The organism is Bacillus infantis NRRL B-14911 (genome assembly GCF_000473245.1).
GTDB lineage: Bacteria > Bacillota > Bacilli > Bacillales > Cytobacillaceae > Bacillus_AB > Bacillus_AB infantis.
On sequence record NC_022524.1, the window covers coordinates 500,522 to 1,423,267 of the forward strand.

Sequence of the window (922,746 nt, forward strand, 5' to 3'; positions counted from 1 at the left end):
TTTCTCCTGGGAAAAGTCAGGTGAGCTGTGGCAGGGTTTATTCCGGGTGAAAAAATGGAAAGGCTATCTGATAGATGGCACGATTTTTCTCAAAAAAGGATACAGTAAGAAGGAGCTGCATGGCATCGGGCCGAGGGACTTGACTATCTTTGCCGCGGAAACAAAGCGCGCTGAATTGACGCACTGGCTTTCCATCGTGCCTGCCCCGCTGTTCTTCTTGTGGAATCCGGCAGGGGCAGGCTGGGCAATGATACTGTATGCCCTTGGTTTCAATCTTCCCATTATCGTGGTTCAACGCTACAATCGGGGGCGCATGACTAGCATTGCTTCTAAAAGATGAAGCGGAATATTGTTTGGAAATGAGGGATTTAGATGAGTAAGAAAGTGATTGTCATTGGCGCGGGTGTAGCCGGGCTTGCCACTGCTATAAGGCTGCAGCATGCAGGATACCAGGTGGAGATATACGAAAAAGGAGAGACACCCGGCGGCAAGATGAACCGGATTGAATTGGATGGCTATAAATTTGATCTGGGGCCAAGCATCGTCATGATGCCGGAATTATATCAGGAAATATTCGAATTGTGCGGCCGCGATCCTGATGATTATATTCCTATGGAAAAGCTGGACCCGATTTACCGGGCTTATTTCAGTGATATTCCCGACCAGCCTTTTGATATCTCATCAGACCTTACCAAATTGACAAAGATGATTGAATCAATCAGCGAAGATGACACGGCAGGCTTTTTTCAGTATCTGCAGGAAATTTACAAGCGCTTTGTCATCGCGAAGCATCATATTCTTCAAAGGCCATTCCGCAAAAGGTCCGATTTTTATAACCTCCCGATGCTGAAGAAAGCCTTGAAACTGAAACCATATGACACTGCCGAAACGTTCATAGGAAAATACATTAAGAATGAACGGCTGAAACAGCTGATCAGTTTTCAGACATTGTACATAGGCATTTCCCCTCTTAAAAGCCCTTCTTTTTATACCATGATCCCCATGATTCAATTTTTGTATGGAGTATGGTTTATTAAAGGCGGTATGTATACGATGGCCCTGGCCATGGAGAGGCTCTTCGGGGAACTGGGGGGAACCATTCACTATGGCAGCGATGTGCAGGAAATATCCATTCAAAATGGAGAGGCAGATGGAATCATCGTGGATGGCCAAAAGGTTTCCTCAGATTATGTTGTCTGCAATGCCGATTTCCCGCATGCGATGAAGCACCTGGTGAAAGACAAGGCAGCCAAAGGGAAATATACCGATAAAAAAATCGACAGCATGAAATACTCCTGCTCATGTTTTCTGTTATATCTCGGCATGGACCGCAAATATGAAGAAATCGACCATGTACATAATTTTATTTTCAACGAAAATCTTAATAAGAATCTGGAGGACATTTTTTCCGGAAAGAAACTGGAGAATGCCTCCTTTTATGTATACATCGCTTCAAAAATGGATCCCTCCCTTGCACCTGAGGGCAAGGATGGATTATATATCCTCATGCCAGTCTCAGATAAATCTACAGCAGACTATGAATGGAACGAGGAAACCATTTCATATTACCGGGGCTATATCTTGAGTGAATTGAAGAAAATCCGCGGCTTTGAAAATATAGAAAATGAGATTGTCACCGAAACGTATACAACACCACAGGACTTTGAGTCGAAGTTCAATGCCTATAATGGTGCCACGTTTGGCTTGCAGCCCATTTTGAAGCAAAGCAACCACTATCGTCCGCAAAGCAAGGCCAGCACTTGTGAAAATCTGTACTTTACAGGAAGCAGCACACATCCCGGCGCCGGTGTCCCGATCGTGCTGCTCTCCGCCAGAATCACCGCACAGGAACTGATTCAGGACGACACAGGCAATCTGTATGATTACTCAGCAAAATAGTGGCAGGCCGGGGATCATAAAAGCTGTGTGCCGGTACACAGGGGAAGGAGGCAGGCATGGCAGCTGCAGAAGCAATTAATCTCGCTATTGGATTTCTGGCATTTATCGTTGGCATGATTATGTTTTGGTCTTTGCCGGTCCCTGTTTTCTCCTCCAGGCTTAAGGAGGATCTCCCGTTTCTGTCCATCATTATCCCTGCCAGGAATGAAGAAGGCAGGATTTCACCGCTTCTGCAGTCATTGCAGGAGCAGAGGTTCAGACACTTTGAAATTCTGGTCGTTGATGACGATTCATCGGACAATACCAGGGCCGTTGCGGAAAGCTATGGTGCCAGGATTCTGAAGAATACAGGCTCGGGTAAATCATCAGCCTGCTGGCAGGGTGCTGAGCAGGCCAAAGGACATTGGCTATTATTTTTAGACGCAGATACAAAATTCACCAGCGTGGACGGGCTCAGAAATCTTCTTCATTTCTATCAGGGCAAGGGAGCCAGGGGCATTGTGGCATTACAGCCCTTTCATACCGTTGAGCGCTTGTATGAACACCTCTCCGTTGTATTTAACATCATTGTCGTGGTAGGGATGAATCTATTTACAATCTGGGGGTCAAAATTTAAAACCGCCGGCTCGTTCGGACCCTGCATTCTTTGCAATCGGGAAGATTACTTTTTGAGCGGAGGGCATAAAAAAATAGAGGGAGCCATCATGGATGACCTGGCACTGGGTGAGGCATTTCTGGAGCATGATCTCCCGGTCCGCTGCCTCGGCGGCAAAGGGATTATTTCCTTGCGCATGTATCCGGAAGGATTGGGCAGCCTTATCGAAGGCTGGTGCAAAAGCTTTGCCGTCGGCAGCAAATCCACTCATCCCGCCGTCATGCTGATGGTCATCTTCTGGATTGCCGGCAGCTTCATCGCTGCAGGAGCATTGATCTCTTCGATAACTGAATGGAACCCTGCAGCCATAATATTCAGTGCAGCACTGTATATACTCTACAGTATTCAAACAGCATGGTTTGCCCGCAGAGTCGGCAACTTCAGATGGGCGATCTTCCCTTTCTACCCGGTATTGTTCATGTTCTTCGCAGGAATCTATCTATACTCCTTCATCCGCGTCAACATATTCCACTCAGTGAAGTGGAAGGGGCGTAACATTAAGGTTTGAGCCAGGGGGACAGACCCCATGGCTCTTTTTTTGAAGCAGGGCCGGGGGGACAGACCCCATGGCTCATTTTTTTGGAGCAGGGCCGGGGGGACAGACCCCATGGCTCATTTTTTGGAGCAGAGCCGGAGGGACAGACCCCATGGCTCTTTTTTGGAGCAGGGCCGGAGGGACAGGGCCAGGGGGACAGACCCCATGGCTCATTTTTTGGAGCAGGGCCGGGGGGACAGACCGTTTGGCTCATTTTTTAGCCTGGGCCGAGTGCCTGTTCCTGTGGTCTTTTAAATTTGACGCAGTTTGCAAGTGGAATGTCGCCATTGGCTAGTCACAGGGCAGGTTAGGGATGATAATATAATATCTGTTCTGTTAAACAAGCTGAAACGGTAATTAAATTTGCAAGTGTGCAGATGGCCAAAGGAGGGACGATTATAACTTCTCTTACCCGGATTAAGATGCCAGCAGGATTTTGGACTGGGTTACAGCAATTAGGGATCTCGGCACAAGACGTGGTTCGAAAAGCACGAGTGCCCCTCACTATCTTGAATGAACCTGTTGTTACTGCTGCTCAGTATATTGCAATCTGGCAGGCATATTCAGACCTGGTTGACGACATTGCGGAAGGAATCATTAAACTTACAACAGTTTTTGAAACGGCGCATTATCCACCGGCGGTTTTAGCGGCTTACCATGCGCGTGATTATCGCGATGCACTAAACCGGATGGTCAGATATAAACAGCTCTGTCCTCCCGAAAGCTTACTTGTCACTACGGAAGGCGAGTATTGCCATATTGATCTGGAATGGCAGCATACCGGTGAATCTGGTCCTCCATTGCTGGCAGGCATTACATTATCATTTCTTATAGAGTTAGGGAGAAGAGGCACAGGTAAACCTTTGATTGCGAGATTCGTTGAATTTTCGCACCCAATGGGCAATGTAAACGCGCTTGAAGCTTATTTCGGCTGCAGTATCCGAATTGGAGCAGATAGAAACCGTTTAACTCTGCATCAAAAAGACCTGGTCCTCCCTTTTATCTCGTATAACTTAGAATTGCTGGAAGCTTTGACCCCTGTATTGGATCAATCATTGAACGAACAGCAGCGCAGCCGCTCAAACACCGAAGTGGTTAAGTGGATCATTGAACGCAGCTTAGCAGATGGGCGCCCCAACATTCATACAGTCGCGGGCGAACTGGGAATGAGTGATCGCACCTTACAGCGCCGGCTAACGGAAGAAGGTACAGGGTTCAATCATCTGCTCGCAGAAGTTCGGCATAGCCAGGCGCGAAAATATTTATCAAACCCTTCTATAGATATTAAAGAAGTGGCATTCCTGGTTGGCTACGAAGATCAAAATGCATTTTTCCGAGCCTTTCGCCTTTGGGAAGGAGATACTCCTTCAAATTGGCGTAATGAACATATGGAGGCAAACTCAATACATTAACCTTGTCTTTTTATTGCGATATTACGAGCGGGGGGAAAATTTATGGACATGGGTCTAAAAAATAAAACAGCTCTAGTTACAGGTTCCACCCGAGGCATTGGGAGAGCAATTGCTATTGAACTTGCCAAAGAAGGTGTGAATGTACTGATTAATGGACGAAACGGCGAAGAGGTAGAGCGAATTGTGAATGAAATGAAGTTGGATTTCCCGAATACGGCTCCCGGGAATGCAACGGCAGACATAGTGGATCGCAATCAAAGAGAAGCCTTGTTTAGAAAGTACCCCAATATTGATATTTTAGTTAACAATATGGGTATTTACGAAATCATGGAATATGAGGACGTTGACGACGAGGTTTGGGAGAAATACTTCCGGACAAATGTTCTTGCCGCAAATGGATTATCTAAATTTTATTTACCGCAAATGCTGAATAATGGCTTTGGCCGTGTTATCTTTATTGCAAGCGAGGAAGCAGTTATGCCTTCAGGACAGATGCCGCAATATTGTATGACAAAATCAATGGTATTATCATTGTCTAAAAGCTTATCTAAATTAACAAAAGGTACGGAAGTCACAGTCAATACCATTATGCCAGGACCGACACTCTCTGAAAATGTGCATCAAATAATTGATGGGATTTACCCGGATGAGGATATGAGTTTCCCGGAAAAAGAGAAAAAATTTATGAATTTAAACTTACCTCAATCCGAGTTACAGCGATTTATCAGACCAATAGAAATAGGACGACTGGCTGCATTTGTTTGCAGTCCCTATGCAAATGCGTTTAAAGGGTCCCCTATCCGTATGGACGGAGGAATGGTGCCAACTATTTATTAGAAGAACCAAGGGGACAGACCCCGTGGCTCTTTTTTGAAATTGGGCCGGGGGGTCTGTCCCCATGGCCTCTAGGAGGCAGATGAATGATAAAATTCGAGATCAATGAAATGACTCAAGCCTTTATCAAGAAATATAAACTCTTTGAAGAGGATACTGTACAGCAAATCCAGCTGCAGCACCGGCTGGATCTGGCTGCTGCCTTTCAGATCAAGGAAGGCATGCGTGTGCTTGAGGTAGGATGCGGGCAAGGAGATACAACGGCGGCTCTTGCAGATGCAGTAGGGAATGACGGATTTGTGGTGGCGATGGATGTAGCCAGTCCGGAATATGGGGCGCCGTTCACTTTGGGGGAAGCTGCAGAAAGAATTAAGAAATCCTCCTTAGGGAGCCGGGTATCTTTTCACTTTGAAGCCGATCTTGAAGACTTTACAGGGGAGGCTCCTTTTGATGTGGCAGTTCTGTCTCATTGCTCCTGGTACTTTAAGCGTCCGGAGGACTTGCTCCGCACTTTTACAAGGCTGCGACAGCTGGCAAAAAGGATCTGTTTTGCAGAGTGGGACCTGGATTTTACAAGAATGGACCAGCGTGCCCATTTTTGTGCTGCTTCCATTCTCGCTTTATATTCTAATTTTGTAGACAACGAGGGGAACATCCAGAACTTGTTTCATAAATCTCGTATCCAGGAGCTGCTGAAGGAGGCAGGATTTACAGTTGAGGGACAATTGACTGTAGATGCGTCTTATCTGCAGGATGCCAAATGGGAAAAAGATTATGCGAACAGTATCCGGCCTGAATTTTCAAAAGCACCTGAAATGATCCAGACTTTAGTGAACAGCTATTATGAACTGATGAATCACAGCAATGTTAATGAAAAGTCACTTGATAGTTTTATACTTTGTGCAAGATGAGCCAGGGGGACAGGTCCCTTGGCTCTTTTTGAGGCGGGGACGGGGGAGCTGTCCCTGCGGCCTCTGTAAGCAATCGCTAATTCTGATTGGGTGAAAAAATGTTTATTAAAGAAGCGCAGGAATGTTTCCCGGGTTTCTTTTTTGTATAGGGAAATTAGGTGAACTGCCTCTCTTTGTCCAGTCCACCTCTAAAATTCTGCATATGATAACAACAAGTATTTAGAAGCGGAAATCAGGAATAGGACGATACAGCAGAAGGGGTGGTTTGTACAGTGCGGATATTATCAACTGGCCCTATAGAAAATAATCTTGTGAACGGTATCCGGGCCACGCAGAAACTGACAATCCGATTTGTGAATAGGAATACTGTTAATCCAGCAACAGTAGAAGTCCAGGGATACAGATTAGATGGGACCAGAAGTATATACGTTCTGGAATTGTTTTCTTTATCGCCAAACCAGGTGATTACTAAGGATTACTATGCCAACCTTAACGCATTTGAATTTATATTCATTGCAAACGGCCCAGGGGAAGAGGACACGGAAATCTCAGTTTGGGGGAAAAATAATGCCGGGGAATTAATTGACATTCACCGCCTTGTTTCTTCAGAGCTTTTGGGATCTGAAACAGGTCCCCAAGGAGCATCGGGGCCGCAAGGAGCTCAAGGCACACAAGGAATTAAAGGACCGCAAGGAGCTCAAGGCACACAAGGGGTTCAAGGACCACAAGGAGACCAAGGCACACAAGGGGTTCAAGGACCGCAGGGAGATCAGGGCCAGCAAGGGGTTCAAGGACCACAAGGAGACCAAGGCACACAAGGGGTTCAAGGACCGCAAGGAGATCAGGGCCAGCAAGGAATTCAAGGACCGCAAGGAGCTCAAGGCACACAAGGAATTCAAGGACCGCAAGGGGATCAAGGCACACAAGGAGTTCTGGGACCGCAGGGAGATCAAGGTCCACAAGGGGTTCAAGGACCGCAGGGAGATCAAGGTACACAAGGGGTTCAAGGACCGCAGGGAGATCAAGGCACACAAGGAGTTCAAGGACTACAAGGAAACCAAGGGCCACAGGGACCTGTAACTTTAATGGATATAAGAAGCCAAATTTTCCGTAATGCAAATATAACTGTACCTGGAGGAGAGCGGGAAATTATTACAATCCCCCTTTTGCCTGCTATAACTCTTACAAAAAATACAACTTTAGAACTTACAGGATCTTTTAGAATGGAGTTTATTTCTAACGCTACAGCAAATTATTATACGTATGAAGCTATTCTTGACTTAGGCGGGACTGGTATAGGAGGCATGGGAACAGAAGCCGTTTTTTCTAATGAGGTTTTTAAAAGGGATCTTACCTCAAAAAGTACAATAATAAGCCCTTCAGCCAGTTACTTGCTTCCAAACCTGTCTCCGGGAACATACACTTTTGTTATGGATATGAATACGGCTGGTGAACAGCTCCTCCAGCGAAAGCTTTATGAATTTGTTTTCTATGTCAAAGTATATTCTTGAACCAAGGGGACAGGTCCCGTGGCTTTTTTGAGCCAAGGGGTCTGTCCCCCTGGCCTTTTTCAATAGCGCGAAGCAGGAACACAGTTCCACCAGCTATACAAAGCCATTTTGAAAGAGTGGAGGATTTGATGATGGTGAGCAGATCTGCATGAACTAATAAAAGTACAGATGCAAAAAAAGCAAAGCAGCCAGATAAAAAGTGTGCCTGCCATTCTTGGCTGTAAAACTCGCAATTGACCATCATCCTTAGTTGGAAGCACCAAATTTACTCCCCACTTACCCCCAAATGCCCAAAAAACGTGTAATATACCCATACTGATTAATATAAGAGACGTTATACTTATTATTGCGTTTACCAAAAGACCACCTCTTCTGCATCATAATTATACTTATTTATTTCTCAATTCAGCACAAATTTTTCCAAGGAAGAACCAAGGGGACAGGTCCCTTGGCTCTTTTGGGCCGAGGGACCTGTCCCCTTGGCCTTTCCGGCCATAAATAGTTATGATTATGTATGAATAGTTTTGTTTAGTTGGAAAGGAAGAAATATATGAAAAAGCAATTTGTTATTTTATTTTATGTCCTGCTGCTTTTTGGAGTGATGGCAGGGTGTTCGGGTAATGAAGCTGAGGATGGACAAGAGGGCGGCAGGGAGAAGAAAGAGGAATTGACAGTTTCTGCGGCGGCAAGCCTTCAAGATGCTCTAGATGATATTAAAGCCTCTTTTGAAAAAGAACATCCTAATGTGACAGTCAACTTTAACTTTGGGGGTTCAGGGGCACTCCAGCAGCAAATATCCCAAGGAGCACCGGTTGATCTTTTTTTCTCAGCGGCAGAAGATAAATTCGATAAACTGGTAGAGGATGGGGTAATTGATAGTGCCGACGGATTAGATCTGGTCGGAAATGACCTTGTGCTGGTCGTGCCAAAGAATTCTAATAAAAACATTCAATCATTTGAAGACCTCGCTAATGCTGATAAAATCTCAATTGGCACCCCGGAGGCTGTGCCCGCAGGACAATATGCCAAGGATACACTGGAATATTTAAATGTATGGAAATCTATCGAAGGCCAAGTTGTTTATGCGAAGGATGTCAGGCAGGTCCTTACATATGTAGAAACAAACAATGTTGACGCAGGCATCGTCTATAAAACAGATGCCATGGTTTCGCAAAAGGTAAAGATTGCAGCAACTGCGGAAGAGGATGCCCATGCTCCTATCATTTATCCTGTTGGTGTGATTAAGGATAGTGCCCATCCTGAAGAAGCCCATTTATTTTACGATTATCTGCAAAATGAAACGTCAATCAAGATTTTTGAAAAGCATGGGTTTAAGGGTTTGAGATGAATTGTGAATAGGTATTTTGTATTCAGCTGCCAGTTCAGGCGGCTTTTTTTATATGACAAACAGGACAATGCAGTTCAAAAATAATTCATAATTCTTATATTTATTTTATACCGTATGGGGGTATAATATATAACAACTGATATTGAGGAGTGAATTGAATGAAGAAAAAACTAATTAGTGTTCTTAGCCTTGCTGCAGTTATTGGCCTAAGCGGCTGCGGAAATGATTCAAGCACAGAGAATCACAATAATGAAACTAAAGAGGGGCAGACGGATCATTCAGAGCATTCGGAAATGAACCATTCTAGTTCCGGGGAAGTGCCTGAAGGGCTAAAAGAAGCAGATAATCCCACATATCCAGTCGGAAGCACAGTTATTTTAGAAACCGGCCATATGGATGGAATGGAAGGTGCTGAAGCAGAAGTTTCCGGTGCCTATGACACAACAGTATATGCCGTTTCTTATACGCCAACAACTGGTGGGGAGAAGGTGGAAAATCATAAGTGGATCATCCAAGAGGATATAAAAGATGCTGGAGATTCTCCATATAAAGCGGGAGATGAAGTCACTTTGGACGTAGAGCATATGGAAGGAATGAAGGGTGCTAAAGCTGTAATTGATTCAGCAGAAAGTACGACTGTTTATATGGTTGATTTCACGCCGACAACAGGTGGAGAAAAAGTGGAAAATCACCAGTGGGTTACAGGAGACGAGATTTCAGCGAAATAGAAGCCAAGGGGCGAAGCCAAGGGGACAGACCCCTTGGCTTTTTTTTGAGATTGGGCCAGGGGGACAGACCCCTTGGCTTTTTTTGAGATTGGGCCAGGGGGACAGACCCCTTGGCTTTTTTTGAGATTGGGCCAAGGGGCCAGACCCCTTGGCTTTTTTTTGAGATTGGGCCAGGGGACCAGACCCCTTGGCATTCTAAAAGTATTTAATACTTAAATTAAAATTAAATTAAATAAAGTATAAGTTTACTTTACTTTTATATATGAATGGTTTATATTTTATTCAAGAGGTGATGGTCATGAAGAAAGATTTTGGTGACTCCATATCAAATAAGGTTTATGAATACCGGGTACTTGCCAGGATGTCTCAGCAAGAATTGGCTGAGCAAGTTGGGGTCTCTAAACAAACCATCTTCGTAATGGAAAAAGGGAATTATGTTCCCACGCTGCTGCTGGCTTTTCGTATTGCTGAATTTTTTAAGGTTGATGTAAACGATATTTTCACTTATGAGAAAGGAAATGATTCTAATGGAAATTAAGTCTATATCAGATATCCCTAACGCTCTTTTTTACCCTTTGAAGACATGGGCAGAACAATCCTCCGGGAATTGGAATATCCTTGTGGGAATCGGTTTTTTACTGCTTATAGGCAGTGCCATGTTTGCTTACATTTTTTACAAGAAGATTGGGCAGGATGATGAACGGACAAATAAGATCTTTTTGAAAAGCAGTTACTTTATGCTGATGGCCATTATTATATGTGACACGATTTTTCCGAGGGACTATATGTGGAATATATTTTTCTTATTTAAATATGCTTTGGCAATTCTGGCTTGCGGCATTTATTTGGCAGCTCAATATAAAAAGGATTTCACGTAAGGAATTCCAGTTTAGGATGGAGGGTTAAACGATGCTGATAAGTAATCTGACTAAGCAATACGGAAGTTCAACAGTCTTACACAATCTCTCTTTAGAGTTACATCCAGGAGAAATCGTTGGTCTGGTTGGCAGAAATGGCGCTGGAAAAAGTACGCTGATGAGGATTATTGCGCAAACTGTTCAAACCTATAAGGGATCAGTTGCTGACAATCATCAGGTAGGATACTTAATAGAAGAACCAAAGCTATTCAGCAATAAAACGGGACTGTTTCACTTAACCTATTTTTCGGGGATTTACGGAAATACTTTTAAGCTATCTGATTATGAGGAGCTTTTGAAAAACCTGCACTTATTCGAGGTGCTGAATAAAAAGGTAAAAGAATACTCGCTTGGAATGCGGCAGAAGCTGGGAATCGTCATAAGCCTGCTTAATAATCCAAGCTATATTGTTTTAGATGAACCTACTAACGGCATGGATGTGGAAACTTCTTTTGAGGTTTTGCAGGAACTGAGAAAAATGGCTGATGAGCGGAATGTCGGTATTTTGATTTCCAGCCACAAGCTTGAGGATATTGAAGCGGTCTGTGACCGGGTTTTATTCATAGAGGATGGCGCAATTGCTGCTGAGCAGAACTTTTTACAGGAAGAGCAGCGTATGATCAGGCTAGTCTTTGATAACCCAGATGATTTAGCCGAATTCACTTCGGAACAGCATTTCGGCAGGGTAATCTATTCGGGCGACAAAGATATTCAGTTTGAAACAGCTGCGGAAAACGCTGAGATTTTTCACATGCTAAATTGCCTGGGCATCCGGCTGACTGATTTTACTGCGGAGAAGAAAACCCTGCGCAGTGTGTATATGAACAAATTTAGAGGTGAAAATCATGACCATCAGTATTAAAAGATATGTGGCTTATAACCTGAAAGAGCTGCTTAAAAATGGCTATCTGGCTGCTGGTTTGCTGGGGGCGTGTGTACCTGCATTGATTATGGGTTTCGTGATTCTTAAGGGGGGCACTCCGTTCAACATCAAACATGTTTCAAATTTTTACTGTATGCTTGGCATGCTCGCGGCAGTCTTAATGCCGCTTTACTTTATCAATAGAGACTACTCGGCCAGAACAATTTCTCTGATTAATAACTCAGTGAAGAATAGAAGAAACTATGTTTTCGCTAATGGTATTATCGCCATTTCGGTAAGTTTCCTTTATGCAGTGATAGGAATAGTGCTGTTTCAAGCGGCAAAAATGATGGGTGTGTCCGGTGACTTAGAACTCTCTTTCCTGGCTGGCTTCTCAGTGAATGTCTTTCTCCTCGTTGTGACCTATTTTTTAATTGGCTATCTGCTATTCTTATATAACTTTCGCAGTGGTGCGGTATATGGAATTTTAACAGCCATACTGTTGTTTTTCCCCAATGCCCTGGCCAGTATCCAAGGAATGACCCATAATGGGTTTCTTTCAAAAATCATTGAGAACTTTCCCGGGTACTTCTATCCTATCATGGTCGGATCAAATCCGCTCTCCCCTCTGCAATATTCAATTGGGTGCCTTACACTGGCCGTTTTGTTTATGGCTGTACTTAAAAAAAGTGAAAGAATCGAAATATAGAGCCAAGGGGACAGGCCCCTCGGCTCTTTTTTATGAAATTGGGCCAGGGGACCTGTCCCCCTGGCTCCATAGAGTGTAGCCTCTAATTATTAATAATGTAGGTCACATGTATGACGTCTTCCTTGTCTTTACATCCTTCTAACTGATAAATCGTTTGTTTATTTTTGTCTAATTTCTTTATGCTTTCACACACATCTTCTTTTACTAATTGATCCCCAAATTCATCTTCTCTTGTATCCTTTATCGATGTTAATTGACCATTGGAATAGTTTAAGTCATGAATAATCGGATCGCCTTCGTCTGTGTAATTTACTACCCGGACTTCACTGTCCTTATTCAAAGAAACATCTGCTATGAATTTTTCAAGTAAACTAATATTCACAATGCTTCCATGTATATTAACTACATCATGCTTAGAAGGAGAATATTCGCCACAGCCTGAAAGAAAAAATAGCAATAAAAAGCTCATAAATAATTTCCTCATTTAATCACTCCCTAACAGTACGATTCCATCAATTATTGCGTATCAGAGGATTTGTCGTTGAGCGATCCGGCTTTTCTATATAGTTTCTTGAAGGGGCAGCTGACAGAGCCATGCAGCTGTCTTCTTTCATAAGTGGGACAGATTCATAAAAAAGGGAAAATTTGAAACTATTCACCAGATGAACCGTATATTATATAAGGATATTATAAACGCATATTGAATATTCAGATAGGCGGTTTTGTTATGTACGGATATGGTGTTGAACCTGCTGTTGGGGCGAAATTAGCCTTATTTTTAGCTATAGTCCTGTTATTGTTGTTTAGCTTCAATATATTAGTAAGAAAATGGTTTAAAGTAGAGAAGAAGAAATCCTTTTCTTATAACCATGTGAATGATAAACATATGAAGATTGATTGGACAATCAGGCTTACATCAATGGCCAGCATCTTGGTGGGATATGCGATAAACATCACAAGAGACCCATCAGACTGGTATTGGTTTTTACAGCCGTGGTTTTTCCTGCCAGTTTTTATCGTCATTTCTCAAGCAGTCACAGCAGTCATGGAAAAGAAGTATGCCCAGAATCCCAATGCCTATAAAGTAACACTCAGTGAGTTAATATTTATACTTATATTGTTTTTTACACTATACCAGACTGATTTTTGGGGATTAGGGTGAGCCAGGGGGACAGGTACCTTGGCTCTTTTTGGAACTGGGCCAGGGGACCTGTCCCCCTGGCTCCAAGAGGAGGGCGATTTTTATTAGGAAATCAGTTCAGTTCTTTATGCTTGTTTTTATTTTAGGTCTGTTTGGCTGCTCGAAAAATCACATAAATGACAATGATGTCTTAGAAATGCTGAAAATGTATAAAAAGGAACAGTATACAATTGAGGAGCCATCTGATCCACCCGCAAATGATGAAATAGTTCAACGCGTTAAGCCGTATTTAAGTACAGATACAATGGAGAAATTGAGTGCAAATCGTGTCTTTAGCATTGCACCGGAAATTGCGTCCAGCACAAACAAACCCATTAAGGTGAACAATGTTCAGATTAAAGAGTCGGAGAAGAATGAAGATGGTACGGTTGATTATGCTTATACTATAGAAATCCAGCTCGGCGAAGGTTCTAATGCAGAAGTCATTAAAAACAATGGACAATTAACCGTTTCATCTGAAGATGGCTTGAAAATTATTAGGGACTGGGAAGAAAAAGATCATTTTAAAAAATTTTATTAAAGTTTAGCTGCCAAACCAGGCGGCTTTTCTTATTCCGTAAAAAGGGCATTTTTATGAGAAGAAGATGTTAAGAGTGTCGTATTTCACACTAGATGTCTCTGACAGCATTTTTTATGAACATTTATGAACCGCAACCCCATAGTGCCTCGTCATTTATGTTGAAAGCCAAAGAAAGGGGGCTGAGCTGTGGAACCATTTAAAGATGGGGGAAGCGTTGAGTTCGATGAGATCGTTAAAGAATATGTAAATGATATCCGGAAAGTTGTTTACACATATGTTAGAAACCATCACACAATGGAAGATATTACTCAGGAAGTGTTTTGGTCTGCCTATCGGAATTTTGAGCAGTTTCGAGGAGAAAGCTCAGTAAAAACGTGGCTGATTAAAATAGCTGTTAATAAAGCAAAGGATTATTTAAAAAGCTGGCATTTCAGGACAATGCAATTTACCAATCTAATAAAGGAGGATACCGCCAAACGAGATACAGAACAAATGGTGCTTGATCATGATAGGGACATGGAGCTCGCCAGGACCATTATGGATCTTCCAATCAAATATCGTGAAGTCATCCTCCTATACTATTATGAAGATTACGATACAGCCGAAATAAGTATCATCCTTGGCCTAAAGCAGAATACAGTAAAAACCAGATTAATCCGCGGAAGGGACTTGCTTAAAAGGAGGTTTGACTTTTAATGGATCAATACCAAAAGCAGATCAAACAGGCACTGGATAAACAATTCTTTGACCAGCTTACCTTATCAGAAACAGAAGCTGCCCATTTTGCCTCCAGTATTAAAAAGAAACCAGAGGAAAAGCCATCCAAGCGAATAGCATTTATTTTCCCTGCTCTAGCCGTAGGTTTTGTACTGTTGTTCTCCTTTCTCCTGGTTAAGCCTTTTGTAGAAGATATAAATAATGTATCAGCAAATATTCAAGAGCAGGCAACAGAAGAATTTGGTCATTCGGTGTTCATCCCGGAAATAGAAGGCTATTCCATTAACTTTGCAGCAATATCATATCCGCTTAATAAAGAGGCCGTGGATTTGACGATTGATTATGGTACAAACACAGGAAAATGGGATCAACCTTTCGCTAATGAAACGAACCGGGAAAGATGGGAAAAGGAGCAAAGTGCAGACCTTTTGTACGGACCCTATCAAGGAAAAAGGGCATTTAGCCTTCAATACCGCCCTAACCATTTATTCTTTGAAGGGGATAACGTAAAGGAAAGAGAACTCAATGGAATCTCCATGCAGTATGAACATATCCAAAGAGACAATGAACTTGTGATGGTAAGCTTTAAGTTGAATGAAGGAACCTATTTCATAGATTTTCTTATCAACGAGAACTTTACACTGGCCGATTCTGAAAAGGTTTTAGATGATATAACAAAACAAGTCAATAAAATTTCCAGGTGAAATTATTTGGGGATTGCCTGAAAAGCTGCCACCTCCTTTTTCTCGATACCATTTGCAGACCAATACGCTTTAGAACCAAGGGGTCTGTCCCCTTGGCAGAGGAGAGGATGAACAATTTTGCCAACGAATTTATACTTCGTACGTCATGCACATTCCACATATACACCTGACGAATTAGCAAGGCCTTTATCTAGCAGAGGCTTTGCTGATGCAGAAAGGATCAATGGCATTCTTGAGAAAGAAAACATCGATATTGTCATTTCCAGTCCATACAGGAGGTCTGTTCAAACGGTTGAGGGAGTCGCTAAAGTGATAGGTCAAGAGGTAATAATTGAAGATGGTTTTAAAGAACGGAACTTATCTGCAAAACCTGTTGAGGACTTTAATCTAGCTATTACAAAGGTATGGGAGGAACCTTCTTTTTCTTGGGAAGGCGGAGAATCTAATATCGATGCCCAGAAACGGGGGATTGAGGCAACACTAAAGGTATTAGAAACATATGAGGGTAAAAATATTGCAGTAGGAACACATGGCAATATAATGGTACTGATTATGAATTACTTTGATGAAAAATATGGTTTTAGTTTTTGGAAAGATCTTAATATGCCAGATGTCTACAAGTTAACTTTTGATAAAAGGGATCTGAAAGAGGTTAATAGAATTTGGAATCGGTAGAATGTTGCTCAACTACAGCTGCCAGTTTAGGTGGCTAATAAAAGGGTCAGATTTTAGACTAGGAAAAGCTTTTAAGAAGAGAGAAATATACATAAAATCTTTAGTGGGAGTTGGAAAGTTTGGAAAGCCATCAGTTACCCAGAGTAATACTTAGGGAATTATCTCTTGATGATGTTGAGGACCGTTATAAATGGTGTCTGGATAGAGAGGTTATAAAGCATCTGAATATGCCAAGCAGATATCCGCCGTTTAGCAGGGAAGAGACAAAGACGTGGGTTGAAATGTGTATGAACCGAACGAATGGCTATGAACAAAGAGCGATTATGACGGAAGAAGGAAGGCATATTGGCTGGGTAGATTTGAAGAATATAGATCAATTGAATAAACATGCTGAACTGGGAATAGCCATCGGTGATAAAGATTACTGGCATAAGGGGTTTGGTTTAGCAGCTATGCAAGAAATGCTGAAGGTTGGCTTTAATGAATTAGGCTTAAATAAGATTTGGCTTAGGGTAGAAGTGGATAATGAAAAAGCAATTAAGTCATATAGTCGAGCAGGATATAAAGAAGAGGGTATCCTGAGGCAGGATAGATTGAGAAATGGAGAATTTGTTGACCGTCTGAGGATGAGCATTCTTAAAGATGAATTCTTCGGGTGACAGGTCATTGAGTAAAAAAAACACGGGGACAGGTCCCTTGGCTCTTTTTAAGCTGGGCCAAGGGACCTGTCCCCTTGGCTTATCCCCTTGGCTTATTATGGGAGGATACCAAATGAACGTAACCTTATTACTTTGTCCTTATGAAGATAAAACGGTACTATCTAATTTGATTCAGTTATATCGTTATGACAGCAGTGAGGTTGATGGCCACGTTTTAAGTCAGCATGGTTTATATTCATATAAATACCTGGATCATCAATGGACAGAAGAGTACCGCCGTCCGTTTATAGTTAAAGTTGATGGGGAAATAGCAGGGTTCGTATTAGTCATTCTTGATGTACCAAGAGAATTTACAAAACTGAGCAACGAGAAAAAAACAAACGTAATAAGCAATTTTTTCATCATGCGAAAGTTTAGAGGCAGAGGCATTGGCAGGCATGTTGCTTTTTCTATATTCGAACAGTTTAAAGGTGTTTGGGAAGTGAGGCAAACCTCTGAAAATAAACCGGCATATGCTTTTTGGAAAAAGGTGATTGCTGAGTTTACTATAGACTCTTCATATCAAGAGGAAATATTGGAGAGTAATCTTTGGAAAGGTCCGGTTATGGTATTTCAGTCTAATTAAAGTGATGGATGTAATAAATCAGTTTGTTTCGATACACGGAGCATCTCAGGATTAAATTCCTGAGATTTTTTTATTTTTTCAAGAGTGAACGTTTCGACGATCGTAATCGTATTAAAAGTAAAAAAACAATTGGGGTGGAGAAGAAAATGAATGAACTGTTAAATGCAATCCCATGGGAAGCGATTGCGCCCATTCTTGTCTTACAGCTAATACTGATGACTGCCGCATTAGTTTCCTGCATTAGAGAAGAAAAAACGAACGGACCCAAATGGCTTTGGATTCTTATTATTCTCATGATCAACATTATAGGACCAGTGCTTTATTTTGTGGTTGGAAGGAGAAATGATTAATGGCGTTATTAAAGGCAGATGATCTAGTAAAAAGATTTGGAAATATGAATGCTGTTAAAGGAATCAATTTTTATATTGAAGAAGGCAGATGCGTTTCTTTACTTGGACCAAATGGAGCAGGAAAAACAACGACATTAAAAATGCTATCCGGATTGCTGGAGCCAACTTCAGGAAGCATTGATTTTAAAGGGAAAAAAGCAAAGGATTTAAGGCAGTTCATTGGGTATTTACCTCAATATCCTGCTTTCTTTAATTGGATGAGCGGAAAGGAGTTTCTTATTTTCGCCGGCCAATTAGCAAAGCTGAGTCGGAAAGAAGCGGAGATAAGAAGTGAAGAATTACTTGAACGGGTGGGTCTGGCGGATGCGAAGAAAAGAAGAATAAGGGGGTATTCAGGCGGAATGAAGCAGCGGCTTGGATTGGCACAGGCACTCATTCACCGTCCAAGCCTGCTTATTTTAGATGAGCCTGTTTCAGCACTCGACCCGCTTGGGAGACGGGAAGTATTGGACATGATGAGGGAGATTAAAGAGGAAACCACCATTCTCTTCTCAACGCATGTCCTTCACGATGCAGAAGAAATAAGTGACGACATTCTTATCATGCATGCAGGGGAAATTGCGGCATCAGGCAGCCTGGGAAGTGTAATGGCAGAGTATCAGCAGCCTATTATTCAAGTTGAATTCGAATCGCCGGCAGCCGATTGGCTTAAGAGCATAGCAGATTACGGCTTTGTATCTGAAGTAAACACCCAGGGCAATAAGGCGAGCATTGTATTAAAAGATATGGTAGAAGCAAAGCAAAAATTGTTAAAAGATATCGTGGACCTCGAACTCCCGATCCGTAAGTTCGAGGTTTCCCAGACGACATTAGAGGATTTATTTATGAAAGTGGTGAAATCATGACACAATGGACTGTTCTTTATCGAAAAGAAATGCTGGAAATGGCACGGAATTATAAAATCTTATGGATTCCCATTGTCTTTATTTTGCTGGGTGTGATGCAGCCGGTCAGTTCATACTATATGCCGGAAATTTTAGATACTTTTGGCGGTCTTCCAGAAGGTACAATCCTGGAAATGCCTGTTCCAACTGGCGGGGAAGTATTAATGGCGGTTCTATCCAATTATGGAATGCTGGGTGTACTTATTCTTGTATTGAGTGCAATGGGTGTCGTATCTGCAGAAAGACAGAGTGGGGCAGCGGGTATGGTGATGATTAAACCAGTTCCTTATTCCTCGTATATATTATCGAAATGGGCCGGGTTACTGACCATCACACTTCTTTCATTGTTTATCGGATATGCAGCTTCCTGGTATTATACGAAGATACTCATTGAAACAGTCGCTGTTGGGCAGGTATTTCAAAGTGCAGCGATCTACAGCATATGGTTAATTTTTGTTGTTACACTAACGCTGTTTTTTAGCACGGTCATGAAAGGAAATGCCAGTGCCGCTTTTCTTACAATCCTTGTGGCCTTTGGTCTTTCGACGGTTACAAGCTTTCTGGAAAAGTATATGAAATGGAGTCCGGCTGCAATGACTGAGCACACAGGACAGGTCTTGCTGTCAGGGGAACTGGATTCCAGTTTCTTGCCAGCCTTAATAACAACTATTGCTATTATCATCGTCATTCTTATCTCATCCATACAAATCTTTAAGCAAAAAGAGCTTTTGGAATGAGCCAAGGGGACAGGTCCCTTGGCTCGTTTTTAGGCTGTAGGCCATGGGGTCTGTCCCGGGGGCCTGTGGAACATGTCACTCAAACTATAAATAGCTTGTTTAAATCAGCTGCCAAACAGAAGTATTAATGTTGGTGTTAACTATACAAATTCCTTTTTATTATTTCAATTTTAAAAAAGCAATAAGCAGGAGGTGACTTCTAACTCCTTGCATTCAAGTAAACGAATGCCACAGATGAAGTTTTGAATATAGATATTTTCTACATTTAATTAAAATAAAGAGATCGGGAATTTGGTGGAGGAAATGGAGGCGGGGTAAGAAATGATTAGATTTATAATTAGATGGATTGGTGTGCTTATGACTACAAGTACAGTTCTTTTAATTGGATACGAAATAGTTAACGGATTTTTGGCTTTCATATATTTCACAATAGGTGGCATTCTCATGTTTTTATTTAGAAATAAAAGTAAAAAAAGCATTTGGGAATAACTTTATTCTTGGGGCGGCATAAAGGCTGAGCTTTATTAAGGTGAATATATCTAAATAAAGTAAAGTTCTTGCAGGTCAAACAGGTGTTCTTGTCGAAGCTAGACATATGAAATTCATTTAATTAGGGGTGGAAACGATGGCAGAGGTTTTGTTGTTACACCATGTTCTGGGCCGAACGAAAGGGATTGAAGCAATTGCCGATCAACTGAGAGATGCGGGGCATACTGTTCACGTGCCAGATTTATTTAAAGGCCGTGTATTTACCTCGCTGGAGGAAGGCTTGGCATTTGTGAAGGAAATTGGATTTGAAGAAGTGACGGCGCGCGGCGTTCGGGCAGCCACCGAGCTTTCACGCGATGTCGTCTATGCCGGTTTTTCACTCGGTGTCCCGGCAGCACAGCAGCTCGCTCAAACTCGTGAGGGTGCGAGAGGGGCACTGTTTTTTCATGCATGCCTCCCGCCCTCAGTGTTCAAATCTGAGTGGCCGGCCGACTTGCCTGTGCAAATTCACGCCATGGACACAGATCCTTTCTTCGTTGAAGACGGTGACATCGACGCGGCCCGTGAGCTTGTGGCTTCGGCTGATCATGCTGAACTTTTTCTGTACGAAGGCAGGGAACATCTATTCACCGACAGCAGCTTACCGTCTTACGATGCTGTCGCGACGAAACTTGTGATCAAGAGGGTTCTCGACTTTCTCGCATAGTTGCTAACAAAAAAAATTCACCAGAGCTTGAGCTGGCTGCCAAACCAGGCAGCTTTTCTTATTTGATTATAGAGCTGGTTAGTTAAATAACAAATGGATTTTAAACTGAACTATTTAGTTAGTCTAAAAATCAAGGGACTATGAGGAGGGAATAAGCTGATGGATTTGAGATATCCAATTGGCAATTTTCAATACGATGGTGAGATTACTAACAGCGTTACAAGGGATTGGATATATGAGATTGAAATTTTACCAAGATTGCTGCGGGATGCTGTAAAGGACTTAGATGATGAACAGCTTGATACACCTTATCGTTCAGGTGGGTGGACTGTTCGACAAGTAATACATCACCTTGCAGATAGTCATATGAATGCCTACGTTCGATTTAAATTGGCTCTTACAGAAAAAACACCTGTCATTAAACCATACGATGAAACGAATTGGGCGGAACTCTCTGATTATAAACTGCCAATTGATATCTCACTATCTTTGCTTGAAGCATTACACAAACGTTGGACTGGCCTTTTACGGAGTCTAATCCCAGCTGATATGGAAAAGACATTTATCCACCCGGATTCTGGTGAAGTTACAGTAGGCAAAAATATAGGAATCTACGCTTGGCACGGACGGCACCATCTTGCACATATTACGTCTTTGTGTAATCGTGAGGGCTGGTAATGGAAAAATAAGCATGGCAGGTACTGATACAGGGGTGTAAGCAGTCTTAATCGAATTGAGGAATCCTAAGTAAAGGTAAATAATCGCCAAAGGATTTGTTGAAGAATGATAGTTTTTACGTTGGCAATCAAAAGGAGGATGAATGATGGTTTTATACCAAAGACCAAGGAAAATAATATTAGATTTGGCAGTTACTTTAGATGGATTTATTGAAGGACCGAAAGGGGAAGTAGACTGGTGTATAATGGATCCTGATATGAACTTCAATAACTTCTTAAATGAAATCGATACTATCTTATATGGAAGAAAAAGTTATGATTTATGGGGTCAGTATATACCCGATACTGAAGTATCTGATACTGAAAAAGAAGCTTGGGAATTGATCCACAGTAAAAAGAAATACGTGTTTTCAAGAGCACAAAATAAGTCCGAAAATAACGTTTTATTTATAAATGAAGACATTAAGGAAGAAATAATCAAATTAAAGAACGAGCCTGGAAAAGATATTTGGCTCTATGGCGGGGCAAGTCTAATTACAACCTTTATAAACTTAAAGCTTGTAGATGAATTTAGATTGTCTGTTCATCCTGTTGTTCTAGGAGAAGGAAAACCCCTTTTTACTGACATTAAGCAACGGGTAAATCTAAAACTTGCTGAAACAAAAAAGTTTTCATCTGGAGTAGTTCAACTATGTTATCAGCTTGATGAGTAAGCCAAGGGGACAGGTCCCTTGGCTCTTTTTGAGGAAGTGGGTGTAATTAAGCGAAGAATTTCCTGTCAAGCAGAGCGAAGTTGTCCATTTCCCTTTGTTTTGAGTCAATAGTCAGAAATTCTCCGCTTATTTTTCAATCTGTCACTGATTCTTTCATTCAGGTCAGGGAAGGTCCGCTCTTTTAGGGCTGGTAGGGGAAGGGGGCTTTTTTTCAAAACCAGCTTCCCATTCCAGGAAGCTTTTCTTATGATTTAGAAAAGTTATTTTATTTTTTTCATAAAGACCGTCACAAACCTGTCTGTTTTTGTCGAAAGGTATACCGAAAAACAGATCAGGAGGAAACGGACTTGAAAAATAAGAAATCATTATTAAGCGGTGTCGCAGCATCAGCACTTCTTCTTTCTTCATTGGGGACAAGCGCTGTGTATGCGGATGAGAGTGCGGTTGAACAAAATGCAGATACGGAAGAAGCAGCGGAAGTTGATGTAAACGATGAAACGTCAGCCGCAGAAGAAAACTCAGCTGATACTGAAGCTGCAGCCGAGGAAGAAGTAACTGAAGAAGAAGCAGATGACAATGGGACAGCAGACAAGGATCAAGAGCTAGAAGAGGCACCGGCTTTAGTTCCTGGGGATTTCTTCTACTTTGTAAAGTCTATGTTGGAAAAAGTAAGACTTGCTGTCACAATGGATGATTACAAGGAAGCGCGTCTTTTAGCTGACTTTGCAGCTGAGCGTATTGCTGAAGCAAATACACTGCTTGCAGAGGGAAAAACGGATGAGGCTACAGCACTTTTAGAAGAGGCAATCGCTACTCAACAGGAAGCAGCTGAGAGTTTAACAGATTCAGAAGATAGTGCCGGTGATGATACAGAAGCGACAGAAGAGACTGCTGAGGAAACTGAAGCAGCTGAGGGTCAGCCGGCTGAAGACACTGAAGGAACAACAGAAATAACGGAAGGCGAAGAACCTGGAGCAGAAGATGAAGGGACAGAAGATGAAGTTGAAGTAAAGCTTGCTCAAAACATCGATGCATTAGCTGCCGCATTGTCACATGTTAAAAACCCTACAGCTCAGAAGGCATTAATGAAGAATATTCAAAAGTCTTTCGCAAAATTAGACAAAAAACTTGCAATGCTTGAAGCAAAAGCAGAAAAATTTAAGGTTGAGACAACTGATGATGATAAAGCCGCTGAGGAAGAAGCCGCAGCAGATACTGAAACTGCAACAGAAGCAGCCTCAGAAGCAACAAAGGAAAAGACTGTTGAGGAAGCCGTAACAGAAGAAACAGTAATTGATGAACAAGCTGAGACTGAAGCTGCGGAAGAACCTAAAAAAACAGCTGCTGTTGCCCCTGAATTAACTAAGAAAGAGGAAGCAAAGGCTAAGGCAGCTGAAAAGCGTGCTGAAGTCCAGGCAACTGCTGCTGTTAAAAAGCAAGAAGCTCAAGAAAAGAAAGCAGATAAACAACTGCAGGTTCAAGAAAAGAAAGCAGATAAACAACTGCAGGTTCAAGAAAAGAAAGTTGAAAGGCAGCAAGCAAACGAAAAGAAACAAAATGGCCAAAACACAGGCGCGGAAAATAATAAAGACCGCGGTAAAGGAAAAGAATAATACTTTTCATAAACCTGGTACTTCGAGTACTGGGTTTATTTTTTGCCTGTATGTCTTGGTTGCAGGTCTTAAGATTCATTTATATTTGAATGGCAGCGATTGATATAAGGTACTTACCTGAAATTTTCCCACCGGGTCTTTTAATTAAACAAGACAATGACAGCAACAAAACGCTCGAACGAAGAGCCCAAGCGTTTTTGTATGTTTTTAGGAAGTTATTTCTTTCGTTTCTTACACTTTTCCTCATTTTAACGGACTGCCTAAGCTAATTACCAGCATTTTATTATCTATGCCAACCCCTCCAGCCAGCCTTCTTTCTCCAGCCCCTCTCCCAAAGGAAATTCCAGCCGAAAAACAGTCCCCCTATGTTTGACAGAAGAGACATGAATGCTCCCGCCATGCAGCTCGGCGATGGCGCGGGCAATGCTCATGCCGAGGCCGGCGCCTTCTGTTTGTTCGTCTGTGCTTGTGCCGCGGAAGTAGCGGTCGAAGAGGTGCCTGACTGTTTCTTCGTCCATTCCTGTACCGTTGTCAGAGATGGAGACAATGGCGGTTCCCCCCTGACTGCTGACTGAGGCGGTAATGCTAGTGCCCTTTGGGTTATGCTTGATGCAGTTATAGATAAGGTTATCGAGCATCCGCTCAAACCAGCGTATATCTGCTTGTATAAAAAGAGCTGTATTTGCACCTTCAAAGTTAAAGGGAACATCCTCAAGGGTGCGATCGTTGACAAATTTCAGCATGATGCCTCGCACAAGTTCATTCAGATCGGCAGGCTTCAGCTGATGGGGGAGCGACTGATTTTTGAGCTGGAAGGCAAGGGAGAAGTCCTCAATGAGGGCGGTCATATAATCTCCTTTTTCCCGGATCATTTTGCCCATGTCCAGAAGCTCTTCTTCTGTCCAGCGGTACTGCCCGCTTTCAAGCAGATGGGCATAGCCCTGGATCGTTGAAAGGGGTGTCCGGAGATCGTGGGAAATGCCGGTCATCCACTCTTCACGCGTTTTGTCCAGCCGGTCCCTTTCCTTGTCTGAGGCAGAAAGCTTTTCAGCCATTTCGTAAAAGGCCCCGATCACTTCTTTATAAAGCTTGTATCTCAGGCGCACCTTTCCGTTATTACGGAAGACCTTTTTGCGTTCTTTCTCTGTCAGCACTTCCTCGTAATTTCCGTAGCCCATCCTTTCCAGCCAGCCGGTGAAGAGAAGGAGAGGCTGGCCGTACCGGAAGCCATGCCAGAAGGAAATGCCTATGGTCAAGGCGAGCAGGACAGCTGCGAGGATGACGATGACCCTCATTACCTCGGAGAGAAACGCAAATCCTTCAGGCTCTGCCTCTTGCCTGGGTGTGTACATAATCCAAGTGAAACCCGATTCCGGATCATTGAAGATCGTTGTATGGGTTTCGAATTTTCCCGGTGATTTTGTCCTGACAAGCACATCGAGCGGCTTGTAGTCTTCCTTCATTATTTCAGACCCGGCGGATTGGACAATTTTCCCTTCCTGGTTTACCACATGGATGGAGCCTTCCAATGGCTCTAATTCCCGTTCAAGCTTCTTCAGGTTTTCATCAGGGAGCCTGCCGCTGCTGGAATACTGTGAAAACCAGCGCTGGAGGCTCTCCAGCTCATTGTTTTCATAGCCGAGCATATAAAAATAAGGGTCTTTAAAAGTGGTGTCGACCTCGGAGTAAACATAGAAGCCTTCATATTGATTCGTTTTTTCAATCTGGAGGATATCGCTGACAGAGTATGAGTCAGGCAGGAGTTCAGGCGTATTTTCAGACCCGATGACCTTTCCTTCCATATCTACAACCTGCACCCAGAGATTCCGTTCTTCGAGCTGATGCTTCCAGGCATCGCTGATGGTGGCCTTGTTATCTTCAATCAGCGTATCGATCGTAATGCCTTCCAGGGCACCGGCGGGCCAATTTTGCTTCATCTCTTCTCTGTTTAAATGCATCAGCAGCACAAATAGAAGCACCAGAGAAAAAATTGCGACAAACACGATAATGGAAATGAACTGAAGAGAGAAGTGAAGGGCAAGCCTGCGCCTGAGCGACTTCATCCTTTTTTCCCCTTCACCAGCTTGTAGCCCAGCCCGCGCACGGTCACGAGCAGTTCCGGATGGCTCGGGTCCTTTTCGATTCTTTCCCTAATCCTCCGAATATGTACCGTAACGGTATTGTCATCCACAAAGCTGTCAAAGCCCCATACGGCTTCCAGCATCTGCGTTTTTGAGATGACGGTGTTCGGATGCTGGCACAAATACTGCAGAAGGAGAAATACCTGGGCAGGCGTCTGTACGGCCTTGCCCTCAACAATCAGGTCCCCTGCCTCTTCGTCCAGGATAAAACGCCCGAAATCATGCTTTCTGCCAGCCTCTTTTAAAGCAGGGGAAGGAGCCTGATTCCGCCGGAGCCTTGCCTTGATCCTCGCTGCGATTTCAAGCGGGTTGAAGGGCTTGGTAATATAATCGTCCCCGCCGATCGCAAATCCAGTCAGCACATCAAGGTCAGAGACGCGCGCTGTTAAAAATAGAATATAAGCGTCTGAGATCTCCCTGATTTTCGGGCAGATATCAAAGCCGCTCTGTCCGGGAAGCATGACATCAAGCACCACGATATCAATGGGGTGCCGGGAAACACACTCAAGCGCCTCTTCTGCTGTATAAGCTGTATGTATAGAGCTGAATCCTTCTTTTCTCAGAACAGTCTCCATTAATTTAACAATTGATTTCTCATCATCTACTAATAAAATTTCTGCATTTTCCACTTTTGCCCACCTCGGTCACTATCGTAGCACAGAAACCTTACGAGCATATTAACAACTTTTTCAAAAGTTTATCAGAAAGTAAACTTCTGTTTCTTCAAGGGAAATAGAAGCGGACTATACTAAGTGATAGATTTTAAGCTTCCTAATTAGGAAAGCAGATAAAGGAGTATGAAAATGGACGGGGAAAATAGGCGGATTCACGTAATCGATGGAATGAGGGGCTTTAGCCTGCTGGGTATCCTGGCAGCTAATATGCTGATTTTTCAATACGGAATGTTTGGGAAAGATGAGATGGAGGCTTTTTCACCTTCAGGGCTGGATCACTTCCTGCATGAGTTTTTGAAGGTTTTTGTTGAGAGCAGCTTCATGCCGATCTTCACTTTTTTATTCGGCTATTCTTTGATCAAGCTGAAAGAGGGGCTTGAAGATAAAGGTTTGAAATATAGAAGGCATCTGGTGCGGAGGTTTTTCCTGCTCCTTGTGCTGGGCGGATTGCACGGCGGTCTTCTGTGGGAAGGCGATATTCTTTTTTCTTATGGAATCATGGGCTTCTTTCTGCTCTTCTTCCTGAACAGGAAAAAGAAAACCCTGCTAGTATGGGGCATAGTGCTGTTGATTCTTGCTTCCTTCATGGGATATGGCATGCATACAGAGGTCCCAGCCGAAGAAGCAAAGAGGATGGAAGAGTATGTGGCCGATACAAATAAAATATTCGGCACAGGCACATACAGTGAGATTTCTCTTCATCGAAGCAATGCCGATCCTTTCGGCATGCCGGACTCTTTTTACCTGTTCATGATGCTGGCCATGCCATTCATCACAGCGCCATTATTCCTGTTTGGCATGTATGCTGCCAGGCGCCGCGCCTTCCATGAAATCGGCAGGAATAAAAGCAGATATCTGCTGTGGGGAGGTATCCTCGCCGGAGCGGGAATACTGCTGAAAGCTTCGCCGCTCATGGTGCAGGAAACAGGCTGGACGGGTGTTCTGTATATGTTTGGAGGAAATATCTTATCACTGGGCTACATCTTCCTTTTTGCCTGGCTGTACGCGGTGAAAGGAAGATTCGTCCTATTCAGGGCCTTTGAAAGTGTTGGACGGCTTTCGCTGAGTAATTATCTATTGCAGTCTGTTATCTGCACCACTGTGTTTTATGGCTATGGCCTGGGAATGTTCGGCAAACTTGGCGTACTGGCAGGCATCCTGCTGACGGTGGCGATCTACAGCATCCAGCTGGCCGGAAGCTATTTCTATCTGAAGTGGTTCCGTACCGGCCCGTTTGAAAAAATCATGCGGATGTGGACCTATTTCTCTTTATCAGGGAGACCTAAGACGAAGAAGGCTAAGGAAGACAGAGAGCTGCTTGCTAATGCACAATAGTGAAAAGCCCTGGGAGGCAAACCTTCGAGGGCTTTTTGCCATGCAGGATTTTCCTGGTTATGGGAGAATAACTCTAAAGGACTGCAATTAACAACAAGCAGAGGAGAGATCATATGGAGCTGGAGCTTTTGAAAATATTCGATGATGAAGGAAATCAGATCGGAACGGCCACCAGGAAGGATGTGCACCGGCAGGGCTTTTGGCATGAAGCTTTCCACTGCTGGTTCATTCAGCGGGAAGAGGACAAGGTTTATATATATGTACAGCTCAGAAGCAAAGAGAAAAAAGATTATCCTGACCTTCTGGATATTACGGCGGCCGGTCATCTGCTGGCCGAAGAAACCGTTGAAGATGGCGTGAGGGAGATCAAGGAGGAAATCGGGATCGATGTCGATATCGAAGAGCTGTCACCGCTGGGCACCATTAGATATTGCATTGAGAAGGAGAACTTCATTGATAAAGAAATGGCAAATGTGTTTCTCTACGAATGCTCCCAGCCGTTCAGCGAGTATGAGCTGCAGCAGGAGGAAGTAGCCGGGATTTACCGGATCGAATGGGACAGCTTCAAGAAGCTTTGGGAAGGCGAGGACGGCAAGGTACAGATGGAAGGCTTTGAGATTGGCAGTGCCGGCGAGAAAATCTATCTGGAAAAAGAAGCTGACATCGGAGATTTCGTACCGCATGACCGCTCTTACTACCAGGAAGTCATTAAAGGCATTTCGCAGCGGCTTGATTTGATGTAGCAGACCGGTCCGCTCCTCAAAACATAAATTCTCCCTGAGATAGCAGACTATAGATAGATAGCAGGAGGGGAGGATCAAGATTGAAGGTATTAACAATGAAGCAGCCCTGGGCCAGCCTGTTTGCCCTGCGGGAGGCAGAATATGAAACGAGAACATGGAAAACCGCCTACAGAGGTGCTTTAGCCATCCATACCAGCCAGAAAATCGATGTGAAAGCCTGCCGGAGAAAGAATGTGTCGGAGCTTTTGGGCAGGCACGGGTACTCAGAAGAAAATCTTCCTGCCGGGCAGATCATAGCAGTCTGCACCCTGGTGGATTGCTTTAAAGTCATAGATCACTCCGAGTCAGGGGCAGTGCTTGAAAATGGGGTGATTATATCCGGTCAGGAGCTCTATCTGGGTGACTACCGGATTGGCTGCTATGCCTGGCAGGTCAGCGGCATGGAAATCCTGAAAGAGCCAATTCCTGCCAAAGGCCGTCTGGGCTTATGGGAATACCCGCTTTGATGCGGGTTTTTCTATTTAAGCAGGAAAAGACTGACTAGGCGGCATTTTTATAAAACAAACACAATACCTATTCCTGAAAAACGAGGTGACATCCAAAATGAAGGCAAAGGTCAAACAAACATTTAACAGTCTGGCGGGCATTTATGAGCATCAGGTGGATGATGGGAGTTTGTTTAACAGCGAGTTTGAAAGGCCGGCGATGCTTGAGCAGATCCCGGACAGCCTGGAGGGTAAGGATATTCTGGACGCAGGATGTGCGGCCGGTTGGTATACGGCTGAACTGGCCAGGCGGGGTGCAAATGTAACGGGTGCAGACCTGAGCCCTGAAATGATCAGCTCTGCGAAGAGCCGCATTGGCAATAAAGCGAGACTTGTCTGCTGTGACCTGGAGGGAGAGCTGCCCTTTGACAGCCATTCTTTCGACTGGATCATCAGCTCTCTTACTCTTCATTATCTGAAGGACTGGAATCAAACCTTTGCAGAATTCCACCGGATTTTAAGGCCGGGCGGAACGATCCTTTTTTCCGTCCACCACCCGTTCATGGATATGAAGCTGCTGGATGAACCGGACTACCTGGCTGCAGAAATGATTGTGGATCGATGGACAAAAGCAGGGCAAACCTTTGATGTCCCTTTTTACCGAAGGCCGCTCCAGGATATCATCAATAAGACAATTGCCCGCTTTTCAATGCAGGAGCTGATTGAGCCCCGCCCGACACAGGTCTTTAAAGAGCGAAGGCCAGAACAGTATGAAAAGCTCATGAAGGCGCCTCATTTTTTAATTGTGCGGGCCGCAAAAGCTTTGTGAAACCCAATGGCCTTTAAATCATATAGTCAGCACTAAAGCATTCTTCCTGTGCATGAAAAATACTCCCAGAAGGGATACTTGGGCTATAGCGGCATCCTTTTTCAATAGGTGGTTTTCTGCTGCCATTTTGAGGTAAAGGCTAATGGCAGGGCATCTGCCAAATGCTTGCAGCTGCAAGGTCAGAAAGGGGAATTTTTCAGTGCATCATTTTGACGAGGTATTTATACAAATTTTATTCTTGCTTGCTATTTCAGTAACAGTCATCGCTATTGCCAAACTGGCAAAACAGCCTTATTCCATCGCCCTTGTACTGGTGGGGCTGATTCTGGGGCTTACCCATATACCGCTTCTTGAAGAAGCAGAGCAGTTCATTACACAATCGAATATTTTTCAGGCGATCATCATTTCTTTATTTCTTCCCATCCTGCTGGGCGATGCTTCCATTAAAATGCCATTTTCCCATGTGAAACAGGTAAGGAGGCCGATCCTGGCGCTTGCCTTTGGGGGGACCTTTCTGTCATTCATTATTATAGGCTTGGGCTCCTATTATCTGCTGGATCTTCCGCTGGTGCTTTCCTTCACGTTTGCTTCCCTTATGAGCGCTACAGACCCGATCAGTGTCATATCAATATTCAAAACATTGGGCGTGCCAAAAAAACTGGTCACAATTATAGAAGGGGAATCCCTCCTCAATGATGGTGTGGCCGTTGTATTGTTCCAGATATCCTCCATCTACCTGCTTACGTACATAGAAATGGGCTGGACCGGGATTGCGAGCGGTGTTTGGCTGTTCATCAAATTCAGTGTAGGCGGAGCCCTGCTTGGGGCCGTGCTGGGCTATTTTTTTTCACAGATTATCCGCATTTATGATGACTACCCGCTTGAAATTGCGTTTTCGATCCTGCTGTTCTTCGGCAGCTATTTTATCGCAGAGCATCTGGAGGTATCAGGTGTTATCGCGGTAGTGGTCGGAGGGGTCATTTTCGGGAATTATGGCGCAAGAATCGGCATGTCCGAGACAACGAAAACCAATATCAGCTCTTTCTGGGATGTGATCACCCTGATCGCCAATTCACTGATTTTCCTGATGATCGGCCTGGAAATCAAAAACATCAGCTTTATCAATAATTGGTGGACGATTGTCCTGGCCATTGTCATTGTGCTGGCAGGCCGAACCATTGCCCTTTACAGCAGCCTTGCATTTGTCAAAGACTTTTCCGGCCAATACAAAATCCTGCTGAACTGGGGAGGCTTAAAGGGAAGTCTGTCAATTGCCCTGGCTTTGAGCCTTCCGCCTTCTTTTGCAGGCAGGGATACAGTCCTCCTCCTTGCTTTCAGCGTGGTTCTGTTCTCCCTGATCGTCCAGGGGCTCACAATCAAGCCGATTATTCAGAAGCTCGGGATAAAACCTGTCCCTGATGATGATAAAATATGAACTGAAATCCATTCAGCATGCTGGATGGATTTTTGGCTGGGGAAGGAGAGACCGGCTGATCTTTAAAAGGGCTTGAAGTTATGCGATTTATCTTTCTTTTATAAGGAAAGGAAATTAAAATTGCCTCTGCCATCCTTCATGCTTTACACTGTAAAAAGTGCATGGGGGGAGAGCCAGTGGAGGAATTCAAGAACGATACATATGAAATCATGGAGGTTTGCCTTCTTGCCGGAAAAATCATGCTCCAAAGCGGTGCTGAAACATACCGGGTTGAGGATACGATGATGCGGATCGCTGCTTCCTTCGGGGTTGACCAGTCACACAGCTATGTCACGCCGACTGGCATCATTTTTTCCATTGAAGGCCATGAACCGACCAAAACGAAGCTGATCAGGATTTCCGAAAGGGGAACTGATCTTGATAAAGTCACCATCGTCAACAGCATTTCCCGCAATATCAGCAGCGGGGAGCTGACAGTGAAGGAGGCTCTGCAGTCATTGCGGGAAGTAGAGGCTGCACCAATGGCGTATTCGCTGCTTCTTCAGATACTGGCGGCTGCCATTTCCAGCGGCTGTTTCCTGATCATGTTCAAGGGGAGCTGGGAGGACTTTCTGCCCGCGGTAGTATGCGGCGGACTTGGTTTCATTTCTTTTATCTATTTTCATAAATGGGTGCCGATCAAGTTCTTTGCTGAATTTGTGGCGGCATTTGTCATTGGCCTTGCATCTTATGCGTTTGTTTTTTCAGGGGCCGGCAATGAGCTGGATAAAATCATCATCGGATCGGTGATGCCGCTTGTGCCCGGCCTATTGATTACAAATGCGGTCAGGGATTTGATCGCGGGGCATTTGGTATCAGGACTGTCAAAAGGCGCTGAAGCATTTCTGACTGCCTTTGCCATCGGATCAGGCATCGCGGTGGTACTATCTTTCATCTCATTTTAAGGAGGCATCGCATGGAAACGATTGAACAGCTTGCAACAAGCTTTGTAGCATCGGCAGCATTCGGGATTCTATTCAATGCTCCGAAAAAGTCTTTGATCAAGTGCGGCACGGTCGGAACAATCGGCTGGCTCGTCTACTTCTGGATGGAATCATCAGGTGTGGATGCGGTTGGTGCCACCATTAGCGCTGCTTTTTTCGTGGCATTCACAAGCCAGTTTTTTGCAAGGGCCTATAAGACGCCGATCATCATTTTCAGCGTAGCCGGGATCATTCCGCTTGTACCGGGAGGGCTTGCGTATGATGCAATGAGGAATTTTGTTGAGAACGACTACAACACAGCCATCAGCCTTGCTGCCCGGGCCTTCATGATCTCCGGGGCAATCGCCATCGGGCTTGTATTCTCAGAGGTCATCAACCAGATTATCAAGAATGCGAGAAGGGTCCAGAGCTGAAGGATTTCCAGTAGGTAAAACAAGGGAAGGCATGTATCTGCATGCCTTTTTGCATACAGTAAAAAGAATTAGCAGATAAATAATTTCAAAATTCCGTAAAAAGTCGTATGATAGTGTATATATTTAGTTAAACGAAAGATTAAGATTCTGAACTTTTTCCTCGAAAGGCGGGTAAAGGAAAAGCAATTCAGCAGGAATCAGACTTGGAGGACGATTTATGGGAAAGGTGTTTGGATTTTTAAAAATATACAGGGTTGCCGTCATTGTCGCTCTTTCATTGATGCTGACGGAGCTTGCGGTTGAGCTGCTTCAGCCGCTTTTGATGGCCAAAATCATTGATGAAGGAATCATGAAGAAGGATATGGATGAGGTCCTGATTTGGGGAGGGGTCATGGTTGGCATCTCGCTGATTGCCTTCGCGGCCGGCATCATCAATTCCTTCTATGCTGCGCATGTCAGCCAGAGCTTCGGCTTTGATATCAGGAAGAGTGTGTTCAGGAAAGTGCAATCCTTCTCGTTTGCCAACTTTGCTATGTTTCCGGGCTCCTCTCTTATCACGAGGATGACGAATGATGTCACATTGCTCCAGAATATCGTCTTCATGAGCCTGCGCATCATGATGCGTGCCCCGCTCCTGGTTATTGGAGGCCTGATCATGGCGTTTGTTGTCAATGTGAAGCTCGCTTTGATTCTGAGTGCGGTTGTTCCATTTTTATTTATTTTCCTCATTTTTATTATGAATAAAGGCGGAGCCTTGTTTAAAAAAGTTCAGGAAAAACTGGATGACGTCAATAATGTCATGCAGGAAAATCTGGCTGGCATCAGGCTCATTAAAGCGTTTTTGCGCAGGAATCATGAAAGCGAAAGGTTCACAGAGGTAACAGGGGACCTGAAGGATCAGACTGTTTTTGCTCTGCGGCTGATGGAAGTGACGATGCCGATGCTTCTTTTGATCATGAATATAAGCATTATCGGTGTCCTCTGGTTTGGAAGCATCCAGGTGGATGACGGAAGCGCCAAAGTCGGGGAAGTGGTTGCTGTCATCAACTATGCCACAAGAATTACGGGTGCTCTTTCAATGCTTTCTTTTATCATCATGGCCTTTTCAAGGGCGAAAGCCTCGGCCGGCAGGATTGCCGATGTCCTGAATACAGAAGTGGATCTGAAGGATTCTGAGCAGGCCCTGGCCGGATTTGAAATTGAGGGAGGAGAAATCGAGTTTGATTCTGTGAGCTTCCGCTACCCGGGTACAGACACAGTGGTGCTTGACGGTGTATCCTTCAAAATAAAGGCCGGCGAGACGGCAGCCATCCTCGGTGCCACAGGTGCCGGCAAATCATCTCTGTTTCAGCTGATTCCCCGGCTGTATGACGTGACAGGCGGAACCGTCCGGATTGACGGCCAGGATATCGGCCGGGTCAAACTGGATGATTTGCGCAAGCAGATCGGCTTCGTCCCGCAGGAGGCACTGCTCTTTACAGGAAGCGTCCAGGAAAATATCCGCTGGGGAAAAGAAGATGCGACCCCTGCAGAGGTGGAGGAAGCGGCAAAGAAGGCCCAGATTCATTCTTCCATTGAAAGGCTCTCCGCTAAATATGACACGAAGATCGGGCAAAAGGGCGTCAACCTTTCAGGAGGGCAGAAGCAGCGCCTTTCCATCGCCCGGGCCCTTGTCCGTAAGCCGAAGATACTTCTGCTGGATGACAGCACAAGTGCTTTGGATTTGAAAACAGAGGCAAAGCTGCTGCAGGCATTGCGGACGTATACCGCGACTACGCTTATCATTACGCAAAAAATCAGTACAGCGATAGAATCGGACCATATTCTGCTGCTTGAAGACGGCAGGCTGATTGCCGAGGGAGACCACGAAACACTTCTGAGGGAATCGGAGCTGTATCAAAAGATCTTCAGGTCACAGTTCGGGGAGGAGGCGCTGGAGCATGTTCAGGGAGCTGACTGATCCATTCCGCTACAAGAAGATTGCTGTACTGGAGAAAGAGAATCTCAAAAAGACAGCCGATGATGCAAAGAAACCAAAAGTAAAATCGAAGAACTGGGCAGGGACTCTCCGCAGGATCTGGAACTATCTCGCCGAGGAAAAAGGGCTCCTCTTCCTCGTCCTGCTCATGGTCATTCTCAGCAGTGTACTGGGGCTGCTAGGTCCGTTCCTCCTTGGGAGAGGGATTGACCAGTATATCGTAGAAAGAAGCAACAGCGGCTTTGCTGCCCTGCTAGCCGGGCTTGCTGCTATATATATTGTCTATTCTGCGTCCCTTTGGTTCCAGAACTATTGGATGATCGGGATTGCCCAGAACACAGTCTTTAAAATGAGGACCCAGCTTTTCCGCCACCTTCATAAACTGCCGATTCCGTTCTTTGATAAAAGGCAGCATGGAGAGCTGATGAGCCGGGTGACAAATGATATCGAAAATGTCAGCTCCACGCTGAACAGCTCGGTCATACAGGTTTTTTCCAGTGTGCTCACCCTTGTTGGGACCGTAGGGGTCATGCTGTGGCTGAGTCCGCTGCTTACCCTGATCACCATGATCATTGTTCCGGTCATGTTTTATGGGATGAAGTGGATCACCAATCGGACGGGCCGGCTTTTCAAGGAGCAGCAGCGCAACTTGGGAGAGCTGAATGGCTTTGTCCAGGAGACGATTTCCGGCCAGCGGATCGTCAAGACTTTTTCCCAGGAAGACAGAGTGATTGAAGAATTCATCGGCAAAGGCGAAAAGCTGCGGGTCGCAGGATTCTGGGCCCAGACGTATTCAGGCTTCATCCCCAAGCTGATGAACATGCTGAATAATATGAGCTTTGCCATCATTGCAGGAGTGGGCGGCATTTTTGTCCTAAAAGGGATGATATCGATCGGCGTCATCGTCATTTTTGCCGAGTATGCCCGCCAGTTCACCCGCCCCCTGAATGACCTGGCCAACCAGTTCAATACCCTCTTGTCGGCTATCGCCGGTGCTGAACGGGTGTTTGAAATCATGGACCAGAAAGAAGAATTCGAGGATGAAGCAGATGCAGAAGAAATCAGCTTTATTAAAGGGGAAGTCGAGTTCAGGGATGTCTCTTTTTCTTATGAAAAGGGTGAGAATACAGTAACGGGCATCAATTTCAGGGCAAACACCGGGCAGACTGTGGCCCTTGTCGGCCCGACCGGCGCCGGGAAGTCTACGATCATCAACCTGATCTCCCGGTTCTATAATTATGACAGCGGAAGCATCACGATTGATGGCCGTGAGCTGAAAAAAATCAAGCGAGAAAGCTTAAGGCAGCATATGGCATTCGTCCTCCAGGATTCACTCCTGTTCCAGGGGACCGTCAGGGAAAATATCCGCTACGGAAAGCTGGATGCGACAGATGACGAAGTGGAAAAAGCTGCAAAAATGGCGAATGCACACTCGTTCATCATGAAGCTGCCGCAGCAGTATGATACCCTCCTGAAGGGGGACGCCAGCGGAATCAGCCAGGGGCAGCGCCAGCTTTTATCCATTGCGAGGGCTTTCCTTGCGGATCCTTCGATATTGATTCTGGATGAAGCAACAAGCAGCATTGATACGATTACAGAAATGAAAATCCAGGAAGCACTCCAGACCTTGATGGAAGGAAGAACCAGCTTTGTGGTGGCCCACAGGCTGAACACCATCCAGCAGGCCGACCAGATCCTTGTCCTTGATGAGGGCAGCATCATCGAGAAAGGCTCCCATGAGGAACTTCTTGAACAGGAAGGATTCTACCATGGGCTTTACCACAGCCAGCTGAAGGAAGAGGCCATATAGGAAAAAGGTGCACGGCCATTTGGGCTGTGCACCTTTTTTGTATTTCGGGGCAGGAGAGTTCTGTTCCTTCATTAATGTCTGTAGAAGGCAGAGCAAAAAAAGATTGTACTCCATTACCATTTCACATATAATTCTTAATAGGAAAAAGATTCAGAATAAAAGGGGGAATTTGTTTGGAAGGTTTTGTTAGCCAATTAAACGGCATTCTTTGGAGTACACCGGTCATTTATATCTGTCTTGCTGTCGGACTCCTGTTTTCCGTGTTAACCCGTTTTCTGCAGGTCAGGCACATTAAAGACATGGTGCTGCTCATGTTCAAAGGCAAAAGTTCCGATGCGGGCGTTTCTTCTTTCCAGGCCTTATCTATTGCTCTTTCCGGCCGCGTGGGAACTGGTAACATCGCTGGTACCGCTACAGCAATCGCTATGGGCGGACCTGGTGCCGTCTTTTGGATGTGGGCAATTGCATTCATCGGTGCAGGAAGCGCCTTTGTGGAATCGACTCTTGCACAAATCTACAAAGTAAAACAGGATGGCTTATACCGCGGGGGCCCTGCTTATTATATTGAAAAGGGCATCGGCATCAAATGGTTTGCAGTTTTATTTGCGGTGGCTGCCCTGCTGGCTATGTCAGTGCTAATGCCTGGCATCCAGTCAAATTCCATTGCTCTGGGTATGGAAAATGCATTTGGCGTTAATGTATATGTCACTGGAGGCATCATTGTCGTCCTTCTTGGCCTGATTATCTTTGGCGGGGTAAAAAGGATTGCAACGGTTGCTCAATATGCTGTTCCATTTATGGCGGTAGGCTATATGCTTGTTGCTTTGATTATCATCGGCATGAATATTGGCGAGCTTCCAGGTGTAATCTCCCTTATTTTCAGCAGTGCATTTGCTGCGGATTCCATGTTTGGCGGAATTGTCGGCAGTGCGATTGCCTGGGGGGTAAAACGTGGAATCTATTCAAACGAAGCCGGCCAGGGAACCGGGCCGCACGCTGCTGCGGCTGCCGAGGTATCACATCCGGCAAAGCAGGGGCTTGTCCAGGCATTCTCTGTTTATATCGATACACTTTTCGTATGCTCTGCAACAGCCTTTATGATTCTATTTACCGGAATGTTCAACACAGTCGGTGAAGACGGAAAAACAATGATTTTCAACGGTCTTCCGGGAGTAGAAGCAGGCCCGGCATTCACCCAGGCTGCAGTTGACTCTGCACTTCCTGGTTTCGGTGCTGGCTTTGTCGCAGTATCTCTATTCTTCTTTGCCTTCACAACTATTATGGCTTACTATTATATCGCCGAAACCAATATGGCATATCTGATGCGCAATAAGGACGGCAGACTTTTGACTTTTATTCTGAAAATCGTATTGCTGGGGGCGACTTTTTACGGGGCCGTCAATGCAGCAGACCTTGCCTGGGCGCTTGGGGATGTAGGACTCGGCCTGATGGTATGGCTCAATCTGATTGCCATCCTAATCCTTGCCAAACCGGCACTCATTGCCCTCAAGGATTATGAAGCACAGAAGAAGCAGGGTCTTGATCCGGTCTTCAACTCGAAGAAGCTTGGCATCAAAAATGCTGAGTATTGGGAAGAGGAATATGTGCAGCAGGATGAAAGAGTTTCATAAACGAGTAGTGAGGGATGCTTTTGGTAAATAGTCCCGTCTTGGTGGAGAAACATTTGAAATAGCACACTAATGAACAGGCCAAATCTCATATGATTTGGTCTGTTGTTTTTTTTGTGTTTTTATGATTTTTAACGCATGAATGGACAAGCAAAATTACATCCAATGTGATAATGACTATTTTTAAAAAACAGGAAGCCTTATCCTTATTTAAGTAATCAGCAAGCATCAAAATAAGCGGAGATTTTCCGTTTAAGCTGCATGGCACGGTAGGTTGATATAGGCGATGTTTCGGGACAGCTGCCAACATAGGCAGCTGTTCTTATTCCATAAAAGAGGCAGAATACTTCAAAAAAATATATGGGATTTTATGGTATAGTTTGATAGGTAAGGGGGTTAGAAATGTATAGAAAAAAATACATATCATTAATGCTGATTTTCGCATTAACAGCTTGTACTCAAAGTCCTGATTTTGAGTTGTATGAAGGAAAACCTTTAAAAATAGCGGTGGTTGGAAAACGACCAGAAGTAAATGAAAAACAAGTGATGTTTACAGAGATCGCATTTGATGAAATGGCAAGTGAAGAACTGAAATATTTTGACGCAGTAGTTATCAGGGAAAATAACCTTTTAGAGGCTGCTGAAAGCCAATATGCAGATGTTTACCTAAATTCTACAATTCCATTCTTTTTTATATCAGCTAATAATCATATCCCTTTCTCCACAAAAGAAACAGAATATAATGAGTCTTGGAATTGGACTGCTGGTCAAAGCTATGCTGTTGGGGTTCTTACATTAAAAGAAGATGAGTCGTTAAAAAGCTGGGAATTCGGTTTGTATAATGATAGAAAAACAGATGAACACATAAAAGAAATATATTCAAGAATATTTAAATCGATTGATGAACTTAATCAATAATATAAAAAAGATCTATGAATAAATTCACTTGAAGCAACGGGTGCTTATGTTCCAGATCAGTGACCAACCTGGCAGTCTTTTTATGTGACAAACGAAGCAGGATACTTGAACCAAAAATATAACTTGGGGGTATAGTTATGTGGTTAATATTAGGGGTTTTTGCAATAGTATTAACTGTTATAAATCTTTCTTTGTATGCAGCAGGAAAGGATTATAATCTTGCTATGGCGATGGCATTATCATTTACAGCATTAACAATTTGCGCAGATTACAGTTATTTAACTCGGTGGGTAAATGCGGAAGATTGGGCGGCTTTATCGGATGTAATACCTGGTATGGCAAGGGCATTTTGGTTTCTGACAATTGTTTCTATCTTGCTAAATATAGCACCTATATTCTTAGAACGAAAACGTAAGAAATAATGACTTATTATGTAAGTCTTTATGTATGACTAACGGGTAAAAAAGAACGCTTGGAATATCCATAATCCAAGCGTTTTTCTATGCTCTTGCATTGTTATTTATAGTGCTGAACAAAGTGCATCTTAGTGTATATTTTACCTTTTCTAACAGTGGAGTAACTATTTAACTTTTTGTTCATCCCTTTTCTAGTCTATAGCTGTAAGGGAAGCTTCCGGTTTGCCGCGAAGGCTTTTTCTTTGCCGCTGTGCCTGAAGGCGGGTAAACAGGTAGCAGCCAAGGATGACGATCATGCCTCCGAGAAACTGGATTGCTTCAAGCTTTTCTCCGAGCAGCAGAAAAGCCAGGATAGCAGTGAAAACAGGGTTGAAATTCAGGAACACCCCTGCGGTGACAGCCCCGATTTTCTGGACCCCTTTATTCCAGAGCACCATGCATACAACGGTTGAAATGAGTCCGGTATAAAGCATGGATCCTGCAAAGGACAGATCAGGATTTTTGATTTGGAGATCAGAATAGCTGAATGGAAGCAGGATGGCCAATCCGAAGATCCCTGAATAAAAGGTCGACAGGATTGGAGAAGTATATTTTCCGGCCCACTTGCCGAGGATCGAATAGATTCCCCAAATGCACACCGCTGCCAACATCCATAAATCTCCTTTATTAAACGTCAAAGACAGCAGCATTTCCAGATGGCCTTTGGTAAGGACAAGCAGGACGCCGAAGAGTGAAAACATCATGGTCAGAATCTGCGGCAGGTTAATTCTGTCTTTTAAAAAGATTGCTGAAAAAACAGCTATTGAAATAGCGTTAAGCGTTGAAATCAGTCCGACATTTGTGGCCGTTGTTTCTTCCAGCGCCCAAAATTGAAAGATATTGAACAGCACTACACCTGTGATGCCCATCAGAATCAGCGGGACAAGCGATTTTGCAGGAGGCAGAAGCTTTTTTTCCTTCCGCAGCACGATAGGCAACAGGAAGATAACAGCAATGATCCATCTAAATGCGGTCAAGGCCACAGGGGAAGCATGCTCCACAAGCGACTTGCCTACAACAAAATTCCCGCCCCACAGCAGGGAGGTGAGAAGCATCAGGCATACATATAAAGCTGGCATAGGAGCAGCTCCTTCGATAGTTATTGAATTAATTTTAACATTTTCTCTTTGTGTTTTAATGATTATTTCGTACAATAGAGTAAATATGAAATTTTATTAAGAGCAATTGTGTTTTTTGTGAATGAAATTAAATTAAGGATAGACTTAAACGGAGTTGGCGGAATAATCATAAGGAGGCTGTAAGATGGAATCGATTGTGAACAAGGTGCTGGATGACGTGGACTTAAAAATCCTTGATCTGCTCCAGAAGGATAGCCAAATAAGCAACGCTGAGCTTGCCAGGAGGGTCAGCCTGTCTGCCCCCGCCATTCATGGGAGGGTGAAGCGGCTTGAAAATGAAGGCTATATCGAGAAGCAGGTGGCAATTTTAAGCCAGGAAAAACTGGGCTTTGATCTGCTCTGCTTTATTTTCATCAGCACTAACATCCATCAGGCGGAAAAGCTGGAAGCACTGGAGGGCACGCTGGTGGATATGGCTGAGGTGCTGGAATGCCACTGCCTGACAGGAGAATATGATTATATCTTAAAAGTGGCCATCAAAGACCGGAAAGGGCTGGAACAATTCATCCGAAAGCTGAATCAGCTCGGAATCACGAAGATACAGACAAGCCTCTCCTTGAGGGAAGTCAAATATTCAACGGTACTGCCGATTCTGCCTGGAGGGGAAACATCAGTCTGATTCAAATTGCGGGTTCTACAGGCTGAATGTCTATGCTAAAATAAAAGAGAACAATTGAATAATAGAATTATCACTAGGGGAGCCTGCAAGAGGCTGAGATCAAGCATTTGAGACCCTTTGAACCTGATCTAGTTCATACTAGCGTAGGGAAGTGTGCCGAACGGTTATAAAAAGTACATATTTTTTTAGCCATAGATCATTAATCAGCCACTTTCCTGCGCAATGGGGAGTGGTTTTTTTGCGTCGTTTACAAGGTTGGCCCAGCAGGGATAAACTGCAGCTCCACGCCATTTCTGCAGGACAGCCGGCGGAGGAATTTATCAGGATAGCTTCAAGCATCTCGCGGAATGTGGACTATATTCATATCAGGGAGCATCACCTGATAGCGGCTGACATCTACGAGATGGGGAGAATTCTGCTGGAAAAGGGAGTCCCGGGGGAGCAGATCATCATTAATAACAGAGTGGATGCAGCGGCCGCATTGGGAGTGAAGGGAGTCCAGCTCGGCTATCACAGTCTTCCGGTACGGGAAGTGCGGATAACATTCCCTGGCCTGCTCATCGGAAAATCCGTCCACTCAATTGAAGAAGCTGTTCAGGCAGAAGAGGATGGCGCAGATTATGTCATGTATGGCCACTGTTTTCCGACCAGTTCCAAGCCAGGTATGGAGCCAAGGGGCCTCTCCAGCCTTGAGGAAATGACAGGAAGGCTTTCTATTCCGGTGATAGCGCTCGGGGGAATTTCTCCTGACAATATGGAACAGGTGATAAGGGCCGGAGCTTCAGGTGCTGCTGTACTCTCGGGAATTTTTAAAGCCGTCAGTCCGGAGGAGGCAGCCGGCGCATATAGGGTTGCACTGAACCGGGGAGGAGGCAGATATGAAGAAAGTTTATGATGTGATCATTGCCGGGGGCGGCATTATAGGGTGCTCTATCGCCTATCAGCAGGCGAAGCTTGGCAAGCAGGTGCTCATTCTGGAAAAAAGGGAGCTGTGTTCTGAAGCTTCTTCTGCCGCAGCCGGAATGCTCGGTGCCCAGGCAGAAATAGATGAGAATCTATCAATGCTGAAGCTGGCCCTGAAAAGCAGGGCCATGTTCCCTGACATCATCCAGGAGCTTGAGGATCTGACAGGAATCAGCATCGGCCTTGTTAATGAAGGAATGATAAAAATTGCTTGGGATGATGTAGAGGCAGAGGTCCTTAAGAAGCAGGTCAGATTCCATAAAGAATGGGACGGACAGGTAAGATGGATGGCTCAGGCAGAAATCTGCGAAAGGGAACCTCATCTCTCCCGGGGGCTCGCAGGCGGCATGCTGATTCCGAATGACGGCCAGCTGATTGCACCGAACCTGGCGCGTGCATTTGCGGTGGGGGCAATGGCCCGAGGTGCAGTTGTGCTGGAAGGGACGGAGATCGAAGACTTCATATTTGATAAAGAATCCGTCGAGGGTGTGATGACCAGCAAAGGAAGTTTTTATGGAGAAACCGTGATTGCTGCCGCAGGTGCCTGGACGGGGAAGCTGCTGAAAAAGGCAGATCTTGAGCTTCCTATTTTTCCTGTGAAAGGGGAGTGCCTCTCGGTCATTCCTGAAGGGCCTTTGATACGGTCGACGATCTTTTCCGATTCTGGCGGGTATCTTGTGCCCAAGAAGGATGGCCGCCTGATCATAGGTGCAACAAGCTATGAAAATGAGTTCAATCCTTCCGTTTCGTTTGGCGGAGTCAGGATGCTGGCCGAACGGGCCTATAAGCTGCTGCCCCAGCTCGCATCGGCACGGTGGGAAAAGGCATGGGCAGGAATCCGGCCGCAGACAGGTGACGGCCTTCCCTATATCGGCTGGCACCCGGCCTATAAGGGCCTGTTCATTGCAGCCGGCCATTACCGGAACGGCATCCTGCTAAGCCCAATCACGGGAAAAATGGTTTCTGATTCTATTGAAGGAACCGCAGCCGCAGAGGATAAGGAGCTTTACAGAGAATTTGAGATTGAGAGAGGTTTGAAAAAAGTGCAGGAGGGGTGGATTCGTTGAAGCTTCATGTGAATAGCAGTGATATCCTGGTGCCTGGCACCGTCAAGTCGGTAGGGGATTTACTGGAACATTTGAAACTGAATCAAAAGGCGGCGATTGTAGAATTGAACGCCGCTATTTTGGAAAAAAGCCAGCATGCTGAAACAGAGCTTGCAGAAGGTGATCGCATAGAAATCGTACATTTTGTAGGAGGCGGATGAAATGCTGAAAATCGGAACATATGAATTTAACTCAAGGCTATTGCTCGGAACAGGGAAGTATCCGGATTATGAAACGCAGAAAATGGCGGTCAAAGCATCACATACAGAGGTGCTGACTTTTTCAGTACGCCGCATGGATATTTTTGACCCGGAACAGCCGAATCTGCTGGAGGAGCTGGATGTGGAAAACTACAGGCTGCTCCCCAATACGGCGGGTGCAAAGACAGCAGAGGAAGCAGTCCGTACGGCAAAACTGGCCAGGGCTTCAGGCCTTTGCGACATGATCAAAGTCGAGGTGATCGGCGATATGAAAACACTGCTGCCGGATCCGATTGAAACCTTGAAGGCGTCCGAGGAGCTCTTAAAGGAAGGCTTCATTGTCCTTCCGTATATTTCGGATGATGTGATGCTGGCGAAAAGGCTGCAGGAAATGGGCGTGCATGCCATCATGCCGGGAGCATCGCCAATCGGCTCAGGCCAGGGAATCATCAATCCCCTCAATCTCAGCTTTATCATTGAACAAGCTGAAGTCCCTGTCATAGTCGATGCCGGGATCGGCTCCCCTGCAGACGCGGCCCTGGCGATGGAGCTCGGAGCGGACGGGGTCCTGCTGAACACGGCTGTTTCGGCCGCCAAGGATCCGGTCAAGATGGCCGAAGCAATGAAGCTTGCCGTGGAGGCGGGGAGGCTTGGCTATGAAGCCGGACGCATGCCAAAGAAAAAGTATGCTTCTGCAAGCAGTCCGATGGAAGGATTGAGCACCGTTTGAACGGCAGATACTCAAGGCAGGAGCTATTTGCCCCGATCGGCGAAGAGGGGCAAGAGAAATTAAGCAGCAAACATGTTCTGATCATCGGCGCCGGGGCGCTCGGGAGCGGTAATGCCGAAGTGCTTGTGAGGGCTGGAGTTGGAAAAATCACAATCATCGACCGCGATTATGTAGAGTGGAGCAATCTGCAGAGGCAGCAGCTTTATACAGAAGAAGATGCGGCGGGGAGGGTCCCGAAGGCAATAGCTGCAGGCCGCCGTCTTCAGTCGGTCAATTCATCGGTTCAGATTGAGAGTATCGTAGGTGATGCCGGGCCTGTGGAGCTGGAGCAGCTTGCTGAAGGCGTAGATCTGATCATGGACAGCACCGATAATTTTGACACGAGGATGGTCATCAATGACATTGCGGCCAAGCACTCAGTCCCATGGATCTACGGAGCCTGTGTAGGAAGCTATGGCATCAGCACAGCTTTCCTGCCCGGCGGCGAGACACCGTGCCTCAGCTGCCTGCTCGAGCAGGTGCCGATCGGCGGGGCGACCTGTGATACAGCGGGGATCATTGCTCCCGCAGTCGGGATGACCGTCGCCTATCAGACGGCCGAAGCGCTGAAAATATTGGTTGGAGATTTTAAGTCGGTGAGGCGGAAGCTAGTCACCTTTGATTTGTGGGAAAACCAGTTCTCAGCGGTGTCTACAAGCGCATTGAAAAAAGAAGACTGCCCTTCCTGCGGGGTGAAGGCTGTGTATCCATATCTTGCTTATGAAAATAGGATGAAGACAGCGGTTTTGTGCGGGAGGAATACCGTACAAATCCGTCCGGGTGCTGGAATGGTGATTAGCCTGGATGCTGCAGCAGAGCAGCTTCGGCTTGCAGGCGGGATAGTAGAAAGAAATCCATTCCTGCTTTCTTTTGAAAAAGACGGTCAGCGGCTTGTTCTTTTTAAAGACGGACGGGCGCTGGTTCACGGAACGAAGGATATCCAGGAGGCGAAGCGGGTTTATCATCGGTATTTGGGGTAGTTTGGGGGCTGATTTGGCTGCTTTTTCTATGAGGATGGGGTTAGCTGGGGTAGTTCAGGGGAGGATATTTGCGAGTTCTGGATTTTATTTGCGGGAATTTGAATATATTTGATGGTGTATAAAAGTATGTGTAAGACCTTTTTCTAGACAAATAAAAAAGGACAAAGTACCCTCTGAGTTATCACCACAATAACCTTAGGAGAGGAGCACTTTATCCATGCCCCATTTTAACATAGACGACCTTGATTTTGCCAATATCCTTAAACTTTCTATGCAGGACCTCCTTAAAGAGAAAGCAGAAAATATCTTGCGTGAAGAGATAAAGAATGTCCTAGAAAATGAGCCTGTCGGCGAAGAAAACTCACGTAATGGGTATTATTCACGGACTCTTGACACCATTTATGGCCGGATTGAGGATCTGGCAGTTCCCCGTGATCGTAAGGGCGATTTTACTACCCAAATGTTCGAACCCTATAAAAGACGTATGGTGGCCGTAGATGAACTCGTTGTCCAGCTCTATCAACATGGAGTTGGTGTTCGGCAGGTTGGGCTGATCATGAAAAGTTTGCTTGGTGAACAATATTCCCCAGGGACAATCTCCAATATCACTTCGGCTGTTATGGAGGACGTTATTGAATGGCAGAATCGGCCTCTGAAGGAACGTTACTGTGCTTTATTCCTTGATGCGCTATTCGTAAAAGTCCGCAGAGATACTGTAGGCAAAGAGGCTGTTTATATTGTTTTAGGTATTACTCCAGAAGGCCATCGGGAAATCCTTGGATTTTATGTAGGCGGAGTGGAATCATCAAACGGCTGGCAGGAGATCCTTCTGGACTTACGTAAAAGAGGCGTCCAGGAAGTTTTAGTTGGCGTATTTGATGGACTTCCAGGTCTCGAAGAGGCCTTTAAATCCATTTTTCCAAAAGCTGATGTTCAACGCTGCGTTGTTCATAAGGTACGTTCCACTATGAATAAAGCACGAAAAAAGGATCAGGCAGAGCTAAGCTTGGATTTAAAAAGAGTATACACTTCAAGCACATTCGAAGAAGCAGAAAAAGTGTTGAAAGAGATTAAGGAGAAATGGAAAAAGACTTATAGCAGGGAACTGGCCTCATGGGAAGAGGACCTCCCAGTCCTCCTAACTTTTTTACACTACCCTGAGGAAATCCAAAAGTATATATACACAACAAACCTAATTGAGCGTACCAACAAGGAAGTGCGTAAAAGGTTAAAGACAATGAACAGCTTACCTAATATTGAAGCAGCCGAGAAGATTATATACCTTACTTCTATCGATTATAATGATCGATGGGCAAGAAGGAAACTCGGTGGATTCGGCTTGGCCTATGAAACAATATTGAACATGTTTGATGAGCGATATCCAAAGTCATAAAACGCATAGTCAGGGAGTCAGGCAGCCTCGGCTGCCTGACTCCCCCCCTAAACTAAATATAACGATAACTCATGAAGTGCATATGCTTACACATAATTCTTGACGGAACCATATATTTGCGAGTTTCGGAGTTTATTTGCGACTTTTAAATTATATTTGCGACTCCTCCCAAGCGCAGGTTTATGCGGCAAACCGGATATTAGCAACTTTTGGATTTTATTAGCAACTTCTCTGTTTTATTAGCAAGTTTTCAATTTTACTAGCAACTTTCCCAATATACTAGCAACTTCCCCATTTTATTAGCAACTCGCCCCTCCAACAGCCAATAAAAAGGAGCCCTGCCGTCGCAGAGCTCCTTTCTTTTCGTAAGTTAACCAGATTCCTGCAGCCTGTGTTTCCTGAAGTCGCGAGTTTCAGCAGGCACAGCGCTGGAAGTTTGTAAGCTTACATCAGGTTTTCGAGTTCAAGACCAAGGTCAAGATCTAAACCCAATGAAGAGAAATATTCCTCTTCATATTCGCTGGACATGCCTGCAAGGTGAAGGCCAAGCTTTGCCCATAAAATAGCTTCTTCTTCATCGCTTAAAGAGGCAAGTCCCAAATCAGTCATTGCATCCAGGCGGGAAGCAGAATAGTCTTCGTCATCATTATTCATGGCAGAAGCTGAAAGTCCAAGCCTGCTCCAAAGACCTGAATAATCTTCATCGTCTTGTGAAAATAAACCAAGATTGTTCATCAGATCAAAACGGGCAGAAGACTCATCATTTTCGTCATTGTTCATTGCAGAAGCATTCAAGCCTGTTTTGTTCCAAAATGAAGATTTATCTTCGTCATCTTCAGAAACGAAACCTAAATCATTTAAAAAATTTAAGCTGGCAGAAGATTCTTCATCATCCTTGTTCATCGCAAAAGCATTCAAACCAGTGTTATTCCAAAAAGAAGTCATTTCATCTTCGTCTTCAGAAACAAAACCTAGCTTGTTCATTGCATCAAGATTAGCAGAAGACTCATCTTCGTCATCCTTGTTCATCGCAAAAGCATTCAAACCAGTGTTATTCCAAAAAGAAGTCATTTCATCTTCGTCTTCAGAAACAAAGCCTAGCTTGTTCATTGCATCAAGATTAGCAGAAGATTCTTCATCATCCTTGTTCATCGCTAAAGCGTTCAAACCAGTGTTATTCCAGAAAGAAGTCATTTCATCTTCGTCTTCAGAAACAAAACCTAGCTTGTTCATTGCATCAAGATTAGCAGAAGATTCTTCATCATCCTTGTTCATCGCAAAAGCGTTCAACCCAGTGTTATTCCAAAAAGAAGTCATTTCATCTTCGTCTTCAGAAACAAAACCGAGCTTGTTCATTGCATCAAGATTGGCAGAAGATTCTTCGTTATCTTCAGAAGTCATCGCACCAAGATCCAATCCAGTGTTCAAATCAGCAGAAGACTCTTCATCTTCATCTTTGTTCATAGCAGAAGCATCAACATCAGTATCCGCCCAAAGAGAAGATTCTTTATCTTCAGAAGTCATCGCACCAAGATCCAATCCAGTGTTCAGATCAGCAGAAGACTCTTCGTCCTCGTCTTTGTTCATAGCAGAAGCATCAACATCAGTATCCGCCCAAAGAGAAGATTCTTCATCTTCAGAAGTCATCGCACCAAGATCCAATCCAGTGTTCAAATCAGCAGAAGACTCTTCATCTTCATCTTTGTTCATAGCAGAAGCATCAACATCAGCACCTGCCATAAGAGAAGACTCATCGTCAGAAGCAGTAGCCCCTAGATCCAATCCAGTGTTCAAATCAGCAGAGGACTCTTCATCTTCATCTTTGTTCATAGCAGAAGCATCGACATCAGCACCTGCCATAAGAGAAGACTCATCGTCAGAAGCAGTAGCTCCTAGATCCAATCCAGTGTTCAAATCAGCAGAAGACTCTTCATCCTCATCTTTGTTCATAGCAGAAGCATCAACATCAGCACCTGCCATAAGAGAAGACTCGTCCTCAGAAGTCATCGCACCAAGATCCAATCCAGTGTTCAAATCAGCAGAAGACTCTTCATCCTCGTCTTTGTTCATAGCAGAAGCATCAACATCAGCACCTGCCATAAGAGAAGACTCGTCCTCAGAAGTCATCGCACCAAGATCCAATCCAGTGTTCAGATCCGCAGAAGACTCTTCATCCTCGTCTTTGTTCATAGCAGAAGCATCGACATCAGCACCTGCCATAAGAGAAGACTCATCATCAGAAGTGGAAGCACCAAGATCTAGATTGGTTCCAAGATTGGCAGAAGATTGCTCTTCTCCGTTGTCTTCACTTAAGGACGATTGTACATCTGCGTTTGTGTTTGCATCTAAAGATGAACCTTCTTCAGAGCTTTCGAGTCCCAGACCCAGGCCGAGATTGGTATCCAGGCTGCTTGAGTCTTCGGATTGTTCATGTCCATCGGAATTCACACTTTCTTGTCCATTAGCTGTTTTGGCAGCTGTTTCACCGTTTTCAGATGAACTTTCTGATACAGACTTAAGATTCAGGTTGGCCTTTAAGTTTGAAGTGAGTGAGGAGCTGTCATTCTCCTCGCTTGAATTCAAGCTTGTCAGTAGATTGGTTGAAAGTCCAAGTGAATTTTGGTTAGTGTCTTCAGATGCCAGAGTGTAGGAGCCTCCTGCAAAAAGACCTGCTGCAGCAAAACCTGTGATCGCTAATGTTTTCAATAAGTGTTTGTTTTTCAATTGAATTCTCTCCTTCTTCTTTTTAGTTTTTTATATAAAAACGTGTAAGAAGAAGGTTGTTTGCGGCGGCTGTGAAGGAGGAGCATTTAACCATTGATCATGGAAAAAAGCAACTGCACTATATCTGGCCGCTTTTTCAGACATTGCATCAATCATAGGAACACCGGCAAAGTATATGGAAGGGAGTGCTGCCCCGCTTGATGCGGATTGTCCTCCGCTTGCTGTAGTGCTGGTGCCATTTGTTCCGCTGTTGGCAGGTACGTAGGCAATTGCGGCTTGTACCGGCTTTTCAGCTGGTGCCTTATCAGTGGCCTTGTTTTGGAACTTGTTTCCGCTTTCAGCAGAAGGCGCTGTTCCAGACTCTGCTGAAGAACCGAAGAACTGTTCAGAAGCGTCTGCTGCCAAAGGTTCTGGCTGAGACAATCCATCAGTTGCAACTCCATCAGACTTGACAGGTGTTTTATCATTAACCGAATCTGGCTCTGTTTGATTGGCCGGTGTGTCTGCTGCCGCCATACCATCCGGGATGTTTGTATCAGCAGGTGTTGTAATGCTGATAGAATCGGTCCTGCCATTATCGGCAGACGGCGTATTCACCTTGGTGGAATCCCCCGCTCCAATATCAGCCGCCGGAGTTTTAACAGAAATAGAATCAGACACATCTACATCTGCGGCCGGAGTATTCACTTTGATGGAATCGCCCACCTCGGCATCGACAACCGGAGTTTTAACAGAAATAGAATCAGACACATCTACATCTGCGACCGGAGTATTCACCTGGATGGAGTCGCCCACTTCGGCATCGATAACCGGAGTTTTAACAGAAATAGAATCAGACACATCTACATCTGCGACCGGCGTGTTCACCTTGATGGAGTCGCCCACTTCGGCATCGACAACCGGAGTTTTAACAGAAATAGAATCAGACACATCTACATCTGCGACCGGAGTGTTCACCTTGATGGAATCGCCCACTTCGGCATCGACAACCGGCGTTTTGACGGAAATGGAATCGGAAACGCTGGCTTCGGCAATCTTTGCGTCCACTTTTATGGAAGGGTCCTCGGAAAGGTTAATATTCACCAGGGATTTTTCTTCCGCATTTTCGTCCTTTTCCACAGTGATGATTGGCTTTGTCACCGTCTTGACTGTTTCTTCTACTGCACCGGTCACTGTGCCAAGAAGAGAGGCATCTTTTGGTTTGGCTTTGTCATTATTCTGTTGTCCGCTTTGATCCTGGCTTTTCTCGCTTCGCTGCAGGGGGACCGTTTCTTTAACGGTGCTTGTGACTTTTTCTGTCGCAGAGCCCAGCAGCCCGTCCGCCAGTGCAGTCGAAGGGATGAAGCAGAAAGCCGCAAGAACAAAGGCTTGTACGAATCTGGCTGACACTCGAATCGCTCACCTCCTTTCAAAATTCCGCCTGAATTGGAACTTATTCCATCCTTTTGTACCCGGCGGAAATGCTTATAAACTTTTCGGTGTTCTGCTGAACTAACGAAAAAGAATTCGTTTTGGATCACTTTTTCATAAAAAAAATTTGAAGTTTTTTAGAAAATCCTTTTAGGAGTAAGGGACTGGGATGATGGGCATATTTGGAAAGCGATAAGTAAAATAAAATATTCCTGCCAAAAAAATTTTGGAATACTTTTCTGAAAAAACATGTTCCCTTCCTCAGGTAATAGGGTATATCCAAATAGATTCTGGATAGGAGTGTGAGAGATGAAAGCCGTAACTTACCAAGGTTCCAAAGATATTCAAGTCAAGGAAGTTGAAGATCCAAGGATTGAGAAAAATGATGATGTTATTGTCAAAATAACTTCCACAGCGATTTGCGGGTCAGATCTGCATATCTACCAGGGAAATATGCCCCTGAGGGAAGGCTATATTATCGGACATGAACCGATGGGCATTGTTGAAGAGGTTGGCCCTGAGGTTACGAAGGTGAAAAAAGGGGACAGGGTTGTCATTCCTTTTAACGTTTCCTGCGGGCAGTGCTTCTTCTGCCAGCATGACATGGAAAGCCAATGCGATAATTCCAATCCTCACCAGGATACAGGCGCTTACTTTGGCTATACAGAAAGATACGGAAACTACCCTGGCGGCCAGGCAGAGTATCTGCGCGTCCCTTATGGAAATTTTGTACCGTTTGTTGTACCCGAATCCAATGAAATGGAAGACGAGGAGCTGCTGTTCCTTTCCGATGTTCTCCCGACTGCTTATTGGAGCGTTCTTCATTCCGGCGTCAAAAAGGGTGACACGGTCGTCGTCCTGGGCTGCGGACCGATCGGCTTGATGGCCCAGAAATTCGCCTGGATGAAAGGCGCTTCCCGAGTGATTGCAGTCGACCATCTTGACTACCGCCTGCAGCATGCCAAGCTCGTCAATAAGGTTGAAACCTTCAACTTCAGTGAACATGATGATATGGGTGATTATCTGAAGGAAATCACAAGCGGCGGTGCCGAGGTTGTCATCGACTGCGTCGGCATGGACGGGAAGAAATCAGCGATTGAAAAAATCGAGCAAAAGCTGAAGCTTCAGGGAGGAACACTCGGGCCTATCCAGATGGCAACGAAGGCTGTCAAGAAATTCGGAACAGTCCAGCTGACCGGCGTTTACGGTGCAACCTACAATATGTTCCCGCTTGAAGCTTTCTTCTCCAGGAACGTAACGATTAAAACAGGACAGGCACCAGTTATCCATCTGATGCCGGAAATCTATAATATGATTGAAGAGAAAAAGATTGATCCGACCCACATTGTCAGCCACAAACTGCCCCTCGCAGATGCGGCACGCGGCTACCATCTGTTCAATGAACATGAAGACGATTGCACAAAGGTTGTATTGAAGCCATAAACAGCAGGCAGGTCCTTTCCGGGCCTGCCTTTCCTTTTGGCATTTTGCAGGATATCCACCTGATGTCAGAGAAATGTATGGGTACTATTTCTTTTAAAGCAGGTGGAAAAATGAACAAACTGTTTTTGGAAAATGATGCCCTTGCGCTGGCGGAGCTGGTCAAAAAGAAAGAAGCTGCGCCGATTGAGCTGGCAGAAGCCGCCATTGAGAATATTGAAGCGTTGAATCCTGGGCTTAATGCGGTAATCAATAAAATGTATGACCAGGCAAAAAAGGCTGCTTTATCTGCTGATCTAGAGGGAAGTTTTGCAGGAGTGCCGATGCTGCTGAAAGATATCACGCAGGAAATCGCGGGAGAAAGAATCACTTCAGGCTCTAAGGCGCTGCAGAATTACCGTGCAAAGAGCGATTCTGAATTTGTGGCCAGGCTCCGGCGGACGGGTGCCATTTTTATAGGGCAGACGAATGTTCCCGAGCTTGCATTAATGGGGATTACAGAGCCTGAATTTCACGGACCGGCCAGGAATCCATGGAATCCTGATTACACTCCGGGCGGCTCAAGCGGCGGTTCCGCTGCAGCAGTGGCGAGCGGGATGGTGCCGATTGCAGGCGCCAATGACGGCGGCGGCTCGATCCGCATCCCTGCCGCTTATTGCGGCCTGTTCGGCCTGAAGCCGGGCAGGGGAAGGACACCGGCCGGCCCTGGGATTGGCCGGCATTGGCAGGGGGCTTCATCCGACCATGTGCTCACCCGTTCGGTCAGGGACAGCGCTGCCATGCTAGATGAGCTGCATGGACCGGAAAAAGGCGGCGCCTTCTACGCTATTCCCCCATCAGAATCGTATCTGGGCTGTCTGGAAAAGCCGCTCCCAAAAACCATGAAAATTGCTTATACCACAGCTTCCCCGCTTGGCACCGATGTCCATCCCGACTGCAGGGAAGCTGTGCTCCGCACGGCTGCTATCCTCGAAGATCTGGGGTACCGGACCGAAGAAGCTGAACCGGATATAGACGGGAAGAAGCTTGCCCAAAGCTATATCACCATGTACTTTGGAGAGGTGGCTGCGGCGCTGGCTGGAATGGAGGCAACACTCGGGCGGAAGGTGTCCAGGACGGATGTGGAAGCATCTACATGGCTCCTCGGGATGCTTGGAAAAACAATCTCTGCCGGGGATTTTGTCCTGAGCATGAGGGAATGGGACAAAGCCGCCTATGTGATGGATTCTTTCCATGAGACCTATGACTTTTATTTGACTCCTGCCACTGCTTTTCCGCCTGCAAGGATCGGCGAGCTCAGCCTTAAAAATGCAGAAAAAACAGCTGTCCGGCTGATCAGCATGCTGAAGCTGGGAAAGCTTGCCCAAAAGGCCGGGCTTGCCGGCCAGCTCGCTGAAAACAGCCTGAAGCGGACGCCGTTCACCCAGCTCGCCAACCTGACAGGGCAGCCGGCGATGAGCGTGCCCCTGCACAGTACAGCAGAGGGCTTGCCATGCGGTGTTCAGTTTATGGCAGCCAAAGGGCGTGAGGATCTTTTGTTCCGGCTTGCATTTGAACTGGAACAGACGCCTCATTGGCTAAGGAAATATTGAGATGCAGTTAGGGGATTTTTTACTGGGGGACGTAGCTCAGCTGGCATGAAGGCTGGACATCTGGAACATCATAAGCTAGTATCAGAACGGTACACAACTTTTTGTAAAACTGGGCATGCTCTAAAAAAGCAGCTCTGGAATAGATGAGATTTTTTTGCAAAAGAAGGAGATAGTTATGACTGAAAATCAATCTGTAGTTACCGGCCTGAAGCCTTTTATCCAGGAAGTCTGGGAAAAATCCGGCTTTAATGAGCCAACCGCCGTTCAATCGAAGAGCATCCCCTTTATCCAGGAGGGCAGGGACGTGATCGCCGAATCGCCGACAGGGACAGGCAAGACGCTTGCTTACCTGCTGCCGCTTCTTGATAAAATCGATCCCGGCAAAAAAGCGGTTCAAGCCGTTATTGTGGCCCCTTCACAGGAGCTTGTTATGCAAATCTTCTCGGAGGTCCAAAAGTGGGCAGAAGGAAGCGGCATAAAAGGAGCCACCTTCATCGGCGGCGCCAATACGAAAAGACAGCTAGAAAAGCTGAAGAAGCACCCGCAGATCGCTTTGGGCACGCCTGGGCGGATGCTCGAGCTGATCAAACAGAAAAAACTGAAGATGCATGAAGTCAAAACGGTTGTGCTCGATGAGGGAGATCAGCTCCTTGTTCCTGAGCATCTTGAGACAGTAAAGACCATTTTAAAGTCAACCCTTGCTGACAGGCAGCTTGCTTTCTTTTCAGCAACACTTCCTGAAAGCACCGCGAAGGTTGCACAGGAGCTCTCCGCTGATGCCGAGCTCATCCGCGTAGGGAAGGAAGAGGCAATCCCTTCAGATGTGGACCATATTTATTTTGCCTGTGAGCAGCGGGATAAAATTAAACTCCTTGAAAAGATCTCCCGTGTAAAGGATATCAAGGGGCTTGCCTTTGTAAAGGATATCGGCAATCTGGCTGTCCTTTCCGAAAAGCTTGATTTTAAAGGCGTGAAGGCCGGAATCCTGCATAGCGACCTGGACAAAATGGACAGGCAGAAGCATTTGAAAAATTTCCGCGAAGGAAAAAGCAGCCTGCTGTTCGCAACAGATGTGGCTGCAAGGGGCCTTGACATCCAGGGTGTCACTCATGTTGTGCACTATGATTTTCCGAAAGACATCAAGCAATATGTCCACCGCTCAGGGCGCACGGGCCGTTTCGGCGCAAGCGGGACGGTCATCTCGCTCGTCACCGAAAGGGAAGAACGCGAACTGAAGAAGTTTTGCCAGGAGCTTGGCATCACGCCGGAGAAGAAAATGTTTTATTCCGGTGATATCGTTGACGCTGATAGAAGAAGGTAATAGGGAGCTGACAACCCGGGTTTGGGTTGTCAGCTTTTTTTGTTGGGTTTTTGTGAAAAAATGTAAGGTGGAAAAAATATCGGCTGTTTTGGGTGGAATAATTGAAAAAGTAGGGTGAATACATGAAAAAGTAGGGTGAATAAACGGAAAAGTAGGATGAATAAACGGAAAAGTAGGGTGATTAACTTAAATTGACCGGGGATCCACCCTAAATGAATCAGGATCCACTCTAAATTGGTCTGATTCAACAAGATGGAACAGCAGAATTAAACCCAGCCTTAAAGAAAAAGATCATTTCCTAGAAAAACACCACAAATCCACCAGCGAATATTCGAGGTCCTCTCTAACCAACCTTCATTATAGTAAAGGATTCAGAAAATATGCTAAAATATGAAAGTAAACTCAATGTGAAAGGAATCGATTCCTATATGAAAAATCCAAGGCTGAAAAAGCTCCAGGAAGAATGGCTCCTGGAGGCCACTATAGATGAGATGCAGGAGAAATTGGAGAAGGGCGAGGTTTCATCGAAAGAGCTTGTGCTGATGTACCTGCACAGGATTGCGCAGAAGGATAAGAACGGCCCGGCCATCAACTCTGTACTTGAGGTCAATCCGGATGCTGTCCAGATTGCGGCGGCACTGGATGCCGAACGTAAGCTGAAGGGCAGCCGCGGGCCGCTGCATGGCATTCCTGTACTGATCAAGGATAATATTGATACTGCTGATAAAATGCACACCAGTGCCGGATCTCTTGCACTGAAGGAGTCGGTTGCAAAAGAGGATTCCTATGTGGCCGAAGCTTTAAGAAAGGCCGGAGCCGTTATTCTCGGAAAAACGAATATGACGGAATGGGCCAATTTTATGACAGAGGGCATGCCGAGCGGCTACAGCTCAAGGGGCGGGCAGGTGCTGAATCCTTATGGGCCGGGTAATTTTGATGTCGGCGGCTCCAGTTCGGGTTCAGGTGCAGCCATCGCTTCGAACTTTGCGGCAGTTTCTGTCGGAACGGAGACGTCAGGCTCGATTCTCAGCCCGGCAAGCCAAAACTCGCTTGTCGGCATTAAGCCGACGGTCGGCCTGATCAGCAGAAGGGGGATCATCCCGATTGCGCATTCCCAGGATACCGCTGGCCCAATGGCAAGAACCGTCAGGGATGCCGTTTACCTTCTCGATGTGCTTGCCGGCAATGATGACAGGGATCCTGCCGTGCAGAACAATCCGGAGTCAGATTATACCGAGTTTGCAGGTTTTCTTGATGAAAACGGGCTGAAGGGCAAAAGGATCGGCATTGCACGTGAAGTGTATTTTGATTATTTGAGCGGGGACAAGCTTGAAGTGATGAACCATGCGGTTGAACAGCTGAAAGCTCTTGGTGCCGAGGTGGTTGACCCTGTAGAAATCCCTTCTACAAAAAATAATTGGAAGTATGATGTGCTTACATACGAATTCAAAGCAGATCTTAACGCCTACCTGCGCGGCGTTGCTCCTCATATAAAAGTGAAATCCCTTGCCGATGTGATTGCCTTTAACCTCGAAAACAGTGAAGCAGCCCTTAAGTACGGGCAGACCATCCTGGAGGAAGCCGAAAGAACAAGCGGGACTTTGACTGAAGAGGCTTATATCAGCTCGCTTGAGGAGGATGTCTACTTTTCGACTGAGGAGGGAATTGATCATGTCCTGAAAGAGCATCATCTTGATGCAATCGTGACGCCGAACAATTTTGGAGCGGGTATTCCGGCAAAGGCAGGCTATCCTTCCATCACAGTACCGGCAGGCTATTCCTTAGAGAATGAGCCTGTGGGCATTACGTTTACCGGCACTGCTTTTTCAGAAGCCGGTCTGATCAGCATGGCCTATGCTTTCGAGCAGGGGACAAAAGTGAGGAAATCCCCTCTCCTGTAAGGCCGCCAAAGCAGAATAACACATAGTGAAAAGGCCCATACTACCAGAGAACACGCTAGTAAAGGAGCGAGGCAGCATGGGCAGGACAAAGCTTGGAAATGCAAATGCACAGCGCAACAATAATAAAAAAAGAGAAGGCTGGACAAGCGAAGAGCTGGTGGAATTCAACACCGGCACGAAAAGCAAGAAAGAAAATCAGCCTAAAGACTAAGAAGAAGGCCCCCGTCATCAGGGGGCCTTTTTGCGTAAAAAATACCTTTATTTTTCCTGAAAAGTGATTATAATCAAATTAACAACTTACTGATAAAGGCAAACCTGTCGAAAGGCAGGGACGCAAAGCTATGGGCCTTCCCGCATCAGCGGTTGGCTGCCAGGCTGCCGGGCTCCTTTTTATGGATGTCATGGCATCATACAAAGGAGAGTATACAATGACAATCAAATTTTTTAAGACAGCTCTTTTGGCTGTACTGCTCGTGTTTGCAGCCTGCCCCGTGAAAGGAGAGGCTGCTGATATGAACCGCTCAACCTGGCTGTGGGATACAGCAGCCATAAAGGACAGGTCTGATGAAATCATTCAATTCCTGGCGGACAGGCAGGCAGATCAGCTGTATCTGCAGATTGACCAGAGCCTGCCGGCCGCTGTCTACCAATCTTTTATAGAAAAAGCAAATGCCGGCGGAATCAGTGTCCATGCATTGGATGGAGCACCTAAATGGGCCACGGCAAAAGGTGAAGCAGCGATGCGCAGCTTCTTCTCCTGGGTAGCTGCTTATCAGGAGCAGGCAAGCCCTGCCCAGCAGTTTTCAGGCATCCACCTGGATATCGAGCCCTATCTTCTGCCAGGCTGGGAAAGCAATTATAAAAACACCGTGGTGAATTATCAGACCCGTATGCTGCAGGCAGCCTCCTTGTCCGCAGAGCTCAGTCTTCCGTTGGGGGCAGATATGCCTTTCTGGTTTGATGAAATGATGTTCAGCAATAAATTCGGCAAAGATTCCCTCGCAGGCTGGGTCATAAAGAATACTGACAGTGTGACGATCATGGCCTACAGAGATACAGCAGCAGGCCCTAATGGGATGATTGAGCTGTCCAGGAACGAGGTTGAGCTTGCGGCACAATATGGGAAAAAGATAGAAATTGCCGCAGAAACAGGGGCTTCTTCTGAAGCGGCGTATATCACTTTTTATGAGGAAGGCACACTAAGAATGGAAGAACAGCTTTCACTTGTCCGTGACGCTTATTCCTCAGATTCCCATGTGGGATTCGCTGTCCATCATCTTCAAAGCTGGATGGATTTGAGGCCATAATCATCTTTGGAAAATGCCTATTTTTAAAAAATAGGTATTTTTTTACGTTCAGTACCTTGTAATGTTCAATAGTGTATTGTATGATGGGTTTGTGAATGAATGGAAGGATTTACATGACTACTGAATAATGTTCACTACCGGTGGAGGTGCAAGGATTGAATGTTCAATTCAAGAAGGGTGTTCTTGAGCTGTGCGTGCTGCTGCTGATTTCTAAGAAAGATCAGTATGGCTACGAGCTCGCGCAAAACATCTCGGATAAAATCGAGGTGGCTGAAGGGACGCTCTATCCTTTGCTCAGAAGACTGACAAAAGAAGAGTATTTAACAACCTATCTGGCAGAATCAACGGAAGGGCCTCCCAGAAAATACTATTCACTGACAGAAAAGGGCAGGGATTATATGAATATGCTGATCGAGGAATGGCAGCAGTTTTCATTGGCGGTTAATCAATTTGTTGAGGAGGGAAAGTCCAGTGGCAGGGAATGAGTTTTTAGAAAGGCTGGAAAAGCTGCTTGGTAAGGTGCCGGAATATGACCGGCGGGAAATGCTGTACGATTATGAGGAGCATTTTGAAATCGGGCTTGCAAACGGCAGGACGGAAAGGGAAATCATGGAGGAGCTCGGTGACCCGCATGTCATTGCGCGCGACCTGCTTGCAGACTACAGGATTGTCAAAGCGGAGAAAACGCAGTCGGTCTCCAATATTTTTCAAGCTGCGACAGCGGCGGTCAGCCTCAGCTTTTTCAATCTGGTCTTTATACTTGGGCCGCTGATCGGCCTCGCAGGCGTCTATATTTCACTATGTGCGGTGGCGCTCGTTTTGACATTGTCGCCATTTGCCTTGCTGGGGTCTTCGTTTTTTACGGGCTTTGAGGATATGACCCTGAATTTCTTTGCTTCGCTGGCACTGTTCAGCCTGGGCCTGCTGCTTAGCATCGGAATGATTTATGTCGGCAAATTTTTCTACCGGGTACTTCTCGGCTATATCAAATTCAATGTCAGGCTAGTCAAAGGAAAAGGAGAGAAGGCGGCATGAAGAAAATGGTGGCGGGTTTGGTCGTTTTATTCCTGATCGGTGTCGGCGGTTCAGCCATTACACTCAGCGCTTCGGGAGGTCTGAATTTTAACACGGTTGAGATTAATCAAAGCGAGACGATAAAAGCAGATTCCATCCAGCATATCTCAGTAAATAGCGCTTCTACAGATGTGGTCATCAGGGAAGCTGGCAGCGAGAAAGATATAAAGGTGGCACTAACGGGGAAAGTCAGCAAAAAGCTCAAAGATGATTATAAACTGAAGGTCAGCGAAGATGACGGCACCCTGAATGTCGACCTTGATGTGAAGAATATGTTCCGCATGGGAGTGGTTATCATCCGTGATGTGAAAATCGAGATGCTTCTTCCGAAAAAGGAATATGAGGAACTGGCAGTACAGGTATTATCCGGCGATATCAAAGCGGAAAACATTCAAAGCAAGGACAGCATTTTTGAGACAAAGAGCGGTGATGTTGCGCTGAAGAGAATGGAAGCCGGAGGCCAAATGGAAATCCAGGTGGCGAGCGGCGATGTAAGGGTAGAAGATTCAAAGGCGAAGGAATTGAAGTTTAAGGCAGCAAGCGGGGACATGCAAATCGATGGGTCAGCCGCAGAGTCAGCAGATTTATATACAGCTTCAGGGGATATAAAAATCAGCGAACTTTCCGGGGATATCGCTGCAAAAATTACTTCGGGCGACCTGAACATCAGCAATGATCAGCTGGCAGCCAGCATTACTGCCGAAACGGCAAGCGGGGATGTCAATATTTCATTCAAAGAGGAGCCAAGCGATATGATGGTTGATTTTAAGGCAACCTCCGGGGAGGGCAATGTCCAGCTTGATAGATTTCTTTTTGAAGAAAAAGAAGAAGACAGGATTCTCGGCAAAATTGGTTCAGGCGAGCATGTGGTAAAGGTTCATACTGCGTCCGGGGATTTTAATCTAAACTAACAATAGCGTGTCCAGGCGGAAAGCCCGGGCACGCTTTTATTTTTGGACAGGAATCTGTGTCCTAGTATTCAGCAACCACCATATCCCAGTAGGTTAATGACGGAATGCTGAATATAACATTCCCGTTTTCCTGCCTGAACGGAAGCTCTTCAGGCCTGCTGCCTTTAATATCAGGGGAGGCAAACCATAGGTTTTTGACCTTCCGATCTTCCTCTAAACTAAATGTAAGGTCCCGCCGTTCCTTTGGCTTAGCTTGATCGGCATTTGTATCGCGCCATTCCATATGGACCGCATCCAGGAAGTTGATGAAATGGAGGATTTTCCTGTTTCCGGATTCTTTCGGCAGCACCCAGATCTTTTGCTGTTCAGGATCTCCCATCGCTAATGGCAGCCCTTCATGGGATATGATCGCTGCCTCAGAGTCCCGCGTATGATCTCGCAGGATATTCTCATAAGCTGTTAAAAAATCATAATAACTGGCCATTTCTTGCTGAAGGCCTTCGGACACCTGAAGTTGATTGTGAGGGAAATATTCCTTGGAAAGCATATGCTCGCCCAATTCCAGATGTGCTCCGCCATTGGAAAAGATAACAGCATCTGTAAGCAGGGCGCCGGCTTCATTAAACATTCCCTGCTCATCAGAATGACGGTAATTCATATAAGCGGCCAGAACAGAGGCCTGTCCGTTATTTGTAAGGTTCCTATTTTCATCCAGTATCTTCTTGAGATCCCCATAATGCTTATACGGATCCCATACTTCGGTATACAGAAACGCAGCACCTGCTCTGCTGATGGCCGGCTGGCCATACTGATTCACGGCATTCATCACAATCTCTTTTTCAGGCAGCTTCTGTTTGATTTTCTCCAGGAAAGGCTGGAAGCTTTCTGCAAGGTGGATGCTGTCTCCAAGCTCATTAAAAACTTCTCCCCTGTCACCAAGCTGATCGATATGCCAGCCATCAAAGCCCAGGTATTGGTATACCATTTTCTGCTGTTCTATCAGATGGTCCTGCCACCATGGATTGGTGGGATTCATGATCAGCAGATTGCTTTTCCAGCCGCCAGGGAGGGGATGGATGTCAGGCTCCGGGCTGCTCTGATCCTTAAAAAGCTGCCATTCACGGGGCAAGCCGTTATCTTCAAAAGATCCGTACAGTAGATTATATGCCATGGTTTTTATGTTCCTCTGTTTGGCTTCGCCGATATACTGCTGTACTTTCTGCAATGAGATGCGGCGGTTTGCGACATCCTCCCGATGGCCCGCCGGCAGCTTATCCTCCATCTTCAGGGGCTCCTGATGCTCAAAATGCCAGTCATAGAATTGAAGCCCATTAAGATGATAGCGGTTCAAGTCGGATATGATAGCGGCAGCTGTTTCGGGGGAAGAGTCAGCAAAGTCAGACAGAAACCCGTAGCGGGGAAACCGGCTCCAGCTGCTTGAAACGTCTACAGCAATTGTTTCGGTCTGTATGCTGCCGCCATTTTCCACAGATACGACGGCCAAGTAGCCTTTATAATCCTTTTCCGGAGGATTCCAGCTCCATCTGTGGGTGCCGGGAGCCTTCAGTTCTGCAGCCACTGTGTCCAATGGGCGGCCAAGATGATAATAGGTGACCTCCACCGTGCTCCCAGCCTCTGCTTTTATTGAAAATTGGACAGAGTCCCCGGGATTATAGCGGGCTTTATCGGTCTGCAGATTGAAAAATAAATCTTTTGACTCCTGCAGGGAGGGAGCATCATGAGTGGTTTTCTCTTCCTTTTCTTTCAGGCAGAAGCTGGCAAGCGCCGCCAGCAGCAGAAGTCCGAGGATGGCTGCTTTGCCTTTCAATATGATCACCTCTTTCAAAAAAGAAGGGCTAATCCCTGTCAGATTAGCCCCCTAGATCTTTTAGAATTTAATTTGAACCTTTTTGCCTTCTGCTGCAGGCACATTTACATACAATGTTTTTGAGTTTGTTTCATAAAAATAAGATTCTTTTGTTTGTGTCATTTCTTCCAGTGAGAAGACGGCGCGGTATTTCTTGCCGGCTGCCTGGATGCGCTTAGGCGCTTTCTCATTATTAAGCTTCAATGTCACCTGCTGGAGAGTTGAATCGTAGTTATCAGTCTCTTTCTTTTGGGTGAATTCGATCTTATTCGGTTTTTCATTCAGTGTAAAGTTTGTGATATCAAATTCACCGTCCTGATGGTCGAGTGATTTGCCGTCATCTTCATAGAAGCTGTAGCTTGCTTCTTTGTCCAAATAGGTGTCGAGCACCAGGTTTGTCAGTTCCTTTTCTCCTGTATACTGCTGGACTTCACGTGTTGGAATGATGCTGTCTTTTTTCACGAAAATCGGCAGATGCTCTAATGGGGCGCTGACATTGATTGTCTGTCCGCCTTTATATTCCTTCTTGGTCCAGAAGTCCACCCATGTGTCGCCTTTTGGCAGATATACATCGCGGCGTGTCTGTCCTTCTTTTACGACAGGGGCAAGCATCATAGAGTCGCCGAACATGAACTGGTCAGCAATGTCATATGTGTTGGCATCTTCCTGGTAGTGATAAACAAGCGGCTGCTGGACCGGCTTGCCTGTCTCGGAGGAATCCTTGAAGGCATTATAAAGATAAGGCATCAGCTGGTAGCGCATTTCAATATACTTCTTGGCGATTCCTTCAACCTCAGGCCCGAATGCCCATGGCTCCTGTCCCTGCTTTACTTCTGCTTTGGCGTCTGAATCATAATGGATACGGGAGAAAGGAAGGAAGGCTCCAACCTCGATCCAGCGTGTATAAAGTTCTTTATCTGGGCGGGAAGCAAATCCGCCAATATCATTACCGACGAAGGAAACACCGGATAAGCCTAGGTTCATATTCATCGGCAGGCTCATCTGAAGATGCTCCCAATTGCTTTCATTATCTCCTGTCCACAGTGCTGCATAGCGCTGGGAGCCGGCAAACATGTCACGCGTCAGGACAAACGGACGCTCATTAGGCTTATGCATGGCCCAGGCATTGTATGTTGCTTCTGCCTCGTCATGGCCATAAAGATTATGGTATTCCGTGTGCATGATTTTGTCATCTTCATATCCGAAATAAGTATCAAGCGGCATTGTATGATTATACTCTCCGCCATCCACAAAGACTGCAGGCTCATTCATATCATTCCAGATGCCGTCGATTCCTGCATCGAACAGGACGTTATGGTTTTTGGCCCACCAGTCCCGCACTTCCTCTTTGGAGAAATCAGGGAAAGCAGAGTCGCCAGGCCAAACTGGGCCAATGAAGTTTGTGCCATCCGGATTTTTGCCCCAGAAGTCTTTGGCAGTGCCTTCCTGATAGATTTTGTAATTTTCATCCTGCTTGACCGCAGGGTCGTTGATGGCAATAGCATGGAAGCCTTCCATTGATTTCAGCTTTGAAAGGGCATCTTTATATTTCTGATCCCAAGTGAAGACCCTGTAGCCCTGCATATAATCGATATCAAAATGCATGGTATCAAGCGGGATATTTTTATCTCGGTAGGTTTGGGCCACATCGGTAATTTCATCGGCGGTATAGCCCCATTTGCTCTGGTGCAGTCCCAATGTCCATTCGGCTGGCATGTCCATTTTGCCTGTCAGTTCAGTATACCGGTCAAGCACATCCGAAATTTCCGGTCCATACATAAAGTAATAGGTAAGCGGTCCGCCGTTGGCATAGAAGTAGTAATAGTCATCTGACTCGCTTGCCATTTCATAGTAAGAGCGGTAGGAGTTATCAAAAAGGATCCCGTAGGCTTTTTTGTCTTTCAGGCCCATAAAGAATGGAATGCTTGTATAAACATATTTTGTATCCTTTGTATAAGCATAAGCATCAGTATTCCACATCCCGATGCTTTCGCCGCGCTGGTTCATATTCAGGCCGGCCTGTTCGCCGAAGCCGTAGAAGTTCTCGCCCTTTTCGGTTTTCTTGAAAACATATGGCTTTCCATCTTCATAGCCGGATGAGGCACCGTTTTGAAGATAATCTTCATTGATTACTTGGCCCTCTTTATCAAGGAATTTCACCCCGAATGGCGACTTGCTTACTTTAATGGTCAGCTCGCCGGTTTTGATGGTATATTCTTTTTTGCCGTCTTCAGTGCTGAAGAGAGGAGTTTTCCAATCCTTCTTTGCAATGGCAGGAGTTTCTTCTTCTTTCTGGCCGTCCTTTAAGACAGAAACTTTGACAAGGTCTTCTGAATAAATACGTATAAATGCTTCATAATCGCCAAGGTCGAATTGGACCCCATTTTTAAGCTTTTTCACACTCTTGGCTGAAAGAGTCTGAAGGTTCTCCTTTTTGAGCGGAGTGTCAGCCTCAGGCTGTGTGACTGCAAGCGCACCTGGTATGCTTGCAGATAGTGCGACACCGGCAGCGATTGCCGCGGCAGCCAGCATCCGGAGGGTTTTCCTGGACTTTGCCATATGTATCTCCCCAATTCTGTATAGTTTTTACAACCTGACTTTAGAGGAGAACATGGAGGTGGTCAATACTTGTATATACAACTAAACAGATGAAGTCATTGGACCCAGAAGCCCCAGAAATGCTGCTGTGAAATCGTTTGCGTCACTTCGTGAAAGCGTTTTGCTGATTGATGCAAAATGAATCCTTTACACTAAGCCTTTACAGTTTGTCATATTAAAGGGGACTTATGGGTCAAATCCTGTAATATAGTAAAAAAAGGATTGGAACAGAGGAGAAGAGGGAAAGAGTAGAATTTGTTTGATGCGGGAGTTGGAAGTGGAAAAGAAGTGCCGGATTATCTTTTTGAAGCCCCAGCCAGTACCCGATGGCAGGCAGAAAGCCCCCGCAGCAGCCAGCCGCAGGAGTTTCCCAAATCATTCACCCTGGATTTTTTTAAGCGGAGTTTCTGCCGGGCCTTCGACAACTTCTCCTGTGTAAGAAAAGCGCGAGCCGTGGCACGGGCAGTCCCAGGTCCGTTCGCCATTATTCCATTCACATTCGCAGCCCATATGTGTACAGGTGGTGTCGACGATATGAAGGGCTCCTTCTTTATCCCGGTAGGCCCCGGCCCTTTTGCCATTTACGATGACAGGTGCACCGTGGTCCGGTTCAATATCATCGAGCTCGGCAGGGATATATTCGAGCTTCCCTTTAATCAGCTGGCCTGCAACATCGGTATTGAATTTAATGAATTCCTTGATGCTTGGATCGGCTTTAAATCGGGAAGGGGTGAATACTTCCTTATAAGGACTTTCCTTTTTGGCAATAAAATCATTCAGCAAATGGGCAGCCGCAATTCCGTTCGTCATCCCCCATTTACGGTAGCCGGTGGCAACATAAATGTTCGAGGCATTTTCAGTGATTGGGCCAACATACGGGATCTTATCCAATGTGATTAAATCCTGTGCAGACCATCTGTATGGATACTCCTCTATGCCCATAACCTCCTCTGCGAATTCCTCCAAAGCCTCGTAATGCTTAAGAGTATCCGATTCGTGCCCGGTTTTGTGGCTGTCACCGCTGATAAGGACCAGCTTCTCGCCATTTACCGGTGTATAACGCAGTGAGCGTGTCGGCTGATCGGCACTGTAGTACATCCCGCCCGGATATTCCTCACGGGTCTTCACAGCCACAATATAGGATCTTTCCGGCTCCATTCTCGCAAAATAAAAGCCCTTGCCATCATAGAATGGGAAGTGTGAGGCGACAATCACATGCTTGGCTGTAACGGTTTGGCCATTCTTTGTTTTAACTGAGGCAGGCTGTCCTTCCTCAATATCGACAGCTGTTGTATTTTCATACACTTTGCCGCCTGCTGCTGTAAATTCCTCAAGAAGCACCTTCAGGAATTTCAAAGGGTGAAATTGTGCCTGCCCCTTCATGACTGCTGCCCCTTTGATGTCTATGTTAAATGGGATGCTATCAGCAAAGCTGCTGTCGATTCCAAGCTTCTGGTAGGCTTCATATTCCTTTTGCACCTTGCCGGCAGCCTGGTCGGAAACCGCATAGATATAAGCGTCCTCCATGCTGAAGTCACAGTCGATCTTTTTTTCCTCGACAAGGTTTTTTACAAAAGTGATTGCTTCTGCATTCGCCTGATAATAAAGCTTCGTTTTGTCTTCACCAAAGTGGCTGATCAGCTCATCATAGATGACTCCGTGCTGGGCGGTCAGTTTGGCAGTTGTATGCCCCGTTGTTCCGTTGAGGACGTTTCCTGCTTCAAGGATCGCTACCTTAAATCCCTCTTTTGCGAGAAGGTAGGCAGCGGTGATTCCTGTAATTCCTCCGCCGACGATTGCGACATCAGTCTCGATATTTTCATTAAGCGCCTCATAGGATGAGAGCGGGGTTTCCCTCCAGTACGGCTCCGGAAATTGCGGCATTTGTGAATGATTCATATCTTTCCTCCTCAGGTTTTTCTTCTAGTAGATAATCTTTCCTTTCCAAGGGGGGCATATTCGTTCTTCTGCATAGCTGCTGTAAATTTCATACCCTTTTGGGCCGGAAGATAATCGCAGGAAAAAGAGTTGCGGCAGGGACGGAATTATTGGATAAAATAAGCAGCAAACTTAAATACTAGAAATGCAACTTTAAAATGGATGGGAAGATATGATGGTCACTCTTTCGTTTATATTGGTTTCCACAGGCTTGTTTGTGCTGACTCTTCTCTTTGATTTATTTGTTTTTAAAAGTACAGTCACTGAAGCAATTCTGAATATTTTTTATGCCGAAATAGCTGCAGGAAGGGTCATTGCATTGTTTGTTTTTTTCCTCGGCATGGGTTCCAGCCTGTTTATCGACATAAGGCTTTATAAAAATAAAAAAGCTGAAAAAGCACAGTCGAAGGGAAGTGGGAGCTGATGTTAAAAGAAAGTATATCGCTCAGCCAGCTGATGACGCTGGTCATCAATTTCCTGCTCGGCAGTGCGATTATCATTGGTGTCGGCAAAGGCGCAGAGCAGGATGCCTGGATAGCCATGGTCATTTCTACAGGATTTGGAATGGGAATTGTCTACTTTTACTGGTTCCTGATCAGCCGACTTCCCGGAAAAAACCTTTATGAAATTATGGAGCACTGCTTTAAGCGCTATCTTGTCATTCCAATGGCATTACTATATGTCATTTATTTTCTCTACATATCCAGCAGGGTGGTGAGGGATTTTGGCGAGCTGATCGCGTCTGCCATTCTTCCCAATACGCCAATTGAAATGATATCCCTTACCATCGCTTTGACGATGGGCTATATCCTTTACCTTGGCATTGAAGTGCTTGGGCGGACATCTGAAATTTTCTCTCCATATGTGGTGCTGTTTGTGCTATTGCTGACGATTTTCCTGCTGGCAAGCGGAAACCTGGAATTCAGCCGGATCGAGCCGGTCCTTGGCGAGGGCATCATGCCTGTGGCCAAAGCTGTTTTTCCTTCGCTGTTTGTATTTCCATTCGGCGAGCTTATCGCCTTTACGGTCATCCTCGGAAAAGTCACCAGCTTCAAATATGTCAAAAGAGTCTCATTAATGGGAACAGCGATTGCCGGGCTGTTGCTGACCCATGCGACCATCCTTATGGTCATGACTCTTGGATCTGATGCGATGGTACGATCCAATTTTCCGATGCTCAGTGCGGCAAGGCAGGTTTCCATCGGCAATTTCATTGAGCGGATCGATGCCCTCGTCGTTTTCATTATGATGCTTGGCATCCTGATAAAAGGCTCGGTCTTTCTTTTTGGCGCGCTGAAAGGGCTGGAATACGTTTTCCGGCTGCCCTATCGATACTTTGCCCTTCCTATGTCAGCGGTCGTGTCCCTGTTTTCTGTACTGATTTCAGTCAATTTTGCCGACCATCTGGAGGAAGGGCTTGTTGTAGTCCCTTATTTTGTTCATTTGCCGATGCAATTCGGCATTCCATCTGTCCTCCTGGCTGTCTTGCTATGGAAAAACCGAAGCCGGAAGCGTTCCGGGAAAAATGGGGTGAAATGTTGAAACGCATTAAAACACTCAGCCGCATAAAAAGAGTCGAAATAGAGAGGGAGGAAAAGACTGAAAAGGAAACTGGCGATAAGAGCCTTGACAGCTATGAGCTAGAAGAACTTAAAGAGGAATTATCCTGCCGTTTCGGGGCTTCAGCCGATCTGAAAATTGAAGAACTCAAGGCCGGAGCGGCTGATGCCCTTCTTTTTTATTTGGAAACCATGATCGACAGCAATGTGCTTAAGGAAATCATTCATTCAATTGCCAAAGAGCCAGGAACTGATACAAAGGTAAAAACCATTGATGATGTCAAGGGCTACGGCAAAGAGCATTTCGGAGGATCAGGCTATAAGCTTGCAGAGACAGTCTCGCAAATGACTGACTTTATGCTTTCGGGAAGCATTATCCTTGCTTTTAAAGGTGTACCCCGGGCCATTTCCATTCCTGTTCCCACCACGGAAAGCCGGTCGATAGCTGAACCAAGCACTCAGACAGTCGTCAGGGGGCCTAAGGATGGATTTGTAGAAACTTTATCGGTAAACGTCAGTCTGATCCGCAGGAGGATCAAGAATCCCAGGCTTCAATTTGAGGAATTTACTATCGGAAATGACACGCGCACAACGGTCTTTATCAGTTATATGAAGGATATTGCCGACAGCGGGATTGTCGAGGAGGTCCGCAAACGGCTGAAAAAGATTGATACGGGCGCGATTTTTGAAACAGGGAATATTGAAGAACTGATTGCAGATAAAACGGCCACTCTATTTCCGTTGGCCCTCAACACCGAGAGGCCTGATGCAGTAGCGGCCAATCTGCTGGAGGGAAAAGTGGCCATCCTTTGTGACGGAACGCCATTTGTGCTGCTCGTGCCTGCGGTGCTGGTCGACTTTTTTTCCGTCTCAGAAGACTATTACCAAAACTTCCTGATGGGAACATTCATCCGTTTTATCCGCTATATTTCGTTTATGATTGCACTTATCACGCCTTCCCTGTATGTCGGCATTCTTACCTTTCACCATGAACTGCTTCCGACCACGCTGCTTTTGAGTGTAATCGCGCAGCGGGAAGGGGTGCCGTTCCCGGCTGTGATTGAAGTTCTGCTGATGGAAATCACCTTTGAAATCCTGCGTGAGGCAGGCGTCAGAATGCCGCGCGCTGTCGGGCAGACGGTATCGATCGTCGGAGCGCTCGTCATCGGGCAGGCTGCAGCCGAGGCGGGGATCATATCCAATATTATGGTCATTATCGTTGCCATCACAGCCATTGCCAATTTTGTTTCACCCACATACAGCTTCGCCAATGCCTCGAGGCTGCTGAGATTCCTGCTGATCATCACAGCTGCTTTCCTTGGCCTGTATGGAGTCCTGATTGTGCTTGTTCTGATGGTGGCTCACTTAAGCGCTCTCCGTTCCTTTGGAGTTCCTTATCTGGCCCCAGTAGCCCCGTTTATCATTGAAAGCCAGAAGGATGTGTTCTTCCGCTTTCCTTTCTGGAGCATGAATAAAAGGCCAAGCTATTTGAAGCCGCAAAAAGAAGAGAAGCAGCCTAAGACCGGCTCCCCTTCTCCGCCTCCGATGAATGGGGGTCATGGGAAATGAAAAAAATCATAGCTGTTATGGCTTTGTGCTGCCTGCTGACTGGATGCTGGGACCAAAAGGAGCTGGCAGAGGTTACCGTAATTACCGGTATGGCTGTGGACAAGGGGAAAGATGAAAAATACTACCTGTCTGTAGAAGGCATTAATGCTGCGGAGCTGAATAACCGGACTGCCGGCGGTAATGCACCTTCGATTGTGTATGGGAAGGAAGGGAATTCCCTGTCCGAATTGACGAACCAAATGAGTGAGGGCATTTCGCGAAACCTGGTCTATTCGCATATGAGGACTTTGATCATCAGTGAAGAAGTGGCGGAGGACGGGATGCTGGAGTTTCTGGATTACCTGGAGCGCAATAGGGAGATGCGGGATGATTTTAATATCGTTATTTCAAGGGGAGTAAGGGCCGAAGAAGTGCTGAAGGTGACGTACCAGTTCCAAAAGTCCACTTCCCTTAAGCTCCATACACAGCTGGACACGATGGAAGAAACCTGGGGAGGCGACCCCGGCGTGAGGCTGAATGATGTGATCAGCGCCTGGACGTCCCCTGGCCGGCAGCCGGTCATGGCTGCTGTTGCCATTAAGGGGGATCCGGAAAAGGGATCGAGTGTAGAGAATATGAAGAAAGTAACACCGGATGCGCTGGTTGTGCTGGATTCGCTTGCAATTTTTGAAGGCGGCAGGCTGGATGGTTTTCTAAGTCTTGAGGATGCTCGGAATTACCTCTGGACACAGGACAAGATTAAGAGTACAAGCCTAACAATAAGCTGCGGGGAAAACCGCTACATCGACATCAGAATCTATAATACAACAACAAAGACAAAAGCAAGGATTGAGGACGGCAAGGCGAAAGTTAAGATCGACATAAGAGGGGAGAGTTATTTGGAGGGCACCCAATGCGCTGATTCAGTCGACTCTGTATCAACTTATGAAGATTATGAGGAGAAGACAGAGAACCACATTGAAAAAATCGTTGCAGATACTATCAGAAGAGTGCAAAAAGAAGACAAAGCAGATATCTTCGGATTCGGTGATGTGGTCAGAAGAAAAGATTATAAACACTTCCACGAGATAGAAGCCGATTGGGACCAATACTTTTCTGAGGCGGATGTCGAGGTGACCGCTCTCATTAAAATGAGAAGGACGGGGATCAGAACCAAATCATTCTTATCAGAGACCAACTAGCTAATGTTTACAGGATGCGCCTGCGGGTAAAATCACTCTATAGGCTCGCCTGAAAAGCTTGTCTATTTATCTTAGCTTATTAAGGAGGCAAAAGATAATGGCAGAAGAACAGAAGCATATAGTAGGCGTTTATGATACACAAAGTGAAGCCATTGAAGCTGTAGAGGAATTAAGGGCCCAAGGCTATGACACAAAGGATATTTCAGTGGTAGGGAAAAATGATGATGACGTGGAAGCAGTAACAGAGCAGACAGGGACGAAGGCGGAAGAAGGCCTTGCTGCCGGAGCTGCTGCCGGAGGTACGCTCGGCGGACTTGCAGGACTGCTGGCAGGAGCCGGAGCCCTTGCCATCCCGGGCATCGGTCCGGTGCTCGCCGCAGGACCCCTTGCAGGAGCACTCACAGGGGCAGCTGCCGGAGCCGGACTTGGAGGGCTTACAGGAGCCCTCGTCGGTATGGGGATTCCGGAAGATGATGCCGAGCATTACAGCGGCCAAATCAAGGAAGGCAAAATACTGGTGTTTGTTGACGGCAGATCGGACAAGCTGCGTGAGCAGAAAATGAATCCTGGTGAAGCTGGCATGCCGGACAATGAACCAGTTATGCCGGTCGACAACGTCTATGTTCCCCCTCAAGGGACAAGGTCGCCTGTCTCAGATGACCCGGAAATTGTAAAAGACAGAATGAAGGTCGACAACAATAAAATGTATTAAAGAAAGGGCACCCGCTGCAAAGGGTGCCTTTTTTCTGACGTTGAAAAACGAAGGGGCCAATAGTATAACTAAGGAAAAAGGAAGGGGATGTATATGAATCAGCCGTGGAGTGGAGAAATATCCATTGCTTCCCTTGAGGCAAGGGAACTTCTGTTAAGCCAGTTTCCTGAACTGGCGCCTGCTGAGGTGGAGCACTTTGGAGAAGGCTTTGATAACAGAGTGTTTTTAGTCAATGATGAATATGTATTCCGCTTTCCGCGGAAAGCGGCAGCAGAAGAGCTGCTGAAGACAGAAAGCCGGATACTGCCTGAGCTCCGCATTGCTGCCGGAGTCGATTTTCCTGTGCCAGTATATAGCGGAAAACCTGATAAAGGCTATCCGTGTTTTTTTTCCGGCTACAGAAAGATCAGCGGATCAGCTCCAGCAGGCCCGGGGGGAAAGAGTCTGCCAGCAGGCTGGCTGAATTCCTGAAGCAGCACCACTCCTTTCCTATTAAAAAAGCTAAGGAACTTGGCGTCCCGTTTGATACATACAACAGGCTTGATATGGAAACAAGGCTTGTGAAAATGGAAGAGTACGCCGAAAAAGGGAAAGCCGCTGGAATCCTTAAGGAGGAAGAAAGCCTTTTTTCTTATATCAAAAAAGCCATACCCATAAAAGTGGAATGTGATCCAGTTCTTGTGCACGGCGATCTGCATATAAGAAATATCCTGGCCGATCCTGAAGGGGAAATCAGCGGAATCATTGACTGGGGCGATGTTCATCTCGGCAATCCGAGCATTGACCTTTCCATTGCGTACAGCTATCTCCGGCCGGATGCCAGGGAAGAGTTTTTTGGGGCATATGGAGAACCTGGGCCCGAAGCAAGGGATCTCGCAAGATTCAAAGGCATCTATACAGCCTTGCTGCTTGCGGTATATGCCCATGACCGCGGGGATGCAGTTCTAGTTGGCGCTGCAAGTGACAGCCTGGTTCTGGCGCTGGCTGACTGAACGGGTACATGAAGATCCCCTTTTCATTTCATACTAGTTATATGAAAGGGGGCCATCTTATGCCCGAGCTTCCTGAAATGGAAACCTGCCGCCAGCTGCTGGGCCGTCAGCTGACGGGGCTTATGATCACAGAGGCCGAAATCAACAGAGAAAAATCTATCAATGTTCCGCCGGCAGAATTTATCAGGCAGGTGCAGAACAGCACAATCACAAGCATCGATAGGCGCGCCAAGCATCTGATCTTCCGGCTCAGCTCCGGAAAAAATCTTCTCCTCCATCTGATGCTTGGAGGATGGATGTATCTTGGCAATGACGAAGATAATCCTGACAGGACAAAGCAGGTGATCCTGTCATTTGGCAGCAGGAAGCTGTACTTCATCGGCCTGCGGCTCGGCTACCTGCATCTGCTGACTGCACAGGAGCTGGAGAAAGAATTCGAAGAGCTGGGACCGGAACCTTTGGATCCTGGATTTACGGCAGCCTCATTTGCCCAGTTATTGGAGAAAAAACGTGGAATGCTCAAGACATCGCTTGTGAACCAGCATTTCATTGCAGGAATCGGAAACTGCTATTCAGATGAAATCTGCCACCAGGCCGGACTTTTGCCGATGAGGAAAATCGAGGAGCTCAGCGAAATGGAGAAGAGCAGACTGTATCCGGCAATGAAAACAGTGTTTGCAAACGCAATCCAGAGCGGAGGCTATATGGATGAGCCGCTTTTTAAAGGCGATCTGATAACCGGCGGTTATAATGAACGCTGCATGGTATATGACAGAAAAGGGGAAAGCTGCCTCCGCTGCGGCTCACAGATCGTAAAGGAAGAGATTTCATCACGGAAAACCTTTTATTGTCCAGGCTGCCAGTCGTGAATTCTTTTTTATATGCGTAAAAATAGCCCAGGGAGGAGGTCCTTGGGCTTTTTATGTTTTTACATGAATTGGCGGCCCGATTTTTAAGGCAGGCTGGCGTTTTCTAATTGATGAGCCGGTTAATTTACCAGCTTAAAGATTTTTTCGATCAATTCGCGGAATAATCTACCGAATTTCCTTCTTTTTTAATCAAATGAAAAGATAATCTACCAAGTCCAGCTTACAGCCTATTTCGCCGCCCTGAAGACCTGCATCATCCAGCTCGGCGCTGGACCATATGTCGAGCTGCCCCTTTATTTGATTTCCTCACTAGTTTCCTCCGGCGCCGGGTCGACCGTAACAGAATCATGGGTGTGCATGGCGGCACGCAGATAATGGATGAACATGCCGCCAACTAGCCCCAGGCAAAGGATAAAGCCGGCAGTAATGATCCATGAAAGAAGCATATGTCCTCCCCCTTTCTTATAGTTGTCCTCACTGAACTATATGCAGGGGCATGAAAGATATTGCCTATCGGCCAGAAGCTGCTTCAGAATCTGACAGGCTTCTCCTGAATACATATTTATGAAGAATAGAAATAAGGGGGCGGGCTGCATGCAGCTGGTGAAAAGCGAAATTGAACGTTTAAAGCAGCAGCTTTTAAGTGAGCAGACACCGGACGGTTCCTGGAATCATCCTTTTGATACAGGGTGCATGACCGATATTTATATGATTGTCCTTTTGCGGACGCTTGAGGAAGAGGATGAGGAAGAGCTGATCAAAGAGCTGGCAAAGGGAATCCTGAGCCGGCAGGGAAAGGACGGGGCATGGCGGCTTTTCCATGACCATCATGAAGGGAGCCTTTCACTAACGATTGAGGCCTATTACGCGCTCCTCTACTCAGGGTATTATGAGAAAAATCATCCTGCTCTGGTGAAGGCAAGAAGGGTGATTACAAAAGGAGGGGGCCTGAAGAAGGCAGGAATGTATACGAAAATCATGCTTGCCTTGACAGGGCAGTATCCATGGCCCCTTCTTTTTCCGGTCCCGATGGAAGTGATCCTCCTGCCGAGAAGCTTTCCGCTCAATATGTATGATATTTCGGTCTTTGGCCGCTCCAATCTGATTCCGGTCATTCTTCTGGGCAATAAAAAATTCAGCAGAAAGACGGCCTTGAGCCCGGATCTTGGCGATTTATCCGTCAGGGATGATGATGATCCATGGCCGGAGCTGAGGAGTGCAGAATGGAGGAGCTTAACTTCTTTTCTTGCCGCCGGGGTTAAGGCGCTTGTGGGCATTCCGCGTCAGATCCGGGCATGGTCGATAGAAAAAGCGAGGGAATATATGCAGTCGCATACAGAGCCGGACGGGACGCTTTATAATTATTTCAGCAGCACATTTTATATGATTTTTGCTCTGCTGGCATTGGGAGGCGGCCCGGAGGAACCCGCGATCAGAAATGCTGTTGCCGGCTTGAAGCGGATGACTGTAAAAGCCGACGGCCGTACGCATATTCAATATACAACAGCTGCTGTCTGGAATACAGCACTGATCAGCCATGCCCTTCAGGAAGCAGGCGTCCCTCCGAAAGAGAATGCCATCCAAAAAGCCAACCAGTATCTGGCGGGCCAGCAGCATCGCCGGTTTGGGGACTGGATTGTCCATAATACAAAGGCAGAGCCGGGCGGCTGGGGATTTTCGCGTTTCAATACAATCAATCCTGATGTGGATGACACAACCGCCGCCCTGAGAAGCCTTTACCAGCCTGCCCGGGAAAAGCCGCATTATGATGATATATGGAAAAAGGGTCTTCTTTGGACACTGTCTATGCAGAACAGGGACGGGGGCTGGCCTGCGTTTGAAAGGAATGTCGATAAGAAGCTGCTGCATCTCCTTCCCATCCAGGGAGCAGAGTTTATCCTGACCGATCCCTCAACTGCCGACCTGACGGGGAGGACTCTTGAATTCCTTGGCAAGGCCGGCTATGCGGATGCTTCTCTTCCGCCTATCAAAAAAGCGGTCAAGTGGCTCAAAAAGCATCAGGAACCGAATGGATCCTGGTATGGCCGCTGGGGAATCTGCTATATATACGGAACCTGGGCGGCAGTAACCGGAATGGCGGCTGTTGGTGTCACATTAGAGGATAAAAGCATGAAAAAAGGGATCGACTGGCTTTTGTCCATCCAGAATGAAGATGGCGGCTGGGGAGAATCCTGCCGGAGCGATATGGAGAAAAAGTATATCCCGCTGAAGGAAAGCACCCTCACCCAGACCGCATGGGCCGTTGATGCCCTTGCTGCTGCCGGAATGGCGGATAGCACGCCATCAAGGAAAGGGGCTGCCTTCCTGGTGAGGGAAGGCAAGCGCAAGGATTGGACTGCCGATTATCCAATGGGTCAGGGGATGGCCAATTTCTTTTATATTCATTACCACAGCTACCGCTGTATATGGCCGCTCCTGGCCTTGAGCCATTATATAGAAAAAAGTGAAGCCCCGGACTGAAATCCGGGGCTTTATCTATTCAACCTTCCATTGGCAATCATCAGTAGAATCAACCTTCTTGTCTCTGATAATCCGGTAAAAGGCTTTGCCGTCACTTGGATTGCCGTCAGGGAAATCCATCGGGAATAGAGCGAAGAACACAAAATAAAAAGAGAAATAGATAAATTGGTACCAAAGCAAAGATGCTTCAAGTACGCCTGAGCCGATCAGGTAGTTGATAAGAAAGATACTGATCATGTTGAAGAGTGTGCCGCCAAGATATATAAAAGAGAGGCTGATTTTATTTTCGTACTTCAGGCTTTGGAACTCACAGCCGCTATACCAGAAGTAGAACCGCTTTATCTCAAAGTATTTAAAAGAAAATAAACTTTTACCGCAGCCGATAATGACTTTAAGGCCCTTCCCTCCAAAGATTCCGGCGAAAAAAACATGTCCGGCCACATGGATGAGTGTCACGATAGGAAGAACAATAAAAAATGCCTGCATAAACTTTACAAAATCATCGAAGCCAAACACATTGGTGTCCTCCTGATTGTCTCAATTGTAATTCCTCCTTTATCTACCCTTCCTGCCAGCACAATAACAGGTTTTCCCCTTCCAATATTTACGCCTTCCGCAAAGTCTGACCAGCTCCTAAGCCCCAGGTCCTATATGAAAATAAAGCTCAGGCTCGTTATAGGATTTTGGCTGGAAAGGTAAGATGGAAACATGAAAGGAGGAAACGTACATGAAAAAATTTGGCTTACTTTTAGCAGGGGGAATCGCAGGGCTGGTGCTTCTATCCAATTTGGGGCCGATGATCGGCCTGGCCATCTCATTGCTGATTCTATACTTCGTATTCAAGCAGTTCCTGAAGGCTGATTCAACAGGGGCAAAAATCGGCTGGGGCATTGTCGGGGTGTTCGCCCTCACGGCAGCTGCCTCCAATATTCCGGCCATCCTCGGAATTGCCGCTGCTTACATCCTTTATGTGATCTATAAAAAGTGGAATGACAAGAAAACATTTGTCAAAGAAGACCAGGACCCATTCACTAACTTTGAAAAAGAATGGTCAAAAATCAATCAATATTAATCTGAAAACGAAAGGGAGATTATTATGGCAAACTTATTTACCAGACTGAAAAATACCATCATGGCAGATCTGCACGAGGCAATGGACCAGAAAGAGCAGAAGAATCCGGTATCACTTCTTAACCAGTACCTGCGCCAATGCGAGCAGGAAACAGAGAAAGTCCGCAAGCTCCTTGAGCGCCAGTATTCTCTGAAAGAGGAATTTGCAAAAGAATATAAGGGAGCGGCTGAATTGGCTGAAAAGCGCAAGCGCCAGGCAGAAGTTGCTTCAGAGGCAGGGGAGACAGAATTATCCCAATTTGCAGTCCAGGAACAGCTTCAATATGAAGAGCGGGCTGTAAGGCTGAAGCAGGCTCTCGAGCAGGCTTCCCAGCAGCTGGTTGAGCTGGAAAGAAAATATGAAGAGATGAAGCATAAGCTGAAGGATATGCATATCCGCCGCCTTGAGCTCATGGGAAGGGAAAATGTGACCAGGGCCAACCGCAAGATGGACCAGGTGATTGACAGCAGCTCCCAATCAGGCAAAGCTGAATCCAGGTTTGAAAATATCGAGTCATATCTTGACCGGCTTGAGCAGAAGGTGAACGATGCCTACTATCAGAGCACAATCGATTCAAAAATCGCCCAGCTTGAAAAAGATATGAAAAAGAAAGAAACTCATTCTATTTCATAAAACAAACTGGTATTCTAAAGAGGCGTAGAGTTCCTGCGCCTTTTTTCGCCATTATGCTGAAACAGCTTACAATAGAGAACCGCGTACATCATGCGCCAGTCATCATGAAGGGAGGAAATGATCAATGCTTAAAAAAATCAAAAGCGAATATATCAGCTGGATTCTATTGCTTGGTGCCCTTGTCCTTTTTCTGGAGGTATCTTTTTTTAATCACGGGCTGATTTTCTCCCTTCTGGTTTCGATTGGAATGGTGTATTTCGGAAGGAAACGCCTTCCCCACAGCTCCGGAAAAATCCTCTTCTGGGCAGGACTTGCCTTCTTTGTCATCAGTGTCTTCAATATGATGACCTTCAAATTTTTCCTGCTGGCCATCCTGATCCATTTTGTCATCCAATATGCGCAGTCCAAGCGGGACGCCGACCGCATCAGGCCGGTCATCAAGGAAGCAGATCCTTTTGATTCAAAGCCGAGTGAAGAGATCATCAAAGGGCGCCCGCTTTTTGAAAACATTCTATTCGGGCGGCAGAAAACGCCTGAGCATGTATATGAATGGAGCGACATCAATATCCAGGCCGGCATCGGCGATACGATCATCGATTTGAGCTATACGGTGCTCCCAAAAGGGGAGACGGTCATATTCATCCGCAATTTTATCGGTAATATACAGATCCTTGTTCCGTATGATCTCGAAGTGAATGTGTATCATTCTGTGATTGCCGGATCTGCCGGTATTTTTGATAAACGAGAGCCGCAGATGTTCAATCAGACACTGCAGTTCAAAACACCAGGCTATGAAGAAGCAGAGCAGAAGATTAAGATCTTTACTTCGCTCCTTGTTGGGGATATCGAGGTGAAGCGTGTATGAAGACAATCCAGCGGCAGATTGCGTTAGGACTGTCGGTTGCTCTCCTTGTGTCCATCTTTCTTGGCGTTTCCTATTTTACCGTCTTTCCGCTGGCCGATTGGAGCGGGCTTTGGGAACGGGAGATCATGGATATTCCCTTTCTCCTGTTTGCAGCAAGCATCTGTGCGGCAATCGGCATTCTCTCTGGGCTTGTATCCGGCATCTACAGGAAAAAACAGCTCCAGACGGTTGACGACTGGCTTTACCAGCTGGAGGAAGGCAGGGCCATCAGCCTTCATGATGATAACACCCCTTCAGAGCTCCAGCCCCTATGGATGAGGGTAGGCAAAATCCAGCGGCAGATTTCGGAGCAAGCAAAGATTTCGCAGAAGCTTGCAACAGAAAAGGCAGAGGATCTGGAAAGCCGGATCCAGGAAATCATTTCCCAGGAGCGCAACCGGCTGGCGCGCGAGCTTCATGACTCTGTGAGCCAGCAGCTGTTCGCGGCCTCCATGCTGATGTCTGCCATCAATGAAACACGGAGCCAGGAAGACAGGGAAACCAAGCAGCTGAAAATGGTCGAAGCGATGATCCATCAATCACAGCTTGAGATGCGCGCCCTGCTCCTCCACTTGCGTCCGGCCGCCCTGAAGGGAAAAACACTGCAGGAGGGCATAGAAGAGCTGCTGCTTGAGCTCTCCCAGAAAGTCACCATGAAAATCCAGTGGAAGGTTGAAGAGTTTTTGATGGATAAAGGAGTCGAGGACCATCTGTTCCGGATCCTCCAGGAATCTGTCTCCAATACGCTGCGCCATGCCAAGTCGACCCAGCTTGAAGTGCTGCTGATCCAGAGGGACGGGCTGATCATCATGCGGATTGCCGATGATGGGATCGGATTTGACGTCGAGGAAACGAAGGCAGGCTCTTATGGGATGCAGAATATGTATGAACGGGCTGTGGAGATCGGCGGCTCCCTGAAAATCATCAGCCTCAAAAATAAAGGAACGCGCCTCGAAGTGAAGGTGCCTATGATGAAGAGTGAGGGTGAAGAGAATGATTAAAGTATTATTTGTTGATGACCATGAAATGGTTAGGATCGGTGTATCTTCCTATCTTTCCGCCCAGCCGGATATCGAGGTGATCGGGGAAGCTGACAACGGCCGGACAGCGATTGATCTGGCCCTTGAGCTCCGGCCGGATATTATCCTGATGGACCTGGTTATGAAGGAAATGGACGGAATCGAGGCAACACGTGGAATCATTGAAGCGTGGCCGGAAGCGAAGGTGATTATCGTCACAAGCTTCCTGGATGATGAAAAGGTCTATCCTGCACTTGAAGCAGGTGCTTCCAGCTATATGCTGAAAACGTCCAAGGCAAGCGAGATTGCCGATGCAGTCCGTGCGACCTTCCATGGCCAATCGGTGCTTGAGCCTGAGGTCACAGGAAAAATGATGGTGAAGATGCGGCAGAAGCAGACTGTGCTTCCCCATGAAGAGCTCACGAGCAGGGAAATGGAAATCCTGCTGCTGATGACAGAAGGGAAGACGAACCAGGAAATTGCGGATGAGCTTTTTATTGCCTTAAAGACAGTGAAGACGCATGTCAGCAATATCCTCAGCAAGCTTCAGGTCCAGGACCGGACACAGGCTGTGATTTATGCGTTTAAGCATTCGCTGGCGAACTAACCGGGGATTCTGTTTTTTAAAAAGCTGAAGACTGTAGATAAACTTGAACAAATCATCGAGTTTATTTACAGTCTTCTTTTGCTTATAAATGGGGCTGTTGATTTCCGTTCCAGGCACTTCGCTTTCCGCGGGGCGGCGCTGAGCCTCCTCACGCTTGCGCGCTGCGGGGTCTCAGCCCTGCCGCTACTTCCCGCAGGACGTTGAATCCTCTTCTTCGCAATTGCACCGCACGAGAAAAATGCGCATGCATTTTATGAGGAGTCTTCGTGCCTTCCACTGCAATCAACAGGTCTTCGAAATTTTGTAACAATCCTTCAATCCATATGAATGAGATGTCTCCTAAATGGGGCTGTTGATTTCCGCTGCAGGCACTTCGCTTTCCGCGGGGCGACGCTGAGCCTCCTCACGCTTGCGCGCTGCGGGGTCTCAGCCCTGCCGCTACTTCCCGCAGGAGTCTTCGTGCCTTCCACTGCAATCAACAGGGCTCTATAATTTTATGGGAATTCTTAACTCCCTTGTACACTAGTCTCCCTATAGCCGAAAAACTCCTGCCCACCACCGGGCAGGAGTTTTCATCAATCCCTCTTAAAAGGAATGACTGCAAAAACCAATATAACCGCTGCCAATCCCAGCGCTGTGTAAGATACTGCAGCATGTTCATCCCAGTTCCTGACGGCGATGCCGATGAAGGCCCAGACAAAGACGAGCGGGTATACGGGGTCGCTGTTTTTGATCCGGAATATGATGGCTAGGGCTGAAGCGACGCAGAGCATGATGATTGTCCAGGCGGCATCCGGCAGGCCGAAACCGTCCCAGCCGATATACTCGAGATAATAGCTGATATTTGCAATGACTGCGACGCTGACCCAGCCGAGATAAACGGAGAAGGGCAGCCTGTCGAAGAAGGATGGGCTGGCAGCCTGCAGACGGACATAAAGAAAGATCAAAGTTAGCAGAAGTCCGATCAGCAGCAGGACTGATACAAGGAAGAATTCATAATGCCAGGCAAAAATCCACGCGCTGTTCAGCAGGCAGCTGAGGATAAAGAACAAGCTGGTATTCTCATAAAGCGGAAGGTTCCGCCGGTCCTTTGGAAATTCCCTCAGTACCCAGATCCCCAGCAGTATATAAATAAGTCCCCATATTGAAAATACATAGCCGGCAGGGGTGAACAGCACATCGAGCCGATCCGAGATTTCCCCGGTGGTCTGCCCATTCAAAGGAAGCGCATTTGCCAGTATATTAACGCCCACAACAAGTAAAAAGAAAATAACATGCAGGATGGCACGAAGCATCAATATTTCTCCTCTCTCTATAAATTGAGCATGGTGGCAGGCACCAGCTGCCTATTTACCTTATTCCTCACAGAGGGAGAAGATAACCACTGGGGAGAGCGCTGATCTATGCAAAAGAATGAAAAAGCCCTCAATATCATGCTCCAGCCGGGTGTGGCCGGTCAGCTACTGCTGCACAAGGGAATGTATACCCCTAATAATCAGGCTTGCAAAATGATTCTGACAACGGTAAAATATAGCTAACTATATCAAAGGGAGGTGGAGAAGAGATGAATAACGCTGTTTTGCTGCGCGGAGACTGGATGTCATACCTGTCGATCTGCCGTGCAATTTTTCATGAAGCTGCTGTTAACGGGACAAGTCTGTCCATTTTCAGCAGCTTCATATGGAAAACAAAACGGTGAGAAACATCTCTGATCCGCTTATTTATGAACGGGCAAAAGGGGAGCTTCTTATGGATGCTCCCCTTTTTTTGGCTTTGTCCTGCTATCAGGACGGGTCTGTCATAAAAGCAGGGCCATGGGTGAATTTTTCCCATGGCTTTTTATTATGCAAAAAAATAACTGAAATTTGGAGGAAATGAAAAATGATCGCATGCAGCGGAAATGATATAGCAAAAATGTACGCAGGCACAACAATCTTTGAGGAAGTGGCTTTTGAGATTCATGAAGGGGACCGCGTCGGCCTTGTAGGTAGGAATGGCAGCGGCAAGACAACTTTATTCAAGCTGCTGGCCGGCATCGAAACACCTGATAAAGGCCAGGTCCATTGGAAAAAAGGCACGAGGATTGGCTATCTCTCGCAGATCCCTGAATATCCTGAGCATTTTTCAGGCAGGGATGTACTCCTTCAGGCATTCAAGGAACTGACAGTGGTTGAGAGGAAGATGAAAGAGTGCGAGCAGGCAATGGCCGAGGAAAAAGATGCTAGCAGGCTGGAGCGGTATATCGCAGAGTATGGCGTGCTTCAGGAGCAATTTGCCCACGGCGGCGGCTATGAAATGGAGGCAAGTCTGGCCAGGGTGGCATCTGGCCTGAAGATTGAAGATTTGCTGAGCAAAAGCTTTTCGTCCTTGAGCGGCGGGGAAAAAACAAAAGTATCCCTCGGCTTCACCCTTCTCCAAAATCCTGATTTCCTCCTGCTCGATGAGCCGACTAATCATCTGGATATCGATGCGGTAGAGTGGCTGGGGGTATTTTTAAAAGAATACGATGGAACGGTGATTGTTGTATCCCACGACCGCTATTTCCTGGATGAAATCGCCAATAGGATTTTTGACCTTGAAGATGGGGAGCTCACTTCTTATCAGACCGGCTACAGCGGATTTGTAAAAGAAAAAGAAGAAAGGCTTTTGAGGGAATTCCAGCAGTACGAAGAGCAGCAGAAGAAAATCAAGAAAATGAAGGAAGCCATCAAACGCCTGCGTGAATGGGCCAATCAGGCCAACCCGCCGAATGAGGGGCTGCACAAAAGGGCGAGAAGCATGGAAAGAGCGCTTGAACGGATGGAAAAGCTCGACCGTCCCATCTTGAACCGGAAGAAAATGAATATGGAACTTGATTCTGCCCAGCGGAGCGGCAAGGATGTAGTGGTGGTGAAAGGGGCTTCCAAGCATTTTGGCAGTCAGACGCTTTTTGAAGATGCCTATCTCCATATCCAGTTTCAGGAAAGGACAGCGATTGTCGGCAGCAACGGCAGCGGCAAGTCGACACTCTTGAAAATGATCCTCGGCGAGGTGCCGGCAGATGCAGGCGAGGTGCGGATTGGGAGCAATGTGAAAATAGGCTATCTTTCGCAGCATATCCAGCCTGGCTCGGAAGATGAAACCGTCCTTGAAGCATTCCGGAATGAGGTTTCTGTGGCAGAAGGGGAGGCGCGTAATATCCTGGCAGGCTTCCTGTTCTACGGCCATGCGGTCTTCCGCAGGGTGTCCAAATTGAGCGGCGGTGAAAAAATGCGCCTGCGGCTCGCCCAGCTGATGTACCAGGATATCAACTTTCTGATTCTGGATGAGCCGACAAACCATCTCGACATTGAATCCCGGGAGGTGCTGGAGGAGGCGCTGCAGGACTATAAAGGGACCATTCTCGCAGTCTCGCATGACCGCTATTTCCTGAATAAGCTGTTCACCAGGATCAGCTGGATTGAAAACCGGCAGCTGCTTACCTTTGCTGGCAGCTATGATTGGGCTAAGGGGAAGAAGGCAGAAAAAAAGCAGGCGTCCTTTACAAAAGAAAAGCTTGCGAAAAAGAAGCCGGCAGTGCATCGTGCAGTCCAAAAGGTGAGCAGTGAGAATCCTGAGCAGACCGAAAAAGACATTATGCTGATAGAAGCGGAAATCTCTGCACTGGACGGCAGACTGGAGGCTGAAAAGGATTTGTCTGCCCTGCAAAATATGTTCAGGGAGAAAGAAGAGCTGGAACAAAGAAGAGAAGAATTGTATAGGAAGCTGGAAGAATGCCTTTCATAACAGACAGAAGCCGGATGAGGATCCGGCTTCTTCATTTTGGATCTATTAGAATATCTTCTTTTTATCACGCTCATCCTTCAGGATCTCCACCGCTTCACGGAAGCGCATGCTGTGGACGATTTCCCTTTCCCTCAGGAAGCGGAGGCTGTCATTCAGATCAGGGTCGTCAGAAATGTCGATCAGCCATTGATAGGTTGCCCGCGCTTTTTCCTCTGCCGCGATATCCTCGTACAGGTCGGCAATCGGGTCCCCTTTCGCCTGTATGTAGGAGGCGGTCCATGGGACACCGGCGGCATTATGATAAAACAGTGCACTGTCGTGATTAACATAATGCTCGCCAAGACCCGCTTCCTTCAGCTGTTCAGGGGTGGCGTCCTTGGTCAGCTTGTAAATCATAGTAGCGATCATCTCAAGATGGGCGAATTCCTCTGTTCCGATGTCTGTGAGGAGTCCGATCACTTTTTCCGGGATGGTATAGCGCTGATTCAAGTAGCGGAGGGCAGCCGCCAGCTCGCCGTCTGCTCCGCCGTACTGCTCGATTAAGTACTTCGCCAATGTCGGATTGCATGTGCTTACTTTCACTGGATATTGCAGTTTTTTCTCATAAACCCACATGAAGGATCCTCCTTATACTTGCCAGGGCCAGGGTCCCTGGCTCCATTTCCAGGTGTCGCCGGGGTTGTTGCTGACCCCGAATTGCAGGAGCGGCCCGAATTCTTTTTCGTATCGCTTCTTCAGTTTTCGTGAATAGTCGGAGAACTGCTGGAACTGCTGCAGAGCCTGCCTGTCGCCGGGATGAGTATCGAGGTATAATGTCAGCTCCACAAGCACGAAATCGGCAGCCTGAATCTCATGCATCAGCTGGTAATAGTCACTGCCCATCTGTTTAGCCATGGCCATGGATTCCTTTCTTATAAGGATTATCATAATAATCATAGAGAGGCTTCCAGAGCGTTCCCCTCATCAGGGCTTCGTGGGGCGGGAATTGCTCAAGATTCGGCGGCTGAAAATGCATATATAATTGAGGCGGTGTACTGTAGTATTTGATTTTCAAAGGCGGGCAGGGATCATAAGGGCTGTGGTAGGGACTATAGGCTTTCATGGGGGTAAAATGCACTTCATTCTGATAGTTCAAGCCTTTAACCTCCTTCAGGATAAAACTCGTCATTTCATCTTATGCGGAAAATGGGAGGATATAACTGATGCGAACGGGAAGGCAGGCTCCTTCCTGTTAAAAAGCGGAATCACCAGCGTAATCCTGCATGAGGATAATAATTCATAGACTTGTCTCATATCTTTTAAAAGTATGGCTGCCGGCCAAAGATCGAGAGACAAGGAGAATCTGAACAATGAATTCGTTTTTAAAGGGAACACTCGTGTTGGTAATTGCCTCTTTTTTGGGGGAGTGCATAGAATTTCTGGTCAATATGGTGCTGGCACGGGAATTGGGCGAACAGGGGCTTGGGATGTATATGTCGATTCTTCCAACGATATTCCTTGTAATGCTGCTTGCCAGTTTTGAGCTGCCTATTTCCGTTTCTAAATTCGTCGCGGAAAAAGAAGAAAAATATCATCGGAGCATGCTGGGGCATGCCATCGGGCTGACCATCGTTTTTTCCTCGGTGCTATTTCTTGCCGCGATCGCCATTCTGCCTTTTGTCCCGGTTTTCCAGCACTTCTCTCCGCTGCTCAGATGGCTGGTCATCCTCCTGATTCCGATCATTTCTTTTTCATCGATTGCCCGCGGATTTTTTATGGGGAAGAACGAGATGGGGAAAATTGCCTACACCAGCCTGCTGCGGAAGCTGGTCCAGCTGCTGCTGCTTGTTTTTCTGTATCAGCTCTTTGACTTTAATACAGAAACAGCGATGCTGGTCGCCATCTGTACGTTCATCGGCAGTGAAATCGTCATTTTCCTGTATCTGCTGCATGTGTTTTTTATTCAGTATCATCAGCTGAAGGGACGTCCTTCGGAAAGCCTGAAGGGGGCGGCGGTGAGGAAGAATCTGATGGCTGTGTCCATCCCGACGACTGCTTTGCGTGTATTCCATTCTATTACACATGCCATACAGCCATTTTTGATAAAAGCTGCACTTGTGCAGGCCGGCCTCAGCCAGGAGATGGCACTCGGGCAATTTGGGATGCTGACGGGAATCGCCATGGCCATCGGCTTTTTTCCTGCTTTTATTGCCCATTCCTTTTTGATCATGCTGATTCCGGCAGTGTCCAAGGCCCAGGCACGCAGCGAAACGGGTGTGCTCATCGGGCTGCTGAAGCAGGTGATGCTGATTACGGCCATCTATGGCATTCCTGCAGCTGCTGCCATCTATTTCTTTGCGGAGCCGCTGACAGAAACATTTTTCCATTCCTCGGATGCCGCTGTATATCTGATGCTGCTGTGCCCTTATTTCCTGCTCCATTATTTTGTCATTCCCATGCAGGCTTATCTGATCGGACTCGGTCTGATGAAGGATGCTTTTATCCATACTGTCTGGTCCACGCTCGTTTCGTTTTCGATCATGTATTTCCTCGGCGGGAGGCTTGGGATGGACGGCATTATCATCGGCATGAATACAGGGATTATGCTGCTGACATTCATGCATTACCTGACCATATGCAAAAGAATCGGCATCACCTTCTGGACTCTTAAGGCTGACAGGCCGGGGATTCTCTAAAAGGATTTTCCAGCACAATGGAGAATTGATAGGTGGAAGGGAGAGAAGCTTATGGATCGAACGCTCAGAGGCCACCATTTATTATGTGTCCACGGTTTTCGCGGGATGGGCTACAGTCAGGGATTCGTTGAAAATATGGCAGAAATTGTGGAGGATATCCGCAATGACCGCAAGCAATTCCGGATAAAGGCAGTGGCTGATTTCGACCACGCCTGCCAGGCATGCCCGCATAAGGGAAAGGTGATTTGCGAGGCAAGCGAAGGGTCTAACACCCATGTGCTGTCCATGGATGCAAAGGTGATCGGGCATCTTGGTATAGAGGAAAACAGGGAATATGATAAGCATCTGCTGCTCAGCCTGACAGCTGCCAAGGTCCATCCGGATGACCTGGATTATTTATGTGAAGGCTGCTCATGGCTTCCCTATGGAGTATGCAAGGAGGGAATCTCCCGCTTGAGGGAAAAGTACAGGCATGAGTCAATGACATAATTTTTTTTTGAAAACTGTAGGGGAGGCATTCCTTTTATGCGTTTATTAAATGAAAACGCAAATGGGGAAAGGAGAAGAAAGCATGCTGCCCCAATATCATGAAAACACAAACGGCCACAGCCGTTTTGACCAGCTGATCAAGGAAAACGGACTATTTATCTATAAATATATTTATTCGCTGATTCGCCATAAAGAGCAGGCAGAAGACCTTTATCAGGAGGTTCTGATATCTGCCTTCCTCGCTTTTCCGGCCTTCAAGGAAGAAGCTAAATTCAGGAGCTGGCTGTACAGGATTGCCATCAATAAGTGCAGAGACTTCTGGAGAAAAGAGAAAAAGGAAAAGAGATTCTGGGAAGAAGAAGCTTATAAATATCCCATGGAAGCAGAAAAAAGCCCGGAGCCCGAGGAGGAATTCCTCCATAAATCCGAACGTGAGGAAATGGTGGAAACGATAAGCTCACTGCCGGATATGTACCGGGATCCGCTTCTGCTATTCTACTATCATAACCGGACATTGATGGAAATCAGCGCTGAAGTGGATGCGCCGATGTCCACTGTCAAAACAAGAATGAAAAGAGGGAAAGAAAGGCTTAAAGCCAGGCTGGGCAGCGAGTAGATGTCAGCCCTCTTTTTTGACCTCTTTTCCTTCTGAATCGTCCCCGAAGGTTTTTTTGATGGTTTTTTCATCCCCGTAAACGACTATATCATCACCCTCCTGTATTTCAGTGGACAGGCATTCCTTCCGGATCGTAATTTCGCCTCTGCTGACATACAGGACAACCACATCATCCTTCTCGGGATCTATGATCTCACTCAGTTTTTTGCCGGCGAACGGAGAATCCTCCAGTACCGGATATTTTAAAATATAATCGTCTTCATTTGTCAAAAGGACATCTTTAATGGGCAGATCAGTAAAGTCGTAATGCTCTTCCACATCGTGTTTCAGCCAGTCAATGAATTTGTTTTTGACTGACGGCATTTTTAATATAAGGATAATCAAGATAAGACCGGCTGCAATATAGCCAACCTCCTTTGTGAGGAACTCCTCTGACAGAATGCTGCTGATGGAAGAAATGATGACGGCAAGGGAGAACGCACCGAATAATATCAGGAAGGCGCAGATCTTCCTCCTCAATGGGTGCTCGAGGATCAGCTCAGATTCCCCGGTCGTGAACCCGGTCCCGGTCATCATGGATATAACCTGAAAGCGGGCGATCTGCTTATCAAGCCCTGTATAAATAAAGAGCAGGGCACTGATCTCAATGACCGCCAGAATGATTAAAATATAAATAAAAATAAACAGATAGGCCATAATATCCCCCTAATTTCCTCTGGACAAAAATAAGCCTGAAGGATAAAAATCGCTTCAGGCCTGCTCTTTCTCGTTGTAGTAATTTACAGCGTACATGGATCCTTCATCCACCATTTTATTATCCTGGACATCATATGGATCTGGATGCCCGCCTTTTTCAACAGGTACCACCCGGTGGTTCTTCGCTTTCGAAGGTAGTACTTTGTTTGTAACATTCACTGTAAATGTCTGGATTCTCTTTCTGCTCTTCAAAGCCAGCAAGAGGATACTGCTGATGCCGACTCCGGCAAGGATATACGAATTCAATGGACGAGTATTCATGGTTAAAAGCTCCTCCTTAAAAAATGATTTAAATTTGACTTGCTTTATATGTACCCTTTTGAACCCTGCTCAAACCCGGCCCGCAGCATCAGTATTTGGAGAAACTGGTAAAACCTTTATCTGCTTCCTTGCTAAATTGGTTTAAGGAAGCCTTTGAGCAGGGAAACAGGAAAAGAAAGGCGGGGGATAATATGAAGTATAAATTGAATGATAATAAATGGGCTTGGCATAATTTTCATACAATAGATGAATCACTGAGTTTGAATGAGGTACATTTTGAAAAATCGATCAAGGAGTGGAGGGACTCGTCGAGCGATAATGATACGAACTGCCTCCAAATGGATACACTGATCCCTGGCAGGGAGCATATCCGCGGCTCCCTGATCTACCAGCAGACGCTGGAGGACCAGAAGGATTACAATTTTTTTCATTTCTTTCTAACTCGTGATTTCTTAATTACCGTTAATTTTAAATTTGATGCGATTGAATCTGTCCGTGAGGATTTGCTCCTGAAGCAGATGGACGATGCGGATAACGCTATTGAAGGTTTTTTTGTCTTTTTGGGGCAGATACTGGACTCCAATTTAACGAAGATAGATGGTTATGAGAAAAAACTGAACGATCTTCTCTGGAAGGTCAAGCAAAGAAACAGCCTCAGCACCTTTGAGGAAATCTATGAATCCCGCCATGAGCTTCTTGTCTGGAAAAACCTGACGGTGCCTTTCCAGGAACTGAAAATTGCGGCAGAAGAGGCATTTGGCGATTTTGCAGCAGAAGGAAGGCAATATCAGCGGACCGCCAAGAGGACGGACCGGGCCCTGATGCTGATCAGGGAATACCAGCAGGAAATCGCGACACTAGTCAGTATCGAAGAAGTTGTTTCTGCCCACAGGGGAAATGAAATCATGAAGACACTCACCGTGCTTACAACCCTCTTTACACCAATAACCGCTCTCGGGGCAATCTGGGGAATGAACTTTAAGCTTATGCCGGAGCTGGAGTGGAAATGGGGTTATCTATTCGCCATCGTCCTCATGATTGTCTCCACCATCGGCATCTATATGATTCTGCGCAGCAAAGGCTGGATGGGCGATATTCTTAAAGGCAGGAAAAAGAATTCGTTTTTTAAATAAGATGCGCCTTTGGTGTGATCCCTTTCAGGCAGACAGTAGGAAAATGTCTGCCTGGAGGGATTTTTTTTATGGACGTGATTTCTTTTGGGAAATAGAGGGTCTTTGATGAAGTCGTTGGGGGCTCTGAATGTCTTTTTGGAGGATAGGGGGTCTTTAGTTGGCCCGACTAAAACCCTCTGAATCTCTTTTTTGAGGATAGACGGTCATAGTTGGCTCGCCTAGAACCCTCTGAATCACATTTTGGAGGATAGAGGGTCTTAGTTCGCTGGACTAGAACCCTCTGAATCTCTTTTTTAAGAATAGAGGGTGTTAGTCCGGTCGACTAGAACCCCCTGAATCACATTTTGGAGGATAGAGGGTCTTAGTTCGCTGGACTAGAACCCTCTGAAGCCACATTTTGGAGAATAGAGGGTCTTAGTCCGCTCGACTAGAACCTTCTGAATCACATTTTGGAGGATAGAGGGTCTTAGTTCGGTTGACTAGAACCCTCTGAATCACATTTTGGAGAATAGAGGGTCTTAGTCCGCTCGACTAGAACCCCCTGAATCACATTTTCGAGGATAGGGGGTCTTAGTTCGCTCGACTAGAACCTTCTGAATCACATTTTCGAGAATAGGGGGTCTCAGTTCGCTGGACTAGAACCCTCTGAAGCCACATTTTCTAAAGTAGAGAGCTTCAAATCCACACCTGAACCCTCTAAATCTCATGATCTATCATGAGAAGTTCTCAGTTCACCCTGCAAAACCAAAAACCTGCCAGCCAAGAGCAGCCATCTCATTATTATCGTGCAGCGGGCTGGGACTCGAGCTGCCGCAGTGCCGCGGTTATCCCCTCGCTATAAGGAGTCCTTGGAATAGGAGCAATCAGGCGTTCATATTTGGAGCCATCCAGAATAACGGGCGTTTCGTTCAGATACATCATTTCGGCGTATTCCCTCATGAAGGGATCAAAGAGGCCAATGGACTGGATCATCCAGCGTGAGATGGGCCACAGCTTGATTGGCCTTCCGAAGTACCCGGCCAGGACTGCTTCAATCTCCTTGCCGGTGATGGTGCCGGATCCGGGAATATTCCAGTCCTCACCGTATGCCTCCTCATGCAGCGCAAGCTCTGCCAGTGCTTCGGCGGCATCTTTAATAAAAATGAATTCCCGTTCCAGATCAGTTTTGCCGAGAAAGCCTGCCTTGTTCTTGGCCATGGCCTGCCTAAACGTATAGTCAAGCAGGGTGTTACTTGTGTCAGGTCCATAGAAATCAGGGAAATGGGCGATGATGTAGCGGGTGCCTGACTTCCGGATCTGTTCAAGCAGCTCCAGGCGGATTCTGCCTTTTTTCGTATGCGGGTTCTTAACCGCACTTTCATTGACAGGGGATGCTTGCCTGCCGTAAGCATAGATATTATCTGTGTAGATGAAAGGCTTGTTCTGGATGCGGCATTCTTCGAGGATGTTGGTCATGATGGTAGATAGGCTGCCCCATTCCTGATAAGGGATATTGATGCTGTGAAAAATAAGGTCTGCCTGGGAAACGGCCTTCTTTACCTGAGCCCTGTCCATGGCATCGCATGCGATGATATCAGGCGGTATCCCCGGAATTCTGCGCAGTTTTTCCAGATTTTCGAGCGATCTTGAAGCAGCAATGACATGAAAGCCCTTATTAAGCAGCGCTTCCGTGAGGGAATAGCCCATTCCGCCGGCAGCGCCTAATACTAATGCAGTTTTCATAATGATTCTCTCCCTTTCATTTATTGACCAGTGTTCAATTGTTCGTTTAAAAAAAAGAAATGGATTCCATTTCTTTTTTATGATTTAGCTGCAGCCTCTAATCCGCCAATGATAAAGCGCGCGTGTGTGCGGGCAAGGCCTTGTGTTTCCTCAAACTCAGCCTCTGAGCGGCTGAAGTGGGTGACGAATCCGTGCAGGCTAATAAAAGCGGACCAGATTTGCTGGGCTGCAGGCGGCTTTGAAAGAAGGGCGGCAACCGCTTCGGCAAAGTGCCGGTAGCTTTCATAAGGAGCTTCCTGCATATAGCAGTCCAGTTCTTCATCACGGATCAGAAACATCACTTCATAATGCTTTTGATGGGTCAATCCGAAACGGATATAGCCGAGAAGGATCTCAAACAGCTTTTCTTCATTCGACAACCCTGTGCGGCCCATGATTTCCTTCAGCAGAGCATTTAATTTTTCAAACCCTTGCTCCGCTATGCCGTAGAAAAGCTCAGCTTTATTTTTAAAATGATAATAAAGGGCGCCATGGCTGCAGTTCAGGGCCTGGGCCACCTTCCTCATAGAGGCGGAGCTGTAGCCTTGTGATACAAATAGTTCTCTTGCGGCGTCCAGGATTGCTTCTTTTGTCAGCTCAGACTGGGCAGATTTTCTTGGAGACATGATGATCACCTTTGCTGAATATATTTTATTGAACAGTGGTTAATTAAATTATATGCATTCAAAAAGGAATTTTCAACCATATTAATAAAAAGCAGCCAGTTTTTATTAAAACTTCACACAAGAAAAGGATTCCCGGGCCGCTAAAGAGGGAATCTGATAAGATGGATACATAAGTTTATTTTTGCAAAGGGGTACTATCATGGAAAATAAAAAATTTTGCCGGGAGTCTTTTGTCGTAAAAACGAGCATTGTGCTCCCGCCGGATACAAATAATTATGGAACTTTATTTGGCGGCAGGCTGATGGCCTATATTGATGATGTTGCAGCCATCTCGGCTATGCGCCATGCCAGGATGAATGTGCTGACAGCTTCTACTGACTCTGTCGATTTCCTCCATCCGATCTATGAAAGCAATTCCGTCTGTCTGGAATCTTTCGTCACTTATACAGGAAGATCTTCAATGGAAATCTTCGTCAAGGTCATTGCCGAGGACCTGATCACAGGAGAGAGGAATGTCTGCGCCGTCTCATTCCTGACTTTTGTCGCAATAGATGATCAGGGCAAGCCGACTGCAGTGCCGCAGGTTGTCCCGGAAACAGAAGAAGAGAAAAGTCTTCATGAATCAGCCAAGGAGCGCCTCGAAATCCGCAAAAAACGCCGGAAAGACAGCGAAGCGCGAGCAAATAAATATGGTGCAGACCTTCCCTGGCAGCGGGACAGGGGATGACCGGCACACGAAGGAGCAGCTGGAAGAGCTGCTTCTTTTTTTGCCGAGATCAGAGCAAAAAGATGAAAGGAAATGGTAGAATATAGGAAAAGTCTATATTGAAGGAGAGAATAGGAGCTTGAATAAACGGGGAATTTTAGTTCTTGTTGTTCTTTTATTGGCAGCAGCGGGCGGCGGCTGGACGTATGCAAGGGGAAATATGCATGAATATGACTACACACAGGAAACGAAGCAGCTAAAAAGGGAAAAGCTGCCGATGGCAATCAAGCTGCCGGAAAGAATGCCTTTCCCTGACATGAAAGTATGGGAAACCTATTCAGACGGTGTTGGCCAGGTGGAAATGGCTTTTATGAATAAAAACAAAAACACCGTGGAGCTGGTCATTAAAAAAGAAGAATTTGAGTACCAGGAAGGGTTAAAGCAGGAAGAGGTCCGAATCGGAGACCTGGAAGGCTTATTTATTCCAGATGATGGCGATAAAAGGATTCTGTACTGGGAGGATGAAGGCATCCACTATCAAATTACATATATACCATTATTGACGCCTGGCGAAGTCAGCCGAACCCAGATGATCAAGATGGCAGAGTCTTTTAATTAAGATAAATTTAGGAAGCTGGTTAAGCGGAGGGGTTGAATTGGAAGTTATCATAAAGGCTTCAACTGAGCATATTGAGAGTATCTTAAATTTAAGGATTCTTCTCTTAAAAGAGCTGGGTGAGCTGGCATCGCCTAAAGAGGAAGACATACTTTCCGCGGCAACAAGGGATTATCTTCAAGTAGCTTTAGCTAACGGGGAATTTATCTCTTATCTCGCGGAGAGAGATGGAAAAATGGCAGCCTCCAGCGGGATTGCTATTTTCCGAAGGCCTCCTTATCCGGGGAACATTAAAGGAGTGGAAGCTTATATTCTGAACATGTATACACTGCCGGAATTCCGCGGACTTGGCATTGGGAAGAGGCTTTTGCAGGAATGTTTGGATGAATGCAGGGCCAGGGGAGTCAAGAGGGTTTGGCTCCATGCTTCCCAGGACGGCGAGCCGCTCTACAGAAAAGCTGGCTTCACTGGAAATAAAGGAGAATTGGAGCTGCTGCTCTAAAAATTCCGAGATGTTTTTGTAAAGATGATGTTGTGATAGAGACACTAACCTCACACAAGGCGGCTGCAAGGCTTTGTGTGTTTTCTGGAGCTCCCAGTATACTGGGCGGCTTTTTTTCTGCACGCAGTTAATTTTCCTCCAGCCAACTTACTTGCTTGCTTCTTAATTAGTTAAGGGGACACAATAAGATTGCTCTAGACCCACCCGATTCCTGCCTGCTATTATAGTCAAGTGCTAAAAAGGAGGTCCGGGATGGAAGAACAAAAGTATAAGGATCTGAAGCTTGGGGAGCGCGGGGCCATCATAAGCATCATCGCTTACATATGCCTTTCGGTCCTTAAGCTCGCAGTAGGATATATAAGTGACTCGGCTGCCCTGAAGGCAGACGGTTTAAATAATACAACGGATATTATCGCATCTATCGCAGTATTGATCGGACTGAAGATATCGCAGCGGCCGCCTGACCAGAATCATGGCTATGGTCATTGGAAGAGCGAGACGATCGCCTCCATGGTTGCTTCGTTCATCATGGCTGCTGTCGGACTGCAGGTGTTAATAGATGGAGCAGCTTCCATTTTTGATGGGGGGAAGGAAACGCCGCCTGATATCATCGCGGCCTATACAGGCATCTTTTCAGCGCTAGCCATGTATTTTGTCTACCGGTATAATAAGCGGCTGGCTGATAAAATTAAAAGCAAAGCCGTCATGGCTGCGGCGAAGGATAATTTATCCGATGCCTGGGTGAGTATCGGTACGGCCATCGGGATCTTTGGTTCGCAATTGAAAATGCCCTGGCTTGATACCGTAACAGCCATCATTGTCGGGCTGCTGATCTGCAAGACTGCCTGGGATATATTCATACAGGCCTCACATGACCTTTCCGACGGATTTGATGAAAATTTGCTCCTCAAATACAGCGACGAAATCCTGAAGGTGTCCGGCGTAAAGGGCATTAAAGCAATCAAGGGAAGGAATTACGGCAATAATGAAGTATTGGATGTAGTCATCCTGGTCAATTCAACCCTGGATATCAGGCAAGCGCATGATATCGCCACACATGTGGAAAAAGTGCTGATGAAGGATCACGGGGTTTACGATGTCCATGTTCATGTGGAGCCTAATTAAGGGGAGGAAGGGGCAGTTTAGACTGTCTCTTTTTTATCGTTAAGGGGGATCCTGGTTTGATGGGGCTGTTGATTTCCGTTCCAGGCACTTCGCTTTCCGCGGGGCGGAGTTGAGCCTCCTCGGAGCAAGCTCCTGTGGGGTCTCAACTCTTCCGCTATTTCCCGCAGGAGTCTACGTGCCTTGCACTCCAATCAACAGGCTCTTTGAACATTGTTGGGCAAAAGCCACAAGTTCCAATAATTAATCCAAACAGACTTAAAAAAGGAGGTGCGGAAAATCTCTTCCGCACCTCCTTTTGTCTGCCAATGAACCAAAAAGGGTCCATTTTTCATTTTTACTAAACAGCCCCATCCAAAATATTATCCTAATCTATTAAGCAGTCCTAACAATTTCCTGGTCTATCAAGCAGCCCCATCCGCAAATTTCAAAAGCAGATGTGACAGTTTCTCTTTTTCTTCATCATTTCCGGCTTTCCATAATTCCTTCAGCAGCTTTTCTTCGCGGTTTTGCGGGTCGACATTTTGAGCAAGATATTCTGCGATCTTTTTTGCTGTAGCGGCAAGCTGCTCTTCATTTAAACCGATCTTCTTGCCAAGCTCGATCCGCTCCGCCAGGTAGCCTCGGAACTCGTCAAAGCTGCTTAAGATATCCGCTGCCTTGTCTTCTGAAATCCTGCTGACAGTATCCTCAATATTATTCTCGTTCAGTTCGCCATTCTCATTTACCATATGGTTTTGTTCTGACATTCCTGATCCCTCCGTGTGATGAAGTCTATGATTCTTCAATACCTCGCCCATTCGTCTTTTAAACTAGCAGGCATTAAACCTCTGTTGCCTGCAGTGCTGCTTCCTGCCTGAGGATTTTGCGGAATGACAGCTTTGACAGCAGGATGCCGACTTCATATAATCCGATCAGCGGAATGAGGACGATCATCTGCGAAAACAGATCAGGCGGTGTAATCAAGGCAGAAACGACTGCAAGTACGAGATAGGCATACTTGCGCATCGAGCTTAACTGCTTTGGTGTGACGATATTGATGGTTGTCAGGAACATCAGCATCAGCGGTACCTCGAACAGGAAGCCGAATGGAATGGTGGACATCATCATGAATGAAAAATATTCCCTCGCTGTGATCATCATATCAAAATGATGATTGCCCAAATTGATCAGAAACCGGTAGACGGTAGGGAAGATGATGTAAAACCCGAATGCAATGCCTCCGGCGAAGCTTAAAAAGATGGCAGGAAGGTACATGACTGTGGTTTTGCTTTCTTTCTCAGTCAATGCCGGCTTCACAAAGATCCACAGCTGGTAAGCGATGAAAGGGAGGGAGAGGCCGAGGCTGATGCAGCCGGCAATCCCGGTGTACAGCCTCACCACATCCAGCGGCCCCAGCATGACCAGCTTATATTCCTGGGAAAGGAGGGGGAGCAGCTTGTTAATGAACACGAACGACAAGATAAAGCAGGCTAGAAAAAAGATCAGTGACCGGATGATTGCTTTCCTGAGATCGGTTATATGTTCAACAAGTGTTTGCTCATCGGTTTTCATTGTAATCCCTCCCTGCTGTTAGATCTGCTGGTTCTTATCCTTGGACAGATCCGCTTTTTTTGCTGTGTCTTCTTCATCGTCATCATTCATCAGGCTGTTGGCTGATTTCTTGAACTCGGATAAAGTCTTCCCGAAGGCTGAACCGATTTCAGGCAGTTTTTTCGGTCCAAAGATGATCAGGGTGATGACGAGAATGATGATTAAGCCGGGAATGCCGATATTAGTGAATCCCATTTCTTTTCACTCCTTTTCATTTATACAAGGGCTCCGCCTTGTTTGCTGTATTTGATGATGCCTTCTGCGGCACGGTAGGCAAATGCGCCGACAGTCCCGGTAGGATTGTAGCCGCCATTATGGGCAAATGCAGATGCTCCGACTACAAAGACGTTCTCTGCATCCCACATCTGCAGATAATTGTTCACTGCTGACGTTTCCGGTTCAGCCCCCATGATGACACCGCCAGTGTTATGTGTGGTCTGGTAAGGGACGATATCATAATGCTCAAGCGGACTGCGGTCATTGACCAGGTTTGCGCCCATTTCCTTCATGATATTGTCGGTGATCTTGCCGATATAGTTATACAAATTCTTGTCCTGCTGGGTGAAGTCATACGTCAGCCTCAATAGCGGAAGCCCGAATGCATCTTTGTAGGATGGATCAAGATCAAGATAATTGTACTGTGTCGGCATGGATGCACCCTGGGTCCCGATATTCAGGTGGCGTGTATAATATTTAACAGACTGCTGCTTGAATTCTTTACCCCATCTTGGCGTATCCTGCGGCACCGGATTTGTCTGGATCGGGCGCTTTCCTGATTGATTCAGGGAAATGGAGCCCCCATGGATAAAGTCGACTTCAGAATGGTCGAAATTGTCTCCGTTATAATCATCGACAGAGGCACCGAGTGCACCTGCTCCCATGAATGTATTGAACTGCTCTTCATCAAAGAATCCGGTTGAGCCCGGCAGAATCTGATAGCAGTAATTTTTCCCGATGACGCCCTGTCCGGTTTCCGGATTATAAGGCCTGCCAAGGTTTGAAGACAGCAGCAGGCGTGCATTATTCATGACATAGCTTGTCAGAACGACGATGTCTGCTGGCTGGATGAATTCTTCCTTTGTCAGCACATCGACATATCTGACTCCGGTTGCCTTCGTTCCGTCATGAAGGACCTCGGTTACATTGGAATAGGTGCGGAGCTCGAAGTTTCCAGTATCCTTTGCATAAGGGATGACTGAAACCGTTGGATCCGCTTTTGCGCCATATTCACAGCCGAAGCGCTCGCAGAAAGCACAGTACTGGCAGGCTGCCATTTTGGCGCCATATTGGTTCTCATAAGCCTGGCTCATGTTGGCAGAAGGCATGTGGTAAGGCTTCATTCCCAGGTTCTTAGCCGCATCCTTGAAGCGCTTGGTGAGAGGCGTTTCCTTCATTGGCGGGTTTGGATAAGGATTGGACCTTTTGCCGCCGAACGGATTTTCCTCGCCGCCGATGCCGGCTGTTTTTTCAAAAGTATCGTAATATGGTTCAAGTTCATCATAGGTGATGCCCCAGTCCTGTACCTGGAGGCCCTTTATTTTGTTTTCGCCGTACTTTGCCACCGTTTGTGACTTGATTTCAAAATCATAAGGCAGGAAACGGAAGGTATGGCCATTCCAGTGCACACCTGAACCGCCAAGCCCTTCCCCAAGCAGGAATGATCCGAGCTGGCGCATCGGCAAAGCCCGTTCCTTTGCAGTGTTTCGGAAAGTGAGTGTTTCTTTTGATAAATCCTGCATCAATTCGTAGCGGATCGCGTAGCGCAGCTCATCATGGACAACATAATAGTCCTTGACGCCCCTTTCCTTACCGCGTTCAAGCCCGACAACCTTCATGCCCTGTTTAGCGAGCTCGGCGGAAATGATGCCGCCTGCCCATCCTACTCCGACTACCACTACATCTGTCTTTGGTAAAGTTTTTGCCATGATATCCCCCGATTTCTATCTAGTTTGTATAAGAATGAAGTGCTTTTGGTTCGATTTCCATAAATTCGTCTGATTCGATTTTGTCTATGTAGCTCATCTGATGCCCCGGGAAGTCCTTCATCTTCCAGCCTTCCATGCCGATGTTTCCGCTGTAAGCCGGATCCGCATAGACTCCTTCTATCGTTGCGGCCCTGAGCTGATTGAAAAAGGTCTTGGAAGACACGCCGCGAATTTTAACTTTATCAGCCTCAAAATCTTTCAGAATCTCATCCTGCTGATCTCCTTCCAGATCGGCGAAGCCCTTCATGAACTTCTCCTGGCTGTAGGATTCAATCCGGTCAATCCCGGTATCAAACATTTCATTCCTCTTAAGAGGCGATTGATAGCCCTGGAAATTGGAGCCTGGGAAAAATGGGCCCTGCATATACTCCCGTGCATTATTGCCCCACGCACCTGCCAGCTGATGGTCGATGAAAAAGGGCACCCCGAGTTCGATTGCGCCAGGACCGGTTTCGTCCTGTGGATAAATGCGCTCGACTGCCTGCTGCAGCACTTCGAATTTCTGCGGGTTTGTAAAATAAAGCGGTGCCTGCTGATGTGAATTGGACGAGCTGTGTCCTTCAGAGTTGGAGCTGGACGCCTGTTCAGAACCGTTCATCCTGGATCCGATCAGTCCCCCGAGCAGCCCGCCACCAACCAATCCACCTGCAACATAGCTGGAATTGCGTATGAATTTACGTCTCGACATTTTTGAACCAGTCGATTGGTCAGCCATAATTGTTCCTCCTTCTTGAAAAAAATATATTAAATAGGAAAGAAAATACTCTATCAAGCTTCCACTCTTGTTTTTCTACTAAACATAGAATGCAGGATTCTTTTTTGAATTGATACTTTAGTCCTAAATAACTGGGATAACAATTACATTTTTGGAGAAAGAAGTGCCGCGGGTTTTTAAGCCAAGGATGTCACCTTAAAAATTCAGGTTTAGCTTAAAAGTCAAAGTGGAACTGTTATATGTAATCAGCAGAAAGAAAGAGGGAGATAGAATGTTAAAAAGAGCGATGGTTGTTTCCGGTCTTGTACTCAGCCTGGCAGCCTGCGGCGGCGGGGAAGAAAGCAGCGGCGGCGAAAGCAATGGAGGCGGCGGTGAGGTAGATACGGCAGCTGCAGAGGAAACCTTCCAGCAGAGCTGCGCATCCTGCCATGGCGGTGATCTCAGCGGCGGAGCCGGTCCTGCCCTGGAGAATGTTGGAAGTGATTTAAGTGAAGAAGAAATCCGCACTAAGATTGAAGAAGGCGGCGGCGGAATGCCGGCTAACCTGATTGAAGGCGAGAAGGCTGACAATGTTGCAGCTTGGCTGGCAGAGAAAAAATAATATAATATCATAAAAAAAGCTGGCGTTCCGAGAAGGATGCCAGCTTTTATGGTTGTTTTTTTACAAAATAAAAAAGGCAGGCCATCCAGCCTGCCTTTTTTCTCAGCACTTCAAATTACATGGGGGAAATCGGTTCTAAGTATATCGGTTATATACTGTAGTGCCTTTTGTCCTCCTTGCAAAATCCGTGCCTTTTGCATCGCCAATGCCTAACGGTGAAGTCGCTGTTAACCTTTTCATCGTTTACCAGTCCCTTCTGTTTTGTTATTGGCTTTGCATTATACATATACCCGGCTGTACAAGGTTAAAACATTTAAACCCCGGAAATATATGGGAATAAGTCTAACCGCCGAAGCTGTTGATCATGACGAGCATGGTCACAAGGCCAAGGATGAAGGAATAGGTCGAGAACCGTTCGTTTCCATCCCCATGGCTTTCCGGTATTAATTCCTTGTAGATGATGAACAGCATCGCTCCGGCTGCAAAGCTCAGCCCATAAGGAACAAGTCCCTCAATATTGCGGGAAAGGAAGTATCCGATAATGGCTGTCACGATCTCTACCATCCCGGTCAGTGTGGCAACGGCCAAAGCCTTCCATCTGGAAATATTCTGATTGACGAGAAAAAGAGCGACCAGAAATCCTTCCGGCGCATTCTGCAGGCCGATGGCAAATGCGATCAGCGGACCAAGCTCACCGCCGTCAGATGCATAGCTGACACCGACCGACAGGCCCTCGGGCAGATTGTGGAGTGTAATGGCTGCGACAATCAGCACGGCCTTTTGCTCCAGTTTCATATTCAGCTTGGTATGCTCCAGATCGATATGCGGTGTATGCTTTTCCAGAAAGTTCAGCACAAACGTCCCCAGGAGGAGACCGATGGTCAGAACAATCATATTGGAGGATTCAAGCGCCTGCGGTATCAAACTGAAGGTGGACGCCGCCATCATGATGCCTGCCGTATAGGCCAATAGCACATCCCGCCACTTGTGTGTGACGCTTTTGAAAAAAAGGATCGGAATCGCTCCGGCCCCTGTTGCCATGGCAGAAAGAATGCTGCCGATAATTGCCTCTTGCATGATAAGCCCCCTGATCTTTGCCAGACTGAAAATATGCAGACGTTTAACACAGATAATTTGTGTTAAGTATACAGCCAACCATAAGGCAAATAAAGTATTTTAATTCGGGCATGCACAAATTTTGCTTTTGGGCAAAAAAAATAACGCCCTCCAAATGTGATAACGGGTTTAGTCCAGGAGTGCAAACATGATATAACACATAGGAAAACCCACATGAATTCACAATATCATTCACAGTGCGTTTTTATTGATATACCAATATATTTGCGAGTTTAAGTCATTCACTTTTTCCCAATTCACATATCAAATCATAGTATGTAATGAGTTTTGTGCGAAAATTTTAGTGAGTGCATTATGTTGCAATTACGAAGGTTGTTGGGAATATATGTTAAATTAATATTAGAAATATATATCAGAGTTTATGAAAAGATTTACTTATGCTAACGGGGCGGGTTAGTGAAAGAAGGCTGGCTTATTCCGAAAACCATACAATTTGAAATGGGAGGAGTTTAATGAAAAGATTTTTAAATCTAAATACAGTATATATGGTTGCAGCAATTATAGTTCTTGGTGTTTTGTTTTTACCTCGAGCAGTGGATATATACAACCTTCGGACACAGGGGATAAATTATTTTACTAATGACATTGAAAATTATCACAATATTGCACACCCTATTGAAGGAGAATATATAATCGAGATTGATTTGAATAATTTGGATAAAAACAAAGGAAAAGTGCTTTTTGATGATGAAGAAAACCAAATTTATGTGTCGAAAGTAATCGCTCATAATACTAATGAATATGAATTGTTCTTTAGGTCAAGCGGAAGTTCTAGTTTAGGTGGTGCAACAATAATATCAGGTGTTGAACACAAACATAATAATGAAGGTTTAATAAGCAAATTTCAAGCGAAAGCAGAAGCAACGTATAGAGGTTATACTTGTGAACTAATTCCTTCTGAATATTCCGGCTTAAACTACAGTGATGCAGATGAGTTTGGCTTTTATTTGGAGTTACCAAAAGAGTTAGTTCCTGATTTTGAAGAAGAAGGAATGATTGATGTGACAGTTACAAACTTATATATGAATTTATGGGCAGAGAAATCATTTTAACTAAATGGTGATTATCTAGAGTGATTCGTCTAAAGACAATGCCAGCCATGGCCTCATTCTATACCCATGTATTTACAATAAGATTAACTGGGCAAGTTTAAATCACATGAATAAAAGGGTTTTGGCAGCTTTTTGTTGAGTTTTTTTGGTACTAACGGGCAGGTTAGTTGAATAAGAAATCACAAAAGTAATGAGCTTTTACTTTAAAATAAAATTAAATGGGGGGAATATGCGAAAAATTTATCTAGATAGAACAGCATTCTCTGGAGCCATAGGTGTTAATTTAGAAGATACTGAGATTATATCAGCAGGAACATCCATTTTTTCAATGGGTGTTCATGATAGAAATGAGGAATATCAAAGATACGCTAACGATTATGCTATTCAATTTATCTTTGACGATGATATTCCGCATTTAGAGTTTTTTACGGTTCCACATGTAGATATTATGGCAAAAGATAGTAAAGGAGGATTTATCGGAACTGTTTATCAACAGTGTGATTCGGAAAATGACGCACCAATTTGTTATATCAATAGGGATTTAGAGTGCTTTATAATTTCTGAAAACGCAGGAGATTTTCTGATTAATATAGGGACATGGCAAGACAACATGAAACCCTATGATAAACTTACCGTATATCGTTCGAAAGCAGAGGCTGAAACTGAACTAGAATTTATCAATTTGTCTGATATTCTTCCATTATCATAATTTCTTCTTGAACTAACAGGTGCTTATGTTATAGATCAGCTGCCAAACCAGGCAGCTTTTCTTATATAACAAACGGGGCAGGTTAGTTCAAGAGAGGTTTTAACTTGTATTCAACAATCGGGCCGTCTAGTTGAAGAGGAAAAGTGAGGGAGAACTTGTATGATCTATGTAAATGTTAGAGCAATAATTGAAAGAAATGGACCAAATGGAACTGAAATCGTTATACAAAAAAGGGTTAAATCTAATGAGAATAAAACACCTTATGAGCTACCTGGAGGAAGATTAGAGGAATTCGAGTCATTTATGGAAGGACTTAAAAGAGAAGTGCACGAAGAAACAGGACTTCATATAACAAAGATTCTTGGGGAAGAAACTAGAATTGAAACTAATGATGTGGACTCAAATGTTGAAGCTATGAAGCCTTTTGCTGTTTATCAAACGACAAATGGTCCAGTAGATTCATTAGGCGCTTATTTTCGATGTCAAGCCTCTGGTAATTTAGTTAAAGAAGGCGACGATACTATGGATATAAAGTGGATTCCAGTAGATGAGCTACACCATTCACTAGAGAAGGAACTAATAGATTTTAGCTGGGTCGATAAGTCTGGAATAATGTATTATTTAAAATGGTATTACGCAGAAAAACAATAAATTGATTAGTATGATGTCTATTTTATTCTGGAAAAGCATTCATTAAATTTCCGATAATCACTTTACGAGACCTTTGTATAATATTGGAGTGTTTATATTGAAAAGATTGTTTTTCAAATGGACTGTGAAAGAAAGTACTTAAACTAACGGAGGTTTATGTTCCAGATCAGTTTCCAAATGAGGCGGCAGCTTTTCTAATATGACTAACGGGGCAGGTTTGTGTAGTAAGAGCTTGAACATTAAATAAACAATATACCGAGTATTTAAACCAATTAAAGAACAGAAAAGAAAATATAAAGAAAACATACCGAGAGTACTGAGTGTAAAGATGCCTTTTTATAAGAGTTAGCTTTAAAGTATTCATAACCAAGTATTCCATTGTGTATAGAGATAATTATATAACAAAAGATTAAAGCGACACTAAACTTCCCCATTATCAGCGAGGTTGTAACTAATATTAGAAAAACCAAGCCTATGACTTTTTTGACTAACTGAAATGTTTTGTGCAAAATAATCACCTCAATACCAGATTAATTACAATATATAAATTTGTATATAGAAAAATAGCGCATTATTCGACTTAGTATTTATAGTTTGTGAATAAGTGTTATTAATGAAACGGAGGCATTGATTCTAAAAGGATTAATGCCTTTTGTTATGGAATCTCTTGTGGTATGAAAGGGGCAGGTTAGTGAAAGAAGATTTTATTTACGGTGAAATATGAATCAAGATAAAATCTAAGAAGGAGGTTTAAATACTTTGAAATTAATGCTTTGTAGATGAATGTAAGGGGGAGCCAACTTGGAATTATCAACTGAAAGATTAATAATTAGGCCTTTTAAGAGTACTGATTTACAGGATGTATTTGCTATTTATGATAATGATGATATATGTAGGTTTCTATTACATAATAAGTGGACTCATGAAGATATGCAGAAAAGATTTAATAAGAAGTTAGCAAACAGTGTACTCACTAAAGAATCAATGTTAAGTTTGGCAGTTGAATACAAGACTAAAGTAGTTGGTGATTTATCCGTATGGTATACAGATATGAAAGACACTGTTGAGATTGGTTATAGTTTTTCAAATGAAGTAGCTGGGAGAGGCTTGGCAACAGAAGCAGTAAGTAGTTTGGTTTATAAATTATTTGATGAATTGAATGTGCATCGTATACAAGCTAATCTTGATGCAAGGAATACGGCTTCACAAAAATTGTGTGAACGAATAGGCATGAGAAAGGAAGCTCATTTCAAGATTTTTGGAATAAAAATGAATGGACAGATAGTATTGTATATGGAATGTTACCTTCCGATTTGTAGTAATAGACTTAGTAATTTTATTGGTCTAACGGGTGCTTATGCTTCAGATTGCTGCCAATTCAGGTGGCTTTTCTTATATAACAAACGGGGCAGGTTTGTTTATAAGAATTAAAAGCTAATACCTTAAAATCCATTTAAAATTGATAACACTAAGGTTTGTTAGAATAGGGTATTAGGGCGTGAATTATGAAAAACAACCCTTGTTAGACTTTCTTACACTAAGCTATTTATTGAATGTATTGTATGATAGTTTTATTTCAGTAAAAGGTAATATAGTTGCTTGGAGTATTTAGGGAGGAAGTTATATGAATATAGAAATAAGGCTAGCAACTGTGGAGGAAGCGCATATTGTTCATAAACTTATGATAGAGGCGTTTGAAGAATATCGACACCTTGAAGTGCCATCCAGTGCAACAGATGAATCATTGGATGTTTTAGTTAATGAACTTAAAAACGGCACAAAAAAAGCCCTATTGTGTATCGTAAATGGAGAACCAAAAGGTTCCTTGAGGTTTACTATTAAAAGAGAATCAATATATTTTTCAAGATTATCGGTAGCACCTGACTCGAGAGGACAAGGGATTGCAAGGGCATTATTATTGTGGCTTGAAAATTACTCCAATGAAAATGGACTAAAGAAAATGGAATGTCGAGTTCGTGCTTCATTGTCTAAAAATATAAGTTTATACGAGAATATGGGTTATATTGTTACTAAAGAAGAAATTATAACTAATCCTAATGGTTACCCTGTTAATACAGTTGAAATGGAAAAGAATATGGCTATTTAATGACTTATTAAAACAGGGTGCTCATGCCCCAAGCCAGCTGCCAAACAAGGCGGCTTTTCTTATTTCACAAAAGGGGCAGGTTAGTTGAAGAAATTATTGTTGTGTTTTCATTAGAATAAGGTTAAAATTTTGTGAGAACATATGTTTCTATATACCTTCTCCATTCCAAAAACAGGTGAACAATAAATGTCTATAAAAGAAAGGGAGTAAATGAAATATATGAAAATAAATGAAGCAGTTGAACGTTCTATACAGCTAAGAAAAGTCTACCATCGTTTAGAACGACAGTATCACGAAAAAGAATGGACAGTAGAAGAAGATGCTTTAGCTTTCTTGACAGATGCTGGTTTGGTCGGTCGTCTAACAATGTCTCAACAGGGTCGATGGCCAACAAATGGGGAAACTGCATCCGAACTTGAACATAAGATTGGTGAATGCATGTGGTGGTTAATTATTTTGGCTGAACGTATGAATATTGATAGCAGTGAAGCATTAGAAAAATTCTTGACCAAAACTGAAAAAAAATTAGGTGATTGAGATAATAAACCTGTTGGAAGGAGGCAATCGAGGACTATTCAGTCTCTTTTTTAAAAACGCAAACCCTATCCACAAACCCTTTCCATACAGAAATTATCGATGACACTTTGCACAGAAATAGGAAACGTTTTTTCTTGTTAAACTAACGGGTGCTTTAGTGTAACAAGTTATTACAAAAAAGGCTTAGAGTTGGAAATACTCTAAGCCTTTTTTGACTGCAAATATACTGTGATTTGTGTTGTGAAATTTATGTGACTTCGATTTAACGTTTTGTACCTCATAAGTAAACCCGTACAAATGTGGAGAGCGTCATTTTGAAGCTCTCAGCCCCGGCTATCAATAACCGCTAAAACTTCATCAATGCTGGCATGTTTTTCCGGTGAAGGATCAATATGCTTCCAGAGCAATTCACCCTGTGAAGAATATAGCCATGTACCGCCCTGGATATAAACATCCTGCGTCTTCATCGATTTCATCACAAATTGCTTCTGTTTTTCTTCATCCGGGATGAAGCCTTTCACCTGGCCGGTGACAAACCCAAATCCGGCCTTTGCAAGAAGCTTCCACTTCGGCATTGTCTGATGTCCCATTCCTTTGTAGGCTGCCCTGGACGGATCGCCGTAGATCGGAAATGGAAAAGGCCCGAAATGCTCCAGGAACTGTTCAATGAACGCCCCTTTGGAAGGCGCCACTATTTTCACGTGAAACCTTTTATCTTCAATTTCTGCTATGCGCTCACGCAACTGCGCGAGATATTCTCTGCAGACTGGTCAGCCAAGGTGGCGGACAAAAACGAGCATCGTATCCTGCCCGCTGATTGCTTCACCCAAAGTGACCGTATCCTGCGAACCGGGGATCTCCAATTTATAATCCATACCCATCCCTCTTTCAGAACAAATTTAATAGATTTAGCTCTATCATAACGGAAGAGGGGGGAATGGGCAAAAAAAGGGGATCGGGTGATGTGCTTGAAGGAAATGCCAAAGTTTCTGAACCTGCCGGACTTCGGGACTCTCTGCCGGGAAAAAGCGCCCGATTCATTTACAGAATCAAGGCGCATTATTTTCTTAGTCATCACTGGCCAGAATGCCGAAGATCCTAAGAATATTGATAAACAGATTGATAAAATCAAGATACAGATTCAGCGCCATGAGCGGCACTTCCTCAGCGCTTACTCCGTACTGCTTCATGCGGTTAAAGTCGAACAGGACATAGCCGCTGAAGACTAGCACGCCGATAAAGGAAAAAGCGAGCAAAGCTGTGGAGCTTAACGGCCAGATCATATGGAAAATGGAGATGCAGATCAGAGCCAGCAGGGCAGCCATCAGCATGCCGCCGAGAAATGAGAGGTCACGCTTGGTTGTGGTTGCATAAAAAGCAAGTCCGCCAAATACCACAGCTGTTGTTCCGACGGCCATCAGGACGGTATTGGCACCTGATGTCGCAATATAATGCGCAATGATCGGGTAGGTTGTAATCCCCGAAATAAAGGTGAAGCTGTACAGAAAAGTGTAGGAAATTGCTTTTTTCTTTCTTAAGAAGAACGCTCCGATCAGCATGGCCAGCTCAAGGATGACGAGCGGCAGAAACAGCGCTGGAGGGATATAGACGCCAGCCATCGTCCCGAGAAAGGCAAATGCCAGTGACAGGGCAAAGGCTCTTAATACAGATGGAAGATAGCCGGTGTTGGCAGTTTGTGCATACATATGTTTCACCTCATATGAATTGATTACCTTTTATACGCAGAAAATCGGGTAAGGTTTCAATTCATTTTTTCTTCTTTTAATAGATCACGGATTTCTTTCAGCAGTTCTTCCTTCGCATCGACGGTCGGTGCTTCTTCTACCTGCTTTTCCTGTTCATGCCTGCTCTTCAGCCTGTTGATGAACCTGACAAAGAGGAAGATGGAAAAGGCGATGATGACAAAATCAATGATAGATTGGATGAATGCACCATATTTGATGGTAGCGTCCTCGATTTTTACAGACCGCTCGGAAAAATCAACCCCTCCGGTGAGCAGTCCGAGAAATGGCATGACAATATCATTGACGAGCGAGGTGACGATTTTTCCAAAGGCTCCGCCGATGATCACACCGACTGCCAGATCGACCACATTGCCTTTGATGGCAAATTTCTTGAATTCCTTCAGCATACAGGTCATTCCTTTCTTTTTTGTCCAAGGTGTATAGCGATAAAAGTTATTATACTTATAAAAGAGCCGGTTGTTAAGGAGAGAAAAGCTTCCCGCGCATGGTATTGACAGAATCCGGCTTTTTCACTATAGTTACAGAGGACAAAAAAATATACGACATTCCTGCATCATGCAGGAGAGGTTCATAGCAACAAACCCTCTATAAAAAACTATGGTTCTGATAAAATTGATCAGCCATATCCGCGGGGATATGGTTTTTATTTTTTTCGGGCTGATTTTTATATATCGAGGAGCCTCTCTTGTATGCGCAGTACCATATGAGGAGGCTTTTTTCTATGTCTGGAAGAAAAGATGAAGAATTGAAGGATGTTACTTTGCTTGGCAATCAGGGGACACAATATTTGTTTGAATACTCGCCGTCCATCCTGGAGGCTTTTGATAATAAGCACCCGAACCGCGACTATTTCGTGAAATTCAACTGCCCGGAGTTTACGAGCCTGTGCCCGAAAACGGGCCAGCCGGACTTTGCGACCATCTATATCAGCTATATTCCTGATCAGAGGATGGTTGAAAGCAAGTCACTGAAGCTGTATTTGTTCAGCTTCCGCAATCATGGCGACTTTCATGAAGACTGCATGAACATCATCATGAATGATCTGATTGAGCTGATGGATCCGCGCTATATTGAGGTATGGGGCAAATTCACTCCGCGCGGCGGCATTTCCATCGATCCGTATACCAATTACGGAAAGCCGGGGACAAAATATGAAAAGATGGCAGAGTACAGGATGATGAATCACGATCTGTACCCTGAAACCATCGACAACCGTTAAAAGGAGACAGACGTTTTGCTATTATATTTGAATGCCGCATTTGCCGGCCTGCTCATATTATCCAATATTCTTGCCGTCAAACTGTTCAGCCTGGGATCCTGGGCTGTTCTGCCGGCGGCTGTGATTGTTTATGTTTTTACGTATCCAATTACTGATATCATCGGTGAAGTTTATGGAAAAGAAGCTGCCAGGAAGACCGTGCTCGCCGGATTCGTAACACAGCTCCTGTCAGCCGTTTTCATTTTTGCAGCGATCCATCTGCCATCAGCGCCATTCTTTGGAGCGCAGGCTGAATTTGAAACAATTTTAAGCGGAAGCTTCCGCATCACCATTGCAAGCCTTATTTCTTATCTGGTCAGCCAAAACCTGGATGTGTATGTCTTCCATAAGCTGAAGGAAAAGCATGGCGGCAGGAAACTGTGGATCCGCAATAATCTGTCCACAGTCTCAAGCCAGCTGATCGATACTTCTGTGTTCATTCTGATCGCTTTTTACGGCACCATGCCTGCAGGGGCGCTCCTTGCGATGATCGGAACACAATATGCCTTTAAGTTCCTTGTCGCGCTGATTGATACACCCCTGGTTTACCTGCTGGTGGGCATGGCCAGAAAAGAAAAAAAGCAGCCTGCCGAGTTCCCCAGGCTGACAGCAGAATCTGCGTCATGAAAACAGCCTCTAGCAGGGGGCTGTTTTTTGATGCTGCTGCATGATGGTGCCAGGTACCATGAAAAGACAATGTGGCCAAAGTGTCCACCGATGGTGCCAGGTACCATGAAAAGACAAACATAGCCAAAGTGTCCACTGAAGGTACCTGGCACCGCAAAAAGATAATTGGGGCAAAAGTGTCCACCAGCGGTGCCTGGCACGGAAACCAAGTTTTTGTTTCTGGTTCGGTGTTTTTGGTTTACAATCAAGGTGGAAATAATTCTTAATTTTTTTGTGAAGGATAATGGGATAAGGAGGGAAGGACTTGGATAATAAAGCCGGGGGGAAGGATCCCCGTTTTAAGGTGGCGAAGAGGGAAGCCTGGATCGGTATGGGTCTTGTCCTTTTTAATTTTCTGTGGTGGTTTGGCTTTGCTTACGGGATGGGCTCAGGTCCTGTCGAAGAGTATACATATATCATGGGGCTGCCTGCCTGGTTTTTCTATAGCTGTGTGGCGGGATTTGCGGTTGTGTTTGTCCTTGTTTGGGCAGCCGTGAAGTTTCTGTTTAAAGAAGTCCCTTTCGATGACAGTGAAGAAGGGGGGAAGGCGGAATGAATATAGGTGTCATTATCCCGCTTCTTGTGTTCCTGGTGGCGATTTTCCTGGTAGGCTTTTGGGCGAGCAGGCATGTCCGCTCGACAGATTCTTTTCTGCAGGAATACTTCCTTGGCGGAAGGGAGCTGGGAGGATTCATCCTCGCTATGACGATGATTGCCACTTACGGCAGCGCCAGCAGCTTCATCGGCGGACCCGGTGTCGCCTACACCCAGGGGCTCGGCTGGGTGCTGCTTGCGATGTCACAGCTTGTGACAGGCTATTTTGTGCTGATGGTGCTCGGGAAAAAATTTGCGATTGTCGCCAGGCAGTATAAGGCTGTCACACTGATCGACTTTTTGAAAGAAAGGTATCAGAGCAAGTGGGTGGTGCTGCTGTCAGCGCTCAGCATCATCATTTTCCTGTTCGCTTCCATGGCGGCCCAGTGGGTCGGCGGCGCCCGTCTGATCGAATCGCTGACAGGCCTTTCATATGGGACTGCCTTGTTTATTTTCGCCGCATCAGTCCTTGTGTATGTCATCATTGGCGGCTTCAGGGCCGTGGCTGTAACAGATGCGGTCCAGGGAGTCATCATGTTTGTTGGGACCCTGATCCTTCTGATCGCTGTCATTATTGCTGGCGGAGGGATTGGGAATATCATCACCGACCTAAGGACGGAAAACCCTGGGCTTGTTTCGCCGTACGGCTTTGACGGCGGGCTGTCCCCGCTCTATGTTTCTTCCTTTTGGATTCTTGTCGGCGTCGGGGTGGTCGGCCTGCCGCAGGTGACTGTCAGGGCGATGAGCTACAAAAACTCCAGGGCCATGCACAGGGCGATCATCATCGGCACCTTTGTGGTCGGCTTCATCATGCTTGGCATGCATCTGATCGGCGTGTTCGCGCGTCCGATCCTGCCTGGTATTGAGGTGGGGGACAAGGTGATGCCGCTCATTGCGATGGAGGTTCTGCCTCCGTGGCTGGCAGGGGTGGTATTGGCCGCCCCGATGGCAGCGATCATGTCGACTGTCGATTCTTTGCTCCTCCTCGTCAGCTCGGCTGTCGTGAAGGATGTGTATCTGAATTATATCAAGCCTGATGCAAGTGAAGGGACGGTTAAGAAGCTGAGCCTCGGCGTTACAGCGGTCCTCGGGATCCTGGTCTGCCTGATGGCGCTCAGTCCGCCGGATCTGATCATCTGGCTCAATCTGTTTTCCTTTGGAGGGCTTGAGGCTGCCTTCATATGGCCGGTCGTCCTTGGCCTGTACTGGAGCAGGGGAAATAAGCATGGAGCCATTGCCTCCATGATCACCGGGGTAGTCTCGTATATTCTTTTTTATACATACTATCCGAATGCCTTTGGCATGAACACAGTCATCATGCCGATCATCCTGTCATTTGCCGCTTACATGCTGATCAGCATGCTGACAGCCGGGACAGCACAGAAAGATATGGGGCAGACAGCCTGAAAAAAGACGGGACAGCTTTTGCTGGTCCCGTCTTTTTGTGTATGAACTAATATTTTATCTTAAAGGAAGAAGACAGCTCGCCCTGGCCATCCAGTTCATCCACTTGCATCTGATCGATCGCCGAGAAAGGGTTGCCTCTCTTCAAATCCCTCATAAAAGAATCCAGCTGTTTCTTGTCTCCGATTGCCCGGATCTCCACAGAACCGTCATCCAGGTTGCGCACCCAGCCATTGATGCCGTATTGAACAGCTTTTCTCTGTGCAAAAAAGCGGAACCCCACTCCCTGCACCTTTCCGGAAACTATAATGTTCAAATGGATCATCTTCTTCTCCTCCGGCACCATAATTACCTCCATCGTCCCACAAAAGAGGGGCTAATGCAATATTCAAGAAGACAGAAAAAATAAAGGTCGGCCCCCATAAAATTTTCCGGCCTAACGAATGGTGTAGATAGTCTTTAAAAAGAAATAAGATGGAAATACCTGCCTGTAAAAGAAGGGGTTAAAAAAGTTTCCGGTTTTATGTTACAATTAGATTACAAACTGTTTAAAAACCAGTTAAAACAGATTTGTAGAATACAAATGTCTTTGTTAAACTTTAGAAATGTGACCGGCCATGACAGGGAAAAAGCGTCAGCCGGCATCAAAATCGAGCTAAAATGAGTGGGAGATAAGATGAATAAATATATATATGCAATGCTAATGGTGCTGTCAATGTTAACCGCCGCGTGCAGCAATCAGATCCACACATCACTTGCAGAGGAAATTTCGCACAAAACAGAGAAACAGAAAGACGATTCTGCTATCCTGACGATCCAGACAGAAGGCAAGGATAAAAAGGATACTTCATGGCTTAAGGAAAAGTCCCTTTACCGCATTGAAGCTGTTGATGAAGGCCTGGCTTATGAAGTCTATATTTATGCGGAAAATGAAACAACCGTCAAGCTTGAACAAGCAGGCGTTTTAGGAGATAAGCAGGACACGGTGCATGAAGGGAATTATTCAGTCTATATGGCCAAAAAAGGGGCAAAGTCTGCCTTTAAGCAGGATATTCTTTCATCCCTGCCGCTTGTTTTCAATGAAGAAGTAAAAGGGGCGTATCCGCTTAAGCTTGGTGATAAGACCCTGCTTGCCATCGTCCAGCCTGAGGGGGACAGCCGGTTCTCGGCAGAGCTGTACAGCATCCAGAATGGAGAGCTGAAAATCGTCCAGTCCGGTGAGGGAATCAGGTCCATACTCGGACCTGAAATCAAAGCAATCAAACAGGAATACATCCAGACAGTCAATTCTATTGATGACAATGAAGGATGGGTTTTTTCAACATGGGCATTCGACAAGGAAAAGCTGGAAATCAAACAGGTCAGCGAGACGGTCTACGATGATTCTGACATGAAGGACGGTCTGGGCGAAGGGGAAAAATGGTTTGAAATCTGGAGTGCGGCCGAAGAAAACTATCATCCGTTCTACAACATTCAGCTTGAAAAGGGCATTATCGATAAAGCCTCCCAAGGCATACTGACCGGGAGCCAATATCCGATCGGCACGAATATCAATGATGTCAAAAAGGCGAGCCCCCCTTCTATCGAGGCAGGGAAAAAAGGCAAATATGCGTACCTGAAATATCCGGAAGTAACGTATTTTTATGATGAAGCCACACAAGAGGTAGCTGTCGTTTCAATTCCCGGAATCCGCCTGCAGTCAACGCTTGCAGATATCAAGAAAATGTTCGGCGAGCCGTTCAGGGAGAGCAGGAGAGGAACAGAGGTGCTGGCGATCTATGCTGCCGGAAAATACAATATTGATGTGTATGCAGACCAGTCAGGAAAAATAAAGTCTGTTCAGCTTAGGAAGCTTTAAAGGATGAACAGTACGAGGCCGTCCAGATGGTTGATACAGGGCAACCAAGAACGTGATTGTTGGGGTGGATCAGCTGGAGGGGCCTGTCAATTTGAACGTCGTTAACAGCAAAAAGCTGCAGGCCTAAATGGCCCGCAGCTTCCTTTTGTTATATCAATTAAAATGCCCAGTCGCCTTTGCGGAAAACAGGCTCTGACTGTCCGTCTTCCTTGATGCCGTCAATATCCATTTCGGCTGAGCCGATCATGAAGTCGACATGTGTAAGGCTTTCGTTCAGGCCATTTTCAGCAAGCTCTTCAGAGGACATTTTTTTGCCGCCCTCGATGCAGAATGCATAAGCGCTTCCGATTGCCAGGTGATTAGAGGCATTTTCGTCAAACAAAGTGTTGTAGAAAAGCAGATTGGACTGTGAGATCGGCGAGTTGAACGGCACAAGGGCTACTTCTCCAAGGTAATGGGAGCCTTCATCTGTCTCAACAAGCTGCTTCAGGATCTCTTCGCCTTCTTCAGCCTTCACATCCACAATGCGCCCGTTTTCAAAGGTAATCGTGAAGTTATCAATGATATTGCCGCCATAGCTGAGTGGCTTTGTGCTGGAAACATGCCCATTGACACCGGTTTTAAGCGGAACGGTAAAGACTTCCTCAGTCGGCATATTAGCCATGAATTCATGGCCTTTTTCATTGACGCTGCCTGCCCCGACCCACAGATGCTTCTCAGGAAGCTCGATGGTCAAATCAGTGCCTGGCGCTGTATAATGCAGCTTTTTGAAGCCTTTGCTGTTCAGGTAATCGACTTTTTCATGCAGGGAAGCGTCATGATCCTTCCATGCCTGCACAGGATCTTCAAGGTCTGCGCGCGTTGCTTTAAAAATCGCATCCCAAAGTTTTTCCACGCGGCTTTCCTTAGGATCGTCTGCGAATACTTTGTCTGCCCAGCCTTCAGATGGGACAGCGATGACCGTCCAGCTTACCTTATCAGACTGTGCGTAGCGGCGGTATTTGCTCAGCGCTTTCCCGGCTGCTTTTTGGAAATTGGCGATCCGCTCGGATTTGACCCCTTTGAGCAGGTCAGGGCTTGCAGATACGATTGACATGAACGCAGCGCCCTTCTCTGCGAGGTCTTCCATTTCCTTGGCGCGGAACTCAGGATACTCTGTAAAAGATTCCTCAGGCGCTAGATCATACTTCAGGCGTGTCACTGTATCATCAGACCAGTTGACCACCACATTGGCTGCTCCTGTTTCATAGGCTTTTTTAACGGCAAGGCGTACAAACTCTGCTGCATCAAGTGCTGCGTTGATTACAAGCGTCTGGCCCTCCTGGACATTGACGCCGACCTTGACTGCCAGCTCGGCATATTTTTCGAGATTTTGCAGGAATTGGCTCATATTATGTATCTCCTTTTTCAGAATCTTCTTCTACATTTTATCGGTTTCTGCGTGAAAAAGAAACAGTTTGGCCTGATTCCTTTTTCACGGGAAAAATGCAAGGCCCCCTAATACGAACCTGCAATGGGAGCACCGAGATACCTCCCATCAGGTTATTTTAAAAATGAAAAAGCCGGCTTATCGCCGGCCTTAAATCGAGTTTTGTCTGGCAGGGTGTTTTTCCTGCTTTTCATATAAGGCAAACATGAGCCAATAAAGAAATGCGCTTATCACTGCAAGCACCGCGAGAATGGCAAAGGTCCAGTCATAGCCGATCCAGACGGTCAGTGGAATCGATATGGGAGCGATGGTCTTCCCGACGGTAAAACGAAGGCTGGCTGCTGCAAAATACTGGCCCCTCATATGCTCCGGGGCGATGCGCGACACAAAGCTCTGCTGAAGCCCGACCGCCATCAGCTCTCCTAAAGTAAAGATGGCCATGGCAATGATCAGGCCCCAGATCCACTGCGTCTGCCCGAACATAATAATGCTGGCAGCGTAGAAAAGGGAAGAGGTGACAAATACATTCCGCTCTTTAAATTTGGCTGCATATCTAGTGACAGCGACTGTGAACAATGCCACCAGGAATCCATTTTCCGAGAGCAGGACGCCAAAGGCCTGCTCGCCGTGGACAGTGAACGACCAGCTTCCAATGCTGAAGAGGGACTGGTTGTCGACGGCCTCTTTCGTATAAACAGGAATCAGCAGGTCCAGCTGCATGAATGTCTGGGCGGCCAGGACGCCTGCGATGATAAAAAGCAGGAAGGTCCTGTCCCTGAAAATGATGCCGTAATCCTTCACCTGGGCCCCAAGGAAGCTGTACCATTTATCATTTTCCCCTGCGACAGCTGTATTCTCCGGAACCGTTTCGCGCGTCCATTTCGCCAGAACCAATGCGAGCAGGATGCAGACAATGCCCGCGATCAAGAGGAGCTGTGAGCGGTACTGCACATAAAAGAGCGCCCCAAGGATCGGCCCGACAACCACCGCAATATTGATGGAAGTATAAAAGATCGCAAACACATCGCTGCGGTGCTTTTCCTCGACCACGTCGGCCACCATCGCCTGGCTTGCCGGCCAGTAGAAGGCGCCGAACACTCCGACAAAGGTGAAGCAGATAAAGCCGAGCCAATAGGATTCGATGGCAGGGGAGCTGGCAATGGCAAACAGGATAAAGCAGATCCCCTGCCCGAAGGCCGACAGCACCATCATCGTCTTCCTGCCGAAACGGTCGGCGCAATAGCCGCCCAGCAGGTTCGCCAATACAGAAAACACCTGCGATAAAATAAGCAGAAGGCCGGCCTTATCCTTGCCGAACGCCTCCGCAAAATAAATCGTCAAAAACGGAAAAAACATCCAAAACGTAATATTCATCAAAGATTCGCCGAACAGGCGCACCTTCAGATTAAAATCCCAATCTCTGATTCTCATGCTGAAATCCTCACTTCTCTGGTCAATATCGCTATCATACTACCTTTTTGAAAAAAATGACAGGTGCATGAGTGCTGAATTTTCTTTTGAAGAGAGGGAGAGATAACAAAGTTTTATAAGGCAACATATGGTGCGAAGCAGGAGTATGTCAGGCACGGCAAATGGACAAATAGAGGGAAAGTGTCTTTTTAAGGTGCCAGGCACTCTCTCTAGTGCTATGGCGCCTTCCGAAAGTTTCGGAGCCTCCCTCTGAACGAATGGCCTTTCGGGCAAAAGCCTTCCGAGGCATTCGGAACATCTTTGGGAACCTGTCCGCTTATTTATAAATCTCTCGGAACCCCCCTCCGAAAGCTTCGGAGGGGCATGATAAATTCTTATGTGACGCCAAAACTGCCTGTTCCGGGAAGCAAGGGGAGTCGGGAACGTGCCTGCAGCCTTCAGCCTTCAGCCCATAAAAAGACCCCAGCCGCTGCCGGCCGGGGTCCTGTTATCAATCTTCGTCCTTCATGGCCGCTTTCAGCAGATCGCCGAGGCTGGTTCCGAAGGATTCTTCGTTTTTGCTGTATTTCTGCACAAGCTTGCGTTCTTCCCGCTTGTTGACAGCTTTCTTTTTATCCTGCGCCTTCTCTACAACATTGCACGGGCGGCACTGGAAGTAGGTGCCGGCCTTGCCGTTGTGGATCTCCATTTTTTTATGGCACTGCGGGCAGCGGCGGTTGGATAGCTTCGGATCCTTGCGCTTCCGGTAGCTGCATTCCATGTCAGAGCAGACGAGCACTTTGCCGTCTTTCGTATTGCGCTCTTTCAGGAAGGAGCCGCATTCCGGGCATTTTGAGCCGGTCAGATTATGGGCTCTGTACGATTTATCGCTCGTCTTGATTTCGGATACCAGCTGCTGTGTCTGCTGGCGGATCTTTTTCAGGAATTCCTTCGGGCTCGCTTTTCCGCGCGCGATCGCTTCAAGCTCCTGCTCCCATTTGGCTGTGAGCTCAGGTGATTTAAGATCCTCGTTCACAAGGTCCATCAGCTGCTTGCCCTTCCCTGTAGGGTGGAGGCGTCCGCCGTTCTGGCGTTCAACTGCTTCGGTCGTAAGCAGGCGTTCAATGATCTCTGCCCTTGTTGCCGGTGTCCCGAGGCTGTATTTCTCCATTTGGGATAAAATATCGGCCTCGGTATAGCGACCAGGCGGCTCAGTCAGTTTTTGCTCGGAAGAAACTGATTTTACCGTCAAGGTCTGGCCTTTTGAGAGGGAAGAGAGATTCAGCTTCAATTCCTTTTCTTCTCCCTTGCCTGTCACCTGCCGGAAGCCTTCTTCAATGACGGCGGTTTCTCTTGTTGAAAAGATTTCGCCGTTCAGATCAAAGGAAGCTTGAATGGTTTCATATTTGTACGGCTCATGGAAAAGGGCCAGGAAGCGGCGGACAATGATGTCGTACAGCTTTTTCTCATCACTGTCCAGGTCGCTCAGATGAAGGCGCTCCTCGGTCGGGATGATGGCATGGTGATCGGTCACCTTTTCATTGTTGAACACGCGCTTGGCAAGGACCTTCCCTTTTTTCGCCAGTAGCGGCTTCACTTCATCCCTGTAGCCTGAGGCGATTCCATGGAGGCGGTCCAGCATCGTTGCTTCCATATCCTTTGTCAGGTAGCGGGAATCTGTCCTTGGATAGGTGACGAGCTTGTATTGCTCATACAATCTCTGCAGGACATTGGATGTTTTTTTCGCCGAAAAACCGAAGCGCTTATTGGCATCCCGCTGCAGCTCGGTCAGATCATAAGGAAGCGGCTGCTGCTCGCTTTTTTCCTTGCGGCTGATGGACTGGATCACGGCCTTTGCTGAATCGGTTTTTGCCACGATGGCTTCGGCTGTTTCTTTAGAAAAAGTCCTTTTCTCGCCGTTCTTTTCCCAGTCTGCCTTAAACGGCCCAACCTGGGCGGAAATCGTCCAGTATTCCTTCGGTGTGAAGGATTGGATCATTTTCTCCCTTTCCATGATCAGGGCAAGCGTCGGTGTCTGCACACGCCCGGCAGACAGCGGGTCATTATATTTCGTCGTCAAGGCACGTGTCACATTCAATCCGATCAGCCAGTCCGCTTCAGCGCGGCATACCGCTGAATCGTAAAGGGCGAGGAACTGATCCCCGGGCTTCAGGCTTTGAAAGCCTTCTTTAATCGCACGGTCTGTGACAGAGGAGATCCACAGGCGCTTGACCTGCTTTTTCCAATAAATCTTCTCGAGAATCCAGCGGGCTACCAGCTCACCTTCACGTCCGGCATCAGTCGCGATGATGATTTCATTGATGTCCTTCCGCTTGGAAAGCGTGTCGATGGCCCGGAACTGGTGGCTCGTCTGCTTCATGACCTTAAGCCCCATCCGGTCAGGGATGATCGGCAGGTCTTCCAGGTTCCAATGCTTGAATTTTGTATCATAATTCTCAGGCATTTTCAGCTCAACCAGATGGCCGAGGGCCCAAGTGACAATGTATTTATTTCCTTCTATATAAGATTTATGTGTCTGCGTACAGCCGAGCACACGGGCAATCTCCCGGGCCACGCTCGGTTTTTCCGCAAGTACGAGTGATTTCATGTAAAGCTCCTTTCAAATCTGTGCTTCCTCTATAAGTATAACGGAAACGCAGGAAAAATTGTAATGGACAAAACGGAATGGGAACCCGATAAAAAGGATATACAGTAAATATCAGTGCCTGGCACCAAAGACCCTTATAAAAAAGGGGCAGGGATGTTAAAATAATGCAGGACAGGTTGTTTTTTTTCCTCATTTTTATACTTTATAAAATAGAACAGGCAAGCTTGTTCTCCTTTTTTTAACCCAAAAACAGAACATACGTTCTAAAGATGGAGGTGGCAAAATGGAAGGCAGGGAGCCAAGTTTGGTGGTTCGTGAATTTTTGAGGCAGGAAGAGCATCAAAAGCTGTATGAGACTTATCTGGATGATCCCCATGAGAAAAATAAAGCCCGGCTCGAAGCAGCCTTTAAAAGGTACTTCAGACATATCCGCTTCGTTTCTTATTTAAATAAGACTATATATTATGAGTCAAGGAAGTTCGACATGAAGGCGCGGGAATTGCGCGCCAGGTATCAGCTCACCCTGGATCGGCCTGCAGCAGAAGCAGAGAGCGGCGCAGAACCGCTGACACAGCTCCTCGAAGATGAGACGGCGCTCCAGCCTTTCATGGAAATCCCCTCCGGAAGGCTGGAAGATTACACAGCCGATCCCCGGCTCGCCAGAATCATCAAAGAACTGACACCAAGGCAGCAGGAAATTCTCTTTTACTCATTTGTCCGCAGCCTCCCTGATGCCGAAACAGCGAGATTGCTCGGCATCAGCCCGCAGGCAGTATCAAAGACCAAAAATAAAGCGATTGAAACCATAAGGAGGAAATACAATGTTTGAACAGCTGAATCTTTTGCAGATCATCGGCAATTTCGGATTCCCCATTGCCATTACCATGTATTTGCTGCACCGCTATGAAAACCGGTTCGAACAGCTGAAAATGAAAATGGAGGACATTTCCCGAAGCATCGCACAGATTGAAAAAGACAAAGGGTGAAAGCATGAATTTGTCACAGCAGGAAATAGAGGAAATCATGAAGGCCATCGAGCCTAAAATCAAAAAATCCTTATACCAGACAGGCAAGGAAAACCGGGAGGACCTCGAGCAGGAGCTGCGTGAAGCCGTCCTCCGCAAGCTCCGCGACAACAAACTTGAGGAAGTTCCCGGCTTTTTCGAGATGATGGAGGGAGGGGAGAGAAGGTAGAGAAGGCAGAGAAGGTGACAGGCACCTATACCAGTTATAGACCAGTTGCAAACGGCTTGAGGTTAGCCGTTCAGGACTGCGGGTAAAGGGAAAGACAAACTTTCTGCCCGGTTTTTTTCTTCCCTGCCGCATTGAAGTGGTATAATGGCTGTAACGGCTGCGGGTGCCAGGCATGAGACTAGTGCCTGGCACCCGCGTACATATTATGTTGCTGGAGTGTGATGGAAGCCTGTGCGATTACGATTTACGAAATCTATCCCCAATCTGGTCACTCAAGGAAACCTGTACTGCGGTTTCCTCTCTATAGGATTTGCAGCGAACGGCCAATTCAAAAATGCGGCGATCCTCATTCTGATCGGCATGATGCTCGACAGCATGGACGGCAGACTTGCCCGGATGCTGAAGGCTGACAGCGCGCTCGGAAAAGAGCTCGACTCGCTCGCAGACATCGTCACTTTTGGAGTGGCGCCGTCCTTTTTAGTGTATTATACATATTTCTATCAATTCGACCTTCTTGGCCTTGCCATCGCCGGCCTTTTCCCTCTCTTCGGAGCATTCAGGCTGGCCAGGTTCAATATCAGTTCCCCAAAATCGTCCATGAATTATTTCGTCGGCGTCCCGATCACAGCCGCAGGAGGCATCATGGCACTCCTCACGCTGTTCGGGGACAAAATCCCGAATATCGTCACGACTGTCATTTTTACCGCATTATGCTTTCTAATGGTCTCGAAAATCAGGATCCCAAGCCTGAAGGAAGTCCCGCTTCCGAAATACGGCACCATCGTCACCATCTTTCTCGGCTGCCTTCTGTATCTGATCTACAAAGGGACATACGGCCAATTTCCCTACCTGATCTATATTGCAGCACCCATGTATATCGCCTATCTGGCCTATATCTTTGTAAAAGGGAAAAATAAGAAGGATATCGACTGAAAAAACCGCTGAGAAGCGGTTTTTTTGATTGGGCGGAGATTTCGAGGCGGAGGATGATCCGGTAATGTGGTTAATGAGGTGTGCGGATGAAGGGAGAGAGCTCTGGGAGGCGGGGAATCTACCGAACTAGCGAATTAATCTACCGATTGAGAGCATTAATCTACCGAATTAGCGATTAATTTAACCAATTGAGCGGATAATCTACCAACTCAATCATTCATCCACCCGAAAAGCCACAAAACAGTCCGCTGCCAAAAAACTTCACCCCGCTACCATGCTAATCATCTGCCAATCTAATATGTTAAAATATGGTAAAAATCTGTTGACACTATAAAAATTTTATTCATACAATGAAGAATAGAATAAATAAATCATAATGGATGATGCGCAATGAAGAGAAAAAACACATCAACTTATAATTTTCGAAAGAGGCTGCATGTCAAACCCCTGGTTTGATGGCAGCCTCTTCTTTATTTCGCTAATATGCTGAGGGGGAAAGATCATGATTGAATTGACAGGCAGCACATTGACATTGGAACAGGTAAAGGTAATTGTTTTTGAAAAAGAGCATGCGGCAGCATCAGCAGGTAGTATGGAGAGGGTGAAGGAAAGCCATGAGGCGGTCCGGAAGATTGTTGAAGAAGAAAGGGTCATTTATGGCATCAACACCGGCTTTGGGAAGTTCAGCGATGTGCTCATTAACCAGAAGGATGTAAAGGCGCTTCAGCTGAATCTGATTCGTTCCCATGCATGCGGGGTGGGGGAGCCTTTTCCGGAGTCTGTTTCAAGGGCGATGCTGCTACTGAGGGCTAATGCGCTTTTGAAAGGATTTTCAGGTGTAAGGCCGGAGCTGGTTGAAAGGCTGCTCACTTTCTTAAATGAAGAAATCCATCCTGTCATTCCGCAGCAAGGGTCACTTGGGGCGAGCGGGGATCTTGCACCATTGTCCCATCTTGCTCTTGCTCTGATCGGTGAGGGGGAGGTTTTTTATAAAGGAAAGAGGATGCCTTCATCAGAGGCCATCGAATCTGCCGGACTCCCTCCGTTCCATCTGGAGGCGAAGGAGGGGCTTGCCCTAATCAATGGCACCCAGGCGATGACGAGCATGGGGGCGGTCGCCTATCTGGAAGCCGAGCAGCTGGCTTTTCAAAGTGAGATGATCGCTGCAATGACGATGGAGGGCCTAAACGGCATCACAGACGCATTTGATGAAAGAATCCATCAGGCCCGCGGCTACCAGCAGCAGATAGATACAGCCGCTCGGATGAGGGATTATCTGGCCGGTAGCAGGCTGACGACCGTTCAAGGTGAGCTGCGTGTCCAGGATGCCTATTCTCTCCGGTGCATCCCCCAGGTTCATGGGGCAAGCTGGCAGGCGCTCGATTATGTAAAAGAAAAATTGGAGATTGAAATGAATGCGGCGACCGATAATCCGCTGATTTTTGATGAGGGGGAAAAGGTCATTTCCGGCGGGAATTTTCATGGGCAGCCGATTGCGTTTGCGATGGATTTTATGAAAATTGCTGTTGCGGAGCTGGCCAATATTTCGGAAAGAAGAATCGAGCGCCTCGTCAATCCACAGCTCAGTGACCTGCCTGCTTTCTTAAGTCCGGAGCCTGGCCTGCAGTCAGGTGCGATGATCATGCAATACAGTGCGGCCTCTCTGGTTTCGGAAAATAAGACGCTGGCACATCCGGCGAGCGTTGATTCTATTCCGTCCTCCGCCAACCAGGAGGATCATGTAAGCATGGGGACGATTGGATCCCGCCATGCGTGGCAGATCATCCAGAATGCGACCCGGGTGCTGGCGATCGAGCTGATCTGCGCGATGCAGGCAGCCGAGTTCAGGGGTGTTGAAAAAATGGCCTCTAAAACAAGAAAAATCTACGAAAAAGCAAGGGAAATCGTCCCATCCATTACAAAAGACAGGGTATTCTCAAAGGATATTGAAAATTGTGCGGCCTGGCTGAAGGAAGGAATAATGAAATAAGGGGAGGACTGCCTCCCCTTATGTTTAATCTTCTTCTTCGATCCGGTTTTTGAAGGCTTCCTGGACGACGATGAATTCTTCATCCTCAATCGCGTCCTTAGAGTGCCTTTCCACTAGCGTCCCCTCAGGGAATTTTCCGGGATGCCCTTTTCGTTTATGGTCAAAATGCTCTCCGCGTGACATAAGCAGATCGTCTCCTTTCATAGGTGGAAATCGGTTCTTTCCGTAGCTTTCCCGCCCCGGCCGCCGGATATGTGCGCAAAACTTGTTCAGCTTTTGCAGGAAGTGCATATCTATATTGATATATAGCAAATTAGAAAGGAGCGGTGCATATGCGGGAAGCGTTCCAGGCGGAGGATCTGGCCAAACAGCCCATGCCTTTTACAGCTTCAAAAGGGGATCCAGCCCCGCTGTTTACAGCGGATGCTGTGATTGACCAGGGAATCCAGAAGGTCAGCCTGCAGGATTTCCAGGGCCAGTGGGTGCTGCTGTTTTTTTACCCCAGTGATTTCACCTTTGTCTGACCGACAGAATTGGCGGCGGTCGCCGCTATTTATCCTTATGTAAAGAACATGAATGTGGAAGTCCTTGCCATCAGCACGGACAGCGTCTATTCCCACAAAGTGTTCAAAGAAACATCGCCTTCCCTGAAGCATGTGACCTTCCCGCTCCTGAGCGACCGGACCCACAGCATCAGCAAGGCATACCGCGTGCTTGATGAAAATTCAGGTGCGTCCTTCCGGGCATCTGTGTTCTTGAACCCGGAGCAGATCATCCAGGCAAAACTGATTTATCCCGGCAATATCGGCCGCAATCTCCATGAGCATGTCCGCATCCTTCAGGCCCTCCAATATGCAAAACAGACTGGCAAAGGCACACCTGCCAACTGGATGCCGGGCCAGCAGGGGATGATGAGCGACCCGAATATGATTGGGAAAATATAAATTGGAGCTGCTGGTATAGGAATGCAGCAGGGAACAGTGGTATCCAAAAAAAGAAGACCCGCCTTCCTTAAAGCGGGTCTTTCAGCTTGATATATGAACTGCGGAACGCAGGCTGCCTAGTCTTTAACCGTACTCTGCTTGGCATTCACAATCAGCGGGTTCAAGCCTGAACCTGTTCTTTTGACCTGTGTGGCGCCTTCTGTGTTCTGGCCTTCCAGATAGGAAGCATATTTTCTGTTCCAGTATTTCATGGACAGATAGATGAAGATGCCGGCAATGATCAAGATGGCAACTGTTGCTGGCCAGAAGGCTGGGGAAACGACAGCAGCTTCATAAGCAAGGCCGATTTTTGAAAAGACGATATACGTAAAAGCGACGAGCGAGAGAAGAATGATGGAAACCGGAATGACGCCCTTCCAGGGAACCATATTCACCTGGGCATCTGCACGGAAATGATAGGCAGAGGCTCTCGGCTTTATTTTTCCGATAATGATCATCATCAGGATTTCGACAGCAAACAGGATGGCATAGATATGGATAAAGTGGATCGGCACCGTATAGCCAAACAGATGGTCAGTGCCCCATACGAGCATATAATAAGCTATCACATGGAAAATGATGACTACTTTCGGTGCCAGTGCCGGGATATATTTCGAGAAAATACCGACGAGTACGATGGCGATGATCGGTATGTTGAAAAATCCAGTGAATCTTCTGATCAGGTCCCAAAGGCCGTCAGATGCGTTCATCAGCATCGGAGAGATGAATAAAGAGACAATGGCGAGAATGGTTCCGAACCATTTGCTGATGCTGATCAGCTTTTCATCACTCACATTAGGATTGATCCTTGGCTTGTAGATATCCAGTGCAAAAAGGGTGGCGGCGCTGTTCAGCAATGAATTGAAGGAGCTGAACACGGCTCCCAGCAGGACCGCAAGGAAAAATCCGGACAGATAGCCGGGCATCACATCTGAAATCAGGGTTGGGTAGGCAAGGTCGACTGATTTCAGCGAATTGCCGTAAAGATGAAAGGCGATAACGCCGGGAATCATCATGAAAACAGGGACAAGCAGCTTATAGAAGCCTGAAATCATAACACCCTTTTGGCCTTCAGCCAGGTTTTTCGCGCCTAATGTACGCTGGATGACATATTGATTAGAAGCCCAGTAGAAGAGATTGGCAAAAATCATCCCGGTAAAAATGGTGCCGAATGGAACAGAATCTTCCTTTGTCCCAATGCTGTTCAATTTTTCAGGATGCTCAGTGGCAATGGTTTTCAGGCCGCTGAAGAAATTGCCGTCACCAAGGGCGAAAAACCCAAGAACCGGGATCAGAATACCGATGATTAGAAGGCCGATCCCGTTTAATGTATCAGAAACAGCAACAGCCTTCAGTCCGCCGAAGATGGCGTAAATGGCTCCGATGATGCCGATGATCCAGATGACGAGCCAAACAGAAGATTGGTATGTAATGCCCAACAGGGACGGCACATCAAACAGCTGCAGCACAGCCAATGCCCCCGAATAAAGCATGGATGGAATAGTAACAAGGATATAGCCAAGCATGAACAGGATGACGGTGTAGCGCCTCACCCCTTCATCAAAGCGCTTGCTTAAAAATTCAGGCAGTGTCGTGAAGTTTCCGCCCAAATACTTTGGCAGCAGATAAACAGCCATGAAGATGATGGCAAAAGCAGCGGTAACTTCCCAGGCCATATTGCTCAAATTGGTCCGGTAGGCCTGTCCATTCAGGCCGATCAGCTGCTCGGCCGACAGGTTTGTCAGCAATAGCGATCCGGCGATGAAGCCCCCTGTCAGTCCCCTCCCTGCCAGGAAATATCCTGTAGAATCGCTGACTGCCCCTTTCGTTTTCACATACGAAATCCAGGCAACGATCGCCATAAAAAAGGCGCAGGATATTAAAGTGAAAGCAATTCCCCCAGTAAACATAGGTGCACTTCCTTTTCTCTTTTTTGTTCGTTTAATAACCTGAAATGGCACATTTCAAACCTTTTGCTCTAGTGGGATATAATGCCATCAGCTTTCAAATAGAGAGAAAGGCATTTTATAATAAAGGAAAGGATTGAAAGGAGGCCGCAGATGGACTTTTTTGGAATCATTTCAGAAGAACGGATCAAGAAAGGCTATAAAGAAGGCGAATTTGAAAACCTTCCCGGCTTTGGAAAACCGCTTCCGCATGATGAGCTCTCCCATGTTCCTGACGATTTGCGCATGGCTTACAGAATGATGAAAAATGCAGGCTATACAGAAGAAGACAATGCTGTGAAGCAGGAAATGGCCACCATCGAGGATCTTATAAAAAAATGCGAAGACCCTGCAGAAAAGAAAGATCTTCAGAAGCAGCTGAACCAGAAGCTGCTGAAATTCAACAGCATGATGTCTAAAAGGCGGGCAAGCACAAACTCCTCGATATTTAAAAACTATGAAGATAAAATTCATCATAAATTAGTTGATTGAAAGCTCCTGTGTCAGGGGCTTTTTTTCTTTTAAAATCACCCTGCACGAATAGCATGAGGAAATTCTCCCCTTTTTGGTTAGAATGTTTTGCCGAAATTCAGAGTTGGGAATTGACTGGAATAGAATAAAAATGGGAGGGTTGGTCCGTGTATTTATCGATTGCAATCAAGCTCCTGCTGGGACTGATATCCCTGCTGGTTATCATGCGGGTGCTGGGAAAAAAGGAGATGGCACAGGCAACTCCATTCGATTTTATTTATGCATTGGTCCTTGGAGGGATTCTTGAGGAAGGTTTGTACGACAGCAAAGTCTCTATTTTACATATTCTGTTCACCTTCGCCGTCTGGGCTGTCCTCATCTATGCGATTGAAATTCTCGTCCAGCGGAAGGATAATCTTCGGGCACCCATTAAAGGGCAGCCTGCCCTCCTTATTGAGAACGGCAATATTAATATTAAAGCGATGGATAAAAACCATATGGAACTGGAGCAGCTGCTCTCGATGCTCAGGGGCAAGGGGGTGTTTTCACTTCGTGATGTGAAGTATGCCATCCTGGAAACAGGAGGAACGCTCAGCGTCATGAAGAACGCTGATGCAGAGCCGCCGACAGCTAAAATGATGGATATAAAGCCGCCTTCCAAGGAAATTAGCATTCTGCTGATCGATGAAGGAGCCATAGAAAAGGAAAATCTTAATTTTGCAGGAAAAACCACTGATTGGCTTCTCTCGGAAATTGAAAAGCTGGGGTACGAAAGAGCAGAAGATATTTATTATGCAGAATGGAATAAAGAGGACGGTTTTTATATCAAAGGCTATGATGAAGAAAGAGAAACAGCCAAATAGTAGGTATATGGACCTGGTTATTGTGGCGATTTTATTTTAAAAGTAAAAGAATTGCAGATTAATATTAGGAATGTCCTAAATAAATGAGGGTCCCTGTCGAAATAAATAGAAATAGACATTTTATTAAGACAGGTGACGTATATGGATAAATCATCATTAATCGGGGTTATTCTGGCAATCATTGGCGTAGGGGTCGGTATGGTGCTGAAAGGGGTGCATCCTTCAGCATTGGTGAACCCGGCTGCCATCCTGATCATCATCGTTGGAACTATAGCTGCAGTTACCATCGCTTTTCCAATGAATGAGCTGAAAAAGGTGCCAAAGCTTTTCGGCATATTATTCAAAGAAAGAAAACAAATGGTGCCGGCAGAACTGATCAGAATGTTTTCAGAGTGGGCACAGCTGGCGAGGAAGGAAGGCCTTCTTGCACTGGAAGCCAAAACAAACGAGATTGAAGACCCTTTCCTGAAAAACGGCCTCTCGCTCGCAGTGGATGGTCAAAGTGCCGATTATATCAGGGATGTACTCTCTGAAGAGATCGAGTCAATGGAAGAAAGGCATCTTTCAGGAGCAGCCATTTTCACACAGGCCGGTACATATGCACCGACACTTGGTGTGCTTGGTGCGGTTGTCGGACTGATTGCCGCCCTGGGGGATATGACGAACACCGACGCCCTCGGACATGCCATCAGTGCAGCCTTTGTGGCAACCCTGCTTGGGATTTTCACTGGATACGTGCTTTGGCATCCTTTTGCCAACAAACTGAAGCGCAAATCAAAGCAGGAGTCAAAGCTGAAATATATGATGATCGAGGGGGTCCTCTCCATCCTGGAAGGAGAAGCACCGCGCGTCATCGAGCAAAAGCTGGCATCTTATCTGCCTTCAGGGGAAAGGAAGCAATTCCTCGAGGAAAGCGAAGTGAAGGCAAATGAGTAAGAGGAAGAAAAAGGAGCATCATGAGGAGCATGTTGACGAGTCCTGGCTGATTCCCTATGCTGACATCCTGACGCTCCTGCTTGCCCTTTTCATCGTCCTGTTTGCGATGAGCTCAGTGGATGCCCGGAAATTCGAGGCCCTGTCAAAGGCCTTCAATGATGCATTCAATGGCGGGACCGGCTTCTTCGACTTCCCGAGCCCGATGCCGGATGGCGCCATGCAGTCAGCCGACAAGGCCGATACCGAAAACAAAGACGAAGTAGAAAAGGCCTCTGCTGCCGGCACTTTAGAAGAAGGCCAGAACGATATGGAAGCAGAAGGCAAAATCCAGAAACTCACAGATAAGCAGGAACTCAAGGAAGTCGAAGAAAAGGTGAAAACCTATATTCAAAACAATGGCCTCACAGACAAGCTTGAGACCTCGCTGACAGATGAAGGACTGCTTGTAACGATCCGGGACAACGTCTTTTTCGCTTCCGGAAGCGCTGAAGTGAGGTCAGGCGAATTGACGATCGCCGACGAAATCGGCGAATTGCTCGTCATGGACCCGCCGCGCAATATCATCATCAGCGGCCATACAGACAATATGCCGATCAAAAACTCCGAGTTTGAATCCAACTGGGAATTAAGCGTCATGAGAGCCGTAAACTTCATGAAAATCCTGCTGCATAACAAAGACCTGGACGCCCGGGCCTTCAGTGCGAAAGGATTCGGCGAATTCCAGCCGGCCGCCTCCAATGACACAAAAGAAGGCCGTGACAAAAACAGGCGGGTTGAAATTTTAATATTGCCGAGAACATAGACCGGACCGGATGGGTTCGGTTTTTTTATATAAATTTATATAGTGTATCTGCTTTTGCTTTGATAAAATTTAGAAATCACAAAATTTACTAAAAGAAGGCTATGAAAATGAACAGACTGAAGTTATATGCTAAGCAGTTCCATCCAGTGGTATGGGTCCTTCTGGGAGGGACGGTACTGGCAAGAGGCGCTTCCTTTATGACGCTGCCCTTTCTCGCCATTTACCTTTCCAGTACAATGGACCTCCACCCGCTTTTGATCGGCCTGACCATTGGGATCAGTCCGCTGACCGGGACCATTGGCGGCTTTGTAGGCGGCTATCTTTCGGACAGATTTGGCCGAAAGCCCGTCATGCTGAGTGCCCTGATGATGTGGTGCCTCGTTTTTTACGGGTTTGCCCTGGCTGATTCACCGGCCTTATTTGTCATATTGAATGCTTTAAACGGCTTGTGCAGCTCCTTTTTTGAGCCGACCTCTCAGGCGCTTATAGCGGACCTGACAGACAAGAAATACCGGATGAAGGCCTTTTCGCTCCGCTATACCGCCATCAATGTCGGTGCATCTGCCGGCCCGCTGCTTGGCGCCTATCTGGCTGCTGTTTCCGCAGACAGCACATTTGTGATAACCGGGACGATCTATCTGCTGTATGGAATATTTCTGGCAGTATTTTTGGCCAGATATAAGATTAAAAAAACAGCAGATCCTGCCAAGAAGGGGGCGACCTTCAAGGAGTCGATCCGTGTGGTCAGACGGGACAAAGCACTGCTCTTCCTGATACTGGGAAGCATTCTGATCAATTTCGGCTATGCCCAGATTGACTCAACCCTCCCGCAATTTCTGGAAAACGAACTGGCCAATGGCATAGTTGTATACTCAAGCCTGCTTTCCATCAATGCTGTGATGGTGGTGATCCTGCAGCTGCCGATCAGCTCTTTTGCTGAAAAATCCCAGCCGCTGCAGGTGATGATGTGCGGCTCTGTCCTTCTATCGCTTGGACTGGTATGCTTCAGCTTTACAAACGGCTGGATCATTGGCATCCTGGCCATGCTCATCGTTACAATCGGGGAAATCCTGATCTTCCCTTCCAGCAGCATCATGATTGACCAGCTGGCAGACGATACGAACAGAGGAACCTACTTTGGGGCCAGCCAATTCCGGAAAATCGGCCATTTCGCAGGCCCGATCCTCGGCGGCTTCCTGCTCGGCCAGACCGGAGGGCAGATTGCCTTCTGGATGATCGCGGGGCTGTCATTGGGCAGTATCGTCTTTTACAGGATGGGGAATCTGGTGACAGTGAAGGCGGGAGTGCGGAGTGTGGAAGGGTAGGGTGTTTTGTAATGGGTGAGGTGCTGGGGGAGGAGCAGCTGGCAAAGCACGGAGTCGCAAATATATAGGGGAAACTCGCAAATAAAGTCGGAGAGTCGCAAATATAATGGTTCCGTCAAGAATTATGTGTAAGCATATGCACTTCATGAGTTATCGTTATATTTAGTTTAGGGGGGGAGTCAGGCAGCCGAGGCTGCCTGACTCCCTGACTATGCGTTTTATGACTTTGGATATCGCTCATCAAACATGTTCAATATTGTTTCATAGGCCAAGCCGAATCCACCGAGTTTCCTTCTTGCCCATCGATCATTATAATCGATAGAAGTAAGGTATATAATCTTCTCGGCTGCTTCAATATTAGGTAAGCTGTTCATTGCCTTTAACCTTTTACGCACTTCCTTGTTGGTACGCTCAATTAGGTTTGTTGTGTATATATACTTTTGGATTTCCTCAGGGTAGTGTAAAAAAGTTAGGAGGACTGGGAGGTCCTCTTCCCATGAGGCCAGTTCCCTGCTATAAGTCTTTTTCCATTTCTCCTTAATCTCTTTCAACACTTTTTCTGCTTCTTCGAATGTGCTTGAAGTGTATACTCTTTTTAAATCCAAGCTTAGCTCTGCCTGATCCTTTTTTCGTGCTTTATTCATAGTGGAACGTACCTTATGAACAACGCAGCGTTGAACATCAGCTTTTGGAAAAATGGATTTAAAGGCCTCTTCGAGACCTGGAAGTCCATCAAATACGCCAACTAAAACTTCCTGGACGCCTCTTTTACGTAAGTCCAGAAGGATCTCCTGCCAGCCGTTTGATGATTCCACTCCGCCTACATAAAATCCAAGGATTTCCCGATGGCCTTCTGGAGTGATACCTAAAACAATATAAACAGCCTCTTTGCCTACAGTATCTCTGCGGACTTTTACGAATAGCGCATCAAGGAATAAAGCACAGTAACGTTCCTTCAGAGGCCGATTCTGCCATTCAATAACGTCCTCCATAACAGCCGAAGTGATATTGGAGATTGTCCCTGGGGAATATTGTTCACCAAGCAAACTTTTCATGATCAGCCCAACCTGCCGAACACCAACTCCATGTTGATAGAGCTGGACAACGAGTTCATCTACGGCCACCATACGTCTTTTATAGGGTTCGAACATTTGGGTAGTAAAATCGCCCTTACGATCACGGGGAACTGCCAGATCCTCAATCCGGCCATAAATGGTGTCAAGAGTCCGTGAATAATACCCATTACGTGAGTTTTCTTCGCCGACAGGCTCATTTTCTAGGACATTCTTTATCTCTTCACGCAAGATATTTTCTGCTTTCTCTTTAAGGAGGTCCTGCATAGAAAGTTTAAGGATATTGGCAAAATCAAGGTCGTCTATGTTAAAATGGGGCATGGATAAAGTGCTCCTCTCCTAAGGTTATTGTGGTGATAACTCAGAGGGTACTTTGTCCTTTTTTATTTGTCTAGAAAAAGGTCTTACACATACTTTTATACACCATCAATATAATGGAAAACTCGCAAATAAGAGCCAGGGGCCGGTTTTTGCAGAGTTGCTAATAAAAGCCAGAAGTAGCTAATATACTGGAAAAGTTGCTAATAAAATGAAAAAGTTGCTAATAAAAGTGGAAACTTGCTAATAAAACGAAAAACTTGCTAATAACCGCAAAATGAGCTGCCCAATGAACGTTTAAAGCTGACCATTAGCCCAAAAACCGCAACTAAACGCCCAAATTCCATCCCCAAACACAAAAACAGGACCCTCCAGCCAAGGGTCCTGTTCAATATTACAAAGAAATATTAACTTCTGACTGCATTTCTTCTTTGGCTGCTGCTGTTTTTTTCCCATGAAGGATATAGTAGAGCCCAAGGCCGATCAGCGAGACAAGAACGAGCACCATGTATAGCTTGGCAAACCCTGTGTAGACGGCGACGATGCCGAGTACATAGGAGCCCAGGCCGATGCCGGAGTCGAACATCGTAAAGAAGGTGGAGGTGGCCAGCCCTCTTTTCGAAGGATCGGCATTTTTGATGGCAACGGTCTGCATGCTTGGCACGATGGTGCCGTAGCCCAGGCCGATCACGGCGCCGGCAAGCAGGAACAGGAAGCTGTTGTCTGCAAGGCTGAGCAGGAAAAGGCCGGCGGCAAATAAAACGATTGCCGGATAGATGACCCGGTTTTCTCCGTACATGTCAAACCAGCGGCCAGTGAACGGGCGTGAAATCAGGATGAAGGCTGCATAGACGACAAAGAAAAAGGATGCCGCCTGCATGAGTCCGAGCTCCTTGGCGTATACGGAAATGAAGGATAATACGCCTGAATAGGCAAACGCAAGCGTGCCGGCTGCAATCGAAACCGGAACGGCATTTTTTTCAAACAAGCTTGAAAATGCGAATGATGGCTGCTTTGTTTTTTCGCCGCTGTTTTCCGGGATGCTGATGATAGATGAAAGCACCAGAGCCAGAACGGCAAGCACCGTACATAAAACAAAAATCCAGCTGTATGCGGCATATTGAATGATGGTCAGCCCGGTAAAAGGCCCGATAACCATGGCAAGATTCATGAACATGGCATAATAGCCAAGTCCTTCGCCGCGCCTTTCAGCCGGGACGATATCAGCGACAATGGCACCAGTGGCCGTGGTGGCCATTCCGAAGCCCGCGCCATGCAGGAAGCGGACTGCCAAAAGCATGGGCAGGCTGTCTGCCGTAAAATAAAGTGCAGAAGCCACTGTAAAAATAACCATAGAGATCATCAGGATTTTCTTGCGGCCGATTTCGTCGATCCATTTTCCGGTAAAGGGCCGGGAAATGACGGCGGCAATCAGGAATACCGAGATGATGAGGCCGACCTGTGATTCGCTTCCTTTTAAATCATCAAGAATATAAATGGGAAGGGTCGTCAGCAATATATAAAAGCCAATAAATAAGAAAAAACTAGTAATGGAAACGCCTAAAAAGTCCTTTGTCCAAAGGGGTTGTTTCTTCATGTTTGTCCTCCTTGATGTCTTGTTTACTGAGAGTCTGTGAAGTAGTGAGAAGAAAAACGGAAGATCTTGCGGGGCTGATCAACGTCCGGAATTTTGCTTCATTTTTTGCATGACTGATATGGCAGCCATTAATTCTTCTTCAGATATATCCTCCAGCATTTTTTGTTCGTATTGTTCTACAGCGGCCAGCCAATCCGGATATTTAGTGAGGGCCGCATCCGTCAGCAGAATCTTTTTTTCCCGTTTGTCTTTCCCCTGCACCCTGCTGATCCAGCCGGATTTTTCAAGACGCAGAAGGGCTCTTGTCATGGTCGGGGCCTCAACGCTGAGATAGGTGGATAGCTCAACCTGTGTGCTGGTGCCTGTTGTTTTCAGCCTGTAGATGATCGGCCATTGTGCGGCATAAAGCCCCATGGGGGTCAGCACATCGTTCAGGCCTTTGGAGAACTGCCGAGTGCATTGATTGAAGCTGTGAAAAAAAGGATCCATTTTATTCATAAACGATCACCCGTTTCAATTAGTTGCCTAGCTAACTATAAGGTAAAAAGACATTTTTGTCCAGTCCGTTTTAAGAAACAGGTTTGAAGAGTAGCTTGAAGGGAATGGGTTAAACAGCAGCAATGTGCAATTTATCTACTAGGGGGAAATTCAATTGGACTCATTTTTAGAGCTTGTGGGAAGTATATCGGCTTGGCTGTGGGGGCCGCCGATCATTATTATCCTGGCTGGAACAGGCATATATTTAACCTTTTTATTGGGATTCTTCCAATTCAGATACCCAATTTATATTTTCAAGCAGACCTTCGGCAGCGTGTTTAAAAAGCCGAAAGGGGAGGGGACGGTCACTCCGCTGCAGGCACTGACATCTGCACTGTCTTCGACAATCGGAGCTGCAAATATCGTCGGTGTACCGGCAGCCATCATGTTCGGCGGACCGGGAGCCGTCTTTTGGATGTGGGTAATTGCTTTGATCGGCATGGCCATTAAATTTTCGGAAAGCGTTCTGGCGGTCAAGTACCGTGAGAAAAATGAGGACGGCGAATATGTCGGCGGGCCGATGTATTATATGACAAAAGGGCTCAATATGAAGTGGCTGGGCGTCTGGTTTGCCTTTGCCCTGATGATCGAGCTGATCCCGAGCATCATGGTGCAGGGAAATGCCGTTTCATCTGCTGTTTCAGAGACTTTTGAAATCAATGGACTGTGGACGGGAATTGCCGTTGCAGCAGTAGTATCATTAATTGTATTCGGCGGCATCAAGAGGATCGGGCAGGTAACCGAAATCCTGGTTCCATTTATGGCATTGATTTATGTGGGAACAGCGCTTGTGATCCTTTTTATGAACTTCAGCAAGGTTCCTGAGGTATTGGAATTAATCTTCACATACGCGTTCCAGCCGGCAGCGGCGATGGGCGGCTTTGCTGGTGCAGCCATCGGCGAGGTTATCCGCTGGGGCTTTGCAAGAGGATTATATTCCAATGAAGCAGGACTTGGGACGGCTCCGATCGCCCATGCGGCTGCACAGACGGACCATCCTGTCAGGCAGGGCTTCTGGGCGATTGTCGGCATAGTCGTCGATACACTGATTGTCTGCTCTGCGACAGCTTTTGTTGTGCTGTCTTCTGGGGTCTGGCAGAGGGAAGGGGCCATGGATGATCCATCATCCCTGACAACAGCAGCCTTCTCTCAATATTTCGGACAGACAGGCAGCCTCATTGTTACCATTTCACTCATATTCTTTGTGGTTTCAACCATCATTGTTGTCATTTTCTACGGGTCGAAGCAGGCGGAATTCCTCTTTGGCGATTTCGCCGGACAGGCCATCAAGTTTGTTTATATCGGAGCAATCGTGCTTGGGTCGGTAGGCGCCGCGCAAACAATCTGGCAGTTCCTTGACCTCGCGCTGGCCGCCATATTGTTTCCGAACATCATAGCCGTCCTTCTGCTGAGCAAGCAGGTGAAAGAGCTTAAAAATGAGTTCTTTACCTCGGAAAAATATTATTTGAAGGATATTAAAAAGAAAGATGATGCTGCTTAAAGAGGCGGGGAATTTCCCCGTCTTTTTTGTTGCACTCCCTTGTGTGGTCTGACTTCTTACCTATAAGTCAGACCTATCTTTTTACCTAAAAACCATTGCCCTTCATGTAAACAAATGTTTATAATTTAGACAAAAGTTTACGAAGGCGGTGACACGCTGTGAATGAAAAAGAACAATCCATTTTAACTTTGATAAAAGAGGACCCGTTCATTTCCCAGAATGAAATTGCAGAAAAAACCGGGTTATCACGCTCGGCCGCAGCCGGCTATATATCCTCGCTTGCCAAGCAGGGTAAAATCCTGGGAAGAGCTTATATGCTGCCGAACAAGAAAGAAGTTCTCTGCATCGGCGGGGCTAATATCGACCGGAAAATTCAGGCGATTGGCAAAATTGAAAGCGGTACCTCGAATCCGTCGGCCAGCTCGCAGTCATGCGGGGGCGTTGCCAGGAATATTGCCGAAAACCTTGGGCGCCTTGGCTGCGACGCAAGTCTTATGACGGCAGTGGGCGATGATGCTGAGGGCAGCTGGCTGCTGGGCTATACAAAGGATTTTGTCGACATTTCCCCCTCCCAGACATTGCCTAATACAGCAACAGGAACATATACAGCTGTTTTGGATCATGACGGCGAAATGACAGTCGCTTTTGCCGATATGGCCTTATACGATAGCATAGATTCAGAATTTATCGAAAAAAGATGGGGCTATATTGCCTCGGCAGAGATTGTCCTGCTCGATACCAATTTTCCGGCAGAAGTATTGAAAAAGACGATTTCCCGCTGCTATGAAGAGTCTGTTCCGCTTTGCATCACGCCGGTCTCGTCCCCAAAGGTGAAGAAGCTGCCCGAAAATCTGATGGGTGTCACATGGCTGATCGCCAATCATGACGAAGCTGAGACACTGTCCGGAATGAAGATTAATAGTGATGGAGATTTCTTTAAAGCAGCCGAGAAAATTATGAAAAAAGGCGTGGAGAAGGTCGTCATCACAAGAGGAGACAAAGGGCTGATTTTCTACACGAAGGAAGGCGAGGCAGGGGTGCTGCTTCCGCCTAAGATCAAGGTACAGGATGTGACTGGGGCAGGCGACTCGCTGGTTGCCGGAATCCTTTACGCCCACCTGAAAGGGCTTAATACAGAAAATGCCTGCAAAATCGGCATTGCCTGCAGCATGCTGACACTGCAATCAGAAGAAACCGTCAGTCCGATTTTAAATAATGTCAGACTGCAGGAAACATTTCAGCAAAATTTCAGCTAAAAAAGGAGACTCATACTATGTTAGAAAACTATCTTGAATTCTCAGAAGAAGTATTGGAAGCAAGAAAAGCAAATAAACCGGTTGTCGCATTGGAATCAACAATCATTTCCCATGGCATGCCATACCCGCAGAATATCGTGACAGCCAAAGAAGTAGAAGAAATCATCCGCCAAAATGGGGCGGTGCCTGCAACAATCGCCATCATCAATGGAAAAATAAAAATCGGCATCTCTGAGGACGAGCTCGAATTCCTCGCCCAAAGCAAGGACATTGAAAAAGCCAGCCGCCGCGACCTTCCTTATCTGATCGCCCAGGGCAAAAATGGCGCAACCACTGTTGCAGCAACCATGATCTGCGCAGAGCTTGCCGGCATTGAAGTATTCGTCACAGGCGGCATCGGCGGCGTCCACCGTGAAGCGGAAACAACCATGGATATCTCTGCTGACCTGCAGGAGCTCGCCCAGACCAATGTAGCAGTCGTCTGTGCAGGCGCCAAATCCATACTGGATATCGGTCTGACCCTTGAATACCTGGAAACACACGGCGTCCCGGTCGTCGGCTACGAAACAGACAAGCTGCCGGCATTCTACACCCGGACAAGCCCATTTGACGTCAACCACCGCGTGGATGCGCCTAAAGATGCCGCCAGCCTGATCCGCACAAAATGGGAGCTTGGCCTGAACGGCGGAGTCGTCATTGCCAATCCGATACCGGAAGGGGATGCCCTGGAAGAAAGCTTCATCACAAACGTCATCGAAACAGCGCTTCAAGAAGCGAAAGACAATCAGATTGCCGGAAAGCTGGTCACACCTTTCCTCCTAAGCAAAGTAAAAGAACTGACAGAAGGAACAAGCCTCACAGCCAACATCGCGCTAGTTAAGCATAATGCCGAAGTTGGAGCGAAGATTGCGGTTGGGCTGCAGAAATGATGGTGGAGAGCCGGTCCCGAGGTGGGGGCCGGTTTTTTTGATTGGTGCTGACATCAAGATATCAGTGCTGGTTGCACTTGTGTGTCAATTTTTCAATCGCAGAGATTCGTCAAGAGTGTGGAGCTTCAACCCTCTTTGCCGTCAAAATATACCGCTCCGGTGCACTGCCGACAAAATAAAATGGATAGCATGTTGAAAGGGTCAGTATTTCCTCCGGAGCCGTCGGCTTAATGACAGTAGTATCATCTTCATCGACAATAAAAGAGTCGATGATTTCATATGTGAAATCGCCATAGGGCATTTTCACAACCAGCTCATCCCCCATTTTTAGTTCACCTATTTTGCGGAAAACGGTATCTCTATGGCCGGAGAGAAGTATCTGATCTTTCTGCCCAGGGAATACAGTGCCAGCGTAATGCCCGACTCCTTTCTCCAGTTCTTCTTCATCGGTTCCTTCTATTATAGGAAGCTCTGCTTTTAGTGCCGGGATTTCTAAAATGCCGATAATGTCGCCTGTTTTAAAGACAGGGATGATTGGCTTCTCAGCTGGGCGTTCTTTCGAGGGCAAAGCTGCTTCTTTTATTGGAAGTGTTCCCTTTGCAGCCTCAAGGGCTTCCTCAGTTTGCTGACTTTGTTCTGCTGCTTCCTTTACAGAGAACAGCAGCAGCCCTCCGCCAGCCAGAATGAATATTATAGCTGAGTATAATAGTAATGTACCTTTAGCCTTCACTTGCCGTCATTGCCTCCATGTGTGTTTTTAAAGCGGATAAAATCAAGGTAATAGCTGAAATCCTCTTTTGTAATGCCCTGGTCGATCGCCTCCTGGACAAGGCCCAGCCATTCGGGATCAAGCTCTGTTGGCTCAATATTACTTCTCACTTTATAGTCCAGAAGCTCTTCTACCGATGTACCAAGCGTAGCTGCAAGCTTGGAGAGAACCTGAAGGGAAGGGTTTTTCTGAATATCACGTTCAATATAGCTTAAGTACGACTTAGAGACCCCTGATTTTTCAGCAAGCTCATTTATGGAAAAGCCTCTGAGAAGCCGCAAGCGTTTTATCCTCTCACCGACCATTGGAATTCCCCTCTATCTTATAATATAGACGCTCTTCCATTATAACGAACATTAAGTTCATTAAAAAATACAAAAAAGTAAGAATAATTGAGAAAGTCTGAGAAAAACCTTGAAAAACGTTCGTTAAAAAGAAAATACGGCTAAATTTGGTAATTTTCAAAGACTGGACTAATATACTATACTCATCTTGTGAGTTCGATAAAAAGAACAAAAGTGAACAGTTACTAAGAATGGGTAGATTAATAGAGAAGTTAGAGGAAGGTGAACAAAGGGTGAAATTCAACTGGAAAACCGTCAGGAAAATCATCAGCAGCATCATTACATGGCTATTATTTATCAATCTCATTTTAATGGCATTTCTCGTGATCTCGTCCAAAGCTTCCGGCGGAGAGCCCCAGGCATTTGGCTATCAAATAAAAACTGTTCTCTCCGGTTCAATGGAGCCGACCTTTATGACTGGATCAATCATCGCAGTCAAACCTCTTGAAGGCAACGATAAGAAAGAACTGAAGAAAGGCGACATCATCACTTTCATGGAAGAGGACAAGAAACTGATCACCCACAGAATTACAGATGTAACCGTCAGCGGAGAGCATGTCTTATACGAAACAAAAGGGGACAATAACAAATCCAAAGACATGGACCCGGTCCTCTCTGACAATGTCACTGCCGTCTACACCGGATATACCCTGCCGTATGCAGGTTATTTCATAGACTTCGCCAAATCGCAGAAAGGCGCCGCTATCCTATTGATCGGCCCTGGCATCCTCATGTTAGGCTATGCAGCCTTCACCATCTACCAGGCTATGAGGGAACTCGAGGCTAGAGCAAAAGGCAAAAATGACTCAAATGAAAAAACAGCTTGATCAAGGTTGAAATCTCTGTGGCAACACAGGGTTCAATATAAAAAATTATACATACCCAAAGGGTAAGAGGAGGAAACGGAACATGGGATTTAAAAAGAAAGTTGGAATGGGGATTGCATCTGCGGCGCTTGGAATGTCTTTGGTTGGTGGGGGAACGTTTGCTTACTTTAGTGATACTGCGGAAGCAAATGGAAAGTTTACTGCGGGGACTTTGGATTTAAATGCAAATCCTACAACGATTATTGATGTTAAAAATATCAAACCTGGAGATACTATGCTCCGTTCATTTAATTTGTTAAACGATGGATCTCTGGATATTGCCTCAATAAAGTTAAAAACAGAGTACTCAGTGACTGACGCAAAGAACAACAATGCAGATGATTTTGGAAAGCATATACGTGTAAATTTCCTCTTCAACCAAGATAAATTAGATACACCTATCTATTCAACAACCCTTTCAGAGTTAAAAACAATGTCGCCAGACGTTATTGAAGGAAACATTTTCAGCGGATGGTTAGCTGAACGTGGAGGAAAATTAGCTGCTAAAACATCAGATAAACTCTGGGTACAATATGAGTTTGTAGATAATAAACAAGACCAAAATCAGTTCCAGGGAGACTCATTGCAGCTTAATTGGACATTCGAAGCCAAGCAAGGCAAAGGGGAAGCTAAGTAAATCTAGAGCAGAAAAAAGGCGGGATGGTACTCTATCCCGCCTTTTCCTAAATAACCAATCAGTGAGGTAATGCCATGACCAACCTGCATAAGTTGGCAAAACCGAAGGTAATATTCACCATTTTAACCTTGTTACTTTTAACGTTTTTTCCTACCTTAAAGGCATTTTCTGAAGAGAAAGAAATCGATATCAATACGAACCTGAACGGCTATTTTTTCCACGTTGGTGATTTAAAGCCAGGCGACTGGATGCCGCGCGACATCACTATCATCAACAATGGAAAGCAGGATTTCAGATACTCCTCAATTATCGGCAAAAAGAAATCTGTTAAGGGTCTTTTCGAAGAGTTAGAGCTTTTAGTCAAAAAAGGCAATGACACTTTATATGAAGGAAAGATGAAGGATTTCAAAGGCTTCACCCCAAGACCACTTAACAAAGGCCAATCTGAAACTCTATTTTTCCAGGTGACAATGCCTTACGAGCTCGGCAATGCCTTCCAGGATTCTTCTGCAGAGGTAGAGATACTGTTTGTAGCTGAAGCGCTTGATGGCGGAGGCGACCCGCCAGGAGATGGAGATCCACCAGGGGACGGAGATCCTCCAGGAGACGGAGATCCGCCTGATGATGGGGACCCGCCGGGAGAGGGTAATCCAGGAGAAGACCCAGGGGATAATCCCGGTGATGAAGATCCTCCAGGTGAAGACAATCCTGATGACGGGGACGATCCGGGTGAAGGGGACAGTGAGGACCCAGGAGATGACAGCAGCGGCCCAGGAAATAATCCCGATGAACCGGCAAGCGGAAACCCAGGCAGCGATCCAGGTGACGGTATAACGGTTACACCAGAAATCAGAGAAAATATACTCCCTGACACGGCAACCAACACATATAATTTCATGCTTCTCGGAGGCATTTTGCTGGGGGCAGGCGGCATATTATTGCTAGTAAGATACCGCAGGATCAGGAAAGACCATTAACAGGGCCTTGGAATGCTATTCAAGGCCTTTTATCTAAGGAGGAACCCCCCTATGTACCGAAAAAACTGCCCTAAATGCCACCGCCCATCCTACAGCAGCAGTGAAATGGGCGAATGGCTCTGTCCGGTGTGCGGCAATGATCTGACGCTGTTTCCCTTTTTTGATGCGTTTACATTTGAGCAGCTGCCGGTGAAGGTGGTGCCTTTTAAGAGGAAGATGGAGAGCTATAAGGGAAGGGCCGTTAAATAGATAGAGGAAATAAGGCCTACCTAAAAGCTGTCGACGGAATGAGCAAAAATCTTACACTATACCCTCAGATTTACCGGGCCAGAAGTCTTATGGGTTTCCGGAAGATTTCTAAATCTATCCAATTATCCTTCATTTTGTCGAATAATATCTTAAAATAATTTGAAGAATTTGACAAAATACAACACGCAAATGCTGGGAAAACTTTTATAGTAGTCTTAAGAGGATATGAAAAAAGCAGGAGTGAGCAGAAAAAGGCAAACCTGTTGAAAGATAGGGACGCAAAGTCACAGGTCTACCGCGCCTATTGAGAGTAAAGTCGGATGAGGCGCCAGGACGGCTGGATTGCCTGGAATACGAAATGTATTTTAGGGGGAAGAGAAGGGTTATGAAAAATAATATGCAGGAAATGGACATGGAATGGGTCGCACTAATTACTGAGGCGAAGGAAATAGGCCTGAAAAAAGAAGATATACTTAACTTTCTTGCCGGCCAGCCGGCAGTGGATCTGGTAGCGGATAACGGCTGAAAACTAACAACAGAATATAGAAAGCTAAGTGTTTCTCTTCAGGAGAAATGCTTTTTTATTTTGCGGGGACAAAGGAGGTTACGGAGGCTGTCAAGCTTGGTGACTGGTTGTCCTTGTTTGTATAACAGCCTCGGAGCAGTTATTTTTTTTGGTTGATCCTCCATTTATTGAATTCGAGGAATTCACGGAACTGGTCTTTTGAGATGCCGGAATCCATTGCTTCTTTGACGATATTCATCCATTCAGAATCCAGCTCTTCTTTATTAGGCTGGTCCAGGATCAGTGTATCAACCGGAACATGAAGAACAGCAGAAATTTTTTCTAAAAATTGAATGGAAGGATTCGTCTGAAGGTTTCTTTCCAGGGAGCTTAGGTAGGATTTTGCTACGCCTGCCTGTTCAGCGAGCTCTGATAATGACATCTTTCTCTCCTGACGCAGTCTTTTTACACGTTCGCCAATCATTGATTCCACACACCTTTTATCCAGAAGTTATATGATCGAAGGGTTATTTATTAAGAACGATTTGTTCAATCACTATATTTCATTTTAACACAATTGTAATATCTTTTCCTAAGAGTCCAGACGAAAAAATCAAATTTTTCTTAATAGAAACTGAATCCGCTGAAGACTTGAACTTTACGTTAACGTAAATGTTATATTGGTGTCAGAATAGTGAAAGAATTCGGGTGATAGCATGGAATACACCATTTCGGAGCTGGCAAAGGCTTTCGATGTCAGCACAAGAACCATCAGATATTACGAAGAGCTTGGCTTATTATGCCCTAATAGAAATGAAAACGGCAGAAGAATTTTTGCCAAAAAGGATTATATCCGGCTGAAGCTGATTTTCCGGGGCAAGCGCTTCGGATTTAAGCTGGATGAAATCAAAGAGATGATTGTGCTGTTTGACCAGGACCGTTCAGGTCGGAAACAGCTGGAGCGGACGGTCGAGTATGGCAGGGAGAGAGTAAAGGAGGTGAACGCCCGCATCGAGGAGCTGCTTTTTTTAAAAGAGGAAATGGAAAAGATGCTGGATCAATTCGAAAAAAGGCTGAACGAAAAGGGGGATCATATATGAACGTATCTGAACTGCTGGCGAGGAAAGGAAGAAAATATCCAAACAGGGAGGCTCTCATTTCAGGAGAGGAGAGGCTTTCCTATAAAGAGCTGAACAGCAGGGTCAATAAGCTGGCAGATGCATTGAGGGCAAGGGGCTATGCGAAAGGAGATAGAATTCTGCTTTTCATGCCGAATGTCCCGGAATTTGTGGTTACTTATTTCGCGGCGGTGAGGATTGGTGCGCTGATTGTGCCAGTGAACAGCCGGCTGACGTGATCTGAATTGGGATATATTTTGGATCACAGCGGGGCGAGGGCCATATTTGCTCATGAGATGCTGCTTGAACAGACGGGAGGTTTGAATGAACGGACTGGTCTTGATTGTGTGAAGACAGGCAGCTCAGTTGCTGGATGGAACAGTTTTAAAGAACTGGTGGCGAGCGGCAGGGATTTAGATGCGGGAATTCCCTTGATAGAGGATGACGAGGCGGCTATCCTTTACACGTCAGGTACGACCGGAAGTCCGAAGGGGGTGCTGTTCACGCACCGCAATATTCTTTCTGCGGCTATCATGATGGCGGTGGAGATGAGGATGAAGCCGGAAAGCCGCATGCTCCATTTGATGCCGCTGAGCCACTCGGCACCGCTCCATCTGTTCCTGATTGCAGGCACCTATGTGGGGGCAGCCCATATCATGGCACCCATTTTCACACCGGAAGTTCTGTTAAAGCTCGTCTCTTCGGAAAAAGCGACCCATTTCTTCGGGGCGCCGGTTGCCTATCTTTTCACAGCCAAGCAGCCTGATATTGAAAAATACGATTTGTCTTCGATGGAGTATTGGGTGTACGGCGGGGCTCCGCTTGGAGAAAAAGAAGTCCGGCTTGTGAAGGAGCGGCTGAAAACGGACAGCCTCTATTGTGTGTATGGACTGACAGAGGCCGGGCCGAGCGGGACTCTGCTGCTGGCTGGCGAACACGGACAGAAGGCTGGCAGCATCGGGAAGAGGGCGGCACTTGGAACGGAAATCATGATTGCCGATGAAAAAGGCAATCCAGTCGAGCCGGGCGAGGTTGGCGAAATCCTTCTGAAGGGCGAAGCTGTCATGAAGGGATATTATAAGGATTCCGAAAAAACAGCGGAAATGATTAAGGGTGGCTGGCTCTATTCCGGTGATATGGCCAGATTTGATGAGGACGGCTACATCTGGGTCGTTGATCGGAAGAAGGATATGATCATTTCAGGCGGGGTCAATATTTTCCCGAAAGAGATTGAAGAGCTGCTGGCCTCGCATCCTGCCATTGCCGAGACGGCAGTTGTGGGCGTGCCGCATCCGGAGTGGGGCGAGACGGTTAAGGCATATGTGGTTCTGAAACAGCCTGGAAGTCTGGATAAGATTGAGTTAAAGGCATTTTTGTCAGGAAAAATAGCTGATTATAAGATTCCGAAATTATATGAAGAAATAGAGGCGCTGCCGCGGAATGCGACAGGCAAGATTTTGAAGCAGTCATTGAGAGAACAGAAGGAATCTGTTTGAGGAGGGGAACTTTTGAATTTTTATAAAGATGATCCTAATTTGGCATTTGTACTGAAGCAGTATATGTATGAGGACTTTTTTGCTTGGGCTGAAAAGGAGCTTGAAGCTTTTGGAGGGTTATGCGCAGGCGAGATCGACGAGCGTGCGGTCCATACAGACAGGGAAGGCCAGCCGCGGCTGATCAAGTATGACAAAATGGGCAATGATATTTCCCATGTCTGGCTGAATGAGGGATATAAGAAAACGGTAGAGCAGACTTATAATGCGGGCATTGTCGGCTATGTCCACAAGGAGATTCCGGAGCTTGGGCGCAAGGGGAATTATGTGTATTCGTATGCACAGGGATATCTGCTGTCACAGACGGAGCCTGGCTTTTACTGCCCGGTCACTTTAACGATGGCGACCGCTTATCTGATCGATCATTATGCGGATGAAGAGCTGAAGGAGAAGTATTTGCCTCATGTGATCAGCACGGGCGAGACCGAGCTGTTTGAAGGTGCGACCTTTCTGACGGAGAGGCAGGGCGGCTCTGATGTAGGCGCCAATGAGGTGAAGGCCGTGCTGGAGGACGGCCAGTACCGGATTTATGGGGAAAAATACTTTGCCTCCAATGCGGGTGCATGCGGAGTGGCAATGGTTTTGGCCAGGAGAGAGGGAGCGGCTTCTGGATCGAAAGGCTTGAGCTTGTTCCTTGTTCCATGGCGGAAGGAGACCGGCGAGCTGAACGGACTTGAGATCAGGCGGCTGAAGGATAAGCTTGGCGTCCGCGCTGTGCCGTCAGGAGAAGTGGTGTTCCACGGGGCAGAGGCCCATCTGGTAGGCGATGCGGATAAAGGAATCCACTATATGATGGAGGCGCTTAATCTGTCGCGGATCTGCAATAGCGTGGCTAGCATCGGCATCATGCAGCGGGCTTTTTTGGAGGCGAAACAATACGCTTTTGTGCGGAACGCCTTTGGCAGCAGGCTTGCTGACTTTCCGATGGTAAAAGAGACACTTGCCAAGCTGGCCTGCAAGCAGGAGGTTGAGACGAGTGCCGTGTTCAGTCTGATTGCGCTGTATGACCGGGTGGCGGCAGGCGAAGCTTCGCGCGAAGAGGAAGCGATGAACCGGCTTTTGATCGCACTGCTGAAGAAAGAAACAGCTGAGCAGGCCATTCATTTTGCGCATGAATCGATTGAGATGCATGGCGGGAACGGCTATATTGAAGACTTTGTCACACCGCGGCTTTTGCGGGATGCGCAGGTGCTGACGGTTTGGGAAGGTACAGCTAATATTCTGGGGCTTGAGATTTTGAGATTGATAGAGAAGTTTCGGGCAGATGAGCTGTTTGTTGGGAAAATAGAGACGGAGCTTGAGGGGCTGGATGAGCGGCTGCAGGAGTTTGCGGCACCTGTGTATGAGGGGCTGTTGAGGTTGAAGGAATTGCTTGCGGCTGTTGGACGCGCAGATCGCGATATGCAGACGTACCACTGTAAGCGTGCAGCTGTGCTGATGGGGAAAATCTATGAAAGTGTGATTGCTTTGAAGGATGCAGCTGTCGGTGGTGAGCGGAAAGAGATTGTAGCGCGGGTGTTTTTGAATGATATTTGGGGGCTGACTGAGGTTTTGGATGAAGAAATGCTGCCGGTGACGCATTTTGATGTACTGATGCATGTGGGGGAAGCGGTGGAAGTGGAGGTTTGAGTGGAGTGGGGCGCTGAATCTGGGATTTGGCGCTTTTTTTGTTTGTGCGGTGGGTTGGCTGGGGGTTCGGATGGCGGTTATTTGCGAGTTTAGGAGGATATTTGCGGGATTTTTGATATATTTGCGAGTTTTGGGATATATTTGCGACTTTGCTGGGTTTATTTACGAGTTTCCGATTATATTTGCGACTTGGGGTGGAGGGGGTGGCTCGGTTGAGCGTGCGGCTGGCTGGATGGGAGCTGCTGCCGGGCGGATATTAGCAACTTTTTCGTTTTATTAGCAAGTTTTCCAGTATATTAGCACTTTCGCGATATATTAGCAACTTTTCAATTATATTAGCAACTTTCAGGTTTTATTAGCAACTTCGTCGCCAGGCCGCCACACCGCAACCCGGTGCCAGGCGCCCCACCCCGCAAAACAGCGCCAATTCTGCTTTCACGCTGCCAAGGTGCCTGGCACCACCATTTTGATGTGCTGATGCATGTGGGGAAAGCGGCGGAAGTGAAGGTTTAGGTAGAGTGGGGCGCTGAATCTGGGGATTTGGCGCTTTTTTTGTGCTGGTGCGGAGGTTGGCTGGGGGTTCGACGGGTGGTTATTTGCGAGTTTCGGAATTTATTTGCTAGTTTTGGGATATATTTGCGACTTTGTGGGATATATTTGCGAGTTTTCGTTTTTATTTACGACTTGGGGCGGCGGGGGTGGCTCGGTTGAGCGTGCCGCTGGCTGGAAGGGAACTGCTGCCGGGCGGATATTAGCAACTTTTTCGTTTTATTAGCAAGTTTTCCAGTATATTAGCAACTTTCGCCATATATTAGCAACTTTTCATTTATATTAGCAACTTTCAGGTTTTATTAGCAACTCCGCCGTCAGAGCTCTCCACCGCATCCCGGTGCCAGGCACCACCCCGCACAAAACAGCGCCGTTTCTGCATCCCCGCATCTCCGGTACCAGGCACCACTCCAAAAACCCACAGCACACCCCCTGGTTTCAAAATCCCAATTCCAGGCTATAAGATGAGAAAAAGGTGGTGGACTGGATGGTTCTTAAGACAGAGGTGGCGATATTGGGCGGCGGAATCGGCGGGCTGACGCTGGGGCTGAAGCTGGCGCAGGCGGATGTGCATGTGACGGTGATTGAAAAGCTTGATGGTCCGTCGCCGGTGTATAAGGGAGAGCTGCTGCAGCCGAAGAGTCTGCAGATTTTTGAGCAGCTGGAGATCCTGAGTGAGATTGAGTATAACGGCCATAAGTTTTCGAGGATCAATTTTTCCGAGATTGATGAAGAGGAAGAAGAGCTGGCGATGGATTACCAGGTGCTTCCCGGGGAATTTGATTATGCGCTGATGATTGAGCATGAGACGCTGAAGGGCATTCTCCTGAAGCATGCGATGAGCTATTCCAATTTCGAATATATAAAAGGCGGGCTTGGCAAAGGGTATTGCGAAGACCGGCTGATTGTGGAGGTGCGGAAGCGGAAGGAGCAGTTTTCGCTGAAGGCGGATTTCTATGTCGGGGCAGAGGGCCGCAACTCCCTGACGAGAAAGAAGATTGAGAGCGAGACGAAGAAGATTGATTATAATCATCATTTCCTGACGGTGACTTTCCCGCGGCCGGACAGTTTGACAGAAGGGCAGATCATTACGGCGAAGGATAAGTTCCTCGGATTGTTCCCGCTTCCGGACAACAAGGTCCGTTCGGTGTATCTCATACCGGAGGGGACTTATAAGGAGTTTCAGGAGAAGGGGATCGAGCATTTCCATCAGAAGTACATCGAGCTGTACCCGGAGCTTGATGGTTATGTGACGAAGCTGAAGAGCTGGAAGGATATTCAGCTGATGATTCCGACCGCCTTTTATGCAGATAAATATGTGGACGGCAACCATGTCATCCTTGGCGATGCGGCGCATACGGTCCATCCGATGGCCGGTGAGGGCATGAATATGGCGATCCAGGATGCCGATGTGCTCGGCGAGCTGCTGGTGACGATGTATGAGACAGGGAATCTCAGCCCGAAATGGCTGAGCTGCTATGAAAAAGTCCGCAAGCACCGGGCGGAAAAAATGATCAAGTTCAGCCATTTATCAGCACTTGCCTATTCCTATCCTTATCAGCTTGTGACAGGGATCAGGCAGAAGGGGCTGAAGCAGATCGAAAGGGACAAGAAGCTGCAGTTCAAACAGATGCTGAATATTTCAGGACTCGGATTCTGGCAGGAAAGCCTGCTGGACCGCGCCATTCAGATCGGGATGCTGCCTGCCCGCGAGAAGAAGCTCTCGCCTGCAGAGAAGGAAAGTTATTTTTACAAAGAAAAGGATGACTATCCTTGGAAAACGAAATTGGCAGGAGGCGTGCTATGATCTCGGAATATATAAGACTATTAAAAGCAAGGAACTGGATGAAGAAAAACCAGCCTTTCCTGTACAGCTGGCATGCTTATGTGGGATTTGAGCTGGATTTGTTCTCCCAGTTCAAGGATCCGAAGACGGTCCGCGAGGTGGCGGCGGCGCATGATTACCAGGAGGAGCTCCTCACCAGATGGGTGGAGGTGGGACTGGCGGTCAAGCATCTGAAGAAGAAGCGCGATGGAAAAATCAAGACCGCCTCAAAATTCAGCCTCCCCTCATCGCCTAAGAATCCGCGTTCGACAGGTGTCATCCTGAAGGAAATGATGGAGCTCCATATCCCGACACTGCTGACCTATCCGGATATGCTGCGGAAAAATGAGCGGAACACATTTGACAATGACGAGCACGGACCGACCGTGGCACGGACTTCCTCCCTCTTGGAGCAGCTCGCACTGCCAAAGATGTCCAAGGTAATAAAGAATAATGATATAAAATCGATTCTGGATGTAGGATGCGGCGAAGGAGGGTATCTTAAACGGATCAGCCAGAAACATCCGGACATTACCATGACCGGTATTGAAATCAATGGAGATGTTGCAGAATCTGCAGCCGGCAATTGTGCTGACAATCCTAATATCAGCATCGTCCATGCGGATATGCAGGAATATGAACCGGAGAAAAAGGCAGATTTGATCATGATCAATAATCTCCTTCATTATATTGAGCCTGAGGAACGGGAAGGCTTGTTTGAGCGGATGAGCGGCTGGCTGTCGGATAAGGGGACGATCACTGTCATTACCCCGATTCTTCATTCCAAGAAGGGCGAGGAATTTTCAAGCGTCTTCAACAGCTTTTTCTCGGCATTTGAAAATCTGTATGCCACCCCGACGGAAGAAGATATGATGAAAATAGCCGGCAAGCTCGGGATGGAAATAAAGACCTTCAAGCCGATCATCACAGAAGGCGGATGGTATTTCGTTGAGCTGGGACGGGCATAGAAAAAAGACGGGGCAGGTGCTCCGTCTTTTCCTGTGCAGATGGCAATAAGGCACTCTAGCTGAAATAATCAACCGGGCATTCTGCCTCTACTTGCCGGGAGCCGGGAATCCTTGTGCCTTTTTCGGCAGGTCCCTGTATTTCATTCAGAAGCTGGGTGAGCTCTTCCCGGCGCTTGTCATCTATGCTGAACTCCAGCCCATATTGTGTGACAAGGTCCGATTTTTCTTCTTTCCAGACAATATGCCCATCAAGGCTGAGTGTTTCTCCAAGAATCTTTGTTTGGATCTGAAAGAGAATATCCTGTCTGATTGGCAGTTTGATGTTGGTATACAATCTGGCGCCGCCGGGTCCGATATTTTCGATCAGCACTTCATTTTTGCCCATCTCGACCTGTTTATCTTTCAGCTTGAGGATGGTCAGGTCAGCACCGAGAGGGAGGGGAAGATCGATCCGGAAATACTTCCTTTGTTTTTTCAGCTTGTCCAAGCCTTTACCGCCGTCCGGCAGAATATACCCTTCTTTTAGAAAGTCCCTGAACACTATGCCGGAAACAGGCCGGGAAAAGAGAAAGCCCTGGATTTCATCGCAGCCCTTCTTTTTGAGAAAATCCAGCTGTTCAAATTCCTCGACTCCCTCAGCGACTACCTTCATATTCAGACCATGGGCCATGTCGATCAGGCTGGAGGTAATGGTGGCGTCCTCCAGATTGGAGATGATATTTTTGGTAAAAGATTTGTCTATTTTTAGCGTATTGAACCTAAATTTCCTAAGGTGCGTAAGCGATGAAAAGCCTGTTCCAAAGTCATCGAGAGACAGTTTTATTTTTAGCTGCCCAAGCTTTTCAAGCTCCTGGAGGACCTGGTCCGAATAGTGGATCAGGCTGGATTCGGTCAGCTCCAATTCAAGCAGCTTGGGGGATATGCCATGCTTTTGGCAAAGGTCCCCGATCATTTCGGCCAGATTATTTTTGTAAAAGCGCTGTCCTGACACATTGATGGAGATTGGCACAAGGGAGAGGCCGCCTTTCTGCCATTCCTCCATCTTGGCTATCACATTTTCGATCACCCAGTCTCCGATTTCAACGATCAGCCCTGACTCTTCCGCAACAGGAATGAATTCCATCGGGGATACAATCCCCCAGTCAGGATGGTTCCAGCGCAGCAGGGCTTCGGCGCCTGCCAGCTTATGGGTCCTTGGCTCGATCTTTGGCTGGAATTCCACGTAAAATTGGTCATCCTTCAAAGCATTCCGCATATCTCTTTCCAGGCAGTACTTTTTGAATGATTCAATATTCATGGATGCGTTGTACACCTGATGGCTGCTTTTGCCCATCTGCTTGGCATGGTACAGGGCGGCATCGGCATTGCGCGCCAGTTCCTCCGGCGTGCTGCCATTATTGGGATACAGGCTGATCCCGATGCTTGCCGTAATGAATAATTCGTAGCCTTCAATCTCGTAGGGCTTCTGGATGGTGCCTGTAATTTTCGCTGCCAGTCTGCTTGCATCCTCAATGCTCTCAACGTTCCGCGCGATAATGGCAAATTCGTCGCCGCCCATCCTGGAAGCAAAATCACCCTTCCGGATTGAGGCCGTTATCCTGTCCGCCGCCTCTTTCAGCACCTGATCGCCAATCGGATGGCCCAGGGTGTCATTGATATGTTTGAATCGGTCAAGATCCAGATACATGATCGCAAATTTTTCTGGATTTTTGCCCTCGAACAGGCCATTCAGGGTCTGGTCGAACAGGCGCCTGTTCGGCAGGCCTGTCATATAATCATGATAGGCGAGGAATTCCATTTGTGCCTCGGCCTGCTTTTGGGCTGTGATATCTGCCACAATGCCATCCAGGCGAATGAGCCGGCCTTTTTCATCATAGATGGGGATGAGGTGGTCGCTTACCCATTTGAGCTTTCCGTCCCTCGTGATGATTCTGTATTGCTGCCTGATAATATTTCCTTCTGATATTTTATTCTGATTGTTTATCACTTCCTGCACATCATCCGGATGAATAGATCTATTCCATATACGCGGATCTCTATACAGTTCTTTTTTTGTATACCCATAGATAGCAAGGATCGCATTAGAACAGATCAGAACCTTTTTGCCAGCGGGGTCGAGCGACCATACACCCACATCAGAATTATTATAAAAGCTCTTAAATTGCTCTGTGTTCTCAGCCAGTCTGTCCTCTATTTCCCGCTGTTCCGTAACATCCCGTGAAATGCCGACGGCCCTTTCAGGACAGCCGTCACCATCGAGGATCAAGGTGGACTGATGGTGGAGCCGGCGTACTTGGCCGTCCTTCCGGATGATTCGGTATTCCAGATCTGCCGGGGTCTTTTCCTCCAGTGAAGCATGGTAATTTTTCAAAAACGGTGCAAGGTCCTCCGGGTGGATAAAGTCTTTATAATAATCAAAAGAAGGAATGAATTCATCTTTTGATACTCCGAACATTTCATACATATGCTCAGACCAGTAGGCGGAGTCTTCCTTGAAATAGTAGTCCCAATATCCGAAGTTAGCCGTCTTCTGGGCGAGATTGAGCCTTTCCTCCGCTTTCTGCAGCTTGCGCTCCTTTTCAGCCAGTTCTGTGATGTCCTTGGCAATCCCGAATACGCCGGTTATCTGATTATCTGTAATGATAGGAATATTTGTGATATTTGCATCAAACTTTTCCCCGGATCTGTTGATGCCGGTCATATTGTAGTTTTGCGGTTTACCTTTTGCGGCCAGTTTAAACATGCACATCACAAGGCTCATAGATTCCGGGGCAACAAATTGCCTGAAAGATATTCCATGCATGTCGGGATCATAATGGAACAAACGGACGAGGGAATCGTTAAAGGCTGTCACATCTCCGTTTAAATCCAGTGAATATACGGCATCCGGATGGTTGTCAAAAAGAGATCTGTACATCTGTTCACTTATGCTGAGCTTTTGCTTTAAGTTTTCTTCGGCTGTAATATCCTTTGAGATCCCAATGATCCCGATGGTTTGGTTTTCCTGGATAATCGGGATGGCGACACTGTTTAACAGAATCAGCCCGCCGTCTCTGCGGTTGATCCGGAAAATATGTGTTTGGGTAGAACCCTGCAATACTGCCTGGAAGCTTGTCTCTGCCTTGGGGAGGTCTTCCTTGCAGACAAAGGGAAAAAATCCCCTCTTTTGAATTTCTTCTGCACTAAATCCTGTGGCCTTAACGGCCGCCTCATTTACTTTAAGGATTTGGCCTTCTTTATCCAGTATGTAAGCCAGGTCTGATGTGTTCAGGAATAAGCTCTCATAGATATGTATATTTTCAACCAGGGGGGCACCTGGTTCTTGAATAGTTGTTTTCAATTTATGATTTTCTATTTTTTTCAATGATTTCTTCACCTTTCTAGTAATCTGGCAAGGTGTCATGCTAAAAAAATAGCAAGCAGCCCGGCTGCCATAGCAAAAGCCTTAGGCCCGCAGCTTTGCGTCTTTTACTTTCATAAAATTTGCCACTTATATAGTACCATATACCTTTAATGGGAAATTAGGTATTTTAATGGTAATATATACCTACTTAAAGTTTGAGCCATTTTCAAGTTCATAAAAAAACGTTACACTATCCATAGGTGATTAATAATGAAGAATAAATATCTGCTCATATACGAAGAGCTGGCATCAAAGATCCAGGATGGATATTATCCTGCAAGAAGCATTCTTCCGTCTGAAAATGAATTGACGGAGATGTTTGAGACATCGAGGGAAACGATTCGGAAGGCGCTGAATCTGCTGGCGCAGAACGGGTTCATCCAGAAGATACGCGGGAAGGGCTCGATTGTGCTTGATCTGAAGAAGCTGCAGTTCCCGATTTCCGGTCTGGTCAGCTTTAAGGAGCTGGCAGGAAAGATGGGCCAGAAGGCGGAAACCGATGTCGCGGAGTTTGCACTTGCGTTCCCGGATGATGATTTGATGAGGCAGCTGCATATCAAGGGAGAGGAAAAGATATGGAAGGTATGCCGTGTGCGGAAAATCGAGGGCGAGCGGATTATCCTTGATAAAGATTTCCTGGTAGAAAAATTGGTTCCCGGCCTGACAGAAGAGATTTGCCGCAATTCAATATTTGAATATATCGAGAACACGCTGAACCAGAAAATCAGTTTTGCGAAAAAGGAATTCACTGTCGAGGAGCCGACAGAGGAAGACCGGAGGATGCTTGACCTGGAAGGATACCATTCCGTCGTCGTCGTGAAAAATTATATCTATTTTGATGATGCATCCCTTTTCCAATATACTGAATCACGCCACCGGCCGGACAAGTTCCGATTTGTCGATTTTGCCAGGCGGATGGACATGCCTTCAGGCTGACAGGATGTGCTGGATCGGGCTTGAAAAAATAAGAAAATGGGTAAAAACTAACAGATTAAAGTCTGTTAGTTTTTTTTGTTGTGAAAAATCCTTGAGAAGGGGTAATAGCATGAACATATATAATCTGATTGGCATCGGCATTGGTCCCTATAATTTAAGCCTGGCGGTGATGCTGAAGAAGGTCCCTGGACTGACGGGGCTCTTTTTTGACAAAACACCGGAATTTTCCTGGCATCCCGGCATGCTGATTGAAGGCTCGGAGATGCAGGTGCCGTTTCTGGATGATCTGGTCACCCTGGCTGATCCGACAAGCCCATACACGTATTTAAATTATCTGCACGAGCATGACCGGCTGACCCAGTTTTCCTATTTTCACCGGCTGGAGATCCCGAGGAAGGAATATAATCATTACTGCCAATGGGCAGCTTCAAACCTGGACAATTGCAGGTTCGGCATGGAAGTGGCGGATGTGCGGGACAGGGAGGAGAATGGAGAGCGCTTTTTTGAGGTGACAGTGCTGAATATGGACAATGGGCAGGAAGAGACTTATTTTGCCTATAATCTGATTCTCGGCACAGGGAATGAACCATTGGTGCCGGGCCATATAAAGGATTTCCTGGGGGAGGATTGCATCCACTCCAGCCGCTATCTGCAGTACAAGGACAAGCTGGTTGAGGGCGGGTCCATCAGTGTCATCGGTTCAGGGCAGAGTGCTGCGGAAATCTTTTATGATCTTCTGCAATGCCAGAAAACGCATGATTTTCAGCTCAACTGGCTGGCCCGCTCTGCCGGATTCCTGCAGCTGGAAAGCACAAAGCTCGGCCAGGAGTTTTTTTCACCGGAGTACGTGAATTATTTTCACAGCCTTCCTTATGAGGAGCGGATCCAGTCACTGGATACATTGAACGGCCTCCGCAACGGCATTGAGCCGGGGCTGCTGGATCTTATCTACAAAGAGCTTTATCACCAGACAATCGGCGGCGAGTCCAGCCTAGCGAGGATTCAGCCGCACGCGGAGCTTCAGGGGATGGAGCGCACATCATCCGGCTTCGCGCTTCAGCTCCAGCAGAAACAGGCAGAAACACCTTTTAAACTGGATTCTGACAAAGTGGTCCTGGCGACGGGTTATCGGCCGCATCTGCCGGACTGGCTGCTCAGCCGCTATGCTGACGAAATCATCTGGGAGGCAGAGCGCGAATTCAAAGTGTCTCTCTCATATGAAATCCTTTTTAAAAAGAAGCGCACAAACAGGATCTTCACCCTGACCAATATTGAGCATTCCCACGGGGCCGCTGCCACCCATCTCGGCTTGTCAGTCGACAGGAACAGGCGGATCATCAACACCCTTGCTGAAAAAGAAATCTATAAAAGCAATAAGAAAAACGTCTTTCACCGCTTTGTCCCGCGGGAAGAAGAAGTTGTACTGTAAAACAAGGTTTTATCACTGCCCAGGGAGGGAAATCTCATTAATGTGATCAAATTTAAAGGAGATGACCGAATTGGCTAAAATCGCATGCTTAATTACCGAAATGTTTGAAGACGTAGAGTATACAGATCCTGCGAAAGCTTTCAAAGAAGCGGGACATGAAATTACGGCAATCGAGAAGGAAGCAGGCAAATCTGTCAAAGGCAAGCAGGGAGACGCAACCGTGCAGATTGATAAAGGGATCGATGATGTAAATCCTTCCGACTTTGATGCACTATTCCTGCCAGGCGGATTTTCTCCTGACCAGCTTCGTGCCGATGACCGTTTTGTCCAGTTTACAAAATCCTTCATGGACGACATGAAGCCTGTATTGGCAATCTGCCACGGACCGCAGCTGCTCATCACAGCAAAAACGCTTGATGGAAGAGATGCGACAGGCTTCAAATCCATCCGCGTCGACATGGAAAACGCCGGCGTCAACTTCAAGGACCAGGAAGTTGTCGTATGCCAGAACCAGCTGGTAACAAGCCGTAACCCGGATGACATCCCGGCGTTCATTAAAGAGTCATTGAATGTACTTTCGAAATAAAATGGAGCAGGAGCGGGGGCGCTTGGTTGAGCGTGGCCCGCTCTTTTTTTGCACTTGGATATGGGTATTTTTGTAAAGTGGAAAAATTATTGCTGTTTTTGGGGTGAATCCTGCTTAAAGTGGGGTGAAAAAACCGCAGTCTGGGGAGAAAAAATCAGATTTTGGGAGTAATAATTTAAAATGTAGAGAGAATGGCTTTTTTCCCAGCTGAAAATCCCGATTAAACACACTCAAAATAGAAGGGGGCGGGGCGGTTACATTATGGTGACCGTTCTTTTTTTGATGGTAAGTGGGTATTTTTGTAATGGGGGGATTATCGCTGTTTTTGGGGTGAATCCTGCTTAAAGTGGGGTGAAAAAACCGCAATCCGGGGAGAAAAAATTAAATTCCAGGCAGAATAATCCTAAATCCAGGGAGAATGGCCATTTCCTGTTTTGTGGCACACCCAGCCCTCCAATCATATAGTGGTAAAAGGCATCAGGCGCCATTCCTTTGAAATTCTTCCTTTGTCGCGATAAGATAGAGAAAGGGACTTTTTTGCTATCTGAACCATATACAGTTTTACATAAATGAGCGGGGAAGGCAGGTAAAATGATGATTGTATTGAAATCAGCGCGTGAGATTGAAGCGATGAAAAAAGCGGGCGAAATTCTCGCCTCGTGCCATAAAGAGATTGCGAAGAGAATCAAGCCGGGTGTGACCACTTGGGAAATCGATGAGTTTGTGGAGGGATTCCTCAAGGAGCATGATGCGACTCCGGAGCAGAAAGGCTACAAAGGCTATAAATATGCGACCTGTGCCAGCATCAATGATGAAATCTGCCACGGTTTCCCGCGCAGGGAAGAATTGAAGGACGGCGATATCGTCACGATTGATATGGTTGTAAGATATAACGGGGCGCTCGCAGATTCTGCCTGGACCTATGCGGTCGGCAATCTGTCCGAGAAGCACCGCAAGTTGCTGGAGGTCACAAAGGAAGCCCTCTATAAAGGGATCGAGCAGGCTGTGCCTGGCAAGCGGATCGGGGATATCGGCCACGCCATCCAAACCTATGTCGAGGGTGAGGGCTTCTCTGTTGTCCGCAATTTCATTGGGCACGGAATCGGCAATGTGATTCATGAAAAGCCGGATGTGCCGCACTTTGGCCTTGCTGGAAAAGGGCCGCGCATCAAGGAAGGGATGGTTTTCACCATCGAGCCGATGGTCAATGTCGGCGTGTATGACACGAAAATGGACAATAACGGCTGGACAGCGAGGACGGCAGACGGCAAATTCTCTGCGCAGTATGAGCATACTATTGCGGTTACAAAAGAAGGCACATTGATTTTAACAGATCAGGAATAGAAGGAAGGGCAGGTCTTCGGATCAGTCTTTTTTTCTAAAAAGCGTGGCCCTGTGAGTACTCACAGGGCCTTTTTCCTTCCGATATACAGTGTATCGCCTGCCGATAATCCATACTTTCTTGCTTCCTCGAGGCCGTGATGCTCAGCAAAATCATACTGTTCCAGTAAAAAGCCTGCAGCTTCAAGCCTGCCCGTAAAATCTTCCTTGCTGTAGAGCCTGACATGGTCACTCTGGCCAAAATACCTCAGCTTATCCGCGGGAGAGGTGATCAAGGGATTCTCAAGGCTTTTCTTCAGATTCAGGCTGATGGGTACCTGCAGAATGCTCCAGCCACCGGGCTTCAGCACCCGGTAAATCTCGTCCATGGCAGCTTGATCTTCAAGTATATGCTCCAGCACATGGCTGCACAGAATCACATCGAAGCTGCCCTCAGGACAAGGGATGGCCCGGATGTCCATTTTGACGGTTTCTGCATCCTTCGGCATCAGGTCCCCCGCCAGATAATCGACCGCAGGTTCCTTGCTGATCCATTTCCTTAAGTTTATTTCGGGAGCAATATGCAATAATTTCTGCTTCTTTTTCAGCAGATTGGTTTCCCTTTCGATGAAAAGCCTGTAGAGCCGTTCACGGTCAATGGAGTGGCAGTGCGGGCAAATGGCGGTTGCTTTGTTCCACATTTCATAGATATGGCTGGGAAAGTCATATTTGTCCGGCCACGGAATAAAAGAGTCAAAGCTTTGACTGCAAAAAGGACAATGATATGGTGTTCGAGTGTCTGTCATTGTGCATCCTTTCCATTCTTCTTTATCCAGATATAATCGCGCGCGCAGTGTAGTATATAAATATGGAAAAGTGAATGGAAGGTTACTATAAAGAGGCTTATCCCCATAAAACAGTCAAACTATCCACAAAAGTGTATATCTTTCTGAAAAATCACGCTTATCCACAGGGTGATTTTTATCGGAAAATGGCTTATCCACAGAAAAAAGCCCGGCATATGCCACGCAATCAGTTACCGAATTCTTTTTTCATCAGTTCAATATTGCCCTCATGGAAATCCTTCATGATGCGGGGATACTTATATTCCTCAAAGAGTACATAGCTTTCAGCTTCTTTACCTTCAGCCACATATTCCTTCAGTTTTGCAAGATAACCGGCAGAGGAGTGGATGCGGGATGAAATCTCCTCATTGCTGTAGGCCGGCAGTCCGTGCCCGGTCATCATGAGCCGGAAGCTGTGGTCTGCGAGGCTGTCCGCGAATTTTTCCAAAGTGAGCAGATAATCGGTGCTGGAAAAATAAACATAAGGGAATTCTGTATCACAGAGATAGTCTCCTGCGATCAGCAGGTCCAGCGACGGGATGATGCAGGCAATCCCGCAGTCAGTATGGCCGGGCGTCAGGAAAAATTTAAGCTCTGTCCCGCCGACAGCCAGTGCCTGCCCGTCCTGTGAAATGACGATGTCAGCGGCCGGATAAGAAGGTGTATAGTCCCGGTCGATATAATAAGAATCATCAAATGAGAGGATCTGCTCGATTATTTTTTCCCTTTCCTGCCCGTCCTTTTCGTTCAAGGCTTTGCTTGCGATGATGGTTGCATCAGGGAAAGCGCCGTGGCCGATAATATGGTCATAGTCAGAATGGGTGTACAGTACAAACATCGGGCGGCTTCCTGCTGAGCGGTACACATAGGAGCGGATTTCTTCAATTTCATGGGGAAGCCAGCATGGATCGATGACGAGGACCAGATCCTCCGTTTGAATGACGGCAGAATTGGTCTTAAACAGGCTGCTCTGAAAAATCGCTGTGTTTTGGTCTTTATGGATGAGCATGGGAATCCTCCTTTAGTGGTGTCAGGCACCACTTTTATAAAAACAAAAGCAGACCCCATAGGCCTGCTGCTTTCACTTACATTTTCCTCAAGTTGCCGAGCTCTTCTACAAGCGCCTGCATTTCATTGGGGCTGAAAGAATCTTTTTTCATGACAAGATCGTAGATTTCCTTCAGCTCTGTGTACATTTCCTCGTCAAAATGGGACGGTTTAATGGCACCGAGGTTCAGGACCTTCAGCTTTTCTTTGATCTGTTCAATCATATATTCGACATTTGCAGTTGATTTTTCCGATAAGTTCATGGGGGTGTCATCCTCTCATCACGATATCGACAGGGAGTTCCTGTCCTTTACTCTTCATCTTTCCATGATAAGAGCGGAATGTCAATGAAATTATGGAGCGGCCTTCCTGCTTATAGTTGCATGAAAGCAGTGAAATAGAAGAAAATGTAGCTAAGGGGGAATGTGATTGTGATTCGCGTTTTGTTTGTGTGCCTCGGCAATATCTGCCGCTCGCCGATGGCAGAAGCCCTGTTCAGGGACCAGGTTAAAAAGGAAGGTCTGGAAGGAGCCATCGAGGTCGATTCTGCCGGGACAGGTGACTGGCATATCGGCAAGCCGCCCCATGAAGGAACCAGGAAAATCCTTGAGAAATACAAGGTGGATGCTGCAGGATTGGCCGCCCGGCAGATTAAAGCATCCGACCTGGATGAATTCCAGTGGATCGTGGCGATGGACAGCCAAAACCAGGCAGATATTCTGAGCCTTAAAAAAGGCAATCCTGATGCCAGGGTAGTCAGGCTCCTCGACTACAGCGACCGCAGGGATAAAGACGTGCCGGACCCGTATTATACCGGCAACTTCGAGGAAGTCTACAGCCTCCTGAAGGAAAGCTGCGAAAGCCTCCTGAAAGAAATAAGCATAATTTATCATTTATAAAGTAAAAATGGAAAGAGGGATAAGCATGGGGAAAACGAAATTACTGCAGGGAATGCTGCTAGGTGCGATTGCAGGCGGTGCATTGTCACTATTTGATAAAGAAACACGCCGGGCCGTTCTGGAGACAAGCCGCAAAACAGCGGGGAGTGCAGCCTATTACATAAAAAATCCTTCGAAAGCAGCCGAGTCGGTCAAACAGACGGCCAGCTCGATCCGCACGACCATTGAACAGGTAACGGAAGATGTTGCTTTTATCACGGAAAAAGTCGAGGAGTTGAGGGAAGTGACTCCCCAGGTGGTGGATATTGTCCAGGAAACACGCTCCGCTTTTTCAAAAGAAAGCAAGAAAGCTCCTTTAGCCGAGGATGAGCCATTAAAGAAGACTTCAGCTATCAGTACAGAAGAAGAATGAGCAGAGGAGGGGCTGCAATGAGGCCGGGAATTCCGTATGTATGGAAAAAAATCCACGAAGACGATATCTTTGGCCTCGCAGCCCAGCTGGCCTATTTTTTTCTGCTCTCCCTTTTTCCGCTCCTCATCTTCCTCGTCACTCTCATCACCTATCTGCCCGTCAGCCAGGTGGATATCCTCGGCTTCATCAGGGATTATGCGCCAGGCGATACGATGGCGCTGATTGAGTCGAACCTTAACCAGATCGCAGACCGGAGCGGAACGCTTCTGTCTGTTGGGATCATCGGGACCATCTGGTCGGCATCCAATGGAATTCATGCGATCGTAAAAGCCTTCAATCTGGCTTATGAGGTCAAAGAAAGCCGCCCGCTGATCGTGGCGCGCGGCATGGCGATTTTATTGACGTTCGCCATGATTTTTGTATTTGTCGTGGCCCTTCTGCTGCCGGTGTTCGGGAAGCAGATCGGCGTTTTCCTGTTTTCCGCTTTTGATTTGTCATCCGAATTCCTCTCTGCCTGGAACGCCCTGCGCTGGCTTGTCAGTATCGTTATCCTGTTCATTGTTTTTCTTGTGCTCTACTGGATTGCCCCCAATGTGAAAATGAAATGCATCAGCGCGCTGCCCGGTGCCATTTTTGCCACCGCCGGCTGGATCCTTGCTTCACTCGCTTTCTCCTATTATGTTGGCAACTTTGCCAATTATACCGCGGCCTACGGAAGCATCGGCGCCATCATTGTCCTGATGGTCTGGTTCTATCTGACCGGCGTCATCATCATCCTTGGCGGCGAGGTCAACGCCTATGTCAGCAAGCGGAAGAATGGGGATTGCTAGGATACACCCCCTGATATTGCCTTCTTAGAAAGCAGGAGTGATGTTCACACTATTAAAGGGGAACACACCACCATCATCAGGAGGGGAAGCACATGGGAAAAGGCAAAACCAAGCAAAAAGGCAAAGACAGCCCGAAGCATAAAACATCGGGATCTGCTAATAAATCGAATGGTTATCATTAATAGTGAGGACGCCCTTTGGGGGGCGTTCTTTTTTTGGGTTTGGCGGGGGATTAGTGAAGCTGCCGAGGCGGTGGTCGAGCGGGAGTTGCTAATAAAACGGGAGAGTTGCTAATAAAAATGAAAAGTTGCTAATAAAAGGAAAAAGTTGCTAATAAACCAGAAAACTTGCTAATAAAACCCAAAAGTTGCTAATAACCCAAATATCACACCCTCACACCGCACAAAATACCTCCACACCCCAACCCCCGGTTAATCTCCCCCAAAATAGCTAAAACTAAGTCCCGGAGGTGTTCTACATGCAGCAGGAAAGGCTGACTTCATCAGAAATATCAAATATATGGACTCATTATATCCGCGAAACGATGGCGGTCTGCATTACGAAATATATGCTGAAGAGCATAAAAGATAAGGAGATATACGATTTTCTTCAATACGCGCTCGATCTGTCATTTCAGCATATCGATTCGCTCACTGAGCTTTTCAAAAAAGAGAAGTTCCCAATCCCCAAGGGGTTTTCGAAGGAAGATGTGAATATGGATGCACCAGCACTGTTCACAGACGCCTACTGCCTCTTATACATGCACACAATGACGATGCACGGGATGCAGGCGTATGGCCTGGCTTCAAGCGTGTCCATCCGGAAGGACGTCTGCGATTTTTACGGCCGGTGCAATCAGGATACGCACGATCTCTACAACAAAGCGATCGAGCTTCTGTCCGAGAAAAATCTGCTCGAAAAACCGCCGCTTTACGCAACGCCCGAAAAACCGGTGTTTGTCCCGGACTTTAAATATGTCACCGATGTGTTCGGGAAAAAGCGGAAAATCAATACCATCGAGGCGGGCAATATTTTTTTCAATCTGCAGAAAAGCTATATCGCGAAAAGCAGCTTTATTGCGTTCAAGCAGGTTTCCCGGGATAGTGATGTGCAAAGGTTCCTGGATAAATGCATCAATAATAAAAACAAGCATATCGCAAGCTTTGCTTCTATGCTTTTAAAAGAAGGACTCCATTCGCCAAGGCCATTCGAGTCGGAGATCACGAACTCGACGACTGCTCCTTTTTCGGAAAAGCTGATGCTGTTTCATTCCGGCTTTTTCTTTGCGGCGGCGATCTCGTATTACGGCGCAGCTGCGGTTGCCTGTATGAGGGCGGATATCGCCGTGCTTGCCGAGAAAGCGATATTGGATGATCTGCTTGTGTATGGAAGCTTCGGCAAGCTGATGATCGAGAAGAATTGGATCGAGCAGCCGCCTGATGCGGATGACCGGAAAGTGCTGGAGCAATAGAAAAAACGCCCGGGCACCATCCCCGAGCGTTTTTTCCTATGACTTCAACAATCTCAAGCTGTTCAGAATGACCAGAATGGTGCTGCCTTCATGCCCAATGACACCGAACGGCAAATCAAGGATCTGCAGGAAGTTCGACGCGATCAGAAGCATGATGACCGTGATGGAAAAAATCACATTCTGCTTGATGATTTTGTTCATCCGCTGAGAGAGGGTGATGGCTTCAGCAATCTTCGGAAGCTCATTTTTCATCAGGACTACATCTGCTGTTTCCAGCGCAACGTCTGTTCCTTCGCCCATGGCAATCCCGACATTGGCAGCGGCGAGGGCCGGGGCGTCATTGATGCCGTCGCCGACCATGGCCACATTTTCGTAGCGGTTTTTCAAGTCCTTCAAATGCTCAACTTTATTGGCCGGCAGGCACTCGGCGATATATTCATCGACCGTGCTTTCCGCGGCAATCGCCTGGGCGGTCTTTTCGCTGTCGCCGGTCAGCATCACTGTGTAGATGCCCTGAGCGTTCAGGGTGCTGATCGCTGCCTTCGTTTCCTCGCGGACAACATCCTTCAGTGCAAGCAGTCCGGCGATACGTGGACCTTTTTTAATAAAAACAATCGTCTTGCCTTCTCCGGCCAGAGAAAGCGCTGCTCCATCAGCAAACCTCTCCGCTTCTTCACGGCCGATGAAATCAGCTTTGCCGATCTTCCATTCTTCATCCTGCAGCATCGCCTTGACGCCAAACCCGGAGATATCTTCAATGCTTTCCGGGCTCACAAGCGGCTGCTTCAGTTCAGTTTTGGCGTACTTAACAATGGCCCCTGCAAGCGGGTGATTGGAGTGGCTTTCAATCGATGCTGCCGCCAAGAGGATTTCTTCTTCCTCCATATCCTCGCCGACCAGATAATCAGTCACTTCAGGACGGCCCTTCGTCAGGGTGCCGGTTTTATCAAAAGCTATCGCCTTCAGATGGCCGAGATTCTCCAGATGGACCCCGCCTTTGAACAGGATCCCGCGGCGTGCGCCGTTTGAGATGGCCGATAATGTGGCCGGCATGATGCTTGCGACAAGGGCGCACGGACTGGCGACAACGAGCAGGATCATCGCCCGGTAAAAGGTCTCCGTCCAGCTCCAGCCCAGCAGATAATGGGGCAGGACCATCATGGCAGCAACTGCAGCAAGCACCACTTTTACATAAGTGCCTTCAAATTTTTCAATAAAAAGCTGTGATGGCGACTTTTCGCTCTGTGCGGTCTGGACAAGCTGGATGATCTTTTGGAAGAGGGTGTCGCTGGCAGGCTTTGTGATCTCGACTGTAATCGAGCCGTTCAGATTCACCGTTCCTGCGAAAACTTCATCGGCATTCGATTTGCTGACGGGGATGGATTCCCCGGTGATGGCAGCCTCATCCAAAGTTGTCGTGCCCTTCAGGATTTTTCCATCAGACGGGACACGCTCACCCGGCTTCACGAGGATCTGGTCCCCAATGCTCAGCTCGGAGACATGCACACGCTGTTCTCCGCCATCTGTTAAAAGCAGGGCTTCCTCAGGCTGCAGCTCCATCAGCGATGATATCTCTTTATTGCTTTTGTTCATCGTGTACGTTTCCAGTGCGCCGCTGACGGCGAAAATGAAGATCAGGATGGCGCCTTCCGTCCAGTAGCCGATGATGGCCGAGCCGATGGCGGCGAAAATCATCAGCATTTCCACATTCAATTCTTTGTTTTCAATTGTTTCTTCGATGCCTTCCTTGGCTTTCGCAAAGCCGCCGATCACAAAGGCGAGCAGATAGGCGGTGATGGAGGCGGCCCCCATATCATTCCGCGCAAGCAGCCAGCCGGCAAGGATAAGGACCCCGCTCAGGATGGCGGCGATCAGCTCGGCGTGAGGGAGTATTTTTTGGAGCAGGCCTTCCTGTTCTTGCTTCAGTTCTAATAGTGCTTTGGCTTCTGTCGTCATTGGAATTCCCTCCTGGGTTATCGGTTTCTCATTGAGAAGAATAATCAACATCAATACCCCTATAAAACGACGAAAGCTGCCCCCGCCGGAGGATTCTACCTCTTTTGGGGACAGCATTTTCGCATAGGTTTCTAGATTAGTATCGTTATCATATCATAGTCATTTTTATTTAGAAAGGGGGTTAGGGGGAAAAAATAAAAATGGCCTATATTTCTTTTTTACCCAGCCCGCCGGAAGGCAAACCTCATTGACTCAGCGAATGCTGTTCGGCCCTCTGCCCCGCTCCGCGGTTTGTCAGAACAGCCAGGAAAATCACGAGCAGCATGATGCTGATAATATTGAAGAACGAGATATTCTTGAAAAATTGAATGAAGATCCCGCCCAGATAAGGGCCAGCCAGGCTCCCCAGGCTGAAGGCGATGCCGCAGAGCAGATTGCCGGTCGGCAGCAGATCCTTTGGCATCAGGTCGGTCATATAGCTGATCCCGAGTGAAAAAGTGGAGCCGACTGCCATTCCGGCAAGGAAAAGCGTGATAGTCAGTGCCCAGACAGCTCCTTCCAGGAAGCTCGCCAGGAAAAAGAAGATAGAGCCTGACAGAAGGATGATGGTCAATATCCGCTGCCTGCCCCATTTATCGCTCAAGATCCCAAGCGGAAGCTGGAAGACGATGCCGCCGATTGCAAAAGCGGTCAAGAGGACCGAAACGCTGCTCACCTCAAGCCCGATGCGCAGGCCGTAGACCGGAAAGCTGCCGTTCAGGGAAGACTCAAGGAACCCGTAGCCGAGCGGCGGCAGGAAGGCGACCCACGCATATTTAAAGGCAGACGAGAAGCGCTTCACTGTATTTTTCATCGAATTGACTTCAATGGTCTGCTCCGGATAATCATTTTTCAAAAGGAACAGGAATACCCATGCCACGAGGCAGAGTACAGATGACAGGATGAACGGCAGGGTTTCATGCACATTGACGAGCGGCGCCATCAGCGGGCCTACCGCAAAGCCGACACCGAAGAACAGTCCGTACAGGGAAATATTCCGGCCGCGCTTATGTTCCGGCGAGAAGCTGGTGATCCAGGTCTGCGTCCCGAAGTGGAGGGCATGGTCGCCGATTCCGATCAGGAGCCTGAGCACGAACCAGAACCAGAATGATTTCCATAATGGGAACAGCACGAGCGAGACGATGACAAGCAGTCCGCCAAAAATGATGACCGGCTTGTAGCCGTACTTCCGGAGGGGCTGCTCCATAAAAGGGGAAACGAGCAGGATGCCGACATAAAGGCCGGTCGCATTCAGGCCGTTCATGCTTGAAGACAGCCCGTCATTTTCAAATATAATCGCAATCAGGGGAAGCAGCATGCCCTGGCTGAACCCTGAGATTGCCACAATGCTGATTAAAATCCAGAAACGCATATTTTCTTTATTCATGTTGTTGGCCTCAATTTCTAAAAATTCTTTCCAAATTGATGGTAACGGCTCCCCATCGGCTTTGCAAGGAAAAAAGAGCGTATTGTTCATAGCTATGGCAGAAATAGTAGTATAATCACTGCATACAGCAGAAAAGAGGGAGTGGAAACGATGGAATTTACAATGAAGGATGTCGGCTTTTTCACGGAAACGAGCTATGGCAAGCTGGATGTAGCCGGTGATGAAGCGTACGGCTTCAGGCCTTATCAGCTGCTTGTTTCCTCAGTGGCAGTCTGCAGCGGCGGCGTGCTCCGCAAGATTCTGGAGAAGCAGAGGATCGATGTGGAGGATATCAAAATCAATGCAGAGGCAGAGAGAGTGGAAGAGGAAGCTAACCGGGTATCGAAGATTTCGGTCCATTTTACGATCACTGGAAAAGGGCTGAAAGAGGAAAAGATCCAGAAGGCCATGGAGCTGACGCGCAAGAACTGCAGTATGGTTCAGTCTGTCAAGGACAGCATTGAAATCGAAGAAACATTCACATTGGTGCAAGCATAAGAAAAGCAGGGGGGCGGATCCATAGACGGGTCCGCCCCTTTCTTCTATAGTGACAATTCCTCAGGCTCCGCGCCCGCTTTTTCAAAATAGCGGATCAGCGATGGCTCCATTTTCAGGAGCAGATAATCCGGATCGTCAGGGCCGGAGAGCCAGTCCTTCAGCTTTTCGCTCCAGAATTTCTCCTTCAGCTCGCCGGAGTCCTCGAATGAGGCTTTCGCTTCAATTTCACAGTACGGCCCGTCATATCCGCCCTGCTCCACCCCCAGCAGAATATGGACATTTGGATTTTTCTCGATGTCTTCTACTTTATGGGCATCTTTGTCGGTAGCGGCAAAAAGAATCAAATCATCATGGAAAAACAGCATAAAGCGGCTGTACGGCCTGTCATTCCGGATGGATGCCAGTGTGCCGATGCTGTATTTCTCGAACATATCAAGCACCTTCTGCTTTGTGTCTGCCATTGTCATTTCACTCCTTACAATTTTCTTCCCTTTATAATCTGTCATTTTTCCTCTTGTATTATCCGAGCGAAAAAACATCAGGAATGCAATTTGTAAAAGCGGGTATATATGGTGAAGGGCCGCGCCGGGATATTTATCCCCGGTCAGGAAAACCTGTACATAAGGAGTTTTTTACGCGGCTTCAAAAAATAGAAAGGTGGGGATCGGAAGAATGGTCAATAAGATTTTTATGGTGCTCACCTTTGCGGGTGTGCCATTGTCTGTCATCGGGACGCTTCTGGGCTGGCCGAGTGTTGCACTTTTTATTATCTATTGCTTAACCATCATTGCCCTTGCAAGCTATATGGGCAGGGCGACAGAAAGCCTGGCGATTGTGGCCGGGCCAAGGATCGGCGGACTATTGAACGCGACCTTCGGGAATGCGGTCGAGCTGATCATTTCGATTTTTGCGCTGAGAGAAGGGCTTGTTGAGGTCGTCCTGGCGTCACTCACGGGGTCAGTGCTTGGGAATCTGCTGCTGGTCGCGGGACTCAGCTTTTTTATCGGCGGGGTCAAATATAAGCGCCAGAAATTCAATGTGTATGATGCCAGGCATAATTCAGGCCTGCTGATGTTTGCTGTTGTCGTTGCGTTCGTCATTCCCGAAGTATTTTCCATGACAATGGGAGAAGGAGAGCGGATGACGTTCAGCATCGGGATTTCTGTTATTCTGATTGCTTTATACCTGGCAGCGCTGCTCTTCAAGCTTGTCACACACCGCGGGGTCTACCAGCCGGCTGGTGAAGAAGGGGCAGCAGCTCAAGCTCATCATGAAGAAGAGCCGGAATGGAGCAAAGGCAAGGCGATCGCGATACTGGCCATTGCGACTGTAGCGGTGGCCTATGTATCGGAAAACCTTGTCCACACCTTTGAAGCGGTCGGCGAGACATTTGGCTGGTCAGAGCTCTTTATCGGGGTTGTCATCGTGGCGATTGTCGGAAATGCGGCTGAGCATGCTTCCGCCATCATCATGGCGTTCAAGAACAAGATGGACATTGCTGTTGAAATTGCCATCGGCTCAACCCTGCAGGTAGCGATGTTCGTTGCACCGGTGCTGGTGATTGCGTCACTGTTTTTCCCAACATCGATGCCGCTCGTCTTTACATTGCCGGAGCTGATCACGATGGTCACCGCCGTGCTTCTCATGGTCGTCATCTCCAATGACGGGGAAACGAACTGGTTTGAAGGGGCGACGCTCCTCGCAGCCTATATTATTGTGGGCATCGGTTTTTATCTGTTATAAAGGCAGCAAGAGAAGGCTCTGCATTGTGCAGAGCCTTTTTTGTGCTTTCTATTGGCGGTGCTTTTTCTATCATAAGTATCCTTTTGGACGAATATGTTGTAAAAGACAGAAATCATCGCTTGACTCTACCTGCATCTATCACCCGCTTTCATGTCTTGTTGGACAAGCTCTTCATGAACAAATGGATAATAATGAGTGTTTAGCCTCCTTTTGCTGTGATAGAAGCGATTCCTTCAGCCCTCCTTTGCTGTTGTTAAGGTAAGTATAAATTATTTTTATAAAAATGTAAATATTCAGATTTTTACAATTGTGTAACAGTTGGGGGAGTGAATATGAAACTGCTTGTGAGGGTTATTTTTTATGTGGCGGGCCTGGTCATTCTGACATTGGGCATCTGCATTGCGATCCTATCTAATCTCGGGGCGGGCCCCTGGGATGCGCTGAATGCAGGCCTTGCCAGGACAGCCGGGCTCACGATCGGGAGCTGGGTCATCATTATCGGCATCATCCTGATGATGGTCAATGCCTGGCTTTTAAAAGCCAAGCCGGATTATCTGGCGCTATTGACCGTATGCCTGATCGGCTTTATGGTCGACTTTTGGATATTGCGGGTCTTTTCCGGTGTGTACATACTGACTATCTATTTTCAAATCGCCGCGCTGATCATGGGCCTGGCACTCATCGGATTGGGTGCAGCTCTTTACCTGCAGGCAGAGTTTCCCCTCAATCCGATCGACCATTTTATGATGGCCATCAAAGAGCGGTTCGGGGTGAGTCTGATGATGGCGAAAACGATCGGGGAAGCTGGAGCGCTGCTTTTGGCCATCGTTTTCCACGGGCCAGTAGGCGCAGGTACCATCGTTATCGCAGTCCTGATCGGGCCGTTCATCCAATTATTCTTTCCTTACTGCCAGCAGCTGCTAAAAAGATTTTCCGGCACTTAGGATAAATCAGGGGAACTCCGAAAAAACTAAGAGCAGATACAAGGATTTGAAAGGAGTTCCACATCATGAGAAAGTATGTATCTGTTCTAATTATAACTCTTCTTGCCATGCTTTCTTTTTTGCCCGATGCCGGAGCAGAGAAAAAGCAGGACAAGACCGAGCAAAAGCAGCAGCTGAGCATTCCAATTCCCAGTTCAGTCCTGAATATCACAAAGGAAAATACGTATCCCAATCCGGTGCAGGATCAGCCGACACTGCAGCCGAGCGAGCTGACACAGTCGCTGCTTGATACATCCAAGGTTAAGATTGAAAACCCGGACCTGATCAGGATGCTGAATGAGTCTTCTGTCAATAGCACGCCGTTTGCATTCGGCTACAGGGCCATCGTCTATCTTGGGCAGTGGCCGCTCAATTACGAAAGCACAGAAACGGCGCCAAACTGGGAATACCAGAAAATCAACACGAATTATTTTGATAACAGAGGCGGCAAAGCGCCTTATCAGATCCACTATGTCCAGGAAGCCCAGAAGGTCGTGAGGGGCGCACTGACAGCCAAAATTCCGAAGGCCCAGGATGTCCAGAATATGATGCTCCTGAAGGCGATGGAAAAATCGAAGCTGCCGCTCGCTTTTGAAACCGTGATCGGGGCCGGGACGAAAAAGGATCAGGTCTACAATATCCCGCCAAAACGGCTTGGCTATTTATACGGATATGCACCTGCCGTCAATGAGAAGGGAAAAGTCACTTACGGTGAGGTATACCTGATGCTGAAGGGAAGCAAAAGATTCCTCGTCATCAAGAATGTCACCTCCCAGGGAATCGGCGCCTGGATTCCTGTCCAGGACCATATTTCCTTCGGGTTCATGGCATCAGAACGACCGCGTTAATCTTGCGCCGGCTCTTGCAGCCGGTGCTTTTTCTATAGGAAGAGACATTCCTTGCATACAGAACGGGCAGTGTTTTATAATTAAATTATCTTGAATTCGAGATAAATTGAACCCTTTAGCGGGTATAGATAAAAAAGTCTTAATTACGGAGGTCCAACATCATGAACCATTTAAAAGGCATACACCATGTCACTGCGATCACAAGCAGCGCGGAAAAGAATTATGAGTTTTTCACTTTTGTCCTTGGGATGCGCCTGGTCAAGAAAACAGTCAACCAGGACGATATCCAGACCTACCATCTGTTTTTTGCCGACGACAAAGGCAGCCCGGGAACAGATATGACATTCTTTGATTTTCCCGGGATTCCTAAAGGAAGGCACGGCACAAACGAAATCTCCAAAACATCCTTCCGGGTGCCGAATGACGCGGCACTGAATTACTGGGTAGAGCGCTTTGACCGCCTTGATGTGAAGCACACAGGAATCAAAGAGCAATTTGGGAAAAAGACTTTGTCATTCGCAGACTTTGATGACCAGCAATATCAATTGATTTCTGATGAACATAATACCGGTGTCGCTTCCGGCACGCCTTGGCAGAAGGGGCCGATTCCATTGGAGCATGCAATCACCGGTCTCGGGCCGATTTTTGTCCGCATCGCAAACTTCGATTATTTCAAAGAGATGATGGAAAAAGTCCTTCTTTTCAAGGAAATCGGACAGGAGGGCGCCTTCCATCTGTTTGAGATCGGAGAAGGCGGAAACGGCGCCCAGGTCGTGGTGGAGCATAATGCTGTCCTGCCGCAGGCCATGCAGGGCTTCGGCACCGTCCACCACGCCGCGTTCCGTGTGGAGGACCGGGCTGTACTGGATGAATGGACCGAGCGCCTTCCGCAATTCGGTTTCCAGACGTCCGGCTTTGTGGACCGCTTCTTCTTCCAGTCCCTTTATGCACGGGTGGCACCGCAGATTCTGTTCGAATTTGCCACAGACGGACCAGGCTTCATGGGCGACGAGCCATATGAAACACTGGGCGAAAAGCTGTCATTGCCGCCATTCCTTGAAAACAAGCGCGAGCAGATCGAAAAGCTTGTCCGTCCGATCGACACGGTCAGGAGCACGATCGATTTTACAAAAGAATGATAAGTGGAGCCTTCCTTGGCGGGGAGGCTCTTTTCTCTTTTCGTAAATATTTTTGGGTATCGCATCTTCATTTGAATGGCCGGCAAGCCTTAAAATAAGCGGAGATTTTCCCGTTACGCTGCTGAACATGGCCCGGTTCGGTGTAAATAAGCGGAAAATTTCCGCTTAAGAGGAGCGAAACTGCCCATTTTCCTGTTTTTTGAGTTGATAGCCGGAATTTCTCCCTCTATTTGAGCCACTTTTGAGAGTTTTTTCAAATTAGGGGGAATTCCTCCGCTTATTTTTCAGCCTGACAAGGATTCCCCTCATTCAGGTCCTGGAAAATCCGCTCTTTTATAGCTGGGCAGTGAAGAAACCGCTGTGTTGTCAGGCGCACGATCACAAATTTTTTTCCCAACTTTTTCTGTCGAAAAAACACTTTCCTGAAAAAGGAAAAGGGAAGGTGCCTAGCGAAGTAAGTAAGCAAATCAAAGGAGCTGGTGAAAATGGAAATCAGATTAGCGGGAACGGCAGATACTGAGGAAGTGTTCTTGGTTTTGAAAGGTGCGGCACAATGGCTGCATGATCAACATTTTAGTCAATGGAGCTTTCTGCTCAGCGGCGGCGAGGATGGAGAAATCAAGCAGGCGATCCTCGACCGTGAAACCTATGTGCTGTGCGATAAAGGCAAGGTGAAGGCGACCTTCACCCTCTACGAGGGGCCATCAGGCTGGGACCGGCATATTTGGGACGGAGAAGCAGACGGAGCTATTTATCTTCACAGGCTTGCAGTTCATCCTGATAGCATGGGGAATGGACTTGGAAAAAAAGCAGTCGATTGGATCTGCAGGAAGTACAGCGGCACACCGCTGAGACTCGATTGTGTGGGTGACAATGAGAAGCTGAATGCTTATTATCAAGGACTCGGGTTTGTGCTGAAAGGCGTGACAGACAGCCATTCGCGGTATGAGAAGGCAGGGGCTGGAAAGTGAAGATAGAGGCAGTATTCCTCGACCGGGATGGAACAATCGGCGGGGATGATACCGTGCATTATCCAGGAAAGTTTGAATTATTTCCTTATTCCCGTGAGCTGATTGAGAAATTGAAGGGCAGCGGGTTCAAAGTATTTTCCTTCACGAACCAGCCGGGGATTGCCAGGGGGGAAGCGGCAGCTGAGGAATTTTTTGACGAGCTGCAGGATTTCGGCTTTGATGATGTTTATATTTGTCCCCATGCCCATCATGACGGCTGCAGCTGCCGGAAGCCAGCAGCAGGCATGCTTCTCAGCGCGGCTGAGAAACATCATGTGAATCTGGAGAATTGCGTGGTCATCGGCGACAGATGGAGCGATATGGCGGCGGCATCCAAGACAAAAAGCATGAAGATTCTTGTGAAAACGGGAGCCGGGATAATCACACTGAACGAGCATAGTGACAAACTGAAAGAAATTGAAATTGAGTATATTGCTGAAGATCTGCGGGCTGCGGTTGAGTGGCTGTATCTACAGCAGGGGACTGCTATTCCTACATAGAAGAACCGGGACGGGAGATATTCCCGTCCTTTCGTGCTCAAGCTACAATTCTTTGACTGGAAGGCATACTTCGCACTGATGATTCAATAGCATGGCACCGGTGTACCTTTCAAAAGCAGGCCTGTTATCGAGCTGGAATCCGAGGTTATGGAGGGATGGAAGGATTTCTGCCCAGAGTTTCTGAATCTCTTCTTCTTTATGCTGGACCTGGAATACAGCGTATTCTCCGCCAGGAAATTCACCTTCTTCAAGTGATGCGTCCATCCGAAAATCTTCTGGTATGACAATGCAGGCATCATACCGGCAGCATTCAGCTGGTGTTGTCTGCGGATGATCATGGGAAATACCGAGTATGATGGCGGATTCGTCCAGCAGGCTCTTTTCATTTGCCCACAGTTTCAATTCCTCCATCACATGCTGGTTGGCAGGTCCATAAGGGCCGGTCTGGCGTACATAGGCGATTCGATATTCAGGCACCATTTCAGTTTTGAAGTCCATCTTACATTCTCCTCTCTTTCCTGTACTGTCTTTGATGCTAGCATGATATAAAAAAATATTCACAGCTATTTTTTAAAAAATAGATCATTGATAGTGGGATAAAGCCCCGGGCGGAAGGACTATATCTGCGGGAAACTCCGTATATATTATGGACTAATGAATACGAGGTGGAGATATGAAGGCAATTGTATATAAAAAGTACGGTCCTCCAGAAGTCCTTCAGCTGAAAGAAATGGAAAAGCCAGTCCCAAAAGAACATGAGATACTGATCAAGATCATGGCCACCACAGTCACCGCAGCAGATATCCGGGCGCGGAGCTTTACAGTGCCCCGCTCTGTGGTGCTGCCCGCGCGCCTTGCCCTTGGAATCCGGAAGCCGAAGAAAGCGATATTGGGTGCGGAGCTTGCCGGGGAAGTGGAGGCAGTCGGGAGGAATGTAAAGAAATTCAAGGCAGGCGATTTGGTTTTTGCTGCTTCACTGGAGAATTTCGGCACTTATGCTGAATATATTTGCCTCCAGGAGGACGGGCCTGTGTCAATCAAACCTGCCAGCATCACGTTTGAAGAAGCCGCCGCCATTCCGATCGGCGCGCGGACAGCTTTGTATTTTCTGCAAAGAGCCAATGTCCGGAAGGGCCAGAAGGTATTGGTGTACGGGGCTTCCGGCAGTGTCGGCAGCTATGCCGTACAGATTGCCAGACATTTGGGAGCAGAGGTTGATGCTGTCTGCAGCGGTCAAAATCTTGAATGGGTAAAATCTCTTGGGGCCGGCAGGGTCCTGGATTATCGTTCAGGGAACCTCCCAGTGGCGGACGGTGCCTATGATCTGATATTCGAAGCAGTGAACAAAAGTTCTTTTAAAGATTGCATGAAGTGGCTGAAAAAAGGCGGCACCTATATAAATGTCACAGAGCCGCTCCCCAGCGCGCAAATGCTGTGGGCTAAATGGAAGGGCGGCACGAAAATACTGCTGAGCCGCAATGCGCCGGAAACACCTGAAGCCTTAGACTATTTAGGAGAAATGGCGGCGGCGGGAAAGCTTAAGGTGAAAATTGACCGAAGCTATAGGTTAGATGAAATAGTTGATGCCCATCGGTATGTTGATGGCGGGCATAAGAAGGGGAATGTGGCGGTGGTAGTAAGCCGGGATCTAATAGACCCAGGCCCTGATGCTTCTTCCTTTGATTAAAGCAGAACGGGAGTAGATTTATTGTGGAAAAGTGGAAAACGTTAAAGTCGGAATATCTGCATCATAGCCCCTTCGGCAATATCAGAAAAGACCGCTGTGAGCTGCCGAATGGGCTGGTTATAGATGATTATGTTGTTAACGAATTTTCAGATTGGGTCAACGCGGTTGTCATCACCAAGGAAAAGCAGATTGTGCTTGTAGAGCAATACCGCTATGCTGGCGGGGAGTTTTTTCTGGAGGTGCCTGCTGGTAAAAGAGAAGCAGGAGAGACGCATGAAGAAGGACTGATCCGGGAGGTCAGGGAAGAGACAGGCTATATGTCGCTGCAGAAGCCGATTTTTCTTGGCGAATTCATGGTCAATCCGGCCACGCAGAATAATAAAGTGATCTCTTATTTGATAGTGGATGCCTTTAAGCAATATGATCAGAAGCTTGATGATACAGAGGAGATCAGGGTGCAATTAGTGGATTTTGAGGAATTTGGGGATGTGCTGATGAGGCAGGAGCTTCCTGTGCAGCTGTTTACAGCGCATGCTTATTTGCTGGCGAAGAATTATCTGGCCAAAAGATTTGAAAATAATGAACATAGTTTTTAGAGGATGCGGCTTTAGCCTCTCCCATACTCAGCATGCAATTTTCTTTTACACTCGTCCCAAATGGGGATATTTCCTGATTCCCAGTGGATATATTCCAGCTCATCAGCTAATTTCCAGGATGCTTTCATAGCTTCTAAATGATGGCCGGTATTTCGGTAGTTCCTCATCATCTCTTTATTTTCCCAAACCGTCAGAGTCCAGAAGGTAGTCCAGCCTTCTTTGTTAAAAGAAGAGAATTTTAACCCTGGAGCTTTTTTTAATTGTATTGTTGATCTGAGTGTATGCAGAGAAAATCCCGGCAGTTTTCTTTTGCCACTTAAATGGAGCCTTGTCACTGAAATAAACATAGCATTCACTCCTGACAGCCTATAAGATAACAGCTCTAGACAGAAATCCCTCCCCAAAACAGGAGAGGGATTTTTCACGCAGAACTCAACCATAATTATAAATATTTTCCAATTATAAGTCTATATTTTATTTCTCTTTTCTTTAAAATGAGGCATATAGGATGCTATAAAAAATAGAGGGTGACGTTATGCTGTTTGATCAATCTCCTTATCAGTGCCGGGTGGAATGGGGAAAGCGGGGCGCGCGGGAGGCTGCTGCCCGGGGCGATATTATCATAGTTGTCGATGTTCTTTCATTTTCTTCTGCTGTTGTTTCAGCAGCGGCTTTTGGTGCGGAAATATATCCGTATCCTCCCCATCTGGATGGGCAGAAATATGCGGAAAGTCTGGGAGCTGAGTATATCTTTGGGAGGGCGGAAGCGGCGAAGCTGGGGAAGCCGACTTTGTCTCCTGTTTCTTTTAATAAAGAGCATGCAGGAAAAAAATATGTGTTGATCTCCCTGAATGGCGCCTATTGCACCTGGATCGGTGCTAAGGCGACGGCCGTCCTTGCAGGGTCACTGCTTAATGCATCAGCCGCTGCTGCTGCGGCTAATATACTGCAAAAGCAGCTTGGCGCCGGAATCACGATCATTCCGTGTGGAGAAAAATGGGCTGATTCCGGGGAGCATGAAGATGCTCTCAGGCCAGCAGTAGAGGATTATTTGGGGGCCGGTGCCATCCTCTCTTATTTAGATGGAGAAAAATCACCAGAGGCAGCGGTATGTGAAGGAGCTTTTCGGTCCGCGGAGCCTAAGCTGGCAGAATACTTATGGGAATGCGGCAGCGGCAGGGAGCTGCGTGCGCGCGGGTTTGAACAGGATGTGGTCCATTGCAGCAGGCTGGATGCCATGGATACTGTCCCTATTTTAAGAGGAAATTATTTTGTTTCCTTGCCGCAAACGGGTATATAAAGCAAAATGGGGCAGGCGGCTTGAATTTTAGACCCTATGAATGCTTCGGTTAAAATACCCACAAAGACCTGCAGCAGCTGCTGCAAAAAAGAAAGGCAGGCAACCTGGTGCTAAAATGGCTGAAGAAATACATCAAATTCGAAACAACAAAAAAATGGGGCTACACATACAAAAAGTCCGGCAATGGTGTGAGTGTGTCCTACAAAACCTTTACCGGTACAGATTTTTATAATTTCACATTCAAAAAGGGAGCCGAGGTTACGATTTCCTGCGAGGCAGTGGTTGAAGAGGGAGAACTGACGATTGAATGGAATGATGGAAGAGAGATGATATGGAGGAAGACTTTTAAAGAAAGCGGGAAGGAAACTTTTACAGCGGCGGCCTCAAGCCGGCTTCATGGCATTAACCTGATAGGTGCTGATGCTAGAGGCAACTGTAGGGTTGAGTTTACCGATACGAAGGTTTAATATCTCCACAAAAAAAGCCCAGAACACAGCGCTCTGAGCTTTTTCAATCCTTCTCATCTGTATAAATACGTAATGCCCCAATGACAAACACAACTGGAAGAATCACCACACCCAATCGGAAAGGGCCGATGTCCAGTGTCATGAGCAATATAAAAACGGGCAGTCCAATCATGATAAACAGTGACATGAATTTAGTATAGCGGATTGCCGCCCGCGAAACTTCCGGTTCCTCGGTATACATCCATCTCTGCCCCTTAAGCACACTTTCTTCGGGGTTAATATAAGTCCAAAGCAGAAAGCCATATACAGGAATCATCAATACAATGAAGAGATAGGCTTCAACCATAAGAGGCCTCCCAAGTATGTCTTACTATTCATACGGGCGGCCTCCTGGAAAAGTTCCACATTATATCCGTGAAGTGTTTTTCTGAAAATCAACATCCTGATAATAACTGTTCTTCACCAATACATTCGGGCCAAGGCATTTGACGGCCGGACAGTGGCAGTTGAGTTCAGCTGCGAGCTTTGTTTCCTGCCAGCTGTTGAAGATGTCAGGCAGGGCATCCCTCTGGATATTGCCGAGCGCCGGGGTGTCGCCGAAGTCGGTCACGATCACATCGCCTGTGAAAATATTGACGTTGAGGCGGGAGCGGCCGTCCGGGTCATTGCGGACGGTGACGTTTTTGCTGCTGTATAAACGCTTCAGGAGCTCCAGGTCCTCGTCGCTCGTGCTGCACGGATAAAACGGCAGGGTGCCGAACAGCATCCAGGTGTTTTCGTCCCTCACATCAAGGAGGTGGTGAATTGCCTTCCTGATTTCATCAAGATTCAAAGTTTCCAGTGATGAAGCAAAATCTGATGGGTACATAGGGTGAATCTCATGCCTCTGGCATTTCATTTCCTCAGTAATCTGTTTATGTATGCTTTCCAGATAGGGGAGGGTCCGTTTATTGAGCATCGTTTCCGCAGACACCATCACACCTGCATCCACCAGGGCGCGGCTGTTTTCGATCATCCGGTGGAACAGCCTGACGCGCTGCTCTCTTGTCGGCTTCCGCTCCATCATCGCGAAGCCGCCTTCAATGAAGTCCTCTTCTGTTCCCCAGTTATGGGAAATATGCAGCACATCAAGGTAAGGGGAGATCATCTCGTATCTGTCCATATCAAGCGTCAGATTGCTGTTCATCTGGGTGCGGACACCGCGCTCGGATGCATATTTGATAAGTGGCAGCACATAATTCTCCACCGATTTTTTTGAAAGCATCGGTTCTCCGCCTGTGATGCTGATTGAGCGGAGGGCAGGGATTTCCTCAAGCCGCTTCAGCAGCAGGGGGAGGGGCAGGGCATTCGGGTCCTTCGGCTGCAGTGTATAGCCGACGGCGCAATGCTCGCATCTCATGTTGCAGAGAACTGTAGTTGTAAATTCAATATTGGTTAATGTCAGCTTGTTATATTGTTCCATATCCATATAAGCTTCCCATGGATCATGGCTCGGTGTAATGCTTGTTTTTTCAATAATCATGCGGTATCTCCTTCTAAAAATGTCCTTAATCATTACTATGCCGTGAAGCCTATGTCAATGATTTTTTGCGTCCCTCTGAAAAATCATAGTTTATGAATCTCTCAAAATGGGAAATAACCTAGTAATGATAGCATAAATCAAGAGGAGGAATGCAAGATGGCACAGCAATTTGGCAGTACGAATACGAATTCTGAAAATACTGGAACGAGCGCGGGTGTATCTGTACCAGGAACTGGAACAAGCGCGGAATCAAGAACAGGTACAAGCTCAAACACAGGCATGTCAACAAGCGTGAACCCTGACACTTCGAGCACCAATTCAGGTACAGGCTCAAACTTTAGTACAGGTACAAGCTCAAGTTCAAGCTTCAGCTCAGGCTCAAATTCAAGCAACCACTATGGTTCAACGAATGACAACAGCAAGCTCCTGAAAGGGATTGTGCTTGGCGGGATTGTCGGTGGAGCCCTTGCCCTGCTCGATACTTCAACACGCAACAAAGTGATGGGCACTGCGACTGACCTGAAGGATTCTTCTATGAAAATGTTCAATGAAGTAAAGGAAAATCCTGGCGAAGCCAAGGATAATATGATCAGCCAATTCAAGTCTGCATCTTCGACTTTGAAAGAAGCGATCAGCGATGCCCAGAAGCTGTACGAGCGCGTTAATAATGACGTATTCGGAAAAGTGAATGAGTTTAAGGGCATGTCAGGTGATGCGAAGTCTAACTTCCAAGACGCGAAAAGCGGTCTCATGGACGCAAAGGACGATCTGATGGATATCGGCAGCAAGGTAAAAGATGCCGGCTCTGAACTGGTTGAAAGCCCGGTGGGCGGTTCAGGCTCATCTGACAGCACAAGCTCGTCAAACAGCTCTGACAGCTCATCTTCAACTTCAAACAGCAGCAAGTCAAACACTTCAAGCTCAACTGGCTCAAATGGAACAACTGCGTTCTCAAGTGATTCCAGCAAGAGCACAGCAACTGCAACTCCATCTACTCAAAAGAACAGCAAAAACCTTTAATAGATCATATCATCCAGGGGCGGCATCAATCAGATGCCGCCTTTTTGTGCGTGAATTACATTATCTGGCCGCGCTGGAAACTTCTTAACTGCCGCTCTTCGTTTCTCTTTTGAAGAGAAGGGGTATTGATTGATACAAGAGTAAAGCCAATTGTACTGGAGGAATATAGATGATGTTTCGCAAAGGCAAGAACATGACAGCGGAGGATGAAAAAACTTCACATGAAAGGGAGAGTGCAGAAGGAACGAAAGCGATGGTGGCGGCGCCGCATCATGTGGCAGCTGACATTGGCGAGAAGATTTTAAAACAAGGCGGAAACGCGGTCGACGCGGTCATCGCCATTCAATTTGCCCTTAATGTCGTTGAGCCGATGATGACCGGCATCGGCGGCAGCGGCTTCATGATGGTCTATGACAACGAGAAGAAGGATACCAAAATCTACGACGGCCACACAAGAGCGCCTAAAGCGGCACATCCGAAAATGTTCCTCGATGAAAACGGCGAGGTCATCCCGTTCCGTGAACGGAGCACACATGCCACAGCAGTCGGGGTTCCCGGCATTCTGAAGGCGATGGATGAAGCCCTCAAAGCGCATGGAACCATGAAGCTGGCAGACCTCATCCAGCCGGCAATTGAAATTGCGGAAGAAGGAATTGAAGTTAACTGGGTGCTCGCTGAAGCGCTCGAGAACTTCCACTACCGCCTCGGCCAGCATGCGAAGGATTTCTTTATGCCCGAAGGAAAAGCCCTGAAGGAAGGCGACATTCTGGTGAAAAAGAAGCTGGCCAACACATTCAGGACCCTGCAGGAAAAAGGGGTCGAGGCTTTTTATGAGGGAGAAATTGCCGAAGCTATCATTGGGGCATTGGATGATCTCGACGGCTTTATGACACTGGATGATCTGAAAAACTACCGGGTAACAGTTGATGAGCCGATCTGGGGCGAATACCGCGGCTATAAGATTGCTTCTTCAGCGCCTCCAAGCGCCGGCGGACTGACAGTGATCCAGATTCTCAAGCTTCTTGAAAAATTTGACCTCAAGCAATATGGTCCGAAATCATGGGAAAAGTATTATCTGTTCACAGAGGCCATGAGGATTGCTTTTTCCGATAAAATCGCCTTCAACACGGATCCGGAGTTCGAGGATATGCCGATCAAGGGCCTTCTTCACGACGACTATATAAAAGAGCGCCAGAAGCTGATCAATTTTGAAAGAAGAAATGACGCGGTTGATTTCGGCAATCCGTGGAAATACGAAGACGGCGAGCCGAAAAAGGTGATCCGCCAGCCGGATGATCTGGAAAAGAGCGAAACGACGCACTTTACCGTCCGCGACCAGTGGGGCAATATTGCCGCTGTCACTTCGACGGTTGAACATCCATTTGGTTCAGGGATCTTCGTGCCGAACCATGGCTTTATGCTGAATAATGAACTGACTGACTTTGATGCCAATCCTGGCGGCATCAACGAGGTAGAACCTGAAAAGCGTCCGGTCAGCTGTAAAAGTCCTACGATTCTTTTCAAGGACGGTGAACCGGTCCTTACCCTCGGATCGCCGGGCGGACCGACGATCATTGCATCTGTTTTCCAGACGATCGTCAATGTCATCGACTTTGGTATGGATCTGAAGGATGCTGTTGAAGAGCCGCGCATTTTCGCAGCCACCGGCCCGCTCGTTGAATGGGAGCCGGGAATCAGTATGGAAGCGAAGGGTGAATTGGAGTCCCGCGGATATGAATTCGGGGACAACCCGAGCCGGATCGGAAACGTCCAGGCTATTAAAATTGATAAAAAAGCAGGCAAGCTTTACGGTGCGGCCGATTCAAGCCGCGAAGGAAAAGCAGTCGGGCTGGAATAATAAAGAAACAGGCTGCCTTTCCCGGCAGCCTGTTTTTCTGTTATTTTTTGCTGATGTTCTGCAGGGTGGAGGATCCCTCTTTATCCGACTTCTTAATGACTGAAAAAGATCCGTCGGACTCGAGCACAACCGCTTCTGCTTGTTCAAGCGAGGAGAGGCCCTGGCTTCTTGCGGCCTGGAGGATTTCCACTTCAAGCACACGCTCCTTCTTCATTTCATCGTGAAGATAGCTGCCTTTATAGTACAATAGCGTCGGATTCGATTTAATCAGCTTGCTTACGGTCTTGCTATGGACAGAGGTCCAGGCCACCAGGTATTGAAGCCCGATGAGGACGCAAAAAGCGGTGAATCCTTCGACCAATGCCACTTTTTTATTCAAAAGGATTGTGGCGAGCGTCGAACCGAGTGCGACCGTCACAATCAGGTCGAAGGCATTCATCTTGGACAGGGTCCGCTTTCCTGAAATACGGAGCACCAGAATAAGCAGAAGATAGCTGCATATCCCGACAATCACCGTTCTGTATATATTATCCCAGCTGTTAAAAAACATCATATACCTCCCAGGAATCTTTACTTAGCCTTTTTCCTATGTGCAGACCGCTGAAACATCCAGGACGTTTGGGTTATACTAAAATTCGTCAGCATTTGCGAAAAATCGATATTTCCGGTAAAGTAAAAAGAGCATTTCGGGTGCCTGCGACAGGCACCGGTATGAAAGGAGAGATTGCTTTGGGCAGTCCAATACAAGATAAAAATCAGCAGGTTACATTCCTGAAGCACCGCTTAAATATGTTCATGGATGTCCTGGATGCAATAGATCCAGAGGACACAGAGCTTGAAGACATAGACCGTCTGATCGAAATGATCGACGAACTGGAATCTAAATGTAAAGAATTTAATAACCGCGAAGAGTAGGAGGGAGCCCTGGTTTGGGGGCTCTTTTTGTTTTTTGCGGGAGAGGGGCGGCTGTGGGATGGGCTGGTCGCAAATAGAAGCTTGAAGGCCGCGATATGGTTGAAGTCGCAAATAAAACGAAAATCCCGCAAATATCGCCCCCCGCACCACACCCCGCCGCCCACCAAAACCTCCCCTGTAACCGATTTCACCTCCCTCTTTAAATCACCAAAGGATAGGGGTATAATAAAATCGTGAAAATTCGTACAGAAACAGAAGATTTTTGAGGGGAACGAAAGGGAAGGGGATCTTGCTGTGAATTTCGAGACATTACAGGAAAGCATGTATCAGTTGATTGTGGAAACTTCTACGAACCTGCCGAAGGATGTGCGCCGCGCCATCAAGAGTGCGAAGGAGCGCGAGAGTGCCGGCACGCGTTCGGCGATGAGCCTTGGGACGATTACGAATAATATTAAGATGGCGGACGATAATGTATCGCCGATCTGCCAGGATACAGGATTGCCGACTTTTAAAATCAAGACGCCGGTCGGCGTGAACCAGCTGGAAATCAAGGAAGCAATCAAGAATGCGATTGCCCTTGCGACGAAAAACGGGAAGCTGCGCCCGAACTCTGTTGATTCGCTGACAGGGGACAACAGCGGCGACAATCTTGGCGCCGGCACGCCGGTCATTAAGTTTGAGCAATGGGAAAAAGATTATATCGACGCGCGCCTGATTTTAAAGGGCGGCGGCTGTGAAAATAAAAATATCCAGTACAGCCTTCCATGCGAGCTGGATGGACTGGGCCGTGCCGGCCGCGATCTGGACGGCATCCGCAAGTGCATCCTGCATTCTGTGTATCAGGCACAGGGCCAGGGCTGCAGCGCCGGCTTCATCGGCGTTGGCATCGGCGGCGACCGCTCTTCAGGTTATGACCTCGCGAAAGAGCAGCTGTTCCGTTCAGTGGATGATGTGAACCCGCATCCTGACCTGCAGAAGGTTGAGGAATATGTACTCGAAAATGCCAACAAGCTTGGCATCGGCACCATGGGCTTCGGCGGCGAAACGACGCTGCTCGGCTGCAAAATCGGTGTGATGAACCGCATCCCGGCCAGCTTCTTCGTGTCAGTTGCGTACAACTGCTGGGCATTCCGCCGTCTCGGCATCAGCATTTCGCCTGCAACAGGCGAAATCAATGAGTGGATGTACCAGGAAGGCGAGAAGATCGATTTCGCCCCGACAGGAGCTGAGCTTGAAACAGCGGCTGCTGTAGAAGAAGCAGCTCAAAATGTGGTGACGCTGCAGGCGCCGATCACGGAAGAGCAGATCCGCGCTCTCAATGTCGGTGATGTGGTGCAGATCAACGGCATGATGTACACGGGCCGTGACGCGATCCATCATCATTTGATGGACCATGATGCACCGGTCGACCTCAATGGCCAGGTCATCTACCACTGCGGTCCGGTCATGATGAAGGATGAGGCAGGCGAATGGCATGTTAAAGCAGCCGGTCCGACGACAAGCATCCGCGAGGAGCCTTACCAGGGCGATATTATGAAAAAATTCGGCATCCGCGCCGTGATCGGCAAAGGCGGTATGGGGCCGAAAACACTGGCAGCCCTCCAGGAGCATGGCGGCGTTTATCTCAACGCCATCGGCGGCGCAGCCCAGTATTATGCAGACTGCATCAAAAAAGTCGAAGGCGTCGACCTGATGGAATTCGGCATTCCGGAAGCAATGTGGCATCTGAAGGTTGAAGGCTTCACAGCCGTCGTAACGATGGACTCACACGGCAACAGCCTCCACCAGGATGTGGATAAGTCTTCACTCGAAAAACTGTCCCAATTCAAAGAACGGGTTTACTAATAAGAAAAGAAAGCGGGGAGCCAGGTGCTTCCCGCTTTTTCTAATGTTTGACAGAATGCTCCCGCCCGTTTTCACAAACACTAAACCTAAAAGGTTTGAAGGAGGAAATGGGATGAGATATTGGAAACAGCTTATGATGGCCATTGTGCTTTTTTTTGCCGGAAGTGCTTCTGCTGCCCACGCAGGGACCGCCAATTCACCGATCCACTGGGGCTTCCAGAAGGCAAAGGATGAAGTGCCGGCAGAGGCGGGCAAGCCGCTCGATGATCTGCTGGAAAGGTACGGGTCTTATTATAAAGGCGACACAAGCAAGAAGGATATTTACCTGACATTCGATAACGGCTATGAAAATGGCTATACCGAGAAGGTCCTTGATGTTTTGAAAAAAGAACAGGTGCCGGCCGCTTTTTTCGTGACAGGCCATTATTTGAACAGCGCCCCGGATCTCGTCAAGCGGATGGTGAAGGAAGGCCATATTGTCGGCAATCACTCCTGGCACCACCCGGATATGACCAGGATCAGCGATGAGAAGCTGGCGAAGGAGCTGGAGATGGTCCGTGCGAAGACGGAGGAGCTGACAGGTGTCAAAGAGATGGCATACCTGAGGCCGCCGCGCGGGGTTTTCAGCGAGCGCACACTCGACCTTGCGAAAAAGCAGGGCTATACCCATGTATTCTGGTCGCTTGCCTTCGTCGACTGGCATAGGGACGCACAGAAGGGCTGGGAATATTCCTATAACAACATCATGAAGCAGATTCACCCCGGATGCATCCTCCTGCTGCATACCGTCTCAAAGGACAATGCCGATGCACTGGAAAAAGCGATCCAGGATCTGAAGAAAAGAGGCTATACGTTCAAAAGCCTTGATCAATTGGAGATGAATAAAGCGTTCGAACATGATATGCTGTACTAGACACCTGCCCAAATCATCAAGGATTTGGGCTTGTTTCTTGGGAGCAGCATAATCCCAGGTGTTATAATAAGGGTAAAAACACAAGGGATGGATGACAGTTGGCTATTTTTCAAATGAAAGGACCTTATAACTTTGATCTTGTACTGGACAGGCTTTCGCTTGATCCGCTTCATGCTGTCGACATGGAAAAGCGGAGCGTGAAGGTTCCTTTGATGATTGAAAATGAACCGGTCGCTGCCGAGGTGACAGCGGCCGGAACCACTGAGCATCCCGAATTCATCATAAACGGCATAGAGGGAAAACATAAAGAAAAAGCGGAAGAGCGCCTGGCGCAGATCTTTCAATGGCATATCCCGCTTGAGGATATTCATACCCATTTCCAGAACACAGAGCTGAAGGCGATTTTTGACGAGCATTACGGCACACCGGTTGTGCTGGATTTCGATCCGTACGGCTGCCTGCTGAAATGCATCATCCACCAGCAGCTCAACCTGTCATTTGCCTTCACGCTGACAAAGAGATTTGTGGAGACATTCGGCTTCCAAAAAGACGGCGTCTGGTTTTACCCGCGCCCTGAAACAGTGGCTGCCCTGACGGTGGAACAGCTCCGCGAGCTCCAGTTCAGCGGCAGGAAGGCCGAGTACGCCATCGGCCTCTCCAAGGAAATCACCGAGGGAAGATTGAATCTTGAGGAGCTGGCAAAAGAGCCGGATGAAATGGTCATGAAAAAGCTCATCAAGATCCGCGGCATTGGCCCATGGACGGTCCAGAACTTCCTGATGTTCGGACTCGGCCGCCCGAATCTTTTCCCGAAAGCAGATATCGGGCTGCAAAATGCCCTGAAGAAATTATATAAGCTTGAAGCAAAACCGACCCACGAGCAGATGGACGAATATATGCTAGGGTGGGATCCTTATCTAACCTATGCTTCCCTGTATCTATGGAGAAGTATTGAATAAATGGAGTGAAGCAGCACGATGAAAAACGAACAAACCGTGAAAATAGAAGAAAAACAGACCTTCCCGCTCACAATCAAGCGGCTCGGCATCAATGGCGAGGGCGTCGGCTATTTTAAAAGACAGGTCGTCTTCGTGCCAGGTGCACTGCCTGGCGAAGAGGTCGTCGTCGAAGCGACAAAGGTGAGCCCAAAGTTCGCCGAAGCCAAAATCAAAACGATCCGCAAAGAATCCGAGTACCGCGTCCAGGCGCCATGCCCGGTGTATGAGCTGTGCGGCGGCTGCCAGCTGCAGCATCTCCGCTATGACCGGCAGCTGCAGGAAAAGCGCGACATCGTCATCCAGGCGCTCGAACGCCATACCAAGCTTCCGGTTGCAGGTCTCGATATCCGTGACACAATCGGCATGGAGGATCCTTGGAACTACCGCAACAAAGCGTCCTTCCAGGTGGGCCAGGAGGATGGAAAAATCATCGCCGGCCTTTATGGGCTCAACTCCCATAACCTGATCAACATCCCGCAATGCGTCGTGCAGCATCCGCACACCAACAAAGCGATCGGTGTTGTCAAAAAGGTCATGAACAAAATCGGCATCTCTGTCTACAATGAAAAGACGAAAAAGGGAACCGTCCGCACCATCATGGCCCGGACGGGCATCCAGAGCGGCGAGCTCCAGATCGTCATCATCACATCAACCAAAGACCTGCCGAAAAAAGAGCAGCTCATCACAGAAATCACCAAAAGGCTGCCGCAGGTCAAATCAATCATGCAAAACATCAACGGCGAAAAAACATCCTTGATCTTCGGAAAAGAAACGCGCCATATGCACGGGGAAGAATACATCCAGGAAACACTCGGGGACCTCTCCTTCGAGCTGTCCGCCCGGACCTTCTTCCAGCTCAACCCCGAGCAGACCGTCAAGCTCTATAACGAAGTCAAAAAAGCCGCCAGCCTCACAGGCAAAGAAAAAGTCGCAGACGCCTACTGCGGCGTAGGCACCATCGGCCTCTGGCTCGCAGACCAGGCTGGCGAAGTCCGCGGCATGGACATCATCCCGGAATCCATCCAGGACGCCAAGAAAAACGCCGCCCGCAACAACATCAAACACGCCAAATACGAAACAGGCAAAGCCGAAGTCCTGCTTCCGAAATGGATGAAAGAAGGGTGGAGACCGGACGTAATTGTCGTTGATCCGCCAAGAACCGGGCTTGATCAGGCGTTATTGAAAACGATTTTGAAGGTGAAGCCTAAGAAGGTTGTGTATGTGTCCTGTAATCCGTCTACATTGGCGAAGGATATTGCGGTGCTGGATCCGGAGTATAGAGTGGAGTATATGCAGCCGGTGGATATGTTTCCGCAGACTGCGCATGTTGAAGTGGTAAGTGAGTTAGTATTAAGGATGTAAAGGCAAAATAAACTCCTGACATCTAAAACAAACCCCTGTGAAAAGCAAAAGTGAAAGAAAGGGTGGGACCCAGGAATCCCATCCTTTTTACGTTGGAATAGGGTGAAAAAAAGGCCTGTAAAGGTTTGGAAAAAAGAGTGTGAAAAGGCAGGAAGAAAAGTAGGGAATAGCAGAACATTATTATCATAAAAAATAAAGTTATGGGAGAATAAAGTGAATCGAAATTTGTGAAAACGCCGGGTTTGGGCAAAATTTTGTCTTAAACGGTAAAAATTTAGGCGATATAGAATGCAGGTTGAGAGGGTGTGGAGTAGCAAGACATTAATAATACTGAACAGAGGATGTAGCCTCCAAAAAAATATACTCTTCCGATTCAGAATCGGTTTTGCGCCTGTTTTGGTACAAACCCTTATCCTATCTTTGATTGTTCTTTTTCAGCCGGAAATCTTTATTTTCACTCGAAGGATGGAACCGGGGTGGAGGCTGGGAAAAAAGTGTTTCAAATTATTAAGTAGAGATGTGTCATTCTACTTGACGGTTATAAAATCCTTACTGCATAAGAAAATAGGGACTATTACAAAGAAAAATCTGTTTAGCTATACTCTCTAGGCCTACCTGGATAAAATGATTGATTTGATATAAAAACTGTAATCAATTACCATAGACATATAATTAAGTTCAGGGAGAAATCTAAATGAGCGATTTTGAAAACGGCGGTGCAGTTGCTATAAAGGGCTTTAATTTTCAAAAGGCAGCAATTACTTTCATAGCAATTAAGAATTTTGATAAACCAAACTTTCATATTCTAGTCGAAGCAAAGGATGACTTTGAAGTTAAATATGATGGTTATGAGGCATATATTCAAGTAAAGAGTCAGAAGTTATCTTTAAAAAAAATCTTAAATAGTAAAGAAGGTAAATCAATACTTGAAAAAAATCTGAGGAATGGAAACGAAGATTCCTTCTTTAAAATTTTCGTTAAAACATTTGTAGAGTCAGATTTAAAAAGCATGACAGAAGTCTCGGATGGAAATATTTGTACTCCACTATATTCTTATAGTGATGACCAAAGAAAGACTATTTTGCAAGAATTGAAGGATAAGGAGAATATCCATAAATTTGAAGAAAAATTGTTATCCAGTTATATCTATATACCTCCTTTTAAGGATAAGTTGAATGAGGCTATTCCGGTATTATTAGGGGAGATGGCCTTAAAGGAAATAGATGTTAGCAATAAGCGAGGGCAGGTTGCAATAAATGAGCTTTTTACGCTTATTGATCAAAAAAGTGAATATATTGTAAAGAGCGAAGAGGATTATAAAAAAAAGGAAATCTTAAAAGGAGACCTCAGAGAAATATTCAAACTCTCTTCAACTATTGATGCATTCGATAACCTTCTTGAATCAACATCATATAATTTCTTTTTGAAGAAACAGGTGAAGAAAGAACAGCTTAAAATTATGCATTTGTATTCTACTGAAAAGAATATCGCAAAGCAAGAATTGGAAGATCTCGTTGCATTCACAGGGACAGAGGATGAAATTATTAATAACGCTATTCTAAAATGCAATAACAATAAAAAGTTTAATAGTTTAAATGAAACTTCCAAGAAGGCAATTATTATTGAAGTCTTATCAGAAATGAGTGAAATAATATGATAATTGAGAAACTGATTATTCTAGATTATGAAAGCGAAGTGGCAAATGAATTTCACTTTTCAAAAAATACAAATGTAATTACGAGTGACGGCACAACAATCGGTAAGTCAAGTTTAATAAAATCATTATATTATGCATTGGGGTATGATATTAAACAGTTTCCAAATGGGTGGAACTACAAAACTATGCGATTTCGATTGGATGTTATTATAAATGGCTCTTCATATTATATTATAAGAAATAATTCGTTATTTTATGTTACAGATTCTGAAGAGGCATTAGATCTTAAAGAGTTTTCAGAATGGCTTCAAGGAAAACTTTCAATTGAAATGAAATTAAAATTAAAATCATCGAGCACTAAGGAACTTTCCTCTGCATATTCAACAGAAATACTAACACCATTTTATTTGGACCAAGATAAATCATGGAATGGTTATATTATTAAAAACTCTTCTGACTCGTTAGGAAGATATTCTAATATACCCGGGGATATTTTGGAATATACTCTGGGTATTTCAAATCGGGCCATTTTGGAAAAAGAGAATGAAAAGACCAAAAATCAAAAACAGATAAATCAATATTCATCAAAAATAGATGTTCTAAACAGTCTCCAAACAGAATATTCAGACAAAGTCGAAATGATAGATACCTCTCCTTATGAATTTGATAAATTAAAGGAAACATTTGATATAACTCTAAATCAGCTTAGTAGGATTTCAAATGAAATATCTTCAAAGAAGAAAAAGATATTTGCTAAAAAAGCCGAACAAGATATAAATAACCAAGATAATATTGAATTAGAAAAAATCAAGGCTGTAAATAAGAAAAACTATAAAGATGTAGAGTTCGAATGTATCCATTGTCATTCGCATTTAACCTTGGAACAGTCCTTAACAAGACTTAAACTAAATAATAATGTATTAGAAATACAAAACATGCTTGATATGAATAAAAAACAAAGTGAAGTTTTACAACAAGAAATTGAAGTATTACAAGATGAAATTTTAGATCTTGATAGCAAGTATAGAATGATTACTAGGAAAAAGAAAGAAATTCAAGAAATATTGACTCTCCAAGAATTTATTGATTTAGAATCAAAGAGACTGGCGAATGAGGAATTTTTAAAAACTATAGACAAATTATCTGATGAAAAAGAAAAGTTAGTAGACTATGGCAAAGAATTAGCAAAGAAAATTAATGCACTAAAAAAAGATCAAAAAAACAGAAAGTCAGAAATTGAAAAGCGATTTTACGAAATAATAAACGATATTAATTTGCGTATTGGAAGTACCATATTAAGCGAAGTTGAATTTTTTAATTATAGAGAAGTTAAGGGGAGTGGAATGGACAACAATAAAACATTGCTGGCACTATACTTAACTTATATGAGATTAATTGCTGAATTTGGGATTTACACTATTCCATTTGGGATTGATTCATTTGTTAAGAATGAAGTCGATAAGAAGACGATAAAAACCACATTTAAAGAAGTAGAAAAATACTTCTTAACTATCCCAAGTCAAACTTTTTTTGTGACAATTTCTGAAAATCTACAGTATCTTTCAAAGTTAGATAACTATAATGTAATAAAATTGACAAAGCCTATACTACATAAAAACAAATACAATTATTTATTATCTCAAGTTAGGACGATTGATTAGTGATTTGTATCTTAAAAAGAAGTATCTCTAAAGAAGTCAGAGATACTTCTTTTTATCTTACTTTATCTATTAAAAAAATATATGCAGGAAGGACTAAAGTGAATAATTTATCTCAGTATTGGAGGGAAAAAGAGAAAAAAAGCCAGTCTAGGTTGGATGGCTAAGAAAATTTATTAAATTGAAAGGGACAATAAATCTCTTTCAAAGTTAGTGTAGTTCGTCCATTCTAGTATTTCAATTATTTCGTAGGCTTTATTTTCCCCATTACTATATCCAAGTAAGGCTTGGCATCTACTATCGGAGTCATTGAGTAAGGTATTAAAACATGTTTTAGTAGGTGTATTAAATTGTTTATCTTCATAGTGTATTGATTGGTTTCTGCCTTCCCAAATTATGTCTAAAATATTGACACCAAATTTTACTGGGATGGTCTTATCCGAAACTATTAGTGCATTCGAACAATCACTTTTTTTCTTACCATACCTTGATGAAATACCTTGTTTTCCTATTTGTAGGATGGCTTGGGCAAGGGATTGTTTTGGGCTGTTTTTTATGAGCAAAGCGTTATTATAATATGCTTGGATTACTTGAACCTGATTTTGGTAGTCTCCTGCTGTTTTAGCATGTTCTACAGCTCTTATGACATAGTCAAATGCTTCCTCTGGTTGACCTTCAGCCCTTAACATATTAGAAAAGTCATTATACATTTTTGAGTTTTGCTGGTAGTACGGAATCATGGCCGACGTGTGGGTTAATTGTGCCAAATCATTATCAACCTTGTTTAGAAGGGCAATTAGCTCTTGAGTAACATATTTTGTTTGGTCTAGATAATCCCTAATAGGTATATTCAAAAATATCCTCTTCCTTTTCTAAAAACATAATGGTAATAACATCCATAAATTATACTATTTTAAATTTCTTTAATAAAGAGTTGTTATAAACGTATCTTACTTTAGAAAAAAAATTATGGAACTAGGTGCCTGCCCCCACATTCTGTGCAGGATTAAAGTGCTGGTAGGAGGTCGCTTATAATATTTCCTTAACGCTGAAAATAGGTACCAGACCCCATAAAAATAGGTGACTGACCCCGCATTGGCTAATGCATTAAAGTGTACGGGGCCAGGCACTTTCTTTTTCGCCCGGACCTTCTTCCAGCTCACCTTCTTTCATAAAAATTTATAAAATTGAAAAAACATATTGCGTACATTTAATTTTGATGATAATATTCAGCACAGGTAATCAAAATTAATAGCAAGCTTTCAACTCTTATCGAGAGCAGGCGGAGGGATTTGGCCCGATGAAGCCCAGCAACCGACCGTAATTCCGTTGTGAAACGGGGCGCAGCAAGATTTGCGCCGGTATGTAAATACCTTTAAGGCACGGTGCTAATTCCAACAGAGGAGATTTTTCTTTTCTGGGAGATAAGAGGTGTGGAGATTCGATATATAATCTTCAGCCTCTTTCTCTACGCAGAAAGAGGCTTTTTTATATCATAAAAGGAGTGATTTACAGGTCAGCATCAAAGGGTTCAAAGCAAAAGTTAAAAAAAACAATAATGGAGAGAGAAAATGAAGAATAAAAAATGGAGCTTTCTATTAAGTATTTTTGTCGTTATCCTGCTTACAGCAGGGTGCCAGCCAAAGACAGGCGTCAGCACCGAGGGAGAGGCGGCGGCCGATAAAACCAATGATGAAAACGAGCTTACCGATAAAAAGATCGCATTAATTATGCAGCAGAATCTTGGTACGTTTTCTGCTCAGTATATTGACGGTGTGAAGGAGCAGGTTACGAAATTCGGCGGAACTACAACAGTTTTTACTTCTGATGGTGACCTGGCGAAAATGTCTTCAAACCTGGATGCAGCGATCAACCAGGGATTTGATGCTATTTTAATAGACCATGGCACAAAAGAAGCATTGGCGGCCGGAGTCCAAAAGGCGGTCGAGAAAAAAATCCCAGTGGTTGCCTTTGACGCAGAGGTTAGTGAACCGGGTGTGACCGTGCTTGAGCAGGGTGACCAGGAGATGGCAAAAAGCACTCTTGAGAGACTGGCTGAGGACTCAGATGGAAATGCAAATATCGTTAAAATATGGGTAGCCGGCTTTGCGCCGATGGAGCGAAGACAAGTTGCCTATAAGGAATTCCTTGAACAGAATCCGGGGATTAAAGAGGTCGCGGCATTTGGAGCAGCGACGCAGAACACAGCATTGGATACTCAGTCACAAATGGAAGCCATTTTAAAGCAGTATCCGGAGAAAGGGCAGATTACAGCAGTTTGGGCAGCATGGGATGAATTTGCCAAAGGAGCCGTGCGTGCTATCCAGCAGGCCGGCCGGACAGATATCAAAGTGTACGGAATCGATATGAGTGATGAAGACCTGCAAATGATTCAGGACAAGAATTCTCCTTGGGTGGCAACTGCAGCTGTTGATCCAAAGGATATTGGCAGAATACAGGTTCGCTATGCCTATCAAAAATTATCCGGAGAAGAGACTCCTGACAATGTTAAATTAACACCGGTGTTCGTATCAAAAGATGACCTCCCGGAAGAGCAAATCACAACCACGGAGCTGAATGAATACGTGGAAGGATGGGGCAACAGCGACCAGGGATATACCGAAACCCTGAAGGAATTGGAAGAAGGGAAATAACAGAGGGACATTAGGCAGCCTTAGGTTAAAGGCCGCCTGATGTTTTCCTTTTTAAAGGAGGCAGCATGATGGGTGCATCACTACTTGAAATGAGAAATATATCCAAGAGCTTTGGTGCAGCAAAGGCTTTGAAGAGAGCTGGACTCCATTTGGCCTCTGGAGAAGTACATGCTTTATTGGGGGCCAATGGTGCGGGTAAAAGTACGCTTATCAAAATTTTGGCGGGTGCTTACAGCCATGATGAAGGCGATATTTATCTTAACGGAAAGCCAGTCACGATCCATTCACCAAAAGAGGCGAAGGATCTGGGCATCCACTGTGTGTACCAGGAGGTGGATACGGCATTGGTGCCGCAGCTGACAGTGGCGGAGAATATTCTGCTTGATTCCTTTGCCGGAGGAAACCGCTTTTTCGTCTCAAAAAAGGAGCTGAAGCGAAAAGCAGAAGAAATTCTTGCTCTCCTGAATGAAGAGCAAATAGCTGTAGACCAATATGTCTCTGAGCTGACCCTCGCTCAAAAGCAAATGGTACTGATCGCCAGAGGCCTGGTCAAAGATGCGGGCATCATCATTTTGGATGAACCGACTGCCCCGCTGTCGATCGAGGAAACAAAGTATCTTTTTAACATTGTGAGAAAGCTGAAGGCGCAGGGGATGGGCATCATCTTCATTTCCCACCGGCTGCCGGAAGTATTTGAAATAAGTGACCGGATTACCGTCATGAGAGACGGTGAAACCATTCAGACCTTTAAAACAACTCAAGCAACCCATCAGGAAATCGTCGAGGCAATGCTTGGCAAAGACATTCAAATCACAGAAAAACAAAAAACGGTACCCGGGAAGAAACTGTTAGAGGTCGATGGGATAAGTGATGGCGGGTTAGTGAAAAATGCCAGTCTTTCGGTTTCAAGAGGAGAGATAGTAGGAGTCGCAGGGCTGGTTGGAGCAGGAAAAACAGAGCTGGCGCGGATCTTGTTCGGCCTTACGAAAACAGAATCAGGTGAAATGAAGATGAATGGAGAAGTAGGTCCCTTTAAAAGCCCGGCGGATGCGATACGTGCCGGTGTGGTTTTAATCCCGGAAGAAAGAAGGAAAGAGGGATTGTTTATCAATGAGTCGATTGAACATAATCTTTCTTTCCCTCATCTAAAATCGTTTTCCTCTTTTCTTTTCATGAATAAAAAATCAGAGAAAAGCCACGCGGAAAAAATTATTAAGAACCTGGGTGTTAAAACAGGCGGGACAACGGATCCGGTTCTCCATTTAAGCGGAGGAAACCAGCAGAAGGTGGCGATCGGAAAATGGACAGGAGCAGACAGTGACCTCTATATCTTCGATGAACCGACCAAAGGCGTGGACATTGGTGCAAAGAAGGAAATCTTCGACCTTATCCAAAGCCTTGCGGACCAGGGTAAGGGTATTCTCTATCTAACTAATGAAATTTCAGAAATCCTGACTGTTTCAGACCGAATCTTAGTGATGTATGACGGGATGATTGTAAAAGAATTATCAAGGGAAGAGGCCTCACAGGAAAAAATTCTGCTATATGCGAGCGGGGGGAAGGAGGAAAGTGATGAGCAGCAAAGTGTTTCAGTTTGTATATAAATATGGTGCCATCCTATTGATGGCTCTGATTTTGGTTTATTTCACCATCGTAAACCCGGCATTTTTTTCTTACGGTAATATATCCGATATTCTGCGTTCCATCTCCATTGTCACCCTGCTGGCTCTAGGAGTGACATTTACCCTGATTGTGGATGGATTTGATTTGTCGGTAGGGTCCACAATGTCCCTTGCGACGGTCTTAACAGCTTCTTTGATGGTATGGTTTGAGCTCCCGCTTTGGCTAGTCCTGATTCTTCCGATTTTGGCAGGCGCCGCGGTGGGGCTGTTTAACTCCCTTCTTATTGTAAAAATTAAAATACCCGATCTGCTGGCAACCTTAGGGGTCATGTATATCATTTCAGGCCTGCACCGCACATACACTGAGGGATATTCTATCTACAGCCACATGGAATTGACAGCTGGAGGAAAGGCACCTGGAGAGTTTTATCCAAATTTCCTTTGGATTGGGCAGGGAAGACTATGGGGAATTCCTGTCCCCGTGATCATAATGCTGATATTGGTGGCTGCTGTTTACGTGGTATTGAATAAAACCCGGTGGGGAAGAATCCTGTATATGACCGGGGGGAATGCAGAGGCAGCCCGGTTGTCAGGAACCAATGTGAATAAGGTGAAAACCCTTGCTTATGTAGTATCCGGGATCTTTGCATCGCTGGCAGGTATTCTCTTTGCATCCAGGGTTGGATCTGGACAAATAGATTCCGGGGCTTCCTTGCTGATGGAGGCTGTAGCCGCTGTCTTCGTCGGATTCTCTGTTCTTGGAGCAGGAAAACCCAATGCGTTAGGCACGTTCTTTGGAGCAGCTTTAATAGGAGTGCTCCTCAACGGGCTGACGATGCTGAATTTACCATATTACGCATTTGAAATTGTAAAAGGCACAGTCCTCGTCCTTGCACTCACGGTCACCTATTTCCGACTCCGTGCTAAAAAATCAGCGCGTTCAAAAATACAGATGAAGAGTGCTAGTTGATGATTGGTATGACAAAACAAGGCCTGGCCCCCGGCGCACTAAGGTATAAACGTGTAGGGGGCCAGGCTTTTTGGGGTTAATTGGAGGTCTATTATTATACAAGGCACAGGGAGAAGTGTGGAGAGCGATTTCTTAGTTTAGAAAAATTAATCCTTGGCTAAAAATCATTGACAACTAGAAATATTTACTTGAAAATTAAAATAAAAGTAAAAATTTCCAATATATCTCATTAAAAGTTTAAATTTCTATAAACATTAGGAAGTGATATTATGACAACACAAACTGGATCTAGCATTATTGAAGATATCTTCAATAAGACTAAAGATGAGATTAACAAGCTAATGCCTGTTAATATTATGATAATTGGAAAAACAGGGATAGGAAAGAGTACGCTAATTAATAATGTATTTAGAGAAAATCTAGCGGAAACCGGTATTGGACAACCTGTAACTCAACATCTAAGAAAGATTATCAAAAACGGAATGCCTCTTACTATCTATGATACCAAGGGATTAGAATTAAAAGAGGAAGTCCAAGATGAAATTATCAATGAGATTAATGGGAAAATAAAAGAACTTTATATAAAAGGCGATGAAAAAGAGTACATCCACGCTATTTGGTATTGTATAAATTCTAATTCAAACAGGATAGAAGAACTTGAATTAGAGTTAATAAATTCTTTTGCTGAAAATGTACCTGTAATCCTTGTTATGACACAAAGTTTTGGTGAAAGTTCTTTTGAATTCAAAAAGGCAATTGAGGAATTAAACTTAAATGTAAAAACTGTTCAACCTGTGCTGGCAGAACCTTTTAGAATATCAAAAGATATTACTATCCCATCCTATGGCTTGAAAGAGTTAGTAGGTAAAACATATGAAGTATTACCAGAAGCAGTAAAAAAGTCTTTTAATAATGCCCAAAAAGTAGATATTGAAAAAAAGGTAAAAGAAGCCAGAGTATGGTCAAGTGGGTATATTGCTAGTAGTTTTGGAGCGGGATTTACACCAATACCATTTTCTGATGCTGCTGTGTTAGTTCCAATTCAAGTAGGTATGTTAGCTCATATCACTGCAATATTTGGAATATCTTTAGACAAGGCATTACTTAGTGGAATTGTGGCCTCTATAGGAGGCAGTGGAGGAGCGGCATTTTTGGGTAGATATATTGTATCAAATTTACTCAAACTGATCCCTGGAGTAGGTACTTTTGCAGGCGGTCTAATTAGTGGTGCTACAGCATCAATATTAACAACTGCTCTTGCGGTTTCTTATATAGAAGTGATGGCTAAAGTAGCTGAAGCTGAATATCAAGGTAAAAGTTATGATAATGAACAAATTGCTGAAATGATGAAAGAAATGTACGAGGAAAACTTAAAAAAGTAAATATTTTAAAATGTAACTATTAAAAATAGGTGTCTGACCCCACATTAGCTAATGCTTTAAAGTATGTGAGGGCAGGCACCTTCTTTGTGGGGAAATTTGTTATAAAATGTTCATGTTAATCGGTAACATTCAACTTTTATAAATCAATTCTTCTGTTACGATAGTTCCGTTAACTTGTAATTTGATATTTTTAAAGGTTTCAAATTCATCATCCTTACTCTATTGTGTTTGACTAAGATTGAACTCATTTTCAGAAAAGATTACATACCTTTACTATGCAATTAAATACTATACAACAGAAGAATTTAATGTTAGAGGTACTTTTATAATGTAAGATAAGGGATATAATCAGAAAATGGAGGCAACTAAATGGCTACCCCTATAACAATTTATAGAAATAATGAGACTATATTGGAAGCAACAGATATTCAAAAAGCAGCAGAATTTCTTTCGAAACATCTACAACAAAATAGAAATGCCAGCTTTAATGCAATTGAGCGAGGTTATGTTTATAACATTCCTTATTACTGTAAAGAAGAAGAATACAGATTTGTTGCACCTGAACGAATGGCCTTTAAACGTCGTAAGCAACTTGAAGAGAGAGAGCATGTCAATGCTCGTCGTTTTTGGTTAGTTCCATCCAATCCAGACGAATATGACTTGGCAGGAGCTTTTAGTAATTATGACAAAATCCATTGGAGACGATCAGCTAATTATGAAAATGGCGACATTGTATTCATATACCTTTCTAATAATGTGCGAAAAATATGCTATAAAGTAGAGGTCATTAAAGGGCTTGTTCACCCTGATGAAGTTGAATACAACAAAACTCTTTGGAAAGATAAAGAAAAGTTTAAGCAATCAAAAACTTGGACTTGGTCCTGTTTTCGCTTAATTGACCAAGTTGATACTACTGAACTATCATTAGTCCACTTACGTGAAAATGGTGTGAGAGGAAATATACAAGGTCCACAGAAAGTTACTGGGAAACTACGAGATTATATCTTGTCTTTCTTTAATCATGATTTAACAAAAGATTATTATCCCGATGAAGTCCCTGGATCATTGGAAGAAGGAAAACGTAAATCAGTTACTGTGAATGTATATGAGCGTAACCCTATCGCCCGGAAGCTATGTATTGAACATTATGGGTTACAATGCCAAGTCTGTAATTTAAATTTTGAAGATACATATGGAGGAGTGGGAAAAGACTTTATTCATGTCCATCACATAATTCCGCTATATGAAATACAACAGGATTATGAAGTAAATCCAATTCTTGACTTAATCCCCGTTTGTCCGAACTGCCATGCGATGCTTCATCGGAAGGAAAATGGTATTTATTTATCAGTAGAGCAGTTAAAAAACCGTATTTTAAAAAGGTACTAGCGTTCTTTTTTTGGAATGATAAAATATTAATTTTCGAAATAGGTGCCTGATCCCACATTAGTTGATGCATAAAAGATTTGTGAGTAGGCACCTTCTTCTCGCGGTAAAAGAGGTGAAGACCACGGCATGGACATCATTCAAAAAAACTATCCCGGACACCAAGAAAAACGCAACATCAAACACGCTAAATAAGAAACAGGCAAAGCTGAAGTCCTGGTGCCAAAATGGAAAACATAAGTTGGAGGAAGGACTCATCGTGGTTAATCGGCCAAGGAATAGGCTGGATCAGGCGTAGCTGAAACCTACTTTGATAGTGAAGCCTAAGAAAGTTGTTTATGTGTCCTGCAACCCGTTGACATTGGCGAAGAATGGTGCTGGGTCTGAAGTATAATAAAGTGGAGTATATGAAGCCGGTGGATATGTTTCCGCAGAATCACATGTTGAAGGGTTCCAAAATTAATATGAATATAAAAAAAGCCCATTCAAACATTAGTTTGGATGGGCTTTTATCAGGAGAAGATTTCTTTAAAGAATGTTGGTAAATAAAAATGGGGTACCTAGGTGCATTAATCTAAATTCACTAGGTATCCAAAAACAATCAAAACACCTTCGTAGTCCAATCCTCACAATTCCAAATATCGGTCGCAATTTCACGATAGAAGTCAGGTTCGTGAGATACCATCAATATACTTCCGCGATAGGCTTTTAGAGCACGCTTTAGTTCTTCTTTTGCGTCGACATCCAGGTGGTTGGTAGGCTCATCCAGAATGAGTAAGTTCGTTTCTGTGTTTAAGATTTTGCACAGGCGGACTTTGGCTTTTTCGCCACCGGATAGGACTTCGACTTTGCTTTCGATATGCTTGGTTGTTAATCCGCATTTTGCAAGTGCAGCGCGGACTTCAGCCTGGTTCATGCTTGGGAATTCGCTCCAGATTTCTTCGATACAAGTGTTATAGTTGGCCTCTTTCACCTCTTGCTCGAAATAACCGAGGTGTTGATATTCACCGCGTTCGACTTTACCCGAAATCGGATTAACCAGCCCAAGAATACTTTTTAAGAGAGTAGACTTACCAATACCGTTAGCACCAACGAAGGCAATTTTTTGTCCGCGTTCCATTTTTAAATTCAGCGGGCGGGACAGTGGTTCATCATATCCAATAACAAGATCTTCTGCTGTGAAAATCCAGCGGCTGGCTGCACGGGCTTCTTTGAAATGGAATTCCGGCTTCGGCTTTTCTCTCCCCAACTCAATCACTTCCATTTTGTCGAGCTTCTTCTGGCGGGACATCGCCATATTACGAGTCGCGACATTTGCTTTGTTGCGGGCGACAAAGTCCTTTAAACCGGCAATTTCCTGCTGCTGGCGCTTGTAAGCAGACTCCAGCTGCTGCTTCTTCATTTCATGAATATTTAAGAAGTTATCATAGTCACCAACATAGCGATTCAACTCCTGGTTCTCCATATGGTAAATCAAGTTAACCACACTGTTCAGGAATGGAATATCATGTGAAATCAGGATAAAAGCATTTTCATATTCCTGTAAATAACGCTTCAGCCATTCGATATGCTGTTCATCCAAATAGTTCGTAGGCTCATCCAGCAAGAGGATTTCAGGCTTTTCCAGCAAAAGCTTAGCCAGCAAAACTTTCGTACGCTGCCCGCCGCTCAGATCATCTACATCCCGATCCAGTCCGACATCGTCTAATCCCAGACCACGCGCAACTTCCTCAACCTTTGAGTTAATCTGATAGAAGTCGTTACTATCCAACGTTTCTTGCAGCTCTCCAACTTCAGCAAGTAGTGCCTCGATATCAGCACCTTCATCACTCATTTTTCCATAAAGTTCATTGATCTCTGCTTCAGCATCAAATAGATATTGAAAGGCAGTACTCAAAGCCTCTCGCATCGTCGTCCCTTTTTGAAGTACAGAGTTCTGATCTAAATAACCAACGCGTACTTTTCGTGACCACTCCACTTTGCCCTCATCGGGCTGCAGCTTGCCAGTTACAATATTCATGAAAGTAGACTTACCCTCACCATTTGCCCCAACAAGTCCAACGTGTTCCCCTTTTAAAAGACGAAAAGACACATCATTAAAAATCGCACGATCACCAAAGCCGTGACTTAAATTCTTTACGTATAATACGCTCATTTTTTTACCCCCATGTATAAATGCCTCTAGTGGATATCTTACTAGATTTTGAATGAATTTTGTAGTTGAAGTTATTTCAAGCAGTGCTTCATATACTTTTCAGGAGTGGCTGAGTGAGATTCAAAATATCCACCTTGTTAATCGCTATAGGAATACGCCTTGAGAAAGGGATATTCAGGGATTGGAATATGATAGCCAAAAGGAATTATAAAGAATTAGTGTTTTTAAAGAAATAGGTGTCTGACCTCACATAGCTAAAGCTTTAAAGCGTGTGTGGTCAGGCACTTTTTTTTTACGGTCATGACATTATAAAGACCTTGCAGAAAGATTGCTCCGTTCACTTTCTGCATCGCCTCAGCTCACCAACCTCTTATTTAGCGTGACTTAAGGCACTCCCACGGTTAAGTTCTAACCCTATTTCTCTTCTGGCGAAACTAGCAAGCGACGGGTTTTGTGCAGAGGTAGCTGCTCTGGTCACTCGGGACTTAACTCTGTCGTTAATAGAAGCTTTTGAATGTTATGTACACTGTTTTAATTAGGATTTTCAACAATCAATAGGAATATATTGTAATATATTGTAAAATATCGGAGAGGGGGAGTGCGTTTATGAAACTAACAAAGCTGACTATAAGAAATTTCAAAGGCATTAAGGAACTAGCTTTAGACGTAGAAAATATATCTATAATTATTGGCCCTAATAACTGCAGTAAAAGTACGGTATTAGAAGCATTGTGTAAGTTTGGATCCAGCGACACAATGTTGGAAAAAAACCTTTATCATCGACACAACACTTCTAATCCAGTTAGTTTTCATGCTACTTTTTCAGATTTAACAGATGAAGAAATTAATCTTCATGGTATTAGAGCGTCGCTTCATGAACCAACTGGAAAGTTTATCGTAAGGGCAGTATATCGTTTGGGAGAAAAGGTAGAACGTGCTTCAAAACTTTCGGGAAATGAGGAACATGATCTAGGTAACGAAGGCTGGAATGGGAAAATGGGAGGGGGAAAAAATGGAACCCATTTTTTAAGCGCGTTTCCCGAGGTAATCTACATACCAGCGGTGAAAAATGCCAATGATGATATAAAAGATTCTTCTCCTTATATGAAAACTTTGTACGCTTTGTATAAAGATGTTATTCGAGGACTAGATGAATATAAAGAAGCTAAAGAGAAAACACAGCTATTACAAGATAAAATCAATTCACATGATAACGAAAAAATCAAATACTTTGAGGAAGAAGTGCAAGGTTTTTTAAAAGAAGTTACTTCAACGACAATTAGATTTAGTGTGGATGTTAACCCGCTGGACGAAATAGTGAGTACTTCCTTGAAACCTAATTTCGACTTTAATGGGTTAGAAACTATGCTGGCGCATCAGGGTAATGGAGTGCAACGGACATTTATGCTTTCAATACTTAAAGGGTTTAAAATGTACATGAAAAAATACCAGGGAGAGGATAAAGGAGTAAATCGCCCTTTAATAATAGCTATTGAAGAACCCGAGTTATATCTCCATCCTCACCTTGCCAGAGTATTTAAGGAAACACTCTATAGCCTGGCAGATGAGGGTTTCTTTCAAGTTTTGGCAACATCACATTCTCCGAACTTCATTGATTTATCTAAGCCTCACAGGACATTAGCAAAGCTTTCGTTGAATGAGGATAAAAATGTTATAGTTAGTCAGGTAAACTCAGATATTTATGGCTTGCCAAGTCATGAAAAAGATAAATTTCAAGCATTATTAAGATTTAACCCGTATGTTAATGAAATCTTTTTTGCCAAAAATGTAATTTTAGTCGAAGGCGATACCGAGGTTGTTGCATTAAAGTTAATCGGGGAAAAGCTAGTTAGTAGTGGAGACTTGGACAGTGAAATTTACAATAGAACATCTGTTGTAAACTGTGCAGGCAAAGGCACAATGTATGTTGTATTGAACGTCCTAAATAATTTTGGAATTCAATATACCTGCATACACGATTTCGATATGACTGAACATAATAAAAAAGGAGAAATTAAGACAGTAGCAGCGCTTAAAAAGGTATTAACCTTAAATCATAAGATTGAAAGGCTATGCAATGTAAAAGGTAACAAAAAGTTTGTATTTCAATATACATTTGAAGAAGAAATGCCTCCGGATTATGAAAAAGGAAGTTCCAAGTCGTTTGCTGCCTATGAATATCTACAAGGGAAAGAAACTATTGAAATGCCTCTAAGGCTTTTAAATATAGTGAAATCAGCATATGGTATTCAACTGCAACAGGAACTTGATCATAAAAACTCCACTGTTTTAGAGTATTATAATTGGGATAACTTGAATCAAGCCAAATCTGAGTGGGTACCCCCGGATGACTCAGAATTTATTATTTCTGTTTGGAAAGGGCTCAATGAGCAAGAACAATCTGAACCAGTTGAATAGATACAAATAATTAAAACCATCTACAATCGGACCCCAGGGAAAAAGAAAAACTAACCAGACACCACTAGTATTGCCACATACTGATGAGATGGTAAGTGAATTAGTGTTTGAGGTCAAGCTAACCGATTGATTTATCGCCAGTTAATAAAAATAGGTGCCTAATCCCACATAACTAGTGCTTTAAAGCGTGTGGGGTCAGGCACTTTCTTATCGCCGATTTTTTTATCACACGGTCGTTGTGCCCAGCTGATTACGAAAACCTTAGGGTAAACCAAGTGCTGACGGGATGGTTGGATACATTTTGAGGCATATTATAGCCTCCTTCTCTAGAAACGCTTACACATTGGTTTGCTGGAGAGAGCGTGTGACATTCTTCTTTTAAAATTCTTTGTTCATCCAATCCTAAAATCCATTTAGATAAAATCAATATTATTAAGCATAGATACCGTAACATCTCCACGAAGCCATAAATTATAATAATATATATTGATACCATTAATGGAATGATTTTTTTTTGAGGCATCCCCACCTGTCCCTTTAAGGAAAAATGCACTATCTTTTGATTTAGGAAAATTAACAGATTTCCTAATCGTATTCGATTTTTTATTGATTGTAGGTTTATTGTTTTTATCTAATACAGGTGTTTCTTTCAATTTATCATTATTAATTAAATATCGAACTTGCTCCCAGACAGGTTTGATTTTACTTTCAATTATTGAATCATTTATAGAAAGACGTTTAAATCCTAGGAATTTATTTGACATTAATGGAGCCTTTGATGTAGGCTCTTCGAAAATAATAAATAGAAATTGTTTTTCATGGAAGTAGTTATAGACAAATGAATTTTCAAATTCAATTGATTCGTCGCACCATTCTTTAAAGTCTATTTCACAAAATTTAGTGTCTTCTGTCCGAAGACCTTCAGTTGTTTGAACAATGGATTTTGGAATAATTCCAACCTTACTGAAAAATTCAATGTTACTAAGTTTTTTTGCTGTTCCACCAAACATTCTTACAATAATTTGTTCAGAGATAGAATTTGGCGCCAATCCGCGTTTAGTTGGTGGGATATTAAATTGAGTCATAAGCTCTCCAACTGTTTTATTTTTATATTTCTGGGTAAGTTTGTGTAGTTCCTCCTCTAATTCTTTAAATGTTGAGTAAGTATCATCTAGTTTTTCAAGTTTAGCTCCAAAATGCTTCTGCACTAAAGTTGATACAGTTGTGCGTTTTAAACGGAAACGAGGGCGGTTGGGCCATTTAGGGGCTGTATCTATGAGCATTAGATCTTTTCTAAGTTCAGAAGAAATTCTAGAATATTCTGTTGTAGGATCCTTGTATGTATCTTTTAAGTGTTGTATAAAATTACGAACAATAAGCCAATCATTTTTTAGGGTTTCCTTCTCTTCATCAGAAAACTCATGGAAGTGGTAGCCCTTGATAAAAAACTTTGCATATTCAGCAGCAGGTACAGTTTCTAAAGAGTCGTAATGATAATAAACCAATAATAAGTGCTCTAATTTGCGCCAGAAGCTCGAGGTTTCAAATTCTTCATCTGTTATTGATTCAGGTGTTACAGCTGTAATTGACATGGGCTCTTTTGCCTCGTAAATCAAATCAACAGAATTTTTTGACCTACTATTTTCCCTAGGTCGGCGGATTCCTGTGGTTTTTAGTTCTGTCCCAATACCATCAACCATTAAATCAGGGTTCTTATCTGTATCGGGTGGATATCCTAAAATAGATTGTTCAACAACATCTCCAGCTATACCAGTAATCTTAGGTGACTTTATAGTTCTTGCAAAAACATTATTAACATCTGACTCTCCAAGAGTCTTGCCAACAGCATTTCTTAAAATAGTATCTAATTCTTTTCGTGTGAACTCATGTAAGGCCATGAAGTAGGACTCCTTTTCTAATGCTAAGTATATGATACGGTATTAAATAAATTTATTCATTATATCGGTTCTAAGGAATTGGGTCTTTAGCTTTACCGTTGTTCAGAAAGAAATATTATGTATATTGGTAAAAACGATATTAATAATACAAATGAGAAAGAGCTTTGAAAAAACTAGAGTTACTTAATCAATATACGCGCGAAGAGGCTTATGAGATTTTTGATGGAATTACACCATTTAAATGGATTCAAGGTATTAAAAAATCCCTCAACGTCTTCATATTCTTGTTCTCTTTGTTAAGTTTGGGCAGGATATATTAGTACAATAATTTATAGAAATTATTACTAATGGTGGAGTACTTACATGGCAACCACAAAAAAAGCAAGGACTCAATAATCCGCAAACTTTAGATTTTATTAGCCATACTATTAATTACAAGATATTACTTGTTTTTACGGACACGAAAAACTAATCTAGAAAACAAAAACACAGTGCCATTTAATATATGGGAAGACTTCCTTATCTAGCACACGATTTAGAAAAAGAATATCCTATGTTTTTCAAATGGCAGCTTTTAGACTATAAATCTTTAACTTTTGACGATTCTACTATTCTAGATTTGTATTTAGTAATGAAAGAAGCGTCTATTATAAAAGGGAATAGTCTACTTGAAACAAGTAAGCCGGAAAAAAGAGAGAGGGTAAAAATCAAAAAATACTTTTTCTTAGAGGGAAGGAGACAGAAGTACAGTTAGTCTGACGAAAACTAGCTGCTTTTTTCTTGGTTAAATGTTTTAGCTGATTTCAAAAAGGAGCTTGTTCAAAACCCGTCTCGAGAACAATAGTGAAGAGGATCTTCCGTAAGCGTCCAGGTATAGCTCTCGAAGTGCCTTCCTTAAAGCACTGTTCTCATTGTCATCGTCCACTCCAATCCCTATACAGTCTTTGTAGGGCGAAGAATCCTGGCAAATAGTTGCTGTTACTTTGTAATGAGAAGGGAATTGCAGAAGCTCAACTTCTACCTCATCTCCGTGCTCGTTTTTTATCCTTACAACTCGAGAATTTCGATATTCAGTTACCAACGATATTCCCCTTTCAATGATTAAATTTATTTTGCAGCTCGTTCTAATGAACAATCTCAACTAAATGACGGCATATCGCAACTATCAACCCAGATATAAGGGGCATTGTGAAGGTACTCAACAGGAGTAAATGATATTAGTTACATTTACTCCTCAATCACTCAACATTGCCGCAGTTGTTATTTCTCTTCCAGGTCACTATTTTCCTCAGCTATCTTTATTAATTCCCAAGTCTTCAATCCAAATGCCTTCGCGATTGATGCTGTACCAGCGCCGAGGCTGGGGTCAATATGGTTTTGTTCCACTTTGCTTATGTACTCGCGTGAATAGCCGGTTAATCCAGCGAGGTCCTCCTGGCTGAGTTTCTGCTCGGCTCTTAACCGTTTGATTGTGCTCCCGATGTAAAGGATTTGCTCTTTGTCCAAAGGAAATTTCTCCTTTTTACAGTAATTACATAACTGAGCAGGCAGAAACACTATGAACTATAGTTCACAAAAGATATGAAATTTTATAAAGTGGATGTTTTTTATCACGGGAAGGTCTGTTTTACATGATATCGAAGGTGTGACCACACATTTATGAAGGATTGGGATGCTAGTTTTAAATCAATTTTGGTTATAAGGCATAAGAGGAGAGGTCGGCCTTTTACCAGGATGGAGTTCTGGAAAGGCAATTAGTTTATACTTCATTATTGCTCAATAAAAAGGGTGCGATTTCCTTATTGAAGAAACGCACCCCATAGTGAAGAATATTTATATTTTCTTTCTTTCATTTATTCCGCCCCAAAGTTCTAGAGGATTACTCACCAACCATACCGTCGCCATCACGATCGTCCATATAAGGGTATAACCAATGATCACTCGTAATCGGCATACTAAAACCTGCTGCCTTTGCTTCTTTAATCGTCACCTGTCCATTACCGTTTGTGTCAACACTAGAGATATCACCGCTTGTGTTTGTAGTGGTTGTTTCGGAAGGCTCACTGCTTGTTAAACCTAGTGATTCGTTTACTTCATCAGGGTTCACATTTTCAAATGTATCAACGATCTCATTACCCATTAAAGTATAGGTATACTGATAACTTGAAGGAATCTGCGTTTCCGTATTCGGATATGTGATAATGGCTTCAAAATTAGTAGCTCCACCTGCCTTACGAATCGCATCTTCCATATAAGCTTGATCGCCGTGTCTGTTGAGCGTACTATCCTGTGGAGTAATATTATAAGCATTTGATACTCCGCCAAGAGAATCAGCAATGATATGACCTTCATCTAAAACGTCACTTTCGACACCAGGAACCTTTGCTTCATCAGAATAGTACCTTCCAGACGATGATACAGGTTCGGTACTGTCATCTTGCAATATGATTTCGTCAGCAATGACACGTACTAGCTGCCCGTATTCATTCGTAAATGCCCAATATTCCCGGTCCCCATAACCAATGTCAACGACGACTTTGGATTCACGATAACCAGATACATCACCGCCATCAACCTCAATAAGTTCGTATCCTGAGAAAAGTTCATTATTAGATTGGGTGGATGTTTCCTTGCCAGCTGGAACACTTGCCGTTTTCTCAGCTTCTGGTTTAACAGTAACTGTAGTTTCTTCTTGTGGAACTTTATCTGCATTTGTATTGGATGCATCTTCTGGGTTGGTACAACCAGCCATGAAGATGATCGTTAAAAGTGAGATTAGATAGTTCATTTTCTTTATCATCTGATTACTCCTCTATGAAAGTTAATTCTTAAGATCTAGGATGTTAACATAGATTAATATTGTTAACCTATTCATATTACCACTAAGTTCCATCTTTTTTTGAGTGGTATATATTTCCGGTTATTTTATGAGAGAAATATAATTACTTTGTGAGGGTTATTGAACTGATTTGCCCAATGCTTTAGATTCATTCCTTTACATAAAAAGGTGCCTGCCCCAAACACTTGCTAAAGCTTTAGTGGTGGGGCGGGCACCTTCTTTTATGGATGGAACTTGGATTGACTAATATTTTTACTTTAATTAATAGGTAGATTAGTATTGGGGGGGGGGAGCATGTTCCCGAGGAGGGAGCCTGTTTTTTACTGCCTTAAAAGCAAGTATAGTCATTTTGCTCCACACATTATCCGATAAATACCAGTTTATCTATAAAATTAGATGTTCTAAAATGAGGTTGAAGTGGGAGTTGAATCCCTATGGGGATAACTTCCAACAACATTCTCTCCAACACTTATTATATGGAGATTGTGACCCTCATACCCGATACCTTTTGTACTATAGCATTAATGACTAGGTTAAACACAGGTGATATAATTTATTTATACTACTTAAAGTATTATCAATTATTAAAAATATAGGAGTATATACATATGTATCGTAGTAAAGACTTGGTTGTTTCTGCTCAAATTGAAATAGATAATAAAATATCTAAATATAAAGGAATGAAAGTCTCGGAGTTGAAAGAACGTTTGTCTATGCCAATGAAGGATAATAAAGCCTCTTTTGTACAGTTAGCTAGGAAGATGATGGGGATAACAAATAACCAGTTTGGTTTATGTGATAATAGGGTTGATGCGGTTTTAAAGACAGTTCGCTTAACAGGTATGGAAACACCTGCAGAAGCCATGTCATTCATGCCGGTGGACTTCAAAGAATGGTCAGAAGCATCGTCTTGGGAAAGTTGCTCCCTATACAAGTATTTTAATAAAAAGACACTATTGCTATTTATCTTTCAGCAATATCCCACTGGAAAGCGTGTTGACGACAGTGAAATGACTTTTTTAGATGCTAAAGTTTGGAAGATGTCAGATTATGATTTAAACCATGGACTTAAAGAAGTCTGGGAACGGGTTCGATACCTAATCAATGCAGATAAATTAGAAATCACTCCTGTGAAACAAAAAAACGGGAAAATAATAAATAAGAATAATTTGCCATCTGGTAAATTTAACTCACTAGGTCACTTGAGACCCGGCGCAATAAATGGTGATGATAAACTACTGTTGCCGACTGGGCAAAGAATTGTAAAACAGAGATTCTGGTTTAATAGTGAATACGTAAAAGAAATTATAGATTTATAGGAGACGGATAAAATGGAGAATATCAATTTATTTGATTTGTATAAGAAGGGCTTTGTTAAAGAGGGCGGCCATAATGTTAATGTTCCAATTAAAAAGGCAAGTGGAGAAAAATATGATGGTAGAACTTACGCTATTCCACTAAAGTACCTCTATTATAATGAACAGAATGGTAGAATAGGGGTTTCACTTTCTGATTACGAAAGTACTAATGGTCAATTAATACCCGGTCATAACGAAGAATACAATATGGTCATCCAAAATATGTTGGCGTATGCTGACGAAACTACTAAAAAAGATATGGAAACCTTGCAAAGAGACATTGCCATTAAAGGTCAAGATGAACCTGGTTATGTTTTAAGTGATGGGCGAGTAATTGATGGGAATCGTCGGTTCACAGCAAAGCGATTACTTGAACAAGACCCTTTAATAACAGAGCAGCAATATTTTGAAGCCGTTATTTTAGATGATTTATCCGTACAAAACCATGATGACCAAAAGAAAATTAAGTCACTTGAATTGCAAATCCAATTCGGCAAACTTGGAAAAGTTGATTATAACCCAATTGACAGGGCTATTGATGCGTATAAAACAATCGTAAAAAATAATATTATGAGTGTCGCAGAGTATACTAAGTTTGCTGGACTGACACCGAACGAAGTTAACAAACGAATATTGGAAGCTGAGCTAATTATCAAATTTTTGGAGTTTGCGAATACGAACCCCGATAACTATGCTCTAGCAAAACAATTAGATTTAGACGGACCGCTCCAAGATATGATTCCTCAATACAAAAAAATAAGAGATTCAGATAACTTAGAGCAATTATTAAATAGTCTGTTTGCAAAAATCATTCAAATGCGCTCATCCAAAGAAGATTTTAAGGCTGAGTTTAGACAGATAGTCAAAAATGTTGTCGGTACAAAAAATGAAGAAAAATTTATTGAAGAAATGGAAGATGCAACAGATACGATAGTGGAAGCACTAGATAAAGAAGATGTTATAAAGAACAATGTGGATTTATTTTCTACTTTACAAAGTAATCAGGAAGCTGTACAGGCGCTGGCAAAAGTTCAAACAATCACTTCCAATCATTCTGAAAAGGCGAAGAACTATAAAGAACAAAATAAACCAGTGAAACTCGCTGAAAAAGCATTAAGTAGTATTGAAGCTATTGATAAAAAAATTATTACAGGGCTACCTAAAAGTGAAATGGCTAAATTACAGAGTAGCTTTGAGAAGTTAAAATCAAAAATCGATGATCTTCTTTCTGAGGAGCGATAAGTTTTGTTAAAGGGTTTGCAAGGCCGACTTAAATCTAGTTATAATTCAATGATTCAAAATGTAGCAGCGGATTTCTATAATCCAGTTTTGAGTGAATCCATTAGCTATAAACGAGTCAGTGGCTATTTTTCATGTAAGGCACTTTCAATATATGCTGAAGGATTGGATAGGATTGCAGAAAATGATGGATATATTCAATTCATTATTTCTCAAAATATTTCAGAAAAAGACTTCGAAACCATTAAAGCTGGATATCGTGAGCGCTCGAAAGGAGAAACCTTAACGCAGACTGATAAACAGCGCTTGGGGAATTTAGCTTATCTAATCTCAAAAGGTAAAGCAGATGTGAAATTTGGCTTAGTAAAGAATGGATTGTTCCATACCAAGTGGGGCTTATTTGAAGATGGACAAAAAGATGTTGTTTACTTTAATGGATCCTTAAATGAGACAGCGAATGCTATAGAGAATAACTTTGATTCATTTGATGTTGATTTCTCATGGGATGTAAGCGTCAATGTCCGCCAGCGTGTCGAGCAAAAAAAGGAAGAGTTTTCCCGTCTGTGGAATGATGATTATCCTGGTGTGCAAGTGGTCGATGCTACAGAGCTTATTTATCCCTTACTTCAAGAATTTGATATGGGTAGGATTCAAAGGATACCAAATCCAGAGGAAAATTCAGTTATCTTTGATATGGATGAGGAGCATTTCTTTTTCATTGATAAGAGCGATGAAGAAGTAACTTCATTAAAAACGTTTAAGAGTAAATTTAGTTTTTATGTAGATGATGATAAGGGATATCCTTTTTTCAAAGGAGACCTAACATATCGGGAGATTGAAAAAATAATTGATTTAGCTAATAAGCAGGCGATTAAACGTCAATTTAACTTTACAGTCTCTTCACGTGTCGATAATTTTATCAATGCTCAGAAGTATTCAATTGAAGAATATCGGAAATCTGGATTGACGCTAAAAAACCGTGATAGTCGCTGGGAAGAAGAGTTTACAGAGTTTAAGAGAGTTGTTGAAGAGGAAGTTGCTCGTCCACTAAAGCCTTTACAACTTCGATCAGCCATGTATATGCTCACTCAAAAAAGAGCCGCAAACTTTTCTGTGCCAGGAGCTGGAAAAACAGCTATGTTATTGGGCGTCTTTGCTTATCTAAACAGTAAGCAAAAAGGAGAGCCGATAAAGCGAATATTAGTGGTGAGTCCGATTAATGCATTTTTATCTTGGAAAGATGAATTCCGGGCAGTTTTTCAAACAAAAAAAGAGCCTCGGATACTTAGTATTCATGATCAGTCCATAAATGGTAATAAATATGCGTTTGAGGCACAATGGTCATCAGCTAATCTGATATTGATCAACTATGAGTCTTTGCCAAAGTTTAAAGATTCAATAATTAAATGCCTTTCGAATAATCCAGATACAATGCTAGTTTATGATGAAGTACATCGTGTAAAAGGTGTACAAGCAAAGCGTGCGATTGCCGCCTTAGAAATAGCAGATAAAGTAGATTATCGTTATGTTTTAACAGGTACACCCATTCCTAATGGATATTTAGACATTTACAACTTCTTGAATATTTTGTTTAAAAAGGAATATAGCGCTTATTTTGGATTTGAACAGAGCATGCTGAAAAATCCAGATGGATGGCAAGTTGAAGAAATTAATGAAAAGTTAGCTCCATATTTTTGGAGGACTAGCAAGGAAGATTTAGGGGTTCCACCAGCGGATTTAGACAATATTATAAAGGTTCCCCCTTCTGAAGAACAACTCCGCCTTGCAGAAATAATTTATTCGACAGCCCAAAACCCATTGGCAGCCTTGATAAGGATGATTCAATTATCGACTAATCCAGAAATTATAAATCAAGTAATAAATTATAGCGATTTAGGATTTAGTGAATTTGACAGTGGCGATAATGATTCTTATGACCAGGTTAGCGCCAAGGTAAGAAAAGAGCTAGAGAATAGTATACACGCTGCAACCATTGGTGAGGTAAGCGAATGGGATTTAGCGAGTGTAAACTCTCCTAAGTTTGACGCTGGTATTAAACTTGTGATTGATATAGTGAAAAAGCATGGGAAAGTTGTAGTTTGGGGATTATTCGTTAACACTTTAAATAAGATAACCCGTGTATTAAATGAAAAAGGAATTAATACAAAGGTTATCTATGGTGGTACACCTCGTGAGGAAAGAGAGGATATTATCAATAAATTTAAAGAGAACACAAATGAAATACAGGTATTAGTTTCTAACCCGAATACTCTAGGTGAGTCAGTATCCCTTCATACCATTGCTCATGATGCCATTTATTTTGAATACAATTATAATCTCACTTTCATGTTACAGTCTAGAGACCGAATTCATCGACTTGGGCTACCAGAAAGTCAGAGTACAAGGTATTACTATTTAATGACAGTCAGTGATAGGGAGATTTATAATTTTATTGACCAAAAGATATATGATAGATTAGCTGAAAAAGAAATGAGAATGAAGGAAGCAATTGATGGAGAGTATCTTGTGCCCGAGTTTGTTGATGATGAAATTGAGGAAATGAAGCGGATCATTGAATCAGAACGTCTGTTTTGATAGTTGCTTTTATTTTAGGTTAATTATCTGAATGACTTTACCAAATAAGTTAGCAATATGTATTCACGTATGATAATTGATTGGTTATTATTAGTAAATTAATTTTTATAAATTGTTTGTTTAGGTAAAAAAACCTATATTCAATAAAATCAAAAGTGTTTTTCTGGACGATTTCAGACAAAAATTTCCCCTAACCATCTTTTCACGCCGGACGTCATTGGATTTACCATGTAGGAGAATAAAATGTGTCTTTTTGATGAGGGGACAGAAGCAGTTAGTTCACAGAAAGCTAGCTGCTTTTCTCTTTTGTTTGACTTTTTAAGTAAGATTCATAGAAGTAGCTTATTCAAAATCCGTCTGGAGAACAATAGTGAATATGATTTTACGTAAGCGTCCAGGTATAGCTCTCGAAGAGCCCTACTTAAAGCACTACCTTCATTGTCATTCCACTCCGATTCCTATAAGTCTTTGTAGGACGAAGAATCCTGGCAAATAGTTGCTGTTACTTTGTATTAAGAGGGGGATTGAAGAATTCCAACTTCCACCTCATCCCCGAGCTCGTTCTTTACCTTACAACTCGAGAATCTCGATATTCACTTATCAACAATAAGACCCCTTTCCATGATTGAATTTATTTGGAGATATTATCAACCCAGATGTAATGCATTGTAATGGTACTTTGGCAATTGATGCTGTAGCAGCGCCGGGGATGGGTCAATATGGTTTTGTTTCACCAGAAGTACCTCATTCTCTTTGACATCCTGTACCAGTTTTTCGGAATTTGTATATTTAGTTTATAGAATGAGGGCGAAATAAAAAGACTTGGAATTAACCCCAAGTCTTTTATAAGTTCAATGAAATTTGTGCATCATCATGTGTTTCTTGTGCATCGATTTCTTTAACTTTATTTCCCATTTTTTCTATTAAATCCGTGACGAGCGCATTTCCCATACAGAAGTAGCGCATTCGATCACCCATAGTTGCCGTCCAATTATCAGGAAAGCCATTTAATCGTTCGCATTCAATTGGTGTTAAGAAACGCTTGCGCCCGTTTACTTCAACAATATGTGAGCTGCGATTAGTTGTGCCTTCACTTGTCAACATTGTTCGTCCAGGCAGATCAAGAGAATCAACAGGGGACATGCCACCTTCAGAAAAAACATACTTATGGCCGTCTTTAGTAGTACGTTGAATCTTTTTAGGGCCCCGCAAGTAAGTGAATTTTGCAATAGAAGCTTCTGATAAATAAAACTTTTCATCGACTTCAGATTCATCTTGTAAAATAGCTTTCAAGGGAATGGAATGCGGATTCTGTGGTTCTGTATGAACTGTGTGGATTTTCCCCTCAATCATAATTCCGGATGGATGATACAGAAACGAAAACTCATCAGAAATATCAACAAGATCTTTTGGTAATTCGACTTTACTATCACGGTTCTTATATATTTCTTCTTTCACCGGGAAGGTAGAGGCAAAAAAGCCGTCTTTTAATAATATTTCAGAAGTTGTTTTCTGCAGTTGGTATTCCGCAAAAGCCAGTGATTTATCATAAGCAAAGATGAAAATACGCCGCCGCCGCTGAGCAGTACCATATTCGGCAGCATTTATGACACGCCATTCCACAATATATCCTAAGTCACGGAAAGTAGCGAGCATGATTGAAAAATCACGACCACGTTGTTTAGACGGAGATTTTAAAAGGCGGTCTACATTTTCAAGTAGAATGTATTTTGGATGTGTCACTTCTACAATACGTTTAATCTCCCAGAAAAGAACGCCCTTTATTCCTTGAATACCTTGTTCTTTTGATAAAGAACGTGCCACCGAATAATCCTGACAAGGAAAACCACCAACAAGTAAATCGATGTTCATATCCTCAAATGTTTTATTCGATACTTTTCCAATATCATCATTGCAATTTACGCTCGATGGAAAGTGTGAATTATAGCAGTTAAAAGCATCTTGTGCTTTTTTTGATGGCTCCCATTGATTAGCCCAAACGGTATCAAAGAAATTCTTATCCGCTCTTTCAAGACCAACACGGAAACCACCAACGCCAGCAAAAAGTTCAACTACGTTTAAGTTTTTATTCATATATTATTATCCCTCTTTCGTTGTTTTCATTTTATAAAATTGGGATAAAAAGATCAACAACTTTTTTTTACCAAATAATTTAAAGAAAACTGCACAATATTACTTTTAATTTTATCATACTTAGAAATAATAGCCTAATAGTTAACAAATATAAAATCTATTATTGAGAATGGAAACCATAATTATCTCCGTGCAGCCATACTTGTTAATGATAAGTGCTAATGCCGTTAATGGGAAGTGTTTTTTTGATGCGTTACTACCTGTCCCTCGAGAAAAACACTTCGTGTAATTTTATGTTGGGCCATGAAGGAAGGCTTATTTTTTTGTGTTAAAAAAATGATAGCTTATAATTATTTTTTATAAAATTATCGGTTGTAAGAATTGGGTATTTAGCTTTACCGTTATTTGAAAAAGGGATATTATGTATATTGAATAAATAAAATCAAATGTAAATCGTAATCACGAAAACAACACTTTGTCTACAATAAAACATAGGGAGTACAATTATGAGATTTCATCCAGAAGATAAAAAAATCAAGGATATCTTTGGTTCTGGTAACATTTATCAAATACCGGATTTTCAACGAGATTACTCTTGGGAAAAAGGTAACTTTGAGGATTTTTTGCAAGACTTATTAACAGTTAGTAATGCAACATATAATAGTCATTCTCATATGCTAAATATTAATAGTATTGATGATTTAGAAGATTACTTTTTTGGGACGTTTTTGGTAATAGGTGATTATTCTAGTTCAACGGAGAAACGGATTGTAGTAGATGGACAACAACGTTTAACGACTATGACATTATTTTTAGCCGCGATAAGGGATATTATTGAAAATGAAAAAAAAGAAAAAAATATAGAGTATGCCCATCAATATGATGATGCGCTTGTTGTCAATATTACAAAAGGTGGTAGGTCGTCTAAGTATGCACGAGTTATTAATGACAAATTAATACCTATACTCCCAGTGAATATTTTAAATATTAATGACCATAGAAAGAATGGAACTATACATGATCCGGAAAACGAAGGGCAACAGTTACTCTTAGAAACATATGAGTGGTTTAAAAAACAACTTTCGCGTAGTGAGTTGGCAAAGAGATTAACCGATAACGATTCCAAAATACATAAGTTGGATATCAAAAAGATTAATAGTATTCCTTCCGAAGACTATTTGACATTTCTTGATAATTTAGGTAACCAATTATTGAAGTCGACTGTAATTGTTATTTATTCTGCAGATGAACAATCAGCAAATATCATGTATAGGAACTTTAACTTTCGAGGACTTCCACTAAGTGGACCAGATTTAATAAAAAACGAATTGTTTGAACTATTAGATGATTCTACGGGTTCGGCAAAGAAATTATGGACAAAAGTAGAGCAAAATGTATCAATAAAAGAATCGGGCAGCATGTCAACGTTCTTTATACATTATTTTTCATCTAAATATAAGCAAGCCTCCAAAAAGAACTTATTCCCTATATTTTTAAATAATGTAGATGCTATAATCTCAAGTTATCAAAACTTCTTAAATGAGATAGTTAAAGAGTCGGCACATTATAAAATAATAATTAGCCCGCAAGAAGATGATGAATTATTTGGGGAAGGAAAATTCTTTTTACAGAATGATCATCCAATGATTAAAAGACAACTACAAAAATTAAATGAATTAGAGGTTACACAGGTTAGAACACTATTGCTTGGTTTATTTTTCGCAAGAGAGAACAAGCTGATTACATCAAAGCAATTTAAAAAAGTGATATATAATATACTTTTATTCCAATCATTATTTGTAATGTCATCGTCGGCTAGCAATCAAATTAGGGGTATCTATTCAAAATATGGGAAAATATTCAGAAAAAATACAAATAAAGATAAAGTGGCAAAAGAGATTAATAATCTGTATAAGGACTTAGCTGCTAAGATTCCTTCTAAAGAAAGTATATTAAAAAGTGATTTAAACTATAATCATAAAGTTAAGTTTGAAGATATGACCAAGACACAGAAAAAAAATAAAGCTTTGATAAAATTAATATTGACAATTCTATCAGAAGAAAAGCAAGTTGAGAGCGGACAAAAAAATAGTAATGATTCTTTAAAGTTTATTTCTGAAGCTAGCTTGGAACATATTATTGATCAATCTTCTGATTTAGAAAGTAGATATTCTTTAGGTAATTTAATTTTAATAGAACAAAGGAAGCATGAAGATATAGAGGATAAAAAAGAAATGTACAGAAAATCAGAAATTATAATGACTAAGTCTTTCAGTAATCAAGTAGATAATTTTTCAACCAATCAAGATATCGAAAATAGAAACCAGGATATTTTGACTCAGTATTATAATTATGTAAAAAAACAGTTTTAAGTCGAATAAAATTTAGCAAAAATGTATTTGAATACGTAGACTTAATTCTTCATAGTAGATAAAAGTTATTTATATTGATTTGGAAAGTAGAAAGCTCAACTCCATCGATATATATATGGGCTGATTTTCAAAAAAAAATTTGTTGGGAAACTGTTGTTGTGCGTAAATAAAAGAACTCTCCTATGTTGAACTGTGCCCCCGTTTACGGACAGTTTAAAAAAGCGCCTATGCAGCCAATAAGTGCCCCCGGTATTGTACCGGGGGCATTTTATTTAAGCCCCATTGATAGCGATGATGATTATATTCGTTGATTACACAATCTACTTCTTTCTTTGCATCCTTAATATTACCCAGTGATTGATAGTCTGCTAAGTCTTTAAAAAGTCCCAAGAAACTTTCCAACGGTCCGTTATCCCAACAGTTGCCCTTACGGGACATTGATTGATTTAACCAAGCTTTCTTACTTTGCTTTGGAATAGAGGATCCGTGTTGTACATCCCTTGGTCAGAATGCAGCATTGCCTGTGGATGAAAATCAACAACAGCTGACGTTAAACTTTTTTAACGTTTTATAAACGATAGCCATCTCTAACGAAGTTGAGAGGTGGTAGGCAAGTATCTCTTTTGTAGCCACGTCCTTTACGCAGGATAAAAATGCTTTTTGGCCCTAACCATAATAGAGATAAGTAATGTAGTAAGCAGGACTTTTCCGGGGATTTCCTGATTGAAAAGTTAATCCTCAGCCCATATACATTAATTCTATTGAAACACAAAAAAGGATAGGGGCACTTTTTTATCAGTGTCCGTTACCCGGGGTATAGTTCATGTGAAGGAGAGTTCTTTTTTATTCCTTCTTCTTCGACTCACTGATAAACTCAGAGATTGTATCGACTGTATTTTCAAATTCCCCACGTATTTCATGTTCCCAGAGACGCAAAATATTCCAATCTCTATTTATATAAAAGTCTGTAACTTCTTTATCCCTTTCCTGATTCCTATGCAATTTGTTTGACCAGAATTCTACATTCGATTTTGGTATCTTTCCATGAATCGGACAAAGATGCCAGAAACAGGAATCTATAAAAATTACGACTTTATATTTCTTTATTGCAATATCGGGAGTCCCTTTCAACGATCTTACATTTCTCCTAAACCGGTAACCTCGATTCCATAACTCATGTGTGACCATGTCTTCCAGCTTCGAGACGGCCTTTATGGACCCCATTATTTTACTTCTTGCATCTGACGTTTTAGGGTTCTTCATGTAAACGAACTCCTTCTCAGGTAGAATATATTTATACTACCTGAGAAGGAGGATGGATAAACACTTTTAATCTAAATTTCCTGAAGACATTCGTCCTATCCAATACTTTGAGTAAAAAGGTTGTTGGAAAAAAGGTGCCTGTCCCTACATTTAACAATGCTTTAAGGTGTTTAGGATAAGGTTCAACATGCTTTACTACTATACAAGAATATCGTCATGTATAGCAATTCTCCCAGTTGCTAATATTAAGTAAATAATATGCTAAGGTCAAAAAGCCCACTGATTTACTATATTTTTATTTTAAGGTGATAAGAATGAATAAAAATAACTTTATAAAATGGTTAGAGGAAAATAAAAATATTAGTTCTTATTCTTCAAAAAGATACATAGGAGCTATTGATTCTATTAGCTCCGAGATAGATAGATATGGTTTGGATAACATAAATCTCTACCAGATTTATAGCACAGACATAATAGATAATATACTTTCCAACTCTTTGTTTCAGGAACGAAATCAAAAAGGAAACAGAATGTATAGTGCTGCATTGAATCATTATAAAAAGTTTCTTGAGGAAAGTATTGGGTATGGCCATCATAAGGACGTTAAAGAGAATGAAAGTATATATCTATTTACAAAGCAACTAACTGATCATATTTTCAATTACATACAAAGCAAAGGCTTTTATTATAGGAAAGAGGAAGTCATCAATTTATTCCTCTCTCTAAAAACAAAACCTTTTGTAATCCTTTCCGGTATCTCCGGAACAGGTAAAACCAAAATGGTTCAATGGTTTGCCGAAAGTTTAGGTGCGAATGAGAAGAATGGGCAGTTTACGCTGATTCCTGTTCGTCCTGATTGGAGTGACGGATCTGACTTATTGGGATATGTGGATATCAAAGGCGATTTTAAAGAAGGACCATTATCCAAAGCGATTAAGGCAGCACAAGAGCAGCCTGATTTGCCTTACTTTGTTCTTTTGGATGAAATGAATTTGGCGAGAGTGGAGTACTATTTCAGTGATATTCTCAGCGTGATGGAGAGTAGAAGGTGGGAGAATGGGAAGGTTGTTTCTTCTGTTTTATTATCGGAGGAAGTTGCAAAAGAAGGGGTTACACTTCCTAACAATCTTTATGTGATCGGAACCGTTAATATGGATGAAACCACACATCCTTTTAGTAAAAAGGTTTTAGACCGGGCCAACACGATTGAGTTTAATCGGGTTGAATTAGACAATTTATCTTTTCTTAATGACCTTGAGGAAGTTGATCCAATACAAATTGGACAAACTCAGCTGGCTTCGAAATACCTGCACTTAAAGGATCTGTACAAGGAAGATACAAAGGTTATTGAAAAGGCTACAAATGAGCTGGTAAGGATCAATAAGAGCCTGCAGCTGATTAATGCACATATCGGGTACCGAGTTAGGGATGAAATCTGCTTCTATCTGGCCTATAACAAGGACGGTGATCTAATGACCTTTGAGGAAGCGTTTGATCACTGTATCCTTCAGAAGATCCTGCCGCGATTGTCTGGCAGTGACTCCAGGATTGATCAGCTGCTAAGGGAGTTATATCTGATCTTTACTAATACGGAGTATCAGGAGAATGGGGAATCTCAGTTTGATGAAGAAAGTACTATATATCCTAAGAGCGCTCGGAAAGTCATTGAGATGCTTAGGAGGTTAAAGGACGATGGCTTTACATCCTTCTGGATCTCGTGATGAAGTTGAATTGGTTAAGATCGAAACAGAAGATTTTTCCTTTGTGGTAAAAGGAAAGCCGTATCATGAGAGGTATGAAGGGTTAAAACAGTATCGTGCCATGGACAGGCATGATGTGATGCAGTTTTCTGTTCATGGGGATATGGTCAATCAGGTTTTGGTCTATGATATTGAAGCGCAGGTACTTCAGGAATCAACTCAATTAAGGCCCATCTTTTTCGAGAATGGAGTCTATCAGGTTATTGTCGTACCTAAAACAGGCAGAGACTTATCTTTTTATCATGAACATCCTGGTTTAAGGCAATCCGTTGCCAGAGTGGAAATCACCCATACTTATATGTTGATGGGAAATTTACAGTTTCAAAATGAAGTAGGGTTAACAACCTTTGAAATTAGAGATGGCAGGGAAAAGCTGTTAGAAGTAACATTAGAGATTTTTCCGGCAAAGCTTGATTACAAAAATGATTATAAAAAGCTGCTGGAAGAAGTGAACGATGAAATTTACAATCTTGCCTTTCATTTTATCCGGAAAACCTACTTAGGGGCTAAAGTGAAGCTTGATGGCAAGCCATCGCGAAGTGAATTTTACCGCTTGATTAGCAAGCATTTTGATCAGCTGCTTCAGGCTGTAAACCGCATTGAGCGGCAGCCTCATCATCTTCTCCAGAAAACTTATGAAAAGGTAAGGGGAGACCAATTAAATAAGTTAGATTCCAGAAGCAGGAGCTATCTGCAAAAAAGGCCCCATCTATTCACAGAGGTTCCAAATGGCATCCATATCAATCACAAAACACTCATGCCAACACAAGGTCTCCGGGTAAAAAAGGAGATTACCTATGATACATTGGAAAATCGGTATGTAAAATGGATGATGCAGCGGGTTACTCATAAGTTGTATGATCTGCTGGAAGCATTGAGGAACAGAAGCTCGAGATGGGAAACAGAGCCTGACGCTGATCTTTTAGGTAAACTGATCGAGATGATTAAGCAGTTAGAGGGGAAACAGAAAAGCCCATTTTGGAAGGGAATAAAGAAGCTTGATCGTTCTGTTCACAGTCTCGTTCTGCAGATGGCACCAGGCTACCGCGATGCTTTCCAGATCTATCTGACGGTTTCCAAAGGGTTAATGCTTCAGGGCAAGCTTTATCAGATGTCTGTAAAAGATGTAGCGACTCTGTATGAATACTGGACATTCCTGAAGCTCGGGCAAATTCTTGATAAAAAGTATCAGCTTATGAGCCAGGACATTATCCAGGTAAACCGTGAAGGCTTATTCGTAAATCTTCAAACCAACCGCTCAGCAACAAGAAAGTATAAACACCCATATACCAAAGAGGAAATTATTCTGACATACCAAAAGTATGAAAGTGGCTTGCCAACCATTCCTCAAAAGCCGGATACAATGCTCAGCATAGCGAAAAAGGGGAAAGGATTTACCTATAATTATGTATTTGATGCCAAGTATCGAATCGATTACGCCCAGGAAGGAAGCTATTATAAAAATCGATACAAGCAGCCCGGACCCCTTGAGGACGACATTAACACCATGCACCGTTACAGGGATTCTATTGTTGCCTATAATGATGGGCCATATGAAAGAACCGCTTTTGGAGCGTATGTACTTTTTCCATGGTTTAATGAAGAACTTTACCAGGATCATCACTTCTATAAAAGCATCGACAAAGTAAATATAGGCGGGCTGCCATTTCTTCCGAATGCAACAGACCTGGTCGAAAGATTCGTGGAAAGGCTGATTGAAAAAAGCCCCGAAGAAATTCAGGAGGAAGGCATCCTGCCAAGAGGTACATTTGAAGATTGGAACTCCAGCCTGGAAGAGAAGGTTCTCATCGGGCTTGTTAGAGACCGTGAAGAGTATATTAGCTATAAGCAGACTGGCAGCTATCGTATCCCTGTAAATAAATTGAGGGCGGGATGGCAGGAGACTAAGTATATCGCTCTTTATGTGAAGAGCGGTGTATTAGAGCATAATGGAGTTATTTGCTATGGCAGGGTTAAGGATATTAAGCCGGTGAGATCAGGATTAGAGGAATATATGCAATTCGAAGTGGAGCATTGGATTAATTGTAATCCGATCATTAAGCCTGTGGGATATGGGATTGCTGAGTATATGTATACCACATTGAGCAATCTGGAGGATGCTACAGAGCTGCCGGAGCTGTTTATGAAGTCTGCGGAGGAAAAGACTTTATGGAGAATGCTTAGGAGGGTTTCGGACAAGATATCTATTAGGCTTGACACTGTTGATCTTGATGCTGCTACTAGGGTAGAGGAGTATAGGATTAGGGATGTTTTGGTGAGGGTTGATAGGGATAGTAGGGAAGTTTATTTGATTGGTGAGAGTGGACAGAAGAGGGTTCACTTTGATGTGTTGCTGAGGAATCCGGCTGGTGTTTTTAGGAGTTTGGTTGAGATGTTGGATTGAGCCAAGGGGGTTCCTTGGTTTTTTTTGATGGTGTCTGGGGGAATCTGTTTCTGTAGCTTCCATATAAAAAGTCGTGGTGATCCGAAGTCTTGCCGTCACCTTGGTAAACGTCTTGAATTTCCTGATTTGCAAGTTGCTCCGCCAAATGAATGAGAGCATATTTGAGTAAAAGGAGAAGCTTTCTTTTATTAGGTCACCCAGCATGTTATGTCTCTAGCTTAATCTTAGAGAATTCCTGGTAATACTACTGATGTAAGAAGAAAATTATGAGCAAGAAGCTTTTTGTAATAGATTTTTCATAGATTCCTCGTTTAGGAATGTGGAGATCCCCCTTAATAATGGGTTTATTTGGTATAATTATAATAACATACCATCCAGGTAGCGCAATGAGTGATAGAGTTTAACCCCCTTCTCAAAAGAAGCTTAAAGATTTAATCTGCTAATCAATTGATGAGGTGTTAATAATATGAAATATAAATCAGTAGAGGAAATTTTTCCACTAATGAAAGACGAACTGAATAGAAAAATGGCAAAAAAAATTTACTATTTTATAGAAGAAAATTTCACTGATATAGAAAATGTTTCTCTTAGAAGATGTATTTCAATTGCAAAGAAAGGTTTTATAAAATTTGCTACGATCACTCCAGAAAACGGTAATTCACTATTGCTCCATTTTCCGAGTGAAATTAGAGATAACCTCTTAACACAAAAAGAGAAATTTAGTGTCCAGTATGAAAAGCCAAAACGAGAACTGTATATAAACCAAATCAATATTCCTTTTGCTTATATACATGATGTGAACGAGTTATATAATTTATTAAAGATTGCTTTCGATAATCCAAGAAGAATAAGAAATAAGTCATAAGTGAATAGGAGATTATATGATTAGAGTTTATAAGAGCAAATGGCCAGAACCATTTTTTTATGAGTGGGTCAATAAAAATCATATCGAATACCCAGATGATTATAACAGATATCACTTAGAGGAGTATTTAAGTTATTTTAATAATAAGTGTGTATTCTGTGAATCTTCCCTATCTGATATGAAGTTAATGGTTGGGCATTACAGACCAACTAATGGTGCATTGAATATAACTAATGGTCATTTCTCTGAAAATCATTATCGGTGGTTGGATAAAGATTGGTCAAACACATTGGTTCTATGTGTTGAATGCCATAGAACTAAAAGTAATAGGTTCCCACTTGAAGGAGAGTTTTGTTCACCTGAAGCTGATGAAATTGATTTAACTAGCGAAAAACGTTTGTTAATTAATCCCTTTCGTGATTTTCCAGAAAAGCATTTTTTGTATGATGAAGAAGGAATTATCATACCCAAAACAAAAAAAGGAGAAGTAACAGTAGAGGTATTGAACTTAAATCGACATTCATTAATTGAAGGAAGAAGAAGGGAATATTCTCATTTTAATAGAGTCTGTCAGGCCTTTATAGATAATAAAGAAGATGAGGGAATACTTGAAGAAATAATAAAGCAAATAAGCCAAGAAGCTCCATTTGCTGGGATTAAAAGATACTTTTTATTAAAAATGATTGCTGATGACTTAATTCCATATGTACAAGATTTTACACCATACCTCCGCATACTTAGAGGAAGAAACCCTATTACAAGAGAGGATATTCAAAATAAGGTTGCAAAGGAGAAATATTTTAATAACACAAAAAAAAAATGATTATTATGATGTAACAGATGAAAATGATATACATAAATATTTTTCTAAACAGAGGTTTATAGAATCAGTTGAAATAAGGAATTTTAAAGGCTTGAAGTATTTAAACCTAGACTTTGGATTAAGTCAAAGTATGGGCGCACCATGGTTAATGTTATTAGGAGAAAATGGAGTAGGTAAGAGTTCAGTGTTACAAGCAATATCTATTGGACTAATGGGAGAGCAAAAGCGTAAAGAAGTAATTTTGAAGAGTGCCAATAATTTTGTGACTAACCAAAAAAGAGAAGGCTCTATTAAGATAAAATTAACTGGAATGGTAGACCCAATAATAATAGATTTCACTAGAGACAGCCATTTATTTGGAGGGGAAAATCATGTTGATCCCCGTGTACTAATTTTATCTTATGGTTCAACTAGACTTTTACCAACCGAAAATAAGATAGATATGTTTAGGCCATCGTGGGCAAGAGTAGAGAATTTATTTGATCCATTTGTACCCCTGGTTGATGTAGAGAATTACTTAACTTGGTTGGAACAAGAAGACTTTTTTATTGTTAAAAATGCTATTGAAAATTTATTCATGGAAAAAGTAGAGTTAATTAGAAATGGTGGAACTAAGGGGATAAAGTTCCGGTTTTCTAATTCAATAGTTCGACTAGAAGATTTAAGTGATGGTTATAGAACAATCATTGCTTTAGCTACTGATATTATGATGGTTATGAAGAATAGATGGCGTAGTTATGATGCTGAAGGTATAGTTCTCATTGATGAGTTAGATGCTCACCTACATCCAAGATGGAATATAGAGATTGTCAGGAAGCTAAGAATGGCTTTTCCGAAGATCCAGTTCATAGCTACAACTCATAACCCCCTAACACTACGAGGTTTATTAAAAAATGAAGTAGCAGTTATGCTGGAGGATAATGATAGAGAAACTATTGTATTGCAAAATCTTCCTGAACAAAAAGGTATGATGATTGAAGATATCTTGACTTCAAAGTTTTTTGGTTTGTACGATACATTACCTGAGTTAAATTCAATTTTTCATGAGTACTATAGATTGTTAGCTAACCCATCTCCTAACACTAAACAAAAGGATAGAATTGCTATATTGAAAGAAAAATTAAAAGATTATGATAAGTTAGGGAATACAAAAAGAGATCAAATGTTTTATGAGGCTATAGATAGATATATAGCTAAAGAGAAAGCAACAAATGAAAAACTAACAAGTGATTCATTTATCCAAGATATTGATAATATTATTAATTCACTTAGAGGGTTTTATAAAAAATGATATATATACAAAGAAGCGAGACACCACCTGTATTAGATTTAGAAGATAGTAATTCAGTTGGTTCAAAGGAGTACACAGAAGCAATTAAACACTTTGAAGACAAAGACCGTAATTTTACTTTTAGAGCATACAAGGAAGTAAAGGATGTTCTAGAAGTTATGTTTAATAGCAAATGTGCCTATTGTGAGAGTGACATATCGCCGGTATCGTACGGCGATATAGAGCACTTTAGGCCAAAGAGCGCGTATCATACTACTAAAGCCGAAACTCTAAAATATCCTGGTTACTATTGGTTAGCTATGGATTGGAATAACTTACTATTATCTTGTGAAGTATGCAATAGGACATATAAGAAAAACCAGTTTCCTTTGGTGGATGAAGCTAAAAGAAAGAAAAAGTATGATGAAGAGGTTATTGAAGAGCCATTACTTATTGACCCCTGTGACGCAAGTTCTAATCCCCAGGATCATATTAATTTTACAGAAGAAGGATTAGTTGAGTATACACTAGGTGGTAGATGTAAAGGAAAAAAGTCTATAGAAGTATATGGTTTAGATAATCCAAAACTAACAAGGAAAAGAAAAAAATTAGCTAAAGAAATAAGTGATAAAAAAAGCCAGGTTTTAAGATACATGGATAATATAAGAGCGTTATTAGCAACCCCCTTGCCTGGTGAGCTTAAAAGTGTATTAGAGAATAATTTTATAGATTTAGAAACAGTTTATAAATCTATAAAAAACTTAAATCTACCAACAGAGCCATATCAGGGATTGGTAAGAAATTTAACTGCAGAATTTTTAGCTAAATATTCTCCAATAATTGACAAGCTTCTTTTTGAATTTCATGAACAAAAGAAGGAAGAATAATTACAAAGTATTAGAGAGTAAATTTACGAGATTGATGAGAAGAGCCAAGGGGACAATCCCTTCGGCTCTTTTTAAAACTGGACCAAGGGACCTGTCCCTATGGCTCATTGATAGTTAACAAAAGCCGGAGCCGGATCCAATTCCAAAACATCCTTAGGTGTCATCAACGGCTCATCCTTTTTATAAACGCCGTACTGAATAGGCTGCTTTTGCACAAATTCATTGTATCCAGCTCTTTTGATGGCATTCAATCCATGGCCGTCGAATTGATGATGACTTCTGTGTTGTCTGTAGGATGGATGGAGTCCTTATTGATTAGGACATTTTCTGCGAATTGATGGACGATGACCATTTTTTCAGGCAGTCCATTTTCTGCTGATAGGTTTGATACATATTCAATTGCCTCTTGAACTTTCTTCCCATCGACTGTGCTTTAATCCACTCCGGGAACTTGTCCTTCTTTAACTTGGAATTGGGTATCGATGGCTAAGCGGGACCAGACCCCACGGCACAAAAAATAGCCAAGGGACCAAACCCCATGGAACAACCAAAAAAAGTTCCGCAGACCATGTCCATTTCCCATTCACATCTATATATAAGAGGTGAACAAACAAAAAGGAGTGATTGGGGAATGCAGATGCAGATGAATGGGTGGACGCAGTTTGAGAGGCAGGTTCGGTGGAGTGAGGTATTTCATCATGTGGAGGATTTGCGGTTGTATTTGCTGCTGAAGAGTGATGCGATGGTGAAGGATGAGGTGCCGTGCGGTGAGTTAGTGCTGAATGCGGGGCAGTATGTTCGTTCGATCACTCTGCTGCGGGAGGATCTGTGGTTTTATAATGTGAAGAAGAAGGATTTTTACAGTCATTCGCGGATTCAGCGTTCGATTAAGCGGCTGGAGAAGCTCGGTCTGATTAAGGCGGAGCGGTTTCCGCATGGGTTTTTGTTTACGGTGCTTGGAGTGGAGGAACCTGCGGATGGCCGAGAACTGGCTGAAATGGGTGTGGAGGAACCAGCAGATGGCCGTGAACTGGCTGAAGTGGAAGCGAAAAATACGGCAGAAGTACAGGCTGAAAATGGACAGGATCCTTTTTTGCCGCCTGCACGTGAATCGGACGTGGAGGACTCGCGAATCGAACCTGAATACACAATAGAGAAAAGAAATAAAAGAGAGAAAAGAAAGAATAAAAACAACAACAACAACAGCATCTCCGAAGATGTCCGGAGAGCAAAAATCGCTGCTGTTGCTGAACATTTCATGGTGAGGAGAGGCAAAGGATTTTTCCTGACAGCAATGGATTTGACAGCGATTGAAAGAATCTGTGAGTCTCCGCTATCGACTGAGCAGCTGACAGCGTTTATGGACGAGCAGTTTGACAAGGTGGAGCAGGGCGATGTGCATGATACGATCAACAGCCCGAAATATTTGGAGAAGATCCTGGAATCGTATGAACCGCCGGAGGTGCTGGAGCAAAGGCTGGAAGAGGCGCTTGCCGCCTTGGGTGAGAGAGTGGAGAATGCATGACGCTGGAGGAGTTCAATAGGGTGATTAAGGAAATCCATCTTGCTTTTCCCGGAAAGCGGATGGACCTTGATACCCTTGAGATCTGGCATCGGCATTTATCGGAATGCAGGTATCCGGCCGTGAAGCAGCGGCTGGATGCTTATATCAGGCAAAATTCTTACCGGCCGGCACTGGCTCATCTTTATGTGAGGGATGAGACGGAGACAACGGTGCTGGACATGATGAGAGAATGGGAACGGGAAGGGGAGAAGAAGATTGGGGACAGAAGGTATAGGGATAAACTACGACCGCCTTGGGAGGAGTGATCAGCCGAGGGAGAAGCTGCTGGAGGCAGAAAGCATGATACTTGGGGCAGTCCTGCTTGAGCCTCAGGTGATTGAGCAGCTGACCCTGGGACCGGAGCATTTCACACAGGCGGAGAACCGGCAGATCTTTTCCGCGATGAGGGCTTTGGAGAGCAAGAAGCTGAAGATTGACATGGTCATGCTTGTGGAAGAGCTGGGCGACCAGATTGAGAACGCCGGTGGTGTGAGTTATCTGGTCGAAGTCGCCAACAGCTGTCCGACGGCGGCCAATCTTGATCAGTATGAACAGATTGTCCTTAAATACTATCAGCTGGGCCTGATCCGCAAATCCGCTCACTATTTCCTTGGCGATTTCACCCCTGAATCTGCGGCAGAGCTTTATAAGACGCTCATCCAATATCACACCATTCATAACAAAGATAAAATGACGAAAGATGATCTTTTACTGCAGCTGTATGAATCGCTATATGAACAGAAGACAGGACTCCCGGGCGTGGACACTGGATTTGAAACACTGAATGGGCTGACAGGAGGCTGGAAGGAGGGGGAACTAATCATCCTCGCCGCAAGGCCCTCGATGGGGAAGACGGCGCTCGCCATCCAGCTCGCCTGGGAGTGTGCAAGCAGGAACGGAATATCACTTGTCTTTTCACTGGAAATGAGCGCAAAGCAAATCTTCCAGCGTCTGCTCTGCAGCCTGTCCGGCATCAACATGATGAAATGGCATAACCCTCATAAATACCTGTCGATGGAAGAAATGGGCAGGATGCAGGAAGCCATGAACAGCGTGTATAAAGCCAAACTGACCGTGGAGGAAAACGGTCTCGTCACCCTAATGGAAATACGCCAGCATATCATGAACCTGAAGCGCGAGCACCCCACCGAGCCATTTCTTGTCGTCATTGACTACCTGCAGCTCATTACCGTCAAGGAGCGCTTTGACCGCCACGACCTTACCATCGGGTACATCACCAAGCAGCTGAAGAGTATGGCGAAGGAATTCAAGATTCCGATTATCCTCCTGTCGCAGCTGTCCAGGGGAGTTGATTCAAGGGCGGACAAACGTCCCCGGCTTTCGGATCTGCGTGATTCTGGCAATATTGAGCAGGATGCAGATTTGGTGCTGTTTTTATATAGGGATGCTTATTATGACAGTAAGAGTGAGGTGGGGAATGAAGTGGAGGTGAATATTGCGAAGAATCGGAATGGGCCGGTGGGGATGGTAAGGTTGGGGTTTGAGAAGGAGTTTGGGCGGTTTTGGGGGTGAGGAGAAAAGAGCCAAGGGGACAGACCCCTTGGCTCTCTACTATTGATAGTTAACAAAAGCCGGAGCAGGATCCAATTCCAAAACATCCTTAGGTGTCATCAACGGCTCATCTTTTTTATAAAACACTTTGAACCCGCCGTACTGAATAGGCTGCTTTTGCACAAATTCATTGTATCCGGCTCTTTTGATGGCATCCAGTCCATGGCCGTCGAAGTTGATGACGACTTCTGTGTTGTCTGTAGGTTGGATGGAGTCCTTGTTGATGATGACATTTCCTGCGAATTGATGGACGATGACCATTTTGTCGGGCAGTCCATTTTCGGCTGTTAGGTTTGATACATATTCAATGGCCTCTTGAATTTCCTTCCCATCGACTGTGCCCAGATCCACTCCGGGAATTTGACCTTCTTTGACATGGAATTCGGTATCGATGGCTAGGTGGACGAAAGGCAGTTTCAGGTATTTTTCCACCGATTTCACCTGGTTCATGACGGTATCACGGGCAAGCTGGATATCAAGGATCAGCTGGGCGTTGTTTTCTTCGGCTAATTTCGCATATGTTTCAATATCTTCAGTAGCTGTCGGGTGTATGTAATCACCATCATCTCCCGGGCTCCGCTGGGCGACGGTCGAAATCAGTTCAATAGCCGGGATGGCTGGCCGTTCAGGATCCAGTTCGGAATATTCCTTGGTTTGAGCCAGCAATTTTTCCATGAATACTTCAGGACTGTATTCTCCCAGAATTCCCATGTTTTTCGAATTGGGATGCCCATAATAGGAAACAATTCTATGTTCCTTCAGCGGTCCGTCTGTTTGATCTTCGGCACCAGCTGTCAGGGTCTGGCCTAAAGGAACGCTTCTTTTCGTGCTGCCCCCATGTGCCTGCGTTTTCGGCATTTCCTCGAGCTGCTGACTTGTGTAATTGGTTTTCAACGGCTTTGCCCCTTGAGAAGGTTCGATTGCTTTATATGATGCTTCACGTGCAAATCTGGGTGACTTTGCAGCTTCTTCAAGCGTATACTGCATCTCACTAAGAGGCAGCTTCGACTCTTCAAGCATCCTTGATCCTTCCTCTGACGACGATACCGATTGCGAGCAGCCTGCTAACATCAAATAGGGGATGGCTGCCAGACAAGCCCCTGTTCTCAATCTCTTATTCACGTAATCCCACCTAATAAAAATTTAAGGGGACAGGTCCCTTGGCTCCTTTTGTGGCTGGGCTGGGGAACTGTCTCTGTTAATCCCTTTACCCTCTGGGAGGGGAATCTATTACTCTATGGTAACATTCATTGAGATGTATTGCCTTTGACATGATATTTACCGCTAAATAGATTCAAAATTGAAAAACGCAGTAGATTCATATTTTGCAGTAAGACTTTTATGTGTTGGAATACTTAAAGTAACGGAGAGGTTAGTTGAATAAACTAATTCAAATAAATGGAATAAAATGTTATAATTTAACTTGTAAGTAAAAGCAACATAAGGGAGTCGGCATATTTTGGATGGATTTGTTTCTGGATTTGAAATAGGGTTAAAAATTTTATGGTCGATAATTTCCGCAGAGCCAATGCTAACTTTTACTCTTTTATCTTTTTTTATAGGCTCCTTAGTTTGGGCTTCTGTCATGCATTTTATAAGGCAACAGAAGATTAGAAAATCGGGCATAATGGAAATTGATAAAATGAAAGGCAAGGAATTTGAGGCCTATTTGCAAGTTTTGTTTAAAAGTCTTGGATATACAGTTCGTATGACTCCAACAACAGGTGACTACGGGGCTGATCTAATATTAACTGTATCTGATAAAAAAATAGTAGTGCAGGCCAAGAGATACAATAAAAAAGTTGGTATAAAGGCTGTTCAAGAAGTTGTTTCAGCCAAGAATCATTATAATGCAAATGAATGTTGGGTTATTACAAACAACTACTTTACTGATCCAGCTGTAAGACTTGCATCTTCTAATAATGTAGTTTTGAAGAACAGGGATCATTTAATGAAATTGATGTTAAATATGAATAAAGGTGCCTAACTTTTATACATAAATTGCTGCTGCTGTAAAAGGCAGCTTTTTCTTATCTCCAATAACAGGGCAGGTTGCGCGTTATCATTTCTAGGCTCGAGGATTCTATAGGAATATTGAGAGGGTGTATAGGGTTGGATATTTACAAGATATTTGAAGAACAGTCTATTAAGCCACAATCCAGATATAAAGAGAAATTATTTTAATGAGACAGGTTATACAGACAGAGATTTAATGGATGATGATGGAATATATGGCGAATTTTTAACTTATGAATACTTGTACAAGGCACCTGGATATTAGAAAACCTTATGTAATCTCTATATTGAAAGGGCTAACAGTTATATCAGTGAATTTGATCTTGTATTTATTCACGAGACAGGTATTTACGTAATTGAGTCAAAAAATTATAGCGGTTGGATTTATGGCCATGGCAAGGATCAATACTGGACACAAGTTTTAAAGAATGGAGAAAAATTTAGGTTTTATAATCCAATTAAACAAAATGCAACACATGTAGATGCAGTACTAGAGGTGTTATATGCTTTAACTGATAAATTTTTATTTAATATCGTTGTGTTTAGTGAACGATGTGAGCTAAAGAGTGTGACATACGATAATTTAAACACATCTGTTATCAATCGAGATGTATTGCCACTATTTATGAGGTATGAAAACTTAAATAGCCCAAAGCATCTAAGTAAAAAGGAAATTGATATCCTTTATGATATGTTAAAACCATATACATTGGCCTCGCCAGAATTAAAACAAAAACATAAAAATCAATCTGCTCGAAAATGGTAAGAGCCAAGGGGACAGGTCCCTTGGCTCTTTTTAATGTGGGGCCGAGGGGTCTGTCCCTGTGGCTTTCCGATTGCGAGAAGCCTGCTAACATCAAATAGGGGATGGCTGCCAGACAAGCCTCTGTTCTCAATCTCTTATTCACGTAATCCCACCTAATAAAAAATTATAAGAGGTCCCTTGGCTCCTTTTGTGGCCTGGCTGGGGACCTGTCTCTGTTAGTCTCTATACCCTCAGGGAGGGGAATCTATTACATTATGATAACATTCATTGAGATGTATCGCCTCTGACATGATGTTCCCGCATGATGACGAAAAGTGTATTGCAGAATGGCAGGCTGTTTACCAAGTAACTATTGCTTTGCGTAGTGGACTATATACTGCGCAACAGATAAGTTTGTTTATGAGGGAATTTACTTCAATAAAGAGGTTTTATTTATCGGAGTAGGCTTCAAGCAATCTGGCCATTATATTGAGCAACTAAACGAAGCAAAAAAAATGGGGAGCCTAATAAGGTGGAAACAAAATTATTAAGTAGAGGCACATGAAGTAGCTCATCTAGATGTTAACAAGTAAAGTGTCTAATCGCGCAATTTATAAGCCACCAGCAACGATTTAGTGGAAATAATTAAATAACAACTAGAATAAGCTTGGAGAGCCAATTATTAATAAGGTTTCTAATTTTATAGTTGATATCAGATTTGACCCGATTGAAATTAAATCATACATACAATAGAGGTACTACGTATTATAATTGAAATTAAAAGGAGGATAAATATGGGTATAAGTTTAGGGGTTCTATACGTAATATTGGTTATTTTAGTAATAGTGTTTTTCAAATTCAGCATGAGAAATATAACCATTTTTTCATTGTGTTATTTTATAATGTTAGTGATATTTTTTAAATACGATGAAATAATTAATAGTATTTGGCAGACTATATTAAAAGTAGGAAGTTATGTATCCAAATTAGAGTTTAAAGCTCATTTGTATTTATTTTTTAATATTTCTTTGATTGGAATAGGCATATTCTTATTTATTTTCTTATTAATAAGAGAGAGGAAAAAAAGAGAACCATTTCGAAAAGAAAGTTGGGGTAATTTTAAGGAATATATATTTAGAGACGGTATAATTCCTATATTGTTATCCTTATTTGTTATAGTATTAGGTATGGTCGGAGCAGGGTTTGTAAATATACAAAATGCTGAATTTGATAGCAGCTTTGATCTAATAAGATTTGTTTTGAGCGGCAGTGTTGGACTTATCCTAATTTTTATTGGCTTAGGTATAATTTCACCGCTAGTTGAATTTAAGTTTCGTTATGACTTTTTAAAGAGCTATGAAAATAATACAGCGCAGTTTATATATAATCTTAGAACAAGAAGTGAAAATATTAAAAATATAAATTTAGGTATTATTTCTTTCCAATTATTCGAATTAACTAAAACAACCTTAGAAAATAATATTGTATATGAGTTTCACGAAGTTTGGAGAAATGATAGTAAATACGATAAAATAAGAAATTTTCGTCCTAAAAAAATTGTGGTGCCTTTTGAGATCATCGACATTTTTAAAAGAGATACTATTTCTCAAATAGATGTCAAACAGTTGAATAAGTTTACTTCAAAGAAATTTATAGCTAGATTGAGTAAATACAGAACATATGTTCCGACAGTATTTCTAAGAGCATTGCACGACTTACTGTTTGAGCTTTACTATAAAGAAAAGTTACCGGAAGAACAATATTTATTACGTGATATAGATAGTTTGAGAGAACATAGTTCTATCCTCGAAGAATTTAATAATTGGATAATTGATTGGAAAGTTAATAAAAATGTTTTTAGAAAAAAAAATAGATATAAATCTGTACATTACATAAATTTATTTGAAATTGTTGAATTTATCCCCATAAAATTTAGCAAAAAAGGCGATAGTGTTATAAACGTCTTATCAGTAAATAATAATCCAAAAATAAATAATTTATTTGATGATCTTATAAAGGAAATAAATAATTCGAATAATGAAGTAAAAAAAGATTTATTAATGCGTTTAGAATCGATTAGAAGGTGGCACCAAAAAGATATATCTAACATAGAGATAGAACACCTTAACGATGCAAAAAGATTAGTGAATTTTAGCTTATTAAGAAATTATAAAGGAGGTGATTCAAAAAAAGAAAATAGAGGATATTACAATCTGTGTATAGAGACGGAAAGTACAAGTGAAGGTAAGCGACGATTTGTATTATTATTAATTGCTGATAAACGTGCAATTAATGAAGAGTCTGCTTTGAGTTTGTTTGAACATGTGTTACAATTAGATAAAATAACATTAGGGGGCGATAATTAATGAAAACTAAATTTGTTACTCTTTGGGAAAGTCTTTTGGATATTTTTGATTCAAGAGTATCTGTTACCCAATTAGCTAAGCCTGAAGATTTAGTTATTAGTAATGCTCCGCTAAAAAACATTAAAAAAGGTATTAATAAAGTTTATAGACAAGTATACGCTGCTGAAAATAAAAAATAAATATTTAGACCTCTCCAAATAAGCAAACCTTTGGAGAGGTTTTTTATTTGGGAAATAATTATGTTCCATTTATATTTTGTACAACATCAAAAAGTTTCAATCGCATTGAATAAGTACTGAGGTTTGTTTTTTATCTTCATGTTCAACCATCTTTAATAATATTGATGGTGTTATATTCATTGACGCTAGGTCCCATTCTAAGGCTTGTGCTTCTCCAAAGTGTAATCCTGTTATTGTAAGGCCAAGGGGACAGACCTCTTGGCTTTTTTTGATATATCCCACCTAATGACGAAAAGTATACCACAGAATAAGCCGCTGAGTTTCCGGGAATCCGGACAAAGTGTCTTCGTCCTTGCTTCCTTGACCAACTTGACATTCCCCGCCATTCAATAAATGATAAGGTTAATAAATATGAGGATGATTACAATGAAGGATACAGTAAATATTTTAGTTATCGAAGACGATGAGGACATTAATCGCCTGCTGTGCAATATTGTGAGCAAAAGCGGCTATTCGCCGAAGCCGGCTTATTCGGGAACGGAAGCATTGATATACCTGGATTCCGGGAAGTGGGATATGATCCTGATTGATCTGATGCTCCCTGGATTATCTGGTGAAGAGCTCCTGAAAAAGGTGACGAATGAGAGCAAGATCCCCGTGATTATCATTTCGGCGAAGCTTGAAACACAATCAAAGATTCATGCGTTAAGAGCCGGGGCTGATGACTACATAACCAAGCCTTTCGATATTGAAGAGGTTTCTGCCAGGATTGATTCATGCCTGAGAAGATATCGGGACCTGTCGGGTACGCCGGTAACAAATCAATTGACCCATAAGGATATTATTGTGGATGTGGACGCTAAGACTGTGAGCGTGAACGGGATTCAGCTTAAATTGACAGCTAGGGAATACGATATATTGCTTCTGATGGTGTCGTCCCCTCATAAGGTTTTTCCAAGGCGAACCTGTTTGAGAGCGTGTGGAATGAAAAATACCACGGAGATGAAAATACGATCAATGTCCATTTGAGCAATATCAGGAGTAAGCTGGCGAAAGCAAATAGTGATGAAGAGTATATTGAAACGGTCTGGGGAATGGGCTACAAGCTCAAATCTTAAGGTTTTCTTAAGAATTCACTTAAGGGTTTCTTATGTTTTCCTTCTTATAGTATAAGAGTGTTCGAAGTGAATAATGACGTAAGGAGGAAACTCTTCATGAATGACTATGTATTGACGACCAGCCAGCTGTCGAAGAAATATCAAAAGAATATGGCGCTTGATAAAGTGAGTGTAAAGATAAAAAAAGGCTCCATTTATGGTTTCATCGGACAGAATGGTGCCGGGAAATCCACGCTGATCCGAGTGATAACAGGACTTGCCTATCCAACCACAGGGACATTTGAGTTATTTGGAAAAAGCAATGAACGGGATATCATCGAGGCCAGAAAGAGAATCGGAACCATTATTGAAGGGCCGGCCTTATATCCTCAGATGACGGCGAAGGAAAACCTGGAAGCACACCGTCTTTTGAAAGGCATACCAGGCAAAGAGTGCATCGGCAAAACGCTTAAGCTGGTTGGTTTGCAGGATACAGGAAAAAAGAAAGCGAAGAATTTTTCTTTAGGAATGAAGCAGCGTCTCGGACTGGCGATTGCCTTACTGGGAGATCCTGAGTTTTTGATTTTGGATGAACCTATTAATGGGCTGGATCCTATGGGGGTTGTGGAAATCCGGGAACTGCTGAAAAAACTGAACAGGGAATATGGCATCACGATTTTGATTTCAAGCCATATTTTAAGCGAGCTGCATCTATTGGCGACCCATTATGGCATCATCCATAAAGGAGAGCTGCTGGAACAGTTATCTGCGAAAGAGCTTCAAGAAAAATGCCGGCAGTACCTGCATATCAAAGTGGATGATCCAAGCAAGGCGGCAACCATCATAGAAAGCCGGTTATCTGCTCCTGATTTTGAAGTGATGCCGGATGGAACGATCAAACTGTTTGCCTCTGTTGATGCACCAGGAAAAGTCTCCAAAATGTTAACCGATGAAGGCTTGATCATCGAAGAGTTCATGCCGATGGGAGAAGATTTGGAAACACATTTCACCAATCGCATCGGGGGTGTCCAGCATGGGTAACTTAGTGAGAACAGAGTGGTATAAATTAAAGAAAGATCGATCATTCCGATTCCTGAGCTGGATGCTGCTTGCGCTTGCAGTGCTGTTTCCTCTTCTGGAATTCGACAATGGCGCTTCAGGTTTGCCGGCAGTAAGTGATTATTACAAGGAAAGCATTCTTGGACCCCATGCCAATATTGTGAAGCTGATCCCCAGTATTCTCGCCGGTTTCTTTATCACGAGTGAATACTCCATGGGGACGATGAAAAGCATCGTATCTTCAGGGAAAAGCAGGCTGAGTATCTACTCTGCGAAGTTAATCGTGTTTTCCATTGGAGCGGTCATCATATCATTGATATTACCTATCATGATGACAGGGGCGAGTGCTGTCTATTTCGGATTTGACGGTATGCCTGAACTCTCCTATTATCTTCAAACCATAGGGCTGATTATTTTATACGGAGCTGCCTTTGCCTCCATCACGGCGATTTTTTCAATCCTGTTCACGGACAGCGGAAAAACGATAGGATTTCTATTGATGTTCTTTATTTTTGCTGACTGGCCGCTGCAGGTGCTGGCAGCCAAAGTGCCGTTTTTTGAACCGATACTCAATCATTCTGTTTTTAAGCTGATCTATGACATCAGCATCGTGAACAGCTTGAACAGCAGTGACTTGTTTTTCATAATAGTGATTCCCATTCTGACGTTCCTGCTGTTTTGGGGAATAGGCGTCTATATTTTTAAACGAAAAGAAATCAAGTAACCAGAAAGCGGGTGAGGTCCAATGCTCTATCTGTTCATCATCGTCCTGATTGCATTCGCCATTGTCCTCACTCGTTTCTGTCTGCTGAAAAAAGAAATCAAACGGACAGCCCGGCAGCTGCGGGAATCAAACCAAAATAAAACAGCCAAGAAGGTCGATATCAGCTATCATGACCGCCATTTTGAAGAGCTGGCAAAGGAAATCAATAACCAGATTGACCAGACGAAACAAGCAGAGGCAGTCAAGCGCTCAACGGAAAATGAGCTGAAACAGGCCATCTCTCATATCTCACATGATATCCGCACACCTATGACCTCGATTCTGGGGTATATTCAGTTTTTGGAATCCGATGAACTAAGCCCCGAGTTGAAAAAAGAATACATCGCAACGATAAAAAATAGTGCAGGAAGATTAAAAACCCTCCTTGAAGATTTTTTCGAGCTGTCGATTATTGAACAAACCGATTACCCGATGAAGCTGGAGAGGGTCAGAGCCAACGACTTGATCGCAGATGCTCTATTAGGGTTTTATGAAGAATTCAAAAAGAGAACCATAGAGCCGGACATCCATATTCCTGATCATGAAATCATGATCAATGCCGATGCATCTGCTGTTAAAAGAGTCGTGGAGAACCTAGTGGTCAACGCGATTCGGTACTCAACAGGAAATGTGTCCATCAGGCTTTACGAGAGGGATGCAGCGGTTATATTGAGAATTTCCAACACCGTCGACAAACTGAGTGAACAGGACGTACACTACATGTTCGACCGGTTCTATAAAGCCGACCAAACCCGGACAGGCAAAGGAACCGGACTCGGACTGCCCATTGCCAAAAGCCTGATGGAAAAAATGAACGGCAAAATCTCCGCTGAACTAAAGGGGAATCAATTGGCTATGGTTTGTGAATGGAAATAAGCCAAGGTAAGCCATGGGGACAGACCCCCTGGCTCTTTTTTTGTTTGGATCGGAGACCTGTCTCTGTTTGTCTCTTTAGCCTCAGGGAGGGAATCGATTATTTCGGGATAACAATCATTGCATTACGTGTAGACTCATTGCGCAGTTTATAAGTCAATTACAGAATTTTGTGTTAAAATACCCCAAATGGGTTTAGGGGGGAATTATTTTGAAGAGGCTCTTTGCTTTTCTTTTTATAACAATAATCCTTCTTACTGCTTGCCAATCTAAGACATTGTATTTTGAGGGCGCAAGTCAAAACTGGTATGGAAAAATCAGAGTGATACAGACAGAAGACACACAGGAACAAAACTTCACATTAAAGTATGAAGGGAGTAATCTAAAAAGTATTACAGGTAAAGAAATTAAATATCGTATTGAAGCAGAGTCTGGAATTACCGAGGGAATGGGAACTTTATCTAATGGCGGGGTTCTGCAAAGTCAGGATTTTGGAGATATGTGCAGTGGGTGTGCCTTTATCCAACAAAATACTGTGATTACAATGACTGTTGAATGGGATGAAGAAACCGAAAGTATTGAATTAAAGAATGAATGACGCCTTGTATTTGTTTAATCCCTCTGTTCAATCAGCTGCCGCTGCGAGGCGGCTTTTTTTATAAAAAGCCGTGTGAGTCCACCACGAAAAACCATACAAATAGATTATAATTAGAAGAAGCGACAGTGGTGTATTGCCCTGCTCATTTATTGAAGAAAAGGTGAGAATAGCTTGCAAGGAAAATATGTCACAAACCGTTCAATATCACATCCCAGATTAGCAAAATATTATAGTTCCGGAATGTTAATTACATTCATAGGCTTTTTATTGAACGAATCTGGAGTAGTGGCTCATTTGACCTTCTCATTAAACACCTTCATCATTCTATTTCTTCTTTTACCCTGTTTCTATACTTACATTATGGTTTTCAGTGATTTCAATGAAGCCGCCTCCCGCGTGAAATTGATCCTTGGTGTAGTGACAATGATCGGAGTAGTAATGGGCCTGTTTGTCTGTGGTTTTCTTTTTGGAGTGGAAGCTGAATGGTTCAGATAAGATGATTAATCATGTAAAGGTATTGGGGAATAGTTTACTTTTGAGCTGATCGATGAAATTTTGAGGAATATATAGCTAATTATAATCAAAGCAGAAATAATAAACCAACTGGTCAGCACTCTTAAAAATTGGGGGAGAGAAATATGCTTATTGTGGCAGGATGGTATGTTGGCTGGTTTTTGATGCCCATATTGTGCATTGTGTTTTGTTTGAATTTAGTCTCTATATTGAAAAAGGTGAAGAGCGGCGAAAAAACAGCAATCAATACAGTATTGCTGACAATATCTTTTACACTTATCATGTGGACCATTGCCGTACTGGCTTCAGCAAGTATGTATTAAGATTATTACTTGCAGATCATGCGGTCCGGGAAGATAAGCTCAATAGCGATTGGAGGATTAATGGAAAACTTAATAGATTTACAACAAAGTTATAAACAAAACCAATTTTCTATTGAAATAAGGGATTATATTAGTGCTGCTGAACACAGTTTTGTTGTACATTGTGAATCTTTATTAAATGAGTTTAAGCCCTATTTTGAAAAGAAAAACCAAAGAATTCTCATTGAGGTATTGAAAGATGGTGTAGATAAATTTCTGCCTGGTTATATCTCTTATGTTTTTATAGAAATTGAATCCCACTTAGGAAGACATAAGATTCAATTAAGAATTCCTATATGGAGTTGCCAAAGAACAATTTTAGGAATTCCAATTGCCAAAAAGGTTCCTGGCAGTAAAGTAACAGGAACTTTAAATACATTAAAAAATGCCGAAAGTGTCCTTAGGGAATTTATTCAAGACAACCTGGAAAAGGGGAGTTAAATTCCTTTATTAAGCTGCGAAATCAAGCAGCTTTTTTTCTTTTTATAAAAGGGGAAGGATAGTGAAAAGAGTTATGAAACTTATTTTATCGAAAAACGTCTATTCTATAAGGTTATAACAAAGTAGCATGATTAATGGAGGTATATATGAGGGGCTTATTTATTAGCTTTGCAATCATCTTGTTAGTTTCTTGTGATAACCAATCCTTAGCAACAGTTGTTGATGATTATGATGTTAGTAAATTAAGCATTGATTTTGGTAATGAAAAGGCATACGAAATAGGAGCTAATGCTGAAGGAAAGCCGATTTTTAAAGATTCTAAAAAAGCATTAGAACAGGCAAAGCTGGACTACAAAGAAGCCTTTGCAGCAGTAGCTAAGGAGTTTGATCTAGAACCCGTTAGTGATAGTAACTATAAAGAATACAAACAATATGGGTGGCAAGTATCTGGGATGGATAAAAATATTCAAGAACAAGGCGTGGAATTATCGAAGTTTTTTGATATATACGAAAATAGTTTTGAATAAAAGTTAATATTAGGCTGTCATAAGGCTGAGTTTTTGGAGCCAGGGGGTCAGGTCCCATGGCTCTTTTAGAAATTGGGCCAAGGGGTCTGTCCCCATGGCCCGGTATTCATTATAAGGAGCAAGTCCAAATCACGAAACGGATTTGGATTGTATAGACACAGCTTCTATTCGATCTTTAGGTTTTAAATTGCCTGCGACAATGCCAATTAATATGATGACAACTCCCAGCCATTGTGAAAAGCTTACAAATTCTGCTAATATAAGTGCCGATAATGTTACAGCTACTGGAAGCTCCGAAGCAGTCAAAATCGTGCCAAGTCCTGGTCCTATATGGGGCATGCCAATTGAAAAGAAAAGTGGTGGTAAGGCAACACCGAACAAGCCGAGTAATAAACCATACGGGGCTACCCCCATTAAGACAGGTAAATCAACTAGAAACAATGGCGGATATACTAAAAGTACGACAATTAAACCACCAGTAGATAAGAAAGCACTTTTCAGAACAGGCGGAGTATCTTTTCCGACAGAACTGCTGAGAAAAATGAAAGTCGTAAACGTTAAAGCCGAAAGCAGCCCCCAAGCAGACCCATGCAATGATAGAGCAACTTCGTTATTTGCAAGTAAGCCCGCAGCTAGAATCGAGCCTATAATAAGAATCCCAATTGAGATGATCTTCCCTTTTGTTGGTTTCGTCTTATGAAAGACCCACTCGAAAAGCGTACCAATCCATACAAATTGAAATAAAAAAATGATGGCTAGTGAAGCATTTAGTGTCTGCAGCGCCTGATAATAAAACACACCTGTCAAACCAAACGGAATTCCAGATAACAGTAATTTGAGGATTTGATTTAAAGAAATTTTTTGCTTTTTATTAAACATAACCAGCACCCAGGTAAGTAAGACCCCAAATAAATATTGGGCACCCGTTACCTCTGTTACCGAATAATTTGCTGCATAAGCAAGCTTCACAAATGTAGACAACACCCCATAGCAGCATCCACCTAAGAAAACGATTAGTGCATAATGCCAAGTTTTCATTTACTCTGCCCCTTTCTTTACATAAAAAAGCCACACAACCGTCAACTGACAATTGTGTGGCGAAAATAGAGCTAGCTCTAGAAAAATCCACGTCCTAAATTGGTTTTATTATTCTATTCTTCAAAAAGTATAAGAGTAAGGGTGCCTATTGTCAACGGGTATTTTGGGTGACACTCTTTAGGAATACTGAAGGTTATTTGTACTAAAAGGTGCTTTAAAATCCAGCTGTCAATAAGGCAGCTGAATCTTATTTAACTAATGGGAGAGTAGTTCAATAGGATTTCGCTCCCCACCTTGCTAAAAAACTGTATAATTTAGTAAAAGGGGGAGGGAGTTTATGAGAGACATACTAGGTTATTTCCTTATAGCTCAAGCCATTCTCACAGGCGTTATTGTTTATTCAATAAATAGTTTATCTGATTCTATCAAGGCATCTGCTGCTTACGTTGCAACAACAGATAGAGATAAGCAATTAAGCTGGGGCTCTGATCTAGGGATGCCTGCAATTGCGTTATTTTTGCTAATAGCAGTTGCAGGCTTGGGTATTTTTTTGGTTGTAAATAAAAAGGGAAACTGAAATAGAAGAGTGTATTATTCACTAAGGAAAATGCACTTTTTCTACGTTCCTTATTAAACTAATGGGTGATTGATCCAAGAAGGATTATCGCCTTTTTTGCTGAAAATTACTTAATGGCTAAAACATCTATTTGCTCACGCTGTACCAGGAGATATGATTTTAAAGGGGAGATTAAACAGTGGAAGGAGAAAAACAAAAGAAAGTTCAAAACTTATATAGAAGGATAAAACACCAGAAAAGAGCAGATATAAAAGGCAATGAAATAGGAAGATTTGGAACCCTAGTTATTCTGCTATGGCTCTTACTTCTTGTATTGAATGCCCTTTTTGATATATAAATTAAAGGTTGGAATAAGGAGCTCACAAGAATGTAAAAGTGGGTTATTAAGTAATGATGGATCCAGTTGCCATTAGAAGTTGTTCTTTGCGAGGAAGGGACAGCCTAGTTGAAGAACGCATACGATAATATATCGTGATTTAACTAACAAAGGGTGATGAGATGAAAAAGGTGCGGTATATACTTGGCATATTAATAATAACTATTGTTGTGTTCATTTTTGCAGGTAAATTACACTACCCCTCTCTTCCAGTTGAGGGTGTATCAGCAAATGAAGCTATTGATAAACTAAAAGAATCGGATAGTAAGATAACTGAAATTTCAGTAGATGAGGACTTTATTTGGTATATCACACGTAGTGAAGATAAAGGTATTTCAATCGCTGATGAATATACTAAACAAATGGTTGCCTCATATGGATGGGAATTTAAAGAAAAAGATGGTGCCGGCCTGTTCTTTGAAAAAGAAGGAAAGAGGCTAATTGCCACCACTCAAATGTGGACTGAAAATTATGTACTCGTAAAAATTCCTAGTGATTTTAAATGAAATTGAGGAGCCAGGGGTGAGCCAGGGGGTCAGGTCCCATGGCTCTTTTTGAAATTGGGCCAAGGGGTCTGTCCCCATGGCTCTTTTGAAATTGGGCCAAGGGGTCTGTCCCCATGGATTTTTTTGAAATTGGGCCAAGGGGTCTGTCCCCATGGCTCTTTTGAAATTGGGCCAAGGGGTCTGTCCCCATGGCTTTTTTTTGAAATTGGGCCAGGGGGTCTGTCCCCATGGCTTTTTAAGAATTATTTAAGAACTACATAAGGATTCATTTAGATTTGCTCCTTATAATGAGTGCATATTAGCCGATAAGGCTATAAAAACTTATGATTAGAAGGAGTTTTTTGCATGGCAAAGAAAGTAGGGTATTATACGGTTTTATCCCACCTTTGGATTCAGTGGATTATTTTGGGGAGCATTTTGCTTAATACGTTTATGGTGTATCCAAATATTTTTCATAACGTACCATTTTCATTGGAGCAGTCCATGGACTGGATGGCAGTTGCTAGTCCACATACTTATTTTCCGCCTTTGGGCTTTGTAAGTATACTGACCGGCGTTTTGGCAGGAATTTTTGTGCGGAAAGTGAAATCTGCAAGAAAGTGGGTGCTCCTCAGCCTGCTGGCAATCATATTAGAAGGGGCAGCTTCCATTCTTTTTGAATGGCCGCGGAATGAAATCATGTTTATTGAAGGTGCGGACCTCCATTCAATAGAATTCCTTGGGCAAACGGTGAAGGAATTTAAAATTGTCCATTGGTTTAGGGTTATATGTAATATTCTTGGTTCACTGTTCATCTTCACAGGGTTTATTAAGCTTGATCGATTCTTGACAGCAGATAAAGGCTATCAAGGGGAAGTTAGTAATTAAGAATATCGAGATGTTGTTTCTGTCTATTGTAATATAAACTATAGGTGCTTATGTCCAAAAACAGCTGCCAATTCTAGGCGGCTGTTTTTTTAAAAATAAAAGGGCAGTTCAGTTGAAGAAGGGATACGGTAATATATCGTGATTAAAATTAATAAAGGGTGATGAGATGGGATATTCCCAGACCCCAAAAGAATAAGCTTCAGAAAAAAGGCGACGAAGAAGTACAAAAAGTATTATGAATGAACAACCTGAAAAGGAACATATTAAAATTAGTAAAGTTTTAAAAAAAATCAAAACCTGTTGCATATATAAGTGAATTATTATATATTGATATCGTAAAGCGGGAGGTGAATAGACGTTGAAAGTGTCCACAGTTGAAGTTGAAAAAGCTGCCAGCATCTTAAAATTATTGGGTGATAAAACGCGGTTAACTATGCTGAAGATCCTGGATAATAATGATTGCTGCGTTTGTGAATTTGTTGAGATTTTTAAAATGAGCCAGCCTGCCATCAGCCAGCATATCCGAAAGCTAAAGGATGCAGATGTGGTAAGGGAGGCCAGGAGAGGCCAGTGGATCATTTATTCTCTGAACAAAGCGAGCGACTACTACCCGCTGGTGAAGGATGTACTGGATCACCTTCCGAGTCAGGATTATAAATTGAAAGAACTTGAAGAACAGGGATTAAGAATTTCTTGTGAGTAAGAGGGGGGTAGCATGTTTTGACTCAAATAATTTTGGCATCATTGATATTCCTGGCAACCCTCATATTGGTAATATGGCAGCCGAAAGGATTATCGATTGGCTGGTCTGCATGTGGGGGCGCTATTCTTGCCTTGATTGTAGGAGTAGTTGACTTCAATGATGTGATTGATGTGACATCCATTGTCTGGAATGCAACGCTTGCTTTCATTGCAATCATTATTATTTCGCTGATTCTGGACGAAATTGGATTTTTTGAATGGGCAGCTCTGCATATGGCAAGAGCAGCAAAAGGAAGCGGAGTAAGAATGTTTGTTTATGTTTCCATTTTGGGTGCTTTGGTTGCAGCATTTTTCGCTAATGACGGAGCCGCATTGATTCTGACACCCATTGTTCTTGCAATGGTCAGAAACTTGAAGTTTGATGAAAAAATGGTTTTTCCTTTCATCATTGCGAGCGGATTTATTGCCGATACAACATCATTGCCGCTGGTAGTCAGCAACCTTGTTAATATCGTTTCGGCTGACTTTTTTGGAATCGGGTTTGTGGAGTTTGCATCCAGAATGATTATTCCAAACTTCTTTTCACTCGCAGCAAGCATCATTGTCCTGTACTTATACTTTAGAAAAAGCATACCGAAGAACTATGATTTATCCCATCTGAAGGAACCTTCCGCAGCGGTTAGGGACAGCAAGATGTTCCGGCTGTCATGGCTTGTACTGGCAATCTTGTTAATTGGCTACTTTGCAAGTGAATTCATTGGATTGCCTGTTTCAATCATTGCCGGTGTCGTTGCCATCTTTTTCTTATTAATGGCACGCAGGAGTCCAGCCGTGAATACCCGCACAGTCATTAAAGGGGCACCTTGGGCAATTGTGTTTTTCTCCATCGGAATGTATGTAGTGGTATACGGGCTGAGAAACGTAGGCCTTACCAATGTGCTGGCCGATGTGATTCAAATGACAGCTGACCAGGGGCTGTTTGCGGCAACCATCGGGATGGGCTTCATTGCAGCCATTCTTTCATCTGTGATGAATAATATGCCAACCGTTATGATTGACGCACTGGCCATTGCTGACACGGATACCAGTGGAGTGATCCGGGAAGCACTGATTTATGCCAATGTCATTGGATCTGATCTGGGGCCGAAGATTACACCTATCGGATCTCTGGCAACCCTGCTGTGGCTGCATGTATTGTCTCTAAAAGGAGTAAAAATCTCCTGGGGAACCTATTTCAAGACTGGAATTGTTCTAACCATTCCAACATTGTTCATCACATTAGTTGGTTTATATATTTGGTTGCTGATCATCTAAAAAACTTACCTAAAAGGAGAATCTCAACATGACTAAAAAAACAATCTACTTTCTATGCACAGGAAACTCTTGCCGCAGCCAAATGGCAGAAGGATGGGCTAAGCAGCATTTGAGTGATGAGTGGAATGTATACAGTGCAGGAATTGAAGCACATGGTTTAAATCCTAATGCTGTAAAGGCCATGAAGGAAGCCGGCATCGACATCTCCAATCAGACTTCTGATATCATTGACACTGAAATTTTAAACAATGCGGACCTGGTTGTAACACTTTGCGGTGATGCAGCTGACAAGTGCCCGATGACTCCTCCTCATGTAAAACGCGAACACTGGGGATTTGACGATCCAGCCAAAGCAGAAGGAACAGAAGAAGAAAAATGGGCCTTCTTCCAGCGTGTACGCGACGAAATCGGCGACCGCATCAAAACTTTTGCCGAAACTGGCAAGTAAAAAGAAAATAGCCAAGAGAAATTACTCTCTTGGCTATCCTTTTACCCTTCATATAAGTACATGCTTATTTTATTAAAATGACCCGGCCCTATGGCGATTGGACATACACCAAACACAGCATTTCTCAACGGGCAAATCGAAACAGACGAAACAGGCTATATTAATGTTATCCCTGGTACAGCAGAAACCAATATCCCTGGCATTTTTGCCTGCGGAGATGTACAGGACAAGAGATATCGCCAGGCAATTACAGCTGCAGGGACAGGATGCATGGCAGCACTTGATGCCGAACGATATCTGGAAGGAACGGCAACAAATGAATGGAGCAAAAAAGGCGGGAACAGCATGACAAAAAATTATCATGAACTAATAAAAGATCGCATCTACATTGGCGGAGCAGATGATGTAGAAGAAATGATGAAAAATGAAAAAGCAGATGTGATTTTCGATCTTCGGGCAGAAGCTCCAGAAGCGGACTATGAGCGGACTCACAGCCCCATTGTAGATGATGCTGAGCAGCAGGATGAATCAATTAAACAGTCTGTTGAGCATGTGGTAAATGCCTATAATAGAGGGGAAAAAGTATACTTCCACTGTGCAGGCGGAAGCAATCGTACAGGGACCGTTGCGATCGGTACATTACTCTCTTTAGGGAAAGCAAAGACGATCGGGGAAGCAGAAGAAATGGCGAAGGCCGCCCGGCCAAAAATCAATGTAAAGCCAGAGATGAAAGCATCCCTTCAGCGTCTTTTCCCTAATGCTTAATGAAGCCAGGGGGTCTGTCCCCTTGGCTCTATTTTGAAGCCTGGGGGACAGACCCCTTGGCTCTTTTTGCTTTTTCCTGCAGCTCTATACACCCTCGGTGAGAGACAAATATTACAAAAGTAGAGGCACTCTTATTCCTAAAGCTGCTTTCCTATGATTACTCTTCCTCATAAACATATCGGAACCCATTATCAATCAACCCCTGCAAATACTCATCAAAGCAATTAGCAATCACTTTGAATTCGTCCGGGTCGTGCAGAAAGCGGATGATTTGGCCGGAGACTCCTTGGTCAGTGGGATTGAAGTCAATGTAAAGACTGGATGTTCCGCCATTATTCATACAATCCGAAAAGTGGAGATAGGTGCCAGGGAGAAGGCTTTCTGGATTGATTTTTGGGTCGACGCCCTCTTCTTCGTATTCGGACAGATAGGAGATGTCCACCTCTTCTTTTGAGCTTTCAAGCATCTGCTGAGTGGAAAGCAGATAGTAGGGATATGTCCCGTCTTCAACATCGGATCCTAGAATGCAAATGGCAATTTGGTCCTCGCCATATTTTCTGAAGTACGTGCCATCGATATTTTTGAGGAGATTTAAGAGTGATTCCGGGCAGTTTGGATAGTGTAATTGAAGTGTGGTGAGGTACTCTTTGGCAGCACCTGATGCTCTATGCAGTTCCTCTAACTCTTCTGGTGATAGATGTTCCTTCAGGCCTTTTAAGAAGTTGTTGACCAATTCCATTCTTACTTCCCCCTAAGAATTTTTTTGTAAGTGAAATGAGGTTGATAGGGTGATATTAGCATATATTTCCTAGAAAGTGGGTGGGAATGTTGCAATCGCGAAAAGAGCCAGGGGGTCTGACCCTGTGCTTACATGACCAGAGCCAGGGGGACAGGTCCCTTGGCTCTTTTTTATAACGGGCCAAGGGGTCTGACCCTGTGGCTTAATTAACTCTTTAACCGATTGGATTTTAACCTTTTCGTTTGTTAATAACTGGTATCCGATATGTTTTCCTAAACTTAGAGACAGGCTAGTGAGTAAGAAAATACATTAGCTCCTAGAGGATATGGATATTAGCATATAGTATCGGAAAGGATAAGTGTAGATTTAGGGTAGGGGTTGAAAAGGCATGAAACCATCATATGAAGATGTTAAAGAAGCTAGAGAATTATTGAAAGAAGTGGCTTTTAAACATTGGATCCAAGATGATTTATTCACTTGGAAATGGTGGGTATTACTCGCAGCCACAATTATCCCATGGATATTATGGCTTAGCTTTCGCGATAAAAAGAGAACATTTGAAATTTTAAGCTATGGACTCATCTGGGCAGCTGCGGCTTCGCTTTTTGATGTCATTGGCGGAGAATTGATCCTATGGGGATACCCAGACAAATTGTTGCCGATGGTCCCTCCTTTGTTTCCGGCAGATATTACAGTCATTCCTGTTTTATTTATGTTTATTTACCAGCTTTCTAAAAGGTATTATAGTTATTTTATTCTGTCTGTGCTGGGGTCGGCATTGTTTGCTTATGTTTTTGAGCCCCTATTTGTTAAAGGAGGAATGTTTATTTTACATAACTGGACACATACAAAGTCCTTCTCAGGATTTTTTCTACTATCTCAGATTGTGTATGTGATAATAGCCAGACTGAAATCGAGTATACAGCCTTGAATTGTTTCCAAGTGTTTATTATTAAACTGAATATGTCTCCGAATTCCGAATAGGAGACAATGTTGCAGATCAGCTGCCAAAATAGGCAGATGTTCTATTTGAAAAGAGACGGTATTTCTGTAATTAGTTTAATCTGTGGAAGATTGTATTGAACAAATAGGTGCTTTAGCAAGATTTATCCACTACAGGAACATTAGGAATTAATCCATATAGTTAACGTGACTTTGAATAAACTCTGCCTAATTCCTCGGTAAAAATAAGGAGGATTAGGCTTCTTTGCAGCAAACCCTTCAGAAGTTAAAGGGTCAGCCCCTTTTTCTTAGCATCCTCATCCAGCCCTGTGCCAATTGCTATACCAATACACATTCCCAGCGGCAGGCCCAGTACCAGATTATCAAATACAACAAGGCCAATTGCTGTACCAATACTTATGCCAATGGACATATATAATGCCAGATAATACCCTTGCGTTACCAGTTTGTGCTGTTTCTGCAGATGGGAGCTAATGGTGCCAATTAGTTTTTTATGATGTTTAACCTCACCTTCTGTAAGATGTTCTGCTTTGCTTTTTAGACGGATCAGGTGATTTTCTAAACCTAAAAAAAGCTGATCACATTTTTCGCAATCTGATGAAAAGGAACTTAGCCTTTGTATGATTCTTTTGCATTTATCCAATTCAAGCTTCGCAGCCGTTTTTTCATCAGCTTTTTGTCTGATTTCTTCGAGAAAATTGTTAAGTTCATCAACCCGCTGATTATCCATATTCACCCTCCGGAGAATGTTATTATCTTTATTTACGTTTTACTGAGGGTATAGTTTCAATTTTCTGATGAGCCAAGGGGACAGACCCCTTGGCTCTTTTTGAGGCTGAGCCAGGGGGTCTGTCCCCCTGGCTCGAAAAAAAAGACAATAATACCCAAAATGTGTGAGTTCTTGTTAAAATATAAGTACATTGAACAGAAGGCGAATGGTGCCCAGATGAGTATAGTGAAAGATTTCCTGCTGCAGTTGACACTCATGGTTATTCCGATCTTCAGTTATTTTACGTTTATTCTGGAGAAGGTAAAAGAGGAGCGGTCCATTAAGATATTGATGACACTTTTGTGGGGAGTGTCTATCTTATTGTGCATGTCCTTTCCTGTGGAATACGCCGAAGCGGCGCGGCTCGATATCCGGTTTATCCCTCTCCTATTCGGAACGTTGTACCTCGGAGTATGGTCCGGTGTGTTTCTGACAGCCCTGATCATTCTATACCGCCTGTCTTTCGGAATCAGCATGGGTTTTTTGACGACTGTCATGGTGTCAATCATTACGCTCCCCGTCATTTTGTCGGTTCAGCGATTATTTTTACGTGTGAATAAGGATCGAAGGATTATCATTTCGACAGGGTTATCGTTCTTTTACTGTCTCTGCGGCATGGCGGTGTCCGGGATCATGAATGGCTTCTCTACCAACGTGTTGAAAGTTCAGGGTATTCATCTGCTTTTTACCGTTGCCGTGACGTGGTTCTGTACCGTATTAGTTGAGAAAATCCGTGAGAACCACCAGCTCAGGCTGAAGGTCCAGGACTCTGAAAAATTCAGGGTGATCAGTGAACTCACCGGTGTGTTTGCCCATGAAATCCGCAATCCTATGCAGGTGACCAGGGGATTTCTGCAGCTCCTTGATGACCCCGATCTCCCTAATCCCAAAAGAGAATACATCAAGCTTTCAATTGAAGAACTAGACCGGGCCAATGAAATCATCAACGATTTTCTCACTTTCGGAAAACCTTCCAGCAGTACAGATAGAGCCGTCAATGTCAGTGAACATTTAAAACGTACAGCAGCGCTGATTCAAACTTTCAGCGTGAATCAGCAGGTTGAATTTCAAACCGACATTCAGGATGACTGCTGGATAAAAGCAGATCCCCAGAAGCTGAACCAGTCCCTGCTCAATATCTTAAAAAACGCAGTAGAGTCCATGCCGAATGGCGGGACCATGTCGCTATCATGCCATCAAACCGCCGACAGACACATCAGGATCGCCGTCAAGGACCAGGGAATCGGCATGAACCCGAAACAGGTTCAGCGTCTTGGATCGCCTTATTATTCTCTTAAGGAAAAAGGGACAGGACTCGGGATGATGGTCAGCTACCAAATCATCCATTCCTTTAAAGGGAGAATCAGAGTAGAAAGCGAAGAAGGGGTGGGCACGGAATTCATTATTGATTTTCCGGGTATTGAACCATAGGGAGCCAGGGGGACAGACCCCGTGGCTCTTTTTGTGGGTGGGCCAGGGGGACAGACCCCGTGGCTCACTCTATGACAATATTTCCAACATATTGGGCAGCGCCTTTGTCTGTGTCGAGGTCAAACACTATCACATATTCACCGGTTTCTTCAGGTAAGTAGAAAGATTGCCCTTTTTCTAATTTCAGTTTTGTCTCACTGTCGTTTTTCCAAACGGAAACACTGACTCCATCAGAATCAAAATGGCCAGCTTCGAGGATGTATTGAACTTTTTGTCCCGAATTAAAGTGCATCACTTCTTGTTTTTTAGCTAATGCTTGAACATCATCCGTTTTCTTGTTGTATTGTTCGTCGAAGTCCCACTCAATATTCGCTTCTTCTAGTGCTGTTTCATGGGTAATATCATCAGGATTAAATAGGGAAACTGTTGGCGGGGAAAAATCATAGTCTTCTCCAATACATCCGGCTAAAACAGAAACAAATAGTAAACATGAAATGAAGCTTAAAAACCTCATATTAATCACTCCACATTTTTTGTGAAAACCATGGGGACAGACCCCTTGGCTCTTTTTGAGATTGGGCCAAGGGGTCTGTCCCCATGGCTCACGGCAGCTAAAGCGTCTCATCCAATCTCTCAATCTTTGACCGGGAAATCAAATAGACAGTGCCTAAAATATCGATTTTGTCTCCCTTAACTCGCACAGCGCAGTCTTTGTTTGAAGCATAGATATTCATTTCCTCGGATAAGGGGGAGAGTTCATTTTGAACGAGCGCGAGGTTATGCTCAAGATCAAAATGAGAAAGGACGGCAAAATCGCCAAGGCCGATTCCGTCGTACAGAGTGCTGACTTCGACGTTATAGCCAAGGTTTTTTGAACATAACCATTTAGCAGACATATTAATCGCACCAGCGCTGGCTCCCATAACAGTGGCACGGCTTTTTGTAATAGGATCCGACAGCTCATATCCTGCGAGGAACTTATTTTGTTCAACGGTATTTCCGCCCAATAAGAAAATGACTGAAGCATTACTAATTAAAGTATGGGCTTCTTTCTTCGGGACACGGTAATTAATCAGGTGGTATTCATCAAATACAATGCCGGCCTGGTCCAGCCACGAGCGTTCCGCAGCGCCCATTTCTTCATAAATAGATGGACTTGAGCTGATCATAACAAGCGATTTTCTATCAATTATATCTTCCTGAAGCAGCTTGCTCAGCTTCTCTGGAAAATGTTTATTAAACCAGCCTAAATAGTAGTGAGTTTTCATGTTTACCTCCGTAGTAGAAAAGAGCCAGGGGGTCTGACCCCGTGGCTCTTTTTGTGAATGGGCCGAGGGGTCTGTCCCCGTGGCTCAGTGAATATCCTGAATAACCTTCTCCAAAAACTCACCCATCCTTTTAACGGCGGATTCGGAAAAGTCGAAGCTGACGCCGGTTTCTTTATAGATATCGGCGATGGATTGATTGTAGTCGGCACTTGCGCCTTTTTTAAATAATTCCACGGCTTGCTCTGGGTTGTTGTGATAGTTCTCAAGGATTTGCAGAGAGCCAAGCATGGAGATGGAGTATTCGATGTTATAGAAAGGCACTTGGAAGTAGTGCAGGGTGTCTGCCCAAAGGATGCCCATTACGTCTTCGAGACCGGATGTGTCGACAGGGCTTAGGCCATATCGTTTTGCGATTTCGAAGTATTTTTCATCGCGCTCTTTGGCGGTGTGATTTGGATTGGTGTACATCCAATGCTGGAAGAGGTCGCCTGATAATGGGCCGTATAGCATGGTGAATGCCCGTCTCAGTTCTTCACGCTGGGCGCTCTTGAAGTCTTCTTCTTCTGGATAGAAGCGGTCGAGCTTGTCGAGTAAGAGCAGTTCCATCCCATGGGAATAGAGTTCAGCGACTTCCATGCGGTGCTGGTGTTCTTCCAGCGGACCGTGCTCAGCAAACTCGAGGTATCCATTCACTGCATGGCCCATTTCGTGGATAAGGGCGATCAGCGAGAAGAAGGATGGACTGAAGTTTGCAAACACAAAGGTATCTCCTGAAACTGACAAGGTGGTGCAGAAACCGCCTGGGCTTTTGCCTTTCCGGTCTCCTAGATCCAGCAGCCCATTTTCTCTCATATAATCGAAACGGTCTGCAAAATACGGATCCGTCTTGCCCAGCATTTCAGAAACGCCATCCATCAGATCTGACACTTCGGTATATGGCGGGTTTTTCATCAATTTAGCGGTGTTATCCCAAGGGCGATAGGCATCAACGCCAAGCTTGGATTTGAAAACCTCTGCGAGGCGGTTCCAGGCAGGGATGATATGCTTCTCAACATTTTCATGGAAGTCATAGCAATCCTGGATCGTGTACTCGCGGTTTTTTACCACAAACATATAATCGCGGTAATTCTCAAAGCCTGCATTTAAAGCGATCTGGTGGCGCAGCTGAACGAGTTCGTCCATGATGCTGTCCATATCTGGCTTGATTTGTCGGTGGGCTTCCAGCATGGCATAATAAGCTTTTTCCCTCACGCTTCTGTCCAGATTATCGAGCTGGGACTGGATAAATGGATAAGGCTTTTCCTCGCCATCCCATTCAACGGTCAGCCCTGCTATGATTTCGCTGTACTTTGTAGAAAGCTCCTGCTCTTTTACCATCAATGGAATGTTTTCTTCCCTAAAAAGTTTAACCTTGGACTCACGGACACGGCGCATTAAACCGTAGCGCTTGTCATCCAATTGAGCAGCATAAGGTGACTCACAGAATTTCTCATTCATTTTGGCTTCATATTTCATTAGCAGCGGCTGAATGACCTGCTGATCGTGAAGATAAGTCGACTTAATGTCCGCATCTTCGGTATTTCGGTAAAAATCAACCTGGTGGCCTGTCATGGCTTCATCAATTTTAATTCCTAATTCCTTTTCATCCTTCAGCCAATTTTCAAGGTCAGAAACGGAATCGATCGGCACCTCAAGTAAAGCTTGAAGCTGCGCTTCAACTCCTTCCGCATCCTGGAGATCGATTAATTCTTTATAATAATTGCTTTTTACTTCCTGTGTCATGAAATAGCTCCCCTTACCCCTTTGAATTATTTTAATTGTCTCAATAATCATATTATAGAATTCCGGCTATTATTTCTAGCTTTTCAGACCGATGCTTTAAAAGATTGTGTGGAGGGTAATATATATTTATAAACTTTGAGAAGATGGAGGACTGTTAAATATGCTAAAACAAGAAGAAATGGAAACGCTGAGAGAGTTAATCAAAGACGTGGACACGGCCATGCTGACAACGGTCTCTGAGGAAGGGCTCGTTTCACGCCCGATGAAAACACAGGAGGTCGAGTTTGATGGGGACCTATGGTTTTTTACTAAAAAAGAGACAGATAAATATGAAGAGATTTTACATGACAAAGATGTGAATGTTGCATATGCAGGCAAATCCTATGTTTCTGTCCGCGGCAGAGCGGAAATTGTTGAGGATATAGGGAAGAAGAAGGAATTGTGGAGCAAAATGTATGAGAAGATTATGCAGACTTCTTATGACGATCCGAGCGTTGTGCTGATCAAGGTAAAGGCAGAAGCAGCCGAATATTGGGAAAGCGGCAGCTTTACAAAGAAAGCCGTCTTCATGCTGAAGCGGATTACTGGGCAGGATGCAGAAGAAGCAGGAGTTAATGAGACGGTGCAGATGGAAAAGTGAGCCAAGGGGTCAGGTCCCTTGGCTTTTTTTGTGGTTTGAGCCGGGGGGACAGACCCCATGGCTCGGCCGGGGAAGCCAACTCTGCGGCTTAAATATTTTGAATTTTCAGCTCGTCATAGTAATATATTTTTAGTCGAAAAATGTGAAAAGGGGGCGAAGTTTTGGAGGATACTTTGATTAAAGCCGATGATTATGTGACGCTGTGGGGGATTATTGTGGTGTGGGCTTCGGCGAGTATAATTCTGGAGCAGCGCTACAGCTGGGCGGCGAAGATTTCTGGTGCAATCATTGCGCTGATTGGGGCTATTATTCTATCTAATACCGGAATTATTCCGACAGCGTCGCCAGTGTATGATGCGATCTGGACTTTTATCATTCCGCTCGCCATTCCGCTGCTGCTGTTTCATGTGAATTTTAAGAGGATTTGGAAGGAAAGCGGGAGGCTGCTGATTATTTTTCTGATCAGTTCGATTGGTACGGTTGCAGGAGTGATGATCAGTTTCTTTTTATTGAAGGATCATATACCGGTCCTGGATAAGCTCGGCGCCATGCTTAGTGCCTCCTATATTGGCGGCGGGGTGAACTTTGCAGCCATGGCAGCTAAATTTGAGGCACCTGGAGAAATGGTTTCTTCGGCAGTGGTCGCAGACAACCTGATGATGGCGATTTACTTTATCGTTTTGATGATGATTCCGGCCATGGGCTTTTTTAGACGGCGCTTTAGGGCACCGCACGTGGAGAAAGTGGAAAGCGGAGGAGTCAGAGAAGAAGGGAAGACACTTGCGGAAAGCTTTTGGGAGCGAAAGGATATATCTTTGAAGGATATTGCGTTGTCTGTAGGGACTGCGTTCCTTCTTGTGGTGGTTTCTTTTAAAATCGCCGCATTCATGGATGGGTTGATACCTTCCGGGGAGGATACTTCTTTCTTTTTAAATCTGCTGAATGGATTGTTCGGTGACAATTACTTGATGCTGACAACGTTAACTTTCTTGGCACTTGCCTTGTTTCCGAGATATTTTGAGTCGATTAACGGAAGCCAGGAAATTGGTACTTTCCTCATTTACTTGTTCTTTGTGGTGATTGGCATTCCGGCATCCATTCCGCTGATTGTTCAAAATGCGCCGCTGCTGCTGGTGTTTGTATTCATTATTGTGGTAGTGAACTTGGCCGTGTCATTGACTGCTGGAAAACTGTTAAAATATAACCTTGAAGAAATCCTGCTGGCCAGCAATGCGAATGTGGGCGGGCCGACAACTGCAGCAGCCATGGCTATTGCAAAAGGATGGAAGGATCTGATTGGGCCGATTCTTGTGGTTGGGACGTTAGGGTATATTATAGGGAATTATGTAGGGACTACGTTGGGGTTGTGGTTTTCTGGATTTATGTGATGAGCCGGGGGGACAGGTCCCTTGGCTCTTTTTTGAGTTTGGGCCGGGGGGTCTGTTCCCTTGGCTTGCTTAGGACTTTTTGGGCCGGGGGGTCTGTCCCCTTGGCTTACTTGGGGCTTTTTAGGCCGGGGGGTCTGTCCCCTTGGCTTACTTGGGGCTTTTTGGGCCGAGGGGTCTGTCCCCTTGGCTTGTTTTTAATTTATCCAATAAATGTTATAATAGGTTTACAAATGTTTTAATGGTATCCGGGATTTCGCTGTATTGTTTTGCAGATTGAATTTCGGATACTTTTTTTATTTCCTTTTCAAACTGAAGGAAACTTAAACAATTGTGCAGCCTTTTAGGAAAGATAGTCGGATGAAAAACAGCATCTGGGTTTTTCTACAATATAAGGAGGATTAGAATAATGAATCTAATCAATAAGAAGGTTACGCACAAGCTGTTTGGTATGGGGAGTATAGTTGAACATAATGATACTAGTATAGTGATACATTTCGCATCGGAAAAGAAGAAGTTTGTTTTCCCTGATGTATTTGGAGAGCACTTGATACTGCATGATGAAATGATTTCTAAATCACTCGATGCGATTATACAAAATAAGGAAAATGAGCGTAGGGAAGAAGACAGGAAGAAGGAAGAAGAAAAGAATCGATATCGGAAAAGTCAGGAACTCCGCTTGGGATATGAAAAACTGATGAAAAATCATAAGCTTCATCCGGAATCACAAATGGTTTTTTGGTGTGATGCAGAAGAACAGGATCGTTCTTTTACAGAGTGGAAGGTTTTTTCTGGTGTTATTAAAAGCGGCAATAATAAGGGGAAGCCAAACAAACCCAGCCGCCTGCACCAAAATAGTGCTGTTCTGCTGACAGCAGTAGATCCCAGTAAGCCTGAAAAAGACAGACGCATCTTAGGTGTCTACATGGTGAAGGAGAAGTTTATTGGCAAGCTTTGTGAAGATGGAAATATTCCGGCTCATTCAACATACAGACTCCAGCTTACAGAAGAGGAATCGGAACAGATGCCCTTCTGGGATTATTATGTGAATGAAAAATCTCCTCAAAAAATGACATGGAATACAGGGAAATACCGCTATTTTGAAAATTCATGGATGGCTCAAACTTTGCGTGATATAGTCGCGCTGAAAAGTGACCCAAAAGAACGGGAGCATGCACAGCAATTTTTTGAGCATTTTTGTAAGATGAATCAAATAATCGAGCAGGATTTGCCCAAGCCTAACGGTGCATTAATGCGTAGCTAGAGATGAGGGAGCCAAGGGGACAGGTCCCTTGGCTTTTTTGTTTTTTGAGCCAGGGGGTCTGTCCCGGTGGCCGGGAGAGCCAAGGGGACAGACCCCCTGGCTCTTTTTGAGTTTGGGCCAGAGGACCCGACCCCCTGGCCCGGGCAGGTTCCTTGCTTATAAAAAATATCTGTACTATAGTATGTCGAGTCAACAATAAATGCATTAATTTAATGGGCAAGGCCATATGTGAATAGGAGAAATCATTCCCATTAAGCTTTGGTTCCAAGCTATAAAATCACTAGAGTATACAATACAAAGGAGTGTTCATGATGGAAAACTACCAAGAGCTTTTGAATAAACAACGCGCCTATTTCCGTTCAGGAGAAACGAAAAGCGTTTCATTCCGACTCCGCACATTAAATACATTAAAATCCCTTGTGCTAAAGCACGAACAGGATATTTTTGATGCTGTTAAGCAGGACTTGAATAAGTCTGAGCTTGAAGCGAAGCGAGCTGAAGTTGGACTAGTTATCAGCGAGATTGACTATATGGTGGAAAATCTAGAAGAATGGGCAGCAACGAAGGAAGTGCCGACACCAGCTTCTCACGAGGGTGCCAGAAGCTTTGTTCAGCCTGAGCCATATGGTTCCGCACTGGTGATTGCACCTTGGAACTATCCGTTCCAGCTAGCCGTGACACCACTTGTAGGCGCGATTGCCGCTGGGAACACAGCTGTGTTAAAGCCATCTGAACTTACGCCGAAAACATCTGCCCTGCTGTCTGCAATGATTAATGACAACTTCCCTGAAGAATATCTTCGGGTGGTGGAAGGGGAAGTGGAAACAAGCACAGCTCTTCTGAAAGAAGACTTTGACTATATTTTCTTCACAGGCAGCACAGGCGTTGGGAAGATCGTAGCGGAAGCGGCGGCCAAACATCTCACGCCAACGACGCTTGAGCTTGGCGGAAAAAGCCCGACGATCGTTCATAAAGATGCTGACCTGGATGAAGCTGCACAGCGTATTGCGCGCGGTAAATTCGCGAATGCCGGCCAAACATGCGTGGCACCGGATTATCTTCTTGTACACAGCAGTGTGAAGGATGAACTCATGAACAAGTTCAAAGAAGTCATCAGTGCGGCTTTCGGTGAGAATATCGTGGAGAACCCGAACTTCGGACATGTTGTCAGCGAGCGGCATTTCAATCGCCTTGTCGGCTTCCTTGATAACGGAAGCATTGTGGCAGGTGGTCAGCATAACCGCGACGAGCTCATCATTGAGCCGACCATTCTGGATAACATTTCATGGGATGATTCCGTCATGCAAGATGAAATCTTCGGACCGATCCTGCCTGTTATGACCTATGATAACCTGGACGAGATCATTGAGCCGATCATGAACCGCCCTAAACCGCTTGCTCTCTATCTTTTCTCAAATGACGAATCGGTACAGGACCAAATTCTGGGCACAATCTCCTTCGGTGGGGGATCCATCAACGATACCATCAACCACATGACGTCCCATTACCTGCCATTCGGAGGCGTAGGCGCGAGCGGCATGGGAGCCTATCACGGGAAAGCAAGCTTTGATACGTTTACTCACTTTAAGAGTGTGTTGAAACGATGAGCCAAGGGGACAGACCCCTTGGCTTTTTTTGTTTGGGCCAGGGGGTCTGTCCCCCCGGCTTTCTTGTAGCGAAGAGCCAAGGGGACAGACCCCCTGGCTCTTTTTTTGTTTGGGCCAGGGGACCTGACCCCCTGGCCCATGTTATGCTATTGGCAATGATAGGAATGGTGATTATAAATTACGAGGGTGGATTAGATGGCTAAAATGGATCAGATGATGCAGATTCTCTGGATGCTGAGTTCGGGGAGGAAGGCTACTGCGAAGCAGATGGCTGAAAAGCTGGAGGTTAATATTAGAACGGTTTACCGGTATATTGATGCTCTTTGTGCCAGTGGTGTCCCGATTATCGCGGAGGCCGGCCATCATGGCGGATATACGCTTTTACACCAATTCGTTGAAAGTCCTCTCCTGTTTAGTGCGGAGGAACAAACTGCCTTGCTTCAGGCAGCTGCTTTGGCGAAAGAGACTGGGTATTTTTCAGGGGAGCTATTGGATAAAGCAGCATCAAAGCTGTCCATGTACTCAACGCCAGAGCAGGAAAGTATGGTCCGGCGGCGTGTGGAGGGGCTTGATGTGATCGGTTCTGCCGCTGGTCTGCCTGAGGATGCCATTTTGAGGGAGCTCGAGCATGGGGTCATCAACCAGGTTTCTATGGAAATTGACTATTATACGGTTCGTGAAGACCAGCCTAAGCGTAGGAAGATTGACCCTTATGGAATCATTTATTGGAACGGCCGCTGGTATGTGGCGGCATTCTGCCATCTGAGGAACGAAATCCGCAGTTTCAGGGTCGATAGGATTGCCGGTATGGCTGAAATCGGAACCAGCTTTAACCGTCCAGCAGATTTTTCAGCCAGCGGTTTTTTTATGAAGAACCTGCTTCCGGAGAAAGAACAAACGCAGGAGTTTGTGCCTTTTGTTATCAGCGGCAGAACCGGAGCACTGGATGACTTATGCCGGCATTGGTTTTTAGGTCATCATCTGGCAGAGCGCACTTCAGAAAGGGCTGTGTTTATTTTGGAAAAAGAAGCCTTGCATACCTATGTGGCGCATCTGCTCCTGCCGTATGGCAAGTCTCTTAAAGTCCTGGAACCGGACAGCATGAAGAAGAAATTGGTGGAGGTTTTATATGAATTGGCTGATCACTATCAGAAATGAAACTTTACTGGCGCGGGCTGTCAGTGAAGTTTTTTTATAATGGGCCTCTAATGACTGGTAGAGGAGATCTGATGATGCACAAAAGAAAAGCTTATCTTTATGTTTTTGATACGATGTCAGACTGGGAAGCGGGGTATTTGATTGCCGAACTGAATTCGGGCAGGTATTTCAGGAGAGGGGTGGCGCCAATAGAGGTGATGACCGTAGGTGCGGACAAAAACCCTGTAAAAACAATGGGAGGGGTGACCATACAGCCTGATTTATCTATGGAAGAGTTCAGTTTGGGGAGCCAAGATATCCTGATTCTTCCGGGCGGGGATACCTGGCTTGAGCCCATTCACGAGTCCATCCTGGAAGAAGCCTCTAACGGGCTGCAGAGGGGAACTATTGTTGCCGCCATCTGCGGCGCAACCATGGGCCTGGCAAATAAGGGGCTGCTGGACACAAGGAGGCACACAAGCAATGATCCAGGCTATTTGAAAGCCGTCTGCCCGCTTTATGCCGGGGAATCGCTGTATCAATTCGAGCCCGCAGTGGCAGATGGGAATCTGGTTACCGCTTCAGGCATAGCTCCCTTGGAATTTGCGTCAGAGGTCTTGAAGATGCTTGATGTTTGCAAGCCGGAAACATTGCAGGCATGGTTCAAGCTTAATAAGACGCATGAGGCGGGGTACTTCTATGAGCTGATGAATACTTTACAATGAAGGAATGGGGGGGCAGGCCGGCTGGGGTTGGCCCCTTTGCAGGTTTGGGCCGAGGGGTCTGTCCCCTTGGCCCGCAATTTAGAGCCAAGGGGACAGACCCCTTGGCTCTTTTAGATTTTGAGCCAAGGGACCTGTCCCTATGGCCTACCTATGGCCTAATCTTATCCAAAATAAACGCATAACAAGCCGCGGTTTCCTTCAAGTGGTTGAAACGGCCTGAGGCACCGAAGTGGCCGGCACCCATGTTGGTTTTGAGGACTAGGGTGTTGTTATCCGTTTTCAAGGCTCTTAGGCGTGCAGCCCACTTGGCCGGTTCCCAGTAAGCAACCCGAGGGTCGTTCAAACCGGTTGTGATATACATGTGCGGGTAGTTCTTGGCTTCAACATTGTCATAAGGGCTGTAAGATTTCATATAGAAATAGTCTTCTTTATTTTCAGGATTGCCCCATTCATCCCACTCCAGGGTGGTGAGGGGAATGGTTGCATCAAGCATGGTTGTGACGACGTCGACGAATGGAACTGCCGGCACGGCCACCTGGAACAGATCACCGGCCATATTGGCCACTGCGCCGACGAGCAAGCCGCCCGCACTGCCGCCATAGGCTGCCATTTGGCTTGAGGATGTGTAGCCCTTTTCAATAAGAAATTTCCCCGCAGCAATGAAGTCGGTGAAGGTGTTCCGCTTGTTCTGCATCTTTCCGTCTTCATACCAATTCCGTCCCATCTCGGATCCGCCGCGCACTTGTGCCGTGACATAGATGACCCCTTTTTCCAGCAGCGGCAGACGATACGGATCAAAACGAGGATCGCTGTTTGCTCCATAAGATCCATATGCATACAGAATCAACGGTGCAGGTCCATTATCCAGCGCACCTTCCTGATAGACGACGTTTAGAGGGACTTGGACTCCATCCTCGGCAGACGCCCACAGCTGTTCCTGCTGGAAGAGGGACGGATCATATTCACCGCTGACAGGCGCAACTTGCAAACAATTCCTCTCGCCCGTAAGAAGATTTAGCCCGTAAGTTGTTTTTGGCGTAACCAAGGACTCAAATTGGAGAAGTGCCTCTGCTGTTTCGTAGCTTTGACCGGGCAAAACGGATACGGTAAAGAGGGGCTCATCCCATTCTATTCGAGCCATCTCACCATCGTGCAGTACCCAAATTTGCGTCAGTCCGTTCTCCCGGCCAAAAAGAAGCAGCGTATCCTGATATGGGTACATAGCTTGCAGATAACGATCCTCGCAATGCCCGACAACCTTCATCCGTGCAGAAAGGTCATCAGCCGGGCAGCGAAGCAGCTGGAAGTTCAGCGCATCCTCATTTGTCAGTATGAGCAGGTCATCCTCCCAATGCTCGACACTATACTCTATCCCTTCCCGGCGCTCATCTACTAGCTGTAAAGGAGTCAACGGAGAAGCTGCATCCAACAGGCGAACCTCGCTCGTCGTTTTTGACCTGGAATGTGCAAAAATATATTTCCCGCTCTGCGATTTTGACACATACAAAGAGAATGTTATGTCTTTTTCTTCATATAACAGTTCATCACTGCTGTTTTCACTTCCAAGGCGATGCCTCCAAAGCTGGTATGGCCGCTGACTTTCATCAACCGTTATGTAGAAAATATACTCTCCGCACTCACTCAGCTCCATGCTGCCATGTATAAATACATTCGGTACTTTGTCCGGAAGAAGCTCACCTGTCTCCAGATCCTTTACATAAATGGTATACCGGTCAGTGCCATCACGATTCTCCAAATAAGCCAGGCGGTTATGATCTGTGCTTATACGCTGCAGCGTTACACTTAAATAATCACCCTCAGCGGTTAATTTGTTCAGGTCCAGTATGATTTCCTCTGCCGCTTCCGGCAGCTGCTCGCGGTTTGCTGCCTTCTTGCGTGCATAAATCGGATACTGCTTGTCCTTGTCCAAAAAAGAATAGTAGAAGTACGGTCCATGCTGCACCGGCACCTTCACTTCTGAATCAGGAACACGGTCAACCATGCTTTGATAAAGCTGTTCAGTCTGTTCCTCCAACGGACGCATGATCTCGTCGTAATATCGATTTTCTTCCTCGAGATAAGTAATGACCTCCGGATTGTTGCGGTCCCTCAGCCAATAATAATCATCTTCTCGCACATCCCCATGCAGGTTGTGCGGGTGGGGGATTCGTTTTGCAATAGGTGGTTTCATTGGGATTCTCCTTTCGTTGTTGGTAATAGTTTCGAGGTATTGGGGAGGAAATCCTCTTTTTGAGCGGAGGGCGGTTTTGGGCCGAGGGGGCGGGTACCTTGGCTCTTTTTTGAGGCTGGGCTACAAAAGCAAGGAACAAAACACTATTACTTTCTTCTGCTTTCTTGTTAGCATAAGAATACACTTGAATAATTTTCCAATAAGGCACAGTTAATTATCATATTTTATGTTAAAATAGAAGGACAATTAAAAGAAAGTGGATTTAGCTATGCTATTAGATGCAGCTACAAACAAGCCAGTTGTTTTTTATTTTCGAGAAGTGGGAAAAGAAGAAATAAAGGGTAACCGGTACCTTTCTGATTATGGCTGGGAATTTAATTGGCTCCACCCAATATCGCATGGTTTTAGGGTATTCGGGTTAGTTACCAACAAAAATCCCGACTTTGTAGAAGGTCTTATTGCTTTAAAAGAAAATCCTGATGAAGACTTTCTTTGTGTAGATGTAGATATAATTGAATCTGCTCCGCAAAACAAAAAGTTTATAAAGGGTGTACTAAACGAAGAGCGCTCAAATATTAATGTGGGAAGAATTCTCATAGCATTTGCATGTTGGTACAGCATAGATAAAGGGTATGATGGGTATGTAGGACTTACATCCAAGAGCAGCAAATATCCTTTTTATATGAGTATGGGAGCCAGACAGACGTTTGGGCAATATATTATGTTTGATGACATTGCAGCTAGTAGGCTGGTCAAGCAATATTTTCCGGGAGGTGTATTATGGTGGCAGGACTCAAATTCAAATTGAGACATATTAAAAGAACGCCAGATGTGCATACTATTGCCAGGAGTGATATTATGCGCAGAGATATCGACAAGTTTGATAATGCTTTCCCAGATGGTGTATTTGCATTCCCGGCATCTACCGAATCCCCAAAAGTGAAAATAAGAGCGTTAGATAAATACTGTAAAGAACATGGAGTAGAGCCAAAAGATTTAACAGAAGACGAAATGAAGCCGTTTCTTGTATATTAAGAAGTCCCTGCAGGTTGGGGGGCTTTTATTTTTGGGCCGAGGGGACAGACCCCTTGGCTCTTTTAAGACTGAACCACTTGACCTGTCCCTATGGCTCCGCTTTATTGGGTATAATAAAGAAAACACTGTTTGTTTCGGCTACTCATAATTTCAGAATGAGCCACGGGACCTGTCCCCCTGGCTCACCACCCAATAGTATGGAGGCGAATATAACTTGAAATCATATATTCTAAGAATAGAATTAGAAGGGTCAAATCCATTAATATGGAGAAAAGTCATCATGCCAGCGGGAGCGACGTATAAGAGGCTCCATGATGTCATCCAGAATGTGACCAATTTTCGAAGTGGTTATCCTTATGACGGTTATCATCTTTTTGAGTTTGACCTGATTGAGGACCAGAGGATTGTTACAGATAATGAAGAAGCTTATCTTGAGCATCAGCATTTTAAGAAAAACAAGGCCATGTATGCAGAGCGGCTTAAATCAATGCCGGTGGAAATGTTAGATTTTGAGAAGAATTATCAGGAAAGATTGAAGATTGAAGTGCGCAAGCCTAGCGGTTTAAAAATCGATGATTATCTGGAAAAATATAAGGAAATCAAATATTCCTATGATTTTGGTGACGGCTGGCGTTTCAACGTGAAGCTTGAGCAGACTATCGATGACTACTACTTTGGTTTTCCAACCCTGCTTGATGGAGCAGAAACAGCACCACCTGAAGATGTGGGCGGGCTGCCTGGATTCTATGAATTTCTAGAAGTTTATCGGGATGAGAAGCATCCTGAACATGAGGACATGAAAGTTTGGGCAGAAACGATGTATTTTCGGGAATATGATCCTGATTCCCTTAATAGTAGACTAAAAGGGCTTCATTATAAGAAAACTGAGTGGGATAAGATTAACCACGAAAGATATGAAGTTATTGAGGATAAGTATCGGAAGTGAGCCAGGGGGACAGACCCCTTGGCTCTTTTTGGGTTCATGGGAAGACTGGGCCACGGGACCTGTCCCGGTGGCTCACCCCCTGGCTCATGATATTCTAAATATATATGACCTTTTCAAAAGAACTTAGAATTTCAAATACTTTTTTCGGGCTTTAGAATAGATACTGTATAGCTTTAGTCCTAATGAATTGTAAGCGTAAACAAAAGGTGCTATCAGGTAAGGAGGAATTAAGGCGAATGTGCAGCAGCCGAACAAGCTCTATACTATTACCGTCCGTTGAGCCTTCGAAAAGTTACAAACAAACACACTAAATTGATAGGAGGATTGATGATGGCCAGCAAAAATTACTACGATGTAACAGAGTGGCCTGTCGGTAATCCGTATGAGGATATTGGCGGGGTAATCAATAGTATTATTGCAGATGTTAAAAGCCGGCAAACGGATAATGATGTGAATAAAGGCGGAAAGCCGGGTGCGGTTATTTATATTCCGCCGGGGGATTATCGTCTTGCCAGCCAGGTGGTTATAGATATCAGTTTTCTTAAAATTATGGGTTCTGGTCACGGGTTTACGTCTTCGAGTATTCGTTTTAATACTCCTGAGAATGAATGGGCGGATTTGCATGAATTATGGCCGGGAGGAAGCCGGATACTTGTAGATATTCCCGTGGGTGCGAACGAAGAGGAGTTTAAAGGAGCTGCATTTTATGTTGAAAGAAGTGGTAATCCCCGTATAAGTTCGGTGGAGTTTGCTGACTTTTGTATTGATGGTTTGCATTTTATTGATGATGGTTCAGGTGAAGCAAATCCGGAAAACACGTATACTAACGGAAAGACGGGGATCTATGTTGCGGGTGCTTGTGACTCTTTTCGGATTACAGGCATGGGATTGGTGTATTTAGAGCATGGACTTACTATTTATCATGCAGATGCTCTGACCATACATGATAATTTCATAGCTGAATGCGGCAGCTGCATAGAATTGCGAGGCTGGGGCCAGGCTTCAAAAATAACCGACAACCTGATCGGAGCCGGTTTTAAAGGGTATTCCATTTACGCCCAAAATTTTGGCGGGCTTTTGGTAACAGCGAATAATGTTTTTCCGAGAGGTGCGAGCAGCATCTATTTTGATGGTGTGACACGTTCAAGCATCACAAATAATAGACTTCATTCCTTTTATCCGGGAATGGTGGTATTCAAGGAAAATTGCTCGGAAAATCTGATTTCTTCCAATCACTTTTTACGTGACCATGAACCCTGGACCCCTTTTGTAGGAAAAGACAATGGTTTAGATGATCTGTATGGCCTCCTCTGTATCAATGGCAATCATAATTCTGTCATGGCCAATCACTTTTCTGAAGTCATCAATATCCAGCACATCAAGCCGGCAGGTGCCACACCAGTCATCATACGGATTGTATCGGGCAGTGGAAATTATATCTCCAATAATCATGTAGTTGCCACAGGAGTAGATGCCAAGTCAAGTGATTCCTGTTTCTCTGCACAAGTAGAAGCCCTGCTGACAACCGAAGCATCAGAGCCGCTTACCGTAACAACCGTACTGGTAGAAAAAGAGTCGTCTCAAAATACTATCCTTGATTCGGGAAGAGAAGGGCAGGTTGTTCTCGATAAGAATGTCAATGCGTTTAGAGCGACACCATGAGCCAGGGGGACAGACCCCTTGGCTTTTTTTGAGAATGGGCCATGGGGACAGACCCCTTGGCTTTTTTTGAAAATGGGCCAGGGGAACAGACCCCTTGGCTTTTTTTGAAAATGGGCCAGGGGAACAGACCCCTCGGCTCTTTTTAAGAATGGGCCAGTGGACCTGACCCCCTGGCTCAAAAATGCAGGGAGTTTTCATCTCCTGGTCGAATAGGTATTATGAAAGCCAGGGACTGCATGGCTGGATGGCTGGTCCCTGCAGCTAAAGAATGGAGGTGCCAAATGCCTAGACAGGCAAGGAAGAAGAGTATGACCGGAATATATCACGTCATGTTAAGGGGGATCAATAAGCAGACGATTTTTGAAGATGATGAAGACAGGAGGCGATTCATTTATACGGTATTGAAGTATAAGAAGAAATATGATTTCGATCTTTTTGCTTACTGCCTTATGGATAACCACGTTCACCTGCTGCTGAAAGAAAAAGAAATAACTTTATCAGATATAATCAAAAACCTCAGCTCTAGCTATGTTTATTGGTATAACACTAAATATGATCGCAGCGGCCATCTGTTTCAAGGCCGGTTCCGAAGTGAAAATGTTGAAACCACACCTTATTTCCTCAAAGTAATCCGCTATATACACCAAAACCCTCTGAAAGCTGGTCTGGCCAGGACTGCATTCTCCAGTAAATGGACCAGTATCAATGAATATACATCTCCATCAAGCGCATTAAACACCGCGGCTGCCCTTAAATTATTCTCCCAAAACAAAGACGAATCCATAACCTTATTCAAAGAATATATGAATGCACTAAACCAGGATGAATGCCTGGAGGATAACCCGCGTTCACGCAAAACAGATGAACAACTGATCAGCTATATACGAGAAATCGGAATTCATCATACCAGTATGCTGCAGCAAATGAATAAACCTCAGCGAAATACGATCTTAAGAGAATTAAGAAAACTAGAAGGAGTCTCGGACCGGCAATTATCGAGAGTTACGGGGGTATCGAGAAGCATTATTCAGAGATTAGGTTGAGCCGCAGGGACAGGTCCCGTGGCTCATTTGGAAAAGTGGGCCAAGGGACCTGACCCCTTGGCCCAACCCCTTGGCTCAAAACGAGCCAGAGGGCCTGACCCCCTGGGCCACACACCCTACCCGCCAAATTCCCCTTTGATTTTTCCCAATCCTTGTCATATAATAAAAACTAACTAAGGATGATAATCATTATCAACTGAAATGACTGTTTATAGAGACAGAGAATTAAGAGGATTAGCTATGAAACTATGGGTTTTGGCAATTGCAGCTTTTGTGTTGTCTGGTGTGTCGCTTTTTATTGGGGCGATTGATATTGGGATAGGTGATTTGCTTGATTGGGAGTCGGATGAGGCGCAGATTTTCCTGATCAGCCGGGTGCCGCGTTTGATGGCGATTATTTTGGCTGGGGCGGGGATGAGTATTGCCGGTTTGATTATGCAGTCTTTGAGCCGGAATAAATTTGTGTCGCCGACGACGGCCGGTACGCTGGATGCAGCGAAGCTGGGGATTTTGATTTCGATGCTGTTTTTTACGAATGTGACGTATACGCAGCAGGTGCTGTTCAGCTTTGCGTTTGCTTTGGCGGGGACATTTGTTTTCATGCAGATTCTCGACCGGGTGAAGTTCAAGGATGTTATTTTTGTGCCGCTGATCGGGATTATGTATGGAAATATTTTATCCTCGATCACGACGTTTTTTGCTTATGAAGCAGACCTGCTCCAGAATATTTCTTCCTGGCTGATGGGGAGCTTCACGTTAGTGATTTCCGGCCGGTATGAGCTTTTATACATAAGTGTTCCAGCGGTGATCCTGGCGTATATTTACGCAAATAAATTCACAGTGGCAGGCATGGGCGAGGATTTTGCGAAGAATCTGGGCTTGAGCTATAAGGTTGTGCTGAACCTGGGGCTGATCCTGGTTGCCATCATTTCCACAACTGTCGTGCTGACAGTCGGTGTCATTCCGTTCCTTGGGCTGATTGTGCCGAATATCGTTTCGCTTTATCTGGGCGATAATTTGCGCAAATCCATTCCGCATACCGCTTTATTGGGGATTGTGTTCCTGCTCATTTGCGATATTATCGGGCGGATTGTGATCCATCCATACGAGATTCCGGTCAATGTAACAGTGGCAGTCATCGGCAGTGCGATCTTCTTAATTATGCTGTTTAGGGGGAGAGCATATGCGAAAAAATAGTACGAAACTGATATTCCTTGCCGTGCTGGCCATTGTTAGTATATTATTCTATGCTTTTTACGATATTAAAGGCGGCTTCGACTACGCCTTCCCAAGGCGGATGATGAAAATAGCGGCCATGGTGATAACCGGAACCGCGATTGCGTATTCGACCGTCGTGTTCCAGACGATCACCCATAACCGCATCCTGACGCCTTCGATGATGGGGCTTGGCTCCATGTATGAAGTGGTGCAGACCCTGATCTACTTTTTCGGCGGATCAATGTCTGTCTGGGTGCTCAATAAATATTTGAATTTCGGCACAGCGATTTTTGCGATGGTCCTGTTTGCGCTGCTGCTCTATCGGTTCTTATTCAGAGCTGACAAATATCCTATATATCTGCTTCTGTTGATCGGGATGATCATCGGGACACTGCTCGGCAGCCTTGTGACTTTCCTGCAGGTTATCATCGATCCGGTTGAATATTTAAGCCTTCAGAGCCGCTTGTTTGCGACTTTTACCAATGTGAAATCTGATTTATTAATGATTGCAGCCGGCATTCTGCTTGTGGCGTTCATTTACGGATTCCGCATCATGGGCCAGCTGGATGTGATGTCGCTCGGACGCGACAATGCGATGAATCTTGGCATCAATTATGACCGCATGGTGATGAATATCCTCATCCTGTCGTCCGTGCTGATTGCCACTTCGACCGCATTGGTGGGGCCGATTACCTTCTTTGGCCTGATCGTAGCCAATCTTTCTTATCAATTTCTGGTTACCTATAAGCATTCAGTGCTGATTTTGGGTGCCAGCCTGATCAGTATCATTGCCCTGGTCGGCGGGCAGTTCCTTGTGGAACATATTTTTGAACTGCGCACCACATTAAGTGTGATTATCAATTTTGTCGGCGGTATTTACTTCATTTACTTATTATTAAAAGAAAGTAGGTCAGCAGGATGATAGAAATCAAAGGACTCACAAAGCATTTTGGCAAAAAGCCTGTTGTGGAGGATGTGTCGGTCACAATCGAGCCGGGGACGATTACGTCATTCATCGGGCCGAACGGTGCCGGGAAATCGACGCTTCTTTCGATGGTAAGCCGTCTATTGGATTCAGATACAGGTGAAGTTCTGCTGGATAAAAATAACATTAAAAAATGGAAGTCAAATGGATTCGCCAAACGCGTTTCCATTTTGAAGCAGTCCAATTTTATCAATGTCCGTTTGACCGTGCGCGAGCTGGTTTCGTTTGGCCGCTACCCGTATTCAAAAGGCCGCCTGACAGCAGAGGATGAAAAACTTGTTGAGCAGGCGCTGGAATATATGAATCTGCTGGAAATGCAGGATCAGTTTCTGGATGAACTGTCAGGCGGGCAGAAGCAGCGTGCGTTCATTGCCATGGTCATTGCGCAGGATACGGATTATATTTTGCTTGATGAGCCGCTCAATAACCTTGATATGAAGCACTCTGTCCAGATCATGAAAATTTTGCGCAGGCTGGTCGATGAGCTTGGAAAAACGGTTGTCATTGTGCTCCATGATATTAACTTTGCGTCTGTGTATTCGGACCGCATTGTCGCTTTGAAGAATGGGAAGCTTGTGAAAAACGGGAAGACCCATGAGATTATCAACTCTGATGCATTGCGGGAAATTTACGATATGGATATTCCTATTCAGGAGCAGAATGGATGTCGTATCTGTGTTTATTTTAATTCACATGCTTGAAAAATTTCTGGGCAGTCTCTGCAAAATAGTCTACTAGAAGGCTGTTTTGCGACGATTGTCTTTTTTTTACAAAAAATCAAAATTATTTATAAATCTAGTTGACTTTGAGATTTACCGGCTCTATAATGAGAATTGTTATCAGTGATAATGATTATCATCATCAAATACCAAATACATAGCAAGGGGAGAACGACAGATGAAAAAATGGAAAATCGCGAGTGCACTACTAGCAGCTTCACTTATGCTTGCAGCATGTGGATCCGATGAGGAAGCCTCAGGGGAAAAAGAAGTTAAGCCTGCAGGTGAGCAAACTTCCGGGGCAGCAGCTGAGCAAAATGGTGCTTATCCAATGACGGTATCTCCGACGGTGGCTTCTGTTGAAGGGGAAGAGGGCGCTGAACCGTACAGCTTTGAAGATATAACATTTGAAAAAATGCCGGAGAACATCGTTGTCTTTGATTACGGTTTCCTGGATACATTGGATGCACTCGGCGTTGAAGGAATCACAGGGGTTGCAAAAGACTCTTCCTTGCCGGATCAGCTTGAAAAATATACTTCTGACGAATATACAAGTGTGGGCAGTTTAAAAGAGCCGCTACTTGAAGATGTTGCCGAGCTTGACCCGGACGTCATTTTCATCTCAGGACGCCAGTCACCATTCTATGAAGAGCTGAGCGAAATTGCACCGGTCGTATTTGTTGGAACTTCACAGGAAGACTATTGGGGCACATTCCAGTCATCTGTTGACCTGGCAGCGAAAATGTTTGGAAAAGAAACTGAAGCAGAAGAATATATGGCGAAGATCGATACAGCTTTAGAGGAAGTCAAAACGCTGTCTGGAAACTATGAAACATCTTTAGTGACCATGTATAACGAAGGGAAATTGTCCGGCTTTGCTACAAACTCCCGTTACGGCTACATCTATGATCAATATGGCTTCAAGCCGGTAACAGAAGATATCGAAGCTTCATCCCACGGATCAAACTTCGGTTTCGAAGCACTACTGGAATTTGATCCGCAGGTATTATTTGTAATCGACCGCACAGCAGCCGTTGGCGGCGACTCCAACATCAAAGCCGATATGGAAAATGCCATCATCAAGAAAACAGAAGCCTACAAAAACAAGAAAATCGTATACCTCGACGGCCCGCTATGGTACCTGAGCGGCGGCGGACTCCAGTCCGAACTTTCAAAGATCGAAGAAGTATTGGCTGAGTTGAAATAAAAGTGAGCCAAGGGGTCGGTTCCCTTGGCTCTTTTTTGAGACTGGGCCAGGGGGACGGTTCTGTTGGCTCTTTTTGAAACTGGGCCAGGGGGACGGTTCCGTTGGCTCTTTTTGAGACTGGGCCAGGGGGTCGGTTCTATTGGCTCTTTTTGAAACTGGGCCAGGGGGACGGTTCCGTTGGCTCTTTTGAGACAGGGCCAGGGGGTCGGTTCTATTGGCTCTTTTTGAGAATGTGCCGCGGGACCTGTCCCTATGGCACATAGGGGAGTGATTTTATGAAGAAGATAAATGATTATATTGATTCGGTATTCTATAAGGAGGATGCACTGCTGGAGGAAGTTCTTTCATCCATCGTGGAAAATGGGATGCGGTCTATCTCTGTCTCACCATCCACAGGAAAGCTGCTGACGATGCTGGTCTCGATTTCAGGTGCTAAAAATGTACTTGAAATAGGGGCGCTTGGAGGGTACAGCGGAATCTGCCTTGCCAGGGGATTCGGCAGCGAAGGAAGATTGACTTCACTTGAACTGGTGGAAAGTTATGCAGAACTGGCACATAGGAATCTGGCAAAAGCAGGTTTTGGCGGTCAGGTGTCGTATTTGACTGGACCAGCTTTGGAGAGCCTGGAACTGCTTGTGGGAGATAATAAGAAATTCGATTTTTTCTTTATTGATGCAGATAAAGAGAATTACGAAAACTATCTGGAGCATTGCATCCTGCTGGCAGAAAAGGGAGCATTGATTGTTTGTGACAATGTACTAGCAAAAGGTACGGTGGCTGATGAGGATATAGAACCAACACGGCATACTGAATTTATGAAAAAGTTCAATCAAGCTGTTGCAGACCACCCGAGATTGGAATCTGTACTGGTGCCGATTGGGGACGGTCTGACGGTATCTAGGGTGAAGTGAGCCGAGGGGACAGGTACCGTGGCTCATTTTGAAACTGGGCCAAGGGGTCTGTCCCTATGGCTTACTAATTGGAGGGATATAAATGTTTGTACAGATACGCAAATGGACATTGACAGAAGGAAATGCTGATAAGATTCTCGATAGGTTTCAGAAGAAGCCTGGTGAGGGGCCATCACTGATTGAGCAGCGAGAAGGATTCATTGGCCGTGAGCTGATGGTGAAGAATGCCCGCCGCGGAGAAGAAGAGGTAGTAATGATCATCCGCTGGGAGTCAGAAGAAGCTTGGAAAGCATGGGAGAAGAGTCCGGAGCATATTGCGGGGCATAGGAATAAGATTAAAGAGAATGGCGGGAAGCCGCAGAAGCCTGAGTATGTGATAGATATGGAGATTGGTAATTATACGGTGGTTGAGTGAAGTTGAGCCTAGGGGACAGACCCCTTGGCTCTTTTTTTGAAGTGGGCCAGGGGGTCTGTCCCCTTGGCTCCTACAAGGCTTTCTTTGAATTCTTACTGCCATACATATGGTGGTCCGCAATCTTGATTAATTCAAATAAATTTTTGCTGTCATCTGGATAGAGGGCAGATCCAATAGAAAGTGTAATAGGCATTTTTACTTCCTTAGATAAATCTTTTATTTTCTCTTCGAGTTTTTGCAGAACGGTTTGCATTTCTGTCTCGTCATTGGATTGTCCGATGAGCAGAAATTCGTCACCACCCCAGCGGGCGACGATATCACTTTGTCTTGCTGTTTCAGCAAGTGCTTTGCTGATTTTAGTCAAAATCATATCGCCTGTAAAATGCCCAAAGGTGTCATTAATCACTTTAAAATTATCACAATCAACTATTACTACGAAAAGTTTATTGTTCATTTTTTCTGTTAGGTTAGATAGTTTTTTAAAGTTGCTTAAGATATATCTTCGATTGTATGTCCCTGTCAGTTCATCTTTCTCCGAATAAAATCTCACTTTGTCATACTGTTTGCCAGCCCAATAGCCAAACCAGATTAATAAGGGATATGTATACAAATCCAGAGGCTCTACTTCTCTATCACGGAGATAGTAATAGAGGATATATACGGAGTGAAATAATAACAAACTCAAACTTCCGATGATTTTACCAGTATGCTTCATTATCGCTCACCTTTGTAGTTGAAAAGTTTGTATTTATCATATCATGTGCTCGTAGATATTTGTTATTTCGATATAAAGTTTTTACAATTAAAGAAAGTTTTTCCTTTTATAAAATTCTTTATGGTAAAGTGATATTTATAGAATGAGCCAAGGGGACAGGTCCGTTGGCTCTTTTTGAGACTGGGCCAGGGGGTCTGTCCCGGTGGTTCAAAACGAGGGCTCCGTCCCATATTGAGGTGCCAAATGATTAAGTTAATTAGAAAGATACCAGGATTTGTTTTAAGTCTCGTCTTTGGAATATTACTGGGGGCAATCGCCAAGTATTTAGATACAGTCTCTGTTGATGGGCACTGGGGTAACTATATCCTAAGCTATTCAGGGGATATTTTTACAAGGCCCGGCATTTGGGTATTGATCGGGACCATTTTGGCAGCGTATAGTAAAACATTGTTACGAGTGGCTCTGAATACGTTCCTGTTCTTCATCGGCATGCTGATAAGTTATTATGTGTATTCTGCCTATTTATTCGGCTTTTTTCCAACGAGTTATTTTCTTCTGTGGGGCAGTATAGCCATCGTATCTCCTTTCTTGGCTATGATTGTTTGGATAGCTAAGAATGACCCACGTCTAGCTTTTGTCCTGCCGGCTCTCCCGATGGGACTTTTATTAGGCCTTTCCCTGGGCATTGGCCTATTTTATGTGTATGTATCTTATATAGAAGAATTAATGATGTATATGGTTCTGGGCATCATCTTTTATAAAACAGGTAAGCAAATGGCTATTGTCGTTATTCTTTCATTCGTTGTGGCTATTATTTTCGGCCTGTATAGTCCAATTCAATTTTGAGCCAGGGGGTCTGACCCCCTGGCTCTTTTTGAAGTGAGCCAAGGGGTCTGTCCCCCTGGCTCTATCCCCCCAGCTTCTCCGGATTCATAGTAATATAAATCTCCGCAATACGATCTTCAAAAATCGAAAAGCTTATGGTGCTGTGGATGCGGCCGTTCATGTAGTTGACCATGGCAGGCTGGCCATTGACGGTGGTGAGGGTAAATTGCACTTCATTGGATAAATTGCGTGTAATTCCCTGTAAGAAGGCCAATACCCGCTGGCGGGTCAGAATCGGACGTACGGCTGCTTTGACTTTTCCGCCGCCGTCGGAGTAGAGTGTGACATTTTCTGAGATGAGTTCGAGCAGGTCTTCTGTACGTTCTGTTTGGAATGCGAGGATGAAGCGCTGGATCAATGAGAGGTTCTTTTGATAATCCAGGCTTTCTCCTTCGGCTGCCGCCATTTTCAGTTTGGAGCGGCTGAACAGCTTGCGGCAGTTATCTTCCGTTTTTTCAATCATTCTGCTAATCTCCGAATATGAAAAGCCGAACGCCTCCCGCAGCAGCAGGACAGCCCGTTCATGAGGGGTGAGATGCTCCATTATCCGTAAATAGGCGATGCTTAAATACTCCTTTTCCATGAGGATTTCCGACGGATCGGTGCGCTGGTCTCCGGACTGCAGGAGGGGTTCCGGGTTCCAGGGACCGACGTACTGCTCTCTTTTTACCTTGGCAGATCTTAAAAAATCGATGCAGCGGTTTGTCATCATTCTGCATAAATAAGCCTTTTTGTTCTCAACCTCCAGTTCAGGCAGCTGGTAGGCCCGGAGGAAGGTTTCCTGGATCAGATCTTCTGTTTCTGAGACGGAGCCGGTCATGCGGTAGCCGAGAGAAAATAATAATGGCTTATACAGTACATAATCTTCATCGCTAATTTGCATGCTTGATCCTCATTTCTTTATCGATCACTTCCAGAGCGGCCTGTTTTCCGCTTTCCGCTGCCGCCTCTGACAATATGAAAGAAGGCGAGGCCCAATCTCCAGCAGCGTAGAGCCCGGGGAGGATGGCGGAGCTGCGGGTAAATAATGATGTGTCATTGACCATTGGCAATCGGCCATTCACCGTTATTTGCGGAAGGCATCTCTTCGTAATGATATATTTCTGCCAGCCAGGCTGTAATACCTCTAAAAAATTCTCCAGCTTCCTTTTTTCTTCAGTAGCATCAATGGACTCATTGGGATGGTGGTATTTCAGCACATGGAGAATGGTGCTTTCTCCTTTCTTTGACAGCCGGGCATAGTTGGAGTGAACAGAATAATAGTAGGGTGCATCGATTCCCATGGCAAATAAGTTTTCCGGATTGGGAAGCCTGGTTAATGCAACATCCAATGCAGCCGCTTTGATCGGTTCAAATTGATTGAAAGGGAGCTGGCTGGATTCGCCGAGCAGACCACTCAGTGCTTGAGGGGGGCCGGTATAAATGATGTTACTGCAATAGATCGGTTCCGGATTGGATACTGTGATCTGCCACTGGCCGTTGTCCAAAGCAGTCAGCGGCTTCACATTTGCACTGGTCTGAATCTGTACATGGTTGGTCACGGCTTGGTTGTACAGCTGATCAATGATGGATTGCCACCCGCCATCCACATAAATCACACCGCCCATGCCGATTTGCATGTGGGCCAGCATGACGCTCGCACTGATTTGTTCGGGGGCATGGGAATAGCTCACAAGACGTCCAAGTGTAAAAAGAAGCTTCTGGATTTTAGGAGCCTGTGTTGTTTCGTCCACGAACTGCTGGAAGGTGAGCTTGCTGAATTGGCCTGGCTTCAGCTTCTGAATCCTGCGCAGAATCCCTATCCATTCTATTTTTTCTTTCCAATTTAGAAGCTTTGACTGCAGGACCCCGGTTGGTGAAAATGGTGCCGTAAAAGATTCGTTGCCATCCATTAACAAACCGCCTATTTTAGGCGCACTGCCATTGATCTCTACACCCAACTCTTTGAGGATGGGCACAGCCTTGCCATTTTTATAAAGGGCATGCGGTCCAATATTAAAATACTGTCCGCTGATGATATCCGTTTTCGCGCGTCCCCCGGCAGATTTCGCTTTTTCAAGCAGCAGAGTCTTCATCCCTGCTTTTCCTAAAACAGCTGCTGAAACAAGGCCGGCTAAACCGCCGCCTATGATGACAGCATCCCAATGATTTTGAGTCATAAATATCCCTCCTGTTTTAAATTCATTCTTATGACGGTTGAAGGAGGAGTTTTGTGACTGATGAGCCAAGGGGACAGGTCCCTTGGCTCTTTTTAAAATGGGCCAGAGGACCTGTCCCCTTGGCTCAAAGAAGAGAAAAGAGGATTATTAGGAGGATATTCGACAGAGACCAGCGAAACAGAAAATATGGAGTCATAGGGTGATGGTAAGATGAGCCACGGGGTCAGACCCCTTGGCTCGTTTTGAGATGGGCCAGGGGGTCTGTCCCCATGGCTCATAAGGGAGGGTGAAACATGAACTTAAGTAATTTCAAAAGTGCAATTGATGCCGCGATTCTCGACAGAGGACATGACTGTTATATAGACGGGCGCCTGGAGCATATAGAAACCAATGCTGGAAATAAGTATTTTTTCCAAGCGGAGGGGACGGATTTTTATGAGGTTTGGGTTGAGATTAAGGAAGATGGGGAGATTGCCGATTCCGAATGTGATTGTCCCTATAATTATGGCCCGATCTGTAAGCACCAGGCTGCAGCTTTTTACCAGCTGGCGGAAATGTTGGATGGAGTTAAGCAGGAACATAGGGCAATGAAAAAAACTGAGAAAGTTCCCGCTCTGGAAGAGGTCCTGGCTGATTTATCAAAGGAAGAATTGGTTCAAATTCTTCTGGAAGCCGCCTATTATGATGAGGGACTTGAAAGAAAACTCTTATTGAAATATGTAAAGGGAGACAGCAAACAAGAGCTGAAGGCATTCAAAAAGCTGATCAAGGAAATTGTGAGGGAGTATAAAGGCCGGGACGGGTTCATTACTTCCAGGAACGCTGGCCGGTTTACGGTCGAGCTGGAAACAGTCCTCGAAAAAGCGGGTGATGTTAGTGATCCGGAGCTGGCTGCTGATATTTCTTTGTTACTTCTGGAGGAAGCTAAAGCTTCCTTTCAATATACAGATGATTCAGATGGGGACGTTGGTTTTCTAATCAAGGGGACTCTCGAGAAGATTGAGGAAATCGCCATGGATGCAGCTGGAAGTGACCAGGGAGAAGTGGTGTTCTACAAGCTATTAAAGGCTGCAAATAGTAACATGTTTGAAGGCTGGGACGAATTCCAGATTGACCTTCTCCAAATTTGTCTGATATTTGCCTCGACTGATTATTATAGAGAACAATTAAGAAATATTATTGAGTCCCAGCTACTAAGAGAAGCGCCGGATGATAGGTATTCGAAATACAGGAAGGAAAACCTGCTTCAGCTATTATACCAGCTGCTTGATCAGTATGGGCCGGCGGAGGAAGCGATGAGTTTATGCAGGAGCACCTGCACTTTTCCTCTTTTAGAAAGCAGCTGCTGGAGAAATATCTAGTGGAAAGTCATTATGAAAAAGTCATCGAAGTTTCTTTGGATGGAGAGGACCAGGATAGAGAGTATCCTGGACTGGTAACTAAGTGGAAGGAATACCGTTACAAAGCGTATAAAGACCTCGGAAGGAAAGAAGAGCAGCAATCATTGGCGAGAGAGATGTTTTTAGATGGCGACTTTGGCATGTACGGGGAATTGAAAGAGCTTGGAAAAGAGAATGAACGGTTTTATGAGGAGCTTAAGGAAGAGCTGAAGGGGAATAATAGATGGCTTAGTGAACGCCTGCTGCTTCAATTGATAGAAAAGGAAAACGATACGGAAGAGCTTATGATCTTTGTCCGGAAAAATCCCAGCTATATTGAAAGATATGCCGGAAAGCTCGCAAAACATTATAAGGAAGAAGTTACCGGGATTTACAGGGCATATATCTATAATGAAGCAAAATCTGCATCCAATCGAAGCCAGTATCGGGAGGTTTGCCGGAAGTTAATTCATTTTAAGAAACTTGCCGGGAAGCCGGAGCAGGCTGAAATCATTGAAAGGCTGGCAGAAGATAATAAAAGAAAGCCCGCTTTTTTGGACGAGCTGGAGAAGATACGGTGATGTGAGCCATGGGGACAGACCCCTTGGCTCGTTTTGAGACTGGGCCAGGGGGTCTGTCCCCCTGGCTCAAGGGAAGGAGGTCAAGCATGGGACAAGAGAGAGGTTTGAATCGCATACATATTTTGTTTGGGGAGTCCCCTGCTGGATCTTTGAAAAATGCCTTTAGGGATATGGGTATTTATGAGCAGGAGAGGGTTGTGTTTTTTAGGGACATCTTTTCAGTTGGTCCTGTTTGGATGCTGCATGAAGAGAGCGGGAGAGAAAACAGGATAGAATGGATGAAGGATTTGATCAGTGATGATTATGAGGAATATCCCGAATATCGAAATAAGTTTGAGAAGACGATCAGACAGATACAGGATATACCTGATGGCTCTCATATCATTATCTGGCATGGCGATAATGCCCACGAGCAGACGGGATTGCAGTATGTTGTGTATCTTTTGAAGGGGAAAAATATAGATATCTCCGCGATCAACACAACAAAAGCGGGTGAAGAAATGTTTCCAGACAAAAAAGTGAAATTTACTCCATTGCACACAGGGGAAATATCCCCTGAGATACTTCAGCTGATCTGGGAAAGCCCATTTGGAAAATGGTTAACAGACCATGATAGAGAACATCTGGAAAAAGAGTGGCTGACACTTTCAGAAGATCGGGCAAATTTAAGAGTATGGAGGAACCAACTGATCCACAGCTTTCCGGAAGACTACTATGATACATTTATAAAAAGCAGGGCCGAAAAGCTGCATGCCAAGCAAAAGGAAAAGGATTTCATGAAATCAGCAAGGCTGATTGGCGACGTGCTTGGGCGTTTGGATCAGTATGTAGGAGACGACTTTCTTGAATATCGATTGAAGAAAATGATAGCAGCAGGCGTATTCGAGGCGGAAGGCAGCCTGCTGGCGATGAGGTTTTATAGTGTGAGGCTGCGCCAGGGGGACAGGTCCCTTGGCTCGTTTTGAAAGTGGGCCAGGGGGTCTGTCCCCATGGCTCAAAAAGGAGTTGTCACTCATATGCCAGATTTATCTCATGATGAAATAAAAGCTATTTTGAGGGGCGCAGATGAAATCATTCTTCAGGGAGGCAGGACACTTCTTGCCAAGATTTTGAAGGGTTCAAAAGAGAAAAAGGTGCTGAAGCTTGGATTGGACAAGTCCCCTGTTTACGGTTATTACCGGGCAGAAAAGCTGGAAGAAGTAATTGGGAAAATTGACTGGATGCTGGACCATGACTTTCTGGATATAGAGTATCAGGGGAAACTCCCGATGATTGTGTTTACGGAGAGGGGCTGGCTGATTGAAGCTGACCAGATGACCGATGAATTGATCTATGAATGGAAGGACTGGATCCACCAGGGAGTACTGGAACCGGATATGCTGTATTTAAAGGATCGAAATCGCGAGATGATTCTTTTGATGCTGGAAAAAATCAAGGAATCCGGAAACAAAGAATTTATACCTTACTTGCGGTTATGGGAAAAAATTGAATATAAAAAAGTCCGTGCCGCAATTAGGGAAACCATTGAACTGCTCGAAGATAATAAGCAGGAAGATGGCAAGGCAGCCAAGGAACGAAAAAGGATACTGGATGAAGCTTTAATAGGTTCAGCTCCTCAAGATATTCTATTAAAATGCTATGAGTGCGGAGATAGATTCACTTTTTCTATCGGTGAACAGAAGTTTTTTAAGCAGAAGGGATTTGCGCTGCCGAAGAGGTGCAGCGAATGCCGGAAGAGCCATGGGGACAGACCCCTTGGCCCGTTTTGAGACTGAGCCAGGGGGTCTGTCCCCTTGGCTTCTAACTAGGAGGCGAAATAAGTGAAAAAGATCATTCTCACGACTGAAAGCGGAGCTGATTTGCCGGCTGATTTAACTGAAAGGTATAACGTTCAGGTGGTTCCGATGCACATCGTAATGGATGGGAAGGATTATTTGGATGGCCATTTGCCGGTTGAAGATATTTATGATTATTATGCACGAACGAAAAAGATTCCCTCTACGACATCAACGAACTCTTATGAATACGAGGAGTTTTTTGCGAAGATAAGAGAGGGTTATCCGGATTGCATCATTATCCATATTGGCTATACAAGCAAAGCTTCTTCTTCTTTTCAGAATGCCGTAATCGCAGCGGAAGAGTTTGAAGATCTATTCCTGATTGATGCCCTAAATGTGACAGGCGGATTGGCTGCCGTTGTCATCTACGCAGCAGAACAGCTGGAACAGGAACCTGGCATGGAGCCTGCAGCCCTGGTTGAAAAAATAGAAAGCATCGTACCAAAGTCCAGGCTGGCTTTCATCCCTGGCAGCCTGGATTTCTTGCGAGCGGGCGGGCGCGTAAGCAATATGGCGTACCTTGGCGGAACACTTTTAAAAATAAAACCTTGCATAGAATTGGTTGACGGGAAGCTCGTCTCCACGAAAAAATACCGCGGAAAAATGAGCACGGTGGCTGAAAAAATGATGCAGGATTATTTGAATGATTACAAGATTGACAGAGAGCAGCTTTACTTCATTTACTCAATTGGCCTTGATGAACAAATCAAGAAACGGATGGACGAAATCGCGGCAGATGCTGGATTTAAAAACGTAAAGTGGATCCAAGCAGGCGGCATGATCTCCACCCACTCCGGAGCCGGCGGTTTTGGGGTGGCTGGATTAGAAGTGTGAGCCGAGGGGACAGGTCCCTTGGCTCTTTTTGAGATTGGGCCAGGGGGTCTGTCCCCTTGGCTCTTTTTGAGATTGGGCCAGGGGGTCTGTCCCCTTGGCTCTTTTTGAGATTGGGCCAGGGGGTCTGTCCCCTTGGCTCTTTTTGAGATTGAGCCAGGGGGTCTGTCCCCCTGGCTCACTAACAGGTATAATTAGGAAATAGAGGGGGGAACATGTTGATCATCCCAAATAAAGTGAATGCTGGTTTACCAGAGGATATTAGTAGAAACGATTTACTGTCGATTGTTGGTTGGTTCGAAAAGCATCAGCGGTCTTTTTATATATTAGGCTGGTCTTATCTTAGGAATCAGCAGCAGCTGGAAGAGCTTTTCTACCAGACTATATTAAAAGCACGGAAGGATTTTCCGAAAATAAAAAGCAAAACAACATTTGATATATGGGTAACAAGGGTTTTTATAGATAAGTGCCGTGAGCTTGCTGCAAGCGGGAGTATAGAAGCTTCAGAGGAAAGTGATGCGCATGAGGAACTGTTCAACGCGCTTGAACAGTTAAAAGGAGAAGAGAGGGAAGCGCTTGTTTTTACCTATCTGCAGGGACTATCCAGTGAGGAAACAGCCAGCCTTCTCCAGCTTTCCGTTAAAGAGGTAAAGGAGCTGCTGGTTTCTGGAATCCAGTCGCTCAGAAATGGACTTAGGTATGGGGAGCATTTTAATGGCTGTGCGGAGTACCAAAAGTTTTACTTAGATTATCTTGGGCGGAACATGGAGAGGCCGCTTAAGATTGATTTCGAAAAGCATATTTATCATTGCCCGGAATGTCAGGAGGATCTGGCTTCTTTTCAGGAAGCACAGCTGCATTTGACGAAGATCATGGAGGCGTTTCAAATTCCGGCCGGCTTTATGGAGAGCATTAAAGAAAGAATTGCCCAGACTGAAAACCTGAGGCAGCAAAAGAACAACAAACGTAATAGAATCGGATTTATTGCTGCAAGTGTATTGGCTATACTCATGTGCACTGGTTTCTTTACAGGGGCTTTCGCAAAAGTCTATTATTCCTTATCGGAGGAAAATCCAGAGCTCCGTCCTTTTCTGCAGGCGAAACTGGGTGAAAGGCTGAATTTGGTAGCAGAAAATAATGGGGTGAAGATTAAAATTAAGAGCGTGATCGCTGATGAGGTTCAGACGCTGATTTTTTATGAAATCGAAGATACGAAGAAAAACAATCAGTATATGATTAATTTTGATGATGGCGTTTATGTGGAGGATGAGCAGTCCATCATGAATGAGCAAATGTATCCTCCGTATAATCCCCCTGACCTGGAGTCGGATTTAAACAAGGAAGAACAGAACATCTATCATGGAAAAATCAGTCTGAGGCCGCTGCTAAAAGATAGCGGCACTGTCAAGCTGAAGATTACAAAGATGATGAAATTAACCCGCGGCTCCTCTGTCCGGGATACTTTTAGCGGAGGCTTAGAGGAGGCAAGAGGTGAGTGGGAATTTGAGATTCCTGTGGTCAAGCAGCCTTCCACCGAGTATGAACTGGAAAAAGACATAGAAGTTGAGGGTCTCCCAGTCCGGATGGAAAAACTGATTCTTACTCCGACAGCCACCCTTCTGCAATATAGCATGGGTTATGCACAGTCAGGAAAAAAGAGGATAGATAATATTGATTTTGCCAGTTTAGAAGTGAACAATAAAATATTAAAAGCGGATCTTTATGGCGGTGCCTCCTTAGGTTCATGGCATGGTTATCAAGCACAATTCGAACCTCTTTTTGAAAAAAAGGCAGGGAAGATTGAGGTGAAATTCAAGAGGCTGTATTTATCTTTTGATGATTATAAATCAATTAGATTGGACCCATCCAAGCAGTACCCGCAAACCTTTAACTATGCTGGCAGCAGGATTTCCATTGATAAGGTAGAGGTTGGCAAGCCTACCACTGTTGTCTTAAGCAATCATGACATTAAAGATCGCGCCTACGAGTCGTTTCACTTCAATATTGTAACGGAGAAAAGTGAAAATACTTCAATCGAAATGGACTCTGAAGGAGTCTACGTCGATAAAAGCGGGAAAAAATACGATGTTCATCAAATCACACCTGCTCTATACGAAAAGCTCGAGTACCTTCGCCATTTCTCTACCGTTGAAAGAGTCAAAATACAAGGTGATAATTTAGTTCCCCAAGCCCTTGAAATCTATGGGTACAGTACTACTAAATATTTGGAAGATGTTGTGAGGATATCTTTGGAATAGAGAGCCAGGGGGACAGACCCCTTGGCTCTTTTTTGAAACTGGGCCAGGGGGTCTGTCCCCCTGGCTCAAATAAGGAGAATGCCGAATGATTAGAAATGCTGTTGGGGCCATCGTATTTCAGGGAGAGGAATACCTTTTGGTTCATAAGGTTAAAAGAAGTGCTTTAAAAGCTTCGGAAGGACAAACGAAAGGGGAGTGGGATTTCCCTAAGGGCGGGGTCGAGGATAGCGATGAAAATCTTAAGGACGCGATATTAAGAGAGCTGGCAGAGGAAACAGGATCTGCTGAATATCGGATTATAAAGCAGCTACAGGAAAAGATCTGTTTTGATTTTGATAGAGAGTTTGCAAAGAAAACAGGCTGGAGCCGGCAGGAAACGGTGATGTTTGTTGTTGAGTATGTGGGGGATAGGTCTGATTTGAAGGCAGAGGACAGCGAGATTAATGAAGTTGAATTTGTTGGGAGAAATGAGGCGCTGGAGCGGCTGGCGCATGAGGAGAGTAAGGCGTTTTTTGCTGAGGTGTTTTGAGCCAAGGGGACAGACCCCCTGGCTCTTTTTGTGACCGGGCCAAGGAACCTGACCCTCTGGCTCAAACCGAGCCAAGGGACCTGACCCCCTGGCCCCCAGCCCAACCCCCTGGCCCAAAAAAAACCGCCCCTCCCACCTCACCGCACCCCCAACAACCCCCGATTAATCACCCCATTAATAATCTCCGCCATCTCCCTAGGATTGTGATCCATCCCATTATTAAGCCATTTCTTTATCGCATGAATGCTGCCGCTGATGATGAAGGTACTGAGGTATTCAGAAAGGTTTTCATCGTACGCTGTGTCGGCGAGCCAGCTGGTCATGAAGACCTGATGGGCGAAGTTGATGACTTTTGTTTCGAAGGTTGTGTTTGTTTTTTCGTTGAGGAGGGTGGTGCATACTTCGTGTTTGCTGGCGAAGTATTCGAGCAGTTTTTCGATCATTTGGAGGGCCTGGTCTTCTTTTTCGAAGTTGTACTGGCTCATATAGCCCTGCATGTCCTGGATGATTTCGTCTTCGATTGTGTCCAGGAGGTCATATTGATCGGTATAGTGGGAATAAAATGTGGAGCGGTTGATGTCGGCGAGACTGCAGATTTCTTTGACGGTGATATAGGAGATTTGCTTGTCCTTCAATAGCTTCATGAGGCTGTCTTTCAATACCATTATTGTATATTTTTTGCGTCTGTCCATTTTGGGAGAGGTCATAACCAGTTTCCTTTCTTTTTGCGTTTTCCAACACTTTTGATCATTGTGTTGGGAATACCACGGAAGTTAGATAACTGTTCGTTGAATAGGCAACACCGTGTTTATATAATGATAAAGTGTATAGAAAAAAAGGGCAAGAGAGGGTGAACACGCATCAATATTGCTGCACGAATACTTAAACATAAAAAAGCCGTTGCCATCACCTTTGCGGTTTTGACTGTGCTTTGCGCCCTGGCGCAGTTCACTGTGTCGGTGAACTATGATATGAAGGAATATCTGCCGGAGGACGCCCAGTCGACGAAAGCCATGGAAGTGATGGAGCGGGAATTTGAAGGAAATGTTCCGACGAACCGGGTGATGATGCGGGACATGACCATACAGGAAGCTCTTGCTTTCAAAGAAAAGCTGGCCGCGATTGACGGTGTATCTGATGTCATGTGGCTGGATGATGTGATCGACATCAAGGCTCCGCTTGAGATGGCGGACCCGAATACGGTAGATGACTATTACAAAGATGACTATGCCTTGTTTTCTTTCAGCATCCGTGAAGGAGAGGAAGTCCAGATCACCGATCGCATTTATGATCTCATCGGCAAAGACAATGCGATGGCCGGGGAATCGCTGAATACGGCCACCCAGCAGAAAATGGCCGGCACAGAATCGATGTATGCGGCCGCCTTCCTGGTGCCGATCATCATCATTATTTTAGTCGTTTCAACGACCTCATGGGTGGAGCCGCTGCTGTTCCTCACCGCCATCGGTGTATCGGTTCTGATCAATATGGGGACGAATATTTTTCTCGGGGAGGTTTCCTTTGTCACTCAGTCGGTCGCCCCGATCCTGCAGCTTGCAGTCTCGCTGGATTATGCAATTTTCCTCCTGCACAGCTTTAACGATTACCGGAAAAAGGTGGGAGACCCGCGGGAAGCGATGGAGCTGGCGATGAAGAAATCATTTTCGGCAATCGCAGCCAGCGCGTCCACAACCTTCTTCGGTTTCATTGCCCTATCATTCATGGAGTTTGAAATCGGGTCGGATCTTGGCATCAACCTGGTCAAAGGGATTTTACTGAGCTTCATCAGTGTCATGGTGTTCCTGCCGGCATTGACATTGCTCTGTTATAAATGGATCGACAAGACGCAGCATAAGCCATTGCTGCCATACATCCGCGGCAAGGGGAATTTTGTGCTGAAGTTCCGGGTGCCGGTCCTATTGCTTGTCGCCATCCTGATTGTCCCGGCCTTTCTTGCGCAAAGCAAGACCAATTTCACTTATGGAGTTGGAGAGCTGCCGGAAACAACCAGGGCGGGGAGCGATTTTGCGAAAATTAAAGAAGAGTTCGGGGAAAGCACGCCGATGGTCCTGCTTGTACCGAAGGGGGATACGGCCAAGGAAGAAGAGCTCGCCGGCGAGCTGGAGAAGCTTGACCATGTAACGAGTGTCATGGCATATGTCAACACCGTCAGTGCGGCAATCCCTCCAGAGTATCTTGACCCCAGCATCACCGAACAGTTCTACTCGGAAAATTACAGCCGGATCATCCTTCAGACAGATACAAAAACTGAGGGAGATGAGGCATTCAAGCTGATCGAGCGGGTCCAGGATACTGCTGAAAAACTGTATGGAGACAAGGTTTATTCAGTCGGGGAAAGCGTGACATTGTATGATATCAAAAACACGGTCAAAAAAGACAACACGCTGGTCAATCTGCTGACTCTCCTGACCGTCGCATTCGTCCTTTTCGTAACCTTCAGGTCGATCTCGATTCCGCTGATCCTGCTGCTGACCATTCAGACAGCCGTCTGGATCAATCTGTCGGTCCCTTATTTTACAGATTCTTCATTAGTATATGTCGGCTATCTGCTCGTCAGCATCATCCAGCTGGCCGCGACTGTCGACTATGCGATCCTGCTGACAGATGCTTATAAAGAGGACCGGCAGGAAATGTCTGCGCTGGAAGCAGTCAAGAAGACAATGGATGAAAAAATATTCTCGATCGGCATTTCGGCCTCAATTTTATCAAGTGTAGGCTTTATCTTATGGATTACGTCATCGAACCCAATCGTAGCTTCAATCGGACTGCTGCTTGGAAGGGGAGCGCTGCTGGCCTTGATCATGGTTGTGTTCTTCCTTCCGGCGTGCCTGCTGATCTTCGATAAACTGATCATGAAAACAACATGGAAAGCAAACTTTTATAAGGAGAAGTGATGATGAGGAGAATGAGAAAATTCTTGGCTGTCTTTGCCAGCATCCTAATGATGATGCCCGCCCTGCTCGTTTCGGCTGATACAGCGGGCAGCAAGTCAGGGGAAAAAGTCTCCCAGGAAACAGGAGAGCTTTCCTCAAAGGATGAAGTGGTGTATGCAAAGCTCAGCCCAGCCGGTGAAAATCAGGAAGTTTATGTGGTCAACATTTTAAATATTGAAGAACCTGGGGAAGTGACTGATTATGGCCCCTATACGAACCTGAAAAACCTGACGGATCTCTCGCCGATTGAGAAATCAGACGCAGCGGTGAATGTGACGGCTGAAGAAGAAGGAAAGTTTTATTATCAGGGTGATTTGAATGAGTCAGCCCTGCCATGGAATGTTTCCATTACGTATACATTGGATGGGCAGGAAACCGCACCGGAAGAATTGGCTGGAAAAAGCGGCCATGTGGAGATTGGGATTCAAACCTCCAGAAATGAAAGTGCAGAAGCTTCCTTTTTCGAAAACTATCTGCTGCAGATTTCTTTCCCGCTGAATGGGGAGAAATTCAGCAATATCGAAGCACCGGACGGGATGCTTGCCAATGCGGGGAAAAATAAGCAGGCCACATTCACTGTGATGCCGGAAAAAGAGGGAAATCTGACACTTGAAGCAGATGTGGCAGATTTCGAGCTCGAAGGCATTGATATCACAGCCATTCCGTCTTCACTCCCGATCGATGCACCTGACATCGATGATATGACAGGTGAAATGGATACACTGACAAAGGCGATCAAAGAGGTCAATGATGGAGTGGGGCAGCTGCAGAACGGCGCTTCGGAATTGCATAATGGCGCCGCTAAGCTCAGCGATGGCTCCAGGGAGTACCGTGATGGCATAGCGGCGCTCGATGGTTCCTCTTCCAAGCTGGTCAGCGGCTCAAAGAGCATCGAGCAGGCTCTGCAAAAGCTGAATAGCAGTCTGAGCGCTGGCTCTGGAGATATGGGCCTTGGCGATTTGAAAAAGATGCAGGATGGACTGTCCCAATCCGCAGCCGGCCTGCGGGAAGTGTCCAGGAATCTGTCAGAATTGCAGCAGGCCTTTAGTGCCTCTTACAATAGCTTGAATGAAGCAATGGAAGGCATTCCGAATCATGAGATTTCCCAGGCACAGATCGAGCAGCTGAAGCAGAGCGGGGCCGATCCGGATGTGGTCGCGCAATTGCTTGAGACTTATACAGCTGCTCAAAATGCCAAAGGAGTCTTTGCTGCTGGGCAAGGCAGCTTTGCCGCTGTCAGCGGGACCTTAGAGCAAGTGAGCGCGTCTCTTACAGAGATGGCCAAGAATCTTGACGCTATGTCTGCCGGACTCTCTCAGGCTCTAGCCAATTCAGATGCTGCCGATGCGATGGCACAGCTGCAGGCAGGCGTTAATGCCCTTGCCGCCAATTACGAATCCTTTCACTCGGGATTGGTGGACTACACCGGCGGAGTGAGCAGGCTGGCAGGTTCCTATTCTGAACTGCATAACGGCATTACTGGCGTCGCCGACGGAACAGGAGAAATCGCCAACGGCGCAGCCAGCCTTCATACCGGTACCACTGAACTTTATGAAGCAACCAGGGATCTGCCTGAACAAATGAAAGAAGAAGTTGAAGGCATGCTCGAAGAATATGACAAGAGTGACTTCAAACCGGTATCCTTCGTATCATCGCAAAACGAAAAGGTAAACTCAGTTCAGTTTGTGCTAAAGACTGAAAGCATTAAGCAGGAAGAAACGAAAGAAGTTGAAAAGCCTAAAGAAGAGCCGAAAGGGTTTTGGGCTCGTCTGAAGGCGCTGTTTTCATAGGAGTGAGCCAAGGGGACAGGTCCCTTGGCTCTTTTTGATAATGGGCCACGGGGTCTGTCCCCCTGGCTTGGAGTACTATCAAAATTTTTCCTCACATAAGCAGCCTGAGTTAAAAGTAAAGAGGTAATCTTCCAGAGAATGTAGAAATACTAAAATATAATTTCAGACACTTTTCTTCACATGCATTGAGATTTAAGTAGAGATCCTAATGGTCTAAAGATCCAAGGGGGTTATATATGATTACGGTGGGTGAATTTGCTAATGTGTTAGAAAAGGCTAATATTATGCTGGTTGGCGGCAGGAATAATGCGGATAAGGAGATAGGGTACCTAAGCAATTTAGAGCTTACTGAAAGAACGTCGCGGATTAAGGAAAAGGGGTTTATCATGACCACTTTTCACGCCTTCGAAGACGTAAAGCAAATTGTCAGCCATCTGGAGTGGCTGCAGAATATCGGAGTCAGTGCCATTGGTTTTCATATCGCTGCTTTGAAGAAGATTCCGTTCGAAGTTATCGAGTTTTGCAACATAAATTCTCTTCCCCTCTTTGAAATTCCTGAGGATGTACCATACTTCATTATTTATGAAAAATATAATCAGTTAGTGAATCAAAGAGAAAATGAAGATGTTACGAAAATATATAAACTGAATGAAAAACTGATGGAAATCGTGCTTTTAGAGAAAGATTTAAATTCAATTGTAAAGGTGATAGGAGAGCATATAAACCATATTGTTTGCGTCTTGGATCCTTATTTCGAGCTGATTGGCTATTGGAAAAAGAAAGAGCAGACCAGGAACGAAATCAGGCATTTGATTGAGCTTCATCGGCCAGCATAAAGAGAATGTATTAAAAGTGAGATTTACAAATCGAGAAACCAATATCACCGTCAAACAGGCAGGGAAAACTGCCGTAGATTTTAAAATATATCCTTTGTACTCAAAGCAGAACTTTCTGGGTTATATGATCATTTGCCAAAAGGGTATTTCAGACAGGTACTCGGAAGAGGTCATAAAAAATGGCCTGCGCGCTTTAAGTTTAGCGGCCTACAACAAAAATACACTATTAAACTATCAAAAGAAAAAGGATATAAAGTTATTTGAAAGCATTTTTCAAGGCGAGGCTGCAGGAATTGATCCTTCGGAGTTCTATATTGACTTAAAAAGGGTCACATGTATTCTTCAGATGCAATCGCATTACCTGGAAATGCTTCAATCAAAGCTGCAGATGCTTGCAGAGCTATTAAAAGAAAATGAGGCAAACTCGCGGATATGGATCTATAATGGGAAAATTGTGGCTGTTTTAGCATCAGATTTTGATAAAGAGACATTAACTCAGATTCTCAGGGATTGTTCACATGTCCGGATAGGCGTAAGTGCATTAGGCGCAGTCGGCACTATTGAGAGTATCCAAATCCTGTACAGCCAGTCAGCTACAGCTTTGACCCATTCTAAAACACATGAGTTACAGCTGTCATTCTGGGATGAGATGGGCATTGAAAAAGTAGGCTATAATCTCCATTCCCATCATCTATTCCCCCATTTTGATGAAGAAATACTTGGTCCTTTATTATCGTATGATCAAAAGAAAAATGCTTCATTAACAGAAACTCTCTATATCTATCTCAAACATTTCTGCAGCCTGCAGAAGGCAAGCAGTGAATTATACATACACCCGAATACAGTGAAGTACAGATTGCAGAAAATCAATGAACTTCTTCCTCTGGATATCCAAAACTCAACTCATTATTCCCTGCTCGTACTGGCCTTTTCTATATACTATTCTAAACAAAACAATGACTAATACCATTTGTTTATAAGAGACAATCTATGTCTCTTTTTTTGTTGGATCATGACAAGGTAATGGTTTAACTATATTGTTATAATTCTGAATAATCAAATTAAAAGGAGAGGGTTAACCATGACAGCAGATGGAAATTGGCTTTTGCAAAATGCCAGTGTTATTGATGGGACAAGCGATCAAGTTAAGGAAAATGTATTCGTCAAAATCGAAAACGGCAGGATAACAGAGGTCAATCAAGGCGAGCCGTCTAATACAGATGGGTTTGAAGTGATTGACTGTTCAGGGAAGTACATACTCCCGGGGCTTATTGACTGCCACGTTCATTTAGTGTGGAATGGCAGCGCCGATCCGCAGTCGGTTATTAAAAACGAAGAAAATGACAGAATCGCTCTGGAAGCCTATAAACATGCCTTGGACACACTCAAATTAGGCGTAACAACTGTACGGGATTTAGGTTCTCCTGACAGAACTGTGCTCCATGTAAGGAATATGATAGATTCCGGCTTACTAACTGGGCCATCTATTATTGCATCTGGCGCACCGATTTGTATGACAGGCGGACATGTATATTATCTGGGCTATGAATCAGACGGGGCAGATGAGGTCCGCAAGAATACGAGAAAGGTACTGAAGGAAGGTGCGGATCTGGTAAAAGTAATGGCAACGGGCGGGATTTATACCAAAGGTGAAGAACCGGGATCGGTTCAATTAACCATTGAGGAGTTAAGTGCTGCAAAGGAAGAAGCCTTAAAAAAGAACAAGAAAGTTGCTGCCCATGCAGATGGACTTGAAGGGATCATGAATTGCTTAGAGGTCGGAATCGATACGATTGAACATGGCATTTATGCGGACCGCCAGGCACTGGAAATTATGAAAAATCAAGGGACATTTTTAGTGCCGACCATGAAGGTAATGAGACAGCTGACCAGCAGTCCGGATATCCCGGATTATGCACTGGAAAAGGCGAAACAAGTAGTTGAACCCCATTTTAATATGTTAAAAGAGGCCGTCCAAATTGGCGTGAAAATTGCTACTGGGACAGACTGCGGCTCTCCGTTAACTCCTCCAATTTACTATTTTGATGAATTGGCGATCATGCAGGAGGCAGGGATGTCCCAGCTGGACGTCATAAAAGCTTCAACCAGCATCGCAGCAGAGTGTCTCGGAATCGAAGAGCAAACCGGCAGCATTACTCCAGGGAAGTATGCTGATTTGTTAATTGTAAATAAGAATCCGCTTGATGATCTAAACAGCTTGCGTGGAGAAAAGAAAGTTATGAAAAATGGAGTCTTCATTAATTAAACAATAAGAGGTGAGCGGGTTGAGTATATATTTAGCAGCTGTTGTTATCTATTTAATTTTAATGCTCTTGATTGGTGTGTATTTTGCCAAGAATTCAGTGAAGAACAGCGATGATTTTATGGTTGCAGGACGGAGCTTGCCTTTATTTGTTGTGATGGGGACACTGCTGGCCACATTTGTTGGATCAGGGACCGTGGTGGGCGGTGCCAGCTTTATCTATCAATACGGTCCATTTGCCGCTATTTTTAATCTGTCCGGCGGGATTGTAGGGGCAATCATCTTATATTTTATCGCAGGAAAGATCCGGCAGGTTGAAATCTATACTGTGCCGGAATTATTGGAGCGGCGCTTCGGAAAGGGAGCCCTCTATATATCTTCTATTATCATTATTTTTGCTTTTATTGGAATTACCGCTTATCAGTTCACAGGCGGAGCATATGTCCTGCAGCTGACTACCGGCATTCCTTTGGAGATTGGCGCCATTATTATATGTGCACTAGTCATCTTTTTGACGGTTAGCGGGGGATTGTTCTCTGTAGCTTATACGGATGCCCTTAGCGCCGTATTGATTATTCTCGGGTTTATTATAGGACTTCCTTTTGCTTTAAATGCCGTCGGCGGATTTGAGGGTCTGGCGGTATCCTTGCCGGAAGTGAATAAAAGCTGGAATGGCGGATTAACTTTTCCGCAGCTGATCGGCTACTTCCTGCCGCTGTTTTTACTCGTATTAGGGGACCAAAACATGTATCAGCGATTTTCTGCGGCGAAGGATCCGGATGTAGCCCGCAAATCGACGATCGGATTTATTGTTGGCTGTATTTTCGTCATCAGTTTGACCATCATGCTCGCTACAACCTCGATTGTTCTGTTCCCGGAGATTGCGCCTGACACGGCTATTCTGTCTCTGGCAATCGATGGAGTGCCAATGGTCATTGGGCTCCTGATTTTATGTGCGGCTGTTGCTTTTATTATTACCACAGCAACTTCTTATCTGTTATCTGCCTCCGGCAATATCATCCGTGATCTGATTCAGCGTTCTAGTAAAAATGAGTTCTCAGAAAGCAAATTATTATGGCTGAACCGTATCATTGTCGTGGTATTAGGTGTCCTTGCTTATGTGTTAGGCCAGTTCTTCCCGAGCGTATTAGCTATCCAGATGTATTCCTATACGATGTATGGAGCTTCTCTCACTCCTGCCATCCTTGCGACCGTCATGTGGAAAGGCGCCACAAAAGCAGGTGTGCTGAGTTCCATGATTGTCGGCGGTTTCGCAACCATGCTGTGGGAGATAGGGCTGGACAGGCCATTAGGCTGGAATAGTGTTCTTTTCGCCCTGCCATTATCGGTGCTGACTCTGATCATTGTCAGCCTGCTTACCAAAAACAAGAATGCTTCAGCCGACCATAATCAAACTGGCCAATATAATCTGTAAAAGGAGCTGCTAAACATGGATACATCCAAAAGGATAAAAAAATTGGGAAACTATATGGAGGAACACTCGATATCTGCTGCTTTTGTTTTTAATCCGGATCATCAATTTTACTTAACGGGTTTTAAAGCTTTAATTTATTCAAGGCCCATTATCTTTCATCTGCAGCATGAAAAACCGTCGATGATTGTTCCCGGGCTTGAGGAAACCCATGCAAAAGAAAGCGGAAGCATTGATGATGTGCTTGTGTATTATGAGCACCCAAATGCTGAAAGAGTGGAGAAAACACACGCCGAGTATATCCAGGTCTTGGCAAAGCAAAGTCCTGATGGGGCAAAGATCGGTGTGGATCTATCGTTTATCCCTGGAGAGATTCTTTTATCCCTCCAAGAACTAGGCTACCAGGTGGTGGATATCGGGGCAGTTATTTATAAAATGCGGTTTGTTAAAGATGCGGAAGAGATTCATATGCTTGAACAGGCAGGGCAATTAGTGAATCTTGCGGTAAGTAAATCATTAACGAGAATCGGCATAGGAGTAACCGAGATGGAAATCGACGCAGCGGGAAATGCGGCTGTTTTTGAAGCTGCCTCTACTCAATACCCTGATGCCGTCCTTGATCTAGTGGTGATGTCTCCCTCTGGATTAACAAGAAGCATTATGCCGCATGTGTTCTCTAATACCAGAAAAATTGAAGCAGGGGATGTTATCATCCATAGCAGGCAGGTTGGTCTGAATGGATACCGCGCAGAATTAGAGAGAACGGTCATCGTCGGAAAACCCACAGCAGAGCAGCAAAAAGCATTCGAAGCCGCTATAGAGGCACAGCAGCGTGCTATCGATTTTATTAAACCAGGTGTTAAATTATCAGAAGTAGATAAAGCCGCCCGCCAGGTATTTGAACAGGCAGGGCTCGAAAAATTTGCCATCCACCGGACCGGGCATGGTATTGGCGTCTCAGCGCATGAACAGCCATTCCTGCGGTATGACCACCATGAAATTGTGGAAGAAGGCATGGCCTTTTCAATTGAACCGGGAATCTATATTCCTGGTGTGGGCGGCTTCAGGCATTCCGATACGGTTTTAATCACATCTGATGGCTGCCGATTGATTACGGAATATCCGCGTGATATGGAGTCTTTGCTTTTTTAATCTGGGACGAGGGCTGTCAGGAGGAAATATTGAAATAAATTGGTGAGTTGGTAGATTATTCAATGAATTGATTAAAATAAAGTGGAAAGTTGGTAGAATAAGCTGTAAAGTTGGTAGTTTATTGGACCAATTGATTAGATTAGCAAATACGAGATACTGAAATTGAACGCTTTATGTGGCCAGGTGAACTTAGGAAGAAAGGTATCTCCGCTAATTAAAATTTCCGGCTAAGAGAGCTTAAATGGTAAAGAAAGGGTAGGGATGATTTCACCCTCCCCTTTTTTGTGTACATTTCATGTAGGTAAAACTCATATAGGCGCTTCCTTTTTTAGGTTGTCTTTTTCTGGTGATTTACAATCCTTTTTTAACTGCATAGTTCCATTGCCTAATATAAGAGACGTTTAAAAGGGCTAGATTTTCATTTACCATTTTCACAAACCAGTTTAACTTTCCGTCCCACGGCTCTGCTAAATCAAGAGTCTGTAATTTCCAATCCAATTCTTCTAAAGTAAAATTGGCCTTTGCACTGTTTCTCTTCATGGAGGTAGTAACAAGGTTTTCCTTATGATTGCTACCTCCTTTTGTAACAGGCACTATATGGTCAATAGTGCATAATAAATCCCAATAAGCGGGGTGACACTCACTGTATCTCCAATTGGTATGAAAAGGAAAATCTTCGGGGTATAATATTGAAAGGATCCTCAATACCGGCGGAAAAATTAATTTTTCTCCACTATAGCGGTCTATGAAATGATCTCGCTGGAAGATGCTCAACATATCTGCTTTTGTATATGTTCTTTTTATATATTCGACCTTTTGGAATGGATAATAGGATTTAATCAGTTCTGAACCTGAATTAAGATGTCCTTTTTCAATTGAATCACAAATACAAGAAATGATATCGGCATTTTTCATTTGCACCCGCTCCATTGTTTGATGACTTTATATTAAAATACCCTAATGACTGAAATGGATTCTGGGAGTCTAGTCATTTATTCTTTAAAGAATAAAGGGGGACTTGTTAACTATTTCTCCGTTATAGATATGCCAATAATGATAATACTCTACAAAAAGTCTAGTCATGGAAGCCATATTAGATTATGATAAATGAAAGTAAATATATGGAAGGTGCAAAATGAAAAAATCCAGTACTCTAATCATTTCATCCTTATTAATCTTAAGTGTTTCTTTCTCTATGAACGCAGAAGCAAAAACAACGAGTGCCGCCAAAACCTATAAAAACTGCACAGAATTAAACAAAGATTATAAAGGCGGAGTAGCCCGTTCTTCTTCTGCAAAAAACAAGGGTGGAAAGACAAAATATAAACCATATGTATCCCAGGCTTTGTATGATGCAAATAAATCAAAGGACCGCGATGGAGACAGTATAGCTTGCGAAAAATAAAAGCCAAGGGGACAGGTCCCTTGGCTCTTTTTGATATTGGGCCACGGGGTCTGTCCCCATGGCTCCATGGTTTGAATTGGAAGTCTTGCCGCTTATCCTTTAAAATTAAATAGATAAATATACAGGCAAATTCATCGAAAGGTGAAGACGCAAAACTATAGGGGCTAAAGCCAAAAGGCTATGTCTGCCAGTTACCGATTCATCTTTATGGACGATAGGCTAATCGGTTTTGGTTGGTCTATTTTTTATGCTGAAGGATTGAGGAAAATGAAGAGGGACAGCAATGATGAACATACAATTTGCACAAGGTTTTGGATTAGGGGCACTGACTGTTTTATTGAGTGTGATTTATGTTTTCAGAAGATGGAAAAAGAAAGAAACGGACTCTTTTAAAAATCATGAAAGCTATATGCATGTGATCGAAAACACCAAGGATTTTCTTTATTATTGCCAAGTCTATCCGGAGCTGCAATTCAAATATCTTGGTCCTTCAGCTGAATGCTTTTTCGGCGAAGGATCCAATGCGGATGCCTATCAGGACGCTGGTGTTGCCTTCAGGGATATTCACCCGGAGGATATGGATATTCTCCAAAAAAAAGTCCATGGACAGGTGGATTTCAATCAAGCAATCGTTCAGCGCTGGAAAGATAAAGACGGCAACTATCGATGGTTTGAAGAGTATGCGACTCCCATATATGAAAATGGGGTGCTGGTTGCTCTTCAAGGAGTGGTGCGGAATATCGATGAGAGAAAAAAGCTGGAGGAGACATTGACATATCGAATCGCCCATGATGCGTTGACAGACATATATAACCGTGAATTCTTCGAGCAAATGATGGAGAAATATAATGAACGTGAGGATACAGCTGCAGCCATCATTTTGTGTGATTTGGACGGTCTGAAATGTTTAAATGACAACCACGGACACAAAACAGGGGATTTTCTAATTAAAGAAACAGCACATCTATTAGAACGCTTTTTTACAGAGGATGCTTATGTTTCCAGGATTGGAGGAGATGAATTTGCCGTCATTCTTTTAAAAAAGGAAAAAGAACAGGTGGAGTTACTGGCCGAAAAGCTAGCTGAAGAGATTAGCAGGTATAATGAAAGCAGCCAGGAAGTCAAAATCAACCTATCAATAGGCTTTGCGTTCAGTGAAAATTCCCGAGGCGTAATGGAACGCTTATTTGTTGAAGCGGATAACCATATGTATCAGCATAAAAGAACGAAAAAAGGTGCCTGAATCTATCCTAACAGATGGGAGAGAGATGCCTTTCTTCGCAAAAATGGAGGATAAAAATGCCTGCCAAAAAAAGAATCAGAGACTATGGAGTAAAAATAGGAACCCTTCAGACAGGTCCGCGCAATAGCATCACAGATGTGGAAGGCGTAACCGTGGGGCATACGACGCTGAGCGATGGTGCCAAACAAACCGGTGTCACAGCGATTGTGCCGCATCCGGGGAATCTTTTTAAAGAAAAGCTGATCGCCGCAACCCATGTGATCAACGGGTTTGGGAAGAGTATGGGAACAATTCAGATCAATGAGCTGGGTACGCTTGAATCCCCGATCATCCTGACCAACACGCTCGGCATCGGTACAGCGGCAGATGCTTTGATTCAGTATATGCTGGAGTCTAATCCCGAAATCGGCCGGACGACTGGAACGGTAAATCCGGTGGTGTGTGAATGCAATGATATGTTTTTGAATGATATCAGGGCTGGGTTTATAGAGCGGGAGCATGTTTTCCAGGCACTGCAGAATGCCTCGGCCGAGGTGGAAGAGGGAACGGCTGGAGCCGGGACCGGCATGCTTTGCTATTCGCTGAAGGGCGGGATCGGGACAGCTTCAAGGGTAATGGAGATGGACCATGGGACATATACATTGGGCGTTCTCGTGCTGACGAATTTCGGCGGTTTAAAGGATCTGCGGGTGAATGGGAAAGCGGTCGGGGTAGAGCTGAGTGAGGCTATCCAAGCTAAGGAGGAGCAGGATAAAGGTTCAGTTATCATCATTGTGGCTACAGATCTGCCTGTGTCAGAGAGGCAGCTAAATCGAATTATTAAAAGGACGGTTACAGGATTGTCCCGGACGGGGTCAATCATCGGGACGGGAAGCGGCGAGGTTGTCATCGGGTTTTCGACTGCTGCGAAAATCCCTCATGAAAAACCGGCAGATCGCCTGACCTTTTCTATAATACATGAAGAGGATATCGATCTGGCCTTCAGGGCGGCAGGCGATGCAACGGAAGAAGCTGTCCTGAATTCTTTGGCAGCGGCAACACGGGTGGTGGGCCGGAATGGGAATGTGCGGCCGGCTTTGAGTGATTTGCTGCGGGAGAATGGTATCCGGCTGGTGTAAAAAAAGCCATGCCCCCAATATTGCGGGGCAAGGCTCCTATTCATGATCAATCAATTCTCCGTACTTTTTCATATTATCTTCAGTCAAAACCCCAGCTTTATAAAAATGATTTGCATAAACGAACAGCATCATTTCATTTTCTTCGGTAAACTCCAGCTTCTCCATGATAAGATTGATCGTCTCCGCATGCTCTTCAGGACTGGTGTACATCGTATTCCAGGCGCGGACCTGCTGTTCAGGGATCCCGCTGAAAATGGCAGCTTCCAGCTCTTCCGGCGGGACCGGCTCCTTTAAGTGTGCGTAGGGGTCTTCATCAATGTCAGTGTAGATGAAGCCGATCGGATTATATTCCTCCAAAGGGTAGGTGTATTGCCCGCTTGAGGTTGTAACCACTGCGTTTATTTGGTTTACTTCCAGCTTTCCATCTGCTAGAAGAACGGATTCCTCCAAGCTGCTAATCTCGCTTATAAAGTCAGGCGCAGCCAGCCAATAGCGCTGACCCTGCGGCAGCTGTGCGATATATTCCCCAAGCAGCATATCTTCTAATTTTCCTTCATCTTTTAATCTTGTATAAAGCACCGGCCTATAAAAATACTGCACAGTCAAATCCTTCATATAAATGGTCCACTGGGCATCCGGGCATTCAAACAGAACACGGAAGGCAAAGCCCGCAGCCGTTTTCTGCAGCTCATAGTATATCAGCCATTGGCCGGTCTGCAGCTGCTCAGCGGCTTCTTCTTCAGTGATATCATGGAAAGTAATGTGAATATAAGGCTTGGTGGAAAAACCGCTCTCTGTATTGATATAAAGATGAAGATTGCCATTCTCCCGCTCAATCCGCTCTATGATGGCATCATGGAGGCTATCTGTGAAAACTTCCTGGACAGCAGGTGATAAATGGGCAGCAGCCTGTGTTGTCTGCTCGTATGCGGCATCCAAAACCTGTTCAAACTCCCTGTCACTATTACGCATCCATTGAATATATTCCTCCCGGACCGATTTTGGCAGGGAAGGCTGATTGAGCGTTCCATTTTCAAGATAAGGAACAAAGCGGCTCGGGAGCACAGTCAGCAGCTCAGCTTTTATATCCTCCAGTTCCTCTTTCAGGCGGGCAGGGAGATCTTCTCCTTCTTCCTTGGCTTCTCTCAAGGTGCTTTCCCAGTCAGAGTCTGTCTCAGGAATGGAGAGGAGGTTATGCTTTAAGAATGCTTCTTTTGCTTGAGTTGTTAGATTCCACATTGGGGCACCTCAAATCATTGGTAAAGTAGTATATTGTACATCTCCATTAAATCTAGTAAACAACCCCAAATTGCCGCGATGCGCAGCCATGGCATGTATCATTGTCAAACCGATGCTCCTTGGCAACCTTTTCACCGCAAAACTGACACTTTCGATATTGCCTTTTTCTGGTGTTAATAGTCTTAAGCAGCAGTTCAAGCATCACGTCCTGCTGCTCTTCTCTGTTCAAGGATTGAACTTCCTTCCAGGATAAAGAATGTTTTGTATAAATGCCAGGCACCGGAGCCGGAATAGGTCCATTCCATTGTACAGCTTCATATCCAAAGTCCAGACCAGCATCGGTAAAACGGATATAAACCTCTGGTTCATCGGCAAATCCATCAAGCTTAAAATAAGCGGCATGATTACCAGTAAAGCTGTTAATTGAGTATTGATCATTAAGGGATTCAATCCAGGTGAAGGCCTTCATTTTTAAAGATTTCAATGTGAGCATCCTTTTGGCTTTTTCTATTATTATAGCATTCTGGAAATTTATGTGCCCCTGCTCATTCATGCCATTACCGCGAGTAAGGGAGCCAAGGGGACAGACCCCTGGCCCAAAACGGAGCCAAGGACAGAGCCAAGGGGACAGACCCCCTGGCCCAAAACGGAGCCAAGGGACCTGACCCCCTGGCCCACCAACCAACCCAAGAAACCCGCTCCTCAAGCTGTTTATCCCCTCAAACTTTCGGCAATAATGCTTAATGAAGAGATTAATCTGCCCTGCAGCCAATATCCCAGTTGAAACTATCCCGCTCTTCGATTAATATATATGGTGTTGAACTAAACAAACGAAATCGATGATGAGGAAGAGTAGCTGGTGCTGTAATCTAAAGCGAGTCAGGGGTGGTGTGAGCCTGATGAGGATGCATGAGCGAAGAACACCTCTGAGTTCTAACCGAAAAGGCTCACTGAGTAGGCTTAGACGTGTCCGGGACGTTATCTGCCGGAATTGATAAGCTGGCCGCATTTTGCGGCAATGTGGGTGGTACCGCGGAAGCAAAGCCTTTCGTCCCTTTTAGGGGGACGTAGGCTTTTTTTTATGAACATTATTTTTTTAGGAGGATCAATCATGATTAAAGCAACTGTTAAAGAGCTGTACAGAGATCCTGAAGCCCATTTGAATGAGAAGGTGCGTATAACCGGCTGGGTCCGTACGTCCCGCGATTCAAAGACTTTCGGCTTCCTTGAAGTCAATGACGGCACTTTTCTTAAAAATGTCCAGGTCGTTTACGGTGACGAGCTGCCGAATTTTAAAGACATCACAAAAGCGGCCATCAGCTCTACTGTTTCTATAGAAGGTTCCATCGTTCTGACGCCTGACATGAAGCAGCCATTTGAAATGAAAGCTGAACAGATTACGATTGAGGGTAAATCAAATTCAGACTATCCGCTGCAAAAGAAGAAGCACTCTTTTGAATACCTGAGGACGATTGCCCATCTGCGTCCGCGCACGAATACGTATTCAGCTGTTTTCCGGATCAGGTCTCTGGCTTCTTATGCCATCCATAACTTCTTCCAGGAAAAAGGCTTTATTTACGCTCAAACTCCAGTCATCACAGGCAGTGATACGGAGGGTGCCGGCGAGATGTTCCGTGTGACAACGATGGACATGAATAATGTTCCTAAAACGGATGAAGGCGACGTGGATTTCAGCAAGGACTTCTTCAATGGAGAAGCCAATCTGACCGTCAGCGGGCAGCTATCAGCAGAAGCATTCGCTCTTGCTTTCCAGAAGGTGTATACATTCGGGCCGACTTTCCGTGCAGAAAACTCTAACACAACCCGCCATGCGGCTGAGTTCTGGATGGTTGAACCGGAAGTGGCATTCGCTGAGCTGCCGGATATCCTTGACCTGGCAGAAGCGATGATTAAGCATGTCATTCAGTATGTGCTGAACGAAGCTCCTGAGGAAATTACATTCTTCAACAGCTTTATCGATAAAACTCTTATCGAAAGGCTGAACACAGCGCTGAATACTGACTATGCACGCGTGACTTACACGGATGCAATCGAGCAGCTTAAAGAGTCAGGCGAGAAGTTCGAATATCAGCCTGAATGGGGTGCAGACCTGCAGACAGAGCATGAGCGCTACCTGAGTGAAGTCATTTATAAGCGTCCTGTCTTTGTCACAGACTATCCAAAAGATATCAAGGCTTTCTATATGAGAGCGAATGATGATGGCAAAACCGTTGCCGCTGCAGACCTGCTTGTTCCTGAAATCGGCGAGCTGATCGGCGGAAGCCAGCGTGAGGAGAGGGAAGAGCTCCTTAAAGAAAGAATCACTGAGATGGGCATGGACCTGAAGGACTACTGGTGGTATCTTGAGCTCCGCAAGTATGGAGAAACCAAGCACTCCGGCTACGGAATCGGCTTTGAGCGCCTGATCATGTACCTCACAGGCATGAAGAACATCCGTGATGTTATCCCATTCCCGCGTACTCCGGGGAATGCTGAATTTTAATTTACCTCTAAATCATTTTAAAAAGCCTGTCTGCTATTCCTTTAGCGGACAGGCTTTTTCATTTGGGATTCCAGTAAGCCGGCAGCAGAAATCCAGAACCATTTTAGAGAACCGAAATACAATGGAAGCATTGAGAGCCTAAATGCGGGAAGGGGAAGTGACAGCATGGGGGTTATTTTAGCCGTTTTCTGTGCCATAGCTTATTCTTTCAACTATATATTCATCCAGCTTGGGATGAGAAAATCCCCGCAGGATAATGGCAGTTTCCTGTCTCTGTTCATTTGTGTACTGACCGTGACGGGGATATACGGATCGATGTTTCTTTTTGGGGAAAAAGAGATGGCGCCTGTTAGCTGGATTGGTGTCTTTTTTTATATGCTGGCAGGATTTTGTACGGTATTTTTAGGCAGGACTCTTCTGTTTGCCGGTATTCGAAAAATAGGCTCCTCCAGGGCGGCCGCACTGAAAAATGCTGCCCCGGTATTCACCATTATCATGGCCGTTCTTTTACTAGGAGAAACCATTTCTCTTCTTGCCGGGACTGGAATCCTCGTCATCCTGACCTCCCTCTTTCTGCAGGAACGATTTGACTTCCGCTCAGCAGAAGACCATGCGGAACGAGAGGATAAATCGGGGTTCATGCTGGCGATTGCTGCGGCCATCTGCTTTGGCATTGGCCAGGGGCTGAGAAAATTAGGAATTCTGTATGATTCTGATGCAGTCTTAGGATCATTGATTGGCTCCGTATTCGCCCTGCTCGTGTTTATTTTGATGGAAATTGGCAGAAAGCAGCTGAAGCTGACATTGGCATGGAACTTTAAAAATATCAATCTCTATTTTGTGGCAGCCGGCATTGTGACAGGGTTTGCCCAAGTCTCTTTTTTCGTGTCCCTTCTTTATACTCATGTATCGTATGTCAGTACCATAGCGGCTATTGAGCCGATCATTACGATTTTCCTGGCCAGGATGCTGTTGGCCTCTGAAGAAAGATTCCACTGGAGGCTGATTGCAACAGCCTGTGCTGTCTTTTTGGGGACGGTGATTATTATTATTGGGCAGTGAAAGCCAGAACGGATGCCAGTGCAGGTTGGGGCATTCTCCAGCTTGATCAGGAAAGGCTGACAAAAAGGGAGAATGGGATAATAACAGAGTGGAAGGATCAAGAAATCCCATACATACTTGAAGCAAGAGCTTTTATTCATGCGATTAAGACAGGGTACGCCTCCGGGATTAAAACGGACTATTTGGATGCCTGCCGAACCCAGGGAATTGCAGCGGCAGCTGTGGAGTCAGCCCGTACCGGCGGCCTAGTAAAAATTATGGACGACTTTTAGCTTTGGAAAAAACGCAGTTATGAACAGGCTTTCCTTGATCAGTGGGAAGCGCAATGATGGGGGGAGCTCATAGGGGCTTTCCCTTTTTTTATCTTTGGCTGCCATGTAGGAAGCTTGTCAAATTCTTATATACCTAGAAAGATTTTTACAAGAACCTTACACGAATTTAACAGAGAAGTAGTACATTTGGATTATCGACTTTATGTTTAGGAAGGTATTTTTGATGACAACTATGCTGTTTGAATCTAAAGAAGATCAAAACTTCCATATGTTCAATTTCTGCCATGCGTTTCAGCCTATATTCAGTTTGGCAGAGCATTGTATTGCAGGTTATGAAGGACTGATCAGAAGCTTTGAGATCCAAAATCCCGAAGTGCTGTTTGCAATGGCCAAACAGAACGGAAAGCTGTATGAGCTGGATGTTTTTTCGATTGCCCGGAGCATCAGCACATTTGAATATCAAGCTGCAGCTGCTGCATCTTTCCGTTTATCTGTGAATATTTTCCCATCTACAATGCTGGAACCGGCTTTTTTATGGAAAATCGATGATATAATGAAGAAAGCATTGCTGAAGCCGGAACAGATTACGTTTGAGTTGAATGAAGCTGAATCGGTTGTTTCTTTAAACAGGCTGAAGGATATTGTCCAATATTTGAAGTCTCTTGGCTTCAGGATCGCACTTGACGATCTTGGAAAAGGACAGTCTTCCTTGCGGATTGCTCTGGAGCTTGAGCCGGATATCGTCAAGCTTGACCGTTATTTTTGTGAAAACCTGGCTGAGTCTGTGAAAAAGCAAAAGTTCCTTGATTGGATTGCTGCCTATTTTATCAGCGAAGGCGTGGCCGTTACGCTTGAAGGGATTGAAACTGCGGAGCAATTAATGATTGCCAGGCAGGCAGGCATTCAATTGGGACAAGGATATTACCTTGGAAGGCCCAGCACTCATCTATAACTTTGTACTGAAATGAAGGTGTCGTTATGCAAGCGACGATTGGAGAAATCGCCGAGAGAGTCATGTTTGTTGCTCCTTCGACAAAATGTGAATATGTTTATTCCATTTTTAAGGAAACGCCGGAAATTGAAGGGGTCGTTGTCTGTATGGACAGCCGGCCGGTCGGGCTGGTGTCGAAAACGAAATTTTATCAAAAGTTGTCCACTCAGTACGGCTTTGACCTGTTCATGAAGCGGAAAGTTGAGCTGGTCATGATCCCGGAGCCTCTTGTTATCGACCATTCTGTCCCAATTACGGAAGCCAGTGCCCTTGCTATGGACCGGACACAGGAGCAGCTGTATGATTACGTAATTGTAACGAAAGAAGACCTGCTGATTGGTACAGTGAGCATCCGGAATCTCCTGATGAAGCTGGCGGAGGAACAGATCAGCATAGCAAGATATTCAAATCCGCTGACAGGGCTCCCGGGCAATTTCGAGATTAAAAATGCCCTTAAGAAGGCAATGTCCTCGGATCAATATACCGTGCTTTATATTGACATCAACTCATTTAAAACCTTCAATGATACATTTGGATTCAAAACTGGCGATGAGGTCATCCAGGCAACAGCAGCAATAATGAAAGATGTGATTGCTGCAAGTCCCATGAGCAGCCATTCCTTTATCGGGCACATTGGAGGGGATGATTTTATTGCGGTTTTCCCTCATCATAACTATCAAAACATCTGCTCGGCGATTCTCGAAAGATTTGATGATTATGCCCGTTCATTTTACTCGGAAGAAGAGCTTAAGGAAGGGTGCATCCAGGCAGTAAACCGGATGGGAATCCCGGACAGTGTCCCGATCCTTGGTCTATCCATTGCTGTTGTCCTCAACACGAATACTGACTTTCAAACGATTGAAGAATTGAGCAGAGAAGCCGCCCGGCTTAAGAAACACTGCAAATCTTTCCGCAAAAGTGTTTATCTTACTTTGGAAGATGAAAAATGCTGCCAGGCCTTAGAGGAGTACACGAGCGGGTCATTGGTCTAATGAGGAAACATCACACAGCTCTCTTCTCGCTGCATAAAAAGGTGCCTGCCCTTGTAATAGAATACTGGACAGGCACCTTTCTTCAATACTTATAAAAATAACCCCACAACCATCCCCACCATAGTAAATGCAATTATATGGTCTCCAACAGCAATAACCAATGATTTCTTTGTGACAAGTCCGAATAAAGCATTTTTTACATAAACGATGGAGATCAATAATCCGGCGGAAAATCCCAGCACTGCGCCATCCAGCAGGCTGTCAGAGCCGGTCGCCTGAAGGACGGCAGCCATTAAATATGAAATCATGAATGCAATAATAACTGAGTAGATATATTTGAATGGGCCCTGGCTTTGTTTATTGATGATTTCATGATTGCTTGTATACTTTTTCGATAAGGCGATTGAATAATAGATTCCTCCGTAAAGGATGTATACCATTCCTCCGGCAATTACCGGAAGGAGGGAGATGCTGCTCCAATCAATTGACATAAGATTGCTCCTTTATTTGGGTTCGATGGCCAGGCATATTGCCCTGATTTTACACTCTACTGACAGCGACCCTTTGAGCGGCTTTACATCAACCAATTCCACGGGATTATCCAGATACCTGTATCCGCTTCTCGGCAGCCAGAAGCTGTACAGTTCAGAATAGCATTCAATCAGTCTGCCTCTTTCACTGTAATCGACAGGTTCATCAAACTCATATACAACATGCTTTCCCCCTTTAAAAAGAAAGGCGGGTTCGCCCTCCGGGATCTTATCCTGATCAATTGCTATGCGGCAGTCATATCTGGTTTTTTCCGGAGGTGTTATATATGGATTATTTCTCGGCACACCAAAGGTGAACGGATCCGGTTTCATTAGCTCCCTTGATGTTGTCCAATGGTAGAGGTCTTCCCAGGCATCCGGGATTCCTTCCGTGTAAGGGCCGACGCTTTGTCTATTCACAGTTGCGCAAACTGGAAGCTCAATGGTCCTGACTTTATCCAGGTCCAGCCATCTAAACTCATTATAGGGATTCTGCTGCTGTTCCTCTTTCTTTATATTGCTGAAAAGTTTAGATTTCTTGCTATCCTGATAGACTCTCGGAAATAATTCCAGATAGGCTCCTTCACGCCACTTCTTGGGGCTCGTACTGAAATTTTCTTTAAATGAATAGGTAAAATAAGAGATGGAGGAGAATCCGCACATGAGGGCTACCTCGGTAATTGGAATCTCACGCTCATATATCAATAAGTGTGCGGCATTCTCGAGCCGGAGCCTTTTTATATATGCAGCCGGGGATTCTCCCATGAATGATTTGAAGATGCGCTGAAAATGAAAAGGGGAGTAAGTCGATACCTTGGCCAATTTTTCAAGCGGCAAAGTATCCTGCAAATGCTGATCTATATATTCAAGTACTTTAGTAATTTGTATAAACTGTTCTTTCCCAGACATCTTTTGTACTCCTTAGTGTAAATTTCCTAACTTATATTAAACAGGATATGCTGTTCAGGGACAAGGGCGGGCAAGGCTCTTTCCCCTGGCAAGTGTGAAGTAGTGTTGGGGATTGGCTAAAATATGATACACTGTAAAAATGAAAATAGAGTAAAGGCAGGAAATTTTATGACTGAAAAGAGAAAGCATAAGTCGAATAAACTGAAATTTGCTATGAGGGTGCTGCTGGTCATCCTCGGGGGAGTCATAGCTGCATATGGCCTCGAAACCGTTCTGATTCCGAACGATGTCTCAGATGGAGGTGTCACAGGCCTCAGTATCGTTGGGGCGCAATTATTTGATTTTCCATTAGGGATTTTGATCGCGGTCCTGAACATCCCGTTTATCTGGCTGGGATATAAGCAGATCGGAAAAACCTTTGCGATCCTTTCCATCATCGGAATTGCTTCCCTGGCTATAGGGACAAGCATGATGCATCATACCCCGGCAATCATTGAAGGCGATACCTTGCTGGTCACAGTGGTTGGGGGGATCATCCTCGGGTTTGGCATGGGGCTGGCGCTGCGGAATGGCGGTGCTTTGGATGGCATCGATATGCTGGCCGTGCTGCTGTCCCGGAAATTGCCGTTTGGGACGAGTGATATCATTCTCTTCTTGAACATTTTTGTATTTATCTTCGTTTCAACCGTGTTTGGGCTGCAGGGGGCAATCCTGTCAGCAATTGCTTACTTTATCGCATCCAAGGTCATTCACATTGTTGAGGTGGGACTGAGCGGTTCCAAAACTTTTCAGATTATCACCACTCAGCCTGCATTGATGGTAGAGACCATTCGCGACCGTCTGGGCCGAAGTGCGACTTATAAAGAAGTCTACGGAGGCTTTTCCCATGAAAAATTCAGGGAAATCACCTGTGTCATCAACCGCATGGAAGAAACCAAGCTGAAAGAAATCATCAATGAAATTGACCCCGATTGCTTTGTCACTGTTTATGATGTTTCCGAAGTAAAGGGCGGAAATTTCAGGAAAAAGGATATCCACTAATAGAAAAGATGCCTGCTCCAAAAAACTTTGGGGCAGGCTTTTTTTGTAGAAGGTATTCCTAAAGATAGCTCGAAGTTAGTATTAGAAATTATAATTGGAAATCGGGAGGAAATCATGGGAAGACTAATTCATTTCGAAATTCATGTGGATGATTTGGAGCGTGCGAAAAAGTTTTATGGAAATGTGTTTGGCTGGTCGTTTCAGGACTGGAGCGAATATGCCGGGATGCCATACTTCGGCGCAGTGACGGGTGAAGACAGTGAAATGGGCATCAATGGGGCCTTGATCAAACGCCAGAGCCCGCCGCCCGAACCCGGTCAGCCAGTGAACGGCTATTCCTGTACTTTAGGTGTTAAAGATTATGACAGCACGGAAGCTAAAATCATTGAATACGGCGGAAAGGTCGCATTGCCGAAATACGCTCTGCCGGGGATGGCGTGGCAGGGATATTATGTGGATACAGAAGGCAATATCTTTGGGATCCATCAGCCTGATGAGGGTGCGAAATAGCGGCAAGTGCTGAAATTTCTGCGAAAATCCAGGAAGAATTTTTATATCCTATTGCTTATCATCCTGATAGCCTGGTTTAGCTTGTATGACTTTCTAACAGAAAAGGAAGTCCACCTCCTTTCTAATTGTATCCAGGCAGCCGTATATATGGCCGTATATGCCTTCCTGGATTGGGGCTTTTTCGGAAAAGAACGGAAAAAAGAATAAAGAAGCAATGGGCATTTCCTTTTGATGGGGAAATGCTTTTTTTGTACTAATAAAAAGGAACTTTTTTCCTTATAAACCGTATATGTGATTAAGTAAATTGTCGGCAAAGGGGGAGCAAGGATGTTTTATAGTGATATACAAACGGTGCTGACCGCTTTATTTTTCTGGTGGCTTGTGCTGCTTCTGTTTCAGCGCTTGGCCAATCGCTATCCTGAAAGGAATACGTGGAAAAAGGATATTTTGACTTCTTTTTATCAAAGCGTTTTGATTCTGATCCTGCTGCCGGTGCTGAAGTTTATATTGAACCAATTTGGCTACTAATATCCGGCTAAGTAAGGAGTGAAGCGATGCGAGTCAAGAATATACTTATTGCTGCATCTATTTTTCTGAACATAGGATTAGGGCTGGTTGTCTATAAAGAGTTGAGCAAACCAGATGCTGGTGAAGTTGGGCTGATATTCAAGGAAGCGGTCAGGACAGAAAATGATCAGCAGGCCAGAACACTCATGGCCGAGGGAAGAAAGGCGAAAATCTCTGATGAGCTGCTGCAGCAAATTAAGGTAAGGATGAGTTCAGGTACAAGCTTCAATACCTACGAGCTGTTAAAATTTGAAAATGGCGAAATGGTGCTGCTTCATTTAACGCCTGATGATCGGTATGAAATACAGGATGTGATGATTGTGCCTGAGGAGATGAGAGGGGTGTTTGATGGAGATGGACATTAACAATAGGAAGGGGAAGGCGGGCAGAAGGATAAAGGCCGCCTCTGCTGCCATTTTGCTAATGGGGCTTCTTATCGGCTGTACCAATACTGACAAGGATGCCGAGGTCACCAAAAGAGCTGAGCCTCCAAAAAATGAATTGACAAATTTTAAAACAGAAGATGGGAAAATTGATATTGTTATGCAAAATAAAGGGGAGTTTTCAACGGATACGCTAAAGCAGATCAAAGAAGAAATCCTCGGCTTTTATGCGGCATTGCAAAAAGAAAAGATTTCTCTTTCTCCACCCTCCAGGATTTATTTGAATCTGCATAATGAGCAAAAGGTCAGCTCCCATAACGGCGGCACCATCAATCTTTATTATATTTCAGAAGGAAATGATCCGCTCATTCATGAAATGACCCATGCACTTTTTAATGATGAAAAAGGACAAGTTACACAAGAAGGCTTGGCGATTTTTATGCAGGAAACCTATTCGGAAAGAAGTGTGAATCCTAATTATAAGGAAGATACACATGAAATCATGAAGGATTTAATCTCTAAAGACATCATACTGCCTCTTGAAACCCTGCTGCTGGATGACAGATTCTTCTCCTATACAAACCTGGATAAAGACTCATCCTCCCTCAGATGGCTGGCTTACATCGAATCCGCTTCGTTTACAAGGTATCTTATCAATGAATATGGACTGGGAAAATTCTTAGAAATTCATGGTGAACCGGACCTTGCAACAACAATCCAGGCCGTCTATGGAAAGTCACTGGAGCAGTTAGAAGGAGAATGGAAGCAATTTTTGCAGAGTGGTTCTGAACCAAATGAAGAAGCGGTGAGAAGCTATGAGTCTGGCATTCAAGGAATTATGAAGCACTTGGAAGAGAATAAAGAGCGTTTATTGGGCGGGTGATAGGGGAGATTTTATAAGGATAGAAGCTCTTCCTTCAGGCTTGTTGGCAGGATAAAAGGGGCTTGGTTAAAAAAAGCAGTGAAACGATTTAAACACTGAGCAATTTACCCAAAAAATGATGCAGATTAAAAAAGCTGAGAGACAAATATCACCTGCAAAAGGGCAATATCTCTCTCAGCTCAAATTTATTAATGAGCAGTCATTTCATGCACTATTTCCTCTCCGCTTAAATCAGAGAAATAATAGGTTGGCCAGTGCTCCAGTTCTTTCAGAAGTTCTGCATGTTCTTCATCCCCGAAATAAATGTGGTAATGATGGGCTTTTGTCGGGTAGATGCTGTGATCGCTGAATTGGACATGCTTTGGCAGCCCGTCTGCTTCTTCTCCTGCCAGATCAAATAGAAAACGGACGCCCCGGTTTCCAGCTTCATAGGTCAGGATTTCGTAGCCGTGATATTCATATTCTCCTGTTTTTGCTTCACCATTTCTGTAAAATGTCATCTCGTTATCCTTGATAACAATTCGTTCAACGTCTGTCTCATAACCAGTTTTATAATAAGCTTTGTACTCCTCAGCGGATTTATCCTTTTTTGTTTCAGCTTTGTGTTCAAAAACCTCATCCAGCGTTCCGTCCAGCAGATAAGGATAAACAGACTGCCAGTCGCCTTCCCAGTCAGATAAAGGACGGTCTTCGACTTGGTCATCTTCAAATATCCCTGAATAGATTTGTTGTTCTTCCTCTGAGCCGTGGCTGTGGTCATGCTCGTGTTCATGATCTTCCTCGTCATCATGGTCATGTTCATGATCATGGCTTTCTTCGGCACTCTCAGTGGATTCCTCGGCATTTTCAGCGGATTCCTCAGGGGCTGCCTCTTTAGCCGGTGCATCGCTCTTTTCCTGGCAGCCTGCAAGGATGATGCCTAATAAGAAAAGGAAAAAAATAGAACTGGTAAGCTTTTTGCTCATAAATGATATCGCTCCAATCATTATGTATTGTATAAATCGTAATTGTTACTATTTATACCTTACTGAATATACTATGTGCGAAAAAATGTGTCAATGTAAAACGTAATTATTTTGATTTATGATTAAAAAAACTATTTGAAAAAATAATACTGCAGACAACATCATGTGTTATAAAATGGAGTTATTGTATACATTGAGGGGATCATTTAAAAAAGAAAATGATTAATGCTTAATTAAATGGTTATAAACTGCCTTATCAGGGAAATCTACAAAAAATGTATTGTTGTTGAGAGGAGTGTTTTTATGGAGGGCATATGGCTTGAATATGCATGGGCATTACTGATTTTAATTGGATTGGAGGGCTTGCTTTCTGCTGACAATGCGCTTGTACTGGCTGTCATCGCGAAGCATCTGCCTGAGGAAGAGAAGAAAAGAGCTATCAACTACGGAATTATTATGGCATTTGCCTTTCGATTTATCGCGCTTTTTGCCATTTCCTTCATTGCCAACGTGTGGCAGATACAGGCAATCGGGGCGGCTTACCTGCTTTACCTGGGATTGAAGCATGTGATTAAAGCGAAGTTTGGGAAAGACAACGAACATAACCGCGAGGATCTGAAAGAAGAGTCCCGCGGCAAGGGATTTTGGCCGACGGTAGGGAAAATTGCATTAGCCGATTTGGCATTTGCAATTGACTCAATCCTTGCTGCGGTTGCACTTGCTTTGGGACTGCCGGATTCACCGCTCGATGATTTCGGCGGCATGGACGGCGGACAGTTCATTGTCGTGGTCCTTGGCGGAATCGCGGGCTTGGTCCTTATTAAATTCGCTGCAACCTGGTTTGTGCAGCTGCTTGCGAAACGACCGGCACTTGAAACAACCGCCTATGCCATTGTAGCGTGGGTCGGAGTCAAGCTTGCTGTCATCACCCTTGCGCACGAAGATATCGGCGTCCTAGACCACCACTTTCCGCACAGCACAGGCTGGACACTGGTCTTCTACGGAATACTGATCGCAATAGCCCTCCTCGGATGGTTTGCACCGCAGAAAAAATCGAATACCGAAACATTATAAAGAGCCAAGGGGACAGGTCCCCTGGCTCTTTTTGCGGCTGGGCCACGGGGTCTGTCCCCCTGGCTCCTTTTGTGGCTGGGCCATGGGGTCTGTCCCCCTGGCTCTTTTTTCAAGAAGGATTGGCGCCATGTTTTGTGGAACTTATGGTGGATGTCATTATAAGAAGGAGTTCAAAAAATGAATGACCGCCACGAAAATCTTTTCACCCAGCTGCAAGCTTACAGGGAAGATATTCTGCTTGTGTTAGAAGGAATAACCGCCGGTCAGGCAGAGATTGTTCCCGATAAATTCCGCAATAACATCAGATGGAATATGGGGCATATTTATCTGGACCAATATTTATGGATTGAAGCGCTGACGAAGGAAAAATCACCGGTGCCGGAAGCATTCCGCACCTGGTTTGGCTATGGCTCAACACCTGCTGATTTTACTGAAGAAACACCCTCATTTGATGAACTTAAGGATCTGCTGAGACAGCAGCCGACATGCCTGAGGAAAGCCTATGGCCACCGCCTTGAAAAAGAATATCCGCCAACAGAAATGGGAATGCGGACAATCGAACAAGTGCTGATCCGGACGATATTCCATGAAGGCATGCATCTGCAGGCTATCATGGATATTCGGAAGTGGCTTTGAGCCAAGGGGACAGGTCCCTTGGCTCTTTTTGAGAATGGGCCATGGGGTCTGTCCCCCCGGCTTGATTGCAGGAGGTGCAGTAAAAACCAGGACCGCAAGTGAACCTTTTTTAAATGATATTAAGAGGAAAATAGGGTTCATTGTATAACTGTTTAACCAGCAGGATTCTAACTTCCCTGCTGTACAATGCCAATAATTGATTTATTTGGAGGTTGCCTTGGGAACTAAAATCATCGTATTCTTACTTACTCTTTTCACCTTTCTTACATGGCTGTTCATGGCCATCTATTTTTCTACAGAGAATGATTGGTGGTCTGTGCTTGAAAGCAGAGAGACCAGCTATGATACAGCTGTAGTTGGAGTATCTTATGTAACAGTTCTCTTGGGCACAGGTCTATTTCTAGCGGGGGGAACCTTAGTGTACATGTTAATCCGCAGAAAATGAACCAGGGGGTCAGGTCCCTTGGCTCATTTTGAGGCTGGGCCAGGGGACCTGACCCCCTGGCACGAAATGAGGAGATATTTTGGAGAATCAAATAACCTATAAAATCTGGACAGTGGTGATGATTCAGGATGGAGATAAAGTGCTGCTGCTGGACAGGCAGCATGACCACTTTAAGGGCTTTCTTCCGCCGGGCGGGCGAGTGGAATTCCCGGAGAGCTTTACTGATGGAGCAATCCGGGAGGTCAGGGAAGAAACCGGCCTTGAAGTGAGCAATCTTGTATTTAAGGGGATTTCGGAGTTTGTGAATCCGGTGAAAAATGAGCGGTATATGATGATGAATTATTGGACGAAGGACTTTGAGGGCGAACTGCTGGAGAATCCGCCGGAAGGGGAGCTGCATTGGATCAGCATAAAAGATGCAAAAAATTTGCCGATGCAGGAAGATATCAAAATGAGATTTGATTTGTTTTTCGAGCCGGGGACATTTGAGATTCAGACGGTTTGGGATGAGGAGAGGAATGGGCCGGGGGCCATTATGGTTAAGAGAACATGAAGAGCCAAGGGGACAGGTCCCTTGGCTTTTTTTTGAAGCTGGGCCACGGGGTCTGTCCCCTTGGCTCACAATTTGGGAATGCTAAAAACGAGGTGAGGGCTATTGAAGAGAGTAGTATTTATCTTATTGTCTATACTCTTAGTGAGTTTATCAAATGAAGCTGGAGCTTCAGAACCAAAACATAAAATAGTCGCCAAATCAGACAGCATCACTTTGCATGCCATAGAGAGGAATAGTCTTTTTTACGACTTTAAGTTGAATTTTCAGGGAAGTGAGTATTCCAGGCCACTCTGGATAAATGTCTCCAATCCCACTTACGCCCCTGAAATCCATTACGATGATATTAATGGTGATAAAAAGAAAGAACTGATTATTATCCTGACCAAAGGTTATGGTACAGGCGTCTTAGAGCAAGAAGTGGCTGTCTTTCATGTAAATGGTCAGCAGTTGAGAGAAGTACTGGTTGACAACCCAATGGCAATTGTAAATAATAATTTAAAATCAAGCTTAACAAAAAACAAAGCAGTGATAACGATTGGACAAAAGTCTTATCAAATTGATGTTAAAAAGTTGAAGCTTTTGCCCCATACCATATTTCCAGGGATAAACTTTGGCAGCATCATTAAGTACGAAATAAGAGATAATAAACTTTATGCTGTATTGTATCCCCAGCTGTCTCCAGGTGCTTTTGCAGGCAGCATTGTCATTGGATATGAATACCGGGATCGTATGTATCAGGCAAAATCAATAATTTTTGTGACCCAGGGGGACAGGTCCCATGGCTCTTTTTAAAACTGGGCCAGGGGGTCTGACCCTGTGGCCTCAAACTGAGCCAGGGGGTCAGTCCCTGTGGCCTCATTGCTGTTTTAAGGGTAACTAAATAGATGAATTTTTCGTCTAGATTATAAAAGGGAGAAGGAGACATGCCATGAATCTTAAGAAACTAATTTTAGTTGTTTTGTTAGTATTGTCTATTGGTTTTCTTTTAGGATGTGGCATCAAGGAGCAGTCAAGATATTTCAAAGTCTCAACCGAAGTGAGTAAAATATCTCTATCAGGACGGGGTTTGCAGAAACTTTTTTCAACAAGCGATGCAGGGCTGCTTAGTGTTGAGGTAGTTGATCCGAAAGATGTTAGTACTTTTATAGAGATACTTGAAAATGCTGAGTTTTCTTCCGGTCCCAAGACGAGAAAAGAACCAAATCTACAAGTTACCCTTTTTTTCGAAGACACAAGTCATATGGTTTTTGACTTTTGGCTAAACCCTTACAGAAAGACAGCCAGATTTACTAACGAAAGCGGTGAAACATTTATTTTTAATAAAAAAGAAGTACTCTCCCTAGTGGAATTCTTTAGCATATCCAGATAAGGGCTCCTGTAAATTGATCATACGAGATGGAAACTTAGCTTGCGGGAAGCCAGTTAGTAAATGGGAGATAACAGACCATATATATGAACTGAGATGGCCAATGATTTACGAAGACCACCTCAGAATGAATTCCAAGTTTATTCGAAGCCTAATAAAATGCTGTGACCTAAATGATAGTAGCCAGCCTGTTGAATATGGCTACATTAATTACTGCAAATAAAAAGAAGAAAACTGATACATTTACACCTCTTAATCGTCTAATAAAGTGAGTACAAGAACTTTTTTAGGAGGAGGAAGTATGAAAAAATCTCTAACGTTTATGTTTGTTTTGATGTTGTCACTGTCTTCATTATCAGTTCCTGATGCTCAAGCAAAACCGGCTAATGAAAGGATCTTGAAACTTACCGTCAATTCACACATTTATTATGTTGATGACGTAAAATATGATTTTGGAGCAAATGAAAAAGTTGTCCCGCTTATAAAGAATGGTTCAGTATATGTACCGGCGAGAACCATACCTAATTGGTTTGGTACACCTAACTCCTATAAATCTGGTCAATTCAGAATTGTAGCTAAGGATAGAACGACTATCTTTGATACACATAAAAAGAAAATCTATATTAACGGCCGTCAATTCACCACATTAGAATCCTTTGTTTTCGAAGGAAAACTTTATTTGCCAATTGGCCGTGTAGCTGATGCAGTTGAACAGCCGCTGGTCCGCAATGGAAACTCAATTACGATTGGACAAATGAGATAAAATTCAGGTGCTATTCTAACGAAACCTGAATCAGAAGAAAGTGACAGACATATAATTTTGTCTGTCACTTTTTCCTATTTATTCGGAATCTCTTTAACGGTTTGTTTTCCAGTTTTATGATTGTAATTCACAATGTAAAGGAGCTTCCTGGTTTTTTTTATATCAATAATCTTAACTGTTTTAGTACCGTCTTGTTCCTGCCAGGTATCCATGATGACAGGTTCGATAAATTTCCCGCTTTCAGTTAAGGATTTTACCCACTCTGTAGATGGCGATTTAGTCATGAGTTGTTCAAGTTGATACAGTGTTCCTTTATACGGAAAAGTCTCTGTTGATAAGCTGGCATGGTAGGCAGTTACAAAATCTCCGACCAGAAAGTTTTCTAATGTTAGACTTGCTCCTTTTTGGTTTTTAAACGTTATTGACTTGTCAAAAGTAAAATCGACTCTGTTAATACGGAATCCATTTGGTAAAACCTTCGTGATGTACCCGGTGTACATAAAATCTTTTTTATTTTTGAGGATTGCCTCCTGTTCTTTTTTTAACTTCTCGGCAAACTCATTTTTAATCTCTACTACTTTTAGATCCTTATTTTTTAAATTGAGAGTAGCTTCGTATTTTTTTCCGTTGGTAGTCCATTCAAAGAAATGAATGATTAGTTTATCATCAGTTATTTTTTGTAAAGAAGGCGAAATGATATCTCCCATAGGCTGATGTTTGAGGATGTAACGAACCGCTTCGCTTATTTCCTGGCTTCTCTGGTCATCATAGGTGATGACACTAGTAGCTTCTCCTTGACCAGGGAAGGATGCCATGATAAATCCAGTCGTTTTTAGATTTATAAGGCTTCCGGGCTGAAGATCTTTGGCAGTAATTTTTTTGCCAGAAGTCGTACTAATTACAGCTTTATCGATTGAATAATAGGTACTATCAACAAGAATACTTCCTTCACTTGTGTCTTGAATAATCCTTGCCGAATTGACGAGTTCCTCATTCATGTTAAGCCGACCAACATCTGCTGTGCTGTCTGGGGTGCAGCCAGTTAATGCAATAAGGAGTATAATAATTAAAAATATATTCATTTTCTTAAGCATTCTTCTTCTCCTCCCTGAACCAAGTGGAAAAGACCCTTGACATTTTTCTAATGTAAAGCCATGGATCTGTCCATGTGGCCATTAAAAATAACGAAATGAGGTATAAAATGAAATACCAGCTGTATTTTAGTTTATTTGTTTATGAAAAAATTGATTACTGGGTTCCTTTAATGAAGTACTTTTTATTACGTTCAGATACTATAGAAATCCATTGCTGGAATGAAGAGAAATTGATTGTGGAGGAAGTGCAATCTGTGCTTAAAGGGTTTGAAAAAACTAAGGAATACGACCTTACTATATTCAAAGGGAAAATTACACCAGACGTTGTAAATTATTTATCATATAACAATATAGACATAGAGGGGAAGATCAAATGGTTCTCTATCTTCCTAATAAATAATACCACAACCATCTTCCATTCCGAACATTGGGGTATGGAGTTTTTTGCTCCCGACGTTTACAAAAAAGATGTCGCATTCATCAAATCTATAATGCCAGTGGAAACAAATTTTCATCAATATATATGAAGCCAATGGGAGAAGCCAGGGGGGCTGTCCCTGTGGCAAGTCACTTTATAATGTCGAAACTGAAAATCTAAAAAAGATAAAGAGCTAAAAAATATGAAATTATAAGGTAACAGGCGGGTTGATCCAGGAAGGATAACCGCCTTTTTTATTGAATCCTTATTCTATAAAAGTGCAGTTTAAATCAAGTTCTTGTTGTTAAAATAAAAATGGGGCAAATTTCCCCGTAGTTAGGACGGTGTATGATGAAGAATCCGCGGAACATAGTACTCTTTATTGCTCAAAGCTTGGATGGATACATCGCAACAAAAGAAGACTCATTAGAATGGTTATTTAAAGTAGAGGGTGAAGGTGATAATGGCTACTCGGAATTTTATGAAGAAATTGACACAATCATTATGGGCAAAAGAACATATGACTGGATAATGAAACACGAAAAAGGTCAATTCCCATATAAAAATAAAGACTGTTACGTCTTTTCCAGGTCTCAATTAGAAGATACAGCTGATGTTAAGTTTGTGAACGAAGATATTGTAGATTTCGCCAATAGTCTTAAAAAAGAAGAAGGAAAAAATATTTGGGTAGTTGGCGGCGGAGAATTGTTACACACGTTTTTGAAAGAAGAATTACTCGATGAATTGTTTATCACAATTGCTCCTGCCATCATCGGAGATGGAATTCCATTATTTAAATCCGGCAATTATGAGCTGGACTTAAAACTTAAAGGGACCCGAACCTTTAACCAATTTGTTGAAATACATTACACAGTAAAAAAGTGAGCCAAGGGGACAGGTACCTTGGCTCATTTTGAGACTGGGCCACGGGACCTGTCCCCCTGGCATGTTTAAGGGGGAAAAATAATGGAAGTGAGAATGGAGTATTATGTTCTCGGGCTACTCACAATATCATTTATGTTTTTCAATATTGCTGCCTATTTCATGGGTGGTGTAAATGAGCCGTATAGAGACCTATTACTAACTATTGCCGTCGGTCATTTTGTGATGTCAAAACTGATTATAATTAAAAAGAAAGAATGAGCCACGGGACCTGTCCCCCTGGCTCATTCAAAGAAAGGAGTAGAGTAAATGAATCAAATGGGGGAGAGGTTTAAGACGGTAAAAGGCTCTGTTTTAGTAGGGATTTTCGCGAATAAGCTTGATACATACAAAGTAAATAATGACCTTGTACTTCACTCAGTTGAACCTTTACTTTACATTAGAAAAAAGAATTCTTCTGACATAAAGTATTGGAAAATTGGCTGGATGGAGGATAGCGCAGGTGATGACGTTCTATTACTTAAAGAACAGAACATCCCTGAAGCGATTAGATACGAACTAATAGATGCTCCGTATCAAAAACATATTATAATGGGTTCGAGTTTTTCAGTTCAGCCAAATTTAATATTAAATGTAAGTGGGTACGGTTTTAAGGAAAATAATAATGAAATCTTAACTTCCATTGTTTTAGAGCTTGAGGACGTGTTCATCTCTATTAATACAGGAGCCGTTATAGAAATTAAAATCACAGAAGAGGAACCGAATGATTTAGGCAGCAAAATTTTTACAACGTATCAATAAGCCAAGGGACCTGTCCCCCTGGCCTCGGTGGTTATGGCTCAGATCGGAGGTAAAGTTTATTGTTTACCAGAATTGGATTAGCTGTGTTGGGTCTAATAATCTTAGTAACAGTTTATAGGTTGATAGCCATTCAAGAGGGAGTTGACCAAACCTATTTATTACCGATGGGTTTTGAGGGATGCGTAGTTATTAATTACAATGTGAAGGGTGCAAGGCCACTAAAAATAGATAACAATGAAATTGTTTATAAGGTTCCTAAGAGTGGGGTTTTAAACACTTCTTCCCCATCTGATTTTGGCTGGGTCAATGAACAGCATTCTGGAGGATACCAATTACGTGCGTTTTATGTTGACGGCAAAGGAAATAAAATAAAAGAATTACATCAAGAAAAAATAAGGTTTGGAGCGAACGGAGCAGCTCAAGAGGAGGGAAAGCCAGAAAGACAATATTCCTATCAGATTTTTGGTTCAGAAGACATTGAAAACAAAGGTTGTCCAGCACTTGATAGATAGAAACTGCTTCTATTGCACTAATGGATGCAGACTAGTTGCCAAACCAGCTTCTAAAGAGTTACTTCATCTGTTTATTCAAAAAGGAGGCATCACATGAAATTCACAAAAATCTTATTACCTATAAGTATGTTGTGTATTTTCTCAGTGGGATGCAATAAAGGTCTTATTGACAATCCGGCTCCAAAGGACTTTCTTAGCGATGATAGTGCTGATATATTTCTTCTGGGTGGAATTGTGTATTCTAATGCCCAAGATGTTGATTGGGTTTCTGATCTGGAATATCAATTAGGTGAACAAATTGGAGAGATAACTAAAATTACAGATAAGGCCGGCAGTTTTAAAAACGGTACGGCAAATATATTACCTGTTGGAACTAAAATATATGAAACAGATACTCCAGCATATATTGCAAATGTTGATGGAGAGGAAATACCATATTTAAAACAGATTGAAGGTTAATCGTTGCTAGGCTATTGGGTGCTTAGGGTTCAGATCGCTGCCTAACCGATACTGCTGCTGAAGCTTATTCCGATCAAGGAAAACGATAGCCAGAGGAATGATGCCTTTTTTCATATTACTTTTTGAAAATTCCATAATTTGATATGATATAAGTAAAGTAATAGACAGAGGAGTGCTTAAAAATATGGAATACATAACACTTAATAATGGGCTTGAAATGCCAATAGTAGGGACAGGTACAAATACGTATGGAAAAGAAAACAACGATTATAACGGGGATTTAACAAACGAAATACCTGAACTGGCATCCGCAATTGAGCTGGGTTACCGTTCCATAGACGCAGCCATCATGTATCGAAACGAAGAGCTTGTCGGAAGTGTGTTGGCAGAAAGCAAAGTGCCTCGGGAAGAGTTTTTCATTACGACAAAAATTCCAGCCAGTGAAGAATATATTTCTTCAAAGGAAGCTACCCGGGCAGCTATTGATAATAGTCTGAAAAACTTCCAGACAGACTATCTTGACCTGCTTCTTATTCACTTTCCTATCGAGGACAAAGTACAGCTTAAAAACACTTGGGAAGTCTTTGAAGAATATTACGAAGCAGGCAAATTAAAAGCAATCGGTGTTTCTAACTTTGAAGAAAATCATCTGGATGAATTGAAAGAATTCGCTAAAGTGAAGCCGGCTGTTAATCAGATACAAATCAACTTAAAAGAACCCAACAAAAATCTCCTTGCCGTATTAAAAGACGAGGAAATTACGCCTGTTGCCTGGGGACCTATGAAAGCAGAAGCCCACCAAAAAGAAGCTTTGGATGAAATCGGTAAGATCTATCATAAATCCGGTGCACAAATCTTATTAAAATACCAAATCCAACGCGGTGTGATTGTTATCCCTAAATCTCACAACCGGGAAAATCAAGCTTCCAATCTGGAACTTTTCGATTTTGAATTGACTGCGGAGGATATAGAAAAGATAGAAAATCTATAATTGCTTAGTCCTTTATCCTGGTGATATGAATAATATTGCTTGGATTTTGATTTATTTAGAGCAATTCAGCTGCCAATCCAGGCAGCTTTGAGATGAAAGCAACCATTTATTTATTAATATATGGTGAAATTAATAAATAAGGAGGCGATTAAAATTAGACGAATACCATTTGAGCCACCAGCCGATTTTTACGATGAACGGTTAAGCAAAGTTGATGAACAAATATGTTCTTTGCTGAAACAGCGGAGGGATATTTCAAACGATAACCCAGGGTTTCCGACGGATACTTTTATCTCTAACTGGGCTATCAAGTATGATCTCTATGAAGAGTATTTGAAGGCGTTATTCGGGGGAATGAGAATATACGATTTCTTTAAACCGCGTATTGAACCGGCTGGATTCAGAAAACACCTATCGGTTTTAAAATCGGTTGAAAAAGATGATCGGATATATTCCATAACCGTTATTCGGCAGTACGAGAATGCCAGCGTTATACAGCTGCATATTGATTGGGATGAGCCGGATGATCCGCCAATCGGCCGGCATCATCATAATAGTTTTGAATTGTTTTTAGGAGAGCAATACGATTGCTGGCAGTCTCGTGGTGGTGGCTCAACAGGGCATTTTACATACAGCTTCATTGTTTCTCCGCCATTGCCTGACGATATTTCCAATACAAAGATAGTCTTTAAAGAGTATAGCGACACCTTTAAGGAAAAGCCAACAGGACTTGAAATTGTTATGAATATAGAATAACAAGCTAAATGCAGGAATGCTTAAGATTTGAATGTAAATTGGTCAGATCTTTTTTAAAAATAAAACCAAGGGGACAGGCCCCCTGGCTCTTTTCTAGACTTGCCCATGGGACCTTTCCCAGTGGCCTTCTCAATCGGAAGCCGGCCGGCGTGAAGTATAAGGATAAATAGGATCCAGCAGTTCAAATTCATAACTCTCGCTATTTACTTTTCCAACCGTTTTCTCACTATCATAAAGGTCCAGCATGAATCCGGCCATTTCCCGGGCGGTATGGTATTTTTGCACGTTGTCACGGTAGCTGAATTCATCTATTTCGCGAGCGTTTATAACAAATTCAGTTTCTGTCATAGCCGGTGCAAGCACTTTTACTTTCATGGCAGCTCCCTGATCCTGAAGTTCCTGGGCGAGTCCTTCTGTAAATGCACTCACATAAAACTTAGTAGCAGCGTACGTTACCCCGTTTGGTACCATTCTATAGCCTACATCAGAAGCCACGTTGATTAATTGGGTGCCTGCCTTTTGAGAATAATCATGTGTGTATAAAGTGGAAAGGGTTGTGAGTGCTTCAATATTGACTCTGAGCATCTTTTCAATCTTTTGTACATTCTGTTCGGCAACGGGGGCACTGTTTCCGAAACCGGCGTTATTGATCCAGGTTTCAATATCGTATTCTTTTAAACTCTCATATAATGAATGAACATTTTCGCTTTCAGATAGATCTGCCGGTAGAATTACCACATCCAGATCGGCGTTTATGCTGTGGATTTCTGCTTTTAGATTATGCAGCTGATCTTCCCGCCTTGCAGTCACAATGACATTTTTATTGCGTGAAGCAAATGCAAGCGCCGCTTCGTATCCAATTCCTGAGCTGGCACCTGTAATCACCGTATACTTCATGAGAATTCCCCCTTTAAAATATTTCACAATTCATACTTATCTTACTGTTAACATTAACCAAAAAGCAAATGAACCAAGGGGACAGGTCCCTTGGCTCTTTTTGAGCCATGGGACCTGTCCCCTTGGCTTGATTTAAAGTACAATTACACAAAGAACACCACAGAGGAGATTCTAAATGATTAAAGGAATATATGAATTCATAAGTGAAGCACAGTTAAAAAAGTATGCAGAGCTTGCTGTGAGGGCTGGTGTAAATCTGCAAAAAAATCAATTATTGATTATACATAGTGATATACAAAATGCTGTGTTTGCACGTCTGATCCAGTCGGCTGCCTACGAGGCAGGAGCTTCGAATGTATTTATAGATTGGACAGATGAACAGTCTGCCAAAGAATTTTATTTACATGCAGCGGATCATGTTATTGATCAATATCCTGATTGGCAGGCTGCCCGTTTTAAGGAGTGGGAAGATGAGGGTGCTGCTTACATCCATATTATTTCAGAAAACCTGGATGTATTTAAAGAGGTTTCTCCAGAAAGGATAAGCCGTTTCCAAAAAGCATCTCGTACTAAACTAAAGGATTATCATGCGAAAATCAGATCCCACGAGATACGCTGGTGTCTGCTGGCTGTTCCATATGTTTCCTGGGCAGCTAAAGTATTTCCGAACCTAAGTAGAGAAGAAGCCTTACAGTCATTATGGGAATTAATTTTAAAAGGATCCCGTGCAGATGGAAAAGATCCTATAAAAGATTGGGAGAGTCATAACAGAGCCTTCGAGTCCCGCAAAAAAATCCTGAACGAGAGCCAATTCAAAGCCCTCCATTTTGAAAATAGCCGTGGAACTGATTTATTAGTTGGCCTGCCTGAAAATCATCGCTACATCGGAGGCGGTGTCACAGATAAAAATGGAATACCTTTCTTTCCGAACATTCCTACAGAAGAAATATTTACAGCTCCCCATAAAAATAAGGTGAATGGCAAATTGGCCGGTACGAAACCTCTTATCTATGGGGGAAGTGTCATCGATGAATTTTATCTGATTTTTAAAGATGGAATGATTACCGACTATTACGCTGCAAAGGGACAAGAAGTGTTGCAAAATCTGATTGAAACAGACGAAGGTTCACATTATCTGGGCGAGATTGCCTTGGTCTCTAATAAATCACCTCTTGCTCAGACAGACACTCTTTTTTACAATACCTTGTTTGATGAAAATACAGCCTGTCATATTGGAATCGGAAATGCCTCTCCCTCCAATATTCAAAATGGCATTGGCCAATCTGAGGAAGAGCTGAAGGCCGCGGGTCTGAATGCCTCACTTTTGTTAGTCAATGTGACCTTTGGTACCGAAGATATGAAAGTAGTGGGCATTAAAGAAGATGGAACTGAAGTTTTGTTAATGAAGGATGGAGATTTTCAATTTTAAGGTTTCTATCACTATATGAATAAACAGGATGTAAGCAGGAGAAATAAGATCCTGGAGAGAATTAATATTCATTCAGTTTTCAAAGGTGGCAAGCAGCTGATTATGTGGAGAGATTATTTGACAAGTATTTCAAAAGAGTGTGAGTTTAAAGCACCTGCAACGGAAGCGGAGACCGCTTTAATTAAGAAGGAACTAAAAGTTGAATTGCCGGATAAGTTGGCTGAATTATACAAGGAAACAAACGGAGTTTATGGGAACTATGGAATTTCGTTTGTTTGGTCCATAGAACAGATGATTAAAGAAAATTTATTTTTTTGGACCCTTCATGAGCGAAGCGATTTTATGAAACCTCTGGATACCTTTTTATTTTTCTCTGATGCCGGAAATGGAGACTTATTTGGCTATTCAATAGCAGATGGAAGGGTTCAGACAGAGCATATTTATGTCTGGAACCATGAAGATGACAGTCGTTGGAGAGTAGCTTCATCTCTAGAGGAGTTTATCAGAGGATGGATGATTGGGGAGATATCTGTATGAATTTTCCTATGGAGTGTCTTTAATTCATCCAGTCTGCTTTTAAAATGGGCAGACAAATCAATCATCAACATACTTGATTAGAATTTTACAATAGACTTCAGGAGGGCACAAATGCAGCTTGGAAGTGATGATTATCAGTTTGAAGACAGTTATTTTGCTGTTGTACATCCAGTTACTTATGTCGTGATAGGCATTTTTGTATTAGTAAGTGTAGCTGCTATTATTGTCTTAAAAAAAAGAAAAAATAGATAATAATAGTCTATGGTCAACTTCCAAAAGGCAACTTACTTATAACGCTAAAGGGCACGTTAGACTCTAAATAAATAATGCCTTTAATAAAAATGCCATGAGTATTAGTAATTCTAGGAGTGTTGAAATTGCAGTTATGGGATGATGAATTAGATGATAATTACTTGGGTGAACTTCATGAAGAAACACTTCAAAAAGTTCAGCGGGAACTACAGGTCGATTTGCCTGAATCATATATAAATTTAATGAAGAAAAGAAATGGATTTTATTTGGCCAAGAAATACTATCCTACAACTGTCCCTAATAGCTGGGCAAATAATTCAGTATATGTTAACGAGTTATACGGAATAGGTGAAAAATCCGGGATAATCGACAGTATTTATTTGCGCCAAGAATGGGGGATACGAAGTAAAAAGTTAATCATTATTTCAGCAGAACCTCCTGCCTTTATTTGCTTGGATTATAGACGCAGAAAAAATCCAATTGTTACATTTGTAGATATTGAAGCAAACCAAGAGATAATATTAGCGAAGAACTTTGAAGAATTCATAAATGGCCTTGTTGAAGAAATTAAGGAACTAGAAGTGGAACCTTGTGAAGATACTTTGCTGACCCCACAACAGATAGAGGATTATTACTCGAAAATTGATCATGTAATACTAAAAGGAAAGCCAGCTGAGGTAGACAGGGTTTTTGTGAAAATCCTTTCGACAAATAATGAATTAATTAGATATATGATTGAAAAAATGAGATATCATGAAAAGCCTAAAGTGCAATTTTATTTAATGACATTCTTATCTGAATGTGCGGAAGGAAACAATCAAGGAATCGTAGATGACGACTATCTTCTGGAAGTTTTGAATGAAATTTCTAATAGTAAAAATCAAGATGCTAAAGGCTTAGCCCTTTATAGTTTAAACAAATTTAATAAAAGATTTGGCATTTAAAGTATCATTTCTGGAAACTGATATTTTACATTAAAATTTGTTGCGTTTTGTTCCTGTGCCCAGAAGAAGGAAATATAATGATGAAAATATGTGTTTGTAAGCTCAGTACTGCTTGGGTCCAAGATCAGCTTCCTTTTAAGGGGGGCTTTTTTAATGCAGGAAACGTGGCAGGATTTTTTAATAAGCAGTACTCGAAAAAGAAGCGTTAATCCAATAGGACTAACGCTTTTTTTGCAGTATTCTATAACGTATAAAAAGGAGCAGGTATCCTTTGTTTAAAAATAATTGTAACCTTTCTTGCAGCTCAAACGATTAATACTTGAAGACTAAACAAGGGGGGAACCATTTGGCCGGCAATGAAAGGTTAGGGGAGAGAATCGATCAGATCTACAAGAGCCATTATTTGGATGTATATCGTTTTCTTATTTGCTTTACTGGTAACCAGAATGATGCCGAGGACTTAACTCAAGAAGTTTTTTTACGCATCCTGAATAACTTGACCAGAGGCAAAAATATTGACCATCAAAGAACTTGGATTTTCTCCATTGCAAAGCATGTTGCCATTGACAGTTATAGAAAAAGGAGATTTTCTTCCCTTTTTACCGACGGCTTCTTTAAACATATTATCTCGGCTGAAAAAGAACCCGGAGAATTAATTGAGGAAAATGAAATGAAAAGGATTGTTCATGGTGCTATATCTGAACTGAAACCCAAGTATAGGACTGTAGTGATTCTAAGAGGCATAAATGAATTTTCAATCAGGGAAACATCCGAGATCCTTCAATGCAGCGAGTCAAAGGTCAAAGTAGATTATCACAGGGCTTTAAAAATACTTAGAATGAAGCTTGAGTGGGATATAGAGGAGGTCATCGGGAATGCAAACTGATAAAGACTTGTTCGACTTAATAAAGGAAACATACCCAATCAACCCAAGAGAGGAGTTTGTCTTAGATACAGCTGATAAACTCAGAAAATCGGCCAGGCAGATAAACAGAAGAAACAGGCTCAAACAATTTACGGTTGCCTCAGCCAGTATTGCGCTGTGTACATTGGCTCTCTCATGGTTCTTCCTTTATGATGGAAAAGATACCTTATATAACACATTTTCCACTCCTCAAAATGAACATTCAGCTTCAACAGCAGCTATAAAAAACCAGGATCCTTTAGTATACATCTACCATTCACACAATCAAGAATCTTTTATGTCAGAAACTTCAACTAATCACTCAGATGATTTGTTTCACGAGGAAAGAAATATTTCATTGGTTGGTGAGCGACTTAGTCAAGCACTAAAAAATTATGGCATTCATTCTATTCACGATAGCACGGATATTAAGGCGGAATTAGAAGAAAAAAGACTCTCGTATAGCGACGCATATAAAGTTTCCAGAGTACCACTCGAGAATGCCTTATCACATAATAAAAAGCTGAAAATGGTCCTTGATATACACAGGAATTCATTAAAGAGAAACCAGTCAACGATTAGCATAGATGGAAAGGACTATCCGAGAATTTCATTTATTGTATCGAAATCCAGTGCTGAATACGAAGTGAATTTTAAATTTGCACAACTGCTGCATGAATATACTGAGGAAAGATACCCCAACTTATCCAGGGGAGTCTTTACTAAGGATACCCCTTCTCAAAATTCTTATAATCAAGATCTGTTTGGTAACTCTGTGCAGTTAGAAGTTGGAGGGAAGGAAAATACTTTGGAGGAAGAGTATCGAACTGTTGATGTCCTTTCAGAAGTCATCAGTGAGATCCTTACCGACTGGAACGAACAAGAAAAGGAGTAAACCGATCGTGTTATTTAGTTGAGTTGTTTATATTAAAAGTCTGCTGCTGAAACTTGGCAGCTTTTCTTTTTTAATGCCGCTGCCAAATTTGCAGCTATTCTAGTAGGACTAAGGGAGTTTAGTTTCAGAAGGATTAATTTTTTGAATACCGAATATATAAATGAAGATAGAGGCCCGGCATAAAGTAAAGCTCCTTTTATAGAAAACTTAACCGGACATGTTTTACATTTCCGGAACAACAGATATTGGTAGATCGGCCCTTTCTTAAACAATGACCTATACAAGGAGTGGAACAATGAGAAATAATCCTAAAAGTAAATTGTCCGGTGATCAGCAAGTGTTTGAATTTATGAAACAGCTTGAGCATCCTCTTAAGGAAGAGATAGAAGAAGTGCGCAGAATCATTTTAAGTTCTGATGAGAGATTCACAGAGCATATAAAATGGAATGCGCCGAGTTTTTGCATCGAAAATGATGATCGGATAACCTTCAATCTGAAAGGGAATGCATTTTTTCGCCTTGTGTTTCATTGTGGTGCAAAAGTGAAACCTAAAGCTGCCCAGCCTCTATTTGAAGACCATACCGGATTATTAGAATGGCAGACGAATGATAGAGCTGTGGTGAAGTTTTTTAATGAGAATGATGTAAAAGATAAAGAAGAAAAACTTAGAGTGGTGATAGGGAAATGGATCGGCACAACAAGTTCTAAGGTGATTTCCGATACTGAAGATTGAACTAGATACCTAACGGAGCAGAAAGTCTAAATTAAAAACGCGGGTGGGGGGAATAAGAATCAGTGCTTAGCCACGTTAAAATTTTTTGAAGCTCTTGGGCCTGTGAGGGTTTAAACGATTACCTAGGGTTTAATGTGTTCCTGCTGCAGTAAGTTAAAAAGGTGCCTTGCCCCACTGGAGAAAAACACCTCTTTTTGTTTCCTAAGGGAGAGCCTGTTTCCGCTGTCCCTATTGAGCGGGGAATCTTAACCATCTTTCCCTGAAGGCCAGTCTCCGTCTCAACGTTTCAAAGATTACTCAGCAAGCTTCATCTCATTTCTCTTTTTCATTTCACCAGGCCGGATCCATACTACATTTCCTTGGTGCTCTGTTTGTTCTTTTAAGTGATCCTGGATTTTCCGGATATGCTCTCCCATGGTCATGACAGTCATGTCGAGCTCTATCAGGTGTGCCTGCTGCTCCATCGTCAGTTCAGATGAGCCCATGGTTTTTTGGCTTAAGTTTTCTGTGATTCCCAATACTTCCTGCATCATTTCAATCAGACGCTGATTCTCGGCTTCCACCTCAGTTGAGTCGCGTTTGATTTCGTGTGATTGCAGTGAAAGTGTATTGATGCTTGAAATCACGCCATCAAAGATGTCGATCATCTGCAGGCTCTTATCTTTTCCTTCTTCTAATACCGACACATTCGCACTATACGATTTTTCTTGTTCTTCAATATTTCTGTTCACGTCGGTTACGATGGTGTTAATCGTTTCTGCACTCTCTTTGACCTGAACGGACAGCTTGCGGATTTCAGAAGCAACAACTCCGAATCCAGCCCCATTTGAGCCTGCACGGGCAGCTTCAATAGAGGCGTTCAATGCAAGGAGATTTGTCTGGTTGGAGATATAATCGATAGCTCCGAGAGCCTTTGTGACTGCTTTCATTTTCTCAAGGAGCGTCTGGTTATAATCACCGAACTGCTTTGTGAGAGAGATGATTTTTGTGAAAACAATGCTGAAATCGTCGACCTTCAGCTTCCCCTCGTTGGACAGCAGCGTTACATCTGAGGTAGTGGAGTTCGTTACTTCAATAATGGCATCCAGGTTTTGTATCATCCCATTCATTTTTCCTAATTGATCCCCAAAGTACGAAATCAGCTCATGCTGCTTTTGAATATCCTGTACCATATCCATAAGCTGGCCGCCAACCATTTCAGAAGAAGCACTTACCTGTGTGTTCATTGAAACTAAGTGCCCGCTGTGTGCTTCGAGATGGCGCAATTCCTGCAGCGACTCCTCGATTGAGGTCTGAGCTGATGAATTCTTCTCAGCAACCTCCTCATTTTGATCATTCTCCTGTTTCAGCATCCTGGCACAGCCGATGAAGAGGGCTGCCGTAATGACCAGGGTTCCGATAAGAGAAAGTATGAATGAGTCTACGTAATAGTGGAGTGCCGACAGCAGCACAGAAGCCAGGAGGACGGAAGCTGCCATCACAAGATTCTTCTTGTTTTTCATACAGCCAGACTCCTTTTCTGTAAAATACGCTCCAGCCTGAAAGCGAACGGCAGGCCGATTGAATAGACTACAAATATCTTAATTAGATTAAAGGGGATGATAATGAGCAGAACAGCTGATTCAAAATCTTTCACAAGCGGGTTCGCATCGGTGAAAGATGTCAGATACTGATCCATATTCAGTCCGAGCAGGTTCATGATCGCCGGCAATATAAAGTAATAGTTAAGCAGGTACATAGCCGCGAGAAATATACTGATCGAAAGGGTAAAGCTGACCCAGCTCAATTTTTTCTGATAGTGATAAAAAGCGCCTATCATTCCCACAATGAGCGCGCCAGAGCAGAAGTTGGCAATCTGGTTCACCGGCAGTCCCACATAGCTTCCGTGAGTTATATACTCAATGACATTTTTCAGGAATTGAACAAGGATTCCGGCAGCAGGCCCCATTGTAATGGCACCGATTAAGGCAGGAATATCGCTGACATCAAGTGTTAAGAAAACAGGGAAAAAAGGAAGCGGGATTTTAAATAAGTATAAAATAAGGCTAAGTGCTGTTAAAATGCCAATCGAGGCCATTTTCTGAATACGTGACATATGTAAAATCTCCTTTATTCATGATAAAAGGGCAGCCCTAGGGCTACCCTTGGCATTAACCGATAAGTGAGAATCCTATATGTGGTGTTAACAGTTTTGTTGCATGAGCAATTACTTGCGGGTTTGAAGTCTTAACTCCTTTAAACTTGCGCCCTTCTTCCACCTCATGTACGCCGAAGCCCTCCATGTCATAGGCAACCATCATGGATTTGAATACAGGGCTGTCAATAATGAGGAACCATTCGCGCATCAGTTCACTATTCTTTGGAAGCTCAATATAATGAATGCCATCACTTGGATCCATGGCTGCATCATTTTCTCCAAAGATATGAACGTTAGAGTACTCGGCCATAGCCTGGAAACGGTCCAGCACGTTCTTCGTGCGCGAGAACTTTTGAAAGCCTGCATAAACGTTCCCTTGAAGCTTCTTCGTTAGGACGATGTTCTCCATCATTAAGCACATATACTCCAGCTGCGGGACTTTAGTCTCGTATTTTAAAGACTGTGCATTCAACTGGCTTAAGGGAGCATTGTCGAGCTTTTGAGTCTCCCCCTCAACCTGGCCAAAACATTCTCTAAACAATGACAGCTTCTTTAATTCCATGAAAAATCTCCTCCTGTAAGTGGTTGTTAGGTCTTAGGGACCGAGAAAAAAGAACTAGTTCAAAGGTAAAAAAAGTAGTCCGCTACAGCGTGGACTATGCTGGGGTATGGATGAAAAGTATGTATTACTTCTTTCGCTAATTCTTTACCTTACTAAACTCCCTACCTCCTTTACCACGTTAAAACTAATTTAAACACAGTAATATAAAAATTTAAAATCTGAATGTTCTATGAGTCAAGGGGACAGGTCCCTTGGCTCTTTTTCAAAACTGGGCCATGGGGTCTGTCCCCCTGGCACAAATCCTTTTTGGTTTTCTCTGGAAATAGTGTGGTAAATAATAAAGATTAACTAAAGCGGGGAGGCATTCTATGAGAGTCCTTGTGATTGGAACGGAAGACTTGACGGGGGAGCATGTAATCAAGCAGCTGTCGGACAAGCAGCATGAGGCGGTGGCATTGGTTGGGACAAAGAGTAAGGTGGATGAAATGGGAAGGCTGGGGGCAGCGGATGTTTTTGTGCAGGAAAATGATGGTTATGCCAAGGCCTTTTCAGCTTGTGATGCGGTCATTTATGTGGGCGATGCCAGTGCGCGGACGGGTGAAAGCAAGCCGATTCTGATTGACCATCAGTCGGTTATTGATTCGGTGCACGCGGCAAGGGACCAGGGAGTTAAGCGCTTTCTGCTGATGAGTGCGATGCGTGCGAATGAGACGGACAAAGGCGGTTCAGGAACAGACGGGGCGAAGGATCAGCCTGAGGAGCTTTTAAGAAATGCAGAATTAACTTATACCATATTACGGACAGGCAAGCCTGTAGACAAGCCGGGAAAAGGGAAGATTGAAGCAGCACTTTCTCTTAAAAGTAAGGAAAGTGAAATTCCGAAAGAGGATATCGCGACTGTACTGGTCGAGGCACTTGAACTGGAGGAGGCTTATAACAGAACCATTGAAGTGTCTTCAGGAGAAATGCCGATCCGCGAGGCATTGCAGCAGATAAGCTCTGACTGATACTTAACTATTTTATGAAAAGGGTGATATGATGTCCAATGTGAAAAAATACTTGCCAGCCCTTCTGAAGGGGACTGCGGCACTCGGGGCTGCGGCAGCTGCGACTTATTTCTACCGGAAGGATGACACGCAGCAGCAGCATTCCATCCTGAGGAATTTCCCGCTCCTTGGCAGGGTCAGGTATATGACAGAGAAGATCGGCCCCGAGCTTAGGCAATACTTATTCGAAAGCAATAATGAGGGAACGCCTTTTTCCCGGAAAGAGTTCGAGGATATCGTCAAGGCCGGGAAGTATAAGGAGCGTCTGATCGGCTTCGGTTCGGAGCGGGATTTTTCAAAAAGCGGCTATTATATCCGCAACAGCATGTTTCCGAAGCAGCGGGAAGAACTGAGGATCGATAACAGCCAGAAAATCAATACAAAGGTTTATAAAGTGGATGAAGAAGGCCTTATGACCAGGAAAGAACACCGGGAGGAAAGCCAGACAGATCCCTATTTTCTAACAGATGAAGATGCAGTCATCCTCGGCGAGCATACATGCCGGCAGCCGTTCAAGCTGAAAGGGCTTGTCGGGCAGTCTGCGATGAGCTATGGCGCGCTCGGCGACCGGGCGATCACGGCTTTGTCAAAAGGGCTGGGCCTTGCCGGCGGAACATGGATGAATACCGGGGAAGGCGGTCTATCAAAATATCATTTAATCGGTAACCCGGACATCATGATGCAGATCGGTCCCGGCCTGTTCGGCGTCCGGACTCCGGGCGGGGAATTTTCATGGGATGAATTTGAGAAAAAGAGCAAAATTGAGCAAGTGAAGGCATTCGAAATTAAGCTTGCACAGGGGGCAAAAATCCGCGGCGGCCATATTGAAGGGGAGAAGGTAAATGAGGAAATTGCCCAAATCCGCCTTGTTGAGCCTTGGCAGACCATCAACAGCCCCAACCGATTCTATGAATTTAACAATTATGATGAGCTGTTTCAGTTTGTAGAAAAGATGCGGGATAAAGGCGGCAAGCCGGTTGGCATCAAGATCGTGGTCGGTGATTTGGATTCTCTTGAGGAAATGGCCCAGGTGATGAAGGAAACAGGAATGGGCCCTGACTTTATCACTGTCGATGGCGGCGAAGGCGGAACAGGTGCCACTTATCAGGAGCTTGCCGATGCAGTGGGGCTGCCTATTGGATCTGCGCTGCCGGCTGTTGATGAAATGCTGGTTAAATATAAAGTCCGCGACAGGGTGAAGCTGATCGCATCAGGCAAACTGATTACCCCGGATAAAGTTGCGATTGCTCTTGCCATGGGGGCAGATCTCGTCAACATCGCCCGCGGATTCATGATCAGCGTCGGCTGCATCATGGCGGAGAAATGCCATACCAACCACTGCCCAGCCGGTGTCGCCACAACCGACCCGAAGCTCCAGGACGGACTTGTCATTGAGGAAAAACAATACCGGGTAGCCAATTATGTGGTTTCCCTCCGTGAAGGGCTGTTCAATCTGGCTGCAGCTGCAGGCCTCGATACTCCGACAAAATTCGAACGGAAGCATCTTGTCTATAAAGACGAATGGGGAAGAGTATCAGCTGTCCAGGATATGATCCTTACACCGAAAAAGGTAGATGAAATACAGGAGAAGGAACAAGAGTGAGCCAGGGGGACAGACCCCTTGGCTCAAAAGAGCCAGAGGGTCTGTCCCCCTGGCTCATTTTTGATATAATATAAAGTTATATACGTTATTGGCGGTGATTTGGAGAGTGAAGAGCATTAGGGTTAGTGATTTGGTTGAGAAGTTTTCGTTGAAGGTGCTGGCCGGGAAGGATAGTTTGGATAAGCTGATCACTCAGTCCAGGGTGCACAGGCCTGGCTTGGAGTTTGTGGGGCATTTTGACTTTTTTCCAACAGACCGGATTCAGATTTTGGGGAGGAAAGAGATTAACTTTTTACATAAGCAGACTGAAGAAGAACGGAAAATCAGAATCGGAAATATCGTCAACTATCATCCGCCGTGCTTTATTGTAACGACAGGTGATAAGGGGCTGACGTATTTAAGGCATTATTGCAATGAGTATGGCATCCCGCTGCTGACAACTGAAATTCCTGAAACGACTTCAGATTATATCTCTCAATTAGATGCTTATCTGGTCAAAGAGCTGGCAGAGGAAACCTATGTTCACGGAGTTTGTGTGAATGTGTATGGAATGGGGATCCTGCTGCGGGGGAATTCGGGAGTGGGGAAGAGTGAAACAGCTCATACGCTGATTGGCCGGGGACACAGGCTTGTGGCAGATGATATTGTCGTGTTGAAAAAGCTTAGCCCGCAGACGCTCTTAGGGACGCATGATGAAAAAACAAAAGAGTTTCTGGCCCTCCGCAGTGTTGGGCTGATCAATGTTGTCCGCTCTTATGGACTGAAGGCATTCCAGAATGAAACACGGATTTCGCTGGATATCCAATTAACGAAATGGGAAAAAAAATCGCTGAACAATGATTTAGAGCATCAGCCTGATTTCACGGAATATCTGGGCGTTAAAGTGCCATCAATGGAAATCCAGCTTCAGCCAGGCCGTGACGTGGCCGGGTTGATTGAGGCGGCTGCGAACAACTGGTATTTGCGGCAGCAGGGATACAGCGCCGCATCGGATTTTATGAGCAGGCTGGATAGTGAATTTTAAATGATTAATGAAGGGCCTTGCGGGGCTCTTTTTTTTGTACTCTTCTTTCCGCTGCAGAATTAGAGAGGGAGAAAATGAAACATTACAGCTTTTGTTTCGTCTATATTAAAGATGAATTATTTGGAAATTTTGTCTGTTTGCAGAGGGAAGGGATACTTTTGAAAAGAGCAGCGGCATTCTTACTCATCCTGCTGTTATTAGCAGGCTGCAGTGGTGTTCAGCATAATACAGATTTAGAAAAGTCTATTTCTGATATTGTGAAAGATAAAGATAGCAATGAGATACCTCTTGACTCATTGGCGGATTTCGATTGGGAAAAGGCCTTTTTATTTACGCCGTATAGTCCTCAAGAGCATATAGAGGAACAGTTAGGTGTCTCTTTTAACGATCCCAGCAGCATTGATTTTAGAGACGATATTTATCTGCTGGTCTTCAAGAACGATGGTGAAGTGGTGCATTATGCTGAAGTAAAAAGGCAGGGGGCTGATTTTACGATCGGGGAAGGGGAATATCTGACGCCTGCTGAGGATGTTATCACGATTGAAAGACCATAGATATAACATCATATTCAAAAGAACTTATCGAAAATACAAAGCTGGTAAATATTGAACCAGCCGATAACTGATTGAGCCTGCTGATGTTCAGTTTTAAGGCAAGCTTTTCAGCATGAGCTCGTCAGAAAGCATTGTTCCGGAGGGAATTTGATTTGAGATTCTTTTTAGCTGTTCCATTATTAATAATGGGGAGCTTTTTAATAAGCATCACCGTAGATCGTTTAGGCAGCACCGGCAATTTTATCATGCACGCAATGGGTGTGGCCATTAATTTATTTGCTGTCTTTTATATATGGAAAAGAAAGCCGAAGCTGGAGGGGAAGGATGATAAGAAATAATATTCGGGCTATTGCCATCTGTGTGTTCAGGAAAAATGACTCTATACTTGTGGCTGAAGGCTTCGACAAAGTTAAGCAGGACTATTTCTACCGTCCGATTGGCGGGGGAATCGAGTTTGGCGAAAAAAGCACTGAAGCGCTGGAAAGAGAAGTGTTCGAGGAAATTGGGGCAAACGTTAGGAATCTCATTCATTTAGGCACCCTTGAAAATATCTTTACCTACAATGGGATTCCCCGCCATGAGTTCGTTTTTGTCTATGATGGGGAGTTTGTTGATCTATCCTTCTATCAAAAACCATCTTTTATGGGTCTTGAGGATAATGGGGAAGAGTTCAAGTTAATGTGGAAGTCTATCAATGAGTTTCGGGATAAGGGATTACGGCTGGTCCCTGAGGAACTATTAGCGCTGATTCAATAGACAGGGGGAGTAAGGTTGAAAAAAATACTCTTGTTATTTTTTTCCTTGATGTTTTTAGCTGCCTGTTCGAAAGAAGTGAACCATTATGACTACAGATTTGTCGGGGAAAGCGGCCATTGGGAAGCGGAGTACGTATTTAAAGGAACAGAGGTGTGGGACGAGAAAAATGGAAGACGCTCATACTCTAACGAAAATAACGATGAATTCTTTTTAGAGTATAAAGGGCCTTTAGAAGAGCTTTCATCCATGAAAAAAATAGAGTACTCTTATGAAACGTCAGCAGGGAGCGGAAGCGGCGCAACAAAATTTGATGCACCGCCGACGAAAAAGGTTTTTAAAAGCAGCGGATCTTCGGAGAATAGCGGCATAGTGAATGAGGATGATATTATCAAAGTTTATGTAAAATGGGATAATGCCGAGGAGACTTTTGAATTGCACAGAGAAAAGCAGTAGACTTTTAAACTTATAAAAGAGAGGTTCGGGTTAATGTCTGTAAAAAAGCGTTTCTTCATTGGAATAGCCATTGCGGCTGTTTTCTCCTTCATTTGGCTTCTGCCTGCACGGGGGAGCGAGGCACAAATTGCTAATGAGATTGCGAAAAAAACAAACGGAGCCAGCATAGACCATATCGATATGATTGATAACCATCTATCCGTTGCTTTCCTGCACACTGCAGCAGGTGAGGAAAGGGAAATGTATTTAGAGAGGTCGTTATTTTCTTGGGAGGCCAAAAAAGAGTTTGCCTTTACACCGGAAGGAATACATGACCCGATTCACCTTGCCTTCTTCACTTCGCCATTTACAGGTGAAGAAGAATACAACGCTGTGATTCTCAGGGTATTTGATAAAGAAATAGACCGTGTTGAAATAGTAAAGGGAGATCAAACTATTCACAGCTTCAAGCTTCTTACTAAAGCTGCGGATGAAAAGTTTGGACTATTCAGAACAGATAGCGATGAAATCTATGATGCTGAATATATTGCTTACAATGCAGAAGGAGAAGTGGTTTTTAAGAACAAGTTATCTTAAAGACCTGTCCCTTTGTCCTAAAAAGGAGGCTCGCATCGTTTTAGGATGATTACTTTTGGAGAAAAAATTGAGAAAATAGAATATACCAGCAGACCGGCTGTCTACGGACTGTTTCTTCACCCGGAGAATGGGAAAGTCGCTGTCATACAGACCGGGGACGGAAAGTATTTTCTTCCCGGCGGAGGAATAGAGGCCAGGGAGACGCATGAAGAATGCATGAAAAGAGAGGCTCTTGAAGAAATGGGGACCGAGATTGATCTCGGTCCTTTTCTGGGGCAGGCACAAAGATATTTTTACTCTACCAATGAATACAAATACTATTTGAGCCAAGGGTATTTCTACTTATGTGAAATCGTCAGGCAAATAAGCCTGCCGCTGGAAGAGGACCATACGCTGATATGGCTGGATCCTTTGGAAGCTGAAGCAGGTCTGTTTCATGAGCACCAGGGATGGGCAGTGAAGGAAGCGTTGAAAATACATGGTTTAAGTAAGGGGGAAAGCAGATGATTTACCGCAGAAAAAGCTATAAAGTGGATGAAAGCATTGTAGAAGATTTCAATCTTCATTTTAATCAGACGCTGCTGCCGGCCCAGCTGAAATACGGGTCAAGGCTGGTCGGAAGATGGATGGGACAGCCGGCAGAAGGGGCAGTCGAAATCTTTGCAATATGGCAATATGACAGCCGTGAAGCATATGAAAACATTGAAAACAATGTGAGAAATGATAAAGAGCACGTCCAGCGTGTGCAGGATTGGTTTGAGAAAATGGGCGGTAGGGAGAATCTGGGCAGGATATTTTTTAAGGTGGATGAGGACTTTTTGGAGACTACGGTACCTGAAGGAAATACGATTCTTTCATGCTAGTAATAAAGATCATTTCCAAGTTGCGAGGAGAAAAAGGCAGTGAAATCAAAAATAGAAAATGTTATCAGGGATTTACAGGACAAGAGGATTATTGATTTAAACGAACCAGATATCAACATGCTTAAAGGAACGACTGAAGGAATTGTGTATACTTTAGCTGAAAATACTGTGCCGAAGTATGTGATAAAGTATGACCGGCCGCAGGAAATTGAATACGTGGAACGGTTTCTTCAGAGCTGCCGGAATGTCAGCCTCCTGCCAGAATGGCTCTATACAGATCCTCAAAAAGAGTTTATCGTCTACTCTTTTATAACGGGAACGACGCATTATAATCGCGGCTTGAAGGAAGACTGGATGAGGACCCTGGTGAAGGAAGTATTAAATCATTACGAAGAATGCCATCCTGAAGAAGCATGGGGCAGGCTGGATCAGCCAAGAAAATCATGGCATGAGTTTAATAAGATTAGTATAGGACTCGCATATAGAGATTTAGGGGATTTGCTGCCGGAGGAAGATTATTTTAAAGTAAAATCAATTGTCGAGCGGATAAGCAGGTCCGGGGAAGAAAAAAAGTACCTGCTTCACGGAGACACAGGAGTCCATAATTTTGTTTTTAATCACAGAGTTCTGACCGGAGTCATCGACCCTTCCCCGATTATAGGGCCGGTCATTTATGACTTTACCTATGCCTTCTGTTCATCTGCGGATGATTTAAATATAGAAACATTGCTTTCTTCATTCACGCTGCTGGAGCATGTCTCAATGGGAAAATCGCAGCTCATAGACGAAGTGGTGGTGCAATTATACACGCGCCTTGGCATTTGTGTCAGGGTTCATCCTCAGGATTTAGATGGATATCTTATAGCATGGGAATATTGGAAGTCCTTGGTTTCTTCCTGATTTATAGGAATACAAGATATAGAGAAAGGTTTCATGGTCCAAAGCAGCTCAAAGAACCAATAGGTACAAAAAAGGGGGAAGCAAGTTGTTTCGGACTAATCTGTCTCTTAATTGGTTTGACGCTTTTCACAATTACGGGGTGCACGAATCAAGGAGAAAGCACTTCAGTTTCCGTTGACTCCATTGATGCAGAAGAAGTTTTAAGGCTGGATCCGGATGCTGATATTTTTCAGTATGATGATGTCATCTACCAAACCAATATAGATTGGGTTGAGAAATTGTCATTGAAAAAGGACGCTCAAATTGGTGAAATACAATCCAGAAATGAGAACGATACAGATTTTGAAGATGCTATGTCGAATAAGCTTCCTGTCGGTGCAAAGATATTCTCTGCTAAGGAGAGAGAAGATATTTTACTAGTGGAGTCTGAGGGGAAGGTTTTGAAGTATCTGGCTATTGTTGAGGGATAATGGAAGAGTAATGACGTACACTGAAGTCAATTTAGAATAGGTCCAACCGGGCTTTTTTTTTGTCCGATCTGATTCCGAAAAGCAGAAAGCAGGTGAAGGTGAACTATGGCTGAATTAACCAGGCTGTCACTTTTATGCGTAGCCATCAATCTAATCTCAAATATACTGTTTTTTCTTATAGGAAACTGGGGCGGATTCTTTACTATGCTGTTAACTTTAAGCAATCTGGTATTGCCAATGTTTCTGTCATTTACAGGCGTTCTTTTAGGAATCGGGGCGTTAGTGTTAAAAGAACCGATCATAAAATCTTTGCTGGCCATAGCAGCAAATATAGGTTACGTGTTGATCTTCTTTTCTGTTATAAAAAACTTTTAATAGAATAAAGGATGAAGAAATGAAATATTTTGTTGATGACGACCATTGGGATGTACAGGGATATAGTAAAGAATTACAGAAGCTGTTGCCCAGGTTTAATAAAGAAACAGCCAATTTCCTGAAAAACCACTCTTTCCATGATGGAAAGGTTGTTTCGCTTACGGTTTTGAATAAAGAGAATGGAATAACAAAGGATCCAACCACAATCCTGATGGTCATTAAGCAGTATGATGAGACAGCAGGCACCTATGAAATTCAGTGGCAGAATGTCCGCAAGTTTTTCATGGACTATGATATCACGCGAAATGTTTATGGCAACAATCCAAAAGAGATTGCATTTGGCGGCAGAAATGGCCTCGATGATTGGGGATATGATGAAATCACTCCGCTGAGCAAAAAGAAGCTGAAGCATGAGATTTTTCTATTTTCACAGACGAAAATAATCATCCATTGCTCCAATATAAAAATTAGAAAAGTGAAAGCATAGGGAAACACCAAATATACACTTGGTCAGGAGGAAATGATGATATCACTTGCCAGAATCTTAAAATTGCGGGATCTGGAGATTTTCCAAGTAATAAGGAACGTAAGAGTTTTAGCGTATAGCATCATTGAGGATACTCGGAATCCTTTTACAGAAGAAGACAAAAAAATGGATCCTTTATGCTTTATGGATGAAGAGGATATTAGTGAGATTTTAAATGTTTTCAGGGTTGCTTTGATTAGCGATAAAAAATTAAGCAAAGCTGATTCGATCACATTAAGCATTCTTTTCGGAGTTTGTGAACAACACCCATTTGACGAATTTCATCATTCAGGAATATGTTCAAAAGGACTTGTATGAAGAGGAAGAGGTGCTTTCTAACACGGAGTAATTTTCATTATACAGAAAAAAACAGGCCCTATTTATATAGGGCCTGTCTGTATTATGCGAAGATTAAGCTTTTTGAACGTTAGCTGCTTGAGGTCCGCGAGCACCTTGCTCAACGTCAAATGTTACTTTTTGACCTTCGTCTAAAGATTTGAATCCTTCGCTTTGAATAGCAGAGAAGTGTACGAATACATCGTCTCCACCTTCGCGTTCGATGAAGCCGAAACCTTTTTCTGCATTAAACCATTTAACTGTACCTTGTTCCATTTTTGTTGCCTCCTAGTGCTGCCGCACAATGTATTACTATCCCTGCTCAAAGTATTTATATAGACGAAAAGTCATTAATTAACTTATACCGAACAAAAATAATTCTTTTTCATCATAACAGCAATCGGAAAAAATTGCAAATTATATTCTTGTTTTATTATGGCAATATTTGTTAGGTGGGATGAGTTGCTTAACCGGGTGCCAAATTTTCAATCATTTCTATAATGAAAGCTATATTCCCACAAAGGAGCAGGCAGAAAGTTTTATCCGATATCGAGCTGGGTATAATTTTTTTACGCCGCTATACATAGGTTCAGCTATCTTCCTGGCAGATGAGAAAGTGAAAGTTTTTTTGAAAAAATGAGATAACCATGACACTTATCATGTATGGTATATGACAGCTGGGACTACCGCAAAGATAAAACGTTTTCTATACTTAAATTAACTAATTGAGTGAAGGAGAAACTTTTAAAAATGAACGAACAAAACCCAAGGGCTTTAAGAAAAATGGTTACTCCTTATGAAAAGTCCGATTTACAAAAAAGTATCTGGCAGATTATTAACACATTGGTGCCATTCTTCCTGTTGTGGTACCTGGCTTATAAGAGCATACCGGTCTCTTATTTCCTTACATTAGCGATTTCTGTGGCTGCAGCAGGCTTTCTAGTGAGAATCTTCATTATCTTTCATGACTGCTGCCACTATTCTTTTTTCAAGAACAGGAAGGCGAATCGGATCCTTGGCACGATAACGGGGATTCTGACGCTGCATCCTTTCGACCAGTGGGCGCATGACCATTCTGTCCATCATGCCACCAGCAGCAATCTGGACAAGCGCGGTACAGGCGATATTTGGGTACTGACTGTTGAGGAATATTTGGAAGCTTCAACTAAAACCAAAATCTTATACCGTTTGTACAGAAATCCGTTTGTTATGTTCATCCTCGGCCCGATTTACGTTTTTGGCATTACAAATCGTTTCAACCGCAAAGGGGCAAAGCCCAAAGAACGGATGAATACGTATATTACGAACCTGGGAATCGCGGCTGTGGCGGGACTTGTATGCTGGGCTATCGGCTGGCAGAACTGCCTGCTCGTTCAGGTGCCGACTTTCATGATTTCGGGTACTCTCGGAGTATGGCTGTTTTATATTCAGCACACGTTTGAGGATTCTTATTTCGAAGAAAATGAGCATTGGGAATATGTAAAAGCAGCTGTTGAAGGAAGCTCATTTTACAAGCTTCCAAAAGTCATGCAGTGGCTGACAGGCAATATTGGTTTCCATCATGTGCACCACCTGAGCCCAAGAGTCCCGAACTATAAGCTTGAAGAAGTGCATAAAAACACGGAACCCTTGCAAAACGTTCCGACCATTACACTGGCAACCAGCCTTCAGTCCTTAAAGTTCCGTCTTTGGGATGAAGATGGGAGAAAATTTGTTGGGTTCAGCCATCTGGGGAAGGCTGCTAAAGCCCAGGAATCAGCACGGCTGGGATCTGATTAATTGATCGGGATATCATGATAAGAGGTTTGTACCTTGCCAAAAAAGTGCTGACATGCGCAAATGATTTGTGCAGTCAGCACTTTTTTTGTTGGATAAAATGTACTTTTTGCATTCTGGTGCACCACCGAAAGATCGGGTAAATGAGATATGTATAGAACTGCAATTATATGGTGAATTTATTGGTAAAAAAGCAGTCAATCTATTAAAATAAACAGGCGTAAGAATAGCGGGGAGTGAACTTTATGGCGTTGGCAAGGGAAAAAGTAACGGTAGAGGTAAACAGTAATGAGTTTGTGTGGGATCCCCAAAACGGGCTCTTTACCTTTGATGGTGCACCAGCGCTTTTATTTTGGGATTCAGCAATAGAATTATTTTTGAAAACCATTGAAGAAGTTTCTGGTGAAGATGTATCTAAAACTGTTTATGAAGCTACGGGATATCGGATGGGCCACCTGGTAACTTCTTATTATACCGGCCGAAGGGACCTCGAACAGCTCCTTGAAGAATATAGTGATATATACAGAAATGCCGGCTGGGGCAACGTCAAAATTGTTCAATATAATTTTGAAGAAAAGAGAGCAACCGTTCAGCTGACCAACAGCTGGGAGCACAGGATTTTTAATCATACAGACAAGGAAAAGGCTGGCGTATTATTGCCGAGCCACTGGGCAGGAGTCTTTACAGGCCTATTTGAACAAAAAGTCTGGTACAAAATCAACAAAAGCCAGCTGGATGGAAACGAATATGACGAAATTGAAATCTTTCCTTCTGATGTTTCACCTACAGAAAATATCTTCGAACTAGCAAGACAAAAAGAGACAGAACATATCCTGGAGCTGGAGCAAAAAGTAAAAGAGAGAACCGAAGAACTTTCCACCCTTGTGAATGAATTATCCACCCCGATTATTCCGGTATTGAAAGGAATTGTTGTCGTCCCGCTTATTGGCAATTTCAACGATGAACGACTATCCAATTTTATCGAACGTTCACTGCTTGAATTTTCCAGGCTGAAAGCCAATTACCTGTTAATTGATCTGACAGGTGTGAAAGGGCTGGACAGCTACACGATAGAAGGCATCCAAAAGCTGATTCTTTCTATCCGCTTGATAGGCGGGGAATGCTTTATTGTCGGTATTTCAGCGGACCAGGCCATACAAATATCACATTCAAACATTCTATTCAGCAAAGTACAAACCTTCTCTACATTACAGCATGGAGTAGAATATGCCATTGGGCAAAACGGTTTTGAGATTAAAGAAAAGAAGGCGTGAAGTGCCTTCTTTTTGTGTTTTTTCGACCTGGTTCCGCCTTCTGACTGCTGCAGATCTATCCACTTAAAAGAGCGCCCCGAAAATACCTGGCTGTAATCATAAGAAATCTTTATGAAGAGTCATCATATACTTGTAATTCCTTTATGGAATGAACTCAGTTAGCATAGAAATATAGATTCTATAGGGAGGGAAAGGAATGGAGGCCAAAATAAGCATTAGAACCGCAGCTCAGGAAGACTTGGACAGCATTGTGCTCATGCTTGCGGATGATGTTCTCGGGAGTACCCGCGAAAGGTATGAGCATCCGCTTCCCGACAGCTACAAAAAAGCATTCCAAGCTATTTCATCTGATCCTAATAATGAGCTGATCGTTGCATGCAGGGGAACTGAAGTCGTTGGGGTTCAGCAAATAACCTTTACACCCTATCTCACACATCAAGGCGGATGGAGGGCTGCGATTGAAGGGGTAAGAACAGCGGCTTCAGTAAGAGGTATGGGAATAGGGTCTGAACTGATTACATGGGCCATTCAGCGTGCAGAAGAACGCGGCTGCCATCTGGTGCAGCTGACAACTGATAAAAAAAGGCCGGATGCGCTGAGATTTTATGAGCGTTTAGGGTTTAAGGCAACACATGAAGGGTTGAAGCTGAAGCTTATATAAAACAAGGCCCTCAGGCTTTTAAAAACAGCGGCCAATCCGGCAGCTGTTTTATTTATGGATTTCTAAAGTTATTCTCAATAAATTTCTCCTCATCAGCTGGCTTCAGAACCCTGTATGCCTTGCCAATCTGGCCGCCATCCATTTCCCAAAAATAATTATGATCCTCTATGATGCCAGTAAAGTCTTCGTTTCTCCACTTCGCTGCTATTTCCAGCAGCGTTTCTTTTTTTTCAAAATCACTCGATTGCAGGATGCTAAAGATTTTTTCAACATTTTCTTTGCTCATCTCGACAGCACCGGTCTTTTTCTCGGCCATGACTTTCTGATGTGTCATAAAGTGCATGGTATCCATGACTTCTTTTTCAGCAGAGCTTTGGTCTACCGGGAATGTTGTAGTTGCCCCTTCCACTTTGGCAACCTGTTCAGGTGCTGCATCTGGATCCCAGGCTTCTTCAGAGGGACCGGACTCTGGCTGAGTTTGTTCTATGCTTTCATTCTGATCTGTGTTATTGGTTGTTTTCATGAAATTGACTGTGATAAAGAGAACCAGGAGCAAGGCGATGGCTGCCAATATGAAGATTATTTTTTTCATGGATGGCTCTTCTCCTTTTCTCCATTATACCACTCGGGTTTCACTGGAATGCTAATATTTGGTATTATAAAAATTGAGAGATGCATAGAAAGGGGAATCTATATTGCACATGTGGAATATCTTGAATTGATTTGTAGAATTGGATAGAGGCAGTGGGCGGTCCTTGTTGGGGGATACGTTTATTTGCTGATCTTAATTCATTCAAGGGATACATGATGCGGCCATATAAATTTCCATTGCCAGGCAGATATTGCGGGTGAAGTTGCATCTCTATTGGCATAATCATAGCGTCCCTGACCAGGAGGAATCTTCATGAAGAGTCAGGACAAAAACGAAGAGCTGCTATCAGGAGGAAATGTCACAAACGTTTATCGTTCTGGAGATACAGTCCGGCGGGAAATGAAGCCTGATAGTAAAAACATCCAAAAGTTATTGCAGTATTTAGAAAATAAAGGATTCAGCTTCGCACCGAGGTTTTTAGGCATTGACGAAAAAAATAGAGAGATCCTGAGCTTTATTGAAGGAGAAGCCGGCAATTATCCTTTAAAAAAATATATGTGGTCTAATGATGCTTTAAAAGAGATTGCAGGAATGCTTCGGCTCTATCATGATGCTGTGAGCGATTTTCCAATTGATGAGAGCTGGCAGCCGATTGATAACACCCCTCAGCCGTTTGAGGTAGTGTGCCACAATGATTTTGCCGTTTATAATATTATTTTCAGGCACGAAAAGCCGGCAGGGATTATAGATTTTGACGTTGCTGCGCCCGGCCCGAGGCTTTGGGATATCGCTTATGCTCTTTACACTTGTGTTCCTTTAAGCAGACTGTACCATACGGAAACAGGTGAAGCAGTTTATTATGACCGGTCAAAGGATGCCGAACGCATAAAACAGAGGGTTGCATTATTTTTTCAATCCTATGGTATGGCTGGATTGGAACATGGATATTTAGAGATGGTGCGGCTCCGGGTAGATGGGTTATGCAAAACCATAAGAAGGAAAGCTGCAGAGGGAGACAAGGCGTTTCAAAAGATGATTGATGAAGGGCATCTTGAGCATTACCAGAAGGAACTTCAATTCATCCGTGAACATGGGGAAGAGTGGATCATGTGAGTGAAAAGCGCTAAGCCTGGCCGGTTTAGCGCTTTTATTTAAAAAGTCCTGTAACAGCTTTAATTGAAATGAAACTTACCAGCTCTTTCGGGCGTATATCCACTGTAAAGGCTGATATAGAAATGCTGGGGAGATGCCAAATGACCATCTATAAAAATGAACATGGCAAACGCACGCTGGAGAAGGATTATGAAGAGTATATAGGCACTTTGAGTTTTGATGTGGAAAGGATATTTGTGGATACCAGCTATGGAAGGACACATGTCCTTGCTGCCGGGCCAAAGGAGGCGAAGCCTGTATTTATTTTTCAGGGAGGCAATTGCATCAATCCGATGACACTGTCGTGGTTCTCCTCATTAGCGGACAGCTATCGGATTTATGCCCCTGATACCATCGGACACCCGGGATTCAGCGCAGAAGCAAGGATTTCAGCTCAGGATGATAGTTTTCCGAAATGGGTAAAAGAGCTGATGGATCATTTCCAGCTCAGCAGATGCGCCTTTGTCGGTCCTTCTTATGGCGGAGGAATCATTATGAGGATCGCAGCCTATATGCCCGGCCTGATTGACTGCGCAGTGCTGGTGTCTCCGGCAGGAATCAGCCTTGGGTCCAAGACCCGGATGATTAAGGATATTTTACTGCCGATGGTGGCCTTTAAGGCTTTTTCTTCGGAAGCACAGCTGGATAAGCTCACTGGTATTATGTCTGGCGGTTCGATGAAAGTGCGGGATAAAGAGATTATCGGTCATGTGTTCAAATATGTGAAACTCGAACAGGATATGCCGAAGATAACGGAGCGTCATGAGTTGGCGGGATACCAGGCGCCGACCCTGGTTATAGCGGGAAAAAAAGACGTCTTTTTTCCTGAGCAAAGTCTTAACCCGGCAGCAAAAAAAATCATTTCAAATCTAACCGACTTTAAGGCATATGAAATGGGGCATTTTCCTTCTGAGGAATATTTGATTAAGATCAACGAGGATATTACAGCGTTTTTAAGTGCTTATTATTAGGAGGGGCCACATGATAAGAGGGATGACTTTTGAAATTCCCAATGAATATGGCCGGTTTCTTTTTGAGATTCTGCTGGCGCTGAAAGCTTCCAGCTTTGAGTGGATGATTGCTGGTGAGGAAGGTTATTTTATAGAAAACGGAGAGCTGGGCAGAGAGCTTTTCCCGGAAAATAAAATGGTCATGGCAGGCGGGGATCTGATGCTGTATCTCAGCCCTTACACCTGCTATCTCATTTTTGCCGACTTAAAGGCTTTTCCAAAAGGAAAGGCTGCTGATGATATCCGGACCTATAAAGATTTCTTGAAAAGTGATTGCCAAATAGCAATTCTCATTGTGGACAGCTCTTATACCGCTGTTTATTGCAAGGATAGGGAGAGGACAGAAAGGCTTTACCGTTTTTGCAGGGAGCGATTCTCGAATGCGGAATATATTAAGGATGAAAATGATAGAAATGAGCTTGCTGTGTGGTGATTAGAAGCTGGATGCCTGCCTTGAAAAAGGGCAGGCATCCAGCTTTTTTTGAGCCAAGGGACCTGTCCCCCTGGCTCTAACCAAGGGGACAGGTCATTGGCTTATTTAAGAATTATTTAAGATTTCCATAAGCCCCGGTTTAGAAATTCTCTGTACGATGTTCACAGAGTCAATTGAAGGAGGATTGGTTATGAAAGAGGGTTCTTTAAGGTTTCGGGCCGGGGGGATGGCTTTTGTGGTGTTTTCGATTTTGTTTGCGGTGTGTGTCCTGACACAGCTGTATATTGCGGGGATGGCGGTGTTTGTAAATCCGGCAAGCTGGATGAGGCATGTCAGGTTTGTTCACCTTTTTGGTTTTTTTCTCCCGCTTTTAATGCTTATCTCGGCTTTTGTTGGCAGACTGCCGCGTTCTATTTTGGTTCAGGTGCTGGGTGTGATGCTGTCGATTTTTTTAATGTATTTTACAGCGAATATAACGGGTACGCTGCCATGGGCAGGGGCGCTGCATCCGGTTATAGCGGTGATTATTTTAATTCAGTCGCTGCTGATAGTGAAGAGTGCCTGGGGATTGTTATTCCTTAAGCATAAAGGGGAGGATGTTGAAGAATGAGGGGTTTTGCAGCTATGCTGCTTGGCATTGTGGGCGGTTTTATTGTTGGGATTGCGTTGTCGAGTGTAATCGGGATCATCAGCATGGGTTTGTTCAGCCAGCCGTTTGGGATTAAATATCTCCCTTATTTTACAGCTGTCATCTGTGCAGTGCTTGTACCTGTGATGGACCGCAGAAGCCTGAAGAATTAAAGATAATAGGAAGGCTGTCAGGGGAATCTTGACAGCCGGCCGCTATATATGTGGAAATTAGGATAAACTGGATCAGGAGAGCAGGTGAATAAATGTCGATAAGAAAAAGGCTAATCTTGTCCAATGTCGGGATGATTCTGATTCCGGTCCTCAGCTTGCTGCTGGTAGAGGTTATTGCGGGATATTTATTTTTTTATCTATTCAACGGGAAGCCTGAGGGGCGGGATCTGCAGCTGTTCCTGACTGCCCGGTTTGCGGCAGTGATTGTGATCCTTGTGCTGACCAATGCAATACTGACTTATTTTGTATCAAAGAGCATTCTTGTGCCAATCCGGAAACTGTCTGAGGCGGCCGGAAAAATCAGTGAAGGAAATCTGGAATACAGTGTGAAATCCAGCAGCCGGGATGAACTGGGGCAGCTGTCCAATACATTTGAAGACATGAGGCTGAAGCTGAAGGAAGCTGAGCGCATGCAGAAGCAGTATGAAAGAAACCGGCAGGAGCTCATCGCCAGCATTTCGCATGATCTGAAAACACCTTTAACCTCAATCAAAGGCTATGTGAGCGGGATTCAGGACGGCATAGCAGGAACTCCCGAAAAGCTGGAGCGGTATATGAACAAAATCAGCAGGAATGCCAATGATATGGACGCCTTGATTGATGAGCTGTTTTTATATTCGAAGCTGGACCTGGAGCAGATGCCCTTTCATTTTGAAAAAGTGAGGCTTGATTCCTTTTTTGCCGATTATATTGAGGAGCTGTCATATAAGATGGAAAGGGAAAATGGGCGTGCAGAGCTGATTTTAGAAGGGGAGCAGAGCTTTCTCGCTGAAGCCGACCGGGAAAAGCTGAACAGGGCTGTTATGAACATTACGCAAAACAGCCTGAAATACATGGACAAAACATCTAAACGGATTCAGATCAGGCTGACTTCGGGGACGGAAGATCTAGAGGTTGAAATCAAGGATAACGGGGCCGGCATCGGTAAAGAGGATCTTCCCCGCATATTTGACAGCTTCTACCGTACTGATGCATCCCGCAATTCGGCGACAGGCGGCAGCGGACTCGGCCTTTCAATTGCCAGGAAAATCATTGAAGGGCATGGCGGGAGGATTTGGGCAGCCAGTGAGCCGGGGAAAGGAACAAGCATTCATTTTACATTGAAAAAGGTGAAGTAAATGAAAAGGATACTGATTATAGAAGATGAGACGGATATTGCCGAGCTGGAGCGGGATTATTTGGAAGTGAGCGGCTTTGACAGCGATATTGCTTCCAATGGCGAGGAAGGGCTGAGGCTGGCTAAGACAAATGAATACAGCCTGATCCTGCTGGATTTAATGCTTCCGGGGATTGATGGCTTCCAGCTATGCAGGGAAATGAGAGAATTCCTGGACATCCCGATCCTGATGGTGACTGCGCGCAAGGAGGATATTGATAAAATCAGGGGCTTTGACCGGGGCGCGGATGATTATATTGTGAAGCCGTTCAATCCGAATGAGCTTGTCGCCAGGGTTAAGGCGCATACAGCCAGATATGACCGGGTGATCAGCCGCCAGCCGGAGAAGCGGGAGGTACGGAAGAGAGGGCTGGTGATGGATGCCGATTCACGGCGGGTGTATGCAGATGGAGAAGAGAAGGTGTTCACGGCAAAGGAATTCGATCTGCTGTGGTTCCTTGCTTCAAACCCGGACAGAGTTTTCTCGAAGGAGCATCTGTTTGAGCGGATTTGGGGCTATGATTCCCTGGGTGATATCACGACCGTCACCGTTCATATTAGGAAAATACGCGAGAAAATTGAAAAAGATCCATCGAGTCCGGAGTATATTGAAACGATATGGGGAATGGGGTATCGGTTTAAATGAGGGTGTGGGGAGAAAATGATGGGGCACCTTTTTTGCGCTTAAGGGTGAAAAGATTGACATAGTCTAGTTTCAAGTGACTATCTTATAATAGAGTAAGGGGAGGTGAGAAAATGACGGAAGAAAGATTTGACCGACTTGAAGGAATGCTAACGCAGCTGCTTACAAAGGTAGCCAATATGCAAACCGTTCAACAGGAGCACAGCGAAATTTGACTCAATTGGTAGGAAGTTTGATCCTATTGACGAGAATTTGACTCAATTGATAGGAAGTTTTTATTCCATTGAAAATAAGTTTGACTCCATTGATAGACGCTTTGACGTTATTGGAGCAAGAATGGATAGCACTGATGCAAAAATTGATGGTCACCATAAAGAAGTAATGGACCGATTCAATAAATTGGAACTGGATCAGGACTTTATTCGGGAAAAAGCTTCACGTAATGAAAGAGCTGGAGCTTATTATTAAAAGGAGGCTTTATTTATAATCTCTATTCGCACTTTCTTTACCCCTCAATAAATAACTTTCTCTTGTAAGCAATACTCCTCTGTTTTGTTTCACTGAAATATATTCCTCTACAATAAAAATCAACACAGTCAATTAAGTACGGGGCTTTAATTGAATATAAAGTTTAATACTAGTCTAAAAAAACTCCGCCTGGCTGATGGCAGCAAGCGGAGTATTTTGTGATTCGGATCCTTAATTTTGGGCCATGGGGTCTGTCCCCATGGCTCCTCCCCATGGCTCCTTCCCATGGCTCCTTAATTTTGAGCCAAGGGACCTGACCCCATGGCCCGATAAACAAAATAATCAAAATCAGCGTGAAGCTTTTGACCGGATGTGTCCTGGCATTGCATGCCGACGAATGCGCCGGTGAAGAAGCCGCCTCCGTTGATGTAGTCGTCTGAGAGTTTGTAGGACTCCAGGGTGACTGGGACTTCGGTCCAGCTGTTTCCGTCGAAGGAATAGGAATAGCGGTAAGTGTTAGTGCTTACATTTACGCGCAGGTAAACATAATCTGCTTCGTCCGGAACGGTGATTGGGCTGTCCTGGAGCGGCTGGCTGAATGTGAAGTTGTCGCAGACTGTCAAGTCGAGAATGCGGCCTTTTTCTTCATGCCAGGTGATCTGCAGGGCTGTCCAGTTCTGAGTATTATAGTAGTTTACGAGTCCGGCAGCCTGCTGGAATGTGTCAGGATTGAAGGCCACTTTTGTTTCGGCCGTGAAATTGAAATGCTGCCAGCGCCTTGCAATATGTGCTTGCGTAAATTTGGATGTTAGAGATTCCCGTCCATAAAGGCGCAGATGCCCAGGGTTGTCTTTTAATGAAACGATCTCTTCACCGAGCGGAATTCTTAGTGATTGGAAGTGAAGATTCAAAGTTTCAGAGCTGAAATCATCTTTCTCATCAAAATCCTTCTCCCATTTGACTTCCTCGATGGCTGGTCCTTCGATTTCGACAGATGGCTGATTGCCTCCGACCACATATGGCCAGTCGTTTTTCCATTCGAGGCGCTGGATGGCAGTCTCCCTTCCTAGCGGACAATAGCCGCGCGGATCGAGGAGCGCTTTATTTTCCTGCGGCAATGGGCGGCCGGTCAGGTGCACAAGGAACCATTCGTCTGTATGTGTCTGTACAATCGAAGCATGTCCGGCTTTCTGCAGCGGATTCCTTGGATACGGGAATGACGTGATCAGCGGGTTGTCAGGATGCACTTCATATGGCCCCCACAGATCTTTTGAGCGGGCAATGGTTGCCTGGTGATCGTATTTTGTTCCTCCTTCAGCTGTGAGGAGGTAATAATAGCCGTTCATCTTATAAAGATGAGGCGCTTCAGTCAGTTTAATATCGGTGCCTTTGAAAATGACCTCTTTTTTGCCGACAAGCTTCTGTTCCTCAACACTGAATTCCTGCAGGACGATACCATAGAAGTTATGGTTGCCGACCCGGTGATCCCACATCATGTTGACGAAATATTTCTTCCCGTCCTCATCATGGAATAAAGAAGGATCAAAGCCTGAGCTGTTCATGTAGACAGGCTCGGACCATTCGCCATCAATCTTGTCGCAGGTGACGAGATAGTTGTGGCTGTCTTTCCATTGGCCGTCAACGACTTTGACATCTGTGTAGATCAGCCAGAATTTATCATCATGGTAGGACAGGGCAGGGGCCCAGATGCCGCCGGAGTCAGGATTGCCCATCATATTCAATTGGCTGAGGCGGTTGAGCGGGCGGGAGATGAGCCGCCAGTTTTTAAGGTCGTTGGAGTGATAGATCCCGACGCCAGGGAACCATTCAAATGTAGAAACGGCAATATAATAATCTTCGCCTGCACGGCAAATGCTTGGATCAGGGTTAAAGCCTGTTAATATCGGATTTTGAATGATTGTCATTGTACAGCACCTCTCCTGGATATAATATTAGACTTCCTGGATATCGATGGTCAGGAAGTTTTCGCTTGCATAAGCGGCCGCTCCCAATGCAGCAGCATGGGTGGATAACTGGGAAAAATCAATCTTAAGATCCTTTTTGTGAGTGGAAAGCGCATGGACCAGCTTCTTCTTCAGCGGTTCCTCCAGCCACTTGGAAGAAGAGGCGAGGCGGTTGCCGATGATAACCTGCTCAGGGTTGAAGATATTGATGATATTATTGATTCCCACCCCGATGTAGCCGCCGATCCCTTCGAAAATACGGATGACCCCGGCATCCCCGTTTTCAGCCAGTTCATTCAGGCTTTCAAGTGAAAGCTTCTGCCCATCCTCCGGCTGGATTTCATTCCTTGACGCAGATTCGACCAATGCTTTTTCAGAAGCATAAAGCTCCCAGCAGCCCTGGTTGCCGCATCGGCATACAGGTCCGCCCGTTTCAATTGTCATATGGCCAAGTTCACCGGAGAATCCATTATTTCCTTTATAAAGCTCTCCGTTTAAAATGAGGCCGACGCCAATTCCGATGCCGATGCTTACATAGATGATATTATTGGCTTCCTGGCCGGCACCGAATTTCTTCTCTCCATATGCCCCTGCATTAGCTTCATTTTCAATCAGGATGGGAACATTGTACTTCTCTGTCATCACTGATTTCAGGTCGATATGCCGCCAATTCAGGTTGGGTGCAAGGAGGATTTCGCCTTCCGTGCTGACGGTGCCTGGCACGCCGATGCCGATCCCGACCAGTCCATAACGGCTTTTCGGCATTGAACCGATCAGGGTATCGACAATTTTGAATAGCTCTTCTTTTATTTCGTCAAAAGTCAGGTCATTGAACTTTATCAGTTCCTCACTGCAGATTTTTCCCTGAAGGTCGGTCAGGATCCCAAGAATATAGTTGACGCCGATGTCAATGCCGATGGAATAGCCGGCAACCTGGTTGAAGAGCAGCATAACAGGCCTGCGCCCGCCGCTTGAAACACCTGGCCCTGATTCAAGGATCAGGCCTTCACTGAGCAGCTCGCTCACCTGGGAGGAGACGGTCCCTTTATTCAATCCGGTCAGGTTGGCGATATCCGCCCTTGAAATAGGGGTATACTCCTGGATGGTCTGCAGAACTAACGACTTATTGCCTTTTTTTACAACATGCTGGTTGTAGGTCTGGGTCAGCCTCATTTTTAAAAGCTCCATTTCGTTTTGTTTTCCTAAGTGTACCATTTTCATTTTATATTATAAACTTAGTTTATCCGCTAGACAAACATTCTTTGAGATGGTAATCTATGTTTAGTAACAAATCTCGGTTTCAAAATAAAGAATATTGGGGGTATTTAGTTTGAGAAAGAAGAAAGCGATTACAACAGTCTTTGCCATTTTTTCCTCCCTTGCCCTGATTACAGGCTGTTCAGGATCCGACGAAAAAGCGAGCGGCGGCTCCGGTGATGAGAAAACAATTGAATTCATGCACCTTTGGCCTGAAGGAAGCTCTAAACTGCACAACGAAATTGTAAGCGGAATCATTGAGGATTTTGAAAGCGAGCACCCGGATGTGAAAGTGGACCTGGAAGTGCTGAGCAATGAGCAGTATAAAGATAAGCTGAAAGTATTATCAACTTCTAACCAATTGCCTGATGTAGGACTGACATGGGCTGCAGGATTCCTGGACCCTTATGTAAGCGGAAAGAAATTCACCCCGCTGGATGACCTTCTTGAAGGAGATTTAAAAGATAAATTCGTATCCGGCACAGCAGAAGCATATGAAGTCGATGGAAGCACATATGGACTGCCGCTAGAATTGAACATTGCAACAGTATTCTATAATAAAGCTATTTTTGAAAAATATGGACTGGAAGCGCCTAAAACTTATGAAGAGTTTCAGAATGTAGTAGAAACATTGGATAAAAACGGCGTTGCTCCAATAGCGCTTGGAAACAAAGACCGCTGGACCGGGTCTCTATGGTATATGTATCTGGCTGACCGGATCGGCGGCGGAGATGTCCTGACAAAAGCGATCGACCGCAGCGGTTCATTTGAAGACCCTGCCCTGGTTTCAGCTGCTGAAAAGGTGCAGGAGCTGGTTGATATGAATGCGTTTGTCAAAGGCTTCAACGGTCTTGCCGATGAAGAAGCGAAGAGCATGTTCATGAACGAACAGGCAGCTATGTACCTGATTGCCACATGGGATCTGCCGAATTACACAACCAATGAAGACGTTCCTCAGGAATTCAGGGATTCTGTCGGCTACTTCAACTTCCCGACCGTTGACGGAAAAGGTGACATGGACAGCTTTGTAGGCGGTCCTGGTGTAGGGTTATTCGTTGCGGAGGATTCCGATGTAAAGGAAGAAGCAAAGGAATTTGCCTCCTACTTCATCCAGCAGTGGGGAGAAAAGTCAGTGACAGATGCAGGCGTCATCCCGGCAACGAAAGTGGATGCGGCGTCACTTGACCTTCCTGATATGTATGTCGATGTCCTGGAAGACCTGAACTCTGCCAGCAATATCACGCTTTTTGCAGATGTGCAGATGAGTGCAGATACAGCCCAGGTGCATTTGGATATGATTCAGTCGCTGTTTGGAAAAGAAGTGTCTCCTGAAGACTTTGCCAAGGCGCACGAAGAAGCGCTGTCCAAAGAATAAGGGTCCGCGGAACACTAGTAATCAACTAAAGAAAAGGACATACCCTTTGCAGGATTGTCCTTTTCATTTTTAAATATGGGGTTGAATGTGATGAATAAAGTAATGTCAAACAAGTGGATTATCGCATTATACGTTCTCCCTGCACTCCTTCTGATTGGTATCCTCATCTTCATCCCTCTGATCTTGACCGGTTATTACGGCCTGATGGACTGGGATGGCATCGGAGCTATGGAGTTCATAGGGCTGGAAAACTATATCAATGCCATCCAGGATGGGAAGTTTTGGGACAGTGCCTACCATTCTTTCCTGCTGGCCGTATTTTCAACGCTGAGCCTGGTCATCTATCTGGCCATCTCAATGATATTGGCATCCCGGATCAAAGGGGCAGATTTGCTGAGAAAAATCTACCTGATCCCGATGCTGCTGTCATCTGTAGCGATCGCACAGCTGTGGATCAAGGTGTTCAACCCGACCAACGGAATGCTCAACAGCATCCTGATGGCCTTCGGTGTGGATAATCCTCCAGCATGGCTGGCAGAACCGTCAATCGTTCTTTATGCGATTTTTATTCCTATCTTGTGGCAATACGCAGGGTTTTACATTTTGATTTACTATGCAGCACTCAAGAACATTCCGGAATCATTGGTTGAGGCAGCAAGGATCGATGGGGCCACACCGCTCCAGATCGCCTGGAAAATCAAGCTCCCATTGATCATGGGTGTTGTGAAAGTAACGATTGTGCTTGCTGTAGTCGGGTCACTGAAATACTTTGACCTGATATATGTAATGACCGGCGGCGGCCCAAATGGCGCCAGTGAGGTTATGGCATCTTATATGTATAAACTGGCTTTCGCAAGCAATGACTTCGGATACGGCAGTGCCATCGGCTTCCTGCTCCTGATCATTACGCTGATAGTGACAGTGATTGTGCGCAAGGCAACAGCTACTAAAGAAGAAATTCAATATTAAGCGAGGGTTGTACAATGAAACGAGCAGGTTACTTCATACTCTATCTTTGCCTGGCCATCGTAGCCATCTTTCAGGTCTTCCCGGTCATTTGGCTGTTCCTGTTTTCTTTAAAAAATAATCAGGAAATCTTCTCAAAATCCCCTTTCTCGCTGCCAACTGAATTCAGGTGGGAAAATTACAGCAAAGTATGGGAAGGCGGCATTGGAATCTATTTCTGGAACAGCATCTGGATTACAGGTGTGGCCATCCTCCTAACCGTAATCCTGGCGAGCATGGCGACTTTTGCGATTACAAGGATGCAGTGGAAGCTGAGCAAATTGGTGCTTGGGCTATTCATGGTCGGGCTGATGATCCCGATCCATTCAGCGATCATTCCGCTGTTCAGCATGTTCTTAAATGTAAATCTGATCGACAATCCATGGTCAATCGTCATTACGTATACGGCTTATAATCTGCCGATTACGATGATGATCCTCCTCGGCTTTTATTACACTTTGCCAAGGGAAATTGAAGAAGCGGCGATTATGGACGGCTGTTCAGTCCACAGGATGTTTTTCAAGATCATCCTGCCTATGACGATCCCGATCATGTCGACCACTGTGATCATCAATATGATCTATAACTGGAATGAGTTTGTTTTCGTCAATACCTTTATCAGTTCTGATCAGTATAAAACCCTTACGGTCGGAATCCAGAATTTCATCGGCCAGTATATGACTGATTGGGGCGCAATCGGCGCGACTCTCATCATCAGTGTGCTGCCAATCCTGCTGGCATTCCTTTTCTTCAGCAATAAAGTTGTTGAAGGCATCTCTTCAAGTGCAGTTAAAGGATAAAACAAAAAGCACTTTCTCCTCAATCAGGAGAAAGTGCTTTTTGTTTGGTCTGCTTCCGCTGAATTCTATTGAAGGCATGGAGGCAGAGCCACATGATGATAAAAGCGGCTGAACTCCCGCCGAAGATAAAGGCAAGCGCCGGGGCCAGCTGAGTGATAAAGTAAAGCGAAGCAAGGCAGAGAATCATCAATACGGTGTGGAGCGGATTGACGAGCATGATCAGCAGGGCCTGTTTGATGAGCTGCCTGACATTCAAATCAAAATGTACAAATACTGGAAAAAGATAAAGAAGAAACAGCAGAAAAATCATCAGGAACGCGAGCAAAGGGACATGGGCCCAGGTGAGCACATCAAAACCGGCCTGGGTGAACCAAAGATTGAAGCCGGCCAGGGAACCGGTGATGATGATAATGAGGCCCAGGCGATTGCCCTTCCAGAAATCCTTTTTATAATATGAAAGGAAGCTGGGGAATAGGGGTGTGTCTGTTTTCCCCCTCAGCCAGTCCCTTGTGATGGCAAACATGGCGAGGGTGGAGGGAAAGAATCCAAAGAGGATGCCTCCTGCAAGAGTGAATAGTATCCATAAGAGATTCATATAAGCGAAACGGGTGATCCATTCAAATATCCGGTATAAAACGCTGCTTGCCATGGCTCAAGCCTCCAATTTTTCTTATGTAAAACCTATTATACTGGAATAAAAATCAATTCGCAGTATTATGAGGAATCTTTGTTTATTCAATAGACAAACAAATGAAATATTGATATAATTCTTTTTGAAAGCATTTACATTTTATAAAAAGATAATGAACTTTATTATGATTCTGGGAGGAACGAAAAATGGCTTATTTTAACATTGAAAAGATTAAATATGAAGGTTCAGCATCAACCAATCCATTTGCGTTTAAATTTTATAACCCGGAGGAAAAAATCGGCGGCAAAACAATGGAAGAAATCCTGCGTTTTGGTGTAGCTTACTGGCATACGTTCACAATGGACGGCTCCGATCCGTTTGGAACTGGAACAATGCTCCGCCCTTGGGATAAGTTCACGGGAATGGATCTGGCAAAAGCGCGCGTTGAAGCAGCCTTTGAATTTTTTGAAAAGCTGGATGTGCCATTCTTCTGCTTCCATGATGTCGATATTGCTCCAGAAGGAAGCAGCCTGAGAGAAACCAACCAAAATTTAGATATCATCGTCAGCATGATTAAAGATTATATGAAGGACAGCAAAACAAAGCTGCTTTGGAATACGGCGAATAACTTCACGAACCCACGCTTCGTCCATGGTGCTGCAACTTCAAACAGCGCGGATATTTTCGCGTATGCAGCAGCGAAAATCAAGAAAGGCCTTGAGGTCGGAAAAGAACTCGGCGCAGAAAACTATGTGTTCTGGGGCGGCCGTGAAGGCTATGAAACTCTCTTAAACACAGACATGAAGCTTGAAATGGATAACCTTGGCCGCTTCATGCACATGGCAGTGGATTATGCGAAGGAAATCGGCTTTGACGCCCAATTCCTGATCGAGCCTAAGCCAAAAGAGCCGACAACTCATCAATACGATTTCGATGTGGCGACAGGGTATGCATTCCTGCAGCATTACGGATTGCAGGACCACTTCAAATTCAATATTGAAGCAAACCATGCAACACTGGCCGGCCATACATTCGAACATGAGCTTCACTATGCACGTGTAAACAATATGCTCGGCTCAGTAGATGCCAACCAGGGCGATCCATTGCTTGGCTGGGATACAGATGAGTTCCCGACAGACTTGTATTCTACTACACTTGCAATGATCGAAATCCTTAAAAATGGCGGACTTGGCCGCGGCGGACTCAACTTCGACGCGAAAGTGAGAAGGGGTTCATTTGAGCCTGAAGATCTGTTCCACGCCCATATCGCCGGAATGGACAGCTTTGCGGTTGGCCTGAAGGTCGCACAGAAGCTGATTGATGACAAGGTGCTGGACAATGTGGTTGAAAACCGCTATAAGAGCTATACAGAAGGCATCGGCCTTGAGATCGTTGAAGGCAGGACAGATTTCCATAAGCTTGAGGAGCATGCATTGGGCTTGGCTGAAGTGAAGCACCAGTCCGGCCGCCTCGAAAGCATCAAGGCTACGATCAATCAATATCTGTTAAGGGCTTATGCGGGAGAGTAACTCTTAGAGGGCAGGTGCACCAATGAAATATGTAATCGGCGTTGACTTAGGAACAAGCGCGGTAAAAATATTGCTGGTCGATCAAAAGGGGAATGTGGTCCAGGAGGTTTCCAAGGACTATCCCCTGATCCAGGAGAAGACCGGCTACAGCGAGCAGGATCCGAAAGAGTGGGTAGATCAGACAGCTGCAGGGCTGTCTGAACTGCTCCAAAAATTTGGCGGAAATCCGGAAGACATTGAGGGACTCAGTTTTTCCGGGCAGATGCACGGCCTTGTCCTTCTGGATGAGAACAATGAAGTGCTTCGCAATGCCATTCTTTGGAATGATACAAGGACGACGGCACAGTGCCGTGAGATCTACGATCGGGTCGGCGAAGAGAGGCTGCTTGAGATTACGAAGAATCCGGCACTAGAAGGTTTTACTTTGCCGAAACTGCTTTGGGTGAAAGAGCATGAGCCGGAGATCTATGAAAAGGCGAAAACCTTTGTCCTTCCGAAGGATTATGTAAGGTTCAAGCTGACCGATGAGCTGCAGATGGAATATTCCGATGCAGCGGGGACTTTGTTATTGGACATTGCGAAAAAAGAATGGAGCAGCGAGATCTGCGATATTCTCGATATTGACACAGCACTTTGCCCGCCATTGGTGGGATCTCATAAAAAGACGGGGAATATCACTCCTGAGTTCTCAGCAGCGACCGGCCTTCCGGCTTCTGTCCAGGTATTTGCCGGCGGTGCCGACAATGCCTGCGGAGCGATCGGCTCCGGTATCCTTGAGGAGGGGAAAACCCTTTGCAGCATCGGTACGTCTGGTGTGGTCCTTTCTTATGAAAGCAGCAGCGATAAAGATTTCGGTGGAAAAGTCCATTATTTCAATCATGGGGCCGAGGACGTTTTTTACACGATGGGAGTCACCCTTGCAGCAGGCCACAGCCTGAGCTGGTTCCGGAATGTATTCGCAGCGGAAGAGAGCTTTGAGGAACTGCTGGCTGAAGCAGGAACTGTCCCTCCAGGATCGAACGGACTGCTGTTCACGCCTTACATATCCGGGGAGCGCACTCCGCATGCGGACGCAAGCATACGGGCAAGCTTCATCGGGATGGACAGCTCTCATGAACGCAAGGATTTCGTCCGTGCCGTTATGGAAGGAATCACTTTCTCGCTGAACGAATCTTTGGCTATCTTCAGAGAGAATGGGAAAAAGATCGATACCATCGTATCTACCGGCGGCGGCACGAAGAATGAAGATTGGCTGCAAATGCAGGCGGATATTTTCAACAGCAAAATTGTTAAGCTTTCGAGCGAGCAGGGTCCTGGCATGGGTGCCGCTATGATTGCGGCTTATGGCAGCGGGTGGTTTTCTTCTCTGAAGGAGTGCGGCGATGCATTCCTGAAGGTCGAAAAAGAATTTGTCCCTGATGCAGGAAATGTGGAGATTTACCAAGAATTATTCCTTGTATACCAGGAAGTCTACGGGCAGACAAAAGCACTTAATGAAAAGCTGCTGGCCTATCGAAAATAAACATAATGAAACCAGAAGGCTGCCTTGGAAGGATGCATCATATATGCAAAGTCCCGGGGCAGCCTTCTGGGTTTCTGTATAAAAGAAGGAGTTGGCGAAATGAAATATAATCAGCTGGGCAATACCGACTTGAAAGTAAGTGAACTGAGTTTCGGCACTTGGGCGATCGGCGGTTCATGGGGCAAGACAGATGACGGGGAAGCGCTAAAAGCCCTGGAACAGGCAATGGACGCGGGCGTTAATTTCTTTGATACGGCTGACGTGTATGGAGACGGGCATAGCGAGGAGCTTTTGGCGAAGGCCACGAAAGGGAAGGAAGATTCCATTCATATCGCTACAAAGTTCTGCCGCAGCGCTGATATTTATGATCCTGCAACCTATTCAATGGATAGTGTCCGGTCTTTTTGTGAAAACAGCTTGAAAAGGCTGGATCGGGAGGCAATCGACCTTTATCAGATCCATTGTCCGCCTATGGAAATTCTTAAAGATGGCAGTGTTTTCGAAGTGCTTGAGCAGCTGAAGCAGGAAGGGAAGATCCGCTATTATGGCGTCAGTGTGGAAACGGTCGAGGAAGGGATCTTCTGCCTGGAGAATACGAAGGCAAGCGCGCTGCAGGTCATTTTCAACCTGTTAAGGCAAAAGCCGCTGGATGAGCTTTTCCCAATGGCGATGGAAAAGAAGGTAGGGATTCTTGCGCGTGTACCTCTGGCTAGCGGGCTTCTGACAGGAAAATTCTCAAAGGATACCACGTTTGAGCAGGATGACCACCGCAACTTCAACCGCAACGGGGAAGCCTTTAATGTCGGCGAAACATTCGGCGGACTTGATTTCGAAAAAGGCGTGGAGCTGAGCGAGCAGGTGAAGTGGATGGAAGAAGGCAGGGGAAGCATGGCAGGAGCAGCCATCAAATGGATTCTTCAGCAGCCGGAGGTGAGCACAGTCATCCCGGGCTTCCGGAATGTGAAGCAGGTGGAGAGCAATCTCGAAGCACTGGATGCAAAGCCGTTCAGTGAAGAAGAACTGCAGAAGTTGAAGGACTTTTATCAGAAGGAAGTGCATGCCCATATCCGGGGCGTTTATTAATAGGTAATGCCTCCAGCTCTGGCTGGAGGCCTTTTTTGTTTGGGGACAGGGTTGCTGTCCCGTTTTATGAATTACATTGCTTTAGAACGCTTTGTTTCGGCAGGCGCCTTCCACAGGCTTTCCATCTGCTCTAGGGATTTGCCTTTCGTTTCAGGCACATACTTCCAGACGAAGATGGCGGAAAGGACGCTCATCAGGCCATAAATGCCGTAGGTCATCCCGCCGCTGAATTCCATCATCATCGGGTAGGTGGAGGAGACCAGATAGTTGGCACCCCATTGGGCGGCAACCGCGATCGCCACAGCCTGTCCGCGGATGCGGTTCGGGAAGATCTCGGAAATCAGCACCCAGCAGATTGGCCCCCAGGACATCATGAAGGAAGCGGTATACACGATGATGAATAAAAGCGTGCTGATGCCGATGATATTGGCAAAAGCGAGGCCCGCGACACCGAACATGCCGATGGCCATTCCGATCGAGCCGATGATGAGGAGCGGCTTGCGTCCCCATTTATCCACAGTCATGATGGCGATAACAGTGAAGATGACGTTGACAAGTCCCATGACGATCGTCTGCAGCATGGAAGCATCCTTTGCAGCGCCCATGCTTTCAAAAATGCGCGGAGCGTAATAGAGAGCTACATTGATGCCGACAAACTGCTGGAAAACGGATAGCAGGATGCCGATGACAATCACTTTTTTTCCAAAAGCAAAGGTGGACATTTTCTCTGCAGTTGCATTCATGGAAGATTTGATTTCGCTGAGTATCTGTTTGGCGCTTGCCGGGCCGTTGATTTTCGAGAGAATCCTCAGTGCGCTTTCGTCCTGATTCTTCAGAGACAGATAGCGGGGCGTCTCCGGCACGAAGAAAAGGAAAACGAAAAACAGCAGGGCCGGGATGGCTTCAGACAGGAACATATACCTCCAGCCGGTTTCATTGATCCATTCCACTGATTGCCCGCGTGCGATTCCCCAATTGACAAAATAAACGACCAGCATGCCGAAGATGATGGCAAATTGATTGAAAGAAACCAGCCGGCCCCTGATGGCTGCCGGGGCGATTTCCCCTATGTACATTGGCACAATGGCGGAAGCGAGTCCGACCCCGATGCCGCCGATGATGCGATAAAGATTGAATGTCAGCAGAAGGCCGATAGTAGGTTCACCCGCTGAGAAGAACAGAAACTCAGGGTAAGCAGAGCCAAGTGCTGATAAAAGGAATAATACGGCCGCAATGATCAGCGATTTTTTTCGGCCAAATGCAGAAGAAAAATAACCGGAAATGATGCCGCCGATGATGCATCCGATCAGAGCGCTGGAGATGGTGGCTCCATGAATAAACGAGCTTAAGCCCAGGCTGTCCACCAGATAGGTTTGGATTGATTTTTCAGCCCCTGATATGACAGCTGTATCATAGCCAAAGAGCAGGCCGCCGAGAGTGGCAACGAGTGTGATAGAGAAGATGTAAAGCGAACCATTGTGCTGTTTCGTCATGTGTGAAGGCAGTTTTCATTATACTGGAATGATAGTTAAACGCTTACATTGTTATCATAGTTTTTGAAGCGTTTACATTTACCGGTATAAAAGAAATTCACTGCCCATTCCCTCCCCTGCTGATAATTTTTTTACAATAATGAATAATTGCATTATAGCAGATTATATTAAGTTTGTCCAATGAATGAACTAAGTTTTGGATAGTAGGAAGGAGCCAAGGGGTCAGACCCCCTGGCCCGGTTTTTTTAGTTACAAAATTCTCCCGCACTTTTGTAAAGTTTTATAATAGTAGCTGGTGCTTTTCTTCCATTTATGAATTCTGCTGGAGCTGCTTAAGAGGGGGAATTTGCGTGGCTATTACGTTTACGATGCTGTTTTTGGGGATTTTGCTTGGTTTTATCGGGGCCGGGGGATCCGGTTTTATTATTGCGCTATTGACGGTGGTGTTCGGGGTGCCGATCCATACGGCGCTTGGGACGTCGCTTGCGGCGATGGTGTTTACGACCTTGTCGGGGGCTTACAGCCATTACCGGCAGGGCAATATTGATGTGAAAATGGGACTGGCTGTCGGGTGCTTTGGAGCGGTCACTTCGTTTCTGGGCTCGGGAATCGCGGTGTGGATCCCGGTTGATTCGCTTCATTGGCTGACGGCCGGAATGCTGTTTCTGTCAGCAGTGATGCTGCTGGTCCGTTTGTTCATCGTCAGCCGGATGGAGGACAAGGGAGCAGAGCCGCAGCGCAGGCTCTTCATGAAAGCTGCATTTGTGGGCATTGTCTGCGGCTTACTGTCAGGCACGTTCGGCATCGGCTCTGCGCCTTTCATTCAGCTTGGACTATTAGCCGTCTTAGGCCTTTCTGTGCAGAAGTCTGTCGGGACGACGATGCTGGTCATCCTGCCGATTGCACTGGCAGGCGGCATCGGCTATTATTTTGAAGGATACTTTGATATGATCCTGCTCCTGCAGGTGCTGGCTGGAACGATGATAGGTTCTTACCTCGGAGCGCGGTTCACCAATTATGTGCCGCTTCCTGTTTTAAAAAGTGCCATGGTGCTGACGCCTATTATGGCCGGATTCATCCTGCTGTTCTGAATTAGGTAAAGACAGACTGCAAGGTCCTTCCTCAGGGAAGGGCTCTGCGGTCTTTTGTCATTACTTTGTGTGGATAAGGGTATGGTGGAGAATACTTTAATTAAATCTATGGCTGGAGGAAACTATGAAAAAGGGCCGCTGGAGCTTGCAAGCCATCATTATTATATTTGTTTGTCTGGTGGTCATGATTTCCCTTATGATCACCGACCTGCTGATCAGCAGCAGGGTCACCTCCAGTGTTGAGGAAACACAGGAGGATAAAGCTTTAAATGTCGCTAAAATGGTGGCGCACAGCCGGATTGTTGAAGATGCTTTGGAAGGGGATCCTGAGGGCGCAGGGGTCCAGGATTTTGCCAATGAAATGCGGAAGCTTACAAATGTCAATTTCATTGTAGTAATGGATATGAAGGGCTACCGCTTGTCACATCCGGAGTCATCTGAGATAGGAAAGCATTTCAGGGGCGGGGATGAAGGCCCTGTGCTGGAGGGGGAAGAGTATGTTTCCTATTCCAAGGGCATACTCGGTCCATCGATGCGGGCATTCACTCCTGTCATTGGCAGTACCGGGGAGCAGATAGGGGCTGTGGCTGTCGGCATTTCTCTAGAGACGGTAACGAAGGCTGTCCATAAGAGCCAGAACGCAATCTACATCGGCACGCTGATCGGCATCCTGGTGGGGATTATCGGTGCGGTGATACTTGCCAGGTACATAAAAAAAATCCTGCTGGGACTGGAACCTTCCGCGATTGCCAAGGTGTTGGAGGAGCGCAGCTCAATGCTGCAGTCTGTGCGTGAAGGAATCATTGCCGTTGACCAGAGCGGGAAGATTACGCTCGTAAACCGGGCGGCAAGGAAGCTTTTTCAAAAGGCCGGCATCGAAAAGGATCCGGTTGGGCTGCAGATTGAGGAGTATCTTCCGGAAACCCGCCTGAAGGAAGTCCTGATCACAGGGAAAACCCATCTTGACCAGGAGCAGAGCTTCCACGGGGTGACGATTCTTGTCAATCGGGTGCCGGTGGTGGTGGATAATCAGCTCGTCGGCGCCATTGCGACCTTCCGGGATAAGACGGAGGTCCAGCTGCTTGCCGAACAGCTTACAGGTGTCCGCAATTATGCAGATGCTTTGAGGGCACAGGCCCACGAGTTCATGAACAAGCTTCATGTTATCCTGGGGATGGTCCATACCGAGCAGTACGAGCATCTTGCCAGGTATGTGAACGAGACGGTCAATCACCGGGAGAATGAAATGGGCTTTGTAACAAAGAAGATCCATGACCCGGTCCTGGCCGGTTTTCTCATCGGCAAGCTGAGCAATGCCCGGGAATCAGGGGCGGTGCTGTCGTTTGATTGTGCCGATAATCTGCCAAAGCCGGCGGACCCGGAAATCACCCATGATCTGATCACGATCATCGGCAACTTAATCGATAATGCATTGGAAGCTGTATCAGGGAGGCCGGTCAAAAAAGTGGAGTTAATGCTGGATTATGCCGAGGAAATTTTAACAATAGAAGTAAGAGATACAGGAAGCGGTATGACAAAGGAAATTCAGGATCGGATTTCCGAGAAGGGTTTTTCCACAAAAGGGAAGGACAGGGGCTTCGGGCTGTATCTGGTCACACAGGCGGCTGATAAGCTGGAGGGGGAACTGATCATTTCCTCCAAGGCAGGAAAGGGGACGCAGTTTGCCGTCTATATACCTTATAAAGCAGGGGATGATGAGACATGATCAATGTAATGATTGTTGAAGATGATCCGATGGTCGCTGAAATTAATAAACGGTATCTTGCCAAGGTAGAAGGGTTCCGGCTGGCTGCGTCGGCCAGGTCGGTCGATGAAGCGGTCAGCCTTCTGGAGAAGGAGGACATCCAGCTGATTCTCCTTGATATTTATATGCCCGGGAGGCTCGGGCTTGAACTGGTCACTTATCTGAGGAAAAATGAGCTGGAAACCGATGTGATCATCATCTCTGCCGCAAAGGATATGGACCGGATCAGGCAGGCCCTGCGTTCCGGTGTGGTGGATTATCTCATCAAGCCATTTGAATTTGAACGGTTCAATGCGGCGCTGACAGCCTATGAGCAGCAGAGCCGGTTCGCTGAAAAGAGGGAAGAGGTCACCCAGCAGGAGCTGGACAGCCACCTGCTGCGGCGCGAGGAGCCGTCGGTCGTGGAAGAGCTTCCGAAAGGCCTGACAAAGGATACGCTGAAACAGGTCTGGGAAGCCGTGCAGGAGCTTAAGGAAGGACCGTTCTCCACCGACGAGATGGCCGAGGCGGTAGGCGTCTCAAGAGTATCAGCGCGGAAATACCTGAACTTTTTAAAAGAGCTTGGCATACTTGATGTGAAGGTCATCTATGGCACGATCGGCCGCCCCGTGTACCAGCATGAATATAACCCATATAAAGAGCATCTGATTAAGAACTTTCTGTAAGCAGTTTCTGAAACTGCTTACTTTTTTTAATTTCAAAAAGAATTTCTCTAATTACATAATCTATGAAAACGCTTTTAGAAAAATTAAGATGGACATGTAGAACAGATGGGAGGAAAGCTTTATGGAACCAGCTAAGAAACTGCAGCCGATTTCTGCACCAGAAGATCAAAGGGAAGAGAAAAAAGGCTTTTTTGCAAAATTGGGAAGTATAAAAGTAGGAGCAGTGCCGCTTCCGCTTTATGTTCTAATAGCACTTGTTGTATATGCTGCGGCAGCTTATGAATCACTGCCGGCTGATATGATCGGCGGATTTGCCGTCATTATGGCAATGGGAATCCTGCTTGGCGATATCGGAATGAGAATCCCGATCCTGAAGGATATCGGGGGCCCGGCGATACTATCGCTGCTCGTTCCTTCTATATTGGTATTTTTTAATATTATTAATACAACCGGAATGGATGCTGTCACCCAGCTGATGAAAACATCCAATTTCCTGTACCTGTATATTTCGATCCTGGTTGTCGGAAGTATCCTCGGTATGAACCGCAGGGTCTTGATCCAGGGGTTTACCAGAATGTTTGTGCCGCTTGTTCTGGGTACACTTGCCTCAGTTTGTGCGGGCGTTCTTGTCGGCATGCTGTTTGGATATGATGTAAAGCATACGCTGTTTTATATTGTTGTGCCGATCATTGCCGGAGGGATTGGCGAAGGAATCCTGCCGCTGTCCATCGGGTATGCCGATGTCCTTGGCCAGAGCTCAGAATCATTTGTCGGCCAGCTGATTCCTGCAGCGGTCATCGGAAATATTGCAGCAATCATCTGTGCCGGCATCCTGTCCCGCTTGGGGGAGAAAAAGCCGGAGCTTACAGGAAAAGGAGTCCTGGTCAAATCGAAGGGCGGAGACGGGATCACAGAATCTTCGACAATCAACCAACCTGTCGAGTTCCCGCTAATGGGGGCAGGGCTCCTGATTGCCTGCAGCTTCTTCATTATCGGAGGGCTTGGCCACCATGTCCTTGGCATCCCGGGTCCTGTCCTGATGATTTTTGCGGCTGCCCTTGTTAAATGCCTGCAGCTTATGCCGGCCAAAATGGAGCAGGGTGCCTTCCACCTTTATAAATTCGTTTCATCCAGCCTCACATGGCCATTGATGGTCGGCCTTGGAATGCTGTATATCCCGCTTGAGGATGTTGTGAAAATCGTAACGCCTTCTTATATTGCAGTTTGTGTGGCTGTTGTTCTGGCCATGGTCATCACAGGCTACTTTACAGGAAAACTGATGAAAATGTATCCTGTTGATGCCGCAATCGTTACAGGCTGCCACAGCGGCCTTGGCGGAACAGGCGACGTTGCCATCCTTTCAGCTTCCAACCGCATGTCCCTGATGCCGTTCGCACAGGTTTCCACAAGAATCGGCGGCGCATCAACAGTCATCCTTGCCATTCTGTTAATGAAGATCTTGAACTGAACCGGGTCCGGGACTGGGCTGAGGGGGCTGGGCCAAGGGCAGGGCCAAGGGGACAGACCCCCTGGCCCGAAAACTGGGCCAAGGGGACAGACCCCCTGGCCCGAAAACTGGGCCAAGGGGACAGACCCCCTGGCTCGAAAACTGGGCCAAGGGGACAGATCCCCTGGCCCGAAAACTGCGCAAAGGGGACAGACCCCCTGGCTCGAAAATCGCGCCAAGGGGACAGACCCCCTGGCCCGCGAATTGACAGAAAAGCTGGAATAGTATTTAATGGATTCTGGTATAGGCGGGCGGCATGTGATGCTGCTTGCTTTTTTAAATAATTTTAGTTAAATAACCTGGAGATAATGGGTAAAGGCTACTAACATGGAATAGTACGGAAATTGACTCCAATTGAAAGGAAGAACTATGATCTATGACTGCTTCAGATGGTGCAAAAAACGTAATTTACACAGATTTGAGAGGAAAAGAGCTTCTATCAAATCCTTATTTGAATAAAGGTGTCGCATTTACAAAAGAAGAGAGGGATGATCTGGGGCTTCAGGGCTTGCTGCCAACCCAGGTGCTGACTCTTGATGAACAGGCAACACGTGCGTATGAGCAGTTCTCCAGACGGACAAACAATATGTTCAAAAACGGAGTGCTCTATGATTTATATAATCGTAATGTCGTCCTGTTCTACCGTCTCCTCAGGGATCACTTGAACGAGATGCTGCCGATCATCTATACACCGACTGTGGGTGAGGCGATCCAGCGCTATTCCCATGAATACCACCGTCCTGGCGGCCTCTATTTGACCATTGAAGATCCGGAGGAAATGGACAAGGCATTCGAAAACCTGAATAAGCCCCATGAAGGAATCGATCTGATTGTTGTGACGGATTCTGAGAGTATCCTGGGAATCGGCGACCAGGGCGTCGGCGGGATCAATATCGCGATTGGCAAGCTGGCAGTTTACACAGCGGCAGCCGGCATTGATCCAAGCCGTGTGCTTCCGGTTGTGCTTGATGTAGGGACCAATAATGAGGACCTGATCAATGATCCTTTATATATCGGAAATAAATTCCCGCGCGTCCGCGGTGAGCGCTATGAGCAGTTTGTCGACCAGTTTGTTGTAACGGCGCGCAAATTTTTCCCGAATGTTCTTCTTCACTGGGAAGATCTTGGAAATGTGAACGCACGGAACATCATGGAAAAGTACGGCAATGAAATCCTGACTTTCAATGACGATATCCAGGGAACAGGGGCTGTTACACTTGCTGCCGTCATGTCTGCCCTGAAGGTGACAGGCGGATCCTTGAAGGACCAGCGCATCCTTGTTTTTGGACCTGGGGCGGCAGGCATCGGAAACGCAGACCAGATGGCAGAAACGATGATCCTTGAAGGTCTTGACCGTGAAGAAGCATATGACCGGTTCTGGGCATTTGACTATCGCGGACTGCTGACGGAAGAAACGCCTGATGTCCTGAAATTCCAAAAGCCTTATGTACGCAGTGCAGAGGAAGTCAAGGATTGGGAAAGAGACGGAGCGGACACGATTCCGTTATTGGAAGTGGTGAAGCGGGTAAAGCCGACGATCCTGATCGGCACCTCCGGCCAGGCCGGCGCCTTCACAGAGGAAATCGTAAGGGAGATGGCCAAGCACGTTGAAAGACCGATCATCATGCCAATGTCCAACCCGACACTCCTAGCTGAAGCGGTGCCTGAGGATCTTTTCAACTGGACAGACGGCAAGGCGCTCATTGCCACAGGAAGCCCGTTTGCGAATGTAGAGTATAACGGAATCAGCCATGAAATCGGCCAGTCCAATAACGCATTTGTTTTCCCTGGCCTCGGCCTCGGAGCGATTGTCGCCAAAGCTGAAATCATTTCAAAAGGCATGTTCGCCGCTGCAGCCAATGCAGTTGCCGAGAAATCAGACAGCAGCACGCCTGGTGCTTCCCTGCTGCCGGCCATCACCAAACTGGCTGACGTCTCAAGGCATGTTGCCATCGAAGTAGCCAAGGCTGCCGTCCAGGAAGGCATTGCCAAAGCGGAGATCGACGATATTGAACAAGCTGTAGACGATGCTATGTGGAAGCCTGAATATAAACAAATTAAGAGTAAATAGTGGTACAAGGGGGGGACAGGTTTTGCTGTCCCTCTTTTTGGGGATTAGGGCGGTGCTCTATGTACTGATCGGACACTGTATTGGCCTAATGCGGGACAGTCATTAAAAAAAGGTTTTCTATCAGGATAAATGTGACAGCAGCCTGTGTCCCTGCGGCCCCTTTCATGATATAATAGATTCAACTTTTAACAGAAATGGAGGTTTTCTTTGTGGCAGCCAGCATCAGACTACGTTTTTTCCCGGCTTTGAATCGTTAATTAAATACGTTCAAGGGCTCTGCCTGTGTGCAGGGTAAATGGGATTGGTCTGCCTATTTTTAAGAAAACCTTATTTTACGTTTGATTGTATAAGGAAGGAAAGGGAGGACGAGTCTGTCCTCTTTTTTTGCTGTCTTTTTTCATGGCCTTTTGAGTTTAGTCTTCTCTTTGGCATTTCTTTATTAGGACAGACATAACTATATTTTCCATTTACTTTAAACACAGGCGGCCAGTCTGTGTTTTTTTAGTACAAAATAGCATTAAAGGAGAATGGACTATGAGTATGGCAAAAGAAAAGGTATTGAGAATTGCAAGAAAAAATGGTATTGAAGCTAAAGAAGAGCCGCTGGAATTCAATGAGTCGGGGCTTGATTTCCTGGTTGTATTTGTGGAAGATGTCAAGGGAGAGAGATGGGTGCTCCGTTTCCCCAGGAGGGGGGATGTAATACCGTCAACTGCGAAGGAAAAGAGGACACTTGAGCTGGTCGGCTCCTATATCCTGATCCAGACTCCGGATTGGCTTGTATATAACGAGGAACTGATTGCCTATAAAAAGCTGGATGGCGTTCCTGCAGGCACCATTGATCATGAAGCTAAAGCCTATAAATGGGAGCTGGACGTGAATGATTTGCCAGAGAAGTATATAGAGAGTCTGGCAAAAGCCATGGTTTCCCTCCATAAGATTGGGAAGGACGAAGCTGAGGGAGCGAAACTGCCAGTTGAGAGTGCAGAAACGGCGAGAGCCAGTATGATGCTGAGAATGGAAAAAGTGAAGGAAAAGTTTGAAGTACATGACGCCTTGTGGAAAAGGTGGCAGACGTGGGTGCACGATAGCTCGATGTGGCCCAAACAGACTGGTCTGGTGCATGGGGATCTGCATCCCGGGCATATCCTGATCGACGAGGACTCACGGGTCACTGGTTTTATCGACTGGACAGAAGCGTCAGTAACTGATATAGCCAATGATTTCGTAGGGCATTACCGTACATTTGGCAAAAAAGAGCTGGAACGGCTAATCGGCTGCTACAGTGCTGCCGGGGGGGACGTGTGGCCAAACATGGCCAAGCATGTCATGGAGCTTGAAGCAGCCTATCCTGTAGCCATTGCCGAATTCGCCTTGAAATCCGGCCTGGAAGAATATATGGAAATGGCGAAACAGATTTTAAGCCAGGAAAACTTATAAATGCAGCGGGACAGGGGAAGTGCACCTTGTCCCGATTTTTATGGAACATTGTGCATGACCTGCCCCTCAAGATCAATTGCCTATTCTGCCTCATTTCCTGCACTTGCAGGATCCGAACCTTCATCACCAGCAGTGAGCGTGTCCCACGATTGGCTGCTACCGCCCAAAACCGCCTCGCTGATTGGATGTGTATATGTGTTTCTCACCTCAAGCAGATCATCATGGCGGAAAAACATGGTCGGTTCATTCATTTCATCAGCAAGCCTTTGTCCTACAAAGGAAAGCTCCAGTTTTACCGCCTGAAGCTCCACATCACCGACTGCGAAGAAGCGGAGCTGGTCACCGGCATTTCCTCCTATGTCCGGGTCTAAAAAACCGAATGTCCTGTTTCGGCAGCTGCCTGCCGGGATGACAAATACAGCGTCTGGAAAGAGGGTTGATTCGCCAACACCGTCCTCGTCTAATGAACAGACTTCCGCAAACAGCTGAATCCTATAATCTCGATTAGTCGGATTGGAGATGGAAACTCTTACAACGTCAGGCGGACCTCCTGCTGGATCCCCTGAGATTTGGCCCGGAATTTTCATCGGTCCTGTCGTCAAAATATTAAATCGCATTCATTTCACTCCCTTCATAATCAATATATGAAAAGCAGGAAGAAACGAATGGACAAACCTCCTGCAGCTGCAGACTATTTTAGGGCGGAGGAAAGATCTTTTGCCGGCGGGGCAGGAGCTTTGTTTTGTGCCGAAAAGACTGGACTTTTTTCCATTTGTTTGTAAGATAAAGAAAGAAGTTTATAAAGCAGAACTGCACTGCGACTTAAAGGGGAAGCGGATTTGAGAAAGTATAATTCATATATGGATTTCAAACGTATGATCTATCTGTATATGATTCCTTTGATTCTGTTGGCTATGGTTAGTTATAATCTTATGGAAAATGACTCGGAAGACAATTTAGAAACATATCTGACAAGGATTTTGATAGCTTGGAATATCATCAGCTGGGCTGCTGTTTATAAAAAAAAGTTTTTGCGTGCTTTTGAGCTCGCTACTTTGGCGATCATCAGTGCTGCACATATAGCCATCATATATGATGGTGTCTTTAATTATATCGGAAAGGGGAAGGAAGGGGCATTTGGGGTCTCTGTCATCTGGGTTCCGGCAGTTATTTTGATTTTCTTCCTGATCTTAAGGGCAAAATGGGGCGCTGTTTATTCGCTTTTCATTTTTGTCATTATATTTGCTTTTGGACTGATGAATCTCCCTAATGCCTCTGGCGACAGCCTTGAGTCACTGGCTCAGTTTTATGTGGCCTACCTTTTTTATATACTTGTATTTTATATGGCCCTTCACCTGTTCAAGCTGTTTTCAGAGCTTGAAAGCATGAAGAGGGTCGCCTATACTGACTCGCTTACCGGCATTGCAAACCGGCTTCGAATTGATGGGTGGCTTGAAGAATGGATAAAAAAATCAGAAGGTTTTTCTGTGATCTTCTTTGATATCGACCATTTTAAATGTGTGAACGATACTTATGGTCATGATGCAGGTGATCTTGTCCTCAAACAGCTGGCTTCACTCGTCAGACAACCACTGACGGGTGCTGAGCTTTTTGGGCGCTGGGGAGGGGAAGAGTTTATCATTCTTACCCCAAAGACAGGGGAAAGTGCAGTAAACCTGGCTGAGAAACTGAGAAAGGTGATTATGGAAAGCAGCTTTCCCCCGGCAGGGAATCAGACTGCCAGCTTTGGCGTTGCCCAGTATAAAAAAGGAGATACTGTAGATTCCCTTCTCTCAAGAGCTGACCAGGGACTTTATCAATCTAAACATGAGGGGCGGAACCGGGTGACGTTTGGGGATGAGGGACAGATTTAGTGTCCCTTTTTTGCTGCAGGGACAAGGTACCGGTTTCTTCGTCCGGTGCATTTTTTTAATATCATAGTTAGTAGAACAATGATAAGCAGTACCGTGCTAAAGCTGAACATATTGATATAGACAGCAGTAGTGTAGATTGTCATGCCGCTTGTTAACTGACTGACATCGCTGCTTTCAAAATGTGCGGAAAGAGATTTTCTGATGTGGCCCAGTCTTGATTTTCCAATATAAATAGAAATCAGCATAAGAAGGGAAACTGAGAAGAAAACAGCTGCAATCCAGCTGTTTTTAATTGTATTTGGGATAGATTGATAGATCGGCACTATGAGAAGAATAGAAAGAAGGAGCAAGAAGCCTGCAGGCAGGAGACCGATATTTCCGTTGCCGGACATAATGTCAAACCGTTTGATCGTGTAAATTTCGGTAATCATGAAAACGGTGAGATAGGAAAGGGAAAGGCCTATAATCAATATCCAAGCTTTTTTCATGGTATGCTCCTTTTGGGAATGGCTTAGATTTCTGTATAAAGACACTCTTCATTTTTTTTGAACGCAAGGACTGTTTCATCAAACTCATTAAATAGCGAAATATAGCCTTTAGCTGTCTTCAATCCTAATCCTTTTAGTGTGCTGGAGTAACCTCCTTGTGCTGTTTCAATCAAGTCTGCCCCCTCTACTGGACTGCCGGTGAGAGCAGAAGTGCCTTTTATCGCATTTTTTCGCCATTCAAGTCTTAAATCCCAGGATCCATACCATATTATACTTTCATTTACATCAATTGCATTCCAGCTTACAGCGATTTGATCTTTAAACGAACAAAACTCCAGCTGCTGTCCTCCTATTAGTAAGACGACTGGACAATCACCCCAAAATTCACCGCTCGACACTTCGTGGACAGTCCACATCCCACATAGATTTTTATTAACCATGGATCTAAGGCGATTGCCGTGATTCTTTATGAATTCCAAAGAGTCTCCGTAGAAAACTGACTTATAGTTTTTAATGCCAAGCATGAAGAAGCCTCCTGTATTAATATTCATATTAACTTTAGCAGGAGACACTGCTTTTTGGAAATGCTAATATTTCTTGTTTTTTGAGCCAAGGGACCTGTCCCCCCGGCCTCACAAAGGATTTCCCAATTGGAGTGGAGAATAGTAGTGTCAGGGACTTTGGAAAGGAGCGGGAGCGATGGCGGAGCAGAGTGTCATGGAGATTTATAAACAAAGCCTCGGAAAGTATGATTTGGAACAGCTGAGGCAAATTCCGGCTGGTGGGGTATGGTCTCTTGCGCAGATGTATGATCATGTGATTGTGGTGGCCGATGAGTATTTGGATGAAGCGGAAGCGTGCGCTGCTGCTGAGCCTGTACAGGGCAGAGGGAAAACGGAATTTGGCGAAAAGCTGTTCAGGGAAGGAGGCTTCCCGCCTGTTAAAATCAGGCTGCCGGATGAGATGAACCAGCCGCCGGACAACTCAGGTACTTCAGCTTCCCTGCTCGAAAGGCTTGTGCAGCTGGAAAGAAGGATGAGGGAGCTGGGGGAAAAACTGGATAAGATTCAACCTGACCTTAAAACTGAGCATGGAGGCTTCGGCTGGCTGAGCGCCATGGAGTGGCACGAGCTGGCTGAAATGCATTTCCGGCATCATCTCCGGCAGAAAGGGGAGCTGGAGGAGAGGCTGGGGATTTAAGAGTATGAGTAAAAGGAGCAGTAAATAATGAACAAACTGACTTATGAAACAATAATAGCGGGATTTATGGAGATGGCTAAAAACGATGAAAAGATCCGGGCGGCGCTCATTGTAGGTTCCAGGGCAAGAACGGAGGTGCCGGCTGACGAGTATTCCGACCTTGATCTTGTGGCTATCGTGGAAAACCCGTCTGCATTTCTTAATGATACAGACTGGCTGGGGAAAATAGGGAAGCATTATCTGACATTCCTTGAGAATACTGCCGTTGGGGGAGGAAAGGAAAGAAGGGTCCTGTTTGAAGAGGGGCTTGATGTGGACTTTGCGTTTTTCCCTGTTTCCGCACTGCCGGAGCTTGAGCAGGATCCGGAGCCGCTTGGCGTATTTGCAAAGGGTGTGAGGGTACTGTTCGACAAGGACGGCACCGTCACTGCCCTGGTTCATCAGGCGCCCAAAAACCTGCCTGCCCCTCAGATGCCTGGTTCAGAGGAGATAAGAAATGCTATCCATGATTTCTGGTACCATGCTGTATTGGCTGCAAAGAAAATCAGGCGGGGAGAGCTGCTTGATGCAAAATCGATTTGCGACTCTTATATGAAGCATTTGCTCATGCAGCTGGTACGGACGCAGACCAAGCTTAATAAAGGCCTTGCTTTTGACACCTGGCACGGTAACCGCTTTTTTGAAAAATGGGCTGATCCTGAAACAGTGTCCGCCTATAAAAACCTTTATGGAGTTTATGAAGAAGAGGATGTCTGGAGGGCCCTGCATAATACGATGAGCTTTTTCAGAGAAACTGCCAAAGATGTTTGTGTAAAAATGGATCTTCACTATCCTGAAGAAGGGGATGCATATGCAGCAGGGCTGGTGGAGTCTCTTTATAGCCAGGAGCAGCGGCCAGTGTGAGGCTCGATAAATTCCTTCTATAACTTGTCCGCAATATAGACAGAAGGAGTGTTAAAGGCAGTATCATCCGTACCATCATTGGTTTCCATATAACTGAAAAACAAATTCATAACAACAAACAAAATAATGACCAGAGCCAAAACACCAACAAAGATGAATACGGCTACTTTTTTTCCAGACATCAGGTGTCCTCCTTTTCCTTATTTTTACGTATTATATCACAATGTTCCGCCATTTTGTGGTATACTAATATCCAACTAAGTGCGAAAGGAATGATGGGTGGACGATGGATAACTGATCTTATTTTTTCTTGATTGAAATAGCATATTTCAATTCACACAAAAAATAGGATTAGTCTGCCCATTTTTCACTTATACATCATTCAGCCATTATGATAATGGTTTATTTGCTGATGCAAAGGTACGGCTAATCCTTCCAATTCAATTGGGAGGATTTTTTTGGTTCTCCCTTAAAGAGAGGGATGAGAGTATGAAGGAAATGTTGAAACTGAAAGACATTAGCTATGAAATTATGGATGTAAGCCTATTTGAAGGGGTGAATAGCAGTGTCCTGCAGGGGGAAGTGATCGGCATCATCGGAAAAAATGGAGCCGGAAAATCCACTCTGCTGCAGCTGATCACCGGTGAGAGGCAGCCTTCCAGCGGGCAGATCCAGTGGGTGGGACAGGAAGCTGATATCCTGATGGTAGAGCAGGAAACAGAATCCTATGCTTTAGGGCATCAATCTCCATTGGAAATTAAGCTGCTGGAAAAATGGCAGGTTCCTGCTGTGGGCTATGTACGGATGAGCGGCGGGGAAAAACTGAAGGCCCGTCTCGCAAAAGGCTTCGCGGCAGATGCAGGCCTTCTGCTCCTCGATGAGCCGACCAACCATCTGGATGAGCAGAGCATGGAGATTTTGAAGGAACAGATTGCAGCCTATAAAGGGACGATCATCCTCGTATCCCATGACCGCCACTTTTTGGATGCTGCGGTTTCTAAAATCTGGTCGATCGAGGATAAGCAGCTGATTGAGCATAAAGGGAATTATTCGAGTTATATGGAGGCCCGGAGGCAGAAACGGCTTGCACAGCAGCGGGAATATGAAAAGCAGCAGAAGATGGTCGAGCGGATCGAGGGGCAGCTGAATGAGCTGAGCTCCTGGGCAAACACCGGCCATGCTAAATCGATGAAAGAGGAAGGCTTCAAGGAATATCACCGTGTGAAGGCGAAGCGCCTTGATTCACAGGTGAAATCCAAGCGGAAGCGGCTGGAAAAGGAGCTGGAAAAATCAAAAGCAGCTCCTGTCGCGCCTGAGCATGAGGTCCGCTTTTCGATTTCGGCAAACACAAAGCGGGGCAAGCGGTTTTTGGAAGTGAAGAATCTTGCAAAATCCTTTGATGGGCGCAAGCTGTTTGAAAAAGCGCATTTCACCATCCAGCATGGCGAAAGAGTGGCCATAACAGGGCCGAACGGCAGCGGGAAGACGACTTTCCTGAAAATCGTCATGGGAAAGGAAACAGCAGAGGGAGAGGTCTGGGTGTCGCCGGCAGCCAGTGTCGGCTACTTGACGCAGGAAGTATTCGATCTGCCGCTCGACCAGACGCCGGAGGATCTTTTTTACCGGGAAACGTTTGCGGAAAGAGGGAAGGTCCAAACCTTGATGAAGCATCTCGGCTTTACGGCATCACAGTGGAAGGAGCCGATCGGGAATATGAGCATGGGCGAGCGCGTCAAGTGCAAGCTGATGGAATACATCCTGGAGGAAAAAGATGTGCTCATACTTGATGAGCCGACCAACCATCTTGACCTTCCTTCGCGCGAACAGCTGGAAGAAACCCTGTCAGCATATCCAGGGACACTACTGGCGGTGTCGCATGACCGCTACTTTCTTGAGAAAATAACCAGCAGCAAGCTCGTGATTGCAGGCGGGACTATTCAAAAGCAATTCGACCAGGAACCGGAAATAAGGGATGACCGGGAAGAGCTGAGGATGAAGCTTGAAACTGAAAGGCAGGAAGTGCTGGGGAAGCTCAGCTTTATGACGCCGAAAGACAAAGAATATCAGGAGCTGGACCGGAAATTTAATGAGCTTACAAGGCAGATAAGGGAGCTTGGATGAATGTTGTGCGGATATTAGGTTGGGGAAGGGTGCAGGGGACGGATATTAGCAGCTTTCACGATATATTAGCCACTTTCACTTTTTATTAGCAACTTCCCAAATATATTAGCAACTCGCCTTTTCTAAAGTTCAAATCAAAAGGAGCCCTGCCGCCGCAGCAGGGCTCCTTTCTGTTGTATCCACAAACCCGGCCTAAAGCACTTTGCCAAGAAAAGCCTTAGTCCGTTCATGCTTGGGGTTGCCGAATAATTCGCCTGGGACATCTTCTTCGACGATATATCCGCCGTCCATGAAGATGACACGGTCCCCGACTTCGCGGGCAAATCCCATTTCGTGAGTGACGACGACCATGGTCATGCCTTCACGGGCAAGATCTTTCATAACCTCGAGCACTTCCCCGATCATTTCAGGATCGAGGGCAGAGGTAGGCTCATCGAACAGCATAACCCTTGGCTCCATGGCAAGTGCCCTGGCGATGGCGACACGCTGTTTCTGCCCGCCGGATAATTCGCCGGGGTAGCTGTCCGCTTTTTCCTCAAGCCCTACTTTTCTAAGAAGTTCGAGGGCTTTCTTTTTTGCAGTTTCTTTGTCGACGCCCTTCGTTTTCATTGGGGCCAGGGTAATATTCTGCAGCACTGTTTTATGAGGGAAAAGGTTGAAGTGCTGGAACACCATCCCGACTTCCTGGCGGATTTTATTGATGTTGATTTTAGGATCGGTTATGTCATTTCCATTCACGATGACATGGCCACCCGTAATTTCCTCAAGTTTATTCAGGCATCTCAGAAAGGTACTCTTTCCAGAGCCGGAAGGGCCGACAACACAGACCACTTCCTGCTCTTTTACCTCTGTACTGATATCTTTCAATACTTCGAGTTCGCCGAATGATTTTTTCAGATTATTGACTTGGATTACGCTCATCGCAGCTGATATCTCCTTTCAATAAAGTCGCCGAGCTTGGTGAGCAGGTAGATCAGGATGAAATACATGAGCGCGACCATGCCCCATATTTTAAAAGGTTCATAGGTCGCTGATACGACGACTTGCCCTCTTTGAGTCAGTTCGGCGATTCCGATGACCGACAGGAGGGAGGTGTCTTTCAGGCTGATGATCGCCTGGTTCACAAATGTCGGCAGCATCCTTCTTAAAGCCTGGGGCAGGATGATATAGCGCATGGTCTGTGTACTTGTCAGCCCCAGTGTGCGGGCAGCTTCTGTCTGCCCTTTATCGATGGACTGAATGCCGGCCCGGATGATTTCAGCTATATAGGCGCCTGCATTGATGGCAACGCCGACAATACCTGCCGTTACAGGCTCAAGCGAAATGAACGAAAGTGAATTCAATCCAAAGTAAATGAAAAATAATTGAACGAGGAAAGGTGTTCCCCGTACTAAGTTGATGAACCAAATGGCGATCCACCTTAATGGCGGAATCGGGGAAAGGCGGAAAAGTGCGGTGATCAGCCCGATGATGAATCCAAACAGCAGACCGAGAACGGTAATATATGCAGTCAGTTTTAGCCCGGCCCATAAGACAGGAAGGGCTTCTATGAAAATATCCAAATCGCTGCTCCTCTCTTTCTCGAAAAAGACAGCGCGCTTTTGGGGAGCGCGCTGAGCAAATTCTTACTCTTCCAGATAACGTCCTAAAATCTCATCGTATGTGCCGTTATCCTTTATCTTCTGGAGGCCGCTGTTGATTTTTTCCAGCAGCTCCTGGTTTTCGCCTTTTTTTACAGAGATGCCGTACTGGTCGCCGGTCAGGCGGTCCCCGACGGTTTTCAGATCAAGGCCGCTTGTTTTAATGGCGTACGCGATAACCGGATAGTCTTCAATCAGCACGTCTGCGTTCCCGTTGGCCACTTCCTGGAACATGGACGGGCTGTCATTGAATTGGCGGACTTCTTTTATGCCGGCTTCCTCTTTAATTTCCTCGGCATGCTCCGCACCTGTTGTACCATTCTTAACGGCGACCACTTTCCCTTTTAAATCGTCTATACTGGTAATGTCGCTGTTATCTTCTGAAACAACAAGGGTCAGCCCGGCATCAAAATACGGGTCTGAAAAATCAACTTTTTCTTTGCGGTCATCTGTAATGCTCATGCCAGCAATGGCTACATCAAGCTGGTCAGCCAGGATGGCCGGGATGATGCCGCCGAAATCCATAGGCTTCAATTCAATCTCAAACCCTTCTTCCTCTGCAATGGCATTGATGATATCAATATCAATCCCTTTATACTCGCCGCCTTCTTCAAACTCAAACGGAGGATAGGTTGTATCCGTCCCAACCGTATAGGTTTTGCTTCCGTCGTCACCGGAGCTCCCTCCATCACCACTGCTGTCTGCATCATCTGTGCCGCATGCAGCCAGGACCAGCATCACTAGCATCATAAAGCTGAATAATTGTATTTTTTTCATCTAACCCCTCCTGATCTATTGTCTGATAATTCACTACATTGACAATGTTAGCAAATGTTTACAGGTAATTTCAAAGGAAAAGGCTTTCAGCAGGAGAGCTGGGTGGGTAATGTGTCCCGGTTTTGCGTTGTTATTGGACAGGGAGAAAGGCTTTGTGAGGCAGTTTATGTGTGGGGAAAAGGCAGGGGGAAAAGGTCCTGTACCTGCGTCTGTTATGCTATACTTGGAAAAAAACGGGAGAATACCTTCAGTAAGCTAGAGGGAGGCTGGGGTTTATATGCTGGGAAAAGAAGAATATCTTGAGTTCATTTCGGATGAATATCCAGACTTAAAAATAAAAAAGTTTCAAGCAAATGAAAAGGGCTGGGATAACGATATTGTGATCATTAATGAAAGTCTCGTCTTCAGGTTTCCGAAATCTGAAAATGTGATCTCAAAAGTAGAGGCGGAAGGAAAGCTCTTGCATCTGCTGAAAAAGAAACACCCCATCCTGCAGTTGCCGGATTATGAATATTTGTACCAGAATCAAATGTTAAGATGTGTCCGGTATGATTATCTCGAAGGCAGGATGCTAGGCGATATCAGCATGGACTCCTTCAAGAATAACCAGGAAAATGCAAGGCTGCTGGGCGATTTTCTAACTAAGCTGCACTCCATAGACCCTGCAGAGGCAGACACTATGAATCTGAAAACCCTTCATACATTGGAGTACTGGGAAGCCTTGCATTCATCTGTCAGGGAGGAAATTCTCCCTTATCTAAAAGACAGGGAAAAGGATCTGATTAATAGGATATTCAGGGATTTTCTTGAAGAATTCCCTGGCTATTCTATTAAAAAATCTATCATTCACGGTGATTTGACAGCTTCCAATATCATTTACAGCGAAAAGAAGGGCCGTATCAGCGCGGTCATTGATTTTACCGACGCCCAGCTTGGAGACCCGGCATTCGACTTTGCGGGCATTTACTGGGCTTATGGAGAAAACTTCACCAGGGAGGTCCTGTCCTGGTATCAGACGGATGAATCAGCAGATGCCCTCTTTAAAAGGGTTCAGAGCTTTTACGGGCTTCAGCCTATTTTTCATGAGCTCCTTTATGATGTACGGAATGGAAAGAAGCCGGACTGGAAAGCGGGACTGGGAAAGTTTGGAGCCTTAGTGTCATTGGTTTAATAAACAGCGTTGAACTCTTTAAGCGGTATGAATCTATCAAAAGGAGACCTCGATATGGAATTCAAAACGGATATTTTGCAGCTGCGGAAGGGCCCTTATGAAAACGGTGCAGCCTTGGGCAGGCACTTGTCAGGGAAACCTATAGTGAATGTGTTTAAAAGTATCACAAAGGCTGCTATCAATATAGAGAAAATGGAGGGAATCCTTAAAGCTTATTCTCCTCATCTCCTGGATGAATTAAAAGGGATTGCTGACGGCTTGGAGATTCCTTATCATAAGGCAGCAGCACTTTTCAGCGGTTATGATGTGCCCAAGGTGGCTGCCATGGGCTGTACAGCGGTTATGACGAAAGACTTTTATGTGCGCAATTATGATTTCTCCCCAGAGTTCTATGACGGTATCTTCACTCTATCAGAGAATCTGCCGGCTCTTGCGTCAGCCGGCTACAATCTTCAGGCCATCGGCCGGCATGATGGGGTGAATGAAAAAGGGCTCGCGGCAGGGCTGCATTTTGTCAGTCACGATGGCTATCAGGAGGGGCTATCGGCATGGACAAGTGTGAGGATGGTGCTGGATACTTGCGCCACTGTGAGGGAGGCTGCTGAACTTCTGAAGGAAATTCCTCATGCAGCCTGCTATAATTTCTCCCTAGCTGACAGCTTTGGCAATCAGGGGGCAGTGGAGGCAAGCCCCGATAAGGTATTGATAAGACAAGGGCCGGAAGAGTTTCATTCCTGCGTCAACCATTTCAGGTCAGAAGAGATGGCAGGGAAGAATCGTGAGCATATTGATGGGTCGATCAAGCGAACCGGTTATCTCGATTTGGTCGGAAGTAAACAGCTTTCTTTCCAGCAAACCTTCGATCTGCTCAGGGACTCAGAGTCACCGCTGTTTTTTACAGACTATGAAGATCTCTTTGGAACACTGCACACGTTTGGCTACTCTTTTCAGGACTCTCAGATAGTTACTTCTCTCTGCCAGGGAGACCCGCTGCGGATCAATCTCAAAAAATGGCTGGCAGGAAAAGATATTGAACAAACCGCAATGCAAGGGAAAATATGAGCCGGTCTTAGTATTAGTCCGCATGCTCATTTACAAATAAAGGATAACGTGAGATAATACAGAAAATTATGAAGGGGTGAAGTAAGTTTATGGAACCAACTAATTGCCAATATTAATTGATTTTAAAATTAATATGAATTTTGTATTGAGTGTTAAAATGCCTAATCTGATTAGGTCTATTTGTTATGCTCTTTATGGAATGTTGGCAAATTAGAAGGAAACTTACTTTACTCGACCGGGTTTATAATTTACGGGATCAGTCCGGCAGCTCTAGGCTGCTCCAGAGGCTGAAATGGGCTTATTTTGTGATGGGCGCATTTCAGGCTTCACTGGCGATAAATTATAGAAGCATCCAGGCTGCAGGAAGGGATATCTTCTTGCAGCCTTTTTATATGCGGAAAATTGAATAGTTGGAAGATCTTCTTTGCCTTGTCCATAAAAGTGTAGCAGCCAATATGGATGAAAGAAGGAATAAAAGATGCTCGAATTAAAATTGAACGGAATCAAAAAATATATGGAAGCCACACTGATCATGAGGAATGTATCGCTCGAAGCGTTTGAAGGGGAGAAGATTGGGATAGTCGGGGCCAATGGCTGCGGAAAGAGCACCATCCTGAAGCTGATCGCGGGGATTGAAAAGATGCATTATTATCCGGGTTATCCGCAGACATCGAGTCCCGGCTATGATGAAGGCCTGATTCATTTTCCAAGAGGGGCGAGCAAGGCGTATCTGGAGCAGTCGCCGGTTTTTCCGCCGGGCTTGACTGTGAACGATGTACTGAATCTTGCTTTTGAAGAAATCGATGAAATTGAAGCACGTATGCGTGAACTGGAGGAGCAGATGAAGGTGCTCACAGATAAGGAGCTTGAAAAAGCCTTGAACCAATACAGCGATCTGGTTTTGCAGCTTGAGGCGAAGGGCGGCTACGAGCGGGAAGAGAAGCTGGGCAAGGTGTGCACCGGACTTAAGTTCAACGATAGCTTTTTGAACACAGATTTTGATCTTTTGAGCGGCGGGGAAAAAACGACCGTTGTGCTCGGCAAGCTGCTGATCCATAATCCTGACATCCTCCTGCTGGATGAACCGACGAATCATCTTGATATGGAAGCGATCGAGTGGCTGGAAAGTTATCTGAAAAGCTGCAGGGGCATTGTCCTGATTGTCTCGCATGACCGGTATTTCCTTGACCGCACCGTGACGAAAATAGTCGAGATTGAGGATATGGAATCCATCACTTATAAAGGCAATTATTCTTCTTTTATCAGCCAGAAGGAAGAGAATATGCGGATTCAATATGAGCATTTTCGTGAGCAGCAGAAAAAAATCAACGGGATGGAAAAGACGGTGTCCGACCTGCGCGAATGGGCGATGAGGGCGGATAACAATAAATTCTTCCGGCGGGCAGCGAGCATTCAGAAGAAGCTTGATAAAATGGATATCATTGAAAAGCCTGTCTTCAAACGGAGAAATATGAGGCTGGATATTAAAGCCGCCCAGCGTTCAGGCAAAGAAGTCATCAAAGCTGACGGGCTGTGCAAAAGCTTTAATGATAAGGTTATTTTTAAAAACAGCGTCCTTTTGGTCCAATATGGAGAAAGAGTCGGTCTGCTTGGCTCAAATGGCAGCGGCAAAACCACTTTCCTGAAAATGCTCCTCGGCGAGGTGCTGCCAGATGGAGGCACAGTAGAGCTCGGCGCCAATGTGCAGGCAGCCTATCTGCCGCAGAAAATCGTATTCAATGATGAAGAGCTGACTGTACTCGAGGCCTTCCGGGAGGACATTTCCATTGTGGAAGGAAAGGCCCGCGAGTATTTGGCTAAGTTCATGTTTTATAAAAAAAGTGTCTTCACGAAGGTGAAGCAGCTGTCAGGCGGCGAAAGAATCAGGCTGAAGCTGGCGATGCTATTATACCAGGATATCAATCTGCTGATCCTGGATGAGCCGACCAACCATCTGGATATCCCATCGATCGAAACACTGGAAGCTGCCTTGGAAGACTTTGAAGGAACGATCTTCTTCATCTCACATGACCGTTATTTTATCAACAGAATCAGCGAAAGAGTGGTTGCAGTAGAAGATTATTCGCTGAAAAACTACCCAGGCAACTATGATTCCTATAAAATGATAAAGGAACAAAAAGCCGTCCAGGTGATGCCAGTGCCTGAGGAGAAAAAGAAGAATCAGCATTCTTATCCAAAACAGGACACGTCAGCTGAGAAGGCTGAAGCAAGAATACAGCGGCTTGAGCAGGAATTAAAGGAGATTGATGCCTTCATGGCAGAGGCCGGAAGTGATTATGACAGGCTCAATCTGCTGTATGGCAGGAAAGAGAAATTAAATAAAGAACTGGAGGAAGCCATCGGGCTTTGGCTGGGATGAGAGTTTCTCCGGTTCATCAATAAATTGGGACAGTGTGCCTGTCCCGGTATTACAGGAGTGTGTTAACGTGGATAATAATGATATTTTGATTCGGTGCAGGTATGCAATGGATATTAAGAATAACGATGTAGTGGAGATTTTCAAGCTGGGCGGAATGGAATTTACGCGGGAAGAAGTGCTGCTGATTCTGACGAAATCGCCTGATTTGGAGGATGATGCGGCTCCAGTGGCAACAGATAGGCATATTCCGTGCACAGATGACATGCTGGAAACGTTTTTGAATGGATATATTGTTTTTAAGCGCGGCCGGCAGGAACCAAGGCCAGGTGAGCCGGAAGCGCCGCAGGTCAGGCTGTCTGACAATGAACATCCTAATAATCTATTGCTGAAAAAGCTGAAAATAGCATTGTCCCTGACAAGTGAAGATATGCTCGATGTATTCAAGCTGGCAGGGCTCACAGTGACTAAAGGCGAGCTTGGCGCTTTTCTCAGGAAAAAAGGCCATAAAAACTATAAAGAATGCGGAGACAATTTTGCCCGTAATTTCTTAAAAGGATTAACGGTTAAATATAGAGGAGAATGAAGGTATCATGCTGCACACATTTCAAGGGGAGACGATCAGTTTTCAGATTGTCCATAAAAACAGGAAGTCGGCCGGGATTTATATCGATGGTCTTGGCCATATTGAAATCCGAGTCCCTAAAGGCACAAAGGATGAAAGTGTGCTGAAGCTGGTGGAGGAGAGATGGGATTGGATCCTGGAGAATACCCAGGAAATGAAGGACCGGCTGCAGGGCCCAAAGGAACGGAGCTATGACCGGGATGAGAAGTTCCTCTATCTGGGGAAATCTTATCCTATTGAAGTAACCATTGATGCCGGGGTTGAGCAGGATTATGCTGCAGTGGACGGAGATAAGCTGCGCATTTTTGTGAAGCAGCCGGGGGATGAACAGATCCAGCAGGCTCTGAAGCGGTTTTACTATCAGCAGTGCAAAGCGCTTGTTGAAAAAAACATTCAGGCCAATCAGCAGTATTTCAAAATGAAGCCGCAATCTATTCGCATCTCCGACAGCCCTACTACATGGGGAACCTGCGACTCCAGCCGCCGGCTTACGTTCAACTGGAAGCTGGCCATGGCTCCGCCGAAGGTGATTGAATATGTGGTGATCCATGAAATGTGCCATATGATGCATATGAATCATGACCGCTCCTTCTGGCGCCTCGTCGGGAAGCGGATGCCGGATTATAAAGAGCAGGAAAGATGGCTGGCTCTTTCAAGCTGGCAGATGACGGTTTGAGCGGAGTTTGGGGGACACCAGCCTTGTGGGGCTGGTGTTTTTTAGTTGGCGGGGAGGGTGATTTTGGGCTAGTTGCTAATAAAAAGTAAAAGTTGCTAATATATCTGGAAAATTGCTAATAAAAAGGAAAAGTTGCTAATAAAATCCAAAACTTGCTAATATATCGAAAAAGTTGCTAATAAACATGATCCAGCCCGCAAACATACCCTCCATTTGGGAGTGAGAATGTAAAATTCCTGCCGGCAGGGGCTTTCTAAAGCTAAATTCACCAAATATCATCTGCTCAAAGCACCATTTCCCGGTCCGAAACCTGAATCCATCCAAATACTCCACCCCAAACCCACACAAAAAAAGCTGCCCTCCAGCGCAATAAGCACCATCGGGCAGCTTTTTCAAATGATCAGCTGTCTAAAAAGTCGTCTTCCATATAGCTCGGGTTCGGATATTTGTAAAATCCTTCGCCTGTTTCTCTTCCAAGCTTGCCTTTGTCGATATAATCCCGCTTCAGCATTTCAGCCAGTTTGGCGGATTCTGCCATGCCGGCCTGGCCTTTGCCGTTTGCGATATTGTAGGCAGTTGTGACGCCGACGATATCGAGGATGGCGAATGGGCCTTTTGGCGCGCCGGTTGCGATCATCCAGGTTTTGTCGATCGTCTCCGGATCGGCAACGCCATTCAAGAGCAGCTTTTGGCCTGCTTCCAGGAATGGAACAAGCAGTGAATTCAGGATATAGCCGGGCTGTTCTTTGTGCACAGGCAGCGCAACCATGCCGATTGCTTTCGCAAACTCGATGACATCGTCGAATACTTCCTTGCTTGTGCCGGGATGTCCCATTACTTCTGCTGTATTGTTTGTCCAGATTTCATTCGCAAAGTGCAGTGCCAGGAAATGTTCCGGACGGCCTGTCGCGTCAGCAAACTGGCTTGGCAATAGAGTAGAAGAATTAGTGGCAAAGATGGTTTTCTCAGGTGCCACAGACCCGAGCTTTGTATAAAAATCAATCTTGATCTGCACGACTTCTGGAACTGCCTCAATCACGAGGTCGGCATCAGCAACCGCTGCAGCCAGGTCACTGTGGAAGGAAATGCGCTCATAGGCTGAATTTACTTCTTCTTCACTGGCTCCAAGGTCCTCCTGGTAGCGCGGCTTCAGCTTCCCGATTCTATCTCTTGCACGGTCAAGTGCCTCGTCGTTGATATCATATACAGATACATTGAACCCTTTAAATGCCGTCTGGAATGCGATCTGGCTTCCAAGCACTCCGCTTCCGGCAACGGTTACATTCTTGTAATTCATAGAAAAAACTCCCTTTCTATTTGTATCATTCATAGATTTACTACCACTCTTATTATAAACCTAAGCTGAGAAATTATAGAAGTATAATGCTTGGGTAAAAAGAACTATACCGCCGTTCTTAAATAGGATGATGCACAAAAGTCCCGCACAGTTCTCAGCCTTTAAAAACATCCATCCGCTCCTCCCGTGCATTCCGCGCGTCAACTGAAAACGGAAAGGGTATAATAAAACTATCGACTGCAAATAGGATTTTTATGTCAAAAACGTAAAGGGGATACAATGACAAACAGCAATAGAACAGGGTGGAAGTTAGATAACAGCTACACACGCCTGCCGGAGATGTTTTTTACAAGCCAGGATCCCAATCCTGTGGAGGCGCCGGAGCTGTCCATTCTGAATGGGCCTTTGGCGGCTTCACTGGGACTGGATGCTGAAGAGCTTCAGAGTAATGAAAGCATCAGCATTCTGGCCGGAAATGAAATGCCTGAAGGAGCGTCGCCGCTTGCACAGGCATATGCGGGGCATCAGTTCGGCCACTTCAATATGCTTGGGGACGGCCGCGCGCTCTTGATCGGCGAGCAGATCACCCCGGAAGGCGACCGCTTTGACATCCAGCTGAAGGGCTCGGGGCGGACACCTTATTCCCGCGGCGGAGACGGCCGGGCGGCACTAGGCCCGATGCTGCGCGAGTATATCATAAGCGAAGCGATGCACAGCCTCGGAATCCCGACGACCAGGAGCCTCGCCGTTGTCACGACAGGTGAAATGATCCGGAGGGAGACCATGCTGCCCGGCGCCATTTTAACAAGGGTAGCTGACAGCCATCTCCGTGTCGGCACCTTCCAGTTCGCCGCGCAATTCGGTGAGAAGGAAGATGTCAAAGCTCTTGCGGACTATGCCATTCTCCGCCACTACCCGGAAATAGAGGGACACGAGCAGCCTTATCTTGAACTCCTTAAAGCGGTCATCAGGCGCCAGGCCTCATTAATCGCCAAATGGCAGCTGGCCGGGTTCATCCATGGGGTTATGAATACCGATAATATGACGATCAGCGGCGAGACGATCGATTACGGCCCATGTGCTTTTATGGACACCTACAATCCTGAAACTGTCTTCAGCTCCATCGATGTGCAGGGACGCTATGCCTACGGAAATCAGCCGTACATGGCCGGCTGGAATCTGGCCCGTCTGGCGGAGAGCCTCCTGGTCCTTCTGCATGATGATCAGGACCAGGCTGTTGAGATTGCCCAGAAGGAAATTTCCGGTTTTATGGACATTTACCAGGGCAACTGGCTGGAAGGTATGGGGGCAAAGCTTGGGATCTTCTCTGTTGAAAAAGAAGACAGAGCGCTAGTCGATGAACTCCTTTCCCTGATGAAGGATCATCAGGCGGATTATACGAACACATTCCGGGCCTTAACGATCAGCAGGGAAACAGCTCTAGAGGGCAAGCCGGGTTTTGCCGAGTGGCATGATAAATGGAAGTCCCGTTTGGAAAAACAGGATAGGACACCAGAAGACATCAAAACGCTGATGCAAAACAGCAATCCGGCAGTGATCCCGAGGAACCATAGAGTGGAAGAGGCCCTTGAGGCGGCTGTTGAAGGAGACTACAGTGTGATGGGCAGGCTTCTGAATGTGCTGGCAAAGCCATATTCTCATGCAGAGGCTGACGAGGGATATTGCACTGGTCCCGATGATGATGGAAAAGGCTATGTAACTTATTGCGGAACCTGATCAGCAGGAGCTTGCCCCGATCATGGGGCAGGGCTCTTTTTTTGAAAAAAATCCAAAGGGAGAGTGTGTGTGAATGGATTCAGCCATTGTGAAAACCAAGCAGGGATTTGTAAGGGGTACTGAGGGAGGCGCTGCCACAGTATGGAAAGGCATTCCTTTCGCAAAAAAACCGGCCGGCGAGCTGCGCTTTCAGCCTCCCGAGCCGCCTGAAGCATGGGAAGGAACCCTCGAGGCGAATGAATTTGGCCCTGTTTGTACGCAAAATAAAGATATAGCAGCCATGCTTGGCGCGCCTGCTGACAATATGTCAGAAGACTGCCTGTATTTAAATATATGGGCACCGGCAGGTCCAAGGGAAGGGCTTCCGGTTATGGTATGGATCCATGGCGGCGCCTTTCGGGCAGGTGCCGGGAGCAGTCCTCTCTATGATGGGACAAGTATGGCGGAAAACGGCGGGGTTATTGTCGTCACGATCAACTACAGGCTCGGCGCATTCGGCTTTCTGCACCTTGCCGGAGTGGACAGCAGCTATACAGCGAACCTTGGATTGCTTGATCAGGTTGCAGCTTTAAAATGGGTCCGGGAAAACATTGAGGCTTTTGGCGGCGATCCTGAACAGGTGACGGTGTTCGGGGAGTCGGCAGGTGCGATGAGCATCGCCTCTTTACTGGCCATGCCGGCTGCAAAGGGGCTGTTTCAAAAGGCCATCCTGGAAAGCGGGGCATCGCAGATCATCCCGCCGGAGCAGGCTTCCATGATAGCGAAAGCGGTGCTGCAGCAGCTGGGCATTGATGATCATAACATGGAAAAATTAAATGAAGTGCCGGCAGAGGATATTTTGAAGGCTGCGGAGCGGGTCACCGCGGGTCAGGGGCCGGGTATGATCTTCCAGCCGACGGTTGATGCTGAGACACTGCCGGTTCCTCCGCTGCAGGCAATCACTGGAGGAGCAGCAGAAGGGATTCCTGTCATGATCGGGACCAATCATGATGAAGGGGCCTTTTTCTTCAGGCCGGGCTCAGCCCCTATGCCAGGCCCTGCAAGAGATGAAGCGATGGCCAAGCTCATTGGTCCGGAGGCGGCGGAAAAGGTGAAAAGGCATTACCCGGAAACAATAGAAGGGGAATCCCAGTTCATGACCGATTTTGTTTTCTGGAAGCCTGCGATTGAATATGCTGCCGGGCAAACAAAGCATGCTCCTGTCTGGATGTACCGGTTTGATTGGCATATTCCCGGGCATCCCCATGTCGGCAAGGCAGCACATGGACTGGAGATTGCGTTTGTTTTTTCAAACCTTTTCTACTTCAGCCGGCTTGGCGTCCAAGTGGATGAAACCATACAAAGACTTTCCCGGCATATGCAGTCAGCCTGGATTTCGTTTGCCAAGGCGGGCAATCCGAATGCGGCTGGTGATGACATGAATTGGCCGGCGTACCAGCCGCTGGACCGCTATACCTATATTTTTGACAGTGAAAGCCGGGTTGAAGCTGACCCTTACAAAGAAAAGCGTGAGCTGATTACCGGACGGGGATAATGGCCAGGTTAGTTGTCCCGCTTCTTCAACAGGCTGGGACAACTAACCTGGCACCTTCGTCCTGAGGAGGTGCAAAATGAAGTTTCTGGATGGGGCATTGGCTCAGGAGATCGTGGATCGGACGATGCAGATCATCGGCCGGAATATTAATGTGATGAATGAGAAGGGTGTGATCATCGGTTCGGGAGATGAGGCAAGAATCCAGTCTGTCCATGAAGGGGCAGTCCAGGTGATCGGGGCGGGCCGCGGGTTTGAAATTACTGAAGCAGAGGCCGGGCGGCTGAACGGCGTCAAGGCAGGGATCAATCTTCCGATCACCTTCCAGGATCATATCATCGGCGTAATCGGGATCACGGGGGAGCCGGAAGAAATCAGAAGCTACGGAGAGCTTGTCAGAATGGCGGCCGAAATGATCCTTCAGCAGGCTGTTTTGATGGATGAGATGCAGTGGGATGAAAGACTGAAGGAAGAGCTGACGAGCCAGCTGCTGTCTGGGAGTGAAAATCTGGATCCGCTCTATTTTGAAAGAGTGAACCGCCTCGGAATTGACTTGGATATACCGAGGACGGCAATCGTTATTGCAGCCGATGAGCAGACCAAGAGCTATAAATGGATCCGCGACAGGCTGGAAAAGGAAGATTTGTATGTGATGAACCCCGGCTATATCATCCTGCTGAAAAAGGTGATTACAAAACGGGAAGGCTGGGATCATGGCCAAACCATGAACCAGTTGGGAGACTGGCTTTCCGCGCTTGCAGGCAGCCAGGGGCTGCCATGCCAGGCGGCCATCGGCCAGTATCATCCCGGTTTGGAGGGGCTCTCCAGATCATACCGGGAAGCTGTACATACGCTGGAGGCGGGAAGGAAGCTTGACCCGCAGCAGGCACTTTATTTTTATGAAGATTATAAGCTGCCAGTCTTTGTTGCCAGGGCAGCAGAGCTCGGGATAGCAGGAGCCTTCCAGCACCATGCCGCAAACTTAAATCAGCATGACAAAAAAGGCGAGCTGCAGGAGACTTTGAGGATTTATATTGAAGAAAATGGGGACAGCAGCTCTGCGGCAAGCCGCCTCTATATACACCGCAACACACTGAGATACCGCCTGGAGCGGATCAAGGAGCTGACCGGAAAGGATCCGCGCTCCATAAAGGATCTGCTGGAACTCTATCTATCTCTTTTGCACAACCAGCTTAAGTGAATTGTGCATGTGCACAAAAAGGTCCGGAAATACCGGGCCTTTATTTTATACTTTGAACAATGTAAACCTTTACGGAAACGCTTACAATGAAGCTAACATCTTTTAAGGGAGGAATCATCTTGGAAGCCACCATTCAAGTAAGCGCTTTAGGGGCCATAGTCGCTTTAGCTGTTGCCATACTATTGATATTGAAAAAGGTTTCCCCGGCCTATGGCATGATTGCCGGTGCTTTAATCGGCGGCCTGGTCGGCGGGGTTAATATAACCGATACAGTCACTTTAATGATGGAGGGTGCCAAAGGCATCATCCCTGCGGTTCTGCGGATTTTGGCTGCCGGCGTCCTGGCCGGTGTGCTGATTGAATCTGGGGCCGCGTCCGTCATTGCAGAAATGATTGTGAAGAAGCTCGGTGAAACGAGGGCATTGCTTGCATTGGCGGCTGCCACGATGATTTTGACAGCGGTCGGCGTGTTTGTCGATGTGGCTGTCATCACGGTAGCACCAATCGCACTGGCCATTGCGCAAAGAGCAGGGATTAGCAAAACGGCGATATTGCTGGCCATGATAGGCGGTGGAAAGGCCGGCAATATTATGTCGCCGAACCCGAATGCCATTGCAGCATCAGATGCATTCAATATCCCGCTGACCAGCATTATGGCAGCCGGGATCATCCCTGCAGTCTTTGGTCTTGCGATGACCTATTTCATTGCGAGAAAGCTTGTGAATAAAGGGACTGCCATTTCTGCAAGCGAAGTAGCCCCGCAAACTGGAGGCGCGCTTCCGCCGTTTTGGGCCGCGCTGATCGGACCTGTCGTTACCATCATTTTACTGGCATTGAGGCCATTATTGGATATCAGCATCGATCCGATGATTGCCCTGCCGCTTGGAGGGATTGCGGGAGCGATTGTGATGGGCAAGGCAAGGAAAATTAATGATTTTGCCATCTCGGGACTCGGGAAAATGACTGGCGTCGCCATCATGCTGCTTGGAACAGGAACATTGGCAGGGATCATCGCCAATTCCGGGCTGAAGGATGTCCTTATAAATGGGCTTGATGCGGTTGGTCTTCCAGCTTATGTGCTAGCGCCGGCATCCGGGATCTTCATGTCGGCTGCCACGGCTTCGACAACGGCAGGTACAGCTGTAGCGAGCCAGGTATTCAGTTCAACCATCCTGGAAATGGGCGTCAGCGCCTTAGCAGGCGCAGCCATGGTCCATGCGGGAGCAACTGTCCTTGACCATCTGCCGCACGGAAGCTTTTTCCATGCAACAGGCGGAAGCGTCAATATGGAAATGAAAGAACGTTTGAAGGTCATGCCGTACGAATCACTGGTGGGACTTACAATGGCGGTAGTATCTACTCTCATTTACGGTGTATTTCAGCTGTTCGGATAAGATTCAAAAACAGGAGTGATAGAAATGAAGATTGTCATTGCACCAGATTCCTATAAAGAGAGCTTGTCGGCCATGGAGGCCGCTGATTGTATCGAAAAAGGCTTCAAGCGCATCATTCCTGATGCTGAATATGTGAAGGTGCCGATGGCTGATGGCGGGGAAGGTACGGTCCAGTCACTGGTCGATGCGACCGGCGGAAGCATTATACCGGCACTGGTGACAGGACCGCTGGGGGAGCCTGTGGAAGCCTTCTTCGGCCTTTTGGGAGATAAGAAAACCGCTGTCATTGAAATGGCGGCAGCATCAGGACTTCACCTGGTGCCTGCCGGAAAAAGAAACCCTCTTGTGACAACCACAAAAGGGACCGGCGAATTAATCAAGAGTGCACTTGATGTCGGAGTCACCCATATCATCATCGGAATCGGCGGCAGCGCGACGAATGACGGAGGGGCGGGTATGGCTCAGGCACTTGGCGCCCGCTTGCTCGATGAAGAAGGCCGGGAAATCGGCGGGGGCGGAGGAGCGCTATCAGGCCTCTCATCAATTGATCTTTCACAGCTCGACGGACGCCTTGCAGATGTAAAGATTGAGGTCGCATGTGATGTCGACAACCCGCTGACCGGAGAAAAAGGGGCTTCCGCCATTTTTGGTCCCCAAAAAGGCGCCGATCCTCAGATGGTCGGAATGCTGGATCGAAATCTGGCGCATTATGCTGGTGTGATTGAAAAGGATCTTGGGAAGAAAATCAAGGATGTGCCTGGGGCAGGAGCTGCAGGCGGCCTTGGCGGGGGACTGCTCGCCTTTCTTCCAGCTGAGCTGAAGCGGGGAGTCGATATTGTCATTGCAGCTGCCGGACTGGAGAAGATCGTGGCAGATGCTGATCTTGTCATCACAGGAGAAGGCAGGATCGATGGACAGACGATTTTCGGAAAAACCCCGATCGGCGTTGCCAGAACCGCCAAAAAATCGGGCGTTCCGGTGATCGGGCTGGCCGGCAGCATTTCAAGAGACTGTGAGGTTGTGCGGGAGCATGGGATTGACGCAGTCTTCAGCATCGTGCCGGGAGTAGTCCCTTTGGAGGATGCCTTCCGGAACGCAGCAGAATATGCAGAACAGGCGGCAGCCAATGTTGCGGCTGTTTGGAGGCTGGGACGGCAGGGCAGGCATTAATATTGGAAGGCTATCATATAAAAAAGCGCCCTGATTTATAAATTTCAGGCGCTTTTCTTTGTGTTTCTACAGAAATTTATACACTTTTTCCCTGCCATCCGTCCATAACGCCGGCTTAGCACATACCTCCAAAGATTCTGGTTTTCCATTTAATCACGGTAACTTTGGTTCCCATTTCTTTACTGGAATCAATCCGGAATTCATCCATCATCCGTTTTACAGCAGGCAGCCCTGCCCCAAACCCATTGCTGCTGGAATAGCCCTGCTCCAGTGCCTTCGGAATGTCTCTGATCCCCGGTCCATGATCGATGGCAGTAAGGCGAAGCCCTATTTGAGTTCCTGCTGTGAGCTTCTCATACTGAATTTGCCCGCTGCCTGCATACCGGTAGATGTTTCTGGCAAGCTCTGAGATGACTGTCAGGATTCTTGCCTGATCAATGGGATTAAAGTAAAGGGATCGAGCAAGTTCTCTACCCATCTTTCTGGCCAGAATGATATCATTCTCCTTTATAATTTGAACCACTGCTGATTTCTCCATGCCTGACAAACCCCTTACTGCCATTTCTTGCTCTGGCATTTGTTTGGTCAATCGTCTATTAAAAAAAGAGCCAAAAGAAGGAGGCTTCCTTCTCTTGGCTCATGTCCAGTTCTATCGCCTGGGTCATTGCTGCCTGTTATGATTCGGTTTTAAGATGAAGAGGCACACGCTTTTGTCTTGTTCAAAATCCCATGAAACAAACACATTTTCCAGCTCTGCATCCAAATAGTGTTCGAACTGCGGCCTGTGCTCCATGAACAATCTTTTTTCCAGATCCCGTTTGGCGAGGGTAAGCACTTCCGGATAGCCCTGCCGGATTAATTCTTTTTCAACAGCTACCAGTATTTGATTCCGGACAATCACAAGAGTCCTTGGATTCAGCAGGGAAGAATATACTTCGCCTGGAGGCTTTTCGGCTTCCAGACTGACTTGGATGACTTCCTTATGTACAGCTTCCTGGTTCTGATAATGGCTGTATTCCGGGGCGGCCTCTGTCGAAACGCCGATGAACATCCCTGAATGGCTTTCCAGATTCCAGTCATAATAGAATTCATCAATGGTGACGCCTATATCCATTTGGATATATACCTTTATCTCCTCTATGAGTGCGGGCATCAGCATGTCCCTGATTTTCTCGACATATTTGCTTTGCTCTGTATCTAATAATCTATCTTCTATCTGTGACATAAAGTCTTTCATATATACAGTGATATAAGGGGGAGAAATAGTGGCAAACACGGCCCCCGGCCCCTTGCCAAAAGCTCCGCGCAAAACCCGTCCAATAAAAGATCCCAATTCTTTTTCTTTTTTCTTAATGTCCATTCTCGCCATCCTTTAGATTCAGGCATCATATCCCAAATCCGTTCAGCAGCGGGGACGGGGATCGTTAGTCTTGAGATAATGCAATTATACCGTAAAAAACTGGATCTACCTATTTATTCTTCCAAAATTAAAATATTCCTCTATATTTTTACAGAGTATTCATAAAATATGTTTTTTTTGTGATAAAAAGGGGAAAATTATGTTGTGGAGATTTGCCTTTTAGGAGTTTCCCTTCTGGCAGGCAGATGCTAAAATGGAAAAAAGGAGAGAGGATATGATGCTTCTTTCTAAGTGCAGGGATAGACGGAAACATGGAAATTAAGGCGCAGCAGACAAAACTGTCGAACAACTTTGGCAAGCTGCTGCGGGAGAAGTTCGGAAAAGGCCCGGAAGCCATTTACGTGACGGTATCAAAGCCATATGTCCTTATTTATATAAGCGGCTTTATATCAGCCACTGAGCAGGTGCTTCTTGACCAGGGCCAGGATTTGACGGTACTGACAACAAGAGAATATCTGATGAAATCGCTTGACCCTGAAATGCGGGGCCAGATCAAAGCGATCACGGATATAGACATTCAGCATATGTATTATGATTGGAATCTTGACAGGCAGACAGGGGTCTTTGTCGGCGTAGGCCCGTCCATTGTGGCTGAAGGCAAAGATTCAGAATCTGACTACAAGGGAAAGAAAAAGGTCCACGAAGAAATCATCAGCATAAGCAGGCAGGCGGAGAAAGCCCCGGACCGGGTTGAATCTTATATGCTCGGATCCCGGACATTGGTTGTCATCCGCGAGGGAATATTGGTGCCGATCGAAAAGCAGCTGATAGCCCTTGGGTTTGTTGAAACGCTCCGGGTTGCCAAAAGGCAGCTGGAAGGTGAATTGCTCAGCAATGATATTCATTTTTCTGCTATCCTGGAAGCGGGGATACAGGACGTTTTTGTTGATTGGAATTTTGAACTGGATAACAGTGTTATTTCTTTTATACTCAAACCTAATGATTCATAAGGCAGTAATGAACCGGACAAATTGTGCCGGACATAAGCCGAAAAGAACAGGAGATCCTGTTTTTTTCGGCTTTTTCTTTTTGCTCAGCAGCAGATTTTGCAATAGGTCATTTGCGATCTATTAAAACAGGAGGGTATCAATGGCACAGAAACAGCCAAAGACCAGCATAATGGAAGAAGAATTAGATCTCTTTATGGAAGAGCTTGTTCGTCTGAAACAGGATTATGAACAATGTGAAGATGAATTTTTTAAAAAAGAACTTCAGGCGGATATTCAGGTCCTGCTGACCGTTATAAACAGGATACAAGGATACTGACTTCCCGAAAGACCGGAGAGCAAGAAATGAAGGAGAGGCAAATCCCCGCCTCTCCTTAAGAATGACCTTGCCCTCTGTTCCTCTCAAACCCCAAATACCGCGTTCCCTGAAACGTTAGCACCCCAAAGTCTCCTTCTGCAAGCAATCCATATTCTTTTCCGGACACATGGAATTCAGAGCGGTCGCCGCTGTTAAATTCAAATGTCACATAATAGCGGGTGCTTGAGGAAACATGATGATGGTTTTCATGATGGGCATGTGATCTCCTGGATACATCTGTCCGCTTTGATTTGACTGCGGCCGTTACACTCAGCCTGGGGGACTGCTCATTTTTCTGCCACTGGCCGACCCCTTTGAAGATGTTGAATATAAGGCCGCCGATAACGATGATAAATATGATGCCAATAAAAACGGGGGCAGCCTGAAAGATAAAGTCCCCCATGAAAAATGGTTCTGGCATATCAGTGCTCCTTTCGCGGTGTTTATAAAATATTTACGTGCGGAAGGGTATAAAGTTTCGCAAGACTGATGGTTTTTAAGGCCATTTAAATTTTCCCGGCACTGAATACGACGAAAAAAGCAGACCATAATGGCCTGCCTTCTTCATTATTTAATCTCTAATGAAACTCTCACATATATATGTCTATCCGGTTGTTCTCGGAATTTAGCAAATCATCCAGAGTACTTTTTGGTATGACTGCTCCGCCTCCACGATAGGGATTGGGACTTGATTCTGCCTCGGCCTCTATTCCATTGATGAGGATAGTCCGTTTCCCCTTAGCAAGGTGATAGATAAACGTTATCGGCCTATTCATGAAGTTATACCGGAATTCCAGGCCATCCAAGCTATCAGGAAGGACGGGATCAAGCTCGAGGCTGCCATTTTTCTGGCGGATGCCCAAAACATTCGAGATAAGCTGGTTCAGGTAGATGCCCGGCCCGCTGGAATAAATCCTCCAGCCGCCCTTTACAGGAACGGTGCCGTCCTTAAGTTTATTGAAATCTTTCTGGGCTTCATAGCGGGTATCAAATTTACCGTCAGAACTGCTGAAGTATGCGTTGCTTTGGCGAAGGGCAGCATTTGGTACCGCGTCCTGAATCTTGATTGGATTGATGACAGACAGGGCATGCCATATCTCTTCATGAACACCCAGCTTGGCCAGGGCTTCTATAAACCGGATGTGGGCGTGGACATACTGCAGCCCGATTTCACGGCCAAAATTGGATGCCTGCTCAGCACGTTTAAAATGGGTGCTGACTCCGCCGGCATAGTTGGCCGGCCGGTTCATCAGGCGGACGCCATCCGGAAAGGTCAGATGCTCTTTAATCAGCTTATAATGGGCAGCTGCCTGTTCAGGGGTGAAGATTTCGCTGATGATGCCCCGCTGCATAGGCAGCAGGCGATATTGTATGCCGGTATCTGTATCGGTAGGATGAAGCATGAACTCTGCTTTCTCCGGGTCTTCCATATAAACAAAGCCAGGAATGACACTGGAAGATAAAATGTACCTGTTAAAGTCTTCTTTAATCCCTTGAGCAAGCTCACTCAGCTTAGATGCTTCAGGAACATCTGCAGCCGAGAGCATTTCTGCCATCTTCTTTATTGACTGGAACATCAATGAAACTGTCCAGGAGCTGACCATATATTTTTTCAGCAGCTGATTTGCCGGCTGCAGGGTGTCATCCCAATCTCCATCATCATAAGAAGGCAGAAAGGTGTCGTGCAGGAAATGCCTTTCCATATAAGCGACCTGTTTATTAACGTGATCGAGCAATGCAGCATGGTTCTCTGTAAATGTAAAAGACTCCTGGTCCATATAGGGAATTTGTTCCTGTAAAATTGAAAAGTCCCCAGTGGCCTCCAGATAATCACTGACCAGCTTTAATGGCCATACGATGATGTCCCCGTGGCTTTCCGGCTGCTGGATTTTCGTATATTGATCAAACATGAACCATTGCGGCCAGCTGCCTGTTCCATCATATTGATGGGTATATATCGTCAGGATGATATCACGGACTGTCTCATACTTCTGGGTCGCCATAAAGTATTCAGCTGGCCCCTGGCTGACATCGCGTGTTCCCCAGGCTGCGCCGCCGTATTGTTCAAGGCCGTGCGGTGTCGAGAAATGGACCAGCATATTATGGGTATACCAGTGAGCCAATGCATTGAATTTTTCGATTTCCCCGGAATCGCCTTGCTGATGGGATAAATGAAAACCATTCAAAACAACCTTATAATATTTCCTGAACTCCGCTGCTTCCTTAGAAAAATCCCTTTTTTCAAACGTAGGAAATTCGCCGGATAAGTCTCCTTGTATCAGCATAGTCCAATCGCTGGCGGAGTCTATATTAAGAACCGCAAGAGACGCTGCAGAGTCTGTGCCTGAGGCAAGTTCACTTTCGTCAAGCAGCTGAAAGTCAGCTCCTCTCACTGTCAGCCGATAGCTGAGATCCGGGTATATACCGCTGCTGTCTGAATTTCCCGCTGCAGTATAGCAGACAGTATCATTGTCCAGCGTGCAGTGGAATGGGACCGCGTATTCATTCTGATTCATTGAGATCTGGGCAGTTACCATATAGCGGTAGTATTTTCCGCTCTGTGCTTTTAGGTCAAGCTGGACATCCTTGCTGCCGACTGTGGTGAATACAGTGATGATGAAAGTTTCATCATTTGTCTTGTAATACCATCTTGAATAATTGAATCCCATTTCAAACAGTGAAGGCATCGTTAATAGCCGGTAGCGGTTATCGATTTCAATGTAAATGCGCTGCCCGGATGTTTTCAGCAGGTTAAGCGGATTGCGCACATTGGTCATCATCTTATTCATGGAGCTGTTCCCGACGGCAAGCTGAGAATTAAAGACACCATACATATAAGAGGTAGTAGAGAGTACATCTTCACGGACTCTGTCATTGTTTCCATTCATCAGTATATGGCCATGCGGCCTTTCAACAAGCTCTTCTTTTTCTTTAAGAACGATATGTTCGTAAGAATCTGTAAAGAAGGAGAGAAGCCTATCCCCGCTTTTCTCTTCCAGTATTCTGCCGGGAAAATATTGATCGATTTCCTCCAGGGTTAGGTCGATGGCTTCAATTGGAGCTCCCAGTCTGCTGGATAATTTAACCTGCTCCATCTGATCTGGAAAAACTGTCTCTTTCCGGTTCAGCTCTTCCCAGGCAGATTGGATTTCCTCTTGATATTCCAGACGGGTTACGGCATCAGGGTGGTTTTCTTTGAACAGGCCGTAAAACACAAAGCGGTGCCGGCCATTCAGCATTGTTTTTTCTGTTTGCAGTGCCGTGTACGCAAATTCATATTGTGAAACTTTATTTTCCAGAGCAGGCTTTGTCAGCGCAGCGGGCTTGTCTGTTGTTTTATAGGATAAACCGAAAAACTGAAATCCATCGGTGGAAAAACCTGCGGACCTGCCAAGGCTGCCTTGCTGCAAATAAGGAAACTGTCCCTGCTGCGGCTGATTTTGGCGTGAACAGACAACATATCCTTTTAGTTCATCATTGAAAACAGAATGATCTATATATTGGGAGGTGTAGGCCTCATTGGAGCGGACGGCGGCTTCATCTGCCAGACCGATATCCTGTCCGTAGATCAGATCGATTTCTTTATTCGAGCCCTCCAAAGCCACGTCCCAGAACCAGATCTGATTATCCGTTAATGTAAAAGTAACTTTATAGCGGATGCCTTCTGCCTCACCTGTCCATCTGATGGATGAACCTGAGGCAGAAACCGCTGATTCAGAGCGTATTCCGAGCAAAGGGATCGCCGTAATTTCTCTCTCATTAAAAATACGCAGATAAATATTGTTCAAAGAGCCATCAATAGGATTGGAGAGGAGCTGATTAATCATCGTATCTTTATGGGAAATCTTGAACACATCGCCGCTCTTCATAAAAGAGAAACTTAGATCACCTGATTGTATGTTAATAGTAGAGCTGTTCATTGTATCTTCTCCTTTTTTATGATTGCAGTTTAAAGGGAATCGTCATTACTTCATCACTGCTTGAGCCGATGTATGCGAAAAATTGTCCATTGTCACTCTTAAAGCTGAGGTCTGCGTGATGATAGCGGAGCTGTTCCTCAGATATGGAAAACTCAGCCCTTTTTGTCTCTCCAGGCTCCAGGGCGATCCTTTTAAACCCTTTCAATTCTTTAAGAGGGCGTACGACTTCCCCAACAGCATCACGGATATAAAATTGAACGATTTCCTCTCCGGCTGTGCTGCCAGTGTTCGTAATTTCAGCGGAAACAGTTAATTTATCCCCCTTAACCAGCGTATCAGCAGAGATGTTAATTTTTTTATAGCTGTATGTGGTATAGCTTAGTCCGTATCCAAAGGGGAAGAGCGGCTTATTCGGAATGTCCAGATATTGTGATACATACCTTTCCTGCGCATCCGGTGCGTCTTTAGGGCGGCCTGTATTATAGTGATTATAATAGACAGGAACCTGTCCGGCTGTATAAGGGAAGGACATGGTCAGCTTGCCTGACGGATTTTCATCCCCGTACAAAATTTCTGCTATAGCAGCTCCTCCCTCAGTACCGGGCTGCCAGGCTTCCAAAATGGCATCTGCCTCGCCGGAAATGTCTGTAAGGTCGAGCGGGCGTCCGTTAAACAGAATGACCACGATCGGCTTGCCGGTTTTTTTGAGCTCCCTGAAAAGTTTCAATTGAGCTTCAGGCAGCTTAATATTTGACCGGGAGCCAGCTTCACCGCTCATTCCTGAGCTTTCTCCCAGGGCAAGCAGTATGACATCAGCTTCTTCTGCAGATTTTACTGCTGCAGCTGAATCTTCTTGTGATATTGCTTCTATACTGGAGCCGGAAGCCGCAGATAAGAGGGAAGGATCGATTTTCTGTAAAATCCCTTCCTTGAGAGTTACTGCGTCTTCTTTGGATCCCTGCCATGACCAGGCACCCAGTATGTCGCCGCTGTCGGCCAGAGGACCGGTCAGGGCAATTTTCGAGCCTTTATCCAACGGGAGTATATTCCCCGAATTTTTTAAAAGCACCGCTGATTTTACTGCAAGCTCCCGGGAAACCTTGCGGTGGTTTTCTGACATGACCAGTTCCTTCTCCAGCAGTTCATCAGCTCCCCGGTAAGGATTATCAAACAACCCCAGCTTTTCCTTTAGCTTTAATATCCTGAGCACTGCTTCATCAATGATTCCTTCATCCAGATCGCCGCTATCTACGAAAGATTTTAAGTGATCGACATAGCAGGTTGTCATCATTTCAATGTCTATGCCTGCCTGGATTGCTTTTAAAGCAGCGGCTGCTTCGTCTTCTGCTATGCCATGGGGAATCATTTCCTTTACTGCTCCCCAGTCTGATATCAGAACACCATCAAAGTCCATTTCCCCGCGAAGGATGTCGCGCATCAGCTTTTTGTTTCCTGTTGCGGGAATCCCGTCAACTGTGTTGAAGGCAGACATGACCATTTCGCATCCTTCATCCAGGGCAGCCTTATAAGCCGGCAGATATGATTCGCGCATATCGCGTTCAGACATCGTGACGGTATTATAGTCCCGTCCGCCCTCCGGTGCTCCGTATGCAGCAAAATGCTTTACGCACGCGGCTACCCGCTCCGGTTCATTTGCCAGATCGCTGCCCTGGAAACCGCGCACCTGGGCACGTGCAAACTCGCTGTTCAAATAAGGGTCTTCTCCTGTTGATTCCATCACACGTCCCCACCTTGGATCCCTGACCAGGTCAACCATCGGGGCAAACGTTACGTGGATGCCGGAAACTGATGCCTCCAGAGCTGCAATCTGCGCGCTTTTTTCAGCCAGCTCCAAATCCCATGAGCAGCCTATGGCCAGCGGGATAGGGAAGATCGTTTTGTACCCGTGAACGATATCTGACATGAAAAGCAGCGGGATGCCCAATCGGTTATCCATCAAATGCTGCTTCTGTATGGCTTTTATGTTCTCAGCACCTGATGCGCCAAGAACAGATCCAGCGTTTTCTATAATCTTTGGAGAGACTCCCATTTCCTTCATAGGTCCCGTTATTTCTCCCTGGTCAGTTGAACCTTTAAAAAATGGTGTCGCTAATTGTATTAACTGAGCAATTTTTTCATCTAAAGTCATGTCCCTGACCAATTGCTGCAAATTCTTCATATATTGAAGATTCCTCCTTTGGCTGCAGACCCGATTGATAATGTTATCTGTCTGTATAATGTGGGAATAGATTGGCTGTTGGTGAAATATTGTAATCGATTTCACCAATAACTATAAGAGATTTGGAGAAACGTTTCAATAGAAAAGAAGGAATATAATTAATCTAATTTTCATGTTGACTCTCTATAAAGCTTTAAAATTAAGGTTTTTATAGATAATGTGCAAAAAAACATAAAATATATTGAAAACGATTTCAGTCTGTTTTATAATCTAGTTGTTGAAACGTTTCACTAATTTTCTCGGTGACTTTGGGAGAGAAATCTTCTCCGGAATCATATTTTCTAAAAGGGGTGTTTAGATAATGGTTAAGAGATCGAAATGGAGTAAATGGGCAGCAGCATTACTTGCCGTAAGCCTGGTTGCCATGCTTGGCGCTTGTTCATCTGGTGATGAAGCAGGCGGGGATGGCAAAGGTAGCGATAAGACGCTGGAAGTATGGACTATGTCAGGGGCACTGGATGATTTTGTGACAGAGTTTGAGAATGAAGAGGGCGTTACCGTTAAGGTACAGACGATTCCCTGGGCTAATGCACATGATAAGCTGCTGACTGCAGTTGCATCAGGAAAAGGTCCGGATGTTCTGCAAATCGGCACAACCTGGGTGGCTGAGTTTGCTGAAGCAGGGACATTCCTTGATTTAACAGAGTATCTGGATGACTATGAAAATCTGGGCAGCGACAATTTCTATGAAGGTGCGATCGGGACCACCACTTTTGAAGATAAGACCATTGCAATTCCTTGGTATGTGGATACACGACTGGTATTCTATCGGACTGATATCCTGGGTGAAGTCGGCTACCCGGAAGGACCAGAGACGTGGGACGATATGATTGATGCTTCAAGGAAGCTGGCTGCCCGCGGCGACGGACAATATGCCATTGATATGCCTAAGAGTGATCCTCAGTTCCCGTTCATGCTGGCATGGCAGCAGGGGTGGGATTATGAAGTAGGGGAAGGTTCCGCAAACTTTGACAGCCCGGCATTCAAAGAAGCTGTGGAATTGCACCATCTTTTCTATGATGAAAAGTTATCACAGATGGAAAAAGGGAAAGAATTCTTCCAGTCATTCGCGGATGGCTCAAAGCCTATGTTCTTCAGCGGTCCTTGGGATATCGGAACCATTAAAGACAGGGCTCCTGAAATTGAAGGCAAATGGGATGTACATGAGATGCCAAAGGCTGAAAATAATAAATCTATGATGGGCGGAGCACATTTTTCTGTTTTCCATAATTCTGACAAAAAGGATTTGGCGCTTGATTTTATCAATTGGATGGCTGATCCGGAAACTCAGGTAAAGTGGTATGAAACAAACAGTGAGCTCCCGGCCAATATGGCTGCCTGGGAAAATCCTGCTTTATCTGATGACCCAATGGTAAGTACGTTCGGCGAACAGCTTGAGTCAACACAGCCGCTCCCGCTTATACCTGAATTTGAAAGGCTGGGCCAGGAAATGATTACTCAATTAGAGGAAATTAATCGCGGAGGCAAAGATATCGACAAGGCTATAGCAGACTACAAGAAGGAAGCGGCCAAGGTTTTATCTGAATGATTGAGAGAAAGATAGAAGGGGCGCGCAGATCTGCTTGCGCCCCTCTTTATTATAAAGGGTAGGAGGAAGGAGACTTCCATGCACAAATACAAATCTAAGCTTACACCGTTCTTCTTTATCGGACCTGCTGTCTTATTGCTGATGTTATTTGCATTCCTGCCAATCATCATAGCTTTTGGCATAAGCTTTACCGATTTGGACCTTGCAGGACTCGCGAACTGGTCCAATATCAATTTCATCGGCATAGACAATTTCGTGGAATTATTCCAAGATGAAGCTTTTCTGCAATCCTTGGGCAATACATTTATCTATGTGATCATCGGAGTTCCGCTCGCTGTGGGAAGCTCGTTCATCATTGCCTTTTTCCTGAATATGCTCGGAAGCTGGCTGTCATCTGCCTTCCGTGTGATCTATTATATGCCATCCATCACAAACATCGTGGCTGTGGCGGTTGTCTGGAGTTTTCTGTACAACCAGGAATACGGGCTGTTCAATTATATATTAGAGTCAGTGAACTTAAGTGCAGTGCCATGGCTGGAAGACCCTTTCGTCGCCAAGCTTTCCCTGATCCTTTTAGCGGTCTGGAAAAGCAATGGGGTCAGCATGCTCATTTTCCTGGCGGCCCTGCAATCGATTCCGCGCACATATTATGAAGCAGCTGAAATTGATGGGGCAAATCGCTGGCAGAAGCTTACGAAGATTACCCTGCCGTCCATGAGCTTCGCTACTTTCTTTGTAACGGTCACGACATTGATTGGCTGGCTTCAATTTTTCGAAGAGCCTTTTGTCATGACAGAGGGAGGCCCTCTGAATGGGACGAACTCTATTGCCCTGTTCATTTATCAGGAGGGCTTCCAATACAGTGAATTTGGATATGGGGCAGCAGCATCATTTGTCCTGTTTGCCATTGTCATTGTTGCTACACTGGTTCAATTTAAGTTTAGAAAATCAGATCAGACTATGTGAGGTGGCATTCGATGACCTTGAAAAATAGATTTGAAAAATCAATTGTGATCGGAATCATGCTGGTCGGCGGATTGCTTGTTGCTCTTCCTTTTATTTGGATGATATTAAGCTCTTTCAAAAATGAAACAGAAGTGCTGGCTATCCCTCCGACAGTGTTTCCGAAGGAACCGACTTTTGAGCATTATCTTGAATTGTTTCAGAATTTGAATTTTGATGTATACCTTGTGAATACGCTGATCATTGTACTCTTTTCAATGTTCGGTTTATTGCTCAATACGATGGCCGGCTATGGGTTCGGTAAGTTCAGCTTCAGGGGCAAGGAAATCTGGTTCATGGTGGTGCTTGTCACCATGATGCTCCCTGGACAGGTGACAATGATTCCGACTTATTTAATCCTGAATGAAATGGGATTGACGAATACGATGGCAGGGATTATCCTGCCGGGCTTGATAGCGGCCTTTAATATCTTCCTGATAAGGCAGTTTATGGTCACCATCCCTGACGACCTGATTGAGGCGGCCAGGCTTGACGGGGCAGGAGAGTTTTATATTTTTATGCGGATCATCATCCCTCTGGCAAAGCCGATTCTTGCGGTACAGGTGATTTTGACTTTTATCGGCTCATGGAATAGTTTCTTATGGCCGCTGATTGTAGCAAATGATGAATCACTTTATACTTTATCAGTGGGATTATCGCTTCTGCAGGATGAGAATGTAACCAACTATGGTTTGCAGATGGCTGGTTCTGCGCTGATGGTCATCCCTATCATCATTATTTTCACGATTTTCCAGAAGTATATTGTTGAAGGGTTCAATGTTTCAGGAATTAAATAAAGTATACGCAGATGGCGCTTCTAAATAAATGCAACCTTTTAAAGGAAATATAAATAGACAGGAGTGTTGGTAATGCCGCTGATTGAATGCAGCTTTTCTTCAGAAGTATTGTCGAAAACAGTCTCCATGAAAGTAATTTTGCCTGGAGAAAGTGTTTCCGGCTTAAAAGAGCGGAGCGGAAGGAAAGAATACCCTGTTTTGTTTCTGCTTCACGGATTCAGTGATGATCATACCGCCTGGACAAGGAACTCCTCGCTGGAAAGATATGTGGAAGGGCTGGGCCTGGCTGTTGTCATGCCTCAGGCAGACAACAGTTATTATACGGATATGGCCCATGGCGGCAAGTATTGGACCTATCTGACCGAGGAGCTTCCGCTAAAAGCGAGGGCGATGTTCCCCTTATCTAAAAAAAAGGAAGATAACTTTGTTGCGGGACATTCTATGGGAGGCTTTGGTGCGCTGAAATGGGTGCTGAACCGTCCTGATATGTTCAAAGCGGCAGCCTCTATGTCGGGTGTAGCTGATATGGTCTTTCATCTGGAGAATGTCAGAAAAGAGAATAGCGATAAAACAAAGGCTCTGTCTCTTGTTTTTGGAGAAGGAGATATCTCGCGGACGGCGAACGATATAATATGGAAATTAGAGGAACTGGCAGACTCGAATAGAGAAATGCCGCTGCTATACCAAACATGCGGCACAGAAGATTTTCTTTATGAGCATAACATTCGTTTCTATGAGAAGTGTAAAGAATTAAATATACCGATCACGTCTGAGTTTATGGAGGGCGACCATAATTGGGCGTATTGGGATCAGGCAATACAAAAGATTTTAAGGTGGCTGCCTATTGAAGATTCAAGCAGTTTCTGACGGAGGCAATAAGCATGGCAACAATTAAAGATGTAGCAAAGCTGGCGGGTGTAGCAGTGTCTACAGCTTCTTATGCACTGAATAACAGCACTAAAATCAGTATGGAAACCAAACTGCGGGTAGAGAAAGCAGCCAGGGAGCTGAACTATCAGAAGAATGGGCTTGCTTCAGACTTGAAAAAGGATAAAACGAATACGATCGCCCTTATCTTGAGCGATTTATCAGGCCCTTATTATTCTGAGTTAATTAAAGGCGTACAAGATTTCGCCACATCAAATGGATATGATTTAATTGCATGCAGTTCAATTGGCGGAGCAAATTCAACTGCAGTCAAATTCCTTAAGGAAAAAAGAGTTGATGGTGCCATCATTCTGGCGCATAATATCAGCGATCAAATTGCCCTGGAGTCTGCCAGAGATTGTTTCCCGCTGGTAGTGCTGGACCGGAAGCTGCCGAATGATAATATTTTCCATGTAGAAGTGGATAATGAGCAGGGCGGATTCATGGCGACCAAGCATTTGATTGACAGAGGGCACAAGACCATTGCCTATGTGAGCGGCCCATCTAATTCACTAGATAATAATAAGAGATTCGCGGGCTATATGAGAGCTTTGAAGGAGAATGGGATTGGATTTCAGTCAAAGTGGAAGATTCCCGGCGACTTCACTCGTGAAGGGGGATATCGTGCGACAAAGCTGCTCATTGCGCAGCAGGATCTGCCGCAGGGAATCTTTTATGCTAATGATGAGATGGCGATAGGGGGACTGCAGGCTCTACAGGAGAATCAGCTGCAAGTGCCTGATGATATTTCGGTAATCGGATTTGATGATATTCAAATCTCAGAATATGTATCCCCGCCGCTGACAACGATTGCCCAGCCTAAATACGAAGCAGGGGCACTGGCTGTACAGCTTATCCTTCAGGTATTGGAGGGAGGCAAGGTGTCACCTTCGTTTTCTTTACCGACTAAGCTGGTTGAGCGCCAATCAGTCAAGCATGCTGGCGTGTAATTCAGTGTTTAATGATAGATAATAGCCCTGGACAAATACGTTTTGTCCAGGGCATTTTTATGGATCTTACATTAAACCTGATAAGGAAATCGTTTTGTTTTAAAAGCCTCCCTGACCATACCAGCGCATTACTAAGAATATAGGAGTTAAAAAGCTCTGAAGTCAGCTCACCATATTTCATCATGAAATATGCGCTTATATCGGAATTTACAGAAAAATTCCACTATAGTATTATTTTTATATACCTTTTTAAAAGGTCAGCGGGAAGGAACCCCTGCAAAAGCCTTCCAAGTAAAGCTTGTCACAACAAGCTTTGCACGCTGCTGCCCTTTAGGGCCCTCTGTTTTATCCTATTTAACCTCGTACTGCAAAAACACACGATCTTATTTCATTCATGTCAAAAAACAATCCAGGACAGTTGTAAGATCAAAATTTACCGTAAGGAGTGGTTGGTTGGAAACCGATATTAGAAAACCGTCTTTTATTTATGCGCTATTAATGCTATTTGCGGCGATTGCCGTTATTTCGGTCGGCATTCTTGCTTTTGATGCACCGATTCAAATTCTGATGTTTATTAGTATGCTTGTATTGATCCCTTTCATGATGGGATTGGGATACTCTTATAAGCAAGTGGAGAAATCGATGCTGTCATCGATGAGCAAGGCGCTGCAGCCTTCGCTGATTCTATTAACCGTCGGCATTTTAATCGGTGCATGGATTGCATCTGGAACCGTGCCTACCTTGATCTATTATGGAATTAAAGCCATATCTCCACAGTTCTTCCTTGTTACGACTCTTTTGTTCTGTTCACTGGTGTCTGTGGCAACAGGGACTTCCTGGGGAACCATCGGAACAGCAGGGATTGCCATGATGGGTGTAGGGACGACATTAGGCATACCTGTCGGCGTGACAGCCGGCGCCATCATTAGCGGTGCGTATTTCGGGGATAAAATGTCGCCCTTGTCTGACACGACGAATCTGGCTCCGACCGTCTCAGGCGGAGATTTATTCAGCCATATCAAGCATATGCTCTGGACGACTGTGCCCGCTTATCTGATTACGGCGATTATCTTCACGTTCATTGGCTTTAAATACAGCGGGGCCACCGTGGATGCAGCGAGTGTAAATGAACTGACATCCTATTTGGCTGAAGCATTTAATCTCGGGCTGGTGCCGATGATTCCTGTCATCGTCCTGATCGGGATGCTTATGCTGAAAAAACCGGCCATCCCGGCCATCTTTATCGGTGCAGCCGTTGGCGGCATCATTGCCATCGTTTATCAGGGCTTCAGTTTTTCAGACACAATCAGCATTTTTTATAACGGCTATGGAGTAGAATCCGGCATCGAAATGGCCGACAGCCTGCTTCAGCGCGGAGGACTTGTCAGCATGCTGGCGCTCATCGCGCTGTTCCTGTTCGCGCTCGGCCTTGGCGGGATGCTCGCCGAATCCGGCGTCCTGGAAGCGCTCATTGCTTCTTTTGCTGATAAGATCCAAAGCACTGGTGTTTTAACCCTTGTGACCATTCTTGTCAGCTATGCAACACTTGCCATCGGCGGATCGGTATACTTCTCGACCGTCATGGGCGGCACACTGATGAGACCTATTTTTGAACGGCTTAACCTCAAGCCTGAGAATCTGTCGAGGATATTGGAAGACACCGGGACACAAAGCTCCTCACTTGTCCCGTGGACTGGAAGCGGCATTTATACCGCAGGCGCACTTGGCGTTGCAACAGGGGCCTATCTGCCATTCTGTTTCCTTGCCCTGATCACTCCGCTCGTATCCCTGTTCTACGGATTCACCGGGCTGACCATGACTGAGAAAGATCGTCCAAAGAAGAAAACTTCCATGAAAACAGTGGAAGCATCATAACATAATAAAGAGGCTGCCAGACAATTTTGTCTGGCAGCCTTTCTTTATTTTCACCCTAATCCTGCTCTTCTTCTTTCCCTGAAGAACCCATCGCTTTCATAAAATAAGCAGTGGGCAGCAGGACACCAATGGCAGCTTCAAGCAGGGCAAAAAACCGGAGTGAACCTACCGGGATCAGGTCTCCGTAGCCGACAGATAGAATGGTGACTCCGCTGAAATAGAGCAGATTCATAAACGATTGGTCGGCAGGCTTCCCGTCCAGTGTTCCAACCCGCAGCACCACATCATCGAATGAAAGGGCGTAAAAAATGACGGAAAAGCCAAGCGTGAGGCCAAGCATCACAAAAAATAGCTTCAAAAATAAGACAGAGCTGAAGCGGCTCTTCTTATAGGACTTATTGGCAAAAAAATAATACAGATTTGCCCCGATAAAAACGAGGGCAGCCCCAGTTAAAACAGAACTCAAAACAAAGTGAACCTCCTTATATCCAGCCTATATTATGTATTTGACCTTAATGGTCGGCGGGTAAACGCTAGAACTGCCAGCAAACGTTCCTATCTGGTAAAAGGAGGAAATCCGGCCGGTGTGAAGAAATAATATGCATGGAGGCGAAACGGATGAAAAAAGAAGAAAGATGACGGATAAAATTGGGCTCTCATCATCCTTATCTTATACGCATCCTTGCAAACTAGAGAAAAAGGAAGGGGAGAAATATGCCTGCTGCAGTACTGAAAGAACTAAATGGAGAATGCCTTGGGGAAGGCTGCTACTGCCTGCGCAGCAAGCCGGGTTCCTCAGGCTACCAAAATAAAAATCTATGGCTGACCGAGAGATTTACAGAGGGCCTGAAGTATTTGAAAGTCCTGGAGAACGGCAGACAGGCCGGATTCATTGAATATACGCCGATCGAATTTTCCTCAAGGGCTGTCTATGGGGAAAATTATCTTGTCATCCATTGCCTTTGGGTGCATGTGACAGGGAAAGGATATGCCTCGCAATTGATTGAGCGTTGCTTGGAGGATGCCAGAAAGCAGCAGAAAGCAGGTGTCATCGTAATCACGAATCCGGATACCTCCTGGACGCCAAGCGCCGACATTTTCATCAAGCATGGATTTGTGGAAAAAGGAAGGGCTCCCTATGGGTTCGAGCTCATGGTTTACAAATTTGGGGATGATCCTGACCCCTATTTTCCCGGTGACTGGAAGAAGCGGCTGGAACCATTCGAGGAACTGACGATTCTGCGAATGCCGCAGTGTCCGTTTGTGGAAATTGCGGCAGACAACCTCACAGCCGCTGCAGAAAAACTGGGGCTGAGAGCGAATATCATTGAGCTGACAAGCAGGGAAGAACTGCTGCGCCTTTCGCCGACACCGTATGGCATTTATGGGGCAGTTTTTAAAAAGAGACTGATTTCTTATCATAGGCTGACTGTGCATTCGGCGGTGAAGCGATTAAAGGCGCTGGGTGGCTTAGGCTAGATTTGGATTTTCAGCGATATGGTGAGGCAGGGTCTTAAATTTAATTCCAGATCTTTTTACATTAATGGCCAAGCCGATGTATCTCCCTGCCCATCGATTCAAGAATATACACAACCGGAACCTGAGTGGTGATATTCGACTCTCCCATAAACTCTTCGCTTACATAATAAGAGATATTTAAGTCAGATATCTTTGCAATCGTGGAAGCGCGGTTATTCGTAATGCTGATGACTCTGCTTCCTTCCTGCTTCAGCCTATTCAGGTGGGCAACTGTAAAAGGCGTTTCCCCTGAAACGGAGAGGGCAATGACAACGCTGTTTTTCTGCCACTTTGAATGGATCGGAAAATGAGGATCTTTTATATACAGCGAGAAAGCGCCTAAGCTTGAAAAATATCTTGCCCCATATTCCGCCAGGATGCCTGAGCTTCCGATCCCGATAAAAATGACACTGTCTGCCTCTGCCACAAGCCTGGAAGCTTTTGCAATGCTCTCCTCAAGATCCCCTTTAAGCGCCCTTTCCAGAAATTCGGCTGCCGACTCTCGTGAGCTTTTGATGTTTGCTCCCTGCTGTTCTTTCAGCTCCATTTTCAGCTTTACCTTAAACTCCGAAAAACCTTCGCAATTCAGTTTGCGGCAAAAGCGGAGAATCGTACTTGTCGACACATGTGTTTCATCTGCCAGCTCCCGGATCCGCATATAGACCACTTTCTCGCGATTTTGGGAAATATAATTATATAGAGAAATCTCCAGCGGATTAAAGCTGGCAATCATTTCATTTGTAAACAAGGCTGTTCCGCTCCTATCTAAAGGATATCATCAATCGTTTTTCTATTTTATCACAAGCATGCTCTCTGAAACATAGTGTTTCAGTTATGAGACAATTCTCATTTTCGGTAAAAACGAACTGAATGGGCAGTCTTCATTTACTCTTCTTGAGATTCAGCGTTAAGATACTTAGTACAAGGCTTATTAAGAGAAGAATAAGCTAAAAGTAAAATAGGATCAGCCAGAGGAGGCAACATCATGAAAGAATACCGTTTTCCAGAAGGTTTTTTATGGGGAGGCGCGACGGCAGCCAACCAAATAGAAGGCGCCTATAATCAAGGAGGCAAGGGACTGAATATAGCAGACGTCCTTCCCGGCGGAAAAGGGCGCTATGACATTTTAACAAGGCCGGGCTTTGACTTTGAGATCCATCCTGACGATTACTATTATCCCAACCATGAAGCGATTGATTTTTACCATCGCTATCAGGAGGATATCGCTTTGTTCGCGGAAATGGGCTTCAAGGCTTTCCGGATGTCGATTGCGTGGACGCGGATTTTTCCGAACGGGGATGAAGCTGAAGCAAATGAAGAGGGATTGGCATTCTATGACCGTGTCTTTGATGAGCTTCATAAGCATGGCATTGAGCCGGTCGTAACACTCTCCCACTATGAAATGCCGCTTCATCTGGTGAAGGAATATGGCGGCTGGAGAAGCCGGAAGGCCGTTTCTTTTTTTGAAAAATATACAAGGACAGTTTTGACCCGTTATAAGGATAAAGTAAGGTATTGGATGACCTTTAATGAAATCAACAGCGGCCTTGTCATGCCGATCCAGGGGCTGGGCTTTTCCATCCAAGAAGAAAAAGACCGTTGTCAAGCCACATTCCAGGCGTATCACCATCAATTTGTCGCCAGCGCTCTTGCAGTGAAGCTGTGCCGGGAAATCAGCCCTGAATCCAGGATCGGATGCATGATCCTGTTTGCCCCTGTGTATTCTTATGACAGCAATCCGGCCAATGTGATGCACAGCTTAAGGGAAGAACAGCTCTTCAACTATTTTTGTACAGATGTGCAGGTCAGGGGAGCATATCCTTCCTATATGGACAGATACTTTAAAGATCATGGTATCCAGCTTGAAATGGAAGAAGGAGACCTGGATATTATCAGCGAAGGGACTGTCGATTATATCGGCTTCAGCTATTATATGTCCCGCACCGAGAAGAAGGAGAAGTCAGATGATGAAGCTTCACAGGGCAATCTGATCGGAGGCGTCCGCAATCCGTTCCTGAAGAGGAGCGACTGGGGCTGGGAGATTGATCCAGAAGGGCTGCGGATCAGTTTGAACCTGCTGCATGACCGCTACCAGAAGCCGCTTTTCGTAGTTGAAAACGGTCTGGGTGCCTATGATGAACCTGAGGAAGACGGCACAATCAATGATGATTACCGGATCGATTACCTGCGCGCCCATATTGAAGCGATGGGGGAGGCCATTGAAGACGGAGTTGATTTGATGGGCTATACAAGCTGGGGCTGCATCGACATGGTCAGCATGTCGACGGGTGAATTCTCAAAGCGCTATGGATTCATCTATGTGGACAAGCAGGATGACGGAACCGGCACCATGGAGAGAAGCAGAAAGAAATCTTTTTATTGGTATAAGGATGTAATCGGGACAAACGGGCGTACACTATAGGGTACAAGAACCCGGATGTACCCAGTCTAAGGCTGCTGTAACCGGCAGCCTTTTTATTTGGGCAGGCATCCTATTCAAGGGAGATGTCACAATGAGTATTATCCTCGCATTATTGGCCGCTCTTTTCGCCTCAATGACCAATATCCTGGCGAAAATCGGGATGGAAAATGTAAACACCAACCTGGCAACTGCCGTCAGGACGATCGTTGTCCTGCTCCTCGCTTTCCTCATGGTCCTGATCACAGGCAAGTTCGGCACAATCGCTGCGATACAGCCGAAAGCCATGCTTTTCATTATTTTATCAGGCTTCGCCACAGGGCTGTCCTGGCTGTTTTTCTTCAAAGCGCTGGGAATCGGCGAGGTTTCCAAGGTCGTGCCGATTGATAAGTCCAGCATCGTCCTGACGATCATCCTCTCCATTTTGCTGCTTGGCGAGCCCGCAGCGCCCCAAATCCTGGCCGGAGGTGCCCTCATCACCATCGGCACCTTCGTGCTGATCGGCAAAAATGAAGACAAAAAGAGATTCACCGGATCACAAAGCTATATTGTGTACGCGATATTGGGCGCTGTTTTTGCTGCCCTGACCTCAATCCTGGCCAAAATCGGAATGGAGGGGGTAGACTCCAATGTCGCTACCTTTCTGAGGACCATCGTCATTCTCCTGTTTGCATGGGCCATTGTTTTTTACCAGAAGACATACCGGGAAATGAAAACTATCTCCTCCAAAGGCTATCTGTTTCTCATCCTTTCGGGAGCGGCAACAGGGCTGTCCTGGCTCTGCTACTTCGGGGCGCTCGCGATTGGCAAGGTCTCGATTGTAGCTCCGATTGACAAATTCAGTGTGGTGATCACTATGATTTTGAGCTTCGTTATTTTAAAAGAAAAAGCGAGAAAGCATACGATTGTGGGCGGGGCAATCATCACTTTGGGGACGGTTTTTCTTGTTTTCTGATCGAATCCCGTCTTTCTTTTGGGACGGATCATGCAACATCCTTGCTGACGGGCATCCATAACCCTGCTAACTCTTTCATGCAGCAAAACCAATAGATACAACCAGCAATCCTCTGCGTTATCTGTCAGGGGATTTTTTTCCTTTCTATCCCCGCAAAAGCCCCCAAACATGCTATGTTAAAAGAATGATATAGGAGGATGGCCTCATTAATGATTGTCCGCAAACATGCATACATATAAAACAGACCAAAATGCAAAGGTAGTGTCCAGATGATAAAAGAAACCTTAATCAACCCTGAAGCCTGCTACCGGGAGGCGGAGAAGAAGGCCGCTGCCTATTTTCAGGCTCTATTTGCGCAGGCATCAGAAAAAAGCTTTATCCCTGTTCTGGAAAGAGACTTTCATTCATGGAAAAAGAATCATCGGCAGACATCGTCTTTTTTGCCGTTTTTTTCACGGAAAAACAGAAAGCCTGATTCCAAAGCTTATCATTCTTATATCAAGTGGCTGGAATACAGGGGCAAGCTGGATGATTATCTGGACCGGAGCATTTCTTATTTATATATGAGGGATTTGGGGAAATCCCTTGATGACCGGGATACGAAGGAAAGCATCGGAAGGGCAGTGGAGAGCCTGAAGGAGCGTCTCACGGCACCGAAGCAGCAGGAAGCAGAGTATTTCGGCATGGCCGGGCTGTACAGATGGGCTGAGAAAGAGGGCATCCAATCAGCTGTCATCTGGCTGATGGAAAAATTGCAGCAGACTGCACGGAATATCCCTGAAGGCATGGATGCTGCCCATGCCCAGCGGAAGCTGATTAAGATCATTGCAGGCGTACTGATGCATGAAACTGAAGCTATGAAAGAAGGGATAGAGGCAGGGGAGCGGAAAAGAAGATTGGAACGGGCTATCAGGCTTGGCTATTCTTATGGACTGACTTATCCTTTCATAGATGATCTGCTGGACAGCCGGGTACTGTCTGAAGATGAGAAAAAACAGTTTTCTGAGCTGATCTGCACTACCCTGACAACGGGTAGCGTCCCGCCGCTTGGCAGGTGGCAGCGTGCTATTCTGCCTTTGATCACCTATGTACATAATGAGCTGCGGGAAGCCTTCCATTATATAAAAGCCCAGCAGACGCCGGAGACGCTGGCCAGCTTCCTTGAACAGGCTTATGTCTTTTTCCAGTCCCAGGAGGTGGACCGGCAGAAGGATCTGAATGATTCATCATACACAAATGAAGAATTGTATATTCCCGTTATCCTGAAGTCGTCCTCGTCGCGCCTGATTGTCCGTTCCGTACTGAACAGTGGAAAGGATGACGGCTTTGACAGCCGGACCTTTTATTATGGAATCTACAACCAGCTTGCCGATGATTTTGCTGATCTGTTTGCTGACCTGGAGGATGGGGCGGTCACCCCTTATACATACTACCTCACCCATTACAGGGCGCGGCATGACCTGCTGAATCCGTTTGAGGTGTATTGGACCGTTATTGTCCACCTGATCCATGATGTCTACGGTTCCAATCCAAAAGCGAGGGAAGTAATTTTGGACCGGGCCATCAATGGTTTAAAGCGAAGCAAGGAGAGGCTCGGAAAAGAAAAATACAGGGAAGTCATGGAGCTGTTTGCACCCGGCAGCCCGGAGTTCAGCCGGCTGATTCAGCAGATGGCCGCAAAGGCCGCTGATGTCGACTTTTTCGATAAGCTGCTGAGAGACCATATGCTTGACAGCCTGCAAAAGGAGCGGCTGGGGCAGGAGGATTTCCGGTATAAAGTGGAGGAAGTGCAGAAAAGGATTAATAACGTGCTTCGGATTGAGGATAAAGATCTGCTGATGGGGGAGCCTGTCCGGGAGGCGGCCAATTACAGCCTGGCAGCCGGGGGAAAAAGGCTGCGGCCTGTCATTGCCTGGTTTGTGGGCGTTGAGGCATACGGTATGGAGGAAACTGCTTTGATGCCGCTTCTCCGGTCATTGGAATACATGCACACAGCTTCTCTGATTTTCGATGATCTTCCGGCCCAGGATAATGCTCCGAGCAGAAGGGGGAAGGCTGCTGTCCATGAGGTATATGGCACGGCAGCAGCTGAGCTTTCCGGTCTTTATTTGACGCAGAAAGCTATGGAGGATCAGGCATCGCTCACCTCTTCCACGCCGGATGCGGTCCTGGAACTGATCCGCTATACCGCCCGTTCAACCGCTGAAATGTGCCGCGGGCAGGCGATGGACCTAGAGGCGAAAGGAAAAGCATTGACGGCAGGGGAGCTGGATGCTCTTTGTTTTTATAAAACAGGCATCGCCTTTGAGGCGTCCATTATCATGCCGGCCATCCTTGCAGGAGCAGAACAGGATGAAATTGATGTCCTGAAAAAATTTGCCCGGCATGCCGGGATCGCTTTTCAGATACGGGATGACCTGCTCGACGTGGAGGGAGATCCGATGCTGCTCGGCAAGCCGGTAGGAACGGACCGGAGGAACCAGAAGGAAACATATGTCTCGGCGCTTGGGAAGGATGGCGCCAAAAGGTCGATGTGGGAGCATTATTGTTCGGCAGCTGAATTGCTCCAGGAGCTGCGCGCGGAGTTTGCCTTTTTGGGGTATCTGCTGGACTATATGGTCCATCGTGAAAAATAAAATAGATTGCGTACGGCTGCTGTAAAGCGGCCTTCTTCTATTTTTAGCGAGCACACTATCATTTTCTTTCAATACTTGCCGATTTTATTATTATGATCTATAATATATATAGATTATATATAATATAAAACATACTTAACGGAGGACTATCATGGTTGTTATGGATTTTAAAAATATGCTGTGGAACTATACACGGAAAATCAGCGAAAATACAAATGTGATTATCACTTCCATTTGTGAGCAATATGGACTTACAAGCCTTCAGATCCGGATACTGGTCGAAGTTCAGCAGCATGGTTCCCATACAATCGGCAGCCTTGCATCCCGTCTGAACATGGCAGGCACCAATATTTCAACCATGTGCAAAAAACTCGAAAAGCTGGAATTCCTGAGGCGGTTCCGGGATCCGAATGATGAGCGCGTCGTCAAGGTAGCTCTTACCGAGAAGGGTGCTCAAACAGTTGAGGAAATGAATGCAGCACTGATAGAGAGGATTTCTTTTTCCATAAAAGACGAATCCGATGAGTCGCTTACTGACATTATTGAAGGCCTTAAAAAGCTGAATGAATTGCTGGAAAGAATGAAATAAATAAGCTCAAGACATCAAAGGAGATATGAAGAATGTGGCAGGAAATATTATCAACGTACGCTTCAATGTTTGATTGGCATATGTGGGCGGAGATGCTGACCTCATCAAAAGCATGGGGGATGATTTTATCCCTGGCGGTCCTTGAATGTATACTATCAGCCGATAATGCACTGGTCCTGTCGGCTTTCGTCAAGCCGCTGCCTAAAGATCAGCAGAAGAAAGCCCTCATTTTCGGACTGTGGGGAGCTTATCTGTTCCGATTCATCTTCATCGGTCTCGGGACGTTCCTGATCAAGTTATGGTTCATCAAATTGATCGGTGCCTTGTATCTGCTATGGCTGTCCGTTAAGTTCTTTATGGACAAGCTGAAAAACAAAGAGGAAGGCGAAGAGGATGAGGCCCGCAAGCCAAAAGGCTGGCTTGTTACGACATTCGGGCTCTTCTGGGCAACCGTCATCAGTGTCGAGCTCATGGACCTGGCGTTCTCAGTGGACAGCATCCTGACCGCCCTGGCTGTATCAGAGGAAGTCTGGGTCATCCTGCTCGGCGGCATGATCGGCATCCTGCTGATGAGGGGTGTTGCAACCTTCTTCATCAGCCTGATGAACAAAGTGCCTGAGCTGGAAACAACCGCTTATGCACTGATTACCTTCATTGCGGTTAAAATGGGACTGACACTGGTCGAAATCCATATACCGAATGAAATTTTCATAGGCGTGATGATCCTTGCGTTCATTGTTACCTTTATCATTCACGCTATCCGCAAAAACAGGACAGAGAAATTCTCACACTGATTAAAACGCCCGGCAAAGCTGGAATCCAGCTTTTAGCCGGGCATTTTTTGTATTGAAAAAAATGGAATGAAGGTTTCACAACTTGGCTATTCACAGCCATTGGCTAATCTGGCAGCAGGTGAAAGAATAGACCTCCGCCTATTCCTGTGTTTAGGACAGCCCCTGATGGGAAGAGAGAATGGTAGAGCAAATAATAGGAGGAATCAGATTATGAGCAAAACCATTTTCATTACCGGTGCAGGCAGCGGACTTGGAAGAGGGGCTGCCATCGGCCTTGCCAAAAAGGGGCATAAAATCATCGCGACAACAGAAATTACACCGCAAAAGACAGATCTTCTCAGGGAAGCACGCGATCTTGGACTCGATATGGAGGTATTCAAGCTGGATATCACCAATGAGCGGGACCGGGCTCAGATAGAGGAATACGATTTTGATATTTTTGTGGCCAATGCGGCCATCAATGAAGGCGGACCGCTCGGTGAAGTGCCGATGGACCGCTTCAGGGCTTTATTTGAAGTGAATGTGTTTTCCACTTTGGAGACTGTTCAAATCGCTGCCCGGAAATTCGTCAAAAAAGGCAGCGGCAAAATCATTTTCTTGAGCTCGATGGCAGGCATTTCCGCAACTCCTTATGTCGGACCTTACACCGCTACTAAGCATGCTATTGAAGGAATTGCACAGACATTGAAGAGCGAGCTCGAGGAATTTGGCGTAAAAGTTGCCACGATCAATCCAGGCGCCTACAACACCGGGTTTAATGACCGCAGCGCCGAGGAAATATGGAAATGGTACGATGAAGACAAGAATTTTACCAGGAAAGAAGATATGCTCAAGCAGCAGGAAGGGCTGAAGCATCAATTCGATCCAGAGGACATGATTGAAAAAATGATTGAAATCATCCCGGCGGACCATCATAAATTCCGTACGGTCCATCCGCAGGAAACTGAAGAACAATTGAAGAAAACCCAGCAGGAGCGCTGGGAGATGGAGATATAGGATAAGGGGTGCCAGGCACCTGCTGCGGCAGGTACTGGCACTTTTTTTGTCACTATTTGAAGTCTGCATGCATATTTCCCCGGAAATGGTCGAATGCAATGGTGTTGTGAAGATGTCGTGCCAGGCACCGGCCGTGGACAGAATAGGTTGTAGTGTCCATATGGAGTGTCAGGCACGGTCATTACAGGGAATGTATTTTTTGTAGAATTAGGCCGATTTAATGTAGAATAACTGAAAAACTTGTTTTATGTAGAATACTAGGAAACTTATGTGGAATCGAATGATTTTCTTCGTAAATGACTGAAAAATGCCGGTCCGAAGCCAATCGGACCGGCATTTTTTTACATTAAAAACTCACTAACTAGCACCAAGCCTTCAAGCAGAAATTTCTTACTTCATCACTTTAAAACGTCCATACATAAAAATGTAAACGCTTACTTAAATATTTAAAATAATTTAAATTGACTGACTAATTTTGCTGTATTATTATACTAATATTAATAATTTTTCGCTCACCGAAATAATAAATTCAGAAAAGGAGGGAGTTCCCTATGTCCCAAATGTTGGCAGTTGTTATTCTTGTTTTAATTTTATTCATCGGAGATTTTGTGGCAGTCCGTACGAAGGCATGGGTGCCTTCCATCTTTGTGTGTGCGGTATTATTCCTTGCAGGATATTGGACATTTTTTCCGCAGGATATCGTCGCGCTGGCAGGTGTGCCGCCGGTTGTTGCGACACTAATGATGTATCTGCTGATTACAAATATGGGTACGCTCTTATCGGTCAAGGAACTGAAGAATCAATGGAAAACGATTGTTATTGCTATTTCCGGCATCCTTGGCATCATCGCCATACTCTTCGCAGTCGGAACATTTATCTTCGGCTATCAGACGATTGTTGTGGCAATTCCGCCGTTGGTCGGAGGTGTAGTCTCTGCCTTAATCATGTCAGAGGGTGCAAAGGAAGCGGGGCTTGCTTCACTGTCCGTGTTCGCCATTGTCATCTATGTGATGCAGGGGTTTGCAGGCTATCCGATTACATCCTTTGTTTTGAAAAAAGAAGGAAAGAACCTGCTGGAAGCCTATCGCAAGAATGGCGGTGCAGCACTGAAGGAACAGCAGCCTGCCAAAGCGGAAATGGCAGCGGCGGCTGAGGCTCCAGCCGCGCCGGAGCTCAAGCTGTTCAGGAGTATGCCGGAAAAATACAATACCGATTTCTTCAAGCTGCTGCGCCTTTCGGTCGTTGCTTTCCTGGCCTACCAGGTTTCCGCCTGGCTGGCGCCTGTTGTCAGTGTGAGCCCGTTTGTCATCTGCCTGCTGTTTGGCGTAATCGCCACAAGCTTAGGCTTCCTGGAAAAGCAGGTCCTCCAAAAGGCCAATGCCTTCGGTTTCGCAATTATGGCCTTGATGCTCTTTATCTTTGATGGTCTGAAGCAGGCAACACCGTCCATGATGCTGCAGATCATCGGGCCGCTGGTCGGCACTATTGTGCTTGGCGTCATCGGGATGTACATCTTCTCCTTTATTGCCGGAAAAATTCTCGGCGTCAGCAAAAATATGGCCTTCGCCGTATCATTGACAGCTTTATACGGATTCCCGGCAGATTATATAATCACGAACGAAGTGATTAAATCACTGACCGAAGATGAGGAAGAAAGGGAGATGCTGACTAGCCATATGCTTCCGCCAATGCTCGTCGGCGGCTTCATCACCGTCACCATCGTTTCCGTTGTCCTCGCAGGGTTCTTTGTCAGCCTCTTATAAAGAAAGGAAGGATTAGAACATGAGTCTAGTAAAAGAGCAGCTTGCTGCCAGAATAGAGAAGCATATAGAAGCGCTGAGTCATTTTACGGCTACGCCTGGAAAGGGTACAACACGGCTCACCTACAGTCCGGAAGACCTTCAGGCCCGCAATTATATTAAGGGAAAAATGAAAGAAATCGGATTGGAAGTCACTGAGGACGGCCTTGGAAATATTTTTGGAAAGCTCGAAGGAACCCTGGAGGATGCACCAAGCGTGCTGATTGGCTCACATTTTGATTCTGTTCCGAATGGCGGCTCCTATGACGGACCGGCAGGCGTTGTGGCAGGTCTTGAAGTGGCTGCGCTGTTTGCAGAGAATAATGTGAAGCCGAAATACCCGCTGGAAGTCATCGCAATGGTGGAAGAGGAAGGCTCCCGCTTTGGAGGCGGTCTCATGGGGTCGAGAGGTATCACCGGGCTGATGTCCGAGACAGAATTTTTCAAGCTGGCAGACCGGGATGGCGTGCTGGCGAAGGACGCAATGGAGAAAATCGGGCTGGATCCTTCTCTTCCAAAGCAGAGGGACCCGAAAACGATTAAAGCGTTCCTGGAGCTGCATATCGAACAAGGGCCAATACTCGAGGAAAAAGGTATCCCGATCGGTGTGGTAGAAGCGATTGTCGGTCTGACCCAGCTGGAAGTAACTGTGAAGGGGCAGGCAGGCCATGCCGGGACGACTCCGATGGACCGCCGCTCGGATGCACTCGCTGCGGCGGCTGCCATCATTGCCGGGCTTTCGGGACTGGCTGAAGCAGAAGGGGAAGGGAGCGTTCTGACCGTCGGCCGCCTGAATGTTTTTCCTAATGGAGCCAACGTCATCCCGGATAAAGTGGTGTTCTCAGTGGATATCCGCTCAGGCAAGGAAGAGCATGTACTGAATATGGTTGAAAAAGTGAAAGAACGAATCGGCTCTTACGATGGCGGCGGAATTCAGACCTCCGTTGAACAGCCGCTGTATATGAAGCCTAAAGCAATGAACGAGGAAATCCTGACGCTATTTAAAGAAAAAAGCGCTCAATTGAATATTCCATACTGCCCGATCAACAGCGGAGCCGGGCATGACGCAATGGTACTTTCCGATTTCACGGACGTCGGCATGCTGTTCATTCCGAGCAGGAACGGCCTGAGCCATTGCCCTGAAGAATGGTCAGATTCCAAGGACATTGCGAAAGCCGTCGAAATTTTCTATGAAGCAGCAAAGAAGCTGACGGAGGCTGAGTAAGATGCTCCACCCTGCAATCAAAGCCTCTATTCAGGCTGGCAGAGAAGAGCTGGTCAGCATCCGGAGGAAGCTTCACAGCGAACCGGAGCTTCCGTGGGAGGAAGAGAAAACAACAGAGTTTGTGGTTACCTCTCTTAAAAAACTCGGCATTCCCTTCAGGAGGATGAACCCAACCGGGGTGGTGGCTGAAATCGCCGGCGGCAAATCCGGAAAACGGGTGGCCTTGAGGGCAGATATGGATGCCCTTCCTGTTGATGAGCTGAATAACAATTTGCCTTATGTGTCAAGCTCTCCCGGAAAAATGCATGCCTGCGGACATGATGCCCATACAAGCATGCTGCTTGCCGCTGCGAAGGCCCTTGTGGAGATCAAAGGCGAGCTGCCAGGCACCGTCCGGCTGATTTTCCAGCCGGCTGAGGAAATTGCCGAAGGGGCGAAGGAGATGGTGAAGCAGGGAGCGATGGAAGGGGTCGACAATGTGTTCGGCATCCATATCTGGTCCCAGATGCCGACGCATAAAATCTCTTGCACTCCTGGCCCGTCATTTGCTTCCGGCGATATATTCAGAATCAAGTTCAAAGGACGGGGCGGACACGGTGCCATGCCGCACGAATGCATTGATGCCGCTGTTGTCGCATCTTCCTTTGTCATGAATGTCCAGGCAGTCGTATCACGGGCCATCGATCCGCAAAGCCCGGCCGTCCTGACAGTCGGCAAGATGTCAGCCGGCACCCGCTTCAACGTCATTGCGGAAAATGCCGAGATTGAAGGAACGGTCCGCTGCTTTGATGCGGAAACGAGGGATCATGTGGAAATGCTGCTGAAGCAATTTGGAGAGCAGACCGCCTCTGTCTACGGGGCAGAAGCCAAGGTGGAATATATCCGCGGCACGGATGCTGTCATCAATGAGGAACAAAGTGCAGGATTGGTGCAGAAGATCGCGGAAGAAGCTTTCGGGAAAGAAGCGATCTATCATGAAAAGCCGACAATGGGCGGCGAGGACTTCAGCATCTACCTCGCACACGCACCAGGAAGCTTCGCACTCGTCGGCAGCGGCAATCCTGATAAAGATACCGAATGGGCTCACCACCACGGACGTTTCAACATAGACGAAGACGCACTCACAACAGGCGCAGAGCTTTATGCGCAGTATGCATGGGTGTATCTGAATGATTAGTGTGGGTGCCAGGCACCGCAGATGGACAGATTGGGTAAAAGTGTCCATGGGCGGTGCCTGGCACTTTTTTTGCCAACTCAGCTTAATCAGTATGCGTCTGAGCTATGAAAAGGAAAACGGGGGAAGTGCACCTTCCCCCGTTTTTTACTATATTTCTAAAACATAAGCCCTCACAATAATCCCATCACCAGCCGGCTCAAAATCATACTGCGGCAGCCTTTTAAATCCAAAGCCTTCGTAAAGTTTCATCGCGTTTTTCATAAAATCGCCTGTGTGCAGGCCGATTTTATGGAAGCCCTGTTCCTTTGCGCGGCGGATGCATTCAGAGATGAGAGCTTTCGCAATGCCCTTGCCCTGAAATTCAGGAGCAACGGCAAGCATCCGGATTTCCGGGTAATCCAGTTCCTCCACATAACCTTCATAGGCATCAGTCCTGGCCGGAAAAAGGGCGACGCTGCCGGCGAGCCTGCCATCCTCCTCGGCAATGATCAGCTCCACGCCCGGCTGCTGGTCCGCATCAGAGGATATCGCTTTTTTTAATGCTTCCCAATGCGGTCCTGGAATGCTGCCGGTATGGGCCGAATAGGCGGAAACCCGCTGCTCGCGGATGGTCCCGGTCATCTCCTTTTCCGCATTGCGGATGATTACGCCGCTCATCTGCCATCTGCTCCTTTTTTCAAAAACTTTTCTGTCTTACCGCTGAGCTTTTCACGTCCATGCTCTGTGTTCCATACTGACAATTCCGGACCCTTTGGCAGGATAGCCGGCTCTGCCTTGTCGGTTGAGATGGTGATGGACAAATGATAGTGCTGCTTAATTGCATCAAAGTCAGTGGTATCGCCAAATCCCGGTGTCTGGTAAAGGTCGCGGGCGTAGCCCCATAGATGCGTATATTCACGGATCAAATTCCGGTTTGTGTTGAACGCGGTATAATAGGCAGCGTCAAATCGGGCAAGGGTTGTGTAGAGCCTCACATCTGAATCGGTGATATAGTCGCCGAACAGGAATCGCCGGCCGGAAAGCCTTTGCTCCAGCTCATCAAGTCGTGCGAACAGCTTATCGTATGCCTCTTCATAGGCCCCCTGCGAATGCGCAAACCCGCATTTGTAGACGCCATTGTTTACATCATGAAAGATGCTTTCATTCAGTTCGTCGATGTCAGCTCTCAGGTCTTCCGGATAGAGGTCAGGTGCATCTTCTTTATGCAATGCAGCCCATTCTGTCTCAAAATAGTTTGTGAGCTTAAAATAGTCGTTGTGGACGGCCTTTTTTTCTTTTATATCAACCATGACCGGCACCGTCGGCCTGCCGTCATAATCAGGGTCTGCGTTTTTGTATACTTCGCTCATATACTGAATGCCAAGAACAGGATCACGTCTTCCTTCATCAAGGGAGAATTCCCAGTCAACATGCTGAAGGCGGGGCCGCATCGGGCTGGCGGTGCCAAGGCTGATGCTATCTTCCAGGCCAAGCACTCTCCGGACAATAACCGAACGGTGCGCCCATGGGCAGGCGGCCGACCATAAAAGGCGGTAGCGCCCCGCTTCGGCAGGCAGCTTATCCGGCCCCTCGCCAAAGGGAGTCATAAACCGGTTTGTCTGCCGCTTGAAAGATCCATCAGAGGAAATCTCCTTCGGCTTATTGCTTGAAGGCAATTCACAATTTGAACCTTGAGATGATTGTGGCAATGTACAGCATCCTTTCTTATAGGAAAATAGTTAAGTGGTGAAATATCTCAATCTGCTACTAGTTTAGTATAAGGGCAATATTCAGTCAATTTTCAGTGCAGCTTTATATTGGTGTCAGGCACTGCTAATGGACATTCTGCCCTCATTTGTCCACGGACGGTGCCAGGCACTGCTGCCACATTCTTTGAAACCAAATTACCGTTTCTTTCGTAAAGAGATTAGGATGAAACAAGGAGGCAGCTATGGATCAAAGAATAAAGAAACTTGCAGATTCAGCTTTTGAGAAGTTCGGGCTGGCAGAATATGATCTCGGTAGAACCGGATTCTATCAAGACTCACCTTTTCAGAATAAGACTGTTTATACTCTCTGTATGGAATGGTTCCCTAACGGTACAGCAGCAGAGGATGATGAGAGCAATCCGGAGGGCACGGCTGTCATAGAAGTGGCCATTCCAAGCAATAAGACAAAGAGCGCTATATTTGTGGGCGGGAAGACATTGGCTGATGGAGTTATTTTCGTTCCCGGGGACCGGGGCAGTATGATTGATTGGATTGAGAAAGAAACTGGCCTGAGCTATGGGCAGCAATTCATGCTGACGAAGGAAGAGGGAAGAAGGCTGCATTTTTCAGCGGCTGTCAATGGCACCGCCCTCTATCCTGGTGGTTATATAGAGCTGGAAACGGATGAGGAAGGAAGGCTGATTACTTTTTCTTCAAATGGAAGTTTCCCAGAAGCAGATCAGGTACAGGAGGAGAAATATGCTCTCTCGCTTGAAGACATAGATGAAGATCTTCTTAGAGAGCAACTGATATTCGCTCAATTCCCGAACCGGGAAAAAGAAAAATGGTTTTCTTTATTTGCGATTGAGGAAATTTTCGTCAAGAATGACAGGATGAAAACGATTGAATTTGATCCAATAGGGATGGAGCCAAAACTTATGGTCGATCAGGTAATCGATTGGGACAAGCCTTCAGACGTTCCTTTTGAACGAAAGCCTATCATAGAATCCGAAGACATTGGAGCAGACCAGGCATTCGGCGGAGAACCTCATATAGAGTCCTGCCCGATCAGGGAGGAAGAGACTGATAAGTGCGCGGATGCTGTCAGGCAGGTGCTCAGCCGGGAATATCCTGGCGAGTCCGGCCAGTGGACATTGAAAACACTTCGCAGGAGCCGCGGGTGCATTGATGCGGTATTAAGGAAATCCGGGCACGATTCTAGTGTTTTTAAGCGAAAGCTGACGGTTGTGATTGATGCCCATAGTTATGAGCCGAGAAATTACATTGACAATCAGATGATGCTCGACATGTTCGACGGTTACCAGGCACCAGGGGAGATAGCGGTCATTAAGGAGGAAGCCTTTGAAATGTTAAAATCATCCTTCTTCTTAAAACCGGTCTATGTCTATGATGTTGAGAGAGAAAAGTATGTTTTATGCGGAAAATTGGACTGCCTGCATGCAGTTGATGCTGAGACAGGTGAGATTGTTCTGCTCGATGATATTTAAAGTGGATTTTATGCAGGAAATGCCCTTCTGATAGATATCAGTGGGCGTTTTTTCATTAAATACTTTGCAGGGGCAAGAGATTCTACATAAAAATTCTGTTATTCTACCTAAAATTCTTGTTATTCTACATAAAATCAGTGTGATTCTGCATAAAATACATTTATTGGAATTCCGGAATACTCCAGTGCCAGCCGCTGCCGTGCCTGGCACTGCCAAAAGACACTTCCCCCCATTCTGTCCACGGGCAGTGCCAGGCACTAATTTCACCAGGAACATACGTTTTCAAGGGACATGCATAATGCCACCCTCACCTTAATAAGATGAACTATCATCTTAGAAATGGGGCGAGAAATTGGTAAATGCGAATGGCATTGTTACAAAGGAAATCCTTGCGCGCTATGTGGAATTGAGCAAGACAAAGAAAGCTGCGGAAGAGGAGCTTGAGTCGCTGAAAAAGATGTTCAATCTCCATTTTGATCAATCTGTCGGACAAAATGAAAAGGGCGAAATCACAGTGAGCACATTCAAACTCCAGCGGCAGATCAGGAAAGCCGAGAAATTTGAGCAGGAACCAACCGTAAAAAGGCTGGAAGAGTTAAATCTCCATGAACTGATCCAAAAAAAGCCGGATGAAGGTAAAATTAAATCAGCCCTGGACCTGGGCCTGCTAAAAGAAGCAGATCTGGAGGGCTGCCGCACCATCAAAACCAATGCAGCCATATATGTAAAAGAGATAGATTTCTAACCGTGACAGGCACCGCAAATGGACACTTCTTCTGAATTTGTCCACGAGCGGTGCCTGACACCGTATAGATACCATATTAGAATTTCAATATCGCCGCCAATATTGCTTATAATGGTGTAAACATGTTAGCAGGTGCAGCAGGAAATGGAGGCGGTGAAATGGCAAAGTCAGTATGTATAATCGGAGCCGGGATCGGGGGCCTGACAGCCGGTGCCCTTTTGGCCAATGCCGGCTTTCAGGTGACTGTCCTGGAAAAGGCATCAACCGTTGGCGGATCGGCTGGCTTTTATATACGAAAAGGACGGATGTTCCCGACCGGCGCAACTGTCGCATTCGGACTGGAAGAAGGAGGACTGCTGAGAGAGCTGCTAAATGAAGCAGGGGTACAGCTCCCGGCAAAATGTCTGTCCCATCCTATGGATGTTATATTGCCTGATCGGAAAATTTCCATATACCAACGCACAGAATACTGGGAGGAAGAGCTCCAGCGCGTATTCTTTGAGCACCCAGAGCGTGTTTTACGGTTCTGGAGAGAGCTTCACAAAATCGGGGAAATGGTACAGGCTGTTTCCGCTTCAGGGATATCTCTTCCGATAAAGAAACTTTATGACCTTGGGAGCTTTGCACGCCTTGCCCTCAGGCGTCCCGTTTCCATGCTAAGACTGGCACGTTATGCCCTTTCAACAGTAGAAGATCTATTAAAGAAACATAAGCTCGAACACTATCTTCCATTCAGGCAGTTCTTAGATGCCCAGCTGCTGGATGCCGCGCAGACCGATGCTTCTGAGGCTGCTTTGCTGCCTTCAAGCCTGGCCCTGACCATTTACAGGAAAGGAAGCTTTTCGATCGAAAAGGACTGGGGCAAATCAGCTCTTCTTTGTCAGAGAGGATAGTGGAACTTGGCGGAAGGGTGGAGCTTGTTTCACCAGTTAGGAAGATTGAGTACAGCAAAAGCGAAAATAAGTGGAAGGCAGAAAGCAGAAAATGCAGTGGAGCGTTTGATCTTATCATCAATAACAGCGGAATTTCCTTTGGAAAAGGGACGAGCCATAGTGAAGGTGATGAGTTTTCATGGGGTGCCTTTCGTGTTGACAGCATTGTGTCAGGAAAGGACCAAAAAACCCTGCCTTTCGCCTATCAGATCATGCCGCAAGGGGAGCAGGAAGCATTTCACGGCCCCATCTATGCAACTCTGCAGGAATCGAGGGATGCAAGCGGGCTTACAATTGAGGACGAAATGATATTGACGATTTCTGTTCATACCGACAGCAAGATATGGGCTTCATTTGGAAAAGAAGAATACAGGCAGCGGAAAGAACAACTGACAGGCAGACTGCTCCATGAAGTGGATAAAATCACCTCAATTAAAACCCGCTTGCAAAAGGCAGAAGCTGGCACCCCTTTAACATATCAAAAATTTGTGGGGAAAACGGAGGTCGGCGGATTCCCCCTGACCGTCCGGAACAGCGTCATTAAGCCGAAAAGCTTTCGTACCTCCTTGCCCGGATTCTATTTAGCAGGAGAGCAGGTCTTCCCAGGACCGGGTACACTATCAGCAGCGCTAAGCGGCCGCAATGCCGCGAGGGCCATTATAAAAGAACATTAACCCTGCGTGCCAGGCACCGCAAATGGACACTTTCCCCAAAAATGTCCACGAGCGGTGCCTGGCACGCATTTTTTGGTATAAAATGAGAAAAACAGAGGAGGACAACCATGAAACAATCTATCATTATGCTAATATTATTCGCCATTCTTTCAGCCGGGTGCCAGGCACCGGAGAAGATGGTTCTGCTTGATGAGCCAATATCAGAAGTGAACGTTTCAAAATCTGATGGATTCGGCGGGATGAACGAAGAAATCCTCTATTCTTTTCAGGACAAAGAAAGTCTAACCAGATTCGAGGATGCAATCACATCTGCGGTCCTGCAGCCTGGGAAGGCCGATATCTCAGATCCTGAATATGACGTGATGGTGGAATATCAGCCGGAGGGGGAGTTTCCGGCACATGGGATCCACCTGTGGCTCGGCGGGGAAAACGAGAGAAGCACCTTCATGTATATCGGGGATGAGGCTGTTTATCTCACCTCTCCTGCACATACAGAGAAATTGAGGGAACTGCTTATCGAAGAGAAAAAATGATGGCAGCTTGCTCAACTTAGCAATATAGGTCAAAAAAACCGCCATCTGCTTTTGTTATTTTAAATATGGAAGGAGGTGCCAGCAGTGGCCTACAGTTCCATCATCCAGAAAAGCATAGAGCATATTGAATCAAGCCTTCATGAGGACCTGTCGCTGGACCATATCGCTCAGACAGCCGGGTTTTCTAAGTTTCATTACCACCGGATTTTCCAGAAGGAAGTCGGGGTGACGGTTTCCGAGTACATCCGCTACAGAAGGATTGCCAACAGTGCCCATATGCTGCTTTATACAGATGAGAAAATCCTTGATATTGCTTTATACTTTCAATTCGAATCACAGGAAGCCTTCACAAGATCATTCAAAAAATATTATCATTTGCCGCCGGGAAAATACAGAAAGCTGATCGGGAAACTGGCGGAGCAAAAGGAGGAAAAAAACATGGACAAAGAGCAGAAGCCAAAAGGATGGGTGCTCAGTGGAAGCCATCCGTTCAACTATCAGATGGGAATTGATCATGAGACTTTTCACAAAGGAAAATCATCAGGGTATCTGCAGTCACAGACTGTGGAAGCGCCAGGAGAATTTGCGACCATGATGCAGGAAATCAACGCAAAAAATTATCGCGGGAAGCGGCTTAAGTTTTCCGGTTTCCTGAAATCAAATAATGTGGACGGCTTTTGCAGCTTTTGGATGAGAGTAGATAATGCTTCCGATGAAGTACTGCAGTTCGATAATATGGGCAATCGCCCGATCAAGGGAAGTACAGGCTGGAATTATTATGATATTGTCCTCGATGTGCCGGAAAATAGTGCGGTGATTGCCTTTGGCGTCATACTATCCGGCAGGGGAAAAGTGTGGGTGGATGAATTGAAGTTTGAGGAAGTCAGCACCTCCGTCCCTACAACCAATATTGATTTTACAAGAGATCTTCACGAAGAACCGGTCAATCTCTCTTTTGAAGAGGAGTAGAGAATGAGGAAAAAAGCAGGCATAATCCTTGGGGCCGGCCTTGTAATTGGGATCACATTACTGAAGCTTCAGACAGGCAGCTTTCTGTGGAATTTTATCAGCGGCCTATGGGGCTGACCGTCGTAATAAAGCCCTTCCCATTAATAGGCTGTTGACACTCTTACTTTTATCCTATAAAGTACACAAGTATGTTTTTTATTAGGAGGAAAGTATGGAGACTCAGAATCACACACAAGTTAAAATCACAGCAGCAGATCCATCCGCGTTGGGCTTATTCGGCCTTGCCATGGTCACGTTTGTGGCGTCATCACAGAAATTGGGCCTGACAGACGGATTATCTTATATCCTTCCCTGGGCGTTTTTCCTTGGCGGATTGGCGCAGCTTTTCGCTTCGGTTCAGGATTCGAAGCATAATAATATTTTCGGGACAACGGCCTTCGGGGCTTTTGGATTGTTCTGGTTCGGCGTCGGCATGACCTGGCTGATCCAGCTTGGCTTCTTTGGAGAAGTCCTTGCCTTGGATGGAGACCCGAAGCAGCTCGGGTTCGCGTTCGTCGGCTATTTGATTTTCAGCCTCTTTATGACGGTAGGGGCTATGGAAACCCATAAGGTGCTGTTTTTCATTTTCGTGTTCATCGATTTTCTGTTTATCGGTCTAGCTCTGAGCACCTTTGGCATTATGCATGAAGCGACACATATGCTGGCAGCTGTTGCGGAAATGTGCATTGCGCTTCTGTCCTTTTATGGATCAGCGGCCATTGTGCTGAATACGCATTTTGGAAAAATCGTGCTGCCAATCGGCAAGCCATTCGGGATTTTTAAATAAAAAGAGGGTGCCAGGCATCGGGAGCAATCCCGTGCCTGGCACCTTTTTTATATAGATCTCTCCACATTCACACGTCCGGAAAAGAAGGTGGCGCCTCCGCCCATGTCGGCGATGCGGTCAGGGACGAGTGCGTTGACAAGATGCTTTTTTCCGGGGGAATCTGCCCAGAGGCCTTGGGACACTAGGACTCCCGGCAGCACACGATCCCCGGCATTCGCCTTCAGGATGCATTCGCCCCGGTCATTCCAAACTCTCACCATGTCCCCATCCAGAATCCCCAATTCCTGTGCATCCTGACTGTTCATGAACAGCTGCGGCTCTTTTTCCAGGTCCTGATGCTTTTGATTATTGGAAAAAGTGGAGTTCAGGAAATTATGGTTCGGCGCCGGGACGAAGAAAAACGGGTGCTCGCTGTCTTTTTCAAGCGGCGTATAGACAGGCAGCGGCGGATAGCCGTCCTTTGCCATCTGCTCGGAATACAGTTCAATTTTCCCGCTCGGCGTTGGCAGTTTACCAGGGAAAAGAGGCTGTACCTTACCCTTCACAAAGCTATTCTCCTTCAGCGTTTCGTAAGTGACCCCATCCAGTGCAGGATTTCCGGGATGATCGAGCGCCTGGCTGATCATTTCCGCCTCGGTGTCAGAAAAAGTCTCATCTTCAAAATCCATGCCTGCCGCCAAAAGCCGGAAAACCTCCACATTAGATTTTGATTCACCATAAGGTTTGATGACCGGCTCCTGCAGCTGCAGATAATGATGCCAGTATGAGGTGTACAAATCCGTATTTTCAAAAGAGGAAGTCGCAGGGAGCACGATATCGGCATATTTGGCCGTTTCGGTTAAAAATAAATCATGGACCACCGTGAAAAGATCTTCTCTCTTGAGGCCGCCCCTGACCAGATTGGCTTCCGGAGCGACAACCGCAGGATTGGTCCCGTAGATGAACAATGACAGAATCGGGTGCTCTGATTCTTGAAGCGCCTGGCCGAGAAGGTTCATATTGATGGTCCGGGCCCTGCTCTCCTTCCGAAGATCCGGGCGCTGCAGCTTGAAATTATTGAGTGCCAGATACCCGCCATTGCCTTTAATGGCTCCGCCGCCTTTTTTCAGCCATTGGCCTGTGATCGCGGGGAGGCAGGAGATGGTGCGTATGCACATGCCGCCATTGTCATGGTGCTGGATCCCATTGCCGATCCGGATGAAGGAAGGGGAAATGGTCCCGTACATCCTTGCCAGTTTATAAATATCATCCACAGGGACGCCGGTGATAGCGGAAACAGCAGCAGGATCATAGGCAGCACAATGCGCTTTCAGCTCTTCATGTCCAACCGTACAGTTCCTGAGGAATTCTTCATCCGCCATGTTTTCCTCAAACAGGATATGCATGATGCCAAGGGCAAGGGCTGCATCTGTCCCTGGAAGGATGGGGATGAACCAGTCGGCAGCCCGTCCTGTCTGATTTTTGTGGACATCAATGACGATCAGCTTTGCCCCGTTCTTTCGCGCCTTTTGCGCCAGGGCGATCTGGTGCATATTCGTGCTTGCCGCATTGATGCCCCAAAAAATCATCAGCTTAGAATGGATCGTATCCTCAGGATCAATGCCGAAGCTTCCGCCCATCGTGTAACGGTAGCCGACGGTGCCTGCCGCCTGGCATATTGTATAATCCAGCTTTGAAGCGCCAATCCGGTTGAAGAAGCGCCGGTCCATGCCCTCGGAATTCAGTCTTCCCATATTTCCATAGAAGCTGTAAGGAAGGATGCTCTCGGGTCCGGCAGTTTGCAGAAGTTCTTTCCAATGCGAGGTGATTTCCCGAATGGCTTCATCCCAGCTTATTCTCTCAAATCTGCCTTCGCCTTTTTTGCCAATTCTTCGCAAAGGATGTGTCAGGCGCTTTTCATCGTAAATCCGTTCAGCCTTATGCCGCACCTTCTGGCAAATATGGCCCTTTGTGACCGGATGCTCCGGATCCCCGGCAATTTTAACAATTCTTCCATTCTCTTTCTGCAGCAGCAGCCCGCACTGATCAGGGCAGTCCAGCGGGCATACGCTCTTGAATATTCCATTCTCTGTATCTGCAGCTGACATCATTTGACCGCCTCTCTTATTTCGTATATTAGTATCTTAAAAGAGTTGGACAATTCCTGCAATATAAGAAAAAGCCTGCTCCGATTGGAACAGGCTTAATGGTGCGGGCAGATTAAAATTCCTTCGCTGCCGCTTTTGCTTTTTCAAGTCCTTCATTGATGATTTCCTGTGCACGGTCAGGGAATTGGTTATGGCCTTCAACGATGATAGATTCAACGTTCTGGACGCCCCAGAAGTTCAGGATGGTGCTTACATAGTTGACGGCCATTTCAGCGCTTGCCGCCGGGCCTTCAGAATAAATGCCTCCGCGTGCATTAAGAAGGACAACCTTCTTGTCTCCCAGCAGACCGACAGGGCCTTCTGCTGTATAGCGGAAAGTTTTTCCTGCCTGTCCGAGATAATCAAGATAAGTGTGCAGTACTGCAGGAACAGTGAAGTTCCAAAGCGGGAATGCGAATACCACTTTATCTGCAGCCAGGAACTGGTCCAGATATTTGTTTACCAGGTTTGCTGCTTCCGTTTCAGCTGGCGTAAGCTCCATGCCTTTAGCAAGCTTGAACATGCCGCCCATCATATCATTGCTGTAGTATGGCAGGTTTTCGCCGAATAGGTCCAGCTCAGTGATTTGTTCGCCTGGATGAGCTTCTTTGTAGCTTTCAACAAAAGCATTATAGAGCTGAACGCTTACAGCCTGATCGGCCGGGCGGGAATTGGCTTTGATGAATAATACGTTTGACATAAGAATACCTCGCTTTATTTTTCTGGGTTGCTATAGCAACTGTGGATAATGCTGTATAAGACAAACATCACTTTACCACATTCTTGGTTGTTGTAGCAACATTTATGCAGGCAAATGAACAGACTACTGGACATTTGCCTGCATTTTGCGGAGAATCCTTCTGACTTCGTTCTGCTCTTCCTCTGAGATTCCCTGGCAGACGAGAGAGTTGAACTCCTCGGTTAGGGGAATGATGTGCTCCCCGAGCTCCCGGCCTTTTTCTGTCAGGAACAGCTGGAGGGAACGGCGGTCGCTTTTATGCTGGATCCTTTGAATAAATCCCTTTTTCTCAAGATTGGATACCATGCGCGCAATATTGGTTTTATCTTTCAGCAGCCTTTCCGCTACTTCATTTTGTGTGATTCCATCCTTTTCCCAAAGCAGCATCATGATTAAATTTTGCTCGGGAGCCAGATTATAAGGCGCCAGCCTGTTCTTTACATAGCTGGTCAGCGTCAGGTCGGTCTGATGGATATAGATGCTGATGTAATCGGTAAAAGAAAGCTTCAAAAGGGTTCCTCCGTTCTATAAGTAAACAGGCTGCAGATAATCATATTTTATGGTTATGACAGCAAAAAAACAATAAGTTGAGCATCAATGTGCCGGAAGGTGATCTTTTAGTTGATAATCGGAAAAAACTGCCGATATAACCAGTATGATATGCCTATAAAAAATGAATGAGGTTATACACCCATGTTTACAGTCCGAGACTCAGAGAATATATATATTCTGCAAGGACATTATTCTGTCCCGATTGTTCTTCTTTCTATTATTATTGCCTGCTGTGCGTCTTATACCGCACTATCCATGAACCAGCGTATGCAGCAGCCAAGCTTTTTCCAGCAGAGGTTCTGGCTGCTGCTGTCTTCCATTGCCATGGGGCTCGGAATCTGGTCCATGCATTTTATCGGCATGAGCGCGTTCATGCTTCCGATGCCGATGAAGTATGATTTGACGCTTACAATCGTTTCTGTGTTTCCAGCCTTTTTGGCCTCTTATCTGGCCTTTTATATCAGCAACCGGAAGAACAGCACTCATTGGCCATCTGCTATTTCAGGGGCCATCATGGGGATGGGCATCTCAGCCATGCATTATTTCGGTATGGCTGCCATGAAGATGGAAGCTGAATACAGCTATAAGCCGGGCCTGTTTGCCGCCTCCATCGCCATTGCTGTCGTAGTATCCTATGTTGCCTTGTATATATTTTCTGTGCTGCAGAAATATATGGGCAGATTTCTGGTAAAAGCGGCCACTGCTCTTATCATGGGCCTTGCGATTACAAGTATGCATTACACCGGTATGGCCGCTGTTGTTTTTTATACAGATGCGCCATTGGGCCATGCTTTGCATGAGATGCATAGTATGGATATGAGGCTCTTGATTGGCGTCATCACGGCGGGAATCTTGATTCTCCTTGCCATTTCCGGCCTGACGAGCCTTCTGGACCGTTATGTAGAATACCGCCTGAGCTATTTTGATCCGCTTACAAAGCTGCCGAACCAGCGGCAGTTTGAACAGGATTTGAAAAACGGGGGCAAAGGATGCCTGGCCATCATCCATATCCATGACCTGGAGAAATGGAACAGCGGTTTTGGCTATTCATTCGGAGATGAAATCATCCAATCTGTCCATGGGGGAATTAAAGGGCTGCTTCCGCTGGAAATGAAGGCATACCGCATCGAAGGAAATCGTTTTGCGATGTTCGCCTCCGGGGAGCATGAATATGAAAAATTAAAGGCAGCCTTGCATAGAATCATGGCTGTATTCACTCAGCCGCTGATCATCGGAAAACAGCGGCTCGTGATAGATATGGTGTGTGCAGTAAGTTCAGCCAGCGATAAACAGCCGCATAAAGAACTGTTCTCAAGCACAATGGCTGTACTCCTGCATTCAACAACCAGGTACAAGCATGAGGTAATTGAATATAATCCCGCTGTCCATACCTACAGCTTTGAAAAGGAACTGGCTAAGGATATCACACTTGCTATGGAAAATGACGACCTTTTTCTTGTCTACCAGCCGAAAATCTCCTCAAGCACATGGGAAGTTTCAGGCATGGAGGCATTATTGCGCTGGAACCACCCCAGGCATGGCATGATTTCGCCAGGCGTTTTCATTCCCATCCTCGAGGAAAGCGGGAAGCTTTTCAAAGTCACAGACTGGGTGATTGAAAAAGTATGCCTTCAGCTGTCCCACTGGCGAAAAGAAGGGGCAGCCCTTCACCAGATTTCCATTAACATCCCGGGCCCTTATCTGACTTCAGCCAAACTGCTGAACGTTTTAATAGACAGTCTTGAGAAATATGATATCAGCAGCCATCTGCTTGAATTGGAAATCACGGAGACCAGCGTCATCCACGATATCGAGAATGCCATTCAGGCAGTGGCGCAGTTCAGGGAAATGGGGCTTTCTGTTGCCTTGGACGATTTTGGTACAGGCGTATCCTCTCTTTCGTATTTAAAAAGAATACCGATTTCGACCATCAAAATTGATAAATCCTTCGTCGACGGGGTGCCGATGTCAGAAAAGGATTCGGCCATCCTGCGGGCCATCATTTCTCTGTCCTGCTCCCTGAATTTAAAGGTCGTCATCGAGGGAGCAGAAAATCAGGACCAGATCGACTTTATTGGTTCTTTAAGCGAATCGCCGCATGTACAGGGCTATTATTTTTCCCGCCCGCTGAAAGAAGAAGAGCTGCAGGACTGGATACAGAACAGACATGAAGAAGCGCTGGTTTAATAAAGAAGGCAGGCCGGACACTTTCAGTCCAGCCTGCCTTTTCTATATGCTAGATTTCTTTGAGTGCACTCTCCAGATCTCCATATCCCCTTTTGTCCTGAAGCATCGGATCATCCGTCTCGGCCGTCCAGCCGTTTCCAAGAGCCGTAAATCTTCCATCCTCCTGCTGTGCAAAAGGTGTATGTATATGGAACGTCCGATCATCCTTCTTGACCGTGCAGCCGAAATAATAGCGCCCGCCCTGGCCTGGCTCCTCATAAGTGCCTATACTGTCCGCCCCGTATTCATTCAAATAGCCCTCAAAAGACCTCTGCAAATCCGCCAGAATCTGCTCACGCGTCATCGATTCCACTGTGCTGTCTCCCTTCGTTGTTATCTGCTTTTAATATGGCTTGGTTCTTAGGTTTTATTCTTCATAGTGAATGGGTTACTTGTAAAAAGGTGTGAGATATAATGATAATTATTTGTTTTTTAAAAAAATTTGAAACCCTCAGCTGCTTCACCTCGTCAAATCACGAATTTTAAACAAGGAGGTGGGTTTTGGTGTATATAGAAGGTGAGCAGGATTTTAATCCGGATTTGGCAAAGAATGAAAATTTGGAAGAAATATTAGAAGAAATCATGGTTACATACGGAACGGAGCTTGCAACGCTTGCTTTCTCTTATGTAAAGGATGCCGGGCTGGCCAAGGATATTGTACAGAATGTATTTATCAGCTGCAGCTCCAGCCTGCAAAAGTTTAAAGGGGAGTCTTCCCTGAAGACCTGGCTGTACCGGATCACCATTAACCAGTGCAAAGACCATTTAAAGAGTGCGTACTTCAAAAGGATACTTTTACCAGGTAAACAGGAGGACAACTCAACACCTCATGCGGACAGCCCTGAGGCAGCGTTACTCGAAAAAGACCATAAAAGGCAAATCAGGGATTGTATCATGTCTTTAAGCCCGAAATATAAAGAGGTCATTTTTCTATACTACTATCAGGAGTTTACAGTTGGAGAGGTCGCCTCCACTCTTCGTATATCAGAGAATACTGTCAAAACGAGACTGAAACGGGGAAGAGAAAAGCTCGGGGCGATATTGAGAAAGGAGGACATGCAATGGGACAGGATATAAAAAGCAAAGATCTTTTTAGTGAGGTGGAATTTACTGCAGAGGACAGACAGAAGGTGCAGGACTGTATAAAAAATAGTGAAAAACCACTTTTCTTTAAATGGCGGATCAAATCGATTGCAGCAGCTGCAGTTCTCCTCACTTTGGCAGGTTCCTTGGCTTTATTCGGATCAGGAACAAAGGCATTTGCTTTTTCAAACTTTCCTTTCTTTGATTCCATCTTCAGCCTTTTTGGCGATGAAGGGCTCCAAAAGGCCTCAAATGACGGAAATGTATCGCTTTTATCTTTAGAAAAGCAGGAAGATGGGATTAAGATGAGCATAAAGGAAGCAGTTTACGATGGACGCAGACTCTCAATCAGTTATGTGATTGAATCAGAAAAGCCGATAAATAATTACTCATATAAACAAATCGATGCTTATATACCCCTTAATCATTCTGAAGAGGGTATCTCCAGAAATGGTGTAAGGGATGAACAGATTTCTGAAAACAAAGTGGCAGGCATCTCAACCTTTACGTACGATTATGATAAAGGCGAATTGCCGGATAAAATAAAGGTGGACTTTCTATATAAAGCTACAACAGACAAATCTTACAAATGGGAAAAGGACTTCTCGTTCCGGTTCCAGTTCCCTGTTGAAAAATCAGAGGATATTAAAACCATCCCTATGAATATGGTTAAACAGTGGGAAAACAAAGTACTAGAACTAAAGAGTATTAAGCTGAGCCCGCTGACTACATCGGTTAATCTCCGATATAAGGAGCCATATAACAATAGGGAGCCCTATCCGTCTCATACAATCAGGCTTATTGATGAAAATGGCAAAGTTTTAAGGAATTTAAACAATTGGACAATGGGAATGGGGACCCAGACAAAAGAAAACGGCCAATGGTACAGTGTGACTGAATACAAAGAGTTTTTCGAGCAAGTGGACAAAGGTTCGTCAACCGTAACCATACAGGTGATAAATGGGACTTCAAACAGGTTTAAAGAAGATACGCCTCTAAGTAGTACCCCGCTCTCAACTGAAGCAGCCTTCCAGATGGGAGAAATGGGCAGCATTGAAATAGAAGGGATTGAAAGGGCAGACCAAACACTCATAATTGCCTATAAATATAAAAGCTCCCTGGCGTTCCTGAATGATTTTCAGTTTATGCTTACAGATAAAAATGGGGAATTTTATCATGGCATTGAGAAGTCCCGGGAATATTTAGGAGGCGAAGCTTATCTTGTTGAAGAAGTGTTCCCGAATACGCCTGATGAAGGTCTTTTCATCAAATATTTTAATGAAAAGGCTCCCGAGCTCATAGAAGAATTCCAAATGGAAGTACCGATCAAATAATCCTTTCAGGAAAAGGATATCCCTTCTCCACTGTAGAAGTTAACTCCAACAAGAATATACAGGAGGCTGAGCAATGGAACAGGAATTCAAATCATTTCTCAACCATTATCTCCAGGTCTGGAGGGAATCCTCGATCGAAGAAATGAAAGAGCTGATATCAAAGGATTATCAGGCAAGGGAAATCCGCGGGAATCAGATTGATGATTTTGGCTACGATGAGTCGGTCAAAGGCTGGGAGCAGGGATTTCGGTATGTAAAAGAGAATGAAGGGATCTGGGATTTGAAGGAGCTTGCTGTCATTCCGCTGAAGGAGGATGAAGTGATGGCGGTCTTGTCGGCCTCGATTATTATAAAGGGAGAACGGATCGGCACAGCCAATCTCTTTTTCGATACCTTCAAAAAAGACGGAGAAGGCAGCTGGAAGCAGGCCAGAAGCTATGTAGAAACAGGAATTTCCCCGGAAAGAATCGGCACCCTGCAGCTCGAGCAGCATATCTGAAAAGGACCATGCGCAGTGGTCCTTTTTCTTTGCTATCATACATATAACAGTAAATGGAACCGCAGGAGGTGAGCTCCATGATCAATCTGGATTTTACAGGTAACGCAGTAGAATGGGCAGCCACCATATTGGCTTATGCAGCTATTGTGATTGCCGCAATCGTTTTATATAAAAAGCAGGATGAAAAGCCCAAGGTATTAAAAATCATCCTCATTATGTTTATTGGACTCTTTTCTTTTTCAATTAACTGGCAAAGTGACGGCCTGCCCATCCGGCTGCCGATACTGCCTCTCGGGGTATGGATTCTCTATTTTTTCTCCAGGGGCAAAGAAGGGAGATGGGCAAAGTACCGGCGGTTTGCCTGGCTCGGGTTTGCTGCTAATTTTGCCCTGCTTGCAGCTTCACTTGCAGCGGCTATGTTCTATCACGCGATCTATGATACAAAGGATCCTGCCGTCTATTTGTCCAATGTTGAAAAGGCGGAAGTAGTCCTGCTGCACCCATCTGCAGAAAAAACAGTTCTCCGCCCGGGAGCCCTGATGGAGACAGGAACATGGACCAGGGAAAATGTTGATAGTGAAGAATGGTACAGGGAAATAACGATGGAAGAGACTCGTGATGAAAGATTTCCTTATCTGCTTTCCGGGGCAGAGCCTAAATGGGGAAGCGGCCTGGAGTCAGTTATTTATATAGAAAAAGATGGGAGGGGCATATTGATCTCTGGGCCGGATGCTCAGCTGTATTATCGGGCTGAAGTGCCGCTGACCGAACCCCTTTCCAGATAAAAAGGGTTTTAGCCGGCCACTCCGCATTGTCCGTTCATCCATTATGCTATAAAATCAGAAGCAGAAGGATAATGGGGTGAGCCATGTGAACTATAAACGGATTAAACCGCGTAAAATATATGAAGAAATTGCTGAGGCGCTAATGGATATGATCAAGTCAGGAGAGCTGAAGCCGGGAGATAAGCTTGCTTCGGTCCAGCAGCTGGCGGAAAACTTCCAGGTCGGCAGGTCTGCCGTCCGGGAGGCCTTGAGCGCTTTGCGTGCCATGGGACTTGTGGAAATGCACCAGGGCGAAGGAACTTATATCAGGGAATTTGAATCCAATATGCTGACACTTCCAGTATATACAGCCATGCTGATGAAAAAGACAGATGTTAAAAATCTTCTGGAGGTGCGGAGGATCCTTGAGGTCGGCGCCGTCAGTGCTGCTGCAGAAAGGCGTACGGTAGAGCAGCTGGCTGAAATTGAATCAGCGCTTGAGCAGATGAAAAAGGCCAGCGATGAAGAGCTTGGGGAAGAAGCGGATTTTCAGTTTCATATGGCGATTGCCAAGGCGTCGCAAAATGATCTGCTGATCAGCCTGATGAATAATGTTTCGGAAATGATGGTAACCACCATGCGTGAGACAAGGAGAATCTGGCTGTATTCTACCGAAAAAGCTTTAGGCCGCCTCACACTCGAGCACCAGAGCATCTATGAAAGCATCCGGGACCAGGATGGGCCCAGCGCCCAGCAGCTGATGCTTGACCACCTGCATAGTGTGGAAGAGGTCCTGATGAAATATATGAACGAAATGGAAGAGTGAGGGCCTGCATCCGAGGGGGATGCAGGCTTATTTATTTTTTATGATTCTTTGCTCGGTATTTAGGAATCCATTAAAACCGAAAAGCGGGACTCCCTGCAAAAGTTAATATCTGAAAATTTCCTATTGTAATGTGAAAGCGTTTTACTTATACTGTTTAATAGAATAAAGTCATCTGATGACCTGTTAACATGATGAATGAATATGCGATTAAAAAGGAGAGAAAAACGATGAGTATTGGAATGCTCGCTCTCATTGCTACCATACCGATTGTTTCGGTATTTGTTTTTTTAGTCATATTGAGATGGCCAGCGAATAAGGCGATGCCTTTATCGCTGATCGTAACCGTCCTGATGGCCATGGCTGTGTGGAAGGTGCCTGGCGCCCAGATCGGGGCTGCTGCTGTCAAAGGCCTGGCGACCGCCCTTGAAGTAGGGGTGATTGTCTTCGGAGCAATCCTGCTTCTTAACACCTTGAAAGAAAGCGGTGCCATCTTTACGATACGTAAAGGCTTTATGAGCATCTCGCCTGACAGGCGCGTCCAGACGATCATCGTCTGCTGGCTGTTCGGTTCCTTCCTGGAAGGTGCCGCAGGATGGGGAGCCCCGGCCACAATTGTCGGTCCGCTTCTTGTGGCAATCGGATTCCCCGCGATGGGAGCTGTCATGGTTGCCCTGATCCTGCAGTCAACGCCGGTATCATATGGAGCCGTCGGTACACCGATCCTGATCGGCGTCAATACCGGACTGAAGGATTCGCCGCTTGTCCAAAGCTATGTTGCTGAACAAGGAACAACGATGGAGGCATACATAAACGGTATCGGCGGCCAGGTTGCCCTGATTCACGGAGTGATCGGGATATTCATCCCTCTCTTTATGGTTACGATGCTGACTTATTTCTTTGGGAAAAATAAATCGATTGCAGAAGGGCTTGCCATCTGGAAGTTTGCTATTTTCGCAGGACTCGCATTCACGGTGCCTTACGCGCTTGTGGCCAATCTCCTTGGACCGGAATTCCCGTCCATGATCGGCGGTTTGATAGGACTTGCCATTGTGGTGCCGGCAGCAAGGAAGGGATTCCTTGTTCCGAAAAAGTCCTGGGATTTCGATTCAGCAGACAACTGGGATCCTGCCTGGACGGGAACCCTCCAGGTTGATAAAGAGGATGCTGCGAAAAAGTCTGTCTCTTTCCTGGCAGCCTGGATGCCTTACATCCTTGTTGCGGTACTGCTGGTGCTGACAAGACTGAAGACACTCCCGTTTGCCGGATGGATCCAGTCCTGGGTCATCAGCCTTGAGAATGTATTCGGGACAGTCATCACAGTTGAATCCAAACCGTTGAATATTCCCGGTGTTGTATTCATTGCTGTATCGCTGATCTCCATCCTTATTTACAGGATGAATATGAAAGCATACGGCCGGGCGGTCAAAGATTCTGTCAAAACCGTTGTCAGTGCCATGGCAGCCCTTATTTTCGCAGTGCCGATGGTGCAGGTATTCATCAATTCCGGCGTCAACGCAGCTGACTATACCAGCATGCCGCTCGCACTCGCTGAGGGCATATCAGAGGTATTCGGCTCCTACTGGCCGCTTGCAGCACCGACGATTGGAGCGATCGGCGCATTTGCGGCCGGAAGCAATACAATCAGCAATATGATGTTTTCGCTCTTCCAGTTCGGGGTGGCAGACAATATCATGGCAGCACCTGCCACAATTGTTGCCCTGCAGGCAGTCGGCGGAGCTGCCGGCAATATGATCTGTGTGCATAATGTTGTGGCTGCGTCCTCTTCTGCAGGCCTGATCGGAAAAGAAGGAAATTTGATCAGAAAAACACTGATCCCGATGACCTTCTATGTCATTTTTGCCGGGGGGATCGGCTATACAGCCATCAATGGCTTCGGCTTGAATGCAGGGACAGCCATCCTCGCGCTTGCCGCCGGCTTCATCCTCGTGATGCTGTACAAAGGGGAAAAACAGAACCGTACGGAAAGCAGGCAGCTGAAAAAAACAGCTTGATAATCGGCAGGTTCCTATAAGGGGCCTGTCTTTTTCTTAGGAAAGTATTTTAGTGTACTAAAGTCATCTGATGACCTGTTGACTATAAACGTATAAAGATTTAAACTATATAGTATCAAAAGTAAAAAAAGTGAATCAGCTTTCAAAAGAAGTGAAAGCGATAACAAGGAAAAGGTGAAATCGATGAAAGTATCATTATTTGTTACCTGCCTGATCGATATATTCCAGACGGAAGCGGGAAAAGATACCGTGGAGCTGCTCGAAAGGCTCGGCTGTGAAGTCGATTTCCCGGAGCGTCAGACATGCTGCGGACAGCCTGCTTACAACAGCGGCTATGTGGAAAAAGCGAAAGAATCGATGAAACATATGATAAAAGTTTTTGAGCATGCAGATTATGTGGTATCTCCTTCGGGATCATGCAGCACGATGTTCAAAGAATATCCCCATATTTTCAAAGGGGACCCGAAATGGGAAGAGAGGGCCCAGCGTTTGGCTGATAAAACGTTTGAACTGACGCAGTTCATTGTTGATGTGCTCGGCGTTGAAGATGTCGGTGCCAGGCTTGATGGGAAGGCAACCTATCATACTTCCTGCCATATGACGAGGCTGCTCGGAGTGAAGGAAGCGCCGATGAAGCTGCTGGGCAATGTGAAGGGGCTTGAGATGAGGCCGCTTCAGAACAGCTATGACTGCTGCGGCTTTGGAGGCACTTTTTCGGTAAAAATGACACCGATTTCAGAGCAGATGGTCGATGAAAAAGTCATGCATATTGAAGAATCAGAGGCTGATATTTTAATAGGCGGTGATTGCGGCTGCCTGATGAATATCGGCGGGCGGATCGAGAGGCACGGAAAGCAGATCAAAGTAATGCACATAGCATCCGTCCTGAACAGCAGGTAAAAGTGCAGAGAAAGAGGGGGGAATAAAAATGGCAATGAAGATTGGGGATAAGCCCTTCAAGGAACGGGTAGCCGGCGGCATCAATGATACGTTTATGCGCGGAGCCGTTTCCTCTGCACAGGGGCGCTTCCGCACAGGGCGCCTGAATGCAGCGGAAGAGCTTGGGAACTGGGAGGACTGGCGCCAGCTTGGCGAAGAAATCCGCTCCCATACAATAGAAAATCTTGACTACTATCTGGAGCAGCTGAGCGAAAATGTGGCAAAGCGCGGCGGCCATGTCTTTTTTGCGGAAACGGCGGAAGAAGCGAATGACTATATCACGAATGTTGTAAAACGGAAAAAAGGAAAAAAGGTCGTTAAGTCCAAATCAATGGTCACAGAAGAAATCAACATGAACGAGGCGCTTGAAAAGGCCGGCTGCGAAGTCATTGAAACCGACCTTGGGGAGTGGATCCTGCAGGTCGATGACCATGATCCTCCTTCCCATATCGTCACGCCCGCACTTCATAAAAACAAAGAACAAATCCGCGATGTGTTCAAAGCGAAGCTGGGCTATGACAAAACGGAAAAGCCGGAAGAGCTTGCCTTGTTTGCACGGGAAAAGCTTCGCAAGGAATTCCTGGAGGCAGACATCGGCATCACAGGCTGCAATTTTGCCATTGCAGAGTCCGGCACGGTTTCTCTTGTGACGAATGAAGGAAATGCCCGGATGGTTACGGCGATCCCGAAGACGCAGATCACCGTTATGGGCATGGAGAGGATTGTACCGACCTGGGAAGAAATGGAGGTCCTGGTCAGCCTTTTGACAAGGGCGGCAGTCGGGCAGAAGCTGACAAGCTATGTCACCGGCCTGACCGGACCCAAGCAGGAGGGCGATGTTGACGGACCGGAGGAATTCCACCTGGTCATCGTCGACAATGGGCGCTCGAAGATATTGGGGACGGCCTTCCAGTCAATCCTGCACTGCATCCGCTGTGCAGCCTGCATCAATGTTTGCCCGGTCTACCGCCATGTAGGCGGACATTCCTACGGCTCCATCTATCCGGGACCGGTCGGGGCTGTCCTGTCGCCATTATTGGGCGGCTATGATGAATTTAAAGAACTTCCTTATGCTTCGACCTTATGCGCGGCGTGCACAGAGGCATGCCCAGTGAAGATTCCGCTTCACGAGCACCTGCTGCGCCATCGCCAGGAAATTGTCGAGAAAGAGGGCAGGGCTCCTGCCTTTGAGAATCTTTCCATGAAGGCCTTCAGCATGGGTACTGCTTCACCGGCCATGTACAATATCGGTTCAAAGCTGGCACCGGCGGCACTTGGCGTCTTTTCAAAGGATGAGAAAATTTCCAAAGGACCCGGCCCGCTGAAAAATTGGACAGATATCCGCGAATTCCCGGCACCTAAGAAAGACCGGTTCAGGGACTGGTTCAAAAAGAGAGAAAAAGAGGGTGACAAATAATGCCTGCAGGACAAATCCAAAACCGCTCCTCTTTCCTGGATAACCTGGCGAAGAATCTTGGACGGGAACGGCGCAATCATGTTGAAAAGCCGGTCTGGAAGCATAATCCGCAGTGGGAGGTCCTAAAGGGCTTTTCACAGGATGAGCTTGCCGAAGTCCTCATCAAGCAATGTGAAATCATCCATACAGAAGTGCATCGGACAGTAACAGCCGACCTTCCTTTTCTGATAACAGAACTGATAAAGGAAACAGGCGGAAAATCAGTCGTCACATGGGATGACCCCCGTTTTGAAGAATGCGGGCTCGGCAGCATGCAAAGCACCCTTAAAACGGACGGAATCGATCTGCATGTATGGGATCCCGAAGCCGGGGAAGAAAACCTCGCCATTTCAGCAACCGCCGATATCGGGATCACCTTCAGTGACACAACCCTGGCAGAATCCGGAACCGTTGTCCTATTCAGCGGCCAAGGAAAAGGGCGGTCTGTCAGCCTGCTTCCGGCCATCTACTTTGCCATCATCCCAAAAAGCACCATCGTCCCAAGAATGACCCAGGCAGCCAAAGCCATCCACGAAATGGCAGCCAGAGGAGAAGAAGTCCCATCCTGCATCAACTTCATCTCCGGCCCAAGCAACAGCGCCGACATCGAAATGAACCTAATCGTCGGCGTCCATGGCCCAGTCAAAGCTATTTATTTGGTAGTGGATGACTTATAAGGAAAGCTGACGAAATACAGCTGTTCAGTAATAAAAGGCTCCCAAAATCAAGTTATAAGCAGACTAAGAGTTATTTAAGCTGCATAACATTTCAGCCAAGGCTTACCATATAAATTCCGAAAACCTGCTGATTGGAGTGGAAGGCACGCAGACTCCTGCGGGAGATAGCGGCAAGGCTGAGACCCCGCAAGAGCTTGCTCTGAGGAGGCTCAGCGTCGCCCCGCGGAAAGCGAAGTGCCTGCAACGGAAATCAGCAGCCTCCATTAGCAAGAGGAAAAGAGTCTATGAGTTGAATCAGATTGAAAAAAGGGTATAACCATCCAAAAGAGTTATTTGTGTTAAACAACTTTTCAGTAGAAACCATGCCAAAATTTCGAAGACCTGTTGATTGGAGTGGAAGGCACGCAGACTCCTGTGGGAGATAGCGGCAAGGCTGAGACCCCGCAAGAGCTTGCTCTGAGGAGGCTCAGCGTCGCCCCGCGGAAAGCGAAGTGCCTGCAACGCAAATCAACAGCCCCCATTAACAAGTGAAAAAAGTCTAAAAGCTGCTCCAAATTGGATCAGCTTTTTTCTATGTTTCTAAACAACACTCCTTAATGGCGCCTCCGCTTTTCTCTCTTTATTTTCAAATCCCCTTCCAGTATCCTTAAAAAAGAAGAGAAAATTAAACAGGCAATCTGAAATAAACGAGGGATCCCTATGAAACAAATACACAGCGACATCATCCAGTTCCGCGGCACCCACTATGACTTCGGCTATATGCAGGGAGAAAAAATCAAAAACTCCCTTTCCGTAAAAAACCGCGAGGAACAATGGAAAGTAAGAAAACCGCGCTTCATCATCGATGAAAAAGAAGCAAAGGATGTAATCAAAAAATTCGCCCCCGGCACTTGGGACGAACTGCTCGGCCTCCAGGAAGCACTGGAATGGCCGATGCAGAAAGTCCTCCAGGAGTTCGGCGGCTATCGCGTCGATTATAACCGATCCGGCTGCTCCATCTTGACAGGCAGCAGCTATCTGATCCGCAACTACGACTATCATCCCAAAACCTATGAAGGCCGCTACACCCTTTTCCAGCCAACTGACCAGGGCTATGCCATCATCGGGCCCAGCCAGCGGGTCACAGGGCGGATGGATGGAATGAACGAAAAAGGCCTGGTGGTAGGCTATAACTTCATGAACCGGAAAAAACCGGGCGACGGCTTTATCTGCTGCATGATCGGGAGGCTGCTTCTTGAATCATGCGCAGATGCCGATGAAGCTGTAAGCATGCTCAAGGAGATTCCGCACCGCCATTCTTTCACCTATGTTGTATATGACCGAAGCGGGAAATCCTTTGCGGTGGAAACTTCCCCGCGCCGTGTGGAGATCCGGCAGACGAATGCCTGCACCAACCATTTTGAAATTATGAAAGATGAAAACCGCCACCATTTGGCAGACTCACTCCGCAGGCTTGCTGTTATCAAAGAAACAGGCGTGGAAATGACCGAAGCGATGGAGGCGTTCAGACTCCTGAATGATACAGATAAAGGCGTTTTTTCTGATTTATACAGCAGCTGGGCCGGCACCATCCACACATCAGGTTATTTGCCTCAGGAAGGTAAAGCCTGGTTTGCCCTGGGCGGCGACCGGAGCCCGGTTGAATTTGACTTTGACAGATGGCTGCAGGGAGAAGATATTGATATGAAAAGGATCACAGGTGAAGTGAATACCAGCATCCCCTTCCTGCATATGGATGATCATGCAAACTGGTTCAGCAAATAAACGTTGCCGGAGGTATGGATATGAATAAGAAAAGGCTGTTCCTGCTGTCCGGTCTTATTATTACAATAACAGTCGGCATCGGACTTTATTGGCTTTATTTTTCCAAACCGGACGGACTGCCTGATGACAAGAAGCTCATAGATTATATGAACCGCTATCATTCCGACATGCAGGCCAGTGATATCAAGGCAATCATCCCAGCCGATGAAGAGCATGTTTTTGTTCCTTTTGTGAGGAAAGGCGGAGAATATGGCGCCAGCTTCTGGACATGGAGAAAGCGCGATTGGGAGCTTGATTATATCAGCTCTGCCGGGGAGCCGAAGATTTGGCGGATCGACCCGGAAGACCCATCTTCATTCCGGATAGCCTGGAGCTTTTCGCCTGACAGCGGCTTAGAAAAGATTCGCTACTATTTAATGAGAGACAGGGACTTTTTTGTTTCAGGGGGAAAAGAGACTTATTTGCCAAAGGTGCAGATGGAGCATGAAACCATGCTTGATGAAGGCAGCTATGGGATGATGGAGCTGCCGGAAGAGTGGAAGTCCGTCGCGGGTTCGTTGGCGGATTCTGCCAAGAAGAGCCAGCCTGATTGGTTCTCTTTTCCTGTGCTCGGCATCCATTTTGGCTGGATTGGCTACGATGAAAATGGAAAAACCTTTATTCCGGATGTGGGTGACAGCTTTGGTACTGGCGGTTCAAATATAGATTATATGCAGATGCTTGGGGAGAATGACATTGAACAGCCAGGGAGGAAAGAATGAAAGAACAGGATTATGATAGACTTCTTCATATTAAAACAGAGGGCGGACAGCAGGGGTTTAACCGGTCCTTCCATTATCACCGATATGAAGCGACGCCTTATTCCGCGCTGGACATTTTATTTCAGGATTACAAGCTGGCGGGCACTGACAGGCTTGTTGATTTCGGCTGCGGGAAGGGCCGGCTTGTCTTTTACAGCCACTATCTGTTCCAGGCTTCCGGCACAGGTGTTGAAATGAATGAAGATTTATATGAAGAAGCTCTTCGAAACGCAGAAACTTATGTGAAAAAAAGCAGAAAAAGCAGGGGGATGCTCCAATTTGAATGCAGCCTTGCAGAGGAATACAGCATTAAGGCTGAGGAGAATTGCTTTTACTTCTTCAACCCATTTTCCATCCAGGTGTTCAGGAACATCATTGCGAATATCCTTTTGTCTGTGGAAGAGCACCCGCGCACTGCAGATATTGTGCTGTATTACCCTTCAGAGGATTATATTTTTTTCCTTGAAAATTATACAAGCTTTGAGCTGGAAAAAGAGGTTGAGCTTCCTGAAAGCAGCCATGATCATAATGAAAGGTTTTTGATCTACAGGCTAAAAGTATAAAAGCGCTTTCATTAATTGTCCTGACTATATAGAAATGAATGGAAATGGCAGATATAATGGTTTCAAGATAAATAGTAAATGGGGTAGGAGAATGAAACAGAAAAAGAAAAGGATCCTCCTGATTAGCGGCAGTGTCATCGTGCTTCTCGCTGCGGTTCTGATAGGAGCAGGAAACTATTTTTATAATGTAGCAATCAATCGGAGCAATGAGGCCTTAAAGCTTCATGGCGGCAGCGAATCGAGGGCAGCCAGTGCAATGGCTGCCGAGGAAGAAGCTGCCAAGCTTGCTGAAGTGATGGAGTGGACGGAAAAACAAGACTTCAAGACTGTTGAAATCACTTCGGACGACGGGCTGAAGCTAAAGGCAGCTTTCCTGAAGAACCCGGATTCCAATGGCAGGGCAGTCATCCTGGCTCATGGATATAAAGGCAGCAGCGAACAGATGCCGGGCGTTACGAAATTTTACTATGAGCAGGGGTTTGACGTCCTGAAGCCGGATGCCAGGGGCCATGGCTTAAGCGAAGGGAATTATATCGGCTATGGCTGGCATGAACGGAAGGACTATGTGAAGTGGGCCAGCAGGCTGATAAAAGAGGAAGGGGCAACTGATATTTTTCTGCACGGCTTTTCCATGGGGGCAGCGACCGTCCTGATGGCAAGCGGGGAAAAGCTTCCGCCGGAAGTGAAAGGGATCATTGAGGATTCAGGCTACACAAACGTTCATGAAGAGCTATCCCACCAGCTGAAATATCTGTACCATTTGCCTTCATTCCCTCTCATGCAAGTGACGAGCGCTGTGACGAAGGTAAGGGCAGGCTATACGTTCAGCGAAGCTTCGGCAGTTGAACAGGTGAAAAAGAATAAGCTTCCGCTCTTCATCATCCACGGTGACCAGGACGAACTGGTCCCGACCGAAATGGCAGACCGGATTTATGATGCGGCGACAAGCGAGAAGGAAATCTGGATTGTGCCGGGGGCCGGTCATACAGAGGCTTATACAATCGCTGAAGAAGAATACCAGAAGCGCTTGACGGCTTTTATTAAAAAAGTGCAAAATAAGTAAGGCAGAATTAGAAATTTGATTGAATATTTACAATTTTGTGAACTATAATAGATGCAGGCATGGACTTTTTTCGTTTATCTTATAAAATATCACGAAGAGGAGGACCGTTCTGCATTACAAATTAGACAAACAAGTTTTTCATCCAGGGGGGAATAAAAATGGTCATGAAGTACTTACAGAGAATGGGCCGCTCTTTAATGCTGCCTGTAGCCGTGCTGCCGGTGGCTGCGATTTTGATGGGGATTGGGTATTATATCGATCCAAACGGCTGGGGGGCAGGAAACCCGGCTGCCGCTTTCCTGATTAAAGCTGGAGGCTCTATCCTTGATCATATTCCGGTGCTGTTCGCGGTCGGAATTGCCTTGGGAATGGCGAAGGAAAAAGATGGTTCCTCAGCTATTTCCGGATTGGTCGCCTATCTCGTTGTCACAACACTGCTATCAACTGACACGGTTGCGATGCTGCAGGGTGTAGACGCTGCCGATGTAAACCCTGCTTTTGGGAAGATCGAGAATGCTTTTGTTGGTATCTTATCAGGGATTGTAGCATCGATTATGTATAACCGCTTTGCCAAGGTGAAGCTTCCGGATGCCCTGGCATTCTTCAGCGGAAAGCGGCTTGTTCCGATCATGTCCGCTGTGACAATGCTGGCCGTGGCCGCAATCCTGTTCTTTGTCTGGCCGCTCATCTTCTCCGGACTGGTATCCTTCGGGACAGCGATAAGCAAGATGGGCTTTGTGGGCGCAGGGCTTTACGGGTTCTTTAACAGGCTCCTGATCCCAACTGGGCTCCACCATGCTTTGAACTCTGTGTTCTGGTTCGATACTGTCGGAATCAATGATATCGGAAAGTTCTGGGCAAGCGAAGGGACTAAAGGGGTGACTGGCATGTACCAGGCAGGCTTCTTCCCTGTCATGATGTTCGGTCTTCCGGCTGCTGCCCTGGCCATGTACCATACGGCGAAATCAAAACAGAAGAAAATGGCGGCATCACTGCTGCTTGCTGCAGGCTTTGCTTCCTTCTTTACGGGAGTGACTGAGCCGCTGGAATTCTCATTCATGTTCATTGCGCCTGCTCTTTATGTCGTGCATGCGGCATTGACGGGAATATCCCTTGCTGTTGCGGCCTTCTTCCATTGGACAGCAGGCTTCGGATTCAGTGCAGGGCTGGTCGACTTTGTATTGAGCCTAAAGATCCCTATTGCCAACCAGCCGTGGATGCTCCTGGTTCAGGGTCTCGTATTTGCAGTCCTGTATTATGTGCTGTTCAGATTCCTGATCACCAAGTTTAACCTATCCACTCCTGGCCGGGTTGAAATGACTGAGGGAGCAGAGGGCGCTGAAGGCGGAGAAGTATCTGCCCCTGCGGCAGGAAGTGAAAAATTCGCCATCATGGCTGCTAAAATCTATGACGGCCTCGGCGGAGATGCGAATGTTACATCTGTAGACAACTGTGTGACCCGCCTTCGCATTGAAGTGAAGGACATGGAGCAGGTCGACCAGAAAAAGATTAAAGATACCGGGGTTCCGGGAATCAATATTGTCGGTCCTACAAGCATTCAGGTCATCGTTGGCACATCAGTGCAATTTGTAGCCGATGAAATAGAAAAGATCAGGAAATAACATTGAAAAAGCCGGGCGATGCCTGGCTTTTTCTTCTTTTCTCTTTATATATGGAAAGGGGAGGGGATGGTATGAAGGAAAAAAAGCATAGAAAAAGAAGGCAAAAAGGGAGCATGCATCCTTTTATTGTCTTTACTCTTCTTATGATAGCTGCTGCCATGATTTCTCTGTGGGCCAATGAAGGCTACAGCAGCATGGGAGAAGGGTAGATAGCACTGATTCGCCGGAATTTTTCAGGAGGGCCGTTTCCCTTGACTGCTTTCTAGTAAGCTATGGAATTCCGGTCAAAAGAAGCGGGATAGCGCCTAAGGACAGACAGAGGTTCTTTTCTCAATATGGCCATCCAGGAAAGGACTCAGACGTTGACCGTCAAGCTGTGCTGCTGAGAGTTTTGGAGAATTGACGATCAGCTTAAGCATGGCAGAGCTGGGCCCCAACTCTATTATGAGTGTTGTGGTCCATAGACTGTGCAGGACACGCCGCGAATTAGCTATCTCTAAACAGAGTCCATCACATTTCATCCCTTGATACCTCAGGTAAAATGGTTCATAATCACAAATAGAAGAAAGGCGTTTATTAAGAGGGGGGCGGATGGTGCTGAAGGATACTTTACGGCAGATTGAATATGAAATTGCGATGCTTGTGAGGCTGACGACTGCCCACAGTCCGAAGCTGGGGAGCCTTGACCGGTCGGAGTATCTGCTGCTGAGTGAGATTTCTGCGCATGAGCCCCTGGCAATCAATGCACTGGCAGAAAAGCTGATGCTGAATCTCTCTACAGCGAGCAGGCAGATCGCCGTTCTCGAAGGAAAAGCTTATATTGAACGTTTTCCGGATGAACATAACGGCCGGATCAGCCTGGTCCAGCTGACAGATAAAGGACGGGCGGTGCTTCAGAAGGTGAAGGAAGCGCGCCAGTCTGTTTATGGGGAAATCTTGAAAGACTGGTCACCGGACGAGCTGGCAGGGCTGGAAGCCAGCCTGACAAGGCTTAATAAAGATTTCAAACTATGGGGAAAATAATACGGATGAGGAGAGAGCCGCCAAGGCTCTTTTTTTGTTGGAAATTACCTGTTGCAGAATCACTGTAAAGTTGTATAATACAATATATTGTCTATAAGTTGTATAATGCAACTTGTAAAAAGAAATATAAGTTTTGAAAGGAGGATCTGCTGTTGAGTCAACCTGTCAATATTTCCGGCTCTGATTCGAAAAAGATGGCCATTCCGCGATATTTGGCCATATCCATTCTGACCATCTTTTCTATCGGACCGCAGTACTTTTTAAATTTATCTTATATTCTCAATCAGGGGATCATTCAAAACGGCCTGAACCTTGGTTCGAATGATCTGCTGCTGCCGTCCACATTATCCAATCTTGCATTTGCGTTCGGTGTGCCGCTAGGTCCGGTGCTGGCAAGGAAGATCGGCCTTAAGAGGAACTATCTGACCTTTGTGCTGGTTTTCCTGCTTGGCTCTGTACTGGACGCGCTGTCACTGGGCATTACAACATTGACGGCCGGCCGGATCATACAGGGAATCAGCGCCGGTATCCTTTTCCTGACGATTTTGCCGGTCAGCCTGACTTCTTTTCCGAACAAAATCCGCAATACCTTCCTGCTGATGGCGATTGGGGGACTATTCGGGTCGAGTGCTGTCGGGGCATTCTTTGGAAGCATTTCGCTCTCATCAGGCATGTGGCGCTGGCTGTTTATCCTGAACATCGTTTCAAGCATTTTATGCCTTGTAATGGGAAGTATTTTTCTTCCATCAGCACAGGATGAGAAAAAACATAAGGAGCCGCCTGCGGATAAAAAAGGGATTTTCCTGTTAGGGTTATTTATCCTAAGCCTCGCCTATCCCCTTTGCAATCTGATGGAAGAGGGCTTCTCATCGATCAGGATCTGGCCGCTGCTGGTTCTCGCCGCCATCATCATGCTCCTCTTTATCTATATTGATTTAAAATCGGAGAATCCGCTGGTTCCGTTTGGCTCTCTCAAGGCAGCCAAGCCGGTGTCAGGCACAATCATGGCAGTCGCGTCCCATATTTCACTCATTTTTGCCCTTGCCGGGATCAATGGGTTTCTCCGGAATAATAAAGACTTGCCATTTGAGTATCTATCTCATTTTTATTTCTGGTTTTTCATCGGGATATTGATCACAGCTATCCTGAAAACTTTATTATATGACAGGCTTGGAGCAGGCATTCTGGGGACAATCGGTTCACTGGCTGTCATTTACGTCAGCTGGAGATGGATGAACATCACTCCTGATATCTCCCTTCATGCTCTCTATTTCCAAATCGCCTGCCTTGGGGCAGGAGTCAGCATGGTGCTGGTGGCAGGAGCACTTGGGACGGCCCTGGCCGGGGACATCCATAAAGCCTCCAAGCGGTCAGTCACCCTGCATTCGATCAGGAATTTTGCCGGGGCAGTGGCTGCTCCGTTGCTCGGCTGGTTCATATACAGGCAGAATGCGTATCATTATGAAGCAGTCAGGAACCACGCAAGTAAATATGACCCGGAAGTACAGGCGGAAATGGCCAGGATGACAAGGCATCTGATGGAAAGCGGATTGCCATTGGCCAAGGCGAAGAGCATGGCATTCTATGAATTGGTCGTTAATGCGAAAAAGTCGGCCATCCTTACGGCATACCATGACCTGTTTACGATCATGCTGGGAATCGGCGTCATCATGCTGCTGGCTTCCATCGGCAAGATTGCGACAGGGAAAGGGCGCTCGCTTGTCCAAAAGCAAAAAAGAATTCTTCTGCCCGCTCCGGACAGCCGGCAGGCACATAAATAATAGAGGTTACCTGAGAGGAGAAAGATGAATGAGTAAAGGACGTTTAATCCTGACAAATATTATTGGCATCCTGGTTGTGTTCGCATTGATTGCAGCAGGTGCTTATTACTATTACCAGAATGAAAACTATGTAACGACGGATGATGCAGTGGTATCAGCCGATATGATGCAGGTAACGGCACCGGCATCAGGGATGCTTGCAGAATGGAAGCTGGAAGAGGGGAAAAGTGTCTCCGAGAATGCAAGCGTCGGAAAAGTAGCGGCAGGAGAAACTTCTGTTCCTGTCAGCAGCTATATGAACGGCACGGTCATCCAGAATCAAGCCTATCCTCATCAGATGATCCAGGCGGGACAGGCGCTGGCAGTTGCTGCAGACATGGAGCATCTTTATATTACGGCCAATATTAAGGAAAAAGACTTGAAGGAGATTGAAGTGGGAGACAGTGTTGAAATCAAGGTTGATGGAGATGGGAACACATTATTTGATGGAGAAGTAGAGGAAATCGGCTTTGCCACCAATTCATTATTTTCTGTGCTGCCCCAGCAAAGCTCCAATGGCAGCTACACCAAAGTGGCCCAAAAGGTCGCAGTGAAAATTTCCCTGAAAAATGCTTCAGACAAAGTGCTGCCGGGGATGAATGCGGAAGTGAAAATTTCGCTCTAAAAGAAGCGATTAAAGGAAAAATGCGGGGAGGAAAGGCAATTGAAGATATACGTGGTTTACGATAGCGAAGGCATGCATACGGAAGCCCTGGCCAGGTCCATTGCTGAAGGCGCCCGGACGATAGATGGAGCAGAGGTATTGATTGATCATGTCAGCCAGGCAGATGTGTATAAACTCCCGGAAATGGATGCCATCATATGGGGATGCCCGGGCCATTTTGGAACCATCAGCTCAGGCTTGAAGGCGTGGATCGATAAGCTGGGCTATTTATGGGCGGAAGGAAAGCTGGTCAATAAAATCGGCGCGGTTTTCTGTACAACGGCAACCACTCACGGTGGCCTCGAGGCAACGATGCTCAATCTGATTACGCCCATGCTCCATCAAGGGATGATTATTGCCGGACTGCCTGCCAATATTCCGGCAAATGCCTTATACGGCTCTTATTATGGTGTCGGCATCACCTGCCCGATTGATTCAGACGAGAAGATATCAAATGAAGGGCTGGAACTCGGGAGAGCCCTCGGTGAACGGGTTTCACTTCTGGCCAGACGGCTTGATGCCGGCAGAGACGGAGCTGGTCAGTAATGGCCGGCATCATATTTTGCCTTTTGGCTGCTTTAATCGTGGCTGCCCTCCTGATTGCTGCCAATCTAAACTCTACACGCAGACATGGGCAGCTGGAGGAAAAAAAGAGTGCCAGCCAGGCAGTGCTCCAGGCTCCCGAGGAACATCCTGCTGAACCCGTTCAGGATGCAGGGGAAGCAGCAGGCACACCAATAAAGCCTGCTGCGGAAGATGCAGAACGGATGGAAGACCATGCATACCGGCAGGCCCTGCAATCTTTTATGAAGGAAAAAGAGAAAAAGCATGATTCCTCTGACAGCAGGATGGATGACCAGGCATTCCGCGGTGCCTTAAAATCACTGAACCAGAAAAAAGAAAAGTAAAGTTCAACCCGCATCTGGCAAAGGATGCGGGTTTGCCTGATTTTAGGGATTGCCGGCTGAAAGTTTTTATCTGCACATGAAATAAAGGCATTAAGGGGATTCTTTTTAATACCGAGCAATATATGTTGACTTTTTTTCACCAGTGAATTAATCTAAGTAACGTTGTTTGAATTAAACCGATAAAAATACTAGGAGATTGATGCACGCATGAAGAAGTACGCACTAATTTTACTCACATTTGCATTAGCGATTTCCCTTGCTGCATGCGGAAGCAGCGGCGATGGAGACAAAGATACAGCGAAAGACCAGAGCCTGTATGACCAGATCAAGGAAAAAGGCGAAATCACTATCGGGACTGAAGGAACCTATGCCCCCTTCACCTACCATGATAAAGAAGGAAAGCTGACCGGATTTGACATTGAAATTGCAGAAGAAGTGTTCAAGCGCCTTGATATCAAGCCTGTGTTTGTTGAGACTAAATGGGACGGCATGATTGCCGGACTTGATGCAAAACGCTATGACCTGGTTGCGAATGAAGTAGCCGTCCGTGAAGACCGCCTTGAAAAATACGATATGTCAGATCCATATATCGTTTCTAAAGCGGTGCTGATCGTTCATGAAAATAATGATGAAATCAAGACGCTTGATGATTTGGACGGCAAAAAGGTCGGGCAGTCACTGGACTCAAACTACCGTAAAATTGCTGAAGAGCATGGGGCTACGAACACGGTGGTAGAAGGCTTCAATCAATCAATAGATCTGATAACATCAGGCAGGATCGATGCGACACTCAACGACAGCCTTTCTTATCTTGACCTTAAGAAGCAGCGTCCTGAGCTTCCTGTTAAAACAGTTTATGAAGAAGAGAATGCAACTAGCAATGCCTTCCTTTTCCGCAAAGGCAGCGATGATCTTGTCGAAGCAGTGAACGGAGCTCTTGCAGAAATGAAGGAAGACGGAACATACCTGGAAATTTCAAAAAAATGGTTCAACACAGACGTATCGAAATAAAGGATCTGATATAGATGTTTGATGAACGCGCAGAACGAATTATAGGAATCCTCGCTGATTCCTTTTTTCCTATTCTAAAAGCCGGGATCTATTTTACGATCCCCCTCACACTGATTACATTTGCCCTCGGCTTGATTCTTGCGTTTTTTGTGGCCCTTGCCCGATTGTCCAGCATCAAGCCGCTTGTCGCACTGGCCAGGTTTTATGTTTGGATCTTCAGGGGAACCCCGCTGCTGGTCCAGATTTTCATCCTGTTTTTTGGACTTCCAAGCGTAGGCATCACACTGGATCCGTTCCCGGCAGCTGTGATTGCTTTTACCTTGAACAAGGGTGCATACAGCTCTGAAATCATCCGGGCGGCAATTCTTTCCATCCCTAAGGGGCAATGGGAAGCGGCTTCTTCTGTCGGGATGACCAGGAGCCAGGCCATGAGGCGCATCATCGTTCCCCAGGCAGTCAGAGTCTCACTCCCTCCGCTCGGGAATTCTTTTATCAGCCTGGTAAAAGATACTTCCCTGGCAGCGACCATCACGGTTACCGAGATGTTCCAAAAGGGGCAGCAGATTGCGGCAGCCACCTATGAACCGCTGTGGCTGTACATCGAGGTTGCTTTTATTTATCTGATTTTCAGCACAGTCCTGTCTTATTTCCAGAACAAGCTTGAAGACCGTTTTGGAAGAAGCGTCGCAAAATAATGGAGGTGCCTGAATGATAAAGATTGAAAACCTGTATAAGAAATTCGGCGAACTGGAAGTACTGAAAGGGATCGACCTGTCCATCCCGACCGGGAAAACGGCCGTTATCATCGGCCCTTCAGGATCCGGGAAGACAACACTTCTCAGATGCATGAATCTGCTCGAAACTCCTGATGCCGGTAAGATCGAGCTTGGAAACAAAACGCTCCAGTTTGGGGATTCTGCGAAAATTAAAACGGCGGAAATGGTAGCCTTCCGCAAGCAGACCGGCATGGTATTCCAGAATTATAATCTCTTCCCGCACTTGACCGCGGTTGAAAATGTAATGGAAGGCCAGATGGTCGTCTTGAAGCGCTCGAAAGAGGAAGCGCGGAAAAAAGCGCTGGGCCTCCTCGAAAAGGTGGGGCTCAAAGATCGTGCCGATAATTACCCGCACCAGCTGTCCGGCGGCCAGCAGCAGCGGGTCGGCATTGCCCGGGCAATGGCGATGGATCCGCAGGTGCTGCTCTTTGATGAACCGACATCAGCTCTTGACCCGGAACTGGTAGGAGAAGTGCTGAAGGTTATGAAGGATCTGGCCAAAGAAGACATCACAATGGTCATTGTTACGCATGAAATGAGCTTTGCCCGCGATGCGGCCGATGAAGTCATCTTTATGGACGGGGGCGTCGTTGTCGAGAGGGGAACACCAGAGGACGTATTTGAAAAATCACAAAACAAACGGACACAGCAGTTCCTGAACAAAGTGACTGCCCGATAAAGTAGAGGCCCTGCACAGATGCAGGGCCTTTGTTTATAGAGTTTTGCATCACTACAGCAGATATATCTTTTTACTATGAAAAATGGTAGATTTAAACTCAGAAAAGGAAGGGGGCAGGTGTTATCAGGAAAATAAAACAGATTTTATTCGTCACAGCCGGCTTTCTGGCTCTTGGCCTTGGCATCCTTGGCATCATCCTTCCCATCGTTCCAACCACCCCGCTGCTTCTGCTGGCTTCATTCTGCTTTATGAAAGGATCCAAAAGGTTTGAAGTCTGGTTCAAGCAGACAGGGATCTACAAAAAGCACTTAGAAAGCTTTGTGAAAAATAAGTCGATGACACTGAAGCAAAAATTCACGATCCTGCTGTTTGCTGACGCCATGATCATCATTGTATTCTTCTTGACGGATCTCACAGCAGTCAGGATTATGCTGGTAATCATTGTTCTGTATAAATACTATTATTTCTTCTATAAAATAAAAACCTTGCCGGATTAAGGCAAGGTTTTAGCATTTTATCCTGTTTCTCCTCAATAGGCTGACCGTCTCACCAAACACCAGGCTTGACGACCATGAACCAGAGCATGGCCGAAAGAAGGATGATGTAAATCCAGACAGTGCGGTTAAGCTCGGCAGCTGCTATTTTCTTATCGGTCCCTTCTTCCTTGAATTTCCGCAGCTTCGGAGTGAAGGCGCGCGCCAGGAAGAAGAGGGAGAGAAACAGGATGATCAGGGTCATGACAACCCAGGAGGTGCCCCATGTCCAAGGTCCGGCTGCGATCAAAATCACGCCGGATCCTACAAGGACGTGACCGGAGTGCTTGGAGAGCCTGACAACGGACCGGAAAGTATCCATATAAGCTTCAAGCTCGGCACCGGCGGCAGTCTTCAGCTTCTTCACAATCGGGAAGAGGATGAAGAATGGCCCGATTGACATAATCGCACTAAGTACATGTATGTATATAACAGCCCGGTAGATTAAATCCATTGAGTCTTACGCTTCAGCCGGTTTGAATTCGTGGACCCATACCTTCATATGCGGAAGCCAAGGCATTCCTTTATGATACGAAAGGATTGTCTGCTTATAATCCTCGACAGAGCCGAAGCCTTCCTGGCGGGCATGTTCGTCGGTAAGCTCACCGAGAGTCTGGCTGTAAACGGAAGTCACGATGAATTCTTTATCCTTGAGCACCATGATTTCCCCGATATCAGCATACCTGCCATTCCTTCTCGTAGCTGTCTTTTCTCCTTTTAGTACCTTCTCGATATCCGCCGGTACCGTAACGAGTCTTTCAATGCTGCATGTTTTAGCTGGCAATCCACTATCTTGGTGTGTCATATGATTCCCCTTTCAGTTTTGTGCCCTTTAACTTTACCACATTTCACTCGGTGCGGTGAGGGCAATTCAGCTGTCAGAAGAAAAATACGGTCCCCGCATACAATACGGCAGTAATACCGGCGGCAATCAAAGCAGGCTTCAGCTTATAGCGGGCATATTCAATGACAGACAAATTCAGGATCCGGGCGATCGTATTCGTATCGTCGCTCAGCGGGGAGGCAAATGCACCAAAGGTCCCGCTGGCAAAGACAGCGCCGATGACGAGCGGAAGATAGATCCCTGAAGCAGCAGCCATTGAAATCCCGAGCGGCATCAGGATGCCCCAGGTGCCCCATGCCGACCCGATGAAATATGAGATGGCTGCTCCGAATAAAAAGAGCAGCGGCACAACGATGGATGGAGGAATCCAGCTCGAATATCGGGTGACAAACGCGGAAAAGCCCAGCGCCTCTGTTACGGACGACAGCCCCCAGACAACCGCGAGCAGGACGATGACTGACATAAGGTCATTCCCGCCGATCACGAAGCTGTTCAAAAGATCGGACGTCTTCGTCTTTTGGAACCGGAAAAACAAAAATGTAAATAAAACAGTAAATACAAGGGCAATCAGCATAGCATCCATCACATCCGCTTTAATGAAGGCAGCGGCAAAGCCCCCTGCCTTCTTATAGCCGTCCCACCATGTGAATATTAAAGTCAGAACAACAACAAGCGCAAGCGGTACCAACAGATTCCACGGCTTTTCCGGCAAGTCTCTCCCAACAGCCGGGTCGCAAGTATGCCAGTCATCTTCATCATCGCCGGATTTTCCGATCTTTTCAGGATTGCTGTCCTGCGTTGACTTTGAATGATGGAAGAAGCTCAAATAAATGCCGAGAAGAATCATCACAAATGAAAAGAAATTAAAAGGGATGCTCCTCAGGAACAGATCATAAGGATCGGCATTTATGTTCTCATTGCTGACAGCAATATCGACAATGGAGGTCATATAGCCGACAAAGGCTGTAGCGATCGGTATCAGGACAATGATGGGAGTTGCTGTGGTCTCGATAACAAAGCCAAGCTCCTGTGTCGACATTTTCACTTTTTTCAAAAGTGCCCGCATGATCGGCGCAATCGTGACGAACCGGAAGCTGGGGGCCGAAAAGGTCCCAACCGTGGAAAGGTAAGTGAGAAGGAGTGCCTGCCTTTTATTTTGGATCCTGACTGACGCCTCCTCAACAAACCCCCTGATGCCCCCGGAAATCTTGATCATGCCGACAAGGCCGGAAAAAGCATAAAGAAAAAGGATGATCTTAATATTATTTTCATCTATGAGCCCTTTAACGAGAAAACGGATGAGCGTCTCCAAGCCTCCTGCCAGTGTCGGCTGAAGAAGGAAGGATCCGGCGAGAAGGCCGGCAAAAAGGCCTGGAAGGACCTGTTTGGTTTTTATGGCAATTGGTATTGCAATCAGAAATGGAAGGATAGAAAACCAGTCAGTCTGCACAATCATTCACCCTGTCTTTTGTCATAGTGTTAGATTGCCGAGGTTGGGAAAAAATTATTCCGATTGTGGGCAAGGTTTCCTATATGAACTTCCATTGACATATAACCATAAGGTGTTATATTTTAAAAGTGTAACCAAAAGGTTGTATATTCGTCGGAAAAGGAGAATCATTATGGCAAAAGCAGATGATATCGTCAAGGTCATCACCATTGAAGCACCAATTGAGAAAGTATGGGCAAAGGTAGCCTCTTCAGAAGGAATCGCGGAATGGTTCATGCCGAATGATTTCAAGCCTGAACTGGGCTGTGAATTTCATCTTCAGTCACCTTTTGGGCCTTCTCCATGCAAGGTGACCGAGCTTGATCCGCCTTACAGGCTTTCTTTTCTCTGGGACAATGATGGATGGACTGTTTCGTTCCTGTTAAAAGAGAAGGACGGGAAAACAGAGTTCACTCTTATCCATGCCGGCTGGAAGGAAACCGGTGAAATCCTGCCAAAGGCCCGCGAGGCGAGCGGCGTTGTCAGGGAGCGCATGAGCGGCGGCTGGTCAGGCATTGTAGAAAAATTGAAGAAAGCTGTGGAGTCATAATGTCCGCCCCGGCACAAAAATACGATGTTTTCCAGGCTGTGGCCGATCCGACGCGCCGCGAAGTCTTAAGGCTGGTTGCAGAGAAGGAGCGTCCTGTATCAGAAATTGCCGGCCATTTTTCCATTAGCAGAACTGCAGTGGCCAAGCATCTCCATATCCTTTCAGAAGCGAAGCTGATCAAGGGGCGAAAGGCGGGGAGGGAGAAGCTTTACACCCTCCAGCCAGAATCCCTCGCTGAATTGAGGGAATGGCTCGCTTATTTCGACCGGTTCTGGGATAACCGGTTATCGGTGCTCAAGCATCTCATTGAAAATGATAAAAGCACTTATCTGGAGCACAATGAAAAGGAAGAATAGAATGAAATGAAGCAGGCCATTCAGACTGGCCTGTTTTTGAAATTTTCCCAACCTATTTTATGATGTGCTCACCCTCAAAATATAGTAAACTTGAATTTAGGCTATTTTTACTATAAGTGTTATCAAGAAGAGGAAGTTAGAGCAGATGAAAAATGCCAAGCTCAAAGCCATCATTGTAATATCAGCAGGATTGCTGCTATTGTTTACTATTTTCAACATGTATATATCTTATGTAAGCATAAAGGGCTCTACCGTAAGGTCCATCGCCAGCCAGACGCTTGAAACAGCCAAATCTATTGCAGATACCATGCCAGTCATCATTTATGAGGAGTTTCTGGAAAATCCGGAAAAAGGGCCGGAATATGAAGCTATCAAAAGGTATCTGGAGGATGTCAGGAAGAAGACAGGCTCGCTCCATGTGTATACCCTCCTCATTGATAATCCCGAGGTTTCGAGGGCAATGATAGCCGGGCTCCCGCCAGGTGCCGAAGAGTTTCCAATCGGCGGGATCTGCACTGTACCTGAGGAGCAGGTGAAGCTGGCCTATAATGGGAAGCCTTTTAGTACCGGCCTCATCCAGGATCCCGAATATGGAGAGTATTTGACTGCAGGCGCGCCAATCAAAAATTCGGAAGGTGCAACCATTGGTTTCCTGGCCATCGACATCAGCGCGGAAATGATCGGAAGCATCAGCAGCAAGGTGCTGAAAGGCAGTTTATCCAACCTGGTCTTCAACGGAGTCTTTGTACTTTTTCTCCTCGCAGCATTCATCTTTATCCAGCGCTGGTACCAGCGCGAGCTGAAAAATGAAGTCGGTGAGACGGAATATACGTACCAGGCAGAGTTTGATTCGCTTCTTTCCTCAGTCCGGTCATTGAGGCATGATTACTCAAACCATATCCAGGTGCTTCACGGCCTGCTGAAGATTGAGAGCTATGATCAGGCCCTTTCTTATCTGACGGCCCTATCCAAGGAAGTGCATTCCATTGAATCCATCAAGCTCGATACGGTCAACCCCGGGCTGGGGGTACTGCTTGAAACAAAAAGGCTGCTGGCGCAAAATTACGGCATCGAAGCCAGATTTTCCGTTTCTGAGGACTCTTTTAATCTTATTAAAACAACAGACCTGATTAAAATCCTCTCTAATTTGATAGATAATGCCATAGAGGCTTCCCTTGAGCTTCCTGAGGAAGAAAGGAAGCTGTCAGTATCCTGCACGGCAGGTGAAGGCCGCTATATGTTTACCGTGACAAACACAGGCCCCTGCATAAATTCATGGGATAAAGAAAAGATTTTCGAAAGCGGATTTTCAACGAAAAAACCGGAAAAAGGCAAAACAAGAGGCCAGGGGCTGTTCATTGTAAAACAGATCACCAGCCGCTATGGCGGCCAGGTTACCTTAGATTCACATCATTCGGTTACTTCTGCTAAAGTGGTCATTCCTGCAGCTGCTGGAAAGAGCCCGGCAAAATGAAAAAGGATAAAATCCCATGGGATTTTATCCTTTTTCTTATACAGAAAATCCACCCTCGAAAGGATGGACAGGAAAGGGAAAAGGGTTCTTATTTTTGCTTTCTCGGATATTGACTTGCCGCTTGGCGCTTCATTTGCTCTTCGCGTTCAGCATCTTTTTTGAACGCTTCCATTGCTTTGTAAAAAAGCAGGCTCATCTCTTCCGCCTCCCTGTGTAATGATTAGATATTCCACTCGTTCCCGGTGTGTTTTCCTGTAAACTTAAATCAGGGATTTTTTTGAAAAAAGATTGGACGCTGATCATTTTCCGCCTTACTATAAAAGCAAAGAAGCCTTGATGGGAGGAAAGTAATATGGCTGTACTGGAGAAGCTGACGTTTGTCTCAGGCTATGAAAAAAACCGAATATTGCGCAAGAGTTTTAATGAACTGGCGAAAGAGACTTTCGGCATCCAATTTGAGAACTGGTTTGACCTCAGATACTGGTCAGATAAATACATACCCTATTCTTTTGCCGACGGAGAAAAAGTGGTGGCCAATGCATCGGCAAATCTGATCGGGTTTTCAGGAGAAGGAAAGGATTGGAAGGGTGTCCAGGTGGGCACTGTCATGACGCATAAGGATTATCGCAATCTAGGGCTGGCAAGGCAGTTGATGGAACGCATCCTGGAAGACTATCAAGGAGCGGATTTCATTTACCTTTTTGCCAATTCAACTGTGCTCGATTTTTATCCGAAATTTGGGTTCAGTCCGGTAGAGGAAACGCAATATTTCATTAAAGCCAACGCCGACAGCAATCAAAGCGAGATCCGCAAATTGGATGGCAGAAATCCGGAGGATCTAAGCTTCATTTATGAGATGGCAGGCAGGAGAACCTTTCCAGGCGGGTTTGATGCAGTCAACACAAGAGAGCTGCTCATGTTTTACTGCCTGAATGTGTTCCATGATGACATCTACCACCTCCCGGAAGATCGGGCCATTGTACTCGCCAGGCAGGAAAAGGATGTCCTGCATGTGTATGATATCATTTCCTCTGAACCTGATTGGGATCCGGCCGGCCTTGCCGGAAGGCTCGCAGGAAAGGAGACAAACAGGGCAGCGCTTTATTTCACCCCTTCTCCAAAGACCGATGTGCTGGAAAAGGTGAAGTATCAAGACAGCCATGTTTTATTTGTAAAATATAATGGCGAACATAGCAGACTGCCGGCAGAGTTTAAGCATCCGCTGACAGTCCAGGCATGAAGAAGGCGTCTCCTTTTTTGGAGACGCCTTCTTCACTGGCTGCGGGGCAGAAACGCCCTCCTATTTCCCGACTTTAAAGCTATAGACCGCCATGTTGGTCCCGTTTTCGTCTTTGATCAGACCGCCCTGCAGCTTTTCGCCTTTTTCGCCGTAGGTTTCCTTGATATAGGATAAGCCGTTGCCATCAGTGGGGTCGAACATGATTTTGACTTGATAGGATTTCAGATCTTTGATTTCGGTCATCGGGTTGGAGATGACCAGGCGGAAGGATCCGTCAGGCAAGACATCGGCACGGTCATTGAAGCCTGTGATGATATAGCCTTCTGCACTAACGCCTCCTGTAACAGATGCTCCTTCCAGAATATTGCTTTTGCCATTAACGTAAATGAAATCTTCATCTTCGGTCACTTCAGTTTCCATCCGGATTTGAACAGCTCCGTAATCATCGGGCTTTGACCATTCCGGTTCTTCAATCATGACCGTGCTTTCCGGCTGGGACAGGTCAATTTCATTCACAGCGATAATCTGCTTCTGGTGTTCTCCGCCTTCCTCATCAAGCCTGACGAATGCCCCTTCGAGCTTGCTGCCATCCACGGAATAATGCTCATTCACCTCATCGCTGCTGGCAGAGGGCTTGAAAATGATTTTTGTATAAATCACCGGATATTTATAATCATCCGGGATGCTGTCTTCAAGTGTGAAGCTTCCATCCTCTTCGACAAGAGTGGTGCCGGCGCTTCCGATGATGGTGCCGTCTAGCGGATCGGTATAAAGGAAAAGCTTTGAACCGGGTAGAAGATTGGTGGTGCCTGTGACTGTGATGTTTTGATCTTTCCGGTGGATTTCGCCTTCAAGCTTCACATCATAATCGCCTGCATCCTCACGCGCTGTAAGCACCGTAGTTTCAACAGCCTCTTTATCACTGTCCTCATCCTCAGCAGAATCCTGATCTTCCTTTTGGGCTGCCTCATCCTGTACAGGCTCCTTTTTGCCTGCTTCCTCATCCTGACTGTTCCCGCAGGCAGCCAGCAGTACAACAAGAATGACTAGAATAAGAGAATTGATTTTCATAATATGTTCCTCCGATTATAAGATAACAATCCCTATTGTAAACGGGAGGAAGGAGCTGCTGAAAATAATAATATCTAAATATTGGAAAAATAAATCAATCTTCCTATTATGAGGTGTGAATTTTATTACTAAAGTCATATAAAATACTCGCTTGTTGAGGCGAGTCGTGCAGAGATAGGTTATTCAGGCATCCTTTGGATTCAAATCGACGAGTCATGCATAGATAAGCTCTATTCGGTACATGACTTGGCCTCACCGCGGCGACTCATGCATAGAATGTCTGCTTTTTAAATATAAGGACCGGTTTCAAGCCGGCCTGTTACGCATTAAATTGCACTTATCAATATACAGGGCCTGTCTAAAATAAGACAGGCCCGATTATCTTACCCAAAACTCATATCACTCGTTTTCCAATTCTTTATACAAACTTTTCAGCTCTGCCTCGATTGCCTGGATTTGTTTTTCGAGCGGAGACAGGTTTCCGTCGACAGATTCCATTTTCTCCAGATCGTTTTGGAGCCGTACGTAATCAAGCTTAAGATCTTGTATCTTGTATTCTATTTCAGCTTTTTTCATCCTGATCCCTCATTTCTTCCATCTACTCTGAAATATAACGTTTACAGAAGGGATGGGCAACTGATATGCGTTTATGTATTTAAGCATAGATAGCGCTGTTTAAGCGTACCGCCAAATTTTTTCATATCTAATTGCAAAGCAAGCCATAGGCGCCTGCCTTCAAAGGAGGACACCTATGGCTTTTTATAGAGAGGCTTCTGTCAGCGCACTGGCTTCTTGTTCGGTCAATAGGATAAAAATGGTTTCTTTCCTGTTCATCGCCTCAAAAGTAAAATCGATTTCCAGCAGCAGGTAAAATTGCCGGTTGATCCTTACAACACAATGCTCCCCGATTGACGCAATGTTCATGATTTCACATCCTTTACGGATACATATAATGCGCTTTGGGGGAGAAAGGTGTGGACAAAGCAGAAAAAGGGGCAATGCCACCTTTAATGCTTACTGTCCAGGATGAAGGACATTGCACGCGCTCAGATTGTTGCCGTCCGGGTCTTTGAAGCCAAACCCGCCCATCCCGTTTTCAGGATGTACATTAAGCGGACCCACTTCTACCTTTTTTTCCTGGAGCCAATCTCTGAACTCTTTAAGAGATTCTGTATAAAAATCAACAACGGTGTGGTCGACCCCTGTATATGTATTATGGAAAGACAGATTTCCTTCACTGCCAGTCTCTACAAGAAAGATGGTCGGCACCCCTTTGGCTTCAAATGTCAGCATGGCAGCTTTTTCCCCATGAAAGTGAACCGAGACACCGAATATTTCTCTGTAGAACGCTATGGACCTTTCAAGATCTGAGACAGGTATTTCAATCGTGGCAATATGAGATACAAATTTTTGCATGGTTATCCTCCTTAAAAAATGGTCTGTATAATAATTTGCCATTGGATATGCCATTTCCTTCCTGCAGAAGAAAGTTTGACAGCCCAGAAGGTTTATATTATGATAAAGGCAACAGTTAAATAGTCTCCTAAAGGGGAGTAGCTTTTACAGCAAAGTCGTCATTTCGGAGTTTTCTCCCGGCTTTGTTGGCAACCATGACGTTGTTAGCAAGACCTTTACCTGATTCGGGTAAAGGTCTTTATTTGTTTATTGAGCCTTTGCCGGATGTGGCAAAGGCTTTTTTTCTGTTAAAAATTTTAAAAGGGGTGTCAGGCATGAAAAAGAAGAAGTTCCAGTTTGAAGAATTGATCAGGAAGAACAAGGAAGAGCTTCTGAAGGACAAGAGAGAGATTGAAAAAATTGAAAAGCGGCTGGATGAGAGGTATGCAAAATCGCAATAAGGAGTGTGAAGCAGCATGAAATTTTTCCGGAGAATCAAGTTTCTGTTTAAATTTTGGAAGGTCATACCCTTTCTGAAAGATTTCTTTTTATCGAAGGAGGTTGAGGCCCACAAGAAGGCGCTCGGCATCCTGCTCGTTTTGACGTATGCCTTTTTCCCATTCGATCTTATTCCCGATTATCTAGCCATCCTAGGAATCGTCGATGATTTGGCAGTGGCTGGATTTGTTGTAGAGCGGATGATCAAGATGGCGCCGGATTCACTGAAATTAAAGCATGGAATAGAAAAATAATCAGATTAATAGGAGGTTCAAAAAATGGATTTTGCATTATTAATGGAATATGGCTGGGTGCTGCTGCTCCTGGTAGCCATCGAAGGGCTCTTAGCCGCTGACAATGCGCTCGTACTGGCCATCATGGTCAAGCATCTGCCTGAAGAGGAGCGGAAAAAGGCATTATTCTACGGTCTGGCAGGAGCTTTTGTCTTCAGGTTCGGCTCATTATTTGTCATCTCATTCCTGGTCGACGTTTGGCAGGTCCAAGCGATTGGTGCGCTTTACCTGTTATTCATCTGTATCAACCATATTGTCCGTAAGCTTGCCGCCAGAAAATTCGGAGCGAAGGAGGAGGAAGAGGGAGAAGAAAAGAAGAAATCAGGCTTTTGGGTAACTGTTCTTAAGGTAGAGCTGGCTGATATCGCCTTTGCTGTCGATTCAATCCTTGCGGCTGTTGCCTTGGCGATCGCGCTCCCGGATTCAGGGCTTCCGAATATCGGTGGACTTGACGGAGGAAAATTCCTTGTCATCTTTGCCGGAGGTTTCATCGGTCTGATTATCATGCGCTTCGCAGCCAATCTGTTTGTCGGGCTGCTGCATTCAAGGCCTGGCCTCGAAGTTGCCGCATTCCTGATTGTCGGCTGGGTAGGCGTTAAGCTGTCTGTGTACACACTCTCACATCCGGCGCTTGGGGTACTGGCAGAAGGATTTGCCAAATCTTCTGAATGGAAAATCACGTTCTATATCGTGCTTATTTTAATTGCAGTTGGCGGCTGGTTCTTTTCGAAGCCGAAGGAAGAGGCTGTATCTGAAGGTTAAGTGGAGTTTGCTATGAGCCCTGGTTCCAGGGGCTGGAGGTTAGACCGCTATTTCTTGTGAAAAGGGAAATGGCGGTTCCAGCATGAGGAGGTAGAACCGCTATTTCTATGAAAAGCGAGAATAGTGGTTCCAGCATGAGGAGGTAGAACCGCTATTTATATGAAAATCGAAAATAGTGGTTCCAGTAGTGGAAGGTAGAACCACTATTTCTATGAAAATCGAGAATAGTGGTTCCAGCATGAGGAGGTAGAACCGCTATTTATATGAAAATCGAAAATAGTGGTTCCAGCATGAGGAGGTAGAACCGCTATTTCTGTTAAATCGGAAAATAGTGGTTCCAGCGAGAGAAGGTAGAACCACTATTTCTGAGAAAACGGAAAGTAGAGGTTCCAGCATGAGAAGGTAGAACCACTATTTCTGTGAAAACTGGGAGTAGTGGTGCTAGCAGCTAGAACCGCTATTTCAACGAAAACCAAAAATAGTGGTTCCAGCAAAAGAGGAGGGCGCTGCCTTCCTCTTTTTATACGAGTTTGGCAGTTTGTAACATCTTCCCAAGAGGATAAGGGACTCGCATGCTATAATGAGTTGATTGACTATTCCCACAACAAGGGTGAATTTATGAACCAATTCAATTGGAAGCTTGCTTCACTTCTCCTGACTGGCATCGGCATTTCCAAGCTGGGGGATTTTATTTATCTGATTGCTATCAATCTGCTTGTTTTCGAGATGACCGGTTCGGCTGCAGCGGTCGCTGGCTTGTGGATCATCGGGCCGCTTACAGCTGTGCTGATGAATTCCTGGAGCGGGGGAGTTGTTGACCGGAGCAATAAAAAGAAGCTGATGATCGTTACGGATATCATCCGGGCTGCCGGAGTCGCGGTTATCCCGCTGCTTGGCAGTGTGGAACTGATTTATGTATGCTTGTTTGTCATCAGTCTTGCAAAGGCATTTTTTGCTCCGGCATCCACTACATATATAGCCATGCTGGTACCAGCAGCTAGCCGGAAGCGGTTCAACGGGATCAGCAGCCTTGTCTCATCCGGGGCCTTCATTGTCGGCCCTTCCATTGCCGGTGCGCTGTTTTTGATCGGAACCATTGACACGGCCATCTACTTGAACAGCCTCTCATTTCTTGTTTCGGCCCTCATCATCATGTTTCTTCCTGATGCAGATAAGGATGCACCTTTGCCTGAAAAGAGGAACGTGTTTGAGCACCTAAAGGAAGACTGGCGTGAAGTGATCAACTTCAGCAAGAAAGAATCCTTTGTTTTTGCCGTCTATGCCAGCTTTCTTGCGTTCGGCCTGTTTTCCCTTGCCCTGGATTCACAGGAGGTTGTGTTCATCCAGGATACAGTCGGGCTGTCCGAGGCTGACTACAGCTTCCTGGTCAGCATCACAGGTATCGGCTTTGCGCTTGGAGCCCTGTTGATCACCGTTATTTCCAGGCTGCTGAGCATCAAGCAGCTCATGGCCATCGGGATGCTCATGGTCTCAGCAGGATATATGATCTATGCTTTATCCTATTCATTCGCGATGGTCACTGCAGGATTTTTGCTCCTTGGCTTTTTTAATGCCTTTATGAGCGCGGGCTTTCAGACGTTTTACCAGAATAATATCCCCATCTCCATCATGGGGAGGATGACGAGTGTATTGACCGTCTTCCAAAGCATTGCCCAAATCATTTTCCTGCTCGGCATCGGGATCATCGGTGATATCATCCCTCTGCGCTATTCAACGATCGTCCTTGCCGGAGCAAACCTGCTGCTTTCTTTTTATGTCATCTGGCTGGCTTTGAAGCCTGGGATGAACCAGTATTTTTCGGAGGAAGAGAGGGCAGAGGCAATGTAAAAGCAGACAGGGGGATTATCCTGTCTGTTTTTTCACTAAAACGAGTAAGATTCACCGTCATCAGGCACCAGCACATTAGAAGAGATTCCCTTGTCCTTAATAAACTTCTTGAGTTCGTCCCTGGACAATGTCCAATGATTGACTGCTTCCATGTGGCTTGCAATGATTTTAGCCTTAGGGGCAGCCTTGCACACTTCATATACATCATCCTTGCCCATCACAAGAGAGCCGCCCTCAAGGAACTGATTATCTCCCGCATTTACTACAATGACTTCTGGAAGATGTGCATCAATTTCCTCCTGAACATCTGCATTCCAGACAGTATCTCCGGCTATATAGAGTGTTCTTTCGGAAGGATGTTTAAAGACTGCACCGCACACCAGACCAGCAAGCTTCAGAATTTCTCCCCTGCCATGCTCGCCTTTCGTTTTTATCAGATGGATGTCTTCGAATACTGTATCCTCTTTAAGGACTTCTACATTTCGAAAACCGTCACTTCTGACTGAACTGGCATCTTCCTCATTTTGCACGAACATTTTAATATCCTTTGGAAGTGCGTTTTTGGCTGCATCATCATAATGATCCAGGTGAAGATGGGTTACAATGACTGCATCTGCCTGACCAACTATTTCATCAATAGAAAATGGCAGTTTGGTTAAAGGGTTTTTCTGTTCCTGCCTGATAGAATTAGGGAAGGGGGGATAAGTACCTTTCTCTGCTAAAAATGGGTCGATTAAAAACTTTTTCCCAGCGTAATGGACAACCAAAGTTGCATTTCGGATTTGTTGTATAATCATATTGCACAGCTCCTTTTCCATAATGTAAGTATAGTTTATAATAAGACCCTTTTGGCTTTACATAGATTAAATCAAGTCTTTAAGCACTTTCACTTGATTAATGAAAGGATTTGTTGGGATGTTAGATGGTACGGATAAACATATTATAGAAGAGCTTTCAAAAAACAGCCGCATAAAGATGAAAGAGCTCGGTGAAAAAGTCCACCTGACCGGACAGGCGGCCTCAGCCAGAGTTGCAAAACTGGAGGATTCAGGGGTTATTGAAGGATATACCATTAAAGTAAATAAGGAAAAGATGGGTTACCCAGTTCATGCCATCCTTCATATTTATACGAAAACCGCCAATCATCAGCCGTATTTATCTTTCGTTAAGAAACAAGAACAGTACATCATCCATAACTATAAAGTGAGTGGGGAAAGCTGCTATCTGCTTGAATGCAGATTCCCATCCAATGAAAGATTGGATGAATTTTTGACGGGACTCAGCAATGCAGTGAGCTACAAATTATCTATCGTTATCAGCAAATAGAAGAACAAAAAGAGAAAAGCCCCGCCAAAAGCGGGGCCTCTCTCATCAGCTTGCATTCTCCATCACAGGCTCCGGCTGCTCCTTCGTCTTCTTGGGAGAGCGGCTGAATAAGCGGTACACAGCCGGAATCAGCAGAAGTGTTATAAAGGTAGCGAACATCAGCCCGGAGATGAGGACTGTTGCCATTGGCGCCTGATAGTTTCCGGATGTGCCGGAAGCAAGGGCCAGCGGCAGCATTCCGCCAGCTGTTGTAAGGGTCGTCATAAAGATCGGGCGGATCCGGTCCTTTCCGGCCTGAATGAGTGCATCAGTGATTGCAGCTCCTTCTTTGCGCAGCTGGTTGGTCCGGTCCAGCAGCAGGATGGCATTGTTCAGCACAATGCCGATCAGCATGACGATTCCCATTGCCGACATGACGCTCAGCTCTCGCTGGGTCAGGAAGAGCCCGAGGATGACGCCGACGATTGTCATCGGGATGACCGACATGACGATGATCGGCTGAACCAGATGATTGAATTGAACCGCCATGACAAGGTATACAAGGAATATGCTGATGGAAAGGATGAAGACCATATCCTTGATCAGTTCCTGCTGCTGCTCCAAATCTCCGGCTGCAGATAAAGTGTAGCCTGCCGGTGCATCAAATTTCTCGATCAGTTTCTGTACATCACGGTTGATGCTGCCAAGATCCCTGTCCTCAATATCAGCCGAAATAGATATGAATCTTTCACCATCTTTATGGGAGATTTCATTCGGCGCATCGATCTTCCTCAGGCTAATCAGCTCTGACAGCTTCTTTTCTCCTCCGGCAGCAGGGATGGAGAGCTTCATGAGCGCCTCTTTAGTTGCCGTCTTTTCGCTCCATCCTAAAATGAGGGGAACAGATTCTTCATGGAGTGAAACCTCGCCAAGCGGCATTTCCATAAAGGACTGTTCAATGAATTGCTTGACCTGCAGTCCGGACAGTCCGGCTTTTTGAATTTCGTCTTCCTTTAATTCTACGATCTCTTCAGGTGATGTGCGTTTCATGGAAGAAGTAATAGCGACGATTCCATCTATTTTCCCAAGTTCCTTTATAAAAGAATCGGAAACAGTCTCCAGTTCTTCAAAGCTTTCGCCCTTCAAATTAACTTGCACAGGATAGCCGCCGCCGCCTGACATCGCACTCTGGACGCTTTCAATTGGCTGGGTATCCTCAAGCTCGCGCAGCGCCTTCATGATTTCCTCGTTGACCTCTTTCTGGGATTTTGTAATATCATCCCCTTTGGTCATATTGATGATGGTGTACATCATACCGCCGCTGTCCATAACATAATTGGATTCTACATCCTTGATTTTGCTCAAGCCTTCATTCATTTCTGCGGCAACCGCTTCTTTTTCCTTGATGGATACACCGGTCTCCAAATCAACCATCAGCTCGGAATAGCGGTTGAACACATCCGGCATGATTGTCATCGGTATTTTTGGAATAAGCAGCAGCGAGCCTGCAAACATGAGGAAAAAGGCTGCAATCACTGCAAAACTGTGGCGCTTTTTCTTTACAGTCCAGTTAATCACCCTGCTGTAAAAACGAAGCAGCGGTCCTTCCCTGCGGGCTTTCTTTTTGCTGGAAATTTTTAGGAACTTCTCTGACAGGGAAGGGATGACTGTGAATGAAACCAGTACTGAACTGATCAGTGTGATTGCAACAACTGCCGACAGCATGATCATGAATTGGCCCATTTCTCCGCCCAGCAGCCCGATCGGCAAAAATACGACGATGGTAGTGAGCATACTTGCGATTACGGCTGCCGATACTTCTTTCGTTCCTTCCAATACGGCCTCAAGACGGGCAAGCCCCTGCTCTTTTTTGCGGTAGATGGATTCCAGAATGACGATGGAAGAGTCAACCATCATGCCGATTCCCAATCCCAGGCCGATAAGTGTCAGCATATTGAGGCTGTATCCGAACATCCACATCGAGGCGAAAGTCAGGAGTACGGATGTCGGAATTGAGATTCCGACAATGAGAGTGGCCCTTAAGTTCCTCAGGAATAACAGGAGAATCACTACAGCAATGATGCCCCCAATGAGGATGTTGGACGCGACGCCGTCAATGGATTCCTGTACATAGTCAGCCTGCGCAACCATCTCATTCAGCTCAAACCCCTTGATCAGCCCTTCTTCACGGATTTTTTCGATTTCCCCGCGGACAGCATCAGCCATTTCGATCTGGGTTGCATCCGAAACTCTCCCGACCTGGACAAACACAAGATCCTTGGTGCCATTTTTCCAGACAAAAGAGGAGCTTTCCTGCGGCGCTACTGTAATATCAGCAATGTCACCAAGCTTGATGAAGCCTGAAGGAGAAGCAATTTCAATATTCCTTATGTCATTTTCTGAACCCGGCTTTGTATTCCAGCGGACAGAAGGGGATTCCTTTTCCAGCTTGAGCTGACCGAGCGTCGCTTCGCTGTTCACCTGCTGGATGGCAGCCATCACCCCGGAAGCATCCAGTCCTTTTTTCAGCATGTCTTCCCGGTTTAAGAGAATGTTTACTTCATCCTCCTCCATGCCGGAAAGCGATACATCCCTTACTTCAGGCAGAGCTTCAAGCCGCGGCTCCAATGTTTCCTTTGCAAATCTGGTTATGTCCTCAAGATTGCCGTTCGACAGATCCAGGAAAAATTCATAGCTTTGGCTAGCGCCGTATTGCCCCATTTCTACTTCCTTTACAGCAGATATCCCGGCAGTGGAAGAATTGATGACAGATTCCACTTCTTTGAAAACCTCGTCACCCCGGCCCTGCTCAAAGGCCATTTGGATGGAGCTTCTTCCGGCAATTGTAGTGGACGTTACATCTTCAACCCCGTCGAGCCCTTTTAATTGCTGCTCAAGCGGAGTGGTAATCGATCGCTCAATTTCTATCGCAGGCATTTCTCCCGCATTGATCTCTGCATAGCCGCCATCCATCTTCATGGCAGGCATGAGCTCCTTATCAAGCTCAAGAACTGCATAGCTCCCGGTCAGCAGGACCAGGACTGCCACAAGTCCAACCAGAATCTTTCTTTCAACGATAAATTTGATCAGTTTCATAAGTACTCTCCTTTTAGTGAGATGAAAATATGGATCTTTGCTCCCAAGGAATAATCATACAGAGCAGTTGTAGAAAATAATACATAAATTAGTAAAATTTTCTTTTTAAAGGAGTAAATCCCACATCCTTCTGTTTTCCATCATAAACTCAATCAGTCTAAAGCGGATTGAGCCTCAGACATATTTTGACTAAGACTTGGGACCTAGAAAAGAGCAGGGCGTTTGCAGGCTCGAGGGGCTGGCGTTCAGCAGGGTGTGAAGGCTATGGCTTTATTTCCGGCTTTGAAGATATATTTGCGACTTTTGGGATATATTTGCGAGTCCCAGGATATATTTGTGACCTTCCTGAATGCTGGCCAAAAAATCGGCAACATCTGCATAACCAGTATTTCGCCGGAAAAAAATAGACACAGCACTCAGCCATGTCTATCTTCCAGTGATTTTACAGCTGATAGGCAGCTGCATTGAGGGGAATGCGGCACTCACGCTGTTCCTGTGTGCCTCTTGCTGCAGGGGTTGGCCCGAAGTGGGGGATGTTTCCGGCGATGAATCCTGCTTTTTCGACCAGGAAATCATCATCCAGATCAATGGCGGAAACGGAGATCTCTTCTTGGCCGATTTCAATGACACGGAGTGCCTGCTGGTCAAGGCATGCTGATTTTTGTACAAAGGTCCAGTTGTTTTGCTGCACAATGGAGTCAACATGTGTATGTCCGTTAAAATAAACACCTTGCCCTTTCTTTTGGCTCAGCACTTTCCACATGTCGATATCCCGGTGGATGGAGCCTTTTTCTCCATCTGAGCGGGTTGTTGTGTTATAGACAGGATGATGGGCAAACACAAGAAGCGGCTTGGAGCCGGAAGCTGCCACTACTTCCTCGAACCAGTGCAGCTGCTCATCGTCCATCCAGCCGCCCCAGTCTTCATAGTTCATTTCCCTTGCCGTATCAAGGAAGGCGAAAACAGCTTTTTCATTTTCGAAAGAATGATATTGTTTCTGGCCGGTGATGGCGAGCACTTCTTTCTTTGTCATCGCATATACATCATGATTGCCGAGCGCATGGTAGAAGGTCCGGTCCTTTTGCCTGATGATGCTGTAGATTTCCTCAAGCTCGTTTGGAAGGCCGAAATTAGTGAGGTCACCGATCGAAACATGAAAGTCAGCCTCGATATCCAGAAAGAAATTCATGAATGTTTCATAAAAAGCTGTACGCGCTTCCTTCAGTCCCAAGACCTCTTCATTGATTGCCGGGTAATGCAGATCTCCAATCATTGCAATTTTCATTTTATATGCTCCCTTCGTATGTACTGCCTTTCACTTAGAACAGTAAGGGCCGAATATTAAGAAAAATGACGGGAATTGTAAAAATCAGGTTAAAGAGTCTCCCGGTTACTTTTCATCATAGAGGATTATGATACTGTAATAGGGGAAAGGACAGGATCACGGACAGCGAATCTATTTTAAGAATAGGAGTGTTATGGTGGCAGCATTGGCAGAGAAAGCGAAATTTCTGGAACGGGTGGAAGCATGCAGGAAGATTGCGGCAGTCAAAGAGCCCTGCGGAATTGAAAAAGCGATTAGGCATAAAGACAAAATCAGCGCTGTCTTCCTGATGACCGGCAATATCATGTCTGTTAAGAATTATGCAGATCTATTCAGGAAGGAGGGGCTGCCTGTTTTTATCCATATAGAAAAGATCGGGGGTCTGAGCCTTAACAATGAAGGGCTGGATTTCATCGCTGATTATGTCAAACCGCTCGGCATTGTGACCACAAAGCCGGGACTTGCGGCAAAAGCTAAGAAGCGGCGCCTGATGGTCATCCAGCGTGTATTCATGATAGATTCGGAAGTATATGATCATGTGCTGGATCTGGGCGGACCTGATGGCCCTGATATGATTGAAATCATGCCTTCAAGGCTTCCTCATATCATTCAATCACTCTCGGAAAAGCTCCCGGTGCCGGTGATCACGGGAGGCCTGCTGACGGAAAGGGAGCATGCAGAAGAATCGCTCTCATGCGGGGCTGTGGCGGTCACGACCTCCAATACGGGAATCTGGAAGGAAGATTTGAGCAAAACCGGGAAAAAAAATGCGAGAATGCCTGTTTAATAAAGATTTACAATTCCATAATACTATCTTAGCAAAAGGGATGTAACATCATAATCGACAAGTACATAGAAAACAGGTTCAATGCAGAGAGACCTCAAACACGGAGAGTAGGATTCCGTTTGTTTGAGGTCTCTTTAGTTTTTTGGGAGGTGAGGAGGCAGGCCAGTACCTTTGCCATTTTCTTGAAAGCTTTACAGCTCCAATCTTGCTTAAGCTGAACTACCTGATGCAAAGTGCTAGATCACAATCCATTGAAAACGGGGGAATATGAAGTGAAGAAAATATCCGGTCTTATCGTAATGATTTTTATGCTGCTGATGGCAACCGCATGCTCAGGCAACAATTCTGCCGGTACAGAAACGAAATCTTCGGGGGACAATACCGCATCTGCCAGTGATGACAGAATCCATATCAAATACTGGTATGCGTGGGGAGATAAAATTGGCGAGAATAATGAAAATCTCGTCAAGATGTTCAATGAATCCCAGGACAAGATTTATGTAGAAGCAGAATACCAGGGGACTTATGATGAGCTTCACTCCAAGACACAGGCTGCTTTTGCCGCCAAGAATGCTCCTGAAGTCACTCAGAATGAGATTGCTTCCATTGGCGTTTTTGCTAAATCCGGCATGACACAGGACCTCACGCCATTCGTTGAAAAAGATGATATCAATATGGATGACTTTAACCCGGGGCTGATGGGGAATTCCTATGTGGATGACAAGCTTTACGGCCTTCCATATCTGCGAAGCACACCGATTCTGTATATGAATACGACCATGCTGAAGGAAGCCGGGCTTGATCCGGCAGGGCCTAAGGATTGGAAGGAATTCGAAGAATATCTGACTGCCCTCACAAAAGAAGGGAAAACGGTCGGGATGACCATGCCGGTCAATATCTGGATGTATGAAGCATTTGTCGCACAAGGTGAAGGGCAAATGATCTCTGATGATGAAAAGAGTGCTGAATTCAATGGAGAAGCGGGTGTTGAAGCGCTTGAATTCTGGAAAAAGATGGCCGACAAAGGCGTCATCAAGGTTCCTGGCGGCGAAGCAGCTGCAGAAGTAGCCAAGCAGGATTTTGCCAACAGCCGTTCTGCCATGGCTTTCTCTTCTACAGCCGATCTTTCTTATAATTTGAGCGTGGCCGAAGAACAGGGCTTTGAGCTGAACACTGCTTTCATGCCTGCCAATAAGGTGAATGGAGTGCCGACAGGCGGTGCCAACCTGGTCATGACAGCCGGTCTTGATGAGGAAAGGCAAAATGCCGCATGGGAATTCATCAAATGGATGACGGCAAAAGAACAAACCATTTATGCCAGCGAATATACTGGCTATCTGCCAAGCCGCCTTTCAGCTGTAGATTCTGAAGAAATGAAGTCACTATATGAGAAAATGCCGCAATTCAAAGTGGCTGTCGACCAATTGCAGTATGGTCATGCCCGTCCGATGGCAGAAGCCTATCCTGAAGTGGCTAAAATCCTGACAGACCAAATCTCCAGGGTCATGCTTGAAGATGGCCTTGCTCCAAAAGACGCCCTTGATGAGGCAGCAGAAAAAGCCAATCAATTGCTTAAGTAATCAATAATCGCATCAGGCTGCCGGGGGAGGGATTCAGTCCTTTTCCCCGGCATTCATAAAGAAAGGGGAATGCAGAATGACTTGGCACAAAGACATTAAAGTGGCCATTTTCGACTTGGACGGCACATTATATCAGGATTATGCCTTTTTAGGGAGATATATCAGCCACATGCTTGGCAGCCGGCTGCAGGGACAGGAGCTGCAGGCAGCCATTGATGAAGCTTATATGATTCTGGAGGGAAGGCACCCGGTGAAGTTCGGCTATTTGTCCTGTCATGATGGAAAAAGGGCATACAGCCATGAAGAGCTTAACCCGACAGGCTGCTTCGGATGGGATGGGAAGGAAGCTGAACTGAACCAGGAAGAGATGGACGGACTTTTCTACATAGGCGATCCATGGGGGATTGCAGCCATTCTTGCAAAAAGGCATGGCGTCCATGCAGAAGAACAGCTGAATGCGTTCGAAACAGTCAGGAAGGAAATGCTTGCCGGACCCCATCAGATCGAGGTGTTCCCCGGCTTGATTGAAGCGGTAGGCAAAATGGGTGCTGATCGCAAGATTTTTATGACCAACACCCCATCTCCTTCTGCTGAAGAATTTGTCAGCTTTCTTGGGTTGGAAAATCTGTTTGATACATACATAGTGGATGCACAGAAGCCTGAGGGCATCAGGGGCGTCATGAAAAGGCTGGGGGAAGAAGGCTATCAGCCACATGAAATCTTATCCGTCGGGGACAATCCCTTCAATGACCTTTACCCGGTGAAACAGCTTGGGGGCAGGACCTGCCTGATTTCCCGGTATGAGCATGCCGGCTCAGAGGAGTGGGACCATTCAGTAAAAACAATCGAAGAGCTGGCCGGATTCTTGATGCTTTTGGAGGCCGTTCCTTCAGGGGCAATCTAGGATCCTTGTCTGGAGAAAATCCAATACTCGAAAACAGGAGATGAAAAGGCATGGCTGAAATCAGATTGGTGAATATATCAAAAACCTATAAAGACGAGGAAATCATCAATGATTTGAATCTGACCATCCGTGATGGATCCTTCACAGTACTGGTTGGCCCATCCGGCTGCGGTAAATCAACGACATTGCGGATGATTGCAGGACTGGAAAAGGAATCAGGAGGAGAGATTTGGATCGACGACCAGAAAGTGAATGATCTTGCCCCCGGAAAGCGCGGCATTGCCATGGTATTTCAAAACTATGCTCTGTATCCGACCATGACGGTCAGGGGAAATATTGAATTCGGGCTTGTGAATAAAAAGGTTCCTAAGCAGGAACGGGAACAGCTTATTGCTGAAATATCAAGGATTGTCGGCCTGGAGGAATATCTTGATAAAAAGCCGCAGAACCTTTCAGGCGGACAAAGGCAGAGGGTAGCGCTCGCCAGGGCCATGGTAAAGAAGCCGAAGGTATTCATTCTGGATGAGCCCCTCTCCAACCTGGATGCGAAGCTGAGAGTCCAGATGAGGACAGAGCTGATCCAGCTTCACAAGCAGCTCGGCACCACCTTTATATATGTGACGCATGATCAGGTGGAGGCCATGTCGATGGGGGATGAAATCGTCATTTTGGATAAAGGCAAAATCAAGCAGGCTGACAGCCCGATGGCTATCTATCATGATCCCGAGAATATCTTTGCCGCGAGCTTTATCGGAACGCCTCCCATGAACATAGTGGAAAAAGCCCTGCTTTCTGATTATATGCCGGCTGTAGACGGTGACGCAGCCTATATTGGATGCAGGCCAGAGCATATGGAAATCGTTACGGCGGATACCTTTGATGCGCACAGCATCATCCTCCCTTCCAGGGTGGCCGCGATGGAAACACTTGGATCTGAGACCATTTATACTGTTCGAAATACGGCTGGCGTTATGCATGTGAAGAGCTTTCTCGATCCGATGCCCCATCTGCAGGATGTGGATGTAAGGCTTCCATATGAAAAGCTTTACTTTTTCACGAATGATGGAATAAGGAACAGGTCAGCAAGCATGAGCATGCAGGAGCCTGTACTGGTAAAAGGGGGCCGCTGATATCATGATGAATAAGCTGCGGCCGTATGGCATGATTGCGCCATCGATTGCCATCTTCGGATTATTTTTCATTTATCCTATCTTATACATGATTTATTTAAGCTTCCATGACTGGAACTTTGTCAGTCCTGTTAAGGATTTTGTGGGTATCGGCAATTTCAAAGCGCTTTTCGCAGAGCGTGAGTTCATTGAAGTGATGCAGAATACCTTTACATACACAGCACTGACAGTATCACTGACGGTGGCGGTTTCTCTCCTGCTTGCCCTGTGGCTGAACAGGCAGGGAGCTCTGTACGGATTTGTGCAGGGTGCGATCTTCAGCCCGCATATTATCTCGCTTGTTTCAGTGTCGATGCTTTGGATGTGGCTCATGGATACTGACTATGGACTGCTGAACTGGTTTCTCAATTTGTTCGGCATCGCAAATGTCCCATGGCTGACAGATCCGGGAACCTCGCTGTTTTCTCTCGTCATTGTGGCGGTCTGGAAGGGGATCGGCTTCAATACGCTCATTTTCATTGCCGGGCTGCAGAGCATTCCGAAGGATATTTATGAAGCGGCAGAGCTGGATGAGGCGAATAAGGCGAGGACCTTTTTCAAGCTGACGCTCCCGATGCTGTCACCGACGCTCTTTTTCCTGACGATCATTTCCCTGATTGCGTCATTCCAGGTGTTTGAAACGATTGCGATCATGACCCAGGGCGGGCCGATTAATTCAACGAATACCTTTGTTTTCTATATTTATGAGTATGGTTTCCGGTTCTTCAAAATCGGCTATGCATCGGCCGCAGGTGTTCTGCTGCTGATTCTGGTAAGCCTTTTGACAATAGTCTACTTCAGGCTGCTTTCCCGGAGAGTCCATTACCGATGATGTGGAGGATTATATATGAAGCTTAAAGCTGCAGGAAGGCTTTTCAATTTGGCCGCACTCTTACTGGTTGTTGCTGTTTTTGCACTTCCGTTTGTCTGGATGATTTCCACTTCTTTTAAAACGCTTGGTGAAACAATGACATTTCCGCCGAAATGGCTGCCTGAGGAGTTCAAATGGGAAAACTTCTCCAAGGCATGGAACTCCGGGCCGTTTTTCCGCTACTTCTTAAACAGCCTGATGGTTTCAGCGGGAATCCTGATATTGCAATTTCTGACGATTATACCGGCAGCCTATGCTTTTGCCCGGTACCGTTTCAGGGGAAGCAGGTTTTTCTTTGCTGTGACCATGATTACCCTGATGATTCCCTCTCAGCTTATCTTTTTGCCGGTCTATCTGCAGATGAGCTCCTGGGGGCTGCTTGATTCCCTGTGGGCGCTGATCCTGCCGTTTGCCTCCAGTGCTTTTGGCATTTTTATGCTCAGGCAGTCGTTCATGCAGGTCCCTGAGGAACTGCTGGAAGCCGCCCGGCTTGATGAAGCTTCTGAATGGAAGATCATGTTCCGCATTATGGTTCCGATGGCAAAGCCTGTTCTTATCACATTTGGATTATTCAGCTTCATCACTCACTGGAACGATTATTTCTGGCCGCTTGTTATGACGACAAGCGATGTGGCGCGCACCCTTCCGCTCGGGATATCCAAGCTTAGGGAAGTAGAGGGAGGAACTGCCTGGAATGTGCTTATGGCAGGAAATATGATCCTTGTTGTGCCGATCCTTATTGCCTTTTTCTTTGCTCAAAGACAGATTATCCGTGCTTTTGTTTATACAGGAGTCAAATAGACAGGAAAGGATGATGATTGATGCTGAAGAATGCCTGTGTTGCACACCGCGGCTGGAGCGGGAAAGCCCCTGAGAATACGGCGGCCGCTTTCCGGCTCGCCCTTGAGCACCCTATGATTTCTGCCATAGAGCTGGACGTCCATTTATCAAGGGATGGGATCCCTGTTGTCATTCATGATCACACGTTGGAAAGGACAACAAACGGGAGCGGAAATGTGAAGGACCATACTGCCGCTGAACTGGCACTCCTTGATGCAGGCTCATGGTTCAGCCCTGAGTATTCCGGCGAAACGATATCCTCGCTGGAGGAAATCATTCAAATGGCCAAAGGAAAAAAGAAGCTTTTCATTGAGCTGAAGCAGATGGCCGGAATGTATGAAGGACTTGAAGAAAAAGTGGCAGGATTGATCAGGAAATATTCGCTCTATAAAGAGGCCCTGGTCATCTCTTTTGATCATCATTCACTTCTGAAGCTGAAAGAGCTGGATCCGAGGATCCGCACCGGCCTGATTTACCTGGGTCATGCGACTCTCCTGGCAGAGCAGGCAGCTTATACGGGGGCAAGCCATGTATCCGTTCACTATGGCTTTCTCTCCCGTGGGCTGGTTGAATCTCTGCTGGACGCCCGCATTGAAATCGGCACATGGACAGTCAACGGCAAAGAAGCTTTGAAAAAGGTGCAGGACTTGGGCGGAAGCATCCAGATTACAACCAATCATCCGGAAATCATGGTCGGCCAGCCGGAAGAGCAAATGGAGGCAGCAGAATGAGTCAGGCAAAAATATCATTTATCATCCCTTCCTATAATGAAGCTGAGAATATCCCCAGGGTGCTGGAGGCAATCCGGACGGAAATGGCAAGCCTTTTTTATCAATATGAAATCCTGTTTGTGGATGACGGGAGCTCGGACGGCACGATGGAAACCATCCATCGGCTGGCTTTTCACCATGAGGAAGTAAAATTTATATCGTTTACAAGGAATTTCGGGAAGGAGGCGGCCATGCTTGCCGGACTCCGGAACGCAGAAGGTGATGCGGTCATCATGATGGATGCCGACCTTCAGCATCCGCCTTCCCTGATCTGCCAGCTGGTGAGGGGATATGAAGAAGGGTATGGGCAGGTGATTGCCAAAAGGAACCGTACGGGAGATTCTCCGGTGCGTTCATTCGTTTCCTCCTGCTTCTACCGGTTTGTGAACAGGGCAGTGGACGTGCAGCTGTCAGACGGTGAGGGAGATTTTCGGCTGCTGAGCAAAGAAGCAGCAAAGGCGCTCCTGCTGCTCAGTGAAGGAAACCGCTTTTCCAAAGGACTTTATTCATGGATCGGATTCGAGCAGAAAATAATAGAATACGAGAATGTCCAAAGGGAAGCAGGGGAGACAAAATGGTCATTCCCTAAACTGCTGAATTACGGGATTGATGGGATCGTTTCTTTTAACCACAAGCCGCTCAGGGCATGCTTTTATCTGGGCGCCTTTGTCCTTCTGCTTTCGCTCGGATATATCGGATTTACCTTTGTCCAGATCATGCAGCATGGAGTCTCTGTTCCCGGCTATTTCACGACCATATCTGCTGTCCTTTTCCTGGGAGGAATTCAGCTTGTCTGCATGGGAATCGTCGGTGAATACATCGGCCGCATTTATTATGAGACAAAGAAAAGGCCGCATTATCTGATTCAGCAGACCAATATTCAGCAAGCAAGCGAAAGAGGGGAGCAGCATGCGGTTCATACACAGTGAATTTTTCCGCTTTGCCGTGACCGGCGGGGTGAATACCCTGCACTATTATTCAGTCTATCTTGTTCTTCTCCATTGGGCAGGGTTCCATTATTTCCTTGCGCATAGTATAGGTTTCGCAAGCAGCCTGATTGGTTCTTTTTTCCTGAATACTCTATTTACATATAGGGTGAAGCCGACATGGGGGGCGTTCATCCGCTTTCCGCTGACACAGCTGTTCAATACGGGCATGACTGCATTCATCTTGTTCATACTTGTCGATGGGCTGAAGGTGAGCAGCAGCCTTGCACCGGTCATTGCAGTCGTCTTTACTTTGCCAGCTACTTTCATTTTAACGGGGAGAGTCCTGAAAACATCATGCAAAAAGCGCGAAGCTACTTACCAAACTTATTAAACTTTCTTCAGGCAGACAGATGGCCTAAGGCTGCCTTCTTTTTCTTCTGTCTGCTGGCAGCTGTAATGAGCCATATGTTTTTTATTTCTGAGTGGTTCGAGGGCCGCTATATGACCGGGATGAACGATGGATTGTCGCAAATGCAGCCGTTCAAGCAGCTCTTGTATGAGCAGTACACCAGCGGGGAGTTTTTCTATTCGCCTGACTTCGGGTTCGGCGGCGGCACCTATACCCAGCTTGGCTATTATTTTGCTACTTCTATCTTCTTTCTGATTACGATGCTTGTAACCTATATACTTGAGAGACTCGGCCTGATCGGGGCTCCGTATATTTTTTACTGGGCTGACATCATCCTCATTGTAAGCATCATCAGGCTGACCGGCATCCTGCTTCTGGCCTCCTATTATTTCAGGATGCTGGGAATGAAAGCACTGCCCGCCTTTACTGGCGCTGTCATTTACGGCACAAGCATCATTTACTTCAGGCATGTGACCTACTGGGAATTTTTTGCCGACAGCATGCTCTGGCTTCTCCTCCTCCTGATAGGGATTGAAAGGATCATGCAGGGGAAGGGTTCCGGTTTATTCATAATAGCTGTATCCATCAGCTTATTTGACAATTTTTATTTTGCTTATGTTAATTTCCTGCTGTGCGGCGTTTATGTCCTGTTTCGCTGGACTTTCCCGTTTGATGGAAACGGGCGGGCCAAGCTGATCCAGCTGAAGCATTATATTATCGGGCTGGCCGCAGGATTCTGCATCAGCGGCTTTTCGTTTTTTCCTGCCGTATATGGCTATTTGAACAATTACCGACCTGCATATGAGGATCATATCCCTGCTTTTGAGTTTATTGACAATTTGCTGCTGAACGGAAGAATTGTCTATCTGCCGGCATTTGTTCTCATCTGCCTGCTGGCAAAGCCTTTATACAGGAACAGGCATTTCAGGTTTTTTGCTGTAATGACGATCGTTCTATCCATCCTGCATTTCAGTCCGTTTATAGGCAGCTTATTCAATGGTTTTTCTGCTCCCCAGTACCGCTGGGAATATATGCTGTCGCTTGCAGCAGGCGGGGCGGCAGGAGCTGCACTCCCCCTGGCGGGCAGGCTCAAGCTTCTTCCGCTTGCATCAGCAGGAGCAGGTGCGGCTTTATTTTACATACTGTTCTATCATTTTGACCCTAAGCTGGAATTTGAAGAAGTGCAGGATGCTTATATGGCGATTGCAGCCTTCATTTCGGCTGCTGTTTTCCTTCTGGGGGCAGCATTTTTCAGGAAAAAGGCCGCAGTACTGCTTTCAGCTGCTGTCATCCTGACCAGCGTGCTGATCCCGAATTTTTACCAGGAAGAGCGTTTGACTGTGACAGGGACGGAATATCGTGTATCAAAGGAGTTCATGAACAGCCGTGACTATAACGGTGCAGACCAGCAGGAGCTCATCCGGCTGGTACAGGAGGGTAACGATGATCCTTTGGCAAGGATCGACTGGATGATCCCTTTAAGGAATAATACTCCGATTGTCCAGGATTTCAGAGGAATGAGCGTCTATTCCAGTATCTTAAATAAAGAGCTTCTATGGTTTTATCTCAGTGATCTTGAAATCGATATGGGGCGTGAGAGCGTCAGCCGCTATGCTTCCCTTGGGGACCGGGCCAACTTGTACAGCATCCTCATGGGAAAATATTATATTGCTGAGAAGGGAGATGCCTCCATTCCTTACGGCTTTAAGAGAATTGCTTCTGCCGGCGGTTATGAGGCTTATGAAAATGAAAACCTCCTGCCTTTTGTGCGGACGGCTGACAGCGTTTATCTGGAAAAAGATCTGAAAGGAAGTTCCCCTTCGGCAAAGGAACAGGCGATGCTGAAAGGAATTGTTCTTGAAAAGGGAACAGCAAATGCCCCGATACCGGACAGCACAAATCTAATTTCGCAGGCAGAAATCAAGCCTGTAAACGCCGAGTATGCGGGCGGAAAACTCAAGGTCAGCGGTGAGGAAGGCGGCATTGATTTATTGATCAGTGAAAGAAATCCTTCTGCAAAAGACTATTTGGTTGGCTTCAATATTGATGGCATCAACAACAAGGAAGAATTTATCCTTGAGGTCAATGAGTTCCAGACAATCAGGAAAGAAGAAGGGTCTATATACCGGACGGGTGTGGATGACCTGATCATAAGGGTCAAGGCAGCGGACCAGATTTCCCTTAGGATGCCAAAGGGAGAATATCATTTAAAGGACTTTAAGCTTTATGAAGAAACCTTTGAGGTGCTGGAAAATGTGAAAAAAGAAGAACGCCGCCATGTTCCGCCAGAGGCAGAGTGGTCAGGAAACCGTCTGTCATTTGAACTTCAAAATGAAGGCGGGCATTATGCAATCATTCCGCTGCCTTTTGAAAAAGGCTGGCGCTTAAAGATCAATGGAGAGGAAGAAGAGCTGCTGAAGGCCAATTATGCATTTACAGGCTTCCGGCTGCAGGAAGGTCAGAACAGGATCGAGATGGTCTATTATCCGCCGTATTTCTTTCTGCTGCTTGCACTCTCTTTTGCTGCAATAAGCATTTGCCTTGCTGCGCTCTTTAAAAAATCAAGGCGCATGTCCGTTCGCCATATCAATGTTAGTTCTTAATGTGAAAGAGTAAGTTAATTCCTGAAAAAATTTGGAAATTGAAGGAACAATCTATATGTGTGAAGAATATATCTCACTATGTATGTATACAAATGTATACATGTAAATTAGGAGGTGTATGCAATGGAAAAAGATTTTCGCAAAAAAACATTTCGAGGTGCCAAGATTGAAGATATGATCTTGGAATTAGAGAAACTTAGCTCATTATGTGAAGAGAAATCTAAAAGTAGTGAACAATTAGAAAGGCAGCGTTTCTATGAAGGAATGGCTATTGCTTATACTACTATTGCAGTGAAATTAAAAGGAGACTTCGACTATATTGAACCAAAAGTAATTGATGAATTGTACAATGCCTTAGAGAAAACTTCAAATCCAAATAGTTTAAGCAATACAGAACACGGTACCACTTGTTCTTTTTGTCGTAGAAGTAAAGAAGAAGCCGGAGAATTAGCTATGGGACCAGGAGTTTCTATATGTATTGAATGCTTAGAGTTTGGTGCTGAAGTTATAAAAACACAATCCACAGAAGTATAATTCATTAACAAGCAATTTGGAAACCTTATAAGGTTTTTCTTATCTCTAATTAATTATCAACATTCATATTTAACACAGCCAATAAAAAAAGGAGACCCCCGCTAAAAGGGTCTCCCGCTCCACAAAGGCCCGCTATTGCTGCCTGTTCTGGAGCTGCTGCTCTCCGAGGGCGACAAGGCGCTTTGTCATCTCGCCGCCGACAGAGCCGTTTGCCCGCGCGGTCGTTTCAGCACCAAGCTCAACTCCAAACTCATTGGCTATTTCTTGCTTCATCTGATCTAGTACATTAGCTGAACCAGGAACCAACAGTTTGTTTCTTGCCATGATCCATCACTCCCGACGAAGGATTGAACAATGGGTATTGTTCTTTTTTAACTTAACCTGATGCAGGCCGCCTGATACAGACAATCGGGGAGAGCATGCCTGAGCATCCGCCTGAGGGTTTTGGCATAAGATGTGCTAGTATGGGGATAGTTAAGAAATGAGGTGTCCAGGATGAAAATAGAAGTATGGTCGGATTTTGTCTGTCCGTTTTGTTATATAGGGAAACGCCGCCTGGAAGGGGCATTGATGGATTTCCCATACCGGGATCAGGTAGAGGTTGATTTCAAGAGCTTTGAGCTCGATCCGAATGCCGCCCCTTACTCTGGGAGAAGCATTCATGAGGCACTTGCTGAAAAATACGGCATGAGCATCGAACAGGCGAAGCAGGCCAATGTGGGAGTGGGGCAGCAGGCAGCCAGCGTCGGCCTGACCTTCAATTTTGACGAAATGAAGCCGGGCAATACCTTTGACGCCCACAGATTGGCTAAATTCGCTAAAACAAAGGGCAGGGAAGCTGTTCTGACGGAAAAGCTCCTTAATGCCTATTTCACAGAATCAAAAAACATAGGCGATCACGAGGAGCTGGCTGGTCTTGCGGAAGCAGCAGGACTGGACAGGGAAGAGGCGCTCAGCATTCTGAAGGATGAAAAAGCCTATGCCAATGATGTCCGCATTGATGAAGGCATTGCCCGGCAATATGGCGTTACAGGGGTTCCTTATTTTGTCATCAACCAGAAATATGCCATCTCAGGCGCCCAGCCTGCGGAAACCTTTGCCAGCGCTCTCCAGAAGGTGTGGGAAGAAGAAAATCCTGTAGTGAAATTGCAGGAATTGTCCCCGGAAGGTGCGGCTGATGCCAGCTGTACGGATGGAAGCTGCATCGTTCCGGAAAAAGAATAGATTGAAACATACTAAAAGGGGTTCGAAATAGAGATATTTCGAACCCCTTTCTTTAAAAACTTTCAGCAAAATCAACCAGCATCTCCTTGTATACATGAACAGACTCCGGCAGTACATATTCTTTATCGCCATGCCAATGCAGTCCGCTCGGTCCGAATTCGATGGCCGGTATGCCGTAGTTGGCAAAGAAGACGGTATCGGCAGAGCCATGCTGTCCGAAAAAGACCGCTTCATCTTTAATATGCCGATCAACGACCGGCTTCAGCTTTAAGATGAATGGGTTGTCCCTTGCTGTTTGCAGCGGTTTGCTGAACATGCTGACAAGCACTTCCCCGTCCGTGATCGATTCGATCTGTTTAACGATTTCATCCTTATCCTGGCCGGGCAAATAGCGGATGTCGTAAAAAAGCTCGCATTTTTCCGGGACTTTATTATATACATCGCCTCCGCGGATTTTGGCCAGGTTGATGGAAGGGGAAGGATAGAATTCGGAGCTTTCTTTGGCAAAAGGGAGCTCCTTCAGCTTTCCATGGACTTCATATGCCCTTTCAATCGCATTGATGCCTTCCCATGGCCGGCTTCCGTGGGCCGGATCTCCATCAATGGCAATTTCGAGACGCATGACGCCCTTTGCCTGGAGGGCGATTCCAAGCTGGGTCGGCTCTGAGCAGATGACAAAATCGCCGCGGTATCCATTTTCGGCAAGGTAGCCGGAGCAGTTGAACCCGCCGATTTCCTCATCAGAAACGATCTGAAGCTGAAGCTTGACCCCAAGCGGCGCCTCCTTCAGCTCTTTGAAGGCGCACATCATCGCTGCCACGCCAGCTTTCATATCGGCGGCCCCTCTGCCATAAATCTTGTCTTTCACCTCTACGGGGATGAATTGATCTTCTTTGCCTGAAACAACATCCACATGGCCGTTCCAGACAATGGTTTCATTGCCGCTCCCTATCTCTGAAACAAGCATTTTGTAGCCGTTATTTTCAATGATATGTACAGGGAGCCCGTGGCCCTTAAGCCAGTGCCCGCAATAGGCAACAGCTTCATTGGCCCCTTCTTTGTCCGAGCTGTTGATGCTGATCAGCTCTTTCAGCAGGTTTTCCAGCATTTTTTTCCCTACCTCCTCTGTCTATGGGTTATAGGACTTATACCCTGTATTCTCGAGTTTAAAAGGGAAAAAGCCTCTTTCTAGTCTTCTGAAAGAGGCAGTTCTATCTTTTCTATTTCTTTGCCATTCAGTTTCACGCAGTACAGATGATACTCGGGCGACCCTTTAGCAAAACGCTTATCGACCATAAAGTATACACGGTCACCATCAGCACTGAATACCGGCCTGTCTGTATACTCCCCTAAATGGGTAAGCTGGGCTTCCTCTCCGGAATCCACATCCATTTTATACAGCTCATATTCATAGGTTCCTCCTTCATCAGAGTTACTGATGGATTGAAAAATCATTGTGTTTCCATCAGGAGAGAAGGTGAAATCAAAAACATCCATTTTTCTGTCAGGATCACCTGCTATCTTCATGCTATCAGGGTTATCTATGGGGATTTCAAATATGCGCTGCTTCACCTCAAAGGTTTCTTCAGGTGTATCAGCACCCTGGTCATCATCCATCTGGATAAAAACACTGTTTTCTCCCGGACTGAGCTGGAGGCTGTGCATAGAATAGCTCTTCAGATCAGTTATTTGCTTATGTTCGCCTTCAGCCGGATTAAATGACCAGACATCAAGGTCATGCGGCCGTTTGCTGGCAATAGGTGAATAGTTCTGAAAGGTGCCGGCGCGCAAATAATAGAGAGTATCATCAACAGGAGAAAATTCAGTTTCCGTGATAAGCTCATTCTCGGTAAAAGCATCTGTGACCTGCTTTGTCGATAAATCAAGAATATGGATGGTGGTTTTAAACGCTGTATCTTCATCCTGCTGTTTATTGGTGGAAATGAAGCTTAGCAGAGATCCGTCATAGGAAAAGCTGGGATCCAGGATCATTCTTGAGCTGTCCAGGGAAAATGCCTCAGCATTGATATCTTTTTCCTTGTTGTACAGCATAAGGCTTGGTTTGCCATCTTTGTAATTTACATAAGCAATCGTATTCTTTGAAGATATATCATATTGATTGGTAATCCCATTCTGCTTTTCATTTTCGGATTTATCCAGATTAAGCCCGAGGAGGATAAGCAGGAGCGTGATGCCTCCAATAAATGAAAACAGCAGGATGATACTTTTCTTTTTCATGAAAAGCTCCTTTCTAGTAAAACAGGGCAGGCGCGTAGATAAGTGCCAGGCCTGCCAGGATGGCGATGAAGGGAATCGCCGAGAGTCCGTATGCCAGTTTCTTATTTTTTCCTGCAACCTTGATCTGGATCACATAGAGGATGACCCAGAAGAGTATCGGGCTTAAAGAAATCAATATGACCGGGTGCAGGCCGATCATGATAAGCCCTCCCCAGGCAAAAAAGAGGCAGGCAGCTGTGATCAGGACGCCGGCGGTAATATTGATGGCATGAAGCTTTTTCAAAGTTTTATCCATCTTGCCGCTGCTGGCGCTGAAATCATACAGTGTCGTCCGATAGACAAGGACAATGGCAAGAAGGATATTGAGCCAATCCCAGATCGAAAGTCCGAGTGAGATGCTATGATCCAGATTGCTGGCCAGCAGATAGCCGGCCGCATAAACAAGGATATGCAAAATCAGCAGGGAGTTCATCCAGAGCTTCCGGTTCAGGTGGAAAACCTGGTTCACGGCAAGGAAAAGAATCATGGAACTCGCGCCCATGGAAAGCAGCAGCCAGCCGATATGGGCATCTCCATTGATCAAAAGCTGTCCCAGATAAGCGCCTATTGTAAAAAGGATGGAAGAGATGGCAAGCGTCAGCATCATTTCTTTTCGGTATGGAAAGAGAGACTGCTGAATCTGGCTTCCGATTTCCCCTTCCTCGCCAAACTGTTCCATCGCTTTCTGTTCGGCTTCACTTTCACTGAAGCCCTGTTCCTGGAAGTGCTCTTTTGAAAGCTGCAGATGTACCATAAGCTCCTCGAATAGATCTTCTTTTTCTTCTTTGGAGCATTCGGTATGCTGGACAATTTTCATGACAAAACGTTCAAGCTGCGATTTCACGTTAATCCCCCCGAGCTTTTGCGGATCATGCTTTCGATCAGGCTCCAGTCCTTTCGCTTCTTTTCCAGCTCCTGCAGGCCGTCCTCAGTAATACGGTAATATTTCCTTCTCCCTGCTGCCGTTTCGCTCCAGTATGACTCTGCAAACTTCTTTTTCTCCAGGCGCTTGAGGGCAGGGTAGAGAGTGCCTTCACCCATTACATAAGCTTCATCGGAGATTTCCTTAAGGATTTTTGTGATTTCATAGCCATATAAATCCTTTTGGGCAATGAGCGATAAAAGCAGGAGATCTGTACTCCCTTTCATCATTTCCTTATCCATTTCCATCACCTTTTTCCTAATGTTACTAACAGTGTATTACGATGTACCTCGTATTGCAAGGGTTAATCTTATAGTTTTATCTATACTTGTATAGGTTTAAAGACTTAGGGGTGTAGGTCTTATAGCATGTTATCCAGAGACTTATTAACAGGGAAAACATGAGCAGAAAAGTATTCCACAGACATATCCACATTACCCACAGAATTATCAGAAGTTTTACTCATTATTATGTTAACTGATTAAAGCGTTAGTAAATATGAGATTATTTAGATTATCCACAAAATTCACAGGGTTGTGGATACTTTTTATTCACAGAGTAAAAAGAATATGAACATATTGTGAAGTGCGTTGCAGAAAGGAAAAACATGGAGTATATTAAAAGTGTAGAAAGTAAGTGAAGATATTCACAAACTTTCTTGTAAAAGCTGGCCGGCTTAATTATTTTTTGTTTAGTATTGTGAAGTTATTCACAAAATAACAAAGCGGGAGACGATGATCATGAAAGTGCTGAAAACTCCACAGGCAGCGGCAATATGGACTGTATTAAGAATATGGCTCGGCATCCAATGGATTGAAGCGGGATGGCATAAACTCGCTGATGGCTTTGATGCAGGGGGATTCCTGCAGGGGGCGATCGCCCAGGCAGGAGGGGACCATCCAGCTGTACAGGGCTGGTATGCCGGATTCCTCGAGCACTTTGCTCTTCCAAATGTAGATTTGTTCAATGTTCTGATACCTTGGGGAGAACTTCTGATTGGAGCCGGGCTTGTACTTGGGGCAGCAACCATTCCTGCCCTGATTGCGGGTGCATTCATGAATCTTAACTTTCTTCTGGCCGGTACAGTAAGCACGAATCCGATTTTATACACAGCAGCGGTCCTCCTCTTATTCGCAGGCGGGGCAGCCTATTACTGGGGTGCTGACCGCATCATGATTCCTTATTTTAAGAACATGGCAAAGAAGAAGAAAACGGCCGTTTTTGCGAAAAGGCATGCCCACGGGCACTAGGAAAGAGAAAAGCAGCAGGTTCTGGACCTGCTGCTTTTTTTATGCTGAGAGAGTGCGGGCAAATGCCCTCAGCCGGTCAGCGGCTGTTTTTGGCGCGCTGGTCGGCAGCTTTTGAACGTGCCATTGCTTCTAAATCATCATGGTCTGCAAGGTCGCGGTCAAATTCGACATCCAGTCCATCTGATTTCATGTTCTTCGGAACTTGTGGAAGTGATGCTTTGTTTTTATCCCGAGTTTTGTGTCCATGTGCACGGCCCATTCGAAAAACCCCTTTCAACAATAAAAGTACGGAATTGGCTTCCGTACTCTTAGCTTGCACCCTATCAAGGCAATTATGAGCATTTTGCATCAATGCTTGGATTTTTTCTTCGTAAAGCCGCCGGCCTGGTCTGCCAGCTTGAACTCCCTGGAGTAAACAACCTCCTGCATGCTTGACAATGTACTCTTGGACTTATCTTTCGATTTTTTATCCATCAGGCACCATCCCTTTCCGAAAAAATGAACTCCTTTTCTTAATTTTTCCTAAAAAGGAAGGAATCATACCTTCTTAATAAATATCTTTCAGTGCTTCCTCAAGCCCAGGATAGCGGAAACTGAATCCGGCAGCCTCCAGCTTAGCAGGAAGAACGCGCTGCCCCTCGAGCACCAGCTTGCTCATTTCCCCAAGAGCGAGCTTAAGTGCAAAGGCTGGAGCAGGAATCCAGTGGGGGCGGTGGAGGGTGCTTCCCAAGGTCCTGCCAAAGTCCTTCATTTGGACAGGATGGGGGCTCGTAAAATTAACCGGGCCGCTTAGGTTTTTATTTTCCATGGCAAACATAATGCCCCTTGCCACATCTTCAAGATGGATCCATGAAACCCACTGATTGCCGCTGCCGAGATTGCCTCCTGCAAAAAGTTTATAGGGAAGAGCCATCCGGGAGAGCGCCCCGTCATTCTTTTCAAGAATGATCCCGAATCGGCAGAATGCGGTGCGGACATCCCATCTGCCTGCCTCTGCCGCCTTTTCTTCCCACTGTTTAACAGTCTGAGCCAAAAAGTCCCCCGCCGGTTCTTTATTACTTTCTGTAAACGTCTCTGTTTCCGAAGTGCCATAGTAGCCAACTGCACTGGCATTGATCAGAGCCTCAGGCTTTTCTTTTAGCTCACTGATTATGTTCAGGACAGCCTCTGTGGCATCCAGCCTGCTTTTAATAATCCTTTTCTTACGTTCTTCCGTCCATCTGCCGCTGTTGATCGATTCGCCAGCCAGGTTGACGATATAATCAATCTCTTTCAGCTGTGCCGCCGGATTGTCACCTTCATTCAGCCACTGGACATAGTGAATATTGTTTCCGTTCTTTTTTCCTTCTGTGCTCCTCGTCAAAATGAAAACCGTGTGGCCCGATTCTGCGAGCTTCTTCACAAGGGCATGCCCGACAAAGCCGGTTCCGCCTGTAATCGCTATTCTCATGGGTGGACCTCCTTTTCCTATACTGTATTTATACGCTTTTTCCTGTGTAAACTCCTTTTCCAGGCTGCAGTTTGCAAGTGATGCAGCACATTGTGATAAAGTGGAGAGAGAGGTGAAGAGGATGCCGGTAATCACAAAAATATCAGTCCAGCAAAAAAGGAAGGACCGCTATAACATTTTTATGGATTATGGCAAGGGTGAGCAGTATGCCTTCAGTGCCGATGAAGATGTCATCATCAAATTCGGCCTGAAAAAAGGGATGGAGCTTGACGCGCTCTCCCTGACCCAAATAGAATTTCAGGATGAAATCAGAAAAGCTTATAACCAGGCTATTCATTATTTATCCAGAAGAATGAGATCGGAAACAGAGGTAAGGAAGCATCTTGCTGAAAAAGAAACAGATGAAAGCATCATCAATGAAGTCATCGTTAAGCTGTACGAATATAAATTTCTGAATGACAACGAATTTGCCATCGCTTATGTGAGGACACAGGCCAATACGTCTGATAAAGGCCCTGACGTCATTAAACGGGAGCTGAAGGAGAAGGGGATATCACAGCCTGATATAGAGGAAGCCATACAGGAGTTCCCTGTTGAGGACCAGGTCGAAGCAGCAGTAAAGCTGGGCCAGAAATATGCAAAAAAGTACAGCAGGGAATCACAGAGGCTTCTGAAACAGAAGCTTGAGCAGATGCTCCTCAGGAAAGGCTATCCTTTCTCCGTAATCAATATTGCCGTCGAAGAGGCAGAGTTTGAGGAAGACGATGACGGCGAAATGGACGCCATCCGCTATCAGGGAGAAAAAGCCTATCGGAAATACGAAAAGCTGCAGGGCTATGAATATAGGCAAAAAATGAAGCAGGCACTCTTTAGAAAAGGATTTCCGATTGAATTGATTGACCGGTTCCTTGAGGAAAAGGAAGAGGAAGAATAGAAGACAGGCAGCGGGTATTTGCGCTGCCTGTTTTTTTGTTCTACATCCAATCATTTTCCGGATTCAATCACAATCTTCTCTTCAAAACGGTTCTCGGTAATTATGCCGGCTACCTCAGCAGGTGAGCGGAGGCGTGAGCGGTCTGAAATATAGTTGTTATGATCCCAAAATGGGGTGTCCATGCCGCCCATATATACTGCCTGGATCAGGACCGGATCGTTTTCGTATTCTTTCTGCAGGCTTTCAGTAAAGCCCCGGGCCGCGAATTTGCTGGCACAGTATGCAGCTTCATTTGCTTTGCCGCGCAGCCCGGCAGTTGAAATGATATTCATAAGGAAGCTGCCCTTCTTTTGCTTGATAGCAGGGAGGAGTGCCTGTGCCATGTAGATGGTGCCCATCAGGTTGACTGTGAGCATATCATGGAGCTCCTCGTCCTTCAGGTCTTCAAAAGGACCGAAATGCCCAACGCCGGCATTGTTGATCACACCGTACAAATCAAATTGCTCTGGCAGTCCCGCAGCTTTCTCCTTTACTTCAGCCGGCTTGCTTATATCAAGAATCAGGATATCCGCCTTTCCCCCCTGGCTGGAGATTGCTTCTTTCGTTTCCTGGAGAGCTGCTTCACGCCTTCCGGATAGTATGATATGGAAACCAAGGCCGGCGTATTTAAGGGCCAGCTCCTTTCCAAGACCGGTGCCAGCGCCGGTGATGATAACTGATTGCATGTTGAGTCCTCCTTCAAGGGTAAAGTCCTTTATTTATACAGCTCTTTTCACTATACTAAAAAAAGATGAAGTTTTCCTCCGGCAGGCCGGACACAGGAATAAAAAAGGATGGATTATAATGGCGCAGGAGAAAAGATACAGTCAGCTTTCCCAGTACGAACTGCAGCAGGAAATCGCCAGCTTGCATGAACAGGCGAGAAAGGCTGAACAAATGGGCATGCTCAGTGAATTTGCTGTCCTCGAGAGAAAAGCCGTCATGGCCAAAGCATACCTTCTTGATCCGAAGGACTTTAAAGCAGGGGAGATTTATGAAGTGGATGGCGATCCCGGCTCATATTTTAAAATAGATTATTTGAATGGTGTGTTCGCCTGGGGCTTCAGGCTGCATGGCGGAAAGGAGGAAGAGGCGCTTCCGATTTCCATGCTGAAGGAATTAAAGGAAAATCAGAGCGGAGAGCTCTGATTTCCCTGCAGGCTAGGCCTGTTTCCTTGTTTGCCTTTTCAGAATAATGAGGTCCTGCGATTGCTGGGTCTGCCCATTTACCTGGGCATGTGCATGCTTCGGGCGGTAAAAGGGACCAGTAAACGGACTGGAATAAGGATTGTTATCAAAAAACTTTTTAGAGTTTCCCATAATCAAACCTCCTCATTATTGGTTAAAATAATTCAGGTGTATCATCTGTACGGTTTGATGACGCCCGCATGCGTTCCTGCGGATGGGTGTTGATTGACCCGTCTGCGCGTTTTGAAGCATATTCTGCTTTCGCGCGCGGTTCGCCTTCAAACTTGTTATGATTCTGATTTGGGAAATTTTTTGCTTTGTTCCGCATTCGTTTCCCCTCCTCGAGGTATGCTTGCGCGTGCTGCCTTGATTAGCCGCGCAAGAATAGTATGTGTTTAAAAAAGCAGGCTTATGAACGAAATGCAATAACAATAATATTTGGCAAAGAGGTGCTGTCTATGTTTGAAACACAAGAAAGACTGGTTGAGCTTCTCATGGAGAAAAACGGCAACCTTTCCTACGGCCAGGCCCGGACATGGGTAGAGCTTTTGTGGGATGATTTTGAAACGACCCGTGCAAAAGCGGGCTATGAGTATAAAGGAAGCCAGGTGACAGACAGAATTGTCAGGCAGTGGATTGAAAACTATGGTGCAAGGCTTCATGACTTTGTTGCCAGCAATCCAAAATATAAGAATTTGCTGGAGCAGAAACCGGATGATAAAAATCTCCATTAAAAAAGATGGCAAAAATGCCATCTTTTTTAATTTGGGATAATATCGAGCTTCTTCCGCAGCTTTTCCTCACTGAAAATCCACCCTGTATAAGAAGAAATGATATTCAGGTCATTGTCCAGCTGGACGACGGCAACGAATGGGTAATGTCCGTTGCTGCGGTATCTGAGATCAATGAACCGGACTTCGAATGATTCCTCGAGATCTTCTACCTCCCACCTGTATACAGGGGAGAAGGAAAGAAATGCCGACAAATTTTTATCCTTTTTGGCAGCTTCCAGCACAGGAGTCTGAGGTACCGGCACCCTGTTGAACTGATCCAGGATATCGATATGCCCATTATTGGCCCGGCCGACAAAGAACTGATGTTCAGTCATGATGGCAAGCCTCCACTGATGGAATTTCATGGTCGGGGCGATGATGATTTCCGTACTGTCAGGAATAATGGCTTTCACCGCTTTCAGGACGGCCCGCTGGGCAAGGAACCGGATGATATAGTATGCAATCAGTACGGCATAGATTGCCAGGAATGTATAGCCGGGATGTGCACCCAGTATCCATATGAACAAACCGGCAACATGGATGCCGAAAATGAACGGGTCAAATGTATTGATGATCCCAAGGGCAACCCATTTGGAAGAAAATGGCCTTAAAGCCTGTGTCCCATAAGAGTTAAATATGTCGACAAAAACATGGAGGAATACGGCCCCAAATGTCCAAATCCATAGGTGAAGCAAATTTGCTTCAGGGAAGAATGGATAGATGACCGCGAGTATTGCAAGCGGCCACAGGATGACAGCCGGGATGCTGTGCGTGATTCCCCTGTGATTCCGTATATAGACTGCATTGTTTCTAAGCTTTAATACTGTATCAATGTCAGGGGCCTGAGAGCCGATGAGCGCCCCGATCATGACGCTCGTCGCTGTTGCTGTGCTATCTGCTACAACGGGGTCCAGAGTGGCAAGCCCGCCGAGTGCAAAGCCCATGACCACATGTGTGCCTGTATCCAAGAGGAAAGAACCTCCTTCCATGGAATAATCTGAAGTTGCGCTGTTTCTGTATTTTATCAGTAAAAAGCTTGTCATCAAAGCCATTAATGGTTTACGTTAAAGGAGCTGCCAATATAATGATGAAGCATGAAGTCCAAATGTTTTTGCAGTACGAAGTTCATCCAGCAGATTTGAATCTTTTTAAAAGCACTATCGAAAAAATCGCAGCGCTTCTCCCTGTGTATGAAGCAGCTGACATTTCGTTCGTCTACTCTGGGGCTGAACATGAGCCTTCGTTCGTTACGGAAACCTGCTCACTGCCGACAGAAGCCCATTATTTCGCGCTGAAAAAGCTGAGAAGCTCATGCGGGCACTCTGCATTCGGCTGCCTGGACAGCTTCATACCCGGCGGTCTCGAAGAAATCCGATTCTGGGCTTTGAAAAAGAAACTTTAATATTATATTCCCATATTTCATGGAAGTTTAACATCCGGAGGATCAAAATTGAAAAAAACAGCATTAGCCAACTTAGATGCATTTAATAAAGAAACCTTCCGCCAGGACCTGATCGGCTGGTTTGAACAGGAACAGCGGACACTGCCATGGAGGCAGGATCAGGATCCCTATAAGGTATGGGTATCGGAAATCATGCTCCAGCAGACAAGGGTCGACACAGTCATTCCATATTTCAACCGGTTCATCGAACAATTTCCGACAATCGAGGCGCTTGCAGAGGCTGAGGAAGACAAGGTGCTGAAGGCGTGGGAGGGGCTTGGCTATTATTCAAGAGCCCGGAACCTGCAGGCAGCTGTAAGGGAGGTTCATGAACATTACGGCGGCAGGGTTCCTGATAATCCGAAGGAAATTTCCTCATTAAAAGGGGTCGGCCCTTATACGGCAGGGGCCATTTTGAGCATAGCCTACGGCATTCCGGAGCCGGCCGTCGACGGAAATGTAATGAGGGTGCTGTCAAGAATTCTCTCCATCTGGGAGGATATTGCAAAGCCTGCAACCCGCAAGATTTTTGAAGAGGCGGTGCGGGAGCTCATTTCACACGAAAACCCATCATTCTTCAACCAGGCACTCATGGAATTGGGTGCGCTCATCTGCACCCCGACGTCGCCATCCTGCCTGCTGTGCCCAGTCCGTGAGCATTGCCATGCTTTTTATGAAGGCAAGCAGAGTGAACTGCCGATAAAGACAAAGAACAAAAAGCAGAAGGATGTCCAGATTGCCGCTGTCGTGCTGCGGGACAGAGAGGGCAGATACCTGATCAGGAAAAGGCCTGAAAAGGGCCTGCTGGCCAATCTGTGGGAGTTTCCCAATACTGAAATCAGCCTTGCTTTCCTGCATGAAAAAGATCAGCTGGCAGAACTGATCAAAGAGCAGTATGGCGCCATAATAGAAACAGCTGAGATGACAGGACAGATCGACCATGTGTTCACCCACCTAACATGGCATATCCATGTTTATAAAGGGACACTGCTTTCCCTGGAAGAAGAACGGAGCGATCTGAAGCTTGTAACCGAAGAAGAGCTGAAGGAATTTGCCTTTCCGGTTTCCCATCAGAAAATGCTCAAGCACGTGCAGGAGCATAAATAGAACAGCAGGGGGCAGCCCTGCTGTTTTTTTGTGAATTAGGAAACAAGGATTTTTCGCTTTTCTACTTGTCCAGCTCCGGGCGCTGGAACCTCGAGTCATAAGCCAAACAGGCCAGAAGGTAAAGAACAACCTTCCGACCTGCTCGTCTTATGCATGAGGCCCACAGATGCGGGTCATGCGGACGTTGCCACAGGACGTGGCGCTCTTAGTCCGCGTTCCTCTATTGAACCAGGCTTTTCCGCATGTCTACTCGTAACTGACCCGTGTCCCATGTGTATAGTCAGCTTCCTGCCTTTTAAGGCCGCCGCGGTTTTCGATTTCTTCTATGATTTCACGGTGGATGGTTTGTCCCTCTGCATTGAGGTAGGGAACTACCTGCTGCATGGAGTGATGGAAGAAGGCCAGTTCGCTGTCCTTCCATTCCGTCTTTTTAACCATGGTTAGTTCAGTCATATCCCTTCCGACGTACATACTTTCATTCCTTTCTCTTTGAGCCTGTTGTTTAAGAATAGTGTTATAATCCTGTTTGCCAGATATACATGGAAAAGATAAAATGAAAACAAATGAAACAGGAAAGGAATTACGATTCATGACACAAAAAGTAGCACTTGTAACAGGAAGCAGCCGGGGCATCGGGAAGGCGACTGCCATTTCCCTTGCCAAGGAAGGATATGATATTGTCATCAATTATGCCAGGAGCAAAAAGTCTGCACAGGAAACAGCAGAACAAATTGAAGCTCTTGGCAGAAAAGCCCTGATCGTAAGGGCCAATGTTGGAGATGTAGAGAAGATTAAGGTTCTTTTCCAGGAAATCAGGAATGAATTCGGCCGGCTGGATGTATTTGTGAATAATGCGGCATCCGGTGTTCTTCGCCCTGCTATGGAGCTTGAAGAAAGTCATTGGGATTGGACGATGAACATCAACAGCAAGGCCCTGCTGTTCTGTGCACAGGAAGCAGCCAAATTGATGGAGGAGAGCGGGGGCGGCAAGATTGTCAGCATCAGCTCGCTCGGCTCGATCCGCTATCTGGAAAACTATACAACAGTCGGTGTATCAAAGGCGGCACTGGAAGCATTAACCCGCTACCTGGCTGTTGAGCTCGCGCCGATGAATATCGCTGTCAACGCAGTCTCCGGGGGTGCAGTCGACACAGAGGCATTAAAGCATTTCCCAAACCGGGAAGACCTTTTATCTGAGGCAAGGGAGAAGACGCCGGCAGGGCGGATGGTTGAGATTGAAGATATGGTCAACGCAGTCATGTTCCTGCTGTCCGATAAATCAGGCATGATCAGGGGGCAGACCATCATAGTCGACGGAGGAATCTCCCTGCTCGTATAATAAGTTTAAATTAGAATTTTTTTCCTGAAAATTAAAGGATATTTTCTCTGCGGCTGGTTAAATTAATAGTCGTGGAGGTGATTAACAATGGCAAACAGACAAAACCAAACTCAAGCTGGCACTAACATCCAGGAAGTGCGCCAGCAAAACGCTCAAGCTTCTCAAGGCCAGCAAGGTCAATTCGGCACTGAGTTCGCTAGCGAAACAAACGCTCAAGAAGTACGTCAGCAAAACCAGCAGGCTGAAGCCCGCAAAGGTCAAAACGCTGGCAGACAAAGCCGCTAATTGTACGGGAAGGCACTCTTTTATCCGCAAAGAGTGCCTTCTTTTTATTTTGCTCTTTTCGCATTAAATGCTGTTATTTGAGTGCCATACCCTCCCGGAAAGCCAACCTTCCCGGACCTGGATGAGGGAGTCAGTGTCAGGTTGAAAAATAAGAGGAGAAATTCCCCCTATTTTCAAAAAAACTCTAAAAATAGCTCAAATAGACGGAAAATTTCGTCTATTGACTCAAAAAACTGGAAAATGGGCAACTTCGCTCCACTTAACCGGAAATTCTCCGCTAATTTATACCCATCCGTACTATATTCAGCAGCTTAACCGTAGAATCTCCGCTTATTTTGAGGGCTTGCTAATGTAAAATAAAAAGCGCTTTTGAAAAAGTTTAGAAGGCAGAACCCGGCTTCGAACATTGTCCAGCTCCAGCGCCTAGCCCCTCGAGGTCACAAGCCACCCTTCCAAAAAGGAAAAGATCGCCTTTCCGGGAGGGGTGTCTTCTGCTTGTCGGGGATGAACAAGGCGCTTCCGCTTTTCCCTATTCGACAAAACTTCCTTTCAATCAGCAGAACTAGTCAAAGGAAAGATTGGGGCAAAGCCGAAATACATAGGTAGAATCTGAAATTGGGACGGTGACCTGTATGAGTACTTTTGACCTGCTGGTATCTGAACAGATGAAAACGATGGAAAAGCTCCTGTTTCTTCAGTCAGAACTGGAACGCTGCCAGGAAATTGAGCATGAGCTTAAGATAATCCAGGAGGAAACGGAGCTGGAAAGCGTCCAGTTTGAAATCCACCGCATGAAAGAGGAATTGCGCGAGATCCACCGGGTGTTTGAAACCCAGACGGAAGAGGTAATAAGGTCGTACCAGGAAGTGAATCTGACCTGCGGCTGAGAGATAGGCAGCAGGGAAGGCCGGGAAACAGGCTGGATCCTTGTGCTTCAAGAGTGACTATATGGGATAGATAGGGCCATTGAGAGATTTTCAATGGCTCTTTGTTTTAAATTCTTTCTTTAACCGTTATAATAATAGGAAATAATACGTTCTTTGTTGCCTTTTGTCGTTTTAGGAAACTTGTGCAAGTCATTTGATAGGTTGCAAAGCGTTTGGGAATGAAAGTAGGGGAGAAGAAATGGGCGTACCCATCGAAGGAGAACCGATGCAAATACACAGCTACAAACACAATGGGCACATCCATCGCGTCTGGGAGGAAACGACTGTCCTAAAAGGGACACAAAGTCTTGTGATCGGAGGAAATGACAGGACGATTGTAACCGAATCCGACGGAAGGACCTGGGTGACCCGGGAGCCGGCAATCTGTTATTTTCATTCACAGTACTGGTTCAATATCATTGGTATGATCCGGGAGGATGGCGTGTATTATTACTGTAATATCAGCTCTCCTTTTATATTTGACGGCGAAGCGCTGAAGTATATTGATTATGACCTGGATATCAAGGTTTTTCCGGATATGACATTCAATCTTCTTGATGAAGATGAATATGAGCGGCACCGGAAGGAAATGAACTATCCTGAAGTCATCGACCGGATATTAAAAGCGAATGTCGATAAGCTGATCCAGTGGATCCGCCAGCGGAAAGGGCCTTTTGCCCCGGATTTTATCGACATTTGGTATGAGAGATATTTAACCTACAGACGCTGATATTAAGGATAAAAAATGCCTATGTAGCACCTGTTGACCTTGTTTCAACAGGTTTTTATCTGTTTAAAAGAGGTATTCTATAGAGAGAGCATTAAGGGGGGCAGCAATTGGACAGCATCAAAAGATATATGAAGTTTGTTAAGCCGTACCGGCTGCAAATTATCGGCACACTTTTAATCGGCATTATAAAATTTGCCATTCCGCTTTTGATTCCGCTTTTAATTAAATATGTAATTGATGATATCGTCGGGAATGATTTACTGTCCCAGAGCGGAAAAACGGAAAGGCTGCTATGGATCATGGGAGCCATGATTGTCATTTTTGTGCTGGCCCGTCCGCCGATTGAGTATTACCGGCAGTATTTCGCACAATGGACAGCAAGCAAAATCCTTTATGATATCCGTGATAGTCTGTTTCACCATATCCAGAAGCTCAGCTTCAAGTTTTATTCCAATAACAGGGCAGGGGAAATCATTTCAAGGGTCATCAATGATGTGGAACAGACAAAAACCTTTGTAGTGACAGGCCTTATGAACCTATGGCTTGATATTGCAACAATTATTATAGCGGTCGTAATTATGTTCAATATGGATATTACACTGACGATTGTTTCTCTGATTCTTTTCCCATTCTATGCTTTCAGTGTCAGGTATTTCTTCGGGAACCTGAGAAAGCTGACCCGTGTGCGTTCCCAGGCGCTGGCTGAGGTTCAGGGATATTTGCATGAACGTGTCCAGGGAATGGCCGTTGTAAAGAGCTTTGCCATTGAAGATCATGAGCAGAAGCAGTTTGACAGCCAAAATAAAAATTTCCTGGAGAAAGCCATCGACCATACAAAATGGAATGCGAAGGCTTTCGCTGTCGTTAACACCATAACCGATATAGCGCCATTGATCGTCATCGGCTATTCAGGCTATTTGGTTATACAGGACGACTTGTCGATTGGAACAATGATGGCGTTTATCGCCTATATTGACAGGCTTTATAATCCGCTTCGCCGGCTTGTCAATTCTTCCACCACGCTGACGCAGTCGATTGCATCAATGGACCGGGTGTTTGAGCTGGCTGATGAAAAGTACGACATTGATGACTCGCCGGACAGCATTGAAGTGACCAATGTGAAGGGCCATATTCAATTCAACCATGTGGACTTCTCATATGATAAGGAAGAAGAAACTGTGTTAAAGGATATCTCCCTTGATGTCCGGCAGGGAGAAACGATTGCACTCGTTGGGATGAGCGGAGGAGGAAAATCTTCCTTGATCAGCCTGATTCCCCGTTTCTACGACGTCACAAAGGGGGAAATCCTGCTTGATGGGACGGATATCAGGCGGTTTAAGGTACGTTCTCTCCGTGATAAAATCGGAATTGTATTGCAGGATAATATCCTTTTTAGTGAATCCGTTAAAACGAATATCCTTCTCGGCAAGCCGCATGCGAGTGATGAAGAAGTGATTGCAGCTGCCAAGGCAGCCAATGCACATGATTTCATCATGAACCTCCCGGAAGGTTATGAGACTAAAGTCGGGGAAAGGGGTGTCAAGCTGTCTGGGGGGCAAAAGCAGCGGGTGGCCATCGCAAGGATCTTCCTGAAGAATCCGCCGATCCTGATTCTTGATGAAGCTACATCGGCTCTTGACCTGGAAAGCGAGCATCTCATCCAGGAGGCTTTGGAAAAGCTGGCTAAAGACAGGACCACATTCATTGTAGCCCACCGGCTCTCCACGATTACCCATGCCGATAGGATTGTCCATATCGAGAATGGGGAAATCGCCGAAATCGGCAATCATGAAGAACTTATGGCCAGACAGGGTCATTATTATAACTTATTCCAGGTACAGCAGCTGGAGCATTAAGAAAACCCTCCTCTTCTACAGAAGTAATCTTGTAGAAGGGGAGGGTTTTTTCCAATTTAATACAGGTAATTTTGCTCATATAGCAAAACACCAGAGCATATGATTGGAAAAGCCGCTTTCATTTACTGGATTTATTAGTATTCCTAAATACTATTTCAAAGATTTAATATATTTAAATAATTTAGAAAAATCAGTAGACTTGTTTAATCTTTTTTTATAGAATGAGAAAAAGATAGTGACCAAAGGTACAAATTTAAAGGGGCATACTGTGAGGATGCCCTCCTGGTTCACGGCATTTAAACTGCAGGAAATCAGGAGAACCCATGAAAGACCAGTGCTTCAGCATGGAAAAAAGGAAGGAGTAATGGTGTGAGTCAAGCTCCCGTTTTAGATGTAAAGCAGCTGAAAACCTCCTTTTTTTCTTCAGATGGAGAAATACCAGCTGTGGATGAAATCAGTTTTTCGGTCCGTAAAGGTGAAATTCTGGGAATAGTAGGCGAATCAGGCTGCGGCAAAAGCGTGACGTCGCTGTCAATCATGAAGCTGATCCCCCAGCCGCCCGGGAAAATCACAGGCGGCGAGATTCTGCTGAATGGCGAGGATCTGGTTGCAGCTTCAGAGAGCAGGATGAGGGAAATAAGAGGGAATGAAGTGGCGATGATTTTCCAGGAGCCGATGACTTCCCTTAACCCGCTGTTCACAATCGGCAGCCAGCTGGTTGAGGGCATTATGATACATAAGAAAATAAAGAAAAAGGAAGCGGCCAGCCAGGCTGTAGAAATGCTCAAGCTTGTAGGGCTGCCAAGGGCAGAGCAGATCATGAAGGAATATCCTCACCAGCTTTCAGGGGGGATGAGGCAAAGGGTGATGATTGCCATGGCCCTCTCCTGCCATCCGAAGCTGCTGATTGCGGATGAACCGACTACAGCGCTCGACGTGACGATCCAGGCCCAGATCCTCGCTCTTATGAAGGACTTGAATAAAAAGCTTGATACGGCCATCATGATGATCACCCATGACCTTGGCGTTGTTGCCGAGGTCTGTGAAAGGGTCATAGTCATGTATGCAGGCAAGGTGGTCGAGGAAGCGCCTGTCAGGGAAATCTTCAAAAACGCCAAGCATCCTTATACAATCGGGCTTCTCCGGTCGGTCCCCGATATAAGGGAGAGGAAGGACAGGCTATACTCGATACCGGGTAATGTCCCTAAGCCTGGTTCAGTCAAGCATGGCTGCCGTTTTGCGGCAAGATGCGAATTTGTCCATGACCGCTGTCTGTCGGAAACGCCGGAGCTGTACCGGGGAAATTCGCCGGTGCACACAGTAAGATGCTTTCTTCATGATGAATCAGGAGGTGCAGCCAATGACGGAAGTTCTGCTTGAGGTCAATCAGCTTAAAAAGTATTTCCCAATAACGGGCGGCCTTTTTGGCAAGAAGACCGGAGATGTAAAGGCCGTTGATGATGTCAGCTTTTATGTCAATAAAGGGGAAACACTCGGGATTGTAGGGGAAAGCGGCTGCGGTAAGTCAACGACCGGCAGGATGCTGATGAGGCTGATTGAACCAACCGAAGGAAAGGTGCTGTTTGAAGGGAAAGAACTGACAGGACTGAACGATTCGGAAATGAGAAAGATGCGCAAGGAAATGCAAATGGTATTCCAGGATCCGTTTGCTTCCCTGAATCCCCGCCATACAGTCGAAAAAATCCTTGAGGAGCCGCTGATCGTCCACGGGATGGGGGATAAGAAAGAGCGGAAGCAAAAGGTAAAAGAGATGCTCGAAGTCGTCGGTTTGAGCAGCTGGCATGCGAAAAGATATCCCCACCAGTTCAGCGGCGGACAAAGGCAAAGGATCGGGATTGCACGGGCCCTGATGACCAGGCCGAAGCTGATCATTGCGGATGAGCCGGTCTCTGCGCTCGATGTTTCCATACAGTCACAGGTGCTGAACCTGCTTGAAGACCTGCAGAAGGAGTTTCAGCTGACTTATATTTTCATAGCCCATGATCTGGGTGTTGTCAGACATATCAGCGACAGGGTGGGAGTGATGTATCTTGGGAGGCTGGTAGAAATCACGACGGCTGAAAAGCTGTATGAAAAGCCTTTGCATCCCTACACGTCAGCCCTTCTTGGAGCGGTGCCGGTCCCGGATCCAGATTTGCGCAAGGAAGCGGAGCTTCTGAGCGGAGATATCCCGAGCCCGGCTAATCCGCCAAAAGGCTGCGCCTTCCATACAAGGTGCAGGGAGTGCATGGCAATCTGCACGGTCGAACGGCCGCAGCTGGAAGAAATTGAAGAAGGTCATTTTGCAGCCTGCCACTTATACACCAGTAACAGGGTGCATGCATGATAAAAGAAAGATATTAAAAGGGGGAAAAGTATGAAAAAGCGCAATAGTCTTTTAATGTTGGTTTTTGCCCTGCTGCTGTCACTGGGGCTTGCAGGCTGCAGCGGCAGCCAGTCAAGCGGCACTGATGAAGGAGAGAAAGATTCCGGTACAGATTCGGGCGGTGAAACAGCTGCCGGCGGAACACTTGTCTTCGGGCGAAGCGGAGACTCTGATGCTTTGGACCCGGCCGTTACTACCGAAGGTGAATCCTTTAAAGTCACTGTCAATATTTTTGAAACATTGATCAACTTTGGCGAGCAGGATACAGAAATCCAGCCTGGCCTTGCAACTGAATGGGAGGAAAGTGAAGACGGGCTGAAGCATACGCTCAAGCTTCGCGAGGGAGTCAAGTTCCATGACGGGACAGACTTCAATGCAGAAGCGGTCGTCTTCAACTTCAACCGCTGGAAAGCAGGAAATAAAGAAGAATTCTATTATTATGCCTCTCAATTTGGCGATGTCCTAACAGAGGTAAAAGCAGTTGATGATTATACAGTTGAATTTACATTAAGCAGACCGATCGCTCCATTCCTGAAAAACCTGGCCATGTCGCCATTTGGAATCGCGAGTCCTGCAGCAGTAGAAAAGGCCGGCGATAAGTTCACTGACAACCCTGTCGGAACAGGACCTTTCAAATTCAAAGAATGGAAACGGAACGACCGTGTCGTCATTGAGAAGAACCCGGATTACTGGCAAGAAGGCCTGCCAAAGCTTGACTCAGTCATTTTCAGGGTCATCCCTGAAAACTCAGCAAGGCTGAATGCTTTGTCTACAGGCGAGGTTGACCTGATTGATGGCGTAAGCTTCAGTGATGTAGGGCAAATCGAAGGAAATGCAGATCTGCAGCTGTTTGACCGCCCGTCCATGAATGTCGGCTATCTTGGGCTGACCAATACACGCGGCCCGCTGAAGGATAAGAAGGTCCGCCAGGCGCTGAACTACGCAGTGGATAAGCAGGCTCTCATCGATGCCTTCTATTCCGGATATGCTGAGCCGGCGAAGAACCCGATGCCGCCGGGAATTGCAGGCTATAATGATGAGGTGCAGGATTATGAGTACAACCCTGAAAAGGCAAAGGAGCTTCTGAAGGAAGCAGGCTATGAAAATGGATTTGAGATGGAGCTTTGGGCCATGCCGGTTGCACGACCATATATGCCGGACGGGCAAAAGGTTGCTGAAGCCATCCAGGCCAACTTTGCTGATGTTGGCGTAAAGGCGAAAATCGTATCCTATGAATGGGGAACTTACCTCGACAAAGCCAATAAAGGGGAAGCAGATTCCTTCCTTCTCGGCTGGACAGGGGACAATGGAGATGCTGACAACTTCCTGTATGTCCTTCTTGACCAGGATACTATCGGATCCAATAACTACACATATTACAAAAACCAGGAGGTCCATGACCTTCTGATTAAAGCACAGACGCTGACAGACCAGGCCGAGCGTGAAGAGCTGTATAAGCAGGCTCAGCTGATCATCAAGGATGATGCGCCATGGATCCCGCTTGTCCACTCCAATCCTGTTCTTGCAGGAAAAGCGGATATTACCGGATTCAAGCCGCATCCAACAGGATCGGATCTGCTGTCTTCTGTGGAATTTAAAAAGTAAATGGAAAGAGAAAGAAAGGGAGTTCCTTAAAGCGGCTCCCTTTTCTTTTAGCCGGACCGATGCGGCTGGACAACCATCAAGAGAGGTGAAAACATGCTGTCATATACGATCAAACGAATATTTTCCCTTATACCGGTTTTACTGGGCTTGTCGCTGATTGTATTTTTCATGATCAGGGCCATACCGGGAGATCCCGCCCAAATCATCCTGGGCCAGCTGGCAACAAAAGAGGCTGTGGCTGATTTGACAGAGCAGCTTGGGCTTGATAAGCCCTGGTTTATTCAATATTTTACATATCTGGGGGGCCTGTTTACGGGTGATCTTGGGGAATCGCTTCGTACGAAGGCACCGATCAGCGGAGAAATTTGGCCTTTCCTGGCAGCTACCATGGAACTTTCCTTCTGCGCCATGCTCATTGCGATCTTTTTCGGCGTGAATGCAGGGATCATCAGTGCCTGGTTCCAAAATTCCTGGTTTGATTATATTGCCATGGTGCTTGCTCTTATCGGTGTATCCATGCCGATTTTCTGGCTTGGCCTTATGGAGCAGTGGATTTTTGCCATCAATTTGGACTGGCTCCCTACGTCCGGACGGGAAGAGGTCAGAAATCCGGTTGAGGCCATCACCAACCTTTATATCATCGATACTCTCCTTGCAGGACGGATGGATCAGTTCTGGGATGTCATCCGCCACCTTGTGCTTCCGAGCCTTGCATTATCGACCATACCGATGGCCATTATTGCCAGGATCACGCGTTCGACGATGCTTGAAGTCATGCGTTCAGACTTCATCCGTACAGCACGGGCCAAAGGGCTAAGGATGTTCTGGGTTGTGTACAAGCATTCTTTGAAAAATGCCATCATTCCTGTTTTGACGATTATCGGACTGCAGACCGGGCTCCTTCTTGGCGGTGCCATCCTGACGGAGACCATTTTCAGCTGGCCGGGAATCGGAAGATATATCTATGAAGCTATCAATTACCGCGATTATCCGGTCATCCAATCAGGGATCCTTGTCATTGCATTCATCTTTGTCATGATCAATCTGATTGTTGACCTCTTATATGCTGCAATCGATCCAAGGATCAAATACAACTAAAGGAGGGAAGAAGCCTATGGAATTATCAACAGAAAAAAATGTACATCCGTCTGCGGTCCAGGCCGAGGAAAAGGTGGAATCCCCCTGGCTTGAAGCATGGCGGAGCTTCCGGAAAAACAAGCTGGCTGTTGTCGGCGCGCTTATTGTTCTGTTCTTTGTCATTCTCGCAGTATTTGCGCCGCTGATCGCCCCTACAGGCATCAACGAGCAGCAGCTGGCAAACCGGCTGAAGGCCCCATCGGCCGACCATTGGTTCGGAACCGATGATTTTGGAAGGGATATTCTTTCCCGGGTAATTTATGGGGCGCGGATTTCTTTATGGGTCGGCTTTCTGGCCGTCCTTGGCTCACTTGCCGCAGGCTGTCTGCTTGGCATCCTTGCAGGCTATTATGGCCGCTGGGTGGATACGATCATTTCACGGTTCTTCGATATCATGCTTGCATTTCCTAGCATCCTTTTGGCGATTGCAATTGTAGCGGTACTGGGCCCATCCTTAAGGAATGCACTCATTGCCATTGCCATCATCAATATCCCTAACTTTGGGCGCCTGATCCGTTCCCGTGTGCTCAGTGTAAAGCAGGAGGAATATATCATGGCGGCAAAGGCGGTCGGCATGAGTGATGCCCGTATCTTATTCCTTCACGTCCTGCCGAACAGCATGGGTCCAATCATCGTCCAGGGAACACTGGCAGTGGCAACTGCCATCATCGAAGCAGCTGCTTTGGGCTTCCTTGGCCTGGGGGCAGAAGCGCCAAATCCCGAATGGGGAAAAATGCTCTCAGATGCAAAGGCATACCTCATCCAGGCCCCCTGGACAATGATCTTCCCCGGACTCGCCATCATGCTCACAGTACTCGGCTTCAACCTCATGGGCGATGGGCTGAGAGATGCATTGGATCCTAGGATGAAGAGTTAGGAAGAAAAGGGAATGTGCATGCTCAATAAAGGAATGTGAATTCTGCTCATGAACAACATATATTTGTACTACATCTTGTGGCATTACGCATATTAGGCATTGGTTGAATATTCCACATTTAAGTGTCTTTTGACTTGAGAACCTAGAAGATTGGCAATGTCAAAAAGGGTACGGAAAAAGATCTTCCGCACCCTTTTTTGTTTGATAACAAATATTCTTTAGCGCCTAATTAACTAATAGATTTAAAAGCTGCCTTGGATATTACATTACTCAAACTTTAAAAAGCCTGTTGATTGCAGTGGAAGGCACGTAGACTCCTGCGGGATTGCAGCGGCCATGCTGAGACCCCGCAGACGCGCAGCGGTGAGGAGGCTCAGCGTCGCCTCGCGGAAAGCGAAGTGCCTGTAACGGAAATCAACAGCCGCCGTTATCGGAAAAACCTAATCACTTCGTTTGAAGAATTAACAAAAGCAGCCTGATGGCTGCTTTTGTAATTTATTCCTCGTTTTCCTCTATACTAATCTCGTTTTCCTCTTTATGATACGACTGGAAGCTCGAAATCAATGTATCCAAATGCTCGACCTGTTCGTCGTATTCAATAATGGCAGAAATAATCTGCATCGTATGATAGATGATCTGCTCATCATCATTTTCCATGTTTTTATGCTGCGCCAGGAAGAAGGTGAACAGCTCCTTGCGGTCCAGGCAGATATCGCCTTCTTCAAAACTCACCTGAGGTTTCACTTTACCAATGAACTTAAGCATCACATGCTCATGATAGTGTATCAGACAGTCCAGCTGCTGCTGGATAGAATTCTGGAAATCCTCTGGCATCTGCTGCAGCTCGTATTCATGGCGGTGCAGCCTTTTCAGTGTTTCAAGCGACATTTTAACGGTCGAGATCATCTGTCTGTAGATGACCAGCTTTCTTGCTTTAACCGGACTGTCTTTTTTCAGGTAATTACGTTCTTCCTTGTACATAAGGTACAGCTGATCGAGCTTGATGACATCATCTTTCAGCTTTTCGATATCATTTTTTAAGAGCATATGCTCAGAGGCATGGCGGACGTTCAGCCTGATCCACTTTGTAATATCTTCTGTCGCATTGGATATTTTATAATACAGCTTGTTTTCATATTTAGGCGGCAGGAATACAAGATTGACCAGGAAAGCTGATAATATCCCAAGCATGATGGTCGAAAAACGGATAACAGCAAATTGAACAAAGTCATCACCAGGAGTCTCCATGATGGCGATTAAGGTCACCAGTGACAGGGCGATGGTTTTTTCAAGCTTCAGCTTCAGGTTGATAATGATGACAATGACGGCGGCAAGACCGACAATGAAATAGTTGTTTCCGAAAACAAGAACAAAGACGACGGCAATGACAGCCCCGATGATATTGCCCTGGATCTGCTCGATTACCGATAGATACGATCTGTAGATGGTAGGCTGAATCGCAAAAATGGCTGCGATGCCTGCAAAAACAGGGGTTGGCAGGTTGAAGATTTCTGATAAAAATAAAGACAGTATGATGGCAATTCCCGTTTTTAGTATTCGGGCTCCAAGCTTCATGCAAATAATATCCTTTCGTATTTATAATGGCTGCCTTATTACAATAGAACAGCAATTATCTATTTTATACTTACTTTAAACCGATTTGCTCATTGTTAAACAATTATGTACTATACAGGGATTATCCTTGAAGTTCAAGGGACAAATATGATAAATCTCCGATAAAATTCCATTAAGGCGCTTACATGAAAAAAGTGGCGCATTGCCGGATCGATTATAGTATATGGGCGGGAAAGGCCTTCATATGATCCTTCAGTTGTGCTGTGCATAAAAAGAAATAGGAAATAAATAAGGCCCGCTCAAGAATGTTGAGCGGGCCTTTGGCGAACCATCATTCTGTAGAAACAGAAGGGTCAGCCTGTTCTTTTACAGGTACTACCTGGAAGAAGTGGTTTTCAACGTCTTCAAGCAATTTGGACAGCTGTTCAGATTCTTCGTGCTGCCCTTGTTCCGTGAGCATTTTTATATAATTGCCGAGAAGCTCTTGAACATCTTCCTGCCCTTTTGAGGATAAAGCAGAGACCGTGACCTTTGCCCCTTTTGCGATCCTGCGCTGAAGGGCTTCCTTCGTGAGCCCCAATTCCGGCTGATGGCGGAGATATACGACTCCGCCGGTCATGCCCGCGCAGATCCATGGTCCAGGATCGCCCAGGACAAGGCCTCTGCCATTTGTCATGTATTCAAAAGCAAATCCCTTAATATTGGCATGTGTCCCGATGTTGCCATGTTCTTTTTCAGGAAGAGGCTTTTTCAGCTGCCCGCCAATAATCATGTCAGCACCGGAGAGACGGATGCCTGCCCGAGCATCGGCATTGCCCTGGGCCACGAGGAGCCCTTTTTGTGCGCCGTATCCAAACCCTTTGCCGACTGATCCGTTGTAGAAGCTGCCATTCTTTCCTTTTGATTTAAAAATCAGAATCTCTCCGCCGAATGAAGTCTTGCCGATGCCATCCTGGGCACCGCCGGCCACTTCAATATGGATACCGGCGCTGTTGTAGGCTCCGAGCCCATTGCCTGGAATCGAGCCGCCCTTATATTTAAGGGAAACTGGCGGAAGGCTCTGATATGATCCGTCCAGCCGGTTTCTGACACGGTGGCAGGAAACACGGCTTCCCAGCACACGCTGTTCTGAAGTAATGCTCTGGTATTCGCGTGATTGGTGAAGCTCTTCTACGCTTGCATCAAGATATTCTGCGCCTACTGCAACCTGAAGCTGGTGGGCATCGAGGGAAGCAGCCGCTTCCTGGTGGCTCAATTGGCCAATCTCCAGGGTGCGGAGGAGGTAGGTCAGGTCAAGCTGTTCTTTTCCTTTTGCCTGCTCGAGGAGGTCAGAGCGCCCGACAGCGTCCTGGAGGTTCCTGATTCCAAGTCCAGCCGCCAGCGCCTTGAGTTCCGTCCCGAAAGCTGTATATAAGTTCATGATGCCCTGGACGGCCAAATCGAATTGACGAGGGACGAAGCGGCGGAGGCCATGATCTTTTGCCTGCGCTTCTGTTTCGATCTGGGTCGCAATCCCGACATGGCATGTATCCAGATGGCAGCCGCGGCATGTGGTACAGCCGATTGCAAGCATAGAAAGTGTCCCGAATCCGATTCTGTTTGCACCGAGGAGCATAACCTTCAGCACATCTGATGCACTCTTGATGCCGCCGTCTGCCCAGATTTCCACACTGTCGCGCAGTCCTGCTTCAAGCAGGGCGTTATGGGCGGCCTTAACGCCGATTTCAACCGGAAGTCCGACATGCTGGAGCGCATGGATCCTGGCTGCGCCGGTGCCCCCGTCAAAGCCGCTCAAAGTGATGATATCCGCCCCGGCTTTTGCGATTCCAACAGAGATCGTCCCGATATTAGGAACGACAGGGACTTTTACAGCAACTTTTGCTTTATCATTGGCCGTCTTAAGCTCGTGTATCATTTGGGCCAGGTCCTCAATTGAATAGATATCATGGTTGTTCGAAGGCGAGATTAAATCTGAGCCGATGGTGGCATTTCTCGCCTCGGCAATCTTCGCTGTCACTTTTGAGCCGGGAAGATGTCCGCCTTCACCCGGCTTCGCGCCCTGGCCGATTTTGATTTCAAGCAGGTTTGATGAGTTCAGCAGCTCTGCGTTCACCCCAAACCGGCCGGAAGCAACCTGCTGTCCGCGGGTATTCGGGTATTTGCCCAGCATATCCTTGATTTCCCCGCCTTCACCGTTCATGCTGACCATGTTCAGGCGGTCTGCACCTTCTGCATAAGCCCTGAAGGCAATCTCATTCTGTGAGCCGAACGACATGGAAGCAATGACAAAAGGAAGATCATGCGTGCCGACATTCAGGCTCACCTCTGAAGGCGATACAGGGGAGGAGGCAGGCTTGAAGCCGGTCAGATGGCGGATCGTTGTTGGATTCTGCTCCTCCTGTTCTGAAATCTTTTCCCCGTATGCTGTATAGTCGCCGGTTTTGGCAACTTCGCCGATGGCTTTCCAGATGCGCGGGAAAAGATGAAAGGTTTTTCCGATTCTTTCTTTTTCATTCTGGTAATCTTCTGCTCTCTGAATAGCATCTTCCTTCATGCTATCGAAATTGCAGGCAAGCTCTCCTGAACCGAAGAAGTTTACGATATTCAGTATTTCGGCTGTCTCCTCATGAAGCCCGATGCTTGAGAATAGGCGTCCGTAGCCTCTCAGCTCGTGGATCCCGATAGTAGAAATGACCTTTTCAAGGCCTTTTGTCAAGGCAGTGTACAGGTTTACAAGCGGCGTGGCAGATTCGTCCAGCACAGTCATGAACATATAGTACGGAGATATCAGATCTGCACCAAGTCCATAGCTGGTGATGATATCATGCAGCGACCGGATGGAAGCCGAACGGAGCAGGATGGAACAGTCCCTGCGGACCGCTTCCTTAACGAGCGCCTGATCGATCGCTGATACAGCCAAATGCGGATCGAGCCAGAGATACCCATTTTGGTGAGCCTGTGAATCATCCAGTATGAGGAGGGATTTTCCGCTCCTGACAGCGGCCACGGCATCCTCCGCCAAACGGCCAAGGGCCTCCCGGATGCCTTCATCTTCACTGAAAACAATCGGGATGTAGGCAGTCAGCTTTTGCTCCTGGTAATAGTCTGTCACCTGGTCATAGCTTGGCTGCTGGATGATGCCGGAACATTCGAATCCTGCTTTTCCTTCAATCAGGAGCGGAGTCTGAAGTTCAGTCACTCCTGAGACTTCCTTATCAGAATGGAAGAGGGCAGGGCGCTTCCCGATGATGGTCCTGGTTGAAAAGTGTTCTGTCTCACGGTCACGGTCAATGGCCGGATTGGTCACGACGGCCACACTTTCCTTTATATAGTCGGCAATATTTTTCCGCTCAGGGTTCAATGCTGCCAAAGGTGCATCATGTCCTAAAGAGCGGATCGGTTCAATGCCTTTATCAGCCATCTGCTCAACAAGCTGGACCTGGTCCCTTTCCCAGCCGAAAGCTTTGTATTGGCCGTTATGGATCTTACTTGGATAGTTCATTGAAATCGTTTTGGGCAGCCTTGGCGTTTCGAGCCGCTTCCTGCTGCCGTCCAGATGCACCCGCTTTGAGAATCTCTTGTATACTTCTTCCTGGTATGCATGCTGTTCAAATACTTCAAGAACATCTCCGTTCCATTTCAGGCCGACCTTTTCTCCAGGAGCCAGCGGCTTAGGCTCGTTTACATATTCGCTGGAAGGAATAATACCCGGTTCGGAAGAGAATAAATAAGAGCTTTCTGTTTCAAGCATCCAGAGCGGGCGCAGCCCAAGTGCATCCACGCTGAATACTGCCTCGTCCGCAAAGCGGGAAATGATGCCTGCAGGACCCTGGGCAAAATGGCCCCAGCCTTCCCGGATGTAGGTGTACAGATCCTGGAGATGGACCGGGTATGACTTGATTTCATTTACGATTGGCGGGAACATCACATCCATCGCTTCAAAAAGCGAATAATTTTCACGGCAAATAAACGTCTCAAGTGTTCTGCTCAAGTCCTGTGAATCGCTGCCGTCCTTCACGAGAGGGACGCCTGCAAGCTTAGCTTCATCCCGAAGCTTGGCAATTGTGTTGATTTCACCGTTATGCCCAAGCACACTGAAAGGCTGGACGCGGAAAAAGCTGGAGAGCGTATTGGTCGAATATCTGTTATGGCCTAGTGTCATCGTCGATGCGGCAAGCGGGTTCGCAAGGTCATGATAATATTTGGGCAGGATATCCCCTGCGCCCATTACTTTATATACGGCATGGTGCTGGCTTAAAGAAGCCACATGGACATGCTCATCTTCTTCGAAATCTATAATGAGGTTAAATAATTTTTCCGTAAGGGGCTGGCCCTCCAACTCTGATACAATGGCAAACTGCCAGAATATAGGGTTTTCCTGGATGGCAATCGGCCCAAGGGCTGAAGAATCTGTCACTTCGTCTGATTCAAATAGGATTTCAAAGCCTGCATCTACTAATTTTTCTGCAAGACTGGCTTTAATGCTTGAGCTTTTTTCATTTCTTGACATGAAAACATGGCCGACCGCAAAACCTTCGCGGGAGGCTGCCTCAGGATCGGCACCGGCGTCAGATAGCTTCTGCTTCCATAGCTCGCGCGGGATATCAATGTGAATCCCGACGCCGTCGCCTTCTCCGTTAATAAAACCCGCGCGGTGATTCATCGTGACAAGCGCGTCAATGCAGCTGAAGATATTCTCCCTTGAAGGGATCTTATTCTTTTCCATTGCGGCTACAATCCCGCAGGCATCGTGCTCCTGGCGGTTAAATTCAGTGAATAGGGATGGGCTCCAAGTTTGTGTCATAAATACGGCTTCAGCAAATTGCCAAGCCGGTTCACCTCCTATAAGATTTTTCTGTATACAAAATGAAATTTTGTAAGGTTAATTGTTTCGGGGAAACATATAAGGGGAAAAACAGACAAAGTGGGACTTTATTTTTCAAAAACACAAAATAAACAAAAGTGAGTTTTTCGAAAATTAGTATTTCTATCATATCATAAGAATTTTCAGAAATCAATTAATTATACAAAACTATGGATGGGGAATAGGGAGCTGGAAAAGGATATGCTGATAAAACCTCTTATTTTGTAAACGTTTTCAATATTACCTATATTAAAAAAGGAGCCGTTTCAGGCTCCTTTTATGCATAAAAAACTGTATAATTATTCTCCGCCCATTATGCTGAATGCATGATTGACTGCATGGAGAGTTGCGTGTATATCTTCTTCGGTATGGGCAATGGTTACAAACCAGGCTTCATACTTGGAAGGTGCCAGGTTGATCCCCTGCTCCAGCATCAGCTTGAAGAAACGCGCAAAAGTCTCGCCATCTGTGTTTTCTGCCTGCTCATAGTTTTCTACTTTTTCTTCTGTAAAGTAGATGGTCAGTGCGCCTTTCAGGCGATTGATGGTAATTTGGACCCCGTGCTCAGCCGCAGCTGCCAGGATTCCTTCTTCAAGCATTTGCCCAAGCCTGTCGAGATATTCATAAACTCCATCCTGTTTCAGGACTTCAAGGCAGGCGATTCCGGAAAGAATGGAAGCCGGGTTTCCTGCCATTGTTCCTGCCTGATAGGCTGGGCCTAATGGAGCCACCTTTTCCATGATTTCCAGTTTGCCGCCGTAAGCACCGATCGGAAGCCCGCCGCCAATGATTTTGCCCATTGCTGTCAGGTCAGGCTGAACGCCAAGCATATCCTGGGCGCCGCCATACATAAAGCGGAAGGCTGTTATGACTTCATCATATATAACGAGAGAGCCTGCTGCATGGGCAATTTCGTTAATCTGCTCCAGGAAGCCCTCCTTTGGTTCAACAATCCCGAAATTTCCTACGATCGGCTCGACCAGCACTGCTGCGATCTCGTCTCCCCATTTTCTCATCGCTTCTTTAAACGGCTCGATATCATTGAATGGGACCGTGATCACTTCCTGGGCGATGCTTTTCGGCACGCCGGCAGAATCAGGTGTTCCAAGTGTGGATGGCCCTGAGCCTGCAGCAACAAGGACAAGGTCGGAATGGCCATGGTAGCATCCGGCAAATTTAATGATTTTGTCTTTTCCTGTGTATGCCCGCGCCACACGGATCGTGGTCATGACGGCCTCAGTGCCTGAATTGACGAAGCGGACTTTTTCCATGCCCGGCATGGCTTCCTTCAGCATCTTGGCGAATTTAACTTCGTGCGGGGTAGGTGTTCCGTACAGGACCCCTGTTTCTGCTGCTCTTTTGATTGCTTCAGTAATATGAGGATGTGCATGGCCAGTGATGATGGGGCCGTACGCAGCCAGATAATCGATATATTGATTTCCGTCAACATCCCAGAAGTAAGCTCCCTGCGCACGCTCCATCACAACGGGAGCGCCGCCGCCAACGGCTTTATAAGAGCGGGAAGGGCTGTTTACTCCGCCCACAATATGTTTAAGTGCTTCTTCATGTATGCGTTCTGAATTTGAGAAATTCATTTTCTTCCTCCTTAGGCGTAATTCCCCCTCTATATTACCGCAGAATAACAGGCAGTAATAGCCCCGCGCTTATAGTAAGAAAGTTAGGAAAAAGGAAGTGGTGCGGGTCTAAACTGCCCGTAAAGCCCGGCTGGTTCAACTAACCCCTTGGGAAGGGCGTCCAAGGGGAAGTTTCCCAATGCCGCAGTTTAACGGGCAGTAATAGCCCCGCGCTTATAGTAAGAAAGTTAGGAAAAAGGAAGGGGCTGGGACTGAACTGTCCGTAAAGCCTTACTGGCTGAGTCAGCCCGCTGTGGAGAGTGCTCCAGAGGGAAGAAGTGCAGGCTATTTGTATTAAAGATGTCCTTTGGCTAAAATGAGTTCTTGGGGCACCGGCTTTGGAGAAGGCAGGATGCCTTGGATGTTTTGAAATATATGCCCTTGTAAAAAGGGATTGAACTGGAGGAAAACATGAAGGATGCCATCATTGTAAATGGCCTGCGCAAGGAATTTAAGGCCTATTCAAGCAGGGCCGGCCTTAAAGGGGCCTTCCGCGATCTGTTTACGCGAAATTATAAGATTGTACCTGCTGTCAACGATATCAGCTTTCAGGTAAGGCAGGGGGAAATGGTAGGCTACATAGGGGAAAACGGAGCGGGAAAGTCGACGACCATCAAGATGCTGACCGGCATCCTGGAGCCGACTTCCGGGGAGGTGACTGTCAACGGGATGAATCCGCACAGGGACCGGGAGAAATTCGTCCAGACGATCGGGGTTGTGTTCGGGCAGAGATCCCAGCTGTGGTGGGATATTGCCGTTCAGGAATCGTTCCGGCTTTTAAAAAAGGTTTATAAAGTTTCTGATGAGGATTATGCCAGCCATATGGACCATGTCATCAGGACGCTGGATATCGGGCCTCTCCTGGATAAGCCCGTGCGCAAGCTCTCGCTTGGACAGAGAATGCGCTGCGAGCTGGCGGCGGCCCTGATCCATAATCCGCCGCTGTTATTTCTTGATGAGCCGACGATTGGCCTAGATGTCCTGGTTAAGCTGAAAATCCGTGAGTTTTTAAAAGAAATCAACCAGAAATACAATACAACCATTCTTTTGACCACCCATGACCTTTCTGACATTGAAGCACTTTGCGAACGGGTTGTCATGCTTGATGAAGGCCGCATCATATACGACGGTGCTTTGCAGAGCCTGAAGGAAACCTGGGCTGAGGGAAAGGAAATACGGTTTGAATTTCTTGAGCAGGCAGAATTGGGAGCCTTGGAAGAGCTTACTGCTGATCTCCCGGTCGAATGGCAAAGGAATGGAGAAGACGAAGCCTTTACGGCCTTTGCGGAGGATAAAGAGGAAGTCATCTCTGCGCTGATTGCAAGGGCAGTCTCGGCCTACAAGGTCAGGGATATTAAAATCATGGAAACGTCAACCGAAGAAATTATCCGCAATATATACGATAAAGGCATGGCTTGAGGAGGCAGCAATGGATAAGTATGTAGAAATGATCCGTATCCGTTTTTTGATGATGCTCGCCTACCGGACGAATTATTATACAGGCATTCTGATATACAGCATTAATATTGGCGCTTATTATTTTTTATGGACTGCGATATATGGAGGGAAAGAGAGCATTGAGGGCCTTTCCGTCCTGCAGATGACCACCTATGTAGCTGTTGCCTGGATGGCCAGGGCCTTTTATTTCAATAATATTGACCGGGAAATGGCTGCAGAAATAAAGGAAGGAAAAGTAGCGGTCGAACTGATCAGGCCATACAATTATCTTGGCATGAAGACTATGCAGGGGCTTGGTGAAGGCATTTTCCGTTTGTTCTTTTTCTCTGTTCCCGGCATGGTCATTGTGGCCCTGATCTTCCCGCTTGAAATTTCGGCAGACCCTTCTACCTGGCTGCTGTTTTCAGTGTCCATATTACTCAGCTTCTTGATCAATACCCAATTAAATCTGCTGACAGGGATTACGACTTTTTTCTTATATAATAATACAGGCTTGATCAGGGCCAAGCGCGTTGTGATCGATCTGTTTTCCGGGCTGCTGATCCCTCTTTCCTTTTTCCCTGTGTGGGCTCAGGATATCTTGAAATTCCTTCCCTTCCAGGGCATCAGCTATATTCCAAGCATGATTTTCACCAATGGCTTCACACAGGGGGAAGCCATCAATGGTCTGCTGCTTCAGGGAGTGTGGGTGCTGATCCTTATCATTCCGATACAGGCACTTTGGACCGCGGCGAAAAAGCAGATGGTCATACAAGGAGGGTAACAGCTTGTTTTATATTTCGATTTTCTTCCAATATGTGTCTCAGTATATGAAAACAAGGCTGGAGTATCGGGCAGATTTGGCGGTTGAGGTTGTATCCGACTTGCTGTTTCAGGCAGTCAATTTGATCTTTATCCTGGTTGTCTTTGGACATACCAGCTATTTGAGCGGCTGGAACAGAGATGAAATTATCTTTATTTATGGCTTCTTTCTTGTTCCGTATGCCCTGTTTTCTTCCTTTTTCAATATTTGGGATTTCAATGAACGATATATCGTAAAAGGCGAGTTTGACAGGATTTTGACCAGACCTGTCCATAGCCTTTTCCAGATTGTCCTGGAAAGGATGGAACTGGAATCTCTGTTTGGAGCCGTGACCGGCCTGGTGATTATGTTTTATGCGGGAGAGCAGCTTGGACTCAGCATAAGCTGGTATGATCCTTTCTTGTTTATCCTGCTTGTGCTCGGCGGTGTGATGGTTTACGCGGGAATCTTCGTCCTGATTGCGTGCATCAGCTTTTGGGCAGACGCGAGAACTTCCATCATGCCGATGATGTACAATATCGGGAATTATGGAAGATATCCGGTAGACATATATAATGGTGCCATCCGTTTTGTGCTTACCTGGATCCTCCCGTTCGCGTTTGTCGGTGTCTATCCGGCGGCCTATTTCCTTGGGAAGCATGAATGGCTGGCCTATTCTTTCCTGACGCCAGTCATCGGTCTGGTATTCTTCTGCCTGTCCATCATCGTCTGGAATCAGGGAGTAAAGAAATACCGTGGTGCGGGGAATTAGAATGGCAAAAACAGCACTCTCTTAAATGAGGTGCTGTTTTTTTTATGTCTTCTGATCTTGGTGTAAACTCAAACTCTGCTGTTTTCTTTTTCGTTCAAATGTTTTATATCTTTGAGATAGTTTTGATAAGCAGCCGTTGCTTTATCCGGCGGCTTTGGGAGTGTTTTATAAATTTTATTAAGCATATAAACCGCTCTGAACAAAGTGCCGGCAATGATCCCGAAAGCAATAATGCCCGCCAATAAAGGACTCAGCATCAATAAAATGCATCCTAAAATTACAGCGAGCAATATAGACAGCAGCAGATACATAAATAACTCCTCTCACTTTAAAAATGGATATTCATTATTTTAACAGGATAATACTGGAACCGCACTATTTGTTAAAAGACAAGCCGGCATACAGGCCCTGCTTTAAGCGTATAAATCTAGGGAGTATAAAGGAGAAGAGGGTCTGATTTGGTCTTTTATCTTTCGCTGATATTGATTGCCTTCTGTGTATTGATGAGTCTGCGGACCTTGTTTATCCCCCATAAGATCCGCGGGAAAAGAGTCTCGTTTGAAAACTTTCTGTATCTTGCTTTTATATATGTGACGGTCATGATTGGCTTTGGGCTTATTTACGTTTTAATGGAGCAGAACGGTACCCAGGTTCTCCGGGAAAGCGCGGGAGCAGAAGGGGGAACATTTTTTCAAAGGCTGGAGACAGGTTTCTATTTCAGCGCCGTAACCCTTTTTTCAGTAGGCTATGGCGATATTTCCCCTATAGGGATCGGGAGGATGATCGCCGTCCTTGAGGCATTGATCGGCTACACGATTCCCGCAGCATTTGTAGCGAGGGCCGTATTCGACAGAGAGTCCTGACAGTGTCCCGGATTTGTGTTTGCGGCAGATTTTGGATAGGCTTATGATATCACAACGATGGAGGGATTAATATGCAGATTGAACTGGGAAAACAGGCTCCGGGGTTTGAACTGCCGGACGCAGATGAAAAGCCGGTAAAGCTGTCAGACTTCCGGGGCAAAAATGTGGTCCTGTATTTCTATCCTAAGGATATGACACCTGGGTGCACGACCGAAGCATGTGACTTCAGGGACAAGCATGAGGAGTTCCAGGGAGCGGACGCTGTAATCATCGGTATAAGCCCGGACCCAGCTGGCAGGCATGGTAAGTTTATTGAGAAATACGGATTGCCTTTTATCCTGCTGTCAGATGAAGAGCATAAAGCCGCTGAAGCATATGATGTATGGAAGCTGAAGAAAAATTTCGGCAAAGAGTATATGGGGATTGAAAGATCCACCTTCATCATTGATAAAGAAGGGAATCTGGTGAAGGAATGGAGGAAGGTAAAGGTTAAGGGCCATGTCGAAGAGGCGCTTGCTTATGTACAGGAGCAGCTTTCCTGAGTAACGGGATTGGATACTTGTATCCAATCTTTTTTTCATTTTAGTGTAGTGATTTGCGGGGGCCAATCGTCTAATATACTAAGGGTTAAATTTTCCAGATTGGATATTGGGTGATATGTGATGAGCAAATGCATTTATATCTTGCTGACAGATACAGGAACGATATTTTCAAGACTGATAAAGTGTTATACGAAAGCTCCGTATAATCATTCTTCCATTGCGCTGGACAGGCAGTTCAATCAATTATTCAGCTTCGGGAGGCGCAGCTATTTGAACCCTTTTTCAGCCGGATTCATTAAGGAAAGGGTCGATGGGGGCGTGTTCAAGCATAAGAGAAATACGAGATGTGCGGTTTACCGGCTGCAGGTTTCAGATTCACAGCATAAAGACATCCGGAAAATAATCCTGCAATTTGAGGAAGATCCGCTGAGGTATAAATATAATCTCCTCGGGTGCATCGGCATTATCTTTGGGATAAAATTTCAAAGAGCCGATGCCTTCACCTGCTCGCAATTCGTATCCACCATTCTTACACAGAGCGGGATACATACATTTGATAAATGCTGTGAAATGATCAGGCCTGATGACGTTGCCGGCATCCCCCGGCTGTCTTTGATATATGAAGGATATCTCCATCAATATTGGGAAAGGTCGCGAATGGCTGAACCACTGCATAAAAGGGCAGCTGTCTGGCCCAATTTAACATAACAAAGGCGGATGTCCATTCATTTAAACAAGTTTTGAATATCATTAGATTAGGGCATACCTCCTCAGATACTTTGAAGCAGATCCTTTCAGGGTCTGTTCTTTTTTTATGCTGGCAGAGCAAGAAAGTTTCGGCATCTGAAGAAGTGGGTATGATCGATTGAAAAATGTAAAAACATCCTTCGGGTGATATGATGAAGAAAACGAAGGAGGGAACGGGTTTGAAAATAGTATCTTCTCTGCAGCCGGAAAAGGATCTGCAGGATAAAATTAAGAATACTTTTCCGGATGCGGCTTTTGAATTTTATGAGAGTATGGAGCAGGCTGAAGGGGCATTATCCCAGGCTGAAGTCTTCATTACTTATGGCGAGGATCTGACAGCTGCGCATATTGAGAGTGCCAAAAAGCTGAAATGGATCATGGTAATGTCCGCGGGGCTGGAATTGATGCCGCTTAAGGAATGTGAAGAAAGAGGCATTCTTATTACTAATGCAAGAGGGGTTCACAGCATCCCGATGGCAGAGTTTGCACTTGGGATGATGCTGATGCACGAAAAAAAGGCGAAAAAGCTTATTGTCAATGAAGAGAATGAAGTCTGGGACCGGAATATCCAGATGGGCGAGCTCCGCGGAAAAACCATGCTGATCCTTGGAACCGGCGCAATTGGAAGTGAAATAGCCCGGCTGGGGAAAGCTTTTGGATTGAAAACCTGGGGCATCAACCGCAGCGGTTCGCCTGTGCCACATATTGACAGCCTTTTCAGCCTTGAAGAGTTGGACATACTATTACCGGAGGCTGATTTCCTCATCTCGGTGCTCCCCAGTACAGGAGAGACAAGACATCTGCTCAGGATGGAGCACTTCCGCAGGATGAAGAACAGTGCAGTCTTCATCAACTTGGGCAGGGGGGATGTCGCCGGGGAAGAAATATTGCTGGATGTGATGCAGAAGAGGCTGATTTCACATGCCTATCTGGATGTTTTTGAAACAGAACCGCTGGAGAAGGGGCATCCATTCTGGAAGCTGGACAATATAACCGTCACTCCGCACTTATCAAGCAGATCAGCCATGTACCTGCCAAGATCCTTTGAAATTTTTGCCCATAATCTTCATACATATATACAAAGCGGGAATGACTATGTGAATAAAATTGATCCTGGGAAGGGGTATTAATTTGAAGATCTACACTAAAACAGGAGATAAAGGAACAACATCGCTCATATACGGAGAGCGTGTATCAAAAGGGGACATGCGGGTAGAAGCTTACGGGACCTGTGATGAAGCCAATTCGATGATCGGCCTGGCACTCAGCTATTTAAAGGGTGAATTTTTTGAGGGTAAAAAAGAGCTTGAAGACACATACCATAAAATACAAACAGCCCTTTTCCATGTAGGCGCAGAGCTTGCGACTCCTCCCGGGAAAGAGGTCAAGTGGAAAGTTTCTGAAGGTGATATCAAAATCATGGAGAACAAAATTGATGAATGGGATGCTGAACTCCCGCAGCTTGCCAATTTTATCCTTCCAGGAGGAAATCCTGCAGGAGCCGCTTTCCATTCTGCCCGGACGATTGTGCGGCGGGCTGAAAGGGAGGCCGTGCGGATTGAAGGTGTTAACTCATTGGTTCTTTCATACCTGAACAGATTGTCTGACCTGCTGTTTGTAACGGCCAGATATGTAAATCTTCAGCTGGGGGAAAACGAGAAAAATCTTCACGAAGAGGATTGAAATCAATCAGGCATCATACAGTAATATTGACAAATAGCATAAAAAGTTAGTACACTATTTATAAAGATTACAAAGTAAGAATCTTTGTTGGAAAAGAGGTGCATGACGGTGGCTCAAACACAGTTAAAAGAAGCGCTGGATACCTTGAAGGATACAGGAGTGCGTATTACTCCGCAGCGTCATGCGATACTTGAATATTTAATAAGCTCCATGTCACACCCGACTGCAGATGATATTTATAAAGCATTAGAAGGAAAATTTCCTAATATGAGTGTGGCTACAGTTTACAATAATCTAAGAGTATTTCGTGAAGTTGGCCTGGTAAAGGAACTGACCTATGGGGATGCATCAAGCAGGTTTGACTTTATTACAACCCATCATTATCATGTGATTTGCGAAAACTGCGGAAAAATCGTGGATTTCCATTATCCTGGTTTGGATGAAGTTGAACATCTGGCTTCCCATGTAACAGGTTTTAAAATCAGCCATCACCGCATGGAGATTTACGGCACATGCCCGGATTGTGCAAGCAAGGAAGCGCACTAATTCTATAACGCCGATAGCCTGCTATCGGCTTTTTCTTTTGTTTTAGAGGGAATCGGCGGCTTACGGATGTTTTGCGGATAAAAAAATAACCCAGCATCCCTGCTGGGCCGATTTATTCTGAGCATATTTATTGCTCAGCTTTTTTCTGTTTTGAACCCTTTCTGTTGTAGCTCTCATTGAATTCTTTCCCTTCGAGGGAAGGATCGAGTGTCAGCGGTTCATTGCAATACATGCACATATCCACACGGCCAAGCATCTTTGTATATTTCCCGCAATTAGGGCACTCAACTTGTACAGTTTTTGTTGAGAGCATGCCAATCCAGAAATAAACACCGGTGCTGGCGATGATGCAAAGCATGCCTAAAAGCATGAATATAGTCATGACAATCGGTGAAGTCCTGAAGAATATTCCTATATACATAACAATAAAGCCGATGAATACCAGACTAAGCGCAAAGGTCCGTATTTTGTTGATCTTGCTCGAATATTTTGCCATTCTTTTTTGTCCCTCCCAAAGTATAACTATACCATATTTGCTTTTCTAAAGGATATCTGCAATACATGAATAATGATCCTGTCGAATAATGCTTGGGGACAGCAGGAATTCCTGGATGGCTGTAGAACCTATATGCTATAAAAGAAAAGCGAGGGGCCTTGCGCAGATGAGCGCAGACTTGGAATGCCGTGTGCTGCGGCAATATCAAAGTGCCTCCCGGGGCTGGTCCGGAGGATAGGCTCCGCTGCACTAAGTTATTGAAGTTCAAATTAATCTATCCTTATCTAATATTAATGGAGGAATGATGATGGAAGACATTCTTCGCCCTATTTATCAGGAACGGGCAAGCCAGGCCAACACGCTTGGAGTGCTGATCATAGAAAAAAGAAATAAAGCGGTCCCTGTTACAGATACCTTCGATGCAGTCCTGCTGATCGTTGTCCAGGAGGCGGAGGTGCCGGTTTTCGTGAAGCATTATACTTATAATGATAAAAAAGCAGCACTTCATATCGTAAAGGAGAGCCAGCTGAATGAATGGATCCTCCACGGCTCCAACAGGAAGATTTTTGATTGGCTATATAATGGGAGAGTCGTTTTTGACCGCAATGAGTATATAAGCAACCTGAAAGTTGAATTAAAGGAATTCCCGTTCTATGGAAGAAAGCTGAAGATGGGCGTGGAATTTGCGAAATTAATAAGGCGCTATATGGATGGAAAGGCATTTTTTGAAAATAATCATTATCTCGATGCCTATAACCATGTCGTTCATTCTCTTCACCACCTGGCGCGGCTTGCTGTCATTGAAAGCGGCTTTCACCCTGAAGTCACTGTATGGCATCAGGTTAAACAGATAGAACCGGAAATCTTTAAATTATATGAAGAGCTTGTCATCAGTGAAGAGCCATTAGAAAAACGCCTTGAGCTTCTTTTTCTGGCAAGTGAATTCCTGATCCATTCAAAAACCAAAATCGGGATTCAGCATCTCACTGATATAATGTCCGAAAAAGAGGACTGGTCCTTCAATGAAATGATCACCCATCCTGAATTAAGTGCTTATTCTGTTGATTTAAGTATGCTGCTTGAATATCTGATCGATAAACATCTAATAGAGGCAGTTGAAATTGTGACGAAAAGCCCTGGTTTGTATCACCGCCATTATCGGACGAAAAAATTATTTTAAAAAAACATTAAAACGTATTGACCTTTTATTATTTACTTGATATATTTATATCCGTCGCTGCTAGTTGTTCAGCAAAAACACAGTGGCTGACGGATTTAAATAACAACCTGAAAAATTATTTTTGAAAAGTGTTGACAGAACGAATGACACATGATAAGATAATAAAGTCGCTCAAGGGCGGCGAGGTTAAAAGAAGATTGTTCTTTGAAAACTGAACGAACAAAAACGTCAACGTTAATCTTATTTTTATCAGAGCTAAATCTTACTCTTATATGGAGAGTTTGATCCTGGCTCAGGACGAACGCTGGCGGCGTGCCTAATACATGCAAGTCGAGCGGACGGATGGGAGCTTGCTCCCTGAAGTCAGCGGCGGACGGGTGAGTAACACGTGGGCAACCTGCCTGTAAGACTGGGATAACTTCGGGAAACCGGAGCTAATACCGGATAATGCACAACCTCTCATGAGGTTATGCTGAAAGATGGTTTCGGCTATCACTTACAGATGGGCCCGCGGCGCATTAGCTAGTTGGTGAGGTAACGGCTCACCAAGGCAACGATGCGTAGCCGACCTGAGAGGGTGATCGGCCACACTGGGACTGAGACACGGCCCAGACTCCTACGGGAGGCAGCAGTAGGGAATCTTCCGCAATGGACGAAAGTCTGACGGAGCAACGCCGCGTGAGTGATGAAGGTTTTCGGATCGTAAAACTCTGTTGTCAGGGAAGAACAAGTGCCGGAGTAACTGCCGGCACCTTGACGGTACCTGACCAGAAAGCCACGGCTAACTACGTGCCAGCAGCCGCGGTAATACGTAGGTGGCAAGCGTTGTCCGGAATTATTGGGCGTAAAGCGCGCGCAGGCGGTCTCTTAAGTCTGATGTGAAAGCCCACGGCTCAACCGTGGAGGGTCATTGGAAACTGGGGGACTTGAGTGCAGAAGAGGAAAGTGGAATTCCACGTGTAGCGGTGAAATGCGTAGAGATGTGGAGGAACACCAGTGGCGAAGGCGACTTTCTGGTCTGTAACTGACGCTGAGGCGCGAAAGCGTGGGGAGCAAACAGGATTAGATACCCTGGTAGTCCACGCCGTAAACGATGAGTGCTAAGTGTTAGAGGGTTTCCGCCCTTTAGTGCTGCAGCAAACGCATTAAGCACTCCGCCTGGGGAGTACGGCCGCAAGGCTGAAACTCAAAGGAATTGACGGGGGCCCGCACAAGCGGTGGAGCATGTGGTTTAATTCGAAGCAACGCGAAGAACCTTACCAGGTCTTGACATCTCCTGACAACCCTAGAGATAGGGCGTTCCCCTTCGGGGGACAGGATGACAGGTGGTGCATGGTTGTCGTCAGCTCGTGTCGTGAGATGTTGGGTTAAGTCCCGCAACGAGCGCAACCCTTGATCTTAGTTGCCAGCATTAGGTTGGGCACTCTAAGGTGACTGCCGGTGACAAACCGGAGGAAGGTGGGGATGACGTCAAATCATCATGCCCCTTATGACCTGGGCTACACACGTGCTACAATGGATGGTACAAAGGGCTGCAAGACCGCGAGGTTAAGCGAATCCCATAAAACCATTCTCAGTTCGGATTGCAGGCTGCAACTCGCCTGCATGAAGCTGGAATCGCTAGTAATCGCGGATCAGCATGCCGCGGTGAATACGTTCCCGGGCCTTGTACACACCGCCCGTCACACCACGAGAGTTTGTAACACCCGAAGTCGGTGGGGTAACCTTTTGGAGCCAGCCGCCTAAGGTGGGACAGATGATTGGGGTGAAGTCGTAACAAGGTAGCCGTATCGGAAGGTGCGGCTGGATCACCTCCTTTCTAAGGAATATATACAAGACGTGACGCTCTTTGTTCGTTCAGTTTTGAGAGTATAATCTCTCATTTTGTTCTTTGAAAACTAGATAATGTAATGAAGAAGACATTACCGAGTAATCGCCATTTTAGGTTTTCTCTCTTATAAATAAATAAGAGTTTAAAAACCGTGAGGGTGATGAGAAGCGAACAGGTCGAGGAATCGATTGAGGAAGCACCGGAGCGTATGTTTTGTATACGTGAGGATGCTGACGATTGAGATGACGAAGAGATGTGAAGCTTATCATCGGCCGAACAGGTTAAGTTAGAAAGGGCGCACGGTGGATGCCTTGGCACTAGGAGCCGATGAAGGACGGTACTAACACCGATATGCTTCGGGGAGCTGTAAGTAAGCTTTGATCCGGAGATTTCCGAATGGGGAAACCCTCCATCCGTAATGGGATGGAACCCTTGCCTGAATACATAGGGCATTGGAGGCAGACCCGGGGAACTGAAACATCTAAGTACCCGGAGGAAGAGAAAGCAAACGCGATTCCCTGAGTAGCGGCGAGCGAAACGGGATTAGCCCAAACCAGGAGGCTTGCCTCCTGGGGTTGTAGGACACTCTACACGGAGTTACAAAGGAACGGAGTAAATGAACAGGCATGGAAAGGCCGGCCATAGAGGGTAACAGCCCCGTAGTTGAAACTTCGTTCCCTCCAGAGTGGATCCTGAGTACGGCGGGACACGTGAAATCCCGTCGGAAGCAGGGAGGACCATCTCCCAAGGCTAAATACTCCCTAGTGACCGATAGTGAACCAGTACCGTGAGGGAAAGGTGAAAAGCACCCCGGAAGGGGAGTGAAACAGATCCTGAAACCGTGTGCCTACAAGTAGTCAAAGCCCTATGACCTTCAGGTCAGGGTAATGGCGTGCCTTTTGTAGAATGAACCGGCGAGTTACGATTACATGCGAGGTTAAGTTGAACAGACGGAGCCGCAGCGAAAGCGAGTCTGAATAGGGCGAATGAGTATGTGGTCGTAGACCCGAAACCAGGTGATCTACCCATGTCCAGGGTGAAGTCCAGGTAACACTGGATGGAGGCCCGAACCCACGCACGTTGAAAAGTGCGGGGATGAGGTGTGGGTAGCGGAGAAATTCCAATCGAACTTGGAGATAGCTGGTTCTCTCCGAAATAGCTTTAGGGCTAGCCTCATGTTGTAAGAGTCTTGGAGGTAGAGCACTGTTTGGACTAGGGGCCCCCATCGGGTTACCGAATTCAGACAAACTCCGAATGCCAAAGACTTATCCATGGGAGTCAGACTGCGAGTGATAAGATCCGTAGTCAAAAGGGAAACAGCCCAGACCACCAGCTAAGGTCCCAAAGTATACGTTAAGTGGAAAAGGATGTGGAGTTGCTTAGACAACCAGGATGTTGGCTTAGAAGCAGCCACCATTTAAAGAGTGCGTAATAGCTCACTGGTCGAGTGACTCCGCGCCGAAAATGTACCGGGGCTAAACGTATCACCGAAGCTGTGGGTGGACACCATCAGGTGTCCGCGGTAGGAGAGCGTTCTAAGTGCATCGAAGTCAGACCGCAAGGACTGGTGGAGCGCTTAGAAGTGAGAATGCCGGTATGAGTAGCGAAAGATGGGTGAGAATCCCATCCACCGAATGCCTAAGGTTTCCTGAGGAAGGCTCGTCCGCTCAGGGTTAGTCGGGACCTAAGCCGAGGCCGAAAGGCGTAGGCGATGGACAACAGGTTGATATTCCTGTACCACCTCTTTACCGTTTGAGCAATGGGGGGACGCAGGAGGATAGGGTAAGCGCGCTGTTGGATATGCGCGTCCAAGCAGTTAGGCTGCAAACGAGGCAAATCCCGTTTGCATCAGGCTGAGCTGTGACGGCGAGGGAAATTTAGTACCGAAGTTCCTGATTCCACACTGCCAAGAAAAGCCTCTAGCGAGGGAAAAGGTGCCCGTACCGCAAACCGACACAGGTAGGCGAGGAGAGAATCCTAAGGTGAGCGAGAGAACTCTCGTTAAGGAACTCGGCAAAATGACCCCGTAACTTCGGGAGAAGGGGTGCTTTTTAGGGTGAATAGCCCGGAAAAGCCGCAGTGAATAGGCCCAGGCGACTGTTTAGCAAAAACACAGGTCTCTGCGAAGCCGCAAGGCGAAGTATAGGGGCTGACGCCTGCCCGGTGCTGGAAGGTTAAGAGGAGGGGTTAGCGCAAGCGAAGCTCTGAATCGAAGCCCCAGTAAACGGCGGCCGTAACTATAACGGTCCTAAGGTAGCGAAATTCCTTGTCGGGTAAGTTCCGACCCGCACGAAAGGCGTAACGATCTGGGCACTGTCTCAACGAGAGACTCGGTGAAATTATAGTACCTGTGAAGATGCAGGTTACCCGCGACAGGACGGAAAGACCCCGTGGAGCTTTACTGCAGCCTGATATTGAATTTTGGTACAGCTTGTACAGGATAGGTAGGAGCCTTTGAAGCCGGAGCGCCAGCTTCGGTGGAGGCATTGGTGGGATACTACCCTGGCTGTATTGAAATTCTAACCCGCGCCCCTGATCGGGGCGGGAGACAGTGTCAGGCGGGCAGTTTGACTGGGGCGGTCGCCTCCTAAAAAGTAACGGAGGCGCCCAAAGGTTCCCTCAGAATGGTTGGAAATCATTCGCAGAGTGTAAAGGCACAAGGGAGCTTGACTGCGAGACCTACAAGTCGAGCAGGGACGAAAGTCGGGCTTAGTGATCCGGTGGTTCCGCATGGAAGGGCCATCGCTCAACGGATAAAAGCTACCCCGGGGATAACAGGCTTATCTCCCCCAAGAGTCCACATCGACGGGGAGGTTTGGCACCTCGATGTCGGCTCATCGCATCCTGGGGCTGTAGTCGGTCCCAAGGGTTGGGCTGTTCGCCCATTAAAGCGGTACGCGAGCTGGGTTCAGAACGTCGTGAGACAGTTCGGTCCCTATCCGTCGTGGGCGCAGGAAATTTGAGAGGAGCTGTCCTTAGTACGAGAGGACCGGGATGGACGCACCGCTGGTGTACCAGTTGTCTTGCCAAAGGCATCGCTGGGTAGCTATGTGCGGAAGGGATAAGTGCTGAAAGCATCTAAGCATGAAGCCCCCCTCGAGATGAGATTTCCCATAGCGTCAAGCTAGTAAGATCCCTGAAAGATGATCAGGTTGATAGGTCTGAGGTGGAAGCGTGGTGACACGTGGAGCTGACAGATACTAATAGATCGAGGACTTAACCACATTTGATTGCTTTGTAATTCTTCTTCTGCATTATCTAGTTTTGAGGGAATAAAATTTAAAAATTCTCTTGCAAAATAATAAAAAGACGGTATAATAATACTTGTCTTGAAAAAATAGTCTGGTGGCGATAGCGAGAAGGTCACACCCGTTCCCATACCGAACACGGAAGTTAAGCTTCTCAGCGCCGATGGTAGTTGGAGGTTCTCCTCCTGTGAGAGTAGGACGCTGCCGGGCGAAAGTATTCTAATATACTATCATTCCGCAGTAGCTCAGTGGTAGAGCATTCGGCTGTTAACCGAACGGTCGTAGGTTCGAATCCTACCTGCGGAGCCAATTATGGAGAGCTGTCCGAGTGGCCGAAGGAGCACGATTGGAAATCGTGTAGGCGGTTTATAGCTGTCTCAAGGGTTCAAATCCCTTGCTCTCCGCCATTTAAATTATATAATGGCCCCTTGGTCAAGCGGTTAAGACACCGCCCTTTCACGGCGGTAACACGGGTTCGAATCCCGTAGGGGTCACCATTTCGGAGGATTAGCTCAGCTGGGAGAGCATCTGCCTTACAAGCAGAGGGTCGGCGGTTCGATCCCGTCATCCTCCACCATTATAACTTTTTATTGTCGCGGGGTGGAGCAGTCCGGTAGCTCGTCGGGCTCATAACCCGAAGGTCGCAGGTTCAAATCCTGCCCCCGCAATCTGGTCCTGTGGTGTAGCGACGAGCGACACTGCAATGAATATGCTGCGAGTTGCCTCAACGGATTTGCTTCCTTGAGTCATCTGGAAGAGGAAGAGTCAGTCCTGCAGGCTTCTCGGGCATAATCAAGACCCAAATTTATAAAATGGTCCCGTGGTGTAGCGGTTAACATGCCTGCCTGTCACGCAGGAGATCGCGGGTTCGATTCCCGTCGGGACCGCCATTTAAATTTAATTAGGCTCAGTAGCTCAGTCGGTAGAGCAGATTGCTACCTTCATTGAACAGCTCCTGCGGCAATCTGTGAGGAAGTTCGTAAGAACTGACGAACAAAGGACTTAAAGTATAAAAGGTTTTGGATGAAAATTTTATTATGGCTCAGTAGCTCAGTCGGTAGAGCAAAGGACTGAAAATCCTTGTGTCGGCGGTTCGATTCCGTCCTGAGCCACCATTGTTTGTAAGCCGGTTTAGCTCAATTGGTAGAGCAACTGACTTGTAATCAGTAGGTTGGGGGTTCAAGTCCTCTAGCCGGCACCACCTTAACGTGGAGGGGTAGCGAAGTGGCTAAACGCGGCGGACTGTAAATCCGCTCCCTCAGGGTTCGGCGGTTCGAATCCGTCCCCCTCCACCATTCATACAGGGGTATAGTTTAAAGGTAGAACAGAGGTCTCCAAAACCTCCAGTGTGGGTTCGATTCCTACTACCCCTGCCAATTTTATTATGGCGATTGTGGCGAAGTGGTTAACGCATCGGATTGTGGTTCCGACATTCGTGGGTTCGATTCCCATCAGTCGCCCCATTTTTTAATCACAATATTGCATTCTATGCATATCATATTATTGGGCTATAGCCAAGCGGTAAGGCAACGGACTTTGACTCCGTCATGCGTTGGTTCGAATCCAGCTAGCCCAGCCATTTGCGGAAGTAGTTCAGTGGTAGAACATCACCTTGCCAAGGTGGGGGTCGCGGGTTCGAATCCCGTCTTCCGCTCCAAACGTTCTGGCGGCATAGCCAAGAGGTAAGGCAGAGGTCTGCAAAACCTTTATCACCGGTTCGATTCCGGTTGCCGCCTCCATTCCAATTACAGGAAATGGAGAATGAACGATAAATTAAATGATATGCCGGTGTGGCGGAATTGGCAGACGCGCACGACTCAAAATCGTGTTCCTTCTGGAGTGCCGGTTCGACCCCGGCCACCGGTATCATTTTCTTTTTATACAGGGTTTCCTGTTTTTATTTTTGAAAAGGCATCGACAAATTTCAGCAATTTTCGATGCGGGTGTAGTTTAATGGTAAAACCTCAGCCTTCCAAGCTGATGTCGTGGGTTCGATTCCCATCACCCGCTCCATACATAATTTCATCAACGCAGTGTTTCGTTTTCAGAAAACGAAGCATTGCGTTTTTTCTTTGTCTTGATCCCGATAAGGCATGACCCGTGGGTTACGGTAAGATGTCAGCCAGTCTTTCTTCTCTATGAAGAAGTCAAAATTTTCCCCCTCTTTTGGTCAATTATGTTGCCCCTTTTTATTTGATAGCCTCCTATAATAAAAGAAAGCGATTACAAAAGGCGGTGAGAGTAAAATTGGATGCAAAAACAGAGTTGGCTCCCATAAAGGCGGACGCTGTAACAAAGAGAACAAGCAAAAGAAAAGCACGTCTTCGAAGTATATTAATTTATGCGGCTTTTACCGGACCGGCCATTTTATTCTTTGTCCTTATTCAGGTGATACCATTCCTTATGGGTTTATATTATTCCTTTACCTCATGGAATGGTGTAAGCTCAGCTGTCGAATGGGTCGGGCTGCAAAACTATATCAAAATTTTCAAGGATGATCCGAACTTTTTCCAATCTTTCTTGTTTACAACCAAGTTCATGCTGGCCTCAGTAGTTATCAGCAATTTAATTGGATTTGGACTTGCCCTGCTACTTAACGCGGCCTTGAAGACACGGAATATTCTCAGAACCGTCTTCTTTATACCGAATGTAATTGGAGGACTGCTGCTTGGGTTCATCTGGCAGTTTATCTTTGTCAAAGCGTTTGCTTCCATCGGAAATTTGACTGGCCTGGCGTTTTTCAAGCTTGCCTGGCTGGGGGATGAGACTACAGCATTTTGGGGAATTGTCATTGTGTTTGCATGGCAGGTGAGCGGCTATATGATGGTGATTTATATCGCAGCCCTGCAGGGAGTGGACCATTCCCTTCTTGAGGCGGCAAGGATTGACGGGGCTTCAAACTGGACGCTTCTTACCCGCATCATTATACCGCTGATCATTCCGGCTTTCACTATTTGTTTCTTTTTGACTATATCAATGGCCTTTAAGATCTTTGATTTAAATCTTTCTCTTACAAATGGGGGACCGTTTAATTCAACACAGTCTGTAGCCATCAACATTTATCAGGAGGCTTTCCAAAATAACCGCTATGGTCTCGGGACGGCCAAATCGATTCTTTTCTTTCTGATTGTCGCCGTGTTTACATCGGTTCAGGTAATTATGACGAAAAGGAAGGAGGTTGAAGCCTGATGAATCGCAAGTATACAGGAAGGACGTTTCTGCTGGAGATAATCGGCATCATTCTTGGGCTGATTTTTCTGATCCCCTTCTATTTTGTGGCGGTTAATTCAGTCAAAAGCTTTGCTGAAATCTTATTGGATGCAGCTGCTTTTCCAAAGGAAGTGTTATTTGCTAATTATTCGAAGGTTTGGGAAATCATTAATTTTCCAAGGGCATTCTGGAATTCACTGATCATTACTGTGCTCAGCAATATTGGCCTGGTAATCATCAGTTCAATGGCTGCATGGAAAATGGTGAGGACTCCCGGGCGCTTCAGCAAGATTCTGTTTATCCTTTTTGTCTCAGCAATGGTCATTCCCTTTCAGACGGTTATGATCCCGCTTATGAAGCTCGGAGGCGCCCTGAATATGACGAACAGCATTCCCGGACTGATTATGATGTATTTCGGGTTTGGCGTTCCTCTTTCCCTGTTCCTTTACCATGGATTTGTCAAAACGGTTCCAAGGGAGATAGAAGAGTCGGCGCTGATTGATGGGTGCAGCCAGTTCGGGGTTTTTTGGAGGATCGTTTTCCCGCTTTTAAAGCCGATTACAGTGACGGTTGTCATCCTTAATACCTTATGGATCTGGAACGATTTCCTTCTTCCGCTCCTGGTGCTGCAGGATGCCGAGCTGAGAACAATCCCGCTCGCCACCAGCTCCTTCTTTGCCCAATATACAAAACAGTGGGATATGGGCCTGGCAGCGCTTGTACTTGGCATTACGCCGGTCATCATCTTCTTCCTGTTCCTGCAGAAGCATATTATTAAAGGCATAGCATCAGGCTCCATCAAATAGATATCAAATTTTAGCGGCGGCTAGAATGTACCGCTAAAATGATATATAAATAGAATTCAAGGAGGTCAATGACAATGAAACGCTTATTGCTTATTTGCCTGTCCCTGCTTTTCACATTCGGGATTTTGGCCGGCTGTTCGTCAGGAAGCACTTCTGGAACTGATGATAAAGAGGGGACAAAGGATACCGGGGAAGAGACGGTTACTCTCAACCTGTTCCAATTTAAAGTTGAAATTGCCGACCAGCTTCAGGAGATGATCACTGAGTTCGAAGCCGAGCATCCCAATATCAAAGTAAAGCTGGAAACTGTTGGCGGCGGTGCCGATTACGGTGCTGCGCTGAAAGCGAAATTTGCTTCTGGCGAACAGCCGGATATTTTCAACAATGGCGGCTTTAAAGAACTGGAACTGTGGAAGGAGCATCTGGCCGACCTATCCAATGAGCCATGGGTTGAGCATCTTCTCCCGATCGGCAAAGTGCCGATGACAGATACAGACGGCAAGCTTTATGGCATGCCGGTCAACCTTGAAGGATACGGATTTGTCTATAATAAAGATTTGTTTGAGAAAGCAGGCATTAAGGAGCCTCCGGCCAATATTACAGAGCTCAAGGATGCTGCTGAGAAACTGAAGGACAGCGGCACTACACCTTTCTCAGCCGGATATGGGGAATGGTGGGTCATCGGGCAGCACTTGCTGAATATCCCTTTTGCCCAACAGGAAGATCCTATTGCCTTTATTGAAGGACTTTATGATGGTACAGAGAAGTTTACAGATAATGAGCAATTCAAGCAGTTTAAAGAAGTGCTTGATACAGAAATCAATTTTGGAAATGATAATCCATTGACCACTGACTATAACACGCAGGTCACCCAATTTGCCGCAGGCCAGACTGCCATGCTGCAGCAGGGGAACTGGACTGAAAATATGATCTATGAGGTTAATCCTGATATGAATATGGGCTTTTTGCCGATTCCGATCTCAGATGACAAAAATGCTGACCGCCTCCCTGTTGGGGTCCCGAATAACTGGGTTCTGAATAAGAATTCCGAGCACCTGGATGAAGCTAAATTGTTCCTGGAATGGATGGTATCTTCTGATACAGGTAAACGCTATTTAACCGAGGAATTTGCTTTCATCCCTGCTTTTGACAATATTGAGGCATCAGGTCTTGGCGATCTTGGCCAGTCAATCCTTGAGTACTCCAAAGAAGAGAAAACAATTCCGTGGACATGGTTCAGATGGCCGGATGGAGCGAACAAGGAATTCGCCGCTAGCATCCAGGAATATGCTGCAGGTAAAATTGATTATGATACTCTGCTAGAGAGGTTCCAGAAAACCTGGGATAACTTAAAGTAAAGCAGAGATCACTGCCAGGATAAAAAGCATGTCTGCAACAAGGCATGCTTTTTATTTTCCATAAATGAAAAAATCTTTAGCATGTCTCACCCTGTCCCATATATACTTACATTATCAGGGCCTGGGGAGGACTATTTATGATTAAGAACAGTATCCGCAATAAACTGATCGTCCTGCTGCTGCTGATCACAATCATTCCTTTCGGCACATCGATTATCATTACCTACTTCCATACGAAGGAGTTTTTGAAAAATCAGGCTGTAGAGGAAAACAGCAAGCTTCTCTATCAGGGCAAAATCAACCTGGAGAGCTATATGAATGAGCTGAATGGATTGACATTGTCTCTGTACAATAATCCCGGCTTCTTAAATTTCCTGAGGTCTTCTAAAGATGAGGACAATTATTTAACAATCGGGATCATGAAAAATGTGGTCCAAACCATCCTTTATGCCGGGGATACCATTAACAGGGTCCAAATAGCCTTTGCAGACGAAGACAGGGTCATCTCCGCTTCCAGGAGGTCTACAGTCGTCTTCATGAAAGGAAGGAGCGCTAAAAGCGCAGAGGCCTTCAATAGAGCCAGGGACAGCTCCTCGCATATGTATATTGAACCGCTGATGGAACAGACGAATTCCCGGAATATCATGGCAGTGCATCGTGCGTTTACAAATATTCCATCAGACAATGTGCTGGCCTACATTACTCTTGAGATCGCTCCGGATGACATCGTGAATCTCAGCAGGAATCTTTATACTCCGGGAAGCGAGGAATTTTATATTGTATCTCAGGATGGCCTTCTCATTTATAGCTCTGACAAGGATGCTGCAAGCGGACAGGTGCCCGAAAAATGGGTGGATGCCATTGTGAGTTCAGGAAATAAGGCGGGGACACTTGAATGGAAGAAAGATGATTTCAGCGGCATGATGATTTACGAGCAGATGGAAGAAAGTGCGGGCGGCTGGTTCCTCGTGAAGCGGGTCCCGGATACAACTTTGTATGAAAGCGCTTTTAGCGTTGCGAAAATCAACATCCTTTTCGGCATTATCGGGTTAACGCTGGTTATCCTTGCCACCTTATTCGTTTCTTTTAGAATCACCTCCCCGATCCGGGTGCTGCTGAGGAGCATCAGCCAGGTAGAGCGGGGGGACATGAATGTTGAATATGATTCATTCGGGAAGGATGAAATCGGCATCCTTGGAATGAGGTTCAATGAGATGATCGAGAAAATAAACCATCTCATCAACAGGGAATATAAGCTGGAGATTGAGAATAAAACCAATCAGCTGAAGGTGCTCCAGTCGCAGATCAACCCGCATTTCCTGTACAATGCCCTCCAGTCGATCGGAACGGTTGCCTTGAAAAACAAAGTTCCCCAGATTTATACCCTGATTACCCATCTTTCAAAAATCATGAGGTACGGGATGGACATGGAGGAGGACCGGGTGCCGCTGATAAAAGAGATTAATTATACAAAGGCCTTCCTGCTCCTGCAGAAAGAGCGGTTTGGCGAAAAGTTTATCTACAGGATTGATGCAGGTGAAGAGGTCTCATCTGTCAAAGTTCCTAAAATGCTGCTGCAGCCGGTCATTGAGAATTATTTTAAGCATGGATTTACTCCGGGTGAAGGGACAGGCGAGCTGAATATCGAATGTAATAAAGACAGCGGATTTCTATGCATAGATATAAGTGATAATGGCGGAGGCGCAGATGATGGCAGGCTGGGGGATATATGGCGCTGTATTAAAGGCGGGCCGCTTGAGGCCAAAGGGGACAGCACGAGCATCGGGCTTAGGAATGTGTATGGACGGCTGATGCTTTATTACGGAGAAGAAGCAATCCTGCAGCTTGGAAATCGTGGAGGCAAAGGCTTTATCGTTTCCATGAAGCTTCCGCTGCACCCGGGGGGCGAAGTGGATGAAGGCAATCATCATCGATGATGAAAAGCATGTCAGGGAAGGGCTTCTTATGCTTGCAGAATGGGAAAAGCATGGAATCAGCTCCATCTTTGAGGCAGAGGACGGGGAAGAGGCTATCAGACTGATCGGCGAAGTGCAGCCTGATATTATTTTTACCGATATGAATATGCCGAGGTGTGACGGCATCAGCCTTTTGAAGTGGATCCATGGTTCCCAATGCCAGGGGAAAACGATCGTTGTCAGCGGCTATGATGACTACGAGTATATGAGGAACGCCATCTATTATAAAAGCTTTGATTATATCTTAAAGCCGATTGATCCGGAACTGCTGAATGAAACGCTCGAAAGGGCAGTCAATGACCTTGCAGCTTCACGTTTGACAGGGGAGGCCTTTAGAGAGCCCAGGGAAAGCAAAGCAGCCCAGAAAGAGAACAATAACATCAAGCAAATCGAAGAGTTTCTGGTGCAGAATTATCATCTTGATATCACACTGCAGGATATCGCTGACCGTTTTTATTTGAGCAGAGAGTATATATCCAGGAAATTCAAACAGGATTTCCAGGCAACCATTACAGATTATTTGACCAATATCCGGATGGAAAAGGCAAAGGAGCTGCTTGGCAGCCCATCTTTGAAAATTTACGAGATTGCCTATCAGGTTGGATACCAGAATGAAAAATATTTCAGCAAGGTTTTTAAAAAGCTGACCGGCTATACACCGAATGAATATCGGAATCTGCCGCCGGGCAGCAGATAGGAGGAAGAACAATGGCAAAAGTGACGGTATGGAATGAAAATCAGCATGAGCAAAAAAACGCGGAAGTGAGGGCCGTTTATCCTGATGGGATACACGGAGCGATTGCCTCCTTTTTGGAAGGTGAGTCCTTTGAAGTAAGGACAGCGACGCTTGATGACGATGAATGCGGATTAACCCGGGAGGTTCTGGAAGATACAGATGTACTGATCTGGTGGGGGCATATCGCCCACGATGCGGTCCCGGATGAAATTGTTGACAGGGTGAAACAGCGGGTGCTGGACGGCATGGGGCTGATCGTCCTTCATTCAGGCCATTTTTCAAAAATATTTAAATCATTAATGGGAACTTCCTGTGATTTGAAATGGCGGGAAGCAGACGAAAAGGAACGGATCTGGGTCGTGGATCCGAGCCATCCGATTGCGGAAGGGCTGGGGGAGTATATCGAATTGGAGCGGGAGGAAATGTACGGTGAGCATTTTGATATCCCTGCTCCGGACCAGCTCGTGATGGTCAGCTGGTTCGAGGGCGGAGAAGTGTTCCGGAGCGGCTGCACCTATCAGCGCGGGAAAGGAAAAGTATTCTATTTCCGGCCTGGGCATGAAACCTATCCGACTTATTTTAACAAAGATGTTCAAAAGGTCATCATTAATGCTGTCAGGTGGGCAGAAGGATCCCGTCAGCCTGAGGTGAAGTATGGGAATGCTAAGCCGCTGGAGCATATAAAAGGGAAGAACGGGGAGGGGTAAGGATGGAACAGATTAAGATTGGGGTCATCGGGTGCGGCAGCATCGCCAAGCACAGGCATCTGCCGGAATATCACCTGAACGGCAGGGCTGAAATCATGGCTGTCTGTGATATTGTGGAGGAAAGGGCGATGGATATGGCTGCCCTGTATCATGCTGAAGCATATACCAGCTATGAGGATCTGCTGGAAAATCCGGAAATCGATGCAGTGAGCGTGTGCACACCGAATTATCTGCATGCCCCCATCTCCATAGCCGCCCTGAAGGCAGGTAAGCATGTTCTTTGTGAAAAGCCGATGGCTGTGTCGGTGGAGGAAGCGGAGAGCATGATAGAAGCGGCAAGGAAATATGGGAAAAAGCTTATGATCGGCCATAATCAGCGGTTTGTGCCTTCCCATCAGAAAGCCCGTGCGTTTATAGCGAGCGGGGAAGCGGGCAAGGTATACAGCTTCAGAACCGCTTTTGGGCATGGCGGACCAGAGGGCTGGAGTGCGGATGGGAAGGACAGCTGGTTTTTCCGGAAAAGCGAGGCGTTTATTGGGGCGATGGGAGACCTTGGAGTACATAAAGCCGACCTGATCCGCTATTTGCTGGGAGAGGAGATCACACAGGCCGGCGCTTTTGTGGAAGCAAGCTCAAAGGAAAACAGCGATGTGGACGATACAGCTGTCTGCATTTTAAAAACGGAAAGCGGTGTGATCGGAACCCTGGCAGCCAGCTGGTCCTACGTATCAAAAGAAGATAATTCAACTATCATCTATGCTGAGAATGCGATCCTCAGGCTTGAGGACGACCCTGTCAATTCTCTCGTCATCCAGTACAAGAACGGAGAAACACTGAAATATGAGCTTGGCGGCATTCAGACGAATGAAGAAGGAAAGCAGACGCAGTCCCATGTTATCAGTACATTCATTGACAGTATTGCGGAAGACAAAGAGCCTCCAGTGAGCGGGGAAGAGGGACTGAAATCCTTAAGGGTTGTCCTTGCTGCGCTGGAGTCGGGCCAGTCCGGGAAAATAGTGAGATTGCCTTAAGGGGGGATTGTATGGAAAAGCTGCGTGTTGGAATTATCGGAGCCGGCGGGATTGCGCAGAGCCGCCATATCCCCGCACTGCTGACATTATCAGAGCTGGCCTCTGTTGAAGCAATCTGTGATATCCATGAAGAGACTGCCAGGCTTACAGCAGAGAAATTCGGGGTGCCTCACGCCTTTGGGGATTATCAGGATATGCTGGAGATTGTGGACGCTGTTGTGATTTGCACACCCAACCGATATCATGCCGAAATCTCTGTGGCAGCATTGAAAGCAGGAAAGCATGTTCTCTGTGAAAAGCCCATGGCAATAACTGCAGAAGAATGCGAAGAAATGATTAAGGCCTCTAAGAAATCAGGCAAACAGCTGGCGATTGCCTATCATTATCGGTTTATGAAAGAAGCAAGGGCTGCTAAAAAGGTCATAGAGGAAAACGAAATCGGCCAGCCGATCGTTGCCCGGGCAAAGGCACTGAGAAGAAGGAAGGTTCCGGGCTGGGGCGTTTTTACCAATAAAGAGCTGCAGGGAGGAGGCGCCATGATTGACTATGGCTGCCATTTCCTTGATCTTGCTTTATGGCTGCTCGGCAGCCCGGAACCTGTTGAGGTAACGGGCACAGCCTACAATCAACTCAGCAGGATGGAAGACCAGGTGAATCTTTGGGGAGATTATGATCATCAAACCATTGAAGTCGAGGACCATGTGACAGCCTATATCCGCTTTGCGAATGGCGCCTCCCTCCTGTTCGAGACTTCCTGGATGGCCAATATCAAAAATGATGAAGAAAGCCTTGGCATTTCCGGGCTTACCGGAGGAATTGATGTATTTCCATTCCAGCTGAACCAGCTGAAAAATGGGATGCTCCTGAATAGTGAGGCAGAGTGGCTTCCCGGGGAGGAGGATCCCGGCATACCGCAGGCAAGGAATTTTCTCAATAGCTGTCTGGGAAAAGAACAGCTTATTGTTAAGCCGGAAGAGGCCCTGCGTGTATCGAAGATCATTGATGCCATCTATAAAAGCAGTGAAACAGGCAAAAGCATTGTCCTGGAATGAGGAGGATGCGGCATCATATTCTGGACATGACTGCCAGCTGATGGATGCCAAATGAGAAAAAAGCAGATGCATGTTAATGCCTCTGCTTTTTTCTTATCCAACAATACAGAATTCCCCTTCTCCTCCATGAACCTGCAAAAACATCCCCATAAGGGATTCCGCCAATCTGGCACAGCTGTCTTTTTCAAGAGATGGCCTGAAATAGATGATCTGTACAGCTTCAGTTGTTTCCTCTGTAACAGGCGCACGATTGGAGTCGACAAACGGGCTGCCGAATGGACCGTTATGATCTTCGGTGATAATGAGGTTCTCAAGTGAATTCGGCCTGCCGTTCAAGCCCGTATATTCTTCTCCTTCATGCCCCAGACGAAAACGGACATTTCCTTCCAGCTTGCTTTTATCATAGATGCCGATAGGAGACTGATATTCCAGCGAGAAAAAATTATTCAGATCCGCGGCACTGTTCACGGTGGAAAGGTAATTCTGCTTCTTGATCCTCCTGAATAGGGCCTCTGCTGAGTGGCGGTAGCGGTTCGGATCTTTTCCCGCCTGCTTGAACACCTGCCTCCATTCCTGGATTCCTTCGAATTCTGTCACATTCTTATGCTCGAGCTCAAAGAAAATTGACTCCTGGAACAGCTGCAGCCGCCCTTTCAGCATCTGCGGGGAATCTCCGACGACAATATTCTCATACTCAATGATGCCGACCTTGAAACCCGGCACCTTCTGCCTTAAATCAGACGATATACTGATTTCCAAACCTTTCACCTCCAAAAATCCTTTAAAATAGTTTATCATAGAAAGGATGCGAATAAATATCTTGGCGATTTGCCTTTTTATATACAAAACACAATGGTGAAAGGAGCGGGAGGATATGAACTACTCAGAGCTTAAACAGGATATCATCGATTACAGCAAAACGATCGGCATTGATAAGATCGGATTCGCCTCTGCCAGCACTTTCGGGGAGATGAAGAGCAGGCTCATCAGACAGCAGGAGCTTGATTACCAATCAGGCTTTGAAGAGCCTGATATTGATAAAAGGACAGAACCGGCCCTATTGCTAGATGAGCCGATGTCCATCATTTCCATTGCCCTTGCTTATCCTTCAAAGATGAAGACCCGCGTTGTCAGCAAAAGGGGTGAGCGGCGCGGCATTTTCTGCCGGGCCTCCTGGGGGACGGACTATCATACTGTTTTGCGGGACCGGCTCGGGAAGCTTGAGGCATATATCCGTGAAAGGCTGCCTGAGGCGAGGCTCAAATCAATGGTCGATACAGGCGAGCTTGTGGACCGGGCGGTCGCTGAAAGGGCCGGTATTGGGTGGAGCGGCAAAAATTGTTCCATCATTACGCCAGAATTCGGCTCTTACGTATATTTGGGAGAAATGATCACAAATCTTCCGCTCGAGCCGGATGAACCAATCGAAGACGGGTGCGGTTCGTGCAATCTTTGCGTCGATGTCTGCCCGACAGGCGCGCTTGTCGGCGGCGGCCAGCTGGATTCCAAGCGCTGCATCGCCTTCCTGACACAGACAAAGGGCTTTCTTGAGGAAGAATTCAGGGTGAAAATCGGCAACAGGCTTTATGGCTGTGATACATGCCAGACAGTCTGCCCGAAAAATAAGGGCATGGATTTTCATTTCCATGAAGAAATGGAGCCGGATCCTGAAATTGCCAAACCGCTGTTAAAGCCTCTGCTTCATATGAGCAACAGGGAGTTTAAGGATAAGTTCGGCCATGTATCGGGGTCATGGAGAGGCAAGAAGCCGATCCAGCGGAATGCCATCATTGCCCTGGCCCATTACAAGGATGAATCAGCTGTGGATGATCTGATCCAAGTGATGGTATCGGATCCAAGGCCGGTTATAAAGGGAACGGCTGCCTGGGCACTCGGGAAGATCGGCGGGCTGAAGGCAAGGGAAGCGGTCGAGGCTGCCCTTGTAAAGGAGACGGACGAAGAAGTGCGCAGGGAAATGGAAAACAGCTTATATATGTTCAGCTAAAGAGAGGGGAGCCTCTCTTTTTTTCATATAAGAAAATAGATACCCTCCGGCATATAGGCTGTGATCTATTTTAAGAAATGATTCGGCATTTTCTTTCATATGAATGAATGATGGGAGGAATGCATATATGAAAAAACAGCTTCAGGAGCTGCTGGAGCAGAGGGTTCAGCAGTGTGTGTCCCATTCCCGCAATGACTTTCGCACTTGCCCGAAAATTGAAAGGAAAAAGGATATTCTCTCAAGAAGAGCCGGGGAAATTGTTAAAGCGAAAGCTTCAGGGAAGATTATTGAAAAAGCAGGACAGGATGCAGATGAACTCAGCACTGTCCATTATCATGTCCACTTTCAATATTTGATAAAGGATAAGGACGGATTGTATCTGGAGGAGGAAGTCGAGCAGCGTGAGGCTGAATTTTATAAAGGGGTGCTGGTCGGCGATGGTGAAAAGAATCCGTTCCTTCATTTGGAAGAGCCGGCAGCACTTCCGGCGGAGCCTGCTGCTGATGGGGAAAGGGCGGGATTCAGATATGACCGCCTGAAGGCTGTCCAGTATGCGGAAAGATGGTGGAATGACTATAACCCTGCCTATAAGAAGTTCGAGGTTGACTGCACGAATTATATTTCGCAGTGCCTCCATGCTGGTGAAGCGCCTATGAGGGGCTATCCGAACCGTTCAAAGGGCTGGTGGATGAGGAGCGATAATTGGAGCTACAGCTGGACGGTCGCCAACTCGCTGCGCTGGTATCTGCCGGGCTCCCGGACAGGGCTGAAGGGAAAGGAGGTAGGCAGTGCAGAGCTATTGCAGCCGGGCGATGTGATCTGCTATGATTTCCAGGGCGATGGCCGCTTTGACCATACGACAATCGTGACAGCCAAGCAGAGCGATGGGACACCGCTTGTCAACGCCCATACCTTTAACAGCCGGATGCGCAACTGGGCATACGAAGATTCAACCGCCTATACACCAAATATTAAATACAAGTTCATCAGCATCGATGATGAATCCTGACCTGGTTGTATGAGAGATAAAGAGTGGTATAATAGCTGGTAGAGTTTTTTTGAGTATGGGGGATAATATACTCCGCAGATAAAGTTTCACTTGATGAGGTGATGGACGTGGCAATACATGTAGTACTATACCAGCCGGAAATCCCGGCCAATACGGGCAATATCGCCCGTACCTGTGCAGCGACAGATACAACCCTGCACCTGATCAGGCCCCTTGGATTTTCCACTGATGACAAAATGCTCAAACGGGCAGGGCTTGACTATTGGCAGCATGTAACAATCCTTTATTATGATTCATTGGATGAGTTTTATGAAAAAAATGCCGGCGGCGAATTCTTCTATTTAACGAAATTCGGGCAGAAGCCGTATACAAGCTTTGAATACAGCGACAAGGAAAAAGATTATTATTTCATTTTCGGCAAAGAAACGACAGGTCTTCCGGCAGAGGTCAAGGAAAATAACAAGGACCGCGCCCTCCGCATTCCGATGACTGGCAATGTGCGGTCATTGAATCTGTCCAACACGGCTGCCATTCTTATTTACGAAGCACTGAGGCAGCAGGATTACCGGCATTTAACATAAAGGATCGAGGCCATATCCAGGGGGATGTGGCTTTCTTTTTTTGCAGCTTAAGATGGGAAGGCGCCGAGCAGTCATTTATGATATTGTACCGGGATTAGGTTAAAATGAAGATATTCACTTGAGGAGGTACATACCATGAACGAAACGGTAGAAACAATACTGGCCCACCGGTCAATCAGAAAATTTGAGGAAAGGGAGCTTACGAGGAAACAGGTGGAAACGATTGTATCCTGTGCCCAGGCCGCTTCCAGCTCAAGCTTCATTCAGGCATACACCATCATCGGCATAACTGATCCAGAAAAGAAACAGAAGCTGTCTGAATTGGCGGGAAACCAGTCCTATGTAGCGCATAACGGGCACTTCTTCGTTTTCTGTGCGGACCTGAACCGCCATCATGTCCTTTCTGAAATGGAAGGGAAGGATTTAAGCGAGTCCCTTGAAAGCACGGAAAAATTCATGGTTGCGATGATTGACGCTGCACTCGCGGCCCAGAATGCAACAGTCGCCGCAGAATCAATGGGCCTTGGCGTCTGCTATATCGGCGGCATCCGCAATCAGCTTGAGGAAGCTGCCAAGGTGCTGGGTACACCAGAAAGGGTCATCCCCCTCTTTGGCCTGAGCGTAGGGTATCCGGCCCAGGATCCCGACAAAAAGCCAAGGCTTCCTTTAGAGCATGTCTATCACGAAAATGGCTACCAGCAGGATCATGAAAAGTATAAACAGCAGCTCGAGGATTATAATCAAACGGTGTCAGCTTATTATGCCGAACGCACGCAAAACATGAGGAAAGACACCTGGACCGGCCAGATGGCAGCTATGCTCGAAAAGCCGGTGAGGATGTATATGAAGGATTTTGTGAATAAGAATAAGCTGGATTTGAAGTGATTGCAGGGAGTGGCTGCAGGATTGGCTTATGGGATACATGTGTGTGCTCAGGAAGGGCATTCATGTATTCGGGGAGCGTTCCGGGATACATGAGCTGTGCTCGGGAAGGGCAGTCATGTATTCGGGGAGCGTTCCGGGATACATGAGCTGTGGTCAGGAAGGGCATTCATGTATTCGGGGAGCGTTCCGGGATACATGAGCTGTGCTCGGGAAGGGCATTCATGTATTCGGGGAGCGTTCCGGGATACATGAGCTGTGCTCAGGAAGGGCAGTCATGTATTCGGGGAGCGTTCCGGGATACATGAGCTGTGCTTGGGAAGGGCAGTCATGTATTCGGGGAGCGTTCCAGGATACATGAGCTGTGCTCGGGAAGGGCAGTCATGTATTCGGGGAGCGTTCCGGGATACATGAATTGTGCTCGGGAAGGGCAGTCGTGTATGGAAAGAGTTCCAATCGCTGCATGACCCAGCACTAAAAAGGCAAGTCATGCATAGAAAGAGCCCTCATCAATGCATGACACACAACCAGAAAAGAAAAGCCTCGCCCAAAATATGACCGCACTCCACCAGGCCCAACAAAATCTCCTGACAAACAAAAAAGGACCGGAATCCCAAGATTCCGGTCCTTTTTTGTACCGTTCTTCTTACTTATTCATCCCTGGTTTGTCGTTGTAGCCGGCAGTGAAGATGGCTGACAGGAACGCGATAGTTACGCCGATGATCAAAATCAAGCCCATGATGTTGGCCTCCTTTTTATGTAGGGATTCCCTTTTGCATACCTATGTAATCTTATTATAGCCCAATTCCGGCATGGTGTGAATGAAAAACTGTGGATATTTTATGGAGAATATCCGGGGAAATGCGGCACGGCTGGCAGTTTGAGGGACCCTGAAGGCGAGGGGAATTCTGCTTTTCTTCCGGGTTATAGAATGTTTAATTGCCCAAGCGCATAGATTATATTAATCGTCTCTGATAATGCGACAGGGGGAGGTCCTTATGGATATTTTAAAAAAAATCGAGATGTACAGACACGAAGAGGAAAAGCTTAAATGGGAAGGGACATTCAGGGAGTATTTAGACATTGTCAAAGAGAAGCCATGGGTAGCCCAGTCAGCACATTCCAGGGTATACAGTATGATAAAGGATGCCGGTGTCGAAGACGATAAAGGGAAAAAGCGTTATAAATTTTTCAGCAATCAGCTGTTCGGGCTTGAAGAATCGCTTGAACGGCTTGTGGAGGAATATTTCCATCCTTCTGCTAAAAGGCTTGATGTCAGGAAAAGGATCTTGCTTCTGATGGGTCCTGTGAGCGGAGGGAAATCAACGCTCGTCACGATGCTAAAACGCGGGCTTGAAGCGTATTCCCTGACCGACAGGGGTGCAGTATTTGCAATCAAAGGCTGCCCGATGCATGAAGACCCGCTCCATTTGATTCCGCATCATCTGCGCAAGGACTTTTTCGATGAGTATGGAATCAGAATTGAAGGGAATCTGTCTCCGCTGAATATGATGCGGCTTGAGCAGGAGTATGGGGGACGGATTGAAGACGTTGTGGTTGAGAGGATCTTTTTCTCAGAGGATAAACGGACCGGGATCGGAACATTCAGCCCGTCTGATCCGAAATCCCAGGATATTGCCGATCTTACCGGCAGCATAGATTTCTCCACGATTGCCGAATATGGTTCAGAGTCTGACCCGCGGGCCTACCGGTTTGACGGGGAGCTGAATAAGGCGAACAGGGGGATGATGGAGTTCCAGGAGATGCTGAAATGCGATGAGAAATTCCTCTGGCATCTGCTCTCTCTCACACAGGAAGGCAATTTCAAGGCAGGGCGGTTTGCGCTCATTTCTGCGGATGAACTGATTGTGGCGCATACAAATGAAACAGAGTACCGTTCCTTCATTTCCAATAAGAAAAACGAGGCGCTTCATTCCCGGATCATTGTCATGCCTGTCCCTTATAATCTAAAGGTGACAGAAGAAGAAAAAATCTATGAAAAAATGATCAGTGAGAGCGATGTTTCTGATGTCCATATTGCACCGCACACGCTTAAGGTGGCAGCGATGTTTACGACCTTGACGAGGCTGAAGGAACCTAAAAAGGGTGATATTGACCTGGTGAAGAAAATGAGGCTCTATGACGGAGAAAGCGTGGAAGGCTACAACCGCGCAGACGTGGAGGAGCTGCAAAAGGAATATCCTGATGAAGGTATGAGCGGAATTGATCCGCGTTATGTCATCAACCGGATCTCATCCACAATCATCCGGAAAGAGATTACTTCAATCAATGCGCTGGATGTTTTGAGATCCCTGAAAGAAGGGCTTGATCAGCATCCGTCGATCACCGCTGAGCTGAAGGAACGCTATTTGAACTTCATTTCACTGGCCCGCAAAGAGTATGATGATATTGCCAAGAAGGAAGTCCAGAAAGCATTTGTCTACTCATATGAAGAATCCGCCAAAACACTCATGGACAATTATCTGGACAATGTGGAGGCATACTGCAATAAAGCGAAGCTCCGCGATCCACTGACAGGAGAGGAAATCAATCCGGATGAAAAGCTGATGAGGTCGATTGAAGAGCAGATCGGCATCTCGGAAAATGCGAAAAAGGCATTCAGGGAGGAAATCCTGATCCGCATCTCTGCCTATGCAAGGAAAGGCAAGCGGTTTGACTACAATTCGCATGACCGTCTCCGCGAAGCGATCCAGAAGAAGCTGTTTGCAGACCTGAAGGATGTTGTGAAGATTACAACCTCTTCCAAGACCCCTGACGAGCAGCAGCTGAAAAAGGTGAATGAAGTTGTTGCAAGACTCATTGATGAGCACGGCTATAATTCTACTTCTGCAAATGAGCTGCTGCGGTATGTTGGAAGTTTGCTGAACAGATAAATGTGAAAAGGCTGGCAGGGTTTGCCGGCCTTTTGGCTGTTTTCTCCCAGGCAAGAGTTAGTTTTAATTTGGGCGGACAGGGGAAAAGGGTGTATAGAGGTGATTGAGATGAAGAAAAAGGAACTGGACAAGGACTTTGTGCCAAGAAACAGCTCCATGGCTGAGAATGTAGAAGAGATGCATAATCTAGGAAAGCAGATGGAGCATCTCAGGACTGGGGAAGAGCTTGAAGAGGATGGAAAGCAGCCTGACCCTATCCAGTATAAAGATAACGAAAAGTGACTCCTGCGCTGAAGCTGCAGGAGTTTTTTTGACCGCATTTTTCCGGGGTTCTATTTCAACCTGACCATTAATAGATATAGCAATAAAAAGCTATTAGTCAGGGGAGAAGCAGGGATGAGAAAATGGGTGGCTGCTATTTTAATAGCGATTGTGCTGTTTGTACTGCAGGAAGGACAGGCTTCTGCCGCACAAAGGAATGAGTATATATGTGCCGTCGGCGTGAATGACTCTGTTTTGAATTTGAAGCAGAACCCTCCCTTTGTGCTGGAGCATACAGCCTATATGCCTATTAAAGATTTGGCAGCAGCCATTGGAGCCAGCATCTCTATAGAAAATCCTGATAGCTATACGATCAAAAAGGGCAAATCATGGATCCGCTATTCAGTAAAACAACAGCAGGCCTCAACATCCATGGGAAAAACGGCCGAATGGAAAGCGGTGGTCCGGGAAAACATCCTATTCATACCGATCAGGTCAGCCGGCGAGTTTTTTGGCTATAGAGTTGAATACCTCTCAGCCGGCCCTGTCGTCCGTCTGGTGAACAAAGGAGCGAAAATGGCAAACGAACAATTCATGAGCGCCAATAGAGCGGCTTTTTATGTGAAAAAAAAGGCGGTGTACTTAACCTTTGATGATGGACCTGCGAAGGGAATGGAATCCATCCTTGATATTTTGAAGAATAAGAAGGCAAAAGCGACATTCTTTATGATTGAGCCGCAGGCAAGAGCCAACCCGGCTTCTGTTAAGCGGCTGGTGGAGGAAGGGCATTATCCGGCCCTGCACAGTGTTACCCATGATAAAAACAAGCTTTATGCCGGAAACCCGCAAAATCCCGCCCTGGAAATGGATAAGACCAGGAAAACAATATTGAGCCTGACAGGCATTGACTCCAGGCTGGTGAGAATGCCTTATGGAAGCAAGCCTTATATGACAGGGCCGTTCAGGGACGCCCTTGTGCAGAAGGGATATAAAATGTGGGACTGGAATGTTGATACATTAGACTGGAAATATGCAAGGAGCAGTCCGAAGACTATCTTTGAAAATGTGAAAAAAGGGCTTCAGCCGGCGGCTGCAGGCGGGAAGCCCCCAGTCATCCTGATGCATGTGAACAGCGGGACGGTTTCCATGCTGCCGCAGATCATCGATTACCTATACTCACAAGGATATGAATGCCAGGCTTATAACCCCAATGCCCACTTTTCAATGAATTTCTGGAAGGATGAGAGGCTCTAAAAAAGGCTTGTCCGACAGCATAGGCATTTGTCTTATTGTCAAAATTATTTGTAAATTATTTCGATGTCTCGCATAGTATAGAGTAATTAATATTTCACGTTCCTTTTGACACTCGGGATATTGTATGTTGCTAAAGGCAAATGTGTGCAATGAATCCATGAAATTTTTTCAAGGAGGGGTTATAATGACCGACATCAACAACCGCCAGTTTGTGATTTCCGAAGAAGATTGGTCCCTCCATCGCAAAGGCCACGATGATCAGCAGCGCCACCAGGAAAAGGTACAGGATGCGATCCGGAACAATCTACCAGATCTGATAACAGAAGAAAGCATCATTATGTCCAATGGCCGTGAAGTCGTGAAAATTCCGATTCGCTCTCTTGACGAATATAAAATTCGTTATAACTATGATAAAAACAAACATGTAGGCCAGGGAGACGGAGACAGCCAGGTAGGCGATGTGGTCGCCAGAGACGGCTCCAGCGGCCAGAAAGGCCCCGGGAAAGGCCAGGGTGCAGGCGACCAGCCGGGTGAGGATTATTTTGAAGCTGAAGTGTCCATGATGGAGCTTGAGGAAGCACTGTTCAAGCAGCTGGAGCTGCCGAACCTGAAGAGGAAGGAACAGGAAGAGCATCTGGTTGAAAACATTGAATTCAATGATATCCGCAAAACAGGATTAATGGGCAATATTGATAAAAAGCGGACAATGATGACCGCCTTTAAACGGAATGCGATGACAGGCAAGCCGGCATTCTATCCGATCTATCAGGAGGATCTGAAGTTTAAGACATGGAACGAAATTGTAAAGCCGGATTCAAAGGCAGTCGTGCTCGCAATGATGGATACGAGCGGATCGATGGGATTATGGGAGAAATATATGGCCAGAAGCTTTTTCTTTTGGATGACCCGGTTTTTACGGACAAAGTATGAGACGGTGGAAATAGAGTTCATTGCCCACCATACAGAAGCGAAGGTCGTATCAGAGGAAGATTTCTTTTCAAAAGGGGAAAGCGGGGGAACCATTTGTTCATCAGCCTACCGCAAAGCTCTGGAACTGATCAATGAAAAATATAATCCAAGAAGATTCAATATCTATCCTTTCCACTTTTCCGACGGCGACAATCTTACCTCTGACAATGCCCGCTGTGTGAAGCTTGTTGAAGAGCTGATCGCGGTATCGAGCATGTTCGGGTACGGTGAAGTCAATCAGTACAACCGCCACTCGACCCTCATGTCCGCTTATAAGAATATAAAAAATGAACACTTCCGATACTATATCCTCAAGCAAAAAGCTGATGTTTTCCATGCGATGAAGAGCTTCTTCCAAAACGAAGAAAATAAAATCTATGCATAAACAGAACCGGCGGGCGCAATGCCTGCCGGTTTTACTGTCCATTCGCACAAAAAAAGCCGTTTAATAAAAAGCGGCTTTCGTTGGCTTTCCATGAAGGTGTTCTTTTATTTCTCCAGCGGGATTGCGATAATTTTCCCGCCGATCTGGACGTGGACTGTGTCAGTGAATACAGCTTTCACAATCCCTTTTAAGGAGATCGAAGAATTTAATGCCAATTTGGATTGTGCTGGATTTTCCGCCATAAAGATTCCCCTTTGCTTCGTATTTGAAGAGTAGCACCTAATTAAAAGTAAATGAGTTAGTTACTTTCTTTTTGCCACTTTTTTGGAACTCCTAAACCTGATTTGGCGCATTATGAAGGAAATAAAGATTTGGGAAGGGGAAAGAAAAAAGCAGCTGCTCATGAATAGCAGACTGCTTTCTCTTCTTTCAGCACTGAGCTTTTGCAGACAGGGCAATCGATATCATCACTCTGCTTAAATTGGATTTTTTTGAAATCTTTTTTGATGAATGTGGTAAAGCCTTTGTACTTATAGCCGCATTCACAGAAATTCGAGTCTTTGACCAGATGCCTCTGATTAGTATCTTTGCATAAAAATGTCGGGTAAAACATTGATCTCCCTCTCTTTAATAAATGGATTAGGCAAATTAGAAAGGGTGTATGATTTATAAAAGTTTACAAGAATGATATTCTTGGCGGCCCGGCTGCCATGACAAATAACTTGTTTTAGGCCCGTGGCTTTGCGTCTTTTACTTTCGTAAAATTTGCCCTTAGTAAGATTAGCACTAAATCAGGGGAAAAATAAAGAGTTTGTTTATTGTTAATATTCTTACTTTAGCCACTCTCCGTTGTAGAGGGGAGTGATGACCTATGGGGAATTGCAGAAAAGAAGCAGCCTGGCCGGTTGGCCAGGCTGTGAGATTAAGAAAGGAACTCTGCCGGATTGAGCCCGAGCTCCCGGCAGATGTCACTGACTGCCTGCTGCTCATTCGAATCAAAATGTCCGTCTGCAAAGCCGATTGCGATACAATAGCGGGCCACTAGCCTGGCGATTTCCGGTTTCGTCCGTATCCTGCCAAGCGCTCTGAATGCCTCTGCCCTGCCGATCGAAGGATCGCGTTCAATCTTCTGGACGTACAGGTTAAACTGCTGAATGACCTTCTGCGTATCAAATACCCGAAGTTCATCACTCTGGTTGACGAATTCAACCATTTTCTGGCGTTCTGCCGGATCCAGCCTTCCATCAGCCATAGCTACAAGTGCACATGCTGCTACAATGGCCTCAAGGACGTCCTGGCTCTTGAATCGGTTAAAGAGGTCCTGGGCTTTTCTTTTTTGCTGGTTGGCCCATTCGGCGTAATCGGTCTGGGATGGAGACCAGGCATTGCCGCAGCTGTTGCAGGTAAACTTCAGCTGTTTTTTCCCAATGAAGCCGCCCAATAATCCGACAGGCCCGAGGATCAGGCCGCCAATTGCCGCTTTACCGAGGCCGAAGCCCTTTTCGCCGGTGCGTACATTTGTGGAATGGCAGCGTGGGCATGCAATTTCTTCTCCCCCATATCCCTGTGAGGAAGAGTAGGAAGGCTGTCCATAGGAAGGGGACGAATAGGAAGCTTGCGGCTGTGTCTGCTGATAGCTTCCTGAGCTATAGTTCTGCTGGGAGCTGCCTGTGTTATAGCCCTGCTGGTAATTTTGCCCTGCAGGAGCCTGCTGTGAAAAGCTCTGCTGGTAAGTCTGGTTCTGCCCGAAAGGCTGATTGCCATGTGAAGGCTGGGGAGCCGGTTCATCATCCACCGTCACGCCGAAATTACGGCAGAGGGCAGCCAGGCCGCCCTGAAAGCCGCTGGCGATGGCATTAAATTTCCATTCGCCATTATGCCTGTATAGCTCTGCTGCGACGATGGCTGTTTCAACGGTAAAATCCCTGCCAAGGTTAAAGCGGATAAGCTCTTCATTATTTTGTTCATTAAAAATCCGTACATAAGCATTTTCAATATGGCCGAAGTTCTGCTGTTTTGCCTGAGCATCGTGGATGGTAATTGTAAAGGCAATCCGGTGGATCGAGTCCGGCACCTTCCGCAGGTCAATTCTGATTTGTTCATCATCTTGATTGCCCGCGCCTGTGCGGTTATCGCCGCTGTACAGGATAGAGCCATTCCCGCCGTTAGGGTTATTATAGAATACGAAATCGAGGTCACTATGTACTTTTCCTGATGCGCCTAATAAGAAAGCAGATGCGTCCAGATCATAGTTGGATCCCTGACGGCTGATATCCCAGCCTAATCCAACAACAACATTTTGAAGCCCGGGGCGGTTCTTGGTCAGATCGACCTTCTGCCCTTTGCTGAGCGTCACTCCCATAATTTCACTCCTTCTTTTCCAGGACCGGCGTAAGCCGTCTCTTGATAGAATCATATATTCCCAATATAACACAGTTCTTAAAGCGGTTTACAGCTTTGGCTGTGCGGACATGCCTCTTTTTATCATACGGGTCAAGGAAGGAAAAGTTTCAGGGGGAGGAGGTTCGTTCAAAGAAAAAAGCAGCTTCCCTGATTGGGGGAGCTGCCTCATGATTGGGCAATTTATTATCTGTCGACATAAGCCGGGCCTGAATGGACCTGGCGGGTGTTTCCTTGGTCAGAATTCAAAAATGGAAGCTTTGATTTGACTTTGCTGATATTGTCTTCACCGAATGTAGACTTTACCTTATTCATAACCTTATCCCGAGATTCCTTGTTCCTGAACATATACGCAAGCGCACCCAGTGCCACTACCCCAGTCAGGGAATTTCTTTTGCTCATGGATTAGTCCTCCTTAGGTTTGATATTATTCCTTTCCCTTTGCAGGGGGAGATAAACAGTTATATTTTGCTAACTGGGTGAGCGAAGTTAAAGTTGCGATTATATCGAAAAGGGATTTGTATTAACTGGGTTAGAATGAAAAAAAGTTTGATAAGCCTGTTGATTGGAGTGGAAGGCACGTAGACTCCTGTGGGATTGCAGCGGCAGAGCTGAGACCCCGCAGCGCGTAAGCGTGAGGAGGCTCAGCGCCGCCCCGCGGAAAGCGAAGTGCCTGGAACGGAAATCAACAGCCAACATTCAGAGGCTATTAAGACAAAAAGGGATACAGAATGAACCCATTCCATACCCCTTTTGCATATTATTAGAAATTGAAGTTATCAGGATCGGCACCGACGCGTTCGTTTTTGTTGAGGGCATCGATTTTTTCCATGTCTTCTGAGGAAAGCTCGAAGTCAAAGATATCTGCATTTTCAATGATGCGGTGTTCTTTGACTGATTTCGGAATGGTGATGACCTCATTTTGAAGGTCCCAGCGCAGGATGATCTGGGCAGGGGACTTTTTGTGCTTTTCGGCAATCTCTGTAATAACAGGCTCATCCAGGAGCTGTCCCTGCTTAAGAGGAGACCAGGCTTCAAGCTGGATTCCTTTTTGTTTGCAGAATTCGCGGAGCTCAAGCTGGGCCAGATGCGGATGGTATTCAACCTGGTTGACCATCGGCACGATTTCCGCTGTTTCAAGCAGATCCTCCAGATGGTGTACATGGAAGTTGCTGACCCCGATTGCACGGACTCTGCCATCCTTATACAGCTTTTCTAAGGCTCTCCAAGTGTCTTTATACTTGCCTTTGACAGGCCAGTGGATCAGGTACAGATCGACATACTCCAAGCCAAGCTTTGAAAGGCTTTCGTCGAATGCAGCCAGTGTAGAGTCATAGCCCTGCTCAGAGTTCCAGACCTTAGTCGTGATGAATAGCTCTTCGCGCGGGGCACCTGATTCTTTTATAGCCTGTCCCACGCCTTCTTCGTTGCCATAGATGGCTGCTGTGTCAATGCTCTTGTAGCCGTTATTGATGGCTGCTTTGACTGAATCAATGACTTCGGATCCTTCCTGGACCTTGAAAACGCCGAGTCCGAACCAGGGCATTTCCACTCCATTATGCAGCTTTGTTGTGTCCTGCAAGCTTTTTGGCATATTGTTACCTCCCGGAAATTTAATTGCCTTTTTATTTTCTCACAAATGGGGATATTTACTATATTGATATGCTCAGAAATTTAATGATTGATGCCTGCTACCTGATCGACATCAAGGATAAAGGAAATCCCATTGCCAGGAACATTCAGCTCGACAGCATCGCAGATTGCCTGGAATACTTCCTGTGTCCGTCCGCTGTGGATGATGGTCAGCACAATCTCTTTTTCAGGCTCGATCAGCATATTGAATAAAGTGGCTTTTTCGTTGATGCCGATCCCTCTGCCGGAAATGATGGTTGCCCCGTCAGCCCCGGCATCTTTTGAGGCCTTTATAATCTTTTCGGCTTCCGAGCTTTTTACAATGGTCACAATCAAATCGTATTCTTTATCGGCTGGCTTCATATTGGCCGCTCCTTCCTCTGCTTCTGCATCAGCGGGGACTTCCGGGGACTGGACGCCGATGAATCCGTTAATATTGATAAGCAATCCAAGTCCTGTACCGGGCCTTTCAAAATGGAGATGGCTGCTGACTTCCGTAATGACTTCTTCAGCGGATTCTTCCTTGATCAGCATAAGGATGACTTCTTTCTCGTGGTTGATCTCCAATCCGAGAAATGAGGTTTGCTCATTTTTTCCAATTCCCCTTGCATATACAGTTGCCGCAGCAGCAAGCCCGGATCCCCGGGCAAGCCGGACAGCTTTTTTTGCAGTGCCTTTTTTTACGATGGCGATGAAAAGCTTGTAGATCATTTAAGAAGCACCTTCCTTCCTCTTGAACAGGAGCCCCAGGATCAGGACAGCCAGTATCGGTATAAGGGCGACCAGGGCGATCAGGCCAAAGCCATCTGTCAGGGGATCCCGCCCCTCAGTTACTGCGGCAGCGCCGACAGCCATTGACAGGATAAAAGTAACGGTCATCGGCCCTGTTGCTACACCGCCCGAATCGAAGGCGATGCTTATAAAGCTGGTGTTGGAAAAATAAATCAGGATCAGCACGAGTGCATATCCCGGCGCAAGATAGTACCAGAGAGAGAAGCCGTGATGGATGCGGAGCATGGCAAGGGCAATGGACAGACCGACTCCCCCTGAAAGGGTGATGAGCATGATTTTTTCTGAGATGTATCCCGATGTTACTTTTTCAACCTGTTTGTTTAATATTTTTACAGCTGGTTCTGCCAATGTAGTGACAAATCCGAGTACAAATCCAATTGGAATGATGATCCAGGAATATGGAAGATTACCCAGCTTCTTTCCCATTTCCTCCCCGATTGGCATAAAGCCGAGATGGACCCCGTGAAGGAAGAATGCCAGTCCGGCAAAAGCAGACAGAAAACCGGCAAGGATCTGGATGACCTTCTGTTTCTTTAATTTTAGAAAAAATATCTGAAATATGATGAAGCAAAGAAGAAGGGGAGCAAGGGCCAAAGCAACCTCTGTCAGAGTGCTGCCGAAACCATGAAATAGCTTGTCCATCATTTAAAGATCCCTCCCAGCAGCAGAACGGCCAGGATCGGTCCGATGCTGGCAAGGCCGACAAGGCCAAATGAATCGCCCGAGGATTGTTGGTTCCGGAAAACCTGGGCCACACCTACTCCGAGTGCCAAGATGAAGGGTACGGCGAGGGGCCCTGTCGTTACGCCTCCCGCATCAAATGAAATTGGCACAAATGACGATGGGGAGAAGATGCTGACAATAAAGACGATGGCATAGCCGGCTATCAAAATGGCGGTAACAGGGATTTTGTAAATGGTCCTGATCATAGCAAGGCCGACAAAAAGACCGACTCCGGCAGCCACGGATAATATGAGGGAAATGGACGATATCTTTCCTCCGGATACCTGGTCAACCTGTGTGGACAGTACCCTGACGTCAGGCTCTGCCAGCGTTACGGCAATTCCAAGGATGAATCCTGTGAGGATGATGACCCACGCTTTATTCGACTTCGGCAGGATTTTCCCAATCATCTCGCCTATTGGAAGAAGGCCGATATTGACGCCGATGAGGAAGAACATCAGTCCCAGGATGACAAAGAATAGGCCAAAGAGGAATGGAAGAAAGTCCTTGAAAGGCAATTGGATCAGGACAAGCTGCAGAAGGATGACTGCAGCAGAGACGGGAAGGATGGCAAGCAATGTTTCTTTGATGGATTCTTTAATTTCTTTCACATGAAGCGCCGCCTTTATTAACAATTTTTTTGTTTTTTATTTCTGCTTTTTTACCCAGTTTTACAGTTGCAGTAACAGCCTGTGGAAAAAAACATTTTCCAATTAATTGCGGTGGCGGATAAAAAAAGCAGGCACCCCATTGGGGCGCCTGCAGCGGTTATTGAAGGGTATTCATATTAGGCTGGTTCATCATTTGCTGTCCGCCTGCCTGGGTATAGCTTCCAAGCAGCTGTTCTGTATCCTGCGGCGCAAGCTGGGGAACCTGGTAATAATGCTTTTGATTCTGGTAGAGGAACAGCTCGTAAGCCATTTCTGCATAATTGGGAACACTATCAGCAAGCACACGCCTTACGACTGGGTTTGTGCACTCCAATGCGGCCATTGACAGCTGGGAGGCTGCACCTTTCATTAAAGCAAGCAGGTAGCCTGAATAGCATTGGTCGCCAATCTCGGAAGCTGACTGTTTTGGTGCAGCAGGCTGGGATGGCTGTAGTCCGTAGATGACGTCATGTGTTTCGCCCATCATATAGGTTGTAGTCGATACAGCCGGCTTTTGGCCGGTAGTGAAGCAGTCAACCATGGTGTTGTATTGGGTGATCATAAACTGCCTCTGGCGGTTTGCAATTTCCTTAAGCTGCGGATCCTGGATTTGCCCGCTGAACATAAGGTATTGATCGATTGCCGCTACGGTGCTTGAAAGGACCTCTTTCATGTCCAGCATCTCGTGTCCGCCATGATTCATATGTGCCGGGATCTGCTCATTTGTGTTCATTCCTGACTGTCCTTGCTGGTTAAACTGCTGCATCTGACTACCCCCAGTTTGTAATTTTTTCCCTCATGAAGGGCTGTGATGGTGAAGACCATACATAACTATTGTGGTTATTCCGTAGGGCAATCATGCGGGGCAGTTGCAGCTAAAAGAGGAATAAACATCCATCATGAGGATTCTATCTGATGGCGGGAAACATATGGGCTGCCTTTTACCCAGAAGCGCCACGGATAGTCTTTTGCTTCGCCGGAATTATCAATTCCAATCCTTTTTCCTTTAGCTATCTCAGCAGGGGTATAGCCTTCAGCAAGAATGAGGGGAGGCTCCGAAAAGAGGCGTCCATAATCCTCCATGGTGACGCCAAGGGCTTTCGTAAGCTTCCCTGGCCCGTTGGTCAAATTCTTCAGATTATCCATCTTTCTCCGCTCTTTCATCAGGGAAATTCCTTCAGCAGGTTCTATGGCCCTGATGAGAACAGCCTCCGGTTTGTCCTTTTCAGCGCTGACGACATTTAACAAACAGTGGGTATGCATAAGGTATGTGTAGGCGAACCCCGGACCGGCGTACATGACTTCTGTCCGCTTGGTCCGGCGGTTATTATAGCTATGTGCAGCCATGTCTTCGGGGCCTTTATAGGCTTCTGTTTCTACAATATATCCAGCGGCTGTACCATCAGGTGTTTCCTTTATCAAAAGACAGCCAAGAAGAGCCTTGGCAAGTTCAAGGGTCGGCTGTGTGTAAAATTCGGCCGGCAGTGGTGTCCTATCCATCATGATTCAACGCTCCTTCGGTTATTGCTGCAGAAAGAATTTTCCGCACAGTTAAGCGCGGAGCATTCCCATTTTACCCTCTAACACCCTGATATAACCGGAAGTTGGAATTGAAGCAGGCGAGGAAGTATAATATAGGGAGCAATTTATGTAGGGAAGTGGAAAAATGGATAAGAAAATCGGTTTTATAGGGTGCGGAAAGATGGCCCAGGCAATCATCGGGGGAATGCTGAAATCAGGGATCGCCCGGCCGGATGATATAGTTGCAAGTGCAAGGACGGAGAGTACTCTTGCCTATGTGAAAAATACATATGATATTGAAGTGACCCTTGATAATAAGAGAGCAGCTGAACAGGCTGATTTTTTATTTCTGGCAGTAAAGCCTGATGTTCATATGGAAGTGATTGAGGAAATCAGCGGGAGCGTTTCTGAAGATGCTATCATCATCACCATAGCGGCAGGGATCAGCCTTGCCTTTCTACAGTCTGCTTTCGGCAGGGAAATAAAAGCGATCCGTTCTATGCCCAATACCCCATCGCTTGTCGGGGAGGGGATGAGCGCCCTGGCTGCCAGCAGGCAGGTGACTGAAAAGGAACGGTTGGAGGCTGCAGAATTATTCGAAAGTTTTGGGAAAGCTGAGTTTATTGAAGAAAAACTGATGGACAGCATCCCTGCCATCAGCGGATCTTCACCTGCTTATGTCTATATGTTCATTGAGGCTCTTGCTGATGGCGGCGTCCTTCAGGGGCTTCCAAGGGAAACCTCGTACCGGCTGGCAGCCCAGGCAGTGCTTGGCGCAGCCAAAATGGTGCTTGAGACAGGTAAGCATCCGGGTGAATTGAAAGATCAGGTATGCACGCCTGGGGGAGCCACTATTGAAGCGGTAGCTGAGCTGGAAAAACAAGGCTTTCGGTCTTCGGTCATTTCGGCCATGCATAGCTGCACCGACAAATCAAGGCAGCTGGCAAAAAAACAGGCGGAATAGTCATGATTATCAGGACAGAGCAGGAAGCTGATTATAGCAGATCAGAACATGTCCACAGGCTTGCTTTCAGCCGTGAAAACGAAGCCGCCCTTGTCAGAGCCATCCGAAGCTCGGGGGAGTATATTCCTGAACTATCGCTAACAGCGGAAGATGGAAAGGATATCGTGGGCCATATCATGTTCAGCAAGGCAGTGATTGATACAGGGGAAGGGGAAGTGCCTACCTTGGCGCTTGCCCCGGTTGCTGTCATGCCCCAGCGGCAAAATGAAGGGATAGGATCCCTTCTTATAAGAGAAGGTTTGAAACAGGCGGAACTCCAGGGCTTTGCTCATGCCGTTGTATTGGGACATCCCGATTATTATCCGAGGTTTGGGTTCCGGCCTTCCACAGTTTTTGGGATTTTTTCACCTTTTCCTGTACCGGAAGAGGTATTTATGGTTATGGAATTTAAGGAGGGATCATTAACTGGAATCAGCGGGACGGTAAAGTACCCGCCATCATTTGATCATGTGTAAGAACAGCTGCTAATCAGGACATTTTTCAGCAGGAAGCAGGATGGTAAAGGAGGTGCCTTTATTCAGCATGCTTTCTGCTTTTATTTTTCCGCCCATTCCCTCAATGATCCGAAAGACCACCATCATTCCAAGCCCCGTCCCTTTCCCTTCTTTTGTTGAAAAATACGGTTCCCCCAGCCTGCTGAGCTGCCCGGAGGTCATCCCCTTGCCTGTATCAGATATCAGGAGCTCCGCTTTGTCGTCCTGCAGCTTTGCCGATATAGAGAGGACTCCTCCGCCAGGCATTGCTTCGATGGCATTTTTAAGAAGGTTTAGCAGGCATTGCTGAACCTTTGCATCTTCTCCTTTGATATATAATTCTTCCTCTGTGTCGCAATGGATTTCAACAGAATGGGCATTCCCGTAGGGTGTGATCAGTTCAACCGCTTTTCTGATTTCCCCTTCTAATGAAAAACATGAATTTGTTTCACAGTGCGGCTTGGCAAATGTAAGATAATCACTGATGATCACTTCCGCTCTGTTCAGCTCTTCAAGGGCTGTGTCTAAATAATAGGAACGCTTTCCTCCGCCTGGTTCTTCTTCTTTTAATAACTGGAGAAATCCTTTCGTTACGGTCAGGGGATTTCTCACTTCATGGCTAATGCTGGCAGCCAAATGGGAAATGACCTCCATTTTTTCTGTCTTCATTACCGCCCGGTTCAGCTGCTGGTTCTGTACGATCAGCTCAATGGTGTAGGCAGTCAAAAACGCCCCCAGTGTCTGGGTGATCGTATAAATGGCCATGAAACCGAGGCATTCCTTCAGTTCGGCTTTTGAAAACAATAGCATGAACGCTGCGATGGATACAAGAAAAGACAAGAGTGATACTGTAAGCAGCTTCCGCCGGGTGTCCATGATAATGAAGGATGGGTGAAGCTTATATACAATAAAGCCGGCAAACAAACCGGTGAGAATATTATAGGCCGCCCCGATCCCTCCGAGGGGAATGCGGATAAAGATGACAAAAATGAGCAGGGCGAGGATGACTCTGGGACCTCCGTATAATCCTCCCAGCAGGAATGGAATCCATCGCAGATCAAAAATAAAGCTGCTGTTCATCTTGATTGAACTGATCAGGCAAAGGGAAGCAGTTATGATGCTGATGCCGGCAATAATATACTCGCGGTGGCGCAGAAAAAGCGATTGAAGGCGGCTGGCAAAAAGGAGCTGGAAAGAAAGCATGACGATAAGAATGATCAGCAGGTTGAACAGCAGGTCTTTAATATGCTCCATTGCTTAGTCCTCCTATATTTAGATATATATTCCTAATTTTACAAATGCATGTCCAAATCGACAATATCATCTTATTGACAAAAAACCGCTTTAAGCGACATATTCAGACAAGGGAAAATGGTAATAATATACCATTTTTTCCAGGCGGCATATTGGCGTCTGCATCTTGTTGGTTTTTTCGGTATACTCAAGGCAAATGAATAAAATATATATTGACTTAATATGACAGGAATCATATATTTTAATTGGCTTGCAATTGTCTGTTTCGACAGAAAATGCAAGGGTGTTTTAAGAATATAGAACACTGTGATGAGCGGTTTTTATTTGCACTTTAAACCGCTTGGAGTGACTAGTGCAGCCGGCCAATGATCTATGATGGCTGGTTTTTATTTTGGCCGGGGCCTCTGCTTCCTGGCTGATGCTTAGGATGAAAGAGGTGCATTTAATGAAGCTTGATAAATACAAAACTTTATTGTTTCAAAAGATTAAGAATCAAATGACTCTTTGGTTTGAACAGGAAGCGGAAACTCCTGTGAACAACGAAGATGTTTACCGTTTCCTTCACTCCATCAAGGGGACAGCAGGAACTCTGCAGCTTGTCGGACTCCATCAGGTGGCAGGCAAACTGATGGACCAGGTGGAAAAGAGCAGCGAAAAAATCTGGGGAAACCGGGAGCTGCGGGATTTTTTATATGAACTGATGGGCCTGAGCTATGAATATGAACATTTCCAAAGAGAAGAGGAGAAACAGAGTCTTCCAAGGGATGAAAATATGCCATTGATCCAGGTGATTGATGATGATGTATCCATGCTGATCCTCCTTAAAGATGCACTGGAAAGCAAGGGCTGGATGGTTATGGCAAATACCGAGCCTGAAAAAGCTGTCGACCAATTCTTTGATATGAATCCCGACTGTCTTATCATCGATGTTAATCTACCGGGCAAAAGCGGGTTCCATGTGCTTGAGGATATTCAGAAGCATACGAATAAAAAGTTTATACCAAAGCTGATGATCAGCATAATGAATGACAGAGAAACGAGAATAAAGGCTTACAGGCTGGGGGCGGATGATTTTATTTCCAAACCTATTGACCTGGAAGAATTCCTTATAAAGGTAGAGCGGCATTTGGACAGGAAACAAATATTTGACCAGTCTGTCCTGATCGATGAATTGACGCAGGTATACAACCGCAGGTTCCTGAAGGATTCTCTTAAACGGTATTTAAAAGAACTAGAACGGAGCAATCAGTATTTTTCTATTGCCGTCCTTGATCTGGATCATTTCAAGCAGGTGAATGATATGTACGGCCATCCGGCCGGAGACCGTATCCTGTCGGAGTTTGCCCAGTATCTGAAGGATCATGTCAGGATTGGAGATATAGTGTTCCGCTATGGAGGAGAGGAATTCATCCTGCTGCTTCCGCGCACCAATGACCATGACAGCAAGGAGGTCGTCTCAAGGCTACTTTCCGGCTTCTCAAGCCGAACGTTCATAGAGGGCGGGGCGGAATTGAAAATGACCTTCTCGGCCGGTGTATATATGGTCCATGATCCTTCTGCTACTGTGGCAGAAGCAATCAAGACGGCTGATCAGGCTTTATATAAAGCAAAACGGAACGGCCGGGCCAGGGTGGAAAGTGCCAATAAATTGATCGGCGGCCATTCAAGGAAGGTTCTGAATGTATCTGTCATTGATGATGATGCAATCATCAGGACCATGCTGATGAAAATCCTGCAATCCATGGAATTCGAGCATACCAGCCTGGATATCCAGGTGTATGAGGATGGACAGAAGTTCCTTCAATCCGGCCGTATGGAGCAGAAAGGGGAGCATTTCCTTATTTTGGACGGAATCATGCCTGTAATGGATGGGACGGAAGTTCTCCAGAAGGTGAAGGAAAATCGGAATGCAAGCCGCGTCCATGTTTTAATGCTGACAGGCAGAAAAACGGAATACGATATTGCCAGGGCACTGAAGCTGGGGGCAGATGATTATGTGACAAAGCCGTTCAGCATCACTGAGCTGCAGGCAAGAATTCATCGCCTGATCCAGAGGATGTCATAATGAGACTAGATCAGGAACTGTTTGTTCTCGCTGCAGCGGCCCTTTCCATTACAGGAATATTGACAGTCATACTGGTGTATCTCGTGATTAGAAAAGCTTTTGAAATAACAGCAAGGCGGAAGGTTGAAGATTGGAAGCAAAAACTGAACCTTCCGCTGTTTTCTTTTTTATATGAAGGGAAGCAGCTGGAGGAAGCTGCCCTGGCTGACCGGGCAAGCCTGCTGGCTGCTGAGGAGCTCCTCGGTCATTATGCGGATATCCTTGAAGGGGAGCAGGAAAAAGAAAATCTTTCTTTTTTTGCAGAGTCCTATCTTAGGGGCCATTATGCCAAAGGACTTCAAAGCAGAAAGTGGAGTACGCGGATAAATTCGCTTTATCATATAGAGGATTTCCATTTGAAAAGTCTGGAGGGAGAAGTACTGCGGATTGCCGAAAGCGGGGGAAGCTCAACTTCTGAAAAAGTCCAGGCCTTCAAGATCCTGGCAGATTTCCAGAGTGAGAATCTATTCATGCTGCTGGATTCCCGGAGTTTGCCGTTCTCGGAATTCGATCTCAGGAATATTCTAATCCGGCTTGATGACAAAGGTTTTGGCCGATTTGTTGAAGGCTTTAGAACTTCTCCGGAAAGACTGCAGTTTGCTGTATTGGATGTGATTGCTGTCAACAAGCAGCTTGGTTATCTTCGTTTTGTGGAAGAGGTGTTCATGTCCGAGGCGGGGGAAATGAGGCTCCGGGCATTGAAGGCATTAGCTTCAATAGGATATACAGAGGATATAGCCCCTTATGAGGAACTCGCTGAATCTTCCAGCTGGCAGGAACGGATGCTTGCCGCCAAGCTTTTCGGCAGCTTAAAAGACGAAGGGCTGCTCCCAAGGCTGGCAGAAATGCTGCACGATTCATCCTGGTATGTAAGATCACAGGCAGGCCAGTCTATCTTGGCTTTTTCAAAGGGGAAAGAAATATTGCAGAAAGTAATTGATAGTTCGCATGATCCTTATGCCAGGGATATGGCTTGGGAATGGATGCAAAAAGGGGAGCGGCACTGATGCTGGCAGTTTTATGGGAGAATGCCGCTTTGTTTTTTGGCTGGTTCATCGCTGTTTATATGGTGATTGTCATCTTTTTTTACACAGTTGTTCTTGCTATTTCGATGGTTCAGCTGCGAAGGGAATACCGTCTTAAGCGCGACCGGATCTATGAGGAATATATGAGTGAGATTTATACAAAGCCTGTTTCCATCATTGTCCCTGCCTATAATGAAGAAGCTGGGATCATCCAGAGTGTCAGGTCCCTTTTGAGCATCAGCTATCCTGAGTATGAGATTCTGGTTGTGAATGACGGATCGAAGGATGGAACACTGGCAAAGATGATAGGGCACTATGAAATGATAAAAGTGGATAAGGCTGTCAGAAAGCAGGTGGAGACAAAGGAGATTAAAGGTATTTACCAGTCCCGCCTGCTGCCTAATTTATACTTGATCGATAAGGAGAATGGAGGAAAAGCCGATGCGCTCAACGCCGGCTTGAATATCTCCCATTATCCTTATATCTGTTCCCTGGACGGGGATTCTGTCCTGGAGCATGATGCGTTCCTTAAGGTGATGAAGCCGATCATTGATTCGAATGAAGAGGTGATTGCATCCGGAGGAAGCATCAGGATTGCGAATGGCTGTGAAATCAAGGATGGAAACCTGCTGAAGGTAGGGCTTGCCAGGGAACCGCTCGTCATCATGCAGATCATTGAATACCTGCGGGCTTTTCTGATGGGCCGCATCGGGCTGAGCCGTCATAATCTGCTGCTGATCATTTCGGGTGCATTTGGCGTTTTTTCAAAACGTTGGGTGCTGGAGGCAGGCGGGTACAGAACCGATACTGTCGGCGAGGATATGGAGCTTGTGGTCAGGATGCACCGGCTTATTAAAGAAAAAGGGCTGAAGAAGCGGATCGTCTATGTCCCCGACCCGGTCTGCTGGACGGAAGTGCCGGAAAGCGCGACTTTCCTGAGGAAGCAGAGGGGCAGGTGGCACAGGGGGCTGTTCGAAAGTTTGTGGACTCACCGGAAGCTGACCTTTAATCCGAAATATGGGGCAATCGGGTTCATCTCCTTCCCGTATTTCTGGGTTGTCGAATTTTTCGGGCCGATTGTCGAGCTGCTTGGCTATGCCTATGTGGTGCTGTCACTGTTCCTTGGGGGGATTTATCTGGAGTTTGCCATTCTGATCTTCCTGCTTTCCTGCCTCTACGGTTCTATTTTTTCAATGGCAGCGGTTTTGCTTGAAGAATGGAGCCTGCGCAAGTATCCGAAGGTGTCTGATTTGCTGAAGCTGTTCTTCTACTCTCTGACAGAAACCTTATGGTATCGCCCTCTAACAGTATTTTGGAGGTGCGAGGGCATCTGGAAGCTGATCAGGGGAGATAAGAGCTGGGGAGAAATGAAACGAAAAGGTGTGTCTGAATGAAAAAAATGTTTACGAAATCACAGGCTGCCGTATTCGGTGTGGTCGTCGGCATTCTTTTGCTCCTGACAAGTCCTTTCTGGCTGTGGCAGCTTGCACCGGACAAGACGCTAGAGGCATTGATCATTGATAAAACCGTGCCTGATGAAACTTACCGGGAGCATAAAGGCCTTGTCTGGATTCTGAACAATGGCAAATGGCAGAGAAGAAATGGCGAACATTATGAGGTAAAGAGCGACTACAGCGGGTTTAAGCCGCTTGGGGAAGATGAATATAAAGTAAAGCCGCTTCCGGAAAATCTTGAAAAATATGATGTCTTTTATCTCGCTGACCAATACGGTGTGTATGAAGAGGAATTTTTCGGCAGCAACAGTCTGGGCGAAAGATCGGACAGCATCTATGGTGGCCTTCAGGCTGAAGAGGCTGACAGGCTAAGGGATGCCCTTATTCATTCAGAAGGAAAGACGCTGATTGCTGAATTCAATACATTTGCAGACCCGACAGATGATGCTGCCCGGGAGAAAATCACCTCGCTCCTGAATATCAGCTGGAGCGGCTGGATAGGCAGATATTTTCCTGACCTGTCATCTGATGAAGTCCCTGTCTGGGTGAAGGAACAGGAAAAGAGCTGGGATTATGAAGGCCCTGGCCTTGTACTGGTCAACAAAGACAATCATATTGTGGTATTCGGCGAAGAGGACCTCGAGGGAGAAGGTGCCCTTTTCAGCTACACCGAAGCAGGGGCTGAGAAGCTGGGTGCAGAGGGGGAGTCCCGCTATTCATACTGGTTTGATATTGTTGAAGCGAATAACCAGGAGGAAGTACTGGCAACCTATCAGCTTCCCCTTAAAAAGGAAGCAGAAAAAGAACTGGAGGGATACGGGATCCCATCCGTCATCCCGGCTGTCATCCAGCATGTGAATGCAAAATATTCTTCCTATTATTTTGCAGGTGACTTTGCGGATGAAGCGGAGGTTCCCGGTATTTATCAGACAAAGGGTCTCGATGTCTGGAAAGGGAATTTCAGCTCACGGGATTCTTTCTATTGGAATACGTATGTCCCGTTGATGAAAACAATCCTGGAAAGAGGCACCGGCCTGCATCATGAGCAGGAAAAGCCGGAAATTGCCGGGCAGAACGGGATCATAACGAACAGCAGGACCGGAAGCGAGTATATTCAAGTCCGTAAAGGCGGCAAGTGGGAAAATCTCCTGATTAAAGGCGTTAACATGGGCATAGCAAAGCCAGGCTCTTTTCCAGGGGAAACGGCCATTACGAAAGATGAATATCTCCGCTGGTTCAAGGCAATAGGAGCCATGAACAGTAATGCCGTACGTGTTTATACCCTCCATCCGCCAGGTTTCTATGAAGCTTTTTATGAATATAATCAAACTGCTGAACACCCGCTGTATTTATTCCATGGAGCGTGGGTGAACGAAGAGAATCTTGTCAGTGAACAAAATGCCTACAGCAGACTTGTAACAGATTATTTTAAAACTGAATTGAAGCATATGGTGGATATTATCCACGGAAACGCAAGCCTGCCGGAACGGCCGGGCCATGCTTCAGGGGAATATAAGTATGATATATCGGAGTATGTGCTGGGATTCATGATCGGGATCGAGTGGGATCCTGAAGCAGTCTTACAGACAAATGCAGGCAATGAAGGGAAGGGCTCTTTTTCCGGGAAATATTTTCAGACTGAAAATGCCTCCCCGTTCGAAGGCTGGATCGCCCGGATGATGGATTATACGGCAGAGTACGAATCAGGGCAATATGGATGGCAGCATACAATGAGCTTTACAAACTGGGTGACCACTGATCTTCTGGACCATCCGGCCGAGCCTTCGGAGGATGAAGACAAAGCAGTGGTGGATCCGAATCATATCCTGCCGGCGGAAGGATTTATAGCCGGGATGTTTGCTTCCTACCATATCTATCCTTACTATCCCGATTTCCTGAATTATGAAAAGAAGTATGTGAATTATATAGATTCACAGGGAGAAAAAAATAACTATGCCGGATATCTGAATGATTTAAAAAAGGTCCACTCTATGCCAGTCCTGGTGGCTGAGTTCGGCGTTCCTGCTTCAAGGGGAATGACTCATGAAAATGTAGACGGGATGGACCAGGGGCATCATTCGGAAGAAGAGCAGGGGGAAATAAACAAACGCCTCTTCGAATCTATTATGGATGAAGGCTACGCCGGCGGCCTTGTATTTACTTGGCAGGATGAGTGGTTCAAGCGTACTTGGAATACGATGGATTATGACAATCCTGACAGGCGGCCGTTCTGGTCCAATATGCAGACGAACGAGCAGCACTTTGGGCTGCTGGCGTTTGAGCCCGGCAAATATGAAGCTGGCATCTATCCGGATGGTCTTACAGGCGATTGGGATAAGCTTGGTGCAGAGCCCCTCTTTAAAAGCAGCCAAAAAGAAGATGCAATAAAGGCTTTATATGCGGCATCAAATGAAGAATACCTTTATCTCCGCCTCGACTACAGCAGGCCTCTGGATTGGGGAAGGGACAGCACGCATCTGCTGCTTGATACTATCAAGGATCAGGGGCAGAGAACTGTCCCGCTTGGAAACGAAGCTGAAGCTGCTGCCGATTTCGGGGTCGATTATTCTATTAATCTTACAGGGGAAGATACATCGAATATGATGGTAGACAGCTATTATGACACTTTCTATTATCAGTACGGAGAGCTGCTGAATATGCTCCCGGAAAGACCATATGCAGCTCAAAAGGATAATGGGATTTTCCATCCGATCAGATTGGCTTTGAATAAAGAACTGACGATTCCATCTACCGGAAAAACCCTTCCGTTTTCTTCTTATGAAACAGGGAAACTTATGTTCGGCAATGCCAATCCGGAAAGTGAAGATTTCAACTCCCTGACCGATATAAGTATAAGTGATGACAGGAAAACGCTGGAGCTGAGGATTCCGTGGCTGCTCCTGAATGTAAAGGATCCAAGCAGCCGGGAAATACAGGGAGACCTTTGGCAATCCGGCCTATCCGGAAGCAGCATCATCGAGTCTATCACAATAGGTGCAGCCGTCACAGAAAATGGAAAATTGGCAGGCACCGCTCCGGCAATGACTGATGGAGTAATAAAGGAAGAAGATTCTTTCAAATATTCCTGGAAAAGCTGGGAGGAGCCGCAATACCATGAAAGGCTAAAGCAGTCCTACTGGATCATGAAAGATGCATTCAGTAAAGCAGCTGCTGGAGGAGGAGCGAAATGAACAGAATTTTACTGGCAGAAGATGAAGATATATTGAGAATGCTGATTGTGGATACGCTGGAAGACGGCGATTTCGAAGTGGATGAGGCAGCAGATGGACAGGAGGCGCTGGATTTATTTCAGTCAGGAGATTACAGCCTCCTGATCATTGATTATATGATGCCTGTATACACGGGGCTTGAGGTCATCGAAAAGATAAGGGCCAATAGTGAAAAAAATCATGTCAAGATTCTCATGCTGTCAGCAAAAAGCCAGCAGTTTGAGCAGGACAGGGTGCTGGAAGCAGGGGCCGATTATTTTATGGCCAAGCCGTTCAGCCCGCTGGAGCTCCTTGAAAAGGTAGAGGAAATACTGAATGAAAATCAATGATTATTTTAAAAAGAGCCTATCGAGGCAGTTTGCCGGGTTAATGGGTGTCTTTATTTTCTTTTTCATTGCCGGAACGATTGTGCTGGTCATCCTGCAGCAGAACCTCAGCGATTCTTATAATGAAAAGCGGGCTGAACTCGTTAAAAAGGAAGCGCTCGTCCAGGAAATCGACAGTACCTTCAATCGTGTATTCTTCGATGTAAGAGGCTATTTGGCATTTGACAACGATGATATGAGGATCAGCGCACAGTCAAAGCAGCCGGAGCTGAGAAAGATGGGGAAGCAGCTGGATGAACTTGCTGCCTCCCAGGATGATAAGGCATATGCGAGAGAAGTAAGGGAGTTTATTGATTACTATTTTATTGAAAAACTGCCTGCTACGGTAAACTATTTTGAAACCGGGAGAATAGAAGAGGTCAAGAGATTGGCAAGCACCGGAGCGACTGCGAGGGTAAATACTTTCCAGGATGATTCGCTTAAATATCTGCAGGGAATAAATGACCAGCTTAATGAAGAAGCGGAAGGCCTGATGGAGAAGCAATCTTATATCCAGATGGGCTTTGTCTTATTCAGCTTTGTCATCCTTGTCCTTTTGGCACGGATTACCCGGGTAATGTTCCGTAGAGTCGGACAGCCGCTTGCTGACTTTGCAGCTGCTGCCAATGAGATTGCGGCAGGGCGCGAAGCAGTGATAACCGTCGAATCCAGCAGAGAGGATGAACTCGGCGCATTATCGGTCGCATTCCAGAAAATGGTCTGGAGTGTGCAGGACAAAGAACAGGACCTGACTGCCCAGAATGAAGAGCTGCTCGCCCAGCAGGATGAGCTCCAGGCCCAGCAGACTGAGCTGGAGGAGATGCTCGAAGCTTTGCGCGAGAACGAGCTGAAGCTGAAGCGGAGGAATGACTTGACGAATGGAATTTCCAGCTCCCTGGACCTTCAGAGCATCCTTGACAGCATTGTGGTCAATATGTGCGGAATCATCAGTGCCGATAGAGGGATGATCGGACTTCTGAACACAAAGGCAGCAGCGGCTTACGCCATTTCAGCATCAGGTGTGGAGCAGTTTATGGACCACATTGAAAACGGGCTTCACGAAAGGCTGATCCAGTCAAAAAAATCCTTTGCCATAAAAAGGGAGCTGCTGGCTGGAGAAAAGGGTTATCATGAGGAAGTGTCCTACAGCTATGATTTATATCTGCCAGTCATTTCCTCCAAGGACGAGGTTATAGCAGTGATGCTGTTCAGCCGCTTCGGATCTCCATTCTCGGAGAAGCAGATGGATGAATATGAAGCATTATCCAGGCAGGTAGGAATCAGTCTGGACAATATCAGCTTATACAGCCAGTCAGAGGAAGAACGGAAGCTTAACAAAGATATCCTGAATACAGTCCAGGAGGGCATCCAGATGGTGAGCCGCTCAGGGGCCATCCTGCAGGCGAACCGCCAGCTGGAAGAGATGTTCACCTGCCCGGGTGCTGCCGGAAGGCTGGAAAATCTCCCATGGGAAATTTGGTCGGCCGAAATGGCAAATAAGGTTGAGCAGCCTGATGAATTTTTGGCTTTCCTTCAAAATGCGGTTCATAGTGACAGCTGTGAGATGGAGAGCATCATCTATCAAATGAAGCAAACGGGGCAGGTCATCAAAATGTACTGCGAAGGCCTCGGGCAGGAAGATGAAAGGATCGGCACCGTGCTGGTGCATCGCGACATAACAAAAGAATTTGAAGTCGATCAAATGAAGTCTGAGTTTGTGAGCACTGTCAGCCATGAGCTGCGCACACCGCTCGCGAGCATCCTCGGCTTCACCGAACTGATGCTGAACAGAGAGCTGAAGCCTGATAAGCAGAAAAAATATTTGACGACCATTTATAATGAAGCCAGGAGGCTGACTTCCCTCATCAATGATTTCCTTGATGTCCAGCGGATGGAAGCCGGAAAACAGACATATGAGAAGAAATATCTCAGGCTCCTGCCAATCATTGAGCAGGTTATAGAAAAACAGCAGATCAATACAGATATCCACAAGATAAAAATTGATGACCGTTCTATAGGAAATGATGTGATCCTGGGAGATAAGAGCAAGGTGGAGCAGGTATTCACCAATCTGATCTCCAATGCTGTCAAATATTCTCCAGGCGGCGGGGATATAATCATCAGGCTCTATCAGGAAGATAAGTCTGTTCTGGCAGAAGTGGAAGATAAGGGCCTCGGTATACCGGAGGATGCGCTGGATAAACTGTTCACCAAATTCTACCGTGTGGATAATTCCGACAGGAGAAGGATCGGCGGTACAGGGCTCGGGCTCTCGATTGTCCAGGAAATCATGAAGGCGCACAGCGGCAGCATTTCCGTTGCCTCAAGTTATGGAAAAGGAAGCATCTTCACACTCTCATTTCCTCTGATTGAAACTGCTGAGGAACCAGGGGCTATATCAGTGCCGAAAGCCTCTGCAGAAGGCTACCGCGTTATGGTAGTGGAAGATGACCAAAGCCTGGCGGAGCTGATTATCCAGGAGCTGTCTGACAGCGGTTTCCAGGTAGTTCATTATAAAAGGGGACAGGAAGCCCTGGATTTTCTTGCCCTCCATACACCTGATGCGATCGTGCTTGATATCATGCTGGAGGAAGAACAGGTGGATGGCTGGAGGATCATGGAGCAGATAAAGGAAAATGACAGGCTTAAGAACATACCTATCATTGTTTCCACGGCTCTTGATGAAAAAGAAAAAGGCTTTTCGCTTGGTGCGAATGATTATTTGGTCAAGCCTTACAAGCCGAGCCAGCTGTCCAGGGCAATCATGCAGACTCTCCTCAAAATCGGCAAGGTTGGGCAGATTCTCATTCCTGAAAAATAAGAACAGACAAACAAGCACCCCGGCTGCAGGTTCTGCCTGCAGATTGAGGGTGCTTGTTTGCTGTCCCAGCCTCATTTTTATATAGTAGTCCTCTTAGATAGAAGCAATCTTAACCAAGCTGCAGTGCGCATATATTTGCGCAAGAGCTCATATATAAGAAGTGCTTTAAAATATATTGCAAGAAAGGAGGATATCCAGGCAATCCCGATTTGACAGATGGGAATATATGAAATAAAGTGTGTTTATAGAAAATATTAGGAGGGATAGTATGTCTGCGGTATATATTATAGTGAATATTGCCATTATGCTTTTATTGATTTATGGGCTATATGTGATGCAGAAAAAACATATATCGTTCTCCAAGCGTGTATTCACTGCACTTGGAGCGGGGATTATATTCGGCTTTGCCCTGCAGTTCATTTACGGATCCGGTTCGGAAGTAATCGCCGAGTCGGCTGAGTGGTTCAATCTTGCCGGGGGAGGATATGTCAGATTTCTGCAAATGATTGTCATGCCGCTCGTCTTTATTTCAATCCTGGCTGCTTTTACGAAACTGAAGCTGACCAATAATATTGGAAAAATCAGCACCCTGATCCTTGGGATCCTGGTTGGGACCACGGCAATTGCGGCTGCTGTCGGCATCACTGCCGCGCTTGGCTTTGATCTGGAGGCAGTGCAGATTACACAGGGAGAAGCGGAATCTGCAAGGGCTGAACAGCTTGAGCAGCGGTACGGGGAAATTCAGGACCGCACTTTCCCGCAGCAAATACTGGTTCTTCTGCCTGCCAATCCATTTCTGGATTTCACAGGTGCGCGGCCTACGTCCACCATTTCTGTTGTTATATTTGCCGCCTTCCTGGGGATTGCCTATCTTGGCGTAAAACGGAAAACACCTGAGCATGCGGAGCTTTTTGCGAGAATAGTAGATTCTTTTTACAGCATTATCATGAGGGTCGTTACATTGATTCTCCGCCTTACGCCATACGGGGTTCTGGCCATCATGGCAAAGACCGCGGCTACCAGCGATCTTGATAGCATCCTGAATCTTGGCAAATTTGTCGTTGCTTCCTATGCAGCTCTCATTGTTATGTTCCTGATTCACCTGCTGCTGCTGATATTGGCAGGCCTGAATCCTGTCACTTACATGAAAAAAGCTTTCCCTGTCCTGGCTTTTGCCTTCACATCCAGGACGAGTGCTGGAGCACTGCCGCTGAATATTAAAACTCAGCGGTCACTCGGGGTATCTGAAGGGATAGCCAACTTCTCAGGTTCATTCGGCCTTACTATCGGCCAAAACGGATGTGCCGGAATTTATCCGGCGATGCTGGCAGTCATGATTGCGCCTACAGTAGGGATCGACCCTCTTTCACCGTCATTCCTGCTGTCTGTCATCGCCATCGTCGCCATCAGTTCTTTTGGCGTAGCAGGCGTAGGCGGCGGAGCTACCTTTGCGGCACTGCTTGTCCTTTCAGCACTCAATCTGCCGGTAGGGCTTGCAGGCCTGCTCATTTCCATCGAGCCCCTCATTGATATGGGGCGGACAGCGGTCAATGTATCCGGAAGCATGACATCCGGCATTCTCACAAGCCGTTTGACTGGGGACATTGATACTGCAGCTTATAATGATGCTGCTAATAAAATTGAAGCAGAAGCTTGATTGGAAAGGCCGGGGGGCTCCCTCGGCTTTTTCTGTATAAAAACGAAATGAGTGGCAGAAGAACGCATGTCCCATTACAATTAAGGAAAAAAAGGAGTTCGGACGTGAAAATGGATAACTTTGAAGAATATGAAGATCCTGTTTTATATGATATTGAGAACAGCTGGACAGGGGAGCTGCATCTGCTGCTGGAGCTTTTGGAAGGTAAAAGGGGGCCGGTCATCGACCTGGCATGCGGGACAGGGAGGCTCGCTATCCCGCTGGCTGAAAAGGGTTTTGAAGTGACAGGCGTCGATATACATAAAGGCATGCTCGGCAGGGCGGCTGAAAAAGCGAAAGGGCTTCCCATCAAATGGATCTGCGGGGATGTAAGATCGGTGGATCTGGATTTGAAGTCTGGGCTAGTTTACATGTCCGGCAATTCCTTTCAGCATTTTTTGACCAATCAAGACCAGAACAGACTGCTGGAAGCCGTTGTAAACCATCTGGACAAAAGCGGGCTGTTTATCTTCGATACCCGTTTTCCTTCTGCAGAAGAATTGCTTCAGCCTGAAGGAGAGGAATATTGGAAAACCATCACTGGAAAAAGCGGGGAGCAAATAAAGGTTTCTACGATAAGCAAATACGACAAGTTAACACAGATCCAGCATTACCAGACAATCCGAAGGAGCGATCTGGAAGAGACAGTAAAGAATATTTTTCTGAGATATACATATCCGCAGGAAATGGAACGTCTGCTTGAAAGCTGCCGCCTGGAGATAATCCAGGTCTATGGAGGCTGGGACAAAAGGGCGCTGACTGCCCGGTCTGAATCCTTGGTCTATGTATGCAAACTGGCTGAAGAAGCCTGATACAGGCTCCTTCAGCCAGTTTGCCGGGGCTATGCCCCTGCTGCTGAATGCCGGCCCCGATTCATCATGATCGTCAGGATTGCCACACTGATGATGGTCAGGAACGAATAGAAAAAATGCGTCCATCCGACTGCTTTGATTCCTGATGAAATAATCAGCGCATCCATCATAAAGATGATCAGACCCACATTGACAGAAAATGCTTTTGAGAGAAGCTGTGCAAGCAGATCAGAGCCGCATGTGCTTGTGTCATACCGGAGCATGAGTCCGATTCCGCAGCCGACCAGTATTCCTCCAATAACAGCGCTTGGCAGTATCCCCAGCGGCATGGTTCCTTTGATAGGTTCAAAGAGGTCAATAAAAATAGAGGAAGCCAGCAGACCGGACAAACTGTAAAAGAAATACTTGCGGTGATAAAACCAGGCCACTGTATAAACAGGGATGCTGAGGCATACCAAAGACAGGCCCGGGGGGAAATCATAATAATAGTGCAGAATCAGGCCAAGCCCGATAAAACCGCCATCCAGCAGATGATGAGGAATGATGAAGCCATTGATGCCAATCCCCATTAGAAAGCTTCCCATTATGATAGCAGTCATTTTATGTACCATCTCTCACATCACCTTATCTTGTCCTGTCCTATAAAGAAAAGTATGTGCGAATTGTACATTTAGAACGTCACCTTAAGGGTCATAAATTGAAAGCTGAGACTGGAAGGCTTCTGTTCAATCCTGCTCCTGCAGCTGCTGACAAGGCAGTAATTTTCAGTAGAAGAGGGAGGAAAATAACAGGAAGATACAGCCCGTACTCCTATATTTGTCGGGCGCTGCTGCCCATGTTCCAAAAGTTGGTAATGGGTGATTGGTATCTTTTCGCGAAAATATCAGCTATAATGCCCACTATATAAGAAAATTATAGAAATAGCCCTTATCAGGAGGGCGAAAGGGGACGGATCATGAAGAAGATTAAATGGACGATGCTGGCAGTCTTGACCGCTGCCGTTTTAACTGCTTGCGGCGGGAACGAGGACAATGCTCAATCAGAAGATAAGAATGCAAGCAAGCAGGAAGAGAAGAGCCAGGAGGCCAGCATGAAGGAAATGCAGGAAAAACTGGACAAGCAAAAAGTCGATGAAAAAGAAACCGTTGCTGTTGTCAATGATGATAAAATTCTGGGCAAGGATTTTAACGGTATGCTCCAGAATGCTCAAATGAGCTACCAGATGAGCGGACAGGATCCAACTACCAAGGAAGCCTCAGAACAAATTAAGCAGCAGACAATAGACAGCCTGGTCGGACAAAGCTTAATCATGCAGGAAGCCGCTGAAAAAGGCTACAAGGCCTCAGAAGAAGAGGTGCAGGGCCAGCTGGATGAAATAAAGAAACAATACGAAGGCGATGACAAGAAATTTGCCGCTGCCCTAAAGGATGCGGGATTGACTGAAGAAGAGCTGAAGGGGCAAATCAGCGATTCTATCGTATCAAATAAGTATATCGATAAAGAAATTAAAGCAGATGCCGCTACAGAAGAAGAAGTAAAAGCATATTATGATCAAGTGAAAGCATCAACACCTGAAGGGCAATCAGTTCCGGAATACGAAGAAATAAAAACAAAAATCCAGGAACAGCTTAACGACCAAAAGAAACAGGAAGTACTGGTCAAACAGGTTGAAGATCTGAAAAAGGATGCCAAGGTTGAAGTACTGATATAAAAGAAAGAGCAGCTGCATATGCAGCTGCTCTTTTTGTCATTTCGATTGGTCCAGCTCCAAAGCCTAGCCCCTCGAGTCATAAGCCACGCCAGAATTAAAGGCAAAGAACGCCTTTTATTCTGGCGCGTCTTATGCTTGTCGGGGCTGAGCAAGGCTTTTCCGCATTTCGATTTGTCCAGCTCCGGCTCCTAGGTGCTCGAGTCATAAGCCACTTTGGAACCGAAGGCAAAGAACGCCTTCAATTCCAAAGCGTCTTATGCTTGTCGCACCTGAACAGTGCCTCCGCATTTCTATCAATGCGGCAAAAACGCCAGCTGATAAAAGAACAATACGGCAAAAAGGTAAACAAGCGGGTGGACGTCGCGCCATTTTCCTTTTACGATTTTCATCAGCGGGTAGGAGATGAAGCCAAGTGCGATGCCTGTTGCGATGCTTGATGTCAGCGGCATGCTCAGGATGATCAGGAAGGCAGGGAATGCTTCATCCAGCTCATTCCATTTAATATGCGAAATGCTCCCCATCATCAGGCTGCCGACAATGATCAGTGCTGGTGCAGTGATGGCCGAAAGTCCGGATACCGCGCTTACGAGCGGACCGAAAAAGGCTGCAAGGACAAACAGACCAGCTACAGTCAGGGAGGTCAGGCCGGTCCGGCCGCCTGCGGCTACTCCTGAAGAAGATTCAATATATGCGGAGGTCGGGCTTGTACCGAACATTGCACCGATTGTGGTAGCGATGCTGTCAGAAAGAAGCGCCTCCCTCGCCCGCGGCATGGTATTGCCTTTCATGAGCCCGGCCTGCTGGGCCACGCCGATCATTGTTCCTGTTGTATCGAAGATCGTAACAAGCAGGAAAGAGAAGACGACTGCATACAGACTATGCTGGAAGACTTCCGCAAATGCTGACAGCGGATTGGCAATGATCAGGCCATCAGGAAGTGACGGCAGTGAAACAAATCCTTGCTCAAAGCTGAGCTGGCCGGTGAAAAAGGCAATCAGTCCGGTAGCGATCATTCCGAAAAACATTGCGCCATTTACATTCAATACCATAAGGACGAGTGTGACGGCCAGGCCGATAAGCGCAAGCACGGCAGATGGCTGATGAAGGTCCCCAAGTGCTACCAGATTGGTCGGATGGCTTGTAATGATGCCCGTAAGCCGCAGTCCGATAAAGGCAATGAACAAGCCGATCCCGGCCGTGATGCCATGCTTCAGATTTTCAGGAATCGCTTCAATCAGCTTCTTCCGGAAAGGGGTCAATGACAGGATGATAAAGATGATCCCGGCAACGAAAACGGCTGCAAATGCCGTCATATAATCAATATTTCCATGAGTGCCCACAACTGAATAGGCGAAATACGCATTCAAGCCCATTCCAGGGGCGATGGCTATCGGGTAATTGGCGAACAGGGCCATCCACAATGTCCCGGCAACAGCAGCAATGATGGTCGCTGTGAATACTTGCTCAAAAGGAACACCTGCATCTGAAAGGATGACAGGATTGACGACTACAATATAAACCATCGTCAAAAACGTTGTGATGCCTGCTAGAACCTCTGTTTTCACATTGGTTTGATAATCTTTAAGTTTAAACATAAAAAACCTCCGGAAATACGAACATTTAAAAAGCACAAATAATATAATATTCGTTTTTATAATGAAATTCAAGTGCTAATCATTATTATTCTGTAAAATGCCTGAATGCATTCGGTTTCACATAAACTTCAGCTTAAAACTGGTACCGGGAAAAAATTTAAATAATTTGAAAATGGGTTGATTATTGTATCCTGCAGACTTTACACTTATTTCAATTACTGAATGGGGGAATTTTGCATGTATGCAGAATTGCAGGGACTGACAATCTTTGAACAGGCGGAAAAGCTGACAGCAGAGCTCATCAAGCGGGATAGCTATACCAATACAGACGGTGAAAGAAAGAAGGCAGAATTTATTAAGGAGATCATCGGCACCTTTCCATATTTCAAAACCCGCCCAAGTTTTTGCTGGGAGCAGAAGATTGAAGCGGACCCTTTTTCCAGGAAAAATGTATTTGCTTTTATTAAAGGAAAGGGAAAGCAGACAATCCTCTATCATGCCCATTTTGATACGGTAGGGATTGAAGACTATGGCACATTAAAGCCCATTGCCCATGATCCGGACGGGCTGCAGGCTTTCTTTGCGCAATATGAAGCAGATATGGAGCTTTGTAGTGATGCAAGATCAGGTGAATGGCTTTTTGGCCGAGGGGCGCTTGATATGCAAAGCGGAATTGCTGTCCACCTGGCAAATCTCCTTTATTTTTCAGAGCATCCAGAGGAGCTTGACGGGAATTTGCTGGTCCTCTTCAATGCGGATGAAGAAGGCCAGCACACAGGCATTCGGGCTGCACTGGGGGAACTGCTCCGGCTCAAAGCAGAGCACGGGCTTCAATACCGGGCCAGCATCAATAATGACTTCATCTCCCCTCTGTTCGACGGAGACAGCAGAAAGTATATCTATGCAGGAACTGCCGGCAAGCTGCTGCCGTGTTTTTATATTGCAGGGAGAGAAGCGCATGCAGGCGAAAGCCTTGCAGGGCTTGACCCGACGATTGTAGCATCAGAGCTCAATCTAAGGATCAGCCAGAACTTCAATCTTGCGGAAAAGGTAGAAGATGAATTAATCCTGCCGCCGAGCTGCTTATATATGAAAGATGACAAAAAAAGCTATGATGTCCAGACAGCCGTAAGCTGCAAGCTGTATTTTAATTATTTTATCTATAATAAATCGCCTGTAGAGCTGATGAAGGAATTGAAGATGATTGCAATGGAAGCGTGCACTGACGCTGAGAGGAGGCTGTCGGAGAGCTATGAGCTTTATCGGCGCACCAATAGCCTTCCCAGGGGAGGTCATGACTGGGGAATGGAGGTCATCACCTTTTCGGAAATGGTCCATTATCTTGATGGACTAGGGCTCGATCCTGTGAAAGCTGTGAGGGATAGCATTAAAGAAGCGGGAGAGTATGAAAATGATGAGCGGATGCTTGCATTCGCAGCTGTCGAGGCACTTCACCGGCTTGATCCCGAGAAAAAGCCGAGAGCAATCCTGTTCTTTGCACCTCCATTCCTTCCTGCGAATCACATTGAGGGTGGAATCATCCTGAGCTGTCTAGAAGAAGTGCTTAGAGAGGAGGAGATGCTGACAGGCGAGGAATTTAAACTGAGAAAGTATTTCCCTTACCTGTCTGATGCCAGCTTTCTTTCATACAGCGGGTCAGATAATGAAATTGGCTTGTTAAAGCAGAATTTCCCGGCAATGGACAAGCTCTTTCCCGTCCCGCTGGGAGAAATGAAAACACTGAATATTCCTTCCCTGAATATCGGAGTCTATGGAAAGGGAGGACATAAATGGACAGAAAGAGTCTACAAGCCATATACCTTTGGCATTCTGCCTGACCTGATCAGAAAGCTGACTGTCAGGCTGCTTCAAAGCGGCTGATCATAAGTCCCGTTCTTTAAAAGGCTGCCTCAGTCAGCAGCCTGATCCAGGAAAAATCTGCGTGTAAGCACAAGCCCTGCTATATAAAGCCCAAAAGCAAAATAGGCAGGGAGGAGATGATAAAAGGTGGTATAGCCGATATAAAAATGGGTAAGAATGCCTGCCGCAAAGGCAGGAATCCCGCCGATGAGGAGCATCCTCCACACCCACTTCTCACCTTGCCGGAAGCCCCATAGGGCGGTCATCAGCACCAGCAGGCCAACACTGAACAAAGCGCTGCCAAAACCGGCACGGTCATGGGCAATCAGCGGGATGAGCTTTTCATTGAGATTGTTCATCTGTTCAGGGGTCATGCAGATATATCCGATATCAGTCTGAACGAAAACACCGGTTGCACCTATGGCGGAAATGGATATCCCCCCAATAACAAAAGAAAAACCAAGGATGACAAAACACAGCTGCCCCCAGAGGCTTTTGCGCCAGGCTGCTGTGTTTTTTTTATTAATAGAACGAGGCCTTTGATTGGGTTCCTTTGAGTTCCGGAGCCCCAATAAAAAGAAGGGAAGCAGAATAAGCCAAAAAAGTCCGTGAAGCCAATCAAAGTAGCCGTATCCGATAAACAGCAGGATTCCGAGAAAACCAGTCACCGCGCCAGCATTGATGGCCTTCCGTGCCCAGTGGAGACCGTTCCTGGCACCGTGGCGGGCAAGCTCCATATAGAGGATTCCGCCGGAGATCATGGTCCCGGCGAGTGTCATCCGGTCGTGCAGCATAAATTTGATGAGCAGCGGGTTCATCAGTATAAGGTCTTCCCGGCTGATGCCAAGGAAATGTTCATCATAGGGAAGAATGACAGATGTCAGGCTGAAAAAAAGGGCGATCAGCCCGCCAATCAGGATGAAAAGACCAAACAGCCAATACAGCATCCAGCCTCCAAAATCCCCCCTTCCTGCATGAACCTCGGGGTCTGCAGCCGCTTCATTGATCCTCTTTGGAAGCCCGGGCCCTGAGGAAACATATCCTCCCGACAGCATAATCAAGTCTGCTCCTGCTGTATATAATGAAATGGCATCCTCCGGCTCAAGGACTCCCCCGGAGATAATTGCAGGAAAGCCAGCTGGATATGCGTTTCTTATAGTCGATAAACAATCCGTGAAAGCTTCTGGAGCGCTCAATGGGAAGGTCTGCCTGCCGCCTGAAAAAGACGCCTCTTCATCTAATACAATCCCCTGAATCAGGTCTTCATCTGCCAAAGCGGCAATAACGGTTTGCTGCTTCCGGAAGGCAGCGGGGGAAGTGCCCAGGAGGACAGGTTTGCCTTTAAGAATACCGGCAATCTTTCTATAGTGATCCTGCTTAAACCTCCAACCGTTTTCAATGATCATTGCCGAAGCGTATGGGCAAAGGCGTCCAGCCAGCTCGATAATTTCAGCTGCTGCCAAATCCATGCTGGAAGCAGGTGAATCTATTCTGATGAACAGCGGCTGATGGGCAGCTTTCATTTTTTCAAGCTGGGAGATCGTCCTATCCACTCCAATGGACTCCAGCGGGACAGGATAGGAAATCGATCCATCTTGATGCTTGACAGCGGTCCCGCTGGAAAGCTGCACTTCCATAGAAACAGGGCCGGCTTCCAGAAAACCGAAGCCGAGCCCGGTAAAAGCCTTTGTACCGGAAAGAAGGGGGTCCACTTTCCCGCTTAAGCCGACAGGCGATTGAAAGCTGTATCCAAGCATCGTCTTTTGAAGTTCAGGTGCCGGAGACATATGGCCAAGAAATTCAATGATGTGCCTGCCGCCCGGCAGCGATGAAAGAGTGTTCATCCCTTTATGGATAAATTCCCGTCCCGCTCCGCCCGGGAGCCTTTCCAGAATCGGTTTGAATATCGGATGATATGACCAGTCAGGCATCGTGTGCACCTCCCTGATGATTTTCTAATCCTAGTGTACTTGAAAACTTCCATTCTAACCAGAAGGCAGCGAGGGGGCAGGACGGCATTTTTTTCTGAAAATACAAATGAAAATATTTTCCAAAATCAGTACCCGTTGTAAAATAAAATTATGAAATCAATTTGAATGTGCGAGGTCACTAGAATGATAGAAGGAAAAATCTTGGTTGTCGAGGATGAATTGCCGATCCGGAAGCTTATTCTATTTAATCTTGAAAGATCCAACTTCGAGGTGCTTGAAGCGGGAGATGGGAAAACGGCGTTGCAGCTTGCGGAGGATAAAAACCCTTCACTCGTGGTGCTGGATGTGATGCTTCCTGATATGGATGGTTTTGAAATATGTGCAAGGCTCAGGGAGCGGCACCCGGATCTGCCCATCATTATCCTATCTGCAAGAGGGCAGGATATGGACAAAATCATGGGTCTTGAAATCGGGGCAGATGACTATATTGTCAAGCCCTTCAACCCGCTTGAGCTTGCCGCAAGGATCCGCTCTGTTCTGAGGCGGACATCAAGGAATACTTCCCCGGTCCGTCCTGCAGCCTTAGAGCTAGGCCCTTACCTGCTTGAAGTCAAAACCCAGCGCCTGTATAAGTCGGGCAGGCTTGTAAAATTGACGGCAAGAGAATTCCAGCTGATGAAGTTTTTCCTGCAAAAGCGGAATGAGCCAGTCACTAGGGATGAGCTTCTTGACGAAGTGTGGGGATTGAATTATTTCGGTGATCCGAAAACAGTGGATGTCCATATCAGGAGGCTGCGGGAAAAAATAGAAGATGAACCATCAAGCCCTTTGTTTCTTAAAACGGTTTGGGGCTATGGCTATTGCTTTCAGGAAAGCGGGCATAAGTCATGAAAAATGGGATCGGAAAACGTCTTGCAGGAAGCTACCTTGTGATGATCATCATCACAGTGGCCCTTTTCGAGGCCGTCATCCTGTCAGCCCTGCGGCTTTATTATATGGGGGGTGTCAAGCAGGCGCTCAGGGATCAGGGGAGCATGTTCTCCGTTTATTATGAGCAATATTTCCAGACTAGGCCGCTCAAGGATTCTGCAGATCAGCTCCTGCAGCAGTACAATTTCCTCCTTGATGCAAAGGTGCAGATCGTCGGCAAGGATGGAGCACTGCTGTCAGGGAGCAGCCTGTCGGAAGGAGAAAGCCTGAAGGGTTTTCAGGATATAGAATCTGCCCTTTCCGGTACTACAGGCTATTGGACGGAAACCGAAGCTGGAGAAAAGCTTCTCTCTGTAGCAAGGCCGATCCTCGTTTCCGGAGAGCCGGTAGGTGCCATCAGGCTGACAACTTCACTCGAACAGCTCAATGAAGTTTTCCTGCAAAATGCATCAGCATTAATTATGATCGGACTCGCCGTCATCCTGATTGCCGGGATTATAAGCTATTTTCTGGCGAATACGATTATTAAGCCTGTAAGCCGTATAACAGAGGCTGCAGAACTGATGGCATCCGGAAAGTTTTCAGTGAGGATCAAGAAGGAGCGGGATGATGAAGTTGGCCTGCTTGCCGATACATTGAATTATATGGCCGAGGAAGCCGAAAAGCATGAGAAGCTGAAGAATGAATTTATTGCCTCTGTTTCCCATGAGCTGAGGACACCTTTGACCTCTGTCAAAGGATGGGCCCTTACACTCCGGAGCATGACGGATGAAAAGGTGTTCACCGAAGGATTGGATATCATTACAGACGAAAGTGAAAGGCTTAGCCATCTACTCGGTGAACTGCTTGATCTATCAAGCCTTTCATCAGGGAAGGCGGGCTTTGTTTTTGAGCGTATCCTGCTGCAGAAAATGGTCCAGCAGACAGTCAATCAGCTTAGACCGCGGGCGACTCGCCAGAATATCCTTTTATCCAGTGAAATAACGGAAGAACCCCTTTTTTTAAATGCAGACAGAGATCGGCTGAAGCAGGTGCTGCTGAATGTTCTTGATAACAGCTTGAAGTTCACGCCTGCAGAGGGCACCATATCTGTCGCTCTGAAGCGGAAGGAAAAGGAAGCAGTCATTATCGTCAGTGATACAGGGGCAGGGATACCTTCCGATGAGCTGGAAGCAGTAAAGGAAAAGTTTTATAAAGGAAAAATCCATGGAGCAGGAACCGGACTTGGACTTGCAATCTGCCAGGAGATCATAGCGGCACACCAAGGGCAGTTTGAGCTGGCCAGTGAGAGAGGAAAGGGAACTGCCGCATATATCAGGCTGCCTTTGTAAGGATGGAAGAATGTATTTCCTTCTAGCCCTTGAGGGAGAGTGGAGGGGAAAATGAGAAAACTCAAACTTATAATCATACTGCTGGGCTTTTTGCTGCTTGGAGGGTGCACGTTTCTTCCTGAGCCGGTCAGCCTTATACAGGCGCCAAGGCCCCCGGCAGAAAAGATTCAGGAAAAAGAAAATCTTGAGCCTGTCGCCAAGCGGTTCCTCCCTGCAGATGCAATTTTAGCGGTTCCTGACAGGCCGGTTGGAGGAAGCAGCATACTGGAAGCGGATTTTGATGGAGATGGGTCACCGGAAGCGGCAGTTTTCTACAAGCTCAAAGGAGACCCCGGCAAACCAGGGACTCTTATTCTCAAAAAAGTGCAAAAAGAATGGACTTTGCAGGAAGACATAAAAGGGATTGGATTTGATGTTGGCTGGGGTGCGGCCGCCGACGTGACAGGGGATGGAGCGGATGAACTATTGCTGGGCTGGAGCATCGGCGCTTCAGCAGGAAGCACGCTCAATATTTTTTCCTTTGCTGAAGGCTCCCTGAAAAAGATTGGCCAGGAAAACTATCACGAGCTGGAAATGGTCCGCCCTGAAGAAGGATCTTTCTATTCATTGGCCGTCTGGGCACGCGATCTTGCTGACGTGTATCAGGTTGATATGCTGTCATGGGACGGCAGCCGCTTTGCTTCTGATAAAGAGCTGTATCCAGCTTACTTCCCTAAAGTTTCACAATATTATAAAGCAAGGACAGCTGAAGTCCCTGATGCAGCAATATACTGGTATTTCCTGGCTGAAGCGCAGGTGAAGGAAGGAAAGCCCGAAGAAGCAATCCAATCAATAGAAAAGGGCATGAACCTAAACATGATTATGCCGGGTTACAGCAAGTTTTCAGAGCTGAAAGACGAAATTATAGCAATGCTTGAAGACAGGGAGGGACAGGATACTGCTTTATATATTCCCGAACCTGACCTGACGCTCGCTATCCCGCTTGATTTGTTTCCTTATTTGGCTGTGGAGGGATCTCCCGGACCAAGCAATGAATACCGTTTATCTGCTAGCATCAAGCCCGAGGGGGAGGAAAAAGGGCAGCTGTTTGATATTGTGATTTATCCTAAAGATGCGGGAGAACCCATTGATGAAAAAGATATGCTGAAGCTTTTTGAGGATGACCGTTTTATATATATGGTCAGGAAAGGTTGGAAAAACCCCTATCCCCCGGGCAGTCCTGCTTTTGATCTTTACAGCTTGGCAGTATCCAAAAAGGATGAAATAATCTCCAGCCTGAAGAGGGGCTCTCCTGTACAGAAGCTCGAAAACCTGGAGGAAGAAATGCTGGCTGCTGCCATCAATGAAGCGGCACAAATGCGCTGGCATGTTCAAAGCGGAGGCAATATAGAAGAAATGGAATCCATAACGATCAATGAATTGGACTATCGCTTTATGGGCAGGGATCTTGATTCAGAATCAAAGCTGATCCAGTATTTTTCATCTTCTTTTACAAATGAAGCCATTTCAGCTTATATCATTCATTCAGGCATCAAGGTCCACAATGGAAGGCTCGTGCAGCCTAATGCAGACGGCGGGTCCATCATGGGCTATCAGCATGCAGAAATCCTTCAGATGAAGGATGCCGGTGACGTGAAAGAGTTTGATTTAAAGGCCCCGCTCGGTGATACACTTTTATACGAAACCTTTCATATTGAATTTGAAAAAACAAAGGCCGGCTGGAAAATTTCTTCTATGCCGGGAAGCTTTTAGTGCTTGAACCATCCCCTGCGGCCAGGGATGGTTCATTTCTGTTAATGCTGCTCATGTTATTTTTCATGATCCTTGCTGCTGCCTTTTCTCAGGCTTAAGCTATAGGCAGCAGCTGATATTATTGAAGCGCATAGGAACAGCAGGCATAAAATCCCTAGCATCCGGCATCCTCCTTCCTGAATTTCTCAAACCCTAAGAGGAGCATAAAGTATGAAATGCGTTCCAGCGCAAGTGAAAATGCAGCATGCTATAATGCTGATAAGCAAGGAGGTCAGGGGATGGCGAATATCAGAGAAATTGCCAAACTGGCAAACGTGTCTGTGTCAACAGTTTCCAGGGTGCTTAATAAGCATCCTTATGTGGCTGAAGAAAAGCGGCTGGCCGTCATGCAGGCCATTGAAAAACTTGATTATATCCAGAATATCAATGCAGTCCATCTGTCAAGAGGGAAGACCAAGACGGTAGGGGTTATGCTGCCATATGTGAATCATCCTTATTTTTCTTCCCTTCTGGAAGGAATTGGAGAGGAAGCGTTAAAGCATGAGTATGGGCTTCATCTTTTTCAGACTGCCTATGATCCTGATAAAGAAATAGAGGCACTAGCAAAGATGAAAATGAGGATGGTTGATGGGATGATCATTCTTTCCCGGAAAAGCAGCTGGAGCAAAATGGAGGAGTACTGCCTCAGCATGCCTGCAGTCATTTGTGAAAAGCTGGACCATCCTTCTGTCAGTGCTGTCTTTATCGACCATTATAAAGCGTTTCGCCAGGGGCTCGATCATCTGCTGTCTAAAGGGTATAGGAGAATCGGCTATTGCATTGCCAGGAGAACCGGCACAAACAGCAACCTCCGTTATCAGGCATTCTCTGAAGGACTGGCAGAACAGAATATCGCCGTTACAGAAGATTGGATTTTTGACAGATGCCTGGGCATTGAGGATGGCGAAAGGGTGGCCAGGCAGCTTTATGGGATGGCAGAGAGGCCGGACGCGCTGCTCGTCAGCAGCGATCAGGTGGCAGCCGGCATCATTGCGGAATGGAGCAAGCTGGGACTCAGGATACCAGGTGATCTTGCTGTTTTAAGCTTTGATAATCATCCGATTTCCAGGGCTTTGCAGATTACAACGATGGATCTGCCTGTAAACGAAATGGGCAAAACAGCTTTCAGGCTGTTCCTCGAAAGGCTCACGAGCGGACAGGTAAAACAGATGGAGGCAGAAGCAGCCCTGATTGAAAGGAAAACTGTCTGAAGGGACATGCTGCCGGGGAGTGAGTGTATGGAATTAAACAGTGAAGAAGATATAGTAAAGGCCATTCAGGAGGACGGCTGGATGATGGACATCCTGAAAGCGGCTGAAGCTGCCGGGCTGCCGGACTGGTGGATTTGTGCCGGGTTTGTCCGCTCTAAGATATGGGATGTTTTGCATGATATCCGGGAGAGGACGCCTCTCCCGGATATCGATGTCATATTTTTCGATAAAGAAAATACTGGTGAAGCTTCTGAAAAGGAGGCTGAACAGCTGCTGGGGAGGCTGCTGCCCGGTGTTCCATGGTCCGTGAAAAATCAGGCAAGGATGGCTGTCCGGAACGGGATGCCTCCTTACGCTTCTTCTATTGATGCTGTTTCCAAATTTCCTGAAACAGCAACTGCGCTTGCTGTTACCCTGGATCAGGGCCGCCTTAAATTGGGTGCCCCCTGGGGAGTGGAAGATGCCGTCAGCGGGGTGGTCAGGCCGACCAGTTTTTTCCTGGAGAATGAAGAGAAAAGGGAAATATACCGCCAGAGGATAATAAAGAAAAAATGGCATCTCAGCTGGAGCGGGCTGTGCATTCAGCAGATTTAAAAGGGCTATAAAATAATCCAGCAGAAATAGGGCATGAATAAGGTAATTGGGCAGAGGTTGTAGTGATTGATTTTTGGAGATAAAATGTTATAGTTGAAAAGGATTTTAATCAAAGGCTTATGCTGTACATAGGAGGAAGAAACGTGAAGCTAGGTATAATCGGACTGGGCAAAATGGGATATAATCTTGCCCTTAATATGAGAGACAAAGGCCATGAAGTGGTGGCTAATGATGTAAATACAGAAGCAATGGAAAAGATTTCGGCAGAAGGCGTCGCGACGGCAGCTTCGATAGAAGAGCTTGCAGCAAAGCTCCCTTCTCCTAAGGTCATCTGGATGATGGTGCCTGCTGGCGACATCACAGAAAAGGTTCTGAGCAGTGCAGCAGCCGTGCTGACAGAAGGAGATATCATCATTGACGGCGGAAACTCCAACTACAAGGAAACTCTGCGCCGCGGAGATGAGCTGGCAGAGAAGGGCATCCATTATATCGACTGCGGAACAAGCGGCGGCCAGGAAGGTGCACGCCATGGCGTCTGCACGATGATTGGCGGCGACAAAGAAGCTTTCAGCCAGGTTGAGCAGCTGTTTGCTGATATTTCTGTTCCAAACGGCTATCTTTACTCTGGAAAGCGCGGCAGCGGCCACTTCCTGAAAATGGTCCACAATGGCATTGAGTACGGAATGATGCAAGCTTTTGCCGAAGGCTTTGAAATTCTTGAAAAAAGCAATTTCGACTATGACTACAAAGAAGTATCGCGTGTATGGAATAATGGTTCTGTTATCCGTTCATGGCTGTCTGAGCTTCTGGAGAATGCGTTCAGCAAAGATCCTAAGCTTGAAGGCATCAGAGGCGTCATGAATTCTTCAGGCGAAGGCAAATGGACAGTAGAGGCAGCACTTGACTTCCAGGCGTCTGCCCCGGTTATTGCGATGTCCCAGTTCATGCGCTATCGCTCACTTGAGGATGATACATTCCACGGTAAGGTAGTGGCAGCACTCAGGAATGAATTCGGCGGCCATGCGGTCGTAAAAAGCGGCGAATAATAAAAAATGATCCTGCCTAAGCAAGATCTGAAGACTGCAGATAAATTCAATGAAAATTGAATGTCTGCAGTCTTTTTTTTTTGCTGGTTATGCTGTGAATTTTGATGTTCACAGCCGTACCTGAAATACGCAGCATATAAAGCGTTTTCATTTTCGAGGTTAAATCCGTTTTGAAGAGATGGCATTTCTCATTTTCCGAAGTGCCTGCTTTCCTTCATCTTTGCGGGCGATCATGACGTTTACATATAAGGCGTCAATGATGCTCAGCTGGGCAATGCGGGATGACAGGGCCTCTGAGCGGTAGTCTGTTTCTTCAGCAACCGTGTAAAGGGCGATGTCGGCCTGCTGGGTCAGCGGGGTTTTGGCAAAGTTGGTGATGCTGATCGTCCTGGCGCCGTTTTCCTTGGCCACCTTCAGCACTCCGATCATATCCTTCGTTGCCCCTGAATGGGAAATGAACACGGCCGTATCTTTATCGGAAAGCTGGGAAGCTGACATGAGCTGCAAATGGGAATCACTGTTGGCATGAACGGTAAGTCCGGTCCGGATGAATTTGTGGTAGGCATCCTGGGCAATGATTCCTGAGCCCCCGCTTCCGAAAAACTCAACCTTTTCCGCCTGCAGGATTGCTTCCACAGCCATTTCAAAAGCGCCTCCTCTTATCAGCTTCAAGGTATCCTCCAATGTATTGATGTTTGAGCGGAACACTTTTTCCGAGACCGTAAGAATGTCATCCTCCTCCTGGATCGTCTCATGGATATCCTTTATCGGTGCGACAATCTCAGAGGCAAGGGCTATTTTCAGCGCCTGATAGCCTTTGAAGCCAATCCTTTTGCAGAAGCGGAAAACCGTTGAATCTGCAATCCCTAAATCATCTGCCAGCTGATTGATGGAGCTGTGGACTATTTTTTCGGGGTTGTCCAAAATATAGTCAGCAATTCTTTTTTCTTTATCACTGAATTTGGAATAATGGGTTTTAATGCGGGCAAAGCAATAAAGAGTTTCCATTGACGCACTCCCTATCAAATTTTTCTATAGTACTATTATAAAAGAAAAAATTTTCTTTGAAAACGGTTGCAATTAGAAAAATATTTTATATAATAAAAACATAAGGCGAAAGAATTTTTTTTCGTTGGTTAATAGATAAAGAAGAAAATTATTTCGTATTCTGCCAAATTATTAGAAATCAAAATGTAAGCGTTTAATAGGGGAGGAACAAAAATGTCTGGTTCAATGCTTATTTTAGTAGCAATGGCAGGAATCTTCCTGCTGCTGTTTCTTGTAATGAAAACCAAGCTCCATGCTTTCGTCGCATTGCTCCTTGTCAGCCTGCTTGTAGGGATTGCTGCAGGAATGCCGCTTGGAGGCGTCATCGAATCTGTCCAGAATGGCATGGGGGGAACCCTCGGGTTTGTGGCTGTCGTAGTCGGGCTCGGGGCTATGTTCGGCCGGATGCTCGAGGTTTCCGGCGGTGCTGAGCGCCTGGCACAGACGATGATCAAGAAATTCGGGGAAGATAAAGCACAGTGGGCCCTGGGCATCACGGGCTTCATTGTAGCCATACCAGTATTCTTTGATGTCGGCTTCATTATCCTTGTGCCGATTGTCTACGGGCTGGCCAAGAAAACTGGTAAATCCCTTCTATACTACGGGATACCGCTGCTGGCCGGATTGGCTGTCACACACAGCTTCATTCCGCCCACTCCGGGCCCAATCGCGGTAGCTGACCTGATTGGTGCAGACTTGGGCTGGGTGATCCTGTTTGGTATTTTAGCAGGTATACCTTCCATGATCATCGCTGGTCCGCTGTTCGGTAAATTTATTGCCAAAAGGATTCATGTCACCATTCCGGAATATATGAATATTGAAGAAAAAGAATATGATAGGGAACTTCCAAGCTTTGGAATGATTGCAAGCATCATCTTCATCCCGCTTGTACTGATTTTAATTAATACAGTGTCCGGTGTTGTACTTGATGAAGGGAACGGCTTGCGTGCCGTATTCACTTTCATGGGACATCCATTTGTTGCTCTGACGCTGGCTACACTGCTGGCATTCTATTTCCTTGGGACGAAGCGCGGCTACTCCCGTCAGGAGGTACAGGATATTGCGACAAAATCTCTTGAGCCAGCCGGGATCATCATCCTTGTAACCGGTGCCGGCGGTGTCTTCAAACAGGTTCTGATTGATTCAGGCGTTGGACAGGTTCTTGGGGATATGATGGCTTCTTCATCACTGCCGCCGATCCTGCTCGCATTCCTGATTGCTACATTTGTGCGTGTGGCCCAGGGTTCGGCAACGGTAGCGATGGTAACAGCGGCAGGCCTTATTGCCCCGCTTATTGAAATCATGGGACTGGAAGGACCGGTCCTTGGATTGATTGTAATCTCTATCGCGGCAGGCGCAACCATTTTCTCGCATGTCAACGACTCAGGGTTCTGGCTTGTTAACCGCTACTTCGGCCTTGATGTTAAGGACACGCTGAAGTCCTGGACTGTCATGGAAAGCTTGATTGCCATTGTCGGATTCCTGGTTGTATTTATAATCGGATTCTTCATTTCTTAACCAGAGGCAGATAAATATAAAGGAAAAAGGGAGCGGGAGCGCTTCCTTCTTCTGCTTTCCGGACATGCTGCCCCGGAAGGGAATCCATATCGGTGTATGTTATTTTTGATTCGTTGTAAACTTAAAAAGAGAGCTTTAAAAGATTGGAGAGGTTCATATGACAGCTGAAAAATATATGCTAGGAGTGGACATCGGGACGACGAGCACAAAGTCTGTCCTTTTTAATAAAGAAGGCAAGGTGGCTGCCAAGCATTCCATCGGCTATCCTTTACATACGCCAAGCCCCTCGGCTGCAGAGCAGGATCCGGATATCATCCTGGCAGCTGTGGCCGGCACCCTAAAAGCCTGCATGGAAGAAGGGGGCATCAGTTCAGCAGACCTGCTGTGCGTGAGCTTCAGTTCTGCCATGCACAGCCTCATTGCTGTGGATGGGGATGGGATACCCCTGACCAAAAGCATCACATGGGCGGATAACAGGAGCGCCGGATGGGCCGAGAAAATCAAACGCAACCTGAACGGCCATGAAATCTACTTGAGGACAGGTACACCTATCCATCCTATGTCACCATTATCCAAACTGCTCTGGATGAAAAATGAGGAGAAAGAAATCTATAATCAGGCGGCGAAATTTATCTCAATCAAGGAATATGTATTCTTCAAATTCTTTGGCGAGTATATTGTCGATTATTCCATTGCGTCTGCAACAGGCATGTTCAATCTAAAAGATCTGTCGTGGGATGCTGAAGCGCTGGAGGTAGCCGGAATTCAGGGGGATAAGCTTTCAGAGCCGGTCCCGACAACCTATACTCTGAAAGGCCTGAAAGAGGAATATCAGAAGCTGACAGGACTTGATGCCTCGGTGCCTTTTGTAGTGGGAGCGAGCGACGGGGTACTATCAAATCTTGGAGTCAACGCGATCGATCCAGGCGTCGTAGCTGTTACAATCGGAACAAGCGGGGCCATCCGGGCTGTGACCGATAGGCCTGTAACAGATCCGAAAGGAAGGATTTTCTGCTATGCGCTCACTGAAAAGCATTGGGTGATAGGAGGACCGGTCAATAATGGCGGCATGATTTTCCGCTGGGTCCGGGACGAACTTGCTGCCTCCGAGGTGGAGACTGCCAAGAGGCTGGGAATGGATGCCTATGATGTGCTGACAAAGATTGCGGCTGCGGTCCGCCCCGGCGCGGACGGCCTTATCTTCCATCCATATATGACAGGCGAAAGAGCACCGTTATGGAACAGCAATGCAAGAGGTTCGTTTTTCGGACTCAGTCTTCACCATAAAAAAGAGCATATGATCCGCTCTGTTCTTGAGGGGGTTATTTATAATCTGTTCACCGTCCTGCTGGCCCTGGAGGAACTGATCGGGGAGCCGAAGAAAATCCAGGCGACAGGCGGATTTGCAAGATCTGAGCTGTGGAGGCAGATGATGGCTGATATTTTCAATCAGGAGGTCGTCGTGCCTGAGAGCTATGAAAGCTCCTGCCTGGGCGCTGCCATCCTGGGCTTGTATGCCGTCGGTGAAATCGAGGATCTGAGCATTGTGTCAGGCATGGTGGGGGATACCTTCAGCCATAAGCCGAATCCAGAGAATGCAGCTGTTTACCAGGAGCTGCTGCCGGTCTTCATCCGCCTATCCAGAGCACTTGAAGGCGAATATGAGAACATAGCCCGCTTCCAGAAAAAGCATCTGGGATGAAAAAAAAGCTATTGGAGATTGGCTCCAATAGCTTTTTTGCTGTTTGTTTAGAAAATTGCATTCAGCAATAAGTACACAAGACCTGCAATCGTAGCGGAAATCGGCAGGGTGATGACCCAGGTGATCAGCATCCGCTGTGCCGTGCCCCATTTAACGCCTTTTAGGCGGTGGGCTGATCCCACTCCAAGAATGGAAGAAGAAATGACATGGGTTGTACTGACCGGCAGGTGTATTGCCGTTGCACCGAAGATGATGGCTGCGCCGGTCAAATCAGCTGCAACACCGTTGATAGGGCGAATTTTCATGATCTTGCCGCCGACAGTCTTGATGATTTTCCAGCCGCCGACAGAAGTACCAAGCCCCATTGCCAAGGCACAGGAGAACTGGACCCAGAACGGGATATCATCAGTTGTGACATAGTTATTGGCAATGAGCGCCATTGTAATGATCCCCATTGCTTTCTGGGCATCGTTCGTACCATGTGTGTATGACTGCAGGGCAGCAGTGAAAATCTGGAACAGGCGGAAATTCCTGTTTGTTTTTGTCAGGTTATTGTGTTTAAAAACAATTTTAAAAATGCTATATACGATGAATCCAACAACAAATGCGATGAGCGGAGAGAAAATCAGCGCCTGGATGATTTTCATGAAGCCCCCGTAATTAAGGGCCTGGAATCCTGCTGCTGCTATCGCAGCGCCTGCAATGGAGCCGATAATCGCATGAGATGAACTGCTCGGAATTCCGTAATACCAAGTGAGCAAATTCCAAAAGATCGCAGCAATTAATGCTGCCAGGATGACAATTGATCCGTTCTGCAGAGTGAAGGGATCAACAATATCTTTTGTAATGGTCTTGGCTACTCCTGTAAAGGTCATAGCCCCGACAAAGTTCATCGTGGCGGCAAGAATAATGGCATGCCTTGGCTTCAGTGCTTTCGTTGAGACGGCTGTAGCAATGGCGTTGGCTGTATCATGGAAGCCGTTAATAAAGTCGAAGGCCAATGCCCCTATGACAATCAGTATGGTTATGATGAATATGGAATCCATTTATGAAAGCTCCTTACGCATTCTTCATGATGATGGTTTCTAGAGTGTTGGCGACATTCTGGCAGCTGTCAGCGATGTCTTCCAGGTTTTCATAAATTTCTTTATATTGAATGATGCGGATCGGATCTTTTTCAACTGAAAATAAGTGCTTGATGGACTGGCGCAGGACCCCGTCACATTTTGATTCGTAATCCTTGATTTTGATGGCATGCTCTCTGATATCAAGAAGCTTTTTGGTTGAAAGCAGCTCTACGGCCTTTTCGATTTCCAATGAACAGCTGCGGATGGCATCAACAAATTTAAGCATATAATCGTCTGCCTGTGTAATCGAGTACATCTCAAACAAGGCAGCACAATGTTCAATCCCATCAAGGACATCATCCATGCTCATCGCAAGGTGGAGGATATCTTCACGCTCGATCGGAGTGATAAAAGCATTATTAAGTTCTTTGATGACCTCGTGGACAAATGTGTCGCCTTTTGTTTCATACTCTTTCATCGTTTCGGAAAAAATCTTCAGATCACTGACGTTTTTCAATTTGTAATCGGCAAAATAGTGAGCTCCCTCTTTTACGTTGGAAGAGATGCTGCTCAACAAAATTGCAAACTTGTCCTTCTTCTTGAAAACCATATTTAAACCCCCATTTGTTAAATGCCTAGAACCAAAAGCTGCTTAAGCGGATGGCAAATTGCTGTTCCGGTTAGTTACATAGTATACCCGCTATCCCGCTAAAGAAGCTCTTTCATCCAAAATTTGTGGCGATTCCCTGCCTCAGCTCCAGCAAAAAATCCCCCAAACGAAAATATTTTATATGAAATTTGTCGAATAAGGTAGCATTTCGCTCAAAATTTACAAAAACTTAATATAAATACTATACTGGCTGAGAATTTATATGGTAGTATCCTGAGAATTTACATTTTTTCCAGCTGAAACAGAAAGGTGTTGTAAGTGGTTGACTTTTCTGATAATATAACTTTCTGCTCCTTACAAGCCCATATAAACTTCTTTCTCAAGCGGCTGAATTGGAATGAAAGGAGAAACATATGACATCAGACCAGCATCCCGATTATCAGAAGGAAAGTGAACGGCTCGATTTTACCAGAAAATATATGGAGGCTGTCATTAAAACAGCTGAATCCAGCAAAGACCAGTTCAAGGAAAATATGAAAGAAGCCTTTCAGGACACGGACTGGCTCGAATCAAGCTTAAGCTATTCCTCCATTTTGACAAACGCCCGTTTTTTTGAAATGTCCAAAGATGAGCTGTCAAGCCTTCGAAATGCCCATCCAAAGCCTTATTTTGCCCGGCTTGATTACCAGCATAAAGGCCAGGAAGAGAAGGAGAGTCTGTATATTGGAAAAACCTCGCTCTATTCCAGGGAAAACCAGGAGCAGATTATCGTGGACTGGAGGTCCCCGATTGCCAATCTCTATTATGAAGGCAGGCTTGGAAGGGTCGAATATGAGGCCTACGGTGAAAATTATGATGGCCAGCTGACATTAAAAAGACAGCTAATGATTGAGGATGGCATTCTGGAGGAAATCCGGGACATCGATCTAACCACTACCGACGAACTGCTTCAGGATTCCCTCGCCAAAAGCTCCAGCAGCCGGCTGACTGAAATTATTTCAACGATCCAGGAAGAGCAAAACCGCATCATCAGGGCTGATCTGAACAAGCCCATCATCGTCCAGGGAGCAGCGGGAAGCGGAAAGACAACCATCGCCCTCCACCGAATCAGTTATTTCATCTATCAGTACAAAGAGAATTTCCTGCCGGAGCAGCTGATGATCCTGGCTCCGAGCCAGCTGTTCATAGACTACATATCAGAAGCATTGCCTGAGCTAGGTGTGGAAAGAGTCAGGCAGACAACGTTTCCCGAGTATGTCCTGCAGTGCCTATCCGGAAATTTCTCCATTGCAGAGGACAGGAAGCTCATCCAGCTTCTTGAAGAAAAAGAAGAAGGATTCGGGCTCAGAGTTTCAGAAATCAAGGGATCCCGGGTGTTCAAGACCGTTTTAGATCAGTACTTAAAGAGTATCTCTTATACCTTTTATCCTTCTGACGACTTTATGGCGGATAAGTTCCGCCTGTTCAGCAGAAAGAAATTCATCAGGCTTTTTCATGAAGATTATCATTATCTTCCCTATTTCCGGAGGCTTGAAAAGCTTAAGAGCATCCTTCAAGGCGATTTGAAAAGGAAGAAAAAGAATATCCTCGCCAAAATTGAAGCCTACTATGATGACCGGATTGACAGGGCCATATACCGCGGCAAGGATCAGGATAAAAGAAGGGAATATGTCTCGCATGCCCTTGATCAAAAAGCCGGGCGGCTGGAGGAGGTCCAAAAGAGCATCAGAAGGGCTGTGCCCGACTATATGAAGCAGTTTCCGAAAAAGAAGGCGCTGGATTACTATCGTGAGCTTTTCGAGGATCCGTCAAGGATCGTCCGTTTTTCAGGGAATGAACTGACAAAAGGCGAAGCAGAAGAATTATGCAGCTACTCACTTTCCATTCTCTCCAAGAAGAAGGTTGAACGGGAAGATCTGGCTGCCCTTCTGTATCTGCAGACAGAGCTTTACGGGGTTGATAAAGATTTAAAGGCAAAAAATATTGTCATAGATGAAGCCCAGGATTACAGCTATATGGAGATATATGCTTTAAAAAAGGCCTGTGATACAGATATGTTTACGCTGGTGGGAGATCTCGCTCAGGGAATCCACTCTTATCGGGGGCTAAAGGCTTGGGAACCGGTCGTCACCGAGATATTCCCGCGTGCTACCTATACTGAGCTGCAGAAAAGCTATCGGACGACAATAGAAATCATGGAAAAAGCAAACCGCCTGCTGAAGCTCCTGCCCTACTCCTTTCCGCAGGTGGAACCTGTTGTCAGGCATGGTGAGAGCCCGTCTTTTATAGAAAGAGAAGAAGGAGCCGTGCTCGCGCGGCAAATTGCAGAAAAGGTAAAGGAGCTGCGGGAAGAACAGCTAAAGAACTTTGCTGTCATCGGTAAAACAATGAAGGACTGCCAGACTTTATTCGATTATTTCAAGGAAGAGACTGATGAAAAAGTCCGTCTGCTTGCAGAACGGGAAAGCATTCCGAAGGATGAAATCGTAATTGTCCCTTCCTATCTATCCAAAGGACTGGAATTTGATGCAGTATTCATTGTTTCGATACATGAAAAATATGATGCATCTTCAGAAATCGATATTAAGCTTCTATATGTGGGAATGACCAGGCCGCTCCACCGGCTGTACTTTTACGGAGGGGAGAAGGCCGATTTCCTGCTTGAAGAATAAAGCGTGCAGAAGAATCCTGTTGAACAGGATTCTTTTTTGTTAGGCACAAATTCTGCTGATGGAAAATTGGGCTTGTTTTAGAAAAAATCTTTGCAGAAAATCAGTTTTGGACAAGTTTTCCAGGGTAAGAAGATAATTACAATATCGGCGGAAGCCGTTTATATAAAATGGGCGGCTGCAGCGGGAGCAGCCGCTTTCGGTTTTTCTAGAACATTTTGGCGCAGAGACAAGACCAACTTTCTTGTTTTCCCGCTGTGTAAAAATTCACCCTAGCAAATAAAGGAAAGAAGACGCATGTTTTAGATTTTGAAGCTGGGGTAATTTATTTGTACAAGCAGCAAACAACAAACCGAAAAGGAGGGTGATGATTGAAAAAACTCTATTCGGTACCGATTATTGCCATCTTAATATTTCTTATAGGCTGCAGCAACGGGCAGGAAGCTGAGCAGGAACTGAATCAGGCGGCTGATGAACTGGAACAGTCAGCTGAGGAAGTTGCTCAATCTGCCAAAGAGAAGACCGAAGAGGCTGCTGATGATGTTAAAGAAAATGCGCCTGATACGATTGATAAGATTAAAGGTGCATTAGAGGAAGGCAAAGAAACTGTTAAGCAAGAAATGGTCGAAAAAGGGGATACTGTTAAAGCGGAGGAGGATTTTTACCTCGCTGCGACCCCAGAAGCCTATGACAGTCTCTACGATTTCATCCAGATCAATGATTATGATGGAATCAAACAGCTGGAAGAAGAAAAGGATGCGCTGCTTGTAGAAAAAGGAACCGAACTTGAAGTGCTGGACCGTGATCCGGTCCGTGTAAAAGTGGCGGTAAAGGCCGGAGATGAAGAAGGCTTTGCGCCAGTCAATCTGTTAGAGCCAGCTGGCAACAGCTGATGCTTTTATAAACTTAATTCTGCAAAACAAAAAACTAATTAGGAGTGAGAAATTATGTTAAGTTTTCTTTGGGCATTAATTATTGGTGGAATCATCGGGTGGATTGCCGGCATGATCGTAGGAAGAGACATTCCGGGCGGCGTAATCGGTAATATTATCGCAGGTTTCGTTGGAGCTTGGTTAGGTACATTGATTCTTGGCGACTGGGGTCCTGTCGTAGCTGACTTTGCTATTATCCCTGCCATTATCGGTGCTGTTGTTCTGGTATTTGTACTAAGCTTGATCATGAAAGGTATGCGTAAAGCAGACTAATACAAGAAAGCCCCTTTTTAGGGGCTTTTTTGTGTTTGATTATCTATTTGTTTCACTAGGGTGTAGTGGAATCTTTTGTTTGGTTTTTTAGGTGGATAGAGGGTCTGAGTTTATTCAGCTGGAGTCATCTGTTTGAGTTTTAGGGGATGGAGGGTGATAGTCGGCATGACAGGAACCCTCTGCAGGGATATTAAGAGTTCAGAGGGTCTTAGTCAGCTGGACTAGAGCCCTCTGTAAGGCAATTAAGAGTCTAGAGGGCCTTAGTCAGCTGGACTAGAACCCTCTGTAAGGCAATTAAGAGTCTAGAGGGCCTTAGTCAGCTGGACTAGAGCCCTCTGTGTGGCTATTAAGAGTCCAGAGGGTCTTAGTCAGCTGGACTAGAGCCCTCTGTGTGGCTTTTAAAAGTCCAGAGGGTCTTAGTCAGCTGGACTAGAACCCTCTGTAAGGCTTTTTGCAGTAAAGAGGGTCTCAGGTGGCTCAGCATGAATCCTTCATTTGCTTCTGCAGAAAGATTTAAAGCTCCTCCGGCTGAAAGCCTCTGAACATTTCCGGGCAGTCAGTTACAGGTGCGTAACAGACCACTGCTTCCTCTGTAAAGGGATGCGGAACCTCCAGCTTGGCAGCATGAAGGGCCTGCCGCGGAAAGGCCGGGCTGCCGCCATACAATCTGTCCCCAGTCAATGGGTGGCCCATATCACTGAAGTGGACCCTGATCTGATGGGTCCTTCCTGTTTCCAGCCGGCAGGACACAAGGGTCTGCTGCTCTCTTGGAAATATTGCAGCAACTTCATAATGAGTGACCGCATCCTGACCGCCTGGGGAAACCCGCCTTCTTGTAGGGTGATGCCTGTCCCGCCCAATGGGCTTGCGGATCACCCCTTTTTTTTGTTTAATGACCCCGTCCGCCATGGCGATATAGGTCCGCTTGATTTTTCTTTCCTTAAGAAGCTGATCAAGCATGCCTCCTGCAAGTGCATGCTTGGCGAACAATACAGCACCGGTTGTATCTTTATCAAGGCGGTGGATGTGCTTGACCTGGCGGTACTCCCCTTTGGCCAGGAGATGAAAGGCAGCTGCGTTGGCAAGCGTGTCTTCCTGCATCGGCTCATTGGGGTGAGTATCCATGCCGGCAGGCTTGTTGAGAATCAGCATATGATCATCCTCATACAGCACGTCAATTTCATGGTATGCAGGCTTTACGCCGAAATCTTCTTCAGCAAAAAGCTTTAGCCCCAGCCTGCTGCCTTCAATAAGCGGTGATGTCCAGGCAGGAGCTGAGCCGTCCACTAATATGCTTTTTTCCATTCTCATCAAATGGATTTGCTTTTTAGGGGCCTTCCAGCGGCTGCGGAGAAGCTCCTCAAGCGTCATGCCCTCCCAGTGGCTGGGGATTATAATTTCAAACCATTCACCTTTTTTCTTCGTAATGATACAAAGCCCTCCTTCAGCCAGTATTTTCCTATAATAGTAAGCCGTTAATTCACATATAAATCATACATGAAAAATGTTTCCATGCAATGGATGCCGGCAGCCGATTCATATCTCCCCAGTATGCTCCAATATTGTATAATTGTAAGCGGGTAAGCCAAAAGACATATTTTTATGTAAAAAAAAGCGGTTTCTTTATTCGTGATTTCCTACGCTATGTAAAAAAATGCCGTCTCTATGGGTATAATTACCACCCTTAGAGATTCGGCTGATATGTTATTCTAGGATTATATGTTACGAAATGATTACAAGGATTACAAAGGTGGGTTTTCAGTGAAAGTAGTTTTTGCATCGACTCCTAACCAGGAAGAGAGGATCAGGGAACTGGTAGATTATTTTTATACATCTATTTTTCCTGCTTATTTTTCAGATGAGGATATTAAAGAGTTTGAAAAGCTGAAGGTGCTGCATACTTCTACCAGGCATTTTGAATATTTCGGGACTTTGAAGGAAGCATTTCAGGTGATCGCCAGCCTGCAGACGCTGATTTCTATCCTGGAATCTTCTGATCCGGAAAACCGATATGAGGGCATCTTTCAGAAGAATGTACATATCCTGAAAGATTTCGGATTATTCTTTCCTTTCGGCTTTAGCTCTTTTATTGATGCAAAAGAGCTGAAGGGTGATATGTTTAGTGTGTATACGAAAGCGGCGAATGAGCTTTTGGTTTAAAATGGGGCAGAAGTAGTGAGTTTGAAGAACGGGAAGGAGCGGGGGTGCTTCTTCCTGTTTTTTTATAGTGTTTTATTTAATATGGAGCTGTTGGTTTCCGTTCCGGGCACTTCGCTTTCCGTGGGGCGGCGCTGAGCCTCCTCAGAGCAAGCTCCTGCGTGGTCTCAGCTTTGCCGCTATTTCCCGCAGGAGTCTGCGTGCCCTCCACTCCAACCAACAGGTCTTTTTAAACTTTGGTACATTTCTGCAAAACCAATAATCGGGACTAAAGATTCGTTTCAATCTCTTTTTCAGGAGCACTAGATAAATAAAGTCTTAAGAGGTATAAACCTGCTAATTGTTGGACATCCTGCATAACAACCAGCTCCTTCCGTAATGCAGCTCTGATTCGGGAATGTCTGTAACTGCAGACATTCCGGCCGGATTAACCTGCGATGTTACGAGTAGGGGCTTGTTTATTAACAAAAAATTTTAAGGTCTTTTTGATATACAACGTAAAAACGGGAAGGAGCGATCCTTCCCGTTTTTTCTTATTTAGAATTCTCGTTAAACCATTCTTCGAATACTTCTTTGTCTTGTGAGCCTGTGATTCTGTTTGTTTCTTTGCCGTCTTTGTATTGGACGATTGTTGGTGTTTCGTTTATGTTGTAGTTGTCCCAGCCGTTTTCGAATTCCCACAGGTTGAATTGTACAAGGTCGACTCCCATTTCATCTGCCAGCGGGGCGACAACAGGGGTTGTCCTTTGGCAGTGCGGGCATGTAGGGCTGAAGAAGTAGACGGTTGCGTCTTCTCCTGCTTCAAGCTTTTTCTCCAGTTCATCCGGGAGAATAATGTTCTGGTAGTTCGGATCATCGAGCTGGTCGATTGTTTCAGACTTCAGATTCTCTGTTCCGTATGGGTTATTGCCGGATACCTTTTCTTTATTCTGCATACTGGTGAGCACTGCCACACCTGCAAATAGTGCTATGATAATAACTAAAAATATAATGACTTTCTTCAAATCACACTGCCTCCTTTGTTTTTTTCCAGATGATCAAGCTTGTTATAAAGATAATGATAAAAGCTGTAAGCGCAAGCAGGGGAATCGTAATGAATCCCAGCCAGTTGATATATTGCCCTGTGCAAGGGACCCTGCCGCAGGAAAGGGCATTTTCGCCAAGGAATGAGACCTTCTGTATAGAATAATGATAAATAGATATGCATGCACCGGCAGCGGAGAGGATCATTGTATAAAAGCTGATTTTAAAGTCTTTTTTAATCACAGCGATCCCGAGTATGACGGCGAGGGGGTACATGGCGATGCGCTGGTACCAGCAGAGTGCGCAGGGCTCATAATGGCGGACTTCAGAAAAATAGAGGCTTCCGAACATCGCCAGGATGGAGGCTGCCCAGGAAAGGAATAAAAGGTTTTCCCTCGGATCTTGTTTTGGCTTATCCATATGCTTCTCCTTTAATTGGTTTATGGTGAAATTATAAAGAGATTCTCCGGACTTGTAAATTCCCTTGAATTAAAGACACCTAATCTTCACATTTTTGCAGTGTTCAGGACAGCATGAGTGAAGATGTGCAGGCATAAGCTGTTAACGGCAGCCGGAAATTCCTTCTTTCATTCTACCATTGATACAGGGGCGAGCATCAGTCCTAATATTATCCTATCTGTAAAAGGAGTATTAATATGAAAAAACATGCGTTAGTCATTGGCGGAACGGGTATGTTAAAAAGAGTGATTGAATCGCTCTGCAAAGAAGGATTCCATGTCAGTGCAATGGGCAGAAGCCATGATCATTTTTTAAAAATGATGGAAGAAATTTCTGTACCTGGAGACGTATCTTTTATACAAGCAGACTATTACAGTCCCGTCCAGTTCCAGGAAGGCTTGATCCAAGCTGTTCTGGACCGGGGGACGTTCGATTTGGCCGCCGTTTGGATGAGAAGCAATGCTTCGGACAGCTTCCAGTGGCTTTTGCAGTACATAGCGAAAGATGACAAGTTTACAGAGCTGTATGAGATTAAAGGCAGCCATGCTTCGAGGGAGCCTTTCAAAGGCCTGGAAACTTCCTCTCTCAAGTGGATGAGGATTATTCTTGGATTCTGTTTTGAAGGGGAAAAGGCCAGATGGCTTACCCATGAGGAAATTTCTGAGGGGGTGCTGAAGGCAATCAGCCTGAAAGCCTCCTTATTCACAGCGGGCGTGACGGAGCCTTGGGAGAAAAGGCCCTCATAGTGTAAATGCCATTAACATGCAGCGCGAATAAGAGGAGATGCAGACAGTATGTCAAAATTGGATTTGAGTAAATTTGAGAAGAAAATGATCATACGCAATACAAGGGCTGAAGATATTGATAAAATCATAGCCCTGCAGGAGCTATGCTTTCCCGGGATGGATCCGTGGAAGCGGGAGCATCTGGAGAGCCATCTGGAAGTCTTCCCGGAGGGCCAGTTTGTCGCAGAATATGATGGCGATATCATCGGGTCCTGTTCCAGCCTGATCATCAATTTCGATGAATATGATGACAGGCATTCGTGGAGCGATGTGACGGATAATGGCTATATTACGAACCATAATCAGGATGGGTATAATTTATACGGCATTGAAGTAATGGTGCACCCCGATTTCCGGCGCATGAAAATCGGCTACCGCCTGTATGAGGCACGGAAAGAACTGGTGCGGCAGATGAACCTGAAAAGCATCATCATTGGCGGCAGGATCCCGAACTATCATAAATATGCCGGGGAAATGAGCCCGCGCGAGTATGTAAGCGAGGTATCCCGCCATAAAATTTATGATCCGGTCCTCTCATTCCAGCTCCTGAATGAGTTCACTCTCATGCGGATCAATCCTAATTATTTGCCGGATGATGTCCAGTCCAACAAATATGCGACCCTGATGGAATGGAATAATGTCGACTACCTGCCAACAACGAAAAGATTCTATAAAACAAGCTATCCAGTAAGGATTTGTGTGGTTCAGTACATGATGAGGCAAATCAGTTCATTTGATGATTTTGCAAACCAGGTGGAATATTTTACAGACGTCGCCTCAGATGCAGGGGCCGATTTTGCGGTTTTCCCTGAGATATTCACCACGCAGCTGATGTCATTCCTTGATGAAAAGTCACCCAGCCTTGCAGTGCGGAGGGTTACAGAGTACACAGAAGAATATATCGAGCTGTTTACCGATCTGGCTGTCAGATATAATGTCAATATCATCGGCGGCTCCCATTTCGTCAAAGAGGATGATGATGAAATCTACAATATTGCCTATCTTTTCCGGAGAGATGGCACGATTGAAAAGCAATATAAGCTCCATATCACCCCGAATGAGCGTAAATGGTGGGGGATCAGCCGCGGGGATGAAGTGAAGGTATTCGATACAGACTGCGGAAGGATTGCGATCCAGATCTGCTATGATATTGAATTCCCTGAGCTTGCCAGGATCGCAGCAGATAAAGGCGCAAAGATTATTTTTACCCCGTTTTGTACAGAAGACCGCCAAGGCTATCTGCGTGTCAAGTACTGTGCACAGGCAAGAGCGGTCGAAAATCAAATCTATACGGTCATTTCGGGAACGGTCGGGAACTTGCCGCAAACGGAAAATATGGATATCCAATATGCGCAGTCAGGCATTTTTGCGCCGTCAGACTTTGAGTTTGCAAGGGATGGCATCGTCGGAGAGACCAATCCCAATATCGAAATGGTGCTGATCGGGGACGTGGACCTTGAAATCCTCAGGCGCCAGCGCCAGGACGGGACAGTCCGCCAGCTGAAGGACCGGCGCCATGATATCTATAAGATTCATTACAAAAAATAACATCAGCAGCCTGCCTTTCACTGGCAGGCCTTTTTCTATATAATATAATTGCGGAAAATTGTCGTGAAAGCTCGAAAGGTTTCAGGAGGAAATTCGCGGGCCGCAGCAGAATGTATAAAATAAACAGTCCCTGTGAAGGGATGAACAAGTACATAACAGAAAAGCAGAACGAGCGCCAGATGCTTTACTGCAATCAGCCTGTTGAGAGGCAGCCGGGAGGTAAAGAGATGGACTGGAAACAAAAAGCGGAAAAATGGCTTGGATATGCAAATATGGACAGCAGCCTGCAGCAGGAGCTGGCAGAGCTTCGCTTGGATGACAGCAGGATGGAGGATGCCTTCTATAAAGATCTGGAATTCGGCACAGGCGGCATGAGAGGAGAAATCGGCCCCGGCACGAACAGAATGAACATCTATACGGTCAGGAAGGCAGCAGCCGGACTTGCTTCCTATATTGAAACATACGGGGCAGAAGCTAAAAAAAGAGGCGCGGCAATCGCGTACGATTCGCGCTATATGTCAAAGGAATTTGCAATGGAGACGGCTAAAACGCTGGCAACGCGCGGAATCCGTGCTTATGTATTCAATGGTTTGAGGCCAACGCCTGAGTTATCCTTTGCGGTCCGCTATCTGCAGGCATTTGCCGGTGTTGTGATCACCGCAAGCCATAACCCGCCTGAATATAATGGCTATAAGGTATACGGCGAGGATGGCGCACAGCTGCCTCCTGAAAGCGCAGACATCGTCATAGAAAAAGTCAATGAAATTGAAAATGAGCTGCTGATAGAGGCGGCTGAAGAAGAAACTCTGCTGGAGCAGGGGCTCATTACGATGATCGGGGAGGAAGTGGACCAGGCTTATCAGGAAAAGCTCAAAACCATTTCTGAAAATCCGGCCCTCGGCAGTGAAACAGACATAAAAGTAGTATTTACCCCGCTGCATGGCACCGCCGGTAAGCCAGTGCAGGACATACTGGCAGCAATGGATTACAGGCATGTTTATACGGTTGAGGAGCAGGCTGTTCCGGACCCGGGCTTCTCAACTGTCAAAAGCCCGAATCCGGAAGAGCATGCCGCATTTGAACTCGCAATCAAGCTCGGCAATGAGGTTGGGGCAGATCTTCTGATCGCAACAGATCCTGACGCAGACAGGCTTGGAATCGCAGTCAAGGATGACAGAGGGGAATATACCGTTCTGACCGGGAATCAGACCGGCGCCATTCTGCTTCACTATATTCTGAACGAGAAGAAAGCAAAGGGAACGCTTCCTTCCAATGGAGCGATGCTGAAAACGATTGTTACATCGGAACTGGGTGCAAAAATTGCCGAGTCCCATGATGTAGAGGTCATGGATGTGCTTACGGGCTTTAAATTCATCGCTGAGAAAATCAATGCTTTCTATAAAGAAAACAGCTACAAATTCCTGTTCGGCTACGAAGAGAGCTATGGCTATCTGATCGGCGATTTTGCCCGTGATAAAGATGCCGTCCAGGCTGCCCTTCTGGCGACAGAAGCATGCGCTTTCTACAAGAAAAAGGGTATGTCGCTGTACGATGCACTGATGGCTATCTACAAGGAATATGGCTATTATCTGGAAGGGCTCAGATCTCTCACCCTTAAAGGGAAGCAGGGGGCCGAGCTGATCCAGGAAACGCTGGCTTCCTTCCGAAGAGATCCGATTGAAAGCCTGGGTGAATGGAAGGTCCTGAGGATGGAGGATTATCTGACAGGCCTTGCAAAGCCGGCCACAGGCGAGGAAGAACCAATCGGCCTGCCGAAGTCCAATGTCATCAAGTATCTTTTTGAGGACGGTTCATGGATCTGCCTGCGTCCTTCCGGAACAGAGCCGAAGATCAAATTCTATTTCGGAGTCAACAGCACAGGACTGGAAGAGAGCAGGGAAAAGCTGGCAAAGCTTGAAAACGAGTTCATGAATCTGATTGATGAAAAAATGAAAAAGCTTGAAGAGGCCAAGAAGGCCTGACCAAAGAAAAGGCGGCCGTTCTGCAGAGCAGAATCCGCCTTTTCTTCTGCGCATTTTTAATAAAGAAGCTGCAACTTTAGCCGCAGACGCTTCTCATCCAAAATGCGAAGGCCGAACTGTTCACAAAGCTTTATAATAAAGAGAGTAAAAATGGGAGGCACGACTATGACCATGGAAGACCGGCTTTCTGAAGTGAAAATATTAAAAGGAATCGCAGAGCTTCTCAATGAGGGGACGGATATAAAGTCAGTTTTGCCGGAAGTGCTGAAGAAGCTGCTTGAAGTGACAAATCTGGAAACAGGCTGGATCTTTCTGATTGATGGGGAAGGAGGATATCATCTTGCCGCAAAAGAGCGGCTTCCGCAGGCCTTGTCCTTAAATCACTATGCGCCAATGTGCCAGGGAGGCTGCTGGTGCGTTGACAGATTCAATAATGGCAAGCTGAATAAGGCGACCAATATTATCGGCTGCAAGCGGATTGAAGAAGCGATTGAAGAGGGGCGCGGAGATACGAATGGGCTGACCCACCATGCCAGTGTCCCCTTGAGGGCAGGGGAAGAGAGGTTCGGCATTCTTAATATCGGCTCCCCTCATAAAACCAGATTCTCTGATGGGGAGCTGGCATTGTTGGAATCAGTTGCGTTTCAAATAGGCACGGCCCTTAAACGGATTGCCCTGACCCAGAGGGAGCAGGAATTGGCTCTTACGGCTGAGAGGAACAGGCTTGCAAGAGACTTGCATGACTCTGTCAATCAGCTGCTGTTTTCTGTGAATTTAACGGCAAGGGGCGGGATGGAAATGGCCGAAGGGGCTGAAGTGAAGGAAACATTTTCTTACATACAAGATCTTGCCCAGGAGGCGCTCAGCGAGATGAGGGCACTGATCTGGCAGCTTCGCCCGCGCGGCCTTGAGAACGGGCTTGTCAGCGCCCTGAAGAATTATGGCCAGATGCTCGGCCTACAGGTAGAGGCAGAAGTAAAAGGAATCATTGCCCTCCCGGGGAAAATTGAAGAAGCATTGTGGAGAATGGGGCAGGAAGCCTTCGGAAACTGCAAGAAGCACTCAGGCAAGGATATGGTGCGGCTTTTTGTGGAGAAAGACAGCAGCAGAGTCACAATGATCATAAAGGATGCAGGCTGCGGATTCTACTATCATAAAGGAAAAGGCCTGCCTACTATGGGACTGAACAGTATGAAGGCAAGGACAGAAATGCTTAGCGGCAGTTTCTCTATCAAAACTGCGCCAGGCAAAGGGACAGAAATACAGATAAGCATACCAATTTAAGGGGGATTATGATGAAAGTGCGCGTGCTGGTGGCTGATGACCACAATGTTGTCAGAAGGGGTCTGATTTTTTTCCTTAAGACGCAGAAGGAGATTGAAATTGCGGGGGAGGCAAAGGACGGGCTGGAAGCAGTCGAGCAGACAGGGAGACTAAAGCCGGATATAGTCCTCATGGACCTGGATATGCCGAATATGAATGGGATAGAGGCAACAAGAATGATCAAACAGAAATACCCGGAAACAAAGGTTCTAATGCTAACCAGCTTTTCCGATCAGGACCATGTCATTCCGGCACTTGAGGCAGGGGCTTCCGGATACCAGCTGAAGGATATTGAACCGGATGAGCTTGTCAAGGCGATCGTCCAGGTTACGCAAGGGGAAAATCAGCTGCATCCAAAGGCAACCTCCCACCTGCTGTCACATCTGTCCAATAAGGATAAGAAGAAAAGCCCAATAGATGAACTGACAAAAAGGGAACTCGATGTATTGAAGGAGATAGCGAAAGGGAAAAGCAACAAAGAAATCGCTGCCTCCCTTTTTATCACAGAGAAAACGGTCAAGACACATGTATCCAATCTGCTGTCAAAGCTCGAGATCTCGGACCGGACGCAGGCAGCACTGCTGGCTGTGAGGGAGAAGCTTGTTTAATACGGCTCCATCCAAAGTTGTAGGTGCCTGAATTTTCAGTTAGACTAAATGTGTATGTAACATTAAAACAAAGCGACGATTTCCGCGGTGCAGTCTCTCCCTATAATAAGAACATAGAGAAGCTACAGAAAAGGAGAGAGAACTAGCATGAAAATTGCAGTATTTAGCGGAAGTCCACGAAAAAAGGGCAGAACAGGAATCGCTGCCCGGTATATTGCGAAAAAGTACGGAGCAGACCTGATTGATTTAAGCCTGGGTGAGATTCCCCTTTACAGCGGGGAGCAGCACCAGTACGAGCTGACGGCTGTAAAGGAGCTGCGCCAGAGGGCTGCAGAGGCAGATGGGATCGTTCTTGCTTCGCCTGAATACCATAGCGCCATGAGCGGCGTGCTGAAAAACGCCCTTGATTTTCTGAGCAGTGATCAGTTCGCACATAAGCCGGTTGCACTGCTCGCTGTATCCGGCGGAGGAAAAGGGGGCATTAATGCCCTGAATAATATGAGGACTGTTGGAAGAGGGGTCTATGCAAATGTGATCCCAAAACAGCTTGTGCTTGATCCTCACTGCTTTGATTATGATAATGACGGGCTGAACGAGGAGCCGGCAGCTCTCGTCGATCAGCTGATGGATGAACTGAAACTTTATGTAAATGGCTATGTCCAGATGAAAGGCAAGTAAGGAAAAAGCATGAATGGATTGTACCGCGATCGTCGCTTCTGCTTTATTGTTGCTGCCAATATTCTGTCTTCCATCGGGTCTGGGATTACCATGATTGCGATTCCCTGGCTGCTTGCATCCGGTGAAAACGGCGGGAAGGTTTTCGGTTATGCGGCCATAGCCATGACCATCATCAATTTTGCTGTTACACCGTTTTTTGGCCAGCTGATTGACCGCTTTTCCCGCAAAAGGATACTTTTGTTCGGGGAAGGAGCAGGCTTTATCATAATCGCTGCTTTTTCCGCAGCCGGCTATTTTGGACTCGATTATGAAACAGTTCATCTAATCATTCTGTACGGGGCTGGAAGCCTTTATTATACATTGTTTTATCCCGCCATCTTTGCATTCAACCAGGAAATTTTCGACCCTTCCCACTATAGAAGGCTCAATGGCGCCATGGAGATTCAGGGCCAGCTTTCAAGCGTGGCAGCGGGGGCGCTTGCAGCGGCCATCATATCCACTGTCCCTCTGGAGCGGCTGCTGCTGATTGATGCTTTGACCTATCTGGGAGCATTTGGGCTGTTTTGGCTGATTCCTTATACCTCAGGAGAAAATTCTGTTAAACAGCAGGGGAAAGTGAAAGCTGGAGGCGGTCTGCTGTTTCTTAAAGCAAGTCCGGTGCTGTTTGTCTTCCTTTTTGCTTCAATGATGCCTTTTATTGGCGTCATGGTGACCAATTATCTGTTCCCTGTTTATATCGCGGATATTCTGCAGGCTGATGCTTCGGTATATGGAACCCAAAGCATGATTTATGGGATAGGAGCCGCATTGGCCGGACTCGCTGTTCCGGCCATCACTTCCCGGTGGGGCAATGAAAGGTCGATGATTCTGACGATCGGTGCCTATACAGCAGCCATTTCGGTCATTGTTTTTATAAAAGATGTTCCTGTCTTCTTGTCCTTAGCGATCTTCCTTGCCTTTGGCAATGCTGGAACAAGAGTGGCCAGGAATGCACTGATGATGGAAAGGGTGCCGAATCATCTGATCGGCAGGACAGACAGCCTTTTCCGGTCCATGGGGCTTTTAATCCGGACGCTGCTGCTGCTTGTTTTTACCGGGCTGTCAGGAGCCCCCAGCATAGCTTTCAGTTTTTATATTCTATCCTTCCTGCTTATTTTTTCCTTCGCAGCAGCTGTTATTGCAGGAAAGCTGCTCCAGGAAGGACAGCAGGAGAAAACAATAGGGGAAGCAAAGGAAAACACGGCCTGATTGACCGTGTTTTTTGGTGGAATTTTTTTTGTTATATTGACAAAGGCTCCTTGAACAGGCTGTCCTCTGAAATTTCATTTGCATGATCGATATATCTCAGCAAAGAATACAAATGCTTTTCGATCATGGAATAGTCTTTTTCAAAGTTATACGCATGCAGGAAATGCTCAATTTTCTTGGAAAGGAACTGGTCCTGGGTTCGGACCATTAATATCAGGAGATTATCCCATTCTGAACGGTGTGTGTAGTATAACGCCCGGTCATAATCGACTTTATTCATCTGGCTCACCCTCCTATGTTGAGGAGATGATATTAGTTTGCGCCCTTCAGTACAGATTTCTCTCAGCAAATCTTGGTCTTCCTGATACAGCGCGTCTTTCATCTTTTACCTGTATAGAACAAGCAGTGTAGGATACTTCTCTGCAGTAAATGACCATGCATAAAGTCTGCAGTTCTGAAGAAAGCTAATGAAAAAGATGGAGGATTGAAAAATGAAAAAACATTTTCTTTCTATGCTGCTTTTTGGATTCTTATTATCAGCACTTGCTTCTCCGGCAGCCCTGGCTGTGCAGAAGCCTGATTATGAAAAATTCGGCCGCATAGCGACTTCCGTGATCAAAGAGGATTATCCCGGGGAAGAAGTCGTCGACTACCAGTACCAGGGGCGCCAGGCATTATCAGAGAATACGGCAGCAGATCTGTTCGAGTTTCAGGTAAAAGAAGGACAGAAAACAAAGACAGTTGTCGTAAGGGTGTCGCATGACACTGTCAATGATAAATTGATCAGCTTGTCGGTGGAAGAGAAAAAGTAGGCACTAAGGGACTCAGGATGCAGAGTCCCTTTTTATTGATTCATCAATCCCGTCCTTCTCTCATAAATTGAGATAAGAAGATGAAGGAGGAGAGATGATGAGAGACACCGACCGCAAAGGCCTTGAGCATGCCATACAGGAAATAACCGAGATTGCCACGGGTTTCGGCTTGGATTTTTATCCGATGCGGTATGAAATATGCCCTGCCGATATCATTTATACATTTGGCGCCTACGGGATGCCCACACGATTTTCCCACTGGAGCTTTGGCAAGCAGTTTTATAAGATGAAGCTTCATTATGACCTTGGCCTATCAAAAATATATGAGCTTGTCATCAATTCAGATCCCTGCTACGCGTTTCTGCTTGACTCGAATTCGCTTATCCAGAATAAACTGATTGTGGCCCACGTCCTGGCCCACTGCGACTTTTTCAAGAACAATATCCGTTTCCAGAATACAAAAAGGGACATGGTGGAGAGCATGTCTGCAACAGCAGAAAGGATCCGCCAGTATGAAATCGAGCATGGGAAGCATGAGGTGGAAACCTTCCTGGATGCTGTGCTAGCCATCGAGGAGCATATTGATCCAAGCCTGATGCGGCCGAAGCTTGCCTGGAGCGCGGAAGACTTTGAATATGAAGAAGAGGAAGCACCGGCTGCGACTCCTTACGATGATCTCTGGAATCTGGACAGCAGAAGCAAAAAGAAGCCTGAGAAGAAAAAGAAGCTGAAGAAAATTCCCCCGCAGCCTGAAAAGGACCTCCTGCTGTTTATTGAATCATACAGCCGGGAGCTTACAGACTGGCAGCGGGATATACTGACGATGATGCGCGAGGAAATGCTGTATTTCTGGCCGCAGCTGGAAACGAAGATCATGAACGAAGGCTGGGCATCCTTCTGGCACCAGAGGATCCTCCGCGAGATGGATCTGACCAGCGATGAATCCATTGAATTTGCGAAGCTTAACGCAGGGGTGGTGCAGCCTTCGAGGACTAATATCAATCCATATTATCTTGGCCTGAAAATTTTCGAGGATATTGAAGACCGCTATGACAATCCTTCAGAGGAAATGAAAAAGCGCGGCGTCCAAAGCGGATCCGGCAGGGAGAAGATGTTTGAAGTGCGCGAGGTCGAATCAGATATCTCCTTCCTGCGCAATTACCTGACTAAGGATCTTGTCATGCGGGAGGATATGTATCTGTTTCAGAAGCAGGGGAAGGATTATAAGATCGTGGACAAAGGCTGGGAAGAGGTAAGGGATCAGCTTGTCAGCATGAGGGTCAATGGAGGGTTCCCATACTTAACAGTCGCAGACGGAGACTATCTGAAAAACGGGGAGCTGTACTTAAAGCACGGATTTGAAGGAATTGAACTGGATCTGAAGTACCTTGAGAAAGTCCTTCCTTATGTTCATCAGCTCTGGGGGCGCAGCGTCAATCTCGAAACGATCGTTGAGGGCAAGCAGATGCTGTTTACCTATGACGGGAAAGGGATACACAGGAAGTATTTGTAGGGATAAAAAAAACGGGGAGCCGTTCGGCTTCCTTTTCTTTTGGGCAAAATCGTTTAAAAAAAAGGATTTACAGGGGAATTAAACGAAATGTGCTTCTAAGAAGAAGAATGGAGGTACAGATTCATGAGGAATAGGAGCTTATCTATTTTTGGAGCTGCAGTTCTACTGGCCATTTTATTGATCCTGACCAATCCTTCAAAACAGGACTATCTGGAATTTAGTGAGAAGCAAACTGGAGAACCGCCTCCGGCAATCGTTAAAGCAGAGAGAACGAATTTTCTTTTTTTCTCTTTCTATACGCCAAATGTCCACCATGAACAGGGTATCACACATTTGGGGATCTTCAGCGGTTTTCATCAGGTATCTGATGGTCAATTTGATGATCCATGGTGGATGAAGTTGCTTGATTTTTTCAAGTGAAATCCTTCTGCATGTCATTTCTTTTTTTCTGGCCCTCCATAAGGAAGAGGAAAGCATATTGACCAAAAATCCAACAAAACGAAAAAAGCTTCTATAAGTCCATCACTCATTTCCTCTCATACTGCCGGTTTATTAAAAAGATATGAGAGCAATTGGCTGCTAAATACATCAGGGCCTGCTGGCTTCTTTTTTTTTTTTTTTTTAAAAAATTACTTGTAAATTTCAACTAAAAGTATTATAAATTAATTATAAGTATTTTATTTATACATAAATTTACTCAATTTTGTAAACTAAAGGAGAGGTTATTATGTTGGATGTCATCATTATTGGTTCTGGGCCTTATGGAATTTCACTTGCTGCCCATGCATTGGGAAATGGTCTTTCTTATAAAATTTTTGGATATCCTATGGATTTTTGGAAAAATCAAATGCCGCAGGATATGTTTATCCGAACCCCGCATGATTTTGTGAGTTTTTCTGATCCTGAGGATAAGTGGACAGTACATCAATTTGCAGCGGAAACAGGGATACAGCTTGTGACTCCTCTTCCGCGTACGATTTTTACACAATATGCCAGCTGGTTTGCGGAGAAAGCAGGAATCATATTTACTCCTCAATTAATCACTCATGTTTCCTTTAAGGAAGGCATCTATGAAGTTGTTTCAGATTCAGGCGAAAAGCATTTTGCCAGAAATGTAGTTGTTGCAACGGGAGTTGAACATTATAAATACTTGCCGGAAATGGTTAAAAATTTTTCCCCGAAGCTGGTTTCCCATACTTCCGGATACACAGACTTCTCCGCTTTTAAGGATAAAAAGGTTATCGTGCTCGGAAGCGGACAGAGTGCATGGGAAGCAGCCGGTCTATTAAAGCGTGAGGGAGCAGAGGTGGAGCTGGTGTACAGAGCCGCATCACCTAATTATGCCGGAAGCAGAGAAGCTGAGATAGAACTGAGGGATCTGGGTAATGTATTCTTCCATCTCACTGATGATGAAAAGAAAGAAGAATGGGGCCAGTCGCCAGGGAGTATTGCCCATTTCTTAAAACCATATGTCGACGGAATCGTTCCCCAAAGGGCAAATGTACAAATTCAACAGATAAAAGAACAGGATGGCCAGTTGCTGTTAAAGTTGTCTGATGGGACAGAAAAGCTGGCGGACCATCTCCTGTCAGCTTCAGGGTTTCATATCGATTTAGACAAAGCCTATTTTATCAATGCCGAATTGCGTGAGCAAATTGACAGGGAACAAGGTTTTTCCCAGTTCCCAAGATTGAGTGAGTCATTTGAATCGAATATACCTGGACTTTATTTTGCAGGTCCCCTTTCATCCCATAGTCATGGTCCGACATTCAGATTTATATTAGGCCTTAGAAAAACAGCTTGCTCCATCATTTCCGGCATCACGGAAACGAAGGAAAAAAAGATTGCATTGATATAGGGAGGGACTAGCATGAGAGAATCATTTCAATCCATTACCAGAAGCTTTGGACTGCTGAACAAAGTGTGCTGTTCTGTAGATGGAATAGATGTATCCGCGATTCAAAGCCATATCCTTTATGAAATAAGCGTCAATCATAATCCGTCCATGCAGTATGTCGCTGATCTTCTGGGTGTGGAAATTGCCACTTTTTCGAGGCAGATTCAGACATTAAGCAAAATGGGGCTGGTTGAAAAGCTTCCATCCAAAGAAGATAAAAGGGCGAGCATCCTTTCATTGACAGACTCAGGAAAGAAGGTTGCAGATGGCATTGATGAGCAGGTGAATACCTATCTGGAAGATGTCTTTGCCCGTATGAATGATTTTGAGCGGGATATTGTCCAGCGATCCGTCCGCCTTCTGGCGAATGTCATGACAGAATCCCCGGTATGCTGCGGAGACAGGAAAGACAATAAAGGCTGTTAAAAATTTTGCTTAAATAGAGGAGGACATATGATGAAGAGGGTTAATGAGGGGCAATTGCCTGTTGCGATTATTGGAGGAGGTCCGGTCGGTCTTGCAGCAGCAGCCCATTTAGTGAAAAAAGAAGAGCCATTTATATTATTTGAATCCGGTGATGGTGCGGGTTCCAGCATAAAGGAATGGAGCCATGTCAGAATGTTCTCCCCCTGGCAGTACAATGTGGATGCAGCAGCGAAGGAATTGCTGGAGGCATCAGGATGGGAAGCTCCGGATGATCAAGAGCTGCCTGCAGGCAAGGAGCTTATCGAGCGGTATCTGCTTCCTTTAAGCAGCCTTCCGGCCATAAAGAAAAACATTTTATTACAAGCAAAAGTCACCGGTATCGCAAGAAAAGCACACGATAAACTCAAAACGGGAAAGAGGGACAGCGCTCCATTTCAAATCTATGTGGATGTTGAAGATTCCACAGAATTATTCGAAGCGAGAGCCGTAATTGACTGCTCAGGTACATGGACTAATCCCAATCCTATATTATCGAATGGAATCTGGACGAAGTCAGAAAGAACGCTGAGAGACCGCATTCATTATGGTATCCCTGATATTCAAAAGCAGGGAAGCAAATATAAAAATAAAACCATTGCAGTGGTGGGCAGCGGCCATTCTGCCATTAACGGCCTCCTTGAACTGGCGAGGCTTAAAGAAGAATATCCTGATACAGCTATTCACTGGATACTTCGAAAAAAGCATATATCTGAAGTGTATGGCGGGCAGGAAAACGATGGGCTGCCTGCCCGCGGAGAACTCGGTATCAGAATTCAGCAGCTTGTGGAGTCCGGGGCTGTGGAGGTTTTAACTCCGTTTCATATCAGCAAGGTCCAATCAGTCAACGGTAAACTAGCCTTAATCGGAGAACTGAATGGAGAAGAGATGTCCATTGGGGATATTGATGAAATTGTGGCAGGCACGGGGTTCCGGCCGGATACAGCATTCCTGCATGAAGTGAGGCTGCAGCTGGATGCTGCAGTAGAAAGTGCCGGGGAACTTGCACCGCTGATAGATCCGAATATCCATAGCTGCGGGACCGTCCGGCCGCATGGGGAAAAGGAACTGCGCCAGCCTGAGAAGGACTTCTATATTGCAGGCATGAAGAGCTATGGCAGGGCCCCGACTTTCCTGCTTGCGACAGGCTATGAACAGGTCCGTTCCATAGTAGCGTATCTAACCGGCGATAAAGAAGGCGCAAAAGAAGTGCAGCTTGAGCTGCCCGAGACAGGGGTATGCAGCACGAATATCCAATCAAGCTGCTGTGTGTCTGACACCATGGCTGCGAGCGCCGGCCAGGAATCTTGCTGCGGACCTGCCGTTGTCGCTTCGCTGGAATTAAAAAATTTATAAGTCAGCACAAAGGACCAGCCAAACATGACTGGTCCTTTTGAAAGGGGAGGGCAGAATGCAGACTGACAGGCAGACTATAATAGGCATGGCCCTTTTGACCGCAATCTGTATGGCTGGTGATTCTATGCTTTATATTGTTTTGCCGGTCCATTGGAAAGAAGCGGGGCTTTCATCTTTGATCCAGGTCGGCGTATTACTTTCTGTTAACCGCTTTGTGAGACTGCCGCTGAATCCGCTCATTGGTTTTTTCTTTAAAAAGGTCACATTTCGAAATGCGATGTACATAGCTGTTATTTTTAGCGGCATCACGACCTTAGGATATGGTGTGGTGAAAGATTTTGAATTGTGGATTCTTCTTCGGTCAATCTGGGGGTTCTGCTGGTCCATATTTAAGATTGGAGCTTATTTATTGATATTACAGCTTGCAGCGGACAGCAATCGGGGCCAGCTCATGGGGTTGTATAACGGGCTGTACAGGCTCGGAAGCCTGTTCGGCATGCTTCTAGGGGGTCTGTTTGCTGATTTGTTCGGGATGTCAGCCATCAGTATGATATTAGGGTTTTCTGTTTTCATCATTCTTCCTTTCCTGCATCTATTTCTTCCTGAGGCTCTGCATACAAATACGCCAAAACAAACAGGACCAACCATATATGAAAATGTGAAGCTGCTTAAGGAACCAGAATTAATCAGGATTTTTCTGACAGCCTTCCTGGTGATGATGCTTCTTGATGGGATGCTGACAGCAAGCTTAAGCCATTTGATTGAAATTCAATACTCAGATCAAGTCAATATCCATGGGCTGGCCATAGGGGCAGCTGCTTTAGCTGGCATTATGCAGGCAATCAGATGGGGAATTGCTCCTTTCGTCGTGTCAAAAGTAGGATCTGCATTGGACAGAACAGATGAAAAACACAAGATACTGCTGTCATTTTTAGGTGTGGCTGCGATTCTTCTGGCGGTGATTCCCCTGCATCTGCCGATTGCAGTATGGCTGCCTTTTTTACTTTTGCATCTGCTGACCTCTTCAAGTCTTATTACCGTGATGGATACACTTATGTCTCAATATTGTTCTAAGTCTTCAGGGAAAGTCTTTTTTATGACATCTTATACAATCGTAATTGATCTGGGAGCAGCTGTAGGGCCAATCTCTGGATATTCGTTAGAAAAAGCAATAGGAATGGCAAATGTTTTTTGGCTGGCTTCAGGCATCATGCTGCTAATCATCTTTATGTGGAAATTTTTTAAACCCACAGAATTATCCTATGCCAATTGAGGCAGGTTAACGAAAGGTAGGTAAGCATGTGCGTGATGAGATAGGAGATCGCATCAAGCGGTTCAGCGAAACTGGCGTTTGAGTCAAGCGCAGGTCTTGGTTTAAGTAAGAAATGTGAAAATGAAGGCAGCTCCTGTTAAAATTCAAAAATAGAAAGCACACATCTGCAGTTTCAGATGTGTGCTTTTCCTTTGCCGCCAAAGCTTTTACACTTCAGGCATTGGGGTAGGAGTTGATTCAATCCCTGTCCCTTTATATTTCTCATCGATCATTGTACGGATATCCTTAAGAGGTGTCCCTTTATTAAACTCTGATTTAGCCTCACGGGCTATGTCTACACAGACCCCTCAGCCAAAGCCCATTGTATCAAGGGAAACGGTGCTGCCGCTGACACTGTCAACAAAGCAATTGGTATTGCTTTCGTGGCCATCTTCCTCGTAGCAGCCGCAATAGCATGGCATATAATTAAGTACCTCGGGATGCTCGACTGCAAACTGATAAGCTTCCAGTATTTCCGGGCTGTCTGTGTAAGTGGTCACGGCCGCCCAATCATTGCTTCCCAGGGTATAAGTTAATTCTGGAGCACCCTGATCCTTATGTTCATCTGAATGGCCTGCATGTGAGGAATCCTCCTCTGCAGAAGAACATCCTGCCGCAAGCGTAATAGCAGCAAGAATCGGAAAAATAGATCTCTTCATCGAACCTCCCTCTCTCTTTAAATCTTCTTTTACTATGCTAGCATACAAAAAAACCTCTCAATGAAACAATCCTTATTGAACAAATGTCAGAAAGGATTTTTGCTTTTTCAAAAAATAGACACATACTTCACAGAAATTTTCCCGGAACATTCAAACAATTATTTGACCGTTTGCCAATAATTGCATAAACTAATAATCAAATACATGTTTGAATGTTGAGGTGAAGCTATGAAGCAGAATGACATTTGTGAAGTAAAATGTGTGGATGAAGTAAAAGTTAAACGTATAAAGAAAAGCATTGAAAAAGAAAATACACAGGCAGTTGCGCAAATATTCAAAGCGCTGTCCGATGATACCAGGGTCAAGATTGCTCTTTCCCTTTGCCATGAACAGGAGCTGTGCGTATGTGATGTGGCCAATATTGTCGGCAGTACGACTGCTACAGCCTCCCACCACTTGCGCCTGCTGCGCAATCTTGGTTTGGCAAAATACCGCAAAGAAGGCAAGCTCGTTTATTATTCCCTGGATGATGAGCATGTGAAGCAGCTGATACGGATTGCCTTCGAACATCAAAAGGAGGTGGCCGGCCAATGAGTGAGTCTTTGGGGAAATCTATTGATAAAACGGTCTATAGAGTGCAGGGCTTTTCCTGAGCAGGCTGTGCAGCTAAGTTCGAAAAGAACGTAAAACACCTGGATGGTGTTTCTAATGCAAATGTAAACTTTGGCGCTTCAAAACTGACTGTATACGGAGACGCCACGATTAAGGAACTGGAAAAGGCCGGTGCCTTTGAAAACCTGCGGATCATCCCTGAGAATCAGCGGTTTGAAGAAAAGAAAGAGCCTTTTTGGCAAAAGCATTCTTATGTTATAGCTTCCTTCGTCCTGCTGATTATCGGCTGGGCAGCTGGACACATGAACGGCGAGGAAAGTTTGTTCTCTGCCCTGGCGTACGCAGCTTCAATAGCAATCGGCGGCTGCCGTCTTTTTATTACAGGCTTAAAAAACCTTTTCCGCCTCCAGTTTGATATGAGGACGCTGATGACCATAGCGGTCATTGGTGCAGCATTTATAGGTGAATGGGGGGAAGGGGCCACTGTTGTCATATTATTTGCCATCAGTGAGGCCCTGGAAACCTATTCAATGGATAAAGCACGCCAGTCGATCCGGACGCTGATGGATATATCCCCTAGGGAAGCGCTGATCCGCAGGGGAAATCAGGAACTGATGGTTGAGGTGGAGGATATCCAGCTTGGCGATATCATGATAGTAAAGCCAGGCCAGAAAATTGCGATGGATGGAACAGTGGATAAAGGCTTATCTTCTGTTAATCAAGCTGCCATTACGGGTGAATCTGTCCCTGTGTCAAAAACAAAGGGAGATGAAGTATTCGCTGGGACGATAAATGAAGAAGGTGTCCTTGAAATTAAGGTGACCAAGCGCGTAGAAGATACAACAATTGCCAAAATCATTCATCTTGTTGAAGAAGCCCAGGCCGAAAGAGCCCCTTCACAGGCATTTGTCGACAGATTTGCCAAGTACTACACACCAATTATTATAGTGGTGGCATTCGGTGCGGCAGTTGTTCCGCCTCTATTTTTTGGTGCTGATTGGAGCGAATGGATCTACCAGGGGTTGGCAGTGCTGGTGGTTGGCTGTCCGTGTGCCCTGGTCATTTCAACTCCGGTTGCCATTGTGACGGCGATTGGCAATGCTGCTAAAAATGGAGTACTGATCAAAGGCGGAATCCATCTGGAGGAGATGGGGGGCATAAAAGCCCTGGCATTCGATAAAACAGGGACCCTCACAAAAGGGAGTCCCGCTGTTACAGATTTTATCCCTTCTCCAGGGACTGACTCCAAACAGCTGCTTTCTGCTGTGGCTGCCCTTGAGAACGGCTCCCGGCATCCATTGGCATCAGCCATCATGAAAAAAGCGGAGCAGGAAGGGCTGGACTATCAAAACATTGAAGTGGAGGACTTTGCCTCCATCACGGGAAAAGGAATTAAAGGCAAGATAGGTGGTGAAACCTGCTATGTCGGCAGTCCAAATCTTTTTGATGAAGTACTGCAGAATGGAATTCCTGAAGAATTAAGAACGGTGATACTGGACCTGCAAAACCAGGGCAAGACAGTGATGGCAGCAGGAACTCCTGCTGGAATAATGGGAGTGATTGCTGTTGCAGATGTGCTGAGGGAAAATAGCAGGGATGTCATTCAAAAGCTTCATGCATTAGGAATTGAGAAAACTATTATGCTGACAGGTGATAATCTTGGAACGGCAAAAGCCATTGGAGTCCAAGCGGGGGTAACCGACATCAAAGCCGAATTGCTGCCTGCAGACAAACTTTCCTATATCAAAGACTTGCGGGAGAAATATAAACGTGCCGGCATGGTGGGAGACGGTGTGAATGATGCACCTGCACTGGCTGCTTCAACAGTTGGGATTGCCATGGGAGGCGCTGGTACGGATACAGCTCTTGAAACGGCTGATATTGCACTGATGGCTGATGACCTCGGGAAGCTGCCTTTTACGGTTAAGCTGAGCAAAAAAGCAATGACGATCATCAAGCAGAACATTACATTCTCGCTGGGCATTAAGCTTGTGGCCCTGCTGCTCGTCATTCCCGGCTGGCTTACTTTATGGATTGCCATCTTTGCTGATATGGGCGCAACATTGATTGTCACGCTGAATGGGCTGCGGCTTTTAAGAATAAGGGACAAATAGATCTGCAGGAAGCTTCCCAAGTCATGAGGGAAGCTTCCTTTTTTACAGGGAAGTGTCAAGTGGCCAGTTGCAGGTGCCTGTTATAAATAAGGATGAAAAGGGTACGGAACAATAGAAACTGTTATTGGAGGTTGATCATAATGGAAAAGGTAGTAATTCTTGGAACTGGACCTGCCGGCCTGACTGCAGCAATCTATTTGGCCCGTGCCAATATGAATCCGGTAATCATTGAGGGCGATCAGCCTGGAGGACAGCTGACACTGACGACAGAGGTCGAGAACTTCCCGGGCTTCACCGATGGAATCATGGGTCCTGAGCTGATGGATAATATGAGAAAGCAGGCTGAACGCTTTGGTGCGGTCTTTAAGAGAGGATGGGTGACAGAAGCAGATTTTTCAAAAAAGCCGTTCAGGATGAAGGCAGACGGTATTGGAGAAATAGAAGCAGAATCAGTCATTCTTTCAACCGGCGCCTCTGCCAAGCTTTTAAACATTCCCGGCGAGAAAGACAATATAGGCAAGGGAGTCAGCACCTGTGCCACTTGTGATGGGTTCTTTTTCCGCGGGAAAAAGGTCCTGATCATCGGCGGCGGGGACTCTGCCATGGAAGAAGCCAACTTCCTTACTAAATTTGCTGACAATGTAACCATTGTCCACCGCAGAGATGAGCTGAGGGCTTCAAAGATTATGCAGGACAGGGCCAGGGAAAATCAGAAAATCAGCTGGAAACTGAACAGGACTCCTGTAGAGGTCCTATCAGAATCTGATAAGGTGACCGGCCTTAAAGTGCTGAATAATGAAACCGGAGAGGAAGAAGTCCTGGAAACAGACGGCATTTTTGTTGCCATCGGCCACAGGCCCAACACAGGATTCCTCGGCAGCCAGATCGACCTGGATGAGTCTGGCTATATCACTGTAAAGCCTGGCACGACAGAGACCAATATCAAAGGTGTGTTTGCCTGCGGCGATGTCCAGGATAAAAGGTACAGGCAGGCCATCACAGCTGCAGGAACCGGCTGCATGGCGGCCCTTGACGCCGAAAGATATCTGGAAGGTGACGCCATCCTTGATTGGAGCGAAACCCTCAACCAGGGCCAGTAGAAGATTTTGCCTTTAAAAATGCTGGGAAACCAGCTATAAATCAACAGGGAAAAGGCAGGATAAAAGATGGATGCGTTATTTTATGAACCTGCTATAATGAGTGAAAAATCATTATTAGGGTGGTTTTGCATGGGAAATACAAGCTGCAGATATGTCATTAATGCTTCAGGAAAAAGCGGTGAAATGTATCATACAACATGCGAAAATAAGATGGAAGTCAAAAGATGGATCGAGGAAAACCAGGAAAAGATTCTGGCAGACAGAATAAAAGTGACTGACAAGAAAAAACGTCCTTTTTCCGGGCTTCTGTTTTTTATAAAATAATCATCCAGGGGGTGCCGCGATTGCCGCGGCATTCTTTTTTTGTATAAAGTTTTGTAAACTGGTGAATATAATAGCATGGTGCCTGTAGCTCAATGCAAAGAGCAGCCGGTTTTTACTACTGTGAAAAATTGTGCATTTTGCGGGTTGAAATCCCGCCAGGTCCATTGAAGCCGCATCCCTTTGGGGGTGCGGCTTTTCTGCCGGAAGCTAATCAAATGAAAATTTAAAAATGCTATTTTCAAATTGACATTGAGAATCAATATCAATTATAATAAACTTAATGATATTGAGAATCAATATCACTTAAAGCGGGACTGACCTGCCAAACCCCCTCTGCAGTCCCGCTTTAATACATATCTTAAAATTTTTGATAGGAGGGACTGATATGAATCATCAGTTTGCGGTATTGGAAGCTTTCAGGCATGAATATCCTGTCTGCAGGGCATGCTGTGCGGCTAAGGCGCCTGGACCGCTCGATTTGAAAAAGGGCGATGTTCTGGCCATAACGTGTGAGAAAAAGTATGTTGACCTTCTGGGATGGTTCTTTTTAATCAATATTAACGGAGAGCGGCAAGTATATATGTCTATATCTGACTTAGAAGATTATTATTTAACCGGAAAGATATGCTCTTTCTTTGACCTGGCATTAAAGATGAACCATTTGAGCTATAAAGTCAATCAGTCCCTGGACTGCAGGAATAAAAAAGAGTTTGGTATGTATTCTGAACAGCTGAGGCAATGGAAGGAATTCCAGGAGTCCGTTTACGAGAAAGATAAAGAAAGGGTATAAAGGCAGGAAAATGCGTCATTGATGCATTCTCCTGCCTTTTTTTATATGAAGCCTTTTCGGGGGGTGAGTCAATGCTCTTACACATCCCTCCCAATCCATCACAAGTTTATATGGAAATGCGCTGCAATCACAGAAATATAGGAATCAAATTCCTGGATTCCCTTGAAGTTGGACAGCATGCCCTGAATGACTGGAACCCTTGGGCTGCTGCTCAATATTTCCGCTTCCAGCACTTCCATGGACACTGCCAGATCTTCTTTATGCCTTCCTGACAACGCTTCCTTTTTCATGCTTTTCACCGCCGAAGTTAAATTACCCTTGTGCCCGGCAAGCATTTTTTTTGCTGCTTCCAGCAGAGCTGCATTTTTTTCCTCAGAGATGATCGGCTCTTCCTCGAGGATGCCGCCGACAATGCTGTCCATCCTTCGCATGATATATTCAGCAACCCCATCTGCTTTAAAGTTTTCAGGATCGTGCATAAGAATTTTAAAGAATGGGTGGAACATACCTTCGATCATCATGGAGAGGTCCCAAAGATATGGAGTGATTTTTTCACCATAGATGGAAGACAGGCCATTTCTGTAAAATTGATGCACCTCTATGATCCGTGCAAATATAAGTTCCTTTAGTGCTTCATCCCTTGGCAGCGCCTGCTCCCGGGTAAGCATGATCATAAAGTCTTTATGAGTGGCAAATGTATTGAAAAGGGAACCCAGCTGGCTGATGAATTTTTCGCGGGGCTCCAGTTCCCTGTTTTCATATACAAAAATTTCTGCATGCAATTCATCGAAGCTATTGTCGAAAATAGCATGAAGGAGCTCTTCCTTTGATTTGAAATAAAGATAGAAGGCTCCCTTTGACATGCCTGTGTCATTGACGATTTCCTGGATGGAGGTTGAGCTGAAGCCCTTTTTTGCAAATAGTTTCTTAGCGGAATCAAGTATCATTTTTTCTTTTTCCTTCAATTGATCAGAACCTCCCTGTCTGGGTCTCTTAAAGCCATTTATAGATACTGCAGCGTTCTGCTGCCAGTCACAATATCGCCACATTTTAAACCTGTGGTAAAACTTGACGCATGACCGGTCAGTCAGTTATGCTAGGCACTGTAGTGACCAGTCAGTCACATCATAATACAAAAAGTCAATTAAATCAATTATAGCAAGGAGAGGAAGTATGAAAAGCATTATCCAGTTTTCCCTGAAGAACAAATTTGCTGTCTGGCTTCTGACAATTATTATTACGGCAGCAGGCTTGTATTCCGGGTTGAACATGAAAATGGAAACCATCCCGAGCATTTCGACCCCGCTTGTTTCGGTGATGACGGTCTACCCGGGTGCCACTCCGGAACAGGTGGCAGATGAAATTTCAGAACCGATTGAAAAGAGGGTCCAAAACCTTGAAGGAGTATCAGTGGTAAGCTCTTCTTCCTTCCAGAACGCTTCATCGGTTCAGATACAATACAATTTTGACAAAGATATGGATAAAGCACAGGATGAAGTGAAGGAAGCGCTGGACAGCATTGAATTTCCAGACGGTGCCCAGGAGCCCGGTGTTTCCCGCCTCAGCCTTGATGCATTCCCAATCATGTCCCTGAGCATCTCTGATGAGAAAAAATCTCTGCCTGAGCTGACTAAAACGGCTGAAGACCAGATTGTGCCTGCGATTGAGGGGATAGAAGGAGTTTCTTCTGTCCAGATATCCGGCCAGCAGCTTCAGGAAGCACAGCTCACCTTTGACCAGGAAAAGATGGCTGAATTTGGGCTTGATGAAGAAACAGTCAAGAACATCATCAAAGGTTCTGATGTTTCTTTCCCGCTCGGATTGTATACATTTGAAAACACTGAAAAATCGGTTGTTATTGATGGAAATATCGCTACAATAGATGACTTAAAACAGCTGAAGATTCCAGCTGTTCCGCAGGGAGCCGGCCAGCAGGCCCAGGGTGCTCCGGCTGAAAGCGGCCAGCAGGCTGCAGGACAGCAGCAGGGTGCTGCCCCTGGTGCAGGTGCACAGCAGGGCGCTGGCCAGGCTGGTGCAGCTGCGGGAATTCCGACTGTTGAGCTTCAGGATATCGCCACTATTGAAGTGGTCGGCAAAGCCGAATCGATCTCAAGGACTAATGGAGAAACATCAATCGGCGTACAGATTGTTAAAGCCGCCGATGCCAATACGGTTGAAGTTGTCAATGATGTAAAGGCACAGCTTTCAGAGCTTGAAAAAGACATTGATGGCTTGAAGGTAACGCCAATCTTTGACCAGGGAGAGCCGATCGAAGAATCTGTAGAGACGATGCTGAGCAAAGCTGTATTTGGGGCAATTTTTGCGATGATCATCATTCTTCTGTTCCTGCGCAATTTCAGGACGACGATCATATCGGTCATTTCAATCCCATTATCGCTGCTTATTGCGATACTTCTGCTGAAGCAGATGGATATCACGCTGAACATTATGACATTGGGTGCCATGACTGTGGCCATCGGCCGTGTAATCGATGATTCAATTGTCGTCATCGAAAATATTTTCCGCCGCATGAGCCTTAAAGGTGAAGAACTGTCAGGACGGGAACTGATTGTTTCGGCAACAAAGGAAATGTTTATGCCGATCCTGTCTTCGACCATTGTCACCATTGCGGTATTCCTCCCGCTTGGACTGGTTAAAGGCACGGTCGGGGAACTGTTCCTTCCGTTTGCTCTTACCGTGGTATTTGCCCTGCTTGCATCGCTGCTTGTAGCGATTACGATTGTGCCGATTATGGCCCATACGTTCTTTAAGAACGGATTGCCGGCCAAGCATCAGCATCAGGATGAAGAAAAGCCCGGCAAGCTTGCTTCAGGCTACCGGAAGGTCCTTAACTGGGCATTGAACCACAAAATCATCACCTCGGGGATTGCCGTACTGATGCTGGTCGGAAGCTTGTTCCTTGTACCAGTAATCGGCGTTTCTTTCCTGCCTGCCGATGAGCAGAAAATGGTGATTGCCACATACAAACCAGAGCCGGGCCAGACACTTGAAGAGGTAGAGGAAATTGCCGGCCGCGCAGAAGAGATGCTTCTCGACAGAGACGGAGTGAAAAACCTGCAGTTCTCTGTGGGCGGAGAAAATCCGATGAACCCCGGCCAGTCCAATTCCGCTATGTTCTTTGTAGAATATGAGGATAGCAAAGAGAATTTTGATAAAGAAAAAGAAGATGTGATTGAAGAGCTGAAAGGTTTGGCTGATAAAGGGGAATGGGGAAGCCAGGACTTCTCCGGAATGGGTTCAAGCAGTTCGCTTTCCATGCAGGTATACGGAGAGAGCATGGATGATATTGAGCCGGTCATCTCCGAACTTGAAGGCATCTTTAAAGACAATGATTCTTTGACAAATGTTAAAACAAGCATCTCAGATACGTATGACGAATACACGCTCGTAGCTGACCAGGAGAAATTGAGCAGCCTGGGGCTGTCTGCAGCACAGATCGGAATGGGCCTTTCCAACACAGGCCAGCGCCAGGTGCTGACGACGGTTGATTATGATAACGAAGAAGTCAACGTATATGTTGAAATGGAAGCAGAATCTTACCAGGATATCGATGACCTTACAGACCAGACGGTTCAGTCTCCACTGGGAATTGAGGTTCCGATTAAAGATGTGGTCGAAATTCAGGAAGGTACGACTTCCGATACGATTACAAGGCAGGACGGCCGGATTTACGCGAATGTCAGCGGAGAGATTACATCGAAGGATGTTGCAAAAGTTTCTGCAGATGTGAATGCGGAAGCTGATAAGCTTGAGCTGCCTTCAAATGTTGAAATTTCAATGGGCGGTGTAACGGAGGATATCAATGAATCCTTTACACAGCTTGGGCTTGCGATGCTTGCTGCCATCGCGATTGTATATCTCGTTCTGGTCATTACTTTTGGCGGAGGGCTTGCTCCATTTGCCATCCTGTTCTCACTGCCGTTCACGATCATCGGTGCTCTTGTCGGGCTATTGATTGCAGGGGAGACCTTGAGCGTATCTGCCATGATCGGGGCATTGATGCTGATCGGGATTGTCGTGACCAATGCAATCGTCCTGATTGACCGCGTCATCCATAAGGAACAGGAAGGCCTGCCGACACGGGAAGCGCTTCTGGAAGCAGCCGGTACAAGGCTTCGTCCAATCCTGATGACAGCCATCGCAACCATCGGTGCATTGGCGCCGCTGGCTGTAGGACTTGAAGGAAGCGGCCTGATTTCCAAAGGACTGGGAGTAACCGTAATAGGCGGACTCACAAGCTCCACGCTTCTCACATTGCTGATTGTGCCTATTGTGTATGAGAGCTTAATGAAGCTGAAGAGAAGAGGAAAAAAGAAAACAGCAGCTGCTGAATAAGCAGACTGAAGAGGCAGCGGGAATCCCCCGCTGCCTCTTTTTTCTGTTCAACTGAAGTATTGCATCTAGAGAAGCCTTAATAAAGCACCGCCGGCTGCCCCGGTTAGTACGACGATCCATGGAGGCAGCTTCCAGTAGGCAAGCATGGCAAAAAGGATGCTTGCGAATGCGAAGTCTGCCGGCGCCAGGATGGAGCTTGTCCAGATTGGATTGTAAAAGGCAGCAATCAGAATGCCTACCACTGCTGCATTGACCCCCATCAAGACACTGGCAGCCTTTGGGTTGCTGCGCAGCCTGGCCCAGAATGGCAGCGCGCCGGCAATCAATAAAAAGGCGGGGAGGAATATAGCGGCAGTCGCCAGGAGACCCCCCTGCCAGCCGCTGATTACGGCTCCGATATAGGAAGCAAAGGTGAAGAGCGGGCCCGGCACCGCCTGGGCAGCGCCATATCCGGCAAGAAAGGCTTCTTCAGTCAGCCAGCCGCCCGGCACAAACTCCCGTTCAAGGAGGGGAAGTACAACATGACCGCCGCCAAATACGAGTGAACCGGAGCGGTAAAAGCTGTCAAACATCGCAATCCAGTTTAAGGAAGTGGCTTCCCGAAGAACCGGAAGGATGATGAGCAGGCCGAAAAATAATGCCAGTGCCGCTGCGCCTGTCTTTTTTGAAATCGGAAATGGCATTGGTGCCTTTTTTTCCTGTGAGTGGTTTCTATAAAGGACAAAACCGGCAATTCCCGCGGCTAAGATAATCGAAATCTGCGAAATGGCAGTTTGCCACAAAAGGGCTGCTGTCAGGGCAAGAAGGACGATGGCCTTCCTTTTCAGATCAGGTGCAAGCTTTGACGCCATTCCCATGATGGCATGCGCCACCACAGCAGTGGCTACAATTTTCAAACCATGGATCCACCCGGAATTGGCTGCGTCCAGGCCATCCATGAGAAGTGCAAAAAGAATCAGCGCTACAACGGAAGGGAGGGTAAAGCCTAAGAAGGCAAGAAAACCGCCAATCAGGCCACCTCTGGCAAAGCCGATTCCCATGCCTACCTGGCTGCTTGCAGGGCCGGGCAGGAACTGGCAAAGAGCTACAAGATCAGCATAGCTTTGCTCATCCATCCACTTCCGCCGTCTTACATACTCTTCATGAAAATAGCCCAAGTGGGCAATAGGACCGCCAAATGATGTCAGGCCAAGCTTGGCCGAAACTAGCAGTATCTCAATAAAAGTATGAATGGTATATTTACTTTCTGTATTCATCTTTTCGTCTCTCCTTCCGTTAATCAATCTTTGATTTCTTTAAAAAGCTCATAAGCCTTTTTCCTGGCTTCTTCCAAAACCGTCTGCCCTTTTGGAGTAGCTGTATAGTACTTCCGGATTTTACCATCCACATTCCGGTTTTCCTTCATAAGCAGGCCATCTGATTCCATCCCGTGAAGAATGGGATACAATGTGCCAGAGCTTATCGAGTAGCCATGCTCTTTCAGCTCTTCCAGCATCCATGCTCCATAGATCGGTTCTTCCAATGCATGGTGGAGGATGTGGATCTGGATAAAGCCCAAGAATAATTTGCGCAGAATTTTATCTTCCACTTCCCAGCCCCCTATCGTTATATCGAAGTTCAATATCGGATTTCGATAACGGTAGTATAACAATATCTGAATGGAATTTAAGTACCTTTACATAATCTTTACAAAAAGAAAGAGAAATGAAAGATTCACTCTAATTTTTTCCATTCATAGATTTGTTATTTGAGGTAAAAATAAACGAAACATAAAAAAGGAGTGAAGATCATGTTAAAAAAGCTTAGCATCGTGCTTCTATGCGCACTTTTTCTTGGACAGGCTGCTGGAATGGTACAGGCAGAAGGTACGGACAGCGGACAGCGCAAACAGCTGACAGAGGAGCAGGTAAAGGAAATTGAGGCTCTTCAGGCAGATGTCCTGGAGGCGAGGAAAAAGGTCATCATGAAATATGCAGACTTTGGGGCAATCACTGCTGACCAGGCACAGGAAATGGTGAAGCATCTGGAAAAAAGGCACGAAAAAATGAAAGAAGAAGGCTTCATGCCCCACTGGCTGAATCGTAAGCACTGCCCGCATTGCCATTAATAGATGGCTTGTGGAGGCTGTTTGACTTAAACAGCCTTCTTTTGTAAAATAAATCTATATAAATTGATTTCCTTTTTTAAAAGGGGAGTAGCAGATAAGCACAGTCGTCAATACGGGCAATAGCCCCGGCTATGCTGGCAATCTTCGAATTGTTTGCGAGACCTTTACCACGTTTGTTTGGTATGGGTCTCTTTTGATTATTGAGGCATTATGACCAGGCAAAAGGTCATGATGCCTTTTTTGTCGTTTGAAGGATGCTGTCTGGTTATTAGCATCAGCTAGACTATTGAGAGAAGTTCGGGAATACATCTTTACTAGGAGGGGGCAGGCTCTGCCATTTTGCAGAGTCTGTAAAACAGGAGGAGGAACTTCTATGCCGCAGAAAAAGTATAAAAGGCTCGCTGAAAGCGTCCTTATTGCCGAAAATCCAATCAGATATATACAAAAAGACGAAGCCCTCCTTCATGCTGGAACGGGCAGAAGTGCAGCTGTTTTCAAGATTGCCGGGACAGAAAAGGCACTCAAGGTATTTGCCCCTGCTTTCAGCCACATTGCCCTGGAAGAGGCTGAGATTTATGGGCAGCTCGAAGGAGGCGTATTTTATCCGCGCCTGCATGAAAAAGGGGATAACTATATTGTCATTGACTATATTGAAGGTCAAACCTTTTTTGAATGCCTTACAAACGGAACCAAGATCACACCGGACGATATTGCAAGAGTGGATGCAGCGCTGGAGCTTGCCCGTGCTAAAGGGCTGAATCCTTCTGACATCCACCTCAGGAATTTATTTAAAACGTCAGCTGGGGAAATCATGCTGATTGATGTGGCAAGATTCAGGCAGGCCAGCTTCTGCAGGCAATGGGAAGACCTGAAATATTTTTTCTGCAAGTTCTATTTCAAGCCATTGTTTCCAAAAAGGTTCCCCGAACCTGTATTAAATGGGGCAGCTTATGTGTATAAAAGGTTATTGAAGCGGCGCAGCTGCTGACGGGAATGGGCAACTCTGGTTTAGCCATAGCTTACTGTGTGGTAAAGGCATAAAAAAAGCCAGGAGTTGAGATGATGGAAGAGAAGAAAGATTATTATATTGATATCGAGAATGGCCAAATCCATCCGGGAAAAGCAGAAGGAGAGGACTGGCAATTCAGGGTCTTTGCAGATGACGAGGAAATCCACCAGCTGGCAAAATATTTAAATATCAACTATGATGCGGATTTAAAAACATTCGTACGCTCACATATTCCTTTCCTTGAATATCATAAAGATCCTCAGAATGATGAATATGATGCCACGATTGAACAGGCATATGCACTGATCTACCAGCTTGGAGATGAAGAAGCAAGGGCGCATGTAAAGAGCATGGGCATCTTATCCGAGGAAGAACTGAACAGACGCTGATAACATCCAGGCAGCCGGAATTTGGCTGCCTGTTTGTTTTATTTCTTTTTAAAGTGGTAACAGAGTAGAAAAGAGAATGGAGGGATTCAATTGGAAAACTCAGTTTATGAAGAATGTATACAGGCCTGTCTTGAATGTATGGATGCATGCAATATGTGCTTTGATGCCTGTCTGAAGGAAGAGGATGTAAAGATGATGGCCCGCTGCATCAGGCTTGACAGGGAGTGTGCCGATTTTTGCGCGTTTGCGGCTAAGGCAATGCAATCTGACAGCCCATTTGCAAAACAGATCTGCGCTGTCTGCGCTGATATTTGCGAGGCATGCGGAGAAGAGTGCAAAAAGCACGATCATGAGCATTGCCAGAGATGCGCAGATGCCTGCTTAAAATGTGCTGAAATCTGCCGCAGCATGGCAGCGTAAAAGGAATGTGCAAACTGTTTTCCGGCCTCCGGGCAAAATGCCGGCTGAGCCTGGAACAGGCATTTGAAGTGTAAAAAAACAGATCTTAAGATCATCTGAAAAAGCCGGGCTGAACCGGCTTTTTTCATGAAGAAAAAAGTACAGGCAGCTGCAGACATTTGAGTTGATTTTATACCTGAAGGCGTATATGATCGAAGTGCCGATACACCAATCTAATGTGAAACTAAGGGAAATATCACCAACTTCAGTGAGGTACAAAAAAGATGATATATATGCTGATCGTTTTCTTGTTTTTGCTAGCGGTTCCTTTCTATAATCGTTATATTCCAGTCCTCAAGGTGCCGTGCCGCAGGGTGGATGAAATCCCCGGGGACCATGTGATCCTTGATATCAGGGATTACAATGAGGGCTATGAAGAACGGATTCCGGGTGCTGTAAATCTTCCTGTCCCTTATATTGTCCGAAATCTTGACGATATCCCTGCAAGAAAGATCCATCTTATCTGCGCCTCCCCGCTGGAGCGGAATATGGGAGTCCGTCTGCTTCAAAAAAATGGCTTTCAAGTGGCCGGATTCACTTTGTCCAATAAAAAATGTGGCGGGAAGGCGCTGGCCTGCTGCCATAAATATTAAAGAATCCCCCCACTGTGAGAATGGGGGGATATCTTTATGTTTAGGGTATTTTTAAAATATAAGTCTTCGTCTTGAGGCCCAAAAAGGATGTGGTGTATGCAGACGCTGGCACAGGACACCGCGTACTTAGTCTGCATGCCTAAAGGGTGATCAAGAAGCTTGCGTTTTAGTTCAGGCTAGGAGATGTGCGGAATCTTTATTTTAACTTCAAAAGATTGTCCTTTATGGGTATAATCCAGGAAGCCATTGTAGGAAAGGACAATATCTTTAATGATTTTTGTGCCAAGCCCTTCATGGTCCCCCTCCTTAGTAGACATGCCGAATCTTTCAAACAAGGAGTCTATGATGGACTGTGGGACAGGCAGCGTACTATTGGAGCAGGTCAAAATCATAAGTCCGCTTCTTTTGTAAAACTGGAGCCTTGCGTATGCATCATCAAAGCCGGAAGCTTTATAGTCAGCTGCAGCCTCAATGCTGTTGGACAGGATATTGCCCGCTAATGCCGCAATATCCTCATCTTTCATGGGGAGAGAAGACAGGGGAAGCTCCAGGTCGTAATGGATGCTTATGCCTTCTGCCGAGGCCTTTTTCTGCATATGATGCAGCACACCGGCAACAGGGCCGTTTTCCCCTTTGATGGCCAGATTCACTTCTTCATATCCGGACAAGAGCCCCCCGAAATACGCTTTTGCTTCGCTGAATTGCCCTTTATCCAGCATATATTGGACAGCCGAGACATGCTTCAGGAAATCATGCCGCTGCTTGCGAACAGCGAGATAGGTATCATTGAGCTGCCGCACCTCCATCTCCTTTTCTTTGAGGCGTGCACCTGATGATAAAATGATCTTCCCGCTGTACCATCTGGCTGTTTCTGCCAGCACTGCTGCTCCTGCTGCAGCTGCAATAGCAGCCTTTGAGCCGGACAGGACTGCAGCCAGAAGGACTAGCAGCTGAAAAACCAAAAATAACGCTCCAAGGGCTGGGTGGAAGCTGGAGGAGTTCAGTTTTACCGAAAAGAAAAGGATGGCAGAAAAAATCATGAATGCCAATGCACCTGTCATCAACGGCTTCCACTGCGGTGCCAGGAGTATAAAGCAGCCGGCTCCGGCAGCGGATAATAGCACCGAATACAGGAGGGCAGGCGCTGAGCTGTTTATCTGAGAGCGCAAAATCCATCTTCCCCTTTTCAACTAAAATAAAGGCATAGCCTGTTAAAAATAGTGATCCTGCAAAAAATCTATCTTCTCTTTTGTAATCATTGCCTTCTCTGTTGTCCCATCAAAAAAAACAACATAGGAGTTTTTGGCGTACAAAGAAAAGTTCTTTACATAATGGATATTGATAATGAATGAACGGTGCGAGCGGATAAAATCTCTTTCACGGAGCTCGCCTTCAAGCTCATTCAGCGTTTGGTATGTTTTAATTTGTTCCTGCTTTGTATGTATGGTGGTTGATCGGCCGGAACGCTCAATAAAGATAATATCTTTTTTCTGGATGATATGAATATCGCTTTTTTGCCTGAGAAACAGCCGGCCGGAAATTTCCGGTGTCCGGTTTTTTTCAATATATCGGAGGACGGCTTTTTCAAGCCTGTCTTTTGTGAATGGCTTCATAATATAATCATGGACATTCAGTTCAAAGGCATGGACCGCGTAGCCGCTCGTGCCAGTCACGAAAATGACGGCAATATTGAGGGCATACGTATGGATAATATCGGCCAGTTCGTATCCTGAAAGGCCAGGCATTTCAATATCGGCAATCAGGAGGTCAATTTCTTCCCTTTTGACCCTTTCATAAGCCTCTTCTGCAGAGGTGGTTGAAAACACAATTTCTGTCCCTTCCATCTTGGATATAACTCCGTACAGCTTGTCTAAATCAATCGGCCGGTCATCCACCAATCCCACTCTTATCATAGTTTCGCCTCTCGTCAATTAAATTACGTATCTATTTTACCATCTATTGGACAGAAAACATCCTTTTCACGACATGAAATGGCATTTTCGCGACAGAATCGAAGCGGTGATGCGATCAGACAGGTAAGATTAAGCTACAAAGAGAGCAGGAAAGGAGCAAAAAAGATGATCGAGATAAAGGAAGTAACGAAAAGATTCAAAGATAAAAAGGTGCATGTAACTGCATTGAAGCATATATCATTTTCAGTCAGGGAAGGCCAGGTGGTTGGCCTCCTCGGAGAAAATGGGGCAGGGAAAACAACACTACTGAGGACGATTGCCACACTGTACACGCCGACAGAGGGTGCCGTTTCAGTCGGCGGCTTTGATACCGTTAAACAGCCAGATGAGGTAAAGAAGCGTATGGGCGTTCTGTTTGGCGGGGAAACCGGATTATATGACCGCCTTACGGCCAGGGAAAATCTTGAGTATTTTGCATCTCTTTACGGCCTTGGACGCCATGAAACAAAGGTCAGAATCGATGAGCTTGCAGTGATGTTCGGCATGAAAGACTATCTGAACAGGAAGGTAGGGGGATTCTCCAAAGGGATGAGGCAAAAGGTTGCCATTGCGAGGACCCTTATCCATGACCCGGAAATCATTTTGTTTGATGAACCGACAACCGGCCTTGATATCACTTCTTCAAATGTATTCAGGCAGCTTGTCAGCTCACTTAAAAGGCAGGGGAAAACAATCATCTTTTCCAGCCACATTATGGAGGAAGTGAAGATGCTCTGCGACTCAGTAGTCATGATTCATAAAGGTGAAATGGTCTATAAGGGCGGACTCGAGGATCTATACCGTGAAGAGGGAAGCTCAGATCTGAATTATATTTTTGAATCAAAATTGGTGAGGGGGAACGATTATGCTTCGTAATATTTATATAAAAGAAATGAAGGATATCTTGAGGGACCGGAGGACATTACTTTTGAGCGTCCTGCTCCCGATCCTTCTGCTGACGGGCCTTACCTTATTTTATGAGAAAATGATGTCTGATGATGGTTCAGAAACCTATACCCTAGCCATCAGCGATACTGCAGGCGAAGAAGTTAAGGAGCTTGTGTCAGGCATTCCTAACCTTGAGGTGAGTGAGTATGCCAACCCCGGGAAGGCTGTAAAAGATGGGAAGGCTCATGCAGCCATTGAATTCAGCGGCCAATTCTTTGAAAATCCGGAAGGCGGGGAGCCGGGTACCGCAGTCATTAAAGGTGACTCTCTCAGCCAGAACTCTGCTTATGTGATGTCACAGCTGGAAGGGGCTTTGAATGCGTACAGCGATACACTGGTTTCGGAAAGGCTGACAGCTGCAGGGTTGGATCCACAAGTTACTCAACCGATCGTTGTTCAGGTAACTGAAATCAATAATGAAGATGAAAATGCTGCTTCTGTCGGAATACTTGCGGGCTTCCTGCCAATGGTCATTACGATTGCAATCGCATCCGGTGCATATCCTGCTGCTTCAGATTTATTTGCAGGAGAGAAAGACAGAAAGACAATGGAGGCATTGCTGATGACACCGGTCAGCAGGATCAAGCTTCTGTTTGCCAAATGGCTCGCAATCTCCACAATCGGCATGATTGCAGGCATTGTATCAGTAGCCGCAATTGTACTGGAAACCATTTTCCTGACCGAAAAACTCAAGGCTGCCCTGGAGTTTGGGGACAATACGTTCACGATTATCGCTGTGACAATTGTGATCACCCTGCTGTTCGCCTTGTTCATGGGTGCCCTGCAAATGGTCGTCAGCATCATTGCGAAGACGGTAAAGGAAGCGCAGAATTATATTTCACCGATCATGATGCTTGCAATTGTGCCGACTCTATTCCTGAGCGGCGTAGGCATCAATGAATTGACTATGAAACATTTTCTGATCCCGTTTGTGAACATCCATGCGCTGATCAATGAACTGCTCCACGGGAGTGTCAATATGGAGAATATCCTTCTGACGCTTGCAAGTACGGCTATCTCCATTGTCCTTGTATTCATCATCTCCCGCTCATTATTCCTTAAAGATAAATGGGTGCTGAACTGATATAGTTACAGAAAGGGCGCTGCAGCTGCAGCGCCTTTTGTTTGTTTTTCAGGCATTGTGGAAAATAATATGAAAATCTGTTTCCAATATCAGATTATTTCGGTATGATAATATTTAGTATAGCGAAATATTCAAAAGACGAAAGAAGTGGAGTGGATGAATCAGGAACAGGCAGCAAAGAGAAATTTAATGATTATGTGGTTTGCCAACTTTTTTGTGGCAGCCAGCATGACAATGGTTTTGCCATTTATCTCTTTATATATAGAAACCTTCGGGGACTTTTCAGAGGAATATGTCCAGCAATGGTCAGGATGGACATTTGCAATCACTTTTGTGACTGCTTTTCTCTTTTCGCCGATTTGGGGAAGGATCGGGGATAAATACGGGCGAAAAAAAATCCTGCTTATCTCCGGTTTTGGCATGGCTGTCTCTATCTTTATGATGGGATATGTCACCAGTGTATGGCAGCTTTTCATGCTTCGATTGTTTATGGGGATGTTTACAGGCTTTATTTCCCTTTCCCAGGCGTTCATTTCTACCCAGACGCCGCAGCGGATTGCAGGAAGGGTCCTCGGCACCCTGCAGACAGGAAGCATTACCGGATCGCTGCTAGGCCCGATGCTCGGTGGGGTCCTTGCTGACTCGCTCGGATACGCGACAACCTTTCAGTGGACCTCGATTTCCATTTTTATCTCAGCAGTTCTCGTTATTTTTACGAAGGAATTCAAGGTTGACCTCAAAAAGGGTTCGAAAACGAGCTATTCCAGCAAAGAGGTCATCAAGCATATAGCGGCAAATCCGGTCCTTTTGACTGTACTCTTTATCAGCATGCTCATTCAGATTGCGCACTTCAGCATCCAGCCGATACTATCATTGTATGTGAATGAGCTTCACGGCCATGAGAACATTGCTTTCTTCTCGGGAATTGCCTTCTCAGCCGCTGGTCTTGGAAACCTGCTCATGGCAAGAAAATGGGGGAAGATCGGTGATCAGTCCGGGTATCTGAAAGTGCTGGTATTTCTGCTGTTCATGGCGGCTATCGTTTATCTGCCAGGAGCCTTTGTAACGAATATCTGGCAGCTCGTGGTCATCCGGTTCCTCCTGGGCATTGCCATTGGCGGAATCATCCCTGTCAGGATTGCCTATATACGCCAGGAAGCACCTGTCAGCATGCAGGGGGAGGTGCTGGGATATAATACAAGCCTCCGCTTTCTCGGGAATATTATCGGGCCGGTTCTTGGCGGCTTCCTTTCCGGATATTTCGGGTTTTCGTCTGTCTTTTATGTCACAAGCTTTTTATTGCTGATAAGCGGCGTGCTTCTCATAGCAGCGATGAACCGGAACCCTGAATTAGCGAACAACCATTAGACTCTCCTTTCAGGGGAGTTTTATTTTGGTTTTAGAATAATATTAGAATAATTTACCAATCAACGAAACTTATTAATCATCCAATTATTTCTTATATTTTTAGGGGAAACTAGGTATTTTAAATTATATGAATATATAAATAATAGTGCGAATGATTCATTGTTCGAGCCTCGAAATAAAAGTATACTCGTTATTAGACAATTTCGACTTCTAGATTTGTCAGAATAATTAGAGGGGGCTATCACATTGAAAAGAAGAAAGAAAGCTGCTTCTGCTGTATTGGCTGCAGCCATGGGGCTGAGCGTATTTTCAGCCGGTGCCTTTGCACCAGTCCAAAAAGCTCAGGCTTATAATGCTGTATCCAGCCCATATGCAGGAGCGCAGGCAGATTTAGGCATCGCCAATGATGAAAGATTAATAGAGCTTTTGAAAAAGCAGGGAAAGATTTCGAACAACGCTACCCATTCAGAAGCTGATAAGGCACTAAAAAAATTCCTGAAGGCCAAAGCAGAGAATGCAGCTAAGGTCCCTGCCGGCAAAGTAGGAAAAGAGCTGGATGTTTCTGAACAGCAGGAAAAAGGCAAATCAGGAAACGGTTTGAAAAACGGCAAGGGCAACAAGCTTGGACAAGCTAAAAAAGCGCATGTTGATCCTGTACAAAAGGAAAATTATGAAGGGGATACAAGAGAAGATAAAGTTCTTGTCCTTGCCATCGAGTTCTCGGATTATAAGCACAGCTCGATTACCAAAGAAGAATCAGACATGTTCTATGAAGATTATCCTTTAGAACATTTCCAGGATATGATCTTCGGAGAGGAAGGCTATGAAGGGCCTTCAGGCCAGAACCTCGTATCCATGAAGCAGTACTATGAACAGCAGTCCGGCGGAAGCTATACCGTGGATGGAAAGGTTGCCGGCTGGTATACAGCCGATCACCCTGCTAAATATTACGGCGAGAATGTGCCGGCACCGGACGGTAATGATAAAGCCGCCAGAAGCCTTGTAATGGAGGCATTGAATAAAGCGGCTCAGGATCCGAATGTGAACCTGACTGAGTATGATCAGTGGGACCGTGACGATTATGATGGGGACGGCGTTTATAACGAACCGGACGGCCTTATCGACCATCTTATGGTCATCCATGCAGGTGTTGGAGAAGAAGCAGGCGGAGGATCGCTTGGCGGGGATGCCATCTGGTCTCACCGTTCAAAACTTGGATCAGGCCCGGTAGCGGTTAAAGGAGCTAAATCCGACAGCGACCGCTGGGGCGGCGTATTGGGAGCCTGGGACTACACGATTGAACCTGAGGACGGGGCAGCGGGTGTGTTTGCTCACGAATATGGACATGACCTCGGCTTGCCTGATGAGTATGACACACAATATACAGGGCAGGGAGAGCCAGTAGCCTACTGGTCAATCATGTCGAGCGGAAGCTGGGCAGGAGATGTTCCTGGAACAGAGCCTACAGGATTCAGTGCCTACGCAAAACTGATGCTTCAGAATTGGCATGGGGGCAACTGGCTGTCTGGTGCGACCATTTCCTCGGAGGATGTAAATTCTAAAGGTGTGGAAGTTCTTCTTGATGAGGCTGTAACGAAAGGAAATAATAATGATGCGGTCAGAATCGATCTTCCGCAGAAAGAAAATATCGTCAATACACCAGCGAGCGGTTCATATGAGTATTTCAGCGGCAGCGGCGACGAGCTGAATAACTCAATGACAGCTTCAATCGATCTTACCGGCGCTTCGGAGGCTGAGCTTTCCTTCAAGGCCTGGTATGACATTGAAGAAGATTGGGACTACGCTTCTGTCCAGGTCCGTGAGCAGGGGACTGAGGAATGGGTATCCATTCAGGGCAATCTTACAACAGATACAGACCCGAATAACCAAAATCCGGGCTTTGGGATTACAGGGAATTCAAATGGCTGGAAGGATGGCAGCTTTGACCTGTCTGCATTTGCAGGAAAGAAAATTGAGGTTAAATTCCATTACTACACAGATGTTGCTGCCACAATGCCAGGTTTCTATGCAGACGATATCCTTATAACAGCCGATGGAAAGGAAGTCCTGAAGGATGATGCAGAAGGAGAATCTGCATTTTCGCTGGAAGGATTCACTAAAGACCAAGGGAAATTTTATTCAGACCATTACTATCTTCTCGAATGGAGATCTCATAATGGAGTGGATGCAGGACTTGCCCATGTGCGCCGCGGCGACAGCCTGATCAGCTATGATAAAGGCCTTGTCGTATGGTATGTCGATGATTCATTCACAGATAACTGGACTGGCATTCATCCAGGCGAGGGGTATCTCGGCGTTGTGGATGCAGATCAGCATGCATTGAAGTGGAACGACGGTTCAGTTGCCAACAACCGCATGCAGATGCATGATGCAGCCTTCAGCCTGAACAAATCAAGTAAAATGCTGATAGAGTATTTAAACCAGGGGCTAAGCCTGAAGGACAACCAGACAAAACAAACGCCGTTATTCGACGACAGCGCTGACTACAGCAATCCAGGGCTCGTAGATGTGGGGCGGAAGGTGCCTCAGAAAGGGCTGAAATTCCGTGTTACAGGAGAAAGTGCTGACGGAACAGTCGGAAAGGTCCTGATCTTTAAATAATCATTTTTGAATCCAGCCTGAAGCCAGGCTGGATTTTTTTTTGTTATTAAGGAACTTATGAAATTTGTACAGCTAACACGCGGAATAGTGAATTCAGTAGTATACTGCAGGTGCGCATGGCCTGCAGTTTTTTGCAGAGGGAGGCATAGCGGGTTCCCTCCAGAGTATTTCTGGTAATACACTGGAATATAAAATAAGGCGGTTAGCGGCCGGCATTAGAGGGAAAAGGACAATAAATCATAATCCCCATTTAAGCGGGCTGGCAGGAGTTGATGAATCACAAATGAAAAAAATGATAGCGTATTTAAAAAAACTTGGAAAGGAAATAAAAGATGACAGGGCAACAGGACTCGCAGCTGAACAGGCATATTATTATATGCTCTCCATATTCCCGATCCTCATTCTGCTGCTGTCCATCGTTCCTTATCTGAATATTGATCCGCAAAAGGCCATTTCCTTTCTGCAGACCGTCATGCCTTCCGAAACCGCAGCTGTGTTTGAAGAAAATGTCGTGAACATAGTGACACAGCCAAGCGGCGGCCTGCTGACTTTCGGTATTATTGGTACATTATGGTCGGCATCCAACGGGATGCAGGCTTTCATACGGGCGATGAATCAGGCATTTGACGTCGAGGAGACCCGTTCCTTCATCAAGGCAAGACTCATTTCGATCGGCCTTACACTCGGCCTTATTTTTTCACTGATCGTTGCCTTGGTTCTCCCGGTATTCGGAAATGTAATTTTGGATCTTGTCCAATCTTTCATCAATATCCCGGATGAAATGCAAATCCTGTTTTCGGTTCTGAGATGGGTTGTCGCCATAATCGTCATAGCGGCTGTACTTTCTGTCCTCTACAAGCTGGCGCCGAATAAGCATTATCCTTTCAAGCATGTTATACCGGGGGCGGTTGCAGCAACCGTCATCTGGCAGCTGATCTCCCTTGGACTTTCCATCTATATTGGCAATTTTGCCAATTACTCAGGTACTTATGGAAGCCTAGGGGGAGTCATCGTGCTTATGCTCTGGTTCTATCTGACGGGTCTTACCCTTGTGGTAGGCGGAGAAATCAATGCTATCTATCACCGGGAGCGCGTAAGCCCTACAGTACGGGCAAAGAAGAAGGCTGCCGCTTCCTTCAACTGAAGCATAAAAAAAGGAACCCTGGAGGTTCCTTTTTTTATGGATTAATTAAACTTGTTCACATAAGGGATGCGTTTCGTCCAAAGCTTTTTAAACAGCTTTGGAGTTTGTTTTGCCTGTACAACAACATGGTTGACTTTTTCCTTTTTCGCCTGGATATCCTGCTGAATTTCCTTTTGGTGAGCCGTGAGCTCAGTTGTCTGAGTTTTAATATTCTCAGTCTGTTTCTGCAGCCTTGCAGCAGTCTCTGTCAGGTTTTGGATAGCGGGCTTGGAATCCTTATAAATTTTAAAGGCGCTGATGCCGAGATAAATAAGGGCTCCGGCAAAAATGGCTAAACTGATGTAGACGATGATCAAATTCTGCACCTTCCTTTCTTTATAAATTTAGTCCTTATCACTTTAATACCCATTCTGCTCAGGGTTTAACAGTGAATATGCACTGCCGTTCTGTAAAATTCAACCACGGGACGGTGCAGGCCCCGAAAACGATATCAGTAGTCTGAATTTATTTTTAAATTGACGCTTGCGGATTCTGCTTGTTAGAATGGCAACATTATATTCATAAAATATTTATTACTGTATATGTCCGGAAATAAGGTCTGGACGTTTCTACCAAGCTGCCGTAAATGGCTTGTCTACAGGTTAAGCTTTTCCCCGTATTCTTTTTTGGGGCTTCCTGTATATTTGCGCCGCGGCTTCGCTTGTAAAAGCGGGGCTTTTTTTGTTTCAGTTCTGGACAACAATAAGCCTAAAGAGAAACAACTTCAAAAATAATTCTTGCAGGAGGAGCCAAATGTCCAATTTCTTTCAATTCACTTCAAGAGGCACCACATATAGACAGGAGACGGTTGCCGGCATCACTACGTTCTTATCCATGGCTTATATCCTGATCGTCAATCCTATTATCCTGAGCCAATCCGGGATGGATAAAGGAGCTGTTTTCACAGCTACAGCTCTTTCTGCCATCATTGGTTCGCTTTTGATCGGCCTGCTTGCCAATTATCCTATCGGGATAGCGCCAAGCATGGGACTGAATTCGTTCTTTACTTTTTCTGTATGCATCGGGATGGGAATTCCTTGGCAGACAGCCTTGACCGGCGTATTTGTATCTGGTTTGCTGTTTGTTATCTTAAGTCTCTTGAAAATCCGCGAAAAAATCATTAATGTCATTCCAGGGGACCTGAAGCATGCCATTGCTGCGGGAATCGGCTTCTTCATCGCTTTTATCGGGCTGAAAAACGCCGGACTGATTGTGGGAAATGAAGCAACATTCGTATCGATCGGCAATCTGAAATCACCTGCTGTCCTTCTGGCAGTTTTCTGTTTCATCCTTACTGTTATCCTGCTTGTAAAGGGCATAAAAGGCGCAATCTTTTATGGAATGGTCGTTTCTGCTGCTGCGGGTATGATTTTTGGGGTGATTGAGTCCCCAACGCAAGTGGTTGGGCCTATCCCAAGCCTCGGACCGACCTTCGGGGAAGTGTTCTTGCATTTGGATCAGGTGTTTACGCCGGAAATGCTTGCCGTCATCTTCACATTCCTGTTCGTTGCTTTCTTTGATACCGCAGGAGCCCTGATTGCCATCGCAAGCCAGGCGGGACTGATGAAAAATAACGAAATCCCAAATGCCGGCCGGGCGCTTCTGGCTGATTCTGCTTCTACGGTTGTTGGTTCCGTCCTCGGAACTTCCACGACAGCATCCATGATTGAATCCAGCTCAGGTATTGCGGCAGGTGGCAGGACCGGATTCACTTCTGTCATCATTTCCGGGTGTTTTGCCATTGCTTTGTTCTTTTCGCCGCTGCTCGGTGTCATTACGGCTGAAGTAACCTCTCCGGCCCTTATCATTGTGGGGGCCCTTATGGCATCCGAAGTGCGGCTGATTGACTGGACCAGGCTTGAAATCGCCATACCTGCGTTTGTAACGATCCTTATGATGCCGCTCACCTTCAGTGTTGCAACAGGGATTGCATTAGGCTTCATATTATATCCGGCCGCCATGCTTGCCCTGAAAAAAGGAAAAGAAATCCACCCAATCATGTACGGGCTGTTCGTGGCCTTTCTGGCATATTTCGTCTATCTTGCCTGATGGGAATAGGGAGCATGCTGCCTGGATATAGTAAGGGGGCCGCTGTGAGCGGCCTCTATTGCTATATTTTGCCGCTGTCTGAAGTGGAGTTGCTTGACGGTAAATATTTTCTCATTATAATATCGAGGTTGTATGAACTCGATTCTTTTTTAGGAGTGGAACTTAATGGCACAGCAGACAGCAGATTTTTTTGAAATAGCAGCCGGGCGCAGGTCCGTTAAAAATTATGACCCAGAAAGCAAGCTTACGAAGGGTGAAGTGGAAGAGCTTATTGAATTGGCTGCAAAAGCGCCGTCAGCATGGAATCTGCAGCATTGGAAATTCCTTGTTTTTCATGGTGGGGAGGCACAGCAGCGCCTGCTGCCGATCGCTTACAACCAGCAGCAAATCGTGGAGGCCTCAGCTGTTTTTGCCGTGCTGGGGGATTTGGAGGCCAATAAAAACGCTGAACCGGTCTTCAGCCAGGATGTTTCTGACGGCCTTATGACGGAAGAAATCAAGCAGATTCTCATCAAGCAGGTTGAGGGAGCTTATAAAGATAAAAGTAAAGCCAGAGATGCAGCATTCAGCAATGCTTCACTGGCGGCCATGCAGCTGATGCTGGCAGCAAAAGCAAAGGGCCTGGATACGTGCCCGATCGGCGGCTTTAATGTCCAGGCATTTATTGAGGAGTTCAGTGTGTCAGACCGTTATGTCCCGATCATGCTGATCACTGTCGGAAAAGCAGCAAAGCCGGGACGGCCAACCAACCGTCTTGCCGTAGAACAAATATCAGAGTGGATTTAAGGGCCGCATGCAGAAGGACGACGCTTTTTGAGCATCGTCCTTTTTATGTATCGGCGTCTGTAGAGGAGATTCCTGTGGAGGCGGTGGCTGCACCGATAATTTTGCCTTCACCGTTCAGTAAAGGGCGGGCAAAAACGACATAGGTCAATTCTCCATCTGAGAGGGGAAATGTAATCTCCTCACGAAAACTCTTTCCGGTCTCAATCACTTTCTGCTTAAGCTGCATAAGCGCCCGGGTCCCGCTGTTGTCGGCCAGCTCATCATCGCGCATCCCAATCGACTCTTCTGAAGAAAAGTCAGCATGAGGATTGAATAGCCAGGTATATCTTAAATCAAGATCGCAGTGGGCGATGACCATGGGGGCCTGCTCCATAGCAAAACGGAAGGGACTCTCGTCTGCAAGAATGAAAGTGGAAGGGTGAAAGTCAAGGATGCCGGCTATTTTCTGTCTGATTTCTTCACTGGGATTTCTGTCGCCATTCTCAATCTGTGCATAGTACGCCCTGTCAATGAAGGATTTAGAAGCAATCTCCTCCTGTGTCATTCTTTTTCTTTTTCTCAGTGTAGTCAGCCATGTCCGGGCCTTTGATTTCTGCTTTTTCATAAGTTAACACACCATTTCCTAGGTTAGCAGTAATATTGAGAGGAGGGCCTCACTGAGGTCCTCCTCTAATTTTTCCTTATAATCCTTTTCTTATAGCTTTATGAAGACTATTGATATATTTGGCTTCAAGCCCAGGGAAATTATTGTGGATGAATTTTGCCTGCTCAGGGCTGATGCCTATCAGGACGGATTCTGCACCCAGCAGACTGAATTGGGAAAGGAGCTGCTGGAAAAAAATCAGTCCGTCACGCGAGATGCTGCCGACACCGTTGAAGTCAATTAAAATACGATTCACATTTGAATCATGCAGCATGTCAAGCAGCCGATCTTTATTCTGGTTGATCAGCTGTTCCGAGAGCTCTCCAAAGAGCGGGATGAGCACAAGTTCGTCTGATATATGGATGAAAGGGCTGGAAAGCTCAAGCACCTTTCTGTATGATCTTTCAGCGCTTTCCTTGCTCTCAAGCAGGTCCAGGTTAGTTTCAGCAAGCCGCTGCCTGTGCTTCTCCACTTGGCCGGCAAGAATATTTATCTTATCATCTTCCTCAATCAGCAGAAGGTGGGCAGTATCCCCGTTCCAGCTGATATGCACTGTAACTAAAGCAAAAGGGGAAGAGTGGGTTTTCATATTCAGCTCTGTCCGCTTCTTCTTTTTATTCAGGAGGACATTCTTCGCTTTTTCTGCACTTTCGTCATCAATCAGCTCCAGCAGATTTCCGGCAGGCAGAAACAAGCTGGCTGTCTCAGCAGAGCTTTCGAGTATATCAAGTTTTTCATTTATTTTAAAATAGGGCAGGGGCAATAGCTTATTATCTTGCATTCAATTCCTCTCCAAAAGGTAAAGTTGGAATCCACTGCTCAATGTCTATGAGCTCTTTCAACAGCGTTGTTTTGCTGGAGCAATGGCTGGTAAAATCGTAATATTTGAGCAGCCGGCCCCCGACAAATACCGCAGGCGAGTGCGTAAGGCTTTCAAGTTCTTTTACATAAAAGGAAAGCTTCTCGGCATGATTGATCATGGTGAAGGACAGTCCTATTACATCAGGCTGCCACTCTTCTGCCGACTCTTTTCCTTTCTCTAAAGGAACGTTCGGGCCAAGCAGCTTTGTTTCCCATCCTTTTTCCTCAAAGATGATGGCTGCCATCTTCAAGCCGAGAAAGTGCTGTTCATTTTCAAGGCAGAAAAACATCGCTTTCCTTCCTATTTTCGGATGGACTTCCCTGGAAACCTGGTGCCTGTACCGCGAAAGCACAAAATCACAAGTTGTGGTGGCTAAATGTTCATCGGCAACGGAGATTTCGTCATTCTGCCAAAGCTCGCCGACACGCTGCATGGATTTGGTAATCAGCTTTTCAAAAATTTCAAGTGTATTGGCTGAATGTTTGTGCTGGCCATATATAATCTCCCATGCTTCATCCTGGTCTCCTGACAGCAGGGCATCAGTAAGCTGTTTTGCGTATTGTTCCATTATGACCACCTTCTTCGATAAATATTGGTCGCGTGGCAAGGAAGTTCTGTCGGCTGTTCCTTCGCTGGTGCTCCTGTGCCAAATCTGTGGAAGGTGGGAGTTCAGCGTTGAAAATGTGTTAATATAATTATATTTTAAGGGCTTTATAAAGGAAACAAATAAAAGTATTGAAAGTCTGGGTTCTTAATGTTAATTAGTGTAACATATTTCTGTTCTTAATGCGGGATGCAGGATTTTACAGCAATACATTTATTTTATCTAATTGGCGAAGCTGGAAACAACTCTGATACATTCTCCAGGTGTGGCTCTCCTGCACCATAATGGAAGGTGAAAGATTCCACACGGGCTGAGGAATTGGATATGGAGAATTTTTTGGTTTAATATGAGTATAAAAGCCCGGAAGTACAGGGAGGATGGCCAGCATTGAAAGCATCCTGATTTCTATCGTTTTATCAGAGATTCGGCTGCAGTCTGTACTGATGTGCTGCAGAGTCTCATTATATTAAGGGGCGGTTGTCCGGGGATGGTGTTTGAAGATGAAAATATTGGTAGTTGAAGATAATGAAAGTGTCTGCTCGATGCTTGAAATGTTTTTTATGAAAGAAGGCTATACAGGCAGGTTTGTCCACAGCGGCCAGGAGGGCTTTGATGCATTCAATAAAGAATCATGGGATCTTGTCATCGTCGATTGGATGCTGCCTGTCATGGATGGTGTTACACTCTGCCGGAAAATCAGGGAATTGAGCACAGTCCCCATTATCATGCTGACAGCGAAAGACAGTGAATCAGACCAGGTGCTCGGCCTTGAGATGGGAGCGGATGACTATGTGACAAAGCCATTCAGTCCGCTTGCCCTTATGGCCAGGATCAAGGCTGTTACAAGAAGATATCAGGCTGATTCCTCCAAGCAGGAAGAAGCAAACTATATCTCAAGCCAGTTTTTCAAAATCAGCAAGGATACGAGAGAAGTGCTCTACAAAGGCCAGCCTTTGAATAATCTTACGCCAAAGGAATTTGACCTGCTTTATTATTTTGTCAAAAACCCGCGGCAGGTTTTTTCCAGGGAGCAGCTCCTCGACCGGGTATGGGGATATCAATTTTATGGGGATGAAAGGACAGTCGATGTGCATATCAAGCGCCTGCGCAAAAAAATCGGCACCACATCCCAGCCGTTCATCCATACGGTATGGGGAATAGGCTATAAATTTGATGAATCGGAGGCCGCAGGTGAAAATTAAATATTTCTATCAGCTTCTGATCAGCCATATCAGCATCCTGATCATGGCTTTCCTGTTATTGAGCCTGCTTTTTACCCAGTTCGTCCAAAATTATGTTTTTCAAAACAAGACGGAGGAGCTGAATGCATATGGCGAACAGGTGCTGAAGGAGCTTTCTGTCAGGCCGGTGGGCAATGAGCGGTTTCTGGAAGAGTACAGTCAGCTGCTGAGGGCGCGCAATATCAATTATTATCTATTTGATGCAAATTACGGTGTCATCTATCCCCAGACGAGGGGGCTCAGTTTATTATTCACAGAAGAGGAGCGGCAAAGGCTTGCCGGCGGTCATTCAATCTCAATCAAGCATGACATCAAACGCTTTGAGCAGGAAGTGACCCTTGTAGCTATACCATATATGCATGACGGCAGAATGACAGGGGGGATTCTCCTCATGTCGCCGATTAGCGGTGCACTCCAGATGGCCAGCCAGCTGAATAAATTCCTGCTGTATACCATTGTCATCAGTCTGACCGCGACAATCCTCCTCAGCTGGGTGCTGTCCAAAAATCTCCTCAAACGCATTAAAGAATTGAGGAACGCGACCTCGATGATTTCCAAGGGGGACTATAATGTTAATATCAAAAACACCCAGTTTGATGAAATAGGGGAGCTTGCAGAAGATTTCAACCATATGGCCGCAAAGCTCAGATCATCCAATGAAGAAATCGAACGGCTTGAAAACAGGCGGAGAACGTTCATTGCAGATGTATCACATGAAATGCGGACGCCTCTCACGACCATCAGCGGCATGGCAGAAGGCCTGAAGAACAATCTCATACCTGAGCAGGAAAAGCAAAAGGGCATGGATTTGATTGACCGTGAAGCGAGAAGGCTGATCAGGCTTGTGAATGAGAATCTTGATTATGAGAAGATCCGCTCCAACCAGATCAAGCTGGACATCGGCAATATCCAGGTACTGGATCTGTTTGAAGTAGTCAAGGAGCAGCTTGATATCCAGGCTGAAGAAAAAGGGATTGAAATCGTGCTTGATGCAGATGAGGAGCTATATGTAAAAGCAGATTATGATCGCATCATCCAAATCATCATCAACATTGTCAAGAACAGCATCCAATTCACCGATGGGGGAACTGTATGGCTGAGAGGGCGGAAAGGGAATGAAGAAACTGTCATTGAGATAGAAGACACTGGGATCGGCATCGATCCAGGGGAAATTGAATCGATCTGGCACCGCTTCTATAAAGCCGATCTGTCAAGGACAAGCAGCACCTTCGGAGAATTCGGGATCGGCCTTTCCATCGTCAAACAGCTCGTCCAGCTTCATAATGGGGAGATTGAGGTAGAAAGCGAAAGAAATCAAGGGACACTCTTTAGGATCAGTTTTCCGAAATGAAGTGGTGTGACGTTGACTCCGCGAAGGGTGATAGTGGGCATATTTTGCTGCGGCTTGCATCCGGGAGTCCGGCTGGGGAACAGGAACAGTCGAAGGGAAGCTAAGTCATGCATCCGAGAGACCAGCTGGGATACATGACAAGTTGAAAAAAAGCCAGTCATGTGCGAGAGCCCGTCTGGGATACATGAGTGGTCGAAAAAAAGCCCAGTCATGTATACGAGAGTCAGCTGGGATACATGACAGCCGGAAAAGAGCCCAGTTATGTATGCTGGAGCCCGTCTGTGGTACATGACAAGTTGAAAAAAAGCCCAGTCATGTATGCGAAAGTCCAGCTGGGATACATGACCAGCCGGAAAAAAGCCCAGTTATGTATGCGGGAGCCCGTCTGGGGTACATGACAAGTTGAAAAAAAGCCCAGTCATGTATGCGAGAGTCCAGCTGGGATACATGAACAGCCGAAAAAAAGCCTGGGTCATGAATCCGAGAGACCGGTGGAATACATACCCAGGCAAAAGAAAAGCCAGCTGTGCTCACGTGACCAGCCTTTTTCACAATTTCCCAATAAACCAAACAAAAAACCTTTCCCGCATTGGGAAAGGTTTTTTTCTAGGAAAGGACCTCCGACTTAGCTAGCATAATCTGCTCAGTCTGCTGTTCGACCGGCTCAGCCTGTTCCTGGAGTTTCTTTACTTCGATATACTTGATATGATGTTCTTCCATTTCAAGGATGGTGAAGTCATAGGAGTCAAAATGGATCGTATCGCCCTGCTTCGCTTCATAGTTCTCTGTCAGGATCCATCCGCCCATTGTGTCCACATCTTCATCATTAATTTCTAGTCCAAGGAGATCGTTCACTTCACTCACAAGAACTTTGGAATCAAAGATGAAATGCCCTTCATCCATTTTCCGGACCATGGGGACCTCATCATTGTCAAATTCATCGCGGATGTCGCCGACGATTTCTTCTATTATATCTTCGACGGTCACGAGGCCTGAAGTCCCGCCGTATTCATCCATCAGTATGGCCATATGGATCCGGTCTTTCTGCATTTTCACCAGAAGGTCATGAATCGGAATCGTATCGATGACCCGGATAATCGGCCGTGTATATGCTTCAAGCGTCTTGGAGGTTATTTCCCGGTCTTTGATGAAGTCAGTGATGATTTCCTTTATGTTGACCATCCCGATAATATGGTCTTTATCTCCATCGATAATCGGATACCTTGTGAACTTTTCGTCATGGACGAGCTGCAGGAAGGTTTCGAGCGTATCATCCTTGGCAAGCGAAACGATTTCCGTCCGCGGGACCATGATTTCCTTGGCAATCCTGTTATCAAACTCGAATATCTTGTTTACATACTTAAACTCAGACTGGTTGATTTCACCACTTTTATAGCTTTCGGATAAAATGATGCGCAGCTCCTCTTCAGAATGTGCCAGGTCATGCTCGGAAGCCGGCTTTAATCCAAAGAAGCCAGTGATTAAGCGTGCAGAGCCATTCAGCGCCCAGATGAAAGGGTACATGATTCTGTAGAAACCGATCAGCGGACGGGAAAATGCAAGCGTAATCCATTCAGCTTTTTGAATAGCGAGAGTCTTTGGCGCAAGTTCCCCGATCACAACGTGGAGGAACGTGATGAAGCCAAAAGCAATAGAAAAAGAAAGTATATGTGATACAGATTCCGGGATGCTGAGGTTCGTCAGCACCGGCCTTAAAATATGCTCGACTGTTGGTTCCCCGAGCCACCCAATTCCCAGCGCGGTCACGGTAATGCCAAGCTGGCAGGCGGACAGATAGCCATCCAGGTTTGTAATCACTTTCTTTGCAGCAAGTGCAGAACTGCTGCCTTCTTCTATAAGCTGGTCAATCCTTGAGCTTCTCACCCTGATGATCGCAAATTCCGAAGCGACAAAAAATGCCGTAAAAGCAATTAAAATGGCTATAATAACCAAGTTTAATATGTCCAATAAGTTTCCTTATCCCGCGTGAACGAGTAAGGAGTCACCTCCTGATAATACAAAAATATTTTAGCTTGTTAAGGTTTTAAGAGACTGGATCAAAGCCAACCCTTCCGTACTCAGCTTTTTGGAGATGTTGTTTTTTTCTTCCCCGTCCAGCTTTTGAATGAGCGGAAGGAGGGAGGAAATCTCTGTATGAAGGTGCCTTATCTGCTGTGTAACATCAAGAATCTGCTTCTCGACGGTCCCTGATGCCGCTTTCCCATCTTTCTTCAATTCCAGCTTTCTCTTAATCTCTTCAAGCGGGATGTGCAGTTTTTTGCATTCTTCAATGAATGTAAGGTCAAGGAGCACATCTTCAGAATAAAGCCTGTAATTCGATTTCGATCTTTCAGCCTTTATCAGGCCCAATGCAGTATAATAGTCAATCGTTCTTTTTGATACATTTGCAATCGCTGCTAGTTCACCAATGCGATAGAATGCCCCATCTTATCACCTCGGTATCAGATTTAAATTTTTCATTATGATGGTTTGGCTGTTCAAAAAACAAGATGTATATTTTCATAAAATTAACCATAATTATACGGTAACTTAAACCGTACAGTCAAACGTTGCGGTTGAAATGGAGTGATTACTCTTATTTTATGAGAATATATACAGCTTATGAACAATTATGAATCAATTTATCGGAAAATACAAAAAATTACACCGTAAATTCTCCGGTTTTTTTGTTCCAAAGGCTCGTTAGTCTTCTGTGCTGATTCGGGCCCATTCAGCGGCAGTTCTTAAAAAGAAGGACATCCTGGGAAGCCGCTTGTCTTGTATCAAAGTGAGTATATTCCTAATAAAATCCCGGCTTTATGGCAAAGCCTTTTGCAGAGGGATAAACCATGTGGAAGAGCTTGAAATTTCCAATGAAAAAACAGGCTGCGGATGTTTCCGGCAGCCTGTCCTCCATAATCTATTTTTGCTGGCGCTGAATGACCGGCTGCAGCTGGATCCTCAAGTCTGCCAGCAGGTCGTTCACTGTCAGCTCAGCCTCGCTTTGGCCTTTATCAAAGGCATGCTTAAGCACATCGGCAAAGCCGGGTAATTCTTCCTGTATCATCCGGAGATTTTTATCATTCATTATTTTCATGCACCTTTTCTATGGATTTCTCTTTTATTTCCCGCCTGCAGCAAAGGTTAAACTGCTATTCCCTGCAGAAAATTAGACATCGTCCCATTTAAAGTATAAATTTATAGTATAGGAAATGGCAGAAACCAGGATAGTAAGAAATAATCTCTGACTATTCTTGATATGTATTAAAGATAAGGGGTAGAGCAATGAAGTTAAATGAACTGCCGGACAGCAAACCTTCTATTAATGTACATGGCCTCGATTTCCAGTGGGATTTCAATAATGGCCAGTTCATCTTTGAAGGGGAAGACGCCGTATTATTTTGGATCAATTCAGCGATGAAGACTTTCTTTGACACCATTGAGGAAATTTCCGGTGAAGAAGCAGCCAGCGTGGTGCTGGAGACAACAGGCTACCGGATGGGACAGGTGGTCGGAGAGTATTTCGAAAAACTTAAAACTGTATCTGTTGAAGATGCAACAAAGCTGATTCCCAACACCTACGCGTCTGCTGGCTGGGGAAAAACCGTTGTAACAGAGCTTGATGAAGAGGCAAAAACAGTTACGGTGCAATTGCAGGATACGTGGGAACATAAAATCAATCTTGCCCAAAATAAAAAAACGGGCGGAACCTTCCTGCCTGCCCATTATGCCGGGATTTTTACCGGGCTGTTTGGGGAGAATATCTGGTATGAAGTAGCAGCCAGCCAGATAGAAGGCCATGACTATACCGAAGTCAAGTATTTTCCTTCTGATGTAACGGTGTCCCACAACATCCATGAGCTTTCCAGAAGGAAAGAGTCCGAGCAAATACGGAGTCTTGAGGAACTTGTCGCAGAACAGACTATGGAGCTGCATGACCTGGTCAGGCAGCTGTCTTCCCCAATCATTCCGGTTTTGGAAGGCATTGTGGTTGTACCGCTGATCGGAAAATATGATGAGAGCCGTTCAGAAGATCTGCTGACAAAGACCTTGAACAATTTGCCTAAATATCAGGCTAAATATCTTGTCCTCGATCTGACCGGACTTGATAATGATATCAGCAATTTTACAGGTGATTTCATTCATAAGCTTGGATCTGCCGCATCACTCATCGGCATAGATACCATCCTTGTCGGCATATCAGCTGAACTGGGAGTGGCCATCACTCAGTCCGGCATCAAGCTTTCGAAATATGATTGCTTCCAGACCCTTCAGCACGGCATCTATTTTGCGCTGTCCCAGATAGGCCGGAGGATTATTTGATAACGGAAAAAGCCAGCATTGCTGGCTTTTTGTTTTGCCGATTAATATTTCCATTCTTCCGCTAGAAGCCCGTAAACCACCAGATCGTGGTAATGCCCATTAAGGAACTCTCCCTGCCTGATGATTCCCTCCTGTGTGAACCCCAGCCGCTCAGGGACAGCCCTGCTCTTATGGTTCCTGATCCCGCATCTGATCTCAATCCGGTTCAAACGCAGGTCATTAAAAGCATAATTGATCATTGCCTGGACTGTCCTTGTCATGATTCCTTTTCCCTGAAATCCTTCGGCCAGATAATAGCCTATGCTCATTTGCCTGCTTGCCCAGTCAATTTGGTGGATGCCGGCGGCTCCTGCCAGTATCCCCTTATACCTTATACCAGTGTTGAAGCCATTGTTTTCGGCAAATTGCTTCAGCCACAAAGGGATGATGCTGTGATATTGCATGGGGGAGGTCATGCTGTCTACCCAGGGAAGCCATTCCCTTAGATGGTTCCTGCTGCCGTCCACCAAACTATAAAGCTCGTCGGCATGATGCAGCTGAAACAGCTGAAGCCGGATTTCATTATCAACTTCTAGTGTAAACAAATCTTCGCCCCCTTTTTTTCTAAGGTTTGAATTATCTGGAAGCATTGCCTGACAATCCAATCATACACAGGAAAGCGGAGCAGCGTAAATTTTCTTTCATTTATTCGCAGCCGGAATCTGCTGCTCTTTCGCCGGTATGCAGAGGCAGAGTCATGCTGAAAATGGTTTTATCATAGTCTGATTCACAGGAAAGGAAGCCTTTATGCTTTTCAATGATTTCCCGGCAGACAAAAAGTCCCAGCCCGGTTCCCAGTTTTTTGGTCGTAACAAAAGGTTCAAAAATGGAGCTTAGCAGATGCTCAGGTATTTGCGGGCCATTATTTCTGATTTCGAGCCGTACATAAGAGTCTGATGTCATGAATGAGATAATTTCAATGAGCGGATCTTCCCTATAGGGGTTCAAGACATCGATGGCATTAAAGATGATATTGATAAGCACCTGGCGGATTTCATCTTCATAGCCGCAAAGATGGGTGCTCTCATCGACTTCCTTTATAATACGGACTTTGGCATCCAATATGCTTGGATACAGGAAAATCAGTACCTCTTCAACCAAACTGTTCAGGTTGAAGGTAGTTTTTTCCTTTCCGATAAGCTCCTTCTTGGATAATAGCAGGAATTGCGAGATACGGAAATTGAGCTGTTCAAGCTCATTTGAAATGATATCTAAATAATTCATGGGAGGGTTTTCAGCTTTAAGCAATTGAACAAAACCCTGGATGGAAGTCAGCGGATTCCTGAATTCATGTATAAAGCTGGATGTCATTTGTCCCAGAAGAGTAAGGCGGTCTTTATGGGTTGAATTGATGAATTCCGTTTTTTCATCAATGATCTTATTCTTGGCATCTGTATAATGGCTGACAGCATAATAAAGAAATTTGTCAAAACATACATTGATCCTGTCAATCCATTTCTGCAGATCATCCCAGTGGACGTCAACCCGGTTGAGATTTTTATAGATGATGGAACGGCCCATATTTACATTGTAGACAAATTCGCCGATGTTGATATTGGCCTTTACACGCTGAGAGGCAATTTTGATGGCGAGCTGCTGAAGATAGACATCCAGATCCTGTTCTGACTTGGACAAACTGGTCAAGATCAGGCTGAACATGGCTTCACCGTTTTCTCTTATATAATCTTTGAAAGGATCTGTCTCTGTTAAGACAATCTCTTTATTCCATTGCTCCAGAAGAATATGCTTCTCTCTTTCAAGAAAGTCAAGCAGCTTTTGATTTGATAGTGATAACATTTTACCCTCCGCCTATCTTTTTGACTATTAACCTTGCTGTATTAACATTCGCCTATAATGGGATAAATCCTCCGGAATTTTCTTGGGAATTTACAGAAATTTATCGAAAGATCGGGGATTAGATGACAAAGTGTAAAATTATGATAGTTTATGTAAAATACTGGATGGTTGGTGTGTCCTATTAAAAAAGCCTCAGTTTAATCTGAATGGTGAAGGGCATAAAAAAGTACAGGCATTTATCAAATTCATAAATATAAAAGTTATACCTGCTTTTATAATGTGTTAGAATTGGTGTAATATTACACTTGAAAAGGGTGGCGCGAATATTGACACGAGAAGAGATTATCATGAAGGTTTCAGAAAAGCTCCGCCTTATTCGTACAGAGGCAGGATATACCCAGGATAAGATGGCGGAAATTATCGGGATCTCCAAAAAAACACTTGTTCAGATTGAAAAGGGCAGAGCTTATGCGGGCTGGTCCACAGTAGTGGCTGTCTGTGCCCTGTTCCGTGAAACCGAAACCGTGCAATTTCTATTTGGAAACGAACCGCTTGAAGTGCTTGAAACCATTGCAAGGGAAGGTATTGATTATCGTAAAGAAAAAACCCTTGGAGGCAAAATATGGTGGAGAGAGGTCGAAAAAAGAGGCAGATTTATGCTTCAGCAGAATATCATCAGCCAGCATTTCCGGATTATAGATGAAGACCTGTACAGAGTCTACAGCAGTTTTGATGAAGAAGAATCAAAAGAGCGTTTTTTCGAGATTGCAAGAGGGGCAGATGCGGACAAGTAACCCTGACTGTGCCTGTGAATGGAGAGAGAAAGAAACGCTAAGATACTGGGTATCTTAGCGTTTTTTGTATGAGCCGGAAATGATTATTTCGCAATCAGCACAGGACACGGAGCCTGTTTGGCGATGTTGCTGCTGACGCTTCCCAGGAACATCCGCTTCAGCCCGCCTTTGCCGGAGTTTCCGACAATGATCAGATCGGCTCCTTCTGCCGAAGCGTAATCACAGATGCTTTCTGCAGGGCTGCCGTCAAGAGAATCATATTTTGCCTGGATATTATGGGGTTCAAGCTCCTGTTTGGCTTTATAGAATGCGTCATCCACGCTGTTTGAGATAATGGCGTGTGTTGGCGGGTTGGGATCATCATGCCTGATCGACATAGGCGGAATCTGGATCCCTTCCAGCATATATCCGTTTGTTCTTACCGGCTCCACTCTCTTTTCATTATCAGTCATTACGTTTTCTACCTTTTCGTCATAGACATTTGCAACCAGTACATGTGCCTCCGGGTTTCCTTTTGCCATCTGAACGGCAAGCTGCAGTGCCTTATTGCTGCCTTCGGTATCATCATAGCCGACTACAATCCGATTGAATTGGTTCATTGTCATCATCCTTTCTTAATAGGAGAGTTGTGATTATTTTCTATTTACCCATATTTCCGATAAAAGAATCCTGCCTGTTTGAGCGGCATCAAAATTTTATACCCCTATAAAAGGGGGAACACTTTCGGATTATATAAAAGTGCCCAAACTGCTAATAAGGATAATTATGGTTTATATCCCATCATTTTTGAGTAAAAGTCTTTAAGAAAATTGTTTACAGTATGATAAGAAGTCACCAAGAAGTTTCAATAAAGGTTGTGATTAAATGAGCAATACAAGAGAAGGCAGAAATAAACAAAATCGAATCTATAGACTAAAACGGATGTTACAAATCGTCCTTTTATTTTCTTCTACATCGATCCTCGGCTTCCTTAGTTTCTTTTACTTTCAAGGCAAGGACGCGGATATCAGCAATCTGGAGGACGGGATGTCACAGCCCACGGTCATTTACGATTACAGCGGGGAAGAGGCAAGCAAAATTTCAGCAAGCAAAAATGAAGGCCTCCGTGCCGACCAGATCCCTGACAGCCTGAAAAATGCCGTGGTTGCAATAGAAGATAAAAGATTTTATGAACATAGCGGCATTGACTACAAAGGCATTATGAGAGCGCTGTTCACTAATATCAAAGCTGGCGGTGTGGTCGAAGGCGGGAGCACCATTACACAGCAGCTGACGAAGAATGCGCTGCTCACTCATGAAAAAACATACAAGCGGAAGATGGAAGAGTTTTTCCTGGCAAGGGAAATAGATAAGAAATATTCAAAAGAAGAAATCCTTCAGATGTATTTGAATCAGATTTATTTCGGGGAAGGGGCATGGGGGGTCAAAAATGCTGCCCTTAAATACTTTGGCAAAGATGCCGAAGATCTGACCATAAGCGAGTCGGCCATTCTGGCGGGAATCATCAAGGCCCCCTCTGCCCTGAATCCAATCGGCCATCCTGAAGAGGCGGTAGAACGGCGGGATACGGTCCTGCTTCAAATGAAGGAGCAGAACTATATTTCTGCCAGTGAATTTGAACAAGCCAAAGCAGAGCCGCTTGCTCTCAATGACAGGGGCGGCGATCCACTGAAAGGAAAGTTCCCTTATTATGTTGATCATGTTCTGGATGAAGCAATCGAATTATATGGACTGACACAGGATGAATTATTGACAGAGGGATACAGGATCTATACTGAACTTGATCCGGAAATGCAGGCAGCCGCAGAAGAAATCTACCAAAGAGATGATCTTTTCCCGCAAGGAAAAGAAGATCAGATCGTCCAGAGCGGAGCTGTGCTGGTGGATCCTGAATCAGGCGGTGTCCGTGCTTTGGTCGGCGGACGAGGCGAGCATGTCTTCAGGGGCTTCAACCGGGCCACCCAGCTGAAGCGCCAGCCCGGCTCAGCTATGAAGCCTTTGGCTGCTTATGCGCCGGCTCTGGAAGAGGGATGGAAGGCAACAGACCAGGTAAAAGATGAGAAAATGAGCTTCGGCGGCTATGAACCAGGCAATTATAATGGACAGTACCGCGGGCAGGTGCCAATGTACGAGGCCGTCAAAGATTCGCTTAATCTTCCGGCGGTATGGATACTTAATGAAATCGGCATTGAAGCGGGGATTGAAGCATCCAAGCGGTTTGGAATCCCTCTGGAGGAGAGCGACAGAGATCTTGGGATTGCTCTTGGGGGATTGTCATCAGGTGTGTCTCCGCTGGAGATGGCCGGTGCTTATGCGGCATTTGCCAATGACGGTGTAAGGGAAGAGGCCCATGCAATCATAAAGATCGAAGATGCCCAAGGAAATGTAATAGCCGAACGGGAAGAAAAGTCTGTGCAGGCAGTTTCTAAAGAAGCAGCAGAACAAATGACAACCATGCTTCTGGGGGTAGTGGAGCAGGGAACCGGGAAGGCAGCAGGCATTCCTGGAAGGGAGACGGCCGGGAAGACAGGCTCGACCCAGGTGCCGATAGAGGGGATAGATGGCGTAAAGGACCAATGGTTCACCGGCTATACACCTCAGCTTGCCGGTGCTGTATGGGTCGGTTATGACCATACAGATGAAAACCACTATTTAACAACGACAAGCAGTGAAGGCGCCGCCCCGATCTTCCGGGAGCTGATGGCGGCTGCTCTTGAAGGGCAGGATGCTGAATCCTTCAATGTTCCGCATATCTCTTATTATATTGAACAAAAAGAGAAAGAAGAAAGATGGAAGAGGGCCAGAGAATGGGAGGAGAATTTAAGGAAGGAAGCCGAGAAGTGGCAGGAAAAGCTGCGTGAAGAAAAAGGGAAATGGGAAGACCGCTTAAAGGGCAGGGATAAGGAAAAAGAGAAAGAGAAAGAAAAAGAGAAAGAGAAAAAGCATGAAGATTAAAATAAAAAAGAGCCGGTCGGCTCTTTTTTTTGCTGTCGTTAGAACAGCCAGCTTACAAGTGCGCCAATCACAACGATGGCGCCGATTATCATAAGAATCGTCCGGATCATTATAGGTTCACTGCCTTTCTGGGAATTAAACGGTTTCCGTCATTAATGGCTGGTCAGCCTTTTTGAATGCAGATACACGGTTTGCGCAAGTTTCCTTGATTTTAGCGAGATGCTTCCTTGCCTGCACCCCTTCGACAATCACTTTAATGGATGTATTCGCCTTTTGGGTCAGCAGGAAGGAAACCAGCTTTGGCATATTGGAAGCATCAACTGACTTCTGATTGCAATAGATGATTGTGTTGCCTTTATATTGCTTAGCGGCCTGATAGATTTCAAGCATATCTTTCATTGTAAAATGTCTATCCAGGTTAATGTTTGTAGAGATGATTTCTTTCATAATGGTTCAGTTCTCCTTTATAGTATATTTATAGTTTTTGTTTGTTTTTTTATCGTTTATTGTTACTTGAGATTTACCCCGGCTCCCGAAGTCTAAACATGTCAAAATGATGACAGGGCTTCTCTATTTTTCCAGTAGAAGCTGCTGGATAAGGCATAAGATTTGCCGGCTGGTGAAGTCAGGTTTAAGATAAATGCATAATCATTCTGAATAATGAGGCATTTATCATGGAGGGGGACAATAGGTTGCTGACTCTCATCAGAAACGGGAATGTATATGCACCTGATCATATAGGAAAGAAAGATATACTGCTTACAGGGAATAAGATTGGCTATATAAAGGATCATATCGATCTGCCTGAAGGCTTTGCAGATATCAGGATAATAGAGGCAGAGGGAAAGCTGGTAGTACCCGGCTTCATTGATGCCCACGTCCATATCATAGGTGGTGGCGGCGAGGGCGGCTACCGGACAAGGACTCCTGAGCTGCAGCTGACCGATGCCACTCTGGCAGGCATTACCACCATTGTGGGCGTAATCGGAACAGATGGTACCACCAGGACGATGCCCAGCCTGATTGCCAAAGCAAGGGCGCTGGAGGAAGAAGGAATCACCTGCTATGCCCAGACAGGATCCTATCAGGTGCCGGTAAAGACACTCACTGGGAAAATTGAAGATGATATCATCCTGATTGATAAAATAATCGGGGCAGGAGAAATTGCCATCAGCGATCACCGTTCTTCCCAGCCTACCGTAGAGGAGCTCGCCAAAATAGCATCTGCAGCCCGGATCGGGGGAATGCTTTCAGGCAAAGCCGGGATCGTCAACATCCATGTTGGCGACAGCTATGATCATTTGAAGCTGATTGAAGATGTGGTGGAACAGACTGATATTCCGCTCCGCCAATTTTACCCGACACATATCAACCGCAATCCCCACCTCTTTGAAGAGGGCATCCGATATGCCAAAAGGGGGGGCTATGTTGATTTTACAACCAGCTCCATTCCTAAGTTCCAGGAGGAAGGGGAGGTTAAATGCAGCAGGGGATTGAAAAGGATGCTTGCCGCAGGGGTCGGAATATCACAGATTACTTTTACCTCTGACGCCCAGGGCAGCCTGCCGGATTTTAACGAGGCAGGAGAACTGATCGGCATGAAGGTCGGAAAGATATCCTCTTTATATAGTGAAGTCCGTGACAGCATCCTTCTTGAAGATATCCCGCTTGACCAGGCAATCAGGGTCATAACCAAAAATCCGGCAGACATTTTGAAGCTGCCTCATAAAGGGGCGATTGAAGCAGGCAGGGATGCAGACCTGGTCATGCTGGATCCGGACGATTATCAGATTGATACCGTCATAGCCCTTGGCAGGACCATGGTAGAAGGCGGACAGGCTATTGTCAAAGGAACTTTTGAATAAACCTGTAAAGAGCAGACTGAAGATTTTCATTCAGTCTACTTTTTCTGCTGCAAGCTGTAAGAATAACTGGCCTTTTTTGAGAAACAATAGGTTTGTCACAATGGTGTGCGACAAAGTTAGTTTTCTTCTTCGTTGAACCCTGCCTCCCTGTCATTTACCATAGATAAGTAAATACTATAAATAGAAGGGAAGAGTGCAAATGGCTCAGCCTAATATAAAAATAGCTGTACAAAAATTCGGTAACTTCCTGAGCTCCATGGTCATGCCGAATATCGGTGCGTTTATCGCCTGGGGCCTGATAACTGCACTATTCATACCATCCGGGTTCTGGCCAAATGAAAGCCTTGCCAAAATGGTTGACCCAATGATTACTTATCTTCTTCCGCTGCTGATTGGTTATACAGGCGGAAAATTGATCCATGACCAGCGCGGAGCTGTAGTCGGTGCCATAGCTACTATGGGTGTCATCGTCGGCTCTGATATTCCGATGTTCCTCGGAGCCATGATTGTCGGCCCGATCGCCGGTTATGCAATCAAGCTTTTTGATCGCGCCATTGAAGGTAAGGTCAAGGCAGGCTTTGAAATGCTTGTCAATAACTTCTCTGCCGGAATCATTGGCGGTGTACTCGCGATATTGGCATTTGCGGGTATCGGACCTGCAGTCGATGTATTCACAGGCTGGCTGGTCAGCGGGGTGGAATGGCTTGTAGAAACAAACCTGCTGCCATTAACAAGCATCCTGATTGAACCTGCAAAAATTCTATTCCTTAACAATGCAATCAACCACGGGGTCCTGACTCCGATTGGGACGGAACAGATCAAACAGACAGGCCAGTCCATCCTGCTGCTGCTGGAAGCAAACCCTGGACCTGGTATCGGTGTGCTTCTTGCGTACATCTTCTTCGGAAAAGGAAACGCAAAGCAATCTGCACCCGGAGCTGCACTTATCCATTTCTTTGGGGGAATCCATGAAATTTACTTCCCTTACATCCTGATGCGTCCGCTATTATTCATCGCGGTCATCCTTGGCGGAATGAGCGGTGTGTTCACACTTGTCCTGCTTGGCGGCGGTCTATTCGCACCGGCATCACCGGGAAGCATTCTCGCCATCACGGCAGTGACGCCGCACCATGCGAGTGCCTATATTGCCAACTTTGCTGCTGTCCTTGTAGCCGGTGCTGTTTCGTTCATTGCTTCTGCCTTTATTTTAAAAACAGGCAAGCAGTCAGATGAAAATATTGAAGCCGCAGCACAAAAGATGCAGGAAATGAAAGGGAAGAAAAGCTCAGTTGCTTCTGCATTCACAGCAACAGAAGGCAAGCTTCCTGAAAATGTGAGCAAAATTGTCTTTGCCTGTGATGCCGGAATGGGCTCAAGCGCCATGGGGGCTTCACTTCTCCGCAAAAAAGTGAAGGCTGCCGGCCTTAATGATGTGAATGTAACCAATACGGCAATTAGCAATATTCCTGCTGACGCACAGGTAGTCATTACACAGGAAGAACTGACGCCAAGGGCAAAAAATAAAATCCCTGAAGCCTATCATGTGTCAGTGGATAATTTCCTTTCAAGCCCTGAATACGATAATCTGATCAGCAAGCTGAAAGGAACTGCAGAAGAAGAACTGATTGACATCGCTGAAGATGCGGAAGCTGAAGCGATGGGGGAATCGCCTGCAGAAGAACGCAAGGAATCGCCTGCAGCGGAAGCACAGGAAAACAATGATCTGCTGCTGGAAAAATACGTATTCCTGAACCAGAAATTCAATCATAAAGATGAAGCCATCCGTTTTGCCGGAAGAGCGCTTGTCGATGGCGGATATGTCCGTGAAAATTATATTGAAGCCATGATTGAGCGGGATGAAATGACTTCAACTTATATGGGCAATGATGTTGCCATCCCTCACGGCACAGAAGCGGCTAAGCAGGAAGTCATCAAATCCGGGTTCACTGTCATCCAGGTTCCGGAGGGAGTAGACTTTAACGGTGAAAAAGTACGATTGATCTTCGGTATTGCCGGTAAAGATGGCACCCATCTTGAAATATTGTCTTCCATTGCCGTCACTTGCTCGGAGATGGAAAACATCGAAAAAATGGTCCAGGCGAAAACAGCCAAAGAGTTAATGGATATCCTTAACGGGTAAGGACCGGTAAGACATGCAGAAAGGCACAGCTTGTGCCTTTTTGCGCTTTTGTTTTTTGGCGGAAAAGAATCTGTCTGCAGATAGGGCTGATAAAGATGTTTATTACCTCAAGGGAGAAAAGCATCATAGAACTGATCATAAAGACGGCCGGCAAGCATACGGCCCTGACCCTTGCTTCTTACTTAAACGTGAGTGCCAGGACTGTCCACCGGGACCTTGCATCTGTTGCAAAGGTTCTTCGGCAATTCGGGCTTGAGCTTGGGCGGACGCCTGATGAAGGCCTCGTGATTTCCGGGCGGAATGAGGATGTTTTCCGGCTTGTTCAGACAATGGCGGAAACCATTCCGACAGACCAGACTCCCCAGGAAAGGAAGCTGCTGATTCTGTTGGAGCTCCTTAAGGGGGAACCCTTTAAACTTCAGCCGGCAGCAAAGGAAGTCGGCATCAGTGTGACGACCTATACTGCATACCTCGATGAATTGGCTGGCTGGCTTGAAAGCTACCGGCTCTCTGTCAGAAGGAAAAGAGGGGTAGGGGTAGAGCTGTCCGGCAAAGAATCTGATATAAGGAAGGCGCTGGCCGACTATTATTTAATCTATTTTAATGAAGAGCTCATAGAAAGCCTGTTCCTCCTTGATGCAGGAAGCTGGAACAAGCCCAGGGTGCTCTACTATTTCCGGTCAAAGTTCCTTTACGCAGCCGACCGCCTTGCCGGCAGAAGAATCAATAAGGGGCAGTCAAGATTGGCTGACAGCGACTATATCGGCATCCTGGTCCATTTATGCATCTCGCTACAAAGAACAGAAGGCGGCTTTTGCATTGAGGATGACCTCATCGAACCTCCGGACATCAAGGAAGAGGCAAATCTGATTGCCAGCCTGGGCAATGAGCTCGCGGATGAATTTTCCGTCAGCCTTGCTGAACAGGATATTCGTTTTCTTGCTATCGTACTGAAAGGATCCAAATTGCAGGCACCTGATTCCGTCCACTATGACAGTGTGATGATCGGGCAGTCTGTCAAAAATATCATCCAGCATGTGTCTGCCCAGCTGAATGCAGATTTAACAGGAGACTTCTCCCTATTTCAGGGCCTGCTCGCCCATATGGAAACATCTATATTCAGGATCAGGCAGAATATGGGGATGCATAATCCACTGACAGAAGACATCAAGAAGAAATATCCAGCCCTTTTTCTCGCCGTTAAAAACAGCCTTGAACAGGAGTTCCGTGATATATCTTTTCCCGATGATGAGGCAGCATTCATTGCCCTCCACTTCGGATCTGTCCTGCTGCTCAGGGAAGAACAGCTTTCAGTCCATGCACTCATCATCTGCCCGACAGGGATTGGAACCTCCAAAATGCTGGCCAGCAGGATCAAAAAAGAATTGCCGGAAATCCGGTCCGTCGAAATTTCCTCTATCAAGGAAATACAGCAAACAGATCTGAACAGCTACGATATCATTTTTTCAACAGTCAGATTGCCTTACACAGATTTGGAGTACATCCTCGTCAATCCGCTTCTGGAAGAGGAGGATATACTGGCAGCAAAGGGCTTTCTGCAAAAACACATAGGTGAGCTGGCAGCCAGCCGCACCTTTTCGCCCGAAAGCAGTTATCCCAAGCAAAAAGAACGGAGCATCGGTCTAGGGCAAATGCTGTCTGACCTTGGTGATGTTCAAAACAGTATCAAAGAAATCCTCCGCAATTTCAGGTTTTACTTTTTTCCTGAAGCAGCTGACCATGAGGAAGTGGTTTCCCAAATGGTACATAGTGCAAAAGAACAGGGAAGCCTTTCCGAAAGCAGTAAGGTCATCACCCGTTTAAGGGAACGGGAGAAATTGGGCGGGCTGGGCATACCGAAAACAGGGCTGGCTCTTTTCCATTGCCGCCATGAAGCAGTAAAAGAGCTGATTTTCCAAGTGTCACGGCTCGGCCGCGCAGTCCAGCTGAAAGGGATGGATGGCAGGATGATGGAGGCGGATAATCTGCTCCTTATGCTTGCGCCTGAAAGCTTAAGCCCAAGACAGCAGGAAATCGTCAGCCTGATCAGCACCAGCCTGATTGAAAATGATGAAGCGATGCTGATATTTTCTTCAGGCAGTGAGGAAGCTATAAAGAAGAGACTGGAAGAAATTTTTCTCGACTATATCCAAAACCAATTGATAAAGGGATGATAACTATGAAAAAAGCAGTACATTTTGGTGCAGGGAATATCGGCCGCGGCTTTATTGGCGCGCTGTTCTCTAAATCAGGGTATCATGTAACTTTTGTTGATATTGCAGAAGAAATCATCAATCTATTGAATGAACAAGGCGAATATAAAGTCAATCTGGCTGCCGAGAACGGTTCATCAGAGAAGATCAGCTCTGTTTCAGGACTTAATAATATGACACAGGAAAGCCAGGTCATTGAAGCCATCGGTGAGGCTGAGTATCTTACAACAGCGATCGGTCCGAATATCCTGCCGCGCATTGCCCCGCTCATTGCCAAGGGCATTGCTGAAAGAGTTAAAAAAACTGATGACAAGCTGTATATCATTGCCTGTGAAAACCAGATTTCAGCTACCGACCTCTTGAAAGGCTATATTCTTGAAAACCTTGATGAGGAAACGGCAGGAAAGCTGGAAGGCCGGGTATTCTTCTTTAATTCAGCTGTAGACCGGATTGTTCCGATCCAGAATAACCAAGGGTCCCTTGATGTGCTGGTTGAGCCTTACTATGAGTGGGTTGTCGAAGCACCAACAGATATACCTGCTGTAGAAGGAATGAAAATCGTTCCTGATCTTGCTCCTTTTATTGAAAGAAAATTATTTACCGTCAATACGGGCCATGCTGTCATCGCCTATCTAGGGTACCTTGCAGGCAAGGAAACCATTGATGAAGCCCTGAAGGATGAAGCTGTCTACAAACAGGCTGAAGCGACGCTGAAGGAAACTGGCGCATATCTTGTAAAGGAATATGGGCTTGATGCTGAAGAGCATGCACAGTATATCAAGAAAATTATCGGCCGTTTCCAGAACGGTTTCCTGAACGACGGTGTAACAAGGGTAGGACGTTCACCGATAAGGAAGCTCGGGCCGAATGACAGGCTTGTCCGTCCTGCAGAACAGGCAATGAAGGCAGGTTTGCCGTTCGAAAATCTTGCCAAGGCCATTGCTGCGGCACTGCATTTCGACTTCCAGGGAGATGAGGAAGCCGTTAAAATCCAGGAGATGCTGAAAGAGCACGGGCCATTATATGTGCTCAAGGAAGTCAGCGGCCTGGAGGAAGACAATCTTATTGCAAAAGAAGCTGCCCGCCAGTATGAGCAGATGAAAAAATAATAGTGCTAGAACACTCATGCGCCGTTCCTTGAAGGAACGGCGTTTTTATTTGGCTTAGGGCTCCTCCGCCTCGAGGAGGAGCAAGAAACCATCAGAAGGCGCTTATCCCTTTCCTGAAAACGCATTATGATTAAAGCAATTAACCGGAATCGAGGGAGCTTAAATGAAAAAATTCAAAGAAATCTTCCAGAATAAGAATTATGCCAGATTATTTTTTGCCAACTTTACCTCACAAATGGGAAGCACAATAGGCTTGACTGCTTTCATGTTCTACTTGCTGGATCGTTTTTCAGACCAGCCGGTATATGCCTCGATTACAGAGCTCATGTACAGCCTCCCGACGCTCGCGGTATTTTTCCTTGTCGGGGTTTTTGCAGACAGGATGGACCGGCAGAAGATTGCCTATTATTGTGACTGGATCACTGCTGCACTGTCAGTGGCATTGATCGGGACAATCCTGATAGGCTGGATGCCTTTGATTTTCTTTGTACTGTTCCTCAGGAGCGCTGTGCAGAAGTTCTTTTTCCCTGCCGAGCATGCGATGGTCCAGGGGATATTGAAAGAAGATGACTATACGGCTGCAGCCGGCTTGAACCAGCTGATCATGAGTCTTTTCATGCTGTTCGGGAACGGCCTTGGCATTTTGGCCTACTGGACAGTGGGCGTTTACGGCGCCATCCTGGTAGATGCTGTCACATTCGGGCTCAGTGCCCTTTTGATCAGATCATGCCGCATTGCAGAAGAGGTCCGCCTTCCTAATGGAAAGCACACATTGAAGGACCTCAACCTTAAGCTTGTATTCAGGGATTTCAAAGTGGGGATGCAGTATATTTTGAACAATAAGCTGCTGTCGGCCCTGCTAGCTGGTTTCATCGTTTTCGGTGTTGTGAACGGCGGCTTCAGCGTTATGCCGGTTTTTATGCTGAAATACAGGCTTGCGCCAGAAACATATGAAGAATTATCGGTTGTCATCGGGATGGTTTTCGGAGCAGGCATTCTGCTCGGCAGCTTCATCGCCACCTTGCTTTCCCAGAAAATAAAGCTTTATCAGATGATCATTGCCGGAATCACCATCACAGGGGGCTTTGTGATTGCCGCTTCCTTTGCAGAATCTATTATCCTGTTTATGGTATTGATTTTCCTGACATCCCTCGGCCTGCCTCTTGTAAATATCGCAATCGGCGGATGGATGCCCAGCATCATCGACCCCAAAATGATGGGAAGGGTCCAGGGATGGATCAGCCCGCTGATGATGCTTTCACAGTCAGTCACCCTCGGTTTCATCGCCTACAGCTTCCCGGCGATCCTGAAAGTAGAAATGCTTTATTGGCTTGTAGGAGGATGCCTGATACTGGTCGGCCTGTTTTACACAGCTGTCCTGCCTAAATACAGCCGGACCGAAGAAGAATTGGAAAAGGCGGCAGCTGAAACGGCAATTTAAATAGGCTCTTTTCGTAAAGATTGCTGCTCTTAATTATAACAAGAATAATTTCCATTTTATGGTGTTGGATAAAGAGGAGCTTAATCCTTATTCGGGTGACCAGCAAGCCTTAAAATAAGCGGAGATTCTGCGGTTAGGCTCCTGAAAATAGCAGGGGTGGGTACAAATAAGCGGAGAATTTCCGGTTAAGAGTAGCGAAGTTGCCCATTTTCCTGTTTTTTGAGTTGATAGACGGAATTTCTCCGTCTATTTGAGCTAATTTTAGTGTTTTTTCGAAATTAGGGGGAATTCCTACGCTTATTTTTCAGCCTGTCACGGCTTCCGTCATTCAGGTCCGGGAAGTTCCGCTTTTTATGGCTTGGCGGGAAATTACTCTTAATAAGGATAGCAAAATAGCAAAAGTCAACGGGAAAAGAGCCTTTAATTAAGAAGCGGACACTGCCCAGAGTTCTCTTCTTTTATGATTCTGCCGCCAATTAACAAGGGGTTTGGAAGGATTATAAGCTCTTCATCTAGAAGCATAAGAAATGGGATTCTTTTGCATATGATCGATGCTGCAAAACACTATTTAAAGAAAGGGAGAGTATAATGAATTATTCACCAATCAATTTTCAAGAGAAGTTTTCAAAATTTGCGGATCATTGGTCCCCTAAAGTTATTGCTGAAATGAATGATTATCAATTTAAGCTTGTTAAAGTCCAAGGGGACTTTGTATGGCATAAGCATAATGACACGGACGAAGTTTTTATCGTTCTGGAAGGCAGGCTGACCATTGAGTTCCGTGATGGAAAAGTGGAGCTGGGAGAAGGGGAGCTGTTTGTCACCCCTAAAAATACTGAACATAAGCCTTTTGCCGGGAACGAATGCAAAATCATGCTTGTAGAGCCGAAGGGCGTTATAAATACCGGGCAGGAAAGAACAGAGCAGACAGCGGAGAATGATGTTTGGATATAAGTTAACAAAAACCCGCCTGCTAATATAGAAGTTTCCCGGCTATGAAGATAGATAATAAAAACCAGACCAATGGGGGCTTGGATGGATAATGTATAAAACTGGTGTCATTGCCGGTATCATGACATTCCTTTTCTATATAGTATTTTTGCTTCTATACCTTTTAGAAGTCATCAATGAATATGCCTTTGTCTTTATGCTGTTTCTCCTGCTGGTGATTCTGCTGAATTTATGGTTTGTTTTCCGCCAAAAACGTAAAAACAGAATACAAATCACAGTTTCAGCCTTTCTCCTCTTCCTCCTGTTCTGCTATGAACTGCCGCTGCTGCTGGTAGCGCTGAGCTCTCCCCCTTCGCATGTCGCTTATGCCTACCAGGAACCGAATGAGGCCTTAAAGGGATCGGGTATTTTTTCGGTAGGCGTAGCTGAATTTACGCTGAAAAACCAGAACAGTGAACAAGATGCCAAAAAGATTTTGGCAGCGCAGGGAGTTGACGTACTGTCCGTTGCTGAAGTGGATCATAAAGTTAGATATGACAGCAAAAACCGGCAGCTGTTAAAATGGCTTCATCTGCAGAAAGAACCTTTGCTGCAAATGGAAGAGAACGCAGCAGAATACCTGGGAAAAGAAGACGATTGGCTCAGGAGATTTATACAGCAGCCAGACATTGCCGGTAATAGTGCCGGACTCAGCCTGGCGCTTTCAGGGCTCATTAAAGAAGGACTCCTTGAAAACAGGCTGCCTGTTGCAGTTACGGGCGCGATTAATGAGCATGGAGAAGTATCTTATGTAGGATTGATAAAGGAAAAAATCCTGATTGCTGAAAGATCTGGATTCTTATACCTGATCATTCCGAGTGAAAATGCGGAAGAAGCTGCAGCTATACAAAAAGAAAGCAGCAGAAAAATAGAAATTATTGATGTTTCACATGTGGATGAAGCTGTTGAAGCTATTGGGAGATTGAATGATGGAGGATAGCATCAGGAATTTTCATAAAGAAAGAGAGGACGAGATACATGGACAGCATTATTTTTGATTTAGATGGGACCATCTGGGATTCAATTGATACAGTTCTGGTTGCCTGGAACAGTGTCATTAAAGAAGAGGACCGCAAGGAAGGTAAATTGACACGGAAAGATTTTGAAGGAACAATGGGTCTGCAGATGGATGAAATAAGCCGCAGGCTTTTTCCTGATCTAACAGAAGAACAGCGGCAGCAGCTGGTGGAGGAATGCAGGAAGGCTGAAGCACACTTCCTGGGAATCCATGGTGGAGAACTTTATGAAAATGCTGAAAAAGTCCTGGAGGAACTTTCGCAAAAATATAAGCTCTTCATTGTCAGCAACTGCCAGGAGGGCTACATAGAGGTTTTCTATAAATATCATAAGCTTGAAAAATATTTTCTTGATTTCGAAAATCCCGGCCGGACCGGCCTTTCAAAGGGTGAGAATATCAAATTGATCATAGAAAGAAATCATCTTTCCAGCCCGGTATATGTAGGTGACACAGAAGGCGACAGAAAAGCCGCCAGATTCGCAGGAATCCCTTTCGTTTATGCTCAATACGGCTTCGGGGAAGTGAGTGAATATGATAAGGAGATTAAAAAATTTGAAGATCTCTTAAAGGTTTTCGGCTGAAATGATCACCTATTTGGGAACACCGCTAATGGAGACCGAAAGACTGAAGCTCAGGAGGCTGAAACGTTCGGACAGCCAAGCCATCTTCGACCGATGGCTTTCAGATGAGCGCGTAGCAGAAAACAGGGTGAGTGCGGCACACAGGACGGTTTCTGAAACCAATGCGAGAGTGGCGGATATAGCAGCCAGATATGAAAGGAAAGACTTTTGCTGGTGGGGAATCGAATTGAAAGCCACGGGGGAATTAGTCGGAGAAATTGACTTGTATGATTGGGATCTGACCACCGGAAACAGCAGCGTCAGCTATTCCCTGGGCTATGCCTGGTGGAATAAAGGATATGCTACAGAAGCATTAAAGGCGGTCATGGAGTTTGGGTTCTCTGAAATGAATCTTCATAAAATTTCTGCCGCTCATAATACGGATAATCCTGCTTCCGGGAAAGTGATGAAGAAAGCGGGAATGAAGCAAGAAGGAATTGTCAGGCATATGATACGTAATGCCAAAGGACAGTATAAGGATTGCGTTCTTTACGGCATCCTGCAGGAAGATTTTCTAAAAATGAATTTTCAGAAGGATTGATTGCTTTTCAAGCCTCTCCCTCAGATTGATTGCTGAGACAGAACCTTTTTTTTGCCGAAAAAATTTTTATAACCTAAGTTTTAAACGATCATAAGGAGGCATCGTCCATTGTGAATTTCCCTTTTTATCATTAAATTCTAAGATAAAGAGGGGCAGGTTATATGAAAAGCAAATCTTTCCGGTCTCTTTGGATTGGGCAGTCACTCGCCAATTTAGGAGATGTGTTTTATATAGTGGGTTTGATATCCATTTTATATTCTGTTACCGGGTCTCCGGTGTACCTGGCACTGCTGCCGTTTTTGAATATGGCAGGCCGGGCTGTTAGCGGAGCAATTTCGCCATTAATGCTCAATAAATACAAACTTAAATCCATGCTTGTCAGCTCCCAGGTGAGCAAGACGCTGGCGCTTTTTATTCTTTCTGGCTGGCTTTGGCTGCAAAGCTCTCCGGAGATACTGTTCGTATTAGTATTGATATTTGTTATTGCTTTTTTCGACGGCTGGGCACTCCCGGCTTCAGACGCCATGCTGCCAAGGCTGGTGGAGAAAGAAGAACTGATGAAAGCCAACAGCTTTTTAGCTTTATTAAATGAATCTATCCAATTAGGCGGCTGGGCACTTGGCGGCATTTTGACTGCAGCGGCAGGAGGGCAGAATGTCATCTGGCTTACGCTGGCTTTCTATGCCGTGTCTTCCCTGATGATGCAGTTAATCAATGATAAGACTCCATTCCAGTCCAATACTGAAAAGCAAAGTACGGTGAACGTTCTGCTGGAAGGCTGGATCTCTATTTGGACGCAGCCTGTTTTGCGCAGCTTTCATGTGGTGATTCTAATAGAAGCCATTGCTAACGTAGTCTGGATAGCTGCCATTCTTTATGTATTTGTTGCGGAAGTTTTAAAGGCAGGGGAAGCCTGGTGGGGTTATATCAACACTTCTTTTTTCATGGGCTTAATATTGGGCGGGGTCATATGCAAGAAGTTCTCTTCTATTTTTGAAAAAAATATGAAACTCACCTTGATATCCGCCTCTTTCGGAGTGGCCATAGTGACATTGCTGTTTGGCGCCAATTCACTGGCCTGGGCTGCATTACTATTAGTATTTCTCAGCGGGCTTATCCATCAGATCAAAGGCATCATTCTGTACACCTATATACAAAAAGAGGTCGCGGCAGAAGAGCTGCCAAAGGTGTTCAGTGCCCAGCATACGCTGGTCTCCATGGCGTTTGCCCTTTCAACAGTATTGTTTGGGGCGATGGCGGAGAACAACAGTGCGGAGATTACTTTCGTAATTGCGGGAATACTGCTGCTGTTTAACGGAATCTACCTGCTGGCGGTCAGAAAGAGATTCTCCTGAGATTATTTAAAAGATGAATAACTGAAGGCTGCATTTTTGCAAATGCAGCCTTCAGTTTGTGCAGCCGGCACTATCTAAAATTTTTTCGAAAAAAAATGAACGATTTTCGTGGCCCAGCCGTCATATGAATGAAAAGAAAATGAACAGCAGCGGAATAGAGCAGGATAAGAGGTAACCTATCATAAAAGGGCATTGGAAGGAAAGATGTCAAAAATGGAAGACAAAGAGCTCGTCAAGGCAGCCAAAAAAGGTGACAAAAGGGCACTGGCCATGCTTTTTAAGCAAAATTACCCTTTTCTGGTCAAGTATTTGGTCAAGGCAGCCATGGATAAGGATCTGGCAGAGGAGCTTGCCCAGGAAACCATGGCAAAATCCCTCGAAAAAATCAATTTGTATAATGGCCAATCGAAGTTCTCTTCCTGGCTCATTTCCATTGCGACCAATTTATATATAGACCATCTGCGCAGGAAGAAAAGGGAGAAACACTGGCAAGGGCAGGAGCAGTCATGGAGGAAGCTGAAATGGCAGATGGAGAGCCGGAATGAAGAGTGGAATGATGCTCTTGCCGCTCTTGGCAAATTGAAAGATGATATACGTGTAGCAATCGTTTTAAAGCATTATTACGGCTATTCCTACGACGAAATAGGAAACATGATGAAAATATCCCCCGGAACAGCCAAATCAAGAATCCATAATGGACTTGCAGCTGTCAGAAAGGAGCTGGGCCTGCATGAAAAAGGAACAGAAAATCATACCGCTGGAAAGTAAATACGAAAATAAACAGGATAGATTGGCAGCTGATGAAATCGAAAAAGGGCTTGAGATCCTTGACCAGTCATTTTCTATTCATACTCCGGAGCTTGAATGGTTCGAGGAGATGGTTGCAGAAAAGCAGGAGCAGCTGCGGAAAAGCTGGATAAGGGATATTGGCCTGTTCTTTGTGATGGCAGCGGTGATATTAACGGTCCTGCTTACTACCCTGCACCAGCTTCCAGCTGTCTTCATAGCCATCCAGGCAGCAGCCGGGATATTCATTACAGGGGCAGGCACCTACTATTTTGTCAGGCAAAGGGTGAATGAAGCATGAATGAGGAAATTTCCCTGCCGCTCCTGCTGCTTGTTGCCGTTATACTAATCAGCCAAAGTGTTTTTCTCTTTCTTCATGCGAGAAAAAGGGGGCATCATTATTGGCTGTGGGGTCTGATCGGCCTTATCCAGGCGCCGATGCCCCTCTTGGTTTATTTTATTTTTGTCGAGAAGAGCTGGAGGAAAAACAAGGGAGATAAAGAATGGAGAAATTAAAGCAGCTTCTCTTATTTACGGCTCTCGGCGGGCAGCTCCTTGGGCTCGCGATGATTTTCATCAATTTAAAGGCGGCTGTCATATTTTATGCCTCCTATGCCATATTAATCATTGCTTTGCTTATCATGGTGGGCTGGGAAAGGAATAAAGAAAAAAAGGAGGAAAATGAGCATGATTATCGTCACTACTGAATTTGTTCCAGGTATGGAAGTGAAAGAATTGAAAGGATTCGTCAGGGGAAGCACAGTCCAGTCCAAGCATATCGGAAAGGATATTCTGGCAGGGTTCAAAACCATTGTCGGAGGAGAAATCAAAGAGTATACAGAAATGATGGATGAAGCAAGGCAGCTGGCAATCGGGAGGATGGTGGAAGATGCCAGGAAAAAAGGGGCGAATGCTGTGATCTGCATGCGCCTGGAGTCTTCTGCTGTTATGCAGAATGCTTCAGAAATCATTGCCTATGGAACAGCTGTTGTGGCAGAGTAATAAAGTTCAGAAAAATAACAAAAATGCCAATTGACTTTTAATAAGACAGATGATAATCTTACAAAGTGGAAAAATTTGAAAAGGGGGCGCATGATCATGATTGTACGAAATGATGCTATTTTAATAACTGAATATATGCCGGCCTGTCCTTTCCCTAACTTTTCCCAGTAATCATTCATTTTATTATTGATTCAGCACAGGCAGCTTTTTGCGCAGCCTGTGCTTTTGTCTTTTTTCGGGACATATCGCCATGACGCGGTATGTCTTTTTTTGTTTTTGTCTTTATATGATGGGAATACCAGGCATCAGCCTGTTTTCTATATAACTTTTAAAAAGGAGGAAGTTGGTTATGCTGTTTTATCAACAAGAAAGGATTGCTATTTCGCCTGGAGATCTCGAGGGAGGCTAGCAGAGCGGCTGTTAATAGAAAGGGGAGGAATGAATGTTTTCGATTTTGAAGAAATTGAGCTGGTTTTTTAAGGAACAATGGAAAAGATATACGGTTGCCATTATCCTGCTTGCGATTGTGGGGGTTCTGGATGTGATGCCGCCAAGGCTCGTCGGGCAGGCAATCGATGACATCCATCTGGGATCGCTCGACAGCGGCAAGATCCTTCAGTATTTGCTGCTGCTCGGGGTGATTACAGTAGTGTCTTATGGGATCACGTATGTGTGGATGTATCAGCTTTTCGGAGGGGCTTTTCTTGTTGAGAGAAAGCTGAGGAGCAGATTTATGAACCATCTGCTGAAGATGACCCCGTCATTTTTTGAGAAGAACAGGACCGGGGACCTGATGGCGCGGGCGACAAATGATTTAAAGGCTATATCTGTAACGGCCGGATTCGGGATTCTCACGCTTGTTGACAGCAGCATCTTCATGCTGACGATCCTCTTGACTATGGGATTCCTGGTCAGCTGGAAGCTGACAATCGCAGCAGTCCTGCCGCTGCCGCTTATGGCTTTATTAATGAAAATATACGGAAAAAGAATCCATGTCCGTTTCATGGAGGCCCAGGATGCTTTCGGGAACCTGAATGACAAAGTCCTTGAATCAGTATCCGGTGTCCGGGTCATCCGCGCATATGTGCAGGAGCGTGCAGATGAAGACCGGTTCCACGATATGACAGAGGATGTCTATGAAAAAAATATCAAGGTCGCCAGGATTGATTCCCTTTTTGATCCAACGATTAAAATCATCGTCGGCCTCAGTTATCTGATCGGGCTTGGCTATGGAGCCAACCTGGTCTTCAATCAGGCGATCACACTAGGAGATCTTGTCGCTTTCAATGTGTATCTTGGAATGCTGATCTGGCCAATGTTTGCAATCGGCGAGCTGATCAATATCATGCAAAGGGGCAATGCCTCCCTTGACCGGGTCCAGGAAACGCTCTCCTACGAGGAGGATGTAAAGGATCCCGGCAAGCCTGCCGATGCCGAGAGACCGGAGAATATTGTTTTCGATGATGTTACTTTCAGGTATCCGTCGAGCAGCACTGATAATCTGAAGAGCATCAAGGTTAGGCTGGATAGGGGCCAGACTTTAGGGATAGTCGGCAAAACGGGCAGCGGAAAGACGACCTTCATCAAGCAGCTGCTCAGGGAATATCCCGCCGGAACAGGAACCCTGGCCGTTGCTGGAATCCCGATCAGGGAACAGTCACTGCAAAATACAAGGAGCTGGATTGGCTATGTGCCTCAGGATCATGTTCTTTTTTCCCGTTCGGTTAGGGAGAATATCCTGTTCGGAAACGAAAAGGCAGATGAAAGTGATCTGCAGAAGGCCATTGACCTGTCAGCCTTCCGCAAGGATCTTGAAATGCTTCCTGAAGGTCTGGAGACCCTTGTTGGTGAAAAGGGGGTTGCCCTATCAGGAGGACAGAAGCAGAGGATCTCGATTGCCAGGGCGCTGATCAAGGATCCTGAAATACTGATACTGGATGACTCACTTTCGGCTGTTGACGCGAAAACAGAGAAAAAGATTATCGGCAATATCCGCTCAGAAAGGGAAGGAAAAACCACCATCATTACCACACACCGCATGACGGCGGTCCAGCATGCGGACCATATTATAGTCCTGGACAATGGCGTGATAGCCGAGGAAGGGACACATCGAGAGCTGATGAAAGGGTCAGGCTGGTATAAAGAGCAGTATATCAGACAGCAGGCCCAGGCAGCTGCAGAAGAGGAGGTGCTGTCATGAAAACAGGAAAACGCCTTTTTTCATATGCGCTTATTTATAAAAAGATCATTCTGGCCGCGCTTGCCATGCTTACTGTCGCCGTTGCCGCAGACCTTGCGGGTCCGTTCATTGCCAAGAGGCTGATTGACCAGCATATACTCGGGATTGAATCCGTCTGGTATCAGACAGGAGAAAACGATGATTCTGTTTCATATAAAGGCCATTATTATACAAGAGAGCAGTATATGGATGAAGGCTCTCCCATGATCGGTCAGGCCCGCATCCTCCAGGCTGGAAAAGATTTTATCTTTGTGGAGGGCGACATACAATTTGATGGAGAACGAAGCTTTCAGGATGGTCTGCTGACCATCTCAAAAGGAGAAGAAAAAGAGGTGTATGAAGGTTCGAGGCTCCAGGGGGAAGAGCTGATGGGTTTTTATAAACCTGAAATCCCGCGCATCATCAGGCTTCTCTCCTTTTACTTCGGATTGATTGTCATTGCTGCCATTTTCCAGTATGGACAAAGATACTATCTGCAAAAGTCTGCTAACCGGATCATCCAGAAAATGCGGAAGGATGTTTTCGGGCAGATTCAGAAACTGCCTGTCCAATATTTTGACAATCTCCCGGCAGGAAAGGTAGTTGCCAGGATTACGAATGATACGGAAGCGATCCGCGAGCTTTACGTGACCGTGCTTTCAACCTTCTTTACAAGCTTCATCTATATTGCCGGCATCTACACCGCGCTCTTTATATTAAATGCCAAGCTGGCAGCAATCTGCCTGATTCTTCTGCCGATCCTGTACATTTGGATGATTGTCTATAGAAAGTACGCATCCAAATATAATAAGGTCATCAGGACCAGAGTGAGCGATATCAATGGAATGGTTAACGAGTCAATACAGGGGATGAACATCATCCAGGCCTTCGGGCGCGAGGGAGACACAAGGAAAGATTTCGAAAAGCTGAACACAGAGCATTTTACCTATCAGAACAAACTGCTCAACTTAAACTCATTAACCTCCCATAATCTAGTCGGTGTACTCCGAAATATCGTCTTCGTTGCGTTTATCTGGTATTTCGGGGGTGAGTCCCTTAATGCATCTGCAGTCATTTCACTTGGAATGCTCTATGCCTTTGTTGACTATATCAACCGTCTGTTCCAGCCTGTGCAGGGAATTGTCAACCAGCTTGCCAATCTGGAGCAGGCACTGGTGGCAGGTGAGCGGGTATTTGAACTCCTCGATGAGGAAGGAATCGAAGTGGATGACAGCAAGGTTCCGCGCTATAAAGGAAATGTAGAATTTAATGGGGTCCATTTTGGCTATAAGGAAAGCGAATATGTCCTCAAGGACATTACCTTCAAAGCTTCCCACGGTGAAACCGTTGCTCTTGTCGGGCATACCGGCTCAGGCAAAAGCTCCATCATGAATCTGCTGTTCCGTTTCTACGATTGCCAGAAAGGGAGCATCACTATTGATGGAAAGGACATCACCGGCATGTCGCGGCAGAATCTCAGGAAGCATATGGGGATTGTCCTCCAGGATCCTTTCCTGTTCACCGGGACGATAGCAGAGAATGTGAGCCTCAATGACCCGGCTGTCACAAGGGAGAATGTCGAAAAAGCCTTAAGGGATGTAGGTGCTGACAAAGTACTGGAAAATCTCGAAAAAGGATTTGATGAACCGGTCATTGAAAAAGGAAGCACTCTCTCAAGCGGGCAGAGGCAGCTCATTTCATTCGCAAGGGCGCTGGCTTTTGATCCGGCCATCCTGATTCTTGACGAAGCAACATCAAGCATCGATACCGAAACAGAGACAGTGATCCAGAATGCGATGGAGGTGCTGAAAGAGGGCAGGACGACCTTTATTATTGCCCACCGCCTTTCCACCATCCGCAATGCTGACCAAATTCTTGTCCTCGACCGGGGACGAATCGCCGAAAAAGGCAACCATGAGGAGCTTATGAAGCTGAAGGGGAAATATTATCAGATGTACCAGCTTCAGCAGGGATCCATGGCCGGCTGACAGAAAAGCACCCTTAATTGGGTGCTTTTCTGGTTGGCCAGGCCTGGGCAGAGTTACCCTGAAGCCATTCCAGCCCGCGTTCACCGATTATTCACCTTTATGCCACAAAATCGTGCAGGCAGCTTTTAAGCAGCATGGCAGAAATATGATAATTTTTAAGTAGGGGATATATCTGGCCATCCGGCAGGAATGGAGGGGAAATCATGGAGGTTTTCGCGGTTACTCTCAGCATAGCAAGCATCATGGTCATCGGCTATTTTATCGGCTGTGCGCTTGTCCACAATTGAGATACGGTTAAAGCCGGTCCTCAAACAGGCCGGCTTTATGCTTTCCGGAATTCAAATTACTGGAACTGCCAAAATTTTAACATTAAAATGAAGAAATAAGGGAAAAGGCTATAAGGATGAATACAGGAGGGATAAAGTATGTCAGATTTCAGGATTGAAAAAGATACCCTTGGCGAGGTAAGAGTGCCGAGTGATAAGTATTGGGGCGCACAGACGCAGAGGAGCAAGGACAATTTCAAAATCGGCACCGAAAAAATGCCTCTTGAGATGATCTATGCCTTTGCCCATTTAAAGCAGGCGGCAGCCAAAGCGAATCATAAGCTTGGAAAACTTTCAGATGATAAGAAGGAAGCAATTGCGGCTGCGTGCACGGAAATATTGGATGGGAAGCTGGATGGGCACTTCCCTCTGGCTGTCTGGCAGACGGGGAGCGGCACCCAGTCCAATATGAATGTGAATGAAGTCGTTGCAAGAAGAGCGAATGAGATGCTCTCGGAAAAAGGCTCAGAGGAAAAGGTGCATCCAAATGATGATGTAAATATGTCCCAAAGCTCAAATGATACATTTCCGACGGCCATGCATATCGCAGCTGTCATCGAGCTGACAGAAAGGCTGCTTCCTTCACTGAACGAGCTGAAGAAGACAATTAAAATCAAGGAAGAATCCTTCAAGGGGATCGTCAAAATCGGCAGAACACATCTCCAGGACGCCACGCCATTGACACTGGGCCAGGAAATCAGCGGCTGGAGGGCCATGCTTGAGAAAAATGAAAAAATGCTGATAGATGCTATCAAATATCTGGATGATCTGGCGATCGGCGGAACAGCGGTTGGCACAGGCATCAATGCCCATCCGGACTTTGGGCCGATTACGGCAGAGTGGATATCCGAACAGACTGGCCATCCTTTCCGTTCGGCGGATAATAAATTCCACGCCCTGACAAGCCATGACGAGATCGTCCATGTGCATGGCAGTCTCAAAGCGCTCGCTGCCGATCTGATGAAGATCGCCAATGATGTACGCTGGCTTTCCAGCGGGCCGCGCAGCGGGATCGGCGAGCTTTCCATTCCTGCTAATGAACCGGGAAGCTCCATCATGCCAGGCAAAGTGAACCCGACGCAAAGTGAAGCCTTGACCATGGTCGTGACACAGGTATTCGGCAATGATGCAGCAATCGGGTTTGCTGCAAGCCAGGGGAATTTCGAGTTGAATGTCTTCAAGCCGGTCATTATTTACAACTTCCTGCAAAGCATCAGGCTTCTTGCAGACAGCATGCAGTCTTTCAATGAAAAATGCCTTGTTGGCCTTGAAGCGAATGAGGAAGTCATCAAAGGGCATGTAGATAGATCACTTATGCTTGTCACTGCCTTGAATCCTCATATCGGCTATGAAAAGGCCGCAGAGATTGCGAAGCTTGCCTTTAATGAAAATTCCACGCTGAAAGAGGCGGCGCTGAAAACCGGCCATGTAACAGAGGAAGAATATGATCAGTGGGTTGACCCGGATAAAATGATTTAATAGCAGCACAAGAGAAAGGACACCATAAGTTTGGTGTCCTTTCAGCCATTATCTATTCAATTGTTTTAGCTTAGATTAAAATTGAGATCCGCCAAGCTGCTGTTCAGCCATTTGAACAAGACGCTTAGTGATTTCTCCACCAACAGATCCGTTAGCGCGGGCAGTTGTTTCTGCACCAAGGTTTACTCCGAATTCGTTAGCGATTTCGTATTTCATTTGGTCTAGAGCTTGTGATACGCCTGGTACTAAAAGCTGGTTTGAAGAATTGTTGTTTGCCATGATGAGCACTCTCCTTCGAATAATTTTTTGGTTGGACTATTTTGGACTTGAACCAAACGGAGCACCATGCATAGTCCGCAGTGGGAAGGGAAGCTGTGCCTGCCGGCTGTTTGCTGTTTGTACTCTCTATTATGGTTGATTCCTGCCTGTTTATTCGGCAGGAAATGATGCAATTATTTCCTTTTTTGAATGGTTTCTTATGACTCTGAAAAGGCTATTCTACATACATAGCGGAAAAGGATGCAGACTAATGATATTAGACTGATGGAATAGGAAGGAGGAGCAGCCATGTCAGTATGCCCGGCATGCAACGGGCTTGAAAATATCAGCAAAAGCTGCCCGAAATGCGGTAACGGAATGGAAGACAGCGGGAAAATCATGGATTTTTATGATGATTACAGCGCCTATATGCCAGCTGACCAGTTGAAACTCGAGGATGGGTATCCTGATGATTATAAAAATAAAGAATGCCCCCATCTGCTTTCATGTCCGCACTGCGGAGACGATGAGGTGGCATTTGTGAAAGAAAAAGAAAACTCCGTCTGATTAGACGGAGTTTTTTTCTATTATTCATTCTTTGAGCGGATGCGGTCTTCTGTTTCAGCATCGAAGAAGTGGGCTTTATTCATGTCGAACGCCAGGTCCACCTGCTGTCCAGGCATGATGTCTGTCCGTGAATCAACACGGGCGACAAAGTCCTGGCCATTGATGCTGGAGTAAATCATGGTTTCTGCACCAGTAAGCTCGGATACATCGATTTTGGCAGAGATTTTGGATCCCTGGGAAGCATCGATGAATACAGGCTCATCGTGGATATCCTCAGGACGGATTCCGAAAATGATGTCTTTGCCGACATATCCCTGGTCGCGGAGAACTTTCATTTTTCCTTCTGGAACGGCTACAGATGTATCACCGAGGACCAGCTTTCCATCCTGGAGCTTGCCGTTGAAGAAGTTCATGGCAGGAGATCCGATGAATCCGCCGACAAATACATTTTCAGGTTTTTCGTAAACTTCTTTTGGAGCTCCAACCTGCTGGATGACTCCGTCTTTCATGACCACAAGGCGTGTAGCCATTGTCATGGCTTCTGTCTGGTCATGTGTTACATAAATCGTTGTCGTCTGCAGGCGCTGGTGAAGCTTGGCAATTTCCGCACGCATCTGAACGCGGAGCTTGGCATCCAGGTTGGAAAGCGGCTCATCCATCAGGAAGACTTTGGCATCGCGGACGATGGCGCGGCCAAGTGCAACACGCTGGCGCTGACCGCCGGACAATGCTTTTGGCTTACGGTCCAGATAAGGCTCAAGTCCAAGGATCTTGGCAGCTTCGTTTACACGGCGGGCAATTTCATCTTTTGGAAATTTGCGGAGCTTCAGTCCAAAAGCCATATTATCATAAACCGTCATATGCGGGTAAAGGGCATAGTTCTGGAAAACCATCGCGATATCGCGGTCTTTTGGAGGCACATCATTGACGCGTTTGCCGTCAATTGAGAAATCCCCCTGTGAAATTTCTTCAAGTCCTGCAATCATTCGCAGTGTTGTCGATTTACCGCAGCCTGAAGGGCCGACAAAAACGATGAATTCCTTGTCCTGGATATGAAGATTGAAGTTATCCACTGCTGTCACTTTGTTATCATAAATTTTATATATATTATCCAGTTTTAATTCTGCCATCCTAATTCCTCCCCGGTTGTTTTCCTTCTGCTTCTAATAATAAAGGAAATTTCAGAAATCAGCATTAGGAGGTGTGCACAAAAGATGGGCAGGCTTTTTAGTCACATTGTACAGTCCGGTCTTAATGCTGCTGATCCTTTAACAGACAGGCAAGGTAAACGGTTACAGCATTATTGAAATCCTTCAGGTTTACTCCTGTTTTTTCCGAGAATTTATCCAATCTGTATTGCAGGGTATTTCTGTGGATGTACAGTTTTTTTGCCGACAGGGTTGCGTTGGATCCGTTCTCAAGAAAAGCTTTGATTGTGGCCAGCAGTTCCGAATCCTCTGCAGCCGGTCCAAGAAGCTGGGTGTCAAGGCTCTCGCGGAGGCTTGGCTTCATTTCAGCAACCAGGCAGGACGGGAATGCCTTTTCAAAGGTTAGGACTCTTTCATGGGGCATCAGCCTGAGGGCTCTGCCGAAGAAATCCTTCTCCTCTTCAAAGCCGCCCCGCAGTTGATCGCCTGCGGGAAAAAACTTGCCCAGGTATACATACATTTTTACGTAAAAATCGGTTTCGAACGCCTGGATGATGGATCGGAATTCATCTTCGCCAACATCGTTACCTTCCGGAATAACAAGATAGCAGCGGGTTTTCTTTTCCCACAGGAGAATAATATCCTCTGACAAAAAGGCCCGCAGCGCCGTTTCGGCATCTTCCTGCTCAAACTCGCTGCCGCTCAATTCGATTTGGGCGATTCTGCAGCGCGCCGGTTCAGCCACGGGCAGGGGGCCGCTGCGGAACAGCCAGTCATGCCATCCTTTTGAGTGCTGATCCAGCCTGCCGGGAAGGCGTGCAGAATGAAAAAGAGTGCGGAGGAGCCTTAATTCTTCTTCGGAAATATCTTTTGCAGGCACTCCGAACCATTGAGTTTCATCATTGTCTGTGAACCAATAAAAATCATGAAAAAAGAAAAAGTCTGGTTCTTCCTGCTGAAGCCTGGAATTCCGGTATAAAGCATGCAATTTAGTAAACATAGATCATTCTCCATACTTTCTTTTATTCGTCAAAAGAGATAATATTTTATTCAAACCTTTATTTTGGTGGCTGTGTTAAAGATTTCTGCTGATATCCAGCTGTCTTAATTATAGCAGGAATAAGGCATCAGCAGCCATCAGTCTGCCGCTGCATATGGTAATATAGCATTAATCAGTTTGTCCGCAATTAAGGGGTGAAAAATAGATGGAATATTCACAGGAAATGAAGAATCGCCTGAAGCGCCTGGAGGGACAGGTCCGCGGAGTCATCCGGATGATGGAGGAAGAGAAGCACTGCAAAGATGTGGTAACCCAGCTTTCTGCCGTAAGATCCGCCGTTGACCGGGCGATGGGGTATATTGTCGCCAAAAATCTAGAAAGCTGCATAAGAGAAGCCAATGAAGAGGGCAGAAATGCAGAAGAAGCCATCCAGGAAGCAGTCAATATGATTGTAAAAAGCAGATAATCAAAAAAACCGCAGACAAAAGGTCTGCGGTTTTTTTGCCTTATTTGGATGTGGTCCTTGCCGGCGGCTCCTCGCGTACCAGGGGACGTGCCTCTTCAATATTGGCGGAGCTTCTGCCTTCATGTACAGATCCCCCTGAGAGCCCTTCGCCTATCATGCGCTCAACATCCTGGTATGTATCCTCCCTGCATTCAAAAAGAGCATCAGGCGCAGATTTCTTTGATTCTGGATCATTTTTTTTCATGGTACAGACCTCCATGGCTAAGTATTATTACTTTTCCATCAAGAGAGCTGATTATGCACAGGATTCTTCCTCAGCGGCTGTCATACACATGAAAGAGCATCAATTCATGGATGCCCGATTTAAGGCGGTCCTCCTCGTCTGAAGGGGGAGCGGCGCCCGTCCATTCAATGCTGCCGTCGGGGTTGTAAATGCCGTTGTACTTTTTATTTTTAAAATAAAAGGAAATACGCCAGCCGGGCATCTGGTTGTTTTCATAAAGCGGCTGATATTGAAAATGTGTTAGCATATCATTCCTCCTCTTCCTCCATTGTAATCGTTTTCTGTCCGTACCCCAACGAAAAAGTAAAGGGCACCTGCCAGGATGCCCGTTTCAATAGACCGCCTTATCAAATAGTATGTCAGCAAGCCTTCTGATCCTTTCAGTTTCAATATTCTCTTCATCAAACTTCATCGGTTTGGAATTGATTTCATAAATAACATAGCGTCCATTGCCGTCATAGCCTGCGTCCATGGAGAATTCCCCGAACCATCCCATTTCGCGGGACAGGGATTTACCAGCCAATTGGACTGCCTTCTTAATGAATTCATCATGTGCTGGTGTGCGGTAATCATTATAAGGAATCAGCCTGCCGCCATTGGGGATATGAGTCGTTATATCTTCCACTGCAGCCTGCCGTATGCCTATGCCTGTCACCTCATACTTGCCTGCCTGGCCATGGGCGAGTATCCGGAAATCATTCCGCTGCCCGTCCGCTGTGGCAGCATAAACGGCCTCTTGTGCAATAAATGCCTGTTCCTCAAAGACAGATCTCCAATCTTCCCAAAAATGTCCGAAGTCAGAATGCCGGGTCTGTCCGTTCAAGTCCTTCGCCAGGACCATTCCGTCATGATCCATTCCGGCTCTTATAATCCCCTTTCCCTTAAAGCTGCTGTTTGGCTTAATATAAATATCATTATGCTTCATAAGGAATGACTCCAGCTCCCGGCCGCTGCCAATAAGGATGGTATCCGGCAAAAAGCCTGTTAATCCAGGTTCTTGTTTTAATTTTGAATAGCATTCGAATTTTTCTAGAAAACATGGATTAAAGAAAGGGATCTTCTTAGCCTGGAAAAAGGCAGCAGCTTTGCGGAAGCTCCCGGTCTGTTCACTCTTTCTGAAAGGGATGCGGTTGTAGATGATATCAGGAAGGGGGGCAGACACAAGGGACCATGCATCCTGGCCAGGCAGGTAGACGATTCCTTCGGCTCCATCACCTGATATATCTTCCGGTGCAAATACAACTGAGATGCCGCCGCGTGACAGCATCTCTCTTTGTATGTCCTTGAATAGCCGGCTGTTGCCTGCCAGTGTGCTTTCCGATTTTCTGCTGGCAAGGATCCCGGCAATGGGCCCGCCCGATTCCGGCCTCTTCAGCTGGAAGGCGGTTCTTTCTCCTCCTTCAGGGGAGCTTAGCCACCGTTTAAGTTCCTGGCTTAACGGGGCTGTCATTTAAAGATTTCCTCAGGGCGGGATATCGCCTGTTCTGTTAAAAACACGGCAAAATCAAGGGACATTTTTCTTGTTAAATAATCAAATTCCTTCAGCTCCGGATGCTTGAAGATACTCCTGCCCGGCTTGGAGTTGGCTTCAAACAGCCACACATTCCCTTTTCGGTCAATTCCGAGATCAAAGCCGATTTCGGCAATAATTCCTTCAAGCTGCGTCTCAAGCACCCTGCTGAGTCCCAGAGCAGCCTTTGACAGCTTTTCTGTAAACTCCTGCTCCATCATGCGGCTTGTGCAGACCTCAGAAAGGGTTTTAATTTCCCCGCCGTTTTTGACATGTGTCGTTACACTGCCAAGACCCGCCACTTTTGCGGCAATGGCTGTTACCTTCCACTCTCCGCTTTCATCTTTATTTGTATGGACACGGAAATCGATCGAGCGCTGCTCATGCCGAAGCAGATGGATGCCCTGCTGGACAATCATGCTGTTCAGATTGCTGCGCCGGAAAACATGGTGCATGAGCGATTCCAGGGTATGGAATTTTCTCAGCCTGTTTTCGTCTTCATTGTCCCGGTAACGGCAATAATAAAAGCCTTCCTCCCGGTCATAGATCACCTGGCGGATCCCGAGGCCAAGGCTTCCGTTTGCCGGTTTGATATAGACATGGCCATAGTCGCCCAGCATCCGTTCAATCACAGAAAAGGAAGAGAAGGCATGGGTTTCCGGCAGATAGGGAACTGCCGCTTCCTCCTGCTGAAGCCGCTCGAATACGTCAAGCTTATTGAAAAAGCCGGGGTTATACCAGGGGATCAGGTAGTCCTTTTGCAGCCGGTCTTTGATTCGCTTCAGTTCTGCCAGCCTTTCGGATTTCCTGTTGGGCAGCCGGTCATACACGACATTTGGGAAAGGAAGCTCAACAGTTGCCCATCCTTCTTTATGATAGATATGGCCTTTGATTGTGCCTGCATCCCAGTCGATATGCTGCTCGCCAAATAAGAACGGCAATGCGCCGACGGCTTTATTGACGGAAAGGAGCTTGGAAAAAAATATTGTCCTTTCTCCGATCGGCCTGAGCGGAAAGGGGGTGAACCCTGATGTGAATATGCCGACCAGCGGTCCGATGAAAAGTGTCTCTCCTTCTGAAAATAAATGCAGCGGGATGCCGAGATCGGGCAGCTTCAATTTGGCTGCGAGATCGCTGCTGATGCTTACAATATATTTATCGCCGGGAGTCGGGAGAAATTCCGCCTCCTCTGTGCAGGCGCCGAAGGCAATTTTTTCAAGGGACTGTTGTTCAATCACCTCACGCGGGCACCAGACTGTATTCTCTCTTCCTTCCTTGATTTCAATGGGATACTGTTTTCTCACTGTTTTTCCTCCTCTCAGCCTGCCCGGCAGATGTTAAAAGCTTTCCATATAAAAGCGGGGCTCTGTACAGGGCTTCTTTTTTATCTGGATCTGTTTCGAGGATGACCTTCCGGCCCGGCTTGGAATTGACATCGAGGATCCAGATGGCCCCATCCCTGGCGATTCCAATATCCAAACCAATTTCAAAAAGGGGAGGGAGAGCATCCTCAAGGATTTCAGGCAGCGCTTTGGATATCTCGCTCAATTCTGCGCGCAGAAAGCGGCTTGAACTGACGCTGCTTTTTTCCAGCCATGTCTCAAAAGAGGAGACTGCTGATCCTGCACTTAAATTGGAGATGATTCCATTTTCCCTCCCGACCCTTACACCCCTGCCCATTTCACGCCACTTTCCAGCTTCATTTTTCTGCAGAAGGATCCTGATATCAAACGGCTGATTGTCCTCGTTTGAGAGCGGCAGATAGGGCTGAAGCAGATAGCTGTTTCCGGACAGAAGCTGTCCAAGCCACACGGCAGCCTTCTTCTGATCAGCGAATAGGCGGGAAATCTGCTTTTCTGTTGTATCGGTTTTGACGAGAAGGCCATCCTTCTGCATCTCAAGATAATAAATGCCCGCTCCCTGCGAACCATTGGCAGGCTTTAAGATCATTGGGCTGACCAGGGATGATGGCTGAAGGACCTGGCCGGCGGACTGGGCATGTATGCTTTTGGGGATATATGGGGCCAGCGTCGACTGGGCAAGGATTTTGTACAGTTCCAATTTATTGGGCAGCCCGTGGCCAAGAAACAGGATATCACTGCGGTTTTTTAAGTAATGGACGATTGAACGGCATTGCCGGGAATGCGGATCATTTCCGTAAAAGCACCGGTCATACAGCACATCCGGCAGGGGAAAAGATGCTGTTTCCCAGTCTTCTTTATCAGGGTCGTATTTTTCGCCTGAAATGAGCTCTGTTCTCGGATCGATCGCTGAGGGGATAAAACGGAAGCATTCGATCCCGCAGCTCCGGGCCCTTTTGGCAATTTCGGTTGCATAAGCTTTTTCGCTTGTTGAGCGAAGGGACATGAATCCCAATGAGCGCATCTTTTTTCCTCCTCAGCTTTTGGCTGCCTGAAAGGACAGCCAAATAAAATATTCTATAAGTGCCTTGGCTGAAGGCCTGATTCTTTGGTCGGCTTCCTCGAAATTCTTGGAGGGCTTGGAATTGGCTTCAATGATCCAAAGCTTTCCTTGCCGGTCAATGCCAAGATCCATGCCAAGCTCCCCTACAATCCCTTCTGAAGCATTACTGATGATCCCTGCCGCTTCAACAGCTAATTCCTTCATTAATGCTGCCTGCTGAACGGCAGTGGCCTTGTCTGCTATAAGGGTAAGGGCTTTGACCGGTTTCATTGTTTCTCCGCCCCGGGCAATATTGCTGACGAATTGCTGCTCAGCGGAAATCCTTGCAACCGCAGAAGTGGCACGCCAGCTGTTCTGCGGGCCTTTATGGCATAAAACACGAAAATCCAGCTGCCTCCCATTCAGGCTCGCCAGCTGGATCGGTTCCTGGACCAGATACATCCTCGTCCTGAGCTGGGGTTCAAACCATTTGAAGAAAGCAGCACAGTCTGGAAAGGATTTTCCTGCATCTTTCGCGCCGGCAGAAGAGAACGATGCAGATAGCTTATTCTCAGCCAGGGAGAGCCGGACAATGTTCCTGCCCTGGCTCCCGTTCACCGGCTTGATAAAAACTTCATGATAGCGGCTGAGCATATTCTCCAGTGTCCGGGCGCCAAGCAGGCGGGTCTCGGGGAGGTATGGCTTCATATGCTCCTCCCCGGCGAGGATATCATAGACCAGATCTTTTGAAAGAAAGCAGTCATTGAACATCGGGATGCCCAGCTCCTGCAATTTATATTTAAAATTCCCGAAATACTTGCCGGACTCAAGCTTCCGGGAATGGATTCGATTATAAATCACTGTGGGGAAGGGGACCTGCTCCTTCACCCAGCGGCCATCCCGCCAGCAATAGCCGGAAAGGCCGCTTTCTCGAAAGTCTTTTATATGAAACACATAAAATATGCCGCCAAATTCCTCTATTCCAGCCTGCAGTTCTCCGCAAAAGGAATGGACAGACCGGAAGCTGACTTCTTCATGGTCTTCACTGGCCTCTGTCATCAGGCCGATGATGGGGCCGGCGACAAGCCGTCTGTCCCCTCCGGCATACTGGACAATCAGGCGGATGTCTTCTTCCGCAAGCTGAAAATAACTGAACAGCCCTGAATCCATATGAATCTCATCTTTTGGAATGGAAGCAGGCTCTATCGCAACCAGGCGTTCCTTTTTGCCTATTTTTAAAGTTAAATCCCGGTCCGCATCAAGGCTCCAGTAATGATAAAGGGAATGGCTGACTTTAATCACGTCTTTATCCTGAAACATTTTCCCAGGAACAAACGTAATAGTAAGAAAAGACAAAGACATGGAAATTCCCCATTTATAAAATTTTAAAAGCGCCGGCATCCAACATTCCCGCAGGCACCCCGCCCGCTTCGGATTTGTAAAAAACCGGGGAATTAGCCTATTATAAGGAGTAGGCCTGTTTTTGGATTTCTGATTCGGGAATGGCGGGCTGGTTTATGGTATGATGAATGTTGTTTTAGGCGGCTGCTGATAGGCTATCATATGTAAAATGGGCAGAGATGTGATTATTGCGGCCATTTTCAATACATCTTAAAACGTGAAGGAAGGCAGTTGAATACAAACTTATGCAAACTGGATTAACGATATTATTGATGGTCGTCATAGGGGCTGTGATAGGAGGACTTACCAATTCACTTGCCATCATGATGCTTTTTAGGCCCTACAAGCCGCTGTATCTTGGTAAACGCCAAATCCCCTTTACCCCTGGATTGATTCCCAAACGCAGAAGCGAACTCGCAGAGCAGATGGGCAAAATAGTTGTAAACCACTTGCTGACGCCAGAGAGCATCAAGAGGAAATTCGTTAATGGCGATTTCCAGAAAGAAGCTGAAAATCTGGCGAAGAAGGAAATTGCCCGTCTTTTGAATACAGAGAAAACGCCTGCTGAGCTCCTTGGCAAGCTCGGTTTTGAAGATGGCAAAGCGAAGGCAGAAGAGCAGCTTGATGCTTTCATTGAAAAGAAATACGAAACGCTGATGGATAAATACCGCCATAAGCCCATAAAAGAGGTATTGGCCCCTGAGCTCCTAGCCAAGGCGGAATCCCGCATCCCTGTTATCAGTGACTATATAGCACAGAAGGGTGAAGATTATTTTTCAAGCATTGAAGGAAAAATGAGAATCCAGCGTCTTGTTGATGATTTTGTCAAGGGACGGAGCGGGGTGCTTGGAAATATGCTTCAAATGGTTATGGGCAATGTCAATCTTGCTGACAAAATCCAGCCTGAAATCATTAAGTTCCTAAGAAGTGAAGGCACAAAGGATATGATTGCAGCCCTTCTTCAAAAAGAATGGATGAAGGTGCTTGACTGGGAAGCGGCAAGAATCGAAGAACAGTTCGAACGGAAAAATATCATAAAATCGATCAAGCTGTATGTGCGCAAAATCATCAAAGCAGATGATCTGATGGATACCCCGCTCAGCAAGCTGGCAGAGCCTTTCACAGAGACGCTTGTCGAGAAAGCTGTGCCGGGATTGGTAGGCATGGCCGGAGAGTGGCTTTCAAACAGGATGGACATCATTATGGAAAGGCTGCACCTTGCAGACATCATCAAGCAGCAGGTCGAAAGCTTCTCTGTGGAAAGGCTGGAGGAGATGGTGCTGTCCATCAGCCGGAGAGAGCTGAAGATGATCACTTACCTTGGGGCGCTCCTTGGCGGAATAATCGGTCTCCTGCAGGGCTTCCTGGTTTTATTCATCTGAGGACTATAAAGTGGCTTCCTCGCATTCTGATTTATAGTTTGTTATAGTGGAGTGGATTGTTCAAACCGAAAAGGAGTTGTTAGGCAAAATGGCAGTAAACTTACACGATTCAGCGTATGAACTTGAGAAAGCAATTCGTCAGAGCGATGAATATACGAATTTGAAAAAAATCTATGATGAAGTCAATTCTGATGAATCTGCAAGAACCATGTTCGAAAACTTCCGCAACATCCAAATGGAGCTTCAGCAGAAACAGATGTCCGGCCAGGAAATCTCTCAGGAAGAAGTGGAGCAGGCCCAAAAAACGGTAGCACTCGTGCAGCAGCATGAAACCATTTCTAAACTGATGGAAGCAGAACAGCGCATGAGCATGGCCATCACTGAACTTAACCAAATCATCATGAAGCCTTTGGAAGAGCTTTACGGCTCAATGGAAAACAACTAGGCTGATATTCAAAGGGGCGCCCATGGCGCTCCTTTTTCAATAGATAAGAAAGTCTATCTTTTCAATTTCTGATAACTGTCTAGCAGCTGCGCCTACCCCCTCGAGGTCACAAGTCAATCCCGCCAAGAAGGCAAAAACGCTTTTCGGCAGGATCGTCTTGAGGCCCCCAGGTTGGGGGTCATGCGGACGTGGCGACAGGACGTGGCGTTTGGCTGAGTCGCAAATATATTGAGAAACTCGCAAATAAAATCGGAAAGTCGCAAATAAACCGGAAAAGTCGCAAATAAGAGCAGCGGACCGGTTTTTAAAGAGTTGCTAATAAAAGCTGAAAGTTGCTAATAAAATGAAAAACTTGCTAATAACCTTAAAATGAAGCTGCGAATGAACACGTAAGGGCGCACATCAACCAAAAAACCCGCAAATAAACGCCCAAATTCCTTCCGCAAACACAAAAACAGGACCTCCAGCCGGGGGTCCTGTTCAATATCACATAGAAATGTTCACTTCTGATGGCATTTCTTCTTTGTCTGCTGATTTTTTCCATGAAGGATATAATAAATCCTAAGTCCGATCAGCGCTAAGGGATTCATTTTGCTCATGCTCATCATATCAATATCAGCACTTTGGAATCTGTTTTTCAACAATTAAATTTTACCGGCGAGCGGCGTTTATATCTCCCTCAGCATCGGATACATTATAAATAGAGGAAAACGATAGGAGGGATGACAAGATGAAGAAGGCTATTTTCCTGGACAGGGATGGTGTATTGAATGAGGTTCTTTCCCACCGGGTTAAGTTTGTCAACAAACCGGAGCAGCTGTATTTGCTCGAGGGGGCTGCCGAGGCGGTGGCTTTATTCAATGAAGCAGGCTATGAAGTATTCGGTGTGACCAACCAGGGCGGCGTCGGGCTGGGATTCATGAAGGAAAAAGATCTCCATAGAGTCCATGAACGGCTCCAGAAGCTTGTCAGGGAAAAGGGCGGCCATATCACAGAAGTCGCTTATTGCCCGCATAAACCAAAGGCAGGCTGTGAGTGCCGGAAGCCGAATGCGGGGATGATACTGGAGCTGGCGGAAAGATATGATATCAATCTGTCAGAAAGCTATATGGTGGGAGACCATGAGCGTGATATCGAAGCAGGGATCAAGGCCGGGTGCAAAACGGCTTTCATCGGTCCTGGCCCGACCAAAGCAGATATCCAGGCAGATACTTTATGGGAGGCAGCAAAGCCGATTCTTGAAATGCAGTAGAAAAGCCGCTTAGGGGCAAGCGGCTTTTTACATTTTATCTTCTTGTGCCGCCAAGCTGCTGTTCAGCCATCTGCACAAGACGCTTGGTGATTTCTCCGCCGACAGAGCCGTTTGCTCTTGAAGTTGTTTCTGCTCCAAGGTTTACTCCGAACTCAGACGCGATTTCCTGTTTCATTTGCTGAACAGCTGCTTCAAAACCTGGTACAAGTAATTGATTGGAATTATTGCTTCTTGCCATGTTGAGTCATCTCCTTGGTGTAATTTTATTGTTTGGAACATTTATAGTTTAAGTTCTTGCAAAGCAATTATTCATAGAGGTTTCTGGTAATTAATGGCTTTAAAGGGCGGGGGGTTTCCTGCTATACTTTTCTTAACTGATATTTGTGGATTTAGGGAGGAGCTGCCATTATGTCTAAAAGAGTAATCCTGGCCGGGGGAAGCGGTTTTCTTGGGGAAAGCCTGACTAATTTTCTGCTTGGGCGCGGCTATGAAGTCACCGTTCTTTCCAGGGGAAAAGAAGGTTTTAAGGACGGGGCGGAATTTTTCCGCTGGGATGGGAAAAATATGGATGCACGCTGGGTGGACCGGATTGACGGAAGCTGTGCAGTTGTTAATTTTACCGGAAAGAGCGTCAACTGCATTTATACTGAAAAAAATAAACGGGAGATCATTGAGTCCAGGCTTGATTCTGTGAGAGTGCTGAAGGAAGCCGTTTTGAAAGCAGAACAGCCTCCGCCGGTGTTCGTGCAGGCGGGTTCACTGGCCATTTTTGGGGATACCGAGGAAGTATGTGATGAAGAGTCGCCTCTTGCTGATGGTTTTTCGCCGGAAGTGTGCAAGCTTTGGGAAGGTGAGTTTTTCTCGGGGGACAGGCTTCCCCATACAAGGCAGGTTCTCTTGAGGATCGGGTTTGCGCTTGGCAGGGATGGAGGCGCACTGGAACCATTGGTAAAGCTTGCCCGGATGGGACTTGGAGGCACGATCGGCTCCGGGAGGCAGTATATCAGCTGGCTTCATATAGACGATTTGAACTCTATGTTTCTAAATGCGATCGAAGACCCGGAGTACAGCGGGGTGTATAATGCCACAGGGCCGCATCCAGTGAGAAATAAAGAGTTCATGCAAACTCTCCGCAAGGTTCTGAACAAAGGCTGGTCGCCCCCTGCTCCGTCTCCTTTCGTAAAGGCCGGCGCCTATCTCTTTATGCGGGCAGAGCCTGAACTCGCCCTGACCGGAAGGAATTGTGTGCCGAAACGGCTGCTGGACAATGGATTTGCCTTTCAATATACCGATCTGGAAAAAGCACTTCGAGACCTGGTTTAAGCGAGGAATCCCGCTTTGAGGGGCTGGACATTTCTTTCCCTGTCCCTGTTCTATTCCTGCTCTCCTTTTCATAAAAGTGAATAAGGACAGAATTACATCGAGAATAGGGGGCAATGGGATGATATATAAGCTTCTTGCTTTAAACATAGAGGGCACGCTGCTTCAGTCCAATGGGAAACTGCACAGATCAACAAGGGAAGCGATTGATTATGTACAGCAGAAAGGAATTTATGTCACGCTCGTTACGTCAAGAAGTTTTCCTTCTGCAAAAAAAGTGGCAAAAGCACTGAAGATCAATTCTTATCTGGTAACGCACAGGGGTGCATTCATCGGCAATAATGTCAAAATGCCGATCTTTTCAAAAAAAATGCCGGAAACGATTACGTATGAGATTGTCAGGCTGCTTGAAGGATTCCCTTGCCAGATCAGGCTGCTGCATGAGCAATTCTCACTCGCGAATAAAACAAAGCTCAACCATAATATACTTGCGAAAACCGTATTCACAGCCGGGGATCCCATCTTTTATTCACAGCAGTTTGTTGAATCGGTCAGTGATATCCTTCTTGATGATCCGGCTTCGGTTCCGAAAATCGAGGTGTTCTTTGAATCCAAGAAAGATCTTGAAGACGCTCAAAAGGCAATCTCAAATATGTATTCTGAGGCTGACACCGTCAGGCTGAGCGACCAGAGGCTCGATATCGTCCCTGCAGGGATTTCCAAGCTGAGCGGCCTGCTCCATATCGGCAACCAGCTTGGGGTGGACTTAAGCGAAATGGTCGTCATCGGCGATGGAATCGACGATGTGGACATGGTAAAGGCAGCAGGCCTCGGCGTTGCCATGGGCAATGCCCCGGCAGAATTGAAGCTTGCGGCCGACTGGCTGACCAGATCCAATAATGAAAACGGGGTCGCCTATATGGTAAAAGAACACTTCCGCAAACAGCACCCTATCGAATTCCTCAAAAAAATGAATCTGCTGAAATGAAAGAGGGTGACAGGCACCTATACCAGTGAAGGCTGCTGGTATAGGTGCCTGTCACTATTTGAACCTGTTGACCTCCCCTCCCCCTTTTTGTACACTTATGGGAGGTTTTTGTTTTTATGTTGAGATTCTTTTAGACCACAAAAAAAAGGTGATGAATGTGCGTATTTATATAGAAGGGCTGGATCATGAGAGATTTGACCGCCCGATGGGCAATATAGCAAACCTCTTTTTCGAAGAATGTGAAGTGAGCAGGAAGCCGGTTGGGGATGAGGACCTCCATATTGCGTTTAAAGTGGAAGTTGATGAAATGGTGAAAGTACGGGCCGTCCTGAGTGACCGAAGCGGAAATAGCGAAGAAGCTTCCTATGAGAAAGAGCTTGAGGGATGGAGTACGGAAAAAGAGTATTTCAGACAGCTGATCAAGGCTGTTTCCCGCGTGTATTTGATGGTGCTCCAGGATTATACCGGCATCACACAGAAGTGGGGAATTCTCACAGGTGTACGGCCCACCAAGCTCCTGCACCGCCATGTCCAGAAGGGGACACCTCTGGCGGAAGCCCATCGCCAGCTGAAAGAGGAGTATCTGATCACCGATGAAAAGATCGAGCTGATGCAGAAGATCGTGGACCGCCAGCTGGCCGTCATCCCTGACTTATATGAGCTGAAGAAGGAAGTAAGCATCTATATCGGCATTCCTTTCTGCCCAACGAAATGTGCATATTGCACGTTCCCGGCATATGCGATCAATGGCCGCCAGGGCTCTGTCGATTCTTTCCTGGGCGGGCTCCATTATGAAATGCGCGAGGTCGGCAAATGGCTGAAGGAAAACGGGATCAAGATTACGACCGTATACTACGGCGGAGGAACACCAACAAGCATTACTGCCGAGGAAATGGATATGCTTTATGAGGAGATGTACGAATCCTTCCCGGATGTAAAAGATATCAGGGAAATCACGGTGGAAGCAGGCCGACCGGATACGATTACCCCTGAAAAACTTGAGGTTCTGAAAAAGTGGAACATCGACCGTATCAGCATCAATCCTCAGTCTTACATCCAGGAAACGCTTAAAGCGATCGGCCGCCATCATACCGTAGAAGAGACGATTGATAAGTTCCACCTGGCCCGCGGCATGGGCATGAACAATATCAATATGGACCTGATCATCGGCCTTCCAGGCGAAGAAGTCCCTGAGTTCCAGCACACACTGGATGAAACAGAAAAGCTGATGCCGGAGTCCTTGACGGTCCATACGCTTTCATTTAAAAGGGCGTCTGAAATGACCCGGAATAAACAGCGGTATAAAGTAGCAGACAGAGATGAAATCGTGCGGATGATGGATCTTGCAGAAGAATGGACAGAAAAGCATGACTATGCGCCGTATTATCTGTACCGTCAGAAAAACATCCTTGGCAATCTTGAAAATGTCGGCTATGCCCTGAAAAATCAGGAAAGCCTTTATAATATCATGATCATGGAAGAGCAGCAGACGATCATCGGTCTTGGCTGCGGGGCATCAAGCAAATTTGTGCACCCTGTGACAGGCACGATCTCCCAGCTCGCTAATCCAAAGGATCCAAAATCCTATAATGACAGCTTTAAGCATTATACCGAAGAGAAAATCAAGATTCTTGAAGATCTGTTCAGCAGGGAGCAAGCCTGAGCTGGACACTGAATGGCAGGTGCCCCGGCTCCTGTCATTTGTTTGTTCTCCTGGATTATATGCCTTTGAACTTGCGGCATATTTGTGAAAAAGAGAGGGAAAGCATATAATGGAAAAAGGCGATTCTCTTCTGAGAGTCGTTTTTTATTGGCTGCGCCAAGCGCCGTTCCAATTGACACAATCTATACACAAAGCAAGCCTGGGCAAGGCTTATTCTTGATTTGAATTATAGTAAAATAAGCATATGGCGCCAGATCATCGATCCGTTTGAGGAGTGAATATAATGAAGACAGCAGTGGTAATCGGCGGAGGCATCACCGGACTTTCTGCCATGTATTATCTGCAAAAGCTGAAGCGGGAAAAGAACCTGCCGCTTAACCTGATACTCGCAGAAAAAGGCGGGGAACTGGGAGGCAAGATTGCGACTGTAAAAAGAGGCGAATATATCATGGAAACAGGGGCGGATTCGGTTGTTGCCCGAAATGAAAGCATCCTCCGGTTGCTGGACGAGCTGAAGCTGCATGAAGAAGTGGTCTACAATGCAACCGGCACATCCTATCTATATTCGAAAAACCGGCTGGTGAAAATCCCCGAAGACACTGTTTTCGGCATCCCGACAAGTGTGCAGTCATTATTCAGCAGCCCGCTGATTTCCTTTAAAGGAAAAGTGCGTGCCCTGAAGGACCTTGTCAGCAAAAATAAGGAATTCACAAAGGACAGCTCAATCGGCCTTTTCCTTGAAAGCTTTCTGGGCAGGGAGCTGGTCGAATACCAGGTTTCTCCTGTTCTGTCAGGCGTCTATTCAGGGAAGCTGAACGAGCTGACGATGGCCACGACGCTTCCTTACCTGCTTGAATATAAAAATAAATACGGCAGCATTATCCGCGGACTGTCCGAAAATAAAAAGAAGTTTCAATCCTCCGGCAGCAAGAAGTTCATTTCCTTTAAAGGCGGACTATCTGCCCTCATCGACAGGCTGGAGGAAGCATTGACAGAAGCTGAAATTCTTAAAGGGGCGGCGGTCGAAAAAATAGAGAAACATGGCGGGCAATACACGATTGCTTTTTCCAACAGGGAAAGCATTACCGCAGACTATGTGATCCTGAGCACTCCCCATGATGCAGCCGAAAAGCTGCTTCGGGATGACCGCTTGGATCCTGCATTTGCCGAGCTGAAGAACTCTTCTCTCACAAGCATCTATCTTGGTTTCGATATCCCTGACAGCGAGCTGCCCGCAGATGGCACAGGCTTCATTGTTTCTGAAGGAAGCGATCTTAAGTGCAATGCCTGCACATGGACGAGCCGAAAGTGGAGTCACACTTCAGAGAGGCACCAGCTTCTGCTCCGGCTTTTCTACAAAAGCTCCAATCCAAATTATGCATACCTGAACGGGCTGGACAGGGACGGGTTTGTAGAAGAAGCATTGAATGATGTGAAAAAGAGCCTCGGTATTTCTGCACAGCCGGCCATGGTGGAAGTGACACGCTGGAATAATCTAATGCCGAACTATTCGCTCAAGCATGGGGAAGCTGTGGAATCGCTGACTGACAGCCTGACAGAACATTATCCTAATGTCCTAATCGCCGGCTGTTCTTATTATGGTGTAGGCATTGCTGCCTGCATCGCCAACGGCCAGAAAACCGCTGAAATGATTGCGGAAAAAATATAGTAAGAGAGAGGCGGCTTTCCATAAGGAGGCCGCCTGAATTTTAGTGTTAGATGACAGAAATTTCTGTTAAAATAAAGGAGATTCAGGAAGTATAGAGAATGTTATAGGCAGAAGGAATCATAAGCTTTAAATAATTATGTAAGCGTTTACTATGGGGAGGTAGATTATATTGATGATGCAGACGCCTTTAACGATGACGCAAATGATTAAAAGAGCAGAAAAGTATTTTCCGAAGAAAGAAGTAGTATCTAGAACAGGCTCAGGCTTTCACCGTTTCACTTACAGGCAAATCGCCGAAAGGACAAAGAAGCTGGCAGCAGCCCTTGAATCAATCGGGGTGGAAAGGGGCGATAAGGTCGGTACCCTGGCCTGGAACCACCACCGGCATCTAGAGGCCTATTTTGCTATTCCCTGCAGCGGCGCTGTGCTGCATACCATCAATATCAGACTCTCCCCACAGCATATTTCCTATATTATCAATCATGCAGAAGACAAAGTATTACTGATAGATCCTGATATTGTCCCGCTCATCGAGAAATGCCAGCAGGAGCTGTCTACGGTGAAGGCCTATATCATCATGGGGGATGAAGGCCAGCTGCCGGAAACCACGCTTTCCCCGGTTTATCATTACGAAGAGTTTCTTGAAACAGGCAGAAGCGATTATGAGTATCCTGATGACCTTGATGAGAACAGCCCGGCCGGAATGTGCTATACCTCTGCGACGACCGGTAATCCGAAAGGGGTCATCTATTCCCACAGGGGCATTGTCCTGCATAGCATGGCATTAGGGATGGCAGACAGTGCAGCAGTAAGCGAGAAGGATATTGCCATGCCTGTTGTGCCGATGTTCCATGTCAATGCATGGGGACTTCCGTTCGCGGCCGTGTGGTTCGGAACCTCGCTTGTCATGCCTGGACCATATTTTACGCCAAAGCTTTTGGCAGAACTGGTACAAAGTGAAAAAGTAACCATCACAGCCGGTGTGCCGACCATCTGGCTTGGACTGCTGAAGGAGCTTGATGAGAATGAATATGACATGTCAAGCCTCAGATCTATCCTTTGCGGAGGGTCTGCAGCGCCGAAAGGGATGATTAAAGCATTTGAGCAAAAGCATAAGATTCCGTTCATGCATGCATATGGGATGACAGAAACAAGCCCGCTAGTAGTCATTTCGACCTTAAAAAGCTATCAGGAGGAATTGTCTGTTGAAGAAAAGCTCGATATCAAAGCGAAGCAGGGAATCCTTGTGCCAGGCCTGGAAATGAAGGCAGTCGGAAAAGACGGTGAGGTCAAATGGGACGGCAAGGAAATGGGGGAGCTTGCGATCCGCGGACCGTGGATTGCCTCGGAATATTATAAAGATGACCGGACTGACGAAGCCTTCAAGGATGGCTGGCTTTATACAGGGGACGTGGTCACCCTTGATGAAGAAGGCTTTATGAAGATCGTCGACAGGACAAAGGACCTGATCAAAAGCGGCGGTGAATGGATCAGCTCGGTTGATCTTGAAAATGCTTTGATGGCACACGAAGCCGTTTTTGAAGCGGCTGTTGTAGCAGTCCCGCATGAACAATGGCAGGAACGGCCTGTGGCCTGTGTGGTGCTGAAAGACAGCCATAAAGGTTTGGATAAACAGGAGCTCTATGATTTCCTTCAGCCTCAGTTTGCAAAATGGTGGCTGCCTGATGAAATCTTATTCATGGAGGAAATCCCGAAAACGTCTGTAGGAAAATTCCTTAAAATGGCCCTGCGGGATCAAGTCCAGCAGCAGCTGGCCGCAAATTAGAGGAAGCAAGGCAGAGTGAACCACCTCTGCCTTTTCTTACGGCTAAATATGACAATATTTCAAATTATTCGATAAAAACTTTATAATGGTTCCGCCTATCTTTATAATAGAGATAACTATGACCAAGGAGGCTGCGGATATGGCAATAGAATGCAATACAGAAACTGTGAAGGTATCCATCAAAAACAGGGTGGCAGTGGTTGAGATGAACAGGCCGGAATCCCTGAACGCACTGGATGAGGAAATGATCAGAGGACTGGCTGCAAACCTGAAGCAGATCAGTACAGATGAAAATGTCGACATCGTCGTGCTTAAAGGAAGCGGAAGAGCCTTTTCCTCCGGCGGCGATATTAAAACGATGCTTTCGTCCACAAATGAAAGCGATTTCTACACAGTGATGGACTGCATCAGCGATCTTGTCATCACACTCTATACCATGCCGAAGCTGACAATCAGCTCTGTGACTGGGGCAGCCGCCGGGCTTGGATTCAGCCTGGCGCTGGCTACAGACTATATATTGGCCGACAAATCAAGCAAGCTTGCCATGAACTTTATCGGCATCGGGCTGATTCCTGATGGAGGCTCGCATTTCTTCCTTGAGCGCAAGCTTGGTGAGGATAAAGCAAAGCATCTGATCTGGGAAGGAAAAGCAATGCCGGCCGAAGAGGCCTTTCAGAATGGCCTCATCCATGAAATTGCTGTTGGCAATATTGAAGAAGCCCTTAACGCAAAAATTGAAAATTGGCTTTCAAAGCCCGTGTCTGCCATGATCAAGACCAAAAAGATCCTCGCAGAAAAAAATCGGCCGCAGCTTCTTAAAATGCTTGAGCTTGAAAAACATGGACAATACAAAATGCGCAGCACAGAAGATCATCAGGAAGGCATTAAAGCTTTCATAGAAAAAAGAAAGCCGGTATTTAAAGGAAAATAAGCTGCAGTCTGATTCTGGAATTAATAAAACTGTTCAGGTTCCTAAAAATAAGAGCCGGACAAAAGGGGATGCTCCTTTCGTCCGGCTCTTATTATTTTGATGTGCCGCAGGCGCCTTTAGCCTGGGTTCCTTAACCTGGTCAAGTACCTTCCGCTTCCTATGGATGAAATAATAACAGTTTCCCAAGCGGGGAGGTGCAGCGGTGGGTTTTGCCGCTGAGTCCTTTTTCGTTTAGGAGGTTTCCGCCGATTTCTTTCGCTTCGTCGTCGCTGCCGGCCTGGAAGCTTTCATCAAGGATTTTTTCTCCATCATTTTCGAAGGCTGTGAGTTTATAGGTTTTCATATGTCTTCTCCTTTTATTAAAAATTCTGATAGTTACTATTATTCTTGCATAATTTCTGTTTTTCTGCAAAGAGATTTTTCCTGTATTTTGAACCTTTTTTAAGGCTGAATCGTATAAGGTATAGAGAAGGAGGAGTTACGATGGTACTTGAGCTTGAACATGTGACAAAAAGATTTGGAAAGTTCACGGCGGTGGATGATCTGTCCCTGACCATCCCGGAAAAGGAAATGTTCGGATTTCTGGGGGCAAATGGTGCAGGTAAAACAACAACATTCCGGATGGTGCTCGGCCTGCTGGAGCCGACAAGCGGGCGCATTTCCTGGGACGGGAACACAATTGATTACTCGACAAGCCCAATCATAGGCTATCTCCCGGAAGAGCGCGGCCTTTATCCGAAGCTGAAGGTCAGGGATCAGGTTGTATACCTGGCAAGGCTGAGAGGGATGAAGAAGCCGGATATTCTGAAAGAGCTGGACTATTGGCTTAATAGGTTCAAGGTGCCGGAATACGCAAACAAAAAGGTGGAGGAACTTTCCAAGGGGAATCAGCAGAAGATCCAGTTTATTGCCAGCGTTATACATAAACCCAAGCTATTAATCCTTGATGAGCCTTTCAGCGGATTGGATCCGGTAAATGTCGAGCTATTGAAAAGCGCTGTGCTTGAACTAAAGGAGAAAGGCACGACCATTGTGTTTTCCAGCCACCGGATGGAGCATGTGGAGGAAATGTGCGAGCATTTATGCATCATGCATAAGGGACGCCCTGTTGTCCACGGAGCACTTAAGGAAATTAAAAGGGCGTTCGGGCGGAAGAACCTTGTGATCCATGCGGACTTCAAACTGGATTTCTTAAGCGGATTCCCTGGAGTGGAAAAGGTAAAGCAGACTGCGGAGGGCGTGCATCTGCAGATTGAAGGGGAAAAGGCTGCGGAGGCAATTTTAAAAGAAATTGCCGGCAGGGGATTTGTCAGGAAGTTTGTTCTTGAGGAGCCTTCGCTGAACGATATTTTCATAGAAAAGGTGGGTGCTTCTTATGAATAATTTCTGGATTATCCTATTCCACACATACTGGAGCAAACTGAAGACGAAATCATTCATTATTACAACGATTGTCACGCTGCTGCTGATCATCGGCCTTACAAATATGCAGCAGATCATTGAAACGTTCGACAGTGGAGATGATGAGGTAAAGGTGGCTGTAATCGATGAAACAGGCAATCTCCTGAATCCTCTCCAGCAGCAGCTGAATACAGCAGGCAGCACCCTGAAGCTTGAAGAGTTCAGCGGTTCGGCAGACGATGGCGAGGCAAAAGTGAAGGATGGCGATTATGCAGGGCTGCTTACTCTCTCAGCCGATTCCGAAGAGCTTCCTGCTGCCGAATACAAATCCCTCAGCCTGGCGGATACATCGGTATCAGGTGAGTTGGAGGGAGCCCTTCAGCAGGTAAAGACCGGGATCGCAGCCTCAAAAATCAATCTTTCTGATGCTGAGCTTGCCAGTCTCTATGAGCCTGTCCAGTTCCAAAGGGATGCGCTGGAGGAGAATGCCAAAACAGAAGAAGAGCTGACACAGGCAAGGGGCCTTGTTTATGTGCTGCTGTTCATCATCTATTTTGCTGTCATCATGTATTCAAGCATGATTGCGATGGAAGTAGCTACGGAAAAATCTTCGCGTGTGATGGAAATCCTGATTTCAAGCGTTTCACCCATCAAGCAGATGTTCGCCAAAATTCTCGGGATCGCCTTGCTTAGCCTGACGCAGCTGTCGGTGCTGCTGCTGGTAGGCTACTTTTTCGTCAAGCGGAATCTTGAGTCGATGCAGGGAGGCTTCTTTGAATTCTTCGGATTCGGCGATATTCCGGCAGCCACTATCATGTATGCTGTAGTGTTCTTTATTCTCGGCTATCTCCTGTATGCCACACTTGCAGCTTTCCTGGGCTCGCTTGTCAGCAGGATCGAGGATGTCCAGCAGATGATCATGCCGATGACCATGCTCGTTGTAGCCGGCTTTATGATCGCGATCATCGGGCTGTCACAGCCGGAAAAAGCATTTGTGACCATCAGCTCCTATATCCCGTTCTTTACCCCGATGCTGATGTTCATGAGAGTAGGAATGCTCACCCTGCCGGTCTGGGAGCCGATAGCGGGGATTGGGATCCTGGTTGTGTCCATCCTGCTGCTCTCAATATTTGGAGCAAGGGTATACAAGGGCGGAGTGCTCATGTACGGAAAATCCAATTCCTTCAAGGATATAAAAAAAGCTTTGCAGCTGTCTAAAAATAAATAGGCGGTCAATCAGCCCTGGCAAGCTTAATGAATAATTTCCGCCTATAAATGGGGCTGTTGATTTGCGTTCCAGGCACTCCGCTTTCCGCGGGGCGACGCTGAGCCTCCTCAGAGCAAGCTCTTGCGGGGTCTCAGCCTTGCCGCTATCTCCCGCAGGAGTCTGCGTGCCTTGCACTCCAATCAACAGGCTTAAATACTTAATGCCGCTGTTCCAATGTTCTAAAAAATAATGACTGCAGACAAACCCGATTTATATCAGGTTTGTCTGTTTTTTTATCCAAACAAAGAAGCAATCCCCTGATATCCAAAATAGATTCCGAAAAGAATAAGCGACAGTCCGGAAAGCATGCTGATGATGATGATCGCTTTTGAGGTCAGGAACCGCCTGAATCCGCTCGTCAGGCCTGCCACAAAAATGTCCCAAAGGCCCAGTCCGATAAAAATCATGAGGCTGTAGACAAGAAGCTGGCCTGTCCCAAAGGAGGACGCAGTTTTGGCCAAAACCGATCCGTAAATCCCCAGCCAAAACAAAATCGACAGCGGGCTTGAAACCGACATGATGAATCCGGTGAAAAAGCATTTGAACAGCGATTCTTTGCTCCGTATGTAAGTGACAGATATTTTATTGGCATTCATCATGCCTTCGATTCCGGAATAAAGAAGAATAAAACCGCCGAACAGCCACAGGAAGGTTTGAATCATAGGGGAGTCAAGGAATTGCACGAGTCCGAGATAGACGATCAGCATATAAACCCCGTCAGCGATCATCGATCCCGCGCCGACAATCCATGCGTGCCAAAATCCGTTTTTCAGCCCCTTTTCCAGCCTGACAGCATTGACAGGGCCGATCGGCGCCGCCAGTGAAAGTCCTAAAACGATATAGCTGATGTATATTCCAATGCTCAATGATATCACTCGCCTATTCAAGGATTAGCCCGGAAGGACTAGTACAATTTTATGCAGCAAACACAGAGGGTAGGACCGCAAATCTTAAAATCTCCAGCTTTGTGTTTTTGGAATAATATGAAATTAGTCTGTTCTCTTCCTGGTCGGCATATGGTATAGTAGCTTATGAAAATAGCATATTTTGGCACTGGGGGTGCCGGTAGAGGCCGGCTGAGAGTAAGACCCGTTTTTAGTCTTTGACCCTTTTATACCTGATCTGGTTCGTACCAGCGGAGGGAAGTGTAGATGGCTTTTATTTGTCATACATACGCGGACTCCTTTTGCAGGAGTCCGCTTTTTAGCTTCTGCAGAAGAAAGATGCGGCAGCTGTATGCCATTTTTTGGCCTGGCATGCCCCCGGTGCAATATGCAAGGGGGGTTTTTGCTGTGAAAAAATAAACGCATGAAAAAATAGTGTGCAGATAACTTGATGTTTTTATTTTGAAAAATGCAAGAAAGTTTCTATTAGATTTTATTCACTGCTGGGGGAGCTTTACAGGCTGAGAAAGGAAAATCCTAAACCCTTGGAACCTGATCTGATTAATGTCAGCGTAGGGAAGCAGCCGGCATGGCCTGCTTCCTCCGTAAAAAACTGCCCTGAGGCACAAAGATGGAGGAGGAAGAAGTATGAAAGATTTATATCAAATGAATAGACTGTTTTTTTCAGGAAGCCGGAAAGTATATGTAAACGGCATCAGGGACGATATAAAGGTCCCGGTCAGGGAAATAATCCAGGAAAGCTCGAGGACTGCTATTGGAACAGAGGACAATCCGCCTGTTTGTGTATATGACACGAGCGGCCCTTATTCTGATCCTGATTTTGAGATAGATATAACGAAAGGTTTGCCCCGGGTAAGGGAAGGCTGGATTGAGGAGCGGAAGGATGCGGAAGCTTATCAAGGCAGAGTGCAGAAGCCGGAGGATAACGGGCTTCGGGCCGGGACCGAAGTTTCTTATGCAGACATTTTCCCGAATAAAGCCCCCTTCCCTCTCAAGGCAAAAGAGGGCAGGAATGTGACTCAGCTGCATTATGCCCGGAAAGGGATCATTACACCTGAAATGGAGTTCATCGCCATCAGGGAAAATCTGGATCCTGAATTCGTCAGGAGCGAGGTGGCAAGCGGAAGGGCGATCATTCCTGCCAATATCAATCACCCGGAGGCGGAACCGATGATCATCGGCCGCCATTTTCATGTGAAGGTCAATGCGAATATCGGCAATTCGGCTGTTTCTTCCTCCATCGCGGAAGAAGTGGAAAAAATGACCTGGGCAGTGCACTGGGGGGCAGATACGATTATGGATCTTTCGACCGGGAAGAACATCCATGAAACCCGTGAATGGGTCATCCGCAATTCTCCAGTTCCTGTTGGGACTGTACCGATTTATCAGGCACTTGAAAAGGTGAAGGGGATTGCCGGGGATCTGACCTGGGACATATACAGGGATACCTTGATAGAGCAGGCTGAACAGGGAGTGGATTATTTTACAATCCATGCAGGGGTGCTGCTCCGCTATATTCAGCTGACTGCCGAAAGGACGACAGGTATTGTATCCAGGGGAGGGTCGATCATGGCCCAATGGTGCCTCCAGCATCATAAAGAGAATTTCCTGTATACGCATTTTGAGGAAATCTGTGAAATTTTAAAAGCTTACGATATTTCCATCTCTCTCGGAGATGGGCTGCGTCCGGGTTCTATAGCAGATGCGAATGATGAGGCTCAATTTGCGGAGCTAGAAACGCTCGGAGAGTTAACTGAAATAGCCTGGAAGCATGATGTCCAGGTGATGATCGAGGGGCCGGGGCATGTTCCGATGCATAAGATCAAAGAAAATGTAGATAAGCAGATGGAAATTTGCAAGGAGGCGCCATTTTATACGCTTGGCCCACTGACGACAGATATAGCCCCGGGATATGATCATATTACATCCGCAATAGGAGCAGCGATGATCGGATGGTTTGGCACTAGTATGCTTTGCTATGTAACGCCAAAGGAGCATCTTGGGCTTCCGGATAAAAACGATGTCAGGGAAGGGGTCATTGCTTATAAAATTGCAGCTCATGCCGCAGATCTAGCCAAAGGCCATCCCGGTGCCCAGGTTCGGGACGATGCATTGTCAAAGGCCAGGTTCGATTTCAGGTGGAACGACCAGTTCAATTTATCCCTGGATCCTGAACGGGCGCGGGCATACCATGATGAAACCCTGCCGGCCGAGGGGGCAAAAACCGCCCATTTCTGTTCTATGTGCGGCCCTAAATTTTGTTCTATGCGCATTTCCAAGGATATCCGCCAGATGGCCAAAGGTCAGGGGAAAACCGTTTCAGAGGCAATTGAGGATACAATGGAGCAAAAAGCCGGGGAGTTTGCCAGCCGTGGCTCATCCATCTATTGAACATAGAAGAAATACTGAAGTTTGGAAAATGGAAGAGCAGATCCTCAATATGCAGCAAAAGATCCGGGGGCTGGAAAAGCAAATTTCAGAGATACAGAGAAGCTGCTCCCATATCTATTATGAGGCAGATGGATACAGGACCTGCACAAAATGCCGCAAGAGCGAATCGGTCCACTATTGAATAAGACAAAGGCTTGCCAGGATATCCCGGCAGGCCTTTGTCTATTCGCTGGACTGTTTTTCCATTTGCCTTTGTATGCTGCCGTAAGTAGGCAGATAAACAATGCCGATGCTCCATGCAGCAGCAGCCGTGAACTTCCAGCTTCCTGTCAGAGCCGAAATGATGATGAACAAAAGAAACAGGCCGGCAGAAATATATTTGAGTCTAATAAGTGCCGATTGAGGATTTTTATACAAGGGTAATCACTCCTAATGTTATTTGCTTCTTATACTCTCCGAAGATGCAAAAGGTTCAAAGCCTGATAACTTTTTGTAGAGGAACGTGCATTCGCTTTTTCCAGGTGATAAAATAGGAGAAAAGCGCTGAAAGGGAACATTATGAAGGAAATTACATTTATTCATGCAGCAGACCTGCATCTGGACAGCCCTATGCTCGGGCTTTCCAGCCTGCAGGATGATTTATTCGATAAAATTAAAGAAAGCACATTTGCCGCTCTGAAAAATATAGTGGATGCTGCCCTTGCAAGGAAGGTGGACTTTGTCATTCTGGCAGGAGATCTGTTTGACGGTGAAGACAGGAGCATAAAGGCACAGGCAAGGCTGCGAAAGGAAATGAACCGCCTTGCGGAAAAGAATATACCTGTTTACGCAGTCCATGGAAATCATGACCATTTTGAGGGCACCTGGTCCCACATCAGTCTGCCGGACAATGTACATATTTTCCCTCACCAGCCAAGTGAGGAAAGCTATACAGCACCAAATGGGACAACGGTCAGCCTGCATGGCTTCAGCTACCCGAGGAGGCATGTTTCCGAGAGGATGATCAGCCAGTATCCGGTTCGGGGAATGTCGGACTTCCATATCGGCATCCTGCATGGCAGCCTTGAAGGGGAGACCGGCCATGGCCGCTATGCCCCGTTTATTTTAAAAGAGCTGCTGGATAAGGAATACGACTACTGGGCTCTGGGCCATATCCATAAAAGAATGGTTCTGAATGCTGAGCCGCCGGTCATCTATCCGGGAAATACTCAGGGGCGCAGCCGGAAGGAAAGCGGGGCGAAAGGCTGCTACCATGTCACACTGAATGAAGCAGGGGCAGATTTTGAATTTCTTCAATGCCACAGCTTCCGCTGGGAGCAGAGAACAGTCGATATCAGCGGACTATCAGCATTTGATGAGGTCTACAGCAGGTGCCTTCAAGCTGTTGAAGAAGAGCGGAAGAATGGCGGTGTCATTCTTGAACTTTTCCTGGAGGGGGCATCACTCAGTCCGCAGGATATGAATGCTGTGGCCGGGGGTGAACTGCTCTCACTCCTTCAAGAGGAAGAGGTAGGGAATATGCCATTTGTATGGGTGAGCGCAGTTATAGCCGAAGAGCAGCAGAGCTGGGACAGAAATCAGCTGAGGGAAAAAGCAGATTTTTTCAGCGGGCTGTTTGCTGCTGCGGACGGGTTTGAAGATTTTGAAGAAAGCTTGGGAAGCCTTTACAGCCACCCGCTGGCAAGAAGGTATGCAGAAAGTATGGAGGAGGGGGAAAAGGCAGTGCTTTTAAAAGAAGCGGAAGAGATGCTGCTGGGGCTCCTTTACAAAAATGACTGAAAGGCAGCGCAGGGAAGGGGAACAGCTCTATGAAAATACTTGAAATCCATATATACGGCTACGGCAAACTTGAAGATGCTGTCTATTCCGGCATTGGAGATTTCCAGGTCTTCTTTGGCGAAAATGAAGCAGGCAAATCTACCATCATGTCTTTTATACACAGCATCCTGTTTGGCTTTCCCTCCAGGCAGCAGGCTGAGCTCAGATATGAACCGAAATTTGGGGCGAAATACGGAGGCAGGATCACAGCTTCCTTCCCTGGAAGGGGAAAAGCAGTCATCGAGCGGGTAAAAGGAAAATCAGCAGGAGATGTAAGTGTGGTGATGGAGACTGGGGAACGAGGAGGGGAAGAGCTCCTTGGCGAACTCCTTTCACATGTAGATAAAACGCTTTTCCAGGCCATTTTTTCATTCAATCTCCATGGGCTGCAGAATGTCCACTCCATGAAAAATGAAGAGCTGAGCAAATTCCTTTTTTCCGCCGGTGCTATAGGGTCTGATCGTCTGGCAGCTGCAGAAAACAAAATACAGAAAGAAATGGAAGGGCTTTTTAGGCCGGGCGGGAAAATCCCTGTTTTGAATGACCAGCTGAAAAAACTGAAGCAGCTGCATGCTGATCTTAAAAAAGCAGAACAGAAAAACGGACAATATTGGGCCATGGCGGCTGAGCGGAAGGCTGCTGCCGCGAGGATTGAAAGCCTGCGCAATGAAGCAGATGCATTAGGGGTCCGGCTCTATCAGCTGGAAGAGTGGATGCGTATGGGCCCGGTCCATAAAAAGGTGCAGCTTTTAAGGCAGGAAGCAGAAGCCGGTACAGGGGGGCGTTTTCCTCCGGGAGGGCTGGAGAAACTGGAGCAGCTGAACCAAAATGAAATCCCGCTGAAGGGAAGGGATGCGAGCCTTTCAGCCAGGCTTGCTGCCCTTAGGGAAGAGGCAGGGAAGATCAGCCCGGATCAGCTGGTCCTTGATCATGAAAAAGAGATCCTGTCACTTCACGAAAAGATGCCTGCATACGGACAGCTTGTCCAGCAGGCTAAGCAGGCTTCCTATAAAATCAGGAAGCTGGAGGAAGAGTCGGATCAATTGAAGGACAGGCTTCATCTGCGCTTGTCAGATGAAGAGCTGGAACAGGCAGATACAAGCATCTTCATGCAGGAAAAAACTGCTGAGGCACAGCGCAAAAAGCAGAGGCTTGCAGAAAAGCGTGCGGAGCTTGATGAACGCTTCTCGGAAGAAAAGGACAGGCTGGTCAGCTTGGAAGAGGAATTAAATCAGGTGAATGCCGCTCTCCTGCCCGATGAAGAGCTGGGAGAAATCCGCCGCCGGCTCGCGGGGGAATCTGATCCCGAGAGTCTTCTGAGAAAAAGGGAAGACCTTGAGGGAAGGTCAGCCTTCCTGAAGAATGCAATCCGGCATGACAAAGCATCGCAGCAAAAACAGCGTGCAGCAGTAAAGATTCAGGCGCTGATGGTTGCGCTCATCTGTGCCGGGCTGATTGCCTGGGGCCTGGCAGATAGCCAATGGGAGTTTATGCTTGCAGCTATACCAGGATTTGCTTTTATTGCCTGGCTTTTATTGAAAAAAGAAGACAACAGCCCATCGAGATTTCTAAAGGAAGAGCTTATTTCCATTGAGAAAAGCATGGAAGAACTGGATGAACGCATAAAAAGTCCGCAGGCGGAAGGGGCGTTTTACCTGAAAGAGCGGATTGAAAAGGACAGGCAGCTTAGGGAACGGCAGCTGCAGCTGAATGTCAGGCTGCAGCAGCAGAATGAGCAATATGATAAAGTCATTGCTGCTTTTGAAATATGGGAGGAAGAATCCGCCCTTGCAGACAGCCTTCTTGCAGAACTCGGCAGGCAGCTGTTCATTCCTGCTTCCTTGGCACAGTCCCATGTCCATGATGCTTTCATGCTGCTGGAAAAGCTAAAATCGGTCAGGCGTGAGCTCCGCCATGAAAAAGCGGAGGCAGCTGCTGCTGAGAAAGCAGCTGCTGAAATTGCTGGACTCGCCAATAGGCTTGCAGAGCTCATCCTAGAAGAAGCAGGAGGCAGTGTGCAGGAGACAGCCTTTACTTTGAAAAAACGGCTGCTGGAGGCTCAGGGCAAATGGAATGAGCTTAAAGCAAAGGAAGCAGCCATACAGGAGCTGAAAGAAGAGAAAGAGCAATGTGTTCGAGAGCTGGCTTACATCAGTGAAGAAAAAGAAAAGCTGTTCTTGACTGCTGAGGCAGACACAGAGGGGGATTTCATTGAAAAAGGGATTCATGCAGTAAAGCAGGAAGAGCTGCAGGAAGAAATCAGGCATCTGGACAGGCAGCTGAAGCTTTCTTCCTTAACGGAAAAGGAAAGGGTTGAGTTCTCTGCCATTCCTGCTCCTGAAGCGGAAATTGCACGCTGCAGAGAAACCCTGGACGATATCAAAAAAGAACTCCCTCAGCTTCAGGATAAAGTGGCATCGCTGAACCATGAAATTGCCATGATCGAGGAAGGCGGCTTATACAGCGACCTGCTGCATAGATTTTCCCTTGCAAAGAGCGAGTTCAATGAAGGGGCGAGAAAGTGGGCCAAATATGCATTGGCCAGAAAGCTCCTTGAGAATACCGCTGAAGCGTACAAGCAAGAATATATGCCGGAGATGCTGGGAAAGGCGGAAGAATTTCTTTCCGTACTGACAGGCGGGCACTATGTCCGCATCACTCCAAAAGAAGAGGGGGCAGGACTTCTCGTGGAGAAAGGCGATGGCACCCTTTTCGAAGCCAATGAACTCAGCCAGGCAACGGCTGAGCAGGTGTATGTTTCCATCAGGCTGGCCTTGGCGGCAGCCATCTATAAAAGATACTCATTCCCTATCATCATCGATGACAGCTTCGTCAATTTCGATCATGTAAGAACCAGGAGGATGATTGAGCTCCTGAGGGGTCTGAGGGGCCATCAGATATTGTTTTTTACCTGCCAAAGGCATCTGCTTGAACACTTTCATCCAGATGAGGCGGCAGACCTTCAGGGCAGGAAAGTACAGCTCGCTGATAATTGAAATCAGGCTCTCTTCTTATCAGTCACATCGGCATCAGTCCCTTGCACGCAAGGGGCTTTTTGCTGTGTTCCAATTCTGGACAGCGGATGCTGCATAAAATCCGGAGAGGGATTGCCCCTGCTCATAAATTGCCAGGGGAGACGAATCGTTCAGCCTGCTATACTGAATGCCTGGTATGTTATAATATTTTCATAGAAGGGAGCGTCGGTAGACCTATGAATAAGGGGATTATGAATTACGAGGTTGGAGAGCAGGCAGAGCTGTTCATGCTGATTAAAAGCTCGACGAAAGGAATTGCCAGCAATGGCAAACCATTCTTATCGCTCGTCTTCCAGGATCAGAGCGGCGATATAGAAGCAAAGCTCTGGGATGCTTCTGAAGAAGATGTTAAAAGCTACTCTCCTGAAACGATTGTTAAAGTTGCAGGCGATATCCAGAATTACCGGGGCCGGAGCCAATTGCGGATCCGCCAGATCCGGACGGCCTCACCATCTGATTCTGTCAAACTGGCAGACTTCCTGGAGACAGCACCGATCGGCACAGATGAAATGACCAGCAAAATTACACAGTATATATTCGAGATGAAGAATCCGAATATCCAGCGTATCACAAGGCATCTGATCAAAAAGCATAATGAGGCATTCCTTCATTATCCGGCAGCAACAAAGAACCATCATGAATTTGTTTCCGGACTGGCTTATCATGTCGTGAGCATGCTGGATCTGGCCAAGGCGATTTCAGGCCTTTATCCAAGCCTTGATAAGGATCTTTTGTATGCCGGGGTTATTCTCCATGATCTTGGAAAGGTAATTGAGCTTTCCGGGCCGATTTCGACTTCTTATACGGTGGAAGGAAATCTGCTAGGCCATATTACGATCATGGTGACTGAAATCGGCAAGGCTGCAGATGAACTGGGTATCTCAGGTGAAGAGGTGCTTGTGCTCCAGCATCTGGTCCTTTCCCATCATGGCAAAGCAGAATGGGGCAGCCCGAAGCCGCCGCTGATCAAAGAGGCGGAAATCCTCCATTATATAGATAATCTGGATGCAAAGATGAATATGATGGACAGGGCCTTGGAGAGAGTGAAGCCGGGAGAATATACAGAACGTGTATTTGCACTTGATAACCGTGCCTTCTATAAGCCGGTATTCCATAAATGATATCTGCAGTAAAATACCCCGTGCCAAAATGGCCGGGGTATTTTGATTGTGGTGCAATTTACCAAAAAAATAGGCGGAGTCCGGAAATCCTGTCATGCCGGCAATTGGAAAGTCCGGAAAAAATAAATAATTTTTTTAGAAATTATTACCATGTCATTATTGAACCAAATAATCCATAATATAACCATTATAGATAAAGGGGGAAATGTGAATGTTTAAAGCTGAAAGAGGATCAATGGAAGAGGCTTTGTATATTTTGCAGAATATTGGACTGCAGCTTAATGAATATGAAAAAACGAACTCAAACATTCCAGTGAAAAATTACAAGGAATTATTGGAATTCAGCATTTCCATTGCGAGGAAAACAACAGAAGTTTCTGAAACCATTGATGAAATGATCGGGGACATTGAATCCCAACTATAAAACTGCAGGCGGATTGAATTATGGACACTTTATTAGTATACAGTTAAGCAGCTGAACCTCAAATATGACGGTCAGCTGTTTTTTTGTATAAAAAGCAGCTTCGTACTTATATACCCTTAAGGGGAAAGGTTAAACCTGCAAATAGAATTTTATTTAAGCATATTTTAATTCTGACAGCCATATACATAAGCTACAAAGAAAAGATGGGACAGCCCTTCATGGAAAGGAGACAATAAAGCAATGATTCCAATTTGGGTATACCTGGTTGCAGCAGGGATTATCATAAGCGCCATAATGGCTGTAAAGACCGGGAAAGAAGAGCGCAGGGAAGAAAGGGAAGGAATAGAAAGTGAAGGTGAAATATACATGAAAAGGCTCGAGAGGGAGAAGGAAGAGCGGAAATCAGCTTCACGTTCTCTTTCGTGAAAAAAAAAGGCAGATCCATGGGATCTGCCTTTTCATCTGGATTATTATTGTGCAGCTGCCTCATTATCCAGGCTGCCTTCAAGGTCTTCATCCTTGAATTTCACGTTTGCATCTTTCAGTTCACGGTCCATTGCCGCTTGGATTTTTTCACCATCAAGCTTGGACACTTTTACTTCGTATTCCATTTTTTCCTTCATTTCCTCGAAGGATTTCTTTTCTTTTTTCTCGGTAGTCTGGATGATATGGTAGCCATGCTCAGTTTTAACCGGCTCGCTTATTTCATTTACATCCAGTGCGTAGGCTGCTTCTTCGAACTCAGGCACCATCTTGCCGGCACCGAACCAGCCAAGATCTCCTCCGTTTGCTGCAGAGCCTGGATCTTGTGAATATTCAGTAGCCAGGTCCTCAAATTTTGCACCTTCATCAAGCTTTTTCTTTACTTCCTTGGCCGTTTTTTCATCTTCCACAAGAATGTGGCGGGCCTTGATTTCAGGCTTATAGTTATCATAGTATTCTTTCACTTCTTTTTCAGTTGCCTCTACATCCTTGATGGCTGCCTTTTCCTGAAGAAGGCCGGTCTTGAATGTTTCCTTCAGATCTTCTTCATCTTCGTAGCCATACTGGGCCAATGCCATTTCAAAGTTTGCGCCAAGCTGCTGTTTAAGCTCATCGATTTTTTCATTAAGCTCTTCATCTGTAACTTTATACTTTTCAGACAATACCTTTTTATAAACAAGCTCCTGGATGGCCTGTTCGCCCACCTTGTCCTTCATTGCATTATATAGCTCGTCCTTTGTAATATCGCCTGCTTTTGTTTCAACTACAACTTCTGAGCTGTCTTCTGCATTGGAGCTGCATGCACTCAGACCGATAACCCCTGCAGCTATGGAAAGGGATAGCATCCATTTTTTCATGTTGAACACTCCTAAAGTTTTTTGAATTTGCTGTAATACACAACCATTACTATAACACATATTCCAATTAGAGCAAAAACAATATCTGAATCCTTTTAGAAATTCTTTCAAAAAATGGGTGTTTTGCCTATGCCGGATATTTCTCTCCGGACATAAGATATGGAGTAGAAAGGGAAAGTAAAAATCAAAATACATCAGCCCTTTCTTTCTATTAACAAGATCTTGGGGACTCCCGGTATAAGCCTGATGGGCCCCAATGTTCGTTGAATAGCATGAAGTAACAGCCTTAAAGGAGGTGTTACCGTGGGATACGCATATGGCGGTGGTTTCGCGTTGATTGTTGTTCTGTTCATCTTGTTAATTATTGTAGGTGCAGCCTGGCTGTAAGACTGCCTTAGTCCTTAAGGCATTTACGGTGAGCAATGCACTGTCCAATTATTGAAAGGGGGATTAATTATGTCCGGTGGAGCAGGTTACGGCGGAGGTTTCGCGTTGATTGTAGTCCTATTTATTCTCCTGATTATTATCGGGGCTTCCTGGCTGTAATAGCAGGCCTTCGTTTAAGCAAGAATATAAAATTAAAAGCGGTGGGGGAATCCCCACCGCTTTTAACCATTGTTTATTTTGCTGAAATCCTTGATCTGCAGGGCATGCCCCCGCCTGGCAATCTTCGCAGCATATGAAAGCTATATGTAGAATTATGCAAACAGCAGCTCCACGAAAGAGGATACCAAAAGGATCGTGATCAGGATATTGATGGTCCTGAACACCTTTGGCTGTTTCTCTTCAGGGATTTCCTTCTGCAGACAAAGGGAATTCGTCATCTTGTTGATATAGAACAATATGAAAATAGCAAACAGGATAAAAACGGAGATCATCTGACTATTCCCTCCTTGATGACAGACTTTTATATGATACATACAATAACAAAAAAAAGGCAAAAAAGATAGTAATAAGGACGGCCTGATCTGCTCATTATATTCAGCCGGGCCAGCTTATATGAAGGCTGTGTTAGTGTACCTTGCTGATTTTGGGCTCATGCGTGTGAAGCTTTATTTCGCGAAGCATGAGCCCAAAATCAACAGCAATGAGGGGATGCTTCCGTGAAATTAAAGAGGCAGCCTCTGCAGCTGCCTGTCTAATGCGCCCTGTAGACCAGGATCTCGATTCCCTCTTCATTTTCTTCTATATAGGCCTGCTGCGGAGCAGTGCATATATTTTTCATGCAGAGCATATCTGAGAAGCAAAGTCCTGCATGATATGCGAGCAGCATGGTAATATAATGTACATAATGAGGAAAGTGCCAGCAGGCCGCAAGCAGAATTCCGTTGATGATGACAAAAGGGGCCAATAAAGCGACGATGAATACCGTCTTTGAAATTGGTTCAGTCACCCTGACATGAATCAGCGGAATGCCGAGCCTGAATGAAACCTTCTTTTGCACCCTTTTTCCAAGATGGGCAACAGGGAGGAAGTGCAGCAGCTTATGAATGGGATATATCAGCCAAAAGCAGGCAATAAAAACAAAGAAATAATTATCGTAAAAAGAAGATTGCTCAAAATAATAAGATGCAGGCACGTATAGGAATATAAACGTTATGATCATGGTAATGGAAGACAGGATAAATATTCTCTGGGATCCATAGTCTTTTGTGTAATTGATCGTCTTCCAGCAGTTCATCGTATCAGCCTCCGAAGAGTATTCATGCGGTTTTTCTAAAAAACTCACAAGGGATACTTTACGATGATTAGAATAAAAAATCAATAATAAAAAAACGACATTTTTCACCAATTTGATTGTATAATTAGCTATGCGAAGAAAATGCATAAAATAGAACGGGCTATTCAAAGCGGGGACTCTTTCATGAATATCGGGGAACTATTAGAACGAATTGAAAAACTGGAATATCATCAGAAGCTTTTATTGATGATGGCTTCCGGGCAGACATTGCCATTCTACAGAATGGTTGTCGAAAAATCGCTGGATCAAAAAGAGGTAACACAATTCTTCTACCTTTGTGATAAACTGAGCAAAGAACTGGAAGAGCAAAAAGCGGAAGGGTTTGTTTACTTTCATCCGCTTTATACAGAATTTAAGCATAAGCTCCATCCATCTCTTAAACCTGAGATGGTGATCCCGGCCTGCCTCAGGCAGAACCTGTTCATGGATCTTATGTCCGAACTCAAAAAGTATCTGTAGTCTAAACGATTTCTTTCTCTGCGGTCTCTTTTTTCTTCAGCTTGCCTTCTTCATCCACAAATTCGCCTTCTATATTGGCAAAGGACTTTTCAAATATCTCCATAAAGTCATCTCCATAAATATTGCGGACGATCGCCATGACTTCAACAAAATCCGGAAACTTCCCGTACAGATCCCTCAAAGGCATTGCACCTGAAAAGACGGCGTTGGTTTCAGGCTCATAACTCTCCATCAGTTCAAGTAAAACGCTTTCACCCTTTTCAGTCAGCTGAATATACGTATTTCTTTTGTCAGTTTCTTTTTTTGAGAATTTCAGAAGGCCCCTTTCTTCGAGTTTTTTAGAGAAATTAAAGGCTGTCGACACATGCATAACACCGAACTTGGCCACATCAGAGATGGAGGCGCCGTTCAAATGGTACGCAATCCAGATGATATGGTGCTCGTTGATATTCAGGTCAAACGGCTTGATCCATTGCTGCCAGTCTTTCTCAATCGATTTCCATAAAGCCTTGCTGATTTGAGCTATCCGTTGGCTAAAAAGCATCGCTTCCTTCATTGAATAATGTTTTTCCGTCATCTATAAATCCACCTACTTTTTTATTCTCTATTATCATTATGCCAATAAAACAAAAATTAATAAAGGTATAAATATACAAAATTTTTAGAAAATCAGCCTAATAAATATTATATTAGGTGTTAAGGGGCATTACAGCAAGGGTTTATTATAAGAACTGCTAAAATAACAATTTTTATAATATATTACTTTTCTGCCTAAAATGAAAAAATCCTTCTTAAATTGAAGGATTTTTCTTCAAAAAAGAAGGATTTTTTATTATCTTTACTTAGACCCGGATTTTGAGCTTCTGATTGAATTTTCCAGCTCTGTCAATGACTGCTCGATTGATTGAAGATCTCTTTGCAGTTCCAGCTTTTGCGGGCGGATTGCGTTCTGCCAGTCAGAAACTGAGTGCTTAATATCAGATACAAATTCACCCAGGTGTGATTTCCCCTGGATCGAAGCATAGGAAGCGGATCTTTTCAGTTCCATGAAATCTGTCTTGAGCTCCGCCAGCTGGCTGCCGACTGCTTCTTTATTGTCTTTGATCATCTTCCGGGTGTCCTTGCCTGAGGCTGGAGCAGACAGCAATGTGCTGATGCCGGCCGCCGTTCCTCCGATCAGGAATCCCAGCAATAAGGATTTGGCTTTCATCAATTATCACCTCTGAGTTTCTTTTTATATCAATTCTGCATTTTACAACATATTCCTCTATGGTCAGGCTATTATGTTACTTTTCCTTTATCACAACTTCTCATTGTTTAAACATGGCCGGGGCATTTGTTCATAGGGATCTCTTATCCTGAATAAAGATAAAATAGCGGGTATTTCACCGGAAGGGGCGGTTGTATGAACGGAGCGGCATCACTGTTATTTGCCTTGTGCGGGGTTTTGTTCCTTGGGGCGGTGTATTATATGCTGGCTTCCAAAAAGCCTGGCGTATATCCTCCTAAATCGATTCAAAAGAAAAGGGCAGGGGCGCTTGCGGGGGCGGGAGCTGTTTTCTTTCTGCTGGCTTTTATTTTGACTGGATTTTCCTAATGAAAAATGCTCGGAAAAGGTTTTTGAACACTTAACTGCATCCAATCTTAAGATTAAATTCTAAGGCTACTGGTTGGAACGTGGCTGTTAATTTCCGTTCCGGGCACTTCGCTTTCCGCGGTCGGAGTTGAGCCTCCTCACCGCAAGCGGCTGCGGGGTCTCAACTCTTCCGCTATTTCCCGCAGGAGTCTACGTGCCCTGCACTCCAATTAACAGGGGTTTTAAAATTTTATTGTATCTGTAATATTCATGGTAGGTAATTAAATTGACTACGCGTGTGTAAACACATCAAAAAGAAAAAGGGAAACGGAAGATAAAATATCATCCATAACCCTTTTTCTTTTCTCTATTTCAAGAGAGGTTTTATGTGTGGCTTGCTGTCAGTTTTGTTCTTTTGATGATGCTCATGGCAACCGGGTAAAGGATGATCATCGCAACTGTATTGACAGCCGCTGCAGGAAGGACCACAGCCACGAACAATGCGGCAAAGGTTCCCGGCAATCCTGCAATCAAAAGAGCGGAAGTCAGGAACACTGCTCCTGAAATAATGGTGCCGGCAGCAGTCAGGACCGCTGCTGAAACTACTGAACCATTAAACTTCTTGACTGCTAAAAACAAACCGAAAAATACAAAAGCAGTGATAGGCTTATCGATGATGTTTGGGATCTGTCCTGCAGGAAAAGTAGTCGTCAGGGCGGAAATCAGTCCTGTCGCAAGGCCCAGCAAAAGCACACTTTTCTTTTCAGGAAAAAGGATAATCCCGAGGAACATCATGGTGAGCATCATGTCAGGTTTCATTCCCAGGAAAAATCCCGGAACAACGGCATGAAGGACGGCACCCATTCCGATAAGCAATGATAAAGCAACTAAATTCTTTGTATTCAATTCTAACCTCTCCTCTTCTCAGCTATTCTCGCTCTTTCTCTTCCTGCAGTGCACTCTTGCCTGCAGCGAAAAGTTACTCGTATTATACCACACTATCAATTAAGATGAAACGGAATATGTTTCTGTTCAGTTATTATTTTTGAATTTTCTCATAAATTCAGCTAATTTCTCAGCATGTTCAAGCGGGACGGCGTTATAGATGGATGCCCGGCAGCCGCCGATTGATCTGTGGCCATTCAGTCCCACGAATCCCGCTTCTTTGGCTGCATGGAGAAATTGGCCTGCAGCTTCTTCAGTATGAAGGTTAAATGTGATATTCATTTGAGAGCGGCTGTCCTTTCTGCTGTGCCCCTGATAAAATCCTTCGCTGTCATCGATGCTGCTGTATATCAGCTCTGCTTTCTGTTTGTTCCTTTCAGCGATAGCGGCAAGCCCGCCTTCTTTTTCCACCCACTCGAGCACCAGCATCAGCATATAAATGGCAAGCGTCGGAGGTGTATTATAAAGAGATTGACTCTTGCTGTGGGTGAAATAGTCGAGCATGACGGGAAGGTCCCCGCGCGGTCCTGAAAGCAGGCTTTTTTTCAAAATCACTACAGTTACGCCTGATGGGCCTAAATTCTTTTGGGCCCCGGCATAGATGATATCGAATTTGCTTACATCTATTTCTCTGCTCATGATGTCGCTTGACATATCGGCAGCAAGAGGGACATTTGTTTCAGGAAAATCCTGCCACTGTGTACCGTAAATTGTGTTGTTGCTCGTAAGGTGGAGATATGCAGCGTCTTTCAGGTCAGCCAGGCCTGAAAGCTCTGGTATATAACGGTATGTATCTTCTTTGCTGGATGCAGCTGATGCTGTTTTGCCGATTTTGGCAGCTTCCTTCATGGCTTTTTCAGCCCATGAACCTGTCAGTGCGTAATAGCCTGTTTTGCCCTCTGCCAAAAGATTCATCGGCAGCATGGTAAATTGAAGACTGGCCCCTCCCTGGAGAAAGAGGACCTCATAATCATCCGGCACACCAAGAAGCCGCCGAAGCAGAGTTTTCGCCCCTTCATGCACCTCCTCATATTCCCGGCTCCTGTGGCTGAGCTCCATCACACCCATTCCTGTTCCATTAAAATTAAGCCAGTTCCGCTGTGCCTCCTCCAGTACAGAAAGAGGGAGGGCGGCCGGACCGGCATTGAAATTCAATGCACGCTTCATTATCTTACCTCCCTATAGTGCTTTAAAGAATAAAAACTTTATTCCATCCTATCAGAAACAGAACGAAAGTAAACAAAAAAGTGGGAATGTTTTAAAAATGATAAAAAGGAATACTTTACAGTTGTTTTATCAGTCTGAATTTTGAGGCACATTTTGAATCAAAAGGGTATCAGGTAAGGGGCCCCCTTAAAAATGAGCAGCCTCGCCAGTGCCTCCTAAAACCGGCCCGGTCCACAAAAAAATCCGCACTCAGCCAGTTTCAGCTTTAGTACGGATTTTTTTCCTGCTATTACAGATGGCTGCTGATGCCTCCAGCAATCTGCTTCAAATCCTCAGGAGAGTATTCATCCTGGTGGGTTTTCCAGACAGCGCCGAAACCGTCGCCTTTTCCATAGCGCGGGATGAGATGCAGATGGAAATGGAATACCGACTGTCCTGCTGCTTCGCCATTGTTATTCAATGTATTGAGCCCAATCGGGTCAAATTCTTCTTTGATGGCGCTGGCGATGGCAGGAACCGACTCATATAGCCGTGCCGCGATTTCGGGAGTCAGCTCGTAAAGATTTTCTTTATGTACTTTCGGGACGACAAGTGTATGGCCTTTTGTTACCTGACTGATGTCAAGGAAAGCATATACATGTTCATTTTCATAAACTTTCGCTGAGGGAATTTCCCCATTGATGATTTTGCAAAAAATACAATCCTGCATAATGGCACCTGCCCTTTCTTTTTCTCAATATTTTACCATACCAGGGGATGTGAGGAGAAATCATCCGCCAATTTTGCCGGCAAAGGAAAGATTAAAGGAGAATGAGGGAGGATGGCGAACTTACAAAGTACTGTATATATGGAAGGAGAATCAGGGTGGGTTCAAGAATCATGCATCTGCTGGTAGCTGATATGGCTGCTGAAAAATTAAAGATTAGGGATAAGGCTTCCTTTTTGCTCGGAGGGATTGCACCTGATGCTGTTTCGCCAAAGGAGCTTTCGCATTTTTACACAGGGGAGACTGAGGATTTTACTAGGTCGATTGATTATGAAGCTTTCCTTGAAAAGTACCGGCATGCAAGCAATCATGCCTATATCCTTGGATATTATGCGCATCTGATTGCCGATGATTTGTGGCTTAAAGGCTTTTATCTGCCATGGCTGAGAAATAGAATGGATCAGGACGAACGGATCTTGAAGCTATACCATGCGGATTTTGGGCTCCTTAATGGGAAGCTGCTTGCTGCTTACGGGAGCCGCAGCCTTGCTGCGTTACTGAATGAGAATAGGGGAATGCCTGATTTGGAGGAAGTGCCGTCCCATGCCGTTAGTGATTTTGTCCCGCATTGCCTTGCTGATATGGAGTACGGTGAGGATGCACTGAATGCGCCGCTAAAGGTGTTCACTTTTGACCAGATTGCAGGTTATGTGGGAACAGCTGCTGAGCTTGCCTGCCTGAAAATCGAACAGGCTGCCGCCCGGCTTTGAGAAGCTGCTGATTTTTTTGCAGACCAGATGCAGGTTTGCGGGCCAAACATCACAAAGAAAGCAGGACCCGGTGCGGATCCTGCTCCTTCTGAAGGGGAAATCACTTCGCTGAAACGTTCTATTACAGGTTATTCTCTGCGACAAACACCTCATTTTTTAAAATGGTCAGTGCTTAGTGAGAGATCTGATCCTTGTTCAAGCGTACCATCCCCTTGTTTCTTTATAGGTTTCACAACTTATAAAGCTGGCTGATGGGTCTTTGATAAACACCTCATTCCAGAAGAATGTCATGTGTTCCAAGTATCTGGTTAATTGGCACTCCTGTGCAATGCAACCATCCCCTTATAGCAACGCTGGAAGCTTATATTGAATGAAATTGGTCTTTGACAGACACCTCATTTCAATTGATGAAAATCATCTTTCCCCTTCATAGATTAGAATGCCCATTGAAAGAGGGGATATGCATCCGGATTTAAATTTGTCCCTGCTTCAATCTTTTGCTGGGGCAGCCATTTTGTTAAACTAGAAGCATCACAATAGATGGAAGGGCGTTTTGGAATGTCTTTGTTGAATATTAGCAATATAACAGGAGGCTATACGAGGAATCCTGTTCTGAAGGATGTTTCCTTCACTGTGAATGCAAATGAAATCGTCGGCCTGATTGGATTGAATGGAGCAGGCAAAAGTACGACAATCAAGCATGTTATCGGGCTGATGGAGCCGCATTCCGGGGAAATCACAATCAATGGATCTCCTTTTCACAAGGATAAGGAGGCATACAGAAGAAAATTCGCGTTTGTCCCCGAAACCCCGATCCTTTATGATGAACTGACGCTTGAGGAGCATCTGAGAATGACAGCGATGGCTTATGGCCTCGAAGAGAAAGAATATCAGGAAAGAATGCAGGGCCTTCTGAAGGAATTCCGGATGGAGAAGCGGCTGAAATGGTTCCCGGCCCATTTTTCAAAGGGGATGAAGCAAAAGGTCATGATCATGTGTGCTTTCCTGGTGCAGCCATCACTTTACATAGTTGATGAACCATTTGTCGGGCTGGACCCGCTCGGCATCCAATCGCTACTTGATCTTATGAAGAAGATGAAAGAGGAAGGGGCGGGCATATTGATGTCGACCCATATCCTGGCTACAGCGGAGCGGTATTGCGACCGTTTTGTCATTCTCCACGAGGGCAAGGTGAGGGCTGCAGGCACACTTTCTGAGCTGCAGCAGCAATTCTCCATGCCAGGCGCGACACTTGATGATCTATATATACAGCTGACAAAGGAAGAAGATTATGTTTGAAGAGGGAAAACTTTGGAAGAACAGATTCGGGGATGGGCTCAAAGAACTGAGCCGCTATCTCCGCTATATATTGAACGGGCATATTGTCATTGTGCTCGTATTTCTATTCGGGATGGCGGCCTTTTATTATCAGGAATGGCTTAAAGGCGTCCCGGAAGATTTTCCTGCGGCTGCGATCATGGCTGTCCTGCTGGGGGTATTGCTGACATACAGCCCTGTTTATACTTTCTTGACTGAAGCAGATAAAATCTTCCTGTTGCCTGTAGAAAACAGGCTGTCAGGCTATTTTCGCAGGTCGCTGGGTGTCAGCTGGGCCGTGCAGGCCTATCTTCTGCTGATGGGCCTCGGCATATTCATGCCAATGTACGCAGTCGTAAACGGGGGAAGCTTTGAGCCGTTTCTCTTCTTTCTGATAGGCTCACTCGCTGTTAAGCTGCTGAATCTTCTGATCCGCTGGCATGTCCAATATTACGTTGAAAAAAATACAAAGATGATCGATTCTGTTATCAGGTATTGCCTCAATGCAGCTTTTCTTTATCTTTTATTTTCAAATGCCGGCATCCTGTTCCTGCTCCCAGTACCGGCAGTCCTGCTGGTACTATGGCTGTATTTCAGGAAACAGACTGAACCAAAGGGCCTGAAATGGGAATATCTTATTGAACAGGAAGAAAGAAGGATGACATCCTTTTACCGCCTGGCCAATCTTTTTACAGATGTGCCGAAGCTTAAAGATAGAGTGAAGCGGCGCAAATGGCTGGACTGGCTGGCAAACAGGATCCCATATGGGCAGGATAAGCTGCATGCGCATTTATATATGAGGACCTTCATCCGCTCAGGTGATTATTTCGGCCTGTTCATCAGGCTGACAGTAATAGGGGGAGCGGCGCTTTATTTGATATCATTCGGGATGGGGCAGATCCTCCTTGTGCTGTTATTCCTTTATCTGACGGGGTTTCAGCTGCTGCCGCTCAGGAACCATCATGAGAACAAGCTCTGGATCCAGCTTTACCCTCTGAAGGAAGAGTGGCGGGAAAAAGCCTTTACTTCACTTCTCTCAGCTGTCCTTTATCTGCAGACCATCATTCTTTCCCTGGTTGTGCTGCTGAAGGGGGACGGGCTGGCCGCGCTTGCCAGTGCGGCAGCTGGTGCCGTGTTTTCGTGGGTATTTGCGAATATTTACAGCAGAAGGAAATTGAAGAACTGATTAGAAGCCTCCGTTATTTAAATGGAGGCTTTTTGCAGCGCCTGAAACCTTTCCGGAAGAAAAACGTAGTATTAAGCACAAACTAAAAGCTGAACGAGAGGAAAGGGTGCAGCCGAATGAATGAGTATGAACAGATGGTTTCACGGGAGCTGGAGGAGTGGAAGAGGAAGCTGCTGAAGCGTTCCGGAATGCTTAACCGTCTTTCAAAGAAGGCGCAGACAAAAATCAACAGCTATATCCCGGAGAAAGCACATGCCGTCATTACCGAGGGAATCAAGAATATGGTAAAAGCAACCTTGGCAGGCTCTAATCTGACTACCAGGAAAAGGCTCGATGCCGGGCTGCGCCTTGAGGAAATGGACGGAAAATTGGCTGAAAAGCTGGCTGCATACCGTAAGACTGCAACCATTGAAGGAGCCGGCACAGGCGCAGGCGGCATCCTATTAGGGCTTGCCGACTTCCCGCTGCTGCTTTCAATCAAAATGAAATTCCTTTTTGAAGCTTCAGCCATTTATGGCTATGATCCCGGAGAATATGAGGAGCGCCTTTTTATCCTGCATGTGTTTCAGCTTGCGTTTTCAAGTGATGAGAAAAGGCGGGAAACATTGGCTGTCATTGAGAATTGGGATGAGAAAGTGAAAGAGCTGAAGGATATGGAATGGCGCGGGTTCCAGCAGGAGTACCGTGATTATATAGACTTTGCCAAAATGCTGCAGCTGCTCCCGGGCATAGGGGCGGTTGCGGGGGCTTATGCGAATTATAATCTGCTTGACCAGCTGGGAGAGACAGCAAGGAATGCCTACAGGCTCCGGTTTCTAAAAAAATAAAGGAAAAAAAGCATCCTCCGAATCATCGGCGGATGCTTTTTGCTTATACGGTGACGTTTTCCTGAAACTCGACTTTGTGGTATTGCAGTGCCGCAGAACCTAGTGTCTTTGCAGCAATCAGCATTGCCTTTTCATCAATATCGAATCTTGGATGATGGTGCGGGTATGCAGCATCATCGCTGAGAGGCTTCGCTCCTGTGAAGAAGAATGTGCCTTTTACATGCTGAAGATAATAGGCAAAATCCTCGCCGCCCATTTCCGGTGCTGTTTCAACGACTTCCTTGACCTCAGGAATCGATCTCGCGCACTCGGCTAGGAAGTTGGTTTCTTCTTCATGGTTGATGACAGCCGGATAGCCGCGGTGATAAGTATAGCTGTATGTGCTGTCAGCAGTATAGCAGGTTCCTTTCACGACTCTTTCCAATTCTTCTTCAATATCGTTCCGCACCTGCTCGCTGAAGGTGCGCACTGTGCCTTCCAATTTAGCTTTATCGGCAATGACATTGAAGGCATTTTGGGCCGTGAATGATCCGACAGTAACAACGGCTGAGTCAATTGGATCGACCTTCCGGCTGACGATCTGCTGGAGGTTGACGACAAGCTGGGAGGCTGTCACAATGGCATCCTTCGTTTTATGAGGCTGCGCTCCGTGTCCGCCCTTTCCTTGTACAGTGATTTCAAAGCGGTCGGCTGCAGCCATGAAAGGACCGGTCCGGTACTGGATCTTTCCTGTCGGTTCGGAAGCCCATAAGTGGGTGCCGAAAATGGCGTCCACTCCTTCAAGGCAGCCATCCTTGATCATGGAAACAGCGCCGCCCGGTGCATATTCTTCCGCATGCTGGTGGATCAGGACATACGTCCCTTCCAATTCGGAGCGCAGCTCGTGAAGGACCTTTGCAAGCACAAGCAGTGTTGCAGTATGGCCATCATGGCCGCAGGCATGCATGACGCCCGGGACGAGCGATTTATAAGGAACATCTTTTTCATCCTGGATTGGAAGCGCGTCAAAATCGGCACGGAGGGCAATCGTCTTCCCTGGCTTCTCTCCGTAAACCTTGGCTACGACTCCATTCCCGCCGACATTTCCTTTTACTTCGATTCCCAGCTTTTCATAATATTCTTTTATGTATTTTGCTGTATTTTCTTCCTGAAAGGAAAGTTCAGGATGCTGATGGAGATAGCGGCGGATCGCTGCCATTTCTTCATAATAGTCTTCAAGTCTGCTGAATAATGAACTGATCATAATAACTCTCCTTTGTGTTTTAATTTTTACTGTTTCGAAAATTATAACATTATTTTTATAAATTGCAGGATAATAAGCCTTCAAATTTGAAAAACTTTAGAATAATATTCTAAGAGTGTATGAAAAAGAAGCTGGGGAGATGGTATGGGTTTGCAGTTAAAACAATCAAAAGCAGCGCTGGCAGCTGTTATAATGGCAGTGGCTGCAGCAGTGCTGATAGGCTATTCAGTATCAGGGGGAGAATCTTTATGGTTTGACGGAGCTGTCTCATCTGCTGTCACAGGGATTTTTTCGGCCTCTTTCTATCCGCTGTTTGAATTTTTCACCTGGTTTGGCGACAAGCAGGGCATCGGTTTGGCAGCGCTTATAGTTCTTGCTTGGCTGTGGTTCAAGAAGAGAGACTATCTGGGCATGGCAGTCCTTGTGTTTGCCGTTGCACTCGGGAACGAGGCCAGCAAGCGGCTGAAGGAGCTGTTCGGCAGAGAGAGGCCGGAGCTGGAGCATATCACTGAGGTGAATAGTCTCAGTTTCCCGAGCGGACATGCGATGGTAGGGGGCATTTTATATATGCTGACAGCCTATTTTGTCATAAAGGAATTAAAGTCTGCTGGAGCCAGGATGATGGCGGCAGCTGCGTTTGCCCTTTGGATCCTTTTGATCGGGATCAGCCGCATTGTCCTTCAGGTCCACTATCCGACCGATGTTGCGGGAGGGTATGCTTTTGCTTTTATTTGGGTTTACATATGGGTTATATTCTATGTATTTATGAACAGCAGCTTTGGCAGGAAAGTGAATTAAGACAGGAGGAATAAGGATGATAGATTTAAGAAGCGATACAGTGACAAAGCCGACAGAAGAAATGAGGAAGGCTGCTTACGAAGCAGAAGTCGGGGATGATGTCTACGCGGAAGATCCCTCCATCATCAAGCTTGAAGAGTCCGCAGCAGACATACTCGGGAAGGAAGCAGCCCTGCTTGTGACAAGCGGTACCCAGGGAAACCAGGCGGCCATCCTGACGCATACAAGACCAGGGAACGAAATTCTCCTAGAGGCAGAGTCCCATATTTTCTATTACGAATCAGGAGCCGCTTCTGCTTTTGCCGGTGTCCAGACAAGAACGATTGCAGGAAAACGGGGGGAAATGGATCCCGGCGCAATAGAAGCTGCCATACGGGGGAAAGATCAGCATTTTCCCGAAACCGGCCTGATTTGTCTGGAAAATACACATAATCGTGCTGGAGGGGCTGCTGTGTCTGTGGAAAATATGGAGGCTATCCATGCAATTGCCCGCAGGCATAAAATTCCTGTCCATATGGATGGAGCAAGGCTGTTCAATGCCGCAGCCGCACTTGAGAGGCCGGTCACTGATTTCACCCGGCATGCTGATACAGTCCAGGTATGCTTGTCCAAGGGGCTTGGAGCACCAGTCGGGTCAATCCTTGCCGGAAGCAGGGAATTTATCCAGTCTGCCCGCATCTGGAGGAAAAGACTTGGGGGAGGCATGAGGCAGGCAGGCATCATCGCGGCACCAGGGCTGATTGCACTGACGCAGATGAGGCACAGGCTTCACGAAGACCATGAGAACGCCCGGAAGCTTGCTGAGGGGATTCAAAATATAAAAGGCATTAATGTCGTCAACCAGGTAGATACAAATATCATAGTTGCAGACGTAAAGGAACTGGGCCTGAGCTCAGAGCAGTTTGTAGAAAGGCTGGAGAAGGAAGGAGTTCGCGCAGTTACTTTCGGGCCATCTTCGGTGAGGTTCACCACTCATTTCGATGTGTCTGCCAGTGATATAGAAAAGGCGCTGGATGCTGTCAGCAGGACGGCAGCGGGGCATGTGTCTGCGCTGTAAAATTTGAATTAGCATCAGGACCGGTGTTCTCTGATTAGGGAGGGCACCGGTTTTTAGTGTTGATTTTGGAATTTATTGTAAGGAGGAAAAATTATAACAGTTTTTAGGGAGAATCATTGAGATTTTAGGTAAAATCTTTCGAATTTTATGTAGAATAAAGCAGAATTCAGGCAGAATGACCATATTCGCCGTTTGATAAAACAGTAATTCATATAGAATCGCCTCTTCTTCACAAAAATTCATGCTGAATTCCTCCTAATCTATCCCAGCAAAACCAAAACAGCTGAAATCTAATAAAATACAGGTTTGACATCGTACATTTCACTGTATATAATACTGAAAAATAACTGAAACAATGAAGGGGATCAGTAAACAGTCTATGTCTATCCAAGAGAGGGAGCCGGCGGTGGGAGGCTTCTATAGACAGCTGCCGAACCTGCCCCGGAGTTCGCTGCCGGATACTTGAAGGCAGCAGCGGCACATGCCGTTATCATGAAGAGAGTATAAAGCCTTGCTTTATAAATTAGGGTGGTACCGCCATGATCTGGTCCCTATTTTATAAATCGGGGCTTTTTTATTTTTCCAGCAGAATGCCGGCGCTTCTGCACTCTTCAAGAAGCTTCAGCAGCTCTTTCCCTGGCCGGGATGAGAGCTGATGCGTTTATCGTTTCACACTTAATCAGAATATGGGGTGCAATCATGGCAAAGGAATTTGTAAAAGAAATTACGGCAATGGAAGAGGATTTTGCCCAATGGTATACAGATGTGGTGACCAAGGCGGATCTGATCGATTATTCAAGTGTCAGGGGATCAATGATCATCCGACCTTACGGATATTCTTTGTGGGACAATATAAAAAACGAGCTGGACAGAAGGATCAAGGAAACAGGGCATGAAAATGTTTATATGCCAATGTTTATTCCTGAAAGCCTCCTCCAGAAAGAAAAGGACCATATCGAGGGATTTGCGCCAGAGGTGGCATGGGTGACCCATGGCGGATCAGAAGAGCTGGCAGAACGGCTAGTCGTCAGGCCGACATCAGAGGTCCTTTTTTGCGAACATTATAAAAATATCATCCATTCTTACAGGGACCTGCCTAAGCTGTACAATCAATGGGCCAATGTGGTCAGATGGGAAAAAACGACCCGGCCTTTCCTAAGGACGCTTGAGTTCCTGTGGCAGGAAGGGCATACATGCCATGCAACAGACGAGGATGCGCACGAAGAAACGACAAAGATGCTCGATGTCTATGCAGATCTGTGTGAAAACGTCCTGGCCATACCGGTCCTTAAGGGCAGGAAAACAGAGAAAGAAAAATTCGCCGGCGCAAAATTCACCTACACAATTGAGAGCCTGATGCATGACGGAAAAGCACTCCAGACAGGAACCTCACACCATTTGGGGGACGGTTTTGCCAAGGCATTCGGCATCCAGTATTCGGACAGAGAAGGGGAACTTCAGCATGTGCATCAGACGTCGTGGGGGCTTACGACTAGAGTGATCGGCGCCATGATTATGGTCCACGGCGATAACAGGGGCCTGATCATCCCGCCGCGGATTGCGCCAACCCAGCTTATGATCGTCCCTGTGGCACAGCATAAAGAAGGGGTTCTTGATTTCTGCTATGAGCTGAAAGAGAAACTCGGCAAGAGTTTCAGGGTCGGAATTGACAGCAGCGACAAAAAGCCTGGCTGGAAGTTCAATGAGTACGAAATGAAAGGAATCCCGCTCAGGCTTGAGGCCGGCCCGAAGGATATCGAGAATAATCAGGTCGTGCTTGTCCGCAGGGATACAGGCGAAAAGCTGTTTGTCCAGGCTGAAGGGGCAGAGCAGGCAATCGCCGGGCTGCTGGAAGATATCCAGTCAGGCTTGCTGGAAAAAGCGCGGGACCTACGCGAACAAAAAACAGAGAATGCTGCAGGCATGGGTGAGTTCAAGCAGGCATTGAAGGATAATCAGGGGTTTATTAAAGCAATGTGGTGCGGCAGGAGGGAATGTGAAGACAGAATTAAGGAGGAGACCGGTGCAACCTCCCGCTGCATTCCTTTTGAACAGGAGCATATATCCGATGTTTGTGTCTGCTGCGGCAATAAGGCAGAAGAGCTCGTTTATTGGGCAAAAGCTTATTAACGGGGCTTTGCAGGAAAGTTATTTGAAAACCATTTAATATTTTTTCTGCCGGGAAGGAATTTTGGCCCGGAAAAAGAATGTATTGACTAAGGCAGTGAAAGCTTCGCCGACAACATTAAATCCACCAAAGAGGATTGTTATAAATGAAGAGAACGGGCCAATTCGCTTTAGTCAGCATTTCTATTTTATTCACTTTAACGCAAGCCTTCATTTTCGATGACCCCTGGCATAAGGAAATTGTTGATTTCACCATTGCCACTATTATTGCCTGGTTTGTAGGCTGGCAATATGACAAATTGAAATATCTTACAGGGAAAGCGAAAGAGAACGAAGCATTTTACAGGCAGCTGATCGAAACGATGCCGGAGCCTGTCATCATCCAGGATTATGACAAAATTGTCTATGCAAACAAAGCGGCTGAGAAGATGGTGGCTGCTGAAAGCAAAGAGGAATTGGTCGGCAGGTCAGTATTTGATTTTATGGAAGCGCCGGATGCCGCCAAATACAAGAAGATACTTGATGTAACATATAAAGAAAAACTTCCGGCAGGCCGGAGGGAACAGAAAATTACCAGGCTTGACGGCAAAAAGATTTATTTTGAAGTGTCCACCTTATTTACAAGCTTTCAGGGCAGGAAGGCAGTGCTTTCAATCGGCCAGGATGTTACGGTTAAAAAAGAGCAGGCAGACCTGCTTCTGCAAAAGTCAGAGAAGCTGGCGCTTGTCGGGCAGATGGCCGCTGGGATTGCCCATGAAATCCGCAATCCTCTGACAAGCATTAAAGGATTCATCCAGCTGCTGAAGGCGGAGGGAAATCGGGAGTATGCCGATATTGCCATCTCAGAGCTGGACCGGATCAATCTGATTGTTGGAGAGTTCCTTGTCCTCGCCAAACCTGCGGCTGCGGTATACAGGGTATGCGATCTTAAGAAGCTGATTCAGGAAGTGGTTGTACTGATTCAGCCGCAATGCCTGATCCATAATGTCCAGATAATCACCGGGCTTGATCTGGATGAATCGGAGATATGGTGTGAGGAGAATCAGCTGAAGCAGGTATTTATCAATATGATAAAAAATTCTGCTGAAGCCATGCCGGATGGCGGGACCATCACGATCAAGGCAGCGGACAGGAAGGATGGGCATGTGGCTGTCATGATCAAAGACGAAGGGACAGGCATCCCTCCAGAGCGGATCAACACACTTGGCGAGCCTTTTTATACAACAAAAGAAAAGGGGACGGGCCTTGGCCTGATGACCAGCTTTAAAATCATCGAAAATCACAGCGGGCTCGTCAAAGTCAGCAGCGAGGTCAATAAAGGGACGGTTTTTGAAATTATACTCCCGAAAACCCAGACGGAAGCAAAGGGACATTCATTTAACTGATGCTGATCAAATAGGCGTTTCCCAAGCCTCTTTTCGGGAATAAGGATAAAAACACCGTTAGGAGGGACAGCTCATGCCTGAAAATAACAAGGATGGCCAGAACCAGGAAAGCCTGCTTGAATATGAACGAAAGCAGCATTCCGGCGGGGAAGCGCCTGACAAGCTTAAAGAGGGAAGGAAGCCTGACCAGCAGAACAGGCTGAAAGATCAGGAGAATATGAGAAAATAGTTCGGGAGAATAAAGCAAGCGGGCATGCCACTGGGCACAGCCCGTTTTTTTTCGTACCTGGTGCAGACCAAGCCAGGTTTCCCTCTCAAGGCACAAAGGGTATACAAAAGGAAACTTTCTATAGACATGGAGAATGATCGTATGAAAAAACAGAGAATAGAATTTGTCTTTTTGCTTATATTGGCTGCTTCCCTGTATGTCCTGTTCTTTACCGGTGCAGGCTACTTCTGGAAGCTCGCCTGCGCAGGGCTGTATGCTTTTATTATACTGGTGAGCATCTACTCGCTGATTCTTGAAAACCGCACTTCCCACCATACGCTCCTCTGGATTTATGTCCTGATCTTCATTCCGGTGGCAGGCTATATGTTCTACTTATATTCAGGGCAGCTTTATCTGAAAGGATATCTTTTCCGCACAAAAAGGAGCAATGACAGAGAGCAGTGGAAAAGGATGATGAAGCGGAAAGATTCACCGGACCTTACATTTCTGCAGGATAACCAGCAGAACTTTGCCAGGTTTGCTGCGAATGCCAGCATGACCCCCATCAGCACCTCATCCAGGGCTGAGATGCTGAAAAATGGCGAAGAAACGTTTGAAGAGCTGAAGGCAAGGCTGAAGAAAGCAAAAAAATTCATCCATATACAATACTATATCTTCCGCTCGGATAGGCTCGGCAAAGAGATCATTGATATCCTCATTGAGAAGGCTGAAGCAGGAGTCGAGGTCCTTTTCATGTATGACGCTGCCGGCAGCATGAAGATGGCTGTGAATGAAATTAAAAGGATGGAGGAAGCGGGCATCAAGGTTCATTGCTTCCTGCCTTTGAAATTCGGCTTCTTCAATCAGAAAATCAATTTCAGGAACCATCGAAAAATCGTCGTGATCGACGGGGAGACCGGCTTTGTCGGCGGGCTCAATGTCGGGATTGAATATCTCGGCGAGGATGAAGCGATGGGGTTCTGGCGCGACACCCATATGGTGCTGGAAGGTGAGGCCGTATACACACTGCATACAGTCTTCCTTCTGGACTGGGAGTATGTCAGCCGGGAACAGGTCCTTGACAAATATTCGGTCAGTGAAAGGCCAGCCGATGAGGATGAAATCAATGGGGCGATACAGGTGGTTGCCAGCGGGCCTGATACACAGCAGGGAATCATGGGAGATTTCTTTTATTCGATGATCACCAGTGCAGAAAGGTCGATTTGGATTGCCACGCCTTATTTCGTCCCGAACGAAGCAATCAGGACTGCGCTGCGGGTGGCTGCAGCAAAAGGGGTGGAGGTAAGGATCATGGTTCCGGAAAAGAATGACAGCTTTCTCACCCAGTATGCAAGCAGGTCCTATTTTTCCGAGCTACTTAAATATGGAGTTGAAGTCTACTCTTACCAAAAAGGTTTTCTCCATCAGAAAATCATCATCGCAGATGGAAATATGGCTTCTGTGGGAACAGCGAATATGGATATGAGAAGCTTTCACCTGAATTTCGAGGTCAATGTCTTCCTGCTTGGCTGCAGCTCAATCAGGGATCTGTCAGCGCATTTCGAAGAAGATATGAGGGATAGTGTACGGATAACACCTGTACAATATTATAAACGCGGACTCTGGGAGAGGACGAAAGAGTCCTTCTCCAGACTGTTTTCCGGAGTGCTCTAATCCATTTGCGCTGCTGACTGGCATTTGTTCAGTCAGCAGCTTTCTCATCTTCTTCGCTGAACTTTGCTGCGCCTGGGACGTTCCGCGGTTCATATTTGATGGCATCCGAAGAAAAGACCCTGATGGCAAGTGTTCCTCCATATACCTGCGCGCGGATCAGGATGGGCTGGTTATAAGTGTTTTTAAAGGTGAAATCCGGTCCGTACCAGCTTACGGTTGCATCTCTGCCTGAAGGGACATACGGCACGCGCTTGCTGTGGGAATATCTTTGGATGATGCTTGTTCCGGCATTATCGACAGCATTATAAAGGGTTGAAGATACCTGGCATATCCCGCCACCGATCCCCTCGGACAGTTCTCCCCTGACAATTACCGGAGCTGGGAGATATCCCTTGGCTGCCGTCCTCTTGCCGACTGTTTCATTAAATGAAAATACTTCTCCGGGAAATACAACAATGCTGTCTATCGATCCGGCCGCGAGCCTGATATTCTGTGTTCTGGCCTTATTATGGGAGTTGAAATAGGTCACATATTGGCCGATCTGGCGTGCTTTAACAGATAGAATGAGCTCACTGTCGACCCTTGGATAAATCGGGAGAAGAGGCAGTTCAATGCTCCCTGAACCTGACTGGTAGTAAGTAGTATAAAAACGCGCTGAAAATAAATCCTGATTCAATTTGCTTCCGGGTTTTTCAGGGATGATTCTTTCTCCCGGGCCTATCCTGGCATCCTGCGGCTCTTTATAAGCCAGGCTGTTCATTTTAGCCTGGAATGCTTTAAATTTATCTTCATCTGCCAGCGGCAGGCCGGGTATATTGGCAGAGAATTCTTCTTTCTGGACTTTTATTGCATCCTTGCCTTCCTGCAGCACAGATAACTGTTCCGTTCCAATTCCTCCAGCTGCTGCCATAAGGCCGAAAAATAATAACAGCTTCATCATGCACCTCCCTGAAATAGTATGGGCAAGCCTCCTGAATTTCATGTAATACAGAAGAATGGCTGTACACCTCAAAGAGTGAAGAAAATTCCGGTATATGCTAATATAAATCTGATTATAAAAAAGAATCTTACTATTCAGGGAGGCAGAAATATGTTCAAAAGGGTGGCTTCAGATGTGCTGGGGATCAGTGATATTGGCAGTGTCATCTCGCCGGCTGACTATGATAAGGTCGATGCTGATGATTATGTGATGCATGAAGATAATGAAAAAATCTATTTTTTGATTAAATCCAAATCTGATGAATATTGCTTTACAAACAAAGCAGTCATCCATTTAGATGGGACAAGCGCGATGAGCAAGAAGAGAGTCCTGAAGAGATACAGCTTCAGGGAGCATCAAATTTCAAATGTATTCCTGGAAACAGCAGGGACAGTCGACATGGATGTAGAGATCAAATTTGTGATAGGCTCTGCCGCTTTCTCCATAGATGTACATAAACGCTTCATTGAAGAACTGAAAGACCTGTATAAAGCCTTGATAAAAATCTCCGAAATTTGTGCGGAAAATGAGCATTCGATGGAGTTTGCCAAAAAGAGCATTGAAGTAGCTTCTGCAACATTGGGCAGGGCTGCAGGGGCAAGGGAAGGAAGCCTGACGGATGATTTCAGGGTGCTGAACGAAACCGCTTTTAACTGGCTGATGAACAGCAGGAAAAAATACCATGTAAAAGATTTTGGATATGTTTTTGAAAAATTCATTAATAATTGAGGACCGGTTCGTTGCAGTATAAGAATTTATTCATAGCGGGGAGATGCGTAGCATGAGTATATCTTTGATGAAGAAAACAGCCGGGGTCGTGCTGGAAAAGAAAAAGTTGTCACATGTCAAGGCGAGGGTCGGCCTGGTTTTAGACATTTCAGGATCGATGCGCACCTTGTACCGGAACGGCACGGTACAAAAAGTAGTGGAGCGGATCTTAGCCGTTGCGAGCCAATTTGATGATGACGGCATGCTCGATATCTGGGTATATGACAATGAGTTCTCAAGGCTGAAGCCGGTGACAGAAAGGGACTTTGAAGGCTATGTTAATCAGTATATCCTGAATAACGATCTAATCCATAAATTCGGGCGCAATGACGAACCTCCTGTCATGGAGGATGTCATCAGCAAATACACACTGGAAGATCCGAGCAGCGATCCTGCGTTCATTGTCTTTATCAATGATGGCGGCTGCAAAAAGACGATCAAGAAACCGATTGTAAAATCGGCAGGCAAGCCTATTTTCTGGCAGTTTGTCGGTATTGGCGATGCAAATTTCGACGTGCTGGAAAAATTGGATACAATGGAAGGCCGCTATATTGATAACGCGAATTTTTATCATTTTAAAGATATCGAGCAGGTAAGCGATGAAGAATTGTATGACCATCTTCTTGATGAATTTCCATCATGGATTAAAGAAGCGCGGGAAAAGGGCGTACTTAAATAAAGCAGCCTGGCAGAAGCCAGGCTTTTTAGTATTTTTTTCTGAATATTGAAACTTTTATCGACTCAAATCGTATATACAATTAGTAACTAAAAACCGGCATGAGCCATGAATGAACGCCTGTCACGCAGGGGAATGTAAGAGGAACAACGATCAGCAGGAGGAAATATGAAAAAGATTGCCGTATTGCTTATCTTATGTTCTTTCTTTGCCTCATCTGCCAGTGCCGAAACCCAGCAGGAAGAAAGGAAAGCTGCTATCATCATAGATGATTTTGGAGGAGGCATCGGAGGCGTAAAAGATTTCCTTGAAGGCGATATCCCGATTACAGCAGCAGTGATGCCATTTACAGATCAGACAGCACAGCATGCTGAATGGGCGCATGAAAATGGATTTGAAGTCATGGTCCATCTGCCAATGGAGCCTAAAAGGGGAAAGAAATCATGGCTCGGGCCCAAACCGATCACAACAAATCTGTCTTCTGAAGAAGTCAGGAAAAGGGTCAATGAAGCCATTGACAGCGTTCCCTATGCAAAGGGCCTCAATAATCATATGGGATCGCGGGCAGTGGAAGATGAAGGGATAGTAAGGGAAATCGTAAAAATTGCGAAAGAACGGAAGCTTTATATTGTGGACAGCGGCACAAGCCCTGAATCAAAATTTCCCATCATTGCAAAAGAGCTTGGTGTGCCGCTCATTAAAAGGGATGTATTTCTTGATGACATTTCTTCTGTTTCCCATGTCAGGCGGCAGATGAAGAAGCTGGCGCTGATCACGGAGCAGCAGGGCAGAGGGATCGCAATCGGGCATGTCGGTGTGACTGGCAAGGTCTGTTCGGCAGGGATCCTTCAGGAAAAGGGGTATTTTGAAGAGAAAGGCATCAGAATCGCCCCTGTATCAGAGATCATTTCAAGTGAGATCCGAAAAGAGTATTATCCATTCTATTAAAAGCCACTGGACAAAATGAGGCAGGTGGAAAGGGTGATAATCATGTTATGGCTCATCATTTTAGGCGGGCTCCTTGGATTCGGGGTGCTGGTTGATGTTATCTATCGGAGGAAGGGAATCCAGCATACAGACCCCGAACATAATGAACAGCATGTTTCTTCTTCAGAAAGGGTCTATATTGAATCCCATCTCCATAACAGCCGCCCGGAAAATCAGAATGGCAATTTTTAAGAAAACAAAGAGGCAGCCCAATAAGGCTGCCTCTCAGTTTTAGCTCCGTTTAAATCCTTCTTCTTCAAGATATTCTTTTGCTTCCCGATAAGATAGAAAAGCGGCGTCCAGGTTCAGGCCGGCATATACATTCCACATTTCATCTTCCTCTATGAGGACAAGGGTCTCGCCGCTCCGGCTGCTCCACGTTTCTTCCAGCCTTGCAGCAGGCTGGGCTTCTTCTGCATCATGGGCGGAGAGGGACTGGATCGATTTTGCAATGATATCCCGAAGCTCGGATTCAGAGAAATCCCTGATGTTCACCATGCCTTTGCTGTCAGGCGAATAACTCTGTACATATTCTGCAAAAACAAAGCCATTGCCGTTAGGATGCAGATGGTAAACCACATTTTTCTTGTCTATTGCGCTTTCTTCATAATGGAAGTTGACTCTTCCAAGAGAGACGTCTTTTCTCTCAAGCTCGGGAAATGACTCGATGATCGCTAATTTTTCTTCAAAAGTAAGCATGTTTCCTCCAATGGATAAGGTGTTAATTTTGTGTTCTGCCTATTATACCATTAGAATAGAAGAACAAAAAGCGCGCCTGATGGCGCCAAAGGAAAAGGAGCTGATTGCATGTCTGACACCGGCAAATATCGTGAGCATGTTAAGCCTGGAATGGAAGCGGATATCATCTTAAAGAAGGACCAGCGGTCAGGGGCAAGGACAAGGGGGATCATTAAGGATCTTCTGACCAATTCTTCTTTCCACCCGCATGGAATCAAGGTGAGGCTGACAGACGGCCAAGTGGGCAGAGTGGCAGAAATCATAAAAAAATAGAGGGGCAGCTGATGGCAGCTGCCTCTTTTTTTTGCTCTCCCGTTCACACTTATATTAGGAACATGGCGACAATTGTAGTGGCTGCAAGCCCAATGATGACAGGCAGGAGATTCCTCCTTGCAAGCTCAAAAGGATCCACATTGCAGATGGCTGCTGCAGGGATGAGCGCCCAGGGCACGAGCGTCCCGCCGCCAACCCAGATGGCAGCAACCTGTCCCAGGGCTGTCAAAGTTGCTGCACCGGCACCGATGGCTGAAGCAAAAAGGCTGGCGACAGAGCCTGCCAGGGAGATGCCGGAAAAGCCGGAACCATCCAGACCGGTGATTGCACCGGTAACAGTGAGCGTAACAGCTGCCACTTCCTTGCTCAGCGGGACTGCTCCTGCCAGAGCAACCCCGAGATCATTGACGATGCCCTGTGACCCCCCCGGCAAATAGTCGCCGATTATGCTTGTAAAGCCGGAATCTCCAAGGTAAAAGAAAGCTGCGATAGGGATGACAGGCCCGAAGACCTTGAAGCCAAATTGAAATCCCTCAATCATATAGGAGGTTGTTTTCTCCAGTCCTTTATTTTTGTGGCTTGCCAAGGTGATCACCAGCAGAATAAAAATCGATGTCCCGCCTACAAGTGCTGTCGCATCGCCGCCCTGCAGGTCAAGCAAGAACATAGCTGCTACATCTAAAGCGAATAAAACAGGGATAAGGACTGCAAAAAATCCCCTTTGGCTCCTTGAAAGAAGCCCGGGCTCTCCTGATTCAGCCTCATTCCTTTGATCAGGGGGAGAGGCCGGCAGCAGGAGGCCCTTTTTCATATCCCTTTTCAAAAAGAAAAAGGCAGCAGCAACTGTGACAATCCCCATTACGGCTACAAGGGGAATGCTGGCAGCTATTACTTCCCCTGCTGGAAGCCCGGCAGCGTCTGCCGTCAATTTAGGGGCTGCCTGGATGATGAAGTCGCCTGACAGGGCAATTCCGTGCCCGAAGAGGTTCATGGCCATAGCTGCTCCCAGGGCAGGAAGTCCTGCCTTCAGAGCTGCCGGCAGAAGGACTGCTCCAAGAAGGGCAACTGCTGGTGATGGCCAAAAGAACCAGGATATCACCATCATAACAATGCCGATCGTCCAATAAGCGCCTGCCGGACCTTTGATCATCCTGGAGAAGGGCGCTATCATCGCATCGCTTACCCCCGCAGCAGCAAGGACCCTGCTCATGGCGACGATGATGGAGATGACGAGAATGGTAGAAAGAAGCTCGGTTATCGCGTATATAAAGCTATTGAACACACTGCTGACTGAGGTGCTCAGGGAGCCGGTGCTTGTGATGGCAATCAGGAAGATCCCGGCTATGCACACAAGGGCAGTATCCCGTTTCGCTATCATAAAACCGATGATGAGTACAATGAAGAAAACATAGATAGCATGAAGGACAGTTAAATCAATCGCCATTTTATATCCCTCCTATAGTATGCTTGGGCCATGGCCTTCAAGCGTACTATAGATTATGTTCAGTTCTGGGCGATGTGCATGGCACACATCCGCCTCAAGGCGGAGGGAAAAGCATTCCAGAGGCAGTTAAAGATTGATGGAAGACTGATAAAATGGGATTGCAGGGAAAAGCATTTTCTGCAGCGAATATTTATAGAGAAAGAAAGAAGGGGAGCCAATTGCGTTATCGATCAGTCAATCAAATGATGTTTGCATTATGCCTTCTGGCTGCAGGTGTCCTGCTGCTTCTTGTAAATATAGGTGTCATTTCCTTGGAAATAAAGAAGTTTTTTGTCACAGTATATCCTTTTGTGATGTTCGGCTATAGCCTAATTCTGCTGATCTCTACATTGGCCAGAAAAAAAGGGGGCAAAGTTTTTGCCGGATTTTTGCTTGTTTTCTCCGGGCTGCTGGCCTCTGACAGATTCGGACTGATCCAGTTTTCTTTTTGGGATGTGTGGAAGCTTTGGCCGCTCGCCATCGTATACCTTGGATTCTCGCTTCTCGTAAGGAAAGAGCATATTAAAGTGCATGTTGAAACAGAGTTTCCAGCTAAGAAATATGATGGGATAGAAGAAAGCGAAAAGGATCTGGGCGAGGAAAAAATCATCAGGATCAAAAAGGGATCGCGGCATGCCCCATTAGCAAATATCAGAGGATTCTCTATAGGCGACGTCAGCTTTAAAAACGCAAATTGGTCTGTAGAACCTTTGGATCTGTATAATACGGTCGGTGATTATTTTATAGACTTCAGCAAGGCGTATATCCCGGAGAAGGAAACGCCTATTTCAGTCAAGGGATGGGTCGGCGATGTTAAGATGATTATCCCTGAGGATGTCCCGATTATGGTTCACTCCGATATCAATATCGGGGATATCCGCATTTTCGATCTGAAATCAGAAGACCTTAACCGCAAACTTTATTATAAATCCCCGGGATACGATGATGCGGCAAGAAAGTTGAATATAACGATCCAGCTCAAAGTCGGCTCCATTCGAATTGATCATGTATAGGAGATACTGCTGATGAAAAAAATGTTCGGAATCAGGTATTGGTTTATCCAGAGCTTTATTATGATGGCGCTGATCAGCTCGCTCACCTTCTTTGTCGGGATCCAGATTTATTTATTCTTTGCCGATGAACCGGTCCTCACCATTTCAATCTCTTTCTGGCTCTTTATCTATTGCCTGCTGATCCTGCTGGCTGCCGGAGGCTATTTTGGCATTAAAGGCAGTTACTTAATCAAGGGAAGGCTTGGAGATATCCTGGTTGCAGTGTCCAATCTGCGGTCCGGCAAGCTGGCAGGAAGGATATCTTCTTATGAAAACGATGAAATCGGGCTTATTGCAGAGGAGCTTGATGGTTTGGCTGACTATATCCAGGAGCAGGTCCACTCGGTCCAACGGCTTGCTGAAGAACGTTCATCCCTGGCCCAGTCGGCCCATGCTGCAGCAGTTATGGAGGAAAGGCAGCGCCTGGCAAGGGATCTCCATGATGTTGTGAGCCAGCAGCTGTTTGCTCTTAGCATGATGTCATCTGCCGCACTGAAGGTCTTTGACAGAGATTCTGAAAAAGCAAAGAAGCAGCTCAAGGAAATTTCCGGTATAGCCGCCAAAGCACAGGGGGAAATGAGGGCTCTCCTTCTCCATTTAAGGCCGATCCAGCTGAGCGATGATACCTTGTGTGACGGGATTATCAAGCTGATACACGAATTGCGCGGGAAGACTACCATCGATTTTCAGGCCAGCATAGATGAAATCGAGCTCTCCAAAGCAGCAGAAGAGCATTTGTTCAGAGTTGTCCAGGAGGCACTTTCTAATATTCTCAGGCATGCCGATGCATCAAAGATAAAGCTGACCCTTACAGAAAAGGAAGATTATACATATTTATTTATTGGAGATGACGGAAAGGGATTTGACCCTCATATTGAAAGGGTTGCCTCGTATGGATTGAAAACCATGCGGGAAAGATGCGAGGAAATCGGCGGGATTTTCAATATCCGGTCCAAACAGGGAGAAGGGACTTATATTGAAATACGGATACCGCTGAAAGGGAGGGAATAAAGTGATCAGGATCGCAGTTGTGGATGACCATGAAATGGTCAGGAAGGGAATCATCTCGTATCTTTTGACTGAACCGGAAATAGAAATAGTAGGGGAAGCTTCCAGCGGGCATGAGGGAGCTGCCCTCGTGCTGAAGGAAAGGCCAGATGTCGTCCTTATGGATCTTTTAATGGAAAACGGAAGCGGCATTGAAGCAACAAAAGAAATATTGAAAAGCTATCCCCAGTGCAAGATCATCATTATTACAAGTTTTTATGATGATGAGCAGGTCTTTCCTGCAATAGAGGCCGGTGCATTCAGCTATATGCTGAAAACAGCAACGGCGGATGAAGTGCTTGACTGCATCCTGAAGGCTGCAAGAGGGGAGCCGGTAATCGAGCCGAAGGTCGCCACCAAAATGATGGGCCGCCTTCGCGGCAGGGAGAAAAAGCCCCACGAGGAACTGACGGAAAGGGAGCTGGAGGTCCTTCTGTGCATCGGCGAAGGGATGACCAACCAGGAAATCAGCAATCAGCTCTTTATAGGGATAAAAACGGTGAAAACACATGTCAGCAACATACTCAGCAAGCTGTCCGTTTCCGACCGCACCCAGGCAGCTGTGTATGCCCATCAAAACGGCCTCATTAAACAAGGACCTAAAGCCTGAAGGGATTTTGCATAGGGCGAATGAAAGAATCTGGCGTTAATTTCTTCAGGTTCTTTTTTTTCAGCTGCAACCCGAAGAAAAGGCCGGAAAATGCGGGCTTCCGCATCTTCCGGCCACTTATGATAGTAATGATCAATCTGCTTCAGGGATATAATAAGTTGTTACAAAGGATGGGCGTGCAAAGATATTTGGACGCTGGACATCGATGCCTTGATCTGTTCCCCGTTTTTCGTGTGCCTTTTCATAGGCTTTGGAATCCTGCCAATTTTTGAAATCCTTTTCGCTCTCCCATTGGGTGAGAATGACATACGTATCACTGGAAAGCGGGCGAAGTACCCGGATGCTGATAAAGCCAGGCTCGTTTTCAACCGCCCCAGCCCTGTTTTTAAATCGGTATTCGAATAAGGGCCTTCCTTCTTCTGTTACGGGGATATTATTCATGACAATAAAACCGCGGCTTTCGAGTGAACCTGTTGAATCCAGCACTTCATAGCTCCGCGGTTCGTTAAATAAAGTTTTTCCCTCGGTTTCGTGGAGGAGCAGTGCATTGTCCGCATCCTGCATCAGCACCATTTTCTCTGCGCTGTTCTTATTTTGTACTATTTTTAAAAAATCAAAAGTGCCGTTCGTCATATAAATCCTCATCCATATCACCTCAAGATTCTCTTTGTATGTTAGCGCTCTCCCTCATTATAGCTTCTCCGCATGCCGATTCCCAATCAGAGCTCTTAGCTGCCGGATAGAAGTTTATTTCAAAATTTTGGTTTATCCAGGAACTATTGGTGGTATTTTCCTATTCGGAGGCTGCTGTATCTGTGTGCATCCTCCTGCCTCTGCCTGCTTATTGATGGGAGTATTTCCTTATTTTTTCCTTTTTATCTATTAAACAGGGAAATCTATCATTTCGTGATTTATAATGGCGAAGGGAAAATAATCCAAAAAAAGGTTGTGTAAAAACGTGAAGAAAAATGTTTTATGGACAGCACTCTTGGCTCTAATGCTTTTACTATCGGCATGCGGGAATGATGAAAAAGCTTCAAACGGTAAAGAGCCGGAAAAGAAGGTTGAAGCTGAAGAAACAGATCATGCTGCCGCAGAGGAAGAAACTGATGAGTCGGAAGAAGCTGAAGAAACGGCTGATGGAACAAGTGCAGAAGGAGAGCTGCTCAACCCAAATATTGCAGATGAATCAGAGGGCGAGGTTGAAGTCATCTATACGAACACAGATCCTGGCTTTGTCCATGATATGAAAGGCTTCAAAGTTTCTGTGGATGAATATCAGATCGTCAAAGTGACAGATATGCACGAGGATGTCACCATCCCGTTTAATGATGAGATCGACGGGTATGTGATTACGGCAAAGGTTACAGTGGATAATGGCACTGATAAAGCAATGTATTACAACAATATGCACCGTATCCAGACATCACATGAGCTGGACTGGTACCCATCAGACCCAACCTTTATCCTTGATGCAGACAAGGTCAAATCGAAAAAAGAGTCAGAAACAGGGAAATTCGCAGCCGGGGAAAAGATAACAGGGCTGATATCATTCACCCTGACAAATGCCGAATTTGATAAGCTTTCGACTGTAAAGCCGAAGTACATCATTGAAGGCGGAGCTGCAGACAACGACCAGTTCAAAGGTTCCATCCAGGGGAATGCAGTCTTTGATTTTGCTTACAGTGTTGAACAGAAGGAGGCCATGGCAAGCGAGCCATCCTTCTACCAGGATCAGCTGACAACCGATAATATGGCAGATAAGAAAATGATTTTCGAAAAAGAAGGAATTGGCGAAGCACAAAAAATCGGTGATGTGAATGTAACACTTGAAGGGGTTCAGTATACAGAAATCACCCCGACAGAGGCCAATAAGCCGCGCTTTACAAATTTTGGCGACAGCGGCATTGTGGCTCTGACAGTCAAATTTAATATTGACAATCAGTCTTCAGAGCCGGTCAGCATCTGGAATATAGGTTCCATCCTTTCAGTGGATGACAACCGCGCCAGAATTCTGTCACAGGGCATGGTTGAACCCCGTGAACCAAAGGCCATCGAGGCAGGTGCACAGGGAGAAAAGCTTCATGTCTTTCTATTCAGGAAAGATGAATTCGAAATATACAAAAAGTTTGATCTGGAATTCGGCCCTTTCTATAACGAAGACGGCACAAAAGCATTCAAAGGAAGAACAGCTGAATTTACACTGCCGAGATAAATTACATGAAGGCAGTATTTTTCAGACCAGAGGGGGTACGGAATGTTAGGGTTCCGTGCCTTTTTTGGTTTGTTTTTTCCTTTGCAAAATCAATGAATTAAAGGAAATAACCCTAATAATAGAATTGAATAAAGCAATGTCATGAAAAGCCAACTTTACGTTAACGTTTTTTACGAAATATAAAACTATAAGGTATTAATTGACCTGCTCCGATGGAGTTCTAAAATGGTAATTGAATGTTAAAGTTTTCAGGGTTGTACTGCCATTCGAATTTAAAAACCTGTTGATTGGAGTGCAAGGCACGAAGACTCCTGCGGGATTGCAGCGGAAGAGTTGAGACCCCACAGCCGCTTGCGGCGAGGAGGCTCAACTCCGCCCCGCGGAAAGCGAAGTGCCTGGAACGGAGATCAACACCCCATTTAAAAATAGAAATGATTTTTGTAATGCAATTTGTTTTTGCCTTTTCTCTTTTAAGGCAAATTTTCGACATTTCCCCAGGCAATCTATACAACCTATCCTGAAACCGCTATAGTGGAAGGGGCAATATGCCCTATACATACCGAAATTTCTAATTTCCAGAAAGATATATTACAATAAACAAACAGAAGAGTACTGAAAGGTGGATACAGTTTTATGGCAAAACAGATAGACGATACATTTTTAAAAGCGGCGCGCGGGGAAAAAACAGACCGCGTCCCTGTATGGTATATGCGGCAGGCTGGGAGATCCCAGCCCGAATACCGTGCCATCAAAGAGAAATACTCCTTATTCGAAATAACGCATCAGCCTGAATTATGTGCCTATGTTACAAGGCTGCCGGTTGAAAACTACGGAGTGGATGCTGCGATTCTCTATAAAGACATCATGACGCCGCTTCCCGCCATCGGAGTGGACGTAGATATTAAAACAGGCATCGGTCCGGTCATTTCCAATCCGGTCCGCTCGCTTTCAGATGTTGAGAAACTGGGGGAACTTCATCCTGAACAGGATATTCCCTATGTCCTTGACACAATCAAGCTCTTAACAGAAGAACAGCTGACAGTTCCTTTGATTGGCTTCTCCGGCGCGCCATTCACAATCGCCAGCTATATGATCGAAGGAGGGCCGTCAAAGAATTACAATAAAACAAAAGCTTTCATGTATTCTGAGCCGCAGGCATGGTTCGCGCTGATGGACAAGCTTGCTGACACCATCATCGTTTATGTAAAAGCACAAATCAAGGCTGGTGCAAAGGCTATCCAGCTTTTCGATTCATGGGTAGGCGCACTGAATGTGGCCGACTACCGCTGCTTCATCAAGCCGGTTATGGAACGGATCTTCACAGCTCTTAAAGAAGAAAATGTGCCTTTGATCATGTTTGGAGTGGGCGCAAGCCACCTGGCCATGGAATGGCATGACCTTCCATTGGACGTAGTCGGACTGGATTGGAGGCTTCCAATCAGCGAGGCAAGGGAGATGGGCATCAGGAAAACAGTCATGGGCAATCTTGATCCTGCCATATTGCTTGCTCCATGGGAAGTAATTGAAGAGAGAGCCAGGGAAATCCTTGACCAGGGAATGCAGCAGCCAGGCTATATTTTCAATCTTGGCCACGGCGTCTTCCCGTCTGTCAACCCGGATACATTGAAAAAACTGACTGGCTTTATCCACGATTACTCGGCTTTCAAGCTTGCTGAGTAATTCCTGAGCATTAGATTTTGTATTCAGCCGGGTTTTTGGCACAATAAGTGACTAGATACATGATTAAAAAGAGGTGTAAATATAATGCCGAAAAAGAAAATGGGCCTGCTTGTCATGGCCTACGGAACGCCATATAAAGAAGAAGATATTGAGCGCTATTATACTCATATACGCCATGGAAGAAAGCCCTCAGATGAGATGCTTGAAGATCTGCGGAGCCGCTATGAAGCAATCGGCGGGATTTCCCCGCTTGCCAGGATTACACAGGAGCAGGGTGAAAAGCTTGAGCAGCATCTGAACAGCATCCAGGATGAAATTGAATTCAAGATGTATCTGGGCTTGAAGCATATTGAACCTTTTGTCGAAGATGCAGTGAAGAGCATGAAAGAAGATGGAATCACGGAAGCTGCAAGCATCGTGCTGGCTCCCCATTTTTCAACCTTCAGCGTGAAGTCATATAATGGCCGTGCAAAAGAAGAAGCAGAAAGGCTTGGCGGCCTGACCATCACTTCTGTAGAAAGCTGGTATCAAGAACCGATATTCATCGGCTATTGGGCAGAAAAAGTGAAGGAAGCCTTCGCATCCATGCCTGCAGATGAAAAAGACAATGCAGTGCTGATCGTATCAGCCCACAGCCTGCCAGAGAAAATTCTCCAGTCGGGAGATCCTTACCCTAACCAGCTGCAGGAGACTGCGGATCTGATCGCTGAACAGGCGGGGGTAGAAAATTATGAGGTTGGCTGGCAGAGTGCCGGGAATACTCCTGAGCCATGGCTTGGGCCGGATGTCCAGGACCTGACGCGCGACTTGTATAATGAAAAAGGCTATAAAGCATTCGTCTATACACCAGTCGGGTTTGTAGCAGACCACCTTGAAGTTTTATATGACAATGACTATGAATGCAAAGTTGTAACAGAGGAAATCGGGGCAAGCTATTATCGTCCGGAAATGCCGAATTCACAGCCCGAATTCATTGATGCTATGGCATCTGCCGTACTCAGGAAGCTTTCAGAATAGCAGAGAGAAGGAGACCTGCCTTTTGGGGCAGGGCTCCTTCTTTGGTTTCTGATTATGTCCCTCAGTTAGGGATAGTAATTAATAATAAAATATTAACCGGGAAGCATTGCAAGAGCTGCTGACATATGCTATTATTATTTTTGTTCAAATTGACCAAAATGTTCATTCAGTCATTTTTGTGAATCGAGGTGTATAGATGGCTGTAGACCGCAAGCAATTAATTATTGAAGCTGCCAATAAATCATTTTCTCTGTTTGGCTATAAAGCAACCACAATGGATCAGGTGGCCAAAATTGCGAATGTCGGCAAAGGGACGATCTACACGTTTTTTAAGAATAAAGAGGAATTATTCGATGAAATCATCACAACGCTCATCAAGGAAATGAAAATTGCAGCTGACGAATCTCTGGATTCTTCATTATCTTTCCACGAAAATGTCCATCGCGCCTTATATGGGATCCTTGAGTTCAGGCTGAAGCACCAGCTGACCATCAAGCTTTTCCAGGAAGAAAAGGAAATGGGCACTCCTGCAGTAATGGAGGTAATGGAGAGGCTGGAAAAATCAATTCTTTCTTATATTAAAGAAAAAGTTGCCGAAGCTGTGAAAAAAGGCGAGATAGCAGACTGCGATCCTGAGCTGACTGCCTTCATCATGTTCAAGCTCTATATCGCCCTGATTTTTGATTGGGAAAAGCAGCATAAACCTCTTGAAAAAGAGGAAATTGCAAAGCTGTTTGAGCAATACCTGTTTAAAGGATTATCTAACTGACTTAAGGGATAGTCCTTGTTTTATGAATAAAATTGACCATTTGAACAAAATAGTCAATCGTACAGGAGGAAAAATAAATGAGAAATAGATTATTCAGGAATGAGTTTTTAGCTATTTTTAAAAACAGAAAACTGCTGATCCCGATTATTGCTGTCCTGTTCATTCCTGTGCTTTACAGCGGAATGTTCCTTTGGGCATTCTGGGATCCTTATGATCATCTTGCCGATCTGCCTGTCGCAGTAGTCAATGAAGACAAAGGGGCAGAATTTGAAGGAAAAGAGCTGCAGCTCGGGGACGAACTGATATCCAATTTAAAAGATAGTGCTGATTTTAATTTTAAGTTTGTTACTAAAGAGGAAGGCTATAAAGATCTGGAGAAGGAGAAGTATTATATTCTTGTAGAGGTTCCTGAGGACTTTTCAGAGAATGCGACAACTCTTTTGGATGAAGATCCGAAAAAGCTAAATTTAATTTATGTTCCAAACGAAAGCTATAACTTCCTTTCTTCACAGATTGGCGGTACAGCAATTGAAAAAATCAAAGCTTCTCTTTCCGAGAAAATTACCGAAACCTATGCTGAGACGATGTTTGATAAAATCGGCGACATGACAGACGGTTTGCTACAGGCGAGCGACGGGGCCGGTAAGCTTGACGAAGGAGCCCTGGAGCTTAAATCAGGTTCACAGGAACTGAAGAATAAGCTTGGAGAATTGGCCGGGAAGTCTGTTGAATTTGATAATGGCGTCAGCCAGGTGAACAAAGGATCTGCAGAGCTGGCTGCAGGAGCGAAGGACCTGGACTCTGGTCTTGGAAAGCTTCAAGCCGGCCATCAGAAATTGGAAGCTGCGGCCAGTGAGCTTCAGGCAGGTAATCAGGAAGCAGCTGCTGGAGCTGCAAAGCTGAATGAAGGAATCCAGCAGGTCCAGGGAAAGGTTCCTGCCCTTGTCCAGGGAGGAGAACAGCTTCAGGGCGGTGCTGCCTCACTTTCAGGCTCACTTGATCAATGGCAGTCAGAAGCTGCCAAGGTCAGCGGCGGAATGTCCCAGCTTCAGCAAAAGCTGGGGGCAGTCCTGCAGCAGATGCCGGAGGACTCCCCTGAAAGAAAAGAGCTGGAAGCAGCCTTAGGCCAGCTGGCAGCCGGTACATCACAGCTTGCCGAATCTGCCGGCCAAATATCCGGCGGAGCACAGCAGCTGTCAGACAAAATAGGCAGCCTTTCAGAAGGGCAAAAGCAATTGCAGCAGGGAATTGATTCTCTTGCAGCAGGAAGCTCTTCACTCGCACAAGGTACAGCCAAGATACAGGATGGCCAGCAGCAGTTTATCGCAGGCATGAATGAATATGGACAGCAATTTGCTTCAGCAAAAGCCGGATCAGCACAGCTGGCAGCAGGGAGCACAGAGCTTTCCGGCGGTCTCGGCAAGCTGGCTGATGGCTCTGGCGCCCTGAAGGAAGGCGCAGGAAAGCTGTCTGAAGGTGCCGGCAAAGTGGCAGAAGGGAATTCAGCATTGTCCGAAGGCTCAGCAGAGCTTGCAGGCAAACTGAAGGACGGAGCTGAGGAAGCTTCATCTGTAAGTGCGGATGACAAAACCTACAATATGATTGCCGAACCTGTCCAGGTGAAAAATGAAAAAATCAATGAAGTGCCTAACTACGGAACCGGCTTTACGCCGTACTTCCTTTCATTGGGCTTGTTTGTCGGAGCTCTGCTTCTGTCCATCGTGTTCCCGCTCAGGGAGCCGGCATCGGTCCCTGGAAACGGCCTGAGCTGGTTTGCAGCCAAGTTTGGTGTTCTTGCAGCGGCAGGCATCATCCAGGCGCTTATTGCTTCATGGATCCTGATTTCGGGACTGGGGCTTGAAGTGCAGAGCATCCCATTATTCCTTCTGTTCAATATTATTACAAGCCTGACCTTCATGGCGCTGATCCAATTCTTTGTTACAGCGCTTGGAGATCCGGGAAGATTTGCTGCTATTCTTATACTCATCCTGCAGCTGACAACAAGTGCAGGCACCTTCCCGCTTGAACTGATTCCGGGCTTCCTGCAGCATTTCAATGCCCTGCTGCCGATGACCTATTCAGTGGCAGGCCTGAAGGCCGTGGCATCGAGCGGAGACTTTGCCTTCATGTGGCATAATGCAGCCATCCTCCTTGGCTTTATGCTCGCATTCATTGCTGGCACGATCACTTATTTCACTATCATGCATAAAAGAAAGTACGCAGCAATCGCAGAATAATAGAGACAGAGAAAGACCCGGCCGCCGGCCGGGTCTTTTTGGTAAAATAAGAAAGTATATTTTTTTAACTTCGATTACTGTCTAGCTCCAGCGCCTACCCCCTCGAGGTCACAAGCCAATCATCCCAAAAAGGCAAAGAACGCCTTTCCGGGATGATCGTCTTGAGGCCCCCAGGATGGGGGTTATGCAGACGTTGCCACAGGACGTGGCGTTCTTAGTCTGCGTTCCTTAAGGGTGAGCAAGGCGCTTGCGCTTTTCTTATAATTTTATAGAATTCCAGTCAGTTCAAGTCAAGACACTTATCACATTTAGTCCCATAGCATTCGTGCTGCTCATCAATGGAGCTGCCGCACTCCGAACATTGTTTTGCTGGCAAATTCCTGAAAAATTCCACGATATTTTCTAGCATTCTGTCAGCCTCCCGGGTTATGTGTTTGTGTTTCTGTATTTACATTGTATTATAACAGTATTTTTAAGTCAACAACTGTATCAATACAATTTTAAAAAAATGAAAAAATAGGCATAATCGATTATAGTGTTAATAGGGATTCGGAAAAAAGGAGGACTGTTAGATGAAATTAACTGTTATAGGGCCCTGGGGAGGTTATCCGAAGGGGAATGAGGCCAGTGCCGGCTATCTTCTCGAGCACAATGGCTTCCGCCTGCTTGTGGACTGCGGCAGCGGAGTACTGTCGAAAATGCAGCAGATCATCCAGCCGGAGGAGCTAGATGCGGTCATTATTTCTCATTATCATCCTGACCATATCGCAGATATCGGCGTATTGCAGCATGCCCGCCTCATCCAGGGCTTCCTCGGAAAAAAGATGGATACCCTGCCTGTTTATGCTCACAGGGAAAACCCTCAGGAGTTCTCGAAGCTCAGCTATAAGGATATTACAGAAGGAAAAGAGTATAAGCCGGACGAGGAATTAAACCTCGGGCCCTTTACAATCACATTCTTAAAAACAGATCATCCGGCACCATGCTATGCGATGCGGTTTGAAGCAGAAGGAAATGCGATTGTCTATACAGCCGATACATCCTATAAAGAAGAGCTGGCTGCTTTTGCATCCGGAGCTTCCCTGCTTGTCAGCGAGTGCAATTTCTACGGAAATCAGAATGGAAAGAACGCAGGGCATATGAACAGCTATGATGCCGGGAGGCTTGCTGAAAAAGCTGGCGCGGAACAGCTTGTCCTGACCCATCTTCCGCATTATGGGGAGCTTTCAAAGCTTGCTGAGGAGTCGGCAAGGGAATACAGCGGCCCAGTCCGCCTGGCTGCATTCAATGATACCTACACTATCTAAAACAAAGGAGAATCATCATGCTATTTATCGACAACAAAGGGATTACAGACCCCCGCATAAACCTTGCCATTGAAGAGTATGCATTGAAGAACCTGGACATTGACCAGGAAAGCTATCTGCTTTTTTACATAAATGAGCCTTCCATCATCATCGGCAAAAACCAGAACACCATCGAGGAGATCAATACAGAATATGTTGAGAAAAACGGCATTCATGTGGTCCGCCGTTTATCCGGAGGGGGAGCTGTCTACCACGATTTGGGCAATCTTAATTTTTCATTCATTACAAAGGACGATGGGGACAGCTTCCATAACTTCAGGAAGTTCACAGAGCCTGTTGTCGAGGCCTTGAAGAAAATGGGGGTGGCAGCTGAGCTGAGCGGACGGAACGACCTTACTGCGGAAGGAAGAAAAATTTCCGGTAATGCCCAGTTCGCCACAAGGGGCAGGATGTTCAGCCACGGGACATTGCTGTTTGATTCTGAGATCGACAGTGTTGTATCGGCCCTTAAGGTGAGGAAGGATAAAATTGAGTCAAAGGGCATCAAGTCCATCCGCAGCCGTGTAGCGAATATTTCTGAATTCCTGGAAGAAAAGGTTTCGACTGAGCAGTTCAGGAGCACACTCCTTAAGAACATTTTTGGGGATCTTGACGAAATTCCAGAGTATGTACTGACAGAAGAGGATTGGGAAAAGATACACCAGCTATCAAAAGAGCGCTACCAGAATTGGGACTGGAATTACGGGAAATCGCCGAAATTCAATCTCCAGCATTCACACCGATTCCCGGTTGGCCAAATCGATGTACGGCTGGATGTTAATAAAGGGATTATCGGGAATTGCAAGATATTCGGCGACTTTTTCGGTGTCGGAGATGTAGCAGTAATTGAAGAAAAGCTGTCAGGTCTGCGCTATGAAAAAGCGGCAATCGAAGAAGCCCTTGCAGATATCAACATCAAACATTATTTCGGCAATGTTACCAAAGAGGATTTTATTAATCTTGTCTACTGAGTTTTCCCCCGCCCAGGCGGGGTTTTTTCATGGGGAAGCAATAAGCGGCGCCCAAATATCTACAAAATTTTGGCACTGTGTACTTGAATACATAAATTTCTTTCAATATAATATATTTAGAAAATTTTTTATTATTTAATGAATGATTATTCATTCATTTAGGAGGAGGGAAAATGATGAACTTATCTTCACAGCTGCATGAAACCGCACAGAAGCTGGGTGAAAAACCGGCCTATTATTTCATGGACAAGGAAAGCACTTATGCTGAGCTTGATGCGGCAGTTACAAAGTTTGCTTCAGGCCTTGAAAAGCTGGGTATCCAAAAGGGAGACCATGTTGCACTGCTTCTCGGCAATTCTCCATTCTTCATTATCAGCTTGTATGGGGCGATGCGCCTGGGGGCGACCGTGATTCCGATTAACCCGATCTATACGCCGGATGAAATTGGCTATATTGTCAAAAACGGTGATGTGAAAGCCATCATCAGCCTGGACTTGCTGGTTCCAATGGCAGAGAAAATGCATGGGGCGCTTCCATCGGTTGAAAACTATATTATTTGTGAAACTCCGCAAGGCAAGCAGGCGGATGCTGATGTCTCGGCCCTGAGTGTCTATCCTAAACTGAAATCGTTTACATCAGTTCTGGCATCAGGTGATGCAGGGTACCAGGGACCGGAGCTTGAGGAAGAGGATACAGCTATCATCCTTTATACATCAGGCACCACAGGAAAGCCAAAAGGCGCAATGCTCACGCATAAAAACCTTTACAGCAATGCAAAGGATGTAAGCGATTACTTAAAAATGAATGAATCGGACAGGGTCATTACGTCGCTTCCGATGTTCCATGTCTTCTGCCTGACTGTTGTACTTAACGCACCTCTGATGAATGGAGCGACCATCCTGATCGATCCGAAATTCAGCCCGAAAGAAGTATTCAGGCTGGTAAAAGAGTATGAGGCAACTGTTTTTGCCGGTGTGCCGACCATGTACAATTTCCTGCTGCAATACAGCGATGGAAAGGCGGAAGATTTAAAGTCCCTCCGCCTCTGCATTTCCGGCGGTGCATCACTGCCGGTAGCATTGCTTGAAAACTTTGAAAAAAAATTCAATGTCCTTATTTCTGAAGGCTATGGCCTGTCCGAGGCATCGCCGGTAACATGCTTCAATCCGCTTGACCGGCCGCGCAAGCCTGGTTCAATCGGAACATCCATCCTGAACGTTGAAAACAGAGTTGTCAATGAACTGGGTGATGAGGTGCCGCCTGGTGAAGTCGGCGAACTTGCTGTAAGGGGCCCGAATGTTATGAAAGGCTATTATAAGATGCCTGAGGAAACTGCTGCTTCCATCAGGGATGGCTGGCTTTTTACAGGAGATCTTGCGCGGATGGACGAAGAAGGCTATTTCTATATTGTAGACAGGAAAAAGGAAATCATCATTGTCGGCGGCTACAATGTCTATCCAAGGGAAGTGGAGGAAGTGCTGTACAGCCATCCGGGCGTGGTTGAGGCGGCTGTCATCGGCGTGCCGGATCCGAATCAGGGAGAAGCGGTCAGAAGCTATGTTGTGCTGTCCGACCCTTCTCTCACCGAGGAAGAGCTTATAGGCTATTGCAAACAGCATCTTGCTAAATACAAGCTGCCTTCCTCAATTGAATTCCTGGACGAGCTGCCTAAGAATACGACAGGAAAAATATTGAGAAGAGCATTGAAGAAACAGGTTCTCCAGACCAAATAAAGCTAAGATGGCAGTTTGTCCATGGCCATTCTGCCGATATGTGAAATATCATTTACATCTTGTTTTTCAAAACCAGGCCGGACTTCGCCTCCAGCCTGGTTTTTTGATTTGAGCAGGAAGCTGCCTGCTTCCATCCTGTCATCTTCCGCCGGGGATAATATAGAAACGCTTCACACAATGAGCGAAAAGAAAGGGTTTTCATACCTGGAAAGCGAATTATGCAGATAGATATTAAAAAGGAGTTGAAAACGAAATATGAGCAGCATTGATTTGAAAGTGGAGAACCACGCGGCCATTATTACCCTGAACAGGCCAGAAGCCCTGAATGCTTTTAATTATGAGACTCTTGAAGAGCTGCAGCGGACAGTGGAGGATATCAGGATCAATCCGGATGTCCGGGTTGTCATTTTTACGGGAGCAGGCGATAAAGCATTCAGTGTCGGGGCTGACCTGAAGGAAAGAAAGACACTTTCTCAGACGGACGTTAAAAGGAATGTATATAAAATCGGCGAGGTATTCTCATTGATTGAGAGTCTCCCGCAGCCTACGATTGCAGCCATCAATGGATTTGCTTTTGGCGGGGGGATGGAACTGGCCCTGTCCTGTGACTTCAGGCTGGCTGCCCAGGGAACGAAGATGGGGTTGACTGAAACCAGCCTTGCCATCATCCCCGGAGCAGGCGGGACGCAGCGGCTTCCCAGGCTGATCGGGCAGGCAAAGGCACTTGAGCTCATCCTCACTGCAAGGAGACTCACATCAGAAGAAGCTTTGCATTACGGATTATTGACAAAAGCAGTCCCTCTGGATCAGCTTCTTGAAGAATGCCTGAAGCTGGCAGAAGAAATGCTGGCTAACGGGCCTGTCGCCCTTCAGCAGGCTAAATTTGCTGTAAAACAAGGGATGAATGCGGATCTGCAGACAGGTTTGCAGATTGAGAGAAAAGCCTATGAGGTGACCATTCCTACAGAAGACAGGCTGGAAGCCCTTCAGGCGTTCTCAGAAAAAAGGAAGCCTGAGTTCAAAGGAAGATAATAAAACACCCTGTGAATGGAATGCCGTTCACAGGGTGTTTTTGAGTTTTCATATTATTAATTTTTAAAATTGTCAAAATACATCTTGAATCCAGCACGGTTCGCCTATATAATTTAGTGAATAAAAGCATAAAAGCATAAAAGTAAAAAAGCGGAATAGCGATTGATAGGACAAGAATGGGGGATATTTCATGAAACAGAAAAAGTTTGGATTGGCTGCGGCAGGACTGCTGGCAGCAGGATTGCTGTCAGGGTGCGGTTCAGATGAAGCAGGAGGAAAAACGGCGGCAGAGGGGGAAAAAACGTATCAAATCGGCGTAACGCAGATTGTGGAGCATCCTTCTCTTGATGCTGCGCTTGAGGGGTTCAAAAAGGCCCTTGAAGATAAAGGGCTCGAGGTTGACTATGATGTCCAGATCGCCCAGGGCGACCAGAACAACAACCAGGCAATCGCCAACAACTTTGCCGGAGACGGTGTGGATCTTATCTTCGCCAATTCGACGCCGAGCGCGTACGGGGCACTGAATGCGACAAAGGATATCCCAATCGTTTTCACCTCTGTAACAGATCCTGTTGGTGCTGAGCTTGTTGCCTCGATGGAGGAGCCTGGAGAAAATATCACTGGCACAACAGATACCCATCCGGATGCCATCCCGAATACGGTGAAATTCATGGCTGAGCAGATGGAAGGAAAAACGGTAGGAGTCATCTACAATTCGGGGGAGCAGAATTCCAATGCCCAGATTGATCTTGTGAAAAAGGCGATGGAAGGAACAGACTTAAAGCTGGAAGAGGCCACAGTATCAGCTTCCTCAGAGGTGAAGCAGGCAGCTGAATCCCTTGTAGGCAAAGCAGACATGATTTATATCATTACGGATAATACAGTTGTTTCCGCGCTGGAGTCGGTCATTCAGACAGCCAATGACAATGATATCCCGCTGTTTGTCGGTGAATTGGACTCAGTCGAGCGCGGAGGGTTTGCTGCTTACGGTTTTGACTATGAAGATATCGGTTATGAGGCAGGGGAAATGGCGGCCGAAATCCTTGAAGGAGAGAAGAAGCCATCAGAGCTCCCTGTGCAATATCCGCAAAACTTAAAGCTCCTGATCAACAAGAAGGCTGCAGAGGAAATGAATATCGGGCTTAAAGAGGAATGGAACAGCCTGGCTGAATTTACTGAATAGAATGATAGAATTACCTCCCGGAGAAAGGAAGATTATATGTTCACAGCGATATTTGGCTCAGTGGAGGCTGGTGCGATTTATGCTTTGATGGCCCTTGGTGTGTACCTGTCATTCCGGGTACTTGATTTCCCGGACCTGACGGTGGATGGGAGCTTTGTTACAGGTGCGGCTGTCGCTGCTTCAATGATCGTGGCAGGCGTGAATCCGTTACTTGCTACCATAATGGCCATGATATGCGGCTTTGCTGCCGGGTGCCTGACAGGCCTGCTCCACACAAAAGGAAAAATAAACCCCCTTTTGTCCGGCATATTAATGATGATTGCCCTTTATTCTATTAACCTGAGGATAATGGGAAAATCGAATGTCCCCCTCCTTTCAGAGGAGACTGTCATCACAAAGCTGTCCGGCTTTTGGGAGTCACTGCCGTTCGACAGCGGGATGGCATCCCTTTTGACGGGCATGGGGCTCGAGGGGATGGTTCCCAAAACATGGGGGATCCTGCTAGTAATGCTTGCTGTATCAATGGTCATTAAGCTGCTGCTCGATGCTTTCCTGAAAACGGATATCGGGCTTGCCATCAGGGCAGTGGGCGATAATGAGACAATGGTGCGGAGCTTTTCAGCAGATACCGATACACTCAAAATCCTGGGACTGGGGTTGTCCAACGGACTTGTTGCTTTTTCAGGAGCCCTTATTGCCCAGTACAATGGCTTCAGCGATGTCGGCATGGGGATCGGCATGATCATTATCGGCCTTGCCTCCGTCATCATCGGCGAGGCGGTCTTTGGGGCAAAAACGATCTTCAGGGCGACTTTAGCCGTTATTGGGGGAGCCATCCTTTATAGAATCATCGTGACCCTTGCCCTGAGGGCCGATTTTCTTGAAACGGGAGACATGAAGCTCATTACGGCTGCGATCGTTGTCTGTGCGCTCATCATCCCAAGGATGATTGAGCGGCAGCGGGATAACAGGCGCAGAAAAAAAAGGGGCTTTGATAAAGATGAGCTGAAAAAAATGGCAGAAGAAGGCGGTGGGCAGGTTGCTGCAGCTAAAACAGATTTATAAAGTATTCAATGAAGCTACCCCAGATGAGAAAAAAGCTCTTCAGCATCTTAACCTATCCATGCAGCCAGGAGATTTTGTCACTGTCATCGGCAGCAATGGGGCAGGCAAGTCCACCTTGATGAACATCATATCAGGCCGCCTCTATCCGGATGAAGGGGAAGTGCTGATTGACGGCAAAAATGTTACGCAAATGAAAGAGCACAAAAGGTCGCGCCTGATCGGCAGGGTCTTCCAGGACCCGATGGCAGGGACTTCCCCTAATCTAACCATTGAGGAGAATCTGGCGATCGCCTCTTCGCGGACTGGGGGGCGGGGCCTGAGGATGGGAATGACGAAGAAACGGAAGGCATTTTTCAGGGAGCAGCTCGAAATGCTCCACCTCGGGCTTGAGGACCGCCTTGAAGCAAAGGCTGGCCTTTTATCCGGAGGGGAAAGGCAGGCATTGTCGTTATTGATGGCAACCTTCACAGAGCCGAAAATCCTGCTGCTTGATGAGCATACAGCTGCGCTTGACCCGGCCAGGGCTGCCCTTATCACTGAACTGACCAGAAAGATCGTTGAGTCTTTCGGACTGACAGCCCTGATGGTCACCCATAATATGCAGCAGGCGATCGATCTCGGAAACAAGCTGATCATGATGGACGGTGGGCAGATCATTTTCGAAGCAGGAGAAAAGGAGAAGCGGGAACTGACAGTTGAAAAGCTGCTTGGGGAATTCCAGCGCATCCGCGGTGAGAAATTGAACAGCGACCGCGCTGTTCTTGCCTGAATAAAAGGTGCCGATGGTCTGCCATGCGGCACTTTTTATTTTGTTATTCGTAATACATGACTACCTGGCATTTTGCTGGTGCTTTCCCCGTATTCCTGTAGCTGTGGGTCTGGTCAGCGGCAAACCGGAGGGCAGAGCCTTCCTGGATCCTGTATGGCCGGCCACCGATGATTACCTCAATTTCCCCGCTTATGACTGTGATATATTCTTCTACCCCTTCGTTATGCTGATCTGATATCTGCTTCCAGTCAGGGGCGATTTCCACAATAAATATCTCGAATTTCTTTCGTGGATCAAAGGGGAACAGCGGGAACACTTTATACTTCCCTTTATTCTCAATGATCGGGTTAATCCGACTGATGCTGGCAAAAGAAACTTCAGATGATTTTTCTGCCATCAAAGAAGAAAAAGAAATCTGGAGGCCGCTGGCAATTTTCCATAATGTTGTGACGGTGGGGTTGGATTCTCCCCGTTCTATCTGCCCAAGCATTGCCTTGCTTACACCGGTTGCCTCTGCGGCCATGTCCAGGCTGAGACCTCTGCTCCTTCGTATATTCCGTAAATTTTCCCCGATATTTTTGTGAATATTCTCCATTTTTTCCTCCAAAGGAATTGTGTAATATAACGCACATATGTATAATATAACTCAAAAGTATAGAAGAAACACAGTACATTCCAATAATATTTTCCAAGATACATAACGGCAGGTGAGGATATGGCAGAATTAGCAGCAGAAAGGCCAGCGGGGGAGTTCCGCAAAGGGATACAGGCAGGGATAAGCATTGCGATCGGATATTTTCCGATTGCCATAACATTCGGGCTCTTGGCAAAGACTACAGGGCTTTCAGTAGGAGAAACAGTGCTGATGAGCCTGCTCGTCTTTGCGGGTGCGGCCCAGTATATCTCCCTGAGCCTCTTGACGCTGGGGACAGGGATATTTGAAATCATCCTTACTACCTTTATTGTTAACATCAGGCATTTCCTGATGTCAGCATCTCTTAATGAAAAGTGTGAAGACGAGCATACGGCAAATAAAATCATATTTGCTTTTGGCATTACAGATGAGACCTTTTCAGTTGCTTCCATGAAAAGAGAGAAAGTTTCTTCAGGCTATATGTTCGGCCTCATCTTTGTATCCTACTCAAGCTGGGTGGTCAGCTCCGGCATCGGCCATCTGATCGGCGCCAGTCTTCCGCAGACTCTCCAGGAAAGCATGTCAGTCGCATTATATGCCATGTTTGTGGGACTGCTCGTGCCTTCCATGAAGGGCAGTGCAAAGGTTGTGTTCCTTGCTGTGCTTGCAGCAGGGTTCAATACGATATTCACAATGGCAGATCTGCTGTCGACAGGATGGGCCATTGTCACAGCTACACTTTTGTCAGCACTGATTACTGAAGCTGTTGAAACTATCAAAAAGAGAAGGGGAGTTAATCGGCATGAATAGCCAAATCATTATGATGATCATCGGGATGGCGGCCGTTACCTATATTCCGAGGATGCTTCCCTTCGTCCTGTTCAGAGGGAAGGAGCTGCCTGCATTCTGGCAGGGGGTCTTGAGAAATGTCCCTTATGCGACACTGGGAGCGCTTATTTTCCCAGGAATCCTATTTATCCAGGAAGACATCTGGTACGGCCTGCTCGGGGCAGCTGCAGCTTTCCTGGCAGCTTACCTTGGAGCAAATGTTATCGTGGTTGTCCTCGGGTCGATCGCTGTATTGTCGGTATACTCCTATTTTTTCTAGCATGACTGCCAGGCTCAAGCTGCTGAGCCTGGTTTTTCTATTGAGGGCAGCGGTTTGAAAGCGGTTTGGGAGAATATATAATTGAGGCTCATCCATTTTGCTGTTCTAAAATAAACAATCGGTACTACACTGTAGGGAGAGAGGTTGTACAAAGAAAGCCCGTCCAGGCTGCCCGCTTTTTGCGAAAAAAGCAGCCAAGAAGAAAGGGGGAATTGAAATGGCTCGGAAAATCGGCTTTTACACAGTCATAGGATATGTAGTCTACGGGCTGTTTTTTTACTGGTATCTGTTTTATTTTGCGAATACAAGCCTGCCTTTTGAGTATCAGGGAACACAGGCAGACCCGGAAGCTTTTCTGAACGGGCGGGAGCTTATGCTGAGCGAAGAGTATTCCAAGATAAGGAACCTGCTGTTCTTTTTGTCCACACCCCTTGAATGGGTGTTTTATGTTCTCGTCCTTGTGACCGGCCTGTCTTCAGCCATGAAGAAGTGGGCGGGGAAGTCGGCGCGGGCAAAGGCTCTGCAGACGGCCATCTATCTGCTGTGGCTCTCAGTCTTTGCTTTCGCCGCCACATTCCCCTTAAGCTTTATCAGCTATTCGCTGTCCAAGAGCTATAATATCTCAACACAGACCTTCAGCTCCTGGATGAAGGATGAACTGATCGACTTCTGGATCAATTACGGAACGATGTTCATTTTGGTTTCAGTGCTCTATTGGCTGATGAAAAAAAGCACAAAAAGATGGTGGCTGTATGCATGGCTGTTATCGGTGCCGTTCACACTTTTCATGATGTTCCTGCAGCCTGTTGTGATCGATCCGCTTTACAACGATTTTTATCCGCTTAAAAATAAAGAGCTGGAAGGAAAAATCCTTCAATTAGCGGGTGAGGCACATATTCCTGCTGAGCATGTGTTTGAAGTAAACATGGCGGAGAAGACCAACTCGCTTAATGCGTATGTAACAGGCATCGGTTCAAACTCACGGATCGTTTTGTGGGATACAACACTCAACCGGCTGAGTGATGACCAGATCCTGTTCATCATGGCGCATGAAATGGCCCACTATGTAGAGAAGCATATATACATAGGGATTGCGGGTTATTTAGTGCTTTCCTTGATCGGCCTGTATCTGATATCGAAGCTGATGAAGCTGGTGATTGCAAGATGGGGGAGAGCCTTTAAGCTGCAGGAGGTTTCCGACATCCGCTCACTCCCTCTGTTCCTTGCGCTCCTTTCGATACTGCTTTTTGCTGCCAGTCCGGTTACCAACCTTGTCTCAAGATATCAGGAAATGAGAGCTGACCGGTATGCCATTGAAATGACGGATGATCCGGAAGCGGCAATAGGGACATTCCAGGAATTGACGAAGGCAGGCTTGAGCCAGGTAAAGCCGCCGCTGCTTGTGAAGATTTTCCGGTACGGCCATCCGACCATGCTGGAGCGTATTTCCATGCTGGAAGAGTATGAAATGAAAAATAGAACTGGATCCGGCAGCGAATAACAGCTGTTAAGCAGAGGGGCACCCGGCCGAGCCGGGGCCTCTTTGTTTGTTGAATCTTTTTCACAGTCGAATCCGTATGATTATTATACGAACCAAAAAAGGGGACCTGGTAATGAATCTGGATCAAAGAATTGCTGAAGCAAGACAGCGGGAACAGCAGTATGAAAAATATAAAAGGCGCCTTGAGGCGCTGATGGCTGAAAATGATCAGGAAAAGGCTTCATCAGAAAGGCTGAAGAAAACTTGGGAGAAGGAACTGAAGGAAGCGGATAAGCTAGAAGGCCCATCATTGTCAGGATTCTTTCTGATGCTCAGCGGCAAGAAGGAAGAAAGGCTGCAAAAAGAAAAAGAGGAAGCGTATAAAGCAAGGATTCTGTATGATGAGTCCCTGAAGAAAATAAAGGATTACGAAGCTGACATCAGCTCGCTCAGTGAAAAAGCTGCCGGATTGGAAACGGCTGGGGCGGTGTACAAAGAGCTGCTATTGGAAAAAGAACGTCTGATCCTGCAGGAAGGCGGAGCTGTCAGCGATATGCTTTTTCATTTATCAGACCGGCTGGAGGAAAGGAAAGCGATAATTCAGGAAATACGGGAAGCTGAGAGTGCTTTGGTGGAGGCAAGGGAAGCCTTGCGCAAAGCTGATGGCGAGCTTTCGAGCGCGAAAAATTGGGGTTTCCTCGACCTTGCGGGAGGCGACTTCCTCTCGACCATGGCGAAAAGGTCATATATGGACAAGGCAAAAGAGTCCTTGCATGACGCACAGCACAACTTGAAAAAGCTGCAGAAGGAGCTTGATGACCTTGGCCGCTCCATTTCCTCCGAGCTTGAGGTGGGAAGCTTTTTGGGCATTGCCGATCTTTTCTTTGATAATATTTTTTCCGATTGGATGGTCCAGGAGAAAATCAATGCCTCTGCTGATAAAGTGAAGGAATGCCTGAATGTGCTTGAGGACCTCGAAATCGAACTCAGAACGGAGAAAGATGCTGCAGAACGGGAGATTGAGATCTTAAAAGAGAAAAGGGTAGAGTATTTGGGCCACTGAACGGTCCGTGGATAATAAAGAAGACCCTCCGGCCGGACCGGAGGGTTTCCAGTTTTCTAGTTTCCAAATCGTTCGTTCAATTCTTTGTACTCTTTTGATAGCTGGGTGAATAGGGCCTTGTTGCGATCATCGAGGGCTTGATCGATTTTTTGGGCCAATTTTTCTTTTTCGGATATCAGCTGGACTTCCGACAAGAGCATTTCAATGTAGAGGTGTAAGACGTACGTGTCCTTAAGCTGGTTGCGGTTCATCGTGTTCTTTTTCATCGACTCTGCATATGACTTCTCTTTCATGAAAATCACCCCTGCTGCTTTTTAATATTATATGGAGGAGCAGGGGAAAATTCAACTAAATTATTTAAATTTTTAGAAAATTAATTCCGTGACAGTGGCATTTGACAATAATTGACTAAAAATTTGCAATTATCTGGAATAAAGATGGTATAATGAAATGAAACGAAGAGCAAAGGAGATGAATCACTTGGATATGCATAAAAAAAGATTGGTGGAGGAGTACGAAATAAATCCTTCTACGATGATCATCCTGCCGCAGATATACGGCAAAAAAATTTATTCGCGGATCTTTGAGGTGGAAGATGAATTCCTGTCCCCGTTCAAACTGTTTGATATCGTCAAAAAAAGCTGCGGCTACTTTGGCTCCTCTTATGAGGGACGGAAGGATGCGACCAAGGATATCATTGGCGTGACGCATAAAGTCCCAATTGTCATCGATCCGACAAACCTGCTGTATTTTTTTCCGACAACTTCCCCGAACAACCCCGACTGCATCTGGATCTCTTATGAGCATATTGCAGCCCACCATCGTACAGATCCCTCACATACCAAGGTCGTATTCGGAAACAAGCATACACTGATCCTCCCTGTATCATCCAGCTCATTTGAAAATCAGCTCCTCCGGACAGCTCATCTAAGGACAAAGCTTCATCAGCGGATCGAAGGGCATGGCAGGAAGATGTTCTATTTCACAGATAATCAGAGGCTCAACAGGGCTTCAGAACCCGTCGGGAGCTACCGGAACAGGAAGCTCGAGTGACCTCCGGCATGCGCCTATGCGGTAAATTAGAGATGCTGGCCTGGCCTCTTCAGACGTAGGCGGCTCTCTTCCTGCATCGTCCAGCGTTTGAACAAGTAATATTCCATCAGCTCCTGCACCCTGTTGCGGATCCTCGGATTAAAATAATTATGGTGCTCTTCATACCCTTTATAAAGGAACATGAACATCGTAAATGCTTCATCACGCTTGATCTCCTGGACCTGGAGGCGGTTATCCTTCATATAGCGCTTTACGCCTGCCAGCTCTGTCTGGATGAATTTCATCGTATCCTCAATTAAATTCAGGTAAGGCTTTTTGAGTTTAAAGGGACTATTATTAATCACACCTATGTCCCTGTTCAGCACAACCAATACCATAGGAAGATAGATTGCCTGCTCCATAATATTTCGGTCATCCTCTGGAATTCTTGTCATATCAGCTTGCTCCTCCGAACAGAAATAGAACGTTTGTTCGTTATTATTTTACTGAATCCCTGCCTTCTATGCAAGTCGAATTTAGCATCACTCTATAACAGTCTTCCTCATATTTGGGCATAGAGCTCATTTGGAGCGGAAAAAATATTTTTCCTGAAAAAATGTCAGTCAGGCAGGAAAAGTATTTCTGTTGTCGAAATAAGTAGAATGGTTTTACATATAAAGGGGAGATGATTATCATGGCAAAAAACACCATTGCATCAAAAGATCTGCATCATTTAAAATCAGCGGCCGACCCCCAGCTGGCGCCGAACGGCAAGGATTGTGTCTATACGGAAACCGTTATCCTGGAGGAAAAGGATGCATACAGCTCCAATCTTTATTACATAAACACGGAAGATCAAAGCGCTCCTGTCCAATGGACATTCGGCACATGGCGCAATCATTCGCCGCGCTGGTCGCATGATGGACGCCAGGTGGCCTTTGTGTCTAACCGAAGCGGGAAAAATCAAATCCACATTCTTTCCGCAGCCGGCGGAGAGGCCCGCCAGCTTACATACTGCAAGAACGGGGCTGGCAATCCGGTATGGTCGCCAGACGGCTCCAGAATCGCCTTTACTGTTTCCCTCGGAGAGGGAGAATCGGTTAATGACCGCGAAGGCGGGGAGGAAAAAGATGAAAAGCCTGCTCCGCTCGAAGTGAATAAAATGAGGTATAAATCCGATGCCCAGGGCTTCTGGAACGGAAAATTCACCCATATTGCCATTGCTGACACAGATACCGGCAACATCGAGCAAGTGACAGAGGGGGAAAATGATTACAGCCTTCAAAGCTGGTCGCCGGACGGAAAGCATTTGGCTGTGACAGCAGACCTGAGCGGGGACAAGGATTTTTCATACGGCAGCGATGCCTACCTGATTAATCTTGAAACGAAAGAGCAGGAGAAAATCACCCAGGGTACAGGCTATTTCGGCAATATCACCTGGTCGCCTGACAGCCGCTATCTTGGTTTGATCGGACATGAAAGGGAGTTTGAAAATGCTACACTTTCAAAAGCATGGGTGTATGACCGTGAGCAGAGAGAACTCCGCTGCCTGACTGCAGATACAGACCTGCTGATCGGGGATTATGCGATCGGCGACTTCCAGCAGGGAGCCGTTTCCCCAGGCCTTCTTTGGTCAAATGATAATCGGAGCTTCTATTTCATTGCCACTGATAATGGCAGCACTGCAGTCTATTACGGGACGGTTGAAGGAGAGCTGTTCCCTGCGCTGCTGGACAGGCAGCATGTCTATGGGCTGTCAACCGGAGGGAATAATGACAGAGCAGTAGTGGCTATAAGCAAGCCAGACCATCCGGGTGACCTGTTCCTGCTGGAAATCACTACAGGAAAACTGGAGCAGCTGACCGCTGTCAACTCTGAGTTTCTGGAGAAAACCGGCCTTTCCGCAGCAGAGCCGATTGAATTTACTTCTGCTGACGGATGGGGTCTCCATGGCTGGCTGATGAAGCCTGCCGGTTTTGAGGAAGGAAAGAAATATCCGCTGGTCCTTGAAATCCATGGCGGACCGCATGCGATGTATGCCAATTCCTATTTCCATGAGTTCCAGGTCCTTGCAGCTAAAGGCTATGCTGTACTCTATATCAATCCGAGGGGCAGCCATGGGTACGGGCAGAAATTTGTGGATGCCGTCCGCGGTGACTACGGGGGCAGGGATTACGAGGATTTGATGGATGCAGTCGATTATGTGCTGAAAGAATATTCGTTCATCGACCAGGACAGGCTCGGGGTGACGGGAGGAAGCTATGGCGGCTTCATGACCAATTGGATCATCGGCCACACAGACAGGTTCAAGGCAGCCGTCACCCAGCGCTCGATCTCAAACTGGATCAGCTTCTATGGAGTAAGCGACATCGGCTATTATTTCACAGATTGGCAGATCCAAGCAGGGCTGGATGATATTGAAAAGCTATGGAAGCACTCGCCGCTTGCTTATGTTGATCAAATGAATACGCCATTGCTGATCCTTCACGGCGAAAAGGATTTCCGCTGTCCGATTGAACAGGCGGAGCAGCTGTTCATCAGCCTGAAGCACCGCAAAAAAGAAACGAGCTTTGTCCGGTTCCCTGAATCCAACCATGAGCTCTCCAGGAGCGGGAAACCTTCGCTCCGAATCAGCCGCCTTGATTATATCTCAGGCTGGTTTGACAAGTATTTGTAATTTTTTATCAGTAAATAGCAGGATAATCCAGAAAAACAACCGCAAAGCTGTGAGTCTTTGCGGTTTTTTGTGTACAATAAAATAAAGGCCAGTCCTTCAGGATGCCAAGCGGCCAAGGAAAAATAGAAAATGCCAGAAGGACAAACGAAACCTTTTGCTCGCAGACAGAGTCATATAAAGTGGTTATTCTTTTTATAAACCGGAGCTTTGAAAATGCGGTTCTGCAGGCTTGCTGGAAATAACAGCTGCTGCGGACCTGACTATATGATGGAAGGATAATTGTGATGAGATCGGATCGATACGAAAAAAAGCAGAAAAAGAAGAAGCGCAAATGGAAGCTGGCTGTGTTGTTCCTGCTTTTGATTATTGCCGGCACTCTTGCTTATGCATACTACCAGTTTAATCAGGGTGTGGCCCAGTCTGAAGATAAAGTGAATAATACTAATGAAGTAAAATATGAATTCAATGGCGAAACAGACAAATACGGGGGCACGAACGTACTGCTGCTTGGAAGTGATGCACGCGGGGAAGAAACGCCGCGGACCGATACAATCATGGTAGGTCAATATCATCCTGATAAGGGGACCTATAAGATCATTTCCATCATGAGGGATTCTTATGTAGACATCCCGGGCCATGGGAAAAACAGGATTAATGCTGCGTTTGCGTATGGCGGCCCAGAGTTATTGAGGCAGACAATCAAAGAGAACTTTGATATTGATATACAGTATTATTCAATTGTCGATTTTCAGGGATTTGTTCAGCTTATCGATGAAGCATTTCCGAATGGTGTCGAAGTGGACGTTGAAAAGGAGATGTCGGATAATATAGGTGTAACGCTGAATCCAGGGCTTCAAAGGCTGGACGGAGAGCACTTGCTCGGATATGTGCGCTTCCGGCATGATGCTGTAGGCGATTTCGGCAGGGTGGAGAGGCAGCAGAAGGTGATGACAGAAATTGCCGATCAGTTCACCAGCATCCAGACATTGCCGAAGCTTCCTAAACTGGTAGGTGTCGTCACCCCGTATATCAATACAAATATGGATACCGGAGACATTTTATATATGGGCAAAAGCCTGCTGTCTAAAGAAGGCAGGCAGATTGAGACATTAAGGGTCCCTGTTGAAGGTTCCTATTGGGATGAAACAACTCCAGGAGGTGCGGATGTCCTTGGGGTCAATCTGGAACAAAACCGGCAGGCGGTCAGCGAATTTTTGTCGAAATAATAGGCACAGGGAGGAATTTGTGGTGTAAAGACGCCTTGCCAGAGGTAAGAATAAATACCGAATTGTTTTTACTAAGGAGATTTTTCAATGGATTTTGACTTGCTCAAGGATTGGCTGACACTGGAAAATATAATGGATCTTATTGAACGCTACCGTTCTTTTGGGCCGCTGCCTGGAATATTGCTGCCAATGCTTGAAGCTTTCCTGCCTTTTCTGCCGCTGTTTCTGTTCGTCATGGCAAATGCCAATGCATTTGGATTGTGGCTCGGCTTTCTGATATCCTGGGCAGGTGCATGCGCTGGGGCCATGCTTGTTTTTTATCTTGTCCGTACATACGGGCAGAAGAGGCTATTAACCTTTTTGAGAAAACATGCAAAGGTGCAGCAGCTGATGAGCTGGATTGAGCGCCATGGCTTTGGCCCTTTGTTCATCCTGCTTTGTTTTCCCTTTACCCCGTCGGCTATTGTGAATATAGTGGCCGGGCTTTCCAAAATAAGCTTTGCTCAGTATATGCTTGCCGTGCTGACAGGCAAAATGGTCATGATTTTTACCATGAGCTTTATTGGCTACGATATAAGGTCATTGATTACCCAGCCTATCAGGACAGTGATTGTCCTTGCTGTTATTTTTATTCTTTGGTATGTCGGGAAAAGGATTGAAGTAAAGATAAATATGGGAGCAGATAAAGACAGCAGCAAATAAACCAGGGAGGTGGGGGACCGCGTGAAAGAAGAGGTTAAGCGGGAGGGTCTTGAGTGGATAAAGGCCTTCGCGATCGGAATTATCATTTTTGTATTTATCCGTATGTTTTTCTTCTCAAATTATGTGGTTGAAGGCGGGTCCATGATGCCGACGCTGCAGGATGGAAACAAACTGGTAGTCAATAAAATCGGCTATCAGATCGGAGAGCTGCAAAGATTCGATGTCATAGTCTTCCATGCAAATGAAAAAGAGGATTTTGTTAAAAGGATCATCGGACTGCCGGGTGACAGGGTCGATTATAAAGATGACCATCTGTATATCAACGGCAAGCTTGTGGAGGAGCCTTTCCTTGAAAAATACAGAAAAGAGACCCTCGGCGACCGCCTGACCGGTGATTTTACCCTGGAGGAAGTGGCACACACCGAAACAGTGCCTGAAGGACAGCTGTTCGTCCTCGGGGACAATAGACTGGAAAGCTGGGATGGCCGGCATTTCGGATGCATTGATGCTGACCAGGTGGTAGGAAAGGTAAATCTTCGCTACTGGCCGATCGATGAAATGGATATTAAATTCTAAGGACTTGGAGAATTCAAGTCCTTTTTGTGTGCAAATATGCTAAAATAATCTAAAAATTATAAAAATGGAAAGGGGGGATAAAAATGCCTGTCATCAAAACCAAGCTGATGGTGCCGCCAGTCAAGGAAGGATATATAAGGAGAGCAAGGCTTTCAGCAAAAATGAAAGCGGTTGCTGAATATCCGCTGTGCATTGTCGAATCAGGTGCCGGGTATGGAAAAAGTACGGCCCTGGCCCTGTTCGTCCACGATGAAAAGCTTCCTTGCAGCTGGTATTCCATATCATCCGAGGATGATGATATCATTCCTTTTCTATCCTGCCTTGTGGCATCGGTCCGGTTGGCGCATCCTGATTTCGGGACTGAGATCTTAAGCATCCTGGAGCAGCTGGACCGGTATGTAAAAGAAGAAGAGATTCGTTCACTCGCCTCTTTATTTTTAAATGAAGCAGCCCTTCATGGGGAAAATATACTGCTGATCCTTGATGACTTTCATCAGGTTGAGCACTCCTATACGATCAACTGCTGGATGGAAACCCTCCTTGAACATATTCCGCCGAATCTTCATCTTATTATCTCAAGCAGGAGCAGGCCGGGATGGAAGCTGCTGAAAAAGATGAGGGTCACAGACAAGCTCCTTGAAATAAAGAAAGAGGACCTGGTCCTTTCCCGGGATGAAGTGGAGCTGCTCTTGAATGAATTATACGGAATTTCCATTAAGCAGGGGGATTTGGACAGAATTTGCCTTGCTACAGAAGGATGGGTCATTGCTGTGGGGATGATTGGACAGCAGCTGACAGACAAAAAAAGCATCTCTAATTTATTCGGAGCATCGTCCGGCTCCCTGGCGGACCTTTTTCAATATCTGGTCACAGAGGTATTTGCCAAGCAGCCGCCGCTTATCCAGCAATTCCTTGAACAAACAAGCATTTTTGATGATATGACAGAAGAGCTTTGCAATGAGGTCCTGGGGATCGCCGGGGCAGGGGCAATGCTTCAGCAGCTGACAGAGAAGAACCTGTTTATCCATAAGGTAGGGGAAAAGGTATACAGATACCATGCTCTATTTAAGGAATTCCTGGAAAAGCAGCTGAAAGCCGGCCAGCCGCATAGCTACCGCCTTTTAAATGAGAGATGTGCACGCCATTTCGTACGGAGCCTTCAGTGGGATGATGCCCTTAAGCATTTTGAGAAGATTGGTTCAACAGAGGAAATGGCGTCTATATTAAGCGACCAGGGGCTAAGGATGCTTGAAACCGGTAAGCTGGGAAGCCTGTCAGACAGAATTGCGGGCATCCCCGGGCAGACAAAGGACAGGTTTTATCCCGTCTGGTTCCTTGAAGGGGAAGTATTGCGCTACAGATCTTCTTACCAGGAAGCAGAGCTTGCCTATGACAGGTCAGCAACAGGGGCTGACGGTAAGAAGGACCTGATTTGGAAGGCGCGTGCACTTGAAGGGAAGGCAAGGATCTATCTGGACACGATTCAGCCGCATAAAGCAGAGCGCATTTTATCCCAGGCGATACAGCTGAAGGAAGGGGATATCCGCGGGGGAAGGGATGAACCGGCGAGACTTTATCATTTGCTTGCGGAAAACCTAATAAATGCCGGGCAGGCCGCCAAAGCAGAAAAATGGATGGAGAGGGCAGAATCCATGGGTCATCAGATGCTGGACAAAAGCCTGCTGGCCCGGCTTTATTTAAGGACGGGTAAATTGGCAGAAAGCAGGAAAATTTTGATGGCCGGCCGCAAAACAAAGAGTGAGGGCAAACCGCTCCCGAAATCCCACAGGGAGACAGATCTGCTGCTGGCCCTTATCGAGGCATTTACAGGCAATGGGGCAGAAGCGAAAAAGTTGTCCCAGGAAGGCATCCAGCAGGGAATCAGTACAAAGGCGCCGTTTGTAGAAGCCTGCGGGTGGATCAGACTTGGGCATGCGGCACAGCTGCTGGGGGAATATGATTCTGCTCTTGCGGAAAAATGCTACAGGACTTCCCTGGACATAATGGACCGGCTTGAAATTGAAAGAGGAAAAGCAGAGCCGTTAATGGGATTATGCATTTTATACGGAGAACGGAATGACTACAGCAAATCGATGGATGCCGGGAAGGCAGGGTTGCAGGAAACCGAGAGAGTGAAGGATATGTGGCTGTCTTCCCTGATCCTCATCAGTATGGGCATCAGCTCTGCTTATGGGAGCCGCTTCGGTGAAGCAGATAAGCATTTTGATCTTGCATCAAGCATGCTTCAGCAGTGCGGGGATGATTACGGCTGTATGCTGGCTTTATTCTGGAAAGCCTATTCTGCTCATCAGCAGGGGCTTCAGGAAGATTTTGAACACTCATTCAAGTCTTTCCTCAGCCAGATGCAATGGGGGGACTATGAGTTTTTCCTGTTCAGAAGGACATTGTTCGGCCCAAGGGACCTGCAGATGTTTGCACCCATTCTGATTGAAGCAGAAAAAAGCGGCATTATGCCTGATTATACTGCAAGGCTGCTAAAAGAAATGAATCTTGGCAACCTTCATTCCCACCCGGGATTCACCCTCAAAGTGAAAACGCTCGGGCAGTTCCGTGTATGGCTGGGCGATAAGGAGATTGACGAAGGAGGATGGCAGCGGGGCAAAGCTAAAGAGCTCCTCCAGCTTTTTCTCACACACCTCCACCAGCTTATCCGGAAAGAGGATATATTTGATATGCTTTGGCCGGAGCAGGATGCCGCGAGTGCGGATAGAGACTTTAAGGTTGCCCTGAACGCACTCAATAACGTACTTGAACCAAACCGCAAGCCAAGGAAGAACCCATTCTTCATCAGCAGGGAAGGCACCTCTTATGGGATAAATCCAAAGGCTGTCATTGATTTGGACTCCATCCTATTTGAGGAGTGGATCAAAGATGGGCTGGAAGAGAAAGACCATGGAAAAAGCATCCACAGACTTGAAAGAGCCCTGAAACTGTATGCCGGGGACTATCTGCCTGAGCGGCGCTATGAGGATTGGTGCATCAGTGAAAAAGAAAGACTGCAGGTATACTTTCTGAGAGGTGCTGAAAAGCTCGCGCAGCTTTGTGTCCGGAAAGAAGACTATGACATGGCGATTGAATGGTGCGAAAGAATAATAGAAAAGGACCGGACGTGGGAGGAGGCTTACAGGCTCCTGATGTACTGTTATTACAGCAAGAATAATCGCCCCCGGGCAATCAGATGGTTCCAGAAATGCTGTGAGGTTCTTGAGGAAGAGCTGGGCGTGGCGCCTCTGGAGCCTACGCTCCATATGCATGAAATGATCATGGAATCGGGCAATATTGCGGGCCATGCATAGCGGGATTTTGTGTAAAAAATGTAAACAGGAATGAATATCGCCAATTCTAGGGCGAATAAATGAAAAACTGGGGTGAATCATTCTAATTCTTGGGCGAATAACAGCCAATTAGGGTAGAAAAGATTTAATTTAGAATGAATAATGCCAGCCGCCCGCTTTGGGGCGCTGTTCTAACCTGCATCTGCCTGCGCCGGAGCCTTTGCTCCGGCGCATTTTAGCATTAGAGAATTTAATCGGTGTGTTTTCCGCTTTTTATTTGTCCAGCTCCGGCTCCTAGGTGCTCGAGTCATAAGCCACTTTGGAACCGAAGGCAAAGAACGCCTTCAATTCCAAAGCGTCTTATGCTTGTCGCACCTTAACAGTCGCCTCCGCTTTTCTAATTGTCCAGCTCCAAAGCCTAGCCCCTCGAGGTCTTAAGTCAAGTAGATCAAAAGGTTAAAGAGCCAACCTTTCGCTCTGCTCGCCTTAAGCTTGTCGGGGCTGAGCAAGGCTTTTCCGCTTTTCTATTTAACAAGCTGCGCCTTATAAGCAGGCTGGCAGTATACACAGATGTGGACATTGACGTCGGCAATGAGGATGTCGGCGGCATTGTATTCAATATCACAGAATGAGCAGGCAACCATTTTGTCTTCTTCGAATGCTTCAACAGTTTCAGGAATAGGGTCATTTACCTTGATAAGCTCTACCCAGATGCCTTTTGAAAGCGGAAGATTGGTCTTTAAATATTCATTGGCTGCCTCTTCTGTTTCCCAAAAGCCTAAGTCCCACAGCAGTTCATTTGCGCTTCCATCCTGTGTCATCAATCCATAAACTGTTTTCATTATCTTTCGTCTCCTCTCAGACGGAAATTAAGATCAATAGATTTCTTATCTCTTTTCCGCTTTTCTTAAGTATTAAACCATTTGCAGGAATTTCCAGATCGGGCAGGTCTATTTCATCCGGCAATAGAAATTAAGAATATATCTTGGCTGTAACCGATTTGTAACTGGGGCTGATTAGGATGAAGGCAGGAAGATTTGCAGCAAACAATTGATTTCAAGGGGGAGAAAGGATGAAAAAGAATACAGGGAAAATGGCATTGGGCTGCCTGATGTCGCTGATGGTGGTCTTTTCGAGTGCCTGCAGTTCAGAAGAATCGGGAGGCAGCGGGGATGAGAAGAGCGATCCGATCAAAATCGGCGTGCTGGCCTCGCAGACAGGCGGGCTTGAGTCATATGGGGAACAGACACTCCGCGGCTTTGAGCTGGGCCTGGAATATGCAACAGACGGTAAAAATGAAGTGGCTGGAAGGAAGATTGAATTCATTGTAGAGGATACTGAAACAAAGCCGGAAGTGGCCGTCCAAAAGGCGACAAAGCTGCTTGAGGAAGATGAAGTTGACTTCCTGGTCGGATCCTCCAGCTCCGGTGATACATTGGCTGTTCTTCCCCTCGCAGAAGAATATGAGAAAATCATGGTCGTCGAGCCGGCGGTAGCTGACAGCATCACAGGCTCAGAGTTCAATCCTTATATTTTCCGGACCGCGCGCAACTCTTCTCAGGATGCAGTCGCTGGTGCTGCAGCCATCGCTGGTGAAGGTGTAAAAATAGCGACGCTTGCTCCTGATTATTCTTTCGGGCGCGACGGTGTGGCTGCATTCCGGGATGCAGCGGTGAAGCTTGGCGCTGACATTGTCCATGAAGAATACGCGGATCCTGCCGCAACCGACTTTACTGCAAACATCCAGAAAGTGATTGATTCCAAGCCGGATTATCTGTTTGTTATCTGGGCGGGGGCCAACTCACCCTGGAATCAGATCGCTGATATGAAGGTCCAGGATAAAGGCATCAAAATTTCCACAGGTGCACCGGATATTGCTGCCCTTGCGACAATGGAGCCATTGATCGGGATGGAAGGGTTCTCCGTCTACTATCACGATCTTCCGGATAACGAAATCAACAGCTGGCTGGTAGAGGAGCATAAAAAGCGGTTTGACGGGGATGTGCCGGATCTCTTCACTCCAGGAGGCATGAGCGCCGCGATCTCCATCGTGGAAGCACTGAAGAAAACGGAGGGCAGTACAGATGCAGACACGCTCATTGAGACAATGGAAGGAATGAGCTTCGAGACGCCGAAGGGGAAGATGACATTCAGGGCAGAAGACCACCAGGCCCTTCAGGCATTGTACGCAATCAAGCTGGAGAAAAAGGATGGTGTCCCATACCCTGTACCGGTGCTTGTGAGGGAACTGTCACCTGAAGAGACAGCGCCTCCTGTACTGAACAAGTAAGTGAAAACCGGATTATAAAATGCAGTAATGGCAATGGACTCCGGCAGCAGGCCTGAGTCCATTGCTGCAAAGCGGATCCGGGGAGAGCCGGGCATTCTTTTGGAGTATGCCGCAGGCAGCTGAATATAAAGTGGAGGTGGGCATGTGGGTCCAATCATAGAAACAAAAGATTTATCAATATCATTCGGAGGCCATAAAGCAGTGGATTCTGTCTCGCTTGCTGTCCCGGAAAATGAATTTTTATCAATTATCGGTCCAAATGGAGCCGGCAAAACGACGTTTTTCAACCTGCTGAGCGGTCAGCTCGCCCCTACAGGGGGATCTATCCATTTGCGAGGGGAAGACATCACAAAGCTTTCTCCTGTTGAAAGGACGAGAAGGGGAATCGGAAGAAGCTTTCAAATTACCAATGTATTTCCAAGTTTGACTGTGTTGGAGAATGTAAGGCTTGCAGTCCAGTCGCAGGCAGGCATCCGCTATCAGATGCTGCGCCATTTCAAAATGTACAAAGAGCTTGAAGAAAAAGCGTCTGAATGGCTGAAGCTGGTATTGCTTGATAAAAAACAGGATGCAGCCGCCGCCAATCTGGCGCACGGCGAGAAAAGGAAGCTCGAGATCGCTATGCTCCTCGCCCTGAATACCGAGGTTTTGCTTCTGGATGAGCCGACAGCAGGAATGTCGCTGGAAGAGGTTCCGGCCATCCTCGAAGTCATCAGGAAAATCAAGCAGGAGAGCGGGAGGACCATCATTCTGATTGAACACAAAATGGATATGATCCTTGATTTATCAGACAGCGTCATGGTCCTGTTCAATGGCTCGCTTCTGGCTAAGGGGACTCCTCGGGAAATCATGGAAAATGAAACGGTGCAATCCGCATATCTGGGAGGTTTTGAGCATGCAGGCTCAGCTTAAGCTGTCAGATGTCGAAACGTATATAGGCCAGTATCATATCCTGCAGGGAGTCTCGCTGGAAGTGGCAAAAGGGGATGTTACCGTGCTTCTGGGCCGCAACGGCGCAGGGAAGACCTCCACCCTCAGAACCATCATGGGGCACAATGTCCTGAGCAAAGGAAGCATAGAGTGGAAAGGGACAGAAATCGGCGGACTGCCTCCTTATGAGATTGCGAGAAAAGGGCTTGGCTATGTGCCGGAGGACCAGGGGATATTTGCGGGGCTGACAGTTGAGGAAAATATGAAGGTGGCCATGCGGAAAGAGACTCCTTCCGCTTTGGAAAAGCTGGATTGGACCCTGGACCTTTTCCCGGATTTAAAACGATTCTGGAAAAAGCCGGGCGGCCTTTTAAGCGGAGGACAGAAACAGATGCTTTCCATCGCACGGGCTTATGTGAATGATAATGATTTAATGCTGATTGATGAGCCGAGCAAAGGACTCGCACCGATCATGGTTGAAAAAGTAATGGATTCAATCATGCAAATGAAGGAAAAAACCACGATCGTCCTTGTGGAGCAGAACTTTATGATGGCGAGTACGGTTGGCGACCGCTTCTACATTATTGATGATGGAAGAACGGTAGGGGGCGGCCCGATGTCAGTGCTGAAGGAAGATGAATCTATGAGGAAAAAATATTTGGGCATTGCCTAGAAAGGAGAGTATAAGATGGAGGTGCTTATTAACCTTGCCATAAACGGGCTTGCGACCGGTATGCTGATTTTTTTGCTGGCGGCAGGGCTGACGCTCATATTCGGACTGATGGATGTCCTTAATTTTGCCCATGGCGGACTGTTTGCTTGGGGGGCCTACAGCGGGACATGGATATTTGCCCAGACAGGCAGTTTTGCTGCAGGGATCATCGGGGCAGTCGTGACCGGGCTCATACTGGGTTTTTTGACTGAACGGTGGATCATCAAGCCGGTATACGGGAATCATGTCCAGCAGATATTGATCACACTTGGCCTGATGCTTGTATTATCTGAGCTTCTTAAGGTTGTCTGGGGCCCCAATCAGCTGTCAGCTTCTCCGCCATCCTACCTGGCCGGAAGCTGGGAGCTTGGCGGAGTGATCATTATTAAATACAGGGTATTCATCATCATCGTCGGCCTGCTCGTTTTCCTCGGGGTGCAATATATCTTGCGCAACACAAAAATCGGACTCGTTGTACGGGCCGGTGTCATGGATAAAGAGATGGTCCAGTCCCTGGGGATCAATATTAAAAGAGTATTTATGATTGTTTTCATGGCAGGATCGGGAATGGCCGCATTGGGCGGGGTGCTTTTAGGCCCGTATTCGGGTGTCATCCATGCGGAGATGGGGATGGAGTTTGCCATCCTTGCTTTCATCGTTGTTGTAATTGGAGGGATGGGCAGCTTCTCGGGATCCATTCTTGCTGCCATTCTGGTAGGGCTTGCCGGAGCCTTCATGTCCTATTATGTTCCATCCCTTTCCCTGGCCGTTAACATGCTGCTGATGGCTGCCGTGCTTATCTTCAGGCCGCAGGGGCTATTCAGATTGAAGGGGCGGGGAGTATGAAGCATACCATTGATAATAAAAAGGCCATGATCTACACCTTTATAGCAGCGGCATTGATGCTGCTTCCATTTGTATATGAATCAAGGACCATGCTGATCTTGTTTACACAGATCTTTATTTTTGCCATCTTTGCCATGAGCTACGATATCCTGCTTGGATATACAGGGATTGTTTCCTTCGGCCATGCCATGTTTTTCGGGATCGGGGCCTATACAGCAGGCGTGATGATGAAAAGAATGGAACCGACGATGGTGAACCTCCTATTGGCTGTGCTGCTGACAATTGTTCTGACCGCAGTCCTCAGTTATGCAGTCGGCCTTCTGACACTAAGGCTGAAAAGCCATTTTTATGCCATGCTGACCCTGGCATTTGCCGGCCTTTTCCTGGTTCTTGCCGAGAAGTGGAGAACCGTTACGTACGGAAACGACGGATTTACCTTCCGGGTCCCGGATTTATTAAAAGACCGGACAGACTTCTACTTCATCTGCCTGGCGGCTATGATTCTCGTTTTTATGATATTGTCGCGGTTCACCCATTCTCCGCTCGGAAGGGTGCTCCAGGCCATCCGTGAAAATGAACAGCGGACAGAGTCCCTTGGCTATAATGTGATTCAGTACAAAATTGCTGCGAGTGTTGCAGCCGGTGTTATAGCGGGGATTGCCGGGATGCTGTACAGCATATCCCTCCGCTTCGTCAACACGAGCGTATTTACGATGGATATCACTCTAGATGCCCTGCTGATGACGATTATAGGCGGGGTCGGAACATTGGCGGGGGCTATCATCGGGGCGGGGATTATTGAATTTGCCCACCACGGGCTGACAGAACTTGCAAAGGTCCATTGGATTTTTGAACGGTGGATCATCTTCTTTGGAATCATATATATACTGGCCGTGATGTTCTTTCCGAAAGGGATTCTCGGGACGCTCAAAGGGAAGCAATGGAAACGCACGGGAAAAGAAGCAGACAAAAAAGAAGAAAAGATTGCCGGCTAGGGGGGAGAAGATGGTTCATGGCCAGGTTGCCTCGTTCATTATCCGGATTTATCTGAGTGATCAGGAAGGAACACCAGGCAAAAGGAATTGGAGGATTAAGGTGACGCATGTGCAGGAAGACAGAGAAACATTCTTTGAAACGCTGGAAGAAGCCAATGATTATATGAAATTGGCAGCCGGGGCGATGGGGCCGGTGCAATAAGGAGGCGGAAAATCTGGATATCGGAATAGCGGCAACAGGCATTTATTTGCCGGAAACATATATAACAAGTGCAGAAATTGCCAAAAAAGCAGGAATCCCGCTTCATATTGTTGAAAATAAAATGGGTATCAAAAAGAAGCCGGTTCCAGGCGCAGAGGATCACACCTGCGAGATGGGAATCAGGGCTGCCCGCGAAGCAATCGGGAAAGCTGGAATTGATCCGCTGGAAATTGATCTGGTCATTTATATCGGCGAAGAATATAAAGAATATCCCTTATGGACAGCAGGCATTAAGCTTCAGCATGAAGTCGGGGCCTATAATGCCTATGCATTTGATATGGCCCTCCGCTGTGGGACCGCTATAATGGGGCTGAAGACAGCGAAGGATATGATGTCAGCAGATCCCGGCATATCGACAGTCCTGCTTGCCGGCGGCTACAGGAACGGGGACTTCATTAATTACGAAAATGAAAGGACCCGGTTTATGTTTAATCTGGGAGCAGGGGGCGGTGCGATCCTTTTGAAAAAAGGACTGTCCTCAAACAGGCTGCTGGAAAGCGCTATCATAACCGATGGATCTTTTTCAGAGGATGTTGCGGTAGTGGCCGGAGGGACTAAGAACCCCTTAACGGCAGAGGCGCTTGAAAACGGTCTTTACCAGCTTGATGTAATGGATCCGGCAGGGATGAAGCAAAGGCTGGAGCAGAAGTCCATGGAAAACTTCCTGAAGGTAATTAGGAAAGCGGTTGCAAAAAGCGGCTATGCAGAGGATGATATCCATTATCTCGCGATGCTCCATATGAAAAGGTCCGCCCACGATTTTGTCCTTCAGGAGCTTGGCCTTGGACAGGAGCAATCCATTTACCTGGAGGATTTTGGGCATATCGGCCAATTTGATCAAATATTGTCATTGGAGCTTGCTGAAAAAGAGGGAAGGCTGGCACCCGGGAAAATAGCTGTCCTTGTCAGTGCAGGCATCGGCTATGCCTGGGGAGCTTCTGTCATTAGATGGGGGGAAGATGGAAAGTGAGCAAGAATGAAGAACTGAAAAAGATTGTTTTGAGCAGCGGGGAAACCATCAGCTGGAGGGAAAGGGAAGGCGGCGGGCAGAAGCTGCTGCTCATCCATGGCAATATGACTTCCTCGAAGCATTGGGACCTTGTGTTTGAACATCTGGACCCGAAATATAAGCTGTATGCGATCGATCTTAGAGGGTTCGGCCAATCCAGTTATTTCGAGCCAATCCGTTCCATCAAAGACTTTTCGGATGATGTAAAGCTTTTTTGCGATGCAATTGGCCTCTCCGATTTTTCCGTTGCCGGCTGGTCGACGGGAGGTGCGGTTGCTATGCAGCTTGCTGCAGACAATCCCGGCCTATGCAATCGCCTGATTCTTTTGGCCTCAGCTTCCACAAGGGGATACCCGTTTTACGGGACGTCAGGGGATGCTGTGCCTGATTCATTAGCACGCCTGACCAGCCTGGAACAAATAAGGGCGGATAAGAGCAAGACAATTCCTGTGCAGTCGGCTTATGACAGAGGGGACAGGATGTTTCTAAGGGCGATGTGGGATGCCCTTATTTATGATAAAAATCAGCCGGAGCCTGCAAGATATGAAGAGTATCTGGATGATATGCTGACACAGCGGAATCTTGCTGAAGTCTATCATTCTCTTAATATTTTCAATATAGGTTCCGTCCCGAATGGTGAAGAACCCGGAACAGGGGACGCGGATAAAATTAAGGTGCCGGTGCTGGTCCTGAGAGGCGACCGTGATCAGGTAATAACAGCGGGGATGGCCCGGGAAATCCTTGAGGACATCGGAAGCAATGCACACTTTGCAGAATTGAAGGATTGCGGCCATTCCCCGCTTGTCGATGATATCGGGCAGCTGACTGATGTGATGTCGGAATTTTTGGATAAAGAGCTGGAGGTATTAAAGTGAGACTAAAAGAGAAAACAGCCATTATTACCGGGGCGGCCAACGGTATTGGATTTGCCGCAGCCGAAAGATTTGCACGTGAAGGGGCCAATGTGGTCCTGGCCGATTTTGATGAGGAAATCGGCAGGGAAAGAGAAGGGGAGTTAAATAGAGAAGGACTTCATGCCAGGTTTATTCAGGTAGACGTATCAAAAAGGGAAAGCATTGACGAACTGGTCCGGCAGGTGCTTGAGGAGTATGGGAGAATCGACATTCTGATCAATAACGCAGGGATCACCCGTGACAGCATGCTGGCCAAAATGGCTGCCGAGGATTTCCAAAAAGTGATTGACGTCAACCTGACCGGTGTATTCCATTGCACCCAGGCTGTGATCCCAAGCATGATTGAACAGGGGAAAGGGAAGGTCATCAGCACTTCATCTGTATCAGGCGTTTATGGAAATATCGGCCAGACCAATTATGCTGCCGCAAAGGCCGGGGTTGTGGGCATGACAAAAACCTGGGCAAAGGAGCTGGGCCGAAAAGGGATCAACGTCAACGCCGTCGCCCCCGGCTTCATCCATACAGGAATGACAGCAAAGGTGCCTGAGAAGGTGATCGGGCAAATGAAACAGATGGTGCCGCTCGGTCGCCTGGGCAGCCCGGAGGATATTGCCAATGCCTATTTATTCCTTGCCTCTGATGAATCTGATTATATTAATGGAACCGTCCTGCATGTGGACGGCGGCATTATGATGTAAGAATAGTTTGACGGGAGGTAGAAAAATGAGGACTGTAGTTATCGTATCAGCTGCAAGGTCTCCGGTCGGAACCTTCGGAGGTGCATTCAAGGATCTCCTGCCAACCGACCTGGCTGTACCAGTCATAAAGGAAACTGTAAAAAGAAGCGGTTTGGAAAATCATGAAATCGATGAGGTGATCCTCGGTCATTGCATCCAGCGGACCGACCAGCCCAACACGGCCAGGACCGCAGCGCTGCTGGCAGGGCTTCCGGATGAGACCTCGGGATTCACTGTCCAAAGGCAGTGTGCATCCGGCATGCAGGCGGTCATTTCGGCAGCTCTGCAAATCCAGGCTGGCATATCTGATATCGTAGTGGCAGGCGGTGTGGAGGCTATGAGTTCAAGCCCTTACCTTCTAAAAGATCACCGCTGGGGAGCGAGGATGCAGCATGGTAAAATTACCGATTCTGTATGGGAAATTCTCGAGGATCCGATCCACCATATTATGATGGGTGAAACTGCTGAAAATCTGGCAGAGCTTCATGGGATAACAAGGGAAGAGCAGGATGAAATGGCACTGCTGAGCCATCAGCGCGCCCTGAACGCCATTGAAAAAGGTTATTTTGAAGAAGAAATTGTCCCTGTAACAGTCAAGCACAGGAAAGGGGAAACCGTTGTATCCCGGGATGAGAACCCTCGGCTTGACCTCACAGCAGCAAAGCTTGCCGGCCTAAAGCCTGTTTTCCGGGAAAATGGAACCGTGACGGCGGGGAATGCCTCCAGCCTGAATGATGGGGCAGCAGCACTGGTGCTTATGTCCGAAGAAACGGCAATGGCAAAAGGGCTTACGCCGCTAGCCCGGATTGCCGGCTTTTCAGTATCAGGCGTCGACCCTAAAATCATGGGAAGGGGACCTGTGCCGGCAGTCAGGAAAGGCTTGCAGCAGACTGGCTGGTCTCTGGAGGATGCAGACCTGATCGAAGTGAATGAAGCATTCGCAGCCCAATATCTCGCTGTTGAAAAGGAACTTGGCCTGGACAGGAGCAAGGTAAACGTCAACGGCAGCGGCATCAGCCTCGGACACCCGATCGGCTGCACAGGAGCAAGGCTCATCGTCAGCTTGGTGCATGAACTGAAAAGAAGAGAACTGAAAAAAGGCATCGCCTCCCTCTGCGTCGGCGGAGGCATGGGAGCCTCGGTTTTTATAGAAAGATAACAAGAGAGGCACGAGATGCCTCTCTTTCTATTTACAGACAGAAGGAATGTGTGAAGGCATCTGTATTTCCTAATAATTATTTGTGAAAGTTTGGATGTTTATAGTGGAGTTTCCCTGTCTTTCTCAGATGAATTCTATTCGCCAAAAAAAGTCTTAAAACCCTGTTGATTGGAGTGGAAGGCACGAAGACTCCTGCGGGAAATAGCGGCAAGGCTGAGACCCCGCAGACGCGCAGCGGTGAGGAGGCTCAGCGTCGCCCCGCGGAAAGCGAAGTGCCTGGAGCGGAAATCAACAGCCCATACCAAAGAAAACCATGGACTTAAATGATTTATTCTTTTTTTCTAAAGTGCACAGGAGTTTATAGAGATAGAAAATGCTATTAACCTCTATAGCTCTTTAGTAAACTCATTGTATATCCAAAAAAGTTTTAAAACCCTGTTGATTGGAGTGCAAGGCACGCAGACTCCTGCGTGATTGCAGCGGCAAGGCTGAGACCCCGCAGGAGGCACGACAAGGAGGCTCAGCGCTGCCCCGCGGAAAGCGAAGTGCCTGGAACGGAAAATAGCAGCCTCATATACTCTTCTAACCCTTTTTTGCTTGTCCTCATAAGCTATAGCTTTTTAAACAAGTAACCCCGCCAGCTCCCCAGCAGTCACAACCTGGGCAAACTCCTTATTCAGCATCGCCAATTCAATCTCATGCACCTGCTCAGGAGAATAAACCGTGCCTCCAATCCCTTTAGCCTCAAACGCGGCACAAGCATCGGAAACAAGATAGGTGGTGAAGCCCAGATTGCCCGCCATCCTTGCAGTGGTTGAAACGCAATGCTGCGTCGATAAGCCAGTTATACAGACATCCTGGATATTTTCGCCTCTTAAATAGGACTCCAGGCTTGTACCGATGAATGCAGAATTCACTTCTTTCTGAAAAACCTTCTCATCCGGCAGCGGGGCATTGGCATCTTTAAAGCTCACACCCTCTGGATTATCACGATATAAAGGAGAAGACGGCTGAACCGATAAATGCTGCGAGTAAATGATCTTCCAGCCTCTTTTTCTCCACTCATCCTGCAGCTGCCCGATGATTTGTTCTGCGGCGGGATTGTTTCTTTTCCCCCAATAAGGGTCGTCAAAGCCCTTTTGCACGTCCAGGACAAGCAGGGCTGGCGGAGAATCCATCTTTTTCAAAGGCGCACCTCTTTTCTCGGATTAATAACTCAGCTTTATTATTTCCGGAGTATGGAAAATCATCCAGGTGTAACTCTTCTGCAACTGATGTTATTTACACTCTCCATATCAAAGATGAAGGAGAGATTGCATTGTGGAGGGAAATCGACTGGCTGACCAATAGAGCGGGGCTGTCGCCCGGCTCCGTGGCAGTTATTGACGCTGAACAGGGGAAATCCTGGACATATAAAGAGTTGAACAGCAGGGCGGAGGCTTTGGCGGGCTGGCTGCTTGAAAGGGGAGCTGCAAAAGGTGACAGGATCGCGCTGCTTGCGCCTAATCATATAAGCTGTCTGGACTTTCTGTTTGCCTGCGGAAAAATCGGGGCTATTTTCGTGCCGGTCAACTGGAGGCTTGCGGCGGAAGAGATCCAGGCTATACTGGCAGACTGCACACCCGTAATTATAGGCTATCATTATTCATTCATTGAACTCGCATCACGCCTGCAGCTGCATCAATATGAGTCTGTCTGCCTGGATGAAACACCCTTCAGGATGCCTGGCCGCCCATTCATTCCTCCATGGCAGGTCGATGAGGAGGATCCCCTTGCCATGATTTATACAGGGGGGACGACCGGGAAGCCGAAGGGAGCTGTGCTTTCCCACCGGGCGATCTTGTGGAATGCCGTCAATACGGCAGTCAGCTGGGGGCTTACGAACCAGGATACGACCATCACTTATCTGCCGATGTTCCATACCGGGGGCATCAACGCCCTTACTCTGCCTTTGCTGTTGGCCGGAGGCAAAGTTGTGCTCGCCGGGAATTACAATCCGTCTGATGCAGCCCGTTATATCAGGGAATATCAGTGCACCATCATCCTGCTTGTGCCTACGATGTACCATATGCTGATAGATACAGATGAATTTAAGGAAGGCTCGTTTGAATCCATGAGGGTATTTCTTTCAGGAGGTGCTCCGTGCCCGCTTTCAATTTATGAAGAATTCAGGAGGAAAGGATTGCACTTCAAAGAGGGCTACGGCATGACGGAAGCCGGGCCGAATAATTTTTATATCTCCCCGCAGGAAGCTGTGCTGAAAAAAGGATCCATCGGAAGGCCGATGCTGTTCAACACGGTGAAGATCCTGGCAGAAACAGGCGTCGAGGCAGGAAATGGAGAAGTTGGAGAGGTTTTGATAAAGGGGCGCCATGTCTTTTCCTGCTACTGGAATAATGAAGAGGCCACAAAGGACGCAGTAAGAGATGGCTGGCTCTATACCGGTGACCTCGCAAAAGTCGATGATGAAGGATTTTTCTATATAGTCGGACGGAAGAAGGATATGATCATCACCGGAGGGGAAAATGTATATCCGCTCGAAGTGGAGCAGTGGCTGGGCTCCTGCCCGCAAGTGGATGAAGTATCTGTCATTGGGATCGATGACCGGAAATGGGGGGAAGCAGTAACGGCATTCATTGTGCTGAAGGAAGCAGCTGCCATGACCAAAGATGAGATAAAGGGTTATTGCAGGCAAAAGCTCGCTGCTTATAAAGTACCTAAATTCATTTATTTTCTTGATAAACTTCCAAAGACCCATGTGGGAAAGATCGACAAAAAGCAGCTGAAAATGACTGCGGCAGAAATGGCAGCTGCTAAAGAAGGATAATTCGGCATCCCTATCGAATAAAAGGGTACTCCCGGCGGCTGAAAGCCTGCTGGAAACAACTGGGGAGATCCTTATGATTACAGAGAAAATGCTGGAAGGCGAAAATATCAGACTAGGCTATTTTGCGGAAAAAGATCTGGAAAACATATTGGAGTGGCATACAGGAGAGCTTTTTATGCGCCATCTTGATGCGGTGCCTGTAAAGCCGCGGACGAAGGATGACCTGAAAAAGCAATGGCTGGAGGAAACCAGTGATGCGTTCCGATTTGCTGTCATCCATAAAAACACTGAAAAGGTAATCGGGTTTGCTGAGGTTAATGGTGTGCTTTGGACGCATAAGACTGCCTGGGTCAGCCTGGGCATCGGCAGCGAAGAGCACTGGGGGAAAGGATATGGAAGAGAAGCGCTTCAATGTCTGATTGACTATAGCTTCAATGAACTGAATCTCCATCGCCTTCAGCTTACCGTGTTTTCCTATAACAGCCGGGCCATCAGGCTGTATGAAAAATTCGGCTTTAAAAAAGAAGGAGCCTTCCGTGAGTTTATGGAACGAAACGGGCAAAGATATGATATGTTCCTCTATGGACTCCTCCGCAGAGAAAGGCAGAAAAGTCCGGAATGACAGATTCCGGGCTTTTTGTGCTGACAAGATAATTGCGGCGGGCAGGAATGACCGACAGGGCGATTATATCGGTCACTCTTGGACAGAAGCAAGAGGGGTTGCTTTACCCCTTCCCCCTACAAATCCCTCCCCGCCTTCTCAAGCCTATGAACAATCACCAAATCAACTGCAAAACAGCATAGCAGAAGAATGAGCACCCCGGCAAAAGGCAGGATGGCGGCAGCTGGCGAGGCAAGGCTCGCCCCGGTTAAGAGAACGAAAGAGTAGAGTGATAAAGCTTTGGCGCGCCGCTCTCCGCCCAATGATCCAATCAATGTGATGATCGAAGGAATCAAGAGAGAGATCGAGGCGACGAAAGAGACTGATAGAATAACAAGCATTTCCGCCCCTGTGAGAAGAAGGCACATGCTCAGGATCCCAAGCCAAAGGCCGGTTATTAGTGTGCGGTAAACCCCGAATGTTTCAATTAACTTGCCGGTGAAAAGGGATAAAATGGCGCCTGCCATGCCTGCCGCCCTAAGAAGGAACAGTTCCTGGAAGGTGCCGCTGAATTGCCGCGCAAGGCTGTCATAGAAAGCTGCAAACGAAAACAGCAGAGTAAAAGCAATCACATAGCATGACAGAAGCCTGGTATTTTTCAGCAGGACCGCAAAGGATGAAAAGACGCTTCCCTGGACTGCAGGCTTTCCTGTCGCAGGCAGCAAAATCCAGGCCAAAATGAATAGCGCGAGATAGCATACAGAAAAAAATAAAAAGACAGATTGCCAGCCATAATGCAGGGTAAGGACAGAGCTGATCAGCTGGCCGAGTATGCCTGCAAGGAGAAAGCCCGTATTGATGAGCACAAGCAGAAGCGTTCTTCCGCGGCCCGAAAATAAGTCGGAAGAATAGGCAAAAGCCACAGGTGCAAAACTTCCGAGAACAAATCCCTGAAGTGACCGGAGGAAGTGAAGGCTGACTTCACTGCCGGAAAGTCCGACCGCAAAGGTGGCAAGCGCAGAAGCGAGCATCCCAAAGACAATGACCTTCTTTCTGCCTGCCCTGTCTGACAGGGGGCCGAATGTTAAAAGGCCCATGGCATAAAAGATGGAAAAAAGGCTTCCGGCTGTGATGATTGCTCCTTCATCTGCATGGAGAGAGGCGGCCATTTCACCGTATATGGGAATGAGGGTATAAATATTCGAAGCGACCAGTATCCCGGAAATGACAAGCAGGGCTCCGGAGACGGACAAACCTGGTTTCATAGCGTGAGTTATCCCTCCTTTTTTGAAATTTTTGGGGCTTGAAGATTCTTATGCTTACGCTACAGCCTGCGTTTCTTTATGGATTTGTCTCTTTTGTTTTTATCAATATATGCACGCGGGGATGTGCTGGAAAGTTGTTCCCATCCAGGTGTATCCCATTGGCAACAGTGACGGAAAAATAGTATAATAATAGATAAATAAGGACAGCCGCTTCCATGCTGTCTGGTATAAAAATAGAGTTGTTTTTTCCAAAGGCGCAGAACAAGCTGCGCCTTTTTCGCACTTAAATAGCAGAATGAAGGGTATCCGAAAAGCCTTCACGGCCGAACGGAATCCGGAAGATGGATAATAGGGGAGGACCACGGATGTCTGTACGTTTTATATTAGGCCGGAGCGGCAGCGGCAAGACTTCGCTCTGCCTTGAAGAAATCAGGGAGAAAATGAAAATCGAGCCGAATGGCCATCCAGTTGTTTATCTGGTGCCTGAGCAGATGACGTTTCTTTCGGAATATAAGCTCATCACAACCCCGGGGCTTGGCGGGATGATCCGTACACAGGTCTTGTCATTTACAAGGCTTGCCTGGAAGGTGCTGCAGGAAACAGGCGGGATCAGCCGCTATCATTTGAACAGCACCGGCGTTAATATGCTCATCAGAAAAATAATTGAAGATAAAAAAGATGAACTGAAAATCTTTCAGCGGGCGGCAGGCAAGAACGGCTTTATCGGCCAAATGGAGCAGATGCTGACAGAATTCAAACGGTACTGCATTGAGCCGGGAGCTCTTGCAGGGAAACGGGAAGAACTTGAATCCCGAAGGGGCAGCAGGGGGCTTCAGGACAAGCTGCATGATATGGAATTGATCTATAAGCAGTTCGAAGAAGGCCTTCTTGGCAAGTACGTAGATTCTGAAGACTATTTCCGCCTTCTTACTGAAAAAGCAGGGATGTCGGAGTACCTGAAAAATGCCGAGGTGTATATCGACGGCTTTTACAGCTATACGCCCCAGGAATATATGATCATCGAGCAGCTTATCAGAGTCTGCAAAAGAGTGACGGTGACATTTACGCTTGACAGGCCATATAAAACAGCAGTCCCGGAAGATCTTCATCTTTTCAGGATGTCGGCAGAATCATACCAGTCGGTCTATGAGATTGCGGGGATGGCCGGGGCCGAGATGGAACAGGAAGTGCTTCTCAATGGTCAGCAGCGCTGGGACAATGACTCGCTCCGCCATATGGAAAGAGCCTTCAGCAGCAGGCCTGCCGAGCCTTTTGCAGGAAAAGCAAACGTCCATATTGCACAGGCAGTGAACAGGAGAGCAGAAATAGAAGGTGCGGCCAGAGAGATTAAGAGACTGGCAGCAGAAGAGGGATACCGATTTAAAGACATTGCCCTTTTAATGAGGAATGGATCAGTTTACCATGACATCATTGAAACCATCTTTGATGATTACGGGATTCCGTTTTTTATCGATCAAAAGCGGACGATGATGAACCATCCGCTTATTGAGCTTATCCGCTCATCACTTGAGGTCATTACCGGCTACTGGAGGTATGAGCCTGTTTTTCGCGCAGTCAAAACCGAACTGCTGTTTCCGTCCCGGGCGGATCTTGGCGTGATCAGGGAAAAAATGGACAAGCTTGAAAACTATGTTCTGGCATATGGTGTCCAGGGCGAGAAGTGGACAAAAAAGGACCGCTGGAATTACCGCCGCATCAGGGGGCTTGAATTTGAGCAGATCGTCCAGACCGACTTGGAAAAAGAGCGGGAAGAAGAGCTGAATCAAATGAGGGACCTGATCGCTGCACCGATACTCCGGCTCTCCAGGAGGCTTAAGAAGGCCGACAGCGGAAGAAGGCTGTGCGAGGCTGTCTATCTTTATTTGGAGGAATTGGATATACCGACGAAGCTGGAGCGCTGGAAGCTGGAAGAGGAAGATAAGGGGAATCTTGTAAAGGCAAGGGAACATGATCAGGCCTGGAATGCTGTCATGGAGCTTCTGGACCAGTTTGTAGAAATGCTCGGGGATGAGAAGATCAGCATGAAGCAGTTTGCCTCAATCCTTGATTCAGGAATGGAATCTCTCCGCTTCTCTCTTGTTCCGCCGGCTATGGACCAGGTGCTCGCAGCAGATCTGGACAAATCTCGTTTGTCGGATATAAAGGCAGCGTTTGTCATCGGGCTGAATGAGGGTGTCCTGCCTGGCAAGTTCACTGAGGAAGGAGTGCTTGCTGATGCTGACCGGGAGAAGCTTCTGCAGTCAGGGCTTAAAATTGCCCATGGCAGCAAGGTCAGGCTCCTGGATGAGGATTTTCTGGCTTATCGCGCCTTTTCCACACCTTCCTCCCATCTGTACATCAGCTATCCGCTCGCCAATGAAGAGGGCAAGGCACTGATGCCGTCGCCTTATATCAGCCGGGCAAACGAACTGTTCCCGGAGGCGGGGCAGCTGATGTGGATGGCCGATCCGTTCGAACTTCCTGAGGAGGAGCAGCTATTATTCGCCATGAACGAGGATACGAGTCTTTCTTATCTGGCTTCCCAGCTCCAGATGAATAAAAGAGGCTATAAAATCAGCGGAATCTGGTGGGATGTCTACAATTATTATCATGCCCATCCAAGGCTCGGGGACACGGCCAGAAAAGTACTTTCCAGCCTGCATTACGAAAACAGAACGGCCAGGCTTTCGGAAGAGGCTGCCAAGGAGCTTTACGGGGAAACGATCCAGGCAAGTGTATCAAGGATGGAGCTTTTCCACAGCTGCCCATTTTCACATTTTGCCCAGCATGGCCTGAAGCTCCGGGACAGGAAGGTCTTCCGCCTGGAAGCGCCGGATATCGGAGATCTGTTCCATGCTGCGTTGAAATTCATAGCTGAGACCGTCATGGATAAAAGGATGTCCTGGTCTGACATGACAAGGCAGGAATGCGAGAAGCTTGCCAAAGAAGCGGTGGAGATGCTTGCGCCAAAGCTTCAGAATGAGATACTGCTGAGCTCGAACCGCCACTTTTATATCAAGCGTAAGCTCGAAAATATCATCAGCAGGGCTTCGTATATACTGAGCGAGCACAGCAGGGCAAGCGGGTTCTCCCCAGTCGGCCTTGAGCTCGGCTTTGGCCCTAAGGATAAACTTCCGCCTCTGTCCTTTAAGTTGAGGAATGGGACGAACATGGAGCTGGTCGGCCGGATTGATCGGGTTGATAAAGCGGAAAATGAAAATGGCGTATACCTTCGGGTGATCGATTATAAATCCAGCGCAAGGGATCTGAATATCAGTGAAGTCTACTATGGGCTTGCTCTGCAGATGCTTACCTACCTGGACATCATCATCACCCACTCAGGGGATATAGCAGGGAAAAAGGCCGATCCTGCAGGAGTCATGTACTTCCATGTCCATAATCCGATTGTGAACTCTCCGAAGCTTCTCACACTCGATGAGATTGAAGAGGAGATCTTTAAGAAGTTCAAAATGAACGGCCTTCTTCTCGGCGATGAAAATGTTTTAAGGCTCATGGACCAGACACTTGATTCCGGCGACTCCTCGATTATATCGGCTGGATTTAAAAAGGACGGCACCATCACGAAAAGGTCGAAGGTAGCCACAAGGGACGACTTCGAGAGCCTTCGGAAATTTGTCCGGGGAACCTACACAAAAACCGGGGACGCGATCATCAGCGGATCAGCAGATATTTCCCCTTATAAAATGAAGGACAAGGTGCCTTGTACATTCTGTTCGTTCAAGTCAGTCTGCCAGTTTGATGAATCGGTTGAATCGAATGAGTACAGGGTGCTTTCCCCTAAGTCAAATGAAGAACTGATGGATAAGATACGAAAGGAGGCGGGAGAGAATGGCTAAAGCTATTATTCCTCCAAAGCCGGAGGGGGCAGCCTGGACAGATGACCAGTGGAAGGCAATCATGGCTTCGGGCCAGGATATCCTTGTGGCTGCAGCTGCAGGCTCCGGAAAAACGGCAGTGCTGGTTGAAAGGATCATCAATAAGATCGTATCCAGGGAAGAGCCGGTCAATGTGGATGAGCTCCTCGTCGTGACCTTTACGAATGCGTCTGCCGCAGAGATGAGGCACAGGATCGGGGAGGCACTTGAGAAGGCGATAAACAGGGATCCGCAGTCTGCGCATTTGCGCAAGCAGCTCAGCCTGCTGAGCAGGGCTTCGATTTCCACTCTTCATTCATTCTGCCTTGAAGTGATCCGGAAATATTATTATCTGATCGATATCGATCCCGGCTTCCGCATTGCCGATGAGACAGAGGGGCAGCTCCTCAGGGATGAAGTCCTTGAAGAACTGTTCGAAGAAGAATACGGCAAGGAAAACAATGAAGACTTTTACCGGCTGGTCGATGCTTTCACGAGCGACAGGAGTGACACAGCCCTCCAGGATATCATCAGGGAACTGTACGATTTTGCACGGTCCAATCCGGCACCAGATCAATATCTCGATAAAATCTCGGACATGTACGAAGTCAGCAGTGATGCAAAACTGGAAGAGCTTCCGTTCATGTCAAGCGTCTTGTTTGATATCGGACTGCAGCTTGAGGGAGCAAGGCAGCTGCTGGAAAATGCGCTTGAGCTTGCCAAAACGCCTGGCGGGCCTGCTCCAAGGGCAGAGAATTATATGGACGATATCAGGGCAGTTGAGACCTTGATTGCCGCAAACAATGATTCCTGGTCCAGTTTAAATGAAGCCATGCAGCTTTGGAGCTTTGGCCGTGCGAAAAATTGCAAAGGCGATGAATATGATCCCGATCTGGTCAAGCAGGCCCAAAAGTATAGAGATAAGGCAAAGAAAATGATCCAGGATCTGCAGGCGGAATTCTTTTCGCGCAGGCCGGAAAGCTTCATCCGGGATATTGGGGAGATGAAGCCGCATATCGATGTACTCGTCCGGCTCGTCCGGTCCTTTTCAGAGAAATTCAACAGTGTGAAAAGTGAGAAGGGACTTGTTGACTTTGCTGATCTGGAGCATTTTTGCCTGGAAATCCTTTCTGATCCTTCTGCAAGGAAGGAGGGAGCCATCCTGCCTTCAGAGCCAGCTCTTACTTACCGGGACCATTTCAGGGAAGTGCTTGTTGATGAATACCAGGACACCAACATGGTCCAGGAAGCAATCCTGCAGCTCGTGACGAAGGAGGGGGAAGAGACTGGCAATCTGTTTATGGTTGGAGACGTGAAGCAATCCATTTACCGGTTCAGGCTGGCAGAACCCAATCTGTTCCTCGGCAAATATACTCGCTTTACTGTGGACGGAGAGAAAACAGGATTAAAGATCGACCTTGCAAGAAACTTCCGCAGCAGAAAGGAAGTGCTTGACGGGACCAACTTCCTTTTCAAACAGGTGATGGGAAAAAAAGTAGGGGAAATCGATTATGACCAGGCTGCCGAGCTTGTAAAGGGAGCTTCGTATCCTGAAGACCTTCCGTATCCTGTTGAGCTTCATCTGATCGACCTGGACGGACAGGAGAAGGCCGAAAGCGGGGAAGCAGATGAAACGGATGCAGGGTATGACCTTGAGGATCTCGAGCAATCACAGCATGAAGCAAGGCTGATGGCTGAGAAAATCAAAGAAATGCTGTCATCCGGGAAAAAAGTGTATGAACCGAAATCGGGAGCATATCGTCCTTTAATGTACCGCGATATTGTCATCCTTCTAAGGTCGATGACATGGGCTCCGCAGATTATGGAGGAATTCAAAAAGCAGGGAATTCCGATTTATGCAAATCTGTCTTCAGGCTATTTTGAAGCTACCGAGATCACCATTATGATGAGCCTTTTAAAAGTGATAGACAATCCGCATCAGGATATCCCGCTTGCCTCTGTTTTGCGGTCTCCGATAGTCGGCCTTAACGAAGAAGAGCTTGCCCAGATCCGCATCGCCGATAAAAAGGGTTCCTACTATGAAGCGATGAAGGCATTCTGTGAAACAAAGAAAAGCGGGGATCTGTATGATAAAGTAAAGCCGTTTTTCCTGGATATTGCGGAATGGAGATCGATGGCGAGGAAAGGCGGTCTTTCTGAATTGATCTGGCAGCTGTACCGGGACACGCATTTCTATGACTTTGCCGGAGGGATGCCCGGCGGCAAGCAAAGACAGGCTAATCTCCGGGCACTGTATGACCGGGCACGCCAATATGAGGAAACTTCCTTCAGGGGCCTTTTCCGCTTCCTGCGTTTCATTGAACGGATGAGGGAACGGGGCGATGACCTTGGTGCAGCGCGCGCACTCGGCGAACAGGAGGATGTGGTGAGGATGATGACCATCCACAGCAGCAAGGGGCTTGAATTTCCTGTCGTCTTTGCTGCAGGCCTGGCAAGGCAGTTCAATACGATGGATTTGAAAAAAACCTATCTGCTTGATAAGGAATACGGATTTGCGGCCAAATATGTGAATCCGGAGAAGCGGATTTCCTATCCATCCCTGCCACAGCTTGCTTTTAAAAGGAAAAAGAAGATGGAAATGCTGGCAGAGGAAATGCGCGTTCTGTATGTAGCACTGACTCGTGCCAAAGAACATCTTTTTCTTGTGGCAAGCGTGAAAAATGCGGACAAAAAACTGGCCGGCTGGCAGCAGGGTGCCAAAAAAGACAGCTGGCTGCTGGATGAATATGACCGGGCGGCTGCTTCCAGCTATCTTGATTGGATCGGCTCCGCACTTATCCGCCACCGGGACGGGGAGCCACTGAGAAGCGGGCAGGAGGATGCCGCAGCAGGAAGCCAGGGAGAAATCGCTTTACATCCTTCATCCTGGAGCGTTGAGGTCAGGCAGGCAGCCGTCACTCCTGCTCAGGATGAGGACAGTGATGAAGCCGGGGAGCAGTGGATTGACAGCGTATATGAAGGCAAACCGGTCCCGGCTGAGTCCCCTTTTAAAGAAAAAATAAAGAATTCACTTTCCTGGCAGTACAGCTACCCTTCCGCAGCTTCCCATAAGTCAAAGCAATCTGTCTCAGAAATGAAGCGGCAGAGTGAAGTGAAGGATGAAGAGAGCGGCAGCGATCTCGTCAGGAATCTGAAAAAGCCGATCCTGAACCGGCCAAGGTTCATGCAGGAGAAATCAATGACACCTGCCGAAAGGGGCACGGCGATGCATATGGTCATGCAGCATGCAGACCTTTCCAATCCGGTGACAGAAGAGTCCATTGAGAGACAACTGGCGGAGATGAAAGATCGGGAGCTTCTCACGGATGAGCAAGTCCAGGTGATAGACCCGGCCCTCATCGCGGGATTCTTCCAATCGCCTCTTGGCCAGAGGATGAGAAAGGCTGCAAGGATCCAGCGGGAGGTTCCTTTCAACCTGGCATTGCCGGCAAGAACCGCCTACCCGGACTGGAAGGGCACAGAAGAACCGGTGCTTGTCCAGGGGATCATTGACTGCATTTTCGAGGATGAGCACGGTACAGTCCTGCTTGATTATAAGTCTGACAGCATCCATGGGCGCTACACGGGCGGATTTGAGGAGGCAATGCCGGTCCTCAAAAGACGGTATGATGTTCAGATAAGCCTGTATGCAAAAGCTTATGAGGCTATTACTAAGGACCCTGTTGATGAAAGGTATCTATTCTTTTTTGACGGAGGCCATATTTTAAAGCTGGAATAGGGATAATAGGAAAGCAAAAGGGGAGACTCTTTTGCTTTTTTGTTCATTAAGATGAAGTTGGGGAAGGAGCTGACCACATGGGGAAAAAAAGCCATGCAGAGGGTATATGCGAGCTCTGCGGACGTAAGCCTGTCGCAGTGACGGTCCATCATCTAACACCGAAGGAGTTCGGCGGAACATTCCTGCCGACGGCCAATCTATGCATTCCGTGTCATAAGCAGATCCATGCTTTATACCCGAATTCTGAATTGGCAGTGAGGCTGAATACGATCGAACTTTTGAAGGATGATCCCCAGATAGCCAAGTATCTGAAGTGGATTAAAAAACAGCCTTCATCAAAGCTGACGAAGGCTAAAAAATCGAATGCAAGAAAAAATTGAGATTGCAAAGGCTGCTGTTATGACGCCGGAAGGAACGGAAGCCCTTAGTTATTCCCGACGTTTGGCTGATCTATCAGATTGGTGTCAAGTACATTGCTGGCATTGAGGCCGTTATTTGTGATGATGAATCCGCCCGTATTGAAGGCGCCCTGGCCGCTCGTTGATTTGGAGTTATTTTTTGGGGAGATGTACAGGGCATCCCCGAATTGCACAATTCCCCCTCCAACGTTGACAATCTGCACAGGTCCGATGATTGCAGGCATTGTACCACTTCCTTTTTTCTGGCATTGCTTCTCCGCCCCTTCGGTCAGGTTTCCTGAAGAGGCAGGAGCTGGCGGATATGCTTGACGCGCGACTCCATAGAAACATGGCCGCTGTTTCCGATATGAACCAGTGATGAAGCTGATATACCGATAATATCTATAGAATCCACTTTAATGGCTGGTTTGCCCTGATGTACATACATTTGAAGGGGATCTTCAAGGGCTGGAAGGGGAAGGGGCTCTGTAAAGATAGAATAATCACTGTACCTTCCCTCATTTGCGAAAAAGACCTCAGCTTGGCGCTGTACGGCAAGCGCTCTTGAAAACGCCTGTATAAACTCAGAATCTCCCACCTGCAAGATGGAGGAAAAAGAGACGGTATCCACATTCAGTTTATTGACTATTGCTGTTCTCTGAAGCATGTCATCACTCCGGAGTCAGCGGCACGAAGGGTCCTATTATAAGGGATTCCGCCGGAGTATCAAAGGTTGAGGCAAGCTGGATGGTCTGGGTGTCCCCGACCATGAGCAGAGAGGAGCTTGATACACCGAGTACGCGGATGCTGCCTACATTCAAGTCTCTGTTATAAACCTCGAAGTTCATTCTTTCTTCATCCCTTTCATATTTTCGGGCAGATTCCCAAGGAAGGCTTTCACTCCGTTGCGGATCTCCCCTTTTATCAGGGAAGCTGCCTCTTTCCACCAGCCTTCGGGATTCCTTGCCATCTGCTGATTATTTTGAGCCTGCTTCACATAGTAATCAACCCTGCTGGGCAGCTGTTTTTTAACATCTTCTTTTATGAAAGAAAGATAGGAAGAGTCCGCCTCCATATCCAGAGCAGCGGCTGCTTCTGCAAAGACTTGCGGCAGATCTTTCTCAAGGAAAGCTTCGATATCTTCCTCAATTTCCACGATTCTTTGCATCTGCCCCTGCGGGTTGGCCGGAACAGAGACATTGCTGCCTTTAACGGCAAAGTCTTCTATTCCCTGGAGCTCCGACGGATTCAATCCGATATTCAGTGTCCCTTCCAAGGTTTCAACCTTCAGCTGGTCGAATTTGTATTCAATGGTATCAACCTGTATCGGCGGGCGGTCTTTGAGTGCAATCAGCTGCTGCTGCAGTTCGCCGGCCAATTTCTCCAGCTTTTTGATCCTGCTGTCCTGATACTGGACAAACTGATGGAGTTTCTGCATATACGTGTAAAAATCCTGATTCAAGCGGCCACCCCTTTTCTTGTATAGTTTTCCTGGACGTTACCTGGCATAAGCGGGGGCACTCGGCGTGAGAGGAACTGCCGGCGCTTCGATTGGCGTTCCCCCTGGAGACGATGCCTGGGGTGCAGGCTCCAAGAATCCCCCGGTATTATACAAAAAGGAAGCAGGCTTAATGATTCCTGCACTTCCAATCTGGAAGACTGATGAGTTAGTCAATCCGCCTATACGAATGTTGTTAATCTGTATTGTTTGCTGTATATAGAAATTCATAGTATCACCCTATGTCAAGCATTGAAATAATTGCCCTGATCGACCCCGTCCTGGTCAAACGTATTGGTCGTGCTCTGCCTGTTATAGACATTGAGACCATCTCCGGTATTGAACGAGCCAGCGCCGGAAAAGGTTTTGGCATTGGAAAGAGGCATGATTTTGTAGACATCCCCGATATGGAAGACAGAACTGCTTCCGATTGATACTACCTGTGCGACTCCTACGATTGCCGGCATATTAAAACATCCTTTGACTATTGGTTTCTGTACTATCGTATGTGCCTATGGCAGGAGTGTGATAAAAAAGCCCAAAATAATGGTGCTGAAGCTATCCTGCTGTGTAATTAAAAGTAAGATATGATAAAATGACAGTAAATTCAGACTTTTAAGGAGGCTGCTTATGCAAGTACCATTGCTGCTCACACAATTCTTAGACCGCGCCGTTTCGCTGTATGCTGATAAGGAAGCCATTTTTGCCGATGAACGGAGCTTTACCTACCAAGAATTGGGCAGCCGGGTGAACAAGCTGTCATTTGGCTTAAAGGGGCTTGGGGTGGAAAAAGGCGACAGGATTGCCTATCTTGCGCCGAATTCAGTGGAGATGCTGGAAGGGTTTTATGGTGTTTTCCAGACAGGCGGCATCATGGTCCCGCTTAATATCAGATTGAAGCCGGAGGATTATCTTTACATACTGAACCACAGCGGGGCGAAGGTCCTGTTTGCCGATCAGGATCTTTATCATCTTATCCTGCCGGTCAAGGAACAGCTCCAGACAGTTGAAAAAATTATTGTCCATTATAAAAATGACCAAACGGCAGAAGTGGGATATGATGATTGGCTCAAAGAGCAGCAAGAGGGCCGGTTTCCCCGGGTGCAGCTGGATGAGAATGACGTCTGCAGCCTGCTGTATACAAGCGGAACGACCGGAAATCCAAAGGGAGTCATGCTCACCCATCGGAATAACTATCTTCATGCTTTAAGCACGATGCACCATCTCAGGGTAACCGACAAGGACGTCCTTGTTCATGTGCTCCCTATGTTCCATGTCAACGGCTGGGGGTCGCCTTTCTATTACACTGCAAACGGCGCATCCCAGGTATGCCTGAGGAAGGCAGATCCTGAAACCATCTTCCAGGCTCTGATGAAGCACAATGGGACAGTCCTCCATATGGCGCCTACGGTTCTTAATTCGCTGCTGCAATATCATGGCAGCAGCAAGCTGCCGGCAGGAGGAGATGTTCGTGTAGTCATTGCCGGTTCTGCACCTCCGCCGGCATTTGTTGCAAAGGCAGAAAGGGAATTGGGATGGGAATTCATCCAGGTGTACGGAATGACGGAATCTTCCCCGCTCAGCACAATTTCTTCTATCCGGTCCCATCTATCAAATCTGCCGGAGGAAGAACAATACCGAATGAAAGCAAAAGCCGGCTATAGCATGATTGGCTGTGAAGTGAAGGTTGTTGATGAGAACGGAGAAGCTGTCAGGTATGACGGTAAGCAAATAGGTGAAGTGATCACAAGAAGCAATGGAGTCATGAAAGGCTACTGGAAGAATGAAGAGGCGACGATGGAAGCGATCCGCGGCGGCTGGCTTTTTACAGGAGATATGGCCACTGTGGATCTTCACGGCAATATAGATATTGTAGACCGAAAGAAGGACATCATCATTTCCGGAGGGGAAAATATCTCTTCCATTGAGGTGGAAGGGGTGCTCTATGACCATCCGGCTGTACTCGAGGCTGCTGTCATTGCCGTGCCTCATGAAAAATGGGGAGAAACGCCGCATGCCTTCATTGTGAAAAAGGAAGATGCAGAAATAGCCGCAGAAGACTTCATCCTGTTTACCAGGGAAAGGCTGGCTCATTTTAAAGCTATAACAGGTGTGACCTTCGTGAAGGAGCTTCCGAAGACCGCATCCGGAAAAATACAGAAAATCCGGCTCCGTCAAGAATACTGGAAGGCTGACGGAAAAGGCGGGCGTTTTGTCAACTAAAGCAAACATGAGAAAGGGCCGCGGACTGTGGCCTTTTTTTATGGCAAAAAGGCTGGCTTGGCAAATCCTGGTGGACTTTCTTAGCCTGCCTATCTATTATTAATAGGTAGACTATGAAAAGGAGATTTGTATGCCTGATAAATTATTGCCTGTACAAGAAAAAGACCGGATTGCTTCACTTGATATGATGAGGGGCTTTGCTATACTTGGCATCTTCCTCGTAAACATGATGTCCTTCCACTCCCCGCTTTTGTATCTGGATCCTCATCGATGGTGGGACAGCTCTCTTGATAAAGGAGTATATGCTTTCATCGATATTTTTGCCCAAGCGAGCTTCTATCCTTTATTCTCCCTTTTGTTCGGATACGGGGTGATCATTTTGAGGGAAAGGGCAATAGACAGGGGCTACAGCTTTGCGGCCATAGGGTCAAGAAGATTCCTTGTCCTTCTGGCAGCGGGCATTCTGCACGCATTTCTCATCTGGCATGGAGATATACTGGTGAATTATGCGGTATTCGGCCTGATAGCCCTATTATTCTTCCGGTTGTCCGGGAAGGCTCTTCTGATAACGGGAATACTGTTGTATATCCTGCCCAATCTGCTTATGGGCCTGCTGATGCTGGTGACAGTCCTGTTTGTCCCGGACAGCGAAACTTCTTTATATGACCTGGAATCAGCAGTCTCATCGAGTGAAGTATACAAGGACGGGACATTTGCGGAAATCACATCACAGAGGATCACAGATTGGTATATGGTAAATAATGAGGTTTCATTCATCATCCTGCTCCTGTCGATTATGCCTCTTTTTCTGATCGGAGCCGGAGCGGCAAAGCTGAAGCTGCTGGAAAAGCTGGCGAACTTCCAAAAGAGGGCAGCCATTATGTTTGCGGTGTTCTTTGCCGCAGGACTGTTGATCAAACTGGTGCCTTATATGGGTCCTGACAACCTGGCAACAGAGTATTTCCAGGATTTGTTCGGGGGCCCGCTCCTTGCTGCCTCCTATGCAATTATGATTGCGCTGCTGGCTGATACGGAAAAAGGCAGCCGTCTGCTGATGCCGCTCACTTGGGTAGGGAGGATGTCATTGAGCAATTATCTATTTCAATCGATTGTCTGTACTTTGATTTTTTACGGCTATGGCCTCGGTTTTTATGGAGATATTTCTATGGCTGGCGGCACGCTGCTTGCTGTTGGGATCTATCTGTTCCAAATCCTTCTAAGCAGGCTATGGCTTACCAGGTTCAAGTACGGTCCGTTTGAATGGCTCTGGAGAAGCGCCACCTATCTGTCAGTGCCGCCGATCAGGAGAAGCAAATGAGAAAGGCCATCATCATCGGCTCTGCGGGGGCAGGTAAATCAACCTTCGCTAAAAGGCTTGGGGAAATGACCGGTATTGAAGTGATCCATCTGGATTCCCTTTTCTGGCACGAGGGCTGGGTGCCGACGGAGCGGGAGGAATGGATCCGGATTCAGAAAGGTTTGATGCGGAAGGAGCAATGGATCCTTGATGGAAACTATGGAGGAACAATGGACATGAGGATGGAAGCATCTGATTCTATCTTCTTTCTGAACTATTCTACAGTCCGCTGTTTGTATGGAGCCCTGAAACGAAGAGTCATGAATCATGGCCGCACAAGGCCGGATATGGCAGAGGGATGCCCGGAACAGCTCGACTGGCAGTTTTTAAAGTGGATTGCCCGCTATAAGAAGGATAATGCACCGGCCATCCTTGCCAAACTTTCCGCTGCGAAAGGGAAGGAAGTATATATATTCCATAGTCCGGAGGAAACAGAGGAATACCTTCTCAGTCTTACCCGGCCTTAGGAATGTGCCTGCAGGAAAGCCCTGCAGGTCTCTTTCTGTCCGCAGTTTTCCATCAAGGCGCTTTCAGAAAATTTGTATTATACTAGAAATATAAAAAGATAGAGGTGATGAGGTTGAGATTTGCAACTGCTGAAGATGGAAGAGGTGTTTTTATCGGGGTCCTGGAAGAAGGGACTGATCTGATTCTTCCCCTCGCTAAGGCGGAAGAAAGAAGGGGCGGGATCAAGGGAATCCCTGAGTCGCTCCTGGAGGCAGTCTCCATGGGGGAAGAATTTGTACATAATGCAAGTGAGCTCCTGAATTGGGCCAAAGGCAATGAAGCAGGGAAGGAGCTTCTGCTTCCGCTCGAATCAGTGAAGCTGCTGGCCCCAATTCCGAAGCCCGTCAAAAACATATTATGCGTGGGGAAAAACTATGCTGAGCATGCCATTGAAATGGGAAGCAAGGATGACATACCTGAGCATATCATGGTTTTCACAAAGGCGCCGACATCTGTTTCGGGTCCGGAAGAGGAAGTGCTTTCGCATGCGGGAGTGACGGAGCAGCTGGATTATGAAGGCGAGCTGGCTGTTGTGATAGGAAAGGCTGGGCGGGGCATCAGTGAGGAAGAAGCCCTCAGCCATGTTTTCGGCTACACGATCATCAATGATGTAACGGCCAGGGATCTTCAGGCAAAGCATAAGCAATTTTTTATTGGAAAAAGCCTTGATTCCACCTGTCCGATGGGTCCATGGATTGTCCATAAATCTGCCATTGAAAACCCAGGCAGGCTGGATATTGAGACAAAGATCAATGGGGAGGTAAGGCAAAGCTCCAATACGGAAAACTTCATTTTTCCAATTGAAGTCATCATTTCCGAGCTATCAAAGGGAATGACCCTTGAGCCGGGAGATATCATTGCTACTGGCACACCCGCAGGGGTAGGGAAGGGATTCAAGCCTCCGCGCTTTCTCAACCCCGGAGATGTAATGGAAGTTACCGTGGAAAAAATAGGGACGCTCCGCAACAGGATAGAGGGTTAAGCTGGAAAATATGATTTTTTTAACACAAATGTCACAAAATCATGGCCGGCTCTTTAAAGCGCTGTGTTTATCTTAGGCTTTTCCATGCAGATATGGTATGATTTAAACGAATTTTTAATAGGAGGCCTGGTGAATGACACACGCTCATATTTTTACCTGGGTTGTAGCACTTGTCTTATTTTTCGCAGCGCTTGGAATGCATAACAGCGGCAAAGCAAAAGGTGTAAAGGTCGTTCAGATGATCTTAAGGCTCTTTTACCTGCTGATCATCGGTACGGGCATTTGGATGCTGACTTCGGGGATCAATATCGATCTTCTGTATGTACTGAAGGCACTTCTTGGCTTATGGGTGATTGCCATGATTGAAATGATCATCATCCGCACTACAAAAGGAAAGAAAACTTCCATCCTATGGGTCCAGTTCGTTGTGGCTGCCATTCTGGTTATCTACCTCGGACTGAGGCTGCCGCTTGGATTCCATCCTTTTGCATAAAAAGCACAGAACAAAAAAACTGCTCCGGCAGTTTTTTTGTTTGGGTCTGTATAGACCGCTCCTGCCGTATTTTCCTCTTCCGGCTCCTCTTCTAACATGCTGCGAAAACATCTATTCATACAATATTTCTATAATAGCAATGTTATCTAACGGTAAATATGGTATTTTTATCATATAGATAAAATAACATAATTGTGGTGGAGATCATGATATTAACTTTAAGCTGTAGATATATACATAAAAGCAGGCTGATTCAATATATACAGGAAAACGCAATTGGTGAATATCCTAATGTCCTTGTGCAGGTATTCTCAGGTGCAGAAGACTGCAGGGATATTTATGAGATACAGGAAACAATGAAGGAACATCTGCCTTCTGCAGCCATGATCGGCTGTACTTCTGCGGGTGAGATATACAATGGGAAAATGCTTGAAGGAGAGACGGTCATCACTTTCTCATTATTCAAGGAAACCCAGGTGAAAACAGGACTGTTTAAAAGCGGGGATTACAGGAATCCATTTGAAATGGGCAAAAGCATTGCCTCGGCGCTTGCCTCATATGATGCCAAAGCCTTGATCCTCTTTTCGGCTGGATTTGACCTTGATATGCAGGCAGTCCTTGATGGTGTATATAGTATCCGTCCTGATATAGCAGTTGCAGGAGGAGCGGCAGGGAATCACAGGAATATGGCTGAAACTGTTGTCTTTGCCGGCGGAGAAACGTCAGGGAGGGGAGTCTCCGCGGCTGTGCTCCAGAACGAAGGGCTTATCGTTGAAGCGGGCAGCAATTACAAGTGGCAGGAAATCGGCAAAAGCTTTAAAGTCACAAAAGCCCGGCATAATCAGATTTTTAGCATTGATGATAAGAAACCGCTGCAGATTCTGAAGCAATATCTTGGGGAAGAGCTCGTCAGGGGCCTGCCGGCATCAGGGATTGAATTTCCCTTTCTGCTGGAGGGGGATGAAGAAAAGGCCTCCATTTTCATAACAAAAGTTTTGGGAAATGGGGCAGTTGAAGTAAATCGCCCTGTAAAAGAAGGACAAAAGCTTGCATTTGCTTATCAGAATATTGATGAAATTATCGAGGCATCTGTTAAAGATCTGCGAAATTTGGCGAGGAAGCCTGCTGAAGCCTTTTTTGTCTATGCATGCCTTGCAAGAAAAGGATTCCTCCTTGATTTTACTCATAAGGAGCTGTCGTGGTTACAGGAAATTGCTCCTGTATCAGGACTTTTTACATATGGAGAAATTGCCGCAAAGGAAGATGGTCCTCCGAAGATGGTGGGACATGCCTTCACATACCTTTCCATCAGAGAAGGAGTGCAGCATGTGACGAAGGTCCGCAAAGGGTTTGGTGAATATGCCAAACCTAAGCATTTCCGTACCCTCTCTGCTTTAACCCATCTGATGCATGCTTCCAAGGATGATATAAAGATGCTGAATAATAGTTTAAGTGTTTCGGAGCAATATTACCGGTCCCTTTTTGACAACAACGCCGATTTTGTCTATTCGACAGATATGCAGGGCAATTTTACAAGCATTAATCCAGCCTTTAAGCGCAACTTCGGTTTCAATGAAAAAGAGGTGATCGGGAAACCGGCGCTCAGGTTCATCGACAGCCGGGATGTGGCCAGGGTCAGGAGGCATTTCTACCGGACGGTGAATGGTAAAGAGCAGTATTATAACCTCGAGATACAATCAAAAAATGGGGCCAGGAATCTTTATGAACTGAAGAATATCCCAATTACTGTGGAGGGTGAGCCTGCAGGCATATACTGCATCGGAAGGAATATCACCGAGCAGAAGAGAATTGAACAGGAAATGACCCAGCTTGCTTATTATGATAAAGATACAGGGCTGCCAAACCGCCTGAAGTTCATGGAAGAACTTGATGATCTGCTGCAGAAGGCAAAGAAGAAGAAGCGCCCGCTTGCTGTTCTTTTTATGGATATAGACCGCTTTAAACTGATTAATGACAGCCTGGGACATTATGCCGGCGACCAGATACTCAGGCAGATAGCCGGAAGGATTGAAGCAATCCTCCCTCCCGGATCCTTTTTCGGCCGGTTCAGCGGAGATAAATTTACGCTTATCCTTGCGAAGGAGGCGGACTCCTCCCGGGTCACGAAGCTGTCCAATCATATTCTGCAGGCAATTTCCTCCCCAGTCTATTACGGGGAGCAGGAATTCTTTATAACCGGGAGCATAGGTGCCAGCCTCTATCCCGGTGATGGACATGAAAAAGAAACATTGATGAAAAATGCCGATATTGCCATGAACCGTTCAAAACATCAGGGGGGAAACAGGCTTACATACTATTCGACGGAGATGAATGAGCAGACGCTGCTTAAGCTGGAACTGGAGAGCTATCTGAGAAAAGCCCTGCAGAAGAAAGAGTTCTTTCTCTGCTATCAGCCCCTGACCAATCTCGAAACTGGTGCCATATATGGGAGCGAGGCGCTGATCCGCTGGAATCATCCGAAGCTTGGACTGGTATCTCCGGGTGATTTTATCCCGCTGGCTGAAGAAACCGGCCTGATTAATGAAATAGGCCATTGGGTGCTGCAGACCGCCTGCAGACAGACGAAAGAATGGCATAATAAGGGGCTCGGGAGCTTAACTGTGTCTGTTAATGTTTCTGTACATCAGTTCCAGCAGCCGGGTTTTGTGCATAAGGTCCTTCAGGTATTGAAGGAAACAATGCTTGAACCGCAGTTTCTGGTTCTGGAGCTGACAGAAAGCTCAATGCTCCGGAATATGGAGAACAGCATCCTTGTGATACAGGAGCTCCAGAGGAACGGCATAAGGGTTGCCATTGACGATTTCGGGACTGGCTATTCCTCTTTGAGCTATTTGAAGCATTTGCCTATAGATGCATTGAAGATTGACCGATCTTTCATAGATAATCTTCGATCCGGCTCGCCTGATATTGCCATTGTGAATGCAATCATCACCATGGGGCTAGGCCTGCATGTCAAGGTGGTTGCCGAGGGAGTGGAGACCGCAGAGCAAATGCGCCTGCTGAAGGACTTGAAATGCCATTTTGCCCAGGGGTTCTTTATACACAGGCCGCTTGGCGCTGAACAGTTTGAAGAAGAGCTTGGCAAAAAAGCTGCTTTGAATCTGTCCTAGATTATTCAAAGAACTGGATCCGTATAGGGGGGAGAAGTATGTCAGGAGCATGGATCTTGATCATTCTTATTGTTGTGCTGATTGTAATCACTTATGCTGTCCAGGCATTCGGAAAGTATAGCAGCCATCCGGTTTTGTCCCAGAAAGAAGTGCTCGAAGCTATAAAAAAGCGAGAAAATGAGGAAGCAGCCGGAAAAAATCCTGACGGGTTTTGAAAACTTTTTGGACATGGTGCTGCTGTCTGATCGGCCGTCCAGGCTGTAGTACTTGAGTTTGAAGGAGGACCGGATGATACCTTTTTATATACGATTCCTGATTATGGCGGCTATTTGGGCCGGTCTGTTCTTTTTCATTGAAAACACAGCCCGCCCCATTTATCTTTTCAGCTGTTCCTTATCTTTCGCAGCTTATTTCCTGCTTGCAGTCACTGAAAGGAAGCTCATCCTTTATTCCTTGATGATGCTCAATCTCCCTCTGATTGCCATTTACTTGGATAGGTCTGCATGGCCTTTTCTGCTGTTGGCCGCGATTTTTTACTTGTACGAAGCAGCCCAGTCGATCCGGCCGGCCGCTTTTTACAGCCTTCTGGGCGGAACAGCCTTACTGGCGGCCTTCACCATGATTTTCCTCAGGCCTTCCGTCATAGCGGTCACGCTGGCCATTGCCGCACTGAGCGTGGGATATGCCGCCTGCATCGGGCTGAATTCGGCGCGCTGCAGACTTGAGGAGCTAAGGGAGCTTTTTGATCAGGTGCTTGAAGAATACCGGAAGGCCAAACGGGTGGCTCTTAAGAATGAAGGGGCAGCAAGGGCAGAAGAAAGGACAAGAATTGCACGTGATATCCATGATTCTGTCGGACATAAGCTGACAGCGCTGGGAATGGAAATGCAGAGCATGCTGCTTAAGGAGCATAACACCAGCATTGCCAGAATGAAGCATTCAGTGGAGGAATGCCTGGAGGAAACAAGGCGGGCAGTACGGGCCCTTAAATCAGAGGCGATTGAAGGAATCCCTGCCATCATCCAGCTGGTGAGGAAGCTGGAGAGCGAAAGCAGCCTGCGGATCCGTTTTACAACAAAGCAAGGGGTCTTAAGCCTTGTCCTTCCTAATATACATAGCATAGCTTTATATCGGATCATTCAGGAGGCTTTGACGAACTGCCTTAAATACAGCGAATCTAGAGAAGTTGATGTCATTCTGGGTGTCTCCTCTGTTGGGGGGGTATCCTTTGAAATCAGGAATGCCTTTCATAGCCCAGGCCCCATTCACGAAAGCTTTGGCCTTAAAAGCATCAGGGAAAGGGTCCATGTGGCAGGAGGCACTGTCCAGATCTATTGTGATGGCAGCCAGTTTGTCATCATGGGGTCCATTCCTGTAAAGGGGGATAAAAATTGAATAGGATATTAATAGTTGAAGATCAAGTGATTGTCAGGCAAGGGCTGAGGATGATCATTGAACAGGATGGTGCCTTTTCTGTAGCCGGTGAAGCGGAAAACGGCCAGGAAGCGATAGAAAAGATGGAATCCCATGGAGCTGACATTATCCTGATGGACATCCAAATGCCCGTCATGAATGGCATAGAAGCGACCAGGATGATCAGAAAAAGGTGGCCAGCCGTAAAGATACTGATTTTGACTACTTTCAATGACGAAGATTATGCACTGCAGACTTTAAGGGAGGGAACAAATGGGTTTTTGCTGAAAACCTCTGACGGACCCCGCCTGCTGCAATCAATCAGGAGCTGCCTGGAAGGCGGCATCAGCATCCACGAACAGGTTGCGGCTAAAGTTATGCCGAAGCTTCTGGACCATTCATGCCACGAAGAGGCAGAAGTTCCGCTTACTCCCAGGGAACGTGATATTGCCAGGCTAATCGGGCATGGAAAAACTAATAAGGAAATAGCAAATGAGCTGTATCTGTCAGTGGGAACAGTAAAAAATCATTTGACCCAGATTCTGCAGAAGCTGGATCTGCGGGACCGGACACAGCTTGCGATTTTTGCAGTCAAGAATGATATTCTCTAAGATTGGCAGATGTTTTCTAAAACAAGTATGGACAGGGATGGCGGGCCAGTCTCTAGTTTGCCTCATTCTGCAATATATTGCGAAAAAAACCAGGGGCTATAGGGATAGCCCCTTTTCCATGCCTGTTTATCGGAAATCTCCTTGAAAAGTGACGGAGGTCACATCGGGAGGCTGGTTTTAATGACGGAAGACAGTAGTGCGGCCTTCCATTGAAGCTGTATATTGAAGGTAATAAGGGGGAGATGGAATGCTGGAGGCTGTAGAGCTTATAAAGAAATTTAAGAATAAAACCGCAGTGAATGGCGTGAATTTATATCTGGAAAAAGGAGAAACTGTAGGGCTCCTTGGCCCGAATGGGGCGGGCAAATCAACAACCATATCGATGATTTCATCCCTTACATCGCCAACGAGCGGGGATGTAAGGGTCAAAAATGAAAGCATCCTCCAGAAGCCGTCCGGACTAAGGAATATCCTCGGGGTCGTCCCGCAGGAAATTGCTCTTTATAATGAACTGACGGCAAGGGAGAACCTTGAATTCTTTGGGAGGATCCACCGTTTGCCCAAACAGAGGCTAAAACAAAAAACAGAAGAAGTACTGGAAATGATCGGCCTTGAGGACCGGGAAAAGGATTTGGTAAAAACATTTTCAGGAGGCATGAAACGGCGCCTGAATATCGGTGCTGCGCTCCTGCATGAACCAGAATTGGTCATTATGGATGAACCTACCGTAGGCATCGATCCCCAGTCCAGGAATTATATTCTTGATACTGTAAAGCGGCTCAACAGGGAAAAGAATATGACTGTCCTGTATACGAGCCATTACATGGAAGAGGTGGAATATCTGTGCGACAGGATCTACATCATGGACCATGGGGAAATCATCGCTTCCGGGACAAAGGATGAAATAAAAAGCATCCTCTCTGCTGAACAGGCAATCAATATAAAGGTTGACCTGATGAGAGGGGAATTCATCCGCCTGCTGGAGGACCATGCCGCAATCAGGCAGCTGTCTGTACAAGAGCAGACTGCGACCATCATCGTTCCTAAACAGGTCCATCTGCTGAAGGATATATTCCGTTCAGCTGAGCAAACCGGCACAATTGTAACAGCTGTCAATATAGAACTGCCTACCCTTGAAGATGTATTCCTGCATCTGACCGGACGGCAGCTCAGGGATTAGGGGGGAAGGATATGCTTTTTCAAATGATCAAAAAGGATCTCCTGCTTTTTTGGCGCAAGCCGCGTGAACTGATCATCCTTCTTCTGATGCCGTTTGTATTGATCTGCATCCTGGGGAATGCGCTCGGAGCGCTGAACAGCGATGAAATCCCGGATCTTGATATCAAGCTTGCAGTATGGGTCCAGGATGATTATGAAGCTGGTGCCGCAGAAGCAGCCGCCATGATAAAGAATTTCCCTATGCCCGATGAAGCGAAGGAAGAAGCTGTAAATGCAGTGGAAATGTTCAACCCTGCTGCCATATTGATTGAGGAAGTTTTCGGCGATGAAGAATTCAGCCGGAGCATCGGCGTGGATTATATTTCAGAGGAGCTGGATTCAGAGCGCCAGGAGGAATACAGCGCGCTGCTGACGATTCCGTCAGGCTTTACCACAGATTATTACCGGCACAGCCTGTTGAAGGAAGGTGACCTTCCGGAGCTTGAATTGCAGCTGAATGATTCAGATGCACTCAGGGCTGGGGTAATACGTGATTTTCTGGCCAATTTCCAGGAGCAGATCTCCTTATGGCAGGGAATCCAGACGCTTGGGATTTCAGCTGTTGATATCAAGGAGGCTGGCATCCATGAACTTGGCGCAATTGAATCTGTCAGCAAAGTAAAGGATGTCAGCTCTGTCAGCTATTATGCCATTGGAATGAGTATGATGTTTGTCTTCTACGTGGCAACCACGGCAGCCAGCTTTGCTTATACCCAGAAGGAAGAACATCTTTACAACAGGATTCTTCTTGCGGATGTTCCCAATTCTATTTTCTTTTCAGGCATCTTTTCTGCTGCGGCCATCGTTTGTTTTTTGCAGCTGAATATTCTTTTCGGCCTGTCGGCACTCTTTTTTGATGTGTCTTATCCTGATATCATGGACTATCTGATCATTACAGGCGTCATTTCTATCATGATTGGAAGTTTTGCCAGCCTGCTTTCTGCAGTAAACTATCGAAGCAGTTCAGAAAGGGCCGGCCGGGTGTTTGGCAATTTTCTTGTCCCTGTATTTGCTTTTGTGGGAGGGAGCTTTTTTCCTGTTTCCCAGCTGGGCGGCATTTTTGAAAGTCTTGGGTCTTATTCGCCCGGGGGAGCGGGGATATCAGCTTACATGAAAATCCTTCAGGGCTATCCGCTTGGAGAAACGGCCGGCCAGCTCTGGTCCCTTGCTGTATTTTCTGCCATACTGCTGTTCGCTGCACTGCTGTTGCAGCCTAGAAAGGGGGAGGCGGCATGATTGGAATGCTATGGGGGAAGATCCTCCTGACATTGAGGAATCCTGGTGCTTTAATTGCCTCTACGATCATCTGCATGGCGTTTGCCTATCTTACCGGGCAGTCCGCATTTGTGAAAATAGAGATTCCGATGTATTCTTCGGCAGATGGAAGCAATGAGGAAATCATAGAAGAGTTGAACAATGGAGATACTTTCTCGTTCGTCCTGCAGACTGAAGACGAGGCAAAGAAGAAAGTGGCTGAAGGAAACGCGGAGGCTGCCTTGGAGCTTGGTCAGGATTCCTATGTAATTTACCATGCGGGGGCTTCGCAAAATCTGCAGCTGCTGAATCAGTATATCGGACGCTATTATATGAAATCAGTGCAGGAACAGCAGATTGTCCAGCTTGCTGACGATCCGGAAGCTGCTGAAAAGGTCTTTCAGAAGGCGGAAAAAGAACCGGCCTTTCAGCTTGGCCTATCCTCTTTCAATCAGAAAGATGCTGCTGAATACAGCCAGCCGCTGCAGTCTTTATTCGGCTTTACTTTATTCTTTTCCATTTATACGGTGGCTTTTACTGTTGCCGAGATCCTTCGGGATAAGCAGTCCGGACTGTGGGACCGGTTCATCTTATCACCGACGTCTAAAGCGGAAATGTACATGGCGAATCTGCTTTGGAGCTTTTTAGTTGGGTACATCCAAATAATTTTTGTGTTTCTTGTCTTTAAATTCGGTGCAGGTATCGATTTTAATGGAAGGTTCGGGACGGTGCTGATCGCTGTGATTCCGTATCTGTTTTCCATTGTCGCGCTTTCCATTTTCCTGACGGGGCTCGTAAAAACAATGAGCCAGTTCAACAGCATCATTCCTTTGATCAGCGTCAGCTTTGCTATGCTCGGGGGGGCGTACTGGCCGATTGAAATTGTCAGCTCGGAGCTGCTTATCGGCATTTCGCGCTTCATACCCATTACTTATGGAATGGAGATGATGAAGGGAGCTGTAGTGTCCGGCAACTCAATCCTGGATATGCTTAATCCAGTAGCGATTCTCCTATTGATGGGCGTAATCCTCATGGGGCTTGGGATAAGGCTGATTGAGAAGAGACATGTATGAGGGAAGAGAAGATAGAAGAGGCATGGATTATTCAAATCCATGCCTTTATTTCTAAGAAGGAGTAATCTTTTCAATAACGAGTCTTTTTCCTGTGTTGAGTGTGAATTCGAACCGGTCGCTCTTTTTTTCGTAATAGCAGAAATGGTGCTGGACATTGCAGATACATTCCTGGTTATCAAAAACAATGAAGTTGACTCCGTTTTTCCGCTCGCTGTCATTCAGGAAGTTCAAGTGGTTATAGCAGTAAATGCAGTCGAAGATTGAGAATTGAAGTGAATTCAAGGTGGTGACAAATTGATAAAAGGCATCATCATTCACTTCATCCAGCAATCTTTCGAGAGAGAAGGTGAGGTGTTTTTTCATCCGGATGCTGTCCTGGTTTTTCAGTGAAATCACTTCATCCGCAAGTCCGATTCGCCCATTTTCAAATAAGACACCTTTTTTCCACCGCTTATACCGCAATACTTCTATTTCCTGATGGAGGAATTCATCCAATATTGAGGCTTCTTCTGTTTCTTCATCGAAAAAAACCCACTGCTCGTTGATGCATTCGACTGTGCCAAGCGTGAATGCCCGGGTTTGGAACTCATAGAGTTTGGTTCGCTGCTGTCTGTTCATCTTGTACCTCCATATGATTCCTTCAACATCCTTTTTAGACATAAAGTCAGGAATTTATAACCTTAAGCTCTTCCAAAGAATGAAAATCGCTGACTATCGTACTGGCAGGAGTCCTGGTGAATGTTAAGATCACAGGTAAAAAAATAGCCAATCAGTATACTTGAATAGTTTATATATTTACATTGGATCCTTAAGAATGTTCATGAAGCCCTCAAAGGGCAGAAATAATAATAGGAGTTCATGAAAAAGGAGGCAAGCGTAATGCGGCAAACCTAACTTTCTATTAAAGCGGTTCTGTATCTCTGCCTAAATCAATAAGATGGTCAGATTTTCTGACATTATTATTTTTGAATAATCATCCTTACGGGACAATTAACCATTTCCTAGGCCCTGCATACAATGGCATCATGCAAAAGGATGTTACCTGATTTCCGCTGACGAAAGGATGATGAAGAATGTGTGGGATAACGGGCTGGATTGATTTTAGCAGAGATTTGCGAAAAGAGGCTGCAGCAGTCGGGAAAATGGCGGAAACACTTGCAAAGCGCGGGCCGGATGACACAAACGTATGGACCGGTATCCATGCGGGATTTGGCCATAAACGGCTATCCGTCGTTGATCCTGCCGGCGGCAAACAGCCGATGTCCAGGCAGGCAAAAGGCAGCGTTTATACAATTTGCTATAATGGCGAGCTTTATAATACAGAAGATATCCGAAAAGAACTCCTTATAAAAGGATATTCTTTCAGCACTCATTCTGATACAGAAGTTCTGCTGACAGCTTATATAGAATGGAAAGAAAATTGCCTGGAGCACTTGAATGGGATATTTGCCTTTGCCGTATGGGACGAGGAGGAAAATCGCCTGTTTATTGCAAGAGACCGTCTGGGCGTTAAACCGCTTTTTTATAAAGAAACTGCAAAGGGGATCATTTTCGGCTCTGAGCTTAAAGCGATCCTGGCCCATCCGGAAGTGCGTACTGAGATTGACCGTGAAGGGCTGGCTGAAGTATTCGGCCTCGGGCCGTCCCGTTCCCCTGGCAGCGGAGTCTTTAGAGGAATAAAAGAGCTTAGGCCAGCCCATGCGCTGGCATTATCAAGGGAAGGGCAAAAAATCTGGCGCTATTGGAATGTGAAAAGTGCGGAGCATACGGACAATCTGGAGGAAACAGCTGAAAAGGTGAGGCATTTATTTACAGATGCTGTCACAAGGCAGCTCGTGTCAGATGTGCCGTTATGCACCTTCCTGTCTGGCGGGGTCGATTCGAGTGCCATTACTGCGGTAGCTTCCCGTGCCTATGAAGAAGAGGGAAAAGGGCCGCTGCACACCTATTCCATCGATTATGAAGATAATGATAAACACTTTAAGGCAAATGAATTCCAGCCTAACTCTGACGGAGCTTTTATCAGGAAGATGACCGAAGAATTCCAGACCATCCATCACACGAGCATTATCTCTCAATGCGAACTGGCAGAACATTTGAGGGAAGCTGTCCTTGTCAGGGATCTGCCGGGAATGGCTGATGTCGATTCCTCTCTCCTGTGGTTCTGTAAAAAAATCAAACAGGATTTTACCGTAAGTCTTTCAGGTGAATGCGCTGATGAGATATTCGGTGGCTATCCCTGGTTTCACCGCCAGGATGATTTGAACCGCAGCGGCTTTCCTTGGATGCGTTCGATCCGGGAAAGACAGCAATTGCTGAAGCCGCATTGGAGGGAGAAGCTCCAGCTTGAAGAATATATGCACAGCAAGTACAGGGAAACCGTTGCTGAGACGCCTGTGCTTGAAGGGGAAACCGCTCAGGAGGCAAGAAGGAGGGAGCTTTTCTACCTCAATAAGATCTGGTTCATGACGACGCTGCTGGACCGCAAAGACAGGATGAGCATGGGAGCGAGCCTTGAGGTAAGGGTCCCGTTTGCTGACCACAGGCTGGTCGAATATGCATGGAATATCCCATGGGAGATGAAGATGCTCGGCGGCCGGGAAAAAGGAATCCTGCGCAAGGCTCTTGAAGGGATCCTTCCGGATGAGGTTTTATACCGCAAAAAGAGCCCGTATCCGAAAACCCATAATCCTGAGTATACGAAAGCTGTAAAGGGCATGCTCTCCGAAATACTGGCAGACAGAAGCTCTGCCCTGTATGAATTCTTTGATGCAGAACAGTTGAAGAACATAACCGAAACAGAGGGGAATTCCTTCCAGGAGCCATGGTTCGGCCAGCTGATGACAGGGCCCCAGCTTCTTGCCCATCTTGTCCAGATGGAAATATGGTTTAAAGAATACAACATTAATATTGCTGATTGACCCTGGAGCCTGCTTTTTGCAGGTTCTTTTCTTTGTATCCGAAGAGACCTGATACCTTAAAGATTGCCAGTTTCAAAGTATCTCTGTATAATGTTTGTATAACTATTGTATAATATCGGAATTTAAAAGGAGGCCAGAAGATGGCTAAAAAAATCGTAATCATCGGGGCCGGACCCGGGGGGCTCGCTGCATCCATGCTCCTATCCAGCCGGGGATATGAGGTGGATGTCTATGAGAAGCAGTCATATCTGGGGGGCAGGACAGGGAGCATAAAGAAGAACGGTTTTACTTTTGACATCGGGCCTACTTTTCTCAGTATGCCCCATATTGCTGAAGAGCTTTTCGCAGCCAGCGGCCGAAGACTCTCTGATTATCTGCACCTTAAGGAATTAAAAGAGATGTATGAACTGGTCTTTGAGGATACTGGAATTCATATGACAAGCGACCGGAATGAAATGGTCCGCAGAATAGAAGAAAAGTTTCCAGGGAACGGCAGCGGCTATCTCCGTTTCATGGAAGATACAGAGAGGAAAATGTCAGCATTGATGCCCATCCTGCAATCACGGATGGACAGGTACCGGCATTATTTAAGCTGGAAGGTCATTAAAGCGCTGCCTGAGCTTTCTCTTGGAAAGAGCCTGTATGATGTGCTTTCCCGTTATTTTGACAGTGAAACGCTTCGGCTCGCCTTTACTTTCCAATCTAAATATCTCGGGATGTCTCCCTGGGAATGCCCTGGCGCTTTTTCGATCCTTTCCTTTATGGAGCATGAGTATGGGATCTACCATCCGATCGGAGGCTTGAACCAGCTGCCCGAAGCGATGGCAAAAGTCACCATGGAGCACGGGGGCAGGATCCATCTCGGCAAGGGCGTGAAGAGCCTTTGGATGGAAGGCCGTGACAGCAGGGGCATCATCCTGGAATCAGGTGAGAAGGTACCTGCTGATGAAGTCATCATCAATGCCGATTTTGCCAAAGCGATGAGCACGATCCTGAATGAGGGAAGCCTGAAAAAATATAAAACCCGCAAACTCGAAAAAAAGAAATATTCCTGTTCAACGTTCATGATTTACCTCGGGCTCGATAAGCAGTATGACCTCCCGCACCACACCATCTGCTTTGCCGGGGATTACAAAAGGAATGTAGAAGAAATTACGAAAACACTCAGCTTGTCCGGAGACCCTTCCATCTATATCCAGAATCCATCTGCCACAGATCCGACACTGGCGCCGGAAGGGAAATCAGCACTTTATATCCTTGCACCTGTTCCGAATAACTTCAGCGGCGTTGAATGGGACAGCAGGCAGGAAGAGTTCAGGAATCTTGTTCTGGATATTGTAGAAAGGAAGACCGGCTTTAAAGGCTTAAGGGATCATATCGAATTTGAAAAAATCATCAGTCCTAAAAATTGGGAAGAAGATCTGCATGTCTATAAAGGCGCGACCTTTAATCTTGGGCATCAGCTTTCACAAATGATGGTGCTGAGGCCGCATAACCGATTTGAGGAAGCGGGGAATACATGGCTGGTCGGCGGAGGGACCCACCCTGGCAGCGGGCTGCCGACCATATTGGAGTCGGCGAGGATTACGGCAAAAATGATACTGGAAAAAGACGGGCTGGAATTGCCGGAACAAGATGGCCGCAGCTTGCCGGGACTGGAGGAAGCATTATGAAAACGGCGGTTATCGGCGGAGGGATCGGCGGTATGACATCTGCACTGCTGCTGGCAGACGATGGCCATGAAGTCGTCATCTTAGAAAAGGAAAATAAGCTTGGAGGAAGGCTTGCATTTATGGAGGAAGACGGCTTCCGGATCGATCAGGGGCCAACAATCGTCCTGCTTCCTGATATGATTGAAAGTATCCTGGCAGAAGCAGGGCTTGGGAGGGATCAGTATGAAATGATAAGGCTGGATCCGCTCTATAAAATTACTTTTCCGGACGGAACCGATTATACCAAGCATGCTGACATAGGCGAGCAGGAACGGGAAATAAGCCGGAAATTCCCTGAAAGCCTCGCGGGGTTTCAAAGGTTTATGAAGGATATGGACTATCGTTTCCATACGGGCAGGCCTCAGTTTCTTGAACGCCCTTTTTTGGAGAAGGGAGACTTCTGGAATAAAGAGACACTTTCCTCTTTAGCGAGAATGAACGCCCACAAAAGTGTCGATAAACAGCTTTCATCTTATTTCAAGGATGAAAGACTGAGGATTGCCTATGCTCTCCAGACCTTATATATCGGGGGCAATCCGCTGAGCACCCCTGCCATCTACAGTCTTGTGTCTTATAGTGAGCACAAGCATGGCATTTTTTATGTGAAAGGGGGTTATGCCAGCCTGATTGGAAAGCTTGAAGAACTGCTTAAGAAGAAGGGAATAGAAATCCGCCTTGGGAGCCGTGTTGAAAAGCTGCTCACTGATGGCAGGGAGGCCAAGGGAGCCATCGTCAATGGAGAGGAAGAAAAATACGACTCCTTTATCCTCAACGGAGATTTTCCTGTAGCGGAAAAAGAGCTGCTGGACCGCAGGAAGAATTATAAAGCCTCCTCCGGCTGCCTGCTTCTATATTTCGGGATCGGGAAGGTTTATGAAGAAGCGATGGTCCACCAGTTTTTCATCGGCCGTGATTTCAATAAAAGCATGGAGGAGATCTTCAAACAGCAGCAGCTTCCGGATGATCCCTCTTATTATACATTCTATCCTTCAGCGATCGATGATTCCCTTGCCCCTGAAGGGAAAAGCGTCCTTTATGTACTCATACCCGCTCCATCAGGAGAACATATCGACTGGAGCAGCAAGGATGAGTATGTCGACAGGATCATCAGCCGGATTGAAAAGGATAGCTTCCCCGGTCTGCGGGAACATATAGAATGGATGAAGATCAGGACTCCTGAGGATGCTCTCCGCGAGGGACTGTATGGAGGAGGAAGCTTTGGGATAGCTCCTTCCCTGTTCCAGTCAGGTATCTTCCGCCCTCAGCTGAAGCCTTTCAAGGAAAAGAACATCTATGCGGTCGGTGCGAGCGTCCATCCTGGCGGGGGGATTCCTATTGTCCTCCAGGGAGCAAAAATGCTGGCTGACCATATAAAGCATGAGCATAAGAAGAATTCACAAACGGAAGGAGTGTCGATCGTTGGATAAAGCTGCAGCGGCCTATCAATATTGTGAAGAGGTCATTAAAAAGAATTCAGCCACATTTCACCGGGCTTTTTCTTTCTTGCCGCCTGAGAAAAAAAGGGCTGTCTGGGCCATTTATGCTTTTTGCCGCAGGGTTGATGATATTGTGGATGAAGGATCGTGTCCAGAGGAAGAGGTGGCTGCTTTTGAAAAAGAATTTGCCGTATTCCTCGAAGGCGGGCTGCCCCATCAAGATGTTATGCTGTGGACGGCTCTCAGAGATGTGTTTGTCAGCTTTGACATGGACAGCACTCCTTTCTTTGAAATGATTGAAGGTCAGAAGATGGATTTATACAAATCAAGATATTATACTGTCGATGAACTTCTTCACTATTCCTATCATGTGGCGAGTACGGTCGGCCTGATGCTGCTTCCTGTCCTTGCGCCTGAAAATGCGGGACAGCTGAAGCATGGCGCCATTAAGCTGGGGCAGGCTATGCAGATTACCAATATACTTCGCGATATTGGAGATGACCTCAAAAGAGATCGGGTTTATCTTCCTGCAGCATTGATGGAGAAGCACGGATATAAGGAGGAAGAACTGCAGTCAGGCCAGCTGAATGCCGCTTTTTTCGGTCTGTTCGAGGAGCTGGCGAAAATCGCCGAGCAATATTATGAAGAAGCGCTGGAAACGATCCACTTGTATCCTCCTTCTTCCAGGACACCAGTCAAGGGTGCTGCCGTCCTTTACAGGGCCATCCTTAATAAAATCCGGAAGAACGGATATAACTCATTTGGAGCAAGAAATTATGTGACGAAGGAAGAAAAAGCAAGGCTCCTCGCTACAATATAAGAAAGGCCTGGCTGCCGCCAGGCCTTGCTGTCTCTTTAGCCGGCAGCTTCTTCCTCCTTGCCGGCCCTGCCGATGAACGATTTTTCCATCCATACTTTGGAGCGCCAACGCCAAAGCATAAGGATGCCCCTCAGCCATTCATCTGCAATGAAGGCGATCCATACCCCAATAAGCCCGAGTCCAAAATGGATCCCGGCGATATAAGAAATGGTGACAGACACACCCCACATGGACAGGATGCCCATATAGACAGGGAACTTTACATCGCCAGCCGCCCTTAGCGAGCTGATGACGACCAGATTGAAGGAACGGCCGGGTTCAAGGATGATGGTCAAAAGAATCAGCGTGCTTCCAACTTTGATGATATCCTGATTGTCCGTAAAGATTCCCAGCAATGAGTCTGAGAAAAAGGTGAAAACGACAGCTGCTCCCACTGAAATCGCAATTGCGAGCTTCAAGCTTCTGATGCACCTTTGATAGGCTGATGCAAATTCTCTTGCCCCGATCATGTGCCCGATCATAATCTGGGTTCCCTGGCTGATGGCGAGGCTGAATAGAAAAATGAACATCATCAGATTCTGGGCATAAACCTTTGCCGTCAAAGCTTCTGTCCCAATCATTGCCACAAAATAGGTGATGACCATCTGAGAGGCGTTATAAGACAGCTGTTCGCCAGCAGAAGGGATGCCGATTTGCAGGAGGTTCCGCAGATGTTCCTTCGGGAAGCGGAAAAGGAGCCTGAAGGGCAGTTCTCCTTCCGTACGCTTAATCAGGACCAGGATGGAAGCAGCAAGGCCGATCGTTCTGCTGACTGCAGTAGAAATGGCCACGCCCTCTACGCCCAGTACAGGAATCCCAAAAGGTCCGAAGATGAAAAGGTAATTTCCGATGACATTCAGTATATTCATCCCGATGGTTATATACATAACATCTCTTGTAAATCCGTAGCTTCTGATGACGGCCCCAATGGTCATGATGAGTGCCTGGACAAAGGAAAAGCCGCCGACGATCACAAGATAAACATTTGCTTCATCCATCAGTTCCGAGGGAAGATCCATCAGCTTCAGCATGGGCTTGCCAAAAATAATCAGGACTGCACTGAGCAGTATGCCGAAGCAAAGGTTGGTCCCAAGGGACACCACCGATATTTCACCGGCTTTCCCAAGCTGTTTTGCACCCAGGTTCTGGGCAACCAGGATGGAGGTGCCTGTTGCTACAAATCCAAACATCACGATGATGAGTGACAGAATTTGGTTTGAAACCCCTACAGCAGCAACAGAGTTATCGGAATACTGGGACAGCATAAGCGTATCAGCATTCCCCATCAGCATATGAAGCAGTATTTCAATGAAAATAGGCCAGGTGAGGGCAAATAAAGTTAAGTTCTTTTTCGGTTGTTTCATTTTACATATCTCCTAAACAATGCGGTGTGATTCTTTGAGATAAAAGAGTGCCTCCCCCGGGAAGTCATTATGCGCAAAGAAAGGGCTGGCAGAAGTGCCAGCCTTATAAATGTTGGTTTGAAATTTTATAGCTCAAAGGACAATATGGCAGCCCCGTAGCCTTCCAATACGGCAGACAGGGAATCTGCTTCAGCCGCATATTCTTCCTCTGTCAGCAGATCGGTGATTTTTTTCCCTTTTAAAGGAAAAGGGAGGGAGAATGATGCTTCTTCACTTGAAGCATTCAAGAGGATGACAATCTTCCTGTTACCCGAACTTCTGGCAAATGCAGCAACTGTACTCTCCTCAGGAAGCTCAAGAAATTCCAGAACTCCCTCATTTGCCAGCAGGGGCTCTGATTTGCGCAATTGGATAAGCTTCTTTGTATGTTCGTACATTTCCATACTGTATTCTTCTTCATCCCATGGCATGCATTCCCGGCATCCCGGGTCCATGCCGCCGGAAAGTCCCACTTCATCTCCATAATAAATGCAAGGGGTTCCGATATAGGTCATCATAAATGTGAATATCAGCTTTGCCTTTTCAAGCGAACCCCCGCACTCCGTCAGAACCCTCGGGGTATCATGGCTTCCAGCCAGGTTGAAAGCAGCCTCGTTAACATTATCAGGATACATATGGATAACAGAGACCATATTCTCCGCAAATTGGCGGGGGCTGATTGCTTCTTTAGCAAACAGATTATGAACATTTGTCAGGAATGGGTAATTCATTACAGCATCGAACTGGTCGCCCCTGAGCCAAGGCATGCTATCATGCCAGATTTCCCCGAGGATATAAAGATCCGGTTTGATGCTCTTCACTTCAGCACGGAATTCGCGCCAGAACTGATGATCGATTTCATTGGCAACATCCAGTCGCCAGCCATCGATATCGAATTCCCGGACCCAATAGCGCCCGACCTCCAGGAGGTATTCCTTTGTTTCCGGATTTTGCGTATTGAGCTTTGGCATGGACTCGACAAACGCAAAGGTGGAATAGTTTGGACGTTCTCCGCCTTCCAGCGGAAATTCTCCAGCATGGAACCAATCTTTATATTGGGAATCCCCCTGGTTCTCCAGAAGATCCTGGAAGGGGGGGAATTGATATCCGCTGTGATTAAAGACAGCATCGAGCATAACTTTGATTCCTTTGTCATGGCAAATCTTCACAAGTTCGCGGAAAGTTTCTTTATCTCCGAACTGGGGATCGATTTCATAATAATCTATTGTATCATATTTATGATTGGAGTATGCCTTGAATATGGGTGTGAAGTAAATCCCGGTAATACCCAGTCCGGCAAGATAATCTATATGGTCAATGATTCCCTGGAAATCACCGCCAAAGAAATTATCAGGTTTGGGCTCCTCGCTTCTCCACGGCTTTGTATCCGGTGGATTTAAAGATTCATCACCATTAGCGAATCTTTCAGGGAAAATCTGGTACCATACCGTATCCTTCACCCATTCCGGAGCCCTGAAAACCTCGCTTGCATGCAGGTACGGGAAGCAGAAGAGGCTGCCGGGATCTTCAGGAAGGGAGTCAAAAAAGCCTTTTTCTGTATAAACGGCCTGCTCGTCTCCTGACTTCAGGCAAAAGCCGTATCTTGTCCTTTTAAACTCTGGCTCGGGCTCAGCCAGCCAGTAATCAAATAATTGGTCTGATCCCGTTTTTTTCATCGGGATCCGGCGGCTTACCCAGCCATCTTCATTCCATTCATATTGGTCTCCGTAAATAAGTTCAGCTTCCTCGATATTGCCTTTCTTGGCTTTCAGCCTGATATGGAGTATGTTTTCGCTATAGGCATACGCAAAGCTGTCAGCAGGCTGGTGAAATATTGACGACCTTTCCAGCATAAATTTTCCCCTCTCTTGTGCAATCGATTGCATCGCAAGTTGACTTTTTTAAAATTTATCAAAGAACAGGCTTTCATTCAAGCTGGAGCTCTTATATCAGATATAAACTTTTTAGCGATAATGTTAAAAAAGGGGGTTGTCAAAATGAAAATAGCAAGTATAATAAAGTTAAAGTTTGTGCAATCGTTTTCACAGGCGGCTGTCCCGAAGGTCTTCAGCGGTTATTTTTTTTGAATGGCCTGATAACGCTTTCAGTTGTCTTTTATGCAGCGATTTGTGCAAACGGTTGTACTAGAAAAATATAATTTCTTTGGAGGGGTCAAAATGAAGAAGGCTTTATCATTATTTATGATGATTGTCCTGGTTTTTGGAGTGCTGGCTGCTTGCGGTCCTAAAGATGAAGAAACAGGCACTGCAGGAGAAAAAACAGAAGGCGGCTCAGACAAACCTGAAAAGCTGATTGTCTGGGAAGATACAGATAAAGGAGTCGCTCTTAAAGATGCGGCAGACAAGTTTGAAGCAGAACACGGCATCAAAATTGAATTCAAAGAATTGAATATAACAAAGATGCAGGAAAACCTTGCCCTGGATGGCAACACAGCCAATGCGCCGGATGTTATCACAATGTCTCATGACGGCACTGGCCCTGCGATGGTAAAAGGGTATATTAAGGAACTTGAAGTAAGCGACGAGATCCTTGACCAATTTACAAGCTCTTCAGTAGAAGCCCTGAAATATGAAGGCAAGCTTTACGGACTTCCGAAAGCTACTGAAACACCGGTTTTCATTTACAACAAAGCATTGCTTCCTGAAGTTCCGGAAAACCTGGAAGATCTCTATACTAAATCTCAGGAAGTAACAAAAGACGGAAACTACGGATTCCTTGCAATCTGGGATGACTTCTATCATGCACACGGCGTATTCTCCGGGTTCGGCGGATATGTATTCGGCGAGAAAGACAGCAAAGTGGACGTGACTGATATCGGCCTGAATAACGATGCTTCTGTAGAAGCAGCAGATTATATCAAAAAGTGGTACGCAGAAGGATTATTCCCTAAAGGAATCATCGGAGAAAAATCAAACGATAATATGAACGGCCTCTTTAAAGAAGGAAAAGCCATTGCAGTCCAAAACGGCCCATGGGCGTTCCAGGATTATAAAGATGCAGGCATCGATTATGGTGTAGCCGCTCTGCCGAAGCTTCCAAATGGCGAGCCTGTCAAGACATTCATGGGTGTTAAAGGATGGTTTGTTACTAACTTCAGCAAAAACCAGGAATGGGCCCAGAAATTCGTTGAGTTCATTACAAACGAAGAAAATGCCAAGAAGCGTTTTGAGCTGACTGGCGAGATCCCGCCATTGAAATCATTGATGGAAGATCCTGAGTTCGTTAAGAATAACGAAGGTGCTGCAGCAGTAATGGCGCAGTCACAGTATGCTGTTCCAATGCCAAGTGTACCGGAAATGGCTGAAGTTTGGGATCCTATGAAAAAAGCGGTAGAAACAATCATTACCGGTAAATCAGAATCCAAAAAAGCGCTTGATAATGCTGTGAAGACTATTGAACAGCAGATCGAAGCGAACCACAGCGGAAACTGATCTATAGCAATAAAGGGAAAAGGCGGTACTCCTTGGTGGAGTACTGCCTCCCATTTTATTAAGCGTCAAAGAGAGCAGGATTTTAATAGATTCCAACAGGCATAGCTTCGGCTCTTTCAGAAGACAATAGTGCCGCAAAAAAAATCAATAAAAAAATCGCCCTTTATGGGAATCAGATAGAAAGGGGCATCCTTTCAATGGAAGAAGCATACCGTTCAAACCATCGGAAAATTGCTGCAGGCCTGTCCATCATCCCGGGACTTGGCCAAATGTATAATAAACAATTTGTCAAAGGCATCGCCTTTTTAATTCTAACACTATCATTCATCGTTGCTTTTAAAGACTTCCTCAATATTGGCCTTTGGGGACTTGTCACTCTCGGAGAAAAGCTGCCGAGGGATAATTCCATCTTCCTCCTGGTATACGGAATCATTTCCGTCATCCTTCTTCTATTCGCGGCAGGATTTATGTTCATCAACATTCGCGATGCCTATAAAAATGGAAAGAAACGGGACTTGGGCAAGCACCTGAGCTCGATAAAAGAGCAATATCATACATTGATAGATTCCGGATTCCCATACTTGATGATCACTCCGGGATTCTTCCTGCTGGTTTTCGTGGTCATCCTGCCGATTGTGTTCGTGCTTTTGCTTTCGTTCACAAACTACAACCTGTATCATCAGTGGCCAGCGAAGCTGATGGACTGGGTGGCATTAGACAACTTCGCCAAACTGGTCACATTGGATATCTGGCGTGATACTTTCGTAAACGTGTTTGCCTGGACGATCATCTGGACGTTCGGTGCGACAACATTCCAGATCGCCCTTGGGGTCTTCCTGGCAGTACTTGTCAACCAGAAGGATCTAAAAGGAAAAGCGATCATCAGGACAATCCTGATCCTGCCATGGGCCGTACCGGCATTTGTATCCATCCTGATTTTTTCCGGCCTGTTCAATGAAACGTTCGGTGCCATCAATAACGTAGTCCTGGATTTCATTGGAATCGGTCCGATCCCTTGGATGACAGAGGCCCTGTGGACAAGGATCGCTCTCATCATGATCCAGACCTGGCTTGGATTCCCGTTCATTTTTGCGATGGTCACAGGTGTGCTGCAGGCGATACCGGATGAGCTTTATGAAGCGGCAACAGTCGATGGAGCGACGATTTGGCAGAAGTTCAAGAATATTACGTTCCCGCTGATCATGCTGTCCATCGCACCAATCCTGATTACGCAATATACCTTTAACTTTAATAACTTCAATATTATCTATCTATTCAATATGGGCGGCCCTGCTATCTCAGATCAAAATGCAGGCGGCACCGATATCCTGATTTCGTGGATCTATAATCTGACTGTCACGAAGTCTGAGTACGGAATGGCTGCAGCCATCACGATGATTCTATCTGCGATAGTCATTTCCGTGGCATTATGGCAGTTCAGAAGGACAAAAGCTTTCAAAGAGGAGGATATGATGTGATATGACTACAAAAAAAGAGAAATTCATCAGGCTGTCACTGACCTATCTTGTCATTCTTTTTATGGCGGTCATCATCATTTATCCGATTCTGTGGGCCATTGGAGCATCACTGACGCCGGGAACAAGCTTGACCAATTCATCACTCATCCCGAAAAACGCGACATTTGCCCATTATAAGACAATATTCAACCCGGAAGAGAGCAATTATCTGATCTGGTATTGGAACACGTTGAAAATCTGCGTGATCACCATGCTGGCATCTGTCATTACCATCAGCTTGATGGCTTACTCTTTTTCACGGTACCGCTTTGTCGGCAGGAAAAATGGACTTACCACGTTCCTGATTCTTCAGATGGTGCCTAACTTTGCAGCATTGATTGCGATCTTCGTCCTTGCACAGGTAACAAACCTGCTGGATACCCATATCGGGCTCATCCTCATTTATGTAGGCGGGGCCATTCCAATGAACACTTGGCTGATGAAAGGATATCTCGACAGCATCCCTAAAGAGCTGGATGAAAGTGCAAGGATGGATGGAGCAGGCCACTTCAGGATTTTCTGGCAGATCATCATGCCGCTTGCGAAACCGATTGTTGCAGTCGTTGCGCTCTTTACGTTTATTGCTCCGTTTACGGACTTCATCCTGGCAAAGGTCATGCTAAGAACACCTGAAAAATATACACTTGCCGTTGGATTGTATGAGCTTGTATCAAGACAGTATGGAGCCGAATTCACAACGTTCGCTGCCGGATCTGTCCTGATTGCAATCCCGATTTCAATTTTATTCTTATCCTTCCAGAAATATTTCGTTTCAGGTTTGACTGCCGGGGGCACAAAAGGCTAATCTTAAAGGGTTAGTGACTTTAGGGCTGGGCTGCTTAAAGGGGTGTTTCCTTATGGCAGCTCAGCTTGATATTTAAGGAGGAGCGGAGATGAAAAAAGGAGTCATGGCTCTCATCTTAATTCCGTTTCTTCTTTTTTGCGCCCTACCGGTAGGAGCAGTTGAAAAAGAAGAGCGTAAATGGCAGGATGAAACAATTTATTTTCTAATGGTCGACCGTTTTAACAACGGCGATTTCAGCAATGACCTGGAAACAAACGCAAGTGACCCGAAAGCCTATCACGGAGGGGACTTCCAGGGTATCATTGACCAGCTAGATTATCTGAAGGATATGGGCTTTACAGCCATCTGGCTGACGCCGATTTTCGAAAATGAAGCAGGCGGCTATCATGGCTACTGGATCAATGATTTTTACAAAACGGAAGAAAACTTCGGATCTATCGAGACGTTTAAAAAGCTTGTAAAAGAAGCCCATAAGCGTGATATGAAAATCATCCTTGATTTTGTTGTCAATCATGTCGGACCCAATCATCCCTGGGTGAATGATCCGGACAAGCAGGACTGGTTCCATGAACAAAAGGAAATAACCAACTGGGAGAATCAGGATGAGCTTGAAAATGGTTGGATCTATAATCTTCCTGACCTCGCACAGGAGAATCCGGAGGCCAGGCAATATCTCCTGGATGCAGCCAAATGGTGGATAGAGGAAACCGATATTGACGGATACCGCCTTGATACGGTCAAACATGTGCCAGTTGATTTCTGGGAGGATTTCGCGAAAGAAGTAAAAAGCGCCAAGGAGGATTTCTATCTTCTCGGCGAAGTATGGACCGATGACCCTGCTTATATTGCACAGTATGAGAAAGCAGGGATCGACGGATTTGTCGATTATCCGCTGAACGGGCATCTGCGCACGGCATTTGAAAAGCCCGGGCAGCCCTTTGACTGGCTGTTTGCCAGCTGGGAGAGGAATCAGGCCCAATACGATCAACCTTATTTAATGGGAACGTTCATGGACAATCATGACACCGTTCGTTTCACGCGCGATGCAGTAACCAACAATGAGCATCCGGGACCGAGATGGCGTCTGGCCCTCACATATTTGTATACGTCACCGGGGATTCCCATTGTTTATTATGGAAGTGAAATAGCACTTGATGGCGGGGAAGATCCCGATAACCGCCGCCAAATGGATTTCCGGACAGACCAGGAGCTTGTGGAATACATCTCGAATATCGGGACATTAAGGCAGCAGCTACCATCCCTTACGAGGGGCACAATGGAGCCTTTGTACAATAAGGATGGCATGGCAGTGTACAAGCGGACCTATGAGGATGAAACCACTGTCGTGGCCATCAATAATACCGTCAAAACGCAGACCGTCTCCCTTGATTCCGGCCTGCTTGAAGGCGATAAGCAGCTGAAAGGCCTTTTGGGCGGGGATCTTGTAAGGTCTGATGAGGGAAAATATAAGCTGATCGTTGACCGGGAAGAAGCCGAAATCTATGCGCTGTCAGAGAAGACAGGTTTGAATATCCCTTATCTGGCAGTGATGGGACTGGTCTATGCAGCCTTCATCGTCTTTATTATCCTTCTTTGGAGAAGGTCGAAAAAGAGGAAGCCTGTTTCCTGACCCCAGCCGGCACTGCCGGCAGCTTCCCAATCCCGGTCATATCAGAAGGGATTTGAAGGAGGAGTCGGCTACATGAATGATACAAGTTTTGCCATACATCCAGGAAAGAGCAGAAAGATAGAAAACAGTGATTACCAGGAAGCAGGAGATGTCCTTGCTATAGAAGAGTGCAGGAATGGCCTGAAGGCCCGGACAGAAACAGGGGAACTCAGGATTGTATTCTACGCAAATGAAATCGTCCGCATCACTATGAATTTTTTTGGCGAAGCGGATGCGGGAACGAGCCCTGCCGTCATTGGGGGGCTGCAGGAAGTTAAGCTCGAGCATTATGAATCAGGAGACCAGGCAGAGGTGAAAACCTCTTGTCTGACTGTCAAGCTGACCAAATCCCCTCTTCGAATTACCGTGGCAGATGCAGAAGGCAGGGTTTTAGCCGGAGAAAATCAAAAAGGGATGGGCTATAAGCATTCTAAAGAGGTCATCTGCTTCAAGAATATGGAGGAGAGCGATCAATTTTACGGATTTGGAGAGAAAACGGGCTTTCTTAATAAAAGAGGGGAAAAGCTGGTTATGTGGAATAGTGACGTATATGCCCCGCATAATCCGGAAACAGATCCGCTCTACCAGTCAATCCCTTTCTTTCTTACCTTGAGGGAAGGGCAAGCCCATGGCATATTCTTCGATAATACTTTCCGGGCAGAGTTTGATATGCGCGGAGATGAGTTTTATTCCTTTTCAGCCGATGGAGGCCAGCTTGATTATTATTTGATGGCTGGACCTTCGCCGAAGGATGTTATTCGTCAATACACATCGCTGACAGGCAGAATGCCCCTGCCGGCCAAGTGGGCAATCGGCTACCACCAATCGCGGTACAGCTATGAAAGCCAGCAGGAAGTGATGGAGCTGGCGGCAGCTTTTAAGGAGAAAGGGATTCCGCTGGATAGCATCCATCTGGATATTCATTATATGGATGAATACAGGGTTTTCACATTTGACCGTGATAAATTCCCTGATCCTGAAAAAATGATCAGTGATCTGAAGGAAATGGGCATACACATCGTTCCGATTGTTGATCCGGGCGTAAAGGAAGATCCGGAATATATGGTCTATAAACAGGGCATCCAGGAAGATCTTTTCTGCAAATATCTGGAGGGCAATGTATATTACGGAGACGTCTGGCCCGGAAATAGTGTATTCCCTGATTTCACAAGCAAAAAAGTGCGCGACTGGTGGGGAAGCCTCCATTCGTACTATACAGAGCTTGGGATTGAAGGCATCTGGAATGACATGAATGAACCGGCGGTATTTAATGAAAGTAAAACAATGGATTTGAAAGTCATGCATGATAACGATGGAAATCCCCGAACACATAAGGAGCTTCATAATCTCTACGGCCTTCTGATGGGGAAATCGACATATGAAGGCATGAAGAGAAATTTGAAGGGGAAGCGGCCATTTCTGCTTACACGTGCAGGATATTCGGGTGTCCAGCGGTATGCGGCCGTATGGACAGGGGATAACCGGAGCTTCTGGGAACATCTGCAGATGTCGCTGCCAATGGTTATGAACCTTGGCGTCTCCGGCATTCCTTTCTCTGGCCCGGATGTAGGCGGTTTTGCCCATGATTCCAATGGGGAGCTTCTCGCGAGATGGACACAGGCAGGCGCATTCACCCCGTTTTTCAGGAATCACAGTGTACTAGGATCAGCAAGGCAGGAACCATGGGCATTCGGGGAGAAATATGAAGCTATCATTAGAAAATATATTGAGCTCCGCTATACATGGATGCCCCATCTTTATTCTTTATTTGCCGAGGCTCATAAAGAGGGCACTCCTGTTATGAGGCCATTATTCCTGGAATTCCCGGAGGATGAGCATACCTGGAATCTATCTGATCAATTCATGATCGGCGACAATGTCATCATTGCCCCGATCATGCAGCCGGGCACCTTCCACAGGGCCGTCTATCTGCCTGAAGGCATGTGGACAGACTATTGGACTGGCAGCACCTATGAGGGGAAAAAGCACCATTTGATTAAAGCTCCTTTGGAAACGCTGCCGATTTTTATCAAAAAAGGAACGATGGCTGCCCATGGGGAAGCAGGTGCAGCAGGTCCCCTGACACTTCATCTTTATTATGAAGAAGGGTCAGAATGCTCTTATACCCTTTATGAAGATGACGGGGAAACTTTCGCTTATGAAGAAGGGGAATATAGGGAGATTTGCTTTAAAGTGAAGTGTGAGGAAGGGACGGTCTATCTGAACTCTGCAATCGCAGGCACTTATGAGCCTGTCTGGAGCACTGTTCAGCTTGCTGTGCACAGCAGAGAAAATGTCCGGTTAAAGATAGGAAGCAGCACGCTGCTCCCTGAAAAAATTGAGGAAGGCCGCCATTATTTTATACTTTCATAAATAGAAATAGCAGCGGTTTACTCTTATGGATAAGGGGGGAAGGGAATGGCAGTTACCATAAAAGACGTGGCAAAACTGGCGAATGTGGCCCCTTCTACAGTTTCCCGCGTGATTGCGAATAGCCCGCGGATCAGTGAAAAAACGAAGCAAAAGGTCAGGAAAGCGATGGATAAATTGGGATATCATCCGAATTTCATCGCCAGGAGCCTTGCCAGCCAGTCCACACAGGCAATTGGACTAATTATGCCAAGCTCCACTGACGTCGTATTCCAGAATCCTTTTTTCCCGACTGTTCTGAGGGGCATAAGCGAAGGTGCCCATGAAAAGCATTATGCCCTTCATATGACGACAGGCAAAACAGATGAAGAAATTTATAACGGAGTTGTCCAGATGGTGCAGGGCGGCAGGGTGGATGGGGTCGTCCTTCTGTATTCGAAAATTGAAGATAAGGTCCTGTCATTTTTACAGGATGGAGATTATCCGTTCACCGTCATCGGAAAACCGTTCCGTGATGTAGAGGAAATCACACATGTTGACAACGACAATTTCAGGGCTGCGAAAGAAGCAACCGACTATTTAATTGAGCTGGGGCATACTCATATAGCCTTTGTCGGCGGGGATTTGAATCTGGTTGTCACCGTTGAGCGCCTGCTGGGCTATGAAAAGGCTCTAAGAGCTGCGGACATTGAGCTGGACAACGATTACGTCATCCATGAAGAATTTCTTAAGGAAGGCGGCCAGGAGGCAGTAAGGGAGCTTCTATCGCTTGAAAAGCCCCCGACAGCCCTGGTGGTAGCTGACGATCTTATGGCGCTCGGTGTGCTTAATACATTGGATGAAATGGGGATATCCGTGCCAGATGATATTTCTATCATCAGCTTCAATAATGTCCTTCTGTCAGAAATGTCCCGGCCGCCGCTGACCTCAGTCGACATCAATATTTTCGACCTTGGATACCAGGCTGCCAAAAGCCTGATCCAGATGGTGGAGGATCCAAAAGAGCCGACCAAAAGGATTATCATTCCGCATCAGATTATTAAAAGGCATTCCTGCAGTGTTACTGCAAGATAAGGTTAAAAGCTGTCTCCCGGCAAATTGCCGCGGGGCAGCTTTTTTGGTTCAGAAGACGGTGATGCTATTGGTGATTGGTGTTAGGATTTCGATAAAAAAATGCATATTTCGATAATAAAATTTTGATTTCGATAATATAATCATTTTTCCGATAATAAAAGGCCAGCCGGAAGTTGTGCTTCCGGCTGGCATGATTGATCTGCAATTGTTTTTATAAAGGTGCAGCGCCCTCCGCTTTTCTACTTGTCCAGCTCCAGGCGCTAGCCCCTCGAGTCATAAGCCACTTTAGGATTGAAGGCAAAGAACGCAAAGAACGCCTTCTATCCTAAAGCGTCTTATGCTTGAGGCCCACAGGATGTGGGTCATGCAGACGTTGCCACAGGACGTGGCGTTCTTAGTCTGCGTTCCTTAGTGAGCAAGCGCCTTCCGCTTTTCTAACCATTAACAACCTTCCCGCCATTAATATGAAGCATTTGGCCGGATACGTAGGAGGAGTCGTCGCTTGCGAGGTATACAAAGCCTGGTGCCAGTTCGTACGGCTGGCCGGCTCTGCCGAGCGGTGTGTCAGTTCCGAATTTGGCGACATCTTCCTCTGTGAAGGTGGAAGGAATGAGCGGCGTCCAGATCGGACCTGGTGCAACTGCGTTGACTCTGATCCCTGAATCAGCCAGGTTTGTGGACAGGGAGCGGGTGAATGTAACGATCGCTCCTTTTGTGGAAGAATAGTCTATCAGCTTAGGATGTCCTGCATACGCTGTGATGGAAGCCGTATTGATGATAGAGCTTCCTTTGTCAAGATGCGGCAGTACAGCCTTTGTCAGGTGGAACATAGAGAAAATATTTGTCCTGAATGTCTTTTCAAGCTGTTCTGTGCTAATATCCAGCAGACTTGTCTGCGGATGCTGCTCACCCGCATTATTGACAAGGATATTTACCTTCCCGAACTCATCCAGCGTCTTGGAGACCACTTCCTTTGCAAAGCTTTCATCTCCAAGGTCGCCGGCAAGGAGAAGGCATTTGCGGCCGGCTGCTTCGACTTCCTGTTTGGTTTCCTTTGCATCTTCAGTTTCTTCCAGATAAACAACAGCCACATCAGCACCTTCTTTTGCAAAATAAATAGCAACAGATTTGCCGATCCCGCTGTCTCCTCCAGTGACAATAGCCACTTTGCCCTCAAGTTTTCCTGAACCTTTATAATTCGGATCAATATAAGAAGGCTCTGGGGTCATTTTATCCTCAACCCCCGGCTGCTGGTTCTGGTGCTGAGGGATGAATCCGTTCTGATTATCTTTCTGTTCGTTCGCCATTGTGAAAAACCTCCAATTTTTTAATAGATATTAGGTGTATTCCATGCTAGTATGTGATAAAAACATGGAAAAAATTTCTTGTGTTTAAAAGGGGAGGATTTTTTTATGGTAACAGTCAGGCGGGCCAGGCAGGAGGATGCTGAAAAGCTGCTTCTCCATACACGGCAAATTTTGCATGAATCAGAGAATATGCTGACGGTGCCCGAGGAATTTCAGGCAACCGTTGAAGAAGAGAGGCAATGGATCATTGATCATGGACGGCCTGGGAATCTGCTTATGACTGCCTGGAGCGGAGAAGAGCTTGCCGGAGTTTTGAACTTTACCCGGAAAACACGCAAAAAAATCAGCCACATCGGAATGTTCGGAATATCCATTAAAGAAAAATATTGCAATCAAGGCATCGGAAAGCAGCTGATCGGCACCTGCCTGGAATGGGCTAAAGAGGAGCCGGGCATTGAAAAAGTATGCCTGGAAGTGTTCTCACATAATGAACGGGGCATTCATTTATATAAAAAAATGGGATTCCAGGAGGAAGGCAGAAGGATCAGGCATGTGAAGAACTTTGATGGCTCTTATTCTGATGAGCTTTTGATGTATGTGTTTGTAAAATAAAATTAAAATCCCCGGCATGCCTCTGGCATCCGGGGATTTTAACTAAACAAGCGCCTTCCGCTCTGCTCGTCTTAAGCTTGATGCCCACAGGATGTGGGTCATGCGGACGTTGCCACAGGACGTGGCGTTCTTAGTACGCGTTCCTTTATCGAGCAAGGCTTTTCCGCTTTTCTATCTGTAATTTATAAACTGCACATCGACTGTCAGGTCGGCTTCTCTTACAGCAGCTATTACCTGCTGAAGGTCGTCCCTGTTTTTTCCTGTTACCCGGACCTGGTCGTCCTGCACCTGGCTCTTTACTTTCAGGCCGCTGTTTTTGATGAGGGTGTTGATTTTCTTTGCATTATCTTTATCGATCCCCTGCATAAGCTTAGCGCGCTGCCTCACTGTGCCCCCGGAAGCGGCTTCGACTTTTCCATAATCCAGATTTTTGATGGGAATTCCGCGTTTAATCATTTTGCTGAGCAGTACATCCTTCAGCTGGTCAAGCTTATATTCATCGTCCGAAATCAGGACAAGCTCTTCCTTATCAAGGGTAATATCACTTTTACTGCCCTTAAAGTCATACCGGGTCTTGACTTCTTTCATTGCAATACTGATTGCATTTGTCACTTCAGATAAATCTACTTTGGATACAATATCAAATGAGCTTTCTTTTGACATGGTTAGACCTCCGTTAATCCTTATATTTAACCGGCTGTATTGAAGCCTTTGGCCGGATATTTCCTAAAGCCGGCCGCTCCTTCTTCGAAACCGTTTTACCTTATTCGTTTATTATAGTAAAATATAGCAGTTCAAACAACTTTCAGATTGTCAGCAGACAATAAAGCCATTGAGGAGGAAATTACATGCCTTTGGCAGACTATATCGGACAAGTCACAACTTTAACCGTATCAAGAAAATCATCTTTCGGTTATTTTCTGACAGACGGTGATGAAGATGTATTATTGCATATAAATGAAGCGGCAAAAGAGTATGAGGTGGATGAAAAGGTCGAAGTGTTCCTTTATACAGATTCAAGGGAACGCATCTCGGCAACGGATACTCTTCCGGAGATCCGGGTGGGAGTGTATGGCTGGGCAAAGGTCAGTGATGTAAGGGAGGATCTCGGCGTATTTATCGATATCGGGATCCAAAAAGAAATGCTTCTCGGCCAGGAAGATTTGCCTCTGCACCTGTCAGTCTGGCCGCAGAAGGGCGATCTTCTCTATATCACCCTCCGTGTTAATAGAAATAACCGGGTGTATGTGAAGCATGCGAAGGACCCCATTATCGAGGAGATTTCCATTAAAGCTACGCGGAAAGACTTTAATAAGAACGTCCACGGCCATATCTACAGGACCGCTAAAGTAGGCAGCTGGGCTTATACGGCAGAAGGATTCAAGGGGTTTATCCATGAGTCCCAGAGGAAGACAGAGCCTCGCCTTGGCGAGAAAATCGAGGGGCGGATCATTGACGTAAAGGAAGATGGAACAGTCAATATTTCCCTTCTGCCCCGTAAAGAGGAGGCGCTTGACGCTGATTCACAGAAAGTCCTTTCTTATTTGGAAGAGCGGAATGGATCCATGCCTTATGGAGACAAAAGTATGGCAGACGAAATCCAGGACCGCTTCCAAATGAGCAAATCATCCTTTAAGCGTGCTCTTGGAAGACTGATGAAGGAAGGGAAGGTCTATCAGGAGGACGGCTGGACATATATAAAGCAGCAATCATAGAAAAAAGCAAGCGCTGGGCGCTTGCTTTTTTCTGTTTCGGGAAAGTCATCCATAAAGAGCCCTGGCTGCTTAGAGATGATCAGTTTTTTTCGAGTACTGATGCTTCCCGGCTTTTCTGTTTTTTTCGCGCATCATATTTTTCTCATGCCTCAGGGCATTATTGTCCTGTGCTTTTTTATCATTGTCTGAAGTGTGCGGCATAGAAAAAACCTCCTTTATTCCGGCTTGATCGCCGTCGGTTTAGTGTCTGCCGCAATCAGAAGGAGTATGTAGATTTATGATGCTATTTCATTTAAAAAGAAGAGTGCAATAGTGCCGGCCCCTGTGTGGGATCCTATGGCTGCCCCAATGTCAGAGATCAATACCTCCTTGGCTCCGAGCTCCTCGATCAGCATCTCTTTTACTTCTTCAGCTGTTTCAAGATTGTCTGCATGGCTGATGGCAATCGTCTGTCCTGAGAAGCCTTTGCCCCGCTCTTTGGCAACCTCGATCATTCGGCGGAGCAGCTTCTTTTTTCCACGGATCTTTTCAATAGGAACAAGCTTCCCGTCTTCTACATGAAGGAGAGGCTTGATATTCAGCAGGCCTCCGAGAAAAGCGGAAGCCTTGGAAACACGCCCGCCTTTTGCGAGATAATCCAGATCTTCGACAGTGAAAAGGTGTTCCATATGGCGGCTCCGGAAAAGGATATCCTTTTCGATTTCTTCCAGTGATGCCCCTTCGGCAGAAAGCCTTGCCGCCTCTTTTACGATCAATCCCGCTCCAAGAGATGCGCATTTTGTGTCTATTATGGACAAGCTAAGGTCAGGATAATCTTCTTTTACCTGATCCCGCACCATGGCTGCTGTCTGGTATGTACCGGAAAGCTGGGAGGAAAATGCGATGTAGATGCCTTCCCGGCCGCTCCTCGCAAGCTCCCTGAATTCCTTTTCAAAATCTACTGGAGAAACCTGGGAGGTTTTCGGGGTTTGGCCGCTTCTGATGCTATCATAAACTTTTTTTGGTTCAATTGTGATCAAGTCTTTGTATTCCTGCCCATCCAGAAGAACCTGCAGAGGAAAGAGCAGGACATCATTGTCCTTGAAAAAATGCAATGGTAAATCACTTGCACTGTCAGCCATGATTTTTACTGACATATAGGTCACCTGCTTTCAGCACGTTAATATGCTTTTAGTTTATAGAATCAAGGGAAAAAATACAATGAAATGTGTTGAAAAAACACAATATAGGGTAAAGAAACACCAAGTGTTTTAAGGGGGTTCTGTATGATTTTATTAGAAACCAAGAAATTTGTTGTGGTGCTTATAGGCGCCATCCTTAATGCGATTGCGATGAATTTTTTCCTGATCCCGGCCAATGTTTATGCCAGCGGGTTCACAGGTGTCGCGCAGCTGCTTTCCAGCATTCTGGGCGGCTTTGCTTCAACAGGTATTTTATTGTTCGTCCTGAATATACCTGTAACAATCCTTGCATGGAAAAAGGTGGGCAGGTCTTTCACGGTGTACAGCTTTTTAAGCGTTTTCCTTATGTCCCTATTCCTGGAGCTCATTCCTGTGATCCATGTATCAGAGGATATTCTTCTGAATGCAGTATTTGGAGGCGTCATTGCTGCTGTTGGCGTAGGGATGACACTTAAATGGGGGGCATCCACTGGAGGAATGGACATCGTCGCGATGCTCCTGTCAAGAATGAAAGACCGTCCTGTCGGTACATATTTCTTTACTTTAAATGCCATCATCATCATTACTGCAGGTTTTCTTTACGGCTGGGAAAAAGCTTTATATACGCTTGTGACGCTTTATGCATCTACAAGGGTGATCGATGCCATCCATACAAGGCATGAAAAGCTGACTGCCATGATTGTTACGAAAAAATCGGCCGAGCTGAAGCAGGCCATCCACGATAAGCTTGTGCGCGGCATTACGACCATTCCCGCAAAAGGGGCTTTTACGAATGAAAATAAAGAAATGATGATCATCGTCATCACCCGCTATGAGCTTTTTGACCTTGAAAGGATCATAAAGGATGTCGATCCTTATGCATTCACCAATATTGTTGAAACAGCAGGGATTTTCGGCTTTTTCAGGAAAGATTGATAAAAAGGAGGTATTGTCATGTTAAGAATTGCAGCAGTCTTGTTCATGATCTTTGCTTCACTCCCGATGAATGGATCAGGCGCAAATGCGGAAGGCGGTCCTGAGGTTTCCTTGAGCCTGAATCCCGGCCCGGAATCGGCTGAAATTAAGGTGGGGCTTATCAACAGCTCTGATCAGGCACAGGTTTTTGAGTTCCCAACCTCACAAAGATATGATCTGATCATTCGCGATAAGAGCGGTGAAATCGTGTATGATGCTTCGGCAGGAAAGTCCTTTTTGCAGGCCATACAGTACTTGAAGCTGAATCCCGGGGAATTTGTATCCTGGACCGAATCCTGGGACTATGAAACTGCATCTGGAAGGGTTGGGGAAGGATCCTATTCAGCCGAGTTGTCCATCCCGCTCAAACGGAAAGGTGAAACCCATGCATCAGTGGTGCTGAGGGATAAAGCCCAGCTCGATGTCCCGGAGGAGAACCCTGCATTCAGGAAAGTGGAGGTAAGCGGGGAGAATGGTGTTTATGAGGTGAGAGGGGAAGCAGCTGCTGAAACTGGCAGGTTTTACTATACAGCCGAAGACGGCCATCAGGTGCTTGCTGGGGAGGCAGCAGGCCCTTCTGATTCAAAATTTCCCGATTGGTCGCCTTTCCATTTCAAAATTAACATACCGGAAAAATCCTTGCCCGAAAATGGCACAGTCATCCTCAGCTTGTACGAAAAGGATAAAGAAGGCAGGGTCATCCATACCTATGCTGCAGTCCTGGAAAATTTCCGATAATTAATAAGAGCATGCCCGCACTGCGGGCATGCTCTTATTCGTCAGCGGCCTGCAAGCTGGTCCAGCTGGTCCTGCAGCTCGCGAAGCTGCTCCTGTTCAGCTCTTGTGGAGTTCGCATAAGCTGAATGGAGTGCGTTTTTGGCTTTCGCAATCGTCTGCTGCTGTTCAGCCGGCCCTGCCTGTGAGGCCATCTGGACAAATCTCTGCGCTTCCTGATAAAGCCTGTTTCCCATCGCTAAATTCCTCCAAGAGAAGATTCCTGTACATTCGCCATCTTCCTCGCTTCGGCTTCAGCATATGTGGTGTGATAGGGTATGCGGGAATCATGCTTGCTTACTGTATCTGCACCTTGCTGTACAAAGCGTTTCGATTTGTTGCGTTTGCCCATTCGGATCCCCTCCTAAGGAAATATGAAACAGCTCTGCTGCCTCTTTGTTATTATGCGCCAGGGCATGTTTATTTAAAGGAGGGAACAAGAGGAAAAGCCCTGCCGGTCAGCGGCAGGGCCCATGTTAAATTATTTTAAGGCGTTCAGGCCCAGCAGATCATTGAGATACACGCCGATTCCATCCTGCTCATTGGTCAGCGTCATTTCATTTGCGACATTTTTCACCACATCGATTGCATTGCCCATGGCAATTCCGCGTCCGGCATATTCAAGCATCTCCAGGTCATTATCTTCGTCCCCGAATGCAATGATTCTTTCAGGCGGGATCTGGAAGTAGTCGGAGGCCTTCTTCAGCCCGACGGCTTTGTTCAAACCGGATTTTACGATCTCGATGACATGCCATGGAGCAGCCCACCGCCTGTGATCAATAACCTCGGCATGGACCTCTGATAAATGGCTCCGGATGGTTTTGACTTGTTCCTCATCGGTATGGATCAGCATACTGGTCGGTGAATCTGTGAGGAATCTCCTTAAATCTCCCGTGGTTATTTCAGGGTCTCCCATGCCAAAAACGTCGAGCAGTTTCTCATCATGGTAGTGGAAGTATACCTCATCAATCACTTCTGCAATGATATTGTGAAATGAAAAGCCGCTGCAGGCTTCGACAATTTCCTTTGCCACTTTTATATCCATTGGGGTATGGTATACCCCCCAGTTCCTGTCCTTAGGGTGGTGGATAAAGGCGCCGTTAAAGTTAACAATAGGAGTATCCAGCCCCATTTCATGATAATACATCTGGCTTGATCTGAAAGGCCTCCCGGTTGCAATCATGACAATATGCCCTGCCTCCCGGGCTTTTTGGATCACATGCTTTGTTTTTGCGGAAATGGTTTTATCGTCTTTTAATAAGGTTCCATCTAAGTCCAATGCAATTAAATGTTTTTCTGCCATAAAGTCTCCTTCTCATTTCTGTATTAGGATAATCTCAGTGTAAAGCTTTAGGCAAATAAATGTCAGCATGCTACACTAAAGATATAGAAAGAATTTACATAAGGAAATTCCGGGGAAGCTGTTTTTTCCGGGAAGTCCGGGAGTCTGCCATGCCCAGCCGATTCCTGTATGTGTATTTACCACTATCGTACCAATTTAATATTTATTTTGTAAAAAAAATCGCATTTTTAAAGAAAAAATGATCTTTTTTATGTGAACGCGGGAGGAACACCATGATTATTATTGAAAATAGAAAAGTGGAAGGCATTCCTGTGCTGCATCTCGCAGACAAAGAGAAGTTCGGTGAAAAACTGCCATTCATTGTATTTGTACATGGTTTTACAAGTGCGAAAGAGCATAATCTCCATTATGCCTATCTGCTCGCGGAGAAAGGCTTTCGGGTTGTCCTTCCGGAGGCTCTCTACCATGGGGAAAGAAGCACAGGCCTGACCGGAAATGATCTGAACGTGAAATTCTGGGAAATTGTGCTCACTGAGATAGAAGAGCTGAATGTAATTAAAAATGCGTTTGCATCAGAGGGCCTGATTGATGAAGAAAAAATAGGACTTGCCGGAACCTCGATGGGCGGCATTGTTACCATGGGCGCCCTGACGCGGTATGACTGGATTAAAACGGCAGTAAGCCTGATGGGCATGCCTTATTATGAGAAGTTTGCCCTTTGGCAGATCGACGAGCTGAAGAAGCACGGAATTGATCTTCCTTTTAAAGAAGAAGAACTGGCCGGACTGCTGCAAAAACTGAAAGAGCTGGATATCAGCCAGCAGCCTGAAAAACTTGCAGGGAGGCCGATATTGTTTTGGCACGGAAAGAAAGACCAGGTTGTCCCTTATCACTATACTTATCATTTTTATGAATCGATTAGAACAAACTATGAAGAGATGCCCGAAAAGCTTGTCTTTCTGACAGACGAAAACGCCGGGCATAAAGTATCAAGAGAAGGGCTGCTCAAAACGGTTGAGTGGTTTGAAACGTATTTAGGGGATGGACCTTCCGGCCTGGAGTCATAAGTTTTTTCAAGAGCGCGGCTTTTTGTTATCATAGAATCAGCTTAATAATAACTGCTAAGGAGTGATTAGCATGGATCAGGAATTAAAAGACAGCATCATGGGGGCCCTTGAGCTTGTAGTCGACCCTGAACTTGGTGTAGATATAGTCAATCTTGGACTGGTATATGATGTGAAAATGGAAGACGAAGGAACGGCTGTAGTCGATATGACGCTCACTTCCATGGGCTGTCCGCTTGCCGGAACGATTGTTGACCAGGTAAAGGCTGCTCTTTCAGATATACCTGAAGTGAAAAATACAGAAGTGAACATTGTCTGGAGCCCGCCATGGACAAAGGATAAAATGTCCCGCTATGCTAAGATAGCCCTGGGCGTACAATAATATGAAAAACAAGGTTATACTGGTCAGCTCCGATCAATTGGGCAAAGGAGATGCAGAGCTTGGCTCCGGTGTGCTTGAAACCTTTTTTACCCTATTGAAGCAGCAGAAGGAGCTTCCTGCGGCAATCTTTTTCATGAATAGCGGCGTATATGCCCTGACAGGGGAATCATTTGTTTCGGTTCATGCAAAAGAGCTGGAGGAAAAAGGAGTCGGCATCTTTGCATGCAAGACATGCGTGGATCACTATGGTGTCGGGGACAAGCTGTATGCCGGGAAAATCAGCGGCATGGCCCATTTTGTCGAGCTTGCCGCCAGTCATGAAGTTCTGACAATTTCTTAAATAGACAGCGGAGAAAACAGCAGGATATCCTGCTGTTTTTTAGCACTTTCAAAAATGAATACATAAGGAGTGGAAAAGGCATGGTCGAAAGGAGAAAGCCTATCCCTGTAAGGGAAGCTATTGATAAAATCCTGCAGATGGATTTTTCCGGGGAAACTGAATGGGTCCCAATCAATCAAAGCTATGGCCGTTATCTTGCGGAAGATTTAAAGGCAGCGAATGATGTGCCTCATTTTGACCGTTCCCCGTATGATGGATTTGCCGTCAGGGCAGCTGATACAGCAGGTGCCTCAGCTGACAGCCCTGTGGAATTTGAGGTTGTGGACCATATTGGGGCCGGCTATGTGGCAAAGGTGCAAGTGGGAGCATACCAGGCTGCGAGAATCATGACAGGTGCTCAAATGCCCGCAGAATGTGATGCAGTGGTTATGCTGGAGCTTGCCAGGACAGAGGAGGGGGACGGAAAGAATTTTATGAGCATAAAAAGGTCCTTTAAATCAGGAGATAATGTTTCTTTTCAGGGGGAGGATGCGAAAGAAGGAGACATCCTGCTCAGAAAAGGAAAAAAAATCAATCCGGGTGTGATCGCCATGCTGGCCACCTTCGGCTGCAGCAAAGTGCCTGTCGCCAAAAAGCCTGCTATCGGGCTGTTTGCAACAGGCACTGAGCTGCTTGATGTGGATGAGGCGCTTGAACCGGGCCGAATCAGAAACAGCAATTCCCATATGGTGATGGCGCAGATTGAGCGCTCGGGCGCCGCCTGCGAGTATTATGGGAAGCTCCCGGACGATTTTGATACGTGCTTTACAGCCATAGAGGCAGCGCTTGAAAAAACCGATATCCTCGTCACTACAGGCGGTGTGTCGGTAGGGGATTATGATTATCTGCCGGCTATATACCAAAAGCTTGGCGCTGAAGTGCTTTTTAACAAGGTGGCCATGCGCCCTGGAAGTGTCACAACTGTAGCCCGCCTTGGCGGAAAGCTGTTATTTGGGCTGTCAGGCAATCCATCTGCCTGCTATGTGGGTTTCGAGCTGTTCGTAAGGCCGGTGATCCGGGGAATGCTGTATACGGATAAAATTCATTTACGGATGGTGCAGGCTGCTCTTGGGGAAGACTTCCCAAAACCGAATCCATTTACACGGTTTGTGCGGAGCAGGCTTGAATACGAGAATGGCCGGCTCATCTCAGTGCCAAGCGGCGTGGATAAATCGAATATTGTCATGAGCCTGGCGGGGGCAGATGCTCTTATGGTGCTTCCCGGCGGTACAAGGGGATACCAAAGGGGCGATGAAGTACATGTGCTGCTGCTCGAGGATGACCAGGGAAGCAGCCAGCCATGGTAAAGCCCGTTGTTTTTCAGATTGTGGGTTTCAAGAACAGCGGGAAGACAACGCTTGTCCAGGCAGTAATAAGAAAGCTGCAAAAGAGAGGGTTTGCAGCCGTGACAATCAAGCATCATGGGCATGGGGGGAAACCGGATGTTCTTGAGGATAAAGATACCTCTTTGCATATGAGAGCTGGTGCGCTGGCCAGCCTCGCGGAAGGGGAGGGCAGCATCCTGATCCAGGCTGACAGGCTGGACTGGCCCCTGGAGCGGCTTATTCAGCTGATGTCTGCTTTCGGGCCTGACATCATCCTTATCGAAGGATATAAAAAGGAGTGCTATCCGAAAGCTGTAATTGTCCGGAACCTGGAAGAGGCGGAAGACTTGTCCCGTCTTGACAATATCCATGCTGCCGTAACTCCCCTTTTGCCTGAAGATATGCATCCCTATTTCGGGAAGAATCTTGTCTGGTCATCTTCGGAAGCAGCAGATAAATTGGCTGCTTATGTTATCAGTCTTTCTCAATAGATTTGTTGAACAGCCACCCTTCGGGGCGGCTTTTTTTTATTTGAATCAGGCATGATATGAATTTTCATTCATGATTTTGAATATTTAATTAAAAATTAACATATTTATGGTTGATTTTGTTTTGCTAAATTTCTATAATAAGAGAAACATTATACATATTTATAAATATATTTGATTAAATATACAAAGGTGAGGGAGGGAGCCCATGAAGGCATCCATTATCGGTACAACAGGATACGGCGGGGCAGAGCTTCTCCGCATTTTACAGCACCATCCTTATTTCCGGATTCAATCCATACACTCTACCAGGGGGGAAGCACCTGTTTCCAATGAATATCCGCATCTGCTTGAGATAAACAGGCAAACTTTAGAGGGAATTGAAATAGAGAAGATTTCAGAGCAATCTGACGTGGTCTTTCTGGCAGCTCCTTCAGGTGCATCTGGCCAGCTTGCCGGCCAGTTTGCAGGAAGGGATATTAAAGTCATCGATCTGTCCGGGGATTTAAGGCTGCCGGGGGATCAGTATAAATCCTGGTACAAGAAAGATCCACCGGACGTTTCGGTGATTGAAGAATCTGTATACGGTCTGAGCGAGTGGAATAGAGAAAAGATCGAGGGGGCGGATATCATAGCCAATCCCGGATGCTATCCAACAGCAGCTTTGCTGGGCCTTGCTCCAGCACTCTTAGGGGGGCTTATAAAGCCGCAGGGAATTATCATCGATGCAAAATCAGGTATATCGGGTGCCGGCCGTTCTCCTTCAAAAGGGACCATGTTTGCGGAAATGAGCGAAAACTTCAAGATCTACAAAGTGAATGAGCATCAGCATACACCTGAAATTGAACAGCAGCTCAAGCTGTGGAATAAAGATACTTCCCCAATCACTTTCAGCACACACTTGATTCCTGCCGTACGTGGAATCATGGCAACCATGTATGGTGAACTGGAGGAAGGCATTACAGCAGAAGAAGCAGCAAGCGCATACCGGGAAGCTTATGAAGCTGCGCCATTTATAAGGGTAAGGCAGCAGGGAAATTACCCTGCCACCAAGGAGGTCACAGGCAGCAATTATTGTGATATCGGACTTAGCGCAGATAAGCGGACAGGAAGGCTTACCATAGTAGCAGTCATTGATAACCTGATGAAAGGGGCTGCCGGCCAGGCTGTCCAGAATGCCAATCTGATGTTCGGATTTCCGGAAAATGCGGGGCTTGAATTCATACCAGTATTTCCATGATGGCAAACGTCCGTTAAGAACTGGTCGATTATAGCATTATGGACTGTTCAATTACTGGTGCCAAATGCTTAGTGTTTTTTAAAAGAAAATTCTTAGGAGGCAAATCATGCAAGCATTGTCACAAGAAAGTGCTGTGAGGGAGATTTCCGATGGCAGCATTATCAGCCCAAAGGGGTATAAATCTGCAGGTGTACACGCAGGGCTAAGGTACAGTAAAAAGGATGTTGGTGCCATTATCAGCACAGTCCCGGCAAACAGTGCGGCTGTTTATACAACAAGCCTTTTCCAGGCAGCCCCTTTGAAGGTAACCCAGGAAAGCCTGGCCGCCGGAGGAGTGCTGCAGGCGGTGATCGTGAACAGTGCCTGTGCAAATGCCTGTACAGGGCAGCAGGGATATAAGGATGCGCTTGAGATGAGGAAGCTGGCAGCCGGGAAATTCGGCCTTGAGGAATGTTCGGTAGCGGTTGCTTCCACTGGTGTGATAGGCGAGTATTTGCAAATGGAGAAAATCCATGCGGGAATAGCGGCGCTTGAGCCAAAAAATGGAGCAGAAAGTGCAGAAGACTTCCAGACTGCCATATTAACGACCGATACAGTCATGAAAAGCTGTGCTTATGAAGCAGACATTGACGGTGTTCCGATCCGGATGGGCGGAGCAGCCAAAGGCTCAGGCATGATTCATCCTAATATGGCTACAATGCTTGGTTTTGTTACAACCGATGCCTGCATCTCTCAATCAGTCCTGCAGAAAGCATTAAAGGAAGTCACAAACAGTACCTTCAACCAGATTACGGTTGATGGTGATACCTCTACAAATGATATGGTCCTGGTTATGGCCAACGGACTTGCCGGGAATCAGCCTCTGTCTCCGGAGCACCCTGAATGGGATGTATTCCTTGGCCTCCTCGGGTCCTGCTGTGAGAATCTTGCAAAGCAGATCGCAAAGGACGGTGAAGGGGCGACGAAGCTGATTGAGGCAGAAGTTGCCGGTGCTGTTTCCGATCAGGAGGGGGCCGCAGCAGCAAAGCAGATCGTAGGATCTAATCTTGTTAAGACTGCTGTATATGGAGCAGATGCAAACTGGGGCAGAATCATCGGCGCCCTCGGACAGAGCAATATCAGCCTGGATCCTGAAAATGTGGATATCTGGATTGGTCCGATATGCATGCTGAAAAACAGTGAACCGCAAGCATTTTCGGAAGAAGAGGCAAATGCCTATCTCCAGAAGGAAAATATAAAGATTTCGGTAGACCTGCATAATGGAAAAGGCCGGGGAAAAGCATGGGGCTGTGATTTATCCTATGACTACGTCAAAATCAATGCGAGCTATCGCACTTAAGGGGGCACGGATGAGTCTAATTGTCATTAAATGCGGAGGCAGTATCTTAGAAAAGCTGACAAGCGATTTTTTTGACAGCCTTAAGAAACTGAATATCCAGGGTTATCAGATGATCTTTGTTCATGGAGGCGGTCCTGAGATCAATGATATGCTGAGGCTTAAAGGAATAGAGTCCCAATTTGTACAGGGGCTGAGAAAAACGGATGAAAGAACCCTTGAAACAGCTGAAATGGTCCTTGCCGGCCAATCCAACAGGAAATTGGCCGATCTGCTTCAGCAGAATGGGTTCAATGCTCTTGGAATGAATGGTCCGGACGGTATCTTCCAAGCAGAATATGTTGATAAGGAAAACCTGGGCTTTGTCGGCAGGATTGATCATGTTTCGGCTGAAGTGCTGCAGCTTCTCCTGCAAAACGGGTATCTTCCAGTTCTCACACCATTAGCTAAAACAAAGGAAGGCCAGAAGCTCAATGTCAATGCAGATTACGCAGCGGCTGCCGTGGCCCTGGCCCTGAATGCAGAGCAATGCCTGTTTGTGACTGATGTAGAAGGCATCAAGGCAGAAGGGGCTTTAATAGATAGGCTGGATGATGAAAAGGCTTCAGCATATATACAGGATGGAACCATCTCAGGCGGGATGATCCCGAAGGTGGAATCGGCCCTGGCTGCTATCCGGCAGGGAGTGAAAAGCGTCCGGATCATTTCAGGAGTAAAGCCGTTTTATACAGGCGGTGCATGGGGCGGAACACAAATTAATTGCAAAGAGAGGACAATGGCATGAGCAATCTTTTTCCTGTATACCAGCGCTGGGATATCGAACCAGCAGAAGCAAGCGGATGCACCATCATCGACAAGGCCGGAAAAGAATATCTCGATTTCACGTCAGGTATCGGCGTCTGCAATCTTGGGCATCGTCCAGTGGCGGTAGAAGCAGCTGTCAAGGAACAGCTGGGAAACTTCTGGCATGTTTCCAATCTTTTTGAACAATCAGGCCAGGAGAAAGCAGCCTCACTTTTATGTGAATATGCCGGGATGGACAGGGCGTATTTTGCCAACAGCGGGGCCGAGGCAAATGAAGCGGCCATCAAACTGGCCCGGAAGGCAACCGGGAAAACGAAAATCATTACCTTTCTCAACTCCTTCCATGGCAGGACATTTGCGGCCATGTCAGCTACTGGCCAGGAGAAGATCAAACACGGCTATGGGCCGATGCTTGAAACATTTGTGTATGTTCCTTTCAATGATATAGATGCAGTGAAAAAGTCAGCAGATGAAGAAACAGCGGCAGTCATGCTTGAAATGGTGCAGGGAGAGGGCGGCATCCATATTGCAGATAAAGCGTTTGTAAGGGAGCTTGCTGCATTTTGCAAAGAAAAGGGCATCCTCCTGATCATCGATGAGATCCAGACAGGGATTGGCAGGACGGCTAAGCCATTTGCGTATATGCACTTTGATATTCAGCCGGATATGATAACATCGGCAAAAGGGCTGGGCAGCGGATTGCCGATAGGCGCCATGCTTGGAAAAGAACATCTGGCAGAGTCATTTGGCCCGGGGAGCCACGGATCTACTTTCGGCGGGAACCCGATAGCGATAGCTGCAGCTTCCGCGACTCTGGAGGCCGTCATGGATGAAGGATTCAAGTCAAGCCTCAAAGAACTGAGCGGCAGCTTCAAGAATGTTTTGCAGGAGACGCTCTCAGATATTCCGGGAGTGAAGGATATCCGCATCCTCGGAATGATGGCAGGGATCGAACTCTTGGTTGAAGCTCAGCCTGTTCTTCAGATGCTGAGAGAAAAAGGTCTGATCGCCCTACCGGCTGGAACACATGTCATCAGGCTTCTTCCTCCTTTAACATGCACATTGGAACAGATAGAGCAAGCTGCAGGCATTATTGCAGATACACTGCGGACTACTGCATCAGTCCATTCATAAGAGAAGCAAGAAATATATCATACAGCTGAAAAAGCTGTTTTATTTTGAAGGTTATGTATAAAAATTAATAAAAAATAATATTTATGCGTTAGCAGAGGTGTTTGCACAATGAAGGGCTACTTACATTTAAACAGCGGAGAAACATATGAAGGTGAGTGGATTTCTGAGTCCCCGCCGGAGCATACAGAGGGGGAAATTGTCTTTTTCACCGGCATGACCGGCTATCAGGAGGTTTTGACGGACCCGTCCTACAAAGACCAGATTATTGTGTTCACCTATCCGCAAATAGGAAACTACGGAGTAAATGAAACAGATTTTGAGAGCAGAAAGCCGCATGCTGCAGGGGTCATTATCTATGGAACCCCGGAAGGTGCGCATCATTACCAGTCTAAATACAGCCTTAAAGCGTATTTGAAGAAATGGGGAATACCGCTCCTGGGACATATCGATACAAGAGCAGTCGTAAAAAAAATCAGAAATGCAGGCACAATGCCGGCTGTTATGTCGCTTCAAAAAGAAAAAACCTGCTGTTCACATGAAAAAAGCTCCTTAAAAGTAAGAGCTGTCTCGCAAACCGTGCATACTCCTGCCGGTGCCGGAAGCATCCATATCGTCCTGATCGATTATGGAAATAAGAAATCGATTGCTGAATCACTGCTTAAACGCGGATGCCGCATCACAACCGTGCCTTTTAACACCAGCTTTGAGGAAATCAATGGTCTGCAGCCGGATGCAATCCTGCTTTCAAATGGACCTGGTGATCCAAAGCAGCTGAAAGATATGCTGCCTGAAATCAAGAAGCTGATATTCAGCTTTCCAGTCCTGGGAATCTGCCTGGGCCATCAGCTTGCAGCTTTGGCACTTGGTGCAGACACTAAGAAGCTGGCATTTGGCCATCGGGGGGCCAACCATCCAATAGCGGATTCCCGCACAGGAAGAGTCATGATGTCATCCCAGAACCATAGTTATGTTGTGGATGAGAAAAGCCTGAAGGGAACCGGCTTGAAGACAAGATTTCATAATCTCCATGACCGGTCAGTTGAAGGTCTTGTTCATCAATCACTTCCGCTCAGTACAGTCCAATTCCATCCGGAAGCCCATCCCGGGCCGCAGGATGCAGAATATATATTTGATGAGTTTATTGAAATAATCAATGCAGCACATGGGAGAGTTACAGCTTATGCCTAAAGACCAGACGATCACTTCAATACTAGTAATAGGATCTGGCCCGATTGTCATCGGCCAGGCCGCAGAGTTTGACTATGCAGGGACACAGGCCTGCATGGCACTGAAAGAGGAAGGCTATAAAGTCATACTCGTCAATAATAACCCTGCGACAATCATGACAGACCACAGTTATGCGGACACGATTTATTTTGAGCCGCTCACCGTTGATTCACTTGAAAAAATTATCATGAAAGAACGCCCGGATGGCCTGCTGGCTTCGCTGGGGGGCCAGACAGGCCTGAATCTGGCAATGGCACTGAGCGAAACAGGAGTGCTGGAAAAATATAAAGTCAAAATGCTCGGCAGCCCGATTGCCAGCATAAAAAAGGGCGAGGACAGGGAGGAATTCCGTCAGCTGATGAAAGAACTGGATGAACCTGTACCGGACAGTGAAATTGTCAGGGAAGCAAAGGAAGCAAAGCGGTTTGCCGAAGCTTCTGGCTTCCCGATTATTGTCCGCCCTGCCTATACGCTCGGCGGCTCAGGCGGCGGGATCGCACATTCGATGGAAGAATTCATGCTTCTCGTCGAGGGAGGGCTCCTCGAAAGCCCGATTTCCCAATGCCTTGTGGAAAAAAGCATTGCAGGCTATAAAGAGATTGAGTATGAAGTGATGCGCGACAAAGATAATACATGCATCACCATCTGCAATATGGAAAACATCGACCCAGTAGGCGTCCATACCGGGGATTCGATTGTTATCGCACCTTCCCAGACGCTGACTGATGAAGAATATCAGATGCTGCGCTCTGCGTCTATCAAGATCATCTCCGCACTCGGAATCATCGGAGGATGCAATATTCAATTTGCCCTGGATCCCGAAAGCAAGAAATATTATTTGATAGAAGTGAACCCGAGGGTCAGCAGATCGTCTGCGCTTGCTTCAAAAGCGACAGGATACCCAATTGCAAGGATGGCTGCCAAACTGGCTGTCGGGTACAGCCTGTCCGAGCTGCTCAACCCGGTTACTGGCGATACGTATGCAAGCTTTGAACCAGCCCTTGATTATGTGGTCGTAAAATTCCCGAGATGGCCATTCGATAAGTTCTCAGAAGCGGACCGCAGGCTTGGCACTCAAATGAAGGCAACGGGGGAAGTGATGGGGATTGACCGCAATATCGAAAGGGCGCTGCTAAAAGCAGTACAGTCGCTTGAAGGCGGCAATCTGGATTTGAAAAACTACGGGCTGGGCGGCTTGACAGATGATAGCCTCATCACCAGAATGAAGGGCCAGACTGATGAAAGGTTCTTTATCGTAATGGAGCTCCTGCGCAGAGGGCATCATATCCATTCCATCCATGCGCTTACAAAAATCGATCTCTTTTATCTTCAATGCTTTGCCGGCCTTGCCAGCCTTGAAAAGGAAATTGCATCCTGTTCTCTTGAAACGGTTTGTAAAGAACAGATGCAGGTGTTCAAGGAGAAAGGATTCAGCGATGAGTATCTTGCATCCATATGGAAGGAAGATGCTCTGTCAGTCAGGAAGAAGAGAAAGCAATTGGGAATACTGCCTTCATACAAAATGGTGGATACCTGTGCAGCTGAATTTGAAGCACAGTCCAATTATTATTATTCAAGCTATTATGGGGAAAACGAGCAGCTGCCAAGCGAAAACAAGAAGGTGCTGATCATCGGAAGCGGACCTATCCGCATCGGGCAGGGAATCGAGTTCGATTATTGCTCTGTACACGGGGTATTTGCCCTGAAGGCAGAAGGCATTGAAACAGTGATGATCAATAATAACCCTGAAACGGTCAGTACAGACTTTGCAACAGCCGACCGCCTTTATTTTGAACCGCTGACACCGGAGGCAGTCCTTAATGTTGCCGATTCAGAAGGCATTAAAGATGTCATCGTCCAGCTGGGGGGACAGACTGCGCTTAACCTGGCCGATAAGCTGGAAAAGGCAGGGCTCAACCTGCTTGGGACGCGTTCGGCAGTCATTGATGACCTCGAAGACCGCGACCTGTTCTACCGCCTCCTCGATAGGCTGGAGATTCCGAGGATCAAGGGAGAGACTGCTGCAGGGGACACAGAGCTGAGAGAAGCAGCAGAAAGAATCGGCTACCCAGTCCTGATCAGGCCTTCTTTTGTCATCGGCGGAAAAGGAATGCACATAATCAGGAGCAGCAGCGAGCTGTCGAGCTTCTTGGAAAAGCAGGAAATCACCTACCCTGTGCTTTGTGATCAATTTTTGCATGCTGCTGAAGCAGAGCTGGATCTTGCAGCTGATGGAGACAACATCCTTGTCCCGGTCATCATGGAACATATCGAAAAAACAGGGGTCCATTCCGGGGACAGCCTCTCCGTACTGCCGGCACAGTCCGTTTCCGGGACAGCTAAGAAAAAAATGTTCGAGTATGGGAAAAAAATTGTTAAGGATCTGGCCTATAAAGGTTTGATGAACATCCAGTATATTGTTGACGGAGAGGAAGTATACCTGCTTGAAGTAAACCCGAGGGCTAGCAGGACTGTGCCGGTTGTCAGCAAGGTGGCAAATGTCCCTCTTGTACAAATTGCGACAAAAATATTGCTTGGGAAATATAAACTGCCCGAATCAGAAGGGCCGGTGTACGATAATCTGCCGTTTGTCTGTGTGAAATATCCGGTATTTTCAAATTATGCCCTTAAAGGGCTTGATCCAAAAACATCACCGGAAATGAGGTCGACAGGAGAAGGAATTGCTTTGGCCACTTCATTGAATGAAGCTGTGAAAAAAGCATTTCATAAAGAAATAAAGCCTGCAGCAGCAGCTGTCATCATGACGGGAAGAGGCGAAACAGATCGTATGGAAGGTCTTGAAGAGACATTGGACCTTTTAGGAATAACTCTTCAGACGGCAGGTGGAGACCGGGATATGGATGCAAACATCCTTGCTGTCTTCAGCAGGGGAGAAGCACAGGAAGATTTTGTGCTGAGAGAATTTGCTGTCAAGAACCGCCTCCCTGTCTTTACACAGCCGGAAACGCTCAATGCCTTCCTGGAATCTCTCCAGGTCAAAGAATGGGAAGTATGCCCTCTTCAGGAATGGCATAATCAAATCATTAAGGATGTGACACATGTATGATAACCGCACAAGCAGCTGATAAAAGCCTCGATATCCAGGGGAAGGATTTCTTGACCCTGGCTGATTTCTCTAAAAATACAATTCTGGGTCTTGTCCAGAAGGCCAGGAAGATGAAGAATGCCTCCCTGCTGGGCAAGGATTCCAAGTCTTTGAATGGAAAGATATTGGGAATGATTTTTGAAAAGCCATCAACAAGAACGAGGGTGTCTTTTGAGGCTGGTATGATCCAGCTCGGAGGGAGTGCCCTTTATCTGAACAGCAATGATCTGCAGATTGGGCGAGGGGAAACCGTTGCAGATACAGCAAAAGTTCTTTCCCAGTATGTTGATGCGATTATGATCAGGACCTTTTCCCATGGGATGGTTGAGGAGCTTGCACTGCATGCAGATATTCCGGTTATCAACGGGCTGACGGATCTTTACCATCCCTGCCAGGCGCTGGCCGACTTGCTGACCATCTATGAAGTGAAAGGAAGGCTTGAAGGATTAAAGCTTGTTTATGCAGGTGATGGGAATAATGTAGCCCACTCCCTGATGATTGCAGCAGCCAAGGTAGGCATGAATCTGACAATTGCAGCACCACCAGGATATGAACCCCAGGAAAAGGTGCTGGCGCTGGCAAAGCAGTTTGGCAAAGAAACCGGCGCGGAAATTGAAGTAGTGAATAGTGCCATTGAAGCAGCTGCAGGTGCTGACATCCTTTATACTGATGTTTGGACCAGTATGGGCCAGGAACAGGAAAATGCCGAGCGTCTTGAGATATTCAAGTCTTACCAGGTAAATGCCCAGCTTGCAGCAGCTGCAAAACAAGATTATACCTTCCTCCATTGTCTCCCGGCGCACAGAGGTGAGGAAGTTGCTGCAGATATAATCGATGGCAGCCATTCTGCTGTATTCCAGCAGGCGGGGAACCGTCTCCACGCCCAGAAGGCGCTGCTCTCAGAGCTCTTATAAATACTTAAAACCCAGAGACCGCGGACTCTGGGTTTTTTTTGTGGCAAAGGTATCATTTTTTAGGGCAGTCAGTTTGACTTATGATAGAAAATAGACGATTGGCCCAACAATGAAGCAGTAGATGGCAAAATAAATAAGGTTCCCTTTAGCCATGATATTCATGAACCACTTCAGTGAAAAATAGGATGCCACCAAAGAAGCGATGAAGGCAATGGCGTAGGGGAGGGCCAGTGATCCTAAGTTTGGGTCGCCGAGCAGGTCCTTAAGGCCAAGGATCATTCCTCCGGCACTGACTGGAATATACAGCAAGAAAGAAAATCTAAGCGCAGTTTCCTGCTTCATGCCAAGGCCCATGGAAGCTACGATGGTCGCCCCGGACCGGCTGATGCCGGGAATGAGTGCAACCGCCTGAGCAAGGCCGACAATGACGGCATCCTTGACCGTGAGCCCTGCATCATTCTTCCTTCCTTTCATATTGCGGATCAGCCACAAAGCAAGACCAGTTACTACCAGGGTGATTCCCACGGTTTTAATATTGGCGAGATGCTCATCGATGTAATCCTCAAACAGGATGCCGATTACGCCGGCAGGAATGGTGCCGATGATCAGATAAATGATAAAGCGAAAATCAGCTTCTGCCCTTTTATCCTTTGTTGTTATGTACACAAGGCCGTTTTTGGCAAGCCTGATGATATCTTCCCTGTATATAATGAGAACCGCAATCAAAGAAGCAGCGTTAACAAGCAGGGCAAAGCTCATGCCTTCTATTTTTAAATCCATAAAGTGCTCGGCAATTTCCAAATGTCCGCTGGAGGAGATGGGGATAGGCTCAGTGAATCCCTGGAATAATCCTAAAAGCAGATACTTGACTAAAGTGAAAAAATCCAATTGTTTATCCTCCAATTTTCTTTTTTATCCTTATTCATTTAACTATAACCAGCCGGACGTGTAAAGCGATATCAGGGCGTGGGAATTGTTTCTTCCTTTAACACGGTTGTGGATGGATATAATAATAATGATTTTGACTATAAGGAGGAGTTGCACGATGGGGCAGAACCGCCAATTCCGTCCGGGCCAGAAGGCTCCCAATAACGGGATCTATATCGAAATCGGTGAAACCGGGAGCAATGTCAATAACCCGAAGCAGCTGAAAATGAAAGCGGGAGACACATTTCCGGAAGCTTCCAATCATAACCGGATCTGGACATACCAGCGAAAGCCTTAAGAAGCGGGGGGATCATTCCCCTCGTTTTTTTTCATATGTTCCCAAAACTGCCCGGCCGTATGCTTTGCTGGTGCATAACCTGTAAAAGCTTGTTTTTAACGAGAGTGAAAAGGCAATAGATAAGAGGGCATCTAAATTCTTTACATACATGTACAAAAGTCTATAATATAAATAAAGGTCAACAAAGGTCAAAGGAGGTTTTTTAATGGATCTTAACAAAATGACGGAAAGGATGCAGCAGGGGTTCTTGAATGCCCAGTCAAAGGCAGCGATCATGCAGCATCAGGAAGTAGACGAAGCCCATCTGTTCCTGAGCCTCATGGAACAGGAAGACAGCCTTGTCAGCACGATCCTTGAGAGAGCCGGGGCTTCTGCTAAAAGCTTCAGCAGCGGTCTTGAGGATAGCCTGGCAAGAAAACCCCAGGTATCAGGCGGAGGAGCAGAACAAGGTAAACTGTATATAACTGCCGCCCTGCAGAGGCTTCTCGCTGAGGCGGAGAAAATGATGCAGGAGCTTGAAGATCTTTATCTTTCAGCAGAGCATCTGATGCTTGCTGCTGTGCGCGGAAAAACCCAGGCTGGCAAGCTCCTGGCCGGTATTGGTGCTGGCTTTGAAGAATTAAATACGGCCATTATGGCTATCAGGGGGAATCAAAAAGTGACCTCGCAAAACCCGGAAGCTTCTTATGAAGCGTTGAAGAAATATGGCAGAGATCTTGTTGCGGAAGTAAAGGCAGGAAAAGTGGATCCTGTAATCGGCAGAGACAGTGAAATCAGGAATGTTATCCGCATCCTTTCCAGGAAGACGAAAAATAATCCCGTTCTTATCGGCGAGCCGGGCGTTGGCAAAACAGCCATTGTTGAAGGTCTGGCCCAGCGGATTGTGCGCAGGGATGTGCCGGAGGGGCTGAAGGATAAAACGATATTCTCACTCGATATGAGTTCCCTTGTTGCAGGGGCCAAATTCAGGGGCGAGTTTGAAGAAAGGCTGAAAGCGGTATTGAATGAAGTGAAAAAAAGTGAGGGCAGGATTCTCCTCTTCATTGATGAACTCCACACGATTGTAGGGGCGGGGAAGACCGAAGGGGCAATGGATGCAGGGAATATGCTGAAGCCGATGCTTGCACGAGGAGAACTGCACTGCATTGGTGCCACTACACTTAACGAGCATAGAAAATATATTGAAAAAGATCCGGCGCTTGAGCGCAGGTTCCAGCAGGTGCTGGTAAGCGAACCGGATGTAGAGGATTCCATCTCCATCCTGCGGGGGCTTAAGGAGAGATTTGAAATCCACCATGGCGTCAACATACATGACCGTGCCCTGGTCGCTGCAGCAGCTCTTTCTGACAGATATATCACAGACCGCTTCCTGCCGGACAAAGCGATTGACCTTGTTGATGAGGCATGCGCCATGATCCGGACAGAAATCGATTCTATGCCTGCTGAGCTTGACGAAGTGTCACGCCGCGTCATGCAGCTTGAAATAGAAGAAGCGGCTCTCGAAAAAGAAAGTGATGACAGCAGCCGCGAACGCCTTGAAGCCCTCCAGAAAGAACTGGCAGGACTGAAAGAAAAGGCATACTCCATGAAAACGAAATGGGAGCTTGAAAAAGAAGCTATCCAAAAGGTTCAGGAAAAAAGAGAGCAATTGGAGAAATACCGCCTGGATCTTCAGGAGGCTGAGAATAATTATGATCTCAACAAAGCGGCGGAATTGCGGCACGGATCTATCCCTGCTCTCGAGAAAGAACTGAAGAAGCTGGAATCCGAGGAAGGGGAAAGGCAGGGAGAGCGTCTCCTCCGCGAAGAGGTAACAGAAGATGAAATTGCCGGCATTGTGGCGAGATGGACCGGAATCCCTGTCACAAAGCTTGTAGAGGGTGAAAGGGAAAAGCTCCTCAAGCTTGAGGATACTCTCCATCAGCGCGTCATCGGCCAGGAGGAAGCGGTCAGCCTTGTAGCTGATGCCGTTCTCCGGGCAAGAGCCGGCATCCAGGACCCGAACAGGCCGATCGGCTCTTTTATCTTTCTGGGGCCAACCGGAGTAGGAAAGACTGAGCTGGCCAAGGCACTCGCTCACTCCCTTTTTGACAATGAAGAACAGCTGATCCGGATCGATATGTCCGAATATATGGAAAAACATGCGGTTTCAAGACTAATCGGCGCACCTCCCGGGTATGTAGGATATGAGGAAGGTGGACAGCTTACAGAAGCAGTAAGGAGAAAGCCGTACTCAGTCATTCTTCTTGATGAAATTGAAAAGGCCCACCCTGAAGTTTTCAATGTTCTCCTGCAGATGCTGGATGATGGACGGGTAACGGACTCTCAGGGCCGGACGGTTGATTTCAAGAATACAGTCATTATTATGACTTCCAATATCGGCTCTGCTTATCTGCTCGAACAGGCAGGCGAAGAAATCCCGGAGGAGACAAGGGATAGGGTCATGACCGAATTGCGAAGCCGGTTCCGTCCTGAATTTCTTAACAGAGTCGATGAAATGATCCTGTTCAAGCCCCTGTCGCTGGGAGACATTAAAGGGATTGTCGGCAAGCTGATGCTGGACCTTCAGAGGAGGCTTGAAGACCAGCACATTAAAATAAGTATAAAGGATGAAGCAAAAGAATATATTGCACAAAATGGATTTGATCCGGTGTATGGGGCGCGCCCGCTTAAACGATTCATCCAAAGGAATATCGAAACCAGGCTTGCAAAGGAAATCATTTCCGGAAGGATCCGGGATAACAGCTCTGTCGAAATAGGAATTGAAGATGGGGGCATCAGACTTAATGCTTTAAGGAAGTCCTGAAGGACCGCAGCCAAAAAAAGTCATCCTGCTTCATGCAGGATGACCTGGTTTTGGCGGCTGATTAATGCAAGCCTTGTTTGCCTGCAGATTCCTCAGGGATAATGGCGGACAGAACAAGAATAAGGATAGTGGCACCTGCAGCGAGGATGGCACCGGTTACAAAATCAAATGTTGAGCCAATCATGGAACTGACTACATATGTCAGCATTTCTACAAGCAGGAAAGTCCAGAAAAGAGTCCAAAAGTATTTCACTGTTTTCACCTCATTATGTAATCTTATATCATATTACCACAACCTGAAAAAATAATAAACGCCTTTTAGCCATGACTGTCCGCGGGCCGGGGGCTGTTTCCTCTTTTTCACTGATGGTAGGCATATTCCCTTGCATTTATCCATGCTTTTCATACATTAATTATGATCACATATGTAAAAGGAGTTTTTATAATGGAACACCGAAACTTCAAACTCGATACCGAATGGAATATGATCCACTATCCTGAGCGGCCAAAAGGTTTCGGTATCATGATCATTGGGGATGAGAGGCATTTCGTTGACGAAAAGAGCAGCTTCTGGACGCAGAATGAAGGAAAGGCAGCGATTCTCCGCCTGCTGAGAAGAGCAGGATATACAGTGTTCTATTCCAATCTGTACGGGAGGAATTGGGGCAGCGATAAAGCGGTAGAAATGGCGAGGAATTTATATGAGCATGTCCTGAGGACAGAAATCATCAATGAAAAAATCCACATTATCGCAGAAGGAATGGGAGCGCTGGCTGCTTTGAAGCTCATGAAGGAAATGGAAGGGAAGATCCGCTCTGTCATCCTCCTGAACCCTGTCCTTTCACTCAAGGACCATCTGGAGCAGGAAAAGGAACATAAATTCTTTTATAAAAAGCTTCTTAAGGAGCTTGCCATATCACATGAGTCTGACTCGCCCCGGGCTCTGGCAGAACGAAGCATGCCGGCAGAGGAAATAATGGACCGCACGCCGATCCCGGTGAAAATCATCCATGTACTGTCAGGAGGCAGGGCATATAAACAGTCAAGCCTGCTGAATGAACTTTCTGTCAAGTGGAAGGATGAGAAGGCGCCCATATCAATCTGCTATATGCTCCCAGATAAAAAGCAGCAGCTTGGCAGCCAGATGGCCAAATTTTTAAAATCATATGAGAAGATTTTATAGGAGCCTATTATCCAATAGGCTTTTTTTTACATGATGCTGTGTGAGTGTACCTTGTTTAACAAAGCCTTCATGATAAGAGAAAGCAATTTTTTAACTTCGATTTCAGTCTGGCAGCAGCGCCAATCCCCTTTGAGATTACAAGCCAAGGAGAAATATTTCCAGTTCCCCGGCATAGGATACTAAAAGTAGGTGTATCAGGGAGGAAGTGCAATGAATCGGGCAATTGTTGTAGGCGCATACGAATTTTTGGGTTTCCATTTGGCGATGAAGCTGCTTGACCGCGGGCTTGAAGTGACAGGGATTGTTCCAGGCTCCAGGGGGGATGACAGGTATACAGCAGATAAAGAATTGCTGGTTGGACGCAATGCCAATTTTACTGTGTTCAGCGAAGCAGACTGGAAGGCAAATGGCTCCATTGAGGAACCTCATCTCATCTTCCTTTCGCTTTATGACTTTTATTTCAGGGAAGAAACGGAGCTTTCCTTATGGGAAGGGATGTTTGGACATTTAGAGGCATCAATAGAAGAAACACGCTCCAAGCCTGTTATCCTGATGCCCGTCCAGTATTATGAAGCCGGGAACGAGGGGAACTGCCATTCTGGAGCCCTGAAAATATATCTTCCTACCCTGTTCGGGCTATGGCAGCCTTCTGCTTTTGCTTTTCAGAGGGCAATCGAGGGGCTGGAAAATAAGGATAACACCATGCTTGAACATAAAGGGGATGCAATACATGCAGCGGAAGCCGCTGAAGGAATTATTGAAGCAGCCGCAACAGAAGAAACCGGGTCTCTTTTGTTATGGAGCGGGGAAAAAGGCCGCTGGGGAAAATGTGCCAAGCATCTTGGCATGAAGGAGCCCGCCGATTGCAGTCCCGCAATTGCTCCTGAAGCAGACAGGAAAATCATCAAAGAACAAATACCTTATCATATTGTGCTGGATAAGCAGCAGGAGTATGTGAAAAGAAGCGCGGATTCTTCCAGCCGGCTAAGCGGGCCGGGCAGCCCCAAAGTTTTCTAATGGAGGAAAAATATTTTCATTCCGCTGAATTAAGGGTAAAATGAAAAAAGACGAGGAAATTATGGGTCTTATGACTCTTTCATCCGGTGCCGGAACAGCCGGTGCCGTCCTTAAATACTGAAGCTGCACTACTGCCTTTTTGCTGGCCTGTTCTAATGGCCAGCGGCACCATTTAGAGAGCCTTTATCAGTGCACTTGGAAAGGCGGTCAGATATACATGCTCCGTTTTGTGAAATTCATAAGCCCGATTCTGCTGCTCCTTCTGGTGCTGTCGTCATGCGGACAAGCTTCTCCCCGCGGAGAGCTGAAGAAAGCAGGGCTGCTGGTGCCCGATACGATCAATGACCAGGTCTGGGGCACGAAAGGCTATAAAGGGATGCTGAAAATCCAGTCCAAATTCGATGTGGATGTATTCTATAAAGAAGGAATGAACTCTCTTCCCGTTGTTGAGCGTGCTGTAAGGGAGTACGCCCAGAAGGGGGTAAACCTTATTTTTGGCCACGGAAACGAGTACGCCTTATATTTCAATGAAATTTCGGATGAATACCCTGACATCCATTTTGTCAGCTTTAATGGCGATGCCAATAATGAGAACACCACCAGCTTGAATTTTGAAGGGTATGCTATGGGTTATTTTGCAGGGATGCTTGCGGCAGAAATGTCAGAAACCAATAAAGTTGGAGTGATGGCAGCCTTTGAATGGCAGCCTGAGGTCGAGGGTTTTTATGAGGGAGCCATCTACCAGAATGAAGATACAGAGGTGGAGATACGCTATGTCGGAGAATGGGATAATGAACAGAGGGCCCTGGAGCTTCTGGATGTCATGGCCAGGAATCATTCTGATGTGATTTACCCTGCCGGCGACGGCTTTAATGTGCCTGTGATCGAAAAAGTAAAAGAACTGGGTCTGTATGCGATCGGCTATATATCCGACCAGTCAGACCTCGGGGAATCGACCGTCCTTACGAGTACGATCCAGCATGTAGATGCACTTTATGAGCTGGTAGCTGAAAGGATGAATAATGGGGAGCTTAAATCGGGGAATCTGTCATTTGATTTTGATGATGGTGTGATTTCGCTTGGAAAATACAGCCCGGATGTTGACCCAAATTATCGGGATGAGCTAAACTCATCTATTGAAAGGTATAAAGAGACAGGCAAATTGCCTGGCCAAAGTTGAGGAAAAGGAGGGAATGTCCTTATGCAATCCAATGATAAAACGATGGAGTTTATGCAAATAGCCATGAAATATATGCCTGAAGCCCAGCAGGAGCTGGAAAAGGCAGGTATTGAGCTGTCGCTCGAGATGATCCAGCCATTTATGACACTTTTCACAAAAGTTATGAATGAGGCATACGAGCTAGGCAGGCAGGATGCCCAAAGCGGGGAATAAAACGGATATCAATACATAAAACAAGCTGCCCATAATCAGGCAGCTTGTTTTTTATTCAAATTAATGGAAAACTCTTCTTATCCTTTTTTCAGGAGCTGCTGGAATAGAGGTGTCACCTTTTTAAAAAGCGGCTTCAGCTGTCCGGCTGAAGTCATCAGAGTATCAATATTGTCCATCAGCTGTCCAAGGTCTACACCATCGAGAATCTTTTCAATCTGGCCAGGCTCCCGCGCATCTTCCCGGCCGTTTGCCGGCTTGCGCTCCGGGCCGCCTAGTATCCAATCCCCCATTGGTCTCACTGATGGGCCTTTGCTCTCTGAAGCCTCATTTGCCATATCATCCTGTACCCTTTGCCTCGGGCCGAACATGAACCTGGAGAATCCGTCCAGCTCCGAATGCTGCTTTTCTTCCCTGCTGTCCGTGTCCATCGTGCATTCCCCTTCCCCTGAATATCTTTATAATAACGTATGCCGCGGGATTTCCTGTGTTAGGGCAGAAGCCGTGGCGCAAGAGAAATTTTCGAGTAAAAAGGTTGCTTCTTCTTTATTATTTTTGCTAAAATTAGTACCAAGTCATAATAATTGATAATAATATGAGTATAAATACGGCTGATTCGCCGGCTGGCTTTTAAATTGTGAGAAGGAGTGGGTTTCCATGAATGCAGGCATACTTGGAATCGGAAAGTTCGTTCCGGAAAAGATACTGACAAATTTTGATTTGGAAAAAATGGTTGATACAAACGATGAGTGGATCAGAACAAGGACAGGGATAGAACAGAGGCGGATAGCGGGTGACGATATGGATACTTCCGACTTAGCCTATAATGCTGCGGTTGCCGCCCTTAAAAATTCAGGGGTCTCTGCAGAAAGCCTTGATATGATTCTGGTGGCAACAGTAACTCCGGACCAGCCGTTCCCGACTGTTGCATGTATGCTGCAGGAGAGGCTTGGCGCTGTCAAGGCTGCTGCTATGGATATCAGTGCTGCGTGTGCAGGTTTTATGTATGGTATGATAACTGCAAAGCAGTTCATTGAAACCGGTGCGTATAAACATATCCTTGTCATAGGCGTGGAAAAGCTGTCAAAGATAACCAACTGGGAAGACCGGAACACAGCGGTTCTTTTCGGCGACGGGGCAGGCGCTGCAGTGATAGGACCGGTATCGGATGATAAGGGAATCCTGTCCTTTGAGCTTGGGGCGGACGGCACTGGCGGAAAGCACTTGTATCAGAATGAGAATGACCACATTTACATGAACGGCCGGGAAGTTTTCAAATTCGCCGTCAGGCAAATGGGGGAAAGCAGCCTGAATGTCCTGGAAAAAGCGGGGCTGTCCAAGGAAGATGTGGATTTCCTTATCCCTCACCAGGCGAATATAAGAATCATGGAAGCTGCACGCCAGCGCCTTGAGCTGCCGGAAGAGAAAATGTCCAAAACTGTCCATAAGTATGGAAATACATCAGCAGCCTCCATTCCGATCTCGATAGTCGATGAACTGGAAGCCGGAAAAATCAAGGACGGAGATCTCCTTGTCATGGTCGGTTTCGGGGGCGGACTTACATGGGGCGCCATTGCTATGCGCTGGGGCAGATAACAGAATGCCAGCCTGAAAGCCGGGCCGGCCGGAAGTGTATGAAGAAAAAGTATCCTTGGCAAAGAAGGAGATGTGTAAATAATGGAAAATAGAAGAGTTGTCGTGACAGGAATCGGAGCAGTAACTCCAGTCGGTAATGATGCAGAAACTGCATGGAAGAATATAATAGAGGGAAATTCAGGTGTAGGGCCTCTGACAAGGCTCAACAGCGATGAGTATCCTGCAAAGGTTGCAGCTGAAATCAAAGGGTTTGACCCCCATGAGTTCATTGATAAAAGAGAAGCAAGGAAAATGGACCGCTTTACTCATTATGCAGTAGCTTCTGCGCTGATGGCGGTAAAGGATGCCGATTTAACGATCAATGATGAGAATGCGCCAAGGATTGGCGTCTGGATCGGTTCGGGGATCGGCGGTATGGAAACATTCGAAAATCAGTTTGAAACCTTCCTAAACAGAGGATACAGAAGGGTAAGCCCGTTCTTTGTCCCTATGATGATCCCGGATATGGCGACAGGGCAGGTATCCATCACCCTCGGGGCGAAAGGCTTTAATTCCTGTACGGTCACAGCCTGTGCGACAGGGACCAATTCCATTGGAGATGCCTTCAAGGTCATCCAGAGGGGTGACGCGGACGCCATGGTAACAGGGGGGGCTGAAGCTCCGATCACACGTATGTCTGTTGCCGGCTTCTGTGCCAATACCGCATTGTCGACTAATCCGGATCCTAAAACCGCGAGCCGCCCTTTTGATAAAAATAGAGATGGCTTTGTCATCGGCGAGGGCGCTGGGATTGTTGTTCTGGAAGAGCTTGAGCATGCAAAGGCAAGGGGCGCCAAAATTTATGCAGAAATCGTCGGTTATGGCTCTACTGGCGATGCCTATCATATTACGGCTCCAGCTCCTGCCGGAGAGGGCGGAGCACGGGCGATGAAAATGGCGATTGATGATGCCGGTCTCTCCCCGCAGGATATTGACTATATCAATGCACATGGCACAAGCACAGACTATAACGACAAATTTGAAACGCTTGCCATCAAGGAAGTTTTCGGGGACCATGCCTACAAACTGGCCGTCAGCTCAACCAAGTCAATGACAGGCCACCTTCTTGGGGCAGCAGGCGGGGTAGAGGCAATCTTCACGCTTCTCGCTATGAAGGATGCTATTCTCCCTCCAACCATCAATTATGAAACGCCTGACCCGGAATGCGACCTGGATTATGTGCCAAACGAATCCAGAAAGAAAGATATCAGGGCTGCAATGAGCAACTCGCTGGGCTTTGGCGGCCATAATGCCACCATCGTTTTCAAACAGTATACAGAATAAAACATAGAAACAAAAAAGGCAGCACACGCCGGTTCCGGCCTGTGCTGCCTTTTTGCATTTCTGTAAGTCTTCAGGGAAACATTCCTGCCGTCAGCCAATAGAATATAAAGATTATCTTACAGGGAGGCGCAGGGCGATTGGGGATCATGGAAACAGATAAATGGCTTGAACAGGATTTCTGGGAGCCCGAGAAAATTTGCAGCCGGCTTCTGGATAAATTTGGGGAAAAGGAGCCGGAGCCTATTTATGGTTATCTAACACGGTTTGGGATGTACAGGCCGGATCGGGTGAATTTCAGAGTGTACGAAGAATTGGCCGGCCAAGGCACTTGGAAATCAGCAGGCGGGCTTTTTAAGAAATACCGGAAAAAGTGGAACGGGCCGGATATACCTGTTTATATCTTTCCGGTGAACAGGAGCGGGAGCAGGGCCAGGCGTTCAGGAACGGTAAAATCAGGGGTCTCATTTCCCGATAAGATGTTTCTTTTCTTTGAACATGCCCAGGATGATAAGGAGCTGGAATCCCTTTTTATCCATGAGTACCATCACGTCTGCCGGATCAGGGAGCAAAAGAAAAAACTCCAGGACTACACCCTTATGGACTCCATGGTGCTGGAAGGAATGGCGGAATATGCGGTTGAAATGAATTGCGGCAAAGAATATGTGGCAGCATGGTGCACCCGCTATACGGAAAAAGAGCTTGGAAACTGGTGGGAGAAATATATTAAAGAAAACTTGAAAAAAACCAAAAAGGATCATGTTCATGATCAGATCCTTTTCGGAAAAGGCAGATACCCGGACCTGCTCGGATATGCTGCAGGATACTGGATTGTGAAACAATATTTCGAAAAGAATAACTTTTCTACAAAAGTTTCTTTTAATTTAAAACCCGAAACTTTAGGAGACCAAATTATAATTTTTTAGTATATTAAAGCGCTTTAAAGCCCTAAACTAAGGGCTTTCTGTTTTTTCTGAAATAATGAAAGTTAATAAATTTTAAAAAAATCTTGCAATTGTAATAAATCTGTAATAGTATTTTAATCAAATACAATGAATTAACAGACAATTCAAAAAGGTAAGAGGTGTCCCATGAGCTTTAAATCACACTCCAATTCAGATGCACCTTTGCTAGAGGTGAATAATTTAGAGACTGCTTTTTCTATCGATGGAAAATACTACAATGCAGTCGATAATGTGTCTTTCAAAGTCAAGCCGCGCCAGGTAGTAGGCATCGTAGGGGAATCCGGCTGCGGTAAATCGGTCATGAGCCTTTCCGTCATGAAGCTGCTTCCGAAGGGGATCGGCAAAATCAAATCAGGAGAGGTCGTCTTCGATGGGGTTCACCTCGAAGACATGGGTGAACGCCAGATCAATAAAATACGGGGCAAGGATATCGCAATGATCTTCCAAGAGCCGATGACCTCGCTCAACCCGGTGTTTTCAATAGGGTTCCAGCTGCAGGAAGTGCTCTTCAACCATATGAAATTATCAAAAAAAGAAGCCAGGCAAAAAAGCATCGCACTCCTGAAGAGCGTTGGCATCTCCCGTCCGGAAAAAATAGTTGATGAGTATCCTCACCAGCTGTCCGGAGGAATGAGGCAGAGGGTTATGATCGCCATGGCGATTGCCTGCCAGCCGAAGCTTCTGATTGCAGATGAGCCGACCACTGCCCTGGATGTAACCGTACAAGCCCAGATCCTTGAGCTCCTGAAAGAAATACAGGAAGTAAATGATATGTCCATCATCCTGATCACGCATGATCTCGGGGTAGTGGCAGAAATGTGCGATGACGTCTTTGTCATGTACGCAGGAAGAATTGTAGAGCGCACAGATGTCGACACACTCTTCCATAACCCGAAGCATCCATATACAGAGCTGCTGATGGGCGCCATCCCGAAAATGGATGAAGAAGTCGAATCGCTAAGCACCATAAAGGGGATTGTCCCATCACTGAAAAACATGCCTAAAACGGGATGCAAGTTTGCAGCCAGGTGCCCAAAGGCAATGCCGGAATGTACTGCCGTCACCCCGCTGCTGGCTGAAAATGAAGATGGGCATGAGGTAGCATGCCTGCTCTATGAAACTAGCAGGCCGAAAGAAGGAGTGACATTATAATGACGACAGCAACAACATCCCCGGCACTGAAAAAAGACAAAAGCGCCAATGAAACGCTGCTTGAAGTCAAGAATCTGAAAACCTACTATCCTATCAAGGGCGGAATCCTGAGAAGGACAGTAGCTGCCGTTAAAGCAGTAGACGATGTATCTTTTGAAATCAAAAAAGGCGAGACTCTCGGCCTTGTCGGCGAGTCCGGCTGCGGGAAGTCCACTACAGGAAGGACAATCCTGAGGCTTCTGGAGCCTACTGAAGGGGAAATCATTTTCGACGGCCAGGATATTACAAATCTCCGCGGAACAACTCTCAGGAAGATTCGCAAGGATTTCCAGATGGTCTTCCAGGATCCATATGCTTCCCTGAACCCGATGATGATGGTAGGCCATCTTATATCCGAGCCGATCCGCAACTATACAAAACGTTCAGAAAAGGACCTGAAGCCTGAGGTCATGGAACTTCTGGCAAGGGTAGGCCTTCCGGAAGATGCCTATTATAAATATCCGCACGAATTCTCCGGCGGCCAGAGGCAGCGGATCGGAATCGCGCGGGCCCTGGCACTGAAGCCTAAGCTCATCATCGCAGATGAACCGGTCTCCGCCCTGGATGTATCAGTCCAGTCCCAGGTGCTGAACCTTTTGAAAGAGCTTCAGGAAGAGTTTGACCTTACTTTCCTCTTCATTGCCCACGACCTTAGCGTCGTGAAGCATATGAGCGACCGGATTGGCGTCATGTACCTCGGCGGCCTTGTTGAAGTAGCAGATAAGTCCAGTTTATATGCAGAGCCGCTGCACCCGTATACACAGGCTCTGATCTCGGCTATCCCTGAGGCTGATCCGCGCAAAAAGAAAGACCGGATCATCCTTGAAGGCGATGTCCCAAGCCCGATCGACCCGCCTTCCGGCTGCACATTCCATCCGCGCTGTGCACACGCAATGCCGGAGTGCTCGAAGATCAAGCCTCAATTAAAGGAGGTGAAGCCTGGACATAGGGTTGCATGTCACTTATATAACTAAAGCTTGGCCATTTTGAAAAAAAAGAACCGATAATTATGGGGGGAAAACGATGAAGAAATCAGCATTTTGGCTATTTTCAGTCCTGCTGGTAATGTCCATGTTCCTTGCTGCCTGCTCCGGAAATGAGAATACTTCAGGCGAAGATACAGGGAAAAAAGACGACGGCAAAGATGCAGAAACAACTGAAGTAGAAGGCGGAAAAGTAACATTTGGTTATACTCAGGCGTTTAAAGGCGTTTTATCTTATGCCTATTATGAAGGGGAAGACGATGCAAATGCCCTTCAGTTCATGCACGAAGGAATGGTTGCTTACAATGATGAGCTGCAGCCGATCCCTAACCTTGCTGAATGGACTTTCAATGAAGACAACACTGTTGTAACTTTCAAGTTGAAAGACGGCGTAAAATGGCATGACGGCGAACCATTGACTGCTGAAGATATGGAATATGCCTGGTACCTGATCGCAGATCCTACATATGAGGGAGCACGTTTCGCAAACGTGGCGATGATTAAGGGTGCACAGGAATACAAAGATGGAAAAGCTGACACGATTGAAGGTATCAAGGTTATTGATGACCTGACAGTAGAAGTTACAGTTACAGAACCTTCTGTCAACCTGATTGACAACATCTGGTCTATTCCAGAACCAAAGCATTATTATGGAGATATTTCTTCTAAAGAACTTCCTGACTCTGACCAAGTCCGTAAAAACCCGATTGGTGTCGGGCCGTTTAAAGTAACGAACATCGTTCCTGGCGAAATGATTGAATATGAGCGTAATGATGATTATTGGAGAGGCCCTGCCAAGCTTGACGGCGTTGTCTACAAAATCATTGATCCATCCCTTGCTGCCGGCCTGATCGAAAACGGCGAAGTGGATGTTATCCAGGCTCCTTCTGACCAGTGGGGACAAATTAAAGAACTTGGCAATATCAACCCTGTAACAATCGATGCTATGTCTTACAGCTATATCGGTATCGACCAGGGACGCTATGATGCAAAATCAGGAAAAGTTGTAATGGATAACCCTAAATTCTCTGACAAGCGCGTGCGCCAGGCATTGGTTTATGCACTGGACCGCCAAGCTTATATCGATGCTTTCACAAACGGTTTAGGTAAACCGCTTAACGTTCCATTCCCGTCCGTTTCATGGGCTAAGATCGACGATTCAGAAATCAACACTTATGACTATGATCCAGAAAAGGCAAAGAGCCTGTTGGATGAAGCCGGCTATAAAGATGTGGACGGCGACGGATTCCGTGAAGATCCAGACGGAAAGCCTTTCTCTATCAACTTCGATGCGATGGCAAGTGCTGAAACTTCTGAAGCGCGTGCTCAGTTCATTCTTCAATCTTGGGGTGAAGTTGGAGTCAAGGCTCAGCTTAACGGCGGTTCCCTGAAAGACTTCAACCTGTTCTATGACACTATCGAAGCAGATGATCCATCTGTTGAAACTTTCCATGGTGCATGGGGACTTTCATATGATCCAGATCCATCCGGCATTTGGCTGTCAACTGACAAGTGGAATATGTGGCGCTGGTTGAATGAAGAATCCGATGCGCTTATCAAGAAGGGTGTTCAATTCCCTGAAGATAAAAACCAGGATGTTATCGAATACCGTAAAGAAGTATACAACGAGTGGCAGAAACTTGTTAACGAAGAGCTTCCTGTAATCTTCTTCGACCAAAGGGAAGATGCATGGGCAATCAACAAACGTGTTGGCGGAGTCAAAGTAACTCCAGGCGGCACAGATGAGTTCTACAACTGGCACATTGTTGAGTAATAAGAAATAAGGTTTAGATAAGGGGAATGGAGTATGCTGCAATACACAATCCGAAGACTTATAGGTATGATCCCAATAATTTTCCTTATCTCCATTGTGGTGTTTACCCTGGCAAAGCTTATGCCAGGGGACGCCCTCTCTGGAAAAATCGACCCGCTAAATTCCGATCCGGAATATATCGAGGAAATGCGTGAAAAGATGGGCTTGAATGACCCAATCCATACACAGTATTTCCGCTGGATAGGCGGAGTGGTTCAAGGGGATTTTGGGGATTCATTCATCCATAAGCGCGATGTAATGGAATTGATCGGCGACAGGCTGCCGAACACAGTTTTCTTAGGTTTTACTTCACTCATGATTACGTATATTCTAGCTTTTATGATGGGCAGGTTCTCAGGCAGATTTGCCTACAGTCCAGGAGATTATCTAATATCAGGAATAAACTATTTGGCCTTGGCCATTCCAAGCTTTGTTGCAGCCCTAGTGGCGATTTACGTTTTCTCTTTCCAGCTGGGATGGGTCCCGGCGACTGGAAGTATCGGTTCAGGCGTTGAACCAGGATCTTTTGAATATTATTTGAGTAAAATCAAGCATACAATTCTTCCTGCGCTTGTATTGGGCACCATGGCTACGGCTGGATATACCCAGTTCCTGCGCAATGATATGATCGAAAGCTCTCGCAAAGATTATGTTCGTACAGCCAGAGCAAAGGGTACGAAAGAATCCGCGATTTATAATAAGCATATCCTCAGAAATTCGGTCATTCCGATTATTACACTGCTGGGCTTTGACATTGCAGGTCTTTTCGGGGGAGCTATTATTACCGAAACCATTTTTACATATCCGGGAATCGGATACCTGTTTGTAGAATCAGTAAACTCACGTGATTATTCCGTTATGATGGCCATCACCATGATGCTGACCATCCTGACGCTTATTGGAAATTTAGTGGCAGATATACTATATGGAATAGTAGATCCGCGCATACGTTTAAGTTAGGTAGGTGAGAGTTATGGAACCAACAATTTCGCAGCAAAGTACAACGGCTATTGAGGAGCCTGTAAAGCCTCCCAAGAGCCAGTCGCCATGGGCTCTCGCCCGCAGGAAATTTTTAAAGAATAAACTTGCCATGATCAGTCTCTGCTATCTTGTGCTCATCGTCTTAGTATCAATATTTGCCGAGCCGCTGTCCATGCCGATTGAGGAAACGGCTAAGCTGAATTTGACTGAAATCAGCAAAGAGCCTTCAGCAGAACACTATTTTGGCACAGATAAGTCTGGGAGAGATGTATTTGCCAGGACCCTCCATGGCGGAAAAACGTCATTGACTCTTGCTTTCTCCATCACCATTTCGGTAGTGGTGATTGGAACGATCGTAGGAGCCACAGCCGGATTCTTCGGAGGCTGGGTTGACAATGTGCTTATGCGCTTCACCGACTTTATGATGAACTTTCCGTTCCTGCTTTTCGTCATCGTGCTAAAGTCTATTTTCATAGAATCAAGTACAGCTACACTCATCTTCGTCATTAGTGTGCTGAGCTGGACCGGAATAGCCCGTCTGGTGCGAAGCAAGGTAATGGTAGAGAAAGAAAACGAGTATATCATGAGTTCCATCTCTATCGGCTGTTCGTCAGTTACAACGATCTTCAAGCATCTATTGCCGAATGTAATGTCTACCATTATTGTACAGGCTACATTGACACTTGCTGCCATGATCGTGGCGGAAACTGGCTTAAGCTTCCTCGGCTTCGGTGTACCGATGAACATTCCGAGCTGGGGCAATATGCTTCAGGATGCAAGAAGTCCGGATGTATTGACCAGCAAGTGGTGGATATGGATACCGCCCGCAACGGTTCTGACACTGACAATACTATCAATCAACTTCGTTGGCGAGGGTCTGAAGGACGCATTTAACCCTAAGTCAAATAGATAATGCGGCTGGCATCAGCCGGAACCATAAAGGGCGAGACACTTCAGGTGCTCACCCTTTTTTAATGAAATCCGCAATTAAAGATCCTTTTGGGGGTCTTTTTTGTTTTTGTCGTATGATTTAACGCTTTCTATCATATATATGTAAAAAAACAAGAGAGCAGGAGTATATATGGGACAAGCCAGAAGGGATCCAGCCCAATGATCTTCAGGCTGTTTATTTTTATTACTGGTTTTGGACTGGCTGTAGCAGGCGGGATCAGCTCGGTGGCTTATTTAAATCTCTTAATTGCCGGGCATGAATTGAGTGACTATTTTTCATACATTCTTAAAAGGCCTGAGTGCGGCCTGCTCCCGGCCGGCATTGTCATTATTACAGTGGCCATATACTTTCCGCAGGGAACTGAGGAGTAAACTGTTGCACGTGGAGGAATAAATTAACTATTTCCTGTTCATACTGAGTGACAAATAGTTACTTGAAGTGAGGGGTTATAAGATGTTGTATCTTCATGATGTATGGGTGAACTGGTTTGAAGGAGAAGAAAACGGATATAATGTATGCCACTTTCATGAATGGAGAAAAGATGACAGTGTGGAATTGCTTGATCAGGTCCCATTGTTAAAGGTAGAGCCGCTCCTTTTCAACTACATAGAAAACGACTTATCAGAACTGCCGCAACAGCTGCTGAACGACATCTACCAAAAAGCATATTTGCGAAAAAACCACGAACGGACACAGCTTGATTACTGTTTTGTCGTCTCCGACGGTTCAGGCATATTGGCAGTCGATACGATCAGCTATAATATACCCATCCGCAAAAGCCGGCTGATTCCAAGGCAGGAGCAGCTTGCTTACGAAATGCTTGATAATCAGGAAACCATCCAATATGCATTTAACGACCAATCCTGTTTAAAGGATTTTCACATCCTTTCGCCAGCCCCGGAAATGATGAACGGCCTTACCAGAAAAGAAAGGCAGCTGAAGCAGCTGCTCTTTATGGCTCTTGATCAGCTTCATTCATCTGGGAATACAGCTGAAATCCGCTATTGGTATACAGAGTGGAATCCAGAGAAATATACTATAATCCAGCAGCTGGAATTCGAACAGGCCTGGAAGTCACTGTATGAGGAAACGAAGCTGGGATGGTCAGGAAAACATGAAGCTTTTTGCGAAAATATCATTAAAGGGCAGCCATTTTTTGAGAAACTGTGGGAAATGGAGCATGGCTCGAAAGTGAATTAATATGCATAATTCTATACTGAAGGAAAAAGGAGTATCTTTTTCCTAAAGACCAAATAAAGTTTGAAAACCCTGTTGATTGGAGTGCAAGGCACGTAGACTCCTGCGGGAAATAGCGGAAGAGTTGAGACCCCGCAACCGCTTGCGGTGAGGAGGCTCAACTCCGCCCCGCGGAAAGCGAAGTGTCTGGAACGGAAATCAACAGCCCCATTTAAAGACCTGATTTATGGGGAGAGGGATTACAAAACCATGCCCTCTTTGGTTTAATGAAAAAAGGAGCTGATCACAGCTCCTTTTTTTCATTATCGGCGTTTTCTGCCGAGCCCCATGGCGTTTTCCATTTTGGCCAGCATTTTATTGGCAGTGAATTGAGCCTTTTCGGCTCCTCTATCCAGGATTTCATCCAGCTCGCTTGATTCCATGAGCTGAGTGTATTTTTCCTGGATTGGCACGATTGTATCGACAACCACTTTTGCAAGATCGCCTTTGAAGTCTCCGTAGCCTTTTCCTTCGTATTGCGCCTCGATCTCGTCTATAGTCCTGCCGGAAAGGATGGAGTAGATAGATAAGAGATTGGAAACTCCAGGCTTATTTTCTTTATCAAACTTTACAATTCCTTCAGAGTCCGTAACTGCGCTTTTAATTTTTTTCTCAATCTGCTTCGGATCATCAAGCAAAGAGATGAAAGACTTTTTGTTAGAATCAGATTTACTCATCTTTTTAGCCGGATCCTGGAGGGACATAACTCTTGCCCCTACTTTTGCGATCCGCACTTCCGGGATTGTAAAGATGTCATTATATTTCTTGTTGAATCTTTCTGCCAAATCCCTTGTAAGCTCCAAATGCTGCTTCTGATCTTCCCCTACAGGAACCAGGTCTGTCTTATATAGAAGAATGTCGGCAGCCATGAGCGGCGGATAGGTCAGCAGGCCGGAAGATACTGCTTCTTTTCCGTGGGACTTATCTTTAAACTGGGTCATCCTCTCAAGCTCCCCGATATAGGAAACGCATTGCATCATCCATCCGGCCTGTGCATGGGCAGGGACTTCAGACTGGATGAAAAGTGTTGCTTTCTCAGGGTCGATCCCGACAGCAAGATAGAGGGCTGCAAGGCTCCTGATATTTTTGCGGAGCTCCATCCGGTCCTGCTGGACAGTGATGGCATGCTGATCGACAATGCAGAAATAGCAGTTATATTCGTTTTGCAATTCCACGAATTGCTTCATGGCACCTATATAATTCCCCAGTGTAAGAGTGCCGCTGGGCTGGATGCCGGAAAAAATGGTTTTCATATATATTCCTCCTTGGATGTATCAGCAGACAAAAAGTGAGCCGAAAAAGTGGCGGAAATTCCGCAAAAGACGTAAAAAGACCATTCGTCCCCCTGAAAAATAGGGACGAATGGTCCGCGGTGCCACCCTAAGTGCCTCGGCTGAGGCCTCTTAACCCCGGCTTGCCTGCAGGCCGGGCTTCCCATAACGCGGGATACGCCGGAAGCTAATAGGCAGCAGGAAGCAGCCTTTCGCAGCCGGAGCTCTAAAGTCCATTCGATTTGCCGGGATGTTTGTTTCCACCAGCCACAAACTCTCTTTAATCCCTGAGCAAATGTACTACTCTTTGTCATTGCTTTATCATCAACAGTATTGGTTTTATACATTAAAATATACCAAAACTGCAGAAAAAATCAAGGTAATTCGAAATAACACACCTGGAATTCGTATAGGAAAACAAGAAAAATATGGGAAAAATCAAGGTCCAAATAACCTTCGGCAAAAGGGGAATTAAGAAAAATTTCAAAAAAATTAAAACTAGCAAACTCTTGATTTAAAAGTATTTTTTCGACAATTTTCTCACTATACCCTCCATTGAAAAATAAAAGCCCCTTGCAAACAAGTTTTAAAATACATATAATAAACGTAACAAATGATTCTTTACGAATCTGTAACATTCTTGCATATAGTTCTGAAAACCTATGGATAAAGAGACTAGTAGTAAGTTTATAGCTTACAGAATTTTGGCTTATCCTTTTGATTTTTCTCTCGAATTGTCAGAATAGAGGATAATCTTTGTCTTTTGAGTTATAAGCTTACTTTTTTTGCTGCGCGGATAATCAGTTTATTTTTACAGTTAATTTACTGACTATTTGAGCAATATATCCAAGGCGGACAGTTGTTTATGGAAGCGTGGACAGATTCCTGCAAAAGGCATTTGTGGAAATTATATAGGGGGGTAACACCGTGAACAAAAGATTATCGATCTTTTTTAGTATGTTGCTTGTTCTAAGCATGTTCCTTGCAGCGTGCAGCGGCGGCGGCGATGATGCCGGCAGCGGAAGCGATGGAGACGGAGGGAAAGACGTACCTCAGGACTTAGCGGTTAACATTAACTCTGAACCGCCTTCACTTCACCCGGGCCTTGCAAAGGATGCAACTTCCGGTACTGTTCTTCGCCAGACTTTCGAAGGTCTGACACGCATCAATCCAGATGGAAAGCCTGAACCGGCAGCAGCTGAGAAAATTGAAGTATCTGAAGATCAGAAAGTTTATACTTACACATTAAGGGATGCTCAATGGACTAATGGCGATCCTGTAACGGCAGAAGACTTTGCATATGCATGGAAGTGGGCTATCGATCCTGCCAACCAGTCTGAGTATGCTTACCAGCTTTACTATATCGCAGGTGCTGAAGCTGCCAACACTGGCGGCGGTTCACTTGATGACGTAGGAATCGAAGTTGTAGATGAAAAAACGCTTAAAGTAACTTTGGCAAATCCTACTCCATTCTTTGATGAATTGACTGCATTCTATACGTACCTGCCGATCAACAGCAAGGTTGCACAAGCAAACCCTGACTGGGCAAACGATGCAGGCGACGATTATACTTCAAATGGTCCTTTCAAGATGACTGAATGGTCACACAGTGACAAGATTGTTCTTGAAAAGAACGATACTTACTGGGATAAAGATACTGTAAAGCTTAACTCGATCGAAATGATCATGGTAAATGATCCAAACACTGAACTGTCAATGCTTGACAACGGCGAGCTTGACTGGGCAGGAGCACCGACTGGAGCACTTCCGACTGATGCTATGCAGGCCCTTAAAGACGAAGACCGCCTTGTAACACAGCCTATCGCTGGTGTTTACAACTACAAATTCAACACAACTGCAGAACCTTTCAACAATGTGAATATCCGTAAGGCATTCACATATGCAATCAACCGTCAGGAGCTTATCGACAACATCCTTCAGGGTGAACAGCTTCCAGCGATGGCTATCGTTCCGCCGTCAATGTTCGCTGAAAATGAAGAAGGCTATTTTGCTGACAATGATGTAGAAAAAGCTAAAGAATTCTTGCAAAAAGGTCTGGAAGAGCTTGGCTACAAGGATGCTTCTGAGCTTCCTGCAGTAACTCTTTCTTATAATACTTCTGAAGCACACCAGAAGATTGCTCAGGCAATCCAGGATATGTGGAAGCAGAACCTTGGCGTAGAAGTAACACTTGATAACTCTGAGTGGGCTGTATACCTTGATAAGGTTCACGCTCTTGACTACCAGGTAGCTCGTATGGGCTGGCTTGGAGACTTCAACGATGCAATCAACTTCCTTGAGCTTTACCGTGATGCTGATGGAGGTAACAACGATACTGGATGGGAAAGCAAAGAATTCCAGGATCTGTTAGCGCAATCTGCAACAGAAGCTGATGCAGAAGCACGTCAGCAGCTGCTTAAAGATGCTGAAGCAATCTTCATGGAAGATATGCCTGTAGCTCCTATCTATTTCTACACAAACAACTGGGTTCAGGATGAAAGCCTTAAAGGCGTAGCTGTTTCCGGACTTGGCGACGTTCAATACAAATGGGCGTACTTTGAATAAGAATAGCTAATACTAATAGCTGTCTAAACGAGAGGTATATGGGGTTTTTCCCCCATATACCTTCGTTTCTGAATGAAGCAGAAATAAAATTGGAGGTGTTTGACAATGGCGAAATATATTGGAAAACGCTTAATCTATATGATTGTCTCGCTGTGGCTTATCATCACAGCAACGTTTTTCTTTATGCGCATTGCACCAGGGAATCCATTTACATCAGAAAAACAACTGCCTCCCGAAATTGAAGCAAACCTGAATGCCCACTACGGGCTCGATCAGCCATGGTATGTTCAATATGGGGAGTATCTATTAAGAATCATAAAATGGGATTTTGGCCCATCTTTTAAGTATAAGAGCCAGACTGTCAATGATTTAATCAGCGAAGGTTTTCCTGTATCTCTTATGCTCGGTATCGAGGCGATTCTGATCGCAGTTTCAATCGGTGTTGTTTTAGGGGTTATTGCAGCCCTCAAGCACAATAAGTGGCAGGACTACACTGCAATGATCGTTGCAGTTATGGGGATCTCGGTTCCTTCCTTCATCATGGCCACATTCCTGCAATATTTCCTTGCGATTAAACTTGGCGTCTTCCCGGTAGCCAGGTGGGAGTCCTTCATGCATACGATATTGCCTGCGTTGGCGCTTGCGGCATCTCCAATGGCGTTTATCGCCCGTCTGACGCGTTCTTCCATGCTGGAAGTGCTCTCTAATGATTATATTAAAACGGCTAAATCTAAAGGTTTGAGCCAGGGTGTTATTACCATTAAACATACAATCCGAAATGCTATGCTTCCTGTCGTTTCCTATATGGGACCTCTTTCAGCAGGTATTATTACAGGCAGCTTCGTAATTGAAAAGATCTTTGGTATTCCGGGACTCGGCTCCCACTTTGTATTAAGCATCGGAAACCGTGATTACACTGTTATTATGGGAGTTACCGTATTCTACAGTATCATTCTGTTAGTGTCTATTCTCCTTGTCGACATTGCGTACGGACTCATTGACCCGCGCATCAAACTTGCAGGCGGGAAGAAAGGAGAGTAAATTATGGGACAGTTATCAAAAGATAAATTCAGAGTTGTTGGCACACAAACAACTGATGCAGAAAAAATCAGTAAACCAAGCCTATCTTTCTGGAAAGATGTTACACTTAGATTCCGAAAAAACAAGCTTGCCATGTTTGGGATTGTGCTTTTGGCCATCCTTGTATTTATGGCGATCTTTGGACCATATATGACACCATATGATTATGCATCAAACGATCTAGGCAATAAAAATCAGTCACCATCTTCCGAGCACTGGTTCGGTACAGATGATCTGGGACGCGATGTATTTGCCCGTACATGGGAAGGTGCACGAATCTCCCTGTTCATCGGTTTGGCAGCTGCATTAATTGATCTCTTCATTGGCGTACTATGGGGCGGCATCGCCGGCTTCAAAGGCGGACGCACAGATGAATATATGATGCGTGCAGCGGATGTCCTTTATGGGATTCCTTACTTGCTGCTTGTTATCCTTCTTATGGTTGTATTAGGCCAGAGTGTCGGCACGATGATCCTTGCCATGACCATTACCGGATGGATCAATATGTCACGTATTGTCCGTGGACAAGTCCTTTCACTTAAGAATCAGGAATATGTCCTTGCTTCAAGAACTTTGGGAGCAAATGTTTCGCGCATCATGTTCAAGCACCTGATCCCGAATACAATGGGCCCTATTCTTGTAACCATGACACTTACAGTGCCATCAGCTATCTTTACTGAGGCATTCCTTAGCTATTTGGGTCTTGGTCTGACACCGCCTGTAGCGAGCTGGGGAACCATGGCAAATGACGGCCTTCCGGCACTTAGATATTATCCTTGGCGCTTGTTCTTCCCGGCAACGTTTATCTGCTTGACCATCTTTGCATTTAACGTAATCGGCGACGGACTTCGTGATGCGCTAGATCCGCGACTACGCAAATAAGGAGTGAGATAAATGGAAAAATTACTCGAAGTAAAAGATTTAAGAGTCTCATTCCAAACTTATGGAGGAGAAGTCCAGGCTGTCCGCGGCGTGTCCTTCGATCTTCATAAAGGTGAGACCCTCGCGATTGTCGGCGAGTCCGGTTCAGGTAAAAGTGTTACCTCCCAGACAATCATGAAATTGATTCCGATGCCGCCAGGCAGAATTGCTGGAGGACAAATTCTCCTTGATGGCGACGATATCGTTCCAAAATCGGAAAAGGAAATGGAAAAGATCCGCGGTAAAGAAATCAGTATGATTTTCCAGGATCCAATGACTTCTCTGAACCCGACAATGAGAATTGGCCGCCAAATCATGGAGGTGCTGATCAAGCACCAGAATATGTCATCTTCTGCTGCTAAGGATAGGGCGACAGAGCTTTTGCGCCTTGTTGGGATTCCAATGCCGGAGAAGCGTGTAAACCAATATCCTCATGAGTTCTCAGGCGGTATGAGACAGCGTGCTATGATTGCCATCGCACTTGCCGCAAGTCCAAAGCTTTTGATCGCGGACGAGCCTACAACAGCGCTTGATGTAACAATTCAGGCTCAGATTCTGGATCTAATGAAGGATCTTCAGAGCAAAATGGATACTTCCATTATCTTTATTACTCATGACCTTGGTGTAGTTGCCAATGTAGCAGACCGTGTTGCTGTTATGTATGCCGGCCAGATTGTAGAAATGGGAACAGTTGATGAAATATTCTATGATCCGCGCCATCCTTATACATGGGGGCTTCTGGCTTCCATGCCTAGCCTTGATAATGATGGAAAGACTGAACTTGCAGCAATTCCAGGTACTCCTCCTGATTTAACTAACCCTCCAGTGGGAGACGCATTTGCAGCGAGGAACCAGTTTGCATTGGCCATAGATTTTGAAGAAGAACCGCCAATGTATCAGATTTCTGAAACGCACTTTGCAAAAACATGGCTGCTCCACCCGGATGCACCGGAAGTAGAACCGCCTGAAGCTGTCAAGCGCAGGATCCGCAAGCTCTCTTCTACATTCGATAAGCCTGTTTTAGTGAAGGAGGGCAAATAAAATGGCTGAAAAGTTAATTGAAATCAAAAATCTAAAGCAGCACTTTAATGTCGGCCGCCCTAATATGGTAAAGGCAGTAGACGGCATTTCATTTGACATCTACAAAGGTGAAACGCTTGGCCTTGTAGGCGAGTCAGGCTGCGGAAAATCGACGACCGGAAGAACGATCATCAGACTGTACGATGCTACAGACGGACAAGTCCTTTTTGAAGGAGAGAACGTCCATGGAAGGAAATCTGCTAAAGAGCTGAAGAAATTCAACCGCAAAATGCAGATGATTTTCCAGGATCCTTACGCTTCCCTGAATCCTAGGATGACTGTAGCTGATATCATTGCTGAAGGCATTGACATCCATGGCCTTGCCACAAGCAAGAAAGAGCGTATGGAAAGAGTGTATGAGCTTCTTGAAACGGTCGGCTTGAACAAAGAGCACGCTAACCGTTACCCGCATGAGTTCTCAGGCGGTCAGCGCCAGCGGATCGGGATTGCCCGCGCTCTTGCCGTACAGCCTGAATTCATCATTGCTGATGAGCCGATTTCAGCTCTCGATGTTTCCATCCAGGCACAGGTAGTAAACCTGATGAAGCAATTGCAGCGCGAAAAAGGGCTGACTTATCTGTTTATTGCCCATGACCTTTCCATGGTTAAATATATCAGTGACAGGATTGGAGTTATGTACTTCGGCAAGCTGGTTGAAATTGCTCCGGCCGATGATCTCTACAATAACCCGCTCCATCCTTATACACAGTCCCTTCTTTCTGCCATTCCGCTTCCGGATCCAGAAACTGAGAGGACCAGAAAGCGTACAAGCTATGATCCTGCTGTCCACAATTATACGGACAGTGATCAAGTGGAGATGCGGGAAATTGCACCAGGACATTATGTTTACTGCTCTGAAAAGGAAGCAGCACAATATAAGGCCCAATACAAAAAATAACAAAAGACGATCTCATTCCGAGATCGTCTTTTGGCTTTTAATTACATCAAATAAAAAGAACAGCAAAAATTTTAGAATTATCGTTGCAGGTGATGTAAATAGCTAAGCTGTAAAAACGACCTATTTCGGAATTTGAAGTATCACTTTAACCCTTTTTCTCATTAACGCATTTTTCTTGTAATAATAATACAACATTTTGACAACAATTACTATTATAAATTTTCTATATATTCATTATTCCTATTAAAATCTTAAAAAATCCTTATTTCAAGTGTAATAGGAAAGAAGAAAGGGAATGAGTACTATGTTATTGCTTTTTACATATGTAAATGGAAGCAGGCTGCCTTTATAATGAAAATACAAGGATAGAAGGGAGACGGAATATGAAGGCTCTGAAAATGACTGCGGCTGCTGCTGCTTTGTCTTCGCTCATCACAATACATGCCAGTGCGGAAGAGAGTGAAAAGCTGACAAACAGCTCCATGCCCGTAAGAGAATACATAGAAATGAAAAAAGAACTGCCAGCAGCCATGGCACGTTTTAAATATGACTCAGGGTATACCTTTGAATACCCTGACGCTGTAAGAGGAGTCTATGTTACCGGGCATTCTGCCGGCGGAGAAAAATTTAATAAGTTAGTAGATTTGATCGGCAAAACTGACTTAAATGCCATGGTTATCGATATAAAGGATGACTGGGGCAATCTGACCTATATTCCTGAAGGGAAATCCCCGTACAGCTCCATCGGCAAACCCTATATAAAAGACCCTGCAACGGTTCTGAAAACAATGGAGGAGAAGAAGATTTATCCTATAGCCCGTGTGGTTGTCTTTAAGGATAGCGTATTGGCCAATAGCAAGCCGGAATGGTCATATAAGGACGGGAATAAGGTCTGGTCAAATGGCAGAGGTGAATCATTCGTAAACCCATTCCTGAAAGAGGTTTGGGATTATAATGTCGGTATAGCCATTGAAGCCGCTAAGATGGGATTCCAGGAAATTCAATTTGATTATGTCCGTTTTCCTGAAGGGTTTGAAAAACGTGAAGAGACTTTAACTTATTCTACTGGAGAGTATAATGGCGCTGATGATAATGTTCAAAAAAGGGTTCAGGCTGTCACTGACTTTGTAGCTTATGCGAGGGAAAAGCTTAAGCCTTATGATGTACAAGTTTCTGTTGATATCTTTGGCTACAGCGCAACACTGCCGGAAGCACCAGGAATCGGCCAGAATTTCTCTAAGATTTCCTCCAATGTTGATGTCATTTCATCAATGATTTATCCGAGTCATTGGACGTCCTATTTCGGGATCAGCAAGCCAGATCTGGAGCCATATAATCTTGTGGCAGAATATTCTAAGCTTGAGAAGAAGAAGCTTGCAGAGCTGGAAGAGGCGCCTGTATCAAGGCCATGGCTCCAGGACTTTACGGCATCGTGGCTGGGGGCAGGGAATTACAAGGCATACGGAAAGCAAGAGGTAGAAGCTCAGATTAAAGCCCTTAAAGACCAGGGGATCAATGAATATCTCCTTTGGAATGCAGGCAATTCCTACACAGAAGGCGTTGACTATACACCAGGGGAATAAAAAAGGAAAAGCCGGGCAATTGACCCGGCTTCATCTCTGTTCAATTGAGCGGCCATTTTCAGGCCAAGACCGCATGCTAATGGCTGTTATATCCTAATGAGCGTTAATAGCAGGATGTTATTTGACACAGAAGCTGTATGCGGTATCATAGTATATGGCAGGATCAGTTTTACTTTCTGCCGCCTACATTTTTCCACCCAGTCTGCACCTTTGCGGATTGATCCACAAATTCGGATTTTCGTTTACCGCCGAACAGCTTCTCGCCGATTCCATTCGCTGCAACTCCAATTATAGCAGTAATCCCAATCACGAGCAGGGCAACAATCGATAAATCCGCAGCAAATTCAATCATATAAACCTCCATCTTTCTTTTCACAGCAGCGCTGCGAATAATTTGTAATGCCAAATGCCAGTGTCCTTTCTATTTATTGTAAAAGAACAGCAGTTATTAGAAAAGGTCTATTGTATAAATACTTTACATTTTGGCAAATTATTAGTGTATTTTACATGTGAGATTCAGAGCGGGGCGATTAAGCTCTGCAGCAGCCGGGGAAGTGTAGAGAAAGATGGATGCTTATCGGACTGGACTATTAAATAAAAGGAGCCAAAATATGCATTGGTATGAAAAATTGAATCAATATTTCCCTATCGAAGAAATGAAATCCCGCGAGCATATGGAGACGCTGCTCAAGGAACGCTCTGAAATCTACCATAAGGACGAAGGAAAGAACCATGTTTTGATGTATGTTGAACTGGATAACTTCGTGTTCATCGACTACCTGTTTGTTTCAAAGGCAGCCAGGGGACAGGGTCTTGGCCATAAACTCCTTGATAAGCTTAAGAAAAAGGGAAAACCGATCATCCTTGAAGTAGAGCCGGTCGATTATGAAGACACCGACACAGAAAAAAGGCTCAAGTTTTACAAGCGGGAAGGCTTTGAGCATGCCCAATCGATCGGATATAGAAGGCGTTCCCTGGCAACAAAGGAAATCAACAGTATGGAAATCCTTTATTGGGCCCCTGGAAATGAATCGGAAGAACTGATCTACGAGAGCATGAAGAAGACATATGAGTTGATTCATACGTATAAAGATGCTCATTTCTACGGAGAATCCTACCAGCCGGTAGAGGAAGTACTGACATTTGAAGAAGACAAAAGTTCTGGAGATGTACTCAAAGGGCTCTAGGAAAAGTGCTGCTATTTTTGATAGCAGCATTTTCATTTTCATAAATTAATTGAGAATTTAAAATAAGGTTTACTGCCTGGACAGTATGGGTATAAAACATATAAAGGTCAAATGCGGCACCGGGCCATTATAAGTATTACATAAATATGGCCATCAAGCGGGGAAAGATGGAATCTATTAAAATTTTTGAAACTTTTATCTTTCTCATACGTCTTATATAGTAGAATGCTTAAGAAAAATGAACTGTAGAACCTTTGCATAAGTCTTTTAGCATATTTCTAAAAAGGGATACCAAATGCATCTTTAATGGTGTATAATAATTAATATAAATTACTAATTTAAAGTAATTTTAATTAAGGGTTCATATTTTCTGAGTATAATTCTTGTAAAAGATCTTTATATATGTCTAATTTAAGGAGTGTGAATTTGTAAAATGGTCACATTATACACTTCACCAAGTTGCACATCTTGCAGGAAAGCGAAATCATGGCTTGAGGAGCATGAAATAGGCTATAAAGAGCGGAATATTTTTTCCGAACCCCTTTCAATTGATGAAATCAAGGAAATCCTCCGTATGACGGAAGATGGTACGGATGAAATTATCTCTACGAGATCAAAGACGTTCCAAAAACTTGACGTGAACCTGGAAACCATGCCGCTTCAAGAGCTGTTTGAGTTAATTAAGGATAATCCCGGTCTGCTGCGCCGTCCAATCATTATTGACGAAAAGCGTCTTCAGGTTGGCTATAACGAAGATGAAATCAGACGCTTCCTTCCGCGCAAAGTACGCACGTATCAGCTGCGGGAAGCACAGCGTATGGTTAACTGATGAATCAGCTCTTTATCTCTTTGAGATAAGGGGCTTTTTATTTTGTTCCTTTCCTTGACTGATTAATTATATGGGCCATATTGGCTTTCCGGCAAGCCAGTTGTTTGTACACAATTAAAATTTTTGGTAAGATTAAATGTACTAAAATGAAGCATATAGGCATACAATGGTTTTTTGAAACCTGCTTCATTTTAATTCCCTTTATCCCCTTTTTGTCATAAAATAGGAGTATAAGGCAACAATACTGTTACCTTCCTAGAAAGATTAGAGCCAACTATATTGGGTAAAGGATATAAACAACATCTTATGGGGGTATTTAGTCCCTTCAACAATCGCCGGAAGGGAGAGTTCTGAATGGAAATTGAACGGATTAATGATAATACTGTCAAGTTTTACATTTCTTATATTGATATAGAAGAGAGAGGCTTTGACCGGGATGAAATCTGGTACAACCGCGAGCGGAGCGAGGAACTCTTTTGGGAAATGATGGACGAAGTGCATCAGGAAGAAGAGTTCATGGTGGAAGGGCCTTTATGGATTCAGGTACAAGCTTTGGATAAAGGGCTCGAGGTGCTGGTCACCAAGGCGCAGCTTTCCAAAGACGGCCAGAAATTTGAACTTCCCGTTCCTGAGGATAAGCTGAAAGATCTGCCTGTTGAAGAGAGGATCGAGGATTTGCTGGATCAGCATTTCACAAAGCATGAAGATGAAGAAGACTCTTCTTATGAAGATAATCTTGAGTTTCTTCTGAAATTTGATGATTTTGAAGATATCATTTCCCTTTCCAAAACTTCCAGCCTGGATTCCTTGGAAACAAAGCTTTATTCATTTGAAAATAAATACTATCTGTATGTTGAATTTCCTGATGAGGAAGATCTTGATGAAGAGCAGATTGATAATGCTTTGAGCATCCTGCTTGAATTCGGGCGTGAAACCCAGACGACGATCCACCGGATTGAAGAATACGGTAAGCTTATAATAGATGGAGATGTCTTCGGGGAGCTCAGGAAATATTTTGATTAAACAATGCCGATTTCTGAATGAAATCGGTGTTTTCTTTGTATATAGAAGGCAGCATGATTTTGCCGGTTGGGACAGGTGACAGCCATAATGAAAAACGCCGTAAGGATTACCATATTCAGCGGATTCCTGATCTTACTCCTTTTTGCCATTAATAAATTTTTTCCGGTCAATGGCGGCTTTCTGGGCTACTTCAGCCTGTTGGTAACTTTATCCGTCATATTTATCGGGTTCATCATTTTCCTTGAAAACCGCCACCCCTCACAGACTTTGACCTGGCTCGTGGTTTTAGGCGGTTTCCCCCTGCTCGGATTTATTTTCTACCTCCTTTTCGGGCGGAACTACCGGAAGGAAAAGATGTTCCGGAAAAAATATTTCTTGGACAAAGAAGCTTTCAGGAAAGTCCAGGAAAACCATGGGAGAAATTATGCTGAAAAAGTACGGCAGATGGGGGAGCATCAAAGAAAGCTTTTCCGTTTGGCCCATGAAATTGGGAACAGCCCCATTTCCTTTGCTACCAGCACAAGAATCCTTACAAATGGAGAAGAAACCTTCAATCAGATCCTTGAATCTCTCCGGAATGCCACCCATCATATCCATATGGAATATTATATTGTCCGCCATGATCAAATCGGGATGGAGATTAAAGAGATACTCATGCAAAAGGCGGGGGAAGGGGTCAGGGTTAAATTTTTGTACGATGCGGTGGGCTCCTGGAAAATGTCTAAGAAGTATATTCGCGACCTCAGGTCATCCGGGGTGGAGACGGTTGCATTCGGTCCAGTAAAAATGCCGCTCCTGAACAGCAAATTCAACTTCCGGAATCACCGTAAAATCATTGTCATTGACGGCAATACAGGTTTTATGGGCGGCCTTAACATCGGTGATGAGTATCTGGGGCGCAATCCGCATTTCGGTTTCTGGCGTGATACCCACCTGATGCTGCAGGGGGAAGCGGTCCGTACACTGCAGCTCATTTTTCTGCAGGATTGGTATTATATGACCAATGACAGCTTTTTGACAGCTGAATATCTTACTCCGGTTCCCGAAGAGAACAATCATGGCGGAGTACAGCTGATTGCCGGGGGCCCGGATAATGAATGGAGTGTCATTAAGAATATTTTCTTCTCGATGATTACTTCTGCGAAAGAGTCCGTCTGGATTGCTTCTCCTTACTTCATCCCTGATGAAGACATATTCACCGCCATCAAAGTGGCTGCCCTGAGCGGGGTGGATGTCCGCCTGCTGGTGCCGCATCGACCGGATAAGCGTATTGTTTTCCATGCATCTAGGTCTTATTTTCCTGAATTGCTTGATGCAGGCGTCAAGATTTATGAGTATCAAAAAGGCTTTATGCACAGCAAGATTGTGATTGTAGACAATGAGCTGGCTTCTATCGGAACATCGAATATGGATATGAGAAGCTTTCACCTGAATTTTGAAGTCAATGCTTTCCTTTTTAAAACTCACAGTTCACAAAAGCTTGCTTCTGAATATCTGCTTGATCTTAATGATTCTCAGGAAATTACAGGTGCTCTGTTCGGAAAGCGGCATATTGGGTACAGGCTGCTTGAATCAACTGCACGCCTGCTGTCACCACTGCTTTAGGATCTATGACCATAACATATGAGGAGAATGCCGCAGCAGCTGCTGCGGCATTTTTCTATGAAGGGGTAATCTCTGGCAGGATATCGATTTCAAACAGCGAATTATATAGTAATGTAAAAAGAAAGGAGGAGAATTATGCTGACAGCAATCCGTAAATCAGGCAAGTTTATCAACTCTGCTGACTTCACGGATAGGGAAACACTGCGGAAGCTCAAGGTAAAGGAGGGCAGCTTCCTCTGTCCAGTATGCAGGGAAAAGGTAATGCTTAAGGTTGGAACCAGGAAGATACCCCACTTTGCCCATTATAAGGAACATTCCTGTGAAGCATCCTTTGAAAATGAGTCAGAGTACCATATGAAGGGAAAGCTGGATATTTACCGGTGGCTGATAGCCAATAATGTGCATGCCAGGCTGGAAACTTATATAAAAAGCATCAAACAGCGCCCTGATATATGCTTTGTATATGCCGGGAAGAAATTTGCCGTTGAATTCCAGTGCTCCCCTATTCCAGAATCGCTGTTCGCCAGCAGGACTAGTGCTTACAAAGAGGCAGGCTTCACGCCCATCTGGATACTCGGAGGAAAAGAGATCAGGCGGACCTCAGCCCGAAAAGCAAGCTTCTCTGAATTCCATTATTCTTTTGTCAATCGTTCATCAGATGCTCCATATCATTTGCTTTCTTACTGCCCCGATGTACAGAGCTTTATTTTCCTCTCCAACATCTGCCCGCTTACCACCCGTAATGTCCTGACAGACTTCTCTGTCATACCGCTGCATCAAATGAAATTTCCAAATCTAATAACTGCCCCGCGGATTGTCCGTTTTCCACCGGCAGACTGGCAGAAGGAAATCTGCAAGCTCCAGCAAACCTATTCGCTGACCCCCAATACATTCAAACATCCCTTCTACATGGCCATATATCAAGCAGGCTTACATCTCTCCCTGCTCCCGCCGCATATCGGCATTCCTGTCCTTCATTCTCTCTGGATTTCAACACCTCCGCTAGTCTGGCAGGCGTATCTGCATACTGACTGTTTCATAGGCCTGAAACCTGGAGAGAAGGTGACTGAGAATGAAATCCTGCAGTCTCTGAAGCGGCGCATACGTGCTGGAGACGTGAAAGTCAGGGAGCTCCCTCTTTCTGAAGGAGAATACAGACTGGCTGTTACAGAATATTTCTGCCATTTATCAGCATCCGGAGTCTTTCAGTTTGAAGGAGAGGGGAGATACAGGCTGGCTCACGAATGGACTATCCCTAAGACAATGGATGAAGCCGGAATACTAAGAATGCGCTTTTATACAGGAATGGCGAGATCTGAAGACACTCCCTTCCCATATGAAATGGGGAATAATGAAAACAGCATCACTGACATACAATAAGGAGAGATTTATAATAAAGAAGGAATTTCCCTTTAAAGGTAGAAATAACTAGTGAACCGAATTTTTATTCGGACCACGAAATAACTGAAATGGAGGATATAGACATGGCAAATGAAACTGCGGTAAAGAAATTGCCTTCAAGAAGTGAAATAAAGCCGGAAGATACATGGAGGCTTGAAGATATTTTTTCAACAGACGATGCCTGGGAAAAAGAATTCCAGGAAGTGAAGCAGCTGCTTCCTGATGCGGGCGGGTTCCAGGGCAAGTTGGGGGACAGCGCAGACAAGCTGTATGAAGCGCTTCAATACCAGGATCACCTCCTTGAAAGGCTGGGCAGGCTCTACTCATATGCCCATATGAGATATGACCAGGATACGACCAATTCCTTTTACCAGGGACTGGATGACCGCATTAAAAATCTGTATTCCCAGGCAGCGAGCAGCCTTGCTTATATTGTGCCAGAGATTCTGGCAATCGATGAAGAGAAGATCAGCAGCTTCCTTGATGAAAAAGAAGAGCTAAGACTCTATAAGCATTCTTTGGAGGAAATCAACCTTCAAAGGCCGCACGTATTATCTGCAGAAGCAGAAGCACTGCTGGCACAGGCTTCAGAAGTCCTTGATGCACCAGGGAACACATTTGGCATGCTGAATAATGCCGATCTTGAATTTCCATCCATTAAAGATGAAAACGGGGAAGAAGTCGAGGTTACCCATGGCCGCTATATCCGTTTCCTGGAGAGTGACGATCAGCGTGTCCGCAGGGATGCCTTTAAAGCGGTATATGATACTTATGGTAAATTCAAGAATACTTTTTCAAGCACCTTGAGCAGCAATGTCAAAAAAGATAATTTCTATGCGCGTGTCAGGAATTATGATTCTGCGCGCCATGCTGCACTTTCGGATAATAATATCCCTGAAAGTGTCTATGAAAATCTGGTCAATACGGTCAATGACAACCTCCATCTTCTCCACCGCTACATTAAGCTGAGAAAAGAGGTCCTGGGCCTTGAAAAGCTTCATATGTATGATCTCTTCACACCTCTTGTCAAAGATGTGAAGATGGAAATTCCTTATGATGAAGCAAAGGATTATGTACTAAAAGGACTGGAGCCGCTGGGAGAGGAATATCTTTCAGTATTAAAGGAAGGGTTTGAAAACCGCTGGGTCGATGTCCATGAGAATAAAGGAAAAAGAAGCGGGGCTTACTCTTCAGGTGCATATGGCACAAATCCATATATTCTGATGAACTGGCAGGACAATGTGAACAATCTGTTCACCCTTGCGCATGAATTCGGGCATTCTGTCCACAGCTACTACACAAGAAAAACGCAGCCATATCCTTACGGAAATTATTCAATCTTTGTGGCAGAGGTAGCTTCCACATGCAATGAAGCCCTCCTTAACGACTATCTGCTGAAAACGATTGATGATGACCAAAAAAGGCTTTATCTGCTGAATCATTATTTAGAAGGGTTCCGGGGCACGGTGTTCCGCCAGACCATGTTCGCTGAATTTGAACATCAGATCCACCAGAAAGCCCAAAATAATGAGGCATTAACAGCAGAGGCGCTGACACAGGATTATTATGAGCTTAATAAAAAGTATTTCGGCGAAGAAGATATCATCATCGACGAGGAAATCGGGCTGGAATGGTCCCGGATCCCTCATTTCTATTACAATTACTATGTTTATCAATATGCTACAGGCTTCAGCGCCGCAACTGCACTAAGCAAGCAGATCCTCGAAGAAGGTGAGCCGGCAGTCGAAAGGTATATCAACTTCCTGAAAGCAGGAAGCTCGGATTACCCGATCGAAGTGCTGAAAAAAGCGGGTGTTGACATGACAAGCCCTGCTCCGATTGCAGATGCCTGCAAGGTATTCGAGGAGAAGCTGAACGAGATGGAAGAACTCTTGAACAGGGTTAAGCAGTAAAACAGAAAAGGGGATGGACTTATTCCCTTTGTGAAGTCCACACAATGTGAGAAACCACTCAAAAAGCATGTTAAATCGTATATGATTTAGCGTGCTTTTTTTAGTGGTAAAATTAATGTTTTGATATTTCTGTTTGCAAGTTAGGACTGTAATATGAAATGAAGAAATGCTGCCGGTGAAGCATTTTGATGGGCTGAAGTATATTGGAGAAGTGCGGCAGTGAAGACTTAAGGTGAGTAATGCGCTGAATCTGGAGATTTGGCGCTTATTTGCGGACTGGAGATAGTTTGATTGGGAGGAGGGGGGCGTATATTTGCGAGTTTGTGAGGATATTTGCGGGATTTTTAATATATTTGCGAGTTTTGGGATATATTTGCGACTCTGCTGAGTTTATTTGCGGGTTTCCGTTCTTATTTGCGAGCAGGGATGGGAGGGACTGGCGGAGTTGAGCGGGCATCGGGCAGGAAGGAAGCTGCTGCAGGACGATATTAGCAACTTTTCCTGTTTATTAGCAACTTTCCTGGTTTACTAGCAACTTTCACCATATATTAGCAAGTTTTCAATTATATTAGCAACTTCCGCCATATATTAGCAACTCTGCAAACCTTCACCTCGGCATCCCTTTAAAACTGCTCCAAACTTGCTGGTCACACCTGAACAGTCACCTCCGCACTTCCGCTTAAAAACCTTTAAACCGCCTCCTTTCATTTATATACAGCACCAGGATTAGTAGGGCCACGAATAAGAGAGGGGAGGTGATGATGAGGGGCAGCATTTTCATGAGGCCCAATATATTCAGAATGAAAGCAGCAGTGACTGCCAGTATGATCAGAAATAAGATGACTTTGCTTTTAAGCATACTTAACCTCCTGGTTATGGTTTCAGGTTTCAGGGCTTGTATATGTATATGCAAAAAGCGGGGGATAATTTCGTGACAATTTTGTGAAGAGATGAACAATCTATTGTTCATTCTGCAGCCAGTATGATATGATGTATTTGTGACATAGTTCACAAACGATCAAACCCCTTTTCTATTATTGAAACATACACTCCCATCCTGAAATATAAGAAAAGCCCTGCATCTGCAGGGCTTTTCTTATATCCTGTGTTATTCTCCGCAATATCTCCAAAAAGTCCCGTATTTTGCAGGGAGCTGTTCGACCAGCTGCTTCAATTGGAGTTTTTTCATTTCTTTTTCTACTTGTGAAACCGTCATATTGTATACAACTGCAATTTCCTTGGTTGCTACCAGCTTGAAGTATCTTAGGAATGCTTCAAGGGATGGCGGCTCAGAAGGTTCAGGCTTCATCTGCAGCATTTCTTCAATGATCTGCACATACACCTCATAAGGGTAATAGCCTGTGACTTTAATTCCTTCTTCTTCAATATTTTCATTGAAAAATACAAGAGTAGGTATTTCCTGTACATCCATTTCTGAAGTGATTTTCAGGTCACATTGAAAAGCTTTAGCAGCGCTGTCTGAGTGGATATCGGCAACAAATTCGACAACGTCAAGCCCGACATTCTGTGCACAGGATTTGAGGACATCGAAGTTTGAAATGTTCTGCTTTTCAAGGAAAAGCACCTCCTGCAGCTTCCGCAGAAATCGGATCCCTGCTTTTCTTCCCTGCAGCTCGGCTGCCTTTATCGCGATGGAAGCCAGATGCGGGGACGAGACAGGGTTTTCAAACCAGACATTGCCATCACATGACATCCCTGAACGGCTTGCGGTTTTTTCCCAATAGTCCGCAAGGCTTTCCAGCCTCTGCTTCCTTCCCATGTTGAGGGAGGCAAGCCTGCCGCTAAGGACATGCTTAAAGGAAAAGTAGCTTCCATACTCTATCATCAGTTTCTTAATAATCGGTTCCAGCGCCCAGCACTCGGGACAGAGAGGATCGACGAACATGTAAATCTCAATCCGCTTTTTCTCGATGCCCTGGCAATGAGGAGATGCATGGATGAATTGAGAAGTTTCTTTTTCCCTCACTTGCTCTCACCTTTCATCATATCTTTTTCTGGTGTATTGATCATATGCTGTGCCGTTAATGCGAGCCTGGAGAAGAAATGCTGCCTGAAGTCGCCTTCCAATCCTGTTGCATCCATAGCCTGTTCCATGCATGACAGCCATGCCTTTGCCCTTGTTTCCGTAATTTCGAAGGGGAGGTGGCGGGCTCTTAGCATAGGGTGCCCATGTTCGGATGTATATAAAGCAGGTCCTCCAAGATATTGTGTCAGGAACTGTTTTTGCTTTCTGGCCGTTTCAGTCAGGTCATCAGGGAAGATAGGAGCGAGATCAGGGTGCTGTCCAACCAGGCTGTAAAAAACATCAACAAGCCGGTGAAGTTTTTCTTCGCCAATAGCATCGAACGGTACAGTCATTTTCTCGGCCATTATAAAAACTCCTTTTCGAGTTTAATGAGTAAGTTTCCAAAAGATTAGTTATAGCAGAAACATTATCTTTTAATATTCCTGTGCTTTCTTTATTTTAACAACGCCCTTTTTATATCTCAAACAAATAGCTTGAAGACAAGCAGCACAAAGTGGCGGCATTCATTACTTTAACCAATATCACGGAATTTTTCCAGCGTGAACCATTGTCAGCTCAATATGAAGGTTTTTCCCGCAAAAAAAAAGCCTTCCGCATAGCCTGGGCTGCAGAAGGCTTTCTCGCAAGGTTCTTATGCTAAAAAGCTGCCGGTCACTTTTTTTACATAGTTCAAAGTTTCTTTAAAAGGAGGGATGCCTCCGAATTTATCGACATTTCCCGGGCCTGCATTGTATGCTGCAAGCGCCTTTTCAATGTTGCCCCCATATCTGTCCATCATTTCTCGCAAATACTTGCTGCCGCCAAATATATTGTCGCGGGGATCAAATATATTTTTGACGCCAAGGCCTTTGGCTGTTTCCGGCATGAGCTGCATCAGCCCGGAAGCCCCGGCAGCACTGACAGCACCGGGATTGAAGTTGGATTCCTGTTTGATGACAGAGTGGATAAGCTTGGCAGGAAGCTTGTACAGCTCTGCTGCCTCATTGATGATATCTGAAAAAAGTTCCCCATTTCCGCCGGAAAGCTTTGTAAAGCTTACTGGAGGAAGTGCCGCAGCCATCTTTCCAGACAGGAATGTTTCTCGTCCGGTTTCTGCAGACTCCTGTCCGCCGGGTGCCTCATCTGATGCCATCATTTCATTCATGATGCTGGTAAAGACACTGCCCAAGCCGGAGTCTGAAGGAGTACTGTTGCCGCCGAAATTCTGGAGGGCCTCGAGTTCAAGCATCACTTTCAGTTGGTCAATGTTCATTGCTGTCTCCTTTTATATAACTGCCAAAGCTTTTAATCAATCATTCAGCAGTGTTCATGTTTAATTTTTGACGGTAAAACCTCTTAATTTTATTTTCGGTCTTTCTTTCGGGAATGTTTAGGAGTTTCAGGAAAAGGATAAATTCCTTCTTTCCTTTTTCGCTGTCACTTACCTCATATTCTAATTCATAATCCTCGCAATTTAAATAGGAACTATGGTCGAGAACCATCAGGCCGCCATTATAAGCTTTTTCGGCCCGTTTGGTAGAAAGGGATCCAAAGTATTCAAGTTCAGCAGCAGGAATTTTCATGATTTCAAGCGCCTCTTTTATGAGGCCGTCCGGGATGCTTCCTGTTTGCATGCAGGCATCCGCTTCCATTTGCGAAAGCTCTATATTTGTCTCGAGAAGCCCTTCGTCTGCCGGCTGCTTGAGCGTCATTTCATATGTCCCGTTTTTAAAACGGATTCTTAACGCGCTCATTTTGTCCTTGAGCTTAAAGTCCGGTGTATCAAAATAATGGTTTTCCTGCGAAAAAAAATCTGCCGGTTTAACCTGCAGAAAGGCTGCCGCCTTCTCAAATTCATGCTGCTCCAGCATGTTCTTGTATTCTATTTCAATGTGCTGTGAATGGCTCATATTATGTGTGCTCCCCTGAGTATAGTCAGTTTTATTATCTCTTTCTTTCAGACAGACTTCAATCCTTAGGATATAGAAACAACCTGTGATAAAATAGGGGAGAGTATGGGAGGTTGGAATTCATGAATAAAAAAATAGACATAACCAATGCGGCACTGACAGAAACGAATGAGCTGCTGCTGGAGACAGAACAGGATATTAATGGGCTTAAGGCGAATGGACAGATGCTGGTCGATTCAGATAACCTGGCATTTGTTTATATTGCGGAAAGCAATGATGAATATACATACATAGTCCTATCAGAAGGCATATGGGCCGCCATGAGCCAGGCCCTCGCAGCAGGGGCGGATGCCTATCTGGCAAACGGCCCTGGCAGGCTGCATCTTCCTCAATTCAGGGAGGAACTCGGCTATCTGATCGAGAATATTAAAGGCAACAGCAATTATGGAGATGAAATGGTGGCAAAGGTGGAAGCCGCCTTCTGAAAAGCGCAATAGCCCCCGGCAGAAAGGCTGGTGCAACCCGGCCTTCCTCCGGAAAATAGAGAAAATGGGATGAGGTGAAGATGCGCATGAAGCATTGGGATCAATTTTTAGCACCTTATAAGCAGGCTGTCGAGGAATTGAAGGTAAAACTGAAAGGGATGAGGGGCCAGTTTGAACTTGATTCCTCAAGTTCCCCGATTGAATTTGTGACAGGCAGGGTAAAGCCGATTGCGAGCATATTGGATAAAGCCAATCAAAAGGGGATACCTCTTGATAAATTGGAAACCGAGATGCAGGATATTGCGGGCTTGAGGATGATGTGCCAGTTTGTGGATGACATAAAACTGGTTGTTGAAATGCTCCGCCGCAGGAACGATTTCGAGCTGATAGAGGAAAGGGATTATATTTCCCACAAAAAGGCAAGCGGCTACCGTTCCTATCATGTCGTCATAAGATATCCTGTCCAAACGATCAATGGCGAGAAAAAAATCCTTGTTGAAATCCAGATCAGGACGCTGGCCATGAACTTTTGGGCGACTATAGAACACTCATTGAATTATAAATACCGCGGCCAATTTCCAAAGGATATACAGATGAGGCTGAAAAGGGCTGCTGAGGCTGCTTTCCGCCTGGACGAAGAAATGTCCCTGATCAGAGGAGAAATCCAGGATGCACAGGCGTTCTTCACCCGGAAGAAAGAGCATCAGAAGGAAGGCGGAAGCTGACGGCGGCAAGGCTTCTGTCCTCTACAAGGGCAAAGGTCAAACTGGGATTTTGAAAAGGAGAGAAAAAGCACAATGAAATTTGCCATTACGTCTAAAGGCGACTCCAAATCAAATACACTTATGCATAAAATGAAAACGTATTTACTGGATTTCGATTTAATATATGATGAGGATCAGCCGGATATTGTTGTATCCATAGGCGGGGATGGCACGCTTCTCTATGCTTTCCACCGGTACAGCAGCAGGCTGGAAAAAACGGCTTTCGTCGGCATACATACAGGACATCTTGGCTTTTATGCTGATTGGGTGCCGGAAGAAATCGAAAAGCTGGTGATTGCCATTGCCAAAACGCCGTACCAGGTGATTGAATATCCGCTTCTTGAAGTGATTATCCGCTACCAGCATGGAGGAAGGGAAACGAGATATCTGGCCCTGAATGAGTCGACAGTCAAGAGCATCGAGGGCACATTGGTAATGGACGTGGAAATCAGGGGACAGCATTTCGAGCGCTTCAGGGGAGACGGGCTCTGCCTGTCCACTCCATCAGGAAGTACGGCTTATAATAAAGCGCTTGGAGGGGCCATTCTCCATCCTTCGCTGCCTGCCATCCAGTTTGCGGAAATGGCTTCAATCAATAACAGGGTATTCAGGACGCTGGGTTCACCGCTTGTCCTGCCGGCCCATCATACGTGCATGCTGAAGCCGGTAAATGTACCGGACTTCCAGATTACAATTGACCATCTGACGCTCCTGCACAAGGATGTAAAGTCGATCCAGTTCAGGGTGGCGGATGAGAAGATCAGGTTTGCCCGTTTCCGTCCATTCCCATTCTGGAAAAGGGTGCATGATTCATTTATTACCGACAACTAAGAAGGGAAGGGCCCGTCCATGGATTCGTTCACATTAAATTGGAGAATCGATAAGCAGGACAGCGGACAGTCCATTAAAGATTATCTGAAGCAGCGTGAAATTTCCAAAGCTGCCCTGACTGATATAAAGTTCAGCGGCGGGAAAATCGAAGTGAACGGCAATGAGGAAAATGTGCGCTATATGCTAAAGGAGGGGGACTGCCTTTCCGTCAGGTTTCCTTCTGAAATGCCGAGTCCAGGGATGGAAGCAGAAGACATTCCCTTGGCTATCGTGTATGAAGATCCTTATGTACTGGTTGTCAACAAGCCAGCCGCTATGAGCACGATCCCCTCAAGAGAGCATCCACGCGGAAGCCTTGCGAATGCACTTATCGGCTATTACAGGAAAATCGATCTGGCATCGACGGTCCATATTGTGACAAGGCTTGACCGTGACACTTCAGGGCTGGTCCTGGTTGCCAAGCACCGCCATGTCCATCACTTAATGAGCACACTGCAGAGGGAAGGCAGGGTTAAGAGAACCTATGAAGCCTTTGCAGAAGGAAAGCTATTCCCGGTAGAAGGGTCCATTGAGGCACCGATTGCGCGCAAAAAGGACAGCATCATTGAAAGGGAAGTCAATTTCCTTGAAGGGCAGTATGCCTGCACGCATTATAAAGTAAAAGGAACCGGAGAGTTCACTTATGCGGAGCTGGTGCTTGAAACAGGGAGAACTCACCAGATTCGGGTCCATCTTTCCCATCTCGGCCATCCCCTGCTTGGAGACGGGCTGTATGGCGGGAATAAAAATCAAATCAGCCGCCAAGCCCTTCATTGCCGGGAGCTCCGTTTTTTTCATCCGTTCCTGGAGAGAGAGCTTTGCTTCTCAGCCGGGCTGCCTGATGATATGAAGGCACTGCTGGAATAGAAGACAGCCGCCTTTTTAGGCGGCCGTTTTACTATGCCGGCAGATGTTTAAAGGATGTCCCGGAACTTTTCTGCATTGAAAGGCATGGAGGAGCCGACAGAAACCAATTCCATTTCCGGGTATCTCAAGGCTGTAAGCTTGTTGCCAAAAACGGCACCTGTATCAATATTAAAGGTTGAATTGACGGTTCGCGGTTCCTTCACGGGTGTGTGTCCATACACAATGACCCTCTCTCCTTTATACGCCTTTGCCCAGTCCCTTCTTTCAGGAGTGCCATCTGCATTGTTCTTCCCGGTAATGTCTCCGTATAATACAAAAGTTTTCACCTTTGCATTATTTTTCCCGATATATTCTTCCTTGATCCCCGCATGGGCAATGACGAGCTTTCCCCCGTCAAGCACCTGATAGAGGGGAGCCTTTTCGTACAGTTCCATAAATTTTCTTCTTATTTCTTTTTTTTCCTTATGGGGAAGGGCTTCATATTCAGCAGCAGTGGTTTCAAGGCCGTGGGTAATCTGGACTTTGTTGCCCCGGAAAAAGCGGTAAAGCTTATTGCAATGGTTGCCCGGTGAATAATAGGCTTCCTGCCGCCTGGCAAGCTCCCAGACAATCTCAACCGTTTTCAGCGACTCGGGGCCCCGGTCAGTCAGGTCACCGACAAAAGCAAGCTTTCTCCCATCAGGATGGATGGGGATGCCGGTTTCCCAGGAATAGCCCGTCTTCATAGTGAGTGTTTTGAATTCAGCAAAGCATCCATGTATATCCCCAATGATATCAATTTTCATTCTGTTCCTCCTCAGCCTATCATTTAAGCAGATCTTACTCAGTATATTTGAAATCCTCGAAATATTCCTGTGGGAAGATTTTAATGACGACAAAAAAACAAACATTTGCTAGTATAGTAAAGACTGTTTTAGTATACCCGGAAGGAGGGGTAAATCATGCCCGATATGCAAGAAAGACCCTCGGAGCAATATAACCGCGAGCTGCTGCTCCAGTCTTTACAAAATGAAGATTTAGATGTTTTCAGGGAGGAGTTCCTTGATCTGCACCCTTATGATCAAGCTTCATTTTTTAAGGAGCTGGAGGAAGAAGCCCGTTCAGTCATCTATCAATTCCTGTCCCCGGAAGAGATGGCAGGTCTCTTTGAAAATCTGGAAGTGGATGAGGAAGAATACAAAGATGTACTGGCTGAAATGAATCCAAGCTATGCAGCAGATATGCTGTCAAATATGTATGCTGATGATGCGGTCGATGTCCTGAATGAATTGGACAAAGACCAGGCTGCAAGCTATCTGACCATAATGGACAGTGATGCGGCACAGGAAATCAAAGACCTGCTGCATTATGAAGAATATACGGCAGGAAGCATCATGACGACCGAATTCATTTCGATCTCCGCCAATCAGACGGTCCGTTCTGCTATGTATATCCTGAAAAATGAAGCCCCCCGGGCCGAAACAATCTATTATGTATACGTAGTGGATGAAGACAAAAAGCTGGCAGGGGTCATTTCCCTCCGTGATCTGATTGTGAACGATGACGATACGATGATCGCGGAAATCACCAATGACCGGGTCGTCTCAGTGTCGGTGGGCGAAGATCAGGAGGATGTTGCCCGAAAAATTAAGGATTATAATTTCCTGGCCTTGCCGGTAGTGGATTTTCAGAATCATTTATTGGGAATCATAACAGTTGATGATGTAATGGATGTCATGGAAGAAGAGGCATCAGACGATTATTCCAAGCTAGCAGCGGTTTCTGACATGGATACTCTTGATCGAAGTCCATTTGCTGCTGCCAGAAAGAGGCTGCCATGGCTTATTATCCTGCTGTTTCTGGGGATGATGACTGCCAGTCTGATTGGACGGTTTGAAGAAACGCTGAGCAAGGTGTCCATACTGGCTGTGTTCATACCGCTTATCGCCGGCATGGCTGGTAATACGGGCACACAGGCCCTGGCAGTTGCTGTACGCGGGATTGCAACAGGCGACCTTGAAAGGGAGAACAAATCGAAGCTTATTTTCAGGGAAGCAGGGACAGGGGTCATTACAGGGACGATCTGCGGGATATTGGTCAGTCTCGCTGTATGGCTCTGGCATGGCGATATCTATCTTGGCCTGCTTGTCGGCATTTCCATTTTCTCTACATTGATTGTTGCAACACTCGCAGGGGCGCTCGTACCGTTGATCATGCACCGTATGAAGATCGACCCGGCAGTTGCTTCAGGACCTTTTATTACGACAATAAATGATATTATCAGTATTTTAATTTATTTTGGGATGGCCACATTGTTCATGAGCTATCTGATTTAAATCGGAGGAGGAATAGATATGGAGCATGGAGCATCTGTTGCTTCTCTTGTTATAGTCATTCTTGCAGCGTTTATCACACCTATTGTGCTGCATCGATTGAAGTTAAACTTTATCCCTGTCGTCGTGGCGGAAATCATTGTCGGCCTGATCATAGGAAAAAGCGGGTTTGACCTGGTACATGAAGACATGTGGCTGGAAACCCTCTCGACCCTCGGCTTTATTTTCCTGATGTTTTTAAGCGGGCTTGAAATTGACTTTTCGGCTTTCAAAAAGAGCAAGAAAAAAGCAGTCCTGCCAAATGGAAAGCCTGAGCCAAACACGTTTCTTGTTGCGTCCATTGTGTTTGTCGGGATTTTCGCTGTATCGCTGCTGCTTTCCTATTTGTTTGTCCTGGCAGGATTCATTGATAATGCTTTCCTGATGACCCTGATCATTTCGACCATATCCCTTGGGGTGGTAGTGCCTACATTGAAAGAAGCCCATCTGATGAAAACGGGGATCGGGCAGATCATCCTGCTGATCGCAGTCATTGCCGACTTGGCGACAATGATCCTCCTGGCTGTCTTTGTGTCGCTTAATGATGGCGGTGAAGGCAATACCTGGCTTCTGCTCGTATTATTCGGAGCCGGAGTCATCCTGTTTTTTGTCGGAAAGAAGTTCCAGAAACGCAATTTCATTGAGGCGATGTCAACCGGTACAGTTCAAATTGGCACGAGAGCAGTTTTTACACTCATTCTGCTCTTGGTTGGCCTTTCTGAAACGGTTGGCGCGGAGAATATACTCGGTGCATTCCTGGCAGGTGTGCTTGTGTCCCTGCTTGCACCAAATCAGGAAATGATTCATAAATTGGATTCATTCGGCTATGGCTTCCTGATTCCTATTTTCTTTGTAATGGTCGGTGTTGACCTTAATGTGTGGTCGTTATTCAGCGATCAGAAGATGCTTATGCTTATTCCGCTTCTGCTGATTGCCCTGCTTGCTTCCAAGCTTGTCCCAGTTCTTATTCTCAAGAAATGGTATGACGCAAAAACCGTGATAGCATCAGGGTTCCTGCTGACATCCACGCTGTCTCTTGTCATTGCGGCAGCAACCATCGGAGAAAGGATGGAGATCATCACAGCAGAGATGAGCGGAACGCTGATCCTGGTTGCAATCATTACCTGTGTGCTGACTCCCGTTGTCTTCAAAAAGCTTTTCCCGAAAGAAGCTGCAGAGGAAAAAATGCTCAAGGTCGCCTTTATTGGCGCCAACCAGCTTACACTTCCGGTTTACAGTGAACTGAAATCCTCGCTGTATGAACCAAAGCTGTACCATAAAAAGCAAGAGAAGTCTGATAAGCAGATTGCCGATTCCCTTTTCGAGATAGAAGAGGTTGATGATTTCACAGTGGGTGTCCTAGAGGGTACAGATGTTTTCAATTCGGATATTGTTGTGATTTCTACAGGTGATGAAGAAGCTAATGCCACATTATCCGTCGCTTTCAAGGAACGGGGAGTAGAGCGGGTCATCTGCCGTATCGAAAGCCCTGACCTGGAAGAATCCCTTCGTGAGCAGGAAGTGGAAGTCTTCTCAGTGCTTTTATCGACAAAGGCGCTTTTGCGTGCTCTAATTGAATCTCCTAGCGTGATGAATATCCTGACCAATCAGGAAACATCCCTGTATGAGATCAAGCTGCTGAACAGCCAGTTTGACAGCATGACCTTAAGGAGATTTCCATTTACCGGGGATGTTATTTTTGTCCGCATTTTCCGCGGAATGGATTCAATTGTCCCGCATGGGGATACTGAGCTTCAGATGAATGACAGGCTGATCGTTACAGGTTCTAAAGAGTATGTGGATGAATTGAAGCGTGAGCTTGAGTTCTGCGAATGGTGTTAATCAGCATCATAGAAAGCCGGCCGTTTAAGATGGCCGGCTTTCTTATATTCTTTAACAGCACTTTCCTTTTAGCTGATTATGTAGTAATATTAGTACTAGGTACTAATAACATGTATTAATATAGGAGGCACCGACTATGACTCTGTCTTTAGCAGGAAAAACATATGTTGTAATGGGAGTGGCCAATAAACGCAGCATAGCATGGGGAATTGCCCGTTCGTTGCATGAAGCAGGAGCGCGCCTGATTTTTACATATGCAGGAGAACGCCTTGAAAAGAGCGTAAAAGAGCTGGCAGGCTCACTGGAAAATGCAGATAGCCTTGTCATCCCGTGTGATGTGACAAATGACGAAGAAGTTGCTAAATGCTTCGCAGAAATTAAAGCCCAGGCAGGAACCATCCATGGCGTCGCCCATTGCATCGCCTTTGCCAATAAAGAAGAGCTGCAGGGGGATTTCATGAACACGACCAGGGACGGATTCCTGCTTGCCCATAATATCAGCTCTTATTCTTTGACAGCAGTGGCAAAGGAAGCAAAAGAATTGATGACCGATGGAGGAAGCATTGTCACACTGACCTATCTGGGCGGAGAGCGTGTTATGCAGAATTACAATGTTATGGGAGTTGCCAAGGCGTCGCTCGATGCAAGCGTGAGATATCTTGCATCAGATCTTGGCAAATCAGGTATACGGGTTAATTCTATTTCTGCTGGCCCGATCCGTACCTTGTCTGCAAAAGGTGTCAGCGACTTCAATTCAATCTTGAGGGAAATTGAAGAAAAGGCACCTCTGCGCCGCATCACCACACAAGAAGAAGTCGGAGATACTGCGGTGTTCTTATTCAGCGATATGTCCAGAGGAATCACTGGGGAAAACATCCATGTTGACTCCGGTTTCCATATCATGGGCTAATAAAAAAATTGGCAGGCCATTTCCTTGGCCTGCCTTTTCTATATGTAAATGGGGGGTAAAACCTGAAGCGCAGGATGCAATCCCGCACTGAGGTTCCGTATATTCCAACAATAGCACATGATTGTGAACCATATATTCCCCCCGTGTTAATCCTTTGTAAAGCTGCTCATCTGATGATTTTATTTCTCTGCCGCGATATCTGTGAGTCTAAGATACTTGGTCGCCCTGTAAACGAATTTGCCCATTTTGCATACATATATGAAGGAGAAACAATGCGGAGGTGCACAGGGTGGAGAAAAAAACAAAAGAACCTATGCTTTATATTCATCAGCCACACTTTAAAATGCCCGAAATCAAAATGCAGGAGGTTTATTCTGCAAAAAATGCTAAAAAACAGGCTGCTGCTCGTCAGGCAAGCGATAATCACAAAAAAAGCAAGCCGGCCGTACAAAGGGAAGAGTCGATTTTCGGTCCAGCCAGTCATGAAGCTGATTTGCCTGAAAGAAATGATGATGTCCAGTCTGCAATCAGAGATTATCAGGATGCTCAGCTTGAAAAGAAGGAAGAAGAATCACGGAAGCAGGGGTTCTTTTCCTTTCAGAGAGTAAAGCCATTCAAAGAAATGAATGTCGAAGAAAGGCTCGATTATCTGATCCATTTTCCCAAGCAGCTGCCGCCGGTTCCCTGCCTGATTTTAACGGAAGAAAAGACATACAGAGGGATTGTGCAGAGCATGCCTTCAGAAGATAGGGTAGAAATAAAACTTATGGATCAATCCTTAGAAACGATTTCTGTAAAGTCTATAAAAGAAATCAAGATGATTGGCTTCACAAAGTAATAAGCACGCAAAAAAGCCAGCCTTCGGGCTGGCTTTTTAATGAATAGGAATCATGATTTTCGGGGCTGAGCAAGCGCCTTCCGCATTTCAATTTGTCCAGCTGCAGCGGCTGGAGCCTCTAGTCATAAGCCACGGTAGAATTAAAGACAAAGAACGCCTTTTATTCTACCGCGTCATATGCTTGAGGCCCACAGGATGTGGGTCATGCAGACGTTGCCACAGGACGTGGCGTTCTTAGTCTGCGCTCCTTAATGGGCAAGCCGCCTCCGCATTTCAATACAAAAACAAAGCGGTCCGCCGGTCAAAGCCGGCGAACGCCAAGTGTTTGACTTGCCTGACTTATGCAAAGAAGGTTCTAACTCAGATGGGCCATTCAGAATGGCCAAGGTGCTAGTCACAGATGTCTAGGTTGACATCGGCGATGCACTGCACAGCACAGAAGCATTTGAGGTCGACTGTGATGCAGTCATTCGTCTTGACAAAGCGGTCTACCTGGCAGACCTTTTTGAGGTCGATGCAGCAGTCTTCTGTGAGATCTACTGTATCATAGCCATCATGTGTTCTTTTTTGCGGTTCTAGGACGCGGAGCACTGCGCAGCAGTTATCAAAAACATCTTCTACACGGAAGAAGATAGATACGCAAGAGCAGTCGCTGCCTCTGAAGAAAGCATGGAATGGTGACCCGTCAGCTGTTTTCAGGACAAAAACGCGTGTATCGGCATTTTGCCTTTTTGACGGAGAAACCAGTGTCCCAAGCGGCTCCAGGAAACAATTTGTCGGGCACTCGCATACATCTTCGGCATTATCTTGAATATCTTTTATCGCACGAACCACTTCGCAGACACAGCTTTTTGAGCCATAAACATCGTCTTTTTTTCCACAACCCATTATCTTTTCCTCCTTTATTTCTTGTGATACTACACTAATAACATATTGCCGGAAGGGCTTATGGGTTACGGACAAACGCCTTGTTTCTGAAAATTAGGCAGTTTTTTTTCTGCTGTGCATAAAGTATAGTACTGCATCAGCTGTAGGAAAAAACTCAGAAGAGGGGTACATGATGTTCATATCACTATGGGAATTCACTGTGCTGGCCTTTGCCGCCTTCCGGCTGACAAGGCTGATTGTATTTGATTCGATTACCGAATTCTTCAGGCAGATTTTTTTGGAAGAGGTTGTGGAAAAAGGAGAAATGTATTATGTGACGAGGCCGGGATTGATCAGAGGCTTTATCGGCGAGCTTATCAGCTGTTATTGGTGCACAGGCGTATGGGCCTCTGCATTGCTTTACCTCTCCTATCTTTATTTCCCCATGGCAGCGGCCCCTGTCATCTTTATCCTTGCCATCGCCGGTGCTGCTGCAGTTATTGAATCGGTCATTCAGCGGCTTATCTGATATCTTTGAACTATGGCACTGTGCCGGCACAGGCGCTGGTTTGCATGCATAAACTGGCACTGTGTACTGAAATTTAAATAATGGAGGCATCCTTATGTTAAATGCTGATAAACCGGTTCAGGGGACAGTGTCCCGGCCTGTCAAAAAGAAAAAAAAGAAGAAGGGCTGCAATTGCGGCAAAAAGAAGGGGAACAGCTGAATAAGAAGGCAATAAGGTGCCTATTCAAAAGCCGCATTAGCGGCTTTTTAATTTTTTTTCAACTTTGATTACTGTCCAGCCTCATTTGTTTTTCTTATTTGTCATTTTTTACAAGTAGGTTTTATTCATAAATTGCTGTTGCCGCGAGGAAAATATAAGAGCGAATAAATCCACTTTACATAGGAAGGATTGCATATGAACAGAAAACAGATGTTTAGAAGGTCAATGGTCATCCTGGCCGCCATTCTGTATGTGAGCGGCTGCAGCAACGAGCAAAAGACCGCGGAAAGCCGTCTGGCACTAATAAAAACGACGAACCCGCAGCCTTTGCTTCTTGATGAAAAGAAAGAGGAGCGGAAGGATTTGGCGCCAAGGGTTAAAAAGGAAATCGAAGCAATCGAAGAGGTTTATGATGTTGCGGTGGTTGTAGGCGAAGAGGAAGTTCTTGTGGCCTATAAGGTGAAGCATCTTAAGCGCTTCCGCATGAAAAAAATTGAAAAGACGATCAATAAGCGACTGGAAGAAAAGTTTCCTAAAGAAGACTTCATTGTATCCAGCGACTATAAAATCTTCCTTGAGGCTGTGGAATTGAAGGAACAGATGGAGGACCCGGCTTTCCCGCGCAAAAAGGCCAAGGATAAGCTTGAAAAAATCATCAATATGAAAAAAGAGCTCACATAGAAAGGGGCGAAAATAGTGGCAAAGAGCAAGACACCCGAGCAGAAGAAATATGAACAGCTTGAACAAAAGCATGAAACAAAGCGCCCGGTCCTGAAGAACTGCCTGAAGGCGTTTTGGGTGGGCGGGGTAATCTGTGTGATTGGCCAGGCCATTACTTATTTTTATATATATTTCTTTGATTTTACAGAGCAGACAGCAGGAAACCCAACAGTCGCCACTATGATTTTCATATCCATGCTGCTGACAGGCTTTGGAGTATACGACCATATCGGCCAATATGCCGGAGCAGGTTCCGCTGTACCGGTTACAGGCTTTGGAAATGCAGTTATTTCTGCTGCCATAGAGCACCGGACTGAAGGGTTTGTGCTTGGGGTGGGAGGAAATATGTTTAAGCTCGCCGGGTCAGTTATCTTATTTGGGGTTTTTTCCGCTTTTGTAGTAGCTTTGGTTAAAACACTATTAGTCATGTGGGGGGTGCTGTGAATGCTGAAAGGTAAACAATCCTGGATTTTTCAGAACCGGCCTGTCATTCTTTCCACTGGCGTCTCTGGGGGGCCTTTTGAAGCAAAGGGCAACCTTGCCAGGGACTTTGATATCCTTCACGATGACCTCTGGATGGGGGAAGACTCCTACGAAAAGGCGCACAGAGTCCTGATGGAAGAGGCAGCAAAGACAGCCATGCAAAAGGGTTCTGTAGAGAAAGATGATGTACAGTTTTTTATTGCCGGGGACCTGATTAACCAGATTACGCCAAGCAGCCTTGCAGCAAGAACGATCCAGCTTCCGTATTTTGGAGTATTCGGAGCATGCTCGACTTCAATGGAAGGTCTGGCATTATCTGCTTTTATCATCAATTATGGAGGAGCAAAGAAGATCATTACAGGCGCTTCAAGCCATAACTCTGCCGTAGAAAAGCAGTTCCGCTATCCAACCGAATATGGGGGGCAGAAGCCTCCTACTGCCCAATGGACCGTGACGGGCGGTGGCGCTGCTCTTGTGGGCGAAAATACAGGGCAAAAAGATATGCCGGCTGCTGTTTCTGCCACAATTGGAAAGGTCATCGATATGGGACTGTCCGATCCTTTTAATATGGGAGGGGCCATGGCACCTGCAGCTGCTGACACGATTTCAGCCCACTTCAGGGATATGGAAATTGATCCATCCTATTACGACTTGATCGTCACTGGAGATCTTGGAAAGATTGGGAGGGAGACAGTCCTTGAGCTATTGCAGAATGACGGGCTTAACATTGATGAGAACAGGTTTGCGGACTGCGGCCTTTTAATCTACAAAGATGATCAGCCAGTACAGTCAGGAGGAAGCGGGGCGGGCTGTTCAGCTTCCGTGCTTTACGGTCATCTGCTGAACAGGATGAAGCAGGGGGAATTGAAAAGGATCCTTGTGGTGGCAACAGGCGCTCTCTTGTCCCCGCTGACCTTCCAGCAGAAGGAAAGCATTCCCTGCATTGCCCATGCCGTAGCGATTGAAATGACTCAGTAAATAAGGAACCGGAGTTCAGAAAGGAGATTTGTAGATGCTAGCAATGTTTTTTTGGGCTTTTGTTGTAGGAGGGGTCATTTGTGTGATCGGACAGCTTTTCCTGGATATAGGCAAGCTGACTCCGGGCCATACATTAAGTTTGTTTGTCGTTATTGGCGCGGTATTGGACGGGCTTGGGCTTTATGAGCCTTTTGCTGATTTTGCCGGTGCAGGCGCAACCATTCCTATTACCAGCTTTGGCAACTCACTGGTCCACGGCGCCCTTCAGGAAGCAGAGCAGCACGGCCTTGTGGGTGTCCTGACGGGAATGTTTGAAGTGACAAGCTCTGGTATATCTGCTGCTATTGTATTTGGGTTTATCGGCGCTTTGCTGTTTAAGCCTAAAGGATAAGCCGGAATTCGGGGATATTGGATAGCATGGTGCTATGGATCACCATTAGGGTTAATAAGAGGAGGCTGGCATGGTGCCGGACTTTGGAGCAGCAATCATAAGATCGGTTTTAATCATCATCGCGCTATTTTTTATCACTAAAGTGCTCGGAAAAAAACAGCTCTCTTCTTTATCTTTTTATGAGTATATTGTGGGCATAACAATCGGCGATATTGCTGGGAGCATCTCGATGGATCCAAGGCTCCGCCTGGCATCCAGCCTCCCGGCGCTCCTGATTTGGTCCGCAACCCCCTTGATTGTATCCCTTTTATCCCTGCGTTTTCCTAAATTCCGGGCAGCTGTGGAAGGAAAAGCAACCGTATTCATTGAAAATGGCAGATTGCTGAAGGGAAAGGTGAAAAAGGAAAAGTATACGATGGATGAACTTCTGGAGCAGCTGAGGCTGAAAAGTATTTTCGAGCCTGAAGATGTCGAGTTTGCCCAGCTTGAAACAAATGGGCAGATCAGTGTTCTTTTAAAAAAAGTCAAACAGCCTGTCGTATATGAAGATTTGGAATGCTTTCGGCCCGCTGTGGATGAGCCGAAGGCAACTGGTAATGCCGGACAGGAAGTGTCTGCAGCAAACATACTGGCTTGCATGGCAAAGTGGCAGGAACAGTTTGAGCAGTTGTCTGCAGAAGCACCCCAATTCTCTGAAGCCTGCAGACAGTTTTCTGCAGAGATTGAAACTTTCCGCAAACAGATTCAGCCAGTTTTGAAAGTCCAAAAAGAAAATTGAGAGCAATACTGGGAGCTTGCCCACACAACTTTTGTCAATTCTCATATGTTATAAGTGAGTAAAGACAAAGTGAGGTGACTTTGATGGGCTACGGATATGGCGGATGCGGCTACGGCGGCGGCGGTGGCGGCGGCTATTACGGAGGATCAACTTTCGTACTAATCGTTGTATTGTTCATTTTGTTGATTGTTGTTGGAGCTAGCTTCTATAACTAAAAGTGAAGAAGAAGAGCTGCCTAAGGGCAGTTCTTTTTTTTGTATGTATAAAGACAGAATTTTTAGAACAATAGTTGAATAATTTTCTGAAAAGAGTATACTATTTTACATACCGACCGGTTAGTAAGTTAAGGAAGGAGCTTTTTAAGAATGGATTTTTCTTATTCAGGCAGAGTGAAGGATTTGCAGGATAAGCTTACAGAATTCATGGAAAGGCATGTATATCCTGCTGAATATTTGTATGAAAAGCAGCTTAATGAGCAGGATTCCCGCTGGAGCGGGGTTCCGCAAATTATGGAAGAGCTGAAGGAGAAGGCGAAGGCGGAGGGTCTGTGGAATCTGTTCCTGCCTGACAGTGAATATGGAGCTGGCCTGTCAAATCTGGAATATGCCCCGCTGTGCGAAATCATGGGCAGATCCCTGATTGGTCCGGAGGTTTTTAACTGCAGCGCCCCTGATACAGGGAATATGGAGGTGCTGGTCCGATATGGGAGCGATGAACAAAAAAAACGGTGGCTTGATCCTCTTTTGGCAGGCGAGATCAGGTCTTGCTTTTCCATGACCGAACCCGGGACTGCTTCATCGGATGCAACAAATATTGAGGCAAGCATCGAGCGGGATGGAGATGGATATGTCATAAACGGCAGAAAGTGGTGGTCTTCCGGTGCAGGAGATCCAAGGTGCCGTGTGGCTATTGTGATGGGAAAGACAGATAAAAGGGCAGCACGGCATGAGCAGCAGTCTATGATACTTGTGCCCCTTGATGCACCGGGAGTCTCGATTGAACGCATGCTCCCTGTATTCGGCTATGACCATGCACCGCACGGGCATGCAGAGATTACATACAAAAACGTCAGAGTCCCAAAGGAAAATATCATCTGGGGGGAAGGGAAAGGTTTTGCGATTGCCCAGGGCAGACTCGGCCCGGGAAGGATCCATCATTGCATGAGGCTGATCGGGGCGGCTGAGCGAGCACTTGAAATTATGTGCAGGAGGGTCCAGACAAGGACTGCATTCGGAAAGCCGCTGTCAAGCCAGGGAGTGATAGGCGAATGGATTGCAGACTCCCGGATTGAGATTGAGCAGGCCAGGCTGCTGACGCTTAAAGCTGCTTATATGATGGATACAGTCGGTAACAAAGAAGCAAAAGCAGAAATTGCCATGATAAAAGTCACTGCTCCCTCTATGGCACTCCGGGTTTTGGACAGAAGCATCCAGGCTATGGGAGGAGCGGGCGTTTCCGATGATTACCCGCTGGCTGCACAGTGGGCAAATGCCAGGACACTGAGGCTGGCTGACGGTCCTGATGAAGTGCACAGGGCACAGATCGCAAAATTGGAATTGCGGAAGCATCAATAACTAAATGGAGGTTTTTATATGAATGTGATGGGACTTTTTGATCTTAAAGGGAAAACGGCGATTGTCACAGGCGGGGGAAGAGGCCTTGGGGCCCAGATTGCTGAAGGGCTGGCAGAAGCAGGCGCCAATATCGTCATCTGTTCGCGTAAGCTTGAGGCCTGCAGGGAAACCGCTGCCCATCTCGAAAGCCTTGGTGTTAGAACCCTGGCGCTGCAGTGTGATATCTCCAATCCGGACGAGGTTCAGCAGATAGTGGACAGAACAGTGGAGGAGTTTGGCACGATTGATATCCTTGTCAATAATTCTGGTGCAACCTGGGGGGCGCCTGCTGCAGAAATGCCTCTGGAAGCATGGAAGAAAGTGATCGATGTTAATGTAACCGGGACCTTCCTGATGAGCCAGGCGGCAGGGAGGGTGATGATAGAGCAGAAGAGCGGCAAAATCATCAATATTGCTTCAGTTGCAGGCCTGGGAGGGACAGACCCGCGTGTCATGGATACGCTGGGCTATAACACGAGCAAAGGTGCAGTCATTACCATGACAAAAGATTTGGCAGTTAAATGGGGAAAATACAATATTAATGTAAACAGCATTGCCCCTGGTTTTTTTCCTACAAAAATGTCACAGGCCATTATTGAACATGGAAAAGATCCTATCCTTGATGCAACACCCCTCAAGCGCTTCGGTACTGACCAGGATCTGAAGGGGGCAGCACTTTTCCTTGCATCGGAAGCATCAAGCTTTGTAACAGGTAATGTCCTGGTGGTAGATGGAGGCACTCACGCCATGTAGCAGATAGACGTGTCTGCTGACTGTGAAAAACATTGTAAGCCTTTTCATTACTCTTTGGTATTTCGCTATTAAACTACGCTTTTAATACAGGAGGTATTAAGATGAGCACAAAGAACTGGCTTGTCCATTATCCCGATTCAGCTTCAAGAGAAGTGGAGGTTCCTGACATAACCCTCCCGACAATGCTTGATGATACGGCAGAACAATATCCGGAGCATATCGCATTATCTTTTTACGGAAAGAAGATCACCTACCGGGAACTTCGGCAGCATGTCAGACTGTTCGCGGCTTCCCTGCAGGCGGGCGGTTTTGAGAAAGGAGGAAGGGTCGCCGTCATGCTCCCGAACTGTCCGCAATATGTCATCTCCTATTACGGCATCCTTGCCGCCGGCGGGATCGTCACCCAAGTGAACCCGATGAGTGTGGAAAGGGAAATCGAATATATTTTAAATGATTCGGGTGCAGAAAGAATGATTGCCCTTGATGCATTTTATCCGAAGGTCAGCAGTGTACGCAGCAATACGCCACTTAAAGAAATCATAGCAGTAAGCCTCCAGCCGTCCGCCGTGGATTTTGGCGAAGACAGCACCTTTGAGAGCTTCCTGCAGCGGGGCAATGGAAACTTTGCACCGGTTATGATGGAGCCGGAGCATGATACAGCCGTACTTCAGTATACAGGGGGGACGACTGGCCGTTCCAAAGGAGCCATGCTGACCCACAGAAATATTATCGCCAATGTGGTGCAGTCTTACGAGTTTTTCAAGCAGACTATTGATATCGGTGAAGAACGCTATCTGACTGTCATCCCGCTGTTCCACGTGTTTGGCATGACCTCCTGCATGAATCTTTCGATTTATACTGCTTCAGAATCCATCATGCTGCCAAGGTTCGAACTCGATGAGGTGCTGGAAACGATAAAAAATGAGCAGCCGACAGTCTTCCCGGGTGTTCCGACGATGTACGGAGCTATTACAAATCACCCCAGGGCAGAGGAATACGGCATCGACAGCATTGAGGTCTGCAACAGCGGCAGCGCCCCGATGCCTGTCGAGGTGCTGAAGGAGTTTGAAAGAAAGACGGGTGCTGTCATCCTGGAGGGCTACGGGCTTTCTGAAGCCTCTCCTACCACACACTGCAACCCGGTATTTGCAGCCCGCAAAGCGGGGAGTGTAGGGATCGGTTTTCCTTCAACTGACTATAAAATAGTGGATTTGGCATCAGGAAGCCAGGAAGTCCCTGCCGGTGAGCTTGGAGAAGTGATCATAAAGGGGCCGCAGGTGATGAAGGGCTATTGGAATATGCCTGAGGAGACGGCACTTGCGCTGCGGGACGGCTGGCTTTATACAGGGGACATTGCAAGGGTTGATGAAGAAGGATACCTATACATCGTCGACAGGAAAAAAGATATGATCATCGCGAGCGGCTATAACATCTATCCGCGCGATATAGAAGAAGTGCTCTATGAGCACCCTGCCGTCCAGGAGGCGGTGGTGATCGGCGTTCCTGACGCGTACAGGGGAGAAAATGTGAAAGCAGTCATCGTCCTAAAATCGGGCAAACTGGCGGACGAAAAGGAAATCATGGAATTTTGCCGCGCCAATATGGCTGCGTATAAGGTGCCGGGCATCATTGAATTCAGGGATGCACTCCCGAAAACAAGTGTTGGAAAAATACTCCGCAGAGCATTGCGGGAGGAAGCGGGAACAGGCCGGCGTTAAGACAGGTTGTTTACATGGCACTCCTATGCTGAAAAAAGGCTTTCCGATGGGCATTCTTAGAAAGAGACATCCAATTCATGGTATAATTCCTGGCGATATTCAAAGATTGAGAGGACATCATTATGAAGGAAAAAATAACAGAACAAAGCATCCGCTTATTTGACAAAAAAGGGTTCAGCGAGACATCAATCCAGGATATAGTCGATTCAATCGGAGTGACCAAAGGAACCTTCTATTATTATTTTTCAAGCAAGGAAGAACTGCTGATGGATATACACCTCCGTTATATAGATGATCTTCTGTCACAGCAGGAAAAAATCCTCAAAAACAGCAATGCCGATTGTAAAGGTAAATTGTATGATGTTGTCGCCATGCTGATCGGAAGCATCGAAAATCAGGGGGCAAGCGCCAAAGTGTTTTTCAGGGAAATCAGGAATCTGAGTGAAGAGAGGCTGGGCCAGATTATCCCGAAGAGGGACCGGTTCAGGACCAATATTGAAGCGCTGATATCAGAAGGCATCAGGAACGGGGAGTTCAGGGAGGATCTTAATGCCTCAATCATTACATTCGGCATTCTGGGTGCCGCTAACTGGAGCTACCAGTGGTTCAGCCCGAACGGAAGCGTCCCGGATTATGAAGTGGCGCGCATATTCACGGATATGGTTTTGAACGGAATCACCAATTAAATCAGGAAAGGAAACTGACTCTTTCCTGCTAGCTGGAGGGGTATACCTGATAGTGATATTAAAAGGGGGAAATGCTGATGGCTTTGACAGTGAAAAATATTACCGTGGTTGGTGCAGGACAGATGGGCCACCAAATCGCCATGCTCTGTGCATTGGGAGGATTTGAAACCACCCTGCATGACATGCAGGAAAAAGCATTGGATCAGGCTCAGGAAAAGCTCCGCGGAATTATGGATAAATGGGCAGCCAAAGGGAAACTGCCATCAGAACAGATAGAGGCTGCATTCAGCAGGCTCCGCTGCACATCTGATTTTGGGGAAGCTGTAAAGTCTGCCGATTTTATCATTGAGGCGGTCGTTGAAAAGCTCGAGGTCAAGAGAGAAGTATTTTCAATGCTTGAGGAAATGGCGCCGCCGCATGCCATATTTGCGACGAACAGCTCAACCATTGTCAACAGCCTGCTGGCCAATGCGGCAGACAGGCCGGAAAAGACAGTCAATATGCATTTCTTCTTTCCGCCGCTGGTTATGGATTGCGTAGAGGTTGTCATGAGCAGCCGGACTTCTGAAGAAACGGCTGAGACAGCGATGGAAGTCTGCAACGCCATCAACCGTACTGCTGTCCTCCTGAAAAAAGAGATTTCCGGGTTTGTCGCCAACCGTATTCTTGGGGCCCTGCAGCGTGAAGCGGTCCAATTATATGAACAGGGCATTGCAGACTACAAGGATATTGACATCATCTGCAGAAAGGCGCTTAACCATCCGATCGGCCCCTTTGAGCTGATGGACTTGTCAGGAATTGATGTCGGCTATTATGTGATGGAGCAGCGGTATGCAGAAACGGGTGATCCGCTGGATAAGCCTGCTGCCTGTATTGAAGAAAAAGTAAAGGAAGGCCACCTGGGCAGAAAGACAGGAAAAGGCTGGTATGAGTATGGGAAAGAGGGAGCGGTGCGCTGATGGGAAATTATGTGCATATTCATCTTGAAAACAAAACTGCTGTACTGACAATCATGAATCCGCCGCTTAATGTGCTGAGCAAAAAGGTATTTCAGGAGCTGGGCGAAGCCTTTGAATCTCTTAGAACCAATGACGGGGTGGTGGCTGTCCTTCTCACTGGATCTGGAGACAAAGCATTTGTTGCAGGTGCTGACATTAAAGAATTTCCGGAGATGATGAGCAATCCCCGCATGATTGATGAGGTAATGTCTACGCATGAAGTGCTGAACAGCATAGATCAATTCCCGAAGCCTGTCATCGCTGTCCTGAATGGCCTTACGTTCGGCGGAGGATGCGAGCTAGCCCTTGCATGTGATATCAGGATCGCGGAGGAGCATGCTCAAATCGGCCTTCCGGAAATAAAGCTGGGCCTTTTTCCCGGCGGCGGAGGAACCCAGAGGCTGCCCCGGCTGATTGGTGAAGCAAAGGCCAAAGAACTGATGTATACTGGTGAGCCTGTTTCAGCGGAAGAGGCTGCAAGGATCGGCCTTGTCAATAAGGTCGCAGCTTCGGGGGAGGGCATGCAAAGTGCAAGAGAGCTTGCAGCCAAGATAGCCGGCCATTCACTGCAGGCGCTTTCCAGAATCAAGCAGGCAGTGGATGGAGGTCTCGACAGGACTTTAGAAGAAGGCGTAAAGCTTGAAGCCCGCCTGTTTGAAGAGGTGTTCCGCACGGAGGATATAAAAGAAGGAGTCAAGGCTTTCATCGAAAAAAGAAAAGCGGAGTTCAAGCACCGCTAAGGGAGGATGCCCCATGCAGGAAACGCAGGTCAAAGTCCGTTTTTGTGAAACTGATGCCCTTGGCCATGTGAATAACACAAGTTACTTCGTTTACTTGGAGGAAGCCAGGATAGAGTTCTTCGAATCGCTTGGCTACAGCATGGATACCAGGAAGTGGAGCTTCATCCTTGCTTCCACTAAATGCGATTTTCTGAATCAGGGCTATTTCAATCAAAAACTGGCCATCACAACTTATGTTTCTAAAATAGGGAATAAGAGCTTTCAGCTGGAGCATGAAATCCTTTGTGCGAAAACAAAAGAGCCTATAGCCAAAGGAAATGCTGTCATCGTATATTTTGACTTTGAAGCACAGCAGAGCAGCTCCTTGCCGGAGGACCTGAGGGAAGGGCTCAAAGGATATTTACACGAGAAGAATAATTTGAAAATTTAAAAAGGAGGCGCTGTACATGCCTGCCGGCAAAGACACAATAATGGTAAGAAAAGGAGAAGAGCTGGATTTGGACAGCCTTGTCAGATTCCTGGAGAGCAATGTGGACTTATTCCCGGGCGGGCCTCTTGAAGTCCTTCAATTTTCAGCCGGCCATTCCAATTTAACCTACCAGCTGAGGTCGGGGGATTGGGAAGCAGTCCTGAGACGTCCGCCCCTTGGCCCTGTGGCTGCCAAAGCCCATGATATGGAACGTGAATTCATCATACTGAAGGAATTGAACAGCATGTTCTCTCCAGCACCCAAGCCACTCATCTATACGGGGGACGACAGCATCATCGGAAGTCCATTCTTCCTGATGGAAAGAAAGAATGGGATTGTATTGGATACAGAGTTTCCCGGGCATATCACCCCTTCCGTGGAGCTTTGCCAGCATCTGTCACAAACCATGGTCGAAAAGCTGTCCGAGCTGCATTCTCTTCCTTACCGGGATACAGGCCTTGAAAAAATCAGCCGTCCTGAAGGGTTCATGGAGAGACAGGTCCACGGATGGATCAGCCGTTTCGAGAAAGCGAAGACCGAGGAAATTAAAGAGGCAGCGGCGCTCATCAAATGGCTGTCGGCAAACATCCCTTCCGAGAGCGGCCATAGCATCATCCATTATGACTATAAGCTGAACAACAGCATGTTTGATCATAAACTGGAAGCTATGACAGGACTGTTCGACTGGGAAATGTCTACGGTTGGGGACCCGCTTGCGGACCTGGGGGCTGCCATGAGCTATTGGATTCAGGAGGACGACCCAGATCTGCTGAAATATGGCCTGGGCAAACCGCCAGTAACTGCCTTGAAGGGCTTTTATTCCAGGAAGGAATTTATGGAAGCGTATGCAAAGCGAAGCGGAAGGGATATAAGCGGCATGAACTTCTACCTGACCTTCGCTTACTTTAAGCTTGCTGTCATCTGCCAGCAAATCTATTACCGCTATAAAAAAGGGCAGACAGCCGATAAGCGATTTTCCCAGTTTGACAGGTTTGTCAGAAGCCTTATCCAGCACAGCTCAAGTATTGCCTATGAAAAGGCATAACAGAAATGCAAGTCAGTATTTTACCGGGAGGCATCTATGGGCAAGATTCATCTGCTGCTGAAAAAAGAAGAAATCAATGAACAGAAACTGCGGGAAGGCAGCAAAATAGCTGTTGTGCTGGATATCCTGCTTGCAACCACAAGCATCACTTCGGCATTAAAGGACGGAGCAGCCCATGTCATCCCGGCAGAAAGCTGTGAAATAGCGAAAGTCCGATTTGACGAGGATGATTCCGGCGGGATGCTTCTTGCCGGGGAATCTGACGCACAACCTGTCGCAGGCTTTGTTTATCCAAGTCCGAAGGTTCTTAGGCGGCAGGTGAGCGGAAAGACGCTGATCCTTGCAACTACCAACGGGACAGTTGCCCTTGCAAAGGCAGATGCAGCAAAAAAGGTATATGCTTCGTCTCTATTAAATAACTTTGCAGTGGCGGAAGCGATCAGTGAAGAAGATGGGGATCCCACCATTGTCATCATCTGTGCAGGAAATTCAGGGGAATTCAGCCTTGAGGATTTCTATGGAGCAGGACATTTGATTGACTGCCTCCAAAAAACAGGCAGGAAGTCTTATGAGCTGACGGATGCAGCTCTGGCGGCATTGCTCTTCTTTCAGACAAAGCGGGACAATGCCGAGGAAGTCTTGGGAAATTCATATGTCGGCGGCCTTCTGGCCCGCCATGGCCTCAGTGATGAACTTACCTTTGCAGCCGGCTTAGACAGTATTCATATTGTCCCAGTTTATAAGAATGGACTCATCTCGGCAGCAAAGGCGTGCAAATAGGAAGGCATTTTTTAAAAAAAAGGAGGAGTGAGCAGCATGGCAAAAACAAAGAGCATGGGCTCCGGGTTTCTGTTATCGGAGATAGATGAAGGCCAATTGTTTACACCAGAAGATTTTACTGAAGAACACAAAATGATCGGCACTTCAGCAAGGCAGTTCATTGAGCAGGAAGTGGCCCCTTTAAAGGAAGAAATCGAGAGCCAGGATTTCGGGCTGGTGAAGGAGCTGCTGAAGAAAGCCGGGGATCTCGGACTGCTGGCACACAGCATTCCTGAACAGTACGGCGGGCTTGGATTGGATAAGATCACTAAAGGTATTGTAGGTGAAAATATCGGAGCCTCAAGCGGCTATGGTGTGGCCCATTCCAACCATACGTGCATTGCCACCCTGCCGATCACCTATTTTGGAACCGAAGAGCAAAAAAATAAATATCTGCCTAAGATGGCGTCCGGAGAATATATCGGCGCCTATTGCCTGACAGAGCCGAATGCAGGATCTGACGCCCTTTCCTCCCAGACTGTGGCGCGCCTCAATGAAGCGGGGACGCATTATATTCTGAACGGGACGAAGCTTTATATCACTAATGCGGCTTTTTCAGATACCTTCATCGTTTATGCAAAGGTTGATGGAAAGGATTTTACTGCCTTTATCTTAGAAAAGGATTTTCCGGGCCTGGTTCTGGGGCCTGAAGAAAACAAAATGGGCATCAAAGGTTCATCAACCAGGTCTGTCATCTTGGAAGATTGCGAGGTGCCTGCTGAAAATATGCTCGGGGAGCAGGGGAAAGGCCATGTAATCGCCCTGAACGTCCTTAATTTGGGCCGCTTCAATCTAGGGTCGGCCTGCATGGGAGCTGCCAAATACAGTCTGAAGAAAGCAGCACAATATACACAGGAGCGGAGGCAGTTTGGACGAAAGATCGCTGACTTCCATGCGACAAA

902 protein-coding genes, 16 tRNA genes, 3 rRNA genes, 5 pseudogenes, 11 riboswitches and 3 other annotated features (2 of these 940 only partly in view) are annotated in these 922,746 nt (G+C 45.9%); of the genes and pseudogenes, 685 read left to right on the forward strand and 241 right to left on the reverse strand.

Going from position 1 to position 922,746, the window contains the following annotated elements:
* The 8 genes from N288_RS02750 to N288_RS25470 all read left to right on the forward strand — a co-directional run.
* On the forward strand, positions 1-340 hold the 3' portion of the coding sequence (locus tag N288_RS02750; protein ID WP_009792319.1) for a glycosyl-4,4'-diaponeurosporenoate acyltransferase CrtO family protein. The gene continues 137 nt to the left of window position 1, outside the view; 340 of the gene's 477 nt are visible here — the last part of the coding sequence; the start codon falls outside the window, past its left edge; its stop codon occupies positions 338-340.
* 32 nt (positions 341-372) lie between these two features.
* Positions 373-1,899, forward strand: a complete 1,527-nt coding sequence (locus tag N288_RS02755) for a phytoene desaturase family protein (protein WP_009792318.1) — start codon at positions 373-375, stop codon at positions 1,897-1,899.
* A gap of 56 nt (positions 1,900-1,955) precedes the next feature.
* The gene (locus N288_RS02760) at positions 1,956-3,062 is read left to right on the forward strand and encodes a glycosyltransferase family 2 protein (RefSeq protein ID WP_009792317.1); all 1,107 of its coding nucleotides are present in this window, start codon (positions 1,956-1,958) and stop codon (positions 3,060-3,062) included.
* Positions 3,063-3,466: 404 nt separating this feature from the next.
* Positions 3,467-4,501 carry a helix-turn-helix transcriptional regulator gene (locus N288_RS02770; protein WP_009792315.1) on the forward strand — a complete coding sequence of 345 codons (1,035 nt, stop codon included), beginning with the start codon at positions 3,467-3,469 and terminating at the stop codon, positions 4,499-4,501.
* Positions 4,502-4,543: 42 nt separating this feature from the next.
* On the forward strand, positions 4,544-5,338 hold the full coding sequence (locus tag N288_RS02775; RefSeq protein ID WP_009792314.1) for an SDR family NAD(P)-dependent oxidoreductase: 795 nt from the start codon (positions 4,544-4,546) through the stop codon (positions 5,336-5,338).
* A gap of 83 nt (positions 5,339-5,421) precedes the next feature.
* Positions 5,422-6,246 (forward strand): class I SAM-dependent methyltransferase, encoded by an 825-nt coding sequence (locus N288_RS02780; protein ID WP_009792313.1) that lies wholly within the window; start codon positions 5,422-5,424, stop codon positions 6,244-6,246.
* A gap of 582 nt (positions 6,247-6,828) precedes the next feature.
* Positions 6,829-7,326 carry a hypothetical protein gene (locus tag N288_RS25465; RefSeq protein ID WP_050767255.1) on the forward strand — a complete coding sequence of 166 codons (498 nt, stop codon included), beginning with the start codon at positions 6,829-6,831 and terminating at the stop codon, positions 7,324-7,326.
* Positions 7,327-7,331: 5 nt separating this feature from the next.
* Positions 7,332-7,757: a hypothetical protein gene (locus N288_RS25470; protein WP_009792311.1), complete on the forward strand. Its 426-nt coding sequence runs from the start codon at positions 7,332-7,334 to the stop codon at positions 7,755-7,757.
* 59 nt (positions 7,758-7,816) lie between these two features.
* Here N288_RS25470 and N288_RS25795 read toward each other — a convergent pair whose 3' ends face one another.
* The gene (locus N288_RS25795) at positions 7,817-8,071 is read right to left on the reverse strand and encodes a DUF3995 domain-containing protein (protein ID WP_410110754.1); all 255 of its coding nucleotides are present in this window, start codon (positions 8,069-8,071) and stop codon (positions 7,817-7,819) included.
* 236 nt (positions 8,072-8,307) lie between these two features.
* Between N288_RS25795 and modA the strand changes: the two genes are divergently transcribed.
* From modA to N288_RS02820, 6 genes are all read left to right on the forward strand, one after another.
* Positions 8,308-9,105, forward strand: coding sequence for a molybdate ABC transporter substrate-binding protein (modA, locus tag N288_RS02795; RefSeq protein ID WP_022543325.1), 798 nt, complete (start codon positions 8,308-8,310; stop codon positions 9,103-9,105).
* Between the two features lie 158 nt (positions 9,106-9,263).
* Entirely contained in the window at positions 9,264-9,833 is a 570-nt protein-coding gene (locus tag N288_RS02800) for a YdhK family protein (RefSeq protein WP_009792308.1), read from the forward strand.
* A gap of 298 nt (positions 9,834-10,131) precedes the next feature.
* Positions 10,132-10,371, forward strand: a complete 240-nt coding sequence (locus N288_RS02805; protein ID WP_022543327.1) for a helix-turn-helix transcriptional regulator — start codon at positions 10,132-10,134, stop codon at positions 10,369-10,371.
* On the forward strand, positions 10,361-10,711 hold the full coding sequence (locus N288_RS02810) for a hypothetical protein (RefSeq protein WP_009792307.1): 351 nt from the start codon (positions 10,361-10,363) through the stop codon (positions 10,709-10,711). The genes N288_RS02805 and N288_RS02810 overlap by 11 nt, the downstream gene beginning before the upstream one ends.
* A gap of 31 nt (positions 10,712-10,742) precedes the next feature.
* Complete coding sequence (locus N288_RS02815; protein WP_022543328.1) at positions 10,743-11,612, forward strand: ABC transporter ATP-binding protein; 870 nt, start codon at positions 10,743-10,745, stop codon at positions 11,610-11,612.
* On the forward strand, positions 11,596-12,321 hold the full coding sequence (locus tag N288_RS02820; protein WP_009792305.1) for an ABC transporter permease: 726 nt from the start codon (positions 11,596-11,598) through the stop codon (positions 12,319-12,321). The genes N288_RS02815 and N288_RS02820 overlap by 17 nt, the downstream gene beginning before the upstream one ends.
* An 82-nt stretch (positions 12,322-12,403) precedes the next feature.
* On the opposite strand, the gene N288_RS02825 is transcribed toward N288_RS02820, so the two are convergent.
* Positions 12,404-12,805 carry a DUF4362 domain-containing protein gene (locus N288_RS02825; RefSeq protein WP_009792304.1) on the reverse strand — a complete coding sequence of 134 codons (402 nt, stop codon included), beginning with the start codon at positions 12,803-12,805 and terminating at the stop codon, positions 12,404-12,406.
* A gap of 243 nt (positions 12,806-13,048) precedes the next feature.
* On the opposite strand from N288_RS02825, the gene N288_RS02830 reads away from it, so the two are divergent.
* From N288_RS02830 to N288_RS02900, 14 genes are all read left to right on the forward strand, one after another.
* Entirely contained in the window at positions 13,049-13,483 is a 435-nt protein-coding gene (locus N288_RS02830) for a DUF4181 domain-containing protein (RefSeq protein ID WP_022543329.1), read from the forward strand.
* A gap of 175 nt (positions 13,484-13,658) precedes the next feature.
* On the forward strand, positions 13,659-14,042 hold the full coding sequence (locus N288_RS02835) for a hypothetical protein (protein ID WP_157638544.1): 384 nt from the start codon (positions 13,659-13,661) through the stop codon (positions 14,040-14,042).
* Positions 14,043-14,228: 186 nt separating this feature from the next.
* Complete coding sequence (locus N288_RS02840; RefSeq protein ID WP_009792300.1) at positions 14,229-14,738, forward strand: sigma-70 family RNA polymerase sigma factor; 510 nt, start codon at positions 14,229-14,231, stop codon at positions 14,736-14,738.
* Positions 14,738-15,463, forward strand: coding sequence for a hypothetical protein (locus N288_RS02845; protein WP_009792299.1), 726 nt, complete (start codon positions 14,738-14,740; stop codon positions 15,461-15,463). Before N288_RS02840 ends, N288_RS02845 begins: the two co-directional genes overlap by 1 nt.
* A gap of 117 nt (positions 15,464-15,580) precedes the next feature.
* A complete protein-coding gene (locus N288_RS02850; protein WP_009792298.1) occupies positions 15,581-16,138 on the forward strand; it encodes a histidine phosphatase family protein in 558 nt (185 codons plus the stop codon).
* 110 nt (positions 16,139-16,248) lie between these two features.
* Positions 16,249-16,797 (forward strand): GNAT family N-acetyltransferase, encoded by a 549-nt coding sequence (locus N288_RS02855; protein ID WP_009792297.1) that lies wholly within the window; start codon positions 16,249-16,251, stop codon positions 16,795-16,797.
* A gap of 112 nt (positions 16,798-16,909) precedes the next feature.
* Positions 16,910-17,422, forward strand: a complete 513-nt coding sequence (locus N288_RS02860; RefSeq protein ID WP_022543331.1) for a GNAT family N-acetyltransferase — start codon at positions 16,910-16,912, stop codon at positions 17,420-17,422.
* A 146-nt stretch (positions 17,423-17,568) separates the two neighbouring features.
* A complete protein-coding gene (locus N288_RS02865) occupies positions 17,569-17,772 on the forward strand; it encodes a PLDc N-terminal domain-containing protein (RefSeq protein WP_035401859.1) in 204 nt (67 codons plus the stop codon).
* A complete protein-coding gene (locus N288_RS02870) occupies positions 17,772-18,677 on the forward strand; it encodes an ABC transporter ATP-binding protein (RefSeq protein ID WP_009792294.1) in 906 nt (301 codons plus the stop codon). The genes N288_RS02865 and N288_RS02870 overlap by 1 nt, the downstream gene beginning before the upstream one ends.
* The gene (locus N288_RS02875) at positions 18,674-19,453 is read left to right on the forward strand and encodes an ABC transporter permease (protein WP_009792293.1); all 780 of its coding nucleotides are present in this window, start codon (positions 18,674-18,676) and stop codon (positions 19,451-19,453) included. The genes N288_RS02870 and N288_RS02875 overlap by 4 nt, the downstream gene beginning before the upstream one ends.
* Before the next feature lie 625 nt (positions 19,454-20,078).
* Positions 20,079-20,648 carry a dienelactone hydrolase family protein gene (locus N288_RS02880; RefSeq protein WP_009792291.1) on the forward strand — a complete coding sequence of 190 codons (570 nt, stop codon included), beginning with the start codon at positions 20,079-20,081 and terminating at the stop codon, positions 20,646-20,648.
* 156 nt (positions 20,649-20,804) lie between these two features.
* A complete protein-coding gene (locus N288_RS02885) occupies positions 20,805-21,326 on the forward strand; it encodes a YfiT family bacillithiol transferase (RefSeq protein WP_187445495.1) in 522 nt (173 codons plus the stop codon).
* A 145-nt stretch (positions 21,327-21,471) separates the two neighbouring features.
* On the forward strand, positions 21,472-22,038 hold the full coding sequence (locus tag N288_RS02890; RefSeq protein ID WP_022543332.1) for a dihydrofolate reductase family protein: 567 nt from the start codon (positions 21,472-21,474) through the stop codon (positions 22,036-22,038).
* Between the two features lie 347 nt (positions 22,039-22,385).
* The gene (locus N288_RS02900) at positions 22,386-23,651 is read left to right on the forward strand and encodes a DUF5667 domain-containing protein (RefSeq protein WP_022543334.1); all 1,266 of its coding nucleotides are present in this window, start codon (positions 22,386-22,388) and stop codon (positions 23,649-23,651) included.
* Between the two features lie 287 nt (positions 23,652-23,938).
* On the opposite strand, the gene N288_RS02905 is transcribed toward N288_RS02900, so the two are convergent.
* Positions 23,939-25,714, reverse strand: a complete 1,776-nt coding sequence (locus N288_RS02905) for a sensor histidine kinase (protein WP_009792286.1) — start codon at positions 25,712-25,714, stop codon at positions 23,939-23,941.
* Positions 25,711-26,421 (reverse strand): response regulator transcription factor, encoded by a 711-nt coding sequence (locus N288_RS02910; RefSeq protein ID WP_009792285.1) that lies wholly within the window; start codon positions 26,419-26,421, stop codon positions 25,711-25,713. Before N288_RS02910 ends, N288_RS02905 begins: the two co-directional genes overlap by 4 nt.
* Before the next feature lie 174 nt (positions 26,422-26,595).
* Here N288_RS02910 and N288_RS02915 point away from each other — a divergent pair, with 174 nt between their 5' ends.
* From N288_RS02915 to N288_RS02970, 12 genes are all read left to right on the forward strand, one after another.
* A complete protein-coding gene (locus tag N288_RS02915; protein WP_022543335.1) occupies positions 26,596-27,801 on the forward strand; it encodes a DUF418 domain-containing protein in 1,206 nt (401 codons plus the stop codon).
* Positions 27,802-27,914: 113 nt separating this feature from the next.
* On the forward strand, positions 27,915-28,544 hold the full coding sequence (locus N288_RS02920) for an NUDIX hydrolase (protein ID WP_009792283.1): 630 nt from the start codon (positions 27,915-27,917) through the stop codon (positions 28,542-28,544).
* 80 nt (positions 28,545-28,624) lie between these two features.
* Positions 28,625-29,050, forward strand: coding sequence for an ASCH domain-containing protein (locus N288_RS02925; RefSeq protein ID WP_022543336.1), 426 nt, complete (start codon positions 28,625-28,627; stop codon positions 29,048-29,050).
* A gap of 97 nt (positions 29,051-29,147) precedes the next feature.
* Entirely contained in the window at positions 29,148-29,858 is a 711-nt protein-coding gene (locus N288_RS02930; protein ID WP_009792281.1) for a class I SAM-dependent methyltransferase, read from the forward strand.
* Positions 29,859-30,057: 199 nt separating this feature from the next.
* Positions 30,058-31,293, forward strand: a complete 1,236-nt coding sequence (locus N288_RS02935; protein ID WP_035401852.1) for a cation:proton antiporter — start codon at positions 30,058-30,060, stop codon at positions 31,291-31,293.
* 161 nt (positions 31,294-31,454) lie between these two features.
* Entirely contained in the window at positions 31,455-32,237 is a 783-nt protein-coding gene (locus tag N288_RS02940) for a threonine/serine exporter family protein (RefSeq protein ID WP_009792277.1), read from the forward strand.
* 11 nt (positions 32,238-32,248) lie between these two features.
* Positions 32,249-32,689, forward strand: a complete 441-nt coding sequence (locus tag N288_RS02945; protein ID WP_009792276.1) for a threonine/serine exporter family protein — start codon at positions 32,249-32,251, stop codon at positions 32,687-32,689.
* A 217-nt stretch (positions 32,690-32,906) separates the two neighbouring features.
* On the forward strand, positions 32,907-34,649 hold the full coding sequence (locus tag N288_RS02950) for an ABC transporter ATP-binding protein (protein WP_009792275.1): 1,743 nt from the start codon (positions 32,907-32,909) through the stop codon (positions 34,647-34,649).
* The gene (locus tag N288_RS02955; RefSeq protein ID WP_022543338.1) at positions 34,630-36,477 is read left to right on the forward strand and encodes an ABC transporter ATP-binding protein; all 1,848 of its coding nucleotides are present in this window, start codon (positions 34,630-34,632) and stop codon (positions 36,475-36,477) included. The genes N288_RS02950 and N288_RS02955 overlap by 20 nt, the downstream gene beginning before the upstream one ends.
* A gap of 173 nt (positions 36,478-36,650) precedes the next feature.
* Positions 36,651-38,108 (forward strand): alanine/glycine:cation symporter family protein, encoded by a 1,458-nt coding sequence (locus N288_RS02960; protein WP_009792272.1) that lies wholly within the window; start codon positions 36,651-36,653, stop codon positions 38,106-38,108.
* A gap of 399 nt (positions 38,109-38,507) precedes the next feature.
* Entirely contained in the window at positions 38,508-39,023 is a 516-nt protein-coding gene (locus tag N288_RS02965) for a hypothetical protein (protein ID WP_022543339.1), read from the forward strand.
* A gap of 137 nt (positions 39,024-39,160) precedes the next feature.
* Positions 39,161-39,445 (forward strand): hypothetical protein, encoded by a 285-nt coding sequence (locus tag N288_RS02970; RefSeq protein WP_009792269.1) that lies wholly within the window; start codon positions 39,161-39,163, stop codon positions 39,443-39,445.
* 185 nt (positions 39,446-39,630) lie between these two features.
* Here N288_RS02970 and N288_RS02975 read toward each other — a convergent pair whose 3' ends face one another.
* On the reverse strand, positions 39,631-40,557 hold the full coding sequence (locus tag N288_RS02975; RefSeq protein ID WP_022543340.1) for a DMT family transporter: 927 nt from the start codon (positions 40,555-40,557) through the stop codon (positions 39,631-39,633).
* 184 nt (positions 40,558-40,741) lie between these two features.
* On the opposite strand from N288_RS02975, the gene N288_RS02980 reads away from it, so the two are divergent.
* The 7 genes from N288_RS02980 to N288_RS03010 all read left to right on the forward strand — a co-directional run bounded on the left by N288_RS02980 (position 40,742) and on the right by N288_RS03010 (position 46,647).
* Complete coding sequence (locus tag N288_RS02980) at positions 40,742-41,236, forward strand: Lrp/AsnC family transcriptional regulator (RefSeq protein ID WP_009792267.1); 495 nt, start codon at positions 40,742-40,744, stop codon at positions 41,234-41,236.
* Positions 41,237-41,301: 65 nt separating this feature from the next.
* A riboswitch (TPP riboswitch) is annotated at positions 41,302-41,403 on the forward strand.
* A 62-nt stretch (positions 41,404-41,465) separates the two neighbouring features.
* Entirely contained in the window at positions 41,466-42,131 is a 666-nt protein-coding gene (locus tag N288_RS02985) for a thiamine phosphate synthase (RefSeq protein WP_009792266.1), read from the forward strand.
* A complete protein-coding gene (gene thiO, locus N288_RS02990; protein WP_009792265.1) occupies positions 42,115-43,266 on the forward strand; it encodes a glycine oxidase ThiO in 1,152 nt (383 codons plus the stop codon). The genes N288_RS02985 and thiO overlap by 17 nt, the downstream gene beginning before the upstream one ends.
* Entirely contained in the window at positions 43,263-43,466 is a 204-nt protein-coding gene (gene thiS / locus N288_RS02995) for a sulfur carrier protein ThiS (protein ID WP_009792264.1), read from the forward strand. The genes thiO and thiS overlap by 4 nt, the downstream gene beginning before the upstream one ends.
* Position 43,467: 1 nt before the next feature.
* A complete protein-coding gene (locus N288_RS03000; RefSeq protein ID WP_009792263.1) occupies positions 43,468-44,235 on the forward strand; it encodes a thiazole synthase in 768 nt (255 codons plus the stop codon).
* Positions 44,232-45,254, forward strand: a complete 1,023-nt coding sequence (locus N288_RS03005; RefSeq protein ID WP_009792262.1) for a thiazole biosynthesis adenylyltransferase ThiF — start codon at positions 44,232-44,234, stop codon at positions 45,252-45,254. The genes N288_RS03000 and N288_RS03005 overlap by 4 nt, the downstream gene beginning before the upstream one ends.
* Before the next feature lie 217 nt (positions 45,255-45,471).
* Positions 45,472-46,647 carry an IS256 family transposase gene (locus N288_RS03010; protein ID WP_022543342.1) on the forward strand — a complete coding sequence of 392 codons (1,176 nt, stop codon included), beginning with the start codon at positions 45,472-45,474 and terminating at the stop codon, positions 46,645-46,647.
* Positions 46,648-47,091: 444 nt separating this feature from the next.
* Here N288_RS03010 and N288_RS03015 read toward each other — a convergent pair whose 3' ends face one another.
* Entirely contained in the window at positions 47,092-49,371 is a 2,280-nt protein-coding gene (locus N288_RS03015; protein ID WP_022543343.1) for a midas domain-containing protein, read from the reverse strand.
* A gap of 30 nt (positions 49,372-49,401) precedes the next feature.
* Positions 49,402-50,760 carry a hypothetical protein gene (locus tag N288_RS03020; protein WP_009792257.1) on the reverse strand — a complete coding sequence of 453 codons (1,359 nt, stop codon included), beginning with the start codon at positions 50,758-50,760 and terminating at the stop codon, positions 49,402-49,404.
* A 330-nt stretch (positions 50,761-51,090) separates the two neighbouring features.
* On the opposite strand from N288_RS03020, the gene N288_RS03025 reads away from it, so the two are divergent.
* The 9 genes from N288_RS03025 (at position 51,091) to N288_RS03060 (ending at position 60,327) form a co-directional block, all read left to right on the forward strand.
* Positions 51,091-52,224 (forward strand): zinc-dependent alcohol dehydrogenase, encoded by a 1,134-nt coding sequence (locus N288_RS03025; protein WP_009792256.1) that lies wholly within the window; start codon positions 51,091-51,093, stop codon positions 52,222-52,224.
* Positions 52,225-52,334: 110 nt separating this feature from the next.
* Positions 52,335-53,813: an amidase gene (locus N288_RS03030; RefSeq protein ID WP_022543344.1), complete on the forward strand. Its 1,479-nt coding sequence runs from the start codon at positions 52,335-52,337 to the stop codon at positions 53,811-53,813.
* A gap of 175 nt (positions 53,814-53,988) precedes the next feature.
* Positions 53,989-55,134 (forward strand): DEAD/DEAH box helicase, encoded by a 1,146-nt coding sequence (locus N288_RS03035; RefSeq protein WP_009792254.1) that lies wholly within the window; start codon positions 53,989-53,991, stop codon positions 55,132-55,134.
* Positions 55,135-55,562: 428 nt separating this feature from the next.
* Positions 55,563-57,035 (forward strand): amidase, encoded by a 1,473-nt coding sequence (locus tag N288_RS03040; RefSeq protein WP_035401842.1) that lies wholly within the window; start codon positions 55,563-55,565, stop codon positions 57,033-57,035.
* Positions 57,036-57,111: 76 nt separating this feature from the next.
* On the forward strand, positions 57,112-57,246 hold the full coding sequence (locus N288_RS25610; RefSeq protein WP_009792252.1) for a hypothetical protein: 135 nt from the start codon (positions 57,112-57,114) through the stop codon (positions 57,244-57,246).
* 87 nt (positions 57,247-57,333) lie between these two features.
* A riboswitch (cyclic di-GMP riboswitch) is annotated at positions 57,334-57,418 on the forward strand.
* Between the two features lie 45 nt (positions 57,419-57,463).
* Positions 57,464-58,342, forward strand: coding sequence for a hypothetical protein (locus tag N288_RS03045; RefSeq protein WP_069358500.1), 879 nt, complete (start codon positions 57,464-57,466; stop codon positions 58,340-58,342).
* A 155-nt stretch (positions 58,343-58,497) separates the two neighbouring features.
* Positions 58,498-58,827, forward strand: coding sequence for a PadR family transcriptional regulator (locus N288_RS03050; RefSeq protein WP_022543345.1), 330 nt, complete (start codon positions 58,498-58,500; stop codon positions 58,825-58,827).
* Positions 58,814-59,377, forward strand: a complete 564-nt coding sequence (locus N288_RS03055; RefSeq protein ID WP_009792249.1) for a DUF1700 domain-containing protein — start codon at positions 58,814-58,816, stop codon at positions 59,375-59,377. Before N288_RS03050 ends, N288_RS03055 begins: the two co-directional genes overlap by 14 nt.
* Complete coding sequence (locus N288_RS03060) at positions 59,374-60,327, forward strand: DUF4097 domain-containing protein (protein WP_009792248.1); 954 nt, start codon at positions 59,374-59,376, stop codon at positions 60,325-60,327. The genes N288_RS03055 and N288_RS03060 overlap by 4 nt, the downstream gene beginning before the upstream one ends.
* A gap of 61 nt (positions 60,328-60,388) precedes the next feature.
* Here the strand turns inward: N288_RS03060 and N288_RS03065 are convergent, their stop codons facing one another.
* The 3 genes from N288_RS03065 to N288_RS03080 form a co-directional block, all read right to left on the reverse strand.
* On the reverse strand, positions 60,389-62,155 hold the full coding sequence (locus N288_RS03065) for a glycoside hydrolase family 66 protein (RefSeq protein WP_157638543.1): 1,767 nt from the start codon (positions 62,153-62,155) through the stop codon (positions 60,389-60,391).
* Between the two features lie 60 nt (positions 62,156-62,215).
* A complete protein-coding gene (locus N288_RS03070) occupies positions 62,216-64,753 on the reverse strand; it encodes a glycoside hydrolase family 31 protein (RefSeq protein ID WP_009792246.1) in 2,538 nt (845 codons plus the stop codon).
* Positions 64,754-65,167: 414 nt separating this feature from the next.
* Positions 65,168-66,691: an FAD-dependent oxidoreductase gene (locus N288_RS03080; RefSeq protein ID WP_022543346.1), complete on the reverse strand. Its 1,524-nt coding sequence runs from the start codon at positions 66,689-66,691 to the stop codon at positions 65,168-65,170.
* 211 nt (positions 66,692-66,902) lie between these two features.
* On the opposite strand from N288_RS03080, the gene N288_RS03085 reads away from it, so the two are divergent.
* The 8 genes from N288_RS03085 (at position 66,903) to N288_RS03115 (ending at position 73,612) form a co-directional block, all read left to right on the forward strand.
* Entirely contained in the window at positions 66,903-67,154 is a 252-nt protein-coding gene (locus N288_RS03085; RefSeq protein WP_009792243.1) for a hypothetical protein, read from the forward strand.
* Positions 67,154-68,272, forward strand: coding sequence for a GerAB/ArcD/ProY family transporter (locus N288_RS03090; protein WP_009792242.1), 1,119 nt, complete (start codon positions 67,154-67,156; stop codon positions 68,270-68,272). The genes N288_RS03085 and N288_RS03090 overlap by 1 nt, the downstream gene beginning before the upstream one ends.
* Positions 68,266-69,858 carry a spore germination protein gene (locus N288_RS03095; protein WP_035401833.1) on the forward strand — a complete coding sequence of 531 codons (1,593 nt, stop codon included), beginning with the start codon at positions 68,266-68,268 and terminating at the stop codon, positions 69,856-69,858. The genes N288_RS03090 and N288_RS03095 overlap by 7 nt, the downstream gene beginning before the upstream one ends.
* Complete coding sequence (locus N288_RS03100; RefSeq protein WP_009792240.1) at positions 69,855-71,039, forward strand: Ger(x)C family spore germination protein; 1,185 nt, start codon at positions 69,855-69,857, stop codon at positions 71,037-71,039. Before N288_RS03095 ends, N288_RS03100 begins: the two co-directional genes overlap by 4 nt.
* 97 nt (positions 71,040-71,136) lie before the next feature.
* Entirely contained in the window at positions 71,137-71,751 is a 615-nt protein-coding gene (locus N288_RS03105; RefSeq protein WP_009792239.1) for a general stress protein, read from the forward strand.
* A 93-nt stretch (positions 71,752-71,844) separates the two neighbouring features.
* Positions 71,845-72,222 (forward strand): phosphotransferase, encoded by a 378-nt coding sequence (locus tag N288_RS25615; RefSeq protein ID WP_022543348.1) that lies wholly within the window; start codon positions 71,845-71,847, stop codon positions 72,220-72,222.
* Positions 72,132-72,743, forward strand: a complete 612-nt coding sequence (locus tag N288_RS24205; RefSeq protein ID WP_083783077.1) for an aminoglycoside phosphotransferase family protein — start codon at positions 72,132-72,134, stop codon at positions 72,741-72,743. The genes N288_RS25615 and N288_RS24205 overlap by 91 nt, the downstream gene beginning before the upstream one ends.
* 59 nt (positions 72,744-72,802) lie before the next feature.
* Positions 72,803-73,612 (forward strand): Fpg/Nei family DNA glycosylase, encoded by an 810-nt coding sequence (locus N288_RS03115; protein WP_022543349.1) that lies wholly within the window; start codon positions 72,803-72,805, stop codon positions 73,610-73,612.
* A gap of 293 nt (positions 73,613-73,905) precedes the next feature.
* On the opposite strand, the gene N288_RS25330 is transcribed toward N288_RS03115, so the two are convergent.
* On the reverse strand, positions 73,906-74,058 hold the full coding sequence (locus N288_RS25330) for a hypothetical protein (RefSeq protein ID WP_009792235.1): 153 nt from the start codon (positions 74,056-74,058) through the stop codon (positions 73,906-73,908).
* Positions 74,059-74,206: 148 nt separating this feature from the next.
* Here N288_RS25330 and shc point away from each other — a divergent pair, with 148 nt between their 5' ends.
* Complete coding sequence (gene shc / locus N288_RS03120) at positions 74,207-76,093, forward strand: squalene--hopene cyclase (RefSeq protein ID WP_022543350.1); 1,887 nt, start codon at positions 74,207-74,209, stop codon at positions 76,091-76,093.
* Positions 76,094-76,108: 15 nt separating this feature from the next.
* On the opposite strand, the gene N288_RS03125 is transcribed toward shc, so the two are convergent.
* Positions 76,109-76,609, reverse strand: a complete 501-nt coding sequence (locus N288_RS03125; RefSeq protein ID WP_009792232.1) for a hypothetical protein — start codon at positions 76,607-76,609, stop codon at positions 76,109-76,111.
* Positions 76,610-76,820: 211 nt separating this feature from the next.
* Here N288_RS03125 and N288_RS03130 point away from each other — a divergent pair, with 211 nt between their 5' ends.
* From N288_RS03130 to N288_RS03150, 5 genes are all read left to right on the forward strand, one after another.
* On the forward strand, positions 76,821-77,165 hold the full coding sequence (locus N288_RS03130; RefSeq protein ID WP_009792231.1) for a lmo0954 family membrane protein: 345 nt from the start codon (positions 76,821-76,823) through the stop codon (positions 77,163-77,165).
* Positions 77,166-77,189: 24 nt separating this feature from the next.
* Positions 77,190-77,837, forward strand: a complete 648-nt coding sequence (locus tag N288_RS03135; RefSeq protein ID WP_009792230.1) for a PspA/IM30 family protein — start codon at positions 77,190-77,192, stop codon at positions 77,835-77,837.
* A 124-nt stretch (positions 77,838-77,961) separates the two neighbouring features.
* The gene (gene liaF, locus N288_RS03140; protein WP_009792229.1) at positions 77,962-78,702 is read left to right on the forward strand and encodes a cell wall-active antibiotics response protein LiaF; all 741 of its coding nucleotides are present in this window, start codon (positions 77,962-77,964) and stop codon (positions 78,700-78,702) included.
* Positions 78,699-79,742, forward strand: a complete 1,044-nt coding sequence (locus N288_RS03145; protein ID WP_009792228.1) for a sensor histidine kinase — start codon at positions 78,699-78,701, stop codon at positions 79,740-79,742. The genes liaF (N288_RS03140) and N288_RS03145 overlap by 4 nt, the downstream gene beginning before the upstream one ends.
* Positions 79,735-80,367, forward strand: coding sequence for a response regulator transcription factor (locus tag N288_RS03150; RefSeq protein WP_009792227.1), 633 nt, complete (start codon positions 79,735-79,737; stop codon positions 80,365-80,367). The genes N288_RS03145 and N288_RS03150 overlap by 8 nt, the downstream gene beginning before the upstream one ends.
* Before the next feature lie 575 nt (positions 80,368-80,942).
* Here the strand turns inward: N288_RS03150 and N288_RS03155 are convergent.
* A complete protein-coding gene (locus N288_RS03155) occupies positions 80,943-81,662 on the reverse strand; it encodes a tryptophan-rich sensory protein (protein ID WP_009792225.1) in 720 nt (239 codons plus the stop codon).
* A gap of 108 nt (positions 81,663-81,770) precedes the next feature.
* On the opposite strand from N288_RS03155, the gene N288_RS25620 reads away from it, so the two are divergent.
* The 3 genes from N288_RS25620 (at position 81,771) to abc-f (N288_RS03165) (ending at position 84,132) form a co-directional block, all read left to right on the forward strand.
* Positions 81,771-81,905, forward strand: a complete 135-nt coding sequence (locus N288_RS25620) for a hypothetical protein (protein WP_009792224.1) — start codon at positions 81,771-81,773, stop codon at positions 81,903-81,905.
* 26 nt (positions 81,906-81,931) lie between these two features.
* Positions 81,932-82,066 carry an RAxF-45 family protein gene (locus tag N288_RS25625; protein WP_009792223.1) on the forward strand — a complete coding sequence of 45 codons (135 nt, stop codon included), beginning with the start codon at positions 81,932-81,934 and terminating at the stop codon, positions 82,064-82,066.
* Between the two features lie 182 nt (positions 82,067-82,248).
* Positions 82,249-84,132 (forward strand): ribosomal protection-like ABC-F family protein, encoded by a 1,884-nt coding sequence (gene abc-f / locus N288_RS03165; RefSeq protein WP_009792221.1) that lies wholly within the window; start codon positions 82,249-82,251, stop codon positions 84,130-84,132.
* A gap of 45 nt (positions 84,133-84,177) precedes the next feature.
* Here abc-f (N288_RS03165) and cotJC read toward each other — a convergent pair whose 3' ends face one another.
* The 3 genes from cotJC to N288_RS03180 are packed head-to-tail and all read right to left on the reverse strand — an operon-like array spanning position 84,178 to position 85,234.
* Positions 84,178-84,747, reverse strand: a complete 570-nt coding sequence (gene cotJC / locus N288_RS03170; protein ID WP_009792220.1) for a spore coat protein CotJC — start codon at positions 84,745-84,747, stop codon at positions 84,178-84,180.
* Positions 84,748-84,759: 12 nt separating this feature from the next.
* Positions 84,760-85,026 (reverse strand): spore coat protein CotJB, encoded by a 267-nt coding sequence (locus N288_RS03175; RefSeq protein ID WP_022543351.1) that lies wholly within the window; start codon positions 85,024-85,026, stop codon positions 84,760-84,762.
* Positions 85,019-85,234, reverse strand: coding sequence for a spore coat associated protein CotJA (locus tag N288_RS03180; RefSeq protein WP_035401830.1), 216 nt, complete (start codon positions 85,232-85,234; stop codon positions 85,019-85,021). The genes N288_RS03175 and N288_RS03180 overlap by 8 nt, the downstream gene beginning before the upstream one ends.
* 247 nt (positions 85,235-85,481) lie before the next feature.
* On the opposite strand from N288_RS03180, the gene N288_RS03185 reads away from it, so the two are divergent.
* The 3 genes from N288_RS03185 (at position 85,482) to N288_RS03195 (ending at position 87,912) form a co-directional block, all read left to right on the forward strand.
* Entirely contained in the window at positions 85,482-86,807 is a 1,326-nt protein-coding gene (locus N288_RS03185) for a polysaccharide biosynthesis protein (RefSeq protein ID WP_009792216.1), read from the forward strand.
* Between the two features lie 51 nt (positions 86,808-86,858).
* Positions 86,859-87,296 carry a DUF1284 domain-containing protein gene (locus N288_RS03190; RefSeq protein WP_022543354.1) on the forward strand — a complete coding sequence of 146 codons (438 nt, stop codon included), beginning with the start codon at positions 86,859-86,861 and terminating at the stop codon, positions 87,294-87,296.
* Between the two features lie 82 nt (positions 87,297-87,378).
* Complete coding sequence (locus N288_RS03195) at positions 87,379-87,912, forward strand: RNA polymerase sigma factor (protein WP_232217708.1); 534 nt, start codon at positions 87,379-87,381, stop codon at positions 87,910-87,912.
* A gap of 3 nt (positions 87,913-87,915) precedes the next feature.
* Here N288_RS03195 and N288_RS03200 read toward each other — a convergent pair whose 3' ends face one another.
* Both N288_RS03200 and N288_RS03205 read right to left on the reverse strand, forming a co-directional pair.
* Positions 87,916-88,608: a TrkA C-terminal domain-containing protein gene (locus N288_RS03200; protein WP_009792213.1), complete on the reverse strand. Its 693-nt coding sequence runs from the start codon at positions 88,606-88,608 to the stop codon at positions 87,916-87,918.
* 54 nt (positions 88,609-88,662) lie between these two features.
* Positions 88,663-88,929: a hypothetical protein gene (locus N288_RS03205; RefSeq protein ID WP_022543355.1), complete on the reverse strand. Its 267-nt coding sequence runs from the start codon at positions 88,927-88,929 to the stop codon at positions 88,663-88,665.
* Between the two features lie 191 nt (positions 88,930-89,120).
* Here N288_RS03205 and N288_RS03210 point away from each other — a divergent pair, with 191 nt between their 5' ends.
* Positions 89,121-90,062, forward strand: coding sequence for a magnesium transporter CorA family protein (locus N288_RS03210; RefSeq protein WP_035401826.1), 942 nt, complete (start codon positions 89,121-89,123; stop codon positions 90,060-90,062).
* Between the two features lie 780 nt (positions 90,063-90,842).
* On the opposite strand, the gene N288_RS03215 is transcribed toward N288_RS03210, so the two are convergent.
* Positions 90,843-91,784: an SDR family NAD(P)-dependent oxidoreductase gene (locus tag N288_RS03215; protein ID WP_009792210.1), complete on the reverse strand. Its 942-nt coding sequence runs from the start codon at positions 91,782-91,784 to the stop codon at positions 90,843-90,845.
* A gap of 77 nt (positions 91,785-91,861) precedes the next feature.
* Positions 91,862-92,449: a TetR/AcrR family transcriptional regulator gene (locus N288_RS03220; protein WP_009792209.1), complete on the reverse strand. Its 588-nt coding sequence runs from the start codon at positions 92,447-92,449 to the stop codon at positions 91,862-91,864.
* A gap of 199 nt (positions 92,450-92,648) precedes the next feature.
* Here N288_RS03220 and N288_RS03225 point away from each other — a divergent pair, with 199 nt between their 5' ends.
* The 4 genes from N288_RS03225 (at position 92,649) to N288_RS03240 (ending at position 95,398) form a co-directional block, all read left to right on the forward strand.
* On the forward strand, positions 92,649-93,176 hold the full coding sequence (locus N288_RS03225; protein ID WP_009792208.1) for an acyl-CoA thioesterase: 528 nt from the start codon (positions 92,649-92,651) through the stop codon (positions 93,174-93,176).
* A gap of 118 nt (positions 93,177-93,294) precedes the next feature.
* On the forward strand, positions 93,295-93,774 hold the full coding sequence (locus N288_RS03230) for a DUF4367 domain-containing protein (protein ID WP_009792206.1): 480 nt from the start codon (positions 93,295-93,297) through the stop codon (positions 93,772-93,774).
* A 37-nt stretch (positions 93,775-93,811) separates the two neighbouring features.
* On the forward strand, positions 93,812-94,273 hold the full coding sequence (locus N288_RS03235; protein ID WP_009792205.1) for a GNAT family N-acetyltransferase: 462 nt from the start codon (positions 93,812-93,814) through the stop codon (positions 94,271-94,273).
* Between the two features lie 252 nt (positions 94,274-94,525).
* A complete protein-coding gene (locus N288_RS03240) occupies positions 94,526-95,398 on the forward strand; it encodes a cation diffusion facilitator family transporter (RefSeq protein ID WP_009792204.1) in 873 nt (290 codons plus the stop codon).
* Between the two features lie 401 nt (positions 95,399-95,799).
* On the opposite strand, the gene N288_RS03245 is transcribed toward N288_RS03240, so the two are convergent.
* The 5 genes from N288_RS03245 to N288_RS03265 all read right to left on the reverse strand — a co-directional run bounded on the left by N288_RS03245 (position 95,800) and on the right by N288_RS03265 (position 99,688).
* Positions 95,800-96,144, reverse strand: coding sequence for a DUF3243 domain-containing protein (locus N288_RS03245; RefSeq protein WP_009792203.1), 345 nt, complete (start codon positions 96,142-96,144; stop codon positions 95,800-95,802).
* A gap of 73 nt (positions 96,145-96,217) precedes the next feature.
* The gene (gene tatC, locus N288_RS03250; RefSeq protein ID WP_009792202.1) at positions 96,218-96,949 is read right to left on the reverse strand and encodes a twin-arginine translocase subunit TatC; all 732 of its coding nucleotides are present in this window, start codon (positions 96,947-96,949) and stop codon (positions 96,218-96,220) included.
* Positions 96,950-96,967: 18 nt separating this feature from the next.
* Positions 96,968-97,183, reverse strand: coding sequence for a twin-arginine translocase TatA/TatE family subunit (gene tatA, locus N288_RS03255; RefSeq protein WP_009792201.1), 216 nt, complete (start codon positions 97,181-97,183; stop codon positions 96,968-96,970).
* 20 nt (positions 97,184-97,203) lie between these two features.
* On the reverse strand, positions 97,204-98,913 hold the full coding sequence (locus N288_RS03260) for a GMC family oxidoreductase (RefSeq protein WP_009792200.1): 1,710 nt from the start codon (positions 98,911-98,913) through the stop codon (positions 97,204-97,206).
* A 19-nt stretch (positions 98,914-98,932) separates the two neighbouring features.
* Positions 98,933-99,688 (reverse strand): gluconate 2-dehydrogenase subunit 3 family protein, encoded by a 756-nt coding sequence (locus tag N288_RS03265; RefSeq protein WP_022543357.1) that lies wholly within the window; start codon positions 99,686-99,688, stop codon positions 98,933-98,935.
* 271 nt (positions 99,689-99,959) lie between these two features.
* Between N288_RS03265 and cccB the strand changes: the two genes are divergently transcribed.
* Positions 99,960-100,289, forward strand: coding sequence for a cytochrome c551 (cccB, locus tag N288_RS03270; protein WP_022543358.1), 330 nt, complete (start codon positions 99,960-99,962; stop codon positions 100,287-100,289).
* 342 nt (positions 100,290-100,631) lie between these two features.
* Here the strand turns inward: cccB and N288_RS03275 are convergent, their stop codons facing one another.
* Positions 100,632-101,366: a ZIP family metal transporter gene (locus tag N288_RS03275; RefSeq protein WP_022543359.1), complete on the reverse strand. Its 735-nt coding sequence runs from the start codon at positions 101,364-101,366 to the stop codon at positions 100,632-100,634.
* Between the two features lie 512 nt (positions 101,367-101,878).
* Between N288_RS03275 and N288_RS03280 the strand changes: the two genes are divergently transcribed.
* From N288_RS03280 to N288_RS03305, 6 genes and pseudogenes are all read left to right on the forward strand, one after another.
* The gene (locus N288_RS03280; RefSeq protein ID WP_009792196.1) at positions 101,879-102,478 is read left to right on the forward strand and encodes a hypothetical protein; all 600 of its coding nucleotides are present in this window, start codon (positions 101,879-101,881) and stop codon (positions 102,476-102,478) included.
* A 229-nt stretch (positions 102,479-102,707) separates the two neighbouring features.
* A complete protein-coding gene (locus tag N288_RS03285; RefSeq protein ID WP_022543360.1) occupies positions 102,708-103,187 on the forward strand; it encodes a hypothetical protein in 480 nt (159 codons plus the stop codon).
* A 159-nt stretch (positions 103,188-103,346) separates the two neighbouring features.
* A complete protein-coding gene (locus tag N288_RS03290) occupies positions 103,347-103,838 on the forward strand; it encodes an NUDIX hydrolase (protein WP_009792194.1) in 492 nt (163 codons plus the stop codon).
* Positions 103,839-104,639: 801 nt separating this feature from the next.
* Positions 104,640-105,157, forward strand: a pseudogene (locus N288_RS03295) (GNAT family N-acetyltransferase).
* Positions 105,158-105,462: 305 nt separating this feature from the next.
* Positions 105,463-105,945, forward strand: a complete 483-nt coding sequence (locus N288_RS03300; protein ID WP_009792192.1) for a GNAT family N-acetyltransferase — start codon at positions 105,463-105,465, stop codon at positions 105,943-105,945.
* Between the two features lie 219 nt (positions 105,946-106,164).
* Positions 106,165-106,482 (forward strand): nucleoside triphosphate pyrophosphohydrolase family protein, encoded by a 318-nt coding sequence (locus tag N288_RS03305; RefSeq protein ID WP_198018085.1) that lies wholly within the window; start codon positions 106,165-106,167, stop codon positions 106,480-106,482.
* 323 nt (positions 106,483-106,805) lie between these two features.
* Here N288_RS03305 and N288_RS03310 read toward each other — a convergent pair whose 3' ends face one another.
* From N288_RS03310 to mscL, 3 genes are all read right to left on the reverse strand, one after another.
* A complete protein-coding gene (locus tag N288_RS03310) occupies positions 106,806-107,225 on the reverse strand; it encodes an AhpC/TSA family protein (protein ID WP_009792190.1) in 420 nt (139 codons plus the stop codon).
* Positions 107,226-107,549: 324 nt separating this feature from the next.
* On the reverse strand, positions 107,550-108,188 hold the full coding sequence (locus N288_RS03315; protein WP_009792188.1) for a Bax inhibitor-1/YccA family protein: 639 nt from the start codon (positions 108,186-108,188) through the stop codon (positions 107,550-107,552).
* A gap of 56 nt (positions 108,189-108,244) precedes the next feature.
* Positions 108,245-108,634 (reverse strand): large conductance mechanosensitive channel protein MscL, encoded by a 390-nt coding sequence (gene mscL / locus N288_RS03320; RefSeq protein ID WP_009792187.1) that lies wholly within the window; start codon positions 108,632-108,634, stop codon positions 108,245-108,247.
* A gap of 335 nt (positions 108,635-108,969) precedes the next feature.
* Between mscL and queF the strand changes: the two genes are divergently transcribed.
* The 4 genes from queF (at position 108,970) to panF (ending at position 112,173) form a co-directional block, all read left to right on the forward strand.
* Positions 108,970-109,467, forward strand: a complete 498-nt coding sequence (gene queF / locus N288_RS03325) for a preQ(1) synthase (protein ID WP_009792185.1) — start codon at positions 108,970-108,972, stop codon at positions 109,465-109,467.
* 15 nt (positions 109,468-109,482) lie between these two features.
* Positions 109,483-110,133, forward strand: coding sequence for a queuosine precursor transporter (locus tag N288_RS03330; RefSeq protein ID WP_022543361.1), 651 nt, complete (start codon positions 109,483-109,485; stop codon positions 110,131-110,133).
* 304 nt (positions 110,134-110,437) lie between these two features.
* On the forward strand, positions 110,438-110,728 hold the full coding sequence (locus tag N288_RS03335) for a YhdT family protein (RefSeq protein ID WP_009792183.1): 291 nt from the start codon (positions 110,438-110,440) through the stop codon (positions 110,726-110,728).
* On the forward strand, positions 110,725-112,173 hold the full coding sequence (gene panF, locus N288_RS03340) for a sodium/pantothenate symporter (RefSeq protein ID WP_009792182.1): 1,449 nt from the start codon (positions 110,725-110,727) through the stop codon (positions 112,171-112,173). Before N288_RS03335 ends, panF begins: the two co-directional genes overlap by 4 nt.
* 46 nt (positions 112,174-112,219) lie before the next feature.
* Here the strand turns inward: panF and N288_RS03345 are convergent, their stop codons facing one another.
* On the reverse strand, positions 112,220-112,516 hold the full coding sequence (locus N288_RS03345) for an acylphosphatase (RefSeq protein ID WP_022543362.1): 297 nt from the start codon (positions 112,514-112,516) through the stop codon (positions 112,220-112,222).
* A gap of 330 nt (positions 112,517-112,846) precedes the next feature.
* Between N288_RS03345 and N288_RS03350 the strand changes: the two genes are divergently transcribed.
* A complete protein-coding gene (locus tag N288_RS03350; protein ID WP_022543363.1) occupies positions 112,847-114,028 on the forward strand; it encodes a DUF4309 domain-containing protein in 1,182 nt (393 codons plus the stop codon).
* Positions 114,029-114,185: 157 nt separating this feature from the next.
* Here the strand turns inward: N288_RS03350 and N288_RS03355 are convergent, their stop codons facing one another.
* The 3 genes from N288_RS03355 to N288_RS03365 form a co-directional block, all read right to left on the reverse strand.
* A complete protein-coding gene (locus N288_RS03355; protein WP_009792177.1) occupies positions 114,186-115,418 on the reverse strand; it encodes an aminopeptidase in 1,233 nt (410 codons plus the stop codon).
* Between the two features lie 189 nt (positions 115,419-115,607).
* On the reverse strand, positions 115,608-116,888 hold the full coding sequence (locus tag N288_RS03360) for an MDR family MFS transporter (protein WP_009792176.1): 1,281 nt from the start codon (positions 116,886-116,888) through the stop codon (positions 115,608-115,610).
* 490 nt (positions 116,889-117,378) lie between these two features.
* Complete coding sequence (locus N288_RS03365) at positions 117,379-119,475, reverse strand: DNA topoisomerase III (protein ID WP_022543364.1); 2,097 nt, start codon at positions 119,473-119,475, stop codon at positions 117,379-117,381.
* A gap of 283 nt (positions 119,476-119,758) precedes the next feature.
* Between N288_RS03365 and N288_RS03370 the strand changes: the two genes are divergently transcribed.
* The 5 genes from N288_RS03370 to hutH all read left to right on the forward strand — a co-directional run bounded on the left by N288_RS03370 (position 119,759) and on the right by hutH (position 123,592).
* Positions 119,759-120,304, forward strand: coding sequence for a sigma factor-like helix-turn-helix DNA-binding protein (locus tag N288_RS03370; RefSeq protein ID WP_009792172.1), 546 nt, complete (start codon positions 119,759-119,761; stop codon positions 120,302-120,304).
* Entirely contained in the window at positions 120,297-120,461 is a 165-nt protein-coding gene (locus N288_RS24525; protein ID WP_009792171.1) for a YvrJ family protein, read from the forward strand. Before N288_RS03370 ends, N288_RS24525 begins: the two co-directional genes overlap by 8 nt.
* 4 nt (positions 120,462-120,465) lie before the next feature.
* The gene (locus N288_RS03375; RefSeq protein ID WP_035401818.1) at positions 120,466-120,669 is read left to right on the forward strand and encodes a hypothetical protein; all 204 of its coding nucleotides are present in this window, start codon (positions 120,466-120,468) and stop codon (positions 120,667-120,669) included.
* 231 nt (positions 120,670-120,900) lie between these two features.
* Entirely contained in the window at positions 120,901-121,602 is a 702-nt protein-coding gene (pssA, locus tag N288_RS03380; RefSeq protein WP_022543365.1) for a CDP-diacylglycerol--serine O-phosphatidyltransferase, read from the forward strand.
* Positions 121,603-122,104: 502 nt separating this feature from the next.
* Positions 122,105-123,592: a histidine ammonia-lyase gene (gene hutH, locus N288_RS03385; RefSeq protein WP_009792167.1), complete on the forward strand. Its 1,488-nt coding sequence runs from the start codon at positions 122,105-122,107 to the stop codon at positions 123,590-123,592.
* A 24-nt stretch (positions 123,593-123,616) separates the two neighbouring features.
* Here the strand turns inward: hutH and N288_RS25000 are convergent, their stop codons facing one another.
* A complete protein-coding gene (locus N288_RS25000) occupies positions 123,617-123,775 on the reverse strand; it encodes a hypothetical protein (RefSeq protein WP_022543366.1) in 159 nt (52 codons plus the stop codon).
* A gap of 191 nt (positions 123,776-123,966) precedes the next feature.
* Here N288_RS25000 and N288_RS03395 point away from each other — a divergent pair, with 191 nt between their 5' ends.
* A complete protein-coding gene (locus tag N288_RS03395) occupies positions 123,967-124,536 on the forward strand; it encodes a peroxiredoxin (protein WP_224951416.1) in 570 nt (189 codons plus the stop codon).
* 116 nt (positions 124,537-124,652) lie between these two features.
* Here N288_RS03395 and N288_RS03400 read toward each other — a convergent pair whose 3' ends face one another.
* Positions 124,653-126,485: a solute:sodium symporter family transporter gene (locus tag N288_RS03400; protein ID WP_009792163.1), complete on the reverse strand. Its 1,833-nt coding sequence runs from the start codon at positions 126,483-126,485 to the stop codon at positions 124,653-124,655.
* Between the two features lie 150 nt (positions 126,486-126,635).
* On the opposite strand from N288_RS03400, the gene N288_RS03405 reads away from it, so the two are divergent.
* The 5 genes from N288_RS03405 (at position 126,636) to N288_RS03425 (ending at position 130,918) form a co-directional block, all read left to right on the forward strand.
* Positions 126,636-127,013, forward strand: a complete 378-nt coding sequence (locus tag N288_RS03405; RefSeq protein WP_009792162.1) for a DnaJ family domain-containing protein — start codon at positions 126,636-126,638, stop codon at positions 127,011-127,013.
* Between the two features lie 146 nt (positions 127,014-127,159).
* Positions 127,160-127,855, forward strand: a complete 696-nt coding sequence (locus N288_RS03410) for a DUF421 domain-containing protein (RefSeq protein ID WP_009792161.1) — start codon at positions 127,160-127,162, stop codon at positions 127,853-127,855.
* 141 nt (positions 127,856-127,996) lie between these two features.
* Positions 127,997-128,791 (forward strand): flagellar motor stator protein MotA, encoded by a 795-nt coding sequence (gene motA, locus N288_RS03415; protein WP_009792160.1) that lies wholly within the window; start codon positions 127,997-127,999, stop codon positions 128,789-128,791.
* Entirely contained in the window at positions 128,784-129,593 is an 810-nt protein-coding gene (gene motB / locus N288_RS03420) for a flagellar motor protein MotB (RefSeq protein WP_009792159.1), read from the forward strand. The genes motA and motB overlap by 8 nt, the downstream gene beginning before the upstream one ends.
* Before the next feature lie 107 nt (positions 129,594-129,700).
* On the forward strand, positions 129,701-130,918 hold the full coding sequence (locus N288_RS03425; RefSeq protein ID WP_022543368.1) for an MDR family MFS transporter: 1,218 nt from the start codon (positions 129,701-129,703) through the stop codon (positions 130,916-130,918).
* Between the two features lie 218 nt (positions 130,919-131,136).
* Here N288_RS03425 and N288_RS03430 read toward each other — a convergent pair whose 3' ends face one another.
* From N288_RS03430 to N288_RS03440, 3 genes are all read right to left on the reverse strand, one after another.
* Complete coding sequence (locus N288_RS03430) at positions 131,137-132,312, reverse strand: IS256 family transposase (RefSeq protein WP_022543369.1); 1,176 nt, start codon at positions 132,310-132,312, stop codon at positions 131,137-131,139.
* Between the two features lie 391 nt (positions 132,313-132,703).
* On the reverse strand, positions 132,704-133,906 hold the full coding sequence (locus tag N288_RS03435) for an MFS transporter (protein ID WP_009792154.1): 1,203 nt from the start codon (positions 133,904-133,906) through the stop codon (positions 132,704-132,706).
* A 78-nt stretch (positions 133,907-133,984) separates the two neighbouring features.
* Positions 133,985-134,404, reverse strand: coding sequence for a MarR family winged helix-turn-helix transcriptional regulator (locus N288_RS03440; RefSeq protein ID WP_009792153.1), 420 nt, complete (start codon positions 134,402-134,404; stop codon positions 133,985-133,987).
* Between the two features lie 154 nt (positions 134,405-134,558).
* Here N288_RS03440 and N288_RS03445 point away from each other — a divergent pair, with 154 nt between their 5' ends.
* From N288_RS03445 to N288_RS03455, 3 genes are all read left to right on the forward strand, one after another.
* The gene (locus tag N288_RS03445; protein WP_009792152.1) at positions 134,559-135,944 is read left to right on the forward strand and encodes an alanine/glycine:cation symporter family protein; all 1,386 of its coding nucleotides are present in this window, start codon (positions 134,559-134,561) and stop codon (positions 135,942-135,944) included.
* Between the two features lie 158 nt (positions 135,945-136,102).
* Positions 136,103-137,200: a carbohydrate kinase gene (locus N288_RS03450; RefSeq protein WP_009792151.1), complete on the forward strand. Its 1,098-nt coding sequence runs from the start codon at positions 136,103-136,105 to the stop codon at positions 137,198-137,200.
* Between the two features lie 17 nt (positions 137,201-137,217).
* Positions 137,218-138,129, forward strand: coding sequence for a pseudouridine-5'-phosphate glycosidase (locus N288_RS03455; protein ID WP_009792150.1), 912 nt, complete (start codon positions 137,218-137,220; stop codon positions 138,127-138,129).
* Between the two features lie 109 nt (positions 138,130-138,238).
* On the opposite strand, the gene N288_RS03460 is transcribed toward N288_RS03455, so the two are convergent.
* Together N288_RS03460 and N288_RS03465 are read right to left on the reverse strand one after the other, a co-directional pair.
* Positions 138,239-138,859, reverse strand: coding sequence for a class D sortase (locus N288_RS03460; protein ID WP_009792149.1), 621 nt, complete (start codon positions 138,857-138,859; stop codon positions 138,239-138,241).
* The gene (locus tag N288_RS03465; RefSeq protein ID WP_009792148.1) at positions 138,856-139,203 is read right to left on the reverse strand and encodes a helix-turn-helix domain-containing protein; all 348 of its coding nucleotides are present in this window, start codon (positions 139,201-139,203) and stop codon (positions 138,856-138,858) included. Before N288_RS03465 ends, N288_RS03460 begins: the two co-directional genes overlap by 4 nt.
* Before the next feature lie 230 nt (positions 139,204-139,433).
* On the opposite strand from N288_RS03465, the gene sipW reads away from it, so the two are divergent.
* From sipW to N288_RS24530, 5 genes are all read left to right on the forward strand, one after another.
* On the forward strand, positions 139,434-140,069 hold the full coding sequence (gene sipW, locus N288_RS03470) for a signal peptidase I SipW (RefSeq protein ID WP_009792147.1): 636 nt from the start codon (positions 139,434-139,436) through the stop codon (positions 140,067-140,069).
* An 82-nt stretch (positions 140,070-140,151) separates the two neighbouring features.
* Positions 140,152-140,745 carry a CalY family protein gene (locus N288_RS03475; protein ID WP_009792146.1) on the forward strand — a complete coding sequence of 198 codons (594 nt, stop codon included), beginning with the start codon at positions 140,152-140,154 and terminating at the stop codon, positions 140,743-140,745.
* A gap of 74 nt (positions 140,746-140,819) precedes the next feature.
* Positions 140,820-141,722, forward strand: coding sequence for an LPXTG cell wall anchor domain-containing protein (locus N288_RS03480; RefSeq protein WP_009792145.1), 903 nt, complete (start codon positions 140,820-140,822; stop codon positions 141,720-141,722).
* Positions 141,723-141,773: 51 nt separating this feature from the next.
* The gene (locus N288_RS03485) at positions 141,774-141,971 is read left to right on the forward strand and encodes a hypothetical protein (RefSeq protein ID WP_022543371.1); all 198 of its coding nucleotides are present in this window, start codon (positions 141,774-141,776) and stop codon (positions 141,969-141,971) included.
* A gap of 243 nt (positions 141,972-142,214) precedes the next feature.
* Positions 142,215-142,321, forward strand: a riboswitch (cyclic di-GMP riboswitch).
* A gap of 35 nt (positions 142,322-142,356) precedes the next feature.
* Entirely contained in the window at positions 142,357-142,497 is a 141-nt protein-coding gene (locus N288_RS24530; RefSeq protein WP_022543372.1) for an anti-repressor SinI family protein, read from the forward strand.
* Between the two features lie 139 nt (positions 142,498-142,636).
* Here the strand turns inward: N288_RS24530 and N288_RS03490 are convergent, their stop codons facing one another.
* Complete coding sequence (locus tag N288_RS03490; RefSeq protein WP_009792142.1) at positions 142,637-142,960, reverse strand: helix-turn-helix domain-containing protein; 324 nt, start codon at positions 142,958-142,960, stop codon at positions 142,637-142,639.
* A gap of 232 nt (positions 142,961-143,192) precedes the next feature.
* Between N288_RS03490 and N288_RS03495 the strand changes: the two genes are divergently transcribed.
* The 5 genes and pseudogenes from N288_RS03495 to N288_RS03520 all read left to right on the forward strand — a co-directional run bounded on the left by N288_RS03495 (position 143,193) and on the right by N288_RS03520 (position 150,118).
* A complete protein-coding gene (locus N288_RS03495) occupies positions 143,193-143,576 on the forward strand; it encodes a MerR family transcriptional regulator (RefSeq protein ID WP_009792141.1) in 384 nt (127 codons plus the stop codon).
* A pseudogene (locus N288_RS03500) lies at positions 143,573-145,090 on the forward strand (class I adenylate-forming enzyme family protein). The gene N288_RS03495 and the pseudogene N288_RS03500 overlap by 4 nt, the downstream one beginning before the upstream one ends.
* 63 nt (positions 145,091-145,153) lie before the next feature.
* Positions 145,154-146,776, forward strand: coding sequence for an acyl-CoA dehydrogenase family protein (locus N288_RS03505; protein ID WP_050767261.1), 1,623 nt, complete (start codon positions 145,154-145,156; stop codon positions 146,774-146,776).
* A gap of 1,036 nt (positions 146,777-147,812) precedes the next feature.
* The gene (locus N288_RS03515; RefSeq protein ID WP_009792136.1) at positions 147,813-149,132 is read left to right on the forward strand and encodes an FAD-dependent oxidoreductase; all 1,320 of its coding nucleotides are present in this window, start codon (positions 147,813-147,815) and stop codon (positions 149,130-149,132) included.
* Positions 149,129-150,118, forward strand: coding sequence for a class I SAM-dependent methyltransferase (locus N288_RS03520; protein ID WP_009792135.1), 990 nt, complete (start codon positions 149,129-149,131; stop codon positions 150,116-150,118). Before N288_RS03515 ends, N288_RS03520 begins: the two co-directional genes overlap by 4 nt.
* A gap of 55 nt (positions 150,119-150,173) precedes the next feature.
* On the opposite strand, the gene N288_RS25005 is transcribed toward N288_RS03520, so the two are convergent.
* Positions 150,174-153,482, reverse strand: a complete 3,309-nt coding sequence (locus N288_RS25005; RefSeq protein ID WP_022543376.1) for an EAL domain-containing protein — start codon at positions 153,480-153,482, stop codon at positions 150,174-150,176.
* 51 nt (positions 153,483-153,533) lie between these two features.
* Positions 153,534-153,616: riboswitch (cyclic di-GMP riboswitch) on the reverse strand.
* Positions 153,617-153,731: 115 nt separating this feature from the next.
* On the opposite strand from N288_RS25005, the gene treR reads away from it, so the two are divergent.
* The 4 genes from treR to map all read left to right on the forward strand — a co-directional run bounded on the left by treR (position 153,732) and on the right by map (position 157,816).
* Complete coding sequence (gene treR / locus N288_RS03530) at positions 153,732-154,457, forward strand: trehalose operon repressor (protein WP_009792133.1); 726 nt, start codon at positions 153,732-153,734, stop codon at positions 154,455-154,457.
* A gap of 109 nt (positions 154,458-154,566) precedes the next feature.
* Positions 154,567-155,886, forward strand: a complete 1,320-nt coding sequence (locus N288_RS03535; protein WP_009792132.1) for a lysine N(6)-hydroxylase/L-ornithine N(5)-oxygenase family protein — start codon at positions 154,567-154,569, stop codon at positions 155,884-155,886.
* A 61-nt stretch (positions 155,887-155,947) separates the two neighbouring features.
* The gene (locus tag N288_RS03540; protein ID WP_009792131.1) at positions 155,948-156,472 is read left to right on the forward strand and encodes a type 1 glutamine amidotransferase domain-containing protein; all 525 of its coding nucleotides are present in this window, start codon (positions 155,948-155,950) and stop codon (positions 156,470-156,472) included.
* 594 nt (positions 156,473-157,066) lie between these two features.
* Positions 157,067-157,816 carry a type I methionyl aminopeptidase gene (gene map / locus N288_RS03545; RefSeq protein WP_009792130.1) on the forward strand — a complete coding sequence of 250 codons (750 nt, stop codon included), beginning with the start codon at positions 157,067-157,069 and terminating at the stop codon, positions 157,814-157,816.
* Positions 157,817-157,875: 59 nt separating this feature from the next.
* Here the strand turns inward: map and N288_RS03550 are convergent, their stop codons facing one another.
* The 3 genes from N288_RS03550 to N288_RS03560 form a co-directional block, all read right to left on the reverse strand.
* Positions 157,876-158,598: a class I SAM-dependent methyltransferase gene (locus tag N288_RS03550; RefSeq protein ID WP_022543380.1), complete on the reverse strand. Its 723-nt coding sequence runs from the start codon at positions 158,596-158,598 to the stop codon at positions 157,876-157,878.
* 226 nt (positions 158,599-158,824) lie between these two features.
* Entirely contained in the window at positions 158,825-159,646 is an 822-nt protein-coding gene (locus tag N288_RS03555) for an MBL fold metallo-hydrolase (protein WP_009792128.1), read from the reverse strand.
* A 76-nt stretch (positions 159,647-159,722) separates the two neighbouring features.
* Positions 159,723-159,947 carry a DUF1128 domain-containing protein gene (locus N288_RS03560; RefSeq protein ID WP_009792127.1) on the reverse strand — a complete coding sequence of 75 codons (225 nt, stop codon included), beginning with the start codon at positions 159,945-159,947 and terminating at the stop codon, positions 159,723-159,725.
* A 168-nt stretch (positions 159,948-160,115) separates the two neighbouring features.
* On the opposite strand from N288_RS03560, the gene N288_RS03565 reads away from it, so the two are divergent.
* The 4 genes from N288_RS03565 to N288_RS03580 all read left to right on the forward strand — a co-directional run bounded on the left by N288_RS03565 (position 160,116) and on the right by N288_RS03580 (position 163,296).
* On the forward strand, positions 160,116-160,583 hold the full coding sequence (locus N288_RS03565; RefSeq protein WP_022543381.1) for a low molecular weight protein-tyrosine-phosphatase: 468 nt from the start codon (positions 160,116-160,118) through the stop codon (positions 160,581-160,583).
* A gap of 25 nt (positions 160,584-160,608) precedes the next feature.
* Entirely contained in the window at positions 160,609-160,995 is a 387-nt protein-coding gene (locus N288_RS03570; RefSeq protein ID WP_022543382.1) for a YtxH domain-containing protein, read from the forward strand.
* 17 nt (positions 160,996-161,012) lie between these two features.
* On the forward strand, positions 161,013-161,825 hold the full coding sequence (locus tag N288_RS03575) for a YihY/virulence factor BrkB family protein (RefSeq protein ID WP_022543383.1): 813 nt from the start codon (positions 161,013-161,015) through the stop codon (positions 161,823-161,825).
* A 478-nt stretch (positions 161,826-162,303) separates the two neighbouring features.
* A complete protein-coding gene (locus N288_RS03580; RefSeq protein WP_009792121.1) occupies positions 162,304-163,296 on the forward strand; it encodes a DUF3231 family protein in 993 nt (330 codons plus the stop codon).
* Between the two features lie 36 nt (positions 163,297-163,332).
* Here N288_RS03580 and N288_RS03585 read toward each other — a convergent pair whose 3' ends face one another.
* Both N288_RS03585 and N288_RS03590 read right to left on the reverse strand, forming a co-directional pair.
* Positions 163,333-165,252, reverse strand: a complete 1,920-nt coding sequence (locus N288_RS03585) for a heavy metal translocating P-type ATPase (protein ID WP_022543384.1) — start codon at positions 165,250-165,252, stop codon at positions 163,333-163,335.
* Between the two features lie 244 nt (positions 165,253-165,496).
* A complete protein-coding gene (locus tag N288_RS03590) occupies positions 165,497-166,678 on the reverse strand; it encodes an MFS transporter (RefSeq protein ID WP_022543385.1) in 1,182 nt (393 codons plus the stop codon).
* A gap of 150 nt (positions 166,679-166,828) precedes the next feature.
* On the opposite strand from N288_RS03590, the gene N288_RS03595 reads away from it, so the two are divergent.
* Positions 166,829-167,215 carry an OsmC family protein gene (locus N288_RS03595; protein WP_009792118.1) on the forward strand — a complete coding sequence of 129 codons (387 nt, stop codon included), beginning with the start codon at positions 166,829-166,831 and terminating at the stop codon, positions 167,213-167,215.
* A gap of 44 nt (positions 167,216-167,259) precedes the next feature.
* Here N288_RS03595 and N288_RS03600 read toward each other — a convergent pair whose 3' ends face one another.
* A complete protein-coding gene (locus N288_RS03600; RefSeq protein WP_022543386.1) occupies positions 167,260-167,721 on the reverse strand; it encodes a pyridoxamine 5'-phosphate oxidase family protein in 462 nt (153 codons plus the stop codon).
* 166 nt (positions 167,722-167,887) lie between these two features.
* On the opposite strand from N288_RS03600, the gene cax reads away from it, so the two are divergent.
* The 6 genes from cax to N288_RS03630 all read left to right on the forward strand — a co-directional run bounded on the left by cax (position 167,888) and on the right by N288_RS03630 (position 173,438).
* Positions 167,888-168,958: a calcium/proton exchanger gene (gene cax / locus N288_RS03605; protein ID WP_022543387.1), complete on the forward strand. Its 1,071-nt coding sequence runs from the start codon at positions 167,888-167,890 to the stop codon at positions 168,956-168,958.
* Between the two features lie 332 nt (positions 168,959-169,290).
* Positions 169,291-169,902, forward strand: a complete 612-nt coding sequence (locus N288_RS03610) for a YczE/YyaS/YitT family protein (protein ID WP_009792115.1) — start codon at positions 169,291-169,293, stop codon at positions 169,900-169,902.
* A 65-nt stretch (positions 169,903-169,967) separates the two neighbouring features.
* Positions 169,968-170,789 carry a YfkD famly protein gene (locus N288_RS03615; RefSeq protein WP_022543388.1) on the forward strand — a complete coding sequence of 274 codons (822 nt, stop codon included), beginning with the start codon at positions 169,968-169,970 and terminating at the stop codon, positions 170,787-170,789.
* A 161-nt stretch (positions 170,790-170,950) separates the two neighbouring features.
* On the forward strand, positions 170,951-171,928 hold the full coding sequence (locus N288_RS03620; RefSeq protein ID WP_022543389.1) for a ring-cleaving dioxygenase: 978 nt from the start codon (positions 170,951-170,953) through the stop codon (positions 171,926-171,928).
* Between the two features lie 485 nt (positions 171,929-172,413).
* Positions 172,414-172,899: a GNAT family N-acetyltransferase gene (locus N288_RS03625; protein WP_009792109.1), complete on the forward strand. Its 486-nt coding sequence runs from the start codon at positions 172,414-172,416 to the stop codon at positions 172,897-172,899.
* The gene (locus N288_RS03630) at positions 172,896-173,438 is read left to right on the forward strand and encodes an HAD-IIIA family hydrolase (protein ID WP_009792108.1); all 543 of its coding nucleotides are present in this window, start codon (positions 172,896-172,898) and stop codon (positions 173,436-173,438) included. Before N288_RS03625 ends, N288_RS03630 begins: the two co-directional genes overlap by 4 nt.
* 42 nt (positions 173,439-173,480) lie before the next feature.
* On the opposite strand, the gene N288_RS03635 is transcribed toward N288_RS03630, so the two are convergent.
* The gene (locus N288_RS03635; protein WP_009792107.1) at positions 173,481-173,936 is read right to left on the reverse strand and encodes an AraC family transcriptional regulator; all 456 of its coding nucleotides are present in this window, start codon (positions 173,934-173,936) and stop codon (positions 173,481-173,483) included.
* A 175-nt stretch (positions 173,937-174,111) separates the two neighbouring features.
* Between N288_RS03635 and N288_RS03640 the strand changes: the two genes are divergently transcribed.
* Both N288_RS03640 and N288_RS03645 read left to right on the forward strand, forming a co-directional pair.
* On the forward strand, positions 174,112-175,125 hold the full coding sequence (locus tag N288_RS03640) for an NAD(P)-dependent alcohol dehydrogenase (protein ID WP_009792106.1): 1,014 nt from the start codon (positions 174,112-174,114) through the stop codon (positions 175,123-175,125).
* 23 nt (positions 175,126-175,148) lie between these two features.
* Positions 175,149-175,721, forward strand: a complete 573-nt coding sequence (locus N288_RS03645; protein ID WP_009792105.1) for an NUDIX hydrolase — start codon at positions 175,149-175,151, stop codon at positions 175,719-175,721.
* A gap of 11 nt (positions 175,722-175,732) precedes the next feature.
* Here the strand turns inward: N288_RS03645 and N288_RS03650 are convergent, their stop codons facing one another.
* Positions 175,733-176,068 carry a hypothetical protein gene (locus N288_RS03650; protein WP_009792104.1) on the reverse strand — a complete coding sequence of 112 codons (336 nt, stop codon included), beginning with the start codon at positions 176,066-176,068 and terminating at the stop codon, positions 175,733-175,735.
* A gap of 188 nt (positions 176,069-176,256) precedes the next feature.
* Here N288_RS03650 and N288_RS03655 point away from each other — a divergent pair, with 188 nt between their 5' ends.
* Both N288_RS03655 and N288_RS03660 read left to right on the forward strand, forming a co-directional pair.
* Positions 176,257-177,021, forward strand: coding sequence for a 2-phosphosulfolactate phosphatase (locus tag N288_RS03655; protein ID WP_009792103.1), 765 nt, complete (start codon positions 176,257-176,259; stop codon positions 177,019-177,021).
* 107 nt (positions 177,022-177,128) lie between these two features.
* Positions 177,129-177,488 (forward strand): hypothetical protein, encoded by a 360-nt coding sequence (locus N288_RS03660; protein WP_009792102.1) that lies wholly within the window; start codon positions 177,129-177,131, stop codon positions 177,486-177,488.
* A gap of 43 nt (positions 177,489-177,531) precedes the next feature.
* On the opposite strand, the gene N288_RS03665 is transcribed toward N288_RS03660, so the two are convergent.
* Together N288_RS03665 and yfkAB are read right to left on the reverse strand one after the other, a co-directional pair.
* A complete protein-coding gene (locus N288_RS03665; RefSeq protein WP_009792101.1) occupies positions 177,532-177,834 on the reverse strand; it encodes a hypothetical protein in 303 nt (100 codons plus the stop codon).
* A 60-nt stretch (positions 177,835-177,894) separates the two neighbouring features.
* Positions 177,895-179,010 (reverse strand): radical SAM/CxCxxxxC motif protein YfkAB, encoded by a 1,116-nt coding sequence (gene yfkAB, locus N288_RS03670; RefSeq protein ID WP_009792100.1) that lies wholly within the window; start codon positions 179,008-179,010, stop codon positions 177,895-177,897.
* Between the two features lie 156 nt (positions 179,011-179,166).
* Between yfkAB and N288_RS03675 the strand changes: the two genes are divergently transcribed.
* Together N288_RS03675 and ggt are read left to right on the forward strand one after the other, a co-directional pair.
* The gene (locus N288_RS03675; RefSeq protein WP_009792099.1) at positions 179,167-180,030 is read left to right on the forward strand and encodes a hypothetical protein; all 864 of its coding nucleotides are present in this window, start codon (positions 179,167-179,169) and stop codon (positions 180,028-180,030) included.
* Positions 180,031-180,199: 169 nt separating this feature from the next.
* On the forward strand, positions 180,200-181,888 hold the full coding sequence (ggt, locus tag N288_RS03680; RefSeq protein ID WP_009792098.1) for a gamma-glutamyltransferase: 1,689 nt from the start codon (positions 180,200-180,202) through the stop codon (positions 181,886-181,888).
* A 40-nt stretch (positions 181,889-181,928) separates the two neighbouring features.
* On the opposite strand, the gene N288_RS03685 is transcribed toward ggt, so the two are convergent.
* Positions 181,929-182,438 carry a DUF421 domain-containing protein gene (locus N288_RS03685; RefSeq protein ID WP_022543390.1) on the reverse strand — a complete coding sequence of 170 codons (510 nt, stop codon included), beginning with the start codon at positions 182,436-182,438 and terminating at the stop codon, positions 181,929-181,931.
* A gap of 179 nt (positions 182,439-182,617) precedes the next feature.
* Between N288_RS03685 and N288_RS03690 the strand changes: the two genes are divergently transcribed.
* The 7 genes from N288_RS03690 to N288_RS24210 all read left to right on the forward strand — a co-directional run bounded on the left by N288_RS03690 (position 182,618) and on the right by N288_RS24210 (position 191,239).
* Positions 182,618-182,803 carry an SE1561 family protein gene (locus N288_RS03690; RefSeq protein ID WP_009792096.1) on the forward strand — a complete coding sequence of 62 codons (186 nt, stop codon included), beginning with the start codon at positions 182,618-182,620 and terminating at the stop codon, positions 182,801-182,803.
* A 321-nt stretch (positions 182,804-183,124) separates the two neighbouring features.
* Positions 183,125-184,648, forward strand: coding sequence for a fumarate hydratase (locus N288_RS03695; RefSeq protein ID WP_198018090.1), 1,524 nt, complete (start codon positions 183,125-183,127; stop codon positions 184,646-184,648).
* A 112-nt stretch (positions 184,649-184,760) separates the two neighbouring features.
* Positions 184,761-185,561, forward strand: a complete 801-nt coding sequence (gene pdaA, locus N288_RS03700; RefSeq protein WP_022543391.1) for a delta-lactam-biosynthetic de-N-acetylase — start codon at positions 184,761-184,763, stop codon at positions 185,559-185,561.
* A 113-nt stretch (positions 185,562-185,674) separates the two neighbouring features.
* Positions 185,675-186,520, forward strand: coding sequence for a DNA-3-methyladenine glycosylase family protein (locus tag N288_RS03705; protein WP_009792093.1), 846 nt, complete (start codon positions 185,675-185,677; stop codon positions 186,518-186,520).
* A gap of 18 nt (positions 186,521-186,538) precedes the next feature.
* Complete coding sequence (rlmD, locus tag N288_RS03710; RefSeq protein ID WP_009792092.1) at positions 186,539-187,921, forward strand: 23S rRNA (uracil(1939)-C(5))-methyltransferase RlmD; 1,383 nt, start codon at positions 186,539-186,541, stop codon at positions 187,919-187,921.
* A gap of 694 nt (positions 187,922-188,615) precedes the next feature.
* Entirely contained in the window at positions 188,616-189,578 is a 963-nt protein-coding gene (locus tag N288_RS03720) for a coiled-coil domain-containing protein (protein ID WP_009792090.1), read from the forward strand.
* On the forward strand, positions 189,575-191,239 hold the full coding sequence (locus tag N288_RS24210) for a coiled-coil domain-containing protein (protein ID WP_009792089.1): 1,665 nt from the start codon (positions 189,575-189,577) through the stop codon (positions 191,237-191,239). The genes N288_RS03720 and N288_RS24210 overlap by 4 nt, the downstream gene beginning before the upstream one ends.
* Positions 191,240-191,412: 173 nt before the next feature.
* On the opposite strand, the gene N288_RS03730 is transcribed toward N288_RS24210, so the two are convergent.
* Positions 191,413-192,090 carry a hypothetical protein gene (locus N288_RS03730; protein WP_009792088.1) on the reverse strand — a complete coding sequence of 226 codons (678 nt, stop codon included), beginning with the start codon at positions 192,088-192,090 and terminating at the stop codon, positions 191,413-191,415.
* 412 nt (positions 192,091-192,502) lie between these two features.
* Positions 192,503-192,667: riboswitch (SAM riboswitch) on the forward strand.
* Between the two features lie 140 nt (positions 192,668-192,807).
* On the opposite strand from N288_RS03730, the gene N288_RS03735 reads away from it, so the two are divergent.
* From N288_RS03735 to N288_RS03755, 5 genes are all read left to right on the forward strand, one after another.
* Complete coding sequence (locus N288_RS03735; protein WP_009792085.1) at positions 192,808-193,890, forward strand: sugar ABC transporter substrate-binding protein; 1,083 nt, start codon at positions 192,808-192,810, stop codon at positions 193,888-193,890.
* A 65-nt stretch (positions 193,891-193,955) separates the two neighbouring features.
* Positions 193,956-195,494: a sugar ABC transporter ATP-binding protein gene (locus N288_RS03740; RefSeq protein WP_009792084.1), complete on the forward strand. Its 1,539-nt coding sequence runs from the start codon at positions 193,956-193,958 to the stop codon at positions 195,492-195,494.
* Positions 195,463-196,482 (forward strand): ABC transporter permease, encoded by a 1,020-nt coding sequence (locus tag N288_RS03745; RefSeq protein ID WP_009792083.1) that lies wholly within the window; start codon positions 195,463-195,465, stop codon positions 196,480-196,482. The genes N288_RS03740 and N288_RS03745 overlap by 32 nt, the downstream gene beginning before the upstream one ends.
* 269 nt (positions 196,483-196,751) lie before the next feature.
* Entirely contained in the window at positions 196,752-197,864 is a 1,113-nt protein-coding gene (locus N288_RS03750; protein WP_009792082.1) for a YcjF family protein, read from the forward strand.
* A gap of 369 nt (positions 197,865-198,233) precedes the next feature.
* Positions 198,234-199,253 (forward strand): HNH endonuclease, encoded by a 1,020-nt coding sequence (locus N288_RS03755; RefSeq protein WP_009792081.1) that lies wholly within the window; start codon positions 198,234-198,236, stop codon positions 199,251-199,253.
* 598 nt (positions 199,254-199,851) lie between these two features.
* On the opposite strand, the gene N288_RS03765 is transcribed toward N288_RS03755, so the two are convergent.
* Positions 199,852-201,405: an ABC-F family ATP-binding cassette domain-containing protein gene (locus N288_RS03765; RefSeq protein WP_009792078.1), complete on the reverse strand. Its 1,554-nt coding sequence runs from the start codon at positions 201,403-201,405 to the stop codon at positions 199,852-199,854.
* Positions 201,406-202,011: 606 nt separating this feature from the next.
* On the opposite strand from N288_RS03765, the gene N288_RS03770 reads away from it, so the two are divergent.
* On the forward strand, positions 202,012-203,823 hold the full coding sequence (locus tag N288_RS03770) for an ATP-dependent nuclease (protein ID WP_009792077.1): 1,812 nt from the start codon (positions 202,012-202,014) through the stop codon (positions 203,821-203,823).
* Between the two features lie 413 nt (positions 203,824-204,236).
* Here the strand turns inward: N288_RS03770 and N288_RS03775 are convergent, their stop codons facing one another.
* The 3 genes from N288_RS03775 to N288_RS03795 all read right to left on the reverse strand — a co-directional run bounded on the left by N288_RS03775 (position 204,237) and on the right by N288_RS03795 (position 208,521).
* Positions 204,237-205,721: a MutH/Sau3AI family endonuclease gene (locus tag N288_RS03775; RefSeq protein ID WP_009792076.1), complete on the reverse strand. Its 1,485-nt coding sequence runs from the start codon at positions 205,719-205,721 to the stop codon at positions 204,237-204,239.
* 1,260 nt (positions 205,722-206,981) lie between these two features.
* A complete protein-coding gene (locus N288_RS03790) occupies positions 206,982-207,227 on the reverse strand; it encodes a helix-turn-helix domain-containing protein (RefSeq protein WP_022543398.1) in 246 nt (81 codons plus the stop codon).
* A 373-nt stretch (positions 207,228-207,600) separates the two neighbouring features.
* On the reverse strand, positions 207,601-208,521 hold the full coding sequence (locus N288_RS03795) for a DNA/RNA non-specific endonuclease (protein WP_009792073.1): 921 nt from the start codon (positions 208,519-208,521) through the stop codon (positions 207,601-207,603).
* A gap of 647 nt (positions 208,522-209,168) precedes the next feature.
* Here N288_RS03795 and N288_RS03800 point away from each other — a divergent pair.
* Genes N288_RS03800 through N288_RS03810 form a run of 3 tightly spaced genes read left to right on the forward strand, consistent with a single transcriptional unit; the run spans position 209,169 to position 213,752 of the window.
* Positions 209,169-209,879, forward strand: coding sequence for a PDDEXK family nuclease (locus N288_RS03800; RefSeq protein ID WP_009792072.1), 711 nt, complete (start codon positions 209,169-209,171; stop codon positions 209,877-209,879).
* Between the two features lie 12 nt (positions 209,880-209,891).
* Positions 209,892-211,160: a hypothetical protein gene (locus N288_RS03805; protein ID WP_009792071.1), complete on the forward strand. Its 1,269-nt coding sequence runs from the start codon at positions 209,892-209,894 to the stop codon at positions 211,158-211,160.
* Between the two features lie 3 nt (positions 211,161-211,163).
* Complete coding sequence (locus N288_RS03810; protein WP_022543399.1) at positions 211,164-213,752, forward strand: SNF2-related protein; 2,589 nt, start codon at positions 211,164-211,166, stop codon at positions 213,750-213,752.
* 843 nt (positions 213,753-214,595) lie between these two features.
* Here N288_RS03810 and dcm read toward each other — a convergent pair.
* Positions 214,596-215,846 carry a DNA (cytosine-5-)-methyltransferase gene (dcm, locus tag N288_RS03815; RefSeq protein WP_009792069.1) on the reverse strand — a complete coding sequence of 417 codons (1,251 nt, stop codon included), beginning with the start codon at positions 215,844-215,846 and terminating at the stop codon, positions 214,596-214,598.
* A gap of 506 nt (positions 215,847-216,352) precedes the next feature.
* On the opposite strand from dcm, the gene N288_RS03820 reads away from it, so the two are divergent.
* Complete coding sequence (locus tag N288_RS03820) at positions 216,353-218,218, forward strand: DUF262 domain-containing protein (RefSeq protein WP_009792068.1); 1,866 nt, start codon at positions 216,353-216,355, stop codon at positions 218,216-218,218.
* A 225-nt stretch (positions 218,219-218,443) separates the two neighbouring features.
* Here N288_RS03820 and N288_RS25800 read toward each other — a convergent pair whose 3' ends face one another.
* Together N288_RS25800 and N288_RS03825 are read right to left on the reverse strand one after the other, a co-directional pair.
* Positions 218,444-218,656, reverse strand: a complete 213-nt coding sequence (locus N288_RS25800; protein WP_009792067.1) for an integrase core domain-containing protein — start codon at positions 218,654-218,656, stop codon at positions 218,444-218,446.
* Positions 218,657-219,061: 405 nt separating this feature from the next.
* Entirely contained in the window at positions 219,062-219,481 is a 420-nt protein-coding gene (locus tag N288_RS03825) for a very short patch repair endonuclease (protein ID WP_009792066.1), read from the reverse strand.
* Positions 219,482-219,795: 314 nt separating this feature from the next.
* Here N288_RS03825 and N288_RS03830 point away from each other — a divergent pair, with 314 nt between their 5' ends.
* The 9 genes from N288_RS03830 (at position 219,796) to N288_RS03875 (ending at position 230,587) form a co-directional block, all read left to right on the forward strand.
* Positions 219,796-221,202: an McrB family protein gene (locus N288_RS03830; RefSeq protein ID WP_009792065.1), complete on the forward strand. Its 1,407-nt coding sequence runs from the start codon at positions 219,796-219,798 to the stop codon at positions 221,200-221,202.
* The gene (locus N288_RS03835; protein WP_009792064.1) at positions 221,174-223,645 is read left to right on the forward strand and encodes a restriction endonuclease-like protein; all 2,472 of its coding nucleotides are present in this window, start codon (positions 221,174-221,176) and stop codon (positions 223,643-223,645) included. Before N288_RS03830 ends, N288_RS03835 begins: the two co-directional genes overlap by 29 nt.
* 466 nt (positions 223,646-224,111) lie before the next feature.
* Entirely contained in the window at positions 224,112-224,510 is a 399-nt protein-coding gene (locus N288_RS03840) for a hypothetical protein (protein ID WP_009792063.1), read from the forward strand.
* Positions 224,511-224,526: 16 nt separating this feature from the next.
* Positions 224,527-225,333, forward strand: a complete 807-nt coding sequence (locus N288_RS25010) for an HNH endonuclease family protein (RefSeq protein ID WP_022543401.1) — start codon at positions 224,527-224,529, stop codon at positions 225,331-225,333.
* On the forward strand, positions 225,293-226,624 hold the full coding sequence (locus N288_RS03850; protein ID WP_022543402.1) for an AAA family ATPase: 1,332 nt from the start codon (positions 225,293-225,295) through the stop codon (positions 226,622-226,624). The genes N288_RS25010 and N288_RS03850 overlap by 41 nt, the downstream gene beginning before the upstream one ends.
* The gene (locus tag N288_RS24215) at positions 226,621-227,490 is read left to right on the forward strand and encodes an HNH endonuclease family protein (RefSeq protein ID WP_009792061.1); all 870 of its coding nucleotides are present in this window, start codon (positions 226,621-226,623) and stop codon (positions 227,488-227,490) included. The genes N288_RS03850 and N288_RS24215 overlap by 4 nt, the downstream gene beginning before the upstream one ends.
* Before the next feature lie 538 nt (positions 227,491-228,028).
* Positions 228,029-229,015 carry a hypothetical protein gene (locus tag N288_RS03865; RefSeq protein WP_009792058.1) on the forward strand — a complete coding sequence of 329 codons (987 nt, stop codon included), beginning with the start codon at positions 228,029-228,031 and terminating at the stop codon, positions 229,013-229,015.
* Between the two features lie 20 nt (positions 229,016-229,035).
* Positions 229,036-229,320 carry a hypothetical protein gene (locus N288_RS03870; RefSeq protein WP_156916989.1) on the forward strand — a complete coding sequence of 95 codons (285 nt, stop codon included), beginning with the start codon at positions 229,036-229,038 and terminating at the stop codon, positions 229,318-229,320.
* Positions 229,271-230,587: a replicative DNA helicase gene (locus tag N288_RS03875; RefSeq protein ID WP_009792056.1), complete on the forward strand. Its 1,317-nt coding sequence runs from the start codon at positions 229,271-229,273 to the stop codon at positions 230,585-230,587. The genes N288_RS03870 and N288_RS03875 overlap by 50 nt, the downstream gene beginning before the upstream one ends.
* Positions 230,588-230,626: 39 nt before the next feature.
* Here N288_RS03875 and N288_RS03880 read toward each other — a convergent pair whose 3' ends face one another.
* Complete coding sequence (locus N288_RS03880) at positions 230,627-231,748, reverse strand: hypothetical protein (protein ID WP_156916990.1); 1,122 nt, start codon at positions 231,746-231,748, stop codon at positions 230,627-230,629.
* 337 nt (positions 231,749-232,085) lie between these two features.
* Between N288_RS03880 and N288_RS03885 the strand changes: the two genes are divergently transcribed.
* Both N288_RS03885 and N288_RS25805 read left to right on the forward strand, forming a co-directional pair.
* Positions 232,086-232,613, forward strand: a complete 528-nt coding sequence (locus tag N288_RS03885; RefSeq protein WP_022543404.1) for a restriction endonuclease — start codon at positions 232,086-232,088, stop codon at positions 232,611-232,613.
* Between the two features lie 312 nt (positions 232,614-232,925).
* Positions 232,926-233,177: pseudogene (locus tag N288_RS25805) on the forward strand (nuclease-related domain-containing protein); the annotation flags it as partial.
* A gap of 88 nt (positions 233,178-233,265) precedes the next feature.
* Here N288_RS25805 and N288_RS25475 read toward each other — a convergent pair.
* Positions 233,266-233,550 carry a hypothetical protein gene (locus N288_RS25475; RefSeq protein WP_022543405.1) on the reverse strand — a complete coding sequence of 95 codons (285 nt, stop codon included), beginning with the start codon at positions 233,548-233,550 and terminating at the stop codon, positions 233,266-233,268.
* 631 nt (positions 233,551-234,181) lie between these two features.
* Between N288_RS25475 and N288_RS03895 the strand changes: the two genes are divergently transcribed.
* From N288_RS03895 to N288_RS03945, 10 genes and pseudogenes are all read left to right on the forward strand, one after another.
* Complete coding sequence (locus N288_RS03895; RefSeq protein ID WP_009792051.1) at positions 234,182-235,753, forward strand: hypothetical protein; 1,572 nt, start codon at positions 234,182-234,184, stop codon at positions 235,751-235,753.
* The gene (locus N288_RS03900; protein WP_009792050.1) at positions 235,753-235,932 is read left to right on the forward strand and encodes a hypothetical protein; all 180 of its coding nucleotides are present in this window, start codon (positions 235,753-235,755) and stop codon (positions 235,930-235,932) included. The genes N288_RS03895 and N288_RS03900 overlap by 1 nt, the downstream gene beginning before the upstream one ends.
* A 426-nt stretch (positions 235,933-236,358) precedes the next feature.
* Positions 236,359-237,050 (forward strand): annotated as a pseudogene (locus N288_RS03905) (response regulator transcription factor).
* A 96-nt stretch (positions 237,051-237,146) separates the two neighbouring features.
* Complete coding sequence (locus tag N288_RS03910) at positions 237,147-238,070, forward strand: ABC transporter ATP-binding protein (RefSeq protein WP_009792047.1); 924 nt, start codon at positions 237,147-237,149, stop codon at positions 238,068-238,070.
* A complete protein-coding gene (locus tag N288_RS03915) occupies positions 238,063-238,812 on the forward strand; it encodes an ABC transporter permease (protein WP_022543407.1) in 750 nt (249 codons plus the stop codon). The genes N288_RS03910 and N288_RS03915 overlap by 8 nt, the downstream gene beginning before the upstream one ends.
* Before the next feature lie 21 nt (positions 238,813-238,833).
* Positions 238,834-239,727 carry a sensor histidine kinase gene (locus tag N288_RS03920; protein WP_009792045.1) on the forward strand — a complete coding sequence of 298 codons (894 nt, stop codon included), beginning with the start codon at positions 238,834-238,836 and terminating at the stop codon, positions 239,725-239,727.
* Between the two features lie 208 nt (positions 239,728-239,935).
* Positions 239,936-240,322: a hypothetical protein gene (locus N288_RS03925; protein ID WP_009792044.1), complete on the forward strand. Its 387-nt coding sequence runs from the start codon at positions 239,936-239,938 to the stop codon at positions 240,320-240,322.
* A 638-nt stretch (positions 240,323-240,960) separates the two neighbouring features.
* Positions 240,961-241,158 carry a hypothetical protein gene (locus N288_RS25335; RefSeq protein WP_009792042.1) on the forward strand — a complete coding sequence of 66 codons (198 nt, stop codon included), beginning with the start codon at positions 240,961-240,963 and terminating at the stop codon, positions 241,156-241,158.
* A gap of 60 nt (positions 241,159-241,218) precedes the next feature.
* The gene (locus N288_RS03940; protein ID WP_022543409.1) at positions 241,219-241,638 is read left to right on the forward strand and encodes a hypothetical protein; all 420 of its coding nucleotides are present in this window, start codon (positions 241,219-241,221) and stop codon (positions 241,636-241,638) included.
* Between the two features lie 146 nt (positions 241,639-241,784).
* Positions 241,785-242,165 carry a hypothetical protein gene (locus N288_RS03945; RefSeq protein WP_022543410.1) on the forward strand — a complete coding sequence of 127 codons (381 nt, stop codon included), beginning with the start codon at positions 241,785-241,787 and terminating at the stop codon, positions 242,163-242,165.
* A gap of 129 nt (positions 242,166-242,294) precedes the next feature.
* Here the strand turns inward: N288_RS03945 and N288_RS03950 are convergent, their stop codons facing one another.
* Positions 242,295-243,203 (reverse strand): EamA family transporter, encoded by a 909-nt coding sequence (locus tag N288_RS03950; RefSeq protein ID WP_009792039.1) that lies wholly within the window; start codon positions 243,201-243,203, stop codon positions 242,295-242,297.
* A gap of 337 nt (positions 243,204-243,540) precedes the next feature.
* On the opposite strand from N288_RS03950, the gene N288_RS03955 reads away from it, so the two are divergent.
* From N288_RS03955 to N288_RS03990, 9 genes and pseudogenes are all read left to right on the forward strand, one after another.
* Positions 243,541-243,780 carry a hypothetical protein gene (locus tag N288_RS03955; RefSeq protein WP_009792038.1) on the forward strand — a complete coding sequence of 80 codons (240 nt, stop codon included), beginning with the start codon at positions 243,541-243,543 and terminating at the stop codon, positions 243,778-243,780.
* Positions 243,781-243,958: 178 nt separating this feature from the next.
* Positions 243,959-244,117 carry a hypothetical protein gene (locus N288_RS25020; RefSeq protein WP_009792037.1) on the forward strand — a complete coding sequence of 53 codons (159 nt, stop codon included), beginning with the start codon at positions 243,959-243,961 and terminating at the stop codon, positions 244,115-244,117.
* A 161-nt stretch (positions 244,118-244,278) separates the two neighbouring features.
* The gene (locus N288_RS03960) at positions 244,279-244,662 is read left to right on the forward strand and encodes a hypothetical protein (protein WP_009792036.1); all 384 of its coding nucleotides are present in this window, start codon (positions 244,279-244,281) and stop codon (positions 244,660-244,662) included.
* 345 nt (positions 244,663-245,007) lie between these two features.
* The gene (locus N288_RS03970; protein WP_009792034.1) at positions 245,008-245,529 is read left to right on the forward strand and encodes a hypothetical protein; all 522 of its coding nucleotides are present in this window, start codon (positions 245,008-245,010) and stop codon (positions 245,527-245,529) included.
* 358 nt (positions 245,530-245,887) lie between these two features.
* Positions 245,888-246,232 carry an ArsR/SmtB family transcription factor gene (locus tag N288_RS03975; protein WP_009792033.1) on the forward strand — a complete coding sequence of 115 codons (345 nt, stop codon included), beginning with the start codon at positions 245,888-245,890 and terminating at the stop codon, positions 246,230-246,232.
* Between the two features lie 17 nt (positions 246,233-246,249).
* Positions 246,250-247,545 (forward strand): arsenical efflux pump membrane protein ArsB, encoded by a 1,296-nt coding sequence (locus N288_RS03980; RefSeq protein WP_035401616.1) that lies wholly within the window; start codon positions 246,250-246,252, stop codon positions 247,543-247,545.
* Positions 247,546-247,573: 28 nt separating this feature from the next.
* Positions 247,574-247,993, forward strand: coding sequence for an arsenate reductase (thioredoxin) (arsC, locus tag N288_RS03985; RefSeq protein WP_009792031.1), 420 nt, complete (start codon positions 247,574-247,576; stop codon positions 247,991-247,993).
* A 90-nt stretch (positions 247,994-248,083) separates the two neighbouring features.
* A pseudogene (locus tag N288_RS24570) lies at positions 248,084-248,323 on the forward strand (FAD-dependent oxidoreductase); the annotation flags it as partial.
* A 15-nt stretch (positions 248,324-248,338) separates the two neighbouring features.
* A complete protein-coding gene (locus N288_RS03990) occupies positions 248,339-248,758 on the forward strand; it encodes a protein-tyrosine phosphatase family protein (RefSeq protein WP_035401769.1) in 420 nt (139 codons plus the stop codon).
* A 157-nt stretch (positions 248,759-248,915) separates the two neighbouring features.
* Here the strand turns inward: N288_RS03990 and N288_RS03995 are convergent, their stop codons facing one another.
* Positions 248,916-249,497 (reverse strand): SMI1/KNR4 family protein, encoded by a 582-nt coding sequence (locus tag N288_RS03995; protein WP_009792029.1) that lies wholly within the window; start codon positions 249,495-249,497, stop codon positions 248,916-248,918.
* Positions 249,498-249,885: 388 nt separating this feature from the next.
* On the opposite strand from N288_RS03995, the gene N288_RS04000 reads away from it, so the two are divergent.
* Positions 249,886-250,428, forward strand: coding sequence for a CBO0543 family protein (locus tag N288_RS04000; protein WP_009792028.1), 543 nt, complete (start codon positions 249,886-249,888; stop codon positions 250,426-250,428).
* Positions 250,429-250,725: 297 nt separating this feature from the next.
* On the opposite strand, the gene N288_RS25480 is transcribed toward N288_RS04000, so the two are convergent.
* Positions 250,726-251,190, reverse strand: coding sequence for a hypothetical protein (locus N288_RS25480; RefSeq protein ID WP_009792027.1), 465 nt, complete (start codon positions 251,188-251,190; stop codon positions 250,726-250,728).
* Between the two features lie 216 nt (positions 251,191-251,406).
* Between N288_RS25480 and N288_RS04010 the strand changes: the two genes are divergently transcribed.
* Positions 251,407-252,660: an ATP-binding protein gene (locus N288_RS04010; protein WP_022543413.1), complete on the forward strand. Its 1,254-nt coding sequence runs from the start codon at positions 251,407-251,409 to the stop codon at positions 252,658-252,660.
* Positions 252,661-252,724: 64 nt separating this feature from the next.
* Here the strand turns inward: N288_RS04010 and N288_RS04015 are convergent, their stop codons facing one another.
* The 3 genes from N288_RS04015 to N288_RS04025 all read right to left on the reverse strand — a co-directional run bounded on the left by N288_RS04015 (position 252,725) and on the right by N288_RS04025 (position 255,710).
* Positions 252,725-253,174, reverse strand: coding sequence for a hypothetical protein (locus N288_RS04015; RefSeq protein ID WP_022543414.1), 450 nt, complete (start codon positions 253,172-253,174; stop codon positions 252,725-252,727).
* Positions 253,175-253,271: 97 nt separating this feature from the next.
* On the reverse strand, positions 253,272-253,928 hold the full coding sequence (locus tag N288_RS04020) for a Type 1 glutamine amidotransferase-like domain-containing protein (RefSeq protein WP_009792024.1): 657 nt from the start codon (positions 253,926-253,928) through the stop codon (positions 253,272-253,274).
* Between the two features lie 84 nt (positions 253,929-254,012).
* Positions 254,013-255,710, reverse strand: a complete 1,698-nt coding sequence (locus tag N288_RS04025) for a M3 family oligoendopeptidase (RefSeq protein WP_022543415.1) — start codon at positions 255,708-255,710, stop codon at positions 254,013-254,015.
* Between the two features lie 151 nt (positions 255,711-255,861).
* On the opposite strand from N288_RS04025, the gene N288_RS04030 reads away from it, so the two are divergent.
* The 6 genes from N288_RS04030 to N288_RS04060 all read left to right on the forward strand — a co-directional run bounded on the left by N288_RS04030 (position 255,862) and on the right by N288_RS04060 (position 262,468).
* Positions 255,862-256,350 (forward strand): pyridoxamine 5'-phosphate oxidase family protein, encoded by a 489-nt coding sequence (locus tag N288_RS04030; protein WP_035401611.1) that lies wholly within the window; start codon positions 255,862-255,864, stop codon positions 256,348-256,350.
* A 161-nt stretch (positions 256,351-256,511) separates the two neighbouring features.
* Entirely contained in the window at positions 256,512-257,738 is a 1,227-nt protein-coding gene (locus N288_RS04035; RefSeq protein WP_009792021.1) for a DUF819 family protein, read from the forward strand.
* A 406-nt stretch (positions 257,739-258,144) separates the two neighbouring features.
* Entirely contained in the window at positions 258,145-258,999 is an 855-nt protein-coding gene (locus N288_RS04040) for a hypothetical protein (protein WP_009792020.1), read from the forward strand.
* A 311-nt stretch (positions 259,000-259,310) separates the two neighbouring features.
* Positions 259,311-260,606, forward strand: a complete 1,296-nt coding sequence (locus tag N288_RS04045; RefSeq protein ID WP_022543416.1) for an aldehyde dehydrogenase — start codon at positions 259,311-259,313, stop codon at positions 260,604-260,606.
* Positions 260,607-260,801: 195 nt separating this feature from the next.
* Positions 260,802-261,764 carry a helix-turn-helix transcriptional regulator gene (locus N288_RS04055; protein WP_009792017.1) on the forward strand — a complete coding sequence of 321 codons (963 nt, stop codon included), beginning with the start codon at positions 260,802-260,804 and terminating at the stop codon, positions 261,762-261,764.
* Between the two features lie 74 nt (positions 261,765-261,838).
* Complete coding sequence (locus N288_RS04060) at positions 261,839-262,468, forward strand: type 1 glutamine amidotransferase family protein (RefSeq protein ID WP_009792016.1); 630 nt, start codon at positions 261,839-261,841, stop codon at positions 262,466-262,468.
* 148 nt (positions 262,469-262,616) lie between these two features.
* On the opposite strand, the gene N288_RS04065 is transcribed toward N288_RS04060, so the two are convergent.
* Positions 262,617-264,659 (reverse strand): S9 family peptidase, encoded by a 2,043-nt coding sequence (locus N288_RS04065; protein ID WP_022543417.1) that lies wholly within the window; start codon positions 264,657-264,659, stop codon positions 262,617-262,619.
* 268 nt (positions 264,660-264,927) lie between these two features.
* On the opposite strand from N288_RS04065, the gene N288_RS04070 reads away from it, so the two are divergent.
* The 11 genes from N288_RS04070 (at position 264,928) to N288_RS04120 (ending at position 274,800) form a co-directional block, all read left to right on the forward strand.
* On the forward strand, positions 264,928-265,467 hold the full coding sequence (locus N288_RS04070; RefSeq protein ID WP_009792014.1) for a hypothetical protein: 540 nt from the start codon (positions 264,928-264,930) through the stop codon (positions 265,465-265,467).
* Complete coding sequence (locus N288_RS04075) at positions 265,440-265,694, forward strand: hypothetical protein (protein ID WP_009792013.1); 255 nt, start codon at positions 265,440-265,442, stop codon at positions 265,692-265,694. Before N288_RS04070 ends, N288_RS04075 begins: the two co-directional genes overlap by 28 nt.
* A gap of 214 nt (positions 265,695-265,908) precedes the next feature.
* Positions 265,909-266,640, forward strand: a complete 732-nt coding sequence (locus tag N288_RS04080) for a plasmid pRiA4b ORF-3 family protein (RefSeq protein WP_035401607.1) — start codon at positions 265,909-265,911, stop codon at positions 266,638-266,640.
* A 330-nt stretch (positions 266,641-266,970) separates the two neighbouring features.
* Positions 266,971-268,302: a right-handed parallel beta-helix repeat-containing protein gene (locus N288_RS04085; RefSeq protein WP_022543418.1), complete on the forward strand. Its 1,332-nt coding sequence runs from the start codon at positions 266,971-266,973 to the stop codon at positions 268,300-268,302.
* Between the two features lie 281 nt (positions 268,303-268,583).
* Positions 268,584-269,345 carry a transposase gene (locus N288_RS04090; RefSeq protein ID WP_035401604.1) on the forward strand — a complete coding sequence of 254 codons (762 nt, stop codon included), beginning with the start codon at positions 268,584-268,586 and terminating at the stop codon, positions 269,343-269,345.
* Positions 269,346-269,585: 240 nt separating this feature from the next.
* A complete protein-coding gene (locus tag N288_RS04095; RefSeq protein WP_009792008.1) occupies positions 269,586-270,542 on the forward strand; it encodes an ABC transporter permease in 957 nt (318 codons plus the stop codon).
* Positions 270,529-271,485: an iron chelate uptake ABC transporter family permease subunit gene (locus tag N288_RS04100; protein WP_009792007.1), complete on the forward strand. Its 957-nt coding sequence runs from the start codon at positions 270,529-270,531 to the stop codon at positions 271,483-271,485. The genes N288_RS04095 and N288_RS04100 overlap by 14 nt, the downstream gene beginning before the upstream one ends.
* Positions 271,482-272,249, forward strand: coding sequence for an iron ABC transporter ATP-binding protein (locus N288_RS04105; protein WP_009792006.1), 768 nt, complete (start codon positions 271,482-271,484; stop codon positions 272,247-272,249). Before N288_RS04100 ends, N288_RS04105 begins: the two co-directional genes overlap by 4 nt.
* Before the next feature lie 196 nt (positions 272,250-272,445).
* A complete protein-coding gene (locus N288_RS04110; protein WP_022543420.1) occupies positions 272,446-273,474 on the forward strand; it encodes a siderophore ABC transporter substrate-binding protein in 1,029 nt (342 codons plus the stop codon).
* Positions 273,475-273,749: 275 nt separating this feature from the next.
* Positions 273,750-274,385, forward strand: coding sequence for an O-methyltransferase (locus tag N288_RS04115; RefSeq protein ID WP_009792003.1), 636 nt, complete (start codon positions 273,750-273,752; stop codon positions 274,383-274,385).
* A gap of 82 nt (positions 274,386-274,467) precedes the next feature.
* On the forward strand, positions 274,468-274,800 hold the full coding sequence (locus N288_RS04120; RefSeq protein ID WP_009792002.1) for an antibiotic biosynthesis monooxygenase family protein: 333 nt from the start codon (positions 274,468-274,470) through the stop codon (positions 274,798-274,800).
* 70 nt (positions 274,801-274,870) lie between these two features.
* Here N288_RS04120 and N288_RS04125 read toward each other — a convergent pair whose 3' ends face one another.
* Positions 274,871-275,515: a GGDEF domain-containing protein gene (locus N288_RS04125; protein ID WP_009792001.1), complete on the reverse strand. Its 645-nt coding sequence runs from the start codon at positions 275,513-275,515 to the stop codon at positions 274,871-274,873.
* 243 nt (positions 275,516-275,758) lie between these two features.
* On the opposite strand from N288_RS04125, the gene N288_RS04130 reads away from it, so the two are divergent.
* Positions 275,759-276,361 (forward strand): hypothetical protein, encoded by a 603-nt coding sequence (locus N288_RS04130; protein ID WP_009792000.1) that lies wholly within the window; start codon positions 275,759-275,761, stop codon positions 276,359-276,361.
* Positions 276,362-276,422: 61 nt separating this feature from the next.
* On the opposite strand, the gene N288_RS04135 is transcribed toward N288_RS04130, so the two are convergent.
* Both N288_RS04135 and N288_RS04140 read right to left on the reverse strand, forming a co-directional pair.
* Entirely contained in the window at positions 276,423-277,283 is an 861-nt protein-coding gene (locus N288_RS04135) for an RNA polymerase sigma-70 factor (protein WP_009791999.1), read from the reverse strand.
* Positions 277,273-278,559, reverse strand: coding sequence for a phytoene desaturase family protein (locus N288_RS04140; protein WP_009791998.1), 1,287 nt, complete (start codon positions 278,557-278,559; stop codon positions 277,273-277,275). The genes N288_RS04135 and N288_RS04140 overlap by 11 nt, the downstream gene beginning before the upstream one ends.
* Before the next feature lie 293 nt (positions 278,560-278,852).
* Between N288_RS04140 and N288_RS24225 the strand changes: the two genes are divergently transcribed.
* From N288_RS24225 to N288_RS04170, 7 genes are all read left to right on the forward strand, one after another.
* Entirely contained in the window at positions 278,853-279,920 is a 1,068-nt protein-coding gene (locus N288_RS24225; protein WP_009791997.1) for an SWIM zinc finger family protein, read from the forward strand.
* Positions 279,920-280,519, forward strand: coding sequence for a hypothetical protein (locus tag N288_RS24230; protein ID WP_009791996.1), 600 nt, complete (start codon positions 279,920-279,922; stop codon positions 280,517-280,519). Before N288_RS24225 ends, N288_RS24230 begins: the two co-directional genes overlap by 1 nt.
* Positions 280,520-280,605: 86 nt before the next feature.
* Positions 280,606-281,484 carry a DUF1835 domain-containing protein gene (locus tag N288_RS04150; RefSeq protein WP_022543422.1) on the forward strand — a complete coding sequence of 293 codons (879 nt, stop codon included), beginning with the start codon at positions 280,606-280,608 and terminating at the stop codon, positions 281,482-281,484.
* Between the two features lie 51 nt (positions 281,485-281,535).
* Entirely contained in the window at positions 281,536-282,288 is a 753-nt protein-coding gene (locus tag N288_RS04155) for an RQC-minor-1 family DNA-binding protein (RefSeq protein WP_198018086.1), read from the forward strand.
* Positions 282,289-282,339: 51 nt separating this feature from the next.
* On the forward strand, positions 282,340-283,191 hold the full coding sequence (locus N288_RS04160) for a DegV family protein (RefSeq protein WP_022543423.1): 852 nt from the start codon (positions 282,340-282,342) through the stop codon (positions 283,189-283,191).
* A 212-nt stretch (positions 283,192-283,403) separates the two neighbouring features.
* Positions 283,404-285,446 carry a DUF4179 domain-containing protein gene (locus N288_RS04165; RefSeq protein ID WP_009791992.1) on the forward strand — a complete coding sequence of 681 codons (2,043 nt, stop codon included), beginning with the start codon at positions 283,404-283,406 and terminating at the stop codon, positions 285,444-285,446.
* A gap of 85 nt (positions 285,447-285,531) precedes the next feature.
* Positions 285,532-285,975: an NUDIX domain-containing protein gene (locus N288_RS04170; protein ID WP_009791991.1), complete on the forward strand. Its 444-nt coding sequence runs from the start codon at positions 285,532-285,534 to the stop codon at positions 285,973-285,975.
* Positions 285,976-286,112: 137 nt separating this feature from the next.
* Here N288_RS04170 and N288_RS04175 read toward each other — a convergent pair whose 3' ends face one another.
* Positions 286,113-286,682 (reverse strand): TetR/AcrR family transcriptional regulator, encoded by a 570-nt coding sequence (locus N288_RS04175; protein WP_022543425.1) that lies wholly within the window; start codon positions 286,680-286,682, stop codon positions 286,113-286,115.
* 264 nt (positions 286,683-286,946) lie between these two features.
* On the opposite strand from N288_RS04175, the gene N288_RS04180 reads away from it, so the two are divergent.
* The 7 genes from N288_RS04180 to N288_RS04205 all read left to right on the forward strand — a co-directional run bounded on the left by N288_RS04180 (position 286,947) and on the right by N288_RS04205 (position 296,402).
* Positions 286,947-288,890, forward strand: a complete 1,944-nt coding sequence (locus tag N288_RS04180) for an efflux RND transporter permease subunit (protein ID WP_009791989.1) — start codon at positions 286,947-286,949, stop codon at positions 288,888-288,890.
* Entirely contained in the window at positions 288,890-290,719 is a 1,830-nt protein-coding gene (locus N288_RS04185) for a hypothetical protein (RefSeq protein ID WP_009791988.1), read from the forward strand. Before N288_RS04180 ends, N288_RS04185 begins: the two co-directional genes overlap by 1 nt.
* A 236-nt stretch (positions 290,720-290,955) precedes the next feature.
* On the forward strand, positions 290,956-291,555 hold the full coding sequence (locus N288_RS25485; protein WP_009791987.1) for a PucR family transcriptional regulator ligand-binding domain-containing protein: 600 nt from the start codon (positions 290,956-290,958) through the stop codon (positions 291,553-291,555).
* On the forward strand, positions 291,533-292,519 hold the full coding sequence (locus N288_RS25490; RefSeq protein ID WP_009791986.1) for a PucR family transcriptional regulator: 987 nt from the start codon (positions 291,533-291,535) through the stop codon (positions 292,517-292,519). Before N288_RS25485 ends, N288_RS25490 begins: the two co-directional genes overlap by 23 nt.
* A gap of 117 nt (positions 292,520-292,636) precedes the next feature.
* Positions 292,637-293,821 (forward strand): metal-dependent hydrolase family protein, encoded by a 1,185-nt coding sequence (locus N288_RS04195; protein WP_009791985.1) that lies wholly within the window; start codon positions 292,637-292,639, stop codon positions 293,819-293,821.
* Between the two features lie 19 nt (positions 293,822-293,840).
* Entirely contained in the window at positions 293,841-295,253 is a 1,413-nt protein-coding gene (locus N288_RS04200; protein ID WP_022543427.1) for a sodium:solute symporter family protein, read from the forward strand.
* 15 nt (positions 295,254-295,268) lie between these two features.
* Positions 295,269-296,402 carry a M24 family metallopeptidase gene (locus N288_RS04205; RefSeq protein ID WP_009791983.1) on the forward strand — a complete coding sequence of 378 codons (1,134 nt, stop codon included), beginning with the start codon at positions 295,269-295,271 and terminating at the stop codon, positions 296,400-296,402.
* A gap of 351 nt (positions 296,403-296,753) precedes the next feature.
* Here N288_RS04205 and N288_RS04210 read toward each other — a convergent pair whose 3' ends face one another.
* Positions 296,754-297,317 carry an HNH endonuclease signature motif containing protein gene (locus N288_RS04210; protein WP_022543428.1) on the reverse strand — a complete coding sequence of 188 codons (564 nt, stop codon included), beginning with the start codon at positions 297,315-297,317 and terminating at the stop codon, positions 296,754-296,756.
* 280 nt (positions 297,318-297,597) lie between these two features.
* Here N288_RS04210 and N288_RS04215 point away from each other — a divergent pair, with 280 nt between their 5' ends.
* The 3 genes from N288_RS04215 (at position 297,598) to N288_RS04225 (ending at position 300,168) form a co-directional block, all read left to right on the forward strand.
* The gene (locus N288_RS04215; protein WP_009791981.1) at positions 297,598-297,807 is read left to right on the forward strand and encodes an excalibur calcium-binding domain-containing protein; all 210 of its coding nucleotides are present in this window, start codon (positions 297,598-297,600) and stop codon (positions 297,805-297,807) included.
* A gap of 114 nt (positions 297,808-297,921) precedes the next feature.
* Positions 297,922-298,006: riboswitch (cyclic di-GMP riboswitch) on the forward strand.
* 84 nt (positions 298,007-298,090) lie between these two features.
* Positions 298,091-299,050 carry a sensor domain-containing diguanylate cyclase gene (locus tag N288_RS04220; RefSeq protein WP_009791980.1) on the forward strand — a complete coding sequence of 320 codons (960 nt, stop codon included), beginning with the start codon at positions 298,091-298,093 and terminating at the stop codon, positions 299,048-299,050.
* A 56-nt stretch (positions 299,051-299,106) separates the two neighbouring features.
* Complete coding sequence (locus N288_RS04225) at positions 299,107-300,168, forward strand: DmpA family aminopeptidase (protein ID WP_022543430.1); 1,062 nt, start codon at positions 299,107-299,109, stop codon at positions 300,166-300,168.
* A 36-nt stretch (positions 300,169-300,204) separates the two neighbouring features.
* Here N288_RS04225 and N288_RS04230 read toward each other — a convergent pair whose 3' ends face one another.
* Together N288_RS04230 and N288_RS24235 are read right to left on the reverse strand one after the other, a co-directional pair.
* The gene (locus N288_RS04230) at positions 300,205-301,407 is read right to left on the reverse strand and encodes a DUF4085 domain-containing protein (RefSeq protein WP_009791978.1); all 1,203 of its coding nucleotides are present in this window, start codon (positions 301,405-301,407) and stop codon (positions 300,205-300,207) included.
* A gap of 52 nt (positions 301,408-301,459) precedes the next feature.
* On the reverse strand, positions 301,460-301,891 hold the full coding sequence (locus N288_RS24235) for a hypothetical protein (RefSeq protein WP_156916994.1): 432 nt from the start codon (positions 301,889-301,891) through the stop codon (positions 301,460-301,462).
* 346 nt (positions 301,892-302,237) lie between these two features.
* Positions 302,238-302,466 (forward strand) — a binding site (T-box leader).
* 52 nt (positions 302,467-302,518) lie between these two features.
* Between N288_RS24235 and asnS the strand changes: the two genes are divergently transcribed.
* The 5 genes from asnS to N288_RS04260 all read left to right on the forward strand — a co-directional run bounded on the left by asnS (position 302,519) and on the right by N288_RS04260 (position 307,227).
* On the forward strand, positions 302,519-303,910 hold the full coding sequence (gene asnS / locus N288_RS04240) for an asparagine--tRNA ligase (RefSeq protein ID WP_009791976.1): 1,392 nt from the start codon (positions 302,519-302,521) through the stop codon (positions 303,908-303,910).
* A 165-nt stretch (positions 303,911-304,075) separates the two neighbouring features.
* The gene (locus tag N288_RS04245; RefSeq protein WP_009791974.1) at positions 304,076-304,972 is read left to right on the forward strand and encodes a DMT family transporter; all 897 of its coding nucleotides are present in this window, start codon (positions 304,076-304,078) and stop codon (positions 304,970-304,972) included.
* The gene (locus N288_RS04250) at positions 304,969-305,244 is read left to right on the forward strand and encodes a hypothetical protein (RefSeq protein WP_009791973.1); all 276 of its coding nucleotides are present in this window, start codon (positions 304,969-304,971) and stop codon (positions 305,242-305,244) included. The genes N288_RS04245 and N288_RS04250 overlap by 4 nt, the downstream gene beginning before the upstream one ends.
* A 223-nt stretch (positions 305,245-305,467) precedes the next feature.
* Positions 305,468-306,196 carry an EAL domain-containing protein gene (locus N288_RS04255; RefSeq protein ID WP_022543432.1) on the forward strand — a complete coding sequence of 243 codons (729 nt, stop codon included), beginning with the start codon at positions 305,468-305,470 and terminating at the stop codon, positions 306,194-306,196.
* A gap of 26 nt (positions 306,197-306,222) precedes the next feature.
* Complete coding sequence (locus N288_RS04260; protein ID WP_009791971.1) at positions 306,223-307,227, forward strand: GGDEF domain-containing protein; 1,005 nt, start codon at positions 306,223-306,225, stop codon at positions 307,225-307,227.
* 89 nt (positions 307,228-307,316) lie between these two features.
* On the opposite strand, the gene N288_RS04265 is transcribed toward N288_RS04260, so the two are convergent.
* Together N288_RS04265 and N288_RS04270 are read right to left on the reverse strand one after the other, a co-directional pair.
* Complete coding sequence (locus N288_RS04265) at positions 307,317-307,718, reverse strand: DUF1761 domain-containing protein (protein ID WP_009791970.1); 402 nt, start codon at positions 307,716-307,718, stop codon at positions 307,317-307,319.
* 12 nt (positions 307,719-307,730) lie between these two features.
* Positions 307,731-308,666, reverse strand: a complete 936-nt coding sequence (locus tag N288_RS04270) for an AraC family transcriptional regulator (protein ID WP_009791969.1) — start codon at positions 308,664-308,666, stop codon at positions 307,731-307,733.
* 168 nt (positions 308,667-308,834) lie between these two features.
* Between N288_RS04270 and N288_RS04275 the strand changes: the two genes are divergently transcribed.
* From N288_RS04275 to N288_RS04300, 5 genes are all read left to right on the forward strand, one after another.
* Positions 308,835-309,707: a YitT family protein gene (locus tag N288_RS04275; protein ID WP_022543433.1), complete on the forward strand. Its 873-nt coding sequence runs from the start codon at positions 308,835-308,837 to the stop codon at positions 309,705-309,707.
* Between the two features lie 114 nt (positions 309,708-309,821).
* Positions 309,822-310,217: a VOC family protein gene (locus N288_RS04280; protein WP_022543434.1), complete on the forward strand. Its 396-nt coding sequence runs from the start codon at positions 309,822-309,824 to the stop codon at positions 310,215-310,217.
* A gap of 327 nt (positions 310,218-310,544) precedes the next feature.
* On the forward strand, positions 310,545-310,745 hold the full coding sequence (locus N288_RS04290) for a hypothetical protein (protein ID WP_009791965.1): 201 nt from the start codon (positions 310,545-310,547) through the stop codon (positions 310,743-310,745).
* 26 nt (positions 310,746-310,771) lie between these two features.
* A complete protein-coding gene (locus tag N288_RS04295) occupies positions 310,772-311,149 on the forward strand; it encodes a hypothetical protein (RefSeq protein WP_009791964.1) in 378 nt (125 codons plus the stop codon).
* On the forward strand, positions 311,133-312,050 hold the full coding sequence (locus N288_RS04300) for a gluzincin family metallopeptidase (RefSeq protein WP_009791963.1): 918 nt from the start codon (positions 311,133-311,135) through the stop codon (positions 312,048-312,050). Before N288_RS04295 ends, N288_RS04300 begins: the two co-directional genes overlap by 17 nt.
* Before the next feature lie 188 nt (positions 312,051-312,238).
* Here N288_RS04300 and N288_RS04305 read toward each other — a convergent pair whose 3' ends face one another.
* The gene (locus tag N288_RS04305) at positions 312,239-313,015 is read right to left on the reverse strand and encodes a metal-binding protein ZinT (RefSeq protein ID WP_022543435.1); all 777 of its coding nucleotides are present in this window, start codon (positions 313,013-313,015) and stop codon (positions 312,239-312,241) included.
* 303 nt (positions 313,016-313,318) lie between these two features.
* On the opposite strand from N288_RS04305, the gene N288_RS04310 reads away from it, so the two are divergent.
* The 6 genes from N288_RS04310 (at position 313,319) to N288_RS04340 (ending at position 317,852) form a co-directional block, all read left to right on the forward strand.
* A complete protein-coding gene (locus N288_RS04310; protein WP_022543436.1) occupies positions 313,319-314,089 on the forward strand; it encodes a TerC family protein in 771 nt (256 codons plus the stop codon).
* Positions 314,090-314,266: 177 nt separating this feature from the next.
* A complete protein-coding gene (locus N288_RS04315) occupies positions 314,267-314,725 on the forward strand; it encodes a DinB family protein (protein ID WP_009791959.1) in 459 nt (152 codons plus the stop codon).
* A 524-nt stretch (positions 314,726-315,249) separates the two neighbouring features.
* The gene (locus N288_RS04325; protein WP_009791957.1) at positions 315,250-315,723 is read left to right on the forward strand and encodes an 8-oxo-dGTP diphosphatase; all 474 of its coding nucleotides are present in this window, start codon (positions 315,250-315,252) and stop codon (positions 315,721-315,723) included.
* A 102-nt stretch (positions 315,724-315,825) separates the two neighbouring features.
* Entirely contained in the window at positions 315,826-316,515 is a 690-nt protein-coding gene (locus tag N288_RS04330; RefSeq protein WP_156916996.1) for a hypothetical protein, read from the forward strand.
* Between the two features lie 136 nt (positions 316,516-316,651).
* Complete coding sequence (locus tag N288_RS04335) at positions 316,652-317,092, forward strand: hypothetical protein (RefSeq protein WP_009791954.1); 441 nt, start codon at positions 316,652-316,654, stop codon at positions 317,090-317,092.
* Between the two features lie 298 nt (positions 317,093-317,390).
* Positions 317,391-317,852, forward strand: a complete 462-nt coding sequence (locus N288_RS04340; RefSeq protein ID WP_009791953.1) for a stalk domain-containing protein — start codon at positions 317,391-317,393, stop codon at positions 317,850-317,852.
* A gap of 74 nt (positions 317,853-317,926) precedes the next feature.
* Here the strand turns inward: N288_RS04340 and N288_RS04345 are convergent, their stop codons facing one another.
* On the reverse strand, positions 317,927-318,946 hold the full coding sequence (locus N288_RS04345) for a hypothetical protein (protein WP_009791952.1): 1,020 nt from the start codon (positions 318,944-318,946) through the stop codon (positions 317,927-317,929).
* Between the two features lie 107 nt (positions 318,947-319,053).
* Here N288_RS04345 and N288_RS04350 point away from each other — a divergent pair, with 107 nt between their 5' ends.
* The 8 genes from N288_RS04350 to N288_RS04380 all read left to right on the forward strand — a co-directional run bounded on the left by N288_RS04350 (position 319,054) and on the right by N288_RS04380 (position 323,765).
* On the forward strand, positions 319,054-319,473 hold the full coding sequence (locus N288_RS04350) for a hypothetical protein (RefSeq protein ID WP_022543439.1): 420 nt from the start codon (positions 319,054-319,056) through the stop codon (positions 319,471-319,473).
* A 242-nt stretch (positions 319,474-319,715) separates the two neighbouring features.
* The gene (locus N288_RS04355; protein WP_022543440.1) at positions 319,716-320,249 is read left to right on the forward strand and encodes a dihydrofolate reductase family protein; all 534 of its coding nucleotides are present in this window, start codon (positions 319,716-319,718) and stop codon (positions 320,247-320,249) included.
* An 81-nt stretch (positions 320,250-320,330) separates the two neighbouring features.
* Positions 320,331-320,507 (forward strand): hypothetical protein, encoded by a 177-nt coding sequence (locus N288_RS25340; protein ID WP_009791949.1) that lies wholly within the window; start codon positions 320,331-320,333, stop codon positions 320,505-320,507.
* Positions 320,508-320,555: 48 nt separating this feature from the next.
* Positions 320,556-321,047, forward strand: coding sequence for a hypothetical protein (locus N288_RS04360; RefSeq protein ID WP_009791948.1), 492 nt, complete (start codon positions 320,556-320,558; stop codon positions 321,045-321,047).
* 59 nt (positions 321,048-321,106) lie between these two features.
* The gene (locus N288_RS04365) at positions 321,107-321,559 is read left to right on the forward strand and encodes a DUF6843 domain-containing protein (RefSeq protein WP_009791947.1); all 453 of its coding nucleotides are present in this window, start codon (positions 321,107-321,109) and stop codon (positions 321,557-321,559) included.
* Positions 321,560-321,652: 93 nt separating this feature from the next.
* Entirely contained in the window at positions 321,653-322,018 is a 366-nt protein-coding gene (locus N288_RS04370; protein ID WP_009791946.1) for a hypothetical protein, read from the forward strand.
* Positions 322,019-322,202: 184 nt separating this feature from the next.
* Positions 322,203-323,009, forward strand: coding sequence for an aldo/keto reductase (locus N288_RS04375; protein WP_009791944.1), 807 nt, complete (start codon positions 322,203-322,205; stop codon positions 323,007-323,009).
* Positions 323,010-323,129: 120 nt separating this feature from the next.
* Positions 323,130-323,765 (forward strand): hypothetical protein, encoded by a 636-nt coding sequence (locus N288_RS04380; RefSeq protein WP_009791943.1) that lies wholly within the window; start codon positions 323,130-323,132, stop codon positions 323,763-323,765.
* 129 nt (positions 323,766-323,894) lie between these two features.
* Here N288_RS04380 and N288_RS04385 read toward each other — a convergent pair whose 3' ends face one another.
* Positions 323,895-324,662, reverse strand: a complete 768-nt coding sequence (locus N288_RS04385) for an SDR family NAD(P)-dependent oxidoreductase (protein WP_022543441.1) — start codon at positions 324,660-324,662, stop codon at positions 323,895-323,897.
* Between the two features lie 175 nt (positions 324,663-324,837).
* On the opposite strand from N288_RS04385, the gene N288_RS04390 reads away from it, so the two are divergent.
* From N288_RS04390 to N288_RS04415, 7 genes are all read left to right on the forward strand, one after another.
* A complete protein-coding gene (locus N288_RS04390) occupies positions 324,838-326,091 on the forward strand; it encodes an aminopeptidase (protein ID WP_009791941.1) in 1,254 nt (417 codons plus the stop codon).
* A gap of 15 nt (positions 326,092-326,106) precedes the next feature.
* Complete coding sequence (locus tag N288_RS04395; RefSeq protein ID WP_009791940.1) at positions 326,107-326,628, forward strand: SMI1/KNR4 family protein; 522 nt, start codon at positions 326,107-326,109, stop codon at positions 326,626-326,628.
* Between the two features lie 111 nt (positions 326,629-326,739).
* Positions 326,740-326,880, forward strand: a complete 141-nt coding sequence (locus N288_RS25030; protein ID WP_009791939.1) for an LPXTG cell wall anchor domain-containing protein — start codon at positions 326,740-326,742, stop codon at positions 326,878-326,880.
* Between the two features lie 125 nt (positions 326,881-327,005).
* A complete protein-coding gene (locus N288_RS24240) occupies positions 327,006-327,824 on the forward strand; it encodes an SMI1/KNR4 family protein (protein WP_022543443.1) in 819 nt (272 codons plus the stop codon).
* A gap of 346 nt (positions 327,825-328,170) precedes the next feature.
* Positions 328,171-328,710, forward strand: a complete 540-nt coding sequence (locus N288_RS04405) for an RNA polymerase sigma factor (protein ID WP_009791936.1) — start codon at positions 328,171-328,173, stop codon at positions 328,708-328,710.
* Positions 328,700-329,623, forward strand: a complete 924-nt coding sequence (gene spoIIP, locus N288_RS04410) for a stage II sporulation protein P (RefSeq protein ID WP_009791935.1) — start codon at positions 328,700-328,702, stop codon at positions 329,621-329,623. Before N288_RS04405 ends, spoIIP begins: the two co-directional genes overlap by 11 nt.
* A gap of 295 nt (positions 329,624-329,918) precedes the next feature.
* Complete coding sequence (locus tag N288_RS04415) at positions 329,919-330,356, forward strand: DUF1801 domain-containing protein (RefSeq protein ID WP_022543444.1); 438 nt, start codon at positions 329,919-329,921, stop codon at positions 330,354-330,356.
* A 293-nt stretch (positions 330,357-330,649) separates the two neighbouring features.
* On the opposite strand, the gene N288_RS04420 is transcribed toward N288_RS04415, so the two are convergent.
* From N288_RS04420 to N288_RS04430, 3 genes are read right to left on the reverse strand one after another with little or no spacing between them, the layout of a single operon-like run.
* Positions 330,650-331,858 carry a methyl-accepting chemotaxis protein gene (locus tag N288_RS04420; RefSeq protein WP_009791933.1) on the reverse strand — a complete coding sequence of 403 codons (1,209 nt, stop codon included), beginning with the start codon at positions 331,856-331,858 and terminating at the stop codon, positions 330,650-330,652.
* The gene (locus N288_RS04425; RefSeq protein WP_022543445.1) at positions 331,855-332,451 is read right to left on the reverse strand and encodes an ECF transporter S component; all 597 of its coding nucleotides are present in this window, start codon (positions 332,449-332,451) and stop codon (positions 331,855-331,857) included. The genes N288_RS04420 and N288_RS04425 overlap by 4 nt, the downstream gene beginning before the upstream one ends.
* A 55-nt stretch (positions 332,452-332,506) precedes the next feature.
* Positions 332,507-333,055, reverse strand: coding sequence for a DICT sensory domain-containing protein (locus N288_RS04430; RefSeq protein WP_009791931.1), 549 nt, complete (start codon positions 333,053-333,055; stop codon positions 332,507-332,509).
* A 368-nt stretch (positions 333,056-333,423) separates the two neighbouring features.
* On the opposite strand from N288_RS04430, the gene N288_RS04435 reads away from it, so the two are divergent.
* From N288_RS04435 to N288_RS04505, 15 genes are all read left to right on the forward strand, one after another.
* Complete coding sequence (locus N288_RS04435; protein ID WP_009791930.1) at positions 333,424-334,062, forward strand: NAD(P)H-binding protein; 639 nt, start codon at positions 333,424-333,426, stop codon at positions 334,060-334,062.
* Positions 334,063-334,093: 31 nt separating this feature from the next.
* A complete protein-coding gene (locus tag N288_RS04440) occupies positions 334,094-335,704 on the forward strand; it encodes an FMN-binding glutamate synthase family protein (protein ID WP_022543446.1) in 1,611 nt (536 codons plus the stop codon).
* 106 nt (positions 335,705-335,810) lie between these two features.
* Positions 335,811-336,728: an HPr(Ser) kinase/phosphatase gene (gene hprK, locus N288_RS04445; protein WP_035401594.1), complete on the forward strand. Its 918-nt coding sequence runs from the start codon at positions 335,811-335,813 to the stop codon at positions 336,726-336,728.
* Positions 336,729-336,802: 74 nt separating this feature from the next.
* Positions 336,803-337,282 (forward strand): hypothetical protein, encoded by a 480-nt coding sequence (locus tag N288_RS04450; RefSeq protein WP_009791927.1) that lies wholly within the window; start codon positions 336,803-336,805, stop codon positions 337,280-337,282.
* A gap of 152 nt (positions 337,283-337,434) precedes the next feature.
* Positions 337,435-337,620, forward strand: coding sequence for a hypothetical protein (locus N288_RS04455; RefSeq protein ID WP_022543447.1), 186 nt, complete (start codon positions 337,435-337,437; stop codon positions 337,618-337,620).
* Positions 337,607-338,038, forward strand: coding sequence for an NUDIX hydrolase (locus tag N288_RS04460; protein WP_009791925.1), 432 nt, complete (start codon positions 337,607-337,609; stop codon positions 338,036-338,038). Before N288_RS04455 ends, N288_RS04460 begins: the two co-directional genes overlap by 14 nt.
* Positions 338,039-338,053: 15 nt before the next feature.
* Positions 338,054-338,491: a hypothetical protein gene (locus tag N288_RS04465; protein ID WP_022543448.1), complete on the forward strand. Its 438-nt coding sequence runs from the start codon at positions 338,054-338,056 to the stop codon at positions 338,489-338,491.
* Positions 338,492-338,524: 33 nt separating this feature from the next.
* Entirely contained in the window at positions 338,525-339,067 is a 543-nt protein-coding gene (locus N288_RS04470) for a hypothetical protein (RefSeq protein WP_009791923.1), read from the forward strand.
* A 45-nt stretch (positions 339,068-339,112) separates the two neighbouring features.
* Positions 339,113-339,574 (forward strand): NUDIX hydrolase, encoded by a 462-nt coding sequence (locus N288_RS04475; RefSeq protein ID WP_009791922.1) that lies wholly within the window; start codon positions 339,113-339,115, stop codon positions 339,572-339,574.
* Positions 339,571-339,930: an NIPSNAP family protein gene (locus tag N288_RS04480; protein WP_009791921.1), complete on the forward strand. Its 360-nt coding sequence runs from the start codon at positions 339,571-339,573 to the stop codon at positions 339,928-339,930. Before N288_RS04475 ends, N288_RS04480 begins: the two co-directional genes overlap by 4 nt.
* Positions 339,931-339,969: 39 nt before the next feature.
* A complete protein-coding gene (locus N288_RS04485; RefSeq protein WP_009791920.1) occupies positions 339,970-340,830 on the forward strand; it encodes a phosphotransferase in 861 nt (286 codons plus the stop codon).
* Complete coding sequence (locus N288_RS04490) at positions 340,797-341,300, forward strand: hypothetical protein (RefSeq protein WP_009791919.1); 504 nt, start codon at positions 340,797-340,799, stop codon at positions 341,298-341,300. Before N288_RS04485 ends, N288_RS04490 begins: the two co-directional genes overlap by 34 nt.
* 105 nt (positions 341,301-341,405) lie before the next feature.
* Positions 341,406-341,675: a hypothetical protein gene (locus N288_RS04495; protein ID WP_022543449.1), complete on the forward strand. Its 270-nt coding sequence runs from the start codon at positions 341,406-341,408 to the stop codon at positions 341,673-341,675.
* Between the two features lie 19 nt (positions 341,676-341,694).
* Positions 341,695-342,162, forward strand: a complete 468-nt coding sequence (locus tag N288_RS25495) for a hypothetical protein (protein ID WP_009791917.1) — start codon at positions 341,695-341,697, stop codon at positions 342,160-342,162.
* 33 nt (positions 342,163-342,195) lie between these two features.
* On the forward strand, positions 342,196-342,519 hold the full coding sequence (locus tag N288_RS04505; RefSeq protein WP_009791916.1) for a hypothetical protein: 324 nt from the start codon (positions 342,196-342,198) through the stop codon (positions 342,517-342,519).
* A 93-nt stretch (positions 342,520-342,612) separates the two neighbouring features.
* Here the strand turns inward: N288_RS04505 and N288_RS04510 are convergent, their stop codons facing one another.
* Positions 342,613-342,813 (reverse strand): cold-shock protein, encoded by a 201-nt coding sequence (locus tag N288_RS04510; protein ID WP_009791915.1) that lies wholly within the window; start codon positions 342,811-342,813, stop codon positions 342,613-342,615.
* A gap of 474 nt (positions 342,814-343,287) precedes the next feature.
* Between N288_RS04510 and desA the strand changes: the two genes are divergently transcribed.
* The 3 genes from desA to N288_RS04530 all read left to right on the forward strand — a co-directional run bounded on the left by desA (position 343,288) and on the right by N288_RS04530 (position 346,248).
* Entirely contained in the window at positions 343,288-344,316 is a 1,029-nt protein-coding gene (desA, locus tag N288_RS04520; protein ID WP_009791913.1) for a Delta(5) desaturase DesA, read from the forward strand.
* A gap of 242 nt (positions 344,317-344,558) precedes the next feature.
* The gene (locus N288_RS04525; protein ID WP_009791912.1) at positions 344,559-345,587 is read left to right on the forward strand and encodes an STAS domain-containing protein; all 1,029 of its coding nucleotides are present in this window, start codon (positions 344,559-344,561) and stop codon (positions 345,585-345,587) included.
* Between the two features lie 196 nt (positions 345,588-345,783).
* Entirely contained in the window at positions 345,784-346,248 is a 465-nt protein-coding gene (locus N288_RS04530; protein ID WP_009791911.1) for a GNAT family N-acetyltransferase, read from the forward strand.
* Between the two features lie 52 nt (positions 346,249-346,300).
* Here the strand turns inward: N288_RS04530 and N288_RS04535 are convergent, their stop codons facing one another.
* Complete coding sequence (locus N288_RS04535; RefSeq protein WP_009791910.1) at positions 346,301-346,840, reverse strand: DUF6241 domain-containing protein; 540 nt, start codon at positions 346,838-346,840, stop codon at positions 346,301-346,303.
* Between the two features lie 312 nt (positions 346,841-347,152).
* Between N288_RS04535 and N288_RS04540 the strand changes: the two genes are divergently transcribed.
* The 8 genes from N288_RS04540 (at position 347,153) to N288_RS04575 (ending at position 352,563) form a co-directional block, all read left to right on the forward strand.
* Positions 347,153-347,953 (forward strand): phosphotransferase, encoded by an 801-nt coding sequence (locus N288_RS04540; protein WP_009791909.1) that lies wholly within the window; start codon positions 347,153-347,155, stop codon positions 347,951-347,953.
* 140 nt (positions 347,954-348,093) lie between these two features.
* The gene (locus tag N288_RS04545) at positions 348,094-348,963 is read left to right on the forward strand and encodes an alpha/beta fold hydrolase (protein WP_022543451.1); all 870 of its coding nucleotides are present in this window, start codon (positions 348,094-348,096) and stop codon (positions 348,961-348,963) included.
* Positions 348,964-348,973: 10 nt separating this feature from the next.
* Positions 348,974-349,435, forward strand: coding sequence for a DUF2691 family protein (locus N288_RS04550; protein ID WP_009791907.1), 462 nt, complete (start codon positions 348,974-348,976; stop codon positions 349,433-349,435).
* Between the two features lie 190 nt (positions 349,436-349,625).
* A complete protein-coding gene (locus N288_RS04555; protein ID WP_022543452.1) occupies positions 349,626-350,045 on the forward strand; it encodes a DUF6220 domain-containing protein in 420 nt (139 codons plus the stop codon).
* Complete coding sequence (locus N288_RS04560; RefSeq protein WP_009791905.1) at positions 350,042-350,236, forward strand: DUF5957 family protein; 195 nt, start codon at positions 350,042-350,044, stop codon at positions 350,234-350,236. The genes N288_RS04555 and N288_RS04560 overlap by 4 nt, the downstream gene beginning before the upstream one ends.
* A 92-nt stretch (positions 350,237-350,328) precedes the next feature.
* Positions 350,329-351,414 carry a sensor histidine kinase gene (locus tag N288_RS04565; RefSeq protein ID WP_009791904.1) on the forward strand — a complete coding sequence of 362 codons (1,086 nt, stop codon included), beginning with the start codon at positions 350,329-350,331 and terminating at the stop codon, positions 351,412-351,414.
* Complete coding sequence (locus tag N288_RS04570) at positions 351,415-352,098, forward strand: response regulator transcription factor (RefSeq protein ID WP_009791903.1); 684 nt, start codon at positions 351,415-351,417, stop codon at positions 352,096-352,098. It abuts the gene before it with no gap.
* A 258-nt stretch (positions 352,099-352,356) separates the two neighbouring features.
* Complete coding sequence (locus N288_RS04575) at positions 352,357-352,563, forward strand: hypothetical protein (RefSeq protein WP_009791901.1); 207 nt, start codon at positions 352,357-352,359, stop codon at positions 352,561-352,563.
* A gap of 293 nt (positions 352,564-352,856) precedes the next feature.
* On the opposite strand, the gene N288_RS04580 is transcribed toward N288_RS04575, so the two are convergent.
* Both N288_RS04580 and N288_RS04585 read right to left on the reverse strand, forming a co-directional pair.
* Positions 352,857-354,488 (reverse strand): glycoside hydrolase family 43 protein, encoded by a 1,632-nt coding sequence (locus N288_RS04580; protein ID WP_009791900.1) that lies wholly within the window; start codon positions 354,486-354,488, stop codon positions 352,857-352,859.
* Between the two features lie 27 nt (positions 354,489-354,515).
* Positions 354,516-355,715, reverse strand: a complete 1,200-nt coding sequence (locus tag N288_RS04585) for an ROK family transcriptional regulator (protein ID WP_009791899.1) — start codon at positions 355,713-355,715, stop codon at positions 354,516-354,518.
* A gap of 142 nt (positions 355,716-355,857) precedes the next feature.
* Between N288_RS04585 and N288_RS04590 the strand changes: the two genes are divergently transcribed.
* The 3 genes from N288_RS04590 to N288_RS04600 all read left to right on the forward strand — a co-directional run bounded on the left by N288_RS04590 (position 355,858) and on the right by N288_RS04600 (position 358,964).
* Complete coding sequence (locus N288_RS04590) at positions 355,858-357,159, forward strand: extracellular solute-binding protein (RefSeq protein ID WP_009791898.1); 1,302 nt, start codon at positions 355,858-355,860, stop codon at positions 357,157-357,159.
* Between the two features lie 90 nt (positions 357,160-357,249).
* Positions 357,250-358,128, forward strand: a complete 879-nt coding sequence (locus tag N288_RS04595) for a carbohydrate ABC transporter permease (RefSeq protein ID WP_022543454.1) — start codon at positions 357,250-357,252, stop codon at positions 358,126-358,128.
* A 14-nt stretch (positions 358,129-358,142) separates the two neighbouring features.
* A complete protein-coding gene (locus N288_RS04600) occupies positions 358,143-358,964 on the forward strand; it encodes a carbohydrate ABC transporter permease (protein WP_009791896.1) in 822 nt (273 codons plus the stop codon).
* Positions 358,965-358,983: 19 nt separating this feature from the next.
* Here N288_RS04600 and N288_RS04605 read toward each other — a convergent pair whose 3' ends face one another.
* Positions 358,984-359,613, reverse strand: a complete 630-nt coding sequence (locus N288_RS04605; RefSeq protein ID WP_009791895.1) for a YesL family protein — start codon at positions 359,611-359,613, stop codon at positions 358,984-358,986.
* Between the two features lie 188 nt (positions 359,614-359,801).
* Between N288_RS04605 and xylA the strand changes: the two genes are divergently transcribed.
* The 3 genes from xylA (at position 359,802) to N288_RS04620 (ending at position 363,729) form a co-directional block, all read left to right on the forward strand.
* A complete protein-coding gene (gene xylA / locus N288_RS04610) occupies positions 359,802-361,124 on the forward strand; it encodes a xylose isomerase (RefSeq protein ID WP_009791894.1) in 1,323 nt (440 codons plus the stop codon).
* Positions 361,125-361,146: 22 nt separating this feature from the next.
* A complete protein-coding gene (gene xylB, locus N288_RS04615; RefSeq protein ID WP_009791893.1) occupies positions 361,147-362,646 on the forward strand; it encodes a xylulokinase in 1,500 nt (499 codons plus the stop codon).
* 99 nt (positions 362,647-362,745) lie between these two features.
* Positions 362,746-363,729: an aldo/keto reductase gene (locus N288_RS04620; RefSeq protein ID WP_035401720.1), complete on the forward strand. Its 984-nt coding sequence runs from the start codon at positions 362,746-362,748 to the stop codon at positions 363,727-363,729.
* A 71-nt stretch (positions 363,730-363,800) separates the two neighbouring features.
* Here N288_RS04620 and xylE read toward each other — a convergent pair whose 3' ends face one another.
* Positions 363,801-365,222 (reverse strand): D-xylose transporter XylE, encoded by a 1,422-nt coding sequence (gene xylE, locus N288_RS04625; protein ID WP_022543455.1) that lies wholly within the window; start codon positions 365,220-365,222, stop codon positions 363,801-363,803.
* A gap of 350 nt (positions 365,223-365,572) precedes the next feature.
* On the opposite strand from xylE, the gene N288_RS04630 reads away from it, so the two are divergent.
* From N288_RS04630 to N288_RS04655, 6 genes are all read left to right on the forward strand, one after another.
* On the forward strand, positions 365,573-366,313 hold the full coding sequence (locus N288_RS04630; RefSeq protein WP_022543456.1) for a sulfite exporter TauE/SafE family protein: 741 nt from the start codon (positions 365,573-365,575) through the stop codon (positions 366,311-366,313).
* Positions 366,314-366,437: 124 nt separating this feature from the next.
* Positions 366,438-368,039 carry a DcuS/MalK family sensor histidine kinase gene (gene dcuS / locus N288_RS04635; protein ID WP_009791888.1) on the forward strand — a complete coding sequence of 534 codons (1,602 nt, stop codon included), beginning with the start codon at positions 366,438-366,440 and terminating at the stop codon, positions 368,037-368,039.
* Positions 368,036-368,743 carry a response regulator gene (locus N288_RS04640; protein ID WP_009791887.1) on the forward strand — a complete coding sequence of 236 codons (708 nt, stop codon included), beginning with the start codon at positions 368,036-368,038 and terminating at the stop codon, positions 368,741-368,743. Before dcuS ends, N288_RS04640 begins: the two co-directional genes overlap by 4 nt.
* 121 nt (positions 368,744-368,864) lie before the next feature.
* On the forward strand, positions 368,865-370,211 hold the full coding sequence (locus N288_RS04645; protein WP_009791886.1) for a 2-hydroxycarboxylate transporter family protein: 1,347 nt from the start codon (positions 368,865-368,867) through the stop codon (positions 370,209-370,211).
* A 415-nt stretch (positions 370,212-370,626) separates the two neighbouring features.
* On the forward strand, positions 370,627-372,321 hold the full coding sequence (locus N288_RS04650; RefSeq protein WP_009791885.1) for an NAD-dependent malic enzyme: 1,695 nt from the start codon (positions 370,627-370,629) through the stop codon (positions 372,319-372,321).
* Between the two features lie 534 nt (positions 372,322-372,855).
* The gene (locus N288_RS04655) at positions 372,856-373,761 is read left to right on the forward strand and encodes a macrolide 2'-phosphotransferase (RefSeq protein ID WP_022543457.1); all 906 of its coding nucleotides are present in this window, start codon (positions 372,856-372,858) and stop codon (positions 373,759-373,761) included.
* Between the two features lie 80 nt (positions 373,762-373,841).
* Here the strand turns inward: N288_RS04655 and N288_RS04660 are convergent, their stop codons facing one another.
* A complete protein-coding gene (locus N288_RS04660) occupies positions 373,842-374,378 on the reverse strand; it encodes a hypothetical protein (protein ID WP_022543458.1) in 537 nt (178 codons plus the stop codon).
* 222 nt (positions 374,379-374,600) lie between these two features.
* On the opposite strand from N288_RS04660, the gene N288_RS04665 reads away from it, so the two are divergent.
* Positions 374,601-375,635, forward strand: a complete 1,035-nt coding sequence (locus N288_RS04665; protein WP_022543460.1) for a GGDEF domain-containing protein — start codon at positions 374,601-374,603, stop codon at positions 375,633-375,635.
* On the opposite strand, the gene N288_RS04670 is transcribed toward N288_RS04665, so the two are convergent.
* Positions 375,632-376,123: a hypothetical protein gene (locus N288_RS04670; RefSeq protein WP_009791879.1), complete on the reverse strand. Its 492-nt coding sequence runs from the start codon at positions 376,121-376,123 to the stop codon at positions 375,632-375,634. The two genes, N288_RS04665 and N288_RS04670, sit on opposite strands and share 4 nt — an antisense overlap.
* A 23-nt stretch (positions 376,124-376,146) precedes the next feature.
* A complete protein-coding gene (locus N288_RS04675; RefSeq protein ID WP_022543461.1) occupies positions 376,147-376,647 on the reverse strand; it encodes a hypothetical protein in 501 nt (166 codons plus the stop codon).
* A 175-nt stretch (positions 376,648-376,822) separates the two neighbouring features.
* Between N288_RS04675 and N288_RS04680 the strand changes: the two genes are divergently transcribed.
* Together N288_RS04680 and N288_RS04685 are read left to right on the forward strand one after the other, a co-directional pair.
* Positions 376,823-377,323, forward strand: coding sequence for a DinB family protein (locus N288_RS04680; protein WP_009791877.1), 501 nt, complete (start codon positions 376,823-376,825; stop codon positions 377,321-377,323).
* 27 nt (positions 377,324-377,350) lie between these two features.
* Entirely contained in the window at positions 377,351-378,226 is an 876-nt protein-coding gene (locus N288_RS04685; RefSeq protein ID WP_009791876.1) for an aminoglycoside 6-adenylyltransferase, read from the forward strand.
* Positions 378,227-378,243: 17 nt separating this feature from the next.
* Here N288_RS04685 and N288_RS25040 read toward each other — a convergent pair whose 3' ends face one another.
* Positions 378,244-378,408 (reverse strand): hypothetical protein, encoded by a 165-nt coding sequence (locus tag N288_RS25040; protein WP_009791875.1) that lies wholly within the window; start codon positions 378,406-378,408, stop codon positions 378,244-378,246.
* Between the two features lie 307 nt (positions 378,409-378,715).
* On the opposite strand from N288_RS25040, the gene abc-f (N288_RS04690) reads away from it, so the two are divergent.
* Positions 378,716-380,347 carry a ribosomal protection-like ABC-F family protein gene (abc-f, locus tag N288_RS04690; protein ID WP_009791874.1) on the forward strand — a complete coding sequence of 544 codons (1,632 nt, stop codon included), beginning with the start codon at positions 378,716-378,718 and terminating at the stop codon, positions 380,345-380,347.
* A gap of 192 nt (positions 380,348-380,539) precedes the next feature.
* On the opposite strand, the gene N288_RS04695 is transcribed toward abc-f (N288_RS04690), so the two are convergent.
* From N288_RS04695 to N288_RS04705, 3 genes are all read right to left on the reverse strand, one after another.
* Positions 380,540-381,268 carry an amino acid ABC transporter ATP-binding protein gene (locus N288_RS04695; RefSeq protein ID WP_009791873.1) on the reverse strand — a complete coding sequence of 243 codons (729 nt, stop codon included), beginning with the start codon at positions 381,266-381,268 and terminating at the stop codon, positions 380,540-380,542.
* On the reverse strand, positions 381,265-381,909 hold the full coding sequence (locus tag N288_RS04700) for an amino acid ABC transporter permease (RefSeq protein ID WP_009791872.1): 645 nt from the start codon (positions 381,907-381,909) through the stop codon (positions 381,265-381,267). The genes N288_RS04695 and N288_RS04700 overlap by 4 nt, the downstream gene beginning before the upstream one ends.
* A gap of 63 nt (positions 381,910-381,972) precedes the next feature.
* Positions 381,973-382,764 carry a transporter substrate-binding domain-containing protein gene (locus N288_RS04705; RefSeq protein WP_009791871.1) on the reverse strand — a complete coding sequence of 264 codons (792 nt, stop codon included), beginning with the start codon at positions 382,762-382,764 and terminating at the stop codon, positions 381,973-381,975.
* Positions 382,765-383,041: 277 nt separating this feature from the next.
* Here N288_RS04705 and N288_RS04710 point away from each other — a divergent pair, with 277 nt between their 5' ends.
* The 5 genes from N288_RS04710 (at position 383,042) to N288_RS04735 (ending at position 388,675) form a co-directional block, all read left to right on the forward strand.
* On the forward strand, positions 383,042-383,935 hold the full coding sequence (locus N288_RS04710) for an aminoglycoside phosphotransferase family protein (RefSeq protein ID WP_009791869.1): 894 nt from the start codon (positions 383,042-383,044) through the stop codon (positions 383,933-383,935).
* A 54-nt stretch (positions 383,936-383,989) separates the two neighbouring features.
* Entirely contained in the window at positions 383,990-384,997 is a 1,008-nt protein-coding gene (locus N288_RS04715) for a C45 family autoproteolytic acyltransferase/hydolase (protein ID WP_022543463.1), read from the forward strand.
* Positions 384,998-385,475: 478 nt separating this feature from the next.
* Positions 385,476-387,377: a ribosomal protection-like ABC-F family protein gene (gene abc-f / locus N288_RS04725; protein WP_009791866.1), complete on the forward strand. Its 1,902-nt coding sequence runs from the start codon at positions 385,476-385,478 to the stop codon at positions 387,375-387,377.
* A 106-nt stretch (positions 387,378-387,483) separates the two neighbouring features.
* On the forward strand, positions 387,484-387,960 hold the full coding sequence (locus tag N288_RS04730; protein WP_009791865.1) for a YehS family protein: 477 nt from the start codon (positions 387,484-387,486) through the stop codon (positions 387,958-387,960).
* 7 nt (positions 387,961-387,967) lie between these two features.
* Positions 387,968-388,675 carry a M48 family metallopeptidase gene (locus N288_RS04735; RefSeq protein ID WP_009791864.1) on the forward strand — a complete coding sequence of 236 codons (708 nt, stop codon included), beginning with the start codon at positions 387,968-387,970 and terminating at the stop codon, positions 388,673-388,675.
* Between the two features lie 400 nt (positions 388,676-389,075).
* Here N288_RS04735 and N288_RS04745 read toward each other — a convergent pair whose 3' ends face one another.
* Entirely contained in the window at positions 389,076-389,972 is an 897-nt protein-coding gene (locus tag N288_RS04745; protein ID WP_022543466.1) for a 3-hydroxyacyl-CoA dehydrogenase, read from the reverse strand.
* A 279-nt stretch (positions 389,973-390,251) separates the two neighbouring features.
* On the opposite strand from N288_RS04745, the gene N288_RS04750 reads away from it, so the two are divergent.
* The 5 genes from N288_RS04750 (at position 390,252) to N288_RS04770 (ending at position 397,005) form a co-directional block, all read left to right on the forward strand.
* On the forward strand, positions 390,252-391,709 hold the full coding sequence (locus tag N288_RS04750; RefSeq protein ID WP_009791860.1) for a protein adenylyltransferase SelO: 1,458 nt from the start codon (positions 390,252-390,254) through the stop codon (positions 391,707-391,709).
* A 73-nt stretch (positions 391,710-391,782) separates the two neighbouring features.
* On the forward strand, positions 391,783-393,243 hold the full coding sequence (locus N288_RS04755; protein WP_009791859.1) for a carboxylesterase/lipase family protein: 1,461 nt from the start codon (positions 391,783-391,785) through the stop codon (positions 393,241-393,243).
* A gap of 76 nt (positions 393,244-393,319) precedes the next feature.
* Complete coding sequence (locus N288_RS04760; RefSeq protein ID WP_009791858.1) at positions 393,320-394,441, forward strand: sugar diacid recognition domain-containing protein; 1,122 nt, start codon at positions 393,320-393,322, stop codon at positions 394,439-394,441.
* 86 nt (positions 394,442-394,527) lie between these two features.
* Positions 394,528-395,835 carry a GntP family permease gene (locus N288_RS04765; RefSeq protein WP_009791857.1) on the forward strand — a complete coding sequence of 436 codons (1,308 nt, stop codon included), beginning with the start codon at positions 394,528-394,530 and terminating at the stop codon, positions 395,833-395,835.
* Positions 395,836-395,859: 24 nt separating this feature from the next.
* Positions 395,860-397,005, forward strand: coding sequence for a glycerate kinase (locus N288_RS04770; protein ID WP_009791856.1), 1,146 nt, complete (start codon positions 395,860-395,862; stop codon positions 397,003-397,005).
* A gap of 115 nt (positions 397,006-397,120) precedes the next feature.
* On the opposite strand, the gene N288_RS04775 is transcribed toward N288_RS04770, so the two are convergent.
* Both N288_RS04775 and N288_RS04780 read right to left on the reverse strand, forming a co-directional pair.
* Positions 397,121-397,543, reverse strand: coding sequence for an anti-sigma regulatory factor (locus N288_RS04775; RefSeq protein ID WP_022543469.1), 423 nt, complete (start codon positions 397,541-397,543; stop codon positions 397,121-397,123).
* Positions 397,544-397,666: 123 nt separating this feature from the next.
* Entirely contained in the window at positions 397,667-398,365 is a 699-nt protein-coding gene (locus N288_RS04780; RefSeq protein ID WP_009791854.1) for a Na-translocating system protein MpsC family protein, read from the reverse strand.
* A 311-nt stretch (positions 398,366-398,676) separates the two neighbouring features.
* On the opposite strand from N288_RS04780, the gene N288_RS04785 reads away from it, so the two are divergent.
* Together N288_RS04785 and N288_RS25045 are read left to right on the forward strand one after the other, a co-directional pair.
* Positions 398,677-399,375 (forward strand): Na-translocating system protein MpsC family protein, encoded by a 699-nt coding sequence (locus N288_RS04785; protein WP_009791852.1) that lies wholly within the window; start codon positions 398,677-398,679, stop codon positions 399,373-399,375.
* Positions 399,376-399,514: 139 nt separating this feature from the next.
* The gene (locus tag N288_RS25045; RefSeq protein ID WP_009791850.1) at positions 399,515-399,691 is read left to right on the forward strand and encodes a hypothetical protein; all 177 of its coding nucleotides are present in this window, start codon (positions 399,515-399,517) and stop codon (positions 399,689-399,691) included.
* 55 nt (positions 399,692-399,746) lie between these two features.
* On the opposite strand, the gene N288_RS04790 is transcribed toward N288_RS25045, so the two are convergent.
* From N288_RS04790 to N288_RS04800, 3 genes are all read right to left on the reverse strand, one after another.
* Positions 399,747-400,151, reverse strand: a complete 405-nt coding sequence (locus tag N288_RS04790; RefSeq protein WP_009791849.1) for a DUF2500 domain-containing protein — start codon at positions 400,149-400,151, stop codon at positions 399,747-399,749.
* A 169-nt stretch (positions 400,152-400,320) separates the two neighbouring features.
* The gene (locus N288_RS04795; RefSeq protein ID WP_022543470.1) at positions 400,321-403,650 is read right to left on the reverse strand and encodes a GH36-type glycosyl hydrolase domain-containing protein; all 3,330 of its coding nucleotides are present in this window, start codon (positions 403,648-403,650) and stop codon (positions 400,321-400,323) included.
* A gap of 16 nt (positions 403,651-403,666) precedes the next feature.
* Entirely contained in the window at positions 403,667-405,829 is a 2,163-nt protein-coding gene (locus N288_RS04800) for a glycoside hydrolase family 3 N-terminal domain-containing protein (RefSeq protein ID WP_009791847.1), read from the reverse strand.
* A 361-nt stretch (positions 405,830-406,190) separates the two neighbouring features.
* Between N288_RS04800 and N288_RS04805 the strand changes: the two genes are divergently transcribed.
* From N288_RS04805 to nhaC, 6 genes are all read left to right on the forward strand, one after another.
* Entirely contained in the window at positions 406,191-407,438 is a 1,248-nt protein-coding gene (locus N288_RS04805) for a sugar ABC transporter substrate-binding protein (protein WP_009791846.1), read from the forward strand.
* A gap of 78 nt (positions 407,439-407,516) precedes the next feature.
* A complete protein-coding gene (locus N288_RS04810) occupies positions 407,517-408,404 on the forward strand; it encodes a carbohydrate ABC transporter permease (protein WP_009791845.1) in 888 nt (295 codons plus the stop codon).
* Positions 408,405-408,415: 11 nt separating this feature from the next.
* Positions 408,416-409,237: a carbohydrate ABC transporter permease gene (locus N288_RS04815; RefSeq protein ID WP_009791844.1), complete on the forward strand. Its 822-nt coding sequence runs from the start codon at positions 408,416-408,418 to the stop codon at positions 409,235-409,237.
* Between the two features lie 72 nt (positions 409,238-409,309).
* Positions 409,310-410,104, forward strand: coding sequence for an alpha/beta hydrolase (locus tag N288_RS04820; protein WP_009791843.1), 795 nt, complete (start codon positions 409,310-409,312; stop codon positions 410,102-410,104).
* A gap of 14 nt (positions 410,105-410,118) precedes the next feature.
* Complete coding sequence (locus N288_RS04825; protein ID WP_009791842.1) at positions 410,119-411,114, forward strand: LacI family DNA-binding transcriptional regulator; 996 nt, start codon at positions 410,119-410,121, stop codon at positions 411,112-411,114.
* A 453-nt stretch (positions 411,115-411,567) separates the two neighbouring features.
* Positions 411,568-412,989: a Na+/H+ antiporter NhaC gene (gene nhaC, locus N288_RS04830; protein WP_022543471.1), complete on the forward strand. Its 1,422-nt coding sequence runs from the start codon at positions 411,568-411,570 to the stop codon at positions 412,987-412,989.
* 55 nt (positions 412,990-413,044) lie between these two features.
* Here the strand turns inward: nhaC and N288_RS04835 are convergent, their stop codons facing one another.
* Positions 413,045-413,455: a potassium channel family protein gene (locus tag N288_RS04835; protein WP_009791840.1), complete on the reverse strand. Its 411-nt coding sequence runs from the start codon at positions 413,453-413,455 to the stop codon at positions 413,045-413,047.
* Between the two features lie 248 nt (positions 413,456-413,703).
* On the opposite strand from N288_RS04835, the gene N288_RS04840 reads away from it, so the two are divergent.
* A complete protein-coding gene (locus tag N288_RS04840) occupies positions 413,704-414,468 on the forward strand; it encodes a GNAT family N-acetyltransferase (protein ID WP_009791839.1) in 765 nt (254 codons plus the stop codon).
* A gap of 61 nt (positions 414,469-414,529) precedes the next feature.
* Here N288_RS04840 and N288_RS04845 read toward each other — a convergent pair whose 3' ends face one another.
* Positions 414,530-415,255 (reverse strand): MurR/RpiR family transcriptional regulator, encoded by a 726-nt coding sequence (locus N288_RS04845; protein WP_009791838.1) that lies wholly within the window; start codon positions 415,253-415,255, stop codon positions 414,530-414,532.
* Between the two features lie 237 nt (positions 415,256-415,492).
* Here N288_RS04845 and N288_RS04850 point away from each other — a divergent pair, with 237 nt between their 5' ends.
* From N288_RS04850 to N288_RS04890, 9 genes are all read left to right on the forward strand, one after another.
* Positions 415,493-416,929, forward strand: a complete 1,437-nt coding sequence (locus N288_RS04850; protein WP_009791837.1) for a glycoside hydrolase family 1 protein — start codon at positions 415,493-415,495, stop codon at positions 416,927-416,929.
* Between the two features lie 91 nt (positions 416,930-417,020).
* Complete coding sequence (locus tag N288_RS04855) at positions 417,021-417,881, forward strand: EamA family transporter (protein WP_022543472.1); 861 nt, start codon at positions 417,021-417,023, stop codon at positions 417,879-417,881.
* Positions 417,882-418,150: 269 nt separating this feature from the next.
* Positions 418,151-420,517, forward strand: a complete 2,367-nt coding sequence (locus N288_RS04860; RefSeq protein WP_009791835.1) for a polyprenyl synthetase family protein — start codon at positions 418,151-418,153, stop codon at positions 420,515-420,517.
* Between the two features lie 151 nt (positions 420,518-420,668).
* Entirely contained in the window at positions 420,669-421,106 is a 438-nt protein-coding gene (locus tag N288_RS04865; protein ID WP_009791834.1) for a MarR family winged helix-turn-helix transcriptional regulator, read from the forward strand.
* Positions 421,107-421,138: 32 nt separating this feature from the next.
* Entirely contained in the window at positions 421,139-421,900 is a 762-nt protein-coding gene (locus N288_RS04870) for a TerC family protein (protein WP_022543473.1), read from the forward strand.
* A 210-nt stretch (positions 421,901-422,110) separates the two neighbouring features.
* Positions 422,111-422,896 (forward strand): SDR family oxidoreductase, encoded by a 786-nt coding sequence (locus N288_RS04875; protein WP_022543474.1) that lies wholly within the window; start codon positions 422,111-422,113, stop codon positions 422,894-422,896.
* 551 nt (positions 422,897-423,447) lie between these two features.
* Positions 423,448-424,659 (forward strand): hypothetical protein, encoded by a 1,212-nt coding sequence (locus N288_RS04880; RefSeq protein WP_022543475.1) that lies wholly within the window; start codon positions 423,448-423,450, stop codon positions 424,657-424,659.
* A gap of 19 nt (positions 424,660-424,678) precedes the next feature.
* On the forward strand, positions 424,679-425,920 hold the full coding sequence (locus N288_RS04885) for a Zn-dependent hydrolase (protein ID WP_009791830.1): 1,242 nt from the start codon (positions 424,679-424,681) through the stop codon (positions 425,918-425,920).
* A gap of 1 nt (position 425,921) precedes the next feature.
* Positions 425,922-427,097, forward strand: coding sequence for an amidohydrolase (locus N288_RS04890; RefSeq protein ID WP_009791829.1), 1,176 nt, complete (start codon positions 425,922-425,924; stop codon positions 427,095-427,097).
* A 147-nt stretch (positions 427,098-427,244) separates the two neighbouring features.
* Here the strand turns inward: N288_RS04890 and N288_RS04895 are convergent, their stop codons facing one another.
* Together N288_RS04895 and N288_RS04900 are read right to left on the reverse strand one after the other, a co-directional pair.
* A complete protein-coding gene (locus N288_RS04895; protein ID WP_009791828.1) occupies positions 427,245-427,754 on the reverse strand; it encodes a GNAT family N-acetyltransferase in 510 nt (169 codons plus the stop codon).
* The gene (locus tag N288_RS04900) at positions 427,751-428,683 is read right to left on the reverse strand and encodes a glutathione S-transferase family protein (protein ID WP_083783083.1); all 933 of its coding nucleotides are present in this window, start codon (positions 428,681-428,683) and stop codon (positions 427,751-427,753) included. Before N288_RS04900 ends, N288_RS04895 begins: the two co-directional genes overlap by 4 nt.
* A 344-nt stretch (positions 428,684-429,027) precedes the next feature.
* On the opposite strand from N288_RS04900, the gene N288_RS04905 reads away from it, so the two are divergent.
* The 7 genes from N288_RS04905 (at position 429,028) to N288_RS04935 (ending at position 434,972) form a co-directional block, all read left to right on the forward strand.
* Positions 429,028-430,293, forward strand: coding sequence for a hypothetical protein (locus N288_RS04905; RefSeq protein ID WP_009791826.1), 1,266 nt, complete (start codon positions 429,028-429,030; stop codon positions 430,291-430,293).
* Between the two features lie 352 nt (positions 430,294-430,645).
* Positions 430,646-431,038, forward strand: coding sequence for a hypothetical protein (locus N288_RS04910; protein WP_009791825.1), 393 nt, complete (start codon positions 430,646-430,648; stop codon positions 431,036-431,038).
* Between the two features lie 158 nt (positions 431,039-431,196).
* The gene (locus N288_RS04915; RefSeq protein ID WP_022543477.1) at positions 431,197-431,931 is read left to right on the forward strand and encodes a phytoene desaturase family protein; all 735 of its coding nucleotides are present in this window, start codon (positions 431,197-431,199) and stop codon (positions 431,929-431,931) included.
* Positions 431,931-432,644, forward strand: coding sequence for a phytoene dehydrogenase (locus N288_RS04920; protein ID WP_009791823.1), 714 nt, complete (start codon positions 431,931-431,933; stop codon positions 432,642-432,644). Before N288_RS04915 ends, N288_RS04920 begins: the two co-directional genes overlap by 1 nt.
* A 107-nt stretch (positions 432,645-432,751) precedes the next feature.
* The gene (locus N288_RS04925; RefSeq protein ID WP_022543478.1) at positions 432,752-433,177 is read left to right on the forward strand and encodes a hypothetical protein; all 426 of its coding nucleotides are present in this window, start codon (positions 432,752-432,754) and stop codon (positions 433,175-433,177) included.
* 84 nt (positions 433,178-433,261) lie between these two features.
* Complete coding sequence (locus N288_RS04930; protein ID WP_022543479.1) at positions 433,262-434,146, forward strand: helix-turn-helix domain-containing protein; 885 nt, start codon at positions 433,262-433,264, stop codon at positions 434,144-434,146.
* A 211-nt stretch (positions 434,147-434,357) separates the two neighbouring features.
* A complete protein-coding gene (locus N288_RS04935) occupies positions 434,358-434,972 on the forward strand; it encodes an acetate uptake transporter (protein ID WP_009791818.1) in 615 nt (204 codons plus the stop codon).
* 47 nt (positions 434,973-435,019) lie between these two features.
* Here the strand turns inward: N288_RS04935 and N288_RS04940 are convergent, their stop codons facing one another.
* The 3 genes from N288_RS04940 to N288_RS04950 form a co-directional block, all read right to left on the reverse strand.
* Positions 435,020-437,062, reverse strand: coding sequence for a molybdopterin-containing oxidoreductase family protein (locus N288_RS04940; RefSeq protein WP_041825213.1), 2,043 nt, complete (start codon positions 437,060-437,062; stop codon positions 435,020-435,022).
* 109 nt (positions 437,063-437,171) lie between these two features.
* On the reverse strand, positions 437,172-437,798 hold the full coding sequence (locus N288_RS04945; RefSeq protein ID WP_009791815.1) for an FMN-dependent NADH-azoreductase: 627 nt from the start codon (positions 437,796-437,798) through the stop codon (positions 437,172-437,174).
* Between the two features lie 123 nt (positions 437,799-437,921).
* Positions 437,922-438,347, reverse strand: a complete 426-nt coding sequence (locus tag N288_RS04950; protein WP_009791814.1) for a MarR family winged helix-turn-helix transcriptional regulator — start codon at positions 438,345-438,347, stop codon at positions 437,922-437,924.
* Between the two features lie 183 nt (positions 438,348-438,530).
* On the opposite strand from N288_RS04950, the gene N288_RS04955 reads away from it, so the two are divergent.
* Entirely contained in the window at positions 438,531-440,576 is a 2,046-nt protein-coding gene (locus tag N288_RS04955; protein ID WP_009791813.1) for a bifunctional diguanylate cyclase/phosphodiesterase, read from the forward strand.
* Positions 440,577-440,625: 49 nt separating this feature from the next.
* Here the strand turns inward: N288_RS04955 and N288_RS04960 are convergent, their stop codons facing one another.
* Positions 440,626-440,919, reverse strand: a complete 294-nt coding sequence (locus N288_RS04960; protein WP_009791812.1) for a DUF5634 family protein — start codon at positions 440,917-440,919, stop codon at positions 440,626-440,628.
* A gap of 200 nt (positions 440,920-441,119) precedes the next feature.
* Between N288_RS04960 and N288_RS04965 the strand changes: the two genes are divergently transcribed.
* The 24 genes from N288_RS04965 (at position 441,120) to N288_RS05080 (ending at position 463,395) form a co-directional block, all read left to right on the forward strand.
* Positions 441,120-441,692, forward strand: coding sequence for a sigma-70 family RNA polymerase sigma factor (locus N288_RS04965; RefSeq protein ID WP_232217721.1), 573 nt, complete (start codon positions 441,120-441,122; stop codon positions 441,690-441,692).
* Positions 441,677-443,032, forward strand: a complete 1,356-nt coding sequence (locus N288_RS04970) for a DUF4179 domain-containing protein (protein ID WP_009791810.1) — start codon at positions 441,677-441,679, stop codon at positions 443,030-443,032. Before N288_RS04965 ends, N288_RS04970 begins: the two co-directional genes overlap by 16 nt.
* A 73-nt stretch (positions 443,033-443,105) precedes the next feature.
* The gene (locus N288_RS04975) at positions 443,106-443,531 is read left to right on the forward strand and encodes a hypothetical protein (RefSeq protein ID WP_009791809.1); all 426 of its coding nucleotides are present in this window, start codon (positions 443,106-443,108) and stop codon (positions 443,529-443,531) included.
* A 77-nt stretch (positions 443,532-443,608) separates the two neighbouring features.
* Positions 443,609-444,316 carry a hypothetical protein gene (locus N288_RS04980; protein ID WP_022543482.1) on the forward strand — a complete coding sequence of 236 codons (708 nt, stop codon included), beginning with the start codon at positions 443,609-443,611 and terminating at the stop codon, positions 444,314-444,316.
* Positions 444,317-444,401: 85 nt separating this feature from the next.
* Positions 444,402-445,121 (forward strand): FadR/GntR family transcriptional regulator, encoded by a 720-nt coding sequence (locus tag N288_RS04985; protein ID WP_035401705.1) that lies wholly within the window; start codon positions 444,402-444,404, stop codon positions 445,119-445,121.
* Between the two features lie 227 nt (positions 445,122-445,348).
* The gene (locus N288_RS04990; protein WP_022543483.1) at positions 445,349-447,133 is read left to right on the forward strand and encodes an L-lactate permease; all 1,785 of its coding nucleotides are present in this window, start codon (positions 445,349-445,351) and stop codon (positions 447,131-447,133) included.
* Positions 447,134-447,316: 183 nt separating this feature from the next.
* On the forward strand, positions 447,317-448,033 hold the full coding sequence (locus N288_RS04995) for a (Fe-S)-binding protein (RefSeq protein WP_009791805.1): 717 nt from the start codon (positions 447,317-447,319) through the stop codon (positions 448,031-448,033).
* A gap of 28 nt (positions 448,034-448,061) precedes the next feature.
* The gene (locus N288_RS05000; protein WP_009791804.1) at positions 448,062-449,489 is read left to right on the forward strand and encodes a LutB/LldF family L-lactate oxidation iron-sulfur protein; all 1,428 of its coding nucleotides are present in this window, start codon (positions 448,062-448,064) and stop codon (positions 449,487-449,489) included.
* On the forward strand, positions 449,489-450,205 hold the full coding sequence (locus tag N288_RS05005; protein ID WP_009791803.1) for a LutC/YkgG family protein: 717 nt from the start codon (positions 449,489-449,491) through the stop codon (positions 450,203-450,205). Before N288_RS05000 ends, N288_RS05005 begins: the two co-directional genes overlap by 1 nt.
* Positions 450,206-450,904: 699 nt before the next feature.
* A complete protein-coding gene (locus N288_RS05010; protein WP_022543484.1) occupies positions 450,905-451,969 on the forward strand; it encodes a C45 family autoproteolytic acyltransferase/hydolase in 1,065 nt (354 codons plus the stop codon).
* Positions 451,970-451,989: 20 nt separating this feature from the next.
* A complete protein-coding gene (locus N288_RS05015; protein WP_022543485.1) occupies positions 451,990-452,730 on the forward strand; it encodes a hypothetical protein in 741 nt (246 codons plus the stop codon).
* Entirely contained in the window at positions 452,727-453,332 is a 606-nt protein-coding gene (locus N288_RS05020; protein ID WP_009791757.1) for a class I SAM-dependent methyltransferase, read from the forward strand. The genes N288_RS05015 and N288_RS05020 overlap by 4 nt, the downstream gene beginning before the upstream one ends.
* Positions 453,333-453,423: 91 nt before the next feature.
* Positions 453,424-454,395, forward strand: a complete 972-nt coding sequence (locus tag N288_RS05025) for an alpha/beta hydrolase (protein ID WP_022543486.1) — start codon at positions 453,424-453,426, stop codon at positions 454,393-454,395.
* Between the two features lie 158 nt (positions 454,396-454,553).
* Positions 454,554-456,017 carry an N-acetylglucosamine-specific PTS transporter subunit IIBC gene (nagE, locus tag N288_RS05030; RefSeq protein ID WP_022543487.1) on the forward strand — a complete coding sequence of 488 codons (1,464 nt, stop codon included), beginning with the start codon at positions 454,554-454,556 and terminating at the stop codon, positions 456,015-456,017.
* Between the two features lie 71 nt (positions 456,018-456,088).
* A complete protein-coding gene (locus tag N288_RS05035; protein ID WP_156916998.1) occupies positions 456,089-456,226 on the forward strand; it encodes a hypothetical protein in 138 nt (45 codons plus the stop codon).
* Between the two features lie 382 nt (positions 456,227-456,608).
* Complete coding sequence (locus tag N288_RS05040) at positions 456,609-457,040, forward strand: MarR family winged helix-turn-helix transcriptional regulator (protein WP_022543488.1); 432 nt, start codon at positions 456,609-456,611, stop codon at positions 457,038-457,040.
* 152 nt (positions 457,041-457,192) lie between these two features.
* Positions 457,193-458,821 (forward strand): MFS transporter, encoded by a 1,629-nt coding sequence (locus tag N288_RS05045; protein ID WP_022543489.1) that lies wholly within the window; start codon positions 457,193-457,195, stop codon positions 458,819-458,821.
* Positions 458,822-458,849: 28 nt separating this feature from the next.
* Positions 458,850-459,485 carry an HlyD family secretion protein gene (locus tag N288_RS05050; protein ID WP_009791735.1) on the forward strand — a complete coding sequence of 212 codons (636 nt, stop codon included), beginning with the start codon at positions 458,850-458,852 and terminating at the stop codon, positions 459,483-459,485.
* 39 nt (positions 459,486-459,524) lie between these two features.
* Complete coding sequence (locus N288_RS05055) at positions 459,525-460,070, forward strand: NAD(P)H-dependent oxidoreductase (RefSeq protein ID WP_022543490.1); 546 nt, start codon at positions 459,525-459,527, stop codon at positions 460,068-460,070.
* Positions 460,070-460,432, forward strand: a complete 363-nt coding sequence (locus tag N288_RS05060; protein WP_009791733.1) for a hypothetical protein — start codon at positions 460,070-460,072, stop codon at positions 460,430-460,432. Before N288_RS05055 ends, N288_RS05060 begins: the two co-directional genes overlap by 1 nt.
* Before the next feature lie 207 nt (positions 460,433-460,639).
* Positions 460,640-461,443: an amino acid ABC transporter substrate-binding protein gene (locus N288_RS05065; RefSeq protein WP_022543491.1), complete on the forward strand. Its 804-nt coding sequence runs from the start codon at positions 460,640-460,642 to the stop codon at positions 461,441-461,443.
* 14 nt (positions 461,444-461,457) lie between these two features.
* Positions 461,458-462,138 (forward strand): amino acid ABC transporter permease, encoded by a 681-nt coding sequence (locus N288_RS05070; RefSeq protein ID WP_009791579.1) that lies wholly within the window; start codon positions 461,458-461,460, stop codon positions 462,136-462,138.
* Positions 462,139-462,151: 13 nt separating this feature from the next.
* Entirely contained in the window at positions 462,152-462,898 is a 747-nt protein-coding gene (locus tag N288_RS05075) for an amino acid ABC transporter ATP-binding protein (RefSeq protein WP_009791578.1), read from the forward strand.
* 140 nt (positions 462,899-463,038) lie between these two features.
* Entirely contained in the window at positions 463,039-463,395 is a 357-nt protein-coding gene (locus N288_RS05080; protein WP_269147786.1) for a YbaN family protein, read from the forward strand.
* Between the two features lie 49 nt (positions 463,396-463,444).
* Here N288_RS05080 and N288_RS05085 read toward each other — a convergent pair whose 3' ends face one another.
* The 3 genes from N288_RS05085 to N288_RS05095 all read right to left on the reverse strand — a co-directional run bounded on the left by N288_RS05085 (position 463,445) and on the right by N288_RS05095 (position 465,725).
* The gene (locus N288_RS05085) at positions 463,445-463,885 is read right to left on the reverse strand and encodes a hypothetical protein (RefSeq protein ID WP_022543493.1); all 441 of its coding nucleotides are present in this window, start codon (positions 463,883-463,885) and stop codon (positions 463,445-463,447) included.
* 6 nt (positions 463,886-463,891) lie between these two features.
* Positions 463,892-464,236, reverse strand: a complete 345-nt coding sequence (locus tag N288_RS05090; RefSeq protein ID WP_022543494.1) for an ASCH domain-containing protein — start codon at positions 464,234-464,236, stop codon at positions 463,892-463,894.
* A 73-nt stretch (positions 464,237-464,309) separates the two neighbouring features.
* The gene (locus N288_RS05095; protein ID WP_035401275.1) at positions 464,310-465,725 is read right to left on the reverse strand and encodes a Na+/H+ antiporter NhaC family protein; all 1,416 of its coding nucleotides are present in this window, start codon (positions 465,723-465,725) and stop codon (positions 464,310-464,312) included.
* Between the two features lie 172 nt (positions 465,726-465,897).
* On the opposite strand from N288_RS05095, the gene N288_RS05100 reads away from it, so the two are divergent.
* The 4 genes from N288_RS05100 to N288_RS05115 all read left to right on the forward strand — a co-directional run bounded on the left by N288_RS05100 (position 465,898) and on the right by N288_RS05115 (position 469,384).
* Positions 465,898-466,314, forward strand: coding sequence for an SRPBCC family protein (locus N288_RS05100; RefSeq protein ID WP_009791572.1), 417 nt, complete (start codon positions 465,898-465,900; stop codon positions 466,312-466,314).
* Complete coding sequence (locus N288_RS05105; protein ID WP_009791571.1) at positions 466,314-466,670, forward strand: ArsR/SmtB family transcription factor; 357 nt, start codon at positions 466,314-466,316, stop codon at positions 466,668-466,670. The genes N288_RS05100 and N288_RS05105 overlap by 1 nt, the downstream gene beginning before the upstream one ends.
* 145 nt (positions 466,671-466,815) lie before the next feature.
* Positions 466,816-468,144: a sensor histidine kinase gene (locus N288_RS05110; protein WP_009791570.1), complete on the forward strand. Its 1,329-nt coding sequence runs from the start codon at positions 466,816-466,818 to the stop codon at positions 468,142-468,144.
* A 352-nt stretch (positions 468,145-468,496) separates the two neighbouring features.
* Positions 468,497-469,384 carry a GNAT family N-acetyltransferase gene (locus N288_RS05115; RefSeq protein WP_009791568.1) on the forward strand — a complete coding sequence of 296 codons (888 nt, stop codon included), beginning with the start codon at positions 468,497-468,499 and terminating at the stop codon, positions 469,382-469,384.
* Between the two features lie 60 nt (positions 469,385-469,444).
* Here N288_RS05115 and N288_RS05120 read toward each other — a convergent pair whose 3' ends face one another.
* The 4 genes from N288_RS05120 to N288_RS05125 form a co-directional block, all read right to left on the reverse strand.
* Positions 469,445-470,455, reverse strand: a complete 1,011-nt coding sequence (locus N288_RS05120) for a hypothetical protein (protein ID WP_009791567.1) — start codon at positions 470,453-470,455, stop codon at positions 469,445-469,447.
* Between the two features lie 399 nt (positions 470,456-470,854).
* Entirely contained in the window at positions 470,855-471,031 is a 177-nt protein-coding gene (locus tag N288_RS25345; RefSeq protein WP_009791566.1) for an SE1832 family protein, read from the reverse strand.
* 183 nt (positions 471,032-471,214) lie between these two features.
* Positions 471,215-471,379: a hypothetical protein gene (locus N288_RS25050; protein WP_009791565.1), complete on the reverse strand. Its 165-nt coding sequence runs from the start codon at positions 471,377-471,379 to the stop codon at positions 471,215-471,217.
* Between the two features lie 90 nt (positions 471,380-471,469).
* A complete protein-coding gene (locus tag N288_RS05125; protein ID WP_022543495.1) occupies positions 471,470-471,871 on the reverse strand; it encodes a VOC family protein in 402 nt (133 codons plus the stop codon).
* Positions 471,872-472,185: 314 nt separating this feature from the next.
* On the opposite strand from N288_RS05125, the gene N288_RS24580 reads away from it, so the two are divergent.
* The 4 genes from N288_RS24580 (at position 472,186) to N288_RS05145 (ending at position 475,251) form a co-directional block, all read left to right on the forward strand.
* Positions 472,186-472,311 carry an FbpB family small basic protein gene (locus tag N288_RS24580; RefSeq protein WP_083783065.1) on the forward strand — a complete coding sequence of 42 codons (126 nt, stop codon included), beginning with the start codon at positions 472,186-472,188 and terminating at the stop codon, positions 472,309-472,311.
* A 15-nt stretch (positions 472,312-472,326) separates the two neighbouring features.
* Positions 472,327-472,602: a YkvA family protein gene (locus N288_RS05135; protein ID WP_009791562.1), complete on the forward strand. Its 276-nt coding sequence runs from the start codon at positions 472,327-472,329 to the stop codon at positions 472,600-472,602.
* A 24-nt stretch (positions 472,603-472,626) separates the two neighbouring features.
* Complete coding sequence (locus tag N288_RS05140) at positions 472,627-473,403, forward strand: TerC family protein (RefSeq protein ID WP_009791561.1); 777 nt, start codon at positions 472,627-472,629, stop codon at positions 473,401-473,403.
* Positions 473,404-474,021: 618 nt separating this feature from the next.
* Complete coding sequence (locus N288_RS05145) at positions 474,022-475,251, forward strand: MFS transporter (RefSeq protein WP_022543496.1); 1,230 nt, start codon at positions 474,022-474,024, stop codon at positions 475,249-475,251.
* A 35-nt stretch (positions 475,252-475,286) separates the two neighbouring features.
* On the opposite strand, the gene N288_RS05150 is transcribed toward N288_RS05145, so the two are convergent.
* Positions 475,287-476,048 (reverse strand): MBL fold metallo-hydrolase, encoded by a 762-nt coding sequence (locus N288_RS05150; protein WP_022543497.1) that lies wholly within the window; start codon positions 476,046-476,048, stop codon positions 475,287-475,289.
* A gap of 118 nt (positions 476,049-476,166) precedes the next feature.
* On the opposite strand from N288_RS05150, the gene N288_RS05155 reads away from it, so the two are divergent.
* Positions 476,167-476,577, forward strand: a complete 411-nt coding sequence (locus N288_RS05155) for an Lrp/AsnC family transcriptional regulator (RefSeq protein ID WP_022543498.1) — start codon at positions 476,167-476,169, stop codon at positions 476,575-476,577.
* A gap of 45 nt (positions 476,578-476,622) precedes the next feature.
* Here N288_RS05155 and N288_RS05160 read toward each other — a convergent pair whose 3' ends face one another.
* Positions 476,623-479,652: an efflux RND transporter permease subunit gene (locus N288_RS05160; protein ID WP_022543499.1), complete on the reverse strand. Its 3,030-nt coding sequence runs from the start codon at positions 479,650-479,652 to the stop codon at positions 476,623-476,625.
* A gap of 442 nt (positions 479,653-480,094) precedes the next feature.
* A complete protein-coding gene (locus N288_RS05165; protein WP_009795168.1) occupies positions 480,095-480,937 on the reverse strand; it encodes a metallophosphoesterase family protein in 843 nt (280 codons plus the stop codon).
* 193 nt (positions 480,938-481,130) lie between these two features.
* Here N288_RS05165 and N288_RS05170 point away from each other — a divergent pair, with 193 nt between their 5' ends.
* The 11 genes from N288_RS05170 to N288_RS05220 all read left to right on the forward strand — a co-directional run bounded on the left by N288_RS05170 (position 481,131) and on the right by N288_RS05220 (position 492,372).
* Positions 481,131-481,763, forward strand: coding sequence for a glycerol-3-phosphate responsive antiterminator (locus N288_RS05170; RefSeq protein ID WP_009795169.1), 633 nt, complete (start codon positions 481,131-481,133; stop codon positions 481,761-481,763).
* Between the two features lie 272 nt (positions 481,764-482,035).
* A complete protein-coding gene (locus N288_RS05175; RefSeq protein WP_022543501.1) occupies positions 482,036-483,343 on the forward strand; it encodes an ABC transporter substrate-binding protein in 1,308 nt (435 codons plus the stop codon).
* Between the two features lie 76 nt (positions 483,344-483,419).
* Entirely contained in the window at positions 483,420-484,247 is an 828-nt protein-coding gene (locus N288_RS05180) for an HAD family hydrolase (RefSeq protein ID WP_009795171.1), read from the forward strand.
* A gap of 50 nt (positions 484,248-484,297) precedes the next feature.
* On the forward strand, positions 484,298-485,377 hold the full coding sequence (locus tag N288_RS05185) for an ABC transporter ATP-binding protein (RefSeq protein WP_009795172.1): 1,080 nt from the start codon (positions 484,298-484,300) through the stop codon (positions 485,375-485,377).
* A 4-nt stretch (positions 485,378-485,381) separates the two neighbouring features.
* Positions 485,382-486,248: a carbohydrate ABC transporter permease gene (locus N288_RS05190; RefSeq protein ID WP_009795173.1), complete on the forward strand. Its 867-nt coding sequence runs from the start codon at positions 485,382-485,384 to the stop codon at positions 486,246-486,248.
* 15 nt (positions 486,249-486,263) lie between these two features.
* On the forward strand, positions 486,264-487,088 hold the full coding sequence (locus N288_RS05195) for a carbohydrate ABC transporter permease (protein ID WP_009795174.1): 825 nt from the start codon (positions 486,264-486,266) through the stop codon (positions 487,086-487,088).
* Positions 487,089-487,108: 20 nt separating this feature from the next.
* Positions 487,109-487,858 carry a glycerophosphodiester phosphodiesterase gene (locus N288_RS05200; RefSeq protein ID WP_009795175.1) on the forward strand — a complete coding sequence of 250 codons (750 nt, stop codon included), beginning with the start codon at positions 487,109-487,111 and terminating at the stop codon, positions 487,856-487,858.
* Positions 487,855-488,826 (forward strand): glycosyltransferase family 2 protein, encoded by a 972-nt coding sequence (locus N288_RS05205; RefSeq protein WP_009795176.1) that lies wholly within the window; start codon positions 487,855-487,857, stop codon positions 488,824-488,826. Before N288_RS05200 ends, N288_RS05205 begins: the two co-directional genes overlap by 4 nt.
* Complete coding sequence (locus N288_RS05210; RefSeq protein WP_009795177.1) at positions 488,807-489,217, forward strand: GtrA family protein; 411 nt, start codon at positions 488,807-488,809, stop codon at positions 489,215-489,217. The genes N288_RS05205 and N288_RS05210 overlap by 20 nt, the downstream gene beginning before the upstream one ends.
* Positions 489,181-491,838 (forward strand): YfhO family protein, encoded by a 2,658-nt coding sequence (locus tag N288_RS05215; RefSeq protein WP_022543502.1) that lies wholly within the window; start codon positions 489,181-489,183, stop codon positions 491,836-491,838. The genes N288_RS05210 and N288_RS05215 overlap by 37 nt, the downstream gene beginning before the upstream one ends.
* Positions 491,839-491,961: 123 nt before the next feature.
* Positions 491,962-492,372 carry a ClpX C4-type zinc finger protein gene (locus tag N288_RS05220; RefSeq protein ID WP_009795180.1) on the forward strand — a complete coding sequence of 137 codons (411 nt, stop codon included), beginning with the start codon at positions 491,962-491,964 and terminating at the stop codon, positions 492,370-492,372.
* A 132-nt stretch (positions 492,373-492,504) separates the two neighbouring features.
* Here the strand turns inward: N288_RS05220 and N288_RS05225 are convergent, their stop codons facing one another.
* A complete protein-coding gene (locus N288_RS05225) occupies positions 492,505-492,696 on the reverse strand; it encodes an alpha/beta-type small acid-soluble spore protein (protein ID WP_009795181.1) in 192 nt (63 codons plus the stop codon).
* A 171-nt stretch (positions 492,697-492,867) separates the two neighbouring features.
* Between N288_RS05225 and N288_RS05230 the strand changes: the two genes are divergently transcribed.
* Entirely contained in the window at positions 492,868-493,596 is a 729-nt protein-coding gene (locus N288_RS05230) for a DsbA family oxidoreductase (RefSeq protein ID WP_009795182.1), read from the forward strand.
* 52 nt (positions 493,597-493,648) lie between these two features.
* Here the strand turns inward: N288_RS05230 and N288_RS05235 are convergent, their stop codons facing one another.
* From N288_RS05235 to N288_RS05250, 4 genes are all read right to left on the reverse strand, one after another.
* Positions 493,649-494,704 (reverse strand): M20 family metallopeptidase, encoded by a 1,056-nt coding sequence (locus N288_RS05235; RefSeq protein WP_009795183.1) that lies wholly within the window; start codon positions 494,702-494,704, stop codon positions 493,649-493,651.
* A gap of 80 nt (positions 494,705-494,784) precedes the next feature.
* Positions 494,785-495,834, reverse strand: a complete 1,050-nt coding sequence (locus N288_RS05240) for a TolB-like translocation protein (protein WP_009795184.1) — start codon at positions 495,832-495,834, stop codon at positions 494,785-494,787.
* Positions 495,835-495,847: 13 nt separating this feature from the next.
* Entirely contained in the window at positions 495,848-496,717 is an 870-nt protein-coding gene (locus N288_RS05245; protein ID WP_009795185.1) for a permease prefix domain 1-containing protein, read from the reverse strand.
* Positions 496,714-497,037, reverse strand: a complete 324-nt coding sequence (locus N288_RS05250) for a PadR family transcriptional regulator (RefSeq protein WP_035403153.1) — start codon at positions 497,035-497,037, stop codon at positions 496,714-496,716. The genes N288_RS05245 and N288_RS05250 overlap by 4 nt, the downstream gene beginning before the upstream one ends.
* A 498-nt stretch (positions 497,038-497,535) precedes the next feature.
* Between N288_RS05250 and N288_RS05255 the strand changes: the two genes are divergently transcribed.
* Positions 497,536-498,045, forward strand: coding sequence for a DoxX family protein (locus N288_RS05255; RefSeq protein ID WP_022543503.1), 510 nt, complete (start codon positions 497,536-497,538; stop codon positions 498,043-498,045).
* Positions 498,046-498,121: 76 nt separating this feature from the next.
* Here the strand turns inward: N288_RS05255 and N288_RS05260 are convergent, their stop codons facing one another.
* The 3 genes from N288_RS05260 to N288_RS05265 all read right to left on the reverse strand — a co-directional run bounded on the left by N288_RS05260 (position 498,122) and on the right by N288_RS05265 (position 499,495).
* Positions 498,122-498,304 (reverse strand): YfhD family protein, encoded by a 183-nt coding sequence (locus N288_RS05260; protein ID WP_022543504.1) that lies wholly within the window; start codon positions 498,302-498,304, stop codon positions 498,122-498,124.
* Positions 498,305-498,393: 89 nt separating this feature from the next.
* On the reverse strand, positions 498,394-498,519 hold the full coding sequence (locus N288_RS24585) for a YfhE family protein (RefSeq protein WP_009795189.1): 126 nt from the start codon (positions 498,517-498,519) through the stop codon (positions 498,394-498,396).
* 73 nt (positions 498,520-498,592) lie between these two features.
* Positions 498,593-499,495 carry a TIGR01777 family oxidoreductase gene (locus tag N288_RS05265; protein WP_009795190.1) on the reverse strand — a complete coding sequence of 301 codons (903 nt, stop codon included), beginning with the start codon at positions 499,493-499,495 and terminating at the stop codon, positions 498,593-498,595.
* A gap of 121 nt (positions 499,496-499,616) precedes the next feature.
* On the opposite strand from N288_RS05265, the gene recX reads away from it, so the two are divergent.
* Entirely contained in the window at positions 499,617-500,429 is an 813-nt protein-coding gene (gene recX / locus N288_RS05270) for a recombination regulator RecX (protein WP_022543505.1), read from the forward strand.
* 50 nt (positions 500,430-500,479) lie between these two features.
* On the opposite strand, the gene N288_RS05275 is transcribed toward recX, so the two are convergent.
* A complete protein-coding gene (locus N288_RS05275) occupies positions 500,480-501,154 on the reverse strand; it encodes an SDR family NAD(P)-dependent oxidoreductase (protein WP_009795192.1) in 675 nt (224 codons plus the stop codon).
* A gap of 118 nt (positions 501,155-501,272) precedes the next feature.
* On the opposite strand from N288_RS05275, the gene N288_RS05280 reads away from it, so the two are divergent.
* Positions 501,273-501,617, forward strand: a complete 345-nt coding sequence (locus N288_RS05280; protein ID WP_035403156.1) for a YfhH family protein — start codon at positions 501,273-501,275, stop codon at positions 501,615-501,617.
* 12 nt (positions 501,618-501,629) lie between these two features.
* On the opposite strand, the gene N288_RS24590 is transcribed toward N288_RS05280, so the two are convergent.
* A complete protein-coding gene (locus N288_RS24590; protein WP_009795194.1) occupies positions 501,630-501,788 on the reverse strand; it encodes a YpzG family protein in 159 nt (52 codons plus the stop codon).
* A 22-nt stretch (positions 501,789-501,810) separates the two neighbouring features.
* On the reverse strand, positions 501,811-501,984 hold the full coding sequence (locus tag N288_RS05285) for a small, acid-soluble spore protein K (protein WP_009795195.1): 174 nt from the start codon (positions 501,982-501,984) through the stop codon (positions 501,811-501,813).
* A 130-nt stretch (positions 501,985-502,114) separates the two neighbouring features.
* Between N288_RS05285 and N288_RS05290 the strand changes: the two genes are divergently transcribed.
* Positions 502,115-502,390, forward strand: a complete 276-nt coding sequence (locus tag N288_RS05290) for a YfhJ family protein (protein ID WP_022543506.1) — start codon at positions 502,115-502,117, stop codon at positions 502,388-502,390.
* A gap of 26 nt (positions 502,391-502,416) precedes the next feature.
* Here the strand turns inward: N288_RS05290 and N288_RS05295 are convergent, their stop codons facing one another.
* Positions 502,417-503,397 carry a metal-dependent hydrolase gene (locus N288_RS05295; protein WP_022543507.1) on the reverse strand — a complete coding sequence of 327 codons (981 nt, stop codon included), beginning with the start codon at positions 503,395-503,397 and terminating at the stop codon, positions 502,417-502,419.
* A gap of 116 nt (positions 503,398-503,513) precedes the next feature.
* Here N288_RS05295 and N288_RS05300 point away from each other — a divergent pair, with 116 nt between their 5' ends.
* Positions 503,514-503,831, forward strand: a complete 318-nt coding sequence (locus N288_RS05300) for a hypothetical protein (RefSeq protein ID WP_022543508.1) — start codon at positions 503,514-503,516, stop codon at positions 503,829-503,831.
* A gap of 48 nt (positions 503,832-503,879) precedes the next feature.
* Positions 503,880-504,977, forward strand: coding sequence for an A/G-specific adenine glycosylase (mutY, locus tag N288_RS05305; RefSeq protein ID WP_009795199.1), 1,098 nt, complete (start codon positions 503,880-503,882; stop codon positions 504,975-504,977).
* Between the two features lie 246 nt (positions 504,978-505,223).
* On the opposite strand, the gene N288_RS05310 is transcribed toward mutY, so the two are convergent.
* On the reverse strand, positions 505,224-505,448 hold the full coding sequence (locus tag N288_RS05310; protein ID WP_009795200.1) for a hypothetical protein: 225 nt from the start codon (positions 505,446-505,448) through the stop codon (positions 505,224-505,226).
* Positions 505,449-505,566: 118 nt separating this feature from the next.
* On the opposite strand from N288_RS05310, the gene fabL reads away from it, so the two are divergent.
* The 10 genes from fabL (at position 505,567) to N288_RS05360 (ending at position 516,118) form a co-directional block, all read left to right on the forward strand.
* Complete coding sequence (fabL, locus tag N288_RS05315; RefSeq protein WP_035403162.1) at positions 505,567-506,316, forward strand: enoyl-[acyl-carrier-protein] reductase FabL; 750 nt, start codon at positions 505,567-505,569, stop codon at positions 506,314-506,316.
* Between the two features lie 87 nt (positions 506,317-506,403).
* Positions 506,404-506,601 carry a gamma-type small acid-soluble spore protein gene (locus tag N288_RS05320; RefSeq protein ID WP_009795202.1) on the forward strand — a complete coding sequence of 66 codons (198 nt, stop codon included), beginning with the start codon at positions 506,404-506,406 and terminating at the stop codon, positions 506,599-506,601.
* Between the two features lie 632 nt (positions 506,602-507,233).
* Positions 507,234-507,488: a YgaB family protein gene (locus N288_RS05325; RefSeq protein ID WP_009795203.1), complete on the forward strand. Its 255-nt coding sequence runs from the start codon at positions 507,234-507,236 to the stop codon at positions 507,486-507,488.
* A gap of 238 nt (positions 507,489-507,726) precedes the next feature.
* Positions 507,727-508,257, forward strand: a complete 531-nt coding sequence (ntdP, locus tag N288_RS05330) for a nucleoside tri-diphosphate phosphatase (protein WP_009795204.1) — start codon at positions 507,727-507,729, stop codon at positions 508,255-508,257.
* A gap of 107 nt (positions 508,258-508,364) precedes the next feature.
* Complete coding sequence (locus N288_RS05335) at positions 508,365-510,113, forward strand: ABC transporter ATP-binding protein (RefSeq protein ID WP_009795205.1); 1,749 nt, start codon at positions 508,365-508,367, stop codon at positions 510,111-510,113.
* Positions 510,114-510,482: 369 nt separating this feature from the next.
* Positions 510,483-511,493, forward strand: coding sequence for an ABC transporter ATP-binding protein (locus N288_RS05340; RefSeq protein ID WP_009795207.1), 1,011 nt, complete (start codon positions 510,483-510,485; stop codon positions 511,491-511,493).
* The gene (locus tag N288_RS05345; RefSeq protein WP_022543510.1) at positions 511,474-512,460 is read left to right on the forward strand and encodes an ABC transporter ATP-binding protein; all 987 of its coding nucleotides are present in this window, start codon (positions 511,474-511,476) and stop codon (positions 512,458-512,460) included. Before N288_RS05340 ends, N288_RS05345 begins: the two co-directional genes overlap by 20 nt.
* A 30-nt stretch (positions 512,461-512,490) precedes the next feature.
* Entirely contained in the window at positions 512,491-514,104 is a 1,614-nt protein-coding gene (locus tag N288_RS05350) for an ABC transporter substrate-binding protein (protein WP_022543511.1), read from the forward strand.
* 93 nt (positions 514,105-514,197) lie between these two features.
* The gene (locus N288_RS05355) at positions 514,198-515,202 is read left to right on the forward strand and encodes an ABC transporter permease (RefSeq protein ID WP_009795210.1); all 1,005 of its coding nucleotides are present in this window, start codon (positions 514,198-514,200) and stop codon (positions 515,200-515,202) included.
* 16 nt (positions 515,203-515,218) lie between these two features.
* On the forward strand, positions 515,219-516,118 hold the full coding sequence (locus N288_RS05360; protein WP_022543512.1) for an ABC transporter permease: 900 nt from the start codon (positions 515,219-515,221) through the stop codon (positions 516,116-516,118).
* Between the two features lie 495 nt (positions 516,119-516,613).
* Here the strand turns inward: N288_RS05360 and N288_RS05365 are convergent, their stop codons facing one another.
* The 3 genes from N288_RS05365 to N288_RS05375 form a co-directional block, all read right to left on the reverse strand.
* Positions 516,614-517,693: an FUSC family protein gene (locus tag N288_RS05365; RefSeq protein ID WP_009795212.1), complete on the reverse strand. Its 1,080-nt coding sequence runs from the start codon at positions 517,691-517,693 to the stop codon at positions 516,614-516,616.
* Between the two features lie 331 nt (positions 517,694-518,024).
* Complete coding sequence (locus N288_RS05370; protein WP_009795213.1) at positions 518,025-522,497, reverse strand: glutamate synthase-related protein; 4,473 nt, start codon at positions 522,495-522,497, stop codon at positions 518,025-518,027.
* A gap of 359 nt (positions 522,498-522,856) precedes the next feature.
* Complete coding sequence (locus tag N288_RS05375; RefSeq protein ID WP_009795214.1) at positions 522,857-524,152, reverse strand: glutamate-1-semialdehyde 2,1-aminomutase; 1,296 nt, start codon at positions 524,150-524,152, stop codon at positions 522,857-522,859.
* A gap of 450 nt (positions 524,153-524,602) precedes the next feature.
* Between N288_RS05375 and N288_RS05380 the strand changes: the two genes are divergently transcribed.
* The 3 genes from N288_RS05380 to N288_RS05390 are packed head-to-tail and all read left to right on the forward strand — an operon-like array spanning position 524,603 to position 527,202.
* The gene (locus N288_RS05380; protein WP_009795215.1) at positions 524,603-525,610 is read left to right on the forward strand and encodes an ABC transporter ATP-binding protein; all 1,008 of its coding nucleotides are present in this window, start codon (positions 524,603-524,605) and stop codon (positions 525,608-525,610) included.
* A gap of 10 nt (positions 525,611-525,620) precedes the next feature.
* Positions 525,621-526,412: an ABC transporter permease gene (locus tag N288_RS05385; RefSeq protein ID WP_009795216.1), complete on the forward strand. Its 792-nt coding sequence runs from the start codon at positions 525,621-525,623 to the stop codon at positions 526,410-526,412.
* 4 nt (positions 526,413-526,416) lie between these two features.
* A complete protein-coding gene (locus N288_RS05390; protein WP_009795217.1) occupies positions 526,417-527,202 on the forward strand; it encodes an ABC transporter permease in 786 nt (261 codons plus the stop codon).
* A 68-nt stretch (positions 527,203-527,270) separates the two neighbouring features.
* Here N288_RS05390 and N288_RS05395 read toward each other — a convergent pair whose 3' ends face one another.
* Positions 527,271-527,513 carry a hypothetical protein gene (locus N288_RS05395; RefSeq protein ID WP_009795218.1) on the reverse strand — a complete coding sequence of 81 codons (243 nt, stop codon included), beginning with the start codon at positions 527,511-527,513 and terminating at the stop codon, positions 527,271-527,273.
* A 147-nt stretch (positions 527,514-527,660) separates the two neighbouring features.
* Between N288_RS05395 and N288_RS05400 the strand changes: the two genes are divergently transcribed.
* From N288_RS05400 to perR, 6 genes are all read left to right on the forward strand, one after another.
* Positions 527,661-528,065, forward strand: a complete 405-nt coding sequence (locus N288_RS05400; protein ID WP_009795219.1) for a potassium channel family protein — start codon at positions 527,661-527,663, stop codon at positions 528,063-528,065.
* A 71-nt stretch (positions 528,066-528,136) separates the two neighbouring features.
* Positions 528,137-528,607 carry a thioredoxin-dependent thiol peroxidase gene (gene bcp, locus N288_RS05405; protein ID WP_009795220.1) on the forward strand — a complete coding sequence of 157 codons (471 nt, stop codon included), beginning with the start codon at positions 528,137-528,139 and terminating at the stop codon, positions 528,605-528,607.
* A 120-nt stretch (positions 528,608-528,727) separates the two neighbouring features.
* A complete protein-coding gene (locus N288_RS05410) occupies positions 528,728-529,315 on the forward strand; it encodes a hypothetical protein (protein ID WP_009795221.1) in 588 nt (195 codons plus the stop codon).
* A gap of 218 nt (positions 529,316-529,533) precedes the next feature.
* Positions 529,534-530,484, forward strand: a complete 951-nt coding sequence (locus N288_RS05415) for a D-2-hydroxyacid dehydrogenase (protein ID WP_022543513.1) — start codon at positions 529,534-529,536, stop codon at positions 530,482-530,484.
* Position 530,485: 1 nt separating this feature from the next.
* Entirely contained in the window at positions 530,486-531,037 is a 552-nt protein-coding gene (locus tag N288_RS05420; RefSeq protein WP_022543514.1) for a cob(I)yrinic acid a,c-diamide adenosyltransferase, read from the forward strand.
* Positions 531,038-531,145: 108 nt separating this feature from the next.
* The gene (gene perR / locus N288_RS05425; RefSeq protein ID WP_022543515.1) at positions 531,146-531,583 is read left to right on the forward strand and encodes a peroxide-responsive transcriptional repressor PerR; all 438 of its coding nucleotides are present in this window, start codon (positions 531,146-531,148) and stop codon (positions 531,581-531,583) included.
* 127 nt (positions 531,584-531,710) lie between these two features.
* On the opposite strand, the gene N288_RS05430 is transcribed toward perR, so the two are convergent.
* Entirely contained in the window at positions 531,711-532,079 is a 369-nt protein-coding gene (locus N288_RS05430) for a YgzB family protein (protein ID WP_009795226.1), read from the reverse strand.
* 307 nt (positions 532,080-532,386) lie between these two features.
* On the opposite strand from N288_RS05430, the gene N288_RS05435 reads away from it, so the two are divergent.
* The 28 genes from N288_RS05435 to N288_RS05570 all read left to right on the forward strand — a co-directional run bounded on the left by N288_RS05435 (position 532,387) and on the right by N288_RS05570 (position 549,214).
* Complete coding sequence (locus N288_RS05435; protein WP_022543517.1) at positions 532,387-533,259, forward strand: nucleotidyltransferase-like protein; 873 nt, start codon at positions 532,387-532,389, stop codon at positions 533,257-533,259.
* 269 nt (positions 533,260-533,528) lie between these two features.
* Positions 533,529-535,078 (forward strand): 16S ribosomal RNA (locus tag N288_RS05440).
* 291 nt (positions 535,079-535,369) lie between these two features.
* Positions 535,370-538,314: ribosomal RNA gene (locus N288_RS05445) — 23S ribosomal RNA — on the forward strand.
* 117 nt (positions 538,315-538,431) lie between these two features.
* Positions 538,432-538,548 (forward strand): 5S ribosomal RNA (gene rrf / locus N288_RS05450).
* The 16S, 23S and 5S rRNA genes sit together here with 16 tRNA genes alongside, the layout of an rRNA operon.
* Before the next feature lie 24 nt (positions 538,549-538,572).
* A tRNA-Asn gene (locus N288_RS05455) sits at positions 538,573-538,647 on the forward strand.
* A gap of 5 nt (positions 538,648-538,652) precedes the next feature.
* Positions 538,653-538,745, forward strand: a tRNA-Ser gene (locus N288_RS05460).
* A 15-nt stretch (positions 538,746-538,760) separates the two neighbouring features.
* Positions 538,761-538,835 (forward strand) — tRNA-Glu (locus N288_RS05465).
* A 4-nt stretch (positions 538,836-538,839) separates the two neighbouring features.
* Positions 538,840-538,915 (forward strand) — tRNA-Val (locus tag N288_RS05470).
* Between the two features lie 17 nt (positions 538,916-538,932).
* A tRNA-Met gene (locus N288_RS05475) sits at positions 538,933-539,006 on the forward strand.
* A gap of 146 nt (positions 539,007-539,152) precedes the next feature.
* Positions 539,153-539,228, forward strand: a tRNA-Asp gene (locus N288_RS05480).
* Positions 539,229-539,377: 149 nt separating this feature from the next.
* A tRNA-Phe gene (locus N288_RS05485) sits at positions 539,378-539,453 on the forward strand.
* A 10-nt stretch (positions 539,454-539,463) separates the two neighbouring features.
* A tRNA-Thr gene (locus N288_RS05490) sits at positions 539,464-539,539 on the forward strand.
* A gap of 9 nt (positions 539,540-539,548) precedes the next feature.
* Positions 539,549-539,633, forward strand: a tRNA-Tyr gene (locus tag N288_RS05495).
* A gap of 7 nt (positions 539,634-539,640) precedes the next feature.
* A tRNA-Trp gene (locus N288_RS05500) sits at positions 539,641-539,714 on the forward strand.
* An 11-nt stretch (positions 539,715-539,725) separates the two neighbouring features.
* Positions 539,726-539,801: transfer RNA gene (locus tag N288_RS05505), tRNA-His, on the forward strand.
* A gap of 41 nt (positions 539,802-539,842) precedes the next feature.
* A tRNA-Gln gene (locus N288_RS05510) sits at positions 539,843-539,917 on the forward strand.
* 3 nt (positions 539,918-539,920) lie between these two features.
* A tRNA-Gly gene (locus N288_RS05515) sits at positions 539,921-539,995 on the forward strand.
* 8 nt (positions 539,996-540,003) lie between these two features.
* Positions 540,004-540,077 (forward strand) — tRNA-Cys (locus N288_RS05520).
* Positions 540,078-540,122: 45 nt separating this feature from the next.
* Positions 540,123-540,204 (forward strand) — tRNA-Leu (locus tag N288_RS05525).
* A 73-nt stretch (positions 540,205-540,277) separates the two neighbouring features.
* Positions 540,278-540,351, forward strand: a tRNA-Gly gene (locus tag N288_RS05530).
* Between the two features lie 234 nt (positions 540,352-540,585).
* Positions 540,586-541,527: a carbohydrate ABC transporter permease gene (locus tag N288_RS05535; protein ID WP_022543518.1), complete on the forward strand. Its 942-nt coding sequence runs from the start codon at positions 540,586-540,588 to the stop codon at positions 541,525-541,527.
* The gene (locus N288_RS05540) at positions 541,527-542,354 is read left to right on the forward strand and encodes a carbohydrate ABC transporter permease (protein ID WP_009794994.1); all 828 of its coding nucleotides are present in this window, start codon (positions 541,527-541,529) and stop codon (positions 542,352-542,354) included. Before N288_RS05535 ends, N288_RS05540 begins: the two co-directional genes overlap by 1 nt.
* A 74-nt stretch (positions 542,355-542,428) precedes the next feature.
* Positions 542,429-543,712 carry an ABC transporter substrate-binding protein gene (locus N288_RS05545; RefSeq protein WP_022543519.1) on the forward strand — a complete coding sequence of 428 codons (1,284 nt, stop codon included), beginning with the start codon at positions 542,429-542,431 and terminating at the stop codon, positions 543,710-543,712.
* A gap of 137 nt (positions 543,713-543,849) precedes the next feature.
* On the forward strand, positions 543,850-545,649 hold the full coding sequence (locus tag N288_RS05550; protein ID WP_009794996.1) for a cache domain-containing sensor histidine kinase: 1,800 nt from the start codon (positions 543,850-543,852) through the stop codon (positions 545,647-545,649).
* Positions 545,627-546,385 carry a response regulator transcription factor gene (locus tag N288_RS05555; RefSeq protein WP_009794997.1) on the forward strand — a complete coding sequence of 253 codons (759 nt, stop codon included), beginning with the start codon at positions 545,627-545,629 and terminating at the stop codon, positions 546,383-546,385. Before N288_RS05550 ends, N288_RS05555 begins: the two co-directional genes overlap by 23 nt.
* Before the next feature lie 11 nt (positions 546,386-546,396).
* Entirely contained in the window at positions 546,397-547,131 is a 735-nt protein-coding gene (locus tag N288_RS05560) for a ThuA domain-containing protein (protein WP_009794998.1), read from the forward strand.
* 2 nt (positions 547,132-547,133) lie between these two features.
* On the forward strand, positions 547,134-548,162 hold the full coding sequence (locus N288_RS05565) for a Gfo/Idh/MocA family protein (protein WP_009794999.1): 1,029 nt from the start codon (positions 547,134-547,136) through the stop codon (positions 548,160-548,162).
* Between the two features lie 11 nt (positions 548,163-548,173).
* Positions 548,174-549,214 carry a Gfo/Idh/MocA family protein gene (locus tag N288_RS05570; RefSeq protein ID WP_009795000.1) on the forward strand — a complete coding sequence of 347 codons (1,041 nt, stop codon included), beginning with the start codon at positions 548,174-548,176 and terminating at the stop codon, positions 549,212-549,214.
* A 93-nt stretch (positions 549,215-549,307) separates the two neighbouring features.
* Here the strand turns inward: N288_RS05570 and N288_RS05575 are convergent, their stop codons facing one another.
* Complete coding sequence (locus tag N288_RS05575; RefSeq protein WP_022543520.1) at positions 549,308-549,973, reverse strand: B3/B4 domain-containing protein; 666 nt, start codon at positions 549,971-549,973, stop codon at positions 549,308-549,310.
* Between the two features lie 115 nt (positions 549,974-550,088).
* On the opposite strand from N288_RS05575, the gene queG reads away from it, so the two are divergent.
* The 8 genes from queG (at position 550,089) to yhbH (ending at position 559,454) form a co-directional block, all read left to right on the forward strand.
* Positions 550,089-551,219: a tRNA epoxyqueuosine(34) reductase QueG gene (gene queG / locus N288_RS05580; protein ID WP_009795002.1), complete on the forward strand. Its 1,131-nt coding sequence runs from the start codon at positions 550,089-550,091 to the stop codon at positions 551,217-551,219.
* Positions 551,220-551,346: 127 nt separating this feature from the next.
* Entirely contained in the window at positions 551,347-552,228 is an 882-nt protein-coding gene (locus N288_RS05585) for an amidase domain-containing protein (RefSeq protein ID WP_022543521.1), read from the forward strand.
* A gap of 107 nt (positions 552,229-552,335) precedes the next feature.
* Entirely contained in the window at positions 552,336-552,809 is a 474-nt protein-coding gene (gene trmL / locus N288_RS05590; RefSeq protein ID WP_022543522.1) for a tRNA (uridine(34)/cytosine(34)/5-carboxymethylaminomethyluridine(34)-2'-O)-methyltransferase TrmL, read from the forward strand.
* Positions 552,810-552,944: 135 nt separating this feature from the next.
* Positions 552,945-553,694 carry an oxygen-insensitive NADPH nitroreductase gene (gene nfsA, locus N288_RS05595; RefSeq protein ID WP_009795005.1) on the forward strand — a complete coding sequence of 250 codons (750 nt, stop codon included), beginning with the start codon at positions 552,945-552,947 and terminating at the stop codon, positions 553,692-553,694.
* A gap of 995 nt (positions 553,695-554,689) precedes the next feature.
* Entirely contained in the window at positions 554,690-556,585 is a 1,896-nt protein-coding gene (locus tag N288_RS05600; protein ID WP_009795007.1) for a PrkA family serine protein kinase, read from the forward strand.
* 108 nt (positions 556,586-556,693) lie between these two features.
* Entirely contained in the window at positions 556,694-556,867 is a 174-nt protein-coding gene (locus N288_RS25350; protein ID WP_009795008.1) for a hypothetical protein, read from the forward strand.
* A gap of 114 nt (positions 556,868-556,981) precedes the next feature.
* Positions 556,982-558,100, forward strand: a complete 1,119-nt coding sequence (locus N288_RS24245; protein WP_009795009.1) for a polysaccharide deacetylase — start codon at positions 556,982-556,984, stop codon at positions 558,098-558,100.
* Positions 558,101-558,284: 184 nt separating this feature from the next.
* The gene (yhbH, locus tag N288_RS05610; protein WP_009795010.1) at positions 558,285-559,454 is read left to right on the forward strand and encodes a sporulation protein YhbH; all 1,170 of its coding nucleotides are present in this window, start codon (positions 558,285-558,287) and stop codon (positions 559,452-559,454) included.
* Between the two features lie 104 nt (positions 559,455-559,558).
* Here the strand turns inward: yhbH and N288_RS25355 are convergent, their stop codons facing one another.
* The 10 genes from N288_RS25355 to N288_RS05655 form a co-directional block, all read right to left on the reverse strand.
* On the reverse strand, positions 559,559-559,696 hold the full coding sequence (locus tag N288_RS25355; protein ID WP_022543523.1) for a hypothetical protein: 138 nt from the start codon (positions 559,694-559,696) through the stop codon (positions 559,559-559,561).
* A 158-nt stretch (positions 559,697-559,854) separates the two neighbouring features.
* A complete protein-coding gene (locus tag N288_RS05615; protein ID WP_009795012.1) occupies positions 559,855-560,067 on the reverse strand; it encodes a hypothetical protein in 213 nt (70 codons plus the stop codon).
* A gap of 79 nt (positions 560,068-560,146) precedes the next feature.
* Positions 560,147-560,234: riboswitch (cyclic di-GMP riboswitch) on the reverse strand.
* Between the two features lie 142 nt (positions 560,235-560,376).
* The gene (locus tag N288_RS25630; protein ID WP_009795013.1) at positions 560,377-561,816 is read right to left on the reverse strand and encodes a TerD family protein; all 1,440 of its coding nucleotides are present in this window, start codon (positions 561,814-561,816) and stop codon (positions 560,377-560,379) included.
* Between the two features lie 224 nt (positions 561,817-562,040).
* Positions 562,041-562,256, reverse strand: coding sequence for a hypothetical protein (locus N288_RS05625; RefSeq protein WP_009795015.1), 216 nt, complete (start codon positions 562,254-562,256; stop codon positions 562,041-562,043).
* A 361-nt stretch (positions 562,257-562,617) separates the two neighbouring features.
* Complete coding sequence (locus N288_RS05630; RefSeq protein WP_009795016.1) at positions 562,618-563,448, reverse strand: aldo/keto reductase; 831 nt, start codon at positions 563,446-563,448, stop codon at positions 562,618-562,620.
* Positions 563,449-563,528: 80 nt separating this feature from the next.
* Complete coding sequence (locus N288_RS05635) at positions 563,529-564,197, reverse strand: P-II family nitrogen regulator (protein WP_009795017.1); 669 nt, start codon at positions 564,195-564,197, stop codon at positions 563,529-563,531.
* The gene (locus N288_RS05640) at positions 564,198-564,923 is read right to left on the reverse strand and encodes a DUF1538 domain-containing protein (RefSeq protein ID WP_009795018.1); all 726 of its coding nucleotides are present in this window, start codon (positions 564,921-564,923) and stop codon (positions 564,198-564,200) included. It abuts the gene before it with no gap.
* Positions 564,920-565,612 carry a DUF1538 domain-containing protein gene (locus N288_RS05645; RefSeq protein WP_022543524.1) on the reverse strand — a complete coding sequence of 231 codons (693 nt, stop codon included), beginning with the start codon at positions 565,610-565,612 and terminating at the stop codon, positions 564,920-564,922. The genes N288_RS05640 and N288_RS05645 overlap by 4 nt, the downstream gene beginning before the upstream one ends.
* 157 nt (positions 565,613-565,769) lie before the next feature.
* Positions 565,770-566,417, reverse strand: a complete 648-nt coding sequence (locus N288_RS05650; RefSeq protein WP_009795020.1) for a spore coat protein — start codon at positions 566,415-566,417, stop codon at positions 565,770-565,772.
* Positions 566,418-566,548: 131 nt separating this feature from the next.
* Positions 566,549-567,154 carry a DNA-3-methyladenine glycosylase gene (locus N288_RS05655; RefSeq protein ID WP_009795021.1) on the reverse strand — a complete coding sequence of 202 codons (606 nt, stop codon included), beginning with the start codon at positions 567,152-567,154 and terminating at the stop codon, positions 566,549-566,551.
* Between the two features lie 163 nt (positions 567,155-567,317).
* Here N288_RS05655 and proC point away from each other — a divergent pair, with 163 nt between their 5' ends.
* Both proC and N288_RS05665 read left to right on the forward strand, forming a co-directional pair.
* Positions 567,318-568,136, forward strand: coding sequence for a pyrroline-5-carboxylate reductase (gene proC / locus N288_RS05660; RefSeq protein WP_009795022.1), 819 nt, complete (start codon positions 567,318-567,320; stop codon positions 568,134-568,136).
* Between the two features lie 2 nt (positions 568,137-568,138).
* Complete coding sequence (locus N288_RS05665) at positions 568,139-568,651, forward strand: GNAT family N-acetyltransferase (protein WP_009795023.1); 513 nt, start codon at positions 568,139-568,141, stop codon at positions 568,649-568,651.
* A gap of 9 nt (positions 568,652-568,660) precedes the next feature.
* On the opposite strand, the gene N288_RS05670 is transcribed toward N288_RS05665, so the two are convergent.
* Positions 568,661-569,923: an ATP-binding protein gene (locus tag N288_RS05670; protein ID WP_009795024.1), complete on the reverse strand. Its 1,263-nt coding sequence runs from the start codon at positions 569,921-569,923 to the stop codon at positions 568,661-568,663.
* A gap of 290 nt (positions 569,924-570,213) precedes the next feature.
* Positions 570,214-570,296, forward strand: a riboswitch (cyclic di-GMP riboswitch).
* Between the two features lie 72 nt (positions 570,297-570,368).
* On the opposite strand from N288_RS05670, the gene N288_RS05675 reads away from it, so the two are divergent.
* From N288_RS05675 to N288_RS05710, 8 genes are all read left to right on the forward strand, one after another.
* Positions 570,369-571,988, forward strand: coding sequence for a diguanylate cyclase (locus N288_RS05675; RefSeq protein WP_035403109.1), 1,620 nt, complete (start codon positions 570,369-570,371; stop codon positions 571,986-571,988).
* Positions 571,988-573,034 (forward strand): HEAT repeat domain-containing protein, encoded by a 1,047-nt coding sequence (locus N288_RS05680; RefSeq protein ID WP_009795026.1) that lies wholly within the window; start codon positions 571,988-571,990, stop codon positions 573,032-573,034. Before N288_RS05675 ends, N288_RS05680 begins: the two co-directional genes overlap by 1 nt.
* Positions 573,034-574,446 (forward strand): glycosyltransferase family 2 protein, encoded by a 1,413-nt coding sequence (locus N288_RS05685; RefSeq protein WP_022543525.1) that lies wholly within the window; start codon positions 573,034-573,036, stop codon positions 574,444-574,446. Before N288_RS05680 ends, N288_RS05685 begins: the two co-directional genes overlap by 1 nt.
* The gene (locus tag N288_RS05690; protein WP_009795028.1) at positions 574,443-577,697 is read left to right on the forward strand and encodes a hypothetical protein; all 3,255 of its coding nucleotides are present in this window, start codon (positions 574,443-574,445) and stop codon (positions 577,695-577,697) included. Before N288_RS05685 ends, N288_RS05690 begins: the two co-directional genes overlap by 4 nt.
* Positions 577,694-578,065 (forward strand): response regulator transcription factor, encoded by a 372-nt coding sequence (locus tag N288_RS05695; protein ID WP_009795029.1) that lies wholly within the window; start codon positions 577,694-577,696, stop codon positions 578,063-578,065. The genes N288_RS05690 and N288_RS05695 overlap by 4 nt, the downstream gene beginning before the upstream one ends.
* Positions 578,052-580,922, forward strand: a complete 2,871-nt coding sequence (locus N288_RS05700) for a hybrid sensor histidine kinase/response regulator (RefSeq protein WP_009795030.1) — start codon at positions 578,052-578,054, stop codon at positions 580,920-580,922. Before N288_RS05695 ends, N288_RS05700 begins: the two co-directional genes overlap by 14 nt.
* Positions 580,923-581,190: 268 nt before the next feature.
* Positions 581,191-582,579, forward strand: coding sequence for an L-cystine transporter (locus N288_RS05705; RefSeq protein ID WP_009795031.1), 1,389 nt, complete (start codon positions 581,191-581,193; stop codon positions 582,577-582,579).
* A 110-nt stretch (positions 582,580-582,689) separates the two neighbouring features.
* Positions 582,690-583,430, forward strand: a complete 741-nt coding sequence (locus tag N288_RS05710) for a class I SAM-dependent methyltransferase (RefSeq protein WP_035403173.1) — start codon at positions 582,690-582,692, stop codon at positions 583,428-583,430.
* A gap of 29 nt (positions 583,431-583,459) precedes the next feature.
* Here N288_RS05710 and N288_RS05715 read toward each other — a convergent pair whose 3' ends face one another.
* Positions 583,460-584,029 carry a YitT family protein gene (locus N288_RS05715; protein ID WP_232217710.1) on the reverse strand — a complete coding sequence of 190 codons (570 nt, stop codon included), beginning with the start codon at positions 584,027-584,029 and terminating at the stop codon, positions 583,460-583,462.
* A 356-nt stretch (positions 584,030-584,385) separates the two neighbouring features.
* Between N288_RS05715 and N288_RS05720 the strand changes: the two genes are divergently transcribed.
* Entirely contained in the window at positions 584,386-585,141 is a 756-nt protein-coding gene (locus N288_RS05720; protein ID WP_009795034.1) for a SurA N-terminal domain-containing protein, read from the forward strand.
* 293 nt (positions 585,142-585,434) lie between these two features.
* On the opposite strand, the gene N288_RS05725 is transcribed toward N288_RS05720, so the two are convergent.
* Positions 585,435-586,736, reverse strand: a complete 1,302-nt coding sequence (locus tag N288_RS05725; protein ID WP_009795035.1) for an NCS2 family permease — start codon at positions 586,734-586,736, stop codon at positions 585,435-585,437.
* A gap of 237 nt (positions 586,737-586,973) precedes the next feature.
* Here N288_RS05725 and N288_RS05730 point away from each other — a divergent pair, with 237 nt between their 5' ends.
* Complete coding sequence (locus N288_RS05730; RefSeq protein ID WP_022543527.1) at positions 586,974-588,617, forward strand: M20/M25/M40 family metallo-hydrolase; 1,644 nt, start codon at positions 586,974-586,976, stop codon at positions 588,615-588,617.
* A gap of 29 nt (positions 588,618-588,646) precedes the next feature.
* Here N288_RS05730 and N288_RS05735 read toward each other — a convergent pair whose 3' ends face one another.
* Positions 588,647-590,527, reverse strand: coding sequence for a beta/alpha barrel domain-containing protein (locus tag N288_RS05735; RefSeq protein WP_009795037.1), 1,881 nt, complete (start codon positions 590,525-590,527; stop codon positions 588,647-588,649).
* 183 nt (positions 590,528-590,710) lie between these two features.
* Between N288_RS05735 and N288_RS05740 the strand changes: the two genes are divergently transcribed.
* From N288_RS05740 to gnd, 6 genes are all read left to right on the forward strand, one after another.
* Positions 590,711-591,418, forward strand: coding sequence for a response regulator transcription factor (locus N288_RS05740; protein WP_009795038.1), 708 nt, complete (start codon positions 590,711-590,713; stop codon positions 591,416-591,418).
* Positions 591,415-592,788 carry a sensor histidine kinase gene (locus N288_RS05745; RefSeq protein ID WP_009795039.1) on the forward strand — a complete coding sequence of 458 codons (1,374 nt, stop codon included), beginning with the start codon at positions 591,415-591,417 and terminating at the stop codon, positions 592,786-592,788. The genes N288_RS05740 and N288_RS05745 overlap by 4 nt, the downstream gene beginning before the upstream one ends.
* A 51-nt stretch (positions 592,789-592,839) precedes the next feature.
* Entirely contained in the window at positions 592,840-594,540 is a 1,701-nt protein-coding gene (locus tag N288_RS05750; RefSeq protein ID WP_009795040.1) for an IseA DL-endopeptidase inhibitor family protein, read from the forward strand.
* A gap of 278 nt (positions 594,541-594,818) precedes the next feature.
* The gene (locus tag N288_RS05755; protein ID WP_022543530.1) at positions 594,819-595,790 is read left to right on the forward strand and encodes a LacI family DNA-binding transcriptional regulator; all 972 of its coding nucleotides are present in this window, start codon (positions 594,819-594,821) and stop codon (positions 595,788-595,790) included.
* A gap of 27 nt (positions 595,791-595,817) precedes the next feature.
* Positions 595,818-596,384: a nucleotidyltransferase family protein gene (locus N288_RS05760; RefSeq protein ID WP_009795043.1), complete on the forward strand. Its 567-nt coding sequence runs from the start codon at positions 595,818-595,820 to the stop codon at positions 596,382-596,384.
* A gap of 119 nt (positions 596,385-596,503) precedes the next feature.
* Complete coding sequence (gene gnd, locus N288_RS05765; RefSeq protein ID WP_263625375.1) at positions 596,504-597,430, forward strand: phosphogluconate dehydrogenase (NAD(+)-dependent, decarboxylating); 927 nt, start codon at positions 596,504-596,506, stop codon at positions 597,428-597,430.
* Between the two features lie 159 nt (positions 597,431-597,589).
* Here the strand turns inward: gnd and N288_RS05770 are convergent, their stop codons facing one another.
* Positions 597,590-598,438, reverse strand: coding sequence for a MurR/RpiR family transcriptional regulator (locus tag N288_RS05770; protein WP_009795046.1), 849 nt, complete (start codon positions 598,436-598,438; stop codon positions 597,590-597,592).
* A 213-nt stretch (positions 598,439-598,651) separates the two neighbouring features.
* Here N288_RS05770 and N288_RS05775 point away from each other — a divergent pair, with 213 nt between their 5' ends.
* Both N288_RS05775 and gntK read left to right on the forward strand, forming a co-directional pair.
* Positions 598,652-599,995, forward strand: a complete 1,344-nt coding sequence (locus tag N288_RS05775; protein ID WP_022543531.1) for a GntP family permease — start codon at positions 598,652-598,654, stop codon at positions 599,993-599,995.
* A gap of 157 nt (positions 599,996-600,152) precedes the next feature.
* Positions 600,153-601,697, forward strand: a complete 1,545-nt coding sequence (gene gntK, locus N288_RS05780) for a gluconokinase (protein WP_009795049.1) — start codon at positions 600,153-600,155, stop codon at positions 601,695-601,697.
* A gap of 47 nt (positions 601,698-601,744) precedes the next feature.
* Here gntK and N288_RS05785 read toward each other — a convergent pair whose 3' ends face one another.
* Together N288_RS05785 and N288_RS05790 are read right to left on the reverse strand one after the other, a co-directional pair.
* Positions 601,745-602,743 (reverse strand): inorganic phosphate transporter, encoded by a 999-nt coding sequence (locus N288_RS05785; protein WP_009795050.1) that lies wholly within the window; start codon positions 602,741-602,743, stop codon positions 601,745-601,747.
* Between the two features lie 13 nt (positions 602,744-602,756).
* Complete coding sequence (locus N288_RS05790; protein WP_009795051.1) at positions 602,757-603,374, reverse strand: DUF47 domain-containing protein; 618 nt, start codon at positions 603,372-603,374, stop codon at positions 602,757-602,759.
* Between the two features lie 413 nt (positions 603,375-603,787).
* On the opposite strand from N288_RS05790, the gene helD reads away from it, so the two are divergent.
* The 3 genes from helD to N288_RS05805 all read left to right on the forward strand — a co-directional run bounded on the left by helD (position 603,788) and on the right by N288_RS05805 (position 607,248).
* A complete protein-coding gene (helD, locus tag N288_RS05795; protein WP_009795053.1) occupies positions 603,788-606,046 on the forward strand; it encodes an RNA polymerase recycling motor HelD in 2,259 nt (752 codons plus the stop codon).
* A 368-nt stretch (positions 606,047-606,414) separates the two neighbouring features.
* A complete protein-coding gene (locus tag N288_RS05800; protein ID WP_009795055.1) occupies positions 606,415-606,936 on the forward strand; it encodes a YtxH domain-containing protein in 522 nt (173 codons plus the stop codon).
* 54 nt (positions 606,937-606,990) lie between these two features.
* A complete protein-coding gene (locus N288_RS05805; protein WP_009795056.1) occupies positions 606,991-607,248 on the forward strand; it encodes a GlsB/YeaQ/YmgE family stress response membrane protein in 258 nt (85 codons plus the stop codon).
* A gap of 513 nt (positions 607,249-607,761) precedes the next feature.
* Here N288_RS05805 and N288_RS05810 read toward each other — a convergent pair.
* Positions 607,762-608,619, reverse strand: a complete 858-nt coding sequence (locus N288_RS05810) for an RluA family pseudouridine synthase (protein ID WP_009795057.1) — start codon at positions 608,617-608,619, stop codon at positions 607,762-607,764.
* A gap of 390 nt (positions 608,620-609,009) precedes the next feature.
* Here N288_RS05810 and N288_RS05815 point away from each other — a divergent pair, with 390 nt between their 5' ends.
* Positions 609,010-609,408 carry a YhcU family protein gene (locus N288_RS05815; RefSeq protein ID WP_022543532.1) on the forward strand — a complete coding sequence of 133 codons (399 nt, stop codon included), beginning with the start codon at positions 609,010-609,012 and terminating at the stop codon, positions 609,406-609,408.
* 530 nt (positions 609,409-609,938) lie between these two features.
* Here N288_RS05815 and N288_RS05820 read toward each other — a convergent pair.
* Together N288_RS05820 and N288_RS05825 are read right to left on the reverse strand one after the other, a co-directional pair.
* Positions 609,939-610,409, reverse strand: a complete 471-nt coding sequence (locus N288_RS05820) for a thioredoxin family protein (protein ID WP_009795059.1) — start codon at positions 610,407-610,409, stop codon at positions 609,939-609,941.
* 1 nt (position 610,410) lies between these two features.
* Entirely contained in the window at positions 610,411-610,848 is a 438-nt protein-coding gene (locus N288_RS05825) for a disulfide oxidoreductase (protein ID WP_009795060.1), read from the reverse strand.
* Between the two features lie 236 nt (positions 610,849-611,084).
* Between N288_RS05825 and N288_RS05830 the strand changes: the two genes are divergently transcribed.
* The 7 genes from N288_RS05830 to N288_RS05860 all read left to right on the forward strand — a co-directional run bounded on the left by N288_RS05830 (position 611,085) and on the right by N288_RS05860 (position 619,059).
* Positions 611,085-611,633, forward strand: a complete 549-nt coding sequence (locus N288_RS05830; RefSeq protein ID WP_009795061.1) for a Rossmann-fold NAD(P)-binding domain-containing protein — start codon at positions 611,085-611,087, stop codon at positions 611,631-611,633.
* A gap of 48 nt (positions 611,634-611,681) precedes the next feature.
* Positions 611,682-613,220 (forward strand): carbon-nitrogen hydrolase family protein, encoded by a 1,539-nt coding sequence (locus tag N288_RS05835; protein WP_009795062.1) that lies wholly within the window; start codon positions 611,682-611,684, stop codon positions 613,218-613,220.
* A 227-nt stretch (positions 613,221-613,447) separates the two neighbouring features.
* Positions 613,448-615,202: a phospho-sugar mutase gene (locus N288_RS05840; RefSeq protein WP_035403176.1), complete on the forward strand. Its 1,755-nt coding sequence runs from the start codon at positions 613,448-613,450 to the stop codon at positions 615,200-615,202.
* A gap of 165 nt (positions 615,203-615,367) precedes the next feature.
* Entirely contained in the window at positions 615,368-616,486 is a 1,119-nt protein-coding gene (locus tag N288_RS05845) for a GAF domain-containing sensor histidine kinase (protein WP_022543533.1), read from the forward strand.
* Positions 616,487-616,497: 11 nt separating this feature from the next.
* Complete coding sequence (locus tag N288_RS05850) at positions 616,498-617,133, forward strand: response regulator (RefSeq protein WP_009795065.1); 636 nt, start codon at positions 616,498-616,500, stop codon at positions 617,131-617,133.
* 147 nt (positions 617,134-617,280) lie between these two features.
* Positions 617,281-617,811 carry an NADPH-dependent FMN reductase gene (locus N288_RS05855; protein ID WP_009795066.1) on the forward strand — a complete coding sequence of 177 codons (531 nt, stop codon included), beginning with the start codon at positions 617,281-617,283 and terminating at the stop codon, positions 617,809-617,811.
* A 9-nt stretch (positions 617,812-617,820) separates the two neighbouring features.
* Positions 617,821-619,059 (forward strand): MFS transporter, encoded by a 1,239-nt coding sequence (locus N288_RS05860; RefSeq protein WP_009795067.1) that lies wholly within the window; start codon positions 617,821-617,823, stop codon positions 619,057-619,059.
* 31 nt (positions 619,060-619,090) lie between these two features.
* Here the strand turns inward: N288_RS05860 and N288_RS05865 are convergent, their stop codons facing one another.
* The gene (locus N288_RS05865) at positions 619,091-619,339 is read right to left on the reverse strand and encodes a YhdB family protein (RefSeq protein WP_022543534.1); all 249 of its coding nucleotides are present in this window, start codon (positions 619,337-619,339) and stop codon (positions 619,091-619,093) included.
* Between the two features lie 211 nt (positions 619,340-619,550).
* On the opposite strand from N288_RS05865, the gene N288_RS05870 reads away from it, so the two are divergent.
* From N288_RS05870 to N288_RS05900, 7 genes are all read left to right on the forward strand, one after another.
* Positions 619,551-619,871 (forward strand): DUF3889 domain-containing protein, encoded by a 321-nt coding sequence (locus tag N288_RS05870; protein ID WP_009795069.1) that lies wholly within the window; start codon positions 619,551-619,553, stop codon positions 619,869-619,871.
* Between the two features lie 97 nt (positions 619,872-619,968).
* Positions 619,969-621,384, forward strand: coding sequence for a SpoVR family protein (locus N288_RS05875; RefSeq protein ID WP_009795070.1), 1,416 nt, complete (start codon positions 619,969-619,971; stop codon positions 621,382-621,384).
* A gap of 123 nt (positions 621,385-621,507) precedes the next feature.
* Positions 621,508-621,804, forward strand: a complete 297-nt coding sequence (locus tag N288_RS05880) for a hypothetical protein (protein WP_009795071.1) — start codon at positions 621,508-621,510, stop codon at positions 621,802-621,804.
* A gap of 307 nt (positions 621,805-622,111) precedes the next feature.
* Positions 622,112-623,242, forward strand: coding sequence for an NAD(P)-binding domain-containing protein (locus N288_RS05885; RefSeq protein ID WP_009795073.1), 1,131 nt, complete (start codon positions 622,112-622,114; stop codon positions 623,240-623,242).
* A 12-nt stretch (positions 623,243-623,254) separates the two neighbouring features.
* On the forward strand, positions 623,255-623,707 hold the full coding sequence (locus N288_RS05890) for a MarR family winged helix-turn-helix transcriptional regulator (protein ID WP_009795074.1): 453 nt from the start codon (positions 623,255-623,257) through the stop codon (positions 623,705-623,707).
* Between the two features lie 27 nt (positions 623,708-623,734).
* Positions 623,735-625,099: an NAD(P)-binding domain-containing protein gene (locus N288_RS05895; protein WP_009795075.1), complete on the forward strand. Its 1,365-nt coding sequence runs from the start codon at positions 623,735-623,737 to the stop codon at positions 625,097-625,099.
* A gap of 55 nt (positions 625,100-625,154) precedes the next feature.
* Entirely contained in the window at positions 625,155-626,372 is a 1,218-nt protein-coding gene (locus N288_RS05900) for an MFS transporter (RefSeq protein ID WP_022543536.1), read from the forward strand.
* 206 nt (positions 626,373-626,578) lie between these two features.
* Here N288_RS05900 and N288_RS05905 read toward each other — a convergent pair whose 3' ends face one another.
* The gene (locus N288_RS05905) at positions 626,579-627,070 is read right to left on the reverse strand and encodes a PCYCGC motif-containing (lipo)protein (RefSeq protein WP_269147780.1); all 492 of its coding nucleotides are present in this window, start codon (positions 627,068-627,070) and stop codon (positions 626,579-626,581) included.
* A gap of 228 nt (positions 627,071-627,298) precedes the next feature.
* On the opposite strand from N288_RS05905, the gene N288_RS05910 reads away from it, so the two are divergent.
* The 5 genes from N288_RS05910 to N288_RS05930 all read left to right on the forward strand — a co-directional run bounded on the left by N288_RS05910 (position 627,299) and on the right by N288_RS05930 (position 632,010).
* A complete protein-coding gene (locus tag N288_RS05910; protein ID WP_009795078.1) occupies positions 627,299-627,664 on the forward strand; it encodes an ArsR/SmtB family transcription factor in 366 nt (121 codons plus the stop codon).
* Entirely contained in the window at positions 627,661-629,796 is a 2,136-nt protein-coding gene (locus N288_RS05915; protein ID WP_083783128.1) for a heavy metal translocating P-type ATPase, read from the forward strand. Before N288_RS05910 ends, N288_RS05915 begins: the two co-directional genes overlap by 4 nt.
* A 140-nt stretch (positions 629,797-629,936) precedes the next feature.
* Positions 629,937-630,896, forward strand: a complete 960-nt coding sequence (gene trxB / locus N288_RS05920; RefSeq protein WP_009795081.1) for a thioredoxin-disulfide reductase — start codon at positions 629,937-629,939, stop codon at positions 630,894-630,896.
* 129 nt (positions 630,897-631,025) lie between these two features.
* Positions 631,026-631,220: a hypothetical protein gene (locus N288_RS05925; RefSeq protein ID WP_009795082.1), complete on the forward strand. Its 195-nt coding sequence runs from the start codon at positions 631,026-631,028 to the stop codon at positions 631,218-631,220.
* A 385-nt stretch (positions 631,221-631,605) separates the two neighbouring features.
* A complete protein-coding gene (locus tag N288_RS05930) occupies positions 631,606-632,010 on the forward strand; it encodes a hypothetical protein (protein ID WP_009795084.1) in 405 nt (134 codons plus the stop codon).
* Between the two features lie 98 nt (positions 632,011-632,108).
* Here the strand turns inward: N288_RS05930 and N288_RS05935 are convergent, their stop codons facing one another.
* Entirely contained in the window at positions 632,109-632,975 is an 867-nt protein-coding gene (locus tag N288_RS05935) for a TetR/AcrR family transcriptional regulator (protein ID WP_009795085.1), read from the reverse strand.
* Positions 632,976-633,183: 208 nt separating this feature from the next.
* Here N288_RS05935 and N288_RS05940 point away from each other — a divergent pair, with 208 nt between their 5' ends.
* Positions 633,184-636,366, forward strand: a complete 3,183-nt coding sequence (locus N288_RS05940) for an efflux RND transporter permease subunit (RefSeq protein WP_009795086.1) — start codon at positions 633,184-633,186, stop codon at positions 636,364-636,366.
* Positions 636,367-636,431: 65 nt separating this feature from the next.
* Here N288_RS05940 and N288_RS05945 read toward each other — a convergent pair whose 3' ends face one another.
* Positions 636,432-637,622, reverse strand: coding sequence for a chromate transporter (locus N288_RS05945; protein WP_022543538.1), 1,191 nt, complete (start codon positions 637,620-637,622; stop codon positions 636,432-636,434).
* A gap of 23 nt (positions 637,623-637,645) precedes the next feature.
* Complete coding sequence (locus N288_RS05950; RefSeq protein WP_009795088.1) at positions 637,646-637,954, reverse strand: PadR family transcriptional regulator; 309 nt, start codon at positions 637,952-637,954, stop codon at positions 637,646-637,648.
* A gap of 201 nt (positions 637,955-638,155) precedes the next feature.
* On the opposite strand from N288_RS05950, the gene N288_RS05955 reads away from it, so the two are divergent.
* The 5 genes from N288_RS05955 (at position 638,156) to N288_RS05980 (ending at position 640,923) form a co-directional block, all read left to right on the forward strand.
* Positions 638,156-638,473 (forward strand): YckD family protein, encoded by a 318-nt coding sequence (locus tag N288_RS05955; protein ID WP_009795089.1) that lies wholly within the window; start codon positions 638,156-638,158, stop codon positions 638,471-638,473.
* Positions 638,474-638,846: 373 nt separating this feature from the next.
* Entirely contained in the window at positions 638,847-639,461 is a 615-nt protein-coding gene (locus N288_RS05960; protein WP_009795090.1) for a serine/threonine protein kinase, read from the forward strand.
* A 71-nt stretch (positions 639,462-639,532) separates the two neighbouring features.
* Positions 639,533-639,871, forward strand: coding sequence for a hypothetical protein (locus tag N288_RS05965; RefSeq protein WP_009795091.1), 339 nt, complete (start codon positions 639,533-639,535; stop codon positions 639,869-639,871).
* A 90-nt stretch (positions 639,872-639,961) separates the two neighbouring features.
* Positions 639,962-640,291 (forward strand): four-helix bundle copper-binding protein, encoded by a 330-nt coding sequence (locus tag N288_RS24600; RefSeq protein ID WP_009795092.1) that lies wholly within the window; start codon positions 639,962-639,964, stop codon positions 640,289-640,291.
* Positions 640,292-640,554: 263 nt separating this feature from the next.
* The gene (locus tag N288_RS05980; protein ID WP_009795094.1) at positions 640,555-640,923 is read left to right on the forward strand and encodes a rhodanese-like domain-containing protein; all 369 of its coding nucleotides are present in this window, start codon (positions 640,555-640,557) and stop codon (positions 640,921-640,923) included.
* Between the two features lie 176 nt (positions 640,924-641,099).
* Here the strand turns inward: N288_RS05980 and N288_RS05985 are convergent, their stop codons facing one another.
* Together N288_RS05985 and N288_RS05990 are read right to left on the reverse strand one after the other, a co-directional pair.
* On the reverse strand, positions 641,100-642,092 hold the full coding sequence (locus tag N288_RS05985) for a sensor histidine kinase (RefSeq protein ID WP_022543541.1): 993 nt from the start codon (positions 642,090-642,092) through the stop codon (positions 641,100-641,102).
* 42 nt (positions 642,093-642,134) lie between these two features.
* Complete coding sequence (locus N288_RS05990; protein WP_009795097.1) at positions 642,135-642,836, reverse strand: LytR/AlgR family response regulator transcription factor; 702 nt, start codon at positions 642,834-642,836, stop codon at positions 642,135-642,137.
* Positions 642,837-643,001: 165 nt separating this feature from the next.
* Here N288_RS05990 and N288_RS05995 point away from each other — a divergent pair, with 165 nt between their 5' ends.
* The 5 genes from N288_RS05995 (at position 643,002) to N288_RS06015 (ending at position 650,041) form a co-directional block, all read left to right on the forward strand.
* On the forward strand, positions 643,002-643,751 hold the full coding sequence (locus tag N288_RS05995) for an ATP-binding cassette domain-containing protein (protein WP_022543542.1): 750 nt from the start codon (positions 643,002-643,004) through the stop codon (positions 643,749-643,751).
* Positions 643,741-644,907: an ABC transporter permease gene (locus N288_RS06000; RefSeq protein ID WP_009795099.1), complete on the forward strand. Its 1,167-nt coding sequence runs from the start codon at positions 643,741-643,743 to the stop codon at positions 644,905-644,907. The genes N288_RS05995 and N288_RS06000 overlap by 11 nt, the downstream gene beginning before the upstream one ends.
* A 156-nt stretch (positions 644,908-645,063) precedes the next feature.
* On the forward strand, positions 645,064-646,275 hold the full coding sequence (locus tag N288_RS06005) for an MFS transporter (protein ID WP_009795100.1): 1,212 nt from the start codon (positions 645,064-645,066) through the stop codon (positions 646,273-646,275).
* 291 nt (positions 646,276-646,566) lie between these two features.
* Positions 646,567-648,897 carry an immune inhibitor A domain-containing protein gene (locus N288_RS06010; RefSeq protein WP_083783132.1) on the forward strand — a complete coding sequence of 777 codons (2,331 nt, stop codon included), beginning with the start codon at positions 646,567-646,569 and terminating at the stop codon, positions 648,895-648,897.
* 283 nt (positions 648,898-649,180) lie between these two features.
* Positions 649,181-650,041 carry a YihY/virulence factor BrkB family protein gene (locus tag N288_RS06015; protein WP_009795102.1) on the forward strand — a complete coding sequence of 287 codons (861 nt, stop codon included), beginning with the start codon at positions 649,181-649,183 and terminating at the stop codon, positions 650,039-650,041.
* Between the two features lie 41 nt (positions 650,042-650,082).
* On the opposite strand, the gene N288_RS06020 is transcribed toward N288_RS06015, so the two are convergent.
* Complete coding sequence (locus tag N288_RS06020) at positions 650,083-650,397, reverse strand: DUF948 domain-containing protein (protein WP_022543543.1); 315 nt, start codon at positions 650,395-650,397, stop codon at positions 650,083-650,085.
* A 199-nt stretch (positions 650,398-650,596) separates the two neighbouring features.
* A riboswitch (purine riboswitch) is annotated at positions 650,597-650,698 on the forward strand.
* Positions 650,699-650,833: 135 nt separating this feature from the next.
* Here N288_RS06020 and N288_RS06025 point away from each other — a divergent pair.
* Together N288_RS06025 and N288_RS06030 are read left to right on the forward strand one after the other, a co-directional pair.
* The gene (locus N288_RS06025; RefSeq protein WP_022543544.1) at positions 650,834-652,129 is read left to right on the forward strand and encodes an NCS2 family permease; all 1,296 of its coding nucleotides are present in this window, start codon (positions 650,834-650,836) and stop codon (positions 652,127-652,129) included.
* Positions 652,130-652,294: 165 nt separating this feature from the next.
* The gene (locus tag N288_RS06030; RefSeq protein ID WP_009795107.1) at positions 652,295-652,915 is read left to right on the forward strand and encodes a nitroreductase family protein; all 621 of its coding nucleotides are present in this window, start codon (positions 652,295-652,297) and stop codon (positions 652,913-652,915) included.
* A gap of 43 nt (positions 652,916-652,958) precedes the next feature.
* On the opposite strand, the gene N288_RS06035 is transcribed toward N288_RS06030, so the two are convergent.
* The 3 genes from N288_RS06035 to N288_RS06045 all read right to left on the reverse strand — a co-directional run bounded on the left by N288_RS06035 (position 652,959) and on the right by N288_RS06045 (position 654,988).
* On the reverse strand, positions 652,959-653,519 hold the full coding sequence (locus N288_RS06035; protein ID WP_009795108.1) for a helix-turn-helix domain-containing protein: 561 nt from the start codon (positions 653,517-653,519) through the stop codon (positions 652,959-652,961).
* A gap of 76 nt (positions 653,520-653,595) precedes the next feature.
* Complete coding sequence (locus N288_RS06040) at positions 653,596-654,339, reverse strand: STAS domain-containing protein (protein WP_009795109.1); 744 nt, start codon at positions 654,337-654,339, stop codon at positions 653,596-653,598.
* Complete coding sequence (locus N288_RS06045; RefSeq protein WP_009795110.1) at positions 654,329-654,988, reverse strand: cobalamin B12-binding domain-containing protein; 660 nt, start codon at positions 654,986-654,988, stop codon at positions 654,329-654,331. Before N288_RS06045 ends, N288_RS06040 begins: the two co-directional genes overlap by 11 nt.
* 536 nt (positions 654,989-655,524) lie before the next feature.
* Between N288_RS06045 and N288_RS06050 the strand changes: the two genes are divergently transcribed.
* Together N288_RS06050 and N288_RS06055 are read left to right on the forward strand one after the other, a co-directional pair.
* Positions 655,525-656,226, forward strand: coding sequence for a response regulator transcription factor (locus N288_RS06050; protein ID WP_009795111.1), 702 nt, complete (start codon positions 655,525-655,527; stop codon positions 656,224-656,226).
* On the forward strand, positions 656,216-657,616 hold the full coding sequence (locus N288_RS06055; RefSeq protein ID WP_022543545.1) for a sensor histidine kinase: 1,401 nt from the start codon (positions 656,216-656,218) through the stop codon (positions 657,614-657,616). Before N288_RS06050 ends, N288_RS06055 begins: the two co-directional genes overlap by 11 nt.
* A 606-nt stretch (positions 657,617-658,222) precedes the next feature.
* Here N288_RS06055 and N288_RS06060 read toward each other — a convergent pair.
* The 3 genes from N288_RS06060 to N288_RS25055 all read right to left on the reverse strand — a co-directional run bounded on the left by N288_RS06060 (position 658,223) and on the right by N288_RS25055 (position 660,704).
* Entirely contained in the window at positions 658,223-659,584 is a 1,362-nt protein-coding gene (locus N288_RS06060) for a hemolysin family protein (RefSeq protein WP_022543546.1), read from the reverse strand.
* A 60-nt stretch (positions 659,585-659,644) separates the two neighbouring features.
* The gene (locus N288_RS06065; RefSeq protein ID WP_083783130.1) at positions 659,645-660,046 is read right to left on the reverse strand and encodes a MerR family transcriptional regulator; all 402 of its coding nucleotides are present in this window, start codon (positions 660,044-660,046) and stop codon (positions 659,645-659,647) included.
* A 490-nt stretch (positions 660,047-660,536) separates the two neighbouring features.
* Complete coding sequence (locus N288_RS25055; RefSeq protein ID WP_022543547.1) at positions 660,537-660,704, reverse strand: hypothetical protein; 168 nt, start codon at positions 660,702-660,704, stop codon at positions 660,537-660,539.
* 197 nt (positions 660,705-660,901) lie between these two features.
* Between N288_RS25055 and N288_RS06070 the strand changes: the two genes are divergently transcribed.
* On the forward strand, positions 660,902-661,939 hold the full coding sequence (locus tag N288_RS06070) for an STAS domain-containing protein (protein ID WP_009795119.1): 1,038 nt from the start codon (positions 660,902-660,904) through the stop codon (positions 661,937-661,939).
* 41 nt (positions 661,940-661,980) lie between these two features.
* Here N288_RS06070 and N288_RS06075 read toward each other — a convergent pair whose 3' ends face one another.
* Together N288_RS06075 and N288_RS06080 are read right to left on the reverse strand one after the other, a co-directional pair.
* Positions 661,981-662,523, reverse strand: coding sequence for a GNAT family N-acetyltransferase (locus tag N288_RS06075; protein WP_022543548.1), 543 nt, complete (start codon positions 662,521-662,523; stop codon positions 661,981-661,983).
* Positions 662,524-662,623: 100 nt separating this feature from the next.
* Entirely contained in the window at positions 662,624-663,775 is a 1,152-nt protein-coding gene (locus N288_RS06080; protein ID WP_009795121.1) for a histidine kinase N-terminal domain-containing protein, read from the reverse strand.
* Between the two features lie 326 nt (positions 663,776-664,101).
* Between N288_RS06080 and N288_RS06085 the strand changes: the two genes are divergently transcribed.
* Positions 664,102-664,569, forward strand: a complete 468-nt coding sequence (locus N288_RS06085; RefSeq protein WP_035403123.1) for a helix-turn-helix transcriptional regulator — start codon at positions 664,102-664,104, stop codon at positions 664,567-664,569.
* An 83-nt stretch (positions 664,570-664,652) separates the two neighbouring features.
* Here the strand turns inward: N288_RS06085 and N288_RS06090 are convergent, their stop codons facing one another.
* On the reverse strand, positions 664,653-665,168 hold the full coding sequence (locus N288_RS06090) for a universal stress protein (protein ID WP_022543549.1): 516 nt from the start codon (positions 665,166-665,168) through the stop codon (positions 664,653-664,655).
* 265 nt (positions 665,169-665,433) lie between these two features.
* Between N288_RS06090 and N288_RS06095 the strand changes: the two genes are divergently transcribed.
* Complete coding sequence (locus N288_RS06095; RefSeq protein WP_035403125.1) at positions 665,434-667,524, forward strand: transglycosylase domain-containing protein; 2,091 nt, start codon at positions 665,434-665,436, stop codon at positions 667,522-667,524.
* 135 nt (positions 667,525-667,659) lie between these two features.
* On the opposite strand, the gene N288_RS06100 is transcribed toward N288_RS06095, so the two are convergent.
* Positions 667,660-667,971, reverse strand: a complete 312-nt coding sequence (locus N288_RS06100; protein ID WP_009795126.1) for an HPr family phosphocarrier protein — start codon at positions 667,969-667,971, stop codon at positions 667,660-667,662.
* 245 nt (positions 667,972-668,216) lie between these two features.
* Here N288_RS06100 and iadA point away from each other — a divergent pair, with 245 nt between their 5' ends.
* The 18 genes from iadA (at position 668,217) to fumC (ending at position 688,615) form a co-directional block, all read left to right on the forward strand.
* Positions 668,217-669,389 (forward strand): beta-aspartyl-peptidase, encoded by a 1,173-nt coding sequence (iadA, locus tag N288_RS06105; protein ID WP_022543551.1) that lies wholly within the window; start codon positions 668,217-668,219, stop codon positions 669,387-669,389.
* Positions 669,390-669,588: 199 nt separating this feature from the next.
* Positions 669,589-671,529 (forward strand): PTS mannitol transporter subunit IICBA, encoded by a 1,941-nt coding sequence (locus tag N288_RS06110; protein WP_009795128.1) that lies wholly within the window; start codon positions 669,589-669,591, stop codon positions 671,527-671,529.
* Between the two features lie 95 nt (positions 671,530-671,624).
* On the forward strand, positions 671,625-673,703 hold the full coding sequence (locus N288_RS06115) for a BglG family transcription antiterminator (RefSeq protein ID WP_009795129.1): 2,079 nt from the start codon (positions 671,625-671,627) through the stop codon (positions 673,701-673,703).
* 5 nt (positions 673,704-673,708) lie between these two features.
* Positions 673,709-674,851, forward strand: a complete 1,143-nt coding sequence (locus N288_RS06120) for a mannitol-1-phosphate 5-dehydrogenase (RefSeq protein ID WP_022543553.1) — start codon at positions 673,709-673,711, stop codon at positions 674,849-674,851.
* Between the two features lie 163 nt (positions 674,852-675,014).
* Entirely contained in the window at positions 675,015-676,292 is a 1,278-nt protein-coding gene (locus N288_RS06125; protein WP_009795131.1) for an MFS transporter, read from the forward strand.
* A gap of 588 nt (positions 676,293-676,880) precedes the next feature.
* Positions 676,881-677,246, forward strand: coding sequence for a cupin domain-containing protein (locus N288_RS06130; RefSeq protein ID WP_009795132.1), 366 nt, complete (start codon positions 676,881-676,883; stop codon positions 677,244-677,246).
* Between the two features lie 88 nt (positions 677,247-677,334).
* A complete protein-coding gene (locus N288_RS06135) occupies positions 677,335-678,222 on the forward strand; it encodes a S16 family serine protease (protein WP_009795133.1) in 888 nt (295 codons plus the stop codon).
* Between the two features lie 38 nt (positions 678,223-678,260).
* Positions 678,261-678,881: an HAD family hydrolase gene (locus N288_RS06140; RefSeq protein ID WP_009795134.1), complete on the forward strand. Its 621-nt coding sequence runs from the start codon at positions 678,261-678,263 to the stop codon at positions 678,879-678,881.
* Positions 678,882-678,909: 28 nt separating this feature from the next.
* Positions 678,910-679,461 carry a GNAT family N-acetyltransferase gene (locus tag N288_RS06145; RefSeq protein WP_022543554.1) on the forward strand — a complete coding sequence of 184 codons (552 nt, stop codon included), beginning with the start codon at positions 678,910-678,912 and terminating at the stop codon, positions 679,459-679,461.
* A 161-nt stretch (positions 679,462-679,622) separates the two neighbouring features.
* Positions 679,623-680,816: an MFS transporter gene (locus N288_RS06150; protein WP_009795136.1), complete on the forward strand. Its 1,194-nt coding sequence runs from the start codon at positions 679,623-679,625 to the stop codon at positions 680,814-680,816.
* A 213-nt stretch (positions 680,817-681,029) separates the two neighbouring features.
* Complete coding sequence (gene sigY / locus N288_RS06155) at positions 681,030-681,584, forward strand: RNA polymerase sigma factor SigY (protein WP_035403192.1); 555 nt, start codon at positions 681,030-681,032, stop codon at positions 681,582-681,584.
* Positions 681,547-681,903 carry a YxlC family protein gene (locus N288_RS06160; protein ID WP_009795138.1) on the forward strand — a complete coding sequence of 119 codons (357 nt, stop codon included), beginning with the start codon at positions 681,547-681,549 and terminating at the stop codon, positions 681,901-681,903. The genes sigY and N288_RS06160 overlap by 38 nt, the downstream gene beginning before the upstream one ends.
* On the forward strand, positions 681,900-682,118 hold the full coding sequence (locus tag N288_RS06165; protein WP_009795139.1) for a hypothetical protein: 219 nt from the start codon (positions 681,900-681,902) through the stop codon (positions 682,116-682,118). The genes N288_RS06160 and N288_RS06165 overlap by 4 nt, the downstream gene beginning before the upstream one ends.
* Positions 682,106-682,309, forward strand: a complete 204-nt coding sequence (locus N288_RS06170; RefSeq protein ID WP_009795140.1) for a hypothetical protein — start codon at positions 682,106-682,108, stop codon at positions 682,307-682,309. The genes N288_RS06165 and N288_RS06170 overlap by 13 nt, the downstream gene beginning before the upstream one ends.
* On the forward strand, positions 682,290-682,604 hold the full coding sequence (locus N288_RS06175; RefSeq protein WP_009795141.1) for a YbjQ family protein: 315 nt from the start codon (positions 682,290-682,292) through the stop codon (positions 682,602-682,604). Before N288_RS06170 ends, N288_RS06175 begins: the two co-directional genes overlap by 20 nt.
* A gap of 442 nt (positions 682,605-683,046) precedes the next feature.
* On the forward strand, positions 683,047-684,804 hold the full coding sequence (locus N288_RS06180) for an ABC transporter ATP-binding protein (RefSeq protein ID WP_022543556.1): 1,758 nt from the start codon (positions 683,047-683,049) through the stop codon (positions 684,802-684,804).
* Positions 684,801-686,810: an ABC transporter ATP-binding protein gene (locus tag N288_RS06185; protein ID WP_009795144.1), complete on the forward strand. Its 2,010-nt coding sequence runs from the start codon at positions 684,801-684,803 to the stop codon at positions 686,808-686,810. The genes N288_RS06180 and N288_RS06185 overlap by 4 nt, the downstream gene beginning before the upstream one ends.
* A 425-nt stretch (positions 686,811-687,235) precedes the next feature.
* Positions 687,236-688,615 (forward strand): class II fumarate hydratase, encoded by a 1,380-nt coding sequence (fumC, locus tag N288_RS06190; protein WP_009795147.1) that lies wholly within the window; start codon positions 687,236-687,238, stop codon positions 688,613-688,615.
* 75 nt (positions 688,616-688,690) lie between these two features.
* Here the strand turns inward: fumC and N288_RS06195 are convergent, their stop codons facing one another.
* The gene (locus N288_RS06195; protein ID WP_009795148.1) at positions 688,691-688,894 is read right to left on the reverse strand and encodes an alpha/beta-type small acid-soluble spore protein; all 204 of its coding nucleotides are present in this window, start codon (positions 688,892-688,894) and stop codon (positions 688,691-688,693) included.
* A gap of 288 nt (positions 688,895-689,182) precedes the next feature.
* On the opposite strand from N288_RS06195, the gene N288_RS06200 reads away from it, so the two are divergent.
* The gene (locus tag N288_RS06200) at positions 689,183-689,440 is read left to right on the forward strand and encodes a hypothetical protein (RefSeq protein WP_009795149.1); all 258 of its coding nucleotides are present in this window, start codon (positions 689,183-689,185) and stop codon (positions 689,438-689,440) included.
* A 20-nt stretch (positions 689,441-689,460) separates the two neighbouring features.
* Here N288_RS06200 and N288_RS06205 read toward each other — a convergent pair whose 3' ends face one another.
* On the reverse strand, positions 689,461-690,570 hold the full coding sequence (locus tag N288_RS06205) for an ABC transporter ATP-binding protein (RefSeq protein ID WP_009795150.1): 1,110 nt from the start codon (positions 690,568-690,570) through the stop codon (positions 689,461-689,463).
* 121 nt (positions 690,571-690,691) lie between these two features.
* Positions 690,692-691,588: a PucR family transcriptional regulator gene (locus N288_RS06210; RefSeq protein WP_009795151.1), complete on the reverse strand. Its 897-nt coding sequence runs from the start codon at positions 691,586-691,588 to the stop codon at positions 690,692-690,694.
* 205 nt (positions 691,589-691,793) lie between these two features.
* Here N288_RS06210 and N288_RS06215 point away from each other — a divergent pair, with 205 nt between their 5' ends.
* Entirely contained in the window at positions 691,794-692,054 is a 261-nt protein-coding gene (locus N288_RS06215; protein WP_009795152.1) for a metal-sensitive transcriptional regulator, read from the forward strand.
* Positions 692,055-692,094: 40 nt separating this feature from the next.
* Here the strand turns inward: N288_RS06215 and N288_RS06220 are convergent, their stop codons facing one another.
* The 6 genes from N288_RS06220 to N288_RS06245 form a co-directional block, all read right to left on the reverse strand.
* Positions 692,095-692,298: a hypothetical protein gene (locus N288_RS06220; RefSeq protein WP_009795153.1), complete on the reverse strand. Its 204-nt coding sequence runs from the start codon at positions 692,296-692,298 to the stop codon at positions 692,095-692,097.
* Positions 692,299-692,368: 70 nt separating this feature from the next.
* Positions 692,369-692,584, reverse strand: coding sequence for a YheE family protein (locus N288_RS06225; RefSeq protein WP_009795154.1), 216 nt, complete (start codon positions 692,582-692,584; stop codon positions 692,369-692,371).
* Between the two features lie 84 nt (positions 692,585-692,668).
* Complete coding sequence (locus N288_RS06230) at positions 692,669-693,787, reverse strand: YheC/YheD family protein (RefSeq protein WP_009795155.1); 1,119 nt, start codon at positions 693,785-693,787, stop codon at positions 692,669-692,671.
* On the reverse strand, positions 693,784-695,151 hold the full coding sequence (locus N288_RS06235) for a YheC/YheD family endospore coat-associated protein (RefSeq protein ID WP_009795156.1): 1,368 nt from the start codon (positions 695,149-695,151) through the stop codon (positions 693,784-693,786). Before N288_RS06235 ends, N288_RS06230 begins: the two co-directional genes overlap by 4 nt.
* Positions 695,129-696,232 (reverse strand): YheC/YheD family endospore coat-associated protein, encoded by a 1,104-nt coding sequence (locus N288_RS06240; RefSeq protein WP_022543557.1) that lies wholly within the window; start codon positions 696,230-696,232, stop codon positions 695,129-695,131. The genes N288_RS06235 and N288_RS06240 overlap by 23 nt, the downstream gene beginning before the upstream one ends.
* Positions 696,233-696,244: 12 nt before the next feature.
* On the reverse strand, positions 696,245-697,612 hold the full coding sequence (locus N288_RS06245) for a YheC/YheD family endospore coat-associated protein (RefSeq protein WP_157638555.1): 1,368 nt from the start codon (positions 697,610-697,612) through the stop codon (positions 696,245-696,247).
* Between the two features lie 284 nt (positions 697,613-697,896).
* On the opposite strand from N288_RS06245, the gene N288_RS06250 reads away from it, so the two are divergent.
* The 3 genes from N288_RS06250 to N288_RS06260 all read left to right on the forward strand — a co-directional run bounded on the left by N288_RS06250 (position 697,897) and on the right by N288_RS06260 (position 700,730).
* Complete coding sequence (locus tag N288_RS06250) at positions 697,897-699,033, forward strand: DUF445 domain-containing protein (RefSeq protein WP_035403132.1); 1,137 nt, start codon at positions 697,897-697,899, stop codon at positions 699,031-699,033.
* 88 nt (positions 699,034-699,121) lie between these two features.
* Positions 699,122-699,478, forward strand: a complete 357-nt coding sequence (locus tag N288_RS06255) for a YlbF family regulator (protein ID WP_009795160.1) — start codon at positions 699,122-699,124, stop codon at positions 699,476-699,478.
* 730 nt (positions 699,479-700,208) lie between these two features.
* Complete coding sequence (locus N288_RS06260; protein WP_009795162.1) at positions 700,209-700,730, forward strand: D-glycero-alpha-D-manno-heptose-1,7-bisphosphate 7-phosphatase; 522 nt, start codon at positions 700,209-700,211, stop codon at positions 700,728-700,730.
* Between the two features lie 34 nt (positions 700,731-700,764).
* Here N288_RS06260 and N288_RS06265 read toward each other — a convergent pair whose 3' ends face one another.
* Positions 700,765-700,968: an alpha/beta-type small acid-soluble spore protein gene (locus N288_RS06265; protein ID WP_009795163.1), complete on the reverse strand. Its 204-nt coding sequence runs from the start codon at positions 700,966-700,968 to the stop codon at positions 700,765-700,767.
* A gap of 170 nt (positions 700,969-701,138) precedes the next feature.
* Here N288_RS06265 and N288_RS06270 point away from each other — a divergent pair, with 170 nt between their 5' ends.
* The 6 genes from N288_RS06270 to N288_RS06295 all read left to right on the forward strand — a co-directional run bounded on the left by N288_RS06270 (position 701,139) and on the right by N288_RS06295 (position 709,087).
* Positions 701,139-702,053, forward strand: coding sequence for a TIGR01777 family oxidoreductase (locus tag N288_RS06270; RefSeq protein ID WP_009795164.1), 915 nt, complete (start codon positions 701,139-701,141; stop codon positions 702,051-702,053).
* Positions 702,054-702,171: 118 nt separating this feature from the next.
* Positions 702,172-703,038, forward strand: a complete 867-nt coding sequence (locus N288_RS06275; protein ID WP_009795165.1) for a Cof-type HAD-IIB family hydrolase — start codon at positions 702,172-702,174, stop codon at positions 703,036-703,038.
* Positions 703,039-703,195: 157 nt separating this feature from the next.
* Positions 703,196-704,701 (forward strand): coproporphyrinogen III oxidase, encoded by a 1,506-nt coding sequence (locus N288_RS06280; protein WP_022543559.1) that lies wholly within the window; start codon positions 703,196-703,198, stop codon positions 704,699-704,701.
* A gap of 283 nt (positions 704,702-704,984) precedes the next feature.
* Entirely contained in the window at positions 704,985-706,370 is a 1,386-nt protein-coding gene (locus N288_RS06285; RefSeq protein ID WP_022543560.1) for a protoporphyrinogen oxidase, read from the forward strand.
* A gap of 172 nt (positions 706,371-706,542) precedes the next feature.
* On the forward strand, positions 706,543-708,156 hold the full coding sequence (locus N288_RS06290; protein ID WP_009793933.1) for a long-chain fatty acid--CoA ligase: 1,614 nt from the start codon (positions 706,543-706,545) through the stop codon (positions 708,154-708,156).
* 139 nt (positions 708,157-708,295) lie between these two features.
* Positions 708,296-709,087: an enoyl-CoA hydratase gene (locus N288_RS06295; RefSeq protein ID WP_022543562.1), complete on the forward strand. Its 792-nt coding sequence runs from the start codon at positions 708,296-708,298 to the stop codon at positions 709,085-709,087.
* A 157-nt stretch (positions 709,088-709,244) separates the two neighbouring features.
* Here the strand turns inward: N288_RS06295 and N288_RS06300 are convergent, their stop codons facing one another.
* Positions 709,245-709,430, reverse strand: coding sequence for a YhzD family protein (locus tag N288_RS06300; protein WP_009793931.1), 186 nt, complete (start codon positions 709,428-709,430; stop codon positions 709,245-709,247).
* A gap of 140 nt (positions 709,431-709,570) precedes the next feature.
* On the opposite strand from N288_RS06300, the gene N288_RS06305 reads away from it, so the two are divergent.
* Both N288_RS06305 and N288_RS06310 read left to right on the forward strand, forming a co-directional pair.
* Complete coding sequence (locus tag N288_RS06305) at positions 709,571-710,470, forward strand: ABC transporter ATP-binding protein (protein WP_009793930.1); 900 nt, start codon at positions 709,571-709,573, stop codon at positions 710,468-710,470.
* The gene (locus N288_RS06310; protein WP_009793929.1) at positions 710,463-711,716 is read left to right on the forward strand and encodes an ABC transporter permease; all 1,254 of its coding nucleotides are present in this window, start codon (positions 710,463-710,465) and stop codon (positions 711,714-711,716) included. The genes N288_RS06305 and N288_RS06310 overlap by 8 nt, the downstream gene beginning before the upstream one ends.
* A 272-nt stretch (positions 711,717-711,988) precedes the next feature.
* On the opposite strand, the gene N288_RS06315 is transcribed toward N288_RS06310, so the two are convergent.
* Entirely contained in the window at positions 711,989-712,621 is a 633-nt protein-coding gene (locus N288_RS06315; RefSeq protein WP_009793928.1) for a LysE family transporter, read from the reverse strand.
* Positions 712,622-712,800: 179 nt separating this feature from the next.
* Positions 712,801-712,916, forward strand: a riboswitch (TPP riboswitch).
* Between the two features lie 218 nt (positions 712,917-713,134).
* Positions 713,135-713,235, forward strand: a riboswitch (TPP riboswitch).
* 52 nt (positions 713,236-713,287) lie between these two features.
* On the opposite strand from N288_RS06315, the gene thiC reads away from it, so the two are divergent.
* The gene (thiC, locus tag N288_RS06320; protein ID WP_022543563.1) at positions 713,288-715,051 is read left to right on the forward strand and encodes a phosphomethylpyrimidine synthase ThiC; all 1,764 of its coding nucleotides are present in this window, start codon (positions 713,288-713,290) and stop codon (positions 715,049-715,051) included.
* Between the two features lie 222 nt (positions 715,052-715,273).
* Here thiC and N288_RS06325 read toward each other — a convergent pair whose 3' ends face one another.
* The gene (locus tag N288_RS06325) at positions 715,274-715,468 is read right to left on the reverse strand and encodes a hypothetical protein (protein ID WP_009793923.1); all 195 of its coding nucleotides are present in this window, start codon (positions 715,466-715,468) and stop codon (positions 715,274-715,276) included.
* Between the two features lie 141 nt (positions 715,469-715,609).
* Here N288_RS06325 and N288_RS06330 point away from each other — a divergent pair, with 141 nt between their 5' ends.
* From N288_RS06330 to N288_RS06350, 5 genes are all read left to right on the forward strand, one after another.
* Positions 715,610-716,830: a metallophosphoesterase family protein gene (locus N288_RS06330; protein ID WP_009793922.1), complete on the forward strand. Its 1,221-nt coding sequence runs from the start codon at positions 715,610-715,612 to the stop codon at positions 716,828-716,830.
* Positions 716,831-716,859: 29 nt separating this feature from the next.
* Positions 716,860-719,865, forward strand: a complete 3,006-nt coding sequence (locus tag N288_RS06335; RefSeq protein WP_009793921.1) for an AAA family ATPase — start codon at positions 716,860-716,862, stop codon at positions 719,863-719,865.
* A gap of 215 nt (positions 719,866-720,080) precedes the next feature.
* Positions 720,081-721,025: a 3'-5' exoribonuclease YhaM gene (gene yhaM / locus N288_RS06340; protein WP_009793918.1), complete on the forward strand. Its 945-nt coding sequence runs from the start codon at positions 720,081-720,083 to the stop codon at positions 721,023-721,025.
* 211 nt (positions 721,026-721,236) lie between these two features.
* On the forward strand, positions 721,237-721,449 hold the full coding sequence (locus tag N288_RS06345; RefSeq protein WP_009793917.1) for a hypothetical protein: 213 nt from the start codon (positions 721,237-721,239) through the stop codon (positions 721,447-721,449).
* A gap of 240 nt (positions 721,450-721,689) precedes the next feature.
* Positions 721,690-721,875 (forward strand): sporulation YhaL family protein, encoded by a 186-nt coding sequence (locus N288_RS06350; protein ID WP_009793916.1) that lies wholly within the window; start codon positions 721,690-721,692, stop codon positions 721,873-721,875.
* Between the two features lie 44 nt (positions 721,876-721,919).
* Here N288_RS06350 and N288_RS06355 read toward each other — a convergent pair whose 3' ends face one another.
* Entirely contained in the window at positions 721,920-722,789 is an 870-nt protein-coding gene (locus tag N288_RS06355) for a peptidylprolyl isomerase (RefSeq protein ID WP_009793915.1), read from the reverse strand.
* A 303-nt stretch (positions 722,790-723,092) separates the two neighbouring features.
* Between N288_RS06355 and N288_RS06360 the strand changes: the two genes are divergently transcribed.
* The gene (locus tag N288_RS06360) at positions 723,093-723,176 is read left to right on the forward strand and encodes a YjcZ family sporulation protein (RefSeq protein ID WP_022543564.1); all 84 of its coding nucleotides are present in this window, start codon (positions 723,093-723,095) and stop codon (positions 723,174-723,176) included.
* Between the two features lie 69 nt (positions 723,177-723,245).
* Complete coding sequence (locus tag N288_RS06365) at positions 723,246-723,335, forward strand: YjcZ family sporulation protein (RefSeq protein ID WP_022543565.1); 90 nt, start codon at positions 723,246-723,248, stop codon at positions 723,333-723,335.
* A gap of 152 nt (positions 723,336-723,487) precedes the next feature.
* Here the strand turns inward: N288_RS06365 and N288_RS06370 are convergent, their stop codons facing one another.
* Both N288_RS06370 and N288_RS06375 read right to left on the reverse strand, forming a co-directional pair.
* The gene (locus tag N288_RS06370) at positions 723,488-723,667 is read right to left on the reverse strand and encodes a hypothetical protein (RefSeq protein ID WP_009793914.1); all 180 of its coding nucleotides are present in this window, start codon (positions 723,665-723,667) and stop codon (positions 723,488-723,490) included.
* 260 nt (positions 723,668-723,927) lie between these two features.
* Complete coding sequence (locus N288_RS06375; protein ID WP_022543567.1) at positions 723,928-724,470, reverse strand: DUF3267 domain-containing protein; 543 nt, start codon at positions 724,468-724,470, stop codon at positions 723,928-723,930.
* Between the two features lie 183 nt (positions 724,471-724,653).
* Here N288_RS06375 and N288_RS06380 point away from each other — a divergent pair, with 183 nt between their 5' ends.
* Positions 724,654-724,989: a YhaI family protein gene (locus tag N288_RS06380; RefSeq protein ID WP_022543568.1), complete on the forward strand. Its 336-nt coding sequence runs from the start codon at positions 724,654-724,656 to the stop codon at positions 724,987-724,989.
* Between the two features lies 1 nt (position 724,990).
* On the opposite strand, the gene N288_RS06385 is transcribed toward N288_RS06380, so the two are convergent.
* A complete protein-coding gene (locus N288_RS06385; protein ID WP_009793979.1) occupies positions 724,991-725,566 on the reverse strand; it encodes an HTH-type transcriptional regulator Hpr in 576 nt (191 codons plus the stop codon).
* A 261-nt stretch (positions 725,567-725,827) separates the two neighbouring features.
* Complete coding sequence (locus tag N288_RS06390) at positions 725,828-726,199, reverse strand: YtxH domain-containing protein (RefSeq protein WP_009793978.1); 372 nt, start codon at positions 726,197-726,199, stop codon at positions 725,828-725,830.
* A 195-nt stretch (positions 726,200-726,394) separates the two neighbouring features.
* Here N288_RS06390 and N288_RS06395 point away from each other — a divergent pair, with 195 nt between their 5' ends.
* Positions 726,395-726,586 carry a hypothetical protein gene (locus tag N288_RS06395; RefSeq protein ID WP_009793977.1) on the forward strand — a complete coding sequence of 64 codons (192 nt, stop codon included), beginning with the start codon at positions 726,395-726,397 and terminating at the stop codon, positions 726,584-726,586.
* A gap of 363 nt (positions 726,587-726,949) precedes the next feature.
* On the opposite strand, the gene N288_RS06400 is transcribed toward N288_RS06395, so the two are convergent.
* The 3 genes from N288_RS06400 to N288_RS06410 all read right to left on the reverse strand — a co-directional run bounded on the left by N288_RS06400 (position 726,950) and on the right by N288_RS06410 (position 729,386).
* Positions 726,950-727,471: a tryptophan transporter gene (locus tag N288_RS06400; RefSeq protein WP_009793976.1), complete on the reverse strand. Its 522-nt coding sequence runs from the start codon at positions 727,469-727,471 to the stop codon at positions 726,950-726,952.
* Positions 727,472-727,597: 126 nt separating this feature from the next.
* A complete protein-coding gene (serC, locus tag N288_RS06405; RefSeq protein WP_009793975.1) occupies positions 727,598-728,677 on the reverse strand; it encodes a 3-phosphoserine/phosphohydroxythreonine transaminase in 1,080 nt (359 codons plus the stop codon).
* 289 nt (positions 728,678-728,966) lie between these two features.
* Positions 728,967-729,386 carry an HIT family protein gene (locus tag N288_RS06410; protein WP_009793974.1) on the reverse strand — a complete coding sequence of 140 codons (420 nt, stop codon included), beginning with the start codon at positions 729,384-729,386 and terminating at the stop codon, positions 728,967-728,969.
* Between the two features lie 155 nt (positions 729,387-729,541).
* Here N288_RS06410 and N288_RS06415 point away from each other — a divergent pair, with 155 nt between their 5' ends.
* The 4 genes from N288_RS06415 to N288_RS06430 all read left to right on the forward strand — a co-directional run bounded on the left by N288_RS06415 (position 729,542) and on the right by N288_RS06430 (position 733,483).
* Positions 729,542-730,153, forward strand: a complete 612-nt coding sequence (locus tag N288_RS06415; protein ID WP_022543569.1) for a zinc dependent phospholipase C family protein — start codon at positions 729,542-729,544, stop codon at positions 730,151-730,153.
* A 558-nt stretch (positions 730,154-730,711) separates the two neighbouring features.
* The gene (locus N288_RS06420; protein WP_035402662.1) at positions 730,712-731,452 is read left to right on the forward strand and encodes an ABC transporter ATP-binding protein; all 741 of its coding nucleotides are present in this window, start codon (positions 730,712-730,714) and stop codon (positions 731,450-731,452) included.
* Positions 731,445-732,656 (forward strand): ABC transporter permease, encoded by a 1,212-nt coding sequence (locus N288_RS06425; RefSeq protein WP_009793971.1) that lies wholly within the window; start codon positions 731,445-731,447, stop codon positions 732,654-732,656. The genes N288_RS06420 and N288_RS06425 overlap by 8 nt, the downstream gene beginning before the upstream one ends.
* Positions 732,657-732,772: 116 nt before the next feature.
* Positions 732,773-733,483, forward strand: coding sequence for an EcsC family protein (locus N288_RS06430; RefSeq protein WP_009793970.1), 711 nt, complete (start codon positions 732,773-732,775; stop codon positions 733,481-733,483).
* A 43-nt stretch (positions 733,484-733,526) separates the two neighbouring features.
* Here N288_RS06430 and N288_RS06435 read toward each other — a convergent pair whose 3' ends face one another.
* The gene (locus tag N288_RS06435; protein WP_022543571.1) at positions 733,527-734,726 is read right to left on the reverse strand and encodes a M20 family metallopeptidase; all 1,200 of its coding nucleotides are present in this window, start codon (positions 734,724-734,726) and stop codon (positions 733,527-733,529) included.
* Positions 734,727-734,870: 144 nt separating this feature from the next.
* On the opposite strand from N288_RS06435, the gene N288_RS06440 reads away from it, so the two are divergent.
* From N288_RS06440 to cls (N288_RS06460), 6 genes are all read left to right on the forward strand, one after another.
* The gene (locus N288_RS06440) at positions 734,871-735,524 is read left to right on the forward strand and encodes a phosphatase PAP2 family protein (RefSeq protein ID WP_009793968.1); all 654 of its coding nucleotides are present in this window, start codon (positions 734,871-734,873) and stop codon (positions 735,522-735,524) included.
* A gap of 16 nt (positions 735,525-735,540) precedes the next feature.
* Positions 735,541-736,581 (forward strand): threonine aldolase family protein, encoded by a 1,041-nt coding sequence (locus N288_RS06445; protein WP_009793967.1) that lies wholly within the window; start codon positions 735,541-735,543, stop codon positions 736,579-736,581.
* A 346-nt stretch (positions 736,582-736,927) separates the two neighbouring features.
* Positions 736,928-737,137, forward strand: a binding site (T-box leader).
* A 143-nt stretch (positions 737,138-737,280) separates the two neighbouring features.
* Entirely contained in the window at positions 737,281-738,711 is a 1,431-nt protein-coding gene (proS, locus tag N288_RS06450) for a proline--tRNA ligase (protein WP_022543573.1), read from the forward strand.
* 143 nt (positions 738,712-738,854) lie between these two features.
* Positions 738,855-740,093: an ATP-binding protein gene (locus tag N288_RS06455; RefSeq protein WP_009793964.1), complete on the forward strand. Its 1,239-nt coding sequence runs from the start codon at positions 738,855-738,857 to the stop codon at positions 740,091-740,093.
* Between the two features lie 73 nt (positions 740,094-740,166).
* Positions 740,167-740,322, forward strand: a complete 156-nt coding sequence (locus tag N288_RS25065) for a hypothetical protein (RefSeq protein WP_009793963.1) — start codon at positions 740,167-740,169, stop codon at positions 740,320-740,322.
* 141 nt (positions 740,323-740,463) lie between these two features.
* Entirely contained in the window at positions 740,464-741,975 is a 1,512-nt protein-coding gene (gene cls, locus N288_RS06460) for a cardiolipin synthase (protein WP_022543574.1), read from the forward strand.
* A 28-nt stretch (positions 741,976-742,003) separates the two neighbouring features.
* Here cls (N288_RS06460) and N288_RS06465 read toward each other — a convergent pair whose 3' ends face one another.
* On the reverse strand, positions 742,004-742,915 hold the full coding sequence (locus N288_RS06465; protein ID WP_009793961.1) for a VanW family protein: 912 nt from the start codon (positions 742,913-742,915) through the stop codon (positions 742,004-742,006).
* Between the two features lie 150 nt (positions 742,916-743,065).
* Between N288_RS06465 and N288_RS06470 the strand changes: the two genes are divergently transcribed.
* The 4 genes from N288_RS06470 to N288_RS06485 all read left to right on the forward strand — a co-directional run bounded on the left by N288_RS06470 (position 743,066) and on the right by N288_RS06485 (position 745,577).
* The gene (locus tag N288_RS06470; protein ID WP_009793960.1) at positions 743,066-743,683 is read left to right on the forward strand and encodes a PH domain-containing protein; all 618 of its coding nucleotides are present in this window, start codon (positions 743,066-743,068) and stop codon (positions 743,681-743,683) included.
* Positions 743,684-743,735: 52 nt separating this feature from the next.
* The gene (locus N288_RS06475; protein ID WP_022543576.1) at positions 743,736-744,401 is read left to right on the forward strand and encodes a vWA domain-containing protein; all 666 of its coding nucleotides are present in this window, start codon (positions 743,736-743,738) and stop codon (positions 744,399-744,401) included.
* 165 nt (positions 744,402-744,566) lie between these two features.
* Positions 744,567-745,346: a divergent polysaccharide deacetylase family protein gene (locus N288_RS06480; RefSeq protein ID WP_009793958.1), complete on the forward strand. Its 780-nt coding sequence runs from the start codon at positions 744,567-744,569 to the stop codon at positions 745,344-745,346.
* Positions 745,347-745,388: 42 nt separating this feature from the next.
* Positions 745,389-745,577, forward strand: a complete 189-nt coding sequence (locus tag N288_RS06485; RefSeq protein WP_022543577.1) for a hypothetical protein — start codon at positions 745,389-745,391, stop codon at positions 745,575-745,577.
* 39 nt (positions 745,578-745,616) lie between these two features.
* Here the strand turns inward: N288_RS06485 and N288_RS06490 are convergent, their stop codons facing one another.
* On the reverse strand, positions 745,617-746,084 hold the full coding sequence (locus N288_RS06490; protein ID WP_009793956.1) for a hypothetical protein: 468 nt from the start codon (positions 746,082-746,084) through the stop codon (positions 745,617-745,619).
* Between the two features lie 108 nt (positions 746,085-746,192).
* Between N288_RS06490 and N288_RS06495 the strand changes: the two genes are divergently transcribed.
* Complete coding sequence (locus N288_RS06495; protein WP_009793955.1) at positions 746,193-746,396, forward strand: YwbE family protein; 204 nt, start codon at positions 746,193-746,195, stop codon at positions 746,394-746,396.
* A 49-nt stretch (positions 746,397-746,445) separates the two neighbouring features.
* Here N288_RS06495 and N288_RS06500 read toward each other — a convergent pair whose 3' ends face one another.
* Positions 746,446-747,840: a hypothetical protein gene (locus N288_RS06500; RefSeq protein WP_009793954.1), complete on the reverse strand. Its 1,395-nt coding sequence runs from the start codon at positions 747,838-747,840 to the stop codon at positions 746,446-746,448.
* 218 nt (positions 747,841-748,058) lie between these two features.
* Here N288_RS06500 and liaF (N288_RS06505) point away from each other — a divergent pair, with 218 nt between their 5' ends.
* From liaF (N288_RS06505) to N288_RS06515, 3 genes are read left to right on the forward strand one after another with little or no spacing between them, the layout of a single operon-like run.
* On the forward strand, positions 748,059-748,892 hold the full coding sequence (gene liaF, locus N288_RS06505; RefSeq protein ID WP_035402726.1) for a cell wall-active antibiotics response protein LiaF: 834 nt from the start codon (positions 748,059-748,061) through the stop codon (positions 748,890-748,892).
* 12 nt (positions 748,893-748,904) lie between these two features.
* Positions 748,905-749,942, forward strand: a complete 1,038-nt coding sequence (locus N288_RS06510) for a sensor histidine kinase (RefSeq protein ID WP_009793951.1) — start codon at positions 748,905-748,907, stop codon at positions 749,940-749,942.
* Position 749,943: 1 nt separating this feature from the next.
* Positions 749,944-750,588, forward strand: coding sequence for a response regulator transcription factor (locus N288_RS06515; RefSeq protein WP_009793950.1), 645 nt, complete (start codon positions 749,944-749,946; stop codon positions 750,586-750,588).
* 132 nt (positions 750,589-750,720) lie between these two features.
* Here the strand turns inward: N288_RS06515 and N288_RS06520 are convergent, their stop codons facing one another.
* Entirely contained in the window at positions 750,721-751,233 is a 513-nt protein-coding gene (locus N288_RS06520; RefSeq protein WP_009793948.1) for an antibiotic biosynthesis monooxygenase family protein, read from the reverse strand.
* A gap of 313 nt (positions 751,234-751,546) precedes the next feature.
* On the opposite strand from N288_RS06520, the gene N288_RS06525 reads away from it, so the two are divergent.
* The 5 genes from N288_RS06525 to N288_RS06545 all read left to right on the forward strand — a co-directional run bounded on the left by N288_RS06525 (position 751,547) and on the right by N288_RS06545 (position 758,506).
* Positions 751,547-752,803, forward strand: coding sequence for a DUF5068 domain-containing protein (locus N288_RS06525; RefSeq protein ID WP_022543581.1), 1,257 nt, complete (start codon positions 751,547-751,549; stop codon positions 752,801-752,803).
* Positions 752,804-753,436: 633 nt separating this feature from the next.
* Positions 753,437-754,483: a uroporphyrinogen decarboxylase gene (gene hemE / locus N288_RS06530; RefSeq protein WP_009793945.1), complete on the forward strand. Its 1,047-nt coding sequence runs from the start codon at positions 753,437-753,439 to the stop codon at positions 754,481-754,483.
* An 84-nt stretch (positions 754,484-754,567) separates the two neighbouring features.
* Positions 754,568-755,500, forward strand: a complete 933-nt coding sequence (gene hemH / locus N288_RS06535; RefSeq protein ID WP_009793944.1) for a ferrochelatase — start codon at positions 754,568-754,570, stop codon at positions 755,498-755,500.
* Positions 755,501-755,696: 196 nt separating this feature from the next.
* Positions 755,697-756,269: a TetR/AcrR family transcriptional regulator gene (locus tag N288_RS06540; RefSeq protein WP_009793943.1), complete on the forward strand. Its 573-nt coding sequence runs from the start codon at positions 755,697-755,699 to the stop codon at positions 756,267-756,269.
* Between the two features lie 77 nt (positions 756,270-756,346).
* The gene (locus N288_RS06545; RefSeq protein ID WP_009793942.1) at positions 756,347-758,506 is read left to right on the forward strand and encodes a YhgE/Pip domain-containing protein; all 2,160 of its coding nucleotides are present in this window, start codon (positions 756,347-756,349) and stop codon (positions 758,504-758,506) included.
* A gap of 280 nt (positions 758,507-758,786) precedes the next feature.
* Here the strand turns inward: N288_RS06545 and yhfH are convergent, their stop codons facing one another.
* Positions 758,787-758,915: a protein YhfH gene (yhfH, locus tag N288_RS24610; protein ID WP_009793941.1), complete on the reverse strand. Its 129-nt coding sequence runs from the start codon at positions 758,913-758,915 to the stop codon at positions 758,787-758,789.
* 163 nt (positions 758,916-759,078) lie between these two features.
* Between yhfH and N288_RS06550 the strand changes: the two genes are divergently transcribed.
* The 3 genes from N288_RS06550 (at position 759,079) to N288_RS06560 (ending at position 762,556) form a co-directional block, all read left to right on the forward strand.
* Entirely contained in the window at positions 759,079-759,813 is a 735-nt protein-coding gene (locus tag N288_RS06550; RefSeq protein ID WP_009793940.1) for an MBL fold metallo-hydrolase, read from the forward strand.
* Positions 759,814-759,830: 17 nt separating this feature from the next.
* Entirely contained in the window at positions 759,831-760,823 is a 993-nt protein-coding gene (locus N288_RS06555) for a lipoate--protein ligase (protein ID WP_009793939.1), read from the forward strand.
* A 176-nt stretch (positions 760,824-760,999) separates the two neighbouring features.
* On the forward strand, positions 761,000-762,556 hold the full coding sequence (locus N288_RS06560) for a fatty acid--CoA ligase family protein (protein ID WP_041825242.1): 1,557 nt from the start codon (positions 761,000-761,002) through the stop codon (positions 762,554-762,556).
* 2 nt (positions 762,557-762,558) lie between these two features.
* Here N288_RS06560 and N288_RS25635 read toward each other — a convergent pair whose 3' ends face one another.
* Positions 762,559-762,690, reverse strand: a complete 132-nt coding sequence (locus N288_RS25635; protein ID WP_009793936.1) for a hypothetical protein — start codon at positions 762,688-762,690, stop codon at positions 762,559-762,561.
* Positions 762,691-762,811: 121 nt separating this feature from the next.
* On the opposite strand from N288_RS25635, the gene N288_RS06565 reads away from it, so the two are divergent.
* The 4 genes from N288_RS06565 (at position 762,812) to N288_RS06580 (ending at position 766,605) form a co-directional block, all read left to right on the forward strand.
* Entirely contained in the window at positions 762,812-763,588 is a 777-nt protein-coding gene (locus N288_RS06565; RefSeq protein ID WP_022543583.1) for an enoyl-CoA hydratase-related protein, read from the forward strand.
* A gap of 190 nt (positions 763,589-763,778) precedes the next feature.
* Complete coding sequence (locus tag N288_RS06570) at positions 763,779-764,771, forward strand: ABC transporter substrate-binding protein (RefSeq protein ID WP_009793981.1); 993 nt, start codon at positions 763,779-763,781, stop codon at positions 764,769-764,771.
* Between the two features lie 36 nt (positions 764,772-764,807).
* Positions 764,808-765,836, forward strand: coding sequence for an ABC transporter permease (locus tag N288_RS06575; protein WP_009793982.1), 1,029 nt, complete (start codon positions 764,808-764,810; stop codon positions 765,834-765,836).
* Positions 765,811-766,605 (forward strand): ABC transporter ATP-binding protein, encoded by a 795-nt coding sequence (locus tag N288_RS06580; protein ID WP_009793983.1) that lies wholly within the window; start codon positions 765,811-765,813, stop codon positions 766,603-766,605. The genes N288_RS06575 and N288_RS06580 overlap by 26 nt, the downstream gene beginning before the upstream one ends.
* Positions 766,606-766,648: 43 nt before the next feature.
* Here N288_RS06580 and N288_RS06585 read toward each other — a convergent pair whose 3' ends face one another.
* Positions 766,649-767,200 carry a helix-turn-helix domain-containing protein gene (locus N288_RS06585; protein ID WP_022543584.1) on the reverse strand — a complete coding sequence of 184 codons (552 nt, stop codon included), beginning with the start codon at positions 767,198-767,200 and terminating at the stop codon, positions 766,649-766,651.
* Positions 767,201-767,320: 120 nt separating this feature from the next.
* On the opposite strand from N288_RS06585, the gene N288_RS06590 reads away from it, so the two are divergent.
* The 4 genes from N288_RS06590 (at position 767,321) to N288_RS06605 (ending at position 770,890) form a co-directional block, all read left to right on the forward strand.
* Complete coding sequence (locus N288_RS06590) at positions 767,321-768,049, forward strand: AzlC family ABC transporter permease (RefSeq protein ID WP_009793985.1); 729 nt, start codon at positions 767,321-767,323, stop codon at positions 768,047-768,049.
* A complete protein-coding gene (locus N288_RS06595) occupies positions 768,042-768,347 on the forward strand; it encodes an AzlD domain-containing protein (protein ID WP_009793986.1) in 306 nt (101 codons plus the stop codon). Before N288_RS06590 ends, N288_RS06595 begins: the two co-directional genes overlap by 8 nt.
* A 217-nt stretch (positions 768,348-768,564) precedes the next feature.
* The gene (locus N288_RS06600; protein WP_009793987.1) at positions 768,565-769,848 is read left to right on the forward strand and encodes a M48 family metallopeptidase; all 1,284 of its coding nucleotides are present in this window, start codon (positions 768,565-768,567) and stop codon (positions 769,846-769,848) included.
* 112 nt (positions 769,849-769,960) lie between these two features.
* Entirely contained in the window at positions 769,961-770,890 is a 930-nt protein-coding gene (locus tag N288_RS06605; RefSeq protein WP_022543585.1) for a hypothetical protein, read from the forward strand.
* Positions 770,891-770,946: 56 nt separating this feature from the next.
* On the opposite strand, the gene N288_RS06610 is transcribed toward N288_RS06605, so the two are convergent.
* Positions 770,947-771,183, reverse strand: a complete 237-nt coding sequence (locus N288_RS06610; protein ID WP_009793989.1) for an IDEAL domain-containing protein — start codon at positions 771,181-771,183, stop codon at positions 770,947-770,949.
* Positions 771,184-771,376: 193 nt separating this feature from the next.
* Between N288_RS06610 and N288_RS06615 the strand changes: the two genes are divergently transcribed.
* The gene (locus N288_RS06615; RefSeq protein WP_156917045.1) at positions 771,377-771,943 is read left to right on the forward strand and encodes a competence protein ComK; all 567 of its coding nucleotides are present in this window, start codon (positions 771,377-771,379) and stop codon (positions 771,941-771,943) included.
* Positions 771,944-771,969: 26 nt separating this feature from the next.
* On the opposite strand, the gene N288_RS06620 is transcribed toward N288_RS06615, so the two are convergent.
* Positions 771,970-772,377 carry a hypothetical protein gene (locus N288_RS06620; RefSeq protein WP_009793991.1) on the reverse strand — a complete coding sequence of 136 codons (408 nt, stop codon included), beginning with the start codon at positions 772,375-772,377 and terminating at the stop codon, positions 771,970-771,972.
* Between the two features lie 230 nt (positions 772,378-772,607).
* On the opposite strand from N288_RS06620, the gene N288_RS06625 reads away from it, so the two are divergent.
* The 5 genes from N288_RS06625 (at position 772,608) to N288_RS06645 (ending at position 780,420) form a co-directional block, all read left to right on the forward strand.
* A complete protein-coding gene (locus tag N288_RS06625; RefSeq protein ID WP_009793992.1) occupies positions 772,608-774,599 on the forward strand; it encodes a S9 family peptidase in 1,992 nt (663 codons plus the stop codon).
* A gap of 284 nt (positions 774,600-774,883) precedes the next feature.
* On the forward strand, positions 774,884-775,825 hold the full coding sequence (locus tag N288_RS06630) for an LCP family protein (RefSeq protein WP_009793994.1): 942 nt from the start codon (positions 774,884-774,886) through the stop codon (positions 775,823-775,825).
* A gap of 87 nt (positions 775,826-775,912) precedes the next feature.
* Entirely contained in the window at positions 775,913-776,527 is a 615-nt protein-coding gene (locus N288_RS06635; RefSeq protein ID WP_009793995.1) for a TVP38/TMEM64 family protein, read from the forward strand.
* 21 nt (positions 776,528-776,548) lie between these two features.
* Entirely contained in the window at positions 776,549-777,103 is a 555-nt protein-coding gene (lepB, locus tag N288_RS06640) for a signal peptidase I (protein WP_022543588.1), read from the forward strand.
* A gap of 83 nt (positions 777,104-777,186) precedes the next feature.
* On the forward strand, positions 777,187-780,420 hold the full coding sequence (locus tag N288_RS06645) for a BTAD domain-containing putative transcriptional regulator (RefSeq protein WP_009793997.1): 3,234 nt from the start codon (positions 777,187-777,189) through the stop codon (positions 780,418-780,420).
* A gap of 503 nt (positions 780,421-780,923) precedes the next feature.
* On the opposite strand, the gene N288_RS06650 is transcribed toward N288_RS06645, so the two are convergent.
* Positions 780,924-781,241, reverse strand: a complete 318-nt coding sequence (locus tag N288_RS06650) for a hypothetical protein (protein ID WP_009793998.1) — start codon at positions 781,239-781,241, stop codon at positions 780,924-780,926.
* Positions 781,242-781,471: 230 nt separating this feature from the next.
* Here N288_RS06650 and N288_RS06655 point away from each other — a divergent pair, with 230 nt between their 5' ends.
* The 10 genes from N288_RS06655 to N288_RS06700 all read left to right on the forward strand — a co-directional run bounded on the left by N288_RS06655 (position 781,472) and on the right by N288_RS06700 (position 790,253).
* Positions 781,472-782,689, forward strand: a complete 1,218-nt coding sequence (locus tag N288_RS06655) for a substrate-binding domain-containing protein (protein ID WP_009793999.1) — start codon at positions 781,472-781,474, stop codon at positions 782,687-782,689.
* Between the two features lie 144 nt (positions 782,690-782,833).
* A complete protein-coding gene (locus N288_RS06660; protein WP_009794001.1) occupies positions 782,834-783,601 on the forward strand; it encodes an ABC transporter ATP-binding protein in 768 nt (255 codons plus the stop codon).
* Positions 783,585-784,292: an ABC transporter ATP-binding protein gene (locus N288_RS06665; protein ID WP_009794002.1), complete on the forward strand. Its 708-nt coding sequence runs from the start codon at positions 783,585-783,587 to the stop codon at positions 784,290-784,292. Before N288_RS06660 ends, N288_RS06665 begins: the two co-directional genes overlap by 17 nt.
* Positions 784,293-784,307: 15 nt before the next feature.
* Positions 784,308-785,177, forward strand: a complete 870-nt coding sequence (locus N288_RS06670) for a branched-chain amino acid ABC transporter permease (RefSeq protein WP_009794003.1) — start codon at positions 784,308-784,310, stop codon at positions 785,175-785,177.
* The gene (locus N288_RS06675) at positions 785,174-786,172 is read left to right on the forward strand and encodes a branched-chain amino acid ABC transporter permease (protein ID WP_009794004.1); all 999 of its coding nucleotides are present in this window, start codon (positions 785,174-785,176) and stop codon (positions 786,170-786,172) included. The genes N288_RS06670 and N288_RS06675 overlap by 4 nt, the downstream gene beginning before the upstream one ends.
* 10 nt (positions 786,173-786,182) lie before the next feature.
* Positions 786,183-786,374, forward strand: a complete 192-nt coding sequence (locus tag N288_RS06680; protein WP_009794005.1) for a hypothetical protein — start codon at positions 786,183-786,185, stop codon at positions 786,372-786,374.
* A gap of 46 nt (positions 786,375-786,420) precedes the next feature.
* Entirely contained in the window at positions 786,421-787,404 is a 984-nt protein-coding gene (locus N288_RS06685) for a 3-oxoacyl-ACP synthase (RefSeq protein ID WP_009794006.1), read from the forward strand.
* Positions 787,383-788,318, forward strand: coding sequence for an intracellular short-chain-length polyhydroxyalkanoate depolymerase (gene phaZ, locus N288_RS06690; RefSeq protein ID WP_009794007.1), 936 nt, complete (start codon positions 787,383-787,385; stop codon positions 788,316-788,318). Before N288_RS06685 ends, phaZ begins: the two co-directional genes overlap by 22 nt.
* Positions 788,315-789,055 (forward strand): 3-oxoacyl-ACP reductase FabG, encoded by a 741-nt coding sequence (gene fabG / locus N288_RS06695; protein WP_009794008.1) that lies wholly within the window; start codon positions 788,315-788,317, stop codon positions 789,053-789,055. The genes phaZ and fabG overlap by 4 nt, the downstream gene beginning before the upstream one ends.
* A 25-nt stretch (positions 789,056-789,080) precedes the next feature.
* Complete coding sequence (locus tag N288_RS06700; protein ID WP_009794009.1) at positions 789,081-790,253, forward strand: thiolase family protein; 1,173 nt, start codon at positions 789,081-789,083, stop codon at positions 790,251-790,253.
* Positions 790,254-790,873: 620 nt separating this feature from the next.
* Here the strand turns inward: N288_RS06700 and N288_RS06705 are convergent.
* Positions 790,874-791,431 (reverse strand): cysteine hydrolase family protein, encoded by a 558-nt coding sequence (locus N288_RS06705; RefSeq protein ID WP_009794010.1) that lies wholly within the window; start codon positions 791,429-791,431, stop codon positions 790,874-790,876.
* Between the two features lie 140 nt (positions 791,432-791,571).
* Between N288_RS06705 and N288_RS06710 the strand changes: the two genes are divergently transcribed.
* Both N288_RS06710 and N288_RS06715 read left to right on the forward strand, forming a co-directional pair.
* Positions 791,572-793,080, forward strand: a complete 1,509-nt coding sequence (locus N288_RS06710) for a class I adenylate-forming enzyme family protein (RefSeq protein WP_009794011.1) — start codon at positions 791,572-791,574, stop codon at positions 793,078-793,080.
* Between the two features lie 73 nt (positions 793,081-793,153).
* Entirely contained in the window at positions 793,154-793,702 is a 549-nt protein-coding gene (locus N288_RS06715; protein ID WP_009794012.1) for a GNAT family N-acetyltransferase, read from the forward strand.
* Positions 793,703-793,818: 116 nt separating this feature from the next.
* Here the strand turns inward: N288_RS06715 and N288_RS06720 are convergent, their stop codons facing one another.
* Positions 793,819-794,946: an MFS transporter gene (locus tag N288_RS06720; protein ID WP_009794013.1), complete on the reverse strand. Its 1,128-nt coding sequence runs from the start codon at positions 794,944-794,946 to the stop codon at positions 793,819-793,821.
* A 365-nt stretch (positions 794,947-795,311) separates the two neighbouring features.
* Between N288_RS06720 and addB the strand changes: the two genes are divergently transcribed.
* The 3 genes from addB (at position 795,312) to N288_RS06735 (ending at position 802,940) form a co-directional block, all read left to right on the forward strand.
* A complete protein-coding gene (gene addB / locus N288_RS06725; protein ID WP_009794014.1) occupies positions 795,312-798,803 on the forward strand; it encodes a helicase-exonuclease AddAB subunit AddB in 3,492 nt (1,163 codons plus the stop codon).
* Positions 798,796-802,560, forward strand: coding sequence for a helicase-exonuclease AddAB subunit AddA (addA, locus tag N288_RS06730; protein WP_009794015.1), 3,765 nt, complete (start codon positions 798,796-798,798; stop codon positions 802,558-802,560). Before addB ends, addA begins: the two co-directional genes overlap by 8 nt.
* Before the next feature lie 77 nt (positions 802,561-802,637).
* Entirely contained in the window at positions 802,638-802,940 is a 303-nt protein-coding gene (locus tag N288_RS06735) for an HNH endonuclease (RefSeq protein WP_009794016.1), read from the forward strand.
* Between the two features lie 44 nt (positions 802,941-802,984).
* Here N288_RS06735 and N288_RS06740 read toward each other — a convergent pair whose 3' ends face one another.
* Genes N288_RS06740 through N288_RS06765 form a run of 6 tightly spaced genes read right to left on the reverse strand, consistent with a single transcriptional unit; the run spans position 802,985 to position 804,923 of the window.
* Positions 802,985-803,203 (reverse strand): spore germination protein, encoded by a 219-nt coding sequence (locus N288_RS06740; RefSeq protein ID WP_009794017.1) that lies wholly within the window; start codon positions 803,201-803,203, stop codon positions 802,985-802,987.
* Between the two features lie 44 nt (positions 803,204-803,247).
* Entirely contained in the window at positions 803,248-803,625 is a 378-nt protein-coding gene (locus N288_RS06745) for a spore germination protein GerPE (protein WP_009794018.1), read from the reverse strand.
* 4 nt (positions 803,626-803,629) lie between these two features.
* Positions 803,630-803,806, reverse strand: a complete 177-nt coding sequence (locus N288_RS06750; RefSeq protein ID WP_009794019.1) for a hypothetical protein — start codon at positions 803,804-803,806, stop codon at positions 803,630-803,632.
* Positions 803,803-804,420 (reverse strand): spore germination protein GerPC, encoded by a 618-nt coding sequence (locus N288_RS06755; RefSeq protein ID WP_022543592.1) that lies wholly within the window; start codon positions 804,418-804,420, stop codon positions 803,803-803,805. Before N288_RS06755 ends, N288_RS06750 begins: the two co-directional genes overlap by 4 nt.
* 36 nt (positions 804,421-804,456) lie before the next feature.
* Positions 804,457-804,687: a spore germination protein GerPB gene (locus N288_RS06760; protein WP_009794021.1), complete on the reverse strand. Its 231-nt coding sequence runs from the start codon at positions 804,685-804,687 to the stop codon at positions 804,457-804,459.
* Between the two features lie 14 nt (positions 804,688-804,701).
* Positions 804,702-804,923, reverse strand: a complete 222-nt coding sequence (locus N288_RS06765; protein WP_009794022.1) for a spore germination protein — start codon at positions 804,921-804,923, stop codon at positions 804,702-804,704.
* Positions 804,924-805,086: 163 nt separating this feature from the next.
* Between N288_RS06765 and N288_RS06770 the strand changes: the two genes are divergently transcribed.
* The 12 genes from N288_RS06770 to N288_RS06820 all read left to right on the forward strand — a co-directional run bounded on the left by N288_RS06770 (position 805,087) and on the right by N288_RS06820 (position 818,718).
* Entirely contained in the window at positions 805,087-806,679 is a 1,593-nt protein-coding gene (locus N288_RS06770; protein ID WP_022543593.1) for a long-chain-fatty-acid--CoA ligase, read from the forward strand.
* Between the two features lie 130 nt (positions 806,680-806,809).
* A complete protein-coding gene (locus N288_RS06775; protein ID WP_009794025.1) occupies positions 806,810-807,997 on the forward strand; it encodes a DUF418 domain-containing protein in 1,188 nt (395 codons plus the stop codon).
* Positions 807,994-808,503, forward strand: coding sequence for a DNA topology modulation protein (locus N288_RS06780; RefSeq protein WP_009794026.1), 510 nt, complete (start codon positions 807,994-807,996; stop codon positions 808,501-808,503). Before N288_RS06775 ends, N288_RS06780 begins: the two co-directional genes overlap by 4 nt.
* 113 nt (positions 808,504-808,616) lie before the next feature.
* On the forward strand, positions 808,617-809,525 hold the full coding sequence (locus N288_RS06785; protein ID WP_022543595.1) for a fumarylacetoacetate hydrolase family protein: 909 nt from the start codon (positions 808,617-808,619) through the stop codon (positions 809,523-809,525).
* 133 nt (positions 809,526-809,658) lie between these two features.
* Positions 809,659-810,018 carry a YisL family protein gene (locus N288_RS06790; protein ID WP_009794028.1) on the forward strand — a complete coding sequence of 120 codons (360 nt, stop codon included), beginning with the start codon at positions 809,659-809,661 and terminating at the stop codon, positions 810,016-810,018.
* A gap of 206 nt (positions 810,019-810,224) precedes the next feature.
* On the forward strand, positions 810,225-813,149 hold the full coding sequence (locus tag N288_RS06795) for a bifunctional diguanylate cyclase/phosphodiesterase (RefSeq protein WP_009794029.1): 2,925 nt from the start codon (positions 810,225-810,227) through the stop codon (positions 813,147-813,149).
* 38 nt (positions 813,150-813,187) lie between these two features.
* Positions 813,188-813,364: a hypothetical protein gene (locus N288_RS25070; RefSeq protein ID WP_009794030.1), complete on the forward strand. Its 177-nt coding sequence runs from the start codon at positions 813,188-813,190 to the stop codon at positions 813,362-813,364.
* Positions 813,365-813,437: 73 nt separating this feature from the next.
* Positions 813,438-814,544 (forward strand): sensor histidine kinase, encoded by a 1,107-nt coding sequence (locus tag N288_RS06800; RefSeq protein ID WP_022543596.1) that lies wholly within the window; start codon positions 813,438-813,440, stop codon positions 814,542-814,544.
* On the forward strand, positions 814,541-815,173 hold the full coding sequence (locus N288_RS06805; protein WP_009794032.1) for a response regulator transcription factor: 633 nt from the start codon (positions 814,541-814,543) through the stop codon (positions 815,171-815,173). The genes N288_RS06800 and N288_RS06805 overlap by 4 nt, the downstream gene beginning before the upstream one ends.
* Positions 815,174-815,420: 247 nt before the next feature.
* Complete coding sequence (locus tag N288_RS06810) at positions 815,421-816,353, forward strand: ABC transporter ATP-binding protein (protein WP_009794033.1); 933 nt, start codon at positions 815,421-815,423, stop codon at positions 816,351-816,353.
* An 11-nt stretch (positions 816,354-816,364) separates the two neighbouring features.
* The gene (locus N288_RS06815; protein WP_009794034.1) at positions 816,365-817,627 is read left to right on the forward strand and encodes an ABC transporter permease; all 1,263 of its coding nucleotides are present in this window, start codon (positions 816,365-816,367) and stop codon (positions 817,625-817,627) included.
* Positions 817,624-818,718 carry an ABC transporter permease gene (locus N288_RS06820; RefSeq protein ID WP_009794035.1) on the forward strand — a complete coding sequence of 365 codons (1,095 nt, stop codon included), beginning with the start codon at positions 817,624-817,626 and terminating at the stop codon, positions 818,716-818,718. The genes N288_RS06815 and N288_RS06820 overlap by 4 nt, the downstream gene beginning before the upstream one ends.
* A gap of 51 nt (positions 818,719-818,769) precedes the next feature.
* Here the strand turns inward: N288_RS06820 and N288_RS06825 are convergent, their stop codons facing one another.
* The gene (locus N288_RS06825; protein WP_022543597.1) at positions 818,770-819,336 is read right to left on the reverse strand and encodes a DUF2777 domain-containing protein; all 567 of its coding nucleotides are present in this window, start codon (positions 819,334-819,336) and stop codon (positions 818,770-818,772) included.
* Between the two features lie 455 nt (positions 819,337-819,791).
* On the opposite strand from N288_RS06825, the gene asnB reads away from it, so the two are divergent.
* The 4 genes from asnB to N288_RS06845 all read left to right on the forward strand — a co-directional run bounded on the left by asnB (position 819,792) and on the right by N288_RS06845 (position 825,607).
* Entirely contained in the window at positions 819,792-821,639 is a 1,848-nt protein-coding gene (gene asnB, locus N288_RS06830; protein ID WP_009794037.1) for an asparagine synthase (glutamine-hydrolyzing), read from the forward strand.
* A gap of 140 nt (positions 821,640-821,779) precedes the next feature.
* Entirely contained in the window at positions 821,780-823,312 is a 1,533-nt protein-coding gene (locus tag N288_RS06835) for a phytoene desaturase family protein (RefSeq protein WP_009794038.1), read from the forward strand.
* A complete protein-coding gene (locus tag N288_RS06840) occupies positions 823,309-824,778 on the forward strand; it encodes a phytoene desaturase family protein (protein ID WP_009794039.1) in 1,470 nt (489 codons plus the stop codon). Before N288_RS06835 ends, N288_RS06840 begins: the two co-directional genes overlap by 4 nt.
* A complete protein-coding gene (locus tag N288_RS06845; protein WP_009794040.1) occupies positions 824,771-825,607 on the forward strand; it encodes a phytoene/squalene synthase family protein in 837 nt (278 codons plus the stop codon). The genes N288_RS06840 and N288_RS06845 overlap by 8 nt, the downstream gene beginning before the upstream one ends.
* A 35-nt stretch (positions 825,608-825,642) precedes the next feature.
* Here the strand turns inward: N288_RS06845 and N288_RS06850 are convergent, their stop codons facing one another.
* Together N288_RS06850 and N288_RS06855 are read right to left on the reverse strand one after the other, a co-directional pair.
* On the reverse strand, positions 825,643-827,010 hold the full coding sequence (locus N288_RS06850) for an MATE family efflux transporter (protein ID WP_009794041.1): 1,368 nt from the start codon (positions 827,008-827,010) through the stop codon (positions 825,643-825,645).
* A 125-nt stretch (positions 827,011-827,135) separates the two neighbouring features.
* A complete protein-coding gene (locus tag N288_RS06855) occupies positions 827,136-828,899 on the reverse strand; it encodes an alpha-glycosidase (RefSeq protein ID WP_035402737.1) in 1,764 nt (587 codons plus the stop codon).
* A gap of 327 nt (positions 828,900-829,226) precedes the next feature.
* Between N288_RS06855 and N288_RS06860 the strand changes: the two genes are divergently transcribed.
* The 6 genes from N288_RS06860 (at position 829,227) to N288_RS06885 (ending at position 837,936) form a co-directional block, all read left to right on the forward strand.
* On the forward strand, positions 829,227-830,501 hold the full coding sequence (locus tag N288_RS06860) for an extracellular solute-binding protein (protein WP_022543601.1): 1,275 nt from the start codon (positions 829,227-829,229) through the stop codon (positions 830,499-830,501).
* A gap of 197 nt (positions 830,502-830,698) precedes the next feature.
* Positions 830,699-831,979 (forward strand): carbohydrate ABC transporter permease, encoded by a 1,281-nt coding sequence (locus N288_RS06865; RefSeq protein ID WP_009794045.1) that lies wholly within the window; start codon positions 830,699-830,701, stop codon positions 831,977-831,979.
* 1 nt (position 831,980) lies between these two features.
* On the forward strand, positions 831,981-832,823 hold the full coding sequence (locus N288_RS06870) for a sugar ABC transporter permease (protein WP_009794046.1): 843 nt from the start codon (positions 831,981-831,983) through the stop codon (positions 832,821-832,823).
* A gap of 88 nt (positions 832,824-832,911) precedes the next feature.
* The gene (locus N288_RS06875; protein WP_009794047.1) at positions 832,912-834,453 is read left to right on the forward strand and encodes an alpha-amylase family glycosyl hydrolase; all 1,542 of its coding nucleotides are present in this window, start codon (positions 832,912-832,914) and stop codon (positions 834,451-834,453) included.
* A gap of 72 nt (positions 834,454-834,525) precedes the next feature.
* Entirely contained in the window at positions 834,526-836,865 is a 2,340-nt protein-coding gene (locus N288_RS06880) for a glycoside hydrolase family 31 protein (protein ID WP_009794048.1), read from the forward strand.
* Positions 836,866-836,910: 45 nt separating this feature from the next.
* Positions 836,911-837,936 carry a LacI family DNA-binding transcriptional regulator gene (locus tag N288_RS06885; protein WP_009794049.1) on the forward strand — a complete coding sequence of 342 codons (1,026 nt, stop codon included), beginning with the start codon at positions 836,911-836,913 and terminating at the stop codon, positions 837,934-837,936.
* Positions 837,937-838,370: 434 nt separating this feature from the next.
* Here N288_RS06885 and N288_RS06890 read toward each other — a convergent pair whose 3' ends face one another.
* Positions 838,371-839,243 (reverse strand): SDR family oxidoreductase, encoded by an 873-nt coding sequence (locus N288_RS06890; RefSeq protein WP_009794050.1) that lies wholly within the window; start codon positions 839,241-839,243, stop codon positions 838,371-838,373.
* A gap of 105 nt (positions 839,244-839,348) precedes the next feature.
* Between N288_RS06890 and N288_RS06895 the strand changes: the two genes are divergently transcribed.
* Positions 839,349-839,855 (forward strand): GNAT family N-acetyltransferase, encoded by a 507-nt coding sequence (locus tag N288_RS06895; protein WP_009794051.1) that lies wholly within the window; start codon positions 839,349-839,351, stop codon positions 839,853-839,855.
* A 171-nt stretch (positions 839,856-840,026) separates the two neighbouring features.
* Here N288_RS06895 and N288_RS06900 read toward each other — a convergent pair whose 3' ends face one another.
* Positions 840,027-840,518, reverse strand: a complete 492-nt coding sequence (locus tag N288_RS06900) for a YajQ family cyclic di-GMP-binding protein (protein ID WP_009794052.1) — start codon at positions 840,516-840,518, stop codon at positions 840,027-840,029.
* A 185-nt stretch (positions 840,519-840,703) separates the two neighbouring features.
* Between N288_RS06900 and N288_RS06905 the strand changes: the two genes are divergently transcribed.
* Positions 840,704-841,570, forward strand: a complete 867-nt coding sequence (locus N288_RS06905) for a CvfB family protein (RefSeq protein ID WP_009794053.1) — start codon at positions 840,704-840,706, stop codon at positions 841,568-841,570.
* 69 nt (positions 841,571-841,639) lie between these two features.
* Here N288_RS06905 and N288_RS24615 read toward each other — a convergent pair whose 3' ends face one another.
* Entirely contained in the window at positions 841,640-841,771 is a 132-nt protein-coding gene (locus N288_RS24615) for a DUF3941 domain-containing protein (RefSeq protein WP_009794054.1), read from the reverse strand.
* A gap of 74 nt (positions 841,772-841,845) precedes the next feature.
* A complete protein-coding gene (locus tag N288_RS06910; RefSeq protein WP_009794055.1) occupies positions 841,846-842,706 on the reverse strand; it encodes a DegV family protein in 861 nt (286 codons plus the stop codon).
* Positions 842,707-842,835: 129 nt separating this feature from the next.
* On the opposite strand from N288_RS06910, the gene N288_RS06915 reads away from it, so the two are divergent.
* Together N288_RS06915 and N288_RS24250 are read left to right on the forward strand one after the other, a co-directional pair.
* Positions 842,836-843,666 carry a YitT family protein gene (locus N288_RS06915; protein WP_009794056.1) on the forward strand — a complete coding sequence of 277 codons (831 nt, stop codon included), beginning with the start codon at positions 842,836-842,838 and terminating at the stop codon, positions 843,664-843,666.
* Between the two features lie 18 nt (positions 843,667-843,684).
* Positions 843,685-844,443 (forward strand): BsuPI-related putative proteinase inhibitor, encoded by a 759-nt coding sequence (locus tag N288_RS24250; RefSeq protein ID WP_009794057.1) that lies wholly within the window; start codon positions 843,685-843,687, stop codon positions 844,441-844,443.
* 41 nt (positions 844,444-844,484) lie between these two features.
* Here N288_RS24250 and N288_RS06925 read toward each other — a convergent pair whose 3' ends face one another.
* From N288_RS06925 to N288_RS06930, 3 genes are all read right to left on the reverse strand, one after another.
* Positions 844,485-844,676, reverse strand: coding sequence for a DUF3813 domain-containing protein (locus N288_RS06925; RefSeq protein ID WP_009794058.1), 192 nt, complete (start codon positions 844,674-844,676; stop codon positions 844,485-844,487).
* A 2-nt stretch (positions 844,677-844,678) separates the two neighbouring features.
* Positions 844,679-844,831 (reverse strand): hypothetical protein, encoded by a 153-nt coding sequence (locus N288_RS25360; protein WP_009794059.1) that lies wholly within the window; start codon positions 844,829-844,831, stop codon positions 844,679-844,681.
* A 129-nt stretch (positions 844,832-844,960) separates the two neighbouring features.
* Positions 844,961-845,782, reverse strand: coding sequence for a Cof-type HAD-IIB family hydrolase (locus tag N288_RS06930; RefSeq protein WP_009794060.1), 822 nt, complete (start codon positions 845,780-845,782; stop codon positions 844,961-844,963).
* Between the two features lie 272 nt (positions 845,783-846,054).
* On the opposite strand from N288_RS06930, the gene N288_RS06935 reads away from it, so the two are divergent.
* The 12 genes from N288_RS06935 to argF all read left to right on the forward strand — a co-directional run bounded on the left by N288_RS06935 (position 846,055) and on the right by argF (position 859,181).
* A complete protein-coding gene (locus tag N288_RS06935) occupies positions 846,055-846,849 on the forward strand; it encodes a prolyl oligopeptidase family serine peptidase (protein ID WP_009794061.1) in 795 nt (264 codons plus the stop codon).
* Between the two features lie 70 nt (positions 846,850-846,919).
* The gene (locus N288_RS06940) at positions 846,920-847,228 is read left to right on the forward strand and encodes a metal-sulfur cluster assembly factor (RefSeq protein WP_009794062.1); all 309 of its coding nucleotides are present in this window, start codon (positions 846,920-846,922) and stop codon (positions 847,226-847,228) included.
* 1 nt (position 847,229) lies between these two features.
* Positions 847,230-847,568, forward strand: a complete 339-nt coding sequence (locus N288_RS06945; protein ID WP_009794063.1) for a DsrE family protein — start codon at positions 847,230-847,232, stop codon at positions 847,566-847,568.
* A gap of 80 nt (positions 847,569-847,648) precedes the next feature.
* Positions 847,649-848,914, forward strand: a complete 1,266-nt coding sequence (locus N288_RS06950; RefSeq protein ID WP_009794064.1) for a molybdopterin molybdotransferase MoeA — start codon at positions 847,649-847,651, stop codon at positions 848,912-848,914.
* Positions 848,908-849,423: a molybdopterin-guanine dinucleotide biosynthesis protein B gene (gene mobB, locus N288_RS06955; RefSeq protein ID WP_009794065.1), complete on the forward strand. Its 516-nt coding sequence runs from the start codon at positions 848,908-848,910 to the stop codon at positions 849,421-849,423. The genes N288_RS06950 and mobB overlap by 7 nt, the downstream gene beginning before the upstream one ends.
* A gap of 205 nt (positions 849,424-849,628) precedes the next feature.
* A complete protein-coding gene (gene argC, locus N288_RS06960; protein WP_009794066.1) occupies positions 849,629-850,660 on the forward strand; it encodes an N-acetyl-gamma-glutamyl-phosphate reductase in 1,032 nt (343 codons plus the stop codon).
* A 106-nt stretch (positions 850,661-850,766) separates the two neighbouring features.
* Complete coding sequence (argJ, locus tag N288_RS06965; RefSeq protein ID WP_009794067.1) at positions 850,767-851,999, forward strand: bifunctional ornithine acetyltransferase/N-acetylglutamate synthase; 1,233 nt, start codon at positions 850,767-850,769, stop codon at positions 851,997-851,999.
* 10 nt (positions 852,000-852,009) lie between these two features.
* On the forward strand, positions 852,010-852,780 hold the full coding sequence (argB, locus tag N288_RS06970) for an acetylglutamate kinase (protein WP_009794068.1): 771 nt from the start codon (positions 852,010-852,012) through the stop codon (positions 852,778-852,780).
* Positions 852,777-853,934 (forward strand): acetylornithine transaminase, encoded by a 1,158-nt coding sequence (locus tag N288_RS06975; RefSeq protein ID WP_009794069.1) that lies wholly within the window; start codon positions 852,777-852,779, stop codon positions 853,932-853,934. The genes argB and N288_RS06975 overlap by 4 nt, the downstream gene beginning before the upstream one ends.
* Positions 853,935-854,042: 108 nt before the next feature.
* A complete protein-coding gene (locus tag N288_RS06980; RefSeq protein WP_009794070.1) occupies positions 854,043-855,122 on the forward strand; it encodes a carbamoyl phosphate synthase small subunit in 1,080 nt (359 codons plus the stop codon).
* Complete coding sequence (locus N288_RS06985) at positions 855,115-858,228, forward strand: carbamoyl phosphate synthase large subunit (RefSeq protein WP_022543602.1); 3,114 nt, start codon at positions 855,115-855,117, stop codon at positions 858,226-858,228. The genes N288_RS06980 and N288_RS06985 overlap by 8 nt, the downstream gene beginning before the upstream one ends.
* Positions 858,225-859,181, forward strand: coding sequence for an ornithine carbamoyltransferase (gene argF / locus N288_RS06990; protein WP_009794072.1), 957 nt, complete (start codon positions 858,225-858,227; stop codon positions 859,179-859,181). The genes N288_RS06985 and argF overlap by 4 nt, the downstream gene beginning before the upstream one ends.
* Before the next feature lie 78 nt (positions 859,182-859,259).
* Here argF and N288_RS06995 read toward each other — a convergent pair whose 3' ends face one another.
* Entirely contained in the window at positions 859,260-860,069 is an 810-nt protein-coding gene (locus N288_RS06995) for an undecaprenyl-diphosphate phosphatase (protein ID WP_022543603.1), read from the reverse strand.
* Between the two features lie 157 nt (positions 860,070-860,226).
* Here N288_RS06995 and N288_RS07000 point away from each other — a divergent pair, with 157 nt between their 5' ends.
* A complete protein-coding gene (locus N288_RS07000) occupies positions 860,227-860,406 on the forward strand; it encodes a YjzC family protein (RefSeq protein WP_009794074.1) in 180 nt (59 codons plus the stop codon).
* Between the two features lie 205 nt (positions 860,407-860,611).
* Positions 860,612-863,212: an ATP-dependent chaperone ClpB gene (clpB, locus tag N288_RS07005; protein ID WP_009794075.1), complete on the forward strand. Its 2,601-nt coding sequence runs from the start codon at positions 860,612-860,614 to the stop codon at positions 863,210-863,212.
* 61 nt (positions 863,213-863,273) lie between these two features.
* Here clpB and N288_RS07010 read toward each other — a convergent pair whose 3' ends face one another.
* Positions 863,274-863,465: a YjzD family protein gene (locus N288_RS07010; RefSeq protein ID WP_022543604.1), complete on the reverse strand. Its 192-nt coding sequence runs from the start codon at positions 863,463-863,465 to the stop codon at positions 863,274-863,276.
* A gap of 192 nt (positions 863,466-863,657) precedes the next feature.
* On the opposite strand from N288_RS07010, the gene N288_RS07015 reads away from it, so the two are divergent.
* The 4 genes from N288_RS07015 to N288_RS07030 all read left to right on the forward strand — a co-directional run bounded on the left by N288_RS07015 (position 863,658) and on the right by N288_RS07030 (position 866,805).
* The gene (locus N288_RS07015) at positions 863,658-864,395 is read left to right on the forward strand and encodes a lipase family protein (protein ID WP_022543605.1); all 738 of its coding nucleotides are present in this window, start codon (positions 863,658-863,660) and stop codon (positions 864,393-864,395) included.
* 210 nt (positions 864,396-864,605) lie between these two features.
* Positions 864,606-865,412 (forward strand): Rossmann-fold NAD(P)-binding domain-containing protein, encoded by an 807-nt coding sequence (locus N288_RS07020; RefSeq protein ID WP_009794079.1) that lies wholly within the window; start codon positions 864,606-864,608, stop codon positions 865,410-865,412.
* Positions 865,413-865,629: 217 nt separating this feature from the next.
* Positions 865,630-866,592, forward strand: a complete 963-nt coding sequence (locus N288_RS07025; RefSeq protein ID WP_009794081.1) for a BMP family ABC transporter substrate-binding protein — start codon at positions 865,630-865,632, stop codon at positions 866,590-866,592.
* A gap of 21 nt (positions 866,593-866,613) precedes the next feature.
* The gene (locus N288_RS07030; RefSeq protein ID WP_009794082.1) at positions 866,614-866,805 is read left to right on the forward strand and encodes a ComZ family protein; all 192 of its coding nucleotides are present in this window, start codon (positions 866,614-866,616) and stop codon (positions 866,803-866,805) included.
* A gap of 77 nt (positions 866,806-866,882) precedes the next feature.
* Here the strand turns inward: N288_RS07030 and N288_RS07035 are convergent, their stop codons facing one another.
* Positions 866,883-867,233, reverse strand: coding sequence for a hypothetical protein (locus N288_RS07035; protein ID WP_009794083.1), 351 nt, complete (start codon positions 867,231-867,233; stop codon positions 866,883-866,885).
* Positions 867,234-867,459: 226 nt separating this feature from the next.
* Between N288_RS07035 and N288_RS07040 the strand changes: the two genes are divergently transcribed.
* The 10 genes from N288_RS07040 (at position 867,460) to N288_RS07085 (ending at position 877,803) form a co-directional block, all read left to right on the forward strand.
* Positions 867,460-868,398: a beta-ketoacyl-ACP synthase III gene (locus N288_RS07040; RefSeq protein WP_009794084.1), complete on the forward strand. Its 939-nt coding sequence runs from the start codon at positions 867,460-867,462 to the stop codon at positions 868,396-868,398.
* Positions 868,399-868,479: 81 nt separating this feature from the next.
* Complete coding sequence (fabF, locus tag N288_RS07045; protein WP_009794085.1) at positions 868,480-869,721, forward strand: beta-ketoacyl-ACP synthase II; 1,242 nt, start codon at positions 868,480-868,482, stop codon at positions 869,719-869,721.
* A 146-nt stretch (positions 869,722-869,867) separates the two neighbouring features.
* Positions 869,868-870,644, forward strand: a complete 777-nt coding sequence (locus N288_RS07050) for a DUF2268 domain-containing protein (protein WP_009794086.1) — start codon at positions 869,868-869,870, stop codon at positions 870,642-870,644.
* Between the two features lie 165 nt (positions 870,645-870,809).
* The gene (locus tag N288_RS07055; protein ID WP_009794087.1) at positions 870,810-871,835 is read left to right on the forward strand and encodes an ABC transporter ATP-binding protein; all 1,026 of its coding nucleotides are present in this window, start codon (positions 870,810-870,812) and stop codon (positions 871,833-871,835) included.
* Positions 871,835-872,848: an ABC transporter ATP-binding protein gene (locus N288_RS07060; RefSeq protein WP_009794088.1), complete on the forward strand. Its 1,014-nt coding sequence runs from the start codon at positions 871,835-871,837 to the stop codon at positions 872,846-872,848. The genes N288_RS07055 and N288_RS07060 overlap by 1 nt, the downstream gene beginning before the upstream one ends.
* Positions 872,849-872,897: 49 nt before the next feature.
* Entirely contained in the window at positions 872,898-874,631 is a 1,734-nt protein-coding gene (opp4A, locus tag N288_RS07065; protein WP_009794089.1) for an oligopeptide ABC transporter substrate-binding protein, read from the forward strand.
* A gap of 33 nt (positions 874,632-874,664) precedes the next feature.
* Positions 874,665-875,630, forward strand: a complete 966-nt coding sequence (gene opp4B / locus N288_RS07070; RefSeq protein ID WP_022543607.1) for an oligopeptide ABC transporter permease — start codon at positions 874,665-874,667, stop codon at positions 875,628-875,630.
* A 13-nt stretch (positions 875,631-875,643) separates the two neighbouring features.
* Positions 875,644-876,564, forward strand: coding sequence for an oligopeptide ABC transporter permease (gene opp4C, locus N288_RS07075; protein ID WP_009794091.1), 921 nt, complete (start codon positions 875,644-875,646; stop codon positions 876,562-876,564).
* Between the two features lie 197 nt (positions 876,565-876,761).
* A complete protein-coding gene (locus tag N288_RS07080) occupies positions 876,762-876,974 on the forward strand; it encodes a hypothetical protein (RefSeq protein ID WP_009794092.1) in 213 nt (70 codons plus the stop codon).
* Between the two features lie 82 nt (positions 876,975-877,056).
* Complete coding sequence (locus tag N288_RS07085; RefSeq protein WP_009794093.1) at positions 877,057-877,803, forward strand: YjbA family protein; 747 nt, start codon at positions 877,057-877,059, stop codon at positions 877,801-877,803.
* A gap of 299 nt (positions 877,804-878,102) precedes the next feature.
* Here N288_RS07085 and trpS read toward each other — a convergent pair whose 3' ends face one another.
* Positions 878,103-879,092 (reverse strand): tryptophan--tRNA ligase, encoded by a 990-nt coding sequence (trpS, locus tag N288_RS07090; RefSeq protein WP_009794094.1) that lies wholly within the window; start codon positions 879,090-879,092, stop codon positions 878,103-878,105.
* 98 nt (positions 879,093-879,190) lie between these two features.
* Positions 879,191-879,433: a binding site (T-box leader), on the reverse strand.
* A gap of 604 nt (positions 879,434-880,037) precedes the next feature.
* On the opposite strand from trpS, the gene N288_RS07095 reads away from it, so the two are divergent.
* The 6 genes from N288_RS07095 (at position 880,038) to N288_RS07120 (ending at position 887,237) form a co-directional block, all read left to right on the forward strand.
* Positions 880,038-881,675, forward strand: a complete 1,638-nt coding sequence (locus tag N288_RS07095; RefSeq protein ID WP_022543608.1) for a peptide ABC transporter substrate-binding protein — start codon at positions 880,038-880,040, stop codon at positions 881,673-881,675.
* A 105-nt stretch (positions 881,676-881,780) separates the two neighbouring features.
* The gene (locus N288_RS07100; RefSeq protein WP_009794098.1) at positions 881,781-882,716 is read left to right on the forward strand and encodes an ABC transporter permease; all 936 of its coding nucleotides are present in this window, start codon (positions 881,781-881,783) and stop codon (positions 882,714-882,716) included.
* A gap of 3 nt (positions 882,717-882,719) precedes the next feature.
* Entirely contained in the window at positions 882,720-883,637 is a 918-nt protein-coding gene (locus tag N288_RS07105) for an ABC transporter permease (protein ID WP_009794099.1), read from the forward strand.
* Positions 883,638-883,649: 12 nt separating this feature from the next.
* Complete coding sequence (locus N288_RS07110) at positions 883,650-884,717, forward strand: ABC transporter ATP-binding protein (protein WP_009794100.1); 1,068 nt, start codon at positions 883,650-883,652, stop codon at positions 884,715-884,717.
* Position 884,718: 1 nt separating this feature from the next.
* The gene (locus N288_RS07115; protein WP_009794101.1) at positions 884,719-885,654 is read left to right on the forward strand and encodes an ABC transporter ATP-binding protein; all 936 of its coding nucleotides are present in this window, start codon (positions 884,719-884,721) and stop codon (positions 885,652-885,654) included.
* A gap of 383 nt (positions 885,655-886,037) precedes the next feature.
* Positions 886,038-887,237, forward strand: a complete 1,200-nt coding sequence (locus tag N288_RS07120) for a putative glycoside hydrolase (protein ID WP_035402745.1) — start codon at positions 886,038-886,040, stop codon at positions 887,235-887,237.
* Positions 887,238-887,406: 169 nt separating this feature from the next.
* On the opposite strand, the gene N288_RS07125 is transcribed toward N288_RS07120, so the two are convergent.
* Entirely contained in the window at positions 887,407-887,589 is a 183-nt protein-coding gene (locus tag N288_RS07125) for a hypothetical protein (protein WP_022543609.1), read from the reverse strand.
* A gap of 259 nt (positions 887,590-887,848) precedes the next feature.
* Between N288_RS07125 and N288_RS07130 the strand changes: the two genes are divergently transcribed.
* The 6 genes from N288_RS07130 (at position 887,849) to pepF (ending at position 895,195) form a co-directional block, all read left to right on the forward strand.
* Positions 887,849-888,424, forward strand: a complete 576-nt coding sequence (locus N288_RS07130; RefSeq protein WP_022543610.1) for a GNAT family N-acetyltransferase — start codon at positions 887,849-887,851, stop codon at positions 888,422-888,424.
* A 433-nt stretch (positions 888,425-888,857) separates the two neighbouring features.
* Positions 888,858-889,253, forward strand: a complete 396-nt coding sequence (spxA, locus tag N288_RS07135; protein ID WP_009794105.1) for a transcriptional regulator SpxA — start codon at positions 888,858-888,860, stop codon at positions 889,251-889,253.
* 354 nt (positions 889,254-889,607) lie between these two features.
* Positions 889,608-890,276 (forward strand): adaptor protein MecA, encoded by a 669-nt coding sequence (gene mecA, locus N288_RS07140; RefSeq protein WP_009794106.1) that lies wholly within the window; start codon positions 889,608-889,610, stop codon positions 890,274-890,276.
* An 87-nt stretch (positions 890,277-890,363) separates the two neighbouring features.
* Positions 890,364-891,881: a cardiolipin synthase gene (gene cls, locus N288_RS07145; RefSeq protein ID WP_009794107.1), complete on the forward strand. Its 1,518-nt coding sequence runs from the start codon at positions 890,364-890,366 to the stop codon at positions 891,879-891,881.
* A gap of 135 nt (positions 891,882-892,016) precedes the next feature.
* Entirely contained in the window at positions 892,017-893,261 is a 1,245-nt protein-coding gene (locus N288_RS07150; RefSeq protein WP_009794109.1) for a competence protein CoiA, read from the forward strand.
* A 104-nt stretch (positions 893,262-893,365) separates the two neighbouring features.
* Complete coding sequence (gene pepF / locus N288_RS07155) at positions 893,366-895,195, forward strand: oligoendopeptidase F (RefSeq protein WP_022543611.1); 1,830 nt, start codon at positions 893,366-893,368, stop codon at positions 895,193-895,195.
* Positions 895,196-895,874: 679 nt separating this feature from the next.
* Here pepF and N288_RS07160 read toward each other — a convergent pair.
* From N288_RS07160 to N288_RS07180, 5 genes are all read right to left on the reverse strand, one after another.
* Positions 895,875-896,054 (reverse strand): hypothetical protein, encoded by a 180-nt coding sequence (locus N288_RS07160; protein WP_009794111.1) that lies wholly within the window; start codon positions 896,052-896,054, stop codon positions 895,875-895,877.
* Between the two features lie 249 nt (positions 896,055-896,303).
* Entirely contained in the window at positions 896,304-897,182 is an 879-nt protein-coding gene (locus tag N288_RS07165) for a ClpXP adapter SpxH family protein (protein ID WP_009794112.1), read from the reverse strand.
* Positions 897,179-897,586 (reverse strand): globin domain-containing protein, encoded by a 408-nt coding sequence (locus tag N288_RS07170; protein ID WP_009794113.1) that lies wholly within the window; start codon positions 897,584-897,586, stop codon positions 897,179-897,181. The genes N288_RS07165 and N288_RS07170 overlap by 4 nt, the downstream gene beginning before the upstream one ends.
* A 287-nt stretch (positions 897,587-897,873) precedes the next feature.
* Positions 897,874-898,494, reverse strand: a complete 621-nt coding sequence (locus N288_RS07175; RefSeq protein WP_009794115.1) for a lytic transglycosylase domain-containing protein — start codon at positions 898,492-898,494, stop codon at positions 897,874-897,876.
* 40 nt (positions 898,495-898,534) lie between these two features.
* Entirely contained in the window at positions 898,535-899,131 is a 597-nt protein-coding gene (locus N288_RS07180; RefSeq protein WP_009794116.1) for a CYTH domain-containing protein, read from the reverse strand.
* Between the two features lie 122 nt (positions 899,132-899,253).
* Between N288_RS07180 and N288_RS07185 the strand changes: the two genes are divergently transcribed.
* The 4 genes from N288_RS07185 to N288_RS07200 all read left to right on the forward strand — a co-directional run bounded on the left by N288_RS07185 (position 899,254) and on the right by N288_RS07200 (position 902,117).
* Positions 899,254-899,616 (forward strand): UPF0738 family protein, encoded by a 363-nt coding sequence (locus tag N288_RS07185; protein ID WP_022543612.1) that lies wholly within the window; start codon positions 899,254-899,256, stop codon positions 899,614-899,616.
* 86 nt (positions 899,617-899,702) lie between these two features.
* The gene (locus N288_RS07190) at positions 899,703-900,341 is read left to right on the forward strand and encodes a GTP pyrophosphokinase (protein WP_009794118.1); all 639 of its coding nucleotides are present in this window, start codon (positions 899,703-899,705) and stop codon (positions 900,339-900,341) included.
* A gap of 72 nt (positions 900,342-900,413) precedes the next feature.
* Entirely contained in the window at positions 900,414-901,211 is a 798-nt protein-coding gene (locus tag N288_RS07195) for an NAD kinase (RefSeq protein ID WP_009794119.1), read from the forward strand.
* 18 nt (positions 901,212-901,229) lie between these two features.
* Entirely contained in the window at positions 901,230-902,117 is an 888-nt protein-coding gene (locus N288_RS07200) for an RluA family pseudouridine synthase (RefSeq protein ID WP_009794120.1), read from the forward strand.
* 47 nt (positions 902,118-902,164) lie between these two features.
* Here N288_RS07200 and prpE read toward each other — a convergent pair whose 3' ends face one another.
* Entirely contained in the window at positions 902,165-902,902 is a 738-nt protein-coding gene (prpE, locus tag N288_RS07205) for a bis(5'-nucleosyl)-tetraphosphatase PrpE (protein WP_009794121.1), read from the reverse strand.
* Between the two features lie 156 nt (positions 902,903-903,058).
* Between prpE and mgtE the strand changes: the two genes are divergently transcribed.
* The 4 genes from mgtE (at position 903,059) to N288_RS07225 (ending at position 908,058) form a co-directional block, all read left to right on the forward strand.
* Complete coding sequence (gene mgtE / locus N288_RS07210) at positions 903,059-904,432, forward strand: magnesium transporter (RefSeq protein WP_009794122.1); 1,374 nt, start codon at positions 903,059-903,061, stop codon at positions 904,430-904,432.
* Positions 904,433-904,450: 18 nt separating this feature from the next.
* Positions 904,451-906,310 carry a monovalent cation:proton antiporter family protein gene (locus N288_RS07215; RefSeq protein WP_009794123.1) on the forward strand — a complete coding sequence of 620 codons (1,860 nt, stop codon included), beginning with the start codon at positions 904,451-904,453 and terminating at the stop codon, positions 906,308-906,310.
* Positions 906,311-906,446: 136 nt separating this feature from the next.
* Positions 906,447-907,220, forward strand: a complete 774-nt coding sequence (fabI, locus tag N288_RS07220) for an enoyl-ACP reductase FabI (RefSeq protein ID WP_009794124.1) — start codon at positions 906,447-906,449, stop codon at positions 907,218-907,220.
* A gap of 289 nt (positions 907,221-907,509) precedes the next feature.
* The gene (locus tag N288_RS07225) at positions 907,510-908,058 is read left to right on the forward strand and encodes a spore coat CotO family protein (protein WP_009794125.1); all 549 of its coding nucleotides are present in this window, start codon (positions 907,510-907,512) and stop codon (positions 908,056-908,058) included.
* A gap of 390 nt (positions 908,059-908,448) precedes the next feature.
* Here the strand turns inward: N288_RS07225 and N288_RS07230 are convergent, their stop codons facing one another.
* Positions 908,449-908,946: a CotY/CotZ family spore coat protein gene (locus tag N288_RS07230; protein ID WP_009794127.1), complete on the reverse strand. Its 498-nt coding sequence runs from the start codon at positions 908,944-908,946 to the stop codon at positions 908,449-908,451.
* A gap of 172 nt (positions 908,947-909,118) precedes the next feature.
* Here N288_RS07230 and N288_RS07235 point away from each other — a divergent pair, with 172 nt between their 5' ends.
* From N288_RS07235 to N288_RS07315, 17 genes are all read left to right on the forward strand, one after another.
* The gene (locus tag N288_RS07235; RefSeq protein ID WP_022543613.1) at positions 909,119-909,454 is read left to right on the forward strand and encodes a DUF1360 domain-containing protein; all 336 of its coding nucleotides are present in this window, start codon (positions 909,119-909,121) and stop codon (positions 909,452-909,454) included.
* Between the two features lie 394 nt (positions 909,455-909,848).
* Positions 909,849-910,334, forward strand: a complete 486-nt coding sequence (locus N288_RS07240; RefSeq protein WP_022543614.1) for a YhcN/YlaJ family sporulation lipoprotein — start codon at positions 909,849-909,851, stop codon at positions 910,332-910,334.
* Positions 910,335-910,346: 12 nt separating this feature from the next.
* A complete protein-coding gene (gene spoVAC, locus N288_RS07245) occupies positions 910,347-910,817 on the forward strand; it encodes a stage V sporulation protein AC (RefSeq protein WP_035402683.1) in 471 nt (156 codons plus the stop codon).
* Positions 910,818-911,834, forward strand: coding sequence for a stage V sporulation protein AD (gene spoVAD / locus N288_RS07250; RefSeq protein WP_009794132.1), 1,017 nt, complete (start codon positions 910,818-910,820; stop codon positions 911,832-911,834).
* A 34-nt stretch (positions 911,835-911,868) separates the two neighbouring features.
* Positions 911,869-912,225 (forward strand): stage V sporulation protein AE, encoded by a 357-nt coding sequence (gene spoVAE, locus N288_RS07255; RefSeq protein WP_022543615.1) that lies wholly within the window; start codon positions 911,869-911,871, stop codon positions 912,223-912,225.
* A gap of 70 nt (positions 912,226-912,295) precedes the next feature.
* A complete protein-coding gene (locus N288_RS07260) occupies positions 912,296-913,003 on the forward strand; it encodes a DUF421 domain-containing protein (protein WP_009794134.1) in 708 nt (235 codons plus the stop codon).
* Between the two features lie 83 nt (positions 913,004-913,086).
* Positions 913,087-913,218 (forward strand): YjcZ family sporulation protein, encoded by a 132-nt coding sequence (locus N288_RS24625; protein ID WP_009794135.1) that lies wholly within the window; start codon positions 913,087-913,089, stop codon positions 913,216-913,218.
* A gap of 150 nt (positions 913,219-913,368) precedes the next feature.
* Complete coding sequence (locus N288_RS07270) at positions 913,369-914,577, forward strand: acyl-CoA dehydrogenase family protein (protein WP_022543616.1); 1,209 nt, start codon at positions 913,369-913,371, stop codon at positions 914,575-914,577.
* Between the two features lie 18 nt (positions 914,578-914,595).
* A complete protein-coding gene (locus tag N288_RS07275) occupies positions 914,596-915,369 on the forward strand; it encodes an SDR family oxidoreductase (protein WP_009794138.1) in 774 nt (257 codons plus the stop codon).
* A 101-nt stretch (positions 915,370-915,470) separates the two neighbouring features.
* Complete coding sequence (locus N288_RS07280; protein ID WP_009794139.1) at positions 915,471-917,087, forward strand: long-chain-fatty-acid--CoA ligase; 1,617 nt, start codon at positions 915,471-915,473, stop codon at positions 917,085-917,087.
* Between the two features lie 122 nt (positions 917,088-917,209).
* Positions 917,210-917,773 (forward strand): TetR/AcrR family transcriptional regulator, encoded by a 564-nt coding sequence (locus N288_RS07285; protein ID WP_009794140.1) that lies wholly within the window; start codon positions 917,210-917,212, stop codon positions 917,771-917,773.
* Between the two features lie 71 nt (positions 917,774-917,844).
* Positions 917,845-918,732: a 3-hydroxyacyl-CoA dehydrogenase family protein gene (locus N288_RS07290; RefSeq protein WP_009794141.1), complete on the forward strand. Its 888-nt coding sequence runs from the start codon at positions 917,845-917,847 to the stop codon at positions 918,730-918,732.
* A complete protein-coding gene (locus N288_RS07295) occupies positions 918,732-919,511 on the forward strand; it encodes an enoyl-CoA hydratase (protein ID WP_009794142.1) in 780 nt (259 codons plus the stop codon). Before N288_RS07290 ends, N288_RS07295 begins: the two co-directional genes overlap by 1 nt.
* A gap of 13 nt (positions 919,512-919,524) precedes the next feature.
* The gene (locus N288_RS07300; RefSeq protein ID WP_009794143.1) at positions 919,525-919,941 is read left to right on the forward strand and encodes an acyl-CoA thioesterase; all 417 of its coding nucleotides are present in this window, start codon (positions 919,525-919,527) and stop codon (positions 919,939-919,941) included.
* A gap of 16 nt (positions 919,942-919,957) precedes the next feature.
* On the forward strand, positions 919,958-921,025 hold the full coding sequence (locus N288_RS07305; protein ID WP_009794144.1) for a phosphotransferase family protein: 1,068 nt from the start codon (positions 919,958-919,960) through the stop codon (positions 921,023-921,025).
* A 36-nt stretch (positions 921,026-921,061) separates the two neighbouring features.
* Positions 921,062-921,805 (forward strand): 2-phosphosulfolactate phosphatase, encoded by a 744-nt coding sequence (locus N288_RS07310; RefSeq protein WP_009794145.1) that lies wholly within the window; start codon positions 921,062-921,064, stop codon positions 921,803-921,805.
* Positions 921,806-921,841: 36 nt separating this feature from the next.
* Positions 921,842-922,746, forward strand: the 5' portion of a protein-coding gene (locus N288_RS07315) for an acyl-CoA dehydrogenase family protein (RefSeq protein WP_009794146.1). Its footprint extends 862 nt past the window's final position; 905 of the gene's 1,767 nt are visible here — the first part of the coding sequence; it begins with the start codon at positions 921,842-921,844; its stop codon lies beyond the right edge, outside the window.

Excerpts from the sequence above, each read along its gene's own strand:
- N288_RS04170 (WP_009791991.1), top strand. The coding sequence starts at position 285,532 with ATGATTAGAAATGCTGTTGGGGCCATCGTATTTCAGGGAGAGGAATAC.
- N288_RS07105 (WP_009794099.1), top strand. The coding sequence starts at position 882,720 with ATGGGACAGTTATCAAAAGATAAATTCAGAGTTGTTGGCACACAAACA.
- N288_RS25055 (WP_022543547.1), bottom strand. The coding sequence starts at position 660,704 with ATGAATGATAAAAATCTCCGGATGATACAGGAAGAATTACCCGGCTTT.
- phaZ (WP_009794007.1), top strand. The coding sequence starts at position 787,383 with ATGGGGGGAAGATGGAAAGTGAGCAAGAATGAAGAACTGAAAAAGATT.
- N288_RS06115 (WP_009795129.1), top strand. The coding sequence starts at position 671,625 with ATGTTTATTACCTCAAGGGAGAAAAGCATCATAGAACTGATCATAAAG.
- N288_RS03220 (WP_009792209.1), bottom strand. The coding sequence starts at position 92,449 with ATGTCTCCAAGAAAATCTGCCCAGTCTGAGCTGACAAAAGAAGCAATC.
- opp4C (WP_009794091.1), top strand. The coding sequence starts at position 875,644 with ATGGAACCAACAATTTCGCAGCAAAGTACAACGGCTATTGAGGAGCCT.
- N288_RS05205 (WP_009795176.1), top strand. The coding sequence starts at position 487,855 with ATGAGTCAGGCAAAAATATCATTTATCATCCCTTCCTATAATGAAGCT.
- N288_RS03795 (WP_009792073.1), bottom strand. The coding sequence starts at position 208,521 with ATGATAAAGAAAATGAACTATCTAATCTCACTTTTAACGATCATCTTC.
- N288_RS06550 (WP_009793940.1), top strand. The coding sequence starts at position 759,079 with ATGAAATTAACTGTTATAGGGCCCTGGGGAGGTTATCCGAAGGGGAAT.
- N288_RS05025 (WP_022543486.1), top strand. The coding sequence starts at position 453,424 with ATGAAACAGAAAAAGAAAAGGATCCTCCTGATTAGCGGCAGTGTCATC.
- N288_RS04730 (WP_009791865.1), top strand. The coding sequence starts at position 387,484 with ATGGATATTAAGAATAACGATGTAGTGGAGATTTTCAAGCTGGGCGGA.
- N288_RS02980 (WP_009792267.1), top strand. The coding sequence starts at position 40,742 with ATGGAATCGATTGTGAACAAGGTGCTGGATGACGTGGACTTAAAAATC.
- N288_RS06040 (WP_009795109.1), bottom strand. The coding sequence starts at position 654,339 with ATGCAAGATAATAAGCTATTGCCCCTGCCCTATTTTAAAATAAATGAA.
- N288_RS07195 (WP_009794119.1), top strand. The coding sequence starts at position 900,414 with ATGAAATTTGCCATTACGTCTAAAGGCGACTCCAAATCAAATACACTT.
- N288_RS07100 (WP_009794098.1), top strand. The coding sequence starts at position 881,781 with ATGGCGAAATATATTGGAAAACGCTTAATCTATATGATTGTCTCGCTG.
- N288_RS03185 (WP_009792216.1), top strand. The coding sequence starts at position 85,482 with ATGAATTCGTTTTTAAAGGGAACACTCGTGTTGGTAATTGCCTCTTTT.
- N288_RS03585 (WP_022543384.1), bottom strand. The coding sequence starts at position 165,252 with ATGACGACAGAAGCCAAAGCACTATTAGAACTGAAGCAAGAACAGGAA.
- N288_RS04655 (WP_022543457.1), top strand. The coding sequence starts at position 372,856 with ATGAGTATGGCAAAAGAAAAGGTATTGAGAATTGCAAGAAAAAATGGT.
- N288_RS06935 (WP_009794061.1), top strand. The coding sequence starts at position 846,055 with ATGATTATTATTGAAAATAGAAAAGTGGAAGGCATTCCTGTGCTGCAT.
- N288_RS03000 (WP_009792263.1), top strand. The coding sequence starts at position 43,468 with ATGCTGAAAATCGGAACATATGAATTTAACTCAAGGCTATTGCTCGGA.
- N288_RS05555 (WP_009794997.1), top strand. The coding sequence starts at position 545,627 with ATGAAGGCAATCATCATCGATGATGAAAAGCATGTCAGGGAAGGGCTT.
- N288_RS05825 (WP_009795060.1), bottom strand. The coding sequence starts at position 610,848 with ATGGATAAGCCAAAACAAGATCCGAGGGAAAACCTTTTATTCCTTTCC.
- N288_RS05560 (WP_009794998.1), top strand. The coding sequence starts at position 546,397 with ATGGCAAAAGTGACGGTATGGAATGAAAATCAGCATGAGCAAAAAAAC.
- N288_RS04990 (WP_022543483.1), top strand. The coding sequence starts at position 445,349 with ATGAGTATTGGAATGCTCGCTCTCATTGCTACCATACCGATTGTTTCG.
- N288_RS05750 (WP_009795040.1), top strand. The coding sequence starts at position 592,840 with ATGAGAAAACTCAAACTTATAATCATACTGCTGGGCTTTTTGCTGCTT.
- N288_RS05385 (WP_009795216.1), top strand. The coding sequence starts at position 525,621 with ATGGATAAGTATGTAGAAATGATCCGTATCCGTTTTTTGATGATGCTC.
- N288_RS05300 (WP_022543508.1), top strand. The coding sequence starts at position 503,514 with ATGATGAAGCATGAAGTCCAAATGTTTTTGCAGTACGAAGTTCATCCA.
- N288_RS07260 (WP_009794134.1), top strand. The coding sequence starts at position 912,296 with ATGGTGCCGGACTTTGGAGCAGCAATCATAAGATCGGTTTTAATCATC.
- N288_RS05195 (WP_009795174.1), top strand. The coding sequence starts at position 486,264 with ATGAAGCTTAAAGCTGCAGGAAGGCTTTTCAATTTGGCCGCACTCTTA.
- treR (WP_009792133.1), top strand. The coding sequence starts at position 153,732 with ATGAAGAATAAATATCTGCTCATATACGAAGAGCTGGCATCAAAGATC.
- N288_RS04100 (WP_009792007.1), top strand. The coding sequence starts at position 270,529 with ATGCGAAAAAATAGTACGAAACTGATATTCCTTGCCGTGCTGGCCATT.
- tatA (WP_009792201.1), bottom strand. The coding sequence starts at position 97,183 with ATGGGATTCACTAATATCGGCATTCCCGGCTTAATCATCATTCTCGTC.
- argJ (WP_009794067.1), top strand. The coding sequence starts at position 850,767 with ATGCAAGCATTGTCACAAGAAAGTGCTGTGAGGGAGATTTCCGATGGC.
- N288_RS04090 (WP_035401604.1), top strand. The coding sequence starts at position 268,584 with ATGCCTAGACAGGCAAGGAAGAAGAGTATGACCGGAATATATCACGTC.
- N288_RS07125 (WP_022543609.1), bottom strand. The coding sequence starts at position 887,589 with ATGATTGAATTTGCTGCGGATTTATCGATTGTTGCCCTGCTCGTGATT.
- N288_RS03570 (WP_022543382.1), top strand. The coding sequence starts at position 160,609 with ATGGGGAAAACGAAATTACTGCAGGGAATGCTGCTAGGTGCGATTGCA.
- N288_RS02940 (WP_009792277.1), top strand. The coding sequence starts at position 31,455 with ATGGGGGGAGAGCCAGTGGAGGAATTCAAGAACGATACATATGAAATC.
- N288_RS03990 (WP_035401769.1), top strand. The coding sequence starts at position 248,339 with ATGACAAAAAATTATCATGAACTAATAAAAGATCGCATCTACATTGGC.
- N288_RS05200 (WP_009795175.1), top strand. The coding sequence starts at position 487,109 with ATGCTGAAGAATGCCTGTGTTGCACACCGCGGCTGGAGCGGGAAAGCC.
- N288_RS03895 (WP_009792051.1), top strand. The coding sequence starts at position 234,182 with ATGGGTATAAGTTTAGGGGTTCTATACGTAATATTGGTTATTTTAGTA.
- N288_RS03840 (WP_009792063.1), top strand. The coding sequence starts at position 224,112 with ATGAAATATAAATCAGTAGAGGAAATTTTTCCACTAATGAAAGACGAA.
- N288_RS03435 (WP_009792154.1), bottom strand. The coding sequence starts at position 133,906 with ATGAAGAAACAACCCCTTTGGACAAAGGACTTTTTAGGCGTTTCCATT.
- N288_RS06650 (WP_009793998.1), bottom strand. The coding sequence starts at position 781,241 with ATGAAAACAGTTTATGGATTGATGACACAGGATGGAAGCGCAAATGAA.
- N288_RS03490 (WP_009792142.1), bottom strand. The coding sequence starts at position 142,960 with ATGATTGGCGAACGTGTAAAAAGACTGCGTCAGGAGAGAAAGATGTCA.
- N288_RS05635 (WP_009795017.1), bottom strand. The coding sequence starts at position 564,197 with ATGATCTACAAGCTTTTCATCGCCATCGTAAAAAAAGGCACTGCAAAA.
- N288_RS05020 (WP_009791757.1), top strand. The coding sequence starts at position 452,727 with ATGAAAGAACAGGATTATGATAGACTTCTTCATATTAAAACAGAGGGC.
- N288_RS05410 (WP_009795221.1), top strand. The coding sequence starts at position 528,728 with ATGAGCAAATGCATTTATATCTTGCTGACAGATACAGGAACGATATTT.
- N288_RS06165 (WP_009795139.1), top strand. The coding sequence starts at position 681,900 with ATGAATGAGGAAATTTCCCTGCCGCTCCTGCTGCTTGTTGCCGTTATA.
- N288_RS04040 (WP_009792020.1), top strand. The coding sequence starts at position 258,145 with ATGAATCTAATCAATAAGAAGGTTACGCACAAGCTGTTTGGTATGGGG.
- N288_RS06565 (WP_022543583.1), top strand. The coding sequence starts at position 762,812 with ATGAGCAGCATTGATTTGAAAGTGGAGAACCACGCGGCCATTATTACC.
- N288_RS05000 (WP_009791804.1), top strand. The coding sequence starts at position 448,062 with ATGGCAATGAAGATTGGGGATAAGCCCTTCAAGGAACGGGTAGCCGGC.
- motA (WP_009792160.1), top strand. The coding sequence starts at position 127,997 with ATGGATAAATCATCATTAATCGGGGTTATTCTGGCAATCATTGGCGTA.
- N288_RS04680 (WP_009791877.1), top strand. The coding sequence starts at position 376,823 with ATGGCGGAGCAGAGTGTCATGGAGATTTATAAACAAAGCCTCGGAAAG.
- N288_RS05860 (WP_009795067.1), top strand. The coding sequence starts at position 617,821 with ATGAATGGATTGTACCGCGATCGTCGCTTCTGCTTTATTGTTGCTGCC.
- N288_RS06770 (WP_022543593.1), top strand. The coding sequence starts at position 805,087 with ATGCAAGTACCATTGCTGCTCACACAATTCTTAGACCGCGCCGTTTCG.
- N288_RS05740 (WP_009795038.1), top strand. The coding sequence starts at position 590,711 with ATGATAGAAGGAAAAATCTTGGTTGTCGAGGATGAATTGCCGATCCGG.
- rlmD (WP_009792092.1), top strand. The coding sequence starts at position 186,539 with ATGAAAAACGAACAAACCGTGAAAATAGAAGAAAAACAGACCTTCCCG.
- N288_RS03245 (WP_009792203.1), bottom strand. The coding sequence starts at position 96,144 with ATGTCAGAACAAAACCATATGGTAAATGAGAATGGCGAACTGAACGAG.
- N288_RS06145 (WP_022543554.1), top strand. The coding sequence starts at position 678,910 with ATGGAGACCGAAAGACTGAAGCTCAGGAGGCTGAAACGTTCGGACAGC.
- N288_RS02845 (WP_009792299.1), top strand. The coding sequence starts at position 14,738 with ATGGATCAATACCAAAAGCAGATCAAACAGGCACTGGATAAACAATTC.
- N288_RS05650 (WP_009795020.1), bottom strand. The coding sequence starts at position 566,417 with ATGCAGCAGTTTAACCAGCAAGGACAGTCAGGAATGAACACAAATGAG.
- N288_RS06670 (WP_009794003.1), top strand. The coding sequence starts at position 784,308 with ATGGAGGTGCTTATTAACCTTGCCATAAACGGGCTTGCGACCGGTATG.
- N288_RS06125 (WP_009795131.1), top strand. The coding sequence starts at position 675,015 with ATGAAAAAATTCAAAGAAATCTTCCAGAATAAGAATTATGCCAGATTA.
- N288_RS04705 (WP_009791871.1), bottom strand. The coding sequence starts at position 382,764 with ATGAAAAAAATACAATTATTCAGCTTTATGATGCTAGTGATGCTGGTC.
- N288_RS04450 (WP_009791927.1), top strand. The coding sequence starts at position 336,803 with ATGAAACATTACAGCTTTTGTTTCGTCTATATTAAAGATGAATTATTT.
- N288_RS03285 (WP_022543360.1), top strand. The coding sequence starts at position 102,708 with ATGCGAAAAATTTATCTAGATAGAACAGCATTCTCTGGAGCCATAGGT.
- N288_RS07080 (WP_009794092.1), top strand. The coding sequence starts at position 876,762 with ATGATCTTCAGGCTGTTTATTTTTATTACTGGTTTTGGACTGGCTGTA.
- N288_RS06195 (WP_009795148.1), bottom strand. The coding sequence starts at position 688,894 with ATGGCAAACAACAATTCTTCAAACCAGCTTTTAGTACCAGGCGTATCA.
- N288_RS06675 (WP_009794004.1), top strand. The coding sequence starts at position 785,174 with ATGAAGCATACCATTGATAATAAAAAGGCCATGATCTACACCTTTATA.
- N288_RS06635 (WP_009793995.1), top strand. The coding sequence starts at position 775,913 with ATGGATTTTGACTTGCTCAAGGATTGGCTGACACTGGAAAATATAATG.
- N288_RS07050 (WP_009794086.1), top strand. The coding sequence starts at position 869,868 with ATGGAAACAGATAAATGGCTTGAACAGGATTTCTGGGAGCCCGAGAAA.
- N288_RS02970 (WP_009792269.1), top strand. The coding sequence starts at position 39,161 with ATGTGGTTAATATTAGGGGTTTTTGCAATAGTATTAACTGTTATAAAT.
- N288_RS03915 (WP_022543407.1), top strand. The coding sequence starts at position 238,063 with ATGGGTAACTTAGTGAGAACAGAGTGGTATAAATTAAAGAAAGATCGA.
- N288_RS06395 (WP_009793977.1), top strand. The coding sequence starts at position 726,395 with ATGAACGGAGCGGCATCACTGTTATTTGCCTTGTGCGGGGTTTTGTTC.
- clpB (WP_009794075.1), top strand. The coding sequence starts at position 860,612 with ATGGATCTTAACAAAATGACGGAAAGGATGCAGCAGGGGTTCTTGAAT.
- N288_RS06500 (WP_009793954.1), bottom strand. The coding sequence starts at position 747,840 with ATGGCGATTGATTTAACTGTCCTTCATGCTATCTATGTTTTCTTCATT.
- N288_RS03010 (WP_022543342.1), top strand. The coding sequence starts at position 45,472 with ATGCCCCATTTTAACATAGACGACCTTGATTTTGCCAATATCCTTAAA.
- N288_RS05665 (WP_009795023.1), top strand. The coding sequence starts at position 568,139 with ATGATTATCAGGACAGAGCAGGAAGCTGATTATAGCAGATCAGAACAT.
- cax (WP_022543387.1), top strand. The coding sequence starts at position 167,888 with ATGGTCAATAAGATTTTTATGGTGCTCACCTTTGCGGGTGTGCCATTG.
- N288_RS03620 (WP_022543389.1), top strand. The coding sequence starts at position 170,951 with ATGAACCATTTAAAAGGCATACACCATGTCACTGCGATCACAAGCAGC.
- N288_RS07285 (WP_009794140.1), top strand. The coding sequence starts at position 917,210 with ATGAAGGAAAAAATAACAGAACAAAGCATCCGCTTATTTGACAAAAAA.
- N288_RS03910 (WP_009792047.1), top strand. The coding sequence starts at position 237,147 with ATGAATGACTATGTATTGACGACCAGCCAGCTGTCGAAGAAATATCAA.
- serC (WP_009793975.1), bottom strand. The coding sequence starts at position 728,677 with ATGAAGCGTGCATTGAATTTCAATGCCGGTCCGGCCGCCCTCCCTCTT.
- N288_RS06630 (WP_009793994.1), top strand. The coding sequence starts at position 774,884 with ATGAGATCGGATCGATACGAAAAAAAGCAGAAAAAGAAGAAGCGCAAA.
- N288_RS24215 (WP_009792061.1), top strand. The coding sequence starts at position 226,621 with ATGATATATATACAAAGAAGCGAGACACCACCTGTATTAGATTTAGAA.
- N288_RS06210 (WP_009795151.1), bottom strand. The coding sequence starts at position 691,588 with ATGTTTACTAAATTGCATGCTTTATACCGGAATTCCAGGCTTCAGCAG.
- N288_RS05180 (WP_009795171.1), top strand. The coding sequence starts at position 483,420 with ATGACTTGGCACAAAGACATTAAAGTGGCCATTTTCGACTTGGACGGC.
- N288_RS04940 (WP_041825213.1), bottom strand. The coding sequence starts at position 437,062 with ATGATGTCAGCTGCAGATACAGAGAATGGAATATTCAAGAGCGTATGC.
- N288_RS04415 (WP_022543444.1), top strand. The coding sequence starts at position 329,919 with ATGAGAAATAATCCTAAAAGTAAATTGTCCGGTGATCAGCAAGTGTTT.
- N288_RS03030 (WP_022543344.1), top strand. The coding sequence starts at position 52,335 with ATGAACAAACTGTTTTTGGAAAATGATGCCCTTGCGCTGGCGGAGCTG.
- N288_RS05545 (WP_022543519.1), top strand. The coding sequence starts at position 542,429 with ATGAAACGCTTATTGCTTATTTGCCTGTCCCTGCTTTTCACATTCGGG.
- N288_RS04460 (WP_009791925.1), top strand. The coding sequence starts at position 337,607 with ATGATAAGAAATAATATTCGGGCTATTGCCATCTGTGTGTTCAGGAAA.
- N288_RS04855 (WP_022543472.1), top strand. The coding sequence starts at position 417,021 with ATGAGTATTATCCTCGCATTATTGGCCGCTCTTTTCGCCTCAATGACC.
- N288_RS03900 (WP_009792050.1), top strand. The coding sequence starts at position 235,753 with ATGAAAACTAAATTTGTTACTCTTTGGGAAAGTCTTTTGGATATTTTT.
- N288_RS04495 (WP_022543449.1), top strand. The coding sequence starts at position 341,406 with ATGGCTGAATTAACCAGGCTGTCACTTTTATGCGTAGCCATCAATCTA.
- N288_RS04535 (WP_009791910.1), bottom strand. The coding sequence starts at position 346,840 with ATGAAAAAAATAATCTTCATATTGGCAGCCATCGCCTTGCTCCTGGTT.
- N288_RS04530 (WP_009791911.1), top strand. The coding sequence starts at position 345,784 with ATGGAGGCCAAAATAAGCATTAGAACCGCAGCTCAGGAAGACTTGGAC.
- N288_RS04570 (WP_009791903.1), top strand. The coding sequence starts at position 351,415 with ATGAAAAGGATACTGATTATAGAAGATGAGACGGATATTGCCGAGCTG.
- N288_RS02800 (WP_009792308.1), top strand. The coding sequence starts at position 9,264 with ATGAAGAAAAAACTAATTAGTGTTCTTAGCCTTGCTGCAGTTATTGGC.
- N288_RS06520 (WP_009793948.1), bottom strand. The coding sequence starts at position 751,233 with ATGAGGATTTATATGACGAACGGCACTTTTGATTTTTTAAAAATAGTA.
- N288_RS07025 (WP_009794081.1), top strand. The coding sequence starts at position 865,630 with ATGCTCCGTTTTGTGAAATTCATAAGCCCGATTCTGCTGCTCCTTCTG.
- N288_RS06255 (WP_009795160.1), top strand. The coding sequence starts at position 699,122 with ATGGCAGTAAACTTACACGATTCAGCGTATGAACTTGAGAAAGCAATT.
- N288_RS04380 (WP_009791943.1), top strand. The coding sequence starts at position 323,130 with ATGGTGAAATTAATAAATAAGGAGGCGATTAAAATTAGACGAATACCA.
- N288_RS06345 (WP_009793917.1), top strand. The coding sequence starts at position 721,237 with ATGTTTAAAGCTGAAAGAGGATCAATGGAAGAGGCTTTGTATATTTTG.
- N288_RS06745 (WP_009794018.1), bottom strand. The coding sequence starts at position 803,625 with ATGCTTCAGAGAACAGCAATAGTCAATAAACTGAATGTGGATACCGTC.
- N288_RS02815 (WP_022543328.1), top strand. The coding sequence starts at position 10,743 with ATGCTGATAAGTAATCTGACTAAGCAATACGGAAGTTCAACAGTCTTA.
- N288_RS03615 (WP_022543388.1), top strand. The coding sequence starts at position 169,968 with ATGAGAAAGTATGTATCTGTTCTAATTATAACTCTTCTTGCCATGCTT.
- N288_RS04660 (WP_022543458.1), bottom strand. The coding sequence starts at position 374,378 with ATGCGATTTAATATTTTGACGACAGGACCGATGAAAATTCCGGGCCAA.
- N288_RS04060 (WP_009792016.1), top strand. The coding sequence starts at position 261,839 with ATGCACAAAAGAAAAGCTTATCTTTATGTTTTTGATACGATGTCAGAC.
- N288_RS03345 (WP_022543362.1), bottom strand. The coding sequence starts at position 112,516 with ATGGTGCCGGAGGAGAAGAAGATGATCCATTTGAACATTATAGTTTCC.
- N288_RS04745 (WP_022543466.1), bottom strand. The coding sequence starts at position 389,972 with ATGAATTACAAGAATGTAACCGTTGCCGGAAGCGGAGTGCTTGGAAGC.
- N288_RS03290 (WP_009792194.1), top strand. The coding sequence starts at position 103,347 with ATGATCTATGTAAATGTTAGAGCAATAATTGAAAGAAATGGACCAAAT.
- N288_RS04800 (WP_009791847.1), bottom strand. The coding sequence starts at position 405,829 with ATGAAGAATTTGCAGCAATTGGTCAGGGACATGACTTTAGATGAAAAA.
- N288_RS03145 (WP_009792228.1), top strand. The coding sequence starts at position 78,699 with ATGAAGACAATCCAGCGGCAGATTGCGTTAGGACTGTCGGTTGCTCTC.
- N288_RS06420 (WP_035402662.1), top strand. The coding sequence starts at position 730,712 with ATGTCTTTGTTGAATATTAGCAATATAACAGGAGGCTATACGAGGAAT.
- opp4A (WP_009794089.1), top strand. The coding sequence starts at position 872,898 with ATGAAGAAATCAGCATTTTGGCTATTTTCAGTCCTGCTGGTAATGTCC.
- N288_RS06355 (WP_009793915.1), bottom strand. The coding sequence starts at position 722,789 with ATGAAAAAATGGATGCTATCCCTTTCCATAGCTGCAGGGGTTATCGGT.
- N288_RS06905 (WP_009794053.1), top strand. The coding sequence starts at position 840,704 with ATGCCTTTGGCAGACTATATCGGACAAGTCACAACTTTAACCGTATCA.
- N288_RS04555 (WP_022543452.1), top strand. The coding sequence starts at position 349,626 with ATGAAAGAGGGTTCTTTAAGGTTTCGGGCCGGGGGGATGGCTTTTGTG.
- N288_RS03775 (WP_009792076.1), bottom strand. The coding sequence starts at position 205,721 with ATGGCCTTACATGAGTTCACACGAAAAGAATTAGATACTATTTTAAGA.
- fabF (WP_009794085.1), top strand. The coding sequence starts at position 868,480 with ATGGAAAATAGAAGAGTTGTCGTGACAGGAATCGGAGCAGTAACTCCA.
- N288_RS25010 (WP_022543401.1), top strand. The coding sequence starts at position 224,527 with ATGATTAGAGTTTATAAGAGCAAATGGCCAGAACCATTTTTTTATGAG.
- N288_RS06110 (WP_009795128.1), top strand. The coding sequence starts at position 669,589 with ATGGCTCAGCCTAATATAAAAATAGCTGTACAAAAATTCGGTAACTTC.
- N288_RS05355 (WP_009795210.1), top strand. The coding sequence starts at position 514,198 with ATGCTGTCATATACGATCAAACGAATATTTTCCCTTATACCGGTTTTA.
- N288_RS06305 (WP_009793930.1), top strand. The coding sequence starts at position 709,571 with ATGGTACTTGAGCTTGAACATGTGACAAAAAGATTTGGAAAGTTCACG.
- N288_RS06475 (WP_022543576.1), top strand. The coding sequence starts at position 743,736 with ATGAGTATATCTTTGATGAAGAAAACAGCCGGGGTCGTGCTGGAAAAG.
- N288_RS06290 (WP_009793933.1), top strand. The coding sequence starts at position 706,543 with ATGATGCAGACGCCTTTAACGATGACGCAAATGATTAAAAGAGCAGAA.
- N288_RS05840 (WP_035403176.1), top strand. The coding sequence starts at position 613,448 with ATGGACTGGAAACAAAAAGCGGAAAAATGGCTTGGATATGCAAATATG.
- N288_RS06070 (WP_009795119.1), top strand. The coding sequence starts at position 660,902 with ATGAAGTTAAATGAACTGCCGGACAGCAAACCTTCTATTAATGTACAT.
- N288_RS03520 (WP_009792135.1), top strand. The coding sequence starts at position 149,129 with ATGATCTCGGAATATATAAGACTATTAAAAGCAAGGAACTGGATGAAG.
- queG (WP_009795002.1), top strand. The coding sequence starts at position 550,089 with ATGAACTACTCAGAGCTTAAACAGGATATCATCGATTACAGCAAAACG.
- N288_RS06470 (WP_009793960.1), top strand. The coding sequence starts at position 743,066 with ATGTTCAAAAGGGTGGCTTCAGATGTGCTGGGGATCAGTGATATTGGC.
- N288_RS02755 (WP_009792318.1), top strand. The coding sequence starts at position 373 with ATGAGTAAGAAAGTGATTGTCATTGGCGCGGGTGTAGCCGGGCTTGCC.
- N288_RS05730 (WP_022543527.1), top strand. The coding sequence starts at position 586,974 with ATGTATGCAGAATTGCAGGGACTGACAATCTTTGAACAGGCGGAAAAG.
- N288_RS03360 (WP_009792176.1), bottom strand. The coding sequence starts at position 116,888 with ATGAGAATCAGAGATTGGGATTTTAATCTGAAGGTGCGCCTGTTCGGC.
- tatC (WP_009792202.1), bottom strand. The coding sequence starts at position 96,949 with ATGAAAACCGATGAGCAAACACTTGTTGAACATATAACCGATCTCAGG.
- N288_RS25340 (WP_009791949.1), top strand. The coding sequence starts at position 320,331 with ATGGAAGTGAGAATGGAGTATTATGTTCTCGGGCTACTCACAATATCA.
- N288_RS04070 (WP_009792014.1), top strand. The coding sequence starts at position 264,928 with ATGCTATTAGATGCAGCTACAAACAAGCCAGTTGTTTTTTATTTTCGA.
- N288_RS05600 (WP_009795007.1), top strand. The coding sequence starts at position 554,690 with ATGGATATTTTAAAAAAAATCGAGATGTACAGACACGAAGAGGAAAAG.
- motB (WP_009792159.1), top strand. The coding sequence starts at position 128,784 with ATGAGTAAGAGGAAGAAAAAGGAGCATCATGAGGAGCATGTTGACGAG.
- N288_RS05930 (WP_009795084.1), top strand. The coding sequence starts at position 631,606 with ATGAATCATCAGTTTGCGGTATTGGAAGCTTTCAGGCATGAATATCCT.
- N288_RS25635 (WP_009793936.1), bottom strand. The coding sequence starts at position 762,690 with ATGGAAGCAGGCAGCTTCCTGCTCAAATCAAAAAACCAGGCTGGAGGC.
- hutH (WP_009792167.1), top strand. The coding sequence starts at position 122,105 with ATGATTGAATTGACAGGCAGCACATTGACATTGGAACAGGTAAAGGTA.
- N288_RS03405 (WP_009792162.1), top strand. The coding sequence starts at position 126,636 with ATGGACTTTTTTGGAATCATTTCAGAAGAACGGATCAAGAAAGGCTAT.
- N288_RS05215 (WP_022543502.1), top strand. The coding sequence starts at position 489,181 with ATGCAAAAAGCGCGAAGCTACTTACCAAACTTATTAAACTTTCTTCAG.
- N288_RS06005 (WP_009795100.1), top strand. The coding sequence starts at position 645,064 with ATGAATCAGGAACAGGCAGCAAAGAGAAATTTAATGATTATGTGGTTT.
- N288_RS04810 (WP_009791845.1), top strand. The coding sequence starts at position 407,517 with ATGCACAAATACAAATCTAAGCTTACACCGTTCTTCTTTATCGGACCT.
- N288_RS03280 (WP_009792196.1), top strand. The coding sequence starts at position 101,879 with ATGAAAAGATTTTTAAATCTAAATACAGTATATATGGTTGCAGCAATT.
- N288_RS07150 (WP_009794109.1), top strand. The coding sequence starts at position 892,017 with ATGCTGACAGCAATCCGTAAATCAGGCAAGTTTATCAACTCTGCTGAC.
- mecA (WP_009794106.1), top strand. The coding sequence starts at position 889,608 with ATGGAAATTGAACGGATTAATGATAATACTGTCAAGTTTTACATTTCT.
- N288_RS04780 (WP_009791854.1), bottom strand. The coding sequence starts at position 398,365 with ATGGACATTAAGAAAAAAGAAAAAGAATTGGGATCTTTTATTGGACGG.
- N288_RS05940 (WP_009795086.1), top strand. The coding sequence starts at position 633,184 with ATGAAAAGCATTATCCAGTTTTCCCTGAAGAACAAATTTGCTGTCTGG.
- N288_RS05745 (WP_009795039.1), top strand. The coding sequence starts at position 591,415 with ATGAAAAATGGGATCGGAAAACGTCTTGCAGGAAGCTACCTTGTGATG.
- N288_RS07085 (WP_009794093.1), top strand. The coding sequence starts at position 877,057 with ATGTTGTATCTTCATGATGTATGGGTGAACTGGTTTGAAGGAGAAGAA.
- N288_RS06705 (WP_009794010.1), bottom strand. The coding sequence starts at position 791,431 with ATGGATTCTCCGCCAGCCCTGCTTGTCCTGGACGTGCAAAAGGGCTTT.
- dcuS (WP_009791888.1), top strand. The coding sequence starts at position 366,438 with ATGAAAAAGGGCCGCTGGAGCTTGCAAGCCATCATTATTATATTTGTT.
- N288_RS05360 (WP_022543512.1), top strand. The coding sequence starts at position 515,219 with ATGGAATTATCAACAGAAAAAAATGTACATCCGTCTGCGGTCCAGGCC.
- N288_RS03665 (WP_009792101.1), bottom strand. The coding sequence starts at position 177,834 with ATGGTTGAAGCCTATCTCTTCATTGTATTGATGATTCCTGTATATGGC.
- N288_RS06310 (WP_009793929.1), top strand. The coding sequence starts at position 710,463 with ATGAATAATTTCTGGATTATCCTATTCCACACATACTGGAGCAAACTG.
- addB (WP_009794014.1), top strand. The coding sequence starts at position 795,312 with ATGTCTGTACGTTTTATATTAGGCCGGAGCGGCAGCGGCAAGACTTCG.
- N288_RS06895 (WP_009794051.1), top strand. The coding sequence starts at position 839,349 with ATGGTAACAGTCAGGCGGGCCAGGCAGGAGGATGCTGAAAAGCTGCTT.
- N288_RS02950 (WP_009792275.1), top strand. The coding sequence starts at position 32,907 with ATGGGAAAGGTGTTTGGATTTTTAAAAATATACAGGGTTGCCGTCATT.
- N288_RS05925 (WP_009795082.1), top strand. The coding sequence starts at position 631,026 with ATGGGAAATACAAGCTGCAGATATGTCATTAATGCTTCAGGAAAAAGC.
- sipW (WP_009792147.1), top strand. The coding sequence starts at position 139,434 with ATGGGTAGATTAATAGAGAAGTTAGAGGAAGGTGAACAAAGGGTGAAA.
- N288_RS06455 (WP_009793964.1), top strand. The coding sequence starts at position 738,855 with ATGAAGAGAACGGGCCAATTCGCTTTAGTCAGCATTTCTATTTTATTC.
- N288_RS06590 (WP_009793985.1), top strand. The coding sequence starts at position 767,321 with ATGGCAGAATTAGCAGCAGAAAGGCCAGCGGGGGAGTTCCGCAAAGGG.
- N288_RS04105 (WP_009792006.1), top strand. The coding sequence starts at position 271,482 with ATGATAGAAATCAAAGGACTCACAAAGCATTTTGGCAAAAAGCCTGTT.
- N288_RS25045 (WP_009791850.1), top strand. The coding sequence starts at position 399,515 with ATGGCACAGAAACAGCCAAAGACCAGCATAATGGAAGAAGAATTAGAT.
- spoVAE (WP_022543615.1), top strand. The coding sequence starts at position 911,869 with ATGCTAGCAATGTTTTTTTGGGCTTTTGTTGTAGGAGGGGTCATTTGT.
- N288_RS06295 (WP_022543562.1), top strand. The coding sequence starts at position 708,296 with ATGGCAATAGAATGCAATACAGAAACTGTGAAGGTATCCATCAAAAAC.
- N288_RS05255 (WP_022543503.1), top strand. The coding sequence starts at position 497,536 with ATGAAAGTGCTGAAAACTCCACAGGCAGCGGCAATATGGACTGTATTA.
- N288_RS05715 (WP_232217710.1), bottom strand. The coding sequence starts at position 584,029 with ATGACTGCTATCATAATGGGAAGCTTTCTAATGGGGATTGGCATCAAT.
- gnd (WP_263625375.1), top strand. The coding sequence starts at position 596,504 with ATGCTGTACATAGGAGGAAGAAACGTGAAGCTAGGTATAATCGGACTG.
- N288_RS05680 (WP_009795026.1), top strand. The coding sequence starts at position 571,988 with ATGAGACTAGATCAGGAACTGTTTGTTCTCGCTGCAGCGGCCCTTTCC.
- N288_RS03705 (WP_009792093.1), top strand. The coding sequence starts at position 185,675 with ATGAAAGGACCTTATAACTTTGATCTTGTACTGGACAGGCTTTCGCTT.
- mgtE (WP_009794122.1), top strand. The coding sequence starts at position 903,059 with ATGCCCGATATGCAAGAAAGACCCTCGGAGCAATATAACCGCGAGCTG.
- N288_RS06825 (WP_022543597.1), bottom strand. The coding sequence starts at position 819,336 with ATGAACAGACAGCAGCGAACCAAACTCTATGAGTTCCAAACCCGGGCA.
- N288_RS25470 (WP_009792311.1), top strand. The coding sequence starts at position 7,332 with ATGGATATAAGAAGCCAAATTTTCCGTAATGCAAATATAACTGTACCT.
- N288_RS05865 (WP_022543534.1), bottom strand. The coding sequence starts at position 619,339 with ATGAATAAAGTCGATTATGACCGGGCGTTATACTACACACACCGTTCA.
- N288_RS25070 (WP_009794030.1), top strand. The coding sequence starts at position 813,188 with ATGTCAGGAGCATGGATCTTGATCATTCTTATTGTTGTGCTGATTGTA.
- N288_RS05945 (WP_022543538.1), bottom strand. The coding sequence starts at position 637,622 with ATGAATACAGAAAGTAAATATACCATTCATACTTTTATTGAGATACTG.
- N288_RS03675 (WP_009792099.1), top strand. The coding sequence starts at position 179,167 with ATGGCACAGCAATTTGGCAGTACGAATACGAATTCTGAAAATACTGGA.
- N288_RS06570 (WP_009793981.1), top strand. The coding sequence starts at position 763,779 with ATGAAACAGAAAAAGTTTGGATTGGCTGCGGCAGGACTGCTGGCAGCA.
- N288_RS06560 (WP_041825242.1), top strand. The coding sequence starts at position 761,000 with ATGAACTTATCTTCACAGCTGCATGAAACCGCACAGAAGCTGGGTGAA.
- N288_RS06680 (WP_009794005.1), top strand. The coding sequence starts at position 786,183 with ATGGTTCATGGCCAGGTTGCCTCGTTCATTATCCGGATTTATCTGAGT.
- N288_RS02945 (WP_009792276.1), top strand. The coding sequence starts at position 32,249 with ATGGAAACGATTGAACAGCTTGCAACAAGCTTTGTAGCATCGGCAGCA.
- N288_RS07300 (WP_009794143.1), top strand. The coding sequence starts at position 919,525 with ATGCAGGAAACGCAGGTCAAAGTCCGTTTTTGTGAAACTGATGCCCTT.
- N288_RS06135 (WP_009795133.1), top strand. The coding sequence starts at position 677,335 with ATGTATAAAACTGGTGTCATTGCCGGTATCATGACATTCCTTTTCTAT.
- N288_RS06170 (WP_009795140.1), top strand. The coding sequence starts at position 682,106 with ATGGAGAAATTAAAGCAGCTTCTCTTATTTACGGCTCTCGGCGGGCAG.
- N288_RS02760 (WP_009792317.1), top strand. The coding sequence starts at position 1,956 with ATGGCAGCTGCAGAAGCAATTAATCTCGCTATTGGATTTCTGGCATTT.
- N288_RS25625 (WP_009792223.1), top strand. The coding sequence starts at position 81,932 with ATGAATAACGCTGTTTTGCTGCGCGGAGACTGGATGTCATACCTGTCG.
- yhaM (WP_009793918.1), top strand. The coding sequence starts at position 720,081 with ATGAATAAGGGGATTATGAATTACGAGGTTGGAGAGCAGGCAGAGCTG.
- N288_RS05070 (WP_009791579.1), top strand. The coding sequence starts at position 461,458 with ATGTTTGATGAACGCGCAGAACGAATTATAGGAATCCTCGCTGATTCC.
- N288_RS03355 (WP_009792177.1), bottom strand. The coding sequence starts at position 115,418 with ATGAGCCAATTCCTGCAAAATCTCGAAAAATATGCCGAGCTGGCAGTC.
- N288_RS04645 (WP_009791886.1), top strand. The coding sequence starts at position 368,865 with ATGGAACCAGCTAAGAAACTGCAGCCGATTTCTGCACCAGAAGATCAA.
- N288_RS06655 (WP_009793999.1), top strand. The coding sequence starts at position 781,472 with ATGAAAAAGAATACAGGGAAAATGGCATTGGGCTGCCTGATGTCGCTG.
- N288_RS02880 (WP_009792291.1), top strand. The coding sequence starts at position 20,079 with ATGGCAGAGGTTTTGTTGTTACACCATGTTCTGGGCCGAACGAAAGGG.
- N288_RS04820 (WP_009791843.1), top strand. The coding sequence starts at position 409,310 with ATGCCGCTGATTGAATGCAGCTTTTCTTCAGAAGTATTGTCGAAAACA.
- N288_RS03060 (WP_009792248.1), top strand. The coding sequence starts at position 59,374 with ATGAAGAAAATGGTGGCGGGTTTGGTCGTTTTATTCCTGATCGGTGTC.
- N288_RS06625 (WP_009793992.1), top strand. The coding sequence starts at position 772,608 with ATGATTATCATGGCAAAAAACACCATTGCATCAAAAGATCTGCATCAT.
- N288_RS06875 (WP_009794047.1), top strand. The coding sequence starts at position 832,912 with ATGAAAAAAGGAGTCATGGCTCTCATCTTAATTCCGTTTCTTCTTTTT.
- N288_RS06645 (WP_009793997.1), top strand. The coding sequence starts at position 777,187 with ATGCCTGTCATCAAAACCAAGCTGATGGTGCCGCCAGTCAAGGAAGGA.
- N288_RS04245 (WP_009791974.1), top strand. The coding sequence starts at position 304,076 with ATGGGGGTTATTTTAGCCGTTTTCTGTGCCATAGCTTATTCTTTCAAC.
- N288_RS04385 (WP_022543441.1), bottom strand. The coding sequence starts at position 324,662 with ATGAAGTATACGGTGATTACAGGTGCCAGCTCAGGAATTGGATACGAA.
- N288_RS02825 (WP_009792304.1), bottom strand. The coding sequence starts at position 12,805 with ATGAGGAAATTATTTATGAGCTTTTTATTGCTATTTTTTCTTTCAGGC.
- N288_RS05625 (WP_009795015.1), bottom strand. The coding sequence starts at position 562,256 with ATGAGCAAAAGAAATTCCCTGACTGGGGTAGTGGCACTGGGTGCGCTT.
- N288_RS05320 (WP_009795202.1), top strand. The coding sequence starts at position 506,404 with ATGGCAAACAGACAAAACCAAACTCAAGCTGGCACTAACATCCAGGAA.
- N288_RS05565 (WP_009794999.1), top strand. The coding sequence starts at position 547,134 with ATGGAACAGATTAAGATTGGGGTCATCGGGTGCGGCAGCATCGCCAAG.
- N288_RS05955 (WP_009795089.1), top strand. The coding sequence starts at position 638,156 with ATGTTAAAAAAGCTTAGCATCGTGCTTCTATGCGCACTTTTTCTTGGA.
- N288_RS03920 (WP_009792045.1), top strand. The coding sequence starts at position 238,834 with ATGCTCTATCTGTTCATCATCGTCCTGATTGCATTCGCCATTGTCCTC.
- N288_RS05900 (WP_022543536.1), top strand. The coding sequence starts at position 625,155 with ATGCAGACTGACAGGCAGACTATAATAGGCATGGCCCTTTTGACCGCA.
- pdaA (WP_022543391.1), top strand. The coding sequence starts at position 184,761 with ATGAGATATTGGAAACAGCTTATGATGGCCATTGTGCTTTTTTTTGCC.
- N288_RS05115 (WP_009791568.1), top strand. The coding sequence starts at position 468,497 with ATGGCTGTACTGGAGAAGCTGACGTTTGTCTCAGGCTATGAAAAAAAC.
- N288_RS04390 (WP_009791941.1), top strand. The coding sequence starts at position 324,838 with ATGATTAAAGGAATATATGAATTCATAAGTGAAGCACAGTTAAAAAAG.
- hemH (WP_009793944.1), top strand. The coding sequence starts at position 754,568 with ATGCCGAAAAAGAAAATGGGCCTGCTTGTCATGGCCTACGGAACGCCA.
- N288_RS03375 (WP_035401818.1), top strand. The coding sequence starts at position 120,466 with ATGAATTTGTCACAGCAGGAAATAGAGGAAATCATGAAGGCCATCGAG.
- ntdP (WP_009795204.1), top strand. The coding sequence starts at position 507,727 with ATGGGCGTACCCATCGAAGGAGAACCGATGCAAATACACAGCTACAAA.
- N288_RS04470 (WP_009791923.1), top strand. The coding sequence starts at position 338,525 with ATGTCTGTAAAAAAGCGTTTCTTCATTGGAATAGCCATTGCGGCTGTT.
- N288_RS03135 (WP_009792230.1), top strand. The coding sequence starts at position 77,190 with ATGGCAAACTTATTTACCAGACTGAAAAATACCATCATGGCAGATCTG.
- map (WP_009792130.1), top strand. The coding sequence starts at position 157,067 with ATGATTGTATTGAAATCAGCGCGTGAGATTGAAGCGATGAAAAAAGCG.
- N288_RS04565 (WP_009791904.1), top strand. The coding sequence starts at position 350,329 with ATGTCGATAAGAAAAAGGCTAATCTTGTCCAATGTCGGGATGATTCTG.
- N288_RS07230 (WP_009794127.1), bottom strand. The coding sequence starts at position 908,946 with ATGGGTTGTGGAAAAAAAGACGATGTTTATGGCTCAAAAAGCTGTGTC.
- N288_RS05830 (WP_009795061.1), top strand. The coding sequence starts at position 611,085 with ATGAAAAAACATGCGTTAGTCATTGGCGGAACGGGTATGTTAAAAAGA.
- N288_RS04425 (WP_022543445.1), bottom strand. The coding sequence starts at position 332,451 with ATGTCACGTATTCAGAAAATGGCCTCGATTGGCATTTTAACAGCACTT.
- N288_RS03200 (WP_009792213.1), bottom strand. The coding sequence starts at position 88,608 with ATGGCCTATCTGTTTATTTTTATTTATATTTTAATCATTCTGGCGGTC.
- N288_RS02810 (WP_009792307.1), top strand. The coding sequence starts at position 10,361 with ATGGAAATTAAGTCTATATCAGATATCCCTAACGCTCTTTTTTACCCT.
- cotJC (WP_009792220.1), bottom strand. The coding sequence starts at position 84,747 with ATGTGGGTTTATGAGAAAAAACTGCAATATCCAGTGAAAGTAAGCACA.
- N288_RS05875 (WP_009795070.1), top strand. The coding sequence starts at position 619,969 with ATGAGAGACACCGACCGCAAAGGCCTTGAGCATGCCATACAGGAAATA.
- N288_RS25630 (WP_009795013.1), bottom strand. The coding sequence starts at position 561,816 with ATGGGAGTGACGCTCAGCAAAGGGCAGAAGGTCGATCTGACCAAGAAC.
- N288_RS24530 (WP_022543372.1), top strand. The coding sequence starts at position 142,357 with ATGAAAAATAATATGCAGGAAATGGACATGGAATGGGTCGCACTAATT.
- N288_RS04010 (WP_022543413.1), top strand. The coding sequence starts at position 251,407 with ATGAGTATAGTGAAAGATTTCCTGCTGCAGTTGACACTCATGGTTATT.
- N288_RS25495 (WP_009791917.1), top strand. The coding sequence starts at position 341,695 with ATGAAATATTTTGTTGATGACGACCATTGGGATGTACAGGGATATAGT.
- N288_RS25330 (WP_009792235.1), bottom strand. The coding sequence starts at position 74,058 with ATGCTTCTTTCATGGATCATTACTGCCGGCTTTATCCTTTGCCTGGGG.
- N288_RS03770 (WP_009792077.1), top strand. The coding sequence starts at position 202,012 with ATGAAACTAACAAAGCTGACTATAAGAAATTTCAAAGGCATTAAGGAA.
- queF (WP_009792185.1), top strand. The coding sequence starts at position 108,970 with ATGTCTGGAAGAAAAGATGAAGAATTGAAGGATGTTACTTTGCTTGGC.
- N288_RS04510 (WP_009791915.1), bottom strand. The coding sequence starts at position 342,813 with ATGGAACAAGGTACAGTTAAATGGTTTAATGCAGAAAAAGGTTTCGGC.
- N288_RS03800 (WP_009792072.1), top strand. The coding sequence starts at position 209,169 with ATGTATCGTAGTAAAGACTTGGTTGTTTCTGCTCAAATTGAAATAGAT.
- N288_RS06100 (WP_009795126.1), bottom strand. The coding sequence starts at position 667,971 with ATGAAAGAAATCATCTCTACAAACATTAACCTGGATAGACATTTTACA.
- N288_RS04895 (WP_009791828.1), bottom strand. The coding sequence starts at position 427,754 with ATGAGCGGCGTAATCATCCGCAATGCGGAAAAGGAGATGACCGGGACC.
- N288_RS03650 (WP_009792104.1), bottom strand. The coding sequence starts at position 176,068 with ATGTTTATTTCAGTGACAAGGCTCCATTTAAGTGGCAAAAGAAAACTG.
- N288_RS05705 (WP_009795031.1), top strand. The coding sequence starts at position 581,191 with ATGTCTGCGGTATATATTATAGTGAATATTGCCATTATGCTTTTATTG.
- N288_RS06915 (WP_009794056.1), top strand. The coding sequence starts at position 842,836 with ATGATTTTATTAGAAACCAAGAAATTTGTTGTGGTGCTTATAGGCGCC.
- N288_RS03600 (WP_022543386.1), bottom strand. The coding sequence starts at position 167,721 with ATGACAGATTATAAAGGGAAGAAAATTGTAAGGAGTGAAATGACAATG.
- N288_RS04310 (WP_022543436.1), top strand. The coding sequence starts at position 313,319 with ATGGAGGGCATATGGCTTGAATATGCATGGGCATTACTGATTTTAATT.
- N288_RS03425 (WP_022543368.1), top strand. The coding sequence starts at position 129,701 with ATGAACAGACTGAAGTTATATGCTAAGCAGTTCCATCCAGTGGTATGG.
- N288_RS24525 (WP_009792171.1), top strand. The coding sequence starts at position 120,297 with ATGTTTGAACAGCTGAATCTTTTGCAGATCATCGGCAATTTCGGATTC.
- N288_RS04975 (WP_009791809.1), top strand. The coding sequence starts at position 443,106 with ATGGAACAGGAATTCAAATCATTTCTCAACCATTATCTCCAGGTCTGG.
- N288_RS05670 (WP_009795024.1), bottom strand. The coding sequence starts at position 569,923 with ATGGAGCATATTAAAGACCTGCTGTTCAACCTGCTGATCATTCTTATC.
- N288_RS04970 (WP_009791810.1), top strand. The coding sequence starts at position 441,677 with ATGGGACAGGATATAAAAAGCAAAGATCTTTTTAGTGAGGTGGAATTT.
- N288_RS07215 (WP_009794123.1), top strand. The coding sequence starts at position 904,451 with ATGGAGCATGGAGCATCTGTTGCTTCTCTTGTTATAGTCATTCTTGCA.
- N288_RS06275 (WP_009795165.1), top strand. The coding sequence starts at position 702,172 with ATGATATATAAGCTTCTTGCTTTAAACATAGAGGGCACGCTGCTTCAG.
- abc-f (WP_009791874.1), top strand. The coding sequence starts at position 378,716 with ATGAAGGAAATGTTGAAACTGAAAGACATTAGCTATGAAATTATGGAT.
- N288_RS06230 (WP_009795155.1), bottom strand. The coding sequence starts at position 693,787 with ATGACAGCCCCGTTAAGCCAGGAACTTAAACGGTGGCTAAGCTCCCCT.
- N288_RS06880 (WP_009794048.1), top strand. The coding sequence starts at position 834,526 with ATGAATGATACAAGTTTTGCCATACATCCAGGAAAGAGCAGAAAGATA.
- N288_RS03455 (WP_009792150.1), top strand. The coding sequence starts at position 137,218 with ATGTTAGAAAACTATCTTGAATTCTCAGAAGAAGTATTGGAAGCAAGA.
- N288_RS03465 (WP_009792148.1), bottom strand. The coding sequence starts at position 139,203 with ATGGTCGGTGAGAGGATAAAACGCTTGCGGCTTCTCAGAGGCTTTTCC.
- N288_RS05015 (WP_022543485.1), top strand. The coding sequence starts at position 451,990 with ATGAATAAGAAAAGGCTGTTCCTGCTGTCCGGTCTTATTATTACAATA.
- N288_RS04130 (WP_009792000.1), top strand. The coding sequence starts at position 275,759 with ATGATTAAGTTAATTAGAAAGATACCAGGATTTGTTTTAAGTCTCGTC.
- N288_RS02770 (WP_009792315.1), top strand. The coding sequence starts at position 3,467 with ATGGCCAAAGGAGGGACGATTATAACTTCTCTTACCCGGATTAAGATG.
- N288_RS04560 (WP_009791905.1), top strand. The coding sequence starts at position 350,042 with ATGAGGGGTTTTGCAGCTATGCTGCTTGGCATTGTGGGCGGTTTTATT.
- N288_RS05275 (WP_009795192.1), bottom strand. The coding sequence starts at position 501,154 with ATGCAATCAGTTATCATCACCGGCGCTGGCACCGGTCTTGGAAAGGAG.
- N288_RS04275 (WP_022543433.1), top strand. The coding sequence starts at position 308,835 with ATGACTGAAAAGAGAAAGCATAAGTCGAATAAACTGAAATTTGCTATG.
- N288_RS25335 (WP_009792042.1), top strand. The coding sequence starts at position 240,961 with ATGCTTATTGTGGCAGGATGGTATGTTGGCTGGTTTTTGATGCCCATA.
- N288_RS04175 (WP_022543425.1), bottom strand. The coding sequence starts at position 286,682 with ATGACCTCTCCCAAAATGGACAGACGCAAAAAATATACAATAATGGTA.
- ggt (WP_009792098.1), top strand. The coding sequence starts at position 180,200 with ATGATGTTTCGCAAAGGCAAGAACATGACAGCGGAGGATGAAAAAACT.
- N288_RS06140 (WP_009795134.1), top strand. The coding sequence starts at position 678,261 with ATGGACAGCATTATTTTTGATTTAGATGGGACCATCTGGGATTCAATT.
- modA (WP_022543325.1), top strand. The coding sequence starts at position 8,308 with ATGAAAAAGCAATTTGTTATTTTATTTTATGTCCTGCTGCTTTTTGGA.
- N288_RS07290 (WP_009794141.1), top strand. The coding sequence starts at position 917,845 with ATGCTGATGGCTTTGACAGTGAAAAATATTACCGTGGTTGGTGCAGGA.
- N288_RS06665 (WP_009794002.1), top strand. The coding sequence starts at position 783,585 with ATGCAGGCTCAGCTTAAGCTGTCAGATGTCGAAACGTATATAGGCCAG.
- N288_RS07130 (WP_022543610.1), top strand. The coding sequence starts at position 887,849 with ATGCATTGGTATGAAAAATTGAATCAATATTTCCCTATCGAAGAAATG.
- N288_RS25610 (WP_009792252.1), top strand. The coding sequence starts at position 57,112 with ATGGGCAGGACAAAGCTTGGAAATGCAAATGCACAGCGCAACAATAAT.
- N288_RS06490 (WP_009793956.1), bottom strand. The coding sequence starts at position 746,084 with ATGCTTACTTTTGAAGAAAAATTAGCGATCATCGAGTCATTTCCCGAG.
- N288_RS05655 (WP_009795021.1), bottom strand. The coding sequence starts at position 567,154 with ATGATGGATAGGACACCACTGCCGGCCGAATTTTACACACAGCCGACC.
- N288_RS04915 (WP_022543477.1), top strand. The coding sequence starts at position 431,197 with ATGGCAAAGTCAGTATGTATAATCGGAGCCGGGATCGGGGGCCTGACA.
- N288_RS07310 (WP_009794145.1), top strand. The coding sequence starts at position 921,062 with ATGGGCAAGATTCATCTGCTGCTGAAAAAAGAAGAAATCAATGAACAG.
- N288_RS06720 (WP_009794013.1), bottom strand. The coding sequence starts at position 794,946 with ATGAAACCAGGTTTGTCCGTCTCCGGAGCCCTGCTTGTCATTTCCGGG.
- N288_RS05710 (WP_035403173.1), top strand. The coding sequence starts at position 582,690 with ATGGATAACTTTGAAGAATATGAAGATCCTGTTTTATATGATATTGAG.
- N288_RS05145 (WP_022543496.1), top strand. The coding sequence starts at position 474,022 with ATGAACCAATTCAATTGGAAGCTTGCTTCACTTCTCCTGACTGGCATC.
- N288_RS25360 (WP_009794059.1), bottom strand. The coding sequence starts at position 844,831 with ATGGGCAAACGCAACAAATCGAAACGCTTTGTACAGCAAGGTGCAGAT.
- N288_RS04755 (WP_009791859.1), top strand. The coding sequence starts at position 391,783 with ATGGATTCAGCCATTGTGAAAACCAAGCAGGGATTTGTAAGGGGTACT.
- N288_RS03155 (WP_009792225.1), bottom strand. The coding sequence starts at position 81,662 with ATGCTTCGTGCCATCCTGCATGTTATTTTCTTTTTACTTGTTGTGGGC.
- N288_RS03130 (WP_009792231.1), top strand. The coding sequence starts at position 76,821 with ATGAAAAAATTTGGCTTACTTTTAGCAGGGGGAATCGCAGGGCTGGTG.
- N288_RS06025 (WP_022543544.1), top strand. The coding sequence starts at position 650,834 with ATGTCCAATTTCTTTCAATTCACTTCAAGAGGCACCACATATAGACAG.
- N288_RS04865 (WP_009791834.1), top strand. The coding sequence starts at position 420,669 with ATGGTTGTTATGGATTTTAAAAATATGCTGTGGAACTATACACGGAAA.
- N288_RS04860 (WP_009791835.1), top strand. The coding sequence starts at position 418,151 with ATGATAAAAGAAACCTTAATCAACCCTGAAGCCTGCTACCGGGAGGCG.
- N288_RS07060 (WP_009794088.1), top strand. The coding sequence starts at position 871,835 with ATGACGACAGCAACAACATCCCCGGCACTGAAAAAAGACAAAAGCGCC.
- N288_RS04675 (WP_022543461.1), bottom strand. The coding sequence starts at position 376,647 with ATGCTTGGCATTAAAAACTATAAGTCAGTTTTCTACGGAGACTCTTTG.
- fumC (WP_009795147.1), top strand. The coding sequence starts at position 687,236 with ATGTCAGATTTCAGGATTGAAAAAGATACCCTTGGCGAGGTAAGAGTG.
- N288_RS02875 (WP_009792293.1), top strand. The coding sequence starts at position 18,674 with ATGACACAATGGACTGTTCTTTATCGAAAAGAAATGCTGGAAATGGCA.
- fabL (WP_035403162.1), top strand. The coding sequence starts at position 505,567 with ATGACACAAAAAGTAGCACTTGTAACAGGAAGCAGCCGGGGCATCGGG.
- N288_RS04000 (WP_009792028.1), top strand. The coding sequence starts at position 249,886 with ATGAAACCATCATATGAAGATGTTAAAGAAGCTAGAGAATTATTGAAA.
- N288_RS07035 (WP_009794083.1), bottom strand. The coding sequence starts at position 867,233 with ATGGACACGGACAGCAGGGAAGAAAAGCAGCATTCGGAGCTGGACGGA.
- N288_RS06175 (WP_009795141.1), top strand. The coding sequence starts at position 682,290 with ATGATTATCGTCACTACTGAATTTGTTCCAGGTATGGAAGTGAAAGAA.
- N288_RS03215 (WP_009792210.1), bottom strand. The coding sequence starts at position 91,784 with ATGAAAACTGCATTAGTATTAGGCGCTGCCGGCGGAATGGGCTATTCC.
- N288_RS24580 (WP_083783065.1), top strand. The coding sequence starts at position 472,186 with ATGAAAAAGAAGAAGTTCCAGTTTGAAGAATTGATCAGGAAGAACAAG.
- N288_RS07160 (WP_009794111.1), bottom strand. The coding sequence starts at position 896,054 with ATGCTTAAAAGCAAAGTCATCTTATTTCTGATCATACTGGCAGTCACT.
- N288_RS05230 (WP_009795182.1), top strand. The coding sequence starts at position 492,868 with ATGAAAATAGAAGTATGGTCGGATTTTGTCTGTCCGTTTTGTTATATA.
- N288_RS05155 (WP_022543498.1), top strand. The coding sequence starts at position 476,167 with ATGTTAGATGGTACGGATAAACATATTATAGAAGAGCTTTCAAAAAAC.
- N288_RS03180 (WP_035401830.1), bottom strand. The coding sequence starts at position 85,234 with ATGAAAGCCTATAGTCCCTACCACAGCCCTTATGATCCCTGCCCGCCT.
- N288_RS04110 (WP_022543420.1), top strand. The coding sequence starts at position 272,446 with ATGAAAAAATGGAAAATCGCGAGTGCACTACTAGCAGCTTCACTTATG.
- recX (WP_022543505.1), top strand. The coding sequence starts at position 499,617 with ATGCCGGTAATCACAAAAATATCAGTCCAGCAAAAAAGGAAGGACCGC.
- N288_RS05550 (WP_009794996.1), top strand. The coding sequence starts at position 543,850 with ATGATTAAGAACAGTATCCGCAATAAACTGATCGTCCTGCTGCTGCTG.
- N288_RS07175 (WP_009794115.1), bottom strand. The coding sequence starts at position 898,494 with ATGAACATTGACCAACTGAAAGTGATGCTTGAACTCGAGGCCCTCCAG.
- N288_RS05695 (WP_009795029.1), top strand. The coding sequence starts at position 577,694 with ATGAACAGAATTTTACTGGCAGAAGATGAAGATATATTGAGAATGCTG.
- N288_RS04595 (WP_022543454.1), top strand. The coding sequence starts at position 357,250 with ATGAATAAAGTAATGTCAAACAAGTGGATTATCGCATTATACGTTCTC.
- N288_RS07115 (WP_009794101.1), top strand. The coding sequence starts at position 884,719 with ATGGCTGAAAAGTTAATTGAAATCAAAAATCTAAAGCAGCACTTTAAT.
- N288_RS04115 (WP_009792003.1), top strand. The coding sequence starts at position 273,750 with ATGAAGAAGATAAATGATTATATTGATTCGGTATTCTATAAGGAGGAT.
- N288_RS06285 (WP_022543560.1), top strand. The coding sequence starts at position 704,985 with ATGAAGACAGCAGTGGTAATCGGCGGAGGCATCACCGGACTTTCTGCC.
- N288_RS03210 (WP_035401826.1), top strand. The coding sequence starts at position 89,121 with ATGAAGTATAAATTGAATGATAATAAATGGGCTTGGCATAATTTTCAT.
- N288_RS04640 (WP_009791887.1), top strand. The coding sequence starts at position 368,036 with ATGATCAATGTAATGATTGTTGAAGATGATCCGATGGTCGCTGAAATT.
- N288_RS06350 (WP_009793916.1), top strand. The coding sequence starts at position 721,690 with ATGATTCCAATTTGGGTATACCTGGTTGCAGCAGGGATTATCATAAGC.
- N288_RS04935 (WP_009791818.1), top strand. The coding sequence starts at position 434,358 with ATGGAGACTCAGAATCACACACAAGTTAAAATCACAGCAGCAGATCCA.
- N288_RS04875 (WP_022543474.1), top strand. The coding sequence starts at position 422,111 with ATGAGCAAAACCATTTTCATTACCGGTGCAGGCAGCGGACTTGGAAGA.
- N288_RS03945 (WP_022543410.1), top strand. The coding sequence starts at position 241,785 with ATGAGGGGCTTATTTATTAGCTTTGCAATCATCTTGTTAGTTTCTTGT.
- N288_RS06130 (WP_009795132.1), top strand. The coding sequence starts at position 676,881 with ATGAATTATTCACCAATCAATTTTCAAGAGAAGTTTTCAAAATTTGCG.
- N288_RS06760 (WP_009794021.1), bottom strand. The coding sequence starts at position 804,687 with ATGAATTTCTATATACAGCAAACAATACAGATTAACAACATTCGTATA.
- N288_RS04185 (WP_009791988.1), top strand. The coding sequence starts at position 288,890 with ATGATGAGGAGAATGAGAAAATTCTTGGCTGTCTTTGCCAGCATCCTA.
- N288_RS05810 (WP_009795057.1), bottom strand. The coding sequence starts at position 608,619 with ATGACGCTTGAGGAGCTTCTCCGCAGCCGCTGGAAGGCCCCTAAAAAG.
- N288_RS05125 (WP_022543495.1), bottom strand. The coding sequence starts at position 471,871 with ATGCAAAAATTTGTATCTCATATTGCCACGATTGAAATACCTGTCTCA.
- N288_RS25795 (WP_410110754.1), bottom strand. The coding sequence starts at position 8,071 with ATGGGTATATTACACGTTTTTTGGGCATTTGGGGGTAAGTGGGGAGTA.
- N288_RS06430 (WP_009793970.1), top strand. The coding sequence starts at position 732,773 with ATGAATGAGTATGAACAGATGGTTTCACGGGAGCTGGAGGAGTGGAAG.
- N288_RS06985 (WP_022543602.1), top strand. The coding sequence starts at position 855,115 with ATGCCTAAAGACCAGACGATCACTTCAATACTAGTAATAGGATCTGGC.
- N288_RS06835 (WP_009794038.1), top strand. The coding sequence starts at position 821,780 with ATGGCTAAAAAAATCGTAATCATCGGGGCCGGACCCGGGGGGCTCGCT.
- N288_RS05880 (WP_009795071.1), top strand. The coding sequence starts at position 621,508 with ATGAGGAATAGGAGCTTATCTATTTTTGGAGCTGCAGTTCTACTGGCC.
- dcm (WP_009792069.1), bottom strand. The coding sequence starts at position 215,846 with ATGAATAAAAACTTAAACGTAGTTGAACTTTTTGCTGGCGTTGGTGGT.
- N288_RS03175 (WP_022543351.1), bottom strand. The coding sequence starts at position 85,026 with ATGGCTAAACAGATGGGCAGTGACTATTACCAGCTGATGCATGAGATT.
- N288_RS04195 (WP_009791985.1), top strand. The coding sequence starts at position 292,637 with ATGACAGCAGATGGAAATTGGCTTTTGCAAAATGCCAGTGTTATTGAT.
- N288_RS05685 (WP_022543525.1), top strand. The coding sequence starts at position 573,034 with ATGCTGGCAGTTTTATGGGAGAATGCCGCTTTGTTTTTTGGCTGGTTC.
- N288_RS24225 (WP_009791997.1), top strand. The coding sequence starts at position 278,853 with ATGAACTTAAGTAATTTCAAAAGTGCAATTGATGCCGCGATTCTCGAC.
- N288_RS03750 (WP_009792082.1), top strand. The coding sequence starts at position 196,752 with ATGACAACACAAACTGGATCTAGCATTATTGAAGATATCTTCAATAAG.
- N288_RS04155 (WP_198018086.1), top strand. The coding sequence starts at position 281,536 with ATGCCAGATTTATCTCATGATGAAATAAAAGCTATTTTGAGGGGCGCA.
- N288_RS04305 (WP_022543435.1), bottom strand. The coding sequence starts at position 313,015 with ATGAGCAAAAAGCTTACCAGTTCTATTTTTTTCCTTTTCTTATTAGGC.
- N288_RS05085 (WP_022543493.1), bottom strand. The coding sequence starts at position 463,885 with ATGGATTTAATCTACCGGGCTGTTATATACATACATGTACTTAGTGCG.
- N288_RS04085 (WP_022543418.1), top strand. The coding sequence starts at position 266,971 with ATGGCCAGCAAAAATTACTACGATGTAACAGAGTGGCCTGTCGGTAAT.
- N288_RS03275 (WP_022543359.1), bottom strand. The coding sequence starts at position 101,366 with ATGCAAGAGGCAATTATCGGCAGCATTCTTTCTGCCATGGCAACAGGG.
- N288_RS06775 (WP_009794025.1), top strand. The coding sequence starts at position 806,810 with ATGCCTGATAAATTATTGCCTGTACAAGAAAAAGACCGGATTGCTTCA.
- N288_RS02915 (WP_022543335.1), top strand. The coding sequence starts at position 26,596 with ATGGACGGGGAAAATAGGCGGATTCACGTAATCGATGGAATGAGGGGC.
- N288_RS03300 (WP_009792192.1), top strand. The coding sequence starts at position 105,463 with ATGAATATAGAAATAAGGCTAGCAACTGTGGAGGAAGCGCATATTGTT.
- N288_RS04045 (WP_022543416.1), top strand. The coding sequence starts at position 259,311 with ATGGAAAACTACCAAGAGCTTTTGAATAAACAACGCGCCTATTTCCGT.
- N288_RS07030 (WP_009794082.1), top strand. The coding sequence starts at position 866,614 with ATGCAATCCAATGATAAAACGATGGAGTTTATGCAAATAGCCATGAAA.
- N288_RS04620 (WP_035401720.1), top strand. The coding sequence starts at position 362,746 with ATGAAATATAATCAGCTGGGCAATACCGACTTGAAAGTAAGTGAACTG.
- N288_RS03505 (WP_050767261.1), top strand. The coding sequence starts at position 145,154 with ATGTATGAGGACTTTTTTGCTTGGGCTGAAAAGGAGCTTGAAGCTTTT.
- N288_RS04760 (WP_009791858.1), top strand. The coding sequence starts at position 393,320 with ATGAAGTTTCTGGATGGGGCATTGGCTCAGGAGATCGTGGATCGGACG.
- N288_RS04750 (WP_009791860.1), top strand. The coding sequence starts at position 390,252 with ATGACAAACAGCAATAGAACAGGGTGGAAGTTAGATAACAGCTACACA.
- N288_RS04435 (WP_009791930.1), top strand. The coding sequence starts at position 333,424 with ATGAGAGTCCTTGTGATTGGAACGGAAGACTTGACGGGGGAGCATGTA.
- N288_RS06015 (WP_009795102.1), top strand. The coding sequence starts at position 649,181 with ATGAAAAAAATGATAGCGTATTTAAAAAAACTTGGAAAGGAAATAAAA.
- N288_RS06120 (WP_022543553.1), top strand. The coding sequence starts at position 673,709 with ATGAAAAAAGCAGTACATTTTGGTGCAGGGAATATCGGCCGCGGCTTT.
- N288_RS04300 (WP_009791963.1), top strand. The coding sequence starts at position 311,133 with ATGGAGATGGACATTAACAATAGGAAGGGGAAGGCGGGCAGAAGGATA.
- N288_RS04280 (WP_022543434.1), top strand. The coding sequence starts at position 309,822 with ATGGGAAGACTAATTCATTTCGAAATTCATGTGGATGATTTGGAGCGT.
- N288_RS06030 (WP_009795107.1), top strand. The coding sequence starts at position 652,295 with ATGGCACAGCAGACAGCAGATTTTTTTGAAATAGCAGCCGGGCGCAGG.
- N288_RS07120 (WP_035402745.1), top strand. The coding sequence starts at position 886,038 with ATGAAGGCTCTGAAAATGACTGCGGCTGCTGCTGCTTTGTCTTCGCTC.
- abc-f (WP_009791866.1), top strand. The coding sequence starts at position 385,476 with ATGCTCGAATTAAAATTGAACGGAATCAAAAAATATATGGAAGCCACA.
- N288_RS04585 (WP_009791899.1), bottom strand. The coding sequence starts at position 355,715 with ATGGAGCTTTTAAAAATGAGGCTGACCCAGACCTACAACCAGCATGTT.
- N288_RS05835 (WP_009795062.1), top strand. The coding sequence starts at position 611,682 with ATGTCAAAATTGGATTTGAGTAAATTTGAGAAGAAAATGATCATACGC.
- N288_RS03950 (WP_009792039.1), bottom strand. The coding sequence starts at position 243,203 with ATGAAAACTTGGCATTATGCACTAATCGTTTTCTTAGGTGGATGCTGC.
- N288_RS06220 (WP_009795153.1), bottom strand. The coding sequence starts at position 692,298 with ATGAAAAAAAATGATCCAGAATCAAAGAAATCTGCGCCTGATGCTCTT.
- N288_RS04685 (WP_009791876.1), top strand. The coding sequence starts at position 377,351 with ATGAACAAACTGACTTATGAAACAATAATAGCGGGATTTATGGAGATG.
- N288_RS03350 (WP_022543363.1), top strand. The coding sequence starts at position 112,847 with ATGAATAAATATATATATGCAATGCTAATGGTGCTGTCAATGTTAACC.
- N288_RS06820 (WP_009794035.1), top strand. The coding sequence starts at position 817,624 with ATGATTGGAATGCTATGGGGGAAGATCCTCCTGACATTGAGGAATCCT.
- N288_RS06200 (WP_009795149.1), top strand. The coding sequence starts at position 689,183 with ATGTCAGTATGCCCGGCATGCAACGGGCTTGAAAATATCAGCAAAAGC.
- N288_RS05375 (WP_009795214.1), bottom strand. The coding sequence starts at position 524,152 with ATGAATTTCTCAAATTCAGAACGCATACATGAAGAAGCACTTAAACAT.
- N288_RS03190 (WP_022543354.1), top strand. The coding sequence starts at position 86,859 with ATGGATCGAACGCTCAGAGGCCACCATTTATTATGTGTCCACGGTTTT.
- xylA (WP_009791894.1), top strand. The coding sequence starts at position 359,802 with ATGGCTTATTTTAACATTGAAAAGATTAAATATGAAGGTTCAGCATCA.
- N288_RS04900 (WP_083783083.1), bottom strand. The coding sequence starts at position 428,683 with ATGACTCCCTTTGGCGAGGGGCCGGATAAGCTGCCTGCCGAAGCGGGG.
- N288_RS04315 (WP_009791959.1), top strand. The coding sequence starts at position 314,267 with ATGAATGACCGCCACGAAAATCTTTTCACCCAGCTGCAAGCTTACAGG.
- N288_RS06160 (WP_009795138.1), top strand. The coding sequence starts at position 681,547 with ATGAAAAAGGAACAGAAAATCATACCGCTGGAAAGTAAATACGAAAAT.
- N288_RS05430 (WP_009795226.1), bottom strand. The coding sequence starts at position 532,079 with ATGGCAAAATATTCGAGCAAGATCAACAAAATACGGACCTTTGCGCTT.
- N288_RS04505 (WP_009791916.1), top strand. The coding sequence starts at position 342,196 with ATGATGATATCACTTGCCAGAATCTTAAAATTGCGGGATCTGGAGATT.
- N288_RS24210 (WP_009792089.1), top strand. The coding sequence starts at position 189,575 with ATGATAATTGAGAAACTGATTATTCTAGATTATGAAAGCGAAGTGGCA.
- N288_RS06365 (WP_022543565.1), top strand. The coding sequence starts at position 723,246 with ATGTCCGGTGGAGCAGGTTACGGCGGAGGTTTCGCGTTGATTGTAGTC.
- argF (WP_009794072.1), top strand. The coding sequence starts at position 858,225 with ATGATAACCGCACAAGCAGCTGATAAAAGCCTCGATATCCAGGGGAAG.
- cls (WP_009794107.1), top strand. The coding sequence starts at position 890,364 with ATGAAAAACGCCGTAAGGATTACCATATTCAGCGGATTCCTGATCTTA.
- N288_RS04890 (WP_009791829.1), top strand. The coding sequence starts at position 425,922 with ATGCTCCACCCTGCAATCAAAGCCTCTATTCAGGCTGGCAGAGAAGAG.
- N288_RS03610 (WP_009792115.1), top strand. The coding sequence starts at position 169,291 with ATGAAACTGCTTGTGAGGGTTATTTTTTATGTGGCGGGCCTGGTCATT.
- N288_RS03090 (WP_009792242.1), top strand. The coding sequence starts at position 67,154 with ATGTTAAAAGAAAGTATATCGCTCAGCCAGCTGATGACGCTGGTCATC.
- N288_RS04475 (WP_009791922.1), top strand. The coding sequence starts at position 339,113 with ATGATTACTTTTGGAGAAAAAATTGAGAAAATAGAATATACCAGCAGA.
- N288_RS06435 (WP_022543571.1), bottom strand. The coding sequence starts at position 734,726 with ATGATCAGTTCATTATTCAGCAGACTTGAAGACTATTATGAAGAAATG.
- N288_RS03735 (WP_009792085.1), top strand. The coding sequence starts at position 192,808 with ATGAAGAATAAAAAATGGAGCTTTCTATTAAGTATTTTTGTCGTTATC.
- N288_RS03195 (WP_232217708.1), top strand. The coding sequence starts at position 87,379 with ATGCTGCCCCAATATCATGAAAACACAAACGGCCACAGCCGTTTTGAC.
- N288_RS05005 (WP_009791803.1), top strand. The coding sequence starts at position 449,489 with ATGCCTGCAGGACAAATCCAAAACCGCTCCTCTTTCCTGGATAACCTG.
- N288_RS05435 (WP_022543517.1), top strand. The coding sequence starts at position 532,387 with ATGGAAGACATTCTTCGCCCTATTTATCAGGAACGGGCAAGCCAGGCC.
- N288_RS04015 (WP_022543414.1), bottom strand. The coding sequence starts at position 253,174 with ATGAGGTTTTTAAGCTTCATTTCATGTTTACTATTTGTTTCTGTTTTA.
- yfkAB (WP_009792100.1), bottom strand. The coding sequence starts at position 179,010 with ATGATTATTGAAAAAACAAGCATTACACCGAGCCATGATCCATGGGAA.
- N288_RS03440 (WP_009792153.1), bottom strand. The coding sequence starts at position 134,404 with ATGAATAAAATGGATCCTTTTTTTCACAGCTTCAATCAATGCACTCGG.
- N288_RS03635 (WP_009792107.1), bottom strand. The coding sequence starts at position 173,936 with ATGGACTTCAAAACTGAAATGGTGCCTGAATATCGAATCGCCTATGTA.
- N288_RS06045 (WP_009795110.1), bottom strand. The coding sequence starts at position 654,988 with ATGGAACAATACGCAAAACAGCTTACTGATGCCCTGCTGTCAGGAGAC.
- N288_RS04165 (WP_009791992.1), top strand. The coding sequence starts at position 283,404 with ATGTTGATCATCCCAAATAAAGTGAATGCTGGTTTACCAGAGGATATT.
- N288_RS04735 (WP_009791864.1), top strand. The coding sequence starts at position 387,968 with ATGCTGCACACATTTCAAGGGGAGACGATCAGTTTTCAGATTGTCCAT.
- N288_RS03655 (WP_009792103.1), top strand. The coding sequence starts at position 176,257 with ATGCTGTTTGATCAATCTCCTTATCAGTGCCGGGTGGAATGGGGAAAG.
- N288_RS03400 (WP_009792163.1), bottom strand. The coding sequence starts at position 126,485 with ATGTTTACTGGGGGAATTGCTTTCACTTTAATATCCTGCGCCTTTTTT.
- N288_RS05060 (WP_009791733.1), top strand. The coding sequence starts at position 460,070 with ATGGCCGGCATCATATTTTGCCTTTTGGCTGCTTTAATCGTGGCTGCC.
- liaF (WP_009792229.1), top strand. The coding sequence starts at position 77,962 with ATGCTTAAAAAAATCAAAAGCGAATATATCAGCTGGATTCTATTGCTT.
- pepF (WP_022543611.1), top strand. The coding sequence starts at position 893,366 with ATGGCAAATGAAACTGCGGTAAAGAAATTGCCTTCAAGAAGTGAAATA.
- N288_RS04805 (WP_009791846.1), top strand. The coding sequence starts at position 406,191 with ATGGTTAAGAGATCGAAATGGAGTAAATGGGCAGCAGCATTACTTGCC.
- N288_RS06380 (WP_022543568.1), top strand. The coding sequence starts at position 724,654 with ATGAATATCGGGGAACTATTAGAACGAATTGAAAAACTGGAATATCAT.
- N288_RS05035 (WP_156916998.1), top strand. The coding sequence starts at position 456,089 with ATGAAGGAAAAAAAGCATAGAAAAAGAAGGCAAAAAGGGAGCATGCAT.
- N288_RS03115 (WP_022543349.1), top strand. The coding sequence starts at position 72,803 with ATGCCCGAGCTTCCTGAAATGGAAACCTGCCGCCAGCTGCTGGGCCGT.
- N288_RS05290 (WP_022543506.1), top strand. The coding sequence starts at position 502,115 with ATGTTTGAAACACAAGAAAGACTGGTTGAGCTTCTCATGGAGAAAAAC.
- N288_RS06410 (WP_009793974.1), bottom strand. The coding sequence starts at position 729,386 with ATGCAGGATTGTATTTTTTGCAAAATCATCAATGGGGAAATTCCCTCA.
- N288_RS07110 (WP_009794100.1), top strand. The coding sequence starts at position 883,650 with ATGGAAAAATTACTCGAAGTAAAAGATTTAAGAGTCTCATTCCAAACT.
- N288_RS03580 (WP_009792121.1), top strand. The coding sequence starts at position 162,304 with ATGCAGCAGGAAAGGCTGACTTCATCAGAAATATCAAATATATGGACT.
- N288_RS06945 (WP_009794063.1), top strand. The coding sequence starts at position 847,230 with ATGAAAAACAAGGTTATACTGGTCAGCTCCGATCAATTGGGCAAAGGA.
- spxA (WP_009794105.1), top strand. The coding sequence starts at position 888,858 with ATGGTCACATTATACACTTCACCAAGTTGCACATCTTGCAGGAAAGCG.
- N288_RS02905 (WP_009792286.1), bottom strand. The coding sequence starts at position 25,714 with ATGAAGTCGCTCAGGCGCAGGCTTGCCCTTCACTTCTCTCTTCAGTTC.
- N288_RS04255 (WP_022543432.1), top strand. The coding sequence starts at position 305,468 with ATGACAACTATGCTGTTTGAATCTAAAGAAGATCAAAACTTCCATATG.
- desA (WP_009791913.1), top strand. The coding sequence starts at position 343,288 with ATGAACGAACAAAACCCAAGGGCTTTAAGAAAAATGGTTACTCCTTAT.
- N288_RS05890 (WP_009795074.1), top strand. The coding sequence starts at position 623,255 with ATGAGAGAATCATTTCAATCCATTACCAGAAGCTTTGGACTGCTGAAC.
- N288_RS07170 (WP_009794113.1), bottom strand. The coding sequence starts at position 897,586 with ATGGCCGAGAAAATGACTGTACCGTTCGATGCTATTGGCGAAGAAAAA.
- N288_RS05285 (WP_009795195.1), bottom strand. The coding sequence starts at position 501,984 with ATGCGGAACAAAGCAAAAAATTTCCCAAATCAGAATCATAACAAGTTT.
- N288_RS06000 (WP_009795099.1), top strand. The coding sequence starts at position 643,741 with ATGCTTCGTAATATTTATATAAAAGAAATGAAGGATATCTTGAGGGAC.
- spoIIP (WP_009791935.1), top strand. The coding sequence starts at position 328,700 with ATGCAAACTGATAAAGACTTGTTCGACTTAATAAAGGAAACATACCCA.
- N288_RS24250 (WP_009794057.1), top strand. The coding sequence starts at position 843,685 with ATGTTAAGAATTGCAGCAGTCTTGTTCATGATCTTTGCTTCACTCCCG.
- N288_RS04880 (WP_022543475.1), top strand. The coding sequence starts at position 423,448 with ATGTCCCAAATGTTGGCAGTTGTTATTCTTGTTTTAATTTTATTCATC.
- N288_RS06425 (WP_009793971.1), top strand. The coding sequence starts at position 731,445 with ATGTTTGAAGAGGGAAAACTTTGGAAGAACAGATTCGGGGATGGGCTC.
- N288_RS06370 (WP_009793914.1), bottom strand. The coding sequence starts at position 723,667 with ATGATCTCCGTTTTTATCCTGTTTGCTATTTTCATATTGTTCTATATC.
- N288_RS03755 (WP_009792081.1), top strand. The coding sequence starts at position 198,234 with ATGGCTACCCCTATAACAATTTATAGAAATAATGAGACTATATTGGAA.
- N288_RS03535 (WP_009792132.1), top strand. The coding sequence starts at position 154,567 with ATGAACATATATAATCTGATTGGCATCGGCATTGGTCCCTATAATTTA.
- xylB (WP_009791893.1), top strand. The coding sequence starts at position 361,147 with ATGAAATATGTAATCGGCGTTGACTTAGGAACAAGCGCGGTAAAAATA.
- N288_RS03695 (WP_198018090.1), top strand. The coding sequence starts at position 183,125 with ATGTATCAGTTGATTGTGGAAACTTCTACGAACCTGCCGAAGGATGTG.
- N288_RS03225 (WP_009792208.1), top strand. The coding sequence starts at position 92,649 with ATGGAAAATAAAAAATTTTGCCGGGAGTCTTTTGTCGTAAAAACGAGC.
- N288_RS06440 (WP_009793968.1), top strand. The coding sequence starts at position 734,871 with ATGGGTTTGCAGTTAAAACAATCAAAAGCAGCGCTGGCAGCTGTTATA.
- N288_RS04490 (WP_009791919.1), top strand. The coding sequence starts at position 340,797 with ATGGGAATATTGGAAGTCCTTGGTTTCTTCCTGATTTATAGGAATACA.
- N288_RS04215 (WP_009791981.1), top strand. The coding sequence starts at position 297,598 with ATGAACGCAGAAGCAAAAACAACGAGTGCCGCCAAAACCTATAAAAAC.
- N288_RS04220 (WP_009791980.1), top strand. The coding sequence starts at position 298,091 with ATGATGAACATACAATTTGCACAAGGTTTTGGATTAGGGGCACTGACT.
- N288_RS05065 (WP_022543491.1), top strand. The coding sequence starts at position 460,640 with ATGAAGAAGTACGCACTAATTTTACTCACATTTGCATTAGCGATTTCC.
- N288_RS05615 (WP_009795012.1), bottom strand. The coding sequence starts at position 560,067 with ATGTTTTACCCGACATTTTTATGCAAAGATACTAATCAGAGGCATCTG.
- shc (WP_022543350.1), top strand. The coding sequence starts at position 74,207 with ATGCAGCTGGTGAAAAGCGAAATTGAACGTTTAAAGCAGCAGCTTTTA.
- N288_RS03240 (WP_009792204.1), top strand. The coding sequence starts at position 94,526 with ATGGAAGAACAAAAGTATAAGGATCTGAAGCTTGGGGAGCGCGGGGCC.
- N288_RS04925 (WP_022543478.1), top strand. The coding sequence starts at position 432,752 with ATGAAACAATCTATCATTATGCTAATATTATTCGCCATTCTTTCAGCC.
- N288_RS05675 (WP_035403109.1), top strand. The coding sequence starts at position 570,369 with ATGAAGCTTGATAAATACAAAACTTTATTGTTTCAAAAGATTAAGAAT.
- N288_RS04550 (WP_009791907.1), top strand. The coding sequence starts at position 348,974 with ATGATAAGAGGGATGACTTTTGAAATTCCCAATGAATATGGCCGGTTT.
- N288_RS04120 (WP_009792002.1), top strand. The coding sequence starts at position 274,468 with ATGTTTGTACAGATACGCAAATGGACATTGACAGAAGGAAATGCTGAT.
- N288_RS02930 (WP_009792281.1), top strand. The coding sequence starts at position 29,148 with ATGAAGGCAAAGGTCAAACAAACATTTAACAGTCTGGCGGGCATTTAT.
- N288_RS03720 (WP_009792090.1), top strand. The coding sequence starts at position 188,616 with ATGAGCGATTTTGAAAACGGCGGTGCAGTTGCTATAAAGGGCTTTAAT.
- N288_RS06575 (WP_009793982.1), top strand. The coding sequence starts at position 764,808 with ATGTTCACAGCGATATTTGGCTCAGTGGAGGCTGGTGCGATTTATGCT.
- N288_RS25000 (WP_022543366.1), bottom strand. The coding sequence starts at position 123,775 with ATGTCACGCGGAGAGCATTTTGACCATAAACGAAAAGGGCATCCCGGA.
- N288_RS05110 (WP_009791570.1), top strand. The coding sequence starts at position 466,816 with ATGAAAAATGCCAAGCTCAAAGCCATCATTGTAATATCAGCAGGATTG.
- asnB (WP_009794037.1), top strand. The coding sequence starts at position 819,792 with ATGTGTGGGATAACGGGCTGGATTGATTTTAGCAGAGATTTGCGAAAA.
- N288_RS25040 (WP_009791875.1), bottom strand. The coding sequence starts at position 378,408 with ATGTCTGGAAAAAAAGTAGCCGTATTCATCTTTGTTGGTGTTTTGGCT.
- N288_RS05140 (WP_009791561.1), top strand. The coding sequence starts at position 472,627 with ATGGATTTTGCATTATTAATGGAATATGGCTGGGTGCTGCTGCTCCTG.
- N288_RS06260 (WP_009795162.1), top strand. The coding sequence starts at position 700,209 with ATGAAGAAGGCTATTTTCCTGGACAGGGATGGTGTATTGAATGAGGTT.
- N288_RS03205 (WP_022543355.1), bottom strand. The coding sequence starts at position 88,929 with ATGAATACTCGTCCATTGAATTCGTATATCCTTGCCGGAGTCGGCATC.
- N288_RS06585 (WP_022543584.1), bottom strand. The coding sequence starts at position 767,200 with ATGGAGAATATTCACAAAAATATCGGGGAAAATTTACGGAATATACGA.
- N288_RS03260 (WP_009792200.1), bottom strand. The coding sequence starts at position 98,913 with ATGGCAAAAACTTTACCAAAGACAGATGTAGTGGTAGTCGGAGTAGGA.
- N288_RS03045 (WP_069358500.1), top strand. The coding sequence starts at position 57,464 with ATGACAATCAAATTTTTTAAGACAGCTCTTTTGGCTGTACTGCTCGTG.
- N288_RS03370 (WP_009792172.1), top strand. The coding sequence starts at position 119,759 with ATGGAAGGCAGGGAGCCAAGTTTGGTGGTTCGTGAATTTTTGAGGCAG.
- N288_RS06715 (WP_009794012.1), top strand. The coding sequence starts at position 793,154 with ATGATTACAGAGAAAATGCTGGAAGGCGAAAATATCAGACTAGGCTAT.
- N288_RS05090 (WP_022543494.1), bottom strand. The coding sequence starts at position 464,236 with ATGACACACCAAGATAGTGGATTGCCAGCTAAAACATGCAGCATTGAA.
- N288_RS03955 (WP_009792038.1), top strand. The coding sequence starts at position 243,541 with ATGAGAGACATACTAGGTTATTTCCTTATAGCTCAAGCCATTCTCACA.
- N288_RS04135 (WP_009791999.1), bottom strand. The coding sequence starts at position 277,283 with ATGCAAATTAGCGATGAAGATTATGTACTGTATAAGCCATTATTATTT.
- N288_RS04055 (WP_009792017.1), top strand. The coding sequence starts at position 260,802 with ATGGCTAAAATGGATCAGATGATGCAGATTCTCTGGATGCTGAGTTCG.
- N288_RS07180 (WP_009794116.1), bottom strand. The coding sequence starts at position 899,131 with ATGAGCCATTCACAGCACATTGAAATAGAATACAAGAACATGCTGGAG.
- N288_RS04395 (WP_009791940.1), top strand. The coding sequence starts at position 326,107 with ATGAATAAACAGGATGTAAGCAGGAGAAATAAGATCCTGGAGAGAATT.
- N288_RS05170 (WP_009795169.1), top strand. The coding sequence starts at position 481,131 with ATGGTGGCAGCATTGGCAGAGAAAGCGAAATTTCTGGAACGGGTGGAA.
- N288_RS04870 (WP_022543473.1), top strand. The coding sequence starts at position 421,139 with ATGTGGCAGGAAATATTATCAACGTACGCTTCAATGTTTGATTGGCAT.
- N288_RS02920 (WP_009792283.1), top strand. The coding sequence starts at position 27,915 with ATGGAGCTGGAGCTTTTGAAAATATTCGATGATGAAGGAAATCAGATC.
- N288_RS04815 (WP_009791844.1), top strand. The coding sequence starts at position 408,416 with ATGACCTTGAAAAATAGATTTGAAAAATCAATTGTGATCGGAATCATG.
- thiO (WP_009792265.1), top strand. The coding sequence starts at position 42,115 with ATGAAGAAAGTTTATGATGTGATCATTGCCGGGGGCGGCATTATAGGG.
- N288_RS05150 (WP_022543497.1), bottom strand. The coding sequence starts at position 476,048 with ATGATTATACAACAAATCCGAAATGCAACTTTGGTTGTCCATTACGCT.
- N288_RS04360 (WP_009791948.1), top strand. The coding sequence starts at position 320,556 with ATGAATCAAATGGGGGAGAGGTTTAAGACGGTAAAAGGCTCTGTTTTA.
- N288_RS06860 (WP_022543601.1), top strand. The coding sequence starts at position 829,227 with ATGAAGAAGGCTTTATCATTATTTATGATGATTGTCCTGGTTTTTGGA.
- N288_RS06600 (WP_009793987.1), top strand. The coding sequence starts at position 768,565 with ATGGCTCGGAAAATCGGCTTTTACACAGTCATAGGATATGTAGTCTAC.
- N288_RS05395 (WP_009795218.1), bottom strand. The coding sequence starts at position 527,513 with ATGTATCTGCTGCTGTCTATATTGCTCGCTGTAATTTTAGGATGCATT.
- N288_RS25485 (WP_009791987.1), top strand. The coding sequence starts at position 290,956 with ATGATTACGGTGGGTGAATTTGCTAATGTGTTAGAAAAGGCTAATATT.
- N288_RS06605 (WP_022543585.1), top strand. The coding sequence starts at position 769,961 with ATGAATCTGGATCAAAGAATTGCTGAAGCAAGACAGCGGGAACAGCAG.
- N288_RS06225 (WP_009795154.1), bottom strand. The coding sequence starts at position 692,584 with ATGCTAACACATTTTCAATATCAGCCGCTTTATGAAAACAACCAGATG.
- N288_RS05010 (WP_022543484.1), top strand. The coding sequence starts at position 450,905 with ATGAAACAAATACACAGCGACATCATCCAGTTCCGCGGCACCCACTAT.
- N288_RS04350 (WP_022543439.1), top strand. The coding sequence starts at position 319,054 with ATGAAATACCAGCTGTATTTTAGTTTATTTGTTTATGAAAAAATTGAT.
- N288_RS06900 (WP_009794052.1), bottom strand. The coding sequence starts at position 840,518 with ATGTCAAAAGAAAGCTCATTTGATATTGTATCCAAAGTAGATTTATCT.
- mobB (WP_009794065.1), top strand. The coding sequence starts at position 848,908 with ATGGTAAAGCCCGTTGTTTTTCAGATTGTGGGTTTCAAGAACAGCGGG.
- N288_RS07295 (WP_009794142.1), top strand. The coding sequence starts at position 918,732 with ATGGGAAATTATGTGCATATTCATCTTGAAAACAAAACTGCTGTACTG.
- N288_RS05785 (WP_009795050.1), bottom strand. The coding sequence starts at position 602,743 with ATGGATTCCATATTCATCATAACCATACTGATTGTCATAGGGGCATTG.
- N288_RS05235 (WP_009795183.1), bottom strand. The coding sequence starts at position 494,704 with ATGCTGGAAAACCTGCTGAAAGAGCTGATCAGCATCAACAGCTCGGAC.
- N288_RS06795 (WP_009794029.1), top strand. The coding sequence starts at position 810,225 with ATGATATTAACTTTAAGCTGTAGATATATACATAAAAGCAGGCTGATT.
- N288_RS05850 (WP_009795065.1), top strand. The coding sequence starts at position 616,498 with ATGAAAGTGCGCGTGCTGGTGGCTGATGACCACAATGTTGTCAGAAGG.
- N288_RS02775 (WP_009792314.1), top strand. The coding sequence starts at position 4,544 with ATGGACATGGGTCTAAAAAATAAAACAGCTCTAGTTACAGGTTCCACC.
- N288_RS04345 (WP_009791952.1), bottom strand. The coding sequence starts at position 318,946 with ATGCTTAAGAAAATGAATATATTTTTAATTATTATACTCCTTATTGCA.
- N288_RS03265 (WP_022543357.1), bottom strand. The coding sequence starts at position 99,688 with ATGGCTGACCAATCGACTGGTTCAAAAATGTCGAGACGTAAATTCATA.
- N288_RS02870 (WP_009792294.1), top strand. The coding sequence starts at position 17,772 with ATGGCGTTATTAAAGGCAGATGATCTAGTAAAAAGATTTGGAAATATG.
- N288_RS06620 (WP_009793991.1), bottom strand. The coding sequence starts at position 772,377 with ATGACAAGAATTCCAGAGGATGACCGAAATATTATGGAGCAGGCAATC.
- N288_RS04265 (WP_009791970.1), bottom strand. The coding sequence starts at position 307,718 with ATGTCAATTGATTGGAGCAGCATCTCCCTCCTTCCGGTAATTGCCGGA.
- N288_RS05220 (WP_009795180.1), top strand. The coding sequence starts at position 491,962 with ATGGAAAAAGATTTTCGCAAAAAAACATTTCGAGGTGCCAAGATTGAA.
- N288_RS03365 (WP_022543364.1), bottom strand. The coding sequence starts at position 119,475 with ATGAAATCACTCGTACTTGCGGAAAAACCGAGCGTGGCCCGGGAGATT.
- N288_RS03640 (WP_009792106.1), top strand. The coding sequence starts at position 174,112 with ATGAAGGCAATTGTATATAAAAAGTACGGTCCTCCAGAAGTCCTTCAG.
- N288_RS06930 (WP_009794060.1), bottom strand. The coding sequence starts at position 845,782 with ATGGCAGAAAAACATTTAATTGCATTGGACTTAGATGGAACCTTATTA.
- cls (WP_022543574.1), top strand. The coding sequence starts at position 740,464 with ATGAAAAAACAGAGAATAGAATTTGTCTTTTTGCTTATATTGGCTGCT.
- N288_RS07200 (WP_009794120.1), top strand. The coding sequence starts at position 901,230 with ATGGATTCGTTCACATTAAATTGGAGAATCGATAAGCAGGACAGCGGA.
- N288_RS05980 (WP_009795094.1), top strand. The coding sequence starts at position 640,555 with ATGATATATATGCTGATCGTTTTCTTGTTTTTGCTAGCGGTTCCTTTC.
- N288_RS07055 (WP_009794087.1), top strand. The coding sequence starts at position 870,810 with ATGAGCTTTAAATCACACTCCAATTCAGATGCACCTTTGCTAGAGGTG.
- N288_RS25355 (WP_022543523.1), bottom strand. The coding sequence starts at position 559,696 with ATGGCGGAAAATCCAGCACAATCCAAATTGGCATTAAATTCTTCGATC.
- xylE (WP_022543455.1), bottom strand. The coding sequence starts at position 365,222 with ATGACGAAACAGCACAATGGTTCGCTTTACATCTTCTCTATCACACTC.
- N288_RS05855 (WP_009795066.1), top strand. The coding sequence starts at position 617,281 with ATGAAAATTGCAGTATTTAGCGGAAGTCCACGAAAAAAGGGCAGAACA.
- N288_RS03865 (WP_009792058.1), top strand. The coding sequence starts at position 228,029 with ATGGAACAACCAAAAAAAGTTCCGCAGACCATGTCCATTTCCCATTCA.
- N288_RS06245 (WP_157638555.1), bottom strand. The coding sequence starts at position 697,612 with ATGTCTTTGTCTTTTCTTACTATTACGTTTGTTCCTGGGAAAATGTTT.
- N288_RS06510 (WP_009793951.1), top strand. The coding sequence starts at position 748,905 with ATGAAAAAAATGTTCGGAATCAGGTATTGGTTTATCCAGAGCTTTATT.
- asnS (WP_009791976.1), top strand. The coding sequence starts at position 302,519 with ATGATTAAAGCAACTGTTAAAGAGCTGTACAGAGATCCTGAAGCCCAT.
- N288_RS02865 (WP_035401859.1), top strand. The coding sequence starts at position 17,569 with ATGAATGAACTGTTAAATGCAATCCCATGGGAAGCGATTGCGCCCATT.
- N288_RS03560 (WP_009792127.1), bottom strand. The coding sequence starts at position 159,947 with ATGAACTTATCGGAAAAATCAACTGCAAATGTCGAATATATGATTGAA.
- N288_RS05240 (WP_009795184.1), bottom strand. The coding sequence starts at position 495,834 with ATGAAAAAGAAAAGTATCATCCTGCTGTTTTCATTTATTGGAGGCATC.
- cccB (WP_022543358.1), top strand. The coding sequence starts at position 99,960 with ATGTTAAAAAGAGCGATGGTTGTTTCCGGTCTTGTACTCAGCCTGGCA.
- N288_RS04440 (WP_022543446.1), top strand. The coding sequence starts at position 334,094 with ATGTCCAATGTGAAAAAATACTTGCCAGCCCTTCTGAAGGGGACTGCG.
- N288_RS04770 (WP_009791856.1), top strand. The coding sequence starts at position 395,860 with ATGAAGATTGTCATTGCACCAGATTCCTATAAAGAGAGCTTGTCGGCC.
- N288_RS07185 (WP_022543612.1), top strand. The coding sequence starts at position 899,254 with ATGAATAAAAAAATAGACATAACCAATGCGGCACTGACAGAAACGAAT.
- N288_RS03575 (WP_022543383.1), top strand. The coding sequence starts at position 161,013 with ATGAGGCCGGGAATTCCGTATGTATGGAAAAAAATCCACGAAGACGAT.
- N288_RS03495 (WP_009792141.1), top strand. The coding sequence starts at position 143,193 with ATGGAATACACCATTTCGGAGCTGGCAAAGGCTTTCGATGTCAGCACA.
- N288_RS03970 (WP_009792034.1), top strand. The coding sequence starts at position 245,008 with ATGGCAAAGAAAGTAGGGTATTATACGGTTTTATCCCACCTTTGGATT.
- N288_RS04765 (WP_009791857.1), top strand. The coding sequence starts at position 394,528 with ATGAAGCTAACATCTTTTAAGGGAGGAATCATCTTGGAAGCCACCATT.
- yhfH (WP_009793941.1), bottom strand. The coding sequence starts at position 758,915 with ATGCTAGAAAATATCGTGGAATTTTTCAGGAATTTGCCAGCAAAACAA.
- N288_RS03820 (WP_009792068.1), top strand. The coding sequence starts at position 216,353 with ATGAGATTTCATCCAGAAGATAAAAAAATCAAGGATATCTTTGGTTCT.
- N288_RS05760 (WP_009795043.1), top strand. The coding sequence starts at position 595,818 with ATGGAATTAAACAGTGAAGAAGATATAGTAAAGGCCATTCAGGAGGAC.
- spoVAD (WP_009794132.1), top strand. The coding sequence starts at position 910,818 with ATGCTGAAAGGTAAACAATCCTGGATTTTTCAGAACCGGCCTGTCATT.
- N288_RS04825 (WP_009791842.1), top strand. The coding sequence starts at position 410,119 with ATGGCAACAATTAAAGATGTAGCAAAGCTGGCGGGTGTAGCAGTGTCT.
- trxB (WP_009795081.1), top strand. The coding sequence starts at position 629,937 with ATGGAAAAGGTAGTAATTCTTGGAACTGGACCTGCCGGCCTGACTGCA.
- N288_RS03430 (WP_022543369.1), bottom strand. The coding sequence starts at position 132,312 with ATGCCCCATTTTAACATAGACGACCTTGATTTTGCCAATATCCTTAAA.
- N288_RS04150 (WP_022543422.1), top strand. The coding sequence starts at position 280,606 with ATGGGACAAGAGAGAGGTTTGAATCGCATACATATTTTGTTTGGGGAG.
- N288_RS05280 (WP_035403156.1), top strand. The coding sequence starts at position 501,273 with ATGGCGCAGGAGAAAAGATACAGTCAGCTTTCCCAGTACGAACTGCAG.
- N288_RS04850 (WP_009791837.1), top strand. The coding sequence starts at position 415,493 with ATGAAAGAATACCGTTTTCCAGAAGGTTTTTTATGGGGAGGCGCGACG.
- N288_RS05540 (WP_009794994.1), top strand. The coding sequence starts at position 541,527 with ATGAATCGCAAGTATACAGGAAGGACGTTTCTGCTGGAGATAATCGGC.
- N288_RS06250 (WP_035403132.1), top strand. The coding sequence starts at position 697,897 with ATGCAAACTGGATTAACGATATTATTGATGGTCGTCATAGGGGCTGTG.
- N288_RS05260 (WP_022543504.1), bottom strand. The coding sequence starts at position 498,304 with ATGGGCCGTGCACATGGACACAAAACTCGGGATAAAAACAAAGCATCA.
- N288_RS02780 (WP_009792313.1), top strand. The coding sequence starts at position 5,422 with ATGATAAAATTCGAGATCAATGAAATGACTCAAGCCTTTATCAAGAAA.
- N288_RS04340 (WP_009791953.1), top strand. The coding sequence starts at position 317,391 with ATGAAAAAATCTCTAACGTTTATGTTTGTTTTGATGTTGTCACTGTCT.
- N288_RS05210 (WP_009795177.1), top strand. The coding sequence starts at position 488,807 with ATGCGGTTCATACACAGTGAATTTTTCCGCTTTGCCGTGACCGGCGGG.
- N288_RS03595 (WP_009792118.1), top strand. The coding sequence starts at position 166,829 with ATGGAATTTACAATGAAGGATGTCGGCTTTTTCACGGAAACGAGCTAT.
- N288_RS03540 (WP_009792131.1), top strand. The coding sequence starts at position 155,948 with ATGACCGAATTGGCTAAAATCGCATGCTTAATTACCGAAATGTTTGAA.
- N288_RS04885 (WP_009791830.1), top strand. The coding sequence starts at position 424,679 with ATGAGTCTAGTAAAAGAGCAGCTTGCTGCCAGAATAGAGAAGCATATA.
- N288_RS06975 (WP_009794069.1), top strand. The coding sequence starts at position 852,777 with ATGAGCAATCTTTTTCCTGTATACCAGCGCTGGGATATCGAACCAGCA.
- N288_RS06595 (WP_009793986.1), top strand. The coding sequence starts at position 768,042 with ATGAATAGCCAAATCATTATGATGATCATCGGGATGGCGGCCGTTACC.
- N288_RS05350 (WP_022543511.1), top strand. The coding sequence starts at position 512,491 with ATGAAAAAGCGCAATAGTCTTTTAATGTTGGTTTTTGCCCTGCTGCTG.
- N288_RS03085 (WP_009792243.1), top strand. The coding sequence starts at position 66,903 with ATGATGGTCACTCTTTCGTTTATATTGGTTTCCACAGGCTTGTTTGTG.
- N288_RS06390 (WP_009793978.1), bottom strand. The coding sequence starts at position 726,199 with ATGAAAGCCAAATCCTTATTGCTGGGATTCCTGATCGGAGGAACGGCG.
- N288_RS04430 (WP_009791931.1), bottom strand. The coding sequence starts at position 333,055 with ATGGAATTAAAGAAGCTGTCATTGTTTAGAGAATGTTTTGGCCAGGTT.
- N288_RS02820 (WP_009792305.1), top strand. The coding sequence starts at position 11,596 with ATGACCATCAGTATTAAAAGATATGTGGCTTATAACCTGAAAGAGCTG.
- N288_RS05895 (WP_009795075.1), top strand. The coding sequence starts at position 623,735 with ATGATGAAGAGGGTTAATGAGGGGCAATTGCCTGTTGCGATTATTGGA.
- N288_RS06335 (WP_009793921.1), top strand. The coding sequence starts at position 716,860 with ATGAAAATACTTGAAATCCATATATACGGCTACGGCAAACTTGAAGAT.
- N288_RS06815 (WP_009794034.1), top strand. The coding sequence starts at position 816,365 with ATGCTTTTTCAAATGATCAAAAAGGATCTCCTGCTTTTTTGGCGCAAG.
- N288_RS02975 (WP_022543340.1), bottom strand. The coding sequence starts at position 40,557 with ATGCCAGCTTTATATGTATGCCTGATGCTTCTCACCTCCCTGCTGTGG.
- N288_RS04580 (WP_009791900.1), bottom strand. The coding sequence starts at position 354,488 with ATGACAATCATTCAAAATCCGATATTAACAGGCTTTAACCCTGATCCA.
- N288_RS03105 (WP_009792239.1), top strand. The coding sequence starts at position 71,137 with ATGGCAGAAGAACAGAAGCATATAGTAGGCGTTTATGATACACAAAGT.
- N288_RS04955 (WP_009791813.1), top strand. The coding sequence starts at position 438,531 with ATGTTTACAGTCCGAGACTCAGAGAATATATATATTCTGCAAGGACAT.
- N288_RS05160 (WP_022543499.1), bottom strand. The coding sequence starts at position 479,652 with ATGAAACTGATCAAATTTATCGTTGAAAGAAAGATTCTGGTTGGACTT.
- N288_RS03940 (WP_022543409.1), top strand. The coding sequence starts at position 241,219 with ATGGAAAACTTAATAGATTTACAACAAAGTTATAAACAAAACCAATTT.
- N288_RS06330 (WP_009793922.1), top strand. The coding sequence starts at position 715,610 with ATGAAGGAAATTACATTTATTCATGCAGCAGACCTGCATCTGGACAGC.
- N288_RS04230 (WP_009791978.1), bottom strand. The coding sequence starts at position 301,407 with ATGTGGAATCTAACAACTCAAGCAAAAGAAGCATTCTTAAAGCATAAC.
- N288_RS24245 (WP_009795009.1), top strand. The coding sequence starts at position 556,982 with ATGAGAAAATGGGTGGCTGCTATTTTAATAGCGATTGTGCTGTTTGTA.
- N288_RS04065 (WP_022543417.1), bottom strand. The coding sequence starts at position 264,659 with ATGAAACCACCTATTGCAAAACGAATCCCCCACCCGCACAACCTGCAT.
- N288_RS04710 (WP_009791869.1), top strand. The coding sequence starts at position 383,042 with ATGCTGGGAAAAGAAGAATATCTTGAGTTCATTTCGGATGAATATCCA.
- N288_RS04125 (WP_009792001.1), bottom strand. The coding sequence starts at position 275,515 with ATGAAGCATACTGGTAAAATCATCGGAAGTTTGAGTTTGTTATTATTT.
- N288_RS06700 (WP_009794009.1), top strand. The coding sequence starts at position 789,081 with ATGAGGACTGTAGTTATCGTATCAGCTGCAAGGTCTCCGGTCGGAACC.
- N288_RS04370 (WP_009791946.1), top strand. The coding sequence starts at position 321,653 with ATGAAATTCACAAAAATCTTATTACCTATAAGTATGTTGTGTATTTTC.
- N288_RS05870 (WP_009795069.1), top strand. The coding sequence starts at position 619,551 with ATGAAAAAACATTTTCTTTCTATGCTGCTTTTTGGATTCTTATTATCA.
- N288_RS06980 (WP_009794070.1), top strand. The coding sequence starts at position 854,043 with ATGAAGGGCTACTTACATTTAAACAGCGGAGAAACATATGAAGGTGAG.
- N288_RS04140 (WP_009791998.1), bottom strand. The coding sequence starts at position 278,559 with ATGACTCAAAATCATTGGGATGCTGTCATCATAGGCGGCGGTTTAGCC.
- N288_RS06485 (WP_022543577.1), top strand. The coding sequence starts at position 745,389 with ATGTTATGGCTCATCATTTTAGGCGGGCTCCTTGGATTCGGGGTGCTG.
- N288_RS05910 (WP_009795078.1), top strand. The coding sequence starts at position 627,299 with ATGAAGCAGAATGACATTTGTGAAGTAAAATGTGTGGATGAAGTAAAA.
- N288_RS04840 (WP_009791839.1), top strand. The coding sequence starts at position 413,704 with ATGCCTGCTGCAGTACTGAAAGAACTAAATGGAGAATGCCTTGGGGAA.
- panF (WP_009792182.1), top strand. The coding sequence starts at position 110,725 with ATGAATATAGGTGTCATTATCCCGCTTCTTGTGTTCCTGGTGGCGATT.
- N288_RS03745 (WP_009792083.1), top strand. The coding sequence starts at position 195,463 with ATGAGCAGCAAAGTGTTTCAGTTTGTATATAAATATGGTGCCATCCTA.
- N288_RS06765 (WP_009794022.1), bottom strand. The coding sequence starts at position 804,923 with ATGCCGGCAATCGTAGGAGTCGCACAGGTAGTATCAATCGGAAGCAGT.
- sigY (WP_035403192.1), top strand. The coding sequence starts at position 681,030 with ATGGAAGACAAAGAGCTCGTCAAGGCAGCCAAAAAAGGTGACAAAAGG.
- N288_RS06385 (WP_009793979.1), bottom strand. The coding sequence starts at position 725,566 with ATGACGGAAAAACATTATTCAATGAAGGAAGCGATGCTTTTTAGCCAA.
- N288_RS04905 (WP_009791826.1), top strand. The coding sequence starts at position 429,028 with ATGGATCAAAGAATAAAGAAACTTGCAGATTCAGCTTTTGAGAAGTTC.
- N288_RS05345 (WP_022543510.1), top strand. The coding sequence starts at position 511,474 with ATGACGGAAGTTCTGCTTGAGGTCAATCAGCTTAAAAAGTATTTCCCA.
- N288_RS04025 (WP_022543415.1), bottom strand. The coding sequence starts at position 255,710 with ATGACACAGGAAGTAAAAAGCAATTATTATAAAGAATTAATCGATCTC.
- N288_RS06865 (WP_009794045.1), top strand. The coding sequence starts at position 830,699 with ATGGAAGAAGCATACCGTTCAAACCATCGGAAAATTGCTGCAGGCCTG.
- N288_RS05885 (WP_009795073.1), top strand. The coding sequence starts at position 622,112 with ATGTTGGATGTCATCATTATTGGTTCTGGGCCTTATGGAATTTCACTT.
- N288_RS07000 (WP_009794074.1), top strand. The coding sequence starts at position 860,227 with ATGGGGCAGAACCGCCAATTCCGTCCGGGCCAGAAGGCTCCCAATAAC.
- N288_RS04605 (WP_009791895.1), bottom strand. The coding sequence starts at position 359,613 with ATGGCAAGCAGCGTTTTATACCGGATATTTGAATGGATCACCCGTTTC.
- N288_RS03740 (WP_009792084.1), top strand. The coding sequence starts at position 193,956 with ATGATGGGTGCATCACTACTTGAAATGAGAAATATATCCAAGAGCTTT.
- N288_RS02890 (WP_022543332.1), top strand. The coding sequence starts at position 21,472 with ATGGTTTTATACCAAAGACCAAGGAAAATAATATTAGATTTGGCAGTT.
- N288_RS04545 (WP_022543451.1), top strand. The coding sequence starts at position 348,094 with ATGACCATCTATAAAAATGAACATGGCAAACGCACGCTGGAGAAGGAT.
- N288_RS04210 (WP_022543428.1), bottom strand. The coding sequence starts at position 297,317 with ATGAAAAATGCCGATATCATTTCTTGTATTTGTGATTCAATTGAAAAA.
- N288_RS05960 (WP_009795090.1), top strand. The coding sequence starts at position 638,847 with ATGCCGCAGAAAAAGTATAAAAGGCTCGCTGAAAGCGTCCTTATTGCC.
- N288_RS03315 (WP_009792188.1), bottom strand. The coding sequence starts at position 108,188 with ATGTATGCACAAACTGCCAACACCGGCTATCTTCCATCTGTATTAAGA.
- N288_RS04945 (WP_009791815.1), bottom strand. The coding sequence starts at position 437,798 with ATGTCAAACGTATTATTCATCAAAGCCAATTCCCGCCCGGCCGATCAG.
- N288_RS03765 (WP_009792078.1), bottom strand. The coding sequence starts at position 201,405 with ATGAGCGTATTATACGTAAAGAATTTAAGTCACGGCTTTGGTGATCGT.
- N288_RS03080 (WP_022543346.1), bottom strand. The coding sequence starts at position 66,691 with ATGAATCATTCACAAATGCCGCAATTTCCGGAGCCGTACTGGAGGGAA.
- N288_RS03960 (WP_009792036.1), top strand. The coding sequence starts at position 244,279 with ATGAAAAAGGTGCGGTATATACTTGGCATATTAATAATAACTATTGTT.
- N288_RS06010 (WP_083783132.1), top strand. The coding sequence starts at position 646,567 with ATGGGGCTGAGCGTATTTTCAGCCGGTGCCTTTGCACCAGTCCAAAAA.
- N288_RS05120 (WP_009791567.1), bottom strand. The coding sequence starts at position 470,455 with ATGAAAATCAATTCTCTTATTCTAGTCATTCTTGTTGTACTGCTGGCT.
- N288_RS04650 (WP_009791885.1), top strand. The coding sequence starts at position 370,627 with ATGACTGCTTCAGATGGTGCAAAAAACGTAATTTACACAGATTTGAGA.
- N288_RS05325 (WP_009795203.1), top strand. The coding sequence starts at position 507,234 with ATGAGTACTTTTGACCTGCTGGTATCTGAACAGATGAAAACGATGGAA.
- N288_RS03475 (WP_009792146.1), top strand. The coding sequence starts at position 140,152 with ATGGGATTTAAAAAGAAAGTTGGAATGGGGATTGCATCTGCGGCGCTT.
- N288_RS05075 (WP_009791578.1), top strand. The coding sequence starts at position 462,152 with ATGATAAAGATTGAAAACCTGTATAAGAAATTCGGCGAACTGGAAGTA.
- N288_RS06885 (WP_009794049.1), top strand. The coding sequence starts at position 836,911 with ATGGCAGTTACCATAAAAGACGTGGCAAAACTGGCGAATGTGGCCCCT.
- N288_RS04290 (WP_009791965.1), top strand. The coding sequence starts at position 310,545 with ATGTTTTATAGTGATATACAAACGGTGCTGACCGCTTTATTTTTCTGG.
- N288_RS03835 (WP_009792064.1), top strand. The coding sequence starts at position 221,174 with ATGGCTTTACATCCTTCTGGATCTCGTGATGAAGTTGAATTGGTTAAG.
- N288_RS07240 (WP_022543614.1), top strand. The coding sequence starts at position 909,849 with ATGAACAGAAAACAGATGTTTAGAAGGTCAATGGTCATCCTGGCCGCC.
- N288_RS06495 (WP_009793955.1), top strand. The coding sequence starts at position 746,193 with ATGTCTGACACCGGCAAATATCGTGAGCATGTTAAGCCTGGAATGGAA.
- N288_RS06540 (WP_009793943.1), top strand. The coding sequence starts at position 755,697 with ATGGCTGTAGACCGCAAGCAATTAATTATTGAAGCTGCCAATAAATCA.
- N288_RS04225 (WP_022543430.1), top strand. The coding sequence starts at position 299,107 with ATGCCTGCCAAAAAAAGAATCAGAGACTATGGAGTAAAAATAGGAACC.
- hemE (WP_009793945.1), top strand. The coding sequence starts at position 753,437 with ATGGCAAAACAGATAGACGATACATTTTTAAAAGCGGCGCGCGGGGAA.
- N288_RS02860 (WP_022543331.1), top strand. The coding sequence starts at position 16,910 with ATGAACGTAACCTTATTACTTTGTCCTTATGAAGATAAAACGGTACTA.
- N288_RS07275 (WP_009794138.1), top strand. The coding sequence starts at position 914,596 with ATGAATGTGATGGGACTTTTTGATCTTAAAGGGAAAACGGCGATTGTC.
- N288_RS05995 (WP_022543542.1), top strand. The coding sequence starts at position 643,002 with ATGATCGAGATAAAGGAAGTAACGAAAAGATTCAAAGATAAAAAGGTG.
- N288_RS06270 (WP_009795164.1), top strand. The coding sequence starts at position 701,139 with ATGTCTAAAAGAGTAATCCTGGCCGGGGGAAGCGGTTTTCTTGGGGAA.
- N288_RS05310 (WP_009795200.1), bottom strand. The coding sequence starts at position 505,448 with ATGTACGTCGGAAGGGATATGACTGAACTAACCATGGTTAAAAAGACG.
- N288_RS04355 (WP_022543440.1), top strand. The coding sequence starts at position 319,716 with ATGAAGAATCCGCGGAACATAGTACTCTTTATTGCTCAAAGCTTGGAT.
- opp4B (WP_022543607.1), top strand. The coding sequence starts at position 874,665 with ATGCTGCAATACACAATCCGAAGACTTATAGGTATGATCCCAATAATT.
- N288_RS06890 (WP_009794050.1), bottom strand. The coding sequence starts at position 839,243 with ATGGCGAACGAACAGAAAGATAATCAGAACGGATTCATCCCTCAGCAC.
- N288_RS05775 (WP_022543531.1), top strand. The coding sequence starts at position 598,652 with ATGTCTGGTTCAATGCTTATTTTAGTAGCAATGGCAGGAATCTTCCTG.
- N288_RS04995 (WP_009791805.1), top strand. The coding sequence starts at position 447,317 with ATGAAAGTATCATTATTTGTTACCTGCCTGATCGATATATTCCAGACG.
- N288_RS03830 (WP_009792065.1), top strand. The coding sequence starts at position 219,796 with ATGAATAAAAATAACTTTATAAAATGGTTAGAGGAAAATAAAAATATT.
- N288_RS06265 (WP_009795163.1), bottom strand. The coding sequence starts at position 700,968 with ATGGCAAGAAGCAATAATTCCAATCAATTACTTGTACCAGGTTTTGAA.
- N288_RS06870 (WP_009794046.1), top strand. The coding sequence starts at position 831,981 with ATGACTACAAAAAAAGAGAAATTCATCAGGCTGTCACTGACCTATCTT.
- N288_RS06180 (WP_022543556.1), top strand. The coding sequence starts at position 683,047 with ATGTTTTCGATTTTGAAGAAATTGAGCTGGTTTTTTAAGGAACAATGG.
- N288_RS07270 (WP_022543616.1), top strand. The coding sequence starts at position 913,369 with ATGGATTTTTCTTATTCAGGCAGAGTGAAGGATTTGCAGGATAAGCTT.
- N288_RS05735 (WP_009795037.1), bottom strand. The coding sequence starts at position 590,527 with ATGCCTGACTGGTCATATCATCCGATATTCAAACCGATTCTGGAAAGG.
- N288_RS03590 (WP_022543385.1), bottom strand. The coding sequence starts at position 166,678 with ATGAATAAAGAAAATATGCGTTTCTGGATTTTAATCAGCATTGTGGCA.
- N288_RS05100 (WP_009791572.1), top strand. The coding sequence starts at position 465,898 with ATGGCAAAAGCAGATGATATCGTCAAGGTCATCACCATTGAAGCACCA.
- N288_RS04260 (WP_009791971.1), top strand. The coding sequence starts at position 306,223 with ATGCAAGCGACGATTGGAGAAATCGCCGAGAGAGTCATGTTTGTTGCT.
- N288_RS25065 (WP_009793963.1), top strand. The coding sequence starts at position 740,167 with ATGCCTGAAAATAACAAGGATGGCCAGAACCAGGAAAGCCTGCTTGAA.
- N288_RS02965 (WP_022543339.1), top strand. The coding sequence starts at position 38,508 with ATGTATAGAAAAAAATACATATCATTAATGCTGATTTTCGCATTAACA.
- N288_RS25800 (WP_009792067.1), bottom strand. The coding sequence starts at position 218,656 with ATGTCCCGTAAGGGCAACTGTTGGGATAACGGACCGTTGGAAAGTTTC.
- N288_RS05720 (WP_009795034.1), top strand. The coding sequence starts at position 584,386 with ATGAAGAAGATTAAATGGACGATGCTGGCAGTCTTGACCGCTGCCGTT.
- argB (WP_009794068.1), top strand. The coding sequence starts at position 852,010 with ATGAGTCTAATTGTCATTAAATGCGGAGGCAGTATCTTAGAAAAGCTG.
- N288_RS07020 (WP_009794079.1), top strand. The coding sequence starts at position 864,606 with ATGAATCGGGCAATTGTTGTAGGCGCATACGAATTTTTGGGTTTCCAT.
- N288_RS05570 (WP_009795000.1), top strand. The coding sequence starts at position 548,174 with ATGGAAAAGCTGCGTGTTGGAATTATCGGAGCCGGCGGGATTGCGCAG.
- N288_RS07280 (WP_009794139.1), top strand. The coding sequence starts at position 915,471 with ATGAGCACAAAGAACTGGCTTGTCCATTATCCCGATTCAGCTTCAAGA.
- N288_RS05965 (WP_009795091.1), top strand. The coding sequence starts at position 639,533 with ATGATGGAAGAGAAGAAAGATTATTATATTGATATCGAGAATGGCCAA.
- N288_RS05370 (WP_009795213.1), bottom strand. The coding sequence starts at position 522,497 with ATGACACAAACTTGGAGCCCATCCCTATTCACTGAATTTAACCGCCAG.
- N288_RS05250 (WP_035403153.1), bottom strand. The coding sequence starts at position 497,037 with ATGGATAAGGAAATGATGAAAGGGAGTACAGATCTCCTGCTTTTATCG.
- fabI (WP_009794124.1), top strand. The coding sequence starts at position 906,447 with ATGACTCTGTCTTTAGCAGGAAAAACATATGTTGTAATGGGAGTGGCC.
- N288_RS03035 (WP_009792254.1), top strand. The coding sequence starts at position 53,989 with ATGACTGAAAATCAATCTGTAGTTACCGGCCTGAAGCCTTTTATCCAG.
- N288_RS03995 (WP_009792029.1), bottom strand. The coding sequence starts at position 249,497 with ATGGAATTGGTCAACAACTTCTTAAAAGGCCTGAAGGAACATCTATCA.
- N288_RS05105 (WP_009791571.1), top strand. The coding sequence starts at position 466,314 with ATGTCCGCCCCGGCACAAAAATACGATGTTTTCCAGGCTGTGGCCGAT.
- mscL (WP_009792187.1), bottom strand. The coding sequence starts at position 108,634 with ATGCTGAAGGAATTCAAGAAATTTGCCATCAAAGGCAATGTGGTCGAT.
- N288_RS03555 (WP_009792128.1), bottom strand. The coding sequence starts at position 159,646 with ATGCTCATCCATAAAGACCAAAACACAGCGATTTTTCAGAGCAGCCTG.
- N288_RS06465 (WP_009793961.1), bottom strand. The coding sequence starts at position 742,915 with ATGATGAAGCTGTTATTATTTTTCGGCCTTATGGCAGCAGCTGGAGGA.
- N288_RS06185 (WP_009795144.1), top strand. The coding sequence starts at position 684,801 with ATGAAAACAGGAAAACGCCTTTTTTCATATGCGCTTATTTATAAAAAG.
- N288_RS03515 (WP_009792136.1), top strand. The coding sequence starts at position 147,813 with ATGGTTCTTAAGACAGAGGTGGCGATATTGGGCGGCGGAATCGGCGGG.
- N288_RS04785 (WP_009791852.1), top strand. The coding sequence starts at position 398,677 with ATGGAAATTAAGGCGCAGCAGACAAAACTGTCGAACAACTTTGGCAAG.
- N288_RS05380 (WP_009795215.1), top strand. The coding sequence starts at position 524,603 with ATGAAGGATGCCATCATTGTAAATGGCCTGCGCAAGGAATTTAAGGCC.
- N288_RS07305 (WP_009794144.1), top strand. The coding sequence starts at position 919,958 with ATGCCTGCCGGCAAAGACACAATAATGGTAAGAAAAGGAGAAGAGCTG.
- N288_RS05630 (WP_009795016.1), bottom strand. The coding sequence starts at position 563,448 with ATGCCAAAAAGCTTGCAGGACACAACAAAGCTGCATAATGGAGTGGAA.
- N288_RS06375 (WP_022543567.1), bottom strand. The coding sequence starts at position 724,470 with ATGAACTGCTGGAAGACGATCAATTACACAAAAGACTATGGATCCCAG.
- N288_RS24585 (WP_009795189.1), bottom strand. The coding sequence starts at position 498,519 with ATGGATAAAAAATCGAAAGATAAGTCCAAGAGTACATTGTCAAGCATG.
- N288_RS04980 (WP_022543482.1), top strand. The coding sequence starts at position 443,609 with ATGATCAATCTGGATTTTACAGGTAACGCAGTAGAATGGGCAGCCACC.
- N288_RS05585 (WP_022543521.1), top strand. The coding sequence starts at position 551,347 with ATGAAAAAACAGCTTCAGGAGCTGCTGGAGCAGAGGGTTCAGCAGTGT.
- addA (WP_009794015.1), top strand. The coding sequence starts at position 798,796 with ATGGCTAAAGCTATTATTCCTCCAAAGCCGGAGGGGGCAGCCTGGACA.
- N288_RS05640 (WP_009795018.1), bottom strand. The coding sequence starts at position 564,923 with ATGATGGACAAGCTATTTCATGGTTTCGGCAGCACTCTGACAGAGGTT.
- N288_RS05805 (WP_009795056.1), top strand. The coding sequence starts at position 606,991 with ATGTTAAGTTTTCTTTGGGCATTAATTATTGGTGGAATCATCGGGTGG.
- N288_RS05185 (WP_009795172.1), top strand. The coding sequence starts at position 484,298 with ATGGCTGAAATCAGATTGGTGAATATATCAAAAACCTATAAAGACGAG.
- proC (WP_009795022.1), top strand. The coding sequence starts at position 567,318 with ATGGATAAGAAAATCGGTTTTATAGGGTGCGGAAAGATGGCCCAGGCA.
- N288_RS05265 (WP_009795190.1), bottom strand. The coding sequence starts at position 499,495 with ATGAGAATAGCGATTACAGGCGGAACCGGCTTTGTCGGGCATGCCCTT.
- N288_RS05790 (WP_009795051.1), bottom strand. The coding sequence starts at position 603,374 with ATGGTTTTCAAGAAGAAGGACAAGTTTGCAATTTTGTTGAGCAGCATC.
- N288_RS04790 (WP_009791849.1), bottom strand. The coding sequence starts at position 400,151 with ATGCCAGAACCATTTTTCATGGGGGACTTTATCTTTCAGGCTGCCCCC.
- N288_RS06780 (WP_009794026.1), top strand. The coding sequence starts at position 807,994 with ATGAGAAAGGCCATCATCATCGGCTCTGCGGGGGCAGGTAAATCAACC.
- N288_RS03025 (WP_009792256.1), top strand. The coding sequence starts at position 51,091 with ATGAAAGCCGTAACTTACCAAGGTTCCAAAGATATTCAAGTCAAGGAA.
- N288_RS05225 (WP_009795181.1), bottom strand. The coding sequence starts at position 492,696 with ATGGCAAGAAACAAACTGTTGGTTCCTGGTTCAGCTAATGTACTAGAT.
- N288_RS04020 (WP_009792024.1), bottom strand. The coding sequence starts at position 253,928 with ATGAAAACTCACTACTATTTAGGCTGGTTTAATAAACATTTTCCAGAG.
- N288_RS06790 (WP_009794028.1), top strand. The coding sequence starts at position 809,659 with ATGACACACGCTCATATTTTTACCTGGGTTGTAGCACTTGTCTTATTT.
- N288_RS06610 (WP_009793989.1), bottom strand. The coding sequence starts at position 771,183 with ATGAAAGAGAAGTCATATGCAGAGTCGATGAAAAAGAACACGATGAAC.
- N288_RS03625 (WP_009792109.1), top strand. The coding sequence starts at position 172,414 with ATGGAAATCAGATTAGCGGGAACGGCAGATACTGAGGAAGTGTTCTTG.
- nfsA (WP_009795005.1), top strand. The coding sequence starts at position 552,945 with ATGAACGAAACGGTAGAAACAATACTGGCCCACCGGTCAATCAGAAAA.
- gntK (WP_009795049.1), top strand. The coding sequence starts at position 600,153 with ATGACAGCTGAAAAATATATGCTAGGAGTGGACATCGGGACGACGAGC.
- N288_RS05050 (WP_009791735.1), top strand. The coding sequence starts at position 458,850 with ATGAGTAAAGGACGTTTAATCCTGACAAATATTATTGGCATCCTGGTT.
- N288_RS06300 (WP_009793931.1), bottom strand. The coding sequence starts at position 709,430 with ATGAAAACCTATAAACTCACAGCCTTCGAAAATGATGGAGAAAAAATC.
- N288_RS03825 (WP_009792066.1), bottom strand. The coding sequence starts at position 219,481 with ATGAAGAACCCTAAAACGTCAGATGCAAGAAGTAAAATAATGGGGTCC.
- N288_RS07040 (WP_009794084.1), top strand. The coding sequence starts at position 867,460 with ATGAATGCAGGCATACTTGGAATCGGAAAGTTCGTTCCGGAAAAGATA.
- N288_RS04205 (WP_009791983.1), top strand. The coding sequence starts at position 295,269 with ATGGATACATCCAAAAGGATAAAAAAATTGGGAAACTATATGGAGGAA.
- N288_RS04525 (WP_009791912.1), top strand. The coding sequence starts at position 344,559 with ATGGCGTTGGCAAGGGAAAAAGTAACGGTAGAGGTAAACAGTAATGAG.
- proS (WP_022543573.1), top strand. The coding sequence starts at position 737,281 with ATGGCAAAGGAATTTGTAAAAGAAATTACGGCAATGGAAGAGGATTTT.
- N288_RS05365 (WP_009795212.1), bottom strand. The coding sequence starts at position 517,693 with ATGAAGCTTGGAGCCCGAATACTAAAAACGGGAATTGCCATCATACTG.
- N288_RS05135 (WP_009791562.1), top strand. The coding sequence starts at position 472,327 with ATGAAATTTTTCCGGAGAATCAAGTTTCTGTTTAAATTTTGGAAGGTC.
- N288_RS04600 (WP_009791896.1), top strand. The coding sequence starts at position 358,143 with ATGAAACGAGCAGGTTACTTCATACTCTATCTTTGCCTGGCCATCGTA.
- N288_RS25050 (WP_009791565.1), bottom strand. The coding sequence starts at position 471,379 with ATGAACATTGCGTCAATCGGGGAGCATTGTGTTGTAAGGATCAACCGG.
- N288_RS05165 (WP_009795168.1), bottom strand. The coding sequence starts at position 480,937 with ATGAAAATTGCAATGATTGGAGATCTGCATTACCCGGCAATCAATGAA.
- N288_RS24590 (WP_009795194.1), bottom strand. The coding sequence starts at position 501,788 with ATGGGAAACTCTAAAAAGTTTTTTGATAACAATCCTTATTCCAGTCCG.
- N288_RS04335 (WP_009791954.1), top strand. The coding sequence starts at position 316,652 with ATGAATCTTAAGAAACTAATTTTAGTTGTTTTGTTAGTATTGTCTATT.
- N288_RS06950 (WP_009794064.1), top strand. The coding sequence starts at position 847,649 with ATGGTCGAAAGGAGAAAGCCTATCCCTGTAAGGGAAGCTATTGATAAA.
- N288_RS04715 (WP_022543463.1), top strand. The coding sequence starts at position 383,990 with ATGGAATTCAAAACGGATATTTTGCAGCTGCGGAAGGGCCCTTATGAA.
- N288_RS03305 (WP_198018085.1), top strand. The coding sequence starts at position 106,165 with ATGAAAATAAATGAAGCAGTTGAACGTTCTATACAGCTAAGAAAAGTC.
- N288_RS04540 (WP_009791909.1), top strand. The coding sequence starts at position 347,153 with ATGAAGAGTCAGGACAAAAACGAAGAGCTGCTATCAGGAGGAAATGTC.
- N288_RS25350 (WP_009795008.1), top strand. The coding sequence starts at position 556,694 with ATGAAGAAAAAGGAACTGGACAAGGACTTTGTGCCAAGAAACAGCTCC.
- N288_RS25345 (WP_009791566.1), bottom strand. The coding sequence starts at position 471,031 with ATGAAAAAAGCTGAAATAGAATACAAGATACAAGATCTTAAGCTTGAT.
- N288_RS05725 (WP_009795035.1), bottom strand. The coding sequence starts at position 586,736 with ATGTTTAAACTTAAAGATTATCAAACCAATGTGAAAACAGAGGTTCTA.
- N288_RS04775 (WP_022543469.1), bottom strand. The coding sequence starts at position 397,543 with ATGGAGAAATCAGCAGTGGTTCAAATTATAAAGGAGAATGATATCATT.
- N288_RS03550 (WP_022543380.1), bottom strand. The coding sequence starts at position 158,598 with ATGACAGACACTCGAACACCATATCATTGTCCTTTTTGCAGTCAAAGC.
- N288_RS07015 (WP_022543605.1), top strand. The coding sequence starts at position 863,658 with ATGGAACACCGAAACTTCAAACTCGATACCGAATGGAATATGATCCAC.
- N288_RS06240 (WP_022543557.1), bottom strand. The coding sequence starts at position 696,232 with ATGCGCTCATTGGGATTCATGTCCCTTCGCTCAACAAGCGAAAAAGCT.
- N288_RS05700 (WP_009795030.1), top strand. The coding sequence starts at position 578,052 with ATGAAAATCAATGATTATTTTAAAAAGAGCCTATCGAGGCAGTTTGCC.
- N288_RS06750 (WP_009794019.1), bottom strand. The coding sequence starts at position 803,806 with ATGAACTTCGAGGTTTATAACAGAGACTTGAATGTAGGCAGCATCCGC.
- N288_RS04795 (WP_022543470.1), bottom strand. The coding sequence starts at position 403,650 with ATGAACAGCTCTACTATTAACATACAATCAGGTGATCTAAGTTTCTCT.
- N288_RS02955 (WP_022543338.1), top strand. The coding sequence starts at position 34,630 with ATGTTCAGGGAGCTGACTGATCCATTCCGCTACAAGAAGATTGCTGTA.
- N288_RS03805 (WP_009792071.1), top strand. The coding sequence starts at position 209,892 with ATGGAGAATATCAATTTATTTGATTTGTATAAGAAGGGCTTTGTTAAA.
- bcp (WP_009795220.1), top strand. The coding sequence starts at position 528,137 with ATGCAGATTGAACTGGGAAAACAGGCTCCGGGGTTTGAACTGCCGGAC.
- N288_RS06035 (WP_009795108.1), bottom strand. The coding sequence starts at position 653,519 with ATGAAAAAGCAGAAATCAAAGGCCCGGACATGGCTGACTACACTGAGA.
- N288_RS25620 (WP_009792224.1), top strand. The coding sequence starts at position 81,771 with ATGCAAAAGAATGAAAAAGCCCTCAATATCATGCTCCAGCCGGGTGTG.
- N288_RS05690 (WP_009795028.1), top strand. The coding sequence starts at position 574,443 with ATGAAAAAAATGTTTACGAAATCACAGGCTGCCGTATTCGGTGTGGTC.
- N288_RS25030 (WP_009791939.1), top strand. The coding sequence starts at position 326,740 with ATGCAGCTTGGAAGTGATGATTATCAGTTTGAAGACAGTTATTTTGCT.
- N288_RS06095 (WP_035403125.1), top strand. The coding sequence starts at position 665,434 with ATGAGCAATACAAGAGAAGGCAGAAATAAACAAAATCGAATCTATAGA.
- N288_RS24625 (WP_009794135.1), top strand. The coding sequence starts at position 913,087 with ATGGGCTACGGATATGGCGGATGCGGCTACGGCGGCGGCGGTGGCGGC.
- N288_RS06800 (WP_022543596.1), top strand. The coding sequence starts at position 813,438 with ATGATACCTTTTTATATACGATTCCTGATTATGGCGGCTATTTGGGCC.
- helD (WP_009795053.1), top strand. The coding sequence starts at position 603,788 with ATGACATCAGACCAGCATCCCGATTATCAGAAGGAAAGTGAACGGCTC.
- abc-f (WP_009792221.1), top strand. The coding sequence starts at position 82,249 with ATGATCGCATGCAGCGGAAATGATATAGCAAAAATGTACGCAGGCACA.
- N288_RS03685 (WP_022543390.1), bottom strand. The coding sequence starts at position 182,438 with ATGTTTTTTAACAGCTGGGATAATATATACAGAACGGTGATTGTCGGG.
- N288_RS06050 (WP_009795111.1), top strand. The coding sequence starts at position 655,525 with ATGAAAATATTGGTAGTTGAAGATAATGAAAGTGTCTGCTCGATGCTT.
- N288_RS02835 (WP_157638544.1), top strand. The coding sequence starts at position 13,659 with ATGCTGAAAATGTATAAAAAGGAACAGTATACAATTGAGGAGCCATCT.
- N288_RS05990 (WP_009795097.1), bottom strand. The coding sequence starts at position 642,836 with ATGATAAGAGTGGGATTGGTGGATGACCGGCCGATTGATTTAGACAAG.
- N288_RS06080 (WP_009795121.1), bottom strand. The coding sequence starts at position 663,775 with ATGTTATCACTATCAAATCAAAAGCTGCTTGACTTTCTTGAAAGAGAG.
- N288_RS03150 (WP_009792227.1), top strand. The coding sequence starts at position 79,735 with ATGATTAAAGTATTATTTGTTGATGACCATGAAATGGTTAGGATCGGT.
- N288_RS06555 (WP_009793939.1), top strand. The coding sequence starts at position 759,831 with ATGCTATTTATCGACAACAAAGGGATTACAGACCCCCGCATAAACCTT.
- N288_RS04960 (WP_009791812.1), bottom strand. The coding sequence starts at position 440,919 with ATGACGCGTGAGCAGATTCTGGCGGATTTGCAGAGGTCTTTTGAGGGC.
- arsC (WP_009792031.1), top strand. The coding sequence starts at position 247,574 with ATGACTAAAAAAACAATCTACTTTCTATGCACAGGAAACTCTTGCCGC.
- N288_RS05770 (WP_009795046.1), bottom strand. The coding sequence starts at position 598,438 with ATGGAAACTCTTTATTGCTTTGCCCGCATTAAAACCCATTATTCCAAA.
- N288_RS06940 (WP_009794062.1), top strand. The coding sequence starts at position 846,920 with ATGGATCAGGAATTAAAAGACAGCATCATGGGGGCCCTTGAGCTTGTA.
- trpS (WP_009794094.1), bottom strand. The coding sequence starts at position 879,092 with ATGAAAACCATTTTTTCCGGCATCCAGCCCAGCGGCACTCTTACACTG.
- N288_RS24615 (WP_009794054.1), bottom strand. The coding sequence starts at position 841,771 with ATGCCGCACACTTCAGACAATGATAAAAAAGCACAGGACAATAATGCC.
- N288_RS04670 (WP_009791879.1), bottom strand. The coding sequence starts at position 376,123 with ATGAAAAAAGCTTGGATATTGATTATAGGCCTTTCCCTTTCCTATCTC.
- N288_RS03040 (WP_035401842.1), top strand. The coding sequence starts at position 55,563 with ATGAAAAATCCAAGGCTGAAAAAGCTCCAGGAAGAATGGCTCCTGGAG.
- N288_RS02830 (WP_022543329.1), top strand. The coding sequence starts at position 13,049 with ATGTACGGATATGGTGTTGAACCTGCTGTTGGGGCGAAATTAGCCTTA.
- N288_RS02805 (WP_022543327.1), top strand. The coding sequence starts at position 10,132 with ATGAAGAAAGATTTTGGTGACTCCATATCAAATAAGGTTTATGAATAC.
- N288_RS04480 (WP_009791921.1), top strand. The coding sequence starts at position 339,571 with ATGATTTACCGCAGAAAAAGCTATAAAGTGGATGAAAGCATTGTAGAA.
- N288_RS06150 (WP_009795136.1), top strand. The coding sequence starts at position 679,623 with ATGAAAAGCAAATCTTTCCGGTCTCTTTGGATTGGGCAGTCACTCGCC.
- N288_RS04375 (WP_009791944.1), top strand. The coding sequence starts at position 322,203 with ATGGAATACATAACACTTAATAATGGGCTTGAAATGCCAATAGTAGGG.
- N288_RS04295 (WP_009791964.1), top strand. The coding sequence starts at position 310,772 with ATGCGAGTCAAGAATATACTTATTGCTGCATCTATTTTTCTGAACATA.
- N288_RS04270 (WP_009791969.1), bottom strand. The coding sequence starts at position 308,666 with ATGTCTGGGAAAGAACAGTTTATACAAATTACTAAAGTACTTGAATAT.
- N288_RS06850 (WP_009794041.1), bottom strand. The coding sequence starts at position 827,010 with ATGAAACAACCGAAAAAGAACTTAACTTTATTTGCCCTCACCTGGCCT.
- N288_RS03070 (WP_009792246.1), bottom strand. The coding sequence starts at position 64,753 with ATGGCAAAGTCCAGGAAAACCCTCCGGATGCTGGCTGCCGCGGCAATC.
- N288_RS04095 (WP_009792008.1), top strand. The coding sequence starts at position 269,586 with ATGAAACTATGGGTTTTGGCAATTGCAGCTTTTGTGTTGTCTGGTGTG.
- N288_RS06445 (WP_009793967.1), top strand. The coding sequence starts at position 735,541 with ATGATAGATTTAAGAAGCGATACAGTGACAAAGCCGACAGAAGAAATG.
- N288_RS06615 (WP_156917045.1), top strand. The coding sequence starts at position 771,377 with ATGCATAAAAAAAGATTGGTGGAGGAGTACGAAATAAATCCTTCTACG.
- N288_RS06735 (WP_009794016.1), top strand. The coding sequence starts at position 802,638 with ATGGGGAAAAAAAGCCATGCAGAGGGTATATGCGAGCTCTGCGGACGT.
- N288_RS05040 (WP_022543488.1), top strand. The coding sequence starts at position 456,609 with ATGGTGCTGAAGGATACTTTACGGCAGATTGAATATGAAATTGCGATG.
- N288_RS03100 (WP_009792240.1), top strand. The coding sequence starts at position 69,855 with ATGAAAAAAATCATAGCTGTTATGGCTTTGTGCTGCCTGCTGACTGGA.
- yhbH (WP_009795010.1), top strand. The coding sequence starts at position 558,285 with ATGACCGACATCAACAACCGCCAGTTTGTGATTTCCGAAGAAGATTGG.
- N288_RS04695 (WP_009791873.1), bottom strand. The coding sequence starts at position 381,268 with ATGAGCGTAATCCAAGTCAATAATCTGAAAAAATCATTCGGCGAACTC.
- N288_RS07190 (WP_009794118.1), top strand. The coding sequence starts at position 899,703 with ATGAAGCATTGGGATCAATTTTTAGCACCTTATAAGCAGGCTGTCGAG.
- N288_RS05755 (WP_022543530.1), top strand. The coding sequence starts at position 594,819 with ATGGCGAATATCAGAGAAATTGCCAAACTGGCAAACGTGTCTGTGTCA.
- N288_RS06925 (WP_009794058.1), bottom strand. The coding sequence starts at position 844,676 with ATGGGAAACAGGCTTTATCAGGAAGCGCAGAGATTTGTCCAGATGGCC.
- N288_RS03480 (WP_009792145.1), top strand. The coding sequence starts at position 140,820 with ATGACCAACCTGCATAAGTTGGCAAAACCGAAGGTAATATTCACCATT.
- N288_RS04075 (WP_009792013.1), top strand. The coding sequence starts at position 265,440 with ATGGTGGCAGGACTCAAATTCAAATTGAGACATATTAAAAGAACGCCA.
- N288_RS05845 (WP_022543533.1), top strand. The coding sequence starts at position 615,368 with ATGACCATGGAAGACCGGCTTTCTGAAGTGAAAATATTAAAAGGAATC.
- thiC (WP_022543563.1), top strand. The coding sequence starts at position 713,288 with ATGAAAGATTTATATCAAATGAATAGACTGTTTTTTTCAGGAAGCCGG.
- N288_RS06810 (WP_009794033.1), top strand. The coding sequence starts at position 815,421 with ATGCTGGAGGCTGTAGAGCTTATAAAGAAATTTAAGAATAAAACCGCA.
- N288_RS06740 (WP_009794017.1), bottom strand. The coding sequence starts at position 803,203 with ATGCCTGCAATCATCGGACCTGTGCAGATTGTCAACGTTGGAGGGGGA.
- N288_RS04180 (WP_009791989.1), top strand. The coding sequence starts at position 286,947 with ATGAAGGAATATCTGCCGGAGGACGCCCAGTCGACGAAAGCCATGGAA.
- N288_RS06545 (WP_009793942.1), top strand. The coding sequence starts at position 756,347 with ATGAGAAATAGATTATTCAGGAATGAGTTTTTAGCTATTTTTAAAAAC.
- N288_RS06480 (WP_009793958.1), top strand. The coding sequence starts at position 744,567 with ATGAAAAAGATTGCCGTATTGCTTATCTTATGTTCTTTCTTTGCCTCA.
- N288_RS06910 (WP_009794055.1), bottom strand. The coding sequence starts at position 842,706 with ATGTCAGTAAAAATCATGGCTGACAGTGCAAGTGATTTACCATTGCAT.
- N288_RS06090 (WP_022543549.1), bottom strand. The coding sequence starts at position 665,168 with ATGAACCAATTCAATCGGATTGTAGTCGGCTATGATGATACCGAAGGC.
- N288_RS06205 (WP_009795150.1), bottom strand. The coding sequence starts at position 690,570 with ATGGCAGAATTAAAACTGGATAATATATATAAAATTTATGATAACAAA.
- N288_RS25615 (WP_022543348.1), top strand. The coding sequence starts at position 71,845 with ATGAATCAGCCGTGGAGTGGAGAAATATCCATTGCTTCCCTTGAGGCA.
- N288_RS05190 (WP_009795173.1), top strand. The coding sequence starts at position 485,382 with ATGATGAATAAGCTGCGGCCGTATGGCATGATTGCGCCATCGATTGCC.
- N288_RS03485 (WP_022543371.1), top strand. The coding sequence starts at position 141,774 with ATGTACCGAAAAAACTGCCCTAAATGCCACCGCCCATCCTACAGCAGC.
- N288_RS07235 (WP_022543613.1), top strand. The coding sequence starts at position 909,119 with ATGTTCATATCACTATGGGAATTCACTGTGCTGGCCTTTGCCGCCTTC.
- N288_RS25480 (WP_009792027.1), bottom strand. The coding sequence starts at position 251,190 with ATGGATAATCAGCGGGTTGATGAACTTAACAATTTTCTCGAAGAAATC.
- N288_RS06215 (WP_009795152.1), top strand. The coding sequence starts at position 691,794 with ATGGAATATTCACAGGAAATGAAGAATCGCCTGAAGCGCCTGGAGGGA.
- nagE (WP_022543487.1), top strand. The coding sequence starts at position 454,554 with ATGGTCATGAAGTACTTACAGAGAATGGGCCGCTCTTTAATGCTGCCT.
- prpE (WP_009794121.1), bottom strand. The coding sequence starts at position 902,902 with ATGAAAATTGATATCATTGGGGATATACATGGATGCTTTGCTGAATTC.
- argC (WP_009794066.1), top strand. The coding sequence starts at position 849,629 with ATGAAGGCATCCATTATCGGTACAACAGGATACGGCGGGGCAGAGCTT.
- N288_RS06840 (WP_009794039.1), top strand. The coding sequence starts at position 823,309 with ATGAAAACGGCGGTTATCGGCGGAGGGATCGGCGGTATGACATCTGCA.
- N288_RS04420 (WP_009791933.1), bottom strand. The coding sequence starts at position 331,858 with ATGAAAAACAAGAAGAATCTTGTGATGGCAGCTTCCGTCCTCCTGGCT.
- N288_RS03095 (WP_035401833.1), top strand. The coding sequence starts at position 68,266 with ATGTTGAAACGCATTAAAACACTCAGCCGCATAAAAAGAGTCGAAATA.